The sequence below is a fragment of the Halomonas sp. THAF12 genome (assembly GCF_009363675.1).
In the GTDB taxonomy this organism is placed as follows: Bacteria; Pseudomonadota; Gammaproteobacteria; order Pseudomonadales; family Halomonadaceae; genus Halomonas; species Halomonas smyrnensis.
On sequence record NZ_CP045399.1, the window covers coordinates 1,404,172 to 2,307,773 of the forward strand.

The 903,602-nt window shown below is 66.9% G+C and carries 814 protein-coding genes, 15 tRNA genes, 1 other RNA gene, 18 pseudogenes and 1 other annotated feature (2 of these 849 only partly in view); of the genes and pseudogenes, 478 read left to right on the forward strand and 370 right to left on the reverse strand.

Going from position 1 to position 903,602, the window contains the following annotated elements:
- Positions 1-712 carry the 3' portion of a glycosyltransferase gene (locus FIU88_RS06425; protein WP_152478600.1) on the forward strand. 281 nt of this gene lie to the left of the window's left edge, so only the last 712 of its 993 coding nucleotides appear in the window; its start codon lies off the left edge, out of view; the stop codon is at positions 710-712.
- Positions 709-1,701, forward strand: a complete 993-nt coding sequence (locus FIU88_RS06430; protein WP_152478601.1) for a glycosyltransferase family 4 protein — start codon at positions 709-711, stop codon at positions 1,699-1,701. The genes FIU88_RS06425 and FIU88_RS06430 overlap by 4 nt, the downstream gene beginning before the upstream one ends.
- A 10-nt stretch (positions 1,702-1,711) precedes the next feature.
- Here the strand turns inward: FIU88_RS06430 and FIU88_RS06435 are convergent, their stop codons facing one another.
- Genes FIU88_RS06435 through FIU88_RS06445 form a run of 3 tightly spaced genes read right to left on the reverse strand, consistent with a single transcriptional unit; the run spans position 1,712 to position 5,600 of the window.
- Complete coding sequence (locus FIU88_RS06435) at positions 1,712-2,974, reverse strand: O-antigen ligase domain-containing protein (protein ID WP_216647302.1); 1,263 nt, start codon at positions 2,972-2,974, stop codon at positions 1,712-1,714.
- A gap of 5 nt (positions 2,975-2,979) precedes the next feature.
- A complete protein-coding gene (locus tag FIU88_RS06440) occupies positions 2,980-4,392 on the reverse strand; it encodes a hypothetical protein (RefSeq protein WP_152478603.1) in 1,413 nt (470 codons plus the stop codon).
- Positions 4,389-5,600, reverse strand: a complete 1,212-nt coding sequence (locus FIU88_RS06445; RefSeq protein WP_152478604.1) for a polysaccharide biosynthesis/export family protein — start codon at positions 5,598-5,600, stop codon at positions 4,389-4,391. Before FIU88_RS06445 ends, FIU88_RS06440 begins: the two co-directional genes overlap by 4 nt.
- A 420-nt stretch (positions 5,601-6,020) precedes the next feature.
- On the opposite strand from FIU88_RS06445, the gene FIU88_RS06450 reads away from it, so the two are divergent.
- The 3 genes from FIU88_RS06450 to galE (FIU88_RS06460) are packed head-to-tail and all read left to right on the forward strand — an operon-like array spanning position 6,021 to position 9,066.
- The gene (locus FIU88_RS06450; protein ID WP_016856191.1) at positions 6,021-6,572 is read left to right on the forward strand and encodes a heme NO-binding domain-containing protein; all 552 of its coding nucleotides are present in this window, start codon (positions 6,021-6,023) and stop codon (positions 6,570-6,572) included.
- The gene (locus tag FIU88_RS06455; RefSeq protein WP_172977670.1) at positions 6,569-8,014 is read left to right on the forward strand and encodes a sigma-54 dependent transcriptional regulator; all 1,446 of its coding nucleotides are present in this window, start codon (positions 6,569-6,571) and stop codon (positions 8,012-8,014) included. The genes FIU88_RS06450 and FIU88_RS06455 overlap by 4 nt, the downstream gene beginning before the upstream one ends.
- Positions 8,015-8,058: 44 nt before the next feature.
- The gene (galE, locus tag FIU88_RS06460; RefSeq protein WP_152478606.1) at positions 8,059-9,066 is read left to right on the forward strand and encodes a UDP-glucose 4-epimerase GalE; all 1,008 of its coding nucleotides are present in this window, start codon (positions 8,059-8,061) and stop codon (positions 9,064-9,066) included.
- Between the two features lie 110 nt (positions 9,067-9,176).
- On the opposite strand, the gene FIU88_RS06465 is transcribed toward galE (FIU88_RS06460), so the two are convergent.
- Positions 9,177-9,416: a hypothetical protein gene (locus FIU88_RS06465; protein WP_152478607.1), complete on the reverse strand. Its 240-nt coding sequence runs from the start codon at positions 9,414-9,416 to the stop codon at positions 9,177-9,179.
- A 251-nt stretch (positions 9,417-9,667) separates the two neighbouring features.
- On the opposite strand from FIU88_RS06465, the gene FIU88_RS06470 reads away from it, so the two are divergent.
- Positions 9,668-11,455, forward strand: a complete 1,788-nt coding sequence (locus FIU88_RS06470) for a diguanylate cyclase (RefSeq protein ID WP_253742763.1) — start codon at positions 9,668-9,670, stop codon at positions 11,453-11,455.
- A gap of 109 nt (positions 11,456-11,564) precedes the next feature.
- Here the strand turns inward: FIU88_RS06470 and trxA are convergent, their stop codons facing one another.
- Both trxA and FIU88_RS19305 read right to left on the reverse strand, forming a co-directional pair.
- Entirely contained in the window at positions 11,565-11,888 is a 324-nt protein-coding gene (trxA, locus tag FIU88_RS06475) for a thioredoxin (protein ID WP_152478608.1), read from the reverse strand.
- A 245-nt stretch (positions 11,889-12,133) separates the two neighbouring features.
- Positions 12,134-12,343: pseudogene (locus FIU88_RS19305) on the reverse strand (SDR family oxidoreductase); the annotation flags it as partial.
- 88 nt (positions 12,344-12,431) lie between these two features.
- Here FIU88_RS19305 and soxR point away from each other — a divergent pair.
- Together soxR and FIU88_RS19555 are read left to right on the forward strand one after the other, a co-directional pair.
- Positions 12,432-12,719, forward strand: a complete 288-nt coding sequence (gene soxR / locus FIU88_RS06485) for a redox-sensitive transcriptional activator SoxR (RefSeq protein ID WP_367613882.1) — start codon at positions 12,432-12,434, stop codon at positions 12,717-12,719.
- Entirely contained in the window at positions 12,671-12,850 is a 180-nt protein-coding gene (locus tag FIU88_RS19555; RefSeq protein ID WP_367613883.1) for a hypothetical protein, read from the forward strand. Before soxR ends, FIU88_RS19555 begins: the two co-directional genes overlap by 49 nt.
- A gap of 82 nt (positions 12,851-12,932) precedes the next feature.
- Here the strand turns inward: FIU88_RS19555 and FIU88_RS06490 are convergent, their stop codons facing one another.
- The 12 genes from FIU88_RS06490 to FIU88_RS06545 form a co-directional block, all read right to left on the reverse strand.
- Positions 12,933-14,441 carry a tripartite tricarboxylate transporter permease gene (locus FIU88_RS06490; protein WP_152478609.1) on the reverse strand — a complete coding sequence of 503 codons (1,509 nt, stop codon included), beginning with the start codon at positions 14,439-14,441 and terminating at the stop codon, positions 12,933-12,935.
- A 14-nt stretch (positions 14,442-14,455) separates the two neighbouring features.
- Entirely contained in the window at positions 14,456-14,923 is a 468-nt protein-coding gene (locus tag FIU88_RS06495) for a tripartite tricarboxylate transporter TctB family protein (RefSeq protein ID WP_152478610.1), read from the reverse strand.
- Between the two features lie 169 nt (positions 14,924-15,092).
- Complete coding sequence (locus FIU88_RS06500) at positions 15,093-16,049, reverse strand: tripartite tricarboxylate transporter substrate binding protein (RefSeq protein WP_152478611.1); 957 nt, start codon at positions 16,047-16,049, stop codon at positions 15,093-15,095.
- A 359-nt stretch (positions 16,050-16,408) separates the two neighbouring features.
- Positions 16,409-17,374 carry a tripartite tricarboxylate transporter substrate binding protein gene (locus FIU88_RS06505; protein ID WP_152478612.1) on the reverse strand — a complete coding sequence of 322 codons (966 nt, stop codon included), beginning with the start codon at positions 17,372-17,374 and terminating at the stop codon, positions 16,409-16,411.
- Positions 17,375-17,435: 61 nt separating this feature from the next.
- Positions 17,436-18,575: an amidohydrolase gene (locus tag FIU88_RS06510; RefSeq protein ID WP_253742767.1), complete on the reverse strand. Its 1,140-nt coding sequence runs from the start codon at positions 18,573-18,575 to the stop codon at positions 17,436-17,438.
- A gap of 57 nt (positions 18,576-18,632) precedes the next feature.
- A complete protein-coding gene (locus tag FIU88_RS06515) occupies positions 18,633-19,796 on the reverse strand; it encodes an alpha-hydroxy acid oxidase (RefSeq protein ID WP_152478614.1) in 1,164 nt (387 codons plus the stop codon).
- Between the two features lie 28 nt (positions 19,797-19,824).
- The gene (locus FIU88_RS06520) at positions 19,825-20,760 is read right to left on the reverse strand and encodes an SMP-30/gluconolactonase/LRE family protein (protein WP_172977671.1); all 936 of its coding nucleotides are present in this window, start codon (positions 20,758-20,760) and stop codon (positions 19,825-19,827) included.
- Positions 20,761-20,762: 2 nt separating this feature from the next.
- On the reverse strand, positions 20,763-22,058 hold the full coding sequence (locus tag FIU88_RS06525) for a TRAP transporter large permease (protein WP_152478616.1): 1,296 nt from the start codon (positions 22,056-22,058) through the stop codon (positions 20,763-20,765).
- The gene (locus FIU88_RS06530; protein ID WP_172977672.1) at positions 22,058-22,582 is read right to left on the reverse strand and encodes a TRAP transporter small permease; all 525 of its coding nucleotides are present in this window, start codon (positions 22,580-22,582) and stop codon (positions 22,058-22,060) included. Before FIU88_RS06530 ends, FIU88_RS06525 begins: the two co-directional genes overlap by 1 nt.
- 23 nt (positions 22,583-22,605) lie before the next feature.
- Positions 22,606-23,589 (reverse strand): TRAP transporter substrate-binding protein DctP, encoded by a 984-nt coding sequence (gene dctP, locus FIU88_RS06535; protein ID WP_152478618.1) that lies wholly within the window; start codon positions 23,587-23,589, stop codon positions 22,606-22,608.
- A gap of 473 nt (positions 23,590-24,062) precedes the next feature.
- A complete protein-coding gene (locus FIU88_RS06540; RefSeq protein ID WP_152478619.1) occupies positions 24,063-24,737 on the reverse strand; it encodes an RraA family protein in 675 nt (224 codons plus the stop codon).
- A gap of 45 nt (positions 24,738-24,782) precedes the next feature.
- Positions 24,783-25,760, reverse strand: a complete 978-nt coding sequence (locus FIU88_RS06545) for a hydroxyacid dehydrogenase (RefSeq protein WP_253742770.1) — start codon at positions 25,758-25,760, stop codon at positions 24,783-24,785.
- A gap of 168 nt (positions 25,761-25,928) precedes the next feature.
- On the opposite strand from FIU88_RS06545, the gene FIU88_RS06550 reads away from it, so the two are divergent.
- Complete coding sequence (locus FIU88_RS06550; protein ID WP_152478620.1) at positions 25,929-26,843, forward strand: LysR family transcriptional regulator; 915 nt, start codon at positions 25,929-25,931, stop codon at positions 26,841-26,843.
- A gap of 41 nt (positions 26,844-26,884) precedes the next feature.
- Here the strand turns inward: FIU88_RS06550 and FIU88_RS06555 are convergent, their stop codons facing one another.
- The 4 genes from FIU88_RS06555 to FIU88_RS06570 form a co-directional block, all read right to left on the reverse strand.
- Positions 26,885-27,628: a hypothetical protein gene (locus FIU88_RS06555; protein ID WP_152478621.1), complete on the reverse strand. Its 744-nt coding sequence runs from the start codon at positions 27,626-27,628 to the stop codon at positions 26,885-26,887.
- A gap of 457 nt (positions 27,629-28,085) precedes the next feature.
- Complete coding sequence (locus tag FIU88_RS06560; RefSeq protein ID WP_152478622.1) at positions 28,086-28,484, reverse strand: STAS/SEC14 domain-containing protein; 399 nt, start codon at positions 28,482-28,484, stop codon at positions 28,086-28,088.
- Between the two features lie 124 nt (positions 28,485-28,608).
- A complete protein-coding gene (locus FIU88_RS06565) occupies positions 28,609-31,722 on the reverse strand; it encodes an efflux RND transporter permease subunit (RefSeq protein WP_152478623.1) in 3,114 nt (1,037 codons plus the stop codon).
- Positions 31,722-32,837: an efflux RND transporter periplasmic adaptor subunit gene (locus tag FIU88_RS06570; RefSeq protein ID WP_152478624.1), complete on the reverse strand. Its 1,116-nt coding sequence runs from the start codon at positions 32,835-32,837 to the stop codon at positions 31,722-31,724. Before FIU88_RS06570 ends, FIU88_RS06565 begins: the two co-directional genes overlap by 1 nt.
- Positions 32,838-33,127: 290 nt before the next feature.
- On the opposite strand from FIU88_RS06570, the gene FIU88_RS06575 reads away from it, so the two are divergent.
- A complete protein-coding gene (locus FIU88_RS06575; protein WP_152478625.1) occupies positions 33,128-34,303 on the forward strand; it encodes an NAD(P)/FAD-dependent oxidoreductase in 1,176 nt (391 codons plus the stop codon).
- Positions 34,304-34,495: 192 nt separating this feature from the next.
- The gene (locus tag FIU88_RS06580) at positions 34,496-35,473 is read left to right on the forward strand and encodes a CHAD domain-containing protein (RefSeq protein ID WP_152478626.1); all 978 of its coding nucleotides are present in this window, start codon (positions 34,496-34,498) and stop codon (positions 35,471-35,473) included.
- A 24-nt stretch (positions 35,474-35,497) separates the two neighbouring features.
- On the opposite strand, the gene FIU88_RS06585 is transcribed toward FIU88_RS06580, so the two are convergent.
- The 5 genes from FIU88_RS06585 to FIU88_RS06605 form a co-directional block, all read right to left on the reverse strand.
- Positions 35,498-36,232, reverse strand: coding sequence for a ParA family protein (locus FIU88_RS06585; RefSeq protein ID WP_152480154.1), 735 nt, complete (start codon positions 36,230-36,232; stop codon positions 35,498-35,500).
- A 106-nt stretch (positions 36,233-36,338) separates the two neighbouring features.
- Positions 36,339-36,632, reverse strand: coding sequence for a YqjK family protein (locus FIU88_RS06590; protein WP_152478627.1), 294 nt, complete (start codon positions 36,630-36,632; stop codon positions 36,339-36,341).
- A 3-nt stretch (positions 36,633-36,635) separates the two neighbouring features.
- A complete protein-coding gene (locus tag FIU88_RS06595) occupies positions 36,636-37,031 on the reverse strand; it encodes a phage holin family protein (protein WP_152478628.1) in 396 nt (131 codons plus the stop codon).
- Positions 37,031-37,363: a YqjD family protein gene (locus tag FIU88_RS06600; RefSeq protein WP_016856176.1), complete on the reverse strand. Its 333-nt coding sequence runs from the start codon at positions 37,361-37,363 to the stop codon at positions 37,031-37,033. The genes FIU88_RS06595 and FIU88_RS06600 overlap by 1 nt, the downstream gene beginning before the upstream one ends.
- Before the next feature lie 69 nt (positions 37,364-37,432).
- Positions 37,433-38,500, reverse strand: a complete 1,068-nt coding sequence (locus FIU88_RS06605; protein WP_152478629.1) for a phospholipase A — start codon at positions 38,498-38,500, stop codon at positions 37,433-37,435.
- A gap of 213 nt (positions 38,501-38,713) precedes the next feature.
- On the opposite strand from FIU88_RS06605, the gene mscK reads away from it, so the two are divergent.
- Entirely contained in the window at positions 38,714-42,085 is a 3,372-nt protein-coding gene (gene mscK / locus FIU88_RS06610; protein WP_253742772.1) for a mechanosensitive channel MscK, read from the forward strand.
- Positions 42,086-42,088: 3 nt separating this feature from the next.
- Here the strand turns inward: mscK and FIU88_RS06615 are convergent, their stop codons facing one another.
- From FIU88_RS06615 to FIU88_RS06625, 3 genes are all read right to left on the reverse strand, one after another.
- The gene (locus FIU88_RS06615; protein ID WP_152478631.1) at positions 42,089-42,853 is read right to left on the reverse strand and encodes a TlyA family RNA methyltransferase; all 765 of its coding nucleotides are present in this window, start codon (positions 42,851-42,853) and stop codon (positions 42,089-42,091) included.
- 64 nt (positions 42,854-42,917) lie between these two features.
- Positions 42,918-44,933 carry a hypothetical protein gene (locus FIU88_RS06620; RefSeq protein ID WP_152478632.1) on the reverse strand — a complete coding sequence of 672 codons (2,016 nt, stop codon included), beginning with the start codon at positions 44,931-44,933 and terminating at the stop codon, positions 42,918-42,920.
- Between the two features lie 45 nt (positions 44,934-44,978).
- The gene (locus tag FIU88_RS06625) at positions 44,979-46,202 is read right to left on the reverse strand and encodes an acetyl-CoA carboxylase biotin carboxylase subunit family protein (RefSeq protein ID WP_016856171.1); all 1,224 of its coding nucleotides are present in this window, start codon (positions 46,200-46,202) and stop codon (positions 44,979-44,981) included.
- A gap of 253 nt (positions 46,203-46,455) precedes the next feature.
- Between FIU88_RS06625 and ffs the strand changes: the two genes are divergently transcribed.
- From ffs to cysK, 3 genes are all read left to right on the forward strand, one after another.
- An RNA gene (ffs, locus tag FIU88_RS06630) (signal recognition particle sRNA small type) lies at positions 46,456-46,552 on the forward strand.
- 255 nt (positions 46,553-46,807) lie between these two features.
- Positions 46,808-47,842 carry a histone deacetylase family protein gene (locus tag FIU88_RS06635; protein WP_152478633.1) on the forward strand — a complete coding sequence of 345 codons (1,035 nt, stop codon included), beginning with the start codon at positions 46,808-46,810 and terminating at the stop codon, positions 47,840-47,842.
- Positions 47,843-47,866: 24 nt separating this feature from the next.
- Complete coding sequence (cysK, locus tag FIU88_RS06640; RefSeq protein ID WP_152478634.1) at positions 47,867-48,838, forward strand: cysteine synthase A; 972 nt, start codon at positions 47,867-47,869, stop codon at positions 48,836-48,838.
- Positions 48,839-48,917: 79 nt separating this feature from the next.
- Here cysK and FIU88_RS06645 read toward each other — a convergent pair whose 3' ends face one another.
- Entirely contained in the window at positions 48,918-49,955 is a 1,038-nt protein-coding gene (locus FIU88_RS06645) for a sodium:calcium antiporter (protein ID WP_152478635.1), read from the reverse strand.
- Positions 49,956-50,090: 135 nt separating this feature from the next.
- Between FIU88_RS06645 and FIU88_RS06650 the strand changes: the two genes are divergently transcribed.
- The 7 genes from FIU88_RS06650 (at position 50,091) to FIU88_RS06680 (ending at position 55,873) form a co-directional block, all read left to right on the forward strand.
- Complete coding sequence (locus tag FIU88_RS06650; RefSeq protein WP_253742774.1) at positions 50,091-50,633, forward strand: hypothetical protein; 543 nt, start codon at positions 50,091-50,093, stop codon at positions 50,631-50,633.
- A gap of 101 nt (positions 50,634-50,734) precedes the next feature.
- Complete coding sequence (gene dnaX, locus FIU88_RS06655; protein WP_152478636.1) at positions 50,735-52,777, forward strand: DNA polymerase III subunit gamma/tau; 2,043 nt, start codon at positions 50,735-50,737, stop codon at positions 52,775-52,777.
- Positions 52,778-52,877: 100 nt separating this feature from the next.
- The gene (locus tag FIU88_RS06660) at positions 52,878-53,204 is read left to right on the forward strand and encodes a YbaB/EbfC family nucleoid-associated protein (protein WP_026068584.1); all 327 of its coding nucleotides are present in this window, start codon (positions 52,878-52,880) and stop codon (positions 53,202-53,204) included.
- Between the two features lie 88 nt (positions 53,205-53,292).
- Positions 53,293-53,898 carry a recombination mediator RecR gene (gene recR / locus FIU88_RS06665; protein WP_016856282.1) on the forward strand — a complete coding sequence of 202 codons (606 nt, stop codon included), beginning with the start codon at positions 53,293-53,295 and terminating at the stop codon, positions 53,896-53,898.
- A 34-nt stretch (positions 53,899-53,932) separates the two neighbouring features.
- Positions 53,933-55,060, forward strand: coding sequence for a ribonuclease D (rnd, locus tag FIU88_RS06670; protein WP_253742777.1), 1,128 nt, complete (start codon positions 53,933-53,935; stop codon positions 55,058-55,060).
- 5 nt (positions 55,061-55,065) lie between these two features.
- Positions 55,066-55,359 (forward strand): YcgL domain-containing protein, encoded by a 294-nt coding sequence (locus FIU88_RS06675; protein WP_035599614.1) that lies wholly within the window; start codon positions 55,066-55,068, stop codon positions 55,357-55,359.
- Positions 55,360-55,420: 61 nt separating this feature from the next.
- Positions 55,421-55,873: a YcgN family cysteine cluster protein gene (locus tag FIU88_RS06680; RefSeq protein ID WP_152478638.1), complete on the forward strand. Its 453-nt coding sequence runs from the start codon at positions 55,421-55,423 to the stop codon at positions 55,871-55,873.
- Positions 55,874-55,932: 59 nt separating this feature from the next.
- Here the strand turns inward: FIU88_RS06680 and FIU88_RS06685 are convergent, their stop codons facing one another.
- Positions 55,933-58,005 (reverse strand): S9 family peptidase, encoded by a 2,073-nt coding sequence (locus FIU88_RS06685; protein ID WP_253742779.1) that lies wholly within the window; start codon positions 58,003-58,005, stop codon positions 55,933-55,935.
- 111 nt (positions 58,006-58,116) lie between these two features.
- Between FIU88_RS06685 and FIU88_RS06690 the strand changes: the two genes are divergently transcribed.
- From FIU88_RS06690 to FIU88_RS06725, 8 genes are all read left to right on the forward strand, one after another.
- Entirely contained in the window at positions 58,117-58,542 is a 426-nt protein-coding gene (locus FIU88_RS06690; protein WP_152478640.1) for a hypothetical protein, read from the forward strand.
- Positions 58,543-58,551: 9 nt separating this feature from the next.
- Positions 58,552-60,414, forward strand: coding sequence for a VWA domain-containing protein (locus FIU88_RS06695; protein ID WP_152478641.1), 1,863 nt, complete (start codon positions 58,552-58,554; stop codon positions 60,412-60,414).
- The gene (locus tag FIU88_RS06700) at positions 60,407-61,192 is read left to right on the forward strand and encodes a class II glutamine amidotransferase (protein ID WP_152478642.1); all 786 of its coding nucleotides are present in this window, start codon (positions 60,407-60,409) and stop codon (positions 61,190-61,192) included. The genes FIU88_RS06695 and FIU88_RS06700 overlap by 8 nt, the downstream gene beginning before the upstream one ends.
- Before the next feature lie 145 nt (positions 61,193-61,337).
- Positions 61,338-63,029 carry an AMP-binding protein gene (locus FIU88_RS06705; RefSeq protein ID WP_152478643.1) on the forward strand — a complete coding sequence of 564 codons (1,692 nt, stop codon included), beginning with the start codon at positions 61,338-61,340 and terminating at the stop codon, positions 63,027-63,029.
- A 355-nt stretch (positions 63,030-63,384) separates the two neighbouring features.
- Positions 63,385-67,401 (forward strand): ATP-dependent RNA helicase HrpA, encoded by a 4,017-nt coding sequence (gene hrpA / locus FIU88_RS06710; RefSeq protein ID WP_152478644.1) that lies wholly within the window; start codon positions 63,385-63,387, stop codon positions 67,399-67,401.
- 115 nt (positions 67,402-67,516) lie between these two features.
- Positions 67,517-68,290, forward strand: a complete 774-nt coding sequence (locus FIU88_RS06715) for a VacJ family lipoprotein (protein ID WP_152478645.1) — start codon at positions 67,517-67,519, stop codon at positions 68,288-68,290.
- 9 nt (positions 68,291-68,299) lie between these two features.
- On the forward strand, positions 68,300-69,490 hold the full coding sequence (locus FIU88_RS06720; RefSeq protein ID WP_016856294.1) for a PP2C family protein-serine/threonine phosphatase: 1,191 nt from the start codon (positions 68,300-68,302) through the stop codon (positions 69,488-69,490).
- Complete coding sequence (locus tag FIU88_RS06725) at positions 69,477-69,986, forward strand: STAS domain-containing protein (protein WP_016856295.1); 510 nt, start codon at positions 69,477-69,479, stop codon at positions 69,984-69,986. Before FIU88_RS06720 ends, FIU88_RS06725 begins: the two co-directional genes overlap by 14 nt.
- 140 nt (positions 69,987-70,126) lie before the next feature.
- On the opposite strand, the gene tal is transcribed toward FIU88_RS06725, so the two are convergent.
- A complete protein-coding gene (gene tal, locus FIU88_RS06730) occupies positions 70,127-71,065 on the reverse strand; it encodes a transaldolase (protein WP_152478646.1) in 939 nt (312 codons plus the stop codon).
- A gap of 129 nt (positions 71,066-71,194) precedes the next feature.
- Here tal and FIU88_RS06735 point away from each other — a divergent pair, with 129 nt between their 5' ends.
- The 7 genes from FIU88_RS06735 to arsJ all read left to right on the forward strand — a co-directional run bounded on the left by FIU88_RS06735 (position 71,195) and on the right by arsJ (position 79,421).
- Positions 71,195-72,379, forward strand: a complete 1,185-nt coding sequence (locus FIU88_RS06735) for a Bcr/CflA family multidrug efflux MFS transporter (RefSeq protein WP_152478647.1) — start codon at positions 71,195-71,197, stop codon at positions 72,377-72,379.
- 180 nt (positions 72,380-72,559) lie between these two features.
- Complete coding sequence (locus FIU88_RS06740; RefSeq protein ID WP_152478648.1) at positions 72,560-73,573, forward strand: PstS family phosphate ABC transporter substrate-binding protein; 1,014 nt, start codon at positions 72,560-72,562, stop codon at positions 73,571-73,573.
- A gap of 117 nt (positions 73,574-73,690) precedes the next feature.
- Positions 73,691-74,947, forward strand: coding sequence for a phosphate ABC transporter permease subunit PstC (gene pstC / locus FIU88_RS06745; RefSeq protein ID WP_016856299.1), 1,257 nt, complete (start codon positions 73,691-73,693; stop codon positions 74,945-74,947).
- Between the two features lie 18 nt (positions 74,948-74,965).
- A complete protein-coding gene (gene pstA / locus FIU88_RS06750; RefSeq protein WP_152478649.1) occupies positions 74,966-76,132 on the forward strand; it encodes a phosphate ABC transporter permease PstA in 1,167 nt (388 codons plus the stop codon).
- Between the two features lie 93 nt (positions 76,133-76,225).
- Entirely contained in the window at positions 76,226-77,008 is a 783-nt protein-coding gene (gene pstB, locus FIU88_RS06755) for a phosphate ABC transporter ATP-binding protein PstB (RefSeq protein WP_040478648.1), read from the forward strand.
- Positions 77,009-77,155: 147 nt separating this feature from the next.
- Positions 77,156-78,202, forward strand: a complete 1,047-nt coding sequence (locus FIU88_RS06760) for an ArsJ-associated glyceraldehyde-3-phosphate dehydrogenase (RefSeq protein WP_016856302.1) — start codon at positions 77,156-77,158, stop codon at positions 78,200-78,202.
- Positions 78,195-79,421 carry an organoarsenical effux MFS transporter ArsJ gene (arsJ, locus tag FIU88_RS06765; RefSeq protein WP_016856303.1) on the forward strand — a complete coding sequence of 409 codons (1,227 nt, stop codon included), beginning with the start codon at positions 78,195-78,197 and terminating at the stop codon, positions 79,419-79,421. The genes FIU88_RS06760 and arsJ overlap by 8 nt, the downstream gene beginning before the upstream one ends.
- A gap of 18 nt (positions 79,422-79,439) precedes the next feature.
- Here arsJ and FIU88_RS06770 read toward each other — a convergent pair whose 3' ends face one another.
- Positions 79,440-80,642, reverse strand: coding sequence for an MFS transporter (locus tag FIU88_RS06770; RefSeq protein WP_152478650.1), 1,203 nt, complete (start codon positions 80,640-80,642; stop codon positions 79,440-79,442).
- 96 nt (positions 80,643-80,738) lie between these two features.
- Between FIU88_RS06770 and FIU88_RS06775 the strand changes: the two genes are divergently transcribed.
- Both FIU88_RS06775 and FIU88_RS19560 read left to right on the forward strand, forming a co-directional pair.
- On the forward strand, positions 80,739-81,089 hold the full coding sequence (locus FIU88_RS06775; RefSeq protein ID WP_016856305.1) for a metalloregulator ArsR/SmtB family transcription factor: 351 nt from the start codon (positions 80,739-80,741) through the stop codon (positions 81,087-81,089).
- A gap of 36 nt (positions 81,090-81,125) precedes the next feature.
- Entirely contained in the window at positions 81,126-81,434 is a 309-nt protein-coding gene (locus tag FIU88_RS19560) for an SIP domain-containing protein (protein WP_152478651.1), read from the forward strand.
- Here FIU88_RS19560 and FIU88_RS06785 read toward each other — a convergent pair.
- Complete coding sequence (locus FIU88_RS06785; RefSeq protein WP_016856306.1) at positions 81,376-82,038, reverse strand: NADPH-dependent FMN reductase; 663 nt, start codon at positions 82,036-82,038, stop codon at positions 81,376-81,378. The two genes, FIU88_RS19560 and FIU88_RS06785, sit on opposite strands and share 59 nt — an antisense overlap.
- Before the next feature lie 251 nt (positions 82,039-82,289).
- Entirely contained in the window at positions 82,290-83,477 is a 1,188-nt protein-coding gene (locus tag FIU88_RS06790) for an acetyl-CoA C-acyltransferase (RefSeq protein ID WP_152478652.1), read from the reverse strand.
- Between the two features lie 119 nt (positions 83,478-83,596).
- Between FIU88_RS06790 and FIU88_RS06795 the strand changes: the two genes are divergently transcribed.
- The 3 genes from FIU88_RS06795 (at position 83,597) to FIU88_RS06805 (ending at position 86,899) form a co-directional block, all read left to right on the forward strand.
- Positions 83,597-84,166, forward strand: coding sequence for a TetR/AcrR family transcriptional regulator (locus FIU88_RS06795; RefSeq protein ID WP_016856308.1), 570 nt, complete (start codon positions 83,597-83,599; stop codon positions 84,164-84,166).
- Positions 84,167-84,423: 257 nt separating this feature from the next.
- Positions 84,424-86,115, forward strand: coding sequence for an AMP-binding protein (locus tag FIU88_RS06800; RefSeq protein ID WP_152478653.1), 1,692 nt, complete (start codon positions 84,424-84,426; stop codon positions 86,113-86,115).
- A 16-nt stretch (positions 86,116-86,131) separates the two neighbouring features.
- Complete coding sequence (locus FIU88_RS06805) at positions 86,132-86,899, forward strand: SDR family NAD(P)-dependent oxidoreductase (protein WP_152478654.1); 768 nt, start codon at positions 86,132-86,134, stop codon at positions 86,897-86,899.
- Between the two features lie 224 nt (positions 86,900-87,123).
- Here FIU88_RS06805 and FIU88_RS06810 read toward each other — a convergent pair whose 3' ends face one another.
- Both FIU88_RS06810 and bioA read right to left on the reverse strand, forming a co-directional pair.
- Positions 87,124-87,435, reverse strand: coding sequence for a helix-turn-helix domain-containing protein (locus tag FIU88_RS06810; protein ID WP_016856312.1), 312 nt, complete (start codon positions 87,433-87,435; stop codon positions 87,124-87,126).
- A gap of 80 nt (positions 87,436-87,515) precedes the next feature.
- Complete coding sequence (gene bioA, locus FIU88_RS06815) at positions 87,516-88,793, reverse strand: adenosylmethionine--8-amino-7-oxononanoate transaminase (protein WP_152478655.1); 1,278 nt, start codon at positions 88,791-88,793, stop codon at positions 87,516-87,518.
- Positions 88,794-89,216: 423 nt separating this feature from the next.
- Here bioA and FIU88_RS06820 point away from each other — a divergent pair, with 423 nt between their 5' ends.
- Positions 89,217-89,903, forward strand: a complete 687-nt coding sequence (locus FIU88_RS06820; RefSeq protein ID WP_152478656.1) for an HNH endonuclease signature motif containing protein — start codon at positions 89,217-89,219, stop codon at positions 89,901-89,903.
- Positions 89,904-90,035: 132 nt separating this feature from the next.
- On the opposite strand, the gene FIU88_RS06825 is transcribed toward FIU88_RS06820, so the two are convergent.
- The 6 genes from FIU88_RS06825 to bioB form a co-directional block, all read right to left on the reverse strand.
- Positions 90,036-90,120, reverse strand: a tRNA-Leu gene (locus tag FIU88_RS06825).
- A 45-nt stretch (positions 90,121-90,165) separates the two neighbouring features.
- Positions 90,166-90,867, reverse strand: coding sequence for a dethiobiotin synthase (gene bioD, locus FIU88_RS06830; RefSeq protein ID WP_152478657.1), 702 nt, complete (start codon positions 90,865-90,867; stop codon positions 90,166-90,168).
- Between the two features lies 1 nt (position 90,868).
- Positions 90,869-91,687 (reverse strand): malonyl-ACP O-methyltransferase, encoded by an 819-nt coding sequence (locus tag FIU88_RS06835; protein ID WP_152478658.1) that lies wholly within the window; start codon positions 91,685-91,687, stop codon positions 90,869-90,871.
- Positions 91,684-92,442: an alpha/beta fold hydrolase gene (locus tag FIU88_RS06840; RefSeq protein WP_152478659.1), complete on the reverse strand. Its 759-nt coding sequence runs from the start codon at positions 92,440-92,442 to the stop codon at positions 91,684-91,686. The genes FIU88_RS06835 and FIU88_RS06840 overlap by 4 nt, the downstream gene beginning before the upstream one ends.
- Positions 92,439-93,590 (reverse strand): 8-amino-7-oxononanoate synthase, encoded by a 1,152-nt coding sequence (gene bioF, locus FIU88_RS06845; protein WP_152478660.1) that lies wholly within the window; start codon positions 93,588-93,590, stop codon positions 92,439-92,441. The genes FIU88_RS06840 and bioF overlap by 4 nt, the downstream gene beginning before the upstream one ends.
- Before the next feature lie 4 nt (positions 93,591-93,594).
- Positions 93,595-94,692 carry a biotin synthase BioB gene (gene bioB, locus FIU88_RS06850; RefSeq protein WP_172977673.1) on the reverse strand — a complete coding sequence of 366 codons (1,098 nt, stop codon included), beginning with the start codon at positions 94,690-94,692 and terminating at the stop codon, positions 93,595-93,597.
- 70 nt (positions 94,693-94,762) lie between these two features.
- Here bioB and FIU88_RS06855 point away from each other — a divergent pair, with 70 nt between their 5' ends.
- Positions 94,763-95,509 carry a ComF family protein gene (locus FIU88_RS06855; protein ID WP_253742781.1) on the forward strand — a complete coding sequence of 249 codons (747 nt, stop codon included), beginning with the start codon at positions 94,763-94,765 and terminating at the stop codon, positions 95,507-95,509.
- An 8-nt stretch (positions 95,510-95,517) separates the two neighbouring features.
- Here FIU88_RS06855 and FIU88_RS06860 read toward each other — a convergent pair whose 3' ends face one another.
- Positions 95,518-96,159 carry a LysE family translocator gene (locus tag FIU88_RS06860; RefSeq protein WP_152478661.1) on the reverse strand — a complete coding sequence of 214 codons (642 nt, stop codon included), beginning with the start codon at positions 96,157-96,159 and terminating at the stop codon, positions 95,518-95,520.
- A 232-nt stretch (positions 96,160-96,391) separates the two neighbouring features.
- Here FIU88_RS06860 and FIU88_RS06865 point away from each other — a divergent pair, with 232 nt between their 5' ends.
- On the forward strand, positions 96,392-97,375 hold the full coding sequence (locus FIU88_RS06865; protein ID WP_152478662.1) for a serine/threonine protein kinase: 984 nt from the start codon (positions 96,392-96,394) through the stop codon (positions 97,373-97,375).
- Positions 97,376-97,403: 28 nt separating this feature from the next.
- On the opposite strand, the gene FIU88_RS06870 is transcribed toward FIU88_RS06865, so the two are convergent.
- The gene (locus FIU88_RS06870) at positions 97,404-97,922 is read right to left on the reverse strand and encodes a hypothetical protein (RefSeq protein WP_152478663.1); all 519 of its coding nucleotides are present in this window, start codon (positions 97,920-97,922) and stop codon (positions 97,404-97,406) included.
- Between the two features lie 272 nt (positions 97,923-98,194).
- Between FIU88_RS06870 and folE the strand changes: the two genes are divergently transcribed.
- The 3 genes from folE (at position 98,195) to FIU88_RS06885 (ending at position 100,764) form a co-directional block, all read left to right on the forward strand.
- Positions 98,195-98,752, forward strand: a complete 558-nt coding sequence (gene folE, locus FIU88_RS06875) for a GTP cyclohydrolase I FolE (RefSeq protein ID WP_016854535.1) — start codon at positions 98,195-98,197, stop codon at positions 98,750-98,752.
- Between the two features lie 19 nt (positions 98,753-98,771).
- Positions 98,772-99,182 (forward strand): dihydroneopterin triphosphate 2'-epimerase, encoded by a 411-nt coding sequence (gene folX, locus FIU88_RS06880; RefSeq protein ID WP_152478664.1) that lies wholly within the window; start codon positions 98,772-98,774, stop codon positions 99,180-99,182.
- 121 nt (positions 99,183-99,303) lie between these two features.
- On the forward strand, positions 99,304-100,764 hold the full coding sequence (locus FIU88_RS06885) for an NAD-dependent succinate-semialdehyde dehydrogenase (protein WP_016854537.1): 1,461 nt from the start codon (positions 99,304-99,306) through the stop codon (positions 100,762-100,764).
- 168 nt (positions 100,765-100,932) lie between these two features.
- Here the strand turns inward: FIU88_RS06885 and purH are convergent, their stop codons facing one another.
- The 7 genes from purH to dsbD form a co-directional block, all read right to left on the reverse strand.
- Positions 100,933-102,507 (reverse strand): bifunctional phosphoribosylaminoimidazolecarboxamide formyltransferase/IMP cyclohydrolase, encoded by a 1,575-nt coding sequence (gene purH, locus FIU88_RS06890; protein ID WP_152478665.1) that lies wholly within the window; start codon positions 102,505-102,507, stop codon positions 100,933-100,935.
- 71 nt (positions 102,508-102,578) lie between these two features.
- Complete coding sequence (gene fis, locus FIU88_RS06895) at positions 102,579-102,803, reverse strand: DNA-binding transcriptional regulator Fis (RefSeq protein WP_235207488.1); 225 nt, start codon at positions 102,801-102,803, stop codon at positions 102,579-102,581.
- A gap of 107 nt (positions 102,804-102,910) precedes the next feature.
- On the reverse strand, positions 102,911-103,969 hold the full coding sequence (gene dusB, locus FIU88_RS06900) for a tRNA dihydrouridine synthase DusB (RefSeq protein ID WP_152478666.1): 1,059 nt from the start codon (positions 103,967-103,969) through the stop codon (positions 102,911-102,913).
- Positions 103,970-104,098: 129 nt separating this feature from the next.
- Complete coding sequence (gene prmA, locus FIU88_RS06905; RefSeq protein ID WP_152478667.1) at positions 104,099-105,019, reverse strand: 50S ribosomal protein L11 methyltransferase; 921 nt, start codon at positions 105,017-105,019, stop codon at positions 104,099-104,101.
- A gap of 79 nt (positions 105,020-105,098) precedes the next feature.
- Positions 105,099-106,439, reverse strand: coding sequence for an acetyl-CoA carboxylase biotin carboxylase subunit (gene accC / locus FIU88_RS06910; RefSeq protein ID WP_016854542.1), 1,341 nt, complete (start codon positions 106,437-106,439; stop codon positions 105,099-105,101).
- A 29-nt stretch (positions 106,440-106,468) separates the two neighbouring features.
- Positions 106,469-106,939, reverse strand: coding sequence for an acetyl-CoA carboxylase biotin carboxyl carrier protein (gene accB, locus FIU88_RS06915; protein ID WP_152478668.1), 471 nt, complete (start codon positions 106,937-106,939; stop codon positions 106,469-106,471).
- A gap of 185 nt (positions 106,940-107,124) precedes the next feature.
- Positions 107,125-109,008 (reverse strand): protein-disulfide reductase DsbD, encoded by a 1,884-nt coding sequence (dsbD, locus tag FIU88_RS06920; RefSeq protein WP_152478669.1) that lies wholly within the window; start codon positions 109,006-109,008, stop codon positions 107,125-107,127.
- Positions 109,009-109,258: 250 nt separating this feature from the next.
- Between dsbD and FIU88_RS06925 the strand changes: the two genes are divergently transcribed.
- On the forward strand, positions 109,259-110,614 hold the full coding sequence (locus FIU88_RS06925; RefSeq protein ID WP_152478670.1) for a DUF2333 family protein: 1,356 nt from the start codon (positions 109,259-109,261) through the stop codon (positions 110,612-110,614).
- 138 nt (positions 110,615-110,752) lie between these two features.
- On the opposite strand, the gene ppa is transcribed toward FIU88_RS06925, so the two are convergent.
- A complete protein-coding gene (gene ppa / locus FIU88_RS06930; RefSeq protein ID WP_016854546.1) occupies positions 110,753-111,283 on the reverse strand; it encodes an inorganic diphosphatase in 531 nt (176 codons plus the stop codon).
- Between the two features lie 240 nt (positions 111,284-111,523).
- Here ppa and FIU88_RS06935 point away from each other — a divergent pair, with 240 nt between their 5' ends.
- Positions 111,524-113,245: a bifunctional protein-serine/threonine kinase/phosphatase gene (locus tag FIU88_RS06935; protein WP_026068378.1), complete on the forward strand. Its 1,722-nt coding sequence runs from the start codon at positions 111,524-111,526 to the stop codon at positions 113,243-113,245.
- Between the two features lie 109 nt (positions 113,246-113,354).
- On the opposite strand, the gene FIU88_RS06940 is transcribed toward FIU88_RS06935, so the two are convergent.
- The gene (locus tag FIU88_RS06940) at positions 113,355-114,614 is read right to left on the reverse strand and encodes a 6-phosphofructokinase (RefSeq protein ID WP_152478671.1); all 1,260 of its coding nucleotides are present in this window, start codon (positions 114,612-114,614) and stop codon (positions 113,355-113,357) included.
- Between the two features lie 235 nt (positions 114,615-114,849).
- Between FIU88_RS06940 and mpl the strand changes: the two genes are divergently transcribed.
- From mpl to FIU88_RS06955, 3 genes and pseudogenes are all read left to right on the forward strand, one after another.
- Positions 114,850-116,235 (forward strand): UDP-N-acetylmuramate:L-alanyl-gamma-D-glutamyl-meso-diaminopimelate ligase, encoded by a 1,386-nt coding sequence (gene mpl / locus FIU88_RS06945; RefSeq protein ID WP_152478672.1) that lies wholly within the window; start codon positions 114,850-114,852, stop codon positions 116,233-116,235.
- Entirely contained in the window at positions 116,225-116,854 is a 630-nt protein-coding gene (locus FIU88_RS06950) for a flavin prenyltransferase UbiX (RefSeq protein ID WP_016854550.1), read from the forward strand. Before mpl ends, FIU88_RS06950 begins: the two co-directional genes overlap by 11 nt.
- 92 nt (positions 116,855-116,946) lie before the next feature.
- Positions 116,947-117,562, forward strand: a pseudogene (locus tag FIU88_RS06955) (LysE family translocator).
- 86 nt (positions 117,563-117,648) lie between these two features.
- Here the strand turns inward: FIU88_RS06955 and FIU88_RS06960 are convergent.
- From FIU88_RS06960 to FIU88_RS06970, 3 genes are read right to left on the reverse strand one after another with little or no spacing between them, the layout of a single operon-like run.
- On the reverse strand, positions 117,649-119,052 hold the full coding sequence (locus FIU88_RS06960; RefSeq protein WP_152478673.1) for a bifunctional DedA family/phosphatase PAP2 family protein: 1,404 nt from the start codon (positions 119,050-119,052) through the stop codon (positions 117,649-117,651).
- A 28-nt stretch (positions 119,053-119,080) separates the two neighbouring features.
- Complete coding sequence (locus tag FIU88_RS06965) at positions 119,081-120,016, reverse strand: diguanylate cyclase (RefSeq protein ID WP_152478674.1); 936 nt, start codon at positions 120,014-120,016, stop codon at positions 119,081-119,083.
- Positions 120,009-120,878, reverse strand: a complete 870-nt coding sequence (locus tag FIU88_RS06970; protein WP_152478675.1) for a hypothetical protein — start codon at positions 120,876-120,878, stop codon at positions 120,009-120,011. Before FIU88_RS06970 ends, FIU88_RS06965 begins: the two co-directional genes overlap by 8 nt.
- Before the next feature lie 90 nt (positions 120,879-120,968).
- Between FIU88_RS06970 and FIU88_RS06975 the strand changes: the two genes are divergently transcribed.
- From FIU88_RS06975 to lipB, 11 genes are all read left to right on the forward strand, one after another.
- A complete protein-coding gene (locus FIU88_RS06975) occupies positions 120,969-122,261 on the forward strand; it encodes a glutamate-5-semialdehyde dehydrogenase (protein ID WP_152480158.1) in 1,293 nt (430 codons plus the stop codon).
- 38 nt (positions 122,262-122,299) lie between these two features.
- Positions 122,300-122,926 carry a nicotinate-nucleotide adenylyltransferase gene (gene nadD / locus FIU88_RS06980; protein WP_051008812.1) on the forward strand — a complete coding sequence of 209 codons (627 nt, stop codon included), beginning with the start codon at positions 122,300-122,302 and terminating at the stop codon, positions 122,924-122,926.
- A 120-nt stretch (positions 122,927-123,046) separates the two neighbouring features.
- Complete coding sequence (gene rsfS / locus FIU88_RS06985; RefSeq protein ID WP_016854557.1) at positions 123,047-123,421, forward strand: ribosome silencing factor; 375 nt, start codon at positions 123,047-123,049, stop codon at positions 123,419-123,421.
- The gene (rlmH, locus tag FIU88_RS06990; protein WP_152478676.1) at positions 123,418-123,885 is read left to right on the forward strand and encodes a 23S rRNA (pseudouridine(1915)-N(3))-methyltransferase RlmH; all 468 of its coding nucleotides are present in this window, start codon (positions 123,418-123,420) and stop codon (positions 123,883-123,885) included. The genes rsfS and rlmH overlap by 4 nt, the downstream gene beginning before the upstream one ends.
- 21 nt (positions 123,886-123,906) lie before the next feature.
- The gene (gene mrdA / locus FIU88_RS06995) at positions 123,907-125,820 is read left to right on the forward strand and encodes a penicillin-binding protein 2 (RefSeq protein ID WP_152478677.1); all 1,914 of its coding nucleotides are present in this window, start codon (positions 123,907-123,909) and stop codon (positions 125,818-125,820) included.
- The gene (rodA, locus tag FIU88_RS07000) at positions 125,820-126,977 is read left to right on the forward strand and encodes a rod shape-determining protein RodA (RefSeq protein ID WP_016854560.1); all 1,158 of its coding nucleotides are present in this window, start codon (positions 125,820-125,822) and stop codon (positions 126,975-126,977) included. The genes mrdA and rodA overlap by 1 nt, the downstream gene beginning before the upstream one ends.
- A gap of 36 nt (positions 126,978-127,013) precedes the next feature.
- Positions 127,014-128,078, forward strand: a complete 1,065-nt coding sequence (gene mltB / locus FIU88_RS07005) for a lytic murein transglycosylase B (RefSeq protein ID WP_152478678.1) — start codon at positions 127,014-127,016, stop codon at positions 128,076-128,078.
- Positions 128,075-129,013, forward strand: a complete 939-nt coding sequence (locus FIU88_RS07010) for a septal ring lytic transglycosylase RlpA family protein (RefSeq protein WP_152478679.1) — start codon at positions 128,075-128,077, stop codon at positions 129,011-129,013. Before mltB ends, FIU88_RS07010 begins: the two co-directional genes overlap by 4 nt.
- Before the next feature lie 44 nt (positions 129,014-129,057).
- Complete coding sequence (locus FIU88_RS07015; protein WP_152478680.1) at positions 129,058-130,278, forward strand: D-alanyl-D-alanine carboxypeptidase family protein; 1,221 nt, start codon at positions 129,058-129,060, stop codon at positions 130,276-130,278.
- 71 nt (positions 130,279-130,349) lie between these two features.
- On the forward strand, positions 130,350-130,661 hold the full coding sequence (locus FIU88_RS07020) for a YbeD family protein (RefSeq protein WP_152478681.1): 312 nt from the start codon (positions 130,350-130,352) through the stop codon (positions 130,659-130,661).
- A gap of 1 nt (position 130,662) precedes the next feature.
- Complete coding sequence (gene lipB / locus FIU88_RS07025; protein WP_152478682.1) at positions 130,663-131,298, forward strand: lipoyl(octanoyl) transferase LipB; 636 nt, start codon at positions 130,663-130,665, stop codon at positions 131,296-131,298.
- Positions 131,299-131,399: 101 nt separating this feature from the next.
- On the opposite strand, the gene lipA is transcribed toward lipB, so the two are convergent.
- Positions 131,400-132,458, reverse strand: coding sequence for a lipoyl synthase (gene lipA, locus FIU88_RS07030; RefSeq protein ID WP_016854566.1), 1,059 nt, complete (start codon positions 132,456-132,458; stop codon positions 131,400-131,402).
- A gap of 137 nt (positions 132,459-132,595) precedes the next feature.
- A complete protein-coding gene (locus FIU88_RS07035; protein WP_152478683.1) occupies positions 132,596-133,582 on the reverse strand; it encodes a LysR family transcriptional regulator in 987 nt (328 codons plus the stop codon).
- 158 nt (positions 133,583-133,740) lie between these two features.
- On the opposite strand from FIU88_RS07035, the gene FIU88_RS07040 reads away from it, so the two are divergent.
- The 4 genes from FIU88_RS07040 to FIU88_RS07055 all read left to right on the forward strand — a co-directional run bounded on the left by FIU88_RS07040 (position 133,741) and on the right by FIU88_RS07055 (position 140,656).
- On the forward strand, positions 133,741-134,649 hold the full coding sequence (locus FIU88_RS07040; RefSeq protein WP_152478684.1) for a hypothetical protein: 909 nt from the start codon (positions 133,741-133,743) through the stop codon (positions 134,647-134,649).
- Between the two features lie 114 nt (positions 134,650-134,763).
- A complete protein-coding gene (locus FIU88_RS07045) occupies positions 134,764-137,322 on the forward strand; it encodes a DUF3141 domain-containing protein (protein ID WP_152478685.1) in 2,559 nt (852 codons plus the stop codon).
- 233 nt (positions 137,323-137,555) lie between these two features.
- Positions 137,556-140,195 (forward strand): type I DNA topoisomerase, encoded by a 2,640-nt coding sequence (gene topA, locus FIU88_RS07050; RefSeq protein ID WP_152478686.1) that lies wholly within the window; start codon positions 137,556-137,558, stop codon positions 140,193-140,195.
- The gene (locus FIU88_RS07055) at positions 140,192-140,656 is read left to right on the forward strand and encodes a DUF6586 family protein (protein WP_152478687.1); all 465 of its coding nucleotides are present in this window, start codon (positions 140,192-140,194) and stop codon (positions 140,654-140,656) included. The genes topA and FIU88_RS07055 overlap by 4 nt, the downstream gene beginning before the upstream one ends.
- 36 nt (positions 140,657-140,692) lie before the next feature.
- On the opposite strand, the gene FIU88_RS07060 is transcribed toward FIU88_RS07055, so the two are convergent.
- Positions 140,693-141,148, reverse strand: coding sequence for an ion channel (locus FIU88_RS07060; protein ID WP_016854572.1), 456 nt, complete (start codon positions 141,146-141,148; stop codon positions 140,693-140,695).
- A 178-nt stretch (positions 141,149-141,326) separates the two neighbouring features.
- Between FIU88_RS07060 and FIU88_RS07065 the strand changes: the two genes are divergently transcribed.
- From FIU88_RS07065 to FIU88_RS07090, 6 genes are all read left to right on the forward strand, one after another.
- Complete coding sequence (locus FIU88_RS07065) at positions 141,327-141,794, forward strand: 2-hydroxyacyl-CoA dehydratase (protein WP_253742784.1); 468 nt, start codon at positions 141,327-141,329, stop codon at positions 141,792-141,794.
- Positions 141,795-142,005: 211 nt separating this feature from the next.
- On the forward strand, positions 142,006-142,635 hold the full coding sequence (locus tag FIU88_RS07070; RefSeq protein WP_152478688.1) for a murein L,D-transpeptidase family protein: 630 nt from the start codon (positions 142,006-142,008) through the stop codon (positions 142,633-142,635).
- Positions 142,636-142,813: 178 nt separating this feature from the next.
- Entirely contained in the window at positions 142,814-143,077 is a 264-nt protein-coding gene (locus FIU88_RS07075; RefSeq protein ID WP_016854575.1) for an Lpp/OprI family alanine-zipper lipoprotein, read from the forward strand.
- A 408-nt stretch (positions 143,078-143,485) separates the two neighbouring features.
- Positions 143,486-145,108 carry a collagen-like triple helix repeat-containing protein gene (locus FIU88_RS07080; RefSeq protein ID WP_152478689.1) on the forward strand — a complete coding sequence of 541 codons (1,623 nt, stop codon included), beginning with the start codon at positions 143,486-143,488 and terminating at the stop codon, positions 145,106-145,108.
- Positions 145,109-145,478: 370 nt separating this feature from the next.
- Positions 145,479-147,131, forward strand: a complete 1,653-nt coding sequence (locus FIU88_RS07085) for a ShlB/FhaC/HecB family hemolysin secretion/activation protein (RefSeq protein WP_152478690.1) — start codon at positions 145,479-145,481, stop codon at positions 147,129-147,131.
- Positions 147,132-147,159: 28 nt separating this feature from the next.
- Positions 147,160-147,486, forward strand: coding sequence for an EAL domain-containing protein (locus FIU88_RS07090; RefSeq protein ID WP_152478691.1), 327 nt, complete (start codon positions 147,160-147,162; stop codon positions 147,484-147,486).
- A gap of 163 nt (positions 147,487-147,649) precedes the next feature.
- Here FIU88_RS07090 and FIU88_RS07095 read toward each other — a convergent pair whose 3' ends face one another.
- Positions 147,650-148,705 (reverse strand): L,D-transpeptidase family protein, encoded by a 1,056-nt coding sequence (locus tag FIU88_RS07095; protein WP_152478692.1) that lies wholly within the window; start codon positions 148,703-148,705, stop codon positions 147,650-147,652.
- Positions 148,706-148,806: 101 nt separating this feature from the next.
- Complete coding sequence (gene mfd, locus FIU88_RS07100; protein ID WP_152478693.1) at positions 148,807-152,256, reverse strand: transcription-repair coupling factor; 3,450 nt, start codon at positions 152,254-152,256, stop codon at positions 148,807-148,809.
- 183 nt (positions 152,257-152,439) lie between these two features.
- Here mfd and FIU88_RS07105 point away from each other — a divergent pair, with 183 nt between their 5' ends.
- The 9 genes from FIU88_RS07105 to sthA all read left to right on the forward strand — a co-directional run bounded on the left by FIU88_RS07105 (position 152,440) and on the right by sthA (position 162,175).
- Positions 152,440-153,903 carry a glyceraldehyde-3-phosphate dehydrogenase gene (locus FIU88_RS07105; protein WP_152478694.1) on the forward strand — a complete coding sequence of 488 codons (1,464 nt, stop codon included), beginning with the start codon at positions 152,440-152,442 and terminating at the stop codon, positions 153,901-153,903.
- 298 nt (positions 153,904-154,201) lie between these two features.
- Positions 154,202-155,551: a Na(+)-translocating NADH-quinone reductase subunit A gene (locus FIU88_RS07110; RefSeq protein WP_152478695.1), complete on the forward strand. Its 1,350-nt coding sequence runs from the start codon at positions 154,202-154,204 to the stop codon at positions 155,549-155,551.
- Positions 155,551-156,777, forward strand: coding sequence for an NADH:ubiquinone reductase (Na(+)-transporting) subunit B (locus FIU88_RS07115; RefSeq protein WP_152478696.1), 1,227 nt, complete (start codon positions 155,551-155,553; stop codon positions 156,775-156,777). The genes FIU88_RS07110 and FIU88_RS07115 overlap by 1 nt, the downstream gene beginning before the upstream one ends.
- Positions 156,777-157,586, forward strand: coding sequence for a Na(+)-translocating NADH-quinone reductase subunit C (locus FIU88_RS07120; RefSeq protein ID WP_016854584.1), 810 nt, complete (start codon positions 156,777-156,779; stop codon positions 157,584-157,586). Before FIU88_RS07115 ends, FIU88_RS07120 begins: the two co-directional genes overlap by 1 nt.
- A gap of 2 nt (positions 157,587-157,588) precedes the next feature.
- Positions 157,589-158,257 carry an NADH:ubiquinone reductase (Na(+)-transporting) subunit D gene (locus FIU88_RS07125; RefSeq protein ID WP_026068383.1) on the forward strand — a complete coding sequence of 223 codons (669 nt, stop codon included), beginning with the start codon at positions 157,589-157,591 and terminating at the stop codon, positions 158,255-158,257.
- Position 158,258: 1 nt separating this feature from the next.
- Positions 158,259-158,876: an NADH:ubiquinone reductase (Na(+)-transporting) subunit E gene (gene nqrE / locus FIU88_RS07130; protein WP_016854586.1), complete on the forward strand. Its 618-nt coding sequence runs from the start codon at positions 158,259-158,261 to the stop codon at positions 158,874-158,876.
- Between the two features lie 69 nt (positions 158,877-158,945).
- Positions 158,946-160,178 carry an NADH:ubiquinone reductase (Na(+)-transporting) subunit F gene (gene nqrF, locus FIU88_RS07135; RefSeq protein ID WP_152478697.1) on the forward strand — a complete coding sequence of 411 codons (1,233 nt, stop codon included), beginning with the start codon at positions 158,946-158,948 and terminating at the stop codon, positions 160,176-160,178.
- A 188-nt stretch (positions 160,179-160,366) separates the two neighbouring features.
- Entirely contained in the window at positions 160,367-160,624 is a 258-nt protein-coding gene (gene nqrM / locus FIU88_RS07140) for a (Na+)-NQR maturation NqrM (protein ID WP_016854588.1), read from the forward strand.
- Between the two features lie 159 nt (positions 160,625-160,783).
- Positions 160,784-162,175 carry a Si-specific NAD(P)(+) transhydrogenase gene (gene sthA / locus FIU88_RS07145; RefSeq protein ID WP_016854589.1) on the forward strand — a complete coding sequence of 464 codons (1,392 nt, stop codon included), beginning with the start codon at positions 160,784-160,786 and terminating at the stop codon, positions 162,173-162,175.
- A 91-nt stretch (positions 162,176-162,266) separates the two neighbouring features.
- Here the strand turns inward: sthA and FIU88_RS07150 are convergent, their stop codons facing one another.
- The 8 genes from FIU88_RS07150 to leuS all read right to left on the reverse strand — a co-directional run bounded on the left by FIU88_RS07150 (position 162,267) and on the right by leuS (position 170,033).
- Positions 162,267-162,704, reverse strand: a complete 438-nt coding sequence (locus tag FIU88_RS07150) for a DUF488 domain-containing protein (protein ID WP_152478698.1) — start codon at positions 162,702-162,704, stop codon at positions 162,267-162,269.
- Entirely contained in the window at positions 162,701-163,672 is a 972-nt protein-coding gene (locus FIU88_RS07155; protein WP_172977674.1) for a PA2778 family cysteine peptidase, read from the reverse strand. Before FIU88_RS07155 ends, FIU88_RS07150 begins: the two co-directional genes overlap by 4 nt.
- Before the next feature lie 13 nt (positions 163,673-163,685).
- A complete protein-coding gene (locus FIU88_RS07160; protein ID WP_152478699.1) occupies positions 163,686-164,081 on the reverse strand; it encodes a PA2779 family protein in 396 nt (131 codons plus the stop codon).
- 114 nt (positions 164,082-164,195) lie between these two features.
- Positions 164,196-165,314 carry a diguanylate cyclase gene (locus FIU88_RS07165; RefSeq protein ID WP_152478700.1) on the reverse strand — a complete coding sequence of 373 codons (1,119 nt, stop codon included), beginning with the start codon at positions 165,312-165,314 and terminating at the stop codon, positions 164,196-164,198.
- Complete coding sequence (locus FIU88_RS07170; protein WP_152478701.1) at positions 165,311-165,784, reverse strand: molybdopterin-dependent oxidoreductase; 474 nt, start codon at positions 165,782-165,784, stop codon at positions 165,311-165,313. Before FIU88_RS07170 ends, FIU88_RS07165 begins: the two co-directional genes overlap by 4 nt.
- Before the next feature lie 79 nt (positions 165,785-165,863).
- Positions 165,864-166,922 carry a DNA polymerase III subunit delta gene (gene holA / locus FIU88_RS07175; protein ID WP_016854595.1) on the reverse strand — a complete coding sequence of 353 codons (1,059 nt, stop codon included), beginning with the start codon at positions 166,920-166,922 and terminating at the stop codon, positions 165,864-165,866.
- A 7-nt stretch (positions 166,923-166,929) separates the two neighbouring features.
- The gene (gene lptE / locus FIU88_RS07180) at positions 166,930-167,421 is read right to left on the reverse strand and encodes an LPS assembly lipoprotein LptE (RefSeq protein ID WP_152478702.1); all 492 of its coding nucleotides are present in this window, start codon (positions 167,419-167,421) and stop codon (positions 166,930-166,932) included.
- 29 nt (positions 167,422-167,450) lie between these two features.
- Positions 167,451-170,033, reverse strand: coding sequence for a leucine--tRNA ligase (gene leuS / locus FIU88_RS07185; protein ID WP_152478703.1), 2,583 nt, complete (start codon positions 170,031-170,033; stop codon positions 167,451-167,453).
- A gap of 238 nt (positions 170,034-170,271) precedes the next feature.
- On the opposite strand from leuS, the gene FIU88_RS07190 reads away from it, so the two are divergent.
- The gene (locus FIU88_RS07190; protein WP_152478704.1) at positions 170,272-170,793 is read left to right on the forward strand and encodes a zinc ribbon-containing protein; all 522 of its coding nucleotides are present in this window, start codon (positions 170,272-170,274) and stop codon (positions 170,791-170,793) included.
- Positions 170,794-170,918: 125 nt separating this feature from the next.
- Here the strand turns inward: FIU88_RS07190 and FIU88_RS07195 are convergent, their stop codons facing one another.
- Positions 170,919-172,250 (reverse strand): hypothetical protein, encoded by a 1,332-nt coding sequence (locus tag FIU88_RS07195; protein ID WP_152478705.1) that lies wholly within the window; start codon positions 172,248-172,250, stop codon positions 170,919-170,921.
- A gap of 98 nt (positions 172,251-172,348) precedes the next feature.
- Positions 172,349-173,245, reverse strand: coding sequence for a LysR family transcriptional regulator (locus FIU88_RS07200; RefSeq protein WP_152478706.1), 897 nt, complete (start codon positions 173,243-173,245; stop codon positions 172,349-172,351).
- 168 nt (positions 173,246-173,413) lie between these two features.
- Here FIU88_RS07200 and leuC point away from each other — a divergent pair, with 168 nt between their 5' ends.
- The 22 genes from leuC to FIU88_RS07310 all read left to right on the forward strand — a co-directional run bounded on the left by leuC (position 173,414) and on the right by FIU88_RS07310 (position 198,578).
- The gene (gene leuC / locus FIU88_RS07205; protein ID WP_016854609.1) at positions 173,414-174,865 is read left to right on the forward strand and encodes a 3-isopropylmalate dehydratase large subunit; all 1,452 of its coding nucleotides are present in this window, start codon (positions 173,414-173,416) and stop codon (positions 174,863-174,865) included.
- A 3-nt stretch (positions 174,866-174,868) separates the two neighbouring features.
- Positions 174,869-175,522, forward strand: a complete 654-nt coding sequence (leuD, locus tag FIU88_RS07210; RefSeq protein ID WP_016854610.1) for a 3-isopropylmalate dehydratase small subunit — start codon at positions 174,869-174,871, stop codon at positions 175,520-175,522.
- A 153-nt stretch (positions 175,523-175,675) separates the two neighbouring features.
- A complete protein-coding gene (gene leuB / locus FIU88_RS07215; RefSeq protein WP_152478707.1) occupies positions 175,676-176,755 on the forward strand; it encodes a 3-isopropylmalate dehydrogenase in 1,080 nt (359 codons plus the stop codon).
- A gap of 166 nt (positions 176,756-176,921) precedes the next feature.
- Entirely contained in the window at positions 176,922-178,034 is a 1,113-nt protein-coding gene (gene asd, locus FIU88_RS07220) for an aspartate-semialdehyde dehydrogenase (RefSeq protein ID WP_152478708.1), read from the forward strand.
- A 287-nt stretch (positions 178,035-178,321) separates the two neighbouring features.
- Complete coding sequence (locus FIU88_RS07225) at positions 178,322-180,910, forward strand: FimV/HubP family polar landmark protein (RefSeq protein WP_152478709.1); 2,589 nt, start codon at positions 178,322-178,324, stop codon at positions 180,908-180,910.
- 7 nt (positions 180,911-180,917) lie between these two features.
- Positions 180,918-181,862, forward strand: a complete 945-nt coding sequence (gene truA, locus FIU88_RS07230; protein WP_152478710.1) for a tRNA pseudouridine(38-40) synthase TruA — start codon at positions 180,918-180,920, stop codon at positions 181,860-181,862.
- Positions 181,855-182,496 (forward strand): phosphoribosylanthranilate isomerase, encoded by a 642-nt coding sequence (locus FIU88_RS07235; RefSeq protein ID WP_152478711.1) that lies wholly within the window; start codon positions 181,855-181,857, stop codon positions 182,494-182,496. The genes truA and FIU88_RS07235 overlap by 8 nt, the downstream gene beginning before the upstream one ends.
- A 60-nt stretch (positions 182,497-182,556) precedes the next feature.
- A complete protein-coding gene (gene trpB, locus FIU88_RS07240) occupies positions 182,557-183,771 on the forward strand; it encodes a tryptophan synthase subunit beta (protein ID WP_152478712.1) in 1,215 nt (404 codons plus the stop codon).
- A gap of 9 nt (positions 183,772-183,780) precedes the next feature.
- The gene (trpA, locus tag FIU88_RS07245) at positions 183,781-184,584 is read left to right on the forward strand and encodes a tryptophan synthase subunit alpha (RefSeq protein WP_016854617.1); all 804 of its coding nucleotides are present in this window, start codon (positions 183,781-183,783) and stop codon (positions 184,582-184,584) included.
- Positions 184,585-184,657: 73 nt separating this feature from the next.
- On the forward strand, positions 184,658-185,644 hold the full coding sequence (gene accD, locus FIU88_RS07250; RefSeq protein ID WP_152478713.1) for an acetyl-CoA carboxylase, carboxyltransferase subunit beta: 987 nt from the start codon (positions 184,658-184,660) through the stop codon (positions 185,642-185,644).
- 7 nt (positions 185,645-185,651) lie between these two features.
- The gene (gene folC, locus FIU88_RS07255; RefSeq protein ID WP_152478714.1) at positions 185,652-186,998 is read left to right on the forward strand and encodes a bifunctional tetrahydrofolate synthase/dihydrofolate synthase; all 1,347 of its coding nucleotides are present in this window, start codon (positions 185,652-185,654) and stop codon (positions 186,996-186,998) included.
- Positions 186,995-187,687, forward strand: coding sequence for an SPOR domain-containing protein (locus tag FIU88_RS07260; protein WP_152478715.1), 693 nt, complete (start codon positions 186,995-186,997; stop codon positions 187,685-187,687). Before folC ends, FIU88_RS07260 begins: the two co-directional genes overlap by 4 nt.
- A gap of 4 nt (positions 187,688-187,691) precedes the next feature.
- Positions 187,692-188,264, forward strand: a complete 573-nt coding sequence (locus tag FIU88_RS07265) for a CvpA family protein (protein WP_152478716.1) — start codon at positions 187,692-187,694, stop codon at positions 188,262-188,264.
- A 49-nt stretch (positions 188,265-188,313) separates the two neighbouring features.
- Positions 188,314-189,834, forward strand: coding sequence for an amidophosphoribosyltransferase (gene purF, locus FIU88_RS07270; protein ID WP_152478717.1), 1,521 nt, complete (start codon positions 188,314-188,316; stop codon positions 189,832-189,834).
- 12 nt (positions 189,835-189,846) lie between these two features.
- A complete protein-coding gene (locus FIU88_RS07275; protein WP_152478718.1) occupies positions 189,847-191,043 on the forward strand; it encodes an O-succinylhomoserine sulfhydrylase in 1,197 nt (398 codons plus the stop codon).
- 138 nt (positions 191,044-191,181) lie between these two features.
- The gene (locus FIU88_RS07280) at positions 191,182-191,760 is read left to right on the forward strand and encodes a cytochrome b (protein ID WP_152478719.1); all 579 of its coding nucleotides are present in this window, start codon (positions 191,182-191,184) and stop codon (positions 191,758-191,760) included.
- Positions 191,761-191,787: 27 nt separating this feature from the next.
- Positions 191,788-192,372 carry a YceI family protein gene (locus FIU88_RS07285; RefSeq protein ID WP_152478720.1) on the forward strand — a complete coding sequence of 195 codons (585 nt, stop codon included), beginning with the start codon at positions 191,788-191,790 and terminating at the stop codon, positions 192,370-192,372.
- Between the two features lie 106 nt (positions 192,373-192,478).
- Positions 192,479-193,066: a PAS domain S-box protein gene (locus FIU88_RS07290; RefSeq protein ID WP_152478721.1), complete on the forward strand. Its 588-nt coding sequence runs from the start codon at positions 192,479-192,481 to the stop codon at positions 193,064-193,066.
- A gap of 227 nt (positions 193,067-193,293) precedes the next feature.
- Positions 193,294-195,006, forward strand: a complete 1,713-nt coding sequence (locus tag FIU88_RS07295; RefSeq protein WP_152478722.1) for a bifunctional diguanylate cyclase/phosphodiesterase — start codon at positions 193,294-193,296, stop codon at positions 195,004-195,006.
- Between the two features lie 120 nt (positions 195,007-195,126).
- A complete protein-coding gene (locus FIU88_RS07300) occupies positions 195,127-196,413 on the forward strand; it encodes an MATE family efflux transporter (protein WP_172977753.1) in 1,287 nt (428 codons plus the stop codon).
- Positions 196,414-196,627: 214 nt separating this feature from the next.
- Positions 196,628-197,887 carry a D-amino acid dehydrogenase gene (locus tag FIU88_RS07305; protein WP_152478723.1) on the forward strand — a complete coding sequence of 420 codons (1,260 nt, stop codon included), beginning with the start codon at positions 196,628-196,630 and terminating at the stop codon, positions 197,885-197,887.
- Between the two features lie 346 nt (positions 197,888-198,233).
- Positions 198,234-198,578 carry a hypothetical protein gene (locus tag FIU88_RS07310; RefSeq protein WP_152478724.1) on the forward strand — a complete coding sequence of 115 codons (345 nt, stop codon included), beginning with the start codon at positions 198,234-198,236 and terminating at the stop codon, positions 198,576-198,578.
- A gap of 86 nt (positions 198,579-198,664) precedes the next feature.
- Here FIU88_RS07310 and FIU88_RS07315 read toward each other — a convergent pair whose 3' ends face one another.
- From FIU88_RS07315 to phhA, 3 genes are all read right to left on the reverse strand, one after another.
- Positions 198,665-199,855 carry an amino acid aminotransferase gene (locus tag FIU88_RS07315; protein WP_152478725.1) on the reverse strand — a complete coding sequence of 397 codons (1,191 nt, stop codon included), beginning with the start codon at positions 199,853-199,855 and terminating at the stop codon, positions 198,665-198,667.
- Positions 199,856-200,194, reverse strand: a complete 339-nt coding sequence (locus tag FIU88_RS07320; protein WP_016854632.1) for a 4a-hydroxytetrahydrobiopterin dehydratase — start codon at positions 200,192-200,194, stop codon at positions 199,856-199,858. It lies immediately after the preceding gene.
- A 94-nt stretch (positions 200,195-200,288) separates the two neighbouring features.
- Positions 200,289-201,119, reverse strand: coding sequence for a phenylalanine 4-monooxygenase (gene phhA / locus FIU88_RS07325; RefSeq protein ID WP_152478726.1), 831 nt, complete (start codon positions 201,117-201,119; stop codon positions 200,289-200,291).
- A 289-nt stretch (positions 201,120-201,408) separates the two neighbouring features.
- Here phhA and FIU88_RS07330 point away from each other — a divergent pair, with 289 nt between their 5' ends.
- Both FIU88_RS07330 and FIU88_RS07335 read left to right on the forward strand, forming a co-directional pair.
- On the forward strand, positions 201,409-202,971 hold the full coding sequence (locus FIU88_RS07330) for a sigma-54-dependent transcriptional regulator (protein WP_152478727.1): 1,563 nt from the start codon (positions 201,409-201,411) through the stop codon (positions 202,969-202,971).
- Positions 202,968-203,579 carry a hypothetical protein gene (locus FIU88_RS07335; protein ID WP_152478728.1) on the forward strand — a complete coding sequence of 204 codons (612 nt, stop codon included), beginning with the start codon at positions 202,968-202,970 and terminating at the stop codon, positions 203,577-203,579. Before FIU88_RS07330 ends, FIU88_RS07335 begins: the two co-directional genes overlap by 4 nt.
- Before the next feature lie 4 nt (positions 203,580-203,583).
- Here the strand turns inward: FIU88_RS07335 and FIU88_RS07340 are convergent, their stop codons facing one another.
- The 3 genes from FIU88_RS07340 to cfa all read right to left on the reverse strand — a co-directional run bounded on the left by FIU88_RS07340 (position 203,584) and on the right by cfa (position 208,094).
- Positions 203,584-205,533: an ATP-dependent DNA helicase RecQ gene (locus FIU88_RS07340; protein ID WP_152478729.1), complete on the reverse strand. Its 1,950-nt coding sequence runs from the start codon at positions 205,531-205,533 to the stop codon at positions 203,584-203,586.
- Between the two features lie 83 nt (positions 205,534-205,616).
- Positions 205,617-206,534, reverse strand: coding sequence for a sensor domain-containing diguanylate cyclase (locus FIU88_RS07345; protein WP_152478730.1), 918 nt, complete (start codon positions 206,532-206,534; stop codon positions 205,617-205,619).
- Between the two features lie 408 nt (positions 206,535-206,942).
- Complete coding sequence (gene cfa / locus FIU88_RS07350; RefSeq protein WP_152478731.1) at positions 206,943-208,094, reverse strand: cyclopropane fatty acyl phospholipid synthase; 1,152 nt, start codon at positions 208,092-208,094, stop codon at positions 206,943-206,945.
- A 169-nt stretch (positions 208,095-208,263) separates the two neighbouring features.
- Here cfa and FIU88_RS07355 point away from each other — a divergent pair, with 169 nt between their 5' ends.
- The 5 genes from FIU88_RS07355 (at position 208,264) to FIU88_RS07375 (ending at position 213,053) form a co-directional block, all read left to right on the forward strand.
- Positions 208,264-208,593, forward strand: coding sequence for an MTH1187 family thiamine-binding protein (locus FIU88_RS07355; protein ID WP_016854641.1), 330 nt, complete (start codon positions 208,264-208,266; stop codon positions 208,591-208,593).
- 216 nt (positions 208,594-208,809) lie between these two features.
- Positions 208,810-209,922, forward strand: a complete 1,113-nt coding sequence (gene hppD / locus FIU88_RS07360; RefSeq protein WP_152478732.1) for a 4-hydroxyphenylpyruvate dioxygenase — start codon at positions 208,810-208,812, stop codon at positions 209,920-209,922.
- A gap of 162 nt (positions 209,923-210,084) precedes the next feature.
- Positions 210,085-211,545, forward strand: a complete 1,461-nt coding sequence (locus tag FIU88_RS07365) for a sodium-dependent transporter (RefSeq protein ID WP_152478733.1) — start codon at positions 210,085-210,087, stop codon at positions 211,543-211,545.
- Positions 211,546-211,714: 169 nt separating this feature from the next.
- Entirely contained in the window at positions 211,715-212,590 is an 876-nt protein-coding gene (gene cobA / locus FIU88_RS07370) for a uroporphyrinogen-III C-methyltransferase (protein WP_253742789.1), read from the forward strand.
- 121 nt (positions 212,591-212,711) lie between these two features.
- Positions 212,712-213,053: a septal ring lytic transglycosylase RlpA family protein gene (locus tag FIU88_RS07375; RefSeq protein ID WP_051008814.1), complete on the forward strand. Its 342-nt coding sequence runs from the start codon at positions 212,712-212,714 to the stop codon at positions 213,051-213,053.
- A gap of 27 nt (positions 213,054-213,080) precedes the next feature.
- Here FIU88_RS07375 and FIU88_RS07380 read toward each other — a convergent pair whose 3' ends face one another.
- The 4 genes from FIU88_RS07380 to FIU88_RS07395 are packed head-to-tail and all read right to left on the reverse strand — an operon-like array spanning position 213,081 to position 216,797.
- Entirely contained in the window at positions 213,081-214,160 is a 1,080-nt protein-coding gene (locus FIU88_RS07380; RefSeq protein ID WP_152478734.1) for an ABC transporter substrate-binding protein, read from the reverse strand.
- Positions 214,160-215,533 (reverse strand): sensor histidine kinase, encoded by a 1,374-nt coding sequence (locus FIU88_RS07385; protein ID WP_152478735.1) that lies wholly within the window; start codon positions 215,531-215,533, stop codon positions 214,160-214,162. Before FIU88_RS07385 ends, FIU88_RS07380 begins: the two co-directional genes overlap by 1 nt.
- A complete protein-coding gene (locus FIU88_RS07390) occupies positions 215,530-216,189 on the reverse strand; it encodes a response regulator transcription factor (protein ID WP_152478736.1) in 660 nt (219 codons plus the stop codon). Before FIU88_RS07390 ends, FIU88_RS07385 begins: the two co-directional genes overlap by 4 nt.
- A complete protein-coding gene (locus tag FIU88_RS07395; protein WP_152478737.1) occupies positions 216,186-216,797 on the reverse strand; it encodes a helix-turn-helix domain-containing protein in 612 nt (203 codons plus the stop codon). Before FIU88_RS07395 ends, FIU88_RS07390 begins: the two co-directional genes overlap by 4 nt.
- Before the next feature lie 261 nt (positions 216,798-217,058).
- On the opposite strand from FIU88_RS07395, the gene FIU88_RS07400 reads away from it, so the two are divergent.
- The 18 genes and pseudogenes from FIU88_RS07400 (at position 217,059) to FIU88_RS07485 (ending at position 234,483) form a co-directional block, all read left to right on the forward strand.
- The gene (locus FIU88_RS07400) at positions 217,059-218,048 is read left to right on the forward strand and encodes a tripartite tricarboxylate transporter substrate binding protein (protein WP_152478738.1); all 990 of its coding nucleotides are present in this window, start codon (positions 217,059-217,061) and stop codon (positions 218,046-218,048) included.
- A complete protein-coding gene (locus FIU88_RS07405; RefSeq protein WP_152478739.1) occupies positions 218,045-218,497 on the forward strand; it encodes a tripartite tricarboxylate transporter TctB family protein in 453 nt (150 codons plus the stop codon). The genes FIU88_RS07400 and FIU88_RS07405 overlap by 4 nt, the downstream gene beginning before the upstream one ends.
- Positions 218,497-220,023 (forward strand): tripartite tricarboxylate transporter permease, encoded by a 1,527-nt coding sequence (locus FIU88_RS07410; RefSeq protein WP_152478740.1) that lies wholly within the window; start codon positions 218,497-218,499, stop codon positions 220,021-220,023. The genes FIU88_RS07405 and FIU88_RS07410 overlap by 1 nt, the downstream gene beginning before the upstream one ends.
- 367 nt (positions 220,024-220,390) lie before the next feature.
- A complete protein-coding gene (gene urtA / locus FIU88_RS07415) occupies positions 220,391-221,710 on the forward strand; it encodes an urea ABC transporter substrate-binding protein (protein ID WP_016854652.1) in 1,320 nt (439 codons plus the stop codon).
- Positions 221,711-221,772: 62 nt separating this feature from the next.
- Positions 221,773-223,377 (forward strand): urea ABC transporter permease subunit UrtB, encoded by a 1,605-nt coding sequence (urtB, locus tag FIU88_RS07420; protein WP_152478741.1) that lies wholly within the window; start codon positions 221,773-221,775, stop codon positions 223,375-223,377.
- A 3-nt stretch (positions 223,378-223,380) separates the two neighbouring features.
- On the forward strand, positions 223,381-224,523 hold the full coding sequence (gene urtC / locus FIU88_RS07425) for an urea ABC transporter permease subunit UrtC (protein ID WP_152478742.1): 1,143 nt from the start codon (positions 223,381-223,383) through the stop codon (positions 224,521-224,523).
- On the forward strand, positions 224,520-225,368 hold the full coding sequence (urtD, locus tag FIU88_RS07430; RefSeq protein ID WP_152478743.1) for an urea ABC transporter ATP-binding protein UrtD: 849 nt from the start codon (positions 224,520-224,522) through the stop codon (positions 225,366-225,368). The genes urtC and urtD overlap by 4 nt, the downstream gene beginning before the upstream one ends.
- Positions 225,362-226,060, forward strand: a complete 699-nt coding sequence (urtE, locus tag FIU88_RS07435) for an urea ABC transporter ATP-binding subunit UrtE (protein ID WP_152478744.1) — start codon at positions 225,362-225,364, stop codon at positions 226,058-226,060. Before urtD ends, urtE begins: the two co-directional genes overlap by 7 nt.
- 284 nt (positions 226,061-226,344) lie before the next feature.
- Positions 226,345-227,250, forward strand: coding sequence for an urease accessory protein UreD (locus FIU88_RS07440; RefSeq protein WP_152478745.1), 906 nt, complete (start codon positions 226,345-226,347; stop codon positions 227,248-227,250).
- 77 nt (positions 227,251-227,327) lie between these two features.
- Positions 227,328-227,630, forward strand: a complete 303-nt coding sequence (gene ureA / locus FIU88_RS07445) for an urease subunit gamma (RefSeq protein WP_016854658.1) — start codon at positions 227,328-227,330, stop codon at positions 227,628-227,630.
- Between the two features lie 65 nt (positions 227,631-227,695).
- Positions 227,696-227,998: pseudogene (locus FIU88_RS07450) on the forward strand (urease subunit beta); the annotation flags it as partial.
- 152 nt (positions 227,999-228,150) lie between these two features.
- Positions 228,151-229,884 carry an urease subunit alpha gene (ureC, locus tag FIU88_RS07455; protein WP_152478747.1) on the forward strand — a complete coding sequence of 578 codons (1,734 nt, stop codon included), beginning with the start codon at positions 228,151-228,153 and terminating at the stop codon, positions 229,882-229,884.
- A 10-nt stretch (positions 229,885-229,894) separates the two neighbouring features.
- Positions 229,895-230,398 carry an urease accessory protein UreE gene (gene ureE / locus FIU88_RS07460; protein WP_152478748.1) on the forward strand — a complete coding sequence of 168 codons (504 nt, stop codon included), beginning with the start codon at positions 229,895-229,897 and terminating at the stop codon, positions 230,396-230,398.
- A complete protein-coding gene (locus FIU88_RS07465) occupies positions 230,388-231,071 on the forward strand; it encodes an urease accessory protein UreF (RefSeq protein ID WP_172977755.1) in 684 nt (227 codons plus the stop codon). The genes ureE and FIU88_RS07465 overlap by 11 nt, the downstream gene beginning before the upstream one ends.
- Before the next feature lie 225 nt (positions 231,072-231,296).
- Entirely contained in the window at positions 231,297-231,932 is a 636-nt protein-coding gene (ureG, locus tag FIU88_RS07470) for an urease accessory protein UreG (protein ID WP_152478750.1), read from the forward strand.
- Between the two features lie 32 nt (positions 231,933-231,964).
- A complete protein-coding gene (locus FIU88_RS07475) occupies positions 231,965-232,558 on the forward strand; it encodes a HupE/UreJ family protein (protein WP_152478751.1) in 594 nt (197 codons plus the stop codon).
- A gap of 184 nt (positions 232,559-232,742) precedes the next feature.
- Positions 232,743-234,167, forward strand: coding sequence for a phospholipase D family protein (locus FIU88_RS07480; protein WP_152478752.1), 1,425 nt, complete (start codon positions 232,743-232,745; stop codon positions 234,165-234,167).
- Between the two features lie 88 nt (positions 234,168-234,255).
- A complete protein-coding gene (locus FIU88_RS07485; protein WP_152478753.1) occupies positions 234,256-234,483 on the forward strand; it encodes a lipopolysaccharide assembly protein LapA domain-containing protein in 228 nt (75 codons plus the stop codon).
- Between the two features lie 27 nt (positions 234,484-234,510).
- Here FIU88_RS07485 and FIU88_RS07490 read toward each other — a convergent pair whose 3' ends face one another.
- The gene (locus FIU88_RS07490; protein ID WP_253742791.1) at positions 234,511-235,443 is read right to left on the reverse strand and encodes a YihY/virulence factor BrkB family protein; all 933 of its coding nucleotides are present in this window, start codon (positions 235,441-235,443) and stop codon (positions 234,511-234,513) included.
- 110 nt (positions 235,444-235,553) lie between these two features.
- Between FIU88_RS07490 and apbC the strand changes: the two genes are divergently transcribed.
- Both apbC and dcd read left to right on the forward strand, forming a co-directional pair.
- Positions 235,554-236,447 (forward strand): iron-sulfur cluster carrier protein ApbC, encoded by an 894-nt coding sequence (apbC, locus tag FIU88_RS07495; RefSeq protein ID WP_301339550.1) that lies wholly within the window; start codon positions 235,554-235,556, stop codon positions 236,445-236,447.
- A gap of 91 nt (positions 236,448-236,538) precedes the next feature.
- A complete protein-coding gene (dcd, locus tag FIU88_RS07500; protein WP_016854669.1) occupies positions 236,539-237,105 on the forward strand; it encodes a dCTP deaminase in 567 nt (188 codons plus the stop codon).
- Positions 237,106-237,361: 256 nt separating this feature from the next.
- Here the strand turns inward: dcd and purN are convergent, their stop codons facing one another.
- Positions 237,362-238,102: a phosphoribosylglycinamide formyltransferase gene (purN, locus tag FIU88_RS07505; RefSeq protein ID WP_016854670.1), complete on the reverse strand. Its 741-nt coding sequence runs from the start codon at positions 238,100-238,102 to the stop codon at positions 237,362-237,364.
- Positions 238,099-239,172 carry a phosphoribosylformylglycinamidine cyclo-ligase gene (gene purM / locus FIU88_RS07510; RefSeq protein WP_152478754.1) on the reverse strand — a complete coding sequence of 358 codons (1,074 nt, stop codon included), beginning with the start codon at positions 239,170-239,172 and terminating at the stop codon, positions 238,099-238,101. Before purM ends, purN begins: the two co-directional genes overlap by 4 nt.
- Before the next feature lie 141 nt (positions 239,173-239,313).
- Here purM and FIU88_RS07515 point away from each other — a divergent pair, with 141 nt between their 5' ends.
- Positions 239,314-240,390, forward strand: a complete 1,077-nt coding sequence (locus FIU88_RS07515) for an AI-2E family transporter (protein ID WP_152478755.1) — start codon at positions 239,314-239,316, stop codon at positions 240,388-240,390.
- Complete coding sequence (gene hda, locus FIU88_RS07520) at positions 240,387-241,088, forward strand: DnaA regulatory inactivator Hda (protein ID WP_016854673.1); 702 nt, start codon at positions 240,387-240,389, stop codon at positions 241,086-241,088. The genes FIU88_RS07515 and hda overlap by 4 nt, the downstream gene beginning before the upstream one ends.
- Positions 241,089-241,154: 66 nt before the next feature.
- Here hda and FIU88_RS07525 read toward each other — a convergent pair whose 3' ends face one another.
- Both FIU88_RS07525 and FIU88_RS07530 read right to left on the reverse strand, forming a co-directional pair.
- Entirely contained in the window at positions 241,155-241,751 is a 597-nt protein-coding gene (locus tag FIU88_RS07525; RefSeq protein ID WP_253742793.1) for a hypothetical protein, read from the reverse strand.
- A gap of 111 nt (positions 241,752-241,862) precedes the next feature.
- Positions 241,863-242,231: a phasin family protein gene (locus FIU88_RS07530; protein WP_016854675.1), complete on the reverse strand. Its 369-nt coding sequence runs from the start codon at positions 242,229-242,231 to the stop codon at positions 241,863-241,865.
- A gap of 199 nt (positions 242,232-242,430) precedes the next feature.
- Here FIU88_RS07530 and FIU88_RS07535 point away from each other — a divergent pair, with 199 nt between their 5' ends.
- On the forward strand, positions 242,431-243,810 hold the full coding sequence (locus FIU88_RS07535; RefSeq protein WP_152478756.1) for a lyase family protein: 1,380 nt from the start codon (positions 242,431-242,433) through the stop codon (positions 243,808-243,810).
- Positions 243,811-243,834: 24 nt separating this feature from the next.
- Here the strand turns inward: FIU88_RS07535 and FIU88_RS07540 are convergent, their stop codons facing one another.
- The 4 genes from FIU88_RS07540 to FIU88_RS07555 all read right to left on the reverse strand — a co-directional run bounded on the left by FIU88_RS07540 (position 243,835) and on the right by FIU88_RS07555 (position 248,053).
- Positions 243,835-244,911, reverse strand: a complete 1,077-nt coding sequence (locus FIU88_RS07540) for an endonuclease/exonuclease/phosphatase family protein (RefSeq protein ID WP_367613884.1) — start codon at positions 244,909-244,911, stop codon at positions 243,835-243,837.
- 175 nt (positions 244,912-245,086) lie between these two features.
- Positions 245,087-246,157 (reverse strand): TRAP transporter substrate-binding protein DctP, encoded by a 1,071-nt coding sequence (gene dctP, locus FIU88_RS07545; protein WP_152478757.1) that lies wholly within the window; start codon positions 246,155-246,157, stop codon positions 245,087-245,089.
- A 46-nt stretch (positions 246,158-246,203) separates the two neighbouring features.
- The gene (locus tag FIU88_RS07550; RefSeq protein ID WP_152478758.1) at positions 246,204-247,493 is read right to left on the reverse strand and encodes a TRAP transporter large permease; all 1,290 of its coding nucleotides are present in this window, start codon (positions 247,491-247,493) and stop codon (positions 246,204-246,206) included.
- 2 nt (positions 247,494-247,495) lie between these two features.
- Entirely contained in the window at positions 247,496-248,053 is a 558-nt protein-coding gene (locus FIU88_RS07555; RefSeq protein WP_016854680.1) for a TRAP transporter small permease, read from the reverse strand.
- A gap of 346 nt (positions 248,054-248,399) precedes the next feature.
- Here FIU88_RS07555 and araD point away from each other — a divergent pair, with 346 nt between their 5' ends.
- The 8 genes from araD to FIU88_RS07595 all read left to right on the forward strand — a co-directional run bounded on the left by araD (position 248,400) and on the right by FIU88_RS07595 (position 257,819).
- A complete protein-coding gene (gene araD / locus FIU88_RS07560; protein ID WP_152478759.1) occupies positions 248,400-250,130 on the forward strand; it encodes an L-arabinonate dehydratase in 1,731 nt (576 codons plus the stop codon).
- A 10-nt stretch (positions 250,131-250,140) separates the two neighbouring features.
- The gene (locus FIU88_RS07565; protein WP_152478760.1) at positions 250,141-250,938 is read left to right on the forward strand and encodes an HpcH/HpaI aldolase/citrate lyase family protein; all 798 of its coding nucleotides are present in this window, start codon (positions 250,141-250,143) and stop codon (positions 250,936-250,938) included.
- Positions 250,939-250,940: 2 nt separating this feature from the next.
- Positions 250,941-251,825, forward strand: coding sequence for an aldose 1-epimerase (locus FIU88_RS07570; RefSeq protein ID WP_152478761.1), 885 nt, complete (start codon positions 250,941-250,943; stop codon positions 251,823-251,825).
- Positions 251,822-252,703 (forward strand): SMP-30/gluconolactonase/LRE family protein, encoded by an 882-nt coding sequence (locus tag FIU88_RS07575; RefSeq protein ID WP_152478762.1) that lies wholly within the window; start codon positions 251,822-251,824, stop codon positions 252,701-252,703. The genes FIU88_RS07570 and FIU88_RS07575 overlap by 4 nt, the downstream gene beginning before the upstream one ends.
- Positions 252,704-252,739: 36 nt before the next feature.
- Positions 252,740-254,185 (forward strand): NAD-dependent succinate-semialdehyde dehydrogenase, encoded by a 1,446-nt coding sequence (locus tag FIU88_RS07580; protein ID WP_152478763.1) that lies wholly within the window; start codon positions 252,740-252,742, stop codon positions 254,183-254,185.
- 11 nt (positions 254,186-254,196) lie between these two features.
- Positions 254,197-254,967, forward strand: coding sequence for an SDR family NAD(P)-dependent oxidoreductase (locus FIU88_RS07585; RefSeq protein WP_152478764.1), 771 nt, complete (start codon positions 254,197-254,199; stop codon positions 254,965-254,967).
- A 72-nt stretch (positions 254,968-255,039) separates the two neighbouring features.
- A complete protein-coding gene (locus FIU88_RS07590) occupies positions 255,040-257,064 on the forward strand; it encodes an alpha-glucosidase (RefSeq protein WP_016854687.1) in 2,025 nt (674 codons plus the stop codon).
- Positions 257,064-257,819 (forward strand): sulfite exporter TauE/SafE family protein, encoded by a 756-nt coding sequence (locus tag FIU88_RS07595; RefSeq protein ID WP_152478765.1) that lies wholly within the window; start codon positions 257,064-257,066, stop codon positions 257,817-257,819. The genes FIU88_RS07590 and FIU88_RS07595 overlap by 1 nt, the downstream gene beginning before the upstream one ends.
- Positions 257,820-257,853: 34 nt before the next feature.
- On the opposite strand, the gene FIU88_RS07600 is transcribed toward FIU88_RS07595, so the two are convergent.
- The 4 genes from FIU88_RS07600 to FIU88_RS07615 form a co-directional block, all read right to left on the reverse strand.
- Entirely contained in the window at positions 257,854-258,909 is a 1,056-nt protein-coding gene (locus tag FIU88_RS07600) for a LacI family DNA-binding transcriptional regulator (RefSeq protein WP_016854689.1), read from the reverse strand.
- Positions 258,910-259,115: 206 nt separating this feature from the next.
- Complete coding sequence (locus FIU88_RS07605) at positions 259,116-260,594, reverse strand: carbohydrate porin (protein WP_152478766.1); 1,479 nt, start codon at positions 260,592-260,594, stop codon at positions 259,116-259,118.
- 242 nt (positions 260,595-260,836) lie between these two features.
- Positions 260,837-262,339, reverse strand: coding sequence for a glycerol-3-phosphate dehydrogenase (gene glpD / locus FIU88_RS07610; RefSeq protein WP_016854691.1), 1,503 nt, complete (start codon positions 262,337-262,339; stop codon positions 260,837-260,839).
- A 138-nt stretch (positions 262,340-262,477) separates the two neighbouring features.
- Positions 262,478-263,236, reverse strand: a complete 759-nt coding sequence (locus FIU88_RS07615) for a DeoR/GlpR family transcriptional regulator (RefSeq protein WP_016854692.1) — start codon at positions 263,234-263,236, stop codon at positions 262,478-262,480.
- A gap of 213 nt (positions 263,237-263,449) precedes the next feature.
- On the opposite strand from FIU88_RS07615, the gene glpK reads away from it, so the two are divergent.
- The 4 genes from glpK to FIU88_RS07635 all read left to right on the forward strand — a co-directional run bounded on the left by glpK (position 263,450) and on the right by FIU88_RS07635 (position 265,341).
- A complete protein-coding gene (gene glpK / locus FIU88_RS07620; RefSeq protein ID WP_016854693.1) occupies positions 263,450-264,958 on the forward strand; it encodes a glycerol kinase GlpK in 1,509 nt (502 codons plus the stop codon).
- Between the two features lie 110 nt (positions 264,959-265,068).
- Positions 265,069-265,145 (forward strand) — tRNA-Val (locus FIU88_RS07625).
- Between the two features lie 21 nt (positions 265,146-265,166).
- A tRNA-Val gene (locus FIU88_RS07630) sits at positions 265,167-265,243 on the forward strand.
- A 21-nt stretch (positions 265,244-265,264) separates the two neighbouring features.
- A tRNA-Val gene (locus tag FIU88_RS07635) sits at positions 265,265-265,341 on the forward strand.
- Positions 265,342-265,475: 134 nt separating this feature from the next.
- Here FIU88_RS07635 and FIU88_RS07640 read toward each other — a convergent pair.
- The 4 genes from FIU88_RS07640 to FIU88_RS07655 form a co-directional block, all read right to left on the reverse strand.
- Positions 265,476-265,931, reverse strand: a complete 456-nt coding sequence (locus FIU88_RS07640) for a GAF domain-containing protein (protein WP_152478767.1) — start codon at positions 265,929-265,931, stop codon at positions 265,476-265,478.
- 82 nt (positions 265,932-266,013) lie between these two features.
- Positions 266,014-266,823, reverse strand: a complete 810-nt coding sequence (locus tag FIU88_RS07645; RefSeq protein ID WP_152478768.1) for a MetQ/NlpA family ABC transporter substrate-binding protein — start codon at positions 266,821-266,823, stop codon at positions 266,014-266,016.
- A gap of 99 nt (positions 266,824-266,922) precedes the next feature.
- The gene (locus FIU88_RS07650) at positions 266,923-267,576 is read right to left on the reverse strand and encodes a methionine ABC transporter permease (protein WP_016854696.1); all 654 of its coding nucleotides are present in this window, start codon (positions 267,574-267,576) and stop codon (positions 266,923-266,925) included.
- A complete protein-coding gene (locus FIU88_RS07655) occupies positions 267,557-268,606 on the reverse strand; it encodes a methionine ABC transporter ATP-binding protein (RefSeq protein ID WP_026068396.1) in 1,050 nt (349 codons plus the stop codon). Before FIU88_RS07655 ends, FIU88_RS07650 begins: the two co-directional genes overlap by 20 nt.
- Positions 268,607-269,049: 443 nt before the next feature.
- Between FIU88_RS07655 and FIU88_RS07660 the strand changes: the two genes are divergently transcribed.
- The 9 genes from FIU88_RS07660 (at position 269,050) to FIU88_RS07700 (ending at position 277,722) form a co-directional block, all read left to right on the forward strand.
- Positions 269,050-269,679: a riboflavin synthase subunit alpha gene (locus tag FIU88_RS07660; protein ID WP_152478769.1), complete on the forward strand. Its 630-nt coding sequence runs from the start codon at positions 269,050-269,052 to the stop codon at positions 269,677-269,679.
- A 181-nt stretch (positions 269,680-269,860) separates the two neighbouring features.
- Positions 269,861-271,165, forward strand: coding sequence for an NCS2 family permease (locus FIU88_RS07665; RefSeq protein WP_016854699.1), 1,305 nt, complete (start codon positions 269,861-269,863; stop codon positions 271,163-271,165).
- A 21-nt stretch (positions 271,166-271,186) separates the two neighbouring features.
- Positions 271,187-271,732: an adenine phosphoribosyltransferase gene (locus FIU88_RS07670; protein ID WP_016854700.1), complete on the forward strand. Its 546-nt coding sequence runs from the start codon at positions 271,187-271,189 to the stop codon at positions 271,730-271,732.
- 4 nt (positions 271,733-271,736) lie between these two features.
- Entirely contained in the window at positions 271,737-272,216 is a 480-nt protein-coding gene (gene gpt, locus FIU88_RS07675; protein WP_152480168.1) for a xanthine phosphoribosyltransferase, read from the forward strand.
- Between the two features lie 2 nt (positions 272,217-272,218).
- Complete coding sequence (gene ung / locus FIU88_RS07680; protein ID WP_152478770.1) at positions 272,219-272,905, forward strand: uracil-DNA glycosylase; 687 nt, start codon at positions 272,219-272,221, stop codon at positions 272,903-272,905.
- A 223-nt stretch (positions 272,906-273,128) separates the two neighbouring features.
- A complete protein-coding gene (gene upp / locus FIU88_RS07685; protein ID WP_016854703.1) occupies positions 273,129-273,758 on the forward strand; it encodes a uracil phosphoribosyltransferase in 630 nt (209 codons plus the stop codon).
- A 75-nt stretch (positions 273,759-273,833) separates the two neighbouring features.
- Complete coding sequence (locus FIU88_RS07690; protein WP_152478771.1) at positions 273,834-275,078, forward strand: uracil-xanthine permease family protein; 1,245 nt, start codon at positions 273,834-273,836, stop codon at positions 275,076-275,078.
- A 146-nt stretch (positions 275,079-275,224) separates the two neighbouring features.
- Positions 275,225-276,406 (forward strand): acyl-CoA dehydrogenase, encoded by a 1,182-nt coding sequence (locus FIU88_RS07695; RefSeq protein WP_152478772.1) that lies wholly within the window; start codon positions 275,225-275,227, stop codon positions 276,404-276,406.
- A 56-nt stretch (positions 276,407-276,462) separates the two neighbouring features.
- Positions 276,463-277,722: a CaiB/BaiF CoA-transferase family protein gene (locus FIU88_RS07700; RefSeq protein WP_152478773.1), complete on the forward strand. Its 1,260-nt coding sequence runs from the start codon at positions 276,463-276,465 to the stop codon at positions 277,720-277,722.
- A 41-nt stretch (positions 277,723-277,763) separates the two neighbouring features.
- Here the strand turns inward: FIU88_RS07700 and FIU88_RS07705 are convergent, their stop codons facing one another.
- The 5 genes from FIU88_RS07705 to FIU88_RS07725 all read right to left on the reverse strand — a co-directional run bounded on the left by FIU88_RS07705 (position 277,764) and on the right by FIU88_RS07725 (position 283,589).
- Entirely contained in the window at positions 277,764-278,852 is a 1,089-nt protein-coding gene (locus FIU88_RS07705; RefSeq protein WP_152478774.1) for a DUF1513 domain-containing protein, read from the reverse strand.
- Between the two features lies 1 nt (position 278,853).
- Positions 278,854-279,891 (reverse strand): imelysin family protein, encoded by a 1,038-nt coding sequence (locus FIU88_RS07710; RefSeq protein WP_152478775.1) that lies wholly within the window; start codon positions 279,889-279,891, stop codon positions 278,854-278,856.
- Positions 279,891-281,288 (reverse strand): di-heme oxidoredictase family protein, encoded by a 1,398-nt coding sequence (locus FIU88_RS07715; RefSeq protein WP_152478776.1) that lies wholly within the window; start codon positions 281,286-281,288, stop codon positions 279,891-279,893. The genes FIU88_RS07710 and FIU88_RS07715 overlap by 1 nt, the downstream gene beginning before the upstream one ends.
- Positions 281,289-281,364: 76 nt before the next feature.
- Positions 281,365-282,645 (reverse strand): imelysin family protein, encoded by a 1,281-nt coding sequence (locus tag FIU88_RS07720; RefSeq protein ID WP_152478777.1) that lies wholly within the window; start codon positions 282,643-282,645, stop codon positions 281,365-281,367.
- Positions 282,646-282,755: 110 nt separating this feature from the next.
- Positions 282,756-283,589 (reverse strand): pyruvate, water dikinase regulatory protein, encoded by an 834-nt coding sequence (locus FIU88_RS07725; protein ID WP_016854707.1) that lies wholly within the window; start codon positions 283,587-283,589, stop codon positions 282,756-282,758.
- 232 nt (positions 283,590-283,821) lie between these two features.
- Here FIU88_RS07725 and ppsA point away from each other — a divergent pair, with 232 nt between their 5' ends.
- From ppsA to FIU88_RS07740, 3 genes are all read left to right on the forward strand, one after another.
- On the forward strand, positions 283,822-286,194 hold the full coding sequence (gene ppsA / locus FIU88_RS07730; protein WP_016854708.1) for a phosphoenolpyruvate synthase: 2,373 nt from the start codon (positions 283,822-283,824) through the stop codon (positions 286,192-286,194).
- A gap of 142 nt (positions 286,195-286,336) precedes the next feature.
- Positions 286,337-286,897: an anti-virulence regulator CigR family protein gene (locus FIU88_RS07735; protein WP_172977675.1), complete on the forward strand. Its 561-nt coding sequence runs from the start codon at positions 286,337-286,339 to the stop codon at positions 286,895-286,897.
- A 283-nt stretch (positions 286,898-287,180) separates the two neighbouring features.
- Positions 287,181-287,714, forward strand: coding sequence for a hypothetical protein (locus FIU88_RS07740; RefSeq protein ID WP_152478779.1), 534 nt, complete (start codon positions 287,181-287,183; stop codon positions 287,712-287,714).
- Between the two features lie 4 nt (positions 287,715-287,718).
- Here FIU88_RS07740 and FIU88_RS07745 read toward each other — a convergent pair whose 3' ends face one another.
- The 3 genes from FIU88_RS07745 to acnB form a co-directional block, all read right to left on the reverse strand.
- Positions 287,719-289,611: a glycerophosphodiester phosphodiesterase family protein gene (locus FIU88_RS07745; protein ID WP_152478780.1), complete on the reverse strand. Its 1,893-nt coding sequence runs from the start codon at positions 289,609-289,611 to the stop codon at positions 287,719-287,721.
- 51 nt (positions 289,612-289,662) lie between these two features.
- Positions 289,663-290,148, reverse strand: coding sequence for a ribonuclease E activity regulator RraA (gene rraA, locus FIU88_RS07750; protein WP_152478781.1), 486 nt, complete (start codon positions 290,146-290,148; stop codon positions 289,663-289,665).
- A gap of 195 nt (positions 290,149-290,343) precedes the next feature.
- On the reverse strand, positions 290,344-292,947 hold the full coding sequence (acnB, locus tag FIU88_RS07755; RefSeq protein ID WP_016854714.1) for a bifunctional aconitate hydratase 2/2-methylisocitrate dehydratase: 2,604 nt from the start codon (positions 292,945-292,947) through the stop codon (positions 290,344-290,346).
- Positions 292,948-293,279: 332 nt separating this feature from the next.
- On the opposite strand from acnB, the gene FIU88_RS07760 reads away from it, so the two are divergent.
- From FIU88_RS07760 to FIU88_RS07770, 3 genes are read left to right on the forward strand one after another with little or no spacing between them, the layout of a single operon-like run.
- Positions 293,280-293,714, forward strand: a complete 435-nt coding sequence (locus FIU88_RS07760) for a DUF1289 domain-containing protein (RefSeq protein ID WP_152478782.1) — start codon at positions 293,280-293,282, stop codon at positions 293,712-293,714.
- Positions 293,715-293,745: 31 nt separating this feature from the next.
- On the forward strand, positions 293,746-294,381 hold the full coding sequence (locus FIU88_RS07765) for a tRNA-(ms[2]io[6]A)-hydroxylase (RefSeq protein WP_152478783.1): 636 nt from the start codon (positions 293,746-293,748) through the stop codon (positions 294,379-294,381).
- Between the two features lie 34 nt (positions 294,382-294,415).
- The gene (locus tag FIU88_RS07770) at positions 294,416-298,315 is read left to right on the forward strand and encodes an AAA family ATPase (RefSeq protein ID WP_152478784.1); all 3,900 of its coding nucleotides are present in this window, start codon (positions 294,416-294,418) and stop codon (positions 298,313-298,315) included.
- A gap of 132 nt (positions 298,316-298,447) precedes the next feature.
- Here the strand turns inward: FIU88_RS07770 and FIU88_RS07775 are convergent, their stop codons facing one another.
- Genes FIU88_RS07775 through queC form a run of 4 tightly spaced genes read right to left on the reverse strand, consistent with a single transcriptional unit; the run spans position 298,448 to position 300,969 of the window.
- Positions 298,448-298,714: a YkgJ family cysteine cluster protein gene (locus FIU88_RS07775; protein ID WP_152480169.1), complete on the reverse strand. Its 267-nt coding sequence runs from the start codon at positions 298,712-298,714 to the stop codon at positions 298,448-298,450.
- Positions 298,715-298,728: 14 nt separating this feature from the next.
- On the reverse strand, positions 298,729-299,574 hold the full coding sequence (locus FIU88_RS07780; protein ID WP_152478785.1) for a 6-carboxytetrahydropterin synthase: 846 nt from the start codon (positions 299,572-299,574) through the stop codon (positions 298,729-298,731).
- Positions 299,574-300,215: a 7-carboxy-7-deazaguanine synthase gene (gene queE, locus FIU88_RS07785; RefSeq protein ID WP_152478786.1), complete on the reverse strand. Its 642-nt coding sequence runs from the start codon at positions 300,213-300,215 to the stop codon at positions 299,574-299,576. The genes FIU88_RS07780 and queE overlap by 1 nt, the downstream gene beginning before the upstream one ends.
- On the reverse strand, positions 300,208-300,969 hold the full coding sequence (gene queC, locus FIU88_RS07790) for a 7-cyano-7-deazaguanine synthase QueC (RefSeq protein WP_152478787.1): 762 nt from the start codon (positions 300,967-300,969) through the stop codon (positions 300,208-300,210). The genes queE and queC overlap by 8 nt, the downstream gene beginning before the upstream one ends.
- A gap of 190 nt (positions 300,970-301,159) precedes the next feature.
- On the opposite strand from queC, the gene FIU88_RS07795 reads away from it, so the two are divergent.
- Positions 301,160-301,570, forward strand: coding sequence for an SRPBCC family protein (locus FIU88_RS07795; RefSeq protein ID WP_016854722.1), 411 nt, complete (start codon positions 301,160-301,162; stop codon positions 301,568-301,570).
- 71 nt (positions 301,571-301,641) lie between these two features.
- Here FIU88_RS07795 and FIU88_RS07800 read toward each other — a convergent pair whose 3' ends face one another.
- The 9 genes from FIU88_RS07800 to FIU88_RS07840 form a co-directional block, all read right to left on the reverse strand.
- Positions 301,642-301,878: a DUF2789 domain-containing protein gene (locus tag FIU88_RS07800; protein ID WP_152478788.1), complete on the reverse strand. Its 237-nt coding sequence runs from the start codon at positions 301,876-301,878 to the stop codon at positions 301,642-301,644.
- A gap of 119 nt (positions 301,879-301,997) precedes the next feature.
- Positions 301,998-303,050, reverse strand: a complete 1,053-nt coding sequence (locus FIU88_RS07805; RefSeq protein ID WP_152478789.1) for an asparaginase — start codon at positions 303,048-303,050, stop codon at positions 301,998-302,000.
- A gap of 97 nt (positions 303,051-303,147) precedes the next feature.
- Positions 303,148-304,371: an MFS transporter gene (locus tag FIU88_RS07810; RefSeq protein WP_152478790.1), complete on the reverse strand. Its 1,224-nt coding sequence runs from the start codon at positions 304,369-304,371 to the stop codon at positions 303,148-303,150.
- Positions 304,358-304,948 carry a hypothetical protein gene (locus tag FIU88_RS07815; protein WP_152478791.1) on the reverse strand — a complete coding sequence of 197 codons (591 nt, stop codon included), beginning with the start codon at positions 304,946-304,948 and terminating at the stop codon, positions 304,358-304,360. The genes FIU88_RS07810 and FIU88_RS07815 overlap by 14 nt, the downstream gene beginning before the upstream one ends.
- Positions 304,949-304,955: 7 nt before the next feature.
- Positions 304,956-305,459 (reverse strand): hypothetical protein, encoded by a 504-nt coding sequence (locus FIU88_RS07820; RefSeq protein ID WP_152478792.1) that lies wholly within the window; start codon positions 305,457-305,459, stop codon positions 304,956-304,958.
- A 59-nt stretch (positions 305,460-305,518) separates the two neighbouring features.
- Positions 305,519-306,859 (reverse strand): DEAD/DEAH box helicase, encoded by a 1,341-nt coding sequence (locus FIU88_RS07825; RefSeq protein ID WP_152478793.1) that lies wholly within the window; start codon positions 306,857-306,859, stop codon positions 305,519-305,521.
- 157 nt (positions 306,860-307,016) lie between these two features.
- Positions 307,017-307,616 (reverse strand): membrane integrity-associated transporter subunit PqiC, encoded by a 600-nt coding sequence (locus tag FIU88_RS07830; RefSeq protein WP_152478794.1) that lies wholly within the window; start codon positions 307,614-307,616, stop codon positions 307,017-307,019.
- Positions 307,613-309,295: an intermembrane transport protein PqiB gene (gene pqiB, locus FIU88_RS07835; protein ID WP_152478795.1), complete on the reverse strand. Its 1,683-nt coding sequence runs from the start codon at positions 309,293-309,295 to the stop codon at positions 307,613-307,615. Before pqiB ends, FIU88_RS07830 begins: the two co-directional genes overlap by 4 nt.
- The gene (locus FIU88_RS07840; protein ID WP_051008815.1) at positions 309,276-310,571 is read right to left on the reverse strand and encodes a paraquat-inducible protein A; all 1,296 of its coding nucleotides are present in this window, start codon (positions 310,569-310,571) and stop codon (positions 309,276-309,278) included. Before FIU88_RS07840 ends, pqiB begins: the two co-directional genes overlap by 20 nt.
- A 168-nt stretch (positions 310,572-310,739) precedes the next feature.
- Here FIU88_RS07840 and FIU88_RS07845 point away from each other — a divergent pair, with 168 nt between their 5' ends.
- The 6 genes from FIU88_RS07845 (at position 310,740) to FIU88_RS07870 (ending at position 318,754) form a co-directional block, all read left to right on the forward strand.
- Positions 310,740-311,720, forward strand: coding sequence for a calcium/sodium antiporter (locus FIU88_RS07845; RefSeq protein WP_016854732.1), 981 nt, complete (start codon positions 310,740-310,742; stop codon positions 311,718-311,720).
- A 200-nt stretch (positions 311,721-311,920) separates the two neighbouring features.
- Positions 311,921-313,330, forward strand: a complete 1,410-nt coding sequence (locus FIU88_RS07850) for a cytochrome ubiquinol oxidase subunit I (RefSeq protein ID WP_152478797.1) — start codon at positions 311,921-311,923, stop codon at positions 313,328-313,330.
- 3 nt (positions 313,331-313,333) lie between these two features.
- On the forward strand, positions 313,334-314,335 hold the full coding sequence (gene cydB / locus FIU88_RS07855) for a cytochrome d ubiquinol oxidase subunit II (RefSeq protein ID WP_152478798.1): 1,002 nt from the start codon (positions 313,334-313,336) through the stop codon (positions 314,333-314,335).
- A 4-nt stretch (positions 314,336-314,339) separates the two neighbouring features.
- Positions 314,340-316,004 (forward strand): thiol reductant ABC exporter subunit CydD, encoded by a 1,665-nt coding sequence (gene cydD / locus FIU88_RS07860; RefSeq protein ID WP_152478799.1) that lies wholly within the window; start codon positions 314,340-314,342, stop codon positions 316,002-316,004.
- Entirely contained in the window at positions 315,997-317,745 is a 1,749-nt protein-coding gene (gene cydC, locus FIU88_RS07865) for a thiol reductant ABC exporter subunit CydC (protein ID WP_152478800.1), read from the forward strand. Before cydD ends, cydC begins: the two co-directional genes overlap by 8 nt.
- Before the next feature lie 13 nt (positions 317,746-317,758).
- Positions 317,759-318,754, forward strand: coding sequence for an adenosine deaminase (locus FIU88_RS07870; protein ID WP_152478801.1), 996 nt, complete (start codon positions 317,759-317,761; stop codon positions 318,752-318,754).
- A 90-nt stretch (positions 318,755-318,844) separates the two neighbouring features.
- Here FIU88_RS07870 and guaD read toward each other — a convergent pair whose 3' ends face one another.
- The 4 genes from guaD to xdhA all read right to left on the reverse strand — a co-directional run bounded on the left by guaD (position 318,845) and on the right by xdhA (position 325,295).
- Positions 318,845-320,170, reverse strand: a complete 1,326-nt coding sequence (guaD, locus tag FIU88_RS07875; RefSeq protein ID WP_152478802.1) for a guanine deaminase — start codon at positions 320,168-320,170, stop codon at positions 318,845-318,847.
- Between the two features lie 293 nt (positions 320,171-320,463).
- The gene (xdhC, locus tag FIU88_RS07880) at positions 320,464-321,321 is read right to left on the reverse strand and encodes a xanthine dehydrogenase accessory protein XdhC (RefSeq protein WP_152478803.1); all 858 of its coding nucleotides are present in this window, start codon (positions 321,319-321,321) and stop codon (positions 320,464-320,466) included.
- Positions 321,308-323,800, reverse strand: coding sequence for a xanthine dehydrogenase molybdopterin binding subunit (gene xdhB, locus FIU88_RS07885; protein WP_152478804.1), 2,493 nt, complete (start codon positions 323,798-323,800; stop codon positions 321,308-321,310). Before xdhB ends, xdhC begins: the two co-directional genes overlap by 14 nt.
- The gene (gene xdhA, locus FIU88_RS07890; RefSeq protein ID WP_152478805.1) at positions 323,784-325,295 is read right to left on the reverse strand and encodes a xanthine dehydrogenase small subunit; all 1,512 of its coding nucleotides are present in this window, start codon (positions 325,293-325,295) and stop codon (positions 323,784-323,786) included. The genes xdhB and xdhA overlap by 17 nt, the downstream gene beginning before the upstream one ends.
- A gap of 204 nt (positions 325,296-325,499) precedes the next feature.
- Here xdhA and FIU88_RS07895 point away from each other — a divergent pair, with 204 nt between their 5' ends.
- Complete coding sequence (locus FIU88_RS07895; RefSeq protein ID WP_152478806.1) at positions 325,500-326,186, forward strand: TetR/AcrR family transcriptional regulator; 687 nt, start codon at positions 325,500-325,502, stop codon at positions 326,184-326,186.
- On the opposite strand, the gene FIU88_RS07900 is transcribed toward FIU88_RS07895, so the two are convergent.
- A complete protein-coding gene (locus tag FIU88_RS07900; RefSeq protein WP_152478807.1) occupies positions 326,173-327,549 on the reverse strand; it encodes an NCS2 family permease in 1,377 nt (458 codons plus the stop codon). The genes FIU88_RS07895 and FIU88_RS07900 overlap by 14 nt on opposite strands.
- A gap of 251 nt (positions 327,550-327,800) precedes the next feature.
- Here FIU88_RS07900 and hrpB point away from each other — a divergent pair, with 251 nt between their 5' ends.
- On the forward strand, positions 327,801-330,251 hold the full coding sequence (gene hrpB / locus FIU88_RS07905; RefSeq protein WP_152478808.1) for an ATP-dependent helicase HrpB: 2,451 nt from the start codon (positions 327,801-327,803) through the stop codon (positions 330,249-330,251).
- Between the two features lie 29 nt (positions 330,252-330,280).
- Positions 330,281-330,736, forward strand: a complete 456-nt coding sequence (locus FIU88_RS07910) for a YchJ family protein (protein ID WP_152478809.1) — start codon at positions 330,281-330,283, stop codon at positions 330,734-330,736.
- Between the two features lie 91 nt (positions 330,737-330,827).
- Here FIU88_RS07910 and FIU88_RS07915 read toward each other — a convergent pair whose 3' ends face one another.
- A complete protein-coding gene (locus FIU88_RS07915) occupies positions 330,828-332,162 on the reverse strand; it encodes a Na+/H+ antiporter family protein (protein WP_152478810.1) in 1,335 nt (444 codons plus the stop codon).
- Positions 332,163-332,428: 266 nt separating this feature from the next.
- On the opposite strand from FIU88_RS07915, the gene FIU88_RS07920 reads away from it, so the two are divergent.
- From FIU88_RS07920 to FIU88_RS07930, 3 genes are all read left to right on the forward strand, one after another.
- Positions 332,429-333,490 (forward strand): HlyD family secretion protein, encoded by a 1,062-nt coding sequence (locus FIU88_RS07920; protein WP_152478811.1) that lies wholly within the window; start codon positions 332,429-332,431, stop codon positions 333,488-333,490.
- A 208-nt stretch (positions 333,491-333,698) separates the two neighbouring features.
- Positions 333,699-334,694 (forward strand): DUF2955 domain-containing protein, encoded by a 996-nt coding sequence (locus FIU88_RS07925; RefSeq protein ID WP_253742806.1) that lies wholly within the window; start codon positions 333,699-333,701, stop codon positions 334,692-334,694.
- Positions 334,695-334,824: 130 nt separating this feature from the next.
- Positions 334,825-335,430 carry a DUF938 domain-containing protein gene (locus FIU88_RS07930; protein ID WP_152478812.1) on the forward strand — a complete coding sequence of 202 codons (606 nt, stop codon included), beginning with the start codon at positions 334,825-334,827 and terminating at the stop codon, positions 335,428-335,430.
- Between the two features lie 16 nt (positions 335,431-335,446).
- On the opposite strand, the gene FIU88_RS07935 is transcribed toward FIU88_RS07930, so the two are convergent.
- The 4 genes from FIU88_RS07935 to FIU88_RS07945 all read right to left on the reverse strand — a co-directional run bounded on the left by FIU88_RS07935 (position 335,447) and on the right by FIU88_RS07945 (position 336,861).
- On the reverse strand, positions 335,447-335,641 hold the full coding sequence (locus tag FIU88_RS07935) for a hypothetical protein (protein WP_152478813.1): 195 nt from the start codon (positions 335,639-335,641) through the stop codon (positions 335,447-335,449).
- A 31-nt stretch (positions 335,642-335,672) separates the two neighbouring features.
- Positions 335,673-335,921, reverse strand: a complete 249-nt coding sequence (locus tag FIU88_RS07940) for a hypothetical protein (RefSeq protein ID WP_152478814.1) — start codon at positions 335,919-335,921, stop codon at positions 335,673-335,675.
- A 442-nt stretch (positions 335,922-336,363) separates the two neighbouring features.
- A complete protein-coding gene (locus FIU88_RS19500; protein WP_016854754.1) occupies positions 336,364-336,489 on the reverse strand; it encodes a hypothetical protein in 126 nt (41 codons plus the stop codon).
- A 295-nt stretch (positions 336,490-336,784) separates the two neighbouring features.
- Positions 336,785-336,861, reverse strand: a tRNA-Pro gene (locus tag FIU88_RS07945).
- Positions 336,862-337,046: 185 nt separating this feature from the next.
- On the opposite strand from FIU88_RS07945, the gene FIU88_RS07950 reads away from it, so the two are divergent.
- On the forward strand, positions 337,047-337,409 hold the full coding sequence (locus tag FIU88_RS07950) for a CidA/LrgA family protein (protein ID WP_016854814.1): 363 nt from the start codon (positions 337,047-337,049) through the stop codon (positions 337,407-337,409).
- Positions 337,406-338,137: an LrgB family protein gene (locus tag FIU88_RS07955; protein ID WP_016854815.1), complete on the forward strand. Its 732-nt coding sequence runs from the start codon at positions 337,406-337,408 to the stop codon at positions 338,135-338,137. Before FIU88_RS07950 ends, FIU88_RS07955 begins: the two co-directional genes overlap by 4 nt.
- A gap of 51 nt (positions 338,138-338,188) precedes the next feature.
- Here the strand turns inward: FIU88_RS07955 and FIU88_RS07960 are convergent, their stop codons facing one another.
- Positions 338,189-338,539, reverse strand: a complete 351-nt coding sequence (locus tag FIU88_RS07960; RefSeq protein ID WP_152478815.1) for a hypothetical protein — start codon at positions 338,537-338,539, stop codon at positions 338,189-338,191.
- Positions 338,540-338,742: 203 nt separating this feature from the next.
- Between FIU88_RS07960 and FIU88_RS07965 the strand changes: the two genes are divergently transcribed.
- The 4 genes from FIU88_RS07965 to FIU88_RS07980 all read left to right on the forward strand — a co-directional run bounded on the left by FIU88_RS07965 (position 338,743) and on the right by FIU88_RS07980 (position 342,749).
- Positions 338,743-338,916 (forward strand): DUF2970 domain-containing protein, encoded by a 174-nt coding sequence (locus FIU88_RS07965; RefSeq protein ID WP_152478816.1) that lies wholly within the window; start codon positions 338,743-338,745, stop codon positions 338,914-338,916.
- 129 nt (positions 338,917-339,045) lie between these two features.
- On the forward strand, positions 339,046-340,164 hold the full coding sequence (gene coxB, locus FIU88_RS07970; protein ID WP_216647317.1) for a cytochrome c oxidase subunit II: 1,119 nt from the start codon (positions 339,046-339,048) through the stop codon (positions 340,162-340,164).
- Positions 340,165-340,226: 62 nt separating this feature from the next.
- A complete protein-coding gene (ctaD, locus tag FIU88_RS07975; RefSeq protein WP_152478817.1) occupies positions 340,227-341,858 on the forward strand; it encodes a cytochrome c oxidase subunit I in 1,632 nt (543 codons plus the stop codon).
- Positions 341,859-341,885: 27 nt separating this feature from the next.
- Positions 341,886-342,749 (forward strand): cytochrome c oxidase subunit 3, encoded by an 864-nt coding sequence (locus FIU88_RS07980; RefSeq protein WP_152478818.1) that lies wholly within the window; start codon positions 341,886-341,888, stop codon positions 342,747-342,749.
- Positions 342,750-342,814: 65 nt separating this feature from the next.
- On the opposite strand, the gene FIU88_RS07985 is transcribed toward FIU88_RS07980, so the two are convergent.
- Positions 342,815-343,006, reverse strand: a complete 192-nt coding sequence (locus FIU88_RS07985; protein ID WP_152478819.1) for a DUF2909 family protein — start codon at positions 343,004-343,006, stop codon at positions 342,815-342,817.
- Between the two features lie 10 nt (positions 343,007-343,016).
- Between FIU88_RS07985 and FIU88_RS07990 the strand changes: the two genes are divergently transcribed.
- From FIU88_RS07990 to FIU88_RS08000, 3 genes are read left to right on the forward strand one after another with little or no spacing between them, the layout of a single operon-like run.
- On the forward strand, positions 343,017-343,742 hold the full coding sequence (locus FIU88_RS07990) for an SURF1 family protein (RefSeq protein ID WP_152478820.1): 726 nt from the start codon (positions 343,017-343,019) through the stop codon (positions 343,740-343,742).
- A 4-nt stretch (positions 343,743-343,746) separates the two neighbouring features.
- The gene (locus FIU88_RS07995; RefSeq protein ID WP_016854822.1) at positions 343,747-344,289 is read left to right on the forward strand and encodes a hypothetical protein; all 543 of its coding nucleotides are present in this window, start codon (positions 343,747-343,749) and stop codon (positions 344,287-344,289) included.
- A 39-nt stretch (positions 344,290-344,328) separates the two neighbouring features.
- Entirely contained in the window at positions 344,329-345,393 is a 1,065-nt protein-coding gene (locus tag FIU88_RS08000) for a heme A synthase (RefSeq protein WP_152478821.1), read from the forward strand.
- On the opposite strand, the gene FIU88_RS08005 is transcribed toward FIU88_RS08000, so the two are convergent.
- On the reverse strand, positions 345,366-346,805 hold the full coding sequence (locus FIU88_RS08005) for a DASS family sodium-coupled anion symporter (RefSeq protein WP_152478822.1): 1,440 nt from the start codon (positions 346,803-346,805) through the stop codon (positions 345,366-345,368). The two genes, FIU88_RS08000 and FIU88_RS08005, sit on opposite strands and share 28 nt — an antisense overlap.
- 99 nt (positions 346,806-346,904) lie before the next feature.
- Between FIU88_RS08005 and FIU88_RS08010 the strand changes: the two genes are divergently transcribed.
- Together FIU88_RS08010 and FIU88_RS08015 are read left to right on the forward strand one after the other, a co-directional pair.
- Positions 346,905-347,372 (forward strand): DUF2489 domain-containing protein, encoded by a 468-nt coding sequence (locus tag FIU88_RS08010; RefSeq protein ID WP_152478823.1) that lies wholly within the window; start codon positions 346,905-346,907, stop codon positions 347,370-347,372.
- Positions 347,373-347,651: 279 nt separating this feature from the next.
- On the forward strand, positions 347,652-348,467 hold the full coding sequence (locus FIU88_RS08015) for an OmpA family protein (RefSeq protein WP_026068403.1): 816 nt from the start codon (positions 347,652-347,654) through the stop codon (positions 348,465-348,467).
- A 316-nt stretch (positions 348,468-348,783) separates the two neighbouring features.
- On the opposite strand, the gene FIU88_RS08020 is transcribed toward FIU88_RS08015, so the two are convergent.
- The 15 genes from FIU88_RS08020 to FIU88_RS19135 form a co-directional block, all read right to left on the reverse strand.
- Positions 348,784-349,044 carry an AlpA family transcriptional regulator gene (locus FIU88_RS08020; protein WP_152478824.1) on the reverse strand — a complete coding sequence of 87 codons (261 nt, stop codon included), beginning with the start codon at positions 349,042-349,044 and terminating at the stop codon, positions 348,784-348,786.
- Positions 349,045-349,170: 126 nt separating this feature from the next.
- Complete coding sequence (locus tag FIU88_RS08025; protein WP_152478825.1) at positions 349,171-349,506, reverse strand: hypothetical protein; 336 nt, start codon at positions 349,504-349,506, stop codon at positions 349,171-349,173.
- Complete coding sequence (locus tag FIU88_RS08030; RefSeq protein ID WP_152478826.1) at positions 349,503-350,096, reverse strand: hypothetical protein; 594 nt, start codon at positions 350,094-350,096, stop codon at positions 349,503-349,505. Before FIU88_RS08030 ends, FIU88_RS08025 begins: the two co-directional genes overlap by 4 nt.
- Positions 350,093-350,401 carry a hypothetical protein gene (locus FIU88_RS08035; protein ID WP_152478827.1) on the reverse strand — a complete coding sequence of 103 codons (309 nt, stop codon included), beginning with the start codon at positions 350,399-350,401 and terminating at the stop codon, positions 350,093-350,095. The genes FIU88_RS08030 and FIU88_RS08035 overlap by 4 nt, the downstream gene beginning before the upstream one ends.
- Before the next feature lie 222 nt (positions 350,402-350,623).
- Complete coding sequence (locus tag FIU88_RS08040) at positions 350,624-351,121, reverse strand: siphovirus Gp157 family protein (RefSeq protein WP_152478828.1); 498 nt, start codon at positions 351,119-351,121, stop codon at positions 350,624-350,626.
- 60 nt (positions 351,122-351,181) lie between these two features.
- On the reverse strand, positions 351,182-351,859 hold the full coding sequence (locus FIU88_RS08045) for a hypothetical protein (RefSeq protein WP_152478829.1): 678 nt from the start codon (positions 351,857-351,859) through the stop codon (positions 351,182-351,184).
- Complete coding sequence (locus FIU88_RS08050) at positions 351,856-352,503, reverse strand: AAA family ATPase (protein ID WP_152478830.1); 648 nt, start codon at positions 352,501-352,503, stop codon at positions 351,856-351,858. Before FIU88_RS08050 ends, FIU88_RS08045 begins: the two co-directional genes overlap by 4 nt.
- The gene (locus FIU88_RS19120; protein ID WP_172977676.1) at positions 352,500-352,649 is read right to left on the reverse strand and encodes a hypothetical protein; all 150 of its coding nucleotides are present in this window, start codon (positions 352,647-352,649) and stop codon (positions 352,500-352,502) included. Before FIU88_RS19120 ends, FIU88_RS08050 begins: the two co-directional genes overlap by 4 nt.
- Positions 352,650-352,722: 73 nt before the next feature.
- Positions 352,723-352,938: a hypothetical protein gene (locus tag FIU88_RS08055; protein WP_152478831.1), complete on the reverse strand. Its 216-nt coding sequence runs from the start codon at positions 352,936-352,938 to the stop codon at positions 352,723-352,725.
- Entirely contained in the window at positions 352,935-353,186 is a 252-nt protein-coding gene (locus tag FIU88_RS08060; protein ID WP_152478832.1) for a hypothetical protein, read from the reverse strand. Before FIU88_RS08060 ends, FIU88_RS08055 begins: the two co-directional genes overlap by 4 nt.
- Entirely contained in the window at positions 353,183-353,506 is a 324-nt protein-coding gene (locus tag FIU88_RS08065; RefSeq protein WP_152478833.1) for a hypothetical protein, read from the reverse strand. The genes FIU88_RS08060 and FIU88_RS08065 overlap by 4 nt, the downstream gene beginning before the upstream one ends.
- The gene (locus tag FIU88_RS19125) at positions 353,493-353,666 is read right to left on the reverse strand and encodes a hypothetical protein (RefSeq protein WP_172977677.1); all 174 of its coding nucleotides are present in this window, start codon (positions 353,664-353,666) and stop codon (positions 353,493-353,495) included. The genes FIU88_RS08065 and FIU88_RS19125 overlap by 14 nt, the downstream gene beginning before the upstream one ends.
- A gap of 1 nt (position 353,667) precedes the next feature.
- A complete protein-coding gene (locus FIU88_RS08070) occupies positions 353,668-353,901 on the reverse strand; it encodes a hypothetical protein (protein WP_152478834.1) in 234 nt (77 codons plus the stop codon).
- Positions 353,898-354,062 (reverse strand): hypothetical protein, encoded by a 165-nt coding sequence (locus tag FIU88_RS19130; protein ID WP_172977678.1) that lies wholly within the window; start codon positions 354,060-354,062, stop codon positions 353,898-353,900. The genes FIU88_RS08070 and FIU88_RS19130 overlap by 4 nt, the downstream gene beginning before the upstream one ends.
- The gene (locus tag FIU88_RS19135; RefSeq protein WP_172977679.1) at positions 354,059-354,211 is read right to left on the reverse strand and encodes a hypothetical protein; all 153 of its coding nucleotides are present in this window, start codon (positions 354,209-354,211) and stop codon (positions 354,059-354,061) included. The genes FIU88_RS19130 and FIU88_RS19135 overlap by 4 nt, the downstream gene beginning before the upstream one ends.
- A 315-nt stretch (positions 354,212-354,526) precedes the next feature.
- Between FIU88_RS19135 and FIU88_RS08075 the strand changes: the two genes are divergently transcribed.
- Complete coding sequence (locus FIU88_RS08075; protein ID WP_152478835.1) at positions 354,527-354,805, forward strand: hypothetical protein; 279 nt, start codon at positions 354,527-354,529, stop codon at positions 354,803-354,805.
- A gap of 5 nt (positions 354,806-354,810) precedes the next feature.
- Here the strand turns inward: FIU88_RS08075 and FIU88_RS08080 are convergent, their stop codons facing one another.
- From FIU88_RS08080 to FIU88_RS08100, 5 genes are all read right to left on the reverse strand, one after another.
- Positions 354,811-355,206, reverse strand: a complete 396-nt coding sequence (locus tag FIU88_RS08080) for a hypothetical protein (protein WP_152478836.1) — start codon at positions 355,204-355,206, stop codon at positions 354,811-354,813.
- A gap of 19 nt (positions 355,207-355,225) precedes the next feature.
- The gene (locus FIU88_RS08085; RefSeq protein ID WP_152478837.1) at positions 355,226-355,447 is read right to left on the reverse strand and encodes a hypothetical protein; all 222 of its coding nucleotides are present in this window, start codon (positions 355,445-355,447) and stop codon (positions 355,226-355,228) included.
- Between the two features lie 471 nt (positions 355,448-355,918).
- A complete protein-coding gene (locus FIU88_RS08090) occupies positions 355,919-356,611 on the reverse strand; it encodes a hypothetical protein (RefSeq protein WP_152478838.1) in 693 nt (230 codons plus the stop codon).
- A complete protein-coding gene (locus tag FIU88_RS08095; protein ID WP_152478839.1) occupies positions 356,595-356,933 on the reverse strand; it encodes a hypothetical protein in 339 nt (112 codons plus the stop codon). The genes FIU88_RS08090 and FIU88_RS08095 overlap by 17 nt, the downstream gene beginning before the upstream one ends.
- A 57-nt stretch (positions 356,934-356,990) precedes the next feature.
- On the reverse strand, positions 356,991-357,803 hold the full coding sequence (locus FIU88_RS08100; protein ID WP_172977680.1) for a helix-turn-helix transcriptional regulator: 813 nt from the start codon (positions 357,801-357,803) through the stop codon (positions 356,991-356,993).
- On the opposite strand from FIU88_RS08100, the gene FIU88_RS08105 reads away from it, so the two are divergent.
- The 17 genes from FIU88_RS08105 (at position 357,802) to FIU88_RS08185 (ending at position 367,097) form a co-directional block, all read left to right on the forward strand.
- Positions 357,802-358,011, forward strand: coding sequence for a Cro/CI family transcriptional regulator (locus FIU88_RS08105; RefSeq protein ID WP_152478841.1), 210 nt, complete (start codon positions 357,802-357,804; stop codon positions 358,009-358,011). The genes FIU88_RS08100 and FIU88_RS08105 overlap by 2 nt on opposite strands.
- A 33-nt stretch (positions 358,012-358,044) precedes the next feature.
- Positions 358,045-358,650, forward strand: coding sequence for a hypothetical protein (locus tag FIU88_RS08110; RefSeq protein WP_152478842.1), 606 nt, complete (start codon positions 358,045-358,047; stop codon positions 358,648-358,650).
- 71 nt (positions 358,651-358,721) lie between these two features.
- On the forward strand, positions 358,722-359,207 hold the full coding sequence (locus tag FIU88_RS08115) for a GIY-YIG nuclease family protein (protein WP_152478843.1): 486 nt from the start codon (positions 358,722-358,724) through the stop codon (positions 359,205-359,207).
- Entirely contained in the window at positions 359,204-360,316 is a 1,113-nt protein-coding gene (locus FIU88_RS08120; protein ID WP_152478844.1) for a replication protein, read from the forward strand. Before FIU88_RS08115 ends, FIU88_RS08120 begins: the two co-directional genes overlap by 4 nt.
- Positions 360,313-361,686: a replicative DNA helicase gene (locus tag FIU88_RS08125; protein WP_172977681.1), complete on the forward strand. Its 1,374-nt coding sequence runs from the start codon at positions 360,313-360,315 to the stop codon at positions 361,684-361,686. Before FIU88_RS08120 ends, FIU88_RS08125 begins: the two co-directional genes overlap by 4 nt.
- A 12-nt stretch (positions 361,687-361,698) precedes the next feature.
- A complete protein-coding gene (locus FIU88_RS19140; protein WP_172977682.1) occupies positions 361,699-362,007 on the forward strand; it encodes a hypothetical protein in 309 nt (102 codons plus the stop codon).
- Positions 362,004-362,303: a hypothetical protein gene (locus FIU88_RS08135; protein ID WP_152478846.1), complete on the forward strand. Its 300-nt coding sequence runs from the start codon at positions 362,004-362,006 to the stop codon at positions 362,301-362,303. Before FIU88_RS19140 ends, FIU88_RS08135 begins: the two co-directional genes overlap by 4 nt.
- Positions 362,300-362,764 carry a recombination protein NinB gene (locus tag FIU88_RS08140; protein WP_216647305.1) on the forward strand — a complete coding sequence of 155 codons (465 nt, stop codon included), beginning with the start codon at positions 362,300-362,302 and terminating at the stop codon, positions 362,762-362,764. Before FIU88_RS08135 ends, FIU88_RS08140 begins: the two co-directional genes overlap by 4 nt.
- The gene (locus tag FIU88_RS08145; RefSeq protein ID WP_152478847.1) at positions 362,761-363,210 is read left to right on the forward strand and encodes an HNH endonuclease; all 450 of its coding nucleotides are present in this window, start codon (positions 362,761-362,763) and stop codon (positions 363,208-363,210) included. Before FIU88_RS08140 ends, FIU88_RS08145 begins: the two co-directional genes overlap by 4 nt.
- Entirely contained in the window at positions 363,207-363,455 is a 249-nt protein-coding gene (locus FIU88_RS08150; protein ID WP_152478848.1) for a hypothetical protein, read from the forward strand. The genes FIU88_RS08145 and FIU88_RS08150 overlap by 4 nt, the downstream gene beginning before the upstream one ends.
- Positions 363,455-363,922: a hypothetical protein gene (locus FIU88_RS08155; RefSeq protein ID WP_152478849.1), complete on the forward strand. Its 468-nt coding sequence runs from the start codon at positions 363,455-363,457 to the stop codon at positions 363,920-363,922. Before FIU88_RS08150 ends, FIU88_RS08155 begins: the two co-directional genes overlap by 1 nt.
- Positions 363,919-364,533 carry a hypothetical protein gene (locus FIU88_RS08160; RefSeq protein ID WP_152478850.1) on the forward strand — a complete coding sequence of 205 codons (615 nt, stop codon included), beginning with the start codon at positions 363,919-363,921 and terminating at the stop codon, positions 364,531-364,533. The genes FIU88_RS08155 and FIU88_RS08160 overlap by 4 nt, the downstream gene beginning before the upstream one ends.
- Positions 364,534-364,723: 190 nt before the next feature.
- Positions 364,724-365,290 (forward strand): lytic transglycosylase, encoded by a 567-nt coding sequence (locus FIU88_RS08165; protein WP_152478851.1) that lies wholly within the window; start codon positions 364,724-364,726, stop codon positions 365,288-365,290.
- Between the two features lie 75 nt (positions 365,291-365,365).
- Positions 365,366-365,977, forward strand: coding sequence for an HNH endonuclease signature motif containing protein (locus tag FIU88_RS08170; protein ID WP_152478852.1), 612 nt, complete (start codon positions 365,366-365,368; stop codon positions 365,975-365,977).
- On the forward strand, positions 365,974-366,291 hold the full coding sequence (locus FIU88_RS08175) for a hypothetical protein (RefSeq protein WP_152478853.1): 318 nt from the start codon (positions 365,974-365,976) through the stop codon (positions 366,289-366,291). Before FIU88_RS08170 ends, FIU88_RS08175 begins: the two co-directional genes overlap by 4 nt.
- On the forward strand, positions 366,291-366,842 hold the full coding sequence (locus FIU88_RS08180; RefSeq protein ID WP_152478854.1) for a 3TM-type holin: 552 nt from the start codon (positions 366,291-366,293) through the stop codon (positions 366,840-366,842). The genes FIU88_RS08175 and FIU88_RS08180 overlap by 1 nt, the downstream gene beginning before the upstream one ends.
- A 33-nt stretch (positions 366,843-366,875) precedes the next feature.
- On the forward strand, positions 366,876-367,097 hold the full coding sequence (locus FIU88_RS08185) for a hypothetical protein (RefSeq protein ID WP_152478855.1): 222 nt from the start codon (positions 366,876-366,878) through the stop codon (positions 367,095-367,097).
- A gap of 42 nt (positions 367,098-367,139) precedes the next feature.
- On the opposite strand, the gene FIU88_RS19145 is transcribed toward FIU88_RS08185, so the two are convergent.
- Positions 367,140-367,289, reverse strand: a complete 150-nt coding sequence (locus FIU88_RS19145; protein WP_172977683.1) for a hypothetical protein — start codon at positions 367,287-367,289, stop codon at positions 367,140-367,142.
- A gap of 189 nt (positions 367,290-367,478) precedes the next feature.
- Between FIU88_RS19145 and FIU88_RS08190 the strand changes: the two genes are divergently transcribed.
- From FIU88_RS08190 to FIU88_RS08270, 18 genes are all read left to right on the forward strand, one after another.
- Complete coding sequence (locus tag FIU88_RS08190; protein WP_152478856.1) at positions 367,479-367,745, forward strand: hypothetical protein; 267 nt, start codon at positions 367,479-367,481, stop codon at positions 367,743-367,745.
- Positions 367,746-367,747: 2 nt separating this feature from the next.
- Complete coding sequence (locus tag FIU88_RS08195) at positions 367,748-367,948, forward strand: hypothetical protein (protein WP_152478857.1); 201 nt, start codon at positions 367,748-367,750, stop codon at positions 367,946-367,948.
- A gap of 18 nt (positions 367,949-367,966) precedes the next feature.
- Entirely contained in the window at positions 367,967-368,512 is a 546-nt protein-coding gene (locus FIU88_RS08200; RefSeq protein WP_152478858.1) for a terminase small subunit, read from the forward strand.
- On the forward strand, positions 368,512-369,966 hold the full coding sequence (locus FIU88_RS08205) for a terminase family protein (RefSeq protein ID WP_152478859.1): 1,455 nt from the start codon (positions 368,512-368,514) through the stop codon (positions 369,964-369,966). The genes FIU88_RS08200 and FIU88_RS08205 overlap by 1 nt, the downstream gene beginning before the upstream one ends.
- 2 nt (positions 369,967-369,968) lie before the next feature.
- Positions 369,969-371,351 carry a DUF4055 domain-containing protein gene (locus tag FIU88_RS08210; RefSeq protein WP_152478860.1) on the forward strand — a complete coding sequence of 461 codons (1,383 nt, stop codon included), beginning with the start codon at positions 369,969-369,971 and terminating at the stop codon, positions 371,349-371,351.
- Entirely contained in the window at positions 371,344-372,504 is a 1,161-nt protein-coding gene (locus tag FIU88_RS08215; protein ID WP_152478861.1) for a phage minor head protein, read from the forward strand. Before FIU88_RS08210 ends, FIU88_RS08215 begins: the two co-directional genes overlap by 8 nt.
- Positions 372,505-372,518: 14 nt before the next feature.
- On the forward strand, positions 372,519-372,671 hold the full coding sequence (locus FIU88_RS19150; protein ID WP_172977684.1) for a hypothetical protein: 153 nt from the start codon (positions 372,519-372,521) through the stop codon (positions 372,669-372,671).
- Positions 372,672-372,714: 43 nt separating this feature from the next.
- Positions 372,715-373,491, forward strand: coding sequence for a hypothetical protein (locus FIU88_RS08220; protein WP_152478862.1), 777 nt, complete (start codon positions 372,715-372,717; stop codon positions 373,489-373,491).
- An 11-nt stretch (positions 373,492-373,502) separates the two neighbouring features.
- Positions 373,503-374,462 carry a major capsid protein gene (locus tag FIU88_RS08225; protein ID WP_152478863.1) on the forward strand — a complete coding sequence of 320 codons (960 nt, stop codon included), beginning with the start codon at positions 373,503-373,505 and terminating at the stop codon, positions 374,460-374,462.
- Positions 374,463-374,515: 53 nt separating this feature from the next.
- The gene (locus FIU88_RS08230) at positions 374,516-374,911 is read left to right on the forward strand and encodes a hypothetical protein (protein WP_152478864.1); all 396 of its coding nucleotides are present in this window, start codon (positions 374,516-374,518) and stop codon (positions 374,909-374,911) included.
- Positions 374,912-374,914: 3 nt separating this feature from the next.
- The gene (locus FIU88_RS08235) at positions 374,915-375,226 is read left to right on the forward strand and encodes a hypothetical protein (protein ID WP_152478865.1); all 312 of its coding nucleotides are present in this window, start codon (positions 374,915-374,917) and stop codon (positions 375,224-375,226) included.
- Positions 375,227-375,229: 3 nt separating this feature from the next.
- Positions 375,230-375,604 (forward strand): DnaT-like ssDNA-binding protein, encoded by a 375-nt coding sequence (locus FIU88_RS08240; RefSeq protein WP_152478866.1) that lies wholly within the window; start codon positions 375,230-375,232, stop codon positions 375,602-375,604.
- Positions 375,604-375,978, forward strand: a complete 375-nt coding sequence (locus FIU88_RS08245; protein WP_152478867.1) for a hypothetical protein — start codon at positions 375,604-375,606, stop codon at positions 375,976-375,978. Before FIU88_RS08240 ends, FIU88_RS08245 begins: the two co-directional genes overlap by 1 nt.
- 1 nt (position 375,979) lies before the next feature.
- The gene (locus FIU88_RS08250) at positions 375,980-376,387 is read left to right on the forward strand and encodes a hypothetical protein (RefSeq protein WP_152478868.1); all 408 of its coding nucleotides are present in this window, start codon (positions 375,980-375,982) and stop codon (positions 376,385-376,387) included.
- Positions 376,384-376,800, forward strand: a complete 417-nt coding sequence (locus FIU88_RS08255; RefSeq protein WP_152478869.1) for a phage tail terminator-like protein — start codon at positions 376,384-376,386, stop codon at positions 376,798-376,800. The genes FIU88_RS08250 and FIU88_RS08255 overlap by 4 nt, the downstream gene beginning before the upstream one ends.
- 73 nt (positions 376,801-376,873) lie before the next feature.
- Positions 376,874-377,809: a phage tail tube protein gene (locus FIU88_RS08260; protein WP_152478870.1), complete on the forward strand. Its 936-nt coding sequence runs from the start codon at positions 376,874-376,876 to the stop codon at positions 377,807-377,809.
- A 9-nt stretch (positions 377,810-377,818) separates the two neighbouring features.
- Positions 377,819-378,355: a hypothetical protein gene (locus FIU88_RS08265; RefSeq protein ID WP_152478871.1), complete on the forward strand. Its 537-nt coding sequence runs from the start codon at positions 377,819-377,821 to the stop codon at positions 378,353-378,355.
- 41 nt (positions 378,356-378,396) lie between these two features.
- Positions 378,397-378,621, forward strand: coding sequence for a hypothetical protein (locus FIU88_RS08270; RefSeq protein WP_152478872.1), 225 nt, complete (start codon positions 378,397-378,399; stop codon positions 378,619-378,621).
- Positions 378,622-378,721: 100 nt separating this feature from the next.
- On the opposite strand, the gene FIU88_RS08275 is transcribed toward FIU88_RS08270, so the two are convergent.
- The 4 genes from FIU88_RS08275 to FIU88_RS08290 all read right to left on the reverse strand — a co-directional run bounded on the left by FIU88_RS08275 (position 378,722) and on the right by FIU88_RS08290 (position 381,076).
- Positions 378,722-379,492: a hypothetical protein gene (locus FIU88_RS08275; protein ID WP_216647306.1), complete on the reverse strand. Its 771-nt coding sequence runs from the start codon at positions 379,490-379,492 to the stop codon at positions 378,722-378,724.
- Between the two features lie 96 nt (positions 379,493-379,588).
- Complete coding sequence (locus FIU88_RS08280) at positions 379,589-380,059, reverse strand: hypothetical protein (RefSeq protein WP_152478873.1); 471 nt, start codon at positions 380,057-380,059, stop codon at positions 379,589-379,591.
- Entirely contained in the window at positions 380,056-380,811 is a 756-nt protein-coding gene (locus FIU88_RS08285; protein ID WP_172977685.1) for a phage regulatory protein/antirepressor Ant, read from the reverse strand. The genes FIU88_RS08280 and FIU88_RS08285 overlap by 4 nt, the downstream gene beginning before the upstream one ends.
- Positions 380,812-380,887: 76 nt before the next feature.
- On the reverse strand, positions 380,888-381,076 hold the full coding sequence (locus tag FIU88_RS08290) for a hypothetical protein (RefSeq protein ID WP_152478875.1): 189 nt from the start codon (positions 381,074-381,076) through the stop codon (positions 380,888-380,890).
- Between the two features lie 153 nt (positions 381,077-381,229).
- Here FIU88_RS08290 and FIU88_RS08295 point away from each other — a divergent pair, with 153 nt between their 5' ends.
- From FIU88_RS08295 to FIU88_RS08365, 16 genes are all read left to right on the forward strand, one after another.
- Positions 381,230-381,793, forward strand: a complete 564-nt coding sequence (locus tag FIU88_RS08295) for a hypothetical protein (RefSeq protein ID WP_152478876.1) — start codon at positions 381,230-381,232, stop codon at positions 381,791-381,793.
- Positions 381,794-381,806: 13 nt separating this feature from the next.
- Positions 381,807-381,965: a hypothetical protein gene (locus FIU88_RS19155; RefSeq protein WP_172977686.1), complete on the forward strand. Its 159-nt coding sequence runs from the start codon at positions 381,807-381,809 to the stop codon at positions 381,963-381,965.
- A 155-nt stretch (positions 381,966-382,120) separates the two neighbouring features.
- Positions 382,121-382,666, forward strand: a complete 546-nt coding sequence (locus FIU88_RS08300; RefSeq protein WP_152478877.1) for a hypothetical protein — start codon at positions 382,121-382,123, stop codon at positions 382,664-382,666.
- Positions 382,667-382,674: 8 nt separating this feature from the next.
- Complete coding sequence (locus FIU88_RS08305) at positions 382,675-383,112, forward strand: type II toxin-antitoxin system YafO family toxin (RefSeq protein ID WP_152478878.1); 438 nt, start codon at positions 382,675-382,677, stop codon at positions 383,110-383,112.
- 196 nt (positions 383,113-383,308) lie between these two features.
- Entirely contained in the window at positions 383,309-384,034 is a 726-nt protein-coding gene (locus FIU88_RS08310) for a hypothetical protein (RefSeq protein WP_152478879.1), read from the forward strand.
- Positions 384,034-384,558: a PIN domain-containing protein gene (locus FIU88_RS08315; RefSeq protein ID WP_172977687.1), complete on the forward strand. Its 525-nt coding sequence runs from the start codon at positions 384,034-384,036 to the stop codon at positions 384,556-384,558. Before FIU88_RS08310 ends, FIU88_RS08315 begins: the two co-directional genes overlap by 1 nt.
- A 22-nt stretch (positions 384,559-384,580) precedes the next feature.
- Entirely contained in the window at positions 384,581-385,012 is a 432-nt protein-coding gene (locus tag FIU88_RS08320) for a hypothetical protein (RefSeq protein ID WP_152478881.1), read from the forward strand.
- A 97-nt stretch (positions 385,013-385,109) separates the two neighbouring features.
- Positions 385,110-389,129, forward strand: coding sequence for a phage tail length tape measure family protein (locus FIU88_RS08325; protein ID WP_152478882.1), 4,020 nt, complete (start codon positions 385,110-385,112; stop codon positions 389,127-389,129).
- Positions 389,130-389,141: 12 nt separating this feature from the next.
- Entirely contained in the window at positions 389,142-389,657 is a 516-nt protein-coding gene (locus FIU88_RS08330) for a macro domain-containing protein (protein ID WP_152478883.1), read from the forward strand.
- Between the two features lie 77 nt (positions 389,658-389,734).
- Positions 389,735-391,084, forward strand: coding sequence for a hypothetical protein (locus tag FIU88_RS08335; protein ID WP_152478884.1), 1,350 nt, complete (start codon positions 389,735-389,737; stop codon positions 391,082-391,084).
- On the forward strand, positions 391,081-391,899 hold the full coding sequence (locus FIU88_RS08340; protein ID WP_152478885.1) for a hypothetical protein: 819 nt from the start codon (positions 391,081-391,083) through the stop codon (positions 391,897-391,899). The genes FIU88_RS08335 and FIU88_RS08340 overlap by 4 nt, the downstream gene beginning before the upstream one ends.
- Complete coding sequence (locus FIU88_RS08345) at positions 391,900-392,895, forward strand: phage tail protein (protein WP_152478886.1); 996 nt, start codon at positions 391,900-391,902, stop codon at positions 392,893-392,895.
- Between the two features lie 9 nt (positions 392,896-392,904).
- On the forward strand, positions 392,905-393,504 hold the full coding sequence (locus FIU88_RS08350; protein ID WP_152478887.1) for a hypothetical protein: 600 nt from the start codon (positions 392,905-392,907) through the stop codon (positions 393,502-393,504).
- 13 nt (positions 393,505-393,517) lie between these two features.
- A complete protein-coding gene (locus tag FIU88_RS08355) occupies positions 393,518-395,407 on the forward strand; it encodes a hypothetical protein (RefSeq protein WP_152478888.1) in 1,890 nt (629 codons plus the stop codon).
- Positions 395,404-396,006, forward strand: coding sequence for a hypothetical protein (locus tag FIU88_RS19315; RefSeq protein WP_216647307.1), 603 nt, complete (start codon positions 395,404-395,406; stop codon positions 396,004-396,006). The genes FIU88_RS08355 and FIU88_RS19315 overlap by 4 nt, the downstream gene beginning before the upstream one ends.
- Positions 396,007-396,079: 73 nt before the next feature.
- Positions 396,080-396,364 (forward strand): DUF5658 family protein, encoded by a 285-nt coding sequence (locus tag FIU88_RS08365; protein WP_152478889.1) that lies wholly within the window; start codon positions 396,080-396,082, stop codon positions 396,362-396,364.
- A 199-nt stretch (positions 396,365-396,563) separates the two neighbouring features.
- On the opposite strand, the gene FIU88_RS08370 is transcribed toward FIU88_RS08365, so the two are convergent.
- Positions 396,564-396,743 carry a hypothetical protein gene (locus FIU88_RS08370; protein WP_152478890.1) on the reverse strand — a complete coding sequence of 60 codons (180 nt, stop codon included), beginning with the start codon at positions 396,741-396,743 and terminating at the stop codon, positions 396,564-396,566.
- Between the two features lie 52 nt (positions 396,744-396,795).
- A complete protein-coding gene (locus FIU88_RS08375; protein ID WP_152478891.1) occupies positions 396,796-398,058 on the reverse strand; it encodes a tyrosine-type recombinase/integrase in 1,263 nt (420 codons plus the stop codon).
- A gap of 239 nt (positions 398,059-398,297) precedes the next feature.
- On the opposite strand from FIU88_RS08375, the gene thrS reads away from it, so the two are divergent.
- The 7 genes from thrS (at position 398,298) to FIU88_RS08410 (ending at position 405,348) form a co-directional block, all read left to right on the forward strand.
- A complete protein-coding gene (gene thrS, locus FIU88_RS08380) occupies positions 398,298-400,196 on the forward strand; it encodes a threonine--tRNA ligase (RefSeq protein WP_152478892.1) in 1,899 nt (632 codons plus the stop codon).
- Positions 400,197-400,230: 34 nt separating this feature from the next.
- Positions 400,231-400,770: a translation initiation factor IF-3 gene (gene infC, locus FIU88_RS08385; RefSeq protein ID WP_083868096.1), complete on the forward strand. Its 540-nt coding sequence runs from the start codon at positions 400,231-400,233 to the stop codon at positions 400,768-400,770.
- A gap of 86 nt (positions 400,771-400,856) precedes the next feature.
- The gene (gene rpmI / locus FIU88_RS08390) at positions 400,857-401,051 is read left to right on the forward strand and encodes a 50S ribosomal protein L35 (protein ID WP_016854829.1); all 195 of its coding nucleotides are present in this window, start codon (positions 400,857-400,859) and stop codon (positions 401,049-401,051) included.
- A 36-nt stretch (positions 401,052-401,087) separates the two neighbouring features.
- A complete protein-coding gene (rplT, locus tag FIU88_RS08395) occupies positions 401,088-401,441 on the forward strand; it encodes a 50S ribosomal protein L20 (RefSeq protein WP_016854830.1) in 354 nt (117 codons plus the stop codon).
- Positions 401,442-401,572: 131 nt separating this feature from the next.
- Positions 401,573-402,592: a phenylalanine--tRNA ligase subunit alpha gene (gene pheS / locus FIU88_RS08400; protein ID WP_016854831.1), complete on the forward strand. Its 1,020-nt coding sequence runs from the start codon at positions 401,573-401,575 to the stop codon at positions 402,590-402,592.
- Positions 402,593-402,625: 33 nt separating this feature from the next.
- On the forward strand, positions 402,626-405,007 hold the full coding sequence (gene pheT / locus FIU88_RS08405; RefSeq protein ID WP_152478893.1) for a phenylalanine--tRNA ligase subunit beta: 2,382 nt from the start codon (positions 402,626-402,628) through the stop codon (positions 405,005-405,007).
- A gap of 38 nt (positions 405,008-405,045) precedes the next feature.
- On the forward strand, positions 405,046-405,348 hold the full coding sequence (locus FIU88_RS08410) for an integration host factor subunit alpha (RefSeq protein ID WP_016854833.1): 303 nt from the start codon (positions 405,046-405,048) through the stop codon (positions 405,346-405,348).
- 77 nt (positions 405,349-405,425) lie between these two features.
- Here FIU88_RS08410 and FIU88_RS08415 read toward each other — a convergent pair whose 3' ends face one another.
- Positions 405,426-405,632, reverse strand: a complete 207-nt coding sequence (locus FIU88_RS08415; protein ID WP_152478894.1) for a DUF2788 domain-containing protein — start codon at positions 405,630-405,632, stop codon at positions 405,426-405,428.
- Positions 405,633-405,765: 133 nt separating this feature from the next.
- On the opposite strand from FIU88_RS08415, the gene FIU88_RS08420 reads away from it, so the two are divergent.
- Both FIU88_RS08420 and FIU88_RS08425 read left to right on the forward strand, forming a co-directional pair.
- Positions 405,766-406,230, forward strand: coding sequence for a flavodoxin (locus tag FIU88_RS08420; RefSeq protein ID WP_016854835.1), 465 nt, complete (start codon positions 405,766-405,768; stop codon positions 406,228-406,230).
- Positions 406,230-406,598, forward strand: coding sequence for a hypothetical protein (locus tag FIU88_RS08425; RefSeq protein WP_152478895.1), 369 nt, complete (start codon positions 406,230-406,232; stop codon positions 406,596-406,598). Before FIU88_RS08420 ends, FIU88_RS08425 begins: the two co-directional genes overlap by 1 nt.
- Positions 406,599-406,672: 74 nt before the next feature.
- Here the strand turns inward: FIU88_RS08425 and ppnN are convergent, their stop codons facing one another.
- Positions 406,673-408,034: a nucleotide 5'-monophosphate nucleosidase PpnN gene (ppnN, locus tag FIU88_RS08430; RefSeq protein WP_152478896.1), complete on the reverse strand. Its 1,362-nt coding sequence runs from the start codon at positions 408,032-408,034 to the stop codon at positions 406,673-406,675.
- A 209-nt stretch (positions 408,035-408,243) separates the two neighbouring features.
- Here ppnN and FIU88_RS08435 point away from each other — a divergent pair, with 209 nt between their 5' ends.
- Positions 408,244-409,188 (forward strand): LysR family transcriptional regulator, encoded by a 945-nt coding sequence (locus FIU88_RS08435; protein WP_152478897.1) that lies wholly within the window; start codon positions 408,244-408,246, stop codon positions 409,186-409,188.
- Between the two features lie 121 nt (positions 409,189-409,309).
- Here the strand turns inward: FIU88_RS08435 and gcvP are convergent, their stop codons facing one another.
- The gene (gcvP, locus tag FIU88_RS08440; protein WP_152478898.1) at positions 409,310-412,204 is read right to left on the reverse strand and encodes an aminomethyl-transferring glycine dehydrogenase; all 2,895 of its coding nucleotides are present in this window, start codon (positions 412,202-412,204) and stop codon (positions 409,310-409,312) included.
- A gap of 114 nt (positions 412,205-412,318) precedes the next feature.
- Positions 412,319-412,711: a glycine cleavage system protein GcvH gene (gene gcvH, locus FIU88_RS08445; RefSeq protein ID WP_016854840.1), complete on the reverse strand. Its 393-nt coding sequence runs from the start codon at positions 412,709-412,711 to the stop codon at positions 412,319-412,321.
- 499 nt (positions 412,712-413,210) lie between these two features.
- Between gcvH and FIU88_RS08450 the strand changes: the two genes are divergently transcribed.
- Entirely contained in the window at positions 413,211-414,587 is a 1,377-nt protein-coding gene (locus FIU88_RS08450) for a sodium:alanine symporter family protein (protein ID WP_016854841.1), read from the forward strand.
- Between the two features lie 64 nt (positions 414,588-414,651).
- Entirely contained in the window at positions 414,652-415,761 is a 1,110-nt protein-coding gene (gcvT, locus tag FIU88_RS08455; RefSeq protein WP_152478899.1) for a glycine cleavage system aminomethyltransferase GcvT, read from the forward strand.
- A gap of 178 nt (positions 415,762-415,939) precedes the next feature.
- Here gcvT and FIU88_RS08460 read toward each other — a convergent pair whose 3' ends face one another.
- The 7 genes from FIU88_RS08460 to FIU88_RS08490 form a co-directional block, all read right to left on the reverse strand.
- Positions 415,940-416,557 (reverse strand): alpha-ketoglutarate-dependent dioxygenase AlkB, encoded by a 618-nt coding sequence (locus tag FIU88_RS08460; protein ID WP_152478900.1) that lies wholly within the window; start codon positions 416,555-416,557, stop codon positions 415,940-415,942.
- 38 nt (positions 416,558-416,595) lie between these two features.
- Positions 416,596-417,138, reverse strand: a complete 543-nt coding sequence (locus FIU88_RS08465) for a phosphatase PAP2 family protein (RefSeq protein ID WP_152478901.1) — start codon at positions 417,136-417,138, stop codon at positions 416,596-416,598.
- Positions 417,110-418,267 (reverse strand): glycosyltransferase family 1 protein, encoded by a 1,158-nt coding sequence (locus FIU88_RS08470; RefSeq protein ID WP_152478902.1) that lies wholly within the window; start codon positions 418,265-418,267, stop codon positions 417,110-417,112. The genes FIU88_RS08465 and FIU88_RS08470 overlap by 29 nt, the downstream gene beginning before the upstream one ends.
- Before the next feature lie 120 nt (positions 418,268-418,387).
- The gene (locus tag FIU88_RS08475) at positions 418,388-419,308 is read right to left on the reverse strand and encodes a LysM peptidoglycan-binding domain-containing protein (protein WP_253742801.1); all 921 of its coding nucleotides are present in this window, start codon (positions 419,306-419,308) and stop codon (positions 418,388-418,390) included.
- Positions 419,257-420,126: an acyltransferase gene (locus FIU88_RS08480; RefSeq protein ID WP_152478903.1), complete on the reverse strand. Its 870-nt coding sequence runs from the start codon at positions 420,124-420,126 to the stop codon at positions 419,257-419,259. Before FIU88_RS08480 ends, FIU88_RS08475 begins: the two co-directional genes overlap by 52 nt.
- Positions 420,127-420,287: 161 nt before the next feature.
- On the reverse strand, positions 420,288-422,237 hold the full coding sequence (locus tag FIU88_RS08485) for an acetoacetate--CoA ligase (protein WP_152478904.1): 1,950 nt from the start codon (positions 422,235-422,237) through the stop codon (positions 420,288-420,290).
- A 50-nt stretch (positions 422,238-422,287) separates the two neighbouring features.
- Positions 422,288-423,190: a LysR substrate-binding domain-containing protein gene (locus FIU88_RS08490; protein WP_152478905.1), complete on the reverse strand. Its 903-nt coding sequence runs from the start codon at positions 423,188-423,190 to the stop codon at positions 422,288-422,290.
- A 141-nt stretch (positions 423,191-423,331) separates the two neighbouring features.
- On the opposite strand from FIU88_RS08490, the gene FIU88_RS08495 reads away from it, so the two are divergent.
- Positions 423,332-424,033, forward strand: coding sequence for a CoA transferase subunit A (locus FIU88_RS08495; protein ID WP_026068407.1), 702 nt, complete (start codon positions 423,332-423,334; stop codon positions 424,031-424,033).
- Between the two features lie 162 nt (positions 424,034-424,195).
- The gene (locus FIU88_RS08500) at positions 424,196-424,858 is read left to right on the forward strand and encodes a CoA transferase subunit B (RefSeq protein ID WP_016854851.1); all 663 of its coding nucleotides are present in this window, start codon (positions 424,196-424,198) and stop codon (positions 424,856-424,858) included.
- A 329-nt stretch (positions 424,859-425,187) separates the two neighbouring features.
- Here the strand turns inward: FIU88_RS08500 and FIU88_RS08505 are convergent, their stop codons facing one another.
- The 3 genes from FIU88_RS08505 to FIU88_RS08515 all read right to left on the reverse strand — a co-directional run bounded on the left by FIU88_RS08505 (position 425,188) and on the right by FIU88_RS08515 (position 427,363).
- Complete coding sequence (locus FIU88_RS08505) at positions 425,188-425,955, reverse strand: DUF1338 domain-containing protein (protein ID WP_152478906.1); 768 nt, start codon at positions 425,953-425,955, stop codon at positions 425,188-425,190.
- A 143-nt stretch (positions 425,956-426,098) separates the two neighbouring features.
- Entirely contained in the window at positions 426,099-426,377 is a 279-nt protein-coding gene (locus tag FIU88_RS08510) for a GrxA family glutaredoxin (RefSeq protein ID WP_016854853.1), read from the reverse strand.
- Between the two features lie 164 nt (positions 426,378-426,541).
- Positions 426,542-427,363, reverse strand: coding sequence for an inositol monophosphatase family protein (locus tag FIU88_RS08515; protein WP_016854854.1), 822 nt, complete (start codon positions 427,361-427,363; stop codon positions 426,542-426,544).
- 113 nt (positions 427,364-427,476) lie between these two features.
- Here FIU88_RS08515 and hybE point away from each other — a divergent pair, with 113 nt between their 5' ends.
- Positions 427,477-427,908 (forward strand): [NiFe]-hydrogenase assembly chaperone HybE, encoded by a 432-nt coding sequence (gene hybE, locus FIU88_RS08520; protein WP_152478907.1) that lies wholly within the window; start codon positions 427,477-427,479, stop codon positions 427,906-427,908.
- 98 nt (positions 427,909-428,006) lie between these two features.
- Positions 428,007-428,777 carry a 3-hydroxybutyrate dehydrogenase gene (locus FIU88_RS08525; protein WP_152478908.1) on the forward strand — a complete coding sequence of 257 codons (771 nt, stop codon included), beginning with the start codon at positions 428,007-428,009 and terminating at the stop codon, positions 428,775-428,777.
- Positions 428,778-428,879: 102 nt separating this feature from the next.
- On the opposite strand, the gene FIU88_RS08530 is transcribed toward FIU88_RS08525, so the two are convergent.
- The 3 genes from FIU88_RS08530 to FIU88_RS08540 form a co-directional block, all read right to left on the reverse strand.
- The gene (locus FIU88_RS08530; protein ID WP_016854857.1) at positions 428,880-429,419 is read right to left on the reverse strand and encodes a response regulator transcription factor; all 540 of its coding nucleotides are present in this window, start codon (positions 429,417-429,419) and stop codon (positions 428,880-428,882) included.
- A gap of 26 nt (positions 429,420-429,445) precedes the next feature.
- Positions 429,446-430,717: an ATP-binding protein gene (locus FIU88_RS08535; RefSeq protein WP_152478909.1), complete on the reverse strand. Its 1,272-nt coding sequence runs from the start codon at positions 430,715-430,717 to the stop codon at positions 429,446-429,448.
- A 73-nt stretch (positions 430,718-430,790) separates the two neighbouring features.
- Positions 430,791-431,000: a hypothetical protein gene (locus FIU88_RS08540; protein ID WP_152478910.1), complete on the reverse strand. Its 210-nt coding sequence runs from the start codon at positions 430,998-431,000 to the stop codon at positions 430,791-430,793.
- Between the two features lie 149 nt (positions 431,001-431,149).
- Here FIU88_RS08540 and FIU88_RS08545 point away from each other — a divergent pair, with 149 nt between their 5' ends.
- The gene (locus FIU88_RS08545) at positions 431,150-432,400 is read left to right on the forward strand and encodes an efflux RND transporter periplasmic adaptor subunit (protein WP_152478911.1); all 1,251 of its coding nucleotides are present in this window, start codon (positions 431,150-431,152) and stop codon (positions 432,398-432,400) included.
- A complete protein-coding gene (locus FIU88_RS08550; RefSeq protein ID WP_152478912.1) occupies positions 432,397-435,537 on the forward strand; it encodes an efflux RND transporter permease subunit in 3,141 nt (1,046 codons plus the stop codon). Before FIU88_RS08545 ends, FIU88_RS08550 begins: the two co-directional genes overlap by 4 nt.
- A 9-nt stretch (positions 435,538-435,546) precedes the next feature.
- On the opposite strand, the gene FIU88_RS08555 is transcribed toward FIU88_RS08550, so the two are convergent.
- Together FIU88_RS08555 and FIU88_RS08560 are read right to left on the reverse strand one after the other, a co-directional pair.
- Entirely contained in the window at positions 435,547-435,858 is a 312-nt protein-coding gene (locus tag FIU88_RS08555) for a helix-turn-helix transcriptional regulator (protein WP_016854861.1), read from the reverse strand.
- Positions 435,855-437,201, reverse strand: a complete 1,347-nt coding sequence (locus tag FIU88_RS08560; protein WP_152478913.1) for a type II toxin-antitoxin system HipA family toxin — start codon at positions 437,199-437,201, stop codon at positions 435,855-435,857. Before FIU88_RS08560 ends, FIU88_RS08555 begins: the two co-directional genes overlap by 4 nt.
- A 144-nt stretch (positions 437,202-437,345) precedes the next feature.
- Here FIU88_RS08560 and FIU88_RS08565 point away from each other — a divergent pair, with 144 nt between their 5' ends.
- The 3 genes from FIU88_RS08565 (at position 437,346) to FIU88_RS08575 (ending at position 439,325) form a co-directional block, all read left to right on the forward strand.
- Positions 437,346-438,011 (forward strand): SDR family oxidoreductase, encoded by a 666-nt coding sequence (locus FIU88_RS08565; protein ID WP_152478914.1) that lies wholly within the window; start codon positions 437,346-437,348, stop codon positions 438,009-438,011.
- A complete protein-coding gene (gene cysQ / locus FIU88_RS08570) occupies positions 438,005-438,862 on the forward strand; it encodes a 3'(2'),5'-bisphosphate nucleotidase CysQ (protein ID WP_152478915.1) in 858 nt (285 codons plus the stop codon). The genes FIU88_RS08565 and cysQ overlap by 7 nt, the downstream gene beginning before the upstream one ends.
- A 157-nt stretch (positions 438,863-439,019) precedes the next feature.
- The gene (locus FIU88_RS08575; RefSeq protein ID WP_152478916.1) at positions 439,020-439,325 is read left to right on the forward strand and encodes a hypothetical protein; all 306 of its coding nucleotides are present in this window, start codon (positions 439,020-439,022) and stop codon (positions 439,323-439,325) included.
- 8 nt (positions 439,326-439,333) lie between these two features.
- Here FIU88_RS08575 and FIU88_RS19505 read toward each other — a convergent pair whose 3' ends face one another.
- Positions 439,334-439,459, reverse strand: a complete 126-nt coding sequence (locus tag FIU88_RS19505; protein WP_016854866.1) for a hypothetical protein — start codon at positions 439,457-439,459, stop codon at positions 439,334-439,336.
- A gap of 330 nt (positions 439,460-439,789) precedes the next feature.
- Here FIU88_RS19505 and prfC point away from each other — a divergent pair, with 330 nt between their 5' ends.
- Both prfC and FIU88_RS08585 read left to right on the forward strand, forming a co-directional pair.
- Complete coding sequence (prfC, locus tag FIU88_RS08580; RefSeq protein WP_152478917.1) at positions 439,790-441,379, forward strand: peptide chain release factor 3; 1,590 nt, start codon at positions 439,790-439,792, stop codon at positions 441,377-441,379.
- A gap of 234 nt (positions 441,380-441,613) precedes the next feature.
- Positions 441,614-442,384: a TatD family hydrolase gene (locus FIU88_RS08585; RefSeq protein WP_152478918.1), complete on the forward strand. Its 771-nt coding sequence runs from the start codon at positions 441,614-441,616 to the stop codon at positions 442,382-442,384.
- Positions 442,385-442,393: 9 nt separating this feature from the next.
- On the opposite strand, the gene FIU88_RS08590 is transcribed toward FIU88_RS08585, so the two are convergent.
- A complete protein-coding gene (locus FIU88_RS08590) occupies positions 442,394-443,431 on the reverse strand; it encodes a folate-binding protein YgfZ (protein ID WP_152478919.1) in 1,038 nt (345 codons plus the stop codon).
- A gap of 141 nt (positions 443,432-443,572) precedes the next feature.
- Here FIU88_RS08590 and FIU88_RS08595 point away from each other — a divergent pair, with 141 nt between their 5' ends.
- The 7 genes from FIU88_RS08595 (at position 443,573) to FIU88_RS08625 (ending at position 451,363) form a co-directional block, all read left to right on the forward strand.
- The gene (locus FIU88_RS08595; protein ID WP_016854870.1) at positions 443,573-443,770 is read left to right on the forward strand and encodes a hypothetical protein; all 198 of its coding nucleotides are present in this window, start codon (positions 443,573-443,575) and stop codon (positions 443,768-443,770) included.
- Positions 443,770-444,180 carry an OsmC family protein gene (locus FIU88_RS08600; protein WP_016854871.1) on the forward strand — a complete coding sequence of 137 codons (411 nt, stop codon included), beginning with the start codon at positions 443,770-443,772 and terminating at the stop codon, positions 444,178-444,180. Before FIU88_RS08595 ends, FIU88_RS08600 begins: the two co-directional genes overlap by 1 nt.
- A 45-nt stretch (positions 444,181-444,225) precedes the next feature.
- The gene (gene uvrB / locus FIU88_RS08605; protein ID WP_016854872.1) at positions 444,226-446,247 is read left to right on the forward strand and encodes an excinuclease ABC subunit UvrB; all 2,022 of its coding nucleotides are present in this window, start codon (positions 444,226-444,228) and stop codon (positions 446,245-446,247) included.
- A 42-nt stretch (positions 446,248-446,289) separates the two neighbouring features.
- Entirely contained in the window at positions 446,290-447,111 is an 822-nt protein-coding gene (gene nei, locus FIU88_RS08610) for an endonuclease VIII (RefSeq protein ID WP_152478920.1), read from the forward strand.
- 218 nt (positions 447,112-447,329) lie between these two features.
- Complete coding sequence (locus FIU88_RS08615; RefSeq protein WP_016854874.1) at positions 447,330-448,835, forward strand: fumarate hydratase; 1,506 nt, start codon at positions 447,330-447,332, stop codon at positions 448,833-448,835.
- Positions 448,836-448,943: 108 nt separating this feature from the next.
- Positions 448,944-450,362, forward strand: a complete 1,419-nt coding sequence (gene cls, locus FIU88_RS08620; RefSeq protein WP_152478921.1) for a cardiolipin synthase — start codon at positions 448,944-448,946, stop codon at positions 450,360-450,362.
- 83 nt (positions 450,363-450,445) lie between these two features.
- Positions 450,446-451,363 carry a LysR substrate-binding domain-containing protein gene (locus tag FIU88_RS08625; RefSeq protein ID WP_016854876.1) on the forward strand — a complete coding sequence of 306 codons (918 nt, stop codon included), beginning with the start codon at positions 450,446-450,448 and terminating at the stop codon, positions 451,361-451,363.
- Between the two features lie 104 nt (positions 451,364-451,467).
- On the opposite strand, the gene FIU88_RS08630 is transcribed toward FIU88_RS08625, so the two are convergent.
- Positions 451,468-452,562: a bifunctional nicotinamide-nucleotide adenylyltransferase/Nudix hydroxylase gene (locus FIU88_RS08630; RefSeq protein ID WP_152478922.1), complete on the reverse strand. Its 1,095-nt coding sequence runs from the start codon at positions 452,560-452,562 to the stop codon at positions 451,468-451,470.
- A 128-nt stretch (positions 452,563-452,690) separates the two neighbouring features.
- Between FIU88_RS08630 and FIU88_RS08635 the strand changes: the two genes are divergently transcribed.
- Positions 452,691-453,800, forward strand: coding sequence for a YihY/virulence factor BrkB family protein (locus FIU88_RS08635; RefSeq protein ID WP_152478923.1), 1,110 nt, complete (start codon positions 452,691-452,693; stop codon positions 453,798-453,800).
- A gap of 3 nt (positions 453,801-453,803) precedes the next feature.
- On the opposite strand, the gene FIU88_RS08640 is transcribed toward FIU88_RS08635, so the two are convergent.
- Complete coding sequence (locus tag FIU88_RS08640; protein WP_152478924.1) at positions 453,804-454,859, reverse strand: Glu/Leu/Phe/Val dehydrogenase; 1,056 nt, start codon at positions 454,857-454,859, stop codon at positions 453,804-453,806.
- Between the two features lie 130 nt (positions 454,860-454,989).
- Here FIU88_RS08640 and FIU88_RS08645 point away from each other — a divergent pair, with 130 nt between their 5' ends.
- Positions 454,990-455,271 carry an acylphosphatase gene (locus FIU88_RS08645; RefSeq protein ID WP_152478925.1) on the forward strand — a complete coding sequence of 94 codons (282 nt, stop codon included), beginning with the start codon at positions 454,990-454,992 and terminating at the stop codon, positions 455,269-455,271.
- Positions 455,272-455,358: 87 nt separating this feature from the next.
- Here FIU88_RS08645 and FIU88_RS08650 read toward each other — a convergent pair whose 3' ends face one another.
- From FIU88_RS08650 to FIU88_RS08660, 3 genes are all read right to left on the reverse strand, one after another.
- Positions 455,359-456,300 (reverse strand): nucleoside hydrolase, encoded by a 942-nt coding sequence (locus FIU88_RS08650; protein WP_152478926.1) that lies wholly within the window; start codon positions 456,298-456,300, stop codon positions 455,359-455,361.
- 20 nt (positions 456,301-456,320) lie between these two features.
- Complete coding sequence (locus tag FIU88_RS08655) at positions 456,321-457,235, reverse strand: ribokinase (RefSeq protein ID WP_152478927.1); 915 nt, start codon at positions 457,233-457,235, stop codon at positions 456,321-456,323.
- Positions 457,236-457,390: 155 nt separating this feature from the next.
- Complete coding sequence (locus FIU88_RS08660; protein ID WP_152478928.1) at positions 457,391-458,323, reverse strand: D-2-hydroxyacid dehydrogenase; 933 nt, start codon at positions 458,321-458,323, stop codon at positions 457,391-457,393.
- Between the two features lie 192 nt (positions 458,324-458,515).
- On the opposite strand from FIU88_RS08660, the gene FIU88_RS08665 reads away from it, so the two are divergent.
- The 13 genes from FIU88_RS08665 to FIU88_RS08725 all read left to right on the forward strand — a co-directional run bounded on the left by FIU88_RS08665 (position 458,516) and on the right by FIU88_RS08725 (position 469,794).
- Positions 458,516-458,749, forward strand: a complete 234-nt coding sequence (locus FIU88_RS08665) for an FmdB family zinc ribbon protein (RefSeq protein ID WP_016854884.1) — start codon at positions 458,516-458,518, stop codon at positions 458,747-458,749.
- A 51-nt stretch (positions 458,750-458,800) separates the two neighbouring features.
- Positions 458,801-460,582 (forward strand): aspartate--tRNA ligase, encoded by a 1,782-nt coding sequence (aspS, locus tag FIU88_RS08670; RefSeq protein WP_152478929.1) that lies wholly within the window; start codon positions 458,801-458,803, stop codon positions 460,580-460,582.
- Positions 460,583-460,833: 251 nt separating this feature from the next.
- Positions 460,834-461,586, forward strand: a complete 753-nt coding sequence (locus FIU88_RS08675; RefSeq protein WP_152478930.1) for a YebC/PmpR family DNA-binding transcriptional regulator — start codon at positions 460,834-460,836, stop codon at positions 461,584-461,586.
- A 90-nt stretch (positions 461,587-461,676) separates the two neighbouring features.
- Positions 461,677-462,222 (forward strand): crossover junction endodeoxyribonuclease RuvC, encoded by a 546-nt coding sequence (gene ruvC, locus FIU88_RS08680; protein WP_152478931.1) that lies wholly within the window; start codon positions 461,677-461,679, stop codon positions 462,220-462,222.
- 124 nt (positions 462,223-462,346) lie between these two features.
- Positions 462,347-462,958: a Holliday junction branch migration protein RuvA gene (gene ruvA, locus FIU88_RS08685; protein ID WP_152478932.1), complete on the forward strand. Its 612-nt coding sequence runs from the start codon at positions 462,347-462,349 to the stop codon at positions 462,956-462,958.
- Between the two features lie 51 nt (positions 462,959-463,009).
- Positions 463,010-464,044: a Holliday junction branch migration DNA helicase RuvB gene (gene ruvB / locus FIU88_RS08690; RefSeq protein ID WP_016854889.1), complete on the forward strand. Its 1,035-nt coding sequence runs from the start codon at positions 463,010-463,012 to the stop codon at positions 464,042-464,044.
- A 22-nt stretch (positions 464,045-464,066) separates the two neighbouring features.
- Positions 464,067-464,756: a protein TolQ gene (gene tolQ / locus FIU88_RS08695; protein ID WP_016854890.1), complete on the forward strand. Its 690-nt coding sequence runs from the start codon at positions 464,067-464,069 to the stop codon at positions 464,754-464,756.
- 13 nt (positions 464,757-464,769) lie between these two features.
- Positions 464,770-465,210, forward strand: coding sequence for a protein TolR (gene tolR / locus FIU88_RS08700; RefSeq protein WP_152478933.1), 441 nt, complete (start codon positions 464,770-464,772; stop codon positions 465,208-465,210).
- Between the two features lie 9 nt (positions 465,211-465,219).
- The gene (gene tolA / locus FIU88_RS08705) at positions 465,220-466,302 is read left to right on the forward strand and encodes a cell envelope integrity protein TolA (RefSeq protein ID WP_152478934.1); all 1,083 of its coding nucleotides are present in this window, start codon (positions 465,220-465,222) and stop codon (positions 466,300-466,302) included.
- A complete protein-coding gene (gene tolB, locus FIU88_RS08710) occupies positions 466,302-467,585 on the forward strand; it encodes a Tol-Pal system beta propeller repeat protein TolB (RefSeq protein ID WP_026068410.1) in 1,284 nt (427 codons plus the stop codon). Before tolA ends, tolB begins: the two co-directional genes overlap by 1 nt.
- A gap of 29 nt (positions 467,586-467,614) precedes the next feature.
- Positions 467,615-468,151 carry a peptidoglycan-associated lipoprotein Pal gene (pal, locus tag FIU88_RS08715; protein ID WP_152478935.1) on the forward strand — a complete coding sequence of 179 codons (537 nt, stop codon included), beginning with the start codon at positions 467,615-467,617 and terminating at the stop codon, positions 468,149-468,151.
- A gap of 44 nt (positions 468,152-468,195) precedes the next feature.
- Complete coding sequence (gene ybgF, locus FIU88_RS08720; protein ID WP_152478936.1) at positions 468,196-469,014, forward strand: tol-pal system protein YbgF; 819 nt, start codon at positions 468,196-468,198, stop codon at positions 469,012-469,014.
- A gap of 15 nt (positions 469,015-469,029) precedes the next feature.
- Positions 469,030-469,794: a YciK family oxidoreductase gene (locus FIU88_RS08725; protein WP_152478937.1), complete on the forward strand. Its 765-nt coding sequence runs from the start codon at positions 469,030-469,032 to the stop codon at positions 469,792-469,794.
- Between the two features lie 191 nt (positions 469,795-469,985).
- On the opposite strand, the gene FIU88_RS08730 is transcribed toward FIU88_RS08725, so the two are convergent.
- Together FIU88_RS08730 and ubiG are read right to left on the reverse strand one after the other, a co-directional pair.
- Positions 469,986-470,666 carry an HAD-IA family hydrolase gene (locus FIU88_RS08730; protein ID WP_152478938.1) on the reverse strand — a complete coding sequence of 227 codons (681 nt, stop codon included), beginning with the start codon at positions 470,664-470,666 and terminating at the stop codon, positions 469,986-469,988.
- On the reverse strand, positions 470,663-471,388 hold the full coding sequence (ubiG, locus tag FIU88_RS08735) for a bifunctional 2-polyprenyl-6-hydroxyphenol methylase/3-demethylubiquinol 3-O-methyltransferase UbiG (protein ID WP_152478939.1): 726 nt from the start codon (positions 471,386-471,388) through the stop codon (positions 470,663-470,665). The genes FIU88_RS08730 and ubiG overlap by 4 nt, the downstream gene beginning before the upstream one ends.
- A 140-nt stretch (positions 471,389-471,528) precedes the next feature.
- Here ubiG and galU point away from each other — a divergent pair, with 140 nt between their 5' ends.
- Positions 471,529-472,419, forward strand: coding sequence for a UTP--glucose-1-phosphate uridylyltransferase GalU (gene galU, locus FIU88_RS08740; protein WP_152478940.1), 891 nt, complete (start codon positions 471,529-471,531; stop codon positions 472,417-472,419).
- A gap of 3 nt (positions 472,420-472,422) precedes the next feature.
- Positions 472,423-473,712, forward strand: a complete 1,290-nt coding sequence (locus FIU88_RS08745; RefSeq protein WP_152478941.1) for a nucleotide sugar dehydrogenase — start codon at positions 472,423-472,425, stop codon at positions 473,710-473,712.
- 212 nt (positions 473,713-473,924) lie between these two features.
- Here the strand turns inward: FIU88_RS08745 and FIU88_RS08750 are convergent, their stop codons facing one another.
- Positions 473,925-474,503: a superoxide dismutase gene (locus tag FIU88_RS08750; protein WP_016854901.1), complete on the reverse strand. Its 579-nt coding sequence runs from the start codon at positions 474,501-474,503 to the stop codon at positions 473,925-473,927.
- 274 nt (positions 474,504-474,777) lie between these two features.
- On the opposite strand from FIU88_RS08750, the gene FIU88_RS08755 reads away from it, so the two are divergent.
- The 4 genes from FIU88_RS08755 to msrA all read left to right on the forward strand — a co-directional run bounded on the left by FIU88_RS08755 (position 474,778) and on the right by msrA (position 482,253).
- Positions 474,778-475,572, forward strand: coding sequence for a hypothetical protein (locus FIU88_RS08755; RefSeq protein ID WP_152478942.1), 795 nt, complete (start codon positions 474,778-474,780; stop codon positions 475,570-475,572).
- Between the two features lie 29 nt (positions 475,573-475,601).
- On the forward strand, positions 475,602-477,464 hold the full coding sequence (locus tag FIU88_RS08760; RefSeq protein ID WP_152478943.1) for an autotransporter assembly complex family protein: 1,863 nt from the start codon (positions 475,602-475,604) through the stop codon (positions 477,462-477,464).
- Positions 477,465-477,572: 108 nt separating this feature from the next.
- Positions 477,573-481,604 carry a translocation/assembly module TamB domain-containing protein gene (locus tag FIU88_RS08765; RefSeq protein ID WP_152480175.1) on the forward strand — a complete coding sequence of 1,344 codons (4,032 nt, stop codon included), beginning with the start codon at positions 477,573-477,575 and terminating at the stop codon, positions 481,602-481,604.
- Positions 481,605-481,638: 34 nt separating this feature from the next.
- Positions 481,639-482,253, forward strand: coding sequence for a peptide-methionine (S)-S-oxide reductase MsrA (gene msrA / locus FIU88_RS08770; protein ID WP_016854905.1), 615 nt, complete (start codon positions 481,639-481,641; stop codon positions 482,251-482,253).
- Here msrA and FIU88_RS08775 read toward each other — a convergent pair.
- The 7 genes from FIU88_RS08775 to FIU88_RS08805 form a co-directional block, all read right to left on the reverse strand.
- Positions 482,234-483,262 carry a hydrolase gene (locus tag FIU88_RS08775; RefSeq protein WP_152478944.1) on the reverse strand — a complete coding sequence of 343 codons (1,029 nt, stop codon included), beginning with the start codon at positions 483,260-483,262 and terminating at the stop codon, positions 482,234-482,236. The two genes, msrA and FIU88_RS08775, sit on opposite strands and share 20 nt — an antisense overlap.
- Complete coding sequence (locus tag FIU88_RS08780; RefSeq protein WP_152478945.1) at positions 483,259-484,179, reverse strand: LysR family transcriptional regulator; 921 nt, start codon at positions 484,177-484,179, stop codon at positions 483,259-483,261. Before FIU88_RS08780 ends, FIU88_RS08775 begins: the two co-directional genes overlap by 4 nt.
- A 133-nt stretch (positions 484,180-484,312) precedes the next feature.
- On the reverse strand, positions 484,313-485,386 hold the full coding sequence (locus tag FIU88_RS08785) for an ABC transporter ATP-binding protein (RefSeq protein ID WP_152478946.1): 1,074 nt from the start codon (positions 485,384-485,386) through the stop codon (positions 484,313-484,315).
- On the reverse strand, positions 485,383-486,405 hold the full coding sequence (locus tag FIU88_RS08790; RefSeq protein ID WP_152478947.1) for an ABC transporter ATP-binding protein: 1,023 nt from the start codon (positions 486,403-486,405) through the stop codon (positions 485,383-485,385). The genes FIU88_RS08785 and FIU88_RS08790 overlap by 4 nt, the downstream gene beginning before the upstream one ends.
- A 106-nt stretch (positions 486,406-486,511) precedes the next feature.
- Positions 486,512-487,468 carry an ABC transporter permease gene (locus FIU88_RS08795; protein ID WP_016854910.1) on the reverse strand — a complete coding sequence of 319 codons (957 nt, stop codon included), beginning with the start codon at positions 487,466-487,468 and terminating at the stop codon, positions 486,512-486,514.
- The gene (locus FIU88_RS08800) at positions 487,465-488,511 is read right to left on the reverse strand and encodes an ABC transporter permease (protein ID WP_152478948.1); all 1,047 of its coding nucleotides are present in this window, start codon (positions 488,509-488,511) and stop codon (positions 487,465-487,467) included. The genes FIU88_RS08795 and FIU88_RS08800 overlap by 4 nt, the downstream gene beginning before the upstream one ends.
- Before the next feature lie 107 nt (positions 488,512-488,618).
- Complete coding sequence (locus tag FIU88_RS08805; protein WP_152478949.1) at positions 488,619-490,193, reverse strand: ABC transporter substrate-binding protein; 1,575 nt, start codon at positions 490,191-490,193, stop codon at positions 488,619-488,621.
- A 422-nt stretch (positions 490,194-490,615) separates the two neighbouring features.
- On the opposite strand from FIU88_RS08805, the gene gorA reads away from it, so the two are divergent.
- The 4 genes from gorA (at position 490,616) to FIU88_RS08825 (ending at position 494,686) form a co-directional block, all read left to right on the forward strand.
- Positions 490,616-491,977: a glutathione-disulfide reductase gene (gene gorA, locus FIU88_RS08810; RefSeq protein WP_026068412.1), complete on the forward strand. Its 1,362-nt coding sequence runs from the start codon at positions 490,616-490,618 to the stop codon at positions 491,975-491,977.
- A 259-nt stretch (positions 491,978-492,236) separates the two neighbouring features.
- Positions 492,237-492,815, forward strand: coding sequence for a diaminobutyrate acetyltransferase (gene ectA, locus FIU88_RS08815; protein ID WP_152478950.1), 579 nt, complete (start codon positions 492,237-492,239; stop codon positions 492,813-492,815).
- A gap of 91 nt (positions 492,816-492,906) precedes the next feature.
- Positions 492,907-494,175 carry a diaminobutyrate--2-oxoglutarate transaminase gene (gene ectB / locus FIU88_RS08820; RefSeq protein ID WP_016854915.1) on the forward strand — a complete coding sequence of 423 codons (1,269 nt, stop codon included), beginning with the start codon at positions 492,907-492,909 and terminating at the stop codon, positions 494,173-494,175.
- 118 nt (positions 494,176-494,293) lie between these two features.
- The gene (locus FIU88_RS08825; RefSeq protein WP_016854916.1) at positions 494,294-494,686 is read left to right on the forward strand and encodes an ectoine synthase; all 393 of its coding nucleotides are present in this window, start codon (positions 494,294-494,296) and stop codon (positions 494,684-494,686) included.
- 106 nt (positions 494,687-494,792) lie between these two features.
- On the opposite strand, the gene FIU88_RS08830 is transcribed toward FIU88_RS08825, so the two are convergent.
- A complete protein-coding gene (locus tag FIU88_RS08830; protein WP_152478951.1) occupies positions 494,793-495,350 on the reverse strand; it encodes a DUF3833 domain-containing protein in 558 nt (185 codons plus the stop codon).
- A 248-nt stretch (positions 495,351-495,598) separates the two neighbouring features.
- Here FIU88_RS08830 and FIU88_RS08835 point away from each other — a divergent pair, with 248 nt between their 5' ends.
- From FIU88_RS08835 to yidD, 7 genes are all read left to right on the forward strand, one after another.
- Positions 495,599-497,923 (forward strand): FdhF/YdeP family oxidoreductase, encoded by a 2,325-nt coding sequence (locus FIU88_RS08835; protein WP_152478952.1) that lies wholly within the window; start codon positions 495,599-495,601, stop codon positions 497,921-497,923.
- Positions 497,924-498,306: 383 nt separating this feature from the next.
- Entirely contained in the window at positions 498,307-499,140 is an 834-nt protein-coding gene (locus FIU88_RS08840; RefSeq protein WP_152478953.1) for an ATP-dependent zinc protease, read from the forward strand.
- A 42-nt stretch (positions 499,141-499,182) separates the two neighbouring features.
- Positions 499,183-500,694, forward strand: a complete 1,512-nt coding sequence (locus FIU88_RS08845) for an inactive transglutaminase family protein (RefSeq protein ID WP_152478954.1) — start codon at positions 499,183-499,185, stop codon at positions 500,692-500,694.
- A 4-nt stretch (positions 500,695-500,698) separates the two neighbouring features.
- A complete protein-coding gene (locus tag FIU88_RS08850) occupies positions 500,699-501,679 on the forward strand; it encodes an alpha-L-glutamate ligase-like protein (RefSeq protein ID WP_152478955.1) in 981 nt (326 codons plus the stop codon).
- A 137-nt stretch (positions 501,680-501,816) separates the two neighbouring features.
- A complete protein-coding gene (locus tag FIU88_RS08855) occupies positions 501,817-502,269 on the forward strand; it encodes a Fur family transcriptional regulator (protein WP_152480176.1) in 453 nt (150 codons plus the stop codon).
- 14 nt (positions 502,270-502,283) lie between these two features.
- Complete coding sequence (gene hisI / locus FIU88_RS08860) at positions 502,284-502,724, forward strand: phosphoribosyl-AMP cyclohydrolase (RefSeq protein WP_152478956.1); 441 nt, start codon at positions 502,284-502,286, stop codon at positions 502,722-502,724.
- Between the two features lie 4 nt (positions 502,725-502,728).
- Positions 502,729-503,085 (forward strand): membrane protein insertion efficiency factor YidD, encoded by a 357-nt coding sequence (gene yidD / locus FIU88_RS08865; RefSeq protein WP_152478957.1) that lies wholly within the window; start codon positions 502,729-502,731, stop codon positions 503,083-503,085.
- A 110-nt stretch (positions 503,086-503,195) separates the two neighbouring features.
- Here yidD and FIU88_RS08870 read toward each other — a convergent pair whose 3' ends face one another.
- Both FIU88_RS08870 and FIU88_RS08875 read right to left on the reverse strand, forming a co-directional pair.
- On the reverse strand, positions 503,196-503,615 hold the full coding sequence (locus tag FIU88_RS08870) for a SufE family protein (protein ID WP_152478958.1): 420 nt from the start codon (positions 503,613-503,615) through the stop codon (positions 503,196-503,198).
- 28 nt (positions 503,616-503,643) lie between these two features.
- Positions 503,644-504,807 carry a site-specific integrase gene (locus FIU88_RS08875; protein WP_152480177.1) on the reverse strand — a complete coding sequence of 388 codons (1,164 nt, stop codon included), beginning with the start codon at positions 504,805-504,807 and terminating at the stop codon, positions 503,644-503,646.
- Between the two features lie 370 nt (positions 504,808-505,177).
- On the opposite strand from FIU88_RS08875, the gene FIU88_RS08880 reads away from it, so the two are divergent.
- Positions 505,178-506,236, forward strand: coding sequence for a DNA-binding protein (locus FIU88_RS08880; RefSeq protein ID WP_152478959.1), 1,059 nt, complete (start codon positions 505,178-505,180; stop codon positions 506,234-506,236).
- Positions 506,237-506,254: 18 nt separating this feature from the next.
- Here FIU88_RS08880 and nfuA read toward each other — a convergent pair whose 3' ends face one another.
- Entirely contained in the window at positions 506,255-506,845 is a 591-nt protein-coding gene (gene nfuA, locus FIU88_RS08885) for a Fe-S biogenesis protein NfuA (protein ID WP_016854929.1), read from the reverse strand.
- Between the two features lie 297 nt (positions 506,846-507,142).
- Here nfuA and metH point away from each other — a divergent pair, with 297 nt between their 5' ends.
- The 4 genes from metH (at position 507,143) to FIU88_RS08905 (ending at position 514,674) form a co-directional block, all read left to right on the forward strand.
- A complete protein-coding gene (gene metH / locus FIU88_RS08890; RefSeq protein WP_152478960.1) occupies positions 507,143-510,844 on the forward strand; it encodes a methionine synthase in 3,702 nt (1,233 codons plus the stop codon).
- A 197-nt stretch (positions 510,845-511,041) separates the two neighbouring features.
- Complete coding sequence (locus tag FIU88_RS08895) at positions 511,042-512,370, forward strand: MATE family efflux transporter (protein WP_152478961.1); 1,329 nt, start codon at positions 511,042-511,044, stop codon at positions 512,368-512,370.
- A gap of 140 nt (positions 512,371-512,510) precedes the next feature.
- On the forward strand, positions 512,511-514,163 hold the full coding sequence (locus FIU88_RS08900; RefSeq protein WP_152478962.1) for a nitrite/sulfite reductase: 1,653 nt from the start codon (positions 512,511-512,513) through the stop codon (positions 514,161-514,163).
- The gene (locus FIU88_RS08905; protein ID WP_152478963.1) at positions 514,156-514,674 is read left to right on the forward strand and encodes a DUF934 domain-containing protein; all 519 of its coding nucleotides are present in this window, start codon (positions 514,156-514,158) and stop codon (positions 514,672-514,674) included. Before FIU88_RS08900 ends, FIU88_RS08905 begins: the two co-directional genes overlap by 8 nt.
- Positions 514,675-514,842: 168 nt before the next feature.
- Here the strand turns inward: FIU88_RS08905 and smrA are convergent, their stop codons facing one another.
- Entirely contained in the window at positions 514,843-515,433 is a 591-nt protein-coding gene (smrA, locus tag FIU88_RS08910) for a DNA endonuclease SmrA (protein WP_152478964.1), read from the reverse strand.
- Between the two features lie 157 nt (positions 515,434-515,590).
- On the opposite strand from smrA, the gene FIU88_RS08915 reads away from it, so the two are divergent.
- The 8 genes from FIU88_RS08915 to pdxH all read left to right on the forward strand — a co-directional run bounded on the left by FIU88_RS08915 (position 515,591) and on the right by pdxH (position 520,602).
- Positions 515,591-515,851, forward strand: a complete 261-nt coding sequence (locus FIU88_RS08915; protein ID WP_016854935.1) for a helix-turn-helix domain-containing protein — start codon at positions 515,591-515,593, stop codon at positions 515,849-515,851.
- 3 nt (positions 515,852-515,854) lie between these two features.
- On the forward strand, positions 515,855-517,159 hold the full coding sequence (locus FIU88_RS08920) for a type II toxin-antitoxin system HipA family toxin (RefSeq protein WP_152478965.1): 1,305 nt from the start codon (positions 515,855-515,857) through the stop codon (positions 517,157-517,159).
- 80 nt (positions 517,160-517,239) lie between these two features.
- Positions 517,240-517,668: a gamma-glutamylcyclotransferase family protein gene (locus FIU88_RS08925; RefSeq protein ID WP_152478966.1), complete on the forward strand. Its 429-nt coding sequence runs from the start codon at positions 517,240-517,242 to the stop codon at positions 517,666-517,668.
- 123 nt (positions 517,669-517,791) lie between these two features.
- Positions 517,792-518,259 carry an MgtC/SapB family protein gene (locus FIU88_RS08930; RefSeq protein WP_016854938.1) on the forward strand — a complete coding sequence of 156 codons (468 nt, stop codon included), beginning with the start codon at positions 517,792-517,794 and terminating at the stop codon, positions 518,257-518,259.
- A 98-nt stretch (positions 518,260-518,357) separates the two neighbouring features.
- Positions 518,358-518,699: an arsenate reductase (glutaredoxin) gene (gene arsC / locus FIU88_RS08935; protein WP_152478967.1), complete on the forward strand. Its 342-nt coding sequence runs from the start codon at positions 518,358-518,360 to the stop codon at positions 518,697-518,699.
- 31 nt (positions 518,700-518,730) lie between these two features.
- Entirely contained in the window at positions 518,731-519,348 is a 618-nt protein-coding gene (gene wrbA, locus FIU88_RS08940) for an NAD(P)H:quinone oxidoreductase (RefSeq protein WP_152478968.1), read from the forward strand.
- On the forward strand, positions 519,345-519,740 hold the full coding sequence (locus FIU88_RS08945) for a DUF2069 domain-containing protein (RefSeq protein ID WP_152478969.1): 396 nt from the start codon (positions 519,345-519,347) through the stop codon (positions 519,738-519,740). Before wrbA ends, FIU88_RS08945 begins: the two co-directional genes overlap by 4 nt.
- 220 nt (positions 519,741-519,960) lie before the next feature.
- Positions 519,961-520,602, forward strand: coding sequence for a pyridoxamine 5'-phosphate oxidase (gene pdxH / locus FIU88_RS08950; RefSeq protein WP_152478970.1), 642 nt, complete (start codon positions 519,961-519,963; stop codon positions 520,600-520,602).
- Positions 520,603-520,695: 93 nt separating this feature from the next.
- On the opposite strand, the gene FIU88_RS08955 is transcribed toward pdxH, so the two are convergent.
- Complete coding sequence (locus FIU88_RS08955) at positions 520,696-523,446, reverse strand: bifunctional acetate--CoA ligase family protein/GNAT family N-acetyltransferase (RefSeq protein ID WP_152478971.1); 2,751 nt, start codon at positions 523,444-523,446, stop codon at positions 520,696-520,698.
- A 108-nt stretch (positions 523,447-523,554) separates the two neighbouring features.
- Here FIU88_RS08955 and FIU88_RS08960 point away from each other — a divergent pair, with 108 nt between their 5' ends.
- The 5 genes from FIU88_RS08960 (at position 523,555) to glp (FIU88_RS08980) (ending at position 527,585) form a co-directional block, all read left to right on the forward strand.
- Positions 523,555-524,487: a histone deacetylase family protein gene (locus tag FIU88_RS08960; RefSeq protein ID WP_152478972.1), complete on the forward strand. Its 933-nt coding sequence runs from the start codon at positions 523,555-523,557 to the stop codon at positions 524,485-524,487.
- A gap of 159 nt (positions 524,488-524,646) precedes the next feature.
- Positions 524,647-525,279: a helix-turn-helix domain-containing protein gene (locus FIU88_RS08965; protein WP_016854945.1), complete on the forward strand. Its 633-nt coding sequence runs from the start codon at positions 524,647-524,649 to the stop codon at positions 525,277-525,279.
- Positions 525,280-525,436: 157 nt separating this feature from the next.
- Positions 525,437-525,769, forward strand: a complete 333-nt coding sequence (locus FIU88_RS08970; protein WP_016854946.1) for a DUF1244 domain-containing protein — start codon at positions 525,437-525,439, stop codon at positions 525,767-525,769.
- Entirely contained in the window at positions 525,766-526,287 is a 522-nt protein-coding gene (moaB, locus tag FIU88_RS08975) for a molybdenum cofactor biosynthesis protein B (RefSeq protein WP_152478973.1), read from the forward strand. Before FIU88_RS08970 ends, moaB begins: the two co-directional genes overlap by 4 nt.
- A 92-nt stretch (positions 526,288-526,379) precedes the next feature.
- Positions 526,380-527,585 (forward strand): gephyrin-like molybdotransferase Glp, encoded by a 1,206-nt coding sequence (gene glp, locus FIU88_RS08980; protein ID WP_152478974.1) that lies wholly within the window; start codon positions 526,380-526,382, stop codon positions 527,583-527,585.
- Here glp (FIU88_RS08980) and FIU88_RS08985 read toward each other — a convergent pair.
- The 10 genes from FIU88_RS08985 to FIU88_RS09030 all read right to left on the reverse strand — a co-directional run bounded on the left by FIU88_RS08985 (position 527,535) and on the right by FIU88_RS09030 (position 534,201).
- The gene (locus FIU88_RS08985; protein ID WP_016854949.1) at positions 527,535-528,164 is read right to left on the reverse strand and encodes an ACP phosphodiesterase; all 630 of its coding nucleotides are present in this window, start codon (positions 528,162-528,164) and stop codon (positions 527,535-527,537) included. The genes glp (FIU88_RS08980) and FIU88_RS08985 overlap by 51 nt on opposite strands.
- Before the next feature lie 10 nt (positions 528,165-528,174).
- Positions 528,175-528,528, reverse strand: a complete 354-nt coding sequence (locus tag FIU88_RS08990; RefSeq protein ID WP_016854950.1) for a TusE/DsrC/DsvC family sulfur relay protein — start codon at positions 528,526-528,528, stop codon at positions 528,175-528,177.
- A gap of 2 nt (positions 528,529-528,530) precedes the next feature.
- The gene (gene tusB / locus FIU88_RS08995; RefSeq protein ID WP_016854951.1) at positions 528,531-528,821 is read right to left on the reverse strand and encodes a sulfurtransferase complex subunit TusB; all 291 of its coding nucleotides are present in this window, start codon (positions 528,819-528,821) and stop codon (positions 528,531-528,533) included.
- A gap of 22 nt (positions 528,822-528,843) precedes the next feature.
- Positions 528,844-529,224 carry a sulfurtransferase complex subunit TusC gene (tusC, locus tag FIU88_RS09000; RefSeq protein ID WP_152478975.1) on the reverse strand — a complete coding sequence of 127 codons (381 nt, stop codon included), beginning with the start codon at positions 529,222-529,224 and terminating at the stop codon, positions 528,844-528,846.
- A 13-nt stretch (positions 529,225-529,237) separates the two neighbouring features.
- A complete protein-coding gene (gene tusD / locus FIU88_RS09005; protein ID WP_152478976.1) occupies positions 529,238-529,630 on the reverse strand; it encodes a sulfurtransferase complex subunit TusD in 393 nt (130 codons plus the stop codon).
- A gap of 70 nt (positions 529,631-529,700) precedes the next feature.
- Entirely contained in the window at positions 529,701-530,369 is a 669-nt protein-coding gene (locus FIU88_RS09010) for a Bax inhibitor-1/YccA family protein (RefSeq protein WP_026068415.1), read from the reverse strand.
- 466 nt (positions 530,370-530,835) lie between these two features.
- Positions 530,836-530,925 (reverse strand) — tRNA-Ser (locus FIU88_RS09015).
- Between the two features lie 115 nt (positions 530,926-531,040).
- Entirely contained in the window at positions 531,041-531,628 is a 588-nt protein-coding gene (locus tag FIU88_RS09020) for a recombinase family protein (protein ID WP_152478977.1), read from the reverse strand.
- A 303-nt stretch (positions 531,629-531,931) separates the two neighbouring features.
- On the reverse strand, positions 531,932-532,090 hold the full coding sequence (locus tag FIU88_RS09025; protein ID WP_016854964.1) for a YqaE/Pmp3 family membrane protein: 159 nt from the start codon (positions 532,088-532,090) through the stop codon (positions 531,932-531,934).
- 404 nt (positions 532,091-532,494) lie between these two features.
- The gene (locus FIU88_RS09030) at positions 532,495-534,201 is read right to left on the reverse strand and encodes a potassium/proton antiporter (protein WP_152480178.1); all 1,707 of its coding nucleotides are present in this window, start codon (positions 534,199-534,201) and stop codon (positions 532,495-532,497) included.
- A gap of 178 nt (positions 534,202-534,379) precedes the next feature.
- On the opposite strand from FIU88_RS09030, the gene FIU88_RS09035 reads away from it, so the two are divergent.
- On the forward strand, positions 534,380-535,561 hold the full coding sequence (locus tag FIU88_RS09035; protein ID WP_152478978.1) for an ABC transporter substrate-binding protein: 1,182 nt from the start codon (positions 534,380-534,382) through the stop codon (positions 535,559-535,561).
- Positions 535,562-535,615: 54 nt separating this feature from the next.
- Here FIU88_RS09035 and FIU88_RS09040 read toward each other — a convergent pair whose 3' ends face one another.
- The 3 genes from FIU88_RS09040 to FIU88_RS09050 form a co-directional block, all read right to left on the reverse strand.
- A complete protein-coding gene (locus FIU88_RS09040; RefSeq protein WP_152478979.1) occupies positions 535,616-536,392 on the reverse strand; it encodes an alpha/beta fold hydrolase in 777 nt (258 codons plus the stop codon).
- 18 nt (positions 536,393-536,410) lie between these two features.
- Positions 536,411-537,085, reverse strand: a complete 675-nt coding sequence (locus FIU88_RS09045; RefSeq protein ID WP_152478980.1) for a 7-cyano-7-deazaguanine/7-aminomethyl-7-deazaguanine transporter — start codon at positions 537,083-537,085, stop codon at positions 536,411-536,413.
- Positions 537,086-537,209: 124 nt separating this feature from the next.
- A complete protein-coding gene (locus tag FIU88_RS09050) occupies positions 537,210-539,162 on the reverse strand; it encodes a propionyl-CoA synthetase (RefSeq protein WP_301339533.1) in 1,953 nt (650 codons plus the stop codon).
- Between the two features lie 295 nt (positions 539,163-539,457).
- Here FIU88_RS09050 and FIU88_RS09055 point away from each other — a divergent pair, with 295 nt between their 5' ends.
- Complete coding sequence (locus FIU88_RS09055; RefSeq protein WP_152478982.1) at positions 539,458-539,784, forward strand: helix-turn-helix transcriptional regulator; 327 nt, start codon at positions 539,458-539,460, stop codon at positions 539,782-539,784.
- Between the two features lie 35 nt (positions 539,785-539,819).
- On the opposite strand, the gene sohB is transcribed toward FIU88_RS09055, so the two are convergent.
- On the reverse strand, positions 539,820-540,860 hold the full coding sequence (sohB, locus tag FIU88_RS09060) for a protease SohB (protein ID WP_152478983.1): 1,041 nt from the start codon (positions 540,858-540,860) through the stop codon (positions 539,820-539,822).
- Between the two features lie 163 nt (positions 540,861-541,023).
- Here sohB and FIU88_RS09065 point away from each other — a divergent pair, with 163 nt between their 5' ends.
- Positions 541,024-541,338 carry an SCP2 sterol-binding domain-containing protein gene (locus FIU88_RS09065; protein WP_016854972.1) on the forward strand — a complete coding sequence of 105 codons (315 nt, stop codon included), beginning with the start codon at positions 541,024-541,026 and terminating at the stop codon, positions 541,336-541,338.
- A gap of 22 nt (positions 541,339-541,360) precedes the next feature.
- Here FIU88_RS09065 and nudC read toward each other — a convergent pair whose 3' ends face one another.
- The 4 genes from nudC to FIU88_RS09085 are packed head-to-tail and all read right to left on the reverse strand — an operon-like array spanning position 541,361 to position 544,168.
- Entirely contained in the window at positions 541,361-542,134 is a 774-nt protein-coding gene (gene nudC / locus FIU88_RS09070; protein ID WP_152478984.1) for an NAD(+) diphosphatase, read from the reverse strand.
- The gene (dnaQ, locus tag FIU88_RS09075) at positions 542,134-542,892 is read right to left on the reverse strand and encodes a DNA polymerase III subunit epsilon (RefSeq protein WP_016854974.1); all 759 of its coding nucleotides are present in this window, start codon (positions 542,890-542,892) and stop codon (positions 542,134-542,136) included. The genes nudC and dnaQ overlap by 1 nt, the downstream gene beginning before the upstream one ends.
- A 41-nt stretch (positions 542,893-542,933) precedes the next feature.
- The gene (rnhA, locus tag FIU88_RS09080; protein WP_026068417.1) at positions 542,934-543,404 is read right to left on the reverse strand and encodes a ribonuclease HI; all 471 of its coding nucleotides are present in this window, start codon (positions 543,402-543,404) and stop codon (positions 542,934-542,936) included.
- A complete protein-coding gene (locus tag FIU88_RS09085; RefSeq protein ID WP_172977688.1) occupies positions 543,401-544,168 on the reverse strand; it encodes a methyltransferase domain-containing protein in 768 nt (255 codons plus the stop codon). Before FIU88_RS09085 ends, rnhA begins: the two co-directional genes overlap by 4 nt.
- Before the next feature lie 99 nt (positions 544,169-544,267).
- Here FIU88_RS09085 and gloB point away from each other — a divergent pair, with 99 nt between their 5' ends.
- The 7 genes from gloB to FIU88_RS09120 all read left to right on the forward strand — a co-directional run bounded on the left by gloB (position 544,268) and on the right by FIU88_RS09120 (position 554,033).
- Complete coding sequence (gene gloB / locus FIU88_RS09090) at positions 544,268-545,035, forward strand: hydroxyacylglutathione hydrolase (protein ID WP_152478985.1); 768 nt, start codon at positions 544,268-544,270, stop codon at positions 545,033-545,035.
- A gap of 67 nt (positions 545,036-545,102) precedes the next feature.
- Entirely contained in the window at positions 545,103-546,293 is a 1,191-nt protein-coding gene (locus FIU88_RS09095; RefSeq protein ID WP_152478986.1) for a transglycosylase SLT domain-containing protein, read from the forward strand.
- Positions 546,294-546,338: 45 nt separating this feature from the next.
- Positions 546,339-548,159 (forward strand): extracellular solute-binding protein, encoded by a 1,821-nt coding sequence (locus FIU88_RS09100; RefSeq protein WP_152478987.1) that lies wholly within the window; start codon positions 546,339-546,341, stop codon positions 548,157-548,159.
- Between the two features lie 185 nt (positions 548,160-548,344).
- A complete protein-coding gene (locus FIU88_RS09105) occupies positions 548,345-549,421 on the forward strand; it encodes a microcin C ABC transporter permease YejB (protein ID WP_152478988.1) in 1,077 nt (358 codons plus the stop codon).
- 2 nt (positions 549,422-549,423) lie between these two features.
- Positions 549,424-550,521 (forward strand): ABC transporter permease, encoded by a 1,098-nt coding sequence (locus FIU88_RS09110; RefSeq protein WP_152478989.1) that lies wholly within the window; start codon positions 549,424-549,426, stop codon positions 550,519-550,521.
- Positions 550,518-552,110, forward strand: coding sequence for an ABC transporter ATP-binding protein (locus tag FIU88_RS09115; RefSeq protein WP_152478990.1), 1,593 nt, complete (start codon positions 550,518-550,520; stop codon positions 552,108-552,110). The genes FIU88_RS09110 and FIU88_RS09115 overlap by 4 nt, the downstream gene beginning before the upstream one ends.
- A gap of 183 nt (positions 552,111-552,293) precedes the next feature.
- Positions 552,294-554,033 carry a GGDEF domain-containing protein gene (locus tag FIU88_RS09120; RefSeq protein WP_253742456.1) on the forward strand — a complete coding sequence of 580 codons (1,740 nt, stop codon included), beginning with the start codon at positions 552,294-552,296 and terminating at the stop codon, positions 554,031-554,033.
- Between the two features lie 27 nt (positions 554,034-554,060).
- On the opposite strand, the gene FIU88_RS09125 is transcribed toward FIU88_RS09120, so the two are convergent.
- Both FIU88_RS09125 and FIU88_RS09130 read right to left on the reverse strand, forming a co-directional pair.
- A complete protein-coding gene (locus FIU88_RS09125) occupies positions 554,061-554,762 on the reverse strand; it encodes a pseudouridine synthase (protein WP_152478991.1) in 702 nt (233 codons plus the stop codon).
- The gene (locus tag FIU88_RS09130; RefSeq protein ID WP_152478992.1) at positions 554,762-555,577 is read right to left on the reverse strand and encodes an amidohydrolase; all 816 of its coding nucleotides are present in this window, start codon (positions 555,575-555,577) and stop codon (positions 554,762-554,764) included. The genes FIU88_RS09125 and FIU88_RS09130 overlap by 1 nt, the downstream gene beginning before the upstream one ends.
- A gap of 123 nt (positions 555,578-555,700) precedes the next feature.
- Here FIU88_RS09130 and rarD point away from each other — a divergent pair, with 123 nt between their 5' ends.
- A complete protein-coding gene (rarD, locus tag FIU88_RS09135; protein ID WP_152478993.1) occupies positions 555,701-556,606 on the forward strand; it encodes an EamA family transporter RarD in 906 nt (301 codons plus the stop codon).
- Positions 556,607-556,624: 18 nt separating this feature from the next.
- On the opposite strand, the gene FIU88_RS09140 is transcribed toward rarD, so the two are convergent.
- Entirely contained in the window at positions 556,625-559,039 is a 2,415-nt protein-coding gene (locus FIU88_RS09140) for an EAL domain-containing protein (protein ID WP_152478994.1), read from the reverse strand.
- Between the two features lie 310 nt (positions 559,040-559,349).
- Here FIU88_RS09140 and FIU88_RS09145 point away from each other — a divergent pair, with 310 nt between their 5' ends.
- The gene (locus tag FIU88_RS09145; RefSeq protein ID WP_152478995.1) at positions 559,350-560,513 is read left to right on the forward strand and encodes an NAD(P)/FAD-dependent oxidoreductase; all 1,164 of its coding nucleotides are present in this window, start codon (positions 559,350-559,352) and stop codon (positions 560,511-560,513) included.
- 7 nt (positions 560,514-560,520) lie between these two features.
- On the opposite strand, the gene FIU88_RS09150 is transcribed toward FIU88_RS09145, so the two are convergent.
- Positions 560,521-561,792, reverse strand: coding sequence for an O-acetylhomoserine aminocarboxypropyltransferase/cysteine synthase family protein (locus FIU88_RS09150; RefSeq protein WP_152478996.1), 1,272 nt, complete (start codon positions 561,790-561,792; stop codon positions 560,521-560,523).
- A gap of 332 nt (positions 561,793-562,124) precedes the next feature.
- On the opposite strand from FIU88_RS09150, the gene csiR reads away from it, so the two are divergent.
- Positions 562,125-562,811: a DNA-binding transcriptional regulator CsiR gene (gene csiR, locus FIU88_RS09155; RefSeq protein WP_152478997.1), complete on the forward strand. Its 687-nt coding sequence runs from the start codon at positions 562,125-562,127 to the stop codon at positions 562,809-562,811.
- Positions 562,812-562,908: 97 nt separating this feature from the next.
- Complete coding sequence (locus FIU88_RS09160; protein WP_016854991.1) at positions 562,909-563,127, forward strand: ribbon-helix-helix protein, CopG family; 219 nt, start codon at positions 562,909-562,911, stop codon at positions 563,125-563,127.
- 7 nt (positions 563,128-563,134) lie between these two features.
- Here FIU88_RS09160 and FIU88_RS09165 read toward each other — a convergent pair whose 3' ends face one another.
- The 15 genes from FIU88_RS09165 to FIU88_RS09235 form a co-directional block, all read right to left on the reverse strand.
- Complete coding sequence (locus tag FIU88_RS09165; RefSeq protein WP_152478998.1) at positions 563,135-564,091, reverse strand: biotin-dependent carboxyltransferase family protein; 957 nt, start codon at positions 564,089-564,091, stop codon at positions 563,135-563,137.
- A complete protein-coding gene (gene pxpB, locus FIU88_RS09170) occupies positions 564,088-564,807 on the reverse strand; it encodes a 5-oxoprolinase subunit PxpB (protein ID WP_152478999.1) in 720 nt (239 codons plus the stop codon). The genes FIU88_RS09165 and pxpB overlap by 4 nt, the downstream gene beginning before the upstream one ends.
- Complete coding sequence (locus tag FIU88_RS09175; RefSeq protein WP_026068421.1) at positions 564,804-565,571, reverse strand: 5-oxoprolinase subunit PxpA; 768 nt, start codon at positions 565,569-565,571, stop codon at positions 564,804-564,806. Before FIU88_RS09175 ends, pxpB begins: the two co-directional genes overlap by 4 nt.
- Before the next feature lie 72 nt (positions 565,572-565,643).
- Complete coding sequence (locus FIU88_RS09180; RefSeq protein ID WP_152479000.1) at positions 565,644-566,528, reverse strand: hypothetical protein; 885 nt, start codon at positions 566,526-566,528, stop codon at positions 565,644-565,646.
- Complete coding sequence (locus tag FIU88_RS09185) at positions 566,525-567,784, reverse strand: hypothetical protein (protein ID WP_152479001.1); 1,260 nt, start codon at positions 567,782-567,784, stop codon at positions 566,525-566,527. The genes FIU88_RS09180 and FIU88_RS09185 overlap by 4 nt, the downstream gene beginning before the upstream one ends.
- Positions 567,781-568,407, reverse strand: coding sequence for a hypothetical protein (locus tag FIU88_RS09190; protein ID WP_026068422.1), 627 nt, complete (start codon positions 568,405-568,407; stop codon positions 567,781-567,783). Before FIU88_RS09190 ends, FIU88_RS09185 begins: the two co-directional genes overlap by 4 nt.
- Before the next feature lie 41 nt (positions 568,408-568,448).
- On the reverse strand, positions 568,449-572,129 hold the full coding sequence (locus FIU88_RS09195) for an ATP-binding protein (protein WP_152479002.1): 3,681 nt from the start codon (positions 572,127-572,129) through the stop codon (positions 568,449-568,451).
- A 314-nt stretch (positions 572,130-572,443) separates the two neighbouring features.
- Entirely contained in the window at positions 572,444-574,300 is a 1,857-nt protein-coding gene (locus tag FIU88_RS09200; RefSeq protein ID WP_152479003.1) for a protein kinase, read from the reverse strand.
- A gap of 19 nt (positions 574,301-574,319) precedes the next feature.
- A complete protein-coding gene (locus FIU88_RS09205; RefSeq protein ID WP_152479004.1) occupies positions 574,320-575,621 on the reverse strand; it encodes a 2-oxo acid dehydrogenase subunit E2 in 1,302 nt (433 codons plus the stop codon).
- Between the two features lie 22 nt (positions 575,622-575,643).
- The gene (locus FIU88_RS09210) at positions 575,644-576,621 is read right to left on the reverse strand and encodes an alpha-ketoacid dehydrogenase subunit beta (protein WP_152479005.1); all 978 of its coding nucleotides are present in this window, start codon (positions 576,619-576,621) and stop codon (positions 575,644-575,646) included.
- A 1-nt stretch (position 576,622) separates the two neighbouring features.
- Positions 576,623-577,828 (reverse strand): thiamine pyrophosphate-dependent dehydrogenase E1 component subunit alpha, encoded by a 1,206-nt coding sequence (locus tag FIU88_RS09215; RefSeq protein ID WP_152479006.1) that lies wholly within the window; start codon positions 577,826-577,828, stop codon positions 576,623-576,625.
- A 362-nt stretch (positions 577,829-578,190) separates the two neighbouring features.
- A complete protein-coding gene (locus FIU88_RS09220; RefSeq protein WP_152479007.1) occupies positions 578,191-578,952 on the reverse strand; it encodes an ABC transporter permease in 762 nt (253 codons plus the stop codon).
- Positions 578,945-579,889 (reverse strand): ABC transporter ATP-binding protein, encoded by a 945-nt coding sequence (locus FIU88_RS09225; protein WP_152479008.1) that lies wholly within the window; start codon positions 579,887-579,889, stop codon positions 578,945-578,947. Before FIU88_RS09225 ends, FIU88_RS09220 begins: the two co-directional genes overlap by 8 nt.
- Complete coding sequence (locus FIU88_RS09230) at positions 579,886-581,154, reverse strand: ABC transporter permease (RefSeq protein ID WP_253742460.1); 1,269 nt, start codon at positions 581,152-581,154, stop codon at positions 579,886-579,888. Before FIU88_RS09230 ends, FIU88_RS09225 begins: the two co-directional genes overlap by 4 nt.
- A gap of 11 nt (positions 581,155-581,165) precedes the next feature.
- Positions 581,166-582,092, reverse strand: a complete 927-nt coding sequence (locus FIU88_RS09235; RefSeq protein WP_152479009.1) for an ABC transporter substrate-binding protein — start codon at positions 582,090-582,092, stop codon at positions 581,166-581,168.
- Positions 582,093-582,188: 96 nt separating this feature from the next.
- Between FIU88_RS09235 and FIU88_RS09240 the strand changes: the two genes are divergently transcribed.
- Both FIU88_RS09240 and FIU88_RS09245 read left to right on the forward strand, forming a co-directional pair.
- The gene (locus tag FIU88_RS09240; RefSeq protein ID WP_152479010.1) at positions 582,189-583,145 is read left to right on the forward strand and encodes a DUF1853 family protein; all 957 of its coding nucleotides are present in this window, start codon (positions 582,189-582,191) and stop codon (positions 583,143-583,145) included.
- 471 nt (positions 583,146-583,616) lie between these two features.
- Positions 583,617-583,835, forward strand: a complete 219-nt coding sequence (locus FIU88_RS09245; RefSeq protein ID WP_152479011.1) for a hypothetical protein — start codon at positions 583,617-583,619, stop codon at positions 583,833-583,835.
- A 75-nt stretch (positions 583,836-583,910) separates the two neighbouring features.
- Here FIU88_RS09245 and cysS read toward each other — a convergent pair whose 3' ends face one another.
- Positions 583,911-585,320, reverse strand: coding sequence for a cysteine--tRNA ligase (gene cysS / locus FIU88_RS09250; RefSeq protein ID WP_152479012.1), 1,410 nt, complete (start codon positions 585,318-585,320; stop codon positions 583,911-583,913).
- A 1-nt stretch (position 585,321) separates the two neighbouring features.
- On the reverse strand, positions 585,322-587,001 hold the full coding sequence (locus tag FIU88_RS09255) for a glutamine--tRNA ligase/YqeY domain fusion protein (RefSeq protein ID WP_152479013.1): 1,680 nt from the start codon (positions 586,999-587,001) through the stop codon (positions 585,322-585,324).
- 152 nt (positions 587,002-587,153) lie between these two features.
- Here FIU88_RS09255 and FIU88_RS09260 point away from each other — a divergent pair, with 152 nt between their 5' ends.
- Positions 587,154-587,660 carry a peptidylprolyl isomerase gene (locus tag FIU88_RS09260; RefSeq protein ID WP_016855014.1) on the forward strand — a complete coding sequence of 169 codons (507 nt, stop codon included), beginning with the start codon at positions 587,154-587,156 and terminating at the stop codon, positions 587,658-587,660.
- Positions 587,661-587,737: 77 nt separating this feature from the next.
- Positions 587,738-588,502, forward strand: coding sequence for a UDP-2,3-diacylglucosamine diphosphatase (locus FIU88_RS09265; RefSeq protein WP_152479014.1), 765 nt, complete (start codon positions 587,738-587,740; stop codon positions 588,500-588,502).
- A 101-nt stretch (positions 588,503-588,603) separates the two neighbouring features.
- Here the strand turns inward: FIU88_RS09265 and FIU88_RS09270 are convergent, their stop codons facing one another.
- The 11 genes from FIU88_RS09270 to FIU88_RS09320 all read right to left on the reverse strand — a co-directional run bounded on the left by FIU88_RS09270 (position 588,604) and on the right by FIU88_RS09320 (position 599,232).
- Positions 588,604-589,635 (reverse strand): GTP-binding protein, encoded by a 1,032-nt coding sequence (locus tag FIU88_RS09270; protein WP_152479015.1) that lies wholly within the window; start codon positions 589,633-589,635, stop codon positions 588,604-588,606.
- Positions 589,636-589,904: 269 nt separating this feature from the next.
- Positions 589,905-591,725, reverse strand: coding sequence for a SurA N-terminal domain-containing protein (locus FIU88_RS09275; protein ID WP_152479016.1), 1,821 nt, complete (start codon positions 591,723-591,725; stop codon positions 589,905-589,907).
- Between the two features lie 181 nt (positions 591,726-591,906).
- Positions 591,907-592,179, reverse strand: coding sequence for an HU family DNA-binding protein (locus FIU88_RS09280; protein ID WP_016855018.1), 273 nt, complete (start codon positions 592,177-592,179; stop codon positions 591,907-591,909).
- A gap of 176 nt (positions 592,180-592,355) precedes the next feature.
- Positions 592,356-594,764, reverse strand: coding sequence for an endopeptidase La (gene lon / locus FIU88_RS09285; RefSeq protein WP_152479017.1), 2,409 nt, complete (start codon positions 594,762-594,764; stop codon positions 592,356-592,358).
- A 164-nt stretch (positions 594,765-594,928) separates the two neighbouring features.
- Positions 594,929-596,206: an ATP-dependent Clp protease ATP-binding subunit ClpX gene (clpX, locus tag FIU88_RS09290; protein ID WP_016855020.1), complete on the reverse strand. Its 1,278-nt coding sequence runs from the start codon at positions 596,204-596,206 to the stop codon at positions 594,929-594,931.
- 76 nt (positions 596,207-596,282) lie between these two features.
- Entirely contained in the window at positions 596,283-596,903 is a 621-nt protein-coding gene (gene clpP, locus FIU88_RS09295) for an ATP-dependent Clp endopeptidase proteolytic subunit ClpP (RefSeq protein ID WP_016855021.1), read from the reverse strand.
- Positions 596,904-597,136: 233 nt separating this feature from the next.
- Positions 597,137-598,492, reverse strand: a complete 1,356-nt coding sequence (gene tig, locus FIU88_RS09300) for a trigger factor (protein WP_152479018.1) — start codon at positions 598,490-598,492, stop codon at positions 597,137-597,139.
- A 296-nt stretch (positions 598,493-598,788) separates the two neighbouring features.
- Positions 598,789-598,863 (reverse strand) — tRNA-His (locus FIU88_RS09305).
- A gap of 22 nt (positions 598,864-598,885) precedes the next feature.
- Positions 598,886-598,960: transfer RNA gene (locus FIU88_RS09310), tRNA-His, on the reverse strand.
- Between the two features lie 51 nt (positions 598,961-599,011).
- Positions 599,012-599,088, reverse strand: a tRNA-Arg gene (locus tag FIU88_RS09315).
- Positions 599,089-599,155: 67 nt separating this feature from the next.
- A tRNA-Pro gene (locus FIU88_RS09320) sits at positions 599,156-599,232 on the reverse strand.
- Positions 599,233-599,470: 238 nt separating this feature from the next.
- Here FIU88_RS09320 and folD point away from each other — a divergent pair.
- The 3 genes from folD (at position 599,471) to FIU88_RS09335 (ending at position 602,225) form a co-directional block, all read left to right on the forward strand.
- Positions 599,471-600,340 carry a bifunctional methylenetetrahydrofolate dehydrogenase/methenyltetrahydrofolate cyclohydrolase FolD gene (gene folD, locus FIU88_RS09325; protein ID WP_172977689.1) on the forward strand — a complete coding sequence of 290 codons (870 nt, stop codon included), beginning with the start codon at positions 599,471-599,473 and terminating at the stop codon, positions 600,338-600,340.
- Positions 600,341-600,560: 220 nt separating this feature from the next.
- Entirely contained in the window at positions 600,561-601,295 is a 735-nt protein-coding gene (mtnN, locus tag FIU88_RS09330; RefSeq protein WP_152479020.1) for a 5'-methylthioadenosine/S-adenosylhomocysteine nucleosidase, read from the forward strand.
- 3 nt (positions 601,296-601,298) lie between these two features.
- On the forward strand, positions 601,299-602,225 hold the full coding sequence (locus FIU88_RS09335; protein WP_152479021.1) for an alpha/beta hydrolase: 927 nt from the start codon (positions 601,299-601,301) through the stop codon (positions 602,223-602,225).
- A 104-nt stretch (positions 602,226-602,329) separates the two neighbouring features.
- Here FIU88_RS09335 and pyrC read toward each other — a convergent pair whose 3' ends face one another.
- A complete protein-coding gene (gene pyrC, locus FIU88_RS09340; RefSeq protein ID WP_152479022.1) occupies positions 602,330-603,367 on the reverse strand; it encodes a dihydroorotase in 1,038 nt (345 codons plus the stop codon).
- Between the two features lie 338 nt (positions 603,368-603,705).
- On the opposite strand from pyrC, the gene FIU88_RS09345 reads away from it, so the two are divergent.
- Positions 603,706-604,146 carry a hypothetical protein gene (locus FIU88_RS09345; RefSeq protein ID WP_152479023.1) on the forward strand — a complete coding sequence of 147 codons (441 nt, stop codon included), beginning with the start codon at positions 603,706-603,708 and terminating at the stop codon, positions 604,144-604,146.
- Between the two features lie 26 nt (positions 604,147-604,172).
- On the opposite strand, the gene FIU88_RS09350 is transcribed toward FIU88_RS09345, so the two are convergent.
- Both FIU88_RS09350 and FIU88_RS09355 read right to left on the reverse strand, forming a co-directional pair.
- Positions 604,173-605,414, reverse strand: coding sequence for an FAD-binding oxidoreductase (locus FIU88_RS09350; protein WP_152479024.1), 1,242 nt, complete (start codon positions 605,412-605,414; stop codon positions 604,173-604,175).
- 73 nt (positions 605,415-605,487) lie between these two features.
- Positions 605,488-605,943, reverse strand: coding sequence for a TerB family tellurite resistance protein (locus FIU88_RS09355; RefSeq protein WP_152479025.1), 456 nt, complete (start codon positions 605,941-605,943; stop codon positions 605,488-605,490).
- 13 nt (positions 605,944-605,956) lie between these two features.
- On the opposite strand from FIU88_RS09355, the gene FIU88_RS09360 reads away from it, so the two are divergent.
- Entirely contained in the window at positions 605,957-606,418 is a 462-nt protein-coding gene (locus tag FIU88_RS09360; protein WP_152479026.1) for a DUF3592 domain-containing protein, read from the forward strand.
- Between the two features lie 48 nt (positions 606,419-606,466).
- Here FIU88_RS09360 and FIU88_RS09365 read toward each other — a convergent pair whose 3' ends face one another.
- From FIU88_RS09365 to FIU88_RS09375, 3 genes are all read right to left on the reverse strand, one after another.
- Complete coding sequence (locus FIU88_RS09365; RefSeq protein WP_152479027.1) at positions 606,467-607,312, reverse strand: hypothetical protein; 846 nt, start codon at positions 607,310-607,312, stop codon at positions 606,467-606,469.
- 376 nt (positions 607,313-607,688) lie between these two features.
- Positions 607,689-609,029, reverse strand: a complete 1,341-nt coding sequence (locus tag FIU88_RS09370) for a UDP-glucose/GDP-mannose dehydrogenase family protein (RefSeq protein ID WP_152479028.1) — start codon at positions 609,027-609,029, stop codon at positions 607,689-607,691.
- A 46-nt stretch (positions 609,030-609,075) separates the two neighbouring features.
- A complete protein-coding gene (locus FIU88_RS09375) occupies positions 609,076-610,077 on the reverse strand; it encodes an NAD-dependent epimerase (protein ID WP_152479029.1) in 1,002 nt (333 codons plus the stop codon).
- Between the two features lie 196 nt (positions 610,078-610,273).
- Between FIU88_RS09375 and FIU88_RS09380 the strand changes: the two genes are divergently transcribed.
- The 3 genes from FIU88_RS09380 to FIU88_RS09390 all read left to right on the forward strand — a co-directional run bounded on the left by FIU88_RS09380 (position 610,274) and on the right by FIU88_RS09390 (position 613,221).
- Positions 610,274-611,341, forward strand: coding sequence for a glycosyltransferase (locus FIU88_RS09380; protein WP_152479030.1), 1,068 nt, complete (start codon positions 610,274-610,276; stop codon positions 611,339-611,341).
- Between the two features lie 2 nt (positions 611,342-611,343).
- Positions 611,344-612,060: a lipopolysaccharide kinase InaA family protein gene (locus FIU88_RS09385; RefSeq protein WP_253742463.1), complete on the forward strand. Its 717-nt coding sequence runs from the start codon at positions 611,344-611,346 to the stop codon at positions 612,058-612,060.
- A gap of 72 nt (positions 612,061-612,132) precedes the next feature.
- On the forward strand, positions 612,133-613,221 hold the full coding sequence (locus FIU88_RS09390) for a glycosyltransferase (protein WP_152479032.1): 1,089 nt from the start codon (positions 612,133-612,135) through the stop codon (positions 613,219-613,221).
- A 75-nt stretch (positions 613,222-613,296) separates the two neighbouring features.
- Here FIU88_RS09390 and FIU88_RS09395 read toward each other — a convergent pair whose 3' ends face one another.
- The 13 genes from FIU88_RS09395 to FIU88_RS09455 form a co-directional block, all read right to left on the reverse strand.
- Complete coding sequence (locus tag FIU88_RS09395) at positions 613,297-614,232, reverse strand: hypothetical protein (RefSeq protein ID WP_216647268.1); 936 nt, start codon at positions 614,230-614,232, stop codon at positions 613,297-613,299.
- A 342-nt stretch (positions 614,233-614,574) separates the two neighbouring features.
- Positions 614,575-615,840: an O-antigen ligase gene (locus tag FIU88_RS09400; RefSeq protein WP_152479033.1), complete on the reverse strand. Its 1,266-nt coding sequence runs from the start codon at positions 615,838-615,840 to the stop codon at positions 614,575-614,577.
- A 304-nt stretch (positions 615,841-616,144) separates the two neighbouring features.
- Positions 616,145-617,155 (reverse strand): UDP-glucose 4-epimerase GalE, encoded by a 1,011-nt coding sequence (gene galE, locus FIU88_RS09405; protein WP_253742465.1) that lies wholly within the window; start codon positions 617,153-617,155, stop codon positions 616,145-616,147.
- A gap of 19 nt (positions 617,156-617,174) precedes the next feature.
- A complete protein-coding gene (locus FIU88_RS09410; RefSeq protein ID WP_152479034.1) occupies positions 617,175-618,434 on the reverse strand; it encodes a hypothetical protein in 1,260 nt (419 codons plus the stop codon).
- Between the two features lie 21 nt (positions 618,435-618,455).
- Positions 618,456-619,808: an undecaprenyl-phosphate glucose phosphotransferase gene (locus FIU88_RS09415; protein WP_253742467.1), complete on the reverse strand. Its 1,353-nt coding sequence runs from the start codon at positions 619,806-619,808 to the stop codon at positions 618,456-618,458.
- Between the two features lie 61 nt (positions 619,809-619,869).
- On the reverse strand, positions 619,870-620,331 hold the full coding sequence (tagD, locus tag FIU88_RS09420; RefSeq protein WP_367613876.1) for a glycerol-3-phosphate cytidylyltransferase: 462 nt from the start codon (positions 620,329-620,331) through the stop codon (positions 619,870-619,872).
- 29 nt (positions 620,332-620,360) lie between these two features.
- Positions 620,361-621,851 carry a glycosyltransferase gene (locus FIU88_RS09425; protein ID WP_152479037.1) on the reverse strand — a complete coding sequence of 497 codons (1,491 nt, stop codon included), beginning with the start codon at positions 621,849-621,851 and terminating at the stop codon, positions 620,361-620,363.
- A gap of 29 nt (positions 621,852-621,880) precedes the next feature.
- A complete protein-coding gene (locus tag FIU88_RS09430) occupies positions 621,881-622,669 on the reverse strand; it encodes a hypothetical protein (RefSeq protein ID WP_152479038.1) in 789 nt (262 codons plus the stop codon).
- Between the two features lie 26 nt (positions 622,670-622,695).
- Complete coding sequence (locus FIU88_RS09435; protein ID WP_172977690.1) at positions 622,696-624,150, reverse strand: CDP-glycerol glycerophosphotransferase family protein; 1,455 nt, start codon at positions 624,148-624,150, stop codon at positions 622,696-622,698.
- A 552-nt stretch (positions 624,151-624,702) separates the two neighbouring features.
- On the reverse strand, positions 624,703-626,277 hold the full coding sequence (pgm, locus tag FIU88_RS09440; RefSeq protein WP_152479040.1) for a phosphoglucomutase (alpha-D-glucose-1,6-bisphosphate-dependent): 1,575 nt from the start codon (positions 626,275-626,277) through the stop codon (positions 624,703-624,705).
- Between the two features lie 127 nt (positions 626,278-626,404).
- Positions 626,405-627,562: a glycosyltransferase gene (locus FIU88_RS09445; protein WP_253742469.1), complete on the reverse strand. Its 1,158-nt coding sequence runs from the start codon at positions 627,560-627,562 to the stop codon at positions 626,405-626,407.
- Positions 627,563-628,194: 632 nt separating this feature from the next.
- A complete protein-coding gene (locus FIU88_RS09450) occupies positions 628,195-628,962 on the reverse strand; it encodes a class II aldolase/adducin family protein (RefSeq protein WP_172977691.1) in 768 nt (255 codons plus the stop codon).
- Between the two features lie 241 nt (positions 628,963-629,203).
- Positions 629,204-630,106 carry a LysR family transcriptional regulator gene (locus FIU88_RS09455; RefSeq protein ID WP_152479041.1) on the reverse strand — a complete coding sequence of 301 codons (903 nt, stop codon included), beginning with the start codon at positions 630,104-630,106 and terminating at the stop codon, positions 629,204-629,206.
- A gap of 139 nt (positions 630,107-630,245) precedes the next feature.
- Here FIU88_RS09455 and FIU88_RS09460 point away from each other — a divergent pair, with 139 nt between their 5' ends.
- The 6 genes from FIU88_RS09460 (at position 630,246) to FIU88_RS09485 (ending at position 636,326) form a co-directional block, all read left to right on the forward strand.
- On the forward strand, positions 630,246-631,439 hold the full coding sequence (locus FIU88_RS09460; protein WP_152479042.1) for an amidohydrolase: 1,194 nt from the start codon (positions 630,246-630,248) through the stop codon (positions 631,437-631,439).
- A 49-nt stretch (positions 631,440-631,488) separates the two neighbouring features.
- On the forward strand, positions 631,489-631,713 hold the full coding sequence (locus FIU88_RS09465; protein ID WP_152479043.1) for a DUF3311 domain-containing protein: 225 nt from the start codon (positions 631,489-631,491) through the stop codon (positions 631,711-631,713).
- Positions 631,706-633,181: a sodium:solute symporter gene (locus FIU88_RS09470; protein WP_152479044.1), complete on the forward strand. Its 1,476-nt coding sequence runs from the start codon at positions 631,706-631,708 to the stop codon at positions 633,179-633,181. Before FIU88_RS09465 ends, FIU88_RS09470 begins: the two co-directional genes overlap by 8 nt.
- Positions 633,182-633,426: 245 nt before the next feature.
- Positions 633,427-634,464 carry a TRAP transporter substrate-binding protein gene (locus FIU88_RS09475; RefSeq protein WP_152479045.1) on the forward strand — a complete coding sequence of 346 codons (1,038 nt, stop codon included), beginning with the start codon at positions 633,427-633,429 and terminating at the stop codon, positions 634,462-634,464.
- On the forward strand, positions 634,461-635,021 hold the full coding sequence (locus tag FIU88_RS09480) for a TRAP transporter small permease (protein WP_152479046.1): 561 nt from the start codon (positions 634,461-634,463) through the stop codon (positions 635,019-635,021). Before FIU88_RS09475 ends, FIU88_RS09480 begins: the two co-directional genes overlap by 4 nt.
- Complete coding sequence (locus FIU88_RS09485; protein ID WP_152479047.1) at positions 635,022-636,326, forward strand: TRAP transporter large permease; 1,305 nt, start codon at positions 635,022-635,024, stop codon at positions 636,324-636,326. It abuts the gene before it with no gap.
- 12 nt (positions 636,327-636,338) lie between these two features.
- Here the strand turns inward: FIU88_RS09485 and FIU88_RS09490 are convergent, their stop codons facing one another.
- Positions 636,339-637,682, reverse strand: coding sequence for an O-antigen ligase (locus FIU88_RS09490; RefSeq protein WP_152479048.1), 1,344 nt, complete (start codon positions 637,680-637,682; stop codon positions 636,339-636,341).
- A gap of 1,234 nt (positions 637,683-638,916) precedes the next feature.
- On the opposite strand from FIU88_RS09490, the gene FIU88_RS19160 reads away from it, so the two are divergent.
- From FIU88_RS19160 to lhgO, 9 genes and pseudogenes are all read left to right on the forward strand, one after another.
- Entirely contained in the window at positions 638,917-639,882 is a 966-nt protein-coding gene (locus FIU88_RS19160) for a hypothetical protein (protein ID WP_172977692.1), read from the forward strand.
- A gap of 98 nt (positions 639,883-639,980) precedes the next feature.
- Entirely contained in the window at positions 639,981-642,320 is a 2,340-nt protein-coding gene (locus FIU88_RS09500) for a hypothetical protein (RefSeq protein WP_152479049.1), read from the forward strand.
- The gene (locus FIU88_RS09505) at positions 642,311-644,653 is read left to right on the forward strand and encodes a hypothetical protein (RefSeq protein WP_172977693.1); all 2,343 of its coding nucleotides are present in this window, start codon (positions 642,311-642,313) and stop codon (positions 644,651-644,653) included. Before FIU88_RS09500 ends, FIU88_RS09505 begins: the two co-directional genes overlap by 10 nt.
- Positions 644,654-644,820: 167 nt before the next feature.
- Positions 644,821-645,403: pseudogene (locus FIU88_RS19390) on the forward strand (IS1595 family transposase); the annotation flags it as partial.
- Positions 645,404-645,722: 319 nt separating this feature from the next.
- Positions 645,723-647,501: an ATP-binding protein gene (locus FIU88_RS09515; RefSeq protein ID WP_152479052.1), complete on the forward strand. Its 1,779-nt coding sequence runs from the start codon at positions 645,723-645,725 to the stop codon at positions 647,499-647,501.
- Complete coding sequence (locus tag FIU88_RS09520; RefSeq protein ID WP_152479053.1) at positions 647,494-648,870, forward strand: sigma-54 dependent transcriptional regulator; 1,377 nt, start codon at positions 647,494-647,496, stop codon at positions 648,868-648,870. The genes FIU88_RS09515 and FIU88_RS09520 overlap by 8 nt, the downstream gene beginning before the upstream one ends.
- A 208-nt stretch (positions 648,871-649,078) precedes the next feature.
- Positions 649,079-650,095 (forward strand): TAXI family TRAP transporter solute-binding subunit, encoded by a 1,017-nt coding sequence (locus FIU88_RS09525; RefSeq protein WP_152479054.1) that lies wholly within the window; start codon positions 649,079-649,081, stop codon positions 650,093-650,095.
- A gap of 127 nt (positions 650,096-650,222) precedes the next feature.
- The gene (locus tag FIU88_RS09530) at positions 650,223-652,364 is read left to right on the forward strand and encodes a TRAP transporter permease (protein WP_152480186.1); all 2,142 of its coding nucleotides are present in this window, start codon (positions 650,223-650,225) and stop codon (positions 652,362-652,364) included.
- A 171-nt stretch (positions 652,365-652,535) separates the two neighbouring features.
- Positions 652,536-653,729, forward strand: a complete 1,194-nt coding sequence (gene lhgO, locus FIU88_RS09535; RefSeq protein WP_152479055.1) for an L-2-hydroxyglutarate oxidase — start codon at positions 652,536-652,538, stop codon at positions 653,727-653,729.
- Between the two features lie 477 nt (positions 653,730-654,206).
- Here lhgO and FIU88_RS09545 read toward each other — a convergent pair whose 3' ends face one another.
- The 5 genes and pseudogenes from FIU88_RS09545 to FIU88_RS09565 form a co-directional block, all read right to left on the reverse strand.
- The gene (locus tag FIU88_RS09545; RefSeq protein ID WP_253742807.1) at positions 654,207-667,502 is read right to left on the reverse strand and encodes a VCBS domain-containing protein; all 13,296 of its coding nucleotides are present in this window, start codon (positions 667,500-667,502) and stop codon (positions 654,207-654,209) included.
- An 87-nt stretch (positions 667,503-667,589) separates the two neighbouring features.
- A complete protein-coding gene (locus FIU88_RS09550) occupies positions 667,590-669,017 on the reverse strand; it encodes an HlyD family type I secretion periplasmic adaptor subunit (RefSeq protein ID WP_152479058.1) in 1,428 nt (475 codons plus the stop codon).
- Complete coding sequence (locus FIU88_RS09555) at positions 669,014-671,170, reverse strand: type I secretion system permease/ATPase (protein ID WP_152480187.1); 2,157 nt, start codon at positions 671,168-671,170, stop codon at positions 669,014-669,016. Before FIU88_RS09555 ends, FIU88_RS09550 begins: the two co-directional genes overlap by 4 nt.
- Positions 671,171-671,255: 85 nt before the next feature.
- Entirely contained in the window at positions 671,256-672,608 is a 1,353-nt protein-coding gene (locus FIU88_RS09560; RefSeq protein ID WP_253742471.1) for a TolC family outer membrane protein, read from the reverse strand.
- A gap of 551 nt (positions 672,609-673,159) precedes the next feature.
- Positions 673,160-674,232: pseudogene (locus tag FIU88_RS09565) on the reverse strand (IS3 family transposase); the annotation flags it as partial.
- 267 nt (positions 674,233-674,499) lie between these two features.
- On the opposite strand from FIU88_RS09565, the pseudogene FIU88_RS19395 reads away from it, so the two are divergent.
- Positions 674,500-674,708: pseudogene (locus FIU88_RS19395) on the forward strand (IS481 family transposase); the annotation flags it as partial.
- 30 nt (positions 674,709-674,738) lie between these two features.
- Here the strand turns inward: FIU88_RS19395 and FIU88_RS09570 are convergent.
- The 10 genes from FIU88_RS09570 to FIU88_RS09615 all read right to left on the reverse strand — a co-directional run bounded on the left by FIU88_RS09570 (position 674,739) and on the right by FIU88_RS09615 (position 685,997).
- Complete coding sequence (locus FIU88_RS09570; protein WP_152479060.1) at positions 674,739-675,665, reverse strand: SMP-30/gluconolactonase/LRE family protein; 927 nt, start codon at positions 675,663-675,665, stop codon at positions 674,739-674,741.
- Positions 675,666-676,040: 375 nt separating this feature from the next.
- On the reverse strand, positions 676,041-677,369 hold the full coding sequence (locus FIU88_RS09575; RefSeq protein ID WP_152479061.1) for a TRAP transporter large permease subunit: 1,329 nt from the start codon (positions 677,367-677,369) through the stop codon (positions 676,041-676,043).
- The gene (locus tag FIU88_RS09580) at positions 677,366-677,869 is read right to left on the reverse strand and encodes a TRAP transporter small permease subunit (protein WP_152479062.1); all 504 of its coding nucleotides are present in this window, start codon (positions 677,867-677,869) and stop codon (positions 677,366-677,368) included. Before FIU88_RS09580 ends, FIU88_RS09575 begins: the two co-directional genes overlap by 4 nt.
- A gap of 94 nt (positions 677,870-677,963) precedes the next feature.
- The gene (dctP, locus tag FIU88_RS09585) at positions 677,964-679,076 is read right to left on the reverse strand and encodes a TRAP transporter substrate-binding protein DctP (RefSeq protein ID WP_152479063.1); all 1,113 of its coding nucleotides are present in this window, start codon (positions 679,074-679,076) and stop codon (positions 677,964-677,966) included.
- An 82-nt stretch (positions 679,077-679,158) separates the two neighbouring features.
- Positions 679,159-679,911, reverse strand: a complete 753-nt coding sequence (locus FIU88_RS09590) for an SDR family NAD(P)-dependent oxidoreductase (RefSeq protein ID WP_152479064.1) — start codon at positions 679,909-679,911, stop codon at positions 679,159-679,161.
- Positions 679,912-679,933: 22 nt separating this feature from the next.
- Positions 679,934-681,244, reverse strand: coding sequence for a histidinol dehydrogenase (gene hisD, locus FIU88_RS09595; protein ID WP_152479065.1), 1,311 nt, complete (start codon positions 681,242-681,244; stop codon positions 679,934-679,936).
- A gap of 57 nt (positions 681,245-681,301) precedes the next feature.
- Positions 681,302-681,664, reverse strand: coding sequence for a hypothetical protein (locus tag FIU88_RS09600; RefSeq protein WP_152479066.1), 363 nt, complete (start codon positions 681,662-681,664; stop codon positions 681,302-681,304).
- Between the two features lie 66 nt (positions 681,665-681,730).
- Positions 681,731-683,095 (reverse strand): acyclic terpene utilization AtuA family protein, encoded by a 1,365-nt coding sequence (locus tag FIU88_RS09605; protein WP_152479067.1) that lies wholly within the window; start codon positions 683,093-683,095, stop codon positions 681,731-681,733.
- A gap of 28 nt (positions 683,096-683,123) precedes the next feature.
- Entirely contained in the window at positions 683,124-684,992 is a 1,869-nt protein-coding gene (locus tag FIU88_RS09610) for a TRAP transporter fused permease subunit (protein WP_172977694.1), read from the reverse strand.
- A 21-nt stretch (positions 684,993-685,013) separates the two neighbouring features.
- Positions 685,014-685,997 carry a TAXI family TRAP transporter solute-binding subunit gene (locus FIU88_RS09615; RefSeq protein WP_253742473.1) on the reverse strand — a complete coding sequence of 328 codons (984 nt, stop codon included), beginning with the start codon at positions 685,995-685,997 and terminating at the stop codon, positions 685,014-685,016.
- 133 nt (positions 685,998-686,130) lie between these two features.
- Between FIU88_RS09615 and FIU88_RS09620 the strand changes: the two genes are divergently transcribed.
- Positions 686,131-687,042, forward strand: coding sequence for a LysR family transcriptional regulator (locus FIU88_RS09620; RefSeq protein WP_152479069.1), 912 nt, complete (start codon positions 686,131-686,133; stop codon positions 687,040-687,042).
- A gap of 213 nt (positions 687,043-687,255) precedes the next feature.
- On the opposite strand, the gene FIU88_RS09625 is transcribed toward FIU88_RS09620, so the two are convergent.
- From FIU88_RS09625 to FIU88_RS09635, 3 genes are all read right to left on the reverse strand, one after another.
- Positions 687,256-687,951, reverse strand: coding sequence for a plasmid pRiA4b ORF-3 family protein (locus FIU88_RS09625; protein ID WP_152479070.1), 696 nt, complete (start codon positions 687,949-687,951; stop codon positions 687,256-687,258).
- A gap of 193 nt (positions 687,952-688,144) precedes the next feature.
- Positions 688,145-690,949, reverse strand: a complete 2,805-nt coding sequence (locus FIU88_RS09630; protein WP_172977695.1) for a hypothetical protein — start codon at positions 690,947-690,949, stop codon at positions 688,145-688,147.
- A gap of 44 nt (positions 690,950-690,993) precedes the next feature.
- On the reverse strand, positions 690,994-695,778 hold the full coding sequence (locus tag FIU88_RS09635) for a hypothetical protein (protein WP_152479072.1): 4,785 nt from the start codon (positions 695,776-695,778) through the stop codon (positions 690,994-690,996).
- 97 nt (positions 695,779-695,875) lie between these two features.
- Here FIU88_RS09635 and FIU88_RS09640 point away from each other — a divergent pair.
- From FIU88_RS09640 to FIU88_RS09655, 5 genes and pseudogenes are all read left to right on the forward strand, one after another.
- A pseudogene (locus FIU88_RS09640) lies at positions 695,876-696,149 on the forward strand (IS1595 family transposase); the annotation flags it as partial.
- Between the two features lie 817 nt (positions 696,150-696,966).
- On the forward strand, positions 696,967-697,140 hold the full coding sequence (locus tag FIU88_RS19165; RefSeq protein ID WP_172977622.1) for a hypothetical protein: 174 nt from the start codon (positions 696,967-696,969) through the stop codon (positions 697,138-697,140).
- A 360-nt stretch (positions 697,141-697,500) separates the two neighbouring features.
- Complete coding sequence (locus tag FIU88_RS09645; protein WP_152479073.1) at positions 697,501-698,487, forward strand: tripartite tricarboxylate transporter substrate binding protein; 987 nt, start codon at positions 697,501-697,503, stop codon at positions 698,485-698,487.
- The gene (locus tag FIU88_RS09650) at positions 698,484-698,936 is read left to right on the forward strand and encodes a tripartite tricarboxylate transporter TctB family protein (RefSeq protein ID WP_152479074.1); all 453 of its coding nucleotides are present in this window, start codon (positions 698,484-698,486) and stop codon (positions 698,934-698,936) included. Before FIU88_RS09645 ends, FIU88_RS09650 begins: the two co-directional genes overlap by 4 nt.
- Positions 698,936-700,456 carry a tripartite tricarboxylate transporter permease gene (locus FIU88_RS09655; protein ID WP_152479075.1) on the forward strand — a complete coding sequence of 507 codons (1,521 nt, stop codon included), beginning with the start codon at positions 698,936-698,938 and terminating at the stop codon, positions 700,454-700,456. Before FIU88_RS09650 ends, FIU88_RS09655 begins: the two co-directional genes overlap by 1 nt.
- A 125-nt stretch (positions 700,457-700,581) precedes the next feature.
- On the opposite strand, the gene FIU88_RS09660 is transcribed toward FIU88_RS09655, so the two are convergent.
- Entirely contained in the window at positions 700,582-701,244 is a 663-nt protein-coding gene (locus FIU88_RS09660) for an IclR family transcriptional regulator (protein WP_152479076.1), read from the reverse strand.
- Between the two features lie 116 nt (positions 701,245-701,360).
- Between FIU88_RS09660 and FIU88_RS09665 the strand changes: the two genes are divergently transcribed.
- Together FIU88_RS09665 and FIU88_RS09670 are read left to right on the forward strand one after the other, a co-directional pair.
- On the forward strand, positions 701,361-702,536 hold the full coding sequence (locus FIU88_RS09665; RefSeq protein ID WP_253742475.1) for a CaiB/BaiF CoA-transferase family protein: 1,176 nt from the start codon (positions 701,361-701,363) through the stop codon (positions 702,534-702,536).
- Positions 702,533-703,378: a citryl-CoA lyase gene (locus FIU88_RS09670; RefSeq protein ID WP_152479077.1), complete on the forward strand. Its 846-nt coding sequence runs from the start codon at positions 702,533-702,535 to the stop codon at positions 703,376-703,378. Before FIU88_RS09665 ends, FIU88_RS09670 begins: the two co-directional genes overlap by 4 nt.
- Before the next feature lie 118 nt (positions 703,379-703,496).
- On the opposite strand, the pseudogene FIU88_RS09675 reads toward FIU88_RS09670, so the two are convergent.
- A pseudogene (locus tag FIU88_RS09675) lies at positions 703,497-703,849 on the reverse strand (IS3 family transposase); the annotation flags it as partial.
- Positions 703,850-703,905: 56 nt separating this feature from the next.
- Here FIU88_RS09675 and FIU88_RS19565 point away from each other — a divergent pair.
- The 5 genes and pseudogenes from FIU88_RS19565 to FIU88_RS09695 all read left to right on the forward strand — a co-directional run.
- A pseudogene (locus FIU88_RS19565) lies at positions 703,906-704,292 on the forward strand (hypothetical protein); the annotation flags it as partial.
- Positions 704,293-704,409 (reverse strand) — a sequence feature (AL1L pseudoknot).
- 319 nt (positions 704,410-704,728) lie between these two features.
- On the forward strand, positions 704,729-704,935 hold the full coding sequence (locus FIU88_RS09680; RefSeq protein WP_152480190.1) for a hypothetical protein: 207 nt from the start codon (positions 704,729-704,731) through the stop codon (positions 704,933-704,935).
- Positions 704,932-705,570, forward strand: a complete 639-nt coding sequence (locus FIU88_RS09685; protein ID WP_152479078.1) for a hypothetical protein — start codon at positions 704,932-704,934, stop codon at positions 705,568-705,570. The genes FIU88_RS09680 and FIU88_RS09685 overlap by 4 nt, the downstream gene beginning before the upstream one ends.
- On the forward strand, positions 705,567-707,093 hold the full coding sequence (locus tag FIU88_RS09690; RefSeq protein ID WP_152479079.1) for a DEAD/DEAH box helicase: 1,527 nt from the start codon (positions 705,567-705,569) through the stop codon (positions 707,091-707,093). The genes FIU88_RS09685 and FIU88_RS09690 overlap by 4 nt, the downstream gene beginning before the upstream one ends.
- A 178-nt stretch (positions 707,094-707,271) precedes the next feature.
- On the forward strand, positions 707,272-708,267 hold the full coding sequence (locus tag FIU88_RS09695) for a site-specific integrase (RefSeq protein ID WP_253742477.1): 996 nt from the start codon (positions 707,272-707,274) through the stop codon (positions 708,265-708,267).
- A gap of 340 nt (positions 708,268-708,607) precedes the next feature.
- Here the strand turns inward: FIU88_RS09695 and FIU88_RS19570 are convergent.
- A pseudogene (locus FIU88_RS19570) lies at positions 708,608-708,784 on the reverse strand (integrase core domain-containing protein); the annotation flags it as partial.
- Positions 708,785-708,930: 146 nt separating this feature from the next.
- Here FIU88_RS19570 and FIU88_RS19510 point away from each other — a divergent pair.
- Positions 708,931-709,053 (forward strand): annotated as a pseudogene (locus FIU88_RS19510) (helix-turn-helix domain-containing protein); the annotation flags it as partial.
- 124 nt (positions 709,054-709,177) lie between these two features.
- On the opposite strand, the pseudogene FIU88_RS09710 reads toward FIU88_RS19510, so the two are convergent.
- Both FIU88_RS09710 and FIU88_RS09715 read right to left on the reverse strand, forming a co-directional pair.
- A pseudogene (locus tag FIU88_RS09710) lies at positions 709,178-709,957 on the reverse strand (IS3 family transposase); the annotation flags it as partial.
- 34 nt (positions 709,958-709,991) lie between these two features.
- The gene (locus FIU88_RS09715; protein WP_152479082.1) at positions 709,992-710,303 is read right to left on the reverse strand and encodes a DUF1153 domain-containing protein; all 312 of its coding nucleotides are present in this window, start codon (positions 710,301-710,303) and stop codon (positions 709,992-709,994) included.
- Between the two features lie 51 nt (positions 710,304-710,354).
- On the opposite strand from FIU88_RS09715, the pseudogene FIU88_RS09720 reads away from it, so the two are divergent.
- A pseudogene (locus FIU88_RS09720) lies at positions 710,355-710,477 on the forward strand (IS30 family transposase); the annotation flags it as partial.
- A gap of 22 nt (positions 710,478-710,499) precedes the next feature.
- On the opposite strand, the pseudogene FIU88_RS09725 reads toward FIU88_RS09720, so the two are convergent.
- The 9 genes and pseudogenes from FIU88_RS09725 to FIU88_RS09765 all read right to left on the reverse strand — a co-directional run bounded on the left by FIU88_RS09725 (position 710,500) and on the right by FIU88_RS09765 (position 721,150).
- A pseudogene (locus FIU88_RS09725) lies at positions 710,500-711,618 on the reverse strand (ISAs1 family transposase).
- Between the two features lie 780 nt (positions 711,619-712,398).
- The gene (locus FIU88_RS09730; RefSeq protein ID WP_152479083.1) at positions 712,399-712,650 is read right to left on the reverse strand and encodes a DUF1153 domain-containing protein; all 252 of its coding nucleotides are present in this window, start codon (positions 712,648-712,650) and stop codon (positions 712,399-712,401) included.
- 431 nt (positions 712,651-713,081) lie between these two features.
- Positions 713,082-714,074: an IS30 family transposase gene (locus FIU88_RS09735; protein WP_152479084.1), complete on the reverse strand. Its 993-nt coding sequence runs from the start codon at positions 714,072-714,074 to the stop codon at positions 713,082-713,084.
- A gap of 178 nt (positions 714,075-714,252) precedes the next feature.
- Positions 714,253-715,275 (reverse strand): NAD-dependent epimerase, encoded by a 1,023-nt coding sequence (locus FIU88_RS09740; protein ID WP_152479085.1) that lies wholly within the window; start codon positions 715,273-715,275, stop codon positions 714,253-714,255.
- Between the two features lie 32 nt (positions 715,276-715,307).
- Complete coding sequence (gene tviB, locus FIU88_RS09745; RefSeq protein WP_152479086.1) at positions 715,308-716,594, reverse strand: Vi polysaccharide biosynthesis UDP-N-acetylglucosamine C-6 dehydrogenase TviB; 1,287 nt, start codon at positions 716,592-716,594, stop codon at positions 715,308-715,310.
- Positions 716,595-717,062: 468 nt separating this feature from the next.
- Entirely contained in the window at positions 717,063-718,256 is a 1,194-nt protein-coding gene (locus tag FIU88_RS09750; RefSeq protein ID WP_152479087.1) for a glycosyltransferase family 4 protein, read from the reverse strand.
- A gap of 290 nt (positions 718,257-718,546) precedes the next feature.
- Positions 718,547-719,665, reverse strand: a pseudogene (locus tag FIU88_RS09755) (ISAs1 family transposase).
- A gap of 44 nt (positions 719,666-719,709) precedes the next feature.
- Positions 719,710-720,774 (reverse strand): annotated as a pseudogene (locus FIU88_RS09760) (IS3 family transposase).
- A gap of 64 nt (positions 720,775-720,838) precedes the next feature.
- The gene (locus FIU88_RS09765) at positions 720,839-721,150 is read right to left on the reverse strand and encodes a DUF1153 domain-containing protein (RefSeq protein WP_152479082.1); all 312 of its coding nucleotides are present in this window, start codon (positions 721,148-721,150) and stop codon (positions 720,839-720,841) included.
- A 154-nt stretch (positions 721,151-721,304) separates the two neighbouring features.
- Here FIU88_RS09765 and FIU88_RS19405 point away from each other — a divergent pair.
- Positions 721,305-721,505, forward strand: a pseudogene (locus FIU88_RS19405) (hypothetical protein); the annotation flags it as partial.
- A gap of 49 nt (positions 721,506-721,554) precedes the next feature.
- Here FIU88_RS19405 and FIU88_RS09770 read toward each other — a convergent pair.
- The 4 genes from FIU88_RS09770 to FIU88_RS09785 are packed head-to-tail and all read right to left on the reverse strand — an operon-like array spanning position 721,555 to position 726,340.
- The gene (locus FIU88_RS09770; RefSeq protein WP_152479088.1) at positions 721,555-722,655 is read right to left on the reverse strand and encodes a glycosyltransferase; all 1,101 of its coding nucleotides are present in this window, start codon (positions 722,653-722,655) and stop codon (positions 721,555-721,557) included.
- On the reverse strand, positions 722,645-723,778 hold the full coding sequence (locus tag FIU88_RS09775) for a glycosyltransferase family 4 protein (protein WP_152479089.1): 1,134 nt from the start codon (positions 723,776-723,778) through the stop codon (positions 722,645-722,647). The genes FIU88_RS09770 and FIU88_RS09775 overlap by 11 nt, the downstream gene beginning before the upstream one ends.
- Positions 723,747-725,042 (reverse strand): O-antigen polymerase, encoded by a 1,296-nt coding sequence (locus FIU88_RS09780; RefSeq protein ID WP_172977696.1) that lies wholly within the window; start codon positions 725,040-725,042, stop codon positions 723,747-723,749. The genes FIU88_RS09775 and FIU88_RS09780 overlap by 32 nt, the downstream gene beginning before the upstream one ends.
- A complete protein-coding gene (locus tag FIU88_RS09785; protein WP_172977697.1) occupies positions 725,039-726,340 on the reverse strand; it encodes an oligosaccharide flippase family protein in 1,302 nt (433 codons plus the stop codon). The genes FIU88_RS09780 and FIU88_RS09785 overlap by 4 nt, the downstream gene beginning before the upstream one ends.
- 385 nt (positions 726,341-726,725) lie before the next feature.
- Here FIU88_RS09785 and FIU88_RS19410 point away from each other — a divergent pair.
- A pseudogene (locus FIU88_RS19410) lies at positions 726,726-726,864 on the forward strand (IS1595 family transposase); the annotation flags it as partial.
- Between the two features lie 152 nt (positions 726,865-727,016).
- Here the strand turns inward: FIU88_RS19410 and glmS are convergent.
- From glmS to FIU88_RS09815, 5 genes are all read right to left on the reverse strand, one after another.
- Positions 727,017-729,011: a glutamine--fructose-6-phosphate transaminase (isomerizing) gene (gene glmS / locus FIU88_RS09790; RefSeq protein WP_253742811.1), complete on the reverse strand. Its 1,995-nt coding sequence runs from the start codon at positions 729,009-729,011 to the stop codon at positions 727,017-727,019.
- 292 nt (positions 729,012-729,303) lie between these two features.
- Positions 729,304-730,590: a sugar transferase gene (locus FIU88_RS19415; protein ID WP_172977698.1), complete on the reverse strand. Its 1,287-nt coding sequence runs from the start codon at positions 730,588-730,590 to the stop codon at positions 729,304-729,306.
- 304 nt (positions 730,591-730,894) lie between these two features.
- Positions 730,895-733,099: a polysaccharide biosynthesis tyrosine autokinase gene (locus FIU88_RS09805; protein ID WP_152479092.1), complete on the reverse strand. Its 2,205-nt coding sequence runs from the start codon at positions 733,097-733,099 to the stop codon at positions 730,895-730,897.
- An 86-nt stretch (positions 733,100-733,185) separates the two neighbouring features.
- Positions 733,186-733,623, reverse strand: coding sequence for a low molecular weight protein-tyrosine-phosphatase (locus tag FIU88_RS09810; protein ID WP_152479093.1), 438 nt, complete (start codon positions 733,621-733,623; stop codon positions 733,186-733,188).
- Entirely contained in the window at positions 733,623-734,753 is a 1,131-nt protein-coding gene (locus FIU88_RS09815; protein ID WP_152479094.1) for a polysaccharide export protein, read from the reverse strand. The genes FIU88_RS09810 and FIU88_RS09815 overlap by 1 nt, the downstream gene beginning before the upstream one ends.
- 400 nt (positions 734,754-735,153) lie before the next feature.
- Here FIU88_RS09815 and FIU88_RS19185 point away from each other — a divergent pair, with 400 nt between their 5' ends.
- The 4 genes from FIU88_RS19185 (at position 735,154) to FIU88_RS09835 (ending at position 739,145) form a co-directional block, all read left to right on the forward strand.
- Positions 735,154-735,543 carry a hypothetical protein gene (locus tag FIU88_RS19185; RefSeq protein ID WP_172977699.1) on the forward strand — a complete coding sequence of 130 codons (390 nt, stop codon included), beginning with the start codon at positions 735,154-735,156 and terminating at the stop codon, positions 735,541-735,543.
- Between the two features lie 71 nt (positions 735,544-735,614).
- On the forward strand, positions 735,615-736,220 hold the full coding sequence (locus tag FIU88_RS09825; protein ID WP_172977700.1) for a YjbF family lipoprotein: 606 nt from the start codon (positions 735,615-735,617) through the stop codon (positions 736,218-736,220).
- Positions 736,221-736,356: 136 nt separating this feature from the next.
- Positions 736,357-737,046 carry a capsule biosynthesis GfcC family protein gene (locus tag FIU88_RS09830; RefSeq protein ID WP_172977701.1) on the forward strand — a complete coding sequence of 230 codons (690 nt, stop codon included), beginning with the start codon at positions 736,357-736,359 and terminating at the stop codon, positions 737,044-737,046.
- A gap of 80 nt (positions 737,047-737,126) precedes the next feature.
- On the forward strand, positions 737,127-739,145 hold the full coding sequence (locus FIU88_RS09835; protein ID WP_216647269.1) for a YjbH domain-containing protein: 2,019 nt from the start codon (positions 737,127-737,129) through the stop codon (positions 739,143-739,145).
- Between the two features lie 534 nt (positions 739,146-739,679).
- On the opposite strand, the gene FIU88_RS19515 is transcribed toward FIU88_RS09835, so the two are convergent.
- On the reverse strand, positions 739,680-740,243 hold the full coding sequence (locus tag FIU88_RS19515) for a pilin (RefSeq protein ID WP_301339534.1): 564 nt from the start codon (positions 740,241-740,243) through the stop codon (positions 739,680-739,682).
- 288 nt (positions 740,244-740,531) lie between these two features.
- On the opposite strand from FIU88_RS19515, the gene pilB reads away from it, so the two are divergent.
- A complete protein-coding gene (pilB, locus tag FIU88_RS09845; RefSeq protein ID WP_152479098.1) occupies positions 740,532-742,325 on the forward strand; it encodes a type IV-A pilus assembly ATPase PilB in 1,794 nt (597 codons plus the stop codon).
- A gap of 24 nt (positions 742,326-742,349) precedes the next feature.
- Complete coding sequence (locus FIU88_RS09850) at positions 742,350-743,582, forward strand: type II secretion system F family protein (protein WP_152479099.1); 1,233 nt, start codon at positions 742,350-742,352, stop codon at positions 743,580-743,582.
- A 194-nt stretch (positions 743,583-743,776) separates the two neighbouring features.
- Here FIU88_RS09850 and FIU88_RS09860 read toward each other — a convergent pair whose 3' ends face one another.
- The gene (locus FIU88_RS09860) at positions 743,777-744,421 is read right to left on the reverse strand and encodes a TetR/AcrR family transcriptional regulator (protein WP_016856438.1); all 645 of its coding nucleotides are present in this window, start codon (positions 744,419-744,421) and stop codon (positions 743,777-743,779) included.
- Positions 744,422-744,664: 243 nt separating this feature from the next.
- On the opposite strand from FIU88_RS09860, the gene lexA reads away from it, so the two are divergent.
- Positions 744,665-745,327 (forward strand): transcriptional repressor LexA, encoded by a 663-nt coding sequence (gene lexA, locus FIU88_RS09865; RefSeq protein WP_016856439.1) that lies wholly within the window; start codon positions 744,665-744,667, stop codon positions 745,325-745,327.
- A gap of 44 nt (positions 745,328-745,371) precedes the next feature.
- A complete protein-coding gene (gene dinB / locus FIU88_RS09870; protein WP_152479101.1) occupies positions 745,372-746,427 on the forward strand; it encodes a DNA polymerase IV in 1,056 nt (351 codons plus the stop codon).
- A gap of 190 nt (positions 746,428-746,617) precedes the next feature.
- Here the strand turns inward: dinB and purU are convergent, their stop codons facing one another.
- Positions 746,618-747,472, reverse strand: coding sequence for a formyltetrahydrofolate deformylase (gene purU, locus FIU88_RS09875; protein ID WP_152479102.1), 855 nt, complete (start codon positions 747,470-747,472; stop codon positions 746,618-746,620).
- A gap of 236 nt (positions 747,473-747,708) precedes the next feature.
- On the opposite strand from purU, the gene FIU88_RS09880 reads away from it, so the two are divergent.
- Complete coding sequence (locus FIU88_RS09880; protein ID WP_152480196.1) at positions 747,709-749,301, forward strand: ribonuclease J; 1,593 nt, start codon at positions 747,709-747,711, stop codon at positions 749,299-749,301.
- A 107-nt stretch (positions 749,302-749,408) separates the two neighbouring features.
- Here FIU88_RS09880 and FIU88_RS09885 read toward each other — a convergent pair whose 3' ends face one another.
- The 7 genes from FIU88_RS09885 to mobA form a co-directional block, all read right to left on the reverse strand.
- A complete protein-coding gene (locus FIU88_RS09885; protein WP_152479103.1) occupies positions 749,409-749,702 on the reverse strand; it encodes a hypothetical protein in 294 nt (97 codons plus the stop codon).
- A 253-nt stretch (positions 749,703-749,955) separates the two neighbouring features.
- The gene (moaA, locus tag FIU88_RS09890; RefSeq protein ID WP_152479104.1) at positions 749,956-750,948 is read right to left on the reverse strand and encodes a GTP 3',8-cyclase MoaA; all 993 of its coding nucleotides are present in this window, start codon (positions 750,946-750,948) and stop codon (positions 749,956-749,958) included.
- Positions 750,945-751,406 carry a molybdopterin synthase catalytic subunit MoaE gene (gene moaE, locus FIU88_RS09895; protein ID WP_152479105.1) on the reverse strand — a complete coding sequence of 154 codons (462 nt, stop codon included), beginning with the start codon at positions 751,404-751,406 and terminating at the stop codon, positions 750,945-750,947. The genes moaA and moaE overlap by 4 nt, the downstream gene beginning before the upstream one ends.
- 2 nt (positions 751,407-751,408) lie before the next feature.
- Entirely contained in the window at positions 751,409-752,218 is an 810-nt protein-coding gene (gene moaC, locus FIU88_RS09900) for a cyclic pyranopterin monophosphate synthase MoaC (RefSeq protein WP_152479106.1), read from the reverse strand.
- 9 nt (positions 752,219-752,227) lie between these two features.
- The gene (gene glp, locus FIU88_RS09905) at positions 752,228-753,490 is read right to left on the reverse strand and encodes a gephyrin-like molybdotransferase Glp (protein WP_152479107.1); all 1,263 of its coding nucleotides are present in this window, start codon (positions 753,488-753,490) and stop codon (positions 752,228-752,230) included.
- Positions 753,487-754,074, reverse strand: a complete 588-nt coding sequence (mobB, locus tag FIU88_RS09910; RefSeq protein WP_152479108.1) for a molybdopterin-guanine dinucleotide biosynthesis protein B — start codon at positions 754,072-754,074, stop codon at positions 753,487-753,489. Before mobB ends, glp (FIU88_RS09905) begins: the two co-directional genes overlap by 4 nt.
- A complete protein-coding gene (gene mobA, locus FIU88_RS09915; protein ID WP_172977702.1) occupies positions 754,071-754,694 on the reverse strand; it encodes a molybdenum cofactor guanylyltransferase MobA in 624 nt (207 codons plus the stop codon). The genes mobB and mobA overlap by 4 nt, the downstream gene beginning before the upstream one ends.
- Before the next feature lie 195 nt (positions 754,695-754,889).
- On the opposite strand from mobA, the gene FIU88_RS09920 reads away from it, so the two are divergent.
- Positions 754,890-755,474: a cupin domain-containing protein gene (locus tag FIU88_RS09920; protein WP_152479109.1), complete on the forward strand. Its 585-nt coding sequence runs from the start codon at positions 754,890-754,892 to the stop codon at positions 755,472-755,474.
- A gap of 6 nt (positions 755,475-755,480) precedes the next feature.
- Here the strand turns inward: FIU88_RS09920 and mmsB are convergent, their stop codons facing one another.
- The 3 genes from mmsB to FIU88_RS09935 form a co-directional block, all read right to left on the reverse strand.
- The gene (gene mmsB, locus FIU88_RS09925; RefSeq protein ID WP_152479110.1) at positions 755,481-756,377 is read right to left on the reverse strand and encodes a 3-hydroxyisobutyrate dehydrogenase; all 897 of its coding nucleotides are present in this window, start codon (positions 756,375-756,377) and stop codon (positions 755,481-755,483) included.
- A gap of 59 nt (positions 756,378-756,436) precedes the next feature.
- Entirely contained in the window at positions 756,437-757,576 is a 1,140-nt protein-coding gene (locus tag FIU88_RS09930) for an enoyl-CoA hydratase/isomerase family protein (protein ID WP_152479111.1), read from the reverse strand.
- Between the two features lie 77 nt (positions 757,577-757,653).
- Positions 757,654-758,820, reverse strand: a complete 1,167-nt coding sequence (locus tag FIU88_RS09935; RefSeq protein WP_152479112.1) for an acyl-CoA dehydrogenase family protein — start codon at positions 758,818-758,820, stop codon at positions 757,654-757,656.
- Positions 758,821-759,041: 221 nt separating this feature from the next.
- Here FIU88_RS09935 and FIU88_RS09940 point away from each other — a divergent pair, with 221 nt between their 5' ends.
- Together FIU88_RS09940 and FIU88_RS09945 are read left to right on the forward strand one after the other, a co-directional pair.
- Positions 759,042-759,485, forward strand: coding sequence for a MerR family DNA-binding transcriptional regulator (locus FIU88_RS09940; RefSeq protein WP_152479113.1), 444 nt, complete (start codon positions 759,042-759,044; stop codon positions 759,483-759,485).
- 85 nt (positions 759,486-759,570) lie between these two features.
- Positions 759,571-761,262, forward strand: a complete 1,692-nt coding sequence (locus tag FIU88_RS09945; protein WP_152479114.1) for an AMP-binding protein — start codon at positions 759,571-759,573, stop codon at positions 761,260-761,262.
- Between the two features lie 127 nt (positions 761,263-761,389).
- On the opposite strand, the gene FIU88_RS09950 is transcribed toward FIU88_RS09945, so the two are convergent.
- Both FIU88_RS09950 and nagZ read right to left on the reverse strand, forming a co-directional pair.
- Positions 761,390-761,968, reverse strand: a complete 579-nt coding sequence (locus FIU88_RS09950; protein WP_016856457.1) for a hypoxanthine-guanine phosphoribosyltransferase — start codon at positions 761,966-761,968, stop codon at positions 761,390-761,392.
- Positions 761,969-762,017: 49 nt separating this feature from the next.
- Positions 762,018-763,031, reverse strand: coding sequence for a beta-N-acetylhexosaminidase (gene nagZ / locus FIU88_RS09955; RefSeq protein WP_152479115.1), 1,014 nt, complete (start codon positions 763,029-763,031; stop codon positions 762,018-762,020).
- A gap of 174 nt (positions 763,032-763,205) precedes the next feature.
- Here nagZ and FIU88_RS09960 point away from each other — a divergent pair, with 174 nt between their 5' ends.
- From FIU88_RS09960 to FIU88_RS09975, 4 genes are read left to right on the forward strand one after another with little or no spacing between them, the layout of a single operon-like run.
- Entirely contained in the window at positions 763,206-764,057 is an 852-nt protein-coding gene (locus tag FIU88_RS09960) for an A24 family peptidase (protein WP_172977703.1), read from the forward strand.
- A 1-nt stretch (position 764,058) separates the two neighbouring features.
- Positions 764,059-764,688 (forward strand): dephospho-CoA kinase, encoded by a 630-nt coding sequence (gene coaE, locus FIU88_RS09965; protein ID WP_152479116.1) that lies wholly within the window; start codon positions 764,059-764,061, stop codon positions 764,686-764,688.
- A gap of 42 nt (positions 764,689-764,730) precedes the next feature.
- The gene (gene yacG / locus FIU88_RS09970) at positions 764,731-764,961 is read left to right on the forward strand and encodes a DNA gyrase inhibitor YacG (protein WP_035593542.1); all 231 of its coding nucleotides are present in this window, start codon (positions 764,731-764,733) and stop codon (positions 764,959-764,961) included.
- 3 nt (positions 764,962-764,964) lie between these two features.
- Positions 764,965-765,837 (forward strand): DNA replication terminus site-binding protein, encoded by an 873-nt coding sequence (locus tag FIU88_RS09975; protein ID WP_152479117.1) that lies wholly within the window; start codon positions 764,965-764,967, stop codon positions 765,835-765,837.
- Between the two features lie 40 nt (positions 765,838-765,877).
- Here FIU88_RS09975 and FIU88_RS09980 read toward each other — a convergent pair whose 3' ends face one another.
- Positions 765,878-766,156: a hypothetical protein gene (locus tag FIU88_RS09980; RefSeq protein ID WP_016856463.1), complete on the reverse strand. Its 279-nt coding sequence runs from the start codon at positions 766,154-766,156 to the stop codon at positions 765,878-765,880.
- A 349-nt stretch (positions 766,157-766,505) separates the two neighbouring features.
- On the opposite strand from FIU88_RS09980, the gene FIU88_RS09985 reads away from it, so the two are divergent.
- Positions 766,506-767,300, forward strand: a complete 795-nt coding sequence (locus FIU88_RS09985; protein ID WP_152479118.1) for an AraC family transcriptional regulator — start codon at positions 766,506-766,508, stop codon at positions 767,298-767,300.
- A gap of 96 nt (positions 767,301-767,396) precedes the next feature.
- Here the strand turns inward: FIU88_RS09985 and FIU88_RS09990 are convergent, their stop codons facing one another.
- The 8 genes from FIU88_RS09990 to FIU88_RS10025 form a co-directional block, all read right to left on the reverse strand.
- Positions 767,397-767,774, reverse strand: a complete 378-nt coding sequence (locus FIU88_RS09990; RefSeq protein WP_152479119.1) for a histone-like nucleoid-structuring protein, MvaT/MvaU family — start codon at positions 767,772-767,774, stop codon at positions 767,397-767,399.
- Positions 767,775-768,105: 331 nt separating this feature from the next.
- Positions 768,106-769,785 carry a 30S ribosomal protein S1 gene (gene rpsA / locus FIU88_RS09995; RefSeq protein WP_026068612.1) on the reverse strand — a complete coding sequence of 560 codons (1,680 nt, stop codon included), beginning with the start codon at positions 769,783-769,785 and terminating at the stop codon, positions 768,106-768,108.
- Positions 769,786-769,963: 178 nt separating this feature from the next.
- The gene (cmk, locus tag FIU88_RS10000) at positions 769,964-770,653 is read right to left on the reverse strand and encodes a (d)CMP kinase (RefSeq protein ID WP_152479120.1); all 690 of its coding nucleotides are present in this window, start codon (positions 770,651-770,653) and stop codon (positions 769,964-769,966) included.
- On the reverse strand, positions 770,650-772,977 hold the full coding sequence (locus FIU88_RS10005) for a bifunctional prephenate dehydrogenase/3-phosphoshikimate 1-carboxyvinyltransferase (protein WP_152480199.1): 2,328 nt from the start codon (positions 772,975-772,977) through the stop codon (positions 770,650-770,652). Before FIU88_RS10005 ends, cmk begins: the two co-directional genes overlap by 4 nt.
- A 16-nt stretch (positions 772,978-772,993) precedes the next feature.
- Positions 772,994-774,085 (reverse strand): prephenate dehydratase, encoded by a 1,092-nt coding sequence (gene pheA / locus FIU88_RS10010; protein ID WP_016856469.1) that lies wholly within the window; start codon positions 774,083-774,085, stop codon positions 772,994-772,996.
- A gap of 90 nt (positions 774,086-774,175) precedes the next feature.
- A complete protein-coding gene (gene serC, locus FIU88_RS10015; RefSeq protein ID WP_152479121.1) occupies positions 774,176-775,279 on the reverse strand; it encodes a 3-phosphoserine/phosphohydroxythreonine transaminase in 1,104 nt (367 codons plus the stop codon).
- Between the two features lie 23 nt (positions 775,280-775,302).
- Positions 775,303-778,002: a DNA gyrase subunit A gene (gene gyrA / locus FIU88_RS10020; RefSeq protein ID WP_152479122.1), complete on the reverse strand. Its 2,700-nt coding sequence runs from the start codon at positions 778,000-778,002 to the stop codon at positions 775,303-775,305.
- A gap of 108 nt (positions 778,003-778,110) precedes the next feature.
- Positions 778,111-778,530: a thioesterase family protein gene (locus tag FIU88_RS10025; RefSeq protein WP_152479123.1), complete on the reverse strand. Its 420-nt coding sequence runs from the start codon at positions 778,528-778,530 to the stop codon at positions 778,111-778,113.
- A gap of 159 nt (positions 778,531-778,689) precedes the next feature.
- On the opposite strand from FIU88_RS10025, the gene FIU88_RS10030 reads away from it, so the two are divergent.
- The 5 genes from FIU88_RS10030 to FIU88_RS10050 all read left to right on the forward strand — a co-directional run bounded on the left by FIU88_RS10030 (position 778,690) and on the right by FIU88_RS10050 (position 784,744).
- On the forward strand, positions 778,690-779,622 hold the full coding sequence (locus FIU88_RS10030) for a recombination-associated protein RdgC (protein WP_016856473.1): 933 nt from the start codon (positions 778,690-778,692) through the stop codon (positions 779,620-779,622).
- A gap of 26 nt (positions 779,623-779,648) precedes the next feature.
- The gene (locus tag FIU88_RS10035) at positions 779,649-780,803 is read left to right on the forward strand and encodes a 1-acyl-sn-glycerol-3-phosphate acyltransferase (RefSeq protein ID WP_016856474.1); all 1,155 of its coding nucleotides are present in this window, start codon (positions 779,649-779,651) and stop codon (positions 780,801-780,803) included.
- Positions 780,804-780,866: 63 nt separating this feature from the next.
- Positions 780,867-782,033: a cation diffusion facilitator family transporter gene (locus tag FIU88_RS10040; protein WP_016856475.1), complete on the forward strand. Its 1,167-nt coding sequence runs from the start codon at positions 780,867-780,869 to the stop codon at positions 782,031-782,033.
- Between the two features lie 74 nt (positions 782,034-782,107).
- Entirely contained in the window at positions 782,108-782,824 is a 717-nt protein-coding gene (locus FIU88_RS10045) for a transglutaminase-like cysteine peptidase (RefSeq protein WP_253742481.1), read from the forward strand.
- 3 nt (positions 782,825-782,827) lie between these two features.
- Complete coding sequence (locus FIU88_RS10050; RefSeq protein ID WP_152479124.1) at positions 782,828-784,744, forward strand: EAL domain-containing protein; 1,917 nt, start codon at positions 782,828-782,830, stop codon at positions 784,742-784,744.
- Positions 784,745-784,836: 92 nt separating this feature from the next.
- On the opposite strand, the gene FIU88_RS10055 is transcribed toward FIU88_RS10050, so the two are convergent.
- The 6 genes from FIU88_RS10055 to FIU88_RS10080 form a co-directional block, all read right to left on the reverse strand.
- Positions 784,837-785,169, reverse strand: a complete 333-nt coding sequence (locus FIU88_RS10055; RefSeq protein ID WP_016856478.1) for a hypothetical protein — start codon at positions 785,167-785,169, stop codon at positions 784,837-784,839.
- Positions 785,170-785,264: 95 nt separating this feature from the next.
- Positions 785,265-794,612 (reverse strand): retention module-containing protein, encoded by a 9,348-nt coding sequence (locus FIU88_RS10060; RefSeq protein ID WP_152479125.1) that lies wholly within the window; start codon positions 794,610-794,612, stop codon positions 785,265-785,267.
- A 160-nt stretch (positions 794,613-794,772) separates the two neighbouring features.
- Positions 794,773-795,384, reverse strand: coding sequence for a response regulator transcription factor (locus tag FIU88_RS10065; RefSeq protein ID WP_152479126.1), 612 nt, complete (start codon positions 795,382-795,384; stop codon positions 794,773-794,775).
- Positions 795,384-796,811, reverse strand: a complete 1,428-nt coding sequence (locus FIU88_RS10070) for an HlyD family type I secretion periplasmic adaptor subunit (protein ID WP_152479127.1) — start codon at positions 796,809-796,811, stop codon at positions 795,384-795,386. Before FIU88_RS10070 ends, FIU88_RS10065 begins: the two co-directional genes overlap by 1 nt.
- A complete protein-coding gene (locus FIU88_RS10075) occupies positions 796,808-798,979 on the reverse strand; it encodes a type I secretion system permease/ATPase (RefSeq protein ID WP_152479128.1) in 2,172 nt (723 codons plus the stop codon). The genes FIU88_RS10070 and FIU88_RS10075 overlap by 4 nt, the downstream gene beginning before the upstream one ends.
- 69 nt (positions 798,980-799,048) lie before the next feature.
- Positions 799,049-800,938 (reverse strand): TolC family outer membrane protein, encoded by a 1,890-nt coding sequence (locus FIU88_RS10080; RefSeq protein ID WP_253742490.1) that lies wholly within the window; start codon positions 800,936-800,938, stop codon positions 799,049-799,051.
- A gap of 373 nt (positions 800,939-801,311) precedes the next feature.
- Between FIU88_RS10080 and FIU88_RS10085 the strand changes: the two genes are divergently transcribed.
- From FIU88_RS10085 to FIU88_RS10115, 7 genes are all read left to right on the forward strand, one after another.
- Positions 801,312-801,593, forward strand: coding sequence for a hypothetical protein (locus FIU88_RS10085; RefSeq protein ID WP_016855562.1), 282 nt, complete (start codon positions 801,312-801,314; stop codon positions 801,591-801,593).
- A 123-nt stretch (positions 801,594-801,716) separates the two neighbouring features.
- Positions 801,717-803,210, forward strand: coding sequence for a tRNA uracil 4-sulfurtransferase ThiI (gene thiI / locus FIU88_RS10090; RefSeq protein ID WP_152479129.1), 1,494 nt, complete (start codon positions 801,717-801,719; stop codon positions 803,208-803,210).
- Between the two features lie 129 nt (positions 803,211-803,339).
- Positions 803,340-805,475, forward strand: coding sequence for a bifunctional diguanylate cyclase/phosphodiesterase (locus FIU88_RS10095; RefSeq protein WP_152479130.1), 2,136 nt, complete (start codon positions 803,340-803,342; stop codon positions 805,473-805,475).
- Positions 805,476-805,685: 210 nt separating this feature from the next.
- Positions 805,686-807,722 carry a methionine--tRNA ligase gene (gene metG / locus FIU88_RS10100; RefSeq protein WP_152479131.1) on the forward strand — a complete coding sequence of 679 codons (2,037 nt, stop codon included), beginning with the start codon at positions 805,686-805,688 and terminating at the stop codon, positions 807,720-807,722.
- A gap of 7 nt (positions 807,723-807,729) precedes the next feature.
- Complete coding sequence (locus tag FIU88_RS10105) at positions 807,730-808,761, forward strand: RnfABCDGE type electron transport complex subunit B (RefSeq protein ID WP_152479132.1); 1,032 nt, start codon at positions 807,730-807,732, stop codon at positions 808,759-808,761.
- A gap of 17 nt (positions 808,762-808,778) precedes the next feature.
- Positions 808,779-809,414, forward strand: a complete 636-nt coding sequence (nth, locus tag FIU88_RS10110; RefSeq protein ID WP_016855567.1) for an endonuclease III — start codon at positions 808,779-808,781, stop codon at positions 809,412-809,414.
- A gap of 55 nt (positions 809,415-809,469) precedes the next feature.
- Complete coding sequence (locus FIU88_RS10115) at positions 809,470-810,237, forward strand: YdcF family protein (RefSeq protein WP_152479133.1); 768 nt, start codon at positions 809,470-809,472, stop codon at positions 810,235-810,237.
- 68 nt (positions 810,238-810,305) lie between these two features.
- Here the strand turns inward: FIU88_RS10115 and FIU88_RS10120 are convergent, their stop codons facing one another.
- The 4 genes from FIU88_RS10120 to FIU88_RS10135 form a co-directional block, all read right to left on the reverse strand.
- Positions 810,306-810,500, reverse strand: a complete 195-nt coding sequence (locus FIU88_RS10120; RefSeq protein ID WP_152479134.1) for a hypothetical protein — start codon at positions 810,498-810,500, stop codon at positions 810,306-810,308.
- A gap of 15 nt (positions 810,501-810,515) precedes the next feature.
- Positions 810,516-811,724, reverse strand: coding sequence for a YeeE/YedE family protein (locus FIU88_RS10125; protein WP_253742492.1), 1,209 nt, complete (start codon positions 811,722-811,724; stop codon positions 810,516-810,518).
- 64 nt (positions 811,725-811,788) lie between these two features.
- A complete protein-coding gene (locus FIU88_RS10130; protein WP_253742494.1) occupies positions 811,789-812,724 on the reverse strand; it encodes a sulfurtransferase in 936 nt (311 codons plus the stop codon).
- Positions 812,725-812,889: 165 nt separating this feature from the next.
- Positions 812,890-813,567 carry a glutathione S-transferase family protein gene (locus FIU88_RS10135; protein ID WP_152479135.1) on the reverse strand — a complete coding sequence of 226 codons (678 nt, stop codon included), beginning with the start codon at positions 813,565-813,567 and terminating at the stop codon, positions 812,890-812,892.
- A 142-nt stretch (positions 813,568-813,709) separates the two neighbouring features.
- Here FIU88_RS10135 and FIU88_RS10140 point away from each other — a divergent pair, with 142 nt between their 5' ends.
- Genes FIU88_RS10140 through FIU88_RS10155 form a run of 4 tightly spaced genes read left to right on the forward strand, consistent with a single transcriptional unit; the run spans position 813,710 to position 819,115 of the window.
- Entirely contained in the window at positions 813,710-814,096 is a 387-nt protein-coding gene (locus tag FIU88_RS10140) for a response regulator transcription factor (protein WP_152479136.1), read from the forward strand.
- Entirely contained in the window at positions 814,093-816,159 is a 2,067-nt protein-coding gene (locus tag FIU88_RS10145) for a 3'-5' exonuclease (RefSeq protein WP_152479137.1), read from the forward strand. Before FIU88_RS10140 ends, FIU88_RS10145 begins: the two co-directional genes overlap by 4 nt.
- Positions 816,156-816,344, forward strand: a complete 189-nt coding sequence (locus FIU88_RS10150; protein WP_152479138.1) for a hypothetical protein — start codon at positions 816,156-816,158, stop codon at positions 816,342-816,344. Before FIU88_RS10145 ends, FIU88_RS10150 begins: the two co-directional genes overlap by 4 nt.
- Positions 816,341-819,115 carry a sensor histidine kinase gene (locus FIU88_RS10155; protein WP_152479139.1) on the forward strand — a complete coding sequence of 925 codons (2,775 nt, stop codon included), beginning with the start codon at positions 816,341-816,343 and terminating at the stop codon, positions 819,113-819,115. Before FIU88_RS10150 ends, FIU88_RS10155 begins: the two co-directional genes overlap by 4 nt.
- Here the strand turns inward: FIU88_RS10155 and FIU88_RS10160 are convergent.
- The 3 genes from FIU88_RS10160 to FIU88_RS10170 form a co-directional block, all read right to left on the reverse strand.
- The gene (locus tag FIU88_RS10160) at positions 819,075-820,205 is read right to left on the reverse strand and encodes a DUF294 nucleotidyltransferase-like domain-containing protein (protein WP_152479140.1); all 1,131 of its coding nucleotides are present in this window, start codon (positions 820,203-820,205) and stop codon (positions 819,075-819,077) included. The genes FIU88_RS10155 and FIU88_RS10160 overlap by 41 nt on opposite strands.
- A gap of 168 nt (positions 820,206-820,373) precedes the next feature.
- On the reverse strand, positions 820,374-820,676 hold the full coding sequence (locus tag FIU88_RS10165) for an HlyU family transcriptional regulator (RefSeq protein ID WP_152479141.1): 303 nt from the start codon (positions 820,674-820,676) through the stop codon (positions 820,374-820,376).
- Between the two features lie 50 nt (positions 820,677-820,726).
- Positions 820,727-821,947 carry an argininosuccinate synthase gene (locus FIU88_RS10170; RefSeq protein WP_152479142.1) on the reverse strand — a complete coding sequence of 407 codons (1,221 nt, stop codon included), beginning with the start codon at positions 821,945-821,947 and terminating at the stop codon, positions 820,727-820,729.
- A gap of 148 nt (positions 821,948-822,095) precedes the next feature.
- On the opposite strand from FIU88_RS10170, the gene rnt reads away from it, so the two are divergent.
- Positions 822,096-822,761, forward strand: coding sequence for a ribonuclease T (gene rnt / locus FIU88_RS10175; RefSeq protein WP_016855580.1), 666 nt, complete (start codon positions 822,096-822,098; stop codon positions 822,759-822,761).
- Positions 822,762-822,913: 152 nt separating this feature from the next.
- On the opposite strand, the gene FIU88_RS10180 is transcribed toward rnt, so the two are convergent.
- Positions 822,914-823,255, reverse strand: coding sequence for a Grx4 family monothiol glutaredoxin (locus FIU88_RS10180; protein ID WP_016855581.1), 342 nt, complete (start codon positions 823,253-823,255; stop codon positions 822,914-822,916).
- Positions 823,256-823,410: 155 nt separating this feature from the next.
- Between FIU88_RS10180 and argF the strand changes: the two genes are divergently transcribed.
- The 6 genes from argF (at position 823,411) to FIU88_RS10210 (ending at position 829,354) form a co-directional block, all read left to right on the forward strand.
- Positions 823,411-824,331 carry an ornithine carbamoyltransferase gene (gene argF / locus FIU88_RS10185; protein WP_152479143.1) on the forward strand — a complete coding sequence of 307 codons (921 nt, stop codon included), beginning with the start codon at positions 823,411-823,413 and terminating at the stop codon, positions 824,329-824,331.
- A 355-nt stretch (positions 824,332-824,686) separates the two neighbouring features.
- On the forward strand, positions 824,687-824,989 hold the full coding sequence (locus tag FIU88_RS10190) for a hypothetical protein (RefSeq protein ID WP_152479144.1): 303 nt from the start codon (positions 824,687-824,689) through the stop codon (positions 824,987-824,989).
- A gap of 118 nt (positions 824,990-825,107) precedes the next feature.
- Positions 825,108-826,016, forward strand: coding sequence for a 3-keto-5-aminohexanoate cleavage protein (locus FIU88_RS10195; RefSeq protein ID WP_152479145.1), 909 nt, complete (start codon positions 825,108-825,110; stop codon positions 826,014-826,016).
- Complete coding sequence (locus FIU88_RS10200; RefSeq protein ID WP_016855594.1) at positions 826,013-826,966, forward strand: L-carnitine dehydrogenase; 954 nt, start codon at positions 826,013-826,015, stop codon at positions 826,964-826,966. The genes FIU88_RS10195 and FIU88_RS10200 overlap by 4 nt, the downstream gene beginning before the upstream one ends.
- Positions 826,966-827,430, forward strand: coding sequence for a thioesterase family protein (locus tag FIU88_RS10205; protein ID WP_152479146.1), 465 nt, complete (start codon positions 826,966-826,968; stop codon positions 827,428-827,430). Before FIU88_RS10200 ends, FIU88_RS10205 begins: the two co-directional genes overlap by 1 nt.
- 316 nt (positions 827,431-827,746) lie before the next feature.
- Positions 827,747-829,354 carry a BCCT family transporter gene (locus tag FIU88_RS10210; protein WP_152479147.1) on the forward strand — a complete coding sequence of 536 codons (1,608 nt, stop codon included), beginning with the start codon at positions 827,747-827,749 and terminating at the stop codon, positions 829,352-829,354.
- Positions 829,355-829,449: 95 nt separating this feature from the next.
- Here FIU88_RS10210 and FIU88_RS19190 read toward each other — a convergent pair whose 3' ends face one another.
- Positions 829,450-830,046 carry a hypothetical protein gene (locus FIU88_RS19190; protein ID WP_172977705.1) on the reverse strand — a complete coding sequence of 199 codons (597 nt, stop codon included), beginning with the start codon at positions 830,044-830,046 and terminating at the stop codon, positions 829,450-829,452.
- Between the two features lie 45 nt (positions 830,047-830,091).
- On the opposite strand from FIU88_RS19190, the gene FIU88_RS19330 reads away from it, so the two are divergent.
- Positions 830,092-830,613, forward strand: coding sequence for a hypothetical protein (locus tag FIU88_RS19330; RefSeq protein WP_216647331.1), 522 nt, complete (start codon positions 830,092-830,094; stop codon positions 830,611-830,613).
- Between the two features lie 135 nt (positions 830,614-830,748).
- A complete protein-coding gene (locus tag FIU88_RS10220; RefSeq protein WP_152479148.1) occupies positions 830,749-831,423 on the forward strand; it encodes a Fe2+-dependent dioxygenase in 675 nt (224 codons plus the stop codon).
- Between the two features lie 9 nt (positions 831,424-831,432).
- Here the strand turns inward: FIU88_RS10220 and FIU88_RS10225 are convergent, their stop codons facing one another.
- Positions 831,433-832,395: a GlxA family transcriptional regulator gene (locus tag FIU88_RS10225; protein ID WP_152479149.1), complete on the reverse strand. Its 963-nt coding sequence runs from the start codon at positions 832,393-832,395 to the stop codon at positions 831,433-831,435.
- 157 nt (positions 832,396-832,552) lie between these two features.
- Here FIU88_RS10225 and FIU88_RS10230 point away from each other — a divergent pair, with 157 nt between their 5' ends.
- From FIU88_RS10230 to FIU88_RS10245, 4 genes are all read left to right on the forward strand, one after another.
- Positions 832,553-833,503: a GlxA family transcriptional regulator gene (locus FIU88_RS10230; protein WP_152479150.1), complete on the forward strand. Its 951-nt coding sequence runs from the start codon at positions 832,553-832,555 to the stop codon at positions 833,501-833,503.
- Between the two features lie 114 nt (positions 833,504-833,617).
- Positions 833,618-834,007 carry a Rieske 2Fe-2S domain-containing protein gene (locus tag FIU88_RS10235; protein WP_152479151.1) on the forward strand — a complete coding sequence of 130 codons (390 nt, stop codon included), beginning with the start codon at positions 833,618-833,620 and terminating at the stop codon, positions 834,005-834,007.
- A gap of 109 nt (positions 834,008-834,116) precedes the next feature.
- Positions 834,117-835,343, forward strand: coding sequence for a TauD/TfdA family dioxygenase (locus FIU88_RS10240; RefSeq protein ID WP_152479152.1), 1,227 nt, complete (start codon positions 834,117-834,119; stop codon positions 835,341-835,343).
- Between the two features lie 25 nt (positions 835,344-835,368).
- Positions 835,369-836,697 carry an MFS transporter gene (locus FIU88_RS10245; RefSeq protein WP_253742496.1) on the forward strand — a complete coding sequence of 443 codons (1,329 nt, stop codon included), beginning with the start codon at positions 835,369-835,371 and terminating at the stop codon, positions 836,695-836,697.
- Between the two features lie 4 nt (positions 836,698-836,701).
- On the opposite strand, the gene FIU88_RS10250 is transcribed toward FIU88_RS10245, so the two are convergent.
- Positions 836,702-837,718 (reverse strand): GlxA family transcriptional regulator, encoded by a 1,017-nt coding sequence (locus tag FIU88_RS10250; RefSeq protein ID WP_253742498.1) that lies wholly within the window; start codon positions 837,716-837,718, stop codon positions 836,702-836,704.
- Positions 837,719-837,864: 146 nt separating this feature from the next.
- Here FIU88_RS10250 and FIU88_RS10255 point away from each other — a divergent pair, with 146 nt between their 5' ends.
- The 14 genes from FIU88_RS10255 (at position 837,865) to FIU88_RS10320 (ending at position 852,125) form a co-directional block, all read left to right on the forward strand.
- Positions 837,865-839,004: a TauD/TfdA family dioxygenase gene (locus tag FIU88_RS10255; RefSeq protein ID WP_152479154.1), complete on the forward strand. Its 1,140-nt coding sequence runs from the start codon at positions 837,865-837,867 to the stop codon at positions 839,002-839,004.
- On the forward strand, positions 839,001-839,588 hold the full coding sequence (locus tag FIU88_RS10260) for an HD domain-containing protein (protein WP_152479155.1): 588 nt from the start codon (positions 839,001-839,003) through the stop codon (positions 839,586-839,588). The genes FIU88_RS10255 and FIU88_RS10260 overlap by 4 nt, the downstream gene beginning before the upstream one ends.
- Positions 839,585-841,180 (forward strand): 5-guanidino-2-oxopentanoate decarboxylase, encoded by a 1,596-nt coding sequence (locus FIU88_RS10265; RefSeq protein WP_152479156.1) that lies wholly within the window; start codon positions 839,585-839,587, stop codon positions 841,178-841,180. The genes FIU88_RS10260 and FIU88_RS10265 overlap by 4 nt, the downstream gene beginning before the upstream one ends.
- Positions 841,181-841,244: 64 nt before the next feature.
- The gene (locus FIU88_RS10270; RefSeq protein WP_152479157.1) at positions 841,245-842,186 is read left to right on the forward strand and encodes an ABC transporter substrate-binding protein; all 942 of its coding nucleotides are present in this window, start codon (positions 841,245-841,247) and stop codon (positions 842,184-842,186) included.
- Between the two features lie 36 nt (positions 842,187-842,222).
- Entirely contained in the window at positions 842,223-843,416 is a 1,194-nt protein-coding gene (locus FIU88_RS10275) for a pyridoxal phosphate-dependent aminotransferase (RefSeq protein WP_152479158.1), read from the forward strand.
- Positions 843,417-843,423: 7 nt separating this feature from the next.
- Positions 843,424-844,227: an ABC transporter ATP-binding protein gene (locus tag FIU88_RS10280; RefSeq protein ID WP_016855633.1), complete on the forward strand. Its 804-nt coding sequence runs from the start codon at positions 843,424-843,426 to the stop codon at positions 844,225-844,227.
- A 46-nt stretch (positions 844,228-844,273) separates the two neighbouring features.
- Positions 844,274-845,041, forward strand: coding sequence for a transporter substrate-binding domain-containing protein (locus FIU88_RS10285; RefSeq protein ID WP_152479159.1), 768 nt, complete (start codon positions 844,274-844,276; stop codon positions 845,039-845,041).
- Between the two features lie 85 nt (positions 845,042-845,126).
- Positions 845,127-845,840, forward strand: coding sequence for an ABC transporter permease (locus tag FIU88_RS10290; RefSeq protein WP_152479160.1), 714 nt, complete (start codon positions 845,127-845,129; stop codon positions 845,838-845,840).
- Between the two features lies 1 nt (position 845,841).
- The gene (locus FIU88_RS10295) at positions 845,842-846,594 is read left to right on the forward strand and encodes an ABC transporter permease (RefSeq protein WP_152479161.1); all 753 of its coding nucleotides are present in this window, start codon (positions 845,842-845,844) and stop codon (positions 846,592-846,594) included.
- Positions 846,582-848,021 (forward strand): aldehyde dehydrogenase family protein, encoded by a 1,440-nt coding sequence (locus tag FIU88_RS10300; RefSeq protein ID WP_152479162.1) that lies wholly within the window; start codon positions 846,582-846,584, stop codon positions 848,019-848,021. The genes FIU88_RS10295 and FIU88_RS10300 overlap by 13 nt, the downstream gene beginning before the upstream one ends.
- Positions 848,022-848,160: 139 nt before the next feature.
- Positions 848,161-849,318 (forward strand): M20 family metallopeptidase, encoded by a 1,158-nt coding sequence (locus tag FIU88_RS10305; RefSeq protein ID WP_152479163.1) that lies wholly within the window; start codon positions 848,161-848,163, stop codon positions 849,316-849,318.
- A 326-nt stretch (positions 849,319-849,644) separates the two neighbouring features.
- Positions 849,645-850,238, forward strand: coding sequence for an NAD(P)H-dependent oxidoreductase (locus FIU88_RS10310; protein WP_152479164.1), 594 nt, complete (start codon positions 849,645-849,647; stop codon positions 850,236-850,238).
- 20 nt (positions 850,239-850,258) lie between these two features.
- Entirely contained in the window at positions 850,259-851,104 is an 846-nt protein-coding gene (gene dkgB, locus FIU88_RS10315; RefSeq protein WP_152479165.1) for a 2,5-didehydrogluconate reductase DkgB, read from the forward strand.
- 262 nt (positions 851,105-851,366) lie between these two features.
- A complete protein-coding gene (locus tag FIU88_RS10320) occupies positions 851,367-852,125 on the forward strand; it encodes an SDR family NAD(P)-dependent oxidoreductase (RefSeq protein WP_152479166.1) in 759 nt (252 codons plus the stop codon).
- Between the two features lie 170 nt (positions 852,126-852,295).
- Here the strand turns inward: FIU88_RS10320 and FIU88_RS10325 are convergent.
- From FIU88_RS10325 to FIU88_RS10335, 3 genes are all read right to left on the reverse strand, one after another.
- A tRNA-Ala gene (locus tag FIU88_RS10325) sits at positions 852,296-852,371 on the reverse strand.
- Positions 852,372-852,612: 241 nt separating this feature from the next.
- Positions 852,613-856,278, reverse strand: coding sequence for a bifunctional proline dehydrogenase/L-glutamate gamma-semialdehyde dehydrogenase PutA (gene putA / locus FIU88_RS10330; RefSeq protein WP_152479167.1), 3,666 nt, complete (start codon positions 856,276-856,278; stop codon positions 852,613-852,615).
- A gap of 656 nt (positions 856,279-856,934) precedes the next feature.
- Positions 856,935-857,010: transfer RNA gene (locus FIU88_RS10335), tRNA-Ala, on the reverse strand.
- Between the two features lie 203 nt (positions 857,011-857,213).
- Between FIU88_RS10335 and uvrY the strand changes: the two genes are divergently transcribed.
- The 8 genes from uvrY to nadB all read left to right on the forward strand — a co-directional run bounded on the left by uvrY (position 857,214) and on the right by nadB (position 863,647).
- Positions 857,214-857,861, forward strand: coding sequence for a UvrY/SirA/GacA family response regulator transcription factor (gene uvrY, locus FIU88_RS10340; protein WP_152479168.1), 648 nt, complete (start codon positions 857,214-857,216; stop codon positions 857,859-857,861).
- A gap of 64 nt (positions 857,862-857,925) precedes the next feature.
- Positions 857,926-859,740, forward strand: coding sequence for an excinuclease ABC subunit UvrC (gene uvrC / locus FIU88_RS10345; RefSeq protein ID WP_152479169.1), 1,815 nt, complete (start codon positions 857,926-857,928; stop codon positions 859,738-859,740).
- A 136-nt stretch (positions 859,741-859,876) separates the two neighbouring features.
- Positions 859,877-860,425, forward strand: coding sequence for a CDP-diacylglycerol--glycerol-3-phosphate 3-phosphatidyltransferase (pgsA, locus tag FIU88_RS10350; RefSeq protein ID WP_016855296.1), 549 nt, complete (start codon positions 859,877-859,879; stop codon positions 860,423-860,425).
- A 62-nt stretch (positions 860,426-860,487) separates the two neighbouring features.
- Positions 860,488-860,562, forward strand: a tRNA-Gly gene (locus FIU88_RS10355).
- Between the two features lie 106 nt (positions 860,563-860,668).
- Positions 860,669-860,742, forward strand: a tRNA-Cys gene (locus tag FIU88_RS10360).
- Positions 860,743-860,771: 29 nt separating this feature from the next.
- Positions 860,772-860,858 (forward strand) — tRNA-Leu (locus FIU88_RS10365).
- A gap of 48 nt (positions 860,859-860,906) precedes the next feature.
- Positions 860,907-862,034, forward strand: coding sequence for an FUSC family protein (locus FIU88_RS10370; RefSeq protein ID WP_152479170.1), 1,128 nt, complete (start codon positions 860,907-860,909; stop codon positions 862,032-862,034).
- Positions 862,035-862,060: 26 nt separating this feature from the next.
- Positions 862,061-863,647, forward strand: a complete 1,587-nt coding sequence (nadB, locus tag FIU88_RS10375) for an L-aspartate oxidase (RefSeq protein ID WP_152479171.1) — start codon at positions 862,061-862,063, stop codon at positions 863,645-863,647.
- A 119-nt stretch (positions 863,648-863,766) separates the two neighbouring features.
- Here the strand turns inward: nadB and FIU88_RS10380 are convergent, their stop codons facing one another.
- Positions 863,767-864,123 (reverse strand): hypothetical protein, encoded by a 357-nt coding sequence (locus FIU88_RS10380; RefSeq protein WP_152479172.1) that lies wholly within the window; start codon positions 864,121-864,123, stop codon positions 863,767-863,769.
- Position 864,124: 1 nt separating this feature from the next.
- Positions 864,125-864,418 carry a succinate dehydrogenase assembly factor 2 gene (locus tag FIU88_RS10385; RefSeq protein ID WP_016855300.1) on the reverse strand — a complete coding sequence of 98 codons (294 nt, stop codon included), beginning with the start codon at positions 864,416-864,418 and terminating at the stop codon, positions 864,125-864,127.
- 225 nt (positions 864,419-864,643) lie between these two features.
- On the opposite strand from FIU88_RS10385, the gene FIU88_RS10390 reads away from it, so the two are divergent.
- From FIU88_RS10390 to lapB, 3 genes are read left to right on the forward strand one after another with little or no spacing between them, the layout of a single operon-like run.
- On the forward strand, positions 864,644-864,964 hold the full coding sequence (locus FIU88_RS10390) for an integration host factor subunit beta (protein WP_272943086.1): 321 nt from the start codon (positions 864,644-864,646) through the stop codon (positions 864,962-864,964).
- A gap of 54 nt (positions 864,965-865,018) precedes the next feature.
- A complete protein-coding gene (locus tag FIU88_RS10395) occupies positions 865,019-865,324 on the forward strand; it encodes a lipopolysaccharide assembly protein LapA domain-containing protein (RefSeq protein WP_016855302.1) in 306 nt (101 codons plus the stop codon).
- 2 nt (positions 865,325-865,326) lie between these two features.
- Entirely contained in the window at positions 865,327-866,511 is a 1,185-nt protein-coding gene (gene lapB / locus FIU88_RS10400) for a lipopolysaccharide assembly protein LapB (RefSeq protein WP_152479173.1), read from the forward strand.
- On the opposite strand, the gene pyrF is transcribed toward lapB, so the two are convergent.
- Positions 866,489-867,217: an orotidine-5'-phosphate decarboxylase gene (gene pyrF / locus FIU88_RS10405; RefSeq protein WP_152479174.1), complete on the reverse strand. Its 729-nt coding sequence runs from the start codon at positions 867,215-867,217 to the stop codon at positions 866,489-866,491. The genes lapB and pyrF overlap by 23 nt on opposite strands.
- Positions 867,218-867,425: 208 nt before the next feature.
- Between pyrF and FIU88_RS10410 the strand changes: the two genes are divergently transcribed.
- The gene (locus FIU88_RS10410) at positions 867,426-867,704 is read left to right on the forward strand and encodes a ComEA family DNA-binding protein (protein WP_152479175.1); all 279 of its coding nucleotides are present in this window, start codon (positions 867,426-867,428) and stop codon (positions 867,702-867,704) included.
- Positions 867,705-867,745: 41 nt separating this feature from the next.
- Here FIU88_RS10410 and FIU88_RS10415 read toward each other — a convergent pair whose 3' ends face one another.
- Positions 867,746-868,507 carry an SDR family NAD(P)-dependent oxidoreductase gene (locus tag FIU88_RS10415; protein WP_152479176.1) on the reverse strand — a complete coding sequence of 254 codons (762 nt, stop codon included), beginning with the start codon at positions 868,505-868,507 and terminating at the stop codon, positions 867,746-867,748.
- Positions 868,508-868,683: 176 nt separating this feature from the next.
- Here FIU88_RS10415 and FIU88_RS10420 point away from each other — a divergent pair, with 176 nt between their 5' ends.
- From FIU88_RS10420 to FIU88_RS10450, 6 genes are all read left to right on the forward strand, one after another.
- Positions 868,684-869,202: an FxsA family protein gene (locus FIU88_RS10420; RefSeq protein WP_152479177.1), complete on the forward strand. Its 519-nt coding sequence runs from the start codon at positions 868,684-868,686 to the stop codon at positions 869,200-869,202.
- 204 nt (positions 869,203-869,406) lie between these two features.
- Positions 869,407-869,700: a co-chaperone GroES gene (locus FIU88_RS10425; protein WP_016855308.1), complete on the forward strand. Its 294-nt coding sequence runs from the start codon at positions 869,407-869,409 to the stop codon at positions 869,698-869,700.
- A 58-nt stretch (positions 869,701-869,758) separates the two neighbouring features.
- The gene (gene groL, locus FIU88_RS10430; RefSeq protein ID WP_016855309.1) at positions 869,759-871,408 is read left to right on the forward strand and encodes a chaperonin GroEL; all 1,650 of its coding nucleotides are present in this window, start codon (positions 869,759-869,761) and stop codon (positions 871,406-871,408) included.
- A 267-nt stretch (positions 871,409-871,675) separates the two neighbouring features.
- A complete protein-coding gene (locus tag FIU88_RS10440; RefSeq protein WP_152479179.1) occupies positions 871,676-872,407 on the forward strand; it encodes an RNA methyltransferase in 732 nt (243 codons plus the stop codon).
- Between the two features lie 303 nt (positions 872,408-872,710).
- Positions 872,711-873,205, forward strand: a complete 495-nt coding sequence (locus FIU88_RS10445) for a phosphate-starvation-inducible PsiE family protein (protein ID WP_152479180.1) — start codon at positions 872,711-872,713, stop codon at positions 873,203-873,205.
- 178 nt (positions 873,206-873,383) lie between these two features.
- Positions 873,384-874,499 (forward strand): histidinol-phosphate transaminase, encoded by a 1,116-nt coding sequence (locus tag FIU88_RS10450; protein WP_152479181.1) that lies wholly within the window; start codon positions 873,384-873,386, stop codon positions 874,497-874,499.
- A gap of 17 nt (positions 874,500-874,516) precedes the next feature.
- Here FIU88_RS10450 and FIU88_RS10455 read toward each other — a convergent pair whose 3' ends face one another.
- Both FIU88_RS10455 and FIU88_RS10460 read right to left on the reverse strand, forming a co-directional pair.
- Positions 874,517-874,756 carry a hypothetical protein gene (locus tag FIU88_RS10455; protein WP_253742500.1) on the reverse strand — a complete coding sequence of 80 codons (240 nt, stop codon included), beginning with the start codon at positions 874,754-874,756 and terminating at the stop codon, positions 874,517-874,519.
- 52 nt (positions 874,757-874,808) lie between these two features.
- Complete coding sequence (locus FIU88_RS10460) at positions 874,809-874,997, reverse strand: hypothetical protein (protein WP_016855314.1); 189 nt, start codon at positions 874,995-874,997, stop codon at positions 874,809-874,811.
- A gap of 354 nt (positions 874,998-875,351) precedes the next feature.
- Between FIU88_RS10460 and FIU88_RS10465 the strand changes: the two genes are divergently transcribed.
- The 10 genes from FIU88_RS10465 (at position 875,352) to FIU88_RS10510 (ending at position 884,012) form a co-directional block, all read left to right on the forward strand.
- Positions 875,352-876,527 (forward strand): zinc-binding dehydrogenase, encoded by a 1,176-nt coding sequence (locus tag FIU88_RS10465; RefSeq protein WP_152479182.1) that lies wholly within the window; start codon positions 875,352-875,354, stop codon positions 876,525-876,527.
- Positions 876,524-877,576, forward strand: a complete 1,053-nt coding sequence (locus FIU88_RS10470; protein ID WP_016855316.1) for a proline racemase family protein — start codon at positions 876,524-876,526, stop codon at positions 877,574-877,576. The genes FIU88_RS10465 and FIU88_RS10470 overlap by 4 nt, the downstream gene beginning before the upstream one ends.
- Positions 877,577-877,636: 60 nt before the next feature.
- A complete protein-coding gene (locus tag FIU88_RS10475; RefSeq protein ID WP_016855317.1) occupies positions 877,637-878,125 on the forward strand; it encodes an NYN domain-containing protein in 489 nt (162 codons plus the stop codon).
- A gap of 119 nt (positions 878,126-878,244) precedes the next feature.
- On the forward strand, positions 878,245-879,987 hold the full coding sequence (locus FIU88_RS10480; RefSeq protein ID WP_152479183.1) for a sodium:solute symporter: 1,743 nt from the start codon (positions 878,245-878,247) through the stop codon (positions 879,985-879,987).
- A gap of 149 nt (positions 879,988-880,136) precedes the next feature.
- Positions 880,137-881,240: a patatin-like phospholipase family protein gene (locus FIU88_RS10485; protein WP_152479184.1), complete on the forward strand. Its 1,104-nt coding sequence runs from the start codon at positions 880,137-880,139 to the stop codon at positions 881,238-881,240.
- A gap of 72 nt (positions 881,241-881,312) precedes the next feature.
- Positions 881,313-881,651 (forward strand): hypothetical protein, encoded by a 339-nt coding sequence (locus tag FIU88_RS10490; RefSeq protein WP_152479185.1) that lies wholly within the window; start codon positions 881,313-881,315, stop codon positions 881,649-881,651.
- 34 nt (positions 881,652-881,685) lie between these two features.
- Positions 881,686-882,153, forward strand: coding sequence for a copper chaperone PCu(A)C (locus tag FIU88_RS10495; protein ID WP_152479186.1), 468 nt, complete (start codon positions 881,686-881,688; stop codon positions 882,151-882,153).
- A gap of 81 nt (positions 882,154-882,234) precedes the next feature.
- Positions 882,235-882,804, forward strand: coding sequence for an SCO family protein (locus FIU88_RS10500; protein WP_152479187.1), 570 nt, complete (start codon positions 882,235-882,237; stop codon positions 882,802-882,804).
- A 211-nt stretch (positions 882,805-883,015) separates the two neighbouring features.
- Positions 883,016-883,345 carry a hypothetical protein gene (locus tag FIU88_RS10505; RefSeq protein ID WP_152479188.1) on the forward strand — a complete coding sequence of 110 codons (330 nt, stop codon included), beginning with the start codon at positions 883,016-883,018 and terminating at the stop codon, positions 883,343-883,345.
- 385 nt (positions 883,346-883,730) lie between these two features.
- Positions 883,731-884,012, forward strand: coding sequence for a DUF503 domain-containing protein (locus FIU88_RS10510; RefSeq protein WP_152479189.1), 282 nt, complete (start codon positions 883,731-883,733; stop codon positions 884,010-884,012).
- 16 nt (positions 884,013-884,028) lie between these two features.
- Here the strand turns inward: FIU88_RS10510 and FIU88_RS10515 are convergent, their stop codons facing one another.
- Positions 884,029-885,228: a DMT family transporter gene (locus tag FIU88_RS10515; protein WP_301339535.1), complete on the reverse strand. Its 1,200-nt coding sequence runs from the start codon at positions 885,226-885,228 to the stop codon at positions 884,029-884,031.
- A 5-nt stretch (positions 885,229-885,233) separates the two neighbouring features.
- Here FIU88_RS10515 and FIU88_RS10520 point away from each other — a divergent pair, with 5 nt between their 5' ends.
- Positions 885,234-886,118, forward strand: a complete 885-nt coding sequence (locus tag FIU88_RS10520) for a LysR substrate-binding domain-containing protein (RefSeq protein ID WP_152479190.1) — start codon at positions 885,234-885,236, stop codon at positions 886,116-886,118.
- Between the two features lie 165 nt (positions 886,119-886,283).
- Here the strand turns inward: FIU88_RS10520 and FIU88_RS10525 are convergent, their stop codons facing one another.
- The gene (locus FIU88_RS10525; RefSeq protein ID WP_152479191.1) at positions 886,284-887,180 is read right to left on the reverse strand and encodes an AraC family transcriptional regulator; all 897 of its coding nucleotides are present in this window, start codon (positions 887,178-887,180) and stop codon (positions 886,284-886,286) included.
- A gap of 358 nt (positions 887,181-887,538) precedes the next feature.
- Between FIU88_RS10525 and FIU88_RS10530 the strand changes: the two genes are divergently transcribed.
- The 6 genes from FIU88_RS10530 to FIU88_RS10555 all read left to right on the forward strand — a co-directional run bounded on the left by FIU88_RS10530 (position 887,539) and on the right by FIU88_RS10555 (position 894,088).
- Positions 887,539-888,591: an NAD(P)-dependent alcohol dehydrogenase gene (locus tag FIU88_RS10530; RefSeq protein WP_152479192.1), complete on the forward strand. Its 1,053-nt coding sequence runs from the start codon at positions 887,539-887,541 to the stop codon at positions 888,589-888,591.
- 140 nt (positions 888,592-888,731) lie between these two features.
- Positions 888,732-889,730: an NADP-dependent oxidoreductase gene (locus FIU88_RS10535; RefSeq protein ID WP_152479193.1), complete on the forward strand. Its 999-nt coding sequence runs from the start codon at positions 888,732-888,734 to the stop codon at positions 889,728-889,730.
- On the forward strand, positions 889,727-890,353 hold the full coding sequence (locus tag FIU88_RS10540) for an NTP transferase domain-containing protein (protein WP_152479194.1): 627 nt from the start codon (positions 889,727-889,729) through the stop codon (positions 890,351-890,353). The genes FIU88_RS10535 and FIU88_RS10540 overlap by 4 nt, the downstream gene beginning before the upstream one ends.
- Positions 890,354-890,394: 41 nt before the next feature.
- Positions 890,395-890,865 (forward strand): (2Fe-2S)-binding protein, encoded by a 471-nt coding sequence (locus FIU88_RS10545; RefSeq protein ID WP_152479195.1) that lies wholly within the window; start codon positions 890,395-890,397, stop codon positions 890,863-890,865.
- The gene (locus FIU88_RS10550) at positions 890,865-893,120 is read left to right on the forward strand and encodes a xanthine dehydrogenase family protein molybdopterin-binding subunit (RefSeq protein ID WP_152479196.1); all 2,256 of its coding nucleotides are present in this window, start codon (positions 890,865-890,867) and stop codon (positions 893,118-893,120) included. The genes FIU88_RS10545 and FIU88_RS10550 overlap by 1 nt, the downstream gene beginning before the upstream one ends.
- 2 nt (positions 893,121-893,122) lie before the next feature.
- Entirely contained in the window at positions 893,123-894,088 is a 966-nt protein-coding gene (locus tag FIU88_RS10555) for an XdhC family protein (protein ID WP_152479197.1), read from the forward strand.
- Positions 894,089-894,190: 102 nt separating this feature from the next.
- On the opposite strand, the gene FIU88_RS10560 is transcribed toward FIU88_RS10555, so the two are convergent.
- The 3 genes from FIU88_RS10560 to FIU88_RS19575 form a co-directional block, all read right to left on the reverse strand.
- On the reverse strand, positions 894,191-894,475 hold the full coding sequence (locus tag FIU88_RS10560) for a hypothetical protein (protein ID WP_152479198.1): 285 nt from the start codon (positions 894,473-894,475) through the stop codon (positions 894,191-894,193).
- A 100-nt stretch (positions 894,476-894,575) separates the two neighbouring features.
- Positions 894,576-894,860: a hypothetical protein gene (locus FIU88_RS10565; RefSeq protein WP_152479199.1), complete on the reverse strand. Its 285-nt coding sequence runs from the start codon at positions 894,858-894,860 to the stop codon at positions 894,576-894,578.
- 340 nt (positions 894,861-895,200) lie between these two features.
- A complete protein-coding gene (locus tag FIU88_RS19575; RefSeq protein WP_367613885.1) occupies positions 895,201-895,452 on the reverse strand; it encodes a LysR family transcriptional regulator in 252 nt (83 codons plus the stop codon).
- 102 nt (positions 895,453-895,554) lie between these two features.
- Here FIU88_RS19575 and FIU88_RS10570 point away from each other — a divergent pair, with 102 nt between their 5' ends.
- On the forward strand, positions 895,555-896,541 hold the full coding sequence (locus FIU88_RS10570) for a zinc-dependent alcohol dehydrogenase family protein (protein WP_152479200.1): 987 nt from the start codon (positions 895,555-895,557) through the stop codon (positions 896,539-896,541).
- A gap of 221 nt (positions 896,542-896,762) precedes the next feature.
- Positions 896,763-897,062, forward strand: coding sequence for a hypothetical protein (locus FIU88_RS10575; RefSeq protein ID WP_253742504.1), 300 nt, complete (start codon positions 896,763-896,765; stop codon positions 897,060-897,062).
- A gap of 76 nt (positions 897,063-897,138) precedes the next feature.
- On the opposite strand, the gene FIU88_RS10580 is transcribed toward FIU88_RS10575, so the two are convergent.
- Complete coding sequence (locus FIU88_RS10580) at positions 897,139-898,935, reverse strand: NAD(P)/FAD-dependent oxidoreductase (RefSeq protein ID WP_152479201.1); 1,797 nt, start codon at positions 898,933-898,935, stop codon at positions 897,139-897,141.
- A 385-nt stretch (positions 898,936-899,320) separates the two neighbouring features.
- Here FIU88_RS10580 and FIU88_RS10585 point away from each other — a divergent pair, with 385 nt between their 5' ends.
- The 3 genes from FIU88_RS10585 to FIU88_RS10595 form a co-directional block, all read left to right on the forward strand.
- Positions 899,321-901,264, forward strand: coding sequence for a sigma-54-dependent Fis family transcriptional regulator (locus FIU88_RS10585; protein WP_152480207.1), 1,944 nt, complete (start codon positions 899,321-899,323; stop codon positions 901,262-901,264).
- A 307-nt stretch (positions 901,265-901,571) separates the two neighbouring features.
- Positions 901,572-902,741 carry an isovaleryl-CoA dehydrogenase gene (locus FIU88_RS10590; RefSeq protein WP_016855339.1) on the forward strand — a complete coding sequence of 390 codons (1,170 nt, stop codon included), beginning with the start codon at positions 901,572-901,574 and terminating at the stop codon, positions 902,739-902,741.
- Between the two features lie 56 nt (positions 902,742-902,797).
- On the forward strand, positions 902,798-903,602 hold the 5' portion of the coding sequence (locus FIU88_RS10595) for a carboxyl transferase domain-containing protein (protein WP_152479202.1). It continues 803 nt past the right edge of the window; the window shows 805 of its 1,608 coding nt (coding positions 1-805); its start codon is at positions 902,798-902,800; the stop codon falls past the right edge of the window.

Here is a 903,602-nt window from a genome sequence, read left to right on the forward strand (position 1 = left end):
GCACCCCACCAAGCTCGCCCTGCACTTCATCCACCTGCGGGCCAGCGGCGAGGTCGACGTCAGCTATGCCGGCTCGCGGCTGATCGATGCGGCGGGGCGCCCCCTGGGGATCGAGCAGCGGCCGCGCCTGACCGGCATCAAGCCTCACCACGTGCTGATGAGAAATCCCGTGGGCAACGGCTCGGCGGCGGTGATCCGCCGCTCGGCGCTGGAGCGCGTCGCCTTCCCTCACCCCCGTGAGCCGGGGCGCACCTGCTGGTTCGACGAGAGTTTCCGCCAGTCCGAGGACATCGAGCTGTGGCTGCGGATGAGTGCCGGCGCGGGCTGCGTCTTCGAGGGCATCGAGGGGAGCCTGACCGACTATCGCATCCTCGGCGGTGGCCTGTCGGCCAACATGGTGCGCCAGTTCGAGAGCTGGGAGCGGGCCATCGACAAGGCGCGCGACTACGCGCCGGCCCTGCTGGCGCGCTACGGCCGCCGCGCCAGGGCCTATCAGCTGCGCTACCTGGCCCGTCGCGCCGTGCAGCTGGGCGACGGCGGCTTCGCCGTGTCGTTGATCGGCCAGGCCTTCGCCGCCAGCCCCTCGATCCTGCTTCGCGAGCCGCTCAAGACGCTGGAAACCACCCTCGGATCGCTGGCGGCACGCTGGCTGCCGCGCCGGGCCTTCCGGGCGCTGGCGGCGCGCCGCCTCGGTGCCGGAGCCGCGGCATGACGCCGATCAGGGTGGTGCACCTGCTGGACGACGTCGCCCCCGGCGGCGTCACCCAGGCGCTGGCGATCTACGACCATCCGGGGCTCGCCGATCTCGTGACCTCGCGGGTGGTCCAGGTGGTGCCGGACCGGCCCCGGGTGCCGCGCCTGGAGGCCGATGTCATCCTGACCCACTTCCCGCCGCGCTGGCGCGCCCTGCCGTTCCTCGCCGCCCTGCGCGCCCGCTATCCGCGTGCGCGCCTGATCCACGTCGAGCACAGCTACACCGGGGCCTGGGAGGCGCACTGCGTGCCTCATCGGCGGCGCTTTCGCACCATGCTGCGTCTCGCCTACCGGCTCTTCGACGACGTGGTGGCGGTCTCCCACGGCCAGCGGGCGTGGCTGGAGCAGGCGGTGGGCATCCCCGGACGCCGCCTCAGCGTGATCTCGCCCTGGAGCGACGTGCCCGACCTGGCGGCGATCGCGCCGCCGGACGAGACGCATCGGCGCCCGCTGGTGGTCGGCGCCTACGGGCGCTTCGCCGAGCAGAAGGGCTTCGATCGGCTGATCGAGGCCTTCCGGGGGCTCGATCCTGAGCGCTACACGCTGCTGCTGGGCGGTTTCGGCCCTCAGGAGGCGGCCCTCAAGGCCGCCGCGGCGGGCCTGCCCCATGTGCGCTTCGTCGGCCCGGTGTCGGATCGCGCGGCCTTCCTGGCCCGGTGCGACGTCATCGCGGTGCCGTCCCGCTGGGAGGCCTTCGGGCTGGTGGCCACGGAGGCACGCCAGGCGGCGCGGGCCTTGCTGGTGGCCGATGTCGATGGCCTCCCCGAGCAGCTCGGCGAGGCGGGGCTGCGAGTCGACTTCGCCTCCCCGAGCGGACTCCAGGACAGCCTGGCCGCGCTTAGCGAGCGCTCCCTGGCGGAGCTGGGCAGGAGGGCCCGCGCCTCGGTGGCCGGCCTGACCGAGGCGCGCCTCGACGCCTGGCGTCGCCTGCTGAGCGCGGATGCCTGACGCCTCTTCCTCAGGACGCCGGCGTTGAGGCATCTCGAGCGGCGGCGGCGAGTCGGCGCTTCCGGGAGGCGGTCCTCGCGGCCACGCCGACCAGCAGCAGCGCCGGCCAGTAGAGGTAGCTCAGGATCTCGAGGTTCTCGCCGAAGCTGTAGAGCGTCAGCAGCAGCAGCATCGACAGGGCGACGCGTCCGACGGGGTGAGTGAGTGAGAGTCGCGCCGCCATCCACAGGCTCGCCAGCAGCGGAAGGAGCAGGGCGAACAGGCCGGTGATGCCCTTCACGAACAGCAGGCCGAACCAGCTGTGGTGGCTGCCGATGGGCATGTACTCCACCAGGTGGGGGCCGTTCTCCACCACGCCGTGGCCGAACCAGGGCGCCTCGTTGCGCCAGCGCTCCACCGCGATCCTCCCCAGCGCCGCGCGCACCCGGCTCGAGTCGGCCCGCGCGCCCACGAAGCGCGCGATCGCCTGGTCCAGCAGCATCTGCAGCTGCGGCGCGAAGAGCCCCAGCCCCAGTATCGCGGGCGCGGCGGTGAACCAGGTCCAGGGCCGGCGCAGCTGGCTGATGCCGAAGGCCAGCGGCCAGACGATGGCGAGCGCGACCAGCGCCAGGCGCGACTGGCACAGCAGGGCCATCATCAGGCCCGCCCCCACGCCGATGATCTTCCATCCCAGGTGTTTCTCCTCCAGCGCGCACAGGATGTGCACCACGGCGACCATGCCGGCCGCCGGCGCCCAGGGGGCGAAGAACTGCCAGCGCGGCACCCCCGTGCCGGGCTCCAGGGTGTAGAGGATCACGGCGAAGTACTCGGGCCCCGAGCCGCCCACGATCTTCAGCGGCGAGACGTAGAGCAGGCCCGGCAGGCCGATGAACGGCGCCACCAGAAACAGCGGCAGCAGAATCAGGGTCTGCAGCCCCAGCCGGCAGACCGCGCGGTAGATCACCTCGGGGCGGATGGCGAGCACCGCGCCGGCGAAGGGGAACAGGGCGATCAGCGCCCACCCCTTGGCCCAGCCGATGGAGGACTTGATGGTCTTGCCCAGCCCCAGCCCGTTGAGCACATGGCCCACGATAAGGATCACCAGCATGGCCAGCATGCCGACCAGCCACAGCAGGATGGTCGGATGCAGCGGCGGCGGCCGCTGGTGCTGGGGCAGCGCGGGGCCGAGGTAGAGGGTGACGGCGGCCATCAGGCCCAGTATCCAGGCCAGCGCCGGTCCGGCGATGTACAGGCCGCCGAACACCCAGAGCAGCCAGGTGCTCTGGATCGCCACCGAGATCAGCTTTTCGGCAGCATTAGCTGGATAAGGGGTTGGCGCAGCCATAGCAGCAGGAAGCCCATGGTGACGAGGATCGAAGCCACCACCGCGCCGGCGACGGCCAGCAGGGTGGAGGGCGAGGAGGGGCCCCGCGGCAGCGAGGGGAACTCGAAGGTCTGTACCAGGGGGTAGGAGGCGAAGGGGTCGGCCTTGTTGGTGTCCAGGCGCGCCAGGGCGGAGGAGAAGACCGCCTCGGCGACGCGCTGTTCGCGCAGCAGGTCGGTCAGCTCGGCGGCCTTCTCCACCAGCGCGTTCGCCTCATCGCTCTGCTGGGCGATCTGCTCCCGGACCTCCGCCAGCGCCGCCTGGGCGCCGGCGCCGCTGCCCGCCGTGCGCATCAGCTCGTCGAGCAGTCGCTCGCGGCCATCGCTGACGGAGAGATCGGCGAAGCCGAGCAGGGTCTCGGGAGACAGCGGGGTCAGGTCGGTGCCACGCTGCACCAGCGACTGGCGCAGGGTACGGCGCTGGGCGCTCAGCTCGGTCAGCGTCAGGTGCTGCTCGCCCAGGGTGGCGCGCGCCTGGGTCCAGTCGGCCAGCACGCCGGCATAGCGGGTCAGCAGCGACTGGAACAGCGGGTCGGCGCGCAGCAGCTGTGCGCTGCGTGCCTCGTCCAGGGAGATATCGAGCATCTCGCCGAGCCGGCGGGCCTGGGCCTCACTGCGCCGCACCGCCTGGCGGAACTCGCGTTCGCTGCCCTGCAGGCCGTCGACCACGTTGAGCCGCTGATGGAACTGGTCCAGGGTCGCCAGCCCCGTCGTGCCCTGGAACTCGAGGACCCGGCGCTGCGCCTGCTGGAGCTTCTGCTCCAGCTCGTCGAGCCGCGCGAGGTCGGCGGCCTCGCGCTTCGCGGCCTCGTCCTGACGCAGGCGCTCGAGGCCCGACAGGAAGGCGAGCCGGAGGGCCTCCAGGCGCTCCTGCGCCTGCTCGGGGCTGGCCCCGGGCATCGACACCATGATCAGGTTGGTCTGATCGACCAGCTTGACGGTCGGCTCCGGCAGGATCTCGGCGTCCTCCGCCAGCCTGGTCGCCCCCTGACGCAGGATCAGGTCCGCGCCGAGCAGGCGCTTGTAGTTCTGCGTCGGACTGAGCGAGGGGCTCGAGAAGGCCGAGGTCGTCTGCGACGTGGCCTGGCCGATGGATTCGAGGTTGATGGAGCCGCCCGCGCCGGAGCCGGGCAGGATCAGCGTCATCGAGCTCTTGTAGCTGACGGGCGCCAGGATGAGGTAGAGCGCCACCAGGCCCCAGATCACGATCAGGCAGGGCAGCAGGGAGGCGGCATAGCGCCGGTAGCGGCCGGCGGAGGGCAGGCCGTCCCGCACCAGGTACCAGAACCGCTGCAGCCGGCGAGGCTGTGTCGAGGTGTCTTCGCTCATTGTGCCAGGTCGTCGATCAGGATGGCGGTCGCCGCGGAGCCGAGCGCCTCGCCGAACAGGGCGATGGCGTCGCGCGCGTTCATGGCCCGGCTGTCGTAGCAGGCGATGGCGTCATTGGGCATCAGGTAGGGATTGATGCGGTCCCGCTGGGCATGTTCCAGCATCCCCTCGATGTCGCGCTGGATCACGACGCTGCGGCCGTTCAGCGGATTGGCGGAGATCAGCACGGCCTGGCGATGCGCGTTCATGGCCGAGCCGCCGATGCAGTTGGCGGAAGCCAGGCCCTGCAGCAGCCGCGTGCCGTAGGGCAGGCTGCTGGATTCCTTGCCGATGGCCGAGTTGGCATTGCTGGCGGCGGGCCGAGACAGGTTCGACAGGTAGACGCGGATGCCGGGGGGCGTCAGCGGGCTCGGGCGCACCAGTCGCTCGTCGAAGCACGCCGTGCTCGGCACGATGACACGATCGCCCGGGGAGAGGCGAACGTCGCCCAGACGCGTGCCGTCGAGCAGCCCGCTGAGGTCCAGTTCGGTCCAGCGCTGGCCACGTACCACCCGGATGCGCGTCAGGTCGGCATCGGGCCGCGCGCCCCCGGCGGCGCGAATGGCGGCTGCGACGCTGCGTTCGCTGTTGGCATCGCCGCTGGCCGGTCCCTCGCGCTGGCCCACCAGCGTCTCCCTCGCGCGCTCGCCGATGCGCACCGTGCCGGCCTGGAAGACGGCGCCGCTGACCGGCACCGAGAGGCCGGCGCTTTCCATCAGCGATACGTCGACGACCCTCGGCAAGGGGCGAACGAGGCCGGCCTCCACCAGCCGCTCTGCCAGCGTCGTCTCGACCTGGCGCAGGGTCTTGCCCCGGGTGTCCAGCGGCGCGAGGCCGGGCAGCTCGAGGCGATCGTAATCATCGATCACGTAGGCGCGGGAGAGGCGGCCGTCATCGCCGACCACCTGGATGCGCAGCCTGTCCCCCGGGCCCAGCATGTCCCCCTCCCGGCGAAGGTCCGTGGCCGGGACATGGTCGAGCGCCGGGTCCATCTGCGCGGGTCGCCCGGGCACGCACTGCTCTCGAGCCGTCTCGAGCTCCTCCTGCTGGGGCATCCACCGCGCCTCCGCCCGGTTGTCGGGGGTCGGCGCCGAGGCGCAGCCGGTGAGGATCAGTCCGAGTAGGATCGTGCCGAGGATCGCCCGAGCCCGGCAGATGCTATCGTCCATGCGCTTTCTCCCTTCATTAGAAGAATACTGTAGTAGATTGAATACAAGATTCGGGCCAGGAGGGAAGAAGTTTCTTCTGCTGCGTGGTGATGATGCCGTGTGGCGTGCCGGAACGTGGCGGCAGACGGGGGGTGAGATCGGGAAGGCGGAGGGGGCGCCCGGCCCCGAGGCGGGCGATGGGGCCGGCTCATGGCATTCTGCAACGTCAATCGTTGCAGAATGCGTCTTTTCCGTTGCACTCTGCGATTGTCGGAGGAAGGCATCCCGATGTGCCGGGCGTCGCACCTTGGCATCTTTCTTGCTTGGGTAGTGCTATGCATCACGTCACCGGAGTCTCGCGGGCGTCGTCGCGTGCCGCAGGTGGCACGACAGGCGGTCTGCCAGTGCCCGGTCGATTCACCTGTTGAGCGAGCGACTGCCATGAAAGGGATGATCTTTGTCGAGCTGATGAACTTTATGGACGAGAGCTTCGGGGCGGATTTCACCGAGCGCGTCATCGAGCAGGCCGACTTGCCCAATGAGGCCGCCTTCACCACGGTGGGCAACTACCCGAGCGAACATGCGGGGGCCCTGGTGGAGGCGGCCTCCCTCCTCGCCGATGCCGACGCCGCCGGGCTCTGCGAGGCCTTCGGGCGCTACCTGTTCCAGCGTTTCGAGGTGCGCTTCCCCCACCTGCTGCATCGTTACGCCTCGGCGCGCGAGTTGCTCGATCACGTGCAGAGTCATATCCACGAGGAGGTCAAGGTCATCTATCCAGGGGCCACGCCGCCCTCGGTGACGACCCACGAGTGCGAGGGGGGATACATCGTTGCCTACCGCTCCCATCGCGCCTTCGCGCACATCGCCTTCGGTCTGGTTCAGCAGTGCATCGTTTTCTATAGTGAGCATAGTCGCGTGGAGTGGTGTCCCGACAGCGTGTCGGATCATGCGCGCTTCATCATTCGTCCAGGGACAGACAGCGATGCAATATGAGTGAAAGTACCCATGTGCTGATCATCGAGGATACCGTGTCGCTGGCGCTGACGTTCGCGGGCCAGCTTGAGGCCGCGGGCTGTACCGTGGAAATGGCCGACTCCGGGGCCGAGGCACGCCAGCAGCTGACACGATCCTCACGGCCCTTCGACGTCATCCTGCTGGACCTCAACCTGCCCGACGGCGACGGCCTGGAATTGCTGGAATCGACGCCGCAGATGGCGCGAGACGCCAGTGTCGTGGTGATCACCGCCGATGGCTCCATCAGTCGCGCGATCCAGGCCATGCGCTCCGGCGCCTATGACTTCTTGGTCAAGCCGGTGGCGCCGGAGCGCCTGACCACCACGGTGGTTCGCGCCGGCCAGCATCGGATGCTGGAGCGCGAAGTGCAGGTCGCGCGCCGGATCAAGAAGCGCGATCGCTTCCAGGGGTTCGTCGGCGGCTCCGATGCCATGCAGGTGGTGTATCGCGCCATCGAGAACGTCGCGAACTCCCGGGCCACCGTGTTCGTGACCGGGGAAAGCGGGACCGGCAAGGAGGTGACGGCGGAGGCGATCCATGCCATCAGCCAGCGCAGCAAGGGCCATTTCGTGGCCATCAACTGCGGCGCCATTCCCGAAAACCTGCTCGAGTCGGAGCTCTTCGGCCACGTCAAGGGCGCCTTCACCGGGGCGCTGGACAACCGCGTCGGGGCCGCCAAGGAGGCCGACGGCGGCACCCTGTTTCTCGACGAAATCTGCGAAATGGAGCTCAAGCTCCAGGTCAAGCTGCTGCGCTTCCTGCAGACGGGCATGATCCAGCGCGTGGGGAGCAGCCGTCCCGAGGCGGTCAACGTGCGTGTCGTCTGCGCGACCAACCGCGATCCCGCCGCCGAGGTGCAGGCCGGCCGCTTCCGGGAAGACCTGTTCTACCGCCTCTCCGTGCTGCCCATCGAGCTGCCGCCCCTGCGTGAGCGCGGCGATGACGTGGTGCTGCTGGCACAGGCCTTCCTCGATCGTTTCGCCGCCGAGGAGGGCAAGGCGTTCGATCCCCTGGATGCCGCCGCCGTCGATCAGCTCCGGCGCTATGCGTGGCCCGGCAACGTGCGGGAATTGCAGAACACGATGCGCCGCGCGGTGGTCATGAATCCCGGGCCGGCGCTCTCGCTGGCGCCGCTGCTGCCCCGGGAGGCGAGCCCGGTGCCCCAGGCGACGCCCGCGAGCCCGGGAGGCTTCGGCGCCGTGCCCTCGGCCGCGGCTCCCTCCCTCGACGGGCCATCCGTGGACCCGGAGGCCGCCTTCGATGGCATGACGCTTGCGCAGATCGAGCGGCGGGTGATCGAGCGGGCCATCTCCTTGAATCACGGCAGCGTCCCGGGCGCGGCCCGCGCGCTGGCGGTCAGCCCCTCGACGCTCTACCGGAAGCTCGAGCGCTGGTCGGGCGAGGCCACCGTCGATGGCTGAGCCGCGAGGGCCGGGGAGCTTCACCGCTGACCAGGGAGAGCGACATGATCACTGAGCCCGGTGGCAAGGCCAGAGTACTGGTGGTGGGCGGAGCCGGCTACATCGGCTCCCACATGGTCAAGCGGCTGACCCGTTCGGGCTACGCCGTCACGGTGCTCGACAATCTCTCTCGAGGCCATCGCGACGCGGTGATGGGCGCCGAGCTGGTCGTCGGAGACCTCGGGGACCGTGCGCTCCTCGACCGGCTGCTCTCTTCGACCGCCTTCGATGCGGTGATGCATTTCGCCGCCCTGATCGAGGTGGGCGAGTCGGTGCGCGATCCCTCGGCCTTCTATCACAACAACGTGGTGCAGACCCTGGCGTTGATGGATGCCATGGCAAGACACGGGATCCCGCGTTTCGTCTTCTCGTCGACCGCCGCGGTCTACGGCATGCCCGGCGAGGGGGATCTGGACGAGACCCTGCCCTGCGATCCCATCAATCCCTATGGCAATACCAAGTACCTGGTCGAGCGGGCCCTCGAGGACTATCGTCGTGCCTATGGAATGCAGGCCATCTGCCTGCGCTACTTCAATGCTGCCGGCGCCGACCCCGACGGGGTGCTCGGAGAGCGGCACGAGCCCGAGAGCCACCTGATTCCGCTGGTGCTGCAGGCGGCCTCGGGACGCCGCGAGCGGATCGATGTGTTCGGTGACGACTACCCGACGGCCGACGGCACCTGCGTGCGTGACTTCGTGCACGTCGAGGACCTGTGTCGCGCCCATGAGCTGGCCCTGGAGCGCCTGCTGGCGGGGGGCGAGAGCGACGTCTTCAATCTCGGCTGCGGTGTCGGCTACAGCGTGCTCGAGCTGATCCGCACCGCCAGGGAGGTCACCGGTCGCGAGATCGAGATCGCCATCTGCCCCCGGCGGCCGGGCGATCCCGATCGCCTGGTGGCCAGCATCGCCAAGGCCGAGCGGGCGCTCGGCTGGACGCCGACCCATGACTTGCGCGATATCGTGGCCCATGCCTGGCAGTTCGAGCATCGCCACTTCCTGCGGCGCCAGCGGTGATCCACGGGCGAGGGTTTCGCCCCATGACCCTGGCGCGTCTTGTGCTCGGTTCCGTCTGAAGCGTTTGTCGCGAAGGCTCGCCCAGGCACTGACCCTGCGGTGCAGCCGGCTTATTCCGCTCCCCGCACAGCGCCCGTGGCGGGCCTGAGTTCGGCCGCCTGGCTGACGGTGAGATCATCGACGATCACCGCGCCTTCACAGCCCTGAACGTCGGTGAAGCGCTCGGCGCTGAGCACGCGGCCCCTGACGCGCTCGGCTTCGATCAGGCTGCCGACACCGGGGATTTCCTCGGCTTCCAGGCAATGCAGCAGGTAGCTGCCCGGGGTGTAGCTGACGACGAGAAGCTGCATGGGTGAACTCTCCTGACATGGGCATCCGTCTGAGTCTTGACCATCCCGAGGCGCCTGTCACGCTAAGAACACTGTGCGCAAACGGGCAGTCAGCAAGCCATTGATCTGGCGTGTCGCGCGCGGCGAGCAAGGCCCTGGCGGCGGGGCAGGGCGGTGCCCATCCGGTCGTCGAGCCCCGATTTGCCTGTCAGGCCCCTCCATGAGTAGCCTTTCCGTATACGGCCGGCCGGCGCCTTTGAGGCTCATGCTGCATGCTCCTGCGCTCTTCCTTCCCCAACATCCCGCTGCTGGGCGGCCTGCGCCCGGGGCTGGCCGCCATGGTGCTGCTGTTCTCGCTCGCGACCGGCGCCATGGCGTCGTCGGGGCCGCCGAACATCGAGAGCGTCGCCATGCTGGCCGATCCGGGAGGGCAGTGGCAGGCGCCGGCGCTGATCGGCCGGGAGGACGCCTTCCGGCCGCTCGAGACGCGGGCCGAGCAGAGCATCGGCTACACCGGGCATCCGGTGTGGCTGCGGTTGCGGGTCTCGGGCGGGGCGCATGGCGCAAGCGAGGCCGTGCTGCGCTTCGTCTATCCGCTGCTGGAGCACGTCTCGCTCTATCGGGTGGAGAATGGTGCGATCGCGCAGGCCTGGCAGAGTGGGCTGGCGCTCGCTCCCGAGCATCGTGTGTTGGCCCATCGGTTGCCTGCGTTCCCGTTGGAGCTCGAAGCTGGCGAGACCGTCACCCTGCTGGCGCGGGTGGAAAGCGCCGGTAGCATGGCGCTCGGCGTCGAGCTGCTGAGCCTCGAGGCCTTCCGGGTCGCCAATGACCGGGAAATGTTCTGGCTCTCCGCCTATGTCGGCCTGCTGGTGGCGCTGGGGCTCTACAACCTGCTGCTGTTCGTCGGTCTTCAGGAGCGGGTGTTCCTGCTCTATGCGCTGTTCGTCGGCAGCTTCTGCGTGGCGGTCGTCACCGCCAACGGCCTGGGGCCGTTGCTGCTGTGGGGCGGGCTGGGCGAGGCGACCGCGCGTCTTCTTGCCCTCTGCTTCACGCTCTCGGCGGCGCTCGGCATCCTCTTCGCCCGCCAGTTCCTGCGCACCCGACATTTCGCGCCGCGCTGGCACCGTGGCCTGCGCTGGCTGCTGCTGGCATGCCTGGCGGGCCTGATCGGCGTCGGCGTTCTGCCGCGTCATCTGGCGCTTCAGCTGATGGATGTGGTCGGGCTGGCGACCTGCCTGTCGCTGCTGGCCTGTGCCGTGACCTGCGCCTACCGCCGCGTGCCGGGGGCCAGGCTGTTCATGCTGGCCTGGGCCTTCCTGCTGGTGGGCGCCTCGATCTTCGCCCTGCGCAACCTAGGCATCATTCCGTCGAACGCCTTCACGCTGTACGGCATCCAGGCGGGGTCGGCGCTGGAGATGCTGCTGCTGTCCTTCGCGCTGGCGGCGCGCTTCAATACGCTCAAGCGCCAGAGGGAGAAGGCCCAGGCGCAGCTGGTGGCGTCGCTGAAGACCCAGGAAGCGATTCTCGAGAAGCGCGTCGCCGAGCGTACCGCGGAGCTCGAGGAGATGGCCCGCCAGGACACCCTGACCGGGCTGTTGAACCGCACCGGCCTGGCCGATCGCGCGGCGGCGGCCTGGGGGCGCCGCGAGAAGAGCGGCGGACCGCTGGCGGTGCTGATGCTGGATCTCGACGACTTCAAGCCGATCAATGACCGCTTCGGCCACGCCACGGGCGACAGCGTCATCCGGGTCATCGCCGGGCGGCTGCGCCACCAGATCCGCCAGCACGACCACTGTGCCCGCCTCGGCGGCGACGAGTTCCTGGTGCTGTGTGAGGACCTGAGCGGCCTCGAGGAGGTCGAGGCACTGAAGCGGCGTCTGGAGGCCGCGATCCGCCAGCCGATCCGGCTCTCGGACGACACGGCGATCCGCGTGGGCGTCAGCATCGGGATCGGCTTCGACGACTCGCGCACGCTGGATCTCGAGGCGCTGATGCAGCGCGCCGACGCGGCGATGTATGCCCGGAAGCGTCATAGGCAGCGGCGCCCGACGTCGCCATGACGGTGAGGGGATCAGCGGCGAGGGAACCAGGGGAAAGAAAGGGGCGGGGCAGACGAAAGCGGGGCCCGAACGGGCCCCGCTGTCGCTTCGCTGTTGTGCCGCTCTCGCCTCAGGCGTGGCGAGCGATCAGGTCATCGAAGCTTTCCTTGGGCTGCACGCCGGTGAGGGCTTCGGCCTTTTCCCCGCCCTTGAAGAGGGCGATGGTCGGCAGGCCGCGCACGCCATTCCTGGCGGCCAGGTCGGGCGCCTCGTCGACGTTGATGGTGACGACCTTGAGCGCGGCGTCCTGCTCCTCGGCGATGGTCTCGACGACCGGGTCGAGCATCTTGCAGGGCCCGCACCAGGGTGCCCAGAACTTGACCAGCACCGGCTGGCTGCTGTCGATCACTTCCTGGGTGTAATTGCTGTCGTTGACGGCGGTCAGGGTGGCCATGTGTCTCTCCTTGGCATCTCGGCAGATGCTGGATGAAGTGGAGGCATCGCGAGGATGCTGACGTGTGGCCACCATACTTCAACGAGAATTTAGTTAGCAAGGTTATTTTTATGGGCGCGTCAGTCGTCGTGGTCCGACAGGCCGACCAGCCGATCCGTGCGCTGGGCGCTGAGCCGCTGGATCATGCGCCTGAGCCGTCGCCGCTGGCCCGTCGTCGCTCCTGCGTGCTTTCACGGGCGTATCGCTCAGCTCTTGCAGGCGCCGCCACACACTGGATTGTAGGTGCCGGTGATGTGGCCGCTGGCCAGATAGCGCACGGTACTGGCCACGTCGTCCGGGGTGGCGATCTTCTGCGTCGACGTGTGGGTGTGGATCATCTCCTTGAACTCGGCGGTCGCGTCCCTGGTGGCGTCGGTCTCCACCAGGCCCGACGCGACGGCGTTGGCAGGGACCGAGCTCTTGTGCCAGGTGCCTGGTGAAGCTGTCCAGCGCGCCCTTGGCGCTGCCGTGGGCGATTAAGCTCGCCGCCGGGGTCTCAATCGGGTGCTGAGCGTCGGCCAGGTGGCCAGGCGCAGCGGCGTGCCGGTCTCCACGCTGCACTTCTACGAGGCCAAGGGGCTCATCCACTCCACCCGCAGCGCCGGCAATCACCGCCAGTATCCCGCCATCGTGCTGCGCTACGTGGCCATCATCCGCGTGGCGCAGAGCGTGGGCATGTCGCTGGAGGAGATCGGCGAAACGCTGAGCGGCATCCAGTCGGGATCGAAGCTCACCGCGGACGAGTGGCAGGCCATCTCGACGCGCTGGAAGGAGAGCGCATCCAGACCCTGACGCGGCTGCGCGACGAGCTGGACCGCTGCATCGGCTGCGGCTGCCTGTCGCTGACCGACTGCCCGCTGCGCAATCCCGACGATACGCTCGGCCAGCAGGGGGCGGGGCCGCAGATCCTCACACGGGACTAAACCACAGGCCGGGGACAAAAAAAGAGCGCGGGACCGTGGTCGCCGCGCTCTCTTGTCGTGTCGGGCCGTCACCGGCCGGGGATCAGGCGGCCGAGGCCTTGTCCTTCTTCAGGCGCATGACCCGGGAGATCAGCGGCATCAGCACCACCAGCAGGATCATGGCGATGATCACCTTGGAGGTCGTGCTGGCCGCCAGGGCGCTCCACTCGCCGCCGCCGATGCGCAGCGCCAGGCGCAGGTTCTGCTCGGCGAAGCCGCCGAGGATCAGGCCCAGCACCACCGGCGGCAGCGGGAACTTCAGCTTGTCCATGAAGTAGCCGACCAGGCCGAAGCCGAGCATCAGGTAGACGTCGAACATGCGGCCGTTGATCGAGTACACGCCCACCAGCACCAGGGTGATGATGAAGGCGCCGAGCAGCGGACGCGGCAGGCGCAGCACCTGGGCGAAGCTGTTGGTGGCCAGGGCGCCGCCGAGCACGATCAGCAGGATGGCGGCGAACAGGAACTGCCACATGAAGCCGAACACGATGTCGGGGTTGTCGCGGAACAGCATCGGGCCGGGCTGCAGGCCGTGGATCAGCAGGCCGCCGAGCATCACCGCCGCCACCGCGGTGCCGGGGATGCCGAGGGTCAGGGCGGGAATCAGCGCCGAGGCGGTATCGGCGTTGTTGGAGGTCTCGGAGGCCGCCACGCCCTCGGGCTCGCCCTTGCCCCAGTCGTCCGGGTTGCTGGAGGCACGGCGCGCCTCGTTGTAGCTGAGGAAGGCCGCCATCGAGCCGCCGGCGCCGGGCAGGATGCCGACGAACACGCCGATCACCGCGGAGCGCAGCCAGGTCTTCCAGAAGCGCAGCATGCCGGGGATGGCCTTCCAGATGCTGACGGTGTTGAGCTTGCCGGCGGTGGAGGTGTCGACGTCCATGACCTCCTCCAGCAGCGAGATCGCCGGCGGCATGGCGTACAGGCCGACCAGCAGCACCACGATGTTGATGCCGTCGAGCAGCTCCAGGTGGCCGAAGGTGTAGCGGTCGTAGCCGGAGATGGTGTCGAGGCCGATCAGCGACACGAAGACGCCGAAGCAGGCGCTCATCAGGCCCTTGAGCACGTCGCCGCCGAGCAGGAAGACGATGGCCGAGAGGCCGAACACGGCGACCCAGAACACCTCGGAGGGGCCGAACAGCAGCGTCACCTTGGCCAGCGGCGGGGCCAGCAGCATCAGCACGATGGCCGAGGCGATGCCGCCGATGGCGGAGGACACCACCGAGACCTGCAGCGCGTAGCCGCCCTTGCCCTGCTGGGCCATGGGATAGCCGTCGAAGCTGGTGGCCACCGCGGCCGGGGTGCCGGGAATGCGCAGCAGCACCGCCGGAATCGAGCCGCCGTACATGGCGCCGTTGTAGATGCCGGCCATCATGCCGAGCGCGATCAGCGGGTCCATGCCGAAGGTGAAGGGAATCAGCACCGAGATCGCCATGGTGGCGCTGAGACCGGGCAGGGCGCCGATGCAGATGCCGGCGATGACGCCGATCACCACCGCGGCGAAGTTGCCGAGCGAGAGCACCGCCGGGAGTGCATCAATCAAACTTCCATACATGTGTCAGCCCTCCGTCAGCGGATGAAGAATTCAGTGGGAAGGTCCTGGCCCATCAGCAGGACGAAGATCACCGCCAGCCCGCCGGTGAAGATCAGGTCGGCCAGCAGCAGCCGCTTGATGTCGCGATAGCCGAAGCACCACGCCACCACCGGCACCATGACCGCGGTGGTGGTGTAGAAGCCGATCAGGCTCACGCTGCCCACGTAGATGCCGATGGACGCGATGATGCCGACGAAGCGCGGCCAGGAATCGAAGATCCGATGGCGCGGCGCCTTCACGCGCTCGCTGCGCTTGGCGACGAAGACCCGCAGGATCATCAGTACGGCGAGCCCGATCAGCGCGCTCAGCATGGTGATGGGCAGTACCGAGCTCATGGTCGGCATGTCGGGCGTGCGTAACAGCAGGAAGCCTGCGACGACGATGATGCCTATGCCGGCGAGGAGGTCGGGATGCGGCCCGCGTCCGGTAGCTGTTTCTTTCATGATCGATCCTGTCTGGCTGGCTTGCTCTCAGAGCGCTCGCCCCGCCGCGCCGATCCGCACGGAGCGAGTCGAGCGGCACGGCGGGGAAAGCATTCTGTCGCGTCACGCGGGGTGACGACGGGGGCGGGTCAAGGCGGGCCGGGGCGCTGCACGGCCCCGGCCGGCCGTCTTATTTCCAGGGAGAGGTGGTCCAGACGCGCTCGGCCAGCTCGAGCTGCTCGGCGTTGAGCGCCTCGAAGTCGTCGCCGGTGGTCAGGTTGACCGGGTTGCCGGAGCTGAGCATGGCTTGCTGGAACTCGGGGTCCTCGTAGGTCTTCTCGAAGGCGGTGATCAGGCTGGCCTCGACGTCCTCCGGCAGGCCGGCGGGGGCGATGAAGCCGCGACGCGAGCCGTTGGTGATGTCGTAGCCCTGCTCGGCGAAGGTCGGCACGTCCTCGAGCAGATCCGAGCGCTCCTCGGTGGCGATGCCCAGCACGTTGAGCTCGTCGCGGAAGTTGACCACCTCGGACAGGTTGATGATGCCCATGGTGACGTGGCCGCCCATCAGCGCGCTGCGCGCCGGCGCGGAGCCGGAGAACGGCACGATGGTGTACTCGGCGTCGGTCGCCTCGGAGAGGCGGATCAGGAAGAAGTGATCGTCGCCGCCGAGGCTCGACATGCTGACGGTGACGGCGCCGTCGCGTTCCTGTGCGGCGGCGACCAGCTCGTCCATGGTGTCGATGTCGCTGCTCTTGGGCGTGACGATCACGTTGGGATCGTTCACCACGTTGGCCAGGTAGCTGAAGCTGTCGGCGCTGTAGTCGGCGTCGCGGTCGAGGGTGCGCGCCATCATGCCGGGCAGGTTGTAGGTGCCGATGGTGTAGCCGTCGGGATCGGCCTGGGCCACGGCGGTCACGCCGATCTGGCCGCTGGCGCCGGGCATGTTCTTGACCACCACGGCGGCGTCGTTGCCGAGGTATTCCTCGAGGAAGGGCGCCACGGTGCGGGCCATGACGTCGGTACCGCCGCCGGCGGCGTAGCCGACGATCAGATCGATCTTCTTCTCGGGGTAGTCGGCGAGCGCCTGGGTCGAGGTGACGCTGGCGAGGCAGAGGGCGGCGGCGAGGCTCGAAAACTTGAAGGTCATCTTGTTGTACTCCCGTTGGCGTGCGCGGATGGTCGAGAAGGCCGGGAGGCCTGTTTGGCGCAGTGAAGCGCACAGAATGACTGGATCAAAGCGAATGGTTTTTCACCTTGTCGTAAGAATATCTGTATCAATGCGCTCAGACCGCCGCCACGCCCCATGACACCGGGCTTCGCTGCCGGCGCCGGCATGGGCCGCCATATCAGGCCTTACGACTATGGTCGGGGGTGTTCGAGGCGTCAGAGAAGGACGAGAGAGGGCAGTAGAGAAGGAAGAGAGAAGGAAGTAGATAAGGAGGCAGGAGAAACGTGTCGGCAAGAGGAGGGCGGGGCCGTGGCCCCGCCTCGGTGTGTCGGGCAATCTTATTTCCAGGGCGTCTCTTCCCAGGTGCGCCGTGCCACCTCGTCCTGGGCCTCGGCCAGGTCGCGGTAGTCGTCGCCGTAGATGACGCTCAGCGGATTGCCCTGCTGAGCCATGTCGGCGCGGAAGGCGTCGTCCTCGGCCACCTCCTCGAGGGCGCTCAGCAGCGCGGCGCGGACGTCGTCCGGCAGGTCGGACGGCGCGGCCAGGCCGCGGAACGAGCCCATCTCGATATCGAAGCCGAGCTCCTTGGCCGTGGGCACGTCCGGGGCCTGCTCCAGGCGCTCGTCGGCCAGCACCGCCAGCACGCGTAGCTCGTCCTCGAAGCCCACGGTCTGGCTGAAGGCCATGGTGCCCATGGCCACGTGCCCGCCCATCAGCGCGCTGCGGGCCTGGGCGGCGCCGTTGAACGGCACATAGTTCATCTCGACGTCGGCCGCCTCGGCGAACTGGATGGCGGAGAAGTGATCGTTGCCGCCCAGCGCGGACAGCCCCACCGGCATCTTGCCGTCGGCGTCCCGGGCCGCGGCGATCAGTTCCTCCACCGAGGTGATGCCCGAGTCCTTCGGCACCACCAGGGTGTTGGGGTCGGCGACCACGTTGGCCAGCCAGGTGAAGCTGTTCACGTCGTAGTCGGCGTCGCGGTCGTAGGTCAGCGCCATGGCCGCCGGCAGGTTCATGGTGCCGATGGTGTAGCCGTCCGGGCTGGCCGAGGCCAGGGCCGAGAAGCCGATCTGGCCGCCGGCGCCGGGCATGTTCTTGACCACCACCGTGGCGCCGTCGCCCAGCGACTCCTCCAGGTGGTTGGCGACGGTGCGGGCCATGACGTCGGTGCCGCCGCCGGCGGAATAGCCGACCACCAGGTTGATTGGCTTCTCGGGATAGTCGGCCTGGGCCAGGCCGGCGCCGGCCAGCAGCGAGGACGAGGCGAGGGCGGCGAGGGACAGCGTCAGCAGTCGTGGTGTCATCTTGGCGTACTCCAGGTGTTGTTATGGCGCTTGTGGTTCTGGTGGCGGCTCGGGGCCGGGGTCATCGAGTCGGGTCGTCGGCGGGCAGCCGGTAGACCCGGGTGGCCGTGTCGCGGAACACGGCGTCGCGAGCCTCCTGGTCCCAGGAGGCGGTGAGGCGGTGGTAGGCGTTCCACAGCACGCCGTAGGAGACGCCGCCCTTGTCGACGGGGAAGTTGCTCTCCAGCATGCAGCGCTGCGGCGTGAAGCGCTCGATGCAGGCCTCGACGTCCGGGGCGATGGCCTCGGCGAGCTGCCGCGAGTCCGGCGGCTCGGCGCCGGACGCGAAGCCGAAGCCGAAGCCGAAGCCGAAGCCCATGATCGGCATGCCGAAGCCGCCGATCTTGAGCATCACGTTGGGTCGTTCGGCCACCCGCGCCAGGCCGTCGCGCCAGGCCTGGCGATGGGGCGGCTCGTGGCTGGCGTCGTTGCCCGCGGCATAGGGCCCGACGCCCAGCGGCCCGCCGGCGTGATCGAGCACGATCGTCAGTTCCGGCACGCGCCGCGCCAGGGTCGCCACCTCGTCGAGCTGGGTCTGGTAGGCCCAGATATCCAGCGACAGGCCGCGGCGGGCCAGTTCCCGCGCGCCTTCGATGAAGGGCGCGCTGACCATCAGCCCCTCCGGCGCCGGTACGGGGTTGGAGCGCACGGCCGGGTCGGGATGCGCGGCGACCGGCACGCGCACGCCGCGAAAGCGCCCGCCGCCGGCCTCCATCAGCGCCTCGAGCACCGGCGCGACGTCCGCGCCCAGCAGCAGGTCGGCATGGCCGACGATGCCCGCCGCCACGTCGGTAGGGCCGTAGTGGCCGCTGCGCGCCTGGGCGGAGATGCCGCGCACGAACTCGACCTCGCCGACCGGGCGATAGGCCTCCGGGCCGCCGGCGCGGTACATCGTCCGGCACTGCACGTAGACCGAGGCGGTCACCCGATGGCCGCTGTCGCCGATGTCGTCGGCGAATTCCTCGAGCAGATAGCGAAAGCCGCGGCGATCCCACAGATGATGGTGGGCATCGACGATCTCCTGCGCCGGGGCCAGCGACGGCTCACGGACCCGGGCCAGCCACTCCGGCCGCGGCGGCGGGTTCGGCGTGGCCACGTCGGGGCGCCGGCGCCAGGGGCGCGCGTCGGCGTCGTCGTTGGGGGTATCAGGCTGGGTCGACACGCGTTTCTCTCTTCTTGTCAGGTTTACCGGCTTGTGAGGTTCACCGATTTGTCGGGGTCACCGACCGTGGGCCAACGGGGGCGTGGCGGGATCGAGCACGGCCGAGGCGTCGAGCTCGTCCGGGGAGCGGCACCCGAGCAGGCCCAGGTCGCGATGAATCTCGCTTTGGATGAGGCCCACGGCATGGCCGAGCGCCCGCTCGCCGCCGACGCTGGAGGCGAACAGGAAGGGGCGGCCGATGAAGACGAAGTCGGCGCCCAGCGCCAGGGCCTTCACCACATCGGTGCCGCGGCGGATCCCGCCGTCGAGCATCAATGCCATGTCGCCGGCCTCGGCCCTGGCCCGGGGCAGCGCCCGCATCGCCGAGATGGCGTGATCGAGCTGGCGCCCGCCGTGGTTGGAGAGCACCACGCCGTCGCAGCCGATCGATCTGGCCATGGCCACGTCGTGATGGGACAGCAGCCCCTTCACCACCAGCCGGCCCTTCCAGCGGTCGCGAATCCGGCGCACGTGGTCCCAGCTGAGGTGATCCTTGCGCCCGAAGTCCCGGGCGGCCTGCCGCGAGACGATGGGCGCGCCGCGCCGGGCGTCGGAGTTCTCGAAATGGGGCATGCCGCGTTGCTGGAGCGTGCGCAGGAAGGTGCCGGCCAGCCAGCGCGGCCGGGTGCCGACGTCCCACATCAGGCGCGCGGTGAAGCGCAGCGGCGTGGAGAAGCCGGCGCGGAGGTTGTTCTCGCGGTTGGCCAGCACGGCGGTGTCCGCGGTGAGCACCAGCGTCTGGTAGCCCGCGGCCGCGACGCGATCGATCAGCGCCGCGATGCGGTCGTCCTCGCCGGGCACGTAGGCCTGGAACCAGGCCTCGGGATTGGTCTCGAGGACCTCTTCCATGCGGGTCAGCGAGGAGCCGCTGAGCACGTAGGGAATGCCCTCGCGCCCGGCGACCCGGGCCGCGACGTTGTCACCGTCGAAGGCCATCAGCGCGCTGATGCCCATGGGCGCGATGCCGAACGGGGCCGCCCACTCGGTGCCGAACAGCCGGCGCCGGGTGCTGCGGCCTTCCACGCCGCGCAGCGTGCGGGGCACGAGCTTCAGCGCGTCGAAGGCGGCGCGATTGTCGGCGAAGGCCGCCGAGGTCTCCGCGGCGCCGGCGACGTACTGGAACAGGGGGCGGGGAAGCCGCCGGCGGGCGGCGGCCTGGTAGTCGTCGAGATTCAGGATCATGGTGGCGAGCCCGCGTGCGTCCGGAGCGTCACTGGCCCCAGCCGGAGGCCATGGGGAAGCCGGCGACGGGCAGCTCGGCGCGCAGGATGGTGCCGGTGTCGGACTCGGTGATGAACAGCGTGCGCCCGTCCGGGCCGCCGAAGGCGCAGTTGGTGGTGCCGAGCCCGCGCGGCGACTTCACCACCGCGATCGGTACGCCCAGCGCGTCGTGCACCCACACCAGGCCCATGCCGGTCTGGCACACCACCACGCCGTTGTCGTCGGTCAGCGCCAGGCCGTCGGGCCCCGCGCGGCCGCCGGAGAACTGCAGGAACAGTCCGGCCTTGATCACCCGGCCGCTGTCCGAGATCGGCAGGCGCCACACGGCGTTGGCCCGGGTCACGGCCACGTAGAGCGCGTGGCCGGCCTTGTCGAGCACCAGGCCGTTGGGGCTCGGCACCTTGTCGATCAGGCAGTCCAGGCGGCCGCTGTCCGGATACCAGCGGTAGACGCGGCCACTGGGGTCCTGCAGCCCGGTCTGGCCCTGGTCGGTGAAGTACAGCGCGCCGTCGGGGCCGAAGTGCAGGTCGTTGCAGCCCTTGAAGCCCTCGGTGTCGGCATCGCCCAGCGCCGTGGTCACCTCGCCGGTGTCCGGGTTCAGCTGCATGATGCCGTTGCGGAAGTCGGCGATGAAGATGCGCCCGGCGGCGTCGATCTTCAGGCCGTTGGGCTGGCCGTCATACTCGGCGATCTGCTCGACGGCCCCGTCGGGCGAGGCGCGGAAGATTCGCCCGAAGGGAATGTCGACGAACCACAGGTTGCCCTGGAGATCGAAGGACGGGCCCTCGATGAAGCTGTCGACCACCGCCCCGCGCCGGTTGCGATCCGCCCAGTAGGAGCGCTGGCCGGTACGTCTCAGCGCCCTCGGCAGCTCGGTGAAGACCTCGGCCTCGATCAGCACCGGGTCGGGATGGGGGAATGCCATGTTCAACCTCCAGAGGTCAGGGTGGGGAACCACAGGGCGATGTCGGGGAACCAGATCAGCAGCACCAGGAAGGCCAGGATGATCAGGAAGAAGGGCAGCACGCCCATGACCACGTCCTCGACCTTGACCGTGGAGTCCGAGCTCGCGACCACGAACAGGATGATGCCCAGCGGGGGGGTCAGCTGGCCGAGCTCGACCAGGATCACCACGAACACGCCGAACCACACCGGGTCGATGTTCATCGCCATCAGCACCGGGAAGATGACCGGCACGATGATCGCGATCATGCCGAGGCCTTCCATGAAGCAGCCCAGGATGGCGAAGGTCACCATCAGCAGGATCAGGAACATGAACGGCGACATATCCGCCTCGGCCACCCAGCTGACCAGGTCCTCGCCGACGCCGGACAGCGCCGTGGCGTAGGCGAAGATCATCGAGATGAAGACGATGAACAGCACGTTGCCGCTCATCACCAGGGTGCGCGAGACGGCCTTGCGCAGCATGGCCAGATTCAGACGGCGGTAGACCGCGGCGATGATGATCGCGCCGACCACGCCGACGGCGCCGGCCTCGGTCGGGGTGGCGATGCCGGCGTAGATGCTGCCCAGCACGAAGCCGATCAGGATCATGAACGGCACCACGTCGAGCGCCGCCTTCAGGTAGTCGCCGAGCGCCAGTTGGGTGGTGTCGCGCGGCACCAGCCAGGGGTTGGCCAGCGAGCGGGCGGCGATGAACAGGCTGTAGCAGGCCGCCAGCAGGATGCCCGGCACCAGCCCGGCCGCGAACAGCTTGGCGATCGAGGTCTCGGTGAAGGTGGCGTAGATGATCATGGTGATCGAGGGCGGAATCAGGATGCCCAGGGTGCCACCGGCGGCAAGCGAGCCCGCGATGATGCGCTTCTGATAGCCGCGCGCGGACAGCGCCGGCAGGGCCACGGTCGACATGGCCGCGGCGGTCGGGGCGCTGCCGCCGGCCACGGCGGCGAAGATGCCGCTGCCCATGATGTTGGTGTGCAGAAGCCCGCCGGGCAGGCGCCGCATGAAGGGGGCGATGCCGTTGTAGAGCCGTCCGCTGAGGCCGCTGCCGAGCAGGATCTCGGCCATCAGGATGAACAGCGGAATGGCGGCCAGGGTGAAGCTGTTGGCCGCGCCCCAGCTGACGAGCCCGAGGGCCTTCCAGCCGGCGAAGCCCTTCATCAGCCACAGGTAGCCGAGGGCCGCGGCCCCGACGGCGAACTGCACCCACAGGCCGCCGATGATCAGCAGGAGCAGGGCGGAAAAGGCGATTATCGCTTCCATCAGCGTTTTCCTCCGATGCCGAGCCGGAGCAGGGCGCGTTCGAACAGGAACAGGGTCATTACCGACAGGCCCACCGGCAGCAGCAGCTGCGGCATCCACATCGGCGTCATCAGGGCGGTGGGGGCCACGTTGCCGCGGGAGAGCGAGCTCATCACCAGCAGCGAGGAGTGCCAGATCAGCACGCCGCAGATGCCGATGGCGAGCGCGATGTAGAGCAGGCCGAGCACCTGCTTCACCCGGGCCGGCAGGGCGCCGTACAGGAAGCCGACCTGGAACAGCGCGTCGTTGCGGATCGCCAGGCTGGCGCCGAACAGGGTGGTGGCGATGACCAGGTAGCCGGAGAGCTCCTCCACCACGTGGAGGGAGCTGTTGAAGAACAGCCGCGAGCCGATCTCGGCGACCACCAGGGCGGTGAGCGTTATCAGCCCCAGGCCGGCGAGAATGCGCACCACGGCGGCGAGGGTGTCAAAGACGGGGCCGGCGGAGGCCGGCCCTTGTCCTGCTTCATGCGGGGAGTCAGACACGTTGCGGTCCTCTGACGATTCGATCACTTGCCGAGTGCGGTGAGCACGTCCTGCAGCGCCTGTTCGTGCTCCGGGCCGGCGTCGCTGGCCCATTCCTGCCAGAAGGAGGCGAGGGCGTCCTGGGCCCGGGCGATCTCTTCGTCGCTGGGCTCGATGATGGTCATGCCCGCTTCGGCCTGGGATTCCTTCTGGGCCTCTTCGTCGACCAGGAAGTCCGCGGTGATGTTGGCGGTCTCTTCCTCGACGATGGTGGCCAGGGTCTCCCGGTCGGCCTCGCTCAGCGACTCGTAGGCGCCGGTGTTAGCGATCACGGCGCTGTAGGCGTAGTTCACCGGCAGGCGGTAGTTGTAGTCGAGGAACTCGTGCCAGTTCTTGGCGCCGCCGGCGCTGGCGGTCAGCACGCCGTCGATCACGCCGCGCTCGAGGGCGGTCGGCACCTCGGAGCCGGACAGGGTGATCGGCGAGCCGCCGAAGGCCTCGACGAAGGCGCCCTGCTCGGGGGAGGTCACGCGGATCTTGTGGTTCTCCAGGTCGTCGAGGGAGTCGATCTCGAACGAGGTGAAGATGACCTGCTGCGGATAGCGGTAGGCGCCCAGATAGGTGACTCCCTGCTCCTCGAAGCCCTGCTCCAGGTAGGGGTTCATGGCCGCGTAGGCCTTGTCCCAGTCCTCGCCGTCCTCGATCAGCATCGGCAGGTTGAGGATGCGGGCGATGGGCACGTTGCCGGAGAAGAACAGATCGGCCGAGAAGTCGATGAAGCCGTCGCCCACCGCCTGGGTGATGTCGCTGGAGGCGATCTGCAGCGTCTTGCCCAGGTGCAGCGTGATCGACAGGTCGTCGGTCTCGGACTCGACGCGCTCGGTGATGCGCTCCATGCCCTGCACGGCGGCGGTGGTGGAGACCGAGGAGTAGGTGTAGCCGGTCCAGTCGGCGGCCTGGGCGCTGCCCGCCGCGGCGGCGCCGAGAATGATCAGGCTGGAGGCCAGAGTGTGCGTGACGTTTTTCATGTCCCTACCTCATTAATCGTTGTTGATGTCGCGTCGTTCGAGGGGCTGGCGTTGCAGCAGGGTGTGACGTTGGATTCGGCTGACGGCGGGTCATTAGACCTTGCTCGAAGAGCGGAAGGTCGCGTGCCGCGGGCGTTGGCGATGCTGGCAAGCGCGCTTCTGGAAAAATTGAACATGAAAAGACATCCTGCATAAAGCGCGATTTTCTGGAGGAAAGGTGCAGGGTTTCTTCATGCATGACCCGTAGTTACGCTGCCCTGTATATGCCACCTTGGTCGCATCTTGGCGGGGCGTCACCCACAGCGTAGTGCGAAACACGCCAGGAGGCGTCGTTGGGATACCGAGATCGCCGGCAGGCACGAAAAAAGGCCCGATATGCGAGATATCGAGCCCGACATGGAACCGGGATGGCCGGCCTTTTTTCGGTGCTGAACGTGCGTTATCGGCCGACGAGGCGTGCGGTGGACGCCAGGTTATTCGTAGGTGACGCCCGCCGCTTCCAGGGCCTTGTCGACCCAGGTGCGATCGTTCTCGCCGGCATGGATGGCGGCCATCTGCTTGTCTTCGGCGGCCTGCTTGGCCTGGGCGGCCTTGAGCACCGTCTCGGCGTCGTCGTAGGGCACCGCCAGCACGCCGTCGGCGTCGCCGAGGATCAGGTCGCCCGGCTCGATGACCATGCCGCCGAGGTTGATCGGGGTGTTGATCTCGCCCGGACCGTTCTTGTACGGGCCGCGATGGGTCACGCCCACGGCGAAGGTCGGCAGGTTGGTCTCGCGGAAGCCGTCCAGGTCGCGCAGGGCGCCGTTGAGCACGAAGCCTGCCACGCCGCGCTTGATGGCGTAGGCAAGCATCAGCTCGCCCATCAGGGCGTTGGTGGTGTCGCCGCCGGCATCGACGACGATGACGTCGCCGGGCTGGGCCATGTTGATGGCCTTGTGCAGCATCAGGTTGTCGCCGGGGCGGGTGCGCACCGTGATGGCGACGCCGGCCAGGTTGCCGTCGGTGTGCATCGGGCGCAGGTCGCTGCCGCCAGCGAAGACACGGGACATGCTGTCGCTGACCACCGCGACGGGCAGCTCGGCGTAGGCCTTGACGATGGCGTCGTCGACGCGACGCTGGCGCTGGAGAACTCGGTTTCCGACTGTCATGACATCACTCCGTCGTGTGACTGAATAGCAAAAGAGACGCGGCGCTCAGGCCGGGGCATTGACCCGACGCGCCGGCGGCAGGTCGTTGCCGGCGACGAAGTCGATGATGCCGCTGATCGCCAGCTCGCCGACGCGGGTGCCGGCTTCCTCGGTGACGCCGGCGATGTGCGGCGTGAGGATGACCCGCTCGGAGGCGGCCAGCGGGCTGACGCCCTCGGGCGGCTCCTGCTCGAAGGTGTCGAGGCCGGCGCCGGCCAGGTGACCGCTTTCCAGCGCGGCCAGCAGCGCGGCTTCATCGATCAGGCCACCGCGAGAGGTGTTGACGACGTAGCTGTCGGCCGGCATCAGGGCCAGGCTTTCGGCGTTGATCAGGTGCGCGTTGTCGGCGGTCAGCGGGCAGTGGAGACTGACGATGTCCGACTGGCGGAGCATGTCCTCGAGCGACTCGAGGCGGCGAGCGCCCATGGCCTCGATGGCTTCCGCCGGGGCGTAGGGGTCGTAGACCATCACGTCCAGGCCCATGCCCTTGACGATCCTGGCCGTGGCGGCGGCGATGGCGCCGCCACCGACCAGGCCCAGTCGCATGCCGGACAGCTCGCGACCGAGGAACTCGGCCTTTTCCCAGCGGCCGGCGCGCATGCCCTTGTCCAGCGGCAGCAGGCGCTTGACGGTGGCGAAGATCAGCGCGACGGCGTGCTCGGCGACCGAGACGGCGTTACCGCCGGCGGCGCGGATGACCTGGACGCCGTGTCGGGTGGCTGCGTCGACGTCGATGTTGTCGACGCCGGCGCCGTGCTTGGAGATCACGCGCAGGGACTGGCCCGCGGCCACGGCGCCGGCGGTGAACTGCCCCATGCGGGAGACGATGCCGACCGGGTCGTGGCGCTCGATGAACTCCACGAGCACCTCTTCGGAGGGATACGGCGGCGTGTGAACCACGGTGTAGCCCGCTGCGGCGGCCATGTCCTTCGCGCTCTGGGCGAGGTAGGGGCCGGTTACCAGAATCGTCGGTTGCGTCGCCAAGTCAGATCCTCCCTAGTCGGCGTCGAGACCCGCCGAACTCGGGTCGGCGTGGTGTCACTGGCGTTTGTCGTTTTTGAAGTGGTTTTCAGGTTACAGGAAGGATTGTTTTACAAAAGCGAATAAATTTTGCTTTTATATGAAGCATATCTTCACATGTCGGGAGCGCGCATGGACACACGTCAACTTCGAACCTTCGTCGCGATTGCCGAGCACGGCACCTTCGCGCGGGCGGCCGCGGTGGTGAACCTGACGCCCTCGGCGGTCAGCCAGCAGGTCTATGCGCTGGAACAGGAGCTCGACACCAAGCTGTTCAATCGCGAGTCACGGCCGCCGACGCTCAACCTGCAGGGGCTGAAGATGCTGGAGACAGCGCGGCAGGTGCTGGCGATGGTGGACGAGACCCGCGGCGTGCTGTCCGGGAAGCAGCTGACCGGCACGCTCAATATCGGCTCGGTGCGCACCAGCACCATCGGGCTGCTGCCGCGGGCCATCGTGGCGCTGCGTCAGGAGTTTCCGGAGCTGAACGTGAACCTGCGGGTGGGGATGTCGTCGACGCTGATCAGCGACGTCAACGCCGACCGGCTCGATCTGGCGGTGGTCGCGGAGCACTCGGGCGTCTCGCGCGACCTGCTGTGGTCGCCGTTCATTCGCGAGCCGTTGGTGGTGATCGCGCCGCCCGGCACGCCGCTGATGCCGGTCAAGCAGCTGCTGGAGACGCTGCCCTTCGTGCGCTTCGGCAGCAACGTACCGCTGGGCGCGCTGATCAACAACGAGCTGGCGCGGCTCGGCATCGCGGTGCAGGACATCGCCGACATCGACACCGTGCCGGCCATCGTGGAGTGCGTGGCGGCGGGGCTCGGTGCCGGCATCGTGCCGGACATCGCGGTGCGCGAGAACGGTCGCGACATGCTGACGCTGCCGTTCGGCGAACCCCAGGTCTTTCGCCAGATCGGCATGATCCACCGGGCGGGCTCCGCCAAGGGCCAGCTGCTGATGGCGCTGCACCGCAAGCTGGCGGAGATGGCGGGCGAGTTTGGCATCTTTCCTGAGTCCGGTGCCGAGCGGGAACAGGGGCGGAAATAGGCGCGGGAATCAGCGGGGGAAAGGGGCGGGCCGGCGGCGCGTCAGTCGTCGTGATCCGACAGGCCGACCAGCCGATCCGTGCGCTGGGCGCTAAGCCGCTGGATCATGCGCCTGAGCCGTCGCCGCTGGCCCCAGGAGGAGAGGCGCTTGGTGTCCCAGCTGGCGGGCACCAGGGTGCACCGATCGGCGTGGAAGCTCAGCCGGAAGGTGCGCTCGGCGCCGACCGGCATGTCCTCCGGCCCGTAGATGCCGATCAGCCGGATCGTCAGGCTGTGGAACCTCAGGTCGCCCGCCGGCTGATGGCCGGCCATCTCGATGCCCTCGAGCTCGGCGATGCTCGCGATCAGCCCGGAGAAGGTGCCGATGTGCAGGAAGTCGCCGGAATCCAGCGGGCCCTGGCGGGTGTCGTAGTGATGATCGCGCCTGTCGTGGCGATGATCGTCGTCGTGATCCCGGTCATCGTCGAAATACTCGCCGTCGCCGCGCGCCTCGTCGCCCTCGCTGTACTGCTGCTTGCGGTCCGTCACGTCGACCGTGAGCGTGCCCCGGGAGGTCTCGAGGTCGGCGACGATGTACTCGAGGAAGATCGATTCGGCGCTCATGTTGCTGATGATGCACAGCGCCTCGATGTCGCGCTTCTTGCCGCGGTTGATCAGCAGCCGCGGCCGTCGTTGGCGGCGAAAGCCCCAGTAGAGCAGCTGCGCATAGACCAGCGAGAGAAACAGCGTGCCCAGGCTGATGATGACGTTGAGCACGCCCTTGTGCTGCGAGATCCATTCGAACATGACGTTCCCTGTCGTTTGGTCGCGAATCGATCCCCAGCCTAAAGCAAAAGCCCCGGCGCTGTCCGGATCGCCTTGGGTTTCGACGCTCGCGCTGTCGGCTGGCGCCCGGGCCCGATGTCGCCGTGGCTGACCCGGCCGTGTGCCGAGCGTCGCCTCGTTGTCGGCGATCTCTTACGCGCCGTGGCGTCGATGCCGTGCGGTCGCGGCGGCCCTCCCGGGTCATGATGAGAGCCAGGCGTGAGGCCCCGGTCGGCAAGAGGCCGGGCAAGCCGGGTCAGGGAAGGCCCGGAGCACGCCAGGGATGCCCCCGTGGCATGCCGGACTCCTTCTTCCTGCGGGCTCGTCGAGCACGGCGGTGATGCCGCCGGGGCCCGAGACACCGGTTCCCTGCTTGGCCCCCACGCGTGGGGGCGTTTTTTTGCGCGGCCGCAAACCGCCGTTTCGTCTGGTGACGGGCTCAGGCCTGGTGGGTGGCGGGCGGTCCGGGCAGGTGAGTGACCCATTCCAGCGCGTCCGGCTTGTGGCGGACGGTGAAGGTGCGGATCTCCATTGACTTGAACAGATGGTTCTCCAGCCGCGTCAGGTGGCGCACCCAGTGCCTGTCGCTGAGCACCGCGGCGCGGTAGTAGCGGTTGAGATCGCCGATCTGGGTCAGGCCGTAGCCGAGATCGCGCAGGAAGGCGGTGAAGGTCATCCAGCGCATCTCGTCGATCTCGGCGTAGAGGCTGACGCGGGGCTGGGTCTTCTTGGTCGCCTCGATGGCGTCGATGGCGACCTGCAGGTCCGGTGCGGTGACGCGGCCGCTGACCTTCATCGCCACCACGTGGGAGGCGCCCGAGGGCAGGAGTTCGAGCATGTGCGTGGCTCCTCGAATGAATGATCGTGCCTGCCTTGCAGCATAGCCGCTCGTCCGTGGAACGCCGCTCACGCCCGGAGGGCAGCGGGAGCCCGGCGTCGGGCTCCCGCCTGTCGATGCCGGCTCAGTGCCCGGCCGGCTGGTCGCCCAGTTCGCGCTCCAGGCGCCGGGCGACGTCGCCGGGCGAGCCGGTGCGCCGCGCCAGCAGATCGTAGGCCACCGGCACCACGAACAGGGTGAAGAAGGTCGCCGCGGCCACGCCGGTGAAGATCACGGTGCCGATCACCAGCCGCGTCTCGGCGCCGGCGCCGCTGGAGAGGATCAGCGGCACCGAGCCGGCAATGGTGGTGGCCGAGGTCATCACGATCGGCCGCAGCCGGGTCATGGCGGCGCGCATCAGCGCCTCGCGGAAGGCCACGCCCTCGTCGCGCAGCTGGTTGGCGAACTCCACGATCAGGATGCCGTTCTTGGCCGCCAGGCCGACCAGCATCACCAGCCCCACCTGGCTGTAGATGTTCAGCGACTGCCCGGTCAGCCACAGGCCGAGCAGGGCGCCGCCGATGGCCAGCGGCACGGTGAGCATGATCACCAGCGGATGGATGAAGCTCTCGAACTGAGCGGCCAGCACCAGGAACACCACCAGGGTGCCGAGTACCAGCAGGAAGGTGGTGGCGCCGCTGGACTCGCGATAGTCCCGCGCCTCGCCCTTGACGTCGGTCTGCACGCCCGGCGGCAGCACCTCGTCCACGGCGTTCTCCAGATAGGCCAGCGCCTCGCCCATGGAATAGTCGTCGGCGAGATCGGCCTGGACGGTGATCGCCCGCAGGCGGTTGTAGCGGTTGAGCTCGCTGGGCCCGGCGAAGCTCTCGATCTCGACCTGGCTCGACAGCGGGATCAGCTCGCCGGTGCGCGCCGAGCGCACCCGCAGGCTCTCCAGGGCGCCGGGGGTCGGGGTGGCGCCGCGCTCGCTCTCGAGGATGACGTCGTATTCCTCGCCCTCGTCGGTGAATCGGGTCACGGTGCGCCCGCCGAGCAGCGTCTCCAGGGTGCGGCCGATGTCGCTGACGGTGACGCCGAGGTCCGCCGCGCGGTGGTAGTCGATGTTCACGCTGAGCTGGGGCTGGTTCTCCTCGTAGTCGCTCTCGAGGTTAAGAAGCCCCGGATTGTCCTGGCGGATGTGGTCCATCAGGGCGTCGCGCCAGGTCACCAGCTGCTCGTAGCTGCCGCCGCCGAGCACGAACTGCAGGCCCTGTTCGCTGCCGCCGCCGAAGCCCTGGGGCATGATCGGGAAGGCACGGATGCCGGGCAGCTCGGCCAGGTCCCGGCGCACCCGGTTGAGCACCGGCCCGGCCGGGCCGCGCTCGTCCCAGTCGGCGAGGCCGACGATGGCGAAGCCGGAGTTGAAGTTCTCGGTGCGCCCGCGGCCGCGGGGCGACATGACCATCACGTCCTCGACCTCGCCGCCCTCGCGCAGCGGCAGCAGCCGGGCCTCCACCTCGTCCATGTAGTCCTCCATGTAGGAGAAGGTGGCGCCGGGCGGGCCGTTGATCAGCACGAAGAAGGTGCCGCGGTCCTCCTGCGGGGTGTATTCCGCCGGCAGCTGCGGGTAGAGCCAGGCGATGGCCGCGATCAGCCCCGCGAAGCCCGCCACCACCAGCCAGCGCAGCCGCAGCACCGCCTCCAGGCAGCGCCGGTAGAGCCCCTGGGCCCAGTGCAGGCCGCCGTCGACCCAGTGGGCCAGGCGGCCCTCGTGCAGGCTCGGCGAGAGGATCTTGGAGGCCATCATCGGGCTCAGCGTCAGGGCCAGCAGGCTGGAGATGGCCACCGCCGCCGACAGCGTCAGGGCGAACTCGGTGAACAGCTTGCCGACGTCGCCCTGGATGAAGCTCAGCGGCACGAACACCGCGATCAGCACCAGGCTGGTGGCGATCACCGCGAAGGCTAGCTGGCGCGCGCCGCGGTAGGCGGCCACCAGCGGCGTCTCGCCGTAGAGATGCATGCGCCGGTGGATGTTCTCGAGCACCACGATGGCGTCGTCCACCACCAGGCCGATGGCCAGCACCAGGGCCAGCAGGGTCAGCAGGTTGATGGTGAAGCCCATGGCCGCCAGGGCGGCGAAGGTGCCGATCAGCGTCACCGGCACCGTGACCGCCGGCACCAGGGTGGTGCGCAGGTTGCCGAGGAACACGAAGATCACCACCACCACCAGGCCGATGGCGATCAGCAGCGTGCTGACCACCTCGCGGATGGCGCCGGAGACGAAGGTGGAGGCGTCGTAGTTGACCGCCAGGCTCATGCCCTCGGGCAGCCGCGGGCCGACCCGCTCGGCCTCGGCGCGCACCGCGTCGGAGAGCGCCATGACGTTGGCGGTGGACTGTTTGATCATGCCCAGGCCGACCACCGTCTGGCCGTTGCCGCGAAACAGCGAGCGCTCCTCGACGGTGCCGAGCTCGACCCGGGCCACGTCGGCCAGGCGCACCAGATAGCCGCCCTCGCCGCGGTCGAGCACCAGCTCGCGGAAGTCCTCGGGGGTGGCGAAGCTGCGCGGCAGGCGCACGATGAACTGGCGGTCGGCGGATTCCACGGCGCCGCCGGGCAGCTCGACGTTCTCGTCGCGCAGGGCGTCCTCGACGTCGCCGACCGCCAGCCCGCGGGCGGCGAGGGCGTCGTTGTCCAGCCACACGCGCATGGCGTATTCGCGGCCGCCGCCGACGAACACCCCGGAGACGCCTTCCTGCACCGAGAAACCGTCGACCAGGTAGCGCTCGGCGTAGTCGGTCAGCTCGGCGGTGGTGTAGCCCTCGCCGGAGAGCATCAGCCACATCACCATCTCGGAGCTGGTGTCCTCCTTGCGCACCTCGGGCGGGTCGGCCTCCTCGGGCAGGTTGTCGGCGGCGCCGGAGATGCGGTCGCGCACGTCGTTGGCGGCGGCGTCGACGTCGGTGTTCAGCCCGAACTCGATGGTGATGTTGGAGCTGCCGTCGCGGCTGGAGGAGGAGATCACCTCGATGCCGGCGATCCCGGCGATGCGCTCCTCCAGCACCTGGGTGATGCGGGTCTCGACCACCTCGGCGTTGGCGCCCGGATAGGAGGTGCTGATGCTGACGATCGGCGGATCGATGGTCGGATATTCCTGCAGCGGCAGGCGCGTCAGGGCCAGCAGGCCGAAGGCGACGATCAGCGCGGCCATGACGATGGCCAGCACCGGACGCTGGACGGAGACGTCGGACAGGCGCATCAGGCGTCATCTCCGTCGCGGGTCGCGCGCAGGATGTCGCTGACGCCGGTGGCGTCGTCGGCGACGCCGATCAGCTCGACCGTCGAGGCGTCGTGCAGGCGGTCGGCGCCGTGGCTGACCACCAGGTCGCCGGGGGCCAGGCCCTCGGTGACTTCCACCTCGCCGCGGCGGCGGGCGCCCACGCCGATCTCGCGGCGCTCGACGCGGCCGTTCTCGCGTGAGGTGATCACCCACACCGACTGGCGGCGGCCCTCGGCGACCACCGCGGATTCCGGGATCACCAGCGTCTGGCGCGGGCGGCGGTCGAGGGTGACGCGCATCAGCATGCCGGGGCGCAGCAGCCGCTCGTCGTTGTCGAGCAGGGCGCGCACGCCGATGCTGCGGCTGACCGGGTCGACCCGGGAGTCGATGGTGGCGATCTGGCCGTCGAACTCGCGCTCCGGATAGGCGGCGGTGGTAGCGCTCAGGGCGAGGCCCTCGGCCAGCGCGCCGAGCTGCACCTCGGGCACCTCGAAGTCCAGCTTCATGCGCGAGACGTCATCGAGGGTGGCGAGCTCGTCGCCCGGGGTGACCAGCGCGCCCACGCTGATGTCGCGCACGCCGACCACGCCGTCGAAGGGGGCGGTGACGCGGTAATCGTCGAGCCGCGCGCGCAGCCCCTGGAGGGTGGCGTCCACCTGCTGCAGCTGGGCCCGGCTGTCCTCGATGTCGGCGCGGGGCGCCAGGTTGCGCGCCTGCAGCTGGGCCAGGCGGTCGACGGCGTTCTGGCGCTCGATGCGCAGCGCCTGGGCCTCGCGCAGCGCCGCCCGCTCCTCGGCGTCGGACAGCTTGACCAGCACGTCGCCCCGGCTGACCGTCTCGCCGCCCTCGAAGTTGATCGCCGTGACGGTGTCGGTGACCGTGGCCGAGAGCGTCACGCTCTCGTTGGCGGCCAGGGTGCCGAGCGACTCCAGCGGGTCGGACCAGGCCTGGCGGGTGGCCTCGGCGCCGATCACCGGCGTCGGCGGCATGCCGGCGGGCTGGGCCAGGGCGGCCGGTGACAGGGCGAGCAGCAGCAGGGCCAGCCTGGCCGGCCCTGTGCGCCGGGCGCGGCGAGAGAGAAGAGCGTGGATCATGATCAGTGTCCGCAAAGAGGGCGGCGGCCCCGCTAACGTGGGTGTCTGGTGGCGTCGAAATCCGGGGTGAAGACCTGTCGACAGATGGCGACAGCATGCCTCAAGCCGAGCGTCAGGATGTCAACGCGGCGTGCCTTGCACAATGTTTTCGCAACTCGTTCGCCCGACGACAACGCCGCGTTGCGCGGGGCGACGCGTCGCGGGCCCGGGCCGGCCGGCTCTGGTACCATGTCGCCCTTTTGACTGGCGGGCGTCCGCGCGGGACGCGGCGGCACGGGGAGCGCAGTGGCATGAAGTATGACGTGGTGATTATCGGCGCCGGCGCCGCCGGCTTGATGTGTGCGCTGACCGCCGGCTATGCCGGGCGTTCGGTGCTGGTCATCGACCATGCCAACAAGGCCGGCAAGAAGATCCTGATGTCCGGCGGCGGGCGCTGCAACTTCACCAACCTCGACACCTCGCCGGCCAACTTCTTCTCGAACAACCCGCACTTCTGCATCTCGGCGCTCAAGCGCTACCGGCCGGAGCACTTCGTCGAGCTGGTCGAGCGTCACGGCCTGGAGCACGTGGAGAAGGCGCCCGGGCAGCTGTTCTGCGCCGACTCGGCCAAGGACCTGCTGGCGATACTGCTCACCGAGTGCGACTGGGCCGGGGTCGAACTCCGCCTCAGGACGTCCGTCGACGCGCTCGAGCGCCAGGGCGAGGGCATGCGGCTCGAGACCTCCGCCGGGCGCATCGACGCCGGGGCGGTGGTGGTCGCCACCGGCGGGCTGTCGATCCCGACCCTCGGCGCCACCGGCTTCGGCTACGAGATCGCCCGCCAGTTCGGCCTCGAGGTGACCGACACCCGGGCCGCCCTGGTGCCCTTCACCCTGACCTCGGCCTGGAAGGAGCGCACCGCGTCGCTGTCGGGGCTCTCCACCGAGGTGGTGGCGCGCTGCCGCGACGGCGAATATCGCGAGCCGATGCTGTTCACCCACCGCGGCCTGTCCGGGCCGGCGCTGCTGCAGGTCTCCAGCCACTGGCATCCCGGCGACGAGCTCGCTATCGACCTGCTGCCCGGCGAGCCGGCCTTCGAGGCGCTGGCGGCCGCCCGCCGCGAGGCGCCCAGGCGGCGGCTCTCCACCTGGCTCGGCGAGCGCCTGCCGCGGCGTCTGGCCCAGGCGCTGGTCGAATGGCACGGCGGCGACGGCCCCATGGCCGAGCGCTCCAATGCCGACCTGGAGGCCTGGGCCTCACGCCTCAACGACTGGCGGATCAAGCCCGCCGGCACCGAGGGCTGGCGCACCGCTGAGGTCACCATGGGCGGCGTCGACACCCGGGCGCTGTCGTCGAAGACCTTCGAGGTCAACGGCCTGCCCCAGCTGCGCTTCATCGGCGAGGTGCTGGACGTCACCGGCCAGCTCGGCGGCTACAACTTCCAGTGGGCGTGGGCCTCGGGCGTGGCCTGCGGCCAGTCGCTCTAGGTCTTGCCCGAAAAGTGCCTGCGCTCGCCCATACGGCATTAAAAATCGGCTCGTGCGCGAGCCCGGTCAAAGTCCTCATTTACGGCTCGTAAACTCCGGCTCTTCACCAATTTTTGCCTTGTCTCCTCGGTCCGGCAACGGGGTAGGCCGCCTATACTGGGGGCATCGCTCGCCGCGGGAGGGGAGATCGTCATGGGCAAACCGCTGCATCGCAAGCGCCTGAAGCGCGTGGTCGGCCGGCAGGGGCTGGCGCTGCTGGCCCAGGCCCGGGCGGCCTGGCCGCGCATCGAGGATCCCGATGACGGCGAGGGGCTGCACGACTTCCGGGTAGCGCTGCGCCGGCTGCGCTCCTGGCTCGAGGCCTACCGCGGCTATCCGGGCGTGTCGATTCCCAAGGCCCAGCGCAAGCGCCTGCGCGACCTGGCCCGCGCCACCAGCGACGCCCGTGACGGCGAGGTGATGCTGGCCTGGCTCGAGGCCGAGCGGCCGGCGCTCGGCAACGCCGAGCGCGGCGCCATCGACTGGTGGGCCGAGCGGCTGGCGGCCCGGGTCGAGGCCGATTACGCCGAGGCCCGCTGCGTGCTGGAGGCGGGGTTTCCGGGGCTCGATCGCGAGCTCGGCGAGACCCTGGCGGCACTGGCGAGGCAGGGTGGCGGGCCCCGCTTCGGCGAGGCGACGGCCCGGGAACTGGCCACCCTGCACGCGACCCTGACCGCGGAGCTCGCCGCCATCGGCTCACCCGACGAGCGCGAGGCCCTGCATCGCCCGCGCATCACCGGCAAGCGCATCCGCTATCTGCTGAAGCCCTGGACCCAGGAGGCGCCGATCTTCGAGCAGGCGGAAAAGGCCATGAAGGCCTTCCAGGATGCCTTCGGCGTGCTGCACGACGATCTGGTCCGCGAGCCGGCGCTCGAGGCGGCGGCCGCCGCCCATGCCGACGAGGAGGCGCGGGTGCGGCTGGCGCTGGCGGCCGAGGGCGAGGAACCCAGGGCCGCGGCGCCGCGTCATCTGCGCGGCTTCATGGGGCTGGCGCGGGCCAATCGCGAGCATCGGCTGGCGCACTATGATCGCGCCCTGGAGGTCGCGCGCGCGGCCGGCCCGGGAGCGGGGAAGGCGCCGACGCCGGCGGACCGGCTGGAGGCGGCCATCGCCGCCATGCGCGGCGACTGAGGATGTCGGGAGGGTGCGCCGCTCTCAGTGCAGGCGCTGGTCGATCTCGCGCCACAGCGCGGTGTAGGCCTTGGCCGCGGCGGTGCGCGGGGCGTAGTCGCGTACCGGGGCGCGTTCCAGCCCCATGCGTTCCACCGCGCTGGCCGAGGGGATGGCGGTGGACAGCCGCAGCGGCCAGCGCTCGTGGAAGCCGTCCATGACCTCGCGGTGCAGGTTGCGCCGGCGATCGGCGAGGGTGATGAAGGGCCACACCGTGCAGGCGATGTCGTGATCGTCGAGGAAGTCCTGCAGCTGATCCAGGGTGCGCAGCGACAGCACCGTGGGCACCACCGGCACCAGCAGCGCATCGACGCTGGAGAAGATGTTCTCCGAGAGATGCGAGAGGCTGGGCGGGCAGTCGAGGATCACCAGGTCGTAGTCGTTGCGCACCGGCTTGAGGATCTGGCGCAGGTGGCTCGCGCCGCGGCTGGCGAGCAGGGCGTCCATTTCCCGGGAGGCCAGCGCCGCCGGCAGCAGGTCGAGCCCCTCGACCTGGGTGGCGCGAATGGCCTTGTCGAAGGAGGCCTTGCCCTTGACCAGCCTTTCCACTCCGCCGCGGACCTTGGGCTTGACGCGCAGGTAGAAGCTGGTGGCCGCCTGGGGGTCGAGGTCCCAGAGCAGTACGCGATATCCCGCCCGGGCGGCTTCCGCTGCCAGGTTCACGGCGGAGGCGGTCTTGCCGACGCCGCCCTTGATGCTATAGAGCGCCAGCATGCGCATGGGGTCCATGTCCTGTCGTCATTCCGTCACGATGTCGAAACAAGATCATAACGGGCCTGCCATGTCAGTGTGTTACGGCGGGATGATGGTTGTCGTCAGGCCGGTCTCAGGGGATCGGCAGGAAGCGCTGCAGCAGCTTCAGCCGCCGCACGGTGACCGCGACGAACAGGGAGCGCTTGGCCAGCCGCTTGGCCGCCGCGGGGTGGCGCAGCGACCAGACGAGCAGCAGGGCGCCGCCACCCGCGGCGGGCAGTCGGTAGCGCTGAAGGGATTGCCAGCCGGCCTCGAGCGGGCGGGCGGCCTGGTGCCAGTGCTCGGACTCGACCAGCAGGTCGAGGCGCTGCTGTTCGATGGCGGCCTCCAGGGCCGCCTTGTGGGCTCGGCGCTCGGCGTTGGTCATCGGTCAGGGTTCCTCGCTCCGGGTCTCCATCAGCTCGCGGTCCAGTGCCAGATGCTTGAGGGTATCGACCAGCAGGGTGCGGCGCCGGGCCAGATGCATCACCCAGCCGGCCAGCCCCAGGCCGCCGACCAGCAGGACCGCGGCGCAGCCGCCGATGGCGGCCAGCCGGTAGCTGTCCCAGAAGGCGACGATGATCAGGGTGGTGAGCGCACCGAGCCCGAGCAGCAGCAGCAGCAGGCTGATGCCGGCCAGCAGCAGCAGGGTGACGAACCGTGCGCGTTCCTCCTCGAGCTCCAGCACGGCGAGACGCAGGCGCGTCTCGCCGGTGGCGACCAGACTGCCGAGCAGCCGCTTGCCGGCGCCGAACAGCCGCTGAGCCGGTCCCTGGCCCTCCGACATCAGCGCCGCCCGATCAGCATGCCGACGACCACGCCGACGGCGGCGCCGATGCCGATGCTGGTCCAGGGATTGTCGTGAACGTAGCGGTCGCAGGCGTCGGCCTGCTGGGTCACGGCCTCGCGGGTGTCCTGGTAGGCGCGCTCGCCGCGGGCCTCGAGCCGCGCACGGGTCTCGGTCAGGCGCTGTTCGGCGCGTTCGCGCAGCTCCTTGATGTTGCTGCGGGAATCATCGGCCGTGGCGTTGACCAGCTCCTCGACGGTCTGCGAGAGGTGCTGCAGGTCTTCCTTGAGTTGCTCGGTGGACTGGCGGGTGCGGGAAGCATTGTCGCTCATCGGGTCATCCTCTGACGGTTCATGACAGGCCCAGCATAGCAGCCGTCCTAGCGGTGCGTAATGACCCTATCACCGCGAGAAGGTGCCGGTGGAGAACAGCGGGTTGAGGCTGAAGCCGAGGCTGAGCCGCTGGGTGCTGCGATCGTAGTCGATCAGGCTCTCGCCATAGCCCTGGTAGAACTGGACGTGGCCGCGGATCTTGCCGAACAGCGGCCAGGAGTAGTCGAGCTGGGCGCCCATGTGGCCCTGGTCGGGATTGCCGCGCCACAGCAGGCTGGCCTCGTGATCGTCGAACAGCTGGCGCGCCACGGTGACGTCGGCGTAGCCGAGGTAGTCCTCGATGTCGGGGTTGTCGTCCTCGCCCTCGGTCTCGGGCAGGCGCCAGTAGGGCGACAGCGAGACGGCCCAGTCGTCGTTGATGAAGGTGCTGCTCAGGATCAGCCGGTTCCAGCTGCGCGACAGCTCTCCCGAACGTCCGTTGGACTGGTGGTTGAGCGATAGCCGGTTGTTGACGTTGGTCCAGCCCGCCAGCGTCCAGTCGTTCTCGAAGTCGGCGAACACCTCCGGCTCGTAGTTGGTCTCGCGGAACGGCGAGGAGGCGTCGGCGTTGTAGGCCTGCCACCAGCTGCGCTGGGTATAGCCGAAGTAGAGATCGGCGCGGTCGAACAGCACGTCGTCGGCGAGCTTGAACTTGGCGCTGAACTGGAACTTCACCTCGAGCCGGTCGGGACTGGCGTCGCGGTCGATCTCGCTGAAGGTCTCCTGGTTGGGCGAGGTGGTGTAGCTGAACGGCAGCAGATAGTTGCGGTGATGGGCGGTGATGGAGAAGGGGTTGTCGGCCGACTCCTCCTCCAGCAGCCGGCGTTCGGCCACGGAGGCGCCGATCGGCGGTTCTGCCGGCGGCGCGGCGTCGATGCTGTCGGCGACGTTCGGCGTGGCCGGCGCAGGTGCCTCGCTTGTCGGCGGATCCAGGCGCGCGCGCAGCTCGCCGATCTCGGCCTGCAGGGACTCGATGCGTTCGCGGATCGCCTGGCGTTCGGCGTCGCCGAGCGCCCCGTCCGTCTGGGCCTGTCCCTGGCCGGCGAGGCCGGCGCCGAGGGCGGCGGCCAGCAGCGTGGCGATGGAGCGTGGAGCCATGGGGAGTGACTACTCTGTCTAGAGGGAATCTTCGTTCTATCATGCCCGTCCTGCGAGTCAACGGCCAGCTTGCGTGCTTTCGTCGTTGCCTTGCCGACCGGGGGCGCCGACAATCCGCTGCCAGGCCCATGGTATCGCCCCGTCGAGGTGCTAGTGATCGATTTTTCGCGTTGTCGGCGGCTCGTCCGCTTTCACATTCTTTGCTGGCTGCCGGTGATCGCCGCGCTGCTGGCCCCGATGCCGCTCGCCGCCCAGACCGACGAGCTCCCCGAGCGCGCCGCCCTGGAGGAGCGCCTCGCCTCGCTTCAGCCCGAAGAGGGCAAGACGGCGGATGCGGCCACCCAGGAGAGCATCGATGCGCTGGAGGCGGCGCTGGACGCCCTCGCGGGCCTCGAGGACGTCGAGGGCCGGCTGTCGACACTGGAGGAACGCGACGATCGCGCGCCCCAGGAACTCAGCGAGACGCGCCAGGCGCTGGCTTCCGCCCGGGACACGCCGCAGGAGTCGCCGGACCGCGAGGCCTTGGCGGGGCTCGATCTCGAGACGCTGATGTCGCGGCTGGAGACGGCCACCGACGAGCTGGAGACGGCGCAGGATCGACTGTCCGAGGTGGAGACCCGGCTGCTCGGCACCCAGACCCTGCCCGAGCGCGCCCAGCAGGCCATCGCCGAGGCCTCCGCGGCGATGGAGGAGCACCGGCGCGCCCTGGAAGAGCTGGACGCTCGCGACGTGGCGTCGGACGCGCCTCGGCGACTGGAACACCGGGTCGAGCGCGCGCTGGCCGAACGGCGTCTGGCGCTGCATCGTCGTGAGCTGGCCACCAATTCGCGCTTCCGCGAGCTGGCCCAGCAGCAACGCGAGCTCTATCGGCTGAGGGTGACCCGGCTCGAGAGCCGGGTGCGGGCCTTGCAGGCGTCGCTGGAGGAGCGCCGCCGCGAGCAGTCGGAGCAGGCCGTGGCCGAGGCGGTGGGCGACGAGCCGGAAGGCGTGACCCGCCATCCGCAGGTCCTCGAGGCGCGCCAGGCCAACCGCGACATGAGCCTGGAGCTGCTGCGCGCCACCAGCCGTGCCAACGAGCTGGGCCGCCAGGGCCAGGAGGCGCGTCGCCAGCTCGAGCGCGTGCGCCAGCTGCAGCGTGGGCTCTCCGAGCATATCGAGGCGATCCGCGGCAGCCCGCTGCTGTCACGCATCCTGCGCGAGCAGCGCCGGGCGCTGCCGAGCGTCGAGTCCACCGGCGGCCTCAAGGAGGAGATCGCCGATCTGCGTCTCCAGCAGTTCGAGCTCGACCGCCAGCGCGAGCGGCTGCAGAACGTCGAGCAGCAGGCCAGCCAGCGTCTCGAGCAGGCCGATGCCGGCGCCTCGGAGGCCGTGCACGAGACGCTGGCCCAGCTGCTGCGGGCCCGCCGCGAGCTGCTCGACCGGCTCGAGCCGACCTACGGCGAGGTGCTGACCGCCGCCATCGAGCTTCAGCTCAACCAGCAGCAGCTGTTCGAGACCAGTCGCGAGCTGCGCGCCGCCATCGACGAGCAGCTGTTCTGGATCGCCAACTCGCACCCCCTCGATCTGAACTGGCTGACCCGCCTGCCAAGCCACCTGAATGCCGAGTGGGGCGAGGGCGAGTGGCGCCGTGCGCTGCCGATACACTGGCGCTGGCCGGATCCGGCGGCGTTTCTGGCCTCGCCGCTGCTGTTGATCGCCGGCGTGCTGCTGGGGCTGCGCCGGCCGCTGTCGCGTCGCCTCGCCCGCCTGCACGACGAGATCGGTCATCTGCGCCAGGACAGCCAGGGGCATACGCCGCTGGCGGTGGGCGTGGAGGCCCTGCTGGCGCTGCCGGGGCCGCTGTGCCTGCTGGCGGCGTCGCTGGGGATGACGCTGGGCGGCGCCGGGCTGGCGGTGAGCATCGGCTGGGCGCTGATGTATCTGGCACTGGCCTGGGCGGGGATCGCCTGGATGCGGCGGCTGCTGGTGCCCGAGGGCGTGGCGACGCGCCACTTCCACTGGCCCGGCGGCTACGTGGCGCAGCTGCGCCGCTGGCTGTGGTGGCTGGGACTGGCGCTGGTGCCGGTGCTGTTCGTGGGCACCCAGGCCCGCGATGTCGATATCGACCTGACCCAGCGTCCGCTGGCGATGCTGCTGCTGCTGGCCGGGCTCGTCGGCATGAGCGTGGCGCTGGCCCGGCTGATCCTGGCGCACACGCCGTTCTTCGGGGTCAAGCTGTTCCGCCTGCTGCTGGGGCTGGCGATGGCGATGGTGCCCCTGGTGCTGGGCGGACTGGTGATGTTCGGCTATGCCTATGCGGCGCTCAGCCTGGTGGGGCGCTTCGTGATCACCATCTATCTGCTGGGCGCGTGGATCCTGGTCGAGGCGGCGGTGGTGCGCGGACTGGCCGTGGCGGCCCGGCGGCTGGCCTACCGTCGCGCGTTGGCCCGGCGCCGGGCGCTGGCGCACGAGGCGGAGAACGGAGAGCACGGCGTCGAGGTCGTCGAGGAGCCGCCGCTGGACATGCAGCAGGTCAATCAGCAGTCGCTGCGCCTGTCCAAGCTGATCCTGATGCTGGGCTTCGTGGTGGTCCTCTACCTGGTCTGGGCCGACCTGCTGACGGTGTTCGGCTATCTCGAACGGGTGATGATCCTCGGCGGCGATGGCCAGCAGGGCAGCGAGCTGGTGGGCGCCTCGATCTCGGTGGCCGACCTCTGCGTGGCGCTGCTGGTGGTGGCGCTGACGCTGATCATGGCGCGCAACCTGCCGGGGCTCTTGGAGGTGATGGTGCTGTCGCGCCTCGAGCTCAAGCAGGGCAGCGCCTACGCCATCAGCTCGCTGCTGTCCTACGTGATCGTCGGCACCGGCGTGGTCTGGGCGCTGGGCACCCTCGGGGTGTCGTGGAGCAAGCTGCAGTGGCTGGTCGCCGCGCTGGGCGTGGGGCTCGGCTTCGGGTTGCAGGAGATCTTCGCCAACTTCATCTCGGGGCTGATCATCCTGTTCGAACGCCCGGTGCGCATCGGCGACACCATCACGCTCGGCAACCTCACCGGCACGGTCAACCGCATTCGCATCCGTGCCACCACGGTGACCGACTTCGATCGCAAGGAGATCATCATTCCCAACAAGACGTTCGTCACCGACCAGCTGATCAACTGGTCGCTGTCGGACAACATCACCCGGGTGATCCTGACCTACGGCGTGGCCCTCGGCTCGGATCATCGCCTGGTGCAGCGGCTGCTGACCCAGGCCGCCGGGGAGAACGCCCGGGTGCTGGCCGATCCCGAACCCCAGGTGCTGTTCATGCGCTACGGCGAAAGCCGCCTGGAGTTCGAACTGCGCATCTTCGTGAACAGCCTGGGCGACCGGCTGCTGGCCACCGATGAGCTCAACGGCCGGGTCGGCGAGCTGTTCGCCGAGCAGGGCCTTGAGATCGCCTTCAATCAGATGGACGTGTGGCTGCGCGACGACAAGGGGCGCCAGGCGCGGGTGCCGAGCCGCGGCACGGGCGAGGCGCCCGCCAACCCGCCGCCCGGGGCGGGCGGCGATCCCGGTGAGCTGGATGCGGGCGATGCCGGGGGAGGGGGAGGAGACGCCGGGCGGTAGCGCCTAGGGCGTTTCCTGGCGGCGGGCGTAGAGCAGGAACTCTCGATTCCCGTCGCCGCCTCGGATCGGGCTCTCCTGCCAGTGCTCGACGGTGAAGCCGGCGTCGGCGCAGGCCTCGCGGATGCGTGCCTCCACCTCGGGGTAGCGCGCGGGGTCGGTGACCAGTCCGCGGGCGCTGACGCCCTCGGGGCCGACCTCGAACTGCGGCTTGACCAGCGACACCAGCTCGCCGCCAGCGGGCAGCAGGGCGCCGAGCTCCGGCAGGATCAGCGTCTGCGAGATGAAGGACACGTCCATCACCGCCACCTCGGCGGGATGCTCGGCCAGCGCCGCGGTCAGCCGCGGATCGTCGCGCATGGCGCGGGCATTGAGTCCCTCCAGGCAGGTCAGGCGCGGCTCGTCGCGCAGCTCGGCGGCGAGCTGGTCGTGGCCGACCTCGACGCCGATCACGTGTGCCGCGCCGTGGCGCAGCGCGCAGTCGCTGAAGCCACCGGTCGACTGGCCGACGTCGAGCACCGTGCGGCCCTCGAGCGGCAGCGACAGGGCCTCGAGCACCGCCTCCAGCTTGAGCCCGGCGCGCGACACGTAGCGCTCCTCCGGGTCCTCCTCGACCTTCAGCTCGGCGGTCTCGGGGAGCTTCTCGCCGGGCTTGGTCAGCACCCGGCCGCCGTCCCTGAGGCTCACCCGGCCGTGGCGGATCAGGCGCTGGGCGCGGGTGCGCGAGCGCGCCAGTCCCTGGAGGAGCAGCAGCTGGTCGAGGCGTGGCATGGGCGATCCTGGCAGTGGTGGAGCGGGAAAACGGGGCCGCATTATGCCACAGCGGGCGGCCTGGTCAGCCGCCCGACTCGGCCTGCAGCCCGCCCGGGGGCAGGCGGTCGGCGCCCCAGCTGCGCTGCAGGTAGCCGATCACCCGATCCAGTTCGGCCTGGTCGATGCGCGCCGGCTCGCCGCGCTCCAGCGGATCGTGGTGGAAGATGTAGAGCCGCGAGGCGAACTGCTCGAAGGGCAGCGAGGCCTCGCCGAAGCGTTCGCCGTGGCCGGCGGTGCTGACCCGCACGCCGTCGCCCCAGTCCTGGCCGCTGTCGTTGTTGGGGTTGTAGAAGAACACGCGCATCTCGCCGCTGGGGTCGACGCCGATCCGCAGCAGGGTGATGGCATGCCAGCCGATGAAGCGGGCGGCGCTGTCGGTGACCGCGATACCGGCCGGCTGGGGATGGATGAGCGGCTGGTTGCCGTTGTAGTGCGGGTGGTAGCTGGCATAGAAGTGGCGCAGGAAGCCGTCGAGGTCGAGCAGCTGGCCGCTGGCCACGTCGACGTTGATGCGAAAGCCGCGCCCCGACCACCAGCCGTGGAACTCCGGGTTGACCCAGCGGTGCGGGTCGCCCTCGCGGCCGATGCAGCGCCGGCCCATCTCGGCGTAGATGCGGTCCAGGTGCGGCACCACGATCAGCGATACCGGGTCCAGGTCCATGGGCAGCTCGGTGGCCACGCCGCCTTCGCTCGCCATCGACGAGATCGGCTGGCCCTCGAAGTGCATGATGATCTCGTCGTCGCGGGCCGCCCAGGTCACCATCTGCAGCAGGTAGTCCGGGTCGTTGTAGGCCCACATCGACAGCGCCCGGGCCGACTGGCAGGTGGGGTTGTTGCCCTGGCCGACGCCCAGCGGCAGGCCGAGCATGCACAGCACGCCCTCCAGCAGCCGTGCCCGGGGCGAGACCGCCTCGCCGAAGGCCAGGTTGAGCCGCGCCGTCGACCAGTCCGACAGCGTGAGCCCCAGCTGGCGCCAGATGGCCGGTGCCACCGGCGGCTGGTAGAGGATGCCGCGCTCGAGCATCAGCGCCAGGCCGTAGACCGCCTGGGCGGTGTCGGGGTGCAGCCCGCCGCGGATCAGCGCATGCACCAGCTCGCGATAGCACAGCAGGCAGTCGCGGCCGGTGGAGGAGAGCCCCAGCGCCTCGCCGATCAGGGTGTCGCCGTTGTCCAGCAGGTGGCGCAGCAGCACCGGGTGGTAGGGCGACACCAGGCCGGTGTCGTGCATCGACCGGGCGAAGCCGGTGGCCTCGGCCTGCAAGGCGCTGGCGTCCATGCTGGCCAGGCGCTGGCGATAGACCTCGAGGCCCGGATCCTCGCGGCAGGCGTGGGACGGGCCGAACAGCGAGCTGACCAGGCGGTCGGCGCCCTGGCCGCTGGTGCCGAGGTCGATGGTCGGGTCGGCCTGGCAGATGGCGATCTGGGTGATCATCTGCTTGACCGGCCCGACCTGGATCGGACGCTGCTGGAGGATGCGCCAGATCTCACCGATCAGCCGGTCGATGATGTGCTCGTAGCCGATGCGCTGGGCCAGATGGGTGAACAGACGCCGCGGCAGCTCGGCCAGGCGACCCTGGGTCTCCCGCTCGGCCTCGCTGGGCGCGCCGAACAGCAGCCACAGGTTCAGGGCGATCACCTGGGTCAGGTAGTGGTGGGCCTGCTCCGACGAGATCAGCCCGTGGCGCACCTCGCCCTTGGCCACCGCCACCAGCCTGAGCTCGCTGAGCGCCTCGATCGTCACCATGTTGGCATCGGCGCTCTTCAGCGCCTGGGTGGTCAGCGAGGGCACCAGGAACTGGGGCGTGGCCCAGTCCGAGCCCTCGAAGACGCCGGCGGCCTCCATGGCCGCGGCGCGGGATTCAACCGCCGCGGCACCGCCTTCCAGCAGCAGCACGCGGCGGGCCGTGTCGAGCACCCGGGGCAGCTTGCCCGGCTTGGCGAAGCCCCGGGCCCCGGCCAGCAGGTCCGTGGCCTCGTCCAGACGTTTCAGCAGGCCCGTGAGCCTGTCGTCGCCGGTTGGTGTGGGGGGACTGGTCACACCGACTCCTCGTCATCCGTGGGAAAGGTCTCCATGACGCGCCCGTCAGACATAGAAATCAAGCTCTTCCATATGCTTGAGCAGGTCGCGCATGCGGTTGGGGTCGTCGCCCTTGAAATAGATCAGCCCCCAGTGGGTGCCGAAGGCGGTGCGCTTGGTGACCGTTTCCTGCATCGGCGGCGTCAGCTCATGGGACTCGAAGTAGGCGTCGTCCTCGACCACCTCGGGAATCTCCAGCCGGCTGACCACCCGCAGGCGCGGATAGACCCCGAAGCAGCCCGCATAGCCGTCGGCATCGACGACCTCCTTGGGGAAGAAGTCGGCGACTTCCTCGGCCGTGGTCCTGGGGTCGAACACCAGCATGCTGGCCTGATAGGCGTTGAAGCCGTAGACCCGCTCGAGCAGCTCGAAGACCTTGAAGCCCGGCGGCCGGTAGGCGACCTCGCCGAAGTACATCTCGCCGTCGCTGGTGACGAAGTATTCCGGGTGAATCAGCCCGAAGGAGATGTCGAAGGCCTTGATCAGCTTCTCGATCTGGGCGGTGATCTGGGGGCGATAGCGCTCGAGCTCCGGCGAGGCGGGCACGAACACCGAGTAGCCCAGGGTCACGTATTCCGAGATGTTGAGGAAGGCGATCTTGCCGTCGTGGATCCAGGCTTCCACGGCGAACTCCCAGCCGTCCAGGTGCGATTCCATCAGCACCGGGAATTCCTCGTCGGGGATGGTGTCGATCTCGTCCGGCGTGCGGATGACCCGGTGGCCCAGGCAGCCGGCCTTGTCGAAGGCCTTGAGGTGGATGGGGTCGTTGGGATCGCCGTCGAGCTTGAGCAGCGTCTGGTTGACGCGCTTGAGGAAGCGGATGACGTCGTCCTTGTCGTGGGCCTCCTCGAAGATGCCGACGCGGATGCCGCCGAGCTGGGCACGGCGCTTCATCAGCGCCTTGTCGCGCAGCAGCAGCGACTGGCCGTAGAGCCGCGGGTTGTCGAGCAGCACCGAATTGATGGCGCCGGCCCACTCCACGGTTTCCTCGAACAGCGGGATGGACACGTCGACGCCCATGCCCTTGAGGGTCTCGGCGATCTCCATCGAGCGGTCGTTCAGGCGCTCGAAGTTCCAGGAAACGTAGGGGATATCGTGCTGCTGGCAGTATTCCTCCGCCCAGTCCGGGGCCACCACCACGTAGCGGCGGTCGAAGTTCTCGGCGGCCTCGATGGCATTCAGGCTCCAGCCCAGCAGTGCGATGTAGCCCTTGTTCGAATCCTTGGTCATGGATGCCTCCGGTCGTCGAATGATACAGCGGGCCTCGCCGCCGCGGGGCGGCGGAGAGGCGAGTCACCCTCACCATAGACCCTGACGACGCTTCGGGGGCGTTGGAAATGCTCGCGTCAGATCACGATTCGACAATCGCTCCTTGCTGCGCCGCCGGTCGCTTGGTATAGTGCGCGGCGTTCGGCAAGTCACTGATCCCACTCAGAGAACTGCCCGGCTCAAATGGCACGTCAGGTGCCCGCTGTGGTGGCCCCTTAGGTCCTCCCGCAACGCTAAGTCGCAAACCCCGCCAGGCCCGGAAGGGAGCAACGGTAGTGATGGACGCGTGTGCCGGGATGTGGCTTTCGGGGCCGCCTCCATTTGTGCCTCCCCTTCGTTGTTCTCCTCGTTCGATCGCCCTCGTTTCATGCCCGACATGAGGCCCGCTCGTGTCTGCGCCCTCCGGGCTTGCAGCCGTTATCGGCGCGCGTCATAGTCGTGTCCCGGGCGCCGGCCGGCGCCCCGATCAATCCCCGCAAGGAAACGGTCAGGCGCGCGCAACGGATCCGTTGCCGACGGATGCGTCGGGTCGTCGACGGCACCTGATCACGAGGAGCAATGGCGAGATGTTGACCTTCCACAGCGATGACACCGGCCTGCGTCGCGCCCGTACCGAACTCGACGGCGGCGAGCTGGTGGCGCCCTACGAGTGCCCCGAGCGAGTCGAGCTGGTGCTTGAACGGGTGCGCGAGGTGGGCCTCGGCGAGGTGCGCGAGCCCGAGGCCTATGGCCTCGAGCCGGTGCTGGCGGTGCACGACCGCGGCTACGTCGACTTCCTCGCCCGCTGCTGGGACGACTGGCGGGCGGCGGGCAGGCGCGGCGAGGCCATTCCCTCCGTCTGGCCGACCCGGGCCATGCGCGACGACCTCATTCCCGAGCATATCGACGGCCGGCTCGGCTATTACGCGCTGGCCGCCGAGACCTCGATCTGCGCGGGTACCTTCGAGGCCGCCATGGCCAGCAAGGACATCGCGCTCTCGGCCGTTTCCCGCACCCTGACCAGCGGCGAGCCCTGCTTCGGGCTGTGCCGGCCGCCGGGCCACCACGCCGCCAGCGACCAGTTCGGCGGCTACTGCTTCTTCAACAACGCCGCCATCGCCGCCCAGCATGCGCTGGACAGCGGCAAGAGGCGCGTGGCGGTGCTGGACGTCGACTTCCACCACGGCAACGGCACCCAGCAGATCTTCTACGAGCGCGACGACGTGCTGTTCGCCTCGCTGCACGGCGACCCGCGCAGCTGCTTCCCCTACTTCCTGGGCCACGCCGACGAGACCGGCGGCGGGGCGGGGGAGGGCTTCAATCTCAACTATCCGATGGCGCCGGGGACGGCCTTCGATGCCTGGTCCCGGGCGCTCGACGATGCCCTGGCGCGCATTCGCGAGGCCGGCTGCGAGCTGCTGGTGGTCTCGCTCGGCGTCGACGCCTTCGAGCACGACCCCATCAGCGCCTTCAGGCTCACCAGCGACGACTTCACCGAGCTCGGCCGGCGACTGGCCGGCGCGGGGCTGCCCACGACCTTCCTGCTCGAGGGCGGCTATGCGGTCAAGGAAATCGGCATCAATGCCGTCAACGTGCTGGCCGGCTTCGACGCCGCCCGTTAACACGCCCATCACAAGGAACGATTCATGGCACGCATCTACGACGACAATTCCCGCTCGATCGGCAACACCCCGCTGGTCCGGCTCAACCGGGTCAGCGAGGGGGCCACGATCTGGGCCAAGATCGAGGGCCGCAACCCGGCCTACTCGGTGAAGTGCCGCATCGGTGCGGCGATGATCTGGGACGCCGAGGAGCGCGGCGTGCTCAAGCCCGGGATGCGCATCGTCGAGCCCACCAGCGGCAACACCGGCATCGCCCTGGCCTTCGTCGCCGCGGCCCGCGGCTATCCGCTGGTGCTGACCATGCCGGCCTCCATGAGCCTCGAGCGGCGCAAGGTGCTCAAGGCGCTGGGCGCCGAGCTGGTGCTGACCGAGCCCGCCAAGGGCATGGCCGGTGCCATCGCCAAGGCCAAGGAGCTGGCCGAGGCCGAGCCGGAGACCTACTTCCTGCCGCAGCAGTTCGAGAACCCGGCCAACCCGCGCATCCACGAGACCACCACCGGCCCCGAGATCTGGCAAGACACCGACGGCGAAGTGGACGTCTTCGTCGCCGGCGTGGGCACCGGCGGCACCCTCACCGGCGTCTCGCGCTACATCAAGCAGACCCAGGGCAAGGCCATCACCAGCGTGGCGGTGGAGCCGGTCGACTCGCCGGTGATCGCCCAGACCCGCGACGGCCAGGCGCCGACGCCTGCGCCGCACAAGATCCAGGGCATCGGCGCCGGCTTCGTGCCCGCCAATCTCGATCTGTCGCTGGTCGACCGCATCGAGGCCGTGGGCAACGACGAGGCCATGGAGATGGCGCACCGGCTGATGCAGGAAGAAGGCATCCTGTGCGGCATCTCCTGCGGCGCCGCCGTGGCCGCCGCGGTGCGCATCGGGCGTGACCCGGCCTTCGCCGGCAAGAACATCGTCGTGATCCTGCCGGACAGCGCCGAGCGCTATCTCTCCTCGCCGCTGTTCGCCGGCCACTTCGGCGAGCTGGAAAACCAGCCGTAAGTCGCGTTTCCCGCCCCGTTCCCGGCGGCCGCCCGGCCGCCGGGAATGCTCTCGTCCTCAAGCGCCGCCGCGGCGCTCCCTACGCCCGTGGTGGCGGCAGGCTCGGCACCAGGTCGACCACCCCGAAGGTCTCCATCCCGATCCATATCAGGAAGCCGGCGTAGAGCCCCAGCAGGGCCACGCATTCGCGCTTCGTCAGCACCATGCCGGTGCGCATCATCAGGAACAGCGCCACCGTGGCGGCGGTGAGCACCGCCATCATCGGCGCGGCGATGGAGAAGTTGACCATGGCGGTGCCGGCGATCAGCACGCCGGCCGGGATGCACACCAGCAGGTCGAAGGTGTTGCTGCCCAGCACGTTGGCGATGCTGGTGACGCCGCGACCCTGGCGGGCGGCGCGGATCGAGACGAAGGCGTCGGGAATCGAGGTGCCGGCGGCGACCACGGTGATGCCCCACAGGAAGCTCGGGGTGTCGAAGATGTCGCCGAACGCGATCGCCGCGCGGACCAGCCCCTCCACGCCGATCACGATCACCGCCAGCGACAGCGCCAGCCGGGCCCATTCGCGTCCCGGGCGCACGTCGCCGGCGTCGACCTCGCTTTCGTGGTCGAGGGTGTCCTGGTACTGCACGAACAGGTAGAGCCCGTAGAGCGCCACCGGCATCAGCGCCAGCCCGCGGGTCATCTCGCCGCTGATGGCGCCGCCCGTCGCCTCGACGGGGTGATAGATGGCGGCGAAGGCGAAGGTCAGGGTCAGCACCGCCACCGCGATCATGTAGAACTGGGCTTCCTTGTAGACCAGGTCGCGGTTGGCCCTCAGCGGGTGGCGACTGGCCAGGCCGGAGACGGCGGGAATCACCAGGATGTTGAACAGCGCCGAGCCGACGATCGCCGCCACGCCGAGCTCGAACTCGCCGTGCACCAGGGTGGAGATCACCGTGGTGGAGAGCTCCGGAAAGCTCGAGCCCACGGCCACCACGATGGCGCCCTGGACGATGTCCGGCAGACGGTAGTGGGCCGCCAGCCGCTCGCTGCTGGTTTCCAGCAGGCCGCTGCCACGCCAGACGATGGCGGTGGCCACCACGGCCACGAGACTCCAGATCAGAATGGCGGGCATCGCAGGCGTCCCTTCCTTGAATGACGAGTGTCCAGCCTAACAGCCCCTCGCCGCCGATAGCATATCGGGAATAGCTGATATTAATGTCGCCATCGCCGATCGGCAGGATAGCGCCTTTCCGATAGGGAGGGGTGCATGCAACGTCTTGTCTTGGCAGGTTTTATTGCGCTGGCTCTGGCCGGTTTTCCGGGCCTGGCCGGCGCCGCGGTGATCGGCAGCTGGAACCTCGAGCATCTGGGCTGGAACAACGACAAGCGGCTCGATCGGGTGGTCCGGGTGGCCGGGCGATTCGACCTGCTGGCGGTGCAGGAGCTGATGGACGACGAGGCGCTGACGCGGCTGGAGCGCGAGCTCGAGGCCGTGTCCGGCGAGGACTGGTCGTCGATGGCCAGCCACGCGGTGGGGCGCGGCCGCTACCGGGAGCACTACGGTTTCCTGTGGCGGCCGGCTGCATCGACCTCAACGCCAGTTCCGTCGCCTCGCTGGAGCAGCTGCCGCACATCGGCCCGGCCCACGCCGAGGCCATCGTGGCCGGTCGCCCCTGGTCGGGCAGCGGCGAGCTCATGCGCCTCGACGGCATCGCCGCCGGACGCCTCGCCGACATCCGCGACAGCGGCCGGCTGTGCGGCGGCTGACTCGCTTAGGCCCACGCTTTGCGCCCGGGCCGCCACCCGGTAGAATGTCGGCATCTCTTCAAGCCCGTCGGTCGGCGATTCGCGCACCGGCGGGGCTTTCGTGTTCGGCTGCCCGCCAGCCCAGCCGCAAGGATTCCGAGCTGCATGAGCTATCAGGTTCTGGCCCGCAAGTGGCGGCCGCGTACCTTCCATGAACTGGTCGGCCAGGAGCATGTCCAGCGCGCGCTGGTCAATGCCCTGGACCAGGGCCGGCTGCATCACGCCTACCTGTTCACCGGCACCCGTGGCGTCGGCAAGACCACCCTGGCGCGCATCCTCGCCAAGTGCCTGAACTGCACCGCGGGCGGGCAGGGCGACGAGGGCGTGACCTCCACGCCCTGCGGCCAGTGCCCCAGCTGCGAGGCCATCGACGACGGGCGCTTCGTCGACCTGATCGAGGTCGATGCCGCCTCGCGCACCAAGGTCGAGGACACCCGCGAGCTGCTCGACAACGTGCAGTACGCGCCGACCCAGGGCCGCTACAAGGTGTACCTCATCGATGAGGTGCACATGCTCTCCACCAGCAGCTTCAACGCGCTGCTGAAGACCCTGGAAGAGCCGCCGCCCCACGTGAAGTTCCTGCTGGCCACCACCGATCCGCAGAAACTGCCCCCCACGGTGCTGTCGCGCTGCCTGCAGTTCACCCTCAAGCACATGCCGCCGGAGCGCATCGTCGGCCACCTGTCCAAGGTGCTCGAGGCCGAGTCGGTCTCCTTCGAGGAGAGCGCGCTGTGGCTGCTCGGCAAGGCCGCCGAGGGCTCCATGCGCGACGCCATGAGTCTGACCGACCAGGCGATCGCCTTCGGCCAGGGCGAGGTGCGCCACGCCGACGTGGCGGCGATGCTCGGCACCCTCGACCATCGCCACGTGCTGGCGCTGCTCGAGGCCATGGCCGAGGTCGACGCCGCCCGGGTGCTGGCCGAGGTCGCCGCCCTGGCCGAGCAGGGCCCGGACTTCGCCGGCGTGCTCGACGACGTCACCGGGGTGCTGCACCGCCTGGCCGTGGCGCAGATGGTGCCCGACGCCCTGGACAACGGCCACGGCGATCGCGAGACGCTGCTGGCGCTGGCCGCGCGCTTCACCGCCGAGGACATCCAGCTCTACTACCAGATCGGCATCCAGGGTCGCGGCGACATGGCCCACGCGCCCGACCTGCGCACCGCCCTGGAGATGACCCTGCTGCGCATGCTGGCCTTCCGCCCCCAGGGCGTGCCGAAGCCGGCCCAGACGCCGCTGCCCATGCGCGGAGGCGGTGACGGCGGCGCGCCCGCGGCCGGCGGCGCCGGGTCGTCGGGGAGCGGCGATCAGGCGGCCAGCGCCGCTCAAGCACCGAGTGCGGCGCCTGGCGCCGCGGCATCGCAGCCGGCGGCCGAAGCCGCCCCGGCCCCCGCGCCGACGCCTGAACCGGCCCCGGCACCAGCGCCGGCCGAGTCCGCCGCGTCGCCGGCACCGGCCGAGGCCCCCGCTGCCCCGCAGCCGGCTCCCGAGGCCGCGCCGGAACCCGCGCCGTCCGCGGTCGCGGCAGCCGAGCCGACCCCCGAGCCGCCGCCGTGGATCCTGGACGAGCCGGCCGCGTCGGCGCCGGCCGAGCCCGAACCGGCCCCCGTGGCCGAGGCGCCGGCGCCACAGACCGAACCGCAGCCTGAACCCCGGCCCGAGCCGGTCGCGGCTCCCGAGCCGGAGCCGGAGCCCGAACCGCAGGCCGCCCCCGTCGAGGTGCCGGCCGCCGCCGACGCCGCCCCGGGCGAGCTGAGCCATGCCGAATGGCTGGCGCGCTTCGACGCCCTGGGCCTGTCGGGGCTGACGCGCAACCTGGCGGCCCATTGTGTGGTCGAAGCCGACGACGGCGACGCCCTGACGCTGCGGCTGGATCCGTCCCAGGCGGCGATGCAGGCCGACGTCCATGTCGAGCGTATCCGCGAGGCGCTGGCCGGGGCCGGCTTCGCGCGGCGCCTGACCATCGCCGACGGGCCGCTGCCCGAGGGCGTCGAGACGCCGCGCCAGCGCGCCGACCGCCTGGCCGCCGAGCGCCACGCCGAGGCGGTGGCCGCGCTGCAGGCCGATCCCCAGGTACAGAAGATCCAGCAGGCCTTCGGCGCCCGGCTGATCGAGACCACGGTGAAGCCCGCCGAGGCGGCGCGTCACTGAACGGACGCGCACGTCACGCGTCGGAAGGGGTAGCACCGACCGTACACGACACCGGCCGCCCGGGCGGCCGGACCGAACATCCAATCGAGAGGACGTCACCATGATGAAAGGTGGAATGGGCAACCTGATGAAGCAGGCCCAGGAAATGCAGGAGAAGATGCAGAAGGCCCAGGAAGAGGTCGCCAAGGCCGAGGTTCACGGCGAGGCCGGGGCCGGCATGATCAAGATCACCATGAACGGCCGCCACGACGTGCTCAAGGTCGACATCGACCCGAGCGTCATGGAAGAGGACAAGGAACTGCTCGAGGACCTGCTGGCCGCCGCCGTGAACGACGCCGTGCGCAAGGTCGAGGCCAACTCCAAGGAGATGATGGAAGGCGCCACCTCCGGCCTGAACCTGCCGCCGGGCTTCAAGATGCCGTTCTGAGGCGCCTCGCCGGAACGCAACGACGAGAGATGAGCGCCCGCGTGGCGCTCATCTCGTCCCATGACGAGACGCGAGTCCTGAACGACCCATGAGCTTTTCCCCCCTGGTCGAACGGCTGATGGAGGCCTTCCGGGTGCTCCCCGGCGTAGGCCCCAAGACCGCCCAGCGCATGGCCATGCATCTGCTCGAGCGCGACCGCGACGGCGGCCGGCGGCTGGTCGAGTCGCTCGGCACGGCCCTCGAGTCGGTCGGCTACTGTCGTCGCTGCCGCACCCTCACCGAGGAGGAGCTGTGCGGCATCTGCGAAAGCCCACGCCGCGACGACGGCGTGCTGTGCGTGGTCGAATCCCCGGCCGACCAGCTGGCCATCGAGGAGGCCGGCGGCTATCAGGGCCGCTACTTCGTGCTGCACGGCCATCTGTCGCCGCTGGACGGCGTCGGGCCCGAGGACATCGGCCTCGACCAGCTGGAGGCGCGGGTCGCCGAGGCCGGCGTCGAGGAGGTGATCCTGGCCACCAATCCCACGGTGGAAGGGGAGGCCACGGCCCACTACATCGCCTCCCAGCTCGCGCCGCAGGGGCTCAAGCTCTCGCGCCTGGCCTATGGCGTGCCCATGGGCGGCGAACTCGAATACGTCGACGGCGGTACCCTGAGCCGGGCCTTCAACGGCCGGTTGCCCTTCCAGGGCGAATGATCGCCGTCCCATCCCTGCCATGCCGGATGACCGCATGTCCCTGACACCCGAGATCCGCTGGATCGACACTCCCGAGGCGCTGGACGCCGCCTGCGCCGAGGTGGCCGAGGCCGATGTCCTGGCCCTGGATACCGAATTCTTCCGCGAGCGCACCTTCCACCCGGTGCCGGCGCTGATCCAGTTCTGCGCCGGCGGGCCGGCCTATCTGGTCGATCCCCAGGAGGTCGCCTGCACCGAGCGCTTCCGCCGCCTGCTCGCCGAGGGGCCGCTGAAGCTGCTACACGCCTCCAGCGAGGACCTCGAAGTCTTCGCCCACTGGGCCGGCGTGCCCATCGCGCCGCTGGTGGACACCCAGATCGCCCAGGCGCTGCTCGGCGAGGTGACCTCCATGGGCTACCAGAAGCTGGTCGAGTACTGGGTGGGCGAGACTCTGCCCAAGGACGAGACCCGCTCCAACTGGCTCGAGCGCCCGCTCTCCGACGCCCAGAAGACCTATGCGGCGCTGGACGTGGTCTATCTGCTGGACGTCTGGGCGCACCAGCGCGAGTCCCTGGAGCGCCACGGCCGCCTGGAATGGCTCGAGGAAGACTGCGCCGCCCTGACCGACCAGGCCTCGCGCAGCGACGAGGCCGACGGCCAGTGGTACCTGCGCCAGCGCAACCTGTGGCGCCTGGGTCCGCGCCAGATCGAGGCCTATCGCCTGATGACCACCTGGCGCGAGGGCGAGGTGCGTCGCCGCGACCTGCCGCGCAGCTGGCTGGTCAGCGACAAGCTGCTGTTCGCCATCGCCGAACGGCTGCCCGAGAATCGCTATGAGCTGGCCGCGGTGGAGGGCATCAAGCCGCCGCTGGTCAAGCGCGAGGGCGACGTCCTGCTGGCGCTGGTCAAGGAGGCGCGCCTGCTCGACGAGGCCGAGCTGCCGTCGGTGCCGCTGTCGCCCTTGTCGCCGGCCTTCAAGCGCTGCCTGAAGGCGATGAAGAAGGTGGTGAATCTCGAGGCCGAGTCCCTGGGCCTGGCCCCCGAGATGCTGATGCGCCGCCGTGACCTGGAGGCCCTGGCCAGCGCCCGGCTGCGCGGCCGCCCGCTGCCGCTGCCCGTCGGCTGGCGCGGCGAGCGCCTGGCCGACGCCCTGGAGAGCGCCCTGAACGAGGTCCCCGCATGACCACCATGAACGGCAAGCTGCTGTGCGAGGTCTTCAAGAGCTCGCGCAAGGACGAGATGTATCTGTACGTGGACAAGCGCCGCGGCCTCGAGGACGTGCCCGAGGCGCTGCTCGAGCGCTTCGGCAAGCCGGTCTCGGCGCTGACGCTGATCCTCACGCCCGAGAAGCCGCTGGCCCGCACCCGCGGCGCCGAGGTGATGGCGGCCATCGAGGAGAAGGGGTTCTATCTGCAGATGCCGCCGGCCAAGGAGGACTATCTGCTGGATCTTTATCGCACGCCGACAGAAGCCCGTTACTAGTCTGAAGCATGGGCACAAGGGGCCTGCCTGAAGGGCTCCCCGTGAACGACACGAGAGACGAATGACCATGCGTGAAAGGTTCTGGGAGCGCTTCCCGCTGGAAGAGCTGACCGATGAAGAGTGGGAGGCGCTGTGCGACGGCTGTGGCCAGTGCTGCCTGCTCAAGTTCCAGGACGACGAGGGCGACCTGGCGGTACTCAACGTGGCCTGCGAGCTGCTCGACATCGAGGGCTGCCGCTGCAGCGACTACGCCAACCGCTTCGAGAAGGTGCCGGACTGCCAGCAGCTCACCGTCGAGCGCATCGAGGCGTTTCGCTGGCTGCCCAAGTCCTGCGCCTACCGGCGCTTGGCCGAGGGGCGCAAGCTCGCCGGCTGGCATCCGCTGATCTCGGGCGACCCCGAGCGGGTGCACCGCAAGGGCATCAGCGTGCGCAGCTTCGCGGTGTCCCAGTCCGAGGTGCCCGAGGAGGAGCTTGAGGACCATATCATCGCCATCCTCCCCATTGACGGCTAGAACGAAGAAGGCGGCCTCTCGGCCGCCTTCTTCATTGCTGCGCCCGATGTTCTCTCCGCTCAGGCCTCCCGCGTCTCCAGCCCCAGCGCCCACAGGATGAAGGCATCCTGGCGGGCGTTGTCGTGCCAGCCCTTGAAGCGACCGGAGGCGCCGCCGTGGCCGGCCTCTAGGTCGGTACGCAGCAGCGTGGGGTGGTCGCTGCCGTCCACGCCGTGGGTCTCGGCCAGCTCGCTCAGGCGGGCGTAGAGCTTGGCCGGCTCCCAGTAGGGCACCCGGGTGTCGTGCCAGCTGCCCTGCAGGAACACCGGCGGCCAGGGCCGCTCGGGCAGGTTGTCCAGCGGCGAGTAGTCGCGGATGCGGCTGCGCGCGGCGGGCTCGCGGGGGTCGCCCCATTCGCTGTACTCGGCGGTGGTCAGCGGCAGGTCGGGATTCTCCATGGTGCGCAGCACGTCGACGAAGGGCACGTCGAGCACCGCGGCGCAAAAGCGCTCCGGCGACAGGTTGAGGCTGGCGCCGACCAGCAGCCCGCCGGCGCTGGCGCCGTAGGCGACGATGCGCTCGCCGTCGCTGACGCCCTGTTCGACCAGGGCGTCGCGGGCGGCCAGGAAGTCGTGGAAGCTGTTGGCCTTGTGCTCGAGCTTGCCGCTCAGGTACCAGGGCTCGCCGCGGTCGCCGCCGCCGCGCACGTGGGCCACGGCGAAGGCCGCGCCCCGTGCCAGCAGCTCCAGGCGGGCCACCGAGAACCAGGGGTCGAGCGTCTCGCCGTAGGCGCCGTAGCCGTAGAGCAGGGTGGGGAGCGGATGGCCGGCCAGGTCGGCGCGCATCACCACCGAGACCGGCACGCGCTCGCCGTCGTGGGAGGTCGCCCACAGCCGCTCGCAGGTCAGCTGGTCGGGGCGCAGGTCGCCGTGCACCGGCTGCTGCTTGAGGCGACGACGCTCGCCGCTGTCCAGGTCGAGCTCGGTCCAGGTCACCGGCAGGGTGAAGGATTCCTCGCGCAGCCGCAGGCGGCGCTCGTCGAAGTGCGGGGCGTCGGCGAGCCCCAGGCTGCAGGGCGTTTCGGGCAGCGGCAGGCGCTCGTCGCGCCGCACGGCGTGATCGGCGTCGAGCTCGATCACCCTCAGGCAGACCTGGGCCTGCTGATGGTCACGCTCGCTGGCCACCAGCCCCCAGCTGAAGGCATCGATGCCCTCGAGGGTGGTGTCCTGGCGGTGCTCGATCAGGCGCTCGGGCTCGCCCTGCGGGTCGGCCTCGTCGACCCGGTCGAGGCAGAAGTGCGGGGCCTCGCGGTTGTGCAGCACGTAGAAGTGGCCGGGGCGGTGATCGACGCCGTACTCCACGCCGCGCTCGCGGGGGCGGAACAGCCTCGGCGCCGTGGCCGGCGCGGCCGCCGGAACCAGGTGGACCTCGCTGGTGTCCTTGGAGGCGGACTCCAGCATCAGCCACTCGCGCGAGCGGGTCTTGCCGAGCCCCAGCCAGAATTCCGGGTCGTCCTCGCGCAGCATCAGCGCGGGCTCGTCGGCGCTCGGCGTGGCGCCGAGGGTCAGCGGCAGCCGCCAGATGCTCTCGGGGCGCTGGGTGGCGTCATAGCGCGTGAACAGCAGGGTGGCGCCGTCCTCGGCCCAGCACAGTTCGGGGCCGATCTCCTCGAGCAGCGCCAGCGGCTCGCCGTCCGGCAGCCGCTTGAGCCACAGGGTGAAGATCTCGTCGCCCTGGGTATCCTCGCTCCAGGCCATCCAGCACTCGTCCGGCGACAGCGACATGTCGCCGACCTCGAAGAAGGCGTGGTCGGCGGCGCGGCGCTGCAGGTCGAAGAACGGCTCGCGGCGCTCGGGCTCGCCGTTGGGATGGCGCCACCAGACCGGATGGTCGGCGTCCACCGCGGTCTCGCTCCACACCGTGAAGTGGTCGAGCGCCGTGGGCAGGCCGTGCACGGCCAGCTCACGGCGGGCCAGATGGCCGTGGTAGAGGCGCTCGGTGAGGTCGTCCAGGGGCGCGAACCAGGCCTGGGAGTGAGCATTGGCGGCCTCGAGGAAGGCCGTCACCTGCGGGTCGTCGCGCTGCTCCAGCCAGTGCCAGTCGGGGTCTTCGGCGCGCCGGAATCCGGCGGTCGGATGGGGGGCGTCGGTCATGTTCGTCTGGCCTGGGGCACGTGGCGGCTGTGCTTTCATGGTGCGGGATGTACCATACTCGGAGTGAATTCAACGGGGTGCGTCTTTCGACGCCGCAATGACGAGGTACCGATGCTGCTTTCGGATTCGATGTCTCTACTATGGCTGACCTATGCCGTGCTGTCTCTGGTGGTGCTCGGCACCGGCTATCTGGGGCTGGCCTTTCTGCCGCGACTGCCGCGGCTGGTGATCACCTGGGCCGTGGCCGGGGTGATGTGGGTGCCGGCCAGCTTCCAGCTGCCGCTGACCACCGGGGACGGCGTCTATAACGGGTTCGCGCCCGCGGTGGTGGTCGCCGGGCTGGCGTTTCTCTCCCACGACGGCGGTGCCATGCTGCCGGCGCTGATGCTGGTGGCCGTGGCGGCCGGCCTGGGCGCGCTGGTGGGCCTGCTGTTGTGGCGTCGCGGACGCCACTCGGCCGCTCGTCAGGCGCAGGAGGGCGAGGACAAGGGCCGCCAGGACGGCGGTGAGGCGCGACGCGAGCCGATGATCGGCTAAGGACGTTCGATGCAAAGGGGAAATCCCGGCGCCCGGGGCGCGGTGCGCCTCGTGTGGCTGATGGCGCTGTGCCTGATCGGGCTCGGCGCGAGTTCGTCTCACGCCCAGGACCAGGACCGGACCGAGCCTCGGGCCGGGCAGGAGCAGGACGACGTGCGGGCGGTGGTCGACGTGTCGGGCAGCATGAAGAGCCACGACCCCGACCGCCTGGCCGAGAGCGCCATGGGGCTGCTGGTCTCGCTGCTGCCGGAGAGCGCCAGCGCCGGCGTCTGGACCTTCGGCGAGCGGGTCGACAATCCGCTGCCGCTGGGCCGCGTCGAGGCCGGCTGGCGCGAGCGCGCGCTGTCCCTGCCGCCGTCGCGGCGCGACCAGCAGTACACCGATATCGAGGCCGCGCTGCGCCAGGCCGCGAACGGCGAGGCCAACGGCGGGCTGCACCTGATCCTGATGACCGACGGCGTCATCGATCTGCCGCCGGGCCGCGGCGACAAGCCGGCCATCGATCGCGCCTCGCGCCGGCGCATCGTCGAGGAGCTGGCCCCCGAGCTGGCCGCGCAGGGGGTGACGGTGCATGCCATCGCCTTCTCCGACGAGGCCGACCTGGCGCTGATCGAGCGGCTGGCCCAGCGTACCGGGGGCCTGGCCACCCGGGTCGATTCCGCGGAAGGGCTGATGGGCGCCTTCCTCGATATCTTCGAGCGCATCTTCCCCGCCGACCGCCTGCCGCTGGACGACGACGGTGGCTTCGTGGTCGATCAGGGCGTGGATCGGCTCTCGGCGCTGATCTTCCATGATCCCGAGGCCGAGCCGCTGACGCTGATCGGCCCCGACGGCACCCGCTATCGGGCCGATTCGGCCCCGGAGGGGGCGAACTGGCAGGTCGAGCCGCGCTTCGACCTGGTCCGCATCCCCGAGCCCGAGGCGGGGCAGTGGCGCCTCGAGGGGCCGGTGGACGACGGCAGCCGCATCAGCATCAGTGGCCCCTGGCGGCTGCGCATCGGGTCGCTGCCGGCGACGCTGTATCGCGGCTTCCCGGTGCCGGTCGAGGCCTGGCTGGAGGCGGAGCGCGAGGCGCCGCCCCTGCCGGGCAACCTGACGCTGGAGGTGTCGCTGGCGTTGCCGGACGGCGAGGCGCAGTCCACGGTGACCCTGACCGCCGACGATCAGGGCCGCTTCCAGGGCGAGCTGCCGGCGCCGGCGTTGACCGGCAACGCCCAGCTGGTGGTGCGTGCCTCCGGCGACGGCTTCACCCGCCAGCGCCGCCAGGCGGTCAACGTGCTGCCGTCCATCGGCGCGGTGCATGATCCGGCCGGGGGCCGCGTGGTGCTGGCCGCCGAGCATCCGCGCCTGAATCGCGACAACACCGAGATCCGCGGCGCGCTGGCCGGCGAGGCGCTCGAGGCCGAGCCGGTCGGCGAGACGCGCTGGACGATGGCGCTGCCCGAGCTCGATCCGGATCTCCGCCAGCCGCTGACCCTGAGCGCCCGCGTCACCCTGGACGGCGAGACCCGCGAACTGAGCCTGCCGCGGCTGATGCTCAACCCCGACGCCCGGGTCGGCATCGCCGGGGTCGACGCCGGCCCGACGCTGTCCGCCGAGCGCTTCGGCGATGCCGGCGAGGCCGCCGCCCCCGAGGCCGAGCCGAGCCTCGCCGATCGCCTCGTCGAGGGCGTCAACGACCTGCCGGCCAGGCTGCGCCTGGCCTGGCAGGAGGGCTGGCCCGGGCTGGTCGAGCGGGTCCGCGGCTGGTCGCAGGGGCCGATGTTCTGGATTCTGCTGGTGCTGACCATCGGTCTGGTGATGCTGCGCCTGCTGTGGCGCCATACCAGCCGTTCCGCTTCCACCCGCGAGCGCAGGGATCCGCATGTGTGAATTGCTGGGCATGAGCGCCAACGTGCCGACCGACATCTGCTTCAGCTTCGCCGGCTTCCTGACCCGCGGCGGCGGCACCGGGCCGCACCGCGACGGCTGGGGCATCGCCTTCTACGAGGCCGGCGGCTATCGCGACTTCCGCGACCCGCACCCCTCGGTGCATTCGCCCATCGCCCGGCTGATCTGCGACTACCCGATCAAGTCACACATCGTGATCAGCCACATCCGGCAGGCCAACGTCGGCCAGGTGCGCCTGGCCAACACCCATCCCTTCACCCGGGAAATGTGGGGGCAGCCCTGGTGCTATGCGCACAACGGCCAGCTCGCCGGCTGGGAGGACCTGGCGCTGTCGTTCTACCGGCCGGTGGGCGGCACCGACAGCGAGCACGCCTTCTGCTGGCTGATGGGCGAGCTGCGCCGGGCCTTCCCCGAACCGCCGGACGATCGCCAGGCGCTTTGGGCGCACCTGCACGGGCTGTGCGAGCGGCTGCGCGGGCTCGGCGTCTTCAACCTGCTGCTGGCCGACGGCGAGTACCTCTACACCTACTGCACCACCAAGCTGGCGCACATCACTCGCCGTGCGCCGTTCGGCCAGGCCAGCCTTTCCGACGCCGAGATGGCGGTGAACTTCGCCGAGCACACCACGCCCGACGACGTGGTCTCGGTGATCGCCACCGAGCCGCTGACCGACAACGAGGAGTGGGTGCGCATGGTGCCCGGCGAGCTGCTGGTGTGGCGTGACGGCGCGATTCAGGGGCGCTTCACCGCACAGGGATGAACGAAGGTTTAAAACATAAGTTTAAATCCTGTATTCCCAGATCGGCAGCGACTGGGATAGGGTGGGGCACAGCCGCAGTGCCATGACAGCGCTAATATAACAACAGGGCGCGATCCCGCAGGGTCGCCACAGCCTGGAGAATGCCATGAGCGAGCACGCCACGCCCGCCGTCCTCAGCGGCCCCGAGCTAGAGGGCCGCGACGACTACGCCTCGGTGATGGAGGTCTTCCACGCCGCCATCGAGCGCTTCGCCGACAAGCCCGCCTTCACCTGCATGGGGCGGACCCTGGACTATCGCGACCTCGATCGCCTGTCCGCCGACTTCGCCGCCTGGCTGCAGCACGAGGCCGGGCTCGAGCCCGGCGACCGCATCGCCATCCAGCTGCCCAATCTGCTGCAGTTCCCGGTGGCGGTGTTCGGCGCGCTGCGCGCCGGCCTGGTGGTGGTCAACACCAATCCGCTCTACACCGAGCGGGAGATGGCCCATCAATTCAAGGATTCCGGCGCCCGGGCCATCGTCATCCTGGCCAACATGGCGGCCAAGCTCGAGGCTATCCTCGGCGACACCGATATCGAGCGGGTGGTGGTGACCGAGATCGCCGACCTGCATCCTTTCCCCAAGCGGCCGCTGATCAACGCCGCGGTGAAGTACGTCAAGAAGATGGTGCCGGCCTATCGGCTGCCCGGGGCGACGCGCCTGCGTGATGCGCTCGCGCGCGGTGCGCGCCTCGAGCATCGCGAGGTCGGCCGCGGCCGCGACGACATCGCCGCCCTGCAGTACACCGGCGGCACCACGGGGCGGGCCAAGGGCACCATGCTGACTCACGGCAACCTGGTGGCCAACATGCTCCAGGCGCGCCAGGCGATCGGCCCGGGGCTCGCCGAGGGGGCCGAGACCATCGTCGCGCCGCTGCCCGTCTATCACATCTACACCTTCACGGTGAACTGCCTGTTCATGATGGAGACCGGCAACCACTCGGTGCTGATTCCCAATCCCCGCGACCTGGAGGGCTTCGTCAAGACGCTGAAGACGGTGCACTTCACCGGCTTCGTGGGGCTCAACACCCTGTTCAATGCCCTGTGCCAGCGCGAGGACTTCCGGCGCCTCGATTTCTCCGCCCTTCACCTGACTATCTCCGGCGGCATGGCCTTGACCAGCGCCGTGGCCCAGCGTTGGCAGGAGGTCACCGGCTGCCCCGTCGCCGAGGGCTATGGCCTCACCGAGACCTCGCCGATCGTCAGCTTCAACCCCATCGACGACATCCGGCTCGGCACCATCGGCCGTCCGGTGGCCGGCACTCGGGTCAAGGTCATCGACCTGGACGGCAACGACCTGCCGCTGGGCGAGCCCGGCGAACTGTGCGTCAAGGGGCCCCAGGTGATGAAGGGCTACTGGAACCGCGAGGAGGATACCGGCGCCTCCCTCGATGCCGAGGGCTGGTTCCGCACCGGCGACGTGGCGGTCTTCGACGACGACGGCTACATCCGCATCGTCGATCGCAAGAAGGACATGATCCTGGTCTCGGGCTTCAACGTGTATCCCAACGAGATCGAGGACGTGGTGGCGCATCATCCCGGGGTGGTGGAGTCGGCCGTCGTGGGCGTGCCCGACGAGGACAGTGGCGAGGCCATCAAGCTGTACGTGGTGGCCAGCGACCCCGACCTGGACGCCGCGACCCTGCGCACCTGGTGCAAGAAGAAGTTGACCGGCTACAAGGTGCCGCGCCACGTGGAGTTTCGTGACGAGCTGCCCAAGACGAACGTGGGGAAAGTCCTGCGCCGCCAGCTTCGCGACGAGGCGCAAGGCGACGCGAAGGAGGAGGGCGAGGCCTCCTAGGGCAGCTCGGCTGCCCAAGACCCGATCATGTTCAGGAAGGTCCTGCGCCGCCAGCTTCGCGACGAGGCGCAAGGCGAAGCGAAGGAGGAGGGCGAGGCCTCCTAGGGCGGCTCGGCTGCCCAAGACCCGATCATGTTCAGGAAGGTCCTGCGCCGCCAGCTTCGCGACGAGGCGCAAGGCGATGCGAAGGAGGAGGGCGAAGAGGAGGAGGGCGAACCCTCCTGATCCAGGGGGCATGAGGGTCGATTAGCCCCCGACTGGTTCGCGGCGTTACAATGGCCGGCTCGCATCGCGCGACCGATGCGAGCCGTCCTGCCGTCCCGCCCGTTCGATCACCGGAGCCTTCGAGTCCATCGTGAGTACCCTGACCCAAGCCCCCGACGCGCCCGAATCCGATGTTGCCGCCCTGGAGGCCCTCAGGGGCGAACTCGACGGCGTGCAGCTGCGCGACGCGCCCCGCCTGGGCAAGCGCCTCGCCGGCCTGACCCGGCGCTGCCGCCAGGGCAAGCCGGTGGACCGCGGGCTCGCCGAGCTGCGCCGCGAGGTCGAGCGTTCCCGTGCCCGGGTCGAGGCCCGCGCCTCGCGCCCGGTAACACTGTCCTATCCCGAGGAGCTGCCGGTCGCCGAACGCCGCGAGGACATCCTCGAGGCGCTGCGCGACCACCAGGTCGTGGTGGTGGCCGGCGAGACGGGCTCGGGCAAGACCACCCAGCTGCCCAAGCTGTGCCTTGAGCTCGGCCTCGGCCGGCGCGGGCTGATCGGCCACACCCAGCCGCGCCGGCTGGCGGCCCGCTCGGTGGCCACGCGCCTGGCCGAAGAGATGGAGGTGCCGCTGGGCGAGCAGGTCGGCTACCAGGTTCGCTTCACCGACCACACCGACGATGCCACCCAGGTCAAGCTGATGACCGACGGCATCCTGCTGGCCGAGACCCGGCACGATCCCGACCTCACGCGCTACGAGGCGATCATCATCGACGAGGCCCACGAGCGCAGCCTCAACATCGACTTCCTGCTCGGCTATCTCAAGCGCCTGCTCGACCGTCGCCCGGACCTCAAGGTGATCATCACCTCGGCGACCATCGACGTGGAGCGCTTCGCCGAGCACTTCGCCCTGGCGGGCGAGGACGGCACCCGGCGCCCGGCGCCGGTGGTCGAGGTCTCCGGCCGCACCTATCCGGTGGAGGTGCGCTACCGGCCGCTGACCCGCGAGGCCGAGGACGAGGAAGACCGCACCCTGCAGGAGGGCATCCTGCACGCGGTGGAGGAGATCCAGGCCGCCGAGCGCGAGAAGGGCTGGCTGCACGGCCCCCGCGACATCCTGGTGTTCCTGCCCGGCGAGCGCGAGATCCGCGAGGCCGCCGACACCCTGCGCCGCGCCGAGCTGCGCGACACCGAGATCCTGCCGCTCTACGCCCGGCTCTCCAACGCCGAGCAGAATCGCGTCTTCGCCCCGCACCGCGGGCGGCGCATCGTGCTCTCGACCAACGTCGCCGAGACCTCGCTCACCGTGCCGGGCATCCGCTACGTGATCGACCCGGGCCTGGTGCGCATCAGCCGCTACAGCTACCGGGCCAAGATCCAGCGCCTGCCGGTGGAGGCGGTCAGCCAGGCCAGCGCCGACCAGCGCAAGGGCCGCTGCGGCCGCGTGGCCGAGGGCCTGTGCATCCGCCTCTACGACGAGGAGGACTACCTCGGCCGCCCCGAATTCACCGATCCCGAGATCCGGCGCACCAACCTGGCCTCGGTGATCCTGTCGATGCTGTCGCTCAAGCTCGGCAGCATCGAGGCCTTCCCCTTCGTCGATCCGCCCGACTCGCGCTTCGTCACCGACGGCTTCCGGCTGCTGTTCGAGCTCGGCGCGGTGGACGAGGGCCAGCGCATCACGCCGCTCGGGCGCAAGCTCGCCCGCCTGCCCATCGATCCGCGCCTGGCCCGCATGCTGCTGGCCGGCGCCGAGCAGGGCGGCCTGCGCGAGGTGCTGGTGGTGGTCTCGGCGCTGGCCATCCAGGACCCGCGGGACCGCCCGGCCGAGAAGCGCCAGGCCGCCGACCAGGCCCATCGCCGCTGGCAGGACCCGGACTCCGACTTCGTCGACCTCGTGAACCTGTGGCACGGCTTCGAGGCCGCCCGCGAGGAGCTCTCCGGCAATCGCCTGCGCCGCTGGTGCAAGGACAACTACCTCAACTACCTGCGGCTGCGCGAGTGGCACGACACCTTCCGCCAGCTGCGCCAGCTGCTGCGCGACATGGACATCGAGGTGCCCGCGCCGGCGCCGCTGCCGGCCGAGGACGACGACGGCGAGGCGGCGAAGAAGGCCCGCCGCGAGAGCGCCGTGCGCCTGCACCAGGCGCTGCTGCCGGGGCTGCTCTCGCACCTCGGCCAGCTGCTGGAGAACCGCGAGTACCAGGGCGCGCGCAACCGCAAGTTCATGATTCACCCAGGCTCTGGGCTTTCCAAGAAGACGCCCAAGTGGGTGATGGCCTTCGAGCTGGTCGAGACCTCGAAGCTGTTCGCCCGCACCGTGGCCAGGATCGATCCGGCCTGGATCGAGCCGCTGGCCGGCCACCTGGTCAAGCGCAGCTACAGCGAGCCGCACTGGGAGATGAAGCGCGCCCAGGTGGTGGCCTTCGAGCAGGTCACGCTGTTCGGCCTGGCGATCGTCAGCCGGCGCCGGGTGCACTACGGCCCGATCGCGCCGGCGGAGTCCCGCGAGCTGTTCATCCGCCGCGCGCTGGTGGAGGGCGAGTTCAAGACCCGCGGGGCGTTCTTCGCCCACAACCGCGCGCTGGTCGAGGAGGTCGAGGACCTCGAGGATCGCGCCCGCAAGCGCGACATCCTGGTCGACGAGGAGGCGCTGTTCGACTTCTACGATGCGCGCATTCCCGAGGACATCGTCAACGGCAAGGGCTTCGAGGCCTGGCGCAAGCAGGCCGAGCGCGACGACCCGGACGTGCTCAAGTTCGACCGCGCCGCGCTGCTGGCCCGGGAGGCCGAGGAGGTCACCCAGGCCGACTACCCGGACGAGCTGGCACTGAACGGCGTGCGCTATCCGCTGAGCTACCATTTCGCCCCCGGCGCCGAGGACGACGGCGTGACCCTGACGGTGCCGGCGGCGATGCTGCCGCAGCTGCCGGAGGGCCGCCTGGAGTGGCTGGTGCCGGGGCTTTTGCGCGAGAAGTGCATCGCGCTGCTCAAGTCGCTGCCCAAGTCGATCCGCCGCCAGGTGGTGCCGATTCCCGACTGGGTCGACGCCGCCCTCAAGGCCATGACGCCGGACGACGTGCCGCTCACCGAGTCGCTGGGCGAGTTCCTGCGGGTCAAGACCGGCGTGCGGCTGGCGCCCGACGACTGGCGGGTCGACCAGCTCGAACCGCACCTGATCATGAACCTGCGGGTGGTCGACCACGAGGGCCGCGAGCTCGGCCAGGGACGCGACATCCGCGCCCTGGAGCAGCGCTTCGAGGCCGCGGCCGGGGAGGGGGCCCGCGCGCTGGCCCAGGAAACCAGCGAGGCGGACGCGCTGGAGACCCTGCCCGAGGCGCCGCTCCCGGAGTCCCGCGTCACCACCCAGGCCGGCATCCGCGTCGAGGCCTATCCGGCGGTGGTGCCGGAGGACGAAAGCCTGCGGGTCGAGCTGTTCGACCATCCCGACAAGGCCCGCGAGGCCCATCGTCGCGGCGTGGTGCGCGCCGCCATGGCGCGGCTGCCGGACCAGGTGCGCGCCATCGAGCGCCTGCCCGGCCTGCAGCCCTGCGCGCTGCTGTTCGCCAAGGTGGGCAGCAAGCGCCAGCTGGCCGAGGACCTGGTCAGCGCGGTCTTCCAGCAGGTGGTGGCGGTCGACCCGCTGCCGCGCTCCCGCGACGAGCTGGAGGCGCGGCTGGCCGAGACCCGCGACGCCCTGGTGCCCCACGCCGAGGAACGCCTCGGCATCCTCAAGCAGGCGCTTCAGGGCCATCTGGCGGTGACCAAGGCGTTGAAGGGCAACCTGAACCTTTCGCTGGCGCTGGTATACAGTGACCTCAAGGCCCAGATGCAGCGCCTGGTGCATCCCGGCTTCGTCACCGAGGCCGGCGACTGGCTGGCCGAGTATCCGCGCTACATGGAGGCCGCCCAGATCCGCCTGGAGAAGGCCCCCCGCGAGCGCATGCGCGACCAGATGCACATGCAGTCGGTGCAGGACTTCGAGGCGCGGCTGGCGTCCCGGCGCGAGAGCGAGCGTCGCGGTGGCGTCGAGGACCCGGCGCTGGTCGAGTTCGGCTGGTGGATCGAGGAGCTGCGCGTGTCGCTGTTCGCCCAGCAGCTGGGCACCCGGATGCCGGTCTCGGAGAAGCGCCTCGAGAAGCACTGGAAGGAACTCACCGGGCGAGCCTGAGGGCCCCGGGCTGGAGTGTTGCGGCGCCGCGGGCTACAGTGCCCGCAGCGTCGTGGACGAGCGATAATGATCGATGATGGACACCAGAATGACGCGTAGGGAGACCGTGCGAGCCATGATTCCGACATTCCCCGGCCGCCGGGCCGGCCAAGGCCTGGCGGCGATGTGCGCCCTGTCACTGCTGACGGGCTGCGCCACCACCTCGGGCGTCGATGACGCCAATCCGGACGATCCCTGGGAGGGCTTCAACCGCGGGGTGTTCGCCTTCAACGACACGATCGATCGCTATGCGCTCAAGCCGGTGGCCCAGGGCTACCGCTTCGTGACGCCGGACCCGGTGCAGACCGGCGTCGGCAACTTCTTCTCGAACCTCGGCGAGATCAGCAACACGGTCAACAGCCTGCTGCAGGCCAAGCCGGCCAATGCCGGCATCTCCGGCGGGCGCTTTCTGATCAACTCCACGGTGGGCGTGCTGGGCTTCTTCGACGTCGCCTCGCACCTGGACCTGGTCGGCCGCGAGGAAGACTTCGGCCAGACCCTGGCCGTCTGGGGCGTGGGCGAGGGGCCCTATCTGGTGCTGCCGCTGCTGGGCCCGAGCACCGTGCGGGCCACCGCCGGCATGCCGGTGGACTGGTACACCGACCCGCTGACCTACGTCGAGGAAGACGAGATTCGCTACGGGCTGCGCGGGCTGGACGTGGTCGATACCCGCGCCGGGCTGCTCGACCAGGAGCAGCTGATCCGCGGCGATCGCTACAGCTTCATCCGCGACAGCTGGCTGCAGCGTCGGCGCTTCGAGGTCAACGACGGCGAGGCCGGGGAAGACCCCTTCGCCAGCGACGACTTCGATTTCGACGACGCCGACTTCGATGATGCCTTCGCCGAGTGAGGCCCTAGGATGCCCGAAGCCAACGAGCTGGTCGGCCTGATCGACGTTCCCGGGGCCGAGCGCGATGCCCTGGCCGAGATCATCGCCCGCGACGGCCTGGCGGTCGTCGCCGTGGAACACCACGAGCAGCTGCCGGGCGACGCGGTGCTGGTGGTCGCCCATGCCCGGGCGGTGCCCAGCGAGGCCTGGGGGGCGCTGGCCGAGCGGCTGCCGACCCTGGTGGTCAGCGACGAACGTCAGGACAGCGATCTGCTCCAGGCCGTGGATGCGGGACTGGTCGACTACGTGATCGAGCCGCGTCGTCACGGCCACCTGCTGCGGCGCATGATCCGCCGGGTGATCGACCTCAACCGCCTGGCCCAGGAGCGCGAGCACGACCGGGCACGGCTGGCCGAGCTCAACGAGCGCCTGGAGACCCATCTGGCGATGCTGCGGCTCGACCAGCAGGCCGGCGGCCAGATCCAGCGCAAGCTGCTGCCGCCGAGCCCGCAGAGCATCAACGGCGTGAGCGGGGACTACTGGCTGGTGCCATCGCTGTACTTGTCCGGCGACTTCCTCGATTTCCAGCGCTTCGACGACCGCTACACCCTGTTCTACTTCGCCGATGTCTCGGGCCACGGGGCGTCGTCGGCCTTCGTCACGGTGCTGCTCAAGTCGCTGTCGCACCGCTGGCAGAACGAGTGGGACGGTCAGCGTCCGCAGGACCTGGCGCCGCGCTGGCTGGCCGGGCTCAACCGCGAGCTGCTCGATACCGGCATCGGCAAGCACGCCACCCTGTTCGTCGGCGTCATTGACCGGGAGCGTCGCTATCTGCACTATTCGCTCGGCGCCCAGCTGCCCATGCCGCTGCTGGTGAGCGACGGCGAGGCGCGCTACCTGGAAGGCGAAGGCATGCCGGTGGGGCTGTTCCCGGACGTCGAATACCCGTCGTTGGGCTGCGAGCTGCCGGCGGACTTCCGGCTGTGGCTGTGCTCCGACGGCCTCCTGGAGTGCCTGCCCGGCGAGACCCTGGAGGCGCGGCTGGAGGTGCTGCGCTCCCGCGCCGAGACCAGCGAGACGCTGGCGGCGCTGCGCGACAGTCTTGCCCTCGGCGACGACATCGTCGACGCTGACAACGAGGGCGACGCCTCCGGCCGGGACGAGCTTCCCGACGACCTGACGATCATGATGTTGAGCGGATTTGGCAATGATGATGCATGAAGGCCGCCTCAAGGCGGCGTTCGATTCCGGCGTGTTCGTGCTCAAGCTGTGCGGGGACGTCCGGCTGACGCTCTGCGCGACGCTCGATACCCAGGCACAGCGTCTAGCCGAGACGCCCGGGCTGGAGGCGGTGATGGTGGACCTGCGCGAGGCCACCAACGTCGACTCCACGGCGCTCGGCTTCCTGGCCAAGGTGGCCATGGCGCTGCAGGGTCGGTTGAAGCAGCCGCCGACCATCGTCGTCGATAACCCCGACGTGCGGCGCATGCTCGACGTGATGGGCTTCGCCCGCTACTTCACGCTGCTGGAGTCGCCGATCACCGAGCCCCACGAGCTGCGCGACCTGCCCGAGGTGCCTGCCAACGAAGAGGGCATGCGCGAGCGCATCCTCGAGGCGCACCGCATCCTGATGCACATGAACGACCACAACCGCGAGCAGTTCCAGCCGCTGGTCGAGATGCTCGAGGAGCAGAAGAGTCCCGCCGACCGGGAGTGAATCGCCGCCTGGGCGGGCCTTCCAGCGCTCGCCGCGAGACGGGGCAGAGCCGGCATGGGAAAACGCTGGACACAGTCGAAGAGGGGGAGGCGCCGGCGGCGCCTCCCCCTCTTGGCGTTCTTGCGTCGCCCGGGGCCGGATCAGCCCTGGCGCAGCTCGCCCAGCAGCGTCTCCAGCTTGCGCTGGTCGGCCATGAACTTGCGGATGCCCTCGGCCAGCTTCTCGGTGGCCATGGGGTCCTCGTTCATCGCCCAGCGGAAGTCGGCCTCGCCCTGGGGCTCCGGCGCGCGGGTCTCGGCGTCCAGCGGCGAGAGGCGGCGCTCCAGCGTGCCCTCGGTCTCGGCCAGCTCGCCGAGCAGGGCCGGGGAGATGGTCAGGCGGTCGCAGCCGGCCAGGGCCTTGATCTCGCCGCTGTTGCGGAAGCTGGCGCCCATCACGATGGTCTCGTAACCGTGGCCCTTGAAGTGCTCGTAGATGCGCTTGACCGACTGCACGCCCGGGTCGCGGTCGCCGGCGAAGTCGGCCTCTGGATCCTGGGCCTTGTGCCAGTCGAGGATGCGGCCGACGAAGGGCGACACCAGGGTCACGCCGGCATCGGCGCAGGCGCGGGCCTGGTCGAAGTTGAACATCAGCGTCAGGTTGGTGTGGATGCCCTCGCGCTCCAGCACCTGGGCGGCGCGGATGCCCTCCCAGGTGGCGGCGAGCTTGATCAGGATTCGCTTCGGATCGACGCCATGGCGCTGGTAGCGGTCGATCAGCGAGCGGGCGCGGTCCAGCGAGGCCTGGGTGTCGAAGGAGAGGCGAGCGCTGACCTCGGTGGACACGTAGCCGGGGACCAGGGCACTGATCTCGCTGCCGATGTCCACCGCCACGGCGTCCATGGCGTCGTCGATATCGGTGGCCTGGCGGGCGATCTCGGCCAGCCGGGCGCGGCGGCCCTCCTGCTGGGCGGCCTGCAGGATCAGCGAGGGATTGGTGGTCGCATCGGTGGGCTGGAAGCGACGGATCGCCTCGATGTCGCCGGTGTCGGCCACCACCGTGGTCATGCCTTTGAGTTGCGTCAGCAGGTCGTCTGCCATGGGTCCTGAATCCTCCGTGTGTCGAGGGTCCACTCTATCAAGCACAGGGGGATGAAATACAGACGCACGGCATCGGCCAGTGAGGTGCGTTATCATTAGCGCCCTCGTGGAAATCCCTTTGGAGGTCGCTTGAGACTGAACGCCCGACGGGTGGCCCTGCTGGTCGCCACCAATACCGCCCTGGCGCCCTTCGCCATCGATGCCTACCTGCCCGCCATGCCCGCGCTGGCCGATACGGTGGGGGCGAGCATCCATCATACCGAGCTGTCGATCAGCCTGTTCCTGTTCGGCTTCGCCATCGGCCAGCTGGTCGGCGGGCCGATGTCCGATCGCCTGGGTCGTCGCCCGGTGCTGCTCACCGGGCTGGTGATCTTCCTGCTGTCCAGCCTGATGATCATGCGTGTCGACACGCTCGGCGAGCTGTTGACCTGGCGCTTCGTGCAGGCCCTGGGCGGCGGCGCCTGCGTGGTCAACTCCGCGGCCATCGTGCGCGACTGCTTCAGCGGGCGCGAGGCGGCCAAGGTGATGTCGACCATGGCGATGATCCTGATGCTGGCCCCGCTGGTGGCGCCGGCGGTGGGCAGCGGCCTGCTCTACCTGGCGGACTGGTGGCTGATCTTCGCCTTCCTGGCGGTCTATGCGGCCTTCCTGTTGTGGCTGATGGGGACCCGCCTACCGGAGACCCGGCCACCCGATGCGCCGATCGCCTCGGCCGGCCAGGTGCTGCGCAACTATGCCAGCGTGCTGCGTCATCGCGAGGCCATGGGCTATGTGCTGTCGGTGGCGTCGACCTTCTCCGGGATGTTCGCCTTCATCACCGCCTCGCCGTTTCTCTACATGACCCACTACGGGGTCTCGCCGGCGGTCTATCCGGTGGTGTTCGGCGCCAACGTGGTGGTGATGGCGCTGTCGAACCGCCTCAATATCCGTCTGCTGAGCCGGCGCACGCCCCAGCAGAACATGCGCCTGGGGCTCGGCGTGCAGTGCGGCGTGGCGCTGGCGCTGGTGACGCTGGTGGCGACCGGGATGGACTCGCTGTTCACGGTGGTGCCGCTGATCATGCTGTTCATGGGCATGGTCGGGCTGATCACGCCCAATGCCATGGCCTCGCTGCTCGAGCACTTCAGCCACATGAGCGCCACCGCCACCGCGCTGCTGGGCTGCATCCAGTTCACCAGCGGCGCCCTGGCCGGGGTGGTGGTCAGCGCCTTCGAGGTCGACAGTGCCTGGCCCATGGTGCTGACCATGCTGACGGTGTCGCTGGTCGGCAACCTGGCCCTGCGCGGCCTGGTGGGGCGCGCCGCCCTGAACTGAGCCGTCCTGCCGCTCCGGCCCGCCCGGGCCGGGGCTCTCTTGCCCGTCGCCGGGCCCTTCGTCTCCCTCTGCCGACGCCGATGTCGGCCATCGAGCTCGCTTGTCATGAAGCTGTCATTTTCGTGGGGCATCTTGTGTATCGCGAAAGGATGATCACTTCCCCGAACAGGAGCTCTCTCCATGAACCGCATCCTCAAGACCACTGCCATCGCTGCCGCCGTCATGGGCGTCGTCGGTGTCGCCCAGGCCCGCGATCAGGTGCGCATCGTTGGCTCCAGTACCGTCTACCCGTTTGCCAGCTACGTGGCCGAGGAATTCGGTGCCACCACCGACTTCCCGACGCCGGTCATCGAGTCCACCGGCTCCGGCGGCGGCGCGCGTCTGTTCTGCAACGGCATCGGCGAGGGGACTCCTGACATCACCAACGCCTCGCGTCGCATGAAGCCCTCCGAGTTTGAGCGCTGCGTCGAGAACGGCGTGACCGACATCACCGAGGCCTTCATCGGCTACGACGGCATCGCCTTCGCCCAGTCCAACGAAAATGACGCGATGGACGTGACCCTCGAGCAGATCTTCCTGGCCCTGGCCGCCCAGGTGCCGGTCGACGGCGAGCTGGTCGACAACCCCTACACCCAGTGGAACGAGATCGATGATTCGCTGCCGGCCCGCGAGATCGCCGTCTACGGTCCGCCCACCACCTCCGGCACCCGTGACGCCTTCGAGGAGCTGGTGATGGAAGCCGCCTCCGAGGAGATGGACGCCTACGGCGGTGAGGGCTACACCGACATCCGCACCGACGGTGCCTTCATCGACGCCGGCGAGAACGACAACCTGATCGTCCAGCGCCTGGCCGAGAACACCGAGGCCTTCGGCATCTTCGGCTACTCCTTCCTGGAAGAGAACTCCGACAGCCTGATGGGCTCCAGCATCGACGGCGTCGCGCCGACCCCGGATGCCATCGGCAGCGGCGACTACCCGGTGTCTCGCTCCATGTTCTTCTACGTGAAGAACCAGCACGCCGACGAGGTCCCGGCGATGAACGAATACGCCAACCTGTTCATGAGCGAGCAGATGATCGGTGATCTGGGCTACCTCAAGGGCATCGGCCTGATCCCGGCGCCGGAAGAGATGCGCGCCGAGGCTCGCAGCGCGGTCGAGAACCACGAGACGCTCGAGCTGGCCGACCTCAAGTAAGCAGGGCCGGGCCTTCGCCCTGTCACGGCCGGCAGCCAGGAGCTGCCGGCCGGTGCACGTTCCGCCGGCTCACCGGCCTCGCCGGTCCCCGCGGATTCATTCAGACGAGAGTCAACTATGCAGACCAACCAAATCCTCGCTCTGTTCTGCGGCACCCTGCTGGTGCTGGGTCTGATAGCCTATTTCCTGGGGCGGGCCAAGGCCTCCAGGGTGCGCGCCGCCGGCGCCGCCATGCACGCCCAGCCCGACCAATACGCCTGGTTCAGCGTGCTGTCCAGCGCCGGCCCGGCCATCGCCGTCGGCGTGGTGGGCGCGTTCGCCATGCTGCTCCTGGGCGCCGAGATTCCCACGCTGTATCTGCTGGCCGCCAGCCTGGTCGTCGGCTGCGCCGGTCTGGCCATGGGCATCGCCCTGGTGCGTCCGGACTTTCATGCGCGCAAGGCCATCGAGAGCGTCATCCGCTTCTTCCTGGCCGGCGCCGCCCTGATCTCGATCTTCACCACCTTCGGGATCCTGATCTCCATCGTGGGAGAGGCCATCCGCTTCTTCCAGATGCAGAGCTTCTGGGACTTCATCACCGGCACCACCTGGAATCCGGGCGCGAGCTTCCTCGCCGCCGCGGGCCGAGCGGAGGAGGGGGCAAGCGCCGCCCAGTTCGGTTCGATTCCGCTGTTCGCCGGTACCTTCATGATCACCGCCATCGCCATGCTGGTGGCGATTCCGGTCGGCCTGCTGTCGGCCATCTACATGGCCGAGTTCGCCCCGCAGCGAGTGCGCACCCTGGCCAAGCCGGTGCTCGAGGTCCTGGCCGGCATCCCGACCGTGGTCTACGGCTTCTTCGCCGCCATCACCGTGGCGCCGATCATCGTCGACGTGGCCGGGTTCTTCGGCATCGATGCCTCGTTCAACAACGCCCTGGCCCCCGGCATCGTGATGGGCATCATGATCATCCCCTTCATCTCCTCGCTGTCCGACGACGTCATCAACTCGGTGCCGGACAGCATGCGTCAGGGGTCGCTGGCGCTGGGCATGACCAAGGGCGAGACCATCCGCGACGTGGTGGTCCCGGCGGCCCTGCCGGGCATCATCTCGGCCTCGCTGCTGGCGGTGTCCCGGGCGCTGGGCGAGACCATGATCGTGGTCATGGCCGCCGGCATGCGCCCCAACCTCACGGCCAACCCGTTCGAGGACATGACCACGGTGACGGTGCGCATCGTCGCCGCCCTGACCGGCGATCAGGAATTCGCCAGCGCCGAGACGCTGTCGGCCTTCGCCCTGGGCCTGGTGCTGTTCGTGGTGACCCTGTCGCTGAATCTGGTCTCGGTGATCATGATTCGCCGGTTCCGCGAGAAGTACCGGATCAACAACCTTTAACGCTGGGAGCTTTTTCCGATGAGCCAATCCTTCGACGAGATCAGCGCCCAGCTCCGGCGTCGTCACCGCAAGTCCGCGCGCCTGAAGTGGATGTCCATGGGGGCCCTGGGCCTGGCCGGGCTGTTCCTGGTGCTGTTCTTCACCGACATGATGATCAAGGGCCTGCCGGCCTTTCAGCAGGCCCAGATCCAGGTCGAGGTCGACTACAGCGAGCAGGCCAGCCAGCTGCCGCTGGCCGCCGTCCAGGAGGACGTGCGCCCGCTGGTCAGCCGCGGCTACCTGCGCCTGATTCCCGGCCGCATGGAAGACAACGCCGAGCTGCTCGGCACCACGCGCATGGAGTGGGTGCTGGCCGACAGCCAGGTCGATCAGTACCTCAAGGGGCATCACACCCGCCTGAGCGACAGCGAGCAGGAGGTGGTGGACCGGCTGCAGGCCGAGGGCCGCGCCGAGCTGAGCTTCAACACCACCTTCTTCACCAGCGGCGATTCCAAGATGCCGGAGCTCGCCGGCATCGCCTCGGCGGCCATGGGCACGGTGATGACCCTGCTGGTGACGCTGGCGGTGTCCTTCCCGATCGGCGTGATGACCGCGGTGTACCTCGAGGAGTTCGCCCCGGACAACCGCTTCACCCAGCTGATCGAGATCAACATCAACAACCTGGCGGCGATCCCCTCGATCCTGTTCGGTCTGCTGGGCCTGGCGATCTTCATCAACTTCTTCGGCGTGCCGCGCTCCTCGCCGGTGGTCGGCGGCCTGACGCTGGCGCTGATGACGCTGCCGGTGATCATCATCTCCACCCGCACCGCGCTGCGCAGCGTGCCGGATTCCATTCGCCACGCCGCCTTCGGGGTCGGCTGCTCGCGCTGGCAGGTGGTGCGCGACCATGTCCTGCCGCTGGCCCTGCCGGGCATCATGACCGGCTCGATCATCGGCCTGGCCCAGGCCATGGGCGAGACCGCGCCGCTGATCATCGTCGGCATGGTGGCCTTCATCCCCGACGTCACCGCGTCCTTCAGCGAGGCGGCCACGGTGCTGCCGGCGCAGATCTTCACCTGGGCGGGTGAGCCCGAGCGCGCCTTTATCGAGAAGACATCGGGAGGCATTCTGGTGCTGCTGGCCGTGCTGATCTCTCTCAACGCCACCGCCGTGGTGCTGCGCAAGAAATTCGAGCGTCGCTGGTAAGTCCCGCGGCCAGACACAGGATATGCCAAGATGAACATTCACGTTTCCGAGCGGAAGATGGGCCCCATGAGCGGACACAGTGCCGGTGAACCGGTGGTACGCAACGAGAACGCCAATCACGAGCTGAGCGTGCGAGTGCGCGACCTGAACCTCTGGTATGGCGACAACCAGGCCCTCAAGAACATCAACGTCGACGTCTTCCAGAAGAACGTCACGGCGCTGATCGGGCCGTCCGGCTGCGGCAAGTCGACCTTCCTGCGCTGCCTCAACCGCATGAACGACCTGATCCCCAGCGTGCGCATCGAGGGCCTGATCTCGATGGACGGTCGCGACGTCAACGAGCCCAAGATGGACGAGGTGGCCCTGCGCCGCCGGGTCGGCATGGTGTTCCAGAAGCCGAATCCCTTCCCCAAGTCGATCTACGACAACGTCGCCTACGCGCCGCGCATGCACGACCTGGTGAGCCGCAAGGCCGACGTCGACGAGCTGGTGGAGCGCGCGCTGCGTGACGCCGGCCTGTGGGAAGAGGTCAAGGACAAGCTCTACGAGCCCGGCACCTCGCTGTCCGGCGGCCAGCAGCAGCGCCTGTGCATCGCCCGGGCCATCGCGGTCCAGCCCGAGGTCATCCTGATGGACGAGCCGACCTCGGCCCTGGACCCGATCTCCACGGCGACCATCGAGGACCTGATGGACAAGCTGAAGCAGCAGTTCACCATCATCACCGTGACCCACAACATGCAGCAGGCCGCGCGGGTCGCCGACTACACCGCCTTCTTCCACCTGGGCGAGCTGATCGAGTACAACGATACCCAGACCATGTTCTCCAACCCGGCCACCAAGAAGGCCGAGGACTACATCACCGGCCGCTACGGCTAAGCGCCACGCGCGTGTGACGGTTCGACGGGGAGGCCAGTGGCCTCCCCGTCGTCGTTTGCGGCTGTCATCGAGGTGTCATCGATCTCGAATATATATGGTTTGTCATATATATTGGCGACGACATCATTCACGATCAGGAGAGCGACCATGACCCTGTCCATCGGCATCAACGGCTTCGGCCGCATCGGCCGTCTCGCGCTGCGCAGCCTGTGGCCGCGCGTCGAGGCCGGCGAGGTGGTCATCGCACGCCTCAACGACCCGGGCGGCGACGCCGCCACCTTCGCCCACCTGCTGGAATTCGACTCGGTGCACGGCCACTGGTCCCCGGGGCAGGGCATCCAGGCCGAGGCCGAGGCGCTGGTGATCGACGGCCGGCGCATCGCCTTCAGCGGCCATGACACCATCGCCGCCGCCGACTGGTCCGGCTGCGACGTGGCCCTGGAGTGCTCCGGCCACATGAAGACCACCGACAAGCTTCAGGCCTACCTCGACCAGGGCGTGGACCGGGTGGTGGTCAGCGCGCCGGTCAAGGAGGACGGCGTGCTCAACGTGGTGATGGGCGTCAACGACGGCGCCTTCGATCCCGCTCGCCACCGCATCGTCACCGCCGCGAGCTGCACCACCAACTGCCTGGCCCCGGTGGTCAAGGTGATTCAGGAGACCTTCGGCATCCGCCACGGCTCCATGACCACGGTGCACGACATCACCAACACCCAGACCATCCTCGACGCCCCCCACAAGGACCTGCGTCGCGCCCGGGCCTGCGGCATGAGCCTGATCCCGACCACCACCGGCTCGGCCAAGGCCATCACCGCCATCTTCCCCGAGCTCGAGGGCAAGCTGAACGGCCATGCCGTCCGCGTGCCGCTGGCCAACGCCTCGCTGACCGACATGGTCTTCGAGCTCGAGCGCGAGACCACGGTGGAGGCGGTCAATGCGGCGCTCAAGGCCGCGGCGGAGGGCCCGCTCGCCGGCATCCTCGGCTATGAGGCGCGCCCGCTGGTCTCCATCGACTATCGCACCGACCCGCGCAGCGCCATCGTCGACGCCCCGTCCACCATGGTGGTCAACGGCACCCAGCTGAAGCTCTACGCCTGGTACGACAACGAGTGGGGCTACGCCAACCGCACCGTCGAGCTGGCGCTCAAGGCAGGACGAGCGACGGTCGGCAGGGAGTCGACGGCCGATGTCTGAGGTCATCGCCCGGCTGAAGGCGTTGCCCTTCGAGGTGCGCCAGTATCTGCTGATCACCGGCAACTACTGGGCCTTCACCCTCACCGACGGTGCCCTGCGCATGCTGGTGGTGCTGCATTTCCACCAGCTGGGCTACTCGCCGCTGGAGGTGGCGCTGCTGTTCCTCTTCTACGAGGCCTTCGGCGTGATCACCAACCTGGTGGGCGGCTGGCTCGGGGCGAGGCTCGGGCTGAACCGCACCATGAACATGGGGCTAGGGCTGCAGATCGTGGCGCTGGCCATGCTGATGGTGCCGGCCACGGCGCTGACCGTGCCCTGGGTCATGGCCGCCCAGGCGCTGTCGGGGATCGCCAAGGACCTCAACAAGATGAGCGCCAAGAGCGCGGTCAAGGTGCTGGTGCCCAAGGACAGCCCCAGTGCCGGCTCCGCGCTCTATCGCTGGGTGGCGATCCTGACCGGCTCCAAGAACGCGCTCAAGGGCGCCGGCTTCTTCCTGGGCGGGGTGCTGCTGACCCTGATCGGCTTCCGTGGCGCTGTGATCGCCATGGCGCTGATGCTGGCGGGCGTGCTGGTGCTGTCGCTCGTGCGGCTCAAGGCCGATCTGGGGCGGCAGAAGCGCAAGCCGGCGTTCGGCGAGATGTTCTCCACCTCGAAGGCGATCAACGTCCTGTCGGCGGCTCGCCTGTGCCTGTTTGCCTCGCGGGATGTCTGGTTCGTGGTGGCCCTGCCGGTCTTCCTCTACGATCAGCATGGCTGGAGCCACTGGACCGTGGGCGGCCTGCTGGCGCTGTGGGTGATCGGCTACGGCGGGGTACAGACCCAGGCGCCGCGCCTGACCGGCCTGGTCAAGGGCGGCGCTCGGGGGATCACCGCCTTCTGGGCCCTGGCGTTGGCCGGCCTGCCGGCCCTGCTGGCGCTGCTGCCGCTGGCCCAGGTGGGTTGGCTGGTGGTGGGGCTGCTCGCCTTCGGCGTGCTGTTCGCGGTCAACTCGAGCTGGCACAGCTACCTGATCGTCCACTATGCCCGCGCCGATGGCGTCTCCATGGACGTGGGCTTCTACTACATGGCCAACGCCATGGGCCGCCTCGCCGGCACGCTGCTCTCCGGCTGGGTCTACCAGGCCTTCGGGCTCGCCGCCTGCCTCGGGATCTCGTCCGCCCTGGTGGCCGCCAGTGCGCTGATGGCCCTGGCCCTGCCGCGGGAGGCCACGCCCCGCTGAGGTCGGGGCGCGAGCCGCTCAGGGGGCGGCGCGCGGTGCCTGTCGGGGCGCGGTCTCGGTCAGGCCACGCAGCGCCCAGAGCCCCAGCGCCGGCCCCGGCAGCAGCCACCACAGCACCCAGGGGCCCTGGGCGGCCCACAGGCTCGAGGTCAGCGAGATCGCCGGGAGGGTCAGGGCGAAGCCCACGGCGTTCATCACCGAGAGCGTCGAGCCGACCCGGGCGTGGGGCGCGGTGGCCGCGGCCAGGGCCGAGAACTGGGGCGAGTCGGCGATCACCGTGAGCCCCCAGACGGCGAGCAGCGCGAGCAGCAGGCCGGGCGGCGCCCAGGCCAGCAGCGGGTAGGCCAGGCAGGTCAGCCCCGAGACGGCCAGCGCCCACCGGGCGACCCAGAGGCTGCCCAGCCGGCGGCTCAGCTCGCCGCCCCCCACGCAGCCGACCAGCCCCAGGGCGATGACCCCGAAGGCGAGCCACGGCACCAGGTCCATGGGGGCCGCCAGGCGCTCAAGCTCTCTCGCCACCAGGAAGGGCGTCAGCATCCACAGGGCGTAGAGCTCCCAGCAGTGCCCGAAGTAGCCACCCGCCACGGCACGAAAGCGCGGCGCGCGAAGTCCCGCCAGGCCCTCCCGCAGCCGGGTGGGGCCGGCCGGGGGTGGCAGGTGCGGACCGTCGCCGAGGCGGTAGATGGCCGCGCCACCCGCCAGTGCCAGCAGCGAGGCGCCGAGCAGCGGCCACGCCCACGGCAGCCCCGGGGTCGAGCCCCGCAGCAGGTGGGGCAGGGCGGTGCCCAGCGTCAGCATGCCGACCAGCCAGGCCAGGGCCGCCCCCTTGTGGGTCGGCGTCCAGCCGATCACGAGCTTCATGCCCAGGGGGTAGATGCCGGCCAGGCACAGGCCGGTGGCGAAGCGCAGCAGCAGGCCGGCGGTGGCGTGCTCGGCGGCCAGCACGAAGCCGGCGTTGATCAGTGCGCCGAGCAGGCAGGAGGCGGCGAAGAGCCGGCTGGCCCGGAAGCGGTCGGCCAGGCCGCTGGCGGCGATGGCCAGGGTGCCGAGGATGAAGCCGGCCTGGACGGCCAGCGTCAGCCCGCCGAGGTCGGCCTCGGTGAAGCCGAGGTCGCGGGCCAGCGAGAGGCCCACGCCGTTGACCGAGAACCAGAGCGAGGTGCCGCAGAGCTGGGCCAGCACGATCACGGCGAGGGGATGGCGGCGCAGGAGGCGGCTCATGGGCGCCTCCCCGGCCGCTCGCCTTGCCGCGGGGCGTGCTGCGCGCCCCGACCCTCGTCGCGTAGAATCATGTCGATACTCCCTGGAGAAACCCTGATGTCGCTGGACCCGGTCCGTGTCTTCAAGTGCCTGGGCGACGAGACTCGCCTGATGCTCACGCTGCTCGTGCTGCGCGAGCAGGAGCTTTGTGTCTGCGAAATGACCCACGCCCTGGAGCTCTCGCAGCCCAAGGTGTCGCGGCACCTGGCGCAGCTGCGCCAGTGCGGCCTGCTCGAGGATCGCCGCGAGGGCCAGTGGGTCTACTACGGGATCGAGGCTAGCCTACCGGGGTGGGTCATGGCCACCCTGGCGGCGGCGGCCGAGGGGCGAGCCACGCAGCTCGAACGGGTGTGTGCGCGCCTGGCGCGGATGGGCAACCGGCCCGAGCGTCGAACCGCGCTTTGCTGAGCACGACAAGGCCTCGCGCCTGTCCGAGGTGAGGCGATGAGCGGATCCTCCTCCCATCGATGCAGCCCCCGAGCGCAGCGAAGAGGGCGTTCCCCCCGTCGACGTTCACGCCCACGCCCGGGGAGATGGCGTTGCCCCTCCGCGGAGCCGGGTGGCGGGGAGCGGGGGGCGATCAGCGTCAACCTGACCGCCTTGCCCGACGACGCCCGCTGTCACGCCGTGATCGAGATTCCTCACGAATCGGATCGGCAGGCCCTCGTGCACCCCGAGAACATGCGGCTGCATGTCAGGCTCCGTCGTCAGGGGCGTTACGCTGTGAGGGGGCCTCGCGGAACGCGGGGCTGATCCGCTGGGGGTCGGCCACCTCCCGGTAACGGGCAGCGGCCTGTGCCCACCAGCCCAGCTGGCCCAGGGTGCGGCCGAAATAGTCGACCCAGCGCTCCGTGTCGTCGTGAAATCGGCCGTCTTCCTCCAGCGCCTGCTGGGCATGGGGGACATGAATCATGGCCGAGACCGGCAGGCAGCCCAGCTCCGCCAGGAAGGTGCGCATGTTGACCGCGGCCCTGGCGCCGCCCCATTGGCCGGCCGAGTAGGTCACGATGGCGCTGGGCTTGAAGGCATAGAGCGAGCTGCCGAAGTGGTTCAGCAGATGCGCCAGGGCCGGACTCATGGCGTGATTGTACTCCGGACTCACCATCACGTAGCCGTCGGCGGCGGCGATCCTGTCGGCGAGGGCATCCAGCGCATCGGGTACCTGCGACCTCGTGTAGGCGAAGTGCGGCTTGAAGACCGCGCCTAACTCGAGCTCCAGCGGATCGATCAGCTCGACCGAGGCGCCGTCGGCCTCGAGCAGTCGCTGGCAGGCACGGGCCACCCTGAGGCCCAGCCGAGCCGGTGCGGGGGGCGTCGAGTCGCGCGCGGTGCCGATAAAGATCAGATAGTGGGGCATGGCATGTCCTCCTTGACGTCATCTTGCCGAGCTCTCTGCGGCGTCTCAATGGCACCCGGGACACCTCGGCGGCATGGGGGGCGGATGATGACGCTTGCCTTCAAGGCAACGGCCGTCGCGTGGCATCGGCGAGGCGCATCAGGGCGAGCATCATCGGCATCGCCACCAGTGCCCCGCCCACGGCCGCCGGCGCCGCGCCAATGAGGGCGCCCGCCCGTGAGGCGGGCGCCTGGGGCAGCAGAGCCGAGGCGTCAGTCGATCAGCTCCACGGCGACGGCGGTGGCCTCGCCGCCGCCGATGCACAGGCTGGCGATGCCGCGTCGGCCGCCGGTGGTGCGCAGGGCGTGGATCAGGGTAGCGATGATCCGCGAGCCGGTGGAGCCGATGGGATGGCCCTGGGCGCAGGCGCCGCCGAAGACGTTGACCTTCTCGTGGGGCAGGCCGAGGTCGTCCATGGCCATCAGGGTGACCACGGCGAAGGCCTCGTTGATCTCGAACAGGTCGACGTCGTCCACGCCCCAGTCGAGCCGCTTCATCAGCGTGTCGATGGCGCCCACCGGGGCGATGGTGAACTCGCTCGGGTGACGCGAGTGGGTGCTGTGGCCGAGCATGCGGGCGATCGGGCGTGCGCCCAGGCGGCTCGCGCATTCCCGGCTGGCCAGTATCAGCGCCGAGGCGCCGTCGGAGATCGAGCTCGCGTTGGCGGCGGTGATGGTGCCGTCCCTGGCGAAGGCAGGGCGCAGGTCGCGGATCTTGTCGAGCCTGGCCTGAAACGGCTGCTCGTCGTGCTCGACCAGGTTCTCGCCGTGGCGGCTGGCGACGGTGACCGGCGCCATTTCCGCGGCCAGATGACCGGCGTTGGTGGCCTCCATGGCACGTTCCAGCGAGGCGATGGCGAAGTCGTCCATGCGCTCGCGGGAATAGCCGCGGGCGTCGGCGATCTGCTGGGCGAAGCCGCCCATCAGCTGGCCGGTCTCGGCGTCCTCCAGGCCGTCGAGGAACATGTGATCCTTCAGCTCGCCGTGGCCCAGGCGGTAGCCCGAACGCGCCTTGGGCAGCACGTGGGGCGCGTTGGACATCGACTCCATGCCGCCGGCCAGCATCAGCTCGCCGGCGCCGGCGCGTATCAGGTCATGGGCCAGCATGGTGGCCTTCATGCCCGAGCCGCACAGCTTGTTGACGGTGGTGGCGCCGACGGCGTCAGGGATGCCGGCCTGGCGCATCGCCTGTCGGGCCGGGCCCTGCTTGACGCCGGCGGGCAGCACGCAGCCCATGAAGCCCTCGTCGATGGCGGCGGCGTCGATGCCGGCGCGCTCGACGGCCGCCCGGATGGCGGTGGCGGCGAGTTCCGGGGCGCTCAGGCGGGAGAGGCCGCCCAGCAGGCCGCCCATCGGCGTGCGGGCGGCGGAAAGGAAGACGATCTCGCGTGAATCACTCATGGCGTGGCTCCCGATAGGGATTGTTATGTGGGAGGACGGCGGGCGCGTTGACCCGCCGATGGGGCTATGGTTCTCTCGAGCTAACCAAGCAAGCGCTAGTGTGAATGTCGATGAATGTAATGAATGACTCCCCGCGTCGCAAGGAGCTCACCCGCCAGGCCGCCCAGCTGTTCGTGCAGGAGGGCTTCGATCGGACCACGGTGCGCATGCTGGCCGAGGAGATGGGCATCAAGTCGGGGAGCCTCTTCCATCACTTCCGCGACAAGCAGGAGATCCTGGCCGCGGTGATCGAGGAGGGCACCCGCAACGCCCTGGCGATCGCCCATGCGGCCCTCGAATCATGCGACCGCGATCCACAGGCGAGGTTGCAGGCCATGGCCCGCGCCCACCTGGAGACCCTGCTCACCGACCGCAATGCCCACGTCGTGGCGCTCTACGAATGGCGCCGCCTGGACGACGACGCCCGCGCCCATCTCGGCCACCTGCGCGATGCCTACGAGGCGCTGTGGGAGGCGGTCATCGACGAGGCCCTGGCCGCCGGGCTGATTCACGGCGACCGCTTCCTGGTCTCGCGCTTCGTGATGGGCGCGCTCAACTGGACGGTGCGCTGGTACGACCCCGAGGGCGAGCGCTCCCCCGAGGAGCTGGGCCGCGAGCTGGTGGCCATGCTGATGGCGCCCCGGGGCTGAGACCAGAACGCCGAGACGGTGCGCCGAGGGCCGAGCCAGGGCCCGCGCTGGGGCGGGCTCGACCATGGTCTAGCGCTCGAGCCTCCCTCGCTTCTTGCCCCGCCCGGCGGAAACCTCTAGCGTGATCAGTACGGCGACAAGTTGACGTTTACGTCAACGGAATAATGGCGGCGCGCCGGCCGCGACCCGCACAGGCATAACAACAACCCGCGGGCGTTCCGGGGCCGATGCCCGGGCGTCCGTCACGGAGGCCTTCCATGAGCACGCCCGAGACGCTTGCCGATCCTGCCACCTCACTCGCCACCTCTCTCGCCACCTATCTCGAGACCTTCTCCGTCGAAGCCGTGAGCGCCCGGCTCGACGATCACGCCGACGGCCGCCTCAACGCCTTCGAGGCCTGCTGCGGCCGCCACCTGCGCGAAGGGCGCGGGGCGACCACGGCGCTGGTGCATGAAGATGCCGAGGGCCGCGTCACCCCCCTGAGCTACGCCGAGCTGGCGACGGCCAGCGAGCGCCTGGCCGGCTGGTTCGCCGACCAGGGCCTGGGCGAGGGCGATCGCATCGCCGGGATGCTGTCGCGCACGCCGGCGCTGTTGATCGCGGTGCTCGCCGCCTGGCGCATCGGCGCGGTCTACCAGCCGCTGTTCACCGCCTTCGGGCCGGACTCGGTCGGCTATCGCCTCGCGCGGGCCGGAACGCGGCTGGTGATCACCGATCCCGCCAACCGGGCCAAGTTCGACGGCCTGGCCGAGTACCCGCCGGTGCTCGCGGTGGGCGGCGTTGATGCCGCGCATGGTGTCGATCACGACTGGGCCGCCGCCCTCGCGCACGCGCCCATCGCCACGCCGCCCCCGCGCCAGGCGCCGGACGCGCCCTTCCTGCAGATGTTCACCTCCGGCACCGTGGGCAAGCCCAAGGGCGTGGCCGTGCCGCTCTCGGCGCTACCGGCCTTCGCGCTCTACATGGAGCTGGCCGTGGGCCTGGAGCGAGACGACCGCTTCTGGAACATGGCCGATCCCGGCTGGGCCTATGGGCTCTATTACGCCATCACCGGGCCGCTGCTGCTGGGCGCGACCACCCACTTCTGCGAGGCGGGCTTCGGCGCCGAGGTGGCGCGGGACTTCCTGCAGCGCCACGGCATCACCAACTTCGCCGCCGCGCCCACCGCCTACCGGCTGATGAAGGCCTCGGGACTGTTCGACGAGGCCGGCGCGCGCCTCGCACTGAGGCGCGCCAGCTCGGCGGGCGAGCCGCTCAATACCGAGGTGGTGGGCTGGGTGGAGCGCACGCTGGGCTGCCCGGTGATGGATCACTACGGCCAGACCGAGACCGGCATGACCTGCTGCAATCACCATGCGCTGGATCATCCCCGCCCCCATGGCGGCATGGGCGCGCCGCTGCCCGGCTATCGGCTGGCGATTCTCGACGCCGAGGGCCGCGAGCTGCCGCCGGGCGAGCCCGGGGTGCTGGCGGTGGACATCGCCCGCTCGCCGGCGCACTTCTTCGCCGGCTATACCTGGCAGGAGAAGGATCCTTTCATTGACGGCTACTACCTGACCGGCGACGTGGTGATCGGCCACGAGGACGGCACCTTCCAGTTCGCCGGGCGCAACGACGACATCATCACCACCTCGGGCTATCGCGTCGGCCCCACCGACGTGGAGAACTCCGTGCTGACGCACCCGGCGGTGGCCGAGTCCGCCGCCGTCGGCCAGCCCGACGCGCTGCGCGGCGAGATCATCCGCGCCTACGTGGTGCTGCGCGACGAGCATGAGCCCAGCGAGTCGCTGGCCGAGGAGATTCGCCAGCAGGTGCGCGAGCGGCTCTCGACTCACGCCTTCCCGCGAGCGATCGAGTTCGTCGACGCCCTGCCCAAGACCCCCAGCGGCAAGATCCAGCGCTTCAAGCTGCGCGCGGACGCCGCCGACAAGGCGGCGGTCGCCCCCTGACCGTGGAGACATGACCATGCAAGTGAAGGACAACGCCTTTCTGATCACCGGCGCCGCCTCCGGGCTGGGTGCGGCCACCGCCGAGCGGCTGGTGGCGGCGGGCGGCCGCGTGACCCTGTGCGACCTGAGCGAGGGCATCGAGGCCCTGGCCGAGCGGCTGGGCGCGGCGGCCATCGCCGTGCGCGGCGACGTGACCTCGGCCGATGACATCCGGGCCGCGGTGGACGCCGCCGTGGCCCACGGCGGCGAGGCAGGCCTTGCCGGCGTGGTGCACTGCGCCGGCGTGGTCAGCGTGGCCAAGCTGCTCGACCGCGAGGGGAATCCGGCCGACCTCGACGACTATGCCCGCACCCAGCAGATCAACCTGGTCGGCACCTTCAACGTGATGCGCCTGGCGGCGGCGGCCATGGCAGGGAACGCCCCGGGGGAGGACGGCGAGCGCGGGGTGATCGTCAACACCGCCTCGGTGGCGGCCTTCGACGGCCAGGTGGGGCAGTGTGCCTACAGCGCTTCCAAGGCCGGGGTGGTGGGCATGAGCCTGCCGGCGGCCCGGGAGCTCTCGCGCCACGGCATCCGGGTGATGGCCATCGCCCCGGGGGTGTTCGAGACGCCGATGATGGAAGACCTGCCCGAGGCCGCCGTGGAGGCGCTCTCGGCGGCGGTGCCGTTCCCCAAACGGCTGGGGCGGCCCGGGGAGTACGCCCGCCTGGCCGAGCAGATCATCACCAATCCGATGCTCAACGGCGAGGTGATCCGCCTGGACGGCGGCATTCGCATGCAGTGAGTGGGGGCGTCACCGTGAGCAGTCAAACACCCCCGGGCGCCGGCCTGGGGGTGTTTGCGTCGAGGGGGGGCGGTGGCCGCGTTCGGCGATGGCGATCCTGCCGGATCGATCCGCCTGGCAGCCTCCCGGCGCTGGGTGCCTGTGTTGCGCTACCCGATAGCCCCCCGACAAATGTCGTCTTGCATGACGAGGCGTCACGCCGTGCCGGGGGCATCGGTGCGCGATCAGCGGGCCGGGTCGCGCGGGGGATAGCCCAGGGCCTGGCGCAGCATCTCGGCGTGGCTGGTCACCCAGTCGGGGGCGATGGGGCCCCAGTCCTGGATGACATAGTGACCGATGTTGTGGCGCTGGCCGGGTTCGGGCACGAACTCGCAGTGGATGTCGAGCTCGGCCAGCGCGGTGATGGTGTCCTGGGCCGTGCGTCGCGGCATGCCCGTGGCCTCCATGATCGCCGGCACGCTGGCGGTGCCGGTGGCGATCAGGTGGGCCACGTAGAGGCGGCGGTAGAAGCTGGTGCGGGTCTTGCTCAGGCTCATGGGTCTCGTCATCCCTGAAGGTTTGCCCAAGGCTGACACGCCGCCGCGGCGAGTGCCAGCCCGAGGCCGAACGGGACGCGTCAGCGTTCCCGGGACAGGAACCAGCCCTTCATGGCGCCGGTGATGCGACGCATGTCGTCGTGCGGGGTGATGTAGGCGGGCATGGTGTACAGCCAGCGGCCGAAGGAGCGCAGCCACACGCCCTGGGTGCGGGCGAAGTCGGCCGCCCCCTTGAGCGATTCGGGGTCGTGGACCTCGATCACCGCGGTGGCGCCGAGCGCGCGCACGTCGGCCACGTCCGGGTGGGCGCGCAGCGCCTCGTCGTCCACCAGTTCCTCGCGCAGCACGCCGTTCAGCGCCTCGATGCGCCCGAGGTAGTCGTCCTCCTCGAACACCGCCAGGCTCTCCAGCGCGACGCGGCAGGCCAGCGGATTGCCCATGAAGGTCGGGCCGTGCATGAAGGCGTGCAGCTCGCTGTCGCCGATGAAGGCATCGTGGACGCGGTCGGTGGCCAGCGTCGCGGCGTGGCCCAGATAGCCGCCGGTCAGGCCCTTGGACAGCACCATGATGTCCGGCGTCACGTCGGCATGATCGGCGGCGAACATCCTGCCGGTGCGGCCGAAGCCGGTGGCCACCTCGTCGAAGATCAGCAGCACGTCGAACTCGTCGCACAGCTCGCGGGCGCCGCGCAGGTAGTGGGGCGAGGTCATGTTGAGCCCGCCGGCCGCCTGCAGCAGCGGCTCCATCAGCAGCGCGCCGATCTCCCCGTGATGGGCCTCCAGCACGCCGCGCAGGGCGTCGAGATCGGCCTGCACCTCGTCGCGGCTGGCATCGAAGCCGGCGGTGGGCGCGGGGGCGAAGTGGTGCTGCGGCAGGAAGCCCGCGAATAGCGAGTGCATGCCTTCCTCGGGATCGCACACCGCCATGCAGCCGGCGGTGTCGCCGTGGTAGGCCTTCATCAGCGTCAGCATGCGGTGCTTGGCCGGCTTGCCGCGCAGGTAGTGGTACTGCACGGCCATCTTCATGGCCACTTCCATGCCCACCGAGCCGCTGTCGGAGAAGAACACGTGGTTCAGGCCTTCCGGCGTGACACGCACCAGCTCGCGGGCCAGGCGGTCGGCCGGCTCGTGGGTCAGCCCGCCCAGCATCACGTGGCACAGCTCGTCGGCCTGGCGCTGGATGGCCTCGACCAGCCGCGGATGGCGATAGCCGTGGATCATGCACCACCAGGAGCAGGTGGCGTCGAGCAGCGACTCGCCGGTATCCAGGGTGAAGCGCGGCCCGTCGCCGCCGACCACCTTGGGTGACGGGGTCTGGGTCTTGAGATGGGAGTAGGGGTGCCAGACGGGGGATGTCATCGGGCCTCCGGGGCATGCGTGTAGGGCGCCGCCGATGCACGCAAGGCACCGGCGGCCGGATGGCGCATACCTTACATGTAAACCTTGTGGTTATGAAGGTGTTGACTGTGGTGTGCCTGAGCACGGGGCTGACCGCTAAGCGCGAGTGAGGGGGCTTCGATGGTAGGCCGGATGTTCGCCATGTCGGTGGGGGTCGGTCGGACAGTAGGGAAAACCCAAGAGTGTGGAGCAGGCCCTGCCTCCGGCATGTTGACCTCAGGGCAGCGGCGTATTTCATGAGGCTACCGCGCGTCTCGCATCGACAAGGCGGCGACCGTGTGGTGTGACGGTCCGGTCGGGTGGTGCGACATGCGAGCGTTGGCGTTTAACATTAGTAATCTCTTACTCTATGGTGTCGTATCCATTACCGATAAGGAATGCGGGATGCCGACGCCATGGAGCGATGAGGAGCTCAAGGCTTCCGTCGAGGCCTATGTCGAGATGCTGGATAAGCAGCGCCGGGGCGAACGAGTGATCAAGGCCCGTTATTACCGGACGCTAGAGAAGCGGTTCGGCAGGGCTGCCAAGGCCTTCGAATATCGGGCTCAAAACATCTCTCATGTCTACGCGCTGCAGGGACGTACTTGGATCGCAGGGCTGAAGCCGGCGGGCAATGTCGGCGTTAATATCGTGGCCCGATTGGAAGCCTTAATCGCCGAGGTGGAAGGGCATCAACCCTCGGCATCGGCCACGTTCGCAACCGAAGTCAACGAACAACGAGGCCTGTATCGCGATAACGCGTCGACATCGCCGACGGGACGGCTGGTGCCTGACAAAAAAGCGGTCAACACAACGGTCTATGAGCGCGAGCCCGCCGTGGTAGCGTGGGTGCTGACGAAGGCCGATGGCGTCTGCGAATGCTGCGATTCGCCCGCGCCTTTTACTCGCGAGGATGGCAGCCTCTTCTTGGAGGTGCATCATCTCAAACGCTTGGCGGATGGTGGTCCCGATATCGTGGAAAACGCCATCGCCTTGTGCCCGAATTGCCATCGTGAGTTGCACGCCGGTGTGGGCAAGCATGAGCTGGCCGCACGGCTTATCGACAAAATCGAACGGCTTGACGCTTATTGATAAGAGGCCGGAAAGATCGAGAAGAAATGGCCAAAGAATTGTCGACGGCTAAGTCACAATCTGGTCACAGGGGATAATCGAATGCCTCGAGGAAGGGTCGTCGAGATGTCGAGACCGTGAGGCAAATCAGAATGGTGCGGATGGGGAGACTTGAACTCCCACGCCCGAAGGCACCAGAACCTAAATCTGGCGTGTCTACCAATTCCACCACATCCGCACGGGTCAGGCAGGCGTCCATATTTTACGGACGCCTTGCGGCAAGTCAATCGTCGTCGGGTAACTCCAGGTGATCGGCGGCCGCGGCGGCGCGGGCGTCCGGGGTGTCGGCGTCCAGGCGCGGCACGATGCCGAGGCAGGGCGCGTTCAGGGTGTGCTCCAGCGTGGCCAGGTTGTCGCGATAGCAGGCGTCGTCGGCAGAAAAGTCGGGGTCGATCAGGTTGCCCACCCAGCCGGCCACGCGCAGGCCGTCGGCGCGGATCGACTCGGCGCTGAGGCGGGCATGATTGAGGCAGCCGAGCTTGAGCCCCACCACCAGGATCACCGGCAGCTCGAGGCGCAGCGCAAGCCCGGCGAGGTCCTCCTCATCGTTGAGCGGCACGCGCCAGCCGCCGGCGCCCTCGATCAGCGTCAGCCCGCGCCGCTCGGCCAGCGGGGCGGCAGCGTGGTCGGCCAGGGCGTCGACGGTCGGCCGCTCGCCGACCTGCTTGGCGGCCAGGTGCGGGGCGATGGGCGGCGCATAGGTGTAAGGGTTGATGACGGCGTAGGGGGTGGCCGGCTCGCTCTGGGCCTGCAGGGTCAGGGCGTCGATGTTGCGTAGCCCCTCGGCCGTGGCCTCGCAGCCGGAGGCCACGGGCTTGAGCCCGAGGGTGGTCAGCCCGCGGCGGCGGGCACGGGCCAGCAGGCCGCTGGCGACGAGGGTCTTGCCGGCGTCGGTGTCGGTGCCGGTCACGAAGTAGGCGGTCATCTCAGCGTTCCAGGTCGAGCGTCAGAAGGTGGTAGGAGACGGGCAGGCCGTCCTCGGTGCGAAGCGCCTCATAGCGGCGGGCGGCGCGGGCGACGTCGGTGCGCGAGAGCCGAGCGCCGTCGCGGGCCACCTGGGCGCCCACGCCCTTGATCGAGGCCATCACCGCGGAGAGGTCGGGATAGTGGAAGCGTTCGATGCGCTCCGTGACCTCGACCCGGCGGAAGCCGGCCTCGTGGGCGGCGCGGCGATGGTGGCCGGCGTCCCGGAAGTCGAGCAGGGCGGCGGGGCGCTGCCAGGCCTGGCCGACCTCGGAAAGCGTGCCCGGCGCCAGGGTGTTGATCAGCGCGCGACCGCCGGGGCGCAGCACCCGGGCGAGTTCGGCCAGCACCGCCCCCAGGTCCGGGCACCACTGGATCGCCAGGTTGGAGACCGCCAGGTCGAGGCGGCCGCTCGGCAGCGGCAGGTCGGCGGCGTCGGCGCACAGCCAGTCGATGCCCTCGCCGTGGCGGCGTCGGGCCTCGGTGAGCATGCCCGGCGCCAGGTCGAGGCCGTGGATCGTGGCGCCATCGCCATAGCGACGCGCGAGCTCGGCGGTCAGGTCGCCGGGGCCGCAGCCCAGGTCCAGCACGGCGCCGGCGCGGTCGGGCAGCCGCGCGATCAGTCGCTCGGCCATGGCCTGCTGGGCCCGGGCGCGTTCGTGATAATGCGGCGCGGCCCTTGAGAAGGCGTGGGCGACCCGGGCGCGCCAGTCGCGATTCCCGTGGTCGTTGTGCTCGTCCCCGGGGCGGGCGTCGACGGCGTGACTGGGCTGGGCGGTCATGGCGTGGGCTCCAGGGCGGCCCCGGCGATCGTCGTGCACTCGGGTGCCACGGCGATGGCGGCCAGCGCGCGGGCGAGCCGTTCCGGCTGGCTGATCAGCGGGCAGTGGCCGGCTTCGGGCAGTCGCAGCTCGGCCCGCTCGCGCTCTTCCGGGGCCAGCAGCGGGTCGGCCTCGCCGGCCAGGCGATGCACCGGGCAGGGCGGCGAGGCGAGGCGCTCGGCGTTGTCGAGCTCGCCGAGCTGGGCGAGCCCCGCGGCCAGGGTCGCGGTGTCGGCGCTGGCGTCATCGCCGAGCAGGGCGATGAGCCTTTGATGCGCGGCCCGGGGCGACGGCTCGCCGCCGAGCTGCCAGCGCAGAAAGTGGGCGTGGGTGCCCGCCGGGTCGCGCCGGAAGGCCTTGCGAAACTGGGCCAGGGCGGCGCGGCTGACGCCTTCGGGATGCGGGAAGCGCTCGCCCATGCCGAGCAGGACCAGGGCGCGGGGCGTGGGCAGCCGCTCGAGCAGGGCGCCGGCCAGCAGGCCGCCCAGCGACCAGCCGACCCAGACGGCGTCGCTCGGCAGCTCACCGGCCATGGCCTCGGCCAGTTCGTCCAGCGAGGCGGGATCCTCGAGCGCCTCGCGCTCGCCGTAGCCCGGCCAGTCCGGTGCGGTGATCGTAAGCCCGCTCGGCCAGTGCCCGTCGAGCGCCTGCCACAGTCGGGCGTCGCAGCCCCAGCCGCCGAGCAGCACCAGCTTCCGGTTTGCCGATTCGCTCATGGGCCTTCCTCCCGCCGGCAGGCGGCCAGCCCGTCGAGCAGGGCGTCCAGGGCGTCGTCGTCGTGGGCGGCGGAGAGCGTGATGCGCAGCCGCGCCTCGCCTTTCGGCACCGTCGGGGCGCGGATGGCGCCGACTCGTAGGCCCGCGTCGCCGAGCCGGGCGGCCCAGCGCAGCGTGCGCGCGCTGTCGCCGAGGCGCAGCGGCTGGATCGGCGTGGTCGATTCGTCCAGCGTCAGGCCGAGGCCGGCGGCCTCGCGGCGGAAGCGCGCGATGCGTTCATGCAGCCGGGCGCGGCGCTCGGGCTCGGCCTCCAGCACGTCGAGGGCGGCCAGGGTGGCCGCCGCCACCCCGGGCGGCTGGGCGGTGGTATAGACATAGGGCCGGGCGAACTGCACGAGATGTTCGATCAGCGCCTCGTCGCCGGCCACGAAGGCGCCGGCGCTGCCGAGCGCCTTGCCCAGGGTGCCGACCAGCACCGGCACGTCGTCGACGCCATAGGCCCGGCCGGCGCAGCCGTCGCCGGCCTCGCCGAGCACGCCCAGGCCGTGGGCATCGTCGATCATCAGCCAGGCGTCGTGGCGGCGGGCGGTGGCGGAAAGCCCCGCCACGTCGGCCACGTCGCCGTCCATGCTGAACACGCCGTCGCTGATCACCAGCGCCGGGGCCCCGCTCGGGGCGCGGGCCAGCAGCCGCTCGAGGTCATCGAGGTCGCGGTGGTGGAAGCGCCGCGAGGGGGCGCCGGCGAGCCGGGCGCCGTCGATCAGCGAGGCGTGATTGAGACGATCCTGGAAGACCGGCGTGTGGCGATCGCACAGCGCCTGCAGCACGCCCAGGTTGGCCATGTAGCCGGTGGAGAACAGCAGCGCCCGGGGGCGGCCGGTGAGCGCGGCGAGGCGCCGCTCCAGCGCCTCGTGGATCTCCTGATGGCCGCACACCAGATGCGAGGCCCGGCCGCCGGCGCCGAAGCGCCGCGCGCCCTCGGCCTGGGCCTGGGCGAGGCGCGGGTCGCGGGCCAGGCCGAGATAGTCGTTGCCGGCGAAGTCGAGCCGGCCGTCCTCCGGCCCCACGGTGGGCCGGGCGCGCCACAGCCCCTCGGCGCGGCGGGCCTCGGCCCGCTCGGCCAGGCGACGCGACCAGGTCTCGGCCATGGGATCAGGCTCCGGTGGCGTCGTAGAACATCGCGTCGTCCTGGCGCTCGCGCATGGCGGCTTCCAGGGCGGCCTCGGTCTTCTCGTCGTCGGCGCAGGTCTCGCGCTGCTCCGGGTGCAGGCCGAGCTTGTCGAACAGCGCCCGGTCGCGCTCCACCTGGGGGTTGCCGGTGGTCAGCAGGGTGTCGCCGTAGAAGATCGAGTTGGCACCGGCCAGGAAGGCCATGGCCTGGGTGGACTCGTCCATCTGCTCGCGGCCGGCGGACAGGCGCACGTGGCTCTTCGGCATCAGGATGCGGGCCACGGCGATGGCACGGATGAACTCCAGCGGGTCCAGGTCCTCGGCGTTCTCCATCGGGGTGCCCGGCACCTTGACCAGCATGTTGATCGGCACGGATTCGGGATGCGGTTCCAGGCGCACCAGCTGCTGGAGCAGGGCGGCGCGGTCGCGGGGTGCCTCGCCCATGCCGAGGATGCCGCCGGAGCAGACCTTCATGCCCGCCTCGCGCACGTTGGAAAGCGTCTCCAGGCGATCGGCGTAGGTGCGGGTGGTGATGATCTCGCCGTAGTAGTCCGGCGAGGTATCGAGGTTGTGGTTGTAGTAGTCGAGCCCGGCCTCGGACAGGCGCTTGGCCTGATCGACGTCGACCATGCCCAGGGTCATGCAGGTCTCGAGCCCCAGCGCCTTGACCTGGCTGACCATCTCCATCACCACCTCGAGGTCCTTCTCCCGCGGGCTGCGCCAGGCGGCGCCCATGCAGAAGCGGCTGGCGCCGGCCTCCTTGGCGGCCTTGGCCTGGTTCACCACCTTCTCGATCTCGAGCAGCTTCTCCTTGCCGAGCCCGGTGTTGTAGTGGCCGGACTGCGGGCAGTACTTGCAGTCTTCCGGGCAGGCGCCGGTCTTGATCGACAGCAGGGTGGAGACCTGCACGGCGTTGGGATCGAAGTGTGCGCGGTGGACCTGCTGGGCGCGGAACATCAGGTCGTTGAAGGGCAGCGCGAACAGCGCCTCGATCTCCTCGAGGGACCAGTCGTGGCGAAGGTCCGGACGGCTGGCTAGGGTCAGATCAACCGGGGCGTTGTCGTGGGGCTGGGCAGGCATGAGGGGCTCGCTTATGGTCAACTTGGCACGAATACGTGAGTTGACCGATAGGGTACGGAGGCAGGTCGGCATGTCAACCTTGTGGCGTCATGAGGTTGACGACTGGCTGCGTCGCGCATTGCCGGGCCGCTGCGCCTTCTGCCTGGCGGCCTGCGCGCCCGGCCGCCCCTGGTGCGGTGACTGCCACGCGGCGCTGCCCTGGAATCGCGCGGCCTGCCCGGTCTGCGCCGAGCCGCTCCCGGGCACTGTCACCCCGCGCCCCTGCGGCCACTGCCTGCGTCGGCCGCCGGCCTACCTTCGCGCCCGGGTGCCGCTGCGCTACGAGGGCGAGGTGGCGGGGCTGATGCAGCGCTTCAAGTTCCATGCCTCGCCACGGGCCGGCACGCTGCTGCTGACGCTGCTGGAGGAAGGGCTGGAAGAAGGGCTGGAGGAAGGGATGAAAGCGGGCCAGGCCGGCATCGCGCCGCCCCAGGCGCTGATCGCCGTGCCGCTGCATCCGCGACGCGCCCGGGAGCGCGGCTTCGATCAGGGCCGCTGGCTGGCCGAACGGCTGGCGGCGAGGCTCGAGGTGCCGCTCATCCCGGCCCGGCGCAAGAAGGATACGCCGAGCCAGCGGGGCCTCGACCGGCGAGGGCGGCGGGGCAACCTGCGCGGCGCCTTCGAGGTGCCCCGGGCGCTGCCGGCGCGGGTGGTGCTGCTCGATGACGTCATGACCACCGGCGCCACCCTCGCCGCCCTGGCCCGGGCCTGTCGCCGGGCGGGCGCCGAGGATATCGAGGCCTGGGCCATCGCGAGAACGCCGCGGGAAACGCCGTGAATCGGCGTCTAGGGCGAGGTGGCGATCAGCGAGCCGCCCGCGGCCATGAACAGGCCGCCGGTGGCGCGATGAAAGCCCCTGGCCCGGCTGGGGTGGCGGAACCACTGGCCGAGGCCCGAGCCCATGGCGGCGTAGAGCCACATCAGGCTGAGGTCGACCGCCGCCCAGGTGGCGGCGAGGATGGCGAACTGCGACAGCTGGGGCTCGCCCACGTCGATGAAGTTGGGGAACAGGGCGGCGAAGAACAGCAGGTCCTTGGGGTTGCTGATGCCGACCAGGAAGCCCTGGCGGAACAGGCGGAGGCCGGAGGTGGTCGCGGGCGGGGACGCCGCGGCGGTGTCCGGGGCGTCCAGCGGCGAGTCGTCGCCGGAGCGCCGCCAGGCCTGAAGGCCGAGGATCACGAGGTAGGCGCCGCCGGCGAGCTTCAGCACGTGGAAGGCGCTCTCCGAGGCGGCCAGGATGGCGCCGAGGCCCAGCGACGACAGCACCATCAGGGCCAGCGAGGCCAGGGTGCCGCCGCACACGGTGGCCGCGGCGCGGCGGCGGCCGAAGCGCAGGCCGTGGCTGGTGCAGAGCAGGGCCACCGGGCCGGGGAAGATGATCAGGGCGGCGATCACGCCGAGATAGGTGATCCAGGTCAGCAGTTCCATGGCGTGCCTCCGGCCGGGGTGTCCAAGACGTGCATCGGTCACCGTGCCGATGAAGGCACGAGCATAGGGCAGGCGCGGGGGCGATTTCTAGCCGCTTTCTCTATCGGCGGTATCCGTGGCGATGGGCGCCGGGACAGGCGGTAGAGGCGGGGGCTGTCGACGGATCCGCCTCGAGGAGCCGTCTTGGGGATGGCTTTGTTACCATGGCGTTTTGCCTGTGACGAGAACGCCCATGACCGATGCGATTCATCCCTTTGCTCGCCTCGAGCCCGCGCGGGTCGTGGCGGCGGTGGAGTCCCTGGGCTTCTGGCTGCCGGGCGAGCCCTTCGCGCTCAACAGCTACGAGAACCGGGTCTACCTGGTGCACGACGACGAGCGCCGCCGCTGGGTGGTCAAGTTCTATCGCCCGAACCGCTGGAGCGACGCCCGGATCCAGGAGGAGCACGACTTCCTGGCCGAGCTCGAGGCGGCCGGCGTGACGGTGGCCGCCCCCTGGCGCGATGATGCGGGGGCGAGCCTGCATCGCCACGACGACTTCCGCTTCTCGCTGTTTCCCCATCTGCCCGGCCAGGCGCCGGAGCTGGACAATCCCGAGCACCTGTTCGCCCTCGGCGAGACCATCGGCGCCGTGCACGCGGTGGGCGAGCGCCGGGCCTTCGTGCATCGCCGCCACCTGGCACCGCGGGCGATGGCCGAGGAGGCCGCCGAAACCGTGCTGGCCAGCCGCTGGCTGACGGATCATCAGCGCCCGGCCTACGAGCGCATCAGCCGGGGCCTGATCGAGGCGCTCGGCGCCCGGGAGTGGCCGGCGCGACAGCTGCGGGTCCAGGGCGACTGCCACCTGGGCAACATGCTGGGCCGCGACGAGCACTTCGCGCTGGTGGACTTCGACGACTGCCTGATGGCGCCGGCGGTGCAGGACCTGTGGATGCTGCTCACCGCCGAGGACGAGGGCGAGCGCCAGATGCAGCTCTCCGAGGTGATCGAGGGCTACGAGCAGCACCGCGACTTCGATCGCGGCGAGCTGGCGCTGGTGGAGCCGCTGCGCGCGCTGCGGCTGATGCGCCACAGCGCCTGGCTGGTGGCGCGCTGGGAGGATCCGGCCTTCCCGCAGGCGTTTCCGTGGCTGGCGGACGCCGGCTACTGGGACGCTCACCTGCGCGAGCTCGAGCAGCAGCGGCTGAAGCTGGACGGCACGGCCCGCTGGCTGTCCTGAGCCGCGCCCGGGCGACGCGCAGCGGCGGTTACGGCCGGTCGGCGGTCTCGTCGGCGTCGTGCTGGCGGCGGCGGGCGTTGATCTCCGCGGACGGATTCGCCTGCTGCTCCAGGCTCAGCGGCCGGGTCAGCGTCAGCACGAAGACGTCATCCGGCGTCAGCCGGCAGCGGCCGTCCGCACAGGCGTCGAGGCCGAAGGCGCCGTCCTCGTCGTAGGCGCCGGCGGTGAGTTCTCCGCTGTAGATGGCGCTGTCGGCGCCGGCGGTCTCGACGCAGGTCAGGGCGCTGGCGGTCAGCCGCAGGCGCTCGCCGTCGCGCCGGGCATTGCCGGTGACGACGCAGTAATCGGGGAGGCGGTGGCTGCCCCGTTCGCTCTGCACCGGATGCATCACCACGTTGTCGCGGCTCGGGGTCTCGGCGTCGAGGGTCAGGTCATCGACCAGGGCCATGGCCACCCGGGCATCGGCGGGCAGGGAGAGGGTGTCGCCCAGGGCCAGGCTCGGCAGGGCCAGGGCGGTCGCCATCAGCAGAATCGTCGGCTTGAACATGTCGGTGCTCGGCAGGCAGCGGGTCGAGTGTCGCGGTGGGCTCAACTCTATCACAGCCGCCGGCGGCACCCAGTCGGACCGGTGCGACATGGCGTCGCCGTCATGCGGCCGCGAGGCCGCCGCGGCACTGCGTCGAGCGGCGCCTTGCGCTAGAATGACGCTTTCCCTGATCCGCTAATTGTACAAGAAGCGGTTTTTTAATAAGTTATGTATAAGGTGTGGCCGGGCCATCGCCGACGCACCACTATCACGACTCTGCATGGGGCCTGACCATGACCGAACAGCTCGCCAAGCACTACCGCCAGATCATCGAGGGACTGGGGGAGGACCCCGAACGGGAGGGGCTCCGTGACACCCCCAAGCGGGCCGCCAAGGCCATGCAGTTCCTCAACCATGGCTATCAGCAGTCGCTGGAGGAGATCGTCAACGGCGCGGTCTTCGCCTCCGAGACCGACGAGATGGTGCTGGTGAAGGACATCGAGCTGTACTCGATGTGCGAGCACCACCTGCTGCCGTTCATCGGCAAGTGCCACATCGCCTACCTGCCCCAGGGCAAGGTGCTGGGCCTGTCCAAGTTTGCGCGTATCGTGGACATGTATGCCCGTCGCATGCAGATTCAGGAGAACCTGACCCGCCAGATCGCCGAGGCGGTACAGCAGGTCACCAACGCCCGCGGCGTGGCGGTGGTGGTCGAGGCCCGCCATATGTGCATGATGATGCGCGGCGTCGAGAAACAGAATTCCAGCATGACTTCCTCGGTGATGCTCGGTGCCTTCCGCGAGCACCAGAGCACGCGCCAGGAGTTCCTGACCCTGGTTCAAGGCCGCTGAGGCCGCTAAGGAGAGCGACATGTCACTGCACGCGCTGGGCGACGAGCACCTCGATCACGATCTGGCGACGATCCGCATCAAGGATCTGCGCCTGAGGACCCATATCGGTATCAAGGAAGAGGAGATCCAGAATCGTCAGGACGTGGTGATCAACATGGTGATCCGCTATCGCGCCGACAAGGCGGTGGCCTTCAACCACATCGAGCAGGCGCTGAACTATCGCACCATCACCAAGCAGGTGATCGCCCTCGTGGAGGACAACCGCTTCCAGCTGCTGGAACGCATGACCCGCGAGGTGCTCGATCTGGTGATGAGCGATGAGCAGGTGCTGGCGGCGCAGGTCGAGATCGACAAGCCCCATGCGCTGCGCTTCTCTGATTCGGTGTCGATCACGCTCTCCGACTCCCGCGAGGCGCGTCGCCCGGCCTGACTCCACTGCCGCGGCGGGGCGGCAGGGTTGAATGACGCTCATGGATGAGCGGTTGGCGTGTCGGGGGGCTTGCGCTTAGCATGAGATGCATCCCCGCAAGGCCGCACCCCAGGAGTCAAACATGGAAGCCCTGAAGGAAACCCAGCTCTATTGCCCGTTCGCCTATATCGACGGCAGCTGGGTCGCCGCCGACAGCGGCGAGCAGATCGATGTGATCAATCCCGCCACCGGCGAATCGATGGGCGACGTGCCGAGGCTCGGCCGCGCCGAGACCGAACGCGCCATCGCCGCCGCCGATGCGGCCCTGCCGGCCTGGCGCGCCCTCACCGCCCAGGAACGGGCCGATATCCTGATGAAATGGCACGACCTGATGCTCGAGCATCAGGACGACCTGGCCATGATCATGACCTTCGAGCAGGGCAAGCCGCTCAAGGAAGCCGCCGGCGAGATCGCCTATGCGGCGAGCTTCCTGCGCTGGTTCGCCGAGGAGGCCCGCCGGGTCTACGGCGAGACCATTCCCGCCGCCCAGGCCCAGCAGCGTATCCTGGTCACCAAGCAGCCGATCGGTGTGGTCGGCGCCATCACGCCGTGGAACTTCCCGGCGGCGATGATCACCCGCAAGGCCGGCGCCGCGCTGGCCGCGGGCTGTACCTTCGTGGTCAAGCCGGCCAGCCAGACACCCTTCTCCGCCACCGCGCTGGCGCTGTTGGCCGAGCGCGCCGGCGTGCCGCGCGGCGTGTTCAACGTGGTGCCCGGGCGCGCCTCGGAGATCGCCGCGGCGCTGACCGAGTCCCCGCTGGTGCGCAAGATCACCTTCACCGGCTCCACCGAGGTGGGTCGCGAGCTGATGAGCCAGGCCTCGCGCCACGTGCAGAAGATCTCGCTGGAGCTCGGCGGCAACGCGCCCTTCATCGTGTTCGAGGACGCCGACCTGGACGCCGCCGTGGAAGGCGCCATGGCCGCCAAGTTCCGCAACGCCGGTCAGACCTGCGTGTGCACCAACCGCTTCCTGGTGCAGTCCAGCGTGGTCAATGCCTTCTGCGAGAAGCTGGCGGTAGCCATGAACAGCGAGCTGAAGGTGGGCAACGGCAGCGACGAGGGCGTCAACATCGGCCCGCTGATCGACGACCGCGCGGTGGAGAAGGTCTCCGAGCACGTTCAGGACGCCGTGGATCATGGCGCCGAGCTGCTGCTGGGTGGCCATCCGCACCCGCTGGGCGGCAACTTCTTCACCCCGACGCTGATCAACGCCGCCAACGGCAGCATGAAGGTCGCCACCGAGGAGACCTTCGGCCCGCTGGCCGCGGTGTTCCCGTTCGATGACGAGCAGGACGCCGTGGCCATGGCCAATGACACCGAGTTCGGCCTGGCCTCCTACTTCTATTCCCGCGACCTGGCCCGCGTTTGGCGCGTCTCCGAGGCGCTGGAGTACGGCATGGTCGGCATCAACACCGGGCTGATCTCCAACGCCGCGGCGCCCTTCGGTGGGGTCAAGGCCTCCGGCCTCGGCCGCGAGGGCGGCCATCAGGGCATCGAGGAGTTCCTCGAGACCAAGTATCTGTGTATTGATCTGGGCGCCTAAGCGCCGAGCTACAAGCGCCGAGCTACGAGAAAACCCCGAAGGCCCTGGCCTTCGGGGTTTCTTTTGCTTCGGGCGGTTTCATGCTGCTGACTTGCAGCTTGCAGCTTGCAGCTTGCAGCTTGCAGCTTGCAGCTTGCAGCTTGCAGCTTGCAGCTTGCAGCTTGCAGCTCAGTGGCGGAAGTGACGCATTCCGGTGAAGACCATGGCGATTCCGGCCTCGTTGGCGGCGTCGATCACTTCCTGATCGCGCATGGAGCCGCCGGGCTGGATCACCGCGGTGATGCCGGCCTTGGCGGCGGCGTCGATGCCGTCGCGGAACGGGAAGAAGGCGTCGCTGGCCATCACCGAGCCGGGCACGGAGAGGCCCTCGTCGGCGGCCTTGATGCCGGCGATCTTGGCCGAATAGACGCGGCTCATCTGGCCGGCGCCCACGCCGATGGTCTGGCCGTCCTTGACGTAGACGATGGCGTTGGACTTGACGTACTTGCCGACCTTCCAGGCGAAGGCCAGATCACGCATCTCCTGCTCCGACGGCACGCGCTCGGTGACCACGGTCAGCTCGTCGCGGCCGACCATGCCCAGGTCGCGGTCCTGGACCAGCAGGCCCCCGGTGACGCGCTTGAGGTCGTGGGCGTGCTCGCGCTCGCCGGGCCAGTGGGCGGAGATGTCGAGCAGGCGCACGTTCTTCTTCTCGGCGACGATCTCGCGGGCCGCGTCCTCGACCCCGGGGGCGATGATCACCTCGACGAACTGGCGGTCGATGATGGCGCGGGCGGTCTCGGTGTCGAGCGCGCGGTTGAAGGCGATGATGCCGCCGAAGGCGCTGGTCGGGTCGGTGGCGAAGGCCTTGTCGTAGGCCTCGAGCTGGCTGGCGCCGACGGCCACGCCGCAGGGGTTGGCGTGCTTGACGATCACGCAGGCGGTGTCGGTGAAGCTCTTCACGCACTCCAGCGCGGAGTCGGTATCGGCCACGTTGTTGAACGACAGCGGCTTGCCCTGCAGGGTCTCGGCGGTGGAGACGCTCGGTTCCTGGCAGTTCGGCTCGACGTAGAAGGCCGCGGACTGGTGCGGGTTCTCGCCGTAGCGCATGGACTGCTTCTTGTGGAACTGCAGGTTGTAGGTGCGCGGGAAACCGTCCTCGCCGCCCTCGACGCGCTGGCCGAGGTAGTCGGCGATGGCGGCGTCGTAGCCGGCGGTGTGTTCGAAGGCCTTGACCGCCAGGTCGAAGCGGGTGGCCTGCTGCATGCCGCCCCGGGCGACTTCCTCGAGCACGCGGCCGTAGTCACCGGCGTCGACCACGATGGTGGTGTAGGCGTGATTCTTGGCGCAGGAGCGGACCATGGTCGGGCCGCCGATGTCGATGTTCTCGATGGCGTCCTCGAGGGTGCAGTCCGGGCGCGCCACGGTGGCCGAGAACGGATACAGGTTGACCACCACCATGTCGATCGGCGCGATGTCGTGCTCGGCCATCACCGCGTCGTCCTGGCCGCGACGACCGAGGATGCCGCCGTGGATCTTCGGATGCAGGGTCTTGACGCGGCCGTCCATGATCTCGGGGAAGCCGGTGTGCTCGGAGACCTCGGTGACCGGAATGCCGTTCTCCTGCAGCAGGCGGAAGGTGCCGCCGGTGGAGAGCAGCTCGACGCCCTGGTCGCTGAGGCCGCGGGCGAAGTCGACGATGCCGGTCTTGTCGGACACGCTGATCAGGGCGCGACGGACCGGAGTGGAAGAGGCTTGGGACATGAAGGTCACTCTGTTGGGCGTTGAGGGAACAAAACGCAAGCGAGGGCGCTCGATGGCGCCCTCGCGGGGAGTCAGATCAGCCCGTAGTGCTTGAGCTTCTTGCGCAGGGTGCCGCGGTTGAGGCCGAGCATCTCGGCGGCGCGGGTCTGGTTGCCCTGGGCGTTCTCGAGCACCGAGGCCAGCAGCGGCGCCTCGACCTCGGCCATCACCATGGCGTGAAGGTCGGTGACGTCGCCGCCGTCGAGGTGGTCGAAGTAGCGTCGCATGGCGGCGTCGACGGCCTCGCGCAGGGGCATGTCGCCGTGGGGGCTCAGCGCGCTGCCGTCGGCCTCGTCGAGGCGACGGGAGGCTCGGGCGTCCAGCTCGGTCAGCGCGGAATTCTGGTCAAGGGCTTGGCTGCTGGTCATGCGGCACAGGTTCCATCCGGCGTCATGGCCCGGGCGACACGGTGCGGCGCCGTGGCGGGGTCATGACGAAAGAGTTCGTCGATGAAGCGGCACTGGGCAGCGGCGCTGTCCAGGCCATTGAAGGTGGCGCGCAGGGCGCGTCGTCCGTCGTCGTCGAGGCGCACATCGCCGGCCAGGTACCAGCCGAGATGCTTGCGGGCGATGCGCACGCCCATGTGCTCACCATAGAAGTCGTGCAGGGCCACCAGGTGGCCGTGGAGCACCGCCGCGCGCTCGGCGTCGTCGGGCGCCGCGAGGCGCTGGCCGTGCCGCAGGTAGTGGTCGATCTCGCGAAAGATCCAGGGGTTGCCCTGGGCACCCCGGCCGACCATCACCGCATCCGCTCCAGTATAGTCGAGGACGTGGCGGGCCTTCTCCGGCGAATCGACATCGCCGTTGGCGAAGATCGGCAGGCTCACCGCGGCCTTGATGGCGGCGATGGTGTCGTACTCGGCCTCGCCGCCGTAGCGCTGCTGGCGGTGACGGCCGTGCACGGCCAGCGCCTGGATGCCGGCGTCCTCGGCCAGCTTGGCCACCCGCACGCCGTTGTTGCTGTCGGCGCACCAGCCGGTGCGGATCTTCAGCGTCACCGGCACGTCCACCGCGGCGACCACCGATTCGAGGATCTCGGCCACCAGCGCCTCGTCGCGCAGCAGCGCGGAGCCGGCGGCCTTGTTGCAGACCTTCTTCGCCGGGCAGCCCATGTTGATGTCGATGATCTCGGCGCCCATCTCGGCGTTGAGCCGCGCCGCCTCGGCGAGCATCTCGGCGTCGCCGCCGGCGATCTGCACGGCGCGGGGGCCGGGTTCGCCGCGATGGTCCATGCGCAGGCGCGACTTGCGGGTGTGCCACAGGTTCGGGTCCGAGGTCACCATCTCGCCCACCACCAGGCCCGCGCCCAGCCGCCGGCAGAGTGCGCGGAAGGGACGGTCGGTGACGCCGGCCATGGGGGCCAGGATCACCCGGTTCGGCAACGCATGAGCGCCGATGCGAGGCAGGGGGCGTGAATCGGGCATGGTCGAGATCGATGGTTCGAAGGGGGGACATATCATACGCCCCCCGATGGCCTGGGTGAAGGAGCAACGTGCGGCAGGGCGTCGCCCTGCACACGGTGGTCGGCGCCGGACGCGGCGGCGACGGTGCGGTCAGCCCTCGGCGGCGCGCCGTCCGGTGAGGCGCACCCAGCCCTCACGCACCTCGGGCTCGTCCATGATCAGGCCGCGCGCCTCGTAGGCCTCGCGCACCTCGTCGGCCTGGGTCTCGAGAATGCCGGACAGCGCCAGGCGGCCGCCCGGCGCCACGCGCCCGGCGATCTCGCCGGACAGCTCGACCAGCGGGCCGGCCAGGATGTTGGCGATCACCACCGGGAAGCGCGCCGTGGCGTCGAGCTGCTCCGGATAGTGGAGCGAGAAGTCGTCTTCCTCGACGCCGTTGCGCTCGGCGTTGTCGCGGCTGGCGGCGAGCGCCTGGGGGTCGATGTCGGTGCCCCGGGCCGAGCTCGCGCCGAGCTTGAGCGCGGCGATGGCCAGGATGCCGGAGCCGCAGCCCACGTCCAGCACCTCGCGGCCGCCGAGCTCGCCGGCCACGGCCAGGTCGTCGAGCCAGGAAAGGCACAGCGCCGTGGTGGGGTGGGTGCCGGTGCCGAAGGCCAGGCCGGGATCGAGATGCAGGTTGACCGCCTGAGGGTCCGGCGCCTCGTGCCAGCTCGGCACGATCCACAGCTTCTGGCCCATCTGCAGGGGCGCGAAGTCGTCCATCCAGGCGCGCTCCCAGTCGCGATCGTCGAGCAGTTCATGCTCGATCTCGGGACAGGGCTCGCCGGGCATGGCCTCGGACCAGGCGCCGGCCAGGCGCTCGAGCATCGCGGGCAGGCCCTCGAGGTCGTCGTAGAGGCCGGTCAGCACCGTTTCGTCCCACAGCGGCGTGGTGCCGCGCTCGGGTTCGAACAGCGGGTCGTCCTGGGCGTCCTGGAGGGTGATGGCGGTGGCGCCTTCGTCCAGCAGCAGTTCCTCGAGCAGGTCGGCCTGCTCGGGGGCGATGCGGGCCTTGAGTTGCAGCCAGGGCATGGGAACTCCCGGGAATCGCGTGGTGAAACGACGGCGGGGCGGCCAAGCCGCCCCGCTGCCGGAGGAGTGCCGACCGGGCTCAGAGGCCCAGCTTCTTCTCCAGGTAGTGGATGTTGACGCCGCCCTGCTGGAAATAGCCGTCGCGGACCAGATCCTTGTGCAGGTCGGTATTGGTCTTGATGCCTTCGACCAGCAGCTCGTCCAGGGCGTTGCGCATGCGGGTCAGCGCCGTCTCGCGGTCGACGCCCCAGGTGATCAGCTTGCCGATCAGGGAGTCGTAATGCGGCGGCACCGAGTAGCCGGTGTAGACGTGGGAGTCCATGCGCACCCCGATGCCACCCGGCGGGTGGTAGAGGGTGACCTTGCCCGGGGAGGGCATGAAGGTCCTGGCATCCTCGGCGTTGATGCGGCACTCGAAGGCGTGGCCGCTGAGCTCGATCTCGTCCTGGCTCACGGACAGCGGCAGGCCGGAGGCGATGCGCAGCTGTTCGCGGACGATGTCGACGCCGGTGACCATCTCGGTGACCGGGTGCTCGACCTGCACGCGGGTGTTCATCTCGATGAAGAAGAACTGGCCATTCTCGTACAGGAACTCGAAGGTGCCGGCGCCGCGGTAGCCGATCTCGATGCAGGCATCGGTGCAGGCCTTGAGCACCTGGGCGCGGGCGTCCGGGTCGAGGCCCGGGGCCGGGGCTTCCTCGAGCACCTTCTGGTGACGGCGCTGCAGCGAGCAGTCGCGGTCATAGAGGTGGACGGCATTGCCCTGGCCGTCGGCCAGTACCTGAACCTCGACGTGGCGCGGGTTCTCGAGGAACTTCTCCATGTAGACGGTGCCGTCGCCGAAGGCCGAGTGGGCCTCGGTGCGGGTCACGGTCACCGCGGAGAGCAGGTGGCCCTCGGTGTGCACCACGCGCATGCCGCGTCCGCCGCCGCCGGCGGCCGCCTTGATGATCACCGGATAGCCGATGCGGCGAGCGGTGGCGAGGATCTCGCCTTCGTCGTCGCCCAGCGGGCCGTTGGAGCCCGGTACGGTGGGCACGCCGGCCTTCTTCATGGCCTCGATGGCGCTGACCTTGTCGCCCATCAGGCGAATGGTCTCGGCGCGGGGGCCGATGAAGGTGAAGCCGGAGCGTTCCACCTGCTCGGCGAAGTCGGCGTTCTCGGAGAGGAAGCCGTAGCCGGGGTGGATGGCGCTCGAGTCGGTGACCTCGGCGGCGCTGATCAGCGCCGGGATGTTGAGGTAGGACTGCGCGGAGGAGGCCGGGCCGATGCACACGGCCTCGTCGGCCAGGCGCACGTGCATCAGGTCGCGGTCGGCCTTGGAGTGGACCGCGACCGTGCGAATGCCGAGCTCCTTGCAGGCACGCAGGATACGCAGAGCGATCTCGCCGCGATTGGCGATGAGAACCTTGTCCAGCATGATGGGGTCCGCCAATGTGGGTGAAGGGATCAGGAGATGACGACCATCGGCTGCTCGAATTCGACCGGCTCGCCGTCGTCGACCAGGAAGGCCTCGATGACGCCGTCACGATCGGCCTCGATCTGGTTCATCATCTTCATCGCCTCGACGATGCAGATGGTTTCCCCCTTCTTGACGCTCTGGCCGACTTCGGCGAACGGCTTGGCGCCCGGGGCCGGGGCGCGGTAGAAGGTGCCGACCATCGGCGACAGGACTTCCTGGCCCTGGTAGGACGGGCCCTGTTCGGCGGGCTCGGCGGCAGCGGCCGGCGCCTGCGGTGCCGGGGCGGCGGGCTGAGCCGGAGCGCCAGCCGGCCAGGCGGGAGCGGCCGGCTGCGGGTAGGCGGTGCCGTTCGGGTGACGGCTGATGCGCACAGACTCTTCGCCTTCCTGGATCTCGATCTCGCTGATGTTCGACTCTTCCAGCAGCTCGATCAGCTTCTTGACCTTGCGAATATCCATATGACGTCGTCTCAATGGTGAGTTCGGGATAACGGCCGTCGCAGTCAACCTTGGCTAACTTGCTATAGATCGCGACAAGATCTCGTCTCTTGTCGTCTCTATTGGCCTCGAAAAGCGGTGTGGGCGGAGTTTGCCGAAATTCCCGGGCGATGTCCAGCGGCCCGAACGGCGTTCGCCAATGAACCCTAGCCCGCGGCGGCGGCGCCGTCGAGCGAGGCGCTCACGCCCTCCAGATGGCGGGCCAGCTGGTCGGCGTCGACCTCGCCCTGGATGCGGGCCTGGCGCAGTTCGCGACCGCCGTCGAAGAACAGCAGGCTCGGCGGTCCGAACAGGGCGTAGTGCTCCAGCAGCGCCCGGCTGGCGGCGTCGGTCTCGGTGACGTCGACCTCGATGCGCTCGAAGCCGGACAGCGCCGCGACCACGGCCGGGTCGGGATAGACCTCGCGCTCCATGACCTTGCAGGAGATGCACCACTCGGCGGTGACGTCGACGAACACCGGTCGCTCGGCCGCGGCCAGGGCCGCGTCCAGCTCGTCGAGCCGGGTGACCACCGTCACCGGCTCGGGGGCGCCGGGGCCGGATTCGGCCAGCGCCGGGGCGCCGTGACGGGCCAGCGGGCGCAGCGGATCCTCGGCGCCGCGGGAGGCGCCGATCACCAGGGTCACGCCCCACACCAGCAGCAGGATGCCCAGCGCCTGGCGGGCGCGCGCCCAGCCCTGGGGCGCGTTCAGGCTCAGGGCGCCGAGGGTCAGCGCCGTGCCGATGGCCAGGGCGGCCCACAGCAGCAGGGCCACCGGGCCAGGCACCAGGCGCTCGATCAGCCACACGGCGACCCCCAGCAGCAGGATGCCGAAGGCGGCCTTGATGCCGTTCATCCAGGCGCCGGTGCGCGGCAGCAGGGTCGGGCCGAAGGTGCCGACCAGCAGCAGCGGCACGCCCATGCCGAGCGCCAGGGCCAGCAGGGCGATGCCGCCCATCGCCGCATCGCCGGTGGAAGAGATGAACACCAGGGCGCCGGCCAGCGGCGCCGACACGCAGGGCGAGACCACCAGCACCGAGAGCGCACCGGCCAGTGCCAGGCCGGCCGGGCCGCTCTTCTGGGCGCGGGTCTGCCAGGCCTCGATGCGCCCCGACAGCCGCGACGACAGGCGCAGGTCGAAGGCGCCGAACATGGCCAGGGCGAACAGCGTGAACAGCCCGGCGAACCCGATCAGCACCGGGGCCGACTGCAGCCGCGCCTGGAGATTCAGCCCGGCGCCGAAGCTGCCCATCAGCACGCCCACCACCGCATAGGTCAGCGCCATGCCGGCCACGTAGGACAGCGACAGGGCGAAGGCACGCGGGCGGCGGGGCTGCTGGCCGACGATGATCGAGGACAGGATAGGGATCATCGGCAGCACGCAGGGGGTGAAGGTCAGCCCCAGACCGGCGAGGAAGAACAGGCCCAGCACCAGCGGCAGGCTGGCCTCCTCAAGCAGGGCGCTGAAGCGGCCGTCCTCGCTGACCGGGGCCGCGGGCGCGCCGGAAGCGGGCCGGGCGGTGCTGTCGGGCCGGGTGTCGATGTCGGTCGCGACCGGCCGGTCGGGGGGCGCATCGGCGAAGGCGGCCGGTGCCTGGCCCTCGGGCGCCTGCAGCGACACCGTCTCCGGCGGATAGCAGAGGCCGGCGTCGGCACAGCCCTGGAAGCCGAAGGTCACATCGAACGGCCCCTCGGGAATTCCCTCGCCCCGGTGCTCGATCGGCACCGTGAACACGACGCGGTCGTAGAAGACCCGCACGTCGCCGAGGAACTCGTCGGTCTTGGCCTGGCCGGCCGGCAGCCGAGGCTCGCCGAGGGTCACGCCGGGAGTGTCGCTCTCGACGCTGAAGCGGTGGCGATAGAGATAGTAGCCGTCGGCGTTCTCGACGCCGATCGAAAGCGTCTCGCCGTCGTGCCAGGCGCTGGGCTGGAAGGCTTCCTCGACGGGCAGGAAGTCGCCGTCGTCGCCGTTGTCGAACCACTGCGCCTGGGCGAGCAGCGGGATCCACAGCAGGACGAGCAGGCATGGCAGGCGGCGAAGGTGAAGCACGGGGCGTTCCTTGATCTTGAGGCGGGTGTCGTGGCGTCAATGCCGAGGCCGTGAATCGGCGGCGAGCGTGTGACCCTTGGCGGGGCATGGGGTTCCGCGGCGTTGACCGCTATGATCTGATGCAGGGGCGTGCAGTGCCGAGCCGGCATCCGGCGCGCTCAGGATAACGTAGCGGCGGGGCGTGGGGGTATGCGCCGCGTCGTCGCAGCTCGGGCGGATTCCGGGCCCACATCGTCAGGGAAATTCTATCATGGCATTGAAGCGACAGGCGGCCGACCGGCGCCGCCGCAGGAAGGAGGCGCTGGAGCGTCCGCAATATGGCTGGATCTGGAAGCCGCTGCTGGCGGCGCTGATCATCGCGCTGGTGGTGGCGCTTGGCCTCGGGGTCTGGTGGAGCCGCACGCCGGCCCTCGAGGCGACCCAGGCCGAGGTGCCGGCCGACGATGCCGCGGCGATCGCCGGCCCCGCCTCCGGCACGGCCACCGTGGACGGCCTGTCGTCGCTGGTGACCACGCTGCTGGACAAGCCGGGCGGCTACCTGCGCAACGACCTGGCGCCGCCGGGGCTGTGGCTGGACAACATGCCGGCCTGGGAGCTCGGCGTGCTCGACCAGGCGCGCTGGATGAGCCAGTCGCTGCCGACCATCGCCGGCGGCGACGCCTCGGCGCTGGATGCCGCCCGCACCGCGCTGGAGGGCGACGCCGACGACTGGTTCTATCCCTCCACCGAGCATCGCCTCGAGCAGGCCCGCGCCGCGCTCGACGGCTATCGTCAGGCGGTGGCCGGCGGCCAGGCCGGCTTCGCCGCCGACGCCCAGGGCCTCGCCGCCTGGCTGAATGGTGTGGCCCGAGGTCTCGACGACATGGGGCGGCGCCTCTCCGCGAGTGTCGGCAGCCCCGAGGCGCTGGCCGGGCTGGATCTCGACACCGAGGGGCTGCCCACGGAGACGCCCTGGTACCGGCTCGATAACGTCTTCTTCGAGGCCCGCGGCCAGGCCTGGGCCCTGCATCGCCTGCTCGAGGCGGTGCGCCGCGACCAGGCCGAGCGGATCGAGGCGGCCGGGCTGGCGATGCGCTGGGAGGCCCTGCTGGCCGAACTCGAGCTCAGCCAGCGCCGACTGTGGAGCCCGGTGATCCTCAATGGCTCCGGCTTCGGCCTGTTCGCCAATCACTCGCTGGTGATGGCGCACCACGTGCTGCGGGCCCGCGACCTGAGCCGCGAGCTCTCCGAGGACGTGGCGACGCAGGTTGGCGCGCCCGACGCGCCGCCGGCAGCGCCTGACGCCGCGCCCTCATCCGGTGAAGGCGAGGCCGCGGCGTCGCCGGAAGCGGCGGGCGGCGATGATGCCGTGAACGAGCCGGTCGATCGGGCCGGCGACGCGGCGTCTGCGGCAGAAGGCACTGGTGAAGGCGCCGAAGCAAGCGCGGCGGAAGCCGGAGAGCCGGAGGCTCAGGCAGCGGAAGACGCGAGCGTCGTAGAAGGTACAAAAGTAAGCAGCGAAGAGAGCGCCGAAGCAAGCAGCGGGGAAAACGGTGAAGAGGCGTCTGAGGCGCCCGATGACGACGCCGAGGCGCTGGCCGTGCCGGAAGACGGCGAGGCATCCTGAGTCGGGCGGGGCGTCGCTCGATCGGCGCCATGCCGTCATGTCAGTCGTCATGTAAAAAGGGCCGCCCACCGGGCGGCCCTTTTTGGGCGCATGTCTCGCAGGACGCGTGTGTTCCGCGAGACGGGATCGCGGTCGCGATCAGGCCTTGCTGTAGGCGGCGACGGACTTCTCGATGGCCTTGCGCGCGGCCTCGACGCCTTCCCAGGACTCCACCTTGACCCACTTGCCCTTCTCGAGGTCCTTGTAGTTCTCGAAGAAGTGGGCGATCTGCTGGCGCAGCAGTTCCGGCAGGTCGGTCACTTCCTGGACGTCGTCATACAGGCTGGACAGCTTCTCGTGCGGCACGCAGACCAGCTTGGCGTCTTCGCCGGCTTCGTCGGTCATGTTCAGGATGCCGACCGGACGCGCGCGGATGACGCTGCCGGGCTGGACCGGATACGGGGTCACGACCAGGGCGTCCAGCGGGTCGCCGTCGTCGGCCAGGGTGTGCGGGATGAAGCCGTAGTTGGCCGGGTAGAACATCGGGGTGGCCATGAAGCGGTCGACCAGCAGGGCGCCCATGTCCTTGTCGATCTCGTACTTGACCGGGGCGTGGTTGGCCGGGATCTCGATGGCGACGTAGAGGTCGTTCGGCAGGTCCTTGCCGGCGGGAATGTTGTCGAAGTTCATGAGCGCGTCCTTCTCTGGCTTGTGGCCCTGGGCGTATCACCCTGGCGGGTGGCCGTCGGTTGAAAATCCGCCGAATTATACGAGGCCGCCCCGTCGATTACCAACCCGACCTAGGTCGTTCGGGTGCCGCGAGGACGCCGACCATGGGGGGAGAGCCAGGCACGGGGGTGGGCGTGTATCATGGCGGCGATGGAAAGGGGCCTTTCGGTCTCGAAGTCGCTGACACACAAGGAGATCGTCGTGGCATCCGCGCAACTGTCATTGAGTTTCGGCCAGGCCTTCGTGGTGCCGGACCGAGGGCGTCATCGCAGCTCGATGTCGGTCTGCGTGCCCGACGAGACGGCGCTGCTGACGGGCAAGGGCGCGACGGCGCTGATCACCGACTCGACCTCGCGCAATCCGCTGGCCAAGCAGGCCGGCGATCTCAGCGTGCAGGGCTTTCTGGCCGACTTCTATTCGACGCCCGAGCACTGGGGCGCCAAGCTCTCGGCGCACCGGGTGCTGCATGCCCTGAACAGCTGGTGCTATGGCCAGAGCCGCCAGGTGCGTGACGGCGGCTACGTCAGCTCGATGTCGGCGATGGTCTACCAGGGCCAGGCGGCGCATCTCTTCCACATGGGCGACACGCTGGTCTTTCGCCTGCGCGGGGCCGAGTTCGAACAGCTCAGCCGCGACCATGTCACCGACCTCGGCGGCTACCGCTATCCCTCACGGGCGCTGGGCATGGATGCCAGCCTCGACATCGACTACGTGGAGCTGCCGCTCAAGCAGGGCGACATCTTCCTGTTCACCACCCAGGCGGTGCAGGGCACCCTGATGCCCTCGGACTACGTGCAGCTGATTCGCCAGGACGCCAGCGACCTGCACGCGGCCTGCGAACGCCTGGCCCAGACCGCCAGCGAGCGCGCCAGCGCCCGCGGCTACGGCGGCGATCCGTTCTGCTTCCAGCTGGTGCGCATCGATGCGCTGCCCGAGGAGCAGCGCGACCAGCCGGACCGCTCCTACGGCGAACTGCCGATTCCGCCGGAGCTGGCGGTAGGGGAACGGCTGGACGGGCTCGAGGTGCAGGAGGTGCTGTCGCGCACCGCCCAGTCGCGGGTCTACCGGGTGCGCGATACCCACACCGAGCGCGAGATGGTGATGAAGGCGCCGAGCCCGGAGCTCTCCAGTCGCAACGCCTACCTGGAGCACTTCCTGCTGCAGCAGTGGATCGTCGAGCGGGTGCGCTCGCCGTTCGTGGTGCGGGTCATGACTCCCTCGCGGCCGCGGCGCTTCCTCTATTACCTGATGGCCTACGTGGAAGGCATGACGCTGGAGGAGTGGGCGCGGCGTCATCCCCGGGCGGGCCTGGGGCAGCGGCTCGACATCGCCACCCAGCTGGGCAAGGCGGTGCAGGCGCTGCATCGCCGCGACCTGATACACCAGCAGATCCACCCCGAGAACGTGCTGGTCGACCGCCATGGCCAGGTGGTGCTGACCGACTTCAGCGCCTGCCACCTGCGCGACGTCGACGGCCATCGTCGCTCCCGCGGGCTGTTGCGCCAGGTGGGGCTCACCGAGCACAGCGCGCCGGAGTACGCCATGGACGACGAGGTCGGCCGTCGCAGCGACCAGTACTCGCTGGCGTCCACCGTCTACTGGCTGTTGACCGGCGCCTTGCCCTTTGAGGTGCCGGTGAAGGATCTGCTGCGCCACACCGACCTGGAGCGCATGCACTATCGCAGCGCCCGGGCGCTCAACCCGGAGGTGCCGGAGGCCCTCGACGAGGCGCTGAAGCGCGCCCTGACGCCCCAGCGGGCGCTGCGCTTCCGGCGCCTGTCGGAGTTCCTGCATGCGCTGAAGACGCCGACGCCGCCGGTGCCGAGCGAGGCGCCGCCGAAGCGGGGCGGGGCGGCGGGCTTCTGGCAGGCCGTCGCCGCCGCGCTGCTGGTGCTGCTGGTGCTGAGCTGGTTCCTCCGATAGGCATCGACGCGGGGTGGCCCCTGTGGTGCCGAGCTACAAGAAAACCCCGAAGGTTTTGCCTTCGGGGTTTTCTGTTTCTCGCGGCGATTTCAGGCTCTGGGCCTGCCGCTTAGATGCTGAATTCCGGCAGCTTGCGCTCGACGCGCCGCTTGGCCAGGCGCGCGACCTTGGGCAGGCCGTTCTCGAACGGGGGGAAGTCCTCGCCCTGGATCAGCGGCGACAGATAGCGGCGGCATTCCTCGGTGATGCCGAAGCCGTTCTCGCTGATGAACTCGCGGGGCATGAACTTCTCGCGGTTGGCCACCTCGGCCAGCGGCGCGGCCTCGACGGTCCAGGCGTAGGGGGCGTCGCCGGTGCGCTTGATGGCCGGCATCTTGGCGTTGTCGCCGGCGATGGCCAGCTCGACGGCCTTCTCGCCCACCGCGTAGGCCTGTTCCACGTCGGTCTTGGAGGCCAGGTGGCGGGCGGAGCGCTGGAGGTAGTCGGCCACGGCCCAGTGGTACTTGTAGCCCAGGTCCTGCTTGACCATGCCGGCCAGGGTCGGCGCCACGCCGCCCAGCTGGCGGTGGCCGAAGGCGTCGGTGTTGCCGGAGTCGGCCAGGAAGGTGCCGTCCTCGTAGCGGGCGCCCTCGGAGACCACGATCACGCAGTAGCCGTAGTCCTTGACCGACTGCTCGACCCGGGCCATCACCGCGGCGCGGTCGAAGGCGACCTCGGGGAAGATCACCAGGTGTGGCGCGTCGCCTTCCTTCTCGCCGGCCAGGGCGCCGGCGGCGGCGATCCAGCCGGCGTGGCGGCCCATCACCTCGAGCACGAACACCTTGGTGGAGGTGGCGCACATGGAGGCGATGTCCAGCGAGGTCTCCAGGGTGGAGGTGGCGATGTACTTGGCCACGCTGCCGAAGCCGGGGGAGTTGTCGGTGATCGGCAGGTCGTTGTCCACGGTCTTCGGCACGTGGATGGCGGTCAGCGGATAGCCCATCTTCTCGGACAGCTGGGAGACCTTGAGGCAGGTGTCGGCGCTGTCGCCGCCGCCGTTGTAGAAGAAGTAGCGGATATCGTGTGCCTTGAAGACCTCGATCAGCCGCTCGTACTGGGCGCGGTGGGTCTCGATGTCCTTGAGCTTGTAGCGACAGGAGCCGAAGGCGCCGGCCGGGGTGTGGCGCAGGGCGGCGATCGCCTCGTCGCTCTCCTCGCTGACGTCGATCAGGTCTTCGGTGAGGGCGCCGATGATGCCGTTGTGGCCGGCATAGACCTTGCCGATCTGGTCGGAGTGGCGGCGGCAGGCCTCGATGACGCCGCAGGCACTGGCGTTGATCACGGCGGTGACGCCGCCGGACTGGGCGTAGAAGGCGTTGTGCTGGGCCATGGAGCTATCCTGTTGCTGGTCGCGTCAAGGGAAGGGCGGCCGTGGCTCGGCGAGCGCTTCCCGGCTTCGTCCCGAAAAGCCGCGATTCTAGCCCATCGCTCCGGGTGCTGCATCCTGTCGGCGACGCGCGACGCCTGACACGCGCCGGCGTGTGCTGGAGCGGTCGCAGGCGCCATGCTAGGCTGCCGCTTTTCGCCGGCCCGCCGGCAGACAGGCTTTCGGCAGCGGAGTTTGCATGCACCTTCATATCCTCGGTATCTGCGGCACCTTCATGGGCAGCCTGGCGCTGCTGGCCCGGGAGGCCGGTTATCGGGTCAGCGGATCGGACGCCGGTGTCTACCCCCCGATGAGCACCCAGCTCGAGCAGGCGGGCATCGCCCTGAGCGAGGGCTTCTCGGCGCAGAACCTCGAGCCGGCGCCGGACCTGGTGGTGATCGGCAACGCCCTCTCGCGGGGCAATCCCGAGGTGGAGGCGGTGCTCGACCGCGGTTTGCCCTATGTCTCCGGCCCCCAGTGGCTGGCCGAGCACGTGCTGCCCGGTCGGCGGGTGATCGCCGTGGCCGGCACCCACGGCAAGACCACCACCGCCAGCCTGACCGCCTGGCTGCTGGAGGCCGCGGGGCTGGCGCCGGGGTTCCTGATCGGCGGTGTGCCGCGCAACTTCGGCGTCTCGGCGCGGCTGGGCGATGCCGAGGCGCCCTTCGTGGTCGAGGCCGACGAGTACGACACCGCCTTCTTCGACAAGCGCTCCAAGTTCGTGCACTACCGCCCCGAGATCGCGGTGCTGGGCAACCTGGAGTTCGACCACGCCGACATCTTTCCCGACCTGGCCGCCATCGAGCGCCAGTTTCACCACCTGGTGCGCACCGTGCCGGGCAAGGGGCGGCTGCTGGTGGCCGACGGCGAGCCGGCGCTTCAGCGCGTGCTCGAGCAGGGCCGCTGGACGCCGGTGGAGCGCTTCGGCAGCGCGGCGGACAGCGCCTGGCGCCTGGCCCTCGAGCGCGACGACGCCAGCCGTTTCCGGGTCGTGCATCGCCGCGATGACGGCGGCGAGGAAGCCGCGGTGGTCGACTGGTCGCTGACCGGCGCCTACAACGCCCGCAACGCCGTGGCCGCGCTGGCCGCGGCCCACGCCTGCGGCGTGTCGCTCGCCGACGGCGCCGAGGCGCTCGCCCGCTTCGCCACCCCGCGGCGGCGCCAGGAGGTGCGCGGCGAGGTGGCCGGCATCCAGGTGATCGACGACTTCGCCCACCATCCCACCGCCATCGCCGCGACCCTCGGCGGGCTGCGCGCGTCCGCCCGGGAAGGGCGGCTGCTGGCGGTGATCGAGCCGCGCTCGAACACCATGCGCCTCGGCACCCTGCGCGAGCGCCTGGCCGGCAGCGTGGCCGATGCCGATGCCGCCTACTGGTACCAGCCGGCGGGACTCGACTGGACCCTGGCGCCGGTGGTCGAGGCCAGCGGCCGGCCCGGCGGCGTGCATGACGACCTGGACGGCCTGGTGGCGGCGCTGGTGGCCGAGGCGCGGCCGGGCGACCGGCTGGTGGTGATGTCCAACGGCGGCTTCGGCGGCATCCACGAGAAGCTGCTGGCGGCGCTGGAGGTGGCCCATGGCGGTTGAGCACGGCAGCGAGCGCTTCGGCGCCCCGGTCACCGTGGCGCTGACCGGGGCCTCCGGCGCCCAGTACGGGCTGCGCCTGATCGAGGCGCTGGTGGCGGCCGAGCGCGAGGTCTGGGTGATGATCTCCAAGGCCGCGCACCTGGTGATCGCCACCGAGACCGACGGCGACCTGCCGGCGCGCCCCGAACGGCTGGCCGAGGCGCTCACCGAGCGCGCCGGCGCCGCACCGGGCCAGATCCGCTGCTTCGGCCGCGAGGACTGGATGGCGCCGGTGGCCTCCGGCTCCGGCGCCAGCTCGGCGATGGTGATCTGCCCCTGCTCCACGGGCACGCTCTCGGCGGTGGCCTGCGGCGCCAGCAACAACCTGATCGAGCGCGCCGCCGACGTGGCCCTGAAGGAGCGCCGTCAGCTGATCCTGGTCCCGCGCGAGACGCCGCTGTCGGCGATCCACCTCGAGCACATGCTGAACCTCACCCGCCTGGGCGCGGTGGTGATGCCGGCGGCGCCGGGCTTTTACCATCGGCCGGCCTCGGTCGAGGACCTGATCGACTTCATCGTCGCGCGCATTCTCAACCAGCTCGGCATCGAGCATCGCCTGATGCCCCGCTGGGGCGAATAGGGCGGCCCGGGCCACGGAGCGCCCGTTCACGCCGCCGTCATGCCGACCCGCCACGCTGAGCGGGTCGCGACCACAAGGATGTGCTTCCCGTGATCACGCTGTCTGTGCTGTCGGTGTTCGTGCCGACCTTCCTGCTGGTGTCGCTGACGCCGGGCATGTGCATGACCCTGGCCATGGTGCTGGGCATGACCCAGGGCGTGCGACGCACCCTGTGGATGATGATCGGCGAGCTCGTCGGCGTGGGGCTGGTGGCCGTGGCGGCCGGCGCCGGCGTGGCCACGCTGATGCTGCGCCAGCCGACGCTGTTCGCGGTGTTCAAGTGGGTGGGTGGCGCCTACCTGGCCTATCTCGGCGTGATGATGTGGCGCTCCCGCGGTCGCATGGCGATTCCCGACGATCTCGAGAGCCAGGGGCGGGCCGGGCGTCGGGAGCATGCAGGGCTTCGTCACCGCGGTGGCCAATCCCAAGGGCTGGGCCTTCTTCGTCGCCCTGCTGCCGCCGTTTCTCGACGCCTCGCGGCCGCTCGCCGCCCAGCTGGTGGCGCTGGTGGCGATCATCCTGACCATCGAGTTCGGCGCGCTGCTGGCCTATGCCACCGGCGGCCAGACCCTGCGCCATCTGCTGGGCCAGGCCGACAAGGTGCGCCTGCTCAACCGCCTGGCCGGCACGCTGATGATCGGCGTCGGGGCCTGGCTGATCCTGGGCTAGCGCCGAGCGCCGAGCGACAAGAAGACCCGAAGGCCATGGCCTTCGGGTCTTCTTTTGCTTCGGGGGGGGCACGCTGCCGCTTGCCCCTACGCCGGCCCCAGCCAGGCGACGCGCGCGGCGGCCAGCGCCAGCGATGCCGTGCCCAGCGCCAGCCAGGGGCAGGGGCGCAGGGTGCGGTGGGGGCGGCGTTGCCAGGCCAGTTGCACCAGCGTGCAGACCACCAGCCCCAGCAGGGTGCCGCCGATCAGATCGCTCAGCCAGTGGACGCCCAGCACCAGGCGCGACAGCGCCATAGGCACGATGATGGCGATGGCGCCCCAGTAGGCCCAGAAGCGTCGCGCCAGCGGCAGCTCGCGGGCGATGAAGGCCGCGGCCAGGCCGTAGAGCACCACCGCGGTGGAGGTATGGGCGCTGGGATAGGAGAACGAATCCGCCAGGTGCAGCGGCGTGTCCGGCCGCACGCGGCCGATCAGCGCCTTGCTCAGCGTGTTCAGGGCGGCGATGCCGACCAGCCCGCCGACCAGGTGGGCGAAGGCGTCGAGTCGTCCTCGCAGCAGCCACCACAGCCCCCAGGGCAGCACCAGGGCGATCACGCCGTAGAGATCGCCGAGCCGTGCCAGGGTGTCGGCGAAGGTCGCCAGCCAGGGGGTCGCCAGTTCGTCCATCAGGCCGTCGAGCCGCTGATCCATGGGCAGCGGGCCGCCGTGATGCAGCACCACCAGGGTCCAGGCCGAGAGCGCGGTGAGCGAGGTCAGCAGCAGCAGCCAGGTGCCCAGCGGCGCCTCGCGGCCCCGGGCCCGGCCCAGCGCCCGCCACAGCCGGCGGCCGCGGGGGTGGCGGCGCAGCAGGTCGATCATGGCCCGGTAGATCAGGCCGTCGTGATGGGTCTGGTGGCGCAGCCAGGAAAAGATCAGCGCCAGCGCCACCACCACGGCGCCGAGACCCACCAGCCAGGGTTCCAGGGCCTCGGGCACGCCGGGCAGGCGCTGCCAGGTGCGCCCCAGCAGGTAGCCGGGCAGCACGTAGGCCGGTGCCCACAGCGCCGCCGAGGCCAGGTTAGCCAGGGTGAAACGCCGCGGCGGCATGTGCATCATGCCGGCGATCATCGGTATCACCGGACGCACCGGTCCGACGAAGCGGCCGAAGAAGACCGACAGCGCGCCGTGGCGGTGGAAGAAGCGCGCGCCCTGGGCGATCCATTCGGGGTAGCGGGACAGCGGCCACATGCCGGTGACGCGTTCGCGCTGGGTATGGCCGAGCCAGAAGCTCAGGCCGTCGCCGATCACGGCGCCGATGAAGGCGGCGGCGATCATCGCGGCCACGGCCAGCTCCTGGTGGCCGGCCATGGAGGCGACGGCGGTGATCAGTACCACGCCGGGCACCAGCAGGCCGACCAGGGCCAGCGATTCCACCATGGCGATGAGAGCGGTCAACAGCAGCAGCATGGCCGGCGATGGCGTCAGCTGCTGCAGCAGGTCGACGAGATTCAAGGCTCCCTCCTCGATCGATGGGTGGGCGCTAGCCGGCGGCCAGGGCCTGGGTCATGGCCTGCAGGCGGGTCAGGAAGGCCGGGCTGGCCTCGCCGGCGCGAGGAGTCTCCAGGCGCAGGCGCACTTCCAGCGGCCCGGTGTCCACCAGCACGATCTGCTCCAGGGCCTGCTGCAAACGCTGGCGCACCAGCAGGGCGCCGCTCTCGGTGGTGTCGGGGAGGATCAGCCAGAAGGCGGTCTCGTCCTCGCGGCCGAGCGAGTCGAGGTCGCGGCAGTCGCGCAGCACGCCTTGGCAGAACGCCGTCAGCATGGCGCGCCGGGTGTCATCGCCAAACTGCTCGCGGGTCATGTCGAGCTGGGGCAGATGGATCAGCAGCACCGCCATGGGGCGCTCGAGCAGGCGGGCGCGCTCGAACTCGCCGATCAGCCGCTCATGCAGGTGCGTGCGGGTCAGGGCGCGGCATTCCTGCTCCAGCGGGTCGGTGGCCTGCAGCAGGCTGCGCTGGCGCAGGCGGTCCCACAGCGCCAGGGTGGCCACGGCGACCAGCGCCAGATAGGCCGCGGCGAGATCGGCGTCGGCCTGGCCGTCGCCGAGCAGGGCCAGCCAGATCGGCGTCAGCGCCAGGTTGAGGAAGATGGCGGGCCCCAGCGGCAGCAGCACCAGGGTCAGGATCGGCGGCAGGCCGATCCACAGCGCCGGATGCCCGCTCTGGCCGGGCAGCTCGACGGCGATCAGCAGGAAGCCGCAGATCAGCGCGAGATAGGCCGAGGCCCGCGAGGGCGTCTTGCCGGCGGCGGCCAGCAGTGCGGCCAGCGCCATCACCGGCGCCAGCAGGGCCGGCAGCAGGATGCGCACGTAGTGGCCCATCAGATAGAACCACAGCGCCTGGCCGAGCAGCAGCAGGGTAGCGGTGCCGAGCACCAGGAGGAACAGGCGAGGGCGGGGGGTATTCGGCTCAATCATGATGGGCGACCTCCCGCACCTCGATGCCACGGGTCTGGCGCTTCAGCGCACGACGCTCGCGGGTCAGCGAGCCGAGGCGGGGCAGGGTGACGACCCGGGCCCGTACCGAGTCGTCCAGCGGCGCCAGCAGGGCCTGGCGGCGTTCGGCGGCCTGGTCGGCGTCGCGATGGACCAGCAGCAGCCCGAGGGTGCGCCGGTCCAGGCGATAGCCGTTCTCGAACGGCCGCAGTTCCCGGCACAGCCGGTCGGCCAGCGACCACAGCTGCCGGCGGCCGGTATAGAGCAGCAGCAGTTCCACGTGGCTGTTCTCGAGGCGGGCACGCTGGCGCTCGCGCTGAATGTCGTGGCGCAGGCACTGGCTCGGCCACAGGGGCAGGTCCGGCGACAGTCGGGCGCGGTGGCGGATGCGGCGTCGCAGGGCCTGGAGCCCCAGCGAGCGCGCGAGCCCCAACAGCATCAGGCCGACCAGCAGCAGGCCGGCCAGCGCCCACTGCTCGAGGCCCAGCAGCGGCTGCAGGTGCCACCAGCTGGTGGCGGCGAGTGCGGCATTGAACAGCAGCATCCAGCGCGGCTGGGGCAGCATCAACAGGATGGCCCAGGCCCACAGCCAGGTCAGATGCCGCTCCGGCGTGACCCACAGCATGGCGGCCAGCAGCAGGCCCGGCATCAGCTGCCAGGGCACGGTCGCCGGGTGGCGATGGCGGTGGGCCATCTGCGTGGTCGTCACCGCCAGCCACAGCGCGGCGAGGCCCAGCAGCAGGGCGTCCGGCAGGGTCTCGGCGGTGGCGGCCAGGAAGCTAGTGAGGCCGGCGGCGATCAGCAGGTTGGCGCGCATCAGCCCGACTTTGTACTTGCTCTGCATGGTGACTTAGTATGGGCTCCTTCCCGATTCGACACGAGCCTGGGGCGTGGCCTGATGCCCCGCACCGATTTCCTGGAGACACTCTACGGCATGACAGCTCACGCCTCCCACTCCGATGACGTCATCGCCGACGTCGATGCCTACATGCAGCAGCTGGGGCAGCAGGCGCGTGACGCCGTCGCGCGTCTGCGCCGCGCCGACACCGCATCCAAGAACGCCGCCCTGAAGGCCATGGCCGAGCGGCTGGGCGAGTCCCGCGATACGGTGCTGGCGGCCAACGCCCGCGACCTGAAGCGCGGTCGCGAGAACGGCCTCGATGGCGCGCTGCTCGACCGCCTGGCGCTGAATGAGGCGCGCTTCGACGCCATGATCGAGGGCCTGCACCAGGTCGCGGCGCTGCCCGATCCGGTCGGCGAGATCGACGGCCTGAGCGCTCGCCCGAGCGGCATCCAGGTCGGCCACATGCGGGTGCCGCTGGGCGTGATCGGTATCATCTACGAATCGCGGCCCAACGTCACCATGGAAGCCGCGAGCCTGTGTCTCAAGTCGGGCAATGCGGCGATCCTGCGGGGCGGCTCCGAGGCGCGCGAGTCCAACGCCGCCATCGCGGCCTGCATTCGCGAGGGCCTCGAGCGTGCCGGGCTACCCGAGGCGGCGGTACAGGTGGTGGCGACCACCGATCGCGCCGCGGTCGGCCGGCTGATCGACATGCCGGAGTACGTCGACGTGATCATCCCGCGCGGCGGCAAGTCGCTGATCGAGCGCATCTCCCGCGACGCGCGGGTGCCGGTGATCAAACACCTGGACGGGGTCTGCCACGTCTATCTCGACGCCACCGCGGATCGCGACAAGGCGCTGGCCATCGCCCTCAATGCCAAGACCCAGCGCTACGGCACCTGCAACACCATGGAGACCCTGCTGGTCGATGCCCCGGTGGCCGAAGACCTGCTGCCCGCGCTGGCCGCGGCCTACGCCGAGCACGGCGTCGAGCTGCGCGGCTGCGAGCGCACCCGGGCGATCCTCGCCGACGTCGTTCCGGCCACCGAGGCCGACTGGGCCGCCGAGTACCTGGCGCCGGTGCTGGCGATCCGTGTGGTCGACGGCATCGACGACGCCATGGCCCACATCGAGCGCTACAGCTCGCGGCACACCGATGCCATCGTCACCGAGAACTACACCCTGGCGCGTCGCTTCCTGGCCGAGGTCGACTCCAGCTCGGTGATGGTCAACGCCTCCACCCGCTTCGCCGACGGCTTCGAGTACGGCCTGGGCGCGGAGATCGGCATCTCCACCGATCGCCTGCACGTGCGCGGTCCGGTGGGCCTCGAGGGCCTGACCACGCGCAAGTACGTGGTGCTCGGCGACGGCCAGATCCGACAGTGAGCGAGGGGCCGGTCAACGAGTGTGCCCCGCGCGTCGCCATGCTGGGCGGGACCTTCGATCCCGTCCATCTCGGCCATCTGCGCAGCGCCGTGGAGCTGCACGAGGCGCTGGGGCTCGATCGGGTGCACATGATTCCCGCGGCCCAGCCGCCGCTGCGCGGCCGGCCGCACATCACCCCCGAAGAGCGCCTGGCGCTGCTGCGCCTGGGCATCGGCGACACCCCGGGGCTGGTCGCCGACCCGCGCGAGCTCGAGCGCGAGGGGCCGTCCTACAGCGCCGATACCCTGGCCACGCTGCGTCGCGACTATGGCCCCGAGGCGCGGCTGGTCATGGCGCTGGGCCACGATGCCTTCCTGCGGCTGGCCGACTGGCATGCGCCCGAGCGTCTGTTCGCGCTGGCGCATCTGGTGGTGGTGGATCGCCCCGATCACGACGATGCGCTGCCCGAGGCGCTCGCCGCGCTGATCGACGGCCGCGAGGTCGATGATGCCGAGGCGCTGATGGCCTCGCCGTGCGGCGGCCTGCTGCGCCTGCGGCTGCCGTCGAGGATGGCGGTCTCGGCCACCGAGCTGCGTCGGCGTCTGGCCGAGGGGCTCAGCGTGCGCTACCTGCTGCCCGAGGCGGTCGAGGAACGAATTCTCTCCGCGGGACTCTATCGTCGCTAGCCGCTGGCGGCCCGGCACAAAAAAACGTGGTCGAGCCGCCATCGGGCGCTGCCAGGCCCGGCCCGAGCCGGTACAATGGTGGCGTGATCATTTTCGCCTAGAGGGGCTGATACGAAGGGTATGCACATCGACGCACTCAAGACGCTGGTGCTCAACGCACTGGAGGAGCTCAAGGCTCAGGACATCACCGTCATCGACGTTTCCTCCCTGACCAGCGTGACCGACCTGATGGTGGTCGCCAGCGGTACTTCCAACCGCCACCTGGCGGCGCTGTCCAACAAGCTGATCCAGACCGTGAAGGAAGAGGGCGTGACGCCGCTGGGCGTCGAGGGCGAGAGCGGTGCCGACTGGGTGCTGGTCGACCTCGGCGACATGGTGGTGCACCTGATGATGCCCGAGACCCGGGCACTCTATGATCTGGAACGCCTGTGGGCCGACCTGCCGAGCGACGGCCAGGCGCTGGAGGAAGAAGAGCGGGCCCACGGCGCTTCATGAAGGTACGACTGCTGGCCGTCGGTACCAAGATGCCCGACTGGGTGACCAAGGGCGTCGAGGAGTACCGCAAGCGCCTGCCCCGGGACTTCGCCCTCGAGGTCGAGGAGATCGCGCCCGGAGCGCGCGGCAAGAACGCCGACACCCGCCGCGCCATCGCCCAGGAATCCGAGCGCCTGCGCGCCCGGCTGAAGGGTGGCGAGCATCTGGTGGCCCTCGAGGTGGGCGGCAAGACCTGGAGCACCGAGCAGCTCGCCCGCCAGGCCGAGGACTGGCGCCTCGGCGGGCGCGACGTGGTGCTGCTGGTGGGCGGTCCCGACGGGCTCGACCCGGCGCTGTCCGCCAGCGCCGACCAGCGCTGGTCGCTGTCGCCGCTGACCCTGCCGCATCCGCTGGTGCGCATCCTGCTGGCCGAGCAGCTCTATCGGGCCTGGACCCTGATGGTCGGCCATCCCTACCATCGCTGAGGCTCGAGGTCTTCGCCAAGCATGCGTCAGCCACGCGACACCCTGAAGAACCCCGAACACGAACTGCGGATCTTCCGCCTGCGCTCGCTGCTGGCGGTGGTGATCGTGCTGGCGCTCAGCGGCTTGCTGGCCGGTCGCCTGTTCTACCTGCAGGTCGTCCAGCACGAGAAGTACAGCACCCGTTCGGAGAAGAACCGCGTACGGGTCGAGCCGCTGCCGCCGACCCGCGGGCTGATCTACGACCGCAACGGCGAGCTGCTGGCCGAGAACCGGCCCACCTACAACCTGACCCTGGTGCGCGAGCGGGTCGACGATCTGGACCAGACCCTGGCGCTGCTGGTCGATCTGCTCGACCTGCCCGCGGATCAGGTCGAGGCCTTCCGCGAGCGCTCGCGCCAGCGCCAGCGCCCCTATCAGCCGGCGCTTCTGATGAGCGATCTCGACGAGGCGCAGATCGCCCGGCTGGCGGTCAATCGCCACCGGCTGCCCGGAGTCGAGGTCGAGGCCCAGCTGCTGCGCTACTACCCGGACGCCGAGGCCATGTCGCACGTGCTCGGCTATGTCGGCCGGATCAACACCGAGGAGCTGCAGCGGGTCGACGGCGGCAACTACGCCGGCACCCACTTCATCGGCAAGACCGGCGTCGAGCGCTTCTACGAGGACACGCTGCACGGCCAGGCCGGGCTGCGCAAGGTCGAGACCAACGCCCGCGGCCGAGTGCTGCGCGAGCTCGGCCACACCGACCCGGTGCCCGGCGAGAACCTGACGCTGACCCTGGACAAGGGGCTGCAGCACCTCGCCGTGGACCTGCTCGACGGCCGACGCGGCGCCATCGTGGCGATCGCGCCGCAGACCGGCGAGATCCTGGCCATGGCCTCGGTGCCCGGCTTCGACACCAATCAGTTCGTGACCGGCATCGACGTATCGTCCTATCGCGCGCTGCAGCAGGACATCGACCTGCCGCTGTTCAACCGCGCCATCCGCGGCAGCTATCCCGCGGGTTCCACCATCAAGCCGTTCATGGCCATCACCGGGCTGCGCAACGGCGAGATCACCCCCGACGAGGTGGTCTATGATCCCGGCTACTATCAGCTGCCCAACGATTCCCGCCGCTATCGCAACTGGCTGCGCTGGGGGCACGGGCGGGTGGATCTCGAGCGCGCGCTAGAGGTCTCCAACAACACCTATTTCTATTCCCTGGCCCATGAGCTGGGCATCGATCGCATCCACGACAGCCTGACCCAGTTCGGCTTCGGCACCCGGGTGGCCGCCGACGTCTACGGCCAGAGCACGGGGCTGTTGCCGTCGCGGGACTGGAAGCGGGCGCGCTTCGACCAGCCCTGGTACCCCGGCGAGACGCTGTCGGTGGGCATCGGCCAGGGCTATCTGCAGATCACGCCGCTGCAGCTGGCCTCGGCCACCGCGACGCTGGCCAACCGCGGCCACTGGGTCAAGCCGCGCCTGGTGCACGAGACCGGCGACGAGCCGATGCTGCTCGAGCTGCCCGACACGCCGCCGGACGTCGAGCTCGAGCATCCCGAGTGGTGGGAAGACGTCATCTCCGGCATGGAGCAGGTGCTGTCCGGCAACGAAGGCACCGCCCGGCGCGCCGGGGCCGGGCTCGAATATCGCATGGCCGGCAAGTCCGGTACCGCCCAGGTGTTCTCGCTGGGGCAGGATCAGCGCTACAACGCCGATGAGCTCAAGGAGCGGTTGCGCGACCACGCCCTGTTCATGGCCTTCGCGCCGGTGGAGGACCCGCAGATCGCGGTGTCGGTGATCATCGAGAACGCCGGCGGCGGCAGCAGCCACGCCGCCGCACCGGCCCGCGCCATGACCGACTACTGGATGCTCGAGCGCGATCACGGCGAGCTTCCGCCGGAAGCGGCGGCCGACGAGGACGGCGAGGCGGACGGCGCCGAGGGAGAGGCATGATGGCGATGGTCGACGTCCTGCTCCGACGCCCGTATCCGGTCAAGCAAACCGCGAGCGGCATGTCCCGCAAGCGCAGCCTGTGGGAGCGCATTCACCTGGATCCCTGGCTGCTCGGGCTGCTGCTGACGCTGATGTCGGCCGGCCTGGTGGTGCTCTACAGCGCCGGCGGCCAGGGCATGCAGCTGGTCACCGCCCAGGCGATCCGCTTCGGCGTCGCCCTGGCGGGCATGGTGATCATCGCCCAGTTCACGCCCGCCACGCTGCTGCGCTGGTCGCTGCCGGCCTATCTGGCGGGCATGATGATGCTGCTCGCGGTGGAGATCATGGGCGACATGGGCATGGGCGCCCAGCGCTGGCTGGTGATTCCCGGCGTGGTGCGCTTCCAGCCCTCCGAGATGATGAAGCTGGCGGTGCCGATGATGGTGGCCGCCTGGCTGAGCCGCCGCGAGCTGCCGCCGCGCTGGCAGGACCTGCTGGTCTGCGCGCTGCTGATCGGCGCGCCGGTGCTGCTGATCGCCCGCCAGCCCGACCTCGGCACCTCGCTGCTGGTGGCCATGGCGGCGGTGTTCGTGATCCTGCTGGCCGGGCTGTCCTGGCGCATCATCGGGCTGCTGGGGGCGCTGGCCGCCGCGGCGCTGCCGCTGCTGTGGATGAACATGCACGACTACCAGCGGCAGCGGGTGCTGACCTTCCTCGACCCGGAGAGCGACCCGCTCGGCGCCGGCTGGAACATCATCCAGTCGACCACCGCCATCGGCAGCGGCGGTCTGTGGGGCAAGGGCTGGCTGCACGGCACCCAGTCGCAGCTGGAGTTCCTGCCCGAGAGCCACACCGACTTCATCGTCGCGGTGCTCGGCGAGGAGTTCGGCATGATCGGCATGCTGGTCTTCCTGCTGCTGTACCTGCTGATCGTGTGCCGCGGACTGTGGCTCGCCGGCGCCGCGCAGGAGTCCTTCGGGCGGCTGCTGGCGGGCAGCATCATCCTGACCTTCTTCATCTATGTGTTCGTCAACATCGGCATGGTCAGCGGCATTCTGCCGGTGGTCGGGGTGCCGCTGCCGCTGGTCAGTTACGGCGGGACCTCCAGCGTGACCTTGCTGGCCGGTTTCGGTATTCTCATGGCCATTCATTCGCACCGCCGCCTGCTGCCGCGCTAGCGCGGCGAGCGGGCCGATCGACTCAGGGAGAGCAGCATGACGGTGACGATGTCGCGACACGGACGCCGCTGGTTGGGCCTGGCCCTCGGCGGCCTGCTGGCGGGGCTGTCCGCCGGCGTTTCGGCGGCGGATTTCGACTCCGGGCAGGGCAAGGTCCGGGCGCTGGTAGACGAGGTCGCCGAGCGCGGCGTCGACCGCGGCTGGCTCGAGCAGGCCATGGGCCGCGCCGAGTTCCGCCAGGAGGTGCTCGACGCCATGTCCGGTGCCGCCGAGCACCGCCTGGTGTGGCACGACTACCGCGATATCTTCCTCGGCGAGGAGCGCATCCAGCAGGGCGTCGACTTCATCGACGCCCACCGCGAGGCCTTCGAGCGCGCCGAGGCCGAGTACGGCGTGCCGCCGGAGATCGTCGCCGCCATCCTCGGCGTCGAGACCCGCTACGGCCGGATCACCGGCGATCATCGGGTGCTCGATTCGCTGTCGACCCTGGCCTTCCATCATCCTCGGCGCGGTGACTTCTTCCGCGGCGAGCTTGCCGCCTTCCTCGAGATCGCCTACCGCCAGGAGGTGGCGCCGGAGAGCATCGAGGGCTCCTACGCCGGCGCCATGGGCTATCCGCAGTTCATCCCGACCAGCTATCGCGCCTATGCGGTGGACTTCGACGACGACGGCCATCGCAACCTCTGGACCGATCCCGTGGATGCCATCGGCAGCATCGCCAACTACTTCGCCGAGCACCGCTGGCAGCCGGGGGCGCCGATCTATCACGAGGCCGAGGGGCCGAGCGCGCTGCCCGACGGCATCACCTTCAATGCCGCGCGGCCGCCGAGCACGACCGTGGGCGAGCTGGCCGCGGCGGGCATCGACAGCGAGGCCGGGCTTGCCGCCGACACCGAGGTGGTGCCGCTGGGGCTGGAGCTGGAAGACGGCAGCCTGCGCTATCGCTTCGGGCGCGACAACTTCTATGTCATCACCCGCTACAACCACAGCTATCTCTACGCCATGGCCGTGACCGAGCTGGCCGAGGCCATCGCCGAGGCCGAGGGTCGCCAGGCCGACTGGTTCACCGCGACCGCCGCCGACCCGGAGGAACGCCCATGAGAGCCTGGTGGATCCCGCTGCTGGCCACGCTCGTCCTGGCCGGCTGTGCCGGCGGCGGTGGCACGGCCCCCGTGTCGTCCGCCGGCGTCGACGACGATGAGGCGAGCGGCGGCGGGCGCTACGCCATGAGCAGCGACGCCTATCCCGAGGAGCCGCCCGACGTCAGCCAGGTGCCGGATGCGGTGCCGCGCGTCGAGCCGCGCTCGCGCGCCGGCAACCGCTCGACCTACGAGGTGTGGGGCAAGACCTATCACGTGCTGGACGACGCCACCGGCTACGAGCGCCGCGGCACCGCGTCCTGGTACGGCGAGAAGTTCCAGGGCTATGCCACGTCCAACGGCGAGATCTACGACATGTACAAGATGAGCGCCGCTCATCGCTCGCTGCCGCTGCCGAGCTTCGCCCGGGTCACCAATCTCGACAACGGCCGCTCGGTGATCGTGCGCGTCAACGACCGCGGGCCCTTCCACAGCGAGCGCGAGATCGATCTCTCCTACGCCGCGGCGGCGCGCCTCGACATCCTCGATCACGGCACCGGCCGGGTGAAGGTCGAGGCGATCGATCCCGCCGACTGGCAGGCGCAGCATGGCGGCGCCGACGATGATGCCCGCGCCCAACCCGTGGCCGCCAGCGAGCCGGCCGCCGAGGCCGCGCCGGCACCCGTCGAGGGTGACGCTGGCGACGGCGCGGAGGCGGCGCCGGAGGGCGCCGTCTACCTGCAGGTGGCGGCGCTGGGTTCTGTCGCAGGGGCCGATGCGCTCAAGGCGAGGCTGCAGGACGCGCTCTCACGCCCGGTGCGGGTGGCGTCCGACGCCGGCCTGCATCGCGTTCAGGTCGGCCCGCTGGCCGGCCGAGCCCAGATCGACCCGGTGCGCGGCGAGTTGCGCCGGGCCGGTTTCGACGAAGCCTTTGTCGTCGATACCAGGGCCGACTGAGTCGGCCCCGAATCTTCCCGATGTTCCCGAAGAGACTGTCCTTCATGAAACCCCTGAGCACCATCACGCTACGCCGGCTGCTGCCGTTACTGTTGATCTGTCTGTCGCTGGTATCCTCGCCGCTGCTGGCGCAGGTGCCCCAGCCCGATACCACCGCCGCGATTCCGCGCACGGTGATTCCGTCGCCGCCGCGGCTGGCGGCCAGCTCCTGGATTCTGATGGATGCCGACAGCGGCCGGGTGCTGGCCCAGCACAACCCCGACCAGCGGCTGCCGCCGGCCAGCCTGACCAAGCTGATGACCGCCTACCTGGTCGAGCGTGAGCTGGAGACCGGCAACATCTCGCCGAACGACATGGTGCCGATCAGCGAGAAGGCCTGGCGTACCGGTGGCTCCAAGATGTTCGTCGAGGTCGGCGACCAGGTGCCGGTCAGCGAGCTGCTGCACGGCATCGTCATCGTCTCCGGCAACGATGCCAGCGTGGCCATGGCCGAGTATCTGGCCGGGGGCACCGAGCCCTTCGCCGATCTCATGAACCAGCACGCCGCGCAGCTGGGCATGACCAACACCCACTACGAGAATCCGACCGGCCTGCCGCACGACAACCACTATTCCTCGGCGCGCGATCTGTCGATCCTGGCCCAGCACATCATCAACGACTATCCGGATCACTACCGGATGTACGAGCAGAAGCACTTCACCTACGGCGGGATCGAGCAGCCGAACCGCAACCTGCTGCTGTGGCGGGATGCCAGCGTCGACGGCCTCAAGACTGGCTGGACCGAAGCCGCCGGCTACTGCCTGGTGGCGTCCGCCGAGCGCGACGACATGCGCCTGATCTCGGTGGTGATGGGCACCGACTCCAAGGAGGCTCGGGCCCAGGAGTCCCAGAAGCTGCTCAGCTACGGCTTCCGCTACTTCGAGACCCTCAAGCTCTATGACCAGGGCGCCGTGCTCAATACCCCGCGGGTGTGGGGCGGCGATCGCAACGCGCTCAAGGTCGGCGTGGACGAGGACGTCTTCATGACCGTGCCGCGCAACCGCGACCAGGAGCTGACTGCCAAGCTGGATATCCGCTCCGATATCACCGCCCCGATCGCCGCCGGCGAGCAGGTGGGCACCATGGAAGTGCGCCTCGGCGACGAGGTGGTGGGCCAACGCCCGCTGCTGGCGCTGGAGCCGGTCGAGGAGGGCGGCTTCTTCAAGCGCATCTTCGACAAGGTGCAACGTTTCTTCATCAATCTGGTGGGCGGCTTCTTCGACTGAGCCGGTCGCCTTGGTGGGCGGGCGCGGGTCGCGTAGAATAATGGGTCGACATGCTTTCAGACGGTTGACGGATGAGCAACAAGACCCTGCGCGACCTGCGCCAGCCCAGCACCGCCTCCGGCGGTGAGCCCCCCAAGATCGAATTCCCCTGCGACTATCCGGTCAAGGTCGTGGGCGATGCCGCCGAGGACTTCACCGCCGTGGTGTGCCAGGTGGTGACCCGCCACGATCCCGAATTCGATGCCAGCGCCATCCAGGTCGTGCCTAGCCGCAACGGGCGTTTCGTCTCGGTGCGCATCACCCTGCGCGCCACCGGCGAGGCCCAGCTCCAGGCGCTGTTCGCCGAGCTCAAGGCCTGCGAGCACGTGCACATGGTGCTCTGAGATGGCGCCGCTGACGCTGCATCGCCTCGGACGGCGCCCCTACGAGCCGATCTGGCGAGCGATGAGCGAGCTGACCGATACCCGCGACGCCGACACCCCGGACCAGATGTGGCTGGTCGAGCACGACCCGGTGTTCACCCAGGGGCGTGCCGGCAAGCCCGAGCATCTGCTGATGCCCGGCGACATCCCGGTGGTGCAGACCGACCGCGGCGGCCAGGTCACCTATCATGGCCCGGGGCAGGTGGTGCTCTATCCGCTGCTGGACGTGCGGCGCGCCGGCATCGGCGTGCGCGAGCTGGTCAGTGCACTGGAGAACGCCGCCATCGCGCTGCTGGCCGGGTACGGCATCGAGGCCCGTGCCCGCCCCGACGCACCCGGCGTCTACGTCGGCGAGGCCAAGATCGCCTCGCTGGGGCTGCGTATCCGGCGCGGGGCGAGCTTCCACGGCATCGCCCTGAACGTCGATGGCGATCTCTCGCCCTTCGGGCGCATCAACCCCTGCGGCTACGCCGGCCTGGCGATGACCCGGTTGGCCGACCTGATGGATGATGCGCCGTCGGTGTCTGACGTCGGCGAGGCGCTCGCCGCCTGTCTGGCCCGCGAGCTGGGTCGCGAACTGGTCGACGCCGCGGGATAGCGATAAGCGACAAGCGCCGAGCGACAAGAAACCCCCGAAGGTGGAGCCTTCGGGGGTTTCTTTTGCTGTCGGCGATTTCAGGCTGTTGCCCCGCGGCGGCCTCAGCTGACGTTGCGGGCGGGGATGATGTTCGGGTCGGCTTCCTGGCCGGGCACCTCGACGGGGGAGGCGAGCTCCAGGCCCAGGTTGTTGTTCTCGAACACCCGGTCGGCGCGATAGCTGGAGCGCACCAGCGGGCCGGACGGCACCTCCATGAAGCCCTTCTCGAGGCCCTTCTGGCGATAGCGCTCGAACTCCTCGGGGGTGACCCAGCGCTCCACCGGCAGATGGTTGCGGGTCGGGCGCAGGTACTGGCCGAGGGTGACGATGTCGACGCCGATCTCGCGCAGGTCGTCGAAGGTCTGCATGATCTCTTCCTCGGTCTCGCCGAGGCCGACCATCAGGCTGGTCTTGGTGATCACGTCCGGGCGGTGGCGCTTGGCGTGGGCCAGCACGTCCAGGGTCTTGCGGTAGCCGGCGCGGGGGTCGCGCACGCGGCGGGTCAGGCGCTCCACGGTCTCGACGTTCTGGGCGAACACCTCGAGGCCGGAGTCCACCACCTTCTCGATGGCGCTGGGCGCGCCGTCGAAGTCCGGCGTCAGGGCCTCCACCGCGACCTCGGGCGTGCGGGCCTTGATGGCGCGGATGCAGTCGGCATAGTGGCCGGCACCGCCGTCGGGCAGGTCGTCGCGGTCCACCGAGGTGAGCACGATGTAGCGCAGGGCCATCAGCTCCACCGACTTGGCGGTGTTCTCGGGCTCCTCGGGGTCCAGCCAGCCCTTGGGGTTGCCGGTGTCGACGGCGCAGAAGCGGCAGGCGCGGGTGCACACCGAGCCCATCAGCATGATGGTGGCGGTGCCGTTGCTCCAGCACTCGCCCATGTTGGGGCAGTGGGACTCGGCGCACACGGTGCTCAGCCGATGCTCGGCCACGTTCTTCTTCACGGCGTCGAAGCGCTCGCCGCCGGGGATCTGGGCCCGCAGCCACTTGGGCTTGCGGCCCAGTTCCGGGCTGTCCTCGGCCTGCTGGCGCGCCTTCATGCCATCCTTGATGGCCGTGGCGCCGTGTTCGTTGCGGTATTTCTCGCCGCTGGACACTGACTTGCTGGTGTTGTCGCTCATGAGCTGGCGTTTCTCCACTCGGCGGCCGGTCGCCGCGCGTCTCGCCCTCGGGCGGCCGGTGGTGCTGTCTAGGATCTGTCTATCCAGAATCTCGGGCGCTTAAATTACCATATTTGCTGTCCGGCTGGACAGGCGCCTCAGGGGAGGGCGCTGGGCAGGCAGGCCACGCCGTGGCTGGGCAGGGGCGCGGGGCCGGCGGCGAAATGATGCTGCCACTCGTCCAGATGACGGCGCACGAAGCGCAGGAACAGCTCGGTGACCGGGGTGGGAAAGCGCTCGCGATGATAGACGGTGCACCAGGAATGGCGCAGCGGGAAGCCGGGCAGGTCGAGGGTCGCCAGCAGCCCGGCCTCGAGCTCCAGGCGCACCGCCAGGCGTGGCAGCACAGCCACGCCGAGCTGGGCCATCACGCCCTGCTTGACCGCCTCGTTGGTGCCCATCTCGATGGCGTGATCGAGGCGCACGTCCTGGTCGGCGGCCAGCTCCTCCAGCGCGCCGCGCACCCCGGAGCCGGGCTCGCGCATCAGCAGATAGTGGCGCGCGAGATCCTCGAGCGTCGGGCGCTGTGCCTCGAGCAGCGGATGGCCCGGCCACACCACCGGGATCATCTCGTTGTCGAGGATCGGCATGAACTCCAGGGCGTCGTCGTCCGGCACCCGGGCCATGATCACCAGATCGTCGCGGCGCTCGGCCAGACGCTCCAGGGCCTGGCTGCGGTTGCACACCCGCAACCGGATCTGGACGTTGGGATAGTGGGCGCGAAAGCGGGCCAGCAGGTGCGGCACCACGTACTGGGCGGTCGACACCGCGGCCAGGTTGAGCTCGCCGGTGATGGTGCCCTCGAGGTCGGACAGGCTCATCTGCAGCCGCGACACCTGGCCGAAGATCGCCTGGGTCGAGGCGGCCAGGGCGTCGGCGGCGGGCAGGGCGTGCAGGGTGCGCCCGGCATACTTGAACAGCGGATGGCCGAGGGCCTGCTCGAGCTGGCGGATCTGGGCGCTGACCGCCGGCTGGGTCAGGCCCAGCGCCTCCGCCGCCCGGGAATAGGACTGGCGCTCGTGGACGGCGCGGAATACCTGGAGCTGGCGAAAGGTCAGGCGATTGAGCAGCTTGGGCGTGGTCATGGATCATCCGTAGCGGCGGCGCGGAAGCGTCCGGCAGGGCCTCTTCATGCTAGCATCTCGGCGGTGCCCGCCGGTAATGTCCGACATTCGGCGCCGCGGGCGGGCGCCTGCCCACGGCCGTGTCCGGCGCCGTCATCATCAGCCTGTGGAATCCGCCCATGTCCTCTTCGCTCTCTCTTCCTCGTCGGCCGCTGGTGGTGGGCCATGGCGTGGCGGCCCTGCGGCTGCGTCAGGCCGCCCGGGAACTCGGCATCCTGGCGCACAGCGCCGAGGGCGAGCCCGCCGCGCTGGTGGCCAGGGCGCGCGCGTTGGGCTGCGATGCCCTGCATCCCGGCGAGGCGGCGCCGTCTCGTCAGCTCGCCCTGGCCCGGGCCTGTCGCGAGGCCGGGCTGCGCTTTCTGGGTCAGGGCACGACGCTGCTCGCCGCCATGGCCGACGAGGCGTCCATGCGCCGGCTGGTGCAGGAGGCCGGACTGCCGCTGGCGGCCGAAGCGTCCGGCCCCCTGGTGAGCGTCGCGCTGCTGGCCGACGGCGCCGGGCGAATGGTGCATCTGGCACCGCGCCAGACGCTGCCGGATGGCGCATCGCTGGCGCCACTGCCGTGGCTGACGCCGGAGCGCAGCGCTTATCTGGGGCGGTTGGCCGGCCAGGCCGTGGCCGCGCTCGGGGCGACGGGGCTGGTCGAGGCGAGGTTTCGCGTATTCGACAATGCGGTGGGCTTCGATTCCCTGGTGCCCGGGCCGAACGGCGAGGAGGCCCTCGACGAGTCGCTGTTCGGCCTCGATCCGCTGGTGGCCCAGTGGCGCCTGTGGGGCGGCGAGCGCCTGGGTGAGCGCCAGAGCAGGCTGACCGCCCGCGGCCATGCCCGGCTGTGGCGACTGATCCTGCCCGAGGAGGCGCGGCTCGATGGCGGTCCCGGCGTGCGACTGGACGCCGCCGGCTCCGGGGAGGAAGCGCGGCTGGTGGTGTGGGGGCGGCGCCCCGAGGACCTGCAGGGGCGCGCCCGTCGGGTGCTGACCGCGCTGCTGGGTGAGGAGGGCGCGCGAGCGCACTGGCCCCTCGAGTAAGGTGGCTCTCGCCACGCGGCGGCGTGTGGGTTATATTGCGATGCAGCAAAGGCGGTTCGGCGCTGGAGGCGTGACCGCCTTTATCCCCATGGCGACCCATGGAGCGTCGATAATATGATTCCCCTCATGCCGACTCTGCCTCCCGCCCTGGCGTCCTGGATGGACCCCTTCGGCTTCGGCCGCGCCGCCGTCGATTACTGGCGCGACGGCCTGGAGCGCAGCACGCTTTACCTGGATGTCATGCGCCAGCGTGGCAACCAGTATCTGGAACACATCGAGCAGACCAAGCCCAACGTGCTCGGCTTCGAGTCCGAGGTCTTGCTCGACGGCCGTGACCTGCCGTGTCCCGTCAACTACGAGCTGATGCGTATCCTGCCTCCCGAGGGCGTCGAGACCGATCCGCTGATGCGACCCTTCGTGGTCGTCGACCCGCGGGCCGGCCACGGGCCGGGCATCGGCGGCTTCAAGCCCGACAGCGAGCTCGGAGTGGCGCTGCGCGCCGGCCATCCGTGCTATTTCATCGGCTTTCTGCCTTACCCCGAACACGGCCAGACGGTCGAGGACGTGGTCGAGGCCGAGGTGGCCTTCCTGCGCCACGTGATCTCGCTGCACCCGGACACCGCCGAGAAGCCGATGGTGGTGGGCAACTGCCAGGCCGGCTGGCAGATCATGATGGCCGCGGCGCTGGAACCCGAGGTGTTCGGGCCGATCCTGATCGCCGGCGCGCCGCTGTCCTACTGGGCCGGCCACCGCGGTCAGGCGCCGATGCGCTATACCGGCGGGATGACCGGCGGCAGCTGGGTCACCACGCTGCTCAGCGACCTGGGCGACGGCCTGTTCGACGGCGCCTGGCTGGTGCAGAACTTCGAACGCCTGAACCCGGCCAACACCTGGTGGAGCAAGCAGTACCACCTTTATTCCCGCGTCGATACCGAGGCCGAGCGCTATCTGGACTTCGAGCGCTGGTGGGGCGGTCACGTGGTGCTGGGCGGCCAGGAGATCCAGTACATCGTCGACAACCTGTTCGTCGGCAACCGCCTCTCCACCGCCCAGATGGTGACCGCCGACGGCCGGCGCATCGACCTGCGCAACCTGCGCTCGCCGGTGGTGGTGTTCTGCTCGCGGGGCGACGACATCACGCCGCCGCCCCAGGCCCTGGGCTGGGTGCAGGATCTCTACCAGGACACCGATGACCTGATCGCCAACGAGCAGACCATCGTCTACTGCGTGCACGACACCACCGGGCACCTGGGCATCTTCGTGTCGGGCAGCGTGTCGCGCAAGGAGCACGCCGAGTTCACCGCCAACATGGACTACATCGACGTGCTGCCGCCGGGGCTCTACGAGACCGCGATCTCGCGGGCCGAGGATCGCCCCGACGCCGAGCTGATCGAGCGCGACTACCTGCTCGAGTTCCAGCCGCGCAGCGTCGAGGAGCTGGATCACGAGATCCAGCACCGCGCCGACGACGAGCGTCGCTTCGCCACCGTGGCCCGGGTCTCCGAGATCAATCAGGGCCTCTATCGCGCCTTCCTGCAGCCCTGGGTGCAGGCGCTGGCCACGCCCGAGTCGGCTCACTGGATGCGTCGGATGCACCCCAATCGCCTGGGCTATCGGCTGCTCTCCGATCGCAATCCGCTGATGGTGCCGGTCCCGGTGCTGGCGGATCGGGTTCGCCGCGATCGTCACGAGGTCGGCGAGGACAACGTCTTCCGCGCCCTGGAGGGCGTGGTGTCGAGCCAGATCACTCATGCCCTGGAGGCCTGGCGCGAGCTGCGCGACCGCAGCCTCGAGCGCTGGTTTCAGGACGTCTATGGCCAGCCGCTGCTGCAGCTGCTGGTCGGCCTCGGCGGCGACGCCCCGGTGCGCCGCCAGCCGGGCGCCGAGCCCGAGCAGCGTCGTTTCGTGCAGCAGCGTCACGCGGCGATCCGCACCCGGGTCGCCGAGGGCGGCAGCCACGAGGCGGTGATGCGCTCGGTGATCTACGTGCTGGGAGGCGCGCCGGCCACCGACGGGCGCAACTTCCAGCGCCTGCGGGCCTCGCGGGCCGAGCTGGAGCCGGATGCCCGGCTGGCCGACTTCAAGCACCTGGTGCGCGAGCAGTTCTTCATCCTCGAGCAGGACCGCGAGCTGGCGCTGGAGGCGATCCCGACGCTGCTGGAAGGGCTCGCGGCCGACGAGATCGACGCCCATCTGGAACACATCGACCACGTGCTGGCGGCCAGCGGCGAGCTCAGCGATCGCGCCGCCAAGCGCTTCGCGCGCATTCGCGAGCTGTTCGAGAGCGCCCGCCCCGAGCCGGCGCCATCGACCACGCCCGACGAGACGCCGGAGGGAACGCCCGGCGTGGCGGGATCGTCAGAGGCGTCCGGCACGTCGCCGGCCGCCGAGACACCCGCGTCATCCAAGGCGGATCAGGCCGCTGAGACGCCCAAAACGCGTCCGGCCGCCAGGAAGACGGCCCCTGCCAAGGCCGCTCCGGCCAAGAATGTCACGGCCAAGAGCACTCCGAGCAAGGCCGCGACGGCGTCCAAGGCATCTTCGGCGCCCGAGACCGCTTCGTCGGAGGCGTCCGGGAAGGCGGCAGAATCGCCGGCGAAGAGCGGGGCGCGCCGCAGCGGTCCGCGTCAGACCAGCGCACGGCGCCGCAAGCCGCCCGAGTCCGAGAGCTGAGGTTTTCGAGTCGCCCCAACGCAGGCGCCCCCGCCGATTTCCCGGCGGGGGCGCCTGCGTTGGGGGCGGTGCTTGCCGAGCCGGGGGCGGCGGTCTAGGGTCAAAGGCCCGGCAATCCCGCGACTGGCGTGTTGGCTGGCGCTGGGGTAGGGTAAGCGCATTTTTCACCCGCCAGCGGGTGGCCGATTCCGTTCGACGCGGGTTTTCCCGCGCCTACAGACGTTTGGAGCACTATGGGCAAGTCTCTGGTCATCGTCGAGTCGCCGGCCAAGGCGAAGACGATCAACAAGTATCTCGGCAACGAGTTCATCGTGAAGTCGAGCGTGGGGCACATTCGTGACCTCCCGACCAGCGGCTCGGGCAAGGCGGCCTCGGATCCCAAGGAGCGTGCCCGGCAGGCCGCGGCGACCCGCAAGATGTCCGCCGAGGAGAAGGCCGAGTATCGCCAGCGCAAGTCCCACGAGCAGCTGATCCGGCGCATGGGCATCGACCCCGAGCATGACTGGGAAGCCAACTACGAGATCCTGCCCGGCAAGGAGAAGGTGGTCGCCGAGCTCAAGAAGCTCGCCGAGAAGGCCGATACCGTCTATCTCGCCACCGACCTGGACCGCGAGGGGGAAGCCATCGCCTGGCACCTTCGCGAGACCATCGGCGGCGACGAGTCGCGCTATCGGCGCGTGGTGTTCAACGAGATCACCAAGAACGCCATCCACGAGGCCTTCGAGGATCCGGGCCAGCTGAACATGCCGCGGGTCGAGGCCCAGCAGGCGCGGCGCTTCCTGGACCGCGTGGTGGGCTTCATGCTCTCGCCGCTGCTGTGGGCCAAGATCGCCCGCGGGCTGTCCGCCGGCCGCGTGCAGTCGGTGGCCATGCGTCTGATCGTCGAGCGCGAGCGCGAGATCCGCGCCTTCGTGCCCGAGGAGTTCTGGGACGTCCACGCCGACCTCAAGCCGGCCGACGATCCCTCGGCCGAGCCGGTGCGCTTCGAGCTGGCGCGCCAGGACGGCAAGGCCTTCCGCCCGACCTCCGAGGCCGAGACCCTGGAGCGCATCGCGGCGCTGCGCCAGGCCGATCTGGCGATCACCTCCCGCGAGGACAAGCCGACCCGCTCCAAGCCCAACGCGCCCTTCATCACCTCGACCCTGCAGCAGGCCGCCAGCGGCCGCCTGGGCTTCTCGGTGAAGAAGACCATGACGCTGGCCCAGCGCCTCTACGAGGCGGGCTATATCACCTACATGCGGACCGACTCCACCAACCTCTCCCGCGAGGCGGTGGACGGCGTACGCGACTTTATTGGCGAGGAATACGGCGAGCGCTACCTGCCCGAGGCGCCCAACCGCTACTCCAGCAAGGAGGGCGCCCAGGAGGCCCACGAGGCGATCCGTCCCTCCGAGGTCACCCGCCGGGCCACCGATCTGGCCGGCATGGAGCGCGACGCCGAGCGTCTCTACGAGCTGATCTGGCGCCAGTTCGTGGCCTGCCAGATGACCCCGGCCGAGTACCTCTCGACCACCCTGACCGTGGCCGCCGACGGCTACGAGCTCAAGGCCAAGGGCCGGGTGCTCAAGTTCGATGGCTACACCCGCGTGATGAAGCCCATGGGCCGCAAGGACGAGGACCAGTCGCTGCCCGATCTGGCCGAGGGCGCGGCGCTGACCCTCGAGTCGCTGGACCCGCAGCAGCACTTCACCAAGCCGCCGGCCCGCTACACCGAGGCCAGCCTGGTCAAGGAGCTGGAGAAGAAGGGCATCGGCCGGCCGTCGACCTACGCGGCGATCATCTCGACCATCCAGGATCGCGGCTACGTGACGCTGGAGAACCGGCGCTTCTATGCCGAGAAGCTCGGCGACATCGTCACCGAGCGGCTCAAGGAGTCGTTCCCGGACCTGATGGACTACTCCTTCACCGCGCGGATGGAGGACAGCCTCGACGAGGTGGCCGAGGGCGAGCGCCGCTGGCGCGAGCTGCTCGACGCCTTCTACGCCGAGTTCCGCGAGGAGCTCGACGAGGCCCAGAGCGAGGAGGGCATGCGCCCCAATCAGCCGGTGCCCACCGACATCGACTGCCCGAGCTGCGGGCGCAAGATGCAGATCCGCACCGCCTCGACGGGCGTGTTCCTGGGCTGCTCCGGCTACAACCTGCCGCCCAAGGAGCGCTGCAAGACCACCATCGATCTGCTGCCCGGCGACGAGGCGGTGGCCGCCGATGCCGACGAGGACGCCGAGACCGATGCGCTGCGCGCCAAGCACCGCTGCCCCAAGTGCGGCACGGCGATGGACAGCTACCTGATCGACGAGGATCGCAAGCTGCACGTCTGCGGCAACAGCCCGGACTGCGACGGCTACGAGGTCGAGCAGGGCAAGTTCCGCATCAAGGGCTACGAAGGCCCGACCATCGAGTGCGACAAGTGCGGCAGCGAGATGCAGCTCAAGTCCGGGCGCTTCGGAAAGTACTTCGGCTGCACCAGCGAGAGCTGCAAGAACACCCGCAAGCTGCTCAAGAACGGCGAGGTCGCGCCGCCCAAGATGGACCCGATCCCGATGCCGGAGCTGGCCTGCCAGAAGGTCGAGGACCACTACGTGCTGCGCGACGGGGCCAGCGGCCTGTTCCTGGCGGCCAGCAAGTTCCCCAAGAACCGCGAGACCCGTCCGCCGCTGGTGATCGAGCTCAAGGCGCACGCCGAGGAGCTGCCGGACAAGTACCGCTACCTGCTCGACGCGCCGGACGCCGATCCCGATGGTCGTCCGGCCCAGATCCGTTTCTCGCGCAAGGCCAAGGCGCAGTTCCTGATGACCGAGGACAACGGCAAGGCCACCGGCTGGAAGGCCACCTTCGACGACGGTCAATGGCAGGTGGAGGACAAGCGCAAGTGACCCCGAGAGCCCGTACCAATCAGCTGCTCTATCAGGCCGAGCTGCTGCTGACGACGTCCGCCGGCGATGACGAGCACGCCGAGGCACGCCGCATGGCCGGGGAAGAGGGGGCGCTGGCGATGCTCGAGCTGGCGCTGGAGTCGTTGCTGCGCGAGGTGACCGAGCATGCCCGCCTGGCGCGTCACGACTGGCGCGAGCTGCTGGCGGCGGACGGTGAGCCGCTGGCCGAGCTCGAGCGTCTGCGCAGCCTGGCTCGGCGACCGGACAGCTGGCTCGCGCGGCTGATCGCCCGCCTCGAGGCGCTGCATGCCAGCGACGGCGTGGCGCGTCGTGCCAGCGGCGCGGCCCAGGGCATCATCGCCGTGGGCAGCGCCGCTGCCCTGGGTGACGAGTTGCACGACGTCCTGGCGGCCGCCAAGCGCGAGATCGGCGACCTGCGTCAGACCAGCGAAGAGTGGTAACGACTGCCGCGGCGAGGCGTGGGATCCTGCCAGCGTCTAGCCGCGGTCGTTCCAGTGCCGCTGCATTTCCAGGAAGGTCAGCGACGCCGACCAGGTGATCAGCATGAAGCCGGTCAGCGACTCGGTGCCCATCAGGAAGCGCAGCGGGCCCTCGGGGAAGACGTCGCCGTAGCCGAGCGTGGTGAAGGTGATCGCCGAGAGATAGATGTAGTCCAGCCCGTTTTCCATTGGCGTCGTGCCGGCCACGGTGGCCGTCGTGGCGTCCGTCAGCCACCAGGCCGCCAGGCCGAACAGCCAGATTTCCAGCACGTGGGCGGCCAGCAGGCCGTACATCAGCCCCAGGAAGCGCCGCCGCCGCGACGGCGAGGTGCGCCGCATCATCCGGCTCAGCACGCTCGACGCCTCGAAGTGCAGCAGCACGCAGGCCGCCACCACCACCAGGGTGGTGCCCGCCACCAGCAGGTGACCCCTGTCCAGCAACAGCTCGATCAATGGCCGCTCCTCGAATATGCATGGCCGGTGGCGCGCTGACCGGTTGTCCGCGACGGCCGGGCTCGATGCGTCCGAATGACGTGCATCAAGCCGGCATGGTGCCCGTGTCGACTAGGATATCAGCAGCGGGAGCATGAAAACGGGATTCCCGCGGTCATCGTGTCTCTGGGGGTGTGCCATGCGTTTTCATCAGGTCAGAGAGTTGGTGCGTTGGGCGGCGGACTATCACGGTCGGCTCGATGAGGCCTACGCCGGGTGGGCCGCGCAGGAGGGTGTCGGCGAACGCCGACGGATGGCGCTGGACTATCTCGCCGAACACGAGCGTCGCATGCAGCGCGAGCTCGAGGCCTTCTTCGCCGGAGGCAGCGAGCATCGGCGCGTGCTCGATGCCTGGTTCGATGATCCCGAGGAGTTCCCTCATGCGCCGGTGCTCGAGCGCCTGCCCGAAGGTGATGACGGCGAGGGTGTGGAGACGGTGCTGTCGACGGCGCTGACGATGCATCGCACGCTGCAGGATCTCTATCGGCACCGCGTGGAGCGCGCCGGCAGCGACCCGGAGAGGGAGTTCTTCGAGGCACTGGTGCAGGCCGAAGACGCCGAGGTGAGGCGCCTGGTGCGGGATATCCAGCGGCTGGAAGCCTACTGAATCCGCCACTGTTTCGGCCGTGTCGAGTGCAGGGGTTTCGGTTGTCGCCAGGGGGTGACAAGTCGGCCGGCGAAGGGAGGCGTCGGCCGCCTCATCCTGGCATCGAACGGCTTCGGTGGCAGGAAGAGGTCGGGCGTGACGGTTGTCGCCTGACATCGGTGCCCAGATGCGATATAACGGCTTCCTCGTTTTCCGGCTACCGGCTTTCCCCATGACGCAACACCGAGAAGAGCGGCTCCGTCTGAGCAGGCGGCGTTTCGGCCTGCTGGCATTGAGTCTGCCATTCTGGTCGGCCTCCGCCCCGGCGGCCACGCTGATGAGCGACCTGCTGGCGCGGGCCAGCACGCCGCGCGCCCCCGATGAGCTGTGGGTGCTGGTCGATGACCATGAGGCTCGCCTGAGCGTCTTCCGCGGGGACCGGATGGTGGAGCGCTTCTCGCCGATCTCCCTCGGTCGCGGTGGGGCCCGAGCGGAGCGTACCCGGGGCGATCGCGCGACGCCGCTGGGCGAATTTCGCGTCACGCGTTTCAATTATCAGAGCAAGTACCGCACCTTCGTCGGGCTGGATTACCCCACGCCGACGCATGCCCGCATGGCGCTGAATGCCGGGGTCTACAGCCAGCAGGACTACGACGACTACTTCAGCTACTATCGTCGCCATGGCGCGCCGCCGCAGGATACGGTGCTGGGCGGCTACATCGGCATCCACGGCATCGGCGTGGCCGACCCCGAGATTCATCGACGCTTTCACTGGACCGATGGCTGTGTCGCGGTCACCGATCGGCAGATCGATACCCTGTCGTCGATGATCGACATTGGCACGCGGGTCGTCATCCGCTAGTCTTTATATGCGCTAAGGACGTTCTAGCCGGTGGACGTGTGCTGTCGTGAAAAACGCCCAGCATTTGACGTCTCCGGTTCGCAGCAGGCATTGTTGCTGCATTAGAACCTGCGATAGCAGGACGCCTGGTTGTCAGGCATCACCAACGCAGTACCAAGGAAGACTCAAGGAGAACACCATGACTCTGAAGACTACTCTCAAGCTGTCCGCCGCTGCCGCCTCTCTCGCCGTTCTGGCCGGTTGCGCCTCTTCCAGCGCCCTGGAAGAAGTTCGCACCACTGCCGAATCCGCACAGGCCGACGCCGCGGAAGCTCGCAGCATCGCGACCCAGGCGCAGAACACCGCCAACCAGGCTCAGCGCGACGCTCAAGCGGCTCTGCAGATGTCCCAGCAGAACCGTGAAGAGATGAACCGCATGTTCGAGCGTTCCATGCGCAAGTAAGTCGGTAGCGGCTGGCCAGGCCTGCTCGCCTGGTGATGCCATACCCCGGGCCACCCCTCGCGAGAGGGGTGGCTTTTTTTGTGTCTCTGGCACAGCGGCAGGACATCACGCCGGGAGTGCCACCCAGGCGCCCGACGACGCCGGCCGGGCCGGGGTGTCGCTCTTGTCGCGCCCCTGGTGGCGTTCATGGCCATGATGCGTGTAGGAAATATCATGCAATCCGCGTAATCAATGCTGCCGATTGATGTAATACTATATATTTTTCAGACGCTTACGTATTGATATAAGAGAATTTAGGTGGTATGAAAAACCCTCGTTCCTTCATACGTTTACGAGAGTGATGCATTCGTCGGGTATCGCCCCTCCGCCCGATGGATGATGGCTCCAGAAAAAAAGATGAGGAACGTGATGATGGCAGGGAACACGGAATTCAGGACACGTATCTTTCCGCTGACGGCGCTGGTGCTGGCGATCTCGCTGGCCGGCTGTAGCGGCAGCTCGGACATTTCTCAGCCGCTCGATGGCGGCAACGGTGGCATGGAGTCCGGTGATGGCTCCGGCGACGGCGATGGTTCCGGCGGCGGCGATGGCTCCGACGACGGTGATGGCTCCGGCGGCGGTGGAGATGGCGCCGGTGATACCGCTTCCAGCACCGAGCGAGTGCTGCAGGATGTCGCCGGCGCCTCGGGTGCGGTGGGCAGCACCGTCACGACGCTGGGGGGCAAGATCCAGCAGGTGGATGCTCCGGTGGTCAGCGGCGTGACCGACGGTGCCGGCCAGGTCGTCCAGGACCTTGGCGGTGGTGTCGACAGCTTGGCCACGGGGCTGCGTGACGGGCTTGGCAACCTCAGCGAGAACGACAATGCCCTGGGCACGACGCTGGGCGGTGCGACGGGGCTGGTATCCCAGACCGGCAAGGCCGTCAGCAGCACGGGCGGTATCGTCGAGGGGCTGGGTTCCCTGCCGGTGCTGATGCAGGTGGAAGATGGCACCGGGGTGCTCGCCAGCGCGGGCGGCACGGTCGACCAGCTCGGCGCCACGATCACCGCGGTGGGCGATCGCCTGACCTTCACGCTGACCGACGAAGACGGCCACCTGTCGGGCCTGACGAGTGAGCTGACCGGTGTGGTCAGGCCGCTGGTCGTGAACCTGGAAGGGACCACCCAGCGCCTCGGTGACGCCCTGGTCGTTGGCCCCGTGGGCAGTCGCCTGCTGGCCAAGACCGGTGGTGCCGTCGTCCTGCTGGGCGAGCGTCTGGGAGACGACGTGAGGCTCGCGGGCGTCGGCGACCTGGTGACTTCCACCGGTCAGCTGGTGGCCGATGCCGGCGGCCTGCTGTCCACGAATGGTGGTGATGGCAGCCTGCTGGGAAGCGGTGGTGGTCTGCTGGGTGGCGTGACCGGCGGCCTGCTGGTCGGTGGCGACGGCGAGGTCGTCGGCGACGATAACCTGCTGTCGGGTTCCCTGTCTTCCGGTGGCGGCCTCCTTGGCGGCGATGGTGGCCTGCTGGGTGGCTTGGCCGGCGGCGATGGTGGCCTGCTGGGCGGCCTGGCCGGCGGCGATGGTGGCCTGCTGGGCGGCCTGGCCGGTGGCGAAGGTGGTCTCCTGGGGGGCGACGGTGGCCTGCTGGGCGGCGTGGCCGGCGGCGAAGATGGCCTCCTGGGAGGCGACGGTGGGCTGCTGAGCGGCGTGACCGATGGCCTGCTGGGTGGCGACGCGGGTCTGCTCGGTGGCGGCGATAGCGGCGGCCTGCTGGGTGGTGGCTCGGGGCTTCTCGGCGGCGGCGATGACGGCGGCAGCCTGGGCGGTGCCGGCGGACTCCTCAGTGGCGTCTCGGATACCGTGGATGGCGTGACCGATGCCGTCGATGGTGTGACCGGCGGTGCCCTGCAGGGTGTGACCGGCACGGTGGACGACGTGGCGAGCGGCCTGCTGGGCGGCTCTTCGTCCGATGGCGATGATGCCGGCGCCGATGGTGGCGGTGGTCTCCTCGGTGGCCTGCTGGGCGGAGGCCTGCTCGGTAAGCGCTGAGGGCGATGGCGCCACGCGTGTAACAGGGCCCGGCAAACGCCGGGCCCTTCGTCGTGTGTGCGTCCCGAGGTCCGCAGTGGCCGGTATGGCAGCCCTTTGTATTAGATTTTAATAATCTTGGGTTGTCATCGAGTGCGGAATTTGTACTAATCAGTTTCAGACTTCGGCATGTAACGCTGGGATAAAGCCGTGCAGCCGATGCGCCTAACGCTCACGCGATAATGATGCGAAGGCGCTTTAGGAACTGAATAAAACGCAGGGAAAAAACATGATGCCAAGGTTGGGCGCGACGCGCGTGCGGCAGAGTCTTGTGCCACTGACCGCGATGACGGTCGTTTCGTTGTTGTCGGGGGCGGCGCAGGCCAATGATGTGCCATCGGTCATCGACGAGCGTCAGCCGACGCTGACACCGCCGGTGCAGGATGCGCTGGAGCAGCAGGGAGCGGGCGGGGCAGAGATCAGCCTGCCCGGTGCCGCCGGGGCGATCGGCCCCGAGACTCGGGTGCCGGTGGAGCGCGTGCAGATTCGCGGCGGCAGTGTGTTCGAACTCGATGCCCTGAGTGCCCCCCTCCAGCCGCTCGTCGGGCAGCGCGTGAGTGTCGAGCGACTGGTCGAGGCCGTGGAAGCGATCTCGCGGCGCTACCAGGACGCCGGTTACCCCCTTTCCTATGCCTACCTGCCCAGCAACAACTTCCAGAACGGCACGCTGACCGTCGTGGTGGTCGAGGGCTATATCGCCCGCACCGAGATCGCCGTGGAGGATACGGCGGTGGCCCAGCGAGTCCGTCGGCTGGCCGAGCGGATGCGCGAGGAGCGCCCGCTGACGCGTGCGACCTTCGAGCGCTATACGGCGCTGATCGAGCGCATCCCGGGGGCGAGCCTGGCGGTCAAGGCGCCGGTGCCGCGCACCCCGTCCGGTGCAACCACCCTGCGTGTGGAGCAGCGCGACAGCGACCGCATCGACGCCGGCGTGACGCTCGGCGGTGGCGACAAGAACGATACCCAGGCGGTCGGCAACCTGGCCCTGCACAGCCATACGCCCTACGCGGAAACGCTCTCGTTCGCCTACCTGATGCCGGTCGACAACGAGGATACCTTCTATGCCGCCCAGTACCGCCAGGCGCTCGGTACCGACGGCCTGCGCCTGACCCTGAGCGCCCAGCGCTTCGAGGGCGACGAGGAAGACCCGGTTCTGGTGAGCGGGCGGCCCTACGAGGTCGACCAGGAAAAGACGCGCGATCGCTATCGTCTGGGACTCGACTATCCGCTGCTGCTGGAGCGCAATCGCCGCTGGAGCGTCGAGGCCAACGTCGAGCATCTCGACGAAACGGCCGACTATCGTTATCGCTCCGACCTGGGGCCGGAGCTGCGCGCCCGGCAGGATCTGAGTTACTCGACGCTGGAGCTGGGGACCCATTACCGCCAGGGTAATGCCAACCGTCGCCTCGAGGTGCGTGGCGAGCTGCGTCAGGGTGTCGATCTGGGAGAGGCCGGGACCACTACCGAGATCCGCAATGTGGTCAATGGCGTCTCGGTGGCGGCCAACGGCCAGGAAGAACTCGAATACACGCGCGTCGAGCTCAACGGGCGCTGGCTGGAGGCGCTGACGCCGAACTGGCGGCTGTCGACGCGCGTGGCCGGTTTCTGGTCGGACGACCGGCTGCCGGCGCCGGAGCGCGGCCAGTACGGTGGCGGCCGCTTTGCGCGCGGCTACGACGATGGCGAAGCCGAGGGCGAGCGTGGCTACGCCGGCGAGATCGAACTGCGCTACCGCCACGCACTGGGCGCGTCCTGGGCCTCGCATGTGTCGCCCTACCTGGTCATGGACGGCGCCCACACCGAGTTCAACGACAGCGATCTGGAATACGACCTGGCCTCGGTGGCCGGCGGCGTCGAGCTGAGCCGCGGTAGCATGTACCGCCTGGGGCTCGAGTATGCCTACCCCGTCGGCGATCTCCCCGCCGAGGACGCCTCCCGGGAAGGGCGGGTCAATGCGCGCCTGAGCTGGGACTTCGGCGGCTGACGGGCATGGCCTGCATCATCAGCTGCCGGTGAGTCGGTCGCTACTGACGCGACTGGTGCTGGAGTCGCGGCTCATGCGCGGCGTGCCCGCGGATCAGGCGTCGATCCTGCTGATCAAGAGCCTGCGCGACATGGTCAAGCTGGCGGGGCGCCATATCACCGTGACCGGGGTCACCACCTCGGACCAGCTGGTGGCCATTCGCGGCATGAACTTCGTTTCGGTGCAGGGGCCACTGTTCGGTGAGCCGCAGCCGGTGGAGGCCCTGGTGGAGCGCCTGGCGGCCGGCGAATCGGCGCGAGCGGGCCGCGCGGACGATCCGTCCCTCAAGGGCGCGGTCGAGCCTGACGGCGCATGACAGTGAGGGGCCAAGAGAAGAAGGCGGTATCGCGTGTCGCGACGACGCGATGAGAGCGCCGTCGGCGTCCGGTGGCGGAGTGCTCGCTCTGCGGGAGGCTCCTGCGTGACACGAAAGGGCCCGGCAATCGCCGGGCCCTCGGGGTGCTGCGGCCGGTCTCGAATCAGCCTTGTGAGGCCTCGTCTTCATCGGCATCGTCGGTGGCGGCGATCAGCTGCAGCTGCTCGTAGAACCGCGGCGCAGGCTCGGGCTCGGGGGGCGTCTCGAGCGCCACGGGCATGCCGCCCGGCACTTCCACGACCTCGCGCAGCCGCGAGTAATCCACCGCGTAGTCGAGCCCCTCGGTGCTGGCGTCGACCTCATCCAGGGCCTCGGTGACGCGCTGGATGGTGGTGCCCTGCTTCTCGTCCAGGTAGGGGTAGGCCTGGACGTAGAGGGTGCCGTCGGACCAGCCCAGCTTGAAGCTCTCGTTGATGATGCGCACCTGGGTGCCCACCGAGACCTGGTCGAACAGGGTCTCCACGTCCTCGGGCAGCATGCGCACGCAGCCATGGGAGACCCGCATGCCCACGCCCTCCGGCTTGTTGGTGCCGTGGATCAGGTAGCCCGGAATGCCGAGGCGCATCTTGCGCGTGCCCAGCGGGTTGTCGGGGCCGGCGGGTACGACGCTCGGCAGCGGGTCGCCGGCCTCGGCGTGTTCCCGGCGGATCGATGCCGGCGGGTACCAGGCCGGATTGCGGACCATCTGGGTGATGGTGGTGTTGCCCAGCGGGGTCTCCCAGTCCTGGCGGCCCACGCCGAGCGGGTAGGTCTGGACGATGCGCGGTTCGCCATCCTCGGCCGGGGGGTAGTAGTAGAGCCGCATCTCGGCAACGTTGATCACGATGTCGTTACGCGGGACGTCGGGCAGGATGAACTGGCCGGGGATCGTCACCTCGGTGCCTTCGCCGGGATACCACACGCTGACGTCGGGGTTGGCCCGGACCATGGCGCGATAGCCGATGCCGTGCTCGTGGCCGATGTCGATCAGGGTGTCTTCTTTCTCGGCCTCGATGGTGTAGACCTCGCCGACCAGGTCGCCTTCCTCGGGCAGGTAGTAGTAGCCGCGGGGCAGGTCCTCGCTGGCCTGCAGCGGGGCGGCGAGGGCGGTGGTCAGCCCGACCAGCAGGGTCGTGCGGGCCACGGTGCTGCGCAGGGGTGAAGGGATCATCTTGGTCATGTCTCGAATCGGGGGCGTCAGGGGGCGCTACGCTCGCGCGGAGCGGCCATGTCGTTAGAGTGCCCGAGGTGGCGACGGTTCGCCAGTCGCCACCGCGGACTTCAGGCGGCTTCGGCCTTGCGGTTGAAGTGGTCGAGCAGCGCCTCGACCTCCGAGAAGCGCGCGTCCTCGCCTTCCATGTCGGCCTCGAAGCGCAGGGTGTCGGCGCCCTCGAGGCGATAGCGATCGGGCTGGCGCTGGATCAGCTCCACCAGGATCAGCGGGTCGACGCCGGTGTGGCCGGCGAAGATCACTCGGCCCTTCTCGGGGCCGGCCTCGAGGCGGGCGATACCCAGCCGCTCGGCGCGCTGGCGCAGGCGGGTCTGGCGCAGCAGGGTCTTGACCGGCGCCGGCAGCAGGCCGAAGCGGTCGATCATCTCCACCTGCAGTTCCTTGAGCTCGGCCTCGGTCTCGGCGCCGGCGATGCGCTTGTACATCACCAGGCGCTGCTGGACGTCGTGGAGGTAGTCGTCCGGGATCAGCGCCGGCAGGTTGAGGCTGACCTCGACGCCCTCGTCGAGCGGGGCCTCGATGTTGGGCGTCTTGCCCTCGCGGATGGCCTTCACGGCGCGGTCGAGCATCTGCATGTAGAGGCTGTAGCCGAGCGCCTCCATCTGGCCGCTCTGTTCCTCGCCGAGCAGCTCGCCGGCGCCGCGGATCTCCATGTCGTGGCTGGCCAGGGTGAAGCCGGCGCCCAGGTCCTCGGCCTGGCCGATGGCCTCCAGGCGCTTGACCGCATCGCGGCTCATGGCCCGCGGCGGCGGGGCCAGCAGGTAGGCATAGGCCTGGTGGTGGCTGCGCCCGACCCGACCGCGCAGCTGGTGCAGCTGGGCCAGGCCGAACTTGTCGGCACGCTCGATGACGATGGTGTTGGCGCTGGGCACGTCGATGCCGGTCTCGATGATGGTCGAGCACACCAGCACATTGAAGCGCTTGTGGTAGAAGTCCGACATCACCCGCTCCAGGGCGCGCTCGGGCAGCTGGCCGTGGGCCACGCCGACCCGCGCTTCCGGCACCAGCTCGCGGATCGTCTCCGCGGCGGTCTCGATGGTCTTGACCTCGTTGTGCAGGAAGTAGACCTGGCCGCCGCGCAGGATCTCGCGCAGGATCGCCTCCTTGATCACCGCCTCGTCGCGCTGCTGGACGAAGGTCTTCACCGACAGCCGGCGGGCGGGCGGGGTGGCGATGATCGAAAGGTCGCGGATGCCGCTCATGGCCATGTTGAGCGTGCGCGGAATCGGCGTGGCGGTGAGCGTGAGGATGTCGACCTCGGCGCGCAGGCCCTTGAGGCGCTCCTTCTGGGCGACGCCGAAGCGATGCTCCTCGTCGATGATCAGCAGGCCCATCTTGGGGAAGCGCATCGACTTGGACAGCAGCTTGTGGGTGCCGATGACGATGTCGGCCTGGCCTTCCTCGATGCGCTTGGCGGTCGCGCTCTGGCCCTGGCCGCCGGTGAAGCGCGAGACCAGCTCGATGTTGACCGCGGTGTCGGCGAAGCGGTCGCGGAAGTTCTCATAGTGCTGGCGGGCGAGCAGGGTGGTGGGCACCAGCACGACGACCTGCTGGCCGGAGTGCACCGCCAGGAAGGCGGCGCGCATCGCCACCTCGGTCTTGCCGAAGCCGACGTCGCCGCAGACCACGCGGTCCATGGGCCTTGGGGCGGTCATGTCGCCGACCACCGCCTCGATGGCGGCGCGCTGGTCGGGGGTCTCCTCGAAGGGGAAGCTGGCGGCGAAGCGGGCGTACTCGGCGTCCGGTGCCTCGCAGGCGAAGCCTTCCCGGGCCTCGCGGCGGGCGTAGACGTCGAGCAGTTCGGCGGCGGTGTCGCGGATGCGCTCGGCGGCCTTCTTCTTGGCCTTGTCCCACTGCTCGGAGCCGAGCCGGTGCAGCGGCGCCAGCTCGTCGTCGACGCCGGCGTAGCGCGAGATCAGATGCAGGCTGTCCACCGGCACGTACAGCTTGGCGCCGTCGGCGTATTCCAGGGTGACGAATTCCGCCGCCTGGCCGCCGGCCTCCAGCGTCTCCAGGCCACGATAGCGGCCGACGCCGTGGGCCTGATGGACCACCGGGGCGCCGGGCTTGAGCTCGGCCAGGTGACGGATCGCCAGCTCGTTGTCGTCGGTGGCCCTTTCACGGCGGCGGCTCTGGCGCACCACCTCGCCGTAGAGCTCGGTCTCGCCGATCACGGCGATATCCGGCGCCTCCAGCCACAGGCCGGCGTCGATGGTGCCCTCGGTGATGGCGGTGCGTGACTCGCCGTCGAGGAAGGCCGTGAAGTCGTCGACGTGGGGCAGGGGCAGGTTCAGCGGCGCGAGCGTTTCCTCGAGCGCCTCGCGGCGGCCGCGGGACTCGGCGACGAACAGCACCCGGGTGGCGTCGTGCTCGGCGAGGAAGTCCTCGAGCTCGGCCAGCGGGCGCTTGGCGCGGGCGTTGACCGGCAGGTTCGGCGCCGGCCGCGCCGCCGGCGCCAGGGCATGGCGGTGCTCGGCGTCGTCGGTGAGCTCGACCCGCGGATGGCGCTTGATGGCGCCGAACGCCTCGGCCACCGGCACGAAGGCGCGATGGGGCGGCAGCAGCGGCCGCGTCGGGTCGACGCCGAGGTTCTCATAGCGGCTCTCGATGGCCGCCCAATGGTGTTCGGCGGCCTCGAACACGCCGGGCAGCAGCGCGATACGAGTGCTCTCGGCCAGGTGCTCGAACAGCGTCGCCGTCTCGTCGAAGAACAGCGGCAGGTACTGCTCCAGGCCGGGGGAGGGGATGCCCTTGAGGGCATCGACGTAGAGCGGGCACTGGCGCGGGTCGACGTCGAACAGCGTCTCGAAGCCCTCGCGGAAGCAGGCGATGGCGCCGCGGGACAGCGAGTACTCGTGGGCGGGCAGCAGCTCGATGCGCTCGACCCTGTCGGCGCTGCGCTGGGTATCGGGATCGAAGTGGCGCAGGGTGTCGATCTCGTCGTCGAACAGGTCGATGCGCAGCGGCGCATCGTAGCCCATCGGGAAGAGGTCGATCAGCGCGCCGCGCAGCGCATATTCGCCGGGCTCGAAGACGGTCTCCACGGCGCGGTAGCCGGCGCGCGACAGGCGGTCGCGGAAGCCCTCGCGGTCCAGCGTGGTCCCCACCTCGAGCGTCATCACCCGGCCGGCGATGTAGTCCACCGGCGGCAGGCGCTGCATCAGGGTGTTGATCGGCACCAGCACGATGCCGTGCTCGCCGTCCTGCAGGCGGCGCAGGGTGCGCAGTCGGGCCGAGACGATGTCCTGGTGGGGCGAGAAGCTGTCGTAGGGCAGCGTCTCCCAGTCGGGGAAGGGCAGCACCGGCAGCCGTGAATAGAAGGCCAGGTCGTCTTCCAGGCGCTGGGCGGCGGCGGTGTCGGCGGTGACCACCAGCAGCGGCGCGTCTTCGGCGAGGTGCGCCAGGGCCAGGGCGGTCGCGCTGCCGGGAGGCGTCTGCCAGTAGAGGGTGTCGCGCAGGCCCGTGGGGCGAGGCGGGTCGAGAGGCGAGAAGGTCGGCATGGGCGTCGCTTGCGTCGTGTCCAATGGGTGACTGGGGGCATCATAACAGTCCGGCACCGTCATGTAGTGAAACCCGAATTCCTGTAAATCCCCTACAGCGTCTGCGACTATCCCTCGATTGCCCCCCTGGTGTCCGGCCTCGGATAATGCCTCTCGAATCTCAACCCCATGGAGAGGCCCCACGTGAGTCAGCAAACCCCCGATACCGTCTTCCAGGAATGGCACGACAATCAGGCGCTCGCCGAGCAGATGATCCCGATGATCGGCAGCCTGTACCGTCACAACAACGTCGTGACCACGCTGTACGGGCGTTCGCTGTTCAATCGCAGCGTGATCCGCATCCTCAAGGACCACCGGTTCGTGCGCAAGATCGAGGGCACCGAACTGTCCGTTCAGGACACCTTCCCGCTGGTCAAGGCCATGACCGAGCTGAACCTGGGGCCGGCTCACGTCGACGTGGGCAAGCTGGGCGTGGCCTACAAGAAGCAGGGCGGCGGCGACGCGCTGGCCTTCCTGCGCAGGGAGCTGGCCGAGATCGTCGACGGCCACTGCGCGGACACCGGCAACGGCGAGCCGAAGGACGTGGTGCTCTACGGCTTCGGTCGCATCGGCCGCATCCTGGCGCGGGTGCTGGTCGAGAAGGCCGGCGGCGGTAACCTGCTGCGCCTGCGGGCCATCGTGGTGCGCGGCCGCGGCGACATCGCCAAGGATCTCGAGAAGCGTGCCAGCCTGCTGCGTCGTGACAGCGTTCACGGGCCCTTCGACGGCACCATCAGCGTCGACCCGGAAGCGCGCACCCTGACCGCCAATGGCAACGTCATCAAGGTGATCTACGCCGACTCGCCGTCCGAGATCGACTACACCGACTACGGCATCGATAACGCCGTGGTGGTCGACAACACCGGCATCTGGCGCGACGAGGATGGCCTGGGCCAGCATCTGGCCTGCAAGGGCGTGGCCAAGGCGCTGCTGACCGCGCCGGGCAAGGGCGACGTCAAGAACATCGTCTATGGCATCAACCACCAGGACATCAATGCCGACGACCGCATCATCTCGGCCGCGTCCTGCACCACCAATGCCATCGTGCCGGCCCTCAAGGCGCTGAACGACGAGTACGGCATCGTTCATGGTCACGTCGAGACGGTGCACTCCTACACCAACGACCAGAACCTGATCGACAACTACCACAAGGGCGATCGCCGCGGTCGCAGCGCGCCGCTCAACATGGTGCTGACCGAGACCGGCGCGGCCAAGGCGGTGGCCAAGGCGCTGCCGGAGCTGGGCGGCAAGCTGACCGGCAACGCCATCCGCGTGCCGACGCCCAACGTCTCCATGGCGATCCTCAACCTGACGCTGGAGCGCGAGACCGACGTCGAATCGCTCAACGACTACCTGCGTCGCATGTCGATCGACTCCCAGTACCAGAAGCAGATCGACTACGTCGACTCGCCCGAGGTGGTGTCCACCGACTTCGTCGGCAACCGTCATGCCGGCATCGTCGACGCCCAGGCGACCATCGCCAACGGCAAGCACGCCGTGCTCTACGTGTGGTACGACAACGAGTTCGGCTACAGCTGCCAGGTCATCCGCATCCTGCAGCACATCTCCAACGTGGCCTTCCGCAAGCTGCCCCACGCCCAGGGCTAAGCGCTCCCGCGCGTCGCATCACTCCCGCCCCGGCCGCTCGGCCGGGGCTCCCGCCAAGCATCTCTCCCTCAACGCTTTTCTCACTCGTCTGCGACACTTCGCCACTTGCCGCGGACGGCCTCCTGCGACCTTCCGGCAGGTAGTCATTCCACTGGCTTCTCTTTATAATGCGGGGGATTTTTCGGGGTGGTTCGAGTTCGCCTCGGGCCCGACTGGTTACATTCTGGACAAAACACAAGAATCCGATCCAATCGCACCCCTTTCCTTCGTATATCAGATCCATCAACTGGGCGAGACTATGATCGAAGTCAAGAAAGGCCTGGATCTCCCCATCACGGGAGCCCCGGAGCAGCGCGTCGAAGACGCGCGTCCGGTGCGCCACGTGGCGGTTCTCGGTACCGACTATATCGGCATGAAGCCGACCATGGAGGTTCGAGAGGGGGACAAGGTCAAGCTGGGCGACCTGCTGTTCACGGACAAGAAGATCGATGGCGTGCGCTTCACGGCGCCGGCCGGCGGTGAAGTCGTCGCCATCAACCGCGGTGAGAAGCGCAGGCTGCTGTCCGTGGTGATCAAGGTCGACGAGTCCGAAGACGCGGTGGAGTTCGCCTCTTACAACCGTGACAAGCTGGCCTCCCTGGAGCGTCAGGCAGTGGTCGATCAGCTGGTCGACTCCGGTCTCTGGACGGCACTGCGCACCCGTCCCTTCTCCCGCACGCCGGCCATCGACAGCGTGCCGAACGACATCTTCGTCACCGCCGTCGATACCCACCCGCTGTCCGCCGACCCCGCCACCGTCGTCCAGGGCCAGTCCCAGGCCTTCGAGGATGGCCTCAAGGTGCTGACGCGCCTGACCGAAGGCAAGGTCTTCCTGTGCACCGCGCCGGGCGCCGACGTGCCGGGAGGCGACGTCCAGGGCGTGCAGGCCGAGACCTTCGGCGGTCCGCATCCGGCCGGCCTGGTCGGCACGCACATCCATCATCTCTCGCCCGTGGGCCTGCAGAAGAAGGTCTGGCACATCGGCTACCAGGACGTCATCGCCTTCGGCAAGCTGTTCACCGAGGGCAAGCTCGACGTCAGCCGCGTGGTGGCGGTGGGCGGCCCGCGCGCCGAGAAGCCGCGGCTGCTGCGCACCCGCGTCGGTGCCAGCACCGAAGAGCTGCTGGCCAGCGAGGTCCGTGACCCCGATGACACCCGGGTGATCTCCGGCTCGGTGTTCTCCGGCTTCACCGCCGAGGGCAGCCTGCGCTACGTGGGTCGCTTCAACACCCAGCTCAGCCTGCTCGAGGAAGGCAACAAGCGCAGCTTCATGGGCTGGCTGTCGCCGGGCGCGAATCGCCACTCGGTGCTCGGCATCTACCTGTCGCGCATCAAGGGCCTCAGCAACTACGCCCCGACCACCTCCACCAACGGTTCCGAGCGGGCCATGGTGCCGGTGGGCGCCTACGAGGAAGTGATGCCGCTGGACATCCTGCCCACCCAGCTGCTGCGCTCGCTGATCGTCGGCGACATCGAGACCGCCATGCAGCTCGGTTGCCTGGAGCTGGATGAGGAGGACCTGGCGCTGTGCACCTACGTGTGCCCCGGCAAGTACGAATATGGTCCCATCCTGCGCGATAACCTCACCATGATCGAGAAAGAGGCCTGATGATGGGTATCCGACAGACACTCGAGAACCTCGAGCCGCACTTTCACAAGGGCGGCAAGTACGAGAAGTTCTACCCGCTCTTCGAGGCGGTGGACACCATCTTCTACACGCCGCCCAGCGTCGCCAAGACCACGGCGCACGTGCGTGATGGCATCGACCTGAAACGCATCATGATCACGGTGTGGCTGTGCACCTTCCCGGCCATGTTCTTCGGCATGTGGAACGCCGGCTGGCAGGCCAACGTGGCCATCGCCGACGGCTTCGGCGCCGCCGGCGGCTGGCGCGAGGCCATCGTCATGACCCTGGCGGGCGGCCACGACCCAGGCAGCCTGTGGGCCAACTTCGTGCTCGGCGCGACCTACTTCCTGCCGATCTACCTGGTGACCTTCGCGGTCGGCGGCTTCTGGGAAGTGCTGTTCGCCATCAAGCGCGGCCACGAGGTCAACGAGGGCTTCTTCGTCACCTCCGTGCTCTACGCCCTGATCCTGCCGGCCACCATTCCGCTGTGGCAGGTTGCGCTCGGCATCACCTTCGGCGTGGTGATCGGCAAGGAAATCTTCGGCGGCACCGGCAAGAACTTCCTCAACCCCGCGTTGACCGGCCGTGCCTTCCTGTACTTCGCCTATCCGGCGCAGATCTCCGGCGACTCCGTGTGGGTCGCGGCCGACGGCTACACCGGCGCCACCGCGCTCTCCACCGCCTTCCAGAGCGGCATGAGCGCGCTGACCGACCAGTTCAGCTGGTGGGACGCCTTCCTCGGCTTCATCCCGGGCTCGGTGGGCGAGACCTCGACGCTGGCCATCCTGATCGGCGCGATCGTGCTGCTGTGGACCAAGATCGCCTCCTGGCGAATCATGCTGGGCGTGTTCCTGGGCATGGTGACGACCAGCCTGCTGTTCAACCTGATCGGCTCCGACACCAACCCGATGTTCGCCATGCCGTGGTACTGGCACCTGGTGATCGGCGGCTTCGCCTTCGGCATGGTGTTCATGGCCACTGACCCGGTCTCCGCCTCCATGACCAACCAGGGCCGCATGATCTTCGGTGCCCTGATCGGCGTCATGACCGTGCTGATCCGCGTCGTCAACCCGGCCTTCCCGGAGGGCATCATGCTGGCGATTCTGTTCGCCAACCTGTTCGCCCCGCTGATCGACCACTTCTTTGTTCAGGCCAACATCAAGCGCCGCCAGCAGCGCACCGGTGTGCCGGCCGAGGAGAACGCCTGATGGCACAGAGCAACAACTCCATCAAGAAGATCCTGACGGTGGCGTTCGCACTTTGCATCGTGTGTTCTGTGATCGTCTCCACCGCCGCGGTCGGCCTGCGCGCCAAGCAGGAGCTCAACCAGGAGCTGGACCGCAAGTCGAACATCCTCGACGTGGCGGGGCTCTATGAGCCCGGCACCGACGTCGAGGAGGCCTTCGAACAGGTCACGCCGCGGGTCGTCGACCTGCGCACCGGCGAGTACACCGACCAGTTCGATGCGGCCACCTACGACAGCTTCCAGGCGGCCCGTGATCCGGCCCAGTCCCGTACCCTCTCTGGGGAGAAGGACATCGCCGGCCTGTCGCGTCAGGAGAACTTCACCACCGTCTATCTGGTCGGCAACCCGGACGACCCCGAGCAGATCATCCTGCCGGTGCGTGGTCAGGGGTTGTGGGGCCTGATGCGCGGTTACCTGGCGGTGCAGGGCGATGGCAACACCATCCAGGGCATCACCTTCTATTCCCACTCCGAGACCCCGGGTCTCGGCGGCGAGGTCGACAACCCGCGCTGGAAGTCTCAGTGGGACGGCAAGGAGATCTTCGCCAGCGCCGACAGCGTTCAGCCGGACATCGCCCTGGTCAAGGGCGGCGCCAGCGGCGAGACCGAGGTCGACGCGCTTTCCGGCGCCTCGCTGACCAGCAAGGGCGTCACCAACCTCCTGCAGTTCTGGCTGAGCCCCGAGGGCTTCGGCGAGTACCTCGCCCGGTTCCGCAGCGGTATCGAGCGTGAGACCGTGCAGGATGCCTCCACCGACACTGAAGGAGCCTGATGATGTCTGCACCGACTCCCAAGGGCGTCCTGGTAACGCCGATCTTCAAGAACAACCCCATCGCGCTGCAGATCCTGGGGATCTGCTCCGCGCTGGCGGTGACCAGCAGCATGAGCGTGTCGCTGGTCATGTCTTTGGCGGTGATCTTCGTCACCTCGCTGTCGAACTTCTTCGTCTCGCTGATCCGCAACCACATTCCGTCGTCGATCCGCATCATCGTGCAGATGACGATCATCGCCTCGCTGGTGATCGTGGTGGACCAGATCCTCAAGGCCTACGCCTATGAGATGTCCAAGCAACTGTCGGTCTTCGTCGGCCTGATCATCACCAACTGCATCGTGATGGGCCGCGCCGAGGGCTTCGCCATGACCAACAGCCCGGGCCTGTCCTTCCTGGACGGCGTCGGCAACGGTCTGGGCTACGGCTTCATCCTGATGACCGTTGGCTTCTTCCGCGAGCTGCTCGGCTCCGGCAGCGTGTTCGGCTTCACCGTGCTCGAGACCGTGCAGAACGGTGGCTGGTACGTGCCCAACGGCCTGCTGCTGCTGCCGCCGTCCGCGTTCTTCATCATCGGGTTGATCATCTGGGCGCTGCGCGCCATCAACCCGGAACAGGTCGAGGAGAACGAGTTCAAGATGAAGGACAACACCCAGCCGAAGGAGGCCGTGTAAGATGCAACACTATCTGAGCCTGTTCGTCGCCTCGGTCTTCGTCGAGAACATGGCCCTGGCGTTCTTCCTGGGCATGTGTACCTTCCTGGCCGTGTCCAAGAAGGTCTCCTCGGCGATCGGCCTGGGCATCGCGGTCATCGCGGTGCTGGTGATCACCGTGCCGGTCAACAACCTGCTGCTGACCTACCTGCTCGGCGAGGGCGCCCTGACCTGGACCGGTCTGGCCGGCGCCGAGAACATCGACCTGTCGTTCCTCGGCTACCTGAGCTACATCGGCGTGATCGCGGCCATCGTGCAGATCATGGAGATGTTCCTCGACAAGTACGTGCCGGCGCTCTACAACGCGCTGGGCGTGTTCCTGCCGCTGATCACCGTGAACTGCGCGATCCTCGGTGCGACCCTGTTCATGTCCGAGCGTAACTACAACTTCGGCGAATCCGTGGTCTACGGCCTCGGCGCCGGGGTGGGCTGGGCACTGGCCATCACCGCGCTGGCCGGTATTCGCGAGAAGCTCAAGTACAGCGACGTGCCGGCCTCTCTGCAGGGCCTGGGCATCACCTTCATCACGGTGGGCCTCATGTCGCTGGGCTTCATGTCCTTCTCCGGCATCCAGCTCTGAGGCGGCTTCCGGCGGCGCGTGTGGCGCGCCGCCGGTGTGACCAGTCAATGCTAGCAATAGGAAACCGACATGGTTGATACAACAGTCATCTTGCTCGGTGTGGTCATGTTCACCGTGATCATCATCGGTCTGACGGCGGTGATCCTGGCCGCCCGCAGCAAGCTCGTCAGCACCGGGGACGTGACCATCGAGATCAACGAAGATCCCGATCACACCCTGACCACCCAGGCCGGCGGCAAGCTGCTGAACACCTTGGCCGCCAACGGCATCTTCCTGTCCTCCGCCTGTGGCGGCGGTGGCTCCTGCGCCCAGTGCCGGTGCCGCGTGGAAGAGGGTGGTGGCTCGATCCTGCCCACCGAGGAGTCCCACTTCACCCTGCGCGAGAAGAAGGAAGGCTGGCGCCTGTCCTGCCAGGTGCCGGTGAAGCAGGACATGAAGATCGAGGTTCCCGAGGAGGTCTTCGGCGTCAAGAAGTGGGAATGCGAGGTCATCGAGAACCCCAACGTCGCCACCTTCATCAAGGAGCTCAACCTGCGCCTGCCCGAGGGCGAGGACGTGGCCTTCCGCGCCGGCGGCTACGTGCAGCTGGTGGCACCAGCCTACGACGTCAAGTTCTCCGACTTCGACATCGAGGAAGAGTACCGCGGCGACTGGGAGAAGTTCGGGCTGTTCAACGTCTCCCACAAGAACAACGAGGAAATCATCCGGGCCTATTCCATGGCGAACTACCCGGAAGAGAAAGGCATCCTCAAGTTCAACATCCGTATCGCCACGCCGCCGCCCAACACCGACCACCCGCCGGGCCTGATGTCCACCTACGTCTTCAGCCTGAAGCCGGGTGACAAGGTCACGGTGATGGGGCCCTTTGGCGAGTTCTTCGCCAAGGACACCGATGCCGAGATGGTATTCGTGGGCGGTGGTGCCGGCATGGCGCCGATGCGCAGCCACATCTTCGACCAGCTCAAGCGCCTGGACACCAAGCGCAAGATCAGCTTCTGGTACGGTGCGCGCTCCTGGCGCGAGACCTTCTACAACGAAGAGTACGACCAGCTGGCCGAAGAGCACGACAACTTCGACTGGCATCTGGCGCTGTCCGATCCGCAGCCCGAGGACAACTGGGAAGGCCCGACCGGCTTCATCCACAACGTCCTCTACGAGAACTACCTCAAGGACCATCCGGCTCCCGAGGACTGCGAGTTCTACATGTGCGGACCGCCGATGATGAACGCCTCCGTGATCAAGATGCTGCTGGATCTCGGGGTCGAACCCGAGAACATCATGCTCGACGACTTCGGCGGCTGATCGCCCTGCGGCGACCGTCAGGGCTGGCCTCCGGGCCAGCCCTGATTGGTTCCGCCGCCCGATATGCCGCTCTTGGGGCGGCATATCAGGCGACGGCACCCTACAGTGGCAGCGCTCCCCGGGGATCACGGCGGCGCTGACGTGGTCCCAAGGGCAACACCTTCTCAGCGAACTCGATGGAGCACTCAATGGGCACCTTTCTCGTGGTACTCGCCTTCATGCTGGTGATCATGGCCGCCATGGCCATCGGCGTCATCGTCGCCCGCAAGCCGATCGCGGGCAGCTGCGGCGGCCTCAACCAGCTCGGCCTCAAGGAAGGCTGTGAGGTCTGCGGCGGCCAGGACCAGGTCTGCGAAGAGGAAAACCGCAAGCGTCAGGGCGGCGCCCGCCGCCGCAGCGACGAGAGCCGCGGTGCGGATCTCGGCTACGACGCGACCCGCCGCTGATCCGACGGCACCACCCTTTTTTCATTTTCCGGCGCTGAGCCGCCAGGGACGTGTGGCCGCAGGCTGGCGCCGGAATGACGGCGCCGGGCACGAGAGGTGATGCTTGCGCCATGATTCCCCGGCTCGGTGCCTTCAAGCACCCAGACGAGCAGGGGAGTCATGGCAGTTCATAACTACGATGTGGTGGTGATCGGCACCGGGCCGGCCGGCGAGAGCGCCGCCATCAATGCCGCCAAGCACGGCAAGCGCGTGGCGGTGGTCGAGAAGCAGCCCTTGGTGGGCGGCAACTGCACCCACTGGGGCACGATTCCTTCCAAGGCGCTGCGCCACCAGGTCAAGCAGATCCTGTCGTTCAACACCAATCGTATGTTCCGCGACATCGGCGAGCCGCGCTGGTTCTCGTTTCCGCGGGTGATGGAGCGCTCCCGCGTCACCATCGACCAGCAGGTGGCGATGCGTACCAACTTCTACGCGCGCAACCGCATCGACCTCTACAGCGGCGTGGCGCGCTTCAAGGACGCCCACACCCTGGTGGTGCGCGGTGACGGTGACAGCGTCGACGAGCTGGTGGCCGAGCGGATCATCATCGCCACCGGCTCGCGTCCCTACCGGCCGGCCGACATCGACTTCCGGCATCCGCGCATCTACTGCTCGGACACCATCCTCGGCCTCAACCATACCCCTCGCACCATGATCATCTTCGGTGCCGGGGTGATCGGCTGCGAGTACGCCTCGATCTTCTCGGGCCTCGGGCTCAAGGTCGACCTGATCAACAGTCGCGACAGCCTGCTGTCCTTCCTCGATGACGAGATCAGCGATGCGCTGTCCTATCACCTGCGCAAGCACGGGGTGCTGATCCGCCACAACGAGGAGTACGAGCGGGTCGAGGGCGACGAATCCGGGGTGACCGTGTATCTCAAGTCGGGCAAGCGGCTGCGCGCCGACGCCTTCCTGTGGGCCAACGGCCGCACCGGCAACACCGACGAGCTGGGGCTGGAGAACGTCGGCCTCGAGGCCAATGGCCGCGGGCAGCTGCAGGTCGACGAGCACTATCGCACGGCGATTCCGCACATCTATGCCGCCGGTGACGTGATCGGCTGGCCGAGCCTGGCCAGCGCGGCCTATGACCAGGGCCTGAACGCCTGCGACGAGCTGCTCGATCGTGAGTACCGCTTCGTCAGCGAGGTGCCGACCGGCATCTACACGATCCCGGAGATCAGCTCCTTCGGTCGCAACGAGCGCGAGCTCACCGAGGCCAGGGTGCCCTACGAGGTGGCTCAGGCGTTCTTCAAGGACACCGCTCGGGCGCAGATCACCGGCGACACCGTGGGCATGCTGAAGATCCTGTTCGACCAGGACACGCTGGAGATCTACGGCATCCACTGCTTCGGCGACCAGGCCTCGGAGATCGTCCATATCGGCCAGGCGATCATGCAGCAGGAGGGCGGGGCCAACACCCTCGAGTACTTCGTCAGCACGACCTTCAACTATCCCACCATGGCCGAGGCCTACCGAGTCGCGGCGCAGAACGGGCTGAATCGGTTGTTCTGATCCGTCGATCAGCTTGGGCCGAAAGACGACCGACGGCGCCCCCTGGGCGCCGTCGGTCGTTCATGCCAGTGATCGACGACCGTCGTCGATGTCAGCCGTTGGCGGGTGGCTCGGGATCCAGGTGGCCGTAACACGGCGGCGAGCTCGGCTCGCGATCGAGGGCATCCTCGGCGTCCAGGGCCTTCAGCAGCGCCTCACGCAGGATCGGGAGGTAAGACTCGTCGAGATCGCGTACCGCGGAAAGCAGCGTCAGGCGCCCGCCGCGGGCGTGGCGCATCAGCGGCGTCAGCGCTTCGGGGTGGTCGCGCAGCTCACCTCGGTAGCGCACGGCGAACACGGTGGGGCTGATCTCTCCCTCGTGGAACTGGCGCCGCAGGGTGGGCGAGGGCGAGGCATCGCGATACCAGTCGGCCAGCTGCAGCGACTCGCGGCGCTTGCCGCGAGGCCACAGTCGGTCGACCAGCACCCGCGCACCGTCGTCGGGCTCGGGGGCCTGGTAGACGCGCTTGAGGGCGATCTCCCGGCTCATGCTTCGCCCTCCATCTCCAGCGCCTGCCGTTCCTCCCGGGCGCGCGACTGCCAGGGGCCGGGCAGTGCCGCAGCGCGGGACAGCGCCTCCCGGGCGGTGTCGAGACGGTCCTGGTCGGCCGCGACGATGCCGAGGTTGAGCCAGGCCGGCGCGAGCTCGGGATCCGCGTTCACCGCGGCCTGGAAGGCGGCCAGGGCAGCGTCGGCATCGCCGGTGGCGTGTCGTGCGTTGCCGAGGGCGAACTGTATCGTGGCGACGTCGGGATGGCGTTCGGCCAGGGCCTGCCAGGCGGGCAGGGCGGCCTCGCTGCCCTGCACGGTCTCGAAGTCGGCGATGGCGCGGGTGGCGGATTCGGCATTGGCGTCGGCCGGCAGCTCGCCGGGAGGCAGGGCGACGAAGGCCCAGCGCTCGCTGCGCGCCCAGGTGGCGTCGAAGCGGGCGAAGCCGATGCGCCGCGACGGCGTCATGCCGGTGTGCAGCACCAGCTCCTCGGCCGGCAGGTCATAGCCGATGGCCACGGCGTAGTGCCACTGAGGGAAGGCCGGCAGCGACAGGTTCTGCATCACGACCACCGGGCGGTCGGCGGCGAGCTCGTCGAGCAGGGTCGCGAAGTCGCCCTCGAGGCGGAAGGGAATCCGCCCGTGGCGACGCACCGTGGCCAGCATCTCCGGCTGCACGCTGCCGTCGCGGCCGGGCAGGAAGACCTGGGGGATCAGCTCGTCCACGCTCACCTCGAGGCCGGCGGCCTCGAGGGCCATGGCCAGCGAGGCCGGGCCGCACTGGTAGTCGCGCTGGCCGTGGAAGGGGACCGCCTCGTTGAGCGCCATCGACGGTAGCGCCTGGCGGGTGGCAGGGGAAAGCGACGGGGCGGTGGCGCAGCCCGTCAGCAGCAGAAGCGTCAGTACCAACGCAAGAACGCCCGCGGGGCGGGCGTTCTTGCGTCCGGCGGTAGAGAATAGGCCGGTCATGGGATCTCCCGGTTCAGCGGGTGAACGGGTAGACGTCGGTGAGGCCGAGGATGTCGGTCACCAGCAGGATGATGAAGACCGCGAACAGGGCGCCGACCACGCTGGCACCGGCGGGCATCTGGTCGAGGCGGTCGGCCATCTGGCGGGCCTCGGCGTCGGACAGGGCGGCCACGCGGTCCTCCACCTCGGCCGGGGAGACGCCCTGGAGCAGCAGCTGCTGCTGCACGTCCTCGCGGGCCAGAACGCGGCGGATCTTGTCGCGATCCTGCTGGCTGGACTGGGCGTCGAGCAGCGTGGTGGTGCCCACCAGTCCCTGATCGGCCGCCGGCACGGCGGCGATGGCCGGCAGGCTGCCGATGACCAGGGCGAGGATCAGGAGCGGGCTGAGGAGTCGGGTGAGTCGTTTCATGATGGCATTCCTTGTGTTTCTGGGGAGGTCCGGCTCGGTGTCGCTCCACATGGGCGTCCTAGCGCCATGCCGGCGGCGATGCCACGACAGTATAGGGGATAAGTGGGGGCGGTTTCACGGTTGTGCGTTGATTTCCAAACGGTTGCGCCCGTTCTGCTTGGCACGGTATAGGCAGCGGTCGGCACGGGAGTAGAGCTGAGCCAGCGCTTCCCGGCCGGCGAGGGTCGTGGCCAGGCCGAGGCTGATGGTCAGCCGATGTTCACGAGCCTCGCCGGGCAGGGGCAGGTCGGCCGTGGCCTCGCGCAGGCGTTCGCCCAGTCGCCGGCCGCCCTCTGTGCCGGTGTTCGGCATCAGCACGGCGAACTCCTCGCCGCCCAGTCGGGCCACCAGGTCCGACTCTCGCGCCACGCGGGTGAACTCGGCCGCCACGGCCTGCAGCACCGCGTCGCCGGCGGGATGGCCGTAGCGATCGTTGATCCGCTTGAAGTGGTCCAGGTCGATCAGCAGCAGGCTCAGTTCTCCGCCGTCTCGCTGGTTGAGCTCGAGATAGCGCTGCGCCACCTCCCACAGCTGACGCCGATTGGCCAGCTGGGTCAGCTCGTCGGTGACGCTCAGCTGGCGCAGCGACAGCCACTGGCGATGGATGCGAACGAGCGCCAGCATCAGCGCCGCGGCCACCAGCAGCACCAGCAGGATCACGGCCAGGCTCAGCCATGTCATCAGGCGCTGCTGGTCGGCGGCGGCCTGGTGGACCTCCTGCAGCAGACGGCTGTAGGTCCAGGCGAGGGAGCCCTCCAGCTCGTGCCCGAGGCGGTTGAGCTGCCGGACGTCGTCACCGACGGAGGGGGCCAGGGTATCGAGGGTCGATGCCAGCCTGCGGTAGAGGCCTTCCGCCTGGGTCAGCTCGGCCAGCATCGGCGCGTAGTCGGCCGCGTTGATCTCGCTGCGCGCGAGCCCCACGCGGATGGTGCGAATGCGTTCGGGGATACGCTCCACCAGGCTGGTGATGCGGTCCATATGCCAGGCGTGGTGGGCGTGATCGATCAGTCCGTCTAGCTCGAGGCGCAGCTCGGCGGTGTCTTCCTGGGCGCGCACGATGTCGCCGGCCAGGGCCGAGTAGTCGGCGCCCAGATGGCGGCCCGCCTGGAGAGCGAAGGCGCCGGCCACGACGGCGCCGATCGCCCCCAGCAGGCAGAAGCCCGCGAGCAGGCGAAGGCCGGACGCCGGAATCACCGCGCCTGGATCTCGTCGATGGACCAGATCCACTGGCTCATCGGCGCATCGCCCTTGAGCACCGCCTCGGCATCGGCCGGCACCACCAGCATCAGCGGGCCGAGGTTGTCGGGCGTCAGCGGCGTGCCGTCCAGCCGCGTGGCGAGCAGGAAGCGTTTCTCCTCGCGGTCGGCGGGCGTGAGGAAGCTGGTGTAGTCGTCCAGGGCGATGAAGCGCAGCCGGGAGGCCTCGTCGAGGTTCTGGTCAGCGAGGAAGTCATTCAGCCAGACGCCGCTGAAGGTGCCTTCCGGGCCCTCGAAGTGGCGCATCGTGACCTCGCCGGTATCGCTCCGTTCGATGTCCTCGAGCGACAGATGGCGGGTTTCGCCGTGGGCGTGGATATCCAGAACGGGCTCGGCCGCCGTCGAGAGAGAGGGCCACAGGGCGGCGGCGAGCAGGGCAGAGAGGGCCAGGCGACGTGACAGCATCATGGAATGCCTCAACAAGGAATTGCCGATGATGATACCCCGAAGCCCGGGGATTGTGGGCGTGTCGACTGTGCCGGGTCGATCAACCGACGCGGTAGGAGTGTGGCGACTCGGCCAGCAGGCCGCGGCCGCCGGCGAGCGTCAGGGCCAGGTCGTGCAGGCCCTCCCACAGCGGGATGGGGCTGGCGCCCTTGATCGCCAGGTCGAGCCGCTGGGCGAACAGCAGCAGCTTGTGCAGGCGCTTCATCGGCAGACGCTTGAGCGCCTGCTGGTAGGCCGGGCGGCGCTTGTCGAAGATCGGCGGCTTCTGGGCCTTGCAGGCGTGCTCCAGGCTCTGGCCCTGATCGAGATGCTGATGCAGCGACAGCAGCAGCCGCAGCTCGCGGGTCAGCGCCCACAGCACGATGGGCGGCTCGACGCCCTCGCCGCGCAGGCCGGTCATGATGCGCGACACCCGAGCGCGTTCGCCCTTGAGGCAGGCATCCATCAGCGTGAACACATCGAATCGCGCGCTGTCCTCCACGCCGCCGGCCACCTGCTGGGGAGCGATGCGGGCGCCGGGCGGCGAGAGCAGGGCAAGCTTCTGCAGCTCCTGGTCGGCGGCCAGCAGGTTGCCCTCGGTGCGCTCGCCGAGCAGGCGGGCGGCATCGAGGTCGAGGTTCAGGCCGTGGTGCGAGGCGCGATCGCGCAGCCAGAAGTGCAGCCGCGAGACGTCCACCGGCCACACCGGGACGAACAGTCCGGCCTTGTCGAGGGCCTTGAACCAGGCGCTCTTCTGCTCGCGGTAGTCGAGCTTGCCGGCGGCCACCAGCAGCACGTTGTCGCTGCCGGCCATGCCCTCGGCGTATTCGCGCAGCGCCTTGGCGCCTTCCTGGCCGGGCTTGCCGTTGCCCAGGCGCAGCTCGATCAGCTTGCGCGAGGCGAACAGCGACAGGCTGGCGGCGGCCTCGGTCAGCCGCCCCCAGGCGAAGTTGGCCTCGACATGGAGCACCTCGCGCTCCTCGATGCCGGCCTGGCGGGCCGAGGCGCGCACGGCGTCACAGGCCTCGCGGTGCTGCAGCGGTTCGTCGCCGGCGACGATGATGACCGGCGGCAGCGACTTGGCCAGGGCGCCTTCGAGCTTGTCGGGAAAGACCTTCACGACGACCTCAGTTCGGCGACAGGGCGCGCAGGCGGTCCATCAGCCGGCGCACGGCCTCGCGGCGCAGTCGCTCGGTGGCGTCGTCGCGCAGCTCGTCTGCGACCAGCAGGTTGTTGTCGCTGATCGAGTAGCGCTCGCTGACCTCCACCACCTGCTGGTCGAGGCGATAGGCGCCGTCGCTTGCGCGCTGCACCGAGAAGGGCACGCTCAGGGTGAGCTCGCGCTCCTGGCTGCCGGTGTCGAGCACGCCGATCTGCTGCTCCTCGATGCGCTCGGCGCCGAGGTTGAGCACCATCGGCGCATCGTCGCGGACCGACACGCCGGCGGATTCGAGCCGCTGGCCGAGCCGTCGCGAGAAGTCGCCGGAGGCGCCGGCCACGGCCAGCGACTCCAGGCCCAGCGCCGGCTGGTCGAGACCGCGCAGCCGGAAGCCGCAGCCGCTGAGGGTGAGGCCGGCGGCGCCGGCCAGGGTGAAGCGCAGGAAGTCACGCCGTTGCATTATGGCTCTCTCCTTGGCCGGCGGTCGGCTCAGCCGACCACGATGTTGACCAGCTTGCCCGGGACCACGATCACCTTGCGCACCGTCTTGCCCTCGAGATGGCGCTGGACGTTCTCGGCGGCCATGGCCTGGGCCTCGATGGCGGCCTTGTCGGCCTCGGCCGGCACCTCGAGGCGGGCGCGCAGCTTGCCGTTGACCTGCACCACCAGCTCGATGGTATCGCGGGTCAGGGCGGACTCGTCGAGCGCCGGCCAGGCGGCGTCGATGGCCGGCTCGTCATGGCCGAGCTCGGCCCACAGCGCGTGGCAGGCGTGCGGGGTGATCGGCGCCAGCAGCAGCACGCAGGCCTCGACGGCCTCGCGGGCCACGGCCAGGCCGAGCGGGCTTGCGTCCTCGAACTTGCCGATCGCGTTGGTCAGCTCCATCACCGCGGCGATGGCGGTGTTGAAGGTGGTGCGCCGGCCGATGTCGTCGCTGGCCTTCTGGATGGTCTCGTGGGTCTTGCGACGCAGCTCGCGCTGATCGTCGTTCAGGGCATCGAGGTCGAGCTCGCCCGGGGTGCCGGCCTCGACGTGCTCGGCCACCATCCGCCACAGGCGCTTGAGGAAGCGATGGGCGCCCTCGACGCCGGAGTCGGACCACTCGAGGGACTGCTCGGGCGGCGCGGCGAACATCATGAACAGGCGCACGGTGTCGGCGCCGAAGCGGTCGATCATCGCCTGGGGGTCGACGCCGTTGTTCTTGGACTTGGACATCTTCTCGATGCCGCCCATCTCCACCGGCTGGCCGTCCTCCTCGAGCACGGCGCTCAGCGGCCGGCCCTTATCGTCGCGCTTGACGGTGACGTCGGCCGGGTTGAACCACTCCTTGCCGCCGTTGGCCTCGGGACGATAGAAGGTCTCGGCGATCACCATGCCCTGGGTCAGCAGGCGCTGGAATGGCTCGTCGGACTCGACCAGGCCGAAGTCGCGCATCAGCTTGTGGAAGAAGCGCGCGTAGAGCAGGTGCAGGATGGCGTGCTCGATGCCGCCGATGTAGAGGTCGACCGGCAGCCAGTAGTTGGCGCGCTCGTCGAGCATGGCCTCCGGGTTGTCGGTGCAGGCGAAGCGCGCGTAGTACCAGGAGGATTCCATGAAGGTGTCGAAGGTATCGGTCTCGCGCACCCAGCCGTCGCCCAGGTCGCTGAACTCGGGCATCTTCTTGAGCGGCGAGCCGGAGGCGTCGACGGTGACCTCCAGCGGCAGGGACACCGGCAGCTCGTCGTCGGTGAGCGGCACGGTCTGGCCCTCGGGGCCGTACTTGACCGGGATCGGCGCGCCCCAGTAGCGCTGGCGGGCCACGCCCCAGTCGCGCAGGCGGAAGTTGGTCTTGACCTCGCCGTGGCCCTGCTCGGCCAGGCGGGCGGCGATGGCATCGAAGGCCGCCTGGAAGTCGAGGCCGTCGAACTCGCCGGAGTTGATCAGCACGCCGTGCTCATCGAAGGCGCCCTTGCTCAGGTCCGGCGCTTGGCCGTTCTCGTCGGCGATTACCGGCTCGATGGGCAGCGCGTACTTGGTCGCGAACTCCCAGTCGCGCTGGTCATGGGCGGGGACGGCCATCACCGCGCCGGTGCCGAACTCCATGAGCACGAAGTTGGCCACGTAGACCGGCACGCGGCGCCCGGTGAGCGGGTGCACGGCCTGGTAGCCGGTGGCCATGCCCTTCTTTTCCTTGGTCGCGAGCTCGGCCTCGGAGGTGCCGCCGTGGGCGCACTCCTCGAGGAAGTCGGCCAGTTCGGGGTTGCCCTCGGCGGCGGCCTGGGCCAGCGGATGGCCGGCGGCCACGGCGACGTAGGTCACGCCCATCAGGGTGTCGGGGCGGGTGGTGTAGACCCGCAGCGGTTCGAGGGCGTTGTCGTCATGGTCGGCGACGTCGAAGGCCAGCTCGACGCCCCTGGACTTGCCGATCCAGTTGCGCTGCATGGTCTTGACCTGCTCGGGCCAGTCGACCTGGTCGAGATCCGCCAGCAGCTCCTCGGCGTAGTCGGTGATCTTGAGGAACCACAGCGGGATGTCCTTGCGCTCGACCGGCGCGCCGGAGCGCCAGCCGCAGCCGTCGATCACCTGCTCGTTGGCCAGCACGGTCTGATCGACCGGGTCCCAGTTGACCGTCGACATCTTCTTGTAGACCAGGCCCTTCTCGACCAGCTTGGTGAAGAACCACTGCTCCCAGCGATAGTAGTCGGCGTCGCAGGTGGCGAACTCGCGGTCCCAGTCGTAGGCGAAGCCCAGCGCCTTGAGCTGACCGCGCATGTAGTCGATGTTCTGGTAGGTCCACTCGCCCGGCGGCACCTGATTCTTGATCGCCGCGTTTTCCGCCGGCATGCCGAAGGCGTCCCAGCCCATGGGCTGCAGCACGTTCTTGCCCTGCATGCGCTGGAAGCGGGAGACGACGTCGCCGATGGTGTAGTTACGCACATGCCCCATATGCAGCTTGCCGCTGGGGTAGGGGAACATCGACAGGCAGTAGTACTTCTCGCGGCTGGCGTCTTCCACTGCCTTGAAGCAGGCGTTCTTCTCCCAGTACTGCTGGGCGTCGCGTTCGATTTCTCGGGGCTGGTATTGTGCGTCCATCGCTGTCTTCGGGTACCTTGCTAGTCGAGCGCGGCGCGCGTGGCGCGGCGCATGTCAGCGGGCCTTGTCCGGCGTCAGGGTCATCCCCATTCGTTGGGGGAAGCCATTGATTCACCGACGGCATATCGTCTAAATGGAAGAACCTCTGGGGCGCAAGGATACCCCAGCACGGCGGGCGCCGGCTATGGTGGTGGCGCCGTGACCCCGATGCGGACAGGACACGGACTGGAGAACTGCGATGAGCGATCAACCGCAAAAGCCCCCTGAGGACCATCGCCTCAAGGATGCCTACGAACGCGTGCTGGAGCGTCTGCAGGAGGGCGCCGGCGAGCTGAACCGGGAGTCGCTGCAGAAGGAACTCGACGAGGCGATCGAGTTCGAGGCCGAGGTGGAGGAGTTCACCCGGTACGAGCTCTCGCTGCTGCGCGCCTGGGTCGATCGTGACCTCAAGGAGATGCGCCGCTACCTGAACGCCGGTGGCCATAGCGTGGCCCACTGGCTCGGCGTCGACCTCTCGGTGCTGTCGCGTCGGGTGGTGGAATCGCTGCTGTCGATCGCCGACCGCAGCCAGGTCGAGCGCGAACGCCTGGAAGACGATCTCGAGGCCTCGCGGGCCGACTATACCGCCGGCGAGATGGCGGCGCCGGGTCGCATGGCCTGCGCCCACTGCGACGCGGTGGTCGAACTCAACGGGGTCGCCCGCCTCGAGCCCTGCCACCAGTGCGGTCACCGCTACTTCATGCGCGCGCCGCTGGACTGATCTCCCCGCCCCCTGAGGCCGACCCGGCGCTCGGGGGGCTTGTGTCAATGAGTCTTCCGACCGCGCTCGCGCACGAGGCGATGTGTAACGCCGCGTCACCGGGCGCAGGCACTCTCTGGCGCGCCTTACGCCAGCCAGGCGATCATGCCGACCATCAGCGTCGCCATGATCAGCGCATAGCGCAGGTTCTCTCGCATCATCAGCCCGCCGCTGACGCCATAGCGCCCCTGCAGCGACAGATTGATCCCCGACAGCGGCCCGACGCTGGTGCCCACGGCCCAGGCCGCCAGGGCGACGAAGGCGAACAGCGTCTGCTCCGACGCTTCCAGGTCGAGCACCGAGGCCAGCACCGAGACGCCGATGATCGGGTGCAGCCCGGCCACGGCGCTGACCACGATGGCGAGAAAGCTGCCGATCGCCTGGAGAGCGCCGAAGTGCTCGAACAGCGTCCAGCCGCCCTCGGTGGCGGCCTCGGCGAGCGTCGATAGCCCCTGGGTCAGAAGCCCCGCACACAGGAACAGCGAGATTTCGCCGCGCATGGCCGGCAGCCGGGTCAGGGTGTGCTGGCGCAGGCGGGCGGCGGTCCAGTGCAGGCCGCGTGTCAGGTTGGCCGCCAGCGCCGCGCCGGGCATCAGGAAGGTGATGATGGCGACGATGGAAAGCGCCGGTGTCAGCTCGAAGTGAAAGACCATCACCAGCGCGGCCATCACCACCGGCAGCAGCAGGCTCCTCGGCGCCATCGAGAAGCCGGCGGTGTCGGTCAGGTCGAAGCGTCGCGGCAGTTCGATCAGCGTCACCAGTCCCGCGCACAGCGCCAGCGGCAGGCCGTGGGCCAGCACGGTGGCGTAGTCCATGCCCGGCGCCAGGGTGATGACGATGCCCATTGAGGCGAAGAAGGGCGACCACAGCGCGGCGCTGGACAGCCCTCGGTTGAGGGCCAGCAGCTGGGGCGTGGTCAGCGGCGCGCGGCGTGCCAGGCGATCGCCGACCATGAACACCGTCGACAGATTGAGGATGGTGCCGAGCAGGTGCACCCCGAGCCAGGTGCCGGCGAGGCCGCGCCGCCCGGTGACCGGTGGCCCCGAGGGGCGCGACCGGCCGCGACGATTGCCGATCAGGCCGATGAAACTGACCCCCACCAGCATCGCCACCACCTGGGTATTGGCGTCGAGCATCGCCGGCCAGTCCACCCGGGCGCCATAGACGAACGCCGCGATCAGCAGCAGGCCGACGCCGAGGCCCGCCAGCAGCCCGGCCTGGCGGCGGTTGCGGCGTGGCAGGTCTGGCCACAGCAGCGCGGTGCCCAGCCACAGGGCCGGCCCGGTCAGTGCCTCGGCGCCAGGTAGCCAGGCCAGCCCCGCGATGCGCGACATCAGCCCGACGAGGATCGACAGGCCGGCGAGGGCATGGCGGAGGCCGACGCCGGAGGCGGTCGCTTCGACGGTCTGGGCGGGCATGGCGATCATTCCTGGCTGGCGGCGCACGAGACACGCCAAAAAATAGCATCCTAAGCAATGTGCCCTCCGGCCTCAAGGCAGCGACCTCGACGCCCGCGCTATGCCGACCAGTGCAGTGCCGCGTCTTCCCGCGCCGCCTCGAGGCGATCGAGCATCGCCCGGGCGGCGTTGGAGAGGGTGCGGCTGCGGTGCACCAGATAGCCCAGCGGGCGCTGGATCGGCGGGTGATCCACCTCGAGCACGTGCAGTTCGCCGGCCGCGAGGCCTTCCGGCAGCAGGCTCCAGCCCAGGCCGATGGCGGTCATCATCTTCAGCGTCTCGAGGTAGTTGGTGGACAGCGTCACCGGCAGGCGAAGGCCGGCGGCGGCGAAGCGTGCCTCGATCAACCCACGGGTGAAGGTCAGCGGTCCCGGCAGCACGGCATCGAAGGCGCACAGCTCGCTCAGGGCCAGCGGGCCTCGTGCGGCCAGGGGGTGATCGTGGGCACAGACGAAGCGCAGCCGGTCGATCCACACCGGCACCACCTGGAGCTGGGCGTCGGGATGCGGGGCCAGGGTGGCCACGGCGATTTCCAGCGTGCCGTCGAGCACGCCCTGATAGGCCTGCTCCGAGTCCTCGAAGCGCAGGTCGAGCCGCACCTCGGGATGCTGGCGGGTATAGTCCTTGAGCAGCGGCGGCAGTCGGTGCAGCCCGATATGATGGCTGGTGGACAGCGTCAGGCTGCCCGCCACCTGGCCGTCCAGGTTGCCCAGGGCACGCCGGCTGTCGTCCACCATGACCAGGATCTGCCGGGCACGCGGCAGCAGCAGCCTGCCGGCCTCGGTCAGTGTCACCCGGCGGCCGATGCGATCGAACAGCCGCGCCCCGACCTGATCCTCGAGCACCGCGATACGCTTGCTGACCGCCGGCTGGGTGAGATGCAGCTGCTCGCCGGCGCGGGAGAAGCTGCCGCCGTCGGCCACGGCGAGGAAGGCCTGCAGGCTCTGGGTATCCATTCGGGCTCCAGCGATGTGGGCTTGGGAGAGTTCTGTATTCCTTTTGGGAATCCTTTGAATAAATAACATGAATTGCTTTTATGTGCGCGTCGCGGGACACTTCTGCAAAAGCGCCAAGCGCCAAAAAACCGACCGGACACGCACAGGGCCCAGGCCCGGGAGAACGAGATGGCAGCCCAGACCCTCTACGACAAGCTGTGGTCGCAGCACCTGGTGAAGGAGCGCGACGACGGCACCGCGCTGATCTACATCGATCGCCAGCTGCTCCACGAAGTGACCTCGCCCCAGGCCTTCGAGGGCCTGCGCCTGGCGAACCGCCGCCCGTGGCGGATCGACGCCAACCTGGCGACGCCGGACCACAACGTCCCGACCACCCTGAAGGAGCGGGCCGAGGGCAATGCCGGCATCGAGGACCCGGTGTCGCTGATCCAGGTCCAGACCCTCGATGACAACTGCAACGAGTTCGGCATCGAGGAGTTCCGCATCAACGACCCGCGCCAGGGCATCGTGCACGTGGTCGGCCCGGAGCAGGGCGCGACCCTGCCCGGCATGACCGTGGTCTGCGGCGACTCCCACACCGCCACCCACGGCGCCTTCGCCGCGCTGGCCCACGGCATCGGCACCTCCGAGGTCGAGCACGTGCTGGCCACCCAGTGCCTGCTGGCCCAGAAGATGAAGAACATGCAGGTGCGCGTGGAAGGCGAGCTCGGCGTCGGCGTCACCGCCAAGGACGTGGTGCTGGCCATCATCGGCGAGATCGGCACCGCCGGCGGCACCGGCTACGCCATCGAGTTCGCCGGCAGCGCCATCCGCGAGCTGTCCATGGAAGGCCGCATGACGGTCTGCAACATGGCCATCGAGGCGGGCGCCCGGGTCGGCCTGATCGCCGTGGACGACACCACCATCGACTACCTCAGGGACCGCCACTACGCGCCCAGCGCCGAGCAGTGGGAGGCCGCGGTGGCCGACTGGCGTGGCCTGGTGTCCGACGAAGGCGCCGACTTCGACAAGGTGGTGACCCTGAACGCCGCGGACATCGAGCCGCAGGTCAGCTGGGGCACCAGCCCCGAGATGGTGACCGGCATCGGCGGTGAAGTGCCGGACCCGGCCGAGGCCGTCGACGATACCGCACGCACCGGCATCAGCCGCGCGCTCGAGTACATGGGCCTGGCGCCGAAGCAGAAGATCACCGACATCCGCCTGGACAAGGTGTTCATCGGCTCCTGCACCAACTCCCGCATCGAGGACCTGCGCGAGGCCGCCAAGGTGGCGCGCGGCAAGAAGGTCGCCGATTCCATCAAGCTGGCCATGGTGGTGCCGGGCTCGGGCCTGGTGAAGCAGCAGGCCGAGGCGGAAGGGCTCGACGCGATCTTCCGCGAGGCGGGCTTCGAGTGGCGCGAGCCGGGCTGCTCCATGTGCCTGGCGATGAACGCCGACAAGCTCGGCGCCGGCGAGCACTGCGCCTCGACCTCCAATCGCAACTTCGAGGGACGCCAGGGCTACGGCGGGCGCACCCACCTGGTCAGCCCGGCCATGGCTGCCGCCGCCGCCATCGCCGGCCACTTCGTCGACGTTCGCGGGCTTGCCGCCCACGACGCCACCCAGCAGCAGGAGGCCTGAGCCATGCAGAAATTCGAACGTCTCCAGGGCCTGGTCGCGCCGCTGGATCGCGCCAACGTCGACACCGACCTGATCATTCCCAAGCAGTTCCTGAAGTCGATCCAGCGTACCGGCTTCGGCGTCAACCTGTTCGACGAGCTGCGCTACCTCGACGAGGGCCAGCCGGGGCAGGACTGCTCGCAGCGCCCGCTGAATCCCGACTTCGTGCTCAACCAGCCGCGCTATCAGGGCGCCAGCGTGCTGCTGGCGCGTCAGAACTTCGGCTGCGGCAGCTCCCGCGAGCATGCCCCCTGGGCGCTGGCCGACTTCGGCTTCCGGGTGGTGATCGCGCCGAGCTTCGCCGACATCTTCTACAACAACGCCTTCAAGAACGGCATCCTGCTGATCAAGCTCCCCGAGGCGCAGGTCGACCGGCTGTTCAATGAGACCGAGGCCGAGGAAGGCTATCGCCTCGACGTGGATCTCGAGGCTCAGCGCATCCTCACGCCGTCCGGCGAGGTCCTCGAGTTCGAGGTCGACGCCTTCCGCAAGCACTGCCTGCTCGAGGGGCTCGATGACATCGGCATCACCCTGCAGGACGAGGACGCCATCCGCGCCTTCGAACAGAAGCACCGCGCCGCGCGGCCCTGGCTGTTCCGCGATGAGGCAAGCGCCTGACGTTTTACCCCGCATCAGCCGGGCGGCGGGGCTGATCCGGCGGCAGGCCTGCGAGAAGGCGCTGTGAAACCATCCATGGGCGCTACCGATTCTCTGCGGCCTGCCCCCGGCGCCCCTTGGGCCGCTCGGCCCTGAGGACACAAGGAAGACACGATGACACGCAAGATTCTGGTTCTCCCGGGCGACGGCATCGGCCCGGAAATCACTGCCCAGGCCAGCCGCGTGCTGGCCGCCTGCCAGGCCCGCGGCCTCGACGTCGAGGTCGAGGAGGCGCCGGTCGGCGGCACCGCCTACGATCTCGAGGGCTCGCCGCTGCCCGAGAGCACCCTGGCCAAGGCCAGGGCCGCCGATGCCGTGCTGCTGGGCGCGGTGGGCGGCCCCAAGTGGGACAAGCTCGAGGACATCAGCAAGCGCCCCGAGAAGGGCCTGCTGGGCCTGCGCAAGGAGCTCGGCCTGTTCGGCAACCTGCGCCCGGCGCTGCTCTACCCGCAGCTGGCCGAGGCCTCCAGCCTCAAGCCCGAGCTGGTATCCGGTCTCGACATCATGATCGTGCGCGAGCTCACCGGCGGCATCTACTTCGGCCAGCCGCGCGGCATCGAGGAGCGCGATGGCCAGCGGGTCGGCTATAACACCTACGTCTACTCCGAGGCCGAGATCGAGCGCATCGGTCGCGTCGCCTTCGAGATGGCCCAGAAGCGCGGCAAGAAGCTGTGCTCCGTCGACAAGGCCAACGTGCTCGAGGTCACCATGCTGTGGCGCGAGGTCATGGAGCGGCTGGCGCCGGAATACCCGGACGTCGAGCTGTCGCACATGTACGTCGATAACGCCGCCATGCAGCTGGTCCGCGCGCCCAAGCAGTTCGACGTGGTGGTCACCGGCAACATGTTCGGCGACATCCTCTCCGATGCCGCCGCCATGCTCACCGGCTCCATCGGCATGCTGCCATCGGCCTCGCTGAACGAATCCGGTCAGGGCATGTACGAGCCCTGTCACGGCAGTGCCCCGGACATCGCCGGTCAGGGCCTGGCCAATCCGTTGGCCACCATCCTCTCGGTGGCGATGATGCTGCGCTACTCGCTGGGCGAGGCCGAGCTGGCCGAGCGCATCGAGGCCGCCGTGGGCAAGGTGCTCGACGATGGCCTGCGCACCGCCGATATCGCGGCCGAGGGCGCGCCCCGCGTTTCCACCCGCGAGATGGGTGACGCCGTGCTGGCGGCCTTCGAGGCGCTCTGATCGCCCGAGGAGTGGCGTGTCGGCGAAGCGCTCGAGGCGATGAAAGTGGCAGGAAGCGTGCGTTTTCCTGTCATTTCGTGTCGCGATCGCGACAACCGGGCGCTCGCTGTTAGGCCACGCTTTTTTCTGTAGACTAACGGGTTCAATTCTTTCTGGAGGACTTCACATGTTGAAAGTCGGTTTCGTCGGATGGCGGGGCATGGTGGGTTCCGTGCTCATGCAGCGGATGGTGGAAGATGGAGACTTCAACGGCATCGAGCCGATCTTCTTCACCACCTCCCAGGTCGGCCAGGCCGGCCCCGACGTCGGCGTTGAGGTGCCTCCGCTGAAGGACGCCTTCGACCTCGAGGCGCTCAAGGCGCTCGACGTGGTCATTACCTGCCAGGGCGGCGACTACACCAAGAAGGTCTACGAGGACCTGCGCAACGGCGGCTGGAAGGGCTACTGGATCGACGCCGCCAGCACCCTGCGCATGGCCGACGACGCCACCATCGTGCTGGACCCGGTCAACCGCAAGGTGATCGACGAGCAGCTGGCCCGCGGCGCCAGGACCTTCGTCGGCGGCAACTGCACCGTCAGCCTGATGCTGATGGGCCTGGGTGGCCTGTTCGAGGCCAACATGGTCGAGTGGATGACCTCCATGACCTACCAGGCGGCCTCCGGCTCCGGCGCCAAGCACATGCGCGAGCTGCTCAATCAGATGGGCGGCCTGCGCGACAGCGTGGCCGACGAGCTCGCCGATCCCTCCAGCGCCATCCTCGACATCGATCGCAAGGTCACCGCGGCCATGCGCTCCGGCGAGTTCCCGACCGATCACTTCGGCGCGCCGCTGGCCGGCAGCCTGCTGCCGTGGATCGACTCCAAGCTCGACAACGGCCAGAGCCGCGAGGAGTGGAAGGGCAACGTCGAGACCAACAAGATCCTCGGCCTGCAGGACAATCCGGTGCCGATCGACGGTCTCTGCGTGCGCATCGGCGCCATGCGCTCGCACAGCCAGGCGTTCACCATCAAGCTGCGCCAGGACGTGCCGCTCGACGAGATCGAGGAGCGCATCGCGACCCACAACGACTGGGTCAAGCTGATCCCCAACGACAAGGATGCCAGCATCGACGGGCTGACCCCGGCCGCCGCCACCGGCACCCTGAGCGTGCCGGTGGGCCGCCTGCGCAAGCTGGCCATGGGCGGCGAATACCTGTCCGCCTTCAGCGTCGGCGACCAGCTGCTGTGGGGCGCGGCCGAGCCGCTCAAGCGCATGCTCAAGATCCTGCGCGAGCAGTAAGGGGCATTCCGGTTTCCTGATCGCGCTTGCGACGGAATCGCGGATTTCCTTCCGCCTCATGTGGGCGGACCTGGCGGGGCGTCTCCTTCGGGAGGCGCCCCGCCTGTCGTTGGGGCGGGCTCGCCCTGGCGTAGATCAATGGGTTACGTTGAAAGAGCGAGATACGGGCGCGGGTGGCTGAGGGCCACCAACGAGCCGAAAGTGTTAGGCCAGTAGGACAGATATCGTATTGACTGCTCCAGGTCGGCGCCGTGCACCGCGCCCGACCGGGCGGCGTAAGGGGACCCATGAAACGCACGCTATCGCTCACCACACTGCTGCCGCTTTCCCTGGTCAGCCCGCTGGCACTGGCGCTGGGGCTCGGCAGCGCCGAGGTCGGCTCGACGCTCAACGCGCCGCTGCGCGCCACCATTCCGCTGACCGACACCGCCGGTCTGGAAGTCGGCCTGCTCAACGCCTCGCTGGCCGACGGCGACGCCTATCGTGACGCGGGACTGACCCGCACGCCGCTGGTGGCCAGCGTCGACCTGGCGGTCCGGCGTCGCCAGGGGCGGCTGGTGCTGGAGCTCTCCAGCGAGCGTGTCGTGCGCGAGCCCTGGGTCGATCTGCTGCTGCGCTTCGACTGGCCGGGCGGCCGCCAGCTGCGCGAGGTGACGCTGCTGTTCGACCCGCCCGACTATGCCGCCATGCCGCCGCTGGTCGAGGGCGGCGGGTCGGTGGGGCTGGCCACGACGACGTCCTCGACATCGCCGGCGGCGCCCGCGCGGGCCGTGTCCTCCGGCGGTGGCGGCGATCCGGCCCGGGTGCGCAGCGGCGATACCCTGTGGGCGGTGGCCGGCCGGCTGCGGCCCGACAGCGGCATCGGCATGAATCAGATGATGCTGGCGCTGGTTGAGGCCAATCCCGAGGTCTTCCCCAGCGGCAACATCAACGAGATGCGTGCCGGCTATACCCTGACCGTGCCCTCCCGAGAGGCCATCGCCGCGCGTTCGCCGGCAAGGTCGGCCGAGCTGGCGCAGGCCATGAGCAGTGCCTGGGCCAGTCGCGGTGGCGGGGCGCCGGCACCCGTGCTGCCGGGGCCCGCCGAGTCGGCCATGGCCGAGAGGGACACGTCCGGGCTCGAGACGCCTGGGGGCGAGATGCGCGGGGGCGAGAGGCGTGAGGCGAGCGCCGACGAGACCGTACCTCCCGAGTCGCCACGTGAGGCCTCGCGCGACGAGGCGCCACGCCTGACCCTGCTGACCGACGAGGAGGTCGCCGCCGGCCTGGACGATGGCGGCGTCGATGCCGGCGGTGCCGGGGACGCGGCGAGGGAAGGCAGCGGCGAGGTCGGCGGTGTGGTGACGGCGGCGCCCCCGGCGTCTCTCGACGCCGCCGAGCGGATCGCCCCCGAGGTGCTGGCGGCCATCACCGGCCGCGGCGGGCTGACCAACGACGAACGCCTGCTGCGCCTGGAACAGCGCTTCCAGGAGAGCCGCTCGGCCCTGGTCGAGGTGCGGGCCGAGCGCGACGCGCTGGAGGACGAGGTCGGCGGGCTGCGCGAGGAGCTGGATGCGCTGCGCGATCGGGTCGCCGCCCTGGCGGCCGGCGGTGCCGGCGTCGATGCGGCGGGGGCCGGCCGCGTGGTGCCGCCCGAGGGCGCCGGTGATGCGGGTTCGTCGCGTCCCTGGTGGGGCGCGCTCTACCGGGGAGCGGTCGAGCGGCCGCTGGTGCTGGGCGGTGCGGCGATCGCGCTGTTGCTGGCGCTGTGGGCGCTGGTGCGTCGGCGTCGCGAGGAAGCGGGCGCGCCGGCTCGCCCGGCGCCCGCCTTCGGCGAGAACCGGGTCATCCGCCCGCCGGGCGAGTCGGCCTCGCCGGCGGGCGGGAGTGACGCCGCGGGCCCGTCCGGGCGTTCGGTGCGCGCGGCCATGCCGGAGGCGGAGGCGATCAGCGAAGCCGATATCTTCATCGCCTACGGCCGCTACGACCAGGCCCGCGAGCTGCTGGAGGCGAGCGTCGCCCGGGATCCCGGGCGCGAGGACCTGCGCCTGAAACTGATGCGGGTGCAGCTGGAGCAGGGCGATCGCGCCGCCGCCGAGGCCCAGGCCGAGCGGCTGCGCCATGCCGACGACGCGGTGGTCCGCGGCGAGGTGGCCCGGCTGATGGGGCGCCCCGCCGAGGAGCCGGAGGACGCGCCGGCCCCCGCCGAGCGCGCGGTCTTCGGCGCGGCCGATGAGCGCCAGCCGCGTCACTTCGGCGAGGCCGGCGAGCCCGTCGAGCCCGTCGAGCCCGAACGGACGGGCCCGGCCTCGGGCTCGTCCGATCTGTCGCGCTATCGTCCTCCGGTCATCGAGCCCCGCTCCGATGCGGCATCGTCCGCCGATCCCGGCCGGCAGCCGCACGAGGCATCGGCCGAGTCGACGACCGGGACGGATCGGGCGAGTGGGCCCGGCGTCTCCCCTGAGGCGCCGGTCTCGCAGCCGGCACGAGCGCCTGAGCCGGAGATGCCCCGGGTGGCCACCCGGACGAAGGATGACGGCACTCGGGTCATCGATTATCGGCCGCCGTCGCTGGAGCCGGCCGCGCCCCGTGAGGAAACGCCGCGTCAGCCGGAGATCGCGTTCACGCCCGAAGAGGCTGTCGATCGTGACGACCGCGGTGAGCGTGATCCGGCGGGCTGGGACGTCGAGGAGGTGGCGTTCCCGCCGCTGCCCGGGGATAATGACGGCTCCGACGACGCGGCGCCTGCGACCGCCATCCTGGACGAGGCACGCCATCTGATCGAGGTCGGCGAGGTTCGCGAGGCGCGCGTCATGCTGGAGCGCTTCCTCGAGGCGTCCGATGACGCCGCCGCCCGGCAAGAGGCCCGCGACCTGCTCGACCGCCATCAGCCATGAAGAACGCATGACCTTCTTTCATCGTCTCGACGACAAGCAACCCCTCCGCGGCCGACTGGCCATGGCCGTGGAATACGACGGCACCGCCTACTGCGGCTGGCAGCGCCTCAAGCACAGCGCCTCGGTGCAGGCCTCCCTGGAAAAGGCGATGTCCCGCGTGGCCGCCGCGTCGGTCTCGGTGATGTGCAGCGGCCGCACCGACTCCGGCGTGCACGCCACCCGCCAGGTGATTCACTTCGACCCGCCTTCGCCGCGTTCGGAGAAGGCCTGGGTGTTCGGCACCAACGCCAACCTGCCCCGCGACATCGCGGTGCGCTGGGTCAAGCCGGTGGCCGACGACTTTCATGCCCGCTTCTCGGCGCTGGCGCGGCGCTATCGCTACGTGATCCTCAATCGCACCAGCCCGCCGGTGCTCGAGCGCCACAACGTGACCTGGTGTCGCGATCCGCTCGACGCCGAGGCGATGCATCGCGCCGCCCAGGCGCTGGTCGGCGAGAACGACTTCTCCACCTTCCGCGCCGCCGGCTGCCAGTCGACGACGCCCTGGCGCCACCTGCACTTCATCGAGGTCAATCGCTACGGCCCGCTGGTGGTCATCGACGTGCAGGGCAACGCCTTCCTGCATCACATGATCCGCAACATCGCAGGCGCCTTGATGTCGGTGGGGCGCGGCGCCCAGGACGAGGGCCACATCGCTCGGCTGCTGACCCTGCGTGATCGCACCCTGGGCGACGTCACCGCGCCGGCCCACGGCCTGCACTTCGTCGACTGCCTCTTCGACGAGAGCTGGGGGCTGCCCGCCGAGCCGCTGGGCCCCAACCTGCTGGCCTTCCTCGGCGAGTGGAGCGGCGAGAGGGCGGTGCCCGACTCGCCCATGGCCGCCTACCGGCGCGATCGCTCCCGGGCGGCCAACGCCGCGGCGGCGCTGGCGGAGGAGGGCGGCGATGCTTGAGCATGGCGCGGCCCTGGGTCGCACCCGGGTCAAGTTCTGCGGCCTGACCCGTCCCGAGGACGTCGATGCCGCGGTGGCTGCCGGCGCCGATGCCCTGGGCTTCGTGCTGTGGCCCGGCAGCAAGCGGGCGGTGGATCTCGAGCGCCTGGCCGCGCTGGCCGCCCGGGTGCCGGCCTTCGTCACCCGGGTCGGGCTGTTCGTCGATCCCGACGCGGCGCTGGTGGCCCAGGCCGCCGAGCATCTGGACCTGCTGCAGTTCCACGGCGAGGAGACGCCGGCGTTCTGCGCGGCCGCCCCCCGGCCCTGGATCAAGGCGCTGCGCATGCGCGATGGGCTGGATCTCCACGCCGCCGCCTGCGACTACGCCGGTGCCCGGGCGCTGCTGCTCGACGCCTACCGCCCCGGCGTGCCCGGCGGCACCGGCGAGACCTTCGACTGGTCGCGCATCCCCGCGCGCCTGGCGAAACCTGTTATTCTCGCCGGAGGCCTGACGCCGGCCAACGTGGCCGAGGCCATCGCCGCGGTGCGCCCCCTGGCGGTGGATGTGTCGGGCGGCATCGAGACCGCGTCCGGCATCAAGGGTGGCGCGGCAATGGCCGACTTTCTCCGCGCGGTCCGATGCGCCGATGCCTGACCCTCGCTGTCGAAGCGGCGTCCCGTCCATTCCCTACTGGCGACCCTGTGAGGTGTCCTTGTGAGCAAGTTCAGCGACCTGACCCGGCTGCCGGATGCCCGCGGCCACTTCGGCCCCTACGGCGGCCGATTCGTCTCGGAGACCCTGAGCTTCGCCCTGGAGGATCTGGAGAAGACCTACGTGCAGCTGCGCGACGATCCGGAGTTCCAGGCCGAATTCGACCATGACCTGTCCCACTACGTCGGTCGGCCATCGCCCCTCTATCACGCCGAGCGATGGTCGCAGCGCCTCGGCGGCGCCCAGATCTGGCTCAAGCGCGAGGACCTGAATCACACCGGCGCCCACAAGGTGAACAACACCATCGGCCAGGCGCTGCTGGCGAAGAAGAGCGGCAAGCCGCGGGTGATCGCCGAGACCGGCGCCGGTCAGCACGGCGTGGCCACCGCCACCGTGGCGGCGCGTCTGGGCCTCGAGTGCGAGGTCTACATGGGCGCCGAGGACGTCGAGCGCCAGAAGCTCAACGTCTACCGCATGCGCCTGCTCGGGGCCAAGGTGATTCCGGTGGAGTCCGGCACCCGCACCCTCAAGGACGCCATGAACGAGGCGCTGCGCGACTGGGTGACCAACGTCGACAACACCTTCTACATCATCGGCACCGTGGCCGGGCCGCATCCCTACCCGATGCTGGTGCGCGACTTCAACGCCGTGGTCGGCCGCGAGGCCCGCCGCCAGTCGGTGGAGGAGTTCGGGCGCCTGCCCGATGCGCTGATCGCCTGCGTTGGCGGCGGCTCCAACGCCATGGGGCTGTTCTATCCCTTCGTTGAGGACGACGGGGTCGCCATGTACGGCGTCGAGGCCGGCGGCGATGGCGTGGCCACCGGCCGTCATGCCGCGCCGCTGGCCTCCGGTGCGCCGCGCGGCGTGCTGCACGGCAATCGCACCTATCTGATGTCCGACGAGGGCGGTCAGGTCAGCGACACCCATTCGATCTCCGCCGGGCTCGACTATCCGGGCGTGGGGCCCGAGCATGCGCTGTGGAAGGACGTGGGCCGGGTCAACTACGTGGCGGCGGACGACGACGCCGTGCTCGAGGCCTTCCGCGAGCTGACCCACGTCGAGGGCATCATGCCGGCGCTGGAGTCGGCCCATGCGCTGGCCCATGCCAGGGTGCTGGCGCCGCAGATGCGCCCCGACCAGCATATCGTGGTCAACCTCTCCGGACGCGGCGACAAGGATATCCTGACGGTCGCCAAGCTCGACGGCATCGAACTCTAGGGGACACCGATGAATCGTATCGACCAACGCTTCGCCGCGCTCAAGGCGCAGGGCCGCCGTGCGCTGATTCCCTACATCACCGCCGGCGACCCCGCCCCCGAGCACACCGTGGGCTTCATGCACGCCCTCGTGCGGGCCGGCGCCGACGTCATCGAGCTGGGCGTGCCGTTCTCCGACCCCATGGCCGATGGCCCGGTGATCCAGAAGGCCTGCGAGCGGGCCCTGGTGCACGGCGTGCGCCTGACCGACCTGATCGAGATGGTGCGCGAGTTCCGTCGCGACGACGCCGAGACCCCGGTGGTGCTGATGGGCTATCTCAACCCGGTCGAGCGGATGGGCCTCGAGGCCTTCGCCGACGCCGCGCGGGACGCCGGCATCGACGGCGTGCTGCTGGTCGACATGCCGCCGGAGGAGGCCGATCTGATGGGGCCGGCGCTCAAGGCGCGCGGCCTGGCCTCGATCTTCCTGGTCGCCCCTACCACTTCCCGGGCCCGGGCCGCTACAATATGCGCCCATGGCGAAGGCTATCTCTACTATGTCTCGCTCAAGGGCGTCACGGGCGGTGCCAGCGTCGATGCCGCCGACGTCGCCGAGCACCTGGCGCCGCTGCGCGAAATGACCGAGCTGCCGCTGTGCGTCGGCTTCGGCATCCGCGACGGGGCTTCGGCCGCCGAGGTCGGCCGCGTGGCCGACGGCGTGATCGTCGGCAGTGCGCTGGTCTCGCGCATCGCCGAGCATGCCGAGCGGCCCGAGGCGATTCCCGCCGAGCTGGAAGCCGTGCTGGGCGAGATGCGCCAGGCCCTGGACGCCTGACAGACCCCGAACACCGATTCGTCAGTCGCCCCCTCAAGATGGGGCGACCGCAAAAAATGGAAGCGTTTCTGACATGAGCTGGCTAGACAAGATCGTGCCCTCGGTGGGCCGCATTCAGCGCAAGGACCGCCGCTCGACCGTACCGGATGGTCTGTGGCGCAAGTGTCCCAAGTGCGATGGGGTGCTGTACCTGCCTGAACTCGAAAAGCATCACCACGTCTGTCCCAAGTGCGAGCATCACCTGCGTCTCACGGCACGCAAGCGTCTCGACTGGTTCCTCGACAAGGAGGGCCGCGAGGAGCTGTCCGCCGAGCTCGAGCCGGTCGACCGCCTCAAGTTCCGTGATTCCAAGAAGTACAAGGACCGCCTGACCGCGGCCCAGAAGGCCACCGGCGAGAAGGACGCCCTGATCGCCATGCGCGGCCAGCTGGACGGCCTGCCGGTGGTGGCGGTGGCCTTCGAGTTCACCTTCATGGGCGGCTCCATGGGCGCCGTGGTGGGCGAGAAGTTCGTGCGCGCCGCCGAGCAGGCCCTGGAAGACGGCGTGCCGCTGGTGTGCTTCGGCGCCTCGGGCGGTGCGCGCATGCAGGAGGCGCTGTTCTCGCTGATGCAGATGGCCAAGACCTCCGCCGCGCTGGAGAAGCTCAAGCAGGCCGGCGTGCCCTACATCTCGGTGCTGACCGACCCGGTCTTCGGCGGCGTTTCCGCGTCGCTGGCGATGCTCGGTGACCTCAACGTCGCCGAGCCCAACGCCCTGATCGGCTTCGCCGGCCCGCGGGTCATCGAGCAGACCGTGCGCGAGAAGCTGCCGGAAGGCTTCCAGCGCAGCGAGTTCCTGCTCGAGCACGGCACCGTGGACATGATCATTCACCGCCACGAGATGCGTGAGCGCCTCGGCGGCGTGCTGCGCAAGCTGACCCACCAGCCGACCAACGGCCCGGCCGACGCGCCCGAGGCCGCCGAGCCGGATCTGGTCGACGCCGCTCAGCAGGCCGAGGACGTCCCGCTCGAGCCGGCGGCGGACGACGGCGCCGAACCGCGTCAGGACGCCGAGCGTTGATCGCCACATGAACGACGCTCGTTCCGCTTCCCTCGAGGACTGGCTGGCGCGGCTGGAGGCGGCGCACCCGGTGAGCATCGACCTCGGCCTCGAGCGAGTGGCCGAGGTCGCCCGGCGCATGGGGCTGCTCGATGGGCCCATCGCCGGGCGCGTGATCACCGTGGCCGGCACCAACGGCAAGGGCTCCACCGTGGCCATGCTGGAGTCGCTGGCCCGGGCACACGGCATCGGCACGGCCACCTACACCTCGCCCCATCTGCTGCGCTACAACGAGCGCCTGCGCCTCGACGGCGTTGAGGCCGGCGATGCCGAGCTGGTGGCGGGCTTCGAGGCCGTCGAGGCCGCGCGTCTCGACGGCGAGCCGATCAGCCTGACCTACTTCGAGGCCGGTACCCTGGGCGCGCTGCACGCCATCCGCGGGCGTGCGCCCGAGCTCGCCATCCTCGAGGTCGGCCTCGGCGGCCGCCTGGATGCGGTCAACGTGCTCGACGCCGACGTGGCGGTGGTGACCACCATCGCTCGCGACCATGCCGCCTATCTGGGTGACGACCTCGAGGTCATCGGCCGCGAGAAGGCCGGTATCTTGCGCGCGGGCCGCCCCGCGGTGCTGGGCAGCCAGGCACTTCCGCAAAGCGTGGCCGCCACCGCCGAGGCGCTGGGCGCCGAGGTGCATGCCCTGGGCACGGCATTCACGCGTGCCGCATGCCGGCGCGAGACCCTCGGCCGAGAAGCGGGCGAGGGCGGCTGGACCTGGCAGGGGCATGATGCCGCGGGCGCCGAGGCGCGCCTCGAGGCGCTGCCCGATCCGGGCCTGCCGCTGGACAACGCCGCCACCGCGCTGCAGGCCTTCGCGCTGGGCGGCTGGGCGTTGCAGCCCGAGGCCTGCCGGCGAGCCCTGGCCGGCGTCGAGCTGCCCGGGCGCATGCAGTGGCGCGGCCAGTGGTGCCTGGACGTCGGTCACAATCCCCATGCCGCGACCTACCTGGCCGAACGCCTGGCCGAGCGGCCCTGCGAGGGGCGCACCGTCGCCCTGCTGGGCATGCTCGCCGACAAGGACGCCGAGGGCGTGATCGGCGCCCTGGCGCCGGCGATCGACGCCTGGCTGCCGGTGAGCCTGGCGGGCGATCGGGCGCGCAGCGCCCAGGCGCTGGCCGAGACCCTCGAGGCGCTCGGCCAGCCGGTGTGGCACCGGGCCGACTCCCCGGCGGCCGGCATGGCCTGGCTGAGCGAGCGGCTGAGCCCGGCGGACCGGGTCCTGGTCTGTGGCTCCTTCTTCACCGTGGCCGATGTACTGGCGGCCTGGGCCGAGCCGGCGCAGGCTGCCGCGGAGGCCGGCAGCGAGGGAACGAGATGAAGTACGGATGGCGAGAGCGGATCAGCGGTGCGCTGATCCTGTTGGCCCTGGCGGTGATCTTCCTGCCGCTGCTGTTCGATGATCCGGCGCCGCGGGAAGATCGCCCGCAGCCGACCATGAGCATCGAGCAGCCGATCGAGGTGCCGCACCGCGAGCCCGAGGCACCCGAGCCTCCGGACGAGCTGGCGTCCAGCGACCCGGTGTCGGGCGCCGATGACGTCGTCTCGGTCGAGGCGGGGCAGGCGCCGGCCGATGCCTCGTCCTCCGACGGCGACGACGCGTCGACCGATCAGGACAGGGCGCAGGAGCGCCCGACCGAGGTCGAGGCGACGGCCGGTTCCGGTGATCCCGCGGCATCGTCCGAGGCCGATGCGCCCGCCTCGGACCCCATCGCCGATCTGGCCCGCGCCGCCGACGAGCGCATGGCGGCCGCCGACGCGCCGACCCGCGAGGCGGTCTCCGGCGGCGAGTGGGCGGTGCAGGTGGGCAGCTTCGGCGAGCCGGCCAACGCCGAGCGCCTCGAGGCCCGCCTCGAGGATCAGGGTTATCCCGCCTATCGGCGTCCGCGCAACAACGATCTGACCACCGTATACGTCGGGCCCTATGCCAGCAGCGAGGTCGCCGAGCAGGCGATGACCGAGCTCAAGGCCGACCTCAATCTTCAGGGCCTGCTGGTGGAGACGGAATAAGGTCATGACCCTGACCTGGCTGGATTGGCTGTTCGTGGCGGTGCTCGCCGTCACCGGTATCGCCGGGCTGGTGCGCGGCCTGGTCCGCGAGGCCCTGGGCCTGGCGGCCTGGGTGGTGGCGCTGCTGGGGGCGCGCTGGCTCGCCGCGCCCCTGGCCGCTCAGCTCGATGGCCTGATCGACAGCCCCGACGGGCGTCTGATCCTGGCCTTCGTGCTGGTGGTGCTGGGCGTGATCCTGGCCTGTGGGGTGATCATCCGCCTGATTCAGGCCGCCGTGGAGTGGGTCGGCATGGGCCTGCTCAACCGCGTGGCCGGTGCCGCCTTTGGCCTGGCCAAGGGCGGCGCCATCCTGGTGGTGGCGACCCTGCTGATCGGCCTGACCCCCTTGCAACAACTCGAGGCCTGGCAGCAGGCCAGCCTGCGGCCTCCCTTCCAGCAGCTGAAGGACTGGGCGATCGGCCGCCTGGCCGCCTGGGAAGGGCGGCTGCCGGTATCCCCCGAATCCCTCGGCGATCCCGCCTCGCTGATGCCATCGCAGGCACCGGACGAGCGGATCGCTACCCCCCGACATGATTGATCGAGGCGGCCGCAGTGCCGCCCAACCAAGGCAAGCGAGGTAAGGTGTAATGTGCGGTATCGTGGGCCTGATGGCCAAGCAGGCGGTGAACCAGGGGATCTACGATGCCCTGACGGTGCTCCAGCACCGAGGCCAGGATGCCGCCGGCATGATGACCTGGAACGACGGTCGCTTCCTGCTGCGCAAGAGCAACGGTCTGGTGCGCGACGTCTTCCACACCCGCCACATGGCGCGTCTCCAGGGTAACCTGGGCATCGGCCACGTGCGCTATCCCACGGCCGGCTCCTCCAGCGAGGCGGAATCCCAGCCGTTCTACGTCAACTCGCCGTACGGCATCTCGCTGGCCCACAACGGCAACCTGACCAACGCCGACCAGCTCAAGCAGGAGCTGTTCTCCTCCGACCTGCGCCACATCAACACCAGCTCCGACTCCGAGGTGCTGCTCAACGTCTTCGCCCACGAGCTGGGCAAGCAGGGGCCGCACCTGGCGCCGGGCGACATCTTCGACGCCGTGCGTCGCGTGCATCGTCGCTGCCTGGGCGGCTACGCCGCGGTGGCGATCATCAACGGCGTGGGCATGGTGGCCTTCCGCGACCCGCACGGCATCCGTCCGGTGGTGTTCGGCAGCCGCGACGAGGGCGAGGGCCAGGAAGTGATGATCGCCTCCGAGTCGGTGGCGCTGGACGTGGGAGGCTTCAAGCTGCATCGCGACCTGGCCCCGGGCGAGGCGATCTTCGTCAGCATGGACGGCGAGATCCATACCCAGCAGTGCGCCGACTCACCGCGTCTGACCCCCTGCATCTTCGAGCACGTCTATCTGGCGCGCCCGGATACCCTGCTCGACGGCGCCTATGTCTACGGCACCCGCATGGCGATGGGGCGCAAACTCGCCGATCGCATCAAGCACGAGTGGCCGGAGCACGACATCGACGTGGTGATCCCGATTCCCGACACCTCGCGGACCTCGGCCCTGGAGCTGGCTCAGCACCTGGGCGTGACCTACCGCGAAGGCTTCATGAAGAACCGCTACATCGGGCGGACCTTCATCATGCCGGGGCAGACCCAGCGCAAGAAGTCGGTGCGCCAGAAGCTCAATGCCATCGACATCGAGTTCGAGGGCAAGAACGTGCTGCTGGTCGACGACTCCATCGTGCGCGGGACCACCTGCAACCAGATCATCCAGATGGCCCGGGAAGCCGGCGCGAAGAACGTGTATTTCGCCTCCGCGGCGCCGCCCGTGCGCTATCCCAACGTCTACGGCATCGACATGCCGGCGGCCAGCGAGCTGATCGCTCACGGCCGCACCGAGGACGAGGTAGGCGAGCTGATCGGCGCCGACCGCATGATCTACCAGGATCTCGAGGACCTGAAGACGGCCTGTCGCGAGATCAACCCGGCGCTGGACGAGTTCGACTGCTCGGTGTTCGATGGTCGCTATACCACCGGCGACATCGATGACGCCTATCTGGCCGCCCTGGAAGCCAGCCGCAACGACGACGCCAAGTCCGAGCAGAGCGCCGGCGACCACGCGCTGGTGGGCATGCACAATCAGGAAGACGACACCGACTGACAGGAAGGCGCCATGCACGACGACACCATTCCCGAGCAGGACTGGGGGCTCGATACCCTGGCGATCCGCTCCGGGCACCACCGTACCGCCGAGCAGGAGCACGGCGAGCCGATCTTTCCGACCTCGAGCTTCGTCTACGGCAGCGCCGCCGAGGCGGCGCGCAAGTTCGGCGGCCAGGAGCCGGGCAACGTCTACTCGCGGTTCACCAACCCGTCGGTGCAGACCTTCGAGCGCCGCCTCGCCGCCCTGGAGGGCGGCGAGCGCTGCGTGGCGACCAGCTCCGGCATGTCGGCGATCCTGTCCACGGCGCTGGCGCTGCTGCAGGCCGGCGACGAGATCGTCGCCTCGCGCTCGCTGTTCGGCTCCACGGTCAGCCTGTTCGACAAGTACCTGGGCAAGTTCGGCATCACCACCCGCTACGTCGAGCTCTCCGACCTGGCGGCCTGGGAGGCGGCGATCACGCCGGCGACCAGGCTGCTGTTCGCCGAGACGCCGTCCAATCCGCTGTCCGAGGTGGGCGACATCCCGGCACTGGCCGAGATCGCCCATCGCCACGGCGCCTGGCTGGCGATCGACAACTGCTTCCTGACCCCGGCGCTGCAGACCCCTATCGCGCTGGGGGCGGATCTGGTGATCCACTCCGCCACCAAGTACCTGGACGGCCAGGGGCGTGCCGTTGGCGGCGCGGTGGTCGGCCCCGACGCGCTGCTGCAGGAAGTCTTCGGCGTGGTGCGTACCTGCGGGCCCTGCATGAGCCCGTTCAACGCCTGGATCTTCACCAAGGGCCTGGAGACCCTGGGGCTGCGCATGAAGGCCCACTGCGCCAACGCGCTCGAGCTGGCCGAGTGGCTCGAGGCCCATCCGGCGGTGGAGCGGGTGTATTACAGCGGGCTGGCCGGTCATCCGCAGCATGAGCTGGCCGCGCGTCAGCAGAAGGCGTTCGGCGCGGTGCTCGGCGTCGAGGTCAAGGGCGGTCGAGAAGGCGCCTGGTCGGTGATCGATGCCACCGAGATGCTGTCGATCACCGGCAACCTGGGCGACGTCAAGACCACCATCACCCATCCCGGCACCACCACCCACGGTCGCCTCTCCGACGACCAGAAGGCCGCCGCCGGCATTCGCGAGGGCCTGATCCGCATTGCGGTGGGTCTCGAGGACATCGCCGACATCCAGGCCGACCTGGCCCGCGGCCTCGACACCCTGGTCTAGGCCGACGCCAAGGCGTTCGCATGCCGTTCAAACGGGCGGCATGCGGGATTTCCGAACGAAGCATTCATCTTTTTTCAGCGGATTCCCCCGTCGCGCTCGGGTAGTCTGGTGCCTTGTGAACCGCGTTCGGGACCGCTCATGTGGCGTAATACCTCTTCTGGCTGGGGACTGACCAGCATCCTGCTGCACTGGCTGAGTGCGCTGGCCTTCGTCGGGCTGTTCGTGCTGGGCTGGTGGATGACCGGTCTCGGTTACTACGACGACTGGTACCACCTGGCGCCCTGGTGGCATCGTTCCTTGGGCGTGCTGGTCTTCGCCGTGACCCTGGGCCGGCTGGCGTGGCGGGCGCTGCAGCCGACGCCGGCGCTGCCTGGTTCGCGCCTCGAGCGCCTGGCCGCTCACCTCGGCCATGCCGCGCTCTACGCGCTGATGCTGCTGGTGCTGGTCAGCGGCTATCTGATCTCTACCGCGGAGGGGGCCGGCATCGACGTCTTCGGCCTCTTCGAGGTGCCGGCGCTGGTCAGCGGGCTGCCCCGTCAGGCCAGCGTCGCCGGCAGCGTCCACTGGTATGCGGCGCTAGCGCTGATGCTGCTCGCCGGCGGCCATGGCCTCGCCGCGTTCAAGCATCACTGGGTGGATCGAAACGACACCCTGCTGCGCATGCTCTCGCCCCGTTACACCCGGGCTCGCCGCCGCGGCGGGCCCGCTTCCCACTGACCCATCGAGTCACGCAAGGAGTTAGCGATGTACAAGAAAACCGCACTGACCGCCGCCCTGGCCGCCGCGTCCCTGGTGCCGCTCGCCCAGGCACAGGCCGCCGACTACGCCATCGACACCGACGGCCAGCACGCCTTCGTGCAGTTCAAGATCAGCCACCTGGGCTTTTCCTACATCCTGGGCAGCTTCGAGGAGTTCGACGGCGGCTTCAGCTACGACCCCGAGAATCCGGAGGCGTCTTCTGCCCATCTGGACGTGGAAGTCGATAGCCTGACCACCAATCATGCCGAGCGCGACAAGCACATCCTGAGTGACGATTTCCTCGACGTGGCCGAGTACCCGACCGCGAGCTTCGCCTCCACCGGCTTCGAGCCCACCGGAGACGAAGAGGGGGTGCTGACCGGCGACCTGACCCTGCACGGCGAGACGCAGACCATCGAGATGCCGGTCACCCTGCTGGGCGAGGGCGACGATCCCTGGGGCAACTATCGTGCGGGCTTCGAGGGCTCCACCACCCTGACACTCTCCGACTATGGCATCGACATGTCGCAGTTCCCGGAGTCGATGCACGAGCTCGAGCTGTACGTGACCTTCGAGGGCATTCGCCAGTAAACTTCCGGCGGCGCCTGTGCGACACATCCCGGCCCATGGCCGGGATGTGTCGTTTTGGGCTGTAATCGGCAGGATCCGGAACCCGGAGGCATGGGGAATTGGCAGGATGAAAAAGGCGCGTGGTCATCATCGCCAGTGGCGGGCTCGCGCAATCTTGGGGCTGGGCCTTCTGTCCTGGCTGTTGGCCGCGCTGGTGTTGTGGCACGGCCAGTGGTGGGCGGGGGCGGCCCTGATCGTGGTCACCGGCTGTTGTATCGTCTCCGCGGCGTGCGCGCTGCCGGGTGGCCGCCGCCCCGCGGTCGACGAGCTGACCCGACGCCAGGCCCGGTGTGGCGACGATCGCTTCCGCGCCTTGCTGGAAGGGCTCACCGGTGCCGCCGTCCAGGGCTACGACCGGCATCGACGGGTGGTATTCTGGAACGAGGCCAGCACGCGACTCTACGGGTACCGGTACGAGGAGGCCTGGGGGCACAAGCTCGAGGAGCTGATCATCCCCTTGCCCATGAGGGAGGCGGTCATCCGTCGTCACCAGGCCTGGGTGGATCATGGCATTCCCATCCCCGCGGAGCGGTTGCGGCTCCAGGATCGAAGCGGCCAGCCCGTCGATGTCTACTCCTATCATGTCATGTTCGACAGCGATACCGATTCGCCGGTGATGTTCTGCGTGGACGTGGGGCTCGATGTGCCGCGATGATCACTGAGCCTCGGCGGGGAGATCCCGGGCGTGGAAAGCGTCTATGCTGAGGGTGGCCGTCTGATACTTTTGAATGACAAATGTTCCTTCTTCGTCAGGCGGTCGGGTCCCAACGACGCGGAGTTTCCATGGGCGGACGGCACGTCAAGCGCATTCGTGATCGATGGCTCCGGTGGTGCAGCACGGTCGGGGCATGGCCTGCCTCAGGGAAACATGATCGCGAGGACGTGAGGGCGATCCAGCGCCTTCACCAGGATAGCGAGCAGCGATTTCGCGTCTTGCTGGAGAACCTGCCGCGCGTGGCAGTGCAGGGCTACGACCGGCAGCGTCGGGTCATCTACTGGAACGATGCCAGTGCTCGGCTCTACGGCTATCCGGCCGAGGAGGCCATGGGGCGCCTGCTCGAGGATCTGATCATTCCCGATCCCATGCGTCAGCCGGTCGTCGAGGCCCACCGGGCGTGGGTCGAGCAGGGCCAGGCAATTCCCGCCGATGAGCTCGAGCTGCGCCACCGCAGCGGCGAGCCGGTACCGGTGTTCTCCCACCACGTGATGCTCGGCGAGCATACCGACAACCCGCTGATGTTCTGTGTCGATATCGATCTGTCCGACCAGAAGCGGGCTCATCGCGATCTGGCCTTCGCCACCCGCTTCGATCAGTTGACGCACCTGCCCAATCGCCAGGCCTTCGAGGCCGACCTGGACGAACGGCTCGACCGCTGCCGGCGCCAGGGACGGTCGCTGACCGTGCTCTACCTGGATATCGACCACTTCGCCGAGATCAATGACGCCCTCGGCTATGCCCAGGGCGACCAGATCCTGATCGAGCTGACCCGCCGCCTGCGCCATCGCCAGCGGTCCGGGGACCTGATGTCGCGGGTCTCCGGCGACGAGTTCGTGATGGCCTTTCCCGGCGTGGGGGATGCCGAGGCGCGGCGCACGGTGGTCGAGAACGTTCGCTCGGTGTTCGACCGGCCCTTCGAGGTGGATGGCATCGCGCGCCCGGTCACCGCCAGCCTCGGGCTCAGCGTCTTCCCCGATCACGGTCGGGTGGCCCGGGAGCTGATCCGCAACGCCGACGTGGCCAAGAACCGCGCCAAGCTGGACGGGCAGGGGGCCCTGCAGGGCTTCCAGCAGCATTACCACGACGAGCTGGTGCGTCAGCATCGGCTCGCCGAGCGGCTGGAACACGCCATCGCCAATCGCGAGCTCAGCCTGCACTATCAGCCCCAGGTGTCGGCGGTGAGCGGCCGGATCGAGAACCTCGAGGCGCTGCTGCGCTGGGAGCCGACCGACGGCGAAGCGGTCTCGCCCGCCGAGTTCATTCCCCTGGCCGAGCGCTCGGGGCTGATCGAGCGGCTCGGCGACTGGGTGATCGAGGAGGCCTGTCGCCAGCAGGCGGCCTGGCGTGCGGCGGGGGTCGAGGCGCTGGGCATCGACATCAACCTGTCGGGGCGCCAGGTGCGCGCGCCGCAGACGCTCGAACGCCTGGAGGCCTGCGTGGCGCGCCACGGACTCGAGCCGCAGGACATCGGCATCGAGCTGACCGAGAACGTGCTGATCGAGGCCAACGAGGGCGTGCTGACGCGCCTGCGTCGCCTCTATCGCCGCGGGGTGCGCATCGCCATCGACGACTTCGGCACCGGCTATTCGTCGCTCAGCTACCTCAAGCTGTTTCCGCTCACCACGCTCAAGATCGACCGCTCCTTCGTGCGCGATGCGCCCCAGCAGCCGGAGGACCGCGCCATCATGGAGGCCGCGGTCTTCATCGGTCATCGGCTGGGGCTGGAGGTGGTGGCCGAGGGCGTCGAGACCGCCGAGCAGCTGGCCCTGGTGCGCGAGATACGCTGCGATCTGGTGCAGGGCTACTATTACCATCGACCGCTGCCGGCGGCCGAGGTGCAGCGGCTGCTGCTCGCCCAGCTCGAGCACGCCCCCTGAGACGGGCCGCGACTTCGCGTAGAATGGGCCGCCCTCGACGATTCTCGCGGAGTCTTTGTGTTGCGAAACGACGCTACCCCTTCCTCGCTGGGTGTGACGCTGTGGCGTCAGACCTGGCCCATGGCCATCGGCGTGCTGTCCCTGCTGGGCTTCCAGCTGATCGACAGCGCCTTCGTCGCCCGGCTGGGCACGGCGCCGCTGGCCGCCCAGTCCTTCACCCTGCCGCTGTCCTTCCTGATCATCGGCGTCCAGGTGGGCATGGGGATCGCCATCGCCGCGCTGATCTCCCGGGCCCTGGGGGCGGGGGAGGCGTCGCGAGCCCGCCGCCTGAGCAGCCTGGTGCTGCTGGTGGGGGCGCTGGTCATCGCGCTGCTGGCCGTGGGGCTGTGGCTGGCCCAGGTGCCGATCTTCCGGCGTCTGGGCGCCGCCCCCGATTCGCTGGCGTTGATCCGCGCCTACTGGGGCCCCCAGCTGCTGTCCGCCTGGGTGGGGGCGGTGCTCTATTTCGGCTACAGCCTGTTCCGGGCCCACGGCAACACGCGTTTGCCCGGTTCGCTGATGGTGATCACCAGCCTGGCTAACCTGGCGCTCGATCCGCTGCTGATCTTCGGCGTCGGCGACTGGCAGGGGCTGGGGCTGCCGGGGGCGGCCTGGGCCACGGTGCTGGCCATGCTGGTGGGGCTCGGCGTGATGGGCATGCGTCTGGCCGGCACCGACTGGCTGGCCACCCGCGGGCTGTGGGAGGAGGCCGGTCGGTCGCTGCGGCCCTTCCTCGGCATCGCCGGGCCGGCCATGATCAGCCAGCTGATGCCGCCGCTGGCCGCCATGCTGGCGATCTCGGTGGTGGCTCGGCTCGGCGAGTCCCAGGTGGCGGCCTGGGGCCTGGCCAGCCGCCTGGAGACCCTGTCGCTGATGGCCGTGCTGGCGATGACCATGTCGCTGCCGCCCTGGCTGGGGCGCTGCTACGGCGCTGGCGACTGGCCGCAGGTGAATCGCCTGATGCGTCTGGCATTGAAGGTGGCCGTGCTCTGGCAGCTGGGGCTGGGGCTGGGGCTGGCGCTGGCCGCGCCCTGGGTGTCCGCGGCCCTGGCCGGCTCCGCCGAGGTGAGCGATGACCTGACCATACTGCTGCACTGGCTGCCGCCGAGCTATGCCGCGCTAGGGGTCTGCATGCTGGTGGTCTCCGCCGGCAATGCGCTGGGCTGGCCGCTGCGGGCGATGATGATGTCCGCCGCCCGGCTGTTCGCCTTCTACCTGCCTTGCCTGGGGCTGGGGGCCTGGCTGGGCGACCTGCCGGGCCTGGCACTGGGGGCGGCGCTGGGCAATCTGCTGGCCGGCCTGGCGGCCTGGGGGCTGTTGCGGCGTACCCTCGCCAGCCCGCGGCGCCAGCCAGTCGGAAGTGGGTAGTGTTTTTTGCTGTTTTTCATTGTTTTTGTTTATTTAAAGTCCAGTAAGTGATGATTATTTGAAGGTTGTGACAATCCATGAAGTGAATAACAGAAAAATCATCTAACTTGGCTCTCCTATACTCGTTCCATCGCATCGCCCGGGCATGGCCCGGGCGATTTCGTTCCCGCAGATGGCACGGCGATCCAACAACACGATCAGGGGAGAGCACGGCATGAAGGTATTGATTCTCGGCAGCGGCGTGGTCGGTGTCACCAGCGCCTACTATCTGGCGCGTCAGGGCCATGAGGTCACCGTGGTGGATCGTCAGTCGGCACCGGCCATGGAAACCAGCTACGGCAACGCCGGTCAGGTGTCGTTCGGCTTCTCCTCGCCCTGGGCCGCACCCGGCATCCCGCAGAAGGCGGTGAAGTGGATGTTCCAGGAGCATGCGCCGCTGAAGATCCAGCCGCGCATGGACCCGACCATGGCCCGTTTCATGATGAAGATGTTCGGCAACTGCAATCCCGAGCGCTATGCGGTGAACAAGGAGCGCATGGTGCGCATCGCCGAGCACAGCCGGGCCTGCATCGACGCTCTGCGCGCCGAGACCGGCATCCGCTACGAGGATCGTCAGAAGGGTCTCTTGCAGCTGTTCCGTCACGACAGCCAGGTGGAGGCCGTGGCCAAGGACATGCAGGTGCTCGAGCGCTGCGGCGTTCGCCACCGGCTGCTGGGCGCCGACGAGGTCACCGCGGTCGAACCGGCCCTTTCCCGGGTGCCGGGCAAGTTCATCGGCGGCCTGCACCTGCCGGACGACCAGACCGGTGACTGCCACCTGTTCACCAATCGCCTGGCCGACTATTGCCGTGAGCACCTGGGCGTCAGTTTTCGCTTCGGCGTCGACATCCAGCGCATCCGCCGCGGCAACGCCGGCATCGAGGGCGTGATCACCAGCGCCGGCGAGTTCACCGCCGACGCCTACGTGGTCTGCCTGGGCAGCTATTCGCCGTTCCTGGTCAAGGACCTGGGCATCCGCCTGCCGATCTACCCGGTCAAGGGTTACAGCCTGACCGTGCCGGTGGTGGACGACGGCGGGGCGCCCCAGTCCACGGTGATGGACGAGACCTACAAGGTGGCGATCTCGCGCTTCGATGACCGCATCCGCGTGGGCGGCACCGCCGAGCTGGCGGGCCACGACCTGAGCCTGCCGGAGAAGCGCCGAGCGACCATCGACATGGTGGTGCGCGACGTCTTCCCCGAGGGCGGCGACGTCGACCGCGCCGAGTTCTGGAGTGGCCTGCGTCCGATGACGCCGGACTCCACGCCGATCATCGGCGCCACCCGCTACGACAACCTGTGGCTCAACACCGGCCACGGGACCCTGGGCTGGACCATGAGCTGCGGCAGCGCCCAGCTGCTGGCCGATCTGATGGCGTCCGAAACGCCGCGCATCGACCCGCAGGGGCTCGACGTCTCGCGCTACGCCGCCTGACGCGCCCTTGCCCGCGACTTGCTCGCGGATATTGACCGGACGGCCCGCGCATGGCGCGGGCCGTCGCCGTATGGCGACAATGTAATCCTCTGTTTTCAAAGGGAATAAAGGGTGGGGGGCTGGTATGTCGCCTCATGGCGACGTCTTCCCGGTCGAGGGCGGTCGCCGGGCTCGTTCGGTCGTCACGATCGATTTTTAACTTGCTGATATTAAAAGCATCGCGGAATAGCTGGCACGTCGTTCGCAGCCTATGAGGGTGAGGCAGGCCTCGATGGACTGCCGTCGACACCCACCGGGCGTCGCAGGCAACGTATCGCCGCCACGCCGGTTTCGCCAAGGAGGCATCATGACGTTCAAGACACTCGCCATCGGCATCACCCTGGCCTGCAGTTCACTGAGCGCGGGCACCCTGCTGGCCGATACCGCGGCCGAGGCCAGCGCTGGTGCCCGGCTGTCGGCCTCGCACCATGACGTGCGCGTCGGCGCCGATACCGACAGTGGCCTCGCGACCGAACGCGGCCGGGCCGACCGCGACGCGGGAGAGGCCTCGCGTCGCTCGGGCGAGCATCATGAGCGGGCCTCGGAAACGGTGCATGACGCCACGGATCGGGTGGAGCGGCAGCTGGCGCAGCGCCACGATCGGGCCACGACCGCCGTGGAGGATGCCACGCATCGCGCCGTTCGGCGCTGAGTCCGAGCCGCCGCGCGTCGCGGCCGGAATGCACGACGCCCGGGCCGCAGGGCCCGGGCGTCGCGTGTCCGAACGGCGTCAGCCGGTCAGTCGTTGACCGCGGCGATCGCCTTGGCCAGGTAGGGCAGGTTCTCGTGGGAGAAGCCGGCCACGTTGGCACGGCCTGAGCGCACCATGTAGATGCTGAACTCGTCGCGCAGGCGGTCCACCTGTTCCGGCGTCAGGCCGGTGTAGGAGAACATGCCGCGCTGCTCGGCCACGTGGGCGTACTTCTCGTCCAGGCCGTAGGGCTTCAGGGCCTCGACGAAATCGCGACGCAGGGTGTTGATGCGGTCGCGCATCTCGGTGAGCTCCTCGCGCCAGACGGCGGTCAGCTCGTCGGAGTGCAGGATCTCGGAGACGATGGCGCCGCCGTGGGCCGGCGGGTTGGAGTAGTTCTCGCGGGCGACGATGGCCACCTGGGAGCGCACGTTCTCCATCTGCTCGGCGTTCCTGGCGACCATGATCAGGCAGCCGGTCCGCTCGCAGTAGATGCCGAAGTTCTTGGAGCAGGAGCTGGTGATGATCACCTCGTCGAGGTTCTCGGCCAGCAGGCGCGGCGCGAAGGCGTCCTCGTCCAGGCCCTCGCCGAAGCCCTGGTAGGCAAAGTCGACCAGCGGCAGCAGCTTGCGCTCCTTGAGCACCTCCAGCACCTGTTTCCACTGATCCTGAGACAGGTCGAAGCCGGTCGGGTTGTGGCAGCAGGCGTGCAGCAGCACCACGTCGCCCTCGGGGATCTGCTTCAGAGCCCCGAGCATGCCGTCGAAGTCGAGACGGTTGTCGGCGTCGACGTAGGGGTACTTGTGCAGGGTGAGGCCGGCCGCCGGGAAGATGCCGAGGTGGTTCGGCCAGGTCGGATCGCTGACCCAGACGTCCTTGCCGGGCAGCTGGGTGGCGATGAAGTCTGCCGCCAGGCGCAGCGCGCCGGTGCCGCCGGGAGACTGGGTCGCGCTGGCGCGGCCGGCCTCGAGCACCGGGGAGCCCTGGCCGAATACCATCGGCAGCACCACGTTGCCGTAGGCCGGAGCGCCGTGAGAACCGATGTAGGTCTTGGTGGTCTCGTTGTTGAGCAGCAGGGCCTCGGCTTCCTTGACCGCGCGCATCACCGGGGTGTTGCCCTGGGCATCACGATAGACGCCGACGCCGAGATCGACCTTCTGAGGGTTGGTGTCCTTCTTGAAGGCCTCGATGAGCCCGAGGATGGCATCCCCGGGAACCCGCTCAATCTGTTCGAACATTTACGTCGCTACCTCGTCGGTTCTGGCGGCTAGGATGAAATCGTTTTTGTGCAGGCCCTTCATCTCGTGGGACCACCAGGTCACGGTGACCTTGCCCCACTCGGTCAGCAGGGCCGGGTGGTGGCCCGCTTCCTCGGCGATCTCGCCGACCCGGTTGGTGAACGCCAGGGCCTGCCGAAAGTTGCGGAACGTGAATATCCGCTCCAGCTGCATGATGCCATCGCGCTCGACGATCTGCCACTCGGGGATATTGCCGCGATACTGCTCGATCTCGCTCTCGGTGACGTGGGGGGCGTCCCAGCTGCAGGCTTCGCACTGTTGTTCGGAAAGCTCGCTCATGATGACTCCTCGTAGGCGCGTTGTGGTGGATGTGGGATATGTCATGGTGATGATCGGCCGCCGATGCAAGGGGCGGTCGCGCCGCTGCCAGGCATCAGGCGCCGGCTGCCTCGGTCTCGGCGGGTTTGGGTTTCGGCGGAAAGCGCGGCTCGAACAGCCCGAGTGCCATGGCCTCGTGAACCATGGCCATGATGTCGCGGCCGGCCAGCTCGTGCAGCGTCTCCAGGCTATCCAGTACATAGTAGAGCGGCTGGAGGATGTCGATCCGGTAGGGCGTGCGCAGCGCGTCCAGCGGATCGAAGGGCGCCTGAACGGGGGCGTCGGACAGGGCGTGCAGGGTCTCCTTGGGCGAGGAGATGATGCCGCCGCCGTAGACGCGCCGGCCCGCGGGGGTATCGACCAGGCCGAATTCCACGGTCATCCAGTACAGCCGGGCCAGGTAGACGCGCTCCTTGGGCGTGGCCTCCAGGCCCAGGCGGCCGTAGGTGGCGGTGAATTCGGCGAAGGCCGGATTGGTGAGCATCGGGCAGTGGCCGAAGATCTCGTGGAAGATGTCCGGCTCCTGCAGGTAGTCCAGCTCCTCCGGCGTGCGGATGAAGGTGGCCACCGGGAAGCGGCGATTGGCCAGCAGCTCGAAGAAGGTGTCGAAGGGAATCAGTGCCGGCACCTGGGCGGTTTCCCAGCCGGTGGCGTCGCGCAGCACGGCGTCGACCTCGGCGAGCTGGGGGATGCGCTCGACGGGCAGCGCCAGGCGCTCCATGCCGTCGAGATATTCCTGGCAGACGCGGCCCGGCAGCAGCTCTACCTGACGCTCCATCAGCGTGCGCCAGGTGGCGTTTTCCTGCTCGCTCCAGGCGATATGGCCGTTGGCGTCCGGCATTCTGGCCTGATAGGCGGTCTTCTTGGGGGCGCTTTGAGCCTTCATGGTTGCTCCCGTCACGGTATTGGAATTGTCATGGCCTCAAGGGGATGACCGCAGTCTAGGTGGAGCGACGGGGCGAGTGGGGCCTTCGGCGGGCGAACTCGGGCGGCGGGAAGGCGTTTGGTTGTAAAGAATGCATGACAGTCGGGGCTCGCGGAGGGGGTGATGCGGCCAAAGGCGCATGGTATCGGCGTCGCCACGCCCTTAATGTCACGTTATCTTTACAGGTGAGTCACGCCGGGCTGACGACCTTCTTGCGGCCCGGTCCGTTTTTTCGACCTGCGAGTCTTTCATGCGCCTGAGATTCCACTGCCAGAACCGCATCGGCATCCTGCGCGATATCGTGGCGCACTTCGCCGACTACGGGCTCAACGTGGCCCACGGCGAGGTCGGCGGCGAGCACGGCAACGCCATCTACCTGCACGTGCCCAACCTGCTGAACGCCCAGCTGGCCACGCTCAAGCCCGAGCTCGAGCAGGTGCCCGGGGTGTTCGGCGTGCGCCGGGTCGGCCTGATGCCCAGCGAGCGGCGACACCTCGAGCTCGATGCGCTGCTGTCGTCGCTGTCGGACCCGGTGATGTCGATCGACATGGAGGGCCACCTGGTGGCGGCCAACCGCGCCGCCGGGCAGCTGCTGGGCGTGCGGGTCGATGAGGTGCCGGGCCTGTCGCTGGACCGCTACCTGCCCGATCTCGACCTGCCGGAGCTGATCCGCCGCAACAACGCCCGGGTCAACGGGCTGCGGGTCAAGCTGCGTGACACCGTCTACCTGGCCGACATCTCGCCGCTGCACCGCGAGCAGCAGTCGGACGTGGCCTCGCTGGCCGGCGCCGTGGTCACCCTGCATCGCGCCGATCGCATCGGCGAGCGCATCTATCAGGTGCAGCGCCAGGAGCTGCGCGGCTTCGAGTCGCTGTTCCAGGCCAGCCCGCGGCTGGAGGCGCTGATCGGCGAGGCGCGCCGCATGGCGCCGCTGGACGCGCCGCTGCTGATTCAGGGCGAGACCGGCACCGGCAAGGAGCTGCTGGCCCGGGCCTGCCACCTGGCGAGCCCGCGGGGGCAGGCGCCGTTCATGGCGCTCAACTGTGCGGGGCTGCCGGAATCCATGGCCGAGACCGAGCTGTTCGGCTATGCGCCGGGCGCCTTCGAGGGCGCGCGACCCGAGGGCAAGCTGGGGCTATTGGAGCTGACCGCCGGCGGCACCATCTTCCTCGACGAGGTGGGCGAGACCAGCCCGCGCATGCAGGTCAAGCTGCTGCGCTTCCTGCAGGACGGCGGCTTTCGCCGTGTGGGCAGCGACGAGGAGACCTATTTGGACGTGCGGGTGATCTGCGCCACCCAGCAGGACCTGCCGAGCCTGTGCGCCGAGGGGCGCTTCCGCCAGGATCTCTACCACCGTCTCAACGTGCTGACCCTGGAGGTGCCGCCGCTGCGGGACTGCCTGGACGGCATCCAGGCGCTGGCGACGCACTTCATCGACCGCGCCGCCACCCAGATCGGCTGCCCGATGCCGCAGCTGTCGCCGGGTGCGGTGGCGCGGCTGTCGGCCTATCACTGGCCGGGCAACGTGCGCCAGCTGGAGAACGTGCTGTTCCAGGCGGTGTCGCTGTGCGAGGGCGGGGTCATCGAGCCGGCGCATCTGCGCCTGCCCGAGGTGGGCCGGGTACCGGGGCTCGCCGGCATCGATCTCGGCGGCTCGCTGGGCGATATCCTCGGCGAGGTGGAGCGGCGGGTGCTGTCGAGCCTCTATCCGCAGCATCCCTCCAGCCGCCAGCTGGCCAAGCGCCTCGGCGTCTCGCATACCACCATCGCCAACAAGCTCAAGCGCCACGGGATCGGCTCGGAGGACGAATGAGTGTCGCCGGTCGAGGGCGACTGCCGCGCTGGCTGAAGATGACCTTCACGCTGTGGATGCTGTTCTGGGCGCCTTCGGTGGCGTTACGCATCGGCGTGCAGAACTACCTGTGGCTGTGCAACCTGGCCAACTTCCTGCTGCTGGCCGGGCTGTGGGCCGAGAGCCGCCGGCTGGTCTCCATGGCCTGGCTGGCCACGGCGCTGGTGGGAAGCCTGTGGGCGCTGGATGCCGGCGTCGCCTGGGCCAGCGGCTGGCATCCCATCGGCGGCACCGAGTACATGTTCGATGCCGAGATTCCGCTATCGGTGCGACTGCTGTCGCTCTATCACCTGGTGCTGCCGCTGGTGGCCGGTTTTGGCGTCGCGAGGCTCGGCTATGATCGCGTGGCCCTCGCCTGGCAGACCGCGCTGACCTGGGCGGCGATCCTCGCCGCCCGGGCGCTGACCGATCCCTCGCGCAACGTCAACTGGGTCGAGGGCCCCTTCGGCGGCGCCCAGGCCTGGCTGCCGGACGGGCTCTATGTCATCGCGCTGATGCTGGCCTGGCCGCTGGCGCTCTATCTGCCGGTGCATCTGGCGACGCTTTCGCTGGTGCGGCGGCGAGCGTGAACGATCAGCGGGAAAGCCAGTCGCGCACCTCGCCGAAGGGATGGGCCTCCAGCGCCGCGAAGCCGTCGAGCTGGCGCGCCTTGTGGCGGGTCAGCCGCGGCGAGGTCAGCCCGCACAGGAAGCGGGCCAGCAGCGTCGCGGTGGCGGCCTCGCCTTCGCCGGCAGCCGAGAGCCGTTCGCGCAGCGGCGCGGTCAGGGCGGCGGCGTCCATCGCGGCGAGCGGCGCCGGTGGCGGCGGGGAGGGCAGTTGCGCCACCTGGCCGCGGCAGCCCGAGCAGTGGCCGCAGCGTTCGGGGGCGGCGGCGTCGCCGAACCAGTCCGCCAGCCGCCGGGTCAGGCAGCCTTCGCGCTCGAACAGCGCCAGCATGGCGTGCAGCCGTTCGATCTCGGCCCGCTCCTTGTCGACGAAGGCCCGGTGTAGCCGCGTGATCAGGGCCTCGTCGACGGGCTGGCGCACCTCGAAGACCTCGGTCATCTGCTTGCTTTCCAGTGTGATCAGGTCCTTGTCGGCGAAGTAGTCCAGGGCGGTGATCACGCGCTGGCGCGAGGTGTCGAGGCCGCGCTCGGCGCCCAGCCGCGCCAGGGCCTCGAGGTCCAGCCGGTACCAGGTGCGCGCCTTCGACGAGGCCTCGAGGATCGCCTCGACGAAGGCCCGGCGCTCGCCCTGGAAGCGGGCCACCAGGGTCTCCGCCGGCTCCTCCAGGCGGAAGCGGTATTCGGCGAAGTAGCTGAAGCGCGGCCGGATCACGCCCTCCAGCTCCAGGTGCACCAGCAGCGTCTTGAGCGGCAGCGGACGGATGTCGCTGTCCCGGGACAGGGTGTTGAGGGTGAAGGCCCAGTCCTCGCCGGGGGCGGGCAGGGTCGCCGTCACCCGGGCGATGGCGTCGCGCTCCGGGGTGTCGCCATAGGTGAAGTTTTCCAGCACGCTGAGGTGATCGCGGCCGGCCAGCATCAGGCACTCGGCCGGGGCGCCGTCGCGCCCGGCGCGGCCGATCTCCTGGCTGTAGTTCTCCACCGACTTGGGCAGGTCGAAGTGCACCACGGCGCGGATGTCAGACTTGTCGATGCCCATGCCGAAGGCGATGGTGGCGACGATCACCGGCGTGCGCCCGGCCATGAAGTCGTCCTGGCGGCGGGCGCGGGTCTCGGCGTCGAGGCCGGCGTGATAGGCCGCCGCGGGCAGGCCGGCGGCGCCGAGATAGGCCGCCAGGCGCTCGGCGGTCTGCTGCAGGGTGACGTAGACCACGGTGGCCCCGGCGTTCGGCCCCTCGATTCGTGGGCGCAGCCATTCGACCAGCCGCCGCGGTCGCTCGTCGGCCGCCACCGGCGCCACCTGCAGGTCCAGGTTGGGGCGGTAGAAGCCGGTGGCGGTGACGTCCTCGGCCTCGATGGCGAAGTGGCGGCGCATGTCCTCGATCACCTTGGGGGTGGCGGTGGCCGTCAGCAGCAGGCTCTGGGGAATGCCGAGCTCGTGGCGCGTGGCCGGCAGGGTCAGGTAGTCGGGGCGGAAGTTGTGGCCCCACTCGGAGATGCAGTGGGCCTCGTCGACCACCAGCAGCGAGATCGGCACGCGGCGGATGAAGGCGCGGAAGCGCTCGTTCTTGAGCCGCTCCACCGACACCATCAGGATGCGGATGTCGCCGCGGGCCACGCCGTCCATCACCGCCCGGGCCTCGTCCTTGCTCTGGGAGGAGTCGAGGCTGGCGGCGGCGATGCCGTGACGCTGCAGGAAGGCCAGCTGGTCCTGCATCAGCGCCAGCAGCGGCGAGACCACCAGCGTCAGATTCGGCAGGTGAAGGGCGGAGAGCTGGTAGCACAGCGACTTGCCCGAGCCGGTGGGGAAGATGGCGGCCGCCGAGCGGCCGGCGACCACGGCCTCGATGACCGGGCGCTGGCCGGGGCGGAAGTCGGGATAGCCGAAGACCCGGGCGAGGGTCTGGTCGATAGCGGTCATGGCGGCTCCGGGCGGCGTCGATGAAGCGACAAGGATACACGCCATGGGCGGCGATCTCGCCCCGCTCCAGGGCGGCCCCGTCGTCAGCCGTCGGCCACCACCCGGTTGCGGCCCTGGTGCTTGGCCCGGTAGAGGCTGGCGTCGGCGCGATGCAGCAGGGTGTCGCGGGCGTCGCCGACGCGGTGCTCGGTGATGCCGATGCTGACCGTGATCCGCCCGGGGCCGAGGTCGTCGAAGTGGTGCTCGGCGATGGCCCGGCGCAGGCGCTCGGCCAGCAGGGCGGCGTTTTGCCGGGAGGTCAGCGGCAGCAGCAGGGCGAATTCCTCGCCGCCGAGTCGGGCCAGCAGGTCCTCCTCGCGCAGCAGCGAGCGGCAGCAGTCGGCCAGCTCGCACAGCGTGGCATCCCCCTGCAGGTGTCCCCAGGTGTCGTTGATCGCCTTGAAGTGGTCGATGTCGATCATCATCAGCGACAGCGGGATCGCATGGCGGTTGCTCAGCGAGATTTCCTCGTCGAGCCGGCTCAGCAGCTTGCGCCGGTTGGCCAGCCCCGTGAGGGTGTCGCTGTCCGACAGCGCCCGCAGGCGCTCCTCTTCGGCGACCTGCTCGCTGACGTCGAGCATCATGCCGTGCCACAGCACGCCTGTCTCGACCCGCTGCGGCTGGGCGCGCACCGCGATCCAGCGCCATCGCGCTTCCGTGATGACGAAGCGGAACTTGAGAATGATCGGCGAGCCGAAGCGCGCCGAGCGCTCGATGTTGGCCATCAGGCCGGGATGGTCCGCCTCGTGAATGTGGGCGAGGGCCGGCTCGGCGTTCTCGGCCAGGCGTTCCGGGTCCAGCTCCAGCAGCTGGATCCCGCTGCCCATCAGCAGGGGGAAATGGAGATGGCCGGTGGCGCTGCGATGCAGCTGAAAGATCAGCCCGGGCAGCTGATCGGCCAGTTCCAGAACCCTCGACGGTTCCAGCCGTTCCGTGCACGGCGCGACATCGATGGGAGGCATGGGGTTTCCCTGTTGGTTCCTGCTGCGTACAGGAGTGTCTTTGTCGTTGAATGCGTGGCGATCGTCGCGGAGGAGGAGCGCGCCATCATTGTTTTTAATGAAGTGGAATATAATACATTCGTTGCCGTTGACCGACATAAGCATTGGACGTAGGCCAGACGCTGCGCCTGGTGTAGGAGATTGGCGACAGCGTCGGTGCCTGAAGCGACCCGGCGAACTGACTCATGATTGCAGTCAGCCGGCGGGGCACAAGGGCAAGGGCAGCGGGAAACCGGGCGTCGCCGAGGCACCCAAGGATGACGTTGGGATCAGGGAAAACCGTGCGCGGGGAAGTCGCCCGATGGAGGGGCGAGCCTGTCAGCCTTGGGTTCTACCTCGGCGCCTGTCTCTTCATCGGCGTGTTCTTCATCAGCGTGGCGCGTCGTAGCGTCCCTCCCGGCCTTTCGAGAATACCACCTGCCACAGCTGCAGATTGCGGGCGCGGAAGGCGCCGGCGCAGATGGCGAGGTAGTAGCGGAACATTCGCCGGGTGCGTTCGTTGTAGCGGTCGGCGATCTCGTCCCAGTGGGCGTCGAAGTTCTCGAGCCAGGCCATCAGGGTGCGGTCGTAGTCGGCACCGAAATTCTGCCAGTCCTCCATCAGCAGGTGCTCCTCGCTGGCCTGGGCGATGTGCCGGGCGGAGGGCAGCACGCCGTTGGGGAAGATGTAGCGGTTGATCCAGGGGTCGGCGCTGATATGAGAGGTGTTGGAGCCGATGGTGTGCAGCATGAACAGGCCGTCGGCGGGCAGCAGGCGATCCACGGTCTCGAAGTAGGTCGCGTAGTTGCGATGGCCGACGTGCTCGAACATGCCGATGGACACCACGCGATCGAACTGGCCCTCGAGCTCGCGGTAGTCTTCGAGCAGGATCTCGACCGGCAGCCCCTCGCAGCGCCGGCGGGCCAGCTCCGCCTGCTCCCTGGAGATGGTGATGCCGGTGACCGCGACCCCGTGATGTCGCGCGGCGTGTTCGGCGAAGCTGCCCCAGCCGCAGCCGATGTCCAGCACCCGCATGCCGGGCTCCAGATCGAGCTTGCGGCAGGCGAGCTCGAGCTTGGCGAGCTGCGCCTCCCGCAGGCTGCCGGCGTCCTTCCAGTAGCCGCAGGAGTAGCACATGGTCTCGTCCAGCATGCGCTCGAAGAGGTCGTTGCCGAAGTCGTAGTGGGCCTCGCCGACGATATGGGCGCGGGCGCGGCTCTGCAGGTTGAAGAAACCGGACTGCAGACGATACATCAGCCGTTCCGACCTGGATTGGGCATGTTCGCCCAGGCCATGACGCAGCAGCCGGTGGGCCAGTTCGTCGATGTGCTCGCACTCCCACCAGCCGTCCATGTAGGCCTCGCCGAGTCCCAGGGTGCCCTGGTGCAGAACCCGGGAGAAGAAGTCGGGATGGTAGACGCGGATGTCCGCGGGGGCCGAGCCGTTGAGGGCGATGCCGGAGCCGTCGAGCAGCTTCTCGAAGACGCGTCGGGCTCGGGTGTCGGGCAGGGCGATGGGGCCGAGACGTGGGTCGCTGGTCATGGTTCCTCCTGGTCCTTCAGAGTCGGGGCAGCCGGGATGTGAAAGCGGGAGGTGGCGTGATTCCGATTGTTCTATTACAAGGCGTTAGCATAGATCAGGCGTGAGCGTTTCTGACAACTCACGTTACTGTTTTATAAATCACCAACCGTTAAGAGAAGAGGGCAATATCATGCACGTCATCGTGGATCTGTGTGTGGTGCCGCTGGGCGTCGGTGTGTCGGTCTCGCCCCAGGTGGCGGCCTGCCAGCGGGTGATCGAGGCCTCCGGGCTGGATTACCGGATGCATGCCTACGGCACCAATATCGAAGGGCCCTGGGACGAGGTCATGGCGGTGGTCAAGCGCTGTCACGAAACGGTGCACGAGATGGGGGCGCCGCGCATCACCTCGACCCTCAAGATGGGGACGCGGACCGACCGGGAGCAGCGCATGGATGACAAGGTCGAAAGCGTCGAGCGCCTGCTGGGCGATACCGACGCTCAGGGTGTAACGAAAATTTGACGGCCTGTCAGCGAACCTTTCCGCCCGAGCGAGGAGGTTTGGGGGGTGGGATGACGGTGTCACGGAATCTTGACGATGCCCGTCGAGGCGGGCCCTCCGAGGGCGGCGGGAGGGCGCCGCGGCGCATTCCGGCGGGGGGCGAGGCGCACTAGTCTGGGGGCACCTCGACGGGCCAAGGCCCGGAGATCACAATCACAAGCACCCCGGAGGTTCTGCATGAACGCCCCCGTCCAAGGCACCCCCGCTCAGGCGCCCCAGACCGATACCACCAACCCGCTCGGCACCGACGGCTTCGCCTTCGTCGAGTACAGCGCGCCCACCGCCGAGGGCATCGAGGCGCTGCGTCGCCTGTTCCTGCAGCTCGGCTTCACCGAGACGCGCAAGCACCGCTCCAAGGAGGTCTTCCTGTTCCAGCAGGAAAGAATCAACTTCGTGCTCAACGCCGAACCCGGCAGCCACGCCGCCGAGTTCGCGCGCGTTCACGGGCCCTCCGCCTGCGCCATGGCCTGGAAGGTGGCCGATGCCCGCCGGGCCTTCGAGCGCGCCGTGGACTGCGGCGCCACGCCGGTGGAGGTGCCGGTGGGCGAGGGCGAGGTCGGCATTCCGGCGGTCGAGGGCATCGGCGGCTCGCTGCTGTACTTCGTCGACGACAGGCTCGACGGCGAGGGTCGCAGCATCTACGACATCGACTTCGCGCCGATCGAGGGCCGCAGCGCTGGGGATCACAGCGTCGGCCTGCAGGTGCTCGATCACCTGACCCACAACGTCGATCGCGGCCAGATGGACGTCTGGGCCGGCTTCTACACCCGCCTGGCCAACTTCCGCGAGCTGCGCTACTTCGATATCGCCGGCAAGAAGACCGGGCTCTACTCCCGGGCCATGACCGCGCCCTGCGGCAAGATGCACATCCCGATCAACGAGTCCGCCGACGACAGCTCCCAGATCGCCGAATTCCTGCGCGAGTACAACGGCGAGGGCATCCAGCACCTGGCCATGGCCACCGACGACATCTACGCCACCGTGCGCGCGCTGAAGGCCAACGGCATCCAGTTCCTGTCCACCCCGGACACCTACTACGAGAGGGTCGACCAGCGCGTGCCCAACCACGAGGAGAACCTCGACGAGCTGCGCGAGCTGAACCTGCTGGTGGACGGTGCCCCGGAGCAGGGCGTGCTGCTGCAGATCTTCACCGAGACCGTGATCGGGCCGATCTTCTTCGAGATCATCCAGCGCAAGGGCAACGACGGCTTCGGCGAGGGCAACTTCAAGGCCCTGTTCGAATCCATCGAGGAGGACCAGATCCGCCGCGGCGTGCTCAAGGCAGACTGATCCCACCGGTTGGCCGAGTGCCGGTCATGGCGGGGAGGCGGAAAACAGAACAATCCGCCGTCTCCCTGCCCAACCACGATAAAATCCGTCACAATAGCCGCCTTGCGGTGGCCCCATGCTGTGTGGCGGCGACAACAATAGTTCCGTGATCCCTGGTGTGACATGACTAACGACTCACAACCCCGTACTCAGTGGCTGGGCCGCTGGGGCTTCGTCCTGGCGGCGACCGGCTCCGCGGTCGGCCTGGGCAACGTCTGGAAGTTTCCCTACATGACCGGCGAATACGGCGGCGGGGCCTTCGTGCTGGTCTATCTGGCCTGCATCCTGGCCATCGGCGTGCCGGTGATGATGACCGAGATCGCCCTCGGTCGCCGCGGCCGCGGCAGCCCCATCGACGCCATTCGCCGGGTCACCGCCGAATCGAAGGGGGCCTCGGCCTGGTCGCTGCTCGGCTGGATGGCCATGCTCTGCGGCTTCATGATCCTGTGCTTCTACGTGGTCGTGGCCGGCTGGTCCTTCTCCTACCTGTGGAAGATGCTCACCGGCGGCCTGGCCGGCTCCAGCGTCGACGACATGGCGGCCATCTTCGGCGCCAACAACGCCAACCCGTTCAACCTGGGCTTCTGGAGCACCCTGGTCACGATCGCCACCATGGTGATCGTCGGCAAGGGCGTGCAGGCCGGTATCGAGAAGAGCGTCAGCTGGATGATGCCCGGCATGGTCGTGATGCTGGTGATCATGATCGTCTACGGCGCCTTCTCCGGCGGCTTCGGCGAGGCGGTGCAGTTCCTGTTCGCCTTCAACGCCGGCAGCCTGTCCAGCGAAGGCATGCTGGCCGCCATGGGCCACGCCTTCTTCACCCTGTCGCTGGCCTCCGGCGCGATCCTGACCTACGGCAGCTACCTGCCGCGCCACGCCTCCATCGGCCGCACCACCCTCAGCGTGGCCGTCGCCGATACCCTGGTGGCGCTGATGGCCGGCCTGGCGATCTTCCCGGTGATCTTCGCCAACGGCATGGAGCCGGGCAGCGGTCCGGGGCTGATCTTCATGAGCCTGCCGCTGGCCTTCCAGGCCATGCCGATGGGCACCCTGTTCGGCGTGCTGTTCTTCGTCATGCTGTCCATGGCCGCGCTGACTTCCTCGATCTCCATGGTCGAGGCCACGGTCTCCTGGCTCACCGACAACAAGGGCATCTCGCGTCGCACCGCGTCCTGGGGCATCGGCATCGTGCTGTGGGTGATCAGCACCCTGGCCATGCTGTCGTTCAACGTCGGCGCCGACTGGACCCTGGCCGGCAAGCACTTCTTCGACTGGCTGGACTACCTGACCTCGCGCTGGATGATGCCGCTCGGCGGTCTGGGCGTGGCGCTGCTGGCCGGCTTCGTGCTCAACAGCGAGTCGGTGCGCGAGGAGCTCGGTCTGTCGCCGGCGGTGCATGCCCTGTGGCTGTTCATGGTGCGCTACGTCAGCCCGCTGGGCATCGTGGTCATCTTCCTCGATGCCCTGGGCATCGCCACCCTGGAGTTCGGCGTGCAGTGGCCCTGGTTGCTGCTGGCACTGGCGGTGATCACGCTGATCGGCGAGCTCGCCAGCCCCCGGCTGATGCGCACGCTGTCCGCCTGACGACACCGTGCTTCGCGTGTACGCGGCCCCCGCTTTGGCGGGGGCCGCGTCGTTTCAGGCATCGTGCGGGCACACAAATCCTGGATGAGAGGCGATGGGGAGTGGCATTTTGCCGGCAAATTAATTACTTTATTGCATATAAAATCTTTTTTGATCGAGATATTGGAATATGTGCGCCGCGACCCCCCCGTCCGCTTCCTCGGCTCTCCGGCTGCCTCCCGCGGCGTCCGACCTGGTGCCCGGGCGCGTCAGCCTGGTCGGCGCCGGGCCCGGTGATCCGGAGCTTGTGACCGTCAAGGCGCTGCGGCGCCTGCAGGCCGCCGACGTCATCCTCCATGACCGGCTGGTCAGCGACGAGATCCTGGCCCTGGCCGGCCCTGAGGCGCAGCGTCTCTACGTCGGCAAGGCCCGCTCCGACCACAGCGTGCCCCAGGAGGGCATCAACCAGGCGCTGGTCGACTGGGCGCAATCGGGCAAGCGCGTGGTGCGCCTCAAGGGCGGTGACCCCTTCATCTTCGGCCGCGGCGGCGAGGAGCTCGAGACCCTGGTGGCGGCCGGCGTCGAGGTGGAGGTGGTGCCGGGCATCACCGCGGCCTCGGGCTGCGCCGCCTATGCCGGCATTCCGCTGACCCATCGGGATCACGCCCAGTCGGTGCGCTTCATCACCGGCCACCTGCGCAATGGCAGCTGCGATCTGGACTGGCAGGCGCTGGCCAGCCCCGGCCAGACCCTGGTGTTCTACATGGGGCTCGGCAGCCTCGAGCTCATCTGCGAGCAACTGCGCGCCCATGGGCTGGCGGATGACACGCCGCTGGCGCTGATCGAGCAGGGCACCACGGCACGCCAGCGGGTGCACGTGGCCAGCCTGTCGGATTTGCCGTCGGTCGATGAGTTGGCTAATATCCGCCCTCCAACGCTTATCATCGTCGGCACGGTGGTGACATTGCATGACGCCCTGGCCTGGTTCGACAGCGATCGAGCCGCCAGCCATGGTTGGCTGCAGGGAAAGCACCCGACACCGTCCGATACGTCTGGCGGCGCCTGATCGCAGGAGGTCGATTGGCGCCCATGCTGTTGCGAGGTGACACATGGGGTTTTTCGGCAAGGCGGGCCCGGTCCGCTTCAGCGGCGTTCGCCGTCTGGCGATGATCGGCCTGCTGGCCGGGATGTTCGGCAGCACCGGTCCGAGCCTGGCCCACGACGAGGGCGACGCCGCGTCGATCCAGAAGGGCGTGGCGTCCTTCTACAGCGATCGCTTCCAGGGGCGCACCACGGCCAGCGGCGACGCCTTCGACCAGCGTGAATTCACCGCCGCGCACCGCACCCTGCCGTTCGGTACCAAGGTGCTGGTGACCCGGCCCGACAACGGCCGTCAGGTCGAGGTCATGATCAACGACCGTGGCCCCTTCGTCTCCGGCCGCGTGATCGATCTCTCCAAGAGCGCCGCCCGTGCGCTCGGCATGCTCCATCGCGGCACGGCCCGGGTCCAGCTCAGCCTGGTCGACTGATCCGCCGTCCGGACGCCGCGTCGCCCGTCAGGGTGACGCGGCGTCCGTGCGTGTGAACTCCCGTTTCCAGCGCGTCAGCAGCGCCTGGCGCTTGAGGTCGTCCAGGGTGGCCAGCAGCCCCGGCCCCAGCGACACGGGCCTCAATGCCTCGCCGTGGGTAGCTTGCAGGGCCGCGGCCGTGCCCGGACCCTCCAGCGCCGGGTGTACGGCGCCCAGCGGCGTGGCCTCGGCGATCACCCGCTGACCGGCTTCGCCGAGCAGGAAGTCCATGAAGTGGCGCGCGTTGTCCGGATGCGGCGCGTGGCGCGAGATCAGCGCCAGGCGCTGGGTCACCAGGGCATAGTCATCGGGCACCACGACCTCCAGCGCCGGATTGGCGTCGGCCACCGCCCGGGCATAGCTGCCCAGCAGGTTGTACCCCAGCCAGTAGCGGCCGTCGTCGAGGCCCGCCAGCATCTCGCCGGTGGTGGTCGCCAGCGCCGCTCGGGCGCCCCCGAAGGCGGCCACCAGATCCCAGTAGCGCGGCGTCAGCCGCGATTCCTGAATGGCATAGCCGTAGCCGGCGCCGCTGCGCTCCGGGTCGTAGGTCACCACGCGCCCGCGCAGGGCCTCGGGATGGCGTTCGAGCATGGCGAGCAGATCGGCGTGGCTCTCCGGACGCCCGAAGCGCTCGATGAGTTCGCGCCGCACCACCATCACGATCGGTTCGAAGGTGAAGGCGAACAGCTCGTGTCGCCAGCGCGCCCAGGCGGGCCAGGCCTCGGCCTCCGGCGACGCCAGCGGGCGCGCGTGGCCGTCGTTGGCCAGACGGTACTGCCAGGGCATGGCCGAGGACATCAGCACGTCGACCTCGTCGGGATGCGCCAGGAAGCGCCGATGCAGGCTCAGGGTGTCGAGGTTGCGATAGGTGAGCGCGATGCCCGGATGGCGCGCGTGGAACGCCTCGAACAGCGGCCGGGCGTAGACCAGGTCCAGCGCGCCGTGCACCACCAGCTCGCCCGAGGTCCCGGTCATCGGTTCGGCGGGGTAGTGCAGGCGCTCGTCGGCGCCGGCGAGCGGGGCCAGGCAAAGCCATGGCCACAGCAGGGCGAGCCAGCAATGTCGCATCAGGCGATCTCCTCCGGGAAGTGCAGGCCGACCCGCAGCCCCTGGCCGTCCAGGCCGTCGTCGAGCCGCAGGCGCGCGCCGTGGGTGCGGGCGATGCCGTCGACGATGGCGAGCCCGAGCCCGGAGCCGTCGGGATCGTCGCTGCCGCGATGGAAGGGGCGCAGCATCAGCAGGCGCCGGTCGGCGGGGATGCCGGGCCCGTCGTCCTCGACCTCGAGCACGGGCGGGGCGGCGGTGACCCGCACGGTGATGCGCGTCGCCCCGTAGCGGCGCGCGTTGTCGACCAGGTTGGCCAGCACTTCCTCGAGCTGCCAGTCGAGTCCGGCCACCGTCACCGGGGAGTCCGGGGCGTCGAGCCCCAGGTCGATGCCGGCGCGATGGCAGGGGCTCCAGTGTCGACGCACGGCGCCGCGCGCCAAGGCATCGAGATCCACCGGGGTGAGCTCAGGGTGGTACTCGGGGTTGTCGAGGCGGGTCAGCGACAGCAGCTGGACGGCCAGATGCGAGGTGCGGGCGCTGGTGGCCTGCATGGCCTCGAGCGCCTCGCGCCAGTGCTGCGGGTCGTCCTGGCGCAGGGCCAGCTCGGCCCGGGCCGAGAGGCCGGCCAGCGGCGTGCGCAGCTGGTGGGAGGCGTCGCCGATGAAGCGCTCCTGGTTGGCCTTCACCCGGCGCATGCGGGCCAGCAGCTCGTTGAGCGTCTCGCGCAGCTCGGCGAGCTCGTGCGGCAGCGGCAGCTCCAGCGGCGCCAGGGTGCGTGGGTCGCGGGCGCGGATGGCGCGACGCAGGCGGCTCAGCGGGGTCAGGGCGCCGCGAATGGCCAGCACCACCACCGCGGCGGCGAGCCCCGCCATGCCGAGGATGTAGGCCAGATTGGCGCGCAAGAGCTCGCCGGTCAGGCGTTCGCGCCCCTCGCGGGTGTGGGCGACGCGCACCTCGAAGCGCTCGCGCGCCCGCCAGTCCTCCAGGCGGGCGCGGCGCACGCCCTGGCGCAGTTCGAGGTCGTGCCAGACCAGATCGCGGAAGCGCAGTGCGTTCTCGTCATTGCCGTCGCGGCGGGGCGGGCCGGGAAGGTCGGCGTTGCCGGTGACGAAGCGCCCCTCGGCGTCGTAGAGGGCGTAGAAGACGCGCTCCTCGGCGTCGGTGGCGAGCATCTCCAGCGCCGCCGGCGGCAGGTCGAGCCACAGCCGTTCGTCCTGCCACTGGACCTGCTCGGCGATGGCCAGGGTGGCGGCCTCGAGCAGGCGGTCGAAGGCGCGATCGGCGGTGTGGCGGGCCTCGATCCAGGCCTGCAGCACCATCAGCGCGCCCAGCGCCATCAGCGGCAGCAGCAGCCAGGTCAGCAGGCGCCGATACAGGCTGTCGCGCCGCGTCACTCGGCCTCCAGCAGGTAGCCCAGGCCGCGCACGGTGCGCAGGGCGACGGCGCTGCCGGCCAGGCGCTTGCGCAGGCGGTGGACGTAGACCTCGATGGCGTTGTCGCCCATGGCCTCGCCCTGGAAGGCCTCCTCGGCCAGGCGGGCCTTGTCGACCGGCTCGCCGCCGTGGCGCATCAGGCAGGCCAGCAGGCGCTGCTCCCGCGGCGGCAGCGACAGCGTCTCGCCGTCGAGGGTGAAGCGCTGGGCCGGGGCGTCGAAGGCCAGCGGGCCGACCTGGAGCGCCTGGCCGCGCTCACGGCGGCGCAGCAGGGCGCGCACCCGGGCCTCGAGCTCGTCCAGGGCGAAGGGCTTGGCCAGGTAGTCGTCGGCGCCGAGATCGAGCCCGCGCACGCGATCCTCCACCGCGCCCCGGGCGGTGAGGATCAGCACCGGGGTGTCGGCGTCGTGGCGGCGCAGGGTCTCGAGCACCTCGAGCCCGCTGCAGCCGGGCAGGTTGAGGTCCAGCAGCACCAGCGACAGGCCGTGGTCGGCGCCGTCCAGGCGCTGCCGGGCGGCCTCGCCGTCGGCCAGGTGCTCGATGCCGTGTCCCTCCAGCGACAGGGCGTCCACCAGCGTCTCCGCCAGCAGCCGATCGTCTTCCACCAGCAGCATCATCGTGGGGTCTCCTCCTCGCCGGCTAGGCTTCGGCTCAGGGCATCGCGGGCCCGGGCCAGGGCCTCGTGGGCGGCCCCCGGGGCGAGGCGGCCGGCGGGGCCGGACAGCGACAGCCACAGCGGCGGCTCCCCGGGCGCGTCGGCCAGCGCCAGGCAGGTCATGGTGCCGCCGGGCAGGGCGGGGCGCGGGTCCACGTCCTGCTCCACCGGCCAGCGGCTGCCGGGGCGCAGGTCGTGGCGCAGCGGTGTGGCGGGCAGGGCGGCCAGACGGCATTCCGCCTCGCCGGGATGCAGCGCCAGCAGGGCGGCGGTCTCGCCGGTCTCGGCGGCCAGGCGGTCGAGCCAGGGCTGGACGCGCACGGCCAGCTGCTGCGAGGGCGCGTGGCGACGGGCCAGGCGCATGGGGCTGCCGCCGAGCCGCCAGCGGCCGTCCTCGCCGCGCTGCACGTAGTCGAAACGGGCCAGCGAGCCGAGCAGGCGCAGCAGTGTGCTCTTGTAGAAGCCGGTCGCCTCGGCCAGTTCGGCCAGGGCGAACGCCTCCTGGGAAGAATCGAACACCTCGAGCACGGTCAGTGCGCGCTCGACGGCCTCGACGCGGTCCTGGGCCATCGTCGCTCCTCGTTCATGATCTTGCTCTCGCCATCGCCCGTGGATGGTCTCTCATGGCCTTGTGCGGCCTCCGTGACGGCGATCCGAACCTCTGCAACTTTGGTCGCAATTCGCCGAAACGGCATTGACCCCCATGGCATGGGCGGCCTAATTTTCCGCTCAAGGGAACGTTGTTCTGCCTTACAGAATTGTAAGGCAGGTGTCAGCGTCCGACAAGCCCGACCCGATCTGCCAACGAAAACATCAGAGGGGACAACAACAATGTCCGTGAGAACGCCACTCAAGTTCGTCGCCGTCGCCGCCTTCACCGTCAGCGCCGGTTCCGCCATGGCCTTCGAGCCGGAAGGCAAGGTCGAATGCATCGCTCCCGCCGACCCGGGTGGCGGCTGGGACTTCACCTGCCGCAGCGTGGGCAACGTGATGGAACAGCTGGACCTGGTGCCGGCCAGCGTGCAGACCATCAACATGGCCGGTGCCGGCGGCGGCGTGGCCTACGCCCACACCGTCAGCAAGCGCGCCGGCGACGAGCAGCTGCTGGTCGCCGCCTCCACCGCCACCACCACCCGCCTGGCCCAGGGCCAGTTCCCGGGTATGGACGCCGACATGGTCAACTGGGTGGGCGCGCTGGGTGCCGACTACGGCGTGATCGCCGTGGCCGATGGCTCCGAGTACGACGACCTGCCCGAGCTGATGGACGCGCTCAAGGAAAACCCGCGCAGCGTCAAGTTCGCCGGCGGCAGCGCCAAGGGCGGCTGGGACCACCTCAAGGTGCTGATCGCCGCCCAGGAAGCCGGGGTCGAGAACCTGCCGCGGATTCCCTACCTGTCGTACAACAACGGCGGCGAGGCCATGACTCAGGTGGTCGGCGGCCACGTCGATGCCTTCACCGGCGACATCACCGAGGCCCAGGGCTTCATGGAATCCGGTGACCTGCGGGTGCTGGCCGTGCTCTCCGAGGAGCGCCTGCCGGGCGAGTACAGCGACATCCCCACCGCCCGCGAGCAGGGCATCGACGCCATCGGTCCGAACTGGCGCGGCTTCTACATGCCGGCCGACGTCTCCGACGACGCCAAGCAGTACTGGATGGATGCCATGGACACCATCTACGAGAGCCAGGAGTGGAAGGACGTGATGGCCAGCAACGGCCTGATGCCGTTCCACATGAGCGCCGGTGAGTTCGAGCAGTTCGTGACCGACCAGATCGCCGACATCAACCAACTCTCCAAAGATATCGGGCTGATTCAGGAATGACCTTCAACGACCGCATCTTCGGGGTCCTGTTGATCGCCCTGGCCGTCGCGTACGGCTGGGGTGCTACCCAGTTTCCCGAACCGTTCGGCGGGTCCGAGGGCGTCGGCCCCGAGACCTTCCCGCTGCTGCTTTCCGTCGTGCTGGCGCTGTCCAGCCTCTATCTGATCGTGCGTCCCGACCCGGATAACGCCTGGCCCTGGAGCCGCACCGGCATCGAGCTGGTGATCGCGGTGCTGGTGCTGATCGCCTACACCGCGCTGCTGCAGCCGCTCGGCTTCATCCTCAGCACCCTGCTGGCGGTGGGCACGCTGTGCTGGCGCATGGGCGCCTCTCCGGTCCGGGCCTATGTCACCGGCGGCGTGGCCGGCGTGGTGGTGTTCCTGGTGTTCAACTTTGCCCTCGATCTGGCGCTGCCGCTGGGGCCGCTGTCTGTCCTGGAGGTGAGCTGATGGAAACGCTGGGTTATCTGATCGACGGCTTCGGCGTCGCCCTGGCGCCGCATAACCTGATGTTCGCCCTGCTGGGGGCCTTCCTCGGCACCCTGATCGGGGCGCTGCCGGGCCTCGGGCCGGCCAACGGCGTGGCGATCCTGATTCCGCTGGCCTTCTCCCTGGGCCTGCCGCCGGAAACCGCGCTGATCATGCTCACCTCGGTCTATGCCGGGGCCATGTACGGCGGGCGCATCTCCTCGATCCTGCTCAACATCCCCGGCGACGAGCCGGCGATGATGACCTGTCTCGACGGCTACCCGATGGCGAAGAAGGGCAAGGCCGCCGAGGCGCTGGCGATCTCCGCCGTGGCCTCCTTCATGGGCAGCCTGATCGCCACCGTGGGCCTGATCCTGCTGGCGCCGCTGCTGGCCAAGTTCGCCCTGACCTTCGGCCCGGCCGAGTACTTCGCGCTGTTCCTGCTGGCCTTCGCCACCCTCGGCGGCATCACCGGGAAGAACCCGATGAAGACCGTGGTGGCGGCCTGCCTGGGCCTGATGATCTCCACCATGGGCATCGACAGCACCGGCGTGCAGCGCTACACCTTCGGCGTGCTGGAGCTCTACGAGGGCGTCGACTTCATCATCGCCATCGTCGGTCTGTTCGCCATCTCCGAGCTCTTGTTCTTCATCGAGGACAAGGCCGGCGGCGGCAAGGAGAAGATGACCGTCAACAAGCTGTCGCTGAAGTGGGCCGACATCCGCGGCATCATGCCGTCGAGCATCCGCGGCGGCATCCTCGGCTTCATCGCCGGCGTGCTTCCCGGTGCGGGGGCTTCCCTGGGCAGCTTCATCGGCTACACCCTCGAGAAGAAGGTGGTCGGCAGCAAGGGTTACTTCGGTGAGGGCGATCCGCGCGGAGTGGCCGGCCCCGAGGCCGGCAACAACGGTGCCTCCAGCGGCGCCCTGGTGCCGATGCTGACCCTCGGCGTGCCGGGCAGCGGCACCACCGCGGTGCTGCTGGCGCTGCTGATCTCGCTGAACATCACCCCGGGACCGCTGATGTTCACCCAGAACGCCGATATCGTCTGGGGCGTGATCGCGGCGCTGCTGATCGGCAACTTCCTGCTGCTGGTGCTGAACATTCCACTGGTGGGCATCTTCGTCCGGCTGCTGTCGGTGCCGCCGATGTTCCTGCTGCCGATCGTCACCATGGTGGCCTTCGTGGGCATCTACTCGATCAGCAACAGCGCCTTCGACCTCTACTTCATGGTGGCCTTCGGCGTGGCCGGCTATCTCTTCCGCAAGCTGGAGATTCCGCTGGTGCCGATCATCCTCGGCCTGCTGCTGGGGCCGGAGATGGAGAAGAACCTGCGTCACGCCATGGACATCGCCGACGGCGACTGGACCATCCTGTGGGACAGCGGCCTGGCCATCGGCCTGTGGGTCTTCGCCGGCCTCGGCCTGATCCTGCCCTACATCGTCGGCCCGCTGCTGCGCCGTCGCATGAAGGTGGCCACCGGCACCGGAGGCCCGGAGGGCGACTGATGGCGTGAACCTGATCGCATCCGCCACCTGACGGGGGCGTCGGCATCGTGCCGGCGCCCCCGTTTCGTTTTCGGCCTGGCACCGATATCGACAGCGACACCATGCGCCCCCGGCCGCGACCTCCCAGCGCCGCGGGGTGGCACCAAAGTGGAGCGAAGCCGGTGCGACACTTGCACCAGAAGGGCACTATCGGCAGGAGGAAGTGTGTTGGAGGATTCATTAAATTATTGAAAGTTAATGTTTATCCCGGTTGATCCAGAATGTGGCGTAGCTCTTGCAGCGCGAGGGTAGGGCATGGTGCACCGTGGCGTGCCACCGCCCTTCATAACAACGCCAATACTACGTCTGGATCGACAAGGAGATCATCATGAGTTCCCATTCGCCCGCCGTGCCCAAGCGTCTGTTCGCCGCCACCCTGCTGAGCCTCGCCGTCTCGGCCCCCGCCATGGCCCAGGAGGACCCGATCAAGGTCGGCATCCTGCACTCGCTCTCCGGCACCATGGCCATCAGCGAGTCGACCCTCAAGGACACCATGCTGATGCTCATCGAGCAGCAGAACGCGCAGGGCGGCCTGCTCGGCCGCGAGCTCGAACCGGTGGTGGTCGACCCGGCCTCCGACTGGCCGCTGTTCGCCGAGAAGGCGCGCCAGCTGCTGGCCCAGGACGAGGTCGACGTGATCTTCGGCAACTGGACCTCGGTATCACGCAAGTCGGTGCTGCCGGTGGTCGAGGAGCTCGATGGCCTGCTGTTCTATCCGGTCCAGTACGAGGGCGAGGAGTCCTCCGAGAACGTCTTCTACACCGGCGCGGCGCCCAATCAGCAGGCGGTCCCGGCGGTCGACTACCTGATGAACGAGGTCGGCGTGGAGCGCTGGGTGCTGGCCGGCACCGACTACGTCTATCCGCGCACCACCAACAAGATCCTCGAGGCCTACCTCAAGGACCATGGCGTGGCCGATGACGACATCATGGTCAACTACACCCCCTTCGGGCATTCCGACTGGCAGAACATCGTCTCCGACATCGCCGACTTCGGCAGCCAGGGCAAGAAGACCGCGGTGGTCTCGACCATCAACGGCGACGCCAACGTGCCGTTCTATCGCGAGCTCGGCAATCAGGGCATCGACGCCGCGGACATCCCGGTGGTGGCCTTCTCGGTGGGCGAGCAGGAGCTGTCCGGCATCGACACCGCGCCGCTGGTCGGCCATCTGGCCGCCTGGAACTACTTCATGAGCGTCGATACCGACACCAACTACGACTTCATCGACAGCTGGATCGACTACACCGGCGACGAGATGGCGGTCACCAACGATCCGATGGAGGCCCACTACATCGGCTTCAACATGTGGGCCGAGGCCGTGCGCAAGGCCGGCACCGCCGAGGTCGACGCGGTCAAGGACGCCATCATCGGCGTCTCCGTGCCCAACCTGACCGGCGGCTACGCCACCATGATGCCCAACCACCACATCACCAAGCCGGTGCTGATCGGCGAGATCCAGGACAACGGCCAGTTCTCCATCGTCTGGGAGACCCCGTCCACCGTGGCCGGCGATGCCTGGTCCGACTACCTGCCGGGCTCGCGCGACCTGATCAGCGACTGGCGCGCGCCGATGCGCTGCGGCAACTACAACGTCGTCGAGGGACGCTGCGGTGGCGGCGCCGACGCCGAGGTGGCCTCGGTCGAATAAGCCGCTCCCCGGGCCGCGGTCGCGGCCCGGGCCTTCCATTCTCCCACTGACAGGACATGGTCATGAGGACGATTCGCTCCCTCGTGCAGGGGCTGCTGTGCCTGATCGTCGTCTCGCTCGCCGCGCCGGCCGCCCTGGCCGCGCCCGATGACGACGGCCGGGCACTGCTCGAGGCCCTCGACACGGATTCCTATGCCGCCAAGGGCGAGGCCGTGACGGCCATCGCCGACAGCGGCCATCCGCAGAGCCGCGTCTGGCTCGAGGCGCTGCTCGACGGCAAGCTGCAGCGCCAGGAAGACGGCGGCCGCTTCGTGGTGGTGCTCGCCAATCGCGGTCGCCACTGGCCGGTGCGCGATGCGCTCTCCGACGAGGACCTCGGCGAGATGTCGCGCCGCGATCTCGATCGCATCGGCATCAACAATGCGCTGCGCGGCCAGCTGCAGAACACCCTGGCGCTGCTAGATCTGCGTGCCCCGGCGGTCTCGGCGCGCCGCGAGGCGGCCCGGGACCTGCTCGGCGAGGTGAGTCCGTCGATGGTCGAGCCGCTGAACGCCCTGGTAGAGGGCGAGGCCGACGACGAGGTCCGGCGGCTCTTAACCCAGGCCATCGCCATCCAGCGCCTGGAGCGGGGCGACGTCGAGGCGGTGGAGGCGCTGTCCGGCAGCCTGAATACGTCCGTGCGCTCGGCGCTCAGCGCCGCCGCCCGCAGCGACGACGCGGCCCTGGCCGAGGCCGCCACCGAGGCCCTGGCCGGCATCGAGCAGAAGCAGAAGCTCAACGACGGCATCCAGACGCTGTATTTCGGCCTGTCGCTCGGCTCGGTGCTGGTGCTGGCGGCGATCGGCCTGGCCATCACCTTCGGCGTGATGGGCGTGATCAACATGGCCCACGGCGAGCTGATCATGCTCGGCGCCTACACCACCTGGGGCATGCAGCAGCTGCTGCCGGGCCAGCCGGGGCTGGCGCTGCTGCTGTCGATTCCCGCGGGCTTCCTGGTCGCGGCGCTGGCCGGGATCGTCATCGAGCGCAGCGTCATCCAGTTCCTCAAGGGCCGCCCGCTGGAGACCCTGCTGGCCACCTTCGGCGTCAGCCTGATCCTCCAGCAGCTGGTGCGCACCCTGATCTCGCCGCTCAACCGCACGGTGGTCTCGCCGGAGTGGATGAGCGGCTCGCTGATGATCAACGAGGGCCTGTCGCTGACCCTCAACCGCCTGTTCGTGCTGGGCTTCGCGCTGCTGGTGTTCGCCGGCCTGATGCTGGTGATGCGCCGCACCCGGCTGGGCCTGGAGGTGCGCGCCGTGACCCAGAACCGTGCCATGGCGCGCTCGATGGGCATCCGCGCGACCCGGGTCGACATCCTGACCTTCGCCCTGGGCTCCGGCGTGGCCGGCCTCGCCGGCGTGGCGCTGTCGCAGCTGACCAACGTGGGCCCCAACCTCGGCCAGAACTACATCATCGACTCGTTCATGGTGGTGGTGTTCGGCGGCGTGGGGAACCTGTGGGGCACCCTGGTGGCCGGGCTGTCGCTGGGCGTCATCAACCAGGTGCTCGAGCCCTGGGCCGGCGCGGTGCTGGCCAAGATCCTGGTGCTCGTGTTCATCATCCTGTTCATTCAGAAACGCCCCCGCGGACTCTTTCCGCAGAAGGGCCGGGCGGCGGAGGGCTGATCCATGCTGGCTTCGAGATCCTGGCTGTCGCGGCCGCTGCGCGAGCGCTCGACGCAGATATTCCTCGGCGTGCTGCTGGCCACCCTGGCGGTCGTCACGCTGCTCAACCTGATCGTGCCGGCGGGGCACCCGCTGCACGTCTCGACCTATACCGTGACCCTGCTCGGCAAGTACCTGAGCTTCGCGCTGCTGGCGGTGGCGCTGGACCTGGTGTGGGGCTATCTCGGCATCCTGAGCCTCGGCCACGGCGCCTTCTTCGCCCTGGGCGGCTACGCCATGGGCATGTACCTGATGCGGCAAATCGGGGATCGCGGGGTGTACGGGGATCCCGTATTACCGGACTTTATGGTGTTCCTCGACTGGGACAGCCTGCCCTGGTACTGGCACGGCTTCGACATGGCGTGGTTCGCCTTGCTGATGGTGCTGCTGGCGCCGGGGCTGCTGGCGCTGGTGTTCGGCTTCCTGGCGTTCCGCTCGCGGGTCACCGGGGTCTATCTGTCGATCATCACCCAGGCGCTGACCTTCGCCCTGATGCTGGCCTTCTTCCGCAACGAGATGGGCTTCGGCGGCAACAACGGCCTGACCGACTTCAAGGAGCTGCTCGGCTTCGACCTGCGCAGAGACGCCACGCGGCTGGGGCTGTTCCTGGCCTCGGGGCTGGCGCTGGCGCTGGGCTACGTGCTGTGCCGAGCCATCGTCGCCAGCAAGCTGGGGCGGGTCAGCGTGGCCTGCCGCGACGCCGAGGCGCGCACGCGCTTTCTCGGCTATCGCGTCGAGCGGGTGCAGCTGTTCGTGTTCGTGGTCTCGGCGATGCTCGCCGGCGTGGCGGGCGCGCTCTACGTGCCCCAGGTCGGCATCATCAATCCCGGCGAGTTCTCGCCCATCTTCTCCATCGAGGTGGTGCTGTGGGTGGCCCTGGGCGGCCGCGGCACCCTCTACGGCGCGGTGATCGGGGCGCTTCTGGTCAACTACGCCAAGACGGTGTTCACCGGCGTGATGCCGGAGGCCTGGCTGTTCGCCCTCGGCGGGCTGTTCGTGGTGGTCACGGTGCTGCTGCCGAAGGGTGTGGCCGGCCTGCTGGCGTCGCTGCGCCGCCGTCGCGATGACGACGCCTCCGAGACACCCGCGCAAGGAGCGAGCTCATGAACCTGCTCAAGGAGATGGCCAGCCGCGATCGCGTCTTCGACTTCATGGCGCCGGCGCGCTCGCCGGTGGACGTGCGCCACGGCCCCATCCTGTATCTGGAGGACGTCAGCGTCAGCTTCGACGGCTTCCGCGCCATCGATGACCTGAACCTGACCATCGACGACGGCGAGCTGCGCTGCATCATCGGCCCCAACGGCGCCGGCAAGACCACCATGATGGACATCATCACCGGCAAGACCCGACCCGATCACGGCTCGGTGTGGTTCGGCAGCCGCCACGACCTGCTGACCATGAACGAGCCGCAGATCGCGAGCCTCGGCATCGGCCGCAAGTTCCAGAAGCCGACCGTCTTCGAGGCGCTGACGGTGTTCGAGAACCTCGAGCTCGCCATGGCCGCCGACAAGCGCATCTGGCCCACGCTGACCGCCCGGCTCTCCGGCGAGGCGCGGGACCGCATCGACGAGGTGCTGGTCACCATCGGCCTGACCGGGCACCGCGATCGGCCGGCCGGGATCCTCTCCCACGGCCAGAAGCAGTGGCTGGAGATCGGCATGCTGCTGATGCAGCGGCCGCGGCTGCTGCTGGTCGACGAGCCGGTGGCGGGGATGACCGAACAGGAAATGGAGCGCACCGCCGAGCTGCTCACCGGCCTGGCCGGCAAGCAGTCGGTGGTGGTGGTCGAGCACGACATGGGCTTCGTGCGCTCGATCGCGCGCACCGTGACGGTGCTGCACCAGGGCAGCGTGCTGGCCGAGGGCAGCATGGATCAGGTGTCGAGCGACCCGAGGGTGGTCGAGGTCTATCTCGGCACCGAGTCGGACAACACGGAGGACGCCCGATGCTGAGCATTCGCGCACTCGATCAGTACTACGGCGAGAGCCACACCCTGTGGGGCGTCGATCTCGAGATCCCGGCCGGGCAGTGCACCTGCGTGATGGGCCGCAACGGGGTGGGCAAGACCACCCTGATGAAGGCGGTGATGGGCGAGGTCGCGGTGGCCTCGGGCAGCCTGCGCTACGCCGATGACGTGGAGCTGACCCAAAAACGCGTGGAGGATCGCTCGCGGCTCGGCATCGGCTACGTGCCCCAGGGCCGCCAGATCTTCCCGCTGCTGACCGTGGAGGAGAACCTGCGCACTGGCCTGGCGGCCCGCGGCGACGGCGCCAGGCGCATTCCCGAGCGCATCTACGAGCTGTTCCCGGTGCTGGCCGAGATGCGCCACCGGCGCGGCGGCGACCTCTCCGGCGGCCAGCAGCAGCAGCTGGCCATCGGCCGGGCCCTGGTGCTGGAGCCGAAGCTCTTGATCCTCGACGAGCCGGGGGAGGGCATCCAGCCCAATATCGTCGCCCAGATCGGCGAGGTGATCCGCCGGCTGATCAAAGAGGACGGCCTGACCGTGTTGCTGGTGGAGCAGAAGCTGCCCTTCGCCCGCAAGTACGCCGACCGCTTCGCGATCATGGATCGCGGCCGGCCCGTGGCCGAAGGGGCGATCGACGAGCTCGACGACGAGCTGATCAAGACCCACCTGACCGTCTGACGCCGAGCGTCGGACTCGGCGCACCTGCACCACGCCCGTCGCGAGGTCCCCTCCCGGCGGGCGTGGTGCATCATGCTGGTGCGAAAGAGAAAAAATGCGATCGATATCAGTGCGCCCCGAGGACCTGGGTGTGCCTTCCTGGTGCAGTGCGGCCTTGGGATACGCCATTGTGTACAAAATAAGGCATTGTTTATTAATGACTATTTCGTGTTTTCACCAACTTGGTACGTGACTTGCTGAGTCAGGGCAATGGACAACAGCCACCCGACCGACAGGACCCGTCGATGACCGCCATTCCGCGTGCCCTCCCGTCGCCCGCCGAGTCGGGCCACCGCTTCGACGGCGAGCGTCGCTGGGCGGCGTCGCTGTCGCTGGCCTTCGATGCCCGCGACGATGGCCATACCCGCTTGCTCAAGGCTCGCCACCAGGGCCCGCTGCGCGTGCAGCGTCCCTTCTATCCGGAGGCCCCCGATGAGGCGGGCCGCCCCGGCGCCTGCCACGTCTATCTGCTGCATCCGCCCGGCGGACTGGTCAGCGGCGACGAGCTCGCCATCGAGGCGCGGCTCGCGCCCGGGGCCCGGGCGCTGCTCACCACGCCGGCGGCCAACAAGCTCTATCGTGCCGACAGCCGGGGCGTGCGCTGGCATCAGCACACCCGGCTCGACGTGGCCGAGCACGCGCTGCTGGAGTGGCTGCCCCAGGAGACCATCGCCTTCGACGGCTCGAAGGGCAGCCAGGTGACCGACATCACGCTGGCCGCCGGGGCGCGCTGCCTGGGCTGGGAGGTGCTGGCGCTGGGGCGGCCGGCAAGCGAGCTGCCTTATGTCTCCGGCGCCATCGAGCAGCGCTTTCGTCTGACCCGTGAGGGGCGCCCGCTGTGGTGCGAACGCCAGCTGCTGGACCCGGCCCATCGTCGCTTCCGCGGCGCCTGGGGGCAGGGTGGCGCCGGCGTTCAGGCGACGCTGTGGGCGGTGGGGCTCGACGACGAGGCCGGTGCGATCGCCGCGTTGCGCGAGGCGCTGCCGGCGGGTCGGGAATGGGCGGTGACGGTGCGCCAGGGCGTGCTGCTGCTGCGCTACCTGGGCGATGAACGCAACGTCGCCTGGTCGCTGTGTCAGCGGGCCTGGGAAGTGCTGCGCCCGCGGCTGGCGGGGCGGGCTGCCTGCGTGCCGCGTATCTGGCTGACCTGACGGACCGACATGAGCCGGGGCCTGTTCCGCCACGCCCCGGCATCGAACGATCACGCTATGGCGAGGGAGTGACCGCGATGGAACTGACCCCGAGAGACAAGGACAAGCTGCTGCTGTTCACCGCCGGCCTGCTGGCCGAGCGGCGCCGCGACCGCGGCCTCAAGCTGAACTATCCGGAGGCCGTGGCGCTGATCAGCTGCGAGATCATGGAGGGTGCCCGCGACGGCAGGAGCGTCGCCGAGCTGATGGGCGCGGGACGCGAGATCCTCGGTCGCGACGACGTCATGGAGGGCGTGGCCGAGATGGTCGACGAAGTGCAGGTGGAGGCGACGTTCCCCGACGGGACCAAGCTGGTCACCATCCATCACCCCATCGTCTAAAACTGGCGGCACTCGATCAGTTTTCCGTCAATGGGATAACCGCGAATAACGAAGAGGGAGCATCGATGATTCCCGGTGAATATCGGCTTCAGGACGGCGAGATCGCGCTCTGCGAGGGACGTGAACGCATCACCCTCGAGGTGGCCAACACCGGCGACCGCCCGGTGCAGATCGGTTCCCACTATCACTTCGCCGAGGCCAACCCGGCACTGGTCTTCGATCGGGACCTGGCACGCGGCCGGCGCCTCGACGTGGCCGCGGGCACGGCGATCCGCTTCGAGCCCGGCCAGTCGCGCGAGGTGACGCTGATCCCGTTCGTCGGCCATCGGCGCATCTACGGCTTCCGTGGCGACGTCATGGGGGCGCTTTCTATCGCTCCCGAAGCCGAGTGTAATGCTTCTACCGCTCCCGAAGCCGAGCGTAATGCTTCTGCCGCGCCCGACGACGCGCGTACCCGAACTACCGCGCCCGAGGCTGCGCGTCCTTCGTCATCCCGCGATGCCGATCAAGGAGAGTCGTCATGACGGATAACACGCCCAACACCACCCCCAGCAAGATCAGTCGCCGGGCCTATGCCGACATGTACGGCCCCACGGTGGGCGACCGCTTGCGCCTGGGCGACACCGAGCTGTGGATCGAGGTCGAGCGCGACGCGACCCATTACGGCGACGAGGTGAAGTTCGGCGGCGGCAAGGTGATCCGCGACGGCATGGGCCAGAGCCAGCGCGTCGACGACGCGGTCATGGACACCGTCATCACCAACGCCCTGATCCTCGACTGGTGGGGTATCGTCAAGGCCGACGTGGGCCTCCGGGGCGGGCGCATCGCGGCCATCGGCAAGGCCGGCAACCCGGACACCCAGCCCGATGTGGAGATCGTCGTCGGCCCCGGCACCGAGGTGATCGCGGGCGAGGGCAAGATCCTCACCGCCGGCCACATCGACGCCCACATCCACTTCATCTGCCCGCAGCAGGTGGAGGAGGCGCTGGCCAGCGGCGTGACCACCATGCTCGGCGGTGGCACCGGCCCCGCCACCGGCTCGAACGCCACCACCTGCACCCCGGGCGCCTGGCACCTGGGCAAGATGCTGCAGGCGATCGACACCCTGCCGATGAACATCGGCCTGCTCGGCAAGGGCAACGCCAGCCTGCCTGAGGCGCTGGAGGTCCAGCTCGAGGCCGGCGCCATGGGCCTCAAGCTGCACGAGGACTGGGGTACCACGCCGGCCTCCATCGATACCTGCCTGTCGGTGGCCGAGCGCTATGACGTGCAGATCGCCATCCACACCGACACCCTCAACGAGTCGGGCTTCGTCGAGGACACCCTGGGGGCGTTCAAGGAACGCGCCATCCACACCTATCACACCGAGGGCGCCGGGGGCGGCCACGCGCCGGACATCCTGACCGCCTGCGCCAAGCCCTACGTGCTGCCGTCGTCGACCAACCCGACCCGGCCTTATACCGTTAACACCATCGACGAGCATCTCGACATGCTGATGGTGTGTCACCACCTCGACCCGAACATCCCCGAGGACGTGGCCTTCGCCGACTCACGCATTCGCCGCGAGACCATCGCCGCCGAGGACATCCTCCACGACCTGGGGGTGATCTCGATGATCGCCTCGGACTCCCAGGCCATGGGGCGGGTCGGCGAGGTGATCTGCCGCACCTGGCAGACCGCCCACAAGATGAAGCTGCAGCGCGGCCTGCTGCCCGAGGACGCGGCGCTGGGCGCCGACAACTTCCGCGCCAAGCGCTATATCGCCAAGACCACCATCAACCCGGCCATCACCCACGGCATCGGCCACGAGGTGGGCTCGGTGGAGGTCGGCAAGCTGGCCGACCTGGTGCTGTGGGACCCGGCCTTCTTCGGCGTCAAGCCGGCGCTGATCCTCAAGGGCGGCATGATCGCCGCCGCGCCGATGGGCGATCCCAACGCCTCGATTCCGACCCCGCAGCCGGTGCACTACCGGCCGATGTTCGGCGCCTTCGGCTGCGCCGCGAGCGCCACCCGGGTGACCTTCGTCAGCCAGGCGGCGCTGGAGGCGGGCATCAAGGAGCGGCTGGGGCTCGACAGCGAGCTGGTGGCCTGCAGGAACGTGCGCGAGGTGCGCAAGGGCGACATGAAGCTCAACGACGCCTGCCCCGAGCTCAGCGTCGACCCGCAGACCTACGAGGTGCGCTGCGATGGCGAGCTCCTGACCTGCGAGCCGCTGGCCGAGCTGCCGCTGGCCCAGCGCTATCATCTGTTCTAAGGAAGTGACGATGCTGACATTGACCGAACGCCTGGGGCCGATCGAGGCGAGCGCCGCCGTCGACACCCTGACCCTCGACTACACGACCCGCACCCGCGGGCGCTTCAAGGCCAGCTCCGATGGCGGCCGAGAGGTCGGGGTCTTCCTCGACCGCGGGCCGGTGCTGCGCCACGGCGACGGGCTGACCGGCGAGGACGGACAGACGATCCGCGTCCAGGCCGCGGTGGAGCCGGTGGTCACCGCGCGCCTCGAGGCCGGCCTGCCGCTGGCGCGGCTGAGCTATCACCTGGGCAACCGCCACGTGCAGCTCGCCATCGGGGTCGATGGCGATGGCCACGGCTGGGTCCGCTTCCCGCCGGATCACGTGCTGGAAGCGCTGGCCGAGCGCCTGGGCGCGCGGCTCGAGCACCACGACGCGCCCTTCGATCCCGAGCCCGGCGCCTATGCCCGCGCCGGGGAAGGCGGCCATCACCATCATCACGGCCACCATCACGGTCATGACCATGCCCACTGAGTCGAGCGACGATCTGGCGCTGCTCGGGCTGCTGCAGCTGGTCAGTCCGGCGCTGCCGATCGGCGCCTTCGCCTGGTCCCAGGGCCTGGAAAGCGCCTTCGAGCTCGACTGGGTGCGCGGCGAGGACGATCTCGGCGAGTGGCTGGAAGGCGTGCTCGACGACGGCCTGGCACGCTGCGAGCTGCCGGCCCTGGCGCGCTTCATGGCGGCCTGGGCCGAGGACGACGTCGAGGCGCTCGAGCACTGGAACGGCTGGCTCGCCGCCACCCGCGAGACCGCCGAGCTCGCCGCCGAGGAGGCGCGTCTCGGCAGCGCCCTGACGCGGCTGGTCACGAGCCTCGGGCTGACGCCGGCCGAGCCGTCGCGTCTGGATGGCATGGGCTATGTCGGCGTCTTCGCCTGGCTGGCGCTGGCCCGGCGCGTGACGCCGCGCCAGGCGCTGCTCGGCTTCGCCTGGGCCTGGCTCGAGAACCAGCTCGCCGTGGCCTGCAAGGCGCTGCCGCTCGGCCACACCGCCGCCCAGCGCCTGATCGAGCGCCTGCGCCCGTCGCTGGTGGCGGCGACGGACGCGGCCCTAGAGTACGACGACGACCAACTCGGACCGATGCTGCCCGGCCTGGCGCTGGCCAGCGCCCAGCACGAGACCCAGTACTCGCGGCTGTTCCGCAGCTAACAGGCGACCGCTGGTGAACCACCTTGCGTGGCCGCTGGCGCGAGGGCCGAGACGACGCGGTCGGCCTTCAGGGAAGAAGGCCGAGGAAAGCAAGGCACAGGGATGTGCCGTCTTTCCGACCGCGAGAGGCCGGCCGGAGGGCCAGGGTTTCGGCCGCGTGGCGTGGTGAATCCAGCGCGTCGCCGGCACTGAAAGCAGATTCAGTAATAGTAAGAGGAGAGATACATGACCCATTGCCTGCGTATCGGCGTCGGCGGCCCGGTGGGCTCCGGCAAGACGGCGCTGCTCAAGCAGCTATGCCGGGCCCTGCGTGATCACTACGACATCGCCGTGGTCACCAACGATATCTATACCCGCGAGGACGCCGACTTCCTGACCCGCCACGAGGCGCTGCCGGCGGATCGCATCCTCGGCGTCGAGACCGGCGGCTGCCCGCACACCGCCATCCGCGAGGACGCCTCGATGAACCTCGCGGCCATCGACGACCTCCAGGCGCGCCACCCCGGGCTCGAGCTGGTGCTGGTCGAGTCCGGCGGCGACAACCTGTCGGCGACCTTCAGCCCCGAGCTCTCGGATCTGACGCTGTACGTGATCGACGTCTCCGCCGGCGACAAGATCCCGCGCAAGGGCGGGCCTGGCATCACCAAGTCGGATCTGTTGATCATCAACAAGATCGACATCGCCGAGCAGGTCCACGCCTCGCTCGCGGTGATGGAGCGCGATTCGAAGATGATGCGCGGCGAGCGGCCCTTCGTGTTCACCAACCTGCACGACGGGGTGGGGCTCGAGGAGATCATCGCCTTCATTCTCGACCGCGGCATGCTGCCGGAGCGCCGGGCCCAGCACGCCGACGCCGACTGAATCCCTCTACTCATCACGGCAAGGAGAACGCCATGAACCTCTCGTCCCTCGTTCGCTCGCGCGCCCTGGGCGCCGCCTCCCTGATGTTGGTGGCCGGCAGCGCCTGGGGCCATCCCGGTCACGAGGTCGCCGGCGGCGGCTTCGCGGCGGGCCTCGGCCACCCGCTGTTCGGCCTCGATCACCTGCTGGCGATGCTGGCCGTCGGCCTGTTCAGCGTGCGTCAGTCGGCCGCGATGGGTCGCGTCGTGCCGCTGCTGGCGGTGGGCGGTATGCTGCTCGGCGCCGGCCTGGCCTGGGCCGGCGTGGCGCTTCCGGGCGTGGAGTTCGGCATCGCCATGAGCGTGCTGCTGGCCGGCGTGCTGGTCGCGGCCCTGGCCCGCGTGCCCGCGGCGCTGGGCGGCGTCGCCGTGGTCGCCTTCATGGTCTTCCACGGCCATGCCCACGCCGCCGAGATGCCGCACGGTGCCAGCACCCTGCTGTACCTGGCCGGCTTCAGCCTGGCGACCCTGGGCCTGACCGTTGCCGGCCGCCGCGTCGCCGGCTGGCTGATGACCCGTGAGCAGCGGGTGCTGCGCGGCCTGGGCGCGGCCATCGCCGCCATGGGCGCGCTGTTCGCCATCGGCTGATCGCTCGCCGCAGGATGTCCTCGCGCCCGGCCTCGTGCCGGGCGCGCTGCGTTAGGGCTCTTGTGTCAGGGGCGCTGCGTCGAGGCCGGTCCCACGCTATGCTGGCGTCGATGAGCGGGGCCGATGGTGCCCTCGGTGGCTGCCAGGGAGGCGCGACATGAGACGCGTGACGAGGAGTCGACGGATGTGGTCATGGTGGCTCGGTGGGCTGCTGCTGGCGTGGCTGGCCATGGGCGCCTGGCAGCGCTACAAGCCGCTGCCGGAGGGCGTTGGCCAGGCCCATCCGCTGCGCGTGGCCGAATCGCCGCGGCTGCTGACCGACGAGACCTGGTACGACGCCGCGGGCGAGCGCCATCGTCGCCAGGCGATCTTCGACGAGGCGCTGGCGATGATCGGCCAGGCGCGGCGTCTGGTGGTGGTCGACATGTTCCTGTTCAACGACTTCACCGGGGCGGCCGACGGGGTCGACTTCCGCCCGCTGTCCGAGGAGCTCACCGAGGCGCTGGTCCGTCAGCGGCACCGTCATCCCGAGCTGCGCGCCATCCTGATCACCGATCCGCTGAATACGCTCTACGGCGGGCTCGAGCTCGACCACCTCGAGCGCCTGCGCGACGCCGGCGTGGAGGTGGCGATCACCGATCTGAATCGGCTGCGGGCCTCCAACCCGCTGTGGTCGGGGCTGTGGCATCTGGGGCCACGCTGGCTCGGCAATCAGGCGTCCGCCGGCTGGCTGCCCAATGCCCTGGGGCCGGGGGAGGTCACCCTGCGCAGCTATCTGGCGCTGGCCAACGTCAAGGCCAACCATCGCAAGACGCTGGTGGTGGACCAGGGCGACGGCTGGGCGGGGCTGGTGACCTCGGCCAATCCCCACGATGCCAGCAGCCTGCACGGCAACGTGGCGCTGCGCGTCGAGGGCGCGGCGGCCCTCGATCTGCTGGCCTCGGAGCGCGCGGTGGCGGGCTGGTCCGGCGTCACCGTGCCCGGGCCCGCACCGCCGCCCGCCGAGGACGGCCCGCCCGGCGCCCGCCTGCAGTTGCTGACCGAGGGCGCGATCCGCGATGCGTTGGTCACCGCCGTGGAGCGGGCCGGGGAGGGCGATCGCCTCGACGTGGCGGTGTTCTATCTGGCCCATCGCGAGCTGATCGAGGCGCTGATCGCGGCGCGTCGGCGGGGCGCCGAGGTGCGGGTGCTGCTCGACCCCAACCGCGAGGCCTTCGGCCTCGACAAGGGCGGCATTCCCAATCGGCCGGTGGCCGACGAGCTGGTGGCGGCCGGCATCGCGGTGCGCTGGTGCGCCACCCGCGGCGAGCAGTGCCACACCAAGCTGCTGATGCGCCGGCCCGCCGATGGCGGCGAGGTCGAACTGATCCTGGGCTCGGCCAACTTCACCCGCCGCAACCTCGATGACCTGAACCTGGAAACCAGCGTGCGGCTGCTGGGCCCGCCGAGCCAGCCGGCGCTGGCCGACGCCGAGGCGTTCTTCGCCCGCCGCTGGCACTCCACGCCGGAACGCACCACCAGCCGAGCCTATGCCGCGCCCGATGCCGCCGAGGCGGTGGATCATTGGCGCTACCGGCTGATGGAGGCCACGGGGCTCTCGACCTTCTGATGGGCGGTGGTTCGCCTTGACAGCCTTGTCGAGGCCGACCCACCTTGAAGCAGCCGGCGGCGATCCGCGATCACGAGGGAGACACGACATGGAACGGTTCTGGCTGGGGGTGAAGCTGGTGCTGCTGGCGCTGGTGTTCGTACTGGTCGTGCAGAATCTGAATCTTGTCCAGGTACGCCTGCTGACCTGGAGCGTTTCGGTACCGCTGGCGCTGTTGATCGCGGCTCTCTACCTGCTGGGGATGATCAGCGGGCGCAGCCTGATGGGGCTGGTGCGGCGCCTGCGTGGCCAGCAGGGGCACGCCAAGCACCGCTGAGTCGCCGGAGGTTCGCGCGGTCATCCGCTACTCGACGTGGGTCACCGCCTGATGCCGTGAGTCCAGATGCCACGGCAGGCCCAGGCGGGCGTTGCGCTCCAGCTCGGCGATCACCTGGGCGCCGAGCAGCAGGATGATGGCGCCGACTTCCAGGGTCAGCAGCACCACGATCAGCGTCGCCAGCGAGCCGTAGACGGCGTTGACGAACGACAGATGGGCGAAGTAATAGACCAGCAGCAGGCGGGCGCCCTCCCACAGCAGGGCGGCGACGAAGCCGCCCACCAGGGCGCGCCTGAGCGCCACCTTGACCACCGGCATCACCTTGTAGATGGCGCTGAACAGCAGGAACACGCCGGCGAAGCTGGTCAGGTTCAGCGCCGTGCTCGAGAGCCCCGCCAGGGGCAGCTCCCTGCCCAGCAGCGCCATCCACAGCGTATTGACCGCATCCGCCAGGCTGACCAGCAGCGTCAGGCCCATCAGCCCCGCGCCCAGCACCACCATGAAGGCGTAGGGCATCAGCACCGAGACCCAGGCCGAGCGCCCGACGTGGGTATCGGGCGCGTGGAAGATGATCGCCAGGGCGTCCTCCAGCATGCGAAAGGCGAAGGAGCTGAACACCAGCAGCACCGGCAGGCCCAGAATGCCGATCGCCTCGCGCGAGTCGAGCAGCGAGCGCACGGCGTCGAGCAGCACCTCGGCGTGGGCGGGGGCCAGATGGCGCGCCTGGATCGACAGCAGGGTGAGCAGCTGCTGCTCGTCGACCACCCGCGCGAGCAGGACCACCATCACCGCGAACAGCGGCACCACCGAGAGCAGGATGTTGTAGCCCACGCCGCCGGCCAGCAGGATGCCGCGATTGCGCAGGAAGACGCCGAGCACGCGCCAGACGAAGCTCAGTACCCGCCGGGTGTGGCGGAAGCGGCGAGACGACGAGGTGGCGCTGGCGGGAGGCGGTGTCATGGCGGGGCCGGGTCGAGGAAGTCTGACGGCATGATAGGCCGCTCGACGGCGTTGGCGTCAATCCCGCCGCGGCCGGCGGGTGATCCTGGCTGTCGTTCTCGGGCAGCGAGATGGCATTCACCGGCCGCCGGGACGGCGGGTATACTGATGGCCTGTGCCGCCCGGGCGGCCATCCCAACCGAGGTAAGGAGCAAGTCGTGATCGAAGGGGTCAAGCACATCGTCGCCGTGGCGTCCGGCAAGGGCGGAGTGGGCAAGTCCACCGTCACCGCCAACCTGGCGCTGGCCATGGCCGCCGAGGGCTACCGTGTGGGCGTTCTGGACGCCGATATCCACGGCCCCAGCCAGGCCAAGATGCTCGGTGTCGCCGAGGGCGCACGCCCCGAGGTGGCGGGCGAGAAGACCATGAAGCCGATGCGGGCCCACGGCCTGCAGGTGATGTCCATGGCGTTTTTGATCGATACCCGCGAGCCCACGGTCTGGCGCGGCCCGATGGTCGCCGGCGCCTTCCAGCAGCTGCTGACCCAGACCGTGTGGGACGAGCTGGATGTGCTGTTCGTCGACATGCCCCCGGGCACCGGCGACATCCAGCTGACACTGGCTCAGAAGGTGCCGGTGGACGGCGCGGTGATCGTCACCACGCCCCAGGACATTGCCCTGCTGGACGCGCGCAAGGGCATCGAGATGTTCCGCAAGGTCAACGTGCCGGTGTTCGGCGTGGTGGAGAACATGAGCCTGCACGTCTGCTCGAGCTGCGGTCACAGCGAGCCGATCTTCGGCGAGGGCGGCGGCGAGCGCATCGCCGAAGAATACGACACCCGCGTGCTGGGCCAGCTGCCGCTGACGCTGTCGATCCGCGAGCAGGCCGACGGCGGCGCGCCCACCGTGGTCGCCGAGCCGGACGGCGAGGTCACCGCCAGCTTCCGCGCCATGGCCCGTCAGGTGGCCGAGCAGCTCGAGGGCGCCTCGTCCGACACGGGCCCGGCGATCTCGTTCAGCGACTGAGCCCGCCGGCGGCGAGAACCGTGACGCCCGCTCCCGGGGCCGCTATCATGGCGGCCCCTATTCGTTTCGATTCCACCCAGCAGGACGACCCATGAGCATCAAATCCGACCACTGGATCCGCCGCATGGCCGAGCGGGAAGGCATGATCGAGCCTTTCGAGGCCGACCAGGTGCGCTATGTGAACGACCGGCGGGTGATCTCCTACGGGACGTCCAGCTACGGCTACGACGTGCGCTGCGCCGATGAATTCAAGGTGTTCACCAACATCCACTCGGCGGTGGTGGACCCCAAGGGCTTCGACGACAACAGCTTCGTCGACGTCAAGGGCGACGTCTGCGTGATCCCGCCCAATTCCTTCGCCCTGGCGCGCACCGTGGAGTACTTCCGCATTCCGCGCAGCGTGCTGACCATCTGCCTCGGCAAGTCGACCTATGCCCGCTGCGGCATCATCGTCAACGTCACGCCACTGGAGCCGGAGTGGGAAGGGCACGTGACCCTGGAGTTCTCCAACACCACCAACCTGCCGGCCAAGATCTACGCCAACGAGGGCGTGGCCCAGATGCTGTTCCTGGAGTCCGACGAGGTCTGCGCGACCTCCTACAAGGACCGCGGCGGCAAGTATATGGGGCAGAGAGGCGTGACCCTGCCGCGCACCTGAGCACCGGTTAGACGGAAAGCGCCGAGCGACAAGCGCCGAGCTACAAGCGCCGAGCTACAAGCGCCGAGCTAAAAGCGCCGAGCTAAAAGCGCCGAGCTAAAAGCGCCGAGCTAAAAGCGCCGAGCTAAAAGCGCCGAGCTAAAAGCGCCGAGCTAAAAGCGCCGAGCTAAAAGCGCCGAGCTAAAAGAAACCCCCGAAGGTCGAGCCTTCGGGGGTTTCTGTTTCTCTGGGCGATATCAGGCTATCGACTGGCAGCTTACTCCTCGATATCCTCGTCCAGCTCCTCGGCCGCGTCGGCGTGGGACATGCGCAGGCCCTGTTCCGGCAGCGGCATGCCGTCGAAGCGGGCGCCGCCTTCGCCGAACTGCAGGCGACCCTCCAGGCACCACTTCACGGCGATCGGGTAGATCAGGTGCTCGCGGGCGTGGACCTTGTCCTTGAGGCTTTCCTCGGTCTCGCCGTCGGCAACCTCGACCGCCGCCTGGAGCAGCACCGGGCCGCCGTCGAGCTCTTCGGTGACGTAGTGCACGCTGCAGCCGTGCTCGGCGACGCCGTCGGCCAGCGCCCGGGCGTGGGTGTGCAGGCCCTGGTAGGCCGGCAGCAGGGACGGATGGATGTTGATCAGCCGGCCCAGGAAACGCTGCACGAAGCGCGGCGTCAGGATGCGCATGAAGCCGGCCAGCACCACCAGGTCGGGCTCGTGACGCTCGATGACCTTGATCAGGGCGCCGTCGTAGGCCTCGCGGCTGTCGTATTCGCGATGGGGCAGGGCGACGGCGTCGATGCCGGCCTCGCGGGCGCGCTGCAGGCCGTAGGCGTCGGCCTGGTTGGAGATCACCGCGACGATCTCGCCGCCCAGGCGGTCGTGGACCTGCTCGTCGATCAGCGCCTGGAGGTTGCTGCCGTTGCCGGAGATCAGCACCACCACCCGCCGAGCCTCGGCGGGCTCGGGGGTGAAGTCCTGCAGGGTATCGCTGCTGTAGTCGTTCTCGCTCATCCCTTCAGGTTCTCCAGCTGGACGACCTCCTCGCCGTCACCGCGGGCGACGATCTCGCCGATGCGGTAGACCGTCTCACCGAGGCCCTGCAGGTGGGCGCGGGCCTGGTCGGCCTTGTCGGCCGGCACCGCGATGACCATGCCGATGCCGCAGTTGAGCACGCGGTACATCTCGTTTTCCTCGACGTTGCCCTGCTGCTGCAGCCAGTCGAAGACCGCCGGGCGTTCCCAGCTGGCCACGTCGACGCGGGCGGCGGCGCCCTCGGGCAGCACGCGCGGCAGGTTCTCGGTCAGGCCGCCGCCGGTGATGTGCGACAGGGCGTGCACCGGCACGTCGGTTTCCTTGATCAGCGACAGCAGCGGCTTGACATAGATGCGCGTCGGCGCGAGCAGCGCCTCGCCCAGTGGCTTGCCGTCGATGGCGGTGTCCAGGGAGGCGTCGGAGACCTCGAGGATCTTGCGGATCAGCGAGTAGCCGTTGGAGTGGGGGCCGGAGGAGGCCATGCCCAGCAGCACGTCGCCCTCGGCGACCTGGCTGCCGTCGAGGATCTCGTCCTTCTCGACCACGCCGACGCAGAAACCGGCCAGGTCGTAGTCGTTGCCCTCGTACATGCCGGGCATCTCGGCGGTCTCGCCGCCCACCAGGGCGCAGCCGGCCTGCTCGCAGCCGGTGCCGATGCCGCTCACCACGTCGGCGGCGATGTCCACGTCGAGCTTGCCCGTGGCATAGTAGTCGAGAAACATCAGCGGCTCGGCGCCGGCCACCACCAGATCGTTGACGCACATCGCCACCAGGTCGATGCCGATGGTGTCGTGGCAGCCCAGGTCCATGGCCAGGCGCAGCTTGGTGCCGACACCGTCGGTGCCGGTGACCAGCACCGGCTCGCGGTAGCCGCTGGGCAGCTGGCACAGGGCGCCGAAGCCGCCCAGGTCGCCCATCACCTCGGGGCGGCTGGTGCGCTTGGCGACGCCCTTGATGCGGTCGACCAGCGCGTTGCCGGCATCGATGTCGACGCCGGCGTCCTTGTAGCTGAGGGAGGCGCCGCTCGGGCGGTTGGTGGAATCGGTCATGGCCTGTCCTGTATGAACATTGCGGTCAATAATGCCCTTGGCGCTGTCGGCGCCGCCGGGCTGGGCAAGATGGGGCGTGAATTGTAGCATCACGGCGCACGGCTCGCACCGCCGTGCCGGGCATCACACAGGGAGAGCGAGATGCGCAGACAGGGGTGGGTCCTGGCCGTCACGGCGGCGCTGGGGCTGTGGTTCTTCATCAGCATCGAACCGGTGCTGATGCCGTTTTTCATCAGCGCGGTGCTGGCCTATCTCGGCGATCCGCTGGCCGACCGGCTGGAGGAGAAGGGGCTGTCGCGGCGGCTGTCGGTGTCGCTGGTGTTCCTGCTGCTGACGCTCGTCATCGTGCTGACGCTGCTGCTGGTGATTCCGCTGCTGGGCCGCCAGATCGGCCAGCTGGCCCAGCTGCTGCCGACGGCCCTGGACTGGGTGCAGGCCACGGTGCTGCCCGAGATCCGCCGCCTGACCGGCATCGATCTGGGCACCGACTTCGACCAGCTGCGCCGGGCGCTGCTCGACAACTGGCGCGAGACGGGCACCGTGGCCGCGACCCTGCTGGCCAAGGTGTCCCAGTCGGGTCTGGCGCTGGCGGCCTGGGTCGGCAATCTGGCGCTGATTCCGGTGGTGACCTTCTATCTGCTGCTCGACTGGGACGTGCTGGTGGCCAAGCTGCGTGGGTCGCTGCCGCGCCAGTGGGAGCCGGCGGCGGCGCGCCTGGGCGGCGAGTGTGACGAGGTGCTGTCGGCCTTCCTGCGCGGCCAGCTGATCGTGATGCTGTGTCTGGGCGTCATCTATGCCGTCGGCCTGACCCTGCTGGGACTCAAGTTCGGGCTGCTGATCGGCCTGCTGTCGGGGCTGGCCAGCATCGTGCCCTATCTCGGGGTGATCGTCGGCATCGGCGTCGCCGGCCTGGTGGCCTTCTTCCAGTTCGGCGACTGGCTGATGCTGCTGGCCGTGGCCGGGGTCTTCGGCTTCGGCCAGCTGGTCGAGAGCACCGTGCTGCAGCCCAAGCTGCTCGGCGACAAGATCGGCCTGCATCCGGTGGCGGTGATCTTCGCCGTGCTGGCCGGCGGCCAGCTGTTCGGCTTCACCGGCATCCTGCTGGCGCTGCCGGTGGCCGCCGTGGTGATGGTGGTGTTGCGTTATCTTCACGAGCATTATAAAAACAGCACACTTTATGACGCGGGACGCAGCCCCCAGGACGAGGAGTCAACATGAGTCGAGCACCCGCGCAGCTCCCGCTGGGCGTGGGGCTGCGTGACGACGCCACCTTCGCCAACTTCCATCCCGGCCCCAGCGCCACCCTGGTCGATCGACTGAAGCGGCAGCTGGACGACGACGGCGAGCCCTTCCTCTATCTGTGGGGCGGCGAGGGCGTGGGCCGCAGCCACCTGCTGCAGGCCGCCTGTCACGCCGCCTCGGATCGCGACCGTCGCGCGCTCTACCTGCCGCTGGAGGAGCTCGGTCACTTTCCGCCGCTGATGCTGGAGGAAGTGGAGCGGCTCGATCTGGTCGCCATCGATGACATCGACCGCGTGGTGGGGCGAAAGCGCTGGGAGGAGGCGCTGTTCCACGCCTTCAATCGCCTGCGCGACGAGGGCAAGCGGCTGGTGATCGCCGCCGAGGCGCCGCCGCGTCAGCTGGCGGTGAAGCTGCCCGACCTGGCCTCGCGGCTGACCTGGGGCATGACCTTCCACGTGCAGGGCCTGGGCGACGATGATCGACTGGCCGCCCTGCAGCTGCGGGCGCGGGTGCGCGGCATGCAGCTGCCGGACGAGGTGGCGCGCTATATTCTGCACCGCGGCCCGCGCAAGCTCGATGCGCTGTTCGACGCGCTGGAAACCCTCGACCAGGCCTCGCTCTCGGCCCAGCGCAAGCTGACCATACCGTTCGTCAAGCAGGCGCTGGGCTGGTAGTCCGCGCCGGCTCGCCCGGGCCGGCGTTCCTGGCTTGTTTTCTCGGCGCCTCGCCTGGCGTCCCTCTCAGCGGCTCAGCTGCACCTCGTGACGCCGGCCGTCGGAGAGTGACACCTGGTGGATGATCACCCGGCGTTGGCCGCTCGCGGGATCGACCACGCTGCTCGAGACATAGAAGCTGCCGGACGGCAGGTCGCGCAGCACGAAGTAGCCGTCGCCGTCGGTGCGGGTGGTGTGGGTGTAGGCCCGGGCCCGCGGATCGGCGGGCTCCACCGCGCGTCCGGCCAGCGCCTGTTCGGCGGCCTCGGCGGAGTAGGTGGTGATCGGCGCCACCGAGACGGTCTCGCCGCGGCCGACCACGGTGCCCGAGGCGGTGTTCAGGGTCAGCCGGCCGCTGAGCGCGGCGCTGCCGGTCTTCTCCAGGGCGGCGTATTCGTCGGCGGGGAAGGACACCTGACGCGGCACGCGGCCCCGGGACGTCGTTGCCGTGCCGGGGGCCTCGCCGCCGATGTCGATCACCTCGGCGGGGCCGCGTCGCGTGGCGCCGTCGGGCGGCAGCAGCTGGCAGCCGGTGAGGATCAGGCCCGTCAGGATGGGCAGACCGGCGGATCGCAGGGCGCGTGTCGCCACGCGGTTCATCGTACTGGTCGTCGCACTCTTCATCGCACTCTCCCGTGAGGGTTGGCCCTGTGCGGGGAAGAGCTTAACGCATATGCACAACGAAAGGGCCACCGCCGATGGCGGTGGCCCCGAGAGACTGCCTGGACCGCTGGGCTACTTGGCGGCCTTGGTCGCGGTCTCGGTGGCCTGCTTGACGTTCTCTTCGGTCAGCTTCTGGCTCTGCTGGACGAAGTCCTGCTGCAGGGAGACGACCTTCTCGGCGTCGCCCTTCATGCGCTCGGTCAGGTCCTTGGCGACCTTCTGCTGGCCTTCCATGTAGCTGCGCAGGCCTTCGGCATCCTTGACGTCGAGCAGGGCGCGAAGCTGGGCCATGCCGGTTTCGGTATAGGCGCGGCCGGCCTCGAGCTGGGCGTTGGTCAGCTTCTCGGCGTAGTCCACGGACAGGCTGGCATAGGCGCGGGCCGGGCCGAAGAACATGGATTCGAACTGTTCGGTGAACTGCTTGGTATCGAAGTTTTGCATCGTCTTCGCCTCCTGTGATGGCGCACGTTGCGAAGGCCTGGGCTGGATGCCGCCGCCTTCTCTCCTCTGTTGCAATGCACAATAGCAGCGCCTTTTGTGCAGTGCAACATCCTCGATTCGACTTTTCGGCCCGTCGGCGTCTTGCAAGCCGGCGGGTGCGCCACCATGGTTACAGGAGACCATCAGCCAGGAGGCGAACATGAGCGAGCACCGCATCGAGCGCGACAGCATGGGCGAACTGGAGGTCCCGGCCGATGCCCTCTACGGCGCCCAGACCCAGCGGGCGGTGAACAACTTCCCGGTATCCGGCCAGGCGATGCCCACGGGCTTCATTCATGCCATCGCCCGCATCAAGCTGGCGGCGGCCCGGGTCAATCGCGACCTGGGGCTGCTGGACGCGGCCCGGGCCGAGGCCATCGAGGCGGCCGCCGAGGCGGTGATCGCCGGCGACCACGACGACCAGTTCCCGGTGGATGTCTTCCAGACCGGCTCCGGCACCTCCAGCAACATGAACGTCAACGAGGTGATCGCCCACCTGGCCAGCCGCGACGGCCTGGACGTGGGGCCCAACGACCACGTCAACATGGGCCAGTCGAGTAACGACGTCGTTCCCACCGCGCTGCATCTCTCGGCGGCGCTGGGCGTGGCCTGCGAGCTGCGTCCGGCGCTGGTGCACCTGCGCGGCACCATCGACGTGCGCGCCGAGGCGTTGGACGACGTGGTCAAGACCGGCCGTACCCACCTGATGGATGCCATGCCGCTGCGACTGAGCCAGGAGCTCGGCGGCTGGTCGAGCCAGGTCGGCCAGGCCATCGAGCGCCTCGACGATGCCATGGGGCGACTGTGCCGGCTGGCCCAGGGCGGCACCGCGGTGGGCACCGGCATCAACGCTCATCCCGAGTTCGCCAGCCGGATGGCCCAGGAGCTTGGCCGGCAGACCGGGCTGTCGCTTTCGCCCAATGACAGCTTCTTCGCCAGCCTCGGCAGTCAGGATGCGGCGGTGGAGCTGTCCGGCCAGCTCAAGGCGCTGGCCTGCACGATCATGAAGATCGCCAACGACCTGCGCTGGATGAACTCCGGGCCGCTGGCGGGGCTCGGCGAGATCGAGCTCGAGGCGCTGCAGCCGGGCAGCTCGATCATGCCGGGCAAGGTCAATCCGGTGATTCCCGAGTCGGCCGCCCAGGCCGCCGCCCAGGTGATCGGCCACGATGCCGCGGTGACGGTGGCGGGGCAGAGCGGCAACTTCCAGCTCAACGTCATGCTGCCGCTGGTGGCGTACAACCTGCTGGATTCGATCACCCTGATGCGCAACGCCGCCTGGCTGCTGGCCGACCGCGCCATCGCCACCTTCAAGGTGCGCGAGGATCACCTGAGCGAGCCGCTGTCGCGCAATCCGATCCTGGTGACCGCGCTGAACTCGGTGATCGGCTACGACGCCGCGGCGGCCATCGCCAAGAAGGCCTACCAGGCGGGGCGGCCGATCATCGATGTGGCCGACGAGGAGACCGATCTCGGCCGCGAGGAGCTCGAGCGGCTGCTGGATCCGGCCGGGCTCACCCGAGGCGGCATCCCGGGCTAGGCCTCGGCGAGATGGCCGGGGGCGTCAGTCGTCCTGCTCGCGCTCCCGAGCCTCCTCGACGGTCTCCACCGCGTCGCGATGCTCGTCTGTGGTCGCCGTCGGGTTCTCGTGCTCGTCGGCGCGGGCGGGGCGATAGCACAGCGTGGTCAGGATCGGGAAGTGGTCCGAGCCGAAGGACGGCAGGCGGCGCATGCGCCCGAGGGTGAAGTGCTCGCTGGCGAAGACGTGATCCAGCGGCCAGCGCAGCAGCGCGTGCTGGGCATGGAAGGTGCTGAACATGCCGCGGCCGCGGCGCGGGTCGAGCATGCCGCTGACCCGGCAGAACAGCCGGGTGCTGCGCGACCAGGCCACGTCGTTGAGATCGCCCGCCACCACGGTGGGCACCGGGTCCTGATGGATGTGCTTGGCCACCAGCATCAGCTCGCCGTCCCGCCACAGCGACTCCTCGCTCTCGCTGGGCGCCGGCGGTCGCGGGTGCAGGGCGTGGAAGCGGATATGATCGCCGCTCTCGAGCTCGATGCCGCAGTGGATCGAGGGGATGTCGTCCTGGATCAGCCACTTGACCCTGGGGTCCACCAATGGCCGGCGCGAATAGAGGTGCATGCCGTAGAGGTTGTCCAGCGGCACGCGTACCGCATGCGGCCAGTCGTCGCCCAGCCCCTCGTCGAGGCGCTCGCCCCACCAGGCGTCGGATTCGAGGGTCAGGATCAGGTCGGGGTCCTGCTCGCGGATGATCGTGAGCAGGGCATCGCTGTCACGGTTGGGGGTCAGCACGTTGGCGACCAGCAGCGTCAGGCAGCGATCCGGGCGGTCGTCCCGGGCGCGCTTCACCTGCACCGGCCACAGCGGCGTCCAGGGCAGGATGTAGCGCAGCTGGATGGCGAGCACGGTGACGCCCGTGGTGGCGATCCAGGGCGTCATGGCCGCATCGGCCAGTGGCGAGGCCAGCGCGCAGGCGGCGCCGGCTAGGCCGATCTGCAGGCGCGGGAACTCGCAGGCCCTCAGCCACCACCAGTGCCCGGGCACCCGGGCGATCAGGCTGGCCAGCAGCACTAGAGCGGCGATCCCGCCGAGTAGCCATCCGAGTATCTCATCGAGCATCTCACTCTACCTCGCGTCGGTCCATGATAGGCGCCGTCCGTCACGCCCGTCGTTCGAGGGTAAGGGCTAAGGCGATCGATCGCGAGGGCGGTGAGAGGGAGTATCACGCATCCGGGCGATGCAGAGGCGTCGCCCGGAATCTGCGGAGCTTTGTGTGATGGTCTTGGGCGCTGGCTCAGCGCAGGGCAGATTCGCGGTCTGTTTCAACCCGCTCTGCGGCTCGGTCTCGAGCAGCCTCGAGCTCGGTCAAGAATTCCTGACCCTGCTCGCCATACTGTTCCAGATACCAGTCCTTAATGGGCGCCGCATAGCTTCTGAATTGTTCCATCTCCTCCTCGGTCGGCGTGTAGAGCTCCCCCCCCGATTCTTGCCATGCCGCGTAGGCCTCGAGCTCCTTGCGCGGCTGCATGCCGAACTGCACCACGCCCATCAGCGCGGAGGCATCGGCTACGATGCGCTGCTGTTCAGGACTCAGGGATTCGAACTTCTGATTCCCCATCAACCACATGGAGGCCATATAGGCATGACCGTCCAAGGTGATGTACTGGAGGACTTCCTGGAAGTTCATGTTGGTGATGTCGGAGATCGAGTTTTTCGTGCCGTCAACCACGCCGGTCTGCAGCCCCGTGTATACCTCCAGCCAGGGCAGGGGGGTCGGGGAGCCACCCATTTCGCGGACCAGGCGCTGCTGGATTTCCGATTCGATGGTGCGGAATCGCAGCCCTTCCACGTCGGCCGGTGAGCGAATCTCGTGTTCGGCATTGGCAAAGTTACGCCAGCCACCGGTCTGGGTCATGGTCATGAGTCGGATCCCGTTGCCGGTCGACTCGAGAATCTCGCCGCGCAGGTAGTCGGTGAGCTGCGGATCCGACAGCATACCCATGGCGGTGCGGTCGTCCGGGAATGTGTAGGGGATATCCATGCCCTGGATCGGCGGATAGATACCGGCCACGCCACCTGCCGTCGCCGTGAAAAGGTCGACGATGCCGGCTTGCATGGCTTCGAAACATTCGTTCGCTGAACCGCAAAGCTGCGGGCCGACGAAAATATTGACATTGACCTCTCCGCCGGTGCGGCTCTCGACGTAGTTCTCGAAGACCAGCGCGGCGTCGTATTCTTCGTCCTGCTCGTTGGCCAGCAGAACCAGATTGAGGTCTACAGCCTGTGCCATGGAGGCCGCGCCGAGGGTGGAGGCGAAGAGGGCGGCACCGGCGATGCGCGATGGCTTGAAGCTCGGAATTTTCATTGTTTTGACCTCTACTTTTACTTGATGAGTGGTGTTGACGAGGCGCTCATGCGACGTAACCGAAGGCGCGGGGAAGGGCGAGTACCAGGTCCGGCACATAAACCAGAGCGAAAAGAATGCCGATCTCGACCAGGAAAAGCGGGAGCATTTCCCAGGCAATCTTTTCGATTTTCTCGTTGCTGATACTGCCGACAACAAACAGCACCAGGCCCATGGGTGGTGTGATAAGACCCATGATGAGCGTCACGCTCATGACGACGGCGAAGTGGATGGGATCGACGCCGACACTGACCATGACCGGTGACAGAATCGGGCCAAGGATCAGGATGGCGGGTCCGGCATCCATGATGGTGCCGATGCCCAGCAGGAAGATGACCACCAGGAAAAACAGCAGGGCCGGATCGTCGGTGATGCCAAGGATGAAGCCGCTGACCAGCTGTGGAGTGCCCTTGAGGCTGACCAGTGAGGCGAAGGCTACCGCTGCGCCGACCAGTAGCAGGACCACGGCCGAGCTAAGCGCTGCCTTGCCGAAGAGCCTCGGCAGATCACCCAACTTGAGGTCACGCGTGACGAACAGGCCAAGAATCAAGGCGTAGAAGGCGGCGATGGCGGCACCCTCCGTGGGGGTGAAGATACCGCCCACGATGCCACCAATCAGAATCACCGGCGTCAGCAGGGGCATGAAGGCGGCGACGAACGCTTTCCACTTCTCGTTCCAGCTGGCTTTGGGCAACGGCTCCGGGAATTCCTTGAAACGCGTCATCACGGAGATGGTGATCATGAGACCCACGCCAATCAGGATGCCGGGTACGATGCCGCCAGCAAACATCCCCGCGACCGACACGTTCATGATGAAGGCATAGAGGATGAAGATACCGCTTGGCGGAATGATGCTGGCAATCACGGCCGATGCCGCCGTCACTGCTGCCGAGAAGCGATTGGTGTAACCCGAGGACTTCATGGCCGGGATCATCACCGAGCCTAACGCCGATGCGTCCGCGACCGCCGAGCCTGAACCGCCTGCGAGCATCAGCGAGGAAGAGACGGATACCTGTCCCAGTCCGGCACGACGATGGCCGATCAGGGTTTCGGCAAAACGTACAATCCTGGAGGTCACCCCACCTGCCGTCATCAGCTCGCCGGCCAGGATGAAGAAGGGCAGAGCCATCAGTGGGAAGCTGTCGATGCCCGCGAAAAGGCGTTGGAAGAGCAGATCCAAAAACATGACCTTGCCTTCCAGCAACAGGCTAATGCCCGGTGCTATCAGCATCAGGAAGACGATAGGCATGCCGATGATGAGCAGACCCGCGAAGATCCAGAGATAGGCGAATGTCATGATCAGGCCCCCGCCTGGTGGTGGTCGAGATCCTGATCGAGCGCTGCAAGCTTGGTTGCTGCCTTGGGTGAGATCAGGGACAGGGTCGCGCGCAGGAGTCGCTCCAGCGAACATAGCGCGGTGAGTGCGAAGCTGATCGGTAGCACGTAGTAGACCTGGGCCATGGGGATGCCCAGCGACAGGCTATGAGTGGTGGCGCCGCGCTCGATACGGTCGAACCCGAGCTGGATGCACCAGATCAGCGTGGCGAGAATGGCGGCCTCGATCAGTACCTGGAGTAGCAGCCAGGGGCGCGAGCCTCGAAAAAAATCGGTACATAGGTCGAGGCTGACGTTGAGGCCTTTCTTGTGGGCCGCTGGAAAAAACAGGAAAGCCATCCACACCATCATGTAGCGGGATAGTTCCTCGGTCCAACCGAAACTGTTTCCCAGGGCATATCGATAGATGACGTGCACGATCATCACAACCAGCATGGCGGCCAGCAGCAGCGTCGCCGTGTAACCGGCCCAGCGCGTCGTCTGTCGGTTGAGGCGATCGAGGAGGGATACGAGCGTTGGCATGCTTTGTCTCCGGGAGCCGCTCTTGCCGGATGGAAGTTACGTCCAGCGGCGGTCGCGTGTTTATTGTCCGTGTTCGGATCGCCGCGGCATCCGTCTTCGCAGCGCTACGAAATAGTAGATTTGCCCCCTAGGAGTGTCAAGCCGACCAAAGGCGGAAAAATCGCCACAAATGTTCAACTAAAGTATTAATTTTTCAACATTTTATGAATTTTCAATACGTTGGAATTAGTGGCTTGCGTTGCCTAGTGGCGTTGAGTTGACAGCGATCCTGGGCTGGCACAATATTTCGTAGCGCTACGATTTTAATCGCCGTGCCGGCCATGGCGAATAACCGAGAGGCAAAAAGATGAACAAGGACCGACGCACCATTGACCAATTGCGCAGCCAGCGCTGGTACAGCTCCCCGGACATGCGCGGTTTTGCACATCGGCAGCGTACGCAACAGATGGGGCTGCGTCGTGAGGAGTTCATGGACAAGCCGGTGGTTGGCATCCTCAATACCTGGAGTGATCTGAGTCCTTGTCATGCCCATCTGCGGGATCGGGCGGAAGCCGTCAAGCGCGCGGTTTGGGCCGCTGGCGGCTTCCCGGTTGAGTTGCCCGCCATGTCGCTCGGCGAGGTAATGGTCAAGCCCACCACCATGCTGTATCGCAACTTCCTGGCGATGGAGGCCGAGGAGCTGCTGAGATCGCACCCGATCGATGGCGTGGTCATGCTGGGGGGATGTGATAAGACCACCCCCGGGCTGCTGATGGGGGCCATCAGCATGGATATTCCGGCGATCTTCTGCCCGGCCGGGCCGATGCTCAATGGCAAGTGGAAGGGCAAGACCCTCGGGGCCGGCACCCACACACGCAAGTATTGGGATGAACTGCGCAGCGGTAATATCACCCAGGACGAGTGGGTGGATCTCGAGTCGCGTATGACGCGTTCCAACGGGACCTGCAACACCATGGGCACGGCCTCTACCATGACCTCCATCGTCGATGCCATGGGCCTGACCCTGCCTGGAGCTTCCAGCATCCCGGCGGCGGATTCCGGCCACACTCGTATGGCGTCCGAATGCGGCTCGCGCATCGTCGAGATGATCTGGCAGGACCTCAAGCCCTCCACGTTCCTGACGCGTGAGAGTTTTCTCAATGGTGCCCGCTGCTACATGGCCATGGGAGGGTCCACCAATGCCGCCGTCCATCTGATCGCCCTTGCCCGCCGTGCCAATGTCGAGCTCTCGCTGGATGACTTGGATGCCGTGGCCCGGCAGATTCCAGTGCTCGCCAATATCTTTCCTTCGGGCGAGTATCTGATGGAGGATTTCTACTACGCGGGTGGTCTTCCTGCGCTGCTTCAGCGCCTGGGCAGCCATCTGTCGCTGGATGTCGGTGGCATCTCGGGCCGATCCCTCGGCGAGTGGGTCGCCAACGCGGAATGCTACAACGACGATGTCATTCGTCCCTTTGACAAGCCGGTTACCCCCGGGGCCGCACTGGCCGTGCTGCGCGGTAACCTGGCCCCGAGCGGTGCGGTCATCAAGGCCAGTGCTGCGAACCCCGATCTGGCCAGACACCGTGGTCGTGCCGTGGTCTTCGATAACCATGCCGACCTGGTGGCACGCATCGATGACCCCGAGCTGGAGATCACGGCCGATTCCGTGCTGGTGCTGCGCAATGCCGGGCCCAAGGGGGCACCGGGCATGCCGGAATGGGGGGCGCTGCCTATTCCCAAGAAGCTCCTGGCCCAGGGCGTGCGAGACATGCTGCGGATTTCTGATGCGCGCATGAGCGGCACCCACTATGGCACCTGTGTACTGCATGTGGCGCCTGAATCGGCCGTGGGTGGTCCTCTGGCCCTGGTTCACGATGGTGATGAAATCGAGCTGGATGTCGAGGCCCGCCGTCTCGAACTATGTGTCACGCCTGATGAGCTCGACGCCAGACGCGCGGCCTGGCGAGCCCCAAGTCCACGAATCGATCGCGGTTACACCGCGATCTTTCAGGAACATGTGACCCAGGCCGACCAGGGATGCGATTTCGACATCCTGCAGAGCGGTCAGCGACAAGACGAACCCGAAATCTTTTGAGGTGGATGACATGACGCTTCCCGTGAACCGTTTCAAGCAGTGGCTGGGCGGGTCCAAGGTGCCGGTAGGCACTTGGCTGATGACCGCCAGCCCCAATGTGGCAGAGGCGATCGGTTTCGCTGGCTTCGATTACGTGATGCTCGACATGGAGCACGTGCCGGTAGACGTGCCCCAGGCCATCGCCATCATGCAGGCCGTGGCGGGAACCCCGGCGGAATTGGTAGTGCGACTACCCTGGAACGATCCGGTCATGGTCAAGCGAGTGCTTGACAGCGGTGCGCAGACCCTGATGTTCCCCTACATCCAGAGCGTCGAAGAAGCACGTCAAGCGGTGGCCTCCACTCGCTACCCTGGTCGTGGTTTCCGTGGCGTGGCGGCCGTGCATCGGGCCAGCCGCTACGGCACCGTCAAGCGCTATCTGCATGAGGCCGACCGCGAGATCGGTGTCGTGCTTCAGCTCGAGACGCCAGAGGCCATAGCGGCCCTGCCGGAGATTGCGGATGTGGAAGGCGTTGATGCCCTATTCATAGGCCCGGGGGACCTGTCGGCCGCCATGGGGTATATCGGTGAAATTCGTCATCCCGAGGTGCAGGGCATGATCGGGGATGCCCTCGATGCTTGCCGGGCTCGCAAGATGCCATGTGGCATCGTTGGCGCCGACCCCGAGCTGGTCGGTGACTACATCGCCAAGGGCTTCGGTTTTGTGGCCATTGGCTCCGACATGAGCTTGATGATGTCTCGTGCCCAGGAGTACCTCGCTGTTCTGCACGGTGAGACCGCAACCACTGAGAACAGCGGTGTTTATTAAGCATGGCTGAGCCCCTCACGCTGTCGTCATCGTTCTGGGAGCTGGCCCTTGTGCCCTCTATCGGCGGAGCCGTGTCGCGCCTGAGCTTGGTGGGGCGCGACGTGCTGCGTCCCCTTGGCGCGGAGCTGTCCGAGGACGCGGAGGCGGTGCGACACAGCGGTGGCTACATGCTGGCGCCATATTCCAATCGCATCGCCGATGCTCGCTTCCCCTGGGATGGCAGTCCCATCCGGCTGGCCCGGAACTTCGGCGACCACCCTCACAGCCTTCACGGTTTTGCCTGGCAGCGTGGCTGGACGGTGCAGGCGAGCGATCCGGGCAGCGCGAGCCTAGTGCTCGATCATCCCGCAGACACCGACTGGCCGTGGCGCTGCCGGCTGCGGCAGATCTGGAGGCTTAACGGCCTCGACGCGACGTTGACCCTCGAGGTCGAGAATCTCGATGAGCGTGACATGCCGGCAGGCATCGGCTGGCACCCTTACTTCCTTCGGGAAGGGCTCGACATGGCCTTTCGCTGCAAGGGTGTGTGGCTGAACGATGATCGCCAGCTCCCCCGCACGCATGTCGATGTGCCGGCCGAGTGGGATTTCGACAAGCGCCGCCCGCCTGGCCCGGCGACGCTGGATCACTGCTTCACGACCTGGGACAGCAGGGTCGATCTGGCCTGGCCCTCGCGCGGCATCGCCATCAGCATGACGGCATCCGAGGCCTTCTCTCATCTGGTGGTGTTCACCCCGGCTGGGCGTGACTTCGTCGGCATCGAGCCGGTGAGCCATGCCAACGATGCGCTCAACATGGCCGACCCGGTCGCCGCGGGTATGCGACGACTGCCGCCTGGCGAGCGCCTGACCGGCCATATTCACCTGACTGGCGAGATCACACCATGAATCATTCTCCATTTCGCACTGTGCTGACGGCCCAGGCGGCACTGGGCGAGTGTCCGCTCTGGGCTTCTGAGGAAGGCGTGCTCTACTGGGTGGATATCGAAGCACCGAGTTTGAACCGGTTCGATCCTGGAACCGGCGAGAACCTTGCCTATCCGCTGCCCGAGCACATCGGCTGCATTGGGCGTCGTCGGCAGGGCGGCTTCATCGCGGGGCTGCGTTCCGGCCTGTGGCTGCTCGATGAGCAGGCTCGCCCTCAAACTTGCCTGGCAAGGCCAGTCAGCGACACGTCCATCAGCCGTTTCAATGACGGCCGCGTGGATCCCTGGGGCGGCTTCTGGGCCGGCACGATCCATGAGCCCCGCGACGCCCCCCTGGCCAGCCTTTACCGGGTGGCGCCCGACCTGAGTTGCCAACGTTTGGCCGGCGAGGTGCTGGTGTCAAATGGCGTGGCCTTCAGCCCGGATCGTCAATGGGCCTATCACTCCGACACTCCTAACCATGTCATCTACCGCTATCCGTTGGATCCACGAAGCGGCGAGTTAGTTGGGTCCCGGGAAGTGTTTCATCAGTTTCCTTTCGGCAATGGACGCCCGGACGGGGCGGCCGTCGACAGTGAAGGCTATTACTGGTCGGCCCTGTTCGAGGGGGGGAGAGTGGTGCGTCTTTCTCCCGCGGGCGAGATCGTCGCCGAGTACCCAGTCCCGGCACGCTGCCCGACCATGTGCGCCTTCGGCGGGGCGGATCTCAAGACTCTCTACGTGACCAGTGCCCGGCATGGCCGGCCGGCCGAGGAGTTGTCGGCCTATCCGCAGTCCGGAGATCTCTTTGCCATGCGCACCGAGGTTGCTGGACGTCCCGAACCGCTCTTTGCCGGCTGACGCCGGTTCACTTTCAAGACTCAACAGGAGCCCATCATGCTTAACCTCCAGGACAAGGATCTGCTGCGCCAGGCATGCCTGATCAACGGCGAATGGGTCGGTGCCGACGATGGCGCCGCCGATGTCGTGACCAACCCTGCGGATGGCAACGAGATTGGCCATGTTCCACGACTCGGCGAGGCCGAGACGCTGCGCGCGATCGACGCTGCCGATAACGCCATGCGTGAGTGGAGAGGTCGAACCGCCAAGGAGAGGGGGGGGTTATTGCGCCGCTGGCACGATCTGATGCTTGAGCATCGCGAGGATCTGGCGGTGTTGATGACCGCCGAGCAGGGCAAGCCGCTGGCCGAGGCTCGCGGTGAGATCGGGTTCGCGGCGAGCTTTCTCGAGTGGTTTGCCGAGGAGGGGCGTCGTACCTACGGCGATGTGATTCCGAGTCCCATGGGGGATCGCCGAATGATGGTGGTCAAGCAGCCGGTTGGGGTTTGCGCCGCCATCACCCCGTGGAACTTTCCGGCCGCCATGATCGCCCGCAAGGCGGGGCCGGCCTTGGCCGCCGGGTGCACCATCGTCATCAAACCGGCGGGGCAGACGCCCTACTCGGCGCTGGCCATGGGCGAGCTGGCGCTGCGTGCCGGGATTCCAGCCGGGGTGGTCAACGTGGTCACCGGTGATGCGCGTGGCATCGGTGGTGCCATGACGTCGAGCGCCAAGGTGCGTAAGTTGAGCTTCACCGGCTCTACCGCCATCGGCAAGTTACTGCTGCGGCAGTGCGCCGACACCGTCAAGAAGGTATCCATGGAGCTCGGTGGCAATGCGCCGTTCATTGTCTTCGATGATGCGGACCTGGATCAGGCCGTCGAGGGGGCGATGGTGGCCAAGTTCCGCAATGCCGGTCAAACCTGCGTGTGTGCTAATCGGATCTTCGTGCAGGACGGCATCCATGATGCCTTCGTCGAGCGCCTGGCCGCCCGTGTAGCCGAACTCAGGGTCGGTGCCGGTCATGAGGCGGGGGTGGATGTCGGCCCGTTGATCGATGCAGCCGCCGCGGACAAGGTCGAACAGCAGCTGCGCGATGCCGTGGCCAAGGGAGGCAGGCTGCACCAAGGAGGAGAGCGGCTGTCGAGCAATTTCCTGTCGCCGGCCGTGGTCGCGGACGCCACGCGGGACATGGAGTGTTTCTCGGAAGAAACCTTCGGCCCGCTGGCTCCGGTATTCCGGTTCGGCGAAGAGGAAGAGGTCCTTGAACTGGCCAACGATACGGAGTACGGCCTGGCGGCGTATTGCTTCACCCGTGACCTGGGGCGTGCCTGGCGCATGTCCGAAGGCCTCGATTACGGCATGGTGGGGATCAACAATGGCCATGTCTCCACCTGCGAAGCACCGTTTGGTGGCGTCAAGGAATCCGGCCTGGGACGCGAGGGCGCTCATCAGGGAATCGAGGACTATCTCGAGACTAAGTACATCAACATGGCCATCTAGGAGGCGACCGCATGAGCGAACAGTCTCAAGCTCAGTATCATTCCCTGCGGGACAAGATGATATTCGTGTCGGGCGGCGGTTCTGGCATCGGCGCCGCCCTTGTGCGCGCCTTCGCGGGCCAGGGGGCTCGAGTCGCCTTCGTCGATATTGACGTGGTTTCCTCGGAGGCCCTGGTGGCCGAGTTGTCCCCGGCATCTGTGCACTTCTATGAATGCGATATTCGTGACATAGAGCGCCTTCAGGGCGTGATCGCCGAGGTGGAGCGCGAGTTGGCCCCCATCGACGTGCTGATCAACAATGCCGGCCTAGACGATCGTCACGCGATCGAGGAACTGACCCCCGACTACTGGGATAACTGCCAGGCGATCAATCTGCGTCATCATGTCTTCGCGACACAGGCAGTGCTGCCTGGCATGAAACGGCGCGGCGAAGGCAGTATCATCAACCTCGGCTCTATCTCCTGGATGCGCGGTCGTCCGGGCATGGTGGGCTATACCACGGCCAAGGCGGCCATCAACGGGCTCACCCGCACCCTGGCCCAGGAGATCGGTGTCCATGGTATCCGAGTCAATGCCTTGGTGCCCGGTGCCATTCTGACCGACCGGCAGGAGCGTCTCTGGCTGACGCCGGAGCTCAACCAGCGCTTCCTCGACCAGCAGGCGCTGAAGTTTCGTCTGCAGGCCGACGATGTGGCGCGCATGGCGCTGTTCCTCGGCTCCGCGGAGAGTCGCGGCTGCACCGGCCAGAATTTCGTGGTCGATGCGGGCCTGACACTCAACTGAGCGGAGCCGGCTTCGGGGAGCCAAATGCCTCCTCGGAGCTTCCAGTCTTCATCATCATTACGGGAAACCACCATGATGCGCGTCATCACCGAGTCGCACGCCGTCAGTGTCTACCACGGCGACGCCTTGCTGTTTCGCCATGAGATCGATGCTCCGGCGATATACATTGGCCGTGGCCAGGCGAGCTTCGATATGTATCGGGGCAACTTCGAGATCGAGGACTACCTGGAAGCCCGTGAACCGCTCCGGCACCTGGATGTCCAGCAGGACGGCCAGGGCTATCGGTTGGCGTTTCGTCGCCATGACGGTGACGATCTGCAGCTCGAACTCCGACTGGCATCTTCGTCGTCCGGCGCCACCTTGACCACCCACCATGTGGCTCCGGGTATCAATCGCACCTGGTGGCGGCTGGTGGCCGAACAGGGCGAGCAGGTCTGGGGATGTGGCGAACAGATGTCCTACCTCAATCTGCGCGGCCGGCACTTCCCGCTGTGGACGTCCGAGCCCGGTGTCGGCCGCGACAAGGACACCTATATCACCTGGCGATCGGATGCGGAGAATCGCGCTGGCGGGGACTATTACCATACCAATTACCCTCAACCTACCTTCCTTTCCTCTCGTCACTATGCCTGTCATGTCGAGACCAGCAGCTATGCGGACTTCGACTTTCGGCATGACGGCTTCCACGAGCTTCAGGTGTGGGACGTGCCGGAGCGACTCGAACTTTTCGCCGCGACCACTTACCTGTCTCTGGTAGAGGCGCTCGGTGTAAGGTTCGGCCATCAGCCTCGTCTGCCCGAGTGGGTCTACGAAGGAGTCATCCTGGGCCTCAAGCGTGGCAAGGAGCATGCCGAGGCAAAGCTCGAGCAGGCGCTGGCTGCGGACATGGCCGTCTCGGCCCTCTGGTGCGAGGACTGGGCGGGCATTCGCGAGACCAGCTTCGGTGCGCGGCTCTTCTGGGATTGGCAGGCCTCCGAGAATCGCTATCCGGACCTGGCCGGCTGGTGTCGCGAGCTGGCGTCGCGCGGGATTCGCTTCCTTGGCTACGTGAATCCCTATCTGTGCGTGGACGGAGAATTCTTCCCTGTGGCCCGCGATCAGGGCTTTCTCGCCTCCGATGGTCAGGGGGAGGTGGCCATTGTCGATTTCGGTGAGTTCGACTGCGGTGTGGTGGACTTCACCAATCCCGAGGCCTGCAGCTGGTTCAAGGATGTCATCCTCAAGGCCAATATGCTCGATATCGGCGTCAGCGGCTGGATGGCGGACTTCGGAGAGTACCTACCCGTGGACGTGACGCTTGCCAACGGGGTCTCGGCGGAAGTCGAGCACAATCGCTGGCCGACCCGCTGGGCGCAGGTCAACGCCGAGGCGGTGGCGGAACGCGGCAAGACGAGCGAGGCGACTTTCTTCATGCGGGCCGGCTATACCGGTGTTCAGTCGCATTGTCCGCTGCTGTGGGGCGGCGACCAGTCGGTGGATTTCTCTCGCCACGATGGCATCGGCACGGTGATTACCGCGGCACTGTCGTCTGGCTTGCTGGGTAATGCGTTCCACCACAGTGACATCGGCGGTTACACCAGTTTGTTCGGCAACGTCCGCAGTGCCGAACTGTTCAAGCGCTGGGTGGACCTTGCCGCCTTCACCCCTGTCATGCGTACCCATGAGTGCAATCGCCCTTTCGACAACCTGCAGTGGTTCGACAGTGCCGAACTGACGGAGCACCTGGCACATATGAGCCGAGTCTACCGGCATCTCGCTCCCTATCTCAGGGTGCTGGTAGAGGAAGGAGCCGAACGGGGTATTCCGGTACAGCGACCGCTGTTCCTGCATTTCGAGGACGATCCCGAGGCCTATGAGATTCAGACCCAGTATCTTTACGGTCCGGATCTTCTGGTCGCGCCGGTGGTCGAGGAGGGCGTGACAGCGCGTGAGGTCTATCTTCCGGCGGGCGAGATCTGGGTGCATCTCTGGAGTGGTGCTATCGAGGCCGGCGGCCGTCGGCTGGAAGTCAGCGCACCCGATGGTCGGCCCCCGGTCTTCTATCGACAGCAGAGTGGCTGGTGCGAGCTCTTCGAGACCGTGCCGGGAGCCGATTGATGGAGCTGCTGGAGCATCTGCCGTTGCTGCTGGTGGTGGCCCTGGCGACCTATGCCCAGACCATCACCGGCTTCGCCTTCGGTCTGATCTTTATGGCGGGGGTGGTGCTGTTCGGCATTGCCCCGGTGGCACTCGGTGCCATCCTCATCAGCATTCTGAGCCTTTTTAATTGTGCGGTGGCGTTGTATGGCAAGCGTGCCACGCTGGACAGGCGGGTTGTGCTGATCAGTGCCGCGAGTGGAATGGTGACCGTGTTTCTCGGGGTCTGGGCGCTGGATGTCCTGAGCGGGGACTACGTCGGCTGGCTGCAGGTCATCCTCGGTGCGGCCATCATTGTCAGCAGCCTGATGCTGGTACGCCATCCCCGGCCGCGGCGCGAACTTTCCTCGAACTGGAGCTTTGCGTTGTTCGGCGGTCTCTCCGGTTTCATGGGGGGAATGTTCTCGACGTCGGGGCCGCCGATGGTCTTCCAGCTCTACCGTCAGCCCCTGGCGCCGGCGGTCATTCGTGACTGCTTGCTACTGATATTCGCCATCAACAGTCTCCAGCGACTGGTGATCGTGGCGTTCCAGGGAGCGCTAGATATCGAGGTGATGGGGATCGCAGTGGCGGCGGTGCCGGTTGTGCTGCTGTTCACCTGGCTGGGCCGTCGCTATCCGCCGCCGCTGTCGGCACGAAATCTTCGGCGCCTGGCCTTCGTCCTGCTGATGGGGTCCGGGATCAGCCTGTGCCTCTCGGGTGTTGGGGGAAGCTGATGCGGATGGGGCGCCTGGCGGCGCCCCGTTTTTTTCAGGAGATATTGATTTCGACGCTTCGGGTCGAACTCTCGCGTGCCAGCAGCTCGAAGCCAAGATCAATCGATGTCTCGATGGATTTGCCCTGCAGGCGGTCGAGAAGCCTCATGGCGACCCGGTCGCCGATTTCCTCGCGCGGCGGGCGCACCGTCGAGATGGCTGGCATGCAGCAGTTGCTGAAGTCCATGTCGCCGAACCCTATCATTGCGATATCTTCGGGTACGCGCACTCCCTGGGCCTGGGCTTGGGCCGTGGCGCCCAGTGCCAGCACATCATTAGAAAAGACGATACCGTCCACGTCGGGCATCTCGGCCAGCAGTGTCTGCATGGCATCGCGGGCCGCTGCGGCCATGCGCCCGGTTCCTGTATCCATGATCCGGCACTCGGCGCTGCCAAGCAGATCCCGGCAAGCGGTTCGTACGCCTGTTGCCCTGAGCTGAGCACGATTGTCCACGCTCATTCGCGCGCCGATGAAGGCCAGCCGACGACAGCCCGATTCGATGAGGTGGCGTGCCTGGGCTCTCCCGACGTCCTCATGGGAAAAGCCGACCATGGTGTCCAGGGCGTTGGAGCCCAGCTCCCACATTTCCACCACGGGGAGGGCTGAGCTGGTCAGAATGCGGCGTGTTTCTCGCGTATGCTGCAGCCCGGTCAGGACCATGGCGCTGGGTGACCAGGACATGAAGGTCCGGACCAATGACTCTTCCTGCTCTTGCGAGTATTCGCTGTTCCCCAGCAACAACTGGTAGCCATGACGGCTCATTGCCATCTGCATGCGACTGACGGTCGAGGCGAACATGGAGTTGACCATGGAGGGAACCACAACACCGACCACCTGGGTCTTGGCGGCGGCCAGTGCGCCGGCCATGAGGTTGGGCACATAGCCCAGAGTATCGATGGCCTCCTGGATGCGTCGGCCCAAAGTGTCGGATACTTCTCCAGGGCGACGCAGGTAGAGCGATACCGTGCTGGCCGAGACGCCGGACAATTTGGCGACGTCCGTCATGGTGACGCGCTTGGTAGTGCGTCGGGAGCGCTGTTGGCTACTCATGATGATTGCTCGATTTAAGTGGCCTGGACGTCGGAGCGTGCCTCCCGGTAGGGTTTTGCATCCTCTGGGGGCGTTGGCAGGAATCCTATCATACCCTCGCACGAGCACGTCCAAGGCGAGCTGGATCAAAAAAGCCCCATGCGGCCTGGGCATGGGGCGGAATCAAAACGAAAGGCAAGCGAGGGGCGCGCTGCCCCGGCGGGCACTTAGAACCAGGTCTCCGCCTGGACACCGAAGCTCCACTGACCGCCCGTATAGCCTTCCTGGCCAAAGGCGTCATCGGTAGAGAAATCGTTGAGCTCGTCATCCCAGGCGGTATAGGAGGCGAAGGCTCTCAGCTCCGGGCGCTGCCAGAAGCCTCCTACGTCAGGCTTGAAGGTCGGCGCGATAGTGAGCTTGGAGAAGTTGCCTTCCACTGCGCTGCGCCCTCTGTACCCCTGGGGATCGAGATCCATGGCCTGGAAGCTGGCTTCATACTGCATCTCGAAGTTCTCGCTGAGCTCGTTGGCAATGCGCGCGTTGAGGGAGGCCCAGCGGTAGTCGTCACCCTCGATGAACCGGTCCTCGCTGACCTCGGCCAGTAGAGCCGGAGCGATGCGCCAGCTCGGTGTCAGATAGGTAGTGCCCTGAATGGCCAGTCGGGTGGCCTTGGCATCGTCGAGCAAGTCTCCATTCGCCCCGATCTGCTTCACTTCGGCGCCCAGTCCCTGGCCGTGCAGGAGAGCGGCCCGGAAGCCACCGTCCGCCATTCCGAAGAAGCTGTCGCCTTTGTAGGCGAGCATGCTGTGGAAGCCGCTATCGGCGGCGGTACCCGGGCCGTCGGTCATGCGCTGGTCGTTGTCGGCGGCGGAGATGGCATTGAACATCAACTGCCAGTTCCCTACATAGTTGTTGGTGGTCAGGACCAGGCTGTCAGTATCATCGCTGAGCTCCGTGTCTTCCGGGTCGAGCCTGAAGTCATCGAAGCTGCGTCCATACAGCGAGAAGTTCGCCTTCCAGCTATCGCCGAGCTGGACGTCATAGACGCCTGCGCCCAGCCCCGCCAGCTTGACCACATCGCTGTCTAGCCAGTGGATATCGTGGATATCGCGATCGAGTCGCTTGCCGGCCCATAGGGTGGCATCCTCGAAAGCGCTGTTCTCGAGGCTTGGCAGATCCGAAAGCTCGACGAAGACCTGGCGAATGTTCAGCTCGGATTCATTGGCGGTCCAATCGTTGCTGGTCTCGACCGAGTCGGCAAACGACACCTGAAAACGCTGCTTGGCTCCGTTGTCGAAGGTGTGCTGGTGGTTCAGCCGCGCATGCACATAGGTATCTGGTTCGTTGCCCAGGCGGCCCACGGCGCCGCCTACGGTGCCTGCAGGAGTGACGTAGGGCCCGCCAGGCAGGCTCTTGCCCTCGTCACCGAGAAGCAGGCCTGATCGGGCATAGGCGCTGAAGGAGAAACCATCATCGCTGCTGGCCTTGTCTTCGAGGGCGGCGAGCCGGGTTTCGTATTCCTCGGCCGCGGCTTGCTCGTCCAGTCGAGCCTCCGCGGCGGCTGCGCGACGTTCGGCGGCCATCACCCTGGCTTCGAGGGCTGCCAGTCTTGCCTCGATATCGGCGTCGTCGGCCAGGATGGCGGGGCTGACCCCTGTCAGGGTGAGGGCCGCGGCAAGCGGGGCGAGCTGGAATAACTTGGTCATGTGAAAGTTCCGGTGTGGCGTGTGTTGTTGTCGTGGTGTTTCACATATTCGCAGCGCTGCGAAAACAGGTATAATCGTAGCGCTACGAATCTTGTGATCTATGCATCTTTCGTCGCACTCCCCGGTGGTAGATACGACTATCGTGCTCTAAGGAGGGGGTGAGGGGTAGGTTTTTCGTAGCGCTATTAAGCCCGGCTCGGAGAGTAGTTTGTCGAGCCGGGGTTGACCGGTATCAGAAAGTATCAGACGGCCTGTGCCTGGCGCCTCTTGGCTTGCATGTAGGACGCAAGGCGTGCGACCTGTTGCTCTGAGAGATGCAAGGCCAGCTTGGTGCGGCGCCAGAGAATGTCCTGGGGGTGATGTGCCCACTCACGCTCCATCAGGTAGTCAACCTCGGCGGCGCTCAGTCCGGCACCGAAGTCCTCGCCTAGCGCCTGGCGGGATGCCTTGCCCGCCAGGAAGTGGTGGCACATTGAGCCGTAGGTGCGCGCGAAGCGCCGTATCTGGTCGAGCGTCAGGAAGGGGTAGTCGGCTTGCAGGCTCTGCCGGAAGCTGTCCTGGTCCTTGATGTCGCCGCCAGGAAGCGGGGCATCTGCCGTCCAGGGGGGCGTCATCGGAGGAAGGTGAGGTTCTAGGCTGGTCAGCGCGGCCTCGGCGAGCTTGCGGTAGGTGGTGATCTTGCCGCCGAATACCGACAGCAGAGGTGCGCCTTGAGTATCGAGATCCAGGGTGTAGTCGCGTGTCATGGCTGACGGATCGGCCGATTCATCGTCGCAGAGTGGGCGTACACCGGAGAAGGTTCGGATGACGTCGTTGCGCGTCAGGGTGTTCTCGAAGTGGTCGTTGACGACATCAAGCAGGTAGTCGACCTCCTCGTCGCCGGCTTCGACGCTGGCGGGATCGCCTTGGTAGCGACGATCGGTGGTGCCGATCAGGCTGAAGTCTTCCTCGTAGGGCAGCACGAAGACGATGCGTTTGTCGGTGTTCTGAAGAATGAAGGCTCGGTCGTCGTGATTGCATCTCGGGACGATGATGTGGCTGCCCTGGATCATGCGGACGCCGTAGCGGGACGTGCGGGGTGTCATGCCACGAATTACGCCTTCCACCCAGGGTCCCGCGGCATTGACCAGTGTGCGCGCGTGCCGCGTGAAGCGGACGCCGCTTTCCGCGTCCTCCAGTTCGATTTCCCAGTGGCCATCGACCTCCTGGGCGTTGACGCAACGGGTGCCGACCATGATGTCAGCACCGTTTTCGCTGGCCTGAATGGCGTTGAGGACCACGAGTCGGGCGTCATCCACCCAGCAGTCCGAGTATTCGAATCCGCGGGAAAGGTCGGTTGACAGGCCCAGTTCTGGTGTCAGGCGGAGCCCCCGGGAAGCCGGTAGACGCTGGCGTTTACCGAGGTGGTCATAAAGAAACAGGCCGGCACGGAGCATCCACGCCGGACGCAGGTGGGAGCGATGGGGCAGGATGAAGCGAAGTGGCCAGATGATATGGGGCGCCTTGGCGAGCAGGACCTCGCGTTCGCGCAGTGCCTCGCGCACCAGTCGGAATTCGTGGTGTTCCAGGTAGCGCAGTCCGCCATGGATCAGTTTACTGCTGGCCGATGAGGTGGCGCTGGCCAGGTCGGATTGTTCGCAAAGGCCGACCGAGAGGCCGCGACCGGATGCATCGGCGGCGATGCCGGCACCATTGATGCCGCCGCCGATCACGAAAATATCCAGGATGTCGGGAGAAGTTGCCATGTATGCTCCGTCGGGCGTGGGCCTTTATGGAAAGCCGATGATGTTCGAAAGCGAACATAGAGTATTTGAAAGCGAACATCAAGAGAGCATCAGTCAACACGCCCGTCTCGGTCGAGAAGGTGAGGCAGGCGGGGGCAGTCAGGCGAGGTGCAGGGAGACGTCGTGCTGGTGAAGCAGTTCCTGGATGCGCTCTGAAGGGGGGCGATCGGTGAACAGCGCATCGAGCTGGGAGAGATTGCCTTGGCGAACCACGGGGTTGCGCTGAAACTTCGAGTGGTCGGCGGCCAGGAAAACCTGACGGGAGTTCTGGATGATGGCCTGGGCGACGCGGACTTCTTGGTAGTCGAACTCAAGCAGCGAGCCGTCCTCGTCGATGCCGCTGATGCCGATGATGCCGAAGTCGACCTTGAACTGGTTGATGAAGTCGATGGTCGCTTCGCCGATGATGCCGCCGTCGCGGGAGCGGACCTGGCCGCCGGCAACGATGACGTTGAAATCTTCCTTGCGCTGCAGGATGGCGGCCACATTGAGGTTGTTGGTGATGACTTCGAGCCCACTGTGATCGAGCAGGGCTTCGGCAATGACTTCGTTGCTGGTGCCGATGTTGATGAAGAGCGAGGCATGATTGGGGATGTGGTGGGCGAGCAGAGCCGCGATGCGCTGCTTGGCCTCCAGGTTGAGGTTCTTGCGCATCGCGTAGGCGGTGTTGACCGTGCTGGATTCCAGGCCCGCTCCGCCGTGAACGCGCCGTACCTGGCCCTCGCCGGAGAGACGGTTGAGATCGCGGCGGATCGTCTGCGGGGTGACGGCAAAGTGCTCGGTGAGCTGCTCGATGCTGGCGTAGCCCTGGCGTCGAACGAGTTCGACGATGCTGTCTTGGCGCTGCTGTGGGGTCATGCTAACTCCTTGAAGAAGTAGGATTCTACGCCATCCCGAGTGTCGCTGCAGGGGGTTCTCGATGCGGTAGGTTCGCCGAAAGTCTTAGGTGGAAGGCGGCGTCGCCAATTGAGCGTTAACAGTCACTAGCGTAGTCTTTTGATCATAATCGAACATTTTTCGATAAAAGCGAAAGTGTTCCCGAGACAACGAGCAATATCAGGATAAATCCTCATGGCCTCTTACCTTCTTGCTATCGACCAGGGGACCACCAGCTCCCGGGCGATCCTCTTTGATCGCGAGGGTCGTAGTATCGCTGCGTCTCAGCGTGAGTTTCCTCAGCAGTTTCCCGCTGATGGATGGGTCGAGCATGATCCCGAAGCTATCTGGGAGAGTGTGGTGGCGACCTGCCGAGAGGTTATCGCCAAGCAGGGGGTAGCCATAGAGGATATCGCCGGGATCGGCATCACTAATCAGCGAGAGACCACTCTGCTGTGGGACCGGGAATCCGGTGAGCCGCTCCACAACGCGATTGTCTGGCAGGATCGGCGTACCGCCGAACGCTGCCAGCAGCTTCGTGACGCCGGGCATACCGAGCTGGTGCAGGCGCGTACAGGGCTGTTGATCGATCCCTATTTCTCGGCGACCAAGCTGGCGTGGTTGCTGGATAACGTCGAGGGCGCGCGGGAGCGGGCTGAGCGTGGTGAGCTGGCATTCGGCACGGTCGATACCTTTCTGATCTGGCGCCTCACCGGTGGTCGGGTGCATGCCACGGACGCGACCAACGCGTCGCGCACGGCGTTGTTCGACATCCATTCGCAGCGCTGGGATTCGGATCTGCTGGCGCTGTTTGATATCCCGGCGAGCCTGCTACCCGACGTGCGAGATTCCAGTGACGATTTCGGCTCTGTGCGGCCAGAGCTGCTGGGCGGTGAGCTGCCGATTGCCGGTGTCGCCGGCGATCAGCAGGCCGCGTTGGTGGGTCAGGCCTGCTTCTCGCCGGGCATGGGCAAGAGTACCTATGGCACCGGTTGCTTCATGATCGTCAATACCGGGGAAGTGGCTGAGGCCTCGCGTAATCGTCTGCTCACGACGGTGGGTTATCGTCTCGATGGCGTGCCGACCTACGCCATGGAGGGCAGTATTTTCGTCGCCGGTGCCACGGTGCAGTGGCTGCGCGACGGTCTGAAATTGTTTGCCGATGCCGCCGAGACCGAAACGCTGGCGCGTGAGACCAAGAGCGGTCAAAGCGTATATCTGGTGCCAGCCTTTACCGGGCTTGGTGCGCCTCATTGGGACCCCAAGGCCCGTGGGGCGATCCTTGGGCTGACGCGAGACACCGGGATTGCCGACATCGTGGCCGCCGGTCTCCAGGCGGTGTGCTATCAGACGCGGGACCTCCAGGTGTGCATGAGTGACGATATGAGCACTCCGCCGGGCACTCTCAGGGTGGATGGCGGCATGGTCGCGAACAACTGGTTGATGCAGTTCCTGGCCGATATGCTGGGGGTGCAGGTGGATCGCCCGGGGATTCTAGAAACCACTGCGCTTGGGGCGGCCTATCTGGCCGGTCTGCGCCTTGGCTGGTACCGGGATCTCGAGGAAATTGCATCCCTCTGGCATAACGAGAGCAGCTTCTTTCCGTCAATGGAGGAGTGCGAGCGCGAACGCCTCTACAGCGGTTGGCTGGAAGCGGTAGAGCGCGTGCGCTGTGATCCCGAAGGAGCGGCGACAACTTCCTGATCCGCCGCGACTTGTTTGCGTAAAGCGGAGAAAAGGGCTTGCATTTTTCCGCGGTGTCCGTAGAATACGCATCCGTTGTCACGGCACAGATCGCCGCAAACAGCGATAATAGGACCATAGCTCAGTTGGTTAGAGCGCCACGTTGACATCGTGGAGGTCGGCGGTTCAAATCCGCCTGGTCCTACCAGCGCGACACGACATCGACAGCAGGACCATAGCTCAGTTGGTTAGAGCGCCACGTTGACATCGTGGAGGTCGGCGGTTCAAATCCGCCTGGTCCTACCATCGCGCCGCGACATCGACAGCAGGACCATAGCTCAGTTGGTTAGAGCGCCACGTTGACATCGTGGAGGTCGGCGGTTCAAATCCGCCTGGTCCTACCAGATTCCGTAAAAACGCCCCGAGGCTCACGCTTCGGGGCGTTTTTCGTTGTGCCTGTGGCTGTCTGCGGCTCGGTGGTGCGGGAGCGATGCGCTTCCGCCCGGCGGCAGTCGTGGCCGCCGGGCGGAGCAGGCCTCTAGTCGAGATCGCTGCGCTCGGCGAACACCTTCACCAGCGCCTCGAGGCCGGCCTGATCGTCGGCGCCGAAGCGGCCGCGCGTCGGGCTGTCCAGGTCGAGCACGCCCCACAGACGGTCGTTCACCACGATCGGGATCACCAGCTCGGCCTGAGAGGCGGCATCGCAGGCGATGTGGTCGGGGATGGCGTGGACGTCCTCGACCCGCTGCGTCTCGCGGGAGCGCGCCGCGGCGCCACATACGCCCTTGCTGAAGGGAATCGGATGGCAGGCGGGCTGACCCTGGAAGGGGCCGAGCGACAGCACCTCGGGCCGGCGCTGCAGATAGAAGCCGACCCAGTTCAGTTCGGGCACCTGCTGCATGATGAAGGCGCAGGTCTGGGCGCTGTTGGTCAGCCAGTCGCGGGTGTCCAGCAGGGCGTCGAGCTGGCGGGCGAGCAGGGCATAGTCGGTCATGATCTCTCCTTCAACGACGGAGGCCGGCCCATGGGCCGGCCTCATCGGTGCGTGATCGCGCGCCATGGCGCGATCGTGCGCCTTATTCGGCTTCGTCTTCGGTCCAGCCCGGCACCGCGGCGCCGTCGAACAGCTCCTCGGCCTTGGCGGCCACTTCGGCGCTCTGATAGGCGTCGACCAGCTGCTGGATCTCCTCGCGGTCCTCGTCACCGGCGCGCACGGCGATCAGGTTGACGTAGGGCGAGTTCGGGCCTTCCTTGATCAGCGCTTCGTCCAGGCTCAGGCCGGCCGGCTGGGCGAAGGTGTTGTTGATGAAGGCCATGTCCACGTCGGGCAGCACGCGGGGCAGCTGGGCGGCCTCGATCTCGCGGAAGTCGAAGTCATGCGGGTTCTCGACCACGTTCAGCGGGGTGGCCTCGAGGTTCGACGGGTCGTCCAGGGTGATCAGGCCCTGCTCGTGCATCAGGATCAGCGAACGGCCTTCGTTGGTCGGGTCGTTGGGCAGGGCGATGGTGGCCCCGTCCGGCAGCGCGTCGATGCTGTCGAACTTCTCGGAGTAGGCGCCGATGGGGTAGACGAAGGTGTGGCCGGCGATGGCGAAGTCGTAGCCGCGGTCGTCGATCATCGACTGCATGTACGGTTCGTGCTGGTAGGCGTTGGCATCCAGGCTGCCGTCGGCCAGGGCGGCGTTGGGCGTGACGTAGTCGGTGAACTCGACGATCTCGACGTCCAGGCCGTACTCGCGCTCGGCGACGTCGGCGGCGACCTGCATGACATCGGTCTCGGGGCCGGCCACGGTGCCGATCTTGATGCCGTGCTCGTCGGCGTTGGCCTGGCCGATCGCGAGGGCCAAGGCGGAAGCGGCGAGGCCGCCGATCAGGATGCTGCGCATATCGATGTCTCCCTGTCGAAGCTGACGTGAGGTTCGTCCACTACTATAAAGGTATAAAAACGAGATGTGTAATGCTATCTGGTTATCGAGTCGATGCGCTCACTTGTGATCGCTCTTGCGCACCAGATAGTCCCCCAGGCTCTGGAAGCCTTGCACCATGACCACCAGGATCACCACGGTGATCAGCATGATGGTGGGGTTGAAGCGGTTGTAGCCGTAGCGGATGCCGAGGTCGCCCAGGCCGCCGCCGCCTACCGCGCCGGCCATGGCGGAGTAGCTGATCAGGGTCACGATGGTCACGGTCAGGGCGGTGAAGATGCCGCCGCGGGCCTCGGGCAGCAGTACCCGGGTGATGATCTGCCAGGGCGTGGCGCCCATGGACTGGGCGGCTTCCACCAGGCCCGGCGGGATCTCGTTCAGCGCGCCTTCGACCAGCCGTGCCACGAACGGAATGGCGGCGATGGTCAGCGGCACCACCGCGGCGTTGGTGCCGATGGAGGAGCCGACCAGGGCGCGGGTGAAGGGAATGATGGCTACCATCAGGATGATGAAGGGCACCGAGCGGCCGACGTTGGTGATGATGCCGAGCACGCCGTTGAGCGCCGGCTGGGCCAGCACCTGGCGAGGGCGGGTGACGTTGAGCAGCACGCCCAGCGGGATGCCCACCGCCGCGGAGATCAGCCCGGAGATCGCCACCATGTAAAGCGTGTCGAGGGTGGCCTCGAGAATCAGTTCAATCATCGCGCTGGACATGGCCGAGCACCTCCACCTTCAGGTCATGGGTTTCCAGGTAGGCGATGGCGCGGCGGGTGTCGTCCGCGTCGCCCATCAGTTCGGCGATCATCAGGCCGAGGGTGCGATCCTGGATCGACTCCACCTTGGCCTGGAGGATGCTGACGTCGACGCCGCATTCGCGGGCCAGTCGCGAGATCAGCGGCGTGGAGACGGCATCGCCGGAGAAGGCCAGTCGTACCACCGGATGCGTCTTGGCGCCGGGCGACTCCTCGAGGCGCTCGACCAGCGTGCGCGGCGGCTCGAGCTCGAGGAAGTCGTTGAGGAAGTCGCGCCCCAGTTGGGTGCCGGGGGCGGTGAAGAAGTCGCCGACGTCGGCTTCTTCGACCAGCTCGCCGCCGGAGATCAGGCTGACGCGATGGCAGATGGTCTTGACCACCTCCATCTCGTGGGTGATCAGCAGGATGGTCAGGCCGAGCTTCTGGTTGATGTCCTGCAGCAGCTCCAGGATGGCGCCGGTGGTGTGCGGGTCGAGTGCCGAGGTGGCCTCGTCGCACAGCAGCACCCGCGGGCGGCTGGCCAGCGCCCGGGCGATGGCCACGCGCTGCTTCTGGCCGCCGGAGAGCTGGGCCGGATAGTGGCTGGCCTTGTCGGCCAGGCCGACCAGTTCCAGCAGCGGCGTGACGCGCTCGCGGATCTCGGCCTTCTTCACGCCCATCAGCTCCAGCGGCAGGGCGACGTTGTCGAAGACGGTGCGTGAGGTCAGCAGGTTGAAGTGCTGGAAGATCATGCCGATGCGATGGCGTGCCTGGTTGAGCGCATCGCGGGACAGGCCGGTGAGTTCCTGGCCGTCCACCGTGACGGTGCCCGTGGTGGGGCGCTCGAGCAGGTTCACGCAGCGGATCAGGGTCGACTTGCCGGCGCCGGACAGGCCGATCACGCCGTGGATCTGGCCCTGGGGCACGTGCAGGTCAACGGGCTTGAGCGCTTCGACGCCGTCGCGCTTGCCCTTGGTGAAATAGGTCTTGGATACGTTCTGGAGTCGAATCATCTGGGCCACCGGGGTGGCGCCGGGGGAGGGGCGGGCCGTCAGCCGGCGAGCGGCCAAAAAAAGGCCACCCTGACGGGTGGCCATCAACGCTGGACACACCCTTTTAGCTGCACTTCCTGAGCGCACGGCGCAAAGACCATGCGTCAGCGGCGCCCGCAATCCGGGTCCAAATCGGCGCCGTCAAAATGTGCGCGTATCCTAGGGTTCGAACGGGCGTATGTCAAACCATTTGGTCCAAGTTGGCGTTCTCTAGCCGGGCTGGTGGTGAGAATGCCCAGAAAAATGCCTGAGACAGGAAAAACGTCTGGCGAAAGGGGCGGGCAGGGGTGTCCGGTCGGCCCCGTGGTCCACCGACGCCGCCATGGACGCCAGGTGCCGCCTTTTCCTACACTGATCGCCTTTTCGCCCGTCCGGGCGGTACGACACGAGAGGAAGAGCAGCACATGTTCACAGGCATCGTGCAGGGCATGGCCGAGGTGGTGGCCATCGAGGAGGCGGAGGCCTTTCGCACCCATGTAGTGCGCCTGCCGGGGGCGCTGGGCGAGGGACTGGAGATCGGTGCGTCGGTGGCGCACAACGGGGTCTGCCTGACCGTCACCGCGATCGACGGCGAGCGCGTCAGCTTCGACCTGATGCGCGAGACGCTGCGCGTCACCAATCTCGGCGAGCTGGTCGTCGGCGACCGGGTCAACGTCGAGCGCGCGGCGCGCTTCGGCGACGAGATCGGCGGCCATGCCATGTCGGGCCACGTCATCGCCACCGCCGAGCTGGTGTCGCTCGACGAGGCACCCAACAACCGTCGGCTGTGGTTCGAGCTGCCCGAGACCCTGGGTCGCTTCGTGTTCGACAAGGGCTACATCGGCGTGGACGGGGCCAGCCTGACCATCGGCGAGGCGCGCCCGGCCACCGCCGATCACGGCCCGCGGTTCTGCGTCGATCTGATCCCCGAGACCCTGGCGCGGACCGTGCTCGCCGACCGGGTGCCGGGCGATCACGCCAACATCGAGATCGATCCCCAGACCCAGGCCATCGTCGAGACGGTGGAGCGGGTCATGGCCTCGCGCGGGGCCTGAGGCGTTCAGTGTGCGTTGGCCAGCCCGCTGGCCAGCGCTCCGGCCATCCCTTATACCTCTGAAGGCCGTGCCGCATTGTCGCTAGCGGATGGCGCCTCGATTCCCGGGGCGCCATCCGCTACCATGTGCGGCTTTTCTCGCACACAGCAGGACGCCACGCGCCGCACAGGACGACTTCTCCATGCAGAAAAGCCTGATCGAACGTCACTTCAAGCTCGCCGAACACGGCACGAACGTGAAGACCGAGATCATCGCCGGGATCACCACCTTCCTGACGATGGCCTACATCATCTTCGTCAACCCGAGCATCCTTTCCGAGTCCGGCATGGACTACGGCGCTGTATTCGTCGCCACCTGCGTGGCCTCCGCGGTGGGTTGTCTAATCATGGGCCTGTGGGCCAACTATCCCATCGCCATGGCGCCCGGCATGGGCCTCAATGCCTTCTTCACCTACGGCGTGGTAATGGGCATGGGCTATGCCTGGGAGACGGCGCTGGGGGCGGTCTTCCTGTCCGGCTTCACCTTCTTCCTGCTCAGCGTGTTCCGCATCCGCGAGTGGATCATCAACGCGATTCCCATGTCGCTGCGCCTGGGGATCGCCGCCGGCATCGGCCTGTTCCTGGCCATGATCGCGCTGAAGAACGCCGGTATCGTGGTCGCCAATCCGGCCACCTACGTGGCGCTGGGCGATCTCTCCGAACCCGCCGCCCTCTATGCGCTGCTCGGCTTCTTCGTGATCACCGCGCTGTCGCATCTGCGCGTCACCGGCGCGGTGATGATCGGCATCCTCGGCGTCACCGTGCTGTCGATGCTGCTCGGCCACAACGAGTTCGGCGGCATCGTCTCCATGCCGCCCTCCGTTGCGCCGACGCTGATGCAGCTCGATGTGGCCGGCGCCTTCGACGTGGCCATGATCAGCGTGGTGTTTGCCTTCCTGTTCGTCGACCTGTTCGACACCTCCGGCACCCTGATCGGCGTCGCCCACCGTGGCGGCCTGCTCGACGAGAACGGCAAGCTGCCGCGCATCGGTCGCGCCATGATGGCCGACAGCGGGGCCTCCATGGCCGGCGCGGCGCTCGGCACCTCGACCACCACCAGCTACATCGAATCCACCGCCGGCATCATCTCCGGCGGGCGTACCGGCCTGACCGCCGTGGTGGTCGGCGTGCTGTTCCTGATCAGCCTGTTCTTCTCGCCGCTGGCCGGCTCCATCCCGGCCTACGCCACCGCCGGGGCGCTGCTCTATGTGGCGGTGCTGATGGCGGGCAGCCTGGCGCACGCCGACTGGGATGACGCCACCGAAGCGGCGCCGGTGCTGATCGCGGCGCTGGCCATGCCGCTGACCTTTTCCATCGCCGAGGGCATCGCCCTGGGCTTCGTCAGCTATGCCGCCATCAAGGCCCTGTCCGGTCGCTTCCGCGATCTGAACCCGGCCGTGGTGGTGCTGGCGCTGGTCTTCAGCGCCAAGCTGTTGTTCCTCGACTGACACCGACCGACGAGAATCGCGATGAGCATCTACGGCGACTACATCAAGTCCGTCATCCGCACCGTCCCCGACTGGCCGCAGCCGGGCGTCAACTTCCGTGACATCACGCCGCTGCTGCAGAACAGCTCGGCCTTCCGCAAGCTGATCGACAGCTTCGTGCACCGCTACCAGGACCTGGAGCTCGACGCCATCGCCGCCATCGATGCCCGCGGCTTCATCGTCGGTGCGCCGCTGGCCTACGAGCTGGGTTGCAGCTTCGTGCCGGTGCGCAAGAAGGGCAAGCTGCCGTTCAAGACCATCAGCGAGACCTATACGCTGGAATACGGTGAGGCCGAGGTCGAACTGCACAGCGACGCCTTCCGCGAGGGCGACCGCATCCTGGTGGTCGACGACCTGATCGCCACCGGCGGCACCATGCTGGCCGCGGCCAAGCTGATCACCCGTAGCGGCGGCCATGTGGTGGAGACGTCCACCATCGTCGACCTCCCGGATCTGGGCGGCGCCGATCGTATCCGCGAGGCCGGCTTCAACGTCTTCGCGGTCTGTTCCTTCACCGAGGACGAGTGACGCCATCATGAGTCATCGCTATCACCAGCACTTCACCGTGTCCTGGGACCAGCTCCACCGCGACGTGCGCGAGCTTTGCCATCGACTGGTCGAACGCGACTTTCAAGGCATCGTCGCCATCACCCGCGGCGGCCTGATTCCAGCGGCGCTGATCGCCCGCGAGCTCAACGTGCGATTGATCGACACCATCTGCATCAAGAGCTACGAGGGCCAGGACCAGGGAGCGCTCGAGGTGATGAAGGGCGTCGACCACGACGGCGACGGCTGGCTGCTGGTGGACGATCTCGTCGATACCGGCAAGACCGCGCGCAAGGTGCGCGAGCTGCTGCCCAAGGCACACTTCGTCACCGTCTACGCCAAGCCGGAGGGGCGCCCGCTGGTCGACCAGTACCTCACCGAGGTGGGCCAGGACTGCTGGATCCAGTTCCCCTGGGACATGGGGGTGGCCTATGTCGAACCCCTGGCCGATCGGGTCAAGCGCTGACCATGAATGGCCCGCTACCCGACAGCTGGCAGCGCTGGCTCGGCGACGAGTTCGCCGCGCCCTACATGCAGGCGCTGCGTGATTTCCTGGCGGCCGAGAAGGCCGCCCACAAGGTCATCTACCCGCACTCCTCGCACTGGTTCCGCGCCTTCGAGCTGACCCCGCTGGATCGGGTCAAGGTGGTGATCCTGGGGCAGGACCCGTACCACGGTCCGGGCCAGGCCCACGGCCTGTGCTTTTCGGTGCGCCCCGGGGTGCGCATTCCGCCGTCGCTGGTCAACGTCTACAAGGAGCTGGCCGCCGACGTCGGCTTCGAGCCCGTCGACCACGGCAATCTGGAGCACTGGGCGCGCCAGGGCGTGCTGCTGCTCAACACCTCGCTGACGGTGGAGCAGGGCAACGCCGGCTCCCATCGCGGCAAGGGCTGGGAGGCGTTCACCGACCGCGCCATCGCCACGGTCAACGAACATGCCGGCCCCACGGTGTTCCTGCTGTGGGGCAGTCACGCCCGCCAGAAGAAGGCGCTGATCGACACCTCGCGCCACCTGGTGCTGGAGTCGCCGCACCCGTCACCGCTGTCGGCGCACCGCGGCTTCTTCGGCAATCACCACTTCTCGCGTGCCAACGCCTTCCTGGCCGAGCATGGCCGCGAGCCGATCGACTGGCAGCTGCCGGCCGCGGCGGAGTGAACGTACCGTTTCCGGGGGTAGGCATTGCCCGGAAACGGCCTTTCCCCGCGATGTTGTCGCCCTTTATCGCGCCTTTTTCCCGACGATCGTGACTTTACGGGCGCGGTTCAACGGCCGCCTTAACCTCGAGGCGGCTTGCGGGTAGAATGGCGCGCGATTTGCGCACGCCCCGCGTGCGTCTAAGCTTGCCGACGAATCCCCACGCCCCGAAGAGGTCCGCCCCATGAGTGTTCACGCCATCCAGCATCCCCTGGTCCAGCACAAGCTGGGACTGATGCGCGAAGCCGGTATCAGCACCAAGAGTTTCCGTGAACTGGCCGGCGAGGTGGCCAAGCTGCTGACCTACGAGGCGACCCAGGATCTCGAGCTGGAGATCCAGGAGATCGACGGCTGGAGTGGCAACAAGATTCCCGTTCAGCAGCTCAAGGGCAAGAAGACCACCATCGTGCCGATCCTGCGTGCCGGCCTCGGCATGCTCGACGGCGTCACCGACCTGATTCCCAGCGCGCGGATCAGCGTGGTCGGCCTCTACCGCGACGAGGAGACCCTCGAGCCGGTGCCGTACTTCTCCAAGTTCGCCGGCGAGCTGGACGAGCGCATGGCCATCGTCATCGATCCGATGCTGGCCACCGGCGGCACCATGGTCGCCACCCTGGACATGCTGCGCGAGCGCGGCTGCCAGCACATGAAGGTGATCGTGCTGGTGGCGTCGCCCGAGGGCATCGAGCGCGTCCAGGCGTCCTACCCGGACATCGAGATCTACACCGCCTCGGTGGACGAGCGCCTGGACGAGCACGGCTACATCGTCCCCGGACTGGGAGACGCCGGCGACAAGATCTTCGGCACCCGCTGATTCAATACATCATTGATTGCTCTGACGCCCCTTCTTCAGGGGCGTTTTTCTGCCAGGCTCTCACGGAGACTTCGGATGACGGAAAGTACCGCTTCCTCGACCGCCCCGACGGCCGAATCCCCCCTGCGTACACTGATCGTCGGCGCCCAGATGCTGTTCGTGGCCTTCGGCTCGCTGGTGTTGGTGCCGCTGCTCACCGGTCTCGATCCTAACGTGGCACTCTTCACCGCCGGCATCGGCACCCTGGTGTTCCACGCCGTGACCCGCAAAAGCGTGCCGGTGTTCCTGGCCTCGTCGTTCGCCTTCATCGCGCCGATCCAGGGCTCGGTGGCGAGCTTCGGCGTCTCCGCGACCCTCGGCGGGCTGCTGGCCGCCGGCGTGGTCTACATCGTGATCTCGCAGATCGTGCGCCTCAAGGGCACCGTCTGGCTGCATCACCTGCTGCCGCCGGTGGTGGTGGGCCCGGTGATCATGGTGATCGGCCTGGCCCTGGCGCCGGTGGCGGTGGACATGGCCACCGGCGGCACCAGCGACGCCATCGGCTACGGCCGGGCGATGGTGCTGTCCATGGCCAGCCTGCTGGTGACCCTGGTGCTGGCGGTGTTCGGCCGCGGCCTGATCCGCCTGATCCCGATCCTCGGCGGCATCGTCACCGGCTACCTGCTGGCCGCACTGATGGGCGTGGTCGACTACACCCCGGTGCGCGAGGCGGCCTGGCTGGCGATGCCCGAGTTCGTGGCGCCGAGCTTCCACTGGGCGGCGGTGCTGTTCATGATCCCGGTGGCCATCGCCCCGGCGGTCGAGCACATTGGTGACATGATCGCCATCGGCTCGGTGACGCGTCGCAACTACCTGGACAAGCCCGGCCTGCACCGCACCCTGCTGGGCGACGGCCTGGCGACCTGCACGGCCTCGCTGTTCGGCGGCCCGCCCAACACCACCTATTCCGAGGTCACCGGCGCCGTGACCCTGACCCGCGCCTTCAATCCGCGGATCATGGTGGTCACCGCGGTGATCGCCGTGCTGCTGTCGTTCCTCGGCAAGCTCGGCGCCGTGCTGCAGACCATTCCCGGCCCGGTGATGGGCGGCATCATGACGCTGCTGTTCGGTTCCATCGCGGTGGTCGGCATGAACACCCTGGTGCGTGCCGGCAAGCCGCTGACCGCGCCGCGCAACCTGGTGGTGGTGTCGCTGATCCTGGTCTTCGGCATCGGCGGCATGCAGCTCGGCGGCGGCCAGTTCACCCTGCAGGGCGTCGGCCTCGCCGCGCTGGTGGGTATCCTGCTCAACGCCATCCTGCCGCGCGCCGAGGAGGAATAAGGCCTCGCCGCTGGCCGACAGTGCCGGCGGCCGGTCTCGCTTTCCGCCTTCCCGTTGCCTCCCTTCTTCTCCCTTGGTCTGGCTTGGCAAGGGCGTTTCTCGGGTCTACATTTTAATAAAATGTAGATATTCACCGGAGCGCCCTCATGAGCCAGATCACACCTATGACCTGGGATGACCCCTTCCGCCTCATCGATCAGCTGGACGGCGACGAGCGACTGGTCCAGCAGACCGCCCACGACTACTGCCAGGAGCAGCTGCTGCCCCGGGTGCGCGAGGCCAACCGCCTGGAGCGCTTCGATCGCGAGATCATGACCGAGATGGGCGAGCTCGGCCTGCTCGGGGCGACTCTCGACGGCTACGGCTGCGCCGGGATGAACTATGTCAGCTACGGGCTGATCGCCCGTGAGGTCGAGCGGGTCGACTCCGGCTATCGCAGCGCCATGAGCGTGCAGTCGAGCCTGGTCATGTACCCGATTCACGCCTTCGGCAGCGAGGCCCAGAAGGATCGCTACCTGCCGAAGCTCGCCAGCGGCGAGTGGGTCGGTGCCTTCGGTCTCACCGAGCCGGATCACGGCTCCGATCCCGGCGCCATGTCGACCCGTGCCCGGCGCACCGACGGCGGCTGGCGGCTCAACGGCACCAAGACCTGGATCACCAACGCACCGATCGCCGACGTCTTCGTGGTCTGGGCCCGGGACGAGGAGGGCACGATCCGCGGTTTCGTGCTGGAGCAGGGCATGGCGGGGCTCTCGGCCCCCAGGATCGACGGCAAGTTCAGCCTGCGGGCCTCGACCACCGGCCAGATCGTGATGCAGGACGTGGAGGTCTCGGACGACGCCTGCCTGCCTGGCGTCACCGGCCTCAAGGGGCCCTTCTCGTGCCTCAACCGTGCCCGCTTCGGCATCGCCTGGGGCAGCATGGGCGCCGCCGAGGCCTGCTGGCACGCGGCCCGCCAGTACACGCTGGACCGCCGGCAGTTCGGCCGCCCGCTGGCCGCCAATCAGCTGATCCAGAAGAAGCTCGCCGACATGCAGACCGAGATCGCGCTGGGGCTGCAGGCCGCGCTGCGGGTGGGGCGGATGATCGACGACGGCCAGCTGGTGCCCGAGACCATCTCGCTGATCAAGCGCAACAACTGCGGCAAGGCCCTGGACATCGCCCGCCAGGCGCGGGACATGCACGGCGGCAACGGCATCAGCGACGAGTATCCGGTGATCCGCCACGTCATGAACCTCGAGGCGGTCAACACCTACGAGGGCACCCACGATATCCATGCGCTGATACTCGGGCGCGCCCAGACCGGCATTCAGGCCTTCACCGGCTAATACAGGACTCCTCGATGGCTTGACGCCGGAGCAGCTTCGAGAGGAGGGAGGGTGCAATGAGTGGACCGCTGGACGGCGTGGTGGTGCTGGATCTGTCCCGGGTGCTGGCCGGGCCCTGGGCGGGGCAGCTGCTGGCCGACCTGGGCGCCCGGGTGATCAAGATCGAGCATCCCGTGCGCGGTGACGATACCCGCGGCTGGGGACCGCCCTGGCTGGAAGGCGAAGAGAAGGCTAAGGAAGGCCGCGAGGAGAGCGCCGAGTGTCTGGCCGCCTACTATCTTTGCGCCAATCGCGGCAAGCAGTCGCTGGCCGTGGATATCGCCACCGAGGCGGGCCAGGCGCTGGTGCGTCGACTCGCCGCCGGCGCCGACGTGCTGCTCGAGAACTTCAAGGTCGGCGGCCTGGCCCGCTATGGCCTCGACCATCGGAGCCTGAAGGCGGTGAATCCGGGCCTGATCGGCTGCTCGATCACCGGTTTCGGCCAGGACGGTCCCTACGCCCACCGCGCCGGCTACGACTTCATGATCCAGGCCCTGGGCGGGCTGATGAGCCTGACCGGCGAGCCCGACGGCATGCCGATGAAGACGGGGGTCGCGATCACCGATGTGATGACCGGCCTCTATGCCGCGGTCGGCGTGCTGGCGGCCCTCCATGAGCGGCAGCGGGGCGAAGAGGACGAACAGGGTGAGGCGAGGGCCGAGGGGCGTCATATCGATGTGGCGCTGCTCGACGTCCAGCTGGCGACCCTGGCCAACCAGGCGCTCAACGCCCGGGTGACGGGCGAGAGCCCGGCCCGCCACGGCAACGCCCACCCCAACATCGTGCCCTACCAGGCCTTCGCCTGCGCCGACGGCTACCTGGTGCTGACGGTGGGCAACGACGCCCAGTTCGCACGCCTGGCCGAGCTGCTGGGTCATCCGGACTGGGCCGACGATCCCGCCTTCGCCACCAATGCCGCTCGAGTCGCGCACCGCGAGACGCTGGTGCCGCGGATCGCCGAGGCGTTGCTGACCCGGCCGCGCGATGCCTGGCTGGCCGATCTCGAGGCCCTGGGCATTCCCGCCGGGCCGATCAATACCCTGACCGAGGCCTTCGACGATCCTCAGGTGCGCCATCGTGGCCTGTGCCGCACCCTGGCGCTCGCCGATGGCCGGGCGGTGCCGCAGATGGCCAACCCGCTGCGCTTCGACGGCGAGAGTGCCACCTCCGATGGCGCGCCGCCGGGCCTCGGCCAGGACAGCGACGCCGTGCTCACCGAGCTGGGGCTTTCCCGGGAAGATATCGCCCGGCTCAGAAGAGCGGGGGTGGTCAGGTAGTTCGGCGCGATGTCACGCTATCGGCTCATCACTTGCCACTCTCAAGCAAGATGGTTGTCCCAACGGAGGGCGAGTCGTTCGAGGCGCTCGGGGGCGCTGCCGTCGCCGGCGACGCGATAGAAGTCGCCAGCCCCTGAGGAGATCCAGAAGCCCCCCTGGCCGTCCCCCAGCGCGCCGGCGGCGTCCTGGAGGGCATGGCTGGCCACGAGGCGGCCGTCGCAACTATCCAGCATCACCACCCGATGCCCGCGCGGCGCGGTGACCAGCACCCGCGGCACGTCGCGGGCCACGGCGATGCTGGCGGTGTAGTGGCGCAGCTCATCGGTGAGTTCGTCGGGCAGGGCGAGCTCCTGGAAGCCGCCATCGGGGGCGCGGCGGGCCAGCAGCGGGTGCCGCTCCCAGGCCGGACCCTGGAACTGGTAGCCGGCGATCACCGTGCCATCGGGGCCAACATCCAGGTGGCGACAGCTCAACTGATGATGGCTCGGGACGTGGCGCTCGCGAATCTCGCCGCTCTGGCGGTCGACCAACAACAGCGCCGGGGCCATGTCGTCCAGATTGAGCTTGACCCGACCATAATCGGGGTCGGTACGGATCCCGCCGAGGCCAACCGCCAGGGTTTCGCCGTCGGGCATCAGGCGCAGTTCGTGGGGGCCGATACCGCCAAGATCGAGCTCGTCGTGCCGGGCGTAGTCGCTTTCGGCATCGAAGACCCGGATCAGGCCGGCGCCGTCGTCGATGCGGTTGACGCTGGCGTAGAGGTAGCGGCCGTCCGGCGAGAACGCGCCGTGGCCATAGAAGTGATGGCCGGTGCCGGCCTCGATCCGGGCCACTTCGCGACGCTCTCCGGGCGCAATCACGTGCATCGAGCGCCCCGGACGGCGGGCGAACAGTACCGCCTGGGAATGACCGGGGCGTCGACAGCCGCCGTGGCAGCGCTCCGAGACGGCGATCCGGAAGCGTTCACCGGTGGCCGGTACATAGCCCAGTACCTTGTGCCCCTCGGCATCGTCCACGGCGCTGAACAGCCACTCGTCCGCGGGTCCGGCGGAGGCCATGCCAAGGCCCGGCAGGCCCAAGGTGGTGAGGCCGGCGAAGCCGGCCTTCAGCAGGTCGCGCCTGTCCAGCATGTCAGTCTCCGTCGCTGGCGTTGAAGCCACGCACCAGTCCCAGGGCGCCGGCGATTCGCTGGCCCAGCCAGCTCAGCTGGCTGATCTCGACGTAGAGCCCCTGCAACTCGGCGAAGGCGGCCGTGTCGTCCAGCGCTGGGGCCAGGCCCGGGGCCATGGTGGCGGCGCGCTGGCGGGCCTCGTCGAGAGCCGTGGCGAAGTCGTTGGCGAGCCCGGGCTGGCCGGCCTCGGCCAGCAGCGGGCGTAACCCGGGCAGGAAACTGTCCTGCAGGCCAGACAGGCTGGCTTCGATCAGGCGCACGGAGCGCTCGCTGCGCCAGGCCTCGGCCCGGTAGCCGTTGGCCACCGAGCCGGCCAGCCCCAGCGGCTCGGCGAGGCGCTTGTCCTCCAGAGTCTCGAGTGTCAGCAGGCCGGCCTGCAGTGTCGCGGCGGTGTAGCTGTCGGTGCCGCGATAATGCTCGCCGAAGGCCCGCCAGTCCCGAACCAGGGCGGCGCCGGTGTCGGCGAGATGGCCGCTCACTGCCTGCAGCAGCCCGCAGGCCCTTGGCGTGGCCAGAGCCCTCGGGGGGGCCATGTGCTCGTCGAACAGCAGGTATTCGAGGGCCGGAAAGCCTTGCACGGCGACGCTGTCGGCGGCGATGGCCTCGATGGTCGATGGCGCATCCGTGTTCAGCCACGCCTGCACCTTGCGGCCCACCAGGTTCTTGTTGTCGGGCCAGAATTGCAGCTGCCAGGCGCGGCTTTGCTGCTCGATGGGGCCGAAGTCGACGAAACGCACCCCTTGCCAGGCCTGGTAGGCCTCCAGCCAGTCGTCCTCGAGCCGGGTGCGAGCCTCGGCGTCCGGGGCGTCGCAGTAGGCCTGGGCGCTGGCCTCCAGCTGGCTGCCGGCCTCGGCCAGCAGCGTGTAGCGGGCCCCGATTGCCTGATGCCAGCGGGCACGGGCCTCGGACGAGTCGTCGGCGTACAGCGGTGGGCCGGCCAGAGTCACCGCCGCCAGGCCGAGGCGACCGAGGTGTTTGAGCACAGAGCGATGTGACATCACAGGGACTCCAGGAAGCGGATCAGGTGTTCGCGCCGCGTCGATGGCAGCGCCTTGTAGCCGTCGGTGGCCGGCTCGGCTTCGCCGCCATGCCACAGGATGGCCTCCTCCAGACTGCGGGCGCGGCCGTCGTGCAGGAAGCCGGCTCTGGGATTGACGACCCGGGCCAGGCCGATGCCCCACAGCGGCGGGGTGCGCCACTCGCGACCGCTGGCCTCGAACTCCGGGCGGCCATCGGCCAGGGCCTCGCCCATGTCGTGGAGCAGGAGGTCGGTGTAGGGCCACAGGGTCTGGCCGGCCAGGGCGGGGCGTTCGGCGTCCTCGGCGGTTTGTTGGCGTGGGGTATGGCAGCCGGCACAGCCCAGCGCATTGAAGGTTTCGGCGCCGGCCTGTACGGCCGGGTCATCGAGGTGGCGGCGCTCGGGCACCGCCAGGCTAGCGGCATAGAAGGTGACGAAATCGGCGATCTCGTCGCTGACCTCGGGCGTGCCGCCGTCGAGCATGCTCTCGCAGCCCTGTTCGGGCATGCAGTCGGTGTGGGGCACCAGGGTCGAGGTCAGCCCCATATCGCCGGCGAAGGCGTGCAGGTTCTGCTGCTCGATGCTCGGCTGTCCCGCCTTCCAGCCGAAGCGGCCGAGCGCGGTCTCGCTGCGCCGCTCGTCCCAGACTCGGTTGACGCGTCCGGAAATGCCGTCGCCGTCGTCGTCCTTCGGGTCGGCGGCGGCCTCGATGCGGGCGGTGGGAATGGCCTCGAGCAGGCCCAGTCCGATCATCGGCGGGGCCACTCGTGGCGAGGTCAGCAGCGTATCGGGCAGCGGGCCGTAGGCGGGCTCCAGGATCCGGTACTCGGGCACGCGCAGCGCCACCTCGGTGCCGTCGTCGAGCATGACCGTGCGTTCTTCATAGGTCAGCTGCATGCTGGCCTCGGCCTGCATGCCGGTGATCGCGGCGTTCTGTAACTGGGTGCCATAGCCGGGCACCGGTTTCACGCCGACCCGGCGTAGGGTCTCGGGATCGCTGCCGTCATCGGGCAGCGACAGCCGCAGGAACAGCGACACCGCGCGTTCGTCGCCGCGCGGCGGATGCCCGCGGCCGTCCTTGATATGGCAGCCCTGGCAGCTGTTGGTGTTGATCAGCGGCCCGAGACCGTCCCGAGCCTCGGTGCTCGCCGGGGCCTCCACCCAGGGATTGCGAAAGAAGCTGTTGCCGACGCTGAAGTCGAGCCGCTTGGTCATCGACAGGTTGTCGAGGGGCAGCGAGTAGGCGTTGTGGTCGAACTGGGCCACCGAGCCTTGGCCGCCGCTGTAGGGAGTGTCCTGTAAGGGCGGCGCCGCGGCCGTGGCGTGGCCGGCGAGGACAAGGAGCAACGCGGCGAGGGAAGGGGAGAGTCGAGACATGGGCGTGCCTGGTGCTTGACGACAGGAGCCGCCGCCGGCAAGGCCGGCGGCGGCCGCAGGAGGGATCATGCCTGGCTCAGAAGGTGTGGCCGGCGTCGTCCGGCTGCAGTTGGCTGACGCCCAGGCGACCGGCGGCCTGTTCGATGGAGCCGGTCTGGGTCACCAGCGCCAGGATGGCGTCGTTGACCAGGGCGGCGCCGACCTCGTTGCCCGGGGCGATCATCATGTCGAAGGCCATGGGCGACTGCTCGGCTTCGGCGGCCTGCTTGAGTTCACCGAGTTCGGCCATGGAGGCCTCGAGCTGGGCGCGCAGGCTGGCGTCGAGCTCGGCATCCTCCGAGGCGACCAGGTCGGAGAGCGAGGGGCCGTCGAGCATGCTGCCGTCCAGGCGCTGGTACTGGCCGAGATAGACGTTCTGCACGCCCTGGCCGTTGTAGAAGTGTGAATTATGGGTGTTGTCGCTGAAGCAGTCATGCTCGTCTTCGACCGAGTTGGCGGCCAGTGCGACCTTCATGCGCTCGCCAGCCAGCTCGCCCAGCGACAGCGAGCCCATGCCGAACAGCATGCGCCGCAGGCCTTCGTCGGCGGATTCGGCGAGCAGCGCCTGGCGGTAGTTGTCGCCCTCGTTCGGTGTCCACTGGGCGACCATCCACTCCAGGTCCGAGACCAGCAGGTCGGAGACGGCGTCGAGATAGGCGCCGCGACGGTCGCAATGGCCGTGGGTGCACTCGTCGCCGGTCAGGTAGTCGCTGGCAGGACGCTCGCCGTTGCCGGCTTCGAAGCCGTGGCGATCCTGGCCCCACAGCAGGAACTCGATGGCGTGATAGCCGGTGGCCACGTTGGCCTCGGAGCCGCCGATCTCGTTGAGGTCGGCGAGCAGCTCAGGACTCAGCTCGCTGACGTCGAGGGTCTCACCGCCGATCTGGATCGAGGTGCTGGCGACCAGGTTGGCGGTGGCCCCGGCGTTGCCCAGTTCGTGCTGGTAATCATCCGAGGCGACATAGTCGATCAGCCCCTCGTCGAGGGGCCAGGCATTGAGCTGGCCTTCCCAGTCGTCGACCACCGGATTGCCGAATCGGAACACCTCGCTCTGCTGATAGGGCACCCGCGCCTCGAGCCAGGCCAGGCGCGCGGCGGCCAGCGACTCGGCAGACGGTGCCTCGAGCAGGGCGTCGATGCGTGCGTCGAGGGTCCTGGCGGCGATCAGCGCATCCTCAAAGGTGGCATGGGCCAGGTCGGCATAGTGGGCCACGACCCCTTCGGGCGTGACGTCTTCGGCGGCGATGGCGCCCATCGGCAGCAGGGCAGTGGCGGCGATGGCATGGCGCAGCGGGCGCAGGGCGAACGGAGTCGGCATCTCGATATCCTTGGTTGATGTTGGTCGGCTGGCGCCAACGGAAGGATAATCGATCTAGCTGCCGGGTGTGAATGAAAATTTATCTCATTCTTGGGCCATGTCGTGGCGGCTCAGCGCGGCGAGAAGCGTCGGCTGATGCCGGTCTCGGCGATCATTCGAGTCGAGATCTCCTCCACCGAGAAGCGCGTGGTATCGATATAGGGGATGTGCATGCGACGATACAAGGCCTCGGCCTCGGCCACTTCCTGCACGCACTGATCCATGGAGCTGTAGCGGCTGTTGGGGCGCCGCTCATGACGGATCGCCGCCAGCCGGCGCGGGTCGATGGTCAGCCCGAACAGCTTGTGGCGATGCTTGGCCAGCACCGGCGGCAGCTTGAGGCTGCCGTTCTCGTCCTGGTCGTCCTCGGTCAGCGGGTAGTTGGCCGCACGGACGCCGAACTGCAGCGCCAGGTACAGCGAGCTCGGCGTCTTGCCGCATCGCGACACGCCGACCAGGATGATGTCCGCCTGGTCGTACTGATGGGTGCGGGCGCCGTCGTCGTTGTCCAGCGCGAAATGCACCGAGTGGATGCGATCCATGTAGACGTCGTCGCTGCCGATGGCGTGGGTGCGGCCCACGCTGTAGGAGGAGTGGGTGGCCAGCTCCTGCTCCAGGGGCTTGAGGAAGGTCGAGAAGATGTCGACCGTGAAGCCCGGCGCGGTGCGAATCACGTCGCGCACGTCCTGGTCGACGATGGTGTCGATGATGATCGGGGTGTTGCCGTCCTTGATCGCGGTGGCCTGGATCACCTCGACCAGACGCTTGGCCTTGTCGACGCTGTCGATGTAGGGCTTGGTCAGCATGCGCATCTCGACGTTCTCGAACTGCGCCAGCAGGCTGCGACCCAGGCTCTCGGCGGTGATGCCGGTGCCATCGGAAATGAAGAAGGCGGTACGTGTCATGGGGCTCGCTCGGGCGGGAGAAGGAATGGCCTCATTGTCGAGTCTCGCGCGGGGCCAGACAAGCCGACTACAGGAAATGCCCGGATCGGCGAATTGTTGTAAAAAACCTTCAGTGACTTAGCTGTTAGACCAATGGCGAATATGGAAGGCCGTTGATAGAGTCGTTCGCATCCACTCATGAAGGTGCGTCAGGCACTTTCCGGTGTCGGTTTCCAATCCTAAGGGGGGTTTCGTGGACGATTACATTCAGTGGTTCGAGAAGCTGGGCATGAACGACGTCGAGCGCGTCGGCGGCAAGAACGCCTCGCTCGGCGAGATGATCTCCAACCTGGCCGAGGCCGGTGTCACCGTGCCCGGCGGCTTCGCCACCACCGCCCACGCCTACCGCGAGTTCCTGTCCCACGAAGGCCTCAACGAGCGCATCAACGAGGCGCTGTCCACGCTGGACGTCGATGACGTCGCCGAGCTGGCCCGCGTCGGCGCCCAGATCCGCCAGTGGGTGATCGACACCCCGCTGCCGCCGACCTTCGAGGCCGCCCTGCGCGAGAGCTACGAGAAGCTCGCCGCCATGCACCCGAACCTCAAGGTCGCGGTTCGCAGCTCCGCCACCGCCGAGGACCTGCCGGACGCGTCCTTCGCCGGCCAGCAGGAGACCTTCCTCAACATCGAAGGCTTCGACAACATCAAGCGGGCCGTGCACGAGGTGTTCGCCTCGCTGTTCAACGACCGCGCCATCTCCTACCGCGTGCACCGCGGCTACGCCCACGAGAACGTGGCGCTGTCCGCCGGCATCCAGAAGATGGTGCGCTCCGAGACCGGCGCCTCCGGCGTGATGTTCACCCTGGACACCGAGTCCGGCTACCGCGATGCGGTCTTCGTCACCGCCTCCTGGGGCCTGGGCGAGACCGTGGTGCAGGGGGCGGTGAACCCCGACGAGTTCTACGTCCACAAGTCGACCCTGGCCGCCGGCCGCCCGGCCGTGCTGCGTCGCAACCTGGGCTCCAAGCTGATCAAGATGGTCTATACCGAGGATGCCAGCGCCGGCAAGTCGGTCGAGACCGTGGACGTTCCGCTGGCCGACCGCGCGCGCTTCTGCGTCGACGACGAACAGGTCATGGCCCTGGCCCGCCAGGCGGTGATCATCGAGCAGCACTACGGCCGCCCGATGGACATCGAGTGGGCGATGGACGGCGACGACGGCAAGCTCTACATCGTCCAGGCGCGTCCCGAGACCGTGGTCTCCCAGCAGGAGGGCGGCAAGCTCGAGCGCTTCCAGCTCAAGGAAAAGGGCCGCACCCTGGTGACCGGCCGGGCCATCGGCCAGCGCATCGGCAGCGGCGCGGTCAAGGTCGTCGAGACGCCCGAGGACATGGACAAGATCCATGCCGGCGACGTGCTGGTCACCGACATGACCGACCCCGACTGGGAGCCGGTGATGAAGCGGGCCTCCGCCATCGTCACCAATCGTGGCGGTCGTACCTGCCACGCGGCGATCATCGCCCGTGAGCTGGGCATCCCGGCCGTGGTCGGCTGCGGCGACGCCACCGAGGTGCTGGAAGACGGCCGCGATGTCACCGTGTCCTGCGCCGAGGGCGATACCGGCCACGTCTACGACGGCCTGCTGGCCTTCGATCGCAACGTCACCAGCGTCGATGCGATGCCGGAAATCCCGTTCAAGATCATGATGAACGTCGGCAACCCGGACCGCGCCTTCAGCTTCGCCAGCCTGCCCAACGCCGGCGTCGGCCTGGCGCGCCTGGAGTTCATCATCAACCGCATGATCGGCGTGCACCCCAAGGCACTGCTCGACTACGAGACCCTGTCGCCGGATCTGCAGCAGACCATCGACGTGCGCACCGCCGGCTACGACGATCCGGTCAGCTTCTACGTCGACAAGCTGGTCGAAGGCATCTCCACCCTGGCGGCATCCTTCTACCCGCAGCGGGTCATCGTGCGCCTGTCGGACTTCAAGTCCAACGAGTACGAGAACCTGATTGGCGGCAAGCTCTACGAGCCGGGCGAAGAGAACCCGATGCTGGGCTTCCGCGGTGCCTCGCGCTACCTCTCCGAGGACTTCCAGGCCTGCTTCGAGCTGGAGTGCCGGGCGATCAAGCGCGTGCGCGACGAGATGGGCCTCGACAATGTCGAGATCATGGTCCCCTTCGTGCGCACCACCGAGGAAGCGAGTGGCGTCATCGACCTGCTGGCCGCCAACGGCCTGAAGCGTGGCGACAACGGCCTCAAGGTCATCATGATGTGCGAGCTGCCGGCCAACGCGCTGCTGGCCGACGAGTTCCTCGAGTACTTCGACGGTTTCTCCATCGGCTCCAACGACCTGACCCAGCTGACCCTGGGCCTCGACCGCGACTCCGGCATCGTCGCCGGGCTGTTCGAGGAGCGTAACCCGGCGGTCAAGAAGCTGCTGTCCATGGCCATCCAGGCCTGCAAGGCCCAGGGTAAGTACGTGGGCATCTGTGGCCAGGGCCCGTCCGACCACCCGGACCTCGCCAAGTGGCTGATGGAGCAGGGCATCGACTCCGTGTCCCTGAACCCGGACGCGGTACTGGAGACCTGGTTCATGCTGGCCGGCGAAACGCTGGGCTGATCGTCCCGCGATCGCGACCGTGAGTGACACGACACCCGGGCCTCGGCCCGGGTGTCGTCGTTTCTGCACACCCTTTGCACGCTTGGCCGGGCGAGAGGGGGTAGACTGCGGCCATCCTTCAGACAACAGGAGAATGCCCGTCATGCCCTCACAGACGCGTCGATTCCATTGCCTGGCCTCGGCCGGCGCCCTGATCCTCGGCCTCGTGGCGCTGCCGGCGCTGGCCGATCCCGACAACGGTAACGGGCCGCCGGAGCATGCCAGGAAGGGGCAGGGCGGCCAGGGGCAGTCCGAGCGACTGCGCGATGACGCCCACGGTCGCGAGCGTACGGTGCGCCGCGAGGAACGCCAAGAAGAGCGTTCTGGCGAGCGTCACGAGGAGCGCGGCTCCGATGGTCGGGATCGCGAGCGTGATGGCCGCGACGGCCCCCGCCTCGAGGAAACGCAGATCCGCGATATCTTCCACGGCCATCGCGACCGCTATGCCTATCAGGACCGCGCCTCGATTCCCCCCGGCGTGCGCCAGAACCTGGCCCGCGGCAAGCCCATGCCCGCGGGCATCGCCAAGCGGTTCGATGCCGACATCCGTCGCGACCTGCCGCACTATGACGGCTATCAATGGCGCCGCGTCGGTACCGATGCCGTGCTGGTCGACATCACCAACGACATCATCCATGACGTGATCCGTGACGTGCTCGACTGATTCGGAGCGGGTCGCCTTCCTGGGGATCCCCCCTGCTGTCGTCGACGACGATGGAGACGGACCATGGTGGATCCTTTGAGGTGGAGGTGGAGGCGGTGTTCCGATGCCGCCCGAGCGAGCCCTTCGACTTCGCCCTGACCGGCAGCACGGCGCGGTGCAGGAGGTGGGCGGCCTGTCGCGGGCCATGATACCGGTCATCGTGGCCCCCTGAGCGGTCCTGGTTTCCCACAGGAGGCGCGGCTTTTGGCATCATGGGCGGTTGATTGTCTCGAGGAGCCGCCCGATGGCGTATTTTCTGGTAATGGGCGGGCTGGCCCTGACCGTATGTGTCACCTTCGGGTGGGCCGTCTGGCGGATGCTGCGCTGGGCCTGCGCGCGTCTGAGGCGCAGCACCCCGTCCAGGGGAAGGAAGAAGACGGCCGCCAGGGCGTCGAAGGGTCGACGGGGGGCGGCCAAGTCAACGTCCAGGGCGTCGAGCAAGGCACCGTCCAGGGAAACGGAGAAGGCGCCATCGCGCCGCGATGCCGCCGCCGCGGGCAAGGATGCCGCGCGCCGCGACAAGAAGGCGGAGCCGTCGCCTCCCTGGCGGCTGACCATGGCGCTGGCGCCGCTGCAAGGCGCCTGGCCGCTGGCCGTGCTGCTCGGCGTCCTGTACGGCGGCGGACGGCTGATCGACCATGGCATGGTGGCCCGGCCCCAGCACGCCCCCGACGCCTTTCGACAGCTGGTGGAGGCCGTGGGCTGGGGCGCGATGGCGTTGGTCGGTGTGGCGCTGGTCGGCCTGTTGGCAAGCTGGCGCTGCCGGCGTCATGCCTAGCAGATCAGTCGCGCAGCCAGTGACGCAGCTTCAGCAGCAACAGGGCACCGTCGCCCAGCGACCGCCGCTCGGCCAGCAGTCGGCGCAGTGAGGCCGGGCGGTCGGTGATGATGCCGTCCACCCCGAGGTCGATCAGCCGCGACATGCGGGTCGGGTCGTTGACGGTCCAGGCCATCAGGGCATAGCCGTGGTGCTGGGCGAGCCGTACCTCGCGCTCGTCGATGCGGTTATGGCGCAGCGCCAGGACATCGTAGCCATGCCGAGGCAGGGCGCCCCGCAGCGTCAGCTGGGCCAGCAGCATGCGGCGCACCCCGGGGGCCCGTCGAGCGACCTCGTCGAGCAGCTCATAGGACTGAGCGGCCAGCCATATTCCCGAGCTCAGATCGGGGGCGCCGCAGGCCGCGCGGCCGACACCGTCCGACGCGCGGTCGCGACAGTCTCGCCGTGCCCGGGCCTCGGCCTCCAGTAGCGTCACGACCCGGTCCACGAGCCGCCGGCCATGGCCCGGGTCCGGCTTGAGCTCTATCACCAGCCCGGCTCGCCCCCTGACCTTCACCAGGGCCTCCTTGAGGTCGGGAATCCGGGTGCCCACGAAGGGATCGCCGAACCAGCTGCCCACGTCCACGCCGTCGAGGACGTCGTGCTCGAGGTCGGCGATGCGTCGATCATCGCCGGCCAGGCGGGACAGGGTGGTGTCGTGGTAGAGCACGACCTCGTCCTCGGCGGTGAGCCTGGCATCGACCTCGATCAGATCGGCGCCGTCATGGATGGCCTGTTCGATGGCCGGTAGGGTGTTCTCCGGGGCGACCATCGAGCTGCCGCGGTGGGCGATGTTGTCGACCTCCTCGCGGATCGTGCTGCCCTGCACGACCCACCAGGCCTGGGCGATGGCGAAGGCGAGAACGCCCAGCTCCACGCCCCAGGCCAGGCGCCCGGGGTGTGCCGACGGCGGCGCCGGCGGCCGGGGCTCACGGTGTGCCAGGCGCAGGTAGAGGCAGCTTCCCAGCAAGGCGTTGGCGGCGATGCCGACGAAGACCGCGGCCAGGGTCACCAGGCCGTAGGCGGTGACATAGCCGAGCATGGCGGGCAGCAGGATCTCGCGACGCTCGGGCAGATGACCCAGCAGCGGGGTGAAGAGGGCGTCGAAGAGGGCCCCGACGCCGAGCGGCAGCGCCAGGATCGTCGCCAGCAGCACCAGGATCGATGCCGCGATGCCGCGGCGGCAGCCGTGGGTCAGGCGCGCGCTGCGCTTCAGGGCGTGGAGCGGGCCGAGGCCCTCCAGGATCAGCGCCGGCAGGGCCAGATGCCAGCGGGTGTAGAGCGCGGCGGCCAGGGCGCCCCAGCCCAGTATCACCGGGGCGATCGTGGCGAGGAAGGCCCACAGGGCCGGGGGGCGCACCTGCTGGACATAGTAGGGGTCGAGGTCGCCAAGCAGGCGGCCGTGCAGCGTCACCACGATGCCGGCCGCGGGCAGCATCAGCAGCAGCTGCGTGCCGACCTGGAGCAGCGCCAGGCCGGACAGCGCAGGCAGCCGGCGCAGGCTGTGCCAGAGTGCCTCGGCGGCCAGGCGAAGATGGTTGTCACGGGGACGCACCGCGACCAGGGTCATGCCGGCCTGCTGCAGGTAGAGGATCAGGAAGGTGACGGCCAGCGTGGCCAGCAGCCAGGCCATCCCGCCCGGTGTCCACAGCGCCTCGAGCAGGGCCTGGAGAGTGATCAGCGGGCGGTCGAGACGCCCCAGCATGCTGGCCAGGCCCCAGCCCGCCGCCGGCAGCAGCAGGCTCGAGGCGAGCAGGGTGAAGAAGGCGTGAAAGGCGATCAGCGGGCGCAGATGGTGCTTGAGGCTGCGCAGGACGTCGCCGCTCAGGCGAGGCGTGGTCGGCATCTTGTGGGGCATGCCCTCAGCCTGCCAGCCGAGTCCCTCGCGCGGCAAGCCGCTGGCGGGGGATCAGTCCAGTGCGAGGCGGTCATCGGCGATCAGGATGCCGTTGTTGTCGGCGTAGAGCCACTGGCCGGGTTCGATGGTCGCACCGCCGAAGCTGACCGGCACGTCGCGCTGGCCCTCGCCGTGCTTCTCGCTCTTGCGCGGGTGGGCGGCCAGGGCCTGGATGCCGAGTTCGGTCTCGGCCAGCTCGTCCACGTCGCGCACGCAGCCGTACATCACCACGCCCGCCCAGCCGTTGCCGGCGGCCTGTTCGGCCAGTCGGTCGCCGAGCATGGCGCAGCGGGTCGAGCCGCCGGCATCGACCACCAGCACGGCGCCGTCGCCGGGCTCGTTGACGGCCTGGCGCACCAGCGAGTTGTCCTCGAAGCACTTGACGGTTCGCACCGGGCCGAAGAAGGTCTCATGGCCGCCGAAGTTGACGAACATGGGCTCCAGCACGGCCACTTCGGGATAGGAATCGCACAGATCGGGGGTGACGATGGCAGGCATGACGGGGTGTCTCCTCGGTCGATGAACCCATCGATGATGCCACAGCCAGACGATGAGGAAAGTCCCCCCTTGGGGGGTGGCAGGACGGACGGGGCAACAAAAAAGCGCCCCGCACGGGGCGGGGCGCTTCGGTCGTCGACGGCCCGCCTTACGGCGGGCCCGCGATGTTGCGAGCATCGGTGACGATGGCGGTGATCAGGCTTCCTGGCTCACCGGGATCACGTTCGAGGCGGCGTTCTGGAACTCCTCGATCTCGTGGAAGTTCATGTAACGATAGATCTCGCCGGCCATGGCGTCGAACTCGCTCATGTAGCGGCGATATTCGCTGACGCTCGGCAGGCGACCCTCGACCGCGGCCACGGCGGCGAGCTCGGCGGACGCCAGGAAGACGTCGGCGCCGTCACCCAGGCGGTTGGGGAAGTTGCGCGTGGAGGTGGAGACCACGGTGCTCTTGGCGGCGACGCGGGCCTGGTTGCCCATGCACAGCGAGCAGCCCGGCATTTCCATGCGTGCGCCGGCGCGGCCGTAGATGCCGTAGTAGCCTTCGGCGGTCAGCTGGTGCTGGTCCATCTTGGTCGGCGGCGCCAGCCACAGCTTGGTCTTCAGGCTGCCCGCGGGCTGCTTCTCGAGCAGCTTGCCGGCGGCACGGAAGTGGCCGATGTTGGTCATGCACGAGCCGATGAACACCTCGTCGATGTCCTGGCCGGCGACGTCGGACAGCAGGCGGGCGTCGTCCGGGTCGTTCGGGGCGCACAGCACCGGCTGGTCGAGCTGGTCGAGATCGATCTCGATGACCTCGGCATACTCGGCGTCCTTGTCGGCGCGCATCAGGCTCGGGTTCTCGAGCCACTCTTCCATGCCCTGGATGCGGCGCTCGATGGTACGGGCATCGCCGTAGCCGTTGGCGATCATCCACTTGAGCAGGGTGATGTTGGACTTCAGGTACTCGCTGACGCTGTCCTCGGAGAGGGTGATGGTGCAGCCGGCGGCGGAGCGCTCGGCGGAGGCGTCGGAGAGTTCGAAGGCCTGCTCGACGGTGAGGTCCTCGAGGCCTTCGATTTCCAGCACGCGGCCGGAGAAGGCGTTCTTCTTGCCGGACTTCTCGACGGTCAGCAGCCCCTGCTGGATGGCGTAGTAGGGGATGGCGTGGACCAGGTCACGCAGGGTGACGCCGGGCTGACGCTGACCCTTGAAGCGCACCAGCACGGATTCCGGCATGTCCAGCGGCATCACGCCGGTGGCGGCGGCGAAGGCCACCAGGCCGGAGCCCGCCGGGAAGGAGATGCCCATCGGGAAGCGGGTGTGGGAGTCGCCGCCGGTGCCCACGGTGTCGGGCAGCAGCATGCGGTTCAGCCAGCTGTGGATGATGCCGTCGCCCGGACGCAGCGAGACGCCGCCGCGGTTCATGATGAAGTCGGGCAGGGTGTGGTGGGTCTCCACGTCGACCGGCTTCGGATAGGCGCTGGTGTGGCAGAAGGACTGCATCACCAGGTCGGCCTGGAAGCCGAGGCAGGCGAGGTCCTTGAGCTCGTCGCGGGTCATCGGACCGGTGGTGTCCTGGGAACCCACGGTGGTCATCTTCGGCTCGCAGTACATGCCCGGGCGCACGCCTTCCATGCCGCAGGCCTTGCCGACCATCTTCTGGGCCAGGGTGAAGCCCTTGCCTGTGTCGGCCGGCTGTTCGGACAGGCGGAAGACGTCGGACGGGGCCAGGCCCAGGGACTCGCGGGCCTTGGCGGTCAGGCCGCGGCCGATGATCAGCGGGATACGACCGCCGGCGCGGGCCTCGTCGAGCAGCAGCTGGGTCTTGAGCTCGAAGGTGGTCAGCACTTCGTCGGTGCCGTGCTTGCAGACCTTGCCTTCATACGGGTAGACGTCGATGACGTCGCCCATCTCGAGCTTCTCAACGTCCATCTCGATCGGCAGGGCGCCGGAATCTTCCATGGTGTTGAAGAAGATCGGGGCGATCTTGCCGCCGAAGCAGAAGCCGCCGGCGCGCTTGTTCGGCACGTTGGGAATGTCGTCGCCGAAGAACCACAGCACGGAGTTGGTGGCGGACTTGCGCGAGGAGCCGGTGCCGACCACGTCGCCGACGTAGACGACCTGGTGCCCCTTGGCCTTCACTTCCTCGATCTGCTTGAGCGGACCGGTGACGCCCGGTTCTTCCGGCTCGATGCCGTCGCGCGGGTTCTTGAGCATGGCGTTGGCATGCAGCGGGATGTCCGGGCGCGACCAGGCATCCGGGGCGGGGGAGAGGTCGTCGGTGTTGGTCTCGCCGGGCACCTTGAACACGGTCAGGGTGATCTTGTCGGCGAGTGCCGGCTTGGAGAGGAACCACTCGGCCTCGGCCCAGGACTCGATGATCTCCTTGGCCACGGCGTTACCGGCCTTGGCGCGCTCTTCCACGTCGTGGAAGGCGTCGAACATCAGCAGGGTGTGCTTGAGCTGCTCGCCCACTTCCTTGGCCAGCGAGTCGTCGTCCAGCAGCTCGACCAGCGAGGCGATGTTGTAGCCGCCCTGCATGGTGCCCAGCAGCTTGACGGCGTGGACGCGGTCGATCAGCGGAGACTCGGCCTCGCCTCGGGCGATGGCGGTCAGGAAGCCGGCCTTGACGTAGGCGGCCTCGTCGACGCCCGGCGGCACGCGGTTGGTCAGCAGGTCGAGGATGGCCTCTTCCTCGCCGGCGGGCGGATTCTTCAGCAGTTCGACCAGGGCAGCCGTCTGCTCGGCGTTCAGCGGCTTCGGCGGAACGCCCGCCTGGGCGCGCTCCTCGACATGTTGGCGATAGGCTTCAAGCACGTGGTGGCCCTCATTGGTTGGTAGTGGCCGAGCGTCCTGCGGCGGCGATGATGCCGCAACGAGCCGCTTGGCACGACGCACAGTCGCCAGCCGGAGGTGACCGATCGTGGCGGGAATCCCGGGATTCGTCGCCGATCGGCGTGACGCCTGGCTGGCTCCTGGCACGGTCAACGGTGGCGGTATTCTAGGAGAAACTGTCGACAATGTTAAGAATCCCGGCCATGACGGGCTTCGAACTTTGGTCTCTGGTCGTGTTCGAGGCCCGGCGGGGTGCCAGTGTGCGGTCGTCGCGTTACCATGGTGCGACTTTCATCAACGGAGAGGAGTGGCCGATGGCGGGGCGTATCGCCTCCCCCTGTGTGGGCCTGTGTTCGACGACGGTGGGCGATCGCGTCTGCCGCGGCTGTCAGCGCATCGACGACGAGATCCGCGACTGGCCGGCCCTGGACGGCGAGGCGCGTGAGCGGCGCATGACCGAGCTGGACGCCCTGCGCGTCGAGGTGGCCGGCCGTCACCTGAGCGTGGTGGACGCCGCGGCCCTGGAGGCCCAGCTGGTGCGCCACCGGATTCGCTTTCGCGCCGATCAGCCGTCGCTGTCCCGGGCGGTGGAGCTGTTGCGGGTCGGCCGCGACCGTATCCGCGACCTGTCGCGCTATGGCCTGGCGCCCGTCGAGCCGCTCGACGCCGCGACCCTGCATGCCCGCCTCGCCGCCGACCTGCTGGACGCCGCCGAGGCGCGCCGCGAGGCCCGGGCCTCGCTCTCCTGATTTCCCAGACCATGTACCGCCGGACTCTTCGATGACCGCCATTGCCGATGCCCCTGCCCCCGTCGACCTGCTGCCCGAGGGGCTGCTCGCGTTTCTCCACTGCCCGACGCCCGATGCCTGGGTCGACTGGGCCCTCGATAACCCCGAGCTGCTGCTGATCGACCACGCCCAGTGCGAGAAGAAGGCCGCCTCCACGGCCATGAGCCTGCTCTATCGCTATGTCGACCAGCCGCTGCTGCTGACCAAGATGTGTCAGCTGGCCCGCGAGGAGCTGCTGCACTTCGAGCAGGTGGTCACGCTGATGGAGCAGCGGGGCATCGTCTATCGCCACCTGTCGGCCTCGCGCTACGCCGAGGGGCTGCGCCGGCACGTGCGCGGCGAAGAGCCGCAGCGGCTGGTCGATATCCTGATCGTGGGGGCGCTGATCGAGGCGCGCAGCTGCGAGCGTTTCGCCCGTTTGATCCCCCAGCTTGACGATGAGCTTGCAAAGTTCTATCGCAGTCTGGTTAAGTCGGAAGGGCGTCATTATGAGGATTACCTGATGCTGGCACGCCGGGCCGCCCCGGAGGCCATCGACGATCGCATCGCCTTCCTCGCCGCGCGAGAAGCCGAGCTGATCACCATGCCGGATACGGCATTTCGTTTTCACAGCGGTGTTCCCGCCTGACGTTCGGGGCGCCGCCCAGCAGGGCCTAATAATCATGCGGGATGCTTCCGACGCCGTAACCCGTGAAGAACAAGATCGCCTGGCGTTATTCGGTCATTTTTCGCTGACCCTGGGCGACGATGCGCTGACCCATTTCAGTTACGACAAGGTCAAGGCGCTGCTGGTCTACCTGCTGCTTCACGAGCAGCCGGTCAACCGCGCGACCCTCGCCGAACTGCTGTGGCCCGACCAGGGCCTCTCCTCGGGGCGGACCAATCTGCGTCACGCCCTGCACTGCCTGCGTCAGTCGCTGGGCGAGCAGGCCGAGGAGGTGCTCTCGGTATCCCGCCAGACCATCGCCTTCGAGCTCCCCGAGGCGTGGCAGTTCGATCTCCACGAGTTGCAGTCGATGCTCGAGGCGCCCGCCGAGGTGGCGACCCTGGAAGAGATCCTGGAGTGCTACCAGGGCGACCTGGTCGAGGAGCTGCAGCTCGCCACCTGCGCCGAGTTCCAGCGCTGGCTGGTCCAGGTGCGCAACGAGTGGCGTCAGCGGGTGATCCGCTATGCCGAGTCGGTGCTCGAGCAGGCGGAGCCGCTGCCCGACGCGCTGCTGGAGACCCTGGTCAGCCGCTTCTCCGGCTACGGCCCCTTCCACGAGCGGCTGGTTCGCCAGCTCGCCGAGCAGGGTCAGCTGGCCGCCGCCCATGAGCAGTACAACGCCTACCTGCAGCTGCTGGCGCTGACCGGCCAGCAGCCGGACCCCGCCTTCCTGCAGCTGGCACGCTACTGGTCCGATGGCGCCGGCGACGAGTCGGTCGGCCCCGGTGCCGGCTTCTCGCGCACCCTGGCCGCGGACAGCGTGCCGCTGCGCGACGACGAGATCGAGATGCGCCAGCTGTCGGTCATGGCGATCCGCCTGGACCTGCACGCCGATCTCTCCACCCGTGGCGAGACCCGGGCCAGTCTGACCCTGCAGTCGGAGCTGATGCGCTGGCTCGAGCAGCAGTGTCATCATCTGGGCGGCTTCTGGCTGCCCGGCGCCGCCGGTGGCATCGGCCTGGCCTGCTTCGGCACCCACGGGCCGGCCCACCAGCTCGCCGAGCTGGTGGCGCTCTACGAACACTGTCAGCGCGCACTCGCCGACGAGTGCGCCCGCCACTGGAGCGGCGAAGGCGAGCCGCCGGGCATCTGCCTGGCCGCCGGTCTCAACAGCGGCCAGGTGGTCTATCTGCCGGAGCGCCACCTGGTCGATCCGCTGGGCGAGGTCACCCGGGGCGCGCTGGAACTGATGGCCGCCTCCCAGGGCAGCGAGCTGGTGATCTCCCAGGAGGCCAGCCAGCACATGCCGCCGGCGCTCGACCTGCAGCCACGGCTCTCGTCACGGCTGGTGGCCAGCGACGGTCGCGTGTGGCTGCGAGCGCTGGTGCTCGGCGCGAATGAAGGCGGCCGCGAGGCCATGCCGCCGAGCCTGATCGGCCGCGAAGGGGCGCTGCGCACGCTGCGTGACGCCCTGGCCCGGGCCGGCATCGGGCTGCGTCAGAGCGTGCTGGTGCGCGGCCCCTCGGGGCTCGGCAAGTCGGCGCTGCTGGTCGGCTTCCGCCACCTCGAGCAGAGCCGCGAGGCGGCGATCTGCTGGCAGCCCACCACCCGGCTGTCGATCCAGGAACCCTACGGCGTGGCCCGACAGCTGCTGCACTGGCACTTCGGCGACGCGTTCGATGCCGAGGCGCTGACCTCGCTGACGCCGGATGACCTCGACGACGAGCCTCGGCTGCTGCTGGAAGAGGCGCTGGGCGTCTGCCCTCCCCGCGAGGTGGCCCTGCTCACCCAGAGCGGCGAGGCCGTGGAGCTGGTGGTCGGCGTGCTGCAGCGGCTGATCGAGCAGCTCACCGAGACCCGCACCCTGGTGCTGATGGTCGACGACCTGCAATGGCTCGACGAGCCCTCCTTCAAGGTGCTGGGCGGCCTGCAGGCACGCCTGCCGATCACCTGCCCCTTCCTGATGGTGGCCAGCCACCATGGCCGCGAGGCGCTGCCGACCCGGCTCGACTGGGATCAGCAGATCACCCTCGGGCGGCTCGATCCCATGCAGTCGTCGCGTCTGCTCACCCAGCTGGCGCGGCGCTATCGGCTGCAGCTCAGCCCGCGCCTGCGCAGCCAGATCGTCGAGCGCTGCGACGGCGTGCCGCTGTATCTCCAGGAGATCTGCCGCCGCGTCGACATGGACCGTCGCGAAGGGCGTCGCATCGACCTCGACGAGCTGCCCCAGGGCCTGCTCGGCCTGCTGGCCAGCCGCATCGACCAGCTCGACGGCGACCGCGACGTGGCCCACGTGGCGGCGGTGCTGGGACGGCGCTTCCGGCTCGACTTCCTCGCCGAGTGCAGCGACCGCGAGATGCCGAAGCTGGCCGCGGCGCTGGAGCAGATGGTGCGGCTGGAGATCATCGAGCCGGTCGACGAGGCGGAAGAGGGGCGCGAATACCAGTTCACCCACCAGCTGCTGCAGGAGGCGGCCTACCTGTCCTGCCCGCGGGACGTGAGGGTGGCCCTGCACAGTCAGGTCGTGGCGCTGATCGAGGAGCGCTTCCCGGTCTGGATCAGCCGCCACCCCGGCGACTTCGCCACCCATCTGCGGCGCAGCGGGCACCACGCCCGCGGCGCCCGCTACTTCGAGCTGGCGGCCCGCGAGGCGCTCAAGGTCAGCGCCAACCGCACCGCGCTGCGCATGGCCGACTTCGGCCTGGCCAGCCTGCGCCACGTGGAGGGCCAGGAGGAGCGTGAGGTCAGCCTGCACACCGTGCGCGGCCAGGCGGCCTTCGCCCTGGAGGGACACGGTTCGCCCACCGCCCACGAGAGCTTCGTCCGCGCCCGCGAGCTGCTGACTTGCAGTGACGAGGTGCCGGAGGACAGCGAGGACCTGGAGCAGGCGTTTCTGGTCAAGTGGGGGCTGTGGGTCGGCTGCAGCCAGCGCAACGCCCACGCCGATGCCTTCCTGCTGGCCTCGCGGCTGGCGGACCTGGCCTCGCGGCTCGAGGATCCGCGCTACCGGCGCCTGGCCGACTTCGCGCGGGCCAGCTGCGAGTACTGGGCCGGCCGCATCCAGCAGGCCTACGAGCATCTCGAGGAGATCGACCCGCTCAACTCGCCGATGATGATCGAGTGGCTGCCGTTCTCCGACCACCCCCAGGTGGCCGCGACCTGCTTCCAGAGCTGGGCGCTGTGCCTGCGCGGCGACTACCATCGCGCCCAGCAGCAGGTCGAATCGGCGATCCGCCTGGCCGAGCGCATCAATCACCCGGGCAGCCTGGCCATGGCGCTGATGTATGCCGCGGCGCTCTATCGCCAGGTGGGGCACGAGCATCTGGCCTCCCAGCGCGCCGAGCGCGCCTACGAGATCACCGGCACGCCCGACCTGCAGCTGTGGCAGGTCTCGGCGCGGCAGGTGCTGGGCTGGCAGCGGGCGCTGTCCGGCGATCGCGAAGGGCTCAAGCGCATCGAGGCGGCCCAGGAAGAGTTCGTCGAGGTCACCGGGCGCGATCCCTACCAGCGGCCCTCGCTGTGGTGGGTGGATGCCTGCACCTCGCTGGGCGACCTGGCCCGGGCCGAGGACTACCTCGACCAGTGCCTGCTGATCGCCCGCGAGCGCGCCACGCTGTTCGTCGCCGAACTGGCGGTGCATCTGGCCGGGGTGCGTCACCGCCTGGGGCATCCCGCCGAGGAGGTGCGCGCGCTGATCGAGCAGGCCCTCGAGCAGGCCGGCGGCGACGGCAACCTGCACCAGCAGCTCTGCGCCCTGGAGGCCTGGCTGACGAGGGTCGATCCGGAGGACGAGGACGCGCGGATGGCGTTCCGCGGCCTGCTGGGCGAGGTCAGCCACAGCGATGCGCCGGTGCTGGTGCGTTGGCGGACCCTGCTCGACAAGCGGCTGCCGCATACCGCCGACCTGGAAGACTGACGGCGCGCGCGTCCTCGGCGCCATGGGAAATGGCAAGACGCCCGGCGAGGCTCGTGAGACGAGCGTCGCCGGGCGTCTTGCGTCTCGGGAGAGGTGGTGGGGGCGGTGAAGCAGGAGCGCGAGGCGCCGGGCTCAGGTCGCGACTTCCAGCGCGGCGATCCGTTCCAGCGCCTGATCGCGGTGATCGCCGCACAGTTCACGGTCGTAATCGAAACGGGCGCAGACCGCCGGCCGCTCGGGCCGGCCGAACAGCCGGCACAGGTTGTCGTCGTCGAGCTGGGCGCAGCGCTCCCCGGCGGGCTTGCCGTCCGGCATGCCGGGGATCGGCGAGCTGATCGAGGGCGCGATGCAGCAGGCGCCGCAGCCGGGGCGGCAGCCGCCGTCCTGTTCCGCGCTCATGGCTTGGCTGGGGCTCACGCCTCGGCCTCCGCCAGCGCCCCCTTGTCGATGCCCTCGAAGGCCTGGACGCGGGTGGCGCGGCCGGTCTCGCGGGCGATCTCGCCGGCCAGCCAGGCGGCGATATGTTCCACCGTGGTCGGCGTCGGCATCGGGATGCAGCGCTCCCGCGGCAGGGTCAGGGCGAAGCGGCCCTGTTCGGCCGTGTAGCGGGTGGTCAGCCGGCCGGTGAAGGCGGCATCGAGGCCCTCGACCACGTCGGCCTCGTCCACCAGGTAGCGATCCGCGAGGCGATCGGCCCACTCGGCCTCGAGCGCCGGGCGGCGCTCGCCGTCCTGCCATACGTGCAGCCGCGAGCGATGGCCGTGGGCGATGCGCTGGCAGTTGCCGGCGTGGCGCTTGAGGCCGTGGCTGTAGGTGTAGGCGGCGCCGTCGATGGCCTCGTCGGTCAGCGTCAGGCGGATCGCCTCGACCCGGGCCGGCGGCTGGCGGGTCAGCGAGGCCGACAGGTGCTCGGCCAGGCGTTTGGCGGTGATGGCCGGCCAGGGCAGAAGGGCGAAGGCCTGGCGCGGGCCGCGGACCTCGAACGGGTAGGGCGACTCGGCGCGCACGCACAGGCCCTCGGCGCAGTCGTGGACGCTGACGCCGGGCGCCTCGGTGGGCACCAGCAGGGCGTGATCGGGGCCCTGGTCGATGCGCGACTTGATCCACGGCTTGACCTCGCCGAAGTCGAACAGCATGCCGTCCTCGCCGAGCGCGCCGTCGAGTTCGGCGTCGACCCGCCAGCTGGCGCCGATCAGCCCGCGTTCGGGGCACCACAGCGAAGCGTCGAGATGGGTGAGGCGGTTGACGAACAGCGTCATCAGTCGATCCCCGTGATCTTGTGGGTCTGCAGCGAGAGCCGCCACTGGGGATGGCTCAGGCAGTAGGCCACGGTCTCGGCCGTGACATCGCCGCCACCGACCGCCGCGGTGTCCATCGGCTGCAGGAAGAAGTGATGGAAGTCCAGGGCGGTGAAGCGCTCGGGCGGAGCGTCGCTCTGCGGATAGACCAGCTTGAGCTCGTCGCCGGAGGTCTGGGCCAGCTCGGTCTCGCCCTTGGGGCTGACGCACAGCCAGTCGATGCCCGGCGGCGCCGGCAGGGTGCCGTTGGTCTCCACGGCGACGTCGAAGCCGCGTTGGTGCATGGCCTCGATCAGCGCCTCGTCGAGCTGCAGCAGCGGCTCGCCGCCGGTGAAGATCACCTGGGGCGTGGCGGTGCCCGGGGCGTCCGGCCACAGTGCGGTCAGGTGATCGGCCAGCGCCTCGGCATCATGGAAGCGGCCGCCGTGCTGGCCATCGGTGCCGCGAATGTCGGTATCGCAGAAGCGACAGGCCGCGGCGGCGCGGTCGGCCTCGCGCCCGGACCACAGATTGCAGCCGCTGAAGCGGCAGAACACGCTGGCGCGGCCGGCCTGGCCGCCTTCGCCCTGCAGCGAGTAGAAGGCTTCCTTGACGCTATACATGGTCGGTCCCTTCGGCGGCGGCATCGGGCCGTTGTGAAGAGGCGGCGGCATCGGGCCGCTGTGAAGAGGCCTCGTCGCCGATGGTGTCATACGCGAGGGGATCGACGGCGCCGTTGGCGGCGAAGGCCGAAAGCCGTTCGCGGCAGCTGCCGCAGCGGCCGCAGGCCAGTGCCTCGCCGCGGTAGCAGGTCCAGGTCATGGCGTAGTCGAGCCCCATGGCCAGGCCCTCGGCGAGGATCTCGTCCTTGCCGGCGCGCAGGTAGGGCGCGTGCAGGGTCACCGGCTCGAAGTTGGCGATGCCGGCCACGTCGTTCATGGCCTCGACGAACTCCGGGCGGCAGTCCGGGTAGAGCACGTGATCGCCGCCGTGGGCACCGTAGTCGACCCGGTCGGCGCCGATGTTGACCGCCTTGGCGATGGCCAGCGACAGCAGGATCATGTTGCGGTTGGGCACCACGGTGGCCTTGAGGTTGGCCTCGGCGTAGTCGGCGTCGGGCAGTTCCTGGCTTGAGTCGGTGAGCGCCGAGGCGTCGATCAGGCCATGGATCGCGGTGATGTCGACCACCTGGTGGGGCACGCCGAGGTCGCGGCAGACCTCGCGGGCGACCTCGAGCTCGCGGGCATGGCGCTGGCCGTAGTCGAAGGACAGGGCGTGCACCTCGCGGCCCTCGCGCAGGGCGCGATGCAGCACGGTATAGGAGTCCATGCCACCGGAGTAGATCACCACGGTGGCCGGACGGGGAGAATCGGACATGGGGGAACCTTTGGTCGGAGAATTTTCTTTACCGGGGTCCGGTCCGGCGGTCCGGGAGTGTACTTGACCAGCAAGACAGGTGCCAGACGTCGACGAGCCGCCTCGAGCGGAATCGCCGCGGACTGGACATCGGCCGGGCCCTTCGGGGAAGCTGGCACGGCATCGAAGGCCCCCAGCACAAGGAAACGGCATGGCCACCATCGAACATCGCGCCATTCTCGAGGCGCCGCCCGAACGCGTCTTTGCCCTGCTCGAGCGGGTCGAGGACTTCGTCGACTATTCGGACCTGATCGAGCGCATCGAGCCGCTGGGCGAGGGGCGCTACCGCTGGCACGTGCATGCCGTGCGCATGGATTGGACCTTCGAGGTGGAGATCACCGAACACCGCCCGCCGGAGGCGCTGGCCTGGGAGTCGCGCAGCGGCGTCAAGAACCGCGGGCGTTACCGGCTGACGCCGGTGCCCGAGGGCACCGAGGTGGCGCTGACGCTGGACTACGAGATCCAGAGCCGGTTGGTGGAGAAGGCCGTCAAGCGCGCGGTGACGCCGCTGGTCAATCGGGTCAGCCAGCAGATCCTGGATCGCGTCGCGGCCAGATTGTAGCGTGACCCAACGAGAACGCCGCCCACCCGGGCGGCGTTCTCGTTCCGAGGCGGATGGCCGTCTCGGGCCGCTCAGGCTTTGCGTAGCGAGGCATTGAGGTGATCGACGACTTCGGCCCAGTCGGCGTCGGCCTCGATGGCCTCGCGCAGGAACTCCGCCTGGCCCTCGTTCCAGCAGGGCGCGTCGGGCAGCTCCATGTTCTCGGGGATCGGCGAGTTGCGCTCGATGAAGCGCTGGATGGCGCTCGGCTCCGAGGCCAGGCCGAGCTGTTCGAAGAGTTCGGTGAAGGGATGATCGGGATGTTCCATGACGGGCTACCTGTGCAAGCGGACGTGTGACTCCACTCTAGCCTCTCGGGCCCCGTCATGGCGATGGGGCGGCCCCGGCGTGTTCAACGCTTGACCGTCCCTCCGGCAGGACGCCCGCGTCAGGGCGCGGCGCGCTCGCCGACCAGCGGGGTCAGGAAGCGCCGACGGCGCTCCGCTTCCGGCAGCGGCTGGGCCAGCAGGTGCACCAGCTTGGCGACGGCGGCCTCCGGCGTCATGTCGTCGCCGGACAGCACGCCGGCCTCGGCCAGCGCCTGGCCGGCGGCGTAGTGGCCGATGGCCACCGCGCCGTGGGGGCACTGGCTGATGGCGGCGATCAGCTTGCCCTCGCCGACGGCCTGGGCCAGCACGCCCGCCAGGCGTGGGTCGTCCGGGAGGTTGCCGCCGCCCCAGACCTCCAGCAGCACGCCCCTGACGCGATCGTCCAGCAGCCAGGCCTCCAGCTGCCAGGCGGCGAGCCCCGGCCACAGCACGAGGCGCGGTACCGCACCCTCGGCCAGCGGCGTGTAGTCGGGCAGCTCGAAGCGAGGGGCGCCGCGCTGCGCTCGCTCCAGGCCGCGGCTGGGGTAGAGCACGGCGTCGTCATCCACCCATTCGCCGAGCGGCGGATGATTGGGGCTGACGAAGGCATCGGCCTCGCGGGTCTGCCACTTGCGGCTGCACGCGCCGCGCAGCAGGCGTCCGGCGAAGCAGATCGCCACTTCCTGCAGCCGCGAATCGGCGGCGAAGCGCAGCGCCGCCTCGACGTTGGCCAGCGCATCGCTGCCCTGGGCTTCCAGCGGCTGCATGGAGCCGGTGATGACCACCGGCCGGTCCAGGCCCTGCAGCTGATAGGCCAGGCTGGAGGCGGTCCAGGCCAGGGTGTCGGTGCCGTGGATCACCACGATGCCGGCATGGTCGGCGTAGTGTTCGGCGATCAGCCCGGCGAGACGCTGCCAGTCCTCGGGGGTGGCGGCGCTGGAGTCGATGGGCGTCGGCGTGGCGATGACCCGGAAATCGGCCAGTCCGGCCTGGCGGCCCGGCGGTAGCGTGGCCAGCGCGGCGCGCAGTCGGGGCTCGATGTCATGACCGGGGACCAGTCCGTCGGGGCTGTCCACCATGCCGAGGGTGCCGCCGGTGTAGATGACCAGCAGGGAAGAAGCGGGTGACGTCATGGAAGCTCCAGGCTGAGGTTGGGGGTCATGATAGAGCCCCGGCGTCGTCAGGCAAGAGGCGCAAGACGCCAGCGACCCCCGGATTCATCGCACTCGTTCAACGAACGACGAGCCGGCCCGCGTCATCGCTGGCCAGGCGGCGGTTGCGGCCGGCGAGCAGGGCGAAGACGGTGGCGGCGGCGGCCAGGGCCAGCAGCGCCGCGGTGATGCCGGCGAGGCCCAGGTCGAGCTCCAGCATCACACCGACGCCCAGCGGGCCCAGGGAGGCCAGGGCATAGCCCATGCCCTGCACCATGCCCGAGAGCTTGCCGGCCAGGCGGGCATCGGCGGTGCGCAGCACGATCAGCGACAGCGCCATGCTGAAGCCGCCGCCCTGGCCGAAGCCGAGCAGCGCCACCCCGGCCCAGCGCCACTCGGTCGGGCCCTGCAGCAGGGTCCAGAAGCCGCCGGCGGTCAGGCTCAGCACCAGCATCAGGGCCGGGCGCTGATCGCGACCGAGGCGGGCCAGCCAGGGCGCGGACAGGGCCGCGCCCAGCTGCAGCATCACCGAGGCGCCGGTCATCCATCCGGCCTCGACCTCGTCGTAGCCGCGCTCCACCAGCAGGGCCGGCAGCCAGCCGAAGACGATATAGGCCAGTGAGGACTGGCAGCCCATGTAGAGCGTGACCTGCCAGGCCAGCGGCTGGCGCAGCAGCGCGCCGGTATCGCCGCGGGCCGGTGTCGTTGTCGGCGGCCGCGTCGGCGTCGGCATCAGGGTCTGCCAGGCGATCAGGCTGACCACCGCCAGCGCCGCCCAGCTGGTCAACGCCGCGGCCCAGCCGCCCAGCGCCTCGGCCAGGGGAATGCTGAGTCCGGCGCCCAGCGCGCCGCCCAGGCACAGGGCCATGGTGTAGACCCCGGTCATCAGGTCGGCGCTGTCGGGCAGCTCGCGCTTGACCAGGGCGGGCAGCAGGGTGCCGGCGATGCCGATGCCGGCGCCTACCAGCAGGGTGCCGGCGAACAGCCAGAACGGGGCCGCCAGGCCCCGCAGGCCGAGCCCGGCGGCCAGTATCACCAGCGCCAGCGAGAGGGTGCGTTCGGTGCCCAGGCGTCGAGACAGCCAGGGCGCGGAGGGGGCGAAGAGGCCCAGGCAGAGCACGGGCAGGGTGGTGAGGGCGCCGATGGCCAGCATCGGCAGGCCGCTGTCGGCCTCGATGCGTGGCAGCAGGGGAGCCAGCGACGACAGGGCCGGGCGCAGGTTGAGCCCGACCAGCACCATCAGGGCGATGAAGACCCCGGGTGACGGGGTGCCGCGCCGTTGCCCGGGATCATTGGTCGCCATGCCGGCGTTCCGTCTGGCGTTCGCTGTCGCTGGCCTCAGGGGAAGAGGCGGGCGCCTCCGCGGAGGCGCCTTCCTGGCGGCGGCGCCAGCGTTCGGCGAATTCGGCCTCGCCCTCGAGTTCGTCGGCGGCGCCGAACTGCAGCCGGGTCGACGCGGTCTGGCCTTCGCCGGACGCGCGCCGGCGGATGCCGCTGACGTCCTCGCTGCTGACCAGGTCGAGCGGGCCCTGGGTCGTGGCGCGAGCGATCAGCGCGCCCTCGTAGGTCCAGCAGCGCTGGGGCACCTGGGACGTGCGCCACACTCGTCCCTGCCAGTGGGCGAGACCGTCGGCATCGAGATGCAGGCCGTCATGCGGCACCAGGGCCGCGAACAACCGGGCGTTGAGCACCAGGCCGTTGTCGGCCAGCGCCACCGCGCCCTGGTAGGTGCCGTCCTGCAGGCCGGTGAGCACGCTCTCGCGTGCCCGCTTGCTGCCGGGCTCGATGTGCCCCTCGCCGCACAGGTGCAGCAGGCCGTCGTCGACCTGTTTGATGACCCAGACGCGGATCGGGGGCTTGCCGAACAGTTTCTTCCACATGGCTCGCTCAACTCATATGTTGACGCAGATCGCCTCGCACGCTGTCGATCAGGGTGATGAAGTGGCTGTCGCCGGACGCGTCGACGCGATCGACCCGAGCGACGCTGGCCAGGCCGCGGTCGACCAGCAGCTGGTCGAAGATCTCCAGCGTGACGGATTCGGCGGCGGCCTCGGCCGGCGACAGGGTGCCGCCGGTCAGCGTGAAGCTCGGCAGCAGGGTGGCGCGCAAGCGGGTGGCGCCGTTCTCGGCGATCACCCGGCGCACGAACAGCCAGCCCTCGCAGGCCAGCCGTTCGCCGGCCTCGAATTCGCGCTGGAACAGGGTGCGGTAGCAGGCACCCTGGGTGGCGGCCTTGTCGGCCATGCTGCGGTAGGCCTCGGTGGTGCGCTGCGCCGAGACGCCAGCCGATTCCAGCTGCTGCCAGGCCGCGCGATGTTCGCGATCGAGCTGGGCCTGGCGCTGGAAGCGCTGCCAGCGGCGGTAGTCGTGGATCAGCTCTGAAGAGTCCATGGGCTTCCTTGCACGTGTCGTGTCAGCCAATGCGGATAGTACATTCGCATTGTCGGATGTTAATTGCCAGAGCGCTGGCGATCCTGGCCGCCACCGCTGCGACGACGACGGCGACGGCGCGCCGGGGCCTGGCCGTCGCCGTTTCCGCCGTTGCCGCCGGCGCTGCTGCGGTTGCCGCCGTTACCGTTGCGGCCGCCGCCGTTGCCGCGACCGTTGCCACCGCGACCGCGGTTGCGACCGTTCTCGATCGGCTCGGGCTTGGCGTTGGGATCGGGCTCGAAGCCGGGCTCGATGTGCTTGGTCAGGTCGCGCTTCATCAGCTTCTCGATGTTGCCGAGCAGGCCGTGTTCGTCGACGCAGACCAGCGATACCGCCTGGCCGTCGTGGCCGGCGCGTCCGGTGCGGCCGATGCGGTGCACGTAGTCCTCGGCGACGTTGGGCAGCTCGAAGTTGACCACGTGGGGCAGCTCGTCGATGTCCAGGCCGCGGGCGGCGATGTCGGTGGCCACCAGCACCTGCAGGTCGCCGGACTTGAAGGCGCTCAGCGCGCGGGTCCGGGCCGACTGGCTCTTGTTGCCGTGGATCGCCATGGCCGAGATGTCGCGCTTGTCGAGGTGCTCTGCCAGGCGGTTGGCGCCGTGCTTGGTGCGGGTGAAGACCAGCACCTGGAACCACTGGCGGCTGCTGATCAGGTGGGTGAGCAGATCGCGCTTGCGCTCGCGGTCGACCCGGTAGACGGCCTGGTCCACGGTCTCGGCGGGGGTGTTGCGGCGCGCCACCTCGATCAGCGTCGGGTCGTCGAGCAGCTTGTTGGCCAGCGCCTGGATCTCCTTGGAGAAGGTCGCCGAGAACAGCAGGTTCTGGCGGCCGTCGGGCAGCAGCTTCAGCACCTTCTTGATGTCGTGGATGAAGCCCATGTCGAGCATGCGGTCGGCTTCGTCCAGCACCAGGATCTCGACGCCGGACAGGTCGACGTGGCCCTGCTGCTGCAGGTCGAGCAGGCGGCCGGGGGTGGCGACCAGGATGTCGAGGCCGGGACGGATGGCGTCCACCTGGGGCTGCTGGCCGACGCCGCCGAAGATGACGTGGGAGGTCAGCGGCAGATGCTTGCCGTAGTCGCGCACGCTGTCGCCCACCTGGGCGGCGAGCTCGCGGGTCGGGGTCAGCACCAGGGCGCGCACGCCGCGCTTGGCCGGGCGGCGGCCGTCCTTGAGGCGTTGCAGCATGGGCAGGGTGAAGCCGGCGGTCTTGCCGGTGCCGGTCTGGGCGCTGCCCAGCAGATCGCCGCCGCCGAGGACGGCGGGGATGGCCTGGCTCTGAATGGGCGTCGGGGTGGTATAGCCCTGGGCGTCGATGGCGCGCAGCAGCTCGGGGCACAGGCCAAGATCGGAAAAGGTCATGCAGTCTCCGCGGCAACGTCACGCCCGATCCATCGCGCGGGGCGCGCGGATCGTGGCGGAACGAGGGAATGAGGTGAATCGCGACGGCGGGAGGCGGCCGCGAGTGGCGCGCATTATGCCATAGCGCCGGAAAAGTCGCAGCCGACCGTGGGCCGCGTCAGGGTGTCGCGCGCCGCTGATGACGCGCGACCGCCGCCGCGACCTGGTCGGCGGCGGCGTCCCAGCTGTGGCCCAGTGCCCGTACCAGGGCGGGATAGCCGTCCTCGGCCAGGGGCGTGGCGACGCGGAAGGTAGCGGCGTCGACCAGCGTCTGGTCGGCGTCGAGCAGCTGCCAGCGTCCGGCCGCCAGGGCCTGGCCGTCGGGCAGGCCCTGGAAGCGCTCCACCGTGACCCTCAGCTGGAAGGGATCGTCCCCGGCGCCGGCCTCGGCGTCGAACAGTACCCGGGTGTCGGGCAGCGCCGCGGTGAGCCGGTCGCGCAGGCCGCGCTCGAGCTGGCGGCCCAGCGGCTCGGCCCAGCGATGGCCGCTGGCCTCGCGCAGGGTGATGTCGTCGAGCTGCACGACGATGCCTTCGGCATCGAGCAGCGGGGCCAGGCGCAGCGGGCGCAGCACCAGGGTGTGCCCGGCGGAGGCATCGGCCCTGGCCGGCGCCTCGGCGTCGGGCAGGGTGTAGCGGGTCGCCGGCGTGCCGTTAAGGGCGCAGCCGGTGAGCCACAGCAGGGCCAGGAAGGGCAGCAGGGCGCGCAGCGCGGTCATGGCGAACTCCTGTCGGGGGCGCGGGGCATGGGGTCGTCGGCGTCGAGGCTGTCGAACAGCAGGGCACCGGGGTTGTCGCCGAGGCGGCGGGCGGTCGGCTGGAGGTCTCGCAGCAGGCGCTCGAGCTGGTCCAGGGTCTCGGTGAGGTCGCGGTAGGCCGGCGCGCCCGGCGACACGCCCTCGAGGGTGTCACGCAGCGATGACAGGGTGCTATTGAGCTCGCCGGGCAGGGCGCGGGTCTCGGGATCGTCGAGCAGCGACTGGACGCCGGCGGTGAGCTGGCGCACCTGTTCCAGGGTGGCCTCCGAGGTGGCCAGGTTGCTCTGCAGGCCGTCGAGGATCGGCTCGAGCTCCAGGTCGTTGAGCTTGTCGAGCAGTGCGGTGACCTGGCCCTGGATCTGCGCCAGACCGCCGGAGGTGGTCGGGAAGACGGTGCGCTCGGCGAACAGCTCGGGCGCGTAGTCGTCGCCGCGCTCGGGATCCAGGCTGAGGTCGACGAACAGCGCCCCGGTGAGCAGGTTGCCGCTCTTCAGCGAGGCGCGCAGGCCGCGCTGGAACAGCCGCTCGAAGCGCGCCCGCCACTCGTCGAGGTCCAGGGTCTGGCTGTCGATGCCGAGCCGCTGGGGCTCGATGCGGATCAGCACCGGGATGGCCAGGCGCGCGTCGCTCTCGGGCTGGGGCGAGGTGAAGTTCCACGGCACGCTGGCCACGGTGCCGACCCGCACGCCGCGGAACTCCACCGGCGCGCCGCGGGACAGGCCGCGCACGGTGTCCTCGATCAGCAGCACGTATTCCAGATAGCGGTCGAAGGTGCCCTCCCGGGCGCTGTCCTCGTCGGCGTAGAGGGTGAAGGTGCTGTCGGGATCGGCCTGCACGCCGCGGGGCAGGTCCTCGGGGACGCCGAAGGTGACGCCGCCGCTGACCATGGTCTCCAGCGAGTCGAGCCTGACGCGCACGCCCTCGGAGTCGAGCCGCAGGTCGACGCCGCTGGAGCCCCAGAAGCGGGTGTTGACGGTGACCAGGCGGTGGTAGGGGCTCTCGATGAAGATGCGGTGGCGCATGCGCCGGGTCTCGACGTCGAATTCGGATTCCTCGACGCGGCCCACGGTGAAGCCCTGGTAGGTGACCGGGTCGCCGACGCTCAGGCCGTTGCCGACCTCGCTGAGCAGGTTGATGCGCAGGCCCTCGGCGCCGGGGGGCGCCACCGGCGGCTGCTCGGTGACCGTGAAGCGCTCGGCCTCCTCGTCGCTCTGGCCGGGTTCGAGCTGCAGGTAGGCCCCGGACAGCACGGTGTTGAGCCCGCTGATGCCCTCGCGGCCGATCCGCGGCTTGACCACCCAGAAGGTGCTGTCCTCGACCAGCATCGGCGCGGCCTCGGGCTTCATGCGGGCGGTCAGCACCACCTGGGAAAGGTCGTCGGACAGGTCCACCGACTCCACCCGGCCGATCTCGACGTTGCGGGTCTTGATCAGGGTGCTGCCGGCCTCGATGCCGTCGGCGCTCTCCATGATCAGGGTGATCGTCGGGCCGCGGCTCAGGTAGCTGTCGTAGACCAGCCAGGCGCCGATCAGCAGCGCCACGATGGGCACGATCCAGATCGGCGACAGCGGCGCCTGGCGGGTGGCCCGGGCGCGCTGCTGCTCGTTGTCGGGCGCGGCGTCAGGGGGCGTGTCGTTCATGCGGGGCTTCCTCGTCCGCTGTGGAAGTGGTGCCATCCCAGATCAATCGGGGATCGAAGGTCATGGCGGCGAGCATGGTGAGCACCACCACGCTGCCGAAGGCCACGGCCGCGGGGCCCGGCTCGACGGCCATCAGGTTGCCGGCGCGGATCAGTGCCACCAGGATCGCGACCACGAAGATGTCGACCATCGACCAGCGGCCGATGAACTCGGTGATGCGATACAGCCGGGTGCGCACCGGGGCCTTCAGCGCGTGGGCCCTGGGCGCCATCAGACACAGCCAGGCCAGGGCCAGCAGCTTGCCGATCGGCACGATCACGCTGGCCACCAGGATCACCAGCGCCACCGGCAAGGAACCCATCTCGATCAGTTCGACGATGCCGCCGACGATGGTGCTGGGGCTGGCCCGGCCAAGGCTGACGGTGGTCATGATCGGATAGACGTTGGCCGGTATGTAGAGCACCGCCGCCGCGGCCAGCAGGGCCCAGGTGCGTTGAAGGCTGTGGGGACGGCGGGCGTGGAGCGGCTCGCCGCAGCGCTGGCACTGGCCGTGGCCGCCGGCATCGAGGCGGCCCACCAGGCCGCAGGTGTGGCAGCCGGTGAGCCCCTGGGGGGCGGCGGGGCGTCCGGTCTGGCTGCCCTCCGGTGCCGGGGGCTCGCCGGCCAGGGCGAACCACAGCCAGTCGCGGTCCACCGATTGGGTGGTGGCCAGCAGCAGCACCGCGAAGGCGCCGAAGGCCCAGAAGGCCGGGCCGAGCTCGATCTGGGCGAGACCGACGATCTTGATCAGGCTGACCAGGGTGCCGATCAGGAAGACGTCGGCCATCATCCAAGGCTGCAGGTGGGCGAGGGCGCGGGCGGCGCTGCGGCTGGCCGGCAGCGGATGGCCGCTCAGCAGGCCGATCTGCAGCCACACCACCGCCAGCAGATAGAGGGTCGGCAGCACCAGGATGGTCAGCAGCACGACGATCGCCACCAGCGGCGCGTGATGGCCGATCAGGTCGGTGGCGGTCTGGGTCAGTTCGATGCGGTTGCCCACGCCGCGCACGCTGAAGGCCAGGAAGGGAAAGGCCGCGGCGATCGCCAGGCTCGCCAGCGCGGCGATCGCCAGCGCCAGGCTGCGCTGGGCCGGATAGCGATGGCGCCGCACCTCGGCGTGGCCGCAGCGCGGGCATACCGCCTGCTCGCCGGAATGCAGCGGCGGCAGGGCCATCAGCCAGTCGCATTCGTGGCAGGCACGCAGGCGTCGCCGGGTGGCGCGGGCCTCCGGCGGCATGCGGTCGACATAGGGCACCTGGCTGGGCAGGGCGATGTGGCGAAAGGCCGGCCTTGGCACGGCGATGATGTCCTCCTGACGATCAACGGCTTAAGGGAAGTGTGTCACGTTGACGCGGGGGGCACCATAGTCAACCATGCGCGTCTCATTTGTTCCGATGGAGACACCATGATGCTTCCCGCCCTGGCGGTGGTGGCAGGCCTGATCCTGCTGGTCTGGAGCGCCGAGCGCTTCGTCGACGGCGCGGCGGCGACGTCCGCGCGACTCGGCTTATCGCCCTTGTTGATCGGCATGCTGGTGATCGGCTTCGGCACCTCGGCACCGGAAATGGTGGTCTCGGCCATTGCCGCCAGCCAGGGCAATCCGGGCCTGGCGCTGGGCAATGCCTATGGCTCCAACATCGCCAACATCGGCCTGATCCTGGGCCTGGTGGCGCTGATCGCGCCGCTGGCGGTGCACTCCGGGGTGATCCGCCGCGAGCTGCCGGTGCTGGGCGGCGCGACGCTGCTGTCGGCGGTGCTGCTGCTGGGCGGCGTGGTGCGCCTGGAGGGCGCGCTGCTGCTGGTGGTACTGGTGGCCTTCATGGGCTACAGCGTGTTCCGGGGGCTCAAGGACGGCAGCGATCCGCTGTCGTCGGACACCGAGACCGAGTTGGCCTCGCATCCGATGTCGATGAAGGCCGCCCTGGGCTGGACGGCGCTCGGGCTGGTGCTGCTGGTGGCCAGTTCCCGGCTGCTGGTGTGGGGCGCGGTGGACATCGCCCAGAGCCTCGGCGTCAGCGATCTGGTGATTGGCCTGACCGTGGTGGCGGTGGGCACCTCGCTGCCGGAGCTGGCGTCCTCGATCAGCGCGTTGCGCCGCCGCGAGCACGACCTGGTGCTGGGCAACGTGGTGGGGTCCAACCTGTTCAACACACTCGGCGTGGTGGGGCTGGCCGCGGTGATTTCGCCGATCGACGCGGGCCGCGAGGTACTGCTGCGCGACTGGAGCCTGATGGCGGCGATGACGGTGCTGATGGTGGTCTTCGCGCTGGGCTGGCGCGGCCGCCAGGGTCGCATCAATCGCCTCGAGGGCGGCGCCCTGCTGGCCATGTACGTGGCCTATCTCGGCTTCATGGTGCACCTGGTGATAGACGCCGGCGCCGCATGATGCACTGCGACATCCCGACACACATGGGGGAAGCCTTCCCGGGGTAAGATGATTTCGTTGCCTGTTCCCGCCGCGGCCTCTTCGGCTAGGCTGGGCAGGCAAGGGAGAAATGCGGCAGGGCGCCCCGGCGCCCGACGACCAAGAGCACGGAGAGTGCCTTCGCATCACGTTCATCGATCCGCAGGAACGAGGTGTCACCCATGGAACTGGATCCTCTGCTGCTGTCGCGGCTGCAGTTCGCCTTCGTGGTTTCCTTCCATGCCATCTTCCCGGTCTTCACGATCGGGCTGGCATCCTATCTCGCCGTGCTCAACGGCCTGTTCTATCGCACCGGCAACCCCGCCTGGGAACGCCTGGCGATCTTCTGGGCGCGCGTCTTCGCCGTGGTGTTCGGCATGGGCGTGGTCTCGGGCATCGTCATGGCCTTCCAGTTCGGCACCAACTGGAGCAACTTCTCGCTGGCGGCCTCCAACATTCTCGGTCCGCTGCTGAGCTATGAGGTGGTCACCGCCTTCTTCCTCGAGGCGGCCTTCCTCGGCGTGCTGCTGTTCGGGCGCGGCAAGGTGCCCCAGGGCGTGCACCTGTTCGCCTCGATCATGGTGGCGCTGGGCACCTTCATCTCGGCGTTCTGGATCCTGGTCTCCAACAGCTGGATGCAGACCCCGGCCGGCACCGAGCTGATCGACGGGCGCTTCCACGTCACCGACTGGAGCGAGGCGATCTTCACCGCTTCCTTCCCGTATCGCTTCGTGCACTTCGTGATGGCGTCGTTCCTGACCGGCGGCTTCGTGGTGGCCGGCGTCAGCGCCTGGTACCTGTTGATCGGCCGTGACGTCGAGGCCAACCGCAAGGCGTTCTCCATGTGCCTGTGGCTGCTGCTGGTGCTGGCGCCTGCCCAGGCGATCGTCGGCGACGGGCATGGGCTCAACACCCTGGAGCACCAGCCGACCAAGGTGGCGGCCATGGAAGGCAACTGGGAGACCCAGTCGCGCACGCCGCTGCTGCTGTTCGCCTGGCCCGATCAAAAGGCCCAGGAGAACGCGCTGGAAGTCGGTCTGCCCGGGGTGGCCAGCCTGATCCTCACCCATGACATCGACGGCGAGGTCCCGGGCATCAGCGAGGTGCCGCCGGAGGAGCAGCCGCCGGTGTGGCTGGTGTTCTGGTCGTTCCGCATCATGGTGGCCATGGGGCTGGCGATGATCGTCGCGGTGCTGATCGGCGCCGGGCTGCGTGCCAAGGGGCGGCTTTACGATCATCGCGGCTTCCTGCAGTTCATGCGCGTCATGACCATCACGCCGTTCCTGGCGGTGCTCGCCGGCTGGTTCGTCACCGAGATCGGCCGCGCGCCCTGGCTGGTGTACGGCATCATGACCCAGGCCGAGGCGGTGACGCCGTCGCTGACCGGCGGCATGGCGCTGTTCACCCTGATCGGCTACATCCTGGTCTACGCCGTGGTGTTCTACGCCGGCACGCTCTACCTGACCCGGGTCGTGCGTCAGGGCATGCTGCCCGAGCCGCCCCATGACGACGAGGTGGAGCGTCCCAAGCGGCCGCTGTCCGCCTCCCATGTGCCGTTCGAAGACGCCGCCAACCAGCCGGGAAGGAGCTGAACCATGGAAATGTTGGATCTGACGCTGATCTGGGCCGGCATCATCGGTTTCGGCGTGATCATGTACGTGCTGATGGACGGCTTCGACCTGGGCGTGGGCATTCTCTTTCCCTTCGCCCCGGACGAGGACAGCCGCGATGTGCTGATGAACTCCGTGGCCCCGATCTGGGACGGCAACGAGACCTGGCTGGTGCTCGGCGGGGCCGGACTGCTGGCGGCCTTCCCGGTGGTCTACTCGGTGTTCCTGCCGGCGCTCTACATCGGGGTCTTCCTGATGCTGGCCGGGCTGATCTTCCGCGGCATCGCCTTCGAGTTCCGCTTCAAGTCGCATCGCAATCGTCGCTGGTGGAACCGTGCCTTCTTCGGCGGCTCCACCGTGGCGGCCTTCGCCCAGGGGGCCGTGGTGGGCGCCTACATCCAGGGCTTCCCGGTGGAGGACTTCGTCTACGTCGGCGGCGCCCTGGACTGGCTGACGCCCTTCACCGTGCTGACCGGCCTCGGCCTGGTGGCCGGCTATGCGCTGCTCGGCGCCACCTGGCTGATCATGAAGACCGAGGGCCACATCCAGGCCTGGGCCTACCGGCTGGCACCGCGTCTGCTGGTCGCGGTGCTGGCGGTGTTCGCCATCATCAGCCTGTGGACCCCCTTCGTGGATGACGCGGTGCGCGAGCGCTGGTTCGGTCACCTGCACCTGCTGTGGGTGTTCCCGGCGCTGGCCCTGCTGTGTGCCTTCTGGCTGTGGCGCTCGGTGCAGGCGCGCCGCGAGGGCCAGCCGTTCATCGCCACCCTGGGGGTGTTCGTCTTCACCTATCTGGGGCTGGTGGTCAGCAAGTGGCCGGTGATCGTGCCGCCGAACTACACCCTGTGGGACGTGGCCTCGGCGCCGGAGTCCCAGCTGTTCCTGCTGCTCGGGGTGCTGTTCGTGATCCCGATCGTGCTGGCCTACACCGCCTGGAGCTACTGGGTGTTCCGCGGCAAGGTCCGCGTGGGCGAGGGGTACCACTGAGACGATGACGCAGGCATCGACATCGCGCGCCTGGCTCGCCGGCCTGGCGCGCGCCGAACGAGGGCGACTGGGCCTGGCCGTGGGCTGTGGCCTGGTCGCCGGCATCGCCACCGTGGCACAGCTGGTGCTGCTGGCCTGGCTGGTGACATCACTCCTGGTGGAGGGCCGTGCGCCCTCCACGCTGTTGCTGGCCTTCATCGCCCTGGCGGCGCTGATGGGGCTGCGGGCCCTGGCCCAGTGGGGCCAGGAGACCCTGGGCCTCGCCGCCAGCCTGCGGCTGCGCCGCCGGGCCCGGGGCGAGCTGCTCGATCATCTGGAACGGCTCGGGCCGGTGGGCCTCACCGGCCATCACAGCGCCAGCCTGGCCCAGCGGGCGGTGGACCAGGTCGAGGCGCTGGACGGCTACGTGGCCCGCTTCCTGCCCCAGCGCTATCTCGCCGTGCTGCTGCCGCTGGTCATCCTGGCCGTCGTGGCCTGGCTCGACTGGCTGGCGGCGGTGTTCCTGCTGCTGGCGGCCCCGCTGATCCCGCTGTTCATGGCGCTGGTGGGCATGGGCACCGAGCGGCTCAACGAGGAGCAGTTCGATGCCGTGGCACGGCTGTCGCGCCACTTCATCGACCGGGTGCGCGGCATCACCACCCTGCAGCTGTTCGGCCGCACCGCCGCGGCCACCGAGGAGGTGCACGCCGCCGCCGACGACTACCGGCGCCGGACCCTGCGCCCGCTGCGGCTGGCCTTTCTCTCCTCGGCGGTGCTTGAGTTCTTCGCCGCCGTGTCGATCGCCGTGGTGGCGATCTACGTGGGCTTCGGCCTGCTCGGCTACATCAGCTACGGGCCGGCCGACCAGCTTACGCTGTTTTCCGGGCTGCTGGCGCTGCTGCTGGCGCCGGAATTCTTCCAGCCGCTGAGAAGCCTGGCCCAGCACTATCACGACCGCGCCTCGGCCTTGGGCGCCGCCGAGGGCATGGTGGCACTGCTCGACGAGACGCCGCGCCGCAGCGGCCTGACGCCGCCCGCGCCCCATGCCGCTCGGGCGGTGGCCGAGCTGGAGGCGGTCACGGTGTCGCACCCCGAGCGCGGCCGCGTGCTGGGGCCGCTGGACCTGACGCTGGCGCCGGGCGAGGTGCTGGCGATCAGCGGGCCCTCCGGCGTCGGCAAGTCGACCCTGCTGCAGCTCCTGGCGGGCTTTGTCGATCCGGACAGCGGCCATCGTCGCCTGCGCACCCGGCTCGAGGTGGCCTGGATGGACCAGCGTCCGCTGCTGATCCACGGCCGCCTGGCCGACAACCTGCGCCTCGCCGCGCCCGCCGCCGATGACGCCGCGCTGCATCGGGCGCTGGTCGCCGCCGGCCTGGGCGAGCTGGTGGCCGGGCTGCCCGACGGGCTCGACACCCGGCTCGGCGAGCGCGGGGTCGGGCTCTCCGGCGGCCAGGCCCAGCGTCTGGCGCTGGCCCGGGTGTTTCTCTCCGAGGCGCGGCTGGTGCTGCTCGACGAGCCCACCGAGAGCCTCGACGCCGAGAGCGAGGCGGTGGTGATCGAGGCGCTGATGGCGCTGGCCGCCGAGGGCCGCAGCCTGGTCATCGCCAGCCACCGGGCCGCGCCGCTGGCCTGCGCCGACCGGCACCTGACGCTGCGTGACGGCCGCCTCGAGGAGGTGATCCATGACTGAGCGACGCGCCACGATCGCGACCCTCGCGCCCTGGCTGCGCCTGCTCGGCCGGCGCCGCGGCCGCCTGCTGGCCGGCGGCGCGCTGATGGCGCTGGCGTTGGCCTCGGCGATCGGGCTGCTGGCGCTGTCCGGCTGGTTCATCACCGCGACCGGCCTGGCCGGCATCGCCCTGGCCGCCGGGGGCGCCATGACCCTGGACGTCTACGTGCCGGGCAGCGGCATCCGCGGCTTCGCGGTGACCCGCACCGCGGCGCGCTACGTCGAACGGCTCTACAACCACGACACGGTGCTGCGCCTGCTGGCCGACCTGCGCGGGCGGATGTTCGCGGTGCTGGCCGGCCTCGACGCCCAGACGCTGTCGCGGCGCCGGGCCAGCGACTGGCTGAACCGCCTGACCGCCGACATCGACACCCTGGACAGCCTGTTCCTGCGCCTGCTGGCGCCGGCGGCGGTGGCGCTGCTGGCGATCCTCGCCCTGGCCGGCTTCCTGGCGATCTGGTCGCCGGCGACGGCCCTGTCGGTGGCGGGGCTGCTCGGCGCCGCCTGGGGCTGGCTGACGCTGGGCCAGGCGCGCCTCGGGCTCGCCGCCAGCCGGCAGCGGGTCGATGAGCTGGAGCGCCTGCGCGGCCGATTGATCGAACAGCTCCAGGGGCTCGCCGAGCTCGAGACCTACGGCACCCTGGCCGGCCAGCGGCGGCGCCTCGAGGCCATCGAGGATCGGCTCTACGCCGATCAGGGCCGCCTGGGGCGGTTCTCGGCGCTGGGCACGGCGGTGGCCGGGCTGGCCGTCGGGTTCGGCTGGCTCTCGGCGCTGTGGCTGGCGGCCCTCGCCTGGCAGGCCGGGGGGCTGTCCGGCCCGCTGATGGTGATGATGCCGCTGGCGGTGATGGCGATGAGCGAGGCGCTGACCGCGCTGCCCATGGCCTTCACCCAGTTCGGGGCCACCCTGGCCGCCGCCGAGCGGCTCAATGCGCTGGAGGATACCCGTCGCGACGACGCCGACCGGGGCGCGGCGTCGCTGCGCCCCGGTGCGCTGGCGCTCGCCCTCGAGGAGGTCGCGCTGCGCTATCCCGGCGCCCTGACGCCGGTGTTCGACGGCTTCTCGCTGGCGCTTTCACCCGGCGAGCGGCTGGCCGTGCACGGGGTGTCGGGCAGCGGCAAGTCGAGCCTGGCGGCGCTGGTCACCGGCCAGCGGGTGCCGGACGCGGGCCGGGTGCGTCTGAACGAGGCGCCGGTCGGCGAGATCGCCGCCGACGTTCTGGCCGAGCGGGTCGCCTGTCTGACCCAGCACACCGAACTGTTCGACGACAGCCTGGCGGCCAACCTGCTGCTGGCCGCCCCCGAGGCCGATGACGCGCGGCTGTGGGCCGTGCTCGAGACGGTGGAACTGGCCGACTGGGCGGAATCGCTGCCGCGCGGGCTCGACACGCGGGTGGGCGAGGGCGGTCGGCGACTCTCCGGCGGCCAGGCGCGTCGGGTGGCGCTGGCGAGGCTGCTGCTGCGCGATCCGGGGCTGGTCATCCTCGACGAGCCCTTCGCCGGCCTCGATCCGGCGCTGGCCGCGCGCATCGCCGAGCGCCTCGACGGCTGGCTCGCCGGGCGCAGCGTGCTCTATCTGGTGCACGAGCGGGCCGAACAGACGGCACTGCCCGGGGTCGATCGCTGGCAGGCCCTGAGCCTGCTGCCGGAGAAGGACTTTGCGCCGCCGCGCGGAATCTTTCAGGATAGGGCAAAGCATTGATACGAGGTGATTCATGCGGGATTTCCTGAAGGCCCTGCCCAAGGCCGAGCTGCATCTGCACATCGAGGGCACCCTGGAACCCGAACTGATGATGGCGCTCGCCGAGCGCAACGGCGTGACGCTGCCCTACGCCTCGGTGGAGGAGGTGCGCGCCGCCTACGATTTCGACGACCTGCAGTCCTTCCTTGACCTCTATTTCCAGGGCATGAGCGTGCTGCTCACCGCCCGGGACTTCGAGGACCTGGCCATGGACTACTTCCGGCGCGCCGCCGCCGAGGGCGTGGTGCACGTGGAGATGCACGTCGACCCCCAGGCGCATCTGTCGCGGGGCGTGGCGCTGGAGGCGGTGATGGAGGGGCTCGAGCGCGCCCGCCGTCGCGCCGAGGACGAGCTGGACCTGTCCACGGCGATGATCCTCGCCTTCCTGCGGGACCGGCCGGCCGAGGAGGCCGAGGCGCTGCTGGAGCAGGCCGCGCCCTATCTCGACCGGATCGACGCCGTGGGCCTCGACAGCGCCGAGGTCGGCCATCCGCCGGGCAAGTTCACCGAGGCGTTTCGCCGTGCCGGTGAGCTGGGCTTGGCCCGGGTCGCCCACGCCGGCGAGGAGGGGCCACCCGCCTATATCCATGAGGCGCTGGACGTGCTCGACGTCTGCCGCATCGATCACGGCGTGCGCTGCCTGGAGGACGAGGCGCTGGTCGCGCGGCTGCGCGACGAGGCCATGGTGCTGACCGTCTGCCCGCTCTCGAACCTGCGGCTCAAGGTGGTCGAGCGCATGGAGGCGCATCCGCTGCCGGCGATGCTCGAGGCCGGCCTCAACCTGACGCTCAATTCCGACGACCCCGCCTACTTCGGCGGCGGCATGCTGGAAAATTTCGAGGCCTGCCAGCGCGCCTTCGGCTGGTCCCGGGAGACCTTCGGCCGGCTCGCCGGCAACGCGATCGAGGCGGCCTTCATGAGCGAGGAGCGCCGCTCGGAACTTCGCGCCAGGCTCGCGGCCTGCGGCTGATGTCGGCGGGCATCGATGGAAAAAGGGCGGCGCTTCGGCGCCGCCCTTTTTTCGTGCCGGTCATTCATGCCTGGCGTGTGCAGGGGGAGATCAGGCGTCTCGCTGATGCACCCGCCGGCCGTTGGCCCAGGTGGCGTACACGGTGCGGTCGTCGCCCAGCATCATCAGCGCGAACAGCGTCTCGGCGAGCTTGCGGCAGCGGGCGGTGCGTCGGGCCAGCAGCGGCGTGGCCTGTGGGTCGAGGACCACGAGGTCGGCTTCATGGCCCTCGCGCAGGCGTCCGATGCGCTCGTCCAGGTGCAGGGCCCGGGCGTTGCCCAGCGTCAGCCGGTAGAAGCCCTGCCAGGCGGTGAGCGGCTGGCCGCGCAGCTGGCCGACCTGATAGGCGGCCTTGAGGGTGGCGAGCCCCGAGAGATCGGTGCCGGCGCCCACGTCGCTGGCGAGCGTGGTGGCGAGCCCCGCCTCGCGGCAGGCCAGGCGGTCGAACAGTCCGCTGCCGAGGAACAGGTTGGAGGTCGGGCAGAAGGCGACGTTGGCGCCGGCCTCGGCCAGCCGGCGGCGCATCGGCTGGTCGAGGTGGATGCCGTGGGCGAAGGTACTGCGCGGCCCCACCAGGCCGTAGCGCTCGTAGACCCCCAGATAGTCTTCGCATTCGGGAAACAGCTCGCCGACCCAGGCGATCTCGCCCTCGTTCTCCGAGAGGTGGGTCTGCAGGTGAAGATCCGGGGCGTTGCGCAGCACCGCGCCGGTGGCCTCGAGCTGCTCGCGGCTGGAGGTGGGCGCGAAGCGCGGGGTCAGGCTGTAGCCGAGGCGGCCCCGGCCGTGCCAGTCGCCGATCAGCCGCTCGCTGTCGGCCAGCCCGCCGAGGGGATCGTCGACCAGCGCCTCGGGGGCGTGGCGATCCATCAGCACCTTGCCGGCCAGCATGCGCAGGCCGCGGGCCCGGGCGGCGGTGAAGAAGGCGTCCACCGAGCCGGGATGCGAGGTGCAGAATACCTGGGCGGTGGTGGTGCCGGCGCGCAGGGTCTCGTCGAGGAAGGCCTCGGCCACCGCCTCGGCGTGGGCGCACTCGGCGAAGCGACACTCCTCGGGGAAGGTGTAGTCATTGAGCCAGTCGAGCAGCTGGCGGCCGTAGGAGGCCATGATGTCGAGCTGGGCGTAGTGCACGTGGCTGTCGATGAAGCCCGGCATCATCAGCTTGTCGCCGTAGTCCACCGTCTCGATGTCCGCCGGCAGGTGCGGGGCCAGCTCGGCGAAGTCGGCCACGGCGTGGATGTGGCCGTCGACCAGCCAGACGGCGCCGTCTTCCAGATGGCGCACGCTGCCCGCGGCCGGGGCGTCGTCCTCGCCCGGGTCGGCGTCGAAGCTCAGCAGCGGGCCGCGCAGCAGGCGCATGTGGGGTTGGGGGTCGGTCATCAATCTCTCCGCTGAACGCCGCTTGGCCGGCGCATGGAAAAGTCGGATTCTGTTGGGTCTTGGCGAATGTTCAGGCGATGAGCTTACCCGGCGACAAGCCCCGGGGTGCCGGACCATCGCGAGGCGCTGTGAACCCTTCCCTGGGCGCTACTTTTGCCCTGCGGCGCTCTCGCGTCCTGCGCCGCTTGCAGGGCCGGTGCTGGCCATCCATGGCCAGCCCGTTCGGCGGAATCCGCCTCACCCATGGCAAAAACCCTCGCTGCGCCTTATCCCCGGTGCTCATCGGTGTGGCTCTAAGTTCTTGATGGAAACGCCTGGCGCAGCGTCTCCGGGGCGACGCCGCGGCGGTCGTCGCGCTCGGTGTCGGGCTTGAGCGTCAAGAGCTCGGCGGCCACCGCCAGGGCGATCTCGCAGGGCCGCTTGCCGTGGGCGCCGGGCACGCCGATCGGGCAGCGCACCGTTGCCAGTGCGGCCTCGTCGTGGCCGGCGTCGCGCAGCCGGCTCTTGAAGCTCGCCCACTTGCTGTCGGAGCCGATCAGGCCGATCGAGGCGCAGTCGCCGCGCCGCAGCAGGGCGTCGACCAGGGCGCGATCCTCGGCGTGATCGTGGGTCATCACCAGGGCGTGGCAGCCGGCCGGCAGTGCGGCCACCGCGGCCTCCGCGCCCTCGGCACCGGCCGCCAGGCGGACATGCTGCAGCCGGTCTCGGTCGGCGGCGTCATCCGGGAAGGCGTGCTCGCGGCTGTCGAACCAGCGGATGCGCCAGGGCAGCGGGGCCAGCGCCTGGACCAGCGCCCGGCCGACGTGGCCGGCACCGAACAGCGCGATCTCCATCTCGGCGCCGGCGAACGGTTCGATCAGCACGTGCACGTAGCCGCCGCAGCACTGACCGGAGCGCCCGCCCAGCGGGAAGGCCTCGAGCCGGGTGTCGCGGCGGCCGCTGGCCAGCGCCTCGCGGGCGGCCTCGATCACCTGCTGCTCGAAGTGGCCGCCGCCCAGGGTGTCGTGGACATCGTCGGCGGTGACCACCATCTTGGCGCCGGGCTCCCGCGGGGTGGAGCCGGCCACGCCCACCACGCTGGCCAGGGCGTGGGGGCGCGCCTCGCGCTGCAGGCGGGCGAGCGCCGCGTACCAGGGCTCAGGTGGGTGCATGGTCAGACCCCTCGTCATGGGCGGCGCCATGCTCGGCATAGGCGTCGGTGCGGGTCCTTCTGAGGGACTCGGCGGTCATCAGTACACGCTCCGGGGTGGCGGGCGTGTCCAGCGCCGGGCTGACGCGATAGTCGGCGAGACTCGAGAGGGCATCGCGCAGCGCCGACCACACCGAGATGCCGAGCATGAAGGGCGGCTCGCCCACGGCCTTGGAGCGATAGATGCTGGCCTGGGAGTTGGGATGGCCCTGCATCAGCGCGACGTTGAAGGTCTCGGGCAAATCGCCGAAGGCCGGAATCTTGTAGGTGGCCGGGCCGTCGGAGACCAGCCGGCCGGCCTCGTTCCAGACCAGCTCCTCGCTGGTCAGCCAGCCCATGCCCTGGATGAAGCCGCCCTCGATCTGACCGATGTCGATGGCCGGGTTCAGCGAATCGCCCACGTCGTGAAGGATATCGGCGCGGCTGACGCGATACTCGCCGGACAGGGTGTCGACCTCGACCTCGGCCACGGCGGCCCCAAAGGCATAGTAGTAGAAGGGCCGGCCGCGGCCGGTGGCGCGGTCGTAGTGGATCAGGGGCGTGGCATAGAAGCCCTTCTCGGACAGCGAGACGCGGCCGATATAGGCGGCCTGGACCAGCTCGCCCCAGGGGATGCGCGTCTCGGCCTCGCCGAGCCCGGCCACCAGCTGGCCGTCCTCCAGGCGCATGGTCTCGCGGTCGAGCCCGCCCGCCTCCCGGTCGAAGTGAGCGGCGGCGAAGTCGAACAGCCGCTCGCGGAGCTTGCTCGCCGCGTCGCGGGCCGCCTGGCCGTTGAGGTCGGCGCCGCTGGAAGCGGCGGTGGGCGAGGTGTTGGGCACCTTGTCGGTGCGGGTGGCGCTGATGCGTACCCGCTCCAGATCGAGGCCCAGCTCCCGGGCCACCACCTGGCACACCTTGGTGTGCAGGCCCTGGCCCATCTCGGTGCCGCCGTGGTTGATCAGCACGCTGCCGTCGGTATAGACGTGCAGCAGCGCGCCGGCCTGGTTGAGGTGCTGGGCGGTGAAGGAGATGCCGAACTTCACCGGCGTCAGCGCCAGGCCGCGCTTGATGATCGGGCTTGCCGCGTTGAAGGCGGTGATCTCTCGGCGCCGCGCCCAGTAGTCGCTGCTCCGCTCGAGCTGGTCGATCAGGTCGTGCAGCAGGGTGAGCTGCTCGACGCGCTGGCCGTAGTGGGTGATATCGCGGGTGACGTCCAGCGGCGCGCCGTCTTCGCCCCTGGCCCGATACAGGTTGCGCTTGCGCACGGTCAGCGGGTCCTCGCCGAGATGGCGGGCGATGTCGTCCATGGCGCGCTCGATGATCATCATGCCCTGGGGGCCGCCGAAGCCGCGGAAGGCGGTGTTGGAGGCCTTGTGGGTGCGGGCGCGCTGGCCGGTCACCCGGGCCTCGCCCAGCGAGTAGGCGTTGTCGGCGTGGAACATGGCGCGGTCGACGATCGCCTCGGACAGGTCCGGCGAGTAGCCGCAGTCGCCGATCACGGTGATATCGCCGCCGGCCAGCACGCCGCGCTCGTCGAAGCCGAGGCGATAGCGGTTATGGAAGGGGTGGCGCTTGCCGGTGGCGCGCAGGTCCTCGGCCCGGGGCAGGCGCAGCTTGGTCGGGCGGTTCGTGCGCCGGGCGATCAGCGCGGCGATGCAGGCCCAGGGCGAGGCCTGGGTCTCCTTGCCGCCGAAGCCGCCGCCCATGCGTCGCATCTCCATGGTCACCGCGTGGAAGGGCACGCCGAGCACCTCGGCGACCAGCTTCTGGCTCTCGCTGAGGTGCTGGTTGGAGGTGTAGACCATCACGCCCTCGTCCTCGGAGGGCACCACCAGGCAGGCCTGGCCCTCGAGGTAGAAGTGCTCCTGGCCGCCGACGAACTGCTCGCCCTCCAGCACATGGGGCGCCTCGTTCAGGGCGTTCTGCCAGTCGCCACGCTGGTGCACGTGGGTGGGGCGCACGAACTCCTCGCGCTCGGCGGCGGCCACCGGGTCCAGCGACGCCGGCTGCTCGTCGATCTCGACGATCGCCTCCCTGACCGCCAGCCGCGCCGCGCGGTGGCTCTCCGCCGCCACCGCGAACAGGCTCTGGCCGAGGTAGCTGATCTCCTCACTGGCGAAGATCGGGTCGCCCGGGAACACCGGGCCGATGTCGGTATGGCCGGGCACGTCGGCCAGGGTGATCACGTCCACCACGCCCGGCGCGTCGCGCACCCCGTCCAGGTCGAGCCGGGTCAGGCGGCCGTGGGCCACCGGCGAGAAGCCCACCGCCACGTGCAGGGCGTTGGCCGGGGTGGCGATGTCGTCGATATAGGGTGCGCGGCCGGTCACGTGCTTGACGGCGCTCTCGTGGGCGCGGGCGCTGCCGGCGCCGCCCCGGGCCGCGACGGTCTCCCGGGCCAGCGGCGCGTCGCCCTGGTTCCGCCGTGAGGTGTCTTGGGGAATGTCAGTGAGCGTACGCATCGAGAGTCACCTTGGTCGCGGAATCGTTGTTGTCGTTGGCGCCGTTGTCGTCGATGGGGCCATGTTCGGCGGCGATCATCAGCCGCAGCCGCTCGAGCAGGTTGCCGGCGGCCAGGCGGCGGTACTCGGCGCTGCCGCGCACGTCGGACATCGGCGCGAGCTCCTCGCCGAGCGCCGCCCGGGCGGCGGCGAAGGCCTCGGCGTCCGGAGCGTGGCCCTCCAGCGCGGCCTCGGCGGCGGGGGCGCGGCGGGGCACGGCCGCCATGCCGCCGAAGGCCAGGTGGACGTCGCGCATCACGCCGTCTTCCAGGCGCCAGGCGAAGGCGGCGAGCACCGCGGAGATGTCGTCCTCACGTCGTTTCGACAGCTTCCAGACCTTGAGATTCTGCGCCGCACTCGGGCGCGGCAGGAAGACGGCGGCGATGAACTCGTCGTCGGCCAGCGCCGTCTGGCGGTAGTCGAGGAAGAAATCGGACAGCGGCAGCTCGCGCGGGCCGCCGGGGCCGTCGAGACGCAGTATGGCATCGAGGGCCAGCAGCACCGGCGGGGTGTCGCCGATCGGCGAGGCGTTGGCGATGTTGCCGCCGAGCGTGGCGCGGTGGCGGATCTGCGAGGAGGCGAAGCGATGCATCAGGTGCGCGAAGGCCGGGTAGGGATCGGCGAGCAGCGGCGTCAGCCGGGCCAGGGTGACCGAGGCGCCGATCCACCAGCCGGCCTCGGTCTCCTCGATGGCGTTGAGCTCGGCGACCTGGCGCACGTCGATCAGATCGTCCAGCGCCTTGAGCTGCTGGGTGGCCTCGAGCCACAGGTCGGTGCCGCCGGCCACCAGCCGGGCGTCGGGGCGCTCGGCTTTCAGCGCGCGCAGGGCCTCGAGGTCCCGGGGCGTGACATAGTGGCTGACGTCGTGGCCCGCCGCGGCCGGCTCGCCGTCGCGGGGTTGGCGCAGGCAGGCGACGTGGCCGGCGAGGCCCGCGTCCTCGGCCCAGGCGGGATCGGCCGCCGGATAGTCGCCCATGGCGAGGGCGGCGTCGCGGATCGGCCGGTAGCCGGTGCAGCGGCACAGGTTGCCGCCCAGGGCCTCCTCGAGGCGCGCCTGGTTCAGCGGGGCAGGTCGTCGCCGCTGATCCTCGTAGAGGGTGAACAGCGACATCACGATCCCGGGCGTGCAGAAGCCGCACTGGCTGCCGTGGCAGTCGACCATCGCCGCCTGGGCGGGGTGCAGCCGCTCGCCGCTGGCCAGCCCCTCGACGGTGACCAGGTGGCAGCCGTCGAGCTGGTGGGCCGGGGTCAGGCAGGCGTTGGCGTTGTGATAGACCAGCTCGCCGTCCTCACCGGGTTCGCCGATCGCCACGGTGCAGGCGCCGCAGTCGCCGGAGGCGCAGCCTTCCTTGGTGCCGGTCTGGCCGAGGCCTTCGCGCAGCAGCTCGAGGGTGCTGGTGTCGGCGCTGACGTTGCGACAGCGCTGACGCCTGCCGTTGAGGTAGAAGTCGATCATGGGTGTCGGCTCCGATTGTGGTTGTAGTGGCCGGGAATCAGGAGATGATCTAATTCTTGACCGTGTGGTCAGCTTTGGCAAGTGTCAGGCGCCTCCCGGTGCCGTTTTCTCCCCGATCGGGCGTCGGCGGTGATGCCGAATTGCCTTGATGCCGGGCCCTGAGGCACTCTTTGCCCCCAGGATCGGTACCGACAGCGAGGGCCCATGGCCAAGGCAGACAACGGCAGTGAACAGGAAGGCGGCGCCATCCGCCGGCGCAACGAGCAGGCGATCCTGGCGGCGGCGGAGCGGGTCTTCGCCCGGCACGGCTATCGCGGGGCCAGCGTGCAGGAGATCGCCGAGCAGGCGGGGCTGCCCAAGTCCAATGTCCTCTACTACATGGGCAGCAAGCGCAGGCTCTACGTGCGCCTGCTGGAGCGGGTGATGGAGCGCTGGAACGCCATGCTCGACGACATCTCGGCCGACGACGACCCGGCCGAGGTGCTGTCGGCCTTCATTCGCTCGAAGATGTGGATGTCGCGCCGGTATCCCGAGGGCTCACGGCTGTTCGCCAGCGAGATCATCGGCGGCGCGCCCTTCCTGCAGGAGTTCCTGAGTGGCGAGCTGCGCGACTGGGTGCACAGCCGCGCGGCGGTGTTTCGCCAGTGGGCCGAGCGGGGCCTGATGGACCCGGTCGACCCGGTGTGGCTGATCTTTCTGATCTGGTCCTCGACCCAGCACTACGCCGACTTCGAGGCCCAGGTGCGGGGCATCACCGGCCATGAGGCGCTCTCCAACGAGGATATCGAGCGCATCACCGAGTTCCTGACCCGGGTGGTGATCAAGGGCTGCGGGGTGAAGCACCCCGCCGACCGCGCGCCGGCCGACGAGGCGTCGCTTACTGAGCGGTGACCAGCAGCAGCACCGACAGCGCCGCCGACACCCACATCGCCGGCCGGATGTCCTCGAGGCGTCCGGTGGCCACCTTGATCAGCACGAAGCTCATGAAGCCGAAGGCGATGCCGAGGGTGATCGAGTAGGTCAGCGGCATCAGGATGATGGCCAGGAAGGCGGGAAAGGCCTGGTCGAAGCGCTGCCAGTCGATCTTCGCCACCGGCGCCATCATGAACAGGCCGACCAGCACCAGCGCTGGGGCGGTGGCGATGCCGGGCACCAGCGACAGCAGCGGCGAGAGGAACAGGAAGGGCAGGAACAGCAGCGCGATGACCACCGCCACCAGGCCGGTGCGGCCGCCCTGGGCGACGCCGGCGCCCGACTCGATGAAGGTCTGGGCGGCGCTGGTGCCGAGCGGCGCGGCGATCATCGAGGCGAAGGCATCCACCGTCATCGAGCGCTTGAGGTGGCGCGGGTTGCCGTCCTCGTCCTTGAGGTCCGCCGATTCCGACAGCGCCATGAAGCACGACAGGGCGTCGAAGAAGTTGGTGAACAGCATCACGAAGATGAACGGCAGATAGGCCACCTTCAGCGCGCCGAGGATGTCGACCTGCATCACGGCGCCGAAGTCCGGCCAGGCGGCCAGGCCGTTCCAGGCCACCATCACCTCGTCGCCCCACAGCCGGCCCATGGGCGCGGCCATCAGCGTGGTCAGGGCGATGCCCATGATCAGCGCGCCGTTGAAGCGCAGGATCACGAACACCGCGGTGGCCACCAGCCCGAGGAAGAAGGTGGCGAGAGAGGCGTCCATGGTGCCGAGCGATACCAGGGTGGCGTCACTGCCGACGATGAAGCCGGCGTTCTGCAGCCCGATGAAGGTGATGAACAGTCCGATGCCGCAGGTGATGGCGTAGCGCAGCGAGGCGGGGATGGCCTCGATGATGGCGCGGCGCACGTTGAACACCGCCAGCAGGGCGAACAGCACCCCCGACCAGAACACGCAGCCCAGCGCGACTTCCCAGCTGAGGCCGGCGCCCAGCACCAGGGTGTAGGTGAACAGCGCGTTCATGCCCATGCCCGGGGCGACCAGGATGGGGTTGCGGGCGTAGAGGCCCATCGCCAGGCTGCTCATGAAGCTGATCAGCACGGTGGCGGACAACGCCGCGGAGAAGGGGATGCCGGCGTCCGAGAGCACGGCGGGATTGACCACGATGATGTACATCCCGGCCAGGAAGGTGGCGATGCCGGCCAGCAGCTCGGTCTTCAGCGTCGAGCCGCGGCGGGTGACGCCGAACCACCGATCGAGGAGAGGCAGGCTGGGCTGCCGCGAGGGTGCGTCCGCGTTGAGCGCCCCGTCGGCGCGGGGAGAGGTCTGTTGCATGCCGATACCCTGTTGTTGTTGTGGGTGATGTGAGGCAATTTTTCTGACCTTTTGGTCAAGATCAGCGAAGATCAAGGCTAGCCGCTGGCCCGCCGGCGTGCAAGCGAGGCGGGTATCGGACTCGGCGGTCGATGTCGCCGAGAGGGATCCGTCGACGAAAACTGGCTCTTGACCTGTCCACGACGCCCCAGGCTCGACAAAATGGCGCCTGGAACTCCCCTTTCTCTCCAGGCATACGACACGAGATCCGCATGACCACAGGCGTGAATGACGCGACTCCGACCGGCCTGCCCATCGAGGCGAGGCTGGCCGACATCCAGGGCTCGCTGGCCGGGCACGCCCGTGCCCTGCTGGTGGCCGAGCCCGGCGCCGGCAAGACCACCCGCGTGCCGCTCGCGCTGCTCGAGGCCGACTGGTGCCGCGGACAGCGCCTCTTGCTGCTCGAGCCGCGCCGCGTGGCCGCTCGGCTGGCGGCGGGACACATGGCCGATTCCCTGGGCGAGAGCGTCGGCCAGACGGTGGGCTACCGGATGCGCGGCGAGTCTCGCGTCGGGCCCGAGACGCGCCTCGAGGTGGTCACCCAGGGCGTGCTGACGCGCATGCTCCAGGAGGACCCGCTGCTCGAGGGCGTGGCCGGGGTGATCTTCGACGAGTTCCACGAGCGCAGCCTCGAGGCCGACCTCGGCCTGGCGCTGACCCTCGATGCCCAGTCGGTGCGCGACGACCTGCGCCTGCTGGTGATGTCGGCGACCCTGGACGTGGCCTCGCTGACCGCGGTGCTCGGCGAGGACACGCCGGTGATCGAGTGCGAGGGGCGTCAGTTTCCGGTCGCCACCCATTACCGTCCTCCGAAGCGTCGTGACGAGGCCTCGCGCCATCAGGCGGCGGTAGTGGCCGAGGCGCTGGCGGCCGACGACGGCGACGCCCTGGTGATCCTGCCGGGCGTCGGCGAGATCCGCCGCCTGGCGCGGGCGCTGGCCGATCGCCTGCCCGATGCCGCGATCCACGAGCTTCACGGCCGGCTGCCGCTGGACGCCCAACGACGGGCGCTGGCGCCCGATCCCGAGGGCCGTCGCCGGGTGGTGCTGGCCACCGCCATCGCCGAGTCGAGCGTCACGGTGCCCGGCGTGCGGCTGGTGATCGACGCCGGCCAGGAACGGCTGCCGGTGTTCCAGCCGCGCACCGGCCTGACGCGGCTCGAGACCCGGCGGGTCAACCGGGCCAGCGCCGACCAGCGCCGGGGCCGCGCCGGTCGCCAGGGCCCTGGCGTCTGCTATCGGCTGTGGGCCGAGGAGCAGCCGCTGGTGCCGGACCGCGAGCCGGAGATGCGTCAGGCCGACCTGGCGCCGCTGGCCTTCGAGCTGGCGCGCTGGGGCATCACCGACCCCCAGTCGCTGACCTGGATCACGCCGCCGCCTGCGGGGGCGCTCGCTGCCGGGCGCGACTTGCTGCGCGGCCTCGGCGTGCTGGACGACGCCCATCGGCTGACGGCGCTGGGCCGCGCCTCGACGCGCTGGCCGACCCACCCGCGGCTGGCGGTGATGCTTCAGCGTGCGCCTGAGCTCGACGCGGCGGCCCTGGCCTGCGGCCTGGCGGCGCTGCTCGAGGGGCGCGGTGCCGACGACGAGCGCGACCTGGCCGCGGCACTGGAGAAGCGCTTCGCCAGCCCCGGCGAGGATCGCGCCTGGCAGCGCGATGCGAAACGCCTGGCGAGCCTGATGGGCTGCCGGCTGTCGTCGCCCCGGATGGAGGCGCTCGGCGAGCTGCTGGCGCTGGCCTGGCCCGAGCGCATCGCCCAGCGGCTCTCGCCGGGCCGCTTCCGCCTGGCCGGCGGCGGGCAGGCCACGCTGCCCGAGTCCCACCCCCTGGCCCACGCCGAGCTGCTGGTGGCGGTGGCCCTGGACGGCGAGGGCGGCGGCGGGCGGATCTTCCGCGCCGCGGCCCTGGACGAGGCGCGGCTGACGGCGCTGCATCCCGAGGCCGGCCAGTGGTGCGATCATCTCGAATGGTCCGACGAGCGCGGGCGGCTGGTCGGCGAGCGGCGCCGCGGGCTCGGCGCCGTGGTGCTCGAGCGCCGGCCGCTGACGACGCTGCCGCCGGAGGCCGCCCGGCAGGCGCTGCTCGAGGCGGTGCGCCGGCGCGGGCTGCCGTTCGATGAGGCCACCGAGCAGCTGCGGGCCCGGGTCCTGCTGCTGCGCCGCACCCTGGGCGACGACTGGCCGGACTGGTCCGACGAGGCCCTTCTCGAGGACCTGGACGCCTGGCTCGGGCCCTACCTGGCCGGGCTGACTCGCCTCGACGAGGTCGAGGCGCTGCCGTTCGCGCGCATCCTGCGCGACGGCCTGGCCGGCGGCCAGTCGTCCCGGCTCGACGCCCTGGTGCCGACCCACCTGACGGTGCCCAGCGGCTCGCGGGTGGCGCTGGACTATCGCGGCGAGACGCCGGTGCTGGCGGTGAAACTGCAGGAGGTGTTCGGCTGGGAGGCCGCGCCGCGGCTGGTCGACGGCCGGGTCGCGCCGCTTTTGCACCTGCTGTCGCCGGCGCGGCGCCCGCTGCAGGTCACCGCGGACCTGGCGAGCTTCTGGGCCAATGGCTACCCCGAGGTGCGCAAGGACATGCGCGGTCGCTACCCCAAGCATCCCTGGCCGGAGGATCCGTGGTCGGCGGAGGCCACGGCGCGCACCAAGCGGCGTAGTCCCTGAACCCCATTCACGATGAATACGAGACCCCGATGACGACTTCGAACGACTGCCCCTGCGGCAGCGGCCTGCCGCTCGCCGCCTGCTGCGGCCGCTATCATCACGGCGAGCCGGCACCGACCCCGGAGGCGCTGATGCGCTCGCGCTACAGCGCCTTCGCCCTGGGCCTGAGCGACTATCTGCTGCAGAGCTGGGCGCCCGAGACGCGGCCGGCGTCGCTGCCGGACGATGACCCGACCCAGTGGGTGCGCCTCGAGATCCTCGATCACGACGAGGCGGGCGATACCGGCACGGTGCACTTTCGCGCCACCTTCCGAGAGGGTCGTCGCTGGGGCGCATTGGACGAGCGTTCGCGCTTTCGCCGTAAGGCGGGCCGCTGGGTCTACGTGGACGGCGAGCCCTCGGTGACGCGGCTCAAGCCGGGGCGCAACGATCCCTGCCTGTGCGGGAGCGGGAAGAAGGGCAAGGCCTGCTGCGTGCGCGGCTGAGTCCCGCATCGCCGAGCCCTTCTGCGGAAAGCAAGAGGCCCCGCCGGGCGATACCGGCGGGGCCTCTTGCATGGTGACGCGACTGGCTGACTTACAGCGTCATGGCGGCGAGCCAGCCGAAGCCGATCAGCGGGATGTTGTAGTGCAGGAAGGTCGGCACCACGCTGTCCCAGATGTGGTCATGCTGGCCGTCGGCGTTGAGGCCGGCGGTCGGGCCGAGGGTGGAGTCCGAGGCGGGCGAGCCGGCGTCGCCCAGGGCGGCGGCGGTGCCGACCAGGGCGATGGTGGCCATCGGCGAGAAGCCGAAGCCGATCGCCAGCGGCACATAGATCGAGGCGATGATCGGGATGGTCGAGAACGACGAGCCGATGCCCATGGTGATGAACAGGCCCACCAGCAGCATGACCAGCGCGGCCAGGCCCTTGTGGTCGCCGATCAGTTCGGTGGAACTCGTCACCAGGGTCTCCACCTGGCCGCTTTCCTGCATCACGCTGGCGAAGCCGGCCGCCGCGATCATGATGAAGCCGACCAGCGCCATCATGCGCATGCCTTCGGTGAAGATGTCGTCCTGTTCGTGCCAGTGGAACACCCCGCTGACGGAGAGCACGGCGAAGCCGAACAGGCCGCCGAGCACCATGGAGCCGCTGACCAGCTGCACCGCCACGGTGCCGACCAGCGACAGGCCGAGCACGGCGATCTGCCAGGGCTTGAGGTGGCCGGCGGCCTCTGCCGGGGTCTCGTCGCCGTGGGCCAGGTCGCGATCCTCGTAGCTGCGCTTGCCGCGATAGCTGAACAGGATCGCGACCACGAGGCCGATCGCCATGCCGCCGATCGGCACGATCATCGCCGTGGGCACCATGGCGGCGCTGACGTCGAGGCCGTTGTCGTTGAGGTTGGTCAGCAGGATGTCGTGCAGGAAGATCGAGCCGAAGCCTACCGGCAGCAGCATGTAGGGCGCGGTGATGCCGAAGGTGATCACGCAGGCCACGGCGCGGCGGTCGAGCTCGAGGTGATTCATCAGCTTGAGCAGCGGCGGCACCAGCACCGGGATGAAGGCGATATGCACCGGGATCAGGTTCTGGGAGCTGACCGAGAAGGCCAGCAGCACGCCGAGCAGCACGTAGACGATGGTGCGGCGGCGGGGAATGCCCTGGTCCAGGTGGAGCCCGGCGATGGCCTTCTGCGACAGCAGCTGGGTGATGCCCGAGCGTGACAGGGCCACGGCGAAGGCGCCGAGCACGGCGTAGGAGATGGCCACGGTGGCGCCGTTGCCCAGGCCGTCGTTGAAGGCGTCCATGATCTCGCCGATCGGCATGCCGGCGTAGAGACCGCCGACCAGGGTGGCGGCGATGAGCGCGAAGACCACGGACACTCGCATCAGGCTGAGAATGACCATGACCAGGATGGCAAGCACGATGGCGTTCATGAGGGTTCCTTGCGGGGGAGGTCGGTGATGGGCGAAAAAAGCAGCCGTCCATTGTAGTCATCTCGACTCGCGATGCCAGGCATGCCGCGCAGAACGGGGCATCGATGCTCGTCCGGGAGTAAGCAAGCGGCGCTATCGATAGCGAGCATGAAAGTAGTTGGCAATACAATCGCGATACATCTTTTAGCTTGCTAAAAGGGTTGCTATCATCTTTCCCTTTTGCGTCGCCGGCCGTCTCGGCCGGCCTCATCGACGGGAAGGGGTCAATGTCTCCAGATCAGAGTTTCGCGCGCTGGGTTCGAGTCGCGCTGGCGGCCTTCTGCGTGCTGTTCGTCTATTTCGTGGTTGCCGATACCTACATGCCGATGACGCCGCAGGCGCGGGTGCTGCGGCCCGTGGTGCGGGTGGCGCCGGAGGTATCGGCCCGGGTCGAGACGGTGGCCGTGTCCAACAACCAGCGGGTCGAGCGCGGCGACGTGCTGTTCTCGCTCGATCGCGCGCCGTTCGAGCTGGCGCTGCATCAGGCGCGGCTGGGCCGGGAGGCGGTGGAACGCGACAACACCCTGCTCGAGGCCGATCTCGCCGAGGCACGAGCTGATCTCGATGCGGCCCGGGCCTCGGCCGAGGAGCTGGCCGGCGAGCGTCGTCGGGCCGAGACAATGCTCAGTCGCCACAGCATCTCCCAGCAGCAGGTCGACAGCATCGTGGCCGAGGAGCGCCAGGCGCGCTCCTCGGTGGCGGCGGCTCAGGCCCGTATTCGTCAGCTTGAGGTGCAGCTCGGCGATCGTGGCGACAACAACCTGCAGCTGCGCCAGGCGGACAACGCCATCGACCAGGCCGAACTCGACCTGACGCACACCCTGGTGCGCGCCGACCGCGATGGTGTGGTGACCAACCTTCAGTTGCGCGAGGGCGACTACGTGACCCGCGGCCAGCCGGCCCTGGCGGTGGTGGGCGACGGGCTCGACCTGGTGGCCGATCTGCGCGAGAAGAGCCTGCGCCACGTGCGCGAGGGCGAGGCGGCCCGAGTGGTGTTCGACGCGCTGCCGGGACGGGTGTTCGAGGCGCGCGTGGCCTCGCGGGATGCCGGCGTCCAGGACGGCCAGCTGGCCGCGGACGGGACCCTGGCGGACATCCCGACCACCGATCGCTGGGTGCGCGACGCCCAGCGCGTGCGCCTGCATCTCGAACTGGAACATCCGCCCGAGCCGCTGCCCGTCAGCGGCGCGCGGGCCACCGTGCAGCTGCTGCCCGAGGCCAATCCGCTGTCGGCGCTGTTCGGGGGCTTGCAGATCCGCCTGATGTCCTGGCTGCACTATGTCTACTGATCGTCCCGGCGGGGACGAAGCACGGCCGGATGCCGCGACCGATGAGGCGCCGGGGGCCGGCGAGCGGGCCTCGCCGGCGGGTTCGCAGGCCGGGCTGGTGCATGGCCTGAGGCGACTGCTGCTGCGCTCGGCGGGGCTGGTGCTGCCGCACCGCGGCCATGCCCCGGAGGAGCAGGAAGCCGGCGAGTCGCGCTTCTCGGTCAACGACATGCGCCAGTGCCTGCGCATCGCCTTCGCCGGCATGATCGGTTTCGCCATCAGCCACCTGATGGACTGGAACTACGGCGTCTTCTATACCGTCTATCCGATGTTCCTGCTGGGCCTGGTGCCGGTGTTCAAACCCCATGTGGTGCGCCAGTTCCTGGGCAACGCCTGCATCAACGTGGTCGAGGTGTCGCTGGTGGTCGGGTTCACCCAGCACATGCCGGTAGTGATGACCGGGCTGGCGTTCCTGCTGTTCTATTCGCGCTTCCGGCTGATGGCGAGGGGGCCGCTGTTCCTGTTCGGCGCCAACGGCGTGCTGACCCTCAGCATATTGCTGCACTTCGCCAGCTATCCGAGTCGGAACCTGTTCGACCTGCTGACCAACAACGTGGTGGCCAGCGTGCTGGCGGTGTGCATCGCGGCGCTGATGTACCTGTTGTTTCCCGACGCCGAAGGGCGCAAGCCGCCGCCGGCGGTCGACAAGCCGGCCTCGCTGGTGCGCCACCAGACACTGATCGGCGCCATCACCGCCACGCTGTCGTTCGCGGTCTTCCAGACCCTGGACCTGAAGGACTCGCTGTCGGCGCAGATGGCCACCATCCTGATCCTGTTCGCGCTGGGCTATCCCAATGCCAGGGTCTCGGCGGTCAAGCGGGCGATCGGCGCGCTGCTGGGCTGCAACCTGGCGATCCTGATACAGCTGCTGCTGTTCACCCAGAGCGATCATCTGCTGCTGGTGATGCTCAGCTACTGGATTGGCCTGATGCTGTTCGCGCGCATCCATCTGCTCGAGGGCGGCGGCTCGGGGGTCGGCTTCGGGGCCCTGACGACGCTCGGGATTCTCTTTGGCCAGTATCTGGGGCCGAACCAGGATGTCTTCTACGCCGCGCTCTACCGCTTCAGTTCGATGAGCGTGGCCATGGTCATCACCCTGGCGGTGATGGCGGTGCTGCACCGCCTGCTGAACGCCTCGCCGATGACGCGGGACACGGTGTCCTGAGGCGGACGCCGCCGGCGGTCACACGGGGGGAGGAGGGTGGCGCCGCAGAGAGGCCGGTGCTGGAGAGGCGAGGGTCGATGCGGCTATCATCGGCCGTTTACTCTCCTTTGCCCGATCGTCAGAGGCCATTATGACCGATGCCCGACTGTACAGCCCCGCCGCGGCCCGCAACCGCCAGCCGATTCTCGAGGTGCTGGCCGAGGCGCTGCCCGGCCCGGCGCGCGTGCTCGAGCTGGCTTCCGGCAGCGGCGAGCATGCCTGCCACTTCGCCGCGGCGCGGCCGGACTGGGACTGGCAGCCGAGCGACCCGACTCCGGAGGCCCGCGCCTCCATCGCCGCCTGGCGCGAGGCCGTGGCGCTGCCAAACCTGAGGGCGCCGCTGGCGCTGGACGCCACCGCCGACTGGCCCGAGGGCCGCTTCGAGGCGATCGTCGCCATCAACCTGATCCATATCTCGCCCTGGGCGGTGACCGAGGCGCTGATGGCACGGGCGGGGGAGCGGCTCGAGGCCGGCGGCATGCTGCTGCTCTACGGCCCCTACCTGCGGGCGGATCACCCGACGGCCTCCAGCAACCTGGCGTTCGACGCCGACCTGCGGGCGCGGGATCCGCGCTGGGGCATTCGCGATCTGGCGGACGTGAGCGCCGAGGCCGAGCGTCACGCGCTCGGCCTCGAGCGGCTGGTGGAGATGCCGGCCAACAACCTGTGCCTGGTCTTTCGCAAGCACGGAGCCTGATCGAAGGCCCGAGGCGTCACTCGGGCGGCTCGCCCGGCTCGCGATACTGCACGCCCTCGGCGCGCTTCTGCTGATCGGTCTTGGTCTCGTCCTGGGTGGGCACGCCCCAGACCGTCTCACGGTGGCCGTCGGGCCAGGTGTAGGTGGTGCAGCCGCCGAGAGCGGCCATCAGGGCGAGGCAGAGCAGGGCGGTCGGCGCGAGTCGTGGCATGTCGGGCTCCTTCTGGGGAGCGCCCAGCCTATCAGACATGCTCGGGATCGTGGGTCCACACCGGGACGCCGCTTTCCTCGCCGGGCACGCGGACGCTGAACTCGCCCGGGCCCAGACGCTCCACCTCATGACCGTCGCGGGTCCTGAAGGTCGGCAGCCCCCGGCTGATGGCGCCGCCGTGCTGAAGGCCCTCGAGGTGCGGCCGGTCGTGGAATTCGTCGATGACGTATTCGTTGCCGTGCTCGTCGAAGCCGATGTGGGTCTGTTCGTGGTGGCGCACGTCGTGCCCTCGCTGGATGGACTCGTCTGCAGTATTGCCGCCGGGTAGCCGAAAGGCGAATGGCGGCGTGCGGCCGCCGTGGTAATCTTGCGCTCGAGTCATACGTTTGAAACAGGAGTCTGTCATGCCCACTTCCCTGACCCCCGAAGTGCTCGATCACTGGACCGCCGTGGCGGCCGCCAAGAACGAAGCCGAAAAGGCCATCGCCCACTACATGGGCTGAGGCGGCATCGGCCAGGAGAGATCATCCAGGCCGAAGGGTGCCATCGAACATGCTAACCGGGAGCCCCTCAGGGCTCCCGGTTAGCGTTTGGGCATTCGATTATTTCGTCGTTCCTGCCGGTCTCGGCGGCTTCTCGCGGTTGCTTCACCGGGCTGACGACACATGGCGGTCGGGGCTACGGTCGACGAGCATTCGCGCCATTCTCTTGTGCGTATTCGGCTACTTGCCGGAATTCTTGCGCTTCCGGTACTGGCTATAGGCCTGCTTCGCCGCCTGCCGGGCCTTTTCACGGTTCTCGGGCTTGCGAAACCAGTTCGCAATCGCGGCCCCAATGGCTTTCTTCATGGCATGCGCTCCTAGGGTGGGTGGCCTGTGGGACAGTTATGGATGCGTCAGTGGGTGAGATCAAGTCCTGTCACGGCCGCCCAAGGCTGCTGCGGTGAGCCATCCTAGTGTGTGCCCAGCCTCTAGCGGTGTCCCTCGGCGCAAGCGCTGTTCTATCTGCCCCGTCGTACTGGCAAACCAAGGGCGTCGGGCGGCGAGCAGCGCAGTTGGAAAAGGTGGGGCTGTCGAAAAGATTCAGACAAAGAAAAACGGCCACCGCTCTGATGAGCTAAGTGGCCGTTTTTCAGATGTTTGATGGTCGGAGCGACTGGATTCGAACCAGCGACCTTTGCAACCCCATTGCAACGCGCTACCAAGCTGCGCCACGCTCCGACGTTCTCTTTTGGGCTTGTTGCCGTTGGGCGTGTCCCCCGAGAACGAGGCGTATATTACCTCGCTCCTCCGCAAATGAAAAGTCCTTTTTGCGCTTTTTTTCAAAAGGTTGGCTAGCCCCGTCGAGAACTGCCGTCGTGCTCCCCGCTTAGTAGAATAGGAGCACACGGATAGGGAGAACGACGATGCCGCTGATCTTGGGAATGAGCATGCTGCTGGCGTGCCAGATGTTGGGGGAACTGCTGGCCAGGGGACTGGCGGTGCCGATCCCGGGGCCGGTGATCGGCATGGTGATCCTGCTGGTGGCCCTGCTGGTGCGTGGCAAGGTGCCGGATAGCCTGAGGGCCTCGGGCGAGGGGCTGCTGCGCTATCTGACGCTGCTGTTCGTGCCGGCCGGCGTCGGGGTGATGGTGCACGGGGCGCTGATCGGCCGCGACATTCTGCCGATCCTGGTGACTCTGGTGGTCTCCACCGCGCTGACGCTGGGCGTCACGGCCTGGGTGCTGTCGCGACTTCAGGGCCGCCTGGGCCAGGGAGGCCGCCGATGAACGTCGCTCGCCTCGACCAGCTTTGGGTCTACCTGTCGGGCAATCCGCTGCTGTCGCTATTGTTGACGCTGGTGGCCTTCACTCTGGCGGTGCGGATCAACAAGATGCTGGGCGGCACGCCGCTGTTGCATCCCGTGATGCTGGCGATTGCCCTGCTGATCGGCAGCCTGCTGCTGCTGGACATGGATTACGCCACCTATTTCGAGGGCGCCCAGTTCATCCACTTCCTGCTGGGGCCGGCCACGGTGGCGCTGGCCATTCCGCTGTACGATCACCGCGAACGGGTGCGGCGCCTGCTGGTGCCGCTGCTGCTGGCCTGTGTGACCGGCATCGTGACGGCCGTGGCCAGCACGCTGGGGCTGGCACTGGTGCTGGGGGCGCGTCACGAGACACTGATGTCGCTGGCGCCGAGATCGGTGACGTCACCGATCGCCATGGGCATCGCCGAACAGATCGGCGGTATTCCGTCTCTGGCGGCGGGGCTGGTGTTGCTGACCGGGGCTATCGGCTGCGCGCTGGGGCCGGTCATCTTCCGGCTGCTGCGTATCCAGGATCCCGCGGTGCAGGGTTTCGCCATGGGGCTGGCGGCCCATGGCTTCGGCACGGCTCAGTCGTTTGCACGGCTGGGCGCGGTGGCCGGTGCCTTCTCGGGGCTGGCGATGGGCATCACGGGACTTTTGACGGCCTTTCTGCTGCCGCCGCTGGTGCATCTGCTGGGACTGAGCTGATCGCCGAGGCGAGGGCGCCGCAGGGGGCAAGGAGTTCCGCGCGCTGGCCGATCAGATCTCTTCCCAGATCCGCTGGCGGAAGTCCTCTGAGAGCTCGGCGACCCTCTCGAGCCGCTGCCAGTGGACCTGGGCGACATCCTGCATGAGCCGCTGGTAGCACTCGTGGAGCTCGTGCGGATGCGCTTCGCCGCTATAGCAGCCGGCCATGCGCTCGCCGCTCTCCGCCAGCGCGCGCAGGCACTCGGCCTCGAACTGCATGGCCTCGGCCAGGCTCTCCAGCCAGGCGAACTGCATCCGGGCTAAGGGCGTCGTGCCTTGCGTCAGCTGCTGGGTCCACCATTGGAGCATGGCATCGCTGGCGGGAGGGAGGGCGCTGGTGGTCTCTCCCGTTGACTGGGTCATCTCGAACCTCCCGATCTGTGCGCTGAAGGATGGTGCAACGCCATCCGCTGCCGTCGCTGTCACCCCGAAGTATAGGCCCTCGCAGCGCCCTCGCGTGCGCCGAGCGGGCTTTCCCTTTTTCCCCTGATGCAGGTCAGGGAGTGCGCATATCGGCGATCCCTGGTCTACGGTCTAGGAGTGAGTCGGTCAGTGGGAGCATGTTCATGTGGCGGGTCATCGCGTCGGTGCTGGCGGCCTTCTTCGGGGTTCAGAAGGAGGCGCGGCGCCAGGAGGATTTCTCCAGAGGCGGGGCGGGGCCCTTCATCGTGGCGGGCGTGGTGCTGGCGATCGTGCTGGTGGTTCTGATCGCCCTGGTGGCGATGCTGGCGGCTCGCTGAGGAATCCGGACTGCGTTGAAGGGGCCGTTGGGTACGGGAGATGGCGCCCGCGGGTCATGCGACAACGGAGTCCTATACTCGATCCAGGCGTGGTGGATACACGTCGACGTTCAGGAGGAGGCGATGCGGATGCGCAAGCGGCTCGTATGGACGGCGAGCGGAACGGCCATGGGCGTTCCGGTGTCGGGGGCCCTGGCCAGCGGCTGGAACATGCCGGTCGGCGTCACCGATCTCAGCCGGGACATCCATGGCCTTCACATGGCCATCTTCTGGATCTGTGTGGTCATCGGCATCGTGGTCTTCGGTGCACTCTTCTACTCGCTTTTCCGCTATCGCCGCTCCCGTGGCGCCAAACCATCGGCCTTTCATGAGCACACCACGGTCGAGGTGATCTGGACGATCGTGCCGTTGCTGATTCTGGTCGTGATCGCGATCCCTGCCACGGCGACGCTCAAGTCGATGTACGACGCCTCCGACGCCGATATGGAGGTGATGATCACCGGGCAGCAATGGCGCTGGCGCTATGAATATCGTGGCGAAGAGGTGTCCTTCATCTCCAGTCTGGCGACCCCTCGCGAGCAGATCGCCGGCCAGCAGGAAAAGGGCGAGCACTACCTGCTCGAGGTCGACCGGTCGCTGGTGCTGCCGGTCGACCGCAAGGTGCGCTTGCTGCTGACCTCCGACGATGTGATCCATTCCTGGTGGGTGCCGGAACTCGGCGTCAAGCAGGATGCCATCCCGGGTTTCGTCAACGAGAACTGGGTGCGCATCAACGAGCCGGGCATCTATCGCGGCCAGTGCGCCGAGCTGTGCGGTCGCGACCACGGTTTCATGCCGGTCGTCGTCGAGGCGGTGGAGCCCGAACGTTTCGATGCCTGGCTGTCCGAGCGCCAGGCCGAGGCCGCCGAGGCCGCCATGGGGCTCGATAGGGAGTGGGCCATGGACGAGCTGATGGCGCGTGGCGAGCAGGTCTACGGCACCATCTGCGCCTCCTGTCACCAGCCCGATGGCAGCGGCAACCCGCCGGTGTTCCCGGCCCTGGCCGGCAACCAGGCGCTGCTGGATGACCGCGAGCGGCACATCGAGACGGTGATCGATGGCATTGCGGGCAGCGCCATGCCGGGCTTCGCCAACACGCTGGATCCGGCGGAGATCGCCGCCGTGATTACCTACGAGCGCAACGCCTGGGGCAACGAGGCCGGCGACACTGTCCAGCCCTCGGCGATCGCCGAGCGACTCGCCGACTAGGCACGCTGGCGGTCCTTCTTTCGACGGGCGCTTCCCCGAGGCGCCAACCAGGGGGAATCACGATGGCTTCGCACCTGCCTCCCAAGTCGACCACGCAGCACAGCCAGCCCAGCTCCGCGGGGGTGGCCGCCGAGCCGCACTCGCCACCGGGTGGACTCAAGCGCTGGCTGCTGACCACCAACCACAAGGATATCGGCACGCTCTACATGCTGCTGTCGCTGGCGATGTTCTTCATCGGTGGCCTGTTCGCCATGGTCGTCCGCGCCGAGCTGTTTCAGCCGGGTCTGCAGCTGGTCGAGCCCGAATTCTTCAACCAGATGACGACCATGCACGGGCTGATTATGATCTTCGGCGCGGTGATGCCGGCCTTCGTCGGGCTCGCCAACTGGATGGTGCCGCTGCAGATCGGGGCACCGGACATGGCGCTGCCCCGGCTCAACAACTTCAGCTTCTGGCTGCTGCCGGTGGCCTTCACGCTGCTGCTGTCGACCTTCTTCATGCCCGGCGGGGCGCCCAACTTCGGTTGGACGTCCTACGCGCCACTGTCCACCACCTATTCGCCACCGTCCACCACCTTCTTCATTCTCTCGCTGCACCTGGCCGGCATCAGTTCGATCCTCGGGGCGATCAACATCATCGCCACCATTCTCAACCTGCGGGCGCCGGGCATGCGGCTGATGGACATGCCGCTGTTCGTGTGGACCTGGCTGATCACCGCCTTCCTGCTGATCGCGGTGATGCCGGTGCTGGCCGGGGTGATCACCATGATGCTGATGGACATCAACTTCGGCACCAGCTTCTTCAACGCCGCCGGCGGCGGCGACCCGGTGCTGTTCCAGCATCTTTTCTGGTTCTTCGGCCATCCGGAGGTCTACATCATGATCCTCCCGGCCTTCGGCATCGTCTCGGTGATCATCCCGACCTTCGCGCGCAAGCCGCTGTTCGGCTACGCCTCCATGGTCTACGCGACGGCGTCCATCGCCATCCTGTCATTTTTGGTCTGGGCGCATCACATGTTCACGGTGGGTTTGCCGCTGGTGGCCGAGCTGTTCTTCATGTACAGCACCATGCTGATCGCGGTGCCGACCGGGGTAAAGGTCTTCAACTGGGTGACCACGCTGTTTCGCGGCTCCATCACCTTCGAGCCGCCGATGCTGTTCGCCCTGGCCTTCGTGGTGCTGTTCACCATCGGCGGCTTCTCCGGGCTGATGCTGGCCATCTCGCCGGCGGACTTCCAGTACCACGACACCTACTTCGTGGTCGCGCATTTCCACTACGTGCTGGTGCCCGGCGCGGTCTTCGCGATCATGGCCGGCGTCTATTACTGGCTGCCCAAGTGGACCGGCCACTACCCGCACCTGCGACTGTCCCAGTGGCACTTCTGGCTCTCGGTGATCGGCGTCAATCTGACCTTCTTCCCCATGCATTTCGCCGGGTTGGCCGGCATGCCGAGACGGATCCCCGACTACGCGCTGCAGTTCGCCGACTTCAACATGATCACCAGCATCGGCGCCTTCCTGTTCGGGCTGTCCCAGCTGCTGTTCGTGGTGGTGGTGGTGATGTGCGTGCGCGGCGGCGAGAAGGCGCCGGCCCGTGCCTGGGATGGCGCCGAGGACCTGGAGTGGACGGTGCCGAGCCCGGCGCCCCTGCACACCTTCGAGACGCCGCCGGAGTTCGTGCCCCGGCAGCACTGAGCCGTCTCTCGGCGGAGGAGATCGCACATGAGCGGTGGAAGCTACTACGTTCCCCCTTCCAGCAAGTGGCCGGTGCTGGCGTCGCTGGCGCTGGGGGCGATGATGGTCGGCACCGGCACGCTGCTGGTCTTCGGGGTGGTCGGCATGCCGGTGATGGTGGTCGGCCTGCTGGCCGTGCTGGCGGTGATGACGCTGTGGTTCCGGGACGTCATCCACGAGTCGCGCGGTGGACTCTACGATGCCCAGATGGACCGCTCCTTCCGCTGGGGCATGGGCTGGTTCATCTTCTCGGAGGTGATGTTCTTCGCGGCCTTCTTCGGCACGCTGTTCTATGTGCGCACCTTCGCGCTGCCGTGGCTGGACGGGGAGGGCGCCAAGGGCGTGGCGGCCCTGCTGTGGCCCGACTTCACCGCCTCCTGGCCGCTGCTCGAGCCGCCGGGCGAGGGCATCGAAGGGCCCCGTGATGTGCTGTCGCCCTGGCAGTTGCCACTGGTGAATACCCTGATCCTGGTCGGTTCCAGCATCACCCTGACGGTGGCTCACGAAGCGCTCAAGGAAGGCTATCGCACCACGGCGCGACACTGGCTGGCCGGCACCGTGCTGCTCGGGCTGTGTTTCATCGTCGTCCAGGGCGTCGAATACTACGAGGCTTACGCCCACTACGGCCTCACCCTGCAGGCCGGCATCTACGGCGCCACCTTCTTCCTGATGACCGGCTTCCATGGCCTGCACGTGATCATCGGCACCATCATCCTGATTGCCATCCTGGCGCGGGTGGTGCGCGGCCACTTCAGCCGTGACGATCACTTCGGCTTCGAGGCCGCGGCCTGGTACTGGCACTTCGTCGACGTGGTGTGGATCGGGTTGTTCACCTTCGTCTATGTGTTCTGAGTGCGTGTGTTCTGAGTGCGTGTGTTCTGAGTGCGTGTGTTCCGAGCACGTTCGCTCTGAGCGTGTCAGCCGAGGCGGCCGACATGGAAACCGTAGAAGAGCAGGGCCAGCAGCAGCGTCGCCAGGGCGACGCGCAGCTTGAGGGAGACGAGGACGCGCCGCGAGCGGCCGCCGTCCTTGATCAGAAACCCGGCGCCGGCGACGAGGCTCGCCACCATGGCCAGGAAAACGAGGGCGATCAGGGTCTTGAGTAGCATCTCACACTCCGTGAAAGACGCCGTCGCGCGTGGCGGGAACGGCCGTCGGCTGGGGCTCTGGATCCTGTGCTGGAGCCTGGTCGTCGCGCTCGGGCTGGCACTGGGACTATGGCAGTGGCAGCGGGCCGCCGACAAGCGCGAGCTGCTGCTGCGCTACGAGACGGCGCCGCGGCTGGAGGCACCCGTCGCAGCGCCGCCGGACGGCGCCCGGCTGACATTGCGCGGCGAGTACCTCGGCGCAGAGACGCTGTTTCTCGACAATCGCACCCATGGCAACCGTCTTGGCGTGGCCGCCCTCACACCGCTGCGTGACGAGGAGGGGCGACTGTGGCTGGTGCAGCGCGGCTTCCTGGCTACCGGTACCCGCCGGAAGACGCCGTCGGTGGCCACGCCCGAGGGCTCGGTGACGCTCAGCGGACGCTGGCAGGTCGCCGGCGACAGCGCACCGCTGTTCGGGCCGAATCGCGAGGGTCGGCGACTGCAGCGTATCACGCTCTCCGCCTGGCCGGCGCTGGAGGGCTTCGCCCATGCCGGCTGGCTGCATCTGGAACAAGGCCCCGGCCACCTCGAGTCCTGGTGGACGCCCGCGGTGCTGCCGCCGGAGCGTCACCGGGCCTATGCCTTCCAATGGTGGGGTCTGGCGCTCGCCGCGCTGACGGTCATGTGGCTGGGAGGCCGTCGCCTGGTGCGAGATCGCGCCCTTTCATCTCTCTCCACGCCCGCCCAAGAGGAGTAAGCCGATGCCCGCCGACGCCCGCGTGTCTCCCGTCTCGTCGCGACTCAAGCTGCTGGCGCTGTTTGCGGTGTTCCTGCTGCCCATGGCGGTGGCCTGGGGCATGGTCGAGTGGCGGCTGGGCATTCCCGAGGGCCGCACCGCCCACGGCCAGCTGACGCCGGACCTGCCGCCGCTCGAGGCCTGGCCGCTCGACGGCATGGCCAGGCAGGGCGCCGACGACTGGGTGCTGGCCTTCGACTGTCCGGCGTCGTGCGACGCCCAGGCCGATCGCTGGTGGCGACTGCATCGGGCGCTGGGACGAGACGCCCATCGCATCAGCCGGCTGCGCCTCGGCGGCAGCGGCGAGACGCTGCCCGGCGCCTCGGCGGCCAGCTGGACGGAAGCGGCATCCTGGCGCTCACCGGGCCGGCTGTGGGTGTTCGACCCCGACGGCCGCGCGGTGCTGGCCTATGCCCCGGACATCGAGACGGCAAGGGTGCTCGAGGACGTCGAGCTGCTGCTCGAGCGCAATCCCGAACCGCCCATGGCGCGTCTCCAGCCCGAGTGATGGCGGTGAGCGAGCGGTCAGCGAGAAAGGAGGAAGGCGATGCGACTCTTCCAGGCGTCTCCGGCATGGCGAAGCGTGATGCGGCTCAGCCTGGCCGGTACCGGGCTCTGTGCCCTGGTGGTGCTGGTCGGGGCAGCGACCCGGCTGATGGATGCGGGACTCGGCTGTCCCGACTGGCCGGGTTGCTACGGTGCGCCGTTGGTGCCCGATGCCGAGCGGGCCCTGGCGCATAGCCCCCATTGGCCGCTCGAGGCGACCAAGGCCTGGATGGAAATGTTGCATCGCTATCTGGCGGCGGGGCTGATCGCCGTGGCGCTGCTGCTGGCGGCACGCGGTCTGCGCCTGCGTCGCGGTCGTGACGACTATCCCTGGCGGCTGACCCTGGGGTTGCTGGTCGCGCTGGCGGTGCAGGGCGCCTTCGGTGCCCTTACCGTGACCTTCAAGCTGTGGCCGCAGGTGGTGACTCTGCACCTGCTCGGCGGGCTGTCGGTGATGGCGATGTTCCTGTGGCTGCACCTGCGGTTGCGCCGGCTGGCGTTCGGGGCTCCTGCGGTGATGCGGCCACGGCGCCTGACACCGTTGTGGCGGGCGACGCTGCTGGCGCTGGTGCTGCAGCTGGCGCTGGGCGGCTGGACCTCGAGCAATTATGCCGGTATCGCCTGCCAGGGCTTTCCCACCTGCAACGGGCGCTGGGTCGAGGCGCTGGACTGGGGCGAGGGCTTCCATCTGACTCAGGCGGTGGGGCCCAGCTATCTCTATGGCCAGCTGCACGCCGAGGCGCGCAGCGCCATCCAGGTGGGGCATCGTCTCGGCGGCGCGGCGCTGCTGGCGTGCCTGCTGGTGCTGGGCTGGCGTCATGGCCGCGATCGCGCGATGCGCCCCTGGCTGGCGCTGGCGGTGGGCACCGGCCTGGCCCAGGCGGCACTGGGCGTGGCCAACGTGCTTATGTGGCTGCCGCTGTGGCTGGCGCTGCTGCACACGGCGGGAGCCCTGTGTCTGGTGGTCAGCCTGTTGCTGGCGGGGTGGCGATGGCGCTGGCCGGTGCCGCAGGTGGCGTCGGCCAGCGCTCCCTCGGCTTACCAGAACAGCGTCACCAGCGGATAGGCCAGCAGGCTGACCAGCAGGGTGCCGATCAGGTTGAGGGCGAAGCCGGCGCGGATCATCGATCGGATACGCAGATGGCCGGTGGCGAACACGATGGCGTTGGGTGGCGTGGCCACCGGCATCATGAAGGCGCAGCTGGCGGCGATGGCCGCGGGCACGGTGATCAGCAGCGGCGAGATATCCAGCGACACGGCCAGCGCCCCGAGCAGCGGCAGGAACGCCGCCGCGGTGGCGGTGTTGGAGGTCACCTCGGTGAGGAAGATGATCACCAGCACCACCACGCCGATCAGGGCCAGCAGCGGGAAGGCGCCGAAGATCTCGAGTCGCTGGGCGATCCATTCGGCGAGTCCCGACCGGCTGATGGCGCCGGCCAGGGTCAGGCCGCCGCCGAACAGCAGCAGGATGCCCCAGGGGAGCGACTGGGCCGCGTCCCAGGTCATCAGGCGCTCGCCGCTGCCGTCACCCGAGGGCACCAAAAACAGCGCGATGCCGGCGGCGATGGCGATGCCGGTGTCCGACAGCCAGTCGAGGCCGGCCTGGTTGAGCAGCGGACGACACACCCAGGCGAGGGCGGCCAGCAGGAAGATCAGGCCGACGCGGCGCTCGGCGGCGCTGCTGCGGCCGAGCGACGCCAGTTCGCGGCGTACCATGTCGGCACTGTCGTCGCCGCCCGCCAGATGAAAGCGGCGGCGTGTCAGCCACCACCAGGCGCAGATCATCATCGTCACGCTGACCGGCAGACCGACCAGCATCCACTGGGCGAAGCCGAGATCGATACCCCGGCTGTCGGCCAGGTAGCCGGCCAGCAGCGCGTTGGGCGGCGTGCCGATCAGGGTGGCGATACCGCCGATGCTGGCGGAATAGGCGATGGCCAGCAGCAGGGCGGTGGCGTAGCGGGCCAGTTCATCGGGATCGCTGTCGTCCAGCAGGCTGATCACCGACATGCCGATGGGCAGCATCATGATCGCCGTGGCGGTGTTGGAGACCCACATGCTGAGAAAGCCGGTGGCCAGCATGAAGCCGCCGATCTGGCGGCGTGGCTCGTGGCCGACCACGCGCAGCACGTGCAGTGCGATGCGGCGGTGCAGGTTCCAGCGCTGCATGGCAATGCCGAGCAGGAAACCGCCCAGGAACAGATAGATGATCGGGTTGGCGTAGCTCGTGGCGGCCTGCTTGATGTCGCCGAGGCCCAGTGCCGGGATCAGCACCAGCGGCACCAGCGAGGTGGCGGGAATCGGGATCGCCTCGGTCGACCACCAGGTCGCCATCAGCAGGGCCAGTCCGGCGCAGGCCCAGGCGCTCTCGCTCATGCCGCCGGGCGGCGGCAGCGTCAGCGTCATCAGCAGCCACAGCGGGCCGAGTATCAGCCCGATGCGGGCCGCGGTGGTGGGATGACTCTCCGAATCGCTCATGCATGGCTCCTTGCCGTGAAGGTCCTGAGGGGGATTGGGGCGTTGCGGGGCAGAGTATAAAATGCGTGACCCTACCCTTCGATGTCTTCGGGAGCCTGAATGTCCCTTACTACCGCGTTGATCCTGCTGGGCATTGCCCTGGCTATCGTGGCCGGCCTGGCGGCCTATGCCGTGACGCTGTGGCGCGAGGTGCGCCGCCGCAAGGCCTTCCGCGAGGAGGAGCTGCGTCGCGCCCATGAGAACTGCCTGGAGAACCTGGAGCTGGTGGCCTCGGCCCTGCAGCAGGAGCAGGTCGACATCACCGAAGGCGCCTGGCGCTGCAAGACGCTGCTCGACATTCTCGACCCGAGCCTGGTCGAGCGCCCCGAATTTCGTGCCTTCGGCGAGGTGCATGGTCGCACTCGCCACCTGCATACGCACTCCGCGCGTCAGGCGCTGACGCCGAAGGCGCGTTTTCAGGAGGATCGTGAGCGCCTGGCCGTGGAGGACGAAATGCGCGACGCCGTGATCGAGGCGGCGGGCGCGGTGCTGCGATTCCGTCGTGAATGGCCGGCGTCCCTGCACTGATGATGAGGTACTGGACTCCGTCCGCGTGGAAGAGCGATCGGGCAGACAGCGATTGCATCTGACGATCACCTCCGGCAACCTTGTACAGGTATCGTAGATGGCTGATATGTGGAAGGACGCCGGTGCCATCCTGCGGTGCTTGCTGGCTTAAATCACATTTTCGTGCTTTCTTGATCGGTGTAGGCGAACGCTGTTCGCCGCCGCTGGCTAACACCATCGGACCTCACGAATGGCGTCCCCGAGACGTCCATTCGGATTTGTGTGAAGAAGGAGTCTTACATGAAAAAATCAACGACTGGTTTGCTGCTCGGTTCCGCTCTCGTCGTCGGCCTCTCCGGCTGCGCGAGCTCGGCCTCTCAATCCTCCGGCATGGGCGATAGCGCCTCTTCCGATCGTGCCTGGTACCAGCATCCGGCGGTTTGCGGTCTGGCCGGTGGCCTGATCGGCAGCGGCATCGGCTATGCCTCCTCCAGCGAGTCCGACGAGGACACCGGTGCAGCCGTTGGCGGTACCGCCGGTGCCACCATCGGTGCCCTGCTGTGTGCCGAGCCCAACAAGAAGGCCGAGCCGGCTCCCCAAGACACCGACGGCGATGGCGTGATCGACGCCAACGACCAGTGCCCGGGTACCCCGGCCGGCGTGGCCGTCGATGCCGTGGGCTGCCCGCTGGACTCCGACAACGACGGCGTGCCGGATTACCAGGATCAGTGCCCGGGTACCCCGGCCGGTGCCGAGGTCAACGCCCTGGGCTGCGTCGAGGACCTGGTGCTGCGTGACGTCAACTTCGAGTTCGACTCCGCGACCCTGACCATGGGTGCCGAGAGCATCCTCGACGACGTCGCCGACAAGCTGGTGGCCAACGAGAACGTCCGCGTTCGCATCGAAGGCCACACCGACGCCGTGGGTAGCGACAGCTACAACGAAGACCTGTCCCAGCGTCGTGCCGACTCCGTGGCCGACTACCTGGCCTCCCAGGGTGTCGAGCGTAACCGCATGCGTACCATCGGTTACGGCGAAGCCCAGCCGGTCGCCAGCAACGAGACCGACGCCGGCCGTGCCGAGAACCGTCGCGTCGAGCTGGGCGAGTGGGAGTGATCTCCGACTGAGCCCTTGCCCCGGCCAGTCGGGGCATCTCGCGAGTGAAAGAGGCGCCTTCGGGCGCCTCTTTTCGTTGTGGCGGCATGTTTCGCCGCGACGGCATGGCCTCGTGCCGGCGCCGTCTGCTAGGCTAGGCGCGCTTTCGTAAGCGCTTCCGACGACCATTCTTCTTCTGGCGGCATGTGATCCCTGGTATGGATCGAAATGAGGTATGAAGATCAATGTCTTAGGTTGGTATGTGGTCGCCAACATACATGACGCCATACAGGAAGGGCGGGGCTGCCCCCGCAGGACGCAGGGGCGGAAGGGTGATTCAGCCGCGGTTTTTCATCTGCTCGCGCATCCATTCCTCGAGCTCTGACTTAACCCAGCAGATGCTTCGACGGCGTCCGTCACCGGCTGCGAGCACAACAGGCTTCGGAAAAGTCGGGTCGTTCTGGCGCTTGGCGGTCAGCGTCGTTCGGGAAAACCCCAGCTTCTCCATCGCGGCCTTCGTCGTCAGGAAAACCAGGTCCTCTCCCTGGTGCGCCGCTTCGGCGTCCTCTCTGCTGTAGTAATCCTCTGCTGCACTCATGGCAACCTCTCTCGTTCGTCTCAATGTGGGTCGGGGCCCTGGAAACAGGAAAGCCGCCCGAGGGCGGCGATGTGCGGGATATTGCTCAGGAATGGGCGGGGCGGCGGTTTCTGAGTGGCATGGTGCTCAGGATGAATCCTTGGCCTCCCGGGCCTCTCCGAATTCCTGCCAATGCCCGCGGGCCTGGGCTGACCATTCAGCCGACCGTTTCTGTCGGCCGCCGCGCATGATCGGCGTGCGCAGCGCCTCCCGTAGCGACATGCCGCCTTTGCGGGGATTGGTCCGGGCGCGCACCGTCTCTGGCTTGAGGCCGTGGCGACGGCATAGCGCCTCGAACTTGAGCCGCCTGGCCACTCTCCGGGCGTTGTTCATGTCGCGCCCGTTCGGCGTCTTCTCGGCGGACCTCTCGATGCGCTGTCCATCGGCGTCGAGGCGCCACATCCCATAGGCTCCCGGCTTCATGCGTCCTCCTTGGCCGTGTCGGCCTGCTCGGCTTGGCGGCGCAATTCATCGCGCACCATTTTCAGCTCCTTCAGGGTCCAGTGATTGTCACCGCGCCCCTCTGCCTTATCGATCAGCAGGGTTAGCAATCCGGCTCCTTTCACGACATCCCGGCGGGCGAGGGAGGTGGCGGGCGTCGTGCTAAGCAGTGCCTCTTGCTCAGCCTCGAATGCCTCGTATTCATCCCGATTGATGGTGACAATGAAATCGCCGCTCCACTCCTTCCCGGCGCGGCGATGTATCTCCTCCAGAATTTCGTGGGTTGCGGGCGCCCTGGTAATCTGCTCCACATGCGCCGCCAGGGCGTCGCGCTCGGCGGCTGCTGCCTCTGCCTCGCGCAGCCGGGCGATCAGGGCGAGGATGGCGTCAGGATCGGTGGCGGCGATGAACTGCGTGTTCGCCGCCGCCTCCTCGTCGGAGCCGGGCGGACCGATGAGGTGTGCTGCTCGGCCGCCGGCGTTGACCACTGGCGATCCGTCCTCGGCCATGCTCCAAGGCCCAGGCGTCGCCGCCTGGGCCAGCGCCTCCAGCTTGTCGATGTCGATGCTCATGCGGCGGTCTCCTCCGTCGGGCCGGCCTCCCGGCGAATGTCGTTACCGACGATGGTGGCGATATTGGCGGCCTGCTCCTTGGGATCGCCGCCCATCTTGTCCCAGTCGAAGATGCCGTTGCGCAGCGCATCGGCGACCCGGGCGCACGCCTCCTGCTGCCACTCTGCGCGCAGCGTCATGATGGGTGTCTCGAACTTGGCGAGACGGTCCAGTAGCTCGCGCTTCTCGTTCTCCAGCTCGGCGTTGCGCTCGGCCAGCTGCTCGTATGCGGCATCGGGTGCCTGTGTCTCGGCGGTTGCGGTCATGCGTCTCTCCCTGGCATGAAAAAGCCCCGGCGCTGCCGAGGCCTTGGAATCAATGCCCCATCTCGGAGGGGTGGCCGGTCAGCGCGCACGCCTGCCGCGGCGCGGTACGCCCGGCCCGACACTCCAGCCCCTATGCTGGAATGGTGACGGGGTAGGGCGGGGAGGCGGTCGTGTGCTGGCTGCGGGTGGTTACTGGCGCCACCGCCCGCTGGGCTGATTCGGTTAGCTGACGCGCAGCGACGGCTTGCCCGCGTCGAGGTGGCAGCCCGGCACGTCCTCGCCGCCCTTGAGCGCGTCGAGGATCAGCTTCTTGTCGGGGCTGGTCGTGGTCTTGGTGACGAGGTAGTCATCCGGCAGCGCGTCAGCGTCGTCGATGGCCGCCACCGGCCGGCCGGCGGCACGGGTGATGGTGAACAACTGGCGCTTGACGCTCTTGCGCTCGGTCGCCTCCATTGCCCACAGTACGCGGTCTTTGCACGCCTGGGCGTTACGCTCAAACGCCTTGGCGCGCTCGGTCAGGCGCTTGGCCTCAGCCTTGCAGGCTTCGGCGTCGGCCTCGAGCTGCCGCGAGACGATGATGGTCGCCTCGATCTTGTCCTCGAGCTGCTCGCTGGTGGCGTCCAGAGTGTCGGCCAGCGCGGCGGCGAAGTCCTCGTCGTTGCCGGCGTCCATGTCGGCGAGCTGTTGAAACTCGGTGGTCAGTGCGTAGAGAGATGACATGCCGGATCCTCCAGAAGAAAAGGCCGCTCGATGGCGGCCTTGTGATACGTTAATCTCGTGCTAGAACGGGATCTCGTCGTCGAAGTCTTCGGGAGCTCCCGGTGCAGGGCCGCCCGGATCCGGGGCGCCGTAGCTGAATCCTCCGCCCTGCTGCTGAGGAGCGCCCTGCCCGGCAGGCGCGCCGCCAGCCATCTTGGCTTCGACCTCGGCCTTGTTGCCGTGCGGGTTGGCCGCGAACTGTCCGGCCCAGTACTCCTTGCTTTCCGGCCCCTTGCCCTCGCGATGCTCGCCGATGGTGATACCTGACTTGGCCGACATGATGGCCTTGACGTCGAAGCCGAACCCGGGCTTGTCGCTGTTGGTCTTGGGGAAGTAGCGCACCTCGAGAGCCAGCGCCACCTTGCGCCCCACCAGCTCGGGGCACGTCACTTCCTGTCCCTTCTGCACCCGCGACAGGCTCTGTGCCCCGGTGCAGCCCATCAGCGCCTGAATGCGCTCCTCGCCGAACTGGAGCGGCTTGCCTTCCTTGTCCTTGAAGATGAGGTTGATGTAGTTGGCCTTCTTGCCTTGCTCGGTTTCGAAGTCGAACTGGAGGAACTCGGCCCGGCTGTTATTGGCCAGCGTCCAGCGGGCGGCGGTGATCGTGCCTCGCACCACCGCGCTCTCCAGCAAGTATTCGCTGCTACCGCCGTCAGCCGCGGCAGCCTGGTCCTCGTTGTAAGTGAATGCGGTGGTCATGATGCCTGCTCCTGTGCTTGCGGGGCGGTGATGCCGTAGTAGTCCACAACGAGGCGGTCTACTTCGGCGAGGTCGTTGTCGATGGTGTCGGTGTCGAATAGCCCCATGGGGGCCTTCACGGTGTCGCTGCCGTTGTTGACGGTGCGGAACTGGTACTGGCCGTCGTTGACCTGCGTGCGCAGGACGGTGGTGAACAGCCCCTCGAGGGTGATCTTCTCGTCGAGCATCTTGCCGATCGTCTTGATCTTGGTGCGGCCGTAGTCGTCGTCCTGCGTGTGGCTCAGGATGTAGACCCGGACGTGCGCCGGCAGGGCCGACAGGGCGTTGATCACCTCCCAGGCGTGGCGGGCGATCTCGGTGAACTTCTCGAAGCCCTTCTCCTCGCTGCGGCGCATGAACTCGTTGGCCATGATGTACTGGAAGTCGTCAATGACGATGACCTCCTTGCCGTTGGCGACCGCCTGGCGCGCCGCCTGGATGATCTTGCCCCAGGCATCTGTGGTGAATTGACTCCAGCCTGCCGCACGGAACGGCAGGGGCTTCTCGGTCGCCTTGATCAGCGCCACGCTCGATGGGTCGAGATTGCGCAGGCTTGCGGTCTTGCCGGTGCCAGACTGGCCCAGGATCAGCGTCGTAATGCTCATGCGGCCACCTCCGGCGCGTCCTGCGCGCTCATCATCTCGCCGCGCTCATAGTCGAGGCGCTCCCGCTCGAGCGCATACTCATCGCTATCCATGTCGCCCTGCGACCACTGATCGTTCAGCGCGGCGATTGCCTGTTCGTAGCTCATGGGTGATACTCCTCTCGATTCGTTGTGCGGATCATCCGGCCCGCTCACCTGTGCCAGCAGGTAGCGGGCCTTCTCATTTCTCGCCGCGGGCTTCGCGGAACGGGTGCGCCTCGCGAATCAGCTCCTCAACATCGACCTGGAACTGATGGGTGACGCTGCCGCCACCCCACGGCTTCGGCCCTGCCAGCCTGTGGCCTGTCGATTCATCGCCGATGCTGAGGCACGGCCCTTCCGGCCCTGAGATGACCTCAATCAGCACCTTGCCTGGTGCCAGCTCGCTATCGCTCATGCCGCCTCCTTCGCCCACTGCCGGGCCGCGCCCTTCACGTCGTCCTCGCCCAGCCGATCCACGATCATGTGGTAGAGCGTCTCGCGGTTGTCCTCGTCGGCCAGCCAGTCCACGAACTGCTCGGCGGCGGCTTCGTCCTCGCCAACGGTCAGTGCTTCAATGCGCTGCTCGGCCGGCGTATCGGGCTGGTCGCTGTGGAACTGCGGCCAGTGCTGGCGGGTGCTGTTGATGTCGATGGCTGCGCTCATGCGGCCTCCCTGCTGACGCGGTTGGCGGCGATCCAGGCGGCGAGCTTGTCGCGCTGCTGGGCCAGGGTGCATTCGTGCTCGGCGATGAACTCGGGTGTCATGCCCTCGGCGGTGTCGTTACCCTTGGGGTCGATCGTCGCCCAGCTCAGGTAGGCGTCGGCCGGCGGGCGGCCAGGGAAGAAGGCCGTGACGGTCGAGCGCGTATGGCCGGTGGCGTCGAACTCGACGTGGTGCTTGATGCTCCATCCGGTCTGCCCCCGTCCGGCGGCGGCCAGCGACTGGATGCTGGCCAGCAGGGCCTGCTGTTCAGTGGTGATCATCGGATTGGCTCTCCAGTATCTCGCGGGCAGCGTCCGACACGGTGTCGGGCGTCAGCTGCTCGGCGGTGAGGCGGTACAGGCGGCCGTCGAGCTGCACGATGTCGGTGCCGCCGGCGGCGAGTAGGTGGTCGATGGCTTGGCGGGCTGCTGCTTCGTTCATATCAGCGCCTGCCCATTTCTCGTTCTGCCCAGTGCGGCCCGATGATCGGGCGGCGGGCCTGGCGCTCGCTCTCGGCGAGCCGGCGCTGCTTCTCTCGCCACTCGCGCCGCTCCAGCCAGACACCGAGCATCACGAATGCGCCGATCACGATCAGGCAGCAGAGGAGTAGGGCGAGGGCAATGGTGTAGCCGCCCTGGGCGAGGTTCTGGATGAAGTTGTCGGTCGGTGCGTTCATGATGCTCTCCGTGAGACGGTGGTGATCTTCGGCTTGTCGATGCCGGCCTTGTGGGCCGCTCTCAGCGCTTGGCGTCTGCTGCCGAACGGTGAGCCCGGCAGATCGCAGCGCGGCGTCAGGCGGCCGCTGTGGCGATCCCAGGCGATGTATCGAGAGCTCATGAGTCCAGCTCCCACGGATCGGCCAGCTCTCGCTCCAGCCGCTTCTCGTCGAGGTAGTGGTCCAGCTCGATGCGTCGGCTGCTGGCCGCCAGTGCGTCGTCGATCTCGCGCTCGCGCTCTTTCGGGGTCTTGGGCAGAAGGGTGTCCATGGCGATCTCCATGTCGTGGGCGCGGCCCGTCGTGGCGAGCCCGCAGGCAGAAAAAAGCCGCCCGGAGGCGGCAATGCAGGGAATTGGGGATGCGGTAGGCATCGGGGAGGACTCGACCTAATCCAGTGCTCGCGAGACGTGTTTCAGTCGAGCCCTCTCCGATGGGCAGATATTCTCAGCGTCTGCCTGCGCTCTGTGCCGCACTGAGCAGCGGATCGCTGTGCCGGCCTGCCCCGGCTGCCTCACCACTTCGCAGGTGACGCGCTCCGCGCTACGCTGAAGCTTCCACACAGCAACGCAGCGAAAGAGGTTGATATGCCGAAGTTTGTTGTTCGGGTTGAGCTTCGTGGCGCCACTTCTGAGCACTACGAGGAGCTTCACGAGAAGATGCAGCGCCGAGAGTTCAGCCGAGAGGTGGTCGGCTCCGATGGAGGCAAGTACCGCCTGCCTGATGCTGAATACGTCGCAGAGAAGCCGGCCACTGCCTACCAAATCAGGGAAGAGGTTCGCGCTGTCGCTGATAGCGTTGTGCGCACCAGCTTCATCCTCGTGACTCAGGCGGAAGAGCTGAGCTGGGTCCTGGAGCAGGCCTAGAGCTGTTAGGCATACCGATCGATCAGAGGCATGATCTCGTCAGCCTCGATCTCTGCTTCTTGGCGGAGGCGCCTCGCTTCCGCCTCAAGCTCTCGGGCCCGAGACAGCTTGCTTCGCCACCCCTTGAGAAGTTTGGCGACACGGCGTCGGGCCACCGCGCCTTCTGAAATACAACCGCCCGCTTTAGGCCCCGAGCTGCCGCCAGCCTGATGAGTACCTTCGCCGGCCGCCCCAAGAGTTCGAATCTCGGCCGCCAGGCAAAACAGGTCGCTCGCGTATACCGGGTCGCCGTTTTCAGCCCTGTCCTCAATGGCTCTGGCCACCCGCTCCCGGTACTCGGGAATGATCGCGCTCGGGTCCACCTCGATCTTTAGTCGTGATTCTTGCTGTGCTTCGCTCATGGCGATGTCTCCTGGTTGGCTATAGGCGATTCAGGGCCACCAAGCGTGGCGTCCTGTCGTGCCAAATCTGGTCCAATGCAACCCTCTCGATCCCGTCTTTGGCCTCCCGCTCAGCCATCTCGATGAGGCTGCTGGCCGGCTTCGGCAGCCACGAGCAGGTCGAGAACGTGCCTTTCCACCATGCATACTCCCCGCTCTTGTTGCGCCGAGTGGCTGAGTAGAAATACGTCCGCTTGATCATGTCGCTGTCTCCTGTCATCCGTCAGCACCCTCGTCGAAGGCGCTGGTGGATGCAGCCCCTGGTGCGGCAGGGGCTGCCGGTATCGGTCTCTCACGCAGCGCGGCATCGCTCTCTGCCGACGCTCAGCGGGGTCTACCCGCCTCTTGCGCCACGCCAGGGGCTGACCGTCTCCGGTGTGTCCTGGCGCCCCGCTAGGGCCGCTGCGCTCGCCAGCGCGGCATGTTGCCGGCTGTCGCCCCTTGTACCCGGGGAGGGAGTGATAGGTTGGAAAAGAGCTGGCTGTTGTCCGGTCAGCCTCCGGGTCGGTGGGGCGCTGTGCCCGTCGACGCTTCAAAATATAGGCATACCTGTTTTTGGGGTCAACAGCTTTTCCTATATTTTTTATAGGAAAGCCGCTATGTGATTGATTTGCCTTTATCAGCAGGCAACAAAAAACCCGCCTCGGTGGGCGGGTTATTGGGGAAGGCAGGTCTAGCTGCTGGGCTGAGCTGTCTCTGGTTGAGCTTCAGGCTCAGGCTGGCGGGGCGGCAGTCGGTCTAGGATCGCGGCCTGCGTCTCTTGGATTGATTGCTGGGTGGCTTGGATCGATTGCAAAGCGCTGCTCGTGTCTGAGCGCTCCTGGTCGGCTCGATCGACATTCTGCCGGATCCAGGCCCCTTGCTCAGAGATAGTGTTATCCATCGAGGTCTGCATGAGGGCGACAATTCCGGCAAACCCCAGCACTGTCGTCAGCACCGCTCCCCAGACATGCTTGCGAAGGCTTTTGTTGTCAGCATGAAGGGCGTCTACGCGATCGTCGAGCTTTTGAAAGTCTTGGCTCATGCGGCCTTCAGCCTGCTCAGCTTGGCGCTCCATTCGGGCGATCAGGTCGCGGTTGCGCTCATCCGCTTGCTCATTGAACCGCTGCATAGCCTCCATGCGGGCGTCGAGCTTCTTCTCTATACCCTCAATGTGGCGATCAGTGGCATTCATCGGAGCATCCTCATGCGTTGCTCGGCGCTTTTTTGGCACGGCATCGCGCGCGACAAAAGCTGCCAGCCTAGCGAGCTCGTCATCTTCTTGCTGGATCTCAGCCTGCTCACCTATGAGTGTACGCTTAATAGGCATCGCATCGCCATTACTGAGATCAGCGATCATGCGCTGCCAGTCAGGTGTCACCATCATTTGCTGGCTCCTCGCCCCCTTCCTGCGCTTGCTGCTCGTCTTCGAGCTTCTGAAGATACCTTTCAAGCGTGGGAGGCAGGAAGCTCATGGTGTATCCACAAAGGTGGCAGGTAATTAGATCCATGAAGTATGCCTGCTCAAAGTCTTTTTTTTCGGTGTTGAAAATTGTAAAGGCATACCTTAGCGGCTTTGCGCGAAGCTGATGCAAAAAAGAGTCTTCGCTTTGACAGAATGGACAAACCATCCTTGGGCGCAGCTCTCGAAGCCTTTTGGTAGCCGCAAACGTAGCATCAGCGTCAAGTGGCTGCTCTTCTTCGGCCATTATGCCTCCTGGGGCGGTCAAGATTTCTAATGCAGGCTATGCATAATAGGATAAGGATCAATCGAAATTCTCCCACCAAAAGACCCTGCCGAGGATCCTTGGCGCATCCGGGTCGCCCAGGCTGTAGACCTCCTCCGGGTACTCGTCGCTGTTCTCGCTGACCACACGCACGCGGTTGAGCGGCATGCGGTAGAGGCGCTTGATGCGCAGCATGCCGCCGTGATCCAGGGCGTAGACCTTGCCGTCGATGATGCCGCGACAACCCTTGTCGATGCCGATCGTGGCGCCGTCGGTGATCGCCGGCATCATGGAATCGCCCTTGGCGATGGCCAGGGCTGCATTATCCGGCTGGACGCCGGCCCGGGAGAGGCGGGGCAGGCTGAAGCGCTCCTCGGCGCCGTGGTTCTCGATGACCTGTGTGCAGCCGTCGCCGGCCGAGAACTCTACCTCGCGGAACATCGGCAGCATCACCTCGTCGGGACGAAGCGGCTCGTCGCCCTCGATCAGCTCGTGGTCGATCATCTCGGCGTTGCCGTCTACGGCGCGGCGCGGCTTCATCTGCGTGACGTTGCCTTCCATCTCGCCGTTGCCAGTGGCCAGCCAGTCGGCATTCACGCCACACACGCGGGCGATCTGCACGAGGTAGGCGCTCGAGCGGGAATCTCCCTTCTCAAGGCCTGAAATGGTGGCCTGCTTTACGCCTACCTCATCCCCCAGCTGACGCTGAGTTAAGCCGGCTTTCTTGCGGGCCCGGCGCACCCGATCTCCGATGCTCATGCCACCGAAAGATATAGGCGCACCTATGGCGTTGCAAAAAGGACTTCCTGTCTCTATTGTATAGGCATTCCTGTTTTCTAAGGCGAGCAGCATGGAAACTCCTATTTCCCGACTCATCAAGCACTTCGGCACCCAAGAGCGCACAGCGGAGGCGCTGGGCGTCAGCCAGGCGAGTGTGTCCGGCTGGGTCAGCGGAAAGCACGGCATGTCCGCGCTGCACGCCATGAAGGCTGAGAAAGCGACCGACGGCGAGATCCTTGCCGTCGATCTGTGTCCTGGTCTGGCCGGCGTTGCCGCCTGACCACACCCACCAGATTAGAGACAGGCGATCCATATGCCCACGTCCAGCACCAGACACCCGAGCCGCGACGCCCTGATGCGTGATGCCCTTGGACAGCTCAAGGAACAGCGCGGCCTCTCGACCGAGCGTTTCTCCCGGACCTTGAACAGCCTGGCGCACTCCCTGTGCCCGGCGAAGACCGAGGACATGCCGTGCCTGTCCTCCTTCACCGAAGTCACCGAGGACTACGACCACGCGGTCATGAGCTGGAACAAGCGCGTCCAGCGGTGGGCGAGTGGGGCGGTGGAGTTCCCGGCTTGGCTGGAAGAGCCGTGGGTCATGGCGCTGGAGCAGCACGGCGACGAGATGACCCGCATCGAGCTGGCTCGCCGGCATGGCTTCCTTGGCGTTCGCCGGCCGCAGAAGGGTGAGACCCCGGCCTGCGCCTTCGCCGCTCTGGCCGCCGTCAGCCGCGAGACCGGCGACATGATGGGCTCCTACACCGGTCTGCTTGAGGACGGCCTGCTGGACGAGAAGGACGCCGAGGCAGCACCGGAAGTGCTCAAGGACATCGACAACGCCATCGCGGCGCTGATGGGGACGCGCGAGCTGATCAAGCAGCGCGTGATGAAGCCGTCGCTTCAGGTTGTGGGCGACTGAAACGAAAGAAGCCCCGGGAGGCTACCAACCAATCCCCGGGGCTTCTGTGTTCACCAACACGAGGTGATGACATGAGCTTAAACCAGGAATACCGCCCGGTCCAGAAGGGCGAGGTTTACCTCCTCGGGAATCTGGCAATGCCCGGCATGTACAAGATCGGCCACACGCAGCGCAGCCTGGAGACCCGAATAGCGGAGCTCTCCCGCAGCACGTCTGTGCCGCGCCCGTTCTACCTGATCGTGGCGCTGCGCAGCTATCAGCCTCGACTGGTAGAGATGCAAGTGCATGCCCGCCTACAGGCTTATCGGGCCAACCAGGCGCGCGAATTTTTCGAGTTTCCTGACGATCGCGAGGCGGCCATCGCATTCCTGACGCAAGTCGTCGACTCAGGCGTCTATGAGCCCGTGACGCGCCGTCCGCAAGTGGCACCGGCCCCCGAGCCGGTGCCCGTGCTCAGCGAGGAAGAGCAGCGCGACCGGGATGCAGCCAGGTTCCAGAGAAATTCTGATGCGATCCAGAGCTTAAGAGCCCTTCTGGACAACGGAGGTGCGCAATGAGCAACCTCGCCTACCTCCCGGGCCATGAGCCGGAGCCGGCGTCCGCTGATGCTCCAAGGGGCCCTCAATTGGAAAACGGCTACGTCCGTATCAGCCACGAGGTCATGCGCGCCTTGGGACGTGCCCGCCTTCGCGGGTCCGAGTACCCCGTCGTGCTATTCGTCATCGACGAGACCTGGGGCTGGCACGTCAAACACAAGATCCTGCGCACCAACTACATCGCCAAAGAGCTTGGCATCCCGGTGACCAAGGCGTCAGAGGCCGTGGCTGAATTGATCCGCCGTGGCGTGCTGTACCGCGTCGGCGACAGCCAAGGGCCCATCGGATTCAACAAGCATCACGACCAGTGGAAGGCCAAATCCAGCGCTTCCAAAACCGTGAAACGGCCCGATCCAAAATCGGGAATGATTCACGAAAATGGTGAACGAATCGTTCACGAAAATGGTGAACAAACCACTCACCAAAACCGTGAATCTAATAAAGATAGGAAAGATAGGAAAGATATAACCCCTCTGTCGGACCAGTCCGACGGCGAGGTCCAGCACGACCTTGAAAAACTGTTCGATCGTTTTTGGCAGGCCGGCATGCGCAAGGACGGCAAGATCCCCGCCAAGGAAAAGTTCTTCCGCCTGGTGTCTGGCCATGCTGACCCCGAGGGGTTCACCGAGGGCCTGATCAACGACATCAAGATTCGCCTGGAGGCCGGCGTTCCCGGATTCAGCAAGCTCCACCCGAAGACTTACCTCAACCAGAAGCGCTGGCTCGACGACCTGCCCGAGCGCTGCCCGCACGCCGCGATCATCCAGGCCTGGAATGAGGAACTGCCGGCGCACATCGAGAAGCTAAGCGCTGAGGACTGGACGCCCGAAAGCAACGCATTCCAGACCCTGGCCGCCTCATGGGAAACGTTCAAAACCAAGCCGCGTGCCGCCACCGGGAAACCGGTCTTTACCGAAGAGGCCGAGGGCGTCGCCTTCTACCGCGAAGTGTTCCGTCGGCTGGCCAAGGTTGCTCGCATTCAAACCGAAGACGCCGCCCGCTGGTGCCGCCTGTCCTGGGTCGCCCAGAAGGACGTGACCGTGCAGATTTTCAAGGGAGAGATCGCATGATTTTCAGCTCCGAAGCCGAAACCAGCCTGATCGGCTCATGCCTGCTGGGCCCCGAGCAAATCGACGCGGTGTCCGACATCGTGTCCACCGAAGACTTCTACCTGCCGCTGCACCGCACCATGTGGGACACCTTGCAGCGCCTGGCCATGTCCGGGGAGGTGGATGTCGTAACCCTGCACGACCACATGTCCGATCAACAGGAAGCCTACGGCGGCCTGGCCGGGCTGGCCGAGATGGCGCGGAACACGCCGAGCGCCGAGAGCGCCCGGCTCTACGCTACCGCCGTGCGAGACAAGGCGCAGCGCCGCCGGCTGCAAATCTCCCTCGAGGAGCTGTCGAGCCGCCTGGAGTCGCCCCATTCCGAACTGCCCGAGCTGATCGATCAGGCGCAGTCCAAGCTGGCCGGCGTGATGGGCGAGCGTGCCAGCAAGGTGAAGCCGGTCGGCGACTGGCTGAACAGCTGGGTCGACGAGCTGGACGCCCGATTCAATGGCCAGATCGACCCGATGGGCGTGCTGTTCAATATCCCCGAGCTGGACGCCAAGACCAGCGGCATGCACCCCGAAGACCTGATCATCGTCGGCGGCGAGTCCGGCATGGGCAAGACCGTGGTGGCCGCGCACATCCTCGACAGCGTGTGTCTTCGCCAGCACAAGCCGGCGGTGATGTTTCAGCTCGAGATGCGCAAGGAGCAAGTGTTCAACCGCGTCATGGGCTCGCATACCGGCGTCAAGCTGGACGCGCTCAAGGATCCGCAGCGGCACATGGACGGCGAAGGCTGGGACAAGCTGACGGCCGGCGTCTCCGCTGCCAAGGAAGCCGGCCTGGTAATCGACGACCGTCCCGGGCTGACGCCAACCCAGATGCGCGCCGCTGCCAAGCGGTGGAAGGAGCATTACGGCGAGCTGGGCTGCGTGATCATCGACCACGCCGGCATCGTCCAGCCGGACGACAAGAGCATCCCCCGCGAGCAGCAGATGGCCGAGGTGTCGAAGGCCGCCAAGATCCTCGCCAAGGAGCTGTCCTGCCCGGTGATCCTGCTGGCTCAGATCAACCGCGAGAACACCAAGCGCGGCGACAAGCGGCCGGTGATGTCGGACCTGCGCGAGTCCGCATCTCTCGAGCACAACGCCGACATGATCCTGTTCATCTACCGCGAAGCGAAGCACGACCCGGGATGCGCCTATCCAGGCATCGCCGAGCTGATCGTGGCCAAGCAGCGCGATGGCGAGGTGGGCACCGTCAATGTGGTGTGCGACCTCAGCCGATCACAGCTCAAGCCGGCCACCGCCGAGAACGTCTCCGACTACCACCGCGAGTTTCCGCCCCAGCCGGCCCCGGCCGCCGAACCTGCTCGATTCGCCGTATAGGAGGGCATGACCATGGCCACAGTGATCCACCTGGCGCCGCGCCGCGGCCGCCGCCTCGACAACCCGCACAGCCAGCTGGGCCGGACCTACCTCGTGCTCCGTGACGCCGCCGGCTGGCTCCAGCTCCACGAGATCGCCGATGCCATCCTCGAGCGCTTCGGCCAGCAGGACAGCCACGCCGCCATCTCGGCGCGGATCCGCGAGCTGCGCGGCTACGGCCAGACCATCGCCAGCCAGGAGGTGCCGGGGGATGCCAGCACCCGGCCGCACGAGTATCGGCTGTATGTCGTCGAGGGCGGCGGATCGGGAGGTGCTGCATGAGCATGAAATGGACCCCGAGGCATAGCCGTTCACTGGCCAGCCTGCTGCACGCCGGCTGCTCCACTGCCGAGTGCGCCGAGGCGCTGGAGGTATGCGAGACCACCATTCGGCGCCACCGGAAGCGTCGTGTGGTGCAGGATCGCCTGGGCGCGCTGCGAGCGAAGGACCTCGCTGACGAGTACTACGAGGGTGTGGCCGCTGTCAGCGAGGACGAATGCCCCTATCACGGCGCCGCAATCACTGCCCGCTGCTGGTGGATGGCTGGATTCCATGACGCGCAGAGGGGCATGGCATGAACCGCGAACTGACCTACCACATCAAGGGCCTGGGCGACGTGCGCAGCAAGATGCAGCTCGTCTGGGAGATGGTGAACAAAGGGCTCCAGGCCGGGGCGGTCGAGGTGGTGCTGCGCCGGCCGAGCGAGATTCGCAGCCTGAGCCAGAACGCCAAGCTCTGGCCGATGCTCGAGGACGTGGCCACCCAGCAGCAGCTCGTCATCGACGGCGCGCTGGTCTGGGCGACTCGCGAGGACTGGAAGGACGTGTTCACGAGCGCGCTCAGCCGTCACCAGCGCATGGCCCAGGGCATCGACGGCGGCATGGTCGTGCTCGGCATGCGGACCAGCAAGATGCGCAAGCAGGAGTTCAGCGACCTGATCGAGCTGATCTACGCCTACGGCGCCGAGAACGGCATCCAGTGGAGCGAGAAGGCCCAGGCGGTGTTCGACACCTATCGCGAAGTGCAGGAGGCGGCATGAAGCGCACCGGCCCGATCAAGCGGAAGACCCCGATCCAGAACCGCAGCGAGCTCAAGACCAAGGCGCCGATGAATCGCAAGCGGGAGAAGCGCAGCGCGCCACGGCGGCAGGCGGCCAACGACAACCGGTGGCGCAGCGAGACCTATCTGGCGTGGGTCCGCCAGCAGCCATGCGCCCGCTGTGGGGCGCCGGCGGACGACGCGCACCATGTGATTGGGCTTGGCTGGCAGCTATCTGGCATGGGGCTGACGGCTCCCGACAATTTCGCGCTCCCGGTCTGTCGGTCCTGTCACCAGGACGTGCACCGTCTGCCCGAGCTGCAGCGGTATCAGCCCAACTGGCTGCGCTGGACGATCGCCCGGGGCGTGCGCCAGTTCGGCGGCGACATCGGCCAGGCCCTGCGCGAGGCGTGGGCCTTCATCGACGAGAAGGAGCAGGCGGCATGATCACCATCTCAAGCAAGGCGGGGCGTCGGCTGGCCAAGGCCGGCGCCAATTGGGAGAGGCATCACGCCACCATGGCGCGCGGGGTATACGGGTATGTGCCGGAGCCGGACAGCCACAGCCACGTCATCATGAGCCCCGGGGAGGGACTCGCTAAGGAGGCGTCGAAGGAAGAGCTTGAGGCCGCCGCCCTTGAGGTCGCCCGCGAGCTGATCGCCAACCGGATGCATCTTCAGGAGGGTGACTGATGCACCTGTTCGTCGAGTACCTGGGGCCCAGCACCAACGCCATCTATGCCGGCGTCCACTGGGCAAAGCGGAAGAAGGCCAAGGATGACGCCTGTCGCGCCACCCTGGCCGCCGTCCGCGCTGCCGACATCCAGCCGGTGGCAGGGCGGGTCGATTTGGTCTTCCGTCCGCGGCTGGGCAAGGGCGTGCGCCGCCGAGACACCAGCAACGCCAGCATGACGGCCAAGCTCCTCGAGGACGCCCTGGTCAAGGCTGGGGTGCTGGCCGACGACACCGAGGCCCATGTCCGCCGGGTGATCCTCGAGCCCGCCGAGATCGACCGCCAGGCGGTGACCGGAACCACCATCGAGATCATCGAGCTGGATGACGAGGAATATCCGCTCCAGGGGATGGGCGGCGGTTTATCCCCTGTGGCGGATGCGGGGAATCGAAAGGCAGAGCGGGCAACCAAGGAGACAGCGGCATGATCACCACCGAACCGAAACTGGCCTGGGCCATGGCCATGGATAGCGGCGTCCGATCCCAGCTGGGCCCGATCATGGAAGATCTCGAGACCGGCGGCCGGGTGCAGTACAGCACCCGGGGCGGGGCCGGGGCCAGTCATGGCTCCGACTACGCCCCGATCTATGCCGAGATCACCCGCATGGAGCGCGAGGAGCCTACTCTTGCGGCCATCGGCCATTTCCTGTGCCATCCCTCGACCGAGCAGGCGAATGCCTTTCTCGACGCCGTTGTGGAGGCTGTCGAAGGCAAGGTGATCGAGAGCATCCCGAACTGGGGCGACGGTCGCGCCTGGAAGCCGGCGAAGAAGGAGCGCGTGCACTGGCTGATCCACGTCGCTCTGCAAGAGCGGCAGCGCAACCTCTCCAACGCCCAGCCGGCATGGGGCCCGGAGCGCATCGGCGCCCACATGGCCGACTGGTACGGCGTGGCGATCGTTACCCGCAAGTGGCACCAGGACTGGCTACCGGTGTGGTCGGTGATCCAGGCGGCGATCAACCACTGGGAAGGCGAGGCCATGGAGCCGATCAGCCAGACCATCGGCGACGTGATGCGGCATTTCCGCCAAGCTGCATGAGGATGGCTCACGAATATGACGCTCTTGCGTGAATTTCCCTTGATTTCTTAGCCCCGGTCGGATACCTTGTTCGTAGGCTGGACGGCAATACGCCCAAACAGCCACGACATATCGAAGCCTCGGCACCTGCCGGGGCTTTTCTCGTTCCGGGCCCGCCATCGTGCGGGCCTTTTTCGTTTCCGGGGTGCCCATGCGCTGGCTCGATCACGTAGACGCCATCCCGCATGGCGCCATCCGCCTCGCCTGGGCGAAGCATGTCGACGATGCGTTCGCCGAGCGGGTCATCGAGATGTGCGAGGACTTCGGCTGGTCGATGGACCAGGCCGGCCACGTCATGGCGTGCATCGCCTTCGAGAGCGGCCGGACGTTCAGCCCCTCGATCCGCAACGCTGCTGGCAGCGGCGCCACCGGGTTGATTCAGTTCATGCCGGCCACGGCCCGCGGCCTCGGCACCACGACCGACCAACTGGCCGAGATGACGCCGATCCGCCAGCTCGACTACGTGCAGGACTACTTCCAGCCGTACCACCGCCGGATCCGCACGCTCCCCGATATGTACATGGCCATTCTGCTACCGAAGTACGTCGGCGAGCCGGGTGGCAGTGTCCTGTTCTCCAGCGGCATCGCCTACCGGCAGAACGCCGGCCTGGACGCGAACAAGGATGGCGAGATCACCAAGGACGAGGCCAGCGCCAAGGTCCAGAACATGCTGGTCGAAGGCCAGCGCCCCAACAATTCCCGGCTGATCGCAGCCTGACAGGCTCGACGATACCGCCAGAGTAGCGCGAGCGAAGCCCATGCTTTTGATACGCAGGTCCACCAAGGAGGCGGGATGACACAGAGAAACGTCCAGCTCCCTCCTCTTGAGGTGCTGCAACAAGCTTTCGATTATCGCCCAGAGACCGGGGAGATGTTCTGGCGACATCGCCCGCTGGACTTCTTCCGCGACAGGCGCGCGCAGTCCATTGCCAATGCTCGTGCCGGGAAAGAAGCCACCTCGGTAGCCAGAAACAGGTGGGGCTACGAGTGGAAGAAGGTCGGCCTTACCTGGGACCACAGCCGTCGGCGCAGGAATATTCTTGCCCATCGGGTCATCTGGAAGCTGATGACTGGCGATGAGCCGCCGGAGCAGATCGACCATAGAGATGGAGATGCCCTGAACAACCGGTGGGACAATCTCCGCGATGGCACGGAGAAGAACCACCTGAATCGCGCCATGCCAAAAGACAATTCTAGTGGCGTGACCGGCGTGTACTGGATGGCAAAAAAGCGGAAGTGGGCGGCTGTCGTCAGAATTGAGGGGCGATCTAAGCATCTCGGGCTGTTTGCCTTTGATGATCTGGACCTGGCTGCAATGGAGGTGCTGGAGGCCAAGGTCGACATGGGTTATTCGCCTCGCCACGGAATGGGTCTCGCTCCATATCACACGAAGGAGGCGGGATGAGCGATAGTCCCGAACAGACCGTGCCAGTCAGAGCGCGCACCAAGCTCGAAACTCATATGCAGACCCTCTTGCTCACCCTGGTGGCCGGCCTCATCGCCTGGCAGGGCGTGACCACGCTCAAGCTGATCGAGACCTCGGCCCGCCAGGATGAGCGGATCACCCAGCTCATCACCCTGACCGAGCAGCTCCGCAACGATCTGCGGGACGCCGATAACCAGTACATGACGATTCAGGACGCCTCGCTCTACCGCGACCAGATGAATGGCCGCATCGATGCGCTCACGAGCCGCCTGTCCCGTCTGGAGAACCGCTGATGGATTGGTCAGATGTCGCAGAGACAGTGGGCAAGGTCGCGCCGGCTGCTGGCAGCGCTCTATACGGTCCCCTTGGGGCTGCAGTTGGTCGCGTCATCGCTGATCAGCTGGGCGTGGAGCAGTCACCAGAAGCGGTTGGCCAAGCGGTGCAGGCCGATCCCGAGGCGGCGGTGAAGCTGCGCGAGATCGAGGCCGGCGCACAGGCGGCCGAGGCCCGGGAGCGCACCAAGCGCCTCGAGGCAGTCAACGAGACGATGCGCGCCGAGCTGGAGGCCAAGAGCCCGCTCAAGAGCGGATGGCGTGGTGCCACCGGCTGGACGTTCGCCCTGTCGTGCGCCGGCATCATGGGCTCGATCGTGTGGGCCATGTTCCAGCCCGGCAGTGATAAGCCGGAGTTGCTGGGCCACGCCCTGGTGATGTTCGGGATCATGGCTACCGTGCTCGGTATCGACATCAACCGCGCCGGCCGTGAGCGCCTGGCGACGATGGGCCAGCAGCCCGACACCTTCATGGACGCCCTTAAGGCGCGCGTGTCTGGCAAAGGCGTTTAGTAGATCTATCAGAACCTGAGGTCGGAGACAGATATGGCCCTTCGCATTCGCTCTGACGGCCGCATACTCTGCGCCGCTATCCATCCGGAGCGGCCGGGGGACATCTACCTGAATGATGGTGATCATTATCATCTTTCAGTCGAGCTGAAGGCGTTGGTGACAGAGCCTTGTGAGGAGCACATGGAGCGGGGCGAGTGGTGGTGGAAAAACCAAGTGCCGGAAGGGGTCGTGATTGATGGATTCTATCTGGCCTGACGAAGCTAGGCGCGGGCTGCCGTATACAGCCCGCGCCACTACTTAGCCTAGGCGCTTGCAATGGCTGCACTTCGGCTTACCGCCGGTGCCTGACTGGCGATTCTTGGTTTCGATGTTGTTTCCTTCGGTACACGAGTTGTTGTCGTGATGAACGCCGCTGTCTTTGGCATGGAATGGGGCGACTTTGGCCATCTTCAGAACTCCTGCGTAGAAGTCGCAGCACATGCTGCCCACTGAACTTAGGCATTGATGCGGATGTAACACTATTTCAAAACATCAGGTTTTAGTAAGACTTTCGTACTAACAACCTTCTAGGCATTGCGAAGGGCCTAGTGTCATGGCCCCGCCACCGAGCGGGGCCTTTCTTTTTCGGGAGGCCTCATGGCGAAGGAATCAGTCACCCGCCTGCCGTGCGCTACCTACCGCACCGACATTCCGGCAAGTCTGCGCGCCTTGGCCGACCAGCTGGAGCGCGGCGATAACCCGATGCCGGAGAGCCTGGTGATCGTCTCCAGCGCTGAGGATGAAACCGTCGAGGTCTTCGCCCAAGGCATCCGCGCCGACGACGACGTGTTCACCATCGGCCTGCTGGAGATGGGAAAGGGGCTGGTGATCTCCAATCACACCGGTAGGGGCGCCGAGGAATGACCATGGACATCGAGGCCATCAACCTCCGTCAGGGCATCGCCCTGACCGACACCGGCGAGACGGTACCGATCGACACCCTGTTCGATGCTGACGGTGACGAGTGTTCGGCGGGCGACGATCCCCGGGCCTTCATCGCCCAGCTACCCGACGGCACCTGGCTGTCAGCTCGCGTCGACGGCTATGAGGCCGTGACGCTGCAGTAGACCGACAACGAGGAGCGTATGACCAAGACTGCCAAGGGGGCTGTCGAGCTGACAGCTCGGCAGTCTCGATTCGTGGACGAGTACCTCGTCGATTTGAACGGCAAGCAGGCCGCAATCCGCGCCGGGTATGCCGAGAGATCAGCCGAAGGCACCGCCTCCCGGCTGCTAAGCAATGCGAAGGTCGCGGAGGCCATCGCCCAGCGCAAGGCCCAGCGCTCCGAGCGCACCAAGGTCGACGCCGACTACGTGCTCCACCGCCTGGTCGAGATCGACCAGATGGACGTGGCCGACATTCTCGCCGACGACGGCAGCATCCTGCCGATCCGTGAATGGCCGATGGCCTGGCGTCGAACCCTTTCAGGCCTCGATGTCAGCGAGTTGTGGGAACACAACGGCGACACGCGCGAACAGATCGGCCTGCTGAAGAAGATCAAGTGGCCGGACAAGGTGAAGAATCTGGAGCTGCTCGGGAAGCACGTCGACGTTCAGGCCTGGCGTGAGCGCCAAGAAATCTCCGGCGAGCTCAAGACCACCGCCCCGACCATCAACATCACGAGGGAATGATGAGCGACGATGCCGCCCTCAACGTCAGGCTTCACAGGCGACAGGGGGAGGCGTTCGACTCAGAGGCCACTGAGATTCTCTACGGCGGCGCGGCCGGCGGCGGGAAGTCTCACCTGATGCGTGTGGCTGCCATCATCTGGTGCGCGGAGATCGCCGGCCTGATGGTCTACATCTTCCGCCGGTTGTCCGACGACCTGGAGAAGAACCATCTGTACGGCCCTGGCGGCTTCTTCGAGCTGCTCGCCCCGTGGTTCAAGACGGGATGGGCAAAGTACAACGGCTCGAAGCACTACATCGAGTTCTGGAACGGATCGCGCATCTTCCTGGCCCACTGCCAGCACGAGAAGGACAAGTTCAAATACCAGGGCGCCGAGATTCACGTCCTGCTGATGGACGAGCTGACGCACTTCACCGAGAGCATCTACCGCTACCTTCGAGGCCGTCTGCGCCTGGGTGTGCTGGAGCTTCCCGAGAAGCACCGGGGCAGATTCCCGCGGACCATCTGTGGCTCGAACCCTGGCGGCGTCGGCCACAACTGGGTGAAGTACGCCTTTGTCGACTCGGCCCGCCCGATGGACGTGCATAGGGCGGCGAAGGCTGACGGCGGCATGCTGCGCCAGTACATCCCGGCGCGGCTCAACGACAACCCGTCGCTGCTCGACAACGACCCCGACTACATCGATCGTCTGGAGGGCTTGGGTAATCCCGCGCTGGTCAAGGCGATGAAGGACGGCGACTGGAACATCGTGTCCGGTGGCGCCTTCGATGACGTCTGGCATGAGACTCGGCATGTCGTGCCGCGCTTCGCCGTGCCGTCCAGCTGGTACGTGGATCGCTCGTTCGACTGGGGCTCAACCCATCCCTTCTCTGTCCTCTGGCATGCGGAGGCAGATGGCACCGAGGTAGCGCTGGAGGACGGCCGCACCTTCTGCCCACCCAAGGGCTCGATCATCGTTTGCCATGAGTGGTACGGCGCCAAGGGGCCGAACGAGGGCCTGAAGCTGTCGGCGCCGGAGATAGCCAAGGGCATCAAAGATCGCGAGACATCGCTCCGCGACGGCGACTGGCTGCCCGCAGCTATCAAGCCGGGGCCGGCCGACAACCAGATCAGCAACGTCAACGAGTCCGGTAGCGACAGCGTGGCCAAGAAGATGGAGGCGGAAGGCATCAAGTGGACCGAGTCGGACAAGAAGCCCGGCTCGCGAGTGAACGGCCTTGAGCTGATCCGCACCCGACTGAAGGAGGCCGCCAAGGAGGCGCCCGAAGAGCCGGCGCTCTACTTCATGGACCATTGCCGCAACATCATCGCCCATCTGCCGGTCCTGCCGCGCAGCGAGCGCAATCCGGACGACATCGACACCACTGCCGAAGACCACGACTACGACGCCCTGCGCTATCGCGTGATGCGCAAGCGGCCCAATGCCGGCATGCGCCGGATCAGAGGACTCGCCTGACTATGCCCGTCACCACGACCCACCCCCAATACGACGCCCGGCTCGCCGATTGGGAGCTGATGCGCGACAGCCTGGAAGGCGAGGGGGCTATCAAGAACGCGGACGCCGGCTACCTGCCGAAGACCAGCGGCCAGCTGGCTCTCGAACACCAGGCGAATACCGACGAGAGCGCGATGCTGACGCTCGACGAGGCGAGGGAGATCTACCGGGCCTACAAGCGCCGCGCCCAGTACCCGCTGTGGGTGAAGGACAGCCTGCGCACGATGATGGGGCTGGTGTCTCGCCAGGAGCCGGAGATCAGCCTGCCGGCGTCTCTCGCCTCCCTCGAGGACGAGGCCACGGCCGATGGGTTCCCGCTCAAGACGCTGTTCCTGCGCGCTGTGCTCGGCCTGCTGGCCTATGGCCGCCAGCCTTTGCTCGCCGACTGGGATGGCGAGGGCCGGCCCTACGTGGCCGCCTACGGCGCCCTGGACGCCATCAACTGGCGTGAGGCCGACAACAACGGTCGCCGGGATCTGGTGCTGAGCGTGCTCAAGGAGGCTGTCCACAAGGGCGACGAGTTCAGCCACGACAGCGAGGCCCGCTACCGGGTGCTCGACCTGTTCGAGGGCGCCTATCGGGTGCGGCTGCTGGCCGACAACGGCGAGCCGGTCGAGGAGGAGTCGACGCCCGGCACCGACCAGGGCCCGCTCGACTTCATCCCGCTGGTTTATCTGGGCAGCACCGACAACAACGCCGACACCGACGAGATTCCGCTGCTGACGATGGCGAAGGCGGCGCTCAAGAGCTACCAGCTCTCGGCGGACTACTACACCTCGCTCCATTACACCTCGCACCCCCAGCCGTGGATCGCGGCCGACCTGGGCGAGGACGAGCAATTCAGCGTCAGCGGCCCCATGGCGGCGTGGAACGTGGGCAAGGACGGGAAGGTCGGGTATCTGGAGTTCCGGGGCGCCGGTATCGAGGCCAACCGCACGGCGATGCAGGACCAGCGCAACACCGCGCTGGAGGCCGGGGCCCGAGTGATCGATGCCGGCGCTGATGAGTCCGGCGAGGCCCGCAAGGCCCGCCAGAGCGACCAGCACACCAGCCTGTACAGCGTCGTGGTCACCGCGGCCGAGGGCATCGAGCAACTGCTGCGCTACTTCGGCCGCTGGCTGAACCTGCCGCAGGCCGACATCGATGCCATCGCGTTCAAGGTCGAGCCGGAATTCAGCAAGGCCGAGATCGACGCCGCGATGATGGGCATCGTCCGCGATCTGCGCCTGGCCGACGAGGTGCCGCAAGCGGTGCTGTTCGAATCACTGCGCAAGGCTCAGCTCACCAGCCTGACCGACGAGGAGCTGCTGGCCCTGCTGGATGGCCAGGTGACCAACGATGAGTGATCGCGAGGACGCACAGCGCCGGATCGTCACGGCCCTGGCGCAGCATGTCTCATACCTGCATCGCACCGGGACGGCGCACGTCAACAAGGCGCTGGCGATCATCGACGAGATGAGCGCCGAGATCCCGCGGGAGATCGGCGAGCGCCTCGACAACCTGACGCCGGCCGAGCTCCAGGCATTCGCCCGGGGCCGCTACCACACGACCCGGCTCAAGGGGCTGCGCGACGCCATCGACCGATGGGCGGCGACGCTGGGCGAGCGCATCGAGGCCATGAGCATCGAGGAGCTGTCGAGCCTGGCCGACCAGGAGGCCGGCTACGTCCGAGACCTCATCGCTCAGGCGGTGGAGGGCGACATTCCGCCGGCGCCCGCCGCGGCATCGGCTGCGCTTGCTCGGCCGGTGATGGGGGAGTTCGTCGAGGACATGCTGGCCGACATCGGGCCGGCGACCCGCAATCGGGTGTACAGCACCATCCGCCAAGGCGTCAGCGAGGGGCAGAGCAACAGCCAGATCATCCGGGCTCTACGCGGGACGCCGGCGCTCAAATACCGCGACGGCGTGCTGCAGACGACGCGCAACAACGTCGACAACGTGGTGCGCACTGCCCGGCAGCACATGAGCAACGAGGCCTACCGGGAGACCTACAACGCCTTGGGCGTCACCCATGTGGTCTGGGTGGCTCAGCTAGAGGGCCGGACCTGTCGCCGCTGCGCACCGCTTGACGGCCGCCGCTGGAAGATCGACGAGCCACACCCCGAGCCCCCGCTTCACCATCGCTGCCGCTGCTGCCTGGCGCCCTCGCTCGATGGCGACATCATGGGTCAGCGACCCTACGTGCGGGCCCTCAAGGTCAAGGGGCGCGACGACCAGGCCAAGTTCCGCAGCATCGGCAACATGACCAAGAAGCAGCGCGAGGCGGCCGGCCTTGAGGTCGGCCAGGTCGGCGCCGGCACCACCTACTCGGATTGGTTCTCGCGGCAGAGCGCCCGGTATCAACTCGAATGGCTGGGCGACCGGCGCTACCGGCTCTACAAGGAGGGCGGCTACAGCCTGGACCGATTCACCGACCCGCAGCAGCGCGAATACACCCTCGACGAGCTGCGCGAGCGTGACCGGGAGACCTTCGCCGAGGTGTTCGGCGAGGCGGCATGAGGTAGGCTGAGGGCATGACCCCCGCCGATCCTGACTTCATCACCTGGTGGCGACTGTGGCAGCGACTGCAGTCCGGCAGCGGAACGCTCGCCGACCAGCTCCAGGCCCGCCTCTGCTGGAACCTCTCTTTCGAGGTTCGACGCCGTCTCGGCGACCTCGAAGACTGACCAACGATTCAATTCAAGCCCCGCCACCGTGCGGGGCTTTTTCATGGCTGCTCGCCAGGCGGGCGGCCCCAACGCGCTCAAGGAGCACGACAACATGCCACTGGACATCGATCTCACCGAACTCGGCATCGAGCTGGACGACGACAAGGCCAAGGCCCTCAAGGAGGCGCTGGACACCAAGCACGAGGAAGCGCTCAACAGCGAGGTCAGCGGCCTCAAGTCGAAGAACGGACAGCTGATTGAAGCGCAGAAAACCCTCAAGTCCCAGCTCAAGCAGTTCGAGGGTCTGGACCCCGAGCGGGCCCGGAATCTCGAGCAGCAGTTGGCTGAGAACGAGGAGGCCCAGCTGATCGCCGACGGCAAGCTCGACGAGGTGCTGAACAAGCGCACCGAGCGGATGCGGGAAGGCTATGACCGCCAGCTGAGCGAGGCTCAGCAGACCGCCGAGAGTGCCAAGGCCTTCGCCGACAAGTTCCGCGGCCGGGTCATGAGTGACGAGATCCGCGCGGCGGCCTCCGAGGTCGGCATCGTGGATTCGGCCGTGCAGGACGCCGTCTACCGCGCGAGCTCGCTGTTCGAGGTCGATGACGAGGGCAATGTCGTGCCCCGAGAGGAGGCCGGTCTGGATGCAGACGGCAAGCCTCTCACCCCTTCCGCATGGCTTGAGTCCATGCGCGAGAAAGCTCCGCACTGGTTCCCGCAGCCCAAGGGGTCGCAGGCGCCGGGTGGCGGAGGTGGTCCGTCAGCGCCAAGGGCGTGGAAGGACGCGAAATCTACCGCCGAAAAGGTGGAGATCCTGAAACGCAAACAGAACCAATGAGGTAACGCCCTATGGCACTCGCAGATATGAAGGTCTTCAACGACTTCCTGTACTCGGCAGCCACCGAGACCATCCGCCAGCAGATCGAGCTGTTCAACGCCGCCACTGGCGGCGCCCTGCAGCTCCAGCAGGCGGGCAATGTGGGCGACTTCGCTCACGAGGCCTCCTACAAGGCCATCGCCAACCTGATGCGCCGCCGTAACGCCTACGGCACCGGCGCCGTGACCCCGACCACTTTGGCCCAGATGGACCATGTGGCGGTGAAGATCGCCGGCGGCACCTCGCCGGTGGAGTTCCAGCCGCAGCAGTTCCAGTGGATCCAGCGTCAGCCCGAAGAGGCTGGTGTGGTGATCGGCGAGCAGGTAGCCCGCGGCGTGATCGCCGACGAGGTGAACACCGCTATCCTGGCCCTGCAGACCGCCATGATCGGTAACACCGCCGTGGCGCATGACGCCACCGCCGGCACGCTGAGCCTCAACGCCCTCAACAAGGGCGCCGGCAAGTTCGGCGACCGCATGATGGACATCATGGTCTGGGTGCTGCACTCCAAGCCGATGACCGACCTGTTCGACGGTGCGCTGACCAACGGGAACCAGCTGTTCGAGTTCGGCACTGTGCGCGTCACCCAGGACGGCTTCGGCCGCCGGTTCGTGATGACCGACTCCCCGGCGCTGTACGAGGCCGACGGCGGGGGCGCGGGCGTCGATCACTACCACACCCTGGGCCTGGCCAGCGATGCCGCCACCGTCGAGGACAACAACGACTACTACGCCACCGTTGAGGAGAAGACCGGCGACGAGAACATCCGCCGCATCTTCCAGGCCGAGTACACCTACAACCTGGGCCTCAAGGGCTACTCCTACGGCGGCGGCAAGTCGCCCGACGACAGCGCGATCGGCACTGGTGCCAACTGGTCGCAGATCGCCAGCGACGTGAAGGATACAGCAGGTGTCGTAGTAACTAGCTTGTGATGCCTAGCGGGCGGCCTGCGGGCCGCCCGCTGGCCTGTTGATAGGAGTCAGCCATGCACCTGATCTACACCACGCGCCGCCGCGGCTTCGAGCCCGGGCGGCAGTACCGCAATCCCCGCTTCTTCGCCGGCATCGACAAGGCGGCCACTGCCGTAACGGTCGAGGGCAATCACCCGGCCGTCGTCGCTGCCTACGAGGCCGCCGACATCGAAGTCGAGGTGATCGGCACCGAGGAGGAGCGCCCGGACGACGCTGAACCCGGCATCCAAGTCGACGGCCAGGGCCTGGAGCCCGCCGTCGATGAGCAGGCCTACCGTGCCGGGCTGATGGATGCCATTGAGAAGGCCACCGGCAAGCGCCCCGGTGCAAACACCAAGACCGAGACCCTGGAATCCCGCTATGCCGAGCTGGCTCCGGCCGGCGACGAGGTCGAGCAGCCCGAGGAGTAAGCCATGGCCCGCTATCGAAAAAAGCCTGTCGAGATCGAGGCTGTGCAGTTCCGCGAGATGTCGCGCACCCAGCGCAAGCACGGCGTCAGCGTCGAGCGCAACGAGGACGAGGTTTCCCGGTTCATGGGAAAGCCAGTTCGCACCCGCTTCATTCCCGAGGAGGGCAACCCCGAGGGGCGCGTCGTGCTGGAGATCGAGACGCTGGAGGGCGTCATGCAGGCGAGCGTGGGCGACTACATCATCCGCGGCGTTCAGGGTGAGTTGTACCCCTGCAAGCCGGACATCTTCGCCGCCACCTACGAACTAGCGGAGTAACCCATGGCCACCTACGTCACCGTCAGCGACGTCGACACCAAGCTGGGCACTGGCTGGGAAGGAGAGGGCGACAAGGCTCGCGCTGTCCTCGAGGCCAACACCTGGCTCACCGCCAAGCGGGTCCGGCCCTCCGATCCTGTCGACGATGACGTGGTCATGGCCGGCGCCCTGCTGGCCCAGGAGGCGGCGGCGGGAAGGCTCTACGCCGACACCGACGGCGCCGTGAAGAGCGAGCGGGTCAAGGCCGACACCGTCGAGGTGGAGACCGAGTTTCAGGACGGCGCCCAGGCGCAGACCGGCGCGCTGTCGATGATCGCCGACCTGATCGCCCCATACCTGCCGAAGACGAATGGCGTCACGATCCTCCGGAGGCTGTGATGGGCTACATCCAGGGCAAGATCAACGCCAAGCTGCCCAAGGCCTTCGACGGCAAGCTGGGCGACGCTGTGCGGGAGTTCGCGGGTCAGCGAGAGATTGCCGGGGAGTACGATCCCGTCACCGGCACCTCCACGACTGTCGTCGCCTACTCTGGCCGCGGCGTCTTCGGCTCCTTCCGGCAGGAAGAGGTCGATGGGCAGCACATCCTCGCCACCGACGAGAAGCTGACCGCACTGCAGTCTGAGCTCACGCTCGACAGCGACGGCAGCCCGGCGACACCCCAGGTCGACGACGAGCTCGACGGCAAGGCGGTGAAAAGCGTCGGGCAGGATCCGGCCAGCGCAACGTGGACCATCGGGCTACGGAGGACGTGAAATGGCCAAGAAAGGCTGGACCTTCCGCCCCACCGAGTTCATGCACCAGGTGGAGGAAGATCTCGTGGAGATGCAGAAGGAGATGGTCCTATACGCACTCACCCGAGTCATCTTCGAGTCGCCGGTCGATAGCGGCGCGTACAGGGCCAACAATCGCATTTCTGTGGGGTCGCCTGATTACAGCAGCGATCCTAGTGCCGGCAACCCGAACATCCCGAAGGGCGCCATGGATCAAGAGACCTACAATCGCGAGGCTCAGAAAATCGTCGCGCTGGGGCCTTATTCCGTCGCGTATGTCCAGAACAATATCATCTACGGCACCGCCATCGAGCACGGGCACTCAGGTCAGGCGGCCCAGGGCGTCTACGGCATCGTGTCCAATGACCTACGGCAGAGGTACGGATCATGAACTTTGACGCCATCCGGCAAGTGGTCGAGATGCGGCTGGCCGCCTGGCAGGTAAGCGGTGTGTTGCCGACGGCGCCAGTCGCCTATGACGGCGTGCCGAATGGGCCGACGCTCCAGGATGCCATCGACAACAAGCAGGCCTGGATCAGGCTTACCGTACTCAACGGCGATGGCTTTACTTCTGAGGTGGGCTCCGCCCCCCGGGCTCGAAGGCCAGGCATCATCTCCTGCCAGATATTCACGCCTGAGCGCCAAGGTACCGCCGAGGCCTACCGTCTCGCCGACTCTCTCTCGGAACAGATCCAATACTGGAGCGATGGAAACCTGGAGACCCTGGCGGCGTCGGCCACGAGGGTTGGCCCATCCGATGGATGGTTTCAGGTGAACCTGAGCGTCCCCTTCACAGCGCACTAGCGCAGTATCAAGCACTAACAAGCCTTGGCGCCCGCCAGGGCTTTTTTCATGCCCGACCGAGAGGTAAAACCCAATGGCTGAGTCCAACATGTACCGCCTGGCCATGCGCCTCGCCGGCTCCACTGATCCGTGGCAGATCCTGCGCCGTACCGATGGCGGCCCCGGCATCACCACCAACCTGACCAACCCCAACGAGGTCGATCCCGACGGCCAGGACAGCTCCATGCTGCTGACCTCTATCGACGTCGGCGGCGACGTGTCGATCGCGTTCTCGGCGATCACCTACGACATGATCATCCGCAACGTAATGGGCACCGACTGGCTGGTGGACGGCAGCGACTCGACGCTGAGCACGATCATCATCGGTCGCAATACGCCCAAGCTGGAGTTTCTGGTCACCTATCAGGACGTCGGCGCCGCGGGCAAGAGCTACGTCATCAAGGACGCCAACATCTCTCAGATGCAGCTGTCGATCTCCGCCGGCGACATCCTCACCGGCTCATTCTCCATCGTGGGCGAGGGGTACGAGGCCGACTACGACGCCAGCGGCGATACCTTCACCGACGAGACGGCCACCAAGCCGCTCAACTGCGCCCAGGACATCAACCAGCTGACGCTCCAGGGCGAAGCGCTGATCGACGTCTGCGTGAACACCATGGACGTCACAATCAACCGCAACTACCAGGGTGATCCCTGCGTCGGCGAGTTGGTGGCCAACCAGTTCAAGGGTACTGCCACGGTCAGCGGGAACATCTCCCTGGCGCTCACCGAGGCCACTTTCGGCCTCCTGCAGCAGTCCATCAACGAGGAGGAGTTCACCGTCACGCTGGACATGACTGACGGCGCAGACGGCAACCAGTACCTGTTCGAGATGTTCCGCTGCAAGCTCGGCGTCGAGATGCCGTCCGGCGGCCGCGACGCTGTGCTCCGGCCTGCGGTCTCATACACCGCGCTGAAAGACTCGGTGGAAGGAACGTCCATCAAGATCTCCCGCACTCTGCCCGCCTAAGGAGGGGACATGGCGCTTTCCTTGAAAGGTCGCTCCGGCGACATGAACGAATCCCGCTGGTTCCAGTACGACGACGACACCGAGGTGCTGGTCGCCCGCTGGGACAACCCCAAGTACACCGTGGGTCTTCAGCGCTTCCGCACGGTCTACCAGGAGAAGCGGAACCGACTGCTGAAGGAGGCCGAAGCCGACGGCCGCCTGCGCTTCACCGACGACATGGCCGAGGTAGACGACGACGAGCAGACCGAGGTTGAGGCGCAGTCAGCCCTGATGGCTCGCCACATCCTGCTTGACATGCGCACCCCGGGGCGTGATGACGGCAAGGTGATGATCGATGGCGAGCCTTGTGACTACACCATCGACCTCGGTGAGACGCTGCTGGAGATGAACGTCGAGCTGTTCGTGTGGGTCATTCAGAAGGCTCAGGAGCTCCAGCGAGACGCCTTCTCTCTGGCTGAGGGCGCTGAAAAAAAGCCGTCGAAGAGCTCCGCTGGCAAATCGAGTGGGGGTCGCAAGAAAAGTACGATGCCATCTCGAAGTTCATAAGCGTCGAGGCGACGCGCCCCGAGCTCGACGGGCTGAGCGCCATGCTGATGGATGCGTTCAGCCTGATCGCCCGGGGTCGCCGGTACATTGCCGGCATGGACGGCGCGGCGAAACAGCCGCTGTCGCTGCACGAGATCAATCCCTACCTGGACCGCTTCGAGCCGCCGATCCCTGAGCGCGAGTTCATTCGCGCGGTGATCCGGATGGACAACGTGGTGATGGAGGGAGAGGCAAACAAGCAGGCCCCGCGCAAGGCGGGGCGCTGATCAGTCTAGGAGGGTGTCGAGAAGGCTCTCGAGCGCGTCGCCAAGGGCATCCACGGCGGCGCGGAAAAGCTCGCTTAGGGTTTGCATGGCGGGCTCCTGGCTAACCAATCAGATTCCAGATGATGGCGCTTCGCCCATCACCGCACTTGTCACCATTGTCGAGGACATACTGGTAGACCTCTCTCGCCTCGGCTCGATCTTTAGGGGTAATGGAGGCGAGAAGACCGACCAGGAAGTCCTCTCTGGCGCAGACTTCGCTATGGTGTTCGTACATCCATTCGCATGCGTGTCTCATTGCATACAACTTGTCCCAGTAGCGGAGCTCGTGCAGGCATTCGCTCAGAGAGCTTGGCACCATGCTTCGGCGGGCAGAAAAGCGCTCGGTTACCTCTTCGCCTTCGAAGAGGCCGATCCAGCCCGGCTCCAGCCCGGCCAAGGCCTCGATGCAGAAGTTCTCAGCAGGCGTCTCATGCATCAGATCGTCACCAAATCGACTGGCAGCCTCTATCTGGAGGTTGCGTCGCTTGATGGCCTTCTCTGCCATGCTGTCGAGGTCGGCGAACCCGATGGAGGCGAAGCTGGCGAACGGGTTGCCTGGGTTTGCACGGTTCAGGTATTGGGTATAACGCTTCTCCAGATCCTTGAGCGGCGTCTTGATGAACTTCGCCGCTTCCTTAGCGCGCTCTATGGCGGCAGGCTCGCCGCTCTGAATGACCTTGTGCAGCCACAGCACGGCGTCGACCTCCTTGTCGCCGGTGACCACTTCCTCGGCGGGCTTTTCGTAGGCGGAAGGCAGGCTCTCCGCGCTCTCTCGCAGGGGCGGCAGGGTGAACATCTCGCGATGAGCGGCGCTCTCAGTAACGTCAGTCATATCGGGCTCCAGGCGCAGGGGTGCCGCACAACCCCTAATGGGGGATGTGCAATAGTTCGAGAGCAAGAGCCCCGGCCGCAGCCGGGGCGGGGTGGGTCACGCTGCCAGGGCAGCTTCGAGGGCAGTTCCTGAGTAGGCTTGCAGCTCCTCGCGAGCCGAGGAGATCCAGTGCAGGCACTCGAACAGGGCGACGCCGATCTGCTGCAGCGGCTTCTCGTCGCTATCCAGATACAGCGACTCGACGACCAGCAGAGCGCCCCGAGTGGCATCCAGGTGCAGACTCACGTAGCTATCGAGCAGGTCACCAGGCGACATCGCGTGGATGCCCTCGCCGGTGGTGGCCATGACATCGGTGATGAGGTCCGCACTGGGCGACGCGGGCTGGCCGTGGATGCGCCGGGCAGCGAATCGCGCGCCCTCGGTGCACAGCCAGAGCTGCCGCACGGCGATGTCGAGAATGGGGCGATGGTCCTCATCCAGCAGGGAGCGGGTGCACTGCAGGAGGCGCGTGGTGGCATCAACGCGCGTGGCGATGCCAGAGATGGCGCGAGTGGTTGGAGAGATCATGCGGCAGCCTCCTGATCGAAAACCACGGCAAGTTTGGCCAACCCCTTCGGAGTCACGCGCACCTGCTCGCACAAACGCTCAGAGCCGTCATCCAGGGTGATGGTCGTGGTCTTGTGGGTCAGGACCTGCTGCTTGCGCCGCTCCTCATAGGCGACCCAGTTCTTGTTGCCGACGCGGCGATAGATCCACCGGTTGGCGTGCAGCCAAGCGATCAGGCGTTTGCGCTGGACCTGGAGGTGTTTGGAGGCATCTGTGAGGCACAGCGACCCCTCGGCATTGGAGATGCGATCATAGGCATCTACCTTCGGCGCCTGCTCGCTGACGGTGGACTCCAGCTCCAACACCCGCTCGGAGTAGCCCAGCAGTACTTCGCGCAGGGTCGCAGGATCGTTGAGGGCCTTCATGGGGTCGGGCTTCGCGGCCTTCTCCTCCAGCTCGCGCAGGCGGCGAATGACCTTCATGCGCAGTGCGGCGCTATAGCCAGTAACGAGGCACTCAGCATGCTCTCGGTCGAGATGAAAAGCCTTGGTTTGGCCGTTGTCGCTGCGTAGCTCCTCAAAAACTCCTTTAATATCAGAGCCATCCAAATTTGGATAGGCTCCGTAGAGCTGCTTCAGCATGGCGCGGACATCACGGATCACATGCATGTGCTTCTTTCCGGTGGTCTCCGCAATCTCCACGCTTGACATGGAGACGGCCGGTGATGTCTGACCTTGGACGTTGCTATGGACCATAGTGGTGCTATCATTCATTGTGTTCGTTCCTTTTGTGAGAGATTGGTGCGATACCCCCGAAGCCCTGGCGACCCCCATCGCCGGGGCTTCCTCGTTATTGCCCCTCGTGGGGCTGCGGGACTGTGTTCCCATGCTCCTTCCTCCATGCGATGCCTTGATCAATCAGCAGCAGCACCTCCTGGGTGAAGCTGCGGCGGGCTGATTTTGCCCATTCGTCGATCTGCTCTCCTCGGCTGCGCTCGATGCGAGTGTTGAAGTGCTTCTTGCGGGCTTCGGTGGCCATGGGCCTCTCCTGTTTGATGGATTGCTTATTCAGTCTAAGAGGCATATTTACGCCTTGCAAGCATTTTGCGGCACACGCGCTCAATAGGTGCATGTTGACGCCTTGGCGGCAATGATAAAAACTTGACGAGACTCGCTTTTTTTGGAGCCTCGCATGGCGGAAAAAAAATCAGGGGCTAGGACGTCGAACAGCGTCAACGTCTCGCTCAGGCTGGATCCGAAGACCAAATACCTGATCGACCTGCTGGCCAGGGATCAGAAGCGCACGATCACAGGCGTGATCGAGTGGGCGCTTGAGCGCGCGGCAGATCAGGAGCGCTTTGACGTCTCGTCGGGCTATGACGGGCCGTCATTCCGCGACATGCTGGACGTGCTGTGGTCTACGGACGAAGCGATGCGCTTGGTGGCCTTAGCCTTCAACAAGCCATCTCTCCTCGACTATGATGAGATGCGGATATGGGAGACGATCAAGGCGTCCCCTGACCTGTGGCGAATCCCCAACCCGACCGTCATGAATAGGCTCGAGCTCATCCATCTGAACGTCGAGATGGTTCAGGCATACTGGGAGCCGATCATCGACCATGTGGCACGGCATAAGCACGCATCTGCGATCCGCCCGTTTAAGCTGACTGAGCACGGCGTCAGTGAGGGGGATGTAAAGAAGATGAAGACGACCCCACCAAGTCTGGAAGAATTCGACGACGAGATCCCGTTCTAGCCGGAGCGCCGCAATGACCCGACGCACTCGCCTCACCATCCCTCGCCGCCAGCCTGGCGAGGTCGCCAAGGCGCGACCCTGCCCTGGCGATCCTCAAGCCCAGCTGGAGAAGGCCCGCCAGATCTCGATGGCCCGCTACGAGGGCGCCTGCCGCAAGCTGGTTAGGGTGTGAGGGTGGCGCCTAGCACACTAAAGCTGCCTTGAACAATACCGATGGCTGGAGTAAGCTGCGCGTCCTCGCCCGGTGGGGCGAATCGCATCACTTTCCTATCGTGCTAGTCTAATGGCGTGAAGTGCCTTTTCAGACTTGTTGCGGAGGCATCTGCTATGAACACTGTGAACCTCAAATCGTCCATTGGCTTCGCCATCAGCATGTTCGGCGCGCTGTCGTCCGGCGTCGGCATGGCGTCTGTTGAGGCTACCCACTACGCGGTTCATCAGGTGCCGACAGCTCATAAGCAAGAAAGCCGCCGCTCTGAGCGCGCTCACATCATGGGCGAGATCGTGCGCGCAAACCGTCGTGCTCGTCATCTGGCGCAGATCTTCCAGAACGAGTGCGTCCGGCTCTCCCAGATGCCTGACGATGCCGTCGTTGACCCGGAGGCCTACCAAGGGCTCGTGGACGCCCTCCGCGATCAAGAGGTCATGCTTAAGCGCATCATTGAGATTGTGGGGCGCGATGAAGCCGAAGACATGGGCATCATGGAGCTGCGCCGCTACACCGCCCGGGCGCGCTCTGCCGCATCAAATGCGACCCTCCTTGCGAAGCAGACCGTCAACAAGCCTCGAGTGGTCGAGGGTGTCGCCAGCGGAGAAGGCATGAAGGCCCTGGCTGACCGCTTCGATGACGAGCTGTCCGATCGCTTTTCATAAGGGGCGTTATGGCGAACGTCCACTTCCATCCAGAAAGTGAATACCTGTTTGATGAAGTGGATGCTCAGCACCCTGGGTTGAAGCAGGCGCTCAGAGACGACTTCAAGGCCTACGTAGAATCTGACTTCGACGACCGCCCTGCGCGCTTCGGCAAATTCGACCTCTATACGCAGCCTCCATGGATCAGAAGCTTGGAGGTTTGGCATATCCATATCTGCATGCCGCCGAGATCAGGCTTCCCTAGCCACCTCGAACAGCGACGTATGGTGTGCCGGAGGGATGAGCCTGATCGCGACGCTGCGCTCGTGTATGTGCAGGGGCTAATCGAAGAAGACGAGTACTGCCTGCTGGCGATGCTCTATCCTCGCGCTCATGAAGAGGCGCGCAATGTGCGCCAGATGCTCTGGATCGGCGACATGGCGCGCGACTTCCGTAACCGGTACTGACCACTAGCCAGCCTTCCTGACCCGCCTTCGCTACGCTCGAGCAAAGCCAACGCAGGGAGGTAGCATGCCCCGGCCGCGGCCGGGGCGAAGCAGGCTCAGCTTGCGAAGGCGAGGCGAGGGCGGCAGCTCAGGGCTGTCCAGCTCTGGCCGCATCAGTTACGCTCAATAGGCATAGTCAAGCCCTGCAGGAACGATCATGGATAGCCCGGCAGACAAATACACGCTGAAGATCGAGAGGACGTCGCCTGACGCTGCGCCTATGCAGTGGGTGGCCGACTGTATCTCCGAGTTTGCCAAGATGCTGGGGTACAAGGCCGACGTTCATCTTCAGGGCATCCGTGACAACTGCATCGCGCTCGACGCGCTCGTCGATCCCAAGGGGGCCTCTGGGGTGCGGCACAACATCGCCAGCTATCGCGCTGATCGGCGCAAGGCTTTTGACAGGTTCGATGATCTGCTCCGTAAGCAAGGCACATATGCCGTGCTTTATGACCAGGATGAGCGAGTCAGGCTTGAGATTCCTGGTGCCAAGATTCCTTACGAAAAGCCCATGTCGGTTCGCCAAAGCACCACGATCAAGGGCGACCTGGAGTGGATCGGCGGCGGTGGACTGGATGAGCCAAGCATAGCCCACTTCATCGCTGGCGACGGCACTTCCTACAAGTGCCGTCTGCCAAGAGATAAGGCCAAGGAGGTCAGCGGGCAGCTCTATGAGACCTTTGTGGTCACGGGGGATGCCCACTGGACGCGGGATAAGAATGGGCATTGGTCTGTGCAGGACTACATCAGCGTGAAGGAGATCGAGCGACTTGAGGATCAAAGCCTAGACGACACGCTGATGGCTCTCCGGGGGACGATGGGCGAATGGACAGAAGTTGAAGACATTGAAGATCTGATTGCTCGCATAAGGAAAGATGCTTGATGGTGGCTCTGGATGCTAACTTTCTGATTCGCTTCATTCTTGGTTCAGACGAAGATGAAGCAAGCAGCATGGACGTGAATGTATCCAGAGCGCTCTACAATATAGAGACAAGGCGCTTTCTGATCCCAACCCCGGCTCTATCAGAGGTCATGGTCCAGATGGATCATGAGCAGATGGCCAGCTTTATCCGATACCTGCACGGCTCCAAGCACTTTATCGTGCAGCCGTTTGACCAAAGAGCTTCCATTGAAGCTGCGCTGGCTGTACGAAAGGCAAGAGACGAAGGAAACAAAAAAGCAGGATCGCAAGAACCCTGGCAGAAGGTTAAGGTCGATTATCAAATTGCCGCCATCGCCAAAGCCAACAAGGCAAGTAGGATTTATACCAGCGACTCAGATATTGACAAGGTGGCGGAGAAGTTTGGGCTTGATGTCGTCAGTTTGGACGACATAGAGCCTCTTCCATCAGAGCGCCAGATCAGCTTGGAGCTGCCGGCCGATGGTGGCTCGCCGGGACTTCACTGAGAACGAATCGCACGGAGGCATCATGAGGAAGTGGGTAGCAGCGCTGGCGGTGGTGGCCATCTCGTTGGCAGGATGCAGCAACGAAGATCACTGGGAGCGGGATGCCAAAAAAGAGATCGACCGCGAGATTGGAAGCTATCCGTCCTTGGATGAGGCGTACGTCGTCGAGAGCAGTGAGTACGCAAACTTCGTTGCAGTTTGCGGCCGGTTCACATCCAAGCAATCCGCGAGCCGGTATTACGACGAACGAAGATTTGTAGTCCTCGGCAGCACTTACAAGAACGCCCCGCTTTCCAATGTGAGCGTCCATATAGACGACGACAGTGGAAGGGCTGTCTCTCCCGATGTGATTGAGTCGGGACCAAAAAACCAGACCGAGTTCGAGCTGATCTACTGGAATCGCCACTGCGTCGACGACGATCACCCGCCTGTGGGGACGGCCTTTATCTACTAGCGCAGAAGCGCCACAATCATCCAGGCCCCGCCACTGAGCGGGGCTTTTCATTTCCAGGCTCGCCATCCGGCGGGCCTTTTTTGTGCCCGGAGGAAACATGGCCGAGTCCCGTCTCAGCATCGTCATCGACTCGCGCACGGCCGAGCAGAAGGCCAAGGACGTGCACCGCGCTCTCCAGGCGTTGGAAGACGCCGGTGTGCGCGTCACGGCCACCACTGAGTCGGTGTCCTCGGCCATGGCCGGCCAGGCTCAGCAGTCGCAGCGGCTCGTCACCAACCTGAACAGCGCTCGCGGCGCCATGGGCCGCATGCAGCAGGCTCAGGCCAGCATCAAGTCGGGGCAGAAGGGGCTGTTCCAGCCGGTGCAGGCCCAGCAGTACGCCCAGAGCGTCAACCGTGCCGCCCAAGCCACCGATGGCGCCGCCAAGAGCTATCAGCGTGCCGGCCTGAGCGCCGCACAGCTTCGCCAAGCGCAGCAGCAACTGCCCATGCAGTTCACTGACATCTTCACGTCTCTGGCATCCGGCCAGCCGGTGATGCAGGTGTTCTTGCAGCAAGGCGGGCAGCTCAAGGACATATTCGGCGGCGTCGGCCCGGCACTGCGCGGCATGGCCGGCTATGTGGCCAGCTTGATCAACCCGATGACGCTGTTGGCCGGCACCACGGCCGGCGTGGTGATCGCCTTCGAGTCCGGGCGCGATGAAGCCCAGCAGTTCAACAATACGCTGATCATGACCGGTAACCAGGCCGGCACCGCGACCGATCGGCTGATGCAGATGGCTGCCGGCATGGATAGCCTGGCGGACACGACCCAGAACCGCGCCGCAGCCGCCCTCACTGAGGTTGTGCGGTCCGGCAAGTTCACCGCCGAACAGTTCCGCACTGTCACCGAGACGGCGCTGCTGATGGAGAACGCCACCGGCCAGGCCATCGACAAAACCATCGAGCAGTTCGGCAAGATCGCAGACGATCCTGTCGACGCCGTCATCGAGTTGAACGAGGAGTATGGCTTCCTGACCGAGGAGGTCTACAACAACATCCGCGCGCTCGAAGAGAGTGGCGACACCCTGGGCGCCCAGCGCGCGGCAATGGATGCGTATGCCGATACCATGCGCGACCGGGCGTCCGATGTTGCTGGCAATCTGGGGTGGATCGAAGAAGCGGCTCGCGGCGTCGCAGGCGCTGCAAAAGAGATGTGGGATGGTCTGCTGAATATCGGCAGGGAAGACACCCTCGGCGAAGAAATCGAGCAGATCCGGGAGAACATCGCCCGGGTCACGGAGACCATTGACTCGGGCCGGTCCAGCAACACCGGCGGTGTGGAGGGTGCTCGCAGGGCGCTCCAGGCTTATGAACTACAGCTCGCCGTCAAGATCGGCCAGCTTGCCCAGGAAAGTGCTATCGCTGAGGCCCAAGGCGAGCAGAACGACCGAGTCCGCGAGCACATCGAGCTTCAGGAGCGCCAAGACCGGCTTGTCGAGGAGAACCTGACCGCCCGCCGTGAGATCGCCAAGGTCGAAGAAGACATCGCTTTCCTGCGCGAGCGCCAGGCCCAGGCCTCCAGCGACGCCGAGCGACAAGAGATCGGTGACGCCATCCAGGCCCTGCAAGAGCAGAAGCGCGGCATCGAGGAGTCCACCGACGCCTACCGCGACCAGCGGCGCGTCCAGAAAGAGGCCGAGCGCGAAGCCGAGCGCCTGATGAAGGCCTACGACCGCCAGGCCAACAGCCTCTCTCGCCAGATCGCTCTCTACGGCGAGACCGGCGAGGCGGCGAAGGTTCGCTATGACATCGAGCACGGGGCTCTGCAAAACCTCTCCGAGGCCCGCAAGCAGGAGCTTGTCCAAGAGGCCGAGGCCGTCGACAAGATCAACGAGAAGCTCGAAGCCCAGGAGGAGTACGAAAAGCGCGTCGAGTCCATCCTCGATACCTACGACAGCCAGGCCCGCAAGACGCAGGAACTCCGCCAGGCCGTCGAAACGCTGAACCGGGCCTACAAGGACCCGGAAGTCGAGATGAGTTTCGAGCAGTACCAGCGGGCGCTGGCCGGCATCCAGGAGGAGATGCGCAAGGTCGCGCTCGAATCTGACCCTCTGACCCAGGACATGGCCCGGGCCTGGGAGGAGGCCAGCAACCGCGTCGACGAGACGTTCGCCGATGCCTTCGCCGGTGCATTCGACAGCTTCGACGACTTCGCCTCGCAGCTCGAGGACGCCTTCAAGCGCCTGCTCGCCGAGCTGGCGTATCAGGCCACGCTGCGGCCGATTGTGGTCGGGTTCACCTCTGACATGCAGGGCGCGCTGGGCATTGGTGGCGGGCAGCAGGGCGGCGGCATGTTCGGCGGCCTGACCGGTGGGGGCGGCCTGGGCGGCTCCGGCAATCTGCTCTCGACCGGTCGCCAGCTCTATAACGGCGTGACCGGCGGCATCGGTAACATCGCCTGGACGGGGGCACCAACCAGCTACGGCGGTGGTTTCGCCGGCAGCGCCACGGCCGGCATGGGCACCACCAGCGCCGGCGGTAGCTACTTCGGCGGGTCCATGTCGAATTTCAGCGGCATGAATGGCCTGGCGTCGGCCGGTGCCGGCTACATCGGCACCCAGCTCGGCGGGGCGGCCTTCGGCGAGACTCAGACTGGCCAGCACCTGGGCACTGCCGGTGCGGCCATTGGCACCTACTTCGGCGGCCCGGTGGGCGCGGCGATCGGCAGCTTCATCGGCTCGTCGATCGGCTCGGCGTTTTCCGATAAGTACGCCGGGGAAGATCCGACCGGCACCCTCAAGACGGTCAACGAGTACGGCGCCGCCGGCCGCGATGGCTTCGAGCGTGAGGTGTTCGCCGATTCGGCCCTGGGCCGGGTGGGCTTCGCCCGTGAGAGCCGCGACATCGACTCCCTGTTCGGCGACCGCGACAACTTCGAGAACGCCCAGGAGTACGCCGAGCAGCTGGCCCAGATGGATAACACCATCGCCCAGCTGGCCAGCAGTGAGGCCGAGCTGGCCGCCATGCGTGAGGCCGCTGCGGATTACGGCCTGTCGAGCATGGGGGATCTGGAAGGGCGGTACGAATCGATCCTGGGCACCCTCGACGGGGCGTTCGGCCGGTTTGTCCGCGGCATCGATGGTGGCGTGGACGAGATCGTCGACACGGCCGTGCCGGCCCGGCAGGCGCTGACGCTGCTGGCCGATGGGATGGAGACCCTGAACCTCCGCTTCCGTGATGGTTCGGTGGCGTCCTACCGGGCGGCCGGCAACCTGGCCGAGCTGATGAGCGGCGTCGATGCCCTGGCGAGCGCGCAGCAGCAGTATTACCAGTCGTTCTTCACCGACGCGGAACGCTTCGGCGACCTCGAGGACGATCTGTCGAGCGCGTTTGATGATCTGGGCGTGGCCATGCCGGACACCGCCGCCGGCTTCCGCGACCTGGTCGAGGCGCAGAACCTGATGACCGAGGCCGGTCGCGAGCAGTACGCCGCGCTGCTGCAGCTGGTGCCCACCATGTCGCAGTATCTGGACGTGATGGATCAGCAGCACAGCCAGCTGCAGGACTGGATTGACTCGCTGCTGCTGTCCGACCAGTCGACGCTCGACCCCAGCGAGCGGCTGCAGGAATCGCAGTCGCAGTACGCCTCGCTGCTGGTCCAGGCCGAGAACGGCGACACCGACGCCATGGGCAGCCTGGGCAACGTGGCGCAGCAGTATCTGGCCGAGGCGGCCAGCTACTACGGCCAGGCCTCGGGCCAGTATGGATCGATCTTCGACGAGATCCTCGACGCGGCCCGCGGGCTGGGCGTGGAGATCGACGGCTCGCATGCGGCGGGTCTCGGTACGGTGCCGTTCGACGGCTACCGCGCCGAGCTTCACCGCGGCGAGACGGTGCTGCCGGCGCCGATCGCTCAGCTCTACCGCGACAGCGCCCCGGGCGGCTCGAGCGACGGTGAGATGCTGCGCACCATGCAGGCGATGCACCAAGAGATGACCCGACTGCGCAACGAGGTCCGTCAGCTGCGCGGCGAGCGTGGCGAGGATGCCGCCCGCGCCGCCAGCCAGCGCGATCAACAGCTGCGCGCCCAGGAGGGCATCGACCGCAACACCCGCACGCCGGTGACCCCCTTGTAACCAGGAGACGATATGCCCCTTCAGCTGATATTCCGCGACACCAACCCGCATGTCGCCAAGGCGGTGGCCACGGCGTTCGAGGGCGTGACGCAGCTCGACGCGGCGTGCGCGAGCATCTTCGACGCTGCGCCGGCCGACGCCATCATCAGCCCAGCGAACAGTCACGGCTGGATGGATGGCGGCATCGACCTGCTCTATGTGCGCCGCTGGGGCTGGCACCTGCAGGACGCCAACCGCCGCGCCTGCGCCCAGCAGCCCGAGGGGCACCTGCCCGTCGGGCGCGCCATCGTGCTCGAGACCGGCGGCAGCGATGTGCCGTGGCTGATTTCGGCGCCGACGATGTTTCGGCCGATGCCGGTGCCACATACCGACAACGCCTACCTCGCCTTTCGGGCAGCGCTCGTCGTGGCGCGGGAGCGGCGGCTGGGCCGGGTGCTATGCCCGGGGCTGGCCACGCTGACCGGCGGCATGCCACCGCCGGTCAGCGCCGCGCAGATGCGCCGCGCCTGGGACGACGTCATGCGTTGATCCGCGCCATCGCCGCCTAGCGGCAACACCCAACTCGAACCCGCCACCCGGCGGGTTCTCTCGTTTCTGGAGGGTCGATGACCGACGCGGATTTTCAGGCCTGGCTCGCCGACCACGCCGCCCAGCGGGTGGTGCTGGCCGAGCTGGATCACGCCGCCGGCACCGAGTACGTGGCCACGCACCCGTATATCTCGCGGCCGGGCGACAGCGACCCCAACCGCATACACGACGACCTGCTGGCCGAGGCCATCGACATCGAGACCCGCATCGATGCGCGGCTGACGTTCGGCCAGGTGCGGCTGATCAACGACGGCGAGCTCGACCCCTGGTTGGGCTTCGCCTGGGCGGGCCACGAGATCCGCCTCTACCTCGGCGGGCCGGATTGGTCCCGCGACGACTTCCGGCTGCATGTCCGCGGCATCAACCAGGGCATCACCGGCGCCCGCCGCGGCGAGCTGGCGTTCGGGATGGTGGATCAGTCGGCGGTGCTCGACGAGCCGATCGACACCGGCACGCTGCCGCTGGACGGCGGCCCGGTGCCGCTGGCCCTGGGCAACGTCTACAACGCCCCGGCGTTCCGGGTCTCGACCACCGCGCTGACCTATCGGGCGTCGTTTCTGGCCGTGACCGGCCTCGCTCCCAAGGAGCTGGGCAACGGGGTGCCGCACAGCGACGACCTGGCCGGCGGCGCCTTCACGCTCAACAACGCCCCGGGCGGGGCGCTGACCGTCGACATTCAGGAATCGCACGACACGACCGACATCCCGCAGTGGGTGGCGTCGCAGTACGGCCTGAGCGTCGCCGAGAATAGCCTCCCCAGCTACGCCGTGGGGCTCTATTACGCCGACGCCGTGACCGGCCGGCAGATCCTCGACGACCTGTGCCAAGGGCAGGGCGGCTACTGGTATCTCAACGCCGTGGGCGAGCTGGTGATCCGGCAGCACCTGGCGCCCTCGACGCCCGACCTGACGCTCTACGCCGACGACATCGAGCGCGACAGCCTGGAGCTGATCGAGACACAGGCGCCGTGGTCGTCGCTGACGCTGCGCTGGGGCCGCAACGCCTCGCACCTGAGCACGGTCGCCGGGACCATCGAGGACAACGACGCCGCCGAGGCCGAGCGCCTCAAGCGCGAGTGGCGCGAATCCACCGCGACCCAATCCCTGCCCGAATATCCCCAGGCCGAGGAGGTCAGCCGCGACAGCGTCCTGGCCACCAGCGCCGACGCCGATACCGAGCGCGACCGCCTGCTGGCCCTGCGCGCGGTGCGCCGTGACGTCTGGCGGATGGATGCGTTCCTGCCCCAGGCCGAGGTCGGCCAGGCCGTCACCGTCGAGGTGGGCGCGCTGGCCGGCCGGGTAGGGCGGATCATCGCCGTGCGGCGCGCGCCGACCCGCGGCATCACCACGCTGGAGGTCTGGCTGTGACCAACACCCTGCGCATGATCGTGGACAACCTGCACGACACCACCACGCTCACCGCCACGTCCGAGGCGCTGGCGGTGGCCTACACCCAGCGCACCGGCCGGGCCTACGTGTGGCGCTCGGCGGACCTCGCCGACCAGGTGATCACCGCCACGCTACCGACGCCGGCGTTCATCGACGCCCTGGTGATCTACCGCCACAACCTGTCGGCCACGGCCACGGTGCGCCTCGAGTTGCTCAATGAGGGCAGCGTCGTCTACGACACCGGCGCGGTCATCGTCTCGGGGCTGGTGGCCCTCGGCGACTTCCGCTTCGGCGTCGATCCCTGGGGCGCCACGTTGACCGATGACCTGCCGATTCAGCAGGCGCCGTTCTGGTTCCCCGCCACGGCGATCACCGGCTACCGCCTCACCATCAGCGACCCCGAAAACCTCGACGGCGTGATGGAGGTCGGCCGCATCATCGCCGGCACCACGGTGATTCCGCAGTTCAACGCCAGTTATGGCGTCGAGCTGGAGTGGCAGGACGCCGCCGAGCATCGGCGCAGCGAGGGCGGTTCGCTCCGCACCCTGGGCGGCGGCCTCGCCCGGCGCCTGGCCTTCGACCTCGACTACATGGACGCCAACGGTCGCGCGACGCTGACCCGCGCCTTCCTGCGCGGCGGCAAGGGGCGCGACGTCTACGTCTCGATGTATCCCGAAGCCGGCGGCCTCGAGGAGGCCGAGCACGCCTTCCTGGCCCGGCGGCAGGACAACTACGGCCATCGGCACGATTTTTTCGCCAACTGGCGCAGCTCACTCACTCTCGTGGAGGTTTAAATGGCCCACGTCCCTACGGTGCCTAATTTCGCCCAGTTCAACTTCGCGCTGGGCGACACCGACGCCGCGATCACCAAGCAGAACGGCCAGAATGCCGCCCTCGTGACGTTCGGCAACGAGCTGCGGCAGACGATGACCACCCTGAACGAGGACATCGATCAGGTCGCCCAGGACAGGGATGCCGCCGCTCAATCGGCGAGCGAGGCCCAGGCGTACCGCGATCAGACCCAGGAGATCAGCGAGGGCGGGCTGCCGCCCAAGGCGGGCAATGCCAAGAAGGTGCTCCGCGTCGCCGACGACGAGCAGAGCTACGAGCTCGACGGTCTGCTGCGGTTCGTGATGCCGGTCGGCGCGGTGATGGGCTTCCCCTGCACCACGGCGCCCTCGGGCTGGCTCAAGCTCAATGGTGCCGAGCTGTCACGCAGCGCCTACGCCGACCTGTGGGCCTTTGCACAGGCCAGCGGCAACCTGGCGGCTACCGAGGCGGGGAAAGACCCGCTGCAGTTCGGGCCGGGCGATGGTTCGACGACGTTCACGATCCCCGATCACCGCGGCGTGTTCCCGCGCTGGTGGGACGACGGCCGCGGCATCGATGCCGGCCGTGGCATCGGCGAGTCCCAGGGCGACCAGAACAAGGCCCACGACCATGGCGGCAGCACCGGAAGCGATACGCACGACCATGGCGGCAATACCAACAACGACACCCACAGTCACAGCGGTAACACCGACTACGACTCACACAATCACGACGTCAGGGTCATCAATCAATACTCCAAGAACGGCAGTGACGTCTTGGAGGACGGCAGCGCCAACGCCGCATTCAACGAGAAGACGATCAGAACCGACAGCGATTCCCACAACCACGGCCTGAATATCAACAGCAACACGCACCGGCACGGCATCAACAGCGACACCCACAACCACGACATCGCGAGCGATGGCGGCGACGAGGCGCGCCCCGTCAATGGCGCGCTGCTGGCCTGTATCCGCTACTGAGGGAGCCCCATGATCATCTATCACTACCATCCTGCGACCGGCGACTTCCTCAGCCAGGGCGAGGCCGATCCGTCGCCGATGGAGCCGGGCGAGTACCTGATCCCCGCCCATGCCACCACGATCGCGCCGCCCGAACCCCAGACGGGCATGCGGCGCGTGTTCGCCGATGGCGGCTGGTCGCTGGTCGAGATTCCCACCGAGCCGACGCCCGATCCTGAGCCGGACCCCGAGCCGGAGGCGCCGGCCGAGGTCACTCAAGACGACCTGCGCGCCGAGCTCTCCCGCGTGCACGACAAATACAGCAGCGGCACCACGCCATTCCAAGGGGCCGACATTGCCATTGATGTCGAGGCGCGCATCAACGCCAGGGGCGTGCTCGATGCGGTGATCTCTGGCCAGCAGCCGGTGCCGTTCGAGTGGTTCGCCGGTGGCGAGACGCTGACGATCAGCAGCCTCGAGGAGATGCAGGCCCTGCACGATGCCATCTTCGCCGCCCTGCGCCGCGGCTACACCGCCAAGGGCGCGGTGCTGGCCAAGATCCCCACCATCCAAGACCCGGCGGCCTACAGCGTCGAGACCGCCTACATCGTCGCCCTGAACAACGCCTGACCGAGGACACCCCATGCGTCTGACCGGCACCCTCTACAATGCGGGCGGCCCGCTCGCGAATGTCACCGTGGTGTTCGAGGCCACGGCCACCACCATGAATGGCGTGCTCTACAGCGCCGATGCGCAGTTCACCACCCAGGAGGACGGCACCTACGTCATCGACCTGGAGGCCGGGCTCTATAACGTCTACTGGATCGAGCGCGGCCACCGCGTGCGCCTGGGCACCGTCACCGCCGACCCGTTCAGCGAGGCCAGCCTGCCCGAGGTGCTGCAGGCCGACCCGACGCCGGTGGACTCAAGCGCGATTCAGGACGAGATCCTCGAGGCGCTGAACCAGATGGCGGCCGACCTCGCCACCTCGGCCGAGCTGCGCGACGAGACTGCTGGACTGCGCGACGAGGCGCAGCAGGCCGTGACCGACGCCAGGGATTACCGCGACGGCGCCGCCGTGGCCGGCCAGGTCTACGCCGACACCGCCGCCGGCCTGGCCGCCGTGGGCGACGGCGACTACTTCAAGACGCCCGCGGCCGATGACGAGGGCTTCCTCACCCTGTGGCAGCGCCAGGACGCCAGCACCGCCCAGCCGATCGACACCTACCCCAGCCTCAACGGGCTGACGGCGGCGATCCAGGCCGCCAACGAGCAGGCTACCCGTCTGAATCGCTCGTTCTCGATGCGGCCCTACAACGGCGAGAGCCTGCGCGCCGACTTCGAGGCCCAGGGCTACGGCCTCGGCGATACCACCGGCATCAGCCGCGCGGTGGGCGAAGGGGAGATGTTCACCGTGCAGCGGGCGACGCCGAAGCGGGCATTTCAGCGCGTGGTCGGCGGCGCAATCCAGCTCGTCGAGGTGCCGCCGGATACGCTGGCCCATGAGTGGGACGCGGCGACCGGGGATTATCTGGGTGTTCTGATCGAGGGGGCGCGGTCGAATAAGGTTATTTTCAGCGAGGATATGAGCACCTCATGGTGGAACCATAATGGCGTTACACCAACACTTCTCGCTGACGGTTCGTTCCGTTTTTCTGAAGCGGAAACCGATGAACCTCATAATGTCGCTACACCGAATTTTGGTTTTTCCGTCGGCGATGACATCACGTTTTCAGCCGACATAAAGGCAGATGGTGTTAGCATCGTCAAACTCGAGATAGGCGGCCCCAGGTGCAGTGCAAACATCGATCTTGCTAGTGGTGTGGTGAATTCCGTCAGCAGCAGCACCGATGAGTATGTCGATATTTATGCGGATGTGAGGCTTGTTAGCGATGGCTTTTATCGGTGTTGGATAACGGCGACCAAAAATGAAGACGCTGCGGACTACTGCCGTATTGAGTTTGCGGGAGGCCCCCATCCTGGGGAACCATCCGATTCGTTTGTTACTCGTCGGTGGATGTTAGAAAGAGGGGGCTACCCTTCCGGTTATATACCCACATATGGGATCTCTGTGACACGTGCAGAGGATCAGGTGCCACGGGACATGGGGGGGCAGATTAATGAGCTCGGTGGCGTATTTTATTGGGAGGGAGATGTATCCCGATCTTCAGTGGCTCAAGCGCTTTTCTTTCTCGGCTTTGATAATGGGAACAGAATCGCTTTGTACCACTTTAACAATAGAATCCTGGTGAGGTTTCAGGTTGACGATCAGGGTGACGATATGGAAAGCATTGCTGTTCCATATGGCAAGATAAAGGTGGCCTTATCCTATAACTTGATTGAAGGGGGCTACTATGTGTCAGTTAATGGAGGGGCAGCCCGTCAGGCCTCCTGTAATGCGATTCCGGCAACTAAAACGCTATATTTAGGCTCCTCCCAGTCTGGGTCTACCCAGATGACGGGCCACATCAAGCACTTTGAATACATCCCCGAGTCTCGCACCGCTGCCCAGGTTGAGGAGATGACCGCATGAGCATGACCGACGCCATTCTCTACGTGCCGGACTATCCGGCCCTGGTCACTCACCTGGGCGCCGAGTATCCGGCGCTGCTGGTTCGTGACGAGGCCGGCGAGATCGCCCAACCGCCGGTGGTGACGGGGTTCGCCCGCACCCCAGCGGCCACCACCACCGACGGCTCTGCGCTGCTCGTCTACGCCCGCCTGCGCCCCGCCGAGATCGAACAGTGGCGCGGCATGCCACACGTCACCGTGCTGGCCGAGGCTCCTTACCAGGGAAAGGGCACCGCCCAGGCAGTCTATGGCCAGGTTTTCGCGGATGCCGACGCGCTCGCCTCCTATGACAGCGTCTACGACCGCACGCCGCGCGAGGTGCCCACCGGCGAGGAGTCGATCACCCTCGTCGCCGATCCGGCCTTTACCGAGCCGACCGAGGTGACCATCGACGTCGATGGTCAGTCGCGAGCCGTCACCCTCACCGACACCGCCGAGCTGGTGGTGCCGGAGGGGGCCGAGGTGGTGCCGTCCCATGCCGCCGTCAGCATCGCCGGACGCGAGGCGATGACCACCGCCGTCACGCCCCCGGCCTGGTTCGGCATTCTCGCCGGCGCCTGACCGGCTCGACCATCCGCTATCGCTCCACCAGGCCCGCCACCCGGCGGGCCTTTTTCGTGCTCGAGGACATGCCATGACCCTGACCCATCTCGCCGCGCTCGCGCTGCTGCTGGCCAGCATCGCCGACACCGTGACCACGCACCGTTTTCTCGCCACCGCCCGTGGCCGCGAGGCCAATCCGATTATCCACTGGCTTATCGAGCACACCGGCCGGGGCTGGCCCGTGCTCAAGGCGCTGCCGATTCTGCCGGCGCTGTGGGCGGCCTGGCACTACCCGCGCGACGACCGCCTCGCCCTGGTGCTGGGCGGGCTGGCCGTCGTCTATGGGGTGGTGGCGTGGCGGAATGCGCAGCTGTGAGCAGCGGCGCCTCGCTGCTAGAGATCGCCGACGATGCGCCAGGGCGATCTCCTACATAGCGCCCGGGCCTTTCTCACTACGCTGAAAGCGTGATGTCAGGCGTCCGCGAGCCCGCGACGGGCCCGCCGCCAAGGAGGCAAGCCGACGTCACAGCTCAGCATGATCTCCGAAGGCCAAGGATGGCCGCCTCAATGCCGCCTCAATGCCGCCGCTCTCCCTGCGCCTCCCGCTCTGCCAGCATCTCCTCGATGAGATCGGCCGCCTCCCGTGCCGCCCGGTCATATGGCCGGCGACGCAGCTTCTCGACTATCTGCTCGGGGGTGAGGGTGCGCGGGACGTTGAATCTGGTCGGGGAGGGCATGTGGTCATCCTTGGGCATGTTGCCCGCCCAAAGTAGCGCAGCCGCACAGGGCATGCGAGGGCCGGGCGTCTCACATCAGGCGTATCCGCGACTGGAAGTCCTCGACTTCTTCTTCGGTGATCCCTCTCTCCAGTGCATCCAGGTAGTCGGCATACCACTGCATCATCAGCTTGCGCTTCTCCAGATAGGCAGCCTTGTCGTAGACGCCGCGGACCCCGACCTTCTTGTGTGAGAGCTGCATATCGGTCCATCGTTCCGGCCATCCGTGCTCGGTCAGCAGGGTGGTGGCGGTATGCCTGGCGCCATGCCCGGTCATGCGGCCCTGGTAGCCAGCGAGGTCGATGCAGTTGTTGATCGCGCTGTGCGAAACCACGGGGGACTTGCTGCCGCGGCCCGGGAAGACGTAGCCGCTGCGAGTCGCCAGCGGCCTGACTTGGCGCAGGCCGTCAATCGCCTGCTTCGGCAGTGGCACCAGATGATCGCGGCGCGCCTTCATCTTCCCGGCAGGTATATGCCAGAGCGCCTTGTCGAGATTCACCTCATCCCAGTGCATCCAGCGCACATTGCCGGGGCGCGAGGCGGTGAGGACATTGATCCTGGCCGCCGTCTTGACGAGCAGCCCACTGGGCGAACCGTTCATGGCACGCAGAAACCCGGGCAGCTCTGACTCGAGTAAGTGGGCATAGGGGGTCGATTCCGGTGCGCGCTTGGCCACCGAAGTCAGGTCGGCCGCCGGGTTGCTATCGCATCGCCCGAGGGCCACGGCATAGCGGAAGATGCCGTTCAGCCAGCCTCGAGCCTTGATTGCTCGCGAGAGGGCGTTTCGATCCTCCAGCCGCTGCTGTACCCTTACGCAGTCGGCGCGCGTCACCTTGGAGATCGGTATCCGGCCGATGGTCGGGTAAGCGTCATTGTCCAGCCAGCTGCGAATACCTCTCAGCGTGTTGTGAGCGATACCCTCGCTCTCACAGTGGGAGTACCATTCCTCGGCCGTGACGGACCAGTTCGCCATGCGGTCGGGGCGATGTGACGCCTTTTCCTGGCGACGCTTCTCCAGTGGGTCGATCCCGTTTGATACGTCGTCGGCAATGGCTTTCGCACTGTCGCGAGCGAGCCTTGCCGACTTGTCGGGGTATCCCCCGACACCCATCCAGCCCCAGCGCCCGGTTTCAGGGTTCTTGTATCGAACCTCCCAGCGTTTGCGGCCGGATGGGCTGACGACAAAATAGAGGCGATCGACACCATAGGCCTCACGGTATTCCTTGGCCTCTGGCTCCAGGCTGGCCAAGACGGTGTCGGCTAGCGGACGACGCTTGATTGCGGTGCGCTTCATGTAGAGCATGCTCGCGTGCTGTATGGTGACGGGCTCACCATACACCAATCTGTATGGCGCCATACACGGGACCATACACGAAAACAGCATGTGCGATTGTTGACGAATGTGGCCGGGCGTTATGAAAAACCACGGGAATCAACAGCCTGCTATGTGAAGCTGTGCAAGATAGACCATATTAAAGCAGTGGGCTCGATCCCTGGTATGGATCACCACTGCGCACAAGGAACTTCTTCATCATGCCCATCGTGACCCTGCCGGACGGCAGCCAGAGAACTTACGACGAACCGCTCACCGTGATGCAGGTGGCCGAGAGCATCGGTACCGGCCTGGCCAAGGCCTGCGTGGCCGGCCGCATCGACGGCGAGCTGGTGGACGCCGCGGACGTCATCGACCATGACGCCGAGGTGGCCATCATCACCGCGCGTGACGAGGCCGGCCTGGAGATCATTCGCCACTCCTGCGCCCACCTGATCGGCCACGCGGTGAAGCAGCTCTATCCCGACGCCAAGATGGCGATCGGGCCGGTGATCGACGACGGCTTCTACTACGACGTCGACTTCGGCCGCTCGGCGACCCCCGAGGACCTCGAGGCCATCGAGCAGCGCATGAAGGCGCTGATCGACACCGGCTACGACGTGGTGCGCGAGTATGTCGATCGCGACAAGGCCATGCTGACCTTCCTGCATCGCGACGAGCCCTACAAGCAGGAGATCGTGCGCGAGATTCCCGATGGCGAGACCATTCGTCTCTACCATCACCAGGAATACACCGACATGTGCCGCGGCCCGCACGTGCCGAACACGCGCCACCTCAAGGCCTTCAAGCTCACCAAGCTGGCCGGTGCCTACTGGCGCGGCGACGCCGAACGCCCGATGCTGACTCGCATCTACGGCACCGCCTGGGGCGACAAGAAGCAGCTCAAGGCCTATCTCAAGCGTCTCGAGGAAGCCGAGAAGCGCGATCACCGCAAGCTGGCCAAGAAGATGGATCTCTTCCACCTGCAGGAAGAGGCCCCGGGCATGGTCTTCTGGCACCCCAACGGCTGGACCATGTACCAGGCGCTGGAACAGTACATGCGGCGGGTGCAGATCGAGCACGGCTATCAGGAGATCAAGACGCCCCAGGTGGTCGATCTCTCGCTGTGGAAGGCGTCCGGTCACTGGGGGCACTACAGCGACCTGATGTTCACCACCGAGTCGGAGAAGCGCGAATACGCGGTCAAGCCGATGAACTGCCCCTGCCACGTGCAGGTGTTCAACCAGGGGCTGAAGAGCTACCGTGATCTGCCGCTGCGCTTGGCCGAGTTCGGCAGCTGCCACCGCAACGAGCCCTCCGGCTCGCTGCACGGCCTGATGCGCGTGCGCGGCTTTACCCAGGACGACGCGCACATCTTCTGCACCGAGGGGCAGATCCAGTCCGAGGCCGAGGCCTTCATCGCGCTGACGCTGCAGGTCTACAAGGAGCTGGGCTTCGAGGACGTCGAGCTCAAGCTGTCCACCCGCCCGGATGACTTCATGGGCGAGGCTGAGCTGTGGGATCGCGCCGAGGCCGGGCTCGAGGCCGCGCTGAACAGCACTGGCCTGGACTGGGACCTGCAGCCGGGCGAGGGCGCCTTCTACGGGCCCAAGATCGAGTTCTCGCTGCGTGACTGCCTGAACCGCGTCTGGCAGTGTGGCACCCTGCAGCTCGACTTCAACCTGCCGGGCCGCCTGGGCGCCCAGTTCGTCGACGAGCACGGCGAGCGCAAGACGCCGGTCATGCTGCATCGTGCTATCCTGGGCTCCTTCGAGCGCTTCCTCGGCATCCTCATCGAGCACTACGCCGGGGCCATGCCGCTGTGGCTCGCGCCGGAGCAGGCCGTGATCCTCAACATCACCGATTCGCAGCGGGGTTTCGTCGAAAATCTCGAACGCCGCTTGCAGAAAATCGGCATGCGCGTCAAGGCGGACTTGAGGAACGAGAAGATCGGCTTTAAAATTCGCGAGCATACGTTGCAGAAGGTCCCCTATCTCCTGGTGGTGGGAGATAAGGAAGTCGAAGCCGATTCCATCGCCGTGCGCACCCGCACCGGCGAAGATCTCGGCACCATGACGGTGGAGACCTTCATCGACAAGGTGCTGGCCGAACGGTTATAACGACATCTTCCAAGACTGAAGTGGAGACGGAACCATCAAGCGAAGCAACCCCAGAGGGCGTCCGCAGGACAAGCGGCCCCCGATGAACGAGCGGATTACCGTAGACGAAGTTCGCCTGATCGACAGCGACGGCGAGCAGCTCGGCGTCATGCCGACTCGCGATGCCCTGGAGCGCGCGGAATCCGCCGGTATGGACCTGGTCCAGATTTCCAATGCCGATCCGATCGTCTGCAAGATCATGGATTACGGCAAGTTCGTCTTCGAGCAGAAGAAGCAGAAGGCGGCTCAGAAGAAGAAGCAGAAGCAGATTCAGGTCAAGGAAGTCAAATTCCGGCCTGGCACCGACGAGGGCGACTATCAGGTCAAGATGAAGAACCTGACGCGTTTCCTCGAAGGTGGCGACAAGGGCAAGGTCACGCTGCGCTTCCGCGGACGCGAAATGGCCCATCAGGACCTCGGTCGTAAACTGATGGAACGGATCGCCGCCGATCTCGAAGATCTCGGTACCGTGGAGTCCTTCCCGAAGATGGAAGGGCGGCAGATGATCATGATCATTGCCCCCAAGAAGAAGTGATCCGACGGCCCGTCAAACGGATGGCCGGCGTCTAGCCGGCCATTGGCCCCGGATTTTCTCAAAAACCTCGAGCGGAGTGTATTCTCATGCCGAAAATCAAGAGCAACAGCGGCGCTGCCAAGCGCTTCAAGAAGACGGCCAACGGCTTCAAGCACAAGCAGTCGTTCCGCAGCCACATCCTGACCAAGAAGTCCACCAAGCGTAAGCGTCAGCTGCGTGGTATGAAGCAGATCCACGACGCCGACAAGCAGCTCGTGCAGCGCATGCTGCCGAACCTGTAATCCTTGGTAGACCATTTTAAACGTCAGGAGTAAGCCATGACTCGCGTCAAGCGTGGTGTCGTCGCACGTCGTCGTCACAAGAAGATTCTCAGCCAGGCCAAGGGTTACTACGGTGCCCGTTCACGCGTCTTCCGCGTTGCCAAGCAGGCCGTCATCAAGGCCGGTCAGTACGCCTACCGTGACCGTCGCCAGCGCAAGCGTCAGTTCCGCGCCCTGTGGATCCAGCGCATCAACGCCGGTGCCCGTCAGCACGGTCTGTCCTACAGCCGCTTCGTCGGTGGCCTGAAGAAGGCCGGCATCGAGATCGACCGCAAGGTCCTGGCCGATCTGGCCGTCAACGAAAAGGCTGCCTTTGCCGCTATCGTCGAGAAGGCCAAGGCTGCCCAGTAAGTGATCTCGTGATGGCATGGTGGGCTCTCCGTGGGCGCGCCATGCCACGGATCGTCGCAGGGGAAGAGCAGCCGCTCTTCCCCTGTTTTTTTGGCATGTGACCCCCTGATCAAGACATCGGAGCACAACGGATGGACCACCTTCCCACTCTGGTCGCCGAGGCCCGCGACGCCGTTCAGGCCGCCGAGAGCATGGCCGCCCTGGACGAGCTGCGGGTGCGTTACCTCGGCAAGAAGGGCGAGATCACCGCGCTGCTCAAGGGCCTCGGCAAGCTGCCCCCCGAGGAGCGCCCGGCCGCCGGCGAACGCATCAACGAGGCCAAGCAGGCCCTGTCGCAGGAGATCGACGCTCGCCGCCAGGCCCTGGAGAAGGCCGACCTGGAAGCGCGTCTGGCCGCCGAGCGCCTCGACGTGACCCTGCCCGGTCGCGGCCAGCCCAGCGGCGGCCTGCACCCGGTGACCCGCACCCTGGAGCGCATCGAGGGACTGTTCACCCGCGTCGGCTTCGACGTGGCGGTCGGCCCGGAGATCGAGGACGACTACCACAACTTCGAGGCCCTCAACATTCCCGCCCATCACCCGGCGCGGGGCATGGCCGATACCTTCTACTTCGACGCCACCCGGCTGCTGCGCACCCATACCTCGCCGGTCCAGGTGCGCACCATGAAGGATCAGGAGCCGCCGATCCGCATCGTCTGCCCGGGTCGCGTCTATCGCAGCGACTCGGACCTGACCCACACCCCGATGTTCCACCAGGTGGAAGGGCTGCTGGTCGACGAGGACGTGCGCTTCTCCGACCTCAAGGGCACCGTCGAGGACTTCCTGCACGCCTTCTTCGAGCGTGACGACCTCTCGGTCCGTTTCCGCCCGTCTTACTTCCCGTTCACCGAGCCCTCCGCCGAGGTCGACATCGAGTGCGTGATGTGCAGCGGCGACGGCTGCCGTGTGTGCTCGCACACCGGCTGGCTCGAGGTGATGGGCTGCGGCATGGTGCACCCCGAGGTGTTCCGCCACGCCGGCATCGACAGCGAGCGCTACAAGGGCTTCGCCTTCGGCATGGGTGCCGAGCGCCTGGCCATGCTGCGCTACGGCGTCAACGACCTGCGGCTGTTCTTCGACAACGACCTGCGCTTCCTCAAGCAGTTCGCCTGATCGACCACCGACTACGCGGAAACAGGAACTGACATGAAATTTTCCGAACAGTGGCTGCGTGAATGGGTCTCCCCGGCGCTGGCGACCCAGGCACTGGCCGACCAGGTCACCATGGCCGGTCTCGAGGTCGATGCCATCGAGCCGGTGGCGGCCGAATTCACCGACGTGGTGGTGGCCGAGGTCGTCGCCCGCGAACAGCACCCCGACGCCGACAAGCTCAACGTCTGCCAGGTCGAGGACGGCAGCGGCGAGCGCGTCCAGGTCGTGTGCGGCGCGCCCAACGTCGACGTCGGCCAGAAGGTGCCCTTCGCCCGGGTCGGCGCGGTGCTGCCCGGCGACTTCAAGATCAAGAAGGCCAAGCTGCGCGGCGTCGAATCACGCGGCATGATCTGCGCCTCCTCCGAGCTCGGTCTCGAGGAAGACGCCTCGCCGGGCATCCTGGTGCTGCCGGCCGACGCGCCGGTGGGCGAGGGCGTGCGCGACTACCTGGGCCTGGACGACCACACCATCGAGGTCGACCTGACCCCCAACCGCGGCGACTGCCTGAGCGTCAAGGGCATGGCCCGTGAGGTCGGCGTGCTCAACCGCCTGCCGGTCGAAGGCCCGGCCATCGCGCCGGTGGCGGCGAGCCACGACGAGACCTTCCCGGTGCGCGTCGAGGACGCCGACGGCTGCCCGCGCTACCTGGGTCGGGTGATCAAGGGCGTCGACGTGACCGCCGAGACGCCGCTGTGGATGGTCGAGCGCCTGCGTCGCAGTGGCATTCGTGCCATCGACCCGGTGGTCGACGTCACCAACTACGTGATGCTCGAGCTCGGTCAGCCGCTGCATGCCTTCGACCGCGCCAACCTCAACGAGGCCGTGGTGGTGCGTCGCGCCCGCGAGGGCGAGCGGCTGGTGCTGCTCGACGGCCAGGAGATCACCCTGGGCGCCAGCACCCTGGTGATCGCCGACGAGCGCGGCCCGCTGGCCATCGCCGGTGTGATGGGCGGCGAACACTCCGGCGTCGGCGCCGAGACCCGCGACATCTTCCTCGAGTCGGCGCACTTCTCGCCGCTGGCGGTGGCCGGACAGGCCCGTTCCTATGGCCTGCACACCGACGCCTCGCATCGCTTCGAGCGCGGCGTGGACCCGGCGCTGGCCCACGAGGCCGCCGAGCGCGCCACCGCGCTGCTGCTGGAGATCGTCGGCGGCGAGCCCGGCCCGCTGGTCGAGGTGGCCGACGCGGAGCGCCTGCCCGGCGACCGCGAGGTGCTGCTGCGTCGCGAGCGCCTGGACCAGGCCCTGGACAAGGTGCTCGACGGCGAGGAAGTCGGCGAGATCCTCGAGCGCCTCGGCCTCGCGGTCGAGAGCGTCGAGGCGGGCTGGCAGGCGCGCATGCCGAGCTGGCGCTTCGATCTGGCCATCGAGGAAGACCTGATCGAGGAAGTGGCGCGCATCCACGGTTACAACCGCCTGCCGGTGCGTCGTCCCCAGGCCCGCCTGGGCCTCGAGCCCGATGTCGAGGCCCGCACGCCGCTGTCCCGCCTGCGCAACCAGATGGTCGCGCGCGGCTACTTCGAGGCGGTGACCTACAGCTTCGTGGCGCCGGAGCTGCAGTCCACGCTGCTGCCGGAAGCCGTCTCTCCGACGCTGGCCAACCCGATCTCCAGCGACCTGTCGGTGATGCGGGCGAGCCTGTTCCCGGGCCTGGTGCGTGCGCTGCAGCACAACCTCAATCGCCAGCAGACACGGGTGCGTCTGTTCGAGACCGGCCTGGTGTTCCGCGGCGAGCTGGACGGCCTGCATCAGGTGCCGATGCTCGGCGCCCTGGTCTGCGGCGCCCGCGATCCGGAAGGCTGGAACGGCGGCAAGGACAAGGTCGACTTCTTCGATCTGAAGGGCGACCTGGAGACCCTGCTGGCCATGGGGGGCGAGCCCGAGGCCTGGCGCTTCGAGCCGGCCGAGCATCCGGCCCTGCATCCCGGCCAGTGCGCGCGGGTGCTGTACCGCGGCGAGGAGGCCGGCTGGATCGGCACCCTGCACCCGGCGGTGCGCGCCGAGCTGGGGCTGAAGGTCGATGCGGTGATGTTCGAGGTTCGCCTCGAGGCGCTGACCCAGGGCCAGGTGCCGGCCTTCGCGCCGCTGTCGCGCTATCCCGAGGTGCGTCGCGACCTGGCCTTCCTGGTCGACGCCGAGCGTCCGGTCCAGGCGCTGCTCGACACCGTGCACGCCCAGGCCGGCGAATGGCTGGTGGATGTGCGCCTGTTCGACGTCTATCAGGGCAAGGGCGTGGCCGAGGGTCACAAGAGCGTCGCCCTGGGCTTGACCTGGCAGCATCCTTCGCGCACGCTAAATGACGAGGAAATCAACCACTTGGTCGATGCCATCGTCGAGGAGTCGCGGCTGCATCTGGGCGCCGAGCTTCGCGCATGAGGGATTCCGGGCTCGACCAGCAGCGAGAGGGAAGCGACATGGGGGCGTTGACCAAGGCCGAACTGGCCGAACATCTGCACGCCGACCTCGGTCTCTCCAAGCGTGAGGCCAAGTCCATGGTGGAAGCCTTCTTCGAGGAGATCCGCGCCTGCCTGCGTGAGAACGAGCAGGTCAAGCTGTCGGGCTTCGGGAACTTCGACCTCAGGGACAAGAGCGAGCGGCCGGGCCGGAACCCCAAGACGGGCGAGGAGATTCCGATCTCCGCCCGGCGGGTGGTGACCTTCCGGCCGGGGCAGAAGCTCAAGACGCAGGTCGAGGAGTACCATCCCGAGGAGGGCTGACCCCGCCTCCTTCATGCGATACGCCGACGCCACCCTCCGGGGTGGCGTCGGCTTTCTTGTGCCAGTCGGGACGGTCGCTAGAGGGCGCCGCGTTCCAGCCACCAGGTGATCACCACCTTGAGCACGTAGCCCAGCATGCCGGCGCCGAGCACCACGAACAGCATCAGGGTGCCGAAGTGCCCGGCCTTCGACTGTCTGGCCAGATCCCAGATGATGAAGCACATGAACAGCATCAGGCCGCCGATCATCAGGGGGGTGATCCAGGCTTCGAAGGTGTGGGTCATGAGGGCTCCCGGAGAGAGGGTGACGGGAGCGTCATTATACGGCCTGGCTCCCTGACCCGCAGGGGGCGCAAGGGTGCGGCCTTGCCGGCGGCCGTGTTAAAATCCGATCAAATTTCTCAGGCAAATCCACGACATGCCCAAGCTCAAGATTTTCGTCGGCACCATGTACGGCGGTGCCCTGGATGTGGCCGAGCAGGTCCAGCCGCTGTTCGAGGACGCCGGCTACGAGGTCGAGATCTTCGACCAGCCGACCCTGGCCGATCTGACCGATACCCCCACCGATCTGGCGCTGTTCTGCGTGTCCACCACCGGCAGCGGCGACGTGCCGGGCAACCTGGTGCCCTTCGTGCGCGAACTGGACGCCCAGAGCCCCGGGCTCACCGAGCTGCGCTACGGCATGATCGCGCTCGGTGACGGCTCCTACGTCGACTCCTTCTGCGGCGCCGGCCGCTCCCTCGACGAGCAGCTGCAGGGGCAGGGGGCCACGCGGCTGGGCGAGCGCCTCGAGATCGACGCCATGGAGACCTTCATGGCCGACGACGCGGCGATTCCCTGGGTCGAGGAGTGGATCACCACCCAGCAGCTGAAGGTGGCCTGATGGGCGCGACCTCTAGCCCGGAGCGGCTCAGCCTTCTGGTCGGGCTGGCGGTGATGATGGCGGCGACCCTGCTGCGCTATATGATCGGTGGTCATCAGACGCGCCTGATCCTGTTGGCATTCGCCATCGTCGCGGTGCTCGGCGTGGCGCTGGCCCAGTGGCGGCTGCTGGCCGCCGAGGCCCGCGCCAGGCTGCCGGCGCTGCTGCGCCGTCTGGTGGTCTTCCTGGTGGTGGGGCTGGTGGCGATGGCGGTCTGGCAGGGGCTCGTTGCCGGCTGGAGCGGCTGGGCGCTGCTGGCCTCCCACGGCACCACCCTGGGGCTGCTGCTGCATGCGCTCGGCATCTGGCTCAGGCCGCTGCGAGACTGAACGCCTGCCACGTCAGACGAAAGAGCCCCGCCGGCGGATGCCGGCGGGGCTTTTCGTTGGACGCTTCGCTGGGGTCAGCTCAGCGTGTAGCAGGGCTTGTATTCGCCGGCCAGCTTCATGCGGCCCTGGGCGACGAAGGAGTTCAGCAGCTCGTCGAGCCTTGCCATCAGTTCGGGCTCGGCGTTGAGGCGGAAGGGGCCGTGGGCCTCGATCAGCCGGATCCCGCGTTCCTTGACGTTGCCGGCGACGATGCCGGAGAAGGCCCGGCGCAGGTTGGCGGCCAGCTCGTGCACCGGCTGCTCGCGATGCAGGGCCAGGCCGGCCATGCTCTCGTGGGTCGGGTCGAACGGTGCCTGGAAGTCGCGGGCCACGGTGAGGCGCCAGTTGTAGTAGAAGGCGTCCTGGCGCTGGCGGCGATACTCGGCGACGTCGTCGACGCCCTTGCGCATGGTCCGCGCCACCTCGATCGGGTCGTCGATGATGATGGTGTAGAGCCGGCGCACGGATTCGCCGAGGGTGTAGACCAGGAACTCGTCGATGCGCCTGAAGTAGTCGGCGGAACCGGCGGGGCCGGTGAGGATCACCGGGAGCTCCATGTCGGCGTTGTCCGGGTGCAGCAGGATGCCGAGCAGGTAGAGGATCTCCTCGGCGGTGCCGACCCCGCCGGGGAACACGATGATGCCGTGGCCCAAGCGCACGAAGGCCTCGAGGCGCTTCTCGATGTCCGGCATCACCACCAGTTCGTTGACGATGGGGTTGGGCGCCTCGGCGGCGATGATGCCGGGTTCGGACACGCCCAGGTAGCGGCCCTCGGTGCGGCGCTGCTTGGCGTGGGCCACGTTGGCGCCCTTCATCGGCCCCTTCATGGCGCCGGGGCCGCAGCCCGTGCAGATGTCCAGCTCGCGCAGCCCCAGGTGATAGCCGACGTGCTTGGTGTAGTCGTATTCCTCGCGGGAGATCGAGTGACCGCCCCAGCACACCACCATGCTCGGGTCGCGGCTGGGGTGCAGGGTGCCGGCCTTGCGCAGGATGTGGAAGACGGCGTTGGTGGTGCCTTCGCCGGTGGTCAGGTCGAACCGCTGGTGGGTCTGGATCTCGTTGTAGACGTAGACGATGTCGCGCAGCACCGAGGAGAGGTGCTCGCGGATGCCGCGGATCATCTTGCCATCGACGAAGGCCTCCGCCGGGGCATTGGTCAGCTTGAGGCGAACCCCGCGGTCCTGCTGGATGACCTCGATGTCGAAATCGGAGTAGGTCTCCATCAGCGCCAGGCCGTCGTCGGTCGGGTTGCCGGAGTTCAGCACGGCCAGGGCGCAGCTGCGCAGGAGCCCATGAAGCCCGCTGCGGGAGGTATCGTGCAGCCGGTTGACCTCATGCTGAGAGAGGATCTCGAGGCTGCCTTCCGGGGAGATGATGCTGGAAATGGTATTGGCCATGCAGCGCGTCCGTGTCACTGGAAAGGGAGCGGCGGTGTCCGATCGTGCCTGGCCTTCGCTTGCCGGCGCGTCGGATCGCGCCTGGAGGGCGGCTCGCAGCCGCCTGCCTCGATGCTAACACGCCCCCGCGCAAGGCGCAGCGCTGCGCGCTTCCGGGCGAGCTGGTAGAATGTCGATGTCCGGTCCCTGTGGTCAAGATGTCTTCCGCCATGTTCAATGCCCTGTATTTCCGTACCTTCATCACCCTCGTCGAGACCGGCAGCTTCACCCGGACCGCCCAGCGTCTGGAGATGACCCAGCCCGGGGTCAGCCAGCATATCCGCAAGCTGGAACGCTATCTGGACAAGTCGCTGCTCGACCGCCAGGGACGGCGTTTCGCGCTGACCGAGGCCGGCCGCCGGGCCTATGACTACGCGCTCAAGCTGTTCGCCGAGCACGAGCAGTTCCGGCATTCGCTGGACGACGAGAGCCTCGACAGCGGCGAATGTCGCATCGCCTCGCCGGGCAGCGTGGGGCTGATGTTCTATCCCTTCATCCTCGGCCAGCAGCAGATGCATCCTGGGCTGACGGTGAGCTACAGCTTCGCCTTCAACCACGAGATCGTCACGGACGTGCAGGCCGGCCGGCATGATCTCGGTATCGTTACCGAGGCGGTTCGCCACCCCGAGATCGACTGCGAGCCCTGGCACCAGGAGCCGCTGTGCCTGGTGGTGCCGGCGGACTTCACCGGCACTGGCCTTGCCGACCTGATGGCGCTGGGCTTCATCGGCTATGCCGATGGGGTCAATCGCGCCGGCGGCGTGCTGCGCCAGAACTTCCCCGGGGAGTTCCGCTCGATGAGCCACTTCCCGCGCCAGGGCTTTACCAACGAATCCAGCATGGTGCTCGACGCCGTGGCACGGGGGCTGGGCTTCACCGTGGTGTCGCGGCTGGTGCTCGAGACCTCACCCTGGCAGCGCCAGGTACGCGAGCTGACGCTGCCGCACCCGGTGCAGGAAACGCTCTACCTGGTCACCCGGCGCGGCATGCGCATGCCCCGGCGCTATACCCGCCTGCTCGAGGCGTTCCGCGAGCATCGCCATCACGAACGCTATGGACACGGCGAGCCCGGCCTTGCCGATCTCGGTGAGGTGCCGGGCGAGGGCGCCGGGTAGTCGCTCGGCCGCCGCGGCGCCGTTTCCCATCGACGGCCCCATCCCCTGATGTGACATCCCCGCAAACGACAAGCGCCCCGCCGAATGGCGGGGCGCTTCGCGTGCGGTCATCCGTGTGGGATCACTCGCGATAGGCGTCGATGCTCGGGCAGGAGCAGATCAGCTGGCGGTCGCCGAGTACGTTGTCGACACGGTTGACGGTCGGCCAGTACTTGGCCGTCTTGACCGCCCCGGAGGGGAAGGCGCCCAGCTCGCGGGAATAGGGGCGCTCCCAGCCGGCGTCCATCAGGTCGGCCATGGTGTGTGGCGCATTGACCAGCGGGTTGTTGTCGGCGGGCCATTCGCCGGCCTCGACCCTGGCCACTTCCTCGCGGATCGCGATCATGGCGTCGCAGAAGCGGTCGAGCTCGTACAGCGACTCGGATTCCGTGGGCTCGATCATCAGCGTGCCGGGCACCGGGAAGGACATGGTCGGGGCGTGGAAGCCGTAGTCCATCAGGCGCTTGGCGATGTCCTCCTCGCTGATGCCGGAGTCGGCCTTGAGCGGGCGGATGTCGATGATGCACTCGTGGGCCACGGTGCCGTTGGCGCCCTTGTAGAGCACCGGATAGTGTTCGCCCAGGCGCGCGGCGATGTAGTTGGCCCCGAGGATGGCGAGCTCGGTGGCCTCGCGCAGGCCGCGGGCGCCCATCATCTTGATGTAGGCCCAGGAGATCGGAAGGATCGAGGCGCTGCCGAAGGGCGCCGCCGCCACCGCGCCGCTGCCGGCCTCGACGCCGTCAAGCGGGCGCACCACATGGTTGGACACGTAGGGCGCCAGGTGCGACTTGACGCCGATCGGACCCATGCCCGGGCCGCCGCCGCCGTGGGGGATGCAGAAGGTCTTGTGCAGGTTCAGGTGGCTGACGTCGCCGCCGAAGTCGCCGGGGCGGGCCAGGCCCACCTGGGCGTTCATGTTGGCGCCGTCGATGTACACCTGGCCGCCGTGGGCGTGGACGATGTCGCAGGCCTCGCGCACGCCTTCCTCGAACACGCCGTGGGTGGACGGGTAGGTGAGCATGATCGCCGACAGCGACGCGGCGTGCTGCTCGGCCTTGTCACGCAGATCGGCGAGATCGATGTTGCCGTCGTCGTCGCACTCCACCACCACGACCTTCATGTGGGCCATGGCCGCGGACGCCGGATTGGTGCCGTGGGCGGAGCTCGGGATCAGGCAGACGTCGCGATGGCCCTGGCCTTCGGCCTGCTGATAGCGACGGATCGCCACCAGGCCGGCGTACTCGCCCTGGGCGCCGGAGTTCGGCTGCATGGAGATGTGGTCGTAGCCGGTGATCTCCACCAGGAAGTCGGCCAGCTCGTCGATGATCTGCTGGTAGCCGGCCACCTGGTCCTTGGGCGCGAAGGGGTGGATGCGCGCCAGTTCCGGCCAGGTGATGGGGATCATCTCGCTGGTGGCGTTGAGCTTCATGGTGCACGAGCCCAGCGGGATCATGGCGTGGGCCAGCGACAGATCCTTGTTCTCCAGGCGCTTGAGGTAGCGCAGCATCTCCGTCTCGCTGTGGTAGCGGCGGAAGGTCGGATGGGTCAGGAAGTCGGACTCGCGCTCGCTGCCCGCCGGGATGCCGCTCTTGCCGGCCTCGACGATCTCGGCGTCGAGGGCGGCCACGGACTGGCCGTGCTCGGCGTCGAGCAGCACGTCGAACAGCAGGTCGAGATCGTGGGCGGTGGTGGTCTCGTCGAGGCTGACGCCGATGTCGCCGTTGTCGAAGTAGCGCAGGTTAACGTCATGGGCCATGGCACGGCCGTGGATCCTGCGCGGGTCGATGCCGGTCAGGCGCAGGGTGTCGAACCAGCTGTCGTGGGCCAGGCTCACGCCGCCGCGGGCCAGGCCCTCGGCGAGGATGGTGGTCAGGCGATGCACGCGGCCGGCGATGGTGCGCAGGCCCTCGGCGCCGTGATAGACGGCATAGAAGCCGGCGATGTTGGCCAGCAGCGCCTGGGCGGTGCAGATGTTGGAGGTGGCCTTCTCGCGGCGGATATGCTGCTCGCGGGTCTGCATGGCCATGCGTAGTGCGGTCTCGCCTCGGCTGTCCTGGGAGACGCCGATGATGCGGCCCGGGATCGAGCGCTTGAGCTTGTCGGTGGTGGCGAAGAAGGCGGCATGCGGGCCGCCGAAGCCCATCGGAACGCCGAAGCGCTGAGCGGAGCCGACCACCATGTCGGCGCCCATGGCGCCCGGTTCCTTGAGCAGCACCAGCGACAGGATGTCGGCGGCCACGCAGGTCATGATGCCCTTGGCCTTGGCGGCTTCCAGCAGCGGTGCCAGGTCGTGGACGCGGCCGCCGTCGCCCGGGTACTGCAGCAGGGCGCCGAAGACGTCGTGCTCGGCCACTTCCGCGGCCGGGGCGACGATCAGCTCGAAGTCGAAGTAGTGGGCGCGGGTGCGCACCACGTCGAGGGTCTGCGGGAAGACGTCGTCGGCGACGAAGAAGGCGTTGGTCTTGGCCTTCTTGTTGGCACGACGGCACAGCGCCATGGCCTCGGCGGCGGCGGTGGCCTCATCCAGCAGCGAGGCGTTGGCCAGGCTCATGCCGGTGAGGTCCATGACCATCTGCTGGAAGTTCAGCAGGCCTTCCAGGCGACCCTGGGAGATCTCCGGCTGATAGGGGGTATAGGCGGTGTACCAGCCCGGGTTTTCCAGCACGTTGCGCTGGATGACCGCCGGCAGATGGGTGTCGTAGTAACCCTGCCCGATGTAGCTCCTGGCCACGCGATTCTGGCGGGCCAGGCGATGAAGGTAGTCCAGGGCTTCGGCTTCGCTGCGCGGCGGGTCCAGCTCCAGCTCGCGCCCCAGGCGGATGCCGGCCGGGAGGGTGCGCTCGAGCAGGCTGTCCAGGCTGTCCATGCCCAGAGTGTCCAGCATGGTGGCCACGTCGGAGGCCTCCGGGCCGTTGTGGCGGCGGAGGAAGGCGTCATGGTTGGCCAGTTCGGCCAGGCGGCGTTGTTCGAAAGCCATGGGATACCCTATTGCGGTCGCGCCCGATGCGGGCAGGGAAAGGGGAAAGGGGCGCGGGGCATGGCGTCAGGGGGATTGGCGCCATGCCCCGCCGCCGGGACCGACGGGGTCGGATCAGTCCTCGGCGTCGGCCAGCGCCTGGTAGGCGTCGGCATCGAGCAGGTCGTCGAGAGCGCTGGTTTCCTCGAGGCGAAGCTTCAGGATCCAGCCGTCCTCGTAGGGCGATTCGTTCAGGGTCTCGGGCGCGTCCTCGAGTTCCTCGTTGACCGCGACGACCTCGCCGGACAGCGGGGCGTAGAGATCGGAGGCGGCCTTGACCGACTCGACCACGCCGAACTCGTCGCCCTTGGCCAGGGCGGCACCGACCTCGGGCAGCTCGACGAAGACCACATCGCCGAGGGACTGCTGGGCGTGGTCGGTGATGCCGATGGTTACCGTGCCGTCGCCGTTGTCGAGGATCCACTCGTGGCTTTCGGCGTAGCGCAGGTTGGCGGGGATAGCACTCATGACGTTTTCCTATACGAAAAAGGTTTCTGGTGTGGGGGCATCCTAACGCCCCCGGAGGCGTTTGGCGAGCCCCGGACGCAACGGGACATCACGGGGCGATGCGTGAACGCCTCTCCCAGCGTAGGCCGCCGAGGAGATTCCTGCTCGCTTGCCCCGTGACGAACACGTTCGGCGCCGCGTGGTGAGGGCACCGGGGCGGTGATGTCGGACTTGCTACCCTCGTGGCTGGCGGCTAGAGTGATGCCTGTTTCCGATAAGAAACATATTTCTCCGGCTCCGGCCGAGGTGGCGGCACAGGAATGGGGACGCGCCGCGTCAAATGCGATCTCGGCTATGCTTCATGCTGTGACGCGGGGAAATCGCCGTATTTTCCTATAGGAGACTGGAGCGCCAACGGAAGGATCCGCTATGGTACGCGAGTTCGTATCATCGTTGGTATCACTCGCCCGCAAGACAAGTGCACGTTGGTGCATAACAACAAGCTTTAGGGAGACAAGACGTGGAAACCTTGACCAATTTTCTGTCGGCCATCGAGGGGGTCGTATGGGGCCCGCTGATGCTAGTGCTGCTGCTCGGGGTCGGCCTCTATCTGCAGGTCGGCCTGAAGGTGATGCCCATTCGCAAGCTGGGCATGGGCTTCAAGCTGCTGTGGAAGGGGCGCAGCACCGAGAAGGGCGATGAGGGCGAAGGTGAGGTCTCGCCGTTCAACGCGCTGATGACCTCACTGTCCGCGACCATCGGGACGGGTAACATCGCCGGCGTGGCGACCGCCATCTTCCTCGGCGGCCCGGGCGCGGTGTTCTGGATGTGGATCACCGCCCTGGTGGGCATGGCCACCAAGTTCTCCGAGGCGGTGCTGGCCGTGCGCTATCGCCAGGTCGACGAGGCCGGCGATCACGTCGGTGGCCCGATGTACTACATCCGCAACGGCCTGGGCCAGAAGTGGGCCTGGATGGGCGGCGCCTTCGCGCTGTTCGGCGCCGTGGCCGCCTTCGGCATCGGCAACACCGTGCAGTCCAACTCGGTGGCCGACGGCCTGGGCGAATCCCTCGGCCTGCCGCACTGGATCACCGGCCTGGTGATCATGCTGCTGGCCGGCGCGGTCATCCTCGGCGGCATCAAGCGCATCGCCAAGGTGGCGGGCAAGCTGGTGCCGATCATGGCCGTGGCCTACATCCTCTGTGGCCTGCTGGTGCTGATCATCAACGCCGACCAGATCGGCCATGCCCTGGGCCTGATCTTCGGCCACGCCTTCACGCCGATCTCCGCGGCGGGCGGCTTCGCCGGTGCGGCCGTGGCCAAGGCGATCCAGTTCGGCGTCGCCCGCGGTGTGTTCTCCAATGAGGCTGGCCTCGGCAGCGCGCCGATTGCTCACGCCGCCGCGCAGACCAAGAACCCGGTCCGCCAGGGCCTGATCGCGATGCTCGGCACCTTCATCGACACCATCGTGGTGTGCTCGATCACCGCACTGGCGATCCTCACCACCGCCTGGACCTCCGGCGAGACCGGCGCGGCCCTGACCACACTGTCGTTCAACCAGGCGCTGCCGGGCATCGGCCAGTACGTGGTGTCCTTCGCGCTGGCGGTGTTCGCCTTCACCACCATCCTCGGCTGGGCCTTCTACGGTGAGAAGTGCTTCGAGTACCTGTTCGGCGTGGGCGCCATCAAGTACTACCGCGTGATCTACATCCTGGCGATCTTCGTCGGCTCGGTGCTGCCGCTCGGTTTCGTGTGGCTGCTGGCCAGCGTGTTCAACGCCATGATGGCGATCCCGAACCTGATCGCCCTGGCGCTGCTGTCGCCGGTGGTGTTCAAGCTGACCCGCGACTACTTCGACGGCAAGGACGTGCTGCCGGGCGAAGACCTCAACAAGTAAACGACACCCGGCGCGGGTCGGATCCCGCCCCGCGCCTCCGCTTTATGGGAGTGATACGACCGCGATGAACGAACAACGCCAGACGCCGCTTCACGATCTCCATCTCGAACTGGGCGCCAAGATGGTGCCCTTCGCCGGTTACAGCATGCCGGTGCAGTACGCGCTGGGGGTCAAGAAGGAGCACGAGCATACCCGCCAGGCCTGCGGCCTGTTCGATGTCTCGCACATGGGCCAGGTGCTGGTGCGCGGCCCCGAGCCGGCCGAGGCGCTGGAGACCCTGGTGCCCGCCGACCTGGTCGGCCTGGCCGAGGGGCAGCAGCGCTACGGCCTGTTCACCTCCGAGGAAGGCGGCATCCTCGATGACCTGATGATCGTCAACGGGGGAGATCACCTCTATCTGGTCGTCAATGCGGCCTGCAAGGAGCAGGATATCGCGCACCTGCGTCGTGGCCTGTCCGGTCACGAGGTCGAGGTGCTGGATCGTGGCCTGCTGGCGCTGCAGGGACCGAAGGCCGCCGACGTCATGTCACGGCTGTGCCCCGAGGCCTGCGCGATGGTGTTCATGCAGCACGGCCGCTTCTCCATCGACGGCATCGAGGTCTGGGTCAGCCGCAGCGGCTATACCGGTGAGGACGGCTTCGAGATCTCGGTGGCCGCCGAGGACACCGAGTCCCTGGCGCGTCGCCTGCTGGCCGAGCAGGAGGTCGAGCCGATCGGTCTGGGGGCGCGCGATTCACTGCGTCTCGAGGCCGGGCTGTGCCTCTATGGTCACGACATCGACACCGCCACCACGCCGGTGGAAGGCGGGCTGATCTGGGCCATCGGCAAGCCGCGTCGCCGCGGCGGCGAGCGGCCCGGCGGTTTCCCCGGCGCCGATCTGATCCTGCATCAGGTGGCCGAGAAGGATCATCGTCGCAAGCGCGTGGGCCTGCTCGGCGAGGGGCGCGCCCCGGTGCGCGAGGGCGCCGAGCTGTTCGACGACGAGGGCCATGTCATCGGCGTGGTGACGTCTGGCGGCTTCGGCCCCGCCGTCGGCAAGCCGGTGGCGATGGGCTACGTGACCATCGAGCGGGCCGAAGTCGGCACCACGGTCTTCGCCGAGGTGCGCGGCAAGCGCCTGCCGATGGTGGTCAGCAAGATGCCCTTCGTTGCGCCGGGCTACCACCGTGGCTGATGTTATACCGTTATCTCGGTCTTCATGACCGAGCGCATCGGCGACATCGAATGTCTCAGGTGCATCGAGCCGGACGCGGCCATCCCGAAAGGGGTGGCCGTTTTTTTATGTGCGTCGTGCGAAGGGGGGGTGTGGGGAGTGGGGAGTGGGTCGGGTGAGCCACCGGGGAGCGCGGCCCTCAATCGTGCTGTACCCAGCGAAACGTCAGGCTGATGCGTAGCCCGTGGTCACGCCGCGGCAGCAGGGCATGCTCGAGGTCGGCCTGAACGCCCGACCCCATCAGCAGCAGGCCGTCGTGGGGCTGGCTGACGTTGAAGGCCGGAGCACGGCGATCCTTCCAGCGAAAGCGCAGCGGCCGGTCGGCGCCGAGGCTGACGGCGGCGATCATCGGCGCCTCGCCGAGTTCCGGCTCGTCGTCGCTGTGCCAGCCCATGCGCTCGTCGCCGTCGGCGTAACGGTTCAGCAGCACGCTGTTGAAGCGGGCCTCGATGCCGGCGCGCGCCAGTCGCGTCACGGCGGCATCACGGATCGCCAGCACGGCGGGATGCCAGGGCGTCGGCGCGAAGCGCCGGCCCGAGTAGCGGTAGTCGGCGTCGCCCATCCACACCTGGCGGCGGGGAATCGGGTGGTCGCGGCCGTAGAGACGCAGCGTCGGTCGCTGCCAGTCCAGCTCGCCGTCGAGACGGGCCAGGGCCCGGTCGGCGCTATCGGCACCGAGCAGAGGCGCGAAGCGATGCAGCGGGGGATGGTCGAGCAGCCGCTCGCCGTCGTCGGCAGAGGGAGAAAACAGGTCCATGCCCGCAGGGTGCCAGCCCCGGGGCCTGGACACCAGTGTCAGGAGGCCAGCGCCAGGCTCGCCAGCGCCATGGCGTAGCCGATGGCGGCGCCGGCGATCACATCGCTGATGTAGTGCAGGCCGAGGCCGACCCGCGAGACCGCGATCAGGGCGGCGACGGGAATCAGCGCCGGCAGCAGCCAGGGCGTGTGGGCGGCGGCCAGGGTACAGAACAGAACCGCGTGCATGGTGTGGCCGCTGGGGAAGCTGTAGCGATCCCGGGCCGGTTCCTGGCAGGCGATGGTGGTGAAGGTGATGAAGGGGCGCTCGCGACACAGCCGCGTCTTCACCAGTCGATAGAAGGCGATCGCCACCAGGGCGGTCAGGGTGTAGTGGAGGGTCAGCCGCCAGCCCGCTTCGCCACCGTGCAGCCAGGGCTGGGCGGCGATCAGCACCACCCAGATCGGCCAGTCGCCGGCCTTGCTGGCCAGGCGCAGCGACCACAGCCAGGGGCGGTGGATGCTGAACCCGGCCAGGCGCTGGCAGAGGTGCCATTCGAGCGTATCCAGGCGGTCAAACACGGCAGGGGCGCGAGGTTTCATCGGACATCTCCCGGGCGTGGGTCAGGGCGGCGAGAAAGTCATCGGTGATGGCGGGCCAGCGATAGCCGAGGGCGCGCTGGCGGGCGGCGCGGCCGAGGCGGCCGTAGCGGGCCGGCTGCTGACACAGCGCCACCGCGGCGTCGCGGAAGCCGGCCTCGTCGCCGACCGCCAGATGCACGCCGTTGACGTCGTCCTCGATCAGTTCCGCGCCGGCGGCGTGGCGGAAGGCGACGGTCGCCAGGCCGCTGGCCATGGCCTCGAGCAGCACGTTGCCCCAGGTCTCGGAGATCGACGGGAAGACGAACAGGTCGGCGCTGGCGTAGTAGCGGATCAGGTCGTCCGGCGAGATGAAGCCGGCGAAGTGGGCCTGGGGCAGGGCGCGCTCGAGGTTGGCGCGGCCGGGGCCGTCGCCGACCACCACCAGCGTGAGGCCGGGATGGGCGTCGAGCATGGCGGCGAAGGTGTCACGCAGCAGATCGAGGTTCTTCTCCGGCGCCAGGCGGCCCACGTAGAGCGCCACCGGCTGATGCTCGTCGGCCCCCCACTGCTCGCGCAGGGCCGGGTCGCGATGGGCCGGCGAGAAACGCTCGCCGTCGATGCCGCGGGCCATCACCTTGACCCGTTCGAAACCGCGCTGGCCGAGGTCGTGGGCCTGGGCATGGGTCGGCACCAGGGTGGCGCCGCAGCGGTTGTGGAACCGGCGCAGGCGCTGGGTGACCAGCGGGCGCAGCCAGTCGACGCCGTAGTCCCGACAATAATGATCGAAGTTGGTGTGCCAGCCGCTGACCACGGGGATGCCCAGCTTCTCCGCAGCGGCCAGCGCCGACCAGCCGAGCGGGCCCTCGGTGGCCACGTAGACGACGTCGGGTCGCTCGGCCTGCCACAGGCGACGGATGCGGCCGCCGGCGGGAAAGCCGAGGCGCACCTCGCGATAGCCTGGCACGGAGGTACCGCGCACCTGGAGTTCGCTGTCCATGCCCTCGGCGCGATGCTCACCGTCGGCGGGGCGCGGTCGTACCAGCTGCAACGAGAAGCCGCGTTCCCGCAGCTGGCCGCTGAGCTGGGCCAGGGTGTGGGCCACGCCGTTGATGTCCGGCGTCCAGGTTTCGCTGACCAGGCAGATGCGCATGTCCATCCTCGTGACGTCGGTGGCCGGAGTGGCCCCGTTGCCGATTCAGGATGGCCGGGCGGGGTGACAGCATCGCGACATCGTCATGACGCCGCGATGACAATATCGGAGCGGTTCGGCTCAGCGCAGCACGCTGCGCGGATCGATGGGCTTGCCACCGTGGCGCATGTCGAACAGCAGGTCATGGCGTCCGGTGGCGGCGTGCCGGCTCACGGTGCAAAGCGGTGTGCCCTGGTCGACCCGGGTGCCGCTGTCCACCAGCAGGGTGTCGCACAGCGCATAGACGCTCTGCAGGTTGCCCTCATGGTGCACGATCACCACCCGGCCGAGCTGGCGCATGCTGTCGGCGAAGCGCACCTCGCCGTCGGCCACGGCCTTGGCGCGGGCACCCTGGTCGGTGGCCAGCAGCATGGGTTGCAGGGTGCCGCGGCTGTCCTGGCCGAAGGCGCGGGCGACCCGGTAGTCGTCCAGCGGCCAGGGCCAGTCGCGGGCGTCGCTCGGCACCGGACCGGGATCGGGCGCCGGGCTCGGCGACGACGAGCGTGAAGGGGCGCTGGACGTGCTGCCGCGGCTCGAGGCGGCCCGGGTGCCGTGCAGCGGCACCGAGACCAGCTGACCGATCTTGAGATCGGTGGGGCTGACGCCGGGGTTGGCCGCGGCGATGCTGACCGGCGAGGTACCGAAGCGCCGGGCGATGGCGCTGTAGGTGTCGCCGGGGCGGATCTGGTAGCGATAGGGGCCCCCGGACGGCGCCCGCTCCCGCTGGCTGGGGACCAGGATGCGCTGCCCCACGGCCAGCCCGCGCGGATTCACGCCGGGATTGAAGCGCCGCAGCCGCACCAGCGGCACGTCGGCTCGCCGGGCGATCTCGCCCAGGGTGTCGCCTCGCTGGATGTTCACCCAGTGGCCGGCCGGCGAGCCGCCGCGCATCACCCCCGACGGGCCGGCGCAGCCGGCCAGCAGGACGACCAGCAGCAGCGAGAGAAGGGTCAGGGCGTATCGAGGGCGGCGTCCTTGGCCTGCCATTGGGCGTTGAGCCATGTGTGGAAGCGTTCCTTGTAGGCGGGGTCCTGGTGATAGTCGCCCTGGGTCATCCACTCGGGCACCGTCAGGCGACGGGCGCTCAGGTGGATCGCCCCCTCGCGGCCGCAGAGGAAATCCCAGAAGCGGGGCTCGGGGCGCGAGTAGCGCAGGGTCACGTCGAGAATGCCGCTCAGCCGATCCCCGAGCAGGTTCAGCACCTGGGCGATGCCGCCGGCGCGCGGCGGCAGCAGGTGGCGATAGGGACTGTGGCGGGCGGCGTGCTTGGCCGGGGTGAAGCGGGTGCCCTCGACGAAGTTGTAGATGGCGATCGGCCGCTCGCGGGCGTGGGCGCACATGCGCTCGGTGGCCTCCCGGTCGCGGCGGGCCAGGTGCGGATGGCGCTCGCGCTGCTCCCGGGTCAGCCGGCGCAGCATCGGGAACTCCAGCGCCCAGAAGGCCAGCCCGACCACCGGAATCCAGATCAGCTGGCGTTTGACGAAGAAGTGCGGCATCGGCAGCCGGCGATGAAGGGCCAGGAACAGCGCGAAGATATCGGTCCAGCTGCGATGGTTGGCCAGCACCAGCCACCATTCATCGCGGCTCAGGCCGTCCGGCAGGTCGAGGCGCAGATCGGGGCGGATCCAGTGGCGGATCCACCACAGGTTGACGTCGACCCAGCCCAGGGCCACGCCGTTCAGCCAGCGCAGCACCCGGCGCCGCAGCGGGCGGCCCGGGGTGATCAGCTTGAGCAGGGTGAGCGCGATCAGCGGCACCGCCCAGAACAGGGTATTGAGGGTCAGCAGCAGCAGGCTGACGATGCCCCTGAGGGTCGACATGCCGTTGGTCTCCTTGAAGAAAGATGTAGGCGCCAATGCTAATGGATCGTGGCGGGGGTGCCCAGCGCTGCGCGTCAACTCGGTGGCGTCGGTGCCGGCAGGCGAGGCGGCGGCCCCACTTGTGGACCCACCGACGGATCGGCCCCGTGCATGGTCAGGCATCACTCTCTCAGCTCGGGAAGATCCTCGAACAGCGAGAGCGCCTCGGGATTGGCCAGTGCGTCTCGGTTCCTGACCGGCCGGCCGTGGACCACGTGGCGCACGGCGAGCTCCACCAGCTTGCCCGACAGGGTGCGCGGCAGGTCCTCGACCTGGAGGATCTTCGCCGGCACGTGGCGCGGCGTGGCGTTGGCGCGGATGGTCTCGCGAATGCGCTCGCGCAGGGCGTCGTCGAGGGTCAGCCCCGGGCGCAGGCGCACGAACAGCACCACGCGGATGTCATCGCGCCATTCCTGGCCGATGCACAGCGACTCCAGCACCTCCTCGACCTTCTCCACCTGGCGGTAGATCTCGGCGGTGCCGATGCGTACCCCGCCCGGATTGAGCACCGCATCGGAGCGGCCGTGGATGATCAGGCCGTCCTCCGGGGTGATCTCGGCGTAGTCGCCGTGGGCCCAGACGCCGGGGAAGGTGGAAAAGTAGGCGTCGTGATAGCGCTCGCCGCCGGGATCGTTCCAGAACCCCAGCGGCATGGAGGGAAACGGCCGCGTGCACACCAGCTCGCCCTTGTCGCCGCGCAGCGGCCGGCCGTCGTCGTCGAACACGTCCACCGCCATGGCCAGCCCGCGGCACTGGATCTGGCCGCGATGGACCGGGCGGATCGGGCAGCCCAGGGCGAAGCAGGAGACGATATCGGTGCCGCCGGAGATCGAGGCCAGCATCAGGTCGGCCTTGATGTCGCGGTAGACGTAGTCGAAGGAGGCGTGCGACAGCGCCGAGCCGGTGGACAGCACCGCCCGCAGCGCCGAGAGGTCGTGGTCGCGGCCGGGGCGCAGGCCCTGCTTCTCGCAGGCGGCCAGGTAGCGGGCGCTGGTGCCGAACACCGTGACGCCCTCGCGCTCGGCCATGGCCCACAGCGCGTCGGGTGAGGGCGCGAAGGGGGCGCCGTCGAACAGCACCAGGGTGGCGCCCGAGGCGAGCCCCGAGACCAGCCAGTTCCACATCATCCAGCCGCAGGTGGTGTAGTAGAACAGCACGTCGCCGGGGCCGATGTCGGTGTGCAGCCGGTGCTCCTTGAGATGCTGCAGCAGGGTGCCGCCGGCCGAGTGCAGGATGGCCTTGGGCGTGCCGGTGGTGCCGGACGAGTAGAGCAGGTAGAGGGGGTGATCGAAGGGCAGCGCGGCGAAGGCGATCTCGGTGGCGTCGTGATCCAGGACGTCGTCCCAGGCCACGGCCCCGGGAATGTCGCCGAGCTCGGGCGCGTCGTCCAGGAAGGGGTAGACCACCACGCGCGCCAGGCCGTCGATGGCGCCGGCGATCTCGGCCAGCCGTGGGCGGATGTCGATCGCCTTGCCGTGCCAGGTGTAGCCGTCGGCGGCGATCAGCACGCGAGGACCGATCTGGCCGAAGCGGTCGAGCACGCCCTGGGCGCCGAAGTCCGGCGAGCAGGACGACCAGATGGCGCCGAGGCTGGTGGCGGCGAGCATGGCGATCACCGCATGCTCGCCGTTGGGCACGATGCCGGCGACGCGGTCGCCGGGGCCCACGCCGAGCTCTTGTAGCGCCGCGGCCAGGGCGGCCACGCTCCGGTAAAGCCGGGCATGGCTCAGCTCGCGGCGCCGGCCGCGCTCGTCCCGGGCGATCAGCGCCGGATGCGCGTCACGGCGGCGCAGCAGGTTCTCGGCAACGTTCAGCCGGGCGTCCGGGAACCAGCGGGCACCGGGCATGGCGTCGGGCCATTCCAGCACGCGCTCGCCGCGCCGCTCGGCGATGATATCGGCGTCGTCCCACAGCTGGGTCCAGAAGGCCTCGGGATGGGCGAGGCTCCAGGCGTGCAGGGCGGCGTAGTCGGGCAGCGCGATGCCGTGCCGGCGTTCAAGCCGGCGCATCAGGGCGGCCAGGCGAGTCGCCTCGATCGCCTCGGGAGACGGTTGCCAGAGCGGTTCGGCCATGGGACATCCCTCCTGATCGACGACGGCTGTCGGATTCCCCTGTCTTGAGATTAGTCGGCGTCGAGGACGGGGGCGGTGATGGTCTCCTGGATGACCTCTCTCAGCGCCTGCGCGGCCACCGAGAGCGCTTCGGCGTTGGCGGACAGCACGCCCACGGCGCGCTGGATGGTCGGCGCCTCCAGGGTCAGGCAGCGCGCGCCCAGCTCATGCATCTGCTCGATGCACAGCGACGGCACCGCGCTGACGCCGAGCCCGGCGGCCACCATGCGGCCCACGGTGGAGAGCTGATAGCTCTCGAAGGCCACCGGCAGCTCGATGCCCTCTGCGCGCAGCTGCTCCTCGAGCATCAGCCGGACCATGGAGGGACGCTGCAGGGTGATGAAGTCCTCGGAGAGCAGGGTCGGCCAGTCCACCCGCTGGCGCTCGGTCAGCGGCGAATCGGCCGGCACCACGGCCACGAAGCGGTCCTCGAACAGCGGCGTGAAGTGCAGGGTATCGGTGGCCTCGGGGGCGAAGGCGATGCCCAGCTCGACGCGGCCCTGGCGTACCATCTCGATGACCTGCTCGTTGATCACGTCGTGCACGGTGACATTGATCTGCGGATAGCGGGCACGGAAGGCCCTGAGCACGGTGGGCAGCTGGTTGCCGGCGAAGGAGGGCATGGCCGCCACGGCCACCCGGCCCAGGCGCAGGGTGAAGCGCTGGCGCAGCAGCTCCTCGGTGTTGTCCCAGTCGGCCAGCAGGCGCTTGGCCAGCGGCACCAGCGACTCGCCCTCGGGCGTCAGCCGCACGCTGCGGGTGCTGCGGGTCAGCAGGCGGCCGCCGAGGGCTTCCTCCAGGCTCTTGATGGTCAGGCTGAGGGCCGGCTGCGACAGATGCAGCCGCTCGCAGGCCTGGGTGAAGCTGAGCGTCTGGGCCACGGCGAGAAAGGCGCGGAGTTGCTTGACGGTCATGGGCGCTACGCTAGTCTATTTGGTAATCAAAATAATCTATAAAAAAATCAAACTTAACAAATATATATTCCCCGTCGACACTGCGGGTGTCTTGAAAATAACTCCGCAACAACAACCACTTTCCAACCAGGCGAGGCAGATATGGCCGGATTCGACAAGCGAGTGGGTTCCTATGAGGAGGCAATGGCCGGCATCGAGAGCGGCATGACCGTGATCGCCGGCGGCTTCGGGCTGTGCGGTATCCCCGAAAACCTGATCGGCGAGATCAAGCGCCGTGGCGTCAAGGACCTGACCGTCTATTCCAACAACTGCGGCGTGGACGGCTTCGGCCTGGGCCTGCTGCTCGAGGATCGCCAGATCGGCACCATCTATGCCTCCTACGTGGGCGAGAACGCGCTGTTCGAGCGGCAGATGCTCGATGGCGACATCGAGGTGGTGCTGACGCCGCAGGGGACCCTGGCCGAGAAGATGCGCGCCGGCGGTGCCGGCATTCCGGCCTTCTACACCGCCACCGGCTACGGCACGCCGATCGGCGAGGGCAAGGAGGTCCGCGAGTTCAACGGCCGCCACTACATCCTCGAGGAATCCGTCGTCGGCGACTTCGCCATCGTCAAGGGCTGGAAGGCCGACCGCTACGGCAACGTCATCTACCGCGACACCGCCCAGAACTTCAATCCGCTGGCCGCCACCGCGGGCAGGATCACCGTGGTCGAGGTCGAGGAGATCGTCGAGCCCGGCGAGCTGCCGCCGGACCAGATCCATACCCCGGGCATCTACGTCGATCGCATCATCCAGGGCACCTTCGAGAAGCGCATCGAGAAGCGCACCGTGCACCAGGGCTAAGCGCGTCATTACACGATCAACGATGAGGCGAGCCTGTCCGGGAAAGCCTGCGCGAGGCGCTGTGAACCCATCCTTGGGCGCTACTTTTGCCATTCATGGCAAAAACCCTCGCTTCGCCTTTCCCCGACGGTCGTCAATCATGACAGACAAGAGGCAATCACGATGGCACTGACTCGCGAACAGATGGCTATGCGCGTGGCGCGCGAACTCGAGGACGGTTTCTACGTCAACCTGGGCATCGGCATTCCCACCCTGGTGGCCAACTACGTGCCGGATGACATCGACGTCATGCTGCAGTCCGAGAACGGCCTGCTGGGCATGGGCCGCTTCCCCACCGAGGAGGAAGTGGACCCGGACATGATCAACGCCGGCAAGCAGACCGTCACCGCCCGTTCCGGCGCGGCGATCTTCTCCTCCGCGGAATCCTTCGCCATGATCCGCGGCGGCCACGTCGACCTGACCGTGCTCGGCGCCTTCGAGGTCGACCAGAACGGCAACATCGCCTCCTGGATGATCCCCGGCAAGTTGATCAAGGGCATGGGCGGCGCCATGGATCTGGTGGCCGGCGCCGAGAACATCATCTGCACCATGACCCACGCCTCGAAGCACGGCGAGTCCAAGCTGCTGGAATCCTGCAACCTGCCGCTTACCGGCGCCGGCTGCATCAACCGCGTGCTGACGGACCTGGCCTACCTCGAGATCGAGAACGGCGCCTTCGTGCTCAAGGAGCGCGCGCCGGGCGTCTCGGTCGAGGAGATCAAGGAAAAGACCGCCGGCAAGCTGATCGTGCCGGACCACGTGCCGGAGATGGTCTTCGCCGACTGACGTCTTCGGCGTCGTCAAGGATTTTTTCCTTTCATGGCCCGGGCTTGCCCGGGCCATCTCGTTGCCGGCGAGTGCCGAAAAACTGACCATTCCAAGCGCCACGGCCATGTCACGGGGCTCGTCGCCGGCTGTGCCGAGATGATGCACAGCGTTATCCACAGAAACTGTGGATGGTCGCGCCGGCGCGGCGCGAGCCGGGACGCCTCGAGGCCGAATCGTCAAGGGGCGCGGGCGGAGATCGGGTCGAGAAACGGCGGGTGAGCTGGCGCTCGGTTGGCCAGCAAAAGACGCCCGCCGGATGGGCGAGCGCAGACAGTTTTGTTCGGGACCTAGGTGAGCTCGCAGCGGGTGTGGTGGGGCAGCAGCAGCTCGGCGCAGCGCTCCTGATTGGCGCTGACCTGCTTCTGTACCAGCGCCAGGCCGCCGGCGGTGACCCTGTGCTCGTCGCCCTCGGCGAAGATCAGCCGCCGGGCCGGCCCCGGATAGAAGCGGTAGTCGAGCAGTGGCGAGACGGGCAGGATGCCTTGATGGCGGTCGGCGCTGCCGTCGATGCCCGACTGGGCGAGGGCGCCGTCGAGCTGATCGAGGCTCTGGCCGAGCCGGGCGCAGTCGAAGCCGGGATGATGCAGTCGCGGCCCCATGGCGGCCAGCCAGCCGGCCAGCGGATGCGCCGCCGTCAGTGCCTGGAAGGTGGCCCAGTCCGGCATCGGCCAGGGGCGACCGCGGCACAGCAGGTTCTGGCCCCGGGTGTCGGCGGCATGGGCCTGGCTCACGAGCTGCTGCAGGGCCTCGCGGGGCGGCCGCGACAGGGTGCCGAGCTGCAGTTCGGCCAGCACCAGCCAGGCGCCGTCGTCGGGTGCCGCCAGCAGGGTGGCGAGCAGGCCGCGGTCGGCCATGGCATAGCGCTGCAGCGGGCGATAGCCGAAGCGCACCAGGGTCGGCAGCAGCGCCTCCATGGCCCAGGGGCCGTGGTTGAGCGTCAGCAGCGTCAGGTATTCCGGCGGGGTCTCCACCGGCCATAGCCGCAGCCCGCCGAGATCCGGGTGCTGATGAACGTAATCCAGCCATAGCTGCTGGATGAATTCTTCCCGCTGCATCCTGCCTCTTCCTCTGTCCGCGTGGTTGTCCCTTCAGGAGTGTAAGCCGCGCGGGTGTGGGCGGATTCAACGAGGCAGCAGGCGCGGCCATGACGCAAGAAGGCCGCCCTCGGGCGGCCTTCGTCTAGCATGTGTCGCGCGGCTTACTGGGCGGCTTCTGCTTTCTCCAGCAGCCCCTGTTCGCGAACGTACTGGTCGAACTCGGTGAAGCCGCCGATGTGGGTCTGGTCGGCGAAGATCTGCGGCACGGTCTCGACCGGCTTGCCGATGGTCTTCTCCATGTCGGCCTTGGTGATGCCTTCCTCGTGGATGTCCACGTAGCGGTGCCCCTGGATGGCGCCGGCGCTCTCGAGCTTCTCGGCGAGCTCCTTGGCGCGAACGCAGAACGGGCAGGCGGGGCGGCCGAAGATGACGACGAACATGGCATGACTCCTTGCATCACGGATGCATCGAAAGGGGATAAAGGCGAAATCGGGGGCCATTCTGCCCCAGCGACGCGCATGTGGCCAATAGGCATCGGCTGGGGCGGCGATTGCATCGCCCTATAGGGCGCTTGCCGCCGGGGGCGGCGCCCCGGCGGACGGGCTCAGAGGGCGTCCTGGTCGCTGGCGTCGGCGTGGCGCAGCAGCTCGCCGAGTGGCTCGTGCAGCGCCGGGCTCGATACCAGCAGGTTCTCGCCGTAGAGATCCTCGGGCAAGCCGCCGGGGACCGGATAGAGATGGCCGGTGCGCGCCCCAGCCTCGCGGGCGATCAGCAGGCCGGCGGCCAGGTCCCAGGGCGAGACGCTCTCGTAGTAGGCGTCCAGGCGGCCGCTGGCCACGGCGCACAGGTCGAGGGCCGCGGAGCCGGCGCGGCGCACGTCCTGGCAGTGGGTGAGCACGGCCATCAGCCGGCGCATCAGCGGCGGCCGGCTGTCGCGGCGATAGGGGAAGCCTGTGCCGACCAGGCTGGTGGCCATCTCCTTGTTGCCGCTGGCGCGAATCGGCTCGCCGTTGCACCAGGCGCCGCGTCCGGCCAGCGCCGTGTAGGTCTCGCCGAGGAAGGGGGCGTGCACGACGCCGAGCCTCACCTTGCCGCCGCTGGCCCAGCCGACCGAGACCGCCACGTGGTGAAGGCCGTGGGCGAAGTTGACGGTGCCGTCGATCGGGTCCACCACCCACAGCGCATCGGGCCGTTCGAGGACCTCGCGGTCCGGGGCGAGCTCCTCGCTGAGCCGCGCTTCCTCCGGGAAGCTCGCCTCCAGCCGCTCGCCGATGTAGGTGTCCACCTGCAGGTCGATGTCGGTGACCAGTTCCTGGCCCTGCTTGTAGCGATGGTCGAAATCGCCCTGTTCGCGGGCCTCGATGATCATCCGCCCGGCGTGGGTGGCGATGTCGACGGCGATCTCCAGGCGCTGTTCGGGGGTCATGGCGGCTCCTCGGGGTGTCGTTAGGCTTACCATGCTAGCAGTAACCCCCGGTCGGCTGGCTATACTGGCCGCCCGTTCATCTCATCGTGTCATCTCAACGCAGGAGCGCCGTGATGCAGGCCCTGTCCGCCGATCAGTACGACCGCCTGAACCGCCTGGCGCAGGCCTGGGAGCGCGACTTCCTGGAGGCCGCTTGCCGCGCCCCCGGCGACAACCCGCGGCTCGGCGTGGATGCCCTGTGCTTCCAGCCCCAGGCGCTGCCGGACGGTCGACGCGGCCTGCTGGGCGCGCTGATCACCCCGGGCTCGCTGTCGCTGGCGCTGGTACCGGAAGACGACGAGGCGTGTCCCGGCGAGGGGGCGCGCCTGACGCTGGCGCTGCCCTCCGGGCGCTATCCCTTCCAGGCGGTGTCGCTGCGCGCCGGCGAGTGGCTGTGGCTGTGCACGCTGCTCGACGATCTCTCCGATCTCGATTCGGTGCAGGACGGCAGCCGGCTGGCCCAGCGGTTGATGGCGCAGGTGATGGCGCCGGCTGCCGCCGAGTAGGAGAAAGGTCGCTCTGGTGCAGTGCGTCAAAGGTTCATATGCTGGTGGCGCAGCGTCGTATCTTCAGCTTTCCCATGGAACTGGAACGAGGAGACTCCATGACCGCTCAATCATCCACGCCGCGCGTGGCGCTCGTCACCGGCACCAGCAGCGGCATCGGCGAGGCCGTGGTGCGCCACTTCCGAGAGCAGGGCCATCAGGTGCTGGCCGTGGACTTCAATCCCGAGGGCCAGGCGATCGCCGAGCGCGCCGGCGCCGCCTTCTTCCAGGCCGACCTCACCGATGGAGAGGCCTGCAAGGCCGCGGTCGCCGATGCCCTGAGCCGCTTCGGCCGGCTCGATATCCTGGTCAACAATGCCGGCATTCAGCATGTGTCGTCGATCGAGGAATTCCCCGAGGCGCAGTGGCGTCGGATCATCGATCTGATGCTGACCGCGCCCTTCCTGCTGACCCAGGCCGCCTGGCCCTCGATGCGCGAAAACGGCTGGGGCCGCATCGTCAACGTCGCCTCGATTCATGCCCAGGTCGCGTCCCCGGGCAAGGCCGCCTACATCAGCGCCAAGCACGGCCTGATCGGGCTGACCAAGACCGCGGCCCTGGAAGGCGGCCCGCAGGGCATCACCGCCAACGCCCTGTGCCCGGCCTATGTGAAGACACCGCTGGTGGAGAACCAGATCGCCGACCAGGCGAGACTGAACCAGATGGACGAGCAGGAGGTGGTCGAGCAGATCATGCTCAAGAACGCCGCCGTCAAGCGACTGATCGATCCCGGCGAGGTGGCGTCGCTGGTGGGCTACCTGGCCTCCGATGCGGCGGGGGCCGTCACCGGCGCCAGCTGGAACATCGATCTGGGCTGGACGGCCCAGTAATCGCAGAGCGACAAGCGCCGAGCGCCGAGCGACAAGAAACCCCGAAGGCCCGGGCCTTCGGGGTTTCTTCGCTGTGGGCGGTTTCAGGCTGCAGCTTGCGCCTCAGCGCCTGACCGGGCGCTTCTGCAGCTTGCGCTGCAGGGTGCGGCGATGCATGCCCAGCGCGCGGGCGGTGGCGGAGATATTGCCGTCGTGCTCCTGCAGCACCTTCTGGATATGCTCCCAGGTCAGGCGGTTGATCGAGGGCGGATGCTCGGCGACCTCGGCCCCGGGGTCGGCCTCTTCCTGTGACAGGGCGGCGAGAATCTCCTCGGCGTCGGCGGGCTTGCACAGGTAGTTCACCGCGCCGAGCTTGATCGCCTGCACCGCGGTGGCGATGCTCGAGTAGCCGGTCAGCACCACCACGCGGCAGTCCGGCACCACCTCGAGCATCTCGGGCAGCAGCTTGAGCCCCGACTCCTGTTCCAGCTTCAGATCCAGGGTGGCCATGGTGGGCGCATGCTGGCGCGCCAGCGACAGGGCGTGCTCGGCGTCGTGGGCCACCAGCACCTCGAAGCCGCGCCGGCTCATGGCGCGGTGCAGCACGTGGCAGAACATCTCGTCGTCATCGACGATCAGCAGGCGTTCGTCGGTCTCTTGCATGGCATCCTCGCTGGAATCGGGGCCGCTCAGACGGCGGGGGCGCTGCGAGGCAGGGTCACCTCGGTCAGGGTGCCGCCCTCGGGATGATTGTACAGCCGCACGCCGCCGCCGAAACGGTTGATGGTGGCATGGGTCAGGAACAGGCCGATGCCGAGGCCCTTGCTCTTGGTGGACACGAAGGTCTCGCCGAGCTGGTCGGCGATGTCCAGCGACACGCCGGGACCGTGATCGCGAATGTCGATCACCACCTCGTCGGCCTTCCAGTCGAGCTGGATGAGGATGTTGTCCGGGTTGGCATCGGCGGCGTTGTTGAGCAGGTTGGTCATCGCCTGGGCGAGGGTGGTGTCGACGGTCAGGCGCGGCGTGCCGCGGCGCCCGGTCACCTCGAGGCGGTAGCCGACGTCCGGGCGCAGCACCAGCCAGCGCTGCACGACCTCCTCGAGCCACTCGGTGGCCTCGCGCACCTCGGGGCTGGCCATGCGGCGCCGGTCGGCGTTGTCCACCAGGTGGCGCAGCCGCGACTTGCAGGTGGCGACCTGCTCGCGCAGCAGGTCGATGTCCTTCTCCAGCAGCTCGTTGCCCCGGGCGTCATCGCGCATCTCGTTGAGCAGCACCGCCATGGTCGACAGCGGGGTGCCGAGCTCGTGGGCGGTGCCGGCGGCCTGGGTGGCCACGGCCAGCACCTGCTCGTTGCGCAGTACCGCCTCGCGGGTGCGCGACAGGGCCTGCTCGCGGCCGCGCAGGGCGCGGGCCATCTTGAAGATGAAGAAGGTCACCAGTCCCGCGGACAGCGCGAAGTTCAGCCACACGCCGAGGATATGCAGGCTGATGCCGTCCTGCAGGTGCGGCATGCCGAGTTGAGGCACGGGATGATAGAAGACCATCAGGAAGCTGGTGCCGGCCAGGCCCGCGGCGGCCACGCCCCAGGCATGACGCCACGGCAGCGTGGCGGCGGCGATGGTCACCGGCACCAGGTAGTAGTTGATGAAGGGATTGGTGGCCCCGCCGGTGAAGTAGAACAGCAGCGTCAGGCCCGCCATGTCGGCCAGCAGGTGCGCCAGGTATTCGCGGTGGCTGACGTCCCGTGGACGGCCCAGCCGCCACCAGGTACCGATGTTGATCAGCGCCATCACCACGATCACCGCGCCCACGGCGGGCAGGTCGAGCTCGAAGCCGAGCCCCGTCACGCCGATCACGATGCCGAACAGGAAACCGGTCCAGGTGATGCCTCGGACGATGGTCAGGCGCACCATGTTGCGGTTGGGGGTGGACAGCGGCAGGGGCAGGGCGGCTGGCATGGGGGCTCCGCGGCAGAATCGTGCTCGCGATGATACCCGATCGCTCCGCACCGCGTCCCGCGGCGGGGTGCGGTCAGGCGTCGCTCCCCGACCGGCCGTGGTCGCCGCCCCGTGACCAGCGCATGGCGCGCCCGGTCAGCAGGTCCACGCTCATCACCCCGGAGGTCACTGCCGGCCGGCGGGGCTTCGGCGATGATGATGGCGTGATGGTGTCGTGCCCGGCCCGTGGCCGGCTGCTCCGGGGCTGAACGCCCAGACCCAGGATGTCGCGTCCCTGTCGCATCGATCGTCTCCCTTGGAAGTCGGGGCACGACCTTAGGGGCGCGGGATGACGGAACCATGACGGCGCGCAAGCCGACGACGAATCTCGGGTTTCTCCGTGCGGTTCAGACGGTATATTGGAGTCTTCGAATCCTGTCCGATGGATGGCCGATGCGACGATTGCTGATCCCCGTGCTGTTCCTGGCGCTCGGCGCCGGCGCCTTTCTCGGCCTGCGGGCGACGCGCCCGGAACCCGCCGAGGTGGCGCCCCAGGAGCGCAGCTGGCGCGTCGAGACGCTGTCCGTGGCGCTGTCGAACCATGCGCCGCTGCTGCCGCTCTACGGCGAGATCGTCGCCCCGGAGGCGCTGACCTTCACCGCGCCGCTGCCCGCGCGCATCGCCGAACGGCCGGTGCGCGACGGCCAGCGCGTGGCCGAAGGCGAGCCGCTGGTGGTCCTGGACGAGGCGGACGTGGCGCCGGTGGTGGCGCGAGCCGAGGCCCGGGTCGCCGACCTGGCGGCGCAGATCGAGGCCGAACGCGTGCGCCAGCAGAGCGATCGCACCGCACTGGCCCGGGAGCGCGAGCTGCTCGACAACGCCGGCCGCCGACTCGCGCGTGTGCGCTCGCTGTCCGATCGCAATCTGGCCTCGGCCTCGTCGCTGGACGATGCCCGCGACGCCCTGGCCCAGGCGCGGGTGACCGTCGACGCCCGGGAAGGCGCCCTGGCCGGCCATCCCGCCCGGCTGGCCCAGCTCGAGGCCGGGCTCGCCGAGGCCAGGGCCGGGCTCGCCGAGGCGCGTCGCGACGCCGAACGGGCCAGGGTCCTGGCGCCCTTCGAGGGCATCGTCAGCGGCGTGACGGTGGCGCCCGGGGAGCGTGTCGGCGAGGGCGCCGAACTGCTGTCGATCTACCCGCGTGATGGCCTGGAACTTCGCGCCCAGGTGCCCAGCGCCTATCTCGACGAGCTGCAGGCGGCGCTGGACAACGGCGAGCATCCCGTCGCCCAGGGCGAGGGCGCGCGGTTTCGCCTCGATGGCTTCGTCGGCGAGAGCGCGCCGGGCGGCACCGAGGCGATCCTGCGCCTGGTGGGCGAGCCCCGGGGACTGCGGCCGGGCAGCCTGGTCGACGTGACGCTGCGTCGCCCGGCGGTGGCGGATAGCCTGGCGATCCCGGCCAGCGCGCTCTACGGCGACGAGGTGCTCTACCTGCGCGACGAGAACGATCGCATGCGCCGACTGCGCGTCGAGCGTCATGGCCCGGTGAACGACGCCACGGCGCCCGGCGACGGCTGGGTACTGGTCAGCGGCGCGGGGCTGGCCGAGGGTCAGCAGGTGATCGTCACCCATCTGCCCAACGCCGCGGAGGGCCTCAGGGTCGAGGTCGCCGGGGAAAAAGACCACAGGACCGGGGAGCGCCCATGAGCCGGCGTCGCGGCCCACTGAGCTTCTTCGTCCACCACCGCGTCGCCGCGCATCTGGTGATGCTGGTCATGCTGCTGGGGGGCGCGCTCGGGCTTGCGCGCATGAACGTCCAGTTCTTCCCCGACTTCGCCCTCGACGTGGTCAGCGTGAGCACGGTGTGGAGCGGGGCCGCCGCCGAGGACGTGGAGCAGGGCATCACCCTGCCGCTGGAGCAGCGCCTGCGCAGCATCGAGGGGCTGAAGCGCATGACCTCGACCTCGGCCCAGGGCGTGTCCAGCATCAGCCTGGAATTCCGCGAGGGCACCGATCCGGTGCTGTCGCTGGACGACGTGCGCCAGCCGGTCGACGAGTTCACCCACCTGCCGGTCGATGCCGAGGAGCCGCGCATCAGCCGGGTGGCGCACTTCGAGCCGGTGGCGCGGCTGCTGATTCACGGCGCGCTGTCCGACGACGAGCTGCGTCATCTGGCCAATCGGCTCGAGGACTCGCTGCTGCAGGCGGGCCTCGACCGGGTGGAGATCGAGGGCCTGCCCGAGCAGCAGATCAGCATCGAGGTGCCGGCCCGGCGCCTGGAGGGGCTGCAGCTGTCCCTCGACGAGATCGCCGAGCGCGTCGAGGCCATGTCCCGGGACCTGCCGGCGGGGCTGATCGGCCAGCGCGACAGCACCCGCGAGCTGCGTGCCGTGGAGCAGCGCCGCTCGCCGGCCGGCTTCGGCGAGCTGCCGATTCTCGGCAGCGACCGCGTGCAGCTGCGCCTGGGCGACATCGCCATCATCCGCCAGGAGCCCCGGCAGGGCGAGGTGACGCTGAGCCGTGAAGGCCAGGGCGCGGTGGAGCTGCTGCTGCAGCGCAGCGAGGACGGCAACTCCCTGGCGGCGGCCGAGACGCTGCGGGCCTGGCTCGACGAGACGCGCCCGCTGCTGCCGCCCACGGTGACGCTCGAGGTCCACGACGAGACCTGGCAGCTGATCGCCGAGCGCATCGGGCTGCTGATCAGCAATGGCCTGGGCGGTCTGCTGCTGGTGCTGGGGCTTTTGTATTTCTTCCTGCCGGGGAGGGTGGCCTTCTGGGTGGCGGTCGGCATTCCCACCGCCTTCCTCGGTGCCATGGCGACGTTCTGGATCATCGGCGGCTCGATCAACATGATCTCGCTGTTCGCGCTGATCATGGCGCTGGGGGTGATCGTCGATGACGCCATCGTGGTCGGCGAGGATGCCGATGCCCACTTTCGCCAGGGCGAGGCGTCCCGGCGCGCCTCGGAGGGCGCGGCGCGGCGCATGCTGTGGCCGGTGATGGCCTCCTCGCTGACCACGGTGGCGGCCTTCATGCCGCTGCTGATGGTGGGCGGCGTGATCGGCAGCATCCTCGGCGACATCCCGGTGGTGATGATCTGCGTGCTGGTCGCCTCACTGCTGGAGTGTTTCGTGGTGCTGCCCGCCCATCTTCGCAACGCCTTCGTGCCCGCCGCGTCGACAGGCGCCAGGGCAGCGAGGCCGTTGCCGCTGGCGCGCCCCCGCGCTCGCTTCGATGCCGCCTTCGACGCCTTCCGCGAGGGCCCCTTCCGGCGCTTCTCGTCGCTGACGCTGCGCTACCGGGCCGCGACCCTGGCCGCAGCGGTGGCCATGGTGCTGGTCACGGTGGGGCTGCTGGCCGGCGGGCGGCTGGCCTTCAACTTCTTCCCCACGCCCGAGCCCAACGTGCTCTATGCCAACGCGAGCTTCGTCGCCGGCACCGATCGCGCTCAGGTCGATGCCTTCCTGAGCGACATGGAAGCCGCCCTCGAGGCCACCGACGAGGCGCTGGGCGGTGGCCTGGTGGCCCAGGCGGTGACGCGGCACGGCGCGGTGATCGCCGAGGGGCAGGCCGGGCGCAGCGGCGACAACCTGGGCTCGATCATGGTCGAGCTGATTCCCTCCGACGATCGCACGGCGCGCAACGCCGAGATCATCCGCGACTGGCGCGCACGCCTCGATCCGCCGCCGGGCATCGAGAACCTGACCATCAGCGAGCGCAGCGCCGGCCCGCCGGGCAAGGACGTCAACGTGCGCCTGACCGGCGATACCGCCGAGCCCCTGAAGGCGGCGGCGACATCGCTGTCGCGCTCGCTTTCCCAGCTGCCCGGGGTGCTGGCCACCGAGGACGACATGCCCTGGGGCCGCGAGCAGCTGATCTACCGGGTCAGTCCGCGCGGTGAGGCGCTGGGGCTGACCACCCGCGAGCTGGGGCGCCAGCTGCGTGCGGCCTACGACGGCAGGCTGGTGCAGGTCTATCAGGACGGCCCGGACGAGGTCGAGGTGCGGGTGCTGCTGCCCTGCGAGCAGCGCGAACGGCTCAGCTCACTGTCGCGGCTGTCGATTCGCACCCCGGACGGCGCCTTCGTGCCCCTCGATCAGGTGGCCCGCTTCGGCTATCGCCAGGGTTTCGAGACGCTGCGCCACGCCGACGGGCGGCTGGCGGTGGAGGTCACCGCCGAGGTGGACGCCGCGGTCAATACGCCCGACCGTATCCTGGCCGATCTCGCCGCCACGGTACTGCCGACGCTGATGCGCGAACACGGCGTGCGCTACAGCTTCGAGGGCCGCGCCGCCGACCAGCGCGAGACCTTCGCCGACATGCGCGTCGGGCTCCTGGTCGGGCTGGCGCTGATGTACGTGGTGCTGGCCTGGGTGTTCGCCTCATGGAGCCTGCCGCTGATCGTCATGGCGACGATCCCGCTGGCGCTGGTGGGCGCGCTGCTGGGCCACTGGCTGATGGGGCTCGACCTGACCATGCTGTCGCTGTTCGGCCTGTTCGGGCTCTCCGGCATCGTGGTCAACAACGCCATCATCCTGGTGACCTTCTACCGCCAGCAGCGCCACCGCGGGCTGGCCATCGATGCCGCGCTGAACGAGGCGGTGGTGCAGCGGGTCCGGGCGGTGCTGCTGACCTCGCTGACCACCATCGGCGGGCTGATGCCGCTGCTGTTCGAGACCTCGCTGCAGGCCCAGTTCCTGATCCCGATGGCGGTCTCCATCGCCTTCGGGCTGGGGCTCTCGACGCTGCTGGTGCTGGCGGTGATTCCGGCGCTGCTCAGCTATCTCGAGCCCCTGCGCGAGCGCTTCGGGCGCGAGGCGGTGCCGGATGCCAGGGGAACGTGAACGGTTCGGTCATGACTCGTCGTCGAGCAGTTCGGCCAGCAGTTCGGGCTGTCGCGGCATCAGGCCGACCCTGAGCCCCAGCGGACGGAAGACCCGATCGAGGCTGGCCATGGAGGCGTTGCCGGCATCCCGCTCGATGTCCGACAGGGTGCGCCGGCTGACGCCGACCAGCTCGGCATAGGCCGTCTGGGTCAGGCCCAGGACCTCGCGACGCAGCGTCCGCAGCACGCGGCCTTCGGTGGTCTCGCCGCGCATCAGCAGCCGCAGCTGTTCGAGCAGCGCCGCCTGGCGCGCTTCGGGAGAGCGGGCCTGTGGCTTCATGTCAGCCCCCAGCGCGTCAGGCGATCGTCGAGATGGTTCAGCCCCACCGCCGGCATGTCCAGGATGCGCGACGGCACGCCGCGATTCGCCAGTCGATCGCGAAGGCCCGTCAGGCGCTCGCCAAGGGCTCGCAGCTCACCCATCAGGCGCTCCGGCTCGACCAGATCCGCCAGGTGCTCGGCGACCGCCGGCCAGTCGACGTCTCCGCCTCGTTCGAATTCCGGGCCCCACTGTGTCGTCCGGGTCACGCCCTCGGGGTCGGCCTTCATGGGTGCGAAGTCATAGACCGGCGCGTGCCATATGCCTTCGGGGCGCTTGAGCAGGGCGGCATTGCGACCGTGGTTGTCCGAATTGCCGAAGGCCAGATTGAGCAGGTCCCGCGTGACCCAGTCGACGACGAAGGCGGCCGTATCGAAGGGCTCGTTGCCCTCGCGCACCCGATGCTGTCCCTTCAGCAGCGCCACCAGTCGGCGAATGACCGCGGGATGGCGCAGGTGGGTGCCCGGTGCGGCGCCGAGCAGCGCGTACACCGATTCCAGGCCGTGGCGATGGAGCTGGCCCTGGCGCCATTCGACGTCGAAGCGCGGCAGCCAGAGAGAGGGATAGCGCGTGCCCTCGTGGAGCTCCAGGCCCTCGAGCGGCACGGTATCCACGCCGAGGGCATGCAGCTCGCGGTAATAGTGATATTCGGCGCGCAGGATGTCGCAGTCGTCGTCGCTGCGGCTCCCGCGGGGAAACTTGACCAGGTAATGGGCGTCGGGCGTGGTGGTGTCGTCCTGCCAGGTATCGATCCACACCTGACGCTCCGGGGTGCGACGTATCAGCAGCTTGGGTGCCTCGCCACCGGCCCCGGTGGCGCCGCCGCTTGCGGCGCCCATCTGCTGGGCGTATTCGAGGAAGTCGGTGTGGCGTTCCAGCACGTCTTCCAGCGGAAAGCGCAGGGACGCCAGTGCATCCCCGGGCGGGCGTTCGGGCAGTGCCTCGCGGATGCGCAGATTGCCCACCGGTGCGATGGTGCCGAGACGCAGCAGTTCGCTGTCCTGCTGGCCGGCGTCGAGATCCTGCAGGCCCAGATGGTCGATCCAGTAGCGGCGGCTGGCACCGGCCGGCATGATGTCCTCTAGAAAGCCGAACCAGCGATCGCCGCGGTGGGTCATCATCAGTTCGACGGGCAGGGTCAGGCTGCACGCATGTTCGTCGTCGTGGAACATCCATGCCAGGGCATAGTCCTGGAAGTATCCCATCCTGGCGGGGCCACGCGTTCCCCGTTCCGGCGCAGGAATCTCGAGAAGCGCGGCGTCCTGCCAGCGTGCCTGGTGGTGGATCTGTATCGTCAGCTGCATGGAAGGCGTCTGTTTTGAGCAATATGCTACTCAGGATAGAGCAGGGAGGCTTTTTTTGAGAACCATACTTCTCAAAAAATCGGCTTGCGACAATTTTTGAGCAATTTTCTGCACAATGGTGTTTTGGATATCCAAGGAGGCGACATGACATCCACCGTACTGATCACCGGCGCCAATCGCGGCGTCGGCCTGGCGCTGGCGCGTCATTATCACGAGGCGGGCTGGGCCGTGATCGGCGTCTGCCGGGAGGCGTCCTTCGAGCTGGCCGAGGTGGCGGCTCGCGTCATCGAGGGCATCGACGTGACGCGAGAGGAAGACATCGCGCGCCTGGCGGCCGAGCTCGAGGGCCAGTCGCTGGCGCTGCTGGTCAACAATGCCGGGATGCTCCACGACGAGGTGCTGGGCGAGATCGACTTCGATGCGATCCGTGCCCAGATGGAGATCAACGCCTATGCGCCGCTGCGGGTGGTCGAGGCGCTGCTGCCGTGCCTGGGCGAGGGGGCGAAGATCGCCAACATCACCAGCCGCATGGGCTCGATCGCCGACAACGATTCCGGCGGACGCTACGGGTATCGCGCCTCCAAGGCGGCACTGAACGCCTTCGGCAAGTCGCTGGCGGTGGACCTGGCGCCGCGCGGCATCGCCGTGGCCCAGCTGCACCCGGGCTATGTGCAGACGCGGATGGTCAACTTCGGCGGGCTGATCGACCCCGAGGAAGCCGCCGCCGGGCTCGCCGAGCGCATCGAGGCGCTGACCCTGGAGACGAGCGGCGGCTTCTGGCACAGCAACGGCGAGCGCCTGCCATGGTGAGGCCCGGTGCCGGCGAGGAGATAGCCTTCGTCACGCCCGAGGCGCGCGAGCGTCTGCTGGCGGGCGTCGAGGCGGCGGGCGAGGCGGTGATGGCGATCTATCGGCGGCCCTTCGACGTGGCGACCAAGGCCGACGACAGCCCGGTCACCGAGGCCGACCTCTGCGCGCATCATGCGCTGGTCGAGCTGCTCGGCGAGGTGACGCCGACGCTGCCGGTGCTCTCCGAGGAGTCGGAGGCCGTGTCCTACGACACGCGCCGCACCTGGCGGCGCTACTGGCTGGTCGATCCGCTGGACGGCACGAAGGAATTCATTCGCCGCAGCGGCGACTTCACGCTCAACGTGGCGCTGATCGAGGACGGCGTGCCGACGTTAGGCATCGTGCATGCGCCGACGCTCGGCGTGAGCTGGTTCGGCCAGCTGGGGGAAGGCGCCTGGCGGCGCGAGGCCGGCGAGACGCGGGCGATCGGCGTGCGCGCGCTGCCGGATCCTGACCGCGAGCCCTGGCACGTCATGGGCAGCCGCTCCCATGGCTTGTCGTCCCTGGCGGGCTTTTTGGAGCGCCTGCCGCGGCACGAACTCGTCTCGCGAGGCAGTTCTCTGAAGCTGTGCCTGGTGGCCGACGGCGTCGCCGATCTCTATCCGCGCTTCGGGCCGACCAGCGAGTGGGACACGGCCGCGGCGCAGGCGGTGGTGACCGCCGCCGGGGGCGAGGTGCTGGATGCCCGGACCCTGACGCCGCTGCGCTGCAATCGTCAGGCCTCGCTGCTCAATCCGGCCTTCATCGCCTGCGGCGAGCGCGATTCCCGCTGGCAGCGGGCGCTGGCCGAGAGCCTTGACGAGGAGGTCTGAGGGAGGAAGGCGAGGGAGGGCGCACTGAGCGCCGAGTCGGAGATCGACCGCTGTTCGACAACGCCGTGGACGCAAAACTTTCATCCGCACATGAGCCTTCGGCCTCCCTCCTTTGGACTATTGTTTAGGTCCCAGCGGTCAGCGCGGAGGCGGTCACATGTGTCATGTCGAGGTCGAGCGGCGTCCCCTTCATCGACTGCACCAGCGTGGCGGCGCGGCGCCCGAGGTGGTCTTCGCCGTTCCGCGCCGTGAGCCGCTGCGCGGCGTCGGCTGGGACCCCCGGCAGGGGCTCTTTCTGATGCTGCAGTCCGGCGCGCGCTGTTATCCGCTCTACGATGTCAGCCGCGGCAGCGACATCCTGGCCATGCGCCTGCTGGCGGTGGAAGTGGCCGAGCCCGACGATCCGCAGGTGAAGGCGTTCATCATCGAGGCGCTGGGCGATGCGCTCGGAGCAGTGGTGTAGGGGGCCGGCTAGCGGTCGTCCTCCTGGGCCGGCGCCGGCTGTCGATAGACGGTGCGCTGCTGGCACTGGCCGCAGACCAGCAGGTAGGTGCGATCCTCGACCGCGGTAACGCCGAATTCGTGCCAGGTGTCCATCGTCGATGGGCGAATCTCACTGGCTCCGCAGGGACACATCATGAGCCACCCCCCGCGAGGTTCAGGCATCAGCGTGATATCGTCCATTTGATTGTTCTCTATTAGGTGATGTCAGCGCTGATGGTAGTCTGCCGGCGCGCCAGCGCCTTGTCGGCGATCTCAGACATCCTCGTAAGCCATCGCCCCGCCGCCGAGTGTCTGCCCGACGTCATGCTGTCGAGACAGCGGGCGGGCCTGGCGGTACAATCTCCGCATTTCTCACACCCATCATCGCCCGCGGTCCTCGGACGCCCGAGTCCGCGGGTGAGCACAGATCAGCAACGAGCCTCAATGTCGACCGACCCTATCGCCCAAGAAGCCGCGCTGCGCCGCACCTTCGCGATCATCTCGCACCCGGACGCCGGTAAGACCACCATCACCGAGAAGATGCTGTTGTTCGGAAACGCCATCCAGATGGCGGGCTCGGTTAAGAGCAAGCGCGACGATCGCCATGCCACCTCCGACTGGATGAAGATGGAGCAGGAGCGCGGCATCTCGGTGACCACCTCCGTGATGCAGTTCCCCTACGGCGGGCGTATCGTCAACCTGCTCGATACCCCGGGCCACGAGGACTTCTCCGAGGACACCTACCGGACCCTGACCGCGGTGGACTCGGCGCTGATGGTGATCGACGGCGCCAAGGGCGTCGAGGACCGTACCATCAAGCTGATGGAGGTCTGCCGGCTGCGCACCACGCCGATTCTGACCTTCATCAACAAGATGGACCGGGACATCCGCGATCCCATCGAGGTGATGGACGAGGTCGAGAAGGTGCTCAACATCCAGTGCGCGCCCATGACCTGGCCGATCGGCATGGGCCGTCACTTCAGGGGCGTCTATCACCTCTACAACGACGTGATCCATCTCTACACCCAGGGCCAGGGCAACCGGATCCCCGAGGACAAGCGCATCGAGGGCCTCGACAGCCCCGAGGTCGACGAGATCCTGGGCGAGGACGCCGCCGAGGAACTACGCATGGAGGTGGAGCTGGTGCGCGGCGCCTCCCACGAGTTCGATCTCGAGGCCTATCGCCGCGGCGAGCTGACCCCGGTGTACTTCGGTACCGCCATGGGCAACTTCGGCGTGCGCGAGATGCTGGACGGCTTCGTCGAGTATGCGCCGGCGCCCCAGTCGCGGGAGACTAACCTGCGCACGGTGGCGTCCGAGGACGGCAAGTTCACCGGCTTCGTGTTCAAGATCCAGGCCAACATGGACCCGAACCACCGCGATCGGATCGCCTTCCTGCGGGTCTGCTCGGGCAAGTACGAGAAGAACATGAAGATGCGCCACACGCGTATCGGCAAGGACGTCAAGATCGCCGACGCCCTGACCTTCATGGCCTCGGATCGTTCCCACGTCGAGGAAGCCTGGCCCGGCGACATCATCGGCCTGCACAACCACGGCACCATCCAGATCGGCGACACCTTCACCCAGGGCGAGGACATGCGCTTCACCGGCATCCCGCACTTCGCCCCGGAGCTGTTCAAGCGCGTGCGCCTCAAGGATCCGTTGAAGATGAAGGCGCTGCAGAAGGGCCTGCAGCAGCTGTCCGAGGAGGGCGCCACCCAGGTGTTCATGCCGATGGACAACAACGACCTGATCCTCGGCGCCGTGGGTACGCTGCAGTTCGATGTGGTCGCCCATCGCCTCAAGGAAGAGTACAAGGTCGACTGCCTCTACGAGGGCATCAACGTCCAGACCGCCCGCTGGGTCTACTGCGACGACGCCAAGATGCTCGAGGAGTTCAAGCGCAAGGCCAGCCAGAACCTCGCCATCGACGGCGGCGGCTACCTGACCTACATCGCGCCGACCCGGGTCAACCTGCAGATGACCCAGGAACGCTGGCCGGACGTTCGCTTCAGCCCGACCCGCGAGCACTGACCCGGGCTGCGCCCGGAGCTACAAGCGCCGAGCGACAAGAAAACCCGAAGGCCTTGGCCTTCGGGTTTTCTTTTGCTTCGGGCGGTTTCATGCTGCTGACTTGCAGCTTGCAGCTTGCAGCTTGCAGCTTGCAGCTTGCAGCTTGCAGCTTGCAGCTTGCAGCTTGCAGCTTGCAGCTTGCAGCTTGCAGCTTGCAGCTTGCAGCTTGCAGCTTGTAGCTTGTAGCTTGAGCCCATGCTCATCGACGCCCACTGCCATCTGGACTTCCCCGACTTCGACGCCGACCGCGAGGCGGTGCTGGCGCGTGCCCATGCGGCGGGCGTCGAGCACTTCGTGGTGCCGGGCACCCGGCGTCGTGACTGGCCGCGGGTGCTGGCGCTGGGGGCACGGGACGACGTCAGCGTCTGCCTGGGGCTGCATCCCTACTTCATGGAGGATCACCGCGAGGGCGATATCGATGCCCTGGCGGCGGCGCTGGACGCGCATCCCGAGGCGGTGGCGCTGGGCGAGTGCGGCATCGATGCGCGCCTCACCGACACCCTGGACGCCCAGTGGGCGCTGTTCGACGCCCAGGTCCGCCTCGCCAAGGCGCGCAATCTGCCGCTGGTGATCCATTGCGTGCGGGCCAACGACCGGCTGGCCAAGCGGCTGCGTCAGCTGGCGCCTGAGACCGGCGGGTTGATCCACGCCTTCGCCGGCTCGCCGCAGCAGGCGAAGGCGTTTCTCGATCTCGGCTTCGCGGTGGGGCTCGGCGGGGCGCTGACCCACGAGCGGGCGAGACGCCTGCAGCGCAGCGTGGCGGCGCTGCCGGACGATGGCTACGTGCTGGAGACCGACAGCCCGGACATGCCGCCGGCCGGTCATCAGGGGGAGCGCAACGAGCCGGCCAGGGTGAGCGAGGTGTGTCGCCGGGTGGCCGAGCTTCGGGGGCAGTCCGCCGAGCGGGTGGCGGCGGACAGCACCGCCACCGCCCGGCGGCTGTTCGGCCTGCCGGTGCGTGCGTGAGGCGTTCGTTCAGGCCTTGGTGGCCAGGCTCTCCGGGTCCAGGCGCTCGAGCGGGTAGGGCAGTTGCAGGCGCTTGAACTGCTGGCCGTCGACGCTGAGCGGTTCGGGAGCTTCCCGGGTGCTCATCACCGCCAGCACTTCCGGCTGGCCGTAGGCGTCGAGCTCGGCGCACAGCACCTCGCCCAGGCTCTTGCCGTTGGCATCCTCCACGGCGCTGCCCTCGGCGGGCAGTCGCTCACCCTCGAGCTGACCGCGTACCAGGCGCTTCTTCACCTGGCCCCGGAAGTGCGCGCGGGCCACGACTTCCTGGCCGGTATAGCAGCCCTTCTTGAAGCTGATGCCGCCGAGCGCCTCCCAGTTGAGCATCTGCGGCAGATGGGCGTCGGCCTGGTCGGCGTTCAGCCAGGCCAGCCCGGCCTGGATGTCGTGCAGGCGCCAGATGGCGTTGTCGACCGGAGTGGCCTGATCGGCCAGCGACTGCCAGACGGCCTCGGCGCGCTCGGCGGGCAGGCTGGCCAGCAGGCGGGGGCGCGGCCCGGGATGGGCGAGCAGCTGAAGATCGTCGCCGTTGGCCTGATGCCAGGCCGTGGGCGGTCGCACGTCCAGGCGCGCCTCGGCCACCGCCGGCGCCTCGCGGCCGATCAGCCCGATCAGCGCCAGGTCGTCGCGGACCCTGAGCTCGGCCTTGTAGAAGGGCGCGAACTTCTTGAGATGGCCGTGCAGGCCGGCCACCAGGCTGCGATGCATCAGCAGCCGGTAGTGTCCCTCGGCCACGCGCCACAGCTGGGCATTGGCCAGCATCCGGCCCTTGGGCGTGCAGAAGCTGGTGAGCGGCGCGAAGGTGCCGTCGGCCAGCGACACCTGGGCGCTGGTCTGGCCCTGCAGGAAGCGTTCGGCGTCGGCGCCGCTGACATCGAGGATGCCCAGGTGGACCAGCGGCGTCATCACGGTGGCGTCCATGGCGAGATGGGCCTGGTCCGGCGTCTCGAAGACGAGGCGCGTGTCGTCTTCCCGGCGGCCGCCGAGGCGGTCGAGCCAATCATTCATGTGGGGTCTTCCTCGTCTCTTTCCTTAGGCCTTTGGTCCCCCGAGATGAGGGCGTCGGGGCGGCATTGCAACCGCTGCCGGGCCCCGAGGCGGCATGCTAGACTCGTGCCATTCCCATCCAGCCGACCGGAGAGCCAGCCCATGGCCCAGCAGAGCCTTACCTTCAAGGGCGTCGAGAACGCCGATCAGGTCAATCGCATCACCACCGCCCTGATGATGCTCGACGGCGTCGAGAGTGTCGAGGTCGGCCGTCACGGGGCGGAGGTCGACGGCCGGGCGCGCCGCGAGGCGCTGATTCAGGCCGTGAAGAAGCTGGGGCTCGGCATCGAGGTGTCGTGATGAAGCCGCCGATCCGTGTCACCAGCCAGCGCGATCGCGTGCTCCGCCAGCGGGTCGAGCTCGAGGGCGCGGAGGACCTGTTCGTCGACGTCCCCGAGGCCTTCGGCGGCGAGGGCAGCGCGCCCGATCCTCACGACTACTTCGACCTCTCGCTGGGCGCCTGCAAGGCGATCACCGCCCAGATGTACGCGCGGCGCAAGGAATGGCCGTTGGAGGGCGTCGAGGTGACGGTCAATCGCGATGAACGCGAGGAGCGCCACGGCGTCTATCGTCTGGAGGTCGTCATGGCCTTCCTCGGCGATCTCGACGACGCCCAGCGGGCGCGGCTCGAGGAAATCAGCGACAAGTGCCCGATCCACCGCCTGATGACCGCCGCCACGGTGGAGATCACCACCCGGCAGCGCGACTGAGCCCCCAGATTCATGTGACCTGTCGTCACCAGACCAGGAGACCCGATGAGCAAGGCATTCCGACTCGAGTCCAAGTACCGGCCCGCCGGCGACCAGCCCACGGCCATCCAGGGCCTGGTCAACGGGCTCGATGCGGGGCTTGCCCACCAGACGCTGCTCGGCGTGACCGGTTCGGGCAAGACCTACACCATGGCCAACGTGGTCGAGCGCCTGCAGCGTCCGACCATCGTCATGGCGCCCAACAAGACGCTGGCGGCCCAGCTCTACGGCGAGTTCAAGTCGTTCTTCCCCGACAACGCCGTGGAATACTTCGTCTCCTACTACGACTACTACCAGCCCGAGGCCTACGTGCCGTCCTCGGACACCTTCATCGAGAAGGACGCCTCGATCAACGACCACATCGAGCAGATGCGGCTGTCGGCGACCAAGGCGCTGCTCGAGCGTCGCGACGCCCTGATCGTGGTCTCGGTGTCGGCCATCTACGGCCTCGGCGATCCCGATCAGTACCTGAAGATGCGCCTGCACTTCAATCGCGGCGAGCTGATCGACCAGCGGGCCTTCCTGCGCCGCCTGGCGGAGCTGCAGTACACCCGCAACGACCTGGACTTCAAGCGCGGCACCTACCGGGTGCGCGGCGACGTGATCGACATCTTCCCGGCCGACGCCGAGGACGAGGCGGTGCGGGTGGAGCTGTTCGACGACGAGATCGACGGCATCAGCCTGTTCGACCCGCTGACCGGCGAGGTGCGCGGCAAGGTCCCGCGCATGACGATCTACCCGAAGTCGCACTACGTCACGCCCCGCGAGACCATCATGGGCGCCATCGACCGCATCAAGGAGGAGCTCGCGGAGCGGCTGGCCTTCATGCGCCAGCACGACAAGCTGGTGGAGGCCCAGCGCCTCGAGCAGCGCACCCTCTACGACATCGAGATGATGCTCGAGCTCGGCTACTGCAACGGCATCGAGAACTACTCGCGCTATCTCTCGGGCCGCGAGCCGGGCCAGGCGCCGCCGACCTTCTTCGACTACCTGCCCAGCGACGCGCTGTTGTTCATCGACGAGTCCCACGTCAGCGTTCCTCAGGTGGGCGGCATGTACAAGGGCGACCGCTCGCGCAAGGAGACCCTGGTCGAGTATGGCTTCCGGCTGCCCTCGGCGCTGGACAACCGCCCGATGAAGTTCGAGGAGTGGGAGCGGATCAGCCCGCAGACGGTCTTCGTCTCGGCCACGCCCGGCCCCTACGAGGCCGAGCACGCCGGTCAGGTGGTCGAGCAGGTGGTGCGGCCCACCGGGCTGCTCGACCCCGAGCTCGAGGTGCGTCCGGCCTCCACCCAGGTCGATGACCTGCTGTCCGAGATCCGCGAGCGCACCGCGGTGGAGGAGCGCGTGCTGGTCACGACCCTGACCAAGCGCATGGCCGAGGACCTCACCGAGTATCTCGACGAGCACGACGTGCGGGTGCGCTACCTGCACTCCGACATCGACACCGTGGAGCGGGTCGAGATCATCCGCGACCTGCGCCTCGGCAAGTTCGACGTGCTGGTCGGCATCAACCTGCTGCGCGAGGGCCTCGACATCCCCGAGGTGTCGCTGGTGGCGATCCTCGACGCCGACAAGGAAGGCTTCCTGCGCAACGAGCGCTCGCTGATCCAGACCATCGGCCGCGCGGCACGCAACGCCCACGGCAAGGCGGTGCTCTACGCCGACCGCATCACCGATTCCATGCGCCGTGCCATGGACGAGACCGAGCGTCGCCGGGCCAAGCAGATCGCCCACAACGAGGAGCACGGCATCGTGCCGGAGACGGTGCATCGCTCGGTGGCCGACATCCTCGAGGCCGCCGAGGCCCCGGGGCGCAAGGGCAAGGGCCGCAAGAGCGAGCGCAAGGTGGCCGAGGGCTCGACGGTCTACGATCCGAACGACCTGGGGCCGGCCGAGCTGGCCAAGGAGATCACCCGGCTGGAGGACGCCATGTCCGAGGCGGCCCAGAACCTCGAGTTCGAGGAGGCCGCGCGGCTGCGCGACCGGCTGCTGGAGCTCAAGGAGCGCCAGCTGGCCGTGGGCTAGTCACCGGCGGTTGAGCAGGGACGGTATCAGCAAGGAGAAAGCATGCCGGAAGGCCCCGAGATTCGTCGTGCGGCGGATGCGCTGCACGACCACCTCGCCGGGCGTCGTCTCGACGACGCCTGGTTCGCGTTTCCCGAGCTGGCGGATCAGGCCGGTTCGCTGATCGGCCGCGAGGTGAGGGCGGTCGACAGCTGGGGCAAGGCGCTGCTGACCCGCTTCGACGACGGTCGGGTGCTCTATTCCCACAACCAGCTCTATGGCGTGTGGAAGCTCCACGACGCCGAGCGGGAGCCCGATACCCAACGCTCGCTGCGCGTGCGCCTGACCGCCGGGGATCGCATGGCGAGCCTCTACAGCGCCTCCGATGTGTCGCTGTGGGAAGCAGGGCGCCTGCACGAGCATCCCTTCCTGTCGCGGCTCGGTCCCGATCTGCTGACCCATGAGGTCACGGTCGACACCCTCGTCGAGCGGCTGATGGACCCGCGCTGGCGCGGGCGCCGCCTGGGCGGCCTGCTGCTGGACCAGTCGCTGGTCGCGGGGCTCGGCAACTACCTGCGCTCGGAGATCCTGTTCTTCGCCGCGCTCTCCCATCGGGCCCGGCCGGTCGACCTGAGCGACGACGAGCGTCGCGAGCTTGCCGGGCAGATGCTGGCCCTGACGCGGCGCTCCTACGAGACCGGCGGGGTGACCAACCGCGACGACTGGGCCGCCGCCGACCGGCGCGAGGGGCGCAGCCGCAGGCGCTGGCGCTTCGCCGCCTTCGAGCGTGAGGGCCTGCCTTGCCATCGCTGCGGGCGGCCGATCGAGAAGCTCGGCGTGGCCTCGCGGCGGCTCTATCGCTGCCCGTCCTGCCAGCCGGACTGAGCCCTCGAGGTTCTCGGTGAAAAAATATACCGTTATCTTCTGTTTTCCTTACCTCGCTAACCTCGGTGGCGCTGCCGCTGGAAGGCAAGTGCGATATAATGTCGCCCCGTTCGAGCCCGCCACCGGTTTCAGGCCGCAGGCATCTGTCGGATCAGCGTTGAGTCCGGCACCTGTCTTGAGAAGCGGGCGTGTCGACCCACCAATGGAGCGTCTTGCCCATGACCGTGATCCGCCAGGATGACCTCATCCAGAGCGTCGCCGATGCCCTGCAGTACATCTCCTACTACCATCCCAAGGACTTCATCGACGCCATGGCGGCGGCCTACGAGCGCGAGGAGAACCCCGCGGCCAAGGACGCCATCGCCCAGATCCTGATCAACTCGCGGATGTGCGCCACCGGCCATCGGCCGATCTGCCAGGACACCGGCATCGTCACCGTCTTCGTCCACGTCGGCATGAACGTGCGCTTCGAGACCGACATGAGCCTCGACGACATGGTCAACGAGGGCGTGCGCCGGGCCTACAAGCTGCCCGACAACATCCTGCGCGCCTCGGTGCTGGCCGACCCGGACGGCAAGCGTCAGAACACCAAGGACAACACCCCGGCGATCATCCACCACAAGCTGGTGCCCGGTGATACCGTCGAGGTGCACGTGGCGGCCAAGGGCGGCGGCAGCGAGGCCAAGTCCAAGTTCGCCATGCTCAACCCCTCCGACAGCGTGGTCGACTGGGTGCTCGAGCAGCTGCCCAAGATGGGCGCCGGCTGGTGCCCGCCCGGCATGCTCGGCATCGGCATCGGCGGTACCGCCGAGAAGGCCATGGAGCTGGCCAAGGAGTCGCTGCTCGACCCGATCGACATCCAGGACCTGCAGGCCCGGGGGGCATCCGATCGCGCCGAGGAGCTGCGCCTCGAGCTCTACGACAAGGTCAACCAGACCGGCATCGGCGCCCAGGGCCTGGGTGGCCTGACCACGGTGCTCGACATCAAGGTCAAGGACTACCCGACCCACGCGGCCAACAAGCCGGTGGCGATCATCCCCAACTGCGCGGCCACCCGTCACGCCCACTTCACGCTGGATGGCACCGGCCCGGCGGCGCTGCCGGCGCCGAAGCTCGAGGACTGGCCGGAGATCACCCGCGAGGCGGGCGACAACGTCAAGCGCGTCAACCTCGACGATATCACTCCGGAAGAGGTGCAGAGCTGGCAGCCCGGCGACACCCTGCTGCTCAACGGCAAGCTGCTGACCGGCCGCGATGCCGCCCACAAGCGCATGGTCGACATGCTGGCCAGGGGCGAGACCCTGCCGGTGGACCTCAAGGGCCGCTTCATCTACTACGTCGGGCCCGTCGATCCGGTCGGCGACGAGGTGGTCGGTCCGGCCGGCCCCACCACCGCGACCCGCATGGACAAGTTCACTCGCACCATGCTCGAACAGACCGGCCTGCAGGGCATGGTCGGCAAGGCCGAGCGGGGCGAGGCGGCCATCGAGGCGATCCGCGACAACCAGGCCGTCTACCTGATGGCGGTGGGCGGTTCTGCCTACCTGGTGGCCCAGGCCATCAAGCAGGCCCGCGTGGTCGGCTTCGAGGACCTGGGCATGGAAGCCATCTACGAGTTCGAGGTGGAGGACATGCCGGTGACCGTGGCCGTGGACAGCGCGGGCACCTCGGTCCACCAGACCGGTCCGGCCAAGTGGAAGGAGATCATCGCCGAGCGCGTCTGATCCCCGACGCCAGCGTGAGAATCGACGGCCCCGCCATCTGGCGGGGCCGTCGTCGTTTTGCGTATGCTGGGGACCCTCGCGCACATCCCACGGAAAGGGAGCCTGCTCATGACGTCATGGCTGTTCGGCCTGCTGATCCTCGCCCTTCATCTGCTCGGCATGCTGTCGGCGGTGAAGGCGCTGATGTCGGCGCGCACCTCCCAGGGGGCGATCGCCTGGATCCTGTCGCTGGTCACGGTGCCCTATCTGGCGGTGCCGGCCTACTGGGTGTTCGGGCGCCCGCGCTTCTACGGCTACGTCTCCGCGAGGGGCGAGCGCGATACCGTGCTGCGCCGCGTGCTGGAAGGCTATCGTGAGCGGGTCGCCCCCTATCTGGCCGGCGCCCGTGAGGCCGACGTGCGGGCCGTGGAGAAGCTGGCGATGATGCCGATGACCCGGGGCAACGACGCCGAGCTGCTGATCGACGGCACGGCCACCTTCGACAGCCTGTTCGACGGGATCGATGCCGCCGAGGACTACATCCTGATCCAGTTCTTCATCGTCCGCGACGATGACCTGGGTCATCGGCTCAGCGAGCATCTGCGGGCGGCGGCGGAGCGGGGCGTCTGGGTGCGTTTCCTGTACGACGAGATCGGCAGCCACGCGCTGCCGGAGCGCTACCTCAAGGCGCTGAGGGAAGCCGGTATCGAGGTCAGCGCCTTCCATTCGTCACGTGGGCTGCGTCATCGCTTCCAGCTCAACTTCCGCAACCATCGCAAGATCGTGGTGGTCGACGGTTATCAGGGCTGGATCGGGGGGCACAACGTCGGCGTCGAGTACCTGGGCCAGCATGCCCGTCACGGCCATTGGCGCGATACCCATCTCAAGCTGGTCGGGCCCAGCGTGCTCGGCCTGCAGGAGGCCTTCTGGGAAGACTGGCACTGGGCCACCGGCGAGGTGATCCGCCTGGACTGGGTGCCGCGCGAGAGCGATCAGGCGTGTCGTAACGTGGTCATCGTGCCCTCGGGGCCGGCGGACCCCCAGGAGACCGCCAGCCTGCTGGTGCAGCACGCCATCCACCGGGCCCACGAGCGGCTATGGATCACCAGTCCCTACTTCGTGCCCGATCACAGCGTACAGGACGCCCTGCGTCTGGCGGCCATGCGTGGGGTGGACGTGCGCATCATGATGCCCGAGCGGCCCGATCACCTGCTGGTGTTCCTGTCGGCCTTCTCCTTCCTGCCGGACATGCTGCGCGCCGGGGTCAGGGTCTACCGCTACCAGCCGGGCTTCCTGCACCAGAAGGTGATCCTGATCGACCAGGCCGCGGCCTGCGTCGGCACGGTCAATCTCGACAATCGCTCGTTCCGGCTCAACTTCGAGGTCACCGCCTTCGTGCCGGATCAGGGCTTCGCCACGGAAGTGGAAACCATGCTGGAGCGGGATTTCGCCAACTGTCGCGAGGTCTCGCTGGAGGAGATCCGCTCGCGCCCGCTATGGAAGAAGCTGGTCTCCCGGGGCGCCTACCTGTTCGCGCCGGTGCAGTGAACGCGGAAAGCGGCGAATCGTCTTGGGTCGTCAGGCTGGCTGGGGTACATTAGCGGCCTTCATGCATTCCGTTCGGAGTCGTGGTGAATCTCGAGACCAAGTGGCTGGAGGACTTCGTTGCCCTGGCCAATACCCGCAGCTTTTCCGCCTCGGCCCGGCAGCGTCATGTCACGCAGCCGGCCTTCAGTCGCCGCATCCGTTCCCTGGAGCAGGCCGTCGGCGTGACCCTGGTCGATCGTTCCACCACGCCGGTCGATCTCACTCCCCAGGGGCAGCTGTTCCTGGTTACCGCGCGCAACATGGTCGAGCAGCTCAACGAGAGCCTCGGTCACCTGCGTGGACTGTCGATGGCCAACGAGGCGCTCGACATCGTCGCCGCTCACTCCCTGGCGCTGAGCTTCTTTCCGCCCTGGATCTCGCGCCTGCAGAAGGGCGTGGGCGAGCTGCCGACGCGGCTGGTCGCCATGAACGTGGGGGACGCCATCCACGTGCTGCGGGAGGGCAACTGCGACCTGATGCTGGCCTACTACGATCCCTACGCCACCATGCAGCTCGATGCCGAGGTCTTCCCGTCGTTCTCGATCGGTCAGGTCAAGATGGTGCCGGTGAGCCTGCCCGACGAGGCGGGCAAGCCGCGTTTCTCGCTGGAAGGGCGCCAGGAGGTGCCGTATCTCGCCTACACCCAGGGCGCCTTCCTCGGCCGCAGCGTGCGCATGCTGCTCAAGAACGACCCGCTGCGCATGCGGCTGCGGGTGGTCTACGAGACGGCCATGGCCGAGGGCCTCAAGGGCATGGTGCTGCAGGGCGTGGGCATGGCCTGGATTCCCGACTTCTGCATCCGCGAGGAGCTCAACAGCGGGCGCCTGGTGCGGGCTGGGCCCGAGAACTATGACGTGCCGCTGGAGATCCGCCTCTATCGCTGTTCGCTGGTGCACAAGCCGGGGGTGGAGAAGCTGTGGCGGCAGATGATGAAGCTGCCGCGGGATTTCCTCCAGGCCTGAAAAAGGCGGGATGTCCTGCTGCGCTCGACGGCTCGTGACGGACATCTCGACGTTTTCAGCGTTCCAGCATCATGGTTGGGGTGACAGGGACTCGCCGGCGCCTGTCAGGGCCCGCCGAAGTCGGCGGGCAGGCCCAGGAAGTTCTGGATGATGAAGAAGTGATCCTCGAACAGCGCGTCGGGTTCGAGGTCGGCCAGCGGCACCCAGCGGGCGTGGTCGCCGCCCTTGACCGGCTTGAGCTGCGGCAGCTGCTGCTCCGGGCGCAGGGCGAAGTAGAAGGCTTCCGCCAGGGTGCGTCCCCGCCAGCTGCGATGCGGCTCGTCGAACAGCCGCTGCCCGCGCAGTGAACCCTTCAGCACCGGCTCCGGCACCTTGAGCCGCACCCGTTCGCGCAGCTCGCGCAGGCAGGCATCCAGCAGCCGCTCCTGAGGACTGATGAAGCCGCCGGGCAGGGCATAGAGCCCCTTGCCGGGCGCCGCGGTGCGCTTGACCAGCAGCACGTGCCCCGACTGGACCACCACCGCGCAGGCGGTGACGAACACCGGCGGGTAGGGCGCCTGGGCCCAGGCCTGGCGGTACTGCTCCAGCAGCCCCTGTTCCTCCACCAGCTGCTCGAAGGCCTCGGTCTCGAGGAACCCCTTGAGGCTGTCCACCACGCCCGGCGGCAGGTCATGCGAGGCGCCGGCGCTGGCGTAGTCCGCCGCGGCGATCGACGAGCGAAACAGTCGCTCGCGGATCTGGCTGGCGGAGATGCCCTCGACCATCGGCACGCTGACCGACTCCCACTGGGGGAAGAGCGACAGGTAGTAGCTGGACTGGCCCCGGCTGGCGCCGATCAGGCCGATGCGCGGCAGGCGCGCATGGCTCGGCGCGGCGATGTCGCGCACCTTGCGCTGCACGTCGCGGACCCAGACGTCGTTGTTGTAGAGCGCATCGAGCAGCGGCACGATCTCGAGCCGGGCGTTGTCGTCGGCGTCGAAGGCGCTTCGCAGCATCCGGCGGCGCTCGTCGAAGCGCCACGGATTGCGCAGCGAGCGCGCCTGCCAGGCCGACCCGACCAGCACGATCACCTGCCGGGCCCGCTTGAGCGCCTCGTGGATCACCGCCAGATGCCCCAGGTGCGGGGGCTGGAAGCGGCCGATGAAGACCAGGCAGTCGAAGTCGGGGGAGGACGTCTCGGCGTCCGGCGGCGGACACATGGCGGGGCTCCGGCGGGAAAAGGGCCCCATTATGGTGAGCCCCATGAAGCCGTGCAATGCTAATGCTCGTGACGACCAGGGGGCTCCGGTATGCTGAAGTGGCAAGGGACTGTAAAGGAGACATCGTGATGTGGAGCCGTATCAAGCAGGTCGTACTCTTCTGGTGGGGCGTGACCCGCGATGCCGTCAAGCTGTGGGTCGAGCGCAACGCCTTCAGCTATGCCGGCTCGCTGGCCTTCTACACGCTGTTCTCGCTGGCGCCGACCATCATCATCGCGGTGACCGTCATCGGCCTGGTGCTGGGCGAGGAGGCCGCCCAGGGGCAGATCGTCGCCCAGCTCGAGGGCACCATGGGCACCGGCGCCGCCGAGGCCATCCAGAGCGCCGTGGCCCAGTCGCGCATCGAGGCCTCCGGCCTGTGGCCGACGCTGATGGGGATCGGCGCCATGCTGGCCGGCGCGACCACCGTGTTCGGCCAGATGCAGTACTCGCTGAATACCCTGTGGGGCGTTACCGCTCACCCGAAGGCCAACAGCGTGCTGCTGCTGCTGAAGAAGCGCACCCTGTCGATGACGGTGGTACTGGCCATCGGCTTCATCCTGCTGGTGTCGCTGGTGCTGGGCGTGGCGGTCAAGTCCCTGCTGCAAGCGGCCAATGACCTGATGCCGTTCGTCGGCGCACTGACGGCGGCCATCGAGTTCCTGATCTCCCTGGCGCTGGTCAGCGCCCTGTTCGCGACCATCTTCCGGGTGCTGCCGGACGTGCTGCTGAGCTGGCGCGACGTGCTGGTGGGGGCCGTGGTCACCGCGCTGCTGTTCGCCGTGGGTCGCAGCGCCATCGCCACCTACCTGGCCTACACCGCCACCGCGTCCACCTACGGCGCGGCGGGCTCGGTGGTGGTCGTGCTGCTGTGGGTCTACTACAGCTCGCTGATCCTGCTGTTCGGCGCCGCCTTCACCAAGAGCCTGCTGCTGGCGCGGGGCGGTAAGGTGATCCCGCGCAATACCGCCGTGCTGGTGCATCACGAGCTGGTCGAGGACGAATCCCGGGACGAGGCCGCGACCAACGGCCAGCGGTGGTGGCCCGGCCGCCACCGGGACGATGCGTCGCCCCACGAGGCGGCCGATGACACGCCCGCCGGCGAACCTGCCAGCGCATCATCCCGCGCCGAGGCGAGCTCGGAGGACGCCGATGGCGCCACCGGCGATTCGGAGCCCCGTCCCCCTTCGGCTCGCTGAGCCTCAGCCGCCGGTCTCGAAGCGCTCCCGGGCCATGTCGTCGGCGACCGGGGCCGGGCTGCGGCCTTCCTGCGCGGCCCTGGCGAAGATCTCGTCCAGGGTCGTGCCGATCCCGGCGATATGCGCCATCACCGCTTCGGGGCGGGCGTCGTCGCGGCGCTGCCAGGCGATCTCGATCACGCCGCCGGCATTGGCCACGTAGTCGGGCGTGTAGAGAATGCCGCGGGCCAGCAGCTGGTCTGCCACCTCGGGGCTGGCCAGCTGATTGTTGGCCGCACCGCACACCACCCGCGCCTTGAGGCGCCTCACCACTTCCGGCGTCAGCGCCGCGCCCATGGCGCAGGGGGCGAAGACGTCCACCTCGGCATCGACGATGGCCTCGGGGGCCACGGTGTCGGCGTCGAGCTCCCTGGCCAGACGGGCCACGGCGTCGCGATCGACGTCGGCCAGCACCAGCCGGGCGCCGGCATCGTGCAGCCGCCGGGCCAGGCGACCGCCGACGTGTCCGACGCCCTGGAGGGCGATGCGCAACCCGGCGAGCTGATCCTCGGATTCCGCCCGGCCGAGGCCGTGGTAGATGGCGCTCTGCATGGCATGGAAGACGCCGAGGGCGGTCCAGGGTGAGGGATCGCCGGAGGCCCCGTCTCGGCCGAGCCCGCCGACGTGCTCGGTGGCCTCTGCGATGACGTGCATGTCCGCCTCGTCGGAGCCGGCGTCCTCGGCGGTGATGTAGCGCCCGCCCAGCGAGTCGATCAGTCGGCCCATGGCTTGCAATAACTCGGGCGTCTTGTCGCGCCGCGGGTCGGCGATGATCACCGCCTTGCCGCCGCCCAGCGGCAGATCGGCCAGCGCCGACTTGTAGGTCATGCCGCGGGACAGCCGCAGCACGTCGGTGAGGGCGTCGGCCTCGCTGGCGTAGGGATGGATGCGCAGCCCGCCCAGCGCGGGGCCGCGGGTGGTGTTGTGGATGGCGATGATGGCGCGCAGGCCGCTGGCCGTGTCGCAGCCGTGGATGACCTGCAGATGGTGGTCGAAGTCGGGATGATCGAAGACCGGCATGAGGCGTCTCCCTTATGAGGAAACCGGGGCAGCGAGGCGGCGCCGCGAGGCTTGTGGCCGCGCAAACGCCGATGTCACCCTATAGATTAGGACATCATCATCGCCAACCGTTCACCACAGGAGGCGTCGTATGAAGATTCATGCCATCAAGGCGCGCGTCAGCGGCCGCGTCCAGGGCGTCTGGTATCGCCGCGCCACCCAGGAGCGCGCGAGGCAGGCCGGGGTGACCGGTTACGCCATCAATCTGGCCGACGGCCGCGTGGAGGTGCTGCTGTGCGGGGCGCGGGAGGACGTCGAGGCCGTGGCGGCCTGGCTGTGGCAGGGGCCGCCGAACGCCGAGGTCACCAGCGTCGAGTCCGAGGAGATCGCGCTGGCGGAGGGCGAGGCGCCGGGCGCCTTCACCACCGGCTGACGGCGCCGCGAGCGAGACGCGGTGCCGCAACGAAAACCGCCGGCCCTGTGGACCGGCGGTGTCGTACGGCTTCGCGATGCCCGCGAATCAGGCGAGGGTCTCGGTGATCCACTCGACCACGGCTTCGCCGTCGACCCCCAGGCAGACGTCGGCCAGCGGCGTCTGCGACCAGCGCGGGGCGATGAACTCGCGGCCCTCGGACGCGAACAGGGTCTGCCCCTCCGCCGGGCCTTCGGTGGCCACGTTGAGATGGCCGCTGGCGACGGTGAACAGCTCCGGACGCACCAGCCAGGCCAGGGCCAGGCTGTCGTGCGGGCAGCAGCCGTCGATGCCCAGCGCGCCCTGGTAGAACTCGCGGTAGAAGGCGTAGCTGCCGGCCAGCACCTCGCCCAGCGTGCCCTGGCCGGCGGCGATGCGTTCCATGTGCTGCGGCGCCAGGACGCAGCGATGGGTGACGTCGAGGCCGACCAGGGTCAGCGGCCAGCCGGCGGTCAGCACCCGCTGGGCGGCGTGCGGGTCGTTGAAGATGTTGGCCTCGGCCACCGGGGTGACGTTGCCGCCTTCCCTGATCGAGCCGCCCATCACCACCACGCGCTTGACCCGCTCGGTGATGCTCGGGTCGATCTGCAGCGCCGCGGCCAGGTTGCCGAGCGGCCCCACGGCCACCAGCGACACCTCGCCGGGGCGGGCGTTGACGGTATCGACGATGAACTGCGCCGCGTTGCGGGCGTCGGCCTGACCGGTCACCGCCGGCAGGTCGATGTCGCCGAGGCCGTTGGCGCCGTGGATGTGTGCCGGTGCCGGGTGGCGCGGCTTGACCATCGGCACCGCCGCGCCCTGGGCCACCGGGATGCGCTGGCCGGCCAGCTCGGACAGCAGCAGCGCGTTGTGGGTGGCGGTCTCCACGTCGACGTTGCCGAAGGTGGTGGTCATGCCCAGCAGCTCGATGTCGGGATGGCGCAGGGCGATGGCGATGGCCTGGGCGTCGTCGACGCCCGGATCGGTATCGAAGATGATCGGTTCAGACATGGCGTCCTCGGCGGTCGGGTTCAGGGAGTGTTCGGGGTCTGAGTCTGGCGCTGCCACCGGGCCACCTCGGCGGCCTCGGGAATGCTCTCGGCCGCGCCGGAGCGCTGCACGCCCAGGGCGGCGGCGGCGGCGGCCCGTTCCAGGCAGGCCTCGGGCCCTTCGCCGTCCTGCAGCGCCGCCAGATAGTAGCCGATGAAGGTGTCGCCGGCGGCGGTGGTGTCGACCGGGGTGACCGGCATCGGCGGCTGGAAGTGGCGCGTCTCGCCGACCTGATACCAGGCGCCGTCGCCGCCCAGGGTCAGCACGGTCTCGGTGGACGGCAGGCGGCTGGCCAGGGCATCGAGCAGGGCAGAGGCGGCGCTGCCGGCGGGCAGGCCGGTGAGCATCTCCGCCTCGCTGCGATTGACGAACAGCAGCCGGCAGGCCTCCAGCGGCAGCTCGGCGGCGTCGGCGGTCATCGGCGCCGGGTTGAAGGCGATATGCAGCCCGCGCTCGCGCGCCGCCTCGAACAGATAGGGCAGGGCGATGCATTCGTTTTGGGCCAGCAGCCAGTCGCCGGGCCTGGCCTCGGCCAGTCGCGCATCCAGCGCCGCCTCGGTGAAGCCATGGTTGGCGCCGGGGAACAGCAGGATGGCGTTCTCGCCGGCATCGTCGACCTGGATGATGGCGTGGCCGCTGGGCTCATCCACCAGTTCGACGCTGTCGACGCCGACCCCGGAGGCCTCGAGCAGGTCGCGTGCCCAGGCGTCCTGCCGGCCCAGGCGGCCCCAGTGGCGCACCTGACCGCCGGCACGGGCCATGGCCAGCGACTGGTTGGCGCCCTTGCCGCCGAGCCCGACGCGGTAGCCGTGGCTGGTGAGGGTTTCGCCGGGCGTGACCAGGTGGGGAACGCGATAGATATGGTCGAGATTGATCGACCCGAAGTTGTGCAGCATGCCGTCGTCCGGATGAAGGGGCTTGGGGAAACGATACCGGCGAGAGTATCGGGGGCCAGAGCGACCTTCGCAAGCCGGGACGAGGCCCAATACCACATTTATACCGTTATCTTCTTGCTTAAACCGCCAGGCAGGGCCCGACGGTGTGAGAGTCTTCAGTCGCGGAGGGGGCGAGTGAGGTTGTCCGCGGTGAGCGCGACGATGCGCTGGCGGGCCTCGGGGCTGATCCAGGCGCTGTGGGGCGTCACGATCAGGTTGAGCGGCTCGCTCAGGGCATCGATCAGCGGATGACCGTCACGCGGGGGCTCCTCGGGCAGCACGTCGACGGCGAGCCCGCCGAGCCGTCCCTCGCGCAGGGCCTCGAGCGACGCGATCTCGTCGATCATCCCGCCACGGGCACAGTTGACCAGCAGTGCCGACGGCTTGAGCGTCGCCAGCAAGTCGGCGTCGACCAGGTGTCGGCTGGCCTCGGTGAGCGGGCAGTGCAGGCTGATGGCATCGGCGGTGGGAGCGAGCTCGTCGAGGGTGGGGCGGGCATCCTGCTCGGCCCCGGGGCGCGCGGCGAAGATGACCTCCATGCCGAAGGCGCCGGCGAGCTCGCCGACCCGGGTGCCGAGCTCGCCCTGGCCGACGATGACCAGACGCTTGCCCTCGAGCTGCAGGGTGGTGTGATCCATCAGGCAGAAGAAGGGGCTGTCTCCCCAACGGCCCTCGGCCACGTCGCGCTGGTAACGGCGCAGACGGCCGGCCAGGGCCAGCAGCTGCATCATCGTGTGCTGCGCCACGCTGGCCGTGCCGTAGGCGGAGACGTTGCGCACCACGATGCCGCGGCGCTCGGCTTCGTCCATGGCGATGTTGTTGGTGCCGGTGGCCAGCACGCAGATCAGCCTGAGGTCGGGCAGGGCGGCCAGGGCGTCGGCGTCGAGCACCACCTTGTTGACGATGGCCACCTGGGCGCCGGCGAGCCGGGCGACGGCCTCGTCGCGCTCGGTGAAGGCATGGACGTCGAGGCGGGACACCCGCTCGCGGATCGGCGTCAGGTCGATATCGTCGCCGAGGCTGGCGGCGTCGAGAATCACGGCATGCATGGCGGTCTTCCTTGTCGTTAGAGACGTCACCGCGGGGCTGGGCCTGGGGCCTGACGGCAGGCTATAATGTCGGGCTTTCAGGGCAGGCCAGTGTTGGAATCTTCGCCGCCCGACCCTATATCGCAGAACGTGTCGCGGGCCCGCTCGGTCCGCATCGCCCTCTGGGACGTCGTTACCGGGAGATATCGAACCATGCCCATCTACGAATACGAGTGCAAGGCCTGTGGCCACCGCCTGGAGAAGCTGCAGAAGATCAGCGCCGCGCCGCTGACCGACTGCCCGGCCTGCGAACAGGCCGAGCTCGACCGCCTGGTCTCCGCGGCGGGTTTCCGCCTGGCGGGCAGCGGCTGGTACGAGACCGACTTCAAGTCCGGCAGCAAGAAGAACCTGGCCGGCGGCGGCGAGACGTCCGGGTCGGCGGCCTGACCGCGGTCGTCGCCTCCCTACACCATTTCACGCAACAGAACAGGATACGACATGCGCAGCCATTATAGCGGCCAGCTGAACGAGACCATGGTGGATCAGACGGTCACCCTGTGCGGCTGGGTTCATCGCCGCCGTGACCATGGCGGGGTCATCTTCCTCGACATGCGCGACCGGGACGGTATCGCCCAGGTCGTGGTCGACCCCGACACCGCCGAGGCCTTCGCCAATGCCGACCGCGCCCGCAGCGAATACGTGCTGCGCATCAGCGGCCGCGTGCGTCTGCGCCCCGAGGGCACCCAGAACCCCAACATGCCCACCGGCCTGATCGAGGTGCTGGCCAAGGACGTGGAGGTGCTCAACACCGCCGCCACGCCGCCGTTCCAGCTCGACGAGCACGGCAAGGTCGGCGAGGAGGTGCGCCTCAAGCATCGCTACATCGACCTGCGTCGTCCGGAGATGATCGACAAGCTGCGCCTGCGTTCGCGCATCTCCCACAGCGTGCGCGCCTACCTCGAGGGGCAGGGCTTCCTCGACATCGAGACGCCGATCCTGACCCGCGCCACGCCGGAAGGCGCCCGCGACTATCTGGTGCCGAGCCGCACCCATCCGGGCAGCTTCTTCGCGCTGCCGCAGTCGCCGCAGCTGTTCAAGCAGCTGCTGATGGTGTCCGGCTTCGATCGCTACTACCAGATCGCCAAGTGCTTCCGTGACGAGGACCTGCGCGCCGACCGCCAGCCCGAGTTCACCCAGATCGATCTTGAGGCTTCCTTCGTCGAGGAGGAAGACATCATGTCGATCACCGAGAACATGGTGCGCAACCTGTTCAAGGACGTGCTGGACGTCGAGCTGCCGGCATTCCCGCGCATGCCCTACGCCGAGGCCATGCAGCGCTTCGGTTCCGACAAGCCGGACCTGCGTATCCCGCTCGAGCTGACCGACGTCGACGACCTGATGAAGGACGTGGACTTCAAGGTCTTCTCCGGCCCGGCCAACGCCGATGACGGTCGCGTGGCCGCGCTCAAGGTCAAGGGCGGCGCGACCCTGACGCGCAAGGAAATCGACGAGTACACCAAGTTCGTCGGCATCTACGGCGCCCGCGGCCTGGCCTGGATCAAGGTCAACGAGCGCGCGAAGGGCCTTGAGGGCCTGCAGTCGCCGATCGTCAAGTTCATGGAAGGCGTGGTCGAGCAGCTGCTGGACCGCGTCGGCGCCGAGGACGGCGACATCATCTTCTTCGGCGCGGACAAGACCAACATCGTCAACGAGGCGCTGGGCGCGCTGCGCGTCAAGCTGGGTGAGGACCTCGAGCTCTACACCGCCGAGTGGTCGCCGCTGTGGGTGGTCGACTTCCCGATGTTCGAGGCCGACGGCAACGCCCGCCTGCAGGCGCTGCACCACCCGTTCACCGCACCGTCCTGCGACGTGGAAACGCTCAAGAACAACCCGGCCGAGGCGCTGTCCCGCGCCTACGACATGGTGCTCAACGGCACCGAGCTGGGTGGCGGCTCGATCCGTATCCACGATCAGGCCATGCAGCAGAGCGTGCTCGAGCTGCTCGGCATCGGCGAGGAAGAGGCCCGCGAGAAGTTCGGCTTCCTGCTCGACGCCCTGCAGTACGGCGCGCCGCCCCACGGTGGCCTGGCCTTCGGCCTCGATCGCCTGGTGATGCTGATGAGCGGCGCCCGCACCATCCGTGAGGTGATCGCCTTCCCGAAGACCCAGAGCGCGGCCTGCCTGATGACCGACGCCCCGGGCGAGGTCAGCGGCGAGCAGCTCAAGGAGCTCAACATTCGCCTGCGCCAGAAGGCCAAGGCGGAAGGCGCCGCCGAATAATCGGCGAGTCTCCCGTGATCGCACCGGCGCCCCTTGTGGCGCCGGTGTCGTTTCTGGGGGTAATAAAGCTTCAGCATTCGACCTGAGCACCGAGGACCAGCCGAAGCGAGGTTCTTTTGACAAGGATGTCAAAAGAAGCGCCCAGGGAAGGGTTTACCGCGTCCTCGTGAAGGCTGGTCGTCGGGAGGGCTCATCTGGCCGATGATTCAATCCGGTTTCCTGACTCACCGACGAGACACGAAGGAGGGAATATGGCCGGCCATAGCAAATGGTCCAATATCAAGCATCGCAAGGCGGCTCAGGACGCCAAGCGCGGCAAGATCTTCAACAAGCTGATCCGCGAGCTGACCGTGGCCGCGCGACAGGGCGGCGGCGATCCCGAGGACAACCCGCGCCTGCGCGCCGCCATGGACAAGGCGCTCGGCAGTAACATGCCCAAGGACACCGTGCAGCGGGCGGTGGATCGCGGCGCCGGCAATACCGACGGCGATGCCATGGAGGAGGTGGTCTACGAGGGCTACGGCCCCGAAGGCGTGGCGGTGATGGTCGAGGCCATGACCGATAACCGCAATCGAACTGTCTCCGAGGTGCGACACGCCTTCGGCAAGCAGGGCGGCAACCTCGGCACCTCCGGCTCGGTGGCCTTCATGTTCCACAGGCAGGGGCGACTGACGCTGCGGGAAGGCGTCGACGAGGAGACGGCCATGGAGGCGACCCTGGCCGCCGAGCCAGAGGACATCGAGACCCTCGAGGACGGTCGCCTGGAGGTCGTCACCACCCCCGACACCTTCGGCGCGGTCAAGGACGCCCTGGTCGAGGCGGGCATCGCGCCCGAGGCCAGCGACGTGGGGCTGTATCCCGACAATTACACCCACATCGACGACGCCGAGCTCGGCCGGCGCATCGTCGGGCTGGTCGACCGGCTCGAGGACCTGGACGATGTGCAGAATGTTTACACCAATGCCGACTTCGATAATGCCATTCTCGATGAACTGCATGATTGAGACGGCACACCAATGCGCTCTCGACCCGGCTCGGATGAGAGCCTGGAAGAGCTGCATGATGACTGATCATTTCACGACGAGAGAGCGCCCATGCTGATCCTGGGCATCGATCCGGGATCCCGTATCACCGGTTACGGCGTGCTGGACGTCACCGAGCCCAGGCCGAAGTACGTGACCAGCGGCTGCATCCGCACTCGCGGCGACGACCTGGCCCAGCGCCTGGCTCAGGTCTATGCCGGGGTCAGCGAGGTGATCGGCCTGCACGGCCCCGGCGAGTTCGCCATCGAGCAGGTGTTCATGTCGAAGAACGCCGACTCGGCGCTCAAGCTCGGGCAGGCGCGGGGCACCGCCATCGTCTGCGCGGCCAATCACGGCCTGCCGGTGAGCGAGTACGGCCCGCGCCAGATCAAGCAGGCGGTCACCGGCGGCGGGGCGGCCGACAAGGCCCAGGTGCAGCACATGGTGACCGCCATCCTGGGCCTCTCCGGCACGCCCCAGGCCGATGCGGCCGACGCCCTGGCCATCGCCCTGACCCACGCCTATGCCCGGCTCGGGCTGATCCGCCGGGGCAGCTACGGCGGCGGCGGGCGAGGGCGCGGAAAGAGCGCGTCCTGGCGCGACTTTCGCCCCGAGTGATGTCGCCTGACGGCGACGCCGAAGCGGTTGTCGAACAGCGTTCCACGGGCTGGCATGGCCCGGGGGGGACCAGTATAGTGAGCGCGACGCGCTGCGGATTCATCATCAAGGACAGTGACATATCATGATCGGACGCTTGCGAGGCACCCTGGTCGACAAGCAGCCTCCCTGGCTGCTGCTGGACGTGGCCGGGGTCGGCTACGAGCTGGAAGCGTCCATGACCACCCTGGTGGCATTGCCCGGGGTCGGCGAGGACGTGGTGCTGCATACCCATCTCACTGTGCGCGACGACGCCCATCTACTCTACGGCTTCGCCCGCGAGCAGGAGCGTTCGCTGTTCCGCGCCCTGATCAAGGTCAACGGCGTCGGCCCCAAGCTGGCCCTGGCCATCCTCTCCGGCATGGACGAGGACGCCTTCATCCGCTGCGTGATGGACGACGACGTCAAGTCGCTGACGCGCCTGCCCGGCGTCGGCAAGAAGACCGCCGAGCGGCTGATCGTCGAGATGCGCGACCGCTTCCCGCACTGGGAGGCCGAGGCGCCCGTGGACGGCGCGGCGCCGTCGACCGGCGGCGCCCCCGAGCCGCGCCAGGAGCCGCTGGCCGAGGCCGAGGCGGCGCTGGTCAGCCTCGGCTACAAGCCCGCCGAGGCCGCGCGGATGCTCGCCGGCCTCGAGGAAGAGGGCAGCACCGAGGCGATCATCAAGGCGGCGCTCGCGCGTCGCATGGCAGGCTGATGACCATGCGCGATTCGCAGCCTTTCATCCCAATGCCGGCGGAGGGCCCCCATGCTGGAAACTGACCGCCTGATCGCCGCCGAGAACCGCGAGGGCGAGGGCCATCTCGATCACGCCATCCGCCCCAAGCAGCTCGGCGACTACATCGGCCAGCCGCGGGTCCGCGAGCAGCTGGAGATCTTCATCCACGCCGCCCGCGGTCGCGACGAGAGCCTCGACCACACCCTGGTGTTCGGTCCGCCGGGGCTCGGCAAGACCACGCTCGCCAACATCATCGCCACCGAGATGGGCGTCGGCCTGAAGTCGACCTCCGGCCCGGTGCTCGAGCGGGCCGGCGATCTCGCCGCCATGCTCACCAACCTGCAGCCCGGCGACGTGCTGTTCATCGACGAGATCCATCGCCTGTCGGCGGTGGTGGAAGAGATCCTCTATCCCGCCATGGAGGATTTCCAGCTCGACATCGTGATCGGCGAGGGGCCCGCGGCGCGCTCGATCAAGCTCGACCTGCCGCCCTTCACCCTGGTCGGTGCCACCACCCGGGCGGGCCTGCTGACCTCGCCGCTGCGCGACCGCTTCGGCATCGTCCAGCGCCTGGAGTTCTACTCCATCGAGGAGCTTAGCGAGATCGTCGCCCGCTCGGCGCGACTGCTGGGCGTGACCGCCGACGACGCCGGCGCCCGGGAAGTGGCGCGCCGTTCCCGCGGCACCCCGCGCATCGCCAACCGCCTGCTGCGCCGCGTGCGCGACTACGCCGAGGTCCGCGGCGGCGGGCGCATCGACGCCGAGATTGCCGACCAGGCGCTCAACATGCTCCACGTCGATCATCACGGTCTGGACCACATGGACCGCCGCCTGTTGCTGGCGATGATCGAGAAGTTCGACGGCGGCCCGGTGGGCGTCGACTCCCTGGCCGCGGCCATCGGCGAGGAGCGCGACACCATCGAGGACGTCATCGAGCCCTACCTGATCCAGCAGGGGCTGATGATGCGCACCGCCCGCGGCCGGGTGGTGACGCGCCAGGCCTGGCAGCACTTCGGCCTGGCCCCGGACGACCGCGCCCCGGCGCCGACACCTTCCCAAGACTGACTTCGACGAGACGAGGATTCCCGTGAACGACGCCATGTCCATTCCCCACCTGATCATGAACGCCAGCGGCGTGGTCCAGGCGGTGATGCTGCTGCTGCTGCTGGGCTCGCTGCTGTCCTGGGTGGTGATCTTCCAGCGCACCTTCGTGATGCGCCGTGCACGCAAGGCCCACCGTGAGTTCGAGGACCGCTTCTGGTCCGGGGTCGACCTCAACGAGCTGTATCGCGAGACGCCCGCCGAGCAGGAGACCCTGGGCGCCGAGCACATCTTTCGCGCCGGCTTTCGCGAGTTCAATCGCCTGATGCCGAAGACCCAGAGCCCCCAGGCCATCCTCGACGGCGTGCAACGCAGCATGCGCGTCGCCTGGTCCCGCGAGGAAGACCGCCTCAACCTGCATCTGGTGTTCCTGGCCACCGTGGCCTCGTCCAGCCCCTACATCGGGCTGTTCGGCACCGTGTGGGGCATCATGGGCTCCTTCCAGTCGCTGTCCATGGCTCAGCAGGCCACACTCGGTACCGTGGCGCCATGGATCGCCGAGGCGCTGATCGCCACCGCCATGGGCCTGTTCGCGGCTATCCCCGCGGTGATCTTCTACAACCGGCTGTCGGCGGAATCCAGCCGACTGCTGGGCAAGTACGAGGACTTCGCCGAGGAATTCCATTCCATCCTGCACCGCAACCTGCAGGGTCGCGGCGAATCCGCCGCGGGCTGAGGAGGGCCACGCCATGCACGGACCCTTCAATCGCATGGGCCGGCGCAAGCCGATGAACGAGATCAACGTCGTGCCCTTCATCGACGTGATGCTGGTGCTGCTGGTGATCTTCATGATCACCGCGCCGATGCTGACCCAGGGCGTCAAGGTGGACCTGCCCCAGGTGACCTCCGAGCCGATCGAGGACAGCGAGGATCGCGATCCGATCGTCGTCTCGGTGGACAGCGAGGGCCAGATCTACGTCAGCCTGAGCGGCGACGAGACCGCCGTCGATCTCGATCAGCTCGGCCAGCGGGTCGGCATCCTGCTCGAGCGCGAGCCGGGCACCCGTGTCCTGGTCCGCGGTGATCGCAACGTCGCCTACGGCCAGATCGTCACCCTGATGAGCACCCTGCAGACCTCGGGCGTGGCCAACGTCGGACTGATCTCCGAGCCCCCGCCCGGGGACGCCTGAGGAGGACGCATGGCCAAACAACATCGCCATGTCGGCTACGGTCTGCCATTGATTCTCGCCGTCGGGCTGCATCTGGGGCTGCTGGTGGTCAGCGTGATCCGCTTCCCGAGCGCCGAGCAGGAGCTGCCCAACCAGGCCATCGTCAATGCCACCCTGGTGCGTGCCGAGACCGCCACCGATCAGGCCCAGCAGGCACAGCAGCAGGCCCGGGCGGCGGCCAAGGCGGAACGCGAGCGTCAGGAGGCCGAGGCCGCCGAGCAGGCGGAAGCCGAACGTCAGGCCGCCGCCGAAGCGGAGCGACAGGCAGAGCAAGCCCAGCGCCAGGAACAGGAGGCGGCCCAGGCCGCCGAGCGGGAGCAGGCCCGCGAAGCCGCCGAACAGGCGGCGGCCGAAGCCGAACGCCGCGAGCGCGAAGCCGCCGAACAGGCGGCCGAGCGGGAGCGTCAGCAGGAGGCCGCGCGCCAACGCCGCGAAGCCGAGGAACAGCGACAGCGCGAGGCGGAGGCCGAACGCCAGCGCCAGGCCGAGGAAGAGGCCCGTCGTCAGCGCGAAGCCGAGGAACAGCGTGAGCGCGAGGCGGAGGCCGAACGCCAGCGCCAGGCCGAGGAACAGCGTGAGCGCGAGGCGGAGGCCGAACGCCAGCGCCAGGCCGAGGAAGAGGCCCGCCGCCAGCGTGAAGCCGAGGAGCAGCGCGAGCGTGAGGCCGCCGCCCAGCGCGCCGCCGAGGCCGCCCAGAACAGCCTCGACCAGGCCATCGCCGGCGAGTCCGAGGCCGTGGCCAACGCCCAACAGGCAGAGGAGGCGGCCAACGGCTTCATCAACCTGGTGCGCCAGGCGGTGGAGCAGGCCTGGTCGATTCCGCCCAACGTCCCCGACGGCGCCGCGGCCGAGATATCGGTTCGCCTGGGGCCCTCCGGGGAGCTATTCGCCGCCAACATCGGTCGTAGCAGTGGCAACAGTGCCTTCGACCGTTCGGCGCTGAGCGCGGTGGAAACCGCCGCGCCCTTCGCCGAACTGCGCGAGCTGCCCGCTTCGGTGCAGCGCCAGTACCGTGAGTTCAATCTCAGATTCCGACCGGGGGACATACGCTGATGAGAGCCTTGATGACCACCTGGCTGGCGGCCGTGCTGCTGCTGTGCACGTCGCTGGCCCAGGCCGACCTGACCATCGACATCACCCAGGGCAACGAGCAGGCCACGCCGATCGCCGTGGTGCCGTTCGCCGAAGGCGAGAACCTGCCCCAGGACGTGGCCCGGATCATCTCCGACGACCTGGAACGCAGCGGCTACTTCGCGCCCCTCGAGCGCGAGGCGATGTTCGCCAGGCCGACCCGCGGCGACGACGTCAGTTTCGGTGACTGGCAGGCCCTGGACACCCGCTATCTGGTGGTCGGCCGGGTCAGCCGCACCGGCGGCGGCGTCGAGATCCAGTACGAGCTGATGAACGTCAGCGGCGAATCGCGGATGCTGGGCGAGGTGATCACCGCCGGCCAGGATCAGATGCGTGCCGCCGCCCACCGCATCAGCGACAAGATCTTCGAGGAGATCACCGGCATTCGCGGTGCCTTCTCCACGCGCATCGCCTACGTCACCTCTCAGGGCGTCGGCGACGAGACCGCCTATCAGCTGTTCGTCGCCGACGCCGACGGACGCAACAGCCGGCAGGTGCTGAGCTCCGACGAGCCGATCATGTCGCCGGCCTGGTCGCCGGACGGCGGCAAGCTGGCCTATGTGTCGTTCGAGTCCGGCCGCCCGGGCATCTACGTGCAGGAAGTCGCCAGCGGCCGTCGAGTGCGCCTGACCTCCTTCGAGGGCCTCAACAGCGCCCCGACCTGGTCGCCGGACGGCCGCCGACTGGCGATGGCGCTGTCCCGCGACGGCCAGCCGGAGATCTATGTCATGGACGTCGCCTCGCAGAACCTGCAGCGCGTCACCAACAGCCAGAGCATCGAGACCGAGCCGGCCTGGTCACCGGACGGCAACAGCCTGATCTACACCTCGGACCGCAGCGGCGGCCCGCAGATCTATCGCCAGTCGCTTGGCGGCTCGCCGGAGCGCATCACCTTTACCGGCAACTACAATGCCCGGGCGCGCTTCGCGCCGGACGGCGAATCCATCTTCCTGATCCATCGCGGCGGCAACGGCTATCGGGTCGCCAAGCAGGATCTGGAGAGCGGCCGGCTGGTCGAGCTCGGCGACGCCCGCCAGGCGGAGTCGCCCAGTGTCGCGCCCAACGGCACCATGGTAATCTTCGCCACCCAGCAGGGCGGTAATGGGGTGCTGGGGGGCGTTTCCGCGGACGGTCGTGCCTCGTTCCGCCTTCCCGCGGCCCAGGGCGACGTGCGCGAGCCCGCCTGGTCCCCGTTTCTGAACTGAATGTATCCCGCAAAGAAAGGAGTCATACGATGCAATTCAAGCCTTATGCCCGCACTCTGATCGCCGCCATGTCGATGGCCGTCATGGCCGGCTGTTCCAGCACCGGTGGCACCCAGGAAGGCTCCATGGATGGCACCGCCGGTGGCACCGGCGGCGTGGGAACCGGCACCGCCGGTGCCGGTCAGGCGAGCGGCAGTGGCCTCGGCGAGGGCGCCGGCCAGATGGCCGGCTCGCGCATTCCCGAGGTCCGTACCATCTACTTCGCCTACGACAGCGACACCATCCGCCCCGAGTTCCAGTCGGTGCTGGAGGCACACGCCCGTTTCCTGCAGAACAACGGCAACGCCAGCGTGGTGCTGCAGGGTCATACCGACGAGCGAGGCACCCGCGAGTACAACCTGGCCCTCGGCGAGCGTCGCGCCGACTCCGTGAAGCGCTTCCTGAGCGTGCAGGGCGTGTCGCCGTCCCAGGTCGAAGTCGTCAGCTACGGCGAGGAGCGCCCGGCGGCCCGCGGCAGCAACGAGGAAGCCTACGCCCAGAACCGCCGGGTGGTCTTCGCCTACTGAGCCCCGCGCCACGCACGGCACCACGATAGCGAAGGGAGAAAGCGATGAGACCGCGTCTCAGAATCTGGACCGCCGCCGGCGCCTTGAGCCTGCTGGCCGCCCCGGCGCTGGCCCAGCAGCCGGTGGTGGAGGATCTCACCGCCCGCTCCGGCTCCGGCAGTTTCTATGACCAGACCGCGGCCCGCGAGCCGGCGGGTGGCAATCTGGAGCTGTTCAACGAGCTGCAGCGCAACCAGGAGCAGCTCCGCCAGCTGCGTGGCCAGGTCGAGGAGCTGCGCTATCAGCTCGACCGACTCAAGCGCCAGACCCGTCAGCAGTACATGGACCTGGACGAGCGCCTGTCCGCTAACGCCGGCGCCGCCAGTGCGGCAGGCGGGGCCGGTGCCGCCGCGGCCGAGCAGGTGGCCAATGGCGGCAATGCCGGCGAGCCGTCGGCATCATCCACCGGGCAGGCCGCCGGCGCGTCGGGCTCGGCGGACAACGACGCCGGCGCCCGGGCCGACTACCAGGCGGCCTTCGCCAAGGTGCAGGCCCGCGAGTTCGATGCCGCGACCCAGGCCTTCGAGGCCTTCGTCGACCAGTATCCGAACGCCGGGCTGACCGCCAACGCCTACTACTGGCTCGGTGAGCTGCATTCGGCCGGCGGCGACCTCGAGGCCGCCGGGGCCTCCTTCCAGCGCGTGCTCGACGACTTCTCCGACAGCAACAAGGTGCCCGACACCCTCTACAAGCTGGGCCTGCTCAAGGCCCGCCAGGGCGAGCCGGAGGCCAGCCAGGCACTGCTCGAGCGGGTGCAGCAGGAATATCCCGACAGCAGCGCCGCCAATCTGGCCGCCGACTTCCAGCGGCAGTCGGGCAACTAGCCCCGGAGGGACATCATGACGGTCTGCAAGATCGACTATGAGGCACCGCAGGGGCTGCTCGACGGCCGGGTGATCCTGGTCACCGGCGCGGGCGATGGCATCGGCCGCGCCGCGGCCCTGAGCTATGCGCGCCACGGCGCCACGGTGATCCTGCTGGGACGGACGATCGCCAAGCTGGAGGCGGTGTACGACGCCATCGAGTCGGAGGGGCTGCCGCAGCCGGCGATCTTCCCGCTCAACTTCGAGGGCGCGACGCTCAAGGACTTCCACGACATGGCAGAGGCCCTGAACAAGGAGTTCGGGCGCCTGGACGGCATCCTGCACAACGCCGGCCTGCTGGGCAGCATCACGCCCTTCGCCCAGTATGATCCGGCGCTGTGGGAGCAGGTGATGCAGGTCAATATCAATGGTCCGATCTGGATGACCCAGGCACTGCTGCCGCTGCTGGAGGCCTCACCGGATGCTTCGGTGATCTTCACCTCCTCTTCGGTGGGTCGCCGCGGGCGCGCCTACTGGGGCGCCTATGCGATATCGAAGTTCGCCACCGAGGGCTTCATGGAGGTGCTGGCCGACGAGGTGGAGCATCTCGGCACGCTGCGCATCAACACCCTGAACCCCGGCGCCACCCGCACCGCCATGCGTCAGTCCGCCTATCCGGCGGAGGATCCGGGCACGCTGCGCACGCCGCAGGACATCATGCCCACCTATCTGTGGCTGATGGGGCCGGATAGCCGCGGCCACAGCGGCGAGGCGTTCGACGCTCAACCCCCGCGCCAGTAGGGCCGGACCAGCGAGACAAGCCGGCACGGCAAAGACGCCGGCATGGGGGCGGACCAGGGGTACCGAAAAAGCGGGCCTCCCGACTGGGAGGCCCGCTTTTTTTGTCGATGGCCTTGATCGCGTTTACCCCCTGCCGGAGCCGTCACGACCGGGCCGTCATGCCGGCACAGGGGTGTCGCCCCGACGGGACATCAACGCTTGGGATCGACCGGCAGCAGGGTCTCGGTCAACGCCTCGGCGGTGTCGAACCAGCGATCCGCCGGCCACAGGCGATAGTCGTCGTCTTCGGTGATATAGCCATAGCCCACCGCCACCGCGGGCATGCCCGCCGCCCTGGCGGCCTGCATGTCGCGGTGATGATCACCGAGGTACCAGCAGTCGCCGGGGGCCACGGCGAGGCGCCGCGCCGCCTCGAGCAGCGGCGCCGGGTCGGGCTTCTTCACCGGCAGGTCGTCGGCGCACAGCAGCGCGCCCGGTTCGAGGCCCAGAGCCTCCACCAGCGGCGCGGCATAGGCCCGCGGCTTGTTGGTGACGATGCCCCAGGGGCGACCGGCATCACGCCATTCGTCCAGCAGCCGGTCCAGCGGCGGAAAGACCCGGCTCTCCACGGCCACCGCCTCGCCGTAGGCGGCCAGCAGGAAGGCCCGGGCATCATCGTGGCCGTCGTGCTCGCGCTCGAGGCCCAGCGCCAGGGTCACCAGGGCGCTGCCACCGTTGGAGACCTGGGCGCGGATGGTTGGGTAGGGCAGGGGCGCCAGCCCGTGGTGGTCACGCAGGGCGTTGGTGGCACGGGCCAGATCCGGCGCGGTATCCACCAGGGTGCCGTCGAGATCGAACAGCAGCGCCTCGGGTGTCGTCCATTCGCGACTCACGACGCCTCCCGACGGCAGTGCATCAGGTAATTCACCGACACGTCGGTGGCCGACAGGCGATAGCGGCGGGTCAGCGGCTGGTAGGTCAGGCCGCTCTGCTCACAGACCGCGAGACCGGCCTCGCGGCACCAGCCGGCGAGCTCCGAGGGGCGGATGAACTTGGCGTAGTCGTGGGTGCCCCGCGGCAGCATGCGCAGCAGGTACTCGGCACCGACCACGGCCAGGGCGTAGGCCTTGGGATTGCGGTTGATGGTCGAGAAGAACACCTGGCCGCCGGGCTTGACCAGCCGCGCGCAGGCGCGGATCACCGAGGCGGGGTCGGGCACGTGCTCGAGCATCTCCAGGCAGGTGACCACGTCGAACTCGCCGGCATGGGCCTCGGCCATGGCCTCGACGCTGACCTGGCGGTAGTCGACGCTCGCGCCGGTCTCCTCGGTGTGCAGCCGGGCCACCGCCAGCGGCGCCTCGCCCAGGTCGATGCCGGTGACCTCGGCGCCGCGATGGGCCATGGCCTCGGCGAGGATGCCGCCGCCGCAGCCGACATCGAGCACCCGATGGCCGGCCAGCCCGGCGCGGGCGTCGATGAAGTCGAGGCGCAGGGGATTGATCTCGTGCAGCGGCTTGAACTCGCCGTCGGTATCCCACCAGCGATGGGCCAGGGCCTCGAACTTGGCGATCTCCGCCGCGTCGACGTTGTCCGCTTGCGACTGGCTTGCCGTCATCTGTCCTCTCCGTAGGTGTCGCCGGCCGGCCACTGTGGCGAGCTCGGCATGATTCGGTATGATGCCATTCTACTCGTTCCCGACGGCCCGGCCCATGCCCGGCCGCGTCGGGCTACATGCGACACGACAAGGACCGCACCATGATCCGCAAGGCCGTTCTCCCCGTTGCCGGTTTCGGCACCCGCTGCCTCCCCGCCTCCAAGGCGATCCCCAAGGAGATGATCACCATCGTCGACCGCCCGGTGATCCAGTACGTGGTTCAGGAGGCCGTCGAGGCCGGCATTCGCGACATCGTGCTGGTGACTCACGGCAGCAAGAGCGCCATCGAGAACCACTTCGACAAGCACTTCGAGCTCGAGGCCGGCCTCGAGGCCAAGGGCAAGCACGAGCTGCTCGAGGAGCTGCGCTCGATCGTGCCGGAGGACGTCAACATCATCAGCGTGCGCCAGCCGGAGCCGCTGGGCCTCGGCCATGCGGTGCTCTGCGCGCGCCCGGTGATCGGCGACGATGAACCCTTCGCCGTGCTGCTGCCCGACGTGCTGGTCGACGGCGACGGCCTCGAGCGCAACGACCTGGCCGGCATGATCGAATCCTTCGACGCCACCGGCCGCACTCAGCTGATGGTGGAGGAAGTGCCCCACGAGCTGGTCTACAAATATGGCATTGTCGCCCCCGAGGGCGAGCCGCCCGCGGCCGGCGAAGCCGGGGCCCTGGCCGGACTGGTCGAGAAGCCCAAGGTCGAGGAGGCGCCCTCCGACCTGGCGGTCATCGGCCGCTACGCGCTGCCCGGCGCCATCTTCCCGCTGCTCGCCGAGACGCCGCCCGGTGCCGGCAACGAGATCCAGCTCACCGATGCCATCGAGACCCTGCGTCAGCAGAGCGGCGTCGACGCCTGGCGCATGCTCGGTCGCACCTATGACTGCGGCCATCAGCTCGGCTACCTCGAGGCGATCCTCGCCTACGGCCGCCGCCACGCCCGCTACGGCGAGGGCTTCCGCGAGCTGCTGACCCGCTACAGCGGCGAGGAGTAAGCGATGCGCGTTCTGGTCCACGGCAGTGAGCTGGCCGCCGCCACCGCGGCGGCGGCGCTGGCCTCGGTCGGCCACCGGGTGAGCTGGTGGCCCCACGCCAGCGCCGACTGGTCGACCCTGTCCGAGAGCGGCTGGCTGACCAGCGAGCCGCAGCTGATGGCGCGCCTGGGCGAGGGCATCGCCCAGGGCCATCTGAGCGTGCTCGGCGCAGGCGAACAGCCCGAGGGCGACGACTTCGAGGTGCTGTGGCTGGCCCTGTCGCCGGAGCAGCGCGAGGAAGGCCGTGCCACCGTCGCCGAGCTGTCGTCGCGGCTGACCGCGGACGCCGTGCTGGTCAACAACTCGACCTTCCCGGTCGGCGAGACCGACCGCCTGGCCGCCGGCCTCGGCAACGGCCGGCGCGCCGTGGCGCTGGCCGACCTGCTCGAGGAGGGCCGCGCCTGGGAGACCTTCACCCGGCCGTCACGCTGGCTGCTGGGCTGCGACGACCGCAACGCCGAGCGCCAGGTGCGCGAGCTGCTGCGCGCCTTCAATCGCCGCCGCGAGGTCTTCCAGCGCATGCCGCGGCGTGCCGCCGAGCTGACCAAGCTGGCGATCAACGGCATGCTGGCCACTCGCATCAGCTACATGAACGAGATCGCCGGCCTCGCCGACACCCTGGGGGTGGACGTCGAGGACGTGCGCGAGGGCATGGGGGCGGACAGCCGCATCGGCTACGAGTACCTCTATCCCGGCTGCGGCTTCGGCGGCCCCAGCTTCTCCCGCGACCTGATGCGCCTGGCCGACGTCCAGTCGGCCAGCGGCCGCCATTCGGCGCTGCTCGATCAGGTGCTCGACATCAACGAGCAGAAGAAGGAGACGCTGTTCCGCAAGCTGTGGGCCCACTACCACGGCCGGCTGGAAGGCCTGACCGTGGCCATCTGGGGCGCGGCCTTCAAGCCCGGTACCGCGCGCATCGACCATGCGCCGGTGCTGACGCTGCTGCGTGCCCTCTGGGCCCAGGGCGTGCGCGTGCGGCTGCACGATCCCGCCGCCACCGAGGCGCTGCGTGAACGGCTGGGCGAGCATCCGCTGCTGGAACTGTTCGACGGCGATCCGGACGAGGCGCTCGAGGGCGCCGACGCCCTGATGCTGGTCACCGAGTGGAAGGCCTACTGGAACCCGGACTGGCCGCGCCTGGCATCAAAGCTGAAGGGCAAGCTGCTGCTCGACGGCCGCAATATCTACGACCCGGCCCACGTCGCCGACATGGGGCTGCACTATCGGGGCATCGGGCGCCGCGCCGATCCTTGAGTCGGCTCGATTTGCTGCTGCGCTCGACAGGCTGGCCGCCGGCAGTGCTCGCTATCCTCATGTAGCAGGCTACGCTCCGGTAGCTGTGCTCCGGCCGCAACCAGCCTGCCTTCGCTCGCGACGTAAATCGAGGCCGACTCTCTAATAAGCGGTAGAAACAAAGCGGCCCCGCCAGATGGCGGGGCCGTTGTCGTTCGCGAGTCCGCTGGGGATCAGGCGAAGTTCTGGGCGACGAAGTCCCAGTTCAGCACGTTCCAGACGTTCTCGAGGTACTTCGGACGCGCGTTGCGGTAGTCGATGTAGTAGGCGTGTTCCCACACATCGATGGTCAGCAGCGGGGTCTGGCCGTGAGCGACCGGGGTGTCGGCGTCGTCGGTGTTGACGATGTCGACGCCGCCGTCGGCGGTCTTGATCAGCCAGGTCCAGCCGGAGCCGAAGTTGCCGACGGCCTTGGCGTTGAAGGCGCTCTTGAATTCCTCGAAGGAACCGAACTTGGCGTTGATGGCTTCGGCCAGCGCGCCGGTCGGCTCACCGCCACCGTTCGGGGACAGGCAGTGCCAGTAGAAGGTGTGGTTCCAGACCTGAGCCGCCTGGTTGAACAGGCCACCGGAAGCAGACTGGATGATCTCCTCCAGGGACTTGTTGGCGTTCTCGGTGCCCTCGGTCAGCTCGTTGAGCTTGGTGACGTAGGCCTGGTGGTGCTTGCCGTAGTGGTACTCCAGGGTCTCGGCAGAGATGTGCGGCTCCAGGGCGTTCTTTTCGTACGGCAGTGCGGGCAGTTCGAATGCCATTATCGTTTCTCCTCGTTGCTAGTCATGGGTCGGCGACCCATGGTGTGCCAGTGCGCTGGGGGAGTGCAAGGTCGATGTCGGCCCGGTTTCGGCCGTGCCCCGTTCGCTCCCTCGATAAAAAACCGTACACTATCAGTGTGCTGTACCAGTCCGGTCACGGCATCATATCACCCGGCCTGGGGTCCGCCAATTCCGATCAGGGGACTCGGGCTTGGGTCGCGTGCCGGCGATATCGCCGGCGGGACGCCGACACGCAACGCGCAAGGAGACCACCATGGCAGAGCGCCCGGAAGACAGCCGGCAGCCACGACCGATCGTGCCGGACCCGGATGCCAGCCTGGCCGGGCACCACCGGTCACACGCCCCGCCCAGGGCGACCGTCTGGCCACTGTGGCTGCTGATCCTGCTGCTCACCGCGGCGCTGATCGGGCTGGCCTACGCCGGCTGGATGGAGCGTCAGCGCCTGGAGCAGCGGCTGACCCGCCTCAACGGCGAGATCTCCAACGTCCATGCCCGCTTCGACGCCTCCGAGGGTCGCGGCGAGCTGCTGTCGGAGATCCAGACACGCCTCGACGAGCTCGAGGGGCTGGAGGACCGGCTACAAGCCACGCTGGACGACCGCGTCACCGAGCGCCTGTCGGACTGGCAGGACGAACACCTGGCGCCGCAAGCGCAGGCCCAGTCTGCGCTCGAAGGCCGGGTCGCGACCCTGGCCGAGGATGGCGAGGTGCGTGCCGATACCCTGGCGGCGGTGCGCGACTCCATGGATGCCCTCGAGACCGCCAGCCGCGAGGGACGGTCCGCGCTTACCGAGCGCCTGGCGGCACTGGAGAGCACTCAGCAGGGCGAGGCCGAGCGTCAGCAGGCGCTCGACGAACGGCTCGATGGCGCCGTCGAGGCCCTGGCCAGGCTGAGCGACGACGTTGAAGCCCTGGGTTCGTCGAGCGATGATGAGCGCGAGCAAACCGCGGCCCTCGAGGAACGCCTCGCGGATCTGCAGGCCGAACTGCGGGAGCTGCGCCAGTCACAGCTGGCCATGAACGCCCAGCTGGAAGCGCTGCGGCAGTGACAGGACGTCAGCCAGGGAACCCCGACATCATGGACAAGTATCTCGTCAATCGTCTCGTGACCGGCCTGCTGGTCGCCGGCCTCGTCTCACCGGGCATCGTCCTGGCCCTCGACGCCAATATCGAGGGCCTCGAGGGCGAGCCGGCCGAGAACCTCGAGACCTACCTCGACGGCCTCGATGCCGAGCAGTACTCGCCGCAGCGGCTGGAATCCGAAGTGCGTCGCCTGGCCGGCGAGTCGCTCAGGGTCTATGGCTACTACGAGCCCATCTTCGAGCTTCGCTTCGACGACCGCGACGCACCGGAAGAGGTGACCATCGTCGTCGACCCCGGCGAACCGGTGCGAATCGAGCGTCTCGCCTTCGGGTTGGCCGGTGGCGCCGCCGACGATCAGCCCTTCCAGGACGCCATCGACGCCTATCCCCAGGAAGAGGGGGATGTGCTTCGCCACGCCCCCTTCGATGCGCTGCGCAGCCAGCTCTCCGGCCTGGCCCTCGAGCGCGGCTACTTCGACTGGCGCTTCAGCGAACGGCGCATGGAGATCCGCCCCTGGGCCAACAGCGCCCGGCTGTCGCTGGACCTGGACAGCGGCCCGCGCTATCGCTTCGGACCGGTGCGCTTCCACGGCCAGCACATCGAGACCGAACGCCTGCAGGCCCTGGCGCCGTTCCATGAGGGCAAGCCCTATCTCGCCAGCGACATCGCCACCTTCAACCAGCGCCTCGGCCAGACCGAGTGGTTCGGCTCGGTCAGCGTGCGTCCGCTGCTGGATGCCGGCATCGGCGAACTGGCGCTGCCGCCGTCGCCCATCGGCTTTCTCAACGCCCTCGACGTGGAGGACCTGCCAGAGGCGCCACCGCCCGAGCCCCGCCTGAGCGCGGAGGCGCTCGCCGCGGCCGCGTCGCTCCAGGCACCGGCGGTGCCCGAGGTGCCCATCGAGGTCAGTGTCACGCCGGCCGATCGTCACCAGTTCGAGGTCGGTATCGGCTTTGCCACCGACGTCGGCCCCCGGATGCGCTTCTCCTGGGACCAGCCCTGGGTCAACCGCTACGGCCACAGCCTCGAGCACGACCTCTACCTCTCCGGGCCCGAGCAGGAGTTCAGCGGCGTCTACAACATGCCCCTCGACGATCCGCGTCGCGACAGCTATCGCCTCCAGTACGGGCTGCGCAACGAGGACAACGAAGACACCGAAACCCTCGAGGCCAGCGTGGAGTTCGGCCGCCGCTGGCAGTTCGATAACGCCTGGGAGCAGATCGTCTACCTGCGCGCCACCTACGAGGACTTCACCCAGGCCGATCTCGACAACCAGGTGCTGCTGCTCTATCCCGGCGTGCGCTGGACCCGCACTCGCTCGCGCAATCCGACCTTTCCGCGCTGGGGAGATCGCCAGCAGATCTCGGTGCAGTACTCCAGCGAGGCCTGGGGCTCCGACGCCGAGTTCCTGCGCCTGGATGCCGATACCCAGTGGATCCGCAGCCTCGGCGACGACTATCGCTTCGTGGGTCGCGTCGGCGCGGGCAGCATCGTCACCGACGACTTCGAGAACATCCCGCCGTCGCTGCGCTTCTTCGCCGGCGGCGACACCAGCGTGCGCGGCTATGGCTACGAGACCCTGTCGCCGGAGAACAGCGACGGCGAGCTGGTCGGCGGCGAGCAGCGCCTGGTCGGCAGCGTCGAGGCCCAGCGCCGGATCACCGGCCCCTGGTGGCTGGCCAGCTTCGTCGACGCCGGCGATGCCTTCACCGACTGGTGGCCCCAGGAGCTGAACACTAGCGCCGGCCTCGGCGTGCGCTGGATCTCGCCGGTGGGGCCGATCCGCTTCGATGTCGCCCATCCCTTCGACAGCGACGACGCCTATCGCATCCACTTCGCTATCGGCCCGGAGTTCTAGCGTGAGTGCTAGCGTGCGCCGGGCACCGATCATCGTCACCGTTCACCCCCGTCGTCCGTGGCTCACCGCGCCCCGGACGACGCTGCCGCGAGAGTCATCATCGTGAGAATGCGCCGCCTTAGCTGGGCCCTGCTCCGGCTGTTGATCCTGCTGCCGCTGTGGCTGATCGGCCTGGTCATGCTGCTGCTTGGCCTGGCCCTGTCGCCCTGGGGCACCAGCGCCCTGTTCACCCAGGCCGAGCGGCTCGGCCTGCTCGAGGTCGAGCGCGTCGAGGGCGCGCCCCTGGACACGCTCAGGATCGAGGGGCTGCGCCTGACGGCCGGCCCGGCCAGCGTCGCGGTGTCCGACGTCGAGCTCGCCTGGGCCGACGACTGCCTGCTCCAGGGGCGGCTGTGCATCGACCGCCTGGCCGTGGCGGGCGCCCGCATCCGCCTCGGCGCGAGCGACGCCGCCGAGGAGCCGGTGGCGGAAGAGGGCGACGGCGGCCCGCCCGGGCCGATTCAGCTGCCGCTGCCGGTGGCGCTGCGCGAGCTGTTGCTGGATGACGTCGAGGTGCGCCTCGCCGATGGCACCCGCCTTGGCTGGCGGCACTTCGAGAGCGGCGCCGAGGCCGAAGGCAACGCCCTGACCCTGTCGCCGACGCGCCTGGTCGGGCTGCGGCTGACGCCGTCGATCTCGCCGGGCAACCGGCTCGCCCTGAGCGAGGCGGAAAGCCGCGACGACGTGCTCACGGCCATCGCGATCGACGCCGCCGTGGCGGTGCGCTCGCCGCTGCCGGCCAGCGTCGCCGCGGCCGCCGCAGGAGTGAGCGATTCGCCGGCGTCGCCGGACTCACCGGCCGAGGAGCGCCTCCGGCTGCCGGACGTCACCCTGCCGCTGGCGGTGGAGGTACCGAGTCTGACCGTGGAAGACGCGGCCTTCGAGGGCGCGCAGGCCTACGTCATCGACCGGCTCGATCTCAGCGTCACCGCCCGCGACCAGCACATCGCCGTGCACCCGCTCGCCGTCGCCTCCCGGGAGGCCGACGCCACCCTCCAGGCCGAGGTCACCCTGCGCGATGACTATCCCCTCGACGTGCGGCTGGGCGCCGACTTCTACTTGCCCGAACGCCTGCCGGCCCTGGCCGGCCAGCGGCTCGAGCTGGCCCTGAGCGGGGACCTCGGCGACCTGGACGTGGCGCTGACTGCCAGCGGCCCCATGGAAGCCAGCCTGACGGCCCGCCTCGACGCCCTGGACCCGACGATGCCGTTCTCCGCTCGCCTGACCAGCCCCGAGCTGCAGTGGCCGCTGCCCGGCGCCGTGGCGGCGCCCGAGGACGCGGATAACGGCGAGGACGAGGGCGCGAGCGAGACGGCGCAAGACACGCCGACCGAGCCGTGGCGAGTCGAGAACCTCGACCTCGACGCCGAAGGCACGCTCGACGACTATCGGGTCAGCCTGGGACTCGCCGCCCAGGGCCCGTCGCTGCCGCGCACAGACATCGCGCTGAACGGGCAGGGCAACCTGCAGCGCTTCGACTGGGCGCCGCTGCGCCTGACGCCGCCGGAGGGCACGCTGACCAGCGAGGGACGGATCGACTGGTCCGAGGCGCTCTCGGTGTCGGCTCGGCTCGACGTCGACGGCTTCGACCCCGAGCCCTTCGTCGAGGGACTGGCCGGCCGTCTCGACGGCCGCCTGCAGGTGGCCTTCTCCCAGAGCGCCGACGGCTGGCGGCTCGGCGTGCCGACGCTTGCCGTGGACGGCGAACTCGCCGAGCAGCCGTTCTCGCTCTCGGGGCAGCTGTCCGGCGATCACGACATGAACTGGGACATCGCCTCGCTGAGCCTGCGCCAGGGCGACAATCGCCTGGACGCCTCGGGCCGGGTCGCGCCGAGCGAGCTGGACCTGGACGCCCGCATCGACATGCCGCGACTGGACACCCTCCATCCCGAGCTCGACGGGGCGCTCGACGGCGACATCGAGGCCCGCGGCAGCGTCGAGCGGCCGCAGCTGTCGCTGTCCCTGAGCGGCGATCGGCTGGCCTTCGGCGACAACCGCCTCGCCCGGCTGCGCCTGGACGGCGAGGTGGCCGGCCTCGACGACCCGAGCCTCGACCTGAGCCTGGCCGCCGACGACGTCGCCGCCGGTGGCCAAGCCTTCACGTCTATCGCGCTGGGCCTCGACGGCCGGCTCTCCGAGCATCGCCTGACCCTCGACGTGGAAGGCGACCCGGACGGGCCGCTGTCGGCGCTGAACCTGGCCCTCGAGGGCGCGCTGGACGAGGCCCGCGAGCACTATCGCGGGCGGCTGACGCCGCTGGACGCCGAGACCGCCTACGGCAGCCTCGGCCTCGACCAGGCGCTGGCCTTCGATGCCGACCTGACCGCCAGCGCCGTGGAGGTCCAGCCGTTTTGCCTGACCCGCGCCGAGGGCGGCGGGCTGTGCCTGACGGCACCGCTGTCGGCGTCGCCGGACAGCGGACGCGCCGAGCTCGCGATCCGCGAGCTGCCGATGGACCTGATCAACGACGCCATGCCGCCGGGATGGGCCATCGACGGCGCCACCGAGGGCGGCCTGGTGGCCGAATGGTCGAACGGCGGCGCCCGCTGGCAGGCCAGCGCGAATCTCGACAGCCAGGCCGAGATCAACGGCCAGGACGCCTATGGCCAGCCGTGGTCGGTGCCCGGCACCGGGCTCTCGCTCGCCCTCGACGCCGATCAGGAGCGTGCCGACGTCGACCTGGGGCTGACCTTCGGCGAACAGGGCGCGATGCGCCTCGACCTGGGCATCATCGAGCCCATGGGTGCCGGCCGCCTGGACGGGCGCTTCGAGATCGACAACGTGCGACTGGCGCCGTACCGGCCGTTGGTCGCCGACATGGAGACCCTGGAAGGCGCGCTCGACGCCGGTATCGACATCACCGGCGACCGCGAGCAGCCGCGGCTGGACGGCCGCCTCGCGCTGGCCGGCCTGCGCGCCGAGGGCCTCGGGCTGCCGCTGTCGGTGGCCGACGGCGAGCTTGAGGTCGACCTGTCCGGCGACCGCGCCGACATCGACGGCTACCTGGAAGGCGAGGAAGGCCGGATGAACATCACCGGCGATGCCCGCTGGCCCTCGTCGGCCGCGTGGCAGGCGGCCCTCGACCTGGAAGGGCGCGACGCGCCACTGCTGGCCGCGCTGCCGGGGTTCGGGCGGCTGCACATCGCCCCGGACCTGTCGATCCGCGCCGATCCGGACCGGCTGCGGGTGCGCGGTGAGGTCGGCATTCCCTGGGCCCGGCTCGAGGTCGGCAAGGTCCCGGCCTCGGCGGTCTCGCCGAGCCCCGACGAGGTCATCGTCACCCGCGAGGAGGCCGAGGCCGCCGACCGCCAGGCCGCCAGCGAGGAGCCGGGGGCGAGCACCGCAGAGGCCATGCAGCAGGCCGGTATGGCGCTGGACGTTCAGGTGGACCTTGTGCTGGGGCCGGACATGCGTCTCGAGGCCTACGGGCTCGAGACCGACCTGCGCGGCGACCTGCAGGTGCGCCAGTCCGACGGCCCCGTGCAGCTGTTCGGCAACGTCAACCTGGAAGACGGACGCTTCCGGGCCTTCGGCCAGGACCTGATCGTCCGCGAGGGCATCCTCTACTTCAGCGGCCCCCCGGGCCAGCCGCTGCTCGACTTCGAGGCGGTGCGCAATCCGGACAATACCCAGGACGAGGTGGTGGCCGGTCTGCGGGTCAGCGGGCCCGCGGCCAATCCCAGCCTGGAGATCTTCTCCGAGCCGTCCATGAACGAGTCCCGGGCGCTGTCCTACGTGCTGCGCGGCCGTGCCCCGGACGACAGCAGCGGCGGCAGCGCCCTGACTTCGGCGCTGATCGGCGTGACCCTGGGCCAGGCCGGCGGCGCCGTGGGCGCGATCGGCGAGGCCTTCGGCATCGACGACCTGAGCCTCGACACCGCCGGCAGCGGCGACGATAGCCAGGTGGTCGTGACCGGGAACCTGACCGACCGGCTGAGCGTCGGATATGGTGTCGGCGTCTTCTCGCCGATCGCCGAGCTGACGCTGCGCTACAAGCTGTGGCGAGACCTCTACCTCGAGGCGGTATCCGGCGCCAGCCAGGCGGTCGACCTGATCTATACCTTCAGCCTGCCGGGCGATCCCCCGGCGCTGACACGATGAGCGACATGCGCAAGACGAACCAAGGAGCCACACGATGACCACTTCGCCGCTGTACGCCCCCGAGGGCCGCGACACGCCGCTGCAGATACTGGGTCGCCACACCGTCAGCGGCCGCGACATGACGCCGCCGTGGCCGGCGGGCCTGCAGGAGATCGTGCTCGGGCTGGGCTGTTTCTGGGGCGCCGAGCGGCTGTTCTGGCAGCTGCCCGGTGTGCATGTGACCGCCGTGGGCTATGCCGGCGGCGTGACGCCGAACCCCACCTACGAGGAGACCTGTACCGGACGCACCGGCCACGCCGAAGTGGTGCGGGTGGTGTTCGATCCGGCGACGATCGATCTGGAGACCCTGCTGCGCCACTTCTGGGAGGCCCACGATCCCACCCAGGGCAATCGCCAGGGCAACGACATCGGGCCCCAGTATCGCTCGATCATCCTGGTCACCGACGAGGCCCAGCGCGAGATCGCCGAGCACAGCCGCGCGGCCTACGACGACGCCCTGGCCCGGGTTGGACGCGGCCCCATCACCACCGCCATCGAGCCGCTCGAGACCTTCTATTACGCCGAGGACTATCACCAGCAGTACCTCGACAAGAGACCCGACGGCTACTGCGGCCTCAAGGGCACCGGCGTCAGCTGCCCGATCGGCTGAGCGGCTCGCGCAGGCAGGGCGCCGTGTCGGCCCGGCCCTCCAGCTGAGCGCCGACCCGGCGCGCGAGCCAGCTCGCCAGCCGCCCGTCACGGCGTTCGACGAAGCCCACGTGACCGCCGTGGCGGGCCGTTTCCAGGCGAATGCCCGGGCCCAGTGCGACGTTCTCGAACAGGCCCGGCGGCATGAAGGGATCGTCCTCGGCGTGGAGGATCAGCGTCGGCCGGCGAATCTCCTGCAACAGTGGCCCGGCCGAGGCCCGGCGATAGTAGTCGGCGGCGCCGTCGAAGCCATGCAGCGGCGCGGTCACCACATCATCGTACTCGCGCAGGGTGCCAAGGCCGGCAAGCGCCCGCGGTGACAGTGCCAGCGGCAGCTCGCCGGCCTCGAGCCGCGGCGCCACCTTGGCCTTCAACGCACCGAGCAGGTGACGCTGATAGACCCGCGCGAAGCCGCGTTCCAGGCAGTCGGCGCTGGCCGCGAGATCCACCGGCGGGGCGATGGCGATCGCGCCGTCCAGCGCCGGGGATTCGCGGCCGGCATCCTCGGTCATCAGCTTGAGCAGCATGTTGGCCCCCAGCGACACGCCGCAGGCGATGCGCGGCGCCCGGGGATGGCGGCGGGCCAGCTGGGTCAGCAGCCAGTGGGCATCGGCGGTGTCACCGCTGTGGTAGGCCCGCGGGCGACGGTTGGGGTGGCGGCCACAGCCGCGGAAATGCATCAGCACGGCACGATGCCCACGTTCGCCGGCCGCCGTCAGCAGCTGCCGGGCATAGGGCGAGTCCACCGAGCCTTCCAGCCCGTGGAACAGCACGAACAGCGGCGCGTCGTCGTCGGCGGGGCCCGGTGTCACCCAGCTGAGTTCGACCACATCGCCGTCGGGCAGCGCCAGCGTCTCCCAGGCCAGCGCGGGCGAGGGCGCCGGCAGCATCCTCGGCAACAGGGTCTGCAGGTGGCGATTGGCCAGGCCCGTCGGGGCGCGGAAATCCGCCGCATGGCGGCCCGGCGTCATATGGCGTCGGCCCTGGGTTCGACGAGCCTCTGCCACAGTGCCTCCACCGCCGGGTGTGGGTTGTCACGGTGGCGAAAGAGGCGAATCTCCAGCGGCACCTGCCAGCGCGTGCCGCCGGCCGGCACCAGACCGCCGGAGGCCAGCGCGGTCTGGATGGAGCGCGCCGGCAGCCAGCCGAGTCCGTAGCCGAGCCCCACCAGTTCGCGAATATTGCCGCTCTGGATGCTCTCGTTGAGCACGCTGAAGGTCGGCACCTGGCCGAGCGCCTGCAAATGCGCACGAATGCACTGGTCGATCACCCCCCGGGGGTGATAGGCGATCAGCGGCAGCGGACGACGCCCGCTGTCCTCGAGCGAGAAACGCGGGTTGCCCTCGGCGTCGGGCAGCGACACCGGCACCAGCCGCTCGCGGCCGAGCACCCGAGCCTCCAGGCCCTCGGTTTCCAGTGGCAACGTGCGTGGCGTGGCGGGCCAGTAGCAGAGCACCAGGTCGCATTCCTGGCGCTCCAGGGCCCGGAAGTAGTCGTCGGCCAGCCAGCCGGTAGCGCGCAGGTAAGGCGTGACCGGCGGGGCGGGATCGAAATCGGCCAGCCATTCCGGCAGGAAATTGGCCAGCAGGCTCTGGGGCGCGGCCAGGCGCAGACGGCTGGCGTCCGCCTCGGCCAGCTGGCCGAGGCGCTCGCGGGCGGTGGTCACCCGTCGGGTGACGTCCTCGCACAGCGCCAGGAACTCCTCGCCGGCCGGCGTCAGCGACAGCGGCAGGGTCTGGCGATTGATCAGGGTGGCCCCCATCTCCTCCTCGAGCAGCTTGATGCGGCGCGAGAAGGTCGGCTGGGTCACGTTCTGGGTCTCCGCCGCCCGCGAGAAGTGGCGCGTACGCGCCAGGGCGATGAAGTCTTCCAGCCAGCGTAATTCCATAGTGTTCCTTGTGCCGGAGCGCCAGGGACGGTGAGTCTACTCAGCTTAGCCAGCGTTGACCAACCGGTCAGCCGGATGATCAACGGCAGCGTCTCTCCGCGCGTCTAGCCGAGCGCAGGCACTTTTCGATACCTCAGATCCGGCCTTCCTCCACCCCATGACAGGCCACCTGGCCGCCCTGGTCGGTGGCGATCAGGGTCGGGACTTCTTCCCGGCAGCGCGCGTCGGCATGCGGGCAGCGGCCGTGGAACACACAGCCCGACGGCAGGTTCACCGGCGTCGGCACCTCGCCCTGCAGGCGGATGTGCTGCGGGCGGTCATCCTCGAGCCGGGGAATCGCCGACATCAGCGCCTGGGTGTAGGGATGGCGCGGGGTGGCGAACAGCGTCGCCGTGGGCGCCACCTCGCACACCCGGCCCAGATACATGACCGCGACCCGGGTGCCGAAGTGCTCGACGACGGCCAGGTCATGGGTGATAAACAGGTAGGTCAGGTTGCGCTGCTGCTGGGCCTCCATCAGCAGGTTGAGCACCTGGGCCTGGATCGAGACGTCGAGGGCCGAGATCGGTTCATCGGCGACGATGAACTCCGGGTCCACCGCCAGCGCCCGGGCGATGGCGATGCGCTGACGCTGGCCGCCTGAGAATTCGTGGCCGTAGCGCGCCCCCCAGTCCGGGGCGATGCCCACCGCGTTCATCACCTCGGCGACCTTGTCCTGGACCCTGGCCGGCGACCAGTCGGGATGATGCAGGCGAATCGGCTCCTCCAGCGTCTGCTGGATGGTCATGCGCGGGTTCAGCGACGCATAGGGATTCTGGAAGATCATCTGCATGCGCCGACGGTAGGGCAGCAGCTCCCTGGTGGAGCGGTCGTCGATGCGCTCGCCATCGTAGCGGATCTCCCCGGCGCTGGGGGTGATCAGGCCCATCACGGTGCGCGCCACCGTGGACTTGCCGCAGCCGGACTCGCCGACCACGCACAGCGCCTCGCCGCGCCGGATGTCCAGGTCGACGCCGTTGATGGCGTGCACGTGCTTCTGCTCGCGCACCAGCTTGCCGCCCTTGAACTTGAGCTGCTCGAGGAAGTCGCCGGACAGCGAGAAGCGCTTCTCCAGCCCGCGGATCGACAGCAGCGGCTCGGCCGTCTCCGGCGCCTTCGAAGCGCCCGGGGAGGAGCCGGTAGATGAAGAAAGAGAGGCGGTGGTCATGAATCTTGCTCCTCGGCCGGAATGCGTTCGCGTTCGATCATCTCGGCGACCATGTGGCAGGCCGCCTGGCAGTTGCCCGAGGCGACGAAGGCGGGCACCTCGTCGACGCAGGCCTGGCGACGCGAGCCGTCGGGCCGGGTGACGAAGCCGCAGCGCGGATGGAAGGCGCAGCCGCTCGGCAGGTGGCTAAGCGATGGCATGCTGCCGGGGATCTGGTTGAGCCGCTCGCCGGGCGTGGCCATCTGCGGCAGGGCGTTGAGCAGGCCCTGGGTGTAGGGGTGCTGCGGGTCGTTGATGATCTCGCGGGTCGGGCCCTGCTCGATCACGCGGCCGGCATACATCACCAGCATGCGCTGGGTGACCTGGCTGACCACGCCCAGGTCGTGGGTGATCAGCACCAGGCCGACGTTGTGCTCCTCGCACAGCTCTAGCAGCAGCGCCATGATCTCGGCCTGGATGGTCACGTCCAGCGCCGTGGTGGGCTCGTCGGCGATGATGATGTCCGGGTCGAGCAACAGCGCGATGGCGATGATCACGCGCTGACGCATGCCGCCGGAGAGCTCGTGGGGATACTGGTCGAGGCGCGCCTCGGGCGAGGGGATCTGCACCTGCTCGAGCTTGCGCAGCGAGATCGCCCGGGCGTCCTTGGTCGAGATGCGACGGTGGGCCTTCAGGCACTCGATCATCTGCTCGCCGATGGTCAGCACCGGATTGAGCGTCATCATCGGGTCCTGGAAGATCATCGAGATGCGATGCCCGCGGATGCGGCGCAGGGCGCGGTCGGACAGGCCGATCAGCTCCTGGCCGTCGAACACGATGCTGCCGCCGGCGATGTAGCCGGGCTTGGCGATCAGGTTGAGCAGGCTGAAGGCGGCCACGGACTTGCCGGCGCCGGACTCGCCGACGATGCCCAGGCGTTCGCCGCGATCCAGGCTGAAGCAGACGTCGCGCAGGGCCTGGACGTCGCCGCGGCGCAGCGCGAAGCGCACGTCGAGGTGGTTGACTTCGAGAAGTGACATGGGAACTCCTTGGCCTCAGCCCTTGTGCCGGATGAAGAGGCGCGGATCGAGCGCGTCGTGCCGGCGACCGTCGGACATGGGGGACGTATCGATATTCAGCATGGCCTCAGCCCTTGTAGAGACGCGGATTGAGGACGTCGCGCAGCCAGTCGCCGAGCAGGTTGATGACCAGCACCAGCACCACTAGCACCAGGCCCGGGATCAGGGTGATCCACCAGGAGCCGGACTGGATGTAGTCGAACCCGGACTTGATCAGCGAGCCCAGCGAGGGCTGGGTCTCGGGCATGCCGAGGCCGAGGAAGGACAGCGCCGCCTCGGAGATGATGGCGTTGGCCACCTGCACGGTGGAGATGACGAAGATCGGCGACAGGGTGTTGGGCAGGATATGGCGAAACATGATGCGCCGGCTCGGCAGCCCCATCACGCGGGCGGCGTCGACATATTCCTTGCTCTTCTCGGCCAGCACCGAGGCGCGCACGGTGCGCGCATACTGGGGCCACTCGGCCAGGCCGATGATCAGCACCAGCAGCGGCACCGCATAGGTGCTGAAGGTGGCGCCGCCGAAGATCGCCTTGAACAGCGCGCCGACCACGATCGCCACCATCAGGGTGGAGAACGACAGCTGGATATCGGCCATGCGCATCAGGAAGGCATCGACGCGCCCGCCCAGGTAGCCGGCCAGCAGGCCGAAGCACACGCCGAGGGTGGCCTGCAGCGCCACCGCGCCGAAGCCGATGATCAGCGAGACCCTGAGGCCGTAGAGGATGGTCGAGAGCAGGTCACGCCCCTGGGCATCGGTGCCCATGAGATAGGCCGGATCGCTGCCGTCGACCCAGAACGGCGGCAGCTCCGAGGCCAGGATATCGATCTGTGCCAGGTCGTAGGGGTTCATCGGCGCCAGCCAGGGCGCCAGGACGGCGCAGGCCACCATCAGGATGAACACCGCCAGGCTGACCTGGGCGATCGGGTCACGCAGGAAACTGTAGAGCAGGTAGGAGTCGCGAAAGCGCTCCCAGCGGCTCGCCGTGGACGAGCTCGCAGCGGATGAGGTCGAGGTGGTCATGCGGGCTTTCCTGTCAGCTTGACGGTGGGGTTGACCAGGCCGTAGATCAGGTCGACCAGGGTGTTGGTGATCACGAAGATCAGCCCCACGATCATCAGGTAGGTGACGATCAGCGGAATGTCGGAGCGTTCGATGGCGTCGAGGAACATCAGGCCCATGCCGGGCCACTGGAACACCGTCTCGGTGAGGATGGTGTAGGCGACCAGGGTGCCGATCTGTACCCCGCCCACGGTGATCACCGGCAGCATGGTGTTCTTCAGCGCGTGCAGGAAGTAGATGCGGCGCAGCGAGATGCCCTTGGCGCGGGCGAACTTCACGTACTCCGACTGCATCACCTCGAGCATCTCGGCGCGGATCAGGCGGATGAACAGCGGCAGCATGATCGAGGCCAGCGAGATGGCGGGCAGCACCAGGTAGGTCAGCCCCTCGAGGGAGGCGAAGTTGGTCTCCCAGGTGCCGAACACCGGCACCGGGTCGCCGCGGCCGTAGGCCGGCATGCCGCCGTCGGTACTGATCAGGTCATTGAGCGAGGCGCCCCAGCCGGTATCGGCGGGGAAGGGCGACCAGGACACGCCGATGGCGAACAGCTGGATCAGCACGATGGCGGTCAAAAACACCGGTATCGAGATACCGATGATCGACACGCCCATGAAGAACCGCGACAGCCAGGCACGCGGCCGGATGGCGCTGTAGACCCCGATGGGAATCGACAGGGCGATGATCAGGAAGGTGGACGCGGCCACCAGCTCCAGGGTCGCGGGCAGGTGGCGCAGGATGACGTCGGTGGTCGGCTCGTTGAAGACGTAGGAATAACCGAAGTCGAACTGCACCGCGTTGGCGGCGAAGCGCAGGTACTGCACCGCGAAGGGGTCGTTCAGGCCCAGTTCCTCGCGCAGCGCAGCGCGCTCGCTCTCCGGCACCGACTGGCCGACCATCTGCTGGATGGGGTCGCCCAGATTGTCCTGGATGGCGAAGGCGATCACGCTGATGACGAACATCACCAGCAGCGCATGGAAAAGGCGCTTGATCAGAAAGGCGATCATGAGTGGCGTCCCGTAGGCAATACGGGGTGGCACGCTCGCGTCGAGCGCGCCACCGGGTCAGGATGGGGGGGAAGTCCTCGCCGACGATGACGCCGGCGAGGGAGGAATCACTCTTCCTCGACGACCAGGTCCCCGAGATAGGGGAAGTTCATCACGTTGACGACCGGCTCGATGTCGACGTTGGCGGCGGATGCCCAGGCCAGGTCCTGCCAGTGCAGCGGGATGAAGGCGGCCTCGTCATGCAGGGTCTGCTCGACCCGCTGCAGCATCTCGGCGCGGGCCTCGAGGTCGACCTCCAGGTTGGCCTCGGTGACCAGGGCATCGAGCTCCGGATTGCAGTAGTTGCCGGCATTGTACTGACCGGCCCCGCTGTCGGCGTCCGGGCAGGCGGTGAGGTACTCGTGCAGGTTGGCCGAGTCCTCGGTGTCGGCGTGCCAGCCGATCATCATCATGTCGGCGACACGGTCGTCGTATTCGCCCCAGTACTGGGCCTTGGGCAGGGTCTTGAGATCCACCGTGACGTTGATGCGCGCCAGCATGGCGGCCACCGCCTGAGCGATCTTGGCGTCGTTCACGTAGCGGTTGTTGGGCGCCATCATGGAGATCTCGAAGCCGTCCTCATAGCCGGCCTCGGCCATAAGTTCCTGGGCTCGCTCGAGGTCGTAGCGTGGCGCGAGGCCCTCGACGTGGCCCGCATACCCTTCCGGTGACATCTGGGCCGCCGGGGTGGCGAAGCCCTTCATCAGCCGGTCGGCGATGCCTTCTTGGTTGATGGCATAGGCGAAGGCCTGGCGCACCCGCGGATCCTGGAAGGCCTCGACGCGCTCCTGATTCATGTGGAAGAGGATGATCCGGGTGCCGGTCATGGTGACCAGCTGGGTATCGTCGTCGTTACGGATGCGCTCCAGGTCGTTGGGCGGCACCGGGGCGATGAAGTCGACGTCGCCGGAGAGCAGGGCGGCCACGCGGGTGGCGTTCTCGCTGATCGGGGTCATCACGATCTTGTCGACGTTGCCGGGGGAATCCTCGTCCCAGTAGTCGTCGTGGCGTTCGAACACCACGCGCACGCCCTGCTGGCGTTCGCTGACCTCGAAGGGACCGGTGCCGGACAGATGCCGCGAGGCGTAGGAGTTGCCGTTCTTGACGATCTCGTCCTTGGGATCACCGTCGGCGTCCTCACCGCTGTAGAACTGGCTGTCCATCGGGAAGATGTAGGTCGCCAGGTTGAGCAGCAGCGGATAGGGCTTCTCGGTGGTGAACTCCACGGTGTGCTCGTCGACCGCGGTCACCGAGGCGATGGGCGCGAAGATCGCCTTGAAGTCGGGGCTGCGCTTCAGGCGCTCCACGGTCCACACCACGTCCTCGGCGGTGAAGGCGTTGCCGCTGTGGAATTCGACGCCCTCACGCAGCGTCATGCGCAGGGTCGTGTCGTCGACCTGCTCCCAGTCGGTGGCCAGGCGCGGGGCGAACTCGAGGTCCTTGTTCCAGCGCACCAGCGGGTCGAAGGTCATGTGGGACAGCTGCAGGATACCGCCGGAGAGCTGCTCGTGGATATCGAGCGACACCGGGTCGGCGTCGTAGGCCATGCTGAGGGTGGTCTCGGCCTGGGCGGCCGGTGCGATGGCAGCCGCGGTCATGGCCGCGCCTACGGCGCTGGCCAGAAGGGTCTTCTTGATTGTCATGTTGTATTCCATGCCGGATGGATTGTTATGCGTATCGCCTCGGGATGGGGCGAACGACCGTTTGTTCCGGTCCGGCCTTCAACATAGAGAGTTCGGCGGCGGGAGAACAATCGAAATAACGAGAGGCGTCATGCGCCCGGCGAATGAGGCTCGCCTGGCGGTGCCACGCGGTCGCTGGGATACGGCAGGGCGACCCGGCCCAGGCCCGCCGACGGGGCGCTCATGACGTTTTGATGGGGCAGGGAGGCGGCTCTTATGATCGGGATCGCTGACAAGTTGCTTTTTTTATTACCACCATAGCGGCGGTCAATGGCCGCGGACCTCCCGGGGGCTGCCGACGGCTGGTATGATCGCTGCCACTCACGCCCATCCCCTCTATCACGCACCCATCTATACACACCCAACAGGAGATGCCTGTGTCTGTGACCGAGTATGACTACGACCTCTTCGTCATCGGGGCGGGATCCGGCGGCGTCCGCGCCGCACGCACCGCCGCCGCCACCGGGGCCCGCGTTGCCGTGGCCGAGGATCGCTACCTGGGCGGCACCTGTGTCAACGTCGGCTGCGTGCCCAAGAAACTGTATTCCTACGCCGCCCACTTCCACGACAGCTTCGAGGACGCCAGCGGCTTCGGCTGGACCCTGCCCGAGGCGCCCACCTTCGACTGGGCGACCCTGCGTGACAACAAGATCGGCGAGATCAAGCGCCTCAACGGCATCTACGGCCGGCTGCTCGACGGCGCCGGCGTGCGCCTGATCAACGGCCGGGCCACGGTGGTCGACGAACACCACGTCAGCGTCGGCGGCGAGACCATCAGCGCCGAGAAGATCCTGGTCGCCGTGGGCGGCTGGCCCTGGGTGCCGGACTTCCCGGGCAATGAGCTGACGCTGGACTCCAACCGCGTCTTCGATCTCGACCGCTTCCCGGAACGCTTCCTGGTACTCGGCGGCGGCTATATCGCCGTGGAGTTTGCCAGCATCTTCAACGGCCTGGGCAGCGACACCCACCTGGTCTACCGCGGTGACCTGTTCCTGCGCGGCTTCGACCAGGAAGTGCGCGAGTTCACCCGCGACGAGATGGACAAGAAGGGCGTCAACCTGCACTTCGGCACCAACATCGAGACCATCGAGCAGGTCGAGGGCGGCCTCAAGGTGACCCTGACCAGCGGCGAGACGCTGGAAGTGGATGCGGTGCTGGCCGCCACCGGCCGTCGCCCGCACCTCGAAGGGCTGGGCCTGGACAAGCTCGATGTCGCCACCAGCGACGACGGCAAGCTCAAGGTCAACGAGCGCTTCGAGACCTCGGTGCCGTCCATCCTGGCGCTGGGCGACGTCACCGACGGCCCCGAGCTCACCCCGGTGGCGCTGGAAGAGGCCATGAAGCTGGTCGAGCACCACTTCGGCGACACCACGCCCGAGCCGCTGGACTACGAGCGCATCGCCACCGCGGTGTTCTGCCATCCCAACATCGGCACCGTGGGCCTCTCCGAAGAGGCCGCGCGCGAGCGTTTCGACGCCATTCGCGTCTACAGCGCCGATTTTCGCCCCATGAAGCACACCCTGTCCGGCAGCAGCGAACGCTGCCTGATGAAGCTGATCGTCGATGACGAGAGCGATGTGGTGGTCGGGGCGCACATGGTCGGCGACGAGGCCGGCGAGCTGATCCAGGGCATCGCCATCGCGGTGCGTGCCGGGCTGACCAAGGCCCAGTTCGACCAGACGGTGGGCATCCATCCCACCGGGGCCGAGGAATTCGTGACCATGCGTACGCCGACGCGTCGCTGACGCCACGGACGGCGACATCTCGCCGTCACACCATCGCCACATGAGCGGGCCACCCTGAACGGGTGGCCCGCTTGCGTTTGAAGCATCGGCAGGCCGGAGGAGCGAGACCGGGCTATGCTGTGAGAAGCCCGTCATGGCGGCATTTCACCGCATGCCATAATACAGGTTTATGGTTTCTTGCCGTCCGGATAACAGCGTTTTTGAAAAGGTGATAAGCAGCTGTTATGCTAATTTCCGAATTCGCTAAGCGAACATGATAATGAACGTGACCACAGAGCCCTTCATTCCCTCCGCCGAGCTCGCCCGGCCCAGCATTGCCGACACCGTCGTCGGCCATCAGTCCACCCCGCTGTTCATCCGCAAGCCCAACCCGGACGACGGCTGGGGCATCTACGAACTGGTCAAGTCCTGCCCGCCGCTGGACGTCAATTCCGCCTATGCCTATCTGCTGCTGGCGACCCAGTTTCGCGACAGCTGCGCCGTGGCCACCAACGAGGAAGGCGAGATCGTCGGCTTCGTTTCCGGCTACGTGAAGAGCAACTGCCCGGACACCTATTTCCTGTGGCAGGTCGCCGTGGGCGAGAAGGCCCGCGGCACCGGCCTGGCTCGCCGCCTGGTGGAGGCCGTGATGACCCGGCCGGAGCTGGCCGAGGTGCACCACCTCGAGACCACCATCACGCCGGACAACCAGGCGTCCTGGGGCCTTTTCCGCCGCCTGGCCGACCGCTGGCAGGCGCCGCTGAACAGCCGTGAATACTTTTCCACCGATCAGCTGGGCGGTGAGCACGACCCCGAAAACCTCGTGCGCATCGGTCCTTTCCAGACCGTCGACATCTGATCGCTGCTGCCACGGTGCCGGCGCGCCAGGTCGGCCGGCATCGTCACGCCCGAATTCCCCTTTCTTCCGCTCTTTCCGACAGGAGGTCGCAATGCAGACCCAGACCCTCGAACGCATGGAATCCGACGTCCGGACCTATTCCCGCTCCTTCCCGGTCGTCTTCACCAAGGCGCAGAATGCGCGCCTGACCGACGAGACCGGCCGCGAGTACATCGATTTCCTGGCCGGCGCCGGCACCCTGAACTACGGCCACAACAACCCCAAGATCAAGCAGGCCCTGGTCGACTACCTGGCCAGCGACGGCATCGTCCACGGCCTGGACTTCTGGACCGCCGCCAAGCGCGACTACCTCGAGACCCTCGAGGAGGTGATCTTCAAGCCGCGCGGCCTGGACTACAAAGTGCACTTCCCGGGGCCGACCGGCACCAACGCCGTCGAGGCGGCCATCCGCCTGGCCCGCGTGGCCAAGGGCCGGCACAACATCGTGACCTTCACCAACGGCTTCCACGGCGTGACCATGGGGGCACTTGCCACCACCGGTAACCGCAAGTTCCGCGAGGCCACCGGCGGCATCCCGACCCAGGGCGCGTCCTTCCTGCCGTACGACGGCTACATGGGCGAGGCCACCGACACCCTCGACTACTTCGAGAAGCTGCTCGGCGACAAGTCCGGCGGCCTGGACGTGCCGGCCGGCGTGATCGTCGAGACCGTGCAGGGCGAAGGCGGCATCAACGTGGCCGGTCTCGACTGGCTCAAGCGTCTGGAAGGCATCTGCCGTGCCCACGACATCCTGCTGATCGTCGACGACATCCAGGCCGGCTGCGGCCGTACCGGCAAGTTCTTCAGCTTCGAGCACGCCGACGTGGTGCCGGACATCGTCACCAACTCCAAGTCGCTGTCCGGCTTCGGCCTGCCGTTCGCCCACGTGCTGATGCGCCCCGAGCTCGACAAGTGGAAGCCGGGCCAGTACAACGGTACCTTCCGCGGCTTCAACCTGGCCTTCACCACCGCCGCCGCCGCGCTGCGTCAGTACTGGAGCGACGACACCTTCGAGCGTGACGTGCAGCGCAAGGGCCGCATCGTCGAGGAGCGCTTCCAGAAGATCGCCGCCTGGCTCACCGAGGAGTGCGGCATCGAGTCCAGCGAGCGTGGGCGTGGCCTGATGCGCGGCATCGACGTCGGCAGCGGTGACATCGCCGACAAGATCACCGGCCAGGCCTTCGAGAACGGCCTGATCATCGAGACCAGCGGCCAGGATGGTGAAGTGGTCAAGTGCCTGTGTCCGCTGACGATTCCCGACGAGGACCTGATCGAAGCCCTGGACATCCTCGAGGCCAGTGCCCGCCAGGCCCTGAGCTGATCGATTCCCCGGCCCGTCTCGTCGCCGACGAGGCGGGTGGTCATCGCTGCCGGCCCGAGCCTCGACACATCGAGCGGGCCGGACGCCCGTCACACCAGACATCCCATGGAGAGCGCCAATGATCGTTCGCAATCTCGAGGAAGCCCGTCAGACCGACCGCCTGGTCACCGCCGAGAACGGCAACTGGGACAGCACCCGCCTGTCGCTGGCCGAGGACGGTGGCAACTGCTCCTTCCACATCACCCGGATCTATGAGGGCACCGAGACCCACATCCACTACAAGCACCACTTCGAGGCGGTGTACTGCATCGAAGGCGAGGGCGAGGTCGAGACCCTGGCCGACGGCAAGATCTGGCCGATCAAGCCGGGCGACATCTACATCCTCGATCAGCATGACGACCACCTGCTGCGGGCGACCAAGACCATGCATCTGGCCTGCGTGTTCACTCCGGGCCTGACCGGTAAAGAGGTTCACCGCGAGGATGGCTCCTACGCGCCGGCCGACGACTGATCAACCATCGATCAGGCCATGACGCCAACGGCCCCGGTTCCATCAGGAACCGGGGCCGTGTCGTTTCCTGTAAAGGAAGAACGGGAAGACAGGGCAGGGTGACGACCTAGCGTGGGGCGTCGCGGTCGAAGATGATGGTGATCTCGGCCAGCGTCAGGCCGAACTTCTTCATGGACGTGCGATTGATCAGCCGGCCGTCGGGCTGCAAGTACATCCAGTCGTCCATCTGGAAGGTGAGGTCGCGCCCGTCGACCGTGACCTCGAGTGGATAGCTCATATGGAAGACGTGCCCCGCCTGGCGGGCCTGCACCACGCCCTCGACGTCATTGGCGCGCCCCTCCCAGCGACCGCCGTCGCGACGTTCGAAGGTCCAGACGCGGCGATCGGTCTCGCCGTCGGCGTAGGTGAAACGCTCATCCAGGGTCAGGGTGTCGCCCTCGACGCTGCCGTCGATGTCCACCGTGAAGCGGCGCTGCACCTCACCGCTGTAGTCCTGCACCATGCCCCAGGCCCGCGTCTGCCCCTCGAAGTAGTCGGCGATGTCGAGCCGTGGCGTGGTTCCCGCGTAGCGCCCCACGTCGATGCCGGCACAGCCGGCGAGCATCAGCACCAGGGCCAGCCAGACGACCGGGCGGCCCCGCCGGCTCGGTAATTTTCTATACATGACTCATATCCTTTATGTGCGATGTATAACAATATAGAGGAGTGAGGCTGCGGGTGCCATGCGAGCCGGGGCAGGTCGGGCTTCGGGACATCGGGCGCGAATCTCGGCGAAGCGCTGTTCGGTCAAGGACGTGGCGATCTTCTCGGCGCCGCCTTTACGGACGGCAGGGTCAAGGCCTCACGGGATTCGATTGGACGCGGTGCGACGAGAGGAATATGTTAGGGGGCTCATTAGTTGGGGAAGAGGCAATGAGCCAGGACGAGCATATCAGAGAGTATTCGGGCGCGGCGGCCGGCTGGGGAGCGCTGAAGAGCGTGACCAAAAGCTGGCTCGGCAGCGACAACGCGGTCAAGAACCTCCGTGCCATGCTCAAGACCAACCAGGATCACGGCTTCGACTGCCCGGGTTGCGCCTGGGGCGAGGCGCCGGAGAGCGGGCTGGTGAAGTTCTGCGAGAACGGTGCCAAGGCGGTGAACTGGGAATCCACCGGGCGCTCAGTCGGCCCCGCGTTCTTCGCCGAACACCGCGTCTCGGACCTGCTCAGGCAGAGCGACTACTGGCTGGAATATCAGGGCCGGCTGTCACATCCCATGCGCTACGACGCCGACAGTGACCGCTACGTCGAGATCCGCTGGGAAGACGCCTTCGCGCTGATCGCCGAGCACCTGAACCGTCTCGAGTCGCCCGACCAGGCCGAGTTCTACACCTCCGGCCGGGCCAGCAACGAGGCCGCCTACCTCTATCAGCTGTTCGTGCGCGCCTTCGGCACCAACAACTTTCCCGACTGCTCGAACATGTGTCACGAGGCCAGCGGCATCGGCATGACCGACAGCCTCGGCGTGGGCAAGGGCACCGTGGTGTTCGACGACCTGGCGCACGCCGACGCGATCTTCGTCATCGGCCAGAATCCCGGCACCAACCATCCGCGCATGCTCGAGCCGCTGCGCGAGGCGGTACAGCGCGGCGCCCAGGTCGTCTGCATCAATCCGCTCAAGGAGCGCGGCCTCGAGCGCTTCCAGCATCCCCAGAAACCGCTGGAAATGCTCGGCAACGGCTCCGAGCCTACCCACACCGCCTATTTCCGTCCGGCCCTCGGCGGCGACATGGCGCTGATGCGCGGCATCGCGAAATACCTGCTGGGCTGGGAGCGCGAAGCGCTGGCGGCCGGCGAGCCGCCGGTGTTCGATCACGCCTTCCTCGAGACCCACACCGACGGCCTGGACGACTATCTGGCCGCCGTGGATGCCACGCCCTGGGCGCATATTCGCGAGCAGTCGGGGCTCTCGCTCGACGACATCGAGCTGGCCGCACAGATGTATCGCCGCGCCGAACGGGTGGTGATGTGCTGGGCGATGGGCATCACCCAGCACCGCCATTCGGTGGCAACGGTGCAGGAAATCGTCAATCTTCAGCTGCTGCGCGGCAATGTCGGCAAGCCTGGCGCCGGGCTGTCGCCGGTGCGCGGCCACAGCAATGTGCAGGGCGATCGCACCATGGGCATAGACGAGAAGCCGCCGGCGAGGCTGCTCGACGCCCTGGAGCGGCGCTTCCGCTTCGAGGCGCCGCGAGACCATGGTCACAACACGGTGCAGGCGATCCAGGCGATGGAAGAAGGGCGGTCGAAGGTCTTTCTCGGCCTGGGCGGCAACTTCGCCCAGGCCACGCCGGATACCGAGCGCACCCACGCCGCGCTGCGACACTGCGAGCTGACCGTGCATATCGCCACCAAGCTGAACCGCTCGCACCTGGTGACCGGCCGGGACGCCCTGATCCTGCCGTGCCTGGGGCGCACCGAGATCGACAAGCAGGCCGAGGGGCCTCAGGGCGTCACCGTCGAGGACACCTTCAGCATGGTGCACGTCTCCCGTGGCCAGCTGACACCGCGATCTCCACATTTACGCTCGGAGCCCGCGATCATCGCCGGCATCGCCCAGGCGACGCTGGGCCCGCATCCCGTGGACTGGATGTCGCTGATCGCCGACTATGGCCGCATCCGCGAGCTGATCGCGGACACCGTTCCCGGCTTCGAGGACTTCAACGCACGGCTGAACCAGCCCGGTGGCTTCCACCTGGGCAACGCCGCCGCGGAGCGCGTGTGGCACACGGACAGCGGCAAGGCCCGGTTCCGCTCCCACGCGCTGCCCGAAGCGCTGGTCAACGCCGGCGTGCTGGCGCGCGGCGAGACCCCGGACCTGATCCTGCAGACGCTGCGTTCCCACGATCAGTACAACACCACGCTCTACGGGCTCGACGATCGCTACCGTGGCGTCTTCGGGCTGCGCGAGGTAGTGTTCGCCAGCGAGACGGAGATCCGGCGGCTCGGCTTCGCCCCCGGTGACCGGGTAGACCTGGTGTCGCTGTGGGACGACGGCCGCGAACGTCGGGTCAGCGATTTCCAGCTGGTGGCCTATGACATGCCGGACGGCCAGGCCGCGGCCTACTATCCGGAAACCAATCCGCTGGTGCCGCTCGACAGCTACGGCGAGCAGACCTTCACGCCGACCTCGAAGTTCATCGCGATCCGGCTCGAGCGCGCCGCGCCCAGCCAGCGACTGGACGCCGAGACGGCCTGACATCATCGACTGTACGGCCGCGTGCCCGGAACCTCGAGAGGCGTTCCGGGCGCCGGCGCTGTGACGCGGGTTCCCGTGGCGAAAGCGTGAAGGCTGGACGACACTGGCATCATGCCAGGCCGTCGAGGCCGTCACCGACGGGGTGGACGGAGACGGCCGTCTTGGTGTCGCGATGATGACACAAGGGCATCAAGCCGCCACGGCCAGGACTTCGCATAATATATATTATGTTAAATCATGGTCGTGTCGGAGCCATGCAAGCCCGTGTCAGCCACGGGTTCGTCATCGCCACGACATGGACAGCTTGGCCCCCGCTCCTTATCATCCCGTCAGTTCGCGAGGCCTTTGCCTCTTCACTCGCCAGAGCCAAGGATGTCGACGACATGCCGATTCGCCCCCTGCTGATTGCACCTCTCGCCGCCCTGTTATCGCTCGGTGGCTGCGGAATGGTGCCCCAGCGCGAAGCGCCCCCCGAGCCCGTCACCCAGCAGGCCTTCGCGAATCGCATGGATCGGCTCCAGGCCGACCTGGCCGACCGCTGCGACGCCACGCTCCAGGCCCAGTCGGCGCACCGCGAGGAGCAGCTGGGCCTGCGCGCCGACGTGCGCGAGCTGGGATACCTGCTGCGCAACGTGCGCGGCGAGCTCGAGACGCTGCGCGGCGAGACACGCCAGGAGCCGACGTCCCGCAATTGCCCGGTGGTCGACGAGCGGCTCGACAAGAAGACCCTGGTCGGTCGCAGCGAGTGGATCGGCCTGCCCGAGGTGGGCACCTATCTGGAAGCGCGTATCGATTCCGGTGCCGAAATGTCGTCGCTGTCGGCCACCGAGATCACGCCGTTCGAGCGTGACGGCGAAGACTGGGTGCGCTTCAAGCTGGGCCTCAACGACGAGGACAGCGTGATCGAGTCCAAGCGCGACGAGTGGATCGAGGCGCCTGTCGAGCGCCGGGTCCGCGCCGCCCAGGCCAACGGCGACGCCTCGCGGCCGGTGATTAGCCTGCTGCTGACGCTGGGGCCGCTGCGCGAGAGCGTGGAGTTTACCCTCGATGACCGCACCCATCTCGACTCTCCGGCGCTGCTGGGCCGTCGTTTCCTGATGGATATCACCATCGTCGACGTGGCCCGCCGGCATATCTACGATCGCCCCGAATTTTCCTCGCCGTCGGCAGCGGATGCCGACGCGCCCGAGACACAAGACGAGACGACGGCGCCCTGATCCCGTCAGCGAAGCCCACGTCACGCGTCCAAGGAAGCCGACATGTCCCGACTGCCCTTTTATCTGATCGTCGCCCTGCTGCTGGTCACCGGCATTGCCATGAGCGTCCATCGCCATGTCCAGTTCGAGGTCCCCTGGACGCCGGGCGAACAGCGCCAGGTCTGGGAGATCGAAGCCCAGGTCGACTTCCGCGCCGACGGCGGCCCGGCCAGGGTCGAAATGGCCCTGCCTTCCACCCAGCCCGGCTTCCGGGTGCTCACCGAGCACACCGCCTCGCCCGGCTATGGCCTGAACTACCTCGAGGAGAACGGCGCGCGCCGTGCCCTGTGGTCGGTACGCGAGGCCGAGGGCAACCAGCAGCTCTATTACAGTGCCCAGGTCCTGGTCGCGCCGAACGCAGAGGCCGGTGACGTGCCGCCGCCGCGCCCGGTGCCGAACGTGGTCTGGGAGCCGCCCTATGACACCGCGGCCCAGGAAGTCATCGACCACGCCTGGTCGCGCAGCGCCGATCCCTTCACCTTCGCCCAGCAGCTGATCAGCGACTTCAGCGACGAGCGGCGTGGCGAGAACGTGCGCCTGCTGCTGACCCAGTTCGATCGCTCGCCGCTGCTGCTGCGCCTGTTCCATCAGGCCGGCGTCCAGGCGCGAGCGGTAAGCGGCCTGACGCTGGAGAACGGCCGCCGTCGCCAGGCCCTGAACACCTGGCTCGAGGTCTACGACGGCAACGAGAGCGCACTGTTCGATCCGGCCACCGGCCAACGCGGCCGCCCGGACAACCTGCTGCTGTGGGAGAACGCCGGCCAGTCGGTGCTGGAGGTACAGGGCGGGACCAGCTCCCGGATCAGCTTCTCGATGATCTCGCGCAACCAGCCCGCCGCCGCCGCGGTGCGCAGCCAGGTGGCCAAGGACGCCGACACCCTGCTCAACTTCTCGATCCACAGCCTGCCGCTCGAGGAGCAGGCGCTGTTCCAGACCATCCTGCTGATCCCCATCGGCGCGCTGGTGGTGGTACTGCTGCGGGTGCTGGTAGGGATCAAGACATCGGGCACCTTCATGCCGGTGCTGATCGCCCTGGCCTTCATCCAGACCTCGCTGGTGACGGGACTCGTCGGCTTCCTGCTGGTCGTGGCCGTGGGCCTGGTGATCCGCAACTATCTGTCCTACTTGAACTTGCTACTGGTGGCCAGGGTGACGGCGGTGATCATCACGGTCATCGCCATCATCTCGCTGTTCTCGGTGCTGTCGTTCCGCATGGGCCTCAACGCCGGGCTGCAGATCACCTTCTTCCCGATGATCATCCTGTCGTGGACCATCGAGCGCATGTCGATCCTGTGGGAAGAGGAAGGTCCCAAGGAAGTGCTGATCCAGGGCGGCGGCAGCATGCTGACCGCGGTGCTGGCCTACCTGGCGATGAACAACCCCTGGATCCGCCACATCACCTTCAACTTCCTCGGGGTGCAGCTGATCCTGATGGCGCTGATCCTGATGCTCGGCAACTACACCGGCTACCGGCTGCTGGAGCTGCGTCGCTTCAAGCCGGTCACGGAGGACTGATCGCATGTGGACCTCCCCGGGCAAGCTGCGCGCCAAGGGCATCATCGGCATGAACCAGCGCAACATCCGCTATATCGGCCGCTACAACGACCGGCGGCTGTATCCGCTGGTCGATGACAAGCTCCAGACCAAGCTGCTCGCCCAGCGGTACGACATCACCACGCCGGCGCTGATCGGCACCGTCTCGACCCAGTTCGGCGTCAAGCGCATCCACGAGATGCTGGCCGCCCACGGCGGCTTCGTGATCAAGCCGGCCAAGGGCAGCGGCGGCAAGGGCATCCTGGTCATCGAACAGCGCGACGGCGCGCACTTCGTCAAGCCCAGCGGCGCCCACCTCACCCTGGAGGACGTCGAACGCCACGTGTCGAACATTCTCTCGGGGCTCTATTCGCTGGGTGGCTCACCGGACGTGGCGGTGATCGAGGCGCTGATCGACTTCGACGAATCCTTCGCCGAATACAGCTACGAGGGCGTGCCGGACATCCGCGTGATCGTCTTCCAGGGCTATCCGGTGATGGCCATGATGCGACTGTCGACCGCCGCCTCCGACGGCAAGGCCAACCTGCACCAGGGCGCGGTCGGCGTGGGCATCGACATCGCCAGCGGCACGGCGATCCGCGGCGTGCAGTTCGACCGGGCCCGGCACGACCACCCAGACACCGGCCACGAGCTGGCCAGCCTGCGCATCCCCGGCTGGAAGACGCTGCTCGAACTGGCCGCCAGCTGCTACGAGATGACGGCACTGGGCTACCTCGGCACCGACATGGTGATCGACCGCCAGCACGGGCCGATGCTGCTGGAGCTCAACGCCCGCCCGGGGCTGGCGATCCAGATGGCCAACGGCGAGGGGCTGCGCAAGCGGCTCGACCTCATCGAACGCCAGCCGGAGGGCGTATCGCCCGAGGAGCGCGTGGCCTTCGCCCAGCATCACTTCGCCCGCAGCAGCGAGCTGGAGCGCGTGGCGCAGGAGGCGGCCGAGGCCTGAGGCGGCCGCCCTGCCCGCCTCCTCGCGCGTCGCCGCTCGAAGCCACGCCACCGTCATCGTGGCCACCAACGCCCGGCTGGCTCGGGCCATGCCGGGCGCGTAGAATGTCCCCCTCAATCCTCGACCGCATGGCCCGCATGACCGATTCCAGCGACCTGATACAACAGGCCGAGCGACAGTGCCACCAGCGTGGCGTGCGCTTCACTCCGATTCGCCAGCGGGTGCTGCAGATCATCGCCGACACCCGCGGCGGCCTGAAGGCCTACGAGCTGCTCGACCGCCTCGCCACCGAGCACGCGTCGGCGCGGCCGCCCACCGTGTATCGCGCCCTGGAATTTCTCATCGACCAGGGACTGGTGCACCGCATCGAATCGCTCAACGCCTACGTGGCCTGCCCCTGCCCGGAGCACGCCCACGGCTTCCAGCTCTTGATCTGCCGCGACTGCGGCCGGGTCGAGGAGCTGCACCTCGATGACATCAACGATCGGCTCGGCCAGCGTGCCCGCGAGCTCGGCTTCGTGGTGCATCGCCAGACCATCGAGCTGCTCGGCCAGTGCGAGGCCTGCCGGTCGGCCATCGCGACCTCATGATGCACGGAGCCCCCATGACCGACACCTTCAAGCGCCTGGAAGTCGCGGCACTCGACAGCCGCCGCCCGCTCGGCGAGATCCTCGATGCCATCCGCTTCAATGACGACGGCCTGATTCCTGCCATCGCCCAGCAGCATGACAGCGGCGAGGTGCTGATGATGGCGTGGATGAGCCGCGAGGCGCTGGAAGAAACCCTGGCCACCGGCCGCGTCTGCTACTGGTCGCGCTCCAAGGGCAAGCTGTGGCGCAAGGGCGAGTCCTCCGGCCAGCAGCAGCATCTGCGCAGCGCCACCCTCGACTGCGACGGCGACACCCTGCTGATGCAGGTCGACCAGACCGGCCCGGCCTGTCACAGCGGCCGCCGCAGCTGCTTCTACGTGTCCCTCGAGGGCGACGAGGCACGCATCACCTCGGCGCCGCTGATCGACCCCGAGACCCTCTACGGCAAGCGCTGAAGTCATGACCCCCCTGCTCCACCGCGTCCGGCACCTGGCCGGACGCCTCCTGACCTGGCCCCTGCTGGGCCTGGTCAAGGCCTACCAGCTGATCCTGAGCCCGCTGCTCGGGCCTCGCTGTCGCTACTGGCCGAGCTGCTCCCACTACACGGCGGAGGCGCTGAGGGTCCACGGCCCGATGCGGGGCGGCTGGCTCGGCCTGCGCCGCATCCTGCGCTGCCACCCGGGCGCCGAGGGCGGCATCGACCCGGTCCCGGGCGGCCCGAGCGAGGCGCTGTGCCGGGAAGACCCCGAGCTCGACGAGCATTTCCGTTGTCGCGACGGCGACGAGGCAGCGTCAAACGACGAGGCCCCACGCTAGCCGCAGCAAGCGGGGTGTCCTTGCCTGAACGCAAACCGCCCGCAGGCGATCCATCGTTTATCCACGAGGATCGACGGCGGGCGGTTTTTTCATGCCGCGGCCGGCGCCTGTCAGGCGGCTTCCTGCTCGGCGACGCGATAGATGCGCTCGAGCATGGCGTTCAGGCCGTTGCTGCGCGTCGGCGAGAGATGCTTGTCGAGGCCCAGATCCTTGAGGAAGTGCGGGCTGGTGTCGCGGATGTCCTCCGGGCGGCGGTCGTCGTAGATGCGCATCAGTACGGCGATCAGCCCGGAGACGATGGCGGCGTCGGAGATCGCCTGGAAGCGGAGCCGCTCGCCGTCGCGCTCATGGTGCATCCAGACGTTGGACTGGCAGCCCTGGATCTTCAGTTCCTCGACCTTCCACTCCTCGGGAAAGGTCGGCAGCTGCTTGCCCAGGTCGATGATGTACTGGTAGCGGTCCATCCAGTTGTCAAACATCTCGAACTCGTCGACGAGTTCCTGCTGGGCCTGTTCGGCGGTCGTGGTCATGCAACACTCCTTGAAACGATTGTCGCCATTATAACGGCTGGGCCCCGTCGTCGTCCGCCCCCGACGACAGTCCATGACGCGACTGCTGGCGATGCCACTCGGCGTCCTCGGCGTGCAGGTAGCGGGCGGTGGTGTCGAGCCGCGAATGCCGGGCCGTCTCGGCGAGATAGCGCAGCTCCACGCCGGCCTGGGCCTGGTGCGTGAGCGCGGTATGGCGCAGCCAGTGCGGCGTGGCGCGCCGCAGCAGTGCGATCTCGCGGGCGCTTGCCCGGCCCTGGCGCGCCTCCAGGTCATCCGCGGCCCGGGTGAAGGCCTCGCGCATCAGCCGATAGAGCCGGTTCTCGCCCAGCCCGCGCCGGCCATCGAGTCCTCTCAGCATCGGTGTGATCTCGTCCGGGGCGGGCTCGGGCGCGAGGCCGAGCGCCGTTCGCCATTCCCCGAGCAGGCGCGTCATGTCCGGCGGCACCGGGATGCTGGCCGCCTTGCCGCCCTTCCCTACCGTGTGCCACCACCAGCGCCCCTCGCGGCGAAACACGTCCTGCATCCTGGCCGCCGCCATCTCGCCGATCCGTGGGGCCAGCAGGTAGGCGAAGCCGAACGCGAAGCGGCGGCGCTCGTGCTCGAAGCGCGCCCGCGGCGTCGCATCGTCGTCCGGTGCCTCGTTCAGCCACTGCCATAGCCAGTCCCACAGCGGCTTCTCCAGGTAGCGCTCCACCCTGCCCTGGCGATTGTCCAGCCGGCGGCGCTTGTCGCGCATCAGCCTGAACGGGTTGTGCCCGACCCAGCCCGCCTCCACCAGCCAGGCGAACAGCCCCTGCAGGATCACCAGGCACTGCCGGCGGCTGGCCGGCGACAGCGGGCCGCGAAACGGCCGCCAGCGGGGATCGTGGCGCGGCCGGGTCGGCCCGGCCCAGCGCTCGCGGGGCTGCGGATCGGCCAGGAAGGCCTCGAAGGCGTCCAGATGATCGCGGCGCACCTCGCCGAGTGCGAGCTCCTGCTCGGCCAGCCACAGCAGCAGCCGCTCCGCTTCGCGCCGATAGGCCCGCTGGGTGTTGGGGCTGGCGCGATACTCGCCGAGCCACTGGGCCACCGCCTGGGCATCGCTGGTCGCGACGATAAGGGCGCGGCCGGCGGCCGGAGCCACCGTCGACGGCTCGCCCCGACTCACGACATCGCCCAGCACCTCACCCATCGCCTCGTTCAGCGCCGCCGCCCGAGACATCAGCGCGCCCGGCTTCTCGCTATCCCTTTCCACGGACGTTTACACCTCCCTCGTGGCTGTTGCGTCGAAGCGTGCGGTGGAACAGGCGCCCGACCACCCTTCCCGCCGACTTTCATCCGCATTTTACCCTTTGAATTCCATCGTCTGCTCCACCCGGCCGCAGTATCGACGTTACGCCACAGATAATCAAGATAAGCCGCGTAATCTTGCTTTTATGTCTTTCTTGATAATGTAAATTACGTATTACGTTTAATGTAATTATCTTTATCCCGACGACCGGGACGGGTATAGTGCGAGCTGAAGGCCCCGACGGGCGGACTCACGAGACGAGGAGAACGGCATGGCGCGCAGCGGCGTACGCTTCGAAGACGTGCAGCGGGCGATCGACGAGCTGATGGCCGCCGGGCAGGCGCCCAGCGTGCAGCGGATTCGCGAGACGCTCGGCACCGGCAGCTTCACCACCATCAGCGAGCATCTGCGCGAATGGCGAAAACGCCGCGAGGAGAATCGCGACGTGCCGCCGCCCCGCGGCATGCCGGCGCCGCTGCAGGAGCTCGCTGAATCGCTGTGGCAGCAGGCTCAGGACGCCGCCAACGAGGCGCTGGCCCACTACCGCCGCGAGGCCGACGACAAGGTCGCCGAGGCGCAGCAGGCGGTGGCCGCCGCCGAGCGCCGCGCAGAGGATGCCGAGCAGCGCGAGAGCGCCCTGTCGTCACACCTGACCCGCAGCGAGGAACGCCTCAACGAGCAGACCGCCGAACTCGGTCGCCTGCAGGCCGATCACGACACCCTGCAGGCCGAGGCCACGCGTCAGCGCGAGGTCCGCGGCCGACTGGAAGCGCGGCTGGATGAGCTGCAGGGCGAGCTGGAGCGCCAGGCCCAGGCCCACCGTCAGGCGCAGGAAGAGTTGGAAACCGCGCACCAGGCGCGACTCGGCCAGGAGGAGCAGCGTCACGAGGCCGCCGAGGCACGACTGATGGGGCTGGTCGACGAGGCCCGCCAGGAACGCCAGGCCGCCGAGAAGGCCCATGCTGCGCGTCACGAGCGCCTGGAGAAGCGTCTCGAGGCCGCCAAGACGGAGCAGCAGGCGCTGCAGGACGCGCTGAAGGAAGAAGAGAAGAAGCGGCGCAGCGAGGAGCAGGCGCGGCGCGATGCCGAGGCTGCCCGAGTCAGCCTCGACGAGGAACGCACCCGCCTCGGCGCCCGCCTGGAGGATGCCCAGGCGGCCCTGACCAGCCGCCAGGCCCGCGTGGAAGCGCTGGAGCAGCAGCTCGAGGCGCGGCTGTGGTCATCGCTGGAGAAGATGCAGGCGAGTCAGGACCGGCTCGAGGCCGCGGCCGAAAACGCCTCGGGCCCCGACGATGCGGGGCCCGAGGAGGACACACAGGCCGGCCACTGAGCCGGCCCGGCGGAACGCTTATTGATAGTAGGCGTTGGTGGTGTCGCTGTGGTCGGTCACGTCGCGGATGCCGGCGAGCTCGGGGATTCGCTCGAGCAGGGTCTTCTCGACGCCTTCCTTGAGCGTCAGGTCGACCGCGGCGCAGCCCTGGCAGCCGCCGCCGAAGGCCAGCACCGCCACCTGCTCCTCGGTCAGCTCGACCAGCTTGATCTCGCCGCCGTGGGCCGCGAGGCCCGGATTGATCTCGCTGTAGAGCACGTAGTTGACGCGATCCGCCAGCGGGCTGTCCTCGTTGACCTTGGGCATCTTGGCGTTGGGCGCCTTGATGGTCAGCTGGCCGCCCATGCGGTCGGCGTTGAAGTCGACCACCGCTTCCTCGAGGAAGGCGATGCTGTTCTTGTCGAGGTAGACGATGATCTTGTCGAGCTCCAGACGCTCGTCGGTCAGCTCTTCCTCACCGGGGCGGCAGTACGCCAGGCAGGTCTCGGCATAGGGCGTGCCCGGCTGGGTGATGAAGATGCGCACGGCGATCCCTTCGACGTTCTGCTTGGCCAGCAGCTCGGCAAGGTAATCCTGGGCGCTGTCGGTGATCTGAATGCTCTCGCTCATTGCTCTCTCGCTGGTCGAGCCCGGCACGGTCGGGCCGGGATGAGGGTCTGCCACTATGGTAAGCGACTGCCCGAACCCTGACAATCCCGACCGCCGCGCTGGGTTTTACGCCCGCCGGCTGCATGAAACCCGGTCACGCACGACATGAACGACGCTCGCGTCGCGCCCCTGCCGCGGGACCCCGGCTTTTGCTAAGATGCGACGTTTGTCCGGCCTCGCGACGGACGCCATACGACACAATATCATCGCGCCGTTGTCGCGCCCCGACGCCCTTATCGCTGGAGATAGACTCGACCCATGGCCGCCGTTCCGACTCCTCTCACCGCTTCGCTGACCGACAGCCTTCGCCGCCGCATCCTGATGCTCGACGGAGGCATGGGGACCATGCTGCAGAATGCCGCGCTGTCGGAGGAAGAGTTCCGCGGGGAGCGCTTCGCCGACTGGCCCACCGACCTCAAGGGCAACAATGATCTGCTGGCGCTGACCTGCCCGGATCTGGTGACGCGCATCCATCGCGACTACCTGGAAGCCGGCGCCGACATCGTCGAGACCAACACCTTCAACAGCACCCGCCTGTCCCAGGCCGACTACGGCATGGAAGCGCTGGTGGCCGAGCTCAACCGCGAGTCGGCGCGCCTGGCCCGCGCGGTCTGCGACGCCGTGGCCGAGGAAACCGGCGTGCCGCGCTTTGTCGCCGGCGTGCTGGGACCGACCTCGCGCACCGCCTCGCTGTCGCCGGACGTCAACGACCCGGCCAAGCGCAACGTCACCTTCGATCAGCTGCGCGAGAACTATCGCGAGGCCGCCGAGGCGCTGATCGAGGGCGGCAGCGACCTGATCCTGATCGAGACCATCTTCGACACTCTCAACGCCAAGGCCGCCATCTACGCCCTGGAAGAGCTGTTCGAGGATCGCGGCGAACGCCTGCCGGTGATGATCTCCGGCACCATCACCGACGCCTCCGGCCGCACGCTCTCGGGCCAGACCACCGAGGCGTTCTGGAACTCGGTCCGCCACGCCAAGCCGATCTCGGTGGGCCTGAACTGCGCGCTGGGGGCCGAGGAGCTGCGCCCCTATTTGCAGGAGCTCTCCGACAAGGCCGACACCTTCGTCTCGGCGCACCCCAACGCCGGCCTGCCCAACGAGTTCGGCGAGTACGACCAGACGCCGGAGGAGATGGCCGCCATCGTCGGCGATTTCGCCGAGAGCGGCCTGGTCAACATCATCGGCGGCTGCTGCGGCTCCACGCCGGAGCACATCGCCGCCATCCATCGGGCGATTCGGGACCTGCCTCCGCGCGAGGTGCCCGAGCGCGCGCTGGCCTGCCGGCTGTCCGGCCTCGAGCCGTTCAACATCGCCCACGACTCGCTGTTCGTGAACGTCGGCGAGCGCACCAACGTGACCGGCTCGGCGCGTTTCAAGCGCCTGATCAAGGAAGAGGACTACACCACCGCCCTGGAGGTGGCCCTGGAGCAGGTCGAGAACGGCGCCCAGGTCATCGACGTCAACATGGACGAGGGCATGCTGGAATCCGAGGAGGCCATGGTGCGCTTCCTCAACCTGATCGCCGGCGAGCCCGACATCGCCCGGGTGCCGATCATGGTCGACTCTTCCAAGTGGGAGATCGTCGAGGCCGGCCTCAAGTGCATCCAGGGCAAGGCGGTGGTCAACTCGATCTCGCTGAAGGAAGGCGAGGAGATCTTCCGCGAGCAGGCCACCCGCTGCATGCGTTACGGCGCCGCCATCGTGGTGATGGCCTTCGACGAGGAAGGCCAGGCCGACACCTTCGCGCGCAAGACCGAGATCTGCCAGCGCGCCTATCGCCTGCTGGTCGACGAGATCGGCTTCCCCGCCGAAGACATCATCTTCGACCCCAACATCTTCGCCATCGCCACCGGCATCGAGGAGCACGACAACTACGCCGTCGACTTCATCGAGGCCACCCGCTGGATTCGCGAGCACCTGCCCCACGCCATGGTCTCCGGCGGGGTGTCGAACGTGTCGTTCTCGTTCCGCGGCAACAATCCGGTGCGCGAGGCGATCCACTCGGTGTTCCTCTACCACGCCATCCGCGCCGGGCTGACCATGGGCATCGTCAACGCCGGCCAGCTGGCGGTCTACGACGACCTGCCCGAGGCGCTGCGCGAGGCGGTCGAGGACGTGGTGCTCAACCGCCGCAGCGACAGCACCGAGCGCCTCCTAGAGATCGCCGACGAGTACAAGGGCGACGGCTCCGGCGGCGCCAAGAAGGAAGACCTCGAGTGGCGCAACGAGGAGGTCGAGAAGCGCATCGAGCATGCCCTGGTCAAGGGCATCACCGCCTACATCGAGGAAGACACCGAGCTCGCCCGCCAGCGTGCCACGCGCCCGATCGAGGTGATCGAGGGGCCGCTGATGGACGGCATGAACGTGGTCGGCGACCTGTTCGGCGCCGGCAAGATGTTCCTGCCCCAGGTGGTCAAGTCGGCGCGGGTCATGAAGCAGGCGGTGGCCTACCTGCTGCCTTACATCGAGGCGGAAAAGAGCGAGGATACTCAAACCAAGGGCAAGATCGTCATGGCCACGGTCAAGGGCGACGTCCATGACATCGGCAAGAACATCGTCGGCGTGGTCCTGCAGTGCAACAACTACGAGGTCATCGACCTCGGCGTGATGGTGCCGGCGGAGAAGATCCTGCAGACGGCGAAGGAAGAGAACGCCGACATCATCGGCCTCTCCGGCCTGATCACGCCGTCGCTGGACGAGATGGTCCACGTGGCCAAGGAGATGCAGCGCCAGGGCTTCGACACCCCGCTGCTGATCGGTGGCGCCACCACCTCCAAGGCCCACACCGCGGTCAAGATCGAGCCGGGCTACGAGCATCCGGTGATCTACGTCACCGACGCCTCTCGGGCCGTGGGCGTGGCCGGCAAGCTGCTCTCCCCGGCGCTCAAGCCCGAGTACGTGGCCGAGATCCGCGCCGAATACGAGGCCGTGCGCGAGCGCAACGCCAAGCGTCGGCCCAAGGCGGCGGATCTGTCCTACGCCGAGGCCCGTGCGCGCAAGCCGGTCCTCGACTGGGACGGCTACACGCCGCCGGCGCCGGGCTTCACCGGCCTCAAGGTGTTCGAGGACTACGATCTCAACGAGCTGGTCGAGCGCATCGACTGGACGCCGTTCTTCATGAGCTGGGAGCTGGCCGGCAAGTACCCGAAGATCCTCGACGACGAGGTGGTCGGCGAGGCGGCGCGCAGCCTGTTCGCCGACGCCCAGGCGATGCTTCGCAAGCTGATCGACGAGGGGCTGGTCCAGGCCCGCGGCGTGATCGGCCAGTGGCCGGCCAACGTCGTCGATGACGACGTCATCGAGGTCTACGCCGACGAGTCGCGCAGCGAGGTGATCGAGCGGCTGCACCACATCCGCCAGCAGACCACCAAGAACCGCGAGGGCGTCTGCTACAGCCTGGCCGACTTCATCGCGCCGAAGGAGGCCGGCAAGCCGGACTGGATCGGCGGCTTCGCCGTCACCACCGGCCACGGCGTCGAGGAGCTCGCCAACCGCTACAAGGCCGCCGGCGACGACTACAACGCCATCATGGTCCAGGCGCTGGCCGACCGCCTCGCCGAGGCCTTCGCCGAAAGCATGCACGAGCGGGTGCGCAAGGAGTTCTGGGGCTACGCCGCCGACGAGACCCTCGACAACGAGGCGCTGATCGCCGAGAAGTACCAGGGCATCCGCCCGGCGCCGGGCTATCCGGCCTGCCCCGATCACACCGAGAAGGCCACCCTGTTCCGGCTGCTCGAGGCCGAGGCCAACGCCGGCCTCGAGCTCACCGACAGCTTCGCCATGTGGCCCGCCGCCGCGGTGTCCGGCTGGTACTTCGCCCACCCGCAGTCGAAGTACTTCTCGACCGGCAAGATCACCCGCGATCAGGTCGAGGCGCTGGCCAGCCGCAAGGGCATGGCGCTGGCCGAGATGGAGCGCTGGCTGTCGCCGGTGCTCTCCTACGACCCGAGCTGATGGTCGTCTCGCTCGTCCCGGGCCCGCTCAGCGGGCCCGGTTTCGTCATTGCTGGAAGTCGGCATGCTGCCTGAATCCTCTCGTCGTCAGACCATCCACCGCCTCGCCCTACCGATCCATGGAGGCCGGCATGCTGCCTGAGACCTCCGGACGCCAGACCATCCTGCGCCTCGCCCTGCCGATCCATGGAGGCCGGCATGCTGCCTGAGACCTCCAGACGCCAGACCATTTTGCGCCTCGCCCTGCCGATCATCGGCGGCATGCTCACCCAGAGCCTGCTCAACCTCGTCGATGCCGCCCTGGTGGGCTCGCTCGGCGAGGTGCCGCTGGCCGCGGTGGGCATCGGCGGCTATGCCATCTTCCTGATCACCGCCGTGGTCTTCGGGCTGTCGTCCGCGGTGCAGGCCCAGGCGGCGCGCCGTCACGGCGAGCAGGACTGGGGACGCTGTGCCGTGGCGCTCAATGCGGGGCTCGTCATCGCCCTGGCCGTGGCCGGCCCGCTGACCCTGGTGTGCCTGTGGCAGGCGCCGGCGCTGCTGGCGCTGATCAACCAGGACCCGGCGGTGAACGCCGAGGCGGCCGGCTACTTCCAGTGGCGCGTCGCCTCGCTGGTGCCGGTGGCGATGATCTTCTGCTTTCGCGGCTACTGGAACGGCATCCAGCAGACCGGCCTCTACCTGCGCATCATCCTGGCCATGCACCTGATCAACGTGGTGGCGAGCGTGGGGCTGATCTTCGGCCTGGCCGGCCTGCCCGCCATGGGCAGCGCCGGCGCCGGCGCCGGCACCACCCTGTCGCTGTTCGCCGGGCTCGGCCTGTGGGCCTGGCATAGCCTGCGTCACGCCCGGGCGAACGGCTTCCTGACGCAGCGCCCCTGCGCCGGCACCTTCGCCACCACGCTGCGCCTGACCGTGCCGCATTCCTTCCAGCAGATCTGGTTCGCCGCCGGCTACGCGGTGCTGTTCTGGATCCTGGGGCGGATCGACACCGCCAGCGTGGCGGTCGGGCACGTGCTGGTGAACCTGTCGCTGCTGCTGATCCTGCCCGGCGTGGGGCTGGGCATGGCGGCGATGAGCCTGGTCGGCGAGTCGCTGGGGCGTCACGACCATCGCGACGCCCATCGCTGGGGCTGGGACGTGGTGCGCCTGGCCTTTCCCTGCCTGGCGCTGATCGCCCTGCCGATGGTGCTGCTGCCCGATCTCGTGCTGGGGCTGTTCCTGCACGACGCGGCGCTGATCGCGCTCGGACGCTTGCCGCTGCAGCTCACGGCGGCCATGATCGTGCTCGACGCCGCGGCCCTGGTGTTCGCTCAGGCGCTGCTCGGCGCCGGTGCCCAGCGTACGGTGATGACCCTCACCCTGACGCTACAATGGATGGTATTCCTGCCGCTGGCCTGGTGGGTCGGCGTGCATCAGGAGGCCGGGCTGCTCGGTATCTGGTGGGTCCAGCTCGGCTATCGCTGCCTCAACTCCCTCGGTTTCATGCTGATCTGGCAGCGCCGAGGCTGGCAGCGGTTGGCGGTATGAGCGAAAAGGGTCGACGAACAGGCCCTGTGCTCATTCCGTTTCGAATATAAACTATGAAGATTTATTCTTTTATAGAATAATTGCGACCCGTTAAGGTAGTCGCCAAGCTTCGCCACTTCCCCGTTTCAGGTAAGCGCTGAATGTATCGCTACGACACCCATGATCAGACCCTGGTCGACGAACGCGTCGCCCAGTTCCGCGACCAGATGCGTCGCTACCTCGAGGGCAAGATCAGCGACGAGGAATTCCTGCCGCTGCGCGTGCAGAACGGTCTCTATGTGCAGCGCTATGCGCCGATGCTGCGCATCGCCATTCCCTACGGCATGCTGGCGTCCTACCAGCTGCGCAAGCTGGGCGAGATCGCCGCGCGCTACGACCGCGGTTACGGCCACTTCACCACGCGGACCAATCTGCAGCTGAACTGGCCCAAGATGGAAGACGTGCCGGACATCCTCGCCGACCTGGCCAGCGTGGAAATGCACGCCATCCAGACCAGCGGCAACGATATCCGCAACACCTCCACCGACCAGTTCTCCGGCATCGCCGCCGACGAGGACGTCGATCCGCGCCCGTGGTGCGAGCTGATCCGCCAGTGGTCCACCTTCCACCCCGAGTTCGCCTACCTGCCGCGCAAGTTCAAGATCGCGGTGACCGGCGCCGAGGAGGATCGCGCGGCGATCCAGGTCCACGACGTGGGCCTGCGCTTCTGGCGCAACGACGACGGTGAGGTGCGGGTCAAGGTGCTGGCCGGCGGCGGCCTCGGCCGTACCCCGATGATCGGCAACACGGTCTGCGAGGACCTGCCCTGGCAGCACCTGTTGACCTACCTCGAGGCGATCCTGCGGGTCTACAACCAGTTCGGCCGCCGCGACAACAAGTTCAAGGCGCGCATCAAGATCCTGGTCAAGGCCCTGGGCGTCGACGAGTTCCGTCGCCGCGTCGAGGAAGAATGGGCGCACCTCAAGGACGGCCCCCAGACCCTCACCGACGAGGCCGTGGCGTCCGTGGCCGAGCACTTCGTCGACCCCGAGCGTCGCGAGATCAGCCAGGAGGCGATCGAGGCCTACGAGGCGCTGCGCGCCGACAACCGCGCCTTCGCCCGCTTCGTGACCAACAACGTCACCGATCACAAGGTGCCGGGCTACAAGGCCGTGACCCTGTCGCTGAAGCGCCGCGAGCACTCGCCGGGCGACGTCACCTCCGATCAGATGGCCGCCATCGCCGACATCGCCGACGAGTTCAGCTACGGCGAGCTGCGCGTGACCCACGAGCAGAACCTGGTGCTCACCGACGTGGCCGTGGACCGGATCGAAGCCCTGTGGCAGCGCCTCGACGATCTCGGCCTGGCCAACCCCACCGTGGGCACCCTGGCCGACCTGATCTGCTGCCCCGGCGGCGACTACTGCGGCCTGGCCAACGCCAAGTCGATCCCGGTCGCCCATGCCATCCAGGAACGCTTCGAGGACCTCGACTTCCTCTACGACCTGGGTCCGCTGGAGCTCAACATCTCCGGCTGCATGAACGCCTGCGGCCACCACCACGTCGGCAACATCGGCATCCTCGGCGTCGACAAGAAGGGCGAGGAGTACTATCAGATCTCGCTGGGCGGCAGCCAGGGCAACGAGTCTTCGCTCGGCAAGATCCTCGGCCCCTCCTTCTACCGCGAGGACGTGCCGGGCGTGATCGACACCCTACTGCAGGTCTATGTCGGCGAGCGCCACCCCGACGAGACCTTCCTCGACACCTATCGCCGCATCGGCCTCAAACCCTTCAAGGAGCGTGTCTATGCCTGAGCAGACCTCTCGCCCCCTGATCGCCGACCGGCGCGTCGTGACCGATGAGTGGATCCTCTGCGAGGACGCCACCCAGCGCCCCGACGGCCAGCCGGCCCTGCTGCCGCTGGCCGACTGGCAGGCCTCCGACAAGGGCGACGACGTCGCCCCCTGGCTGGCCAGCGACACCGAGATGACCGACGAGCTGGCGCGTGAACTCGAGGCCGCCCCGCTGGTGGCCATCGACTTCCCGAAGTTCACCGACGGCCGCGGCTACAGCATCGCCCGCCTGCTGCGCGAGCGGCACGGCTACCAGGGCCAGATCCGCGCCATCGGCGACGTGCTGATCGACCAGCTGTTCTACATGTCACGCTGCGGCTTCGACGCCTTCTCGCTGCGCGAGGATCAGATCGTCGAGGATGCCTTGAACGCCCTGAGCACCTTCAGCCGCAGCTACCAGCCCGGCACCGACGACCCGGAACCGCTGTTCCGACGTCGCCTGCGCGAAGCCCACAAGGGCGAAGTCGCCTGACGGATCGCCTCGCCAGAACGCACGAAGCCGGCCCTTGGGCCGGCTTCGTCGTTTCTGGTCATCCGAATCGGTGCTGGCTGGAGTCAGCCCCCGTCCAGGCCACCATGGTTGTCATCACGCGGGCTGATGTTTAACGCCGTATAGCCGAGCGCAGTCACTTCTCGATCATCAGCCACGGCGCTTCTGCTGGCGCTCGCGGTTGGCCGCCCTCGCCCGCTCGCTCTTGCGCAGCATCACCCAGGTGGCGCCCAGTCCACCGTCGGCCTGGCTGGCCGAGGCGAAGGCCTGGACCTCGTCGAAGGCCGGCAGCCACTTGGCCAGGTAGGAACGCAGCACGTTGGCGGGGCTGTCGATCTCGCGGCCGCGACCGTGGACGATCATCACCGAGCGCAGGTCGTGCTCCACGGCCTCGCGCAGGAAGGCCGGCAGCGCCTGGCGGGCCTCCTCCACCGGGCGCCGCAGCAGGTGCAGGCTGGCCTGCATCGGGTAGCCGCCCTGGCGCAGACGCTCCGCCACGCCGCGCTGGATGCCGTCGCGGCGAAAGTCCAGCGGATCGAAGGGCGGCACCAGATCGACGAAGTCGTCGGAGAGAATATCGCGGCCCGCGGCGTCACCGGCCGCGCTTTCACGCTTGGCGAGCTGCGCCTCGGTGGGCATGCGGCGAGTCTGGCCGGTATGCGCCCGGCCCTGGCCGCGCGACAGGGGTTTCACATCGCCCATCAGGGCCTGGAAATCGGCATCGTCGTGAAGGTCCGTCATGGCACACCTCCTGGCCAGCGTGAGTAGAACGCTCATCCTAGCAAAGTGCCGAGGGCCATCGCATGTCGAGATGACGCCACAATATCCGCTATAGGGGATATTGTGCTAATATCCTCTATAGCGGATAAACGCATTTTTATCCTCTACAGGGGATACCATGAAGATCACCTCACCCGAGATGCTCGCGCACTCGCTGAAGAACGCGCGCACGCGTCGCCAGCTGACACAGCAGGCCACCGCCGAGCAGATCGGCATCAAGCAGTCGACCGTCTCCGGCTTCGAGCACCACCCGGAGCGCAGTCGGCTCGAGACGCTGTTCAAGCTGCTGTCGGCTCTCGAGCTGGAGCTTCACGTCACCGAACGCGACAGCACCGACGCATCGGCCAGCCCCGAGGCGGGCTGGGACCAGGAGTGGTAGGCCATGGCGAATCTCACCGTCGCGATGAACGGCATCGAGATCGGCACCCTGAGCCTGGCGCGCTCCGGCGCCATGGCCTTCCAGTACCGCCGTGAATGGGTCGACCGCCCCGGCGCCCGGGCCGTCTCGCTCTCGCTGCCGCTCTCCACGGCGGCGTACCGCGGCGAGCGGGTCTACAATTTCTTCGACAACCTGCTGCCGGATTCGGAGGCGATCCGCGCCCGCATGCAGGCCCGTTTCCGGGTGCCGACGCGCCACCCCTTCGACCTGCTGGCGAGCATCGGCCGAGACTGCGTCGGCGCCATCCAGCTCACCCCCGAGGATGCCCCGTGTGGTGACGTCCACGGCGTCGGCGCCGAGCCGCTCGACGATCGCGCCATCGAGGCGCTGTTGTCCGGCTACCAGGACGCCCCGCTGGGCATGGCCGAGGGCCAGGATTTCCGCATCTCGCTGGCCGGCGCCCAGGAAAAGACGGCGCTGCTGTGGCATCAGGGCCGCTGGCAGCGTCCCACCGGCAGCACGCCCACCAGTCACATCTTCAAGCTGCCGATCGGCTTTCTCGAACACAGCAACATCGACCTGCGCCAGAGCAACGCCAACGAGTGGCTGTGCCTGCGCCTGCTGGAGGCCTTCGGCCTGCCGGCGGCGCAGACAGAACTCGCCCGCTTCGGTGACCAGGAGGTGCTGGTGGTCGAGCGCTTCGACCGCCGCTGGTCGCGGGACGGGTCCTGGCTCATGCGCCTGCCCCAGGAAGACTTCTGCCAGGCGCTGGGGATTGCCCCGGCGCTCAAGTACGAGAGCGACGGCGGCCCGGGGATCGCCCAGGGCATGCGCCTGCTGCGCGGCTCACAGCAGGCCGGCGTGGACCGGGAGCGCTTCTTCAAGGCCCAGATCCTGTTCTGGCTGCTGGCCGCCATCGACGGGCATGCCAAGAACTTCAGCCTGTTCCTCGAGCCGGGCAGCGCCTATCGCATGACGCCGATGTACGACGTCATCTCGGCCTATCCGCTCATGCATCAGGGCAGCATGGCCGCCGAGCGCGCCAAGATGGCCATGGCCCTGAAGGGCAAGAATCGCCACTACCGCTGGTCGCGGATGGCGCCCCGGCACTTCATCGCCACCGCCGAACAGGTCGAGTATTCCCCCGAACGCGTCACCGCCCTGATGGAGGAGATCGCCGGCTCCGCCGGGCGGATCGTGGGTGATCTCGACGCCGACCTGCCCGGCGACTTCCCGGCGGCGACCAGTGACCCCATCCTCGAGGGCGTCCTCCAGCAGGCATCGAGACTGGCGGACTTCCTGGCCTGAGCCGCGATGCCCCGTCGTGCTGTCGCCCCGGGAGCGGCTATGGCAGCATGGGCGCCGTTCTGTCGCCCCGGAGTTCCCCCATGCCCTCCCCGCGCCTGCTGATCGGCCTGCCGCTGCTCGCCGCCCCGCCGGCGGTCGCCGCCTGGCTGTGGCTGACGATGCTCAGCCCCTGGACCTACGAGCGCCCCGAGCATCTGGCGCCCATCGCCGAGGGCCCGCACGCACTGTTCGTCTACGGCACCCTGACCCACGCCCCGATACGCTGGGTGGTCTATGGCCGCGCGGGCGACCCCGAGCCGGCGAGTCTCGAGGGCTACCGGCGTACCGGGCTCGACCTGGTGCCCTGCACGCCCTGTGAGGTGGAAGGGCTTCGACTGACCGTCAGCGCCGAGGAGCTGGCCCGCCTCGATCGCTACGAGCGCCTCGGCGTGCGCTATCGTCGCGTACGCATCGAGCTGGCCGATGGCCGCTCGGCCTGGGTCTATCGCCGCCTGGATAACCAAAGCTGACCCTTAAAGTGGATCGTTTTTGGAGGAAACAGAAGATAACGGTATAAACTTTCCTGGGTTTCGGCCGTGTCATATCGCAGGCACTATCGGGGCTGACATCATTCCTTGACCGAGGACGCCTCCATGGATGCCGGGATCACCCTGCTCGACATGTTCGCTCGCCTGGGCGTGGCCGCCGGCCTGGCCTTGGTGCTGGGTCTCGAGCGCGAGCTGCGCGGCAAGCCTGCCGGGCTGCGCTCGCACATGCTGGTGGCGCTGGGCGCCGCGGCCTTCCTGATCGTCGGCCTCGAGATCCTGTACGCCACCGCCGAGGGCGACCCCTCCGCCCGCATCGATCCGACCCGCATCGTCGAGGGCGTGATCGGCGGCATCGGCTTCCTCGGTGCCGGCAGCATCATCCGCAGCGGCACCAGCGTCCAGGGCATCACCACCGGCGCCTCGATCTGGCTGGCCGGCGCCATCGGCATCGCCGCGGGCGTCCACAACTTCCCGCTGGCCGCCATGGTCACGCTGATGGCACTGGTGATCATGGTGGTGCTGGGCGGCATCGAACGCGCCCTGCCGCACCACCGCCGGCCCGACGGTGACTGACGGGCCGCCAGTTGTGACGACATTCGGCCCCAGCCTACAATGAGCCGCGTTTCAGACCCGCGATACGACCTCTCGGACAACACCAAGGACTCTCGCCCATGATCACCCTGCTGCATAATCCGCGCTGCTCGAAGTCGCGCCAGGCCCTGGCGCTGCTGGAAGAGCGCGGCGCCGCCGTCCAGGTACGTCGCTACCTGGATGAGCCGCTCGACGGTGCCGAGCTTCGCGCCCTGATGGGGCGCCTGAGCGCCGATCCGCGCGACCTGGTGCGCACCAACGAGGCCGAATGGAAGGCCCTGGGCGCCGACCGCGACGACCCCGAGCAGGTGATCCACGCCATCGTCGCCCATCCGAAGATCCTGCAGCGGCCCATCGCCGACGATGGCAGTCGGGCGATCATCGGCCGACCGCCGGAAGATATCCTCGCCCTGCTCGACTGACGCCCTTTCCTCTCCGGAATCAGGAAGCTCCATGTCCTCCCTGCCCTATGTGCTGATCCTCTACTATTCCCGCTCCGGCGCCACCCGCGCCATGGCCGAGCGCCTGGCCGCCGGGGTCGAGTCCTGCCGCGGCATCGAGGCGCGGCTGCGCACCGTGCCGCCGGTCTCGCCCACCTGCGAGGCGGTCGACCCCGAGATTCCCGCCGAGGGCGCCATCTACGCCGAGCTCGACGACCTGCGCCACTGCGCCGGCCTGGCGCTGGGCAGCCCCACGCGCTTCGGCAACATGGCCGCGCCACTGAAGCACTTCGTCGACACCACCAGCGAGCTATGGCTGGGCGGCGCCCTGGTGGACAAGCCGGCCACCGCCTTCACCTCGACCTCCAGCCTGCACGGCGGCCAGGAGACCACCCTGATCTCGATGCTGCTGCCGCTGCTGCACCACGGCATGGTCTACGCCGGCCTGCCCTACAGCGAGACCGAGCTCACCGAGACCCGGAGCGGCGGCACGCCCTATGGCGCCAGCCATCTGGCCGGCAAGCGCAGCGACCGTCCCCTCGACGAGAACGAGCGCCAGCTGGCCTACGCCCAGGGCAAACGCCTGGCGCGGCTGGCCCTGGCGCTCGACGGCGCGGGGGATCGCTCATGAGGCGCTGGCTGGAGGACCTGGAGGCTCGCCAGGGGCTCGACCACCTGACCGCCCGGTCGCGGCGCCTGGTGATCGGCAGCTACGTGGTGCTGCTGGCGCTGATGCTGTATCGCGGCGTGGCGATCCAGAGCGACGGCAGCAACGTCGGCCCGCTGGTGGCCTTCGTGCTGCCGCTGGTGCTGTTCCTGCCGTCGATCCTCGCCCAGCGGGCCCGCGGCCACGCCTGGCTGGCCTTCGTCAGCCTGCTCTACTTCGCCCAGGGCGTGATGGTGGCCTCGCTGCCCGGCGAGATGCTGCGCGGCGGGCTCGAGGCACTGGTCTCGCTGTCGCTGTTCACCGGCTGCATGGGCTATGCCCGCTTCCGCAGCCGCCAGCTCAAGGCCCGGCAGTAACTGGACTGCCCGAGCGGCCGGAACCGCCTCACGGCGAGGCGGTTCACGCGCGCTTGTCACGGCGCCAGCCGCGTGGCGGCGATGATTTAGCTCAATGGAATCCCGCTCACATGGCGTATGATGGCCGTGGTCGACTCGCCACCCCGAACCGAGTCGACGGGGCGAGGTTGAGCTTGCCCCGACAAGCGGCGAACATGGGAGCACATTCGAGGAGAACACCATGACACGCAACATCGCCGATATCAGGCGCGACTACGAGGGTGGCCGCCTGGACGAGACCCAGCTCCCCGACCGGCCCATGCCGATGTTCGACGAGTGGCTGGCCCTGGCGCTGGACGCCGAGGGAGAGGACGCCAACGCCATGACGCTGGCCACCGTGGACAGTCAGGGCTTTCCCCACGCCCGCGTGGTGCTGCTCAAGGGGGCCGACGACCAGGGGCTCAAGTTCTTCAGCAACTACCACAGCCACAAGGGCAGCGAGCTGGCCAACGTGCCCCAGGCCGCGCTGGTCTTCTGGTGGCCGTCGCTGGCACGCCAGATCCGCGTGGAAGGCAGCGTCGAGCAGGTCAGCGAACAGGAATCCGATGCCTACTTCGCCAGCCGCCCCCGCGCCAGCCAGCTGGGCGCCTGGGTCGCCACCCAGAGCGTGGTGATTCCCGGCCGCCAGTGGCTCGAGGAACGCGAGAACCGGTTCGAGCAGGCCTACGAGGGCCAGGACATCCCGCGCCCGGTCCACTGGGGCGGCTATCGCCTGGTGCCCGAGATGATCGAGTTCTGGCAGGGTCAGCCCAGCCGCCTGCACGACCGCATCCGCTTCGAGCGCCGCGACGACCACTGGCATCGCTTCCGCCTGGCGCCCTGATCCCCGCCTGACCAGCACCAGCATGACCGTCCGACCCCGCCATCGTGCGGGGTCGGGCCTTTTACGCTCTCGACTTTATACCCGAAGCCTCTCTCAGCCCTCCACCGGGCTTTCCAGGCGCAGCCGCTGCCAGTCACTCTCGGGCTCGTTGAGCCTGAGCACAGCGTCCATGACCTCCTCTTCCAGGTTGTAGCTGAGCCGGAAGCCGAGATGCTCCATCAGCGCGCGCATGGGCCGGTTGTCGACCATGATCTTGCCGACCATCTCCAGGGTGCCGAGGCGCTTGCTGTAGCGGATCATCTTCTCCATCAGCAGGCTGCCGATCCCCAGTCCCTGGAGGTCGTCGCGCACGATGATCGAGAACTCGGTGCGGATGTTGTCGGCATCGTTCCACACCCGCACCACGCCGAGCATCTCCTTGCCGCCCTCGGGCAGCGGATGTTCGGCGATGAAGGCCATCTGCCGGTCGTAGTTGATGTGCGAGAGCAGCGACAGGTCGCGCTGGGTGAGGTCGGCCTTGTGATGAAAGTAGCGAAAGCGAATGCTTTCCTCGGACAGCCGCCGGTGAAAGCCGGTGATCAGCGGCGCGTCCTCGGCGCGAATCGGCCGCACCTCGACCTCCCAGCCGTTGTTCAGCGTCACCCATTCGCGCAACTCTTCCGGGTAGGGCATGATCGCGAAACGCGCCGGCGTCCCCAGGTCCATGGCGAAGTCGACCGCCAGCATGCCGTCGCGATTGAGCACCAGCGGGTTGAGCTCCAGCCCGCGCAGCTCGGTGAGATCGCTGGCCATCTGCGAGAGCGTCACCAGCAGCTCGCCGATGCGCCGCAGATCGCGCTCGGGATCACTGGAGTGCTCGCGAATCAGCCGCGCGGCATGGGTACGCCCGACCAGGTCCGCGGCCAGGCTCATGTTCAGCGGCGGCAACGCCACCTGCCGGTCGGCGAGAATGTTCACCTTGTAGCCGCCGATGCCGAACACGATCAGCGGGCCGAACACCGGATCCCGGGTGATGCCGGCACACAGCTGCATGGAGTGCTTGCCGCGCTGCATGGGCTGCAGGCAATACTCTCGTACCGTGAAGGCGGGAAACTTCTCGGCCACCTTGTCACTCAGCCGGGCCACGCCCTCGGCGACCCGCTCGGGGCCCTCCAGATCCTGCAGCAGGCCGGCGGACAGCTTGTGGGGATGCTGACGATAGCGGTACGGCCGGCAGTTGCCGTCATGCACCACCTTCAGCGCCAGCGGCCCCTCGAGCCCCAGTGCCGCCTCGGCGGCCTGCTCCGGCGTGTCGATATAGCGACTCTCGGCCACCGGGATACCGTAGGCCGACAGCACCTGCGCGGTCTCGGAGTGGGACAGGCACTCGCGTCCTTCATCCCGCACCCGCTCGATCAGCGTCCGGCTGGCGGCGCGGCTCTCCCGGGTGGTGGAGAACGGCAGGCTCGGCGGCGTCTCCTGCAGTAGCTTCTGCACCCGCTGATAGTTGACCATGTGCATGAAGGCCTTGACCGCCTTCTCCGGCGAGAGATAGGTGGGAACGCCGGCCTCGTGACAGGCCTGCCGGGCGGCCAGCGCCTCGCCGAGCCCCATCCAGCTGGTCAGCAGGTTGCGCCGGAAGCGCTGGCGGGCGGCAATCAGCGCCTGGGCGGTATCCAGCGACGGCGCCATGCGGGTCGGCGCATGCACCACCAGCACCGCATCCACCCCGGGATCGGCGGCGACCAGCTCGATGATCTCGGTGAACCGCTGCGGCGTGGCGTTGCCGCCGATATCCACCGGATTCTCGCCCGGCTTGCTGACGTCCATGTCATCACGACACAGCGCCTCACGGGTCTGCTCGTTGAAGGTGGCCAGCCGCCCACCGGCGCTGATCAACTTGTCGATGGCCAGCATCGCCGGCCCCAGTCCGTTGGACACCACCGCTAGCCGGTCGCGCTTGAGCGGACGCATGCGCGACAGCGTCTCCAGGGCATCGAACAGCTCGTCGGAGTCATCGACCCGCACCACCCCGGCCCGGGCGAAGGCCGCATCGAAGATCTGATCGCGGTTAGCGATCCCCGGCGTGGGCGGCAGATTGGCGATGTCCGACGCCGCGGTGCGTCCGCTCTTGATCGCCAGCACCAGGCGATGACGGGAGGCCTCGCGTACCGCGGTCATGAAATGCTGGGCGTCCTGGATATGCTCCAGGTGCAGCATCAGCGCCTGGATCGGCGCGAACTGGTTGAGATAGTCGATCATGTCCGGCAGCAGCACATCGACGCTGTCGCCCACGGTCAGCAGATGAGAGAAGCCGATGCCGCGCCCGGCGGCCCAGTCGATCATGGCATTGCCCAGCATGCCCGACTGCCCGAGATAGGCCATTCGCCCCTTCTTCACCGGCTGGCTGGCATAGGAGGCGTTGAGCCGACGCCCCGGCACGATCAGCCCCATGCAACCGGGGCCGAGCACCCGGATGCCGGATTCACGCGCCGCGGCCAGCATGCGCCCGCGGATCGAGCCGTGACCGTCGAGGTCCTCGTTCAGGTTCGCCCCGCCGGACAGCACCAGGGCCGCCCGCACGCCGAAGCGCCCGAGCTCGGCAATCACACCCGGCACGCGCGCCACCGGCGTGCACACCACGGCCAGGTCCGGCACCCGGGGCAGCTGATGCACGCGGGACAGGCCATCCACCCCGTGCACGCTGTCGTAGCCCTTGGGGTTGATCGCCCACAGCGTGCCCGCGAAGCCGCCCTCGAGCAGGTTACGGATCACGATGCCGCCCATGGAATGTGGCTTTTCCGAGGCCCCGACCACGGCGATGCTGCGCGGCGAGAAGAAATGGTGCAGGAAGCGTGTGCTCATCCGGGGCTCCGTGGTGATTCGGCTCAGCCTACTGTGTACGACTTATGGCCACTGTCACGCAAGGCCCCATCACGCTTAGGGTAAGGGCGTCTCGTCTGGAGCCCCTGCATGATCACGGCCTATCTGACCCACCCCGAGTGCCATCGCCACCACATGGGGCCCGAACATCCCGAGAGCCCCAAGCGCCTGGATGCCATTCACGCGCGACTGATGCGCGCCGGCCTGCTCCAGCAGACCATGCAGGGCGACGCCCCCGCCGCCACCGACGAGCAGCTGACCCGGGTGCACCCGAGAAGCCACCTTAAGAGTCTCGAGGCCTGCCTGCCCGAACACGGGCTGATCCTGCTCGAGGACGACACCCTGATGAATCCGCACAGCCTGCAGGCCGCCCGCCATGCCGCCGGCGCCGTGGTGCGTGGGGTCGACCGGGTCTATCGCCACCAGGCCGACAACGTCTTCTGCGCGGTGCGCCCCCCGGGCCACCACGCCGAGCGCGACCAGGCCATGGGCTTCTGCTTCTTCAACAACGTGGCGGTCGGTGCCGCGCACGCCCGGGCCAGGCACGGCGCCAGGCGGGTGGCGATCCTCGACTTCGATGTTCACCAGTGCAACGGCACCATCGACATCTTCCGCGACGATCCCGAGGTGCTGATCTGCACCAGCTTCCAGTCGCCCTTCTATCCCTGGCGACACCTCGAGACCGAAGCCAGTAACGTCGTCCAAACGCCGCTGCCGGCAGGCGCCGACGGCGCGGCCTTTCGCCGCGCCATCGAGCGGGACTGGCGGCCCGCGCTGGTGGACTTCGCCCCGGAGATCGTGCTTCTCTCGGCCGGCTTCGACGCCCACCGCCACGACCCGCTGGCCGACCTCTGCCTGGAGGACGAGGACTACTACTGGATCACCCGCCTGGCGATGGACATCGCCGACCGCCATGCCGATCACCGCCTGGTCTCGGTGCTGGAGGGCGGCTATGACCTCGATGTCCTGGGCCGCGGCGTCGAGGCGCACCTCAAGGCGCTGATGGGGCTGCCCTTCGACTGAACGCGGCCGCCGTTTCCGACCCGCGGGAAACAGGATCCCGCGACGGCCGGTCATCCCGACGCCATGTCGCAGCCCATCTGCCGCGGGTCGCAACCGAGTCCGCAGGCGCACGGCGATGTGGTAGGCTGGTGGAAATCATGTTTCCGATAGTGAACCCGCATGCCCGCCAACAACGATCAGGATGCCGCCCTGCGCATCGCCTCCGGGCGCAAGGCCTTCGTCGAGCCGCTCAGGCTCGGTGAGCGCCTCAAGGAGATCCGCCTGGCCAACCAGTGGACCCTCGGTGACGTCAGCGAGCGTACCGGCCTGGCCCGCTCGACCCTGTCCAAGATCGAGAACGACCAGATCTCGCCGACCTTCACCGCCGTGCAGAAGCTGATCAGCGGCCTGGACATCGACCTGCCACAGCTGCTGTCCCAGCCGCGCCCCCAGGCCCGCACCATGGGTCGCCGCGACCTGACGCGCCGCGGCGACGGCCAGCAGCATCCGACGCCGACCTACGAGCACGAGCTGCTGAGCTGCGAGATGGCCCAGAAGCGCATGATCCCGTTCAAGACCATCGTGCGGGCGCGCAGCTTCGACGAGTTCTGCCAGTGGGTGCGCCACGACGGCGAGGAGTTCCTGATGGTGCTCGAGGGCGAGATCCAGCTCTACTCCGAGTTCTACGAGCCCCTGCACCTGGTCAAGGGCGACAGCATCTACTTCGATAGCGACATGGGCCACGCCCTGGTGTCGGTGAGCGAGGAAGACGCCACCGTGCTGTCCGTGTGCACGCCCCGCGACTCCCAGTAAGCCTTCCGACTCTCGCTCATGCGTCCCGTTTCGCCGTCGCGGCGTGCCTGTCGTGCGCCGTCGTTCGGCGCGCCCCAGCCCGGATGACTTTTGATAAGCTGGTCGCCTACCCCATGGGCCAGACCGCATGGTCCAGAACGACAGTGGAGTCAGCATCATGCAACACCTGGATGACAGCACCCGCACCGAGCTCGAAGCCGCCGCCTTTCGCCGACTGCTGAGCCATCTGGACGAGCACAAGGAGGTGCAGAACATCGATCTGATGATCCTCGCCGACTTCTGCCGCAACTGCCTCTCCAAGTGGCTGGTGGCCGCCGCCGAGGAACGCGGCGAGACCCTCGACTACGAGGCCGCCCGCGAGTACGTCTACGGCATGCCCTACAGCGAGTGGAAGTCGCTCTATCAGCCCAAGGCCACGCCGGAACAGCTGGCCGCCTTCGAGGCGCGCCAGGAAGCGAAGCAAGCGGCCAAGCAGGACGACCCGTCATGAGCGAGGAGATGGTCCCGCTGTCGGTGGCGGTGCTGACGGTCTCGGACACCCGCAACGAGGACACCGACCGCAGCGGCCAGGCGCTGGTCGAGCGGCTCACCGCCGCAGGCCACCGGCTGGCCGACAAGCGCATCGTGCCCGACGACGTCTATCGCATCCGCGCCGTGGTCGCCGACTGGATCGCCGACCCCGAGGTGCAGGTGGTGCTGACCACCGGCGGCACCGGCTTCACCGGCCGCGACTCCACGCCGGAGGCGGTCTCGGTGCTGCTCGACAAGCGCATCGAGGGCTTCGGCGAACTGTTCCGCCAGCTGTCCTGGCAGGAGATCGGCAGCTCCACGGTGCAGAGCCGCTGCCTCGGCGGCCTGGCCAACGCCACCGTGGTGTTCTGCCTGCCCGGCTCCACCGGCGCCTGCCGCACCGGCTGGGACGGCATCCTCGCCGAGCAGCTCGACAGCCGCCATAGGCCCTGCAATTTCGCCAACCTGGTCATCCCCGAGCGAGGCCAGCATGGATAACATCACACGAAAGCGGCAGCCGTTCCTCCACGACGCGCCCTGCCGCTCTCTACAAGGTCCGGCCAATCTCGTCATCCCCAGGCGAGGTCAGCATGGCTGAGCTCAAGCCCGTCGCGGCGGCGCTGGAGGCGCTGCTGGCCGACGTGACGCCGGTCGAGGGCGAGCGCCTGGCGACCAGCGAGGCCGCGGGGCGAGTGCTGGCCGAGGCGGTCACCGCCCGGCTCGACGTGCCGCCCTTCGACAACAGCGCCATGGACGGCTATGCCCTGCATCATGCCGATGCCGGGCACTGGCTGCCGATTGGCCAGCGCATCGCCGCCGGCCACACGGCCGCACCGCTCGAGCGCGGCCAGTGCGCGCGCATCTTCACCGGCGGCGAGATCCCGCCCGGGGCCGACTGCGTGGTGATGCAGGAGAAGGTCGAGCTCGAAGGCGACCGGGCGCGGATGCCCGAGGACGTGCCGCAAGGCGACAACCTGCGCCGCCGAGGCCGCGACGTGGCGGCCGGCAGCCCGCTGCTGGCCGGCGGCACCCGGCTCGACGCCGCCGCGCTCGGGCATCTCGCCGGCCAGGGCATCACCGAGGTCTCGGTCAGGCGCCGTCCGCGGGTCGCGCTGCTCTCCACCGGCGACGAGATCGTCGATCCGGGCCAGCCCCTGGGGCCGGGCCAGATCTACAACACCAACCGCCCGATGCTGACGACGCTGCTCGAACGCTTCGGCGCCGAGGTGGTGATGGCCACCGCGGTGCCGGACGCCGCCGCGAGCACGCGACGCCTGCTCGGCGAGGCGGCCGAGCTCGCCGACGTGGTGATCACCACCGGCGGGGTCAGCGTGGGGGAAGAGGATCACGTGCGCGGCGCGGTCGAGGCCCTGGGGCGGCTCGATCTGTGGCGGCTGGCGCTGCGCCCCGGCAAGCCGCTGGCCCTGGGCCGGCTGCCCGGCGCTGGCGGTGAAGCCCGCTTCGTCGGCCTTCCGGGCAACCCGGTCTCGGGCTATGTGGGCGCCTGGCTGTTCCTGCGCCCGCTGATGGGCGCGCTGCAGGGCTGTCACGCCATGGCCGAGCTGCCGGCACTGACCGCGCGCGCCACCTTCACCACGCGCACCGGCCCACGCCAGCACTACCTGCGCGTGACGCTGGACTTCGGCGCCGACGGCATCGAGGCCCATGCATTCGCGGATCAGAACTCCGGCGTGCTCTCGTCCTGCGTCGGCGCCGACGCCCTGGCGGTGATCCCGCCCGAGGCGTCAGTGGCGCCCGGCGATGCGGTCCGCTGCCTGTGGCTGCGCGTCGACTGAGCCGGTGTCGTTCGGGTCGAACGGCACGTCGAGATGGGCCTCGATGTCCGGCCACAGCCGGGTGAAGGCCTCGTCCAGCGCCAGGTAGTCGCGTTCGAGCCACGGCAGCAGCGCGGCGAGGCGGTTGGGGCCCGAGAGCCGGCGCCCCAGCCCCGCCACCGCACGACAGGTGAAGCGGAAATCGGCATAGCCGCGCAGCCAGTCCTGGCGCACCAGAGCCGGCATCATCGCGGCCAGCCGATCCGGCGCCGGACGAGCGTCGAGCAGCCGATAGCAGCGCGCGACCAGCCAGTCGCGCTCGGCGACGGTCAAGCGGCGCGCCAGGCAATGATCCCACATCAGATCCAGGGCGATACCGGCCACGCGACGCCCCTCGCGGGGCGCCCGAGCCTTGACCTCGAGCAGCACCGGATGGCGATCGATGTAGGCGTCGACCCGCCGATGATGGCGGATGCCCGCCGCCACGCCCGCCCCCCAGGCGTCGAGATCGACGCCCTTGACCCCGTCGGCGATCAGATTGCCGTAGAGGAAGTCGTCGCTGCCGCCGCGGGCGAGCCAGCCGTGGGCCAGGAAGTTCATGGCGAGCGCCTCACAGGCAATTGGTCGGCTTGGGCAGCCCGGCCAGCCGCGCCGCGCGCTTGGCGGGGCTGCCGGGAAACAGCCGCATCAGATGCATCGAGCGGCCCTTGTCGGGGCCCAGCTCGCGCCCGACCGCCTTGACCAGCGGCCGCATGGCCGGCGCCATCTCGTATTTCGCATAGAAGGCCCGCAGCACCTCGAGCACTTCCCAGTGCTCGGCGTCCAGCTCGATGCCTTCTTCCTCGGCCAGCGCCTCGGCCACCGCCGGCGACCACTGATCGAGCTCGACCAGATAGCCCTCGGGGTCGAGGCCGATCTCGGCATCGGAGACGGTCAGATAACGGGTGATTGCTGTGGTTGCCATGCTCAGTACCAGCTCAGGGTGTGTTCGGCTTGCTCGGTCAGCTGGACGAAGCCGTCGACGTCGACCACCTGCACCGAGCCGTCGCAGCGACCGAGCAGTCCGCGCGCCTCGAGATCCTCGCGTTGCGCATAGAGCCGCCCTGCAATCGCCTCGAAGTGGCGTACCAACTGCGGTAGACCGCCCTGCACGCCGTCCTCGATCAGCAGCAGGCGATCCTCCGGCCCCATGGCGGCCAGCGCCTGCTCGTGCACGCGATGACTGGCCGGCGAACGGTTCACGATATGAAGTTTCATGGTGTCGGGTTCCCCCACCAGGCTAGAAAGTGAGCACGCGCGGGTGCTTCCGGACCGCCTCGGCGATCGCCCCGGCCTCGAGCACCCGGGGCGCCAGCATCAGCTCGTCGGGATCGAGACCGAAGCGCGAAAGGGCCTCGGCCTCGACCCACAGCGTCTCGATATCATACATCTCCAGCATCTCGAGCGTGGGCGCGGTGCTCTTCTGCCCCAGCGCCCCCGCCGACTGATCCTCGGCCAGGGCCGTGACGCCCTCACCCATGAACAGCAGCGAGACGTCGGTGCCGAAGGCGGCCGCCACCAGGGCGACGTCCAGGCCCTCGCGCAGCCAGCTGCTGCCGTGAGGCGCATGACGCAGGATCACCAGCAGATCGCCGGCGAGCGGTTCGTGTTCGTCACTCATGTCACACTCTCCCTCAGGGCCCGAAGGTCACCAGCCGGTCACAACGTTGGCTCAGGTCGACCAGCTGCCCGACGCCGGTCAGTTCGAACGGCGCCTCGACGCTGTGCCCTGCCTTGCCGTGGCGAGCCGCCTCGCGCTCGTCCATCAGGCCGCGACGCAGCGCCGCGGCGATGCACACCTGAAGCGCCACGCCGTGCGTCACGTGCAGCGCCACCCAGCCATCGGTCAGATGCGGTTCGTCCTGGGGCGGCGCCGACAGGCGGGCGGCGTTGTAGACCCCGTCGTGGTAAAAGAACACCGCCTCCAGGCGGTGTCCCCGCGCCAGCAGTGCCCGGGCGAATCGCAGCGCCGAGTGGCTGGCCTGATCGCTGTAGGGAGCCCCCATCAGCAGGATCGCGTAGCGCATATCATCCTCTCAGAAACAGGCTGGCCCCGCCGAAGCGGGGCCAGCAATTCTCGCATCGCCGTGGCTGGCGTCAATCCTGGCTCATGATACCGAGCAGGGACAGCAGGCTGATGAAGAGGTTGTAGATCGACACATAGAGGGTGATGGTGGCGAGAATGTAGTTGGTCTCGCCGGCCCGGTGCACGATCTCGCTGGTCTGATAGAGGATGGTCGCGGAGGCGAACAGCACGAAGCCGGCGGAGACCATCAGCGACAGCGCCGGGATCTGGAAGAACAGCCCGGCGAGCATGGCCAGCACCAGCACGATGGCACCCGCCATCAGGAAGTTGGCCAGGAAGCTGAAGTCCTTGCGTGTGACCAGCGCCACGGCGGAAAGACCGAAGAAGGTCAGGCCGGTCAGCCCCAGCGCGGTCATGATCAACTGGGCACCGTTGGGCAGCGACAGGTAGGCGCTGAGGATCGGCCCCAGGGTGAAGCCCATGAAACCGGTGAAGGCGAAGGTCGCCAGCAGGCCCATGGCGGAATTGGCGGTCTTGTGCACCAGGAACATCAGCCCGTAGGCGCCGATGAAGAAGATGAAGATGTTCATCTGCTGGACGCCGAGCGCCATGGCGGCGCCGGCCGTGACGGCGGAGAAAAGCAGGGTCATCGCCAGCAGGCCATAGGTGTTGCGCAGGACCTTATTGGCGCTGACGGCACTCGTCTGTTGCGTCGTCATTCGCGTGTCTTGGTAAGCCATCGATCCAAAGCTCCGTGTGGTTGATCTTGGCGATGCTTAACAGCATGCCGCCTGGACGGTGGTGACGCAAGTTTGAACCGATCACGCTTGTCACCCTGCGGCGACACGCCTGGGGCTCGATGGCCCACTCGACGGTAACATGCGCGATACGACACTGCCGCCTCGGGAAGCGTCGGCAAAGCCAGGCGGCATCTCTGACGTGAAGGAGACACCACCATTAGGCCATCATCGATTCTTTCCCATCGCAGGCGCATGAAGCCCGCCGCCTGAGCGGACTGGCCCGCGGAAGGCTTGGCCGATCGGCGCGATACGTCTTCGCGGACGGCGCGGCGGCGCTCGATGCCTCGGATCATGCGGCCGCGAGACGTCACTCGCCCTCATGTGGCAGGGAAACTGCCGACGCAGGATTTGGAGGAGTCCTGAAACGAAAAAAGCGCCCGAAGGCGCTTGATTCTTGAGAATAAGGTGGCGGAGGGACAGGGATTCGAACCCTGGGTAGGCTCTCACCTACGCCGGTTTTCAAGACCGGTGCATTCAACCGCTCTGCCATCCCTCCGGCTCACGGCGCATATATTACCAATCTTTCTGTTTTGGTCAAGAGTTTCATGCGATCAATGTGTTATCGCATCCTGCCTCGAGACGAGACGCGGCGTAAGCGACACGTTATGCCGCTATCCCACGCTCGCGAGGCGCCGGTTCCAGTGCCGCTTGATCGTGGCAATACTCAACCCGGAGCGCGCCGCCGCGGCCGACTGACTGAGCCCTTCCGCCTTGAGTGCCTGCACCCTTTCGGTGGTGTCGATGGCAACGGGGCGACCGAGCTTCTTGCCCTGCCCCCGAGCCCGCGCCAGTCCTTCCCGGGTCCGCTCGCTGAAGCGCACACGCTCGAATTCGGCGAAGGCATCGAACATCTGGTGCATCAACTCGCCCTCGCCGCCGGTCAGATCACCGACCGGCAGATCCAGCGACACCACACTCACGCCGGCATCGGACAGCCGGGCAATGCTCTGCCGGACGTCGATGTTGTCGCGCCCCAGACGATCGAGCCGGAGCACCACCAGCACGTCTCCGGGCTCCAGCTTGTGCTCGACCAGCGTCCTGAAGGCCTCTCGCTCCATCGCCGGCCACGAGACACTGACGGCCTCGTCGATCACCCGGTAGGGCGCCACGCGAAACCCGGCGGCCTCGATCGAGGCCAGCTGATCATCGATATCTGGCTCGGCGTCGCCGGTGCGGCAATACGCGAAGGTTCGTCCCATGCGCTCTCCTCGGCATGACATCAGTTTGGCAGGCTAGCTTCCTATGGTCGCAGATAATGCTTATTTAGCGATACCAGCGATTAGCGGGATTTCTGGCATCATCAAAGCCGAGAAAGGCTTTGATGACACCAGGGGCGTCTGAGCGAGATCACGCTGACTGCGGAAGAGGACAAGGCTCAAGCGAAGAGCCGAGCGAAACAGCCGAGGAGAGAAGGAAGAAGGGGAACAAGAGAGTAAAAGCGTGCGGGGCAGGCGGGGCCGATCGGCATCGCCCCCGCCTGCCCCACTAGCCTCTATCGGCGATCAGCGCCGGGCGATGATCCACACCGCGTGCACGATGCCGGGAATGTAGCCCAGCAGCGTCAGCAGGATGTTGATCCAGAAGTGAAGGCCCAGGCCCACCTGGAGAAACACGCCTACCGGCGGCAGGAGAATGGCGAACAGGATACGAAGCACGTCCATGAGAGAGTTCCTTTTAACGATGGCTAGGTGTCGTCGTCAGGGTATCGACCCCACGCTGGCCGACCATGTTCCTGAGCGAACGCATCGATCGTGTCCGGGCAGGACGGCGGGCGCGGTATGCGGGCCTGGGTGAATATTCATTCAACTTCCCGCGGCCGGTGCCGATAACCCGCCTGCACCCGATACACCAACAATGCACCAGGATAGGAGATACGACCTTGTCGATGCACGTCGCGTATGGCTTGTGGCTGGCCAGCGGAGGATCACTGATTGCCGCGGCCATCACCTGGAAGATCGCCAAATCCAGAGAATAGCCCCAGACGCCGGCCCATCACATGAATGGCCGACCGCCCGATGCACGGGCCGCCACAGGGCCCCGGCGACATCGGGCGGTACGACCATGGTCAGTAGAGCCTCAACCCCACCCGCGTCACGCGATTGCCCTGCATCTCGTTGACGACCCAGTGAATGCCGTGCCAATCGATATCGTCGCCCACCACCGGATGCCCGCCGACACGCAGCGAGATGAAATCCGCCAGCGTCATGTCGTGCTCCCCCGGGCTCAGGGTCAAGCCATAGGCATCGGCGATATCGCCCAGCCGCGCATCGCCGTTGAAGCTGAAGGCGCCGAAGAAGGCACTCTGGCGACGTAAGGTGGCATCGCCGTTGAACAACCGGTTGAGCGCCGGCAGGTCGTCGCCGCGACCGATCACGCACAACACGTCGTTGCGCTGCAGCTGGGTGCTGCCCTTGGGATGCACCATCACGCCATCGCGGAACAGCGCGGCGATGATCGCACCGGAGGGGAAGCGCAGCAGACGGATCGGCACCTCCTCGAGATCGGAGCTCTCCACGCGATAGATGAACATCTCGAAGTCGTTGTCGTGCTGAATCCCCAGCGGGCCACGCCGCTTGGGCGTCACGCTGGGCGGCAGCTCGACCTTCAGGCGCTTCGCCATCCACGGCAGCGAGCCGCCCTGGATCAGCAGCGACAGCAGCACCACCGCGAAGGCGGCATTGAAATAGAGCGAGGCATTCTCGACGCCGCCGATGACCGGGAAGATCGCCAGCACGATCGGCACCGCGCCGCGCAGCCCGACCCAGGCGATGAAGCCGACTTCGCGCCAGCGGAAGCGGAAGAACGGCTTGATGGCGATCACCACCGCCAGCGGGCGGGCGACGAAGATCAGCGCCAGGGCCACCACCGCGGCGGGCAATGCATAGACCATCATCTCGCTGGGGTTGACCAGCAGCCCCAGCACCAGGAACAGGCCGATCTGGCTGAGCCAGGCCAGGCCGTCGTGGACCGGCAGAATGAAGTTGAGGTGGCGCCCCGGCCGGTTGCCGATCATCAGGCCGGTCAGGTAGATGGCCAAAAAGCCGCTGCCGCCCAGCGCACTGGTCGCCCCGAACACGCAGAAGCCGAGCGCCAGCGCCAGCAGCGAATAGAGCCCCGGCGCCAGATCCACCCAGCTGATCAGCCGCGCGATCAGCCAGCCGGCCCCCAGCCCCAGTGCGATGCCGACGCCGAACTGCTGCAGGAAGAACAGCGTGGTATCGAGCCAGCCGCCGATATCACCGACCAGCACCTCCACCAGCATCAGCGTCAGGAAGATCGCCATCGGATCGTTGGTGCCCGACTCGATCTCCAGCGTGGCCCCGACCCGCTCGTTGAGGTTGATGCCTCGCCCGCCGAGCATCGAGAACACCGCCGCGGCATCGGTGGAACCGACGATCGCCCCCACCAGCAGCCCCTGCACCAGGCTGAGCCCGAACACCCACATGGCAATCACGCCGACCAGCGCACTGGTCACGAACACGCCCAGGGTGGCCAGCGACAGCGCCGGCTTGAAGCCGACCCGGAAGGTCTTCAGCCGGGTGCGCAGGCCGCCGTCGAGGAGGATCATCGCCAGCGCCAGGTGACCGATCAGAAACGCCAGCGGGTAGTCGTCGAACTGGATGCCGAGCACGCCCTCCTCCCCGGCGAGCATGCCGAGCCCGAGGAACAGCAGCAGCAGGGGAACGCCCACCAGCGTGGAGAGCCGGCTGGCCAGCACGCTCAGCGCGATCAGGAAGCCGCTGAGCAGAAAAAGGGTATTGATCGTGTCCATGGCATCCTGCCCCAGAAAGTCATCCAAGTATCTCATAGCGTGCGGGCGGCCGCGACGCGCACCGACACGTTGACCGCGGCGCTGGTCAGGCGGGACCCCACGCCGATAGACTGACCACGTCTTTCCCCTTGCCCGGGCCCGTCATCGCCACCTCCCGGGCATCGCTGGAGCCGCTGACATGCTGTCATTCATCCGCCGCCCGGCCCGACCGAGCGCCTGGGCCTCACTGGTCATGGCGCTCGGCCTGCCGGGACTGTCTCCGGTCGGCCATGCCGCGCCGGAAACGCCCGAGGGTGGCTACCCGCCGCTCGGTACCGACGTCATGGTCCCCGACCTGGGATCGGAAACCGCGCCGGCGGTCATCGAGGACCCGCTGACCGCCTTCCAGGGCCGGCCGAGCGGCCCGTCGGTGGACACGCCCACGCGGCCGACCGCCCCGGCCGTGGCCGTGGGCCCCGCCGAGCCCATCGCGCCGCCGCCGGTCACGCATCTGTCGCTGATGCTCGACTGGTACCCGAGCCCGCGCCACGCGGCGCTGTTCGTGGCCCGCGAGCTCGACCTGTTCAAGGAGCGCGGGCTGGAGGTGGAGATCCAGACGCCCGCCGACCCCGACGTGCCCACCAAGCTGCTGGCGACCTCGCGGATCGATCTGGCCCTGACCCGTCAGCCGCTGCTGCACCTGATGGTCGATCAGGACCAGCCATTGGTGCGTGTGGCGACGCTGGTCGGCCTGCCGCTCGCCTCGCTGGTGCTCGACGACGCCATCGGCCTCGAGGCGCTGGAAGGCACGCGCATCGGTCACGTCGACCTGGATGCCGAGAACGTGCTGCTGGCCAGCCTGCTGACCCATCAGGAGCTGACCCGCGAGGCCCTGGACAGCCCCGACCTGCATTTCCGGCTCGAGCAGGCCATGCGCGAGGGGCGCGTGGACGGGGTGATCGGCGCCGTGCGCTATCTGCTGCCGCGCGCCCTGGCCGACGATGGTCTGTCGACGCAAACCTACACCACCGAATCCATGGGCGTGCCGCGCTACGACGGCCTGATACTGGTGGCCAACCGCGACCATCTCGCCCAGCAGCGCGAGGCCATCGTGGCACTGGTGGAGGCCCTGGAGGAGGCCACGGCCTGGATCGTCGAGCATCCCGATGCCGGCTGGGCACTGCTTGCCCGCGCCGAACCGGCCATCGACACCCCGACCAACCGCGCCGCCTGGCCCGAGGCCATGCGGCGCCTGAGCCTGACCCCCGCCGCCCTGCACGAGAAGCGCTACGCGGACTTCGAGCACTTCCTCAACCAGCAGCACCTGGTATCCGAAACCACGCCGGTGGAGCGCCTGGCCATCGATCCGAACCGCCAGTGATGCAGCGTCAGGCCGACCGCGTCCGACGCTCGGGGCGCGACAGTGACGAAGGCCTCAGTCGTGCTGGCGGGCGAGGAAGCCGTTGACCGCCGCCTGAAACTCCTCGGGGCGCTCGGCGTGCAGCCAGTGGCCCGCCTCCAGGGTCTCGAGCTCGGCGTTCGGCAGCACCTCGCGCAGCGCCGGCAGCATGGCATCGGTCACGTAGGACGAGCGGCTCCCGCGCACCACCAGGGTCGGCCCCTCGAAGGCGCCCTCGCCGTCCGGTTCGCCGCTGATCGACGCATAGTCCTCGGTGATCTGATCCAGCCCGACGCGCACCGTCATGCCGCCCTCACCGCGCACCAGGTTGGTGGCCAGGAACAGCCGCGTGGTGCGTTGGTCGATGAAATCCGCCATCAGCGCATCGGCCTCGCGGCGATCGGCCGGCCGCTCGTCGCGCACGCGCCGCAGCGCGCCGAGCTCGTTGTCGTGGCCGTGGCCGTAGGCCTGGGGAGCGACGTCGGCGACGATCAGCGAGGCCAGCCGCTCGGGGGCCAGCCGAGCCAGGGTGATCGCCACCTTGCCGCCCATGGAATGCCCCAGCACATGCGCCCTGGCCACGCCCAGCGCCTCCAGCAGCGCCAGCACGTCGCGGGCCATGGCGGCGTAGCCCATGCCGGGCGCATGCGGCGAGCGGCCGTGGTTGCGCAGGTCCACCGCGATCACCCGATGCTGCTCCTGCCATTTCTTGATGTGCGAGCGCCAGTTGTCGGCGCTGCCCAGCAGGCCGTGAATCACCACCAGCGGCGTGCCGTCGCCGCCGGTGTCGATATGATGGAGAGCGAGAGTCATCGTGAACTCCTTGTCGGGTTAGCGGAGCTGCTCGGGCGCCAGGTCGCGGTCGCCGGTCAGCGTCACCAGGCGGCGAGTCAGCCAGCCCAGCAGCACGCCGTAGAGCGGCAGGAAGAAGGCCAGGCTGATGCCCAGCTTGATGCCGTAGTCCACCCAGGCGATCTCCGGCCAGTGGGTGGCCATGAAGGCATCGGTGCCGCGGTGGAAGGCGATCGAGAAGAAGGCGAAGGTATCGGCCAGATTGCCGAGCAGGGTCGACAGCGCCGGCGCCACCCACCAGGCCCGGAGGCGGCGCAGGCGATCGAAGACGGTGACATCGAGCAGCTGGCCCAGCACGTAGGCCATGAAGCTGGCCAGGGCGATGCGCGCCACGAACAGGTTCCACTCACCCAGCGCCTCCAGCCCGGCGAAGCCGCCGCGCGGAAACACCACCGAGACGACATAGGAGATCACCAGTGACGGAAACATCACCCGCAGGATGATGGCCCGAGCCGGCTCCTTGCCGAACAGCCTTACGGTCAGGTCGGTGGCGAGGAAGATGAAGGGAAAGCTGAACGCGCCCCAGGTGGTATGCAGCCCGAACAGGCTGAAGGGCAGCTGCACCAGGTAGTTGCTGGCCGTGATGACAAGGATATGAAAGGCGACCAGCCACGTCAGGCAGCGGCGGGTCTGGGCGGCGGTAAGCGCGAACATGGAACACCTTTTTGGCGGGAGGGGTGAGGGAACCCTCATCGAATGGCATGCCGGTACCCCGGCGAACGGTCGCGAATTATACGCGCCCGTTCGCCGGGGGCCAAACCCGCCTCGGCGCGCCGCCCTACTGTTGCCGTGCCTGCTCGGCGCTGCCCAGCGAGCGCGCCACCATGGCATCGTGCACGTCGGCGAGGCTTGCGGGGTCATCGATGGTCGAGGGCACGCCATAGGCCTCGCCGTCGGCGATGTGACGCAGCAGCTTGCGCAGGATCTTGCCGGAGCGGGTCTTGGGCAGGCGATCCACCACCAGCACCTGCTTGAGGCAGGCCACCGGACCGATCATCTCGCGCACCCGCTCGACCAGCTCGCGCTCCAGGGTCGCCTCGTCGCCGTCGAAGCCGTCCTTGGGGATCACCAGCCCCACCGGCACCTGACCCTTGAGCGCATCGTGAATGCCGATCACCGTGCACTCGGCCACCGCCGGATGGCCGCCCACCACCTCCTCCATCTCGCCGGTGGAGAGACGATGCCCGGCCACGTTGATGACGTCGTCGGTGCGCCCCATGATGAACAGATAGCCGTCCTCGTCCAGATAGCCCGCATCGCCGGTCAGGTAGTAGCCCGAGAAGGCCGCCATGTAAGCGGCGTGAAAACGCTCGGGATCACGCCAGATGCCGGACAGGCAGCCCGGCGGCAGCGGCTGCTTGATCATCACGCTGCCCTGCTCCAGCGCCGGCGCGTCGTGGCCGCTGCGATCGAGGATGCGCACGTCGAAGCCCGGCACCGGCACCGTGGCCGACCCCGCCTTGGCCGGCATCGGCTCGAGCCCCAGCAGGTTGGCGGCGATCGGCCAGCCGGTCTCGGTCTGCCACCAGTGATCGACCACCGGCACATCCAGCATCCCCTTCAGCCAGTGGAAGGTCGGCGGGTCCAGTCGCTCCCCCGCCAGGAACAGCGCCTTGAGGCACGAGATGTCGTGGTCCTTCAGGTGCCCCCCTTCGGGATCCTCCTTCTTGATCGCCCGGAAGGCGGTCGGCGCGGTGAAGAAGGCCTTGACCCGATACTCGGCGATCAGCCGCCAGAAGGCCCCGGCATCCGGGGTCCGCACCGGCTTGCCCTCGTACACGACGGTGGTGCAGCCGCGCAGCAGCGGCCCGTAGACGATATAGGAATGGCCCACGACCCAGCCCACGTCCGAGGCCGAGAAGAACACCTCGCCCGGCGCCATGTCGTAGACCGCCTCCATGGAATAGTGCAGCGCCACGCCATAGCCGCCGGTATCGCGCATCACGCCCTTGGGCTTGCCGGTGGTGCCGGAGGTATAGAGCACATAGAGCGGATCGGTCGCCCGGACCGGCACGCACTCGGCCGGCGCCGCCGCGGCCTCCAGCGTCGCCCAGTCATGCTCGCCCTCGCCGAGCTCGACCGGGCACTGCTCGCGCTGCAGCATCACGCAGGCCTCGGGGCGATGGGCGCTCTGCGCCAGCGCCTCGCGCACGATCGGCTGGTAGGGCAGCACCCGGTCGACCTCGATGCCGCAGGAAGCCGCGATCACCACCCTGGGCTCGGCGTCCTCGATGCGCACCGCCAGCTCGTGGGGGGCGAAGCCGCCGAACACCACCGAATGCACGGCCCCCAGCCGGGCACAGGCCAGCATGGCGATCGGCGCTTCCGGCACCATCGGCAAATAGATGACCACGCGATCGCCCTGCTCGACGCCGAGCTCCCGCAGCGCCCCGGCGAAGCGCGCCACCCGCTCGCGCAGCTCGGCATAGGTGTAGCGCCGCTTGTCGCCGCTGACCGGCGAGTCCCACAGCAGTGCGTCCTGATCGCCGCGACCCTGCTCGATGTGGTGATCGAGGGCCGCATGACAGAGGTTGAGCTCACCGTCGCCGTACCAGCGGGCATGGCCCTGATCGTCATACTCGAGGATGCGCGTCGGCGGGGTGATCCAGGGCAGGCGCCTCGCCTGCTCGGCCCAGAAGGCCTCCGGCTGCTCGATGGAACGCTGATATTCGCTGCGATATGTGGACATGGGGCCTGCCTGTTCAGTGAATGTCGCCTCGATTGTTGACACACTAGAACAACACCAACCCCAAAACCCTCATACCAAGGGAGAAATTCGACAAATGGACGAGACATCGCGCCACGTTGTCGACAAACATGACGCATCAAGCGCACCAACACGGCCACGCCGGCCGCCCTGAACTATAGTTGAGAAATGACTGAATCAGAAAAGACGTGACGTAACGGGCCACCGCGGGCACGCACCATCACAACACCCAGGGCTTGCCGGGAGACGTCATGACGACAGCCCATCGGCAAGAGACGACCGCCATCGGCTGCCTTGGCAGCATGAGAGGTGATACATCATGAGCACTTCGCAAGCCCAGGCCGATGGCCTGCTGCACGACGGGGATGACGTCATCGACCGGGCCAGCGCCCTGCTCAAGGCGATGGCCAACGACAACCGGCTGAGGATCCTGTGCCTGCTGGACGGGCAGGAGCTGTCGGTCACGGAGCTCAACCACCAGCTGGCGCTGAGCCAGTCCGCCCTCTCCCAGCATCTGGCCATCCTGCGACGCGAGAACCTGGTGAGCACCCGGCGCGCGTCGCAGACCATCTACTATTCGCTCAACGGCGACCGGGCGAGGATCCTGCTGTCGGCCCTCGCCGGAATGGAACTGGGGAACCACTGAGACCGGGAAGCGGTTGACACCGAGGCCCCGCAGGATCAGCGCTTCTGCCAGCCGCGCGCCTCCAGGCTCTCGACGACCCGCTCCACGCCACGTTCCACGCCGTCGGACACCGCCAGACCCAGCCTTGCCGCCAGGGGCTGGCGACGCTCCAGGCGCAACGAGACCACCCGCGCCTCTTTCATGCGCTCGACGAGATAGGCCTCGCTGGTGCCGATCTCGTCGGCCAGCCCCCGGGGCAACGCCTGCTGGCCGTACCAGCTCTCGCCGGTGGCCACCGCCTCGATGTCCAGGTCCGGGCGACGCTCGGCGACATAATGCTTGAATAGCCCGTGCACGTTCTCGAGGTCTTCCAGGAATTTCTCGCGCCCTTCCTCGGTGTTCTCGCCGAATACCGTCAGGGTGCGCTTGTAGCGGCCCGCGGTCAGCACCTCCACGTCGACGTCGTGGCGCTTGAGCAGGCGATGCAGGTTGGGCACCTGGGCGACCACCCCGATCGAGCCCAGCACCGCGAAGGGCGCCACCCGCAGCCGGTCGGCGCAGCAGGCCATCAGGTAGCCGCCGCTGGCCGCCACCTTGTCGACGCACACCGTGGTGGAGAGCCCCGCCTGACGCAGGCGGTCGAGCTCGGCGGCGGCATGGCCGTAGGCGTGCACCAGCCCACCGGGCGACTCCAGGCGCACCACCACCTCGTCCTTCTCGCCGGCCACGTCCAGCACCGCCGACACCTCCTCGGCGAAACGCCCGGTGGCACTGGCCTTCAGGTCGCCGTGGAAGTCCAGCACCCAGACCGTCCCGGCGACGTCGCCGCCGGCATCGTCCTTGTGCTTGCCGCGCGCCTTGTCATCGCGTCGAAAGGCCTTCTGCAGCCGCTTGCGCGCACCGGGCTCGCTGGCGGCCAGCTGCAGTCGGCGACGGCGGCGACGGCGATCGCCGTTGAGCTCCTCGACCCGCAGCCGGGTCCGCTCGCTCTCGCCGCCGCGCGAGCGCATCACCACCATCACGCCCAGGGCCACGATGACCACCACCGCCACCAGCTGGGCCAGGAACATGCCGAAATCCGTCAGCCACTCGTTCACCGTGTCTCTCCTTCGAAGTGTCCATCCTTCGCGGCGTCATTCGCCGCAGGGCTGCCCCTCATCCTGCCCAGCGGCGGGCGCCGCGACAAGCCGACCGGCTTGATGGCTCCGACGCTTTTCCCTACTCTCGCGGATCGATCTTTCACGTCTCCGGAGACCCCCGATGTCCGACAGCACCCTCGACAAGCTCCATGCCCGCTTCGATCCCGAGGCCGCCCGCGGCATGGACGAGGTGTTCCAGTTTCACTTCAGCGACGCCGGCGACTATCACCTGGTGGTGCGCGACGGCACGCTGGACGTTCAGGAGGGCGTTCACGAGGAGCCGTCGGTCAGCCTGAGCCTGAGCACCGAGACCCTCAAGGGCGTGATGAGCGGCGAGATCAGCGGCATGAGCGCCGTCATGAGCGGCCGCCTCAAGGCCACCGGCAACGTCATGCTGGCGACCAAGCTCGGCGGCCTGTTTCCCCGCCGCGACTGAGCCGAGGGCGGGCGAGTTCGCCTCAAGGCCGCACGCCGACCTCGGCCAGGTGCGTCTCGATCAGCGCCCGCGAGATGGAGTGAGGCGGCGGCAGCTGCGGCAGCCGACGCGGCGAGTACCAGGCGGCGTCGCTGATCTCGTGGCCGTCGATGCGAATGCGCCGGCTGGCCGCCTCGGCGAAGTAGCCGAGCATCAGCGAGTGCGGGAAGGGCCAGGCCTGGCTCTGGAAGTAGCGCAGCCGCCCCACCGTCAGCCCCACCTCCTCGAATACCTCGCGGTGCACCGCCTCCTCGGCGGATTCGCCCGGCTCGATGAAGCCGGCCAGCGTCGAGTAGCGCCCCGGGGGGAAACGCGGACTGCGCGCCAGCAGCAGCGACTCGCCGTGGGTCACCAGGGTGATGATGCACGGCGAGATGCGCGGATAGTTGCGATGCCCGCAGCGCTCGCAGTGCATCGCGAACTCGTGGTCGAGCCGCGAGGCCGGCGCGCCGCAGCTGCCGCAGAAGCGATGATGGCGCAGCCAGGCGCCGACCTGCAGCGCGGTGGAGACCAGCGCGAACCAGGACTCCGGCAGCCGCGCCAGCCACTCCCGCCCCTCGATCCAGTCGTCGCCGGGCGTCTCCTCCACCGACAGCGCCACCGGCGCGTCGTGCCACCAGCACATCGGCTGCATGGCCGGGGTCCAGGGCTGCCACGGCTGCAGCGGACCGCCGTCTGTGCCCGGGGCGATGCGCCCCCGGGCCAGGCGAATCACCCGACCCGCGGTTTCCTCATGGGGCAGTTCGCGACGCAGCATCAGGAGGTCTCCCGACCCGGCCACCCCTCCAGGGTGTCCCAGCGGCATTCGCCGCCGGCCTCGCGGACGGTCGCCAGCTTGTCGCGATGGGCCTGCCACTCGGCCTCGTCCGGCGCCTGGACCGTCAGGCTGCCCGGCGTCAGCGCCACCCGACGGATGTTCAACCCGCCGCTGGCCGCGGACTCGTCGCCGTCACCGGCGCTGGCGTCCAGCGACAGGGCGGTCTGGCCCCCGGTCATCGCCAGGTAGACGTCGGCCAGGATCTCGGCATCCAGCAGGGCGCCGTGCAGCACCCGGTGCCCGTTCGCGATGTCGTAGCGCTTGCACAGCGCATCGAGATTGTTGCGCTGGCCCGGATGCTTGTCCCGGGCCATCTGCAGGGTATCGAGGATGCGGCAATGATCGGCCACCGGGCCCAGACGCGGCTCGCCGCGGGCCTGGTTCAGCAGGCCGATTTCGTGGTCGATGAAGCCCACGTCGAAGGGCGCGTTATGGATCACCAGCTCCGCGCCCTCGATGAAGGCCCAGAACTCGTCGGCGATCTCGGCGAACAGCGGCTCGTCGGCGACCCGCTCATCGGTGATGCCGTGCACCGCCACCGCCTCGGCATCGATGCTGCGCTGCGGATTGATGAACTGGTGATAGGTGTTGCCGGTCAGCCGGCGATTGACCATCTCCACGGCGCCGATCTCGATCAGACGGTGGCCGTCGCGGGGGTCGATGCCGGTGGTCTCGGTATCCAGGATGATCTGACGCATGGGGCGTTACCTGTGGGGAAATCGGCGTTCTTGGGCGAGCATCAGGCCTTGGCCTGCATCTCGTCGATGGCCTCGTTGGCCAGGCTGTCGGCGCGCTCGTTGCCGGGATGACCGCTGTGACCCTTGACCCAGTGCCACTCGACGCGGTGACGCTGAGCCTCTTCGTGGAGGGCGCGCCACAGTTCGGCGTTCTTGACCGGCTGCTTGGAAGCGGTCTTCCAGCCGCGCTTGATCCAGCCGTGAATCCACTCGGTGATGCCGCGACGCAGGTATTCCGAGTCGGTCCACAGCTCGACGCGGCACGGCCGGGTCAGCGCCTTCAGCGCCATGATGGCGGCCATCAGTTCCATGCGGTTGTTGGTGGTCTTCTCCTCGGCGCCCTTGAGCGGCTTCTCGTGAGGGCCGCTGCAGAGCAGCGCGCCCCAGCCGCCGGGGCCGGGATTACCGCGGCAGGCGCCGTCGGTATAGATCGTCACGTCGGGCAACGCCCCTGACTGTGGTTGGTCTGTCACCCTTGCTTACCTTCGTCGGTGGCGGACCGGCCGGATACGTTGCCCAGCGCCGAGCCGGCCAGCGGCGTCGGAAAGACCACCCGGCCGCGCCCGGGCTGGACCAGCTGGGACCGGCGCCGCGCATGAATCATGTAGCTGTCGCCCAGCGGCAGGTTGTACCGGCGCCCGAGGGTCTCGAGCCGGGCGTTCCGGGCCGGACTGCCGGGCAGGCGAAAGCCGCAATAGTCTACCCGGCGGGCCTCGAAATCGACAAACGCCAACCAGTCGGCGAGCCGCCCGGGCGTGCGCCAGCGTCCGCGGCCGGGCAGCTGCCGCCGCCGGGCGGGCCGACAGCGCCGCCAGCCACTGGGGCCGAAGGGATGCCAGCCGAAGAGGATCAGATGGCCGTCGTCGGCGGTCACGCGGGCCGCCTCCTGAAGCAGATGGTGAGGATCGGGAGCGATCTCGAGCAGGTGATGCACCACCACCAGGCTCAGGCAGCCGTCGGGGAGCGGCAGGGCATCGAGGGGGCATACCAGGGTGGATTCGTCGGCGGCCAGCTCCCGGGTCGGCGACCAGCGCAGTGCATGACGCACCGGACACATGTCGGCCAGGCTCGGCGCCAGCCCGAGCTCCAGCCCGTGGGGGCCGAACCAGCGCTCGCAAAGCGGGCCGAGGCAGGCGCGCTGGGCCTGCCACACGCCCTGCCCGGCGGCGCCGGCCCAGTAATGGCGGCCCTCTCGCACCAGCCGCGCCATGCGCATCGCCTCCTGCGAATTTGACATGATCCGTTCATCTCTCCAGAGTACTCGATTTTGCACAGACCCGATTCAATGCGCCACCGGCCTCGGACATCACCGACCCGGCGCGAGGACCCCGAGCCCATGTTGAGCGTGACACCGATTCCCGCCTTTAGCGACAACTATATCTGGATGCTGCGGCAGGACACGAGCCCCGAGGTCTGCGTGGTGGATCCGGGTGATGCCGCCCCGGTGATCGAGACCCTGGAGCGCGAGGGACTGACCCTCGGCAGCATTCTCGTCACCCATCATCATCCTGATCACGTCGGCGGGCTGCCCGAGCTGATCCAGCGCTACTCGCCGCGGGTGATCGGACCGCACAACCCCGCCATCGAGGGCATCGACGAACGCGTCGGCGCCGGTGACGAGGTTCGGGTGATCGGGCGCCTGTTCGAGATCATCGAGGTCCCGGGGCATACCCTGGATCACATCGCTTTCTTCACCGCCGGCATTCCGCCGCTGCTGTTCTGTGGCGACACCCTGTTCAGTGCCGGCTGTGGACGCCTGTTCGAAGGAACCCCCGAACAGATGCATGCCTCGCTGGCGCGCCTCACGGCGCTGCCCGAGGACACCCTGGTCTTCGCGGCCCATGAGTACACCCTGGCGAACCTCGCCTTCGCCAAGGCCGCCGACCCGGACAACCCCGACATCGACGCCGCCGAGCAGGAGTGCCGGCGGGCCCGGGAGCTCGAGCGCCCCACCCTGCCCAGCACCATCGGGCGGGAACGGCGCATCAACCCTTTCCTGCGCTGCGAGGACGCCGGTGTGCGTCGGGCCGCCGCCCCCCAGGGCGACACGACCGACGCCGTGACGACCTTCGCCACCCTGCGCGGCTGGAAAGACGACTTCTGAGACCCACCCGGCAACTCGCGTTGCCCGCCTGATTCACGGACGGCAACGCCCGCCCCGGAGGCCCTGAATGACCTATCACACATCGCGCCGGCGACTCCTCGGATTCGCCAGCACGATCGCCATGACCGGCGCCCTGATCGCCGGCGCCTACACCAAGGCATCGACCCTGCCCGCCGGACAGATGGGCGCCGATACCCCGAGCTTCGCCCCGGTTCACCGCGGCGAACCGGAGGGCCAGCGCACCTTCTGGAGCCACCTGCAGCTGCAGCCGGCCGACGCCTGGTCGCGTCTGCGCGACACCTTCCAGTGGAAGGATCAGTGGCAGAACGGCGCCGGCCACGCCCGGGTTCAGCACTGGATCGACGAATACAGCGCCAAGCCGCACAACGTCGCCGAGATCGCCGAGCGCGCGCGCCCCTGGCTGGCGTGGATCCTCGAGCGGGTCGAGAACCGCGGCCTGCCCGGCGAGATCGCCCTGGTGCCCTTCGTCGAGAGCTCCTTCGACCCCGAGGCGCGCAGCCACTTCGGCGCCGCCGGCCTGTGGCAGATCATGCCGCGCACCGGCGATGCCCTGGGGCTGAACCGCTCCGGCAGCTGGGACGGCCGCCTGGACGTGGTGCGCTCCACCGAGGCCGCGCTGGACTACATCGAGTACCAGGCCGACCAGTGGTACGAGGGCAACATCGAGCTCTCGCTGGCCGCCTACAACGCCGGGGCCGGCACCGTGAACCGCGCCCAGCGCCGCGCCCTGGCCCAGGGCAAGCGGGGTGACTACTGGGATCTCGACCTGCCCAACGAGACCATGGATTACGTCCCCAAGCTGCTGGCCATCGCCGCCATCGTCGGCGAGCCGGAGCGCTACGGCGTGACGCTGCCCGAGATCGAGGGCACGCCGGCCTTCGAACGCGTGCCGGTGACGCGCACCGTCCGCCTCGGCGAGGCCGCGGAGCTGGCCGGCGTGCCGACCGGCCAGCTGGCCGCACTGAACCCCGGGATGCGCGGCGACACCGCCCATCCCGGCCAGGTCAGCGAGCTGCTGGTGCCCGTCGACAATGCCGAACCGCTGCTGGCGGCCCTGGAAAGCACCGCCCCGAGCGGCGGCGCCGCGGGAGAGATCCACGTGGTGCGGCGCGGCGACACCCTCTCCGGCATCGCCTCCGAGCACGCCGTGGCGGTCGCCGACCTGGCCCGCTGGAACGGCCTCGACAGCCCCAACGCTTTACAACCCGGCCAGCAGCTGACACTTTCCGGTAGATGATCAGGGGGGCCATCGCCCCCCGACCTGGTACAAGGATGCTGACCGATGCGATCGATCGTCCTGCTGACGGCGGCCCTGGCGGCGACGCCCGCCCTGGCCGCGGACACGGCTGACGTGCCCACCCGCCATGGCCTCGCGCTCTACGGCGACCCGGCGCTGCCGGCGGGTTTCGACCACTTCCCCTACGTCAATCCCGACGCGCCCACGGGCGGCACCCTGACCCGCGGCGCCAGCGGCAGCTTCGATTCCACCAATCCCTTCATCATCCAGGGCACCCCGGCCTCGGGCCTGAATGCCATCTACGATACCCTGATGGTGGCCAACCCCGACGAGCCCTTCACCATGTACGGGCTGCTGGCCGAGGGCATTCGCCTCGACCCGGACCGCCAGTGGATCGAGTTCGACCTCGATCCCGATGCCCGCTTCCACGACGGCGAGCCGGTCACCGCCGAAGACGTCATCTTCAGCTTCGACACCCTCACCGAGCTAGGCCAGCCGTTCTACGCCGCCTACTACGCCGACGTGCGCGATGTCCGCGCGGTCGACGAGGACACCGTGCATATCGATCTGGCCGACAGCAAATCCCGTGAGCTGCCGCTGATCCTCGGCCAGATGCCGATCCTGCCGGCCCACTACTGGGACGGTCGCGACTTCGAGCGACCGACCCGCGACGCCCTGCTCGGCTCCGGCCCCTACCGCATCGCCGAGGTCGACCCCGGTCGACGCATCGTCTACGAACGGGTCGACGACTACTGGGGCCGCGACCTGGCCGTGAATCGCGGCCGCCACAACATCGACCGGCTGGTCTACGACTACTATCGCGACCAGACCGTGGCGCTCGAGGCCTTCAAGGCCGGCAACCTCGACATGCGCATCGAGTCCAGCGCACGCAACTGGGCCACCGCCTACGACTTCCCGGCCGCCGACGACGGTTTCGTCGAGCGCCTGGAGGTGCCGGACGGCCAGCCCGCCGGCATGCAGGCCTACGTGATGAACACCCGCCGCGACGTGTTCCAGGACGTGCGCGTGCGCGAGGCCATGAACCTGGTCTTCGACTTCGAGTGGCTCAACCAGAACCTCTTCTACGGCGCCTACGAGCGGACCCACAGCTACTTCGAGAACTCCGAGATGGCCGCCGAGGGCCTGCCTGGCGAGGCCGAACTGGCCCTGCTCGAGCCCTGGCGCGACGCGCTGCCCGAGCGGGTGTTCGACGAACCGCTGCCCGTGGAGCGGCCGGATGACATGCGCGGCCGCCTGCGCGAGGCCCTCGGCCTGCTGCATGCCGCCGGCTACGAGAACCGCGAGGACGGCACCCTGGTCAACGCCGAGACCGGCGAGCCGCTGGCCTTCGAGGTCCTGCTCTACGACACCCAGTTCGAACGCGTCGTGCAGCCGCTGCTGCGCAACCTCGCGCGGCTCGGCGTGCAGGGCGACATCCGCATCGTCGACGTCAACCAGTACCTGAACCGGCTGCGCCGCTTCGACTTCGACGTGGTGGTGGGCGGCTTCCCGCAGTCCGCCAACCCGGGCAACGAGCAGCGCGAGTTCTGGGGCAGCGAGTACGCCGACGCGCCGCAGAGCCGCAACCTGATCGGCCTGGCCGACCCGGCGATCGACGCCCTGGTCGACGAGCTGATCGCCGCCGACAGCCGCGAGGCGCTGGACACCGCCGCCCGGGCCCTCGACCGGGTGCTGCGCTGGGGTTTCTACGTCATTCCGCAGTGGCATCTGGACAGCACCCGCATCGCGGTCTGGGACAAGTTCGGCTGGAAGGAGCCCTTCCCCGAGTACAATCTCGACCTCGACGCCTGGTGGGTCGACCCCGAGCGCGGCGCCGAGATCGAGGCCCGACAGCGCAATCGGTGAGTCGGGTACGAGGTACGATGCTCGCTGGCAGATGAGCGCCGGGGACAAGGCGAAGCGAGGTTCTTTTGACAGGAACGTCAAAAGAAGCGCCCAGGGATGGGTTTACCGCGTCCTCGCGATGGTCCGACACTTCGGGGCTTGTCGCCGCGAACGTTGAGATTTCATATAAGCTCTAAGGACACTCCGTGGCCGCCTACGTACTGCGCCGCCTGCTGCTGATGATCCCCACCCTGCTGGGGATCATGTTGCTCAACTTCCTCATCGTGCAGGCCGCCCCTGGCGGCCCCATCGACCAGATGCTGGCCCGCTTCGAGGGCCTGTCGACCCAGGCCAGCACCCGCCTCGAGGGCGGCGGCGGCGACAGCGCGGGCAGCGGCGGCGAATCCCGCGGCGCCCGCGGCGTGCCGCAGCAGTACATCGACCGCCTCGAGACCCAGTTCGGCTTCGACGAGCCGGCCTACCAGCGCTTCCTCGACATGCTCGTCGACTACGCCACCTTCGACCTGGGCGAGAGCTTCTTCCGCGGCGAGCCGGTCACCACCCTGATGCTCGAACGCCTGCCGGTGTCGATCTCGCTGGGCCTCTGGACCACCCTGCTGGTCTATCTGATCTCGATCCCGCTGGGCATCCGCAAGGCGCTTCGCCATGGCTCGCGCTTCGACGTCTGGAGCTCGGGCCTGGTGATCGTCGGCTACGCCATCCCGGGCTTCCTGTTCGCCATCCTGCTGATCGTGCTGTTCGCCGGCGGCAGCTACTGGGACGTGTTCCCGCTGCGCGGCCTGACCTCACCGGACTTCAGCGATCTCTCCGCCTGGGGCAAGGTCAAGGACTACTTCTGGCACATCAGCCTGCCGGTCATCGCCTCGGCGATTGGCAGCTTCGCCACCCTGACCATGCTGACCAAGAACAGCTTCCTCGACGAGATCCACAAGCAGTACGTGCTGACCGCCCGGGCCAAGGGCGCCAGCGACCGCCGCGTGCTCTACGGCCACGTGTTCCGCAACGCCATGCTGATCATCATCGCCGGGCTGCCCTCGGCGCTGGTGGCGATCTTCTTCACCGGCTCGCTGCTGATCGAGGTGATCTTCTCGCTCAACGGCCTCGGCCTGCTGGGCTTCGAGGCGGTGATGCAGCGCGACTACCCGGTGATCTTCGGCACCCTGTATCTCTACACCCTGATCGGGCTGATCCTGAAGCTGGTCTCGGATCTGACCTACGTGTGGGTCGACCCGCGCATCGACTTCGAGACCCGGGAGTCCTGAGCATGGCACTGAGCGAGCGTTTCTCTCCCATCACCCGCCGCCGGCTGGCGGTGTTCCGCGGAAACCCCCGCGCGCGCCTGTCGCTGTGGCTGTTCATGGCGCTGTTCGTGGTCAGCCTCGGCGCCGAGCTGGTGGCCAACGACCGGCCGCTGCTGGTGAACTACCAGGGCCAGTGGTACGCACCGCTGATCGTCGACTACCCGGACAGCGCCTTCGGCGGCTTCCTGCCCACCCCGGCCGACTATCGCGACCCCTACACCCGCGAGGCCATCGAGGCCGACGGCTGGATGCTGTGGCCGCCGATCCCGTTCTCCTACGACACCCTGGATCAGGACCTCGACCATCCGGCGCCCTCGCCGCCCGACGCCCGCCACTGGCTGGGCACCGACGACCAGGGCCGCGACGTGCTGGCCCGGGTGATCTACGGCTTCCGCCTGTCGGTGGTGTTCGCCCTGGTGCTGACCGCCGGCTCGCTGGCCCTTGGCGTCGCCATCGGCGGCGTGCAGGGCTACTTCGGCGGCAAGGTCGACCTGATCGGCCAGCGCCTGATCGAGATCTGGTCCGGCCTGCCGGTGCTGTTCCTGCTGATCATCCTGGCCAGCCTGGTCGAGCCGAACCTGTGGTGGCTACTCGGCATCATGCTGCTGTTCTCCTGGCTAGGGCTGGTCGACGTGGTGCGTGCCGAGTTCCTGCGCGCCCGCAACCTGGAATACGTGCGTGCCGCCAGGGCCATGGGCCTGCCGTCGCGCATCATCATGCGCCGCCACGTGCTGCCCAACGCCATGGTCGCCACCCTGACCTTCATCCCGTTCCTGTTCACCGGCGCCATCACCACCCTCACCGCCCTGGACTTCCTCGGCTTCGGCCTGCCGCCGGGCTCGCCGTCGCTGGGCGAGCTGGTGGCCCAGGGCAAGAACAACCTCCAGGCGCCGTGGCTCGGCATCACCGCCTTCTTGACCCTGGCGGTGATGCTGTCGCTGCTGGTGTTCATCGGCGAGGGCCTGCGCGACGCCTTCGACCCGCGCCACATCCAGCACGCCAGCGGCAAGGCCGAACCGGCCGACGGCGAGCGCCAGACCGCCACCGGGAGCGCCAGATGAGCGACGAGACCCTGCTTCGCCTCGAGGATCTGACCATCGCCTTCGACGACGCCCCGGTGGTCGAGGCGCTGTCGCTGCAGGTACGCTCCGGCGAGACCCTGGCGCTGGTCGGCGAGTCCGGCTCCGGCAAGTCGGTATCGGCGCTCGGCGCCCTGGGCCTGCTGCCACCCGGGGCCCGGGTCAGCGGGACGCGCCGACTCGGCGACACCGATCTCGCGCGGCTATCGACGCGCGACTGGCGCGCGATCCGCGGCGGACGAGTCGGCTTCGTGTTCCAGGAGCCGATGACCTCGCTCAACCCGCTGCACACCGTGGCCCGCCAGATCGGCGAGACCCTGCGCCTGCACCAGGGGCTTCGCGGCGCGGCCGCCCGCCGACGCGCCCGAGAGCTGCTCGAACAGGTCCAGCTGCCCCGCGCCGAGGAGCTGCTCGACGCCTGGCCCCACCAGCTCTCCGGCGGTCAGCGCCAGCGCGTGATGATCGCCATGGCCATCGCCAACCACCCGCGGCTGCTGATCGCCGACGAGCCGACCACCGCGCTGGACGTCACCGTGCAGCAGGAGATCCTGGCGCTGCTGGCCGAGCTGCGCGATACCCACGGCATGGGCATGCTGTTCATCACCCACGACCTCAATCTGGTGCGTCGCCACGCCGATCGGGTCTGCGTCATGCGCCACGGCCGGGTCCAGGAGACCGGCCCGGTGTCGCGGGTGTTCGAGACCCCCGAGAGCCCCTATACCCGCGAACTGCTGGCCGCCGACCCCACCGGCCGCCCCGAGCCGCTCACCCATCGCCCCCCACTGCTCAGCGCCCGCGGGCTCGGGATCCGCTTCCAGCGGCCGAAGAAACTCTTCAGCCGCCGACCGCCGGCCTTCGAGGCGGTCAAGCCGCTGGACCTCGCGGTCGCGCCGGGCGAAACGCTCGGCATCGTCGGCGAATCCGGCTCCGGCAAGACCACCCTGGCCCTGGCGCTGCTGCGCCTGCAGCAGAGCGACGGCGAGATCACCTTCGACGGCCAGCGTCTCGACCGCCTCCACGGCGACGCCCTGCGCCGCCAGCGGCGGCGGCTGCAGGTGGTGTTCCAGGACCCTTACGGCTCGCTGTCGCCGCGCATGCCGGTAGCCGATATCGTCAGCGAGGGGCTGCGCTTCCACCACCCCGAGCTGGACGATGCCGAGGTCGACCGCCGCGTGCGCGCCACCCTGCGCGAGGTCGGCCTGCCCGAGGAATGTGGCGCCCGCTATCCACACGAGTTCTCCGGCGGCCAGCGTCAGCGCATCGCCGCGGCCCGTGCCCTCATCCTCGAGCCGTCGCTGCTGGTGCTCGATGAGCCGACCTCGGCGCTCGACCGCACCGTGCAGAAGCAGCTGGTCACCCTGCTGCGCGAGCTGCAGCGCAAGCGCGGGCTCAGCTATCTGTTCATCAGCCACGACCTGGCCGTGGTACGCGCCATGGCCCATCGCCTGCTGGTGCTCAAGGACGGCGAGGTCGTCGAACAGGGCGACTGCGAGGCCGTGCTGACCCGGCCGACCACCGACTACACCCGCGCCCTGGTCGAGGCCGCGGGGCTGTCGTCGATGTCACGATGAGCGCCGCCATCGGCGTCGCCGCCTCCCCCGCGGCCTGCTCACCAGGCCGCACCGGGCGTTGATGCTGCAGAAGCGACTGAAGATAACGGTATAAATCAGAGACGACCCGGGAGACGGTTTTGCTGGCAGCGAAGGGCCGCCTATCTATACTTGCCGAGTGTCGAAGGAACGAGAGGAACCGGGATGCGTCAGGCAAGGATGTGGCTGACCGCCGCGACGCTGCTGTGCCTGGCGGCCCTGTGGGCCGGCTCGGCGATGGCGGCATCGCGCGACCTGGGCGCCGGCTGGGAATATCGCTGGGGCGACTCGCCCATGACCGCCGACGGCGTGCCGACCTGGGCACGGCCGAGCGATGACACGGCCTGGCAGGCCATCGACTTCCCCGCCAACCCACCCGGCCGCCGCGGCCAGACCCACGCCTGGTTCCGCACGGTCCTCCCCGACGGCGACTGGCGCGACCCGGTGCTCTACATCACCAGCATCGACCTGATCGCCGAGGCCTATCTGGACGGCGAGCGCCTCTATCACCACGGCACCTTCGACGCCGCCGGCAACGGCCGCTTCGCCGGCTGGCCCTGGCACATGATCCGCCTCCCCGAGGACTTCGCCGGCCGCCTCCTGACCCTGCGCGTCTACTCCGACTACACCGACATCGGCCTGTGGGGCGAGGTCAGGCTGATGGAGCGGGCCGAGCTGTACGACCTCCTGCTGCGCGACTCCCTCGATGCCCTCATCGTCGGCCCGCTGTGCCTGCTGCTGGCGCTGCTCGCCGGCGGCTTCGCACTGTTCCAGGACGATCGCCGCCGCTTCCTGCCCATCGGCCTGTTCGCCCTGGGCTCCGGCGTCATGATCCTGGCCGAATGTCCGGCCAGTCAGCTGCTGATCGACCGCCCGCTGCTGTGGGACGGCCTCACCGCCGCGGGCTACTTCAGCCTGCCGGTCGCGCTGGGGCTGCTGCTGGAACACTGGTTCGCCGACACCCGGGCTCGCCGCATCCGCCGCATCTGGCAGGCCCATCTGCTCTATCTGGTGGGCGCGCTGGGCGCCAGCGGGCTCGGCTGGGTCGAGCTGTCGATGACCTTCCCGGTGTTCGACGCGCTGCTGGTCGTCAGCCTCGTCCTGCTGCTGGCGATCATCGTGCCCTATCTCGGGCGGTTCGATGCCCGGCAGCGGGCCATACTCGGCGCCTTCGCCCTCTTCGGGGCATTGCTGCTGATCGACATGGCCGTGGCCCACGGCCTGCTGCCCTGGCGGCGGGTGCCGACCAGCGCCGGGGCGCTGGCCTTTGCCCTGGTCATCGCGGGCATCTCGCTGATCGACTATGCCCATACGCAGCGTGAACTGAAGCGTCTCAACCGGCAGCTCGAGCAGGAGGTCGAGGAGCGAACACAACGGCTACAGCAGCTGGTGGACCGGCTCGAGATCGACTCCACCACCGACCCGTTGACCGGCCTGCACAATCGCCGCCACTTCGACGAGTGCCTGCGCCAGGAAACCCACCGGGCCAGGACCCGGCAGGCGCCACTGGCGCTGGCGATGCTCGACATCGACCACTTCAAGCGCATCAACGACAGTCACGGTCATGCGGCCGGCGACCGGATCCTGGCGGGCGTCGCGATCGCGCTGCGGGAGCACTTCCGCGACGACGACGAGATATGCCGCATCGGCGGCGAGGAGTTCGTGGTGCTGCTGCCCGGCGCCGGCGCCGACACGGCAAGGGAGCGCGCGGCCTCGCTGATGGCCGGCCTGGCCGACCGCGTCTACTGGCACGACGGCCACATGCTGGGCCCGGTGACCCTGTCCTGCGGCATCGCCGCCTACCCGGCGCACACCGACGATCCCCTGGCGCTGCCCGATCTGGCCGACCGGGCGCTGTACGGCGCCAAGAAGACCGGCCGCAACCGCATCATCACCGCGACATGAGGATCGACCTCAGGCGGAACTCCCCCCTCAGAACAGCGCCACTTCCTCGGCGCTGAGCTCGCGCCATTCCCCGGGCGCCAGTTCGGGGTCCAGCGTCAGCGCGCCGATCGATTCACGGTGCAGTATCTCGACGTGGTTGCCGATGGCGGCAAACATGCGGCGCACCTGGTGGTAACGGCCCTCGTGGACGGTCAGCCGCGCGTGCAGCGGGTCGAGCATCTCGAGCTCGGACGGCCGCGTCGGCGCCTCGTCACCCTCGAGCTCGATGCCCTCGGCGAAGGCCGCCACCGCGCGCTCGGCCTCGGCGCCTTCCAGGGGACGCGCCAGGGTCGCCAGATAGACCTTGGCGCAGCCGCGCTTCGGCGAAGTCACGCGATGCGACCACTGGCCGTCGTCGCTGAGCAGCAGCAGGCCGGTGGTCTCCACGTCGAGCCGCCCCACCGTCTGCAGGCGCTCGGCCTTGGGCAGGTCGATCAGGTCCATGGCGCGCGGATAGAGGCCGCGGCGCGCCGTGCATTCCACGCCTTCCGGCTTGTGCAGCATCACGTAGCGCAGCCCGACCAGCTCGAGGCGCTCGCCGTTCCAGGTGACGCGATCATCGGCCGCGAGGTGGCGGGCCGCCTTCTTCTCGCGTTCGCCGTTGACCTCGACCTCGCCGCGGAGCAGCGCCCGCTTGGCCAGGCTGCGGGTCATCTCGGTGCTTTCGGAGAGAAATCGATCCAGTCGCATCAGGCACCCACTCCATCGGTCAGGCCGAAATGATCGGCGTCGCGCCAGGCCGGAAACTTCTCCCGGAAGGCATGCAGTTCGTCAAGCGACAGCGTCCCTGTCCTGACGAAGGCCACATCGCGGGGCTCGTCGATCAGCGGCTCGCCCTTGGCGTCCACCAGCATCGAGTCACCGGCGTAGGCCAGGCCCTTGGCGTCCTCGCCGACACGGTTGACGCCGATCACCGGGCACAGGTTCTCCACCGCGCGGGCCTGGAGCAGCACCCGCCAGGGATGGCGACGGGGCGCCGGCCAATTGGCCACGCACAGCAGCGCATCGTATTCGAAGGCTTCACCGGCCTCGGGCCGCTGGCGCAGCCACACCGGGAAGCGCAGGTCGTAGCAGACGCTGAGCAGGATGCGGAAGCCCTTGAGCTCGACGATCACCCGCTCGTGGCCCATGGCATAGCGCTCGTGCTCGCCGGCCATGCGGAACAGGTGGCGCTTGTCGTAGTGCACCAGGCTGCCGTCGGGGCGCGCCCAGATCAGGCGGTTGAAGCAGTCACCGTCTTCCACCACGGCCACGCTGCCGGTCACCACGCAGCCGCGTCGGATCGCCTGCTCGCGCAGCCAGGCCACGGTGGCGCTCTCGGCCATGGGCTCGGCCATCTCGCGGGAATTCATGGTGAAGCCGGTGGCGAACATCTCGGGCAGCACGATCAGGTCGGTGTCGTCGCCGTCGAGCTCGCCCAGCGACGCCTCCAGCATCCGGCAGTTCGCCTCGGGGTCTTCCCAGCGCAGGTCGGCCTGCACCAGGGTCGTTCTGAGTTCGCTCATCGAGGACTCCATTGGGGATCAAACGGCCCCCATAGCCTAAACGAGAGCGCACGCCGACGCAGCCATCACCCTGCCGGCCGGCACGCATGATAGGCTGTCGCTTTCTTGAACAGGGACGTGAAGATGCCTTCGATCGACCGCGACACCCAGGCCGTCCAGGGCGTGGGATACGGCCTCGCCGCCTATCTGATGTGGGGCTGTTTCCCGCTGTTCTTCGCCCTCTTCGACGGCGTGCCCGCCTACGAGATCCTGGTGCACCGGGTGCTGTGGTCGTGCGTGTTCCTGGCCGGCGTGGCGACCGTGCTGCGCCGCTGGCGGCCGGTGCGCGAAGCCTTCGCCCGGCCGCGACAGCTGGGCAGGGTACTGGGCTGCGCGGTGCTGATCGCGATCAACTGGGGCCTGTTCATCTACGCCGTCGAGACCCAGCACGTGCTGCAGGCGAGCCTCGGCTACTACCTGACGCCACTGATCAACATCGCGCTGGGCATGCTGGTGCTGCGCGAGCGCATGAGCCGGGTGCAGGGGCTGGCGGTGGGCCTGGCCGGCATCGGCATCGGCCTGCAGCTGGCGCTGCTCGGCACCCTGCCCTGGATCAGCCTGGTGTTGGCCCTGAGTTTCGGCACCTATGGGCTGCTGCGAAAGCAGGTGCCGCTGGACGGCCTCTCGGGGCTGCTGGTCGAGACCCTGCTGCTGATGCCATTGGGCCTGGTGGCCCTGGGCGCGCTCAGCCAGGCCGGCCTGTCGCATCTGCTCGCCGACACCCGCACCACGCTGCTGCTGGTGGCCTGCGGGGTGATCACCGCCTTGCCGCTGCTGGCCTTCGCCGGCGCCGCCCGCCGCCTGCGCCTGGCCACCCTGGGCTTTTTGATGTACCTGAACCCCAGCGTGCAGTTCCTGATCGCCCTGTTCGTGTTCGACGAGCCGCTGGAACCGACCCAGCTCGCCACCTTCGTGCTGATCTGGATCGGCCTGGCGCTCTACAGCTGGTCGGCCTGGCAGCGCCGCGCGCCGTCACAGGCCCGCGCCTGAGCGTGACCGGACCGCGGGCTAGCGCCAGCGCGTCAGGAACGCCTCGGACTCGCTCGGCCGCCCCAGATGGAAGCCCTGCAGCAGCTGCACGTCCTGCGACGCCAGCCAGCGCAGCTGCGTCGCGCTTTCCACGCCCTCGGCGACGATCTCCAGGCCGAGCTGGCGGCAGAAGCGCACCATCGCCGCATAGGCCTCGACCGCCCGCTCATGGCGCCCGGCCGCCTCGAGCAGCTCGCGGTCGAGCTTGACCGCATCGAAGGGCAGCCGCTGCAGCAGCCGGAAGGCGGTATAGCCGGTGCCGAAATCGTCCAGCGAGACCCGCACGCCGAGGCGGCGCAGCTCGACCAGCGTCTGCTCGAGGCCCACCAGCTCGCCGAAGTCGGCGTGCTCGGTGATCTCGATCTCGAGCCGGCCGGGCGGCAACCGTCTCTCCCGCAGCGCATCGGCCAGCCCCGGCACGAAGGCCTCGTCCTCGAGGGAGGCCAGCCCGACGTTGATCGACAGCCGGAAGTCGTCGCCCAGGCGCGCCCGATGCCGACTCAACCAGTCGATGGCCTCCTGGATGACCCAGTGATCCAGCTGGCGCGTCAGGCCGAGGCTCTCGACCACCGGCAGGAACTCACCCGGTGACACGGCACCGTATTCGGGATGCTGCCAGCGCAACAGCGCCTCCGCGCCCAGCAGGCGATGATCCCGGGTGGCGAACTGCGGCTGGAAGACCAGCCGCCACTGGGACTGCGGCGCGTCGATCAGCGCCTCGATCGCCTCCGCCAGATGGCGAAAGCGCGTCGCCGATCCGGGCTCTCGCGGGATGACACGGCACAGGGGCTGCGACCAGCCGCGCCGGTCGAGATGCCTCACTCCCTCGTCCAGCGCGTCGCGGCACTGGGCGATGTCGGCGCCCCGGTCGCCGAGACACAGCAGGCTCGCATACCAGTTCAGCCGCTGTCCGCCGCGCTGGGGCGAGAGCTCGCCGAGGCGCGCCAGCACGCCGTCGAACAGCACCTCGACATCCACCGCCAGCGCCGAGGCCGGCATCCACCCCAGCAGGTTCATGCCGGGCCCCGCGTAGAGATGCCAGTCCGCGGGCAGCGCCTCGCGCATCGCCGGGAGCTGTTCGCGCAGCATCGACTTGGCGGCGGTCAGCCCGAAACGTTCGCGGGCCTCGCGCAGCTGCGGCGAGGCGAGCTCGAACAGGCAGCCGCCGCGGCTCGGTGCCTCGGCCTCCCACAGCTGCTGGCTGGGCAGGCCGCTGGCCTGATCGATCATCAGCCGCCGCTGGCGAAGGGCGATGCGTCGCCGCGACCAGCCCATGACCAGCAGGCCGCCGCCCAGCACGCCGCTGCCACCGAGGCCGGCCCACAGCAGCATCGAACGCTGATCCTCGACCTGCCGCATGGCGTCGTTGACGCCGATCCATTCGATGGAGCCGGTCAGCGGCGCCGGCACCCGGGCATGCCAGCGAGCGTCCAGCACCCGGCGGCCTTCCGCCACGACCTGACGCGCGGGCTGGCGTTCGAAGATCGGGCTCAGCAGCGTCTCGATGGCCAGGGTGGCCGCCCGCCGGGTGTCGAGCAGGGTGCCGCCGGCGCAGCCAAGGTCCAGCTGGTACGGCACATGGCAGAAGACCGGCACGCCCTCGGCGGCGAGCGCCTCCAGCCAGCCCCGTCGCGTCGGATCGAGATCGCCGCTGCCGGTGGTCTGGCCCTCGACCAGATACACCCGGGTAGCGTCCGGCAGCGCGTCCAGCGCCTCGATCACCGCCGCCGGCGTCCAGTCCCACAGCACGCCGGCCAGCCGCCCCGAGGAGGACGCCCGCAGCCGCGACACGAAGGCCCGGGTCAGGTCCTCGCCGACGGCGGTGTCATCCCCCAGCACCAGCCAGGGCACCGGCGCGCCGAATGCCTGCCCCAGGAAGGCCAGCGACGGCTCGGCCACCTCGGTGGTCTCGATCCGCTTGATGCCCGCGTCCCGCGCCCGCTGCTGCAGCGCCGGATCATTGATGCCGATCGCCACCACACGAGACGCCTCGCGCCAAGCCTCGGGGCGGGAGAGATAGAAGGCCAGGGCCGCATCGTCGAGCAGCAGCAGACGATCGCTGGGCGTCACCGCGAAGCGCCCTGCCAGGCGCTCGCGCTGCAGGCTGAAGGCACGCTCGCGGCCCAGGCGCCGGGCATCCAGATAGTCCACCTCGAGCGCCGGCACGCCGAGCCGTTCGGCCGCCTCGTCGAGACGAGCCAGCAGCTCGTCGGTCCACAGGTTGCCGCGGTGATAGGAGGCCAGCACCTGGATGCGCGAGGCCTCGCCGGCGGATACGGTGCCGCTGGCCCCGCTCGCGGGCACGGCCGATGCCGACGACGCGGCGATCACGAGCCCCGCCAGGCAGCGGCACAGCAGGAGCTTGAGGTGTGGTAACCGCGTTCGCGACCGCATCGGGAACCCGACTCGTTTATGTTCAAGGCTTTATCTGACGCCTTGTCGCTCCGGACGTCAACCGAAAGTACTGACGCAAGCCCTCGCCCCGCCGGCGGCCGAAGACGGCGAGCTCGCCGGCACCGAGAGGCCGCTCCCATGTGCTGTGGCCTGCCAACCGCTCTCTGAAGCCCGGCGTGGGCACGAGGATCGACGCGCTCAAGCAGGCGGCCCGGCACCGCCACGAATTCGGCCGCAGAGCCTGCATCAGGGGTGGCGGAGGATGGCGGGCAGGAGGAAGATGGCGCTATCCCGGTCACATGGCGATGCTATGACATCTCTCGCCCCTCACGACGCGCCGCCCCGCTCATCGACGGCCCCCCTGCTGCTGGTCGGCGCCGGCCACGCGCACCTGCACCTGATCCACCAGCGGGAGCGCCTGCCCATGCCGCGGGTGATGCTGCTCGATCCCGGCGGCTTCTGGTACTCCGGCATGGCCGGCGGCGTGCTGGGCGGCCAGCATTGCCCCGCCGCGGACCGAATCGATCCCATGGCGCTCGCCCGCCGCCATGGCGTCGAGGGCCTGCGCGGCCGGCTGGCCGAGTTCGATCCCGCACGACGCGAGGCGCGGCTGGACGACGGCCGACGCCTGGCGGTATCGGCCGTCTCGTTCAATCTCGGCTCGACGGTGAACACGCCGCCGGCCCATGCCGAGGGGCCCGGGGTGTGGCCGGTCAAGCCGATCCCTCGTCTGGTGTCGCTGCGCCACCGGCTGGCGCGCGACTTCACTGCGGGAAGCTGCCCGCGGCTGCTGGTGGTCGGCGGCGGCGCCAGCGGCGTCGAAGCGGCCTGCCAGCTGCGGGCCCTGGCCGACCGCTACGGCGTCGACCCGACCATTCGCCTGCTGACCCGGTCGTCGGAGCTGCTGCCGGGCGCCCCGCCAGGCGCGGTGCGCTGGCTGCGACGCCGGCTCGCCCGGCGTCGCATCACGGTCGAGACCGGGCTCGAACTGGTCGCCCATCTGCCGGGCGGCATCATGGCGACGCCCGCGGGACAGCCCGCCGGCGAAGACAACGCGCGCTTTGTCGCCGCCGAGCACGTGGTTCACGCCGTGGGCCTGGCGCCGCCGCCGGTGATCGAACGACTCGGCCTGACGACGATTCCCGGCCGCGGGCTGGCGGTCACCGACAGCCTGCAGAGCCCGGCGGCCCCCTGGGCCTTCGCCGCCGGCGACTGCGCCGCCATCATCGACCACCCACTGCCGCGGCTCGGCGTCTACGGGGTGCGCCAGGCGCCGGTGCTGCGGGACAATCTCATCGCCTGGTGGCGCGGCGAGGCGCTGCGCCCCTACCGGCCCCAGCCCCGGGCGCTGTCGATCCTCGATCTGGGCCGCGGCCAGGCGCTGGCGATACGCGGCGGCGCCTGGTGGGGCGGACGGCTGGCCCGGTACTGGAAACGCCGGCTGGACGAGCGTTTCCTGGCCGGCTATCGCTGAAGGGCGATCAGGCCGAGGCCGCGAGGGCCTGGTCCAGATCGGCGATGAGGTCGTCGATGTGCTCGATGCCGATCGACAGCCGCACCATGTCGTCCGTCACGCCGGCGGCCTTCAGCTCCTCGTCGTTGAGCTGACGATGGGTGGTGGCGGCGGGGATCGAGGCACAGCTCTTGGCGTCGCCGATGTTGACCAGCCGCAGGATCAGCCCCAGGGCATCGTAGAAGCGCGCGCCCGCCTCGCTGCCGCCCCGGATACCGAAACTGAGTATTCCCGAGGCGCGCCCCTGCATGTAGCGGCTCGCCAGGGCATGGTCCGGATGATGCTCGAGGCCGGCATAGTGCACCCAGGTGACCCGCGGATGGTTCTCCAGATGGCGGGCCACCGCCAGGGCGTTGTCGCTGATGCGCTCGATGCGCAATGCCAGGGTCTCGAGCCCCTGCAACAGCTGCCAGGCGGACTGGGCAGAGAGCGCCGCGCCCATGTTGCGAAGTGGCACCACCCGGGCGCGCCCGATGAAGGCGGCCTCGCCCAGATCCCGGGTATAGCAGACGCCATGGTAGGAGACGTCCGGCTCGTTGAGCAGCGGGAAACGCTCGGCGTGATCGGCCCAGGGGAAACGCCCCGAATCGACGATCACCCCGCCCACGGTGGTGCCGTGCCCGCCGATGTACTTGGTGGCGGAATGGATGACCACATCCGCCCCGTGCTCGATGGGCCGGCACAGGAAAGGCGTGGGCACGGTATTGTCGACCATCAGCGGTACGCCATGGCGGTGGGCGAGCTCGGCCAGCCGCGCCAGGTCCACCACGCCTCCGGAGGGATTGCCGACGCTCTCGCAGAACACCGCCTTGGTCCGGGCGTCGATCAGCCCCTCCAGCGCCCCGAGGTCGTCCTTGTCGGCGAAGCGCACCTCGATGCCCTGGCGCGGCAGGGTATGGGCGAAGAGATTGTAGGAGCCGCCGTAGAGTTCGCTGATCGAGACGATGTTGTCACCGGCCTCGGCCACGGTCTGGAGGGCGTAGGTGATGGCCGCCATGCCGGACGCCACCGCCAGGCCCGCGATACCGCCCTCCAGGGCCGCCACACGCTGCTCCAGTACGGCACAGGTCGGATTCATGATCCGAGAGTAGATATTGCCTTCTACCTTGAGATCGAAGAGGTCCGCCGCATGCTGGGCACTGTCGAAGGCGAAGGAGGTGGTCTGATGGATCGGCACGGCGACGGCATGCTGGTCGTCGGGGGCATAGCCGTGATGCAGGGCGAGCGTTTCGGGCTTCATGACAGCTCCTTGGGCGGAAGACGAGACGTTAGAGGGCGTTGCGAACAATACTAATCCAACGCGGATTCCGAGGTATCTTAGCGTTTCGTCTGTCGAAGCCCTCCCGACGAGCAGGGGACACGCGAGAGTCCCCTGCCGACCCTCGCCTGACACCTCGACTCGCACCATCGCCCGCGCGGCCGCGTACGCCACGGGCGGCGCTTCAAGGCCGAGCATCGATCGAGAATATCCACGTTCCGAATAAATGACGAAGGCCGGGGCAAGTGGCGACGATTCTCATGGCTCACGATGATCAAGTATCATGACCTCCCATCACAGGGAACGGCGGCATCATGGACAGCACCCCTCGACAGAACCTCGGCATCAGCGCCTACCGCTGGCTCAAGCAGGACATCATCCGCGGCGTCTACCCGCCGGGCGAGAAGCTGCTGATGAGCCGGCTCAAGGAGCGCTACGATCTCGGCGTCGGCCCGCTGCGCGAGGCGCTGTCGCAGCTGGTCGCCGAACGGCTGGTGGTCGCCATCAGCCAGCGCGGCTACCGGGTCGCGCCGATGTCGCGCGAGGAGCTGGCCGATCTCTATGATGCCCGCGCCCAGCTGGAGGGCCTGATGCTGGAGCTGGCCATCGAGCGCGGCGACGACGCCTGGGAGGCCGACGTGCTGGCCAAGGCCCATACCCTGGCCAAGGTCATGGAGGTGCACAGTCCCGAGGAGATGCTCGACGTCTGGGACACTCGCCACCAGGCCTTCCACACCGCGGTGGTCGCCGGCTGCAACTCGCCCCACCTGATGCAGGCGCGCCAGGGGCTGTTCGACCAGGTCGAGCGCTATCGCCACCTTTGGCTGCAGGAGACGGTGCTCTCCGACGAGGCTCTGGCACGCAAGCGCGAGGAACACGCCGCCCTGGTCGACGCCATCCTGACCCGCGACGCCGAGCGCTCACGATCCATGATGCGCGAGCACCTGATGACGCCGGTGCCGATCATCCTCGATGCGATGCAGCGCCGGGGGCTGGCATAAGCCGAGGCCGTCGTGACGGGATCGTATTGACCGCGGTCATCGTGTTGTCACGGAAGTCGGGGGATACTCGTCCTGACCCCACGGAGGAGTGATCGCCATGCCCCTGCCCCATCTGCTGCACCTGACCCGCGACCAGGAACTGCGCCTCGAACGCCTCGCCGAGCGCTGCGGGCTGCCCCGCCACGAACTGCTCGAGCGCCTGGTCACCGAGGGCATCGCCAATCTCGAGAGTGAGCTGATGATCGAGGGCGCCGGCCTGCGCCGCGCCGAACGCAGCATCGACCAGCTGCTGCGCGAGAGCGGCCTGGGCGCCTGAGCCGAGCTCAGTCGAACGCCTGACGAAAGCGTCGGTGCTCGGCCAGCGCCCGCTCGGACGACACCGCCTCAAGGCGCAGCTCCTGGCCCGGCAGGCACTGCGCCAGCCGCGCGCAGGCAAGCGGCGTCAGCGCCCCCAGGCGTGGATAGCCGCCGATGGTCTGGCGGTCGTTGAGCAGCGCGATGGGCTGGCCGTCCGGCGGCACCTGCACGGCACCGAGGCTAAGCCCCTCGGAGATCATGCTGGTCAGCCGACAGCGCAGCGTCGGCCCGCGCAGGCGCACGCCCATGCGGTCGGCGCGGTCGTCGACCCGCCAGACCGTATTGAAGGCCGCGGCCAGGCTCGCGCCCTCGAACTCGGCGATCTGGGCCCCCGGCAGCAGCGACAGCCGCGGCATCGCCGCATAATCAGGCCGCGCTTCCGCGGGCGCCTCCCGCTCGTCGCCGACCGGGTGCTCCCCTGCCTCGCTGCCGACGTGCAGGAGATCGCCCTCGGCCAGGGCGTGCCCCCGTCCATCGTGGCCGCCGAGCCCCTCGCGCACCACGCCGGCCAGGCTGCCGAGCACCGGCTCGGCCCGAAAACCGCCGGCCACTGCCAGATAGGCGCGCAGCCCGCCGACCGGCTGGGCGAAGCGCAGCACCTGGCCGGGACGCAGGCGAAGCCGCTGCCAGGGCGCGAGCGGCCTGTCATCGAGGGTCGCGCCGAGATCCGCACCGGCCAGCGCCAGCGTCAGCTCGCGCTCGGCCTCCAGTGCCAGACCGCCGAGCGTCACTTCCAGCGCCGCCGCCCCCCAGGCGTTGCCGGCCAACCGGTTGGCCCAGGCCCAGGCATGCAGATCGGCGGGGCCGCCCTGGGTCACGCCCAGCCGGCGCACGCCGAAGCGCCCGGCGTCCTGCAGCAGCGCCAGTGGCCCCGGGCGCGTGACCCGCAGCCCCGCCACGGTATCCCGTATCACCGCCGTCATCGCCTGTCCTCCATGGTCGTGACATCGGCGCCCAATCGCACCAGTTCCTCCTTCGAGACCGGCACGAAGCGCACCCGGTCGCCCACCCGGAGCAGGCTGAAGCCGTCACGGTCGCGGTCGAACAGCCGCGCGGCGGTGCGCCCGATCAGGTTCCAGCCCCCCGGCGAGACGGCGGGATAGGCCGCGGTCTGGCGCCCGGCGATGCCGACGCTGCCGGCGGGCACCCTCTTGCGTGGCGTCTCCAGGCGCGGCGTCTCGAGCCGTGGGTCGACGCTGCCCATGAAGGCGAACCCCGGCGCGAAGCCCAGCGCATAGACGCGATAGGTCACCTCGGCATGCCGTGCGATGGTCTCCGCCACGTCGAGCCCCGCCCGCTCGGCCAGGGGCACAAGCTCCGGGCCGACGCTCTCGTGATACCAGGTCGGAAGCTCATGCACCTCGCCCTGGGCATCCGCCTCGTCGGACGCCAGCGCGGCCAGCGTCTCGGCGAGACGGGACCGCGCCTCGCCGGGCGTCATCCGCATCGGATCGAAGATCACCAGCAGGGTGGTATAGGACGGCACCAGGTCCACCAGGGCGTCGCCGAAGGCCGCCTCGCAGTCGCGCACCAGGGCGGTGATCCAGGGCAGGTTGGCCTCGTCGATGGCCTCGAACAGCCGCACCAGCCAGCCGTCGAGCCCCGCCGACTCCAGTCGCGGCAGCCCCGGGGCGCTCATGGGTTCCCCTCCTCGGGCGCATCGTCCTGCTGGAGAGCCTCGCGAATGGCCTGGATGGCGGCGATCGACTCGGCGTTGTCGCCATGCACGCAGAGGGTGTCGGCCGCGAGGATCAGCGCGCTGCCATCGCGGGCGACGAGGGGCTCGCCGCGGGCGATGCGACGCGCCTGGTCGACGATCACGGCCGGGTCATGGTGCACGCTGCCGGTCTCGCGCCGCGACACCAGCCGCCCCTCGCCGTCGTAGGCGCGATCGGCGAAGGCCTCGAACCACAGGGTGACGCCGAAGCGATCGGCCAGCTCGCGGGCGGCCGAATCGTCGCGGGTGGCCATCACCATCAGCGGTAGCTCGGCATCGAAGGCGACGAGCGCGCGCATGACCCCGGCCAGGATCTCGGGATCGCGCATCATGTCGTTGTAGAGCGCCCCATGGGGCTTCACGTAGCCCACCGACAGGCCCTCGGCGCGACACACGCCGGACAGCGCCCCGAGCTGGTAGAGCACCAGGTTCTCGATCTCCTCGGGCGTGCAGGCCATGTGGCGCCGCCCGAAGCCCACCATGTCCGGATAGGCCGGATGCGCGCCCACGGTGACGCCGTGCTTGCGCGCCAGGCGCACCGTCATGCGGATCACGTCGGGGTCCGAGGCGTGGAAGCCGCAGGCCACATTGGCCAGGTCCACGTGAGGCATCACCTCGGCGTCCATGCCCATGGTCCAGGCACCGAAGCTCTCGCCCATGTCGGCATTCAGCAGCAGTTTGCGCATGCGTCTCGTCTCTTCCTCCGTCATCGTCTCCTCATTAAAACAGGCCCACGGCGCGGCGTCGTCTCTCATTCCTCACGCCGCCTTGCCGAGCGCGACGCCAACCAGCGACGCCGCGAACCACTGCTGAAGCAGCCCGCGCTGTTCATCGAGCAGCAGCGCCAGATGGCCGCGCAGCGGATGCTCCCCGGGCAGCGTGTCGCGATACCGCAGCAGTCGGTCTCGATAGCGCGCCTGCTTCGCCGGCAGATGAAGCGCCGTGGCATGCTGTTGCAGCCAATCAAGCGGTGGCAGCAGCCAGTGCGTGGCACCGCTGCCGAGCGCGATATCGAGCCCCTTGAGGTCGAAGTCGCCGACGCAGGCATGGGGCCGGCCGGTGGCCGCCCAGGCCTCCGCCAGCCGGGCGAAGCCGCCGCCGTAGTGGCGGTCGCCGCGATAGACCACCAGCGGCCTTGGATACGCCGACAGCGCCGGGTTCTCGGGCGTGAAGGCGTAGAAGCTGTCGAGGTTCTCGACCTGCACCAGCACATCGAAGGCGGCCGGCGTGATGGCACGCCAGTCGATATCCCGGCACTCCCGCTCGCCACCGGCGATGCCCGGCCAGGGTGCACGAGCCGGGAGGCTGACCAGCACCCGTGACTCGCGCGGCGCCTCGCGCACGCTCTTCGCCTCCCAATAGCCATACTCGGCCTGCTGCGCGGTGGTCAGCCCGCTCAGATCGGCCGCCAGCGGCGGCTGGCCCTGCACCTCTAGCTCGGCGTCGATGGCCTCCAGCAGCTCGCAATCGAGACGCAGCCGAGTGCGGGTCAGGCGCGCCCCGGGCTCGATGTCCCAGGCCTCGCACCAGGCGACGATCCGCTTCACCACGGGGCCGTTCGGCTTGTCGACGTGGGCAGCAAGGCGCAACTTGCCGGCCGCGTCGCGCAGCAGCTCGCGTTCCGCCTCCGAGAGCGTGGTCATGCGCGCTCCTGTCGCGCGGGGGCGAGCTGAAGGCTGACGTCATGAATCAGCCGCACGTCGTTGAAGGCGGCCGCGCGGGTCTCCTGCTGGCGCAGCCGGAAGGCGGCCTGCTCGCGCCGGGGCAGGCCCTGGAACTCGGCGAGCACCTGGAACAGCCAGATCTCCTCGCCCCACTCGAGCTCGCCGGCCTCGAGGTACTCCAGCGCGCTCAGCGGCTCGCCGTCGCCCTCGACCACCGACAGATAGAAGCGTTCGACGTCCTCCCTCAGCGCCTGCTGACGGGCGGCGACCATCGAGTCCTCGTGACGCTCGGCGGCCACGGCGGCGGCGACGGGCTCCGGTGACGCCGCGGGCCGCGGCAGGTCATGCAGCAGCCCGGTGACGACCCGGGCGTCCGGGGCGTGATCGAGCGCCACCGCGCCGGCGGCGATCAGCGGCGCGGCGCGATTGACCAGCGCCGGCACTTCGCTGCGCCGGGCGTAGTTGCCGGGCACGAAGCCCGGATGCTCGCGCAGGAAGGCGGCCATGCCCGCCACCAGGCGACTGCGCGACTGCTGCTGGCGGAAGCGCGTCATCAGCTCGATCAGCCGCCGCTGCACCTCGCGCAGGCTGGTGTAGTGCTGGCTCAGGCGATGCTGAAGCTGGCTGACCAGCAGCTTGCGCAGCGCCCCGTCGGCCCCCACCAGGTCGATCAGCTCGTCGAAGTCGATCAGCGCCAGGCCGTCGAGCAGGCGCACGATCTGCTTCTGGGCGCGGTCGTTCTCGCGGATCTTGTCGGCCAGCCGGCTGACGAAGCCGAAGTCGCTGTTGAGGCGCCGCCACAGGCTGTCGATGGCGTCGGCGAAGCGGCCGTCGAGGTCGTCCACCGCCTGGCGCAGGCGCAGCAGCTGCTGCTCCTGGCGCCAGTACTCGGCGCCGTCACGGGCCTCGCGATAGCTCTGCACCAGGCCGCGCATCAGCTCCAGGGTCTCCGCCACGTCGGCGTTGACGTGGCGGCGGGTCTCGTCGGCCAGCATCTCGGCGATCAGCTCGCGCACCTTGGGCGCGAGCTTCACCCCGGCCTGCTCGTCGGGCCGCCACAGGATGCGCGCCGACAGCAGCCGATTCAGCGCGGTGGTGGAAAGGCCCTCCAGCGGCACCTCGTCGCGCACGTAGCCGGCCATCAGCGCCTCGGCGTGCTTGCCGAGCAGCGCCAGCCGCTCGGCGCCGGTGCCGAGCAGTCGGTTGTCCAGGGCGTCTGCGTCGCTCGCGCTCACAGCAGCCGCTCCTGGGCCTCCGGGGCCTGGTCGTCGACGGGCAACTGCTCCTCGTCGCGGATGAAGCGCACCAGCTCGATCAGGTAGTCGATCTTGGCGGTGGCAATGAAATAGTGGCGATCGGCGTGGGGCTGGCGCAGGTAGCCGCGCTCGCGCAGGCGCTTGAAGACCTGCTTGATCTGGGCGTCGAGCTGCTCGCTCTGGGAGCCGAAGAAGGGATCGGTGGCCAGGCGTTCGAGGCGCTCGCGCAGCCCCTGATTGTCCTCGCAGCGCGAGCTGAAGTCGGCCGGCTTGAGCACGTCGCCGGGCGACACCGGGCCGTCGCGGCCGAGCGCCTCCTGCACCAGCTGCAGCCATTCGAGCATCGGCAGCAGGCTGCCGACGGTCTCCGCCAGCTGGCGGGAGAGCTGGTCGCGGGCACCCTCGTCCAGCTGGCGCCAGGCCAGGAAGTAGACGCTGCCCTCGTCGTTGCTCGCCAGGCGGCGGTTGAGCGGGCGCAGGTAGGCGTCGAGGCGCTCGCGGGTCGCCTCGTCCTGCAGGCGGCGGAAGGCGGTGTCGTCGCTGACCGCGCACAGGAAGTCGCCGGCCAGCAGGCGCTCCAGCAGCGGGCCCAGCTCCACCATGGAGCGGTCCGTCATCGGATTCTCTGACATCATGTCCTCGCTCATGCCGGTGCCTCCTGACGATCGTTGTGGCGGTCCTGCAGGCGCTGGGCCAGGCGGCTCAGGCGCGGTTCGATGCGCTTGAGCCGGCGCTTGTCCGGCGCGGCCTCGTCGCGGTCGATCAGATAGCGGTGCTGGAACAGCATCAGCACGTCCGACTCCGGATTGGGGAAGGCGCCGACGATATGGATGCGGTTGTTGTCGCAGGCGTCGAACAGCTTCTCGACGTTGTGGTACGCCAGGGTGCCGATCTCGTCGATGGGCCAGTGCACGGCGACCTCGGCCGGGCCGCGCAGCAGCCGGGTGAAGGCCAGCAGGAACTTGCACAGGATCAGATAGGCCATGCCGTGGCTGGAGGACTCCAGCAGCTGGCGGTCGTTCCTGATCACCAGATCGGCGCCGCCCTCGTTGAGGTGCAGCTCCAGGCGCAGCAGGCTCTCGACGCTGTACTGCTGGTCGCTGCGCAACAGCTCCACCACGTCGCCCAGGGCGTCGAGGTAGTCGTCGTCCGGCAGCGCGCGGCCGCCGTCGCGCCACTCGCGATAGCGCTGGGCGAAGCGCTTGAGCGGCTCCCAGAACCCGAGCTCGTCGATGGTCGACTGGATCTTCACCTCGGCCTTGCCGATGCCCTCGAGCCTCAGGTCGTCGGCCACCTCATCGGAGAGGCGCCGGCTCTGGGCGTTGATGCGCCGGTTGAGGTCGCGGAACACGGTGAAGAACTTGTCGAGATCGTCGCCGAGATTGCGCCCTTCCTGCAGCAGCTGCTGCTGTTGCCCCTCGAGCAGCTGCAGCATGTCGGCCAGCACCGCCAGCAGGCGGCGCGGACCGGTGTCCTCGAGCTTGGCACGCTCGGCCTCCAGGGTGTCCTGGAAGTCGGCGCTGGCGCCCTTGATCAGGTCGGCCTCGATCTTCTCGCAGCCTCGGCGCAGCGCGTCGAGCGCGCGGGCGTGGTCGGCGAGCGCCTGGCGGACGCGCTCGATCCGCTCGTCGACGTCACCCGGTGCCTCGCCGAGCGGCTCGCTCACCGGCGCCAGGGTCAGCCCCTCCAGGGTCTCGAGCAGCGGCGCCAGGGTCTCGACCAGCGCCTGCTCGGCCTCGCGGCGGGTCTTGAGTTCGCCGACGGCCGCCCGATGCTCGCCCCGGTCGGCGTCGAAGGCGTCCTTGAGCGTCTTGCGCTCGCGTTCGGCGGCCTGTTGCGCCTGGCTCAGCTCCGCTTCCCGTGCCACCAGCCGCGGCTTGCGCTCGCCCCAGTCGAGGCGCATGAAGCGGGCGTAGGCATCGAGCTCGTCGCGCCGCGCCTCGGTATCGTGGATGCGCTGTCCCAGATCCTCGATCTGGGCACGGGTCGCCCGGACCTGGACCGGGTCGACGCCGCGATCGGCCAGCTCGCGATCGAAGGCGGCCTCGAGCTCCTCGCGCTGACGGCGGTTGTCCTCCCGGATCTCGCCGAGCTGGCTGCGATACTGCTCGATCTGTCGGTCGACGCCGGCCAGCTGGCCCTGATGATCGGCGGTGAGCTCCATGCGCTGGGCACGGTGGGTCTCGTCCAGCGTCGCCAGCGACTGATCGCGCTCCTCGCGCAGCGCCTGCTGCGCCGCTTGCTGCTCCTCGAGGGCCCGACGGCGGCTCGCCTGGCGTTCCTGCTGGGCCTGCTGATGACGCAGCTGGCACTGGCTGCGGGCCTGGAGAGCGTAGTCCACCTCCTCGGCGGCGCGGCGCTTCTCGCCGCCCGCCCGCTCGAGACGCGCGTCGGCCTCCTGCACCCTGTCGTGGCCGGCCCTGAGCGCCTTCTCGGCGTCCTGCTCCGCCGCCCGGGCGTCGGCCAGCGCCTGCTCGGCGGCGGCGATCTCGGCCTGCAGGCCGGCCTCGTCCTGGGCATGATCCGGCAGCGCGATGGCAGCCAGGTCGAGGGCCAGGCCGTGGAGGTCGTCGCTGGCGTCGTCATTGAGCTGCGGTGAGAGATCGCGCCGCTCGAGCAGCGCCGGCGCCAGCACCTTGCCGAGGGTCTGTTCCCAGCCGGGACGGTGGTGGCGCAGGAAGTGCCGCAGGCTGCCCTGGGCCGGGTCGCGCTGCACCTCCAGGGCCTCGAGGCGGGCCTCGGCCCGGGCCCGCTGCTGACGGGCCCGGTCGAGCTCGCGCTCGGCGTCGGCGCGGGCACGCTTGTGGCCGTCGAGCTCGCCGCGCAGGGTGTCGAGGGTGGCGGCGATGGCGTCCTGGGCACTTCTGGCCTCGTCGACGCGCAGCTGGGCCCGCTCGGCCTCGCGGGCCTCCTCCTCGGTCTGGGTGCCGTGGGCGAGCTCGGCCTTGAGTTCGGAGAGGCGCGCGGTGAGCCGCTCGATCCGCTCGCGGTAGTCGCCGTCCAGCGCCTGGCGGCGGGTCTGGTAGTCGGCGTCGAGGCGGCTCTCGGCCTCGCGCTGGCTCTCGCGGCGGGCTTCCTTCTCCTCGCCGAGGGCGTCGATCTGGGCCTGGAGCTCGTCGCGGCGGCGCTCGAGCTGATCGCCGAGCTCGACCAGCCGCGCTTCCAGGCGGGCCTTGCTCTCCTGCACCGCCTGCTGCATGAACTCGAGGTGGTCGCGCAGGCCCTGCTGCTGCTCGCGCCACTGGGGCAGCGCCTTGAGGTCCTGCTCCAGGCCGGGCATGTCGGCCTCCTCGAAGGCCTCGAAGCGGCGCTGGAGATCGTCGAGCTCGGTGCGGGTCTGCTCGAGCTCGCTGCCCATCTCGCTGAGGCGGTCGTTGACGTCCTGACGCGCCTGCTCGTAGGCCTGCTCGCGGGCCTGGAAGTCGCGCTGGCGCTCGCCGATCTGCGCTTCCAGATCGGCCCGGCCGCGCTCGGCCCGGGCGCGGTCGGCCTCGAGCTGGGGACGCAGCTGCCACAGGCCGGCCTCCAGGTCGGCGATCTCGCGATCCTGGCGCTGCAGGTCCGAAAGCGCCTGCTGCAACGGCTCGAGGCGCATCGACTGGCGCATGCGGGCGATCCACTCCCGCGCCTTGGTGTTGCGGATGCGGGTCATCGGCAGCTCGACGCCGTCTTCCTCGAAGATCGCCGCCAGCATGGTCTTGAGGGTGTCCATCTTGCCCTCCTTGGCATGCACCGCCGAGACCAGCTTCTCCATGTGGCGGATGCGCCGCCCGGCGCGCACCAGGCTGAAGCGGGCGGCCACCTGGCGCAGCTTCAGGCCCTCGCGGCGGCCGCCACCGCTGCCGTGCTGGGTGAAGTCGTTCTGGATCACCGCGCGGTATTCCGAGGTGGCGCCGAGCTTGTGCGACACTTGGGTGCCCTGGCGGCGCAGCCCCTGGTTCCACTGGGCGTAGTCGAGGGCGACCACGCCGCCCTCGGTCTCGACCAGGTAGTCCTCGGGGCGATAGGGCGCGCCGACGAAGCGATACTCGACGCCGCCCTCGCTCTTGCGAGTCAACACCGCCTGGCAGACGTCGCCCTCCTCGCGGCGATATTCATAGACCAGATAGCTGTTGCGATGCGGCAGGTAGAAGGCATCGAACTTGCGCCGGGTCTTGGGCACCACCCGGTTGGGCAGCTCCCCGTAGAAGACCGGCACCAGGCGCTGCAGGGTCGTCTTGCCCGAAGCGTTGGTGCCGCAGATGTTGGTGTGGCCATCGACATCCAGTTCGACCACCCCCTCGAGATGACCGTGGATCATCACGATGCGTAACAGCTGAGCCATGCGGCGTCCTTGATCTTTGCTGACAGTCGCGAGCGCCGGAACATGTGGGGCAACGCCGGGGGCAAGCCTTCACGAGGACGCGGTAAACCCGTCCCTGGGCGCTTCTTTTGACCTGCGGCGCTATCGCATCCTGCTCCGCTTGCAGGGCCTGTGCTGGCCTTCCCTGGCCAACCCGTTCGGCGGAATCCGCCTCACCCCTAGTCAAAAGAACCTCACTCCGCCTTGCCCCCGGCCCCCGATGTCTGGCTAACAGAAGGCGCTCCAAGGCCGCCTATCTTGCCAGAGTGAAGGCGTAAGCTCATGGCCGAAAGGCCCTAAGGACGGCCTTCCGTGTCAGCCAGCTCCCTCATCGCCGCCAGGGCGGCGCGCGGGTCGCGGGGATAGAAGCGCTCCGGCTGGCGGGCCACGTGGGCGAAGACGCGGGTGTCCTTGTAGGGCATCTTCATGAAGCCCGAGACGCCGAGCCCCTCGATGCGCCCTACCGCGGCGAGGATGTCATCCAGTCGGCGGCGGAATTCGGCCTCCCGGGACGGGTCGAGCAGCCGGTAGTGGCTATGGATCTTGAGGTGCTCGGGCAGCGCCTCGAAGATGATCATGCCGGTGTGGTGGATCTCGTTGAGCGCCTCCAGCGAGGCGATGATGGCCTCGGGCAGCACCAGGAACTCCTCCGGGTCCGGGCCGTCCTCGAAGTAGCTGTGCAGCCGCGAGCGGTCCTCGAGCTCCGGCACCGCGCTGACCTCGTAGGCCAGCCGAAGGTCGGGCGGCATCACGAAGGGGCGATCCGGGCCTTCGCGGTCCAGGTGCAGGGTATCGCGGGCGTTGAACAGGCAGCTCTTGAAGATGCCGCGGCGGTGGATGCCCCGGGCCAGGCTGACCATGTTGTTGACCGCGGCGATGAAGGCCGGCTTGAGCTCGGGGTCATGCAGGTTCAGCGACGAGTCGATGTAGACGCCGTCGGCCTCCCAGCGCACCGCCAGCCCGCCCACCACCGGGTACTTGCCGAGCCGGCTGACCGCGGCGAGAAAGGCCTTCTCGGTCTCGCCCATGCCCTGCATGAAGTTCCGATAGTAGCGGTCGAGCTGCACGTCGTTGACGTCGCTGAGGGTCTCCCGGCCGTCCTCCTCGCGCAGGAAGGCCTTGCGCGAGCTGTAGACCACGGTGTCGATCTCACGGTCGGCGGCCCGGGCCCATACCGGCACCAGCGGCGCCTCGGGCGGGCTCGGCAGGTCGAGCATCACCAGCCGCGACAGGCGCGGCATCTCGCGCAGGAAGTGATCGCCGGCCTTCATGCGGGTGCGTGGGTCGGGGTCGAGCATGCCGTCGAGCATGCGCGCGAACTCCATGGGCAGGCCGAGCGAGGTGGCCGGAATCGCGCGGTGACCGAAGCGGCACGACTGGGCCGAGGCCAGCGCATAGAGGGTGCCGGCGGCGCCCTGCTCGTCGAAGCGTGGCGACGACAGCGCGCCATTGAGCTGATCGTCGCCGATGAAATAGACGTCGCCCAGGCGGGCGTTGGTCTGCTGCAGGTTGTCCGACATCAGCTCCATGACGTTGGCCGAGACGAACTGCAGCTCGGCGTCGAGCTGGGCGAACACCGAGGAGCCCCAGTCGATCAGCGCCACGCTCTCGTCGCGTTCGTCGAACACCAGGTTGGAAGGCTTGATGTCGCCGTGGACGATGGGCCGGCCGGAGGGGCCTGACTCGCGGCGCAGGGCGCGCAGGATATCGGCCAGCTGGGCGGCGATATGCACCACCCGCCGCGGCGACAGCCGTCCCTCGCGCAGCGAGACCTCCTCCAGGTTCTCGCCGGGCGCGCGCTGCATCACCAGGATCGACTGGTGGCGCACCCGCTGGAAGACGATCAGCCGCGGCACGCGGGGATGGGCCACCTGCTCCAGCATGAAGGCCTCTTCCTCGAGGCGGTCCTGCAGCGACTGGGGCAGGTTGACCCGGGTGAACTTGAACACGTACTGCTCGCCGCCGGCGGTGAGGCCGGCGAACACGAAGCCGTAGGCGCCCTTGCCGATCAGTTCGATCTCCCGGTAGCCCAGCTGCTCGAGCTGGGCCTGGCACAGCGCCACCCACTCCCGCAGCTTGCGGGCATCGTGGTGGCTCAGCAGGTAGACCGACTGGTCTTCCGGGATATAGAACTGCTGCAGCGGCTGGGTCATCGTTCCCCCGAGGCGATCCTCAGCTCAACTCGAGCAGCATGGTCTCCGGGTCCTCGAGATACCCCTTCCAGGCGTTGCAGAAACGCGCGATGGTGCCGCCGTCGAGCAGGCGGTGATCGCCGGCCCAGGTCACGGTCATGATCGCCCGGCGGGTCACCTCGCCGGCGTCGTCGAAGCGCGGCAGCCACTGGCTCTTGCCGATGGCGACGATCGCCGCCTCGGGGGCGTTGATGATCGGCGCGGCGTAGGTGCCGCCGAGGGCGCCGATGTTGGAGATGCTGATGGTGCCGCCCTGGAGATCCGCCTGGGCCACGCGCCCTTCCCGCGCCGCGCCGGTCAGCCGCTGGATCTCGCCGGCCACGTCCAGCAGGCTCAGGCCTTCCACGCCCTTGACGTTGGGCACCATCAGGCCGGCCCGGCCGTCCACCGCCATGCCGATGTTGCACGATGGCAGGTAGTGGATCTCGTCGCCGGCCTCGTTGAGCCGGCTGTTGAGCAGCGGATAGTCCCGGATCGCCAGCGCCATGGCCTTCATGAAGAACGGCATCAGGGTCAGCTTGATCTCCCGCGCCTCGGCCCGGGGCTTGAGCCGCTCGCGCAGCGCCAGCAGCGCGGTGACGTCGATCTCCTCGCCGTACTGGAAGTGCGGGATGGTCGAGGCCGCGGCCACCATCTGCCGGGCCATGGCCGCGCGCACGCCGCGCAGCGGCTCGACGCGAATGTCCTGTTGCCCCTCGCCCCGATGCTCCCCCCGGGTATCGCCCGACGCGGTCGCGCGTCCGCCCTCGATCAACGCCAGCACATCCTCCTTGAGCACCCGGCCGTCCTTGCCGGAGCCGGGGACGTCCTCGAGGCGCAGGTCATGCTCGCGCACCAGGCGGCGCACCGCGGGGCTGGCCGGAATCCGGCCGTGGGGACCTTGCCCGGCCGCGGCCCGCTCGGGTCGCTGCTGCCCGGCCGGGCACACCTTACCCGCCCGCGGCGCCGGCGCCTTAACGCCGGACGCTCCGGTGTCGGTATCGGCGCCCGCCTGCGGGGACGGCGCCGATGCCTCGTCGTCTTCCGGCTCGGCGGCCGGCTCGCCGTCCGCCGTCTGGTAGGCGAACAGCGGCGCGTGGACCTTGGCGATCTCGCCCTTGGGCACGTGCAGTCGGGTGACGCGCCCGGCCTCGGGGGCGGTGATCTCGACCAGCGCCTTGTCGGTCATCACCTCGACCACCGGCTGGTCCTCCTCGATGGCGTCGCCCTCGGCGATGCGCCACTCGACGACTTCACACTCCACGATACCCTCGCCGATATCGGGCAGCTTGAACTCGGTCATCGTGCTTGCTCCTGTCCTGGACTCAGTAGTGGACGCTCTCGCGGATGGCCTCGAAGACCTTGAGCTGATCCGGCAGATACTCCTTCTCCAGCGTCAGCGGGAAGGGCGTGTCCAGGCCGGTCACGCGCAGGATCGGCGACTCCAGGTACAGGAAGCAGCGCTCCTGCAGGGTGGCAGCGATCTCGCCGGCGAAGCCGCCGGTCTGCGGTGCCTCGTGGGTCACCACCAGCCGGCCGGTCTTGAGCAGCGACTCCGCCACGGTGTCGGCGTCCCAGGGCAACAGCGTGCGCAGGTCGATCACCTCGCAGGAGATACCCTCCTTCTCGGCCAGCTCCACCGCCTGGTCGATGACCTCCATCTGGGCGCCCCAGCCCACCAGGGTGACGTCGCTGCCCTCCTTGGTGACCTCGGCCTCGCCCAGCGGCAGCTGATAGTCCTCCTCCGGCACCTCGCCGGTGGAGGCGCGATAGAGCCGCTTGGGCTCGAAGAAGATCACCGGGTCCGGGTCGCGAATGGCCGCCAGCAGCAGTCCCTTGGCCTCGTAGGGATTGCGCGGCACCACGATCTTGAGCCCCGGCGTATGGGTGAAGTAGGCCTCCGGCGACTGGGAGTGATAGTGGCCGCCGGAGATGCCGCCGCCGTAGGGCGCGCGGATGGTCAGCCCGCCGACGTTGAACAAATCGCCGGAGCGATAGCGGAACTTGGCGGTCTCGTTGACGATCTGGTCGAAGGCCGGAAAGATGTAGTCGGCGAACTGGATCTCCGCCACCGGCACCGAGCCCTGGGCGGCCAGGCCGTTGGCGAAGCCGATGATGCCCTGTTCCACCAGCGGCGTGTTGAAGCAGCGCGCCCGGCCGTAGCGTTCCTGCAGATGGCTGGTGGCGCGGAAGACCCCGCCGAAGCCGCCCACGTCCTCGCCGAAGCACAGCACCTTCTCGTCCTCGGCCATGGCGATGTCCAGGGCGTGGTTGATCGCCTGCAGCAGATTCATGGTCGGCATGTCAGGACTCTCCCTCGTCGTCGGTGCGGCTCAGCTCGGGGTCGAGGAAGCGCGCGCCCTTCGGATAGGCCTCCGGATGGCGGCGGATATGCGCCTTGAGCGCGTCGAGCTGATGCTGCAGGTCCGGCGTGACCTCGGCATAGACGTCGGTGACCAGCGTCTCCAGGGGCGGCGGCGGGCGCTTCTCGGCGCGCTTCATGGCCTCCAGCACCTCGCGGCGCAGCCGCTCCTGCAGCTCCTTCTCCTCGTCGTCGCTCCACCAGCCCTGGTCGCTCATCCAACGCTGCATGCGCAGGATCGGGTCCTTCTCGCGCCAGGCTTCCTCCTCCTTGCGCGAGCGATAGCCGGAGGGATCGTCCGAGGACGAATGCGCCGCCAGGCGATAGGTCATGGCCTCGATCAGCACCGGCTTGTTGTGCTCGACGGCGATGCGCCGGGCCTCCTGGGTCGCGCGATGGACCGCCAGGATGTCGTTGCCGTCGACGCGGATCACGTGCATGCGATAGCCGAAGGCCCGCGGCGCCACGCCGTCGGCGGCGAACTGCTCGATGGCCGGCGTGGAGATGGCGTAGCCGTTGTTGCGGCAGAAGAAGATCACCGGCACCTCGTGCACCGCCGCCATGTTCAGGGCGGCGTGGAAGTCGCCCTCGGAGGCGGCGCCCTCGCCGAAGAAGGTGATGGTGCACTTGCCCTCACCGGCCAGCTTCTGGCCGTAGGCATAGCCGGTGGCCTGGGGAATCTGGGTGGCCAGCGGCGAGGAGATGGTCATGTAGTGGAGCTTGCGCGACCCGTAGTGGATCGGCATCTGGCGCCCCTTGCCGTAGTCGAGCTCGTTGCCGAACAGCTGGTTCATGAACTCGTCGAAGGTGAAGCCGCGATAGACCAGCGCGCCCTGCTCGCGGTACTGGGCCATGATCATGTCGGCCTCGTCGAGCGCCGCGGTGGCGCCGATCACCGCGGCCTCCTCGCCGGTGCACTGCATGTAGAAGCTGAGCCGGCCCTGGCGCTGGGCGGCCATCATGCGCTCGTCGAGCACCCGGGTGGCGATCATCGCCCGGTAGATGGCACGGGCCTCGTCGCGCTCGAGGGTCGGAGCCTCGGCGCCCTCGCAGAGGGTGCCTTCCTGGGTCAGCACCCGATAGGTGGGAATGCTGAACTCGTCACCGGCCAGGAACTCCGGCACGTGGATATCTCGCGTCGTGGTCATCGTCGTGATCCTTACCCCTTTTGGGGGCAGTGTTGTCGCTCTTGTGTCGGACCGCCAGGGGATCACCCGGGCGTCGATCAACGCACAGCAATGACGTTAACGTAAACTGAAAACCTTCGATAGCACGACGAAAGTCACACGGCCGTGATCCCTGACACCGAGAGCCAGTCCAGGCGGCGCCCCTGCGCCATGGGTGAGGAGCATCACTCCGGACGGGCTGGCCATGGACGGCCAGCACCGGTACTGCAAGCAGAGCAGGATGCATAGAGCGCAGCTGGGCATCGGGAGCGACAGGAAGTCGTTATCGCGTCTGCGCGAAGCCGGGTCCTTGGATGCCTGAACGGCGGCCCAAGTCTGGCGCGTCAGCGTTCTTGAGCGGTGCCCGGCTGCAGCCGGGCGAAGACGCTGTCCACGGTCAGCGCCAGCAGCCCGATCAGCAGCGCACCCTGCAGCACGTAGGCGGTGTTGCCGTTGACGATGCCGGAGATGATCGGGTCGCCCAGGTTGCTCGCCCCCACGGTGGCGCCGATCGCCGCGGTGGCGATATTGATGGTCACCGAGGTGCGGATGCCGGCCAGGATTACCGGCGCGGCCAGGGGCAGTTCCACCTGGCGCAGCAGCTGGCCGCCGGTCATGCCCATGCCGCGGGCCGCCTCGCGCACGCCGGGATCGACGCCCTCCAGCCCGGCCAGGGTGTTGCGCACGATCGGCAGCAGGCCGTAGAGCAGCAGCGCGACGATGATCGGCAGGGTACCGAAGCCCAGTACCGGCACCGCCAGCGCCAGCACCGCCACCGGCGGGAAGGTCTGCCCGATCGAGGCCAGCTGGGCGACCAGCGGCAGGAAGTCGCGGCCGGCGCGGCGCGTGACCGCCACCGCGGCCCCGACGCCGATGGCCACCGCGGCCAGCGCCGCGACGGCCACCACCAGCAGGTGACGCCCCAGCAGGGTCAGGAAATCGGCCCGGGCATAGACGACGCTGCGGCTGTCCGGCTCGACCAGCCGGAAAAGGCCCTCGAGCCACGGCATGCCCACGCAGGCGGCGATCAGCAGTGAACTCCAGGCCAGCGGCACCAGCCAGCGCCGCCCTCCCCCCGTCACCAGGCGACTCACGGCCTCACTCATGATGCTTCGCCCCCACCAGCTGGCGCAGCGACAGCTCGCCGACCGGCATGTCCTCGTCGTCGACCACCGCCAGGCGCTCGGCGTGGCGCCACAGCATCATCGACAGCGCCTCGCGCAGGGTGGCATGGCGGGAGATGCGCTCCCGCGGCAGCAGCCGCGGGCTCAGCGGCATCATCCGCTCGCCGACGGTCAGCAGCGCCGCCTCCTTGAGGCCACGGTCCTCGCCGCCGAGCAGCGATTCGACGAAGGCGTCGGCGGGCTCGCGCAGCAGCTCGAGCGGATGGCCCTGCTGGCGGATGCGGCCGCCGTCCATGACCACCAGCCGGTCGGCCAGCCGCAGCGCCTCGTCCATGTCGTGGGTGACGAAGACGATGGTCTTCTGCAGCCGCGACTGCAGAGCGCGCAGTTCGTGCTGGAGCGTCTCGCGGGTGATCGGGTCCAGCGCCCCGAAGGGCTCGTCCATCAGCAGGATATCGGGATCGGCGGCCAGCGCCCGGGCCACGCCGACCCGCTGGGCCTGGCCGCCGGAGAGCTGACGCGGATACTTGCCGGCGAACTCCTCCATCGACAGGCCGAGCATCGCCATCAGCGCCTCGACCCGCTCGCGGATCCGCGCCGGGGGCCATTTCAGCAGCCGCGGCACCAGGCCGATGTTGCGCGCCACCGTCCAGTGCGGAAACAGCCCGGTGCTCTGGATCGCGTAGCCCATGCGCCGGCGCAGGGTCTCCTCGCGGAAGTCGCGGATCTGCTGGCCGTCGATGTGGATCTCGCCGTCGCTGTGCTCGATCAAACGGTTGATCATGCGCAGCGTCGTCGACTTGCCGCACCCGGAGGTGCCCACCAGCACGCACAGCTCGCCGCGTTCGACGCGCAGCGAGATGTCGTCCACCGCGGTGGTGTCGCCGAAGCGCTTGGACACGCCGATGAGTTCGATCATGTGGCCTCTCCCTGGCGTGTGAGGTCGGTCAGGGCGCCCAGCAGGGCGTCGGCGATCAGCGCCATGACCAGGATCGGCAGGGCGCCGAGCAGCACCATGTCCATGGCCGCCTGCCCCAGCCCCTGAAAGATGAAGGTGCCGAGGCCGCCGGCGCCGATCAGCGCGGCCACGGCGGTCAGACCGATGGCCTGCACGGTGGTGATGCGGATGCCCTCGAGGATCACCGGCGCCGCCAGCGGCAGACGCACCTGGCGGAACACCTGGCCGCGGCTCATGCCCATACCGCGAGCGGCATCGATCACGCCGGGGTCGACCTCATCGAGGGCCACGAAGGTGTTGCGCACCATCGGCAGCAGGCTGTAGCCGACCAGCGCCAGCAGCGCCGGCGCGGCGCCGATACCGCTCACGCCCAGCGCCGCCAGCCACTCGACGTGGGCACCCAGCCAGGCCAGCGGCGCCAGCAGCAGGCCGAACAGCGCCAGGCTGGGGATGGTCTGCAGGAAGTTGAGCACCGCGAAGCCGAGCGTTCGGCAGCGCGCCCAGCGGCGCATGGCCAGCGCCAGGAGCACGCCGAGCACCAGGCTGACGCCGACGGCGGCGCCGACCAGCAGCAGATGCTCGACGATGGCGGCGATGAAGCCGTCGCGGCGGGCCAGGAACTCCTGGCGCAGCGCCAGCGGTGCGAGACCGAACGTCAGCCAGGCGGCGAGGCTCGCCAGCGGCACCAGCAGCAGCGACCAGCCCAGGGTCCGCGGCAGCGCCAGCCGTGTGCGCAGCTCGATCAGCGCCAGCAGCAGCAGGAACAGCGCCACCCAGACCCCGGCGCCGACGCCCATGCGCGCCTGGGGCAGATCGGCATCGACCAGCCGCGCCGACGCCAGCGCCAGCCAGGCCGGCAGTGCGGCGAGCATCGCCACCGCCAGCCCCAGGGCCCAGCGCAGTCGACGCCGGTCCGGGCCCCAGGCCAGCGCCAGTGCGGCCAGCATCGGCACCAGGCTGAGCAGGAATCCCGGCCAGCCGGCCACGTCCCAGGCGGCGTGGCCCTGGCCGGGCACGATGCGATTGGGCGCCACGCTGACGGCATCGAGCCCGCTCCAGGCGACCAGGGTCGCCAGCAGCAGGCTCACGAGCACGACGTTGGTGCGAGGCGAGTCCCCGTTCACCGCTTCCTTGTTGATCACTTCCTTGTTCACCACTTCGGCGTTCACCCCACCCTTGCTGCGCTCTTCGGTGTCTGACGATCCCGACTCGCTCTCACGGCTCATTCAGGAGCGGCTTACTCGTCGAGCGTGTCGAGGAAGTCGCCGGCCACCTTGGCCGGGTCCAGGCCGTTGACGGCCACGTCGCCGTTGAGGCGCTGCAGGGTGTCACGGTCCAGCGCCTGGAACACCGGCGCCAGCAGGGTTTCGATCTCGGGATGCACCTCGAGCACCTCGGCGCGCACCACCGGCGCCGGCTGATAGACCGGCTGCACCCCGAGGGTGTCATCCAGCACCTGCAGATCGAGGGCCTTGAGGCCGCCGTCGGTGCCATAGGTCATGGCGGCGTTGACGCCGCTGGTCTGCTGGGCGGCGGCGCGCATGGTAGCGGCGGTGTTGCCGCCGGAGAGCACCAGCAGTTCGTCCTCGGAAAGCTCGAACCCGTATGCCTGCTGGAAGGCCGGCAGCGCCTGGGGCGATTCGACGAACTCGGCGCTCGCCGCCAGCTTGAAGTCCCCGCCGTCGTCGAGATAGGCGGCCAGATCCTCGAGGCTTGCCAGCTCCTGCTCGCGGGCCAGGTCGCCGCGCACGCTGATCGCCCAGGTGTTGTTGGCCTCGGCGGGCGTCAGCCACACCAGGTCGTTGGCCTCGCGATCCTTCTGGCTGACGGTGTCGAAGGCCTGCTCGGCGTCCTTCCATACCGGGCTATCGGCCATGTCGAAGAAGAAGGCGCCGTTGCCGGTGTATTCCGGGTAGAGATCGATCTCCCCGGCGACCAGGGCGGAGCGCACGATGCTGGTGGCGCCCAGCTGCAGGCGATCCTCCACCGCGATGCCACCGTCCTCGAGGCGCTGCAGGATCAGCTGCCCGAGCACCGAGCCCTCGGTGTCGATCTTGGAGGCGATCACCACCGGCTCTCCGGCGTTGTCCTGAGCCTGCGCCGCGCCCACGGTCATCAGGGTGCCGGCCGCGATGGCGACGAGACGTGTCAGTACTGGCTGCATGGATACCACCCGCTTCCCGAATGAATGTATGCTGGAGTATAAGGCCTGTATAGCTTCTCTGTCAGAGCGCCATCTCAACGCCCGGAGCGAGACCGCATGCCGCCATTCCGCGATGACATCCGCCCCTGGCGCCACGCGCTGGTACGTGACCTGGCCTGGCTGGTTCAGGCGCCGGACCTGATTGCCCTCCCCTCATCCGGCCGCCCCGATCGCCACTGCCTGGGTCTCGAGAGCGACGACGCCCTGACCGACTATCTGAGCCACCTGGACGATGCCCCCGAGGACCTGGAGCGCTACGTCGGTGCGGCCCTGGAAGGCCGCATGGGCCACTATCACGAACGCCTGTGGCAATTCCTGCTCGATACCGCCCCCCATACCCGACTGCTCGCTCACAACCTGCCGGTGCTCCAGGAGCGTCGCACGCTGGGCGAGCTCGACCTGATCTATGCCGAATCGCCGGATCCCGTGCCGGTGCATCTCGAGGTGGCGATCAAGTACTACCTGGGTCTCACCGAGGGCCCCGGCGACGACGACGATCAGGCCCGCTGGGTCGGCCCCGGCGGCCTGGACAGCCTGGCGCTCAAGCGCCACCACCTGGAGCATCACCAGCTGCCGCTGGCCCAGCGCCCGGTGGCGCAGCAGGCGCTGGCCGAGCGGCTGGGAGCCCCGGTGACGGGGCTGCGGCAACGCCTGGCGATGCCCGGCGTGCTGTTCTATCCCTGGCGGGCCGAGCTACCCGCGCCGCGCGATGCCACGCCCGATCACCTGCGCGGCCACTGGCTGACCTGGCGCGACTGGTCACGCTGGCGCGCCAGCCTCCCGGGACAGGCGCTCGGCGCCTGGCTGTGCAAGCCCCACTGGCTCGCGCTGCCGCCCCGTTCACAGCTGAGCACGCTGCCGACCCTCGAACACCGCCTGCGGCTGCATTTCGCCCGTGGCGGCGCCCCGGTGCAGCTCGGACTGCATCTGGAGCACGCCTCGAGCGCCGCCTGGCAGCGCGTGTTCATCGTCGACGATGCCTGGCCGCATCGACTGCCCCTGCCACCGTCATGATGGGCTAACGGCCTCTCCACGACCGACTTGGGCCACCCGTCTGTAACTTTAATTTACAAACAGCGTTTCTGAACTATGCTGTCGGTAACGGCCCGCCTGACGCTCCCACGACCGGCGACGGCGAGTCGCTTCCCTTGGTTCCATGCCGTTCGGAGGGATGCCCCATGAACCAGGTACTGCGGTTGACCCACAGGTCCGTTGAGCAACACTCACTCCCTCGAGCGCGGCCGATGGGCCACGGCCAACGCCAGGCGTCACGCTTCCTAACGCGCTCTCACCCCCATCGAAGGCTCGCCGTCGGCTGTCTCGCCCACACGCCTCACGACGTCCTTGGCCTCGTGGATCTCGCCAACGCCGAGCGTCGACGCGACTTCTATTCCCGCTGGTACGGGCTGACGGAACCCCGCCTGAAGATTTGGAAGGCTTGCTGAGCGCTCACCCGAATGGGCGGCTCACGAAGGAAGGTGACGCATGAACATGAACGCTCGGATCGACCCGCGCTGGCATCATGTCCACGCCGACTGGTGGCAGGACGACCGGGGCAACGACATCCACCGTGTCGACATCGATGACGATGCCCTCTATCACTGCCACCTCGTCGGATCGACCCTGCCCTGGGACGCGGTCGCCGTCAGCCTCGACGAAGCCATGGCGCTGGTCGACGAGGCGCTCGGCGCGGAGACGCGCTGAGTCTCGAGGATGCCCAACGAGAAACGCCCGGCACGGGCCGGGCGTTTCCATTACCTATCGAGCGAGCATCGGGACTCAGTCGCCCGGCGCCTCGAACACCCAGCCGGTGCCCTCACGGCTGTCCTTGAGCACGATGCCCAGTGCGGCCAGCTCGTCGCGGATGCCGTCGGCGGTGGCGAAGTCGCGAGCCTTCTTGGCCGCGGCGCGCTCAGCGATCTTCGCTTCGATCTCGGCCTCGGTCATCGGCAGCTCGCCGGCACCGGCGCCCTTCAGGAAGGCCGCCGGTGCCTGCTGCAGCAGGCCGAGCACGCCGCCCAGACGCTTGAGCTCGGCGGCCAGGGCCGGCGCCTGCTCGGGGCTTTCCTTCTTGGCGCGGTTGAGCTCTCGGGCCAGGTCGAACAGCACCGACACCGCCTCGGCGGTGTTGAAGTCGTCGTCCATGGCGGCGGTGAAACGCTCGTCGAAGCGCGCATCGACCTCGCCTTCCCGCACCTCGACGCCGTCCAGAGCCAGCCCGTCCAGCGCATTGTAGAAGCGCTCCAGCGACTTGCGGGCGTCGGCCAGCGACTCCGGCGCGTAGTTGATCGGGCTGCGATAGTGACTCGACACCAGCAGGTAGCGCACCACCTCGGCGTCGTGATGCTCGAGCACGTCGCGAATGGTGAAGAAGTTGCCCAGTGACTTGGACATCTTCTCCTGGTTCACGCGCACCGCGCCGGCATGCATCCAGGTGTTGACGTAGGGCTTGCCGGTGGCGGCCTCGCTCTGGGCGATCTCGTTCTCGTGGTGCGGGAAGGTCAAATCCGGCCCGCCGCCGTGGATGTCGAAGGTCTCGCCGAGGCAGCAGGTGGACATCGCCGAGCACTCGATGTGCCAGCCGGGACGTCCCTCGCCCCAGGGCGAGCGCCAGTTGGCCTCGCCGGGCTTGGCGGCCTTCCACAGCACGAAGTCGAGCGGGTCTTCCTTGTGCTCGTCGACGTCGATCCGGGCACCGGAGCGCATGTCGTCCAGGTCGCGGTTGTTGAGCTTGCCGTAGCCGTCGAACTTGCGCACCCGGTAGTAGACGTCGCCGTTGTCTGCCGCGTAGGCGTAGCCCTTGTCGATCAGCGTCTGGATCATCGAGACGATCTCGTCCAGGTGCTGGGTCGCGCGCGGCTCGGCATCCGGGCGCAGCACGCCGAGGCGGCCCTCGTCCTCGTGCATGGCATCGATCATGCGGTCGGTGAGCGCCTCGATGGTCTCGCCGTTCTCGTCCGCCCGCTTGAGGATCTTGTCGTCGATGTCGGTGATGTTGCGCACGTAGCTGACATCGTAGCCGCGGGCCCGCAGATAGCGGGTGATGACGTCGAAGGCCACCATCACCCGGGCATGGCCCAGGTGACAGAAGTCGTAGACGGTCATGCCGCAGACGTACATGCGTACCTTGCCCGGCTCGATGGGCGTGAAGGTTTCCTTGCGACGCGTCAGGGTGTTGTAGATCTGCATGTCAGCCCTTCTTCTGGGCCTTGGCCCAGCCATCCTTGAGTCCCACGGTGCGGTTGAACACCAGCTTGCCGTCGCGGCAGGCATGGCGGTCGGCGCAGAAGTAGCCGACCCGCTCGAACTGGAAGCGGCTCTCGGGCGCGGCATCGGCCAGGCTCGGCTCGCCCATGGCCTGTACCACGGTCAGCGACTCGGGGTTCAGGTGCTCGAGGAAGTCGGCGTCCTTGTCCTTGTCCGGCTGCTCGACGGTGAACAGGTTGTCGTAGAGCCGCACCTCCATCGGCACCGCCTGCGCGGCGCTGACCCAGTGGAGCACGCCCTTGACCTTGCGGCCCTCGGGGTTCTTGCCGAGGGTGTCGAAGTCGACCGAGCAGCGAAGCTCGCTGACCTCGCCGGCCTCGTCCTTGATCACCTCGTCGCAGCGGATGACATAGGAGTTGCGCAGCCGCACTTCCTTGCCCGGCGCCAGGCGGAAGAACTTCTTCGGCGGCTCCTCCATGAAGTCGTCACGGTCGATGTAGATCTCCCGACCGAACGGAATCTCGCGCACGCCCATGTCCTCGCGGGCCGGATGCCCGGCGACCCGGTAGGTCTCCGCGAAGTCCTCGGCGACGTTGGTCAGCACCACCTTGAGCGGCTTGAGCACGGCCATGGCGCGCGGCGCGTTGTCCTCGAGGTCGGAGCGGATCGCGTGGTAGAGCATGGCGATATCGACCAGGCCGCCGTCGGCACGGGTCACGCCGATCATCTCGCAGAACTTGCGGATCGAGGCCGGGGTATAGCCGCGGCGACGCATTCCGGACAGGGTCGGCAGGCGCGGGTCGTCCCAGCCGTCGACGATGTTCTCGTCCACCAGCAGCTTGAGCTTGCGCTTGGAGGTCAGGGTGTAGTTCAGGTTCAGCCGTGCGAACTCGATCTGACGCGGCTTGGCCGGCACCGGCAGGTTGTCCAGGAACCACTCGTACAGCGGACGGTGATCCTCGAACTCCAGGGTGCAGACGGAGTGCGTCACCCCTTCCAGGGCATCGGACTGGCCGTGGGTGAAGTCGTAGGACGGATAGATCTTCCACTTGTCGCCGGTCTGGTGGTGCGAGGCGTGGCGGATGCGATAGAGGATCGGGTCGCGCAGGTTGATGTTCGGCGCGGCCATGTCGATCTTGGCGCGCAGCACCTTCTCGCCCTCGGCGAACTCCCCGACGCGCATGCGCTCCAGCAGGTCGAGGTTCTCCTCGACGCTGCGCTCGCGGTAGGGGCTCGGCGTGCCGGCCTCGGTCAGCGTGCCACGATACTCGCGCATCTCCTCCGGGGAGAGGTCGTCGACGTAGGCCTTGCCCTCGCGGATCAGGTGCTGGGCCCAGTCGTAGAGGGTATCGAAGTAGTCCGAGGCGAAGCGCACGTCGCCGGCCCACTCGTAGCCCAGCCAGCTGACGTCTTCCTTGATGGCGTCGATATAGGCCTGCTCTTCCTTCGCCGGATTGGTGTCGTCGAAGCGCAGATGACAGTCGCCACCGAACTGCTCGGCGAGCCCGAAATTCAGACAGATCGACTTGGCATGGCCGATGTGCAGGAAGCCGTTGGGCTCCGGCGGGAAGCGGGTGACGATCTTCCCCTGTCGGCCGGCCTCGATCTCTTCGCTGATCTGGTTGCGAATGAAGTTCGGCGCGCTGGTGGTCTCGCTGGTCATGTTGATTGGGCAACCTCTGGTTGAACGCGGGCCTGTCGTCGCGACGCCGCGGGCCTGACCACGGCTTCGCGCATCGACGCAAAACGGCTATTATAGCGCCACCTGCCCATAGGGCGCCAAGGCATCCCGCTTCGAGAAGACAGGACATCATGATGATCATCTTGCAGACCAATTTCGGCGATATTCATGTCGCCCTGAATCACGACAAGGCGCCGAAGACCGCCGCCAACTTCGAGCAGTACGTGCGCGACGGCTACTACGACAACACCCTGTTCCATCGCGTGATCGACGGCTTCATGGTCCAGGGCGGCGGCTTCGACCTGGACTTCAACCAGAAGCAGACCCGTGAGCCGATCGAGAACGAGGCCGACAACGGCCTGGCCAACACCCGCGGCACCCTGGCCATGGCCCGCACCCAGGACCCGCACTCCGCCAGCGCCCAGTTCTTCATCAACGTGGCCGACAACGACTTCCTCAACCATCGTGGCAAGAACCTGCAGGGCTGGGGCTACTGCGTGTTCGGCGAGGTCATCGAGGGCATGGACGTGGTCGAGCGCATCAAGGGCGTGACCACCACTCGCCGCGGCATGCACGCCGACGTGCCGGCCGAGGACGTGATCATCCAGCGCGCCTACATCAAGGACGACGCCGAGGCCTGAACCCCGGCCCCGTGAGTCCCGCGCCCTCGCCCTCCGGCGGGGGCGTTTTCCTTCATCCGCTGCCCGCGAGAGATGCCATGTCGACCCTGCTGATCTCCGATCTTCATCTGCATCCCGGCGCCCCGGCCATCACCGAGGGCTTTTTGAACTGGCTGGAGACCCGCGCCGCCGGCGCCGAGGGGCTCTATATCCTCGGCGACTTCTTCGAGGCCTGGATCGGCGATGACCTGCTGGATCTCGGCGCCGCCGATCCCACCGGCACCGCCGCGCTCGCCGAGCGCATCGCCGAGGCGCTGAAGCAACGCGCCGAGGCCGGCACCGCCATCTACCTGATGCACGGCAACCGCGACTTCCTGCTCGGGGAGCGCTTCGCCGAGGCCGCCGGCGCCACCCTGCTGCCCGATCCCAGCGTGGTGACCCTCGGCGACGAGCGGGTGCTGCTGATGCACGGCGACAGCCTGTGCACCCTGGACGAGGCCTACATGGCCTTCCGCGCCAAGGCCCGCGACCCGCAGTGGCAGGCGCAGATCCTGGCCATGCCGATTCCCGAGCGCATCGCGCTGGCCAAACAGCTGCGCGACCAGTCCGGGGAAGCCAACTCCAACAAGGCCGAGGACATCATGGACGTGACGCCGGCCGAGGTGGTCGAGGCCCTGCGCGAACACGGCGTGACCACGATGATCCACGGCCACACCCACCGCCCCGCCGTCCATGACGTCGACCTCGACGGCGAGACGGCGCGCCGCTTCGTGCTGGGCGACTGGCAGCCGAACCGGGGCTGGGACATCGAGGTCGCGCCGGGCCAGGCACCGGTGCTGCGCGACTTCCCGCTGCAGGGCTGAGCCCTTCGCCCCGGGCGATCATGATCCAGCGTCAAAAAGGGCCGGATGGCACCTCGCCATCCGGCCCTTTGGTGGGCACGGCACCCCGCTCCCGCCCTGTCCTAGATCGACGATGACCGACGGCAGCGGGCCATCCCGGCCTCGAGCGCCTGGGCGTCCGGCATCCCTCCGGCCTCGGCGATCAGCTCCAGGCGCGAGTCGCGGCGCCACTCGCTGGGCGTCAGCGGCCCCTCCCCCCCGGCGCGGTTGATCGAGACCCATCCCGCGTCCGTGTGCAGCACGCCCTTGACCCGCAGCACCGTCGGCAGAGCGTCCAGCCAGGCCGTGATGGCCGAGGCGTCGAAGACCTCATCGGCATGCCAGCGCCAGCCCAGGCTCTCGTGGCCCAGCGACGCGCCGCTCTCGCGCACCGGCGCCCCGACGCGCGGTGCCCGAGCGTCCAGATCGAGCCACGGCCCCGGCGCCTGGGCCAGAGCGAGATGCGCCGCCGGAGAGACCGATGAGGCCAGATCCCGGTGCGCGCCACCGTCGAGCAGCCGCTCGACCGGCAGGCGACCCTGGGGCGCCTCGACCACCCAGCGCTCACCCGGCAGGGTCTCGGCCAGCCAGTCCCGTGCCGCCGCCACCTGCTGCGCCCCGAGCCGATCGACCATGGTCAGGGCCACGCCGTCGGCCAGCCGCAGCTGATCGCGGAAGGTCTCGTGGCCCCGCGCGCGCGGATCGTCCAGGCGTCGCGGGTCCAGTACCGCCACCACGTCACGAAGATCGAGCACCCCGCGGAAGGCCTCGCCTCGCAGCAGCTCGATCAGACCCGCCGGATGGCCGAGCCCGGAAGGCTCGATGATCAGCCGGTCGGGCCGCTCGCGACGCAGCAGCTGGACCAGGCTCGTCTGCAGCACCGTGGCCAGCTGGCAGCACAGACAGCCGCCCGGCAGGGCCTGAACCACCACATCGTCGCGCTCGGCGAACATCGCCTGGTCGATGCCGACGCGGCCGAATTCGTTGATCAGTACCGCCCAGCGTTCACCGGGCGGCTTGTTCTGGATCAGATGATGAATGAGCGTGCTCTTGCCGCTCCCCAGGAAGCCGGTGATCAGATGGGCGGGAATATCGCGCAGCGGGGGCCGGGCCATGGACAACTCTCGTCGGTGGAAGGAAGATCGAGCGTCATCATCGCATGCTCACGGCCCCGCCCCCAGGGCGAAGCCCCTCGACCGCCGGCAAGGGACTGCAAGATAACGGTATAAATTCGGAGGCCAAATCCCCGGCCGCATGGACGTCATCGCCGGCCAAACGGCAGACCTAACGAAAGCCAGGAACGACGGCCACGAAAAGGGGGCCGAAGCCCCCTTTTTCACCTTCCTTTTCTACCCTCGCGGAATCCCGCGAGCGGGGTCGCCCGTCAGGGACGCTCGATCTCGGCCTGTTCGCGCAGGTGGTCGAGCAGCCCGTTGACCGCGGCCTGGGAGCGCAGCTGCTGCGCCATGCGCGCCACGAAGGACTCGATCTGCGCGTTGGCCTCACCCGCGGTGACGGACTCCAGCCCGATCAGCACCACCCGCTGGCCATCTCCGGCGCGACCGTAGACGGTCTCGCCTTCGGACGGATGCGGCAGGCGGAAGGCGGCCTCGATCACCGGCTGGGCCAGCTCGCTCTGCCCCTGACGATTCAGCGATTCGGCCCGCTGCCAGTCGAGGCCCAGAGTCTCGCCACTGCGTAGCGAGGCCAGCATCTCGTCGGCGCGCGCCTCGAGAGCCTCGCGCGTCTTGTCGGTCTCGACGGCCGCCACGACACGGTCGCGCACCTCGTCCAGCGGCAGCGTGGTGGCGTCGCGATGCTCGACCACGCGCAGCACCATGCGGCGATCCTCGTCCAGCTCGATGACCTCGCTGTTGAAGCCCTCCTCCAGCACGTCATCGCTGAAGGCCTGACGCATCACGCCGGGCTCTGACAGCACGCCGTCGGCGGCGTCACGGCTCACCCAGTCGCTCTGCTGACGCTCGAGGCCCAGATTCTCGGCCACGCTGGCCAGGTCCTCGGCGGCGAAGCTCTCGTCGATCAGCTGCTGGGCCTTGTCGTTGAAGGCGTCATCGACCTTCTCCAGCGCCACGTCCTGACGCAGACGGTCGCGGGCCTGCTCGAACGACGGGCGATCGAGCTCGGTGACCTGGATCAGGTGCAGGCCGTTGTCGGTCTCGACGATATCCGAGACCTGACCCTCGTCGAGGGCGAAGGCCGCGTCCTCGAAGGCCTCGCCGAAGAAGCCGCGGCTGATCACGCCCAGGTCGCCGCCGGCATCGCTGGTCGAGGTGTCGTCGGAATAGTCGGCGGCCAGATCGGCGAAGGACTCGCCGTCGGCCAGCCGGGACTTGACCTCCTCCAGGCGGGCCTCGGCCTCCTCGCGGCTGCGCTCGTCGCCGAAGCTGACCATGATGTGCGAGACACGACGATCGGCGCTGGCCGCTTCGTCCTGCCAGGCCTGGCGCAGGTCCTCGTCGCTGACCTCGACATCATCGGCCATGGCCTGCTTGTCGAGCACCACGTAGGCGAGCTTGACCTGCTCGGGACGCTGGTAGGCCTCGGCGTGAGCGTCGTAGTAGGCCTGCAGGTCGGCGTCGCTGATCTCCGGCGCCGCGTCCAGATCGGCCGGCGTCAGGGCATAGTGGCGGAAGGTGCGCGCCTGGCGCTGCAGCTCGGCCAGCCGCTCCTGCTCGCTCGGCAGGCTGAACTCGCTGACCGTGAGCCCCTGCTGGAGCTGGCGACGCTTCATGTCCTCGCGCAGCTGGGCGCGAAAGGTGATCGGCGTGAAGCCGGCGCTGGCGAGGCGGTTCTGGAACAGTTCACTGTCGAAGCGACCGTTGGCGTCCTGGAACTCCGGCAGGCTCACGATCAGCTGGTCGATCTGGGCGTCGGAGAGATGCAGGCCGCCCTCCTCGGCATACTGGGTCAGCAGCTGGTTGGTGATCAGGCTGTCGAGCGTCTCGGCGCGCAGCTGACGCTCCTGCTCCGGCGGCACCTGGCCGCTGCGGATGGCCCGCTGCACCTGAAGCTCGAGCTGCTGACGCGTGATCGGCTCGCCATTGACGGTGGCGACCTCTTCACCGTCGCTGTTCAGCAGCCCCACCAGGGACTCGACGCCGAACAGGGCCATGGTCACCACCACGGCGCCGACCAGGATCTTGGCGCCCCAACTGGTGGAGCGGTCACGAATACTTTGCAGCATGCAGGCCTCTGCGGATCTAGTGGGTCAGGACGCACATCTTACATGCGTCCGCACTGGCCACGCGACGGGGCGAGCGCCTTGCGCCCGGCTCCGCGTCGGGGCCCCGAAACAAAACAGGCGCACCGCGACAGCGGTGCGCCTGTAGGGAAACGTCGGTCAGGAAGACGGCGAGGCCGTATCCTTAGTTGACGGAATCCTTGAGCGCCTTGCCGGCCTTGAAGCTCGGCACCTTGGCGGCGCTGATCTCGATCGGCTCACCGGTCTGCGGATTGCGGCCGGTACGCGCGGCCCGCTCCTTGACGGTGAAGGTGCCAAAACCCACCAGAGAGACGCTGTCGCCCTTCTTCAGGCTGTCAGCCACGGCGTCGACCATGGCGTCCAGCGCACGAGAAGCGGCTGCCTTGGGAATATCGGCAGACGCAGCAATGGCTTCGATCAGCTCGGACTTGTTCACACTTCACCCCTTGACTGTTACGTAAATTGGCTCTAATCGGCGAGACTTACGGCTGACTGACGCGATCACAGCATGGCGGTAGTTTATAGCAATGCGATGAAAGACGTGTCAAGCAACCTTCCCTGACAATCCCCGTCATGCCGGGGTTTTCACCCCGGCAATAGGGAAAAAAGTCGTCAGTGTGTACTGATCATCGAGTGAGAAGAGGCCTCGTCTTCCGCTCGAGAATCTTCATCCGGTGCACCGAGCTTTTCGCTCAGGGCCACCTCGAGGACTTCGTCGATCCAACGCACGGGTCGGATATCGAGTGCCTGCTTGATGTTGTCCGGGACCTCCTTGAGGTCTCGGCGGTTCTCCTCCGGAATAAGCACGGTATTTATACCACCGCGCCTGGCGGCCAGCAATTTCTCCTTGAGGCCACCGATCGGCATCACTTCGCCGCGCAGATTGACCTCACCGGTCATGGCCACGTTGCAGCGAACCGGCCGGCCGGTATAGGCGGAGATCATCGCCGTGACCATGGCCACGCCGGCGCTGGGGCCGTCCTTCGGCGTCGCGCCCTCCGGCACGTGGATGTGCAGGTCTTCCTTCTCGAACCGCTCGGGGTCGATACCGAAGCTGGCGGCCCGTGCGCGCACCACGGTCTGGGCGGCGCTCACGGATTCCTTCATCACGTCACCCAGCGAACCGGTCTTGTTGATGCGTCCCTTGCCGGGGGTCACCACCGACTCGATGTTGAGCAGCTCGCCGCCCACCGAGGTCCAGGCCAGGCCGGTGACGCGGCCCACCTGATCTTCCTGGTCGGCCAGGCCGTAGCTGTAGCGACGCACGCCGGCATAGGCCTCGATATCGGCCGCGGCCAGGATCGCCGGTGCCTGGGCGCCCTCCTTGGCTTCCTGCTCGATACGCTCGCGCAGCACCTTGCGACAGACCTTGGCGATCTGGCGCTCGAGCTCGCGCACGCCGGCCTCGCGGCTGTAGTAGCGGATCAGCTCCAGCAGCGCCTCATCGGCGAAGCCGAGCTCGTCCTCCTTGAAGCCGTTGGCCTTGAGCTGCTTGGGCACCAGGTAGCGCTTGGCGATGGCCAGCTTCTCGTCCTCGGTGTACCCGGGCAGACGGATCACTTCCATGCGGTCGAGCAGCGGCCCCGGAATGTTCATCGAGTTGGCGGTGCAGATGAACAGGGTCTCGGACAGATCGTAGTCCAGCTCCAGGTAGTGGTCACTGAACTTGTCGTTCTGCTCCGGATCGAGCACCTCGAGCAGTGCCGAGGAGGGATCGCCGCGGTGGTCCATGCCGACCTTGTCGACCTCGTCGAGGAGGAACAGCGGGTTCTTGACCCCGGCCTTGCTCATGCGCTGGATCGGCTTGCCGGGCAGCGAGCCGATGTAGGTCCGCCGGTGACCGCGGATCTCGGACTCGTCGCGCACGCCGCCGAGCGCCAGACGCACGTACTTGCGGTTGGTGGCGCGGGCGATGGAGCGCCCCAGCGAGGTCTTGCCGACGCCGGGCGGCCCCACCAGGCACAGCACCGGGCCCTTGAGCTTCTTGACCCGCTTGTGCACGGCCAGGTACTCGAGGATGCGTTCCTTGACCTCTTCGAGGCCGTAGTGATCCTCGTCCAGCACCTGCTGGGCGTGGGCGAGGTCGTGGCGCACGCGGGTGCGCTTCTTCCACGGCACCGCGATCAGCCAATCCAGATAGGAGCGCACCACCGTGGCCTCGGCGGAGGACGGCGTCATCATGCGCAGCTTGCCGAGCTCCTGACGTGCCTTCTCGGCGGCGTCCTTGGGCATGCCGGACTCTTCGATGGCCTGCTCGTACTTGTCGGCCTCGTTGGGCGCATTCTCGAGCTCGCCCATCTCCTTCTGGATGGCCTTCATCTGCTCGTTCAGGTAGTACTCGCGCTGGGACTTCTCCATCTGGTCCTTGACCCGCGAGCGGATGCGCTTCTCCACCTGAAGCAGATCGATCTCGGATTCGATCAGCGCCATCAGGTGCTCGATGCGGTCGCGCACGCGATCCATCTCGAGCAACTGCTGCTTGTCGTCGATCTTCAGCGACAGGTGGGCACAGATGGTGTCCACCAGACGGCTCGGATCCTCGATGCCCGACAGCGAGTTGAGCACCTCGTTGGGCACCTTCTTGGACATCTTCACGTACTGCTCGAACTGGTTGAGCAGCACGCGGACGAGCGACTCCTGCTCGCGCTCGGACAGCGGCTCGCTGTCGCGCAGCACCACCTCGGCGCGGCTGTAGCCCTCGTCGACGGCCAGGATGTCCTGGATGTCGGCCCGGGATTCGCCCTCGATCAGCACCTTGACGGTGCCGTCGGGCAGCTTGAGCAGCTGCATGATCTCGGCCACGGTGCCGATGGCGAACAGGTCCTCGTTATCGGGATCGTCCTTGCTGGCCTCACGCTGCGCCACCAGCAGCACGCGCTTGTCGGCCTCCATGGCGGCTTCCAGCGCCTGGATGGACTTTTCACGGCCGACGAACAGCGGGATGACCATCTGCGGGTAGACGACCACGTCCCGCAGCGGCAAAAGGGGCAGACTCTGGGTCTGTTCGGCGTTCTGCTGCATCGCAGACCTTCCTCAAACGATCAGTGGAGATACCCAAGGAATGGGGGCGATGACGCGGCATTGCAAGGCCAGGGCAATGACGGCGCAAAGAAAAGGGCCGCCGAAGCGGCCCTTGGGTCGACGACGCCCGATCGGGGGCGCCGCACCGGAGCGAGACGAGCGTCTCAGCCGTCGGTGCCGTCGACCTTCGGCGATTCCTGCTGGGAGTAGATCAGCAGCGGCTCGCTTTCACCGGCGATGACGGAGGCGTCGATCACCACCTTGGAGACGCCTTCCAGGGAAGGAATCTCGTACATGGTGTCGAGCAGCACCGACTCGAGGATCGAGCGCAGGCCGCGGGCACCGGTCTTGCGCTCCATGGCCTTGTGGGCCACGGCCCGCAGGGCGTCCTCGCGGAAGTCGAGCTCGACGTTCTCCATCTCGAACAGCCGGGCGTACTGCTTGATCAGCGAGTTCTTCGGCTCGGTGAGGATCTGGATCAGCGCATCCTCGGTGAGCTCGGTCAGGGTCGCGATCACCGGCAGACGGCCGACGAACTCGGGGATCAGGCCGAACTTGACCAGATCCTCGGGCTCCACGTCCATCAGCAGGTCGCCGACGCCCTTGGTCTCGTCCTTGCTCTTCACCTCGGCGTTGAAGCCGATGCCGCCCTTCTCGGCACGGTCACGGATGACCTTGTCGAGGCCGGCGAAGGCGCCGCCGACGATGAACAGCATGTTGGTGGTGTCGACCTGGACGAACTCCTGCTGCGGATGCTTGCGGCCGCCCTGGGGCGGCACCGAGGCGGTGGTGCCCTCGATCAGCTTGAGCAGCGCCTGCTGCACGCCCTCACCGGAGACATCCCGGGTGATGGACGGGTTGTCCGACTTGCGCGAGATCTTGTCGATCTCGTCGATGTAGACGATGCCGCGCTGAGCCTTGTCCACGTCGTAGTCGCACTTCTGCAGCAGCTTCTGGATGATGTTCTCGACATCCTCGCCGACGTAGCCTGCCTCGGTGAGCGTGGTGGCATCGGCGATGGTGAACGGCACGTTGAGCAGCCGCGCGAGCGTCTCGGCCAGCAGCGTCTTGCCGCTACCGGTCGGGCCGATCAGCAGGATGTTCGACTTGCCGAGCTCCACCTCGTCCTTGGACGCGTAACGAAGCCGCTTGTAGTGGTTGTAGACCGCCACCGACAGCACCATCTTGGCGCGGTCCTGGCCGATCACATAGTCGTCGAGGGTGTGACGAATCTCGCGGGGGGCAGGCAGACGCTCCTCGTCGCTCTCGGCATCGGCATCGAGCACCTCCTCGCGAATGATGTCGTTGCACAGATCGACACACTCGTCGCAGATATAGACGGACGGGCCGGCAATCAGCTTGCGCACTTCGTTCTGGTTCTTGCCGCAGAACGAGCAGTACAGCAGTTTGCCGCCTTCGTCCTTGCCTTTGCCGTCGGCCATTCGCGTACCTCTCTCGCAGCGGCGGCCCGCGGGCCGCCGGGAATCACGTAATCACAGCGTGGTTGATTTCACGCTATCAGGATGTCGGCCGCTTATCCAGCACGGCGTCGATCAGGCCATATTCCGCCGCCTGAGGGCCGCTCATGAAGTTGTCGCGGTCGGTATCCCGAGCGATGGTCTCGAAGTCCTGACCGGTATGGTCGGCCAGAATCTGGTTGAGCTTCTCGCGGATGCCGAGGATCTCGCGGGTGTGGATCTCGATGTCCGAGGCCTGACCCTGGTAGCCGCCCAGGGGCTGGTGGATCATCATCCGCGAATTGGGCAGGCAGTAGCGCTTGCCCGCTGCGCCGCCGGCCAGCAGCAGCGCACCCATGCTCGCCGCCTGACCGATGCACACGGTGGAGACGTCGGGCTTGATGAACTGCATGGTGTCGTAGATCGACATCCCCGCGGTGACGGAGCCACCCGGCGAGTTGATGTACAGATGAATGTCCTTGTCCGGATTCTCGGACTCCAGGAACAGCATCTGCGCCACCAGCAGGTTGGCCGTGTAGTCTTCGACCGGCCCCACCAGGAAGATCACGCGCTCCTTGAGCAGGCGGGAGTAGATATCGTAGGCCCGCTCGCCGCGTGCGCTCTGTTCGACCACCATCGGCACCAGGCCGCCGGCGGATTGGGTATCGAACTCGTTGCTCATGATGATGTCCTTGCGTCCGATGTGTGGGGGCGACACCAGTAGCCCGCCGGGCCGGCTGATCTCGCGAGGGTCACGACGTTGTCATACCCCAGGAAGAGATGGGGGTGAATAGCGGACTATTCAACGCCGCCCCTCGACAGAGGAGGAAAACGCCGCTCGCCGACGCCGATTCACGCGCCCCGGCGGGATGACCGCCTTCCCGCCCGCGGCGGGCGGGAAGGCGGAAACGACCATCAGGCCTGGGCGTCGGCCTCGTCGGCCTCTTCGTCGTCGGCTTCGCCACCCTGCTGCTGAGCGGCGGCCAGCGCTTCCTGATAGCTCATCTCGACGTCCTTGACGCTGGCCTGGGCCAGCAGCACGTCGACGGCCTTCTCTTCGAGGACCGCGGACTTGACCTGATCCTTCATCTGGTCGTTGCCCATGTAGTACTCGACGACCTGCTGCGGCTCCTGGTACTGCTGGGCCAGCTCTTCGACCTTGGCCTTGATCTCGTCATCGGAGACATCGAGCTCGTTGACCTTGATCACTTCGGCCAGCAGCAGACCGATCTGCACCCGGCTCTTGGCCTGCTCGGCGAACAGCTCGTCCGGCAGCTGGCTGACGTCGAAGTCCTCGCCGAGGCCGAACTGCTGGGCGGCCTGACGCTTGAGACCGTCGGTCTCCTGCTGTACCAGGGCCTGCGGCACCGGGATGTCGTTGGCCTGCTTGAGCGCCTCGAGCACCTGCTGCTTGACGCGGTTGTCGACGGCCTGGGCGGCCTCGCGGGTCATGTTCTTGGTGATCTCGTCACGGAACTTGGCCAGATCGCCGTCCTCGACGCCGAACTTCTCGACGAAGGCCGCATCGATCTCGGGCAGGGCCTGCGCCTTGACGCCGTTGACCTTGACCTTGAAGGTCGCTTCCTGACCGGCCAGCTGCTCGGCCTGGTAGTCCTCGGGGAAGGTGACCTTGATCTCCTTGTCCTCACCGGCCTTGGCACCGATCAGCTGCTCCTCGAAACCGGGGATGAAGCTGCCGGAACCGATCACCAGGTCGTGGCCCTCGGCGCTGCCGCCTTCGAACGGCTCGTCGCCCAGGTAGCCCTGGAAGTCGATGTTGACCTGGTCGCCATCCTCGGCGGCACGCTCGACCTCTTCCCAGGCGGCGTTCTGCTTGCGCAGGGTCTCGATCATCTCGTCGACGTCGGCGTCGGTCACCTCGGCCACCGGACGCTCGATCTCGGTGCCTTCGATGGAGGCCAGCTCGACTTCCGGATAGATCTCCAGGGTCGCGGTGAACTCGAGATCCTTGCCCGCCTCGTTGACGTGGGCTTCGATCTGCGGGTTACCGGCCGGATTCAGGCTCTCGTCGGTGATGGCCTTGACGTAACGCTCGCGCATCACCTCGCCGACCACCTCGTCGCGCACGCCACGGCCGTAGCGCTGGCGGATCACGGACATCGGCACCTTGCCCTGACGGAAACCATCCAGGCGCACGTTCTTGGCGGCGTCCTTGAGGCGAGCGGCAACGGCATCGTCGATTTCGGCGGCCGGCACCTGCACCGTGATGCGGCGTTCAATCTGGGAGGTCGTATCGACGGAAACTTGCATGAATTGTCCTCTACCGACTGGGGCGTTCAGTGTGTAAAAAAGCGCTGCGTGAAGAGCGTTCAAACGTTCAAGGGCATGGATTCTATGAATCCCGCCCAGCAGTGGCAAGCGCCATGCGTGAAGATATGGGGGCGATCACCCGATTAGACAAGGGCTCGGCGCCGATTCTCCGTGACGCGATGTCAGCCGTCCACGAGGCGACCCTGACACGGAAACGACAGAATTGCCGCTCACCTCAGAATGGGTGGCAGCGCCAGGAATCCGAACCATCAGAATCATATAAAGAAGGGAGGCAATGGGGTGGATGATGGGGATCGAACCCACGACCACCGGAGCCACAATCCGGGGCTCTACCACTGAGCTACATCCACCACTGCCTGGGTGATATCGAAATGGGGTGGATGATGGGGATCGAACCCACGACCACCGGAGCCACAATCCGGGGCTCTACCACTGAGCTACATCCACCATTTCGATTTCCGCTCGACCGACACGAGACCTCATAGACGCCATGCTGACTGGCACGCCCAGCAGGACTCGAACCTGCAACCTACGGCTTAGAAGGCCGTTGCTCTATCCGGTTGAGCTATGGGCGCATTCTACGTTCCCGAGCATCTTACCGCAAGAAGAAAATTGAATTTTTTCTATTCAATCAACATCTTGTGGTCGGGGTGGAGGGATTTGAACCCCCGACATCCTGCTCCCAAAGCAGGCGCGCTACCAGACTGCGCTACACCCCGCCGGCTCTTGCACGGCCTCGACGCCGCCGCAGGGGCCTCATCGAGCGCTGCGTATTCTACGGATCTCTCCGCGTTCGTCAAGCCACAATGCCCGTTGATCAGGATGTTAGCCGACGCCCTCTTCTCCTGTGCCCTGCTCACGCGCCTGAGCGCCGAGATTGCTTTGCCTGGACGTCGGCTCATGCGAAAATCGCCGCTCTTTTTCTCACCGTCTTCTTTTCACCCAGAGGAAAACTCGATGTCCGCCCAACTGATCGATGGCAAGTCCATTGCCGCCCGAGTTCGCCAGCAGGTCGCACGCCAGGTGCAGGCACGCCACGAGGCCGGCGCACGGGTCCCGGGACTGGCCGTCGTGCTGGTGGGGCAGGATCCGGCGTCTTCCGTCTATGTGCGCAACAAGCAGCGCGCCTGCGAGGAAGCCGGCATTCAGTCGATCAAGTACGAGCTGCCCGCCGAGACCTCACAGGCCGAGCTCGAGGAGCTGGTCGACCGCCTCAACGCCGACCCGAGCGTCGACGGCATCCTGGTTCAGCTGCCGCTGCCCGACCACCTGGATTCGCGCCCGATCCTCGAGCGCATCCTCCCCCATAAAGACGTCGACGGCTTTCACCCCTACAACCTGGGCCGACTGGCCCAGCGCCTGCCCCTGCTGCGGCCCTGCACGCCCAAGGGCATCATCACCTTGCTGCAGGACACCGGCGTGGACGTTCGCGGCCTCGACGCCACCGTGGTCGGCGCCTCCAACATCGTCGGCCGCCCCATGGCGCTGGAGCTGATGCTGGCCGGCTGCACCACGACCGTCTGCCACCGCTTCACGCGGAACCTCGAGGAGCACGTGCGCCGCGCCGAGCTGCTGGTGGTGGCCGTCGGCATGCCGGGCCTGGTCAAGGGCGAGTGGGTCCGCGACGATGCCATCGTCATCGACGTCGGCATCAACCGCCAGGACGACGGCCGCCTGATCGGCGACGTGGAATTCGAGCCCGCCGCCGCCCGCGCCAGCTACATCACCCCGGTTCCCGGTGGCGTGGGCCCGATGACCGTCGCCTCGCTGCTCGAGAACACCCTGCTCGCCGCCGAGATGCACGACGCCATGGATAGCAAGGGCTGACGCCCAGCGTCGGCGCCCATTGGGCCACGGAAGCCGGCCACTGCCGTGCACCCGTGGCCCGATTTCGTTAAAATGTGCCGCTGATTCCCCACGACGCGCGAGGATCGCCAAGGGCACCGCCCGCGGCTTTCTCACCCAGCGTGACGAATGGACCCAGGTCTTCGGCGACGACGCCGGCCCCTTCCCTCTGACCCCTTCACTTCGCGGAGACACCGGATAGATGAAACGCATCGGCATCATCGGCGCCATGGCCCAGGAAGTCGCCCGACTGGCGGACATGCTCGAGGATCGTGAGACCCGCACCCACGTCGGCTCCACCTTCCACCAGGGCCGGCTGCACGGCGTCGAGGTGGTGGTGCTGCAGTCCGGGATCGGCAAGGTGAACGCCGCCATCGGCACCACCCTGCTGATGGACATGTACCAGCCGGAGGCGATCATCAACACCGGCTCCGCGGGCGGCTTCGGCGAAGGGCTCGAGATCGGTGACGTGGTTGTCTCCAGCGAGGTGCGCCACCACGACGTCGACGCCGTGGTATTCGGCTATGAGCATGGTCAGGTGCCACAGATGCCGGCCGCCTACCTGCCCGACCAGCGCCTGGTCACGGTCGCCCGCGAGTGCGTCGAGGCGATGAACGAGGTCCGCGCGGTCGAGGGCCTGATCGCCACCGGCGACGTCTTCATGGCCTGCCCCGAGCTGGTGGCCAAGACGCGTTCGCGCTTCCCCACCATGCTGGCCGCCGAGATGGAAGCCGCGGCCATCGCCCAGACCTGCCATCTCTATGGCTGCCCCTTCGTGGTGATCCGCGCCCTGTCCGACATCGCCGGCGGTGGCGACAACCACCTCTCGTTCGAGGAGTTCCTCGACAAGGCCGCCGACCACTCCACGCGCATGGTCACCGCCATGGTGGCGCGGCTCGCCGAGCCGGCGACCGCGAGCGTCGCCGTCGAGGACTGACGAGTGCCCGGACGCCGTTCCCGCCTGCTGGGGCTGGCCCTGTGCCTGCCCCTGCTGTTCGGCGGCTGCGCCAGCCAGCGCAGCACCGATGGCGCCCCGGCCATCGAGGCCCCGAACGACACCCCCGCCACGTTCGAGACGCCCTTCCGGCGGCTATCCGATCGCGTCTACACGCCGCCGGAATGGCCCGCCCCGCTGACCGCCCAGGTCTATCTGCCGGACACCCCGGGCCAGGCCCGTCGCCCGGCGGCGCTGGTCGTCCACGGCGGCGGCTGGCAGCGACGCGACCCCGGCGACATGGTGCCGATCGCCGAACGACTGGCCGCCCGCGGCTTCGTGGTCGCCAATATCGCCTACCGCTTCGCTCCCGACCATCGCTTCCCCGCCCAGCTGCACGACCTGCAGATCGCCATGGCCTGGCTGCATGATCATGCCGACGCCTGGCGCATCGACACCGATCGCATCGTGGGCGTGGGCTATTCCAGCGGCGCCCACCTCGTCAGCCTGCTCGGCGTGCAGCGGCCGGACTCCCCGCTCGATACGCCCTACGGCGGCGACAGGACGCGCCTGGCCGCGGTGGTGGCCGGCGGCCTGCCCAGCGACCTGATGAAGTTCGACGACGGCCGCCTGGTCAGGGAGTTCATCGGCGGCACCCGTGCCGAGAAGCCCCGCGCCTATCGCCTGGCCTCCCCCGCCCGCCAGGTCGGGCCGCAGACGCCGCCCCACTTCCTGTTCCACGGCGATCGGGACGGCCTGGTGCCGGTGGATCATGCCACCGACATGTATCGTCGCCTCGACGCCGCCGGCGTACCCGCCGAGCTCTACCTGCAGAAATGGCGCGGCCATATCACCGCCTTCCTGACCCGCGACGGCGCCATGGACGCCGCCCTGGCCTTCCTCGACGAGCAGCTCTCCACGACCGAGCAATAAGCGGCAAGCCGCCGTGCGAAACATGTGACGCCCCAAAAAAACACCCCGACGGCATCCGCCGTCGGGGTGTCCTGTGACGCGTCGCCCGGGCCTCTATGCAGGCGCTAGTCGCGCAGCTTCCAGCCCAGCGTCTCGCCGGCCGGAAGCGGCACGATGACCCGGCCATCGGCGTAGGGCAGGCTCTCCGGCAGGATCCATTCCTCACGCGCCAGGGTCACGGTCTCGGCATTGCGCGGCAGTCCGTAGAAGTCCGGCCCGTGGTGGCTGGCGAAGCCTTCCAGACGATCCAGCGCGCCGGCCTGCTCGAAGGCCGTGGCGTAGAGCTCCAGGGCGTGCGGCGCGGTGTAGGCGCCGGCACAGCCGCAGGCACTTTCCTTGTCGCCCTTGGCATGGGGCGCGCTGTCGGTGCCGAGAAAGAACTTGCCGCTGCCCGAGGTCGCCGCCTCGATCAGCGCCTGGCGATGACGCTCGCGCTTGAGGATCGGCAGGCAGTAATAGTGGGGCTTGATGCCGCCGACCAGCATCTGGTTGCGGTTGAACAGCAGATGGTGGGCGGTGATGGTGGCCGCGACGTTGGCCGGGGCCTCGGCCACGAAGGCCGCCGCATCGGCCGTGGTGATGTGCTCGAAGACCACCTTGAGCGACGGATGGCGCTCCAGCAGCGGCTTCATCACTCGCTCGATGAAGATCGCCTCGCGATCGAAGATGTCGATCTCGGCGTCGGTCACCTCGCCGTGGACCAGCAGCGGCATGCCGAGGCGCGCCATGGCGGCGATGGCCGCATCGCAGTGGGCCAGGTCGGTGACGCCGGAATCGGAGTTGGTGGTGGCACCCGCCGGGTACAGCTTGACCGCCTGCACCAGCCCGGAGGCGTGGGCGCGCTCGATCTCCTCAGCCGAGGTGCGATCGGTGAGATAGAGCGTCATCAGCGGCTCGAAGTCGAGCCCGTCCGGCACCGCCGCCAGGATGCGATCGCGATAGGCCAGCGCCTGCTCGGTGGTGGTCACCGGCGGCTTGAGGTTGGGCATGATGATGGCACGGCCCATCTGCCGGGCACTGGCGGAGACCACGGCGGACAGCACCGCGCCATCGCGCAGGTGAAGATGCCAGTCGTCGGGGCGGGTCAGGGTCAAGGAAGTCACGATCAATCCTGTCTCGGCGATTCCGGGAATGGGCCTCGCGGGCCCGGCGTCGCCGGCAGTATACCGGAAGCGGGCCCCGGGCCGGGATGCGATTTACGCGGCCGGCCGTCGGCGGCACGACCCACCGGCCGTTCGAGCGCACGACAGCGGCGAACACGGGTGGGTCGGCCGGCCGCGATGCCGTATCATGGGCGCGGATCCTGCCAGGCCTGTCGAGCCCTCGCCGCGACCCGAGGACGTGAGTCGCGCGACGGCCTGCATCATGTCGGCGACCCTGGCCAAGCGTCAGCGCTCATGGCGGATCCGCGACACGTCCGACAGAATTTCCGGGAGAAAACATGCCGAAGGTACGTCACTACGCCGACCTCGTCGCCATCCTGGCCGGCCTGATGTGGCTGCTGGTCTACTGGTCGGTGAGCTATTCGGTGTACATCGACAACATCGAGCCCACCATGGCGGCCCTGCTGATCGCCGGCAGCCTGATCATGATCAGCTTCGTGCACCGACCCATCCGCGTGCTGCTGAGCCGGTATCACGTGCGCAAGCGCCGCACCGAGATGTGGATGCACATCCTCGCCCTGCCCCTCGGCCTGGCCTTCCTGCTGGCCATTCTCATCGAGCACCTGATCACCCCGATCAACGGCATCCAGAAGATGCTGCTGTTCAACGTGCTGGCCACCGCCGGCTGGCTGGTGTTCATCTTCACCCTGGCGATCAAGCTGCTGATTCATGTGGTCAAGGAAAAGCGCCGCCATCGCGAGGAGCGCAAGGCCCAGTAGCCGCGCGCGGCGCCTCGCCCGCCGACTCAGAAGCGATCGACCCGGAACGGCCGCATGTCGATCGCCGGCGGCTCCCCGGCCATCATCTGCGCCAGCAGCTCCCCGGTGGCCGGCCCCAGGGTGAAGCCCTGGTGGCCGTGGCCGAAGGCGCACCACAGCCCCGCCTGCCCCTCCACTCGGCCAATCACCGGTTTCATGTCCGGCGTGCAGGGCCTCGCGCCCTTCCAGGGCTCGGCATCGAGACGCTCGCCCAGCGGATACAGGTCACGGGCGCGCGCCTCGGCCGCCGCCAGCTGCTGCGTATGCGGCGGCGCCTCGAGGCGCTCGAGCTCGGCGCCGGTGGTCAGGCGAATGCCTGCCCGCATCGGCGCCAGCAGATAGCCGACCTCGGCATCCATCACCCAGTGATTCAGCCGCGCGTCATCTCGGCTGACGTAATGCATGTGATAGCCACGCTTGGCAAACAGCGGCACCGACACGCCGAGCCGCGACAGCCACTGGCGCGACCAGGGCCCGAGGGCCAGCACCACCGACGCGGCCGACAGCGTCTCGGCCCCGGCGGTGACGTGCCAGTGGCCATCGCCCCCCGACAGCGTGTCGACCTCGGCCTTGACGATGCGCCCACCCTCACGCTCGAACGCCTCGGCATAGGCCGAGACCAGCGCGCCGGGATCGGCCACCGTCCAGGGATCCAGCCAGTGAATGGCACCGGCCAGCCCCTCGCCCAGGCTGGGCTCCATATCAGCCAGCGCCGCGGCGTCGAGCGCACGATAGCGCACGCCGAACTGCGCCGCGTTCTCTTCGGCCTGGGCCAGACGCGCCTCGAGGGCGGACTGACGGCGATACAGCTCGAGCCAACCCTCACGGCGCACCAGCGACTCGGCGCCTGCGGCCTCGATCATCGCCCCGTGGGCGTCCAGGCAGCGTTCGATCAGCGAGGCGTATTCGGGCACGATCCGCCGATACCGATCGGGGGAAGAATTTTTCCAGTACTGCCAGAGCGGGCCGGCCGACTCGAGCATGCCGCCGGGGCGATAACGGATATCCACCTGCCGATTGGGCAGGACGCGCCACAGGGTGCCGAGATCACGCGGGAAGGGATACGGCCGCACGGCCTCGCGCTGGATGATGCCGGCATTGCCGAACGAGGTTTCGCGGCCGGGCTCACGACGATCCACCAGGGTGACGTCATGCCCGCGCCGGGCCAGGTGCCAGGCCACCGACACGCCAACCATGCCCGCTCCCAGTACGATAGTGCCACTGCTCATCCGCTCATTCCCTCGTCGATGCGTAAGACACCATGATCACGAAGAGGCCATGAGGGAAGCAAGGGCACGGCGATCATTCGCCGCCGGCTTCCACCTCGATGCGGGTGCGGATGAAATCGCCGTGCGCGACGTGCAGCAGCTCGGCCAGGCGACGAATGCGATGCTCCTCGAGCGGATCCTTGTCGCCGTCGACCAGCGCCAGCGACCACATCTCGCGAACCAGCGCGACCCGCTCGTCGTAGTCGCAGCCATCGCGCACCGCGCGCAGGAAACGATGATGATCCACCGCCGATTCCGTCTCGTCGCAGGCCTGGCTCACCAGCGCCTGCGCCTCATCGCCCGGCAGCCCGAAACGCGCGGCGAGAAGCGTCGACAGGTGCTCGAGCTCGGTCTCTTCCAGGCGATAGTCCGCCCGGATCACCTCGCACAGCAACACCGCCACCGCCAGCGCCTGACCGGGTTCGGCCTGTTCAGACGACGCCGCGGGCGTCATCATGTCCTGAAAGAGCCGTTGCAGGGACTGAATCATAGGGACTCCCGACATGCCGAATGTGACTCCCCTTCTCATAGCCCTGGCCTGCGGCGCGGGCGCCGCCCTAGCCCTTCGCGGCGCGTGGCGGCGGCGCGCCGTCAACCGCTGGCCCGAGGCGCTGGCCACCGTGGAGCGCACCGAGGTGCAGGCCGTCGATGACCACCATCGCCGCGCCGATCGCGACGATCATCCCCGGCGTTTCCTGGCGCGCATCCACTATCGCCTCGAGGTCGAGGGGAGCGAGTATCGCTCTGACAACGGACGCTTCGACGGCGTTCCCGACTTCCCCAGCCGGGAGGCCGCCGAGGCCTTTCTCGCCCAGACGCCGCCGGGCAGCCGGCTGACCGTTCGCTACGATCCGGCCGCCCCCACGCTGACGCAGCACGGCGAGCAGCACCTGCCCACGGCCCGCCTGGGGCTGGCGGCCTTTCTGGGCATGGCGGCGATGGGGGCGCTGTGGGTGTGGTGGTGAATCCGGCCTCGGCGCCGGGGGCAGACATGCCCGGGCCGGCGGAGAAGGTCACGGCAGCATCCGGTCGACCAGTAGGGCCAGGTGCAGGCGCCAGCGATGGCGCCGCTCCAGGGAGCGCATCATGCTCAGATCGAGGCGATCGCGCCAGACACCACGGTGTCGCTTGAAGGCATGAGCCATACCGAATGACACGAACGTCAAGCCATCCGACACGACATGATGCCGGGCATCCTCGAGCAGCCGCGCGCTATCGGTAGAGAAATGCCCGAGCTCATCCGTGCCGATGACCCGGAGCGGTGCTCCCGGTGACAGTCCCGACGACGGCCCCGGCGCCCTGGTCAACACATCGATATAGCGCGCCTTCCTCAGCCCGTACAGCTGCATCAGCGTTTCCGGGCCAAACAGCACCTCTTGCGGCGTCACTCCGGCCCGGGTGAGCAGGCCACGCAGCTCGGCGCTGAAGTCAGGGGCCAATTTCGCCCGCCGGGCATGAAGCGCATGGTTCAGGAAATGCCGCCCGCCGGGGGTCAGCACCAACTCGGCGATACGCTCACGCTCCCGCGGGCAGCTGAGCAATAACCAGCCCTTCTGCGCCAGGCGCGCGGGGGGGCGCATGCCGACCGCCATGACCAGCCGTTTGACCAGCAGCGGTGCCTTGTGCGGCCTGGAGCGGGGCCAACCAGGCGGCACGGGGTCCAGGCAACGCAAGAGGTACTGCCAGCCACCGGGCGACAGCGACATCTCCTGCCTTTCGATCACGACCCCGGGCAGCACCATCTCGCTATTCCAGGCGTCCTCCATGGGGATCAGGGCCAGCAATCCGGGGCCTTCCTGGGTCCCATCCCGTTCCCGGGGCGCGGTGACGACCGCCGACGGGGCACCGCTCTGAGCCATCGACAACTCCTCATCTTCGGGCACCCGGCCTCGGCGTAGCGCCGTGCCGCAGATCGGCACAGCCGTTAACACAAGATTACATTGTTAACGTGCCGTCGGAATGATGGTTTTTCCCATGACAGGGCGATCAGGTGAGAAGTGATGGGGGTCAGTCAAAAGAGGGGGCAGATCTGAAGAACGGGACAATCCGTCTTCTGGCATGGGGGCGGGCGTCATGCCAGCTAAACCGACGGGACATGACCTGGTTCGAGACCGCGAGAATGCGATCGGGGTCCAGGGAGGGGGCCGCCATCAGGGCCAATGGAATTCACTCGGCGCAATACTAAACTTGCCGCTGCCCAGTGGGCAGCGGCAAGACGCCTATCCTTGGATGATACTAGGCCGACGTGACCGACTCGCCTCGCCCCACGGCGTAGTAAAGCAGCCCCGCCGCCTTGAGCGCTTCGGGATCGAAGAGGTTTCTGCCGTCGACGACGACCGGCAGTGACAGCTGTGACTTCAGCCAGGCGAAGTCGACGCTGCGGAAACTCTTCCACTCGGTGCAGATCACCAGTGCATCGGCCCCCTCCACCGCCTCGGCGCGATCGCTCACCAGCGAGAGGTCGTCACGCTCCCCATACAGGCGGCGGCATTCCTCCATGGCTTCGGGATCATAGGCGCGAACGCTGGCACCGGCGGCCCACAGCGCCTCCATCAACGTGCGGCTCGGGGCATCACGCATGTCGTCGGTGTTGGGCTTGAACGCCAGCCCCCACAGCGCGATGGTCTTGCCACTCAGGTCACCGTCGAAGGCACGCGACAGCTTGGCGAACAGCGTCTGCTTCTGGCGCCGGTTGACGGCTTCCACCGCGCCCAGCAACTCGGCCGAATAGTCGACCTCACCGGCGGTTCGCGCCAGTGCCTGTACGTCCTTGGGGAAGCAGGAACCGCCGTAGCCACAGCCCGGATAGATGAACTGATAGCCGATACGCGGATCGGAGCCGATGCCGCGTCGCACCTGTTCGACGTCGGCGCCAAGACGCTCGGCCAGATTCGCGATCTCGTTCATGAAGCTGATCTTGGTCGCCAGCATGGCATTGGCGGCATACTTGGTCAGCTCCGCCGCCCGCACGTCCATGAACATCAGCTTTTCCTGCAGGCGAATGTAGGGCGCGTAGCACTCGCGCATCAGCGTCTTCACTCGCTCGGATTCGGTGCCGACGATGATCCGCGCGCCGTGGGTGAAGTCCTCGATCGCCGCGCCTTCCTTGAGGAATTCGGGATTGGAGCACACCTCGAAGTCGATCGCCTCGCCGCGCTCATCGAGCACGCCGGCCACGGCGGCACGCACGCGGTCGGCGGTACCCACCGGCACGGTGGACTTGTCGACGATGACCTTCTCCTCGGTCATGTGACGCCCGATGGTCTCGGCCACCGCCAGGACATATTTGAGATCAGCACTCCCATCTTCATCGGGAGGTGTACCGACGGCGATGAACTGCAGGGTGCCGAAGGCGACCGCTGTCTCGGGGTCAGTGGTAAAGCGCAGCCGCCCCTCGGCCACGTTGGCCTTGACCATCTCTTCGAGGCCCGGCTCGAAGATCGGGATCTCGCCGGCTTCCAGGCGGGCGATCTTGTCCGCGTCCACGTCCATGCACAGCACGTCGTGACCCACGTCCGCCAGACAGGTGCCGGTCACCAGGCCCACATAGCCGGTGCCGAAGATGGTGATTTTCATGGGTGTCCTTCCCTTTTAACGATGAGATGCCGAAAGCTGGGCGCCGTCAGACGCCGTAGTAGTCGCGATACCAGGCAACGAAGCGGGCGACGCCCTCCTCGACGCCGACCTTGGGCCGGTACCCGGTGGCCTCGAACAGGGCCTCGGTATCCGCCCAGGTCCGCGGCACGTCGCCCGGCTGCATGGGCTTGAGGTCGCACAGCGCGCCCTGACCGGTGGCGGCCTCCACCGCGCGCACGAAATCCATCAGCGCCACCGGGCTGCCATGACCGATATTGTAGAGCGCATAGGGCGCATGGCTGGTGTCGGGCATGGAGGTCGTCGCCTCGGCCCGCCGCTCGGGCACCACCTCGAGCACGCGTACGATGCCCTCGACGATATCGTCGATGTAGGTGAAGTCCCGCGACATGTCGCCGTGGTTGAAGACCTCGATCGGCTCACCGGCCAGGATCGCACGGGTGAACTTGAACATGGCCATGTCCGGCCGGCCCCAGGGACCATAGACGGTGAAGAAGCGCAGCCCGGTGGTCGGAAGATCGTAGAGATGGGCGTAGGTGTGCGCCATCAGCTCGTTGGCCTTCTTGGTGGCCGCATAGAGGCTGATGGGATGATCGACGTTATCCGAGGTATCGAAGGGCACCTTGTCGTTGGCGCCATAGACCGAACTCGATGAGGCGTAGACCAGATGACCCACCCGGCCATGGCGGCATCCCTCGAGCACATTGAGATGAGCGATCAGGTTGGCGTCGGCATAGGCATGCGGGTTCTCCAGCGAATAACGAACCCCCGGCTGAGCCGCCAGGTGAATCACGCGCTCGAAGCCCTCGGCCTCGAACAACGCGGCCACGGCCTCGCGGTCGGCAAGATCGAGGCGCTCGAAGCGCACGTCTTCGCAGGACGCCAGGTCGTCGAGGCGCGACTGCTTGAGCGCCACATCGTAATAGGGATTGAGATTGTCGACGCCGATGATCTCATGCCCTTGCCCCGAGAGGCGCTTGGCGACGGCATGGCCGATGAAGCCCGCCATGCCGGTGATCAATAACTTCATATTTTCCTGCGACTCCTGATCGTCATTCTCGCGCGGCACTGGCGCCCGCTTATGGCGGCATTGTACCCCAGCATCGCGTTCACGCCGAAGCGCCCGTGCCTGCCCGGCGGCGAGGAACATGCTAGAATTCGGCCCTTTAGCGGCGCCGCGACGACGCGGAACGCCACCGGATGACCTCGCCGTGCAGGACGACCCCATGACCCGCAAACGCTTCGCCTTCGTCATCGAAGACCTCTACGGCGGCGGCGCCCAGAAATCGCTGCTCTACACCGCCGACCAACTGCGCCAGCGCGGCCATGCGGTCAAGGTATTCACCCTGCGCGAGCGCATCGAGCATCGCCTGCCCGAGGGGCTCGAGATCGAGGACCTGGGCGTGGTCACCCGCATCACCAAGGCGACCAGCACGGTGCTGACCGAGAAGTGGCAGGCCAGCCGCATCAAGCGCGCCCTGACGCCCTGGAGACCCGACGTGGTGATCTCCTGCTCCTGCGACAAGATCACGCGGCATCTCGACCTGCCCAACCTCTACTTCTGGATCAAGTCGGACGTCTCCGCCAAGTTCGCCGACCCCAAGCAGAGAAAGCGCGCCTTCGATAAAGTTCGCCGTTTCTATCGTGGACGCCAGGTCATCGCCGTCTCCCAGGGCGTGAAGGAGAACCTGGAAAGCGTGGTCGGCCTCGAGGCGGAGCGCATCGTACCGATCTACAACCCCTACGAGCGCGAGCCCTTCGTGGCCATGGCCGAAGAACCGACGCCGGTTCCAGAGGGCGACTACTTCCTGTGCGTGGCGGCCATCGAGCCCCGCAAGCGCCACGACCGACTGCTTCGCGCCTACGCCGAAAGCGGCGTGACCACGCCGCTGGCGATCATGGGCAAGGGCAAGCCGGAGCACGAGGCCACCGTCCGCGAGCAGATCAAGGCACTCGGGATTGAAGACCGGGTGCTGTGGCTCGGCTACCATCACAACCCCTATCCCTTCATCCGCCACGCCAAGGCCATGGTGCTGGCCTCCGACGCCGAGGGGCTGCCGCGAGTGCTGATCGAGGCCCTGCTGCTGCACACGCCGGTGGTCAGCGTCGATTGCCCCAGCGGCCCGCGCGAGATCCTGACCCAGGAGCTGGCCGACTTCCTGGTCGCCCCCGACGACGAGGCGGGCCTGGCCCGGGCGCTCACGCGCATGGATCGGGAGCCAGTCACCATCGAGCCACGTCACTACCGTCAGTTCCTCAAGGAAACGGTGCTGCCCCAGTTCGAGGCGCTGTGACGGTGAAACTGCTCGATATCCCCTTCGACGACCGCCGCCGACGCTACCTGGTCTTTCATGCCGATGGCCTGCCTGCCCGGCTGCGACTGGCCAGCACCAGCACCACCGCCGCCTTCGAGGCAGTGGGCAGCAGCCGTTTCTATCTCTCGCAGGACAACCAGATCCTCGCCAAGGTGGTACCCGACAAGTTCGCCAAGCGCCAGGCACCATTGAGCTGGCTCAGCCGGGACTACCTGGAAAAGCGCTGGCTGATGCAATCAGACGCCCGCAAGGAATTCCTGAGCCTGCGCATCCTGCAGCGCGCCGGCCTCACCACGCCCAGATGCCACGGCTGGGGGCTGTCGCTCAACCCGGCGAATCGCAACGCCTCGCTGCTATTGATGGAGCACCGCCAGGACGCCCGCCCCGGCGGCGAGGTATTCGAGGCCCTGGACGAGGCAAGCCGCGAGCGTTTCCTGGCGGGCTTCTGCGAAGACGTCGCGAGGCTCGCCCGCGCCGGCTACGTGCACCGCGACCTGCACTACAACAACCTGCTGGTCGCGGCCGACGGCACCCTCGTCTGGATCGACGCGCACGTGCGCCGGCTGCCGAGGAGCCCCGGCGCTCGATGGCCGGCGCTCGAGCGCTCGCTGACCACTAACAAGATGCGCGGCGCGGCGTATCACGACATGGCACGAAACCAGCTGCACCGGCGATGGCATCGCCCCGACGGCGGTTGAGCGACCGCTTCGACACGCCCGGCGTCACGCTCTCTCATCCTCTTCACCGCATCGATTCGGAGCCCTACCGGCATGCCCCACGCCCTCTTCCTCATCGACCAGCTCGCCAGCGGCGGCGCGCCTCGCTCGGTCATCAAGGTGGCACGAGCGCTCAACGACAGCGGCGTGCGCGTCACGCTGATCGCGCTTTCCGACCGCGTCAGGCTCCCGATCCCCGAAGGCGTCGAGGTGCATACCGTTCCCTTCGCCCCGAAGGGGCGCTGGCAGAAGCTGCAGCGCTATCGACTGCATGCGCGGCGCCTGGATGCCTTCCTCGAGGCCCAGGGCCACCGCTACGACCTGGTCGTGTCCAACCTGCATCAGGCCCATCAGGTCACAACGCGTTCCTCGCTGGCCGACCGAGCATGGCTCTGCATCCGCTCCGACCCCTGGCAGGAGCTGCTGTCCAACAAGGAAGGCTGGCGGCGCCACATCAAGCAGCGCAAGGTACGCAGCCTCTACGACGGCAAGCGCATCATCGCCCTCTCGAGCACCAACCTCGAGTCCATCGCGCGCATCGGCAGCCGCCCGGCCGCGTCGTGCGTCATCCCCAACGTACTGGACGTCGCGAGGATCCGCGCACTCATGGCCGAGCCCGTCGTGCCCGCGAGCCTTCAGGACACGACATACTGTCTCTACGTGGGACGGCTCAACTTTCGCCAGAAGCGGCTCGACCGACTGCTGAGCGCCTATCGCGCCAGCCGGGTGCCGCATCCGCTGGTGCTGATCGGCGACGGCGATCGCGAAGGCGTCGAGAAAGAAATCGAGAAGCAGGGACTACACGACCAGGTGCTGCTGCTCGGGGCGCTGGACAATCCCTATCCCTACATGAAACAGGCGAGTGCGCTGCTCCTCGCCTCTGACTACGAAGGGCTGCCCAACGTGCTGCTGGAGGCACTGGCCTGCGGGACCCCGGTGGTGAGCACGGATTGCCTGTCGGGACCGCGAGACATCCTGACCGGAGAGCTGGCATCAGGACTGGTGCCCCTGGAAGACATCGCGGCCTTCGCCGACGCCATCCGCAACAGTCTCGAGTCTCCGCCCAGGATTCCCGACGACCTGGTCGAGGCCTACAAGCCAGAATCCATCGCCTCCTGCTACCAGGCTCTGGTCAGCGATTGACGCATCACAACATGGTGCCAGAGAAGCACGCCCGCTTGTGCCATCGGCTCAGGCGTTCGCCCTGCCATCGATCGATCAGCGTGCAGCGGCCCTGTGGGCGCAATACTCCGGCCAGGTAATGGACTCCGGATAGGTGGCAGGGTCCAGCGATCCCGCCTCCTGTTCCGGAATACACTCCTGCAGCGCCCGAGATACCCGCACCAGGGCCTTTCGCCCGCCCACTCCATCGGTGACACGCCGCCACCAGTCACGATGCACGGCTTTCACTCGAACAGGCACCGTCGGCAACCCCAGGCGCTGGGCCATGGCCAACCGGTGCAAGCCTCGATTGATCTTGATCAAGCGGCCTTCGCGGCTGACGGCCACACCCAGCGCGTCCTTGCCGCGGGACGCATCGAAGCCGCGTACCGCCATGTCATCCAGAAAGCTCAGATAGACGCGCAGATACATCAGGATCCGCGCCTCGGAATCCAAGAGCACCCCCTGCTGATGGGAAGACCATGGCTTCCCCGCCGTCAGGTAACCGGCATACCTCGCGAAGGCCGTGCTCTGCGTCAGATCATGGCGATGCTCGTCGAGATCGCTGACGAAGCGGTAGCGTGAGCTGAAGCGCAGGTTGCCGCGCCTCAGGTCCCAGTCGCCGTCCCAGAGGAAGCGAGAAGAAGACGGACGCAGACGACGATCGTAGCCGCGCCAGTCGGTGCTCTGAATCAATGCCCGGGGGTCGACCTGAAGGGTCAAGTGATCATCGAGCGCTTCCTCCACCGCATGCTGAGGCAGCCCATGACGTTCGACCACCACACTTCCCGCTTTCTCATCGGACCAGCGTCTCAACAGCAGGCGCTCCAACGGCAAAGCCAACCGCTCGTGAATGCTGGAACGCACCGACACCTGAATTTGAGCCCGACGAATAGGCCAGCGCATGCGCTCGTCATAGAGGGGAAAGAAGGCGGGATCGCCAGCAGGGGCCAGCGGGATAGGCGACACGCCTGATCGGGCAGGTTGACTCATCTAGGGCTCACCAACAGAAGACCAGGCGGCGGGAGGCTCGCTCGAAGCTCCACCGACGGCCGACAATACGATCACAAAACATTAGCAACCATAACATGCTCGCCCTAACAAATCATCCTTGCTCGCCTGACCGGCAGGAGCTAACGACTCTATCCCCTATCCTGCCGTTGATTCCAGAATCAGCAGCATCGAAGAGTTTTTTAAAAATAACCTAACAGGGCGAAAGCGGCCACACCACTTCCGCCCCTAAATAACATCCAGAGCAATTAAATGGGATATCAATATGCCCCAATGCCGCGAAAGCTCAGTGAGATAACGAGTCGCCGCCAACTGAGACAATGTTCAAGCCGTTTCCTCATTTTTGGACATCATTTGCCAGCGCCAATAATGCGTGATCAAGCCACCCACCACCAAATTGTGCACATAGACGCCTGTCCAGAAGGAGTTATAGGATTCAAACTGATTGACGACCATCCAGTAGATGAAGAATCCACCTCCGAATAGCGCCAGATCGCCGGGTAGCGCACCCGCTCTCCAGGCACGCCAAGTGGCCAGTCCGATCCAAAAGGCCAGAGCGCCGATGACAGCAAGCCCCAACATGCCGTAGGCGACCCAAATCTCTATAAAGTAATTATGGAGATGCCCATACTTCTCACTCACCCGCTCCGGTAACCATTCCGTGTGGTCCATCACCAAGCCACGCCCTTGGCCGCCCCACCCCACGAGGGGGCGCTGTTCGATCCATTCAAAGGCCGCCTGCCATGAATGGATACGAATTCCGATACTGGTATAGGGCACCTCATCGATATTGCCTGCCAGCAGCATGCTCACGACCGATGATTCTTTATTGAGCCTGTCGAGGAGCGGGCCCTTGATGACGCTACCCGCTCCCAAGAGAACGAGTAACAAGACGGTCGTGCACACGGCCAGCAGCTTGCGATTGACGGGAGATGTGCCTGACTGACGCCGGACGACCAGCCAGGCCACTAGCACCATGGGCAAGGAGAGGCTCAGCGCCAACCAGACAGCCCGCGTCTGACCGATCATGACGGCGATCACCGAAAGCCCAAGCAGTACGCTCCAACCAACGATCCTGAGCGCTCGCCAGCGGCCGTGAGCAAAAAAACGAGGCGTAAAAATGGCTAGACCCAGCAGTGCGACGCCGAACAGCATGGCGCCGTGCTGACCATTACGCACCCCGAATCCCACACGCTGCCCATCGAAGCCTTGGAGCCACTCATTCAAGCCGTCTCCTTGAACGACGCTGGAAAGGATCAAGCCAATGACGGCCAAACACCAAACCAAGAGGGTGTTGCGAGTACTTCCGCCCAACCACCACGCCACGGCGATGAAGATGAACAGTTTAGCCAGACGGTCGACCTGAGGGTTGTCAGCCACCCACTGGGGATGGTGCAGATAGCCCAGCCACCAGGATAGCGCCTGGACGGCCACGGCCATCAGCAATAGCCACAAGGCAGCGCCGCCTCTGAGACCTTTGCCCCACACGAGCACAGCGATCAGGCCTATCAACGCCATCACCGTTTCGGAAGTGGAGCCCACGTCAGGCCACAACATGCGACACGTGGTGTAGAGCAACAGCGATAACATGCCCACAGCCCAAAGGCTCTTGGGGTATGACCAACCCACGGGAGCAGCCCAGATATGTTGCAACTTCACAGCCATCCTCACACCAGATGTTCAGAGCCGAGCACTTTACCTAAGCGCCATCGGCACGTACATAGCCAGCATATCCTAAATGAGATTAGCGACCGCCTCATCCGTCGCGAGCCTTTTATCGGGCTTGGCAGACATCGAGCGGGCCTCAAAACGAGAACGGGGCACCCCAGCCATCTGGAGTGCCCCGCTAGCGAAATCCTGCGTGCTCAGGCAGCCGCACCGCCGCGAATCGGCCCTACGAATACCCCTCCGGATTGCCCGACTGCCAGCGCCAGGTATCGATCATCATGTCGTCCAGGCCTTTTTCGGCGACCCAGTTCAGTTCTTTTTTCGCCTTAGAGGCATCGGCCCAGAAGGCAGGAAGATCGCCTGCTCGGCGGGCACCGAACCGGTAAGGCACCGGCACATCCGTCACACGCGTAAAGCTGTTCACCATCTCCAGCACCGAGATACCCTGCCCCGTGCCCAGGTTATAGATCGACACACCTGGCTCGCTGACGACTTCAAGCGCCTTGAGATGCCCGACCGCCAGGTCCACCACGTGCAGATAGTCGCGCTCGCAGGTGCCGTCAGTCGTTTCGTAGTCATTGCCGAAGATCGTCAGCTCGTCGCGTCGGCCAACGGCGACCTGCGCAATGAACGGCATCAGGTTGTTGGGTATCCCCTGCGGGTCTTCGCCGATCTTGCCGGAAGGATGCGCGCCGATCGGGTTGAAGTAGCGCAGCAGCGTGACCGACCAGCGCTCGTCGGCCACCACCAGGTCCTCGAGCAGCTTCTCCACCATCGCCTTGGAGGTGCCGTAGGGGTTGGAAGTCGTGCCACGCGGCGTCGTTTCCACATAGGGCACCGGCGCCTCGCTGCCATATACCGTGGCCGAGGAGCTGAACACGATGCGGCGCACGCCGGCGGCCTCCATGGCCTGGCACAGCACCAGGGTACCGTTCACGTTGTTCTCGTAGTAGGCCAGCGGCTTACCGACACTCTCGCCCACCGCCTTCAGACCGGCGAAATGGATCACGGCATCGATATCATGCTCGGCGAAGATCGCATCCATGGCCTCGCGGTCGCGGATGTCCGCTCGCACGAAGTTCACGCCCTTGCCAGTGATCTCCTCGATACGCCGCAGCGCCACTTCCGAGCCGTTGCACAGATTGTCGACCACGACCACATCGTGGCCGGCCTCGAGCAGTTCCACAGCGGTATGCGAACCAATATAGCCGGCACCGCCGGTGACAAGTACACGCACGAATTCACCCCTTCCTGGATTAACCGTTGAAACGCCATGTCTGGCCATCACGTGCCAGCACACCCGCAGCTTCCAAAGAAGTCAGATAACGCTGAGCACGGTCGGCATCACCATCCAGCAGAAAACGATAAGCAACCTTGGCGAGATAGGTCACCGCCCTGACGGTACGCGAATAACGAATATTGGGTGGATCAATACTGCAGTCGAACTCCAGTACCGGAGTACGCCAATCACCGTAGTTCTCTGTCAAATAGTGATCCGCATCCACTGCTCCATAGACAGTTTCATGCCCCAGCTGATACTCCGCCAGTTCGAAGCTGTCATTATCCCAACGATGTATGGGGGAGCCATGCCAAAGCACCCCGTTTTCCTCGACATGCACAAAGAGATCAGCTACCAATCCGGTTTTATGCACTAGTTTGACGAGAATGGGCTTTTCCATTTGATAATAACGAACATCACTATCATCAACTGGTTCCCGAAAGGTACAATAACTCACCGACTTGATGAACCAGACACCCTCAGAAGCTTTTACCGATTCCTGCAAGAGCTCAAGATCAAAGTCCGGATAATCGACGCCTACGTCGATATCATAATCATGCCCCAGGAAGTCCTGCTCACGCACTGCGCCAAGAAACGTTCCACTGACCACATACCATGGCCAGGCAAGATCAGACATCATTTTACGAAAATCGGCAATAGCTTGATAAGCATCACGCTTATCGAAGGACTCTCCTGACTTCTGGAACTTTTTAGCAGCAACAGGAGTTTGAGACGGTGCCGAAAGCTTCTGGCTCAAGACCGATAAAGCCACATTCATATTCCGGCAAAACAGCTCATCTTCCACCTTAAGAGGATGCTGACTTGTTAACATGAGCTCCCCTGTCTTGTCGCACTCTCGTTCGATGATTCCGCCGTAAAGATCTGCCAGCCAGACATGACGATCAAATTCATCGATCCGTTTATTGTTTTTCAACCAGACGATCAGCGCACGGCAAGCTCCGTCCGACATCTTCTCCGAAATATCGAAAAAATAGTCAGAACGGATCGATATAGGGAACCAGCCTGCATGAACAAACCATATAACCCTGCGAATTACAATTTTTATGCCATTCGGTTTCATCGCAAGACAACAGCTATCCTTGGCTACTTTCAGCGGCGCGCCCAACAACAATAGGCCACACCAGCTCATCAGGCCATAGAGAATCCTGACGGGCTTCGAGCGCGGCTTGTTAATGAACCTAAGCAGCCCATAGGATTTCTCAACCTCAATATTCATCCCTTCTCCCCTAGCGACGCCTTAATATGCATTTTTATTTATTATTCCTTTAAAAAAGGTCAGAAATATGATCTTCATATCTAACCACATAGACCAGTTCTCGACATACCAGAGATCACACTCGATACGTTTTTGAAGGTCAGTATCGCCTCGCCAACCATTGATTTGCGCCCAACCAGTAATGCCGGCTTTCACCATATGCTTTTGCATATACCCCGGAACTTCATGTTTCAAGGTTTCCACGAAAACTGTGCGCTCAGGCCTAGGGCCAACAATCGACATATCCCCTTTCAATACATTGAAAAACTGGGGTAGTTCATCGAGGCTGGTGCGGCGCAAAAAAGCACCAAATCGAGTGGTCGTCTTACTTTTTGCTCCTCCCCAGCGCACTCCATCACGCTCAGAATCAACAGGCATGGAGCGAAACTTTATCATCATGAAAGGACGACCATTCAGGCCAACACGTTCTTGGCGATAAAAAATGGGGCCTGGCGAAGTAAGCTTCACTCCAATAGCAGCAATAAGCAGCACCGGACTCACCATTACTAAAATAGCCAATGCCAAGAACTTATCTTCAAGCCACTTCACAATACGTGCACTGAAAGACATGGAAGAACAACTCAAGTCCAACAGGAAAAGGCCAGCAACATCCGATACATCGTGATTGATGAGCCGAAAGTCTCTCATGTCCGGCATGAACCGAACATTACCCGTCGAGAAGCTCAACGAGCGCTGTATCTGTCGAACAAGATTTCCTTCGGAAAGCGGGAGGCAAATCCACACTTCCTGCTCAGCGTGCTCAATGACTTTACCTGGTTTGTATCTCTCACAGTGCTTGTCACGAAGAAGAGCAGAAAGTGGCCCATCGCCGGTCAGGATCAAATGAGTAACATCAAACCCGGCGGATGGCACACTGGAGAGATGCCGAATAGCTCTTTCGCACGATACAGTATCACCAATCAGTAAAACGGACTTCCGATTGGCCCCATCGGCACGCAAGCGATTCAGTAACGGATAAGCCAAGGCACGGGCCAAAATCGAGAAAGAGGCGGCACTGACCATCCAATAGCCAACCCAGAGCCGAGAAAAATTCGCGCCCGTCTTGGTCATGAACATGATCAAGGCCAACAAACCACCTACGACCAGGTAGCCACTCAACAGCTTCAGGATCAATACAACCTGGACCTGCCCCCGCCATGAGCGATAGATGGAGAAATTAGGCAGAACCACCAACGTCAGCAAGGCACCGAGCGTCACCCCCCATAGATAGCGTTCCGGAATTTCCCATTCACCAAAACGCATCCAGAACGCGAAGAGTCCTGCCAGTATCACAAGCCCAAGATCCAGCAATCTTACGAACTCGGTCGTATACATGCTGAATCCACTAAGCACACGGCTCTGAGATTTCATATCACCACTTCATTATCAAACAGGGTTACTCCAAGTCACGACGCAGTAGCTCCAGCACCTCAAACGCTTGCCTGAGATCTTCCTGGGGAATGCTAAGAAAATTCTTGAGGGAGCGCTTCAGCTCAGTAGTCGAAATATCTTTAGTGCGCTCGAGATAGCGCACCTCGCAGAGATCGGATAGAAAATCGAACTTTCCTTTCCAGTCCTCCCCTATCGCGAAAATATCGACATCATATTTTTTAACATCCTGAAGTTTTTGCTCCCAACTCTCTTCGGGGATCACGAGATCAACGTACTTTATCGACTCTACAATCTGGGCTCTTTGCTCATAGGGAATGAGTGTCTTCTTACCCTTGCCAAGATTAAATTCATCCGTCGACACTGCCACTATCACTCTATCGGCCATCTCACTAAGGCGCTGAAGAAGCTTCAGATGACCGACATGGAACATGTCAAACGTACCATATGTGATAACCACCTTTGACACTTTAACCCCCTCAAAATTATCCATATGGCTTAATAGACCAAGCGCTTCCAGCTATTGACAAACTTTTCTTTTGAAAAAGAAGACATGCTAATCTTAGCATTTTCCGACATGGCGGCAAAATCATCAAAGGGTAATTCCAGTATTTTTTTTATCTTTATCGACAAGGCATCTACATTGCCACTTTCAACCAGATAACCATTCACTCCATCCTCAATCATATCCGAGGGCCCATACTTACACTCATATGCAACAACAGGAGTTCCGCACGCCAAGCTCTCGCCGACAGCAAGACCAAACCCCTCATACTCTGAAGACAGTATTAGACACCCGGCTTCATGTAGGATATTTTTTGGGGATCTTGCATACCCTCTCAAAAACACATTATCCGCAACACCTAGTGATGATATCAACTCCTCTAGCTCGTTCTTTTTCTCACCTTCACCATACACCTCAAGCGTAGCTTCAGAATTAGCTTTCAAGACTAATGCAAATGCCCGTATCGCATGATCAATCCTTTTTTGATTTTCATATCTTGCAAGCATAACAAATTCATTACGCTTCTTCCGACTTATCGGTAAGTCTTCAGCTGATACCTCTATAGCATGAGGTATCACTAGCGTTTTCCCAAAAATCTCATAATTGCTTGCAACGTCACTTCTTTGCCCTTCAGTTAGAAAGACATAATTATCAAACTCATCATCGGAGAACAGCTTATGATATCCAGCCTTAACTCCCTTCTCGGAACAAGAAGGATCCTTAAAGTGATTGTTGTGAAGAACAGCTATTTTTTTCAGTTTCTCGTATTTTACTCCGCGCACCAAATCATCCACTTTCCTTGAGTCGCTAACTATCACATCATACTCTTTGGCCAGCTCATAGACCCACTCTCTTTGGAAATCGCGAAGAGATTTATATTGAACTGCTCGTCGGCCACAAAAATGAACAGTCCTGCCTCGCCCGCCATCCGAGCTTACCCACGAATAAATCCGACATCTACCAAGATTATCAAAATACTTCTCAACCCGGGGAAGATTGCTAACCACATCATATTCTACAATCTTCCTCTTCCTTAATGATGTATCATATGAAACCCGTCTTTTCCTATGCCTACCATCTCCCATATAATCTTCAAACAAAAGCCTTCCATACCGATTAAACTCTTGATACTTTTCATATTTCCCTTTCCTATAAAACCTGTAAGAACACGCATTTCGCCTAACAAAATACCCGCCTCTGTCACGCAATGACATGATCAGGGACTGCACTTTTTTTAAATATTTATTTTTCCTTTTTTGATATATCTTTGCATCGAAGAAATTCAACACCTCAACATTTTCGCTCAACTCTCCCATATTTCTGAGCTTTGCAACCACCTCATGATAATTATCCTGAAATAGGTAGGTCGCTATAGTTACTTGGCACCCATTCTCGGCCAAATAATTGGCTCGCTTAATAACAGACTTCGTCAGCCCTCCCCTATTCACACCTAGTGAACTAAAAACAAAAAGAAACCTACCCATACCCCCTCCTCTTCAACATACCACGATACTCAATTGGCCTCTTGGGCATACTTTTTTACATATCCACCGCTATATATTTTAATACTTTCATATGAAAATCTCTGAAGAGCCTGAAAGGCCTGCCTGGAGATCAACAAGCAAAAAAGCGCTTCGTACACACCCATCCCCAAAAAATAAACACCAACAACCAAGAAAAAAAACAACAACAAAAAACAAACCGAGCAGATATACTCAACACATTGCCGCCGATGCAAATTCAAAAAAGTCAGCCTTCTATCGCTCGTCACTGTATATGTCGTCTTTGCAAAAAACCTCAACGCCAAGGAAACAACAAACAAAAATAGAGAAGAGACAAGAAAATTGACACAAGCTAGAAGGATAGAGGAAGACAAAATCAACAGAATATCAGATAAAACCTTGCAAGAAGACTCGTACAAACCTTTGAATTTATCATTTCCAATTTTTTTCTCATTCCCCACCTCCCCTTCAAGAATGTTTTTCACAGAATTAGATAAAGAACTATCCATCAACCTTCGACCCAAAACACCCGAGGCAATATAGGCCACATAGAGAAGAGGAACCAGACTCATAAAAACAAAAACTATATAGTCTTTTTCGAAATACTTGCCGAAGTAAGCCGGAACACTTTCAGAAGAAACAACAATCAATATTTTCAGAGGGAGGAATAGCGACATAACTTGGAAGAATCTAGACAAACAAAGCGCTATGGCCGGAAAAAAAAGCTTATATTTACACTCCCTTACGAAGAAAAAAACCAACGTCTTGACATTACCCAAATGGCAGAGCAGCTCTTTCATATCAACTCTTTCCAAAAACAGTCAAATCAAAGACTTTCCACAAAACTTATAAAACGCCTTGCCGATCCTTCCGGAAACTCCGACAAAGAATCTTTCTTAACTGAATTACGAATATCAAACAATGAGTCACTCTCTGACACGGCATCGATCATTGCTAACATATTAGAGTTTTCTTCAATCACATACGATGCTCTACTGGATGGGAACTCACTATACAAAGACTCGCCATCCTTCTTCTTGACATTAAAAAGAAAAATAGGCTTTTGAGTAACGAGAAACTCATTCAAAACACTCGAAATATCTGTTATTAACGCATCACTACGGTTCATCAGCTCGTGTATTGGCACCATCTTATCGACAACCTCAACATCATTTTCTTTGCATACCTGTTCCATCTCATGAAGCCACACTCTAGTTTCTTCATTTCGACTGCCGGTATATGGATGAGGCTTGAATATCAGCTTATATTTACCACTCTCAATGATACTTTTTATCTTTTGAAAGCCACTCTCTTCTACTGAGCTATAATTGACATCATCGACAAATCCTTCCCATGTAGGCGCGTAAAGTATGGTTTTTATTTCTTTGGGAGCATTGATTTTGTCAAGCAGGATTTCTGCCTGCGGCCTTCCCACGAAGACAACTTGATCAGATCGCAACGGCAACCCAGCAGTCTCCAGCCGCCTTTTCGCCAAAGGCCCCCCAACCAAAATCTTGTCATATGCCATCAAGAACTTACTTTGATTTACAGCTTTATCACTCTCACCATGATTTATAAAACAGTGATTTAACTTAAAATGACGCAACGCCTGAGCATTCTTCATTGGATTCGCAGGATAAAGAACCGTTCTGACTGATCCAGTTGTGGACAGGATAAATTCTACATCATGTGACGTCCTAGCATAAAAAACAGGAATGTCTGTCTTTATCATGCCATCGTATATTGATCTTTCCCTCACCAGCACAGCTACTTTTCTATCGAAAAGCTCCAGAACCGGGATCCACTGGTTTATCTGGTAAGCTACATTTTTTAAGCCAGAAATATAAACAATTATCTCTGGAGAATAAGAAGATATTTGCTTTTTCTGAAATTCAATCAACTCCTTTGAGCCATAAACTCTCTTGAAAAGAACATAAAAAGGCTTAGCAAAGAACGCCGATGAAATTAAAATCACCGCAGCTCCTGTAAAAGGGCTGTATTCAGATATCAGAGGTGTCACGCACAATAAAACTGAGATATTGGAAAAATACCTCGGGAAAACAGAAGGCAACCCTGCACGCATTACTTCAATCGAAATGATCTTGCCATATATTTTTCGATACTTTCCAAAACAGTACTGGAGAAGTACGGCACACAGTGTCAAAAATACGGTGGCAGAGGACACCCCCCCAAAAAAACATGATGCCAAAAAAGAAACAAATACAGTAAAGACTGCCAGGTGATGACTTTTTTTAACTTGCTTCTTGAAGTTGATTTTCATATACCTGCTCATTTTGTGCTGCAAAGCAAAACATAGGTGCATTAAGCTTTTTATATCTTAATGCGAAAGGTAAGAAAGTGGTGTCGGCGTTTAAAGAGGATTCAATCAAGCACGCTACCGCCCAGGGATTGTCCCGGGCGTTTTCCCATGCCCTGCTGTCTTGTAGCGATGGTGCCGACCTCCAAGGCCAAGCCACCCACCACGTTGTCAGACCTGCGATTCTACGCCAGTACCCCTGGCGCCTCTATCCAGCGGCGCCAGGCAGCGCGGGCAGGCTAAGTTTGCCTGGTCATGTTCGGCGACCCAGCCACAAAAAACCCTCCGACGCATCCCGCCAGAGGGTTTTAGCTCAGCCTATCGCAACCGAAGGGCCGGTCATACGGCCAATAGCCGTGCAAGAAAGCGCTACTTCCGCCCACAAACCTATGTCTGGAGCGTTTTCAGCTTCAGAGGGCACACTTTTCGCCCAACACTTTGAATAGCAAGAAGTTAAGCACACTTCGCCCTCTATCTCAACACGAGCCAGGGCTGGCTACACGGTCGACTAAGAGGCTACAGAGCCTCATCCAGCATCGCCTGGGCCTCTTCGATCATGGCCTGCAGGTGGGCCTCGCCACGGAAGCTCTCGGCATAGACCTTGTAGAGCGGTTCGGTGCCGCTGGGGCGAGCCGCGAACCAGCCGTTGGCGGTTTCCACCTTGAGCCCGCCGATTGGGGCATCGTTGCCGGGCGCATTGACGAGGATGCGCTCGACCGTATCGCCGGCCAGGGTGGTGACGGCCAGGCTCGCGGGATCCAGGCGCTTGAACGCCTGCTGCTGTTCGGGGGTGCAGGCGGTGTCGACGCGCCGGTAATGGGGCGCACCGTGGCGTTCTGTCAGCTCACGATAGGCCTCGCTCGGGCGCTTGCCGGTCACGGCCATCAGCTCGGCGGCCAGCAGGCACAGCAGGATGCCATCCTTGTCGGTCGACCAGGCCCGGCCATCCAGGGTCAGGAAGCTCGCGCCGGCACTCTCCTCGCCGCCGAAGGCCAGCCAGCCTTCATGCAGGCCATCGACGAACCACTTGAAGCCGACCGGCACCTCGTGGAGCTCGCGGCCTCGGGCCGCCACCACGCGGTCGATGATCGACGACGACACCAGCGTCTTGCCGACCTTGAGCGTCTCGCGCCAGCCGGGGCGATGGGTCAGCAGGTAGTCGATGGCCACCGCCAGGTAGTGGTTCGGGTTCATCAGGCCGGCGGCGTCGACGATGCCGTGGCGATCGGCATCCGGATCGTTGCCGAAGGCCAGGTCGAAGTTGTCTTTCATCGCCAGCAGGTTGGCCATGGCGGACGAACTGGAGCAGTCCATGCGGGTCTTGCCGTCATGGTCCGGCGGCATGAAGGCAAAGCTCTCGTCGATCTCGGTGTTGACCACCTCGAGGGCGAGGCCGTGGCGGTCGGCGATGGCCTGCCACACCGGCAGTGCCGTGCCGCCCATGGGGTCGGCCGCCAGCGTGAGACCGGCGCGCTTGATCGCCTCCAGATCCACCACCGAGGCGAGGCCGTCGACGTATTCGCCCACCATGTCATGGCGAACGGCCTGCGCCAGCGCTTCCTCCAGCGACACCTCGGCCACCGCCTCGAGCTCCTGGGTCAGATGCTCGTTGGCGCGGCGTTCGATCCAGCCGGTCACCTCGCCTTCGGCGGGGCCGCCGTGCGGCGGATTGTACTTGATGCCGCCGTCTTCGGGCGGGTTGTGCGACGGCGTGACGATCAGGCCATCGGCCTGGGGCGTGGCGCCCTCGGCGTTGTGGGCCAGGATCGCCCGACTCACCACCGGGGTGGCGGTCAGCTCGCCGTCACGCTCGATGCGCACCTCCACGCCGTTGGCGATCAGCACCTGCAGCGCCGTTTCCCAGGCGGGGCGCGACAGCGCATGGCTATCGCGGCCGAGGTACAGCGGGCCGGTGATGCCGGCCTGGCGGCGGTAATCCACCACGGCCTGAGCCACGGCCAGGATATGCGCGCGATTGAAGGAGCCCGCCAGCGAGCGCCCGCGATGCCCCGAGGTGCCGAAGCTCACCGCCTGGGTGGAATCGGCGGGATCGGGCTGAATATCGTAAAACGCCTGAATCACGTCCTGCATGTCACTATCTCCATGTCATTCATGCGCCCTGTGCCGATGACAGCCGGTGTAAAGACTCGTCGGCCGTTGAATCGTTCGTTATGGTGCCATATCGACGCCACGCGTCCAGCGCTTCGGTGAGGCCCTGTCAGGCTCCGGCCTGGGTCGTTGGCGCCAGGAACGCCTCGGCGACGGTTTCCGGGCGAAAATCGTACAGCCAGGCCTCTTGGATCGCAGGCGCCTCCTGCTCGAGCGCCGCTCGCAACCCGCGAGCCAGTCCCTCGACGGAGTGCGGCACGATGGCGGCCTCCAGGTCGCCCTTGAGAATCTCCCGAATGCCGCCCGGGCAGTCGACGCTCAGCACCGGCGTGCCGCAGGCCAGCGCCTCGAACAGCACGATGCCCATGCCCTCGAAGCGGGAACTCAGCACGAACAGCCGGGCATGATGCATCCAAGGGTAGGGGTTGCTGCGCTGGCCCACGAAGCGAACCCGTTCGGCGATGCCGAGCTCTTCGGCCAGCGCCTCCAGCGCCCCACGTTCCTGGCCGTCACCGACCAGCACCAGCGGCAGGGTCAGGCCGGACTCGGCATAGGCCTTCAGCAGCAGCGCCTGGTCCTTGGCCGGCACCAGCCGGGCGACATTGACCAGATAGGGCTCGTCCGGGAGGTCGGGCTCGGGTTCGCGCATCGCCTCGCGGATGCCCTCCACCGGGCAGGGGTTCGGGATCACCCGCAACGAGGCGGGACGGAACCGCCAGTACTGTTCGGCCTTTTTCACACTCTCGGCGACGCCGCGCGACACCGTGACCAGATGACGATGCTGGAACAGGCAGCGCCCCATCAGACGCCGCCTCATGCTCGGTCGCGAGGCATGCAGAATGTTCTCCAGCACGTAGCAGGCTCTGTCGTCGCGGAAGGTCCAGACCTGCTCGAAGGTGCCGATGCCGCGGAAGACGATGCGATCGATGCGCCCGTGGCGCCGCTCGAACCGCCGCAACCAAAGCTTGAAGACCGCGCCACCCATGATCCCGGTGCCCAGATACAGCGAACGCTTGATCAGCGGATTCACCACCAGCCGTGCCAGCAGCTCAAGCAGCAGCCCGAGCCCAGTGACCCGAGACCACCAACGCAGATTAAGATGATGGTGCTTTACCCCCGGATGCGCAGGCGACAGCTCGCGCTCGACGCGGCGAAAGCTCAGCAGATGGCTTTCGTGGCCTGCCTCGGCGAAGGCATCCGCCAGATTGACCGCGACGCGCTCCATGCCCCCCATCTTCAGGGAACGCACCACGACAAGTGTTCTCACAATGACTCTCCTTTCTCCAACGCTCCTTCTCCCGAATCGAATGCCGACGCATCGATCGCACGTGCCACGCAAACGCCTCAGGTCCGGGATAGGCCGATATGGAACACCATCGCGAGCGCCGATGCCATAGGCGCTGCCGGGGCATCCAGGGCTGAATGGCCAGCGGGCCAGGCACGCAGTGGCGGTTCAGGCGTGCACGCCGAGGCTCGGCGACGAGAAGAAAATGGGCGGGGCATCGCGGCCGCCGACAAGGCGCATGCCCACCCTACCACTAAGGTCTCGTTGTCGGATCGAGTCATGACGCCCATCATGCCCCTCAACAAACGCACATAAAAAAAGTCCCCCGAAGGGGACCAGTTGGAGCACGCCAGCTCACGTTCGAAGGGCCGCCGCCACGGCGGCCTTTCCCTTCGAACTTAGCGAACAGCGGGCCAATAACTACAAAAAATATTGATATCAAGGCCTTAGCCAATAACAAACCCAGGCCTTGTCGATTCTACCCCACACCTCCTTCCTTCCGACGCACCACCGTTGCGCCAGCCCCTCGCGATTCGCCCTCATATGGTGCCGAAGCGTTTAATCCCCGGAAGCCATTGGCTTGCCGGGCGCTCTGGGTGGGGAATGCCGCCCGATCAGTTCCTGTAGCTCGGGTCCAGCGAATCCAGGGTGCGCAGGTGCGCCGCCCATTCGAGCGCCAGGTCGCCCTCCTCATGGATGGTCTGGTCGTAATGGCGCGCCACATGCCGGGCAACCTCTTCCGGCACCAGGCTCAGCGGCTCGCCGGTGCCCTGGGCGGCCCCCTGCAGCTCGCAGGCCCGCTCCAGGTAGAACATGTTGTTGAACATCTCGGCCGCCGAGGCGCCGGTGGTCAGCAGACCATGGTTGCGCAGCACCAGCGCCGAGTGGTTGCCGAGGCTCGCCACGATGCGCTCGCGCTCGTCCAGGTCCAGGGCGATGCCTTCGTAGTCGTGGTAGGACACTCGCTCGTGGAACTGCAGCGAGATCTGGTTCAGCCGCGTCTCGAGCCCGCGCGCCTGGGTGGCCACCGTGATGCCGGCCCGAGTATGGGTGTGCATCACCCAGGCCGCGCCGTGGTTCGCCCGATGAATGGCGGAGTGAATGGTGAAGCCTGCCGGGTTCACGCCCTCCGGGCTATCGTCCACCTTGCGCCCATCGACATCGATCTTCACCAGCAAGGACGCGGTGATCTCCTCCCAGCGCCAGCCATAGGGATTGATCAGGAAGTGCCCTTCCTCCCCCGGCACGCGCGCGGTGATGTGGGTATAGATCAGGTCCGTCATGCGATAGTGGGCGGCCAGCCGATAGCAGGCCGCCAGCGCGATGCGGGCCTCTCGCTCGGCATCGCTGATCTCGGCATGGCGGGACGGATCGAGACTCATCGTGGGCTCCTTTGACGGAATGGTTCGGGAATAGCCGATCATCAGGAGCATGCCAGCTGCGGCATGGCCGCCGACAGCATCGGCAACGGCTCGATTGCCTCTTACCGCAGCGCCGCGCGGCTTTACAGCATCGCCCCTAATCTGAGATAGGAACGTTCCCTCCGTCATCGCCTGACCTTCAGCAACGCTTTAGGCGGCAAGGATCAAGTGGAGTAATAACTCAGGGTAACAAGCGCCGTGGTTAGACAGGCGACGGCGCAAGCGAACGCGATTCGGCGAGCTCGATCAGCCGATCCACTGCCGGCTGTCGAGCATCGCGCCGCCACACCAGCATCAATGGCAAGACCAGTTCCAGATCGTCCAGCCGATGACTGACCACGCCCTCCGGGGCGCCTGACATGGTCATCTCCGGCAGGATAGTGCAGCCCATGCCCGCCGCCACCAGGCACAGCATGGTGGCGTTATCGGCACCTTGCTGCACTACATGGGGTGTGAACCCCCGTCGCTGGAAGGCGTGGATCAGCTTGTCGTGGTAGGCCGGCGTGGCGCTGCGGTCGAACCAGATGAAATCCTCACCGTTCAGCTCCGACAGCCGCCGTGGTGGGCTCTCCGCCAGCGGCGATCCACTGCTGGTCACCAGTACCAGTCGATCCTCATAGAGACAGTGACTGCACAGATCCTCGTCGTCATCGGGCGGAAAGAACAACATGCCGGCATCCAGCTGCTGTCGACGCAGGCTCTCGATCTGTGGCGCCGACAGCAGCGACACCACCTTCAGCGTGACTTCCGAATTTTGCTGTCGGAAATCATTGAGCAAGCGGACGATCTGTGGTGCCCATAAATGCATGACCGTCACGCCCAGACGCAGCTGGCCCATTTGACCGTCCGCGATGCGCTGCGCATTGCGTTTGGCCTGCTCGAACTCGCCGAGCAAACGCTGCACTTCTCGATGAAACGCCTCCCCCGCCGCCGTAAGCCGAATCCCCTGGCGTGAGCGCACCAGCAGCTCGGCGCCCACCGCCTCCTCAAGCAGCTTGAGCTGTCGCGTCAGCGCAGGCTGAGCCAACGGAATCCGCTTGGCGGCGGCAGAGATGGAACCCTCTTCCACCACAGCCATGAAGTAGCGTAACTGCTTGAAGTCCATATCTTTCCTTGTGAATCATAACGAGCGACAAGCATCGCGACATACAATTTAAGTATATAAAGAAAAAAATAATACTATTTTATCGATACTTCACGGGTCGCCATGATGAACCATCATCCACCAACAACAAACGCTAACTATGACCGATTTCATCGACCCGACCTTCTTCGAGCGGCACCACGCCGCCCTCACAGAGCTGCGCCAGGCACTGCATCGCCAACCGGAGCTGGGCTTTCAGGAGCACATCACCGCCGAACGCATCGCCACCGAGCTGACGCGCTTGGACCTTCCCTTCGAGGCCGGGATCGGCGGTACCGGCATCGTCGTCACCGTTAAGGGCCATCGGGCCGACAACGGTCGCCGAGTCGGGCTGCGTGCCGACATGGACGCCCTGCCGATTCAAGAGCTCAACGAGCACGACCACGCCTCCGAATGCCCCGGTGTCATGCACGCCTGCGGCCACGACGGCCACACCACCATGCTGTTGGGCGTCGCGGCCTATCTGGCCGAGCATCGCGACTTCGCCGGCACGCTCTACCTGGTGTTTCAGCCCGCCGAGGAAGGCCTGGGCGGCGGGCGTGCGATGGTCGAGGAGGGGCTCTTCGAGCGCTATCCGATGGACGCCATCTATGGCTTGCACAACTGGCCGGCCTTGCCTGCCGGGCAGGTCGCCGTGCGCTCGGGGCCAATCATGGCCGCGACCGACCGGCTCGACATTGTCGTGCGTGGCAAGGGCGGACACGGCGGGGTCAATCCGCATCTCTCGACCGACCCGGTTCGCACCACCGGCGCTCTGATCCAGGCGCTGCACAGCGTGGTCTCACGCGATGCTGACCCGCTCGCAGCCGCCGCGCTCAGCCTCTGCGGCCTGCAGGGCGGCGACCTTAATGGCTTCGCCATCATTCCAGACGACGTGCGCATCAGCGGCACGGTACGCACCCTCGATGAGGCCACCCAGACCCGCATGCGGGACGCCATCCATCGCATCTGCGACGGCATCGCCGCCGCCCACGACGCCACCATCGAGGTGGACTACCAAGACATCTTCCCCGTCACCTACAACGACGCCGCGGCGGCCGAGCATGTCGCGGCCACCGCCGTCGACCTGTTCGGCGAAGAGGTGCTGGAAGACGGGGTCAAGCCGAGCCTCGGCGGCGAGGACTTCTCCTTCATGCTGCAGCAGTGCCCCGGGGCCTACTTCTTCCTCGGCACCGCCAAGGGAGAGGACACGCCGCCCCTGCACAACGCGCGCTTCGACTTCAATGACGACGTCATTCCCACAGGCTGCCGACTGCTGACGGCCATCGGCCTCGGCGCCCTGAACCAACCCTGAATACGGCACTTCCCGCAACGCTCCGACAATCACAACAACGAGGCAACACATGACGACCAAACCGACGCTTCCCTCACGGGGAATGCTCTGCTATTTCGTGCTCTGCACCCTGGCCATGGTGTGGCCCGGCGCGCTCATTGCCAACCGTATCGAGCCCTTGGTAATGGGCCTTCCCTTCTTCCTTTTCTGGTACATCGCCTGGGTGTTCGCCATGTTTGTGGGCCTGGTGATCTGCTATCGCCGCGATACCGCCGAGGAGGTCGACGATGAATGATTCACTGCTGATCACCGCCATGACCTTCGGCTACCTGCTGATCGTACTGCTCGTCGGTCTCAGAGCACGGCGTGGCCAGAGCTCCTCTCTGGAGGGTTACGTCGCCGGTGGGCGCCATATGGGGCTGCTGGTGCTGTTCTTCATCTTGGGGGCCGAGGTCTTCTCCGCCTTCGCCTTCCTGGGTGCCCCGGGCTGGGCCTACGGCAAGGGCGCACCGGCGCTCTACATCGTTGCCTACCTGGCGCTGACAGTGCTGGTGTGGTGGCTGATCGCACCACACATCTCTCGGCTGGGACGGCAACACGGCTTCCTCACCCAGGCCGAATTCCTTTCCGCCTGCTATCCGACTCATGGCAACGTGCTGGGTCTGCTGACCGGCATCATCAGCGTGCTGGCCATGATCCCTTACCTGACGATCCAAATCGCCGGAGCCGGCATGCTGTTCGAGGCGGCGACCTCGGGCACCATTCCCTTCTGGTTAGGCAGCCTAGTCGCCTGCGGCGTGGTCGCCGCCTACGTGTATGCCAGCGGTCTGCAAGGCATCGGTTGGACCAATCTGCTGCAGGGCGTGATGATGATCGTCATCGCCTGGACTCTGGGGCTGACCACCGCGGAGCAGTTCTTCGGTGGTGTCAGCGAGATGTTCCGCGAGATCCAGAGCCAGGCCCCGGAATATCTGACCATGCCTGGTGCACAAGGCATGGGCTGGGGCGCCTTTTCCACGGCCATCCTGGTCAGCGCGCTGGGCTGCGTGATGTGGCCGCACATCTTCATGAAGTTCTACAGCGCCAAGAGCGAGCGCACCCTCAAGCGCGTGTTCGTGCTCTACCCACTATACAGCTACCTGCTGATCCCGCTGCTGATCATCGGCTTCGCCGGCATCCTGGTGCTACAAGACACCCCGCTCGACTCTCCGGATCAGGTACTGCTGACCCTGGTGGTGGAAATGGCCGACTTCCCGGCCTGGCTGATCGGCATCGCTCTGTCGGGCGCCCTGGCCGCCGCCATGTCCACCGCCGCCAACCTGGCGCACACCTCGGCCACCATCTTGGTGCGCGATATCGGCCAGCACCTGCCGGCGTGGCGTCATCTGCCAGATCACAAGACCCTGAAGCTGACCCGCATCGGCGTGCTCGTCATCTCGCTGGCCGCCTACCTGCTGGCCCTGGCCAACCCGGGCTCGTTGGTCGCCCTACTGCTGGGCGCCTACGGCATCGTGGTGCAGCTGCTACCGATGCTGCTCGGCGCGCTGTTCTGGCGTCGTGCCTCGCGCAACGCCGCCTTCGTCGGCCTCGCCGTCGGTGCCGTCGTCACGCTGTTCCTGCAGTTCGGCGGCAACGCTCCGTTTGGCTGGCACGCCGGTTTCTGCGGGCTGCTGGTCAACTCTGTGATCTTCATCACCATGAGCCTGGCCACCCTCCGATCGAACGCAAACTCTCCGGCGGAGGCCCTGGCCGCCCGCGCCTGACCGCCCTCACCAGTGAACCCAAGCCCGGCCTTCGTGCCGGGCTTTTTCATGGCGCCTCATACTGAGGAGATGTGCCCGCCGAAGATACCCGCCCTTGGACAGCCGACAATGCCACGTGCCATCTAGAAACGAATCCGCACACTCTGCCGCAAACAGAACCTTTGGGGTCGTAATCACACCGCTCATGCGCATCGGGATTCTGGATGCTGATAGAACCAATGATTACAAGCACAAAGGATACATCGATGACCGTCTTCCCGACTCGCCTCCAGACGCTGCGCCCGTCCCGCCGCACCGCGGCCCTGCCGCTGATGGCCCTCGGCCTCGCCGCATCGCTGCCGGCTCATTCCGCCGGCATGGACTTCTCAAACGAATACAACGCCAACTCGATCCATGCCGAGGGCGATGCCTGGTTTATCGACCGCGTCGAGGCGCTGACCGACGGCGAGGTCGACATCACCCTGCACTCCGGCGGCGCGCTGGGCTTCCGCTCGGGCGATCACTTCTACGCCGTGGCCGACAACGCGGTGCAGATCGCCGACAGCCTCTCCGGCGCGCTGGGCGGCATCGATCCGATCTTCCTGCTCTCGTCGCTGCCCTTCCTGGCCGATGACGTCGAATCGGCCCAGCGGCTCTACGAGATCGCCCGCCCGGAATACGCCAAGGTGTTCGAGGACAACGACCAGATCCTGCTCTACGCCTCGCCCTGGCCGGCCAGCGGCATCTGGTCAGAGGAGCCGGTCACCAGCATGGAGGCCCTCGACGGCCTAAAGATCCGCAGCTACGACCGCAACGGCACCGCCACCCTGGTCAACGCCGGCGCCTCCCCGGTGAAGCTGTCCTGGGCAGACGTCGTGCCCCAGCTCGCCACCGGCGGCATCGAGGCGGTGCTGACCTCCGCCGAGGCCGGCGCCAGCGGCAGCTTCTGGGAGCACCTGAGCGACTTCAGCGCCATCCAGTACGCCGTGCCGCTCAACATGGTGCACATGAACCGCGACGCCTTCGAATCGCTGAGCGAGGCAGAACAGCAGGCCGTGCTCCAGGCCGCCGAGGAAACCGACGCCCACAACTGGGAGGTAGTGAAGGAGCGCGTGGCCGAGAACTATGCCGAGCTCGAGGAGCACGGCGTCGCCATCCACGATCCGGTACCGGAGGAATTCCACGCCGCGCTCGCCGAGGCCGCCCAGCCGGTGGTCGATGACTGGGTCGAGAGCACCGGCGAGCGCGCCACCCGCATCCTCGAGGCCTTCAACGAGGCGGGCGACCAAGAGAGCGGCCAATGAGCTCGCAGCATCGCCGTGACGGCAGCGCCTTCCCCAGCGTCGCCGCACTGCTGGTCGATGCTCTCGGCCGGCTGACCAGAGCCCTCGCGGCGCTGGGGGCCGGCCTGGCCATGCTGCTGGTGGTCTACATGCTCGGCCATATCCTGCTCGAGATCGGCATGCGCCTGTTCGGGCGCTCGACCTTCATCCTCGACGAGTACATCGGCTACGCTGTGGCGGCGATGACCTTCCTCGGCCTGCCCTACGCCCTCGAGAAAGGCGGGCTGATCCGCGTCGCGCTGGTGCTCAAGCGGCTGCCCCAGGCCTGGCGCTGGCCGCTGGAGCTGTTCGCCAGCGTCAGCGCCCTGCTGGCCTTCGGCTGGCTGGCCCGCTACTGGACCATCGCCGTGGAGCGCAGCTTCCAGCGCGGCATCGTCAGCGAGACCCTGGCCCAGACGCCGCTGTGGATTCCCCAGGGCACGGTGCTGGTCGGCCTCTATCTGCTGTGCCTGGTGCTCATCGTCCGCTCGCTGCGCATCCTGGTGCAGCGCCACGCCTTCGACGCCGGAGACGCCTGAATGGAAACGCTATTCATCGGGGCCGGCGTGATCGGCATCCTGCTGGCCGTGCTCGCGCTGGGCAGCTGGGTGTTCGCCGGCCTGGTCATCGTCGCCATGCTCTCGCTGTGGGGGCTCGGCGACTTCGACGCCAACCGCATCGGCCTGATCCTGTCCAAGATCCTGTTCCGCGCCGCCAACAGCTGGGAGCTCTCGGCCATCCCGCTGTTCATCCTGATGGGCGAACTGATCTTCCGCTCCAACATCTCCGAGCGGCTGTTCCGCGGCCTGACGCCGTTCACCCGCCACCTGCCCGGCGGCATCCTGCACACCAACGTGCTGGGCTGCACGCTGTTCGCCGCGGTCAGCGGCTCCAGCGCGGCCACCACCGCCACCATCGGCAAGATCACCACCCGCGAGCTCGACCAGCGCCGCTACGACCGCGACCTCTCGATCGGCTCGCTGGCCGGCGCCGGCAGCCTGGGGCTCTTGATTCCGCCGTCGATCGTGATGATCGTCTACGGCGTGCAGGCCGAGGTCTCGATCAGCAAGCTGTTCATGGCCGGCGTGCTGCCGGGGCTGGTGATCGCCGCGCTGTACGTCGGCTACGTGGGACTGCGCTGCCTGGCCAACCCGGCCCTCGCGCCGAAGGCCGAGGACACCGGCAGCGGCATGCTGCAGGCGCTGCGTGACCTCGCCCCGGTGCTGGGGCTGATCGTGATCGTCATCGGCGCCATCTACACCGGCATCGCCACGCCCTCGGAGGCCGCCGCCGTGGGCTGCGCCGCCACCCTGGCGCTGCTCTTGTGGGAGCGCCAGCTGACGGTGGCGCTGTTCATCGACGCCCTGTGCGGCGCGCTGATCAGCGCGGTGATGGTGTGCAGCCTGCTGGTGGCCGCCGCCCTGCTCTCCACCGCCATGGGCTACCTGCACCTGCCGAGCGAGCTGGCCGGCTGGATCGCCGAACAGGGCTTCTCGCCCATCGCCCTGCTGCTGGCCATGGCGATGTTCTACGTGCTGCTGGGGCTGTTCCTGGATGGCATCTCGATCACCGTGATGAGCCTGCCGATCACCCTGCCGATCATCATCCAGGCCGGCTACGACCCGCTGTGGTTCGGCGTCTTCCTGGTGATCATGGTGGAACTGGGGCAGATCACCCCGCCGGTGGGCTTCAACCTGTTCGTGCTTCAGAGCCTGACCGGCGAGAGCATCGGCCGCGTGGCGCTGGCCGCCGCGCCCTTCTTCCTGCTGATGTGCCTGGCCGCGCTGATCATCAGCGTATGGCCGCAGATCGCGCTGTGGCTACCCACGGTACTGTCAGGCTAGCCAAGGTCAGGGTCAGCCCCCTCCAGACAACGGTGGGGGCTGATCCCATGATTGGCTTGAGCGGCTGGTCCCACATCGAACCTCTTCTCCCCGCAACAGCACCCAGCACGCCAGGCCCAGTCCCAGGAAGCCACTCAACCCTCGCACATCGCGCAGCATCGACTGGGTCAGCCCGAAATCGATGAAGGCCAGGGAAATCATCAGCCCGGCGGCGGCCAGTATCTGAACGCCGGCATCGCCATGGGCCAACCGCCGCGAGAACAGAACGATCGGCACGCCATAGAGCAGTATCAGGCTGGCCAGCCCCACCAGGCCGCGGCGAGCCGTGGTATCGATGATGTCACTGTGCAGCTGGTCATAGGCACTCACCCCCGGGTGCAGCTCGCCGGATTCCACCATCGCATCGCGGGCGGCTTCCAGCCGGCCTTCGCCCCAGCCGGTCAGAGGGCGTTCCTGAAACAGCGCCCAGCCGCTGCGCCACATTTCCAGCCGCAGCCCCACGGAGCTACCGCGCTGATCCTGCTGCCAGTACTGCTGGACGTTATCGACCGCCAACACGACGCGGTCGATGACGCCCGACTGCGGCAGAACCACGACACTCGCCAACAGCAGCGAAACCACCAACATGCCGCCCCGCCACCCTCGCTGGAGATCCGCTCCCAGCACCTCGCGGCCCGTTCGATAGCAGAGCCACAGCAGCAGCGGCGCCGATAGCCATCCGCCACGCGTGCCGGAAAGCAGCGAGGCCAGAATGCCCGACAGCGCGGCTCCCACGGCCAGCGCCACGCCGAGCTTGCGCCATCGGCCGTTCAGGCCAGAGGCCCGTGCCCACCACAGCGCCGCCAGCAGCGACAGCCCGCCCAGCAGCAGAGACAGATTACCGAAGGGAATCGCATTCATGCCGTTGTCGGCCCGGGCCACGCCCAGCGCCAGCCGCTCGTAAAGGGCGATGCCACCGACCGTCCAGGCCCCCAGACACACGCCGATCCACCAGTGCCGTGGCAGTGGATGATGCCCGCGCAGCCAGATCAGCAGTGCCGCCGTCAGCACCGGCCACAGCGGCAGGAAGACGCCCTGGTTACCCTCTCCCACCGGCCAAATGCCGGTGCGCCAGACATCCCACAGCCAGAGTCCGGCGAACGCCAGCAGGGCCAGGCACCACAGGCCATCTTCTCCATCGACACCGTCGAACCGCTTGAACACGCCGGGCCTCAGTGCCACCCCAGCCATCGCCAGCAAGGCCACCGTCAGCGGCACCAGGGCATATCCCAGGCTCACGACAATCAACAGGGCCGCGAAGGCGGCCAGCAGCCAGGAATTAAGTCGCTGCCAGTGTGACAGTGATGCCACCCTCATCCTCTTTCCTCACCAATGGGGGATCGGCCCCGTGATCACATGATGTCGAAGCTCGTATGACACAGCACATAGGGAGCCGTTCATGGCGGCAGCCGAAAACGAGGCAGCTAGCCTTTGCTACTACTCCCGGGCCAAAACCTCGTTCATCGTCAATTCTCTCTCCGACCAGCGGTATACGCACTCGAAGTCTGACTATATCGAGTAGGCCGACACCGTGCGCGAGCGGCACGATGGGGAGCTCAACCCGGAAGTCTTCACCGACGCCGTGCTACTCGGGGGATTCAATCGATCGTCGCAACATCTCGATACGGGAGATGTTACATGGGAACGATAACATCGCTGGGGCGCAAGACCAGGCGGGCACCGATGCGTTCTTTTAGTAGTCCGGGCGTCAAGCAGCAGGGTGCCAGGCGCGCGTTCGGGAATCGCATGACCAGGGACTATCGAGAGAGGACAAAGCCTTGGAGTGGTTCGGTTGGTTCAATCAGCAGCGGCTACTGGAGCCGATCGGCAACAGGCACCGGCTGAACGAGAGGCCCTGCATTCCGAGCAACAGGGTCTGGCCAAGAAGGCGGCCTGACTCAAGCCAACTGGTCCGAGAAAGCCGGTACGGTTCATCCTGGCGGGCGACACGCTATCCCTCCCCGCACTCAATGCACGGGGTATCTCGTAAAACCTGATGATGTGGCCGCAATTGGATAAGACCTTCTGAACCCACGCCACACGCACCGATAAGGGTGGCCAAGCGAATGCCGTGGGAATTCACGGCCCTGCTGGACGCGCTACAGGCACTGGCCCCAGGACAAGCTGTACAGGATCCAGATGGTGCCAACACGCGATAGCACAGGGTGCAGTACACAGTGGCCAAATCCTGGTTAGGGATCTAGCGCCTTCCCACCGAGTGCAGGTCGGTACCTGGAAAGAAGCCGTCCTTTCCCCCCTCCTCATTGACCGAGCATCCCCCTTCGCAGCTATGACGTATCAAAAAAAGTGACTAGGAATCGCAAAAACCAGATCGATGACCCCTGTAGATAGGGTGCGACACCAACAGGAGTACCCTAATGAACAGGTTCCACACCGCTTCTGAAGCACACCGCCGACCACGCCAGATCCTCAGGGCCAGCTCCTCAGGGCCAGCGCCATACACCTCTCCGCCAAAAAAAATCGTCTTTCCACCGCAAATGCGCGTGATTTGACCCCTTTTCTATACATAGGCGCTTAACCGGAGAGCACTATGAGCAACATCCAGGTCACAAAACGTCTGATCCCCAAGGGCAGCTGGACTGTGAAGGCCCTCATCTGCATCATGGAGGTAATGAATATCGCTGAGGTGAAACATCTGGCCTCAACTTTCGGGGATACGGCTGTATCACTAGATACAGGCGCATTCTTTTTTGAGGGCATCAAACAAGAAAAAGAAATCATCAACCCATCCTCAGTTGTGAATGAAATTCAAAACTATAGCCGCCCTGGCATTAGTAGCTTTATAGGATATACCATCGATCGTAAAACCTTACGGCCAGGCGAAGAAAGGTTCTTATCATTTTACTTCCAAAAGGTCGAACCTGCTTGCCTCGGAAGCAATGAAAAAGGCGAACAAAAAGCATTGAGACAAAAATGCCTCAAACTGCTTTTTGAAGACAAGACACTCATGGAGTTCATCTATAATTTTGTACTGCCTGGCGAAGACCTTACAAAACCATCTGCAATTGAAAAGCTGTTCAAACACACATTTTCAAAGCGCACTATTGAGCTAGACCTCGCTAACCTGCGCCGACAAGGCAAACTCAAAAAATTTGAAAATTTAATAAACAAAAAATCAGCTCAGGGGCAAGAGCAGGAGCAGGAGCAGGAGCAGGAGCAGGAGCAGGAGCAGGAGCAGGAGCAGGAGCAGGAGCAGGAGCAGGAGCAGGAGCAGGAGCAGGAGCAGGAGCAGGAGCAGGAGCAGGAGCAGGAGCAGGAGCAGGAGCAGGAGCAGGAGCAGGAGCAGGAGCAGGAGCAGGAGCAGGAGCAGGAAGATAATGAAGCATTAAAACAGGAAGTCAAAACCAGAAATAGTGAAAATAAAAGCCAGCACAATCAGACACATGCGCACAGAGAAAAACATCTCGATCCAGATAGAAGGGAAGAAATCGCAATACCAAAACACCAGTGCCATGTCAAAGAAGTGTTAAGCAAAAGACTGGGACTTAAAATGTAGCTTCATAACATTCATAACATGCGGGCATATCCAAAAGGACAAACGGTGAGCCCGCATGACAAGCACCACTTTTACATGCATTTATTTTGGAAGCCATCATGAACAAGACAGCCCAAACACCTATATGGATCATCGAGCGACATCATGACCTCTTCCACACTTTCAGAGTGGAAAACAAACTATTACATGCTTACATGAGCCTCATAAAGTATTTCCTACCTCCCCCCAACCGGCCCGATCTACTCCTGGCCTGCGAACTATTTACCAGGGATCATGCGGCACCCATTCCTAGCGCGTTAATCGATGCAATCGAAAACACAGAATCACTGAATGCTAATGCTTGTACTACGGCAGGCACACAGTATCCTGTCTGGTACGCACTCAGCCACTCCGGATTTCTCAATAGGCAACAGGCGGGAACGCAATCGGCCAGACAGATTCTCACCAATTGGTTTACGCCTATTGAGCGGCATGCCGAGCCTTCAATATATCTAGATCAGACAAGAGATGTCCGGGATGTTTTGAAGGTCGTACTGGACACTATGGATCGACATAGCATGACACTAGCCACCAGTCAGGATGTCATCCGCATCATGGGACATCCCACAATGCGAGAGGAACGCGGTAATCTCGACAAAAAATATAAAACATTCTATGAGTTGCATGAGGCTCAGCGCAGACCGGGGGTTCGAATCGGCCACAACCTGTCCGGATATAAAAAGAAAGCCCACCACTCAGAGTTCCGAAAAGAACTCAACCGCTACCAGAAAAGGCGCCGCGAACAAATCACCGATGCCCCATTCGCCCACCAGCAGCTCATCACTGAAACGACCGCGGCAGAGCGGTTCTCTGGTGAGGGGCAGATCGACAAGGCGCTGACAGAGCCCGGTTATCGATTTGCGCGCCATACGCCATCTAACACAGAATTTGACGACACACCGAGTATTCCCGTTATCCAACGTACCACGCCATCTCAGTTGACACCCGCTGACGACCGGCGGGCGGCACGCAAGGCAGTCGAGATAGCAGCGACTAACACACTGGCGACACTAGAGGACGTGCATCGTTTGACGCCCTGGCAAACGCGACAGGTTCTAAAGATGGATATGCCACCACTGGAGCGAGCAATAACACGACTTTTACTCGTCACGGGGATGCCGGTCAATCGGCTCGCCAAGATTCAGCGCACTTCTCATGATGGGGAGCCCACTGATGAAATCCCCTTGTGGGAGCCTGAGTCGGCTACTTGGCGCTATCGGCTGCAAGATGGCCCCAGCCCCGCACAGGACGGTAACACCTCTCACTTATGGGTGACGCTGCGCCTGCCCGCCGAGATTAACGAAGCCCTACTGAGTGCCAACTCAGAGACCCCACTCATCGGTAGCATTCAGCGTCTAAATAGACGACTTCGCCATAAATTCAGAGATACCGCGGGCCTCACTGCTACTGCCCATCGGCTTTGCGCGACGTCGTGGTTGATAATGCGACCTTTAGCCACTGACAGCCACATCGTTAATACCCTACGGGGGGAATACGGCCAGATCGAGTCGGCCCCAGCAGCGTATCGCCGGACCGATAGCACAACACTTCAAAAATTATTTGATACAGGGTTGCGCCGTTGCGGCATCCCAGTCCAATCGGCACCATCGCCGGATATCACCAACCACTATGTAGGATCTTCACGTGTACTGACGGCGTCCGAGTGGCGGCAATGGACCACCAGTATCCTGGAGGCAATTGGGCAAGCAAGAGACCCTTTGGAGCTTTGGTTATCCCCTGACCCATTACCCATCGAATCCGTCGTTGAATATGTCCAGCTGGCTTCCGCCTATGCGTATCTGGGGTGGCTACTGAGTACGGGGGCCCGGCCCGTATCCGCCAATACGCAATCCATTGTCACCGGCACCCGCACCTGGATCAGTGACAAGGCTTCACGCCGGGGCAAAGAAAGTCGAGTCATTCCTCTCCATAAGGTCTCGGCTCGTCAACTGCAATCACATTGCATGCTCATAGAGCAAACCATTCATCTACTAAATAAATACCACTACCCAATTGAAGATCTGCGACGCCCTGATCAGCAATGGCCCGCCTGGATGTCGCTTACTCACCATAATCAACCACGGTGTCGCATCCGTGCCATACATCACTCAGATTTTCGAAAGATATTAATTAGCCTGGACAACGCAGATCGCCCATTAGGTGCACTATTGCCCTCCGATAATGCGACGCGACACAGTATGACTACGGCGTTATATCGTACTGCCCCCGAAGCCGAACTGGATGCACTGGTCGGCCACGCAAGGATAGGTAGAGATCGCAACCACCCACGAGCTAACGCGCCGATCCAACAAAGCAAAGCATGTCAGCAGGAAATGACAGCATGGCTGAAAGCCATAGGGTACCGCGAACTCGATATGGAGATACCACCATGGCACTGATGCTTACCACCCCGCTAATACTGGGAGAACTGATCTCTCTTGGCTCGACTGTGTGCCATTCCACTCGGCGTGAAGAAACAGAAAGCATCCTCGACATAATCATCCCGCATCAAATAGATGGCCAGCTGGCACTCACGAGCGATCAAGTAGAAAATTTGATCTATACCTACAGAAATATGCGTAAGTCCAAGGGAAAGACTTATCGACTGGCCGATTGCCGCCATCGCATGATCGGTGTTCTGGAGGCACTCAATGGTCTCCCCCATTGTCACAATGTGTTGCCAACCACGCCTCAGCCGCTGCATCGCCCGACAGCGATGCCACAACGGGGCGAACAGTTACAGGACATTGAGGAATCCAAAGTACTCCGCCCCAACATTCTACAATGGTGCCGTGGGAGTCAGCATCCCGATGGATGGCTGTTAACACTGGCGACGGCACTAGCCGCACGTCTGGGCATGGGGGAGCGAGTCATTGTCTCGACCCTCGCCATGCTCCGCCAGAAAATGGTGGCAAAAGACTTATGGCTATCAATTCCTACTCAGCCGATCGAGTTACCACAAGTGGGGCGATATACCCTTCAGGTGCCACACGATGTATGGCAGGCCTTGCGGGCAATCAGGACTCATGCTCGAGCCCGAAACCCCGACACACTATTACTTTTCTCAGCACATGATGCGCAGAGAGACTTGGACAAACGTGAAAAACAATTGCGCGAACGCCTGAATAAGGCATTCAAGGCCTACCAAAAAGCAGCTCGCCGCGACAACCAACTAATGGTGCCGACATACTGTGAGAGCTGGTATACCCTGGCCAGAGCAGCACGCTATCTACCGGTGTTCGCCGGATTGCCGCCCTTATGGGCCACGCTGCTGGCCCGATACCCCCTCCCCACCAGCACAACGCGCACCTTACTTGGCTCATCGCGCTGGCAAGACGAGCCGGATGTTTTAAATTCCCACCCGAGCAAGCTGCCGGTCATCGTAGAAGCCCCGGAAGCCCTAACACGAGAAGCAGGTAGCTGGGACAGACAGACGGCATCATTGCCCGAAGATTGGCCACGCCAATTAAAAAATATCATCAACCAATTTCTGAATGCCGTCTTGTCGGAAGTTGACGCTCCTTACACCAAGGCATCCCATCGCACAGTCATAGAAAGGATTGTCACTCGTTACCAGCAACAAGTGTCACGTTTAACCGGCACCCAAACCAGTTATGTCCACCTACTGCTGGATTGGGGTTACGACCTACTGTGCTGCCAAAAGAAACACAAATGGAAAACAGTGAGCACATATCTTTCTCGGGTTAGCCATATGAGCGTCATCGAAAACCCTGCCATCTTAGACATGCAGGAATGGGATGACGACACCATTGAAGACATTCAACTCACGCTACTCCACGAAACACGACTGGAGGCAAGCACACGCCACAACACACTCCAGCTACTACGGCGATTCTTTGCATTTTGCACCGAGCTAGGTCTCTTGGAGGGATTGCATTTACCACAGGCAAGCATAGACGTTCCCATGAGCACCCTGCGGACGGAAATCATCTCACCGCGCGATGCCGAGCTACTCTGGAAACAGTTAACTCTTGCCAGTGTGCCTGGCTCCATGAACCAGATGTATGCCTTGATATTGGCACTCGGATGTTACGGTGGGCTGCGCATCTCCGAAGTCGCCAGCCTGACGCTAAAAGATATTCAGATCGAACCTTGGGTCAAATTCTCCGATGATTTTATGCAGCCATTAACGGACGAGACAGATCCTCTGGAAACCGCAATGGCTTGTTGGATCATCGTAAAATGGGGGAAGACAGAGTCCGCTAGGCGTCGCATTCCCTTTCATGTACTAGCATGCCGTGATGTGATTCCTGTACTAGACGATTGGATTCAAGAACGGCGTCGACAATGCCCAAACGAGCGACTAGAAAAAATAGCGTTATTTGGCCCCCAAGGAAATCCTGATGCCTATAAGAAGGAAGCGATCGGTCACGCCATCCTGCCAATACTCAAGGACACGCTAGGAAAACGTGTCGACTTCCACAGCCTCCGCCATGCCGCGGCGAGCTGGCTATTCCTCAGACTGCATGCTGCTCAGCATCAAAGCTTTGCTGACTCTCTTTCTTATCGTTTTGATGAACTATTTCAGGATGATCGTTGCCAAGAAGCTCTTGAGCATTTTTGCTCGGCAGAAGGCGAAGACATTCTTCAGCGAGGTAACCTTTATGAAGTCGTCGCCAAGTGGATTGGCCACAGGCACTCTGGAACCACGATTCTTTATTATGCCCACACCATGTCGATCATCCACTCCGACATATTGAAAAGACTTTGAAGCTCATCCTGCGAAGCTGCCAGTGCCAGAGGTCCCCCCTCCAACATTCGTACCAGGCGGGAGTCTTCCTGGGAGAATATTCAGAGGACCTGAAGAGCGCGGGTGCTGCGCTTATAGCTTTAATCCAAGGCTGTAAAAAGATGAAAAACTTTCGTACCGAGCACACCAACACGCTGACGGCGACACCACTGGCACGCGTTCCTCGAGTCGCGTGCTAGCAGATGTATGCCCAAGTCATGATTGGGAGGCTGACCGCGCGAGCGGCAGCACGGCGCTGCGCCATCAGCAAGAATACAGCCTTTCGTTGGCGACACCGGTTTATGGTGCTGGCGGCTCAACTCACGCCCATCGGGAACGGCATCGAGGAAGTCGATGAAACGTTTTTTCTGGAACCCTTCAAGGGACAGCGCGACCTGCCATGCCACCGCGTCGACGTGGCGGCGTGGGGAAGAAGCGAGAGACGAGGCCCGAACAGATACCGGTGATGGTAGTACGCGATCGAGAGGGTCATACGGCAGGGCAGACTTCCTCCTGGACAAGCTCGATGCTCGGCATATCCAGGACGCCCTATCTCCCCTCATCGATCAGCAAGCGGTGCTCTGGACAAATGGTGCCAGCGTGTACTCGGCCTTCGCCCGCTGCTATGGCATCACTTATCCGGTGGTGCAAGCCAGGTCTGAACAGCGAATCCGCGCGGGGGCCTTTCACATCCAGAACATCACTGCTGATCAAGCTATTGGCAGGGTCAAGCACCAGCACATCGGTCAACCCAAATAGCACACGTGGTTGATACTGAGCACGGCATCTTCCCCTTGGCAGCGTCACCAGGACGAGGCAGGCTATTGAGCGGCGTGGCGGTGGTTTTTCGTGACGATCCACCGTCAGTGATCTAGTAGAAGGTGAAATGCCATATGCCTCTCCCCTCGCGTTACAGACGCCATACGTGGTTTTTCCACGTCGACCCAGTACTCGATACCGGTCATCTCGACCCAATGCATTCCCGCCATCATGCAGGCCAACGGGGGCCGGCCCAGTGATCCACCTGCTTCGTCGCCGCCTCGGACACCTGATGATCGTCATCGCCGCCGCCACCCTCGCCTTGGTGTTGTGGTGGGTGTGGCATTGGCAGCTTGAGCGTGTCACGCATGAGGCACGCCAACACGCCGATTCGCGCCTCGCGCTCTACACCGGCAGCCTCGACGGAGCACTAGAACGCTTCAGCTACCTCCCGGGCCTACTGGCTCGCCATTCTCTGGTCCAGGCGGCGGCGGTCGATGAAGTGGGCGTTTTCACCGCTCAGGTCAATCGCTACCTGGCCCAGGTAGCCGAACGCTCGGGAGCCAAGGCGATCTTTCTGATGGATGATGAGGGTGTCACCATCGCCGCCAGCAACCACGCCGACGAAGACAGCTTTCTCGGCCACCATTATGCCTTCCGGCCCTACTTTCAGGATGCCATGGCCACGGGTCAGGGAGAGTTCTTTGCCATCGGCAGCACCACGGGACGCGCCGGTTACTTTGTCTCTGCCGCCGTCAAGGGCGGCGCCTCGGGACGCCCCGCCGGAGTATTGGTTGTGAAGGTGTCGCTGGAGGGCTTGCAGGACAACTGGCGACAGGCCGGCGAGCAAGTGCTGCTCTCCGATGCCAACGGCGTGGTCATCCTCTCGAGCCGGCCGGAGTGGCGGTACCGTCGCCTGGGTGACATCGGTGACAACGCCATGCAGGAGATCAACGATCAGCGCCAGTTTCTCGAGACACCGCTGCGTCCGCTCGGCAAGCGCCTGCGCGACGGCTCGCTGCATATCGGTAGCGCAGGAAATGGGGACGTGGGAGAACGCTACTTCGATATGACCCTACCCCAGACAACGCTCGGTTGGACCATGCACTACCTGGTCCCCGTCCGGCCACTCTACACCGTCGCGCGTAACGCTCTTCTGGCCGCCTCAGGCGCCACCCTGGCCCTGCTCTTGCTGGGCCTCTGGCTTCGCGAACGCCAGAAGCGGCAGCGCCTCCGAGATCGTGAAGCGCGCATCATTCGCGAGGCAAACGAGCGTCTGGAAGCCAGGGTACAGGCGCGTACCCAGGAGCTCGAGGCGGCCCAAGCGGAACTGGTCCAGGCCGGCAAGCTCGCGGCGCTGGGCACCATGGCGGCAGGGATCGCCCACGAACTGAACCAACCCTTGGCCGGCATCCGAACCTATGCGGCCAGCGGGGCTCGCCTGCTGGAACGCGGCCGTGAGGCCACCGCCATCACCAACTTCCGCCATATCCACGACCTGTCCGATCGCTTGGCGACGCTGATCCGCCAGCTCAAAATCTTCGCTCGCAAGGGCGGAGCGCTTGAACCGGTGGACCTGGGGGCGCGGCTGCACTTCGTGCTCGGGCTACTCGAGGACCGTCTACAGCGTCAGGAAGTCGAGCTCCACCTGGCACTGCCCGAGGCATCCCCGGCATGGGTCGCCGGCGATAGCGTTCGCGTCGAGCAGCTGCTCACCAACCTGCTTCGCAATGCCCTGGATGCCCTCCACGATGTGCCCTCCCCACGGCTGGACATTCGCGTGACGCTGGGCCCCCAGCGGGTCGACCTGTTCGTGGCGGACAATGGGCCCGGTATCGACGAGGCGACCCTCGAGCATATTTTCGACCCGTTCTACACCACCAAGGAGGTGGGCGACGGCCTAGGTCTGGGACTGTTCATCGCCTATGGGATCGTTCAGGATCTCAACGGCCGCATCCGCGCCGAAAACCGCCCCGACCGCCTCGGCGGCGCCGTCTTCCATGTCGCGTTGTCGCGGGTAGAGGACGAAGCATCGCGGCAACCTGACCACGAGGACACCCGACATGAGTGAACTGCCCGTCTGGCTAGTCGATGACGATCCTGGCGTACGGGAATCGCTGACCCAGTGGTTCGAACTGTGCGATTTACCGGTACGCACCTTCACGGGCGGCCAGGCGGCGCTCGACGAACTCCGGGCCGGCTCTCCCTGTGGCGTACTGATCTCCGACGTCAAGATGCCCGGCCTCGACGGCTTGCAACTGCTGCAGGCCGTGCAGAACACGGATGATGACCTGCCGGTGTTGCTGATGACTGGCCACGGCGATGTGCCGATGGCGGTACAAGCCATGCGTCAGGGAGCCTGGGACTTCATCGAGAAGCCCTACGACCCCGAGCGACTCGAGGAGCAAGTTCAGCGGGCGCTGGAGCGCCGCCGTCTGGGGCAGGAAAACCGCCGTCTGCGCGAGGCACTGCGTCAGGGCGGCCTGGCGGCACGACTGATCGGTGAGGCGCCGAGCATGCAGCGCTTGCGCGACCAGATCGCTAATCTCGCCTCGACACGCGCCCATGTGCTGGTCCATGGCGAAACCGGCAGCGGCAAGGAGGTCGTGGCGCGTTGTCTACACGAATTCGGTACCGGCGACGCCACGCCATTCGTGGTCCTCAACTGCGGCGCCATCCCCCCGGAACTCGTCGAGTCCGAGTTGTTCGGCCACGAGAAAGGCGCCTTCACCGGTGCCGTGGAGAGCCGCGTCGGCAAGCTCGAACACGCCAGTGGCGGCACCCTGTTTCTCGACGAGATCGAGTCGATGCCCCTCGCCACTCAGGTGAAATTGCTGAGGGCGCTGCAGGAGGGGGAAGTCACGCGACTGGGCAGCAATCGGGTCATCCGGGTCGATCTGCGGGTGGTGGCGGCGACAAAGACCGACCTGCTGCAGCAGTCGGCACGCGGTGACTTTCGCGAGGACCTGTATTACCGGCTGGCCATCGCCGAGCTGAGCATCCCTCCCCTGCGGGAGCGTCGCGAAGACCTCGCTACGCTGTTCCTACACTTCAGCCGTCAGGCTGCCGAGGTGCATCAGCGTCCTCAACGCGAGGCGGATGGGGAGCTATTGGCGGCGCTGGGGCGCTACCACTGGCCGGGCAACCTGCGCGAATTGCGCAACGCGGCGACGCGTTTCACGCTCCACCTGGACATCCCTTTCCTCGAGGTGGCGCCCGGGGACGCGACCGAAGGGTCACTCGCCGATCAGATCGCGGCCTTTGAGGCTTCCTTGCTGCGTGCCGCGCTGTCTCGCCACCGTGGCAATATCCAGGCCGTCCTCGACGAGCTCGACCTGCCGAGAAGAACACTCAATCAGAAAATGCAGCGCCACGGTCTACGTCGCGAGGCGTTCTGCGAACAGGACGACACCGGCAAGACGGCCGATGCCCCTTCCTGACCGCCCTGTCGCGCTTTCAAGGCATCGGCAAAAAATGGCCGATGCCGGCGTGTCACCTCGGCATAAAATGGCCGACGACGCGCACCCGCCTCTTCCATACTCACTATAACCAAATGAAACAAAAAGCTTTCTACCTTTCTGGCAAGTGCTTTGCTTTCTAGCGGGCGTATACATAACAAACGCTCACTGTCCTCAAGGGAGACATGGCATGCACAAACGTCAGTTCCTCAAATCCGCCATCGGCCTGGCCTCTGCCGCCGCGCTGGGCATTTCCGCGTCCTCCGCCCTGGCCCAGGAGTCCCACCAGTACATCATGGGCACGGCCACCACTGGCGGCACCTACTATCCGGTCGGCGTCGCGCTCTCGACGCTGGTCAAGGTCAAGCTCGAACCCGAGAGCGGCATCGCTCTCTCGGCGATCAGCTCCGCCGGTTCCAGTGAGAACCTCAAGCTGATGGACGAGGATCAGGCCCAGTTTGGCATTCTTCAGGGGCTGTATGGCGCGTATGCCTGGGAAGGTGAAGGCCCCGTCCCCAAGGCGTATCGGGACCTGCGCAGCGTGTCGATGCTGTGGCAGAACGTCGAACACTTCGTGGTCAATAACGACAGGGTCGACACCGGCACGATCGACGACATGACAAGCCTCTACGACGCGTCGTTCTCGATCGGGGCACGCAACTCCGGTACCGAAGGGTCCGGTCGCTACATCCTCGGCCAGCTGGGCATTACGCCGGACGAGATGGGTATCGCCTACCTGGGTTACGGACCGAGCGCCGACGCCCTGCAGAACGGCACCATCGACGGCATGAACATTCCCGCCGGCGTGCCGGCCTCGGCGGTGACACGCGCCTACGCCAATGCCGATGGCGATATCACCACGCTGGACTTCACCGAGGAGCAACTGGAGAAGGTCAACAGCCGGTTCGAGCTCTGGTCGGCCTACGACATCCCCGCCGGCACCTACCCGAATCAGGACGAGGTGATCCATACCATCGCCCAGCCCAATATCCTGGCGGCACGCGCCGACGTGCCCGACGATGACGTCTACGCCATCACCAAGGCGATGTACGAGAACCTGCCGTTCCTCAACAACATCCACCCGGCGACCAAGGCGATGGCGCTGGAGAAGGCCATCGTCGGCCTGCCGATGCCGCTGCACCCGGGTGCGGCGCGCTTCTTCGAGGAGCAGGGGCTGGAGATCCCCGAGCGGCTGATCGCGGAGTAATCCGACTCCCCCAGCGGGCGTCCGGCGCTATGGCCGGACGCTCTGCTACCCCCTCCATCGAACGGTGCCGCGCTCGATCACGACGCTGTCACTCCCCCATGACGCACGCCGCTTTCAGGAGTTCGCTGTGAGCCATTCAACCCCCGATTCCATACGCGATGAGGATGCACAGGAGGCCGAGGAACGTCTCTCACATCCCTGGTTGGGCCCCTGTCTCACCGCCTTTGCCATCGTTATTGCCTGTGTGCACCTCTACTTCAACACCTTCTCGACGCTCTCCACGCTTTGGACGAGTGCGCTGCATTTCGGCCTGTTCGGCGCGCTGTGCGCCCTGGCCGTACCGCTAGCGCGGCCTCGCCAGGCCGGGGCACGGAGAGCCGTGTTCGCCATCGATATCGTGCTGGCGGTGGCCGCCATCGGCTGTGCGGTCTACCTGATGGTCTTCGAAAACGCCCTCTACGAGCGCGGTGTGACCTTCATCGCCTCCGACTGGATCGTCTCGATTCTTGCCGTGGGGCTGATCCTCGAGTTCGCGCGGCGCACCACCGGCTGGTTCATTCCGGTGCTATGCGTGATCGCGCTGACCTATGTGGCCTGGTGGGGCCAGTACGTGGGCGGCGTCTTCAACTTCCCCGGCTTGTCATGGGAAACGGTGCTGTTCCGCAGCTATATCGGCGGCGAGGGCATGCTGGGCTCCATTGCCCGGATCTCCTGGTCCTACGTGTTCATGTTCATCCTCTTCGGCGCCTTCCTGGTCAAGTCAGGCGCCGGCGCATTCATCATCGAGCTCGCCCGCTGTGCCGCGGGACGGTTCATCGGCGGCCCCGGCTTCGTGGCGGTGTTTTCCTCGGGCCTGATGGGCTCGGTGTCGGGGTCGGCCGTCGCCAACACGGTCTCCACCGGCGTGATTACCATCCCGCTGATGCGCAAGGCCGGCTTCCCGGCACGCTTCGCCGCTGGCGTCGAGGCTTCCGCCTCGACGGGGGGCCAATTGATGCCACCGGTCATGGGGGCAGGCGCCTTCATCATGGCCTCCTATACCCAGGTGTCCTACCTGACCATCATCGGTGTCGCGGCCCTGCCCGCCCTGCTCTACTTCCTGTCGGTCGCGATGTTTGTGCGTATCGAAGCCAAGCGCAGCAACGCCCAACATCTCGATGATCCCGATGCCCCGCGTCTCGGTGAGGTGCTCAAAAACGGCTGGCACTATCTGCTGCCGCTGATCGTGCTGGTCGCGGCACTCGTCTATGGTTTCACCCCGACCTATGCGGCGGGCATCGCGATCGTCTCGGTCATCGTCGCCTCCTGGCTGTCCCAGCAGCCGATGACGCCGAAGCTCATCGTCGAGGCGCTGGTTCAGGGCACGCGCAACATGATCACCACCGCGATCCTGCTGATCACCGTGGGGCTGATCATCAACGTGGTCTCGACCACTGGCATCGGCAATACCTTCTCGCTGATGATCACCGACTGGGCGGGCGGCAGCCTGCTGCTCACCATCGTGCTGATCGCCATCGCCTCACTGATCCTGGGCATGGGCCTTCCGGTCACCGCGTCCTACATCGTGCTGGCGACGCTCTCGGCGCCCGCCCTGTACAACCTCATGGCCCACGATCAGCTGGTCGATCTGCTCGTCGCCGGCAATCTGCCGGAACAGGCCAAGGCGATCTTCATGCTCGCGGCGCCGGATCAAATGCAGGCACTGGCCGCTCCGATGAGCCCGGCCGAAGCCCAGTCACTGCTCGACGCCGTCCCCGATACCTTCAATAGCCAGCTCTATGAGCAAGCACTGTCGCCCCACTTCCTGACCATGTCGCTGGTGGCCGCGCACATGGTGATCTTCTGGCTGTCGCAGGACTCAAATGTCACGCCGCCGGTGTGTCTGACCGCCTTCGCCGCCGCGGCGATCGCCGGGACGCCCCAGATGCGTACCGGCCTGACCGCATGGAAGATTGCCAAAGGGCTCTACATCGTCCCGCTGCTCTTCGTCTGGTCGCCGTTGATCACCGGCACGCCGCTGGAGATGACCCTCGTGTTCGCCATGGCACTGTTTGGCATCTACGCCATCATCGCCGGCCTTGAGGGGTATCTCGAGCACGAACTGACCTGGTGGCTGCGGTTGCTGATGTTCCCGATTGGCGCGCTGATGCTGTGGCCACACGGCATGCTCGCCATCGACCTGGTCGGTTTGGGCATCTTCCTGGCCATCTTCGTGTGGAGCGCACGGCAGGGGCGCCAGCAGGTGGGATACAACGCCCGCCCTGCCTGAACAGCCAGGTCGGCCGGCAAGATAGCCTCCGGTGGTGACCCCTGAAGCCCCGCCACGCGCCGCTTCGAAGAGCCTGGCGGGGCCCTCTCGCCGGCCAGTGACACGGCACCGCGTCAGGCCCAGCCGGCCAGGACGGCGCCGCGCCACAGGACAACGAAGAACGAGGACGGCATGTACGATTTCATCATCATCGGCGGCGGCATCCTGGGCATGTCCACTGCCATGCAGCTCCAGCGGGCCTATCCGGATCGCCGGATGCTGCTGGTAGAAAAGGAGCCCGAGGCGGCCCGCCACCAGACCGGGCACAACAGCGGTGTGATCCACGCCGGGGTCTACTACACCCCGGGCAGTCTCAAGGCACGCTTCTGCCTGGCGGGTAACCGCGCCACCAAGGCCTTCTGTGAGACCCACGACATCCCCTACGACAGCTGCGGCAAGCTGCTGGTGGCCACCAACGAGCGGGAAATGCAGCGCATGAAGGCGCTGTGGGAGCGCACCGAGGCCAACGGCCTGGAGCGAGAGTGGCTGGAGCCCGGAGCGCTCGCCGAGCGTGAGCCGAACATTACCGGTCTTGGCGGCATCTTCGTGCCTTCCAGCGGAATCGTCGACTACGCCGCCGTGACCCGCGCCATGGCGGCCGAGTTTGAACGCACGGGGGGCGAGATCCGCTATAAGACAGAGGTCACCAACCTGGAGGAGCGGTCACAGGAAGTGGTCGTGACCACCCATGACGGCGACATCACCGGGCGCTATCTCGTCACCTGCTCAGGACTGATGGCCGACCGGGTGATTCGCATGTTGGGGCAGGATCCAGAGTTCAGCATCTGCCCCTTCCGCGGCGAGTACTATCGGCTGACGGAGCAGCACAACGACATCGTCAACCACTTGATCTACCCGATCCCGGATCCCTCCATGCCCTTCCTGGGAGTGCACCTGACACGGATGATCGATGGCTCTGTCACCGTCGGCCCCAATGCCGTGCTGGCCTTCAAGCGTGAAGGCTATCGCCGACGCGACGTGTCCCCGCGTGATCTCACGCAGATGCTGACCAACCCCGGCATCCGCAAGGTCCTGGCGCGGAACCTGCGCCCGGGGCTCGCGGAAATGAAGAACTCGCTGCACAAGCGGGGCTACCTGGAGCTGGTCCGCAAGTATTGTCCGAGCTTGACCCTCGACGATCTCTCGCCCTACCCGGCCGGCGTGCGCGCTCAGGCAGTCTCTCGCGACGGAACGCTGGTGGACGACTTCCTGTTCGTCAACACCCGCCGCACCATCAATGTCGGCAATGCCCCGTCGCCGGCAGCCACCTCGGCGATCCCCATCGGCGCGCACATCGTCGAGCAGGTGAAGGCTCAAGCCAGCTGAATCGCCGATGCCTTCGAAGGCAATCCACGGGAAATTCTTCTCACTGGAGGACTGAGACCCAAAACGCAGCAGCCCGGCACAAGGCCGGGCTGCTGGTCCCACTATTAAGACGCTGATATACAAACCAGCTACTGATACGGTCGTAAACGCTTTAAGGGTCTTCAACCACAACATCTGCCGGCATGCGGCCTCGGAGAGCAATTTCTGGGCTCGTCATCCAGCATTCGGCGACTCCTCGACTTTCAAACAAGCGCTCGGCGGCTTGCCAAATGTTACGAATGAACGCCCTCAAAAACGGCTCGGCTAACGGACACCGGCGTAGGTGTTTCTTGGGGAACACTCAGGAGGCCTGGATACCGCAGGTGCGGCGCTTATTACTGGAATTAAGGACTGAACAAAGGGCCTAGATATTCTAGGCCCCGCTCATATAGCTTTATATTCGACACACTATTGTGTCAGACAAAAAAATGCAGATTGTTAGATGTCTATCTGCACTCCCTCCTGCACCCTCAGGGTGGCATCGCTGCCGTCGGCATCGGCATTGACGTAAAGCTGGAACCCGTCGGCACTGCCACCATCCGTCCAGCCATCGCCGGACAGTGTCAGGCGGTCCTCGCTATCTCCCAGCACCGACAGCACGTTGTCGTCGTCGGTCATGTCGAGCACGTCCTGTGCACTGAGAGCAGTCAGCGCATTCTCGCCATTGCCCGTCATGTCGACGGTCTCGATGTTGCTCAGGTTCGCAGACAGGTCCGCCCCGGCCACTTCCTCGCTGAAACGCAAGACGATGGTATCGTCGCCGCCAAAGGCGTCCAGGGCCTCACCGGTCCACAGCAGGGTATCATCCCCGGTAGTGCCGAACTGCTCCCTGACACTATCAACGTCGATGCCGGCCCACTCCGTCCATGCCGAAGGCGTACCGCCCCCGGACTCCTCGGTACGCGCCCGCACCTGAACGTCGCCCAGGGCGTTCGCCGCCTGAACAAAGCCCAGATTCTCCGCATCGGCCGAGCTCAGCCCGCTGACGGTATAGGTGCCGCCCCCCTCGTCGACGACCTGCTCGGTACCGCTGATCAGGCTCTCGCCAACATAGAAAGCCGCATGCTCTCCCATGCCGCTGAAGGCCAGCGTCAGCGTCTCCGTCGAGGCATCTTCAGGGCCCGCGCTATCGGGGTCGGCGAGCTCATGGTTGAGATTCAGCGGGATGATGTTGCCCTCCACCCCGAAGCTCGGCGTGGGGGCCAGCGCATTCACGCCATCCGCGTGGGGCTCGACGGTCAGATCGAAGGTCTGCTCGGAGAGCATCTCCGATCCCAGCGCGTCTTCGCCCGACGTCACCTGCAGGGTCAGGCCCTCCACGGTGCCGCTCCAGTATTGGGGCGCCATGACACCGACATAGCTCGGGATGCCGCCTTGGCCGAGCAGCCAGGTATTGGTACTACCGTCGCCACCTGCGTTGTTGGAGAGTTGCGCCTCGGTAGCCTCGGCAGCCGAGTCCCCGACATAGATCAGAAAACCGTTAGGCACGCCGCTCAGCAGCGCCGTGCCAACGCTCTCGGAGCCGTCGCTATCGATGAGGCCGTTATCGGTAATGTCCAGCCGAACAACGTTCGACCGGTCGTCTTCCACCCGCTGGCTGTCGTTCTCGGCCCCAGAGACGCTGGCCACCGTGAAGTCGTAGCCACTGTTGACCGGCTGTATCTGGCCAACCTGGGTCGAGCTGCCCGTCTCCACTGCAGCAGAACCCTCTTCGCTGCTCTGGGCCCAGGCAGTGAGACCGACGCCGCCGCTAGCGTACTCGGTGGCCGGCGTATACTCGAACGTCAAGGAATCGCTCGCCGCCACGCCGTCGACGACGTAATAGTCGCCGTCGGCCAGCCCGTCCACGCCGCTGACAGAACGCGTCGTGAGCGCTGTCCCATCCGAGCCGCGCAACGTGCCTGCCCCTTCGACGCCGCTCTCGTCGAGACGCAGATAAAGGCGGCCATCTACCAGACTCCAGTCGCTAGCATCGGCCGGGTTGTCGAGATCGACGGTGAAGGACAACGCCTCGCCCTCGTCCACGGCAGGTGCGGCGATGCCAACGACCGGCGCGTCGCTGACGGGCTGGATCTCGAAAGCGGCACCGCTCACCGTCTCCTCGAGGCTCAGTCCGCTGGGCACATAAGTGGTCAGCTTGGCATCCACCACAAAGCTGCCCGTATTGCGGTTGGCGTCCTCGGGAGGCGTAATCGTGATGCCGGCCATCAGAGTCTGCAGCGCGTCGTTGCCACCGGTGCCCGAGGCCGTCCACACGGGCTCGCCGTCGATCGAGGTCTCGATCATGCCCTCGACGACGGTACCGGCCGGCAGCTGGCTCAAGGTAATGGTAAAGCCGTTACCGGATACGTCGTCCTCGATTTCCCCGACGAAGGACTGATCGAGGGTGAAGCTCTCGTCTTCCGTGGGCTCAAAGTCGGACTGGGCCCACTCGATGATCGCCGCCGGCGCATCCCCGTCATTGCCAGTCGGGAAGTCGGTCGACAGGCTGACCTCGACGCTATCGGTCAGGGACTCGCCGTTGCCGGCGTCCTCAGTGGTCACGGTAACCCCGATCGGATGGGCATCGAGTTCACCGGCCTCGGACTGGACCTGCAGCACGATCTCACGGCTCAGAGCGCTGTCGAAGGTGTCGTCGGTAATATACAGCCACTGGCCTTCGCCGATGAATTCGGCGCCCTGGACGATGACGCCCTGTGGCACGTTGTCCAGCAGGATGCGGGTCAGCTGCTCGCTGCCGTCGTAATCACCACCCTCTTGGCCGTCGTTGGCGATGGCCAACTCGATCGTGGCGGTGCCGGGGCTGTCCAGCGACAGCGCCTGGCCGCGGGTCACCGAGAGCTCGGGCTGATCGGTCACGGCGGTGATATCGAACGCGTAGGTCTGATCCTCGGACATCGCGGACACCGGCGACACGGTGTCATCGTTCCCCGGATCCTCGACCCCATAGCGCACGGTGAATGCGCCGCTGCCGTGCCAGTTGGGCGCGCCCTGCAAATAGACGCCGCCGATGGCATCGCCGGTCAGCTTGAACCAGCCATCCTCCAGGGTCACGCCGTCCTGGCCCGCCGCAAGTTCGGGGCCGCCAAGGCCGTACGTCAGTGTGAAGTTGTCCTGACCACTGACCTCGTCCTGACGGAGCCACACCTCGGAGATCTGCTCGTCGGTATCACCGTTGCGGTGCTGGACACCGAAGTCGAGGCGCTGACCGACATCCTCTTCAGCCGTCGTCGAGAGGTTCATCGCCGCCTCGGGCGAGGGCGTGGCCCGCAGCTGAAGGGCATGGTTCCGGGTTAGGGAATCGCCGTCATCCTCGGTGGTGATAGCCGACAGGACGAATGTCTCGGAGGTACCGCTGAAGTTGGCCGGGGTCGTGATCTTCACCCCGTCGAGCTGGTTGGCTGCGAAGCTCCATTCGCCATTGCCGAGGAAGATTGCCCCCTCGACGCCGAAGCCGTCCGGCAGGCCCTGCAGCTTAAAGCTCAGCGTCTCCGAACCATCGGTGTCAGTGAGCGAGGGCGTGCTCGCCAGCAGATCCGTCAGCATCACGCCGCCCTGCTCCTCCAGCGACTGTTCGGTGAAGGCCTGATCCTGCGGCGCCACGACCTCGACAACGGCCTCGTCCGCCACGCCCTTGGGCGTGACCACGATCGTCAGCGGGGGCTCGGGCAACGGATTGGAGACGTCCTCGTAGATCACACCGTCGACCGTCAGGCTGTCCACGGTGCGCGTCGAGACGCGCAGCGTGAAAGGCTCGTTGGAGTTTTCAGGCGGCGTGATGGACATCGCGCCGCCGAGGGCCGTGTCAAAGTCTTCTAGCGCGAGGCTCCAGCTGCCGTCGCCGTTATCCGTGGCTTCGTCCGAAGCGCTGGTATACGCCGTTCCGCCGTAGACGATCTCGGCACCCTCGGGCACGCCGTCGATCGTGACATCGTAGGTCTCCGAGGGGTCGGAGCTGGTGGGACGGATCGACAGCGGCATCGTCTCATCTTCCCTACCATTGACGCGCGCGGTGACCGAGGTCGTGGCGGCATCGGCCTGGGGGGCGATCAAGATGTTGGTCAGCTCGCTGCTGCCGCTGACGGCCTCGACCCGGGTGCCGTCGTCACTATCATCGTCCGTGTCTATCGTCACGGCCTGGACGTTCACCTTGAACTGGCCGGAGAAGTTCGCCGGCGCCATGAATTCCAGGCTGTCCAGATACTCGGCGGGCACCCGTACCGGCTCGCCGCCGAATGTCTGCTCGACCTGCCGCCCGCCCTCGTCGGTATAGCGGAAGCGGGCCCCGTTCGCGCTAGTTTGAGTGCCGTTATGGGCGGTGAGCTCCGGCGTCAGCGCAGCGTAAAGCTGCTCGTCATCTTCCACATCCCAGCCGGCGCCGAGTTCAAAGCTGCCATTATCCTGCTCGGTGCCCAGTGTAAACCAGTCATCCTCAACGCCTTCACGATCGTAGGTATGATCGCCCGACATCGTGACGTCGTTGCCCGCCGGGGTCGCCGAGTCGCTGTCGACCCGCTCCGCCACGGGGCTCACGCCGATCTCGACCGTGTGCGTGACGGTGGCCGGCTCCGATGATACCGACTCACCGCCCACCGTCTGGGTGTCAACCGAGGTCACCTGCACGTCCAGCGTGGCATCCAGACTGCTGTGCGCCGGCGGGAGGATCGTGAAGTCGCCGAGCACGCCCTGCAGGTCATAGCCATTCAGCGCCGTGATGGTGTACTGGCCGTCGCTCTCCGAGACCTGCCAGTTGCTCCCTTCGCCCGTGTCGGGCGCGGTGATCGTCCAGTCGCCGTTGGCATCGCTCGGCACGGCGAAGCTGACGGCGGTGATGACCTCGCTGCCGGCGCTGCCGTCATCGCTATCCGTCACTTCGATGCCGGACAGGAATGCCACCGAGGTGTCTTCGTCGATGGCGTGGCTGCTGTCGGCATTGATGTCGCCGGCCACCGGACGGACCCTCAGGTTGAGGGTCACGCTATTGTTACTCGGGTCGCCCTGATCATTGTCGGCATCGTCTTCCGCGACGCCGTCAATGGGTGCACCAGGGTTGAGGTTGCCTTCGAAGCCATCTTCATCCCGGTCCTGTGCGTTCAGCCTGATGATGATGCCGTCCAGGTCGCCGCTGAAGTCTGCGTCGGCGCCGATCGAGATCGACGGGAAGCTGCCGATGTCACCGGTCTGGCCGGTGGCATCGATGGGATCGCTCGTTTCGCCGGCCGCCAGCGTCTGGCCGTTAACCCGAATGGCCTGGCCGGTGGTGTTCTCGATGGTGATGTCGCGCGCCTCGGAGCCGTCGAGATCGGCGAAGCTGGCCTCGAGCAGTGCGGTGAGGTCGAAATCGGTATCCTCATCGAGCATGGCCGTCGCCTCGCGATCGCCTTCATAGGCAATTTCGACGATCTCTTCGACTGAATCGGCCGCGACGCTGGTATCGAAGGTCAAGACGGCGTCGTCGGTCACCGCCCGCACCAAGACGTCGACGCTGGTGTCGGAAGCTTCCCCTTCAACGCCGTCTAGCGGCTGCCCGTCGTCACCGACCTCGTAGCTGGTGACGCTCATGTCGACGGTGAAGTTCTCGTGGGCATGGGCCGGCGGGGTCACGGTCATGGCCTCGAACGCCGTCGTGCTCATGACCAGATCGGCGCTGGCATTCGCATGGTGATCGCCGTCGGACAGGCGGATCGTCACGCTGCCATCGGCGCCGATTTCATATTCCTCGGCGTCGCCATAGCTCAGCGTCGCGCCTTCCGGCAGCCCGCTGAGGGTGATGGCCCCCAGCAGCTCTGGGTTGTCCCCGTCCGACGGACCGTTCTGATCGGTGTCGTCGACGACCTGCGGGGCGTTCAGCCCCAGCGCCACGGCGGTATCCTCGTCGGTGCCGATCGTGTCGCCATCGACGTCGAGACTCGGGGCGTCGGCGACCGGGATGACATTGACGGTTACCCTAGTCTCGGGGGCTCCGCCCGAGTCTTCGTTGACCTGGACAATGAAGACGTCCTCGTGGCCCTCGTTACTGTAGTTGGCCTCAGGATCAAAGGTCACCCGCCCCTGTTCGTCGACAGTGGCTGTACCAAAGCCCAGATCAAAGCTACGGGTACCATCGGGATTATCCGTGCCGGCTACCTGATTGCCATCACTATCCTTAATGGTGACGTTGTCGAGTGTGGCATCCGCCGAGGTCGTGAACGGCTCGGCCGCCGTGTCCTCGGGTGTGGTGACGCTGATGGCTACAGGAGCATCATCCACCACGTTGACCTCGAAGCTGCCGTCGACGGTATCACCATCGTCGTCGATGGCTTGATAGGCGAAATTGAACGCCAGATCTTCGTCTTCAACGGGATGCGTCAGGGCACCCAGAAGCTCGAAGCCATACTCGCCAGTGACATCCAACGTCACCCGGAACACGTCCGTTCCATCACGGCTGCCGGTCAGAGTGTCGCCGTCAACCGTGAGAGTGATGTCCCCATTCCCGGTGTTGTTCAGCGTCGTACGCAAGGCGGACTGTGACTCGGTGAATACCAGCTCACCGGCCCCGTCCTCGCCGAAATCGACGTCAAGCTCGGCCGTCACGCTGGTGGCTTCGGCATCCGGCTCACTGCCGTTCGACAGGGCCGCTTCTTCGATACTTGTCGCTGCCGGAGAGGCGCCAATAGTAGGACCATCATCTCGGAAGGTGAACTGACTACCGACGCTGACGGCATCGCTGTCGACGCTGTCGCTATCGCCGTCAACGGCCGTCGCGACGACTTGCAGAGCGCCGTTGTTCAGCGAGATGACGTCATCATGGGCAGTGCCTCCCTCGGGATGTTCCAGCGGGCGATACTGGGTCAGCGTGACGGCACCGCTATCAGCGTCCATCGCAATTCGGAAGGCGATGTCGCCATCGGCATCACCGACTCGGCCGACCACGTCGTCACCGTCCATGAAGAGCTGGATCGCATCACTCGAGGCAGTATCCGTCACACCGGATACCGCGCCATCGGTGACCTGCAGGCTATAGGTGGTGCTGGTTTCACCATCGGCCCCAAAGTCGATAGCGAATACCCCGTCGATAAAGTCGGCATCGGTGGCGCTGACGTTCCCGCCGGCCAGGCTGGTTTCATCGACTTCGACGCTGCCCAGCTGGCCGTTATCGACACTGATCGCCGGCTGATCATCGACGATGGTGATGGTTACCGTATTGGCCACGGTATTACCGTACTGATCGACCACCGTGTACGAAAAGCTATCGGTCGGCGGCGTACCGGAGTGGTCCGCCTCATTGTTCAGGGTGTAGTCGAAGGTGCCGTCGGTATTGACCGTCCAGTCACCCAGTGGCGTCGAGCCACTCTGCTGGGTCTCTACTGTCCAGCCCGACTGCAAGTCGAGACTTCCACCACTGATGCTTTCGCTGTCGGCGGACGCGTCGGTGCCATCCGTCAGGCCCGCCTCATCCACGCTATCCGTGGTGTCAGTCGGGGTACCGGTGACATCAGCAACGTCGATGGTCAGGGTCGAGGTGCTTTCGTCTCCATCGCCATCACGCACGGTGTAGGTGAATACATCCTGAGCATCGTCGCTGATGGCATCCGCCGTGGCGACATAGGTGTAGCTACCATCGTCGTTCAGTGTCAGGGTGCCGTAGGCGCCGTCGATGGTTTCTCCAACGTTGTCACCGACGGCGGTTCCGCCGTTATCCCCCGCCACGACACCGACTACGGCACCGCTCGTTTCCCAACCATCGGCACCGGACTGATCGTTGATCAGCACGCCGGACGCCGCATCGACATTCAAGGTATCCCCTTCGGTGACCTCGCCGCTGTCGACTGCGGCCGACGGCGCATCGTCGACGATATCGATCACCAGCGAGCTTGCCGGTGCGCTATCGCCATCCGCATCGGTCACGGTCAGGGCGAACTCCTCGGTGGTATCGTCCCCCGTGGTTGTCTCCAGCAGGGTATAGCTGTAGTGGACCATCCCTTGACCGGTGCTCGCATCATACTCATAGCGCGCGGTCAGCCCGTCAGAGAATGTCTGATCGTTAGCGGTCAGCACATGACCGCCCAAGGTCACAGGATCGCTCTCGGCCAGGCCGTCTTCTGCGGTGAACTCGATGGTGCCGCTGGTCGTCTCTTTATCGGTTGCGGATTCGGTGCCACCCGGCAAGCCGGCTTCATCCACGGTCGTCGTGTCACCGCCCGCTTCGGGTACCGACGTGCTGGGCGTCGCGTCAGCGATATCGATGGTCAGGGTGGCGGTATCTGCATCACCGTCAGCATCGGTCAGCGTGTAGGTGAACACGTCCTGAACGCCCCCGGCAGTGCCCGGATCACGCGCGTAGGTATAGGTGCCATCGGAGTGGATGGTCAGTTCACCGTAGGTGCCTTGGAGGCTTTGCGTGCCAACGCTGGGAACATCGGTCGCTGTACCGCTGGTACCGCTAAGAATGGCCGTGACCGTGGCTCCGTCGGCGCCCTGAGTATCGTTATCGGTCACGACGTTCCCGCCGATTTCTTCGAGACTGCCTGCCGGCACGTCGGCGGTATCGGCCACGGCACTCGGCGCGTCGTCTTCCACCCGCACTGTCAGGGTGCCATCGCGCGTCGCCTCGCCGGCGTCGGTCACGCTCAGCGGGATGTCCAGCGTCAGCGCGTCATCGTCGGCGCCGCTGTGGGGGCGCTCGCCGGTCAGCGTGTAGGTGTAGCTCAGCTCGCCTTCGGTGGGCACGCCACCCACGCGGTCCGTGGCGGTGAAGCCGGTCAGCGTGAGCGTGCCACCCGCCACGTCGATCGTCTGCGGGCTGCTGTCACTCAGCGCGTCCAGGGCATCCAGAGCCAGCGTGGTGCCGCCGATCGTCAGGCTGCTCAGGCCATCGGCGGCGCTGACGCTCAGCGTGCCGTCGGCGGACTCGCTGTCGCTGGCCGCCTCGGAGCCATCACTCAAGCCGCTTTCGCTGACAGTCACCTCACCGTCGACGCCGGCACCATTGGCATCGTCGGGCGTGATGCTCGGCGCGCCATCGGTGTTGCCGTTGATAGTGAGCGTCAGCGTGGTGGTGCTCCAGTCGCCGTCGGCGTCCTGGATGGTGTAACTGAAGGTCTCGATCAGGCTGTCGCCGTCCTTCAGCGCGTTCACCTCGGCGTTGTCGTTATCGACGACGTAGGTGTAGGTGCCATCGTCGTTCAGCGTCAGCGTGCCGTAGTCGCCGGCCAAGCCGGTGCCGACATTGCCGCTCTGCTGACCGCTTTGCTCACCCGTCGCGACGCCCGTCACCGTGGTGGCATCGGCACCCAGGGTGTCGGCCACATCGGCGGGGCCGGAGTCGGTGGCGGTCAGGACGTTACCGTCCAGCGCGCTCCCGTCCTCGTCGACCGTGCCAGTGTCGGCGTTGGCGGTCGGCGCGGTGTCGGTGATCTGGAGCTCCAGCGTGTTGTCGCCGGACGTCTCGCCGGCGTTGTCGGTGACCTGGATCGCGAAGCGGTCGACGACGCTGTCATCACCGGCGCTGTGATCCTTGGCCGTGCCGCTCTGCTGGTAGGTGTAGCTGATCTCGCCCGTCTCGGCGTCGTAGCCGGTCAGGGTCAGCGTGCCCTCGTCGCCGACGATCTCGCGCGGGGTGTCGTTGAGGGCGTTAAGGTCGTCGGGCGTCAGCGTGGTGTCACCGATCTGCACGCTCTGCAGGCCGTCCGGGGCGCTCACGGTGACACGGCCGCTGACCGGGTCGGTGGCGTCCTCGGCGATGCTCTGGTCACCGACCTCGAGGCCGTTACCATCGGGAATCGTCACCGCGGGATCGCCGTCGGTCTGCCCGTCGATGGTGATGGTCAGGGTGGTGGTGGCCTGATCGTCATCGCCGTCGGTCAGCGTGTAGCTGAACACGTCATTGAGCGTGTCGCCGTCCTTGAGGGCATTGACCGCCGGATGGTCGTTGTCCAGCTGGTAGGTGTAGCTACCGTTGGCCTGCAGGATCAGCGTGCCGTACTCGCCCTGGAGTTCACTGCTCAGGTTGCCGTCGACGACGTGATCGCCGCTCGGCGTGCCCGCCTGGACCCCGCTGACCCGAGCGCCGTCGGCGCCCTGGGTATCTGCGGCATCGCCGTCGGCGACGCCACCGCTCAGCACGTTGCCGTTCACCGGATTGGGCGTGGCGTCTTCGGTGATGGTGTGGGTATCGGCGTTGGCCACCGGTACGTCATCGACGATGTCGATGGTCACGGTGCTGGTCACCGTGTTGCCGTCTTCGTCCTGGCTGGTATAGGTGAAGCTGTCGGTGACATCGTCACCGTCGGTCTCACCGTCCAGGGTGTAGGTGTAGTTACCGTCTTCGTCGATGCTGAAGGTGCCGTGCTCGGTCGGCACCTCGTTCTGCGGCACCGCGGTCACGCCCTCCGGCAGGTCCACTTGTCCGGTGGTCGTGTGACTATCGTCGCCTTCCGTCGAGCCACCGGTCAGGCCGCTTTCCTCGACGCTGTCAGCAATCGGCGAGTCGGCCAGACTGACGTCGGCCACGTCGATGGTCAGGGTCGTGGTGGCGTCATCCCCGTCACCGTCGCGCACGGTGTAGGTAAACACGTCTTGGGCATCGGCGCTGATGGCGTCGGCCGTGGCCACGTAGGTGTAGCTACCATCGGCGTTGAGGGTCAGGTAACCGTACTCACCGTCGATACGGCCGGCCACGCCACCGCTGACCGCGGAGCCAATGTCACCGGCACTGACGCCAACCACGGCACCGGTATCGGCCCAGCCATCGGCGCCCGCGGTGTCGTTACCGAGCACGCCGTCAGCCGCGGCCACCTCGAGGGTGGCGCCTTCGCTGACCTCGCCGGTATCGGCCACGGCACTCGGCGCGTCGTCTTCCACCCGCACTGTCAGGGTGCCATCGCGCGTCGCCTCGCCGGCGTCGGTCACGCTCAGCGGGATGTCCAGCGTCAGCGCGTCATCGTCGGCGCCGCTGTGGGGGCGCTCGCCGGTCAGCGTGTAGGTGTAGCTCAGCTCGCCTTCGGTGGGCACGCCACCCACGCGGTCCGTGGCGGTGAAGCCGGTCAGCGTGAGCGTGCCACCCGCCACGTCGATCGTCTGCGGGCTGCTGTCACTCAGCGCGTCCAGGGCATCCAGAGCCAGCGTGGTGCCGCCGATCGTCAGGCTGCTCAGGCCATCGGCGGCGCTGACGCTCAGCGTGCCGTCGGCGGACTCGCTGTCGCTGGCCGCCTCGGAGCCATCACTCAAGCCGCTTTCGCTGACAGTCACCTCACCGTCGACGCCGGCACCATTGGCATCGTCGGGCGTGATGCTCGGCGCGCCATCGGTGTTGCCGTTGATAGTGAGCGTCAGCGTGGTGGTGCTCCAGTCGCCGTCGGCGTCCTGGATGGTGTAACTGAAGGTCTCGATCAGGCTGTCGCCGTCCTTCAGCGCGTTCACCTCGGCGTTGTCGTTATCGACGACGTAGGTGTAGGTGCCATCGTCGTTCAGCGTCAGCGTGCCGTAGTCGCCGGCCAAGCCGGTGCCGACATTGCCGCTCTGCTGACCGCTTTGCTCACCCGTCGCGACGCCCGTCACCGTGGTGGCATCGGCACCCAGGGTGTCGGCCACATCGGCGGGGCCGGAGTCGGTGGCGGTCAGGACGTTACCGTCCAGCGCGCTCCCGTCCTCGTCGACCGTGCCAGTGTCGGCGTTGGCGGTCGGCGCGGTGTCGGTGATCTGGAGCTCCAGCGTGTTGTCGCCGGACGTCTCGCCGGCGTTGTCGGTGACCTGGATCGCGAAGCGGTCGACGACGCTGTCATCACCGGCGCTGTGATCCTTGGCCGTGCCGCTCTGCTGGTAGGTGTAGCTGATCTCGCCCGTCTCGGCGTCGTAGCCGGTCAGGGTCAGCGTGCCCTCGTCGCCGACGATCTCGCGCGGGGTGTCGTTGAGGGCGTTAAGGTCGTCGGGCGTCAGCGTGGTGTCACCGATCTGCACGCTCTGCAGGCCGTCCGGGGCGCTCACGGTGACACGGCCGCTGACCGGGTCGGTGGCGTCCTCGGCGATGCTCTGGTCACCGACCTCGAGGCCGTTACCATCGGGAATCGTCACCGCGGGATCGCCGTCGGTCTGCCCGTCGATGGTGATGGTCAGGGTGGTGGTGGCCTGATCGTCATCGCCGTCGGTCAGCGTGTAGCTGAACACGTCATTGAGCGTGTCGCCGTCCTTGAGGGCATTGACCGCCGGATGGTCGTTGTCCAGCTGGTAGGTGTAGCTACCGTTGGCCTGCAGGATCAGCGTGCCGTACTCGCCCTGGAGTTCACTGCTCAGGTTGCCGTCGACGACGTGATCGCCGCTCGGCGTGCCCGCCTGGACCCCGCTGACCCGAGCGCCGTCGGCGCCCTGGGTATCTGCGGCATCGCCGTCGGCGACGCCACCGCTCAGCACGTTGCCGTTCACCGGATTGGGCGTGGCGTCTTCGGTGATGGTGTGAGTATCGGCACTAGCGGCCGGCGCGTCGTCGACCACCTTGATACTAAGGGCCGCTTCTTCACTGCCGCCGTCACGCGGCGTCACGATGACGCGGATGTCGTCAAACGCATCCTCGGCGTCGACGCTAGCCGCCTCGATCAATGTGTAGACGTAGTCGATCGTGATGGTGCCATCGGCCGCCTGGCTATATCCCGTCAGTGCCAGCTCGCCATAGGCCGTCGTCAACGACTGCGGTACATCATTCAGGCCTTCAAGCTGTGCGGGAGTCAGCGTCAGGGTGCTGTCGGCGACGCTGAGCGTCAATGTGCCATCGGCGCTCAGCGCGCCCAGTGTCTTGAAGAAGAAACTGGACTCGACGCGGGTGTCGTCCGTATCAGGACGAGAGCCTCTGGCCAGGCCACTCTCGAAGACCACATGGTCGGTCGCATCGCCGTCGGCGACGGCAGCCTCCTGACGGCTGGGCACGGTGATGTCGATCTCCCAGGTGATCGGCTTGTCGTCGCTGTCCGCGTCTGTCCGCCCCAAAGAATCGGTAATGGTGGCCAAGACATCGACCAAAGAGCTACCACCGGATACCGGCACGTCAACGTATATTCCCTCACTCAAATGCTCCGCGGTGACGGGCCGATTCACCAGCTCGTTACCACGGCCATCAGTCACGACCAAGATATCACCGACCTGGGTACCCTCTCCGAAAGTCACCAGTGCGGTCACCGTGCTCGCCTCCGCGAGGGAAAAAACGCCGTCATCGCCGGCTCCCAGGAGCGATATCTCGACCGTGGGACGCGGGCTCCCCAGCGCCGAGGCCGAACCGTCCTCTGTCTCGAAGGCGCCGCCCTTACGCCATTCGAGATCGTCGCTACGCGCATACGCGTAGTCATAATCCAAGGGGTCCAGTTCCAGTTGGATCCTATCGAGGATAGTGAAGCTGCTGCCTTCGGTGGCCATGGCGGAGTGAACGCCTTCCGATTGCGGCTCGGCGCCGACGTCGTCGGCCGGCCACTCGGCAAGCGGCGTGACAGGGTCGTCGTCGCTCAGGGCAGCTTCATCCCGCACATCGGTATCGTCTTCGGATGCCTCGGCGTCGTCGCGTCGCTCGGACGGCAGCAGGATATCGCTGCCGGCGGGCACTTCATGTGCCACGCCTCTCGCATCGACCACCACCAGACTCGCATCCCCGGCAGTCACGATGGTCTCGCCGGGCTGGATGACATCCCCGACGCCGATCTGATGAAGCTCTCCGTTCTCATCCTTGATCCAGGCATCGCCAGTAAGCGTCGCCACCGAGACAGCACCCTGCATAATGTTCACCTCAAGATCCTGCGGCTGTCGATTCACACGAATCGAGCGGGCCGTTGATGAATTCCTTATGTATATTCGCTACCGCTGTCAACGCTCTCCCAGAGCGTTGCCCCAAGCCCTCAACACCGGCTTGAGCATGTACTGCATAACTGTTCTCTTCCCCGTCATGATGTCCACTTGGGCGGTCATCCCGGGGATCACATCGAGCGTCTGATGCTCGCTATCACCTTGTACCGTCCGGACTCTCACCAGATAGAAGGTATTGCCATCATCGTCGGTGATCGTATCGGGGCTGATGCGGACTAATTCGGCCTGTAGGCCCCCGTAGATTGCGAAGTCGTAGGCCGTGAGCTTGATGGTCGCCGGCTGTCCTGGCCGTAAGAAAGCGATGTCCTGAGGCGCAATTCTCGCCTCGACCATAAGGGTGTCATTGGTGGGCACGACTTCGACCACCTCCTGCCCCGGCTGCGCCACGCCACCAATAGTATTGATGGTCAGCCGCTGTACAATGCCATCCACCGGAGAGCGAATTTCCGACAGCCGAACCCGATCCTCCAGGCCGGCGCTGGATTCATCGAGCGCGCCGAGATCGGCCAGCGCGCTGGACAGGGCGTCACGCCAATCGTTGCGGGCGTTGAGAGCAACCTCACGCAGCTTCGACTCGGCCTCATCGATGGCCGACTGGAGACGTTCCACCTGCGCGGCTGCCTGATCGCGCTGGCCGCGGGCCTGAGTCACGTCGCGCTGCAACCGCAGCACCTCGACCTCAGAGACCGCACCGGAATTCAGTAGAGGCCGCGTCAGATTCAGCTCGCGGCCCGCCATGCCCAGCTCTCGAGCGGCGGTATCGCGCCGCGATACCGCTTCGTCGAGCTCGGCGCGACGTTGCGCCAACTGCTCGCGGAGAATGCTCTTCTGCTCCTCCAGAGCATCGAGGTTTGTGCGGTAGAGCTCTCTCTCCTGGGCAACGATATTCGGCGCCTTCTCAGAAAGCTCGGACGACGGGGCGAATGGTGCATCCGACACCAGCGCCTGCAGTCGCTCAACTCGGGCCTCCAGGGATTCGGCCTGAGCCCGGTTCTCCCGGAAGTTGGCGAGGAAGCGCGTGGGATCGATTCGCATCAACAACTGCCCGCGCTCTACGCGCTCGCCCTCGGTCACCAGCACCTCCTGCACCACGCCGCCATCGAACGACTGCACTTTCTGTAGCTGGCTCGAGGGAATAATGCGGCCGCTGCCTCGCGTCACCTCATCCAAGGGGGCAAATGCCGACCATACGATCAACACGATGACGGCCAACACGACCAAATAGAGCAGCCAGCGGGCCCGAAGCGGCTCCTGCTGCAAACACGCCCAGTCGGCCTCGCTGAACCACTCGTCGCCCGGGGGAACCACGCCAGATCGCCATGCGAAGAGACGCTCCATGAGCCTTCCCAGAGGGCGGCGCCCAGCCTTCGAGACGCGACCGATAGCTTCAAACCCTTGTTGTTCGGCGCTGCGGGACGAGCGACTCATACCTTCGCCCTCCCGATTTTTCCGCTGCTAAGGGCCTCTAGAACCTGATCGCGTGGTCCATCGGCCACCAGCTGGCCGGCGTCGAAGACGATGATGCGATCCACCAGCGGCAGCAGCGAGGTACGGTGAGTAATCAGCACCGTCGTCTTACCTCGCGTTGCTTCGTTCAGGTGCGCCTTCAGCCCCCCTTCGGAGGAGTGGTCCATGGCGCTCGTTGGCTCATCGAGCAAGAATATCTGGGGGTCATGCACCATGGCTCGGGCAATGGCCACCTGCTGACGCTGACCACCGGAGAGGCGCTGCCCCCGCTCGCCGACCTGGAGGTCCAGCCCGGAGGGGTGACCATTGACCAACGTTTCGAGCCCGCTCAGGCGGATGGCACGAAGCAGCGCCTGGTCGTCAACCGGCTGCTGGCCCGCCCCCGCCAGGATGTTGTCACGCAAGCTGCCTTGGAAAAGGATGACGTCCTGAGGAACATAGCCAAAGTGGCGGCGGAGCTGCGTCGGCTCAAGCTGGCGGGTGTCGACGCCATCCAGTCGCACGCCACCCGCGTCCGGCGCGAAGAGCCCCAATAGCAGCTTGTGCAACGTTGTCTTACCGCATCCCACGCGCCCCAGTACAGCAACCCGTTCTCCCGCCGCGATGTTCACAGAGACGTCACGCAGGGCGTCGCGCTGCTCGTCTGGATAGCGAAAAGTCACGCGTTCCAGGGTCAAATCCCCGCGCACGACGGGACAATCAATGGTAGCGGCCTGGTCATCGCGTTCGGCCGGCAGGGCCATGATCCCATCAAGGCCCTGCAGCGCCGTAGATGCCTGATGGTATTGAGCCAACAGGGCCGCGGCCTGGCTGATCGGCGCCATGGCTCGCGAAGAAAGCATGTATGCCGCGATCAATCCTCCCTGGGTCAGCTGACCGTCAACGATCAGGTAGACGCCGATGATGATGATCACCACCGCCACGCAATGCTGGATCCACTGGGCGACGCTGGTCACCGAGGAGCTGATAAAGCGCAGCTGCACGTTCGTCCGTGAGAGGAAGGCTGAGGCCTTCTCCCAGAACCCTTGGATCCGGCTTTCGCCACGCAACGCTTTGAGCGTCTCCAGCTGCGAGACAGATTCAACAAGCGTGGCATTGCGCTGACAGCTCGCCTCCTGAGTGGTTTGAGACAGCTCGTGCAGCTTGCCCTGGGCGGCGAAGGCATACAACAGCACGAAAAGTATGCCAACCAACACTGGGAGAACCAGGGCCGGGCCGATCAGAGCAATGATCGCAGCGAACATCAGCACGAACGGCAGATCGACCAGGCCGATAACAGTGGCCGAACCGATAAATCCTCGCACTGCTTCGAAAGACTGCATCATTGAGGCGAAGGCGCCCGTCGAGGCTGGACGCGCTGACAGGCGAAGCCCCAGCACTTGGCTCATCAGCGTCGATGACAACTTCACGTCGGCACGGCTGGCCGCCAGGTCCACGAAGCGGCTGCGCAGCAGCCTCAAGATGAGATCGAATCCCAACACGATGATCACGCCCACCGCCAATACCCAGAGCGTCTCCGTAGCGTGGTTGGGAACAACACGGTCGTAGACGTTCAAGACGAACAGGGGCATTGCCAGCGCGAAGAGGTTGATTACCACAGAACCGGCAATCACGTCGCGATACAATCGACGATTCTCGCGAATCACGCCCCAGAACCAGTGCCGACCGCGCTGGCGGTCAACGCCGGCTGGCGGAGCGTGCGGGCGGAACCGCGGTCGCGCATAGATGGCCCGCCCGCCATAGCTTGCCTCCAGGCTGTCCAGAGAGACATCGGTCGCTGCATCGTCGAGGTCCGGAAAGATAACCTTCGCGCGGCCGGAGTCGAGATCCCGCTCCAGCAGCACGCAGGCACGTCCGGCATCGAGCAGCAGCACCACCGGAAACAGCTCGGGCTTGAGCCATGCCAATCGCGTTTTCACGAGCCGTGCTGCGAGCCCGGCACGCGACGCGGCACGGGTAAACCCTCCGGGCGTCAGTCGGCCCGCCTCGAGCGGCAATCCTGCGGTCAGCGCATCGCGATTAACATCGTGCTCATAAAAACGAGCGACACTAACCAGGCATTCCAGCAGCTCGTCGTCTCCCAGCGACGAGGCGTCATCCTGCGCCTCGTCCATCACGGTCTGCTGAGTCACACATACCTCGACATGATGTCGTCCCACATGGCGTCAACTTCTCGAGGACGCCCCAGTTGCGTGCTGATCATTGGACCGGCGCTGTCGACGTGGACGAAAGTCCGCGCGTGAAGTCTTCAAGCGCATAGCCGCTCGGGCCTGGCGCTGGGCAGACCGTTTCGGCGTCGAGCTTCACGCCGTCGCTGCCCAGCTCCTCCAGGGTCGGTATGTCGTCCCGGCGCACGTCCAGCATCTGCGTTAATTGGCCCATGGCTGCCAGCGTTCGAGCGTCGGCCAGGCCCACATCATGCTGCGCGTTCACATAGGCGCGGCTGGATTCAAAGTACTCGTTCTCGGTATCCAGCACGTCCAGCAGGCTACGCTGGCCTATCTCGAACTGCTGCTGGTAGGCGCGACGAACACGGTTGGTGGAGAGGCGATGCTGATTCAGGTACTCGAGCTGCTCCCGCAAACGTCGAGTATCGTTGTAGGCCACTTGGGTGGTCTGGCGAAGATCGACGCATGCCTTCTCGCGCAAGTCCCGAGCCTGCTCCAAACGATCACCGGCGGCACGATAGCTCGCCAGATCGCTGCCGCCGCGATAGAGATTCATACTAGCGACCAGCTCGATGCTGTGGCGATCTTGCCGCCGGTCGGGGTCTAGCGCAGAATGGGAATTGCTGTCGCGATAGGTGCCCGTACGTGCGACGAAGTCCAGCTGGGGATGAAAAGCAGAGCGCGTGCCGCGCTGCTCGGCGCGTGAGGCCTCAATATCCTCGATTGCGGCATGGAAGTTGGGATTCCCCTGGAATGCCAGCTCGAGTGCCCGCGCAACACTGCCCGGGAGGTGCTCGGCGAATGTTGGAGCCGCCATCAAGTCGGCGGCCGGCAGCTCGCCGACGATGCGCTGATAGCGCGCCGTCACATCATGCAGGTTGGACGCCTCGGTCATCAGGTTGGATTCGGCCAAGGCGAGTCGACCGCTGATCTGTTCGAGGTCGACGCCTCGCCCGGCTCCTGACAGGGTCTTCTGCTCGACCTGATCGAACACCTCGAGATGCTTGCGGTAGTTCTCTTTCGCCAACCCCACCAACTCACGGTAGCGCTGCACATCCAGATAGGCCCTCACCGCCTCCAGAGCCACCTCTTCACTGGCCCCCAGCAGCTCGTAATAACGCACGAGCTGGGCGTGACCCAAGCGATCGACCTCGTTACTGGTCGCGAAACCGTCGTACAACATCTGTGTCAACGTCAGTTCCGCATAGTTCGTGTCATAGCTCCCGCGCCGATCGTACTCGCGATCCTCTCGGCCGACGCCGGCATTGGCATCGATGCTAGGCAGGTAGTTGCCCCATACTCCTCGGCGATCATGTCCTGACGCCTGGAACTCCTGCCACGCCGCCTGCACTTCTGGATTGGTGGTGATAGCTTCCTGCACCACGCCGCGTAGTTCTGCTGAACCAGGCGAAGACAACCCCGAAGGAAAATTCATCGACTGAGCGAGTACGCCTCCGGATGCAAGCAGGGTCGCACCAGGCAGTAGACTCGCGATAAAAAAAAGTTTAACCAACGGCTTACGGTGTTGACTTGCACTTTCAACACCTCTCCTCCCTGAGAACATTTTCATTACAGCACCCCACGCAGCATGAACGAACGCCCCACCCTCCTAGATGAAGGATAGGGTGTCACTACCAAATGTCATAGATCTTATCAGCTAACCAGCAGGTGAGAAATCGGATGGCACGAAAAAGGAGAAACTATTTTGTATCATTTTTGTACTATTTAGCTTATGCCTTGTAAGAGATATCTTACAAAATATGGGTTCATAGAATAAATGTCGGGTCCCGTGTGATTGACTACCCCCCCCCCCTTGGCAAATAACTCAGGAAGCTTGGTCTGCCAGTCCTTCATCATCACAATCGGTGATTGATGTTTCAGCTGACCTTCCCCCTGGTTTCGGTCCAACCACAATGTGAGAACCGCTCCTTCATGCACACCCCTGGCATAGGCGACGGGTGGAAGATAGCCCAGCGAGCGGTGCGGTCTGACATGGTTGTAGTGGGTCCTCCATTGGTCGATTTCATGTCTTGCATCGTTCAGGCTCAGAAACCAGTGCTGATTGAGACAGCCATCCCGGAACTTGCCGTTGAAGCTCTCGATGAAGGCATTCTGTGTCGGCTTGCCCGGCTGTATAAAGGCCAGCGTGACCTTCCGCTCACGCGCCCAGAAGAACATCGCCTTGCTGGTCAGTTCGGGGCCGTTATCGCAGACAATCGACGCGGGCAGCGCACGCTGCTGCGCAATGTCATCCAGGAACCTGGCCAAGCGACGCCCGGAAATGGACGTGTCCACCAGCTGACCAACACACTCTCTGCTGAAGTCGTCCACGATGTTCAGCACCCGGAATCGGCGCCCCGAGGCCAGCTGATCTGAGACGAAGTCCATCGACCAGCGCTGGTTGGGCCTGTCTGGACATGGCATTGGCGCTCTTGGCCGCACCAGTCGCTTGCGCCGCCGGGTGCGGACCTGAAGCCCAGCTTCACGGTACAGCCGGTAAGTTCGCTTGCGATTCACCACCAGGCCCTCCTGACGCAACAAAGCGTGCAGCAGCAGGTAGCCGTAGCGGGGGTAGCAGGTCGCCAAGGCGTTCAGTCGGGCCCGAAGCGGCTCATCGTCACGCGGCATCGCTTGGTAGCGGGCCACCGACCGTGGCAGGCCCAGCAATCGACAGGCATGTCGCTGGCTGAGCCAGCCGCCTGTCACCAGGTGCGTTACCGCCCGCCGCTTCGCTTCGGGCGTCACCACTTTCCCGAGACGATCTCCTTGAGGGCGGCATTATCGAGAGCGCTTTCCGCCAGCAGCTTCTTCAGGCGGGCATTCTCTGCCTCCAGCTCCCGCAGACGCTTGGCCTCTGATACCTCCATACCACCGTACTTGGCCTTCCAGCGATAGATGGTCTGCTCGGTGACACCATTCTGCCGAGCCAGCTCGGCCACCGAGACGCCGCGCTCATGGGCCTTGAGGATGGTGATGACCTGCTCTTCGGTATGTCGATTACGCTTCATCGCGAGATCTCCGGCTATCAGGGTAAACGTAGCGGACATCTCACATTGCCGGTGGACCGGTTTCTGGGGAGAAGGTCAAGGGGATGACGCCCTATACCGCGTTCAAGAAAGGGCTCCCCAAATCACCGAAGAAGGAGCCCAGGAAAACGTCAGAAAACACTGCTTAACTATAGGAGCCCCACGGGGGCATGTGTCAGGTGATTACCATCACTGTACATATAGGTGTCCCACGGGGAAGATTTGTCAGACGAACACCATGATTGTACATACAATCACCACATTCCGCAGATGGCTCTGCACCATCAATCACCTATTGCGGTGATGAAAGAATAACAGACCAAGCGTCCTGAGTTTTTATCAAACGAGCCTTTACTCACACGAAACCCGACATCTATCTTTTAAGCTCCCTAGCTTGTTCTTGCCAAACAACAGTGGGCACCTCATTCATACAGCACACTGAAATGAGGTGTCCATAGCAACTTAACCCCTTTTCGCACTCACTAACATCAGAACGCTAGCTTCAGCCCAGAACGATTCCAAGGCACCGACAACAATTGACCACAACCAGAAAGAGTTATGTAAGCCGTTTTAAGGCCATCTCCTCCGAAGCAAATATTCGTGCAATAACCTTCTGGAGCAGAATAAGACTCTATAAGTTCACCTTGGGGAGAGAAAACATTCACCCCTCCCTCAACCAGAGTCGCAACACAGATATTACCTCCAGCTTCAACCGCCATAGAATCAAACCGTTGATAACCAGGAAGTCCATTCATAAGCTTACCACCATTGGGAGAGGGCCAAGGTTCTTTACCCAGCACTCCTTCACCCAAGATAGGATAACACCATAGCCGGCTAGTTTCCGTTTCTGAAACGTATAACGTCTCACCAATCGGAGAAATACCCACCCCGTTAGGAGTTATAAGATCTGTTGCCGCACAAGTTATAAAGTCTCCATCGATCTTGGCATAATAGACTCTCCCCAGCATGAGGCGGTCATCAAACTTCTTCCCGAAGTCAGTAAACCAGAATCCGCCTTTATCATCAAAAACGATATCATTAGGGCCTTTAAGAGTCTCTCCATCACAGTGACTATAGAGCGTCTCAAATCTTCCTGTCGCGATATCAACTCGCTGTATCGCGCCACCCGCATAATCATCAGCAGCACCAACAGGCCTCGTGTAACCCTCATCACTATGCCACTTAAAACCACCATTGTTGCATATGTAGCAAAAACCGTCTGGCCCTATGGCAGCGCCATTTGGACCTCCCCCCACCTCGGCTACAGTCTGCAACTCTCCATTGGGCAATACACGCGTAAGCCGCCCTCCCTTTATCTCAACTACCAACACGCTACCATCCGCCATAGCGATTGGACCTTCAGGGAACTCGAGAGAACTTGTAACAATTTTACCTTCGAGCCTATTCGACTTCATCTTTCCTCCAGAAAATCGCTTACAAACAAATTCCTATGAAAATCAAAATTTAATGCAAAAGCAATCAGCATAAACTCAAATAGAACATACGCCACCATGGTTGTAAAGCTAAATCTATAGACGCCTAGCACTAAAAAACACTATTGCTATCAACCTTGGCAATCCTTCTCACCAATCATTGCCCAAAAGAAAAATCAACATGCGAAACCAAGAATTCGGCACGCCCACAAGACAGCAATCTCGAAAAATCATTTAACGAAAATCACACAACGCTTAAGAGAGACGAGCCGAAATGAGCTTAAATCCTCTTGACTCCTTTATCTGTTACCAACCGCACTCAATATCTGCGGCTGCCAAATGGACAAAATTTGAGGCTTAAAAATCTAAAAGCATAGAGGGCAATCCAGTGGCCAAAATCGGGAAAAATGCCATCAGCAGGCAGGCCAGCACGATCAGCGCCACAAAGGGGATCACCGCCTTGTAGAGGTCGAGGGTCTCGACCCCCTGGGGGGCCACGCCCTTGAGGTAGAACAGGGCGTACCCGAAGGGCGGCGTGAGGAACGAGGTCTGCAGCACCACGGCCACCATCACCACGAACCACAGCACGTCGATGCCCATGCTCTCGACGATCGGCAGCATGATCGGGAAGCTCAGCAGCACGATGCCGGTCCAGTCCAGGAACATGCCCAGGATGAAGACCAGGAAGAGCATCAGGATCAGCGCCCCGGTGGTGCCGCCGGGCATCGCCATCACCACCTCGTGGATCACCTCCATACCGCCGCCGATGGAGAAGACCCCGGTGAAGGCGGTGGCGCCCACCAGCACCAGCATCACCATGGTGGTGGTCTTGCTGGCCTCGATCAGGGTGCGGTAGCAGGTAGACGCCTTGCGATCGCCGAAGATCAGGAACAGCAGGAAGGCGATGGCCACGCCGATGGCCGAGGCTTCGGTGGCGGTGGCGATGCCGGTGAACAGCGAGCCCAGCACGCCGAGGATCAGCGCCATCGGCGGCAGCACGTACTTGCCCAGCATCTTCACAAGCTCGCCGGTGGAGACCCCGGCGCGCTCCTCGGCCGGCACCAGCGGGCCGTACTCGGGCTTGAGGTGGCAGATCACCAGCACGTAGAGGGCGTACATCGCGCCGAGCATCAGCCCCGGGACCAGGGCGCCGGCGAACAGCGCGCCCACCGAGACCGGCGAGTAGCTGGCCATCAGGATCAGCATGATGCTCGGCGGGATCAGGATGCCCAGGCAGCCACTGGCCATGATCACCCCGGTGCTGAGCTGCTTGTTGTAGCCGTAGTTCAGCATCGGCACCAGGGCGATCATGCCCATCACCGCGATGGAGGCGCCGACGATGCCGGTGGTGGCGGCCAGCAGCACCGACACGACCACCACCGTCAGCGCCAGGCCGCCGCGCAGGTTCGCGAGCAGCAGGCGCATCGACTCGAACATCTTCTCGGTGACGCCCGAGTCGTTGAGGAAGCGCGCCATCAGGATGAACAGCGGGATGGCCACCAGGACGTAGTTATCCATGGCGTTGCCGTAGATGTTGTTGATCAGGATGCCCAGCGAATTGGCGCCGGGGCCGAACCAGGCGCCGAGCACGGCGACACCGCCGAGCACGAAGGCCAGCGGATGGCCCATGAAGAGGCCGACCAGCAGGCCGCCGAACATGAACAGGGTGAGCATCTCGGCGTTCATGCGGGGGTCTCCTTGCCCAGCGCCTGGACGGCGCGGATGACGATGGCGATGGCCTGCAGCAGCAGCAGGCCGGCGGCGACCACGATCACGCCCTTCACCGGATAGACCGGGATGGCCATCATGCCGTAGGTGGTCTCGCCGCGGCTGAAGGAGCGCTCGAAGAACGCCCAGCCGAGGGTCAGCAGCATCCAGATGAAGGGCACGAAGAAGATCAGGTAGCCGAGGAGCCCGAGGACCGCCTGCTTGCGACGAGCGAGCAGGCGCTTGAGCACGTCGACCTCGACGTGGGCATGATGGCGCAGCCCGAAGGCGGCCATCAGCATAAAATGGGCGCCAAACAGCATCTTGGTCAGATCGAAGGCCCAGTCACTGGGGCGTCCGATAAAGAAGCGCATGGCGATGTCATAGATCACGATCAGCGTGATCACGGCGAGCAGCGGCGCGATAAGTCGGCCGAAGCCCTCGTTGAGGGCATCGATGGCCCTGGCAATGGCAGTCATGGTGGGAGCTCTCGGCATCGGACGAAGCGGTCGGGAGGGAAGTCGGCGGAACCGTCGCGATCGGGGCCGGCCTCGCAGGGCCGGCCCGGGCCGCTTACTGGTTCATGCAGGCCTCGATCTCCTCGAGGGACGGCAGGTCGTCGGTGACGCGGCTCATGTTGTAGGGCACCGAGACGTCACGCCAGTTGGCGTAGTGGTCCAGGTAGCTGATCATGGAGTGGTAGACCTTGGCGTGCATCGGGTCCTCGCAGGCGCCCTGGACGATCACCTCGTTGGTGATTTCCTGAATACGTTCAATATCCTCGTCTGGGAGCTGGTTAATCGTCACTCCTGCCTCAATGAAGTCGATAGCACCCTCAGTGGAGCCGCGCTCGGACCAAGCTAGTGCCCAAGTCATGGTTGCCTCGGCGGCGATCTTCAGCTTTTCCTGGGTCTCCTCGGAGAGGGCATCCCAAGCACCCTTGTTGATCATTACTCCAAGCACAGTGCCAGATTGATGCCAACCTGGTGTAGACCAATAATCCACAACCTCGTCGAAACCAGCTTTGTGATCTATCCCCGGATTGGAAAACTCTCCTCCATCTACTACGCCGCGTTCAATAGCCTGATAGAGCTCGCCACCAGACAGTGTGACCTGAGAACCGCCGAGTTTTTCCAATACTCGCCCCTGATCACGCCCAGAGAGACGAAGCCGTTTACCCTCTAAATCCGCCAAGCTAGTGATTGGAGTCCGGCCCATAAAACCGGACTCGGTATTGAGAGCGGCATATGGCAAATAAACCATACCGTATTCTTCGTAGACTTCTTGGTAAAGCTCCCAACCACCCCACTGATGAATCCAATTAATGTAATCGACAGCATTAAAAAGACTAGTAGTTGTGGCCAGCGGTGAAAAAGCCGGACTCAGACCGGCCCAGTAGCCGGGCCAGTCACCGGCCGCCTGGATGGCACCGGTCTGGGTGGCGTCAAACACTTCAGTGCCGGGCATCAACGTACCGCCTGAACGGAAATTGATATTAAGGTCATCGCCAGCAATGTTATTTACAAGCTCCACCCAATGGCGGTCAATCTCGATTAGATCGAGATTTTCAGGCCAAGTCGTCGTCATCGTCCACTCTTCTTTGGCGTAAACTTCAGCTGACGACAAAGGTGAAAATGCTACGCTTGCAGCAAGAAAACTTATAAAAAATCCAGCCTTATTTTTCATAGAACCCATCCATGCAGTTAGTTATTTAATTTTCCAAGGACGCCAATATATTGAAATTATGATTATAGAAATGGTAAATATATTATTGGGCCGTCCAACCTCCATCAACCATCAGGGCTCCCCCTGTCAGCAGAGCGGCGGCGTCCGAGGCAAGAAAAACCACCGGCCCCATGATGTCCTCTACCTGCCCCAGTCGCCCCAGCGGGATCTTCGCCAGCACCTCCTCACGAAAACCCGGCTTGTCGAAGAAGGGCCGGGTCATCGGTGTCTCGATGAAGGTCGGGCAGACGCTGTTGACGCGAATGCCGCGCGAACCCAGCTCGACCGCCATGGACCGCGTCATGCCCTCCACCGCCGCCTTGGAGGTGCAGTAAAGCGTCCGATTGGCGGCACCCACATGCCCCATCTGGGAGGACATGTTGATGATGGAGCCGCCCTCTGGCATGGCCTCGGCCACGGCCTGGGCCAGGAAGTAGGCGGCGCGGACGTTGATGTCCATGACTGCCGCATAGTCGGCTTCATCGATCTCGGCCAGCGGCTTAGGCCGGTTAGTACCGGCGTTGTTGACCAGGACGTCGATGCGACGACCGGCCAGGGCCTCACGCACCGCGGTGGTATCGGTCACGTCGAGGGGGAGCCCCACGGCGTCGAGGCCGGCGGTGGTCATCGCCGCCACCGCCTCATCCAGCATCGCGGCATCACGAGCCACCAGGATCACCCGGGCGCCGGCCTCGGCCAGAGCACAGGCGGCAGCCAGCCCCAACCCTTTGCTGGCCCCAGTCACCAGGGCCGTGCAACCGTCCAGCCGATGGCTCGGTGTCTGTGGTAGTTTCATTGTTGCCTCCTGCATAGCCGACTCAGGCTTCTACCTGGCTGGCATAGGGCACATCGCGCTGACCATAGCGACGCACGCGCTCGTTGGCCTGCTCACCGTGGCCGGCGAAGCCTTCCAAGGCGCACAGACGCGAGCAGTAGCTGCCGATGCGGGCAGAGGCCTCGTCGGAGAGCACGCGCTGGTAGGTGCAGGTCTTGAGGAACTTGCCGACCCACAGACCACCGGTGTAGCGGGCCGCCTTCTTGGTCGGCAGGGTGTGATTGGTGCCGATCACCTTGTCGCCATAGGCGACGTTGGTGCGCGGGCCCAGGAAGAGCGCGCCGTAGTTGACCATGTTGTCGAGATACCAGTCGGCGTTCTCGGTCATGATCTGGACATGTTCGTAGGCCATGTCGTTGGCGACCTGAAGCATTTCCTCATGGCTGTCGCAGACGATGATCTCACCGTAGTTCTCCCACGACTGACGCGCGGCCTCGGCGGTGGGCAGCTTCTCGAGCAACTCGGCAATAGCGGTCTCGGTATCGCGGGCCAGGGCCTCGGAATTGGTCAGCAGCGCACAGGGAGAATTGGTGCCATGCTCGGCCTGGCCCAGCAGGTCGGTGGCACACAGCAGGCCATCGACGCTATCGTCGGCGATCACCAGGGTCTCGGTAGGGCCGGCGAACAGGTCGATGCCCACGCGGCCAAACAGCTGGCGCTTGGCCTCGGCGACGAAGGCGTTGCCCGGCCCGACCAGCATGTCCACCGGAGCGATGCTCTCGGTTCCGATGGCCATGCTGCCCACGGCCTGGACGCCGCCCAGCACCAGGATCTCGTCAGCGCCGGCCAGGTGCATGGCGGCAACAATGGCCGGATGCGGCTTGCCCTTGTAAGGCGGTGCCGCGGCGACCACTCGCTTGACGCCCGCCACCTTGGCGGTCAGCACGCTCATGTGGGCTGAAGCCACCATCGGATAGCCGCCGCCGGGGATATAGCATCCCACCGCCTCAATTGGCACGTGCTTGTGGCCCAGGATGACGCCGGGGCTGTTCTCGACCTCGACCGGGTGCATGGAGGCCAGCTGGGCCTCGGCGAAACGACGCACCTGAGCCTGGGCGAAGCGGATGTCCTCCAGCGCCTGGGGGTCGACCTCGCTGATCGCCTGGTCGATCTCCTCCTGGGTCAGGAAGAAGTTCGTGGGCGTCCAGCCGTCGAAGCGCTCGGAGAGTTCGCGGACGGCGGCATCGCCGCGGGCCTCGATGTCGGCCAGGGTGGTCTCGACCACCTCTCGGACCTTGCGATCGGCATCGAGACGAGCATCGGCGCTAGCACCATTTTTAAGGTAACGGATCATTGTTATCCCCCAGTTTTAGGATCATAAAAAAGTTGAAAGGGCAAATAGTTTGAGCAACTACCTTCTAGGCCTCATCATAGGCATTGAAAGAAGCAAAAAAGATAGGCTTTTCCCATGCCCATCCAGATTTAGAGCGCCATTCACACCACCTTGAAGCACGTCATCAATAACGAAATTCATACCCTCTATATTGGGCATAAGATATCGCTTAACCCGAGAAACTCCTCGATGCGCAAAAATCTCCAGCACTTTTTCTTCTGTTACCACTTCCTCTAAAAGAGAGTAATCATCACTATTGTATGGAAAAAGAGAAATATTCAGCCTATCTCCTTTATCTCCTGATCGGGCATGCGCAACGTCATACAATCGAAACAAACCGCCGCATGAACTTTCACTAGCTTGAGCATCACGACTTTTCATGTTTTTTTCAATCACACCACCCTCCCACAATCAAAGAATAAAAACCATACCTTGAACCAAAAAGAGTTACGCATGGTAAATACGAGCCCCTGAATTCACATCTTCTCGTCGCACAAGATAGGAAGAACTTAGCAGCCTGCGTGAAAAATTCTGCCGCACCCCCCCGCCGCCCGCTGGCCCAGAGCAGTAAAGTGCGAGCAACTCTTGAGCGGCCCTTTCAACCCAGCGTCTCTCGGAATGCTCAACTGCTAATCGCAAACGATAATCACCGTCATAGTGAGAGATGGAATTTATAGTGAGGCGACTATCATCATCATTAAAAACACTGAGGTGACCAATAATGTCGAAACGTGAACGTAAATCCTTAGGAGCCCGGAAGCTTAGCCGTTCACGGAGAACCTCAGCGGCCAGCTTAGCTCGCCTAAGGGCATTAGGACCCGAATAAGAGATCTCGGCCTCACCAAGCCAGCCGCCGCCATAACATACTGTGGCTTTTAGCCTGGCGGGTGAGGATTTTCCTTTTATCCCAGTGACCTCTACTCTGTTACGACCCACCTCTTTGACATTCACGTCAGTAAGATCTACAACCACATCAGGGGTCAGATAGTTTGCTGGGTCGTGAACTTCGTATAAAAGCTGCTCTTTAACAGTTCTCTCATTTACGTAACCACCAGTACCCTCTGGCTTAGTTACCACTAGGGAACCATCGAAATCAACCTCGATAATTGGATAGCCCAGCCTTGCCATATCTGGCACATCTTTTTTTCCAGGGTCAGCAAAGTATCCTCCACAAACCTGAGAGCCGCACTCTCCTAAGTGACCAGCCATTGTTCCAGCGGCTAATCGGTCCCAGTCATTCCAAGCCCACCCAAAATGGTGAATCAAAGGAGCCAGGAACAGCGAGGGATCAGCTACTCGACCAGCAACAATTACATCAGCATCAAAATCAATAGCCTCAACCAAAGGTGAAGCGCCAAGGTAGACATTAGCCGAAACCAAGTCCTCGGCTAGAGGGACATCTCGCTTCTCAGCCTCCCATTGAAGCAAATTCAAGTTGTGCAGCTCATCCCGGATATCATCGCCGAAAACCTCCGCTATGGAGAGATTACTTATACCTTGACTGCTGGCTAACGCATCAATCCTACGACAAGCTCCATGGGGATCAGCAGCGCCAAAGTTCCCGAAAACACGAATACCATTGGCCTTGCACTTACCAAGAATAGGCTCTAACAGCTCTTCTACCAGTGGTTCATACCCCCCCTCTGGATCTTCACGCTTCCGCCGATGTGCTGCTGCTAAAGTTCGCTCTCCTAAAGTCTCAAAAACTAAAGCAGAAGCCTGGCCTCGGCGAACTAGCTCGTCCACCACTGCAATAGCTGCATCAGTTCTATCACCAGAAAATCCAGCGCCGCTTCCTATTAAAAAAGACATCACACACCCTTATATTTGCAATTAAAAATTATACGCTTCCAATTTTAAATCTAAAAAGGCGCCGCCTGCTATTGAGCATGTAAGCCATAGCAACAAGAGAAAGCGTCGTTGTTAACCAACCTGGCGTTAATGCCAAAATCACGACCCCAACTAGGATCAATGTGTCTATACCGTAGCGTCCTGTGAATGTGGCACGTGATACTAGTGAAGAGAATGCGAGAACGAAGACAACTCCCTGACAGATAGCTAAAGCGATCTCCATCCACCCACCGAAACCTGCTAGAGCTGGGTAGATGAGAAGCAGAAAGGGAATCACATAGATCGCCCCCGCCAATCGTACAGCCTCGCCAGCGGCCGGCAGCCAGTTGGTTCCGGCGATGCCCGAGGCGACGAACACCGCGACGCACACCGGAGGCGTAATCACAGAGAGTGTGGCGAAGTAGAACACGAACAGGTGGGCTATCAACGGTTCCACGCCGATAGAAGTCAGTGCTGGCGCCAGTACTGAGGCCACCAACACGTAGGCGGCGGTGGTGGGAATACCCATGCCGAGGATCAAGCAGACCCCACCAACAATGCCCGCTACCAGGAACAATGACTCCCCGCCCACGTTGACGATTAGGCTAGCGAGCGTCACGCCGATGCCGGTCATGCCGATCATCGCCACCAGAATCTGCGCACCAGCCAGCAACACACCTATGATCACCATGCCCCTGCCGGCATCCATTAGTCCCGAGAGCAGCTTTCCGAGGATCTCGCGCGGCGGCATTTTCCCCATCAGCGAGAATGGTACGAAAGTAAGCAACGTCATCAGGATGCCGTAGAACGCTGACAGCTGGATCGAGCGGCCACTTAGCACACCGAAGAAGAGGCCACCCAGGGCTGCGAGGATCGGCACGATGCGCTCAGGACACAGCACATCGCGCCAGCCTGGCAGCTCGTCGGCAGGCACGACACGAAGTTTGCGCCGTTGCGCCACCAGATGGATGGTTAGAAACACACCCAGGTAAAACAGTATCGCCGGCAGCAACGCCGCTAAGGCAATGCGCAGGTAACTTTCGCCAAGGATCTCAGCCATGATGAAGGCGGCCGCACCCAGAATTGGCGGTGCGATCTGCCCACCTGTCGAGGCCACGGCCTCCACTCCGGCCGCGAAGGGCCGCGGATATTCGAGGCGTTTCATCATGGGGATGGTAAAGTTGCCAGTTGTGGCCACGTTGGCCACAGCACTGCCGCTCACCATGCCAAACAACCCCGAGGCGACCGTGGCCACCTTGGCGGCCCCACCCGGTGAGCGGCCACTAATGCGAAGCGCCATATCCATGAAGGTCTGGCCGCCGCCGGTATGCAGCAACAGACTGCCGAACAGCACGAAGGCGGCGATGGTCGTCGCAGCAACGCCCACCAGCATGCCCCACACACCGAGATCGCCGAGGTAGATGGTCTCGGTGATGTAGGCCAGGTCGAATCCGCGATGTCCCAGGGGACCAGGGATGGCGGCACCGAACCAGGCGTAGGCCAAGCCGGCAACTACTAGCAAAGGGAAGATCAAGCCGATGGCACGCCGCGACAACTCCAGAATCGCCACCAACAGTACACCGGTGAACATCATGTCACGGGGCGATGCCCACGGCAGCTCTACCAAGATGCGTTCGTAGTTCATGACAACGTACCCGCAGGAGAGCACGGTGCCTACCGCTAGGATCAGATCGAAGGCCAAGCCAAAGGGGCGCCAGCGTTTTCCGGCCCCCAGCGGATAGACGGTCAGACCCAATAAAATCACTAGGCCGAGGAAGATACCGCGCTGAACCATGCTCTCGAATGGGCCAGTGGCGGAGGTATAGAGGATCAGGCCACCCAGCGTGAGGGCCAGGCCTCGGGTCAGATGCTCGCGCATGAACAACTCCTACGACGGCCGTTATTCAGCGGGCTGAAGGGCATCAGGAATCTTCATGCCCTGCTCTTCGAAGTAACGTGCTGCACCTGCATGCAGCGGGACGGTGCCGACATCGAGAGTCATCTGCGCCAGATCAACATCCTCGACCGCCGGAAAAGCGTTGGCCTGAGGCTCAGGGTTTTCCATTACAGCCTTGGTAATCTGGTAAGCGGTCTCTTCATCCATGTCCGGGTGAGCGTGGACGGCCACGCCGAAGGCCCAGGTGGTATAAGCAGGTAAGCCCTCGGCGGCGCCCTCGGGGATATCTACGACCGCGACATCGGGCATTTCGGTGCGTAGAGTGTTGGCCTGCTCGTCACTAAGCGAGAGCACATCAATCGGCGTGAACGTGGCGATGTCCATGGTCGAGCCATCCAGCCGATCGCCTACCCCAGACTTCACGTAACCTTGGATGCGCCCATCCTTGATGGAATCAACTACATCGGTGGTGGAGCCTCGCACATAATCGGGCATGATCCCGAGAGTTTCCATGACACTCTCTGTGGTGCTCTCACTGGCAGAGCCGGTAATGCCCGGGTTAAGGCGCACTCCTTCAAGGTCCGCTAAGCTGGAAACTCCTGCATCCTCACGCACTGCCACATTTTGGGGCGCCACGGTGTAGACCCACAGAAGACGGGTATCGATTGGTCTATTTTCGAAATCACCGAGCCCAGAATAGGCATGGAATCCAGTATTGGTTGTCACCAATCCCATGTCGATCTGGTTGCGGCTAAGCCGTCGCAAATTGTCGACGGTAGCGCCAGTCTCGGCAACGGAGGTGCTGACCCCCTCGAGTTCGGCATTGATGATTTGATTGACCGCCACGAAATAGCCGTAGTGACTCGACGAGCTAGATGTCGAGCCGATGAGCAGTCGCTCATTGGCTTGCACTATCGAAACGGAAGAAGAAACGATCGCGGTACTGACGACAACACCAGTGAGAAGCCTCTTCATCGGTGCATTCATGAGTATCTCCATTACCCGTTGCACGGGTTCATTGTTGTGTTTTCTCTTCAGAGCGACGTGCTCAGGCATGAGAGTGGTCAGAAAAACAGGTTTTGTATATTGAATATATTTTAAATTATGATAAATTTTCTAAATGAACACTAACGTCAAGCAGCTACGTGCCTTCGTCGCCGTCGCCCAAGCCCAGAGCCTCGCTCAAGCCAGCGAGCGGTTGCACCTATCTCAACCTGCGGTGTCTATCGCTCTACGTAACCTAGAAGCCCAGATAGGAGGTCAACTTTTCAGCCGCGCAACAAAACGACTCACCCTAACCCCAGAGGGCCAGGAATTTCTGCCAGTGGCAGAGCGCCTTTTACAAGATTGGCAGGAGGCTTTCGATGACCTCGATGCACTATTTTCCAAAAAAAGAGGGAAGGTAAGAATTGCCTCAGTTCCTACGTTAGCAGCAAGTTTGCTACCAAAGGTTATTGCCGATTACAACAGAATTTACCCAAACATAAAATTAAGCGTGCACGACATCTTAGCTAACCAAGTAGCTCAGATGGTTCAAGAAGGCCGTGCTGACTTTGGTTTATCAGTAGAGCCGACCGGGCAGGAAGATCTAGAATTCACCCCAATCATAGACGACAAAAATGTAGTAATATGCTCACTTGACCATCCTCTTCTTCTTCAAAAAGTAGTAGAATGGCAATCGCTGACAGATTACGCTTTCATAGGAATGCATCGAGATTCAAGCTCTCGACAAGAAACCGATAGAGCAATGGCGCATATTGGAAAGTCATTAAATATACTATGTGAAACTGGACAGATAACAACAGTTAGTCGCATGGTGGCATCTGGACTCGGCATTAGCGTTATCCCGTCACTAAGCTTTCACCTTATATCAGGGCATGACCTCGACTTCCGCACTTTAGTTAACCCTTTTCTCCCGAGAACTCTTGGAATAATAACCCGCAGACATAAACCTAACTCTTCTGCCGCCGAATGCTTAATTGACATGCTGAAAAATGCCCCAAAATCAGACCTTTTCTTCGAAACCAGGTAAAGAAAAGAAAAACCAAAAAAACAGGGCGAATGCGCGACCTTGTTATCCAACTTACAAAGCATGCCCAAGAAGAAGAATAATCTTGACTGAAAACTATTAGTACAACACCTGACCTGATCGGAAAGGTGTTGTACCCATGTCATATCTTGACAGTCGATTCACCGCTGTGAACTCGTGGTAATCGTACCCGCTCATCACAGCTGGGCCATTGATTCATTGACGATTCTTGTCAATCCCGCCCTGCAGGGCTTGCATCAGCTCCTCAATGCTGTGGATCCCCTGGGCCTTAAGCGACTGCTCCATGTCAAGAGGAGGCGCCTTTGCTGGACGTGACTTGCTGGGCGTGTCGCCCAGACGCCGAAAGCCAGTCTGAATGGGCTCGAGCATGTCGGCGATCTCCTTCTCATTCAGCGCCTCGGGATCGAACTCGCCACCCAGAGCCTCAAGCAACTCCTGGCCATAGACATCCTTCTCGCCGGCCGTTGCCGCCTTCAGGGCCACATAGCCTCCCGTGCCGCCGATATCCTCTGGCGGGCAGGCCATGGCGCCGTCGATCAGCCGCGGGCAAGGGTTGGTCTCCTCCAGCCCCGTCGCCTCGACAACGATGCGGTGCTCCCAGCCATCGCCGAAGTCGTAGAGGTAGCGAAAGCTACCGTCCTTGGCGCGAGCCGCCAGCGACTTAAGCTTGGCGTTGCGTGCCAGTGCGATGGATCGATCGCTCCACTCGTCGAGCTCGCCGTAGTAGCGGCCATTGCACTCGAACTCATAGAGGTGACAGTCTTCCCAGCCCATCACCCCCTGGATGAGCTCGTGGAGACGATGCAGGTTGATCTGCTCCGGCACCATCACACGGCGCCAGACCAGTGGATCGGTATCAAGCAGCTCGATACGCAGGCGAATATCGGGCACAGAGATTCTCCATCAGCCAATGTCGAGGAATGGTAGCGCGGGCCAGCCATGGTGCAGCTCACCAGGGCCATAGCGTTTGTATGGGCAGTCAGGGTATCAAACAATGCTGCATCCGAGCGCATGCAAGACCGCACGGGCCAGGTAACCTGAGCGGCTTTCGAACTCGCCACGGCATTGCCGATGCGCTGGATGACTAATTCCGTAGCAGTATGCTCGCAAGCTTGTCGGGCAGGCTCATCCGACTCACCTGCCCCGCCTTCAGCACGTCCCGGGTCAATGTCTCGGTATACGCGTTGAATACCGAGGTCAGGTGAGGATTCGCCAGATCCAAGAGACGATCAGGAGCCTCTGGGTCTCGACCCTGTACCTTCCATGCCAGCAGCGGGTTGTTGTGAGACACCGACTGCTTGGTACCGATCAGTGCACGCACCCCACGCACGACCGTCCCCTCTGGTTGAAGATAGATATCTTCATGCGCGTTCGAAATCAGCTGCTGGGCGACCGACACCTTACCTCGAGCGCCAGCACGCCCCATGTTCAGCCCTTGGTGCTCAGAGCGAAAGCTGCCCTCGGTGAGCAGCCATTCGAAAGGAAAGTCTCGCCATGTGGCACCCAGGAGCTCTCGCTTGCCAAACGATTCATGCTCCTCGCGCAGTAAAGTGTCATCTACCACGGAATAGAGTAGCGTCTGGCCACTCGCCAATCGCCGGGTCGCCACCAAGTGATCGATGTGTTCTCGCAGGGGTTCTCGCCAGCTGCTCTTAATGCCATCCAGCGTTTTCTCATACGCCTTGGCAAGCTGATGCCGGCTGACATCGGGTTGTTTCATTCGCCGGTTGCCCGATGTCCGCAGATCACGTGGAAGGCGGTAGGTGGCCATTGCCACTTCTCCCACATGCAGGACGTCCTGCTGCCACCAGAACTCCATCATCACAGCCCGTGCCGGCGCCCCTCGAGGTGACTGCACCGTCAGGCACACAAAGTGATTCGATGCGCTATCAGCAGTCGGGGCCCCGCCCTTCACGCCAATTTTCGACTGGCCACCCACCTCAAAGGATCGTTTTGACGCCAGCCCCTGCTTGAAACACAGCTCATAAAGCGTTTCACGTAACTTGTGGTCCAGCAACGGAGGCAATGGCTGATCGACGTGTTCCCCAGCGAGGGCATCAACAATATCCATCGTGAGATTCAGTCCCTGGACCGGCCGCCAGGTCTCCCACCCCCCATCGTGAATCCTGAGCTTTAATACAGTATAGGGATCGAAGCACGGCGCCGCCTCTTGGCCCCGCTCACGTGCAGCTTCGCGAACGGCCAGTGCGTGATTAAACCTGCTCAGAGGCTTTCTCACTTGCCCCTGGCAATCCTCATACCAGGCACTCGAGGCCCGCTGCGCCCCCGAGGGCATACTGAGCAGCTCTGGCAACTGGACACAAAGCACAGGGTCCGACGCCACTGTCGCTTCCAGGTTGTCGACCACTCGCCAGTTCAGTTCCTCCGGCGACGCGCCGCCGGGATTTTTCCGCGCCAACGCCGCCATCAAACGATCGTGGACACGATCCCAGCGGGCATCGCGACGCAGCTCCGGTGCGTAGACGATCTGCAGACTCGTCACCGGCACATCACGAAACGCAGGCTGTTGTGTGCGAGCACGCCGAATCGACACTTGAGCCACCTCAGTTGGCCGAAAGCGCTCGGGCTCCCATTCCACGCCGTCGGCTAGCTCATCAAGGAAGGCCTCCACCAAATCCATGCCACGATTCCTGAGCACCAGCCCACTGGTCATGACACGCCGCGTCAGGTCGTCCTGCCGCATCGACGCTGCCTCGACATCAACGCCTGAACGCGCCGCTTTCTCCATGCGCGATCGCCGAGATCCCGGCAAGAAATAGAAGAACTCCATCTGACTCGCGAAACGGGCCGCGTTGAGCTTGTAACGAGCGGCCAAACATAGACTGTGAATCGCCGCCGCCATCGAATCCAGCCGATACGGCGCCTCCGACAAAGCGTCTGCCAGCTTGGCCGGCAGCCGCTGCACCCGTCGGGGCATTGCAACCACCAGCCTGCCGCGCGCATCGAGGTCCAGGCGCACCTCGTATCCCTTTAGAAGCCCGGCGCCATTCTTCGCGCGCTCAAGCGACGCCTCCAACATCACCGCCTCCCCCAGCAGCAGCCCCAGGTCGCGATCCCGCGCATCACCCTCGAGCCCGACACGCCGCAAGGAAACCCTGAACGCCAAGGTCATTAGCCGCACCAGCGCTATCTTGCCCCGCACTCCACGCTCACCCCCCCACTCCGGAATCCCGCTGTCCTTGATCCATTCGCGCCATCGCAGGGGGGCATCCAAAGATGTCCTGTCCCGCCATAGCGTGGCCATCGGCTCAGGCGGCACGTGATGGCCGAAGATGCCCATGACACCGGCGGCTCTCTGATGGGGCCCACGCCCCCACAGGCCAACATCGACCACGCAGGCGAAGCGCTGTGAGCGTGCCTGGGTGTGCCCGTAGCCATGGGTATAGGCCAGCAGCCGAGTGGCCCTGGCCGCCGCCATGCGTCCCAGGCGAGTCTTGGTGATGGCGTCGTGGCGTGGTCGCACCCATCCAGCCTCCCAATCCAGTGGCCCTTCGGCTGCGGCATCTCCCCTGCCCGCCTCGCCTTCCCGCTCGCCTCTGTCCGAGGGAGACGCTGCTGAAGAATCCACACGCCCCTCGGTTTCGTCTTCCCGAGGTATCGCCTCGCCATCAGCCTCCTCTGCATCCCGCTCCTCCTGGCGCACCGCCTGCTCCGGCGCATCGGGGTCTTGCTCCACCGCTCCCGCGGCCGATTGCTCCGCGGGATAGAGCAACGACACGCACGCCAGCGATTCCCCTGGCAACAATTGTGAGTGGCAGTAGGCCAGTAGCCGCTCGGCCAGTCGTGCTGCACGCTCTCCCGATCCAGGACGATGCGGATCAAGTCCCAGATCGATGGCATTGGTCCTTAGGTCCATCTTCGGCGACACCGCGCTATCCCCCCTCGTCATACCTTCTACTTGGCATCATGCGATCACGACGGGCGTATCAGCGCCTGCATCAGTGCGCTGGCCGCCGCATGGTTGAAGTCCACCAGCGACGAGCACGCCCCGCGCTCTCTTGCCGGCGCGACGTCGCTGGGCGCATTGGCATCCGTGAGCGCCATGCGCACGAAGGCATTCAACACCAGCACATCCCCCACCGGTGGCCGTGGCCTGGCCATTTCCTGAGGCTGGGGCTGCGTATTGATATACACGCCCAGACAGCACTGATAGCCCCGCCACTTGGCCCACTCATGGAGACGCGCCATTTTCTGCTGTGCCTTGTCGATCAAGCCCAGGCCATGGCGTTGGTCGGTTCGCCGCGCATAGTGCTTGGCATCCACCGCGATCAGGCAGCGCGCGCCTGATGCCTTCTGCATGACATAAAACCGATCGAACCACTCGAAGAGCCCTAGCGTTTCCGCGGCCGCCAGCCGCTGCATCCCGGCGAGAGACGGATAAATCGCTTGAGCCACCTCCAGCCAGGCATCCAACGCCAGCTCCCCCCAGATCCCATCAAAATCCGGCTGCAACCTCGGGTGAAGGACGGAAGATTCGGTCCGCCAACGCAGGGACGGTCCCGTTCCCTCTGCCAGCCGCTCCTTGAGGTAGTGCCCCACCGGGCCCGTTGGCGTATCCACGAAGGATCGCGGCAGCTGATAACGCAGCGCCATGCCTGGGGCGGGATAGCCCTGAAATGCCGCCGGGTGCTCAACGCTGGGGAGTTGGGTGATCACCTCCTGATAACCGCCATGAGGCCCGCGACGAATCGGCAACTGCTTCCGATCGTCAAGCGGCAGCCACATCAGCGCCACCACCTCCTCGGGCACTCCCTGCTCCAGCAGGCGCTTCACATAGCGGTCTCTCGTCGACTCAAACAACAGATCCGGGCTATGCCATGCCTCCCACCGCGCCACCACCGCCTGAGCATCCTCTGTGCTGTTCGCTCCCTGGCGCGGCGCCTGCTGGGAAGTCGGGAATTGATGCCGCTCATTGAGCCGGCGGATGGCTGCCAACTGCTGGTTCTTCCAACCGAGCACCTCGGGATCATCACTGAAGGCCTCGTCCCCCTCACGAATCTGCCGCCGGTAGCTGGCGAGCTTTTCGGGAGGCGGTATCTGGAACAGGACGTGGCGCCGTCGCCGGGCAAACGTCATCAGCGTCATGCTGTTGAGCGATGCCGCATGCAGACGATTGGCCAGTGAATGCCCTCGATCGTCGCGCCCGTAGAGGATGGGATCAGCGGCCAGAAGGTCGTGGACGATTTCTTCGCAGACCAGCAGGCCCTGCTGCTGGGAGGCCGACGTTCGCTCCCCGCGCCCTACCGCCTGGAACGTCGTGCGGGCCAGATCGATGACATGCTGCTCGGCGAGAAAGCGACCGAAGGGCGGCAAGTAGCTGTCGGGATGTAGCCGCAGGTCGCGTGCCTGATAGCGCTGCGCCGGCGCCTCCTCGTCTCGCCCCCAGCCGTCTTCATTGAGACGCGCGGCCAGCTCCATACCGGTGAAGGCCAGATGGTGCGTGATCAAGTTGTTCTCCGAAAACTGCCGCTGGTTGCGATGCTCCCGATCAGCCCGCTCACGCTGGTTCTCAGGCTTGGCCGCTTCCCCGGGAGGCCCCTCCAGCGGCTCGAACTTGGGCTTCGCCTCGGAGTAGAACGGCGACATCCCGAGCACGATCAGGTCCACGTCGCGCTCATGCTCAGTGCCTGCATGTCGGTCTACCTTGAGGTTGATGCCCCGGGCCGCTGAGGCATAAGGCGTCACCACCACCACATGGCACCCTAGATCTCGCCGCAACAGATCAGCGGCTTCATCCACAGGGGGCAGTTGAGCCGGTGAGCACTTCAGAAAGTCGGCCAGCGCCCTGGCGAGCTGGCCATCCGGTGTCGCCAGCGCATGTTGCAGCTGGGCATCCGTACTGGACCCACTGCCGCTCTGGTAACTCATCACCAGTACCGGCCGTCGGCCATGCCGTCGGTGCCCCGGATCCAGCCCATAAAGGTGCTGCGGCACGATCTCTTGCAGATCGGCCTGACGAGGGGGCAGCGCCGCGATGGCCTGACGAAAATGCTTTAGGGTCTGCACCAGCATCAGCGCCACCAGCGGGGTGGGGGCGTCTGGGGAGCAGGTGTGTGCCGATGACAGCACGTCGCATATGGCGGCCGACGACAGTCGCGCCTCGTCCCATGTCTCGGGGCCCAGGCTCAGCAAGGCAATCAGATCAGCGATACGCGTCAGCTCACGACGCTTGTAAGGGCTCTGCGTGTTGGCAGCCGCCAACAGCGATCGGGTGAGCTCAGGGGTGTTCCCAGAGGCGAACATCCCGACGGTTTCCGCCATCTCGGCCACCCTGGGTGCCGGCCGGCCTGCTCTCCCGTGACGTCCCTGTTGACGCTGTTCCCGAGCCAGCTTGGCCAGCGCCAGATCGCGATCCGACATCGGCATGTACGCCACATGCGCCGAGCGCGACAACATATCCAGACAGAACCCGCCCAGGTGGGTGGCATCGAAACCGCCGGTGGCACTGATCAAGACCAATGAATGCGTCGGACGCTCGCCGCCCCGCGACGACTGGCCGTCGCGGGGTGTCACGATGCCATCCACGGTGCTGTTGGGTGCAGCCACCCCCTGCGGCAGGTTGTGGCAGTAGGCCTGGGGCGAGATCAATCGCTCAAGATGGTGCTCAGCCGACCAGGCACGATAGCCGATACTGGGGACCACCGAGAGTCCGGGCTCACCGGGCAGGTAACGATCCTCGAAGTCCGGTATCCACTGCATGACCAGATGTGGGGTACGAAATGCCAGGTCATCGTCGATGGGCGCGGCGGGGTCGAGGGGGCGACGCGCCTGCATCAGCACGCGAACCCTGACGTGAGACAGGTCGCGTAGCAGTGCCGTCAGAGGCGCGGAGGTGGTGGTGTTGCCCGGGCGATAGGCATTGCGCAGGATCGCCAACCGGTCATTGGGGTCGGTGGGATCATCGGTGCCCAGCTCATGAATCAGCGCCGCGATGGTGAGCATCGTCTCGAAGGCGTCCTCGAGGCGGAAGGTGGTGCTGCCATCTGGCTTTCCCAACGCCTCGAGATAGGTGTCACTGATCAGCTGAACGTCACTCAACGCGTGACTGTCCCGGTGAGCCACCAATCCGTTCAAGCGCTGATCGTCGAGATTGATGAAGGCCCAACTGCCGCCAGTGAAGGCGCCGGTGCTCCCGGCACTGGCCACGGTAGGATCATCCAGGTTGAGGTTGATCCAGGCGGCGCCCTGGCACAGCGCCTCAAGCCGCTCTCGAAATGCCTGCAGCCGCTCTTCCGGCGTCCCCTGAATGACGGGGTGCTGGTCATACTGCCACGCCAGCAGGCTGAGCAGGCGAGCGCGCAATGCCGCCTGCTGTCGGTGGTGGGCGGGGTGTACGGTGCCGAGCCGGTGCGTTGCGCGAAAGCGTCGCAAGGCCTCGGCGGCCTCTCGCGTCATGGGAGACGCCGCCGCCTTCAGCGCCACCGGGGCCCTGAGCCTCCACTGCTGCTCGATACAGGGATGCTCGGCTACCAGTGTCTGGTAGCCTTGCACGATCGCGGCAAACTCCTGCGCCGGGCGAAACAGCAACGGCATCTCATGAAGCAGCGTCTGCCCGACCTGGGTCGCGCGGCCTTGGTCCAGGATCAGGCCCCGCAGATAGATCCGCCCGCCACCGGACGTTGCCGGCTTGCCCAGGATCTCCTTGACCGCATCGGCCTCGTCAATCAGGAACAGGAAGCGTGTGCGCTGCTCCTCGAGCCCGATGATCTCGGCCGCGTCCTGCTGCACGCCGTGTATGGCGTCTTCCAGATAGCCGGCATACCGGGCGAAGTCACCACACCCTGCGCGGGGTTGGCGGCGACGACGGGGAAAGACCAGATGGGTCATCAAGCGGTCCGCCGTCATCGCGACCAGGCCCAGGGCCTGAGAATGCCCTCGCATGACGCGATACAACGGGAAAAGCTGGCGTTCCAGCAGCTGGAAGGGAGCCACCAGGGCATCATCCCCGAGCACGCTTTTCAGGGACGCGCCCTCTCGGCTGGCCTGACTCAAGGTGCCGATCACGGCCCGTAGCACCAGGTGGTAGAGTTGACCGTGGGCGTTTTTCAGTTGATCGACGGGGGCTTCCAGCTCATCGTCGTTGAAGTTTTCCTGACGCAGCCTGGCCAGTTGCTCCTGGCGTCGCTGGATGAGTGCCATGCAGGCCTGCAGGGAACCTGCGCCGTCACCCTGCGCCGCAGACGCCGCGATCGCCTCAACGGGCTCGATGGGCTCGGCGTTGCCATCGAGTTCGTCATCCGGCTGACGCTGGGCGTCATCAAGGGCCTGTTGCAGGGCACTCAGCAGACCTGGCCGAGGGCGTTTTCGACCGGCCTGCTGCTTCAGACGGTCCTCCATCGCCAACACGTCTCGGTAGAGGCAATGCGGGTGATCCGGGTCGGTGAGCTGGGTCCGCGAGGGGACTTTGACGCAGGGAATATCATGCGACAGTAGGCTGCGCTGGGCGGGCGGGAGTGCCTCACGTCTGTCGTGATGATTGGTGATGTCGATGTGCGCGTGCTGGGGGGCGACATAGACAATCACCAACGACTCGCCCGCTTCCTTGGCCTCGACCAGCGCATCGGCAGAGGTGTGCAACGCCCAGTAGCTCTTGCCGACACCGGTCGCCAGGTTATTCTGCGCGATGGTCGGGTGGGTCGCCTGACGTGCGATCTGATGAAGGCGTTGGTAGAGGGTTTCGACCGGGTTGGCATCCATGCTCGTGACACTGGCTCATCGGGAAGGATGAGAACCAGCGTAGCAGGCGTTCCGACACTGTAGAGGGAAGAGCCTATCGAGCGCTTCGTGGTGGAGCGTGTACTCGGCCTTCGCCCGTCGTTTTGGCATCACTCATCAGGTGGTGCATGCCAGGCCCGGACAGCGCGTCCGCCATCCACATCCCGAACGTCAATGCTTACCACAGCCGCTTGAAGGGCTGGATGCGCCGTTTCCATGGCGTCGCCACCCGATACCTCGTCAATTACCTCGGGTGGCGACGAATGCTGGAACGCTACGCCATAGCGATACGCCCGGTTCACTGCCTTCAAGAGGCAGTGGGGCGCACCGAACAACATTCAATGGGGACATAGCCATTCCAGTGCCTCGCGAAAGCTCTCCAGGGGTTGGGGGAAACGGTCACGTAGGTCGATGACCCTGTAGGCAAAGATCCGGGCTAGCGAGCGGGTCCATGGGAGGATGTGAGAACGGTGTCATGGGGAGGCTACCCAGCTGATGATATGGCTATCAGGGTAGCCCATGGCCACCGCGGTCTACCGTGGGTTGCTCCCTCACGGGCACCTGCGTCAGTCCACACCAGCCACCTCGGCAGATCATCAACGTCTGGGATAACGACATGGATCAGGCCTCCTGATCATCACACGGGGCCTGACATCTAACTGCAAAGAAATGAGCGGCAAGGTCATTGACAACATTCTATTATGTGCCTCATTAGTACACATAAAAAAGAAAAGCTAAAGAATATCCTTGAAGCCGTCCCTCCCGGCTTCATAGTAGATTCTGGCTGGAGTGGGTGACTCGTGGCGTTTTCCTGCGTCCGGCCCTCACACTGGGATATCTTTCGCTTGATAGGTATGCTGATGGGCAAGACGCCAGCAACCCAACCTCTGAGGGAGGCCAACATGAGCAGTGAAGCAACGAGGCCCGATGACCGGCGCGAGGAGCTCCGGGGCACGTCACGCTCGGGGCGCTCTGTCGTATTAGGAGGTTCACGAAAGGCAAGAGGTGTCTGGGCCAGCTCAGAGGCCATGGCGCGTGCACACGCAGAGGCCCATGAGGTATCGATCAAGACGGTCGGACGCCACCGGCAGGAACTGCTCGACTCCATGTGATCCCCATGGCGGGACCAAACACGATCAGCCCACCCTTGGAAGAAGGGTGGGCTTTTTCATGCCCGAATTACCTGGCCATGAGCGTCTCCTGCGCCTCGAGCAGACCACTCGCGAGCAGAAGATCGAGCTGACCGATGACCAGATGCGTCATCTGGAGCGCTTCGGCCCGGAGTTACCGCTTTCCAGCACGCAAGACATGCACCTTCCAACGGCGGGTGAAGAAGCCTCCTGACGTTGCGGTTCATCGGCCTTTCCCCCCGCGTCGTTGGCTGCCCCTGCCCCGGGGTCAACGCCTGACGGCTGGGGTCCAACTAGGTGGGGAAGCGGCCACAACTGTCTGCTGATGCGCCATTGGGGCCAATGTGGCCGCGAGGGCGTGATCAAGTACCTCGAGAATGTCTAGCCATCCGCTACACGGCGCCCCTCGCGGCGCCGTTCGTCGTTTGAAAGTCCCGCATGCGGGACACAGTCAAGTTGCTCGACTTTGGTCGAGTTTTTTGTGCTGGCGTCTTGACGGACACCCATTACATACCTAGTTTCCCCAGTCGCAACAAGTTCTAACAAGAGAAACTGAAACGCTTGAGGTAACACCATGACAACTGCTCGACGCCTCCTCATCTCTGCATCCCTCGCTGCTACCAGCGTCACCCAAGCCCATGCTTTCGAACCGGAAGGCAAGGTGGAGTGTCTGGCTCCTGCCGATCCTGGCGGTGGCTGGGACTTCACTTGCCGGAGTGTCGGCACGGTGATGGAAGACCTGGAACTGGTGCCGCGCAGCGTACAAACCGTCAACATGCCGGGGGCTAGCGGCGGCGTGGCCTATGCTCACGTGGTCAGCAAGCGTGAGGGGGACGACCAATTGCTGGTTGCCGCCTCTACCGCCACGACCACCCGCCTGGCTCAGGGACAGTTCCAGGGCCTAGATGCCGAGATGGTCAACTGGATCGGTGCTCTGGGAGCGGATTACGGCATCATCGCGGTGGCCGACGACGCGCCTTACCAGTCCTTGCAGGATGTAGTGGATGCGCTGCAAAACGATCCTCAGGCTGTCACCTTCGCCGGTGGCAGTTCGAAGGGCGGCTGGGACCATCTCAAGGTGTTAATGATGGCCCAGGAAGCCGGGATCTCGGATCTGCCACACATCAAGTACCTCTCCTATACCGGCGGTGGTGAGGCCATGACCCAGGTGGTCGGTGGGCATGTCAATGCTTTCACCGGCGACATCTCCGAGGCCCAGGGCTTCCTGGAATCCGGTGACCTGCGGGTCCTGGCAGTGCTCTCCGACGAGCGCCTGCCTGGCGAGTTCAGCGACATTCCTACCGCCAAGGAACAGGGCATCGATGTGGTTGGCCCCAACTGGCGCGGTTTCTACATGCCGGCCGACATCTCCGACGAGGCCGAGCAGTACTGGATTGACGCCATGGACAGCCTGTACACGAGTGAGGAATGGAAAACGGTCATGCGGCAGAACGGTTTGATGCCGTTCCATATGAGTGCCGGTGAGTTCGAGACCTTCGTCAAGGAACAGATTGACGATATTGAGACCCTCTCCAAGGATATCGGGCTGATTCAGGAATGACCTTCAACGACCGCATCTTCGGGGTCCTGTTGATCGCCCTGGCCGTCGCGTACGGCTGGGGCGCTACCCAGTTTCCCGAACCGTTTGGCGGGGCCGAGGCCGTCGGCCCCAAGACCTTCCCTCATTTGTTGGCCGTGGTGCTGTCATTGTCCAGCCTCTACCTGATCGTGCGGCCCGACCCGGATAACGCCTGGCCCTGGAGCCGCACCGGCGCCGAGCTGCTGATCGCTGTGGCGGTGCTGATCGTCTACACCGCGCTGCTGCAGCCGCTCGGCTTCATCCTCAGCACCCTGCTGGCGTTGGGCACGCTGTGCTGGCGCATGGGCGCCCCCCCGGTCCGGGCCTATGTCACCGGTGGCGTGGCCGGCGTGGTGGTGTTTCTGATCTTCAACTTCGCCCTGGACCTGGCGCTGCCACTGGGGCCGCTGTCTGTCCTGGAGGTGAACTGATGGAAACCTTGAGTTACCTGATCGACGGCTTCGGCGTCGCCCTGGCGCCGCATAACCTGATGTTCGCCCTGTTCGGCGCCTTCCTCGGCACCCTGATCGGGGCCCTGCCGGGGCTCGGTCCATCCAACGGCGTGGCGATCCTGATCCCGCTGGCCTTCACCTTAGGACTCGCGCCGGAGACTGCCCTGATCATGCTCACCTCGGTCTATGCGGGGGCCATGTACGGCGGGCGTATCTCCTCGATCCTGCTCAACATCCCCGGCGACGAGCCGGCGATGATGACCTGTCTCGACGGCTATCCCATGGCCAAGAAAGGCAAGGCCGCCGAGGCGCTGGCGATCTCCGCTATGGCCTCCTTCATGGGCAGCCTGATCGCCACCGTGGGGCTCATCCTGGTGGCGCCAATCCTCGCCGACTTCGCGCTCTCCTTCGGCCCGGCCGAGTACTTCGCGCTGTTCCTGCTGGCCTTCGCCACCCTCGGCGGCATCACCGGCAAGAACCCCATGAAGACCGTGGTGGCCGCCTGCCTGGGCCTGATGATTTCCACGATGGGCATCGACAACACTGGCGTGCAGCGCTACACCTTCGGCGTGCTGGAGCTCTACGAGGGCGTCGACTTCATCATCGCCATTGTCGGTCTGTTCGCCATCTCCGAGCTCTTGTTCTTCATCGAGGACAAGGCCGGCGGCGGCAAGGAGAAGATGACCGTCAACAAGCTGTCGCTGAAGTGGTCCGACATCCGCGGCATCATGCCGTCAAGCATCCGCGGCGGCGTGCTGGGGTTCATCGCAGGGGTACTGCCGGGTGCCGGGGCTTCCCTGGGCAGCTTTATCGGCTACACCCTCGAGAAGAAGGTGGTCGGCAAGAAGGGCTACTTCGGCGAGGGCGATCCGCGCGGCGTGGCCGGCCCCGAGGCGGGCAACAACGGTGCCTCCTCCGGCGCGCTGGTGCCGATGCTGACCCTCGGCGTGCCGGGGAGCGGCACCACTGCGGTGCTGCTGGCGTTGCTGATCTCGCTGAACATCACCCCGGGACCGCTGATGTTCACCCAGAACGCCGACATCGTCTGGGGCGTGATCGCGGCGCTGCTGATCGGCAACTTTCTGCTGCTGGTGCTCAACATCCCGCTGGTGGGCATTTTCGTCAAGCTGCTGTCGGTGCCGCCGATGTTCCTGCTGCCGATCGTCACCATGGTGGCCTTCGTCGGCATCTACTCGATCAGCAACTCGGCTTTTGACCTCTACTTCATGGTGGCCTTCGGCGTGGCGGGATATGTACTGCGCAAGCTGGAGATTCCGCTGGTGCCGATCATCCTCGGCCTGCTGCTGGGGCCGGAGATGGAGAAGAATCTGCGCCACGCCATGGACATCTCCAGCGGCGACTGGACCATCCTGTGGGACAGCGGCCTGGCCATCGGCCTGTGGGTGTTCGCCGGACTGGGACTGATCCTGCCTTACATCATGGGGCCTCTCTTGAGACGCCGGATGGCATCCGAGACGAAGACCGTCAGCGAAGGCTGATTGATGCTTGACGATATGCAGTAACGCCCGGTTTAGGGGTTCCACCCTGAGCCGGGCCTTGGTATGCCAGGTAAAGGCAGTATCGAGCTTCCCGACGTGTATCAGACACACTCCGCAGACCAGTGTTAGAAGGTGACGGGCCCATGCGGAAGATGAGCCTCTAGCTCTTCTGCCTTCTCTCTCAAGACGTTGCGATGTTGCTCCAGCGCTTCGGTAAAGCGCTCGCGAGGCCCGGAAAGTGCCAGGGCACCCAACAGTTCCCCATTAGGACGACGAATAGCGATGGCGGCGGCTGCCACCGAGGGCTCTCGTTCGCCCCTCGATACCTGGACGTCACCGGACTCACCATCACCTCGTAACACGCGTGCCGCGGCTCCTCGGTCCAGGGGAAGACGCGCGCCCTGCTCCAGATGGTGGCGAACCTCGTGTCGCCCATTCTCCCTATACAGGCACACTCGTTCATCGTCGTCGCGGATATAGAAAGATGCCGTTTCGCCGCTGGCATCGCGCAATGCCTCGAGTACCGGACGTACCAAGCCCTCGAGCCGCACACCTTCCCCGGCCAAGGGGGCCAGGCGCGCACATGCGGGCCCAATGCGGTAGATCCCGCGCTCATCCCGGACCACGAATCCAAACACCTCCAGAGACGCCATGAGGCGCAAGATAGTGCTTTTGTAATAACCAGTCGCTTGGGACAGTTCTGTCAGTGAAAACTCACGGCGATGTTCATTGAAGGCTTCCAGCAGAGAGAGTGCTCGCTCTACCGCCTCTACACGTCGTTGGGCCACGGTGCCTCCATAGTGTGCGACCAAAGGATGATGTTGCGACAGGCGAAACCAGGTTGCAACACTGCCAAGGGCTAACTATTCTCTCTGAGGAAACATGTTCTATTGGAGGCAACAATATGTCAATGCCGCTCAAGGGCTACCGGGTCCTCGACCTGACCAATGTCCTGGCGGGGCCATTCTGCTGTCACCAGCTGGCCCACTTGGGCGCCGAGGTGATCAAGGTAGAACGTCCCGGCGGAGGAGATCTGGCCAGGCAACTGGGTGCTGATGCCGAGCTGAATCGCGAGCATATGGGCGTGTCCTTCCTGGCACAGAACGCGGGCAAGGGATCCGTCACCCTGGATCTGAAACAGCCTGAGGACCGCGAGAAATTCATCAGCCTGGTCAAGGACGCCGACGTGCTGGTGGAAAACTTTCGGCCTGGTGTGATGGCACGGCTAGGCCTCGAGTTCGACAAGCTCAAGGAGATTAACCCTCGCCTCGTCTACTGTGCCATTTCCGGGTTTGGCCAAGACGGCCCGCTGTCCACCTTTCCCGCCTATGACCAGATCATTCAGGGCATGGCGGGAGTAATGAGCGTGACAGGGGACGCCGTGCATTCGCCTTACCGGGTTGGTTATCCGCTGGCCGATACCATTGGAGGGCTGACGGCAGCCATGGCGATCAATGCCGCTTTGGCAGAGAAAGAACGCCAGGCCAGGTTCATCGATGTCTCGATGCTCGAGTCCGTGCTCGCGACCATGGGGTGGGCGGTCTCCAACTTGCTAGTGGCAGGTCGCGCCCCGGCCCCGATCGGTAATGACAACGTCACCGCCAGTCCTTCGGGGACCTTCCGCACCGGTGATGGCCTGCTCAATATCGCCGCCAACAAGCAGGAACAGTTCGAGGCTCTGAGCCGGTTGCTACAGCATCCGGAGTGGATTGAGGACCCGCGTTTCGCCGAGCGTCAGGCGCGGCTCGAACATCGTCAAGAACTGAAGGATCTGATCGAGTCCGCCTTGAGCGAGAACACCACCGAACACTGGTGGCACGCCCTCGTGGCTGCGGGCGTGCCTGCCGGGCCTGTCTACAGCGTCGAGGAAGCACTCAACCATCCTCAGGTTCGCGATAGGGGGCTGATCGAGCGCTTCGACGAGGCCGGCATTGGCCGCCCTCTTGAGATCGTGAGCGGCGGTTACCGGTTTGATGGCCAGGCCCCTCGCGTACCGACGCCCCCGCCCTTGCTGGGCGCCGACAATGATCGCTGGTTCGGGCCGCGCACCACCAATCACGTTGAGGAGTCAGACGCATGACCCAGGATTCTCTCGATACCCAGGCCGCGGAGTGGTGGCACACCGAGATCATCGATATGAAGCCCGGGGAGATCCGCTATCGCGGCTATCCCATCGAAGCGCTGATCGGCCGCATTGGTTTCGCCGAGATGATCTGGTTGATGACCCGCGGCGAACTGCCGACTCAGGCCCAGTCGACTTTGCTGGAGGCGGCCCTGATGAGCGCAGTGGACCATGGTCCACAGGCGCCGAGCATCGCCATCGCGCGCATGGCCATGACCTGTGGCAGCAGCCTCAACAACGCGATGGCCTCGGCCGTCAACGTGCTCGACGACGTCCATGGTGGCGCAGGTGAGCAGGCAGTAGAGCTCTATCAGTCTATCGAGAAGCGCCTCTCAGGCGGCATGCCCTTGGTCGAGGCCACAGAAGCGGAGCTGAACGCCTGGCGTGAGCGCCACGGCAAGATCGTGCCTGGTTTCGGGCACCGCTTTCACCCCGTCGACCCGCGAGCACCACGTCTTTTGCAGTTGATCGATGAGGCGGCCGAACGTCATGAGGTCGATGGTCGCTATGCCGCTATCGCCCGAGAGATCGAACGTCAGCTGGCAGAGGCGAAAGGGAAACCGATCCCGCTGAATATCGATGGGGCCACGGCGGCGATCTATGCCGAACTGGCATTCCCCGCACCGTTGGCCAGAGGGCTGTTCTGTCTGTCCCGCTCCGTGGGCATCCTCGCCCACGCGTGGGAGCAGAAGTGTCAGGGAGGACGCAACAAGGGGCCTATGCCCAAGGGATGGCTGTGGCGCTACGACGGCCACCCTCCCCGCCGCGTCGGCGACGCGCCCCCCGAAACGTCAGCTTAGGTTGCTGACAAACGTAGCACGCCATCCTCGAAACGGAGATGGCTGAACCATACCGGCTTTCTCTGAGACCCGCTGATTTGAGTCAGGCCGTTTTCTTGGCCTGACCCTTTTGCTTGTATTACAGCGCTTCTCGTTCGACCGGCGGCATGTTACCGATCGGCTCCAAGAGCCGCCGGCGATAGAACCAGTCGGCCCATTCCTGGGTTGCGAACTCAACAGCTTCCAGATGCCGCCATGGCCCGCTTCGGCGGATCACCTCTGTTTTGAACAACCCGATCACTGTCTCGGCCAGTGCGTTGTCGGATGAGTCGCTGACACTCCCGACAGACGGGCGATTCAGGCATCCTCCAAGCGCTATGTGTATCGAATCGAGACATATTGAACACCCCTATCGCTATGATGAATCAAATCACTGCCAGGTCGCTGTGACCGTTCATGAAGCGCCTGCTCCAGCGCATCAAGCACCATGTCGGTGCAGGGTGAGCGAAAGTGCTGAGATCCAGCGCGTCTGAGATGAGAACTTTGGCGTCTATGGCATACACCAGGCCTGGCGCCAATTGCATCGAGAAGCGATCCCCACCGCTCGTTGCACAGTCGGGCGCCTTATACGCCAGATGGGATTGAGAGACGTGCTGAGAGGCAAGTCGGTCCGTAAGACCGAGCCCGATCCAGACAAGACTTCTCCCGCCGACTTGGTTTGGGCAGTTTCAGCCGACTCAGCCGGATGCGCTCTGGGTGTCGGATTTCACGTGTGTCGCGATCTGGCAGGGCTTCGTGTACGTCGTCTTCGTCATCGATGCCTTTGTCCGCTGAATCATCGGATGGCGAGCCTCCACCAGCGATCACGCTGGATGCGGGGGAGGGGGCGCTCGATCAGTCTAGGCGTCACGAGCCTTGTGCTCGTAGTAGGTTGACGTGGCGATCGGCAGGATATGGCAGATCAGCTAGCCCCCGTACGACTTACTGTGAGCATCGATGAACTTGATGATCACTTTTCGCGGCGCTCGAGCTCCGCCTGGGCAAAATACGCGGAGGCCTTTCGCAAGATCTGATTGACCTGCTTCTTCAGGGTGTTGGCAAAGGTTTACGCCAGACTGGCGTTCTGCTAATTTAAATCTGCCGAGCCAAAATGCTCGGCCGGGTTTGGCGACCCGAATACACAAAGGCGCACAAGCGCCCTTGCCATGGCTGGCGCTTTTTTTGTGTCTGTCATGTGTTATGGCGGTCGTGCGTGGGAGACCTTCGGGTCTGCCGGTTTCTTTGTGGCCGGTTCGCCAACCCGCGTGCGGCCGCCCCCATCACTGCATTGGCGACAGCGGGGGTGGCTCCCAACACAAAGGAGCCCTACCCATGGTTCATCTGTCTCCATCCCCACACCGCAGCGATCGCCGTGCGCGTGCTGCCGCCCATCGCGCCATGGCCATGTCGGCCTTGGCTTCCAACAGCAGCGAAACGGTTCGCTACCGCCGATATCATGCGCATATGCGCAAGGCAGACGCCTTGGCACGTGCGGCCGACCTCGAGGGCACCGATGCTCCGTGGGAGGTCGAGTCATGAACGCACCCCATACCTCTCTCCATCCGCACAGCTCCCATACTTTCTCCGGCATGATTGCCGACCATCTCAATGCCCTGCTGGCCCAGTATGCGCAGTCCGATACGCCCATCACTGCCTGCGAGTTGCGTGACGAACTGCTCCAGCACCCGGCCCTCGACGGCGCGGACAGCAAAACTGTCTATCTCAAGGTTCGCGATCGACTCCGGTCATTGACGCGACAAGGCCTGACGCAGCGTGTCGGGATTCAGGGAAAGCATCGCCCTATCTTCCAGATCCTCGACCTGCCGGAGGATTGCCTCCCTTCTCCAGAAGCAACTCCCCTGTCGCCTCACCACAGTACTGAGACGTCAGCAACCACCACAGCAGGCTCATGCTCCTCGGCCTCGAGCGCGAGGGCAACCTCTCGCGACTTTGCCGAATTTCTGTCTCAGGAATGCCATCGCCTCAAGCTCGACATGCAAGCGGCACTGGGGGAAGCCAGCCACTACGCTCACATCCTGTCGCAGTATCCGGACCAGCAGGCCTTGATCCAGCCGTTGCATGAAGCCGCCTGCCAACGTGGCAGCGAAGCCAAAGGGGCGCTGGATGCCGTCATCACCCTGCGCAAGCAGCTTGGAGAGGAGGCAGCATCATGAACATCCGCCACACCAATCGCTTGATGGCGTCGATCGACTGCCCGGCACTGCGCCCCTGGCAGGCCCGCTGTATCGAACAGGCACTGCAAACGCTATCGGATGCTCATCCACATTTCCTGTGTCAGGCGACCCCCGGCGCCGGCAAGATGTTGATGGCGTCTGTCCTTGCCGATGAGCTCTTGCAAAACGGCGGTATCGATCTGGTGGTTTATCTGGGGCCCACCACAGCGGTGGTTGAGCGCGCCCGGGGCACACTGGAGCAGGTCACGGGCCTGAGCATGAACGGGCGCCTGGACACCAGCGGCGTGGCCTTGACCTATCATGCGCTGCATCACCGCCTCACGGAACTTCAGCAGCTCTGCCAACACAAGCGCGTGCTGCTGATCTGGGACGAAAGCCACCATGCCGCGGGGCAAACCGATGCACGCGACAGTGCCAACCAGTGGGGGATGGCCCTGATGGCGCTGGAGCGCCAGGTGCACTACACCCTGGCCCTCTCGGGCACACCCTGGCGCACCGATGGCAGTTGCCTGCCGCTGCTGCGCTACATGGAGGCGCCGGACGAGGACGATACGTGCGGCAGTGATGCAGCCTCCACCTCGCCGAAGCAACTGCAGCCGGATTTCGTCTACACCCTCACCGAAGCAATCCAGGATGGTATCTGCCGCCATCCCCACTTTCAGTTAATCGACAATCGTTCGATCCGCCTCACTCGCCATCACCCCCGCAGCGGACGGCGAGAAACTCGGCGGTTTGCCAGTATTCCCCACCTCCTCCGGCACCCTGCGATGCACTACAGCAGTCTCTTGCGTCATGAGGCGCCGATGCGACACCTGCTGGACCAAGGCTGCGAGCAGCTGGCCAAGCTTCGTCAGCGGGACCCGGACGCCGCCGGCCTGGTGGTCGCGTCCGACATCCTGCATGCCGAAGCGATTGCCGAGGCGCTGGAGGATCGGCACCAATCGGTATGCCTGGTCACCAGCAAGGCGGCCAATGCCCATGCGCATCTCCGAGCCTTTGGTGATGCCACCACCGAGTGGATCGTCTCGGTGGGTATGGTCAGCGAGGGCGTCGATATTCCCCGTCTGCGCGTGTGCTGCTACCTGAGCCAGGTCCGTACCGAACAACATTTCCGGCAAGTGCTGGGGCGGATCATCCGTCGCGAGGGCGATGACGATGCCGAGTGTTTCCTCTATGCCCTCAATGAGCCGCACCTCCGGCACTATGCCCGACGGATTGCGGAAGACCTGCCCGAGGATCTGGCCACGGTCTCCTTTCCGATGCCGGAGACGGCATCAGACCCGGCCGCTCCTTCGGCCGAGGAGGCGTCAACACCACCACTGACGCCACAGGATACGGCACCGCCCGATGACAGTGCGGAGGCGACCAAGGCCGGCAAGGCAGGTGAGCCATCGACGGAGCTTGCTCTGGACAGCGTCGGGAGCGCTGAACACCTGGATCCGGATGTGGCCTTCTCGCGAGCCTTCTTCGAACGCCTGGTTGCCTTGCGCCTGTTGCCCTAATCCGTCAATCCGGTGAAGGCTCATCGTCGACTACGTCGCGTGCCAGGACCTCATTGCCGGTTCCCCATCCCCTGTGACGGGGCCGGAGTGAGGCTGGGCATGACACTCACGTCGTATGGCCAGTGGCAGGAGGCTTTTGTCCCACTGACGCGGCCTTATTATTCCAGGGTGCATCGTTATGTCGTTCAAACGAAAACCTCGACATCTTACTGCCTCGACACGGCATTCCGCCCGCTCGGGGCTCACCGTCAGCCACGAGGGGCTCTCCCGCGAGGCTCGGCGCCTGCTCTCCCAGAGCGTTTCGGCCAACAGCGTACGCGCCATGCGGGCCGATATCCGCATCTATCAGCAAGCGGGTGGCCCCCTGCCTGCCACGGAGACTGATATCGCCAATTACTTGTCCGCGCAGAATGCCCTAGGCAAGAAGCCCGCCACACTGGAGCGATATGCCAACTCCCTGCACATGTGGCACCGATATATGAACCTCCCCTCGCCCGTCAAAACGATGGCGGTGCGCAGTGTCTTGCGCGGCATCAAGAAGAGTCGTGATATGCGGCAGGCCTCTGCCCCAGCACTACGCCTCAAGGAGCTGCATCGCCTGCTGGAAGCCATCGACAGTGAGTCTCTGCATGGACTGCGTGACAGTGCCCTGTTCCTGCTGAGCTTCTACGGCGCCTTCCGGCGCAGCGAAATCGTGGCGATCGCCGTCGAGGATCTGCAATGGCTGCCTCAGGGCGTCACCATTACCCTACATCACAGCAAAACCAATCACACAGGGCGCGTCGAGACCAAGAGCATCCCGCGAGCCCCCGAGAACACTGCCTACTGCCCGGTCGCGATGCTCGAAACTTGGCTCGCCGCCTCCGGCATCACTCGTGGGGCGATCTTTCGTGGCATTACCTGCAAGGGAAATCTGGGGGCGGGCCGGATGTCGTCCGGCAACGTCTATGTCCGAATGAAGCAGGCCATGGAGAAGGCCGATCTGCTCTCGGAGGGGTACACGCCGCATAGCTTCCGGGCAGGGTTCATTACCGAGGCGCATCTCCGTGGCAAGAGTGACCTTCAGATCAAACGAGTGAGCGGACACCGCGACCAGAGGACCTTCGAGCGCTACATTCGGATTGCCGATGCTTTCGAAGACAATGCGGGGGATTTCTTTTCACTGGATGACTAAATCCCATAACGCAGCAGCCCGGCACAAGGCCGGGCTGCTTATTCAAACATACTGTTAAGATACTGATTTACAGACCAGATACTGATATGGAGGGGCCGTAGTAGTCCCTATCGATACCTATGGTCCCGGCGACCGCCTGTACGTAAAGAAGATCAGCGCTGCCATCCTCGTCGGGCGGCCTTCCCATGGCAATGAACTACAAGGGCCCAAAGCTCACCGCCTCTGCGATATCGGTGGTAAAGCGCAGCTGCCCGCCGGCGACATTGGCCCCGACTATGCCCGGGATGTCGGGTTCTTGGGTAGGAATTTAACCATTAATAAAGCGCGATCTTTTCGACATCTACGTCCATGAAATGCCACCTGGTTTCTGCACACCCGACGCCGCTAATTCTGGATGTACTCGGGGTGCCACATAGTTCAGAGACAGATGTAGTCGCTCTTCGTTGTAGTATCTGATCCAGCGCTCGATCACGACCCTGGCTTGGCCCTGCGACTCGAAGCGATGGAGCCAAATGCACTCTTCCTTCGAGGAGCGCTAAAGCGCTCGACAAGACCGTTCTTCTCCGGGGTACATGGCGTCGTGAACTCCTGCGTCAGTCCATAGACCTCTTGGCCGCAAATTCTGAGTGCAACACCTGACTGAACCGGTAAGGTGTTGTACCCATGTCATATTCTGAACTCTGCATCGAAGTACGTGCGATAATCCATGTCAACCTCGCGCAAGGCTTGAGCATCAGGAAGGTGGCGGCTCTGCTCGAGCGGTCTCCGTCGACGATCAGCCGAGAAATACGCCGCAATCGAGCGTCCGATGGCAGATATCGTGTGTCACATGCGCAACAACGTCGCCAGGATCGCCGGACAGTCTGCTGGCCAAGGCGCAAGTGTAATGACCCCCTGGTTTCTGCACACCTCATCCAGTTAATGCGAGGTGTGCTCGGGGTGCCACATAGTTCAAAGACTGATGTGGACGCTCTTCGTTGTAGTACCGGATCCAGCGGTCAATCACGACCCTGGCTTGGCCCAGCGACTCGAAGCGATGGAGCCAGATGCACTCTTCCTTCAAGGAACGGAAGAAGCGCTCGACGAGCCCGTTCTGCTCTGGGGTATACGGCGTCGTGAACTCTTGGGTCAGGCCATAGGCCTTCACAGTGCCCGTGTAGTGGCGACTGCTGAAAACGAGCCCGTTGTCGGAGCGAAGGGCTAATGGCTGCTGAACACGCCCCAGCACTCCGAGCCGATAGATCAGCGCTTCCTCCAGCGCCGCTTCCGCGGTCTTGCTGCTGCCATTGTCCGATAATCGCCAGCCGAGGATCTCTCGTGTGCAGCAGTCGATGATCACCGCCAGGCTGGCCCGCCGATCCTTGCCACACCACACGTGGGTGAGATCAGTCGCCCATCGCTCATCAGGCCTCGAGGCAACGGACGGAAGGCTTTTGGCACGCGGTCGAAAGCCCTGAGGCCGCTTGCGCACCTGCCAGCCTTTGAGCTGCAGGATGCGCTGGATCGGTTTGCGGTTCTCACCCAGGACGCATGCCAGGCGGCGATAGCCATAGGTCGGGAACTGTTCCAAGGCCAACTTCACCCGCATTGCCAGATCGGTATTGATGACACGCTGTCGCGACTTAGGCCGGTAATACAGGCTTCGCCGCGGGAGTCCCAACCAGCGGCAGAGCTTAACGAGCGATACCCATGGCCTTCTTCGGCCAGTTGCGCCTGCAGCGACTTTACGAGTTCTCGTCCTCGTCGAGCAGGCGCTTGAATTTTTTTAGTGCATAGATCTGCACATGGGCCTCGCCCAGTGCCTCCTTGGTCTCCCGGAGCTCGGATTCATACTGCTCACGGATGTCCTTGGGGCGGGCCTTGAACCCGTTTTCCATGCTGCGCTGGGCCTCATCGATCCAGCCCTCGACCTCAGAGACAGTGAGATCGTACTGGCGAGCCACTTCAGCCGTCGTGGTCTTGCCCTTGAAGATGTCCATAACCACGGCAGCCTTGCGCTTCGCGGTCCATCGTTTGATGGGGTTGTCGTCGCTCATCCTGTCCTCCTGATGACTGCACTATACCCTGTGCAGCTATGGAGGGGGTCACTTCACAAGCTGCTTCCTGGAAGTCCACGCTTCGTCTTGATTCAGCACATGCTGCGTCAGTGCTTGTCCCCCGAGCAGATCAGCGGCAAGCTCAAGCAAATGAATATCCCTGACCTCCGAGACCAGGGAAAACGCATGAAAACTCTCACACCGCGAGAATGTCTGCCAGATAGATCTCATCCAGCGCGGCTTTCTTCTGCTTGCGCCGGATACCGCCCTTGAAAGTCTTCTCCCCTTTCAGGTAATTCAGAGCAATATGCCGGACCCTGGCGAGGTTTTCGACGGCCTGACCACAGTGGATTTTGCAGGCATCCTCACGAAGCGCCACGTCCAGGGGCCAGTGGAGTTTATCCTCCACATGCCAATGCTGGCGAGCCGCTTCGGCAAGCTTCTTGGCGCTCAGGTCGGCCGAGCTGATGTAGTAGCAGATCATCGGGGCCTCAGGAGCTTCATCACCTTCTTGCCGGAAGCTCATGACCACACCCACCGTTTTTGATCCTGGCCATTCGTAGCTAAGCTCCTGAAATTCTTCAGCAACCTCGCTGACAATATGGTACCTCGTTTCCTGTCGGCCTCGGTGCTTTTCGTCCGTAACATACGCATCCCCCACGAAATTGACCACCTTCGTCATGGGGAACGCGGCTTCAAAGGCATCAGCTAAGGTCGGCTGGTTGTCCTTGACCGATAGCAGGTATTCGGCGCCCTTCTGAAGGACCTGCGTGGCGATCTTTTTCTGGCAGCCCATCGCATCAATCGTCACCAGGCAGCCTTGCAGATTGAGTAACTTTAGCAGCTCGGGAATCGCCGTAATCTTGTTGGATTTCTCCGCCGTCTTGACCTGCCCCAGCACCACACCATTCGCCGCGCTGAAGGCGCTGACCATGTGGATCGCCCCTTTGCCCTTCCCTCGGCAGTAATACCCACGCAGCATCTTGCCATCGATGGCCACCACTGCGCCCTCCGTCACGTCGTGGCGGGCCTTCATCCACTCAGCGAATGCGCTTTGTAGCTGCTCGGCATTCACCAGGGCCATGTCCCTGGACAAGGTGTCATGGCTAGGAACGCCAGCCTCAAAATCGCCGTACTGGCGAAGAAAATCCAGATTCGCGTGGCCAAAATCCTCGATTTCGTCCCAGTCCTAGGCACCACAGATAACTGCACAGACGGTCAGAAACAAGATATCCGACAGTTGGTGCTGCACTTTCCAGGCCTGGCGGAAGTCAGGAACGATCGATAAATGGCGCATAAGAGAAGGTGTCAGCATCGGGTCATCTATGAGCAAAAGCCGTTAAATGACCATATTAGCCCCTACTGGTAAAGCGCTGCGAAGCCCGCCGTAGAGCGGTTTTTCATGCGTTTTCCCTGTCTCTCGGCACGTGCCTCGCCCCCACTGTCAAGCTAGTTGGAGCCTCAGCGGCTGTTAGACTCTGAACGATATGGGGCGTGACGAGGTTCCAACTAGCTTGACGGTGGGGGGGGGCATGAATGCGCCCCAGTACCCTGAGCCGATAGATCAGCGCTTCCTCCAACGCCGCCTCCACTATCTTGCTGTTGCAATCGCCAGCCGATAATCTCTCGCGTGCAGCAGTCGATGACCACCGCCAGGCTGGCTCGCCGATCCTTGCCACACAATACGTGGGTGAGATTGGTTGCCCATCGCTCATCAGGCCTCAAGGCGACGGACAGCAGACTCCTGGCACGCGGTCGGAAGCCCTGATGTCGCTTGCGTACCTACCAGCCTTTGAGCTGCAAAATGCGCAGGATCGGCTTGCGGTTCTCACCCAGGACGCATGCCAGGTGGCGATAGCCATAGGTAGGGAACCGTTCCAAGACCAACTTCACCCGCGCTGCCAGATCGGTATTGATGGCGCGTTGTCGCGGCTTGACCGGTCATACAGACTTCGCCGGGGAACCCCAGCCAGCGGCAGAACTTAACGAGCGATACCACATGGCCTTACTCAGCCAGTTGCGCCTGCAGCGACCTTACGAATTCTCGTCCTCGTCGAGCAGGCGCTTGAATTTTTTATAGCGCATAGATCTTCAGTTAGGCCTCGCCAAGTGCCTCCTTGGTCTCCCGAAGTTCGGATTCGTACTGCTCACGGATGACCTTGGAGCGGGCCTTGACCCCGTTCTCCATGCTGGGCTGGGCCTCATCGATCCAGCCCTCGACCTCAGACACGGTGAGATCGAACTGGCGAGCCACCTCTGCGGTTGTGATCTTGCCCTTGAAGATGTCTATGACCACGACGGCCTTGCGCTTGGCGATCCATCGCTTGATGGGGTTGTCATCTCTCATACGGTCTTCCTGATGGCTGCACTATACCCTGTGCAGCTATGGAGGAGTCACTTCAGGCAGGCCAAGCGCCCTCAGTTATTTACGAAGCGGGTGGTTAACCATGCAGGACCAGACAGGTAGCATCCAAGGCAACGGCGGTGTCCTTAGGCTGACGTTTTGGCGAATATCAGCTTACTCGGATTCACCGACGTTTCTCTAATCTTACCTGCCTTATGGGCCCTGCCTGTTTCACGCGGACCTACGGAGAGCCAAAAATAGTGACTTTCATTCCTTTACTCCGCTACCAATTTCCCTGTTACCCGTTAAATCCCAACTCAATTTCGAGAGCTCTCTTTAGGACAAGATGGCTTCGTCGAGTACCCACCAACTCTCCGCCCAGAACCTAAGGCACCCGATCCATAAACCGGGCGCAACGAGATTATAACCTGAATTCAAGCAACAAGCGCAGCACCTGCGGTATCCAGGGCGCCTGAATATTCTCCCAGGAACACCTGTGCCGGTGTGCGATATTCGAGACGCTTTCGGGGGCGGTCATTCAGCTTCTCGACCACCTTGCGCAGCTTGGCATCGGTGACCCGTCTGAAGTCCGTTCCCTTGGGGAAGTACTGTCGTATCAGGCCATTGGTGTTCTCATTGGTCCCTCGCTGCCCGGAGCAGTAGGGATCGCAGAAGTACGTCGCTGCCGTTACCGCCTGGGCCACGGTCTCGTGATCAGCGAATTCCGAGCCGTTAATCAGGGTGATGGTCTGAACCGCACCGCGGCGAGGTTTTAGCAGCCGAATCATGGCCTTTTGCGTCAGCTCCGCCGACAGCCTGGGCAACCGTGCCGCCAGCAGATAGCCGCTACGTCGCTCGACCAGTGTCACTAGGCCCGATTGCTTGTGCCCCTGGACCACGGTGTCACCCTCCCAGTGGCCAATGAAGCGCCTGTCGTCGACCTCAGCCGAGCGATGCTCGATGCCCACGCGGTTGGGAATCTTGCCGAGTCCTGCGCTCTTCGCCTGAGCCCGGTGCTTGCTCCGCCGCTTGGGCTGGCGAAGGTGCTGCCAGAGATCGCCACCGTGGGCCTTGTCATCCCAGATCAAGGAGTAGATCCACTGGTGACTGACGCCGACGCCAGACAAGGGCGCCATGAAGCTGCTGATCTGCTCTGGGCTCCATTCCTCGCGCAGCCGGTCGACGACAGCGGCAATCATGCTGGGCAAGCGCTTTGTCCTCTTCCAGGCAGTGCGTCGCCGATGATCACTGCAGGACTGTGCCTGCTCAGGATCGTAACCGCTGTCGGTGGCGTTTCGGCGCAGCTCCCGGCTGACCGTGCTGTTGTGGATGCCAAGCTCTCTGGCGATCTGACGTCGGCTCATACCCACGTCATGACGGGCATAGATCTGGTATCGTTGGGTCTGGGTCAGCTGTCGGTATCCCATGCTCTGCTTCACTTTGGTAGGTGAGCCGAGAAGGGTACCGGCGCTGCCCCTCCCGCCTCTACCTCGTGGTCCAAAGTGCTGCGGTTATTCTATGAATCCAGGTAACCAAATTAACCCCCCCCCCCACTCCTGGGAGTTTGCTATCTACCAGTGCCGGGTATTAAGCAGAGTTCTCGCTTCAGACCTGGTAGAAGTCGCGGTACCAGGACACGAAGTTGTAGACGCCATCCTTCACCGGAGTAGCGGGCTTATAACCCACCGCACTCTCCAGCTCGGTGGAGTCGGCATAAGTGTCTGGCACATCGCCCGGCTGCAGGGGCAACAGGTCCTTGATGACCTTCTTGTCCAGCGCTTCCTCGATGGCCTCGATGTACGCGGAGAGCTTCACCGGATCATTGTTACCGATATTGAAGATCCGGTAGGGCGCGTTGCTGGTCGCCGGGTCCGGTGCGTCGCTGCTCCACTCGTGATTGGCCTTCGCCACGTCGTCGCTGGCGCGTACCACCCCCTCGACGATGTCGTCGATGTAGGTGAAGTCGCGGGTATGGTGACCGTGGTTGAATACCGAAATCGGCTCTCCGGCCAAAGTCGCCTTGGTAAACAGGAACAGCGCCATGTCTGGACGTCCCCAAGGACCATAGACGGTAAAGAAACGAAGCCCCGTGGTTGGTAGGCGGTACAGATGGCTGTAGCTGTGCGCCATTAGCTCATTGGCCTTCTTGGTGGCAGCGTAGAACTGCAGCGGGTGGTTGACGCTCTCGTGCTCCGAGAAGGGCATATTGGTATTAGCCCCGTACACGCTGCTGGTACTGGCATAGATCAGGTGCTGAACCCTCTCGTGCCGACATGCCTCTAGGATGTTGGTGAAGGCCACCAAATTGCTCTGCACATAAGCGTGGGGGTTCTCCAGCGAATAGCGCACCCCCGCTTGAGCGGCAAGGTGGATCACCCGCTCGGGACGGTGTTCGCGGAACGCAGTGTTCACCTCCTGCTGGTCGGCGAGATCCTCGCGCAGGAAGACGTATTCGCTGCCGGTCCGCGCCGCGGTTTCCTCGAGGATCTTCAACCGTGCTTCCTTGATGGTCGTGTCGTAGTAGTCGTTGACCACATCGAAGCCGACCACGCTGTCGCCCCGCTCCAGTAGGCGCTTGGCGACGTGAAAACCGATAAAGCCGGCATTGCCGGTTACTAGAATCTTCATTCGCTATTCCCTAGATAATTTCGCTTGGCTGCTCACAGCCTAAGATCCACCGCCTCTTTGGGCAGCAGGTACTTCAAGTCGTAGAGCACATGCTCGGGCTTGCCCCAGGCACGAATGCCCTTAGCACCCAGCTCGAGGAATTCGCGGTGCGCCACTGCTAGCACGACGGCGTCGTAGGCGCCTTCCTCAGGGCGCTCCACGGGGCGAATCCCATACTCGGCCTCAGCTTCATCTTTGTCGACCTGCGGGTCGTATGTATCCACCGTCACGTTGTAGTCGCCCAACTCGCTGAGGATATCCACCACTCGGGTATTCCGCAGGTCGGGGCAGTTCTCCTTGAAGGTCAGCCCCATCACCAGCACCCGGGCACCATCCACATGGATGCGCCGCCTGATCATCTGTTTGACCAGCTGGTTGGCGACATACCCCCCCATACCGTCGTTGATACGCCGCCCAGCCAGAATTATCTCGGGGTGATAGCCCACCTGCTCGGCACGGTGAGTCAGGTAGTAGGGGTCCACGCCGATGCAGTGCCCCCCCACCAGGCCGGGGCGAAATGGCAGGAAGTTCCACTTGGTGCCAGCGGCCTCCAGCACCTCCTCGGTGTCGATCCCCAAACGATTGAAGATCACCGCTAGTTCGTTGATCAGGGCGATGTTGATGTCGCGCTGGGTGTTCTCGATAACCTTGGCCGCCTCGGCCACGGCAATGGAGCTAGCCTGGTGGGTGCCGGCGGTGATCACTCGGCTATACAGCGCATCTACGAAGTCTGCCACCTCCGGGGTCGAGCCAGCAGTGACCTTCCTGATGGTGGCGACCCGGTGCTCCTTGTCACCCGGGTTGATGCGCTCAGGACTGTAGCCTGCAAAGAAGTCGCGGTTGAAGGTCAGCCCCGAGACCCGCTCGATCACTGGCACGCAGTCGGTCTCGGTCGCACCTGGATAAACGGTGGACTCATAGATCACCACATCGCCCTCGCCCACCACCTGGCCGAGGGTCTCGCTAGCTTTGATCAGAGGTGTCAGGTCCGGCCGGCGACTGTCGTCAATCGGCGTGGGAACCGTGACGATATACACATTGCACGCACGCAACACCTCGAGGTCACTCGAAAAGCTTAACTGCAAGGCACTGGCCAACAATTCCGGCTCAACTTCTAGTGTTTGGTCAATACCATCACGCAGCTCGCTAATGCGTTTGGAATTGATATCGAACCCTAGGGTGGGCATCACCTTGCCGAACTCCACCGCCAACGGAAGGCCCACATATCCTAGGCCAATGACTCCTAACCGCACACTGTCAACATCTAATTTTTGAATCATCCAACATCCTTACATGTATAAAAAATTTAAATATTGCCAATATGGAACAGCGTTTTTTTCATTATGATCACTCACTTGAGACTTCTTATAGAGATTGACCTTTGATCCTACCCACAGGAGTAAAAACCTCATTCAGAAATAACAGTGAGACAGGCTAATCCATAGCAGAAAGCAGAGTCGATGAAGAAGACCCATGCCCACGAACCCCAAAGATACAAGACCGAGGTCACGCAGAAGCAAAATACTCCAGCGCGCGAAAAGCTCTGGGTGACGATAACGCACGGCTCAAGCGCCAACTTGAAGCTCCACTCGAGATCTGCACTATAACCTGTACTGCTCTGGAGTTTGGGATCAGCCCGTAAGCTTTTGAGACCTGAATATCACATTGTAGCATGAGCACTTCCGCATCCAAAGTAATGCACCCTGGCTTCTATCACTTTCAGTAGCGTTACGATTGAAATCAGAGAATCACTCCGACGGATTTTCAAAAACAAATGAAGAGCACCCAGCCACACTCTTAGCCACTCTTAAATAGCGCTGAATAACAATTTCTTCGTCAAAACGTGTTTCTGCTAAATTACGAGAAAAGGACTTCATGGTTTGAATACGATTCCCAGAAAGTCGCACAAGATATTTCATGGCCTCAGAAAGCTGGGGCACAGATTGTGCATTAATCAAAATACCATTTTTTCCACTTTCAACCACTTCCCTGCAGCCTGGCGAATCAGTAGTGATAATTATCTTACCCGACGCAGCTGCTTCAATTAAACTACGAGGAACACCTTCAGGATAATAGGAAGGCAGCACTACACAATCAATGGATTCAAGAAGATGTGGCATGTCTTCAACGTGCCCCACATAATTAATTTTTGAGCTATCGCATAGAGCCGAAATTTCTTGATCATTAATCACACGATCTGAGTCGTCCTTAACCCCTGCCAAAATAAATTCACAGTCCAGGCCATCGCCCACTACTTGGCGAGCAGCTTGCAAGTACTCAACCACCCCTTTGGGCCTGATTAACCTAGACGCCATTAAAAATCGAAATTTTTTGTCAGCTTTACGACTGGGTTGAAACTTATTTAAATCCACCCCGGACCCAGGAATAACCTCTGCATTTTTCGGATCAATCCAGCCCAATTTAACAAAGGCATCATAATCGTCAAAATTTTGAAAAAAAACATGTGATGCTCGACGATAAAAAAAACCAGATGAGAAACGATATATTTTCCCTTTGACGCCATCTAACTGTGAGGCCACACCCACACCAGAAACATTTGGCACACAGGGTATACGCAGCAACCAACATACAACCAAGCAGTACAGATTAGTTTTAGGGTTAAAAGAAAAAACAACCTTAGGGCGCTCTATAAGAAAGCGAACCAAAATTGAGAGCACAGAAACTGCTTCTTTTAAAGGGTTTACACTTGTCGGATCTAAATAAATCTGTCTACACTTACCCAAAGAACAGCTTTCAATATCGACGCCACCAGTCTCTGGAGCCATACAAGTGGTATCTGAAAACTCCGAGAATCTTTCAAGACTAGAAGATCTAAAATTTTTCAAATACCAAAAACTATTTGCCAAAAAAACAACTTTCACAACCTTCACCATACATTTGAAAATTAACCAATACAAATAACAAGAAACACTTAATGTCATCCTTCTCGTTCCATCTCACACAAGCTGTTAATTAGCCTTGTAACGCCTCCTAGTTTCTGAAAAACTTATTTCGTTAATACGAGGTGTGCTATGGGTGCCACATTGAAGTGTCCCCCTCCATAGCTGCACAGGCTATAGTGCAGCCATCATGAGGACCGTATGAGCGACGACAACCCGATTAAGCGATGGACCGCCAAGCGCAAGGCCGCCGTGGTCATGGACATCTTAAAGGGCAAGACCACATCGGCTGAGGTGGTTCGGCGGCCCTCAGGGAGGGCGCATGAGAACTCTCACACCACGAGAATGTCTGCCAGATAGGTCTCATCCAGCGCGGCTTTCTTCTGCTTGCGCCGGATGCCGCCCTTGAAAGTCTTCTCCTCTTTCAGGTAATTCAGAGTAATATGCCGGACCCTGGCGAGGTTTTCGGCGGCCTGACCACGGTGGATTTTGCAGGCATCTTCACGGAGCGCCACGTCCAGGGGCCAGTGGAGTTTATTCTCCACATGCCAATGCTGGCGAGCCGCTTCGGCAAGCTTCTTGGCGCTCAGGTCGGCCGAGCTGATGTAGTAGCGGATCATCGGGGCCTCCGGAGCTTCATCACCTTCTTGCCGGAAGCTCATGACCACACCCACCGTTTTTGATCCTGGCCATTCGTAGCTAAGTTCCTGAAATTCTTCAGCAACCTCGCTGACAATATGGTACCTCGTTTCCTGTCGGCCTCGGTGCTTTTCGTCCGTAACATACGCATCCCCCACGAAATTGACCACCTTCGTCATGGGGAACGCGGCTTCAAAGGCATCAGCTAAGGTCGGCTGGTTGTCCTTGACCGATAGCAGGTATTCGGCGCCCTTCTGAAGGACCTGCGTGGCGATCTTTTTCTGGCAGCCCATCGCATCAATCGTCACTGGGCAGCCTTGCAGATTGAGTAACTTTATCAGCTCGGGAATCGCCGTAATCTTGTTGGATTTCTCCGCCGTCTTGACCTGCCCCAGCACCACACCATTCGCCGCGCTGAAGGCGCTGACCATGTGGATCGCCCCTTTGCCCTTCCCTCGGCAGTAATACCCACGCAGCATCTTGCCATCGATGGCCACCACTGCGCCCTCCGTCACGTCGTGGCGGGCCTTCATCCACTCAGCGAATGCGCTTTGTAGCTGCTCGGCATTCACCAGGGCCATGTCCCTGGACAAGGTGTCATGGCTAGGAACGCCAGCCTCAAAATCGCCGTACTGGCGAAGAAAATCCAGATTCGCGTGGCCAAAATCCTCGATTTCGTCCCAGTCCTAGGCACCACAGATAACTGCACAGACGGTCAGAAACAAGATATCCGACAGTTGGTGCTGCACTTTCCAGGCCTGGCGGAAGTCAGGAACGATCGATAAATGGCGCATAAGAGAAGGTGTCAGCATCGGGTCATCTATGAGCAAAAGCCGTTAGATGATCATATTAGCCCCTACTTGTCGGGTCCCATGTGATTGACCACCCGCTTGGTAAATAAATCAGGTCGTTTGGCCTGCCATTCCTTCATCACCACAATCGGTGATTGGTGGTGCAGCGCCTTCTGCGGGATGTGGTGATTGTACAGCCACATGTAGCGTTTCAGCGTCTGCTCCAGGTCTTCGCCCGAGGTATAGCGCCGTGTCGCCAACACGTCGCTGATACGGCCATTGAAGCGCTCGACCATTCCGTTCGCCTGAGGCCGCCCTGGCTTGATCAGGCGATGCTCGATGTAATGTGTCTTGTAATGACCCCCTGGTTTCTGCACACCTCATCCAGTTAATGCGAGGTGTGCTCGGGGTGCCACATAGTTCAAAGACTGATGTGGACGCTCTTCGTTGTAGTACCGGATCCAGCGGTCAATCACGACCCTGGCTTGGCCCAGCGACTCGAAGCGATGGAGCCAGATGCACTCTTCCTTCAAGGAACGGAAGAAGCGCTCGACGAGCCCGTTCTGCTCTGGGGTATACGGCGTCGTGAACTCTTGGGTCAGGCCATAGGCCTTCACAGTGCCCGTGTAGTGGCGACTGCTGAAAACGAGCCCGTTGTCGGAGCGAAGGGCTAATGGCTGCTGAACACGCCCCAGCACTCCGAGCCGATAGATCAGCGCTTCCTCCAGCGCCGCTTCCGCGGTCTTGCTGCTGCCATTGTCCGATAATCGCCAGCCGAGGATCTCTCGTGTGCAGCAGTCGATGATCACCGCCAGGCTGGCCCGCCGATCCTTGCCACACCACACGTGGGTGAGATCAGTCGCCCATCGCTCATCAGGCCTCGAGGCAACGGACGGAAGGCTTTTGGCACGCGGTCGAAAGCCCTGAGGCCGCTTGCGCACCTGCCAGCCTTTGAGCTGCAGGATGCGCTGGATCGGTTTGCGGTTCTCACCCAGGACGCATGCCAGGCGGCGATAGCCATAGGTCGGGAACTGTTCCAAGGCCAACTTCACCCGCATTGCCAGATCGGTATTGATGACACGCTGTCGCGACTTAGGCCGGTAATACAGGCTTCGCCGCGGGAGTCCCAACCAGCGGCAGAGCTTAACGAGCGATACCCATGGCCTTCTTCGGCCAGTTGCGCCTGCAGCGACTTTACGAGTTCTCGTCCTCGTCGAGCAGGCGCTTGAATTTTTTTAGTGCATAGATCTGCACATGGGCCTCGCCCAGTGCCTCCTTGGTCTCCCGGAGCTCGGATTCATACTGCTCACGGATGTCCTTGGGGCGGGCCTTGAACCCGTTTTCCATGCTGCGCTGGGCCTCATCGATCCAGCCCTCGACCTCAGAGACAGTGAGATCGTACTGGCGAGCCACTTCAGCCGTCGTGGTCTTGCCCTTGAAGATGTCCATAACCACGGCAGCCTTGCGCTTCGCGGTCCATCGTTTGATGGGGTTGTCGTCGCTCATCCTGTCCTCCTGATGACTGCACTATACCCTGTGCAGCTATGGAGGGGGTCACTTCATAACTTCTATAGGCGATTCGATCATCCGGGACCCTACACCTACTGGTAAAGAGCTACGAAGGCCGTCGTAGAGCGGTTTTTCATGCGTTTTCGCTGTCGTCACCCCAGGTGAGAGGCATGCTGATCAAGATAATGAAGTGCTGGCCAAGCGAGACGCCATCTATGCTGATGCGAAACGGCAACATCCCGGTAGGTGGAGCGGCGCCACTCGCAACTGGGCACCGCGTCGGACGGTCTGGCTGAACCCGGACCAGGAAGACCCGCTGGTTCAACGCGATCAGCGATTAGAAGCCGCCTGATTCCAAGTTACAACAAGCTTGACAGGCATCGTTACCATCACGACACAAATCAAAAATCACCTTTAGCGCTCTGATAAAAAACTTTTTCATACTCTTCATGAGGAAGCTTATCTAACAACTGGGCATATCGAAACTTAACTTTTTTAGCATAGCTTTTGTATTCACTTGAGCGCGAAACCTTTTTAATAGAGGAAATTATACTAGCAACGTTATAAGGATCGAACTTTAAATCGTCAAAAAAATCGCCAGAAACTTCAACAGCACCTTTCGCTGTCTTAGATATTAAAACAGGAGACCCAAAACTCAACGCCTCGACAACAACATTACCAAATGACTCACTAAAGGAAGGCAGAACAAAAATAGGGTTAGAACCAACTTTTTCAAATGGCTCTTCACAAAATCCACAAAACCTTACCCTGTCCGCCACACCTTTTTCCTTAGCGAAGTTTAAGATATTCTTTTTCTCTTCACCATCGCCGATAATGGTTAGATAAGGATAAGTTTCGGGACTGAGGTGCGAAAAGGCCTCAACTAAAAGCGTAAGATTTTTAACCTTATGTAGTCGACCAATATAAAATATTGAAAACAAAGACTCTTCAGAAAATCGAGCAGGACAGGTTGGAGCATTAATCAAGGGATTGGGTACTACAACCAACCTTTCAGAAGGCACTCCTACTTTTAATAGATAGTCTTTGATACCAGAAGAAACGCAAACAACTTTCTTAGCCCGAGAGTATACAACTTTAATCAACTTCTTAACAAACCAACCACTAACTTTGTTCATTCTATCAAGAACAAAAGTTCTTTCAGAAAAGACAAAAAAATTATGCGCAGACAATAGCGATGAAAAAAAATTAACCAAATTGGAATATAGCAAAAAACTGCAATACAGTTCAGCAGGACTTCTTTTTTTCATTATTGCCAAACGAAGCAATGCAACAATGTAATTGCCAACTCTTACATAAAACCCTTTTCCCGAAAAAATACCTAACCTTTTTGATTTAACACCTTTGGTTGAAATCGGCTCAGCTTCTTCATCAATATAAAAAATCACCACATCATGCCGGCTAGACAAATCACTTGCTATACTGGCGAGAGCAAGTTCCGCGCCTCCTTTGTGTAGCGAGTTAACAAGAAAGTTAATCTTCATTGGCCCGAACAAAATCCCAAAGTTTTTTTACTTCATGCTGAATAGTGTGCTCTTCAGCATACCTTAACGCCCTTTTCCTTAAACCACTAGCCAAGACAGGGTCTTGTATGATTTTTACTATATTTTCCGCCAGGCTCTCCGGTGAGCGAGGATCTGCAAGAAGTCCGTTTTCTTCATGTGTAATTATATCATTAATACTTCCGACATCTTGAATAGCGATAGGTATACAGCCAAAGCTCATCCCCTCGGCAAGCACTTTTGGAGTTCCTTCTGAAATTGATGGAAGTATTACAACACCAGAATTAGATAAGACACTTTCAACATCAGCCCTTTCCGCTAATTGCCCCATAAAGACAACATGTCCTTTCAAACCTTTCTCTTTGACAAGCTCGTGTAGTTTAAGCCTATCTTTTCCATCACCGCATATGTAAAGCTTGACACTGTATCCTTTTCGCAACACTACGTCTACGGCTAGAATAGCATCGCATACTCTTTTAAGAGGCTCTAGCCTACCCAAATAACATATTTCATGAAGATCGTTAGCAGCATCTTTAGTAACGCTGTGATGAGTAGTCGACATATATGGATGTGCTGCTAGACAATATTCTTTATATTTTTCCGACAAAGCACGACCGGCTGTAACTATTTTTCTTCCTCGAAACCCTTTCACCATAAACCCATTAAGTAAACGAGCAACTTTTTTGCTACCTATAAATCCATAATTCTCACTAAAACTTTCAACCCAGTCACCAGCAACATAAAAACTAGAGCTCATTCCTCTCGGAAGCAAAGAATAGGATTTTAAAGAAAAAATAGAAGGAACCCTGATTTGAAGATGAGTTATATCATTATGTGATACAATCTTCCTCAATCTTTTCTTTTGTTCCAATGAAAACAAAAACCGTAACCTATCAGAAAGCTTTTTTGAATACTGCTTAACACCATGAATTTTTATCCCACTGAAGGATTTAATACCCTCCAAGTGGGAGGGGCAGAAAACGTGCACATTATCAAAGTGCCTCAAATATTCAGAAAAAATTATATTTACTGAAGAGTTACGAAACCCACAATCCTCATCAACAAAGTCCACTTCAGTAACAACAAGAAGATTTTTTTGTGTCATACAAGACCCCTAGATTTTTTAACATCAGTCTAAGAATTAAAAACAGAACCAATGGCAGCAGTGCACCTTTTATGAGGGGCGAAAGCAGCGTCGAAAAATCTCCTCGAAGCGAATAAATAAACGATGGGATTGAAGCAGAATATATAGCTAAAAAATACGGAGACTTTTGTGATAAATTATAAAGGCTCGAGACAATGCATGAGTAGATTAAAAACCATATAAAAACACCGAAATAAGAAAAATTAATATACCCTTCTGCGGCCAATGAAAAACCGTACCCTCTACCAATTTCAACTAGATGTGGATGGTACTCATTGTTATACCAGCCGACGCTATTTTGAAAATCGTAAACAAAGCCAGGAACCAAAGATCTTAACAAGTCTCCTACAATGCTTGATCCATATTTATAATCCCTAAAATTATTTAGTATTACATCAATATTAAAGCCAGCACTTCTAAACTCACCATTCAGCAGATCAATAAAGATATTCGAAAATTCAATTTCATTAAAGCTACTCCTTGTGAAAAAATTTTTATATTCCCCCAGTATTGGTATTAGCAAAATTACCGCAAATGAGATTAAATAACCCCAACTCACTTTGCCAGGGTTAAAGACAAACACCAAGACTGTGACCAATGCCATATAACTAAAGAAAACATTTCTTTCCCCCAAAAGCAACGATGCAAATAACAAATATAAAAAAAGAAAAACCAAGGAAAATGTGGGAGTTTTCCTTTTCACGCCCCATGTGAAACATATATACAGTGCGGCATAAAAATTCGCAATATTGAAAAAGGGCAATAACTTACTATCATATTGTGATTTTACGCTTGCCCCTGAAGAAACAAAATCCAGACAAACAAGAAAGGTAACTCCATAGAAAATAACTAATAATGCTTTGGAAAGACTAGTTGAAGCGTTATTTCCCCATTTGAGATTTAGCCCACCACTTTTTGTCAGTAGCAGTAGAGGCAACAAGAATCCAGCAAGAGCAATCAGATTAATGAGGACTAACTCATTAAGATTTTTTACTACTCTTAAGCCCAAGAAATGCAATATAACAATGCTTAGATTATATGTTGAAATAAACAAACTTCCCCAAGCTGCCGGATGATAAAAAAAGCCTTTGGAGTAGCTATAAATAAGAAATGTCGCAGCTAGGTTTATAAACAACCCGATAAATGGATTTCCAATAAGCAACCAAGATAGGATTAGGAAAAAAAACAAGCAAGGAAAAATCAAACTAGCATATACATTCTTCATAAGATGAAGTCCACTAACCCAAAGAAGTAGGATGTCGTCACAAAACACAATGTGTAAAAAGTGTTGAGTAAAACAACCTTCACATGCCATGAAAGCTTTTCTTTTGAATATGAAAAATGCAACATCGTAAAACTGTACAACAAAGTGGAAAGGGTAACTGCCGCAGATACGCCAACTATTCCGCTATCTTTCATCAAGAAACAGAACGAAATTGTTGCTGCCGCATAAATCACATTACTGTAAAGCAAAAAACGGCTTTTTCTCCCGGATATAATCTTAGACTCACAAAATTTAAAACAAAGTCTATAGAATATTGAAGCTGACAAGATCGTCAAAGCGGGAACCAAATCACCCCAACCTTCACCGAGCACCAAACGAACAAAATAGTTACCTTTCCACAGTATCGTTAAAAATATAGAAATAGAAACTATAAAAGCTAGCAATTGAAATCTAAAGAAAAGAACCCGTGAGGACTCTGCACTTTCTTGGCTCATCTTGGGAATGAGAACCCTATTCATTACTTGCCCAACAAATGTTGTGGGCACTACCATAAGTTGATAAGCACGACCATAAACGCCAAGCTCATAACTCCCCATGTATTTATTTATTATTATATTATCTCCTTGACTTGAAAAAAAACTAGCGACTCTGGCAAGCAGCACACCAAAACCAAATTTTAAATTTTTATGTATCAATGAAGCTTTAACTACTTTAAAAACTTCATGCTTATACCCTAACTTAAGAAGCACTAAGTATAGGGCTGCCTGGAAAAATATGGCAAGCCCCAAAGCCCAGTAGCCAAAACCGAAATAAGCAAGCGAGCACGAAATAAAAAAATATCCAAAAGAGTAGCTGTAAAACTCACATTTTGCAATCTCTTTAAACCTCCCCCTTGCCGCATATGCCCCTTCAAGAGGGCCACTGAAAGTGCGAAAAACAGTAGAAATGAGCATGAACGAAAAGAAGAGTTTGTCTTCAATAGAAAAAAAAATAGATACTTGATCAAAAAATACTACAACTGCAAATAGATAGAAAAGCAGAAAGAGTAAGCTTATATATATTGCACTTGACAGATTATTGCCAAGATCTTCCACAGGAGATGATGCAACGATACTTGCACCACCGACCTGCAAAATTAAAAATCCAAATCCCACTACTATCATTACACTTGTCAATAACCCAAACTCACTAGGAGACAACAGCCGGGCAAGCACCATCATTGACAAAACTTGGAAAATATAACGTGAAGACGCGCCGACAAAACTAAACTTAATGCTTTTCTTTAAAGCTGTTTCCATTACCAGGACAAATCCTCGCTTCATCTATACGAGATATATAGAACTTACTCAGCTGAATGCACATCTCATTTTATGATCAACAAGCGCCTATCACACTTATTAGCCCAGTGTTTTTTAGGCTATGTCCCCGATGCGTGTTGGGGAGTTACCTTAAAAGGATAACGTCTACTGAGTTAGCTCGCATCCCCCCACCCGCCAGTACAGCTTGAGTCAGCTCCCATGCCTCAATACCCAAAGAAACACATTCTCCAGTCGCCTCGCCAGAATCCCTTCCACGATACCTTGCCGAAAACAGCCGCCTGTACCCACTGCGTGTGCTACTGCCGTCCAGCTGGCCCTTTGGGCTGGAATCGAGGCCTACGTCGTTATAGCTATCACTCACCAGGTGGAGCATGTCAGCCCCGGACAGCGCGTCTACGCGGGGGGCCTTCCATATCCAAAACGTCAATGCTTAGCACATGCGTCGGTTCCATGGTTTCGTCAGACGTTACCCCGTCAATTACTTCGGGTGGAGACGAATACTGTAGTGCTACATCAGAGCGATAGGACCGAGTCACTTTCTTCATGAGGCAGTGGCGCGCACTAAGCAACATACAATGGGTACATAGCTTTTTTACACTGCGGCTTTTTTACACTGCGGCTTTCTGACAACGGTTCATTGAACCAACCACCGCTACTATTCAACAGTGACTGATTTGGCCAAGTTACGGGGCTTATCCACGTCGGTGCCCTTGACCAGCGCCACGTGGTAACTGAACAGCTGCAGCGGCACGCTGTAGAGGATCGGTGTGACCAGTTCATCTGCCTTGGGCAGCGGCAGGTTACGGATACCGTCATCATTATTCAGACCCGCCTGCTGGCAGACGAAGTTGATCAGCCGGCCGCCTCGAGCGCGCACTTCCTGGAGGTTGCTCTTGAGCTTCTCCAGCAGTTCGTCGCTTGGCGCGACGGTGACCACCGGCATCTCGTCGTCAACCAGCGCCAGGGGACCATGCTTTAGCTCGCCGGCGGCATAGGCCTCGGCGTGAATGTAGGAGATCTCCTTGAGCTTGAGCGCCCCTTCCATGGCCACCGGGTAATGGACGCCACGGCCGAGGAACAGGGTATGGCGCTTGTCGGCAAAACCGTTGGCCAGCTCGGCGATAGCCGGCTCGAGCTCCAGTACCTGCCGCACCTGCTGGGGTAATACTTGGAGGGCGGCGAAAGCCTCCTCCACTGCAGTTTCCTTCATTTCGCCGCTCTCACGCCCCAACACCAGTGCCAGCAAGGCTAGAACCGCCAGCTGGGTGGTGAAAGCCTTGGTGGAGGCCACGCCGATCTCGGGGCCGGCGTGGGTCATCAGCCGCAGCTGGCTTTCGCGAAAGAGCGAACTACCAGGCACATTGCAGATGGCTAGTGTGGACAGATATCCCGCCGATTTGGCAAAGCGCAGCGCGGCCAGGGTATCGGCGGTTTCCCCGGACTGAGAAAGCGTGACGAACAACGTGCCCGGCATCACCGCCACATGACGGTAGCGAAACTCGCTGGCCACCTCCACGCTGCACGGCAGCCCGGCCAGCCCTTCGATCCAATAGCGGGCCACCAGACCGGCGTGGTAGCTGGTGCCGCAGGCGACGATCTGCACCTGTTTGATCTGGGGCAGCAGCTCGGCAGCCTTGGGGCCCAACGCGGCGGTGAGTAGCTGGCCCTCTGGAGTCAGCTTGTCGGCCAGGGTGCGGGTGAGCACCTCGGGCTGCTCGTGGATTTCCTTGAGCATGAAGTGGCGGTAGTCGCCTTTGCTGGCGGCCTGGTCGCCGTGTTCGAAACGCTGCACTGGGCGGCGGACCGGTGACCAGCATCCGGAGGAAGACTTGGGGTCAGACCCCGCAGGTTGAACCGGACTGCTGACTGGCTGTGTTGATAGGTTCGATCTGGCACTGGGGACTGACCCCAAGCGTCCGGCGTCGTAGACCGGCTTAGATCTTCCGGCATCGCCGAGTGTTTCCGAAAACATCTCGCAGGTGTCGGCGGTGAGGTGAGCGTGGTCACCCTCCTCCAGATAGATGAAGCGGTCGGTGACCTGGAGCAGGGCCAGCGGGTCGGAGGCGATGAAGTGTTCGCCACTGCCAACGCCGATGACCAGTGGACTGCCCATGCGGGCACAGAGTAATTCCTGGGGATAGTCACGATGCACGATGCCCAGGGCGTAGGCGCCGTCGAGTTCGGCCAAGGTGGCGCGGAAGGCGGCCAGAAGCCGTGAGGCATCATCACGCGGCTGTTGCCGGTAATTGGCATCGAACAGGTGAGCGATGACTTCGGTATCGGTCTCAGAGTGGAAGCAATAACCCTGCTCCTGCAGGCGCTGTTTCAGCAGCTCGAAGTTCTCGATGATGCCGTTATGCACCACCGCTACGCTGGCAGTGGAGAGGTGGGGATGGGCGTTGTGCCGCGAGGGTTTGCCGTGCGTGGCCCAGCGGGTATGGGCGATGCCCAGCTGGCCGGACAGGTTCCGATCCGCGAGAGCCGCTTCCAACCCAGCCACCTTGCCGGATTCCCGCTCGCGCTGGAGTTCGCTGTCACGGACGACTGCCATGCCGGCGGAATCGTAGCCGCGATATTCCAGCCGCTTGAGGCCTTCGAGCAGGATGGGGGTGATATTACGCCGTGCAATAGCGCCGACGATGCCGCACATATTTCTATCGTCCTTGACTGTCGATGGGTGAAGGCCACAAGAAGGAGGGCTGTCACCGCATTCTTGTAGCTTCGCCCGTTTCGCGAAATCCGCAGCAATAATGCGGGAATGGCCCGCCATCTTGCGAATTACGCTAGTGCCGATGGCCGCAAAGGTACAGGCCCAATGATGCAACAATGCGGGAAAGGCCGTTTCGTCAAACGCCCCGCAATGTTGCAGGGCGGTCCGCATGATTGCAAAATCACCACCTGTAACCCCATGATTTTACGAAATTATCGCGATAAGTGGGCGGTTATCGCGCCCCGCTCCCGGTTAACATCGTCTTGAGCGTACGAATCACGATTAGCACATCAAGCCAGAAAGAGAAATTTTTGATGTAGTAGAAGTCGTACTCAAGCTTGCGAATCATGCCTTCCACTTCGGCGGCATAGCCCTGCTCTACTTGGGCCCAACCAGAAATGCCGGGGCGCACCACGTGACGGTAGTGGAAGAACGGCACATCCTTCTCATACCAGTCCGCCAGATTCATGGATTCGGGGCGCGGACCGATCAGACTCATATCGCCCTTCAACACATTGAACAGCTGGGGCAGCTCATCGATGCGGTATTTACGGATAACGTTACCGACACGAGTGATGCGAGGGTCCTCCCCATCGACGGTGAAACCCGCACCCTTCTGGTCGGTATACATGCTGCGAAATTTGTAGACGATAAAGGGTCGGCAGTGAAACCCCATGCGCTGCTGCTTGAAGATAGCTGGGCCGGGGCTGTCCATTCGAATCGCCACAGCCGTGATGGCCATCACCGGTAACACGATGGGCATCAGCACCAGGGCTGCCAGGAAGTCAAGCCCGCGCTTGATGACTTCGTAGCCTTCATCAGGCTGAAGACTGCCGTAACGGTTCTCGTAGAGGTGCCCCAGCTGCACGCGCCCGCTCAACATTTCGAAGGCACTGGTGGCGTGATAGACGGGAATACGGTGGATAGTGCAATTGGCAAGGAAGCGTTCCCATTCTTCCGGCATGTCACCACGCAGGTCGGCAACCACGCCATCAATACGGGTCTGGTCGAGGTCAGGCACATCAAGCACTCGCCAGTCCACACCATGGTTATGGCAAAGCTCAGGCGCCTTACCGAAAGGCACTACCGCTAGCTTGGGAATGCGGAAACGAGCACCAAGCAGGTAGCCGCCACCGCAATACACCAGCGCAACAAGATAGCTAATGAATACGTGCAGAACGGAATATTCGATGCCGAGCGCCACCAGTGCCAGAACCAGCAATCCGTAACAAATGCTGATGCTGGGTATAATCAGCAGCGAGGCTTTGGTGCCGGGAAGGCGGGCGAGACGCTGAACCGCATTAATCGATACTGTATAGGCGATGGCGGTGCCGGTCAGCGCTGCCCAAAGAGCAGTGGGAGCCTGCTGCCAGAAACCCCACCCCCAGTGCCAAAGGGCTGGAGCCAGTACAGCGATGCAGAGGCCGAGGAGCAGTTGCAGTTTGTAACTGAAAAGCAGGCGTTCGAAGAACCGGGAATGCCGACGTTGGCGCTCCAGGGGTGGATTGATGGTATCCATGCGTATCCCTTGCTCATCATGAGCTGATAAAACGTGTTATTCACGATCCGTATTTTCTTGTTATAGGCAGGCTCGTGATGGATGCCGGCATGTTGCCCTTCCCTATAGAGCAGCCGACATTGGAGCCTGTGGTGTTGCTTATATCGCTGCTTCGTTCTTGTTCGTCTGACGGGCCAGCCCCCAGGCGGAGATATGCCGTGCTGGAGGGCCATTGTGTGGTTTTGAGGCTCGGCCAGGGTATGACCTGAGGCTTGTTGATGAGCTATCAGCCGACGCGGGCTGGCAGCCGATTCACTAAACGGGCTTATTTGTAGGCGTAGTTGTAGTAGCCGTAGCCGTAGCTGGTGGCCGCCTTGCGTTCCATGGCGTTGAGGATGGCGCCTTTGACCGGCACGCCGGTGGTTTCGAGGCGGCGCTTGGCAATTTCCAGCTCCTTAACAGGATTCATCTGGAAGCGTGTCACCATGAGGGTAGTGCCACACTGCTTGCCGATCACCGCCGCGTCGGTCACGGCCAGGATCGGCGGCGTGTCGATGACCACCAGGTCATATTGCTCACGAATATCCGCCAGAAACTGGCTGAAGCGTTCCTGCATCAGCAGCTCGGAAGGGTTGGGCGGAGCGCTGCCGCGTGAGATGTAGTCAAGCCCTTCAATGCTACCGGAACGCGTCACGTCGGCCAGCGCGGCCTTGCCGGAAAGAAGCTCGGAAAGGCCACCCTCGCTGCGGCCGCCGAAGGCATGATGCACATGGCCCTTGCGCATATCGGCATCGACCACCAGCACCCTCTGCCCGGCCTGGGCGCACACCGCGGCGAGGTTGATGGAAACGAAGCTCTTGCCGATGCCCGGGCTGGGGCCGGTGATCGCCAGCAGATTGTTACCGGCCTCCAGCATCGCGAAGTGCAGGCTGGTGCGCAGGCCGCGAATCGCTTCAATGGCAGTATCCGCCGGCGCCCGTTCGGCGAGGATGCCGGAGCTGATGTCCTGGCCACTCTTGTCGTTGCGATGCTTGACGCGCTTGATCAGCTTACCCTGCTCGTCGGAGAGCGGCACCGTGGCGTAGACGGGAATGCCGGCGTCCTCGATCTGCTCGGGCGACTCCACGCCGCGGCGCAGCAGACCGCGCACCAGCACCAGGCCCACCGCGAGCATGCCGCCCAGCAGCGTGGCCAGCACCACGATCAGCGGCTTCTTGGGCTCGACCGGTGCCGGTTGCACGGCGGCCTCGTCCAGGATGCGCACGTTACCGACCGTACTGGCCCGAGCAATCTTCATCTCCTGCATCTTGTTGAGCAGTTGAACGTAGACTTCCTGATTGACCTTGACGTCTCGACTCATCCGCAGCACCTGCTGCTGCGTCTCGGGCAGGCTGTCGACGCGCTCCTCGAGCTGGTCGCGCTCGTTCTGCAGCTGCTGCTTCTTCTCGAGCAAGGCCTGGTAGGTCGGGTGGCTGGTGGTGAAACGCCGAGAGATTTCCGCCTCTGTGAAGGAAAGCTCGTTTAGCTGCTTCTCGAGGTCCACGATGCGCTCGAGCAGCGATTCGGTTTCCATCGACAGGTCCACGCTGTCGCGCTCGGTGCGATAAGAGTTGAGCTGATCTTCCGCCTGGCGAAGCTGTTCACGCACCTGGGGCGTCTGATTCTCAAGGAACTCGAGACTTTTTTCCGCTTCGGCGGCCTGACGCTGAACGTTCTGGGTCAGATAGACCTCGCTGATCGCATCCAATACTCGGGCGGCGCGCTGCGGGTCGGTATCGCTCAGTGACAGGTCCAGCAGGCCGCTGTCCTTGCCTTGCTGGCTGACACCGAAACGTGAACGCAGGTCATTGATCACCGCCAGCCGCGAGGACTTCTGCAGAGTGAAGGTCGCACCCTCGCCGGCCTGTAACTCGGCGACGCGTAGCTGCACGCTTCCATCCAGGAATGACTCGTCGGTGCTGGCCTTTCCCTCACCCAACTCGCGGTCTTCCAGGCTCAGCCGGTAGCGATTCTCGCTTAGCACCGTTAGCTCGAACGGCTCGTCGATAAACATCGGCGACACCTGGAACTTGGCGACATTGATCGCTTCGCCGGCCCACACACTGGCCTCGGCGAACCCGGGGCGCTCCATGCCATGGCGCACCAGAAAATCACCGACCACCGGCAGGCGCTTCGGGGTCACCTGCAGTGTTAGTTGCTGCTGGTCCACTGCGCGCCCGAGCACCATGCGTGAACGCAGGATACCCACCTCGGTATCCGCCGAGGGTTCCTCACCGAGGATCGACTTCACGTCCTCAAGGGGGTTGCTCATCCCGGCCTTCTTCTCGACCTGCACCAGAGCATCGGCGCGATACACTGGCGTCGCCAGCAGCGCATAGGCAACGCCAGCCACGGCAAACACCGCGGTAATGCCGATGATCCACCACTTGTGATCGAGCAGCAGGCCGAACAGGCGCCCCAGGTCGATTTCGTCGTCGGCGGGGGCGGAAGAAGCGCGCGGATGCGAAGTGCTGTGGGAAGCGTCAGCCATAGGAGTACTGTCAGGTTGGGCGCCGACGTCCGACAGGACGGTGGCGCAATAAATGGAAAAAGCGTTGGAGTCTGCCCCCGTGGGGCTTAGATCTTGGCTGCCCAGGAAGCCGCGGCCTCCTTCAGCATTCGATGCACATGTTCGAAGGCTTCAGGGCTCTTGCGATAGGGATCGGGAATCTCGAGGCCCTTGCCGCCGTCGAGCCAGCGGCCGATCAGCATCGTCTTGCCCAGTGCGGCGGGCGCCATCTCGCCGATGGCACGGCGTTGACCTTCACTCATTACCAGGATGAGATCAGCGGATTGCAACATCTCTTGGGTGATCTGACGTGCCTGATGGGCCTCGACGTCCAGGCCTTCGGCTTCGGCCAATTCTCGTGCAGTCGGCTCGACGCCATGGCCCACCAATGCACCCAGCCCAGCGGATTCCACGTGACGCCCCGGCAGGGAGGCTTTGAGCATGGCCTCCCCCACGGGGCTACGGCAGATGTTACCGGTGCAGACGACAAGCAGGTGCTGAAACATCAGATGTCATTCCGCAGATCGTTAGCGTCATTGGCCGCTCGTGTAACCTGATACAGCGCGGTCACCGTCGGCAAGATCTGGTTGATGGTGCGGTTCCAACGCCCCAGCGAGGTGGTGGTCACATAGACCACGTCCGATGGCTCGAGGCGGAACTGCGTGCCGAGCACCATGGCCGCGGCGTTGCGGGCATTCAGCTGATAGACGGTGGCCAGCTTGTCCTGGCGCTGGGTATTGCGGCGAAACACGAAGATGCCACTGGCATCGGCCTGGGCCTCGTTGAAGCTGCCGGCACGGCTCAGCGCTTCGGTCAGGGTGATCGGCGAGCGACCCATGGGCAGAGACTGGGGCTCGCTCACCTCCCCCATCACAAACACCTGTTGCTCACCAAGATCGGGCACGTGCAGCACGTCATTATCCTGAAGCAGGAGGTCGCTAGACAGGTTGCCCTCGTTGAGCATGCCGTACACGTCGAGGGTGCGAGTTTCACCGTCTCGGGTCAGCTGCACACCGTGCCAGTTGGCCTGAGGCCCAAGCCCGCCACTCATGCTGATGGCGTCCAGCACCGTCATCGGCACATTGGTGATCGGCAGCTGCCCTGGCTCCCCTACCTCACCGGAGATCAACACGTCCTGGGAGTTGTAGGCGGCGATGCGCACTTCGACCTGAGGCGCGGCGATGAATTCGGCCAGCTGGCGTGAGATGGTCTCCCGCACTTCCGACACCGTCTGCCCTTCAACGGCCACTTCGCCGATGTAGGGATAGTAGATGGTGCCGTCCGGCTGAACGGTATTGCCCGACTCCGCCGCGCTGCGCTCACTGCCGGCGGGAATGGTCAGTTCAGGGTGGTCATAGACGATGATGCTCAGCACATCGCCCTTACCGATGCGATAGTCGTAACTGTCCAGGGCGGCGCGCTGGGCCTCGCTCATCTGTTTCAGCGCCTGATCATCCGGCGCGCGCCCTTGGCTGGTGATCAAGCCGAGGGTGATCGGTTCCACATCGACGAGATCGTCTACCGGCGCACTCTCGACGTCGGCATCGAAATGGCTACCGGGGGCGAAGGCGCATCCCGAGAGCCAGGCCACGCTGAGCAGGCTCGCCAGGAGTTTGAGAGGCGTTGAATGACGCATGCGGACTGCCTGTATTGAGTACTAGTTTTGTCATCAGGGCACGCTACCGCCCCGAGGTGTCATGGCGCATCCCCGAGGCCTGTATCGCTTGGCAACGCGCCAAAACGTCAATGTAGATCATGCAAAATGAATAGCTTGCGGATCATACATGACCTAGCGATGACATCACCAGCGCCGTGTTCGCAAGCATCAGATATGTATGAGAAGCGCCACATCGCTTGTAGGAAATCACTTACAAACCATTCATTTGCTTATTGTTTTATGCCACATTGGCAGTCATTTAATAAAAAAAGAGTCCGTGGCCGCTATCACCTCACTGCAACAGCTATGCGCTAGCCTTTAAAAGCATTAGCATGATGCTGTAGAAGTATGACCGTCACAGACGTAAGGGAGATTCAAGATGCTCAAGAAAGGACTGGCTTATCTCGCCATCGCCGGCATGACGGCCTCTCCGCTGGCCATGGCGCAGAGCGAAACCGGTAATGGCGCTGGCGGCGGCGGTAGCGCCGGTGCAGGTTCGGGCACGGCGGGTGCCAATGCGGGTGCCGGCGCAGGCAGCACAGCTGGCGCCGGTGCGGGCGCGGGCGCAGGCGCTGGTGCAGCCGGCGCAGGCGCTGGTGGCCTGGCGGCCGCAACCGGCCTTTCCACCGCGGCCCTTACGGGACTGGCCGTGGCAGGCGCCGTCGCTGTCGGCGTGGGCGTAGCGGCTTCCGGCGGTGGCGGAGGCGGTGATGGTGAGAGCGGCACTACCGGCACCACCGGCACTACCGGCACCACCGGTACTCGCTAAACGTCATGACCCTACGCGCGGTATATGGCCGAACACGAGGCCGCCTGCGGGCGGCCTCGTCTTGTGTAGCATTGGGCGTCGCACTCGCCTCGCTGAGCGGCTGCGCCAGTTCCGGCGAGACACCCCTCGGCGCCTCACTGAATGCCATCCTCTCTGGCGGCGACACCTCCGCCCAAGCCGAAGCGATACCCTACGCCTCCCTCGATGCGCGTATCGGCGATATCCGGGGCCTGATGGTGATGGGCGCCCAGGCTGGCGACATGACCTACTGGCCCGGTCGCAATGGCGTGGTACTGGAACTCGAGCAAGGCGGCCTGCATGCCTTTCAGGGCCTGGATGCACGATTGCTCGGCACGCAATACACGCCCTATTTCCCCTGGCAGCACACCGCTTCCGGGCAGGTCACGCTGACGCGCCAGGTTCAGAATGCCGCCGGCGACATACGGCGCTTTCAGGCCGAAGGCGCACCGCACTGCTCGCCCGCCCAACGCGTCGAGTTGCCACTGGGCGAACGCCGCCTCGAGACCTGCCGGGTCGAGTGGCACTGGGCGACCGGCGACACCACCAGCGCGACCTATTGGCGCGATCCTGCCACGCACCGCCTCTGGGCCGCGACCGAGACACCCTGGCCGAACGGCCCCGAGGTCTCGTGGCACGTCGCTCGCCACTGGTGGTAAGCCCGACATGAGCCGCCGCATGCGAACACTCCGAAGCACTGCCTCCCGTCTTTTGAAGCCTCACCTAGGGGCTTGCGCGCGCCGCCTCCTGGGCAGCGCTCTGCTCGGCGCGTCACTGGTCTCGGCCCCGTCATCGATGGCACAGACCAACGAGCCCGCGACCCTGATCGACGCCTGGCTGAATTGGCAACAACAGCGGCAGGCGACCGACCAGCCGCCCTTCGACTGGACCTACAGCTTTGCCCTGCGCCATGTCGACGCCGACCAGCTGGCCGACCGCCGCGCACGCCTGATCGCCGAAGTGAATGGCCTTGGCCCGGTGCTCGCGGCCGCGGGGCAGCAGCCCCTGCCCGATGCCCTGGCCCGCTGGTCGCGCCGGCTGCAGAGCATGCCCGCCAGGCCCGCCCGCAGCGCCGAGCCGCTGGGGCTGTTATCGCTGGCCGGCGCGCTGCGACAGAATCCGCCCATGGCCGACATCGACAGCCTCGGCACCTGCCACACGCCTGGCTGGGTAGAAGCCTGGACCCTGACCGGCGTGCAGCGCATCGACTGGTGGCCCGGCATGAGCGTCGACACCCTGCTCGACCGCCTGCCGGCCTCGGCAACCCAAGGGCTGGATGAGGTCAGCGTCATCACCCCCCGCGGCCAGTCGCGCACGCTCGGCAGCGCCGCCTGGAATCGCCAGGATGCCCCACTGGCGCCCGGCGCCCGTCTCGCCGTGCGTCTGCCTGAGCATTCTCAGGAAGCCCACATCATCAATCGTGAACTGGCCGCCTTCCTGGCGAGCCGACTGCCCGGCGACGACTGCACCCTATGGCCAAACTAGTTTCAGGGGTCAGACCCCGCTATTTCCTTGCCACCCCGCTGCTAGGCCTGACGCCCCTGCTGCTTGTCTCCCACACCGCCATGGCCGACAACCTGGGCACCGGCCAGAGCGATTTCGGCGGCGTGGGCCTGATGCAGACGCCTACGGCGCGGATGAATGAGGTCGGCAATTTCGCCGCGAGCTGGAGCCGCACCGAGCCCTATCGTCGCTTCAACGTCTTCGCCCAGCCGCTCGACTGGCTGGAGGTGGGCTTTCGCTATGTCTCGGTGGAAAACCGTCGCTATGGCGAAGAGATCGCCGGTGACCGCGACTATCTGGATAAAGGCATCGACGCCAAGTTTCGGCTTCGCGAGGAGGGGCGCTACTGGCCCGAGCTGGCCTTGGGGCTGCGCGATGCCGGCGGCACCTCCCAGTTCGGCGCCGAATATCTGGTCGCCAGCAAGCGCTGGAACTCGCTGGATGTCAGCCTGGGGCTGGGCTGGGGCTATCTCGGCAGCGCCGCGGATGTCGACTCGCCACTGGGCTGGATCGACCAGCGCTTCGACGACCGCCCCGATAATGCCGGCGGCGACCAGGGCGGCGAGTTCGCCCTCAGCCAGCTGTTTCGCGGCCCCATGTCGCTGTTCGGCGGCGTCGAGTACCAGACCCCCTGGGACCCGCTGATCCTGCAGCTCGAATACGAGGGCAACGACTATGCCCACGAGCCCCAGAACAACGACCAGCCGCAAGACTCGCGCTTCAACGTCGGCGCTCGCCTGCGGCTCGGTGACAACTTCGAGCTGCGCAGCGGCTGGCAGCGCGGCAACACGGCGATGCTCGGCCTGAGTTTCTCCACCAACCTGGCAGGCCTCGCCCAGGTCAAGCGCGATCCGCCGCCCCGTTCACTGAACGCCCCGGCCGATCCCGACTGGGCCACCACGGCACGGTCCCTGCAGCGCAACGCCGGCATCCGCGTCGACGCGATCCACCGCGACGGCAACGACCTCACCGTGACCGGCGAGCCTACGACTTACCGCGCGCTCAGCCAGAGCGAGGGCCGTGCCAACCGTATCCTCAGCGCCAAGGCCGACGACGACGTCGACACCTTCCACTACCGCTGGCAGCGCAAGGGCCTGACCCTGCGCGAAGACGTGCACGACCGCGACGCCTTCGAGGCCGCCGCTCAGAGCGCCTCGGCCGATACCGCCTACCGCTATGGCATCTACTCCCGCGCGCGCCTGGACGAACCCAAGGGCGAATCGCTCTATCGGGGCGATGCCCAGCGCGCCTCCTGGAGCGTCGGCCCCGCCATCGAGCAGAACTTCGGCGGCCCGGATGGTTATCTGTACCGGCTCTCTGCCTATGCCTCGGGCGAATACACCACCGATCGCAACGGCTGGTTCTCGGGTAGCGTGACCGCCACCCTGGCCGACAACCTCGACGAGTACGAGTACATCGCCGACTCCGACCTGCCGCGGGTGCGCACCTACATCGGCGACTACCTGGCCGAGACCGATCTCGGCATCAGCAACCTGCAGTACACCCGCACCGCCAAGCTCGGCGACGACCTCTACGCCATGGGCTACGGCGGCCTGCTGGAGATGATGTACGCCGGCGCCGGCGGCGAAATGCTGTATCGGCCCTTCGATGCCGGCTGGGCCCTGGGGCTGGATCTCAACTGGGTGCGCCAGCGCGACTTCGACCAGCAGTTCGGACTGCGCGACTACGAGACCTGGACCGGTCACGCCACCGCCTACGTCGATACCGGCTACGAGGACATCCTCGCCAGGCTCAGCGTCGGCCGCTACCTGGCCGGCGACTACGGCGCCACGGTCGACCTCTCACGCGAGTTCGACAACGGCGTGCGCATCGGCGCCTGGGCCACCTTCACCGATGCCGGCGACAGCTACGGCGAGGGCAGCTTCGACAAGGCCTTCTACGTCACCGTCCCGCTGGACGCCTTCTTCGTGCGCTCCAGCCGCAGCAGCGCCACCATCGCCTGGCAGCCGCTCACCCGCGACGGCGGCGCCCGCCTCGGCCGGCGCTACGCCCTCTACCCCCTGACAGAGGAGCGCGACCTCAGCCGCTACTGGGAGGAGTACGACAAGATCTGGGAGTAAATCGGGGTAGGATCATCAGAGTAATGCCCAAACGTCGGGGCCAGCCAATAGCGGCTGGCCCCGAGTTTTTTGTGAGCATGTTCTGATGCCTGCTTAAACAGCTCAAGAATTCGTGGACAGGTAATCATTTCAAACAGAGATATGCTCAGCGCTTCAACGACCTAAACCGGCGAATCGGAACTCTATGCGAGTACCGCTGGCCTAGCTATCGCATTATCCCCGGGAATACGACGAACCTCACCCATCTCAAGCGGAAAGCGGAGCAGCGCTGCCGGCACAATCGGGAACTCTTCCACCGCGCTCTCGACCCTGCTCTCCTCAATCAGATTCGCCACACCACTCACTGCGGCCGGGAGCTCGTCACCGAACGATTCCGGCAGCAGGTCACCAAGCGACTCGGACGACGTACCACGCCCGGCAGGCCCGGCCGCCAACCCAAAAGCGATTGAAACCCCAATAAAGAAAACGGCCGGCATAAGCCGACCGTCTTCGTTCATCGCGTTAATTGGGGTCTGTCCCCGACTCCCATTTATATTAAGTGTCAGCGCCAGAGGTAGTGAAAGGAGAAGTACTATAGTTCACGCTGCAAGAGCCTGGAAGAATACTAACCACATCTGTGGAGGAACCACCGCAAGCCCAACGATTCACATTGTCGCCAAGGTCATCTACTGTCATAGCCTCAGGTGTAGAGTCTTGAGGAACTAAATAAACAAATTGTCCATCAATATCTTCATCATCGAAACCTTGGATTGTAACTCTTACGACACCGTCTTGATCAGTATCGATAGCACCAACATATTGGGTTCCATCACTAGACACTTGCTCGCACCCCCAGTTGCCCGCGCCGGGTGCTACAGTAGCTGTCTGATACTTCTCTGTCACAGCCGTTCTACATCCTCCAGCGGCCGCTACAACTTCTGACATTCTAGCTTTATTCACATAATTCTGGTATTGCGGAATAGCCACCGCCGCCAAGATCCCGATAATCGCCACCACGATCATCAGCTCGATCAGGGTAAAACCGCCCTGAGCGCGCCGCATGCCCTTCATCATGCTTTGTGTCTTCATCTCGTTCACCCCTTGCTCGTTGTCCTTCACGGCGGCTGGCCCTCAGCCCCGCGCACGGCGGCGACCCGCCGCCCTGTCGATTACGTTAAGTTACAGCCAGTGCGACTGCAAGACCGTCATCCATTTAAAATCTAATATATCATCCTTCACTCAATCTATTATCGCATGATCTCACCTAGGTCAAAGGCTGATAGGACGCTCATCGCCTATGGCCGCTACCCGCGCGAAGGGACTAGAATCGACATTAAGCCCCCATCATGATGCCGATCCGGTCTCGCCCTCGCCACACAGGGCCCCCGGCCGGCCACCAGGAGCTCCATGAACGACTATCGTCCTCCCTCTGCCGATCGCCCGCCTTCCTCACACCAGGCGGACACCTCACCCGCCGGCCGCCTGCGCGGCATGCGCGGCCTGGCCCGCCGGCTGGTGACGGACGGCCTGCTGACCGAGGCGGCGGCACAGCTCGCCGAGCAGGAGGCCCGGGAGGCCGAGACCTCGCTGCTCAAGCACGTCATCACCACGGGGCTGGTGCAGGCGCGTCAGGCCACGCTCACGGCCGCCTGGGAATATGGCCTGCCGATCATCGATCTGGATGCCCTGCGGCTGGAGAGCCTGCCCGACGCCGGCGACTATCCCGACAAGCTGCTGCGCAGGCTCGGCGTGCTGCCGCTGCACCGCCGCGGCCACAAGCTCACTGTCGCCGTGCCCTACCCCAGCACCCTGGCCCAGCTCGACGAACTGCAGTTCGCCACCGGCCTGTCGCTGGAGGGAGTGCTGGCCCCAATCGATCAGCTCGGCCCGGTGCTGGAGGCCTACCTGGCCCGCAGCGAGTCGTCGATGCTCGACGAGCTGTCCAACGTCGACGACGCCGTGGGCGAGCTGGAGTTCGGTGAGGACGTCGTCGACGTCACCAACGAACAGCAGGCGATCGCCAACGCCAACGCCGGCGACGATACGCCGATCGTCAAGTTCGTCAACAAGATCCTGCTCGACGCCATCCGCCGCGGCGCCTCGGACATCCACTTCGAACCTTACGAGACCAGCTACCGGGTGCGCTTTCGCATCGACGGCATCCTGCACGATGCGGCCCATCCGCCCTTCGCCATGCGCAATCGCATCGCCGCCCGCCTCAAGGTCATGGCGCGGCTGGACATCTCCGAGCGCCGCCTGCCCCAGGACGGCGCCATCAAGCTCAAGGTCTCCTCGACCCGCTCCATCGACTTTCGCGTCAACTCGCTGCCCACCGTCTACGGCGAGAAGATGGTCCTGCGTATCCTCGATCCCAGCTCGGCACAGATGGGCATCGAGCAGCTGGGCTTCACGCCCGAGCAGCGCGCCATGTACGAGAACGTGCTGGAGCACCCTCAGGGCATGATCCTGGTCACCGGCCCCACCGGCAGCGGCAAGACGGTGACGCTCTACACCGGCATCAACATCCTCAACGAGATCGAGCGCAACATCTGCACCGCCGAGGACCCGGTGGAGATCAGGGTGCCCGGCGTCAACCAGGTCAACGTGATGCCGCGCATCGGGCTCGACTTCGCCAGCGCCCTGCGCGCCTTCCTGCGCCAGGACCCGGATGTGGTGATGGTCGGCGAGATCCGCGACCTGGAAACCGCCGAGATCGCGGTCAAGGCCTCCCAGACCGGCCACCTGGTGCTCTCCACCGTGCACACCAACTCCGCGGCGGAGACCCTCACCCGCTTGGCCAACATGGGCGTGGCGCCGTTCAATATCGCGAGTTCCGTGAGCCTGATCATCGCCCAGCGCCTGGCCCGGCGGCTGTGCCCGAACTGCAAGCAGCCCGCCGACATTCCGCGCGAGGCGCTGCTGGCCCAGGGCTTCAGCGAGGAAGAGGTCGAGGGCGCCACCATCTACGAACCGGTGGGCTGCCAGCACTGCACCCAGGGCTTCAAGGGCCGGGTCGGCATCTACGAGGTGGTGCCGATCTCCCACGCCATGAGCCAGCTGATCATGACCCACGGCAACGCCATGGACTTCGATACCCAGGCGCGCGAGGAAGGCCACCCGGACCTGCGCCGCAGCGGCCTGTTGAAGGTCATGCAGGGCATGACCAGCCTGGCCGAGGTCAACCGGGTCACCAAGGAATAACGCACGCAACGCGGGGAACGCATCATGGCAACGGCCATTTACCACAAGGGCCAGAAGCTCAGGCTGTATCGCTGGCACTGGTCCGGCAAGGGCCCGCAGGGCCGCAAGATCAGCGGCGAGATCATCGCCAAGAGCCGCGTCGAGGTCGAGAAGGAACTCTCCGGCCAGAACATCATCGTCAAGACCATCCGCCGCAAGAGCGGCATCGGCAACGGCATGGGCAAGGTCAAGCCGCGCGACATCATGCTGTTCGCCCGCCAGATGGCGACCATGATCCGCGCCGGCGTGCCGGCCCTGCAGGCCTTCCAGGTGGTGGCCGAGAGCATGAGGAAGCCGGCCATGCGCGGCCTGGTGCAGGAGCTGATGAACGAGGTCGCCGCCGGCGCCAGCTTCTCCGAGACGCTACGGCGTCATCCGGCCTACTTCGACCGGCTGTTCTGCAACCTGGTGGAGGCCGGCGAGCAGTCCGGCTCACTGGACCGCATGCTCGAGCGCGTGGCCACCTACAAGGAGAAGGTGGAATCGCTCAAGGCCCGGGTGAAGAAGGCGCTGTGGTACCCCACCGCGGTGATCGCGGTGGGCATCGGCGTCACCGCGATCCTGCTGATCAAGGTGGTGCCGCAGTTCGAGAGCCTGTTCCAGGGCTTCGGCGCCGAGCTGCCGGCGATGACGCGCATGACCATCCAGCTCTCGGAGCTGGCCCAGCAGTACTGGCTGTGGGCGCTGGGCGCGGTGGTGGCCGCCATCTTCTTCATTCGCGCCGGCATCAAGCGCTCCGAGCCCTTCGCCTACCGCATGCACGCCCTGGCGCTGCGCCTTCCGGTGATCGGCGACATCCTCGACAAGTCCTGCGTGGCCCGCTACTCACGCACCCTGGCCACCACCTTCGGCGCCGGCGTGCCGCTGGTCGAGGCACTGGAGACCGCCGCCGGCGCCTCCGGCAACAAGGTCTACGAGCGCGCGGTCGAACAGGTCCGCGACGACGTCGCCACCGGCCAGCAGCTGCACTTCGCCATGCGCCTGACCGAGCAGTTCCCGGCGCTGGCGGTGCAGATGGTCGGCATCGGCGAGGAAGCCGGCGCCCTGGACGCCATGCTCAACCGGGTGGCGGACTACTACGAGGAAGACGTCGACAACAAGGTCGACGCCCTCACCTCGCTGCTCGAGCCGTTCATCATCGTGGTGCTGGGCGTGCTGGTCGGCGGGCTGGTGATCTCGATGTACCTGCCGATCTTCGAGCTGGGCAGCGTGATCTAAAGGGCAAGCTGCAAGCTGCAAGCTGCAAGCTGCAAGCTGCAAGCTGCAAGCTGCAAGCTGCAAGCTGCAAGCTGCAAGCTGCAAGTCGGCAGCCTGAAACCGCCCGAAGCAAAAGAAAACCCGAAGGGCATGGCCTTCGGGTTTTCTTGTCGCTCGGCGCTTGTCGCTCGGCGCTTGTCGCTCGGCGCTCGGCGCTATTCCGGCAGAGGTGCCTGAATGGCGGCGACCACCACCGGGCGCAGCTTCTGCACCAGCTCCGACACCGAGACCCGCTCGCCATAGTCGTGCTCGGCGATGTCGCGCAGCGCATCCAGCCCGGAGAGCGTGAAGATCACCGACCCCAGGATGAAGTGCAGGCGCCAGAAGCGCTCGGCATCCGGCAGCTCCGGCGTGGCCTGCCGCACCAGCTCGATGAAGCGGTTGAAGGCCTCGCCATACTGCGCCTGGATATAGCCGCGCAGGTGCCCCTGGGCCTGGCTGTAGGCGAGGCCCAGCAGGCGCATGAACACCTTCAGGCTGTCCCGTTCGGCGGGCACCTCCAGCACCGTGCGGGCCATGGTCTCCAGCAGTTCCTCGAGCGGAATCTGGCTGCCGTCGCGGGCATGGCGCGCCTCGAGCTCGTCCAGCGCCAGATGAAAGCGTTCGGTGAAAGGATCGAGATAGCGGGCGAACACCGCCTGGATCAGCGACTTCTTGGAGCCGAAGTGGTAGTTGACCGCCGCCAGGTTCACCTTGGCCTTGCTGGTGATGTTCCGCAGCGAGGTCTCGGCGAAGCCGCGCTCGGCGAACAGCACCTCGGCGGTATCGAGAATGCGAGTGACGGTATCGGGCTGGGCCATCGGTTCGATCCGGTGTTGTGTGGTCTCGGGCGTGAGAAAACGCCTGTTTCAAACTGTCCTTGAATCATGAGAGTGCAGCGTCAGGCGCGGCAAGGTCAACCATCATACGTTTGAAACGGATTGGACGAACGCCACGGTGAGGAGACTCGGCAGGAAAACGGCGCCGCGATCACGCTTTTACTGGATGGAATCCCATGCTGTATACTTGATCAATACTCGCCCCCCATCCGCTCCGGAGGCCGCATGACTCGCCCCCTCACGTCACGCCAGCAGAACGTCTATGACTTCATCGTCAAGACCATGAACGAGCTGGGCTATCCGCCGACCCGAGCGGAAATTTCCCGCGCCCTGGGCTTCAAGTCGCCCAACGCCGCCGAGGAGCACCTGCGCGCCCTGGAGCGCAAGGGCGTGATCCGCGTGATTCGCGGCACCTCCCGCGGCATCCGTCTGCCGGCCCAGGAGGCCGAGGCCAGCGAGGGCGCAGCCAACGACGAGCCGAGCCAGAGCCAGGGCCTGCCGATCATCGGCGAGGTCGCCGCCGGCAGCCCGATCCTGGCCGCCGAGCATATCGACCGCTATTGCCCGCTGCCGGCGGAATACTTCACTCCCAGGGCCGACTACCTGCTGCGGGTGCGCGGCCTGTCGATGAAGGACGTCGGCATCATGGAAGGCGACCTGCTCGCCGTTCACCGCACCGAGCGCATCCGCGACGGCCAGATCGTGGTCGCACGCCTGGAAGACGAAGTGACGGTCAAGCGCTTCCATCGCCAGGGGCACAAGGTTCGCCTCGACGCGGAGAATGCCGACTTCGATCCCATCGAGGTCGACCTGCGCCATGACGCCTTCGAGATCGAGGGTATCGGCGTGGGGGTGATCCGCGGCGGCAACGGCCAGGCCCTGGGCTAACGCCGGCAGCGCTCGCCAGGCGTCAAACCGTTTTCTCTGCTGACATGGGCACCCAGCGCAAGATCCTGCACGCCGACTGCGACTGCTTCTACGCCGCCGTCGAGATGCGCGACGATCCGAGCCTGCGCGATATCCCCATCGCCATCGGCCGCTCGCGAGAGCATCGCGGGGTCATCGCCACCTGCAATTACCCCGCCCGGGCCTTCGGCATCCACTCGGCGATGCCCACGGCCCAGGCCCTGCGCCTCTGCCCCCACCTCACCCTGCTGCCGGGCGACTTCGACAAGTACCGCGAGGTCTCCCGGCAGATCCAGGCCGTGTTCTATGAGCTGACCCCGCTGGTGGAGCCGCTGTCGCTGGACGAGGCCTATCTGGACGTCACCGACGTCGAGGGCTTCCAGGGCAGCGCCACCTGGATGGCGCAGTGGATCAAGCGGGAATGCTTCGCGCGCACCGGCATCACCGTCTCGGTGGGCGCCGCGCCGACCAAGTTCCTGGCCAAGGTGGCCAGCGACTGGGAGAAGCCCGACGGGCTCACGGTGATACCACCGGATCGCGTGGCGGCGTTCGTGTCGCAGCTGCCGGTCGGCAAGCTGCACGGCGTGGGGCCGGCCACCAAAGCCCGACTCGAGGCGCTGGACGTGGCGACCTGCGCGGACCTGCGCCGCCTGCCACGCGAACGACTGGTCGAGGAGTTCGGCAAGTTCGGCCAGCGGCTGTTCGAGCTGGCCCGCGGCATCGACGAGCGCCCGGTAAAGGTGGAACGGGAGCGCAAGTCGGTCAGCGTCGAGAGCACCTTCGACCGCGACCTGCCCGACCTGGCCAGCGCCCAGGCGGCGCTGACGCCGCTCTGCGACAAGCTAGTCCAACGCCTGACCCGGCACGGCGAGCCGGCGGTCGCCGGCCTGTTCGTCAAGGTGCGCTTCGACGACTTCAGCCTGACCACGCTGGAAAGCCGCGGCCAGGCCATCGACCGCGACAGCTACCAGCGCCTGCTGGAACAGGCCTGGGCCCGGGCCTCGCGCCCGGTGCGCCTGCTGGGCGTAGGCGTTCGGCTGCAGCCGGAGGCCGCCCGTCAGCAGCTGACCCTGCCCCTCTAGGTGCTGTACGACAACTGTCTGCGCTCGCCGACTTTTCGCACACAACCTGGGCATCTCGCCCCGGCGCCTGCCGCCGCCTCCCGGCCAGAAGGCAGGAAAAGAGCGCAGGAAAAGAGGCCGGATCAGGCCGTCAAGGCGAAGCCGGCCACGCAACGGGCCGGCTCGACAACGGGCGCCTTAGCGGCGCCGGTCAGGCAAACACCACCGTCTTGTTGCCGTGCACCAGCACGCGGTCCTCGAGGTGCCAGCGCAGACCGCGGGCGAGCACGGTCTTCTCGACGTCGCGACCGAAACGCACCAGATCGTTGGGCGTGTGGCAGTGGCTGACCCGGTGGATGTCCTGCTCGATGATCGGGCCGGCATCCAGCTCCTGGGTGACGTAGTGGCAGGTGGCCCCGATCAGCTTCACGCCACGCTGGTAGGCCTGATGATAGGGCTTGGCCCCGGCGAAGGACGGCAGGAAGCTGTGATGGATATTGATCACGCGACCGGCGTAGCGCTCGCAGAGGCTAGGCGGCAGGATCTGCATGTAACGGGCCAGCACGATGGTGTCGGCCCGCGCTTCCTCGACCAGGCGCTGCACTTCAGCGAAGGCGCTCGACTTGTCCGCGGGATCGACCGGCACGTGATGGTAGGGAATGCCGTGCCATTCGACCAGCGACCGCATGTCCTCATGATTGGAGATGACCGCGGCGATGTCGCAGTCCAGCTCGTTGGCCGTCCAGCGATAGAGCAGGTCCACCAGGCAGTGGCTCTCGCGGGACACCATCAGCACCACACGCTGTCGCGTCTGGGTGTCGGTCAGCGACCAGTCCATCTCGAATTCGTCGGCGATCGGGGCGAAGGCGTCGCGCAGCGTCTCGGCGGACATGCCGATGGAATCCGCCAGTATCACGTAGCGCATGAAGAAGCGCCCGGACTCCAGGTCGGAGTGCTGGCTGGCCTCGGTGATGGAGCCGCCCTGCCCGGCGATGAAGCTCGAGACACGCGAGACGATCCCCAGGCGATCGGGGCAGGAAACCACGAGACGGTAGTAGTGTGACATCGAAAGACCGTAGATTGGATAAGCCGAATAATCCCCCATTGTAGCGAAATCCTGCCCGTCGAGTCAGACCCCGCGCGTCCGAGGCGGCGCGTTGTGACGCCGTGCCACCATCCCGTATAGTAATCGGCACATTTTCCGTCGACGTCCCTTCGATGCCACAACCCCGCGCCCAGATCCGCCCCCGCCGCCGACCTCCCCTGCGTTTCCTGCCGCTGGGTGGCTGCGGTGAGATCGGCATGAACCTCAACCTCTATGGGTATGCAGAAAAGGAGCACGAGGCGCGCTGGATCGCCGTGGACTGCGGCATGATGATCCGCCAGGACCTGCCGGACAGCCCGCTGCAGGTACCCGATCTGTCCACCCTGGACACCCTGGGCATCGCGCCCGAGGCGCTGATCATCACCCACGGGCACGAGGACCATATCGGGGCCGCCGCCTGGCTGTGGCCGCAGTGGGGCTGCCCGATCCACGCCACGCCGCTGGCGGCGGGGCTGCTGCGCGCCAAGTTCGCCGAGCGCGGCCTGTCGCAGTCGGCGATCCACGTCATCGAGCCCGGCGAGGCGCTGAGCATCGGCCCCTATAGCCTGCGCTACCTGCCGCTCACCCACTCGATTCCCGAGAGCTGCGCGCTGCTGATCACCGCGGGCTCGCATCGCGTGCTGCACACCGGTGACTGGAAGCTGGATCCCGAGCCGCTGATCGGCCCCGCCGTGGATGCCGAGCTCTATCGCGCCCTGGCGCCGGTCGATCTGGTGGTCGGCGATTCCACCAACGCCCCCCTCCCCGGCCACTCGCGCAGCGAGGGCGAGGTCGCCGAGACCCTCACCCGCGCGATCGAAGGCTGTCGGGGACGCGTGGTGGTGAGCTGCTTCGCCAGCAACCTGGCCCGGGTGCTGGCCATCGGCCGCGCCGCCGAGCGCTGCGGTCGGCGCGTCGCGCTGATGGGGCGCTCCATGGAGCGCATGGTCGGCGTGGCCCGCGGCCTCGGCTATCTGGACGACATGCCGCCGCTAGTCCCGATCTCCGACATGGGCTATCTGCCGCCCGAGGAAGTGCTGGTGATCGCCACCGGCAGCCAGGGCGAGCCGCGGGCGGCGCTGTCACGACTGGCGCGGGGCCGCCATCCCCACGTCGAGCTGGAAGACGGCGACAGCGTGATCTTCTCCTCCAAGGCGATTCCCGGCAACGAGCGCCTGATCGAGCGACTCAAGCGCGGCCTGAGTCATCTCGGCGTGTCGCTGCTCGACGAGAGCAATCATGAAGAGCTACACGCCTCCGGACACCCCGCCCAGGACGAACTGAGGACCTTCTACGGCTGGTCTCGCCCGCGCCATTTGCTGCCGGTACACGGCGAGCCTCGCCATCAGCAGGCCCATCAGGACCTCGCGCAGTCGCTCGGCATCGAGGCGCCGATCATCCCGCGCAACGGCGACATGATTCGCCTCGACGCCGACGGCCTGCATCGGGAAGCCCGCCACGCCCAGACGCCGCGCATCATTCATCAGGACGAAGTCGCTCGCCTGCCAGGCCTGGGCGGCGGCGAGGCGCGCCACGGACAGCTGCATCTGGCCCTCACGGTCATGGCGACCGAGCAAGGGTGGACGCGCATCGGGCGCCTGCTGCTGGATGTCAGCGAGGCAAGCCCATTGGACGAGGATGCCTTCGTCGACTGGCTGGACGACTGTCTGGACGACATTCAGGTGGAGTCGCTGGCGGATCTTCGTCTCGCCCTGCGGCCGCGCATGCTCGCCTGGTTCGGCGATCACCTGCGCCGGATGCCGGAGATCCATCTGCAGATCCTCGCCGCCGAGGCCGAGACGTCGGGATAACGCGGCAAGCGGCCAGTCGACAGCCTGAAACTGCCCGAAGCAAAAGAAACCCCCGAAGGCTACACCTCCGGGGGTTTCTTTTAGCTCGGCGCTTTTAGCTCGGCGCATCACGCCTTGTCGGCGGCCTTCTTCGGCGGACGACCGCGCTTGCGCTGGGGCTGCTCGGGCACCAGATCCTCGACGGAAAGCCCCGCCTCGTTGATCTGTTCGCGAATCTCGGCGAGCTTGCGAGCCTTGTCGGCTTCCTCTTCCTGGCGCTGACGCTCCTCGTCATTCTTTTGCTCGATGACTTCGCCGATGACCTCGGCCAGCTTGTGCAGTTGCTCCATGCTGAGCTGACGAGCCGCCGCACGGGCCACGTTCTTGTTGCGAGCGATACGCTCCAGGGTTTGCTCGGTCATTGCCCCCTCCAGGACGCTGATTGATGGTCGGTTACAGTCAACCGATAACGATAAAAGTATATGCTCTACGGCAGGGTTGGCAAGCAACGTTGGCAAGAAAAAGCCGCCGGAAATATCGGGCATAGCGCGAAGAAAGAGAGAGGCATCGCGACAGCGAGGAGAGGATTGCTCTGGAAAAGTCGTGCGAATGACTCGGGAAGGAAGTACGGCCGGGAGACCGATAATGCACGCCTCCCGGCTCGGGCGAGCGTCGTTAGCCGCCGGTCATGTTCATGAAGCGCACCACCTGCACATCGCCATCGGTGGTGAAGTGGTGCCGCTCGGGTTTGAGCGGCATGGCCTTGATGATCGCCGCCTTGAGCGCCTCGATATCGCCGGGGTGGCGGCGCATCACGGCGCGCAGGTCCACCGAGTGTTCGTTGCCTAGACACAGCAGCAGCCGACCCTCCGCCGTGACACGCACCCGATTGCAGCTGGAGCAGAAGTTGTGGCTGTGCGGCGAAATGAAACCGACCCGGGTATCGCTGTCCGGCATGCGGAAATAGCGCGACGGCCCGAGCGTCGACTCGGTGGTCGGCAGCAGGGTGTGACGGGTCTCGACCAGCGCCTGCACCTCGTCGCTGGAACAGAAGGTTTCCTCGCGCCCATGATCGGAGACCTCGCCCAGCGGCATCTCCTCGATGAAGCTGATGTCGAGTCCCTCGCGGCGGGCGAAGTCGACCAGATCGATGACCTCGTCGTCGTTGCGCCCCTTGAGGATGACGGCGTTGAGCTTGATGCGCTCGAAGCCGGCCGCCTTGGCGGCGCGAATGCCATCGATCACCCGCTGCAGATCACCGGTGCGCGTCAGCCGCCGGAAGCGCTCCGGGTCCAGCGAATCGATGCTGATATTGAGCCGCTGGAGACCGCCCTCGCGCAGGCGCTCGGCATACCGGGGAAGACTGGCACCGTTGGTGGTCATGGCGAAGTCCTTGAGCCCCGGCAAAGCGCCGATGTCATCCACCAGACTATCGATGTCGCGCCGCACCAGCGGCTCGCCGCCGGTCAGACGCACCTTCTCCACCCCGAGTTCGGTAAAGGCGCGGGCCACCAGCGCCAGCTCCTCCAGGGTCAGCACCTGGGCACGAGGCAGAAAGGTCATCTCCTCGCTCATGCAGTAGACACAGCGAAAATCGCAGCGATCGGTCACCGAGATACGCACGTAGCGCACCCGCCTGCCGAAGTCGTCGATGAGCTCGTCGGTCATGATGACACCTCCCAGCGCTCGGCATCGCGATGATCGGTCTGGCGCTCGGCCACCCAATAATCACCGCTGGCCGTGTGCTCCTTCTTCCAGAAGGGAGCACGGGTCTTAAGATAATCCATGATGAAGTCGCAGGCCTCGAAGGCGGCGCGCCGATGGGCACTGGCGACCACCACCAGCACGATGGGGTCGCCCGGCGCCAGCCGGCCGATGCGATGAATCACCCGCACCCCCTGCAGGGGCCAGCGGGACTCGGCCTCATCGACGATGGCCTCGAGAGCGGCCTCGGTCATGCCCGGGTAGTGTTCCAGGCTGAGCGCCTGCACCTCGGGACGTTCATTGAAGTCTCGCACCAGGCCGGTAAACCCGACCACGGCGCCGATATCGGTGCGCGCGTCGATCAACCGGCGCTGTTCCTCGCCGGCGTCGAAAGCCTGTTGTTGTACTCGCACACGTGACATGGTCAGCCTCCGGTGACCGGGGGGAAGAAGGCTACCTCGTCCTCGGCGGTCAGCGGCGTGGCATTGCCCGCCATCACCTGATTGACCGCGCACAGCACGCGCCCCTCGTCGAGGCCGGCGAAGCGCGGGTCCGAGGCCTTGAGGGCGGCCTTGAGCCCGCCCACGTCGGCCCGCTCGAGGGCATCGAAGGGCAACGACACCTCGCCGACCCCGAGGCGCTCGCGAAGCTCGGCGAGGCATTTCACCAGGATGCAGGGCTCGCCGGCGGCACACCGCGCCCCGAGCGAGACCTCGCCGGCCTCGCCCTCGCCGGTGACGATCGGCGCCTCGGCGACCTCGCCTTCCCGAGCGTAGTCCCCGGACTTGCCCCCGGACTTGGTCTCGAGGCGGATCTCGCCGATCTCCATCGCCTTGTCCACCGCCTTGCACATGTCGTAGAGGGTGAGGCAGGCCACGGACACGGCGGTCAGCGCTTCCATCTCGACGCCGGTGCGACCGTTGAGCCGGCAGGTGGCAGAGACGCGCACGCTGGCACTGGCCTCGTCGAGCTCGAAGTCCACGCTGACCTTGGACAGCGCCAGCGAATGGCACAGCGGGATCAGCTCGTGAGTGCGCTTGGCGGCCTGGATGCCGGCGATGCGGGCCGTGGCCAGCACGTCGCCCTTGGGCAGCTCGCCATCGGCGAGCAGCGCCAGGGTCTCCGGGCGCATGCGAATGGCCCCGGAGGCACGCGCCTCACGGCGGCTCTCGGCCTTGTCGCCGACGTCAACCATGCGGGCTTCGCCGCGGGCGTTGAGGTGGGTCAGGCTCATAAAGGCGCCTCATGACAGTCGAAAAAGGGGTTGGATGGCCACCGCCTCACCGGGTTCGACAGCGGCACGCGCCGCATCGATCTCGATCAGGCAGTCGGCAGCCACCATGGAAGACAGGATACCGGAGCCCTGGGCCCCGGTGGGCCGCACCCACAGCCGTCCCTCGTCGTCGCTGCGACAGGTGGCGCGCAGGAAATCGGTGCGCCCGACGCGGCCCTTGAGCGACGTCTCGGCCAGGGCCGTGTGGCGCCGCGGGGCGAGATCGTCACGCCCCTGGAGTCGCCGAAGCAGCGGCGCCACGAACTGCAGGAAGGTCACCATCGCCGCCACCGGGTTGCCGGGCAGGCCGATGAAGGGCACCTCCCGCTCGCCGAGCGTGCCGCAGGCCAGCGGTCGCCCGGGACGAATGGCCAGCCGCCAGAAGGCCAGCCGGCCGACGCCCTCCAGCGCCTGGCGGGTGAAGTCGGCCTGCCCCGCCGACACGCCGCCGCTAGTCAGGACCAGATCGGCACCGCGGGCGGCACCGCCGAGCGCCTCGACCAGGGCGTCATGGTCGTCGCCGAGGATGCCGAGATCGATCACCTCGGCGCCGTGCTCGGCCAGCAGGCCGGCCAGCGAGAAACGGTTGGCATCATAGATGCCGGCCGACGGCAGCGCCTCACCCGGGGCAGTGACCTCGTCGCCGGTGGAGAAGATCGCCACCCGGGGCCGACGATGCACGGCGGCCTCGGCGAGGCCCAGCGAGGCCAGCAGGCCCAGTTCGGCCGCCCCCAGGCGGGTCCCGGCGGCCAGCGCCGGCTGGCCGCGGGCGATGTCCTCGCCGGCCTGGCGCACGTTCTGGCCGCGGCACACGGTCTCCGGCCGCTCCACCGCGACGTCGTCACCGGTGACGTTCAGCTGCTCGCCCATGATCACGGTATCGGCGCCCGGCGGCAACGGGGCCCCGGTGGTGATCGTCACGCACTCGCCGGCGGCCAGCGGCGCCTCACGGCGATGCCCGGCCAGCACGGCGCCCACCCGGCGCCAGCAAGCGGGACGCTCGCCATCCGCCTCGTCATCGCCCCATGCCAGCGCGATGCCGTCCATGGCGGCATTGGTGTTCTGCGGCACATCAATGGGCGAGCGCAGCGCCTCGGCCAGCACCCGGCCCTGCAGCGCGGACAGCGCCACCCGCTCGGCGGGCAGCGGCCCCGCCACCAGCGCCATCAGGGCCTCACGGGCCTCGTCCGGCGACAGCGTGCGCTCGCCGAGATCGAAGCAGGACAGCGTCATGACGCCACGCCCTCGCCCCGAGGGCGACGCCGGTCGAGCCAGCGTGACGGCCAGGCGGCGATCCAGTCGGCGAGGCGTTCGGGATCGTTCAGGTCGAGCCGCTCGACGTCGTCGGGCAGATCGGGCTCGCCGTCGCTGGCCACCGCCACGATCCAGGCGTCCTCGGCCGCGCGCAGCGGCTTGCCCACCGCCTCGCGGTAGAGCTCGAGCTTGGGCAGCGGCCAGGCCTTGAAGCCCTCGACCAGCACCAGGTCCGGCCGCTGAGGGCGCACCATCTCGATCAGCTCGGCGAGATCGGCCTCCTCGCGATCGGGGGTCTCCATCATCAGCGCGACCCGGGCCCGGGACGCCACCAGGATCGGCTCGGCGCCGGCCTGACGCAGGCGATGGCTGTCCTTGCCCGGCTGATCGACGTCGAAGGCGTGATGGGCATGCTTGATCACCGCCACCCGCAGGCCGCGCTCGCGCAGCGCCGGCAGCAGGCGCTCCAGCAGCGTCGTCTTGCCGGTGCCGCTCCAGGCGGCAATGCCCAGCAGCGGCAGGTCATCCTCCAGCGGCACGGAGCCGACGGGTGTGTCGCTCATGGGCGCAGTGTCTCCCGGCGACGCGCTTCCAGGCGCCGCGTGTCATCCAGGGTATTGAGATTGACGAAGGCCTCGGCGCGGTCCGACATGTCCACCGCGCACCAGGCATGGCGCACGATCCAGCGGTCGACCTTGCGCTCGCCGGCGGCCAGCGCCCGGCCCAGGTCGTCGACCAGCGAGCGGCGCAGCAGCATCACCACCGGGTGCAGGCGCTCACCGTCGTGGGCCACCGCGATATCGGCGTCGCCTCGGCCCGCGACGAGCCTCGCCACCAGGTCGTCCGGCAGCGCCGGGCAATCGCAGGGCACCACCACCACCCAGTCGGTGGCCGCCGAGCGCAGGCCGCTGTAGAGGCCCATCAGCGGGCCCATATAGCCCGCCTCGGCGTCGGCGATGACCCGATCGGCCCACTCGGCGTAGGCCTCGGGATGCCGGTTGGCGCTGATCAACAGCTCCGCCACCCGCCCGACCAGCGGCGCGATGGCATGGCTCACCAAAGGACGGCCGTCGAAGGGCGCGAGCCCCTTGTCGCATCCGCCCATGCGGCGGCCCTGGCCGCCGGCCAGCACCAGTCCAGTGAGGGCATCACGCTCTATCACGACCCGGCTCCCGCGAGGCATTCGGTAGTGCGTCCCATGATGCCTCAGCGCCACGATGGGTGCCATGTCCACAGAGGCAGCGCCCTGTCCGAGACCGACCTTTGACGCCGCGCCTTATCGTCGCCGCCGGGAGACGGTATCATCCGTCCATAATTCTGCACGACAGATGCTTCGCCGACCGACAGAGGACCGCCACCCGCACGCGGACAAACGACGATGGAAGACGGTTTCAATGTAGGCGCACGGCTGCGCCAGCTACGCAAGGAAAAGGGGCTCTCCCAGCGCGAGCTCGCCAAGCGCGCCAAGGTGACCAACAGCAGCATCTCGCTGATCGAACAGAACAGCGTCAGCCCGTCGGTGAGCTCGCTGAAGAAGATCCTCGACGCCCTGCCGGTGTCGATCAGCACCTTCTTCGCCGGGGAGGAGGCCAGCCACCCCCGGCCCTTCTACAAGGCCTGTGAGCTCACCGAGATCGGCGATGGCCTGCTGTCCTGGCGGCTGGTGGCGGCGCGCCGCCCGGATCGGCGCATGTCGATCCTGCACGAGCGCTACCCGCCCGGCGCCGACAGCGGCGAGGACATGCTGGAACACGACGGCGAGGAAGGCGGCGTGGTGATCTCGGGCCAGATCGAGATCACCGTCAGCGGCGAGGTGGAGGTGCTGTCACAGGGCGATGGCTACTACTTCGACTCGCGCCTGCCCCACCGCTTTCGCAATGTCGGCGACGAGGAGTGCGTGATCGTCAGCGCCAACACCCCGCCGTCGTTCTCCGACGGCGGGGAAGAGCTGCATCACGGCTAAGCGCGCTCACTCACCGGCGCGATAGAGCCACTGGATGCTGGAGAAATCGCGCTGGCCGCTGCCCTGGGCACTGTGCAGCGCGAACAGGTTGCGCGCCTGGGAGCCCATGGGCACGCTGGCCCGGGCCTTGAGCGCCAGCTCCCAGGCCAGCCCCAGGTCCTTGGCCATCAGGTCGGTCAGAAAGCCGCCCTGATAGTCGCGCGACGCCGCCGAGCCCTCCATGACTCCCGGCCAGGGGTTGTAGACGTTGAGCGCCCAGTTGCCGCCGCTGCTCTGCTTCATGATCTCGGACAGCACCGCCGGATCGAGCCCGTTCTTCACCCCCAGCGCCAACGCCTCGGCGGTGCCGCTCATCAGGATGCCGAGCAGCATGTTGTTGCAGATCTTGGCGACCTGCCCCGCCCCGACCTCCCCGGCATGGAAGATGTTCTTGCCCATGGCCTCGAGCACCGGCTGGGCCTGCTCGAAGCCGGCCTCACTGCCGCCGACGATGAAGGTCAGCGTGCCGGCCTTGGCCCCGCCGATCCCCCCGGAGACCGGCGCGTCCAGATAGCTCAGCCCCCGCTCGGCGGCCGCCGCGCCGACCCGGCACGCATCGTCCGGCGAGATGGTCGAGGCATCGATCACCAGCGGCTTGTGCGTCAGCGCATCGAACAACCCGGGCGCCCCATCGCGGCCCAGATAAAGGCCGAGCACGTGGGCCCCGGCCGGCAGCATGGAAATGACCACCTCGGCGTCGCGACAGGCCGCCTCGGCACTGTCGGCGCGCCGGGCGCCCTGCCCCTCGAGCTCCGCCATGGCGGCCTCGACCAGGTCGAAGACGCAGACGTCGTGGCCCGCACTCAGCAGGTTGGCGGCCATCGGCGAACCCATGTTGCCGAGTCCGATAAAGGCGATGTTCATGGCGTGGCTCCTTGTCTTGTTGTATTGGCAAACCCTGAAAAATCACGGCCCGGAGGCCGTCAGCCGACCCGCTGCCCGACGCCCAGATCCCTCAACGGATGCGCCTCGCTCGACCACGGCGAGGCGAGCATCGCCTGAAGCTCGGCCTCGGGCACGCTGGCCACGTCGGCATGCGACCAGCGCGGCGTCTTGTCCTTGTCGACCAGCAGCGCGCGCACGCCTTCGGCCAGATCGCCGCGCTGGCAGCACTGCACCGAGAGCCCGAGCTCGTCGCGTAAGGCGTCGGCCAGCCCGGTGTGGCGATGACGCTCGAGCATCCGCCACACCAGGTGCGCGGTCAGCGGGCAGCCGGCGGCGAGGCGCGCGCGATTGGCCGCGAGCCACGCATCGTCACGGTCGTCGGCGAGAATGCGCGCCACGGCATCGGCGGCACTCGTCTCGCCGACCAGCGACTGCAGGTGATCGCGGCGTGGCCAGACCTGCCCCTCCGGGGCCTGCTCGCGGGCCTCGAAGCGATCGAGCACGCCTTCCACCGCCAGCCGGCACGCCGCCGGGGCATGATCACCGTGGTCGGCCTCGGCCAGGGCGCCGAGCAGGTCATCGCGGCGCGCGCGGGGCACGAAGCGATCGGCCAGCCCCAGGTCCAGGGCATCGCGGGCGTTGAGCTGGGCCCCGGTCAGGCCCAGGTAGGCGCCGATGCCGGGCGGCATGCGATTGAGGAACCAGCTCGCGCCGATGTCGGGGTAGAGCCCGATGGTGATCTCGGGCATGGCGATCAGGGTGGTCTCGGTGACCACACGCTGGAAGCCGCCGGCCAGCAGACCCAGGCCGCCGCCCATGACGATGCCGTCGCCCCACACCAGCAGCGGCTTGGGATAGGTGTGGATGCGGTGATCCAGCCGGTACTCGGCGGTGAAGTAGCGCGTGGCGAAGGTCTCGTCACGGGCCGCGTCGTCGGCCAGCGAGCGATACAGCGCCACCACGTCGCCGCCGGCGCAGAAGGCCTTGCCGCCGGTGCCTTCCAGCCACACCGCCACCACCCGCTCGTCCCGCGCCCAGGCCTCGAGCCGGTCTTCCAGCAGCCGGATCATCTCCAGCGACAGCGCATTCAGCGCCTTGGGCGCATTGAGGGTCGCCACGCCGATCCGGCCGCCGCCGCGCGTGGGGAGTTCGTCGAAGCTGACCACGGGGTCCGACATCACTGTCTCCTGATAGTCCGTGTGAGAGAGTCCGTACGAGGGCGACGGCCGACCGCCGGCCGCTCCCGGGTGTCGGGTCACTGCAGGCCTTCGACGACGCCGTCGGCCAGCAGCCGGCGAGCGACGATCAGCCGCATGATCTCGTTGGTGCCCTCGAGGATCTGGTGCACGCGCGTGTCGCGCACCAGCCGCTCGAGGGGATATTCGCGGATATAACCATAGCCACCGTGCAGCTGCAGGGCCTCGTTGCAGACGTTGAAGCCCATGTCGGTGGCGAAGCGCTTGGCCATGGCGCAGTGGGCGGTGGCCTCCGGGTCGCCCTGGTCGAGCCGCCAGGCGGCGTGGCGCACCATCAGCCGTGCCGCGCTGAGCTCGCTGGCCATGTCGGCCAGCTTGAACTGCAGCGCCTGGAAGCTCGCCAGCTCGCGACCGAACTGCTTGCGCTCGCCCAGGTAGTCCCGCGACAGCGTCAGCGCCTGCTGGGCCGCGCCCAGCGAGCAGCTGGCGATATTGAGCCGCCCGCCGTCGAGCCCCTTCATGGCGAAGCGGAAGCCTTCGCCCTCCTCGCCCAGCCGGTTGCCCACCGGCACGCGCACGCCGTCGAAGCTGATCAGGCAGGTGGGCTGGCTCTTCCAGCCCATCTTCTCTTCCTTCTTGCCGACCGCGATGCCGGCGGCATCGGCCGGCACCAGGATCGCCGAGATGCCGCCCGCGCCGCTGTCCGGCGCGCCGGTGCGCGCCATCACCACCAGCACCTGGGTCGCGCCGGCGCCGGAGATAAACATCTTGCTGCCGGAAATCACATACTCGTCGCCGTCACGCACCGCCCGGGTGGTGAGGCTGGCGGCGTCCGAGCCGGCGCCCGGCTCGGTGAGGCAGTAGGAGCCCAGGGCGTCACCCGCTATCATGGCCGGCAGATAGCGCTCGCGCAGAGCATCGCGGCCCCAGCTGGCGACCATCCAGGTCACCATGTTGTGAATGGTGAGGTAGGCGGTGGTAGCGATGCAGCCCTGGGCCAGGCGCTCGAAGATCAGCGAGGCATCGAGTCGCGACAGCCCCAGCCCGCCGTGTTCCTCAGGGGTATAGAGGCCGAGGAAGCCGGCCTCGCCGGCCCGACGGATGACGTCGACGGGAAAATGGCTGCGGGCGTCCCAGTCGGCGGCATGATCGGCCAGCTCGGCCCGGGCGAAGTCGGCGGCCGCATCGGCCAGCGCTCGCTGGTCTTCGGTCAGCGCAAAATCCATGGAAACACCTCCGTCGAGAGAATCGGGAACGGCCGAGTGCCGGGCCGGCGATGCACATCCGCGGGATCCTCCCGGCGGCTATCGCCAACCTAGCAATTGCTCGGGTTATCCCATATCCCGCCATGGTCTAACAAGCACTTTACGTTAACGTAAACCTCGTCTAGGGTTCTCGGACGAGGTGGGAAACCGCCGGTGGACCACCCGGCTACAGGATCGATCACATGACGCGAACGCCCTCCCAGGCACAGGACAGCGACAACGACGCCCTGCCCCGGCAGCAGCGCACCTACACCATCGGGGAGCTGGCCCAGATCTTCGAGGTCACCCCACGCACCATTCGCTTCTACGAGCAGGAGGGCCTGCTGGCTCCCTCGCGCCAGGGCCAGAGACGCATCTATCGCGAGAAGGATCGCGTGCGCCTCAAGCTGACCCTGCGCGGCAAGCGGCTGGGCTTCTCGCTGGCCGAGATCCGCGAGGTGGTGATGATGTACGACGCCATGCCGGACGGTAACGCGCGCCAGCTGCGACGGCTGCTGGAGCTGCTGGCGGAGAAGCGGGCCAACCTGGAGCGCCAGCTCGAGGACATCCGCCTGATGCGCCTGGAGATCGATGACGTGGATCAGCGGGCGCGGGACGTGCTGCGCCAGCTGGAGGACACGCCGTAGCCGGGGCGACCACCGAGGCAGGGTTTCCCGGTTTTCCCGAGACAACACCGCCATGTCCCGAGATAACACAACAAAGAGAGCCACCATGCCACGCCAGCCTCGACACGCCAGCTATCTGAGCGGCATCAGCGACACCCCTCTCAAGGGCCAGACCATCGGCGACTGCTTCGACGACACGGTCGCGCGCTTCCCCGACCGGGACGCCCTGATCAGCCGCCACCAGGGCCTGCGCTACCGCTGGCGGGAGCTGCAGGACGCCGTGAACCGCGCGGCCCGCGCGCTGATGGCGCTGGGCGTGGCCAAGGGCGATCGGGTCGGCATCTGGTCGCCCAACACCGCCGAGTGGGCCATCACCCAGTTCGCCACCGCCAAGATCGGCGCCATCCTGGTCAACATCAATCCCAGCTACCGCACCCACGAGCTGGAATATGCGCTGCGCCAGTCCGGCACCTCGACGCTGATCCTGCAGGGGCAGTTCAAGACCACCGACTACGTGGCGATGCTGGCCGAGCTGGTGCCGGAGCTCGATGACGTCCCCCCCGCCGATCTCACGAGCGCCGCCCTGCCCGACCTCAGGCGGGTGATCTGCCTGGATGGCGCCCGGGCGCTGTCCGGCATGCACAGCTGGGAGACCATGCTCACCCACGCCGACCGGGTCAGCGACGCGCAGCTGGCCGAGCGACAGGCCGGGCTCGAGTTCGACGAGCCGATCAACATCCAGTACACCTCCGGCACCACCGGCGCCCCCAAGGGCGCCACGCTCTCCCACCACAACATCCTCAACAACGGCTTCTTCGTCGCCCGCACCCTCGACCTCACCGAGGCCGATCGCATGGTGATCCCGGTGCCGCTCTACCACTGCTTCGGCATGGTGATGGGCAATCTCGGCTGCATGACCCACGGCGCGGCGATGATCTATCCCGGTGACGGCTTCGACCCGCAGGCCACCCTGGCGGCGGTGGCCGAGGAGCGCGCCACCGCGCTCTACGGCGTGCCGACCATGTTCATCGCCGAGCTGGAGCATCCCGAGTTCGAGCATGTCGATCTCTCCAGCCTGCGCACCGGCGTCATGGCCGGCTCGATCTGCCCCATCGAGGTGATGCGCAAGGTGATCGAGCGCATGCACATGCAGGGCGTGACCATCTGCTACGGCATGACCGAGACCAGCCCGGTGAGCCTGCAGACCCGCACCGATGCCCCGCTCGAGAAACGCGTGACCACCGTCGGCAGCATCCATCCGCACCTGGAGGTCAAGCTGGTCGATCCCGGCACCGGCGCCGTGGTGCCGCGCGGCGAGCCCGGCGAGCTGTGCACCCGGGGCTACAGCGTGATGCTCGGCTACTGGCACAACGAGGAGGCGACCGCCAAGGCCATCGACGACGCCGGCTGGATGCACACCGGCGATCTGGCGACCATGGACGACGACGGCTACGTGGCCATCGTCGGGCGCATCAAGGACATGATCATCCGCGGCGGCGAGAACATCTATCCGCGCGAGATCGAGGACTTCCTCTACACCCACCCGGCGATCTCGGACGTCCAGGTCATCGGCGTGCCCGACGACAAGTACGGCGAAGAGGTGATGGCCTGGGTCAAGCTCGCCGAAGATGAGACCCTCGACGAAGACGGGCTCAAGGCCTTCTGCCAGGGCAGGATCGCCCACTACAAGATCCCGCGCTACGTGAAGTTCGTCGACGACTTCCCGATGACCGTCACCGGCAAGATCCAGAAGTTCAAGATGCGCGAGGAGGCGACGCACGAGCTCGGACTGGCGTAGGCGCCGAGCGCCGAGCGCCGAGCGCCGAGCAGAATAGCGCTCACCTGCCGACTCGAACGCCACGAAAAAACCTCCAGCGAGGTGACTCTGCTGGAGGTTTTTTGTTGGCTGCCTGGATGCCCGGCGCTTACATGCCCTTGGGCGCGAAGATCCCCGGCGCGTTGCGCCAGTAGCCCTTGTAGTCCATGCCGAAGCCGAACACGTAGCGATCCTCGACCTCGAGGCTGCAGTAATCGGCCTTGAGATCCGGCATCGCCTTGCGATCGTGACGCTTGTCGACCAGCACCGCGGTGGAGATGCTGGCGGCACCGGCCTCGCGGCAGTAATCGAGGATGGCGGCCAGCGTGGAGCCCTCATCGAGGATGTCATCGACGATCACCACGTGACGGCCGGCCATCGGCACTTCGGGGGACACGCGCCAGAACAGCTCGCCGCCGCGGGTGCCGCCGCGATAGCGAGTGGCATGCAGGTAATCGACCTCGAGCGGGAAACCGAGCCGGGTCAGCAGGTGGCCGGTGGTGATCAGGCCGCCGTTCATCACGCAGTAGAACACCGGCAGCTTGTCGCCCAGGTCGGTCGCGATCTCTTCGGCCATGCGGTCCAGGGCACGCTCGACCTCTTCCTGGCTGATCAGGCAATCGGCGGAATCCATGACCTCACGCATGTCCGACAGGGACGGGAGGGCATTGGCATCGAGTTTAGGCATCGTCAGCTCGTCGTAGTTCGATAGTCAGAGTTCGAAAGTCAGGAAACCGTCAGTCGGCGGCCATGGCCTCGAGGTGCGCATGCACCCGACGCCAGCGCGACAGCGCCACGAGCGCGTCGAGATCGGGGCGCGCCCGGCCGTAGCGCAGCTTGGCGGCGCGTTTGGTGGTGCGGCCCTCGCAGGCCTCGACCACCTCGAGGGCGGCGGCGCGGTCGTTGCACACCAGCAACATGTCGCAGCCGGCCTCCAGGGCCAGACGGGCACGCTCGGCGGGCGCGCCGACGCTGGTCGCGCCGGCCATGCTCAGATCATCGGAGAAGATCGTGCCCTTGAAGCCCAGCGACTCGCGCAGCATCCCGAGCCAGGCCGGCGAGAATCCGGCCGGGCGGTGGTCGAAGGCGGAATACACCACATGGGCCGGCATGATGCCGCCGAGGCGTGACGACAGGGATGCGAAGGGCACCAGGTCACGCTCGCGCAGCGCCTCGAAGGGGCGCGCGTCCACCGGCAGCTCGTGGTGCGAGTCCGCGGCCACGCCACCGTGACCGGGAAAATGCTTGCCCACCGAGGCCATGCCGGCCTCGTGCAGCCCGTCGACGAAGGCGCCGGCCAGCTGGGTCACCACCTCGGGATCGGCACCGAAGCTGCGATCACCGATCACCGTGGACTGGCCATCGTCGACGTCGAGTACCGGCGCGAAGCTGAGATCCAGCCCGCAGGCCGCCATTTCCATGCCGAGCAGCCAGCCGGTGTCCTGGCACAGGCGTCGGGCGACTTCGGGCGCCGCCCGATGCTCACGGCCGAGCCGGCCCATGGCCGGCAGTCGGGTCACCCCCTCACGCAGGCGCTGCACGCGCCCGCCCTCCTGGTCGATGGCCAGCAACAGCTCCGGGCGCACCTGCCGGATCGACCGGCACAGTGCCCGCACCTGGGCCGCATCTTCGACGTTGCGGCCGAAGAGAATCACACCACCAACCGCGGGACGCATCAGCAGCTCGCGCTCCTCATCACGCAGCTGCGTCCCTTCCAGGTCCAGCATCACCGGTCCGAGCGTCTGGGTCATGTTCGCCTTCCTGACGGATGAAGGGAGGCGATTCTAGACCAAAGCCAGCGCCGACGACAGTCCGCGGCATCGCCTCGATTGAGAAGATAGATGACCCCGGACAAGTCGTCGCGGGCTCCGTAGAATGGGCGCCATCACCTTCTCGCCCTACTACCCGCGGATAAGGAGCGTCCCTTGCCTGTCGATCTTCCCCCTGTGCTGCTGTGGCCGCTGGCTGCGGTGATCGGTCTGTGCCTCGGCAGTTTCCTCAACGTGGTGATCACCCGCCTGCCGGTCATGCTGATGCGCGAGTGGCGTGCCGAGGCCCGCGAGGCGCTGGAGCTCGAGGCCGAAGACACCCCGACCTTCCACCTGGCCGAGCCGCGCTCGATGTGTCCGCGCTGCGAGGCGCCGATCGCCTGGCACGACAACATCCCGCTGCTCGGCTGGCTGAAGCGCCGCGGGCGCTGCGCCCACTGCGATACGCGCATCAGCCCCCAGTACCCGCTGGTGGAGCTGGCCGGCGCCCTGCTGACGCTGGCGGTGACGGCGCTGTTCGGCCCTACCCTGGAGGGGCTGTTCATCCTCGGCGCCTGCCTGAGCCTGCTGGCGATGGCGGCGATCGATCTGCGCACCCAGCTGCTGCCGGACGCGCTGACCCTGCCGCTGCTGTGGGCCGGCCTGCTGTACCAGCTACTGTTTCAGCCGCTGCAGCTGCCGGGCGCGGTGATCGGCGCCATGGCCGGCTATCTCTCGCTGTGGGGCTTCTACTGGCTGTTCAAGCTGGTCACCGGCAAGGAAGGCATGGGCTACGGCGACTTCAAGCTGTTCGCCGCGCTGGGCGCCTGGCTCGGCTGGACCTTCCTGCCGATGATCCTGATCCTGGCCGCCGGTGCCGGCGCCATCGTCGGCGTGATCGTTCAGCTGGCCGTACCGCGCCTGCGCGGCGCGCCGATGCCCTTCGGCCCCTGGCTCGCCGCGGCCGGCTGGATCGCGCTGCTGCTCGGCGAACCGCTGATGGCCACCTACCTGAATCTGGTGCTGTGAGATGTCCGAGACGACCCTGATCATCGGCGTGACCGGCGGCATCGCCTCCGGCAAGTCCACCGTGGCCCGCGCCTTCGCCGCGCACGACATTCCCTGGGTGGATGCCGACGACGTCGCCCGCGAGGTGGTCGAGCCCGGCAAGCCCGCCCTCGCCGCCATCGTCGAACACTTCGGCCCCCGGGTACTGCAGGCGGACGGCCGCCTGGATCGGCGCGCGTTGCGCGAGATCGTGTTCGCCGACGAGGCCGAGCGCCGCTGGCTGGAGTCGGTCACCCATCCGCGCATCCGCGAGCGCCTGCTCGAGCGACTGGCCGCGTTTCGCGAGGGCCCGGCCCCCTATGCGCTGCTGGTCTCGCCGCTGCTGTTCGAGTCGGGCCAGCATGCGCTGGTCGACCGGGTGCTGGTCATCGACGTGCCGGAGGCGCTACAGATCGAACGCACCGCCGCCCGCGACGGCGTCGACGAGGCCCAGGCCCGCGCCATCGTGGCCGCCCAGATGCCTCGCGACACGCGCCTGGGCCGCGCCGACGAGGTGCTCGACAATGCCACCGACGAGGCCGGCCTGGCGACCCGGGTCGCCGAGCTGGACCGGCGCTATCGGGCGCTTTCCGGTTTGCCCCGGGCGCGCTGATTCGTCATCCTTTCCTCGATTTACTGACGCCGAGAGAACCCCATGAGCCAAGCCGAGTCCGAGCGCCCCCTCGAGGTCGCCTGCCCCCAGTGTCGCACCAAGGTGGCCTGGAGCGAGGACAACCCCTATCGCCCCTTCTGCAGCAAGCGCTGTCGCCTGCTCGATCTGGGTGCCTGGGCCGACGAATCGCACCGTATCGCCGGCGAGCCCGCCATGGACGAGACCGACATCGATGCCCTGCTGGCCCGCGCCGATCGCGACGGCGGCGTCTAGGCGATGACCAGCCGTGTGCCCGAATACCAGCTGCTGGCTCGCCTGGAGGCCGCCTTCGACGCCCTGATCGAGGCCAGCGAGGCACTGGTGAGCACCTGTCGAGACGAGGGCGGACAGACCTGGGCCTTCGGACGCGAACGTGCCGATGCCGACTGGCTGCACGAGGCGCTGCTGGACGTCTGGTATCAGGATGGGCAGGACGGACGCAGCACGCGCAGTCATGTGGGACTGGTGGCCGCCACGCCGGCGGTCATGGACGCGGCCCTGCGGGTCAACGGCGCCAAGCAGGCCTTCGCCGACCTGCTGGCCAGGATTCGGGAGGAAGAGCCCTCGCTACTGCCCGAGATCAAGGCGGTGCTGCCCTTTCGCCATCCCGAGCTGCATACCCATCTGCGCGGCAGTGGCCTGGCGAGACTGCATCTCAAGCAGTGCTGGCGAGGCATCCCGCTAGCCCCGGCACCGGTCGCCAGGGTGCGCTTCGCCTGGTACTCGAGCGGGCGCTCCATCAAGCGGCTGAGCGTGCGCGAGGCCGAGCAGAAGCTGCTGGCCCTCGATACCGACGCCCCGTATGTGCGCATCCAGCTGCGCCAGCTGGCCGGCATTCCGGACGGCGAGCCGCTGGCCCAGGTGCAGACCCAGGCACCGCTGATGCGGGCCAACCTGTTCTTCACGGAACCGCTGGAAGACGGCCACCGGCGACGCGCCATGAACGTGGCGCTGCCGCTGTTCGTGCCGGCCGACGACGGCCGCCTGCCGGATCACAACCAGCCGCCGGACCATCCCCCCCAGACGCGCACGCGGGCGCGTCGCCGCGACGAGCGACTGGAACAGGAGCCGCTGCTCCCGAGCCTCAGGGTCTATCGCTACCGTCGCTGAGGGCCGCGCCGGGCCTTAGGTGAAGCGCCTCAGGGGCATGTCAGGCAATGCGCCCGAGCCCCTGCAGTGTCCGCAGCAGATCGCTGACGCTGTTCTCATCCTGGGCATAATCCTGCATCAACTCCCGGAGACGGCGCTCGAAGAGCTGCTGGCGACTCTCCGGCGCTTCCATCGGCAGCTCAGGCGGCTCATCCGGAGAACGAACCGGAGACCCGGTGGAAATATCCAGGGCCGGACCGGAAGTGTCGAGCTCACGCAACGCCTCGGCGAAGGCATCATCGAGTTCACGGAACTTGCGTAACTTCTCACGCTCATCCATGGGCTTTTGAAATCTGTGCTGTTTCATTCGCAACCAGTCGGTTCAAGGCCTGGCCAGAGGAGGAAGACAACGAGGGCCATGGCCGGGCGAGATAACAACACGATTATACCCGCCTCCCCCTCGACAAGCACCCATCCTGTGGCTTTTGGCGCCTATTATGTGCCGAAACGTTCATTACCCGGAGGCAAACTTGCCTTCGCCCCCCGTTAGACTGCATAAAGCAGTGACTGTAGCCGTATAACGACATCAACCGACACGCAGACCACATTCCGGCAAGACGATCTGCCAGCCATCGGTCACGACCGGCATCACGCAAGGCACTGGAAACAACGCAGCAAGGGAGTCGGGCATGTGCCAAGACATGATGCGCGCGGAAATATGGTTGCAGGACACGCTGGGCAACCAGAAGGGCATCGAGGAACTCGCCAGCAGGATTGGCTATTCCTCATCACAGGTCAGACGACGCTTCCGGGATTACTTCGGACTATCACCGGGCGCCTATCGAGACAGACTGCGACTCGAAAAGGCCGCACGCCTGTTAATTCACACGACTTGCCATATCAGCCGGATCGCCAGCATCTGCGGGTATCAGAATCATTCGGCGTTTTCGCGCGCCTTTCAGCGTCAGTACGGCCAGCCGCCGCGTCGCTATCGGCAGGCACGGCGCGTGTCGCTCAAATGCCGTCTGAACGAGACCGAGACGTTCTCCTACGCCATCAGGGAGCTGCCCGCACGCAAGGCGGTGCTGACGCGCCTGTATCGACCACCGCGGCTGCGTGACAACCTGCGCGACTGGCTCCGCCACACCGAGGGCGCCGAGGCCCTGCCCAGCCGCCTCGAGCAAGCCACGCCGGTGGCCATCTTCCATGATCGCCCACTGGAAGGCGCGCTGCCCCGGCTCGATCTCGGCATGCAGCTCAAGGCCCACAGCACCAGCCTGGCGCTGCCCCCGGCCTTCCGCATGCTCGACCTGCCCGCCCAGCGCCACGCCTGCCTGCCGCTGCAGCATGCCAGCCAGCTGGATGACGCCGTACTGTACATGGCGTGCCGGGGCGTCTCCGGGGCCGGCGAGCCACTCAGCGGCGACCCTCCCCTGCTGCTGCAGACCGAGGACAGCCTGGAACTGCATGTTCCCCTGCTGTGACTGACACCTGAATCCAAGACACAAAGACGCCGCCCAAGGGGCGGCGTCTCTTGATGCCGGCTGAGCTTCGCCGTATACCCGGCCTTACTGCCGATATCAGTCCTCGGTGCGCACCAGCCAGGACTCGACGGTCTCGGAACCGAACTCGTCTTTCCAGGCCTTCAGGGTCTTCTGATTACCGCCGCGAGTTTCGACGACTTCGCCGGTCTGCGGGTGCTTGTAGATCTTCAGCTTGCGCTTGCGACGGCTGCCGGCGCTGGGGGCCGCGGCCTTGGGCGCCGCACCGGGCTTGGGGTTCAGCAGTTCGATGACATCATTCGCGCTCTTGTCGAACTCTTTCATCAGGGCTTCGAGCTTGGTCTTGAATTCCAGCTCGGCCTTGAGGCGCTCGTCATTCTCCAGACGATCGAGTTCATCCTGGAGTTGCTTGAGCTGCTGTTCTTTCTGCATGTAATTGCTGAGCAGTGATGACATGTCATCGTTCCTTGTCTGGGGGAATTTCGGGAATGCCTCGATATTATTGCGCCTAAAGGCATATCACGCAACTACAGAACAACTCGCCAAGAGTTGAAGGCCACAGTTAAATATAAAACTGCCGCCAATAGCGGCTTTATTCATTATTTTTAATATGATGGCCAATCCGCAAGTTGTCACCGATCCGCCGACATCCCGAAGACGACATCCCGAAAACGGCATCCACCAGGCCGGAAACCCGCCCTCGCAACCAACAAAAAAAGAGGCGCCGCCCTCGCGGGCGGCGCCTCCGGTCTAGCCAAGATTCGCTAAATGGGCAGGGCCCCGAATCTTAGTCCTGACCCATCTGCTGCTTGATCAGGTCACCGATGGTGGTCGGGCCATCCTGGTCGGTTTCCTGCTGCTCGCGCAGCTTGGACATGTTGCGACGAGTGTCGTCCTGATCCTTGGCCTTGATGGACAGGCTGATCTGACGGCTCTTGCGATCGACGCTGACGATGCGCGCTTCGACGCTGTCGCCTTCGTTCAGCACGTTGCGCGCGTCTTCGACACGGTCAGCGCTGATCTCGGAGGCCTTGAGCACGGCCACGACATCGGTCGCCAGCTCGACGTGAGCTTCCTTGGCGTCAACCTCGACCACGCGGCCGGTGACGACGGAGCCCTTGTCATTGACGGCGAGGTACTCGGCGACCGGATCGCTGTCCAGCTGCTTGATGCCGAGAGAGATGCGCTCGCGCTCCGGATCGATGGACAGGATGACGGCTTCGGCTTCGTCGCCCTTCTTGAAGTTGCGAACCGCCTCTTCGCCGGTCTCGGTCCAGGAGATGTCGGACAGGTGAACCAGGCCGTCGATGCCGCCTTCCAGACCGATGAAGATACCGAAGTCGGTGATCGACTTGATGGTACCGGCAACGCGGTCGCCCTTGTTGTACTGGGCGTTGAAGGTTTCCCACGGGTTGGCAGTGCACTGCTTGATACCCAGGGAGATACGACGACGCTCTTCGTCGATATCCAGCACCATGACGTCCACGTCGTCACCGACCTGAACGACCTTGGACGGATGGATGTTCTTGTTGGTCCAGTCCATTTCGGAGACGTGAACCAGACCCTCGACACCCTCTTCCAGCTCGGCGAAGCAGCCGTAGTCGGTGAGGTTGGTGACGGTGGCGTGCACCTTGGTGCCTTCCGGGTAGCGAGCCTTGATGTTGACCCACGGATCCTCGCCCAGCTGCTTGAGGCCCAGGGAGACACGGTTGCGCTCGCGATCGAACTTCAGCACCTTGACGCTGACTTCGTCGCCGACGGACACGATCTCGCTCGGATGCTTGATGCGCTTCCAGGCCATGTCGGTGATGTGCAGCAGGCCATCGACGCCGCCCAGGTCGACGAAGGCGCCGTAGTCGGTCAGGTTCTTGACGATACCGACGATCTGCTGGCCTTCCTGCAGGGTGGCGAGCAGAGCTTCACGCTCGGCGCTGTTCTCGGCTTCGAGAACGGCACGACGGGAAACGACAACGTTGTTGCGCTTCGGGTCGAGCTTGATGACCTTGAAGTCCAGTTCCTTGTTCTCGAGGTGCGTGGTGTCGCGCACCGGACGCACGTCGACCAGGGAACCCGGCAGGAAGGCGCGGATGGAATCCACGTCGACGGTGAAGCCGCCCTTGACCTTGCCGTTGATCACGCCCTTGACGATTTCTTCCTTCTCGAAGGCGGCTTCCAGGACCTTCCAGGCCTCGGCGCGCTTGGCCTTCTCGCGAGACAGACGGGTCTCGCCGAAGCCGTCTTCCACGGCTTCCAGAGCGACGTGGACTTCGTCGCCGACGGCGATGGTGAGTTCGCCGTTATCGTCGCGGAACTGGGCCGCGGGAATCTGACCTTCGGACTTCAGGCCGGCATTGACGGTGACCCAGTCACCCTCGATGTCGACGACGGCAGCCGCGACGATGGCGCCCGGCTCCATGTTGATGTCCTGGAGAGACTGTTCAAACAGTTCAGCAAAGCTTTCGCTCATGATGTTCCTACGTGATCAACGTTGTGCGGCAGGGCCGCTCCTCCGTACCACCAGCGAGTACGGGCCATTTCAGACTGCTCCCGGGGATGTTGGCGCTGGTTCGACCTGGCCGGGCTCACGGGGCACTTAAGGTGCCCGACCACGTCATCACATCGTTCCGGGAGCGCCGCAAGGGAGCTCAGGTGCCGGAGGCGAGCCCACGCTGGGCCAGCAGCTCCGTCAGCCGATCCACCACTTCCGGTATCGTCAGGCTCGTGGTGTCCAGCTCGACGGCATCTTCGGCCGGTACGAGTGGCGCCACGCTGCGTTGCATATCGCGCGCATCGCGTGCCTGAATCTCCTTGAGAAGACTCGATAGACTAGCATCCACCCCTGCCTCCCGCAACTGGAGCTGGCGACGATGCGCCCGCTCCTCGGCACTGGCCGTGAGGAAGATCTTCAGCGGCGCATCGACGAACACCACGGTGCCCATGTCGCGCCCGTCGGCGACCAGCCCCGGGGCCTGGCGAAAGCCGTGCTGCCGCTTGAGCAGCGCCTCGCGCACTGCCGGCAGCGAGGCGACTCGCGAGGCCGCATCACCGACCTGCTCGGTACGGATCGTGCTCGTCGCGTCATCGCCCTCGAGCAGGATGCGCGCTTCGCCGTTCTCGGCCAGGAACACCACGTCCAGGGTCTCGGCGATGGCCGCCACCGCCGGCTCGTCATCCAGCGCCACGTCGTGCCGGGTGGCCGCCAGGGCCGTCAGCCGATAGAGCGCGCCGCTGTCCAGCAGGTGCCAGCCCAGTCGCTCGGCGACCAGACGACTGATGGTGCCCTTGCCGGCCCCGCCGGGGCCATCGATGGTCAGTACCGGCGCCCGCTCGCTCATGACGCCTCCTGCTCTTCTTCGAGGGACAGCCCCACACGGCGGGCCAGATCCACGAAACCGGGGAAGGACGTGGCCACGTTGGCGCAGTCGTCGATGACGATCTCGTCGGAGGCTCTCAGGGCCGCCACGGCAAAGGCCATGGCGATGCGGTGGTCGCCCAGGCTGTCGATGCGACCGCCACCGTAGCTCGGGCCGTCGGCGCCCTGCCCTTCGAGGCGACCGACGATGTCGATGCCATCTTCATAGAGACGGTTCTCGACCCCCAGCACGGTGAGGCCATCGGCCATGGCCTTGAGACGATCGGATTCCTTGACGCGCAGCTCGGCGGCATCGCGCAGCCGGGTCGTGCCCTCGGCATTGGCGGCCGCCACGAACAGCGCCGGAAACTCGTCGATGGCCAGCGGCACCTGGTCGACCGGAATGTCGATGCCCTTGAGCGGCGCATAGCGAATGTGCAGGTCGGCCACGGGCTCGCCGCCCACCTCGCGCTCGTTCTCGAGACGCAGGTCGGCCCCCATCTGCTGCAGGATATTGATCACGCCGATGCGGGTCGGATTGATGCCCACGTGCTCGAGCACCAGATCGGCGCCCGGCGTGATGGCGGCCGCCACCAGGAAGAAGGTCGCCGAGGAGATGTCAGACGGCACATCGATGGGCGCCGCCGCCAGCTCACCGCCGCCCTGCAGCCAGCAGGTATCACCCTGGCGCTCGACCTCATAGCCGAACCCGTTGAGCATGCGCTCGGTGTGGTCGCGGGTCGGCGCCGGCTCGCGCACCCGGGTCTCGCCCTCGGCATAGAGCCCGGCGAGCAGCAGGCAGGACTTCACCTGGGCGCTGGCCATCGGCATGTCGTAGGTGATGCCCTTGAGCGGCTGGCCACCCTTGATCTTCATCGGCGGGCGGCCGCCCTCGGCGGTCTCGATCACCGCACCCATCTCGCGCAGCGGATCGGCCACACGCCCCATGGGGCGCTTGGTCAGCGAGTGATCGCCGGTCAGCTCGGCATCGAACGACTGGCCGGCCAGCAGCCCGGCGAACAGGCGCATCGCCGTGCCGGCGTTGCCCACGTAGAGCGGTCCGGCCGGCGCCTTGAGGCCGTGCAGGCCGACGCCGTGCACGGTGACACGCCCCTGGTGCGGCCCCTCGATGGCCACGCCCATCTCGCGGAACGCCTGCAGAGTGGCCAGGCTGTCCTCGCCCTCCAGAAAGCCGGAGACCTCGGTCACGCCCTCGGCCAGGGCGCCGAGCATGATCGAGCGATGAGAGATCGACTTGTCGCCGGGTACGCGGATGCGCCCGGTCACGCCGCCGCCGGGGCTGACCCGGTAGCGCAGCTGGTCTTGTGCTTGCATCTGGTATTCCGCCTGGTAACTGGTCTGGTTAAGCAGGGTATCGAAGTAGTGTCGGGCATGACTGGCGCGATCGAAGGTCGCCAGCATGGCATCGGTGTCGCCGCGCTCGACGGCGTCGCGCAGCCGGGCCACACCGGATTCGAAGTCGTCGAGGGCATGCAGCACGGCGTCGCGATTGGCGACGAAGATGTCACGCCACATCACCGGATCGCTGCCGGCGATGCGCGTGAAGTCGCGAAAGCCGCCGGCGGCGTAGCGGAAGATGTCGAGCCGCTCGTCCTGGCGCGCCAGGGTATCCACCAGCGAGAAGGCCAGCAGGTGCGGCAGATGACTGGTGCGGGCCAGCACCTCGTCGTGACGCTCCACGCCCATCTCCAGCACCTCGGCGCCGGCGCGTTCCCACAGCGCACGCACCTTGCCCAGCGCCTCGGGATCGGTGGTCGGCTCGGGCGTCAGGATCACCTTGTGGCCGACATAGAGCTCGGGGTTGGCCGCCGCCACGCCGCTCTTCTCGGAGCCGGCGATGGGGTGGCCGAGCACCAGATTCGGCGGCATGCTGCCGAACACGGCCTCGGCCGCTTCGCGAATGGCGCCCTTGGTGCTGCCCACGTCGGTGATCACCACTCCCTTCGCGATGGCATCCGCGTCGGCGAGCTCGGTCATGACCTGGCGCATCGCCAGCACCGGAACCGCCAGCACCACCAGGTCGACGCCGTCGAGCAGCGGCGCCAGGCGCGTGTCGCCGCGGTCGACCAGCCCCATCTCGATGCCGCGGGCGATCTCGTCGGCATCGGGGTCGCAGGCCAGGATTTCGGCACGCTTTTCAGCGGCCCCGAAGCCGGCCGTAGCCCCTTCAGCGGCCCCGAAGCCGGCCGCGCCTTTCTCGGAGGCCCCGAAGCCGGCCTTGCGAAGGGCCGCGGCCAGCGAGCCGCCGATCAGGCCGAGACCGACGATCAGCACCCGGTCGGGCATGGCATTCCGTTGCATCCTAGAGCACGCCCTGAGGGTAGGAGCCCAGCACCTTGAGCTCGGCGGCGCGCAGGCGCACCTCCTCGAGCACCGCGGCAACCCGCGGCTCCTCGCGATGGCCCTTGAAATCGATGAAGAACACGTAGTTCCACACGCCGGTGCGCGAGGGCCGTGTCTCCAGGCGCGTCATGTCGATCTGGTGGCGATGGAACGGCTCCAGCAGGTCGTGCAGGGCGCCGGGCTGGTTGCGCATGGCCACCACGATGGAGGTCTTGTCCTCGCCGGACATCGGCACCTGCTGGTTGCCGATGATCAGGAAACGCGTGGAATTGTCCGGGCTGTCCTCGATCTTCTCGGCCAGACGCGTCAGGCCGTAGAGCTTGGCGGCCATGTCGCCGGCAATGGCGGCGCTGTGCCACTCGGTCTTCACCAGGCGAGCCGCCTCGGCATTGGACGACACCGGAATGCGCTCGGCGTGGGGATAGTGGGCATCCAGCCACTTGCGGCACTGGGCAAAGGACTGCGGATGCGAGTAGATCCGCGAGACCTTGTCCGGGCGCGTGGTCTCGGCCACCAGCAGATGGTGATGAATGCGCAGCACCACCTCGCCGCAGATGCCCATGCCGGAATCCATGAAGGAGTCCAGGGTGTGGTTGACCACCCCCTCGGTGGAGTTCTCCACCGGCACCACGCCGTAGTTGACGGCACCGGCCTCCACTTCGCGGAACACCTCGTCGATGGCCGCCATCGGCAGGCTGACCGCACTCTCGCCGAAGTGCTTGAGCGCCGCCTGCTGGGTGAAGGTACCTTCCGGCCCCAGGTAGGCGACCTTGACCGGCTGCTCCAGCGCCAGGCAGGCCGACATGATCTCGCGGAACAGCCGGGCCATTTCCTCGCCGTCGAGGGGCCCCGGGTTGAGCTCCATGATCCGCCGCAGCACCTGGGCCTCACGCTCGGGCCGGTAGAACACGGCCTTGGGGTCGCCCTGGGTCTTGACCTCGGCCACGCGGCGGGCACACTCCGCCCGCTCGCTGATCAGCCGCAGGATCTCGCCGTCCAGCTCGTCGATACGCTGACGCAACGAATCGAGATTGATGGGGGCATCACTCATCGGTGGTTCCCTTTTCCTCGGGGCCACGCCCCGTTGTCATACGGAGATTCAGGCGTGAAGGCGGGCACCGAAGGGACACCCGCTTTCACCTCACCCGTTGCGCTTCTCGAAGTCGGCCATGAAGTCGACCAGGGCGTCCACGCCGGCCTCGGGCACGGCATTATAGAGGCTGGCCCGCATGCCGCCGACGCTGCGGTGACCCTTGAGGTTCAGCAGCCCCGCCTGCTCCGATTCCGCCAGGAAGGCCTTGTCGAGCCGGTCGTCGGCGAGGACGAACGGCACGTTCATCCGCGAGCGATTGATCCGGGCGATCGGGTTCGAGTAGAAGTCGCTGCCGTCGATGGCGGCGTAGAGCTTCTCGGCCTTGCGTGTGTTGAGGGCATCCATGGCCGCCAGGCCACCGATGTCGTGCTTGAGCCACTGGAACACCAGGCCGGCCAGGTACCAGCCGTAGGTCGCCGGGGTGTTGACCATGGAGCCGGCCTCGGCCAGCGCCTTGTAGCCCATCAGGCTCGGCATCTCGGCACAGGCGCGATCGAGCAGGTCGTCGCGCACGATCGCCAGGGTCAGACCGGCCGGCCCGATGTTCTTCTGGGCACCGGCATAGATGATGCCGAACTGCGAGACGTCGATCGGCCCGGACAGCAGGCTCGACGACATGTCGCACACCAGCGGCACCTCGGTGCCGTCCGGGCGCACGCCGCGGGGCACGTAGTCGAACTCGATCCCGCCGATGGTCTCGTTGGCGGTGTAGTGCAGATAGGCGGCATCATCGCTCAGCGCGATGTCGGCCTGGCGCGGCACGGCGCTGTGGCCGTTCGCCTCGCTGGAGGCCGCGATGGGCGCCGCCCCGAACAGGTGACGCGCCTCGGCGATGGCCTTCTTGCCCCAGATCCCGGTGTGCAGGAAGTTGGCGCTGCCGCCGTGGCCCAGCAGGTTGTAGGGCACGGCGGCGAACTGCAGCGTCGCCCCGCCCTGGGTGAACAGCACCCGGTAGTTGTCGGGAATCGCCAGCAGCTCGCGCAGATCGCGCTCGGCCTGCTCGGCGATGGCCACGAACTCGGCGGAGCGATGACTCATCTCCATCACCGAGAGGCCACGCCCCTGGTAGTCCAGCAGCTCGTCGCGGGCGCGCTCCAGGACCGGCTGCGGCAAGGCAGCCGGGCCGGCGCAAAAGTTGAAATGGCGTGTCATCAGCGTTGTCGTTCCGTTAGCTATTACTGATCATCGTCCTCGGCGGACGGCTCGCTGCCGGCCTCGGCATCGGGGCCGTCCATGACGCCCTCTTCCTCGCCCTCGGCAGGTGCCGCCTCCTCGGGCTCGTCGATGCGCACGGTCTTGACCAGCGACTCGGCCTCACCCAGGCGAATCAGCATCACGCCCTGGGTGTTGCGCGAGCTGATCGACACCTCGTCGACACGGGTGCGCACCAGGGTGCCGCGGTCGGTGATCAGCATCATCTCGTCGGCGCCGTAGACCTGCATCGCCGCCACCAGGGCGCCGTTGCGCTCGCTGGTCTGCATGGCGATCACGCCCTGGCCGCCGCGACCGCGCAGCGGGAATTCCTCGAGGCGGGTGCGCTTGCCGTAGCCGTTCTCGCTGGCGGTGAGGATGTAGATCTGGCCGCCGTTGCCGCCCGCGTCCTCGACGCTCTCGACCGCCTCGTCCTCGCCTTCGCTGTCGATGCGCTGGCTCTGCGGGATGATCAGGCTGATCACCTCGGCGCCATCCAGCAGCTTCATGCCGCGTACGCCGCGCGCGGTACGGCCCATGGCGCGCACGTCGCTTTCCTCGAAGCGGATCGCCTTGCCGTTGGACGACAGCAGCATGGCGTGGTCCGAACCGCTGGTGATGGCGGCACCGACCAGGCGGTCGTCCTCTTCCAGCTCGATCGCGATCAGGCCCACGCTGCGCGGCCGGGAGAACTGCTCCAGGCTGGTGCGCTTGACGGTGCCCTTGGCGGTGGCGAAGAAGATATAGCACTCGGGGTCGTAGTCGCGCACCGGCAGGATGGCGTTGATCGACTCGCCCTCGTCCAGCGGCAGCAGATTGACCAGCGGCTTGCCGCGCGAGCCGCGGCTGGCGGCGGGCATCTCGTAGACCTTGAGCCAGTAGACCTTGCCGCGGTTGGAGAACAGCAGCACGGTGTCGTGGGTCGAGGCCACCAGCAGGTGCTCGATGACGTCCTCGTCCTTCATCGAGGTGGCGGACTTGCCGCGGCCGCCGCGGCGCTGGGCCTGATAGTCGGACAGCGGCTGGGTCTTGGCGTAGCCGGAGCGGGACACGGTGACCACCATGTCCTCCTCGGCGATCAGGTCCTCGATGGACAGGTCGAGATGGCTGGCCTGGATCTCGGTGCGACGCGGCTCGCCGAACTGATCGCGCACGGCGGTCAGCTCCTCGCGGATCACTTCCAGCAGGCGCTCGGCGCTGGCCAGGATCTCGGTGAGCTCGGCGATCCGCTCGAGGATTTTCAGGTACTCGTCGAGCAGCTTCTCGGTCTCGAGGCCGGTCAGGCGATGCAGGCGCAGCTCGAGAATGGCCTGAGCCTGAGCCGGCGAGAGGCGATACTCGGTGGCCCCCTCGTTGAGGCCGAAGCCTTCTTCCAGGTCCTCGGGCTTGCAGGAGTGGGCGCCGGCGCGCTCGAGCATGCCGGTGACCTGGCCCGGCGACCAGCTGCGGCCGAGCAGCTTCTCCTTGGCCTCGGCGGCGTTCGGCGAGGCCTTGATCAGCTCGATCACCTCGTCGATGTTGGAGATGGCGACGGTCAGGCCTTCGAGAATATGGCCGCGCTCGCGGGCCTTCTTGAGCTCGAACAGGGTCCGGCGGGTCACCACCTCGCGGCGGTGGCGGATGAACGCCTCGAGCACCTGCTTGAGGTTGTGGGTGCGCGGCTCGCCGCCCTCGAGGGCCACCATGTTGATGCCGAACACGTTCTGCAGCTGGGTCTGGGCGAAGAGGTTGTTGACCACCACCTCGCCGGACTCGCCGCGCTTGACCTCGATGACGACCCGCAGGCCGTCCTTGTCGGACTCGTCGCGCAGCTCGGCGATGCCATCGATGCGCTTGTCCTTGACCAGCTCGGCGATCTTCTCGATCAGCCGCGCCTTGTTCACCTGGTAGGGCAGCTCGGTGACGATGATGTGGTCGCGACCGCTCTTGTCATCGTGCTCGATGGTGTGGCGGGCACGCACGTAGATGCGCCCGCGGCCGGTGCGATAGGCCTCGAGGATGCCGGCACGGCCGTTGATGATGCCGCCGGTGGGGAAGTCCGGACCGGGGATGTACTCCATCAGGCCGTCGACCGACAGGGTGTGATCGTCGATCAGCGCCAGGCAGCCGTCGATCACCTCGGTCATGTTGTGCGGCGGAATGTTGGTCGCCATGCCCACGGCGATGCCGGAGGAGCCGTTGACCAGCAGGTTCGGCACCTTGGTCGGCAGCACGTCGGGGATGCGCTCGGTGCCGTCGTAGTTGTCGACCCAGTCGACGGTGTCCTTCTCGAGGTCGGCCATCAGCTCGTGGGCGAGCCGGGCCATGCGCACCTCGGTGTAACGCATCGCGGCGGCGTTGTCGCCGTCGATGGAGCCGAAGTTGCCCTGGCCGTCGACCAGCACGTGGCGCATGGAGAAGTCCTGGGCCATGCGCACGATGGTGTCGTAGACGGCGCTGTCACCGTGGGGGTGGTACTTACCGATGACATCGCCGACGACGCGCGCCGACTTCTTGTACGGCTTGTTCCAGTCGTTGCCCAGCTCGTGCATGGCGTAGAGCACGCGGCGGTGGACCGGCTTCAAGCCATCGCGCACGTCGGGCAGCGCACGGCCGATGATCACGCTCATCGCGTAATCGAGGTACGACTGCTTGAGCTCGTCCTCGATGTTGACTGGCAGAATCTCTCTGGCGATGTCACCCATGGGTCGTCGAATCCTTTGCACTGCAAGAGGTTGGCGCGCCGTCTGGCCGTGAGACGGCGCGCCATTTCAGCCGAACATGATACCACTCCGGGCGCCGCAAAGCAGCGGTCATGCGACGACCAGCGGCGCCAGAGCCTCGCGCAGCTCGCCGCTGATGCTCACCGCCTTGTTGGTGGCCACGTCCAGCAGCACGAAGGTGATGTCGGCGCTGGCCACGGCCTTGCCGTCGCGGGCCCGGCGAATGTCCTGACGCATGCGGGCGCTGCGGCTGCCGAGCTCGGCGAGGCCGGTGACGATCTCCAGCTCGTCGCCGGCCGACGCGGCGCGCCGATAGTCGATGTTGAGATTGACGACGACGAAGGCCACTTCGCCGCGCCCCACCACCTCGCCGAGCGCCGGGCGCTCGTCGAAGAAGCTCCAGCGCCCCTCTTCGAGGAACTCCAGATAGCGGGCATTGTTGACGTGGCCATAGCCGTCGAGATGGTAGCCGCGCACGCGCAGCGAGACGGTGGAGCGAGGATCATCCATGAGACATCTCCCGGGGAATGAAGAGCGAATCCCGATTCTATTCAGCCCCGACGCCGACCTTCAAACAGCAGTTTGAACACGAGACCGATCGGGCGCTGGCACCCCCGTTCCCCATTCGCCATAATGTGCCTCCTTTTTCGCCCAGGATACGCTTCATTCATGTGGTTCAAGCACTTGCATCTCTATCGCCTGCACGACGCGCCCGAGCTGGACGCCGCCCGCCTCGAGGAAGCGCTGGGAGAGCAGGCGTTTCGCCCGCTGGGCGGCAGTGAAGCCCGTCGCCTCGGCTGGTGCGCCCCGGCCGGCCGGGCCGGCACCCAGCTGCTGCACGAACTGCAGGGCCAGCGCCTGATCACCGCCCTGCGCCAGGAACGCCTGCTGCCGGCCGCCGTGGTCAAGGAAGAGCTGGAGGAGCGTGTCGAGGCGATCGAGGTCGCCGAGAGCCGCAAGCTGCGCCGCCAGGAAAAGCTCACGCTCAAGGAGCAGGTCTACGAGGAACTGCTGCCGCGCGCCTTCGTGCGCAGCCAGAAAGTCGACCTGTGGTGGGACACCCGGCGCGGCCTGATCGCCGTCAACACCAGCAGCCGCAAGCGCGCCGAGGAGCTGCTCGATCTGCTGCGCGAGACCCTGGGCAGCCTCAAGGTCACCCCGCTGGCCAGCCAGACGCTGCCGATGCGCGCCATGACCACCTGGCTCGGCGATGCCGCGTCGCGGCCGGAGGACATGGCGCTCGGCGACCAGGTCGAGCTCAAGGCCAAGGGCGACGACGGCGTGCTGCGGGCCCGCCAGGTCGACCTCGACAGCGACGAGATCCAGCAGCTGCTCGAGAGCGGTCGCCAGGCCAGCAAGATGGCCCTGGGCCTCGAGGGCCGGCTGACGTTCGTGCTCCACGACGACCTGGCGGTCAAGTCGCTGCGCTTCGACGACGCCCTGATCGACGAGGCCGGCCAGACCGACGACGGCGACGACGCCCTGGTGCGTCTGGAAACCGATTTCATGCTGATGACCCAGGCGCTGGCCGACGGCATCGAGCGCCTGCTGGCCTGGCTGGGCGGTGAAGCCCAGGCTGGCCAGGCCACTCCCTCCGCCTGACCCACACGGCCGCGCTCATGACGACCATGCAAGACCAACACGACAACGATCCCTGGGCCGAGATCCGGCCCTATCATGACGAGGAAGTGCCCGAGGTACTCGAGCGCCTCGCCCGGGACCCGGAGCTGCTCGACGCCCTGACCCGCTTTCGCCTGCCGCGCCTGGCGAAGTGGATGCCGCGGCTGTCACGGACCATCGCCAGTGCCGCGGTACGCCGCGAGGTGCGCGGCGTCACCTCGATCCGCGGCTTCCAGGATCGCATCGCGTCCTACATGCAGCGGATGCTCCGCAACTCGACCACCGACTTCCGCGTCGATGGCCTCGAGCAGCTGGAACCCGACACGGCCTATCTGTTCATCGGCAACCACCGCGACATCTCGCTGGACCCGGCGTTCGTCAACTACGCCCTCTATCTGGCGGACCGCAACACGGTACGCATCGCCATCGGCGACAACCTGCTGCAGAAGCCCTATGTCACCGACCTGATGCGGCTCAACAAGAGCTTCATCGTGCCGCGCAGCGCCCGCGGCAAGCGCGCCATGCTGGCCGCCTACCAGAAGCTCTCGGCCTATATCCGCCATTCGATCACCGGTGACAACCACTCGATCTGGATGGCCCAGCGCGAGGGCCGGGCCAAGGACGGCATCGACGGCACCGACCCGGCGATCGTCAAGATGCTGAGCATGGCGCGACGCACCGTAGACCGCGATGCCGGCATCGGCGAGGCCATCGCCGAGCTGCGCGTGGTGCCGGTATCGATCAGCTACGAGTACGATCCCTGCGACGTCCAGAAGGCCCGCGAACTGCACGCCGTGCACACCAGCGGCGGCTACGACAAGAGCGAGTTCGAGGACATCCGCTCCATCGTGGCCGGCATCACCGGTCAGAAGGGCCGCGTCCACCTGCGTTTCGGCACCCCGCTCTCGGCGGACTTCGACAGCCCCGACGCGGTGGCCGCGGAGATCGATCGTCAGGTGCTCGGCGGCTACCACCTGTTCCCCAGCCACTATCTGGCCCTCGAGGCCCTGGGTGACGCGCCGGAACTGCTGGACCTGAGCGAGGTCACCGACGCCGACCGCGCCCGCTTCAAGGCCCGCCTCGCCGAGGTGCCGGCCGAGCTGCGCGGCTGGTGGCTGGCCCAGTACGCCAACCCGGTACGCAACGTTCACGGCAGCATCTAGGCCGACTGTCGTATGCTGTGAGGCGACAGGGAGTGTCGCCCCACCGCTGACGGGAGAGCCAGGATGACGCCGAGCCACGAACAACGAGCCAGTCAGGCCCGGGAAGCCCACAAGGTCACGCTGGTCGGCGCGGTGGTGGACTTCCTGGTCGGCATGGCCAAGCTCATCGCCGGCCTGATGGTGGGCTCGGCGGCGCTGGTCGCCGACGGCATCCACTCCTTCTCCGACATCCTCACCGACCTCTTCGTGGTCGCGGCCACCCACTTCGGCCGCCAGGCCCCCGATCGCGGCCACCCCTACGGCCATGGGCGCATCGAGACGCTGGCCACGCTGTGGCTCGGCGGCGTGCTGATCTTCGTCGCCGGTGCCATCGCCTGGGCCAGCCTGGGGCGACTGATCGGCGGCGAAGCGGTTCCCGCACCCGGCGGCTGGGCGATCGCCATCGCCGTCGTGTCTCTGCTCGCCAAGGAAGCCATCTATCACTACACGATGCGGGCCGCCCGGCGCATCGGCTCGCGCCTGCTCGAGGCCAACGCCTGGCACTCACGCTCCGATGCCCTCTCCACCCTGGTGGTACTGGTCGGCCTGGTCGCGACCCAGCTGGGTGTCGCCTGGATGGATGCAGTCGCGGCGATCATCGTCGGCGTGATGGTCGGCCGGATCGGCGGCCGCCTGCTGTGGGAGTCCAGCCAGGAACTGATCGACACGGCCCTGCCGGAGGACGAGCAGGCGCTGCTGCAGCGCACCGCCGAGACGGTGCCGGGCGTACGCGGCGTTCACGAGCTGCGCACCCGTCGCATTGCCGGCGATGCTTTGCTCGACCTGCACATCGTGGTGCCGCCGCGGGTCACCGTGTCCGAGGCCCACGAGATCGGCAATGCCGTCAGCCGACGACTGCGCGAGGCCATGCCGCAGCTGGCCGATATCACCTTCCATGTCGATCCCGAGGACGACGAGGGGCAGACCGAGCACAGCCTGCGCCCTGGCCTGCCCCTGCGCGACGACGTCGAGACCCTGCTGGACCATGCCTGGGGCGCCTCGCCGGCCTGGCGGGCACGCGTCGACCTGGACCTGCACTATCTGGATGACCGCATCGATGTATCACTCTACCTGGAGACGCTCCCCGAGACCGTCGACCTGGACGCTGCCGCCGCCGAACTGCGCCGCGCCGCAAAGGGCCTCGACTGGCTGGGTCGGCTGAGGCTCTGGCAGGGACCGGGGCGCGGCTGAGCGTCCTCGGGCTCTCGCATTAGCGCCGCCTCCCGCCTAAGATTTGACTCATCTTCATTCATTAGCGGGACGACATGTCCAACCCCCCTCGCCACGGCCCGGCATCTCCCGGCCGCCGGCGCTGCCTGGCGATGCTCGGCGGCCTGCTGGCGGCCGGTGCCCTCGGACTGCATACCGCCGACTCGCAGGCACGCATCGACCGCACACGCCTGCGCGACAGCATGCGGCAACAATATGGCGAGGGCGGCGTTTCGGTGCTGGAAGAGTGGCTGGCGATGCTGGACGAGCTGAGAGGTGCCGCCGTCGACGCGCAGCTGCGAGGGGTCAACGACTTCGTCAACCGTCGGGTGCGCTGGCTGGAGGATCCCAGCGTATGGGAGCAGGAAGACTACTGGGCCACGCCGCTGGAAACGCTGGGACGCGGCGCCGGCGACTGCGAGGATTTCACCATCGCCAAGTACGTGTCGCTGCGCGAGCTGGAGGTGCCCGAGCCACAGCTGCGACTGATCTACGTCAAGGCCCGTATCGGCCGCAGCGACATCACCCAGGCGCACATGGTGCTCGGCTATTATGCCTCCCCCGGCGCGGAACCCCAGGTACTGGACAACCTGGTGACGTCGATCTCGCCGGCCAGCCTACGCACCGATCTCGACCCGCTGTTCAGCTTCAATGGCAGCGGCCTGTGGGCAGGAGGTTCCAGCCAGTCGCGCGCCGATCCGGTGGCGCGTCTATCGCGTTGGCGCAGCGCCATCGACCGCATGCGGCGGCAGGGCTTCATCCAAGGAGGATAATGCATGTCACTCATCAAGCAGCTCTGGCTAATCATCGTGGGCCTCGTGCTGCTGTCCTTCGGGGCCAGCCTGTTCATCGGCATGAGCACGAGCCGTGCCTACATCGAGCAGGAAGTGCGCATCAAGAACGCCGACAACGCCAATGCCCTGGCGCTGACCATGACCCAGATGCCCAAGGACGACGTCACCCTGGAGCTCTTGATCGCCGCCCAGTTCGATACCGGCTACTATCGGCGCATCGAGCTGCGCACGCCCGAGGGCGAGCTGATCGAGTCCCGCCAGGCCGACGAGGCCATCGGCGACGTACCGGCCTGGTTCGTCGATCTGATCGACTTCAACGTGGCACCGGGCGTGGCGGTGATCCAGGACGGCTGGCAGCAGTTCGCCACCCTGTCCGTGGAGAGCCAGCACAGCTACGCCTATCGCTCGCTCTGGAACAGCACCTTGAAGCTGACCGGCTGGTTCGCGCTGGCCGGCGCCCTCGGCCTGCTGCTGGGCGGTTGGCTGATTCGCGGGATCCGCCGGCCACTGCACCGCGTCGTCGAACAGGCACGGAACATCGGCATGCGCCGCTTCACCACCTCTCCCGTTCCACGCACCCGGGAGCTCGGTGACGTGGTCGAGGCCATGAACCAGCTGAGCCGCGACGTCGGCGACATGCTCGGGCGCGAAAGCCAGCAGCTCGATGTCCTGCGTCGCCGCCTGCAGCATGACGCGATCACCGATGCCCTGAACCGCGATGCCTTCCTCGCCCAGCTGCAGATCCATCTGGAGAGCCATGACTTCCGGGCCAGCGGCGGCCTGGCGCTGATCCGCGTCAGCCACCTGGCTGACGTCAATGAACGACTCGGCCATGCCGGCGCGGATAGCCTGCTGAAGGAGCTCGTGGCCGCACTGGAGCAGCTGGCCCGGGACCACGGCAGTGGCCTGGTCGGGCGCCTCAACGGCAGCGACTTCGCCCTGCTGCTGCCCGGGCTCGACGATCTGACCTTCGCTCAGCAGAAGCTGAACACTCGCCTCAAGGCCCTGACGGAGGCTCGTGACGCCGCGCTCCTGCTGCCCGGCGCGATCTGTCACTATGCCCAGGGCGACAATCGCGGCACGCTGCTCGCCGGCCTCGACGGCGCCCTGTCGATGACCGAATCCAACGGCCAGCACGATATCGCCATCACCGACGGCGAGCGGTCCGCCAGCCTGTTCAATAACCATGCCGAGTGGCGAGAGGCGCTCCAGGGCGCCCTCGGGGAAGGGGTGTCTCTGGCCCACTACCCGGTGCTGGACCGCAACGGCAAGCTGCTGCACTTCGAGTGCCCCTCACGGCTGCGCCTGAAGCAGCAGTGGCACTCCGCCGGCGTGTTCATCCCCTGGGTCTCACGGCTGGGGATGACGACACAGCTCGACCTGGCCGTCGTCGATGCCGCCCTGCAGGACATCACCCAGCGTCAGCAGCCGGTCGGCATCAACCTCTCGGGCGACTCGATGCGCGATGCCCACTTCGCCCTGGAGCTTCGCGCGCGCCTGAGCGCCCGCCCCGAGGCCGCCCGTCGGCTGTGGATCGAAATCCCCGGCAATCTGGCCATTCAGGATCTCGAGCACTTCCGCAGCCTGTGCAAGGCGCTTCAGCCTCTCGGCTGCCGGGTGGGGCTCGAGCACGTCGGCGCCGAGTTCACGCGCATCTCCAACCTTCATGACCTTGGCCTGGCCTATCTCAAGCTCGACAGCTCGCTGACTCAGGGCATCTCGGACAGCCATGAACAGCAGACGATCCTGCGCGGCATGGCGACGCTCTGTCACTCGCTCGGCACCCTGGCCATCGCCGAGGGCGTCGAGACCCACGACCAGGCCGGCACGCTCTTCGAGCTGGGGCTCGACGGGGTGACCGGCCCGGGCATTCGCCAGAGTTTCGAGACCGGCTTCTAGCCGCTCCCACGCCCCAACGCCCCAACGCCCCCCGCCGGCCACGAGGCCGGCGGGATTCGTTGGGGCATTCTTCAGCATGCCGGCGAAGGCGCTCAGATCACGTCATCGCCACCCTCGCGATCCGACACCAGATGCAGGCCATTGAGCCGGTGACGCAGCGACTGTCGCTCCATGACCTTCTGCTGGGCCGCCTCGGGCAGCTCGGTGAAGCGAATGAGCCCCTTGTCCATCAGCAGCTCGATCACGTCCTCCAGCACCCGCACGAAGGCCAGATCCGATGCCTGGAAACGCGCCTTGCCGGACTCGCCCTCCGACAGAAACGCCAGCAGCTCCGGTGAATCGGCCGGCAGGAACTCGGCGCAGTGTGGCGTTTCCTCGCGACTCACCAGCTGGATATGCCCACCCTCGTCACGCTGGACGTACATGATTCGCTCTCCTCTGAGTCACTGACCGTATATTAGCAGGCACGGGACCAAGAAAACGCGCCCGGCGTGGGCCGGGCGCCATGGTGAAACCCAACTCACTCGATATCGAGCTGGCCGTTGTTCTGAAGGTCCGACACGGATGTCACCACATTCTGCAGTTGGATGATCTGGTCCGCAGCACTGACGTCACCCGAGCTCATATCCCCCGAGGTACTGATATGCAGCGTCGTATTGGTGCCGTCGTCGGTCGACTGAATATAGCTGGACAGGTCTTCGCCATCCTGCATGCCGGACAGCAGGTCCGACAGGTCCAGCTTGTCCGCGTTGGCATCGGTGCCGAAGGTGCCCATCGTGAAATCGGTGACCGTATCCTCGGCGGGCGTCGAAGAGCTGCCTTCATCACCGAGGTGCCAGGCGAAGACATCGGCCCCCAAGCCACCGGTGAGGGTGTCATCCCCCGAACCGCCGATCAGCAGGTCGTCACCGCCTTGACCCGCTGGCGTCTCGTAGGCCTCCGGGTTGTCATGCAGGAAGTCGATGATCTGCTGCTCGGTCGGCTCGACTCCACCGTTGGCGTCCTTGACCAGATCGAGGACCCCACCGAAGCCCGCCTCGGGCTGACCGACCGGCGCGATCGCGTCACCGAACAGCAAATCATCCCCGTCATCGCCGATAAGCGTATCGTTACCCACCGGTGCTAGCTCGTCGGAAGAGGAGCCGCCCTGCAGGGCCGCATTGAGCTCATCGGCCGTATTGACGATGGTGACCTCACCGGCGGCTGCTTCCGCCCCCGGGCTGTCCCAATACGCCTCTTGACCGATCACATCGGTGTTATCGAAGAACTGCAGGCGATCTGCGCTGACGCCGCTGCCGATGCCGATCGCCTCGACCTGGGTTCCGTTGTCACCGGTATTGGCGAGCACTTCGAAGGCCTCAATCGAATCTCGCATGACGCCTCGCGTAGTGATTGCATAAGCGCCAAACCGAAAGTTGACAATGGCGGTCGGATCACCGTCCGTCAGGAAGAACGCCTTGTTGACATAGTCATTGGTTTGAGAACCCAGCCACGCCGACGCGTCATTGAAGGCCGCCTCATAGTTGGTGATTCCTTCGGCCTCCATGGCATTGATGGCCGCTTCAATATCAGCAAGATCATCGATGGTGATGTTCGTGAATACCGCGCTGGTCGAATCGGTATCGAAATCGATGATCTGAAGATTGATCTCGCCATCATGGTTGACCAGCTGTTGCGCCAGAGCCTTGAGGGCCTCCTGGGCTAGCTGCATGCGACTCTTTCCAGCCGTGCCCGAACCTGCCCTCATGCTGCCGGAGGAGTCGACGATCAACGAGATGTTGTAACTCTCTCCCGGCGTAATCACGGTGTAGCTGCCACCGGTATCGCCGATCAGCACGTCATTTCCCGCGTCACCGTCGAGCGCATTCTGGATGTTGCCACCGACCTCGAGCTCCGATGGCTCGGGCGACTGCAGCGTGATGCTGCCGGAGACAGAATCGCCATCACCATCTTCCGCAACGATCCCCAAGTCGACATCGAAGCCGCTGGCAGTACCCGCGGTAGAAAACTTCATATCTCCCAGTTTGAAATTTTTACCGTCTGCACCCACGATCTCAACGGCCTGGAACGGAGTGTCAGTAGTCAGCTCATAACTCCAGCCGCTCTCTACACCCTCCACTCTAATGGCGTCGCCCTGACGGGTAATCGTGACGCTTGCCGTCACATCACCACCGCTGGCGTCATAGATGCGAATGTCATCTACAGACAGATCAAGATAGACATCGTTTGTAGCACTGGAAGGGTGATCACCGCTCGCCGCGCCTGCAACTTTAACCGCATAGATGTCAAAAGATGCCTCTGGGTTTTGCCCGCCACCCACAATAAGAACCGACTGCTTGAAGCTGAAAACATCAAGACGGCCGGACCATACGGCATTATTGTTCGAGCCCTTATCTAGCCCCAATAGGAAATCAAACCGTACAAGGTCATCGCTGGTGATGCTCTGAGCGTTTCCTATGCCGATAGAGCCCGTGCTGGTATTCACCGTTTCATTGGCAGCTGAAGACACAAGCACGTCGTTTCCTTCGATGCCGTCTTCGCTATTGATTAGATACAGAGGACTGTTGCCGCCCGAGGTCCCGCCAGCCGGATTGGCACTGAACAGCGAGCCATTGAGCACCAGCCCCTCTACCGCGACGGTATAGCTGTCGGTGCCGGGGTCCAACGTGACCGTGAATCCGACATCCCCGCCTTCAGTAGCTGCGGTCAGCAGATGACCATCGGCACTGACGGTATAGAACAGCGGCTCGCCATCCAGATATAAAGACTTACCTGCGCTATCGAGGGCGGGCTCGTCATTCAGTGACTGGGCAAAGGTCACATCACCCACACCATCGGCACCGGCAGCACTCGCAAAGTTCAAGGCTGCCGTGTAACCGTCGACCAAATCGGCTGAACTGGTGGTGAGCTCAACAGGGGTATCGTCGTCGACGTTGATGGTCAGGCTGCCCTCGGCCGTGTCGCCATCGCCATCGGTAACCCGATAACCCACGCTGAATGCCAGGTCGTTCTCATCGTCGCCCGACGCATGATCGATCGCGGCGTTCTGGGTCACCGTGTAGGCGCCCGTAGCGGTATCCAGCGTCAGTGTGATGACCGTCGTGCCATTCTGCTTGATCAGTAGGTCGTTGCCGGAGGCCTCGTAGGCGAAGCCGCTCGGTGCACCGTTGGTCAGCCAGGCCAAGCTGCCGCCGTCGGCGCCCAGGCTGTGGCCCAGGGTGCCCGTGGTGTTGGCGGTATCGGGGTCGACATCGCCGATTCCGCCGGCATTGCCGCCTTGCAACGCATCATCATCAAGTTGCACAGCGTCGTTGGCGCTTACTGTGGGACTGTCATCGTTGATGTTGATAGTCAGCGTGTCTTGGGCCTTATCGCCGTCCTGGTCGGTGACGGTGACGGCGAAGCTCTCGCTGTCGGGTGCCCCATCAGCGTGGTCGATGGCCGCGTCCAGCGTGTAGCTGTAGCTGTAGACGCCGTCCGCCAGAGTGACCGTGAGGGTGCCGTAGCTGCCCTGCACCGTGCCCCCGCCGGTGACGTCGATGCCCGCCCCGTTCTTGTCGACGATGACCAGGCCGTCGGTGGCCGCCAGGCTGTCATTGCCGGCGTCGATGGCGAAGGTGCCGTCGGTGGTCTCGCTGGCATCGTTGGGATCCGAGGAGCCGCCGCTCAGGCCGGCCTCGGACACGCTGTCGGGCCCGGCTTGAACGCCCGCGGCATCCGGATCCGTGTCGATCTGGAGCTGCGGCTCGCTGTCGGCCTCCACGGTGAGGGACACCGTGGCGGTGGACGGATCACCATCGGCGTCGGTGATGGTGTAGCTGAAGCTGTCGGTGCCTTCGAACCCGTTCGCCGGGGTGTAGGTCACGACCCCGTTGCTGAGGGAGACCGTGCCGCCGTTAGCGGACGTCGCGCTGACACCGGTGACGGTGGCACCGTCGGCCCCCTGGGTGTCGTTGCCGATCAGTGTGCTCGCATTGATCTGCAGCGCGGTGTCTTCGGCCACGTTCGGGGTGATGGTGTCATCGACGGCGCTGGGTGCGTCGTCGGCGATAGCGATGGTCAGCGTGTCTTGGGCCTTATCGCCGTCCTGGTCGGTGACGGTGACGGCGAAGCTCTCGCTGTCGGGTGCCCCATCAGCGTGGTCGATGGCCGCGTCCAGCGTGTAGCTGTAGCTGTAGACGCCGTCCGCCAGAGTGACCGTGAGGGTGCCGTAGCTGCCCTGCACCGTGCCCCCGCCGGTGACGTCGATGCCCGCCCCGTTCTTGTCGACGATGACCAGGCCGTCGGTGGCCGCCAGGCTGTCATTGCCGGCGTCGATGGCGAAGGTGCCGTCGGTGGTCTCGCTGGCATCGTTGGGATCCGAGGAGCCGCCGCTCAGGCCGGCCTCGGACACGCTGTCGGGCCCGGCTTGAACGCCCGCGGCATCCGGATCCGTGTCGATCTGGAGCTGCGGCTCGCTGTCGGCCTCCACGGTGAGGGACACCGTGGCGGTGGACGGATCACCATCGGCGTCGGTGATGGTGTAGCTGAAGCTGTCGGTGCCTTCGAACCCGTTCGCCGGGGTGTAGGTCACGACCCCGTTGCTGAGGGAGACCGTGCCGCCGTTAGCGGACGTCGCGCTGACACCGGTGACGGTGGCACCGTCGGCCCCCTGGGTGTCGTTGCCGATCAGTGTGCTCGCATTGATCTGCAGCGCGGTGTCTTCGGCCACGTTCGGGGTGATGGTGTCATCGACGGCGCTGGGTGCGTCGTCGGCGATAGCGATGGTCAGCGTGTCTTGGGCCTTATCGCCGTCCTGGTCGGTGACGGTGACGGCGAAGCTCTCGCTGTCGGGTGCCCCATCAGCGTGGTCGATGGCCGCGTCCAGCGTGTAGCTGTAGCTGTAGACGCCGTCCGCCAGAGTGACCGTGAGGGTGCCGTAGCTGCCCTGCACCGTGCCCCCGCCGGTGACGTCGATGCCCGCCCCGTTCTTGTCGACGATGACCAGGCCGTCGGTGGCCGCCAGGCTGTCATTGCCGGCGTCGATGGCGAAGGTGCCGTCGGTGGTCTCGCTGGCATCGTTGGGATCCGAGGAGCCGCCGCTCAGGCCGGCCTCGGACACGCTGTCGGGCCCGGCTTGAACGCCCGCGGCATCCGGATCCGTGTCGATCTGGAGCTGCGGCTCGCTGTCGGCCTCCACGGTGAGGGACACCGTGGCGGTGGACGGATCACCATCGGCGTCGGTGATGGTGTAGCTGAAGCTGTCGGTGCCTTCGAACCCGTTCGCCGGGGTGTAGGTCACGACCCCGTTGCTGAGGGAGACCGTGCCGCCGTTAGCGGACGTCGCGCTGACACCGGTGACGGTGGCACCGTCGGCCCCCTGGGTGTCGTTGCCGATCAGTGTGCTCGCATTGATCTGCAGCGCGGTGTCTTCGGCCACGTTCGGGGTGATGGTGTCATCGACGGCGCTGGGTGCGTCGTCGGCGATAGCGATGGTCAGCGTGTCTTGGGCCTTATCGCCGTCCTGGTCGGTGACGGTGACGGCGAAGCTCTCGCTGTCGGGTGCCCCATCAGCGTGGTCGATGGCCGCGTCCAGCGTGTAGCTGTAGCTGTAGACGCCGTCCGCCAGAGTGACCGTGAGGGTGCCGTAGCTGCCCTGCACCGTGCCCCCGCCGGTGACGTCGATGCCCGCCCCGTTCTTGTCGACGATGACCAGGCCGTCGGTGGCCGCCAGGCTGTCATTGCCGGCGTCGATGGCGAAGGTGCCGTCGGTGGTCTCGCTGGCATCGTTGGGATCCGAGGAGCCGCCGCTCAGGCCGGCCTCGGACACGCTGTCGGGCCCGGCTTGAACGCCCGCGGCATCCGGATCCGTGTCGATCTGGAGCTGCGGCTCGCTGTCGGCCTCCACGGTGAGGGACACCGTGGCGGTGGACGGATCACCATCGGCGTCGGTGATGGTGTAGCTGAAGCTGTCGGTGCCTTCGAACCCGTTCGCCGGGGTGTAGGTCACGACCCCGTTGCTGAGGGAGACCGTGCCGCCGTTAGCGGACGTCGCGCTGACACCGGTGACGGTGGCACCGTCGGCCCCCTGGGTGTCGTTGCCGATCAGTGTGCTCGCATTGATCTGCAGCGCGGTGTCTTCGGCCACGTTCGGGGTGATGGTGTCATCGACGGCGCTGGGTGCGTCGTCGGCGATAGCGATGGTCAGCGTGTCTTGGGCCTTATCGCCGTCCTGGTCGGTGACGGTGACGGCGAAGCTCTCGCTGTCGGGTGCCCCATCAGCGTGGTCGATGGCCGCGTCCAGCGTGTAGCTGTAGCTGTAGACGCCGTCCGCCAGAGTGACCGTGAGGGTGCCGTAGCTGCCCTGCACCGTGCCCCCGCCGGTGACGTCGATGCCCGCCCCGTTCTTGTCGACGATGACCAGGCCGTCGGTGGCCGCCAGGCTGTCATTGCCGGCGTCGATGGCGAAGGTGCCGTCGGTGGTCTCGCTGGCATCGTTGGGATCCGAGGAGCCGCCGCTCAGGCCGGCCTCGGACACGCTGTCGGGCCCGGCTTGAACGCCCGCGGCATCCGGATCCGTGTCGATCTGGAGCTGCGGCTCGCTGTCGGCCTCCACGGTGAGGGACACCGTGGCGGTGGACGGATCACCATCGGCGTCGGTGATGGTGTAGCTGAAGCTGTCGGTGCCTTCGAACCCGTTCGCCGGGGTGTAGGTCACGACCCCGTTGCTGAGGGAGACCGTGCCGCCGTTAGCGGACGTCGCGCTGACACCGGTGACGGTGGCACCGTCGGCCCCCTGGGTGTCGTTGCCGATCAGTGTGCTCGCATTGATCTGCAGCGCGGTGTCTTCGGCCACGTTCGGGGTGATGGTGTCATCGACGGCGCTGGGTGCGTCGTCGGCGATAGCGATGGTCAGCGTGTCTTGGGCCTTATCGCCGTCCTGGTCGGTGACGGTGACGGCGAAGCTCTCGCTGTCGGGTGCCCCATCAGCGTGGTCGATGGCCGCGTCCAGCGTGTAGCTGTAGCTGTAGACGCCGTCCGCCAGAGTGACCGTGAGGGTGCCGTAGCTGCCCTGCACCGTGCCCCCGCCGGTGACGTCGATGCCCGCCCCGTTCTTGTCGACGATGACCAGGCCGTCGGTGGCCGCCAGGCTGTCATTGCCGGCGTCGATGGCGAAGGTGCCGTCGGTGGTCTCGCTGGCATCGTTGGGATCCGAGGAGCCGCCGCTCAGGCCGGCCTCGGACACGCTGTCGGGCCCGGCTTGAACGCCCGCGGCATCCGGATCCGTGTCGATCTGGAGCTGCGGCTCGCTGTCGGCCTCCACGGTGAGGGACACCGTGGCGGTGGACGGATCACCATCGGCGTCGGTGATGGTGTAGCTGAAGCTGTCGGTGCCTTCGAACCCGTTCGCCGGGGTGTAGGTCACGACCCCGTTGCTGAGGGAGACCGTGCCGCCGTTAGCGGACGTCGCGCTGACACCGGTGACGGTGGCACCGTCGGCCCCCTGGGTGTCGTTGCCGATCAGTGTGCTCGCATTGATCTGCAGCGCGGTGTCTTCGGCCACGTTCGGGGTGATGGTGTCATCGACGGCGCTGGGTGCGTCGTCGGCGATAGCGATGGTCAGCGTGTCTTGGGCCTTATCGCCGTCCTGGTCGGTGACGGTGACGGCGAAGCTCTCGCTGTCGGGTGCCCCATCAGCGTGGTCGATGGCCGCGTCCAGCGTGTAGCTGTAGCTGTAGACGCCGTCCGCCAGAGTGACCGTGAGGGTGCCGTAGCTGCCCTGCACCGTGCCCCCGCCGGTGACGTCGATGCCCGCCCCGTTCTTGTCGACGATGACCAGGCCGTCGGTGGCCGCCAGGCTGTCATTGCCGGCGTCGATGGCGAAGGTGCCGTCGGTGGTCTCGCTGGCATCGTTGGGATCCGAGGAGCCGCCGCTCAGGCCGGCCTCGGACACGCTGTCGGGCCCGGCTTGAACGCCCTCGACATCCGGATCCGTGTCGATCTGGAGCTGCGGCTCGCTGTCGGCCTCCACGGTGAGGGATACCGTGGCGGTGCTGGTGTCGCCGTCGGCATCGGTGATGGTGTAGCTGAAGCTGTCGGCGCCTTCGGCGCCGGCCGTGGCCTGGTAGGTGAAGGTGCCGTCACCGTTGTAGGTCACCGTGCCCTTGGCGGGGGCGGTGGTGACGCTGATGCCGGTCAGCAGATCCACGCCGTCGGCGCCGGCGGTGTCGTTGGCGAAGACATCGATGTCGACGCTGCCGTCCTCGGCCACGTCGTCCGTCACGCTGTCGTCCCGCGCCGTCGGACCATCGTCGTTGACGTCGATGGTCAGCGTCGCTTCCGGCGAGACGTCGCCGTCGTCGTCACTGACGCGGACCGCGAAGGCGTCCTGCACCTGGTCGGCGGCGCCGGTCTGGTCGACGCCGTCATGGGCCAGGGTGTTGTCGTCCAGCGTGTAGCTCCAGCTTCCATCAGTATCGACCGTCAGCGTGCCGTAGGCGCCCTGCACGGCCGTGCCGTCGGCCGCGATGGTGACCCAGCTGCCGTCGGCGTTCTGCACCTCGAGCTGGGCGAGCGCGTCGCCGCCGGTGCTGATCTGGAACTGGCCACTGGTGGTCGTCGTGCCACCGCCGCTGCCATCGGCGAGCGCCGATTCCGAGACCACGTCGCCGTCCTGGTTCAGGTCCGGGGTGGCCACCGTGGGCGTGGAGTCCTCGGCGATGCTCAGGCTGACCGTGGCGGTGCTGGTGTCGCCGTCGGCATCGGTGATGGTGTAGCTGAAGCTGTCGGCGCCTTCGGCGCCGGCCGTGGCCTGGTAGGTGAAGGTGCCGTCACCGTTGTAGGTCACCGTGCCCTTGGCGGGGGCGGTGGTGACGCTGATGCCGGTCAGCAGATCCACGCCGTCGGCGCCGGCGGTGTCGTTGGCGAAGACATCGATGTCGACGCTGCCGTCCTCGGCCACGTCGTCCGTCACGCTGTCGTCCCGCGCCGTCGGACCATCGTCGTTGACGTCGATGGTCAGCGTCGCTTCCGGCGAGACGTCGCCGTCGTCGTCACTGACGCGGACCGCGAAGGCGTCCTGCACCTGGTCGGCGGCGCCGGTCTGGTCGTCGCCGTCATGGGCCAGGGTGCTGTCGTCCAGCGTGTACGTCCAGCTTCCATCGGTATCGACCGTCAGCGTGCCGTAGGCGCCCTGCACGGCCGTGCCGTCGGCGGAAATCGGGATCCAGACGCCGCTGGCATCCTGCACTTCGATCAGCTCGAGGGCATCCACGCCGGTATCGATCTGGAAGGCGCCGCTGGCGGTCAGGCTGCCGCCACCGCTGCCATCAGGCAGAGCAGACTCCGAGACCCCGTAGCCATCACCGTTGAGGTCCTGGGTACTCACCGTCGGCGAGTCGTCCTCCTCGGCAACGAAGCCCGGATCGAACTCGACCGGGTCTGGCCCCTCGGGCGCATTGACCTCATAGTTGAAGGCCAATGGGCTGACGATTTCACTGATGCGCAGCAGACGCACAAAATCGTGACCGCTGTCGCCCGCACCACCGGCACCGCCCGCCGCGGTGGGATCGAGCCCTTCGAGCAGGTCACCCTCGCCCTCGTCGATGGCCGCCAGCAACGCAGCGACATCCCCATCCTGGGCGCTGGCCTCCTCGCTGGCCGGCGACTGATCCGACGCGAGGTCCGGCGTCATCACGACCTCTTCACCACCAGCGATGGCGGCCGGTTCGAGACCATCGCCAAAATCCAGCACGGCTCGCCCGCCATCGGACGTGACCAGGGTCTCTCCTTCCTGCAGCGCGTCGCCGACGCCGAGTTCACGGAGGTTGCCGTCGGCGTCACGAGCCCAGGCCTGGCCGGTAATGGATACCACGGTGGCGATGGTCATCAGTCATTTCCCCTGAGGAGTCACATCAACCGGCGTTCGCAGCGGATACACCGGTGGTTAATGACGTAACACTAAGTCAGGGGACCAGCCCCCGGTATTGGACCGAAGGACAGGTAACAGAAACTAACGAGGCAGGACTGAGCCCCCACCCTGGCAGGGCTCAGGAAACGCCCTGCTCCTGGTGGGAAAGCTTTAGCACGAGCTGCATGCGGTCGCGCACCTCGAGCTTGCGGAATACGGCGCCGAGATGCGCCTTGACGGTTCGCTCGGTAATGCCCAGCAGACGAGCCACCGCCTTGTTGCTGTTGCCCTCCGCGACGGCCACCGCCACGGCACGCTCACGCTGGGTCAGGCGGTCGAGCATCTCATCGCGCAGCCTCTCTTCCCCGCCGAGAGCGCGATAGGCCCCTCCCACCACCTGGGCCATGAGTTCAGGACCCACCCAGATGCCCTGATGGGCCGTGACCAGGGCCATCTGGTTCAACAGCTCGGGCGGGGACAACGCATGAGCGTAGCCCCGCGCACCGGCCTCGAGAGACTGGGTCGCCTCGCGGGAGTCAGGGGCATAGCTCAACACACTGACGATAGCCCCGTGCCGCGCCAGCTCCCGCACCAGCACGGGCCAGGTGTCTCCCTGGATGACCACCCAGGCCTGGACCTCGGCCGATGCCATCTCCAGGGCGAAGGACTCGTCGACACAGCGCGCATCAGGAAAGGCCTCGCGCCAGCGCGGCATCAGGGCGCTCTCACGACATACGAAGATCTGCTTCATCAACGTTCTCCCAGCGCGTTCTGCCAGCCTCTCAACACCGGCTTGAGCAGATACTGCATCACCGTGCGCTTGCCGGTCAGGATGTCCACCTGCGCGGTCATCCCCGGTATCACGTCCAGTTTCTGGTGCTCGCTGCCACCTTCCAGGGTACGGACCCGCACCAGATAGAAGGTATCACCCTCGTCATCGGTGATGGTATCGGGGCTGATGTGGACCAGCTCGGCCTCGAGCCCGCCATAGATGGCGAAGTCGTAGGCCGTCAGCTTGATGGTGGCCGGCTGGCCGGGCCTCAGGAAGGCGATATCCTGCGGCGCGATACGCGCCTCGACCAGCAGGGCATCCGCGGTGGGCACGATCTCGACCACCTCCTGTCCCGGCTGCACCACGCCACCGAGGGTATTGAGGGTCAGGCGCTGGACGATGCCGTCCACCGGCGAGCGAATCTCCGCCAGCCTCACGCGATCCTCCAGGCCGGCACTGGATTCATCCAACGCCGCCAGCTCCGCCATCGTCTGGGAAAGCTCCCCCCGCCACTCGTTGCGCTTCTCGAGTGTGACCTCACGCAGCTTCGACTGGGCTTCCTCGATGGAGGACTCCAGGCGCTCGACCTGAGCCGCGGCCTGGTCGCGCTGCCCCCGGGCGCGCGTGACCTCACGCTGAAGCCGGAGCACCTCGACCTCGGAGACCGCTCCGGACTCCAACAGCGGTCGGGTCAGATTCAGTTCGCGCCCGGCCATGCCCAGCTCCCGTGCGGCCGTGTCGCGCCGAGACCGGGCTTCATCCAGTTCCGCATGCCGCTGGGACAGTTGCTCCTCGAGGATGCTCTTCTGTTCTTCCAGCGCCTCGAGGTTGTTGCGGTACTGCTCACGCTCCTGGGCGACGATGTCAGGCGCCTCCTCGAGCAGTTCCCGCGACGGCGTGAAGGGCTCATCGGTGACCAAGGCGCGCAGGCGTTCCACTCGCGCCTCGAGCGATTCGGCCTTGGCGCGATTCTCGCGGAAGTTGGCCACGAAACGCGTCGGGTCGATGCGCATCAGCAGCTGCCCCTGGGACACCGATTCGCCCTCTTCGACCAGGATCTCCTGGACGACGCCTCCATCGAAGGACTGGACCTTCTGCAGCTGGCTGGAGGGAATCACCCGCCCGGCGCCTCGGGTCACCTCATCCAGCGGCGCGAAGGCCGCCCAAACGATCAGGGCCACCACGGCCAGCACCACGGTATAGAGCATCAGGCGAGCGCGCAGCGGCTCCTGCTGGAGCCTTGCCCAGTCGGCATCGCTGGCCCAGTCGCGATCCAGGTGCGCGGACGTGACCCGCCGCGAGAACAGCCGGTCGACGAAGGGACGAAACGGCTTGCCGCCGGTCTCGGAAAAGCGGCCGACGGCCTCGAAGCCACGCTGCTCGGAGGTACGGGCGTCTTCCGTCATGCGCCGGCCCTCCCGATCTGGCCCTTGCGCAGGGCCTCGATCACCTTGTCCCTGGGACCGTCGGCCACCACCTTGCCGGCATCGATGACCACGATGCGGTCCACCAGTGACAACAAGGACGTGCGATGAGTCACGATCAGCATCGTCTTGCCCGCTCCCACTTCCTTCAGTCTTGCCTTGAGCGCCTCTTCGGAGGAGTGATCCATGGCGCTGGTGGGCTCGTCGAGCAGCAGGACGCGAGGGTCGTGCACCAGCGCCCGGGCGATGGCCACCTGCTGACGTTGCCCGCCGGACAGGCGCTGGCCGCGCTCGCCCACGTCGAGATCGATGCCATCAGGGTGGCCGTCGACCAGCCCGGAGAGGCCACTGAGATGAATCACCCGCAGCAGCGACTCGTCGTCGACACCATCGCTGCCGGCGCCGGCCAGGATGTTTTCGCGCAGCGAACCATGAAAGAGCGTGACGTCCTGGGGCACATAGCCGAAATGACGACGCAGCTGGACGGGGTCGTACTGACGCACGTCAACGCCATCCAGCCGTACCGCGCCGGCATCGGGTTCGTAGAGCCCCAGCAGCAGCTTGTGTAGCGTGGTCTTGCCGCACCCCACTCGCCCGAGCACGCCGACCTTCTCGCCGGCCTCGAGGTTCAGCGAGACCTCCCGCAGCGCATCTCGCTGCTCGTCGGGATAGCGGAAGCCGACCTTGTCGAAGCGCAGCTCGCCTTTCACCACGGGACGATCGATGTACGGTCGATCCTCGTGGCGCTCCACCGGCAGTGCCATCACGCCATCCAGCGAGCGCAGGGCCGTGGAGGCCTGATGATACTGGGCCAGCAGCGCGGCGGCCTGACTGATCGGGGCCATGGCCCGCGATGACAGCATGTAGGCAGCGATCAACCCGCCCTGGGTCAGCTCGCCAGCGATGATCAGATAGACCCCCGTGATGACGACCGCCACCGCCACGCTGTGCTGCGCCCACAGCGCCACGCTGCTCACCGAGGAGCTGATCAGGCGCAGCTGGGCGGTAGTCCGCGAGAGAAAGGCGGAGGCCCGCTCCCAGATGCCCTGCGCCCGGCTCTCCCCGCGCAGCGCCTTCAGGGTCTCGAGCTGCGAGATCGACTCGACCAGCGTGGCATTGCGCTGCGCACTGGCCCGCCAGGTGGTCTCGGACAGCTCGTGCAGCTTGCCCTGCGCCGCCAGCGCATAAAGCAGCACGAAGACGATGCCCACCAGCACCGGAATCACCAGGGGCGGACCGATCAGGGCGATGATGGCGGCGAACAGCAGCACGAACGGTAGATCGACCAGCCCGACCACCGTGGCCGAACCGATGAAGGCGCGCACCGATTCGAAGGACTGCAGCATGGCGGCGAAGGAACCGGTGGAAGACGGCCGCGAGGCCATCTTGAGACCGAGCACCTGCGACATCAGCGACGACGAGAGCTTGACGTCCGCCCGGCTCGCGGCCAGGTCCACGAAGGCGCCGCGCATCAGCCGAAGCGCCAGATCGAAGCACAGCACCACGAAGACGCCGATCGCCAGCACCCACAGCGACTCGGTGGCGTGATTGGGCACCACGCGATCATAGATGTTCAGCACGAACAGCGGCATGGCCAGGGCGAAGAGGTTGATCACCACCGACCCGGCGATCACATCGCGATAGAGCCGGCGGTTATCGCGGATGACGCCCCAGAACCAGTGTCGGTCGCGCTTGTGCTCGACCTCGGGGCCGCGTGCATCGAAGCGAAAGCGGGGCCTGACATAGATGGCCTGGCCACTGTAGCTGGCCTCCAGGCCATCCAGGTCAACCTCGGTTGCCGCCTCGCCGAGCTCCGGGAAGATCACCCGGGCACGGCGCGCCTTGAGATCCAGCGCCAGCAGTACGCAGGCGCGTCCCGGCTCGAGCAGCAGCACGGCGGGGAACAGCGCGGGATTGAGCTGCACCAGGCGCGAACGGACGATCCGCGCCGACAGCCCGGCACGAGCGGCGGCACGCGGAAAGACGCCCGGCGTCAGGCGCCCTTCCTCCAGCGGCAGGCCCGCCGTCAAGGCATCGGCACTGACGTCGTGTTCGTGGGCCAGCGCAATGTTCTGCAGGCATTCGAGCAGCTCGTCCCGAACGGCAGACCTGGCCCCGCTGCCATCATCGAGCGCTTCACGTTGTGTCAATTCTCACCCCTGCGTCGAAATCATAGAGCGTCGTCGGCCGGGCCGGGCCCGACCGACAGCCGCATCACGTTAGGGCCGGTAGGCGGCCATGTCGAGGTTCTCGCCGGCACGCTCCAGGGTGACCTCCACGCGACGATTCTGACGACGGCCATCCACGGTATCGTTGGACGCCACCGGCCGGCGTGAGCCGAAGCCCTCGGCCTGGATCAGCGAGGCGTCCACGCCCTGCGTGACCAGATAATCACCGACGCTCCGGGCACGACGCCGAGACAGCGGGTCGTTGATGGCGTCATTGCCAGTGGCATCGGCATGACCGGCGATGAAGACGCGCACCAGGTCGTTGCGGCCGCGGATCTGCTCGGCGAGCCGACGCAGCTCATCGCGCGATGCCATGCTCAGTTCGGCGCTGTTGATCTCGAACAGGGCGTCCGCCGAGAGCGTGACGTCCGGCGCGCGAGTCGACGGCGCCGTGATGTCACCGGTGAAATCGGCCAGAGTGAAGCCGGTGGGGCCCGACGTCGGGCAGATGGTCTCGGGATCGAGGAGGGAGACCCCATCGCTGCCGAGCTCGGCCAGGGTCGGCATGTCGTCGCGACGCACCTCCAGGGTCTGCATCAGCTGCCCCATGGCAGCCAGGGTGCGGGCATCGGCCAGCTCCACGTCATAGCGGGCATTGGTATAGGCGCGGCTGGCCTCGAAGTATTCGTTCTCGGTATCCAGCACGTCCAGCAGGCTGCGCTGGCCGATGTCGAACTGCTGCTGGTAGGCGCCACGCACGCGGTCGGTAGAGAGCCGATGCTGGTTGAGATACTCGAGCTGCTCGCGCAGCCGCTGGGTGTCGTTGTAGGCGATCTGGGTGGTCTGGCGCACGTCGACGCAGGCCTTCTCGCGCAGGTTGATGGCCTGCTCGACCCGCTCGCTGGCGGCACGGAAACTGGCCAGGTCGCTGCCACCGCGGTACAGGTTCATGCTCGCCACCAGCTCGATGCTGCTGCGGTCCTGTCGCTCGTCGACGTCGTCGAGGGAGTCGCTGTCACTGTCCTTGTAGGTGCCACTGCGGGCGACCAGGTCGAGCGTCGGATGGAAGGCGGCGCGCTCGCCGGTCCTTGCCGCCCGAGAGGCCGCGATGTTCTCGATCGCGGCATGAAACTCCGGATTGCCCTGGAAGGCCAGATCCAGCGCCGACGCCACGTCTGCGGGCAGTCGACCGGCGAAGTCCGGCGCCGGCGCCAGCGAGGCCGCCGGCAGGCCGCCGACGATACGCTGGAAGCGAGCCGTCACGTCATGCAGGTTGGAGGCCTCGGTCATCAGGTTGGATTCGGCCAGCGCCAGGCGTCCGCTGATCTGCTCGAGATCGACCCCACGCCCCGCCCCGGAGAGCGTACGCTCCTCGATCTGATTGAAGACCTCCAGGTGCTTGGCGTAGTTTTCCTGAGCCAGGCGGACCAGTGCCCGGTAGCGCTGCACGTCCAGATAGGCCCGCACCGCCTCGAGGGAGACTTCCTCGCTGGCCCCCAGCAGCTCGTAGTAGCGCACCAGCTCGGCGCGATCGAGACGCTCCACCTCGCTGCTGGTGGCGAAACCGTCATAGATCATCTGCGTCAGCGCCACCTCGGCATAGTCGGTATCGAAGCTGCCACGACCGTCGTACTCACGATCCTCCCGCCCCACACCGGCGTTGACGTCCACGCTGGGCAGATAATTCCCCCAGGCGGCACGGCGATCCTGCCCCGAGGCCCGAAGCTCGCGCCAGGCCGCCCGCACCTCGGGATTGGTGCTGATCGCCTGCTGCACGACGCTTTGCAGATCGCTGCTCCCCGGGGACATCAACCCTTGGGGCAGGGACTGGGCGACGGCCGAGGCGATGGGCAGCAGGGCGAGGCCTGCCCCCACGGCAAGGCCGCGGACGATGCGCGCTCGCGCGACGCGCGAAGACAGTGTGACGCTAGTGCGTTTCATGACAGTTCCCACCCCTTGCTGAGCCGGCATCGATAACACGCGGCTGCTGTTCGTCATTGTGCCGACTGAGGCCCTCCCTGATCAGGCGGGCTCCAGCCATGGCGATCTTGATCCTTTCTTCGGCTGCAGGGCAATCAGGCAAAAAGATTAGCCTCTGCGATGAACGTATCAACTAATTATCGCTAATATAGAATAACCAAGAAACCACGATACACCACAAGCGAGTCGCCATGTGGCTTCTGGATGAATTTTGCTTAACGCCATGAAATCCATGACTTACCAAGGGATCGGTGTACCGGCCGCTCTCGCTGGCAAGCCCAAACGTGCTATCGTCAGCGCCATCAGTCACACGGCCCGCCCAAGGAGAATCGGCATGTCGTCATCGGAGATCCAGAAGACTCGTGTCATCAATGAACTACGCAGCTTCATCAAGAAGCTGCTGCAGGACCCCAAGATCCTGGAGCAGTCGCTGACGATCGCCCGGGAACGTCTCGGCGAGGGCGACCAGACTCAGGTCATGGCCCAGATCGCCAACGAGATTTCCGACACCACCAGCGTGCACATCCCGGAAGATCCCAAGGAACACTCCGAGGCCGACCGCCTGTTCCTGGAACTGCTCAAGGAAGTGGTGCGGGAGGAACAGGCCCTCTACTGAGCCTCTACCCGCCCCCGGTCGGGGGCGGCCATTCGCTGCACCGCCTCCCTCGACCTGCACGCGCTCCCGCTCGCTGCTACAATGCGCGCCCTTTTGCCACGCCCCGCTTCAACGCCGCCTCGCATGCTCTATCTCCTCAAGCTTCACCCCGAGATCACCATCAAGTCCCGTTCGGTCCGCCAGCAGATGACGCGCTGCCTGACGGCCAACATCCGCAACACCCTGCGCCGCCTGGATGAGCGCGTGCGGGTCAAGGACCAGTGGGACGCCATCCGCGTGCGCCTGCCGGAGGGCCTCGACGCCAAGACCACGGCCGCCCTCGAAGACAGCCTGACCCGCATTCCCGGCATCCAGCAGGTGCTGGCCACCGAAGAACGCCGGTTCGACTCGCTGGAGCAGGCCGCCGACCATATCGTGCCACTGTGGGGCCCGCTGATCGCCGGTCGCAGCTTCCGGGTCCAGGCCAAGCGGCGCGGGGAGCACGATTTCACCTCGGCGGACATGGAGCGTTATCTCGGCGGTCGCCTGCTGGAAGCCACCCCTGATGCCCGCGTCGACCTCAAGCACCCCGAGGTGGTCGTGCCGGTGGAGCTCGCCGACCAGCGCCTGCAGGTGATCCGCGCCCGCTGGAAGGGGCTCGGCGGCTATCCCCTGGGCGTACAGGGCCAGGCCCTGGCGCTGATGTCCGGCGGCTTCGATTCGCCGGTGGCGGCCTGGAAGATGATCCGTCGCGGCGTGAAGACCCACTTCCTGTTCTTCAATCTGGGCGGTCCGGCCCACGAGGCCGGCGTGCGCGAGGTCAGCCACCACCTGTGGGAGCGCTATGGCGTCTCCCACAAGGTGAAGTTCATCTCGGTGCCCTTCGACGGCGTGGTGGGCGAGATCCTGCGTACCATCCCGGATGGCCTGATGGGGGTGGTGCTCAAGCGCCTGATGATCCGCGCCGCCAATCGCATGGCCCAGCGGCTGCGCGTCCCGGCACTGGTCACCGGCGAGGCCATCGCCCAGGTCTCCAGCCAGACCCTGGCCAACCTGGCGGTGATCGACGACGTCAGCGAGCGCCCGATCCTGCGCCCGGTACTCACCGACGACAAGCAGGACATCATCGACCGGGCCCGACAGATAGACACCGCCCGCATCGCCGAATCGATGCCCGAATACTGCGGCGTGATCTCGCGGCGCCCGCATAACAAGGCACCGCTGGACGACGTGCTGGCCGCCGAGCGCGAATTCGATGACCGGGTACTGGACGACGCCATCGAGGCCGCCGTCATCAAGCGCATCGATGAGGTGCTGGAACGCGAAACGGCGCCGGCCGAGGTCGCGATGGTGCAGACGCCCGAGGAGCTCGCCTCGCTCGACACGCCCTGCATCATCGACATTCGCCGCGCCGACGAGCGCGAGGCCGCGCCCCTGGCGCTGCCCGAGGCCGTCGCTCGGGTCCCGCTGATCGAGATTCCCTTCTACGAGCTGCAGGACCGGGCCCCCGAGCTCGATGCGGGCCGGCACTATCTGCTGTACTGCGACCAGGGCGTGATGAGCCGCATGCAGGCGCTTCACCTCGCCGACCGCGGCCTGCATCACTTCGGCGTCTATCAGGACCGTCCCGACGCCTGAGGCCCCGGTTCCCGCGGGCGTTAGCCCTATTTTCCTAGTCGTCGATGGAGCAATCTCCTACCCGAGACTCAGGCAGCCCCCGCGGTGTCCCACTATAGTGAGGACACTTCACTCCGTGGGTTGCCTGATATGGATATGGGTTCCAATCCGCCGTCCAGACGTCACCCGCTCGCTCGCCTTGCCGATAGCCTCGAAGCGCTCGAGGCATCCGCGGGGCCGGACGAATGGCGAGACGACATACTGGCACTGGTCGAGCGACTGTTCGGTCATGCCCCGATCATGATCGACGGGTTCGATGAACAGGGGCACTGTATCCTCTGGAACCATCAGTGCGAACGGGTCTTCGGCTGGACGGCCGAAGAGGTGATGAAACACCCCGACCCCCTGGCACTGTTCTATCCCGATCCGGCGGAATACCAGGCGGTCGTGGCCGGCCTGTCGTCCAGTGACGGCTCTCAGTTTCAGGAGTGGACACCGACGACCCGTGAGGGACAACGGCTCACCACCCTGTGGGCCAACGTCGCCCTGCCATGCGGCGGCATGATCTGCATCGGCCACGACATCACCGAACAGCGCCAGGCGGAGAACCAGCGGCGTCTCGCCGCCAGCGTCTTCGCCTCAAGCTCCGACGCCATCATGATCACCGATGCCGAACGGCGCATCTGCGACACCAACGCCGCCTTCACGCGCATCACCGGCTATGCCAGGCAGGACGTGCTGGGCCTGACCCCCGCCATGCTGGGCACCGCTCAGCATGACCCGGAAACCTACGAGGCGATCTGCCGCCATCTGGACACGGAAGGCTGCTGGAAGGGCGAGATCCTCGGCTACCGGCGCAACGGCGAGGCCTACCCGCTGATGCTTTCGGCCTCGGTGGTACGCGACGACCAAGGCCGGGCACTCCACTACGTCGCCACCTTCTCCGACATCACCCACCTCAAGCGCCACCAGGACGAACTGCATCACCTGGCACGACACGACGTGCTGACCGAGCTGCCCAATCGCCGCCACTTCGCCGAGCACCTCACGGACGCGCTGCCACGGGCCCGTCGCGACGACACGCTGCTGGCGGTGTGCTTCCTCGATCTGGACGGTTTCAAGCCGATCAATGACCGGCTGGGCCATGCGGCTGGCGATCAGGTGCTGATCACGATCAGTCAGCGGCTACGCGAGGCCATTCGCGCCGGCGATGTGCTCGCCCGGCTGGGCGGCGACGAGTTCGCCCTGCTGCTGACCGACCTGGAAGACCGCGAGGAGTGCCTGCGGATCGTCGAGCGAGTCCGCTACCTCATCGCCAGGCCCATCCCCCTGGACGACGCACTGGTACGCATCTCCACCAGCATCGGCATCACCCTGTTTCCCCAGGACGATGCGGAGGCGGGCATCCTGCTGCGCCACGCCGATCAGGCCATGTATTGCGCCAAGCGCGGTGGCAAGAACCGCTACGCCCTGTTCAACCCCGAAGAGCGCGAGGATTCGTTACCCGGTCGTCGACGCCTGGATCGCCTCGAGCAGGCCTTACGCGACGACGAGTTCCGGCTTCACTATCAGCCCAGGGTCGATCTGCACAGCGGAGAGGTCTGTGGCCTCGAGGCCCTGATTCGCTGGGAGCATCCCGAGCATGGCCTCCTGGCCCCCGATGAGTTCCTGCCCCAGCTGCTCGGCAGTCGTCTCGAGGCGCCCCTCGGCGAATGGGTGATCGAACGGGTCCTGCATCAGCTCGCGGACTGGCAGCACCAGGGGCTCGCCCTGCGCATCAGCTTCAATGCCAGCGCCAACGACCTGGCCCTGCCCGAATTCTGCGATCGGCTGACGGCGGCCCTGGCGCGCTACCCCGGGCTGGACCGGCGCCTGCTGGAGGTCGAGTTCCAGGAAAGCGCCGCGGTGGCGGATATCGATGCCGTCACCCATACGCTCCAGCATTGCCGCCACTCGGGCCTGCGCATCGCCCTGGACGACTTCGGCACCGGCTACTCGTCGCTCGCACATCTGCGCGAGCTGCCCATCGACACCCTCAAGATCGACAAGCGCTTCGTCGGTGCCATCCTGGAGGACGAGCGCGACGCCGCCCTGGTCCAGGGCATCATCCAGATCGGCGCACGGCTCGGGCTCGACGTGATCGCCGAAGGCGCCGAGTCGCCCGCACACTGCCAGCGGCTGCTCGAACTGGGCGCCTCACAGGCCCAGGGCTACGCCATCGCCCACCCCATGCCCGCCGAACGCATCCCGCCTTGGCTCGCGAGCCGGGCCAAGGGGCCTCACTGACCGCCCCGCTCGCGTTCGTCACGCACGCCGCGCGGGGCGGCGACGCCCCATTCGCCCACCGCCCGAGGCACGGCCCGGGCGGATGCAGCCGGCGAGGAAAATGCTACAATCCGGAGCCTGATTTCACGGATATCCGCATGACGGCCTCGACTTCGCCCAGGCGTCGAGTCGGCCGCCGTGCTCCACGTCTACGGGAACCTCTGAGCCACCATGTCGAACACCGCCCCGCGCAAGATCCTGGTCACCAGCGCCCTGCCCTACGCCAACGGCGCCATCCACCTGGGCCACCTGCTGGAATACATCCAGACCGACATCTGGGTGCGCTTCCAGAAGAGTCGCGGCCATGACTGCCACTACGTCTGCGCCGACGATGCCCACGGTACCGCCATCATGCTGCGCGCCGAGCAGGAGGGCATCACCTCCCAGACGCTGATCGATCGCGTCAGCCAGGAGCATCAGGCCGACTTCTCGCGCTTCGGGGTCGCGTTCGACAACTATCACTCGACCCACTCCGAGGAAAATCGCCACTTCAGCGAGCTGATCTACACTCGCCTGCGCGACCAGGGCCACATCGCCACCCGCGACATCGAGCAGATGTACGATCCGGAAAAGGGCCTGTTCCTGGCCGACCGCTTCATCAAGGGCACCTGCCCGAAGTGCAAGGCCGAGGATCAGTACGGCGACAACTGCGAGGCCTGCGGTGCCACCTACACCCCGGCCGAACTGATCGACCCGGTCTCGGCGATCTCCGGCGCCACCCCGGAAGTCCGCAGCTCCACGCACTACTTCTTCAAGCTGCCCGACTTCGCGGCCTTCCTGCAGGGCTGGATCAACGACGACCACGTCCAGCCGCAGATCCGCAACAAGCTGATGGAGTGGTTCGAGTCAGGCTTCAACGAGTGGGACATCTCCCGCGACGCGCCCTACTTCGGCTTCGAGATCCCCGATGCCCCGGGCAAGTACTTCTATGTCTGGCTGGATGCCCCGATCGGCTACCTGGCCAGCTTCAAGAACCTCTGCGAGCGCGAGGGCCTCGACTTCGACGCCTACTGGCGCGAGGACTCCGACGCCGAGATCTATCACTTCATCGGCAAGGACATCGTCTACTTCCACGCCCTGTTCTGGCCGGCCATGCTGCACGGCGCCGGCATGCGCACGCCGACCGCGGTGAACTGCCACGGCTTCGTCACCGTCAATGGCGCCAAGATGTCCAAGTCGCGCGGCACCTTCATCAAGGCCGCGACCTATGCCGAGCACCTGAACCCCGAGTACCTGCGCTACTACTTCGCCGCCAAGCTGACCGCCGGCGTCGATGACCTGGACCTCAACCTCGAGGACTTCGCCCAGCGCGTGAACTCTGACCTGGTCGGCAAGGTCGTCAACATCGCCAGCCGCTGCGCCGGCTTCGTCAAGAAGCTCGGCGGCGGCAAGCTCTCGGCCCACTGCGCCGAGCCCCAGCGCGTCGCCCGCTTCGTCGCCGCCGGCGACGAGATCGCCGAGTCCTTCGAGGCCCGCGAGTTCGGCCGCGCCATGCGCAAGGTGATGGAGCTCGCCGACGAGGCCAACACCTACATCGCCGAGGCCGAGCCCTGGGTGCTGGCCAAGCAGGAGGGCCGCGAGCAGGAAGTGCTCGATATCTGCTCGGTGGGCATCAACCTGTTCCGCCAGCTGATGGTCTACCTGGCCCCGGTGCTGCCCGAGATGGCCGAAGGCGCCCGCGCCTTCCTGAAGCTCGATTCCCTGGACTGGGACAGCCGGCAGGAACTGCTGGTCGATCATGAGATCGCCAAGTTCAAGCCGCTGATGACCCGGGTCGAACGTGACCGCATCGACGCCATGATCGAAGCGTCCAAGGAGGATCTGGTGGAAGAACAGAAGCTCAAGGAAACCCCCAAGGGTCCGCTGGCCGACACCCCCATCGCCGAGACGATCGACTTCGGCGACTTCGCCAAGGTCGACCTGCGCATCGCGCGCATCGCCAAGGCGGAATACGTCGAGGGCGCCGACAAGCTGCTGCAGCTGACCCTGGACCTGGGCGGCGAGACCCGCAACGTCTTCGCCGGCATCCGCAAGGCCTACGCCCCGGAGGCCCTGGAGGGCCACCTGACGGTGATGGTCGCCAACCTCGCGCCGCGCAAGATGCGCTTCGGCGTCTCCGAAGGCATGGTACTGGCCGCCGGCGACGACGACGGCATCTACCTGCTGGAGCCTCACTCCGGCGCCCAGCCCGGCCAGCGCGTGAGCTGATCCGGGCATGACGCAGCCCGCCCTGATCGAGGCCGTCGACGCCGCCTTGCCGCAGACCCAGTGCGGCAAGTGCGGCCACGACGGCTGCCGTCCCTACGCCGAGGCCATCGCGGAAGGCGAGGCGATCAACCGCTGTCCGCCCGGCGGCCAGGCCACCGTGGTGCGACTGGCCGAACTGACCGGCCGCGCCGAGGTGCCGCTGGAGCAGCCCGCCCAGTCGCCGCTGGTGGCGCGGATTCGCGAGGCCGAGTGCATCGGCTGCACCAAGTGCATTCAGGCCTGCCCGGTGGACGCCATCCTCGGCGCCGCCAAGCACATGCACACGGTGATCGAGGCCGAATGCACCGGCTGCGAACTCTGCGTGGCCCCCTGCCCGGTCGACTGCATCGACCTGCTGCCGCATCCGGACTGGCAGGCCGCCGACAGCGAGGCCGAGCAGGACGCCTACCTGGCCCGACGCGCCGAGCGCGGCCGTCGCCGCTTCGAGGCGCGCAACGCGCGTCTCGTCCGCGAGGAAGACGCCCGGCGTGAGCGTCGTCGCCAGCGCAGCGCCAGGCAGGCCGCGCCGGCCCGGTCGTCCCATCAGGCACAGCCACAGGCGCCCACGGCGGCACCGCCCCAGGCGCCGGCGGCCTCGTCCAGTGCCCTGCGCGCCAGTCGGGTCAGCCTGGTCGCCAGCCTCAAGCGACTGGATCGCCAGCGCCAGGCGAGCGATCTCGCGCCCGACAAGCGCGACGAGCTCGAGCGTCGCGATGCGGAGCTTCGCGAGCGCCTGGCCGACGTCGATCGCCAGCTCGCGGGGGCCGACGGCCCCCAAGCATCGAACGACGATGCGGACAAGAGCGCCCGGCAGGCCGAGCGTCAGCGTCGCTTCGCCGTCAATGCCGCCGAACAGGCCAGGCGTCGCGCCCGCAAGCAGCTGGCTCATGCCGAACGCCAGCGCGACGACGAGGCCATCGCCGCCGCCCACGAGCAGATCGAGCGCGCCGAGCACATGCTCGCCGAGGCGCGAGCCGCCCTCGCGCCCGCCTCCCACTGATCCCCAGCGGCCATGCCATGAACGCCCAGAAACGCCACCAGATCTTCACTCGCCTGCGCGAGCACAATCCCGAACCCACCACCGAGCTGAACTGGTCGACGCCCTTCGAGCTGCTCGCCGCGGTGCTGATGTCGGCCCAGGCCACCGACGTGGGCGTCAACAAGGCCACCGACCGACTGTTTCCGGTGGCCAACACCCCGGCCGCCATCCTCGAACTGGGGCTGGACGGCCTGAAGGAACACATCAAGACCATCGGCCTGTACAACACCAAGGCCGAGAACCTGATGAAGACCTGCCGCATCCTGATGGATCGGCACGGCGGCGAGGTCCCGCGCACCCGCAAGGCGCTCGAGGCGCTGCCCGGCGTCGGCCGCAAGACCGCCAACGTCATCCTCAACACCGCCTTCGGTGAGCCGACCATCGCCGTGGACACCCATATCTTCCGGGTCTCCAACCGCACCGGCATCGCCAAGGGCAAGGACGTGGTCGAGGTGGAGCAGAAGCTGCTTCGCCACGTTCCCAGGGAATTCCGCCAGGACGCCCACCACTGGCTGATCCTGCACGGTCGCTACACCTGCGTGGCGCGCAAGCCGCGCTGCGGCAGCTGCGTGATCGAGGATCTGTGCGAATTCCCGGACAAGGTGGACCTGTAGGCGCTCTTCACCCACCGCCCAACGCGCCGGACATGACCGGCCAGGGAGACGCTGGATGGCCCTGCTCCAATCGCTGCTGTTGCCCCCGCTGCTCAACGCCTGGCTGATCCTGATCGGGGGCCTGCTATGGATGCGCCTGCAGGTGATCGGCGGGGCGATGGTCGCGCTGGGCCTGGGCAGCCTGGTCGTGCTCGCCACCCCGACGGCCAGTCACGCCCTGCGCCAGGGGCTGGAACCCCCGCCGCTCGCCGCCGGCGCCCTCATGGACGGCGCCCAGGGGGAGCGAGCAAGCGCCATCGTGATTCTCGGCGGCGGCCGTGACCATGACGCCCCCGAATTCGGCTGGGGCGATGCCCCCGCCAACGCCAGCTGGCGACGCCTGGCCTACGGCGCCTGGCTGCATCGTCAGAGCGACCTGCCGATCCTGGTCAGCGGCGGTCGGGTCCATGACGAACACAGCGCCGAGGCCAGCCTGATGGCCGCCGCCCTGCGTGAGGTGTTCGACGTCCCGGTCCGCTGGCGGGAAGGCGACAGCGCCAATACGGCGGACAACGCGCGGCGAAGCGCCGAGATGCTCAGCGCCGAAGGCATCGACCATGTGGCGCTGGTGTCCCAGGCCTGGCATCTCCCGCGCGCCACGGCCGAGTTCGAGCGCGCGGGCCTTGCCGTCACGCCGGCCCCCACCGAGTTCGCCAGCCCTCCTCCCGATGGCCCCCTGGCCTGGCGGCCCAGCGCCTATCACCTGCATCAGAGCACCCGCGCCCTGCATGAATGGCTGGGGCGCGGTGCGCAATGGCTGAAAGCCACCCTGTTGCCGCCCTGACACGACAACGCCGCGGCTCGGCCGCGGCGTTGTTCCTCCTGAGAGCCAGGGCTCGTCGACGGTCTTGCCTAATCTCGCGTCGACGGACACGGCGCCCCACACGGCGCACAGGCACTGGCGTCACGCTGCACCAGCGCAGACTGAGCCCGCCCATCCCCCATGTTGAAGGCGAAGGTGGGGCTATTCAGGTGATCGACCAAGATCAGCATCAGGATGGCCAGCAGGATGCCGACGATGCGGTGACGTTGGTAAGCAGCGGTCATGGCGTCTTCCTTCGATCAGTTGGGCAGGCGGAACCAGGGCCGCAGGCGAACGCCGATCAGCGAGCCGGCGAAGGCGCAGGCGAACCAGACCCAGGCGTGCACGCTGGCCGAGGCCAGGCCGGAGAATAGCGCGCCGATGTTGCAGCCGAACCCCAGCCGCGCGCCATAGCCCAGCAGCAGGCCACCCACCACCGCCGCCAGGAAGGGCCGCCCCCGAGGCGTCTGTCGGCTGGCCTCGTTGAAGCGGCGGGCCATGCCCGCGGCCAGCATCGCGCCCAGCAGCAGCCCGAAGTTCATCACCGAGGGGATGTTGACCAGCACCGAGTCGGCCAGCGCCTGGGCGGGATAGGCCCAGTTCCAGAACTCGAACTGCCCCATGTCCACCCCGAGCCCCTGCAACGCCTTGGCGCCCCACAGGTTGAAGGCGAAGGTGATGCCCCAGGGCGAGCCGCCGATCACCAGCGTCAGCGCGTTGCCGACGGCCAGCACGATGATCGCCCACAGGAACGGCCAGCGGCCGGTGAAAAGGGCCTTCGCCATGCTGCCCTCGATCGGCCGCAGGCGCAGCTCGGTGCGCTCCAGGTCGCCATGCGCCCGCCGCTCGATGCGGTTGACCCACAGCGCCACGGCGCCGAGGCCCAGCCACTGGACGGCAATCGCTCCCGGCACGCCGACCCAGTCGATCAGGCTGATCGGATCCACCGCCGGCAGATCGAGCCACCAGGGCAGATGGATGGAGCCGAGTACCGCGCCGACGATGAAGAACAGCAGCGTCACCATCATCCGCAGGTTGCCGGCACCGACAGTAAACAGAGTGCCGGAGCCACAGCCCCCGCCCAGCTGCATGCCGATGCCGAAGAGGAAGGAGCCCACCACCAGTGAGGTCCCCACCGGCGCCACCGCGCCGATCACGTCGTCGCGGCCGCTGCCCAGGATCGGGATCATGATCAGCGCGGCCAGGGCGAACAGCAACAGCTGGGCACGCATCCCGGCGCCGCGCTTCTTGGTCACCAGATTGCGCCAGCCGGCGGTGAAGCCGAAGGCACCGTGATACAGGGCCACGCCCAGCACGGCGCCGATGGCGAACAGCGCCAGCAGAAACGGTGCCGTCTCAAGCCACACCAGCCCGCCCAGCACCACCAGGCCGGCCAGCGCCAGCCCCACCACAAAACGATCGGGCCCCGGTCGGATCGCCGCCGGGGCCATGGTATTCGCTTGAGTCATCGTGTCTTCGCTCTTCTCAAAAAAAGCCTCCCGGGCACACGGCCTCCGGAGGCACGATCGCGCCTCAGTCCTCGACGCCGAAGAACTCGAGCACCTTGCCGAGGCCGCGCTTGGCCACCGTGACCGGGCGACCGTCATCCTGCGACCACTCGGCCATCGAGCCGTCGTAGAGGGCCACGTCGTCTAGCCCCATCACCTCGCTGAGCACGAACCAGTCGGTCGCCGCCCAGTGCCCGGTGTTGCAGAACGATACCGTCGGCTTGCCGGCCTCGATGCCCGCCGCCTCGACGCGCGACTGCAGCACCTCCTGGTCGAGGTACCAGGCCTGCTGACGCTCGACCAGCAGCGTCTGCTGAGGCAGGTTGAGCGCGCCGGGAATGGTGCCCGGGACCTTGGCCGCAGGCGACTGGTTCTCGCCGCGGAAATAGTCCTCGGGGCGGGCGTCGACCAGCTGGGCCTGCCCCGCCTCGCGGGCGGCCTGCACGTCCTCGGTCGTCGCGATCAGCTCAGGCTGCAGCTCGCCCTCGAAGTCGGCGAATTCACCGCGCTCCGGCGCGCCGCTGGCCACGTCCATGCCCTGGGCCTGCCAGCCGGCGAAGCCACCGTCGAGGATCGCGACCTCCTCGTGCCCCAGCACCTTGAAGGTCCAGTAGACCCGGGCCGCGCTGCCGAAGTCCGTGGCACCGGTACCGGCAGGCACGACCACCACGGTGTCGTCATTGTCGATGCCGAGACCGCCGATCAGGCGCTCGAGGCTGGAAAAGGGCGGCAACAGGCCGGTCACGCCGTCGCGGGACTCGCGCCAGCCGTCATCGGTGTAGCTGCTGTACACGCTGCCAGGAATATGCGCCGCCTCGAAGGTGCCACGATCGCCGCCGCCGTCGATGCCGGAGCGCACGTCGAGCACCACCAGATCGTCATCGTCGAGGCGATCGCTTAGCCAGTCGGCCTCCACCAGCGGCGAGACATCGGCGGCCAGCGCCGAGGAAGCCGCCATCATCAATCCAGCGCCTGTCAGAAGGGGTTTCCACATATACCTGACCTCTGTCGTCGGAATAAAGACCCCCATTATCCGGGTCGGCGTCACCACTGCAATATACGCCAAACGCATCAATCAGAATTATTTAAGTGCATAAAGTTATTACGCCCCTCACCCGGTGGGGTATCAGCCCAGCGAAAACTCCCCGCCGCGCTCGATCGCCTTTCGATACCCCGGCCGCTCGCGGCAGCGGGCCAGGAAGTCCTGCAGCCGGGGCGCCGACTCGAGCCCGCCGCGCCCCTCGAGCGCCAGCACCGGGAAGCTCATCTGGATGTCCGCCGCCGAGAAGGCCTCTCCGGCGAACCAGGTCGCGCCCTCGAGCTCGGCCTCCCAGAAGTCGCGCAGCTCGGTGATGCGCGGCCCCAGGAAGTTCTGCTCCACGCCCTTGGCGAACTGCCGCCCCAGCGGCCGCACCAGGGCCGGCACCGGCGGCTTGCCGAGGCGCGAGAACACCAGCCGCATCACCAGCGGCGGCATCGCCGACCCCTCGGCGTGGTGCAGCCAGAAGCGATAACGCTCGCGCTCATCGCTGCCGACGGGCGGCGCCAACCGGCCGTCGGCATCGTGATGCTCGAGCAGGTATTCGATGATCGCCCCGGACTCGGCGATGGCCCGCCCACCCCGCGCCTCATCGGTGATCACCGGCGACTTGCCCAGCGGATGCACCTCTTTCAACGAGGCCGGGGCCAGCATGGTCTCGGGATCACGCCGATAAACGACCAGCTCATACTCGACACCCAGCTCCTCCAGCAGCCACAGCACGCGCTGGGAACGCGAGTTCTCCAGATGATGTACGCGAATCATGAGACGCTCTCCCTGTCTTTTCGTGAGTCGCCAGTGTAACGGGCTTGGCCCAAGGTCGTCTTTGCCACCTCCCAAGCCCTCTCTAGACTTGGAGAAACAGGGATTTAATGCGTCGTGCAACGGGCGTCACGGGGAGGACGGCATGCGCAAGGTGCTGGTAGTGGACGACGAGCCCAATATCGTCCTGTCGCTGGAGTTTCTGATGCAGCAGGCCGGCTTCGAGGTGGTGACCGCGGAGGACGGCGAGACGGCTCTGGCCCGCGTGTCCGAGACGCGACCGGATCTGATGCTGCTCGACATCAGCCTGCCGGGCATCGGCGGCTTCGACGTGCTGGAACGGCTGCGCGCCGATCCCGACGTCGCACGCCTCCCGATCATCATGCTCACCGCTCACGGGCGTGAGGTGGAACGCGAGAAGGGCCTGGCCCTGGGCGCCGACGACTACATCACCAAACCCTTCTCGACCCGCGAGCTGGTCGAGCGCGTCAAGAGGCTGCTCGGCGACGCCGGACGGGAGGGCGAACCATGACCCGCCGCCGTCCCGGTCCGCCTCGCCGCCAGACCCTGATCGGGCTGTGGCTGCTGCTCAGCGGCGTGAGCCTGTTGGGCGGCGCACTCTTCGCCCTGTGGCTCGACGGCCTGCTGGCCCCCGAGGGCCTGGCCCGCGGGGCCCTGTGGGCCGGCAGCTTCTCCGGCGGCGGCACCATCTTCCTGGTCGGCCTGATCCTCGAACGGCGGCTGTTCATGCCGCTGCGGCATCTGCAGGTGCAGCTGGCACGCCTGGTGGCCAACCCCGATGCCGTAGACGACTATCCCCCGGAGGGCTGGCTGCGCGGCCTGGGGCCCGACCTGGTGCGCATCCGCGAGGCCTGGCGCGACGATCGTGCCCGGCTGGGCAACGCCCGCGCCGAAGGGGCGCGCAGCGCCGCCCGCATTCGCCAGGAGCTCGAGGCCCTGCTGCAGGTGCTGGACACGCCGCTACTGCTCTGCGATCGCCATCGCCGGCTCCTGCTGTTCAACCCCGCCGCCGAGGCCCTGTTCGCCGATGCCCCCGGCCTGGGGCTCGGCAAGCGACTCGACACCCTGCTGCCCGCCGCCAGCCTGCAAGAGGCCCTGCGCCAGCTGCCCGAGGACGCGACGCCCAGGGACGTGCTGGTCCCCTGCGGCGAGCGCTGGCTGCGCGCGACCCTCAGACGGATCCCCGAGAGCCAGGGCGAGACCCTGCTGACGCTGGTGGATGCCACGGCCAGCTGGCACAACGAGCTGGGCGCCGGTGCGGCCCTGGCCGAGCTGCTGCCCGCCCTGCGCCGCCATGGCGCCGGCCTGACCAGCGCCGCCGATGCCCTGGGGCACCTGTCGGGCACCGATAACGACGCCCTGCGCCGGCGCCTGTCGGGGGTGGTCGAGGAGGAAGGACGCGGGCTGGCCGAAGGCCTGGAGCGGCTGGGTGAGACGCTCGATGCCCAGCAGTGCCAGGCCGAGCGCCTGTCCCCACTGTGGTCCAACGATCTCTGGGCCGGCCTCGTCGAACGCCTGCCTGCCGGCGGCCCGACCCTCACGCCCATCGGCATGCCGGCCTGGCTCAAGGGCGATGCCCCGGTGCTGCTCGAGGCCCTGCACAGGCTGCTGACCCGGCTGGCCGAGCGCACCGGCGAGACCCGCTTCGACGGCGAGGTCTGCCTGGGCAACCAGCGCGCCTACCTCGACCTGTGCTGGCAGGGAGCAGCGCTCAGCGAACGCGAGCTGTCGGCCTGGCGAGGCGAACGCCTCGAGGCCCTGCCGCTGGCCCCGACCCTGGGCGAGGTGCTCCGCCAGCATGCCAGCGACGCCTGGAGCCTGGCCGATGAAGACGGCGCTCACGCCCGCCTGCGGCTGCCCCTGCCGGCGCTGGAGCGAGTGGGCGCCCCTCGTCCGGCTCCCCCGCCACGCCCCGAGTTTCATGACTTCGGCATCGCCGAGCTGCCACCGCCGGACGCCGAGCTCGCCGCCCGGCCGCTGCGGGCGCTGGAGATCGTGGCCTGCGATACCGAGACCACCGGCCTGGAGCTGCGCCGCGGCGACCGGGTGATCAGCATCGGGGCCTGCCGCATCGTCAACGCCCGGCTGCTGGCCAGCGAGACCTTCGACCTGCTCATCGATCCCGGCCGGCCGATTCCGCCGGCCAGCACCGCCATCCATGGGCTCACCGACGCCGACGTCACCGGCGCCCCGCCCGCCGCCGTCGCCCTGCCGCGCTTTCGCGACTACGTCGGCGACGCCGTGCTGCTGGCCCACAACGCCGCCTTCGACCTGCTGGCCCTGCAGCCATCGGACGGCGGCGTCTCCCTCGACATGCCTGTGCTGGACAGCCTGCTGATCTCCCGCGGCCTGGACCCCAGCCTCGACGGCCATGACCTGGATTCCCTGGCCGAACGCTACGGACTCGCCTTCCCGCCGGGCAGCCGCCACACCGCGCTGGGGGATGCCCGGGTCACCGCCGAGCTGTGGCTGGCCCTGCTGCCGCGCCTCGAGGCCCGGGGCATCGACACCCTGGCGGCGGTACTGGCCCTGCAGGCGAGCGCCTTCGACCGGGAGGACGCCAGCGCCTCATGATGACGCCACGCCGCAAGGAGCGCCTGGTCGCCCTGATCGTCCTGGCGACGCTGCTGTTCACGCCGCCGCTGCTGCTGGTCACCGAGCGCCTGGGGCCCGGCGCCCTGACGCTGTATGTCTTCCTGGTCTGGGCCGCTGTGATCGGGCTGGCCGCCTGGCTGCTGGAAGGCGGGCGCCGGGAATGAGCCTGCGCGGCGAGTGGACCGTGCTGGCCGTGGCCTTCGGCTACCTGGCCCTGCTGTTCCTGATCGCCGCCTGGGGCGACCGGCGCGCCGCACGAGGCCGATCGATCATCGGCTCCCCCACCATCTACGCGCTGTCGATCGCCGTCTACTGCACCGCCTGGACCTTCTACGGCAGCGTCGGGCGCGCCGCCGAGACCGGCCCCAGCTTCCTGCTGATCTATCTCGGCCCGACGCTGGCCATGCTGCTGGCCCCCTTCGTGACGCGCAAGATGGTGCGCATCGCCCGCGCCCAGCGCCTCACGTCGATCGCCGATTTCATCAGCGCCCGCTACGGCAAGAGTACCGGGCTGGGCGCCCTGGTGGCGCTGATCGCCCTGATCGGCATCACGCCCTACATCGCCCTGCAGCTCAAGGCCATCACGCTGAGTCACGCGGTACTGGTCGACTACCCCGGGACGGCCGGCGAGGCCCTGGAGACCACCGCCTTCTGGGCCGATAAGTCGTTCTGGGTGGCGCTGGTGCTGGCGGTGTTCATCATCCTGTTCGGCACCCGCCACCTGGACGCCAGCGAACGCCACGAGGGCATGGTCGCCGCCATCGCCTTCGAGTCGCTGGTCAAGCTGGCGGCCTTCCTGGCGGTCGGCGCGTTCACGGTTTTCGTGCTCTACCGCGGCCCCGGCGAGCTGTTCACCCGGGTCGCCGAGACCCCGGACCTGCTCGGGGTGCTGGGCCTGGCCGCGGTACCGGGCGGCGCCCTGGGCTGGGTAGGCACCCTCGCCCTGGCCTTTTTGGCCTTCCTCGGCCTGCCACGCCAGTTCCAGGTGATGGTGGTCGAGAACGTCGACGAGCGACACATCATCCGGGCGGCCTGGCTGTTTCCGCTGTATCTGCTGGCGATCAACCTGTTCGTGCTGCCCATCGCCCTGGCCGGCCTGCTGGGCGATGCCGGGGGCGATCCGGACAGCTTCGTGCTAACGCTGCCGCTGGCCACCGGCGCCGAGGGGCTGCCGCTGCTGGTCTTCATCGGCGGCCTGTCGGCGGCCACGGGCATGATGATCGTCGAGACCATCGCGCTGTCCACTATGGTCAGCAACCAGCTGGTGATGCCGCTGCTGCTGCGCGTCCGGCTGCTGCCCCGCGGCGGCCAGGGCGCGCTGGCCGGCTGGATGCTCGGCGTGCGGCGTCTGGCGATACTGGCCATCCTGCTGCTGGGCTACGGCTACCATGCGCTGGTAGGGGACGCCTACAGCCTGGTCACCATCGGCCTGGTGTCCTTCGCCGCGGCGGCCCAGTTCACCCCGGCGCTGCTGATCGGCCTCTACTGGCGCGGCGCCAATCGGCTCGGCGCCGGACTCGGCCTCACGGCCGGCTTCATCGTCTGGGCCTGGACGCTGCTGATCCCGGGCTTCGCCCAGTCCGGCTGGCTCGACGCCGGTTTCCTCACCGACGGCCCGTTCGGCATCGCCTGGCTCCGGCCCTATGCGCTGTTCGGCCTGGAAGGCTGGGATATCTACACCCATGCGCTGCTGTGGAGCCTGGTGGCCAATGTCGGCCTGCTGGTCGGCGTCTCGCTGTTTACGCGGCCATCGGCGCTGGAACAGACCCAGGCCGCGCTGTTCACCGAGGCGCTGCATCCGCGCCTCGACCAGGCCTCGCTGGGGCATGCCGGCCACACGCCGCGCGGCGAGCTACGCGCCCTGCTCGACCGCTATCTGGGCGCGGCCACCACCGCCAGAGTCTTCGCCGAGGAACCCGATCAGAACGACCGGCACCCCGCGTCGCCGGCGCTGGTGGCGCGGGGCGAACGGGCGCTGGCCGGGGCGCTGGGCAGCGCCTCGGCCCGGGTGCTGATCGACTCGGTGGTGCGCGGAGAAGCCCTCGACCTGCCGGCGCTGCTGAGCGTGCTCGATACCACCTCCGAGACGCTGGAGATGAACCGCCGCCTCGAGCAGAAGTCCCGCGAGCTCGAGCGCGCCGGCGAGGCGCTGCGCGAGGCCAATGAACGGCTGCGCGAACTCGACCGCCTCAAGGACGAGTTCGTGGCCATGGTCAGCCACGAGCTGAGGACGCCCTTGACCTCGATCCGTGCCTTCGCCGAGATCCTGCGCGATCATCGCGACCTGCCCGACGACAAGCGCGAGCACTTCCTCGAGGTGGTGGTGCGCGAGAGCCAGCGGCTGTCTCGACTGATCGAGGAGATTCTCGACCTGGCCCGGCTAGAGAGCGGCCGCCTGACGCTGCATCCCGAGCGGCTCGATCTCGCCGAGCTGGCCCGACACGGCGTCGAGGCGGTGCAGCGCCCCCTGGAGGAACGCGGCATCACGCTGGAGGTGGCCCTCGAGGTGGATGCCGCGCCGGTGATCGGCGACCCCGACCGGCTGGAACAGGTGGTCATCAATCTGCTCGACAACGCCGGCAAGTTCGCCGACGGCGCGTCCCCGCGCGTGCGACTGACGCTGACCCGCCACAAGCGCGGCTTTCGGCTGGCCGTGGAAGACAACGGCCCCGGCATCGCCGAGGCCGAGCGCGAGCGGGTGTTCGAGAAGTTCCATCAGATCCAGCACCAGGACGACGGCGCGCCCCGCGCCCGCCCCCGGGGCAGCGGGCTGGGCCTGCCGATCTCGCGCGGTATCGTCGCCCATCTCGGCGGCCGGCTGTGGGTGGAAGACGCCCCGACGCTGGGCGGCGCCTGTCTGGTGATGGAGCTGCCGGCGGCCCCCGGCGATTCGGCTAGCTCGACGCCTGTGCCCGCTTCACCAGCCGCCGAATGAGGGCCAGGTCATGGCGCAGCAGCAGGCGCCGATCCTCGCCGAGCGCGTCGAGGTCGATCCAGCCATCGGCGGCGCGGCCCTGACGCAGGGCATCCCGCTGAGCCGTCAGCATCAGCGCCTGCAACCGCTCCAGCGCCCGACGCAGTTCGGCCGCATGCGACGCGTCCAGCGCCCCCGCCAGCACCAGCGCGGCCAGACGTTCGCGGGTGGCCATCGCCCGCACCCGATGTCGCACGCTCAGCAGGCGCACGGCGCCGACCAGCGGCAACAGTCCACGATGCTTGAGATCCAGCGCCGACTCGGCCGGTGCCCCCTCGCCCCCGCCGGCCAGTCGCCCGAAGCGATCGAGCGCCACCGGACACTCGTTCAACAGCGCCGCCATCTCGTCGAGAAACAGTCCGGCCACGGGCACGTGACGCATCACCCCATCGATCAGCCCGCTCGCCAGCGTGGCATCGCCGTACACCGGTGAAGCATCGAGCAGGATATTGGCCTGCTGCACGCGCTTGACCCGCCGCTCGGCGGTCCAGATGGCCAGCTGGGCCCGCCACTCCGAAAGGCGCTTGCGCCACATCGGCCAGCGCGCCATGACGTGCCCCGGACAGAGCGGGATGCCGGCGGCGTCGAGACGCGCGGTGAAGCGCTCGCCCAGCGCCTGAAAGTAGCCATCGACCTCGGTATGACGGGCGTCCGGATAGTCGGCGATGATCATGGCATTGTCCTGGTCCGGCACCAGCAGGCTCTCATGGCGCGCCGCCGACCCCAGCGTCATCACGCAGAACGCCACCGGCGGCGCGCCCCAGCCCTGCTCCTGCATGGCGTCGAGTGAGGCCTCGATGGCCCGACGATAGAGCGCATCATTGTGGTCGCTGATCAGCTGGCTGATGCGCCAGGCGGGCAGATCGAGGCGCACCAGCGCCTCCACCAGATACCGCTGCCAGGCATGCGCCTCGGCCAGGCCCGGCGTCGGCCCCAGACGCTCGATGGCCTCGGCCAGCGGCGCGAGCAGCGCCGGCAGCCGTCCGACATCGGGCACGATGTCGTCGGCAAACAGCGAGCGCCATGCAGAGGGACGGTGAAGCAGATGCATGACATCTCTCGATGGGGGAATCGCCTCCAGCGTAGCAAGCGCCTCGTGCTTTCCGATTGACCGGGAACAGTCATCCGGTGCCCTGTCCGGATGCCCGACCAAAAAAAGACGGCGCCCCTGGGGGGGGGCGCCGTCGCTCGGAAGCCTGTGGCCGGACCGGAGATCGGCTCAGCGATCGTCGAACAGGGCGTCGCCCAGCTCGTCGATCATCCGCTCGGCCTTGCTGACCATCAGCGCATCGCAGGCCTCGCGCCCGGGCACCACGTCGGAGCGCTCGAAGCGATGCTCGAGCATCTCCTCGCCTTCGCCGCCGGGCTTGCGGATCCAGCCGCTGACACGATACTGGCCGCCCATCTCCTCGGACTGAGGCACGATCAGGTAGCCCTGATAGGACACCGGCTCGCCCTCTGGCGCGGCGGCAGGCGTCGTCTCTCCCTGGCCGAACAGACCGGATAGCAGTTTCTTCAGCATCGAAGCCTCCTGGATCAAAAACGCCGACCCGATCGTCGGCGCTTTCTGGATCAGTCCTGCTGACGACCCTTACCCGCCGCAATGCGCAGACGCAGCGCGTTGAGCTTGATGAAGCCTTCGGCATCCTTCTGATCGTAGGCGCCGGCGTCGTCCTCGAAGGTGGCGATGGACTCATCGAACAGCGAGGCGTCGGACTTGCGGCCGGCCACGGTGGCGTTGCCCTTGTAGAGCTTCATGCGCACCACGCCGGAGACGTTCTTCTGGGTCTCGTCGATGGCGGCCTGCAGGGCACGACGCTCCGGGCTCCACCAGTAGCCGTTGTAGATCACCTCGGCGTACTTCGGCATCAGCTGGTCCTTGAGGTGGGCTTCCTCGCGGTCCAGGGTCAGCGACTCGATGGCGCGGTGGGCGCGCAGCATGATGGTGCCCCCCGGGGTCTCGTAGCAGCCGCGGGACTTCATGCCCACGTAGCGGTTCTCGACGATGTCGAGACGGCCGATGCCGTTGTCGCCGCCCAGCTGGTTGAGCCTGGAGATGACCTCGTGGGGACGCATCGGTTCGCCGTCGATGGCCACGATGTCGCCGTTCTCGTAGGTCAGCTCGACGTAGGTCGGGGTGTCCGGGGCGGCCTCGGGGGAGACGCTCCAGCGCCACATGTCTTCCTCGGCCTCGGTCCAGGGATCCTCGAGGTTGCCGCCCTCATAGGAGATGTGCAGCAGGTTGGCATCCATGGAGTACGGCGACTTCTTCTTCTGGCTGGTGAAGTCGACCGGGATGTCGTGCTGCTGGCAGTAGGCCATCAGCTTTTCGCGGGAGTTGAGATCCCACTCGCGCCACGGGGCGATCACCTTGACGCCCGGCTTCAGCGCGTAGGCACCGAGCTCGAAGCGTACCTGATCGTTGCCCTTGCCGGTGGCGCCGTGGGAGATGGCGTCGGCGCCGGTCTGGTTGGCGATCTCGATCAGGCGCTTGGCGATCAGCGGGCGCGCGATGGAGGTACCGAGCAGGTACTCGCCTTCATAGATGGTGTTGGCGCGGAACATCGGATAGACGTAGTCGCGGGCGAATTCCTCGCGCAGGTCCTCGATGTAGATTTCCTTGACGCCCAGTGCCTCCGCCTTGGCACGAGCCGGCTCGACTTCCTCGCCCTGACCGATGTCGGCGGTGAAGGTCACCACTTCGCAGTCGTAGGTTTCCTGCAACCACTTGACGATGACGGACGTGTCCAGGCCGCCGGAATAGGCAAGCACGACCTTCTTGACATCGGACATGCTGAGGCTCCTTTTAGCTATTCGGTGTAGAGGGGCGATTATAGCGCGACGAGCCTGGCGCGAATACCGGCGCGGCGGGACGCATCGCGGTGAAACTGCTAGACTGCCGCGTTTCGAGACAACCCGACCCCAAGTCAAGGAGAGGTGCATGAGCGAGGTGGCCGCCCGCGAACTCATGGCACAACGCTTCCGCAGTTTCCTGCCCGTGGTGGTGGACCTGGAAACCGGCGGCTTCAATGCCCAAGGCGACGCAATCCTGGAGATCGCCGCCGTGACCCTGACCATGGACCCCGAGGGCAACCTGATGCCCGACGCCACCTATGCCTATCACGTCAATCCCTTCGAGGGGGCCAACGTCGAGCAGTCCGCCCTGGACTTCACCGGCATCCGCCTCGACGACCCGCTGCGCCAGCAGGTGGCGGTCAGCGAGTCCGAGGCGCTGGGCGAGATCTTCCGGCCGGTGCGCAAGGCGATCAAGGCCAGCGGCTGCACCCGCGCCGTGCTGGTGGGCCACAACGCCGCCTTCGACCACGGCTTCCTGAACGCCGCGGTGGAGCGCTGCGGGGTCAAGCGCAATCCCTTCCACCCCTTCTCGAGCTTCGACACCGCCTCGCTGGCCGGCCTGGTCTACGGCCAGACCGTGCTGGCCCGCGCCTGCCGCGCCGCCGGCATCGAGTTCGACAACAGCGAAGCCCACTCGGCGCGCTACGACACCGAACGCACCGCCGAGCTGTTCTGCGCCATGGTCAACCGCTACAAGGACCTGGGTGGCTGGCAGCTGGCCCAGCGCGAACAGGGCATCGAAGAGCCGTAAGCGGCAAGCTGCAAGCTGCAAGCTGCAAGCTGCAAGCTGCAAGCTGCAAGCTGCAAATCAGCAGCTTGAAAATTGCCTAAAGAGAAAAAGAAACCCCCGAAGGTGTTCAGCCTTCGGGGGTTTCTTGTGGCTCGGCGCTTGTCGCTCGGCGCTTACTGCTCGGCGTCGTCCTGATGCTTGGCGGCGGTTTCCTTGATCAGCGGCTCAAGCTCGCCGTTCTGGTACATCTCGACGACGATGTCGCAGCCGCCGACCAGCTCGCCCTCGACCCACAGCTGCGGGAAGGTCGGCCAGTTGGCGACCTTGGGCAGCTCGGCGCGGATGTCCGGGTTGTCCAGCACGTTGACGAAGGCGAAGCGCTCGCCGCAGGCCATCAGGGCCTGAACGGTCTGGGCCGAGAAGCCGCACTGCGGCAGCTGGGGGGTGCCCTTCATGTAGATCAGGATCGGGTTTTCGCTGATCTGGCGCTGGATGTTCTCGACGGTGGTACTCATCTGCATTCCCTCTGGATCGGTGGTGGCCGCCGCGCCAAGGATAATACCCGAGTGCGCAGGTGGGCCTTCGATGCCGACATTGTACGGATGCCAGCCGCGTTGCGCATCCCCCGCCGGCTGGCTAGGATGGTCGTTTTTTCCCGTGGAGTGACGCCATGGCCACCCGCCATTTCCTGACCCTGCTCGACCTGAGTCCGGAAGAGCTGCGCTACCTGATTCAGCGCGGCATCACGATCAAGAACGGCCTGAAGACCCACGGCCCAACCTACACCCCGTTCGCCAACCGCACCCTGGCGATGATCTTCGAGAAGTCGTCGACGCGCACGCGGGTGTCGTTCGAGACCGCCATGGCCCAGTTCGGCGGCCACGCCCTGTTCCTGTCGCCGCGCGACACTCAGCTGGGCCGCGGCGAGCCGATCGGCGACACCGCCCGCGTGCTCTCGGAGATGGTCGATGCGGTGATGATCCGCACCTTCTCCCACGAGGGCCTCGAGGAGTTCGCCGGCGCCAGCGACGTACCGGTGATCAACGCGCTGACCGATGATTACCACCCGTGCCAGCTGCTGGCCGACGTCATGACCTGGACCGAGCTGCGCGGCAGCGTGCGCGGCCGCACGGCGGTATGGATCGGCGACGGCAACAACATGTGTCACTCCTGGATCAACGCCGCTCGCCAGTTCGAGTTCGACCTTCGCGTGGTCTGCCCCGAAGGCTACGAGCCGCGTCAGGACATCCTCGACGCCGCCGGCGATCGGGTGAGCATCCACCGCGACCCGATGGCCGCCGTGGAAGGCGCCGATCTGGTCACCACCGACGTCTGGGCCTCCATGGGCCAGGAAGAAGAGCAGGCCAAGCGCGAGGCCGACTTCGCCGGCTTCCAGGTCAGCGAGGCCATGCTCGACCGCGCCGCCGACGACGTGCTGTTCCTGCACTGCCTGCCGGCCCACCGCGGCGAGGAGATCAGCGAGACCCTGCTCGACGACCCGCGTGCCGTGGTCTGGCAGGAAGCCGGCAACCGCCTGCATGCCCAGAAGGCGCTGATCGAGTTCCTGCTGCTGGGCCGCGTCGAGAACTGATCGACACCGCTCTCCCCGCGCTCACGACGCCCCGGCCATGCCGGGGCGTCGTCGTTCAGGCTCCCATCCCCCAAGCCATCGCAACCTCCGCCCGGCCTATCCGGCACAACCGGCCAACCCGCCGAGCAGACGCATGTATACATCCCCATAGCCCCCGCCATACTGCGGCGCTCTCACTTTCTGCTCCGCTTGCAGGTCAGTGCTAGCCGTTCGCAGCGGAGCGCCTCGCCCATGGCGCACGGGGCTCTTCAACCTGTCGTCGGCGTCTCGGCAACAGGCTTAGACCTTGGTCTAACACTCTCTCGCCGGTATAGTTCTCCACAACATTCGACTCCACGATACAGCCTGCCCTTCCATGACGACGCTCTCCGCCGACACCATCCCCCAGCGCAGCCTCCGCCAGTGCCTCTGCAACATGGCCGTCCTGCTCTATCGCCAGGGCCACGTCCTGGAAATCGTCTCCAGCCCGCATCGTGGCCTCGACCACCGCAGCCTGAACGCGCTGGCCGAAGCCGAGCCCGACTGGCCGAGCCATCAGCGCACCCTCGAGCGCAGCGAGGCCGCCACCTTCAACGCCCAGCGTCGCTTCGTGCTCACCGACCTGGGCCGCGAGCTGCTGTTCGAGATGTTTGGCGAGGGCGCCGCCGATATCGCCTGATCTCGGTGCCCTTCCCTTCCACCACTCGGGCGACTTTCGTTAACTCAATGTCGCCTAGCGTCAACTTACTCCCGGCGCCATGACGGACACTCCCTGCAGTTCACGCAAGGAGGTCCCCATGAACCGCAATGTCATCATGACCTGCGCCATCACCGGCGCCGGCGACACCGCCGACAAGAACCCCAACGTTCCGGTCACGCCCAAGCAGATCGCCGACGACTGCATCGCCGCCGCCAAGGCCGGCGCCAGCGTCGCTCATATCCACGTGCGCGACCCCGAGACCGGAGGCATCAGCCACTCCACCGAGCACTTCCGCGAAGTGATGGATCGGGTACGCGAGGCGGATACCGACATCGTCATGAACATCACCGCCGGCGGCGGCGGCGACTGGATCCCGGATGCCACGGACCCGACCCGCGGCGGCCCGGGCACCGACATCCAGACCCCGGCCGAGCGTCACGCCCCGGTGGGCGAGCTGCTGCCGGAGCTGTGCACCCTGGATTGCGGCAGCCTCAACTTCGGCGACATGGTCTACGTCAACACCGCCGACTGGCTGCGCGAGCATGCCCGCCTGGTGCAGGCCGCCGGCGTCAAGCCCGAGCTCGAGTGCTTCGACCTGGGCCACGTCTGGTTCGCCCGCCAGCTGCAGCAGGAAGGCCTGCTCGACGGCGACCCGCTGTTCCAGCTGTGCCTGGGCATCCCCTGGGGCGCCGAGGCGGACACCGAGACCATGCTGGCGATGCGCAACAAGCTGCCGGAGAACGCCAACTGGGCCGCCTTCGGCATCGGCCGCCATCAGATGCCGATGGTCGCCCAGGCGATGCTGCTCGGCGGCCACGTGCGCGTCGGTCTGGAGGACAACCTCTACCTGAGCAAGGGCGTGCCGGCCACCAATGCCAGCCTGGTCGAGAAGGCCACCGGCATCATCGACAATCTCGGCGGTCGCGTCATGACCCCGGCCGAGACCCGCGCCCACCTCAAGCTGCGCGACCCCAAGACCGGTCAGATCGCCGGAGGTGACGCATGAGCCAGCTCTCTATCATCGGTACCGGCGTCATCGGCAACGGCTGGATCGCCCGCGCGCTCGCCAACGGCTGGGACGTGGTCGCCTTCGACCCGGCCGAGGGCGCCGAGACCCGCACCCGCGCCTTCGTCGACAACGCCTGGGCATCGCTCGAGAAGGACGGCCTGGCCGAGGGCGCCTCACAAGAGCGCCTGCGCTTCGCGCCGAGCCTCGAGGAAGCCGTCGCCGGCGCCGACCTGATCCAGGAAAACGTGCCGGAGCGTCTGCCGCTCAAGCAGGAGATCCTGGCCGCCATCGATGCCGCCGCCGAGGCGCACGTGGTGATCGGCTCCTCGACTTCCGGCTTCAAGCCGACCGACCTGCAACAGGACTGCCGGAAGGCCCCGGGCCGTGTGATCGTCGCCCACCCCTTCAATCCGGTCTATCTGCTGCCGCTGGTCGAGCTGGTGGGGGGCGAGCACACCTCGCCGGCGCTGCTGGAAGGTGCCCGTGACGACTATCAGCGCCTGGCCATGCGCCCGCTGATCGTGCGTCGCGAGATCGAGGGACACATCGCCGACCGCCTGATGGAGGCGCTGTGGCGCGAGGCCCTGCACCTGGTCAACGACGGCGTCGCCACCACCGAGGAGATCGACGCCGCCGTGGTCTATGGCTGTGGTCTGCGCTGGTCGCTGATGGGCACCTTCCTGACCTTCCACCTGGCCGGCGGCGAGCAGGGCATGCGCCACATGCTCGAGCAGTTCGGCCCGGCGCTGAAGCTGCCGTGGACCAAGCTCGAGGCCCCGGAGCTCACCGACGAGCTGATCGACAAGGTCGTCGAGGGCTGCGAATTCCAGGCCGCCGGTCGCCCGGTCGCCGAGCTGGACCGCCGCCGCGACGACTTCCTGGTCGAGTTGCTGGCCCTGACCCGCAAGTACTGGCCGGAAGCCGAGGGCCTGGAGGGCCGCATCTGATGCAGCTGCTCGAGCTCACGGTGCCTAACGAGTGGGTCGACTACAACGGCCACATGAACGACGCCGAGTACGCCCGCGCCTTCTCGATGGGGGTCGAAGCGCTGATGGCTCACATCGGGCTGGACGGCGCGGGTCGCGAGGCTCACGACCTGACCATCTACACCCTGGAGACGCACCTCTGCTACCGGGCCGAGGCACACGAGGGCCAGGCACTGACGGTCGAGGTGCTGCTGCTGGACCACGACGCCAAGCGCCAGCACGTGCTGTTCACGCTGAGCGACGCCGAGGGCAACACCGTCGCCACCAGCGAGCAGATGCTGATGGCGATGGGCATCAGCGGCTGTCGCCCGTCGCCCTGCCCGGCGGCCGTCGCCGAGCGCATCGCCGCGCTGCCGCAGCCGGCCAGTCGCGAGGACTGGCCCAAGGCCGCCGGCCGCCGCATCGGGCTGCCACCGAGACGTTGATCCAGAGTCGTGCCATGCGGCCACCGCGTGGCACGACTCACCGGTCCTGCCCACCTCGCGCTCCCTCCAGGGTTTCACCTAGGGCCCGCCGGGCCGGCATCCAGGGAGGCATCGGACAATAACAACCTGCTACCATTTCGCCCGCTGCGTCCCTACCCGGGACACCGACACGCTCAAATAACTGTTGGCGGCCTCCAGGGCCGCCTTGGGATCGCCGGCCCGACGCCCGGCTCAAGAGGATGACGCTATCGCTACTCCCCCCCCCACCCCGCCAACACGCCGTGCCAGCCACGAGGTCGAGACCTCGACCGACTACATGGTCACCGAGCTGTCCCAGGACGGTTTCTTCAGTGGCATGCACAAGGGCATGACCATCACCGCCGCACTGCTGGTGCTCGGCTTCGTGCTGTTCACCGGTGTGATGCCGGAGCTGGCCAGCAACCTGTTCGGCGCCACCCGCACCTGGATCGAGACCACCTTCAGCCGCTACTACCTGATCACCGTGGTGATACTGCTGGCGGTCTGCGCCTACATCGTCGTCAGCCGCCATGGCAGCGTCCGCCTGGGCCCCGACGACAGCCGCCCCGACTTCAGCAACTTCGCCTGGTTCTCGATGCTGTTCTCGGCCGGCATCGGCATCGGCATCCTGTTCTTCGGCGTCGCCGAACCGATCTTCTACTTCGACAACACCGGCGCCTTCGGCTACCCGAACAACCCCCATGCCGACATGGCCGGCGCCACCGCCATGAACCATGAGCGGGCCATCGACGCGCTGCGCGTCTCGGTCTTCCATTGGGGCCTGCACGGCTGGGCGATCTACGTGATCGTCGGCATGTCACTGGCCTACTTCGCCTACCGCAAGGGCCTGCCGCTGGCGCTGCGCTCGGCGCTCTATCCCTTCATCGGCGAGCGCATCTTCGGCCCCATCGGCCATATCGTGGACATTCTCGGCGTGCTCGGTTGCGTGTTCGGTGTCGCCACCTCGCTGGGCCTCGGCGTCAGCCAGATGGCCGTGGGCCTGGACCGCCTGGTCGGCCTCGACCCGGGGCTCAACACTCAGCTGGTGCTGATCGGCGTGATCTCCCTGGTGTCGGTGCTCTCGGCGGTCTCGGGGGTCCAACGAGGCATCAAGATCATCTCCGAGATGAACATCTGGATCTCGGTGGCCGTGGTCGGCACCTTCCTGATCGGTGGCCCCACCCTGTGGCTGGTGATGACCTTCGGCGAGACCGTGCTGGACTACGCCCTCAACTTCATCCCCATGGGCCTGTGGTTCGCCGACGATGACGGCACGGCCCAGTGGCAGCAGGGCTGGACCATCTTCTACTGGGGCTGGTGGCTGGCCTGGGCGCCGTTCGTCGGCATCTTCATCGCCCGCATCTCCCGCGGTCGCACCCTGCGCGAGTTCGTGCTCGGCGTGCTGCTGGTGCCGACCCTGATCATCTTCGTATGGCTGGTGATCTTCGGCGGCAACGCCCTGCACCAGGAACTGACCGCCGCGGGCGGGCCGGGCAGCGCCGGCATCACCGAGCTGGTCAATGCCTGGAACCTACCGGCCGCACTGTTCGCCACCGCCGACGGCATCGCCGGCACCGGTACCTTCGGCTGGGTGCTGTCGGCACTGATGGTGTTCCTGCTGATGAGCTGGTTCGTGACCTCATCGGACTCCGGCACCCTGGTGCTGACCACCATCCTGTCGCTGGGCAACGAGGACCCGCCGAAGCGTTTCCGGGTCTTCTGGGGAACGTCGATCGGCCTGGTGGCCGCCGTGCTGCTGGTGGCCGGGGGCCTCAAGGCGCTGCAGACCGCGCTGATCGCCGCGGCCCTGCCGCTGAGCGTGGTGATCCTGCTGATGACCTCCGGCGTGCTGGTCTCGCTGGTACGGGAAACGCGCAAGAGCCCTGCCGTGGCTCGACGCCAGTGACGCGACACGGTTGAACGCCACCACGTCAAGAGGCCCGATCCGGCGATGCCGGATCGGGCCTCTCGTCTCAGGGCATGTGCCCGCTCGGGCTCGGCTCAGTACTCGCCGAGCGTGGCCTCCAGCTGGAAGAGGCTTGCCGACAGCTCGCCCGGCGTCATCACCGGCGTCTCAGGCGCCACGGCAGACGGCCAGGCCGTCAGCGTCTGATCGTAGGCGTCCAGCAGCGTCTCGCGGGTCTCATCGTCATACAGATCGGCATGCTGCTCGAGCAGTTCCTTGGCGGTCTGTACGAAGCCGAAGCTGTCCTGGTATTCCAGCACGTTGACGAACTCGCCGTCCTCGCCGATGGCTTCATCGTACTCGGCCATCGCCTGACGCAGCAGCGCCAGCTGAACGCGGCTCTGGAAGCGAACGTCGCCGAGCAGGTCGGTGTCCACCGTCTGCAGGGCGCCGTCGATGGCATCGAATGCCGCTTCATAGGCCCCGGTGTGGCTGCCCCACTCACCACCCTCTCGGGTCTCGGCGATCAGTGCTTCGAGAGCAGGCTCGACATCATCGACGCCGCGCGCCTCGAAGGCCGGCTCCATGGGCTCATAGATCTCATGGATGGGATGGCCGAAATGCGGCTGGGCAGCCGTCTGCTCACCTTCCTCATAGAGCTCACGGGCCACGGTGAGGTGGCCTTTCATCATGGCCAGATTGGTGGCATAGACGCCGGGGTTGGTGACGTCGATGGCATGGCCGGCTTCACCGCCTTCGCCACCTTCGCCACCTTCGCCACCTTCGCCACCTTCGCCACCTTCGCCGCCTTCGCCGCCGGCAGAAGCGTTCAGGTAAGAGAAGACCGCATAAGGATCGGCGCCGCCTTCGCCGCCTTCGCCGCCTTCGCCGCCTTCACCACCTTCGCCGCCGTCGTGGTGACCATGTTCGCCGCCTTCACCACCTTCGCCGCCGTCATGGTGACCATATTCGCCACCTTCGCCACCTTCGCCACCTTCGCCACCTTCGCCGCCGTCATGGTGACCATGTTCGCCGCCTTCACCACCTTCGCCGCCGTCATGGTGACCATATTCACCACCTTCGCCGCCCTCGCCACCGTGATCGGCGTGGGCCAGCATCGGCTCGTCGGGTCCTTGGGTGAACTCGGCGGAGGCATCGACCGCGGCCCAGCTGGCGGTACTGGCGCCCAGCAGAACGGTGGTACCGACGCCAACCCAAAGCTTGGTACGGGAGTTGTGAGACATGCGGGATTCCTTTGAATGTTGTGATTGCCGGGACACACGGCCCTGGGACCGACTCGAACCGCCATAGAGTGCCGCCGCAGCAAGAGCAATGCAAACGATTCACAGTCGTTTATAATCGCCGCACACACTCGACCCGCCGGAGCTCCGACCGTGATTCTCTGCATCGACCAGGCCATCCCTTCCGAGCTGCTGACCCGCGTGCGCGCCACCCTGGCCGACAGCGAATTCCGCGACGGGCGCGAGACGGCCGGCTGGCACGCGCGCACGGTCAAGCAGAACGAACAGGCCGACGGGCGGCGTCCCGATATCGCCGGGCTGCGCCAGGAGATCGCCAGGGTGCTCCAGGCCCATTCGCTGTTCCAGATGGCCGCACGCCCGAAACGCATCAAGCCGCTGATGTTCAGCCGCTACCAGCCGGGCATGTCCTACGGCAACCACGTCGACGACGCGGTGATGGCCACGCCCCAGGGCGCCATGCGCACCGATCTGTCGTTCACGCTGTTCCTCAATGACCCGGACAGCTACGACGGCGGCGAGCTGCTGATGGACACCACGGCGGGCGAGCAGACCTACAAGCTGCCGGCCGGCGGACTGATCCTCTACCCCTCCTCGACCCTTCATCGCGTCGAGCCGGTCACCCGCGGCGAGCGCCTCGCCGCCGTCGGCTGGGCCCAGAGCCAGGTCCGCGATCCACAGCAGCGCGAGATTCTCTTCGACCTGGATACCACCCGCCGCCAGGAGTTCGATGCCAACGGCAAGACCCGCACCTTCGACATGCTGTCGAAGAGCCTGGCCAACCTGCTGCGGATGTGGGCGGAGGTGTGATGCATGGCCTCAGCCTCGCCGCACCTCACGCGGCGAGGCACCGAAGTGCTGTCGAAAGGCCCGGGCGAAGCTTGAGGCCGAGGTGAAGCCACAGGCCAGGCCTACGCTCAGCACCTCGAGGTCGGTCTCCTCGAGCAGGTAGCGGGCACGCTCCAGCCGGAGGCCTAGGTACCAGTCGCGGGGCGAGCGCCCCAGCTCGCGCTCGAACAGCCGCTGCAGCTGACGCAGCGAGACGCCGCTGCGTCTCGCCACCTCGTCCAGGGTCAGCGGCGTCTCCAGGTGTCGCTCCATCACATCGACGGCCTCCGCCAGCCGCGGGCTATGGGTCTCCAGGCGTCGCGCCTGGGTCATCCGCTGGGCGTCGTGGCGGGTACGCATGCGCTCGTGAATCAGCTGCTCGGACACGTCGATGGCCAGCCGCTGGCCATGGCGCCGGGCGATCACGTCCAGCGCCATGTCCATGGCGGCCGCACCACCGGCGCAGGAGAAGCGCCGCTTGCCCACCTCGAACAGCTCGTCGGAGGTTTCGATGGCCGGAAAGCGCTCGCGGAAGGCCGGCAGGCTCTCCCAGTGAAGGGTCACGCGCTCACCCTCCAGCAGCCCCGCCGCGGCCAGCAGGAAACCGCCGGTATCGAGGCCGCCCAATGCGCAGCCGGCCCCGTCCAGCCGATGCAGCCAGCGCATCAGCCCACGGCTCAGGTAACGCTCGGGGTCGAAACCGCTGCAGACCGCCACCGACGCGGGATGATAACGCGCCTCGATGTCCTGATCGGCCAGCAGCGTCATCCCGTTGGAGGCCGTGACCGGACCACCGTCCTCGCTGATCAGCCGCCATTCGAACAGCGTCCGACCGCTGATGCGGTTGGCGATGCGCAGCGGCTCCACGGCCGAGAAGAAGGCCATCATCGAGAAACGGGGCAGCAGCAAGAACCCGATCGGCTCGGGCAAGGGGCCGGCATAGTCGAGACGCATGGACATCTAGGGGGTAACGAAAGGTTGGCTCATCATGACCGGCCGGGCTCCGAGTCACAAGCCGCCACGACCGCGGTGGCCACGCCACGACCGCGATTGCATCGACCCGCACGCGCTCTACAATCGGGGATCCCATTCTGCCGCCGCGACGAGGCCCATGAGACTGACGCCCGACGTCCCCGCCCCGGAGCGGATCGACTTCCTGCTGCTGCCGCGCTTCGCCATGGTGGCGTTCTTCTCGGCCGTGGAGCCGCTGCGCATCGCCAATCGCATCCAGGGCGAGACGCTGTTCGAATGGCGGCTGATCGGCCGCGACGGCGAACCGGTGGTCGCCTCCAACGGCATGACCCTGGCGGTCGATCACGCCCTGTCCGATGCACCGCTCGCCCCCAGCCTGGCGGTATGCGCCAGCTTCGAGCCGGAGGCCACCATCGACCAGACGCTGGTCGACTGGCTGCGCGAGCGTGCCGCCGCGGGCTGCCGGCTGGGCGGCATGGACACGGGCTGCTTCGTGCTGGCTACCGCCGGGCTGCTCGACGACCAGACGGTGACGCTGCATTGGGAATCACTGCCCGAGTTCCGTGCCCGCTTTCCAGGCATCGACGCGGTGGAGTCGCTCTACGAGGTGACACCGGAGGGGTTTTCCTGCGCCGGCGGCAGCTCGGCCATCGACATGAGCCTCGACCTGATCCAACGCCGCCACGGGCTGCCGCTGGCGGAGCAGGTCCGCGACCAGCTGCTGCACGACCAGGGGCGTCGCCCGGCCAGTCGACAGCGTGACCCCATGCCCGAGGATCCGACGCTCCACCGCGCCCTGGGCCTGATGGATGCCAACCTGGAAGCGCCACTGGAAATTCGTCGACTGGCCGACGAGCTCGACCTCTCCTGGCGGCGGCTGGATCGGCTGTTCGCGCGTCATCTGGGCACGTCGCCGCAACGGGCCTACCTGGCGCGCCGGCTGGACCACGCCCGGCGGCTGCTGCGGGAGACCCGGCACAGCGTGATGGACGTCGCCGTGGCCTGCGGCTTCGCCTCCGCCTCCAGCTTCACCCGCGCCTTCCGCCAGCGGCATGGCATGACGCCCAGCGAACTTCGACAGCGGCGCTGAGTCCCGACACCCGAACTCCGCTCCGACACCCCAAGACGTTCGCCGCGTTGACACACGAACGCCCACACGGTTTCACTTGAAACCAAATGAGCCGTGACAAGAGAAGCCCCCATCATGACAGCCGCCTGGCAGCAATACCGCAGCGCCCCATCCCTGGGCACCCGCGTGGCGCACGCCGTCGACCTGCCCGAGCACGGGCACCTGAGCCTGTCCGTGGCAAGCGAACGAGGCCGCTTCCCGCTGCTGGTGGTGCGCCTCTCCGACGCCACCCTGGTCGCCTATGTCAACGCCTGCCCGCACCAGTACCTGCCCCTCGACCAGCGCGGCGACCGTCTGCTCAGCGACGATGGCGAGACGCTGCGCTGCACCAACCACGACGCCGTCTTCGCCACGCGCAGCGGCGAAGGCGTGGGCGGCCTGGGGACGGGCTGCGCCCTGGACCCGGTCCCGGTGCATCTGGAGAACGACTGGCTGATCATCGGCAATGTGTCGGAAAACGCCTAGCCCGGCGCCTGCCTGTCGAATTGTGCACAGCCGGTGTCGAATCCTGCCGCGAGTCAGCGGGGCTGTGTTGGCATCCTGAGCACAACATTCATCGCTCGAGAGACGCCCCATGACCGACGACACACTGCCCCTCACCCCCGACTACGACGCCTGGCCGATCGACGCCGACCTCGACGCCGTCTCCTTCACGCCGCGCCTGGTCACGGTGCGCTGGAGCGACGGTCGCGTCAGCCGCTATCACAGCATCTGGCTGCGCGAGAACGCGGGCGACGAGACCACCGTCAACCCGGCGACCCGGGAGCGTATCCTGGACCTCTCTGCGCTGCCGGCCTGGCCGGAGGTCGTCGAGGCCGAGATCGACGCCGCCGGCGCCCTGTGCGTGACCTTCGCCCCCGAGGACCGCCGCCTGCGCTTCCATCCGGGCTGGCTGCGCGCCAACGACTACGACAACGCCACCGATCCCGAGGCGCCACTGGTGACGGTCACCACCTGGCAGGGGGGACCCGGCGAAGGCCCCGACACCATCGACGGCAGCGGCCTGCTGGAGACCGACCCGGGCAGCGAGGCCGAAGAGGCGATCCTCGCCCCGGCGCTGGAGTCAGTGCTCGCCAAGGGCCTGGTGCGGCTGCGCCACACGCCCACCGAGCCCGACTCGCTCGCGGCCATCGCCAAGCGTATCGGCCCGATCCGCGACACCAACTTCGGCGGCCTGTTCAACGTCAAGGCCAAGCCGAACCCGGACACCAACGCCTATACCTCCATCGCCCTGCCGCCCCACGTCGACCTGCCGACCCGCGAGTACCAGCCGGGCCTGCAGATGCTGCACTGCCTGGAGAACAGCGTGGAGGGCGGCCAGGCGGTGATGCTCGACGGCTTCGCCGTGGCCGAGGCGCTGCGCGAGCGCGACCCCGAGGCCTTTGCCACCCTGACTCGAGTGCGCTGGTGCTATGCTAATACCGCCAAGACCACCGACTACGTCTGGTTCGAACCGATGATCCGCCTCGACGAGCGGGGCGAGCTGCTCGAGGTGCGCATCGCCGACTTCCTGCGCGGCCCGCTGCAGACCGCCTTCGAGGACGTGGAACCGGCCTATGAGGCCCTGATGACCCTGCAGCGGCTGCTGCGCGACCCGGCCTTCGCCATCCGCTTCACCTACGCGCCGGGCGATCTGGTGATCTTCGACAACCGCCGCCTGCTGCACGCCCGGGACGCCTTCGAGGGCGACAGCGGCCACCGCTGGCTGCAGGGCTGCTACGTGGAACGCGACGAGATCCGCTCCCGCTACCGCATGGTCCAGCGCGCTCGCCGGCAGCGGCGGGTCAGCGCAACCGCCTAACCCACACAACCCGGGAGCCAGCCTCTTGAGCGCCCACGACTCGTCGCCCACAACCACCCTCTCGGCCGCATGGAGCCTGTGGGCGCTATTGCTCGGCGTCGGTCTACTGATGCTGGGCAACGGCTTGCAAGGCAGCCTGCTCGGCATTCGCGCCGCCGAGGAGGCATTCGGCAATACCGTGACCGGTCTGGTGATGTCGTCCTACTTTGTCGGCTTCCTGGCCGGCTCGACCCTGACCCCGCGCAAGCTGCGTCAGGTCGGCCATATCCGGGTGTTCGCGGCCCTGGCCTCGATCACCTCAGTGGCCATCCTGGTGCACGTGCTGTTCATCGATCCCTGGGTCTGGGCCGCCATGCGCCTGATCACCGGTTTCGCCTACGCCGGCCTCTACGTGGTCACCGAGAGCTGGTTGAACGGTCACGCCAGCAATCGCCTGCGCGGACGCCTGCTGGCCTTCTACATGGTGATCACCTATCTGGGCATGGGCGGCGGCCAGCTGCTGCTCAATGTCGCCGACCCCGGCGGCATGGTGCTGTTTTTGATCGTGTCGATCCTGATGTCGCTGGCCCTGGTGCCGATCCTGCTCAGCTACACCCCCCAGCCGGACACCGGCACCCCCGAGGCCATGAGCCTGCGACGCTTGTATCGGCTGGCACCGCTGGGGACACTGGGCTGTCTGCTGACCGGCATCACCAACGGCAGCGTCTTCGGCATGGGGGCGGTATTCGCCACCGGCAGCGGCCTGGCGGTGGATCAGGTCGCCGCCTTCATGGGGGCCTTCATCCTCGGCGGCGCCCTGCTGCAATGGCCACTGGGCAAGCTCTCGGACAAGACCGACCGCCGGGTGATCATCGTGGCCGTTGCCGCCATCGCCACCGGGCTGTCGCTGGCCGGCCTGCTGCTGGAGCCCGGGCATGCCCTGCCGCTGACGCTGCTCGGCGTGCTGCTCGGCGGCACCACCCTGACCCTCTACTCACTGCTGCTGGCCTGTGCCAACGATGCCCTCACCCCGTCTCAGACGGTGGCGGCGAGCAGCAGCCTGGTGCTGGCGCTGGGCATCGGCGCCATCCTCGGCCCGCTGAGTACCGGGCTGCTGATGGATGCCATCGGCCCCGATGGCTTCCTGTGGGATCTGGCGCTGATACATGCCGTCATCGTCGTCTTCGGCGGTTATTGCCTGGTGCGCCAACCGGCCACCGGCGTCGAGGAACACGGTCACTACGTGGCGGTGCCCGCCGGCACCGCACCGCTGGGCGCCACCTGGGTCGAGGAGGCGGCCAGCGAGCCCAGCCAGCTGGAGCTGGGCCTGGTGGAGGCCGCACCCGAGGCGACACCGGACGACGCGGCCGACTGAGCCCTTAGCCCGGGCCTCGGGCCGCCGTGTCCCTGGGCGCTTCCCCGAAGCGGGCCCGATAGGCCCGGGAAAAATGCGCGGGATGCGTAAAACCGGTGGCCAGGGCGGCCTCGGATACGGTGCAGTGGCTGCCGGCCAGCAGCCGCTGCGCCCAATCCAGACGCATGCCGGAATAGCACTGCTTGGGGGTCTCGCCGAAATGGGCCAGAAACAGCCGCGATAGCTGCCGCTGGGATTGGCCCGCCAGGCGGCAGATCTCGGGGATCGGCAGCGCCTGGGCCAGGTTGGCCTCCATCACCGCCAGGCTCTTCACCACGCTGCGCGGCAGATTCGCATAGCGCGCCGTCGTGAAGGCGTCGGACGTCCCTCCCTCCTCATCGGCCGGTACATCCTGGCGATCATGAACCAGCTGGCGGCTCACCGCATCGGCCAGCGCCGGTCCGTAATCCCGGGCGATGCGATCCAGCATCATGTCGATACCGGTGGTCCCCCCGGCGCCGGTCTGACGCGTCGCATCGGACTCGAAGCGCTTGCGGCTGATCGAAAGCCACGGAAAGTCGCGGCGAAAGGCCGGCACGCTCTCCCAGTGCAGTGCCACCCGGTGCCCCTCCAGCACCCCGGCCCGCGCCAGGATGAAGGGCGCGGTATCCAGCCCACCCAGCCAGCCACCGTGAGCCGCCACTCGGCGCAGTACCGCGCGATCCTGGGCCATCACCGTGGCCTCCGCCTCGTAGGACGACACCACCATCAGGTGGGCATCGTCGGGCACCTCGGCCAGCCGGCCGTCCACCTCGATGCGCACGCCGTTGCTGGCCACCACCCCATCGCCATCCACCGAGCGCAGCCGCCAGGCGAACAGGTCGCGCCCGAAGCGGTTGGCCACCCTCAACGGCTCGAGCATGCAGAACAGCGTCAGCATCGAGAACTTGGGCAGCAGCCAGACCTCCAGGGTCTGCTCGGCCTGTTCCGGTGACAGCAGCGGCGGTGAATCCGGCCGCGGATAGGGCCAGGCCGTGGACATTTCATCGCCCATGTCCAAAAAAATTAACCTTATGGCGAATTTCATCAAATTCTACCGCCAATCCGACGTTAGGGTACAGAGGTGTCACGTCATCGGCGCCGCTGACCACGACCGCTCACGCCCTGACCATCCGGAGATTTCTCGCCATGACTGCAAGCGCCAAGGTAACGCTGTCCGCCGACGGCAAGCGCCTGACCCTCGACCTCGATGGCCGTTCTCGCGAGCTCGCGGCCCTGTGGCTGCGCGAGCGCGCACCCGACGCCGAGACCCTGGACCCAGGCACCGGCCAGCGCCTGATCGAGGCCGCCGAGCTGCCCCTGGATCTCGCCGTGGAACACGCCGAGATGGACGGCGATGCCCTGGCCCTGCGCTTCAGTGACGGGCACGCCACGCGCTTTCCGCTGGCCACGCTGGAAGCAGGTGGCGCCCATCATGGCGACATCGTGCCGGGCCGTACCCTGTGGGAGGCCGACGTCACCGCATTGCCCCATGCCGACTTCGCCGCCGCCGTTGCCGACGATACGGCCCTGCTCGGGATGCTCGAGGGGCTGCATCGCCATGGCGTCGTCATGGTCTCCGGCGTGCCCACCGACGAACACGGCATGCAGGCCCTCATCGATCGCGTCGGCCCGCTGCGCCGCACCAACTGGGGCGGCATCGCCGACGTCAGGTCGGTGGCCAACGCCTACGACCTGACCATGACCCAGCGTGGCCTGGAGCCGCATACCGACAACCCCTACCGCGACCCGATCCCGGGCTATATCTGGCTGCATTGCCTGACCAATGCCGCCGACGGCGGCGACAGCACCCTGGTCGATGGCTATCGCGCCGCCCAGATGCTGCGCGAGCGCGACCCGGCGGCCTTCGACTGCCTGACCCGCGTCTCGCCGCGCTTCCACTATCGCGACGAAGACACCTGGCTGGAGAGCGAAGGCCCGCTGATCGAGCTGGACGGCCAGGGCCGGATAAGCCGCGTGCGCTTCAACAACCGCACCGAACGGGTCGACGCCCTGCCGGCGGACGAGCTCGAGCGCTACTACGCCGCGCGCCACGCCTTCTATGCGCTGATCACCTCGGATGAGCTCACGGTGAACCTCAAGCTGGACCCGGGGCAGATGCTGATCATGGACAACTACCGCCTGTTCCACGGCCGCCGTGCCTTTGAGCTGGCCGGCGGCGTGCGCCACCTGCGCCAGGGCTACGTCGATCGCGACAGCACCGCCAGCCGCCGCCTGACCCTCCGCCACCGGCTGAGCGACGTCGCCATCCCCGAGGAGGTCGCATGAACCAGGCCCGTTTTCGCCACTTCGGCGAGGCCAACCGCGACGAGTGGGCGCTGATCGACGATCGCTTCCGCGACTACGTCGCCGACGCCCCACGCCGGGTGCTCGAGCACCTGCACCGCCTGGCCGGCGATACCCACGGCTACCCGGTGGATCGCTACGAGCACTGCCTGCAGACCGCCTCGCGCGCGCTGCGTGATGGTGCCGATGAGGAGATGGTGGTCTGCGCCCTGCTCCACGACATCGGCGACGACCTGGCACCGGCCAACCACGCCGAGATCGCCGCGGGCATCCTCGAGCCGTTCATCGATCCGCTCAACGCCTGGATGATCCGTCATCACGAGCTGTTTCAGGGCTATCACTACCGCCACTACTTCGGCCTCGATCGCCACGCCCGCGAACAGTTCCGTGACCATCCGGCCTATGGGCGCACGGTGCGCTTCTGCGACGACTGGGATCAGGCCAGCTTCGACCCGGACTACGACACCCTGCCGCTCGAGCACTTCGTGCCGATGGTGGAGCGGGTGCTGACGCGGGCGCCCTTCGGCGGCCTGCCGCCCATCGTCGAGGAGGAGACTCGTTCATGAACTGCGCCCGACACCTCATCGCCCTGCTCGAGGCCCACGGCGTCGACACCGCCTTCGGCATCCCCGGCGTGCATACCATCGAGCTGTATCGCGCCCTGGGCGACAGCGGCCTGAGCCATGTCACTCCGCGCCACGAGCAAGGCGCCGGCTTCATGGCCGACGGCTACGCCCGGGCCAGCGGCAGGCCCGCGGCCTGCTTCATCATCTCCGGCCCCGGCATGACCAATATCGCCACCGCCATGGGCCAGGCCCTGGCCGACTCGGTGCCGATGCTGGTGATCTCCAGCGTCAACCAGCGCGCCACCCTGGGCCGCGGTCAGGGGCGGCTGCACGAGATGCCGCACCAGGGCGAGACGCTCTCGGGCGTCAGCGTGTTCAGCCACACCCTGCATGACCCGGCGGCGCTGCCCGAAGTGCTGGCCCGCGCCTTTGCGGTGTTCGCGAGCGCCCGCCCGGGCCCGGTGCATCTCGAGATCCCGCTCGACGTGATGATCGCCTCCGCCCCGGAGGCCGTGCCGACACCGGCAGCGGTGTTTCCACCCGCCCCCGCACCCGAGGCGCTGGCCCGGGCCGGCGAGTGGCTGGCAGGCGCCGAGCGCCCGCTGGTGCTGCTCGGCGGCGGCACCGCCGCCGCGCCGGAGACCGCCCGGGCCCTGGTCGAGCGCCTCGACGCCCCGGCCTTCACCACCATCAACGCCAAGGGCGTGCTGGGCCTCGACCATCCACTCGATCTCGGCGCCACCCAGAGCCTGCCCGCGGGACGCCGGCTGGCCGCCGAGGCCGACGTGGTGCTGGCGATCGGCACCGAACTCGGCGAGACCGACTACGACCTGGTGTTCGACGAGGGCTTTCGGCTCGACGGCCGTCTGATCCGCATCGACATCGACCCGCAGCAGCTGGGCCGCAACCAGGCCGCGGATCTCGCCCTGCTCGCCGAGGCCGGCCAGGCCATGCGCGCCCTGCTCGACGTCCTGCCCGAGGGGGCGAATCGCGACGGGGCCATCCGCACTGCCGCCGTGCGCGAGGCACTGGCGCTGGCCGTGGATCCGGAGCTCGCGCCCTATGTGCCGCTCTTCGCCACCCTGCGTGAGGCGTTGCCCGAGGCGATCGTGGTCGGCGACTCCACCGGCCCGGTCTACGCCGGCAACTTCCTGGCCGCGATGCCGGCGCCGAGGCGCTGGTTCAACGCCGCCACCGGTTTCGGCACCCTCGGCTATGGCCTGCCCGCCGCCCTGGGCGCTGCCGTGGCAACCCCGGACCAGCCGGTAGTCGCCCTGGTCGGCGACGGCGGCCTGCAGTTCGTGCTCGGCGAGCTCGGCACCGCCCGCGACCTGGGCCGGCCGGTGGCCCTGGTGATCTGGAACAACGACGGCTACGACGAGATCCGCCGCTACATGTCGATGAGCGAGGTGCCGCATCTCGGCGTCGACCTGGCCGCCCCGGACTTCCGCGCCCTGGCCGAGGCCTACGGCTGCCGCCATCTCGGCGTCACCGACCCGGCGAGCCTGCACGACGCCCTGGGCCGGCTTTGCGAGGCGGAAAGCCCGCTGATCATCGAGGTCGATGCCGCCGCCTGGGCGGCATCACTCTGAACGTTCGTCCTCCCCTTTCCATGGCCGGCCCGAGCCGGCCCACTCCACAAGGAGACGTCGAAACATGAAGACGCAGACCACGACCCTGACCCTGAGCCTGATCGCCGGCCTGACCCTGGCCGGCCCGGCACTGTCGAACGACCGCGACGACCGCCTTCGCCTGGTCGTGCCGCCCTGGCCCGGCGTGACCGTGAAGAGCGAGATCTTCTCACAGCTGATCGAGCCGCTGGGCTATACCACCGAGACCCTGGAAATCAGCTCGACGGTGGGCTATAGCACCCTGCAGAGCGGCGACAGCGATGCCTTCCTGGCCGGCTGGATGCCCGCCCAGCAGGAGAGCTACGACGCCGCCATGGAGGCCGATGCCATCGTCGACCTGGGCAACAACGTCAACGGCGCCCGCATGGGCTTCGCGGTGCCCGACTACGTCTACGAGGCCGGCATCACCCGCGCCGAACAGCTCGCCGCCCCGGCCATCGCCGAGCGCTTCGAGCGGACCGTCTACAGCATCGAGAGCGGCTCGACGATCACCGACATGATCGACGGCGCCATCGACAGCAACACCCACGGGCTCGAGGGCTGGGAACTCATGGCCTCCTCGACGCCAGGCATGCTCAGCGAGGTCAATGGCGCCGTGGAGCAGCAGCGCTGGATCCTCTTCTACGGCTGGACACCGCACTGGATGGTGCCCGAATACGACGTGCACATCCTCGACGACTCGGCCGATATCTTCGGCGCCGACGGCGGCCGCAGCGACGTCAAGACCATCGTCGCCAAGGGCTATGCCGAGGCCAACCCGAACCTCACTCGCCTGCTCGATCAGTTCGAGCTCAGCGCCGACGAACAGAGCGAGTTCATCCTCGAATACAGCCTCAAGGAGCGTGAGCTCGAGGACGTCGCCCATGAGTGGCTGGTCGCCCATCCCGAGCGCGTGGCCAGCTTCCTCGAGGGCGTCACCACCCGCGACGGCGAGGACGCCCTGACCGCGTTCAAGGCCAGCCTCTAGGTGGCCCGACCAGATTCACGACAGAGCGAGACATCGATGCGTTATTCCCGACTGACCGAGCGGATCGCCGGCGAGGGCGCCGCCGCCTGGGACATCCATAACCGCGCTTTGGCCCGCCGGGCCGCCGGCGAGGACATCACCGTGCTGTCGGTGGGTGACCCGGACTTCGACACCCCGGCGCCGATCGTCGAGGGCGCGGTGAAAAGCCTGCGCGCCGGCGCCACCCACTACCCCGACGTGCAGGGTAAACTCGCCCTGCGCGAGGCCATCGCCGAGCGCTACCGCGCCCGCGGCCTGGAGGTCACGCCGGAACGGCTGATCGTGATGTCCGGCGCCCAGTGCGGGCTCTACGCCGCCGCCCAGTGCCTGCTCGATCCGGGCGATGAGGTGATCGTCCCCGAGCCGAGCTACGTCACCTACGAGGCGGTGCTGCAGTCCACCGGCGCGCGCATGGTGCACATCCCCCTGCGCGGCGACGCCGGCTTCCGCCTGGACGTGGCCGACCTCGAGGCGGCCATCACCCCGCGCACCCGGGCGATCCTGCTCAACAGCCCCCACAACCCCACCGGCCAGCTGATCGACGCCGCGGCCTGGGAGGACATCGCCGCGCTGTGCCGGCGTCACGACCTGTGGCTGATCTCCGACGAGGTCTATGCCGAGCTGATCTTCGAGGGCAAACACGTCTGCGCCGCGAGCCTCCCCGACATGGCCAGCCGCACCGTGGTGATCGACAGCCTCTCCAAGTCGCATGCCATGACCGGCTGGCGACTGGGCTGGGTGCTGGGCCCGGCCCCCCTGATCGAGCATATGAGCCACCTGGCGCTGTGCATGCTCTACGGCTGCCCGGACTTCATCCAGGACGCCGCCCGCGATGCCCTGCGCGAGCCCCTGCCCGAGCTGGACGCCATGCGCGAGACCTATCGTGGCCGCCGCGACGCCGTGGTCGCCGCCCTCGCCGGCTGCCCGGCGCTGGAGGTCATCACGCCCGCGGCCGGCATGTTCCTGATGATCGATATCCGCGCCACCGGGCTGTCGTCCCAGGCCTTCGCCGACCGCCTGCTCGACGAGCAGGGCGTCTCGGTGCTGTCCGGCGAGGCCTTCGGCCCCTCCGCCGCCGGCTTCGTGCGCCTGAGCCTGACCGTCGACGTCGCCCGCCTGAACGACGCCTGCCAGCGCCTGGCTCGCGTCGCCGAACGGGCCCGCGCCGGCTCCCTTTCCACCACCGAGTGAGTCGCCTATGACATCATCGAGCCAAGCTCTCTCCCCCGATGCCTCCCACCGCCTGGCGGTGGAGGTCCATCACCTCGTCAAGCGCTACGGCGACCTCGAGGTGCTGCGCGACGTGTCCCTGGAAGTGCCCGAGGGCAGCGTCACTTCGATCATCGGCGCCAGCGGCTCGGGCAAGAGCACCCTGCTGCGCTGCCTCAACCTGCTGGAGCGGCCCGACCAGGGCGATCTGGCGATTGCGGATGAGACGATCCGCTTCGACCGCAATCCCCAGGGCGACATCGTCGGCCTCGACCGGCGCCAGCTGCAGCGGCTGCGCGCCAAGGTCAGCATGGTCTTCCAGCAGTTCAACCTCTGGCCCCACCTCACGGTGCTGGGCAACGTCACCGAGGCGCCGATGCGCGTCCAGGGCCTCTCCAAGCGTCGCGCCATCGAACGTGCCGAGCACTACCTGGAGCGGGTCGGCATGGCCGACAAGCGCGACGGCTACCCGGCCTTCCTGTCCGGCGGCCAGCAGCAGCGCGTGGCCATCGCCCGGGCGCTGGCCATGGAGCCGCGCCTGTTGCTGTTCGACGAGCCCACCTCGGCGCTCGACCCCGAACGGGTCAGCGAGGTGCTCGGCGTGATCCGCGACCTGGCCGCCGAGGGCCGCACCATGGTGATGGTGACCCATGAGATGGCCTTCGCCCGCGAGGTCTCCGACCAGGTGGTGTTCCTCGACCGCGGCTTCGTCGGCGAGGCCGGCTCACCGCGCCAGGTCTTCGAGGAGAGCCGGGACCCGCGCTGTCGACGCTTCGTCGCCCCGGCCGCCTGACCGACCGGCCCTTCCCTCCCGACACGACAATACCAAGGAGAACTGCATGAACCGTCCCCTGATCGCCCTGACCGCCGCGGCCGCCCTCGGCCTCTCCGCCACCGCCCAGGCCGGCGAACCGCTGAAGATCGGCATCTCCGCCGAACCCTATCCGCCCTTCACCTACACGTCCTCCGACGGCGAGTGGACCGGCTTCGAGGTCGAGCTGGGCATGGCCCTCTGCGACGCCATTTCGCGCTCCTGTGAGATCACCCCCACCGGCTGGAGCGGCATCATTCCCTCGCTCAAGGCCGGGCGCATCGACATGATCATGAACTCCATGTCGATCACCGAGGCACGCCAGCGGGTCATCGACTTCAGTGATCCCTATTACTTCTCGGGCAGCGCCTACGTGGCCGCCGAGGATCTCGACCTCGAGATTCCCGACGGGCTCGGCGACTACGTGCTCGGCGTACAGGCCGCGACCACCCAGGCCACCTACGCACGCCGCGCCCTGCGCGACAGCGTCGACGACATCCGCCTCTACGACCAGGCCGAACAGGTCAACCGCGACCTGCTGTCCGGCCGCCTGGACGTGATCCTGGCCGACGAGATCGCCATGGTCGAATTCCTCGAGCGTGACGCGGCCGAGGGCTACGAAGTCAAGGGCATCGCCCCCCGCCACGACGCTTTCGGTGATGGTATCGGCCTCGGCCTGCGCCAGGGCGACGAAGCCCTGAGGGACGAACTCAACGCGGCCATTGCCGAGGTCCGGGAGAACGGCACCTGCGGCACGCTTTCCGAGAAGTACTTCGGCACCGATATCTGCACCTGATCCCGGTCCTCGACGACGCTCGTCCGGCAGGCAATGCCCTTCGCCTGCCGGCCTCGCCCTGTCTCATCAAGGACGCGACTCTCGCATGAACAACGTATCCCAAGAGGGACTGCTCGACTGGGCCGGCCCGATTCTTCAGGGGGCGCTCACGACCCTCGAGATCGCCGTGCTGGCCTATGCCATCGGCCTGGTGCTGGGGCTGCTCGGCGCCAGTGCCAGGCTCAGCCCCTGGGCCCCGCTGCGCGGCCTGGCCACCGTCTATTCCACCGCGGTGCGGGCGGTCCCCGAGCTTTTGCTGATCATCCTGCTCTACTACGCCGGCTCTCAGGCGCTCACCGCCCTGACCAACGCCATGGGACTGCCCGGTCAGGTGGCCATCAACGGCTTCGTCACCGCCGTGGGCGTGCTGGCCTTCGTCCAGGGCGCCTACATGACCGAGGTACTGCGCGGCGCCATCCTGGCGATCCCCCGCGGTCAGCTCGAGGCCGCCGATGCCTTCGGCTTCTCCGCCTGGGACCGCTTCCACCGCATCGTGGTCCCGGCCATGCTGCCCAATGCCCTGCCTGGAATGTCCAACCTGTGGCTGATCCTGATCAAGGACACCGCACTGATCAGCGTGATCGGCTTCAGCGAGCTGTTCTTCACCATCCAGCAGGCCGCGGCCAGCACCCGCGCCCACTTCCTGTTCTACGCCGCCGCCGGGGTCATCTACCTGGCCATGACGCTGACCTCCACGGCGCTGTTCACGCGCCTCGAGCGGCGCGTGCGCCGCGGACAGCCGACCGGCGAGGAGGCCTGACATGGATTTTTCCTGGCTGCAGGACCCGTTCTATCAGGAATATCTGATCGAAGGGTTCGTCAATACCCTGTGGCTGCTGGCGGTCTCCGCCGTGGCCGGCATGACACTGGCCGTGGCGGTGGCCATGGCACGCCTCAAGGGTCCGCGACCACTGGCCATGCTGGCCAAGGGCTTCACCATCGTGATGCGCGGCACCCCGCTGCTGGTGCAGCTGTTCTTCTTCTACTACGGCGTCGGACGGCTGCTGGAGGGCATTCCGGGCGTGCAGGACAGTGCGATCTGGCCACTGCTGCGCGATCCGTTCTTCTACGGCGCCCTGACGTTCACCCTCAGCGTCGGCGCCTACTCCGGCGAGGTGCTGCGCGGCGCCCTGGCCTGCGTGCCCCCGGGCGAGCGCGAGGCCGGCCGTGCCTTCGGCATGTCGCCCTTCCAGGTATTCGCCCGGCTGTGGCTGCCGCGCGCCGTCCAGCGCTGTCTGCCGACCCTGACCGGCGAGATGATCCTGCTGCTCAAGTCGGTGCCGCTGGTCTCCACCATCGCCCTGATGGACCTGCTGCAGGCCGCCAACATCATTCGCGACGAGACCTTCCTGGTCTACGAGCCGCTGATGCTGATCGCCGGCATCTACCTGGCCATGACCGTGGTGCTGACCCTGGTGCTGCGCCAGGTGGAGCGTCACTTCCCCGGCATGCAGCCGACGCGCCGCCGCCGCTTCCCCCTTCGCCGAGCCGAGAGCGCCCCATGCAAGCACTGACCCATCACTTCATCGACGGCCGCTGGAGGGAGAGCCACGGCCACCGTCGCCTGCCGGTCGGCGATCCCTATCACGAGACGGTAATCGCCGAGGTCACCGCCGGCTCGCCGCAGGACGTCGACGCCGCCGTCAGCGCCGCCCGGCGCGCCCTGCCCGGCTGGCATGCCCTCGGCGGCGCCGCACGCGGCGATACCCTGGACGCCCTCGCCGACGCCCTGGCACGGCGCCGCGCCGCACTCGCGGCGCTGTCCAGCCGCAACAACGGCAAGCCGCTGGCCGAGGCCGAGCAGGACCTGTCCGACGCCATCGCCTGCTACCGCTTCTACGCCGGCGAGGCTCGGGCGCTGGACGCGCGCCAGGGCGAGACCGTGGCCACCGATGCGGCGGGCCTGGTGTCGCGCCGCTACCGAGACCCGGCCGGTGTGGCCGGGTTGATCACGCCCTGGAACTTCCCGCTGGTCAGCAGCGCCTGGAAGCTGGCCCCGGCGCTGGCCGCCGGCTGCACGGTGGTGTTCAAGCCCTCCGAGGTCACCCCGCTGCCCGAGCAGGCGCTGGCCGAGATCGCCGAGGAAATCGCGCTGCCGCCCGGCGTCTTCAACCTGGTGCACGGCGACGGCGGCAACGTCGGGGCGCCGCTCGCCGCTCATCCGGGCATCGACAAGCTGTCCTTCACCGGCAGCAACCGGGTCGGCGAGGCGGTGATGGCCGCGGCCACCCGGGGCACCCGCAACGTCTCGCTGGAGCTCGGCGGCAAGTCGCCGATCCTCGTCACCGAGGACGCCGACCTGGAACTCGCCGCCTCGCTGGTGCTGGGTGGCTTCTGCTACAACGCCGGCCAGATGTGCTCGGCCACCTCGCGGCTGCTGGTCCACGAGACCGTAGCCGATGCCCTGCACGCGCGTCTGGATGCCGCCGTGGCCGAACTCGTCGCCGGCGATCCGCACGACCCGGCCACCACCCTGGGCCCGCTGGTCAGCGCCGGCCAGCGCCGCCGGGTGAACGCCTACCTGGCGGAGGCCGAGGAAGAAGGCCTCGTGCCTACCGCCCCGCCGCTCGCCCTGCCCGCCCACGGCCACTTCGTCGCCCCGCGGGTGTTCCGCGATGTGCCGACCTCGAGTCGGCTGTGGCGCGAGGAGGTATTCGGCCCGGTGCTGTGCGCGCGGACCTTCCGCGACGACGATGAAGCGGTGGCACTGGCCAACGACAGCGCCTTCGGCCTGGCCGCCAGCGTGGTCGCCGGCACCGCCGAGCGTGCCGAGGCGCTGGCCGTGCGGATCGTCGCCGGCAACGTCTGGTGCAACACCGACCAGATCGCCCCACCGGGGCTCGGCTGGGGCGGCATGAAGGGTAGCGGCATCGGCCGCGAGCTCGGCCGCGAGGGGCTCGAGGCCTATCTGGAAACGCGCTACGTCACACGACCGGCCTGAGGCCGACCGACGCACGCCCCAAGCCGGCATGGTCGGTTCCGGGGCGTGAGCCGCCGGGCCCCCGCGGACCGACAAGGCCCGCCACCCGGGCGGGTGGACAGCCAACGCCACCACTTACCTCTGCAGGAGACACGCCCCCATGAAGGAGCACGAGCTCGCCACGCTAACGACCCTGCGACGGGAGCTACACCGCCATCCCGAGGTCTCGGGGCAGGAGCGCAAGACCGCCCGGCGAATGGCCACCGCATTAAGGGAAGCCGGCGTCGATGAACTTCACGAAGGCATCGGTGGGCATGGGCTGGTCGCCGTCATTCACGGCGAATCGCCCGGGATAGGCGTCGCGCTGCGCGCCGATATGGATGCCTTGCCGATGACCGAGGATCAGGGCAAGCCCTACCGTTCGGCGAACGACGGTGCCATGCATGCCTGTGGCCATGATGGCCATGCCGCGATGCTCGTGGGGGCGGCCATGAACCTCATTCGGCACCGCCCCGAGCGGGGCCAGGTGGTGTTGATCGTTCAGCCGGCCGAAGAGCTCGGCACCGGCGCGCCGGACATGCTCGCCGATGGACTCTTCGACAGGTTCCCCGTCGAGGCCATCTTCGGCTTGCATAACTGGCCGGGCGTCAGTGCGGGCCATTTCGTGGTGCATGACCTGCCGCACATGGCCTCCAGCGACGAGTTCGAGATCGAGTTTCACGCCAAGGGCGGGCACGGTGCCATGCCGCATCTGAGCGCCGACCCCATCGTGGCCGCCGGGCTCTTCATCACCGCCGTCCACCAGATCGTCAGCCGCAACGTGAATCCCAGGGATGTCGCAGTGATCAGCGCCGGCAGCATCCACAGCGGGCATGCGAGCAACATCATTCCGGCATCGGCCACCGTCAAGGGGGACACGCGCAGCTTCACGCCCGAGGTCAGGCAGACACTGGAGACCCGAATCCGCCAGGTCGCCGAGGGCATCGCACTCGCCACGGGGTGTGACGCCAGGCTGCACTACTCGCCTTCAACGCCCGCGGTGGCCAATGACCCCGACTGTGCCGCACTGTGTCGCTCGGTCGTCGAGGCACAGTGGGGGCCGGAGCGCCTCGTCGACCATCCCATCAGCCTGGCCGCCGAGGACATGGGCGTCTTCCTTGAAGCCAAGCCCGGCGCCTATTGCTGGATCGGCAACGGTGACCGGCCCGATAGCCCTGACCTGCATCAGCCCCATTACGACTTTAACGACGACCTGCTTTCACCAGGCAGCACCTTCCTGGCCGGCGTGGCACGCGAGTACTTGCGCACCCGCCAGTAGACAGCAAACCACCATCGAACTCCGGGTATCGAGCAGGAGAGACCGGTAGCTAACGCCATGTCTGCTCCGCCGGCGCCTCATCCGCTCGCGCCGCCATATGAGAACCGCGCCGCAGCACTAAAACCGCCGCTGTCCACCCCCGCCAGCAGCAGCCTGAGCGCCTCCTTCTGGCGGTCCACCCTCGCCTCCTCGGGGCCATTCGATGCGGGGCGTCGCGTCGTTTTTGCACCAGGTGCAAAGATGTTTTGCATCTTTTATCGATTGAACCACCGGATGCCGATCCCCACCCTTGGACGTACGACTGATTAGGAGATTAACGAAAGCCCATGAACATCCTGCTGCTCAACGGCGCCAAGGCCTATGCCCACTCCGGCGGCCGCTACAACGACACCCTGCACGAGACCGCCCGCGGCACCCTGGCCGAACAGGGCCACGTCCTGCAGGAGACACGCATCGACGATGGCTACTCGGCAGACGCCGAGGTCGACAAGTGGCTGTGGGCCGACGTCATCATCCTGCAGATGCCGGGCTGGTGGATGGGCACTCCCTGGACGGTGAAGCGCTATCTCGATGAAGTGCTGACCACGGGCCATGGCAAGCTCTACGCCAGCGACGGCCGCTCGCGTCAGGACCCTACCCGACAGTACGGCAGTGGCGGCCTGCTGCAGGGCAAGCGCTACCTGCTGTCACTGACCTGGAACGCGCCGCAGGAAGCCTTCGACGCCCCCGGTGACTTCTTCGAGGGCCGCGGCGTCGACGCCGTCTACTTCCCGGTGCACAAAGCGCTGGAATTCCTCGGCATGAGCGCCCTGCCGACCTTCTTGGCCAACGACGTGATCAAGGCACCGGCCATCGATACCCACCGGGACGCGTACCAGGCTCACCTGATACGCGTCCTCGACGAACGCCACAACGCCTGAATCCGACCCAAGGAGCTCGCATGACGACCCAAACGCTGCCTAATCCCGGCTTCGGCACCTTCCGCCTCGAGGGGGACACCCTCAAGCAGAGCATTCAGACCGCGCTCGAGCTCGGCTATCGCCATATCGACACCGCCCAGTTCTATGGCAACGAGGCCGAGGTCGGACAGGCCATCGCCGAGAGCGGCATCCCTCGCGAGGAGATCTTCCTGACCACCAAGGTCTGGCACGACCGTCTCGCCCCCGGCGACCTGGAAGCCAGCGTCGAGGAGAGCCTGAACAAACTCGGCACCGACCACGTCGATCTGCTGCTGATCCACTGGCCTTCGCCCAACGACGAAGTGCCCATGGCCGACTACCTGACGGCGCTCAAGGACGTGCAGCAGGCCGGCAAGACCCGTCATATCGGGGTCTCGAACTTCACTCGCGCCCAGCTCGACCGGGCCGTCGAGATTCTCGGCGAGGGTGCCCTTTCGACCAACCAAGTCGAGGTGCATCCCTTCCTGCAGAACCGCGCGCTGATCGAGCACTGCGAACGCCACGGCATCGCGGTGACCGCCTTCATGCCGCTGGCCGTCGGCAAGGTCATGGAAGACGAGACCCTGGCGCGCATCGCCGATGCCCATGACGCCAGCCCGGCACAGGTCGCCCTGGCCTGGCTGAACCAGCAGGGCATCGTGACCATTCCGTCCTCCACCAAGGCGAAGAACATCCGCAGCAACCTGGTCGCCCTCGAGCTCACCCTGAGCGACGAGGAGATGCAGGCCATCGCCGCCCTCGACCGCGGCGCGCGCATCGCCAACCCGGACTTCGCCCCGGCCTGGGACTTAGCCACGCCTGAACCGACGGTGACGGCGACACGCTGACACGCCGCCGACATTGTCTCCGCGGGCCCGGCATGACGGGCCCGCGGCCACCCAATCACCGGGCAGAACCCACCTTTTTCGGAGCCGGTCGCCCGCGGCCTGATGAGCGCCCTCAAGGGCTGAATCCGGCTAGAGGGAGCCGCCACCACGGGCGGGGCGGCCATGCCGGTCCCGCCCGTGGCCCATCGGCGCCATCGATCCCCGCCGCCTCGACGCGCTATGCTGGCTGCCCCCTCGAGCTCATGCCGCAAAGGAGTCAGCCATGAACCGTATCGCCTTCATCACCGGTGCCACCTCCGGATTCGGACGCGCCTGTGCCCACCGCTTCGCCGAGGCGGGCTGGTCATTGGTGCTCGCCGGCCGTCGCGAGGAGCGCCTCGACGAACTGCGTGAGGCACTGAAAGACCGGGTGCCGGTGCATACGGCAGTGCTCGACGTGCGCGACGACGCCGCGGTGAAGGCCGTGGTCGAGGCCCTGCCCGACGACTTCCGTGGCGTGACCTGCCTGGTCAACAATGCCGGCCTGGCCCTGGCGCCCGAGCCGGCGCAGCGGGTCGACCTCGCCGACTGGCACACCATGATCGACACCAACGTCCGCGGGCTGGCCAACGTCACTCATGCGCTGTTGCCGACGCTGATCGAACAGGGTGCCGGCACCAGCATCATCAATCTCGGCTCGGTGGCCGGTGACACCCCCTACCCCGGCAGCCATGTCTATGGCGCCACCAAGGCCTTCGTCAAGCAGTTCAGCTACAACCTGCGCTGCGACCTGCTGGGCACCGGCGTGCGCGTGACCGACGTGGCCCCCGGCCTGTCCGAGACCGAGTTCACCCTGGTGCGCACCGGCGGCAACCAGGACGCCCACGACGCTCTCTACCAAGGCACGACGCCGCTGTCCGCCGAGGATATCGCCGAGCAGATCTTCTACGTCGCGAGCCTGCCCGCGCATATCAACATCAACCGCATGGACGTGATGCCCGTGCGGCAAGCCTGGGCGCCCTTCGCCATCGACCGCGACTGACGGGCATGCCCGCTCGCCGGGCCGCCGCTCGGCGAGCGGCTCCCGAACCGGTCCGGCGACAGTGAGCAAGCCGAGGCGGACCAAGAAAAATGGAGGAAAGAGAGAGGGGAAAATCGCACACAAAAAAAGCCGCCCGATGCATGGCATCGGGCGGCTTTTCGAGATTCGTTTGGTGGAGCCTAGCGGGATCGAACCGCTGACCTCAACACTGCCAGTGTTGCGCTCTCCCAGCTGAGCTAAGGCCCCACTGTTGCTCGCCGGTACTGCCTTGCGAGAACGAGGCGAATACTACGGTGAAAAGTCTCAAGCGTCAAGCCTTGAATCATCTTTTCCACATCGCACCGAGCCCGGCCACGGCCGCAAGAAGGCCCGCACGACGGTCATGACGCGATGATGTCGTGCGAGCCATGCCTCGCCGCCAGCGTTTTGCCGTTTAGTGACTCCGGGCACCTTGCCCTCTCAGGGAGGGCAAACGAGGGCCGGGGCCCTACTCGGCGGTGGCCAGCAGGCTGGCGTTGCCACCGGCGGCGGTGGTGTCGATGCAGAGGTGGCGCTCCACCGCATAGCGCTCCGGGGCGATGATCTGGGTCTCCAGCGGCACGATGGGCCCGTCGCGCTCGGCCAGCGCCAGGCGCAGCGCGCGGGTCCAGTCGCTGCTGCCGGCGGCGGCCACCGCCACGATGCCCTCGAGGGCGGTGAGGGTCTCGGCCTCGACCCGGCCGTCGCGCCCGGCGACCGGCGCCCCGGCCCGCTCGAGCGGCTTGACGGCCTCGGCCGCGCCCGGCGCGACGATCAGCGCCGGGCAGCCGGTTCCCAGCGCCTGCACCGCCTGGGCGACGGCGATCTCCAGCGTCGGCCCGAGGCAGAGCACCGGTCCCTTGGGGTACATCGCCAGCCGGTTGCTCTCCCCGGTCGGCCCCGGCAGGGTCTGGGGCGTCATGTCCAGGGAGGCGGCCTCGGCCAGCGCCTTGCGGATCACCCCGCGCTGGCCGGAGAGTGCCCGGCGCAGCACCTCGACCCGGTCGGGCCGCGCCGCCCAGTTGCGCGGATCGAGCCCGTCGAGGGCGGACTGCAGCTCGCCGAGCGCCACCACCTCGCCGCCGGGCGCCTCGTGATGCTCGACCTCGGCGGTGCGGCGGAAGCGGGTGACGTAGAGCGGCCCGCCGGCCTTGGGCCCGGTGCCCGAAAGCCCCTCGCCGCCGAAGGGCTGGGAGCCGACGATGGCGCCGATCTGGTTGCGGTTGACGTAGACGTTGCCGACGTGGATCCGCTCGACGATCTGCTGCACGCGATCGTCGATGCGGGTGTGCAGGCCGAAGGTCAGGCCGTAGCCCTTGGCGTTGATCGCGTCGACCACCCCGTCGAGCTCCCGCGCCTTGAAGGTGGCCACGTGCAGCACCGGCCCGAAGACCTCGCGCTCCAGATCCTCGATGCCGCCGACCTCGACCACCGCCGGGGTGACGAAGGTGCCGACGTCCGGGGCCGGCAGGGTCTTCAAGAGCTTGCCGGCCTTGCGCCGGGCCTCCACGTAGGCGGTGATATCGGCCTGGGCCTCGGCGTCGATCACCGGCGAGACGTCGGTGTCGGTGTTCCAGGGATCGCCGATCACCAGCGCGTCCATGGCGCCGTCGAGCATGGTCAAGAGCCGCTCGCGCGCCTCCTCCTGGACGTAGAGCATGCGCAGCGCCGAGCAGCGCTGGCCGGCCGACTGGAAGGAGGAGATCAGGATGTCGCGCACCGCCTGCTCGGTCAGCGCGCTGGAGTCCACGATCATGGCGTTGAGCCCGCCGGTCTCGGCGATCAGGACTGCGTCCGGCCCGGCGTTCTGGGTCAGCGCCTTGTGGATGATCTGCGCCACCTCGGTAGAGCCGGTGAAGCAGACCCCGGCGATGCGCGGATCGCTGGTCAGGGGGGCGCCCACCGTCGGCCCGTCGCCGGGCAGCAGCTGCAGCGCCGCCTCGGGCAGGCCGGCCTCGCGCATCAGTTCGACGGCACGGGCGGCGATCAGCGGCGTCTGCTCGGCGGGCTTGGCGAGCACCGCGTTGCCGGCCCCGAGCGCGGCGGCGATCTGGCCGGTGAAGATGGCCAGCGGGAAGTTCCAGGGGCTGATGCAGACGAAGATGCCCCGGGCGCTGCCGGGCTCCTCGGCCTCGAGGCGCTCGCTCTCGTTGGCGTAGTAGCGCAGGAAGTCCACCGCCTCGCGCACCTCGGCGATACCGTCGAAGATCATCTTGCCGGCCTCGCGGGTGGCGATCCCGGTCAGCTCGGCGATGTGCTCTTCATAGAGGTCCGCGGTGCGACGCAGCACCTCGGCGCGCTCGGCCACCGGCCGTGACGACCACGCCTGGAAGCCGTCCTCGGCGGCGTCAAGCGCGGCCGCCACCTCCTCCGGGGTCGCCTCATGCACCTGGCCGACCACCCTCGAGGTGTCGGCGGGAGAGCGCGCATCGCGCGCCTTGCCCTGGGGCGCCGGGCTCCCGGCGAGCATCGGCCCGGCCGTCCAGGTGGCGTCGGCGAAGGCCTCCCGGGCCGAGATCAGCGGCAGGATCGAGGCCGGCTCGTTGATCCGATAGCCCCGGGAGTTCTTGCGCTCCGGGGCGAACAGCTCGCCGGGCTGGCGGATCGAGGGGCTGGCGATGGCGTCACCCAGGCGCTCGTGCTCGGCCACCGGATCCTTGGAGACCTCGCTCGGCGGAATGGTGTCGTCCACGACCTGGTTGACGAACGAGGAGTTGGCCCCGTTCTCCAGCAGGCGGCGCACCAGGTAGGCCAGCAGGTCGCGGTGGGCGCCGACCGGCGCGTAGATGCGGCAGTGGGTGCCCTCCGCCTGGCGAACGATGTGATGCAGCGACTCGCCCATGCCGTGCAACCGCTGGAACTCGTAGCTCTCCTTGTCGTCACCGGCCATGGCGATGATGGCGGCGCAGGTGTGGGCGTTGTGGGTCGCGAACTGCGGGTAGATGCGATCGCGCCGCTCGAGCAGCATGCGTGCGCAGGCCATGTAGCTGACGTCGGTGTTGACCTTGCGGGTGAAGACCGGGAAGGTCTCGACGCCCATCTCCTGGGCCAGCTTGATCTCGGTGTCCCAGTAGGCGCCCTTGACCAGGCGCACCATGATCCTGCGATCAAAGCGCTCGGCCATGGCATGGAGGGCCTCGATCACCGGCGCGGCGCGGCGTCCGTAGGCCTGCACCACCACCCCGAAGCCATCCCAGCCCTCGAGCGCCGGGTCGGCGAGCAGCGCCTCGATCACGTCCAGCGACAGATCCAGACGGTCCTGCTCCTCGGCGTCGATGTTGAAGCCGATGTTGGCCTTGGCCGCCTGCCTCACCAGCTCCTGGGCGCGCGGCACCAGGACGTTCATCACGGTGTCGCGGTGGGTGGTCTCGTAGCGCGGATGCAGCGCCGAGAGTTTCACCGAGATGCCGGGGCTACCGCGCACGTCGCCCTGGGCCTGCTTGGCGATGGCGCGAATCGCCGTGGCATAGGCGTCGTGGTAGCGCAGGGCGTCGTCGTCGGTGCGCGCCGCCTCGCCCAGCATGTCGTAGGAATAGGTGTAGCCCTGCTTCTCGAGCTCGCGGGCGTTCTTCATGCCCTCCTCGATGGTCTGGCCGAGCACGAACTGGCGGCCGAGGACCTTCATCGACTGGCCCACGGCGGTGCGCACCACCGGCTCGCCCATGCGCCGCACCAGGCCGCGCAGCGCACGCACCGGCCCCTTGGGATCCTTTTCCAGCACATTGCCGGTCAGCATCAGCGCCCAGGTCGAGGCGTTGACCATCGACGAGGACGACTTGCCCAGGTGCGCGCCCCAGTCGGATGGCTCGATCTTGTCGTGGATCAGGTCGTCGATGGTCTCGGCGTCGGGCACCCGCAGCAACGCCTCGGCCAGGCACATCAGACCGACGCCCTCGGCGGTGGAGAGCCCGTACTCGGCCAGGAACGACTCCATCATCGACGGCGAGGTCTCCTTGCGCACCCGCGCCACATAGTTGGCGCCGGCCTCGGCCACCAGACGGCGCTCCTCCTCCGAGAGCCCAATGCGCTCGACCAGCCCGCGCAGCACCTCCGACTCGTCGACGTCGTAGTGGGCGCGGATGCGCGAGCGCAGCTCGCTCACGGCATCGTGGGGATGAAGGTTGGCTTCGTTCATGGTCGATCTCCCTGGCGACGCGCCACGCATCGGCGATTCTCGGGCGCGGATGGCATCGTCGTTGTTGAAAGTTACACACTAGCATAGGGCCCTGGGGGTAGGCCCGAAGAGGCAGGCGGTCGCGGCGGTGCTCTCAGGCTTTCCCGCGGCAGACGTCGCGGGGTGCGCTGCTGCGCCCAGCGAAGCATGTCACCCGAAAGGGGGAAAGGTCGAGGGCTAGCGGCTCACCGGCCAGGCGGGCGGGGGCGGGCAAACGCCCAGCGAAGTACGACACCCGGGCGGCACCGTCCGCATGCCCCGAACAAAGGTGAAAGAGCCTCCGGCATTGCGCCGCGAGAGGCGGCCTCTCTTCGGTAGATACACTCTGTGGCCCAGCCGCAGCACAGACGAGGTGGGGGTTAGCGGGTGTCCGCTGCAGGCAACGTAGCCGAGGCGCCAGGCATTCACGGTGGCCTCGATGACGCCTTTCCGGGAAAGGCTTGGGGCCTCCAGATAATGGCCATCTCCGCCGCCTGACATGTCACCGAAAAATGCCCAACTGGACATCTTGCCGTTTCTCTCCCGGCGCTAACTCACGACGCCTGGACGGTCGGCTAACGACGAAAAAACAAAAAAGCCGCCCGATGCAATGCATCGGGCGGCTTCTCGGAATTCGTTGGTGGAGCCTAGCGGGATCGAACCGCTGACCTCAACACTGCCAGTGTTGCGCTCTCCCAGCTGAGCTAAGGCCCCACTGTTGCTCGCCGTTTCTGCCTTGCGAGAACGAGGTGAATACTACGGACATTCTCCCCGTCCGTCAACAGCTTGGCGGGAAAAATCCCCCCTTGGTATGACACCAATTCCCCTTAGGATAATGTTGTGCCACGCTAGAGGCTGACCGTGGCCTCCTTCCAACGCGCCAGACATCCTCAACACCATTTTCAGGAGCACCTGCCTTGATCAGGGTTCTCGTTGCCGACGACCATCACTTGGTAAGGACCAGCATTGCCCACCTGCTGGACGCCGAGCAGGACATCTCCATCGTGGGTGAAGCCGCGGATGGCGAGGAAGCCATTCGTCTGGCCCGTGAACTCAAGCCGGACATCGTGCTGATGGACATCCGCATGCCGGGCATCGGTGGACTGGAAGCCACCCGCAAGATCCATCGCTTCACCCAGGACATCCGCATCCTGGTGCTCACCGCCTTCATCGAGGACACCTTCGCCCAGCGCCTGCTCGACGCCGGCGCCCAAGGCTTCATCAGCAAGGGTTCTCAGCACGATGAGATGGTGACCGCCGTGCGCGGCGTCTTCGCCGGGCAACGCTACATCAGCCCGGAGATCGCCCAGCGCCTGGTGCTGTCGCGCATCGACGCCAGCGACAATCCCTTCGACCAGCTGTCCCAGCGCGAGCTGCAGGTCGCGATGATGATCGTCAACTGTCAGAAGGTGGCCGACATCGCCGACCGCATGTTTCTGAGCCCCAAGACCGTCAACACCTATCGCTATCGCATCTTCGAGAAGCTTAACGTGCACTCCGACGTCGAACTGACCCACCTGGGGCTGCGCCACGGCCTGGTCGACGGCTTCAGCGAAGTGGAATAGCCGCCGCCCCGCCTGGCGGCGAGTCTGATAGGATGAGCCTCCATCCTCGCCAGACCGCCGCCCGATGAGTTTCGATTCGCGCCACTTTCTCGCCACCGTCACCGAAGCCCCCGGCGTTTACCGCATGCTCGACGAGAGCGGCGAAACGCTCTATGTGGGCAAGGCACGCCGACTCAAGCCGCGCCTGGCCAGCTACTTTCGCGGCGCCTTGAACACCAAGACCCAGGCGCTGGTCGCGCGCATCGCCGACATCCAGGTGACGGTCACCAACAGCGAGACCGAGGCGCTGCTGCTCGAGCAGACGCTGATCAAGGAACAGCGCCCGCCGTACAACATCCTGCTGCGCGACGACAAGTCCTACCCCTTCGTGTTCGTCACCGACCGCCATCCGTTTCCTGCGCTCGAATACAAGCGGGCACGCACCCGCCACGACGACGGTCGCTATCTGGGCCCCTATCCCAGCAGCACCGCGGTGCGCGAGAGCCTGTCGCTGATGCAGAAGATCTTCCGCATCCGCAACTGCGAGGACAGCGTCTTCGCCCATCGCACTCGGCCCTGCCTGCAGTACCAGATCGATCGCTGCACGGCGCCCTGCGTGGATTACATCTCCGAGGCCGACTATCGGCGCGACCTGGAGCACGCCATCCAGTGCCTGGAGGGCAAGAGCGAGGCCGTGACCCAGGAGCTGACCCGCGACATGGAAGCCGCCAGCCAGGCCCTCGAGTTCGAGGAAGCCGCTCGCCTGCGCGACCAGATCCAGCAGCTACGCCAGCTTCAACAGCGCCAGTTCGTCGACACCGGCAGCGGCGACGCGGACGTCTTCGCCCTGGCCTCTCGCCCCGGGGCACTGTGCATCTCGGTACTCGCCATTCGTCAGGGTCGACTGCTGGGTGCCCGCCACCACCAGCCGACCAACGGCCTGGACCTCGGCCCCGAGGCGCTGCTCGGCGAGTTCGTCAGCCAGTTCTATCTCGGCCAGGCCCGCGAGATTCCCGGCGAGGTGATCACCAGCCATGCGCTGCCGGACGCGGAGCTGTTGGCCCAGGCGCTGAGCGAGCATGCCGGCAAGCGGGTTCGCGTCACCGACCAGGTGCGCAGCCACCGCGCCCAGTGGCAGGAGCTGGCCCGCACCAACGCCGAACAGCAGCTGGCCGGCCAGCTGGCCAATCAGACGCAGCTCGCCAGACGCTTCGAGGCGCTGCGCGAGGCGCTCGGCCTCGAGCAGCCCCCGGAACGCCTGGAATGCTTCGACATCAGCCACAGCCAGGGCGAGGCCACCGTGGCCTCCTGCGTGGTGTTCGATGCCGACGGCCCGCGCAAGTCCGACTATCGCCGCTTCAACATCGAGGGCATCGAGCCCGGCGACGACTATGCCGCCATGCGCCAGGCCCTGACCCGTCGTTTCAAGCGCCTCGCCCAGGGTGAAGGGGCGCGGCCGGACATCCTGGTCGTCGACGGCGGCAAGGGCCAGCTCAACATGGCCCGCGAGGTCTTCGCCGACCTCGGTGTGACCGGCGTGATGCTGCTCGGCGTCGCCAAGGGCAGCACCCGCAAGGCCGGCCTCGAGATCCTCTATCTGGAGACCGTCGATCGCACCCTCGATCTCGACGCCACTTCCCCGGCGCTTCACCTGTTGCAGCACATCCGCGACGAATCGCACCGCTTCGCCATCACCGGCCACCGCACCCGGCGCGACAAGGCACGGCGCACCTCGACACTCGAGGACATCCCGGGCGTCGGTCCGCGCCGCCGACGCGAACTGCTGCGCTTCTTCGGCGGCCTGCAGGGGGTGCGCCAGGCCAGCCGTGACGAGCTCGCACGAGTACCGGGCATCAGCGCCACCCTGGCCGACACGATCCATCGCGCCCTGCACGGATGACTGCCGCCGGGCATCGGCAACGCTCCAGCCCGGCGTACGACACGATCCATCGCGCTCTACATGGATGAGTGTCGCCGAGCCGGATAGAATGGCCGGATATTTCGTGTTCCCACCTCAGGCAAGGACCGCAGCTTCGATGAACATTCCCAATCTCCTGACCCTGGCCAGAATCGTCTTCATCCCGCTGCTGGTCGTGCTGTTCTATCTGCCCTTCTCGTGGAGCATGCTGGCCACCGGCGCGCTGTTCGGCCTGGCCTCGATCACCGATTGGCTGGACGGCTACCTGGCCCGGCGCTGGGATCAGTCGACGCCCTTCGGCGCCTTCCTCGACCCGGTCGCCGACAAGTTGATGGTGGCCGTGGCCCTGGCATTGTTGATCGAGCGCTACGATGCCAGCTGGCTGACGCTGCCCGCGCTGGTCATCATCGGCCGCGAGATCGTGATCTCGGCCCTGCGCGAATGGATGGCCGAGATGGGCAAGCGTGGCACGGTGGCCGTCTCCTCGATCGGCAAGGTGAAGACCACCCTGCAGATGATCGCCCTGCTGCTGCTGCTGGGCTTCGCCCCGGGCACACCGATCGCCACGATCGGCGTCGTCACCCTCTATGCCGCGGCACTGCTGACCCTGTGGTCGATGATCCAGTACCTGCGTGCCGCCTGGCCGCACCTCAGCGACTCGATGTAATGAATCTCCAGAAAAGCGTTTGACAGTCACCGACTTATCCGTATAATACGTCCTCGAGTCAGGCGGGAATAGCTCAGTGGTAGAGCATCGCCTTGCCAAGGCGAGGGTCGCGAGTTCGAATCTCGTTTCCCGCTCCACTCTCTTCGAAGAGCAACGTCGACGAAGAGAACTGACTCGACCGGATCAATGCGCAAGACGGGCCATCGTCTTCGCTCCATCCCCCACGGGTGGCACGATCCTTGAGGCTGGATGGCAGAGTGGTTATGCAGCGGACTGCAACTCCGTGTACGCCGGTTCGATTCCGACTCCAGCCTCCATCATTCCTATAGCTGTGCGCTCGAACCCCGCCCGGATGGCGAAATTGGTAGACGCAAGGGACTTAAAATCCCTCGGTGGCAACACCGTGCCGGTTCGAGCCCGGCTCCGGGCACCATGATTCCCTGACCCGCCATGGGCCGACCTGTCGACGGTACCCTCCCCCATGAAGCTGGTACGCCCGCTCCGCGATCCCTACTTCACGAATCAGCATCGCCGCATCCTGCACGTGCTGCGCGTCGCGCTGGCACTGATCGTCGCCTATGCGGTCACCGAACCCTTCGATCTTCCGCACCGCGGCTGGGCGCTGGTCAGCACCGTGATGGTGATGGGCAACCTGCCCCACATCGGCGGCGTGCTCGACAAGGGGCGCCAGCGCCTGCTGGGCTCGCTGATCGGCGCCCTCTGGGGGCTGCTGCTGATCGTCACCCTCACGCCCTGGCCGGCCCTGCTGCATCTCGGCGCCCTCGCCGGCATCGCCGCGGTGACCTGGTACACGTTCAGCAAGCGCTTCGGCTACGGCGGCCTGATGTTCGCCATCAGCCTGCTGCTGGTGGTCGGCGGCAGCACGCCGGAGCTGGATGCCGCCCTGTGGCGCAGCTTCAATGTGCTGCTGGGCACCCTGATCGGCATCGGCGTCACCGTACTGGTCCTGCCCCACAAGGCCACCGACCTGCTGCGCTTCGCCCTGGCCGATCACCTCGACCACATGGCCCGGCTCTATCACGCCCATACCTCGGCCAGCGCGCCGCCCGATCTCGACACCCACGAGCTGCTCAAGGGCTGCAGCAAGCTGCTGGTCAAGCAGCGCGGCCTGGTCGATGCCATCCACCGCGAGAACCGCCTGACCCGGATCGAGCTGGACGAGCTCATTTCCCTGCAGCGCCGCATGTTCTCGACCATCGAACTGCTGCTGGAAACCCACTGGAACACCCGCGCCGGCCACGAGCTCATCGATGCCATGGAAGGGCTGCGCGATCAGCAGCACACCCTGGCCCGCGGCATCGGCACCCTGGCCTTCCAGGTACGCACCGGCCACCCCATCGACGTCGACCTCGCGCCCTTCGACCTGCAGCGTCACGCCGGCCTCGCCGGCGACGCCCGCGCCGAGGACGGCCGGCGCCTGTTCAGCCCCAGCGGCTACCTGTGGCTGAACCGCGAGCTGGCTCGCCTGACCGGCGAGCTGGTCGAGCGGCTGGGCAGCCTGGAACGCTTGCCCAGCCGCCGTCTGCGCAAGGGCGCCTCGCGCCACGGCCTGCTCGAGCCCCACGACAGCGGTGATGCCCCGCGGTAACGCCCCGCCATGAAAGGAACCCTCCGATGCCCGACAGCACCCACGAGACCCTGATCATCGGCGGCGGCATCGCCGGCCTGGTACTGGCCCTGGAGATCGCCGAACAACGTCCCGTGACGCTGCTGCAGCCGTCCCGCGATGCCCTGGGCGCCAGTCGCTGGGCCCAGGGCGGCATCGCCGCCGTGCTGTCGCCGGACGACGATCTGGAGGCCCACGTTGCCGACACCCTGGTGGCCGGCGATGGCCTGTGCGACGAGGCCTCCGTCCGCTTTACCGTGGAACAGGGGCCGGACGCCATCGCCTGGCTACTGTCGCTGGGCGTGCCCTTCACCCCGGACCCCGACCCCGAGGCCCGCTATCCGTATCACCTGACCCGGGAAGGCGGCCACGGCGCGCGCCGCATCATCCATGCCGATGACGCCACCGGGCGCGCCGTGGTGGAAACCCTGCGACAGCACGTCGAACACCATCCGCACATCCGGCTGCGCACCGACCTGACCGCCATCGGCCTGATCGGTGATACGGCTGGCCAGTGCCGTGGCGCCCGCTGCCTCGACGAGCAAGGCAGGCTGGTGGAGCTGCCGGCGGCGGACACCGTGCTGGCCACCGGCGGTGCCAGCGGCCTGTTCCGCCACACCACCAGCCCCGATCCGGCCTGCGGCGAGGGCATGCTGATGGCGGCCGAGCTCGGTGCCGAGCTGATGAACCTGGAATTCCAGCAGTTCCACCCCACCTGCCTGTTCGACCCGGATGGACCGCCCTTCCTGATCAGCGAGGCCGTGCGCGGCGAAGGCGGCCATCTGCTCGATGCCGAAGGCCATCGCTTCATGCCCGAGGTCGACCCCCGTGCCGAGCTCGCTCCCCGCGACGTGGTCGCCCGCGCCATCGACGCCGAGATGCAACGCAGCGGCCGCGAGCATGTCTGGCTCGACGTGCGCCACCTGGGGGAAGACGCCATTCGCCACCACTTCCCCACCATCCACGCCCACTGCGCCTCCCGCGGCATCGATATCGCCCACGAGCCGATTCCGGTGGTCCCGGCCGCCCACTACAGCTGCGGCGGCGTCAGCACCGATCTCGAGGGCGCTACCACGGTGCCGCGCCTCTATGCCGTGGGGGAAGTCGCCGGCACCGGGCTGCACGGCGCCAATCGGATGGCCAGCAACTCGCTGCTGGAGTGCCTGGCCTTCGCCCGCAGCTGTGCCCGCCGCCTGCGCCATGCCGCCCCCGCCCATTCGGCCCCACTGACGCCGTGGCACCCCGGCACCTCCACGGTGCCGGAGACGGAATGCCGGACGCTGCTCGCCGAGGTGCGCGGCATCATGAGCGAGAACGTCGCCATCGTGCGCCACGATGCCGGACTCGCCACGGCCGAGCGGCGCCTCGCCGAGCTCGCCGAGCGTCTGGCGCCACGCATCGCCGACGCAACGCCCAGCGTCGCCCTCGCCCGGCTGTGGCACGCCCTGCGCCTGGCACGGCTCACCGTGGCCAGCGCCCGGTCGCGGCGCGAATCCCGCGGCCTGCACTTCAATCCGGACTGCCCGCTGCACGGCGACCCCGCGCCGCAGCCGTCTCGTGTCCATCTCAGTGATCTGGTTTCGCTCAACGACTGAACGGGAAGACGGCACGAAGCGGCGGCCAGGGCAACGCGGGGCGTCGCGACCCATGGCACGGGGGCACGGCATCGGGGAAACCTGCCTCAGGAGAACGCCGGGAAAGCATCAGGAAAGCGTCAGGAAAGAGAGCGAAGCGCCTTGCGCAGCCGACGCAGCGATTCGACATCACCGCTGTCGGGCCACAGCCACAGGCGCCTACCGGGCAGGCGCAGGCCGATCAGCCAGGGCCCCAGATAGTCGCACCGCAGCGGCACTTGCTGCCAATGCTCAGCACCGTCGTGGCGCCAGGCCAGCAGCGGCGCGGCCTGGTCACGAGCCTGCAGACGCAGGGTACCGCTCGGTCGGCGCCGCGCGGCATCGACCAGTACGGCCCCCATCAGGACCGCCGCCGCCAGGGCCGCCCACCACGGGGCGTACAGACCCAGCCACCCCACCACACCCAGGGCCGGCAGGCCCTGGGCAAGCAGCGACAACCTAGAGGTTGCGATAGTGATCGTTATCGGTGCTCTCGGCATGCTCGACGATCATCTTGACGATGCGGCGGCGCTCGGGCTCCTCGGGCCACTCGCGGCGCATCAGCCAGGCGAAGAGATCCTGATCCTCCTCGTCGATCAGGGTGCGATAGGCGGCCTGATCCTGCTCGCCAAGATCATCATAGCGCTGCTCCAGGAAGGGAATCAGCAGCAGGTCGAGCTCCCACATGCCACGACGGGAATGCCAGTAGAGGCGCTTGCGAAGGGCGGCTGCCGCGGACGAATCGTCGTTCAAGATCGGCCTCGTTGATCCGATGAATGTGGCGACAGTATACCCGAGCCATCCGCCCCCCGGCAGCCCGCGCGCCGGCCGATGCGCTTGCGGTACGACCAAGGGCCGACCAGCGTCGGGCACGGGCCCGACAGCGGCACGAGACTTGCGTGTGCAGGCTAGTGCGTTGTTTTATCGAAAGTTGCACAGTATGCTTTGAGTAACGATCGCCCTGCGCCCCACGGCCGGATCAGGACAGCACGGAGAGAGCCGATGACCAAGTCCGAATTGATCGAGCAGATTGCCATGCGACAGCCCGAGCTGTCCGTCAAGGATGTCGAGGCCGCCGTACGGCTGATCCTGGATGACATCACCGACACCCTGGCGGAGGGCGGGCGCGTCGAGATCCGCGGCTTCGGCAGCTTCTCGCTGCACTATCGCGAGCCGCGCGTCGGTCGCAATCCCAAGACCGGCGACCCCGTCGATCTCGACGGCAAGTTCGTCCCGCATTTCAAACCCGGCAAGGAGCTGCGCGAGCAGGTGGACGCCAGCCGCGCCCTCGGTTACTGACGGGCGTATCCGACCGCCCTTCCCTCTCTTTCCACACGACACGGGAACTCACACATGCGTTGGCTCAAAGGCCTGATCCTGGCCGTCATCCTGCTGGTGGTACTGCTGGTCGGCATTCTGTTCGCCGTCAACAATCAGCAGGCCCTGCCCCTCAACCTGATCTGGATCGAACTGCCGTCGGCGTCGCTTTCCGTCTGGCTGCTCTCCAGTCTGGTGGTCGGTGTGCTGCTGGGCATGCTCGCCATGGGCGGCGTCTACCTCCGCCTGCGCACCCTGCTGACCCGCGCCCAGCGCCATAATCAGCAGCAGCGCAAGGAGCTGGACCAGCTGCGCGTCCAGGAGATGAAGGAACTGCCCTGAGCATGACCGATGTTCTGCTGCTGGCCCTGTTGTTGGCAGCGGTCGCCATCGGCTGGTGGCTCGGCCGCCGCGAACGCCGGACCACCGCCCCCGCCTCTCAGCCCCCGACGCTGGCCCGCGATTACTTCGTGGGCCTCAACTATCTGCTCAACGACCAGCAGGACCGCGCCATCGAGACCTTCATCGGCGCCCTCGAGGTCAACAGCGATACCATCGAGACCCACATTGCCCTGGGCAACCTGTTTCGCACTCGCGGCGAAGCCGACCGCGCGGTGAAGGTCCACCAGAACCTGCTGGCACGCCCCACGCTCAGCGGCGAGCAGGGTGATCGGGTGCAGCTGGAGCTGTCGCGTGACTTCCTGCAGCTCGGCCTGCTGGATCGCGCCGAGCGGCTGCTCTTCTCGCTGATCAAGGACAGCCAGAACAGCGAACATCGCCACGCCGCGCGCAAGCTGCTGGTCGACCTGCTGGAGCGGGAAGGCGAATATCAGCAGGCCCTGGACGTGGCCCAGCCGGCACTGGTGAAGGAGAGTGACGACGTGCGCCGCGCCGCGGCGCACTGGCTGTGCGAGATCGCCGACCAGGAGCGCCAGTCGGCGAGTCCGGTGCTGGCAAGACGCCACCTCAAGCAGGCTCTCGCCACCGACCGCCGGTGCGTGCGCGCCAACCTGATGCTGGCCGACATGGCCCTGGAGACGGGCCAGTATCGCCAGGCCATTCGCCTGCTGCAGCGCATCCCCGATCAGGACAAGCACTTCATTCCCACCCTGCTCGAGCCCCTCGGCCGCGCCTACCGCCTGCTCGACGACGAAGAGGGGCTGATTCGTCATCTCGAGTCGCTGCTGGAGATCGCGCCCTACACCAGCGTCATCATCATGCTGGCCGAGGCCCTGCGCCGCCATCAGGGAGACACCGAAGCCGCCCAGGCCCTATTGACCCGCGAACTCGAGCGCTCGCCGAGCCTCGGCGCCGTGGACTACCTGATTCGGCTCTATCACCAGCAGGAAGGCAGCACCGGGAATCCACGCATCGAGCTGCTGCAGCGCCACACGCATACCCTGCTCAAGGCCCGCCCCCGTCATCGCTGCCAGCGCTGCGGCTTCAGCGGCGAGCCGCTGCTGTGGCAGTGCCCCCGCTGTCGCAGCTGGGGCACCACCAAACCGATCACCGGGATCGAGGGCGAATAGCGCTCAGCCCCCCCGCCAGCTCCGCCTCGATGGCGGCCAACGCCGCCATGGGGTCGTCGGCCTGGGTCACCGGGCGCCCGATCACCAGATGCGTGCTGCCGGCCGCCATGGCCTCCGACGGCGTCATCACCCGCCGCTGGTCACCGGCCTCGGCCGCGGCCGGACGAATCCCCGGCGTCACCTTGAGGAAGTCATCGCCGCACAGGGTGCGCAGCCGCGCGGCCTCCTGAGCCGAGCACACCACCCCGTCCATGCCGCTGTCCCGGGCCAGCGCCGCCAGACGCTCGACCTGTTCGGCGGGCGTGGCGGTAACGCCCACTTCCGCCAGATCCTCGCCCCCCATGCTGGTCAGCACCGTGACCGCGATCAGGCGGGTGGACAGGTCGTGCTGAACCAGCCGCTGCTTGGCCTCCTCCATCATCCGCCCGCCGCCACCGGCGTGCACGTTGACCATCCACACGCCCTGCTCGGCCGCGGCCTGAACGGCACCGGCCACGGTGTTGGGAATGTCGTGGAACTTGAGGTCCAGAAACACCTCGAACCCGCGGCCGTGCAGGGCCTCGAGCACGGCGGGGCCGCTGCGGGTGAACAGTTCCTTGCCCACCTTAACCCGGCAGCGAGACGGATCGAGCCGGTCGGCCATGCACAGGGCGGCATCCAGCGAAGCGTAGTCGAGGGCGATGATCAGAGGGGACGCGGTGGGCACGAGCTGGGCTCCTGGCAGCTGAATGGACCCGCGCAGTATATCAGTCATGTGCCCGGACGCATGGCGAGATCGCTCGCAGCGAATGTCGTACATGACCCATGGCGGCGGCCGTCATTCGCTCACATCCGAGGGCCCTCACCGGCACTAGCTTGGAGGCAGGGACCACCATGGCCCCTGATCAAAAGCCAACCGCAGAGGACATTCCGCCATGAGGACACGTTACACGACAGGCATCGCCATCCTGGGGCTGACGCTGATGCTCGGCCTGGCATCACCGGTCACCGCCCAGGAGATGGCGCCGATCAACGTCAACACCGCCGATGCCACGCTACTGACCGAGCTGCCGGGAATCGGCGAGACGAAGGCCGAGGCCATCGTCGAGGATCGCGAGGCCAACGGACCCTATGAGTCCGCCGACGATCTCGCCCGGGTCAGCGGCATCGGCGAGATGACCGTCGAGAGGCTCTCCGAGCAGGTCACGTTCTGAGAAACCGTCGGACGGCGGCGCTCGGGCGGCGTCGGAATGGCCTAGACCCTGAGCCCGCCGTCGCACTCTACCACCCGCCCGGTGAAGTAGTCGTTGGTGAAGATAAAGGCCACGCTCTCGGCGATATCGCCGGGCTGCCCCATGTGACGTAGCGGGATACCGTCCGTGATGCGCTCGAGGATGTCTTCCCGCAGCGTCGCGGTCATCTCGGTCTCGATGAAGCCGGGTGCCACCGCCCCCACCCGAATGCCGTGCCGGGCCAGCTCCCGGGCCCAGGTCACGGTCAGCGACGCCACGCCGGCCTTGGCCGCCGCATAGTTGCTCTGGCCGACGTTGCCGCCGCGCACCACGCTGGAGATATTGACGATCACGCCCTGGCGGCCGGCCTCGATCATCCGGGTGGCCGCCTCGCGCCCGCAGAGGAAGACGCCGGTCAGGTTGACGTCGATCACCTGCTGCCAGTCCGCCAGCGACAGGCGCTCCGACACCTCGCCTTCCCTCGCCTTGACCAGCAGGCCGTCGCGCACGATGCCGGCGTTGTTGACCAGGCCATCGATGGGGCCGAGGGCCTCCTCAACGGCGGTGAAGACGGCGGCCACCGAGCCCTCATCGGCCACGTCCACCACGAACCCCCGCGCGCCGACGCCGGCCTCTGCCAGCCGACCCACGGCGGCATCCAGGCTGTCGCCGTCACGATCCAGCAGCGCCACGGTCGCGCCCTCACGGCCCAGACGTTCGGCCATCGCCAGGCCCAGACCACGGGCGCCGCCGGTAATGGCAATGATGCGATCCTGCAGTGTCATGTCGAGTCTCCCGCCGATGGTGTCGCGTCTCGTCCCGGCCATCACACCGCCAGGGCAAGTGCCTGTCGTACTCAGCTTATCCCGAATGTTGCGATGCAACACTCGGCTTTTGGTCGAGGCTTGATTTCCCGGCACGACGCCCCCATCTATCGGGCATTCGTCAACGCGGAGTCATCATGCCCCTTCTCGCTTTCTTTACCGTCTTCGCCCTGCTCGACTTCGTCCTGCTGTTCACGGTCGGCAGCCATATCGGGCTGCTGACCACCCTGGCCCTGGTGCTGGGCACCGGCTTCCTGGGTCTGCACCTGATCCGCCGGGAAGGCGTCGCCACCTTCGCCCGCGCCCAGGAGCGCATGAACCGTGGCGAGCTGCCCTCCGGCGAGCTGCTGACCGGTGCCGCCCTGATCTTCGGTGGTGCCCTGCTGATGGCCCCAGGCTTCCTGTCCGACGCCCTGGGCTTCATGTGCCTGATTCCGGACGCTCGCCGCCTGCTCGGCCGACTGCTGGGCCGGGCCGGCATGCGCTTCCAGGGCGTGCACATGCAGGCCGGTGCCTATCAGGCGCGCCAGGGGCGCGACGCCGACTGGCAGCAGGCCGGCGAGTCACACGAGCCGGGCACGCGCACCTCTTCTCACGACGAGGACGGCGAGCCGCTGGAAGGCGACTTCATCGCCCACGACGAGCGCCGCGGCTGAATGGCAAAAAATTTTCGGACGGGGGCTTGAAAGCCCACTGGCCAGCCCCACTTATCCGACAGCAACGAGTTTCGATTCCGGCCCGCCGGAATCATCCCCACGGAAGGCAGACGCCTTCACCCCGCAGCAAGACCTGCGGGTTGATGATGAAAACGCCGGGGCAGCGACGCCCTGGCACAGCAAACCATCAGGAGAACGTGAGCAATGAACATCCGTCCCTTGCACGATCGCGTCGTCATCCGTCGCGTCGAAGAAGAGCAGAAAACCGCTGGCGGCATCGTGCTCCCGGGCAGCGCCCAGGAAAAGCCGACTCGTGGCGAAGTGCTCGCCGCCGGTAACGGCCGGATCCTGGACAGCGGCGACGTTCGTCCGCTGGACGTCAAGGTCGGCGACACCGTGATCTTCAAGGATGGCTTCGGCGTCGAGAAGCAGAAGATCGACGGCGAAGAAGTGCTGATCATGAGCGAGTCCGACATCCTGGCCGTCGTCGAAGGCTAAGCCTAGACCGCCACCCGCTCGAAACCGACGTTCACGAACTCACAGGAAACCTACGAAAATGGCAGCGAAACAAGTCAAGTTCTCCAGCGATGCCCGCACTCGCATGGCGAAAGGCGTCGACACCCTGGCCAACGCCGTCAAGGCTACCCTGGGCCCGAAGGGCCGCAACGTGGTGCTGGAAAAGTCCTTCGGCGCGCCGACCGTGACCAAGGACGGCGTCTCCGTGGCCAAGGAGATCGAGCTCAAGGACAAGTTCGAGAACATGGGCGCGCAGATGGTCAAGGAAGTCGCTTCCAAGACCTCCGACGTGGCCGGTGACGGCACCACCACCGCCACCGTGCTGGCCCAGTCCATCGTCAACGAAGGCCTGAAGGGCGTCATCGCGGGCATGAACCCGATGGACCTGAAGCGCGGCATCGACCAGGCCATCCAGGCCGCAGTCAAGGAAGTCGGCGAGCTGGCCGTGCCGTGCACCGACTCCAACGCCATCGCCCAGGTCGGCACCATCTCCGCCAACGGCGACACCAACATCGGCCGCATCATCGCCGAAGCGATGGAAAAGGTCGGTAAAGAAGGCGTCATCACCGTCGACGAAGGCCGTGGCTTCGAAGACGAGCTGGACGTCGTGGAAGGCATGCAGTTCGATCGCGGCTACCTGTCGCCGTACTTCGTGACCAACCAGGACACCATGGCCGTGGAACTGGAAGATCCGTTCATCCTGCTGGTGGACAAGAAGATCTCCAACATCCGCGAACTGCTGCCGACCCTCGAGGCCGTCGCCAAGGCCGGCAAGCCGCTGGTGATCATCGCCGAGGACATCGAAGGCGAGGCCCTGGCCACCCTGGTGGTCAACACCATGCGCGGCATCGTCAAGGTCGCGGCCGCCAAGGCCCCGGGCTTCGGCGACCGTCGCAAGGCCATGCTGCAGGACATCGCCATCCTGACCGGCGGCACCGTGATCTCCGAGGAAGTCGGTCTGGACCTCGAGCAGGCCACCCTGGACCACCTGGGCACCGCCAAGCGCGTGACCATGTCCAAGGAAAACACCACCATCATCGATGGTGCCGGCCAGGACGCTGACATCGAGGCCCGCGTCAACCAGATCCGCGCCCAGATCGAAGAGACCTCCTCCGACTACGATCGCGAGAAGCTCCAGGAGCGCGTTGCCAAGCTGGCTGGCGGTGTCGCCGTGATCCGCGTCGGTGCCGCCACCGAAGTGGAGATGAAGGAGAAGAAGGCTCGCGTCGAGGACGCCCTGCACTCCACTCGCGCCGCCGTCGAGGAAGGCGTGGTGCCTGGCGGTGGTACCGCCCTGATCCGCGTGCTGACCAAGGTCGCCGGCCTCAAGGGCGAGAACGAAGACCAGACCCACGGCATCGCCATCGCCGTGCGCGCCATGGAAGCGCCGCTGCGCCAGATCGTCACCAACGCCGGCCAGGAGGCTTCCGTCATCCTGAACCGCGTCAAGGACGGTGAGGGCAACTTCGGCTACAACGCCCAGACCGGCGAATTCGGCGACCTGTTCGACATGGGCGTGCTGGATCCGGCCAAGGTCACCCGTAGCGCCCTGCAGTCCGCAGGTTCCGTTGCCGGCCTGATGATCACCACCGAGTGCATGATCGCCGACGACCCGGACGAGCAGGAAGCTGCCGGTGGCGGCGACATGGGCGGCATGGGCGGCATGGGAGGCATGGGCGGCATGATGTAATCGGCCCCCTGCCCCAGGCCCCGCCTGAGAAAGACCCCCGCCGGAGACCGGCGGGGGTCTTTTCGTTGTGGCGAGAGCCCCCTCCAGCCAATGGCCGAACCGCGCAAGACAGGCTTGGCGGCTTGGCGGCTTGGCGGCTTGGCGGCTTGGCGGCTTGGCGGCTTGGCGGCTTGGCGGCTTGGCGGCTTGGCGGCTTGGCGGCTTGGCGGCTTGGCGCGGTAAGATACACGACTTACGTCTCTCACCACCTGGCTGCGCCCTCTGTCCATGCTTTCCAATATCCGTATCGTCCTCGTCCAGACCTACCACCCCGGCAATATCGGCGCCTCGGCGCGGGCCATGAAGACCATGGGGCTCACCGACCTGGTGCTGGTCAACCCGCGCGACTTCCCTCACCCCGAGGCCAGTCGACTGGCCGCCGGCGCCGAGGACCTCGTCGACGCAGCCCGAGTGGCCGGCTCGCTGCAAGAGGCGGTGAGCGACTGTGTCCAGGTGATCGGCGCCAGCGCCCGACTGCGCAGCATGCCCCTGCCCCACTTCGACGAGCCCGCCGAGATGGCCGAGTCGCTGGTGACGCATGCCGCGGGCGATCCCGTCGCCCTGGTATTCGGCCGCGAGCGCTTCGGGCTGACCAACGACGAGATCCGCTGCTGCAGTCACCAGGTCAGCATTCCCGCCAACCCGGACTACGGCGTGCTCAATCTTTCCCAGGCCGTCCAGGTGCTGGCCTACGAGACCTTCCGCGCCTGGCGACAGCGCCCGGATAGCGGCTTCCAGGCCGCTCGGCCGGCCCAGGATCGCCAGCCGACCCGGGAGCAGCTGGGCCACTTCCACGACCATTTGTCTCGCCTGATGCAAGCCAGCGGCTTCATCACCCAGCCCCATGCCCGCACCGAGGAACAGCTGCAGGCGCTGTTCGCTCGTGCCCAGCCCTCGCGCAAGGAGCTCTCGCTGCTGCGCGGGCTGCTGAGTTCGCTGGAGCCCGACGCGGAAGGCTGAGGCCTGAAGCAGGAGACGGACGCCAAGGCGCCGATCGACATCGAATCGTCATCGTCGATTCACCCCACCGTCATGCCCCTGGCCGAGACTACAACTGCCCAAGACGGGAACCGGCAACGGACACTGCCACTCGCTTCGCCAGGGACGCCAGGGGCAGGACGCTCCTCAGGGACGCCGTTCGGCATCGGGACGATGCCCAGGGAGGATGGGAATATCGCCACGACGCTCGCGTCGTGGCGTTTTTCTTTGCCGCTCCGGCACAAGGTGGCAGAGTGAAGGAGTCCACCGCCCAGGAGAGTCGCCATGCGCAGCGAGCCTGAAAAACCCTCGCCCGACGCTACCCCGCGAAAGCGGCAGCACCTGATTCACGACGAGCTTCCGAAAGAACACGAGGATCCGCTGATCGGCGTCCTGCACCGCGTCATTCGCATGGGCGTCAAGGTACTGGCCGTGCTGATGGTGTTCGTGATCCTGTGGGGCGTCCTGGACGTCGTTTACGTGCTCTATCAGCAGCTCGCCTCTCCGCCCTTCCTGCTGCTGGAAGTCGGCGACCTCTTCCGCCTCTTCGGCGCCTTCATGGTGGTGCTGATCGCCATCGAGATCTTCATCAACATTCGCCTGTATCTCGGTACCGATGTGCTGCCGATACAGCTGGTGATCGCCACCGCCCTGATGGCCATCGCCCGAAAAGTGATCGTGCTGGACATCGAGGCCGTCTCGGCCGAGTACGTGTTCGCCATCGCCGCCGTGGTGCTGGCCCTCGGCGTCACTCACTGGCTGGTCGCCCGCAAGCAGTAAGCCGTGGCGGTCCGCTTATCGACTCGCCCCCTCAACCCGAGCCCCTCCTCTCGTCGGGCAGACAGACACCGGCAACACTGGCAGAACCACCGGGCAGGCCGGTAACCTCTCTCGACAGCCGCGTGCCCGGCCGCCTTCGGGCCGGGCGACGACTCCACCGCGCATCGAGAGAGGTCCCATGCCCCGCTTCGCCGATCACCTCTATACGCCCGGCCCCGACAACCCCTTTCCCGGCCTCGCGGCGCTGCAGCGGCGCCTGGGCCACGCCATTCCTCATCGGCTAGGCTCCAACGAGGGGCTCGACATGCCCCATGCCGCGCTGCGTGAGCACTTCGGCGAGACCATGGCCGAGCACGTCACCTGCTACGGCGACGCCGAGGCCCTGGCCCTGCGTGAGCGCCTGGCGCGCCGCCACGGTTTCGACGTCGACAGCCTGCTGGTGGATGCCGGCTGCGACAGCCTGCTGGCCCTTACTCTGCGCACGGTGGCCCCGACCGGCACCACCGTCATCGCCTCCGCCGGCACCTACCCGACCTTCGGCTACTTCGCCCGCGGCCAGGGCTGCCGCCTGGTGGAGGTCGACTATCGAGAGGACGAAGCGCGACTGGCGCCGGACCTCGACGCCCTGGCCGCCGCCGCGCATCGGGAAGACGCCCGGCTGGTGTATCTGGCCAATCCGGACAATCCCACCGGCCATCGACACGCGGCCGACGACGTTGCCCGCTTCCGCCAGGCATTGCCCGACGACTGCTGGCTGCTGCTGGACGAGGCCTATCACGACTTCCGCGACGACGCCGACGCGCCGGATTTCACCCGCGCCCTGCCCGGCGTGATCCGCTGCCGCACGCTGTCGAAGGCCATGGGGCTGGCCGGGCTGCGCGTCGGCTACGCGATCGTCGAGCCAGAGACGCGAGCCATGATGCAGAAGGTGCGCATCCACTATGCGGTGTCGTCGCTCAGCCTGGCGGCCGCCGAGGTGGTGCTGGATCATCCCGCCGAGATCGACCGCCATCTGCGCGACGTGATCGCGCGGCGCGAGCGGCTGACGGCGCATTTCCGCGCCCTGGGTGTCGACGTGCTGCCGAGCGCCACCAACTTCATCGCCCTTCGCCTGCCCAGCGCCGAGCTGGCCGCACGCGTTCACGCGGCCCTGCTGGACGAGGGCAAGCTGACCGCCCGCGCGGCCCATCCGGCACTCGGCCACCTGCTGCGGATCACCGCGGTCGAGGATGCCCTGGTGCCGGGCCGGCTGGCGACGCTGGAAGCGGCACTCGCGGAAGGAAGTGAAGGCTAGCAGGCAGGCGGCGCCACTCAGCAGCGCCCCTGCATGGCCAGCCCGGGCGGGCAGAAGCCGCCGCGACGACGGTGATCGCGGTCGTCGCGGTGACGCCGATGGTGGCGACGCTCGCGGTAGTGATCGTCATGACGGCGATAGTGGCGATACTCCCTACGCTCGTGATGGCGATGACCATGGTGATAGCCGCCGACCTCCACCAGAGGGCCGGTGTCGATGCGCGCCGGCGTGTAGCTGCACCCCGTCATAAGCAGCATGGCCGCCAATGCCAGGCCTCCCATGACGCCGCGGCGACGTGAGGAGATCATCTCAGCAGCGCCCTTTCTTCGCCTGCCCCGGCGGGCAGAAGCCACCCCCATGGCTGCGATGGTCGTGATCATGGTGGCCACCGATCTCGAGTAGCGGCTCGGGGTCGATGCGGGCGGGCGTGTAGCTGCAGCCGGCCACAAACAGGGCGGCAAGCAGCAGGGTCGCAAGGGTCAGCGGGCGAATTGACATGGTACCTCCTGGGCCTGATGGATGACCGCCATTCTAGCGCAGCCCACAGGCCTTACCCATGTGGCGCCGCGACGACGCACCCTGTCTCCTGTCGGAAACACTTCGGCCCCTTGTCGGGCGAGAAGCGCCCCGTACCGGGCGGGAAGGCACGGGGCTCGCCCGTGGCGAGATCGCCACGCCCCTGCCTCTGGCCGGCATCCTCGGCAGCTTCCCGATGGGCTCGGCGCGGCTAGGCCCGAACACCGCCGAAAAATCCCCCATTGCGTCGCCCGAAATCGGAAAAAACCGCGGATGGAGCGCCCCCACGACTTTGCTATCGTCACGCAACACCCACCCGACAACAGGAGCGAGCCGATGGGCGCTGCGTCCCTGCCCGACAATGTCCCTTCCACCATGGCCGCCATGCGACTGGTCGGCCACGGCGACGTGGACCGGCTGGTCTATGACGAGACCGTGCCGACGCCACGCCCCGGCGCCGGCGAGGTGCTGGTCAAGGTCACCGCCACGGCCAAGAACAACACCGACCGCAAGGCCCGCGAGGGCCTCTACCCGACCAAGGATCAGGGCGACGTGACCTCGTTCGCCATGGGCGGCTCCCCGACCCTGACCTTCCCGCGCATCCAGGGCGCCGACATCGTGGGCCGGGTGGTCGCCACGGGCGACGGCGTCGAGGCCTCGCGGCTCGGCGAGCGCGGCCTGCTCGACTTCAACCTCTACGCCGACGCCCGCCGCGACATCAATCTGACGCCTGACTATTACGGCCACGGCGCCGACGGCGGCTTCGCCGAGTACGTCGCCGTGCCCTCGGACCAGTTCCACTCTGTGCCCAACGCCGAGCTTGCCGATGCCGAGCTGGCGGCCATGGGCATGTGCTCCTATCAGACCGCCTATCACATGATGACGGCGGCCGGCGTGACGTCGGGCGAGCGCGTGCTCGTCACCGGCGCCAGCGGCGGCGTGGGCACCGCCCTGATCCAGCTGTGCCGGGTCGTCGGCGCCATTCCCTACGCCCTGAGCCAGCCCGACAAGGCCGACGCCCTGATCGAGCTCGGCGCCGAGGCGGTGCTCGACCGCTCCGACATGAGCGATTTCGAGGAACGGGTGAAGGCCGTGACCGGCGGTGCCCCGCTCGATGCGGTGATGGACCTGGTGGGCGGCGAGATGACCGACCGATTCATCGACGCCATGATCTTCGACATGTCGGCCCGCTCGACCTACCCGCGGCTGTCCATCGCCGGCGCCAGCGGCGGCAACGTCAGCGAAGTCATGTGGACCCGCATCTATCTTTACCAGGTGCAGATCTTCGGCGTCTCCCACGGCACCCGGGAGGAGGCCGAGCAGCTGGTGGAATGGATCCGTGGCGGCCAGCTCAGGCCGGTGCTGCACGCGGCCTTCAGGCTCTCCGACCTGCACGCGGCGGAGCGCTACTTCGTCAATCGCGGCAGCCACTATCTCGGCAAGATCGTGATCGTCCCCGACGCCGAATGGGACGAACACGGCGCGCCCTTCGCCCTAGAGGGAACACAATGAGCAAGCCCGAACTGACGCTGCGGCTGATGGACACCCACGCCGGCGGCGACGTCAGCCGCATCGTGCTCGGCGGCGTCACGCCGCTGCCGGGCGCCACCGTGCGCGACCAGATGCACTATCTGCGCGACAGCGCCGACGGCCTGCGCACGCTGCTGCTCGACGAGCCCTACGGCATCCCCGAGATGTCGGTCGATCTGATCGTGCCGCCCAGCGATCCGGAGGCCGCGGCCGGCTACATCATCATGGAAGTGATGGGCTATCCCATCTACTCCGGCTCCAACACCATCTGCACCGCCACCGCGGTGCTCGAGGCCGGGCTGGTGCCCAAGCGCGAGGGGCGCCAGCACTTCCTGCTGGAATCGCCCGCCGGGCGCGTGCAGATCGAGGCGCTGGTCGAGAACGACGTGGTCGAGGCCATCACCTGCGAGGGACTGCCGAGCTACATCGACACCTACCGCGAGACGATTCACGTCCCGGGCATCGGCGAGGTCACCTACAGCGTGGCCTACAGCGGCGGCTTCTACGCCCTGGTGGATGCCACCGAGCTCGGTTTCTCGCTGGTCCGCGAGGAGGAGCGAGCCCTGTCCGACTGCGCCTACAAGATCGTCGAGGCGCTCCAGGCCGAGCGCGGCTTCACCCACTACACCCTGGGCGACGTGGGCCCGCTGCCCTTCCTGCACTTCATGGGCCCGGTGACCGAGGTCGCCGACGGCTTCTACCGCTCGCGCTCCACCACCTACGTGCATCCCGGCGTGATCTGCCGCAGCACCACCGGCACCGGCACCTCGGCACGCCTGGCGCTGATGCATCACGAGGGCCGCATCCGGCCGGGCGACCGGCTCGAGACCGTGTCGCTGCGCGAGACCGGCTTCATCGGCCAGTTCACCGGCACCCGCCAGGAGGGCGGCCAGACGGTGGTGGAGAACACCATCACCGGCAAGGCCTTCGTGCTGGCGCACTCCGATATCGTCGTCAATCCCGACGATCCCATGGTGCGCGACGGCAGCGTATACCATATTCTCGGCTCGCGGTCCGACGCCGCGGACTGATCGCCGGCGCGCCGTTCTTCGGCGCGCCGGCTCTTCCCACCTTGCCCACCGAGACCCCGCATGCCCACGGCACTGATCCTGCTCGACGTCCAGAACCTCTACTACACCAGCCGCCAGGCCCACGGCCGCAACGTCGACTACAACGCCCTCTGGGCCCGCGCCACCGAGGGCCGGCGGGTCGGCCACGCCCTCGCCTACGCCATCGACCGCGGCGACGAGAAACAGCGTCAGTTCCAGAACATCCTACGCGCCATCGGCTTCGAGGTGAGGCTCAAGCCCTTCATCCGGCGCGCCGACGGCTCGGCCAAGGGCGACTGGGACGTGGGCATCACCCTGGACGCCATCGACCATGCCGGTGAGGCCGACGTGGTGGTGCTGATCTCCGGCGACGGCGACTTCGCGCCGCTGGTCGACAGGCTGCGCCAACGGTTCGGGGTCGAGGTGGAGGTGTTCGGCGTGCCCGCCTATACCGCCGACGCCCTGATCCGCTCGGCCGACCGCTTCGTGCCGGTCGAGGGCGCGCTGCTGATGGGGAACGCCTCGCGCTAGCCGGCCCTGTGACGGGGCCCATGTCGTATTGGCCTTGTATCATGACGCTGCGAGAACGCCCCGCCGTGGACGGAACCGCATCATGTGGCGGCACAACTCGACAACACACGGTTCCCACCATGGTTTATACCAGCGCCATCCTGCTGAGCCTGATCGGCTACTTCGTCATCGGCCATCTGGCCGGACGACGGGTCAAGCACCTCGACGACTACCTGGTCGCCGGACGCAACGCCCCGACCTTTCTCATCCTCGGCACCCTCGTCGCCAGCTACCTGAGCACCAGCGCCTTTCTCGGCGAGACCGGCTTCGCCTATCAGGGCTATCCCTTCGTGATGCTCATCTTCGCCGCCATCAGCACCTCCGGGTGCCTGCTGGGCGCGCTGGCCTTCGGCCGCTACCTGCGCCGCAGCGGCGCCCTGACCGTGCCGGAGTTCTTCGGCAAGCGCTTCGCCTCCAAGCGCGTGCAGCGGATCGCCGGCCTGACCACGGTGCTCGGTCTGGGCGCCTACCTGCTGGGCGTGATGCAGGGCGCCGGCATCATGTTCCAGGAGCTCACCGGCCTGCCCTACTGGGTCGGCCTGGTGCTGGTATGGCTGACCTACACCGGCTTCATCCTCTACTCCGGCTCGCCGGGCGTGATGCTGACCGATACCATCATGTTCGTGATCTTCTCGGTAGCCGCCCTCGGCGGCTCGCTCTACATCATCCAGGAACTGGGCGGCTGGCACGGCGTGGTCGAGGGCCTGCTGACCCAGAGCGACAAGCCCGGCATCGCGCTCTGGCACGGCGTGCTTCAGGGCGACGAGGCGACCTTCTCCACGCCGGGCGAAGCGCTGACCTGGGGCCTGACCCTGGGGCTGGTGTGGGCCGCCGTGCTGGCGGCGAGCCCCTGGCAGTCCAGCCGCTACCTGATGGCGCGCAACGAGCACGTGGTCATGCGCTCGGCCATGCTCACCGCGGTGTCGCTGGCGGTCTTCTACGCCCTGATGATGATCACCGGCGCGGCGATCAACCTCTACGACCCGACCCTGAACGGTGAACGCGCCATGGTGTGGGCGGCCCTCAACGTGCTGCCGACCTGGCTCGGCGTGGTGATCCTCACCGGCGTCTTCGCCGCCGGCCTGTCGTCCTGCTCGACCTTCCTGTCGATCATCGGCTTCAGCATCTCCAACGACATCATGCCGGCCAACAGCGGCGAGGCCGCGGCCATGCGCACCAGCCGCTTCGCGGTGCTGGGCGCCGGCCTGATCGCCCTGATCCTGGCGCTGTTCCAGCCGCCGGCGGTGATGGCCGTGGTGTGGTTCGCGGCGACCCTGTTCGCCTCGTCCTGGGGCCCGGTGGCCCTGATGAGCATCTGGAGCCGCCGGATCACCGCCGCCGGCGCCGGCTGGGGCCTGACGATCGGCTTCGTCGGCAACCTCATCCTGTCGCTGATGGTCCAGGCCGAATGGCTGACGCTGCCGACCTATCTGCACCCCGTGCTGCTCAGCACCCTGATGGCCCTGGTGGCGATCGCCGCGGCCTCGTCGATGACCCGGGTCAGCCAAGCCGAGAGCGACTATCGGGCCTTCCTGCATCGCGACGACGAGCACGAGCCCGCCGGCTGGACCGCCGGTTCCCGCGGCGTCGCGGTGTTCACCATGCTGGCGGGCGTCGGCGTCGGCGCCTTCCTGTGGCGTCAGTACGCCGACACCCTGGCCGAGCTGGCCGGCCGCTTCGGCATCGCCGAGTCCGCGGTCACCGGCGCCTATGCCCTGGCCATCGGCTGCGGCGGCATGCTGGTCATCGCCGGCGCCGTGGGCTATCGCGCGGTGCGCAGCCGCCGGCAGGACACCCGCCAGACGACGGCTCTCCAGAGCTGACACCTGACCGCGTGGCGCCGCGGCCCTGCGAGGCCGCGGCGCCTGCGACTGGTCTCAAGCGTCCTCAACGACGGGGACCCGCCGGCAGTCAACGCCCCGGGCGCCTATACTGCATCGCAGCATGGCGAGCGAAAGCGGAGGCAACAGGCATGGCGAACGATACCCCGACGGCAGCGCGCAAGCGCATCGACCTGGCCCTGCAGGGCGGCGGCTCACATGGCGCCCTGACCTGGGGCGTGCTCGACCGCCTGCTGGAGGACGAACGCCTCGAGCTCGATGCCATCAGCGGCACCAGCGCCGGCGCCATGAATGCCGTGATGCTCGCCGGCGGCCTGCAGCGCGATGGCCGCGACGGCGCCCGCCAAGCGCTGCGCGAGTTCTGGCACGCGGTGAGCCGGCTGTCGCGCTTCTCGCCGCTGCGCCGCACCTTCTGGGATCGCCTGGTGGGCAACGACAGTCTCGATCACTCTCCCGGCTACCTGTTCATGGAGGGACTCACCCGGCTGATCGATCCGGCGCGACTCAACCCCCTCAGCATCAACCCGCTGCGCGACCTGGTCGAGGAGCAGGTCGACTTCGAACGGGTCAACGCCTGCGACCGGATCAAGGTGTTCGTCAACGCCACCAACGTGCGCACCGGCCGGGCCACGATCTTCACCCAGCCCCACCTCACGCTGGATACCCTGATGGCCTCGGCCTGCCTGCCCACCCTGTTCCCCGCCGTGGAGATCGGCGGCGAGGCCTACTGGGACGGCGGCTACAGCGGCAATCCGGCGCTCTATCCGCTGGTCGACCACCGCGGCTGCAGCGATCTGGTGGTGGTGCAGGTCAATCCGCTGGTGCGCAACAAGCTGCCCGACGGTGCCCGCGAGATCATCAACCGGGTCAACGAGATCACCTTCAACTCGAGCCTGATCAAGGAGCTGCGCAGCATCCAGCTGCTCCAGCGGCTGATCGACGTCGAGGGCCTGGAGCTCGAGCGCGTGCGCGCGATGCGTCTGCACCTGATCCACGCCGAACATGACGTCCAGGAACTCAGCGCCTCGAGCAAGATGAACGCCGAGTGGGAATTCATCTCGCGGCTGCACGACCAGGGCCGCGCGTGGGCCGATCGCTGGCTCGACGAACACTTCGAGGCCCTCGGCCAACACTCCTCCTTCGACCTCGACACCGTGTTCGACGACACCTTCGGCCCGCTCAGCCACCCCGACGATGCCGAGGGCGCCGACACCGACACCCAGCGCCGGGCCTGAGGCATGGCCGGCCCGCGGCCAAATGCCGCGGCCCGCTTGTCTGTCTTCGGGGGGCGACATAGAATCGCCCGCATGACTCACAAGCGCCCCTTCCTCTTCCTGCTGACCATTCCGGTGGTCGCGATCCTGGCCCTGGCCACCTTCATCTTCGGTGGCCAGGCGCTGTCCGACAGCGGCCGCGACGACGAGATCCGCCAGGCCCTGGCCGCCGAGCTCGGCGCCAGCGGCGAGATCGATCTCAAGAACCTGCAGGAGGTCCAGTACGGCTACGGCGTCTGCGGGCTGTATCGCACCGATGACTCGGAGAACGGCTATGCCTCCTTCTTCTACGATACCAGCGCCGACCGCCTGACCCTGGACATCACCTCGCGCCGCTATCAGTCGCACTGCAGCCTGTCGGCCGTGTGTTGATCCCCGGGCGCATCCTGAACGGAGAGACGACACCATGGCAAGCGCACCACGCCACCACCGGCTGACCCGCACCGCCCACCGCCTGACACTGGGCCTGCTCACCGCCCTCCTGGCCGCCGGCAGCGTGCAGGCCAGCGAGCTCGAGGTCAGCGATGCCCGCCTGCGGCTGATGCCAGGCGATCTGCCTGCCGCCGGCTATTTCCGCCTGCACAACACCGGCGAGGAGACCGTCACCCTGACCGGCGCCGGCAGCGACGCCTTCGGGCACGTCATGCTGCACCAGACGATGCAGGAGGACGGGATGTCGAGCATGCACTCGGTCTCCGAGCTGGAAGTCGCCCCGGGGGACACCCTCGAATTCGCGCCCAAGGGCTACCACCTGATGTTCATGAAGCGCGCCGTGCCGCTCGCCGTGGGCGATGAGCTCGAGGTCACGCTGGAGTTCGCCGACCAGCCGCCTGTGCCGGTGAACTTCGACGTGGTGTCCCCCGCCTCCCTGTAGTCCGAGATGTCGTTAACCATGAGAGCCTTCATGCCCGTCGCCCTGACCCGCCGGACGCTTTTACGCCGGACTGCCCCTCGCTTGACCCTGCCGCTGGTGGCCGCGCTGACGCTGGCCGGCTGCAGCGATCAGAACTGGCGTACCACCGATGTCTCCGAGATCATGCCGCCCCTCGACTTCAGCCTGGTCGATGAACACGGTGAGACGGTCCACGCCGGGGACTACGCGGGCAAGACCACGCTGCTCTACTTCGGTTACACCCACTGCCCGGACGTCTGCCCGACCACCCTGGCGCGGCTCTCGGCGGCTACCCACCAGCTCGACGACGAGCTCCGCGACGACGTCCAGGTGCTGTTCGTCTCGGTGGACCCGGCGCGCGACACGCCCGAGGTCATGGGCCAGTATGCCGATGCCTTCGGGCCGCAGTTCATCGGCCTCACCGGCGAGACCGAGCAGATCGATGCGCTGACCAACCGCTACCGCATCACCTACTCCTACGACGAGCCGGACGCCCACGGCCGCTACGACGTCACCCACTCCAGCGCCGTCTTCGCCTTCGACCCGCAGGGCGATGCCCAGCTGCTGCTGCGCGACAGCGACCCGCTGGATAACATCGTCGCCGATATCGAACGCCTCGCCTCCCAGAGCTGACGCTCGCAGCACAACACCGGTCCGAGCGCCGGGCCTCACGCCCGGCGTCCTTCCCTGGCGCTTTTCCTGCCCCGGCTGAGGGTTGCTCCTCGAACGGCCCCGCTAGATGACGGTCGGCGAACGTCCTGGCGTGAGCCGGGTCGATAGATAGCCAAGCCCCGCCCGATGTAGCAGAATCACCGTGTCCGATACGCCACTACGAAGGAACCCGATGAACACAGACGATCTAGAAGATTTCGAAAAATCCATGCACAAGGAGATCGACGCCTTTCTCGAAGCCGGATCTCGGCCCGCCAAGCCTCAGAAAGCCACTCGGTCCACCACGAAGAAGCCACAACCGCCCACGGCATCCGCCAGCGAGATGAAGACCGGCCATATCGTCAAGCTCGCCGTGCGCACCAAGCAGTTGGAACTGGACACCGCCTTCGAGTATCACTCCACCAGCATCTCCAGGCTCGAGGCCCAGATGGAAGCCGAGAAGGCCGCCAACAAGGCCGGCTATCCGATCATCGGCTATGTCATCGATATTCAGCGGGTCTAGTCAGCAAGCGATCACACCCGACATCCCTTCTTGCCCGGCTCGGCGGATACCACCTGCTGTCGATCGATGAATGAAGGCTTGCGGCGCTATCTTTCCCCCTTTTCCGATAGCCCTCTTGACCCATAAAACGACACGGGAAGATTCACCGCAGTAAGACACTTGCCAGGATCGAATAATCCTTGCACTTTGCCCCGATGACTACCGCCACGTCCCTTTCGGCACGGATGGCAAAGCAAGTAACGAACCATGAATGGGCACTATTAAAAGTCACGACAAAGCAGTTTAAGCATCTCTTCGAGCCCGATAGACATCAATCGAGTCGAGAGCCCGCTTCTGCGCATCACCGTGTTGCCCCCTGCCCGGGCGCCATTCTCGAGGATTCCCCATGCATATCGGCATCCTGACCATGACGTTCGCCCTGCCCCGCTGCGATTCCCTGAAGGAGAAACGTCAACGAATGGGCGGGCTGCACCAGCGCTATGGGCGTCACCCTGCCGTGGCGGTCTGCGAGAGCGGCGCGCGCGATAGCCTGACGACCAGCGAGTGGACCTTCGTGGTCACAGGACCCTCGGTGCCGGAGGTCGAGTCGCTGCGCAGCGAGATCGAGGACAGGCTGCAGCGGGGCGTGGACGGCCGCGTCACCGAAGCACACCGCGAGATGCTGTAAGCCGAACGCGGCCTGCTCAGCGTCGGTGCTGGTCGTCCGGCCGCGTCTGTCGGTTCGCCGCCGCGCCGCTCGCGCGGCCCTCGTCCTGGGTCACCGGACGCGCCGGACCCGGGCCTTCCTGACGGGCATTTGGCCGGATGCGGCGGCGCGCGGCTCGCGATGCGACCGGGCGGGCCGTGGCGACATGGCCGCCGGCACCGCGCCCGCGACGTTGGCCGCTGGCCAGGGCGACCAGGGCACCGGCGAGCCCCATGACCATGCCGACGCTGCCCGCCACGCCTGGCCACTCGCCGAACAGCAGCAGCGTGGCGACAAGCGTCACGGCCGGCGTCAACGCCACCAGCGCCGCACTCTGCCCGACCCCGAAGCGCTGCAGGCTGGCATTGAAGAAGCCGTAGCCGCCGAAGGTCGCCAGCACGATCAGCCAGCCCAGGGCGGCCAGCGTGTCCATCGTCGGTCGCGGGGCCGACAGCCCTTGGCCGCTCAGCCAGGCGGCCAGGGCGAAGACCAGCGTGGCCGCCATCAGCTGGGCGGTCAGCCGCATCGGCATGGGCAAGGCCGGAGGACGTCCGGCGCTCAGCACGCTGCCGAGGCTCACCGCGGCCACCGCCAGCAGCGGCAGACCATAGGCCCAGAGCGGCGCACCGCCCACGCGGTGCAGATCATCCAGCACGCTCAACCCCGCCCCCAGGGTCGCCACACTCAGTCCCAGCCACTGCGCCACCCGGGGGCGTTCACCCAGCAGGCGTCCGGCCAGCAGCGTCGCGGCCAGCGGCTGCAGGGCTCCGATCAGGGCCGCCACGCCGGCGCTGACGCCGTGTTCCACGGCCAGCAGCATGGCCAGCAGATAGCCGCCCATGGTGAGGCTGCCCACCAGCGCCTCATGTGCCAGGCCACGGGGCGACAGGGAAAGCCGGCCGCGGCTCGCGATCAGCCCCCACAGGACGGCCAGCAGGGTCGCCACGGCGAAGCGCCAGGCGTAGAGCGACAGCGCCGGCGTCTCGACGGCCACGGCCAAGCGACTGCCCACGAAGCCGCTACTCCAGCAGATCACGAAGCCCAGCCCGACGGCCAGGCCACCGAAATGCCTGGGGGCACGCCACCGCGTTGTGCGTTCTCTCGTTGCCAGCATCCTGATCACCTCCCGTCGAGCTTGCGGAGGCGAGTCTGCGCCGGTTAGTGTTTTCAGGGAATCGAAACTTATTGGAGTGAGCATTCAGCATGGCTGAAGCCTTGACCCAAACGCTGGATCTCGAGGCACTGCGGAGCTTCGTGGCGGTGGCGCGGCTGGGATCGCTGGCCGCGGCGGCCGAGCAACGGCATCGCACCGTCGGCGCCCTGAGCATGCAGATCAAGCGCCTCGAGACGCACCTCGGCACCCGGCTGATGATACGCGGCGCCCGGGGAATGACGCTCACCGCCAGCGGCGACGCGCTGCTTGGCGAGGCCCGCGAACTGCTGCGCCGCCACGACGGCCTGGTGGCCAGGATCAGCGGCCGCGGCCTGTCCGGTCGCGTGCGCTTCGGCATGCCGGAGGACTTCGCCAGCCACCTGGTGGGGCGCCTGTTGCCGGACTTCCTGGCCCGGCATCCCGACGTGGTGCTGGAAGCGGTGACCGCGACCAGCGGCCAGCTGGCCCGACGCCTCGAGCGGGGCGATCTGTCGCTGATCGTGGCGCTGGATCGGCCCCATCGACTGAGCGGCGGCGAACGGCTGTGGCGCACCTCACCGGTGTGGGCCGGCGCCCGCGATCTGTCGCTGTCGGCGGACGCGCCGCTGCCGCTGGCGCTGCATCCGGTGGACTGCCCCTACCGCCAGCTGGGCATCGAGGCGCTGGAAGCCGAGCGTCGCCCCTGGCATGCGGTCTTCACCAGCACCAGCATCCACGCGCTGGAGACCGCCGTGGAAGCGGGGCTGGCCGTCAGCATCCTGGAGCAGGACCGACTGACGCCGGCCATGCGCGAGCTGGGTGACGCCGAGGGCCTGCCGCGGCTGGCGGACTGCCATGCCGAGCTGCACTACGGGCGCGGCGTCAGCGCGACGTCCTGGCCGGCGGTGGAGGCGCTGGGCGAGATGATCCGGGCGCGTCTGGGGCATCGCGGCTGAGGAGTGGGATCGACTGTCGAGATTCCCCGTCTCGGCCGGGGATGCCTGCCTGCCGTCGACGGTATCCGCCGCGCCCATGCCGTGCTCCCGCTGGCCGCCCGGCAGAAGCGAGCCAATGGCTGAGCGCGCGGAAGCGATGTGATGACGTTTACCCCTCGCGAGATATCACGACGCCTGCAGCGCCCGCTCTTCCTTGCGATGCTGCAGCGGCGCAGTGCCGAAACAGCGCTTATAGTCGCGGCTGAACTGCGACACGCTGCGATAGCCTACCGCCTCCGCGGCCTGGTTGACGTTGCTGGCTTCCTGCACCAGCAGCTGCTGCGCCTTGATCAACCGCAGCCGCTTCAGATACTGCAGCGGCGAGGCCTGAGCCACCTGCTTGAAGTGCTGATGGAAGGTCGAGGGGCTCATGCTGGCCTGGCGGGCCAAAGCCTCCACCGAGACCTCCTCGGCGAAGTGGCCGTGCAGCCAGGACAGCACCTGCACGATCCGCGAATAGTGTCCCTGGTGGTGCACCAGCGCCCGCAGCGCCGGGCCCTGCTCGCCGCGCAACGCCTCGAACACCACGTCACGCACGCGCAGCGGCCCCATGGCGGCGGCCTCGGCGGGATCATGCAGGGTCCGCAGCAGCCGCAGCACCGCCTCGCCCATGCCATCGGTCATCGAGACGGAATCCATCGGCACCGGCGAGGCCTCGTCGGCGCTGCGCTCGCCCATGGCCGTCACCAGCTCACCGAGCAGCGCCGGATCGAGGCGAATCGACACGCCCAGCAGCGGCGACTCGGCCGAGGCATGGGTCTCGCATTCGAAGGGCAGCGGCAGCGTCTGCACCAGATACTGGCCGGGGCCGTAATGGATCTCGCGGTCGCCGAGATAGCCGATCTTGCGGCCCTGGGCGACGATGATCAGGCTAGGCTCGTACATCAGCGGCGTGCGCACGATGGGCCGATGCGAGGCCATCAGCGTGACCGACGGCAGCGTGGTCGGCGAATAGCCGTCGCGCTCGACCAGCGGCGCGATCAGGCCGATCAGCGGACATTCATGGGCATGGGTGACGGGCATTGACGGAGCCTCTGATGCGGCCACGGCCACACGATTGGGATGATTCAGGCGACATTTCTGTCGCCATGGTGCCCCAGCCTGAAGAAATTGGCAAAAACGACGGAGGAACATCGGTCCCCATCGCTCTGGTACCGGCGCATAATGCGCTCCATCGGCAACGGGGCGTCGCGTTCGTCCGATCATGACGATTTTTCACGCCGTCGACGCGCCCGGGATGCGCTCCTTCGGAGAAACGAGCAAAAACGCCGGAGGAACATCGGTCCATGACCGCCGTCCCAGTTCCCATAATGTCCAACGTCTTATTCTGATGGCGGCCCGCCCGTCATTCAGGACACCCTCACCGCAAGGAGGAACCACCATGAGCGAGACCAAAGCGTACGCTGCCTTTTCCGCCGACAAGCCCCTGGCGCCGTTCACCTTCGAACGCCGCGAGCCGCGCGCGGACGACGTCGCCATCGAGATCCTCTACAGCGGCGTCTGCCACAGCGACCTGCACTTCGCCCGGGATGACTGGGGCATGAGCCGCTATCCCGTGGTGCCCGGCCACGAGATCGTCGGCCGCGTCACCGCCGTGGGCGGCGAGGTCAGCAAGTTCCAGGTCGGCGATATCGTCGGCGTGGGCTGCATGGTCGACTCCTGCCGCCACTGCAAGCCCTGCGAGGACGGCGTCGAACAGTACTGCCTCGAAGGCTTCACCATGACCTACGGCGGCGATGACCGCCAGGACGGCACCTTCACCCAGGGCGGCTACTCCGACCAGATCGTGGTCAGCGAGCACTTCGTGCTGCGCATGCCGGAAGGCATCGACCTGGCCTCCGCCGCGCCGATCCTGTGCGCCGGCATCACCACCTATTCGCCGCTCAAGCACTACGGCGTGAAGGCCGGCGACAAGGTCGGCGTGATCGGCATGGGCGGCCTCGGCCACATGGGCGTCAAACTGGCCAAGGCGCTCGGCGCCGAGGTCACCGTGTTCACCCGCTCCGAAGCCAAGGTCGAGGAAGCCCGTCGCCACGGCGCCCATCATGTGGTCGTTTCCAGCGACGAGGCGCAGATGGCCGCGGTCGCCGAGACCTACGACTTCATGCTCGACACCGTGCCGGTGCAGCACGATCTGAACCCCTACCTGGGCGCCCTGAAGTACGACGGCACCCACATCCTGGTCGGCCTGCTCGAGCCCATCGAGCCGGCGATTCAGGCCTTCAACCTGGTGTTCAAGCGCCGCGTGCTGGCCGGCTCGCTGATCGGCGGCATCGAGGAGACGCAGGAGCTGCTCGACTTCTGCGCCGAGCACGATATCCGCTGCGACGTCGAGATGATCGACATGCAGGACATCAACACCGCCTTCGACCGCATGCAGAAGGGTGACGTCCGCTACCGCTTCGTCATCGACATGGCCTCGCTCAAGGACTGATCTCTCGATCGCCCCGACCGCCGGCCGCCCTTGTGGGCGGCCGGCGGCGTCGTGCCTGCGGCTCGCTGGCCGACGATCGCCGCCATGGCGTAGGCTTTGAACCGCACCACTCTCGCCATCCTCCACCAGGAGAGCACGACATGCAGTCACGCTACGTCACCATCCACGCCCATCCCGAAGGCACACCGGAACGCGAGCTGTTCGCGCTGGAAAGCGCCGAGCTGCCGGCGCTGGCCGAAGGCGAGGTCCGGGTGCGCAACACCTGGCTGTCGGTGGACCCCTACATGCGCGGCCGCATGAGCGGCGTGGCCACCTATATCGAGCCCTTCACGCTGGGTGCCCCGCTGGAAGGCGCGGCCATCGGCGAGATCATCGAGTCGCGCGCCGAGGCCTTCCCGACGGGCACCAAGGTCCGTCACATGGGCGGCTGGCGCGACGTCGCCCAGCTGCCCGCCGAGCGGGTCGAACGCCTGCCCGCCTTCGACGTGCCGGAACAGGCCTACCTGGGCGTGCTGGGCATGCCGGGCATGACCGCCTGGGCCGGCCTGAACCGCATCGCCGAGATGAAGGAAGGCGACAACGTGCTGGTCAGCGGCGCCGCCGGCGCGGTGGGCTCACTGGCCGTCCAGCTGGCCAAGGCCAAGGGCGGCACCGTGGTCGGCATCGCCGGCACCCAGGACAAGCTCGACTGGCTCGAGGCGCATGGCGTCAAGGCCGTCAGCTACAAGGGCAAGGACACCGCCCAGCTCACCGCGGCCCTCAACGAGGCCTGCCCCGAGGGCTTCGACGTCTACTACGAGAACGTCGGCGGCACCTGCCTCGAGGCGGCGCTGAACACCCTGAGGGTCGGCGCGCGCATCGCGGTATGCGGCATGATCTCCCGCTACAACGCCGAAGCCCCGAGCGCCGGGCCGGGCAACCTGGCGATGATCCTGATCCGCCGCGCCCGCATGGAAGGCTTCATCGTCTTCGATCACTGGGCGCACTACCCCGAGTTCCTCGAGGAAGTCGGCCCCCAGGTGGCCGCCGGCCGGCTCGACTATGAAGAGACCGTGGTGGAAGGCCTGGAGCAGACGCCGGGTGCCTTCCTGCAGCTGTTCGAAGGCGGCAATCGCGGCAAGATGCTGGTTCGGCTATGAGCCAGGCGCCGGTGGCGGTGATCCTGGCCGCCGGCGCCTCCCGACGCTTCGGCGCCGCGGACAAGCGCCTGGCCCGGCTGCCATCGGGCCGGACGCTGCTGGCCGCCACGCTTTCCACGGCGTCGGCGGCCTTTTCGCGTCTGCGGGTGGTGCTGCGCGAGGACGACGAGCCCGTCGCCCTGGGCCTGCCCGCCGACACGCCGATCCTGCGCGCGCCCCGTGCCGCGGACGGCCTGGGCGCCAGCCTGGCCGACGCCTTCACCGCGCTGGCCGCCGATCCCGCCCTGGCCGAGGCGCCCGCCGCGGCGGTGCTGCTCGGCGACATGCCGAACATCGCCCCCGCGACGCTCGAGGCACTGCGCGATCGGGCCGCCCCCGGACGCATCGTCCGCCCCCGGCACGCCGGCCGAGCGGGCCATCCGGTGCTGTTCGGCCGCGACTTCTGGGCGGAGCTTGCCGCCCTCGGCGGCGACGAAGGCGCGCGACGCGTCGTCGGCCGCCACCGCGCACGCTGCCATGCGCTCGAGATCGACGATCCCGGCATCCATCTCGATATCGACGTGGCCGACGACCTCTCCGCCCTGTCTCGCCGCCCTGTCTCGCGCAGACGGCGACTAGACTGACCGGATGCGCAAGCACCAAGAACGATAACAGGAGAACGACCGTGACGACCCTCACCATCAACGGGCAGACCCACGAGGTGGATGCCCCGGCCGACATGCCCCTGCTGTGGGCGATCCGCGATCTGGTCGGCTTCACCGGCACCAAGTACGGCTGCGGCCGCGGCCTGTGCGGCGCCTGTACCGTGCACCTGGACGGCCAGGCCACCCGCAGCTGCATCACGCCGATTGCTGCGGTGGGCGATCGCGAGATCACCACCATCGAGGCCATCGGCGACGACCCGACCGGGGCCAGCGTGCAGAAGGCCTGGCGCGAGCTCGACGTGGTCCAGTGCGGCTACTGCCAGTCCGGCCAGATCATGTCGGCGACCGCCCTGCTGCAGGGCAACCCCGAGCCGGACGACAGCGCCATCGACGGCGCCATGAGCGGCAACCTCTGCCGCTGCGCCACCTATGTTCGCATTCGCGCCGCCATCCACGAGGCCGCGGCCTCCCTCGGCCAGGAGGTGTCCTGATGCACGTCTTGAAGCAGCACGCCCAGTCACGCGCCGCGGCCGCCCTGTCGACGGTCAACGTCAGCCGCCGCGGCTTCATGAAGGGCTCCGCCGGGCTCGCCCTGGGCCTCTACATCGCCCCGCTGCTGGGCCGCGATAGCCGCGCCAGGGCCGCCGGCGACAACGGGGAGTTCGCGCCCAACGCCTTCGTGCGCGTGACGCCGGAAGGCGAGGTGGTGGTGATCGCCAAGCACATCGAGATGGGCCAGGGCACCTACACCGGGCTCGCCACCCTGGTCGCCGAGGAACTCGACGCCGACTGGGCCTCGGTGCGCGTCGAGGGCGCCCCGGCCAACACCCAGCGCTACCAGAATCTCGCGTTCGGCATCCAGGGCACCGGCGGCAGCACCTCCATCGCCAACTCCTTCGAGCAGATGCGCCAGGCCGGCGCCAAGGCCCGGGCCATGCTGGTGGCCGCCGCCGCCGAGCGGCTCGATGTCTCGCCGGGCAGCCTCGGCGTCCACCGGGGCAGGGTCATCCACGAGGCCTCCGGGCGCGAGCTCGGCTTCGGCGAACTGGCCGAGGCCGCCGCCGACCAGCCGGTGCCCGACGAGGTCACGCTGAAGTCGCCCGAGCGGTTCACGCTGATCGGCAAGCAGCGGCTGATGCGCCAGGACAGCCCGGCCAAGACCGACGGCAGCGCCCGCTTCACCCAGGACGTGCAGCTCGACGGCATGCTGATCGCCGTGCCGGCACACCCGGCACGCTTCGGCAGCCGGCTGACCGGCGTCGACGACGCCGAGGCGCTCGAGGTGCCGGGCGTGGTGGCCAGCGTGCGCTTCCCCTCCCCGACCCGCGACGGCGACCTGGTCGCGGTGCTGGCCACCAACACCTGGGCCGCCATCAAGGGCCGTGACGCCCTGGCCCTCGAGTGGGACGACAGCCAGGCCTTCACCATGAGCAGCGAGGCGATGGAGGCCGACTACCGCGAGCGCGCCGGCCGACCCGGCGACACGGTCACCGACCGAGGCGACGCCGCCGCCGCGCTGGACGAAGCCGCCCAGGTCATCGAGGCCGACTACGTGGTGCCCTATCTGGCCCACGCCGCCATGGAGCCGCTCAACTGCGTGGTCGACCTGCAGGACGATCACGTCAACATCCTCAACGGCGAGCAGTGGCAGACCCTCGACCAGCAGGCGGTGGCCAAGCTGCTCGACCTGCCGCCGGAGCAGGTGCGCATCCAGCAGCTGTTCGCCGGCGGCAGCTTCGGCCGTCGCGCCAACCCGATCAGCGACTACGTGCTGGAGGCCGCGGCCATCGCCAAGGCCGCTCGCGACCAGGGCCAGGCCGTGCCGATCAAGATGGTCTGGACCCGCGAGGACGACACCCGCGGCGGCCACTATCGCCCGTTCAACTATCACCGCGCCCGCCTCGCCCTGGACGCCGACGGCAACCTGACCGCCTGGCACCAGCGCCTGGTCGGCCAGTCGATCCTCACCGGCACCGCCATGGAGTCGGCGATGGTCAAGGACGGCATCGACGCCACCTCCGTCGAGGGCGTCGCCGACCTGGCCTACGGCGTGCCGTCGCTCAGCGTCGAGCTGCACACGCCCAAGGAGATCGGCGTGCCGGTGCAGTGGTGGCGTTCCGTGGGCCACACCCACACCGGCTTCTCCACCGAGAGCCTGATCGACGAGGCCGCCGTGGCGGCGGGCCGTGACCCCTACCAGTACCGGCGCGAGCGTCTCGATCGGCATCCACGCTGGCAGGGCGTGCTCGATCTGGCGGCCGAGAAGGCCGGCTGGTCGACGCCGCTGGAAGGCGGCGCCGAAGGTGTGAAGCGGGGCCGCGGCATCGCCGTCCACGAGTCCTTCGCCAGCTACGTCGCCCAGGTCGCCGAGGTCTCGGTCGACGCCGACGGCCGGCTCAAGGTCGACCGGGTGGTGTGCGCGGTGGACTGCGGCCTGGCGATCAACCCGGACGTGATCCGCGCCCAGATGGAAGGCGGCATCGGCTTCGCCCTGGCGGCGGCGCTGCACAGCGAGCTGACCCTCGACGACGGCCAGGTGCAGCAGTCGAACTTCCATGACTTCCAGGTGCTGCGCTTGAACGAGATGCCCGAGATCGAGGTGCATATCGCGCCCTCCGCCGAGGCGCCCACCGGGGTCGGCGAGCCCGGCGTGCCGCCGCTGGCACCGGCGGTGACCAACGCCATCTTCGCCGCCACCGGCCAGCGCATTCGTCGGCTGCCGATCGCCAACCAGCTCAGGGGCTGACCATGCGCGCACTGGACCTGGAGGTGGTCGAGGCCGCGCGGCGCTGGCACGCCGAGGGGCATGACCTCTGGTGGTGCACGGTGCTCTCGACCTTCGGCTCGGCGCCGCGCGAACCGGGCGCCCTGCTGGTCGCCCGGGCCGACGGCCGCCATGTGGGCTCGCTGTCCGGCGGCTGCGTGGAGGAGGATTTCCTGGAGCGGCTCGCGGCGGGCGACTTCCGCGCGCCGGCCCAGGTCATCGCCTACGGCGACGGTGCCGATGCGCTGCACGGCAGCCGGGTGAGCCTGCCCTGCGAGGGGCGGCTCGAGGTGCTGATCGAGCACTGGCCGGCCGGCGCCGCCTCGGTGGCCGACGAGCTCGAGGCCTACGCCGAGGCGCTGCAGGGCGGCCAGCTGCTGGAGCGCCGCGTGGCCCTCGACGACGGCGAGAGCCACTGGCAGGTGGCGGCGGCCATGGGGCCGGGAGTGGTCCGCGACGAGCAGGCGGTGCGCCTTCATGTCGGCCCCGCCGCGCGGCTGCTGGTCGCCGGCCTCTCGCCGGTCAGCCAGTTCTGCGTGCAGTTCGGCCTGGCGCTGGGCTTCGAGGTGATAGTGTGCGATCCGCGTCCCGAGACCTGGGAAGGCATCGAGCTCGGCGGCGCCCACGGCCACCGCGAGCTGCCGAGCGAGTTCCTGCGCCGCGAGGGGGCGCACCGCATGACGGCGGTGGTCGCCGTCACCCACGACCCGCGCCTGGACGACCTGACCATGCTCGAGGCCGTGCGCGGCGAGGCCTTCTACATCGGCGTCATGGGCTCCCGGCGCACTTCGGAGAAACGCGCCGAGCGCCTCAGGCGCAGCGGCGGCATCGACGAGGCGTCCCTCGCACGCATCCACATGCCGATCGGACTGGATCTCGGCAGCAAGACACCGGCCGAGATCGCCCTGGCGACGGTGAGCGACATCGTGCGGGTGATGCGCGGCAAGTGACAGCCACTCACGCGAACGAGCGCGCATCAACGAACGAGGCCCCGCTTGGCGGGGCCTTGTTCGTTCCGGCGCGGATCGAGCGGTCTTGCGCTGGTGGCCCGCTTACGTCGTGGCGCGCCTGGCCGGCGCCAGCTCGTCGCCGGAGCCCTCGAAGTGGGTCTCGATGCTGCGGCTGCGGCTCAGCTGTTCGGCGCGGGCTTCTTGCATGGCCTGGCTGTCGCCGTTGACCCGCTCGGCCTCGAACGTCACGGACGGTGCCTGATGGCTCGGGGCGGCGACCGGCTGCTGGTTCAGCTGCAGGGCGCGCTGGGTGGCGTTGTCACCGGCCTGGGCGGCCAGCGGCAGTGCGGCAATCAGCAGTGCGGAAAAGGTTAGCTTGGTATTCATGGATGCGTCTCCTCCATAGTGTTAAACGCGTGTCAGGTGGCGTCAGTCAGGCCCGCCCCGGCGCTATCTCGGGAAAGGGCCTTGTCTGGGTCAGGACCTCTCAGGTGGTGGCCTGCTTGGCCGGCGCCAGCTCGTCGCCGGAAACCTCGAAGCGCGTCTCGATGCTGCGGCTGCGGCTCAGCTGCTTGGCGCGGGCCTCTTGCATGGCCTGGCTGTCGCCGTTGACCTGCTCGGCCTCGAACGTCACGGACGGGGCCTGCTGGCTCTGGGCGGCAATCGGCTGCTGGTTCAGCTTCAGGGCGCGCTGGGTGGCGTTGTCATCGGCCTGGGCGGCCAGCGGCAGTGCGGCGATCAACAGCGCGGAAAGGGTCAGCTTGGTGTTCATGTGGGATCTCCTGTGAATCGGCATTCGTGTGAAGAGCTTTGCTGTCTGACTAGTTGTTAGTCAGCTTAAATTCCAACTCTTACGAACAAAAGCGGCTTAATTCGAAATATATTTTCGAATTTATAGAAAGGAATAGCGTCTCCACGCGCCGAGCCAGCTCGGACGCGTCACAGCGAAGGGAGGAAAGAACGGCAGAATAAGACCGGCACCGAGCAGACCACGCCTCCCGCCCTGCCTGCGCAGGAGCGCCGGCGGAAGGATCGGGTCAGAGGCCTGAGGGCGACGATCGACCAGGCGCCGGAGCCCATCACCCTCTCGCTACCTTGTGCCAGAAGGGGCATCAGCGACTGGCATCGGCGCCGCCCTGTGCCGAGGCCTCGAGGGCGTGCCCGGAGAACGCCTTGACGTCCTCCGTCAGGGACACGCGGCGCGTCGTTCGATGCACCAGCCGCACTCCCGGGGTGTCCTCCCACTTGCGGATCCGGGCACTGGCCAGCGCGGGTGAGCCCCGACTTTCCGCCCCGCGCGACGGATGTGGTGGGTCGAGGCGAGGCCGAGAAAGAGCTTGAGATGGCCGTGATTCATCGCCCACTTTCAACAAAAGCAAAAAAGTGATTGTGAATCACCCTGGGTTATAAACCATGAGCACCGCAATTACTCTTCTCTCGGTGATCCAACGAGAGGACGTTTCCCCATGAAAGCGATGCTGATCCACGAGTTTGGTGGTCCCGAGGTCTTCGAGCCCGCCGAGCTGCCCACGCCCCAGGCGGCCCCCGGTCAGGTGCTGGTGCGCGTCGCCGCCACCAGCGTCAACACCGTCGACACCATGATCCGCCAGATGGGGCCCGAGCTGCCCCTCTCCCCCGCGACACCCGCCCTGCTGGGCATGGACTTCGCCGGCACGGTGGAAGCCGTGGGAGAAGGCGTCGGCGGTTTCACGGTAGGCGACGAGGTGTACGGCTGCGCCGGTGGCCTGGCCGACCTGCCCGGGGCCCTGGCCGAATACATGGCGGCCGATGCCCGCCTGATCGCCCACAAGCCCGCCACCCTGAGCATGGCGGAGGCCGCGGCGCTGCCGCTGGTCGGCATCACCGCCTATGAGGGGCTGATGCGCGCCGGCATCGGCCAGGGCAAGACGGTGCTGGTGCACGGGGGCGCAGGCGGCGTCGGCCATGTCGCCGTGCAGCTCGCTCGTCATTTCGGCGGGCGCGTCTCGGCCACCGTCGGACGCGATGAGCATCATGCGCTGGTCGAGTCGCTGGGTGCCCGGTCGATCGACTACAGGGCGCAGCCCGTGGCCGACTATGTCGCCGGACACACCGGCGGCGCCGGCTTCGACATCGTCTTCGACTCGGTGGGCGGCGCCAACCTGGCCAACTCCTTCGAGGCCGCGGCGCTGAACGGCCAGGTCGCCACGACCGTGTCGATGCTCGAACTGGATCTCAACGCCGCGCACTTCAAGGGACTCTCGCTGCACGTGGTGTTCATGCTGATCCCCATGCTGCACGACCACCAGCGCGAGACCCACGGCCGCATCCTCGGCGAGCTCGCCGCGATCGTCGACGCCGGTGGCCTCAAGCCGCTGCTGGATTCGCCGCGCTACCCGCTGGACCGGGTCGGCGAGGCCCATGCCCGCCTCGCCAGCGGCCAGGCGACCGGCAAGGTCGTGGTGGAGATCTGAGTCGCCACCTGCCGGTGGGCGTGCCCCCGGCCATCGCCACGGGCGCCTCGAGGGCACCATGGACATGCTGCCGAAACCGGCATCGTGCCGGCTGCCGCTGATCGTGACGGGCGGTAGCCAGCAGAGCCCGGTGTGGATCGCCGGCCATGGCGATGGCTGGATGCTCTTCCGCCTACGCTCAGAGCAAGCTGGCCCTCACCATGTGGTCGCGCCACCTGGCCATGACGCTGAACGACCGGGCCCCGGCCATCATCGCCATCAACCCGGGCTCCCTGCTCGGCAGCAAGATGGTGAAAGAGGGCTTCGGTGTCGCGGGCAACGACCTCCAGATCGGCGCGGACATCCTGGTCCGTGCAGCGCTCGACGCCGAGTTCTCGAAGGCCAATGGGCGATACTTCGACAACGACGCCAAGCGCTTCGCGTCGCCCCATGCCGATGCACTGAACGCCGAGACATGCATGAGGATCGTGGCGACCATCGACGGCATGACGGGCTGCACGCCCAGGCCGGCCAGCGAATGACAGGACGCGCCGGCCCCCTCCGTGGCGAAACGGAGCGGGCCGGCGCGTTATGGGCTGCCGCTGAGTGCGAGCCGGATCAACTCAGGTGATTGACCTCCTGCAGGCCATAGACGGGCGTGGGAATGCCCTCCTGACGGGCCTTGAGCTGCAGCGCCAGGTAGTGGGAGTAGTGGCGGGACTGATGCAGGTTGCCGCCGTGGAACCACAACGCCTGCTGCTGGGTCGGCTTCCACATGTTGCGTAGCTCGCCCTCCCAGGGCCCTGGGTCCTTGGGCGTGTCGGAACCGAGTCCCCAGCACTTGCCGACCTTGTCGGCGACGTCCTGGGAAATGATCCGGGCCGCCCAGCCGTTCATCGAGCCGTAGCCGGTGGCGTAGACGATCAGGTCCGCGGGCAGCTCCGAGCCGTCGGTCAGGGTCACCGAGTGCGGGTTGATGCGCTCGATGCTCACGCCGCTGCGCAGCTTGATGTCGCCGTTGGCCACCAGCTCGCAGGCGCCCACGTCGATGTAGTAGCCGGAGCCGCGACGCAGGTACTTCAGGAACAGCCCCGAGTCGTCGGCGCCGAAGTCGAGCAGGAAGCCGGCCGCCTCGAGCCGGCGATAGAAGTCGGCGTCGCGCTCGCGGATGGCATCGAAGGCCGGACGCTGGAAGTCCGGCAGCACCTTGTAGGGAATCGAGGCGAAGATCAGGTCGGCCTTGTGATGGTCGATGCCGTTCTGCAGCGCCTGCTCGGAGTACAGCGGCCCCAGCGCCTCTTCCATCAGCGAGTCGGACTTCACCACGTGGGTGGAGGAACGCTGCAGCATGGTCACGTCGGCGTCGTGCTCCCACAGCGCCGCGCAGATGTCGTGGGCGGAGTTGTTGGCGCCCACCACCACGACCCTCTTGCCGCGATAGGCATCCGGCCCCGGGTGCTGGCTGGAGTGCTGCTGCTCGCCCTCGAAGGTCTCGGCACCGGGGAACTGCGGCACGTTGGGCATGCCGGACATGCCGGTGGCCAGCACCAGCTGCTTCGGCCGCAGGGTCACGCGCTCGCCGTCGCGATTGACCTCGACCACCCACTCGCCGCTGGCCTCGTCGAAGCGCGCGCTCTCGCACTCGGTGGAGTTCCAGTAGTTGAGCTCCATCACCTTGGTGTACATCTCCAGCCAGTCGCCGACCTTGTCCTTCGGCGCGAACACCGGCCAGTTGTCCGGGAAGGGAAGGTAGGGCATGTGGTCGTACCAGACCGGATCGTGCAGGCACAGCGACTTGTAGCGGTTGCGCCAGGAGTCCCCCGCCCGCGGATTCTTCTCGATCACGATGGTCGGCACGTTCATCTGCCGCAGGCGCGCCGCCAGGCCGATGCCGCCCTGACCGCCGCCGATGATCACGCAGTAGGGCTGACGCTCGTAGCCAAGCTCGGCCTCCTCGCGCTGGCGGGCCTCCAGCCAGGTCTCGCGTGCCTTGTTGGCGCCGTGTTCGGCGCCCATGGGACGCTTGAGGCCGCTGGGCTCGGGGAAGTCCCTGAGCTCGCTCATGACGGTCAGCAGCGTCCAGCAGCGGCCGTCCTTCAGGCGCAGCAGGCCCTTGCCCCGCGCCTCGGCGGTCTCGAAGGTGAACCAGGCCTCGACGACGCCACCGGCCTCGCTGGCCTCGCCGTCCAGCTGCCAGTTCGAGGGCGCGACGCGATCCAGTGTCGCATCGAGCATCGACTGGATCTCGTCCGGGCCTTCCAGCGTCTTGAGGTTCCAGGTGAAGGCGACCAGGTCGCGCCAGTAGCATTCCTCGCCGAACAGCGAGAGCACCCGGGCGATATCGCGGCGCGTCAGGGCGGCATCGAAGTCATCGAGCCATTGCCGGGCGATCTGAGTGGGCGTGCGTGCGGTCATGGCGTCTCTCCGCTTGTTATTGGTGATGTGTGATCGTTATCGGGTCACGCCCCCAGTCACTGGCAGCATTCGTGCCAGATCGTCATGTATAGATAGCAAGGCACTGATAAAAAAGATAAAAGCTCAACCATCACGCGCCGGATCGACACGCCAGTGCACGGCGCGATGTCACAGCTGTACCCCGTACGCCGTGACAGCCCGCGTTACACCTGTCACCCCCGACCAAGGGCGAAGCCCGCGCCGATTGACGCCCGCGCCCAGCGGCATAGGCTGAACGGAGCGCATCGACACATCACAACAACATCACAAGAGCCGCCATCAGGCGGCCCGAGCGGAGGCAGCCTTGGCTCTGCAACCCGAGAAACGCCAGCACATCCGGACCCTGATGCGGCTGGGCGAAGGCCGCGACGCCGGCCCTGCCGAACACCGCGACGTCATTCGCCGCTCCTGGCAGCGCTGTCTGGGCGAGTATCGGCTCGATCCCTGCCACCCGCGGCCGGTGCGGGTGCTCACCCAGCAGGCGCTGCGCGACCACCAGGAATCGGTGGACGAGCTGCTGCACGTGGCCCGCGCCGGGGTCGATCGCCTCTACGGCCAGGTCGCCCGGCTCGGCTACGCGCTGCTGCTCACCGACCGGCGCGGCATCACCGTGGCCTTTCGCGGCCAGTCCGAGCAGGACCGGGCCCTGCGCCGTGCCGGGCTCTACCTGGGCGCCGACTGGGACGAACGCCACGCCGGCACCTGTGCGGTGGGCACCTGCCTGCACGACGGCCAGGCCATCACCTGCCACCAGGGCGAACACTTCGACGCCACCCACATCGACCTGACCTGCACGGCGGCGCCGATCACCGATCCCCAGGGCCGGGTGATGGCGGTGCTGGACATCTCCGCCCTGCAGTCGCCGCGCACCCAGGAGAGCCAGACCTTCGCCCTGTCGCTGGTCAACCTGCACGCGCGGATGATCGAGGACGCCTACTTCCTGCACCGCTACCGGGACAGCCTGATCCTGCGCTTCGACAGCGCCCGGGAATTCGTGCACCTGAACGGCCGCGGGCTGATCGCCATACAGGAGGACGGCAGCCTGATCGCCGCCAATCACGAGGGCCGCGCCCTGATCGACGCCCACCTGCGCCGCTGGCCGCCCTGGTCGGCGGCCTGCCTGCCCGGCGCCACCCAGCTGTTCGACGCCGAGCTCGGCGACCTCTTGGGCATTCCGGCCGCGGGCGAGGATCAGATCCGCGCGTTTCGCGCCCGGGCCAACGACGCGACCTGCTTCGTCACCCTGCTCGAGCCGCGCGGCCGCCCGCCGAAGGCCACCACCACGGCGGCCCCGCGCGATGCCTCGGTGCCGGCGCTGGACCGGCTCGCCGCCGACGATCCCGCGATGCACCGCCTGCTCAAGCTGGCCCGGCGGCTGCGCAACGAGACCGTGAGCGTGCTGATCCGCGGCGAGACGGGCACCGGCAAGGAGGTGCTGGCCCGCGCCCTGCACGACAGCGGTCCGCGGGCCCAGGCGCCCTTCGTGGCGGTGAACTGCGCGGCCATTCCCGAAGCGCTGATCGAGAGCGAGCTGTTCGGCTATCTGCCCGGTGCCTTCACCGGGGGGCGGCCCAAGGGCATGCGCGGGCTGATCCAGCAGGCCGACGGCGGCACCCTGTTCCTCGACGAGATCGGCGACATGCCGCTGACGCTGCAGACCCGCCTGCTGCGCGTGCTGGCCGAGCGCGAGGTGATGCCGCTGGGCGCCGAGACGCCGGTCAGGGTCGACATCCGCGTGGTCACCGCCACCCACCGCGACGTGACCGAGCTGATCCGTGCCGGCGACTTCCGCGAGGACCTCTACTACCGTCTCAACGGCGCCGAACTGCGCCTGCCCGCGCTGCGCGAGCGCGCCGACCGGCACTACGTGATTCGCCGCGTCCACGACGAGCTCCAGGCCGAACGCGGCCAGTCACACCATTTGCGCGCCGACGCCATGAGCGCGCTGCTGGCCCACGACTGGCCGGGCAATATCCGCCAGCTCAGAAACGCGCTGGCCTTCGCCATGGCCACCGCGGAGGGCGACGAGATCACCCTTCACGACCTGCCCGAGGCCTGCCACGGCGCCGCCGGGCCCACCACCCTCACGGCACCGGCGTCGCTTGGCTCGGCACCCAGCTCGGCATCTGCCGCGCCCTCGGCGGACGGCCAGGCGCTGCTCGAGCTGCTCAGGCGCTCGGCCTGGAACATCAGCCAGGTCGCCCGCCAGCTCGGCGTCTCGCGCCCCACCGTCTATCGCCGCATGCGCCGCCACGGCCTGGTGGCGCCCAATCACCGGCCCGTCTCGTAGGGCACCAGGGCGGCGGATGCTCCCCTGCTTCCGCCGCCTCCCGCTTGCGCCGACTCGCTGCGCCAACTCACTCCGCCCCCTCGCCGACCTTCACTCCGGTTCTTCCTGATGCCGTCCGGCTTCTATGCTCAAGGCAGGGCTCTTCTCGATCACGGCTCTTCACTATCGCCATCCTGCACGATCACGACCTTGGTCTAGGCCCCAAAGGCTGCACTTTACGTTAACGTCAACCAATCCTAGGCTGGACCAGAACAGCCGAGCACTCGAATGCTCCCGGACCGACACACAACGAACGGAGATCGCCGCCATGCACGCCCCCTATACCCCCCTCGACTTCGGCCTCGACGACGAGCTCAACATGCTGCGCGATCACGTCAACGCCTTCGCCCGCGACGAGATCGCCCCGCGCGCCGCCGAGATCGACGCGAACAACGCCTTCCCCGCCGACCTGTGGCGGAAGTTCGGCGACATGGGCCTGCTCGGCATCACCGTGCCCGAAGAGGACGGCGGCGCCGGCATGGGCTATCTCGCCCACTGCATCGCCATGGAGGAGATCTCCCGCGCCAGCGCCTCGGTGGGGCTCTCCTACGGGGCCCACTCCAACCTGTGCGTGAACCAGCTCAAGCTCAACGGCTCGGCCTCCCAGAAGGCGAAGTACCTGCCGAGGCTGATCAGCGGCGAGCACGTGGGGGCGCTGGCCATGTCCGAGCCGGGGGCCGGCTCCGACGTGGTGTCCATGAAACTGCGCGCCCGCCAGGAAGGCGACCGCTTCATCCTCGACGGCAACAAGATGTGGATCACCAACGGCCCCGACGCCGACGTGCTGGTGGTCTACGCCAAGACCGATCCCGACGCCGGCTCCAAGGGCATCACCGCCTTCATCATCGAGAAGGACATGCCCGGCTTCTCCACCGCCCAGAAGCTCGACAAGCTCGGCATGCGCGGCTCCAACACCTGCGAGCTGGTGTTCCAGGGCTGCGAGGTGCCGGCCGAGAACGTGCTCGGCGAGGTCAACAAGGGCGCGCGGGTGCTGATGAGCGGGCTCGACTTCGAGCGCACCGTGCTGGCCGCCGGCCCCATCGGCATCATGCAGGCCGCCATGGACGTGGTGGTGCCCTATATCCACGAGCGCAGGCAGTTCGACCAGGCCATTGGCGAGTTCCAGCTGGTCCAGGGCAAGGTGGCCGACATGCTCACCACCCTGAACGCCTGCCGCGCCTATCTCTACGCCGTGGCCGGCGCCTGCGACCGGGGCCACACCTCACGCAAGGACGCCGCCGGCGTGATCCTCTACTGCGCCGAGAAGGCCACCCAGGTGGCGCTGGACGCCATCCAGCTGCTCGGCGGCAACGGCTACATCAACGAATACCCCACCGGGCGGCTGCTGCGCGACGCCAAGCTCTACGAGATCGGCGCCGGCACCAGCGAGATTCGCCGCATGCTGATCGGCCGCGAGGTCTTCAACGAATCCGCTTGAGGGGATGGCGGCGCTCATCCCGCTAGTTCATCGGTGAGGTACTGAAGGAGCCATTGATGGCCATTCTGAACACCCAGATCAATCCGCGCAGCGAGGGCTTCCAGGCCAACGACGCGGCGATGCGCGCCGAGGTCGGCAAGCTGCGCGAGCTGACCGCCGCCATCGCCCAGGGCGGCGGCGAGAAGGCGCGCCAGCGCCACGAGGCCCGCGGCAAGCTGTTCGTGCGTGACCGCATCGACCACCTGCTCGACGAGGGTTCGCCGTTCCTCGAGCTCTCGGCGCTGGCCGCCCACGAGGTCTACGACGACCCGGTGCCCGCCGCCGGCGTGGTCACCGGCATCGGCCGCGTCTCGGGCGTGGAGTGCGTGATCGTCGCCAACGACGCCACGGTCAAGGGCGGCACCTACTTCCCGCTGTCGGTGAAGAAGCACCTGCGCGCCCAGGAGGTCGCCCGCAAGCACCGCCTGCCGTGCCTCTATCTCGTCGACTCCGGCGGCGCCTTCCTGCCGCGCCAGGACGAGGTCTTCCCCGACCGCGACCACTTCGGCCGCATCTTCTACAACCAGGCCACGCTCTCCGCCGAGGGCATCCCGCAGATCGCCGTGGTGATGGGCTCGTGCACCGCCGGCGGCGCCTACGTGCCGGCCATGGCCGACGAATCGATCATCGTCCGCGAGCAGGGCACCATCTTCCTCGGCGGCCCGCCGCTGGTGAAGGCCGCCACCGGCGAGTCGATCAGCGCCGAGGACCTGGGCGGCGCCGACGTCCACGCCCGCATCAGCGGCGTGGCCGACCACTACGCCGAGAACGACGCCCACGCCCTGCAGCTGGCCCGGCGCTGCGTGGCCCGGCTCAACTGGC

Bases quoted from the DNA above. Each gene is read 5' to 3' on its own strand.
- ureG (WP_152478750.1), top strand. From the start codon at position 231,297: ATGACCCATTGCCTGCGTATCGGCGTCGGCGGCCCGGTGGGCTCCGGC.
- recR (WP_016856282.1), top strand. From the start codon at position 53,293: ATGAGCTTTTCCCCCCTGGTCGAACGGCTGATGGAGGCCTTCCGGGTG.
- bioD (WP_152478657.1), bottom strand. From the start codon at position 90,867: ATGACCGCCTACTTCGTGACCGGCACCGACACCGACGCCGGCAAGACC.
- FIU88_RS10420 (WP_152479177.1), top strand. From the start codon at position 868,684: ATGCCCCTTCTCGCTTTCTTTACCGTCTTCGCCCTGCTCGACTTCGTC.
- FIU88_RS10560 (WP_152479198.1), bottom strand. From the start codon at position 894,475: ATGAATACCAAGCTAACCTTTTCCGCACTGCTGATTGCCGCACTGCCG.
- FIU88_RS08060 (WP_152478832.1), bottom strand. From the start codon at position 353,186: ATGAGCGCAGCCATCGACATCAACAGCACCCGCCAGCACTGGCCGCAG.
- FIU88_RS07925 (WP_253742806.1), top strand. From the start codon at position 333,699: ATGCGCCAGTGCCTGCGCATCGCCTTCGCCGGCATGATCGGTTTCGCC.
- FIU88_RS06925 (WP_152478670.1), top strand. From the start codon at position 109,259: ATGGCATTGAAGCGACAGGCGGCCGACCGGCGCCGCCGCAGGAAGGAG.
- FIU88_RS09740 (WP_152479085.1), bottom strand. From the start codon at position 715,275: ATGAAGATTCTAGTAACCGGCAATGCCGGCTTTATCGGTTTTCACGTC.
- FIU88_RS06870 (WP_152478663.1), bottom strand. From the start codon at position 97,922: ATGTTCAAGCCGACGATTCTGCTGATGGCGACCGCCCTGGCCCTGCCG.
- FIU88_RS08875 (WP_152480177.1), bottom strand. From the start codon at position 504,807: ATGGGTGAGGTGCTGGGCGATGTCGTGAGTCGGGGCGAGCCGTCGACG.
- FIU88_RS07410 (WP_152478740.1), top strand. From the start codon at position 218,497: ATGGAAACGCTGGGTTATCTGATCGACGGCTTCGGCGTCGCCCTGGCG.
- FIU88_RS07530 (WP_016854675.1), bottom strand. From the start codon at position 242,231: ATGCAAAACTTCGATACCAAGCAGTTCACCGAACAGTTCGAATCCATG.
- FIU88_RS08485 (WP_152478904.1), bottom strand. From the start codon at position 422,237: ATGGCCGAACCGCTCTGGCAACCGTCTCCCGAGGCGATCGAGGCGACT.
- argF (WP_152479143.1), top strand. From the start codon at position 823,411: ATGGCCACCCGCCATTTCCTGACCCTGCTCGACCTGAGTCCGGAAGAG.
- FIU88_RS08080 (WP_152478836.1), bottom strand. From the start codon at position 355,206: ATGAGCGAAGCACAGCAAGAATCACGACTAAAGATCGAGGTGGACCCG.
- FIU88_RS06795 (WP_016856308.1), top strand. From the start codon at position 83,597: ATGAATGACTCCCCGCGTCGCAAGGAGCTCACCCGCCAGGCCGCCCAG.
- cobA (WP_253742789.1), top strand. From the start codon at position 211,715: ATGTGCGCCGCGACCCCCCCGTCCGCTTCCTCGGCTCTCCGGCTGCCT.
- FIU88_RS09555 (WP_152480187.1), bottom strand. From the start codon at position 671,170: ATGGACGAGGCGCAGGATGACGCCTCGTCGCTGGGAGACGACGAGCTG.
- FIU88_RS09480 (WP_152479046.1), top strand. From the start codon at position 634,461: ATGAGCTCGCAGCATCGCCGTGACGGCAGCGCCTTCCCCAGCGTCGCC.
- FIU88_RS07365 (WP_152478733.1), top strand. From the start codon at position 210,085: ATGACTAACGACTCACAACCCCGTACTCAGTGGCTGGGCCGCTGGGGC.
- FIU88_RS08120 (WP_152478844.1), top strand. From the start codon at position 359,204: ATGAGCAACCTCGCCTACCTCCCGGGCCATGAGCCGGAGCCGGCGTCC.
- FIU88_RS09475 (WP_152479045.1), top strand. From the start codon at position 633,427: ATGACCGTCTTCCCGACTCGCCTCCAGACGCTGCGCCCGTCCCGCCGC.
- FIU88_RS09520 (WP_152479053.1), top strand. From the start codon at position 647,494: ATGAGTGAACTGCCCGTCTGGCTAGTCGATGACGATCCTGGCGTACGG.
- FIU88_RS06970 (WP_152478675.1), bottom strand. From the start codon at position 120,878: ATGCAGAGCAAGTACAAAGTCGGGCTGATGCGCGCCAACCTGCTGATC.
- FIU88_RS07660 (WP_152478769.1), top strand. From the start codon at position 269,050: ATGTTCACAGGCATCGTGCAGGGCATGGCCGAGGTGGTGGCCATCGAG.
- folC (WP_152478714.1), top strand. From the start codon at position 185,652: ATGAACGACGCTCGTTCCGCTTCCCTCGAGGACTGGCTGGCGCGGCTG.
- FIU88_RS08145 (WP_152478847.1), top strand. From the start codon at position 362,761: ATGAAGCGCACCGGCCCGATCAAGCGGAAGACCCCGATCCAGAACCGC.
- FIU88_RS06810 (WP_016856312.1), bottom strand. From the start codon at position 87,435: ATGAGCCTGAGCAAGACCCGCACCAGCTTCTACCGCCGCCTCTACGTG.
- FIU88_RS08040 (WP_152478828.1), bottom strand. From the start codon at position 351,121: ATGTCATCTCTCTACGCACTGACCACCGAGTTTCAACAGCTCGCCGAC.
- FIU88_RS07870 (WP_152478801.1), top strand. From the start codon at position 317,759: ATGCGGGATTTCCTGAAGGCCCTGCCCAAGGCCGAGCTGCATCTGCAC.
- FIU88_RS07850 (WP_152478797.1), top strand. From the start codon at position 311,921: ATGGAACTGGATCCTCTGCTGCTGTCGCGGCTGCAGTTCGCCTTCGTG.
- FIU88_RS08225 (WP_152478863.1), top strand. From the start codon at position 373,503: ATGGCACTCGCAGATATGAAGGTCTTCAACGACTTCCTGTACTCGGCA.
- FIU88_RS07040 (WP_152478684.1), top strand. From the start codon at position 133,741: ATGTCCTCTTCGCTCTCTCTTCCTCGTCGGCCGCTGGTGGTGGGCCAT.
- leuB (WP_152478707.1), top strand. From the start codon at position 175,676: ATGACACGCAAGATTCTGGTTCTCCCGGGCGACGGCATCGGCCCGGAA.
- nfuA (WP_016854929.1), bottom strand. From the start codon at position 506,845: ATGAGCGAGAGCATTCAGATCACCGACAGCGCCCAGGATTACCTTGCC.
- leuD (WP_016854610.1), top strand. From the start codon at position 174,869: ATGCAGAAATTCGAACGTCTCCAGGGCCTGGTCGCGCCGCTGGATCGC.
- FIU88_RS06770 (WP_152478650.1), bottom strand. From the start codon at position 80,642: ATGAGCCGCCTCCTGCGCCGCCATCCCCTCGCCGTGATCGTGCTGGCC.
- tusD (WP_152478976.1), bottom strand. From the start codon at position 529,630: ATGCGCTACGCGATCCTGCTGATGGGGGCTCCCTACAGCGATCAGGCC.
- FIU88_RS06595 (WP_152478628.1), bottom strand. From the start codon at position 37,031: ATGTCGGAGGGCCAGGGACCGGCTCAGCGGCTGTTCGGCGCCGGCAAG.
- FIU88_RS09350 (WP_152479024.1), bottom strand. From the start codon at position 605,414: ATGAGCAGTGGCACTATCGTACTGGGAGCGGGCATGGTTGGCGTGTCG.
- lipB (WP_152478682.1), top strand. From the start codon at position 130,663: ATGGCGCCGCTGACGCTGCATCGCCTCGGACGGCGCCCCTACGAGCCG.
- FIU88_RS09410 (WP_152479034.1), bottom strand. From the start codon at position 618,434: ATGAATATTGAGGTTGAGAAATCCTATGGGCTGCTTAGGTTCATTAAC.
- lhgO (WP_152479055.1), top strand. From the start codon at position 652,536: ATGTACGATTTCATCATCATCGGCGGCGGCATCCTGGGCATGTCCACT.
- mrdA (WP_152478677.1), top strand. From the start codon at position 123,907: ATGCGTCAGCCACGCGACACCCTGAAGAACCCCGAACACGAACTGCGG.
- FIU88_RS07320 (WP_016854632.1), bottom strand. From the start codon at position 200,194: ATGAGCGAGCTTTCCGAACAACAGTGCGAAGCCTGCAGCTGGGACGCC.
- cls (WP_152478921.1), top strand. From the start codon at position 448,944: ATGACGTCATGGCTGTTCGGCCTGCTGATCCTCGCCCTTCATCTGCTC.
- FIU88_RS07375 (WP_051008814.1), top strand. From the start codon at position 212,712: ATGTTCGGCAGCACCGGTCCGAGCCTGGCCCACGACGAGGGCGACGCC.
- FIU88_RS09260 (WP_016855014.1), top strand. From the start codon at position 587,154: ATGATCATCTTGCAGACCAATTTCGGCGATATTCATGTCGCCCTGAAT.
- FIU88_RS10115 (WP_152479133.1), top strand. From the start codon at position 809,470: ATGGCCCTGCTCCAATCGCTGCTGTTGCCCCCGCTGCTCAACGCCTGG.
- bioB (WP_172977673.1), bottom strand. From the start codon at position 94,692: ATGCCTGCCCAGCCCCACGACAACGCCCCGGTTGATCTGACCCTAGCC.
- FIU88_RS08070 (WP_152478834.1), bottom strand. From the start codon at position 353,901: ATGAACGCACCGACCGACAACTTCATCCAGAACCTCGCCCAGGGCGGC.
- FIU88_RS08530 (WP_016854857.1), bottom strand. From the start codon at position 429,419: ATGCAAGAGACCGACGAACGCCTGCTGATCGTCGATGACGACGAGATG.
- FIU88_RS09880 (WP_152480196.1), top strand. From the start codon at position 747,709: ATGAACCTCAACCTCTATGGGTATGCAGAAAAGGAGCACGAGGCGCGC.
- FIU88_RS07335 (WP_152478728.1), top strand. From the start codon at position 202,968: ATGAGTGTCGCCGGTCGAGGGCGACTGCCGCGCTGGCTGAAGATGACC.
- FIU88_RS09650 (WP_152479074.1), top strand. From the start codon at position 698,484: ATGACCTTCAACGACCGCATCTTCGGGGTCCTGTTGATCGCCCTGGCC.
- FIU88_RS10255 (WP_152479154.1), top strand. From the start codon at position 837,865: ATGACTGCAAGCGCCAAGGTAACGCTGTCCGCCGACGGCAAGCGCCTG.
- ruvA (WP_152478932.1), top strand. From the start codon at position 462,347: ATGATCGGACGCTTGCGAGGCACCCTGGTCGACAAGCAGCCTCCCTGG.
- FIU88_RS08350 (WP_152478887.1), top strand. From the start codon at position 392,905: ATGATCATCTATCACTACCATCCTGCGACCGGCGACTTCCTCAGCCAG.
- FIU88_RS09190 (WP_026068422.1), bottom strand. From the start codon at position 568,407: ATGGTGGAGCTGGGCCCGCTGCTGGAGCGCCTGCTGGCCGGCGACTTC.
- FIU88_RS06565 (WP_152478623.1), bottom strand. From the start codon at position 31,722: ATGCGCCTGTCCGACGTCTCCGTCCAGCGTCCGGTGCTGGCCATCGTC.
- FIU88_RS10205 (WP_152479146.1), top strand. From the start codon at position 826,966: ATGCAGCTGCTCGAGCTCACGGTGCCTAACGAGTGGGTCGACTACAAC.
- FIU88_RS09685 (WP_152479078.1), top strand. From the start codon at position 704,932: ATGAACGCACCCCATACCTCTCTCCATCCGCACAGCTCCCATACTTTC.
- FIU88_RS10060 (WP_152479125.1), bottom strand. From the start codon at position 794,612: ATGACCATCGCCACCGTGGTATCCATTACCGGCCAGGCCTGGGCTCGT.
- FIU88_RS08415 (WP_152478894.1), bottom strand. From the start codon at position 405,632: ATGACCCACACCTTCGAAGCCTGGATCACCCCCCTGATGATCGGCGGC.
- guaD (WP_152478802.1), bottom strand. From the start codon at position 320,170: ATGACCGACCCCCAACCCCACATGCGCCTGCTGCGCGGCCCGCTGCTG.
- FIU88_RS07110 (WP_152478695.1), top strand. From the start codon at position 154,202: ATGATCGAAGTCAAGAAAGGCCTGGATCTCCCCATCACGGGAGCCCCG.
- FIU88_RS07965 (WP_152478816.1), top strand. From the start codon at position 338,743: ATGTGGCGGGTCATCGCGTCGGTGCTGGCGGCCTTCTTCGGGGTTCAG.
- FIU88_RS09095 (WP_152478986.1), top strand. From the start codon at position 545,103: ATGACCTATCACACATCGCGCCGGCGACTCCTCGGATTCGCCAGCACG.
- FIU88_RS09200 (WP_152479003.1), bottom strand. From the start codon at position 574,300: ATGACCCAGCCGCTGCAGCAGTTCTATATCCCGGAAGACCAGTCGGTC.
- glmS (WP_253742811.1), bottom strand. From the start codon at position 729,011: ATGTGCGGCATCGTCGGCGCTATTGCACGGCGTAATATCACCCCCATC.
- FIU88_RS10050 (WP_152479124.1), top strand. From the start codon at position 782,828: ATGTCACTCATCAAGCAGCTCTGGCTAATCATCGTGGGCCTCGTGCTG.
- ectB (WP_016854915.1), top strand. From the start codon at position 492,907: ATGCAGACCCAGACCCTCGAACGCATGGAATCCGACGTCCGGACCTAT.
- ureC (WP_152478747.1), top strand. From the start codon at position 228,151: ATGACGGATAACACGCCCAACACCACCCCCAGCAAGATCAGTCGCCGG.
- FIU88_RS07815 (WP_152478791.1), bottom strand. From the start codon at position 304,948: ATGTGGAAGAAACTGTTCGGCAAGCCCCCGATCCGCGTCTGGGTCATC.
- FIU88_RS10460 (WP_016855314.1), bottom strand. From the start codon at position 874,997: ATGTCAATTCGCCCGCTGACCCTTGCGACCCTGCTGCTTGCCGCCCTG.
- FIU88_RS10540 (WP_152479194.1), top strand. From the start codon at position 889,727: ATGAGCCAGGCGCCGGTGGCGGTGATCCTGGCCGCCGGCGCCTCCCGA.
- FIU88_RS10285 (WP_152479159.1), top strand. From the start codon at position 844,274: ATGAACCGTCCCCTGATCGCCCTGACCGCCGCGGCCGCCCTCGGCCTC.
- gcvH (WP_016854840.1), bottom strand. From the start codon at position 412,711: ATGAGTGCTATCCCCGCCAACCTGCGCTACGCCGAAAGCCACGAGTGG.
- xdhC (WP_152478803.1), bottom strand. From the start codon at position 321,321: ATGCACCCACCTGAGCCCTGGTACGCGGCGCTCGCCCGCCTGCAGCGC.
- FIU88_RS06590 (WP_152478627.1), bottom strand. From the start codon at position 36,632: ATGACCAACGCCGAGCGCCGAGCCCACAAGGCGGCCCTGGAGGCCGCC.
- FIU88_RS07995 (WP_016854822.1), top strand. From the start codon at position 343,747: ATGCCCGCCGACGCCCGCGTGTCTCCCGTCTCGTCGCGACTCAAGCTG.
- hppD (WP_152478732.1), top strand. From the start codon at position 208,810: ATGAACGCCCCCGTCCAAGGCACCCCCGCTCAGGCGCCCCAGACCGAT.
- FIU88_RS06690 (WP_152478640.1), top strand. From the start codon at position 58,117: ATGCTGCTTTCGGATTCGATGTCTCTACTATGGCTGACCTATGCCGTG.
- hisD (WP_152479065.1), bottom strand. From the start codon at position 681,244: ATGATCCGTTACCTTAAAAATGGTGCTAGCGCCGATGCTCGTCTCGAT.
- FIU88_RS09390 (WP_152479032.1), top strand. From the start codon at position 612,133: ATGCCCCACGCCCTCTTCCTCATCGACCAGCTCGCCAGCGGCGGCGCG.
- FIU88_RS09980 (WP_016856463.1), bottom strand. From the start codon at position 766,156: ATGGATGAGCGTGAGAAGTTACGCAAGTTCCGTGAACTCGATGATGCC.
- FIU88_RS10470 (WP_016855316.1), top strand. From the start codon at position 876,524: ATGAGCAAGCCCGAACTGACGCTGCGGCTGATGGACACCCACGCCGGC.
- FIU88_RS07290 (WP_152478721.1), top strand. From the start codon at position 192,479: ATGAAAAAGGCGCGTGGTCATCATCGCCAGTGGCGGGCTCGCGCAATC.
- FIU88_RS07225 (WP_152478709.1), top strand. From the start codon at position 178,322: ATGAAACGCACGCTATCGCTCACCACACTGCTGCCGCTTTCCCTGGTC.
- FIU88_RS10580 (WP_152479201.1), bottom strand. From the start codon at position 898,935: ATGACCGCACGCACGCCCACTCAGATCGCCCGGCAATGGCTCGATGAC.
- FIU88_RS10240 (WP_152479152.1), top strand. From the start codon at position 834,117: ATGACCGACGACACACTGCCCCTCACCCCCGACTACGACGCCTGGCCG.
- FIU88_RS06840 (WP_152478659.1), bottom strand. From the start codon at position 92,442: ATGAGCGAATCGGCAAACCGGAAGCTGGTGCTGCTCGGCGGCTGGGGC.
- FIU88_RS07095 (WP_152478692.1), bottom strand. From the start codon at position 148,705: ATGACCAAGATGATCCCTTCACCCCTGCGCAGCACCGTGGCCCGCACG.
- FIU88_RS08630 (WP_152478922.1), bottom strand. From the start codon at position 452,562: ATGTGTCCGCCGCCGGACGCCGAGACGTCCTCCCCCGACTTCGACTGC.
- FIU88_RS08180 (WP_152478854.1), top strand. From the start codon at position 366,291: ATGGATTGGTCAGATGTCGCAGAGACAGTGGGCAAGGTCGCGCCGGCT.
- FIU88_RS09245 (WP_152479011.1), top strand. From the start codon at position 583,617: ATGAACATGAACGCTCGGATCGACCCGCGCTGGCATCATGTCCACGCC.
- FIU88_RS08540 (WP_152478910.1), bottom strand. From the start codon at position 431,000: ATGCGACAGGGACGCGACATCCTGGGTCTGGGCGTTCAGCCCCGGAGC.
- accC (WP_016854542.1), bottom strand. From the start codon at position 106,439: ATGCTGGACAAGGTTCTCATCGCCAATCGCGGCGAGATCGCTCTGCGT.
- FIU88_RS06450 (WP_016856191.1), top strand. From the start codon at position 6,021: ATGAAAGGGATGATCTTTGTCGAGCTGATGAACTTTATGGACGAGAGC.
- FIU88_RS07035 (WP_152478683.1), bottom strand. From the start codon at position 133,582: ATGACCACGCCCAAGCTGCTCAATCGCCTGACCTTTCGCCAGCTCCAG.
- queC (WP_152478787.1), bottom strand. From the start codon at position 300,969: ATGTCCGATTCTCCCCGTCCGGCCACCGTGGTGATCTACTCCGGTGGC.
- FIU88_RS07985 (WP_152478819.1), bottom strand. From the start codon at position 343,006: ATGCTACTCAAGACCCTGATCGCCCTCGTTTTCCTGGCCATGGTGGCG.
- cysS (WP_152479012.1), bottom strand. From the start codon at position 585,320: ATGCAGATCTACAACACCCTGACGCGTCGCAAGGAAACCTTCACGCCC.
- FIU88_RS09575 (WP_152479061.1), bottom strand. From the start codon at position 677,369: ATGAACGCCGAGATGCTCACCCTGTTCATGTTCGGCGGCCTGCTGGTC.
- bioF (WP_152478660.1), bottom strand. From the start codon at position 93,590: ATGGCCGAGACCTGGTCGCGTCGCCTGGCCGAGCGGGCCGAGGCCCGC.
- FIU88_RS10370 (WP_152479170.1), top strand. From the start codon at position 860,907: ATGAAGCTGGTACGCCCGCTCCGCGATCCCTACTTCACGAATCAGCAT.
- FIU88_RS08745 (WP_152478941.1), top strand. From the start codon at position 472,423: ATGCGCGTTCTGGTCCACGGCAGTGAGCTGGCCGCCGCCACCGCGGCG.
- FIU88_RS08420 (WP_016854835.1), top strand. From the start codon at position 405,766: ATGCCCAAGCTCAAGATTTTCGTCGGCACCATGTACGGCGGTGCCCTG.
- clpX (WP_016855020.1), bottom strand. From the start codon at position 596,206: ATGGCCGACGGCAAAGGCAAGGACGAAGGCGGCAAACTGCTGTACTGC.
- FIU88_RS09550 (WP_152479058.1), bottom strand. From the start codon at position 669,017: ATGAGTCGCTCGTCCCGCAGCGCCGAACAACAAGGGTTTGAAGCTATC.
- FIU88_RS09815 (WP_152479094.1), bottom strand. From the start codon at position 734,753: ATGCGTCATTCAACGCCTCTCAAACTCCTGGCGAGCCTGCTCAGCGTG.
- pxpB (WP_152478999.1), bottom strand. From the start codon at position 564,807: ATGAGCGCCCCGGGGCTGCCGCGACTGGAGTCGGCGGGGCTCGACGGC.
- FIU88_RS06860 (WP_152478661.1), bottom strand. From the start codon at position 96,159: ATGGAACTGCTGACCTGGATCACCTATCTCGGCGTGATCGCCGCCCTG.
- FIU88_RS06465 (WP_152478607.1), bottom strand. From the start codon at position 9,416: ATGCAGCTTCTCGTCGTCAGCTACACCCCGGGCAGCTACCTGCTGCAT.
- FIU88_RS06560 (WP_152478622.1), bottom strand. From the start codon at position 28,484: ATGCTCGAACTCCTGCCCTCGGGCGCCTCCCACGTGGTGGCGATGAAG.
- FIU88_RS08175 (WP_152478853.1), top strand. From the start codon at position 365,974: ATGAGCGATAGTCCCGAACAGACCGTGCCAGTCAGAGCGCGCACCAAG.
- FIU88_RS09780 (WP_172977696.1), bottom strand. From the start codon at position 725,042: ATGAAGAATGTATATGCTAGTTTGATTTTTCCTTGCTTGTTTTTTTTC.
- FIU88_RS09750 (WP_152479087.1), bottom strand. From the start codon at position 718,256: ATGACATTAAGTGTTTCTTGTTATTTGTATTGGTTAATTTTCAAATGT.
- nudC (WP_152478984.1), bottom strand. From the start codon at position 542,134: ATGCTGCGTCGCGAACTGCCCCATGAGGAAACCGCGGGTCGGGTGATT.
- rlmH (WP_152478676.1), top strand. From the start codon at position 123,418: ATGAAGGTACGACTGCTGGCCGTCGGTACCAAGATGCCCGACTGGGTG.
- FIU88_RS06505 (WP_152478612.1), bottom strand. From the start codon at position 17,374: ATGACACCACGACTGCTGACGCTGTCCCTCGCCGCCCTCGCCTCGTCC.
- FIU88_RS06885 (WP_016854537.1), top strand. From the start codon at position 99,304: ATGGAAGCCCTGAAGGAAACCCAGCTCTATTGCCCGTTCGCCTATATC.
- FIU88_RS09205 (WP_152479004.1), bottom strand. From the start codon at position 575,621: ATGACCGAGTTCAAGCTGCCCGATATCGGCGAGGGTATCGTGGAGTGT.
- FIU88_RS08460 (WP_152478900.1), bottom strand. From the start codon at position 416,557: ATGGACCTGTTTTCTCCCTCTGCCGACGACGGCGAGCGGCTGCTCGAC.
- FIU88_RS09505 (WP_172977693.1), top strand. From the start codon at position 642,311: ATGGCACTGATGCTTACCACCCCGCTAATACTGGGAGAACTGATCTCT.
- FIU88_RS08230 (WP_152478864.1), top strand. From the start codon at position 374,516: ATGCACCTGATCTACACCACGCGCCGCCGCGGCTTCGAGCCCGGGCGG.
- FIU88_RS07910 (WP_152478809.1), top strand. From the start codon at position 330,281: ATGACGACTTCGAACGACTGCCCCTGCGGCAGCGGCCTGCCGCTCGCC.
- FIU88_RS08560 (WP_152478913.1), bottom strand. From the start codon at position 437,201: ATGCAGCTGACGATACAGATCCACCACCAGGCACGCTGGCAGGACGCC.
- FIU88_RS10575 (WP_253742504.1), top strand. From the start codon at position 896,763: ATGACGCTGAACGACCGGGCCCCGGCCATCATCGCCATCAACCCGGGC.
- FIU88_RS10475 (WP_016855317.1), top strand. From the start codon at position 877,637: ATGCCCACGGCACTGATCCTGCTCGACGTCCAGAACCTCTACTACACC.
- hybE (WP_152478907.1), top strand. From the start codon at position 427,477: ATGCAGGCCCTGTCCGCCGATCAGTACGACCGCCTGAACCGCCTGGCG.
- FIU88_RS07045 (WP_152478685.1), top strand. From the start codon at position 134,764: ATGATTCCCCTCATGCCGACTCTGCCTCCCGCCCTGGCGTCCTGGATG.
- tviB (WP_152479086.1), bottom strand. From the start codon at position 716,594: ATGATTCAAAAATTAGATGTTGACAGTGTGCGGTTAGGAGTCATTGGC.
- FIU88_RS10155 (WP_152479139.1), top strand. From the start codon at position 816,341: ATGAGCCTGCGCGGCGAGTGGACCGTGCTGGCCGTGGCCTTCGGCTAC.
- FIU88_RS07440 (WP_152478745.1), top strand. From the start codon at position 226,345: ATGACCGCCATTCCGCGTGCCCTCCCGTCGCCCGCCGAGTCGGGCCAC.
- FIU88_RS08465 (WP_152478901.1), bottom strand. From the start codon at position 417,138: ATGAAACCTCGCGCCCCTGCCGTGTTTGACCGCCTGGATACGCTCGAA.
- FIU88_RS08870 (WP_152478958.1), bottom strand. From the start codon at position 503,615: ATGACCACGACCGCCGAACAGGCCCAGCAGGAACTCGTCGACGAGTTC.
- FIU88_RS19135 (WP_172977679.1), bottom strand. From the start codon at position 354,211: ATGGACACCCTTCTGCCCAAGACCCCGAAAGAGCGCGAGCGCGAGATC.
- FIU88_RS08275 (WP_216647306.1), bottom strand. From the start codon at position 379,492: ATGACTGACGTTACTGAGAGCGCCGCTCATCGCGAGATGTTCACCCTG.
- FIU88_RS09020 (WP_152478977.1), bottom strand. From the start codon at position 531,628: ATGGGACGAACCTTCGCGTATTGCCGCACCGGCGACGCCGAGCCAGAT.
- FIU88_RS06645 (WP_152478635.1), bottom strand. From the start codon at position 49,955: ATGCCCGCCATTCTGATCTGGAGTCTCGTGGCCGTGGTGGCCACCGCC.
- FIU88_RS07980 (WP_152478818.1), top strand. From the start codon at position 341,886: ATGAGCGGTGGAAGCTACTACGTTCCCCCTTCCAGCAAGTGGCCGGTG.
- FIU88_RS10165 (WP_152479141.1), bottom strand. From the start codon at position 820,676: ATGCTGAAGAAACTGCTATCCGGTCTGTTCGGCCAGGGAGAGACGACG.
- FIU88_RS08845 (WP_152478954.1), top strand. From the start codon at position 499,183: ATGTCCCGACTGCCCTTTTATCTGATCGTCGCCCTGCTGCTGGTCACC.
- FIU88_RS08255 (WP_152478869.1), top strand. From the start codon at position 376,384: ATGAACTTTGACGCCATCCGGCAAGTGGTCGAGATGCGGCTGGCCGCC.
- ung (WP_152478770.1), top strand. From the start codon at position 272,219: ATGAATGGCCCGCTACCCGACAGCTGGCAGCGCTGGCTCGGCGACGAG.
- FIU88_RS09635 (WP_152479072.1), bottom strand. From the start codon at position 695,778: ATGGATGCCAACCCGGTCGAAACCCTCTACCAACGCCTTCATCAGATC.
- ureA (WP_016854658.1), top strand. From the start codon at position 227,328: ATGGAACTGACCCCGAGAGACAAGGACAAGCTGCTGCTGTTCACCGCC.
- clpP (WP_016855021.1), bottom strand. From the start codon at position 596,903: ATGAGCAACGAGTTCGATACCCAATCCGCCGGCGGCCTGGTGCCGATG.
- xdhB (WP_152478804.1), bottom strand. From the start codon at position 323,800: ATGCGTACGCTCACTGACATTCCCCAAGACACCTCACGGCGGAACCAG.
- FIU88_RS10395 (WP_016855302.1), top strand. From the start codon at position 865,019: ATGCGTTGGCTCAAAGGCCTGATCCTGGCCGTCATCCTGCTGGTGGTA.
- FIU88_RS07705 (WP_152478774.1), bottom strand. From the start codon at position 278,852: ATGCTGGACAGGCGCGACCTGCTGAAGGCCGGCTTCGCCGGCCTCACC.
- FIU88_RS10055 (WP_016856478.1), bottom strand. From the start codon at position 785,169: ATGTACGTCCAGCGTGACGAGGGTGGGCATATCCAGCTGGTGAGTCGC.
- FIU88_RS07070 (WP_152478688.1), top strand. From the start codon at position 142,006: ATGACGCAACACCGAGAAGAGCGGCTCCGTCTGAGCAGGCGGCGTTTC.
- hisI (WP_152478956.1), top strand. From the start codon at position 502,284: ATGACCGACACCTTCAAGCGCCTGGAAGTCGCGGCACTCGACAGCCGC.
- FIU88_RS08755 (WP_152478942.1), top strand. From the start codon at position 474,778: ATGGCAGAGCGCCCGGAAGACAGCCGGCAGCCACGACCGATCGTGCCG.
- glpK (WP_016854693.1), top strand. From the start codon at position 263,450: ATGGCCTCTTACCTTCTTGCTATCGACCAGGGGACCACCAGCTCCCGG.
- moaB (WP_152478973.1), top strand. From the start codon at position 525,766: ATGAGCGAGGAGATGGTCCCGCTGTCGGTGGCGGTGCTGACGGTCTCG.
- FIU88_RS19505 (WP_016854866.1), bottom strand. From the start codon at position 439,459: ATGGACACCTGGCACGAATTCGGCGTTACCGCGGTCGAGGATCGCACC.
- FIU88_RS08590 (WP_152478919.1), bottom strand. From the start codon at position 443,431: ATGAATGATTGGCTCGACCGCCTCGGCGGCCGCCGGGAAGACGACACG.
- FIU88_RS09150 (WP_152478996.1), bottom strand. From the start codon at position 561,792: ATGAAGCCCGAAACGCTCGCCCTGCATCACGGCTATGCCCCCGACGAC.
- FIU88_RS10295 (WP_152479161.1), top strand. From the start codon at position 845,842: ATGGATTTTTCCTGGCTGCAGGACCCGTTCTATCAGGAATATCTGATC.
- FIU88_RS06455 (WP_172977670.1), top strand. From the start codon at position 6,569: ATGAGTGAAAGTACCCATGTGCTGATCATCGAGGATACCGTGTCGCTG.
- FIU88_RS08330 (WP_152478883.1), top strand. From the start codon at position 389,142: ATGCCCCTTCAGCTGATATTCCGCGACACCAACCCGCATGTCGCCAAG.
- FIU88_RS07895 (WP_152478806.1), top strand. From the start codon at position 325,500: ATGGCCAAGGCAGACAACGGCAGTGAACAGGAAGGCGGCGCCATCCGC.
- FIU88_RS08850 (WP_152478955.1), top strand. From the start codon at position 500,699: ATGTGGACCTCCCCGGGCAAGCTGCGCGCCAAGGGCATCATCGGCATG.
- FIU88_RS06635 (WP_152478633.1), top strand. From the start codon at position 46,808: ATGTTGACCTTCCACAGCGATGACACCGGCCTGCGTCGCGCCCGTACC.
- FIU88_RS06540 (WP_152478619.1), bottom strand. From the start codon at position 24,737: ATGACAGTCGGAAACCGAGTTCTCCAGCGCCAGCGTCGCGTCGACGAC.
- FIU88_RS08240 (WP_152478866.1), top strand. From the start codon at position 375,230: ATGGCCACCTACGTCACCGTCAGCGACGTCGACACCAAGCTGGGCACT.
- FIU88_RS08285 (WP_172977685.1), bottom strand. From the start codon at position 380,811: ATGAATGATAGCACCACTATGGTCCATAGCAACGTCCAAGGTCAGACA.
- FIU88_RS08800 (WP_152478948.1), bottom strand. From the start codon at position 488,511: ATGATCGCCTTTCTGATCAAGCGCCTTTTCCATGCGCTGCTGGTGATG.
- FIU88_RS08905 (WP_152478963.1), top strand. From the start codon at position 514,156: ATGCCTGAGCAGACCTCTCGCCCCCTGATCGCCGACCGGCGCGTCGTG.
- mltB (WP_152478678.1), top strand. From the start codon at position 127,014: ATGACGGTGACGATGTCGCGACACGGACGCCGCTGGTTGGGCCTGGCC.
- FIU88_RS10210 (WP_152479147.1), top strand. From the start codon at position 827,747: ATGGTCACCGAGCTGTCCCAGGACGGTTTCTTCAGTGGCATGCACAAG.
- FIU88_RS09605 (WP_152479067.1), bottom strand. From the start codon at position 683,095: ATGTCTTTTTTAATAGGAAGCGGCGCTGGATTTTCTGGTGATAGAACT.
- ruvB (WP_016854889.1), top strand. From the start codon at position 463,010: ATGCTGGAAACTGACCGCCTGATCGCCGCCGAGAACCGCGAGGGCGAG.
- FIU88_RS10080 (WP_253742490.1), bottom strand. From the start codon at position 800,938: ATGAAACGCACTAGCGTCACACTGTCTTCGCGCGTCGCGCGAGCGCGC.
- FIU88_RS09120 (WP_253742456.1), top strand. From the start codon at position 552,294: ATGCGTCAGGCAAGGATGTGGCTGACCGCCGCGACGCTGCTGTGCCTG.
- FIU88_RS09940 (WP_152479113.1), top strand. From the start codon at position 759,042: ATGACGCGAACGCCCTCCCAGGCACAGGACAGCGACAACGACGCCCTG.
- moaC (WP_152479106.1), bottom strand. From the start codon at position 752,218: ATGAGCCTGACCCACCTCAACGCCCGCGGCGAAGCCCGCATGGTTGAC.
- FIU88_RS09125 (WP_152478991.1), bottom strand. From the start codon at position 554,762: ATGCGACTGGATCGATTTCTCTCCGAAAGCACCGAGATGACCCGCAGC.
- rsfS (WP_016854557.1), top strand. From the start codon at position 123,047: ATGCACATCGACGCACTCAAGACGCTGGTGCTCAACGCACTGGAGGAG.
- FIU88_RS09255 (WP_152479013.1), bottom strand. From the start codon at position 587,001: ATGACCAGCGAGACCACCAGCGCGCCGAACTTCATTCGCAACCAGATC.
- FIU88_RS06570 (WP_152478624.1), bottom strand. From the start codon at position 32,837: ATGATCCACGCTCTTCTCTCTCGCCGCGCCCGGCGCACAGGGCCGGCC.
- FIU88_RS10590 (WP_016855339.1), top strand. From the start codon at position 901,572: ATGCACGCCCCCTATACCCCCCTCGACTTCGGCCTCGACGACGAGCTC.
- FIU88_RS08215 (WP_152478861.1), top strand. From the start codon at position 371,344: ATGAGTGATCGCGAGGACGCACAGCGCCGGATCGTCACGGCCCTGGCG.
- FIU88_RS09920 (WP_152479109.1), top strand. From the start codon at position 754,890: ATGGAAGACGGTTTCAATGTAGGCGCACGGCTGCGCCAGCTACGCAAG.
- folD (WP_172977689.1), top strand. From the start codon at position 599,471: ATGTCCGCCCAACTGATCGATGGCAAGTCCATTGCCGCCCGAGTTCGC.
- putA (WP_152479167.1), bottom strand. From the start codon at position 856,278: ATGAACGAAGCCAACCTTCATCCCCACGATGCCGTGAGCGAGCTGCGC.
- FIU88_RS08085 (WP_152478837.1), bottom strand. From the start codon at position 355,447: ATGATCAAGCGGACGTATTTCTACTCAGCCACTCGGCGCAACAAGAGC.
- FIU88_RS10160 (WP_152479140.1), bottom strand. From the start codon at position 820,205: ATGCATCTGCTTCACCGTCCCTCTGCATGGCGCTCGCTGTTTGCCGAC.
- FIU88_RS08515 (WP_016854854.1), bottom strand. From the start codon at position 427,363: ATGACCCCCGAACAGCGCCTGGAGATCGCCGTCGACATCGCCACCCAC.
- purU (WP_152479102.1), bottom strand. From the start codon at position 747,472: ATGTCACACTACTACCGTCTCGTGGTTTCCTGCCCCGATCGCCTGGGG.
- FIU88_RS07525 (WP_253742793.1), bottom strand. From the start codon at position 241,751: ATGAAGAGTGCGACGACCAGTACGATGAACCGCGTGGCGACACGCGCC.
- FIU88_RS10135 (WP_152479135.1), bottom strand. From the start codon at position 813,567: ATGATTCGCGTACATCATCTGGAGAACTCGCGTTCCCAGCGCGTGCTG.
- FIU88_RS09985 (WP_152479118.1), top strand. From the start codon at position 766,506: ATGTGCCAAGACATGATGCGCGCGGAAATATGGTTGCAGGACACGCTG.
- FIU88_RS08245 (WP_152478867.1), top strand. From the start codon at position 375,604: ATGGGCTACATCCAGGGCAAGATCAACGCCAAGCTGCCCAAGGCCTTC.
- FIU88_RS09600 (WP_152479066.1), bottom strand. From the start codon at position 681,664: ATGAAAAGTCGTGATGCTCAAGCTAGTGAAAGTTCATGCGGCGGTTTG.
- tig (WP_152479018.1), bottom strand. From the start codon at position 598,492: ATGCAAGTTTCCGTCGATACGACCTCCCAGATTGAACGCCGCATCACG.
- FIU88_RS07120 (WP_016854584.1), top strand. From the start codon at position 156,777: ATGGCACAGAGCAACAACTCCATCAAGAAGATCCTGACGGTGGCGTTC.
- FIU88_RS08355 (WP_152478888.1), top strand. From the start codon at position 393,518: ATGCGTCTGACCGGCACCCTCTACAATGCGGGCGGCCCGCTCGCGAAT.
- FIU88_RS08480 (WP_152478903.1), bottom strand. From the start codon at position 420,126: ATGTCGACCCTCAGGGGCATCGTCAGCCTGCTGCTGCTGACCCTCAAT.
- FIU88_RS07700 (WP_152478773.1), top strand. From the start codon at position 276,463: ATGAGTGGACCGCTGGACGGCGTGGTGGTGCTGGATCTGTCCCGGGTG.
- FIU88_RS06440 (WP_152478603.1), bottom strand. From the start codon at position 4,392: ATGAGCGAAGACACCTCGACACAGCCTCGCCGGCTGCAGCGGTTCTGG.
- FIU88_RS07065 (WP_253742784.1), top strand. From the start codon at position 141,327: ATGCGTTTTCATCAGGTCAGAGAGTTGGTGCGTTGGGCGGCGGACTAT.
- FIU88_RS10275 (WP_152479158.1), top strand. From the start codon at position 842,223: ATGCGTTATTCCCGACTGACCGAGCGGATCGCCGGCGAGGGCGCCGCC.
- FIU88_RS09590 (WP_152479064.1), bottom strand. From the start codon at position 679,911: ATGAAACTACCACAGACACCGAGCCATCGGCTGGACGGTTGCACGGCC.
- FIU88_RS06835 (WP_152478658.1), bottom strand. From the start codon at position 91,687: ATGACCGCCCAGCCCAGTCACGCCGTCGACGCCCGCCCCGGGGACGAG.
- FIU88_RS08345 (WP_152478886.1), top strand. From the start codon at position 391,900: ATGGCCCACGTCCCTACGGTGCCTAATTTCGCCCAGTTCAACTTCGCG.
- FIU88_RS07955 (WP_016854815.1), top strand. From the start codon at position 337,406: ATGAACGTCGCTCGCCTCGACCAGCTTTGGGTCTACCTGTCGGGCAAT.
- gyrA (WP_152479122.1), bottom strand. From the start codon at position 778,002: ATGGGTGACATCGCCAGAGAGATTCTGCCAGTCAACATCGAGGACGAG.
- FIU88_RS08795 (WP_016854910.1), bottom strand. From the start codon at position 487,468: ATGACCACCTCGACCTCATCCGCTGCGAGCTCGTCCACGGCGAGCCGC.
- FIU88_RS09610 (WP_172977694.1), bottom strand. From the start codon at position 684,992: ATGCGCGAGCATCTGACCCGAGGCCTGGCCCTCACGCTGGGTGGCCTG.
- FIU88_RS09580 (WP_152479062.1), bottom strand. From the start codon at position 677,869: ATGACTGCCATTGCCAGGGCCATCGATGCCCTCAACGAGGGCTTCGGC.
- FIU88_RS08265 (WP_152478871.1), top strand. From the start codon at position 377,819: ATGGCGCTTTCCTTGAAAGGTCGCTCCGGCGACATGAACGAATCCCGC.
- FIU88_RS06430 (WP_152478601.1), top strand. From the start codon at position 709: ATGACGCCGATCAGGGTGGTGCACCTGCTGGACGACGTCGCCCCCGGC.
- FIU88_RS09930 (WP_152479111.1), bottom strand. From the start codon at position 757,576: ATGTCGGACCCCGTGGTCAGCTTCGACGAACTCCCCACGCGCGGCGGC.
- FIU88_RS07605 (WP_152478766.1), bottom strand. From the start codon at position 260,594: ATGACCAAGTTATTCCAGCTCGCCCCGCTTGCCGCGGCCCTCACCCTG.
- FIU88_RS08375 (WP_152478891.1), bottom strand. From the start codon at position 398,058: ATGAAGCGCACCGCAATCAAGCGTCGTCCGCTAGCCGACACCGTCTTG.
- FIU88_RS07315 (WP_152478725.1), bottom strand. From the start codon at position 199,855: ATGTTCGAACAGATTGAGCGGGTTCCCGGGGATGCCATCCTCGGGCTC.
- trxA (WP_152478608.1), bottom strand. From the start codon at position 11,888: ATGGCCACCCTGACCGCCGTCAACGACAGCAATTACACCCAGGAAGTG.
- FIU88_RS09270 (WP_152479015.1), bottom strand. From the start codon at position 589,635: ATGGCCCGGCCCCCGCTGCGCGATATTCCCGCCCATCTGATCACCGGC.
- FIU88_RS10005 (WP_152480199.1), bottom strand. From the start codon at position 772,977: ATGCCCGACCGGGTGCTGATCGTCGGTCTCGGCCTGATCGGCGGCTCG.
- FIU88_RS09035 (WP_152478978.1), top strand. From the start codon at position 534,380: ATGCTGTCATTCATCCGCCGCCCGGCCCGACCGAGCGCCTGGGCCTCA.
- FIU88_RS07480 (WP_152478752.1), top strand. From the start codon at position 232,743: ATGTGGTCATGGTGGCTCGGTGGGCTGCTGCTGGCGTGGCTGGCCATG.
- metG (WP_152479131.1), top strand. From the start codon at position 805,686: ATGTCGAACACCGCCCCGCGCAAGATCCTGGTCACCAGCGCCCTGCCC.
- FIU88_RS09435 (WP_172977690.1), bottom strand. From the start codon at position 624,150: ATGAAAATCAACTTCAAGAAGCAAGTTAAAAAAAGTCATCACCTGGCA.
- FIU88_RS07515 (WP_152478755.1), top strand. From the start codon at position 239,314: ATGCGCAGACAGGGGTGGGTCCTGGCCGTCACGGCGGCGCTGGGGCTG.
- FIU88_RS09545 (WP_253742807.1), bottom strand. From the start codon at position 667,502: ATGCAGGGTGCTGTCTCGGTGGCGACGCTTACTGGCGATGCCTGGATC.
- FIU88_RS10310 (WP_152479164.1), top strand. From the start codon at position 849,645: ATGAACATCCTGCTGCTCAACGGCGCCAAGGCCTATGCCCACTCCGGC.
- lptE (WP_152478702.1), bottom strand. From the start codon at position 167,421: ATGCAACGGCGTGACTTCCTGCGCTTCACCCTGGCCGGCGCCGCCGGC.
- FIU88_RS06490 (WP_152478609.1), bottom strand. From the start codon at position 14,441: ATGTATGGAAGTTTGATTGATGCACTCCCGGCGGTGCTCTCGCTCGGC.
- FIU88_RS09735 (WP_152479084.1), bottom strand. From the start codon at position 714,074: ATGGGATACCGACAGCTGACCCAGACCCAACGATACCAGATCTATGCC.
- FIU88_RS07575 (WP_152478762.1), top strand. From the start codon at position 251,822: ATGAATCATTCTCCATTTCGCACTGTGCTGACGGCCCAGGCGGCACTG.
- FIU88_RS10495 (WP_152479186.1), top strand. From the start codon at position 881,686: ATGGCAAGCGCACCACGCCACCACCGGCTGACCCGCACCGCCCACCGC.
- FIU88_RS07825 (WP_152478793.1), bottom strand. From the start codon at position 306,859: ATGACCTTTTCCGATCTTGGCCTGTGCCCCGAGCTGCTGCGCGCCATC.
- FIU88_RS08035 (WP_152478827.1), bottom strand. From the start codon at position 350,401: ATGACCGCAACCGCCGAGACACAGGCACCCGATGCCGCATACGAGCAG.
- FIU88_RS06975 (WP_152480158.1), top strand. From the start codon at position 120,969: ATGACAGCTCACGCCTCCCACTCCGATGACGTCATCGCCGACGTCGAT.
- FIU88_RS19190 (WP_172977705.1), bottom strand. From the start codon at position 830,046: ATGATGAAAGGCCACCTCACCGTGGCCCGTGAGCTCTATGAGGAAGGT.
- metH (WP_152478960.1), top strand. From the start codon at position 507,143: ATGGCCGCCGTTCCGACTCCTCTCACCGCTTCGCTGACCGACAGCCTT.
- FIU88_RS06555 (WP_152478621.1), bottom strand. From the start codon at position 27,628: ATGTTCGAATGGATCTCGCAGCACAAGGGCGTGCTCAACGTCATCATC.
- FIU88_RS06700 (WP_152478642.1), top strand. From the start codon at position 60,407: ATGTGTGAATTGCTGGGCATGAGCGCCAACGTGCCGACCGACATCTGC.
- aspS (WP_152478929.1), top strand. From the start codon at position 458,801: ATGCGCAGCCATTATAGCGGCCAGCTGAACGAGACCATGGTGGATCAG.
- FIU88_RS07075 (WP_016854575.1), top strand. From the start codon at position 142,814: ATGACTCTGAAGACTACTCTCAAGCTGTCCGCCGCTGCCGCCTCTCTC.
- FIU88_RS08020 (WP_152478824.1), bottom strand. From the start codon at position 349,044: ATGAGTGCAGCAGAGGATTACTACAGCAGAGAGGACGCCGAAGCGGCG.
- lipA (WP_016854566.1), bottom strand. From the start codon at position 132,458: ATGAGCGACAACACCAGCAAGTCAGTGTCCAGCGGCGAGAAATACCGC.
- FIU88_RS09225 (WP_152479008.1), bottom strand. From the start codon at position 579,889: ATGATCGAACTCATCGGCGTGTCCAAGCGCTTCGGCGACACCACCGCG.
- FIU88_RS10425 (WP_016855308.1), top strand. From the start codon at position 869,407: ATGAACATCCGTCCCTTGCACGATCGCGTCGTCATCCGTCGCGTCGAA.
- FIU88_RS06715 (WP_152478645.1), top strand. From the start codon at position 67,517: ATGATTCCGACATTCCCCGGCCGCCGGGCCGGCCAAGGCCTGGCGGCG.
- FIU88_RS09130 (WP_152478992.1), bottom strand. From the start codon at position 555,577: ATGAGCGAACTCAGAACGACCCTGGTGCAGGCCGACCTGCGCTGGGAA.
- nadB (WP_152479171.1), top strand. From the start codon at position 862,061: ATGCCCGACAGCACCCACGAGACCCTGATCATCGGCGGCGGCATCGCC.
- mobB (WP_152479108.1), bottom strand. From the start codon at position 754,074: ATGAGCGACACACCCGTCGGCTCCGTGCCGCTGGAGGATGACCTGCCG.
- FIU88_RS09100 (WP_152478987.1), top strand. From the start codon at position 546,339: ATGCGATCGATCGTCCTGCTGACGGCGGCCCTGGCGGCGACGCCCGCC.
- FIU88_RS09470 (WP_152479044.1), top strand. From the start codon at position 631,706: ATGAATGATTCACTGCTGATCACCGCCATGACCTTCGGCTACCTGCTG.
- FIU88_RS09935 (WP_152479112.1), bottom strand. From the start codon at position 758,820: ATGGATTTTGCGCTGACCGAAGACCAGCGAGCGCTGGCCGATGCGGCC.
- FIU88_RS19330 (WP_216647331.1), top strand. From the start codon at position 830,092: ATGGCCGGCTTCACCGCCTTCGCCACCTTCGCCACCTTCGCCACCTTC.
- hrpB (WP_152478808.1), top strand. From the start codon at position 327,801: ATGACCACAGGCGTGAATGACGCGACTCCGACCGGCCTGCCCATCGAG.
- FIU88_RS06575 (WP_152478625.1), top strand. From the start codon at position 33,128: ATGAAGTATGACGTGGTGATTATCGGCGCCGGCGCCGCCGGCTTGATG.
- nth (WP_016855567.1), top strand. From the start codon at position 808,779: ATGAACGCCCAGAAACGCCACCAGATCTTCACTCGCCTGCGCGAGCAC.
- FIU88_RS07710 (WP_152478775.1), bottom strand. From the start codon at position 279,891: ATGTCACATCGCTCTGTGCTCAAACACCTCGGTCGCCTCGGCCTGGCG.
- FIU88_RS09415 (WP_253742467.1), bottom strand. From the start codon at position 619,808: ATGTATACGACCGAGTTCGTAAGATTGCTGGATCTTGGGCTTGTGATA.
- FIU88_RS07650 (WP_016854696.1), bottom strand. From the start codon at position 267,576: ATGTCCAGCGCGATGATTGAACTGATTCTCGAGGCCACCCTCGACACG.
- FIU88_RS06495 (WP_152478610.1), bottom strand. From the start codon at position 14,923: ATGAAAGAAACAGCTACCGGACGCGGGCCGCATCCCGACCTCCTCGCC.
- pdxH (WP_152478970.1), top strand. From the start codon at position 519,961: ATGACACGCAACATCGCCGATATCAGGCGCGACTACGAGGGTGGCCGC.
- FIU88_RS08945 (WP_152478969.1), top strand. From the start codon at position 519,345: ATGAGGCGCTGGCTGGAGGACCTGGAGGCTCGCCAGGGGCTCGACCAC.
- FIU88_RS10040 (WP_016856475.1), top strand. From the start codon at position 780,867: ATGACGCCGAGCCACGAACAACGAGCCAGTCAGGCCCGGGAAGCCCAC.
- ruvC (WP_152478931.1), top strand. From the start codon at position 461,677: ATGCTGATCCTGGGCATCGATCCGGGATCCCGTATCACCGGTTACGGC.
- FIU88_RS07380 (WP_152478734.1), bottom strand. From the start codon at position 214,160: ATGCGACATTGCTGGCTCGCCCTGCTGTGGCCATGGCTTTGCCTGGCC.
- FIU88_RS09515 (WP_152479052.1), top strand. From the start codon at position 645,723: ATGATCGTCATCGCCGCCGCCACCCTCGCCTTGGTGTTGTGGTGGGTG.
- FIU88_RS08855 (WP_152480176.1), top strand. From the start codon at position 501,817: ATGACCGATTCCAGCGACCTGATACAACAGGCCGAGCGACAGTGCCAC.
- FIU88_RS09045 (WP_152478980.1), bottom strand. From the start codon at position 537,085: ATGTTCGCGCTTACCGCCGCCCAGACCCGCCGCTGCCTGACGTGGCTG.
- FIU88_RS10565 (WP_152479199.1), bottom strand. From the start codon at position 894,860: ATGAACACCAAGCTGACCCTTTCCGCGCTGTTGATCGCCGCACTGCCG.
- FIU88_RS08250 (WP_152478868.1), top strand. From the start codon at position 375,980: ATGGCCAAGAAAGGCTGGACCTTCCGCCCCACCGAGTTCATGCACCAG.
- FIU88_RS07280 (WP_152478719.1), top strand. From the start codon at position 191,182: ATGTGGCGTAATACCTCTTCTGGCTGGGGACTGACCAGCATCCTGCTG.
- prmA (WP_152478667.1), bottom strand. From the start codon at position 105,019: ATGCCCTGGCTGCAACTCAAGGCCCGCATCGCCCCCGAGCAGGCCGAC.
- FIU88_RS06685 (WP_253742779.1), bottom strand. From the start codon at position 58,005: ATGACCGACGCCCCCCATCCGACCGCCGGATTCCGGCGCGCCGAAGAC.
- pheA (WP_016856469.1), bottom strand. From the start codon at position 774,085: ATGAGTGATGCCCCCATCAATCTCGATTCGTTGCGTCAGCGTATCGAC.
- FIU88_RS07565 (WP_152478760.1), top strand. From the start codon at position 250,141: ATGACGCTTCCCGTGAACCGTTTCAAGCAGTGGCTGGGCGGGTCCAAG.
- pstA (WP_152478649.1), top strand. From the start codon at position 74,966: ATGAGCCAATCCTTCGACGAGATCAGCGCCCAGCTCCGGCGTCGTCAC.
- FIU88_RS06940 (WP_152478671.1), bottom strand. From the start codon at position 114,614: ATGGCCCAGCACAACGCCTTCTACGCCCAGTCCGGCGGCGTCACCGCC.
- FIU88_RS08295 (WP_152478876.1), top strand. From the start codon at position 381,230: ATGGCGGAAAAAAAATCAGGGGCTAGGACGTCGAACAGCGTCAACGTC.
- FIU88_RS06605 (WP_152478629.1), bottom strand. From the start codon at position 38,500: ATGGCTCCACGCTCCATCGCCACGCTGCTGGCCGCCGCCCTCGGCGCC.
- FIU88_RS08260 (WP_152478870.1), top strand. From the start codon at position 376,874: ATGGCTGAGTCCAACATGTACCGCCTGGCCATGCGCCTCGCCGGCTCC.
- FIU88_RS06470 (WP_253742763.1), top strand. From the start codon at position 9,668: ATGCTCCTGCGCTCTTCCTTCCCCAACATCCCGCTGCTGGGCGGCCTG.
- FIU88_RS07580 (WP_152478763.1), top strand. From the start codon at position 252,740: ATGCTTAACCTCCAGGACAAGGATCTGCTGCGCCAGGCATGCCTGATC.
- mpl (WP_152478672.1), top strand. From the start codon at position 114,850: ATGCACCTTCATATCCTCGGTATCTGCGGCACCTTCATGGGCAGCCTG.
- FIU88_RS10030 (WP_016856473.1), top strand. From the start codon at position 778,690: ATGTGGTTCAAGCACTTGCATCTCTATCGCCTGCACGACGCGCCCGAG.
- FIU88_RS09680 (WP_152480190.1), top strand. From the start codon at position 704,729: ATGGTTCATCTGTCTCCATCCCCACACCGCAGCGATCGCCGTGCGCGT.
- FIU88_RS08555 (WP_016854861.1), bottom strand. From the start codon at position 435,858: ATGAAGCCACAGGCCCGCTCTCCCGAAGCGCGCCAGGCGGCGCTGCTC.
- FIU88_RS08920 (WP_152478965.1), top strand. From the start codon at position 515,855: ATGGCGAATCTCACCGTCGCGATGAACGGCATCGAGATCGGCACCCTG.
- FIU88_RS10465 (WP_152479182.1), top strand. From the start codon at position 875,352: ATGGGCGCTGCGTCCCTGCCCGACAATGTCCCTTCCACCATGGCCGCC.
- FIU88_RS08535 (WP_152478909.1), bottom strand. From the start codon at position 430,717: ATGCCAGCCGCCCTGCCCCTGCCGCTGTCCACCCCCAACCGCAACATG.
- FIU88_RS08750 (WP_016854901.1), bottom strand. From the start codon at position 474,503: ATGGCATTCGAACTGCCCGCACTGCCGTACGAAAAGAACGCCCTGGAG.
- FIU88_RS10305 (WP_152479163.1), top strand. From the start codon at position 848,161: ATGAAGGAGCACGAGCTCGCCACGCTAACGACCCTGCGACGGGAGCTA.
- leuS (WP_152478703.1), bottom strand. From the start codon at position 170,033: ATGGACGCACAATACCAGCCCCGAGAAATCGAACGCGACGCCCAGCAG.
- mobA (WP_172977702.1), bottom strand. From the start codon at position 754,694: ATGCCTCGCGGGAGCCGGGTCGTGATAGAGCGTGATGCCCTCACTGGA.
- FIU88_RS07845 (WP_016854732.1), top strand. From the start codon at position 310,740: ATGATGCTTCCCGCCCTGGCGGTGGTGGCAGGCCTGATCCTGCTGGTC.
- ubiG (WP_152478939.1), bottom strand. From the start codon at position 471,388: ATGACGGCAAGCCAGTCGCAAGCGGACAACGTCGACGCGGCGGAGATC.
- FIU88_RS07690 (WP_152478771.1), top strand. From the start codon at position 273,834: ATGACGGAAAGTACCGCTTCCTCGACCGCCCCGACGGCCGAATCCCCC.
- wrbA (WP_152478968.1), top strand. From the start codon at position 518,731: ATGTCCTCCCTGCCCTATGTGCTGATCCTCTACTATTCCCGCTCCGGC.
- FIU88_RS09460 (WP_152479042.1), top strand. From the start codon at position 630,246: ATGACCGATTTCATCGACCCGACCTTCTTCGAGCGGCACCACGCCGCC.
- FIU88_RS19165 (WP_172977622.1), top strand. From the start codon at position 696,967: ATGCCCGAATTACCTGGCCATGAGCGTCTCCTGCGCCTCGAGCAGACC.
- FIU88_RS09860 (WP_016856438.1), bottom strand. From the start codon at position 744,421: ATGGCCCAGCCCGATACCGTCACTCGCATTCTCGATACCGCCGAGGTG.
- FIU88_RS07485 (WP_152478753.1), top strand. From the start codon at position 234,256: ATGGAACGGTTCTGGCTGGGGGTGAAGCTGGTGCTGCTGGCGCTGGTG.
- FIU88_RS06525 (WP_152478616.1), bottom strand. From the start codon at position 22,058: ATGGAAGCGATAATCGCCTTTTCCGCCCTGCTCCTGCTGATCATCGGC.
- FIU88_RS08505 (WP_152478906.1), bottom strand. From the start codon at position 425,955: ATGCAGCGGGAAGAATTCATCCAGCAGCTATGGCTGGATTACGTTCAT.
- FIU88_RS08635 (WP_152478923.1), top strand. From the start codon at position 452,691: ATGTGGAGCCGTATCAAGCAGGTCGTACTCTTCTGGTGGGGCGTGACC.
- FIU88_RS06800 (WP_152478653.1), top strand. From the start codon at position 84,424: ATGAGCACGCCCGAGACGCTTGCCGATCCTGCCACCTCACTCGCCACC.
- FIU88_RS09500 (WP_152479049.1), top strand. From the start codon at position 639,981: ATGAACAAGACAGCCCAAACACCTATATGGATCATCGAGCGACATCAT.
- cmk (WP_152479120.1), bottom strand. From the start codon at position 770,653: ATGAGCGAGCGGGCGCCGGTACTGACCATCGATGGCCCCGGCGGGGCC.
- ybgF (WP_152478936.1), top strand. From the start codon at position 468,196: ATGAGACCGCGTCTCAGAATCTGGACCGCCGCCGGCGCCTTGAGCCTG.
- FIU88_RS08965 (WP_016854945.1), top strand. From the start codon at position 524,647: ATGCCCGCCAACAACGATCAGGATGCCGCCCTGCGCATCGCCTCCGGG.
- FIU88_RS08185 (WP_152478855.1), top strand. From the start codon at position 366,876: ATGGCCCTTCGCATTCGCTCTGACGGCCGCATACTCTGCGCCGCTATC.
- FIU88_RS09055 (WP_152478982.1), top strand. From the start codon at position 539,458: ATGAGCACTTCGCAAGCCCAGGCCGATGGCCTGCTGCACGACGGGGAT.
- tolA (WP_152478934.1), top strand. From the start codon at position 465,220: ATGGCCAAACAACATCGCCATGTCGGCTACGGTCTGCCATTGATTCTC.
- pheS (WP_016854831.1), top strand. From the start codon at position 401,573: ATGGACCACCTTCCCACTCTGGTCGCCGAGGCCCGCGACGCCGTTCAG.
- FIU88_RS08765 (WP_152480175.1), top strand. From the start codon at position 477,573: ATGCGCCGCCTTAGCTGGGCCCTGCTCCGGCTGTTGATCCTGCTGCCG.
- FIU88_RS09455 (WP_152479041.1), bottom strand. From the start codon at position 630,106: ATGGACTTCAAGCAGTTACGCTACTTCATGGCTGTGGTGGAAGAGGGT.
- FIU88_RS08310 (WP_152478879.1), top strand. From the start codon at position 383,309: ATGGATAGCCCGGCAGACAAATACACGCTGAAGATCGAGAGGACGTCG.
- FIU88_RS08190 (WP_152478856.1), top strand. From the start codon at position 367,479: ATGGCGAAGGAATCAGTCACCCGCCTGCCGTGCGCTACCTACCGCACC.
- lexA (WP_016856439.1), top strand. From the start codon at position 744,665: ATGACTCGCCCCCTCACGTCACGCCAGCAGAACGTCTATGACTTCATC.
- FIU88_RS08645 (WP_152478925.1), top strand. From the start codon at position 454,990: ATGAAGATTCATGCCATCAAGGCGCGCGTCAGCGGCCGCGTCCAGGGC.
- FIU88_RS07275 (WP_152478718.1), top strand. From the start codon at position 189,847: ATGCACGACGACACCATTCCCGAGCAGGACTGGGGGCTCGATACCCTG.
- tolB (WP_026068410.1), top strand. From the start codon at position 466,302: ATGAGAGCCTTGATGACCACCTGGCTGGCGGCCGTGCTGCTGCTGTGC.
- FIU88_RS07235 (WP_152478711.1), top strand. From the start codon at position 181,855: ATGCTTGAGCATGGCGCGGCCCTGGGTCGCACCCGGGTCAAGTTCTGC.
- FIU88_RS07655 (WP_026068396.1), bottom strand. From the start codon at position 268,606: ATGATTCGACTCCAGAACGTATCCAAGACCTATTTCACCAAGGGCAAG.
- nqrE (WP_016854586.1), top strand. From the start codon at position 158,259: ATGCAACACTATCTGAGCCTGTTCGTCGCCTCGGTCTTCGTCGAGAAC.
- FIU88_RS09040 (WP_152478979.1), bottom strand. From the start codon at position 536,392: ATGACTCTCGCTCTCCATCATATCGACACCGGCGGCGACGGCACGCCG.
- FIU88_RS10300 (WP_152479162.1), top strand. From the start codon at position 846,582: ATGCAAGCACTGACCCATCACTTCATCGACGGCCGCTGGAGGGAGAGC.
- FIU88_RS08055 (WP_152478831.1), bottom strand. From the start codon at position 352,938: ATGAGCGATAGCGAGCTGGCACCAGGCAAGGTGCTGATTGAGGTCATC.
- FIU88_RS08315 (WP_172977687.1), top strand. From the start codon at position 384,034: ATGGTGGCTCTGGATGCTAACTTTCTGATTCGCTTCATTCTTGGTTCA.
- FIU88_RS07695 (WP_152478772.1), top strand. From the start codon at position 275,225: ATGAGCCAGATCACACCTATGACCTGGGATGACCCCTTCCGCCTCATC.
- urtB (WP_152478741.1), top strand. From the start codon at position 221,773: ATGAGGACGATTCGCTCCCTCGTGCAGGGGCTGCTGTGCCTGATCGTC.
- xdhA (WP_152478805.1), bottom strand. From the start codon at position 325,295: ATGATCGACTTCTACCTCAACGGCAGGCGTCAGCGCTGTCGCAACGTC.
- FIU88_RS08835 (WP_152478952.1), top strand. From the start codon at position 495,599: ATGAGCCAGGACGAGCATATCAGAGAGTATTCGGGCGCGGCGGCCGGC.
- FIU88_RS10440 (WP_152479179.1), top strand. From the start codon at position 871,676: ATGCTTTCCAATATCCGTATCGTCCTCGTCCAGACCTACCACCCCGGC.
- FIU88_RS08195 (WP_152478857.1), top strand. From the start codon at position 367,748: ATGGACATCGAGGCCATCAACCTCCGTCAGGGCATCGCCCTGACCGAC.
- arsC (WP_152478967.1), top strand. From the start codon at position 518,358: ATGATCACCCTGCTGCATAATCCGCGCTGCTCGAAGTCGCGCCAGGCC.
- FIU88_RS08915 (WP_016854935.1), top strand. From the start codon at position 515,591: ATGAAGATCACCTCACCCGAGATGCTCGCGCACTCGCTGAAGAACGCG.
- FIU88_RS08135 (WP_152478846.1), top strand. From the start codon at position 362,004: ATGAGCATGAAATGGACCCCGAGGCATAGCCGTTCACTGGCCAGCCTG.
- FIU88_RS09145 (WP_152478995.1), top strand. From the start codon at position 559,350: ATGACATCTCTCGCCCCTCACGACGCGCCGCCCCGCTCATCGACGGCC.
- FIU88_RS07170 (WP_152478701.1), bottom strand. From the start codon at position 165,784: ATGATGCTGTCACGTCGCCTGGCCCTCTCTGCCCTGCTCGCCGCCGCC.
- FIU88_RS07160 (WP_152478699.1), bottom strand. From the start codon at position 164,081: ATGAAACGACTCACCCGACTCCTCAGCCCGCTCCTGATCCTCGCCCTG.
- FIU88_RS07645 (WP_152478768.1), bottom strand. From the start codon at position 266,823: ATGCGCAGCATCCTGATCGGCGGCCTCGCCGCTTCCGCCTTGGCCCTC.
- FIU88_RS19155 (WP_172977686.1), top strand. From the start codon at position 381,807: ATGACCCGACGCACTCGCCTCACCATCCCTCGCCGCCAGCCTGGCGAG.
- FIU88_RS07770 (WP_152478784.1), top strand. From the start codon at position 294,416: ATGCGGGATGCTTCCGACGCCGTAACCCGTGAAGAACAAGATCGCCTG.
- nagZ (WP_152479115.1), bottom strand. From the start codon at position 763,031: ATGACCCAGACGCTCGGACCGGTGATGCTGGACCTGGAAGGGACGCAG.
- FIU88_RS09140 (WP_152478994.1), bottom strand. From the start codon at position 559,039: ATGCGGTCGCGAACGCGGTTACCACACCTCAAGCTCCTGCTGTGCCGC.
- FIU88_RS07535 (WP_152478756.1), top strand. From the start codon at position 242,431: ATGAGCGAGCACCGCATCGAGCGCGACAGCATGGGCGAACTGGAGGTC.
- FIU88_RS08525 (WP_152478908.1), top strand. From the start codon at position 428,007: ATGACCGCTCAATCATCCACGCCGCGCGTGGCGCTCGTCACCGGCACC.
- FIU88_RS06695 (WP_152478641.1), top strand. From the start codon at position 58,552: ATGCAAAGGGGAAATCCCGGCGCCCGGGGCGCGGTGCGCCTCGTGTGG.
- glp (WP_152479107.1), bottom strand. From the start codon at position 753,490: ATGACGCTGTCCTGCTTCGATCTCGGCGAGCGCACGCTGTCGCCGGAC.
- FIU88_RS09830 (WP_172977701.1), top strand. From the start codon at position 736,357: ATGGCACAGACCAACGAGCCCGCGACCCTGATCGACGCCTGGCTGAAT.
- FIU88_RS09030 (WP_152480178.1), bottom strand. From the start codon at position 534,201: ATGGACACGATCAATACCCTTTTTCTGCTCAGCGGCTTCCTGATCGCG.
- moaA (WP_152479104.1), bottom strand. From the start codon at position 750,948: ATGACCGACGAGCTCATCGACGACTTCGGCAGGCGGGTGCGCTACGTG.
- FIU88_RS07305 (WP_152478723.1), top strand. From the start codon at position 196,628: ATGAAGGTATTGATTCTCGGCAGCGGCGTGGTCGGTGTCACCAGCGCC.
- FIU88_RS08365 (WP_152478889.1), top strand. From the start codon at position 396,080: ATGACCCTGACCCATCTCGCCGCGCTCGCGCTGCTGCTGGCCAGCATC.
- FIU88_RS08210 (WP_152478860.1), top strand. From the start codon at position 369,969: ATGCCCGTCACCACGACCCACCCCCAATACGACGCCCGGCTCGCCGAT.
- FIU88_RS09485 (WP_152479047.1), top strand. From the start codon at position 635,022: ATGGAAACGCTATTCATCGGGGCCGGCGTGATCGGCATCCTGCTGGCC.
- FIU88_RS07150 (WP_152478698.1), bottom strand. From the start codon at position 162,704: ATGAGCCGGGAGATCGCCCTCAAGCGCGTCTACCAGGCCCCCGAGCCC.
- tal (WP_152478646.1), bottom strand. From the start codon at position 71,065: ATGGCAGACGACCTGCTGACGCAACTCAAAGGCATGACCACGGTGGTG.
- FIU88_RS09025 (WP_016854964.1), bottom strand. From the start codon at position 532,090: ATGGACGTGCTTCGTATCCTGTTCGCCATTCTCCTGCCGCCGGTAGGC.
- FIU88_RS09010 (WP_026068415.1), bottom strand. From the start codon at position 530,369: ATGGCTTACCAAGACACGCGAATGACGACGCAACAGACGAGTGCCGTC.
- FIU88_RS07780 (WP_152478785.1), bottom strand. From the start codon at position 299,574: ATGACGCTGTTCGTCAACCGCCTCACCCATCTCGACGCTTCGCTGTGG.
- tolR (WP_152478933.1), top strand. From the start codon at position 464,770: ATGCACGGACCCTTCAATCGCATGGGCCGGCGCAAGCCGATGAACGAG.
- cydB (WP_152478798.1), top strand. From the start codon at position 313,334: ATGGAAATGTTGGATCTGACGCTGATCTGGGCCGGCATCATCGGTTTC.
- FIU88_RS09810 (WP_152479093.1), bottom strand. From the start codon at position 733,623: ATGTTTCAGCACCTGCTTGTCGTCTGCACCGGTAACATCTGCCGTAGC.
- rplT (WP_016854830.1), top strand. From the start codon at position 401,088: ATGACTCGCGTCAAGCGTGGTGTCGTCGCACGTCGTCGTCACAAGAAG.
- FIU88_RS08200 (WP_152478858.1), top strand. From the start codon at position 367,967: ATGACCAAGACTGCCAAGGGGGCTGTCGAGCTGACAGCTCGGCAGTCT.
- serC (WP_152479121.1), bottom strand. From the start codon at position 775,279: ATGACACGCCATTTCAACTTTTGCGCCGGCCCGGCTGCCTTGCCGCAG.
- FIU88_RS06650 (WP_253742774.1), top strand. From the start codon at position 50,091: ATGCAACGTCTTGTCTTGGCAGGTTTTATTGCGCTGGCTCTGGCCGGT.
- ppnN (WP_152478896.1), bottom strand. From the start codon at position 408,034: ATGGCCAATACCATTTCCAGCATCATCTCCCCGGAAGGCAGCCTCGAG.
- FIU88_RS09465 (WP_152479043.1), top strand. From the start codon at position 631,489: ATGACGACCAAACCGACGCTTCCCTCACGGGGAATGCTCTGCTATTTC.
- apbC (WP_301339550.1), top strand. From the start codon at position 235,554: ATGGCATTCACCGGCCGCCGGGACGGCGGGTATACTGATGGCCTGTGC.
- FIU88_RS08660 (WP_152478928.1), bottom strand. From the start codon at position 458,323: ATGCATGCCGTGATTCTCGACGCCGCCAGCCTCGGCGACGATATCGAC.
- FIU88_RS09085 (WP_172977688.1), bottom strand. From the start codon at position 544,168: ATGTCAAATTCGCAGGAGGCGATGCGCATGGCGCGGCTGGTGCGAGAG.
- FIU88_RS08615 (WP_016854874.1), top strand. From the start codon at position 447,330: ATGACCGTGATCCGCCAGGATGACCTCATCCAGAGCGTCGCCGATGCC.
- FIU88_RS09615 (WP_253742473.1), bottom strand. From the start codon at position 685,997: ATGAATGCACCGATGAAGAGGCTTCTCACTGGTGTTGTCGTCAGTACC.
- FIU88_RS19560 (WP_152478651.1), top strand. From the start codon at position 81,126: ATGAGCGGATCCTCCTCCCATCGATGCAGCCCCCGAGCGCAGCGAAGA.
- FIU88_RS07720 (WP_152478777.1), bottom strand. From the start codon at position 282,645: ATGCCGACTCCGTTCGCCCTGCGCCCGCTGCGCCATGCCATCGCCGCC.
- FIU88_RS08050 (WP_152478830.1), bottom strand. From the start codon at position 352,503: ATGAGCATTACGACGCTGATCCTGGGCCAGTCTGGCACCGGCAAGACC.
- FIU88_RS10145 (WP_152479137.1), top strand. From the start codon at position 814,093: ATGACCCGCCGCCGTCCCGGTCCGCCTCGCCGCCAGACCCTGATCGGG.
- FIU88_RS09230 (WP_253742460.1), bottom strand. From the start codon at position 581,154: ATGAGCCGTGAGAGCGAGTCGGGATCGTCAGACACCGAAGAGCGCAGC.
- FIU88_RS06660 (WP_026068584.1), top strand. From the start codon at position 52,878: ATGATGAAAGGTGGAATGGGCAACCTGATGAAGCAGGCCCAGGAAATG.
- araD (WP_152478759.1), top strand. From the start codon at position 248,400: ATGAACAAGGACCGACGCACCATTGACCAATTGCGCAGCCAGCGCTGG.
- FIU88_RS07190 (WP_152478704.1), top strand. From the start codon at position 170,272: ATGAGCGATCAACCGCAAAAGCCCCCTGAGGACCATCGCCTCAAGGAT.
- purF (WP_152478717.1), top strand. From the start codon at position 188,314: ATGTGCGGTATCGTGGGCCTGATGGCCAAGCAGGCGGTGAACCAGGGG.
- FIU88_RS10235 (WP_152479151.1), top strand. From the start codon at position 833,618: ATGACAGCCGCCTGGCAGCAATACCGCAGCGCCCCATCCCTGGGCACC.
- FIU88_RS10095 (WP_152479130.1), top strand. From the start codon at position 803,340: ATGGATATGGGTTCCAATCCGCCGTCCAGACGTCACCCGCTCGCTCGC.
- FIU88_RS06805 (WP_152478654.1), top strand. From the start codon at position 86,132: ATGCAAGTGAAGGACAACGCCTTTCTGATCACCGGCGCCGCCTCCGGG.
- FIU88_RS08005 (WP_152478822.1), bottom strand. From the start codon at position 346,805: ATGAGCGATTCGGAGAGTCATCCCACCACCGCGGCCCGCATCGGGCTG.
- gcvT (WP_152478899.1), top strand. From the start codon at position 414,652: ATGAACGAACAACGCCAGACGCCGCTTCACGATCTCCATCTCGAACTG.
- FIU88_RS09665 (WP_253742475.1), top strand. From the start codon at position 701,361: ATGTCAATGCCGCTCAAGGGCTACCGGGTCCTCGACCTGACCAATGTC.
- FIU88_RS06790 (WP_152478652.1), bottom strand. From the start codon at position 83,477: ATGAGTGATTCACGCGAGATCGTCTTCCTTTCCGCCGCCCGCACGCCG.
- accB (WP_152478668.1), bottom strand. From the start codon at position 106,939: ATGGATATTCGCAAGGTCAAGAAGCTGATCGAGCTGCTGGAAGAGTCG.
- FIU88_RS08725 (WP_152478937.1), top strand. From the start codon at position 469,030: ATGACGGTCTGCAAGATCGACTATGAGGCACCGCAGGGGCTGCTCGAC.
- uvrC (WP_152479169.1), top strand. From the start codon at position 857,926: ATGAGTTTCGATTCGCGCCACTTTCTCGCCACCGTCACCGAAGCCCCC.
- FIU88_RS10035 (WP_016856474.1), top strand. From the start codon at position 779,649: ATGCAAGACCAACACGACAACGATCCCTGGGCCGAGATCCGGCCCTAT.
- urtD (WP_152478743.1), top strand. From the start codon at position 224,520: ATGAACCTGCTCAAGGAGATGGCCAGCCGCGATCGCGTCTTCGACTTC.
- FIU88_RS09990 (WP_152479119.1), bottom strand. From the start codon at position 767,774: ATGTCATCACTGCTCAGCAATTACATGCAGAAAGAACAGCAGCTCAAG.
- FIU88_RS10555 (WP_152479197.1), top strand. From the start codon at position 893,123: ATGCGCGCACTGGACCTGGAGGTGGTCGAGGCCGCGCGGCGCTGGCAC.
- FIU88_RS07115 (WP_152478696.1), top strand. From the start codon at position 155,551: ATGATGGGTATCCGACAGACACTCGAGAACCTCGAGCCGCACTTTCAC.
- FIU88_RS06580 (WP_152478626.1), top strand. From the start codon at position 34,496: ATGGGCAAACCGCTGCATCGCAAGCGCCTGAAGCGCGTGGTCGGCCGG.
- FIU88_RS10515 (WP_301339535.1), bottom strand. From the start codon at position 885,228: ATGCTCACTCCAATAAGTTTCGATTCCCTGAAAACACTAACCGGCGCA.
- pstC (WP_016856299.1), top strand. From the start codon at position 73,691: ATGCAGACCAACCAAATCCTCGCTCTGTTCTGCGGCACCCTGCTGGTG.
- pgsA (WP_016855296.1), top strand. From the start codon at position 859,877: ATGAACATTCCCAATCTCCTGACCCTGGCCAGAATCGTCTTCATCCCG.
- FIU88_RS07960 (WP_152478815.1), bottom strand. From the start codon at position 338,539: ATGACCCAGTCAACGGGAGAGACCACCAGCGCCCTCCCTCCCGCCAGC.
- upp (WP_016854703.1), top strand. From the start codon at position 273,129: ATGAGTGTTCACGCCATCCAGCATCCCCTGGTCCAGCACAAGCTGGGA.
- FIU88_RS19185 (WP_172977699.1), top strand. From the start codon at position 735,154: ATGCTCAAGAAAGGACTGGCTTATCTCGCCATCGCCGGCATGACGGCC.
- FIU88_RS09770 (WP_152479088.1), bottom strand. From the start codon at position 722,655: ATGAAGATTAACTTTCTTGTTAACTCGCTACACAAAGGAGGCGCGGAA.
- FIU88_RS07265 (WP_152478716.1), top strand. From the start codon at position 187,692: ATGACCCTGACCTGGCTGGATTGGCTGTTCGTGGCGGTGCTCGCCGTC.
- coaE (WP_152479116.1), top strand. From the start codon at position 764,059: ATGTCCGAGACGACCCTGATCATCGGCGTGACCGGCGGCATCGCCTCC.
- FIU88_RS09620 (WP_152479069.1), top strand. From the start codon at position 686,131: ATGAACACTAACGTCAAGCAGCTACGTGCCTTCGTCGCCGTCGCCCAA.
- FIU88_RS08600 (WP_016854871.1), top strand. From the start codon at position 443,770: ATGAAGCCGCCGATCCGTGTCACCAGCCAGCGCGATCGCGTGCTCCGC.
- FIU88_RS19125 (WP_172977677.1), bottom strand. From the start codon at position 353,666: ATGAACGAAGCAGCAGCCCGCCAAGCCATCGACCACCTACTCGCCGCC.
- FIU88_RS08475 (WP_253742801.1), bottom strand. From the start codon at position 419,308: ATGGCTCAACGCCCAATGGCAGGCCAAGGACGCCGCCCTCGATACGCC.
- FIU88_RS07900 (WP_152478807.1), bottom strand. From the start codon at position 327,549: ATGCAACAGACCTCTCCCCGCGCCGACGGGGCGCTCAACGCGGACGCA.
- dinB (WP_152479101.1), top strand. From the start codon at position 745,372: ATGGGCACCCAGCGCAAGATCCTGCACGCCGACTGCGACTGCTTCTAC.
- FIU88_RS09380 (WP_152479030.1), top strand. From the start codon at position 610,274: ATGACCCGCAAACGCTTCGCCTTCGTCATCGAAGACCTCTACGGCGGC.
- FIU88_RS09525 (WP_152479054.1), top strand. From the start codon at position 649,079: ATGCACAAACGTCAGTTCCTCAAATCCGCCATCGGCCTGGCCTCTGCC.
- FIU88_RS07800 (WP_152478788.1), bottom strand. From the start codon at position 301,878: ATGGAACATCCCGATCATCCCTTCACCGAACTCTTCGAACAGCTCGGC.
- FIU88_RS08165 (WP_152478851.1), top strand. From the start codon at position 364,724: ATGCGCTGGCTCGATCACGTAGACGCCATCCCGCATGGCGCCATCCGC.
- asd (WP_152478708.1), top strand. From the start codon at position 176,922: ATGTTGAAAGTCGGTTTCGTCGGATGGCGGGGCATGGTGGGTTCCGTG.
- FIU88_RS07390 (WP_152478736.1), bottom strand. From the start codon at position 216,189: ATGATGCTGCTGGTGGAAGACGATCGGCTGCTGGCGGAGACGCTGGTG.
- FIU88_RS09645 (WP_152479073.1), top strand. From the start codon at position 697,501: ATGACAACTGCTCGACGCCTCCTCATCTCTGCATCCCTCGCTGCTACC.
- FIU88_RS08290 (WP_152478875.1), bottom strand. From the start codon at position 381,076: ATGGCCACCGAAGCCCGCAAGAAGCACTTCAACACTCGCATCGAGCGC.
- FIU88_RS07465 (WP_172977755.1), top strand. From the start codon at position 230,388: ATGCCCACTGAGTCGAGCGACGATCTGGCGCTGCTCGGGCTGCTGCAG.
- FIU88_RS10270 (WP_152479157.1), top strand. From the start codon at position 841,245: ATGAAGACGCAGACCACGACCCTGACCCTGAGCCTGATCGCCGGCCTG.
- FIU88_RS19120 (WP_172977676.1), bottom strand. From the start codon at position 352,649: ATGAGCTACGAACAGGCAATCGCCGCGCTGAACGATCAGTGGTCGCAG.
- thiI (WP_152479129.1), top strand. From the start codon at position 801,717: ATGCTCTATCTCCTCAAGCTTCACCCCGAGATCACCATCAAGTCCCGT.
- dnaQ (WP_016854974.1), bottom strand. From the start codon at position 542,892: ATGCGTCAGATCATCCTGGATACCGAGACCACCGGCATCGACCCCCGC.
- FIU88_RS07760 (WP_152478782.1), top strand. From the start codon at position 293,280: ATGGCGGGGCGTATCGCCTCCCCCTGTGTGGGCCTGTGTTCGACGACG.
- cysQ (WP_152478915.1), top strand. From the start codon at position 438,005: ATGGTGAGGCCCGGTGCCGGCGAGGAGATAGCCTTCGTCACGCCCGAG.
- mmsB (WP_152479110.1), bottom strand. From the start codon at position 756,377: ATGAACATCGCCTTTATCGGACTCGGCAACATGGGTTCGCCGATGGCC.
- FIU88_RS08095 (WP_152478839.1), bottom strand. From the start codon at position 356,933: ATGGCCGAAGAAGAGCAGCCACTTGACGCTGATGCTACGTTTGCGGCT.
- folE (WP_016854535.1), top strand. From the start codon at position 98,195: ATGACCGAACAGCTCGCCAAGCACTACCGCCAGATCATCGAGGGACTG.
- purN (WP_016854670.1), bottom strand. From the start codon at position 238,102: ATGAGCGAGAACGACTACAGCAGCGATACCCTGCAGGACTTCACCCCC.
- FIU88_RS10450 (WP_152479181.1), top strand. From the start codon at position 873,384: ATGCCCCGCTTCGCCGATCACCTCTATACGCCCGGCCCCGACAACCCC.
- moaE (WP_152479105.1), bottom strand. From the start codon at position 751,406: ATGTCACGTGTGCGAGTACAACAACAGGCTTTCGACGCCGGCGAGGAA.
- FIU88_RS08110 (WP_152478842.1), top strand. From the start codon at position 358,045: ATGCCCACGTCCAGCACCAGACACCCGAGCCGCGACGCCCTGATGCGT.
- nqrM (WP_016854588.1), top strand. From the start codon at position 160,367: ATGGGCACCTTTCTCGTGGTACTCGCCTTCATGCTGGTGATCATGGCC.
- FIU88_RS09355 (WP_152479025.1), bottom strand. From the start codon at position 605,943: ATGATTCAGTCCCTGCAACGGCTCTTTCAGGACATGATGACGCCCGCG.
- FIU88_RS10290 (WP_152479160.1), top strand. From the start codon at position 845,127: ATGAACAACGTATCCCAAGAGGGACTGCTCGACTGGGCCGGCCCGATT.
- FIU88_RS10520 (WP_152479190.1), top strand. From the start codon at position 885,234: ATGGCTGAAGCCTTGACCCAAACGCTGGATCTCGAGGCACTGCGGAGC.
- purH (WP_152478665.1), bottom strand. From the start codon at position 102,507: ATGTCCCAAGCCTCTTCCACTCCGGTCCGTCGCGCCCTGATCAGCGTG.
- FIU88_RS10510 (WP_152479189.1), top strand. From the start codon at position 883,731: ATGCATATCGGCATCCTGACCATGACGTTCGCCCTGCCCCGCTGCGAT.
- dnaX (WP_152478636.1), top strand. From the start codon at position 50,735: ATGAGCTATCAGGTTCTGGCCCGCAAGTGGCGGCCGCGTACCTTCCAT.
- FIU88_RS06965 (WP_152478674.1), bottom strand. From the start codon at position 120,016: ATGATTGAGCCGAATACCCCCCGCCCTCGCCTGTTCCTCCTGGTGCTC.
- FIU88_RS08585 (WP_152478918.1), top strand. From the start codon at position 441,614: ATGCTCATCGACGCCCACTGCCATCTGGACTTCCCCGACTTCGACGCC.
- FIU88_RS06500 (WP_152478611.1), bottom strand. From the start codon at position 16,049: ATGACCTTCAAGTTTTCGAGCCTCGCCGCCGCCCTCTGCCTCGCCAGC.
- FIU88_RS09365 (WP_152479027.1), bottom strand. From the start codon at position 607,312: ATGGCTCAGAGCGGTGCCCCGTCGGCGGTCGTCACCGCGCCCCGGGAA.
- FIU88_RS08900 (WP_152478962.1), top strand. From the start codon at position 512,511: ATGTATCGCTACGACACCCATGATCAGACCCTGGTCGACGAACGCGTC.
- FIU88_RS19150 (WP_172977684.1), top strand. From the start codon at position 372,519: ATGACCCCCGCCGATCCTGACTTCATCACCTGGTGGCGACTGTGGCAG.
- FIU88_RS08160 (WP_152478850.1), top strand. From the start codon at position 363,919: ATGATCACCACCGAACCGAAACTGGCCTGGGCCATGGCCATGGATAGC.
- FIU88_RS10480 (WP_152479183.1), top strand. From the start codon at position 878,245: ATGGTTTATACCAGCGCCATCCTGCTGAGCCTGATCGGCTACTTCGTC.
- gloB (WP_152478985.1), top strand. From the start codon at position 544,268: ATGTTGAGCGTGACACCGATTCCCGCCTTTAGCGACAACTATATCTGG.
- FIU88_RS07395 (WP_152478737.1), bottom strand. From the start codon at position 216,797: ATGGCCCAGGACCGCGTCGAGGCCGTCGAGCGCGCACTGACCGTGCTC.
- FIU88_RS10190 (WP_152479144.1), top strand. From the start codon at position 824,687: ATGACGACGCTCTCCGCCGACACCATCCCCCAGCGCAGCCTCCGCCAG.
- galU (WP_152478940.1), top strand. From the start codon at position 471,529: ATGATCCGCAAGGCCGTTCTCCCCGTTGCCGGTTTCGGCACCCGCTGC.
- FIU88_RS07340 (WP_152478729.1), bottom strand. From the start codon at position 205,533: ATGACCGCTATCGACCAGACCCTCGCCCGGGTCTTCGGCTATCCCGAC.
- FIU88_RS06725 (WP_016856295.1), top strand. From the start codon at position 69,477: ATGATGATGCATGAAGGCCGCCTCAAGGCGGCGTTCGATTCCGGCGTG.
- FIU88_RS08435 (WP_152478897.1), top strand. From the start codon at position 408,244: ATGTTCAATGCCCTGTATTTCCGTACCTTCATCACCCTCGTCGAGACC.
- topA (WP_152478686.1), top strand. From the start codon at position 137,556: ATGGGCAAGTCTCTGGTCATCGTCGAGTCGCCGGCCAAGGCGAAGACG.
- pal (WP_152478935.1), top strand. From the start codon at position 467,615: ATGCAATTCAAGCCTTATGCCCGCACTCTGATCGCCGCCATGTCGATG.
- FIU88_RS08015 (WP_026068403.1), top strand. From the start codon at position 347,652: ATGAAAAAATCAACGACTGGTTTGCTGCTCGGTTCCGCTCTCGTCGTC.
- FIU88_RS10045 (WP_253742481.1), top strand. From the start codon at position 782,108: ATGTCCAACCCCCCTCGCCACGGCCCGGCATCTCCCGGCCGCCGGCGC.
- FIU88_RS06515 (WP_152478614.1), bottom strand. From the start codon at position 19,796: ATGATCCTGAATCTCGACGACTACCAGGCCGCCGCCCGCCGGCGGCTT.
- FIU88_RS07920 (WP_152478811.1), top strand. From the start codon at position 332,429: ATGTCTCCAGATCAGAGTTTCGCGCGCTGGGTTCGAGTCGCGCTGGCG.
- FIU88_RS06680 (WP_152478638.1), top strand. From the start codon at position 55,421: ATGACCATGCGTGAAAGGTTCTGGGAGCGCTTCCCGCTGGAAGAGCTG.
- FIU88_RS09765 (WP_152479082.1), bottom strand. From the start codon at position 721,150: ATGAGCGACGACAACCCCATCAAACGATGGACCGCGAAGCGCAAGGCT.
- FIU88_RS10180 (WP_016855581.1), bottom strand. From the start codon at position 823,255: ATGAGTACCACCGTCGAGAACATCCAGCGCCAGATCAGCGAAAACCCG.
- FIU88_RS08115 (WP_152478843.1), top strand. From the start codon at position 358,722: ATGAGCTTAAACCAGGAATACCGCCCGGTCCAGAAGGGCGAGGTTTAC.
- FIU88_RS09180 (WP_152479000.1), bottom strand. From the start codon at position 566,528: ATGACCACGCTCTCGGAGGCGGAACGCGAGCTGCTGCGCGACGCGGCC.
- nqrF (WP_152478697.1), top strand. From the start codon at position 158,946: ATGGTTGATACAACAGTCATCTTGCTCGGTGTGGTCATGTTCACCGTG.
- FIU88_RS09175 (WP_026068421.1), bottom strand. From the start codon at position 565,571: ATGCGCAAACTGCTGCTGAATGCCGACATGGGCGAGAGCTTCGGTGCC.
- yacG (WP_035593542.1), top strand. From the start codon at position 764,731: ATGAGCCAAGCCGAGTCCGAGCGCCCCCTCGAGGTCGCCTGCCCCCAG.
- uvrB (WP_016854872.1), top strand. From the start codon at position 444,226: ATGAGCAAGGCATTCCGACTCGAGTCCAAGTACCGGCCCGCCGGCGAC.
- FIU88_RS08805 (WP_152478949.1), bottom strand. From the start codon at position 490,193: ATGACAATCAAGAAGACCCTTCTGGCCAGCGCCGTAGGCGCGGCCATG.
- FIU88_RS09715 (WP_152479082.1), bottom strand. From the start codon at position 710,303: ATGAGCGACGACAACCCCATCAAACGATGGACCGCGAAGCGCAAGGCT.
- FIU88_RS07345 (WP_152478730.1), bottom strand. From the start codon at position 206,534: ATGCCTCCCATCGATGTCGCGCCGTGCACGGAACGGCTGGAACCGTCG.
- FIU88_RS07740 (WP_152478779.1), top strand. From the start codon at position 287,181: ATGGCGTATTTTCTGGTAATGGGCGGGCTGGCCCTGACCGTATGTGTC.
- cydD (WP_152478799.1), top strand. From the start codon at position 314,340: ATGACGCAGGCATCGACATCGCGCGCCTGGCTCGCCGGCCTGGCGCGC.
- FIU88_RS08650 (WP_152478926.1), bottom strand. From the start codon at position 456,300: ATGTCTGAACCGATCATCTTCGATACCGATCCGGGCGTCGACGACGCC.
- FIU88_RS09345 (WP_152479023.1), top strand. From the start codon at position 603,706: ATGCCGAAGGTACGTCACTACGCCGACCTCGTCGCCATCCTGGCCGGC.
- FIU88_RS08825 (WP_016854916.1), top strand. From the start codon at position 494,294: ATGATCGTTCGCAATCTCGAGGAAGCCCGTCAGACCGACCGCCTGGTC.
- FIU88_RS07155 (WP_172977674.1), bottom strand. From the start codon at position 163,672: ATGACCGGCCTATTCTCTACCGCCGGACGCAAGAACGCCCGCCCCGCG.
- FIU88_RS08510 (WP_016854853.1), bottom strand. From the start codon at position 426,377: ATGTTCGTCGTCATCTTCGGCCGCCCCGCCTGCCCGTTCTGCGTTCGC.
- FIU88_RS08065 (WP_152478833.1), bottom strand. From the start codon at position 353,506: ATGATCACCACTGAACAGCAGGCCCTGCTGGCCAGCATCCAGTCGCTG.
- FIU88_RS10550 (WP_152479196.1), top strand. From the start codon at position 890,865: ATGCACGTCTTGAAGCAGCACGCCCAGTCACGCGCCGCGGCCGCCCTG.
- FIU88_RS10260 (WP_152479155.1), top strand. From the start codon at position 839,001: ATGAACCAGGCCCGTTTTCGCCACTTCGGCGAGGCCAACCGCGACGAG.
- csiR (WP_152478997.1), top strand. From the start codon at position 562,125: ATGGACAGCACCCCTCGACAGAACCTCGGCATCAGCGCCTACCGCTGG.
- FIU88_RS10085 (WP_016855562.1), top strand. From the start codon at position 801,312: ATGTCGTCATCGGAGATCCAGAAGACTCGTGTCATCAATGAACTACGC.
- urtE (WP_152478744.1), top strand. From the start codon at position 225,362: ATGCTGAGCATTCGCGCACTCGATCAGTACTACGGCGAGAGCCACACC.
- FIU88_RS08320 (WP_152478881.1), top strand. From the start codon at position 384,581: ATGAGGAAGTGGGTAGCAGCGCTGGCGGTGGTGGCCATCTCGTTGGCA.
- FIU88_RS08830 (WP_152478951.1), bottom strand. From the start codon at position 495,350: ATGTATAGAAAATTACCGAGCCGGCGGGGCCGCCCGGTCGTCTGGCTG.
- FIU88_RS08370 (WP_152478890.1), bottom strand. From the start codon at position 396,743: ATGCCCAAGGATGACCACATGCCCTCCCCGACCAGATTCAACGTCCCG.
- FIU88_RS08280 (WP_152478873.1), bottom strand. From the start codon at position 380,059: ATGATCTCTCCAACCACTCGCGCCATCTCTGGCATCGCCACGCGCGTT.
- FIU88_RS10120 (WP_152479134.1), bottom strand. From the start codon at position 810,500: ATGACCGCTGCTTACCAACGTCACCGCATCGTCGGCATCCTGCTGGCC.
- rnd (WP_253742777.1), top strand. From the start codon at position 53,933: ATGTCCCTGACACCCGAGATCCGCTGGATCGACACTCCCGAGGCGCTG.
- FIU88_RS06820 (WP_152478656.1), top strand. From the start codon at position 89,217: ATGCCGACGCCATGGAGCGATGAGGAGCTCAAGGCTTCCGTCGAGGCC.
- rnt (WP_016855580.1), top strand. From the start codon at position 822,096: ATGAGCGAGGTGGCCGCCCGCGAACTCATGGCACAACGCTTCCGCAGT.
- FIU88_RS07200 (WP_152478706.1), bottom strand. From the start codon at position 173,245: ATGGATACCCAGAGCCTGCAGGCCTTCCTCGCCGTGGCCGACGGCGGC.
- FIU88_RS08235 (WP_152478865.1), top strand. From the start codon at position 374,915: ATGGCCCGCTATCGAAAAAAGCCTGTCGAGATCGAGGCTGTGCAGTTC.
- FIU88_RS08105 (WP_152478841.1), top strand. From the start codon at position 357,802: ATGGAAACTCCTATTTCCCGACTCATCAAGCACTTCGGCACCCAAGAG.
- FIU88_RS08425 (WP_152478895.1), top strand. From the start codon at position 406,230: ATGGGCGCGACCTCTAGCCCGGAGCGGCTCAGCCTTCTGGTCGGGCTG.
- FIU88_RS07765 (WP_152478783.1), top strand. From the start codon at position 293,746: ATGACCGCCATTGCCGATGCCCCTGCCCCCGTCGACCTGCTGCCCGAG.
- FIU88_RS10025 (WP_152479123.1), bottom strand. From the start codon at position 778,530: ATGGATGATCCTCGCTCCACCGTCTCGCTGCGCGTGCGCGGCTACCAT.
- FIU88_RS09950 (WP_016856457.1), bottom strand. From the start codon at position 761,968: ATGCCTAAACTCGATGCCAATGCCCTCCCGTCCCTGTCGGACATGCGT.
- nei (WP_152478920.1), top strand. From the start codon at position 446,290: ATGCCGGAAGGCCCCGAGATTCGTCGTGCGGCGGATGCGCTGCACGAC.
- fis (WP_235207488.1), bottom strand. From the start codon at position 102,803: ATGCCCCTGCGCGAGGCCGTCGACGCCGCCATGCGACGCTACTTCGAC.
- FIU88_RS08090 (WP_152478838.1), bottom strand. From the start codon at position 356,611: ATGATGGTGACACCTGACTGGCAGCGCATGATCGCTGATCTCAGTAAT.
- FIU88_RS06600 (WP_016856176.1), bottom strand. From the start codon at position 37,363: ATGAGCGACAATGCTTCCCGCACCCGCCAGTCCACCGAGCAACTCAAG.
- FIU88_RS07015 (WP_152478680.1), top strand. From the start codon at position 129,058: ATGAAACCCCTGAGCACCATCACGCTACGCCGGCTGCTGCCGTTACTG.
- FIU88_RS06775 (WP_016856305.1), top strand. From the start codon at position 80,739: ATGTCGCTGGACCCGGTCCGTGTCTTCAAGTGCCTGGGCGACGAGACT.
- FIU88_RS07735 (WP_172977675.1), top strand. From the start codon at position 286,337: ATGCCCTCACAGACGCGTCGATTCCATTGCCTGGCCTCGGCCGGCGCC.
- FIU88_RS08595 (WP_016854870.1), top strand. From the start codon at position 443,573: ATGGCCCAGCAGAGCCTTACCTTCAAGGGCGTCGAGAACGCCGATCAG.
- FIU88_RS09360 (WP_152479026.1), top strand. From the start codon at position 605,957: ATGCCGAATGTGACTCCCCTTCTCATAGCCCTGGCCTGCGGCGCGGGC.
- pqiB (WP_152478795.1), bottom strand. From the start codon at position 309,295: ATGAACGACACGCCCCCTGACGCCGCGCCCGACAACGAGCAGCAGCGC.
- cysK (WP_152478634.1), top strand. From the start codon at position 47,867: ATGGCACGCATCTACGACGACAATTCCCGCTCGATCGGCAACACCCCG.
- FIU88_RS08030 (WP_152478826.1), bottom strand. From the start codon at position 350,096: ATGAGCATCGACATCGACAAGCTGGAGGCGCTGGCCCAGGCGGCGACG.
- FIU88_RS08985 (WP_016854949.1), bottom strand. From the start codon at position 528,164: ATGAACTTCCTGGCCCACGGCTGGCTCGCCCGCGGCGGCAGCGACGAC.
- rarD (WP_152478993.1), top strand. From the start codon at position 555,701: ATGCCTTCGATCGACCGCGACACCCAGGCCGTCCAGGGCGTGGGATAC.
- FIU88_RS09370 (WP_152479028.1), bottom strand. From the start codon at position 609,029: ATGAAAATCACCATCTTCGGCACCGGCTATGTGGGCCTGGTGACCGGC.
- FIU88_RS10065 (WP_152479126.1), bottom strand. From the start codon at position 795,384: ATGAAGCAGATCTTCGTATGTCGTGAGAGCGCCCTGATGCCGCGCTGG.
- FIU88_RS06950 (WP_016854550.1), top strand. From the start codon at position 116,225: ATGGCGGTTGAGCACGGCAGCGAGCGCTTCGGCGCCCCGGTCACCGTG.
- FIU88_RS06675 (WP_035599614.1), top strand. From the start codon at position 55,066: ATGAACGGCAAGCTGCTGTGCGAGGTCTTCAAGAGCTCGCGCAAGGAC.
- FIU88_RS09695 (WP_253742477.1), top strand. From the start codon at position 707,272: ATGTCGTTCAAACGAAAACCTCGACATCTTACTGCCTCGACACGGCAT.
- FIU88_RS06615 (WP_152478631.1), bottom strand. From the start codon at position 42,853: ATGCCACGCCTCGACCAGCTGCTGCTCCTCCAGGGACTGGCGCGCTCG.
- pheT (WP_152478893.1), top strand. From the start codon at position 402,626: ATGAAATTTTCCGAACAGTGGCTGCGTGAATGGGTCTCCCCGGCGCTG.
- yidD (WP_152478957.1), top strand. From the start codon at position 502,729: ATGACCCCCCTGCTCCACCGCGTCCGGCACCTGGCCGGACGCCTCCTG.
- tusC (WP_152478975.1), bottom strand. From the start codon at position 529,224: ATGAGTGACGAACACGAACCGCTCGCCGGCGATCTGCTGGTGATCCTG.
- hda (WP_016854673.1), top strand. From the start codon at position 240,387: ATGAGTCGAGCACCCGCGCAGCTCCCGCTGGGCGTGGGGCTGCGTGAC.
- FIU88_RS09775 (WP_152479089.1), bottom strand. From the start codon at position 723,778: ATGACACAAAAAAATCTTCTTGTTGTTACTGAAGTGGACTTTGTTGAT.
- gcvP (WP_152478898.1), bottom strand. From the start codon at position 412,204: ATGGCTTTCGAACAACGCCGCCTGGCCGAACTGGCCAACCATGACGCC.
- mtnN (WP_152479020.1), top strand. From the start codon at position 600,561: ATGAAACGCATCGGCATCATCGGCGCCATGGCCCAGGAAGTCGCCCGA.
- FIU88_RS08790 (WP_152478947.1), bottom strand. From the start codon at position 486,405: ATGTCACTTCTCGAAGTCAACCACCTCGACGTGCGCTTCGCGCTGCGC.
- FIU88_RS07590 (WP_016854687.1), top strand. From the start codon at position 255,040: ATGATGCGCGTCATCACCGAGTCGCACGCCGTCAGTGTCTACCACGGC.
- trpA (WP_016854617.1), top strand. From the start codon at position 183,781: ATGAATCGTATCGACCAACGCTTCGCCGCGCTCAAGGCGCAGGGCCGC.
- FIU88_RS19145 (WP_172977683.1), bottom strand. From the start codon at position 367,289: ATGGCCAAAGTCGCCCCATTCCATGCCAAAGACAGCGGCGTTCATCAC.
- FIU88_RS07615 (WP_016854692.1), bottom strand. From the start codon at position 263,236: ATGACCCCACAGCAGCGCCAAGACAGCATCGTCGAACTCGTTCGACGC.
- truA (WP_152478710.1), top strand. From the start codon at position 180,918: ATGACCTTCTTTCATCGTCTCGACGACAAGCAACCCCTCCGCGGCCGA.
- FIU88_RS07805 (WP_152478789.1), bottom strand. From the start codon at position 303,050: ATGACGTCACCCGCTTCTTCCCTGCTGGTCATCTACACCGGCGGCACC.
- mfd (WP_152478693.1), bottom strand. From the start codon at position 152,256: ATGCCGACCTTCTCGCCTCTCGACCCGCCTCGCCCCACGGGCCTGCGC.
- FIU88_RS09400 (WP_152479033.1), bottom strand. From the start codon at position 615,840: ATGTTATCGCTGTTGCTCTACACCACGTGTCGCATGTTGTGGCCTGAC.
- FIU88_RS07355 (WP_016854641.1), top strand. From the start codon at position 208,264: ATGCACGTCATCGTGGATCTGTGTGTGGTGCCGCTGGGCGTCGGTGTG.
- FIU88_RS06520 (WP_172977671.1), bottom strand. From the start codon at position 20,760: ATGGCATTCCCCCATCCCGACCCGGTGCTGATCGAGGCCGAGGTCTTC.
- FIU88_RS08220 (WP_152478862.1), top strand. From the start codon at position 372,715: ATGGCTGCTCGCCAGGCGGGCGGCCCCAACGCGCTCAAGGAGCACGAC.
- FIU88_RS07585 (WP_152478764.1), top strand. From the start codon at position 254,197: ATGAGCGAACAGTCTCAAGCTCAGTATCATTCCCTGCGGGACAAGATG.
- FIU88_RS07125 (WP_026068383.1), top strand. From the start codon at position 157,589: ATGTCTGCACCGACTCCCAAGGGCGTCCTGGTAACGCCGATCTTCAAG.
- FIU88_RS07665 (WP_016854699.1), top strand. From the start codon at position 269,861: ATGCAGAAAAGCCTGATCGAACGTCACTTCAAGCTCGCCGAACACGGC.
- FIU88_RS09490 (WP_152479048.1), bottom strand. From the start codon at position 637,682: ATGAGGGTGGCATCACTGTCACACTGGCAGCGACTTAATTCCTGGCTG.
- urtA (WP_016854652.1), top strand. From the start codon at position 220,391: ATGAGTTCCCATTCGCCCGCCGTGCCCAAGCGTCTGTTCGCCGCCACC.
- FIU88_RS07935 (WP_152478813.1), bottom strand. From the start codon at position 335,641: ATGCCACGACTCGCGCCGACCGCCCTGCTCTGCCTCGCCCTGATGGCC.
- FIU88_RS08840 (WP_152478953.1), top strand. From the start codon at position 498,307: ATGCCGATTCGCCCCCTGCTGATTGCACCTCTCGCCGCCCTGTTATCG.
- FIU88_RS07080 (WP_152478689.1), top strand. From the start codon at position 143,486: ATGATGGCAGGGAACACGGAATTCAGGACACGTATCTTTCCGCTGACG.
- FIU88_RS06625 (WP_016856171.1), bottom strand. From the start codon at position 46,202: ATGACCAAGGATTCGAACAAGGGCTACATCGCACTGCTGGGCTGGAGC.
- bioA (WP_152478655.1), bottom strand. From the start codon at position 88,793: ATGACATCCCCCGTCTGGCACCCCTACTCCCATCTCAAGACCCAGACC.
- FIU88_RS07595 (WP_152478765.1), top strand. From the start codon at position 257,064: ATGGAGCTGCTGGAGCATCTGCCGTTGCTGCTGGTGGTGGCCCTGGCG.
- FIU88_RS07830 (WP_152478794.1), bottom strand. From the start codon at position 307,616: ATGACCGCGCTGCGCGCCCTGCTGCCCTTCCTGGCCCTGCTGTGGCTC.
- FIU88_RS08325 (WP_152478882.1), top strand. From the start codon at position 385,110: ATGGCCGAGTCCCGTCTCAGCATCGTCATCGACTCGCGCACGGCCGAG.
- FIU88_RS08930 (WP_016854938.1), top strand. From the start codon at position 517,792: ATGGATGCCGGGATCACCCTGCTCGACATGTTCGCTCGCCTGGGCGTG.
- dusB (WP_152478666.1), bottom strand. From the start codon at position 103,969: ATGCCCGATTCACGCCCCCTGCCTCGCATCGGCGCTCATGCGTTGCCG.
- FIU88_RS08785 (WP_152478946.1), bottom strand. From the start codon at position 485,386: ATGACCACCGCCTCTCTTTCTTCATCTACCGGCTCCTCCCCGGGCGCT.
- dcd (WP_016854669.1), top strand. From the start codon at position 236,539: ATGAGCATCAAATCCGACCACTGGATCCGCCGCATGGCCGAGCGGGAA.
- FIU88_RS08170 (WP_152478852.1), top strand. From the start codon at position 365,366: ATGACACAGAGAAACGTCCAGCTCCCTCCTCTTGAGGTGCTGCAACAA.
- FIU88_RS08125 (WP_172977681.1), top strand. From the start codon at position 360,313: ATGATTTTCAGCTCCGAAGCCGAAACCAGCCTGATCGGCTCATGCCTG.
- FIU88_RS08955 (WP_152478971.1), bottom strand. From the start codon at position 523,446: ATGAGCACACGCTTCCTGCACCATTTCTTCTCGCCGCGCAGCATCGCC.
- FIU88_RS07715 (WP_152478776.1), bottom strand. From the start codon at position 281,288: ATGTCTCGACTCTCCCCTTCCCTCGCCGCGTTGCTCCTTGTCCTCGCC.
- FIU88_RS06585 (WP_152480154.1), bottom strand. From the start codon at position 36,232: ATGCGCATGCTGGCGCTCTATAGCATCAAGGGCGGCGTCGGCAAGACC.
- glpD (WP_016854691.1), bottom strand. From the start codon at position 262,339: ATGGCAACTTCTCCCGACATCCTGGATATTTTCGTGATCGGCGGCGGC.
- FIU88_RS07405 (WP_152478739.1), top strand. From the start codon at position 218,045: ATGACCTTCAACGACCGCATCTTCGGGGTCCTGTTGATCGCCCTGGCC.
- FIU88_RS10525 (WP_152479191.1), bottom strand. From the start codon at position 887,180: ATGCCCGTCACCCATGCCCATGAATGTCCGCTGATCGGCCTGATCGCG.
- FIU88_RS08490 (WP_152478905.1), bottom strand. From the start codon at position 423,190: ATGACCGTCAAGCAACTCCGCGCCTTTCTCGCCGTGGCCCAGACGCTC.
- FIU88_RS06550 (WP_152478620.1), top strand. From the start codon at position 25,929: ATGGACACACGTCAACTTCGAACCTTCGTCGCGATTGCCGAGCACGGC.
- FIU88_RS07010 (WP_152478679.1), top strand. From the start codon at position 128,075: ATGAGAGCCTGGTGGATCCCGCTGCTGGCCACGCTCGTCCTGGCCGGC.
- dctP (WP_152479063.1), bottom strand. From the start codon at position 679,076: ATGAAAAATAAGGCTGGATTTTTTATAAGTTTTCTTGCTGCAAGCGTA.
- galE (WP_152478606.1), top strand. From the start codon at position 8,059: ATGATCACTGAGCCCGGTGGCAAGGCCAGAGTACTGGTGGTGGGCGGA.
- FIU88_RS08960 (WP_152478972.1), top strand. From the start codon at position 523,555: ATGATCACGGCCTATCTGACCCACCCCGAGTGCCATCGCCACCACATG.
- FIU88_RS08270 (WP_152478872.1), top strand. From the start codon at position 378,397: ATGCTGATGGATGCGTTCAGCCTGATCGCCCGGGGTCGCCGGTACATT.
- FIU88_RS08565 (WP_152478914.1), top strand. From the start codon at position 437,346: ATGACATCCACCGTACTGATCACCGGCGCCAATCGCGGCGTCGGCCTG.
- FIU88_RS19160 (WP_172977692.1), top strand. From the start codon at position 638,917: ATGAGCAACATCCAGGTCACAAAACGTCTGATCCCCAAGGGCAGCTGG.
- FIU88_RS19315 (WP_216647307.1), top strand. From the start codon at position 395,404: ATGAGCATGACCGACGCCATTCTCTACGTGCCGGACTATCCGGCCCTG.
- FIU88_RS08775 (WP_152478944.1), bottom strand. From the start codon at position 483,262: ATGACGCCGGGCCGCCATGCGGCGGATTTCCGCGCCCCGACGGGCCTG.
- FIU88_RS07930 (WP_152478812.1), top strand. From the start codon at position 334,825: ATGACCGATGCCCGACTGTACAGCCCCGCCGCGGCCCGCAACCGCCAG.
- FIU88_RS07475 (WP_152478751.1), top strand. From the start codon at position 231,965: ATGAACCTCTCGTCCCTCGTTCGCTCGCGCGCCCTGGGCGCCGCCTCC.
- FIU88_RS08990 (WP_016854950.1), bottom strand. From the start codon at position 528,528: ATGGCAACCACAGCAATCACCCGTTATCTGACCGTCTCCGATGCCGAG.
- FIU88_RS08010 (WP_152478823.1), top strand. From the start codon at position 346,905: ATGTCCCTTACTACCGCGTTGATCCTGCTGGGCATTGCCCTGGCTATC.
- pilB (WP_152479098.1), top strand. From the start codon at position 740,532: ATGAACGACTATCGTCCTCCCTCTGCCGATCGCCCGCCTTCCTCACAC.
- FIU88_RS09165 (WP_152478998.1), bottom strand. From the start codon at position 564,091: ATGACGGCGGTGATACGGGATACCGTGGCGGGGCTGCGGGTCACGCGC.
- FIU88_RS07640 (WP_152478767.1), bottom strand. From the start codon at position 265,931: ATGACCGACTATGCCCTGCTCGCCCGCCAGCTCGACGCCCTGCTGGAC.
- FIU88_RS09220 (WP_152479007.1), bottom strand. From the start codon at position 578,952: ATGAGTGAGGCCGTGAGTCGCCTGGTGACGGGGGGAGGGCGGCGCTGG.
- FIU88_RS09235 (WP_152479009.1), bottom strand. From the start codon at position 582,092: ATGCAGCCAGTACTGACACGTCTCGTCGCCATCGCGGCCGGCACCCTG.
- FIU88_RS07745 (WP_152478780.1), bottom strand. From the start codon at position 289,611: ATGCCCCACAAGATGCCGACCACGCCTCGCCTGAGCGGCGACGTCCTG.
- coxB (WP_216647317.1), top strand. From the start codon at position 339,046: ATGCGCAAGCGGCTCGTATGGACGGCGAGCGGAACGGCCATGGGCGTT.
- leuC (WP_016854609.1), top strand. From the start codon at position 173,414: ATGGCAGCCCAGACCCTCTACGACAAGCTGTGGTCGCAGCACCTGGTG.
- prfC (WP_152478917.1), top strand. From the start codon at position 439,790: ATGTCGACCGACCCTATCGCCCAAGAAGCCGCGCTGCGCCGCACCTTC.
- FIU88_RS09395 (WP_216647268.1), bottom strand. From the start codon at position 614,232: ATGAGTCAACCTGCCCGATCAGGCGTGTCGCCTATCCCGCTGGCCCCT.
- dctP (WP_152478618.1), bottom strand. From the start codon at position 23,589: ATGAAAAACGTCACGCACACTCTGGCCTCCAGCCTGATCATTCTCGGC.
- ctaD (WP_152478817.1), top strand. From the start codon at position 340,227: ATGGCTTCGCACCTGCCTCCCAAGTCGACCACGCAGCACAGCCAGCCC.
- FIU88_RS10225 (WP_152479149.1), bottom strand. From the start codon at position 832,395: ATGCGTCTCGACTATGCCGGCCCCTTGCCCGAGCCGATCGGGTTCTTG.
- FIU88_RS09850 (WP_152479099.1), top strand. From the start codon at position 742,350: ATGGCAACGGCCATTTACCACAAGGGCCAGAAGCTCAGGCTGTATCGC.
- FIU88_RS08970 (WP_016854946.1), top strand. From the start codon at position 525,437: ATGCAACACCTGGATGACAGCACCCGCACCGAGCTCGAAGCCGCCGCC.
- FIU88_RS09450 (WP_172977691.1), bottom strand. From the start codon at position 628,962: ATGAGTCTCGATCCGTCCCGCCATGCCGAGATCAGCGATGCCGAGCGA.
- FIU88_RS10490 (WP_152479185.1), top strand. From the start codon at position 881,313: ATGACTCACAAGCGCCCCTTCCTCTTCCTGCTGACCATTCCGGTGGTC.
- FIU88_RS19130 (WP_172977678.1), bottom strand. From the start codon at position 354,062: ATGAGCTCTCGATACATCGCCTGGGATCGCCACAGCGGCCGCCTGACG.
- FIU88_RS09265 (WP_152479014.1), top strand. From the start codon at position 587,738: ATGTCGACCCTGCTGATCTCCGATCTTCATCTGCATCCCGGCGCCCCG.
- FIU88_RS09670 (WP_152479077.1), top strand. From the start codon at position 702,533: ATGACCCAGGATTCTCTCGATACCCAGGCCGCGGAGTGGTGGCACACC.
- FIU88_RS08495 (WP_026068407.1), top strand. From the start codon at position 423,332: ATGGCCGGATTCGACAAGCGAGTGGGTTCCTATGAGGAGGCAATGGCC.
- FIU88_RS06740 (WP_152478648.1), top strand. From the start codon at position 72,560: ATGAACCGCATCCTCAAGACCACTGCCATCGCTGCCGCCGTCATGGGC.
- FIU88_RS07840 (WP_051008815.1), bottom strand. From the start codon at position 310,571: ATGCCGCCGGAGGCCCGCGCCACCCGGCGACGCCTGCGTGCCTGCCAC.
- FIU88_RS06785 (WP_016856306.1), bottom strand. From the start codon at position 82,038: ATGCCCCACTATCTGATCTTTATCGGCACCGCGCGCGACTCGACGCCC.
- FIU88_RS09835 (WP_216647269.1), top strand. From the start codon at position 737,127: ATGGCCGACAACCTGGGCACCGGCCAGAGCGATTTCGGCGGCGTGGGC.
- FIU88_RS06720 (WP_016856294.1), top strand. From the start codon at position 68,300: ATGCCCGAAGCCAACGAGCTGGTCGGCCTGATCGACGTTCCCGGGGCC.
- glp (WP_152478974.1), top strand. From the start codon at position 526,380: ATGGCTGAGCTCAAGCCCGTCGCGGCGGCGCTGGAGGCGCTGCTGGCC.
- FIU88_RS10250 (WP_253742498.1), bottom strand. From the start codon at position 837,718: ATGTCCACGGCCTGGCCCTATCCGCGGCCGGATTCACCGCCGCTGCTG.
- FIU88_RS10410 (WP_152479175.1), top strand. From the start codon at position 867,426: ATGAGGACACGTTACACGACAGGCATCGCCATCCTGGGGCTGACGCTG.
- FIU88_RS08305 (WP_152478878.1), top strand. From the start codon at position 382,675: ATGGCGAACGTCCACTTCCATCCAGAAAGTGAATACCTGTTTGATGAA.
- FIU88_RS08100 (WP_172977680.1), bottom strand. From the start codon at position 357,803: ATGCTGCTCGCCTTAGAAAACAGGAATGCCTATACAATAGAGACAGGA.
- FIU88_RS08150 (WP_152478848.1), top strand. From the start codon at position 363,207: ATGATCACCATCTCAAGCAAGGCGGGGCGTCGGCTGGCCAAGGCCGGC.
- FIU88_RS10150 (WP_152479138.1), top strand. From the start codon at position 816,156: ATGATGACGCCACGCCGCAAGGAGCGCCTGGTCGCCCTGATCGTCCTG.
- FIU88_RS08000 (WP_152478821.1), top strand. From the start codon at position 344,329: ATGCGACTCTTCCAGGCGTCTCCGGCATGGCGAAGCGTGATGCGGCTC.
- FIU88_RS10585 (WP_152480207.1), top strand. From the start codon at position 899,321: ATGCGGCTGGGCGAAGGCCGCGACGCCGGCCCTGCCGAACACCGCGAC.
- FIU88_RS09975 (WP_152479117.1), top strand. From the start codon at position 764,965: ATGACCAGCCGTGTGCCCGAATACCAGCTGCTGGCTCGCCTGGAGGCC.
- FIU88_RS10170 (WP_152479142.1), bottom strand. From the start codon at position 821,947: ATGTCCGATGTCAAGAAGGTCGTGCTTGCCTATTCCGGCGGCCTGGAC.
- folX (WP_152478664.1), top strand. From the start codon at position 98,772: ATGTCACTGCACGCGCTGGGCGACGAGCACCTCGATCACGATCTGGCG.
- FIU88_RS09065 (WP_016854972.1), top strand. From the start codon at position 541,024: ATGTCCGACAGCACCCTCGACAAGCTCCATGCCCGCTTCGATCCCGAG.
- FIU88_RS09430 (WP_152479038.1), bottom strand. From the start codon at position 622,669: ATGAAAGAGCTGCTCTGCCATTTGGGTAATGTCAAGACGTTGGTTTTT.
- FIU88_RS09240 (WP_152479010.1), top strand. From the start codon at position 582,189: ATGCCGCCATTCCGCGATGACATCCGCCCCTGGCGCCACGCGCTGGTA.
- FIU88_RS09210 (WP_152479005.1), bottom strand. From the start codon at position 576,621: ATGCCGACCATGAATCTGCTGCAGGCGATCAACCACGCCCTGGACATC.
- FIU88_RS10130 (WP_253742494.1), bottom strand. From the start codon at position 812,724: ATGATGGCGGCTTCCTCGGCGCTGGCCGCCGATGTCTCGCCGCTGGTG.
- FIU88_RS08300 (WP_152478877.1), top strand. From the start codon at position 382,121: ATGAACACTGTGAACCTCAAATCGTCCATTGGCTTCGCCATCAGCATG.
- FIU88_RS09115 (WP_152478990.1), top strand. From the start codon at position 550,518: ATGAGCGACGAGACCCTGCTTCGCCTCGAGGATCTGACCATCGCCTTC.
- FIU88_RS10140 (WP_152479136.1), top strand. From the start codon at position 813,710: ATGCGCAAGGTGCTGGTAGTGGACGACGAGCCCAATATCGTCCTGTCG.
- FIU88_RS09215 (WP_152479006.1), bottom strand. From the start codon at position 577,828: ATGACCACGACGCGAGATATCCACGTGCCGGAGTTCCTGGCCGGTGAC.
- FIU88_RS10530 (WP_152479192.1), top strand. From the start codon at position 887,539: ATGAGCGAGACCAAAGCGTACGCTGCCTTTTCCGCCGACAAGCCCCTG.
- FIU88_RS07285 (WP_152478720.1), top strand. From the start codon at position 191,788: ATGTACAAGAAAACCGCACTGACCGCCGCCCTGGCCGCCGCGTCCCTG.
- FIU88_RS07550 (WP_152478758.1), bottom strand. From the start codon at position 247,493: ATGACATTCGCCTATCTCTGGATCTTCGCGGGTCTGCTCATCATCGGC.
- FIU88_RS07600 (WP_016854689.1), bottom strand. From the start codon at position 258,909: ATGAGTAGCCAACAGCGCTCCCGACGCACTACCAAGCGCGTCACCATG.
- FIU88_RS07020 (WP_152478681.1), top strand. From the start codon at position 130,350: ATGAGCAACAAGACCCTGCGCGACCTGCGCCAGCCCAGCACCGCCTCC.
- FIU88_RS08780 (WP_152478945.1), bottom strand. From the start codon at position 484,179: ATGGAATTACGCTGGCTGGAAGACTTCATCGCCCTGGCGCGTACGCGC.
- FIU88_RS10570 (WP_152479200.1), top strand. From the start codon at position 895,555: ATGAAAGCGATGCTGATCCACGAGTTTGGTGGTCCCGAGGTCTTCGAG.
- rraA (WP_152478781.1), bottom strand. From the start codon at position 290,148: ATGCCTGCCATCGTCACCCCCGATCTGTGCGATTCCTATCCCGAAGTG.
- FIU88_RS10200 (WP_016855594.1), top strand. From the start codon at position 826,013: ATGAGCCAGCTCTCTATCATCGGTACCGGCGTCATCGGCAACGGCTGG.
- queE (WP_152478786.1), bottom strand. From the start codon at position 300,215: ATGTATAGCGTCAAGGAAGCCTTCTACTCGCTGCAGGGCGAAGGCGGC.
- rodA (WP_016854560.1), top strand. From the start codon at position 125,820: ATGGCGATGGTCGACGTCCTGCTCCGACGCCCGTATCCGGTCAAGCAA.
- FIU88_RS07725 (WP_016854707.1), bottom strand. From the start codon at position 283,589: ATGACACGTACCGCCTTCTTCATTTCCGATGGCACCGGCATCACCGCC.
- FIU88_RS06705 (WP_152478643.1), top strand. From the start codon at position 61,338: ATGAGCGAGCACGCCACGCCCGCCGTCCTCAGCGGCCCCGAGCTAGAG.
- FIU88_RS08655 (WP_152478927.1), bottom strand. From the start codon at position 457,235: ATGCTGCACAACTTCGGGTCGATCAATCTCGACCATATCTATCGCGTT.
- FIU88_RS07570 (WP_152478761.1), top strand. From the start codon at position 250,941: ATGGCTGAGCCCCTCACGCTGTCGTCATCGTTCTGGGAGCTGGCCCTT.
- FIU88_RS08470 (WP_152478902.1), bottom strand. From the start codon at position 418,267: ATGCGCATCTGCCTGGTCAGCGAAACCTGGACGCCGGACATCAACGGC.
- FIU88_RS07490 (WP_253742791.1), bottom strand. From the start codon at position 235,443: ATGACACCGCCTCCCGCCAGCGCCACCTCGTCGTCTCGCCGCTTCCGC.
- FIU88_RS08075 (WP_152478835.1), top strand. From the start codon at position 354,527: ATGCCGAAGTTTGTTGTTCGGGTTGAGCTTCGTGGCGCCACTTCTGAG.
- FIU88_RS07330 (WP_152478727.1), top strand. From the start codon at position 201,409: ATGCGCCTGAGATTCCACTGCCAGAACCGCATCGGCATCCTGCGCGAT.
- FIU88_RS06445 (WP_152478604.1), bottom strand. From the start codon at position 5,600: ATGGACGATAGCATCTGCCGGGCTCGGGCGATCCTCGGCACGATCCTA.
- FIU88_RS07195 (WP_152478705.1), bottom strand. From the start codon at position 172,250: ATGCCCGCCCAGACCGTCGAAGCGACCGCCTCCGGCGTCGGCCTCCGC.
- FIU88_RS08675 (WP_152478930.1), top strand. From the start codon at position 460,834: ATGGCCGGCCATAGCAAATGGTCCAATATCAAGCATCGCAAGGCGGCT.
- FIU88_RS08335 (WP_152478884.1), top strand. From the start codon at position 389,735: ATGACCGACGCGGATTTTCAGGCCTGGCTCGCCGACCACGCCGCCCAG.
- FIU88_RS10505 (WP_152479188.1), top strand. From the start codon at position 883,016: ATGAACACAGACGATCTAGAAGATTTCGAAAAATCCATGCACAAGGAG.
- ureE (WP_152478748.1), top strand. From the start codon at position 229,895: ATGCTGACATTGACCGAACGCCTGGGGCCGATCGAGGCGAGCGCCGCC.
- lapB (WP_152479173.1), top strand. From the start codon at position 865,327: ATGACCGATGTTCTGCTGCTGGCCCTGTTGTTGGCAGCGGTCGCCATC.
- accD (WP_152478713.1), top strand. From the start codon at position 184,658: ATGAGCTGGCTAGACAAGATCGTGCCCTCGGTGGGCCGCATTCAGCGC.
- arsJ (WP_016856303.1), top strand. From the start codon at position 78,195: ATGTCTGAGGTCATCGCCCGGCTGAAGGCGTTGCCCTTCGAGGTGCGC.
- FIU88_RS08140 (WP_216647305.1), top strand. From the start codon at position 362,300: ATGAACCGCGAACTGACCTACCACATCAAGGGCCTGGGCGACGTGCGC.
- FIU88_RS07540 (WP_367613884.1), bottom strand. From the start codon at position 244,911: ATGCTCGATGAGATACTCGGATGGCTACTCGGCGGGATCGCCGCTCTA.
- FIU88_RS08895 (WP_152478961.1), top strand. From the start codon at position 511,042: ATGCTGCCTGAGACCTCCAGACGCCAGACCATTTTGCGCCTCGCCCTG.
- sthA (WP_016854589.1), top strand. From the start codon at position 160,784: ATGGCAGTTCATAACTACGATGTGGTGGTGATCGGCACCGGGCCGGCC.
- msrA (WP_016854905.1), top strand. From the start codon at position 481,639: ATGACCACTTCGCCGCTGTACGCCCCCGAGGGCCGCGACACGCCGCTG.
- FIU88_RS08410 (WP_016854833.1), top strand. From the start codon at position 405,046: ATGGGGGCGTTGACCAAGGCCGAACTGGCCGAACATCTGCACGCCGAC.
- FIU88_RS08665 (WP_016854884.1), top strand. From the start codon at position 458,516: ATGCCCATCTACGAATACGAGTGCAAGGCCTGTGGCCACCGCCTGGAG.
- FIU88_RS09275 (WP_152479016.1), bottom strand. From the start codon at position 591,725: ATGCTGCAAAGTATTCGTGACCGCTCCACCAGTTGGGGCGCCAAGATC.
- pgm (WP_152479040.1), bottom strand. From the start codon at position 626,277: ATGCAGGACGTGATTCAGGCGTTTTACGATATTCAGCCCGATCCCGCC.
- FIU88_RS07950 (WP_016854814.1), top strand. From the start codon at position 337,047: ATGCCGCTGATCTTGGGAATGAGCATGCTGCTGGCGTGCCAGATGTTG.
- FIU88_RS06865 (WP_152478662.1), top strand. From the start codon at position 96,392: ATGACCGATGCGATTCATCCCTTTGCTCGCCTCGAGCCCGCGCGGGTC.
- FIU88_RS09375 (WP_152479029.1), bottom strand. From the start codon at position 610,077: ATGAAGTTATTGATCACCGGCATGGCGGGCTTCATCGGCCATGCCGTC.
- FIU88_RS09110 (WP_152478989.1), top strand. From the start codon at position 549,424: ATGGCACTGAGCGAGCGTTTCTCTCCCATCACCCGCCGCCGGCTGGCG.
- dkgB (WP_152479165.1), top strand. From the start codon at position 850,259: ATGACGACCCAAACGCTGCCTAATCCCGGCTTCGGCACCTTCCGCCTC.
- ectA (WP_152478950.1), top strand. From the start codon at position 492,237: ATGAACGTGACCACAGAGCCCTTCATTCCCTCCGCCGAGCTCGCCCGG.
- FIU88_RS10070 (WP_152479127.1), bottom strand. From the start codon at position 796,811: ATGACGGAAGACGCCCGTACCTCCGAGCAGCGTGGCTTCGAGGCCGTC.
- FIU88_RS08045 (WP_152478829.1), bottom strand. From the start codon at position 351,859: ATGACCACCGCATTCACTTACAACGAGGACCAGGCTGCCGCGGCTGAC.
- FIU88_RS09655 (WP_152479075.1), top strand. From the start codon at position 698,936: ATGGAAACCTTGAGTTACCTGATCGACGGCTTCGGCGTCGCCCTGGCG.
- FIU88_RS10265 (WP_152479156.1), top strand. From the start codon at position 839,585: ATGAACTGCGCCCGACACCTCATCGCCCTGCTCGAGGCCCACGGCGTC.
- FIU88_RS08880 (WP_152478959.1), top strand. From the start codon at position 505,178: ATGGCGCGCAGCGGCGTACGCTTCGAAGACGTGCAGCGGGCGATCGAC.
- FIU88_RS08025 (WP_152478825.1), bottom strand. From the start codon at position 349,506: ATGAAGCCGGGAGCCTATGGGATGTGGCGCCTCGACGCCGATGGACAG.
- FIU88_RS07915 (WP_152478810.1), bottom strand. From the start codon at position 332,162: ATGAACGCCATCGTGCTTGCCATCCTGGTCATGGTCATTCTCAGCCTG.
- FIU88_RS10535 (WP_152479193.1), top strand. From the start codon at position 888,732: ATGCAGTCACGCTACGTCACCATCCACGCCCATCCCGAAGGCACACCG.
- FIU88_RS10280 (WP_016855633.1), top strand. From the start codon at position 843,424: ATGACATCATCGAGCCAAGCTCTCTCCCCCGATGCCTCCCACCGCCTG.
- groL (WP_016855309.1), top strand. From the start codon at position 869,759: ATGGCAGCGAAACAAGTCAAGTTCTCCAGCGATGCCCGCACTCGCATG.
- FIU88_RS06760 (WP_016856302.1), top strand. From the start codon at position 77,156: ATGACCCTGTCCATCGGCATCAACGGCTTCGGCCGCATCGGCCGTCTC.
- FIU88_RS06855 (WP_253742781.1), top strand. From the start codon at position 94,763: ATGTCAACCTTGTGGCGTCATGAGGTTGACGACTGGCTGCGTCGCGCA.
- FIU88_RS19415 (WP_172977698.1), bottom strand. From the start codon at position 730,590: ATGGATACCATCAATCCACCCCTGGAGCGCCAACGTCGGCATTCCCGG.
- FIU88_RS08545 (WP_152478911.1), top strand. From the start codon at position 431,150: ATGCGACGATTGCTGATCCCCGTGCTGTTCCTGGCGCTCGGCGCCGGC.
- FIU88_RS07795 (WP_016854722.1), top strand. From the start codon at position 301,160: ATGGCCACCATCGAACATCGCGCCATTCTCGAGGCGCCGCCCGAACGC.
- FIU88_RS08575 (WP_152478916.1), top strand. From the start codon at position 439,020: ATGTGTCATGTCGAGGTCGAGCGGCGTCCCCTTCATCGACTGCACCAG.
- FIU88_RS09885 (WP_152479103.1), bottom strand. From the start codon at position 749,702: ATGACCGAGCAAACCCTGGAGCGTATCGCTCGCAACAAGAACGTGGCC.
- FIU88_RS10195 (WP_152479145.1), top strand. From the start codon at position 825,108: ATGAACCGCAATGTCATCATGACCTGCGCCATCACCGGCGCCGGCGAC.
- FIU88_RS19500 (WP_016854754.1), bottom strand. From the start codon at position 336,489: ATGAAGAAAGCCATTGGGGCCGCGATTGCGAACTGGTTTCGCAAGCCC.
- FIU88_RS10415 (WP_152479176.1), bottom strand. From the start codon at position 868,507: ATGACACTGCAGGATCGCATCATTGCCATTACCGGCGGCGCCCGTGGT.
- FIU88_RS10125 (WP_253742492.1), bottom strand. From the start codon at position 811,724: ATGACTCAAGCGAATACCATGGCCCCGGCGGCGATCCGACCGGGGCCC.
- FIU88_RS10445 (WP_152479180.1), top strand. From the start codon at position 872,711: ATGCGCAGCGAGCCTGAAAAACCCTCGCCCGACGCTACCCCGCGAAAG.
- FIU88_RS07820 (WP_152478792.1), bottom strand. From the start codon at position 305,459: ATGGACTCTTCAGAGCTGATCCACGACTACCGCCGCTGGCAGCGCTTC.
- FIU88_RS09730 (WP_152479083.1), bottom strand. From the start codon at position 712,650: ATGAGAGATGACAACCCCATCAAGCGATGGATCGCCAAGCGCAAGGCC.
- lon (WP_152479017.1), bottom strand. From the start codon at position 594,764: ATGCAGCAGAACGCCGAACAGACCCAGAGTCTGCCCCTTTTGCCGCTG.
- FIU88_RS07670 (WP_016854700.1), top strand. From the start codon at position 271,187: ATGAGCATCTACGGCGACTACATCAAGTCCGTCATCCGCACCGTCCCC.
- FIU88_RS07555 (WP_016854680.1), bottom strand. From the start codon at position 248,053: ATGCCAACGCTCGTATCCCTCCTCGATCGCCTCAACCGACAGACGACG.
- rpmI (WP_016854829.1), top strand. From the start codon at position 400,857: ATGCCGAAAATCAAGAGCAACAGCGGCGCTGCCAAGCGCTTCAAGAAG.
- FIU88_RS09785 (WP_172977697.1), bottom strand. From the start codon at position 726,340: ATGGAAACAGCTTTAAAGAAAAGCATTAAGTTTAGTTTTGTCGGCGCG.
- FIU88_RS07300 (WP_172977753.1), top strand. From the start codon at position 195,127: ATGGCCATCGGCGTGCTGTCCCTGCTGGGCTTCCAGCTGATCGACAGC.
- FIU88_RS09805 (WP_152479092.1), bottom strand. From the start codon at position 733,099: ATGGCTGACGCTTCCCACAGCACTTCGCATCCGCGCGCTTCTTCCGCC.
- FIU88_RS09425 (WP_152479037.1), bottom strand. From the start codon at position 621,851: ATGGGTAGGTTTCTTTTTGTTTTTAGTTCACTAGGTGTGAATAGGGGA.
- FIU88_RS09195 (WP_152479002.1), bottom strand. From the start codon at position 572,129: ATGGCTCAGCTGTTACGCATCGTGATGATCCACGGTCATCTCGAGGGG.
- FIU88_RS09945 (WP_152479114.1), top strand. From the start codon at position 759,571: ATGCCACGCCAGCCTCGACACGCCAGCTATCTGAGCGGCATCAGCGAC.
- ppa (WP_016854546.1), bottom strand. From the start codon at position 111,283: ATGAACTTCGACAACATTCCCGCCGGCAAGGACCTGCCGAACGACCTC.
- urtC (WP_152478742.1), top strand. From the start codon at position 223,381: ATGCTGGCTTCGAGATCCTGGCTGTCGCGGCCGCTGCGCGAGCGCTCG.
- FIU88_RS07310 (WP_152478724.1), top strand. From the start codon at position 198,234: ATGACGTTCAAGACACTCGCCATCGGCATCACCCTGGCCTGCAGTTCA.
- cydC (WP_152478800.1), top strand. From the start codon at position 315,997: ATGACTGAGCGACGCGCCACGATCGCGACCCTCGCGCCCTGGCTGCGC.
- phhA (WP_152478726.1), bottom strand. From the start codon at position 201,119: ATGAAGGCTCAAAGCGCCCCCAAGAAGACCGCCTATCAGGCCAGAATG.
- cfa (WP_152478731.1), bottom strand. From the start codon at position 208,094: ATGACCAGCGACCCACGTCTCGGCCCCATCGCCCTGCCCGACACCCGA.
- purM (WP_152478754.1), bottom strand. From the start codon at position 239,172: ATGACCGATTCCACCAACCGCCCGAGCGGCGCCTCCCTCAGCTACAAG.
- smrA (WP_152478964.1), bottom strand. From the start codon at position 515,433: ATGACGGACCTTCACGACGATGCCGATTTCCAGGCCCTGATGGGCGAT.
- FIU88_RS10105 (WP_152479132.1), top strand. From the start codon at position 807,730: ATGACGCAGCCCGCCCTGATCGAGGCCGTCGACGCCGCCTTGCCGCAG.
- FIU88_RS08640 (WP_152478924.1), bottom strand. From the start codon at position 454,859: ATGCCGGTCTTCGATCATCCCGACTTCGACCACCATCTGCAGGTCATC.
- FIU88_RS07400 (WP_152478738.1), top strand. From the start codon at position 217,059: ATGTCCGTGAGAACGCCACTCAAGTTCGTCGCCGTCGCCGCCTTCACC.
- FIU88_RS07810 (WP_152478790.1), bottom strand. From the start codon at position 304,371: ATGGCGACCAATGATCCCGGGCAACGGCGCGGCACCCCGTCACCCGGG.
- tusB (WP_016854951.1), bottom strand. From the start codon at position 528,821: ATGAAACTTCATATCGTGAACCGTTCGCCGGCCAGTCATCGCGTGCAC.
- FIU88_RS10230 (WP_152479150.1), top strand. From the start codon at position 832,553: ATGAGACTGACGCCCGACGTCCCCGCCCCGGAGCGGATCGACTTCCTG.
- rpsA (WP_026068612.1), bottom strand. From the start codon at position 769,785: ATGAGCGAAAGCTTTGCTGAACTGTTTGAACAGTCTCTCCAGGACATC.
- FIU88_RS10485 (WP_152479184.1), top strand. From the start codon at position 880,137: ATGGCGAACGATACCCCGACGGCAGCGCGCAAGCGCATCGACCTGGCC.
- FIU88_RS09570 (WP_152479060.1), bottom strand. From the start codon at position 675,665: ATGAAGTCGAATAGGCTCGAAGGTAAAATTGTTACAAGTTCTCTCGAG.
- dctP (WP_152478757.1), bottom strand. From the start codon at position 246,157: ATGAAAATTCCGAGCTTCAAGCCATCGCGCATCGCCGGTGCCGCCCTC.
- FIU88_RS08550 (WP_152478912.1), top strand. From the start codon at position 432,397: ATGAGCCGGCGTCGCGGCCCACTGAGCTTCTTCGTCCACCACCGCGTC.
- FIU88_RS19140 (WP_172977682.1), top strand. From the start codon at position 361,699: ATGGCCACAGTGATCCACCTGGCGCCGCGCCGCGGCCGCCGCCTCGAC.
- FIU88_RS08925 (WP_152478966.1), top strand. From the start codon at position 517,240: ATGCCCTCCCCGCGCCTGCTGATCGGCCTGCCGCTGCTCGCCGCCCCG.
- FIU88_RS07775 (WP_152480169.1), bottom strand. From the start codon at position 298,714: ATGAGCGCGGAACAGGACGGCGGCTGCCGCCCCGGCTGCGGCGCCTGC.
- FIU88_RS10455 (WP_253742500.1), bottom strand. From the start codon at position 874,756: ATGCTGCTTATGACGGGGTGCAGCTACACGCCGGCGCGCATCGACACC.
- FIU88_RS09160 (WP_016854991.1), top strand. From the start codon at position 562,909: ATGCCCCTGCCCCATCTGCTGCACCTGACCCGCGACCAGGAACTGCGC.
- FIU88_RS08500 (WP_016854851.1), top strand. From the start codon at position 424,196: ATGGCACTGACTCGCGAACAGATGGCTATGCGCGTGGCGCGCGAACTC.
- FIU88_RS08205 (WP_152478859.1), top strand. From the start codon at position 368,512: ATGAGCGACGATGCCGCCCTCAACGTCAGGCTTCACAGGCGACAGGGG.
- FIU88_RS08155 (WP_152478849.1), top strand. From the start codon at position 363,455: ATGCACCTGTTCGTCGAGTACCTGGGGCCCAGCACCAACGCCATCTAT.
- FIU88_RS10320 (WP_152479166.1), top strand. From the start codon at position 851,367: ATGAACCGTATCGCCTTCATCACCGGTGCCACCTCCGGATTCGGACGC.
- FIU88_RS09690 (WP_152479079.1), top strand. From the start codon at position 705,567: ATGAACATCCGCCACACCAATCGCTTGATGGCGTCGATCGACTGCCCG.
- FIU88_RS07260 (WP_152478715.1), top strand. From the start codon at position 186,995: ATGAAGTACGGATGGCGAGAGCGGATCAGCGGTGCGCTGATCCTGTTG.
- thrS (WP_152478892.1), top strand. From the start codon at position 398,298: ATGCCCATCGTGACCCTGCCGGACGGCAGCCAGAGAACTTACGACGAA.
- FIU88_RS08760 (WP_152478943.1), top strand. From the start codon at position 475,602: ATGGACAAGTATCTCGTCAATCGTCTCGTGACCGGCCTGCTGGTCGCC.
- nadD (WP_051008812.1), top strand. From the start codon at position 122,300: ATGCTGGGCGGGACCTTCGATCCCGTCCATCTCGGCCATCTGCGCAGC.